The 922,746-nt window shown below is 70.7% G+C and carries 745 protein-coding genes, 6 tRNA genes, 3 rRNA genes, 1 other RNA gene, 22 pseudogenes, 3 CRISPR repeat arrays and 2 riboswitches (2 of these 782 running past the window's edge); of the genes and pseudogenes, 471 read left to right on the forward strand and 306 right to left on the reverse strand.

The window, feature by feature from the left end; genetic code table 11:
• The 6 genes from ACN27F_RS26365 to ACN27F_RS26390 all read left to right on the forward strand — a co-directional run.
• Positions 1-3,128, forward strand: partial view of an SDR family NAD(P)-dependent oxidoreductase gene (locus ACN27F_RS26365; protein ID WP_421437919.1) — the 3' portion only. It extends 13,300 nt beyond the left edge of the window; only the last 3,128 of its 16,428 coding nucleotides appear in the window; the start codon falls outside the window, past its left edge; the stop codon is at positions 3,126-3,128.
• On the forward strand, positions 3,125-15,940 hold the full coding sequence (locus ACN27F_RS26370; protein ID WP_421437920.1) for an SDR family NAD(P)-dependent oxidoreductase: 12,816 nt from the start codon (positions 3,125-3,127) through the stop codon (positions 15,938-15,940). The genes ACN27F_RS26365 and ACN27F_RS26370 overlap by 4 nt, the downstream gene beginning before the upstream one ends.
• The gene (locus ACN27F_RS26375) at positions 15,937-17,364 is read left to right on the forward strand and encodes an MFS transporter (RefSeq protein WP_421437922.1); all 1,428 of its coding nucleotides are present in this window, start codon (positions 15,937-15,939) and stop codon (positions 17,362-17,364) included. Before ACN27F_RS26370 ends, ACN27F_RS26375 begins: the two co-directional genes overlap by 4 nt.
• Before the next feature lie 57 nt (positions 17,365-17,421).
• Positions 17,422-18,924, forward strand: coding sequence for a cytochrome P450 (locus tag ACN27F_RS26380; RefSeq protein ID WP_421437924.1), 1,503 nt, complete (start codon positions 17,422-17,424; stop codon positions 18,922-18,924).
• A gap of 29 nt (positions 18,925-18,953) precedes the next feature.
• Positions 18,954-20,114: an acyl-CoA dehydrogenase family protein gene (locus tag ACN27F_RS26385; RefSeq protein ID WP_421437926.1), complete on the forward strand. Its 1,161-nt coding sequence runs from the start codon at positions 18,954-18,956 to the stop codon at positions 20,112-20,114.
• A gap of 136 nt (positions 20,115-20,250) precedes the next feature.
• A complete protein-coding gene (locus ACN27F_RS26390) occupies positions 20,251-20,946 on the forward strand; it encodes a maleylpyruvate isomerase family mycothiol-dependent enzyme (protein ID WP_421437927.1) in 696 nt (231 codons plus the stop codon).
• 53 nt (positions 20,947-20,999) lie between these two features.
• On the opposite strand, the gene ACN27F_RS26395 is transcribed toward ACN27F_RS26390, so the two are convergent.
• Positions 21,000-29,279: an SDR family NAD(P)-dependent oxidoreductase gene (locus ACN27F_RS26395; RefSeq protein ID WP_421437929.1), complete on the reverse strand. Its 8,280-nt coding sequence runs from the start codon at positions 29,277-29,279 to the stop codon at positions 21,000-21,002.
• Between the two features lie 415 nt (positions 29,280-29,694).
• Complete coding sequence (locus tag ACN27F_RS26400; protein ID WP_421437930.1) at positions 29,695-30,507, reverse strand: hypothetical protein; 813 nt, start codon at positions 30,505-30,507, stop codon at positions 29,695-29,697.
• A gap of 385 nt (positions 30,508-30,892) precedes the next feature.
• Here ACN27F_RS26400 and ACN27F_RS26405 point away from each other — a divergent pair, with 385 nt between their 5' ends.
• From ACN27F_RS26405 to ACN27F_RS26415, 3 genes are read left to right on the forward strand one after another with little or no spacing between them, the layout of a single operon-like run.
• Entirely contained in the window at positions 30,893-32,320 is a 1,428-nt protein-coding gene (locus ACN27F_RS26405) for an acyl-CoA carboxylase subunit beta (protein WP_421437932.1), read from the forward strand.
• Positions 32,321-32,352: 32 nt separating this feature from the next.
• On the forward strand, positions 32,353-33,108 hold the full coding sequence (locus ACN27F_RS26410; RefSeq protein WP_421437934.1) for a thioesterase II family protein: 756 nt from the start codon (positions 32,353-32,355) through the stop codon (positions 33,106-33,108).
• A 41-nt stretch (positions 33,109-33,149) separates the two neighbouring features.
• Positions 33,150-33,377, forward strand: a complete 228-nt coding sequence (locus tag ACN27F_RS26415) for a DUF5988 family protein (protein ID WP_421437935.1) — start codon at positions 33,150-33,152, stop codon at positions 33,375-33,377.
• Positions 33,378-33,394: 17 nt separating this feature from the next.
• Here the strand turns inward: ACN27F_RS26415 and ACN27F_RS26420 are convergent, their stop codons facing one another.
• A complete protein-coding gene (locus ACN27F_RS26420) occupies positions 33,395-34,009 on the reverse strand; it encodes a hypothetical protein (protein ID WP_421437937.1) in 615 nt (204 codons plus the stop codon).
• A gap of 108 nt (positions 34,010-34,117) precedes the next feature.
• Positions 34,118-34,237 (reverse strand): ATP-binding protein, encoded by a 120-nt coding sequence (locus tag ACN27F_RS26425; RefSeq protein ID WP_421437939.1) that lies wholly within the window; start codon positions 34,235-34,237, stop codon positions 34,118-34,120.
• Between the two features lie 420 nt (positions 34,238-34,657).
• On the opposite strand from ACN27F_RS26425, the pseudogene ACN27F_RS26430 reads away from it, so the two are divergent.
• Both ACN27F_RS26430 and ACN27F_RS26435 read left to right on the forward strand, forming a co-directional pair.
• Positions 34,658-34,993: pseudogene (locus ACN27F_RS26430) on the forward strand (transposase family protein); the annotation flags it as partial.
• A 166-nt stretch (positions 34,994-35,159) separates the two neighbouring features.
• Entirely contained in the window at positions 35,160-35,954 is a 795-nt protein-coding gene (locus ACN27F_RS26435) for an ISAs1 family transposase (RefSeq protein ID WP_421437941.1), read from the forward strand.
• A gap of 619 nt (positions 35,955-36,573) precedes the next feature.
• On the opposite strand, the gene ACN27F_RS26440 is transcribed toward ACN27F_RS26435, so the two are convergent.
• Positions 36,574-36,649, reverse strand: a tRNA-Arg gene (locus ACN27F_RS26440).
• A gap of 245 nt (positions 36,650-36,894) precedes the next feature.
• On the opposite strand from ACN27F_RS26440, the gene ACN27F_RS26445 reads away from it, so the two are divergent.
• Positions 36,895-37,320, forward strand: a complete 426-nt coding sequence (locus ACN27F_RS26445; protein ID WP_421437942.1) for a hypothetical protein — start codon at positions 36,895-36,897, stop codon at positions 37,318-37,320.
• Positions 37,321-37,391: 71 nt separating this feature from the next.
• On the forward strand, positions 37,392-39,236 hold the full coding sequence (locus ACN27F_RS26450) for a glycoside hydrolase family 15 protein (RefSeq protein WP_421437944.1): 1,845 nt from the start codon (positions 37,392-37,394) through the stop codon (positions 39,234-39,236).
• A 14-nt stretch (positions 39,237-39,250) separates the two neighbouring features.
• On the opposite strand, the gene ACN27F_RS26455 is transcribed toward ACN27F_RS26450, so the two are convergent.
• The 5 genes from ACN27F_RS26455 to ACN27F_RS26475 all read right to left on the reverse strand — a co-directional run bounded on the left by ACN27F_RS26455 (position 39,251) and on the right by ACN27F_RS26475 (position 47,412).
• Complete coding sequence (locus ACN27F_RS26455) at positions 39,251-40,348, reverse strand: enolase C-terminal domain-like protein (protein ID WP_421437946.1); 1,098 nt, start codon at positions 40,346-40,348, stop codon at positions 39,251-39,253.
• Positions 40,345-43,398, reverse strand: a complete 3,054-nt coding sequence (locus tag ACN27F_RS26460; protein ID WP_421437948.1) for an FAD-binding and (Fe-S)-binding domain-containing protein — start codon at positions 43,396-43,398, stop codon at positions 40,345-40,347. Before ACN27F_RS26460 ends, ACN27F_RS26455 begins: the two co-directional genes overlap by 4 nt.
• Entirely contained in the window at positions 43,395-45,161 is a 1,767-nt protein-coding gene (locus tag ACN27F_RS26465) for a thiamine pyrophosphate-dependent enzyme (protein ID WP_421437950.1), read from the reverse strand. Before ACN27F_RS26465 ends, ACN27F_RS26460 begins: the two co-directional genes overlap by 4 nt.
• A gap of 98 nt (positions 45,162-45,259) precedes the next feature.
• Positions 45,260-46,948 carry an MDR family MFS transporter gene (locus ACN27F_RS26470; protein WP_421437952.1) on the reverse strand — a complete coding sequence of 563 codons (1,689 nt, stop codon included), beginning with the start codon at positions 46,946-46,948 and terminating at the stop codon, positions 45,260-45,262.
• A complete protein-coding gene (locus ACN27F_RS26475; RefSeq protein WP_421437953.1) occupies positions 46,945-47,412 on the reverse strand; it encodes a MarR family winged helix-turn-helix transcriptional regulator in 468 nt (155 codons plus the stop codon). Before ACN27F_RS26475 ends, ACN27F_RS26470 begins: the two co-directional genes overlap by 4 nt.
• Before the next feature lie 109 nt (positions 47,413-47,521).
• Between ACN27F_RS26475 and ACN27F_RS26480 the strand changes: the two genes are divergently transcribed.
• Positions 47,522-48,187 (forward strand): TetR/AcrR family transcriptional regulator, encoded by a 666-nt coding sequence (locus ACN27F_RS26480; RefSeq protein WP_421437955.1) that lies wholly within the window; start codon positions 47,522-47,524, stop codon positions 48,185-48,187.
• Here ACN27F_RS26480 and ACN27F_RS26485 read toward each other — a convergent pair.
• A complete protein-coding gene (locus ACN27F_RS26485; protein ID WP_421437956.1) occupies positions 48,156-49,424 on the reverse strand; it encodes an ROK family transcriptional regulator in 1,269 nt (422 codons plus the stop codon). The two genes, ACN27F_RS26480 and ACN27F_RS26485, sit on opposite strands and share 32 nt — an antisense overlap.
• 71 nt (positions 49,425-49,495) lie before the next feature.
• Positions 49,496-49,666 carry a hypothetical protein gene (locus ACN27F_RS26490; protein WP_421437958.1) on the reverse strand — a complete coding sequence of 57 codons (171 nt, stop codon included), beginning with the start codon at positions 49,664-49,666 and terminating at the stop codon, positions 49,496-49,498.
• Between the two features lie 209 nt (positions 49,667-49,875).
• Here ACN27F_RS26490 and ACN27F_RS26495 point away from each other — a divergent pair, with 209 nt between their 5' ends.
• Positions 49,876-50,589 carry an iron transporter gene (locus ACN27F_RS26495; RefSeq protein ID WP_421437960.1) on the forward strand — a complete coding sequence of 238 codons (714 nt, stop codon included), beginning with the start codon at positions 49,876-49,878 and terminating at the stop codon, positions 50,587-50,589.
• 27 nt (positions 50,590-50,616) lie between these two features.
• Here ACN27F_RS26495 and ACN27F_RS26500 read toward each other — a convergent pair whose 3' ends face one another.
• The 5 genes from ACN27F_RS26500 to ACN27F_RS26520 all read right to left on the reverse strand — a co-directional run bounded on the left by ACN27F_RS26500 (position 50,617) and on the right by ACN27F_RS26520 (position 62,743).
• Positions 50,617-51,822, reverse strand: coding sequence for a PP2C family protein-serine/threonine phosphatase (locus tag ACN27F_RS26500; RefSeq protein ID WP_421437962.1), 1,206 nt, complete (start codon positions 51,820-51,822; stop codon positions 50,617-50,619).
• Between the two features lie 105 nt (positions 51,823-51,927).
• On the reverse strand, positions 51,928-52,227 hold the full coding sequence (locus ACN27F_RS26505) for an acyl carrier protein (RefSeq protein WP_421437964.1): 300 nt from the start codon (positions 52,225-52,227) through the stop codon (positions 51,928-51,930).
• Between the two features lie 21 nt (positions 52,228-52,248).
• The gene (locus ACN27F_RS26510) at positions 52,249-55,482 is read right to left on the reverse strand and encodes a non-ribosomal peptide synthetase (protein WP_421437966.1); all 3,234 of its coding nucleotides are present in this window, start codon (positions 55,480-55,482) and stop codon (positions 52,249-52,251) included.
• A gap of 119 nt (positions 55,483-55,601) precedes the next feature.
• Positions 55,602-57,161 carry a class I adenylate-forming enzyme family protein gene (locus ACN27F_RS26515; RefSeq protein WP_421437968.1) on the reverse strand — a complete coding sequence of 520 codons (1,560 nt, stop codon included), beginning with the start codon at positions 57,159-57,161 and terminating at the stop codon, positions 55,602-55,604.
• A complete protein-coding gene (locus ACN27F_RS26520) occupies positions 57,158-62,743 on the reverse strand; it encodes an amino acid adenylation domain-containing protein (protein WP_421437969.1) in 5,586 nt (1,861 codons plus the stop codon). Before ACN27F_RS26520 ends, ACN27F_RS26515 begins: the two co-directional genes overlap by 4 nt.
• 175 nt (positions 62,744-62,918) lie before the next feature.
• Here ACN27F_RS26520 and ACN27F_RS26525 point away from each other — a divergent pair, with 175 nt between their 5' ends.
• Positions 62,919-64,319, forward strand: coding sequence for a condensation domain-containing protein (locus ACN27F_RS26525; protein WP_421437971.1), 1,401 nt, complete (start codon positions 62,919-62,921; stop codon positions 64,317-64,319).
• 176 nt (positions 64,320-64,495) lie between these two features.
• On the opposite strand, the gene ACN27F_RS26530 is transcribed toward ACN27F_RS26525, so the two are convergent.
• The 3 genes from ACN27F_RS26530 to ACN27F_RS26540 form a co-directional block, all read right to left on the reverse strand.
• Positions 64,496-65,485, reverse strand: a complete 990-nt coding sequence (locus tag ACN27F_RS26530) for a hypothetical protein (RefSeq protein WP_421437972.1) — start codon at positions 65,483-65,485, stop codon at positions 64,496-64,498.
• Between the two features lie 365 nt (positions 65,486-65,850).
• Positions 65,851-67,758: a metallophosphoesterase family protein gene (locus ACN27F_RS26535; RefSeq protein ID WP_421437974.1), complete on the reverse strand. Its 1,908-nt coding sequence runs from the start codon at positions 67,756-67,758 to the stop codon at positions 65,851-65,853.
• Between the two features lie 111 nt (positions 67,759-67,869).
• Positions 67,870-68,853, reverse strand: coding sequence for a LacI family DNA-binding transcriptional regulator (locus tag ACN27F_RS26540; protein ID WP_421440459.1), 984 nt, complete (start codon positions 68,851-68,853; stop codon positions 67,870-67,872).
• 31 nt (positions 68,854-68,884) lie between these two features.
• Here ACN27F_RS26540 and ACN27F_RS26545 point away from each other — a divergent pair, with 31 nt between their 5' ends.
• From ACN27F_RS26545 to araA, 8 genes are all read left to right on the forward strand, one after another.
• Positions 68,885-69,070 (forward strand): hypothetical protein, encoded by a 186-nt coding sequence (locus ACN27F_RS26545; RefSeq protein ID WP_421437975.1) that lies wholly within the window; start codon positions 68,885-68,887, stop codon positions 69,068-69,070.
• A gap of 530 nt (positions 69,071-69,600) precedes the next feature.
• A complete protein-coding gene (locus tag ACN27F_RS26550; protein WP_421440461.1) occupies positions 69,601-70,536 on the forward strand; it encodes an ABC transporter substrate-binding protein in 936 nt (311 codons plus the stop codon).
• A gap of 64 nt (positions 70,537-70,600) precedes the next feature.
• Positions 70,601-72,169, forward strand: coding sequence for a sugar ABC transporter ATP-binding protein (locus ACN27F_RS26555; protein WP_421437977.1), 1,569 nt, complete (start codon positions 70,601-70,603; stop codon positions 72,167-72,169).
• Positions 72,166-73,305, forward strand: a complete 1,140-nt coding sequence (locus tag ACN27F_RS26560) for an ABC transporter permease (RefSeq protein WP_421437979.1) — start codon at positions 72,166-72,168, stop codon at positions 73,303-73,305. Before ACN27F_RS26555 ends, ACN27F_RS26560 begins: the two co-directional genes overlap by 4 nt.
• On the forward strand, positions 73,302-74,327 hold the full coding sequence (gene yjfF / locus ACN27F_RS26565; protein ID WP_421437981.1) for a galactofuranose ABC transporter, permease protein YjfF: 1,026 nt from the start codon (positions 73,302-73,304) through the stop codon (positions 74,325-74,327). Before ACN27F_RS26560 ends, yjfF begins: the two co-directional genes overlap by 4 nt.
• 43 nt (positions 74,328-74,370) lie before the next feature.
• Complete coding sequence (locus ACN27F_RS26570) at positions 74,371-76,092, forward strand: ribulokinase (protein ID WP_421437983.1); 1,722 nt, start codon at positions 74,371-74,373, stop codon at positions 76,090-76,092.
• Positions 76,089-76,778, forward strand: coding sequence for an L-ribulose-5-phosphate 4-epimerase (locus tag ACN27F_RS26575; RefSeq protein ID WP_421437985.1), 690 nt, complete (start codon positions 76,089-76,091; stop codon positions 76,776-76,778). The genes ACN27F_RS26570 and ACN27F_RS26575 overlap by 4 nt, the downstream gene beginning before the upstream one ends.
• A gap of 109 nt (positions 76,779-76,887) precedes the next feature.
• A complete protein-coding gene (araA, locus tag ACN27F_RS26580; protein WP_421437987.1) occupies positions 76,888-78,396 on the forward strand; it encodes an L-arabinose isomerase in 1,509 nt (502 codons plus the stop codon).
• A 92-nt stretch (positions 78,397-78,488) separates the two neighbouring features.
• On the opposite strand, the gene ACN27F_RS26585 is transcribed toward araA, so the two are convergent.
• A complete protein-coding gene (locus ACN27F_RS26585; RefSeq protein ID WP_421437989.1) occupies positions 78,489-79,796 on the reverse strand; it encodes an APC family permease in 1,308 nt (435 codons plus the stop codon).
• The gene (locus tag ACN27F_RS26590; protein ID WP_421437991.1) at positions 79,793-80,608 is read right to left on the reverse strand and encodes an SURF1 family protein; all 816 of its coding nucleotides are present in this window, start codon (positions 80,606-80,608) and stop codon (positions 79,793-79,795) included. Before ACN27F_RS26590 ends, ACN27F_RS26585 begins: the two co-directional genes overlap by 4 nt.
• Positions 80,609-80,717: 109 nt before the next feature.
• On the opposite strand from ACN27F_RS26590, the gene ACN27F_RS26595 reads away from it, so the two are divergent.
• Positions 80,718-82,229: a cobyrinate a,c-diamide synthase gene (locus tag ACN27F_RS26595; protein WP_421437993.1), complete on the forward strand. Its 1,512-nt coding sequence runs from the start codon at positions 80,718-80,720 to the stop codon at positions 82,227-82,229.
• On the opposite strand, the gene ACN27F_RS26600 is transcribed toward ACN27F_RS26595, so the two are convergent.
• A complete protein-coding gene (locus ACN27F_RS26600; RefSeq protein WP_421440463.1) occupies positions 82,209-84,368 on the reverse strand; it encodes a transglycosylase domain-containing protein in 2,160 nt (719 codons plus the stop codon). The genes ACN27F_RS26595 and ACN27F_RS26600 overlap by 21 nt on opposite strands.
• A 129-nt stretch (positions 84,369-84,497) precedes the next feature.
• Here ACN27F_RS26600 and cobC point away from each other — a divergent pair, with 129 nt between their 5' ends.
• From cobC to cobA, 3 genes are read left to right on the forward strand one after another with little or no spacing between them, the layout of a single operon-like run.
• Positions 84,498-85,571, forward strand: coding sequence for an Rv2231c family pyridoxal phosphate-dependent protein CobC (gene cobC / locus ACN27F_RS26605; RefSeq protein WP_421437994.1), 1,074 nt, complete (start codon positions 84,498-84,500; stop codon positions 85,569-85,571).
• Entirely contained in the window at positions 85,571-86,629 is a 1,059-nt protein-coding gene (gene cobT, locus ACN27F_RS26610) for a nicotinate-nucleotide--dimethylbenzimidazole phosphoribosyltransferase (RefSeq protein WP_421440464.1), read from the forward strand. The genes cobC and cobT overlap by 1 nt, the downstream gene beginning before the upstream one ends.
• Positions 86,626-87,891, forward strand: a complete 1,266-nt coding sequence (cobA, locus tag ACN27F_RS26615; protein WP_421437996.1) for a uroporphyrinogen-III C-methyltransferase — start codon at positions 86,626-86,628, stop codon at positions 87,889-87,891. The genes cobT and cobA overlap by 4 nt, the downstream gene beginning before the upstream one ends.
• 124 nt (positions 87,892-88,015) lie before the next feature.
• Here cobA and otsB read toward each other — a convergent pair whose 3' ends face one another.
• Positions 88,016-90,625, reverse strand: coding sequence for a trehalose-phosphatase (otsB, locus tag ACN27F_RS26620; protein WP_421437998.1), 2,610 nt, complete (start codon positions 90,623-90,625; stop codon positions 88,016-88,018).
• Positions 90,626-92,023, reverse strand: coding sequence for an alpha,alpha-trehalose-phosphate synthase (UDP-forming) (locus ACN27F_RS26625; protein ID WP_421437999.1), 1,398 nt, complete (start codon positions 92,021-92,023; stop codon positions 90,626-90,628).
• A gap of 334 nt (positions 92,024-92,357) precedes the next feature.
• On the opposite strand from ACN27F_RS26625, the gene ettA reads away from it, so the two are divergent.
• From ettA to ACN27F_RS26645, 4 genes are all read left to right on the forward strand, one after another.
• Positions 92,358-94,034 (forward strand): energy-dependent translational throttle protein EttA, encoded by a 1,677-nt coding sequence (gene ettA, locus ACN27F_RS26630; protein WP_421438001.1) that lies wholly within the window; start codon positions 92,358-92,360, stop codon positions 94,032-94,034.
• 25 nt (positions 94,035-94,059) lie between these two features.
• Complete coding sequence (locus ACN27F_RS26635) at positions 94,060-94,536, forward strand: acyl-CoA thioesterase (protein WP_421440465.1); 477 nt, start codon at positions 94,060-94,062, stop codon at positions 94,534-94,536.
• Positions 94,536-95,264, forward strand: a complete 729-nt coding sequence (locus ACN27F_RS26640) for a hypothetical protein (protein WP_421438002.1) — start codon at positions 94,536-94,538, stop codon at positions 95,262-95,264. The genes ACN27F_RS26635 and ACN27F_RS26640 overlap by 1 nt, the downstream gene beginning before the upstream one ends.
• A gap of 129 nt (positions 95,265-95,393) precedes the next feature.
• Positions 95,394-96,035: a YbjN domain-containing protein gene (locus ACN27F_RS26645; RefSeq protein ID WP_421438004.1), complete on the forward strand. Its 642-nt coding sequence runs from the start codon at positions 95,394-95,396 to the stop codon at positions 96,033-96,035.
• A 157-nt stretch (positions 96,036-96,192) separates the two neighbouring features.
• Here ACN27F_RS26645 and ACN27F_RS26650 read toward each other — a convergent pair whose 3' ends face one another.
• The 3 genes from ACN27F_RS26650 to ACN27F_RS26660 all read right to left on the reverse strand — a co-directional run bounded on the left by ACN27F_RS26650 (position 96,193) and on the right by ACN27F_RS26660 (position 99,518).
• Positions 96,193-96,714 (reverse strand): globin, encoded by a 522-nt coding sequence (locus tag ACN27F_RS26650; protein ID WP_421438006.1) that lies wholly within the window; start codon positions 96,712-96,714, stop codon positions 96,193-96,195.
• A gap of 78 nt (positions 96,715-96,792) precedes the next feature.
• Positions 96,793-98,229, reverse strand: a complete 1,437-nt coding sequence (locus tag ACN27F_RS26655) for an MFS transporter (RefSeq protein ID WP_421438007.1) — start codon at positions 98,227-98,229, stop codon at positions 96,793-96,795.
• A 245-nt stretch (positions 98,230-98,474) separates the two neighbouring features.
• A complete protein-coding gene (locus ACN27F_RS26660) occupies positions 98,475-99,518 on the reverse strand; it encodes a mechanosensitive ion channel family protein (RefSeq protein WP_421438009.1) in 1,044 nt (347 codons plus the stop codon).
• Between the two features lie 249 nt (positions 99,519-99,767).
• Here ACN27F_RS26660 and ACN27F_RS26665 point away from each other — a divergent pair, with 249 nt between their 5' ends.
• The gene (locus ACN27F_RS26665; RefSeq protein ID WP_421438011.1) at positions 99,768-100,328 is read left to right on the forward strand and encodes an HNH endonuclease; all 561 of its coding nucleotides are present in this window, start codon (positions 99,768-99,770) and stop codon (positions 100,326-100,328) included.
• A gap of 13 nt (positions 100,329-100,341) precedes the next feature.
• On the opposite strand, the gene ACN27F_RS26670 is transcribed toward ACN27F_RS26665, so the two are convergent.
• Entirely contained in the window at positions 100,342-101,349 is a 1,008-nt protein-coding gene (locus tag ACN27F_RS26670; RefSeq protein ID WP_421438013.1) for a class F sortase, read from the reverse strand.
• A gap of 15 nt (positions 101,350-101,364) precedes the next feature.
• On the reverse strand, positions 101,365-101,889 hold the full coding sequence (locus tag ACN27F_RS26675; protein WP_421438015.1) for a hypothetical protein: 525 nt from the start codon (positions 101,887-101,889) through the stop codon (positions 101,365-101,367).
• 186 nt (positions 101,890-102,075) lie between these two features.
• On the opposite strand from ACN27F_RS26675, the gene ACN27F_RS26680 reads away from it, so the two are divergent.
• The 3 genes from ACN27F_RS26680 to ACN27F_RS26690 are packed head-to-tail and all read left to right on the forward strand — an operon-like array spanning position 102,076 to position 104,327.
• Positions 102,076-103,584, forward strand: a complete 1,509-nt coding sequence (locus ACN27F_RS26680; RefSeq protein ID WP_421438017.1) for an amidase — start codon at positions 102,076-102,078, stop codon at positions 103,582-103,584.
• Between the two features lie 49 nt (positions 103,585-103,633).
• On the forward strand, positions 103,634-103,906 hold the full coding sequence (locus ACN27F_RS26685; RefSeq protein WP_421440466.1) for a hypothetical protein: 273 nt from the start codon (positions 103,634-103,636) through the stop codon (positions 103,904-103,906).
• A complete protein-coding gene (locus tag ACN27F_RS26690) occupies positions 103,893-104,327 on the forward strand; it encodes a DUF5130 family protein (protein ID WP_421438018.1) in 435 nt (144 codons plus the stop codon). The genes ACN27F_RS26685 and ACN27F_RS26690 overlap by 14 nt, the downstream gene beginning before the upstream one ends.
• Positions 104,328-104,361: 34 nt before the next feature.
• Here the strand turns inward: ACN27F_RS26690 and ACN27F_RS26695 are convergent, their stop codons facing one another.
• Together ACN27F_RS26695 and ACN27F_RS26700 are read right to left on the reverse strand one after the other, a co-directional pair.
• Positions 104,362-105,396 (reverse strand): NAD(P)-dependent alcohol dehydrogenase, encoded by a 1,035-nt coding sequence (locus ACN27F_RS26695; RefSeq protein ID WP_421438020.1) that lies wholly within the window; start codon positions 105,394-105,396, stop codon positions 104,362-104,364.
• Between the two features lie 90 nt (positions 105,397-105,486).
• Positions 105,487-105,966: a MarR family winged helix-turn-helix transcriptional regulator gene (locus ACN27F_RS26700; RefSeq protein ID WP_421438022.1), complete on the reverse strand. Its 480-nt coding sequence runs from the start codon at positions 105,964-105,966 to the stop codon at positions 105,487-105,489.
• 108 nt (positions 105,967-106,074) lie between these two features.
• On the opposite strand from ACN27F_RS26700, the gene ACN27F_RS26705 reads away from it, so the two are divergent.
• Complete coding sequence (locus ACN27F_RS26705) at positions 106,075-106,923, forward strand: SDR family oxidoreductase (protein WP_421438024.1); 849 nt, start codon at positions 106,075-106,077, stop codon at positions 106,921-106,923.
• On the opposite strand, the gene ACN27F_RS26710 is transcribed toward ACN27F_RS26705, so the two are convergent.
• Together ACN27F_RS26710 and pepN (ACN27F_RS26715) are read right to left on the reverse strand one after the other, a co-directional pair.
• Complete coding sequence (locus ACN27F_RS26710; protein ID WP_421438025.1) at positions 106,901-107,746, reverse strand: SAM-dependent methyltransferase; 846 nt, start codon at positions 107,744-107,746, stop codon at positions 106,901-106,903. The two genes, ACN27F_RS26705 and ACN27F_RS26710, sit on opposite strands and share 23 nt — an antisense overlap.
• A 161-nt stretch (positions 107,747-107,907) precedes the next feature.
• Positions 107,908-110,460: an aminopeptidase N gene (pepN, locus tag ACN27F_RS26715; protein WP_421438027.1), complete on the reverse strand. Its 2,553-nt coding sequence runs from the start codon at positions 110,458-110,460 to the stop codon at positions 107,908-107,910.
• Between the two features lie 296 nt (positions 110,461-110,756).
• Here pepN (ACN27F_RS26715) and ACN27F_RS26720 point away from each other — a divergent pair, with 296 nt between their 5' ends.
• From ACN27F_RS26720 to ACN27F_RS26735, 4 genes are all read left to right on the forward strand, one after another.
• The gene (locus ACN27F_RS26720; RefSeq protein WP_421438029.1) at positions 110,757-111,383 is read left to right on the forward strand and encodes a disulfide bond formation protein DsbA; all 627 of its coding nucleotides are present in this window, start codon (positions 110,757-110,759) and stop codon (positions 111,381-111,383) included.
• A gap of 126 nt (positions 111,384-111,509) precedes the next feature.
• Positions 111,510-111,731, forward strand: a complete 222-nt coding sequence (locus tag ACN27F_RS26725) for a hypothetical protein (RefSeq protein WP_421438031.1) — start codon at positions 111,510-111,512, stop codon at positions 111,729-111,731.
• A 94-nt stretch (positions 111,732-111,825) separates the two neighbouring features.
• The gene (locus ACN27F_RS26730; protein ID WP_421438033.1) at positions 111,826-113,025 is read left to right on the forward strand and encodes a DUF1015 family protein; all 1,200 of its coding nucleotides are present in this window, start codon (positions 111,826-111,828) and stop codon (positions 113,023-113,025) included.
• Between the two features lie 44 nt (positions 113,026-113,069).
• A complete protein-coding gene (locus ACN27F_RS26735; protein WP_421438035.1) occupies positions 113,070-113,537 on the forward strand; it encodes a ribose-5-phosphate isomerase in 468 nt (155 codons plus the stop codon).
• A gap of 28 nt (positions 113,538-113,565) precedes the next feature.
• On the opposite strand, the gene ACN27F_RS26740 is transcribed toward ACN27F_RS26735, so the two are convergent.
• Positions 113,566-114,090, reverse strand: a complete 525-nt coding sequence (locus tag ACN27F_RS26740; protein ID WP_421438037.1) for a hypothetical protein — start codon at positions 114,088-114,090, stop codon at positions 113,566-113,568.
• 37 nt (positions 114,091-114,127) lie between these two features.
• Positions 114,128-115,336, reverse strand: a complete 1,209-nt coding sequence (locus ACN27F_RS26745; protein WP_421440468.1) for a GNAT family N-acetyltransferase — start codon at positions 115,334-115,336, stop codon at positions 114,128-114,130.
• A 251-nt stretch (positions 115,337-115,587) separates the two neighbouring features.
• On the opposite strand from ACN27F_RS26745, the gene ACN27F_RS26750 reads away from it, so the two are divergent.
• The 3 genes from ACN27F_RS26750 to ACN27F_RS26760 all read left to right on the forward strand — a co-directional run bounded on the left by ACN27F_RS26750 (position 115,588) and on the right by ACN27F_RS26760 (position 118,199).
• Positions 115,588-116,166: a hypothetical protein gene (locus tag ACN27F_RS26750; RefSeq protein WP_421438039.1), complete on the forward strand. Its 579-nt coding sequence runs from the start codon at positions 115,588-115,590 to the stop codon at positions 116,164-116,166.
• A gap of 126 nt (positions 116,167-116,292) precedes the next feature.
• Complete coding sequence (locus ACN27F_RS26755; RefSeq protein WP_421438040.1) at positions 116,293-117,228, forward strand: phosphatase PAP2 family protein; 936 nt, start codon at positions 116,293-116,295, stop codon at positions 117,226-117,228.
• A gap of 89 nt (positions 117,229-117,317) precedes the next feature.
• Complete coding sequence (locus ACN27F_RS26760) at positions 117,318-118,199, forward strand: hypothetical protein (protein ID WP_421438042.1); 882 nt, start codon at positions 117,318-117,320, stop codon at positions 118,197-118,199.
• Positions 118,200-118,328: 129 nt separating this feature from the next.
• On the opposite strand, the gene metH is transcribed toward ACN27F_RS26760, so the two are convergent.
• Positions 118,329-121,979 carry a methionine synthase gene (gene metH, locus ACN27F_RS26765; protein ID WP_421440469.1) on the reverse strand — a complete coding sequence of 1,217 codons (3,651 nt, stop codon included), beginning with the start codon at positions 121,977-121,979 and terminating at the stop codon, positions 118,329-118,331.
• 300 nt (positions 121,980-122,279) lie between these two features.
• Between metH and ACN27F_RS26770 the strand changes: the two genes are divergently transcribed.
• From ACN27F_RS26770 to fabG, 3 genes are all read left to right on the forward strand, one after another.
• On the forward strand, positions 122,280-122,810 hold the full coding sequence (locus ACN27F_RS26770) for a hypothetical protein (protein ID WP_421438043.1): 531 nt from the start codon (positions 122,280-122,282) through the stop codon (positions 122,808-122,810).
• Between the two features lie 109 nt (positions 122,811-122,919).
• Positions 122,920-124,194: an MFS transporter gene (locus ACN27F_RS26775; protein WP_421438045.1), complete on the forward strand. Its 1,275-nt coding sequence runs from the start codon at positions 122,920-122,922 to the stop codon at positions 124,192-124,194.
• Between the two features lie 155 nt (positions 124,195-124,349).
• Positions 124,350-125,108 (forward strand): 3-oxoacyl-ACP reductase FabG, encoded by a 759-nt coding sequence (gene fabG / locus ACN27F_RS26780; RefSeq protein ID WP_421438046.1) that lies wholly within the window; start codon positions 124,350-124,352, stop codon positions 125,106-125,108.
• A 34-nt stretch (positions 125,109-125,142) separates the two neighbouring features.
• On the opposite strand, the gene ACN27F_RS26785 is transcribed toward fabG, so the two are convergent.
• A complete protein-coding gene (locus ACN27F_RS26785; protein ID WP_421438048.1) occupies positions 125,143-126,768 on the reverse strand; it encodes a glycoside hydrolase family 43 protein in 1,626 nt (541 codons plus the stop codon).
• Positions 126,769-127,156: 388 nt separating this feature from the next.
• Between ACN27F_RS26785 and ACN27F_RS26790 the strand changes: the two genes are divergently transcribed.
• Together ACN27F_RS26790 and ACN27F_RS26795 are read left to right on the forward strand one after the other, a co-directional pair.
• Positions 127,157-129,169: a hypothetical protein gene (locus tag ACN27F_RS26790; protein ID WP_421438049.1), complete on the forward strand. Its 2,013-nt coding sequence runs from the start codon at positions 127,157-127,159 to the stop codon at positions 129,167-129,169.
• Between the two features lie 49 nt (positions 129,170-129,218).
• Positions 129,219-130,007 (forward strand): arginase family protein, encoded by a 789-nt coding sequence (locus ACN27F_RS26795; RefSeq protein ID WP_421438050.1) that lies wholly within the window; start codon positions 129,219-129,221, stop codon positions 130,005-130,007.
• Here the strand turns inward: ACN27F_RS26795 and atzF are convergent.
• The 8 genes and pseudogenes from atzF to ACN27F_RS26835 form a co-directional block, all read right to left on the reverse strand.
• A complete protein-coding gene (gene atzF, locus ACN27F_RS26800; protein WP_421438051.1) occupies positions 129,952-131,700 on the reverse strand; it encodes an allophanate hydrolase in 1,749 nt (582 codons plus the stop codon). The two genes, ACN27F_RS26795 and atzF, sit on opposite strands and share 56 nt — an antisense overlap.
• An 85-nt stretch (positions 131,701-131,785) precedes the next feature.
• Positions 131,786-132,967, reverse strand: coding sequence for a BMP family ABC transporter substrate-binding protein (locus ACN27F_RS26805; protein ID WP_421438052.1), 1,182 nt, complete (start codon positions 132,965-132,967; stop codon positions 131,786-131,788).
• A 24-nt stretch (positions 132,968-132,991) separates the two neighbouring features.
• Positions 132,992-133,903 carry an ABC transporter permease gene (locus tag ACN27F_RS26810; RefSeq protein ID WP_421438054.1) on the reverse strand — a complete coding sequence of 304 codons (912 nt, stop codon included), beginning with the start codon at positions 133,901-133,903 and terminating at the stop codon, positions 132,992-132,994.
• Positions 133,900-134,949 (reverse strand): ABC transporter permease, encoded by a 1,050-nt coding sequence (locus tag ACN27F_RS26815; RefSeq protein WP_421440470.1) that lies wholly within the window; start codon positions 134,947-134,949, stop codon positions 133,900-133,902. The genes ACN27F_RS26810 and ACN27F_RS26815 overlap by 4 nt, the downstream gene beginning before the upstream one ends.
• Positions 134,950-134,954: 5 nt before the next feature.
• Positions 134,955-136,514, reverse strand: coding sequence for an ABC transporter ATP-binding protein (locus ACN27F_RS26820; protein WP_421438056.1), 1,560 nt, complete (start codon positions 136,512-136,514; stop codon positions 134,955-134,957).
• Entirely contained in the window at positions 136,511-137,236 is a 726-nt protein-coding gene (locus ACN27F_RS26825; RefSeq protein ID WP_421438058.1) for a GntR family transcriptional regulator, read from the reverse strand. The genes ACN27F_RS26820 and ACN27F_RS26825 overlap by 4 nt, the downstream gene beginning before the upstream one ends.
• 93 nt (positions 137,237-137,329) lie before the next feature.
• Positions 137,330-137,476: pseudogene (locus ACN27F_RS26830) on the reverse strand (DUF664 domain-containing protein); the annotation flags it as partial.
• A gap of 127 nt (positions 137,477-137,603) precedes the next feature.
• Entirely contained in the window at positions 137,604-138,251 is a 648-nt protein-coding gene (locus ACN27F_RS26835; protein WP_421440471.1) for an SAM-dependent methyltransferase, read from the reverse strand.
• A gap of 593 nt (positions 138,252-138,844) precedes the next feature.
• Between ACN27F_RS26835 and ACN27F_RS26840 the strand changes: the two genes are divergently transcribed.
• On the forward strand, positions 138,845-139,432 hold the full coding sequence (locus tag ACN27F_RS26840; protein ID WP_421438059.1) for a helix-turn-helix domain-containing protein: 588 nt from the start codon (positions 138,845-138,847) through the stop codon (positions 139,430-139,432).
• Between the two features lie 48 nt (positions 139,433-139,480).
• On the opposite strand, the gene ACN27F_RS26845 is transcribed toward ACN27F_RS26840, so the two are convergent.
• From ACN27F_RS26845 to ACN27F_RS26870, 6 genes are all read right to left on the reverse strand, one after another.
• Positions 139,481-140,899 (reverse strand): condensation domain-containing protein, encoded by a 1,419-nt coding sequence (locus ACN27F_RS26845; RefSeq protein WP_421438061.1) that lies wholly within the window; start codon positions 140,897-140,899, stop codon positions 139,481-139,483.
• Positions 140,896-142,254, reverse strand: a complete 1,359-nt coding sequence (locus ACN27F_RS26850) for an MATE family efflux transporter (RefSeq protein ID WP_421438062.1) — start codon at positions 142,252-142,254, stop codon at positions 140,896-140,898. Before ACN27F_RS26850 ends, ACN27F_RS26845 begins: the two co-directional genes overlap by 4 nt.
• A 34-nt stretch (positions 142,255-142,288) precedes the next feature.
• Entirely contained in the window at positions 142,289-145,894 is a 3,606-nt protein-coding gene (locus ACN27F_RS26855; RefSeq protein WP_421438064.1) for an SDR family NAD(P)-dependent oxidoreductase, read from the reverse strand.
• A gap of 13 nt (positions 145,895-145,907) precedes the next feature.
• Positions 145,908-146,699: an ACP S-malonyltransferase gene (locus tag ACN27F_RS26860; protein WP_421438066.1), complete on the reverse strand. Its 792-nt coding sequence runs from the start codon at positions 146,697-146,699 to the stop codon at positions 145,908-145,910.
• Positions 146,647-147,855: a hypothetical protein gene (locus ACN27F_RS26865; protein WP_421438067.1), complete on the reverse strand. Its 1,209-nt coding sequence runs from the start codon at positions 147,853-147,855 to the stop codon at positions 146,647-146,649. The genes ACN27F_RS26860 and ACN27F_RS26865 overlap by 53 nt, the downstream gene beginning before the upstream one ends.
• A 494-nt stretch (positions 147,856-148,349) precedes the next feature.
• Positions 148,350-148,991: a TetR/AcrR family transcriptional regulator gene (locus ACN27F_RS26870; protein ID WP_421438069.1), complete on the reverse strand. Its 642-nt coding sequence runs from the start codon at positions 148,989-148,991 to the stop codon at positions 148,350-148,352.
• Positions 148,992-149,147: 156 nt separating this feature from the next.
• On the opposite strand from ACN27F_RS26870, the gene ACN27F_RS26875 reads away from it, so the two are divergent.
• The gene (locus tag ACN27F_RS26875; RefSeq protein WP_421438071.1) at positions 149,148-150,722 is read left to right on the forward strand and encodes an amidohydrolase family protein; all 1,575 of its coding nucleotides are present in this window, start codon (positions 149,148-149,150) and stop codon (positions 150,720-150,722) included.
• Between the two features lie 120 nt (positions 150,723-150,842).
• Here the strand turns inward: ACN27F_RS26875 and ACN27F_RS26880 are convergent, their stop codons facing one another.
• The gene (locus ACN27F_RS26880; RefSeq protein ID WP_421438072.1) at positions 150,843-151,340 is read right to left on the reverse strand and encodes a VOC family protein; all 498 of its coding nucleotides are present in this window, start codon (positions 151,338-151,340) and stop codon (positions 150,843-150,845) included.
• A 125-nt stretch (positions 151,341-151,465) separates the two neighbouring features.
• On the opposite strand from ACN27F_RS26880, the gene ACN27F_RS26885 reads away from it, so the two are divergent.
• Both ACN27F_RS26885 and ACN27F_RS26890 read left to right on the forward strand, forming a co-directional pair.
• Positions 151,466-152,218 (forward strand): helix-turn-helix domain-containing protein, encoded by a 753-nt coding sequence (locus tag ACN27F_RS26885; protein ID WP_421440472.1) that lies wholly within the window; start codon positions 151,466-151,468, stop codon positions 152,216-152,218.
• Positions 152,219-152,342: 124 nt separating this feature from the next.
• On the forward strand, positions 152,343-152,948 hold the full coding sequence (locus tag ACN27F_RS26890) for a GNAT family N-acetyltransferase (RefSeq protein ID WP_421438074.1): 606 nt from the start codon (positions 152,343-152,345) through the stop codon (positions 152,946-152,948).
• A 72-nt stretch (positions 152,949-153,020) separates the two neighbouring features.
• On the opposite strand, the gene ACN27F_RS26895 is transcribed toward ACN27F_RS26890, so the two are convergent.
• Positions 153,021-156,356: a CHAT domain-containing protein gene (locus ACN27F_RS26895; protein WP_421438075.1), complete on the reverse strand. Its 3,336-nt coding sequence runs from the start codon at positions 156,354-156,356 to the stop codon at positions 153,021-153,023.
• Between the two features lie 174 nt (positions 156,357-156,530).
• Between ACN27F_RS26895 and ACN27F_RS26900 the strand changes: the two genes are divergently transcribed.
• The 4 genes from ACN27F_RS26900 to ACN27F_RS26915 all read left to right on the forward strand — a co-directional run bounded on the left by ACN27F_RS26900 (position 156,531) and on the right by ACN27F_RS26915 (position 163,488).
• The gene (locus tag ACN27F_RS26900; RefSeq protein ID WP_421438077.1) at positions 156,531-157,892 is read left to right on the forward strand and encodes a Rieske 2Fe-2S domain-containing protein; all 1,362 of its coding nucleotides are present in this window, start codon (positions 156,531-156,533) and stop codon (positions 157,890-157,892) included.
• Entirely contained in the window at positions 157,885-159,414 is a 1,530-nt protein-coding gene (locus tag ACN27F_RS26905) for a glutamine synthetase family protein (RefSeq protein ID WP_421438079.1), read from the forward strand. Before ACN27F_RS26900 ends, ACN27F_RS26905 begins: the two co-directional genes overlap by 8 nt.
• Positions 159,415-159,426: 12 nt before the next feature.
• Positions 159,427-160,881: an aldehyde dehydrogenase family protein gene (locus ACN27F_RS26910; protein ID WP_421438081.1), complete on the forward strand. Its 1,455-nt coding sequence runs from the start codon at positions 159,427-159,429 to the stop codon at positions 160,879-160,881.
• Between the two features lie 105 nt (positions 160,882-160,986).
• Complete coding sequence (locus ACN27F_RS26915) at positions 160,987-163,488, forward strand: FAD-dependent oxidoreductase (protein WP_421438083.1); 2,502 nt, start codon at positions 160,987-160,989, stop codon at positions 163,486-163,488.
• Here the strand turns inward: ACN27F_RS26915 and ACN27F_RS26920 are convergent.
• Entirely contained in the window at positions 163,424-164,251 is an 828-nt protein-coding gene (locus ACN27F_RS26920) for a GntR family transcriptional regulator (protein WP_421438085.1), read from the reverse strand. The genes ACN27F_RS26915 and ACN27F_RS26920 overlap by 65 nt on opposite strands.
• A 309-nt stretch (positions 164,252-164,560) precedes the next feature.
• Here ACN27F_RS26920 and ACN27F_RS26925 point away from each other — a divergent pair, with 309 nt between their 5' ends.
• From ACN27F_RS26925 to ACN27F_RS26990, 14 genes are all read left to right on the forward strand, one after another.
• Positions 164,561-166,570 carry a primary-amine oxidase gene (locus ACN27F_RS26925; RefSeq protein WP_421438087.1) on the forward strand — a complete coding sequence of 670 codons (2,010 nt, stop codon included), beginning with the start codon at positions 164,561-164,563 and terminating at the stop codon, positions 166,568-166,570.
• Positions 166,571-166,741: 171 nt separating this feature from the next.
• Positions 166,742-168,388 carry an ABC transporter substrate-binding protein gene (locus tag ACN27F_RS26930; protein WP_421438089.1) on the forward strand — a complete coding sequence of 549 codons (1,647 nt, stop codon included), beginning with the start codon at positions 166,742-166,744 and terminating at the stop codon, positions 168,386-168,388.
• A 78-nt stretch (positions 168,389-168,466) separates the two neighbouring features.
• A complete protein-coding gene (locus ACN27F_RS26935; protein WP_421438090.1) occupies positions 168,467-169,336 on the forward strand; it encodes an ABC transporter permease in 870 nt (289 codons plus the stop codon).
• Positions 169,333-170,385, forward strand: a complete 1,053-nt coding sequence (locus ACN27F_RS26940; RefSeq protein ID WP_421438092.1) for an ABC transporter permease — start codon at positions 169,333-169,335, stop codon at positions 170,383-170,385. The genes ACN27F_RS26935 and ACN27F_RS26940 overlap by 4 nt, the downstream gene beginning before the upstream one ends.
• A 7-nt stretch (positions 170,386-170,392) precedes the next feature.
• Positions 170,393-171,085 carry an alpha/beta fold hydrolase gene (locus ACN27F_RS26945; protein WP_421438094.1) on the forward strand — a complete coding sequence of 231 codons (693 nt, stop codon included), beginning with the start codon at positions 170,393-170,395 and terminating at the stop codon, positions 171,083-171,085.
• Complete coding sequence (locus ACN27F_RS26950) at positions 171,082-172,155, forward strand: ABC transporter ATP-binding protein (protein WP_421438096.1); 1,074 nt, start codon at positions 171,082-171,084, stop codon at positions 172,153-172,155. Before ACN27F_RS26945 ends, ACN27F_RS26950 begins: the two co-directional genes overlap by 4 nt.
• A complete protein-coding gene (locus ACN27F_RS26955) occupies positions 172,152-173,159 on the forward strand; it encodes an ABC transporter ATP-binding protein (protein ID WP_421438098.1) in 1,008 nt (335 codons plus the stop codon). The genes ACN27F_RS26950 and ACN27F_RS26955 overlap by 4 nt, the downstream gene beginning before the upstream one ends.
• A complete protein-coding gene (locus tag ACN27F_RS26960) occupies positions 173,156-173,920 on the forward strand; it encodes an amidohydrolase family protein (RefSeq protein ID WP_421438100.1) in 765 nt (254 codons plus the stop codon). The genes ACN27F_RS26955 and ACN27F_RS26960 overlap by 4 nt, the downstream gene beginning before the upstream one ends.
• Positions 173,917-174,372: a hypothetical protein gene (locus tag ACN27F_RS26965; RefSeq protein ID WP_421438102.1), complete on the forward strand. Its 456-nt coding sequence runs from the start codon at positions 173,917-173,919 to the stop codon at positions 174,370-174,372. Before ACN27F_RS26960 ends, ACN27F_RS26965 begins: the two co-directional genes overlap by 4 nt.
• Before the next feature lie 56 nt (positions 174,373-174,428).
• Complete coding sequence (locus tag ACN27F_RS26970) at positions 174,429-175,241, forward strand: creatininase family protein (RefSeq protein WP_421438104.1); 813 nt, start codon at positions 174,429-174,431, stop codon at positions 175,239-175,241.
• A 26-nt stretch (positions 175,242-175,267) separates the two neighbouring features.
• Positions 175,268-175,924, forward strand: coding sequence for a cyclase family protein (locus tag ACN27F_RS26975; protein WP_421438106.1), 657 nt, complete (start codon positions 175,268-175,270; stop codon positions 175,922-175,924).
• Positions 175,925-175,942: 18 nt separating this feature from the next.
• The gene (locus ACN27F_RS26980; RefSeq protein WP_421438108.1) at positions 175,943-177,493 is read left to right on the forward strand and encodes a gamma-glutamyltransferase; all 1,551 of its coding nucleotides are present in this window, start codon (positions 175,943-175,945) and stop codon (positions 177,491-177,493) included.
• Complete coding sequence (locus ACN27F_RS26985) at positions 177,493-179,442, forward strand: FAD-dependent oxidoreductase (RefSeq protein WP_421438110.1); 1,950 nt, start codon at positions 177,493-177,495, stop codon at positions 179,440-179,442. The genes ACN27F_RS26980 and ACN27F_RS26985 overlap by 1 nt, the downstream gene beginning before the upstream one ends.
• A complete protein-coding gene (locus ACN27F_RS26990; protein ID WP_421438112.1) occupies positions 179,439-181,061 on the forward strand; it encodes an amidohydrolase in 1,623 nt (540 codons plus the stop codon). Before ACN27F_RS26985 ends, ACN27F_RS26990 begins: the two co-directional genes overlap by 4 nt.
• Here ACN27F_RS26990 and ACN27F_RS26995 read toward each other — a convergent pair.
• Positions 181,046-181,909, reverse strand: coding sequence for an SDR family NAD(P)-dependent oxidoreductase (locus ACN27F_RS26995; RefSeq protein ID WP_421438114.1), 864 nt, complete (start codon positions 181,907-181,909; stop codon positions 181,046-181,048). The genes ACN27F_RS26990 and ACN27F_RS26995 overlap by 16 nt on opposite strands.
• Before the next feature lie 100 nt (positions 181,910-182,009).
• On the opposite strand from ACN27F_RS26995, the gene ACN27F_RS27000 reads away from it, so the two are divergent.
• Positions 182,010-182,615 (forward strand): TetR/AcrR family transcriptional regulator, encoded by a 606-nt coding sequence (locus tag ACN27F_RS27000; RefSeq protein ID WP_421438115.1) that lies wholly within the window; start codon positions 182,010-182,012, stop codon positions 182,613-182,615.
• A gap of 73 nt (positions 182,616-182,688) precedes the next feature.
• Here ACN27F_RS27000 and ACN27F_RS27005 read toward each other — a convergent pair whose 3' ends face one another.
• Positions 182,689-182,865 (reverse strand): hypothetical protein, encoded by a 177-nt coding sequence (locus tag ACN27F_RS27005; RefSeq protein WP_421438117.1) that lies wholly within the window; start codon positions 182,863-182,865, stop codon positions 182,689-182,691.
• Positions 182,866-182,907: 42 nt separating this feature from the next.
• Here ACN27F_RS27005 and ACN27F_RS27010 point away from each other — a divergent pair, with 42 nt between their 5' ends.
• From ACN27F_RS27010 to ACN27F_RS27050, 9 genes are all read left to right on the forward strand, one after another.
• Positions 182,908-183,726: a MerR family transcriptional regulator gene (locus ACN27F_RS27010; RefSeq protein ID WP_421438119.1), complete on the forward strand. Its 819-nt coding sequence runs from the start codon at positions 182,908-182,910 to the stop codon at positions 183,724-183,726.
• Positions 183,727-183,795: 69 nt separating this feature from the next.
• A complete protein-coding gene (locus ACN27F_RS27015; RefSeq protein ID WP_421438121.1) occupies positions 183,796-184,059 on the forward strand; it encodes a hypothetical protein in 264 nt (87 codons plus the stop codon).
• An 11-nt stretch (positions 184,060-184,070) separates the two neighbouring features.
• Positions 184,071-184,220: a hypothetical protein gene (locus ACN27F_RS27020; protein ID WP_421438122.1), complete on the forward strand. Its 150-nt coding sequence runs from the start codon at positions 184,071-184,073 to the stop codon at positions 184,218-184,220.
• A 33-nt stretch (positions 184,221-184,253) separates the two neighbouring features.
• Positions 184,254-184,415 (forward strand): hypothetical protein, encoded by a 162-nt coding sequence (locus ACN27F_RS27025; RefSeq protein ID WP_421438124.1) that lies wholly within the window; start codon positions 184,254-184,256, stop codon positions 184,413-184,415.
• A gap of 211 nt (positions 184,416-184,626) precedes the next feature.
• Complete coding sequence (locus tag ACN27F_RS27030) at positions 184,627-184,782, forward strand: hypothetical protein (protein ID WP_421438126.1); 156 nt, start codon at positions 184,627-184,629, stop codon at positions 184,780-184,782.
• Between the two features lie 121 nt (positions 184,783-184,903).
• A complete protein-coding gene (locus tag ACN27F_RS27035) occupies positions 184,904-185,941 on the forward strand; it encodes a sodium:calcium antiporter (protein WP_421438128.1) in 1,038 nt (345 codons plus the stop codon).
• Between the two features lie 263 nt (positions 185,942-186,204).
• Positions 186,205-186,471 (forward strand): VOC family protein, encoded by a 267-nt coding sequence (locus ACN27F_RS27040; protein WP_421438130.1) that lies wholly within the window; start codon positions 186,205-186,207, stop codon positions 186,469-186,471.
• Positions 186,459-186,899: a nuclear transport factor 2 family protein gene (locus ACN27F_RS27045; protein ID WP_421438131.1), complete on the forward strand. Its 441-nt coding sequence runs from the start codon at positions 186,459-186,461 to the stop codon at positions 186,897-186,899. Before ACN27F_RS27040 ends, ACN27F_RS27045 begins: the two co-directional genes overlap by 13 nt.
• 328 nt (positions 186,900-187,227) lie before the next feature.
• Positions 187,228-187,476, forward strand: coding sequence for a type II toxin-antitoxin system RelE family toxin (locus ACN27F_RS27050; protein WP_421440473.1), 249 nt, complete (start codon positions 187,228-187,230; stop codon positions 187,474-187,476).
• Positions 187,477-187,502: 26 nt separating this feature from the next.
• Here the strand turns inward: ACN27F_RS27050 and ACN27F_RS27055 are convergent, their stop codons facing one another.
• From ACN27F_RS27055 to ACN27F_RS27075, 5 genes are all read right to left on the reverse strand, one after another.
• Positions 187,503-187,748, reverse strand: coding sequence for a hypothetical protein (locus ACN27F_RS27055; RefSeq protein ID WP_421438133.1), 246 nt, complete (start codon positions 187,746-187,748; stop codon positions 187,503-187,505).
• Positions 187,749-187,880: 132 nt separating this feature from the next.
• Positions 187,881-189,485: a family 16 glycoside hydrolase gene (locus ACN27F_RS27060; RefSeq protein ID WP_421438135.1), complete on the reverse strand. Its 1,605-nt coding sequence runs from the start codon at positions 189,483-189,485 to the stop codon at positions 187,881-187,883.
• 4 nt (positions 189,486-189,489) lie between these two features.
• Positions 189,490-191,193: a pectate lyase gene (locus ACN27F_RS27065; protein ID WP_421438136.1), complete on the reverse strand. Its 1,704-nt coding sequence runs from the start codon at positions 191,191-191,193 to the stop codon at positions 189,490-189,492.
• Positions 191,193-192,797 carry a family 16 glycoside hydrolase gene (locus ACN27F_RS27070; RefSeq protein ID WP_421438138.1) on the reverse strand — a complete coding sequence of 535 codons (1,605 nt, stop codon included), beginning with the start codon at positions 192,795-192,797 and terminating at the stop codon, positions 191,193-191,195. Before ACN27F_RS27070 ends, ACN27F_RS27065 begins: the two co-directional genes overlap by 1 nt.
• A 20-nt stretch (positions 192,798-192,817) precedes the next feature.
• On the reverse strand, positions 192,818-194,380 hold the full coding sequence (locus tag ACN27F_RS27075; protein WP_421438140.1) for a pectate lyase family protein: 1,563 nt from the start codon (positions 194,378-194,380) through the stop codon (positions 192,818-192,820).
• A 534-nt stretch (positions 194,381-194,914) separates the two neighbouring features.
• On the opposite strand from ACN27F_RS27075, the gene ACN27F_RS27080 reads away from it, so the two are divergent.
• The 4 genes from ACN27F_RS27080 to egtD are packed head-to-tail and all read left to right on the forward strand — an operon-like array spanning position 194,915 to position 199,231.
• Positions 194,915-196,195, forward strand: a complete 1,281-nt coding sequence (locus tag ACN27F_RS27080; protein ID WP_421438141.1) for a glutamate-cysteine ligase family protein — start codon at positions 194,915-194,917, stop codon at positions 196,193-196,195.
• Entirely contained in the window at positions 196,192-197,538 is a 1,347-nt protein-coding gene (egtB, locus tag ACN27F_RS27085) for an ergothioneine biosynthesis protein EgtB (protein ID WP_421438142.1), read from the forward strand. The genes ACN27F_RS27080 and egtB overlap by 4 nt, the downstream gene beginning before the upstream one ends.
• Complete coding sequence (gene egtC / locus ACN27F_RS27090) at positions 197,538-198,290, forward strand: ergothioneine biosynthesis protein EgtC (protein WP_421438144.1); 753 nt, start codon at positions 197,538-197,540, stop codon at positions 198,288-198,290. The genes egtB and egtC overlap by 1 nt, the downstream gene beginning before the upstream one ends.
• Positions 198,269-199,231 (forward strand): L-histidine N(alpha)-methyltransferase, encoded by a 963-nt coding sequence (gene egtD, locus ACN27F_RS27095; protein ID WP_421438145.1) that lies wholly within the window; start codon positions 198,269-198,271, stop codon positions 199,229-199,231. The genes egtC and egtD overlap by 22 nt, the downstream gene beginning before the upstream one ends.
• Positions 199,232-199,278: 47 nt before the next feature.
• Here the strand turns inward: egtD and ACN27F_RS27100 are convergent, their stop codons facing one another.
• The 8 genes from ACN27F_RS27100 to ACN27F_RS27135 form a co-directional block, all read right to left on the reverse strand.
• Positions 199,279-200,025, reverse strand: a complete 747-nt coding sequence (locus tag ACN27F_RS27100; protein ID WP_421438147.1) for an amino acid ABC transporter ATP-binding protein — start codon at positions 200,023-200,025, stop codon at positions 199,279-199,281.
• A complete protein-coding gene (locus ACN27F_RS27105) occupies positions 200,022-200,903 on the reverse strand; it encodes an amino acid ABC transporter permease (RefSeq protein ID WP_421438149.1) in 882 nt (293 codons plus the stop codon). Before ACN27F_RS27105 ends, ACN27F_RS27100 begins: the two co-directional genes overlap by 4 nt.
• A 3-nt stretch (positions 200,904-200,906) precedes the next feature.
• Complete coding sequence (locus ACN27F_RS27110) at positions 200,907-201,779, reverse strand: ABC transporter substrate-binding protein (RefSeq protein ID WP_421438151.1); 873 nt, start codon at positions 201,777-201,779, stop codon at positions 200,907-200,909.
• A gap of 117 nt (positions 201,780-201,896) precedes the next feature.
• Positions 201,897-202,316 carry a rhodanese-like domain-containing protein gene (locus ACN27F_RS27115; protein ID WP_421438152.1) on the reverse strand — a complete coding sequence of 140 codons (420 nt, stop codon included), beginning with the start codon at positions 202,314-202,316 and terminating at the stop codon, positions 201,897-201,899.
• Entirely contained in the window at positions 202,316-209,314 is a 6,999-nt protein-coding gene (locus tag ACN27F_RS27120) for an amino acid adenylation domain-containing protein (RefSeq protein WP_421438153.1), read from the reverse strand. Before ACN27F_RS27120 ends, ACN27F_RS27115 begins: the two co-directional genes overlap by 1 nt.
• 47 nt (positions 209,315-209,361) lie before the next feature.
• Positions 209,362-211,020: a ketoacyl-synthetase C-terminal extension domain-containing protein gene (locus ACN27F_RS27125; protein WP_421440474.1), complete on the reverse strand. Its 1,659-nt coding sequence runs from the start codon at positions 211,018-211,020 to the stop codon at positions 209,362-209,364.
• Positions 210,921-213,710 carry a beta-ketoacyl synthase N-terminal-like domain-containing protein gene (locus tag ACN27F_RS27130; RefSeq protein ID WP_421438154.1) on the reverse strand — a complete coding sequence of 930 codons (2,790 nt, stop codon included), beginning with the start codon at positions 213,708-213,710 and terminating at the stop codon, positions 210,921-210,923. The genes ACN27F_RS27125 and ACN27F_RS27130 overlap by 100 nt, the downstream gene beginning before the upstream one ends.
• Positions 213,711-213,719: 9 nt before the next feature.
• Positions 213,720-214,208, reverse strand: coding sequence for a hypothetical protein (locus ACN27F_RS27135; protein WP_421438156.1), 489 nt, complete (start codon positions 214,206-214,208; stop codon positions 213,720-213,722).
• Positions 214,209-214,547: 339 nt separating this feature from the next.
• Here ACN27F_RS27135 and ACN27F_RS27140 point away from each other — a divergent pair, with 339 nt between their 5' ends.
• From ACN27F_RS27140 to ACN27F_RS27150, 3 genes are all read left to right on the forward strand, one after another.
• Positions 214,548-216,098: a type I restriction-modification system subunit M gene (locus ACN27F_RS27140; protein WP_421438157.1), complete on the forward strand. Its 1,551-nt coding sequence runs from the start codon at positions 214,548-214,550 to the stop codon at positions 216,096-216,098.
• The gene (locus tag ACN27F_RS27145; protein ID WP_421438159.1) at positions 216,098-217,243 is read left to right on the forward strand and encodes a restriction endonuclease subunit S; all 1,146 of its coding nucleotides are present in this window, start codon (positions 216,098-216,100) and stop codon (positions 217,241-217,243) included. Before ACN27F_RS27140 ends, ACN27F_RS27145 begins: the two co-directional genes overlap by 1 nt.
• A 300-nt stretch (positions 217,244-217,543) precedes the next feature.
• A complete protein-coding gene (locus ACN27F_RS27150) occupies positions 217,544-218,401 on the forward strand; it encodes a maleylpyruvate isomerase family mycothiol-dependent enzyme (RefSeq protein WP_421438161.1) in 858 nt (285 codons plus the stop codon).
• 20 nt (positions 218,402-218,421) lie between these two features.
• Here ACN27F_RS27150 and ACN27F_RS27155 read toward each other — a convergent pair whose 3' ends face one another.
• The 5 genes from ACN27F_RS27155 to ACN27F_RS27175 are packed head-to-tail and all read right to left on the reverse strand — an operon-like array spanning position 218,422 to position 222,660.
• Entirely contained in the window at positions 218,422-219,417 is a 996-nt protein-coding gene (locus ACN27F_RS27155; protein ID WP_421438163.1) for a quinone oxidoreductase family protein, read from the reverse strand.
• Entirely contained in the window at positions 219,417-219,779 is a 363-nt protein-coding gene (locus ACN27F_RS27160; RefSeq protein WP_421438164.1) for a hypothetical protein, read from the reverse strand. Before ACN27F_RS27160 ends, ACN27F_RS27155 begins: the two co-directional genes overlap by 1 nt.
• A complete protein-coding gene (locus ACN27F_RS27165; RefSeq protein ID WP_421438166.1) occupies positions 219,776-220,639 on the reverse strand; it encodes an extradiol ring-cleavage dioxygenase in 864 nt (287 codons plus the stop codon). The genes ACN27F_RS27160 and ACN27F_RS27165 overlap by 4 nt, the downstream gene beginning before the upstream one ends.
• Positions 220,640-220,681: 42 nt before the next feature.
• Complete coding sequence (locus ACN27F_RS27170) at positions 220,682-221,518, reverse strand: citryl-CoA lyase (RefSeq protein WP_421438167.1); 837 nt, start codon at positions 221,516-221,518, stop codon at positions 220,682-220,684.
• Positions 221,500-222,660 (reverse strand): CaiB/BaiF CoA transferase family protein, encoded by a 1,161-nt coding sequence (locus ACN27F_RS27175; RefSeq protein WP_421438169.1) that lies wholly within the window; start codon positions 222,658-222,660, stop codon positions 221,500-221,502. Before ACN27F_RS27175 ends, ACN27F_RS27170 begins: the two co-directional genes overlap by 19 nt.
• A 268-nt stretch (positions 222,661-222,928) precedes the next feature.
• Here ACN27F_RS27175 and ACN27F_RS27180 point away from each other — a divergent pair, with 268 nt between their 5' ends.
• The 4 genes from ACN27F_RS27180 (at position 222,929) to ACN27F_RS27195 (ending at position 227,374) form a co-directional block, all read left to right on the forward strand.
• Complete coding sequence (locus ACN27F_RS27180; RefSeq protein WP_421438171.1) at positions 222,929-224,389, forward strand: amidohydrolase family protein; 1,461 nt, start codon at positions 222,929-222,931, stop codon at positions 224,387-224,389.
• Positions 224,390-224,514: 125 nt separating this feature from the next.
• Entirely contained in the window at positions 224,515-225,339 is an 825-nt protein-coding gene (locus tag ACN27F_RS27185; RefSeq protein ID WP_421438172.1) for an IclR family transcriptional regulator domain-containing protein, read from the forward strand.
• 867 nt (positions 225,340-226,206) lie between these two features.
• Positions 226,207-226,791 carry a hypothetical protein gene (locus tag ACN27F_RS27190; protein WP_421438173.1) on the forward strand — a complete coding sequence of 195 codons (585 nt, stop codon included), beginning with the start codon at positions 226,207-226,209 and terminating at the stop codon, positions 226,789-226,791.
• A complete protein-coding gene (locus ACN27F_RS27195) occupies positions 226,781-227,374 on the forward strand; it encodes a copper resistance CopC family protein (protein ID WP_421438175.1) in 594 nt (197 codons plus the stop codon). Before ACN27F_RS27190 ends, ACN27F_RS27195 begins: the two co-directional genes overlap by 11 nt.
• Before the next feature lie 15 nt (positions 227,375-227,389).
• Here the strand turns inward: ACN27F_RS27195 and ACN27F_RS27200 are convergent, their stop codons facing one another.
• Genes ACN27F_RS27200 through ACN27F_RS27210 form a run of 3 tightly spaced genes read right to left on the reverse strand, consistent with a single transcriptional unit; the run spans position 227,390 to position 231,012 of the window.
• On the reverse strand, positions 227,390-229,726 hold the full coding sequence (locus tag ACN27F_RS27200) for an FtsX-like permease family protein (protein WP_421438177.1): 2,337 nt from the start codon (positions 229,724-229,726) through the stop codon (positions 227,390-227,392).
• On the reverse strand, positions 229,723-230,430 hold the full coding sequence (locus ACN27F_RS27205) for an ABC transporter ATP-binding protein (protein WP_421438179.1): 708 nt from the start codon (positions 230,428-230,430) through the stop codon (positions 229,723-229,725). The genes ACN27F_RS27200 and ACN27F_RS27205 overlap by 4 nt, the downstream gene beginning before the upstream one ends.
• A gap of 60 nt (positions 230,431-230,490) precedes the next feature.
• Positions 230,491-231,012, reverse strand: coding sequence for a PadR family transcriptional regulator (locus ACN27F_RS27210; protein WP_421438181.1), 522 nt, complete (start codon positions 231,010-231,012; stop codon positions 230,491-230,493).
• Positions 231,013-231,244: 232 nt separating this feature from the next.
• On the opposite strand from ACN27F_RS27210, the gene ACN27F_RS27215 reads away from it, so the two are divergent.
• The 11 genes from ACN27F_RS27215 to ACN27F_RS27265 all read left to right on the forward strand — a co-directional run bounded on the left by ACN27F_RS27215 (position 231,245) and on the right by ACN27F_RS27265 (position 244,900).
• Positions 231,245-233,428, forward strand: coding sequence for an acyltransferase family protein (locus tag ACN27F_RS27215; RefSeq protein WP_421438182.1), 2,184 nt, complete (start codon positions 231,245-231,247; stop codon positions 233,426-233,428).
• Positions 233,429-233,468: 40 nt separating this feature from the next.
• Entirely contained in the window at positions 233,469-235,022 is a 1,554-nt protein-coding gene (locus ACN27F_RS27220; protein ID WP_421438184.1) for a hypothetical protein, read from the forward strand.
• A 67-nt stretch (positions 235,023-235,089) separates the two neighbouring features.
• On the forward strand, positions 235,090-235,836 hold the full coding sequence (locus tag ACN27F_RS27225; protein WP_421440476.1) for a sugar phosphate nucleotidyltransferase: 747 nt from the start codon (positions 235,090-235,092) through the stop codon (positions 235,834-235,836).
• 30 nt (positions 235,837-235,866) lie between these two features.
• Positions 235,867-237,165 carry a nucleotide sugar dehydrogenase gene (locus ACN27F_RS27230; RefSeq protein ID WP_421438186.1) on the forward strand — a complete coding sequence of 433 codons (1,299 nt, stop codon included), beginning with the start codon at positions 235,867-235,869 and terminating at the stop codon, positions 237,163-237,165.
• On the forward strand, positions 237,162-238,136 hold the full coding sequence (locus ACN27F_RS27235) for an NAD-dependent epimerase/dehydratase family protein (RefSeq protein ID WP_421438188.1): 975 nt from the start codon (positions 237,162-237,164) through the stop codon (positions 238,134-238,136). The genes ACN27F_RS27230 and ACN27F_RS27235 overlap by 4 nt, the downstream gene beginning before the upstream one ends.
• A gap of 183 nt (positions 238,137-238,319) precedes the next feature.
• Positions 238,320-239,009, forward strand: a complete 690-nt coding sequence (locus ACN27F_RS27240; RefSeq protein WP_421438190.1) for an FkbM family methyltransferase — start codon at positions 238,320-238,322, stop codon at positions 239,007-239,009.
• On the forward strand, positions 239,002-240,045 hold the full coding sequence (locus ACN27F_RS27245; RefSeq protein ID WP_421438191.1) for a sulfotransferase domain-containing protein: 1,044 nt from the start codon (positions 239,002-239,004) through the stop codon (positions 240,043-240,045). Before ACN27F_RS27240 ends, ACN27F_RS27245 begins: the two co-directional genes overlap by 8 nt.
• A complete protein-coding gene (locus tag ACN27F_RS27250) occupies positions 240,042-241,244 on the forward strand; it encodes a glycosyltransferase (protein ID WP_421438193.1) in 1,203 nt (400 codons plus the stop codon). Before ACN27F_RS27245 ends, ACN27F_RS27250 begins: the two co-directional genes overlap by 4 nt.
• Positions 241,241-242,422, forward strand: a complete 1,182-nt coding sequence (locus ACN27F_RS27255) for a glycosyltransferase family 4 protein (RefSeq protein ID WP_421438194.1) — start codon at positions 241,241-241,243, stop codon at positions 242,420-242,422. Before ACN27F_RS27250 ends, ACN27F_RS27255 begins: the two co-directional genes overlap by 4 nt.
• The gene (locus ACN27F_RS27260) at positions 242,422-243,753 is read left to right on the forward strand and encodes a lipopolysaccharide biosynthesis protein (protein ID WP_421438197.1); all 1,332 of its coding nucleotides are present in this window, start codon (positions 242,422-242,424) and stop codon (positions 243,751-243,753) included. Before ACN27F_RS27255 ends, ACN27F_RS27260 begins: the two co-directional genes overlap by 1 nt.
• 19 nt (positions 243,754-243,772) lie before the next feature.
• Positions 243,773-244,900: a DegT/DnrJ/EryC1/StrS family aminotransferase gene (locus ACN27F_RS27265; RefSeq protein WP_421440477.1), complete on the forward strand. Its 1,128-nt coding sequence runs from the start codon at positions 243,773-243,775 to the stop codon at positions 244,898-244,900.
• 96 nt (positions 244,901-244,996) lie between these two features.
• Here the strand turns inward: ACN27F_RS27265 and ACN27F_RS27270 are convergent, their stop codons facing one another.
• Both ACN27F_RS27270 and ACN27F_RS27275 read right to left on the reverse strand, forming a co-directional pair.
• Positions 244,997-245,377: a GntR family transcriptional regulator gene (locus tag ACN27F_RS27270; protein ID WP_421438199.1), complete on the reverse strand. Its 381-nt coding sequence runs from the start codon at positions 245,375-245,377 to the stop codon at positions 244,997-244,999.
• Positions 245,374-246,129 (reverse strand): hypothetical protein, encoded by a 756-nt coding sequence (locus ACN27F_RS27275; RefSeq protein WP_421438201.1) that lies wholly within the window; start codon positions 246,127-246,129, stop codon positions 245,374-245,376. Before ACN27F_RS27275 ends, ACN27F_RS27270 begins: the two co-directional genes overlap by 4 nt.
• Positions 246,130-246,465: 336 nt before the next feature.
• Between ACN27F_RS27275 and ACN27F_RS27280 the strand changes: the two genes are divergently transcribed.
• The gene (locus ACN27F_RS27280; protein WP_421438203.1) at positions 246,466-247,632 is read left to right on the forward strand and encodes a purine phosphorylase; all 1,167 of its coding nucleotides are present in this window, start codon (positions 246,466-246,468) and stop codon (positions 247,630-247,632) included.
• Between the two features lie 121 nt (positions 247,633-247,753).
• Here the strand turns inward: ACN27F_RS27280 and ACN27F_RS27285 are convergent.
• Positions 247,754-247,827: transfer RNA gene (locus ACN27F_RS27285), tRNA-Gly, on the reverse strand.
• A 288-nt stretch (positions 247,828-248,115) separates the two neighbouring features.
• Here ACN27F_RS27285 and ACN27F_RS27290 point away from each other — a divergent pair.
• From ACN27F_RS27290 to ACN27F_RS27315, 6 genes are all read left to right on the forward strand, one after another.
• Positions 248,116-248,189: transfer RNA gene (locus ACN27F_RS27290), tRNA-Pro, on the forward strand.
• 166 nt (positions 248,190-248,355) lie between these two features.
• Positions 248,356-249,708, forward strand: a complete 1,353-nt coding sequence (gene tig, locus ACN27F_RS27295; protein WP_421438205.1) for a trigger factor — start codon at positions 248,356-248,358, stop codon at positions 249,706-249,708.
• Between the two features lie 200 nt (positions 249,709-249,908).
• Entirely contained in the window at positions 249,909-250,553 is a 645-nt protein-coding gene (locus ACN27F_RS27300) for a ClpP family protease (protein ID WP_421438206.1), read from the forward strand.
• Between the two features lie 11 nt (positions 250,554-250,564).
• A complete protein-coding gene (locus ACN27F_RS27305) occupies positions 250,565-251,227 on the forward strand; it encodes an ATP-dependent Clp protease proteolytic subunit (protein WP_421438207.1) in 663 nt (220 codons plus the stop codon).
• Positions 251,228-251,454: 227 nt separating this feature from the next.
• On the forward strand, positions 251,455-252,744 hold the full coding sequence (clpX, locus tag ACN27F_RS27310; protein WP_421438209.1) for an ATP-dependent Clp protease ATP-binding subunit ClpX: 1,290 nt from the start codon (positions 251,455-251,457) through the stop codon (positions 252,742-252,744).
• Between the two features lie 73 nt (positions 252,745-252,817).
• On the forward strand, positions 252,818-253,615 hold the full coding sequence (locus ACN27F_RS27315; protein ID WP_421438210.1) for a carbon-nitrogen hydrolase family protein: 798 nt from the start codon (positions 252,818-252,820) through the stop codon (positions 253,613-253,615).
• Between the two features lie 67 nt (positions 253,616-253,682).
• Here the strand turns inward: ACN27F_RS27315 and ACN27F_RS27320 are convergent, their stop codons facing one another.
• The gene (locus tag ACN27F_RS27320) at positions 253,683-253,904 is read right to left on the reverse strand and encodes a hypothetical protein (protein ID WP_421438212.1); all 222 of its coding nucleotides are present in this window, start codon (positions 253,902-253,904) and stop codon (positions 253,683-253,685) included.
• A 724-nt stretch (positions 253,905-254,628) separates the two neighbouring features.
• Here ACN27F_RS27320 and ACN27F_RS27325 point away from each other — a divergent pair.
• The 3 genes from ACN27F_RS27325 to rrf all read left to right on the forward strand — a co-directional run bounded on the left by ACN27F_RS27325 (position 254,629) and on the right by rrf (position 259,776).
• Positions 254,629-256,145: ribosomal RNA gene (locus ACN27F_RS27325) — 16S ribosomal RNA — on the forward strand.
• A 348-nt stretch (positions 256,146-256,493) separates the two neighbouring features.
• Positions 256,494-259,596, forward strand: a 23S ribosomal RNA gene (locus ACN27F_RS27330).
• 63 nt (positions 259,597-259,659) lie between these two features.
• Positions 259,660-259,776 (forward strand): 5S ribosomal RNA (gene rrf, locus ACN27F_RS27335).
• Together the 16S, 23S and 5S rRNA genes form the textbook arrangement of a ribosomal RNA operon.
• Positions 259,777-259,870: 94 nt before the next feature.
• On the opposite strand, the gene ACN27F_RS27340 is transcribed toward rrf, so the two are convergent.
• Positions 259,871-260,590 (reverse strand): hypothetical protein, encoded by a 720-nt coding sequence (locus ACN27F_RS27340; protein ID WP_421438213.1) that lies wholly within the window; start codon positions 260,588-260,590, stop codon positions 259,871-259,873.
• Positions 260,591-260,702: 112 nt separating this feature from the next.
• Between ACN27F_RS27340 and ACN27F_RS27345 the strand changes: the two are divergent.
• From ACN27F_RS27345 to ACN27F_RS27355, 3 genes and pseudogenes are all read left to right on the forward strand, one after another.
• Positions 260,703-263,354, forward strand: a pseudogene (locus tag ACN27F_RS27345) (valine--tRNA ligase); the annotation flags it as partial.
• Between the two features lie 170 nt (positions 263,355-263,524).
• Entirely contained in the window at positions 263,525-264,796 is a 1,272-nt protein-coding gene (locus ACN27F_RS27350) for a bifunctional folylpolyglutamate synthase/dihydrofolate synthase (protein WP_421440478.1), read from the forward strand.
• Positions 264,797-264,813: 17 nt separating this feature from the next.
• Complete coding sequence (locus ACN27F_RS27355; RefSeq protein WP_421438215.1) at positions 264,814-265,173, forward strand: DUF4233 domain-containing protein; 360 nt, start codon at positions 264,814-264,816, stop codon at positions 265,171-265,173.
• A 24-nt stretch (positions 265,174-265,197) separates the two neighbouring features.
• Here the strand turns inward: ACN27F_RS27355 and ACN27F_RS27360 are convergent, their stop codons facing one another.
• On the reverse strand, positions 265,198-266,886 hold the full coding sequence (locus ACN27F_RS27360; RefSeq protein WP_421438217.1) for a VOC family protein: 1,689 nt from the start codon (positions 266,884-266,886) through the stop codon (positions 265,198-265,200).
• Positions 266,887-267,191: 305 nt separating this feature from the next.
• Here ACN27F_RS27360 and ndk point away from each other — a divergent pair, with 305 nt between their 5' ends.
• The 4 genes from ndk (at position 267,192) to ACN27F_RS27380 (ending at position 273,759) form a co-directional block, all read left to right on the forward strand.
• The gene (gene ndk / locus ACN27F_RS27365) at positions 267,192-267,617 is read left to right on the forward strand and encodes a nucleoside-diphosphate kinase (protein WP_421438219.1); all 426 of its coding nucleotides are present in this window, start codon (positions 267,192-267,194) and stop codon (positions 267,615-267,617) included.
• Positions 267,618-267,752: 135 nt separating this feature from the next.
• Positions 267,753-269,390, forward strand: coding sequence for an alkaline phosphatase D family protein (locus ACN27F_RS27370; protein WP_421438220.1), 1,638 nt, complete (start codon positions 267,753-267,755; stop codon positions 269,388-269,390).
• A gap of 348 nt (positions 269,391-269,738) precedes the next feature.
• The gene (ileS, locus tag ACN27F_RS27375) at positions 269,739-272,924 is read left to right on the forward strand and encodes an isoleucine--tRNA ligase (protein ID WP_421438222.1); all 3,186 of its coding nucleotides are present in this window, start codon (positions 269,739-269,741) and stop codon (positions 272,922-272,924) included.
• Positions 272,925-273,042: 118 nt separating this feature from the next.
• Positions 273,043-273,759: a lysophospholipid acyltransferase family protein gene (locus ACN27F_RS27380; protein ID WP_421438224.1), complete on the forward strand. Its 717-nt coding sequence runs from the start codon at positions 273,043-273,045 to the stop codon at positions 273,757-273,759.
• Positions 273,760-273,832: 73 nt separating this feature from the next.
• On the opposite strand, the gene ACN27F_RS27385 is transcribed toward ACN27F_RS27380, so the two are convergent.
• Complete coding sequence (locus tag ACN27F_RS27385) at positions 273,833-275,137, reverse strand: hypothetical protein (protein WP_421438225.1); 1,305 nt, start codon at positions 275,135-275,137, stop codon at positions 273,833-273,835.
• A gap of 176 nt (positions 275,138-275,313) precedes the next feature.
• Between ACN27F_RS27385 and ACN27F_RS27390 the strand changes: the two genes are divergently transcribed.
• The 11 genes from ACN27F_RS27390 (at position 275,314) to ACN27F_RS27440 (ending at position 287,136) form a co-directional block, all read left to right on the forward strand.
• Positions 275,314-277,311, forward strand: coding sequence for a TIGR03960 family B12-binding radical SAM protein (locus ACN27F_RS27390; protein WP_421438227.1), 1,998 nt, complete (start codon positions 275,314-275,316; stop codon positions 277,309-277,311).
• Positions 277,312-277,467: 156 nt separating this feature from the next.
• Entirely contained in the window at positions 277,468-278,286 is an 819-nt protein-coding gene (locus ACN27F_RS27395; protein ID WP_421440479.1) for a TIGR03936 family radical SAM-associated protein, read from the forward strand.
• A 141-nt stretch (positions 278,287-278,427) separates the two neighbouring features.
• A complete protein-coding gene (locus ACN27F_RS27400) occupies positions 278,428-281,700 on the forward strand; it encodes an Rne/Rng family ribonuclease (protein ID WP_421438229.1) in 3,273 nt (1,090 codons plus the stop codon).
• A 191-nt stretch (positions 281,701-281,891) separates the two neighbouring features.
• A complete protein-coding gene (gene rplU, locus ACN27F_RS27405; RefSeq protein ID WP_421438231.1) occupies positions 281,892-282,206 on the forward strand; it encodes a 50S ribosomal protein L21 in 315 nt (104 codons plus the stop codon).
• A gap of 9 nt (positions 282,207-282,215) precedes the next feature.
• Positions 282,216-282,473, forward strand: a complete 258-nt coding sequence (rpmA, locus tag ACN27F_RS27410) for a 50S ribosomal protein L27 (RefSeq protein WP_421438233.1) — start codon at positions 282,216-282,218, stop codon at positions 282,471-282,473.
• A 159-nt stretch (positions 282,474-282,632) separates the two neighbouring features.
• Positions 282,633-284,135 carry a GTPase ObgE gene (obgE, locus tag ACN27F_RS27415; RefSeq protein ID WP_421438234.1) on the forward strand — a complete coding sequence of 501 codons (1,503 nt, stop codon included), beginning with the start codon at positions 282,633-282,635 and terminating at the stop codon, positions 284,133-284,135.
• 113 nt (positions 284,136-284,248) lie between these two features.
• Complete coding sequence (locus ACN27F_RS27420) at positions 284,249-284,710, forward strand: GNAT family N-acetyltransferase (protein WP_421438236.1); 462 nt, start codon at positions 284,249-284,251, stop codon at positions 284,708-284,710.
• Positions 284,711-284,851: 141 nt separating this feature from the next.
• Positions 284,852-285,256: a hypothetical protein gene (locus ACN27F_RS27425; protein WP_421438238.1), complete on the forward strand. Its 405-nt coding sequence runs from the start codon at positions 284,852-284,854 to the stop codon at positions 285,254-285,256.
• Positions 285,257-285,394: 138 nt separating this feature from the next.
• The gene (locus ACN27F_RS27430) at positions 285,395-285,814 is read left to right on the forward strand and encodes a hypothetical protein (protein WP_421438240.1); all 420 of its coding nucleotides are present in this window, start codon (positions 285,395-285,397) and stop codon (positions 285,812-285,814) included.
• Positions 285,815-285,816: 2 nt separating this feature from the next.
• A complete protein-coding gene (locus ACN27F_RS27435) occupies positions 285,817-286,041 on the forward strand; it encodes a helix-turn-helix transcriptional regulator (protein WP_421438242.1) in 225 nt (74 codons plus the stop codon).
• 120 nt (positions 286,042-286,161) lie between these two features.
• Positions 286,162-287,136 carry an NAD(P)-dependent alcohol dehydrogenase gene (locus tag ACN27F_RS27440; protein ID WP_421438244.1) on the forward strand — a complete coding sequence of 325 codons (975 nt, stop codon included), beginning with the start codon at positions 286,162-286,164 and terminating at the stop codon, positions 287,134-287,136.
• A gap of 84 nt (positions 287,137-287,220) precedes the next feature.
• On the opposite strand, the gene ACN27F_RS27445 is transcribed toward ACN27F_RS27440, so the two are convergent.
• Positions 287,221-287,439 carry a DUF397 domain-containing protein gene (locus ACN27F_RS27445; RefSeq protein WP_421438245.1) on the reverse strand — a complete coding sequence of 73 codons (219 nt, stop codon included), beginning with the start codon at positions 287,437-287,439 and terminating at the stop codon, positions 287,221-287,223.
• A gap of 107 nt (positions 287,440-287,546) precedes the next feature.
• Between ACN27F_RS27445 and pepN (ACN27F_RS27450) the strand changes: the two genes are divergently transcribed.
• The 9 genes from pepN (ACN27F_RS27450) to ACN27F_RS27490 all read left to right on the forward strand — a co-directional run bounded on the left by pepN (ACN27F_RS27450) (position 287,547) and on the right by ACN27F_RS27490 (position 298,339).
• The gene (gene pepN / locus ACN27F_RS27450; protein WP_421438247.1) at positions 287,547-290,147 is read left to right on the forward strand and encodes an aminopeptidase N; all 2,601 of its coding nucleotides are present in this window, start codon (positions 287,547-287,549) and stop codon (positions 290,145-290,147) included.
• Positions 290,148-290,204: 57 nt separating this feature from the next.
• The gene (gene nadD / locus ACN27F_RS27455; RefSeq protein WP_421438249.1) at positions 290,205-290,822 is read left to right on the forward strand and encodes a nicotinate-nucleotide adenylyltransferase; all 618 of its coding nucleotides are present in this window, start codon (positions 290,205-290,207) and stop codon (positions 290,820-290,822) included.
• Between the two features lie 141 nt (positions 290,823-290,963).
• Complete coding sequence (gene rsfS, locus ACN27F_RS27460) at positions 290,964-291,362, forward strand: ribosome silencing factor (RefSeq protein ID WP_421438251.1); 399 nt, start codon at positions 290,964-290,966, stop codon at positions 291,360-291,362.
• Positions 291,359-291,988, forward strand: coding sequence for a histidine phosphatase family protein (locus ACN27F_RS27465; RefSeq protein WP_421438253.1), 630 nt, complete (start codon positions 291,359-291,361; stop codon positions 291,986-291,988). The genes rsfS and ACN27F_RS27465 overlap by 4 nt, the downstream gene beginning before the upstream one ends.
• A gap of 65 nt (positions 291,989-292,053) precedes the next feature.
• Positions 292,054-292,920 carry a DegV family protein gene (locus ACN27F_RS27470; RefSeq protein WP_421438255.1) on the forward strand — a complete coding sequence of 289 codons (867 nt, stop codon included), beginning with the start codon at positions 292,054-292,056 and terminating at the stop codon, positions 292,918-292,920.
• 158 nt (positions 292,921-293,078) lie between these two features.
• The gene (locus ACN27F_RS27475; protein ID WP_421438257.1) at positions 293,079-293,996 is read left to right on the forward strand and encodes a ComEA family DNA-binding protein; all 918 of its coding nucleotides are present in this window, start codon (positions 293,079-293,081) and stop codon (positions 293,994-293,996) included.
• 29 nt (positions 293,997-294,025) lie between these two features.
• Entirely contained in the window at positions 294,026-296,479 is a 2,454-nt protein-coding gene (locus ACN27F_RS27480) for a ComEC/Rec2 family competence protein (protein WP_421440480.1), read from the forward strand.
• A 118-nt stretch (positions 296,480-296,597) separates the two neighbouring features.
• Positions 296,598-297,575 carry a DNA polymerase III subunit delta gene (gene holA / locus ACN27F_RS27485; protein WP_421438258.1) on the forward strand — a complete coding sequence of 326 codons (978 nt, stop codon included), beginning with the start codon at positions 296,598-296,600 and terminating at the stop codon, positions 297,573-297,575.
• Positions 297,572-298,339, forward strand: coding sequence for a hypothetical protein (locus ACN27F_RS27490; protein WP_421438260.1), 768 nt, complete (start codon positions 297,572-297,574; stop codon positions 298,337-298,339). The genes holA and ACN27F_RS27490 overlap by 4 nt, the downstream gene beginning before the upstream one ends.
• 74 nt (positions 298,340-298,413) lie before the next feature.
• On the opposite strand, the gene rpsT is transcribed toward ACN27F_RS27490, so the two are convergent.
• Positions 298,414-298,680 carry a 30S ribosomal protein S20 gene (gene rpsT / locus ACN27F_RS27495; protein WP_421438262.1) on the reverse strand — a complete coding sequence of 89 codons (267 nt, stop codon included), beginning with the start codon at positions 298,678-298,680 and terminating at the stop codon, positions 298,414-298,416.
• Positions 298,681-298,801: 121 nt separating this feature from the next.
• On the reverse strand, positions 298,802-299,866 hold the full coding sequence (locus ACN27F_RS27500) for a phosphotransferase family protein (RefSeq protein WP_421438263.1): 1,065 nt from the start codon (positions 299,864-299,866) through the stop codon (positions 298,802-298,804).
• Between the two features lie 163 nt (positions 299,867-300,029).
• On the opposite strand from ACN27F_RS27500, the gene lepA reads away from it, so the two are divergent.
• From lepA to ACN27F_RS27515, 3 genes are all read left to right on the forward strand, one after another.
• Positions 300,030-301,913 carry a translation elongation factor 4 gene (gene lepA, locus ACN27F_RS27505; RefSeq protein ID WP_421438265.1) on the forward strand — a complete coding sequence of 628 codons (1,884 nt, stop codon included), beginning with the start codon at positions 300,030-300,032 and terminating at the stop codon, positions 301,911-301,913.
• A complete protein-coding gene (locus ACN27F_RS27510; RefSeq protein ID WP_421438266.1) occupies positions 301,910-302,503 on the forward strand; it encodes an NUDIX hydrolase in 594 nt (197 codons plus the stop codon). Before lepA ends, ACN27F_RS27510 begins: the two co-directional genes overlap by 4 nt.
• 78 nt (positions 302,504-302,581) lie before the next feature.
• On the forward strand, positions 302,582-302,860 hold the full coding sequence (locus ACN27F_RS27515) for a GlsB/YeaQ/YmgE family stress response membrane protein (RefSeq protein WP_421438268.1): 279 nt from the start codon (positions 302,582-302,584) through the stop codon (positions 302,858-302,860).
• Between the two features lie 118 nt (positions 302,861-302,978).
• On the opposite strand, the gene ACN27F_RS27520 is transcribed toward ACN27F_RS27515, so the two are convergent.
• The 3 genes from ACN27F_RS27520 to ACN27F_RS27530 all read right to left on the reverse strand — a co-directional run bounded on the left by ACN27F_RS27520 (position 302,979) and on the right by ACN27F_RS27530 (position 305,899).
• On the reverse strand, positions 302,979-303,881 hold the full coding sequence (locus ACN27F_RS27520) for a phytanoyl-CoA dioxygenase family protein (protein WP_421438270.1): 903 nt from the start codon (positions 303,879-303,881) through the stop codon (positions 302,979-302,981).
• A 278-nt stretch (positions 303,882-304,159) separates the two neighbouring features.
• Positions 304,160-305,050, reverse strand: a complete 891-nt coding sequence (locus ACN27F_RS27525) for a hypothetical protein (protein ID WP_421438271.1) — start codon at positions 305,048-305,050, stop codon at positions 304,160-304,162.
• A gap of 75 nt (positions 305,051-305,125) precedes the next feature.
• The gene (locus ACN27F_RS27530; protein ID WP_421440481.1) at positions 305,126-305,899 is read right to left on the reverse strand and encodes an enoyl-CoA hydratase-related protein; all 774 of its coding nucleotides are present in this window, start codon (positions 305,897-305,899) and stop codon (positions 305,126-305,128) included.
• A 54-nt stretch (positions 305,900-305,953) separates the two neighbouring features.
• Between ACN27F_RS27530 and hemW the strand changes: the two genes are divergently transcribed.
• Positions 305,954-307,180 (forward strand): radical SAM family heme chaperone HemW, encoded by a 1,227-nt coding sequence (gene hemW, locus ACN27F_RS27535; protein ID WP_421438272.1) that lies wholly within the window; start codon positions 305,954-305,956, stop codon positions 307,178-307,180.
• Between the two features lie 57 nt (positions 307,181-307,237).
• On the opposite strand, the gene ACN27F_RS27540 is transcribed toward hemW, so the two are convergent.
• Positions 307,238-307,831: a DUF4870 domain-containing protein gene (locus tag ACN27F_RS27540; RefSeq protein ID WP_421438274.1), complete on the reverse strand. Its 594-nt coding sequence runs from the start codon at positions 307,829-307,831 to the stop codon at positions 307,238-307,240.
• A gap of 386 nt (positions 307,832-308,217) precedes the next feature.
• Here ACN27F_RS27540 and hrcA point away from each other — a divergent pair, with 386 nt between their 5' ends.
• From hrcA to ACN27F_RS27590, 10 genes are all read left to right on the forward strand, one after another.
• A complete protein-coding gene (gene hrcA / locus ACN27F_RS27545; RefSeq protein ID WP_421438275.1) occupies positions 308,218-309,240 on the forward strand; it encodes a heat-inducible transcriptional repressor HrcA in 1,023 nt (340 codons plus the stop codon).
• 70 nt (positions 309,241-309,310) lie between these two features.
• Positions 309,311-310,444: a molecular chaperone DnaJ gene (dnaJ, locus tag ACN27F_RS27550; protein WP_421438277.1), complete on the forward strand. Its 1,134-nt coding sequence runs from the start codon at positions 309,311-309,313 to the stop codon at positions 310,442-310,444.
• Between the two features lie 36 nt (positions 310,445-310,480).
• The gene (locus ACN27F_RS27555; protein WP_421438279.1) at positions 310,481-311,227 is read left to right on the forward strand and encodes a 16S rRNA (uracil(1498)-N(3))-methyltransferase; all 747 of its coding nucleotides are present in this window, start codon (positions 310,481-310,483) and stop codon (positions 311,225-311,227) included.
• A gap of 51 nt (positions 311,228-311,278) precedes the next feature.
• The gene (locus ACN27F_RS27560; protein ID WP_421438280.1) at positions 311,279-311,629 is read left to right on the forward strand and encodes a histidine triad nucleotide-binding protein; all 351 of its coding nucleotides are present in this window, start codon (positions 311,279-311,281) and stop codon (positions 311,627-311,629) included.
• A 223-nt stretch (positions 311,630-311,852) separates the two neighbouring features.
• Positions 311,853-312,911 (forward strand): PhoH family protein, encoded by a 1,059-nt coding sequence (locus ACN27F_RS27565; protein ID WP_421438282.1) that lies wholly within the window; start codon positions 311,853-311,855, stop codon positions 312,909-312,911.
• Between the two features lie 17 nt (positions 312,912-312,928).
• Positions 312,929-313,396: an rRNA maturation RNase YbeY gene (gene ybeY / locus ACN27F_RS27570; protein ID WP_421438284.1), complete on the forward strand. Its 468-nt coding sequence runs from the start codon at positions 312,929-312,931 to the stop codon at positions 313,394-313,396.
• Positions 313,393-314,802: a hemolysin family protein gene (locus ACN27F_RS27575; protein ID WP_421438286.1), complete on the forward strand. Its 1,410-nt coding sequence runs from the start codon at positions 313,393-313,395 to the stop codon at positions 314,800-314,802. Before ybeY ends, ACN27F_RS27575 begins: the two co-directional genes overlap by 4 nt.
• Positions 314,795-315,169, forward strand: coding sequence for a cytidine deaminase (locus tag ACN27F_RS27580; RefSeq protein WP_421438288.1), 375 nt, complete (start codon positions 314,795-314,797; stop codon positions 315,167-315,169). Before ACN27F_RS27575 ends, ACN27F_RS27580 begins: the two co-directional genes overlap by 8 nt.
• Positions 315,170-315,214: 45 nt before the next feature.
• Positions 315,215-316,132, forward strand: coding sequence for a GTPase Era (gene era / locus ACN27F_RS27585; RefSeq protein ID WP_421438289.1), 918 nt, complete (start codon positions 315,215-315,217; stop codon positions 316,130-316,132).
• Positions 316,133-316,232: 100 nt separating this feature from the next.
• Positions 316,233-317,312: an acyltransferase family protein gene (locus ACN27F_RS27590; RefSeq protein WP_421438291.1), complete on the forward strand. Its 1,080-nt coding sequence runs from the start codon at positions 316,233-316,235 to the stop codon at positions 317,310-317,312.
• Here ACN27F_RS27590 and ACN27F_RS27595 read toward each other — a convergent pair.
• Complete coding sequence (locus ACN27F_RS27595; protein ID WP_421438293.1) at positions 317,296-318,129, reverse strand: DUF4097 family beta strand repeat-containing protein; 834 nt, start codon at positions 318,127-318,129, stop codon at positions 317,296-317,298. The two genes, ACN27F_RS27590 and ACN27F_RS27595, sit on opposite strands and share 17 nt — an antisense overlap.
• A 129-nt stretch (positions 318,130-318,258) precedes the next feature.
• On the opposite strand from ACN27F_RS27595, the gene recO reads away from it, so the two are divergent.
• The 3 genes from recO to ACN27F_RS27610 are packed head-to-tail and all read left to right on the forward strand — an operon-like array spanning position 318,259 to position 321,419.
• Positions 318,259-319,035 carry a DNA repair protein RecO gene (gene recO, locus ACN27F_RS27600; protein ID WP_421438295.1) on the forward strand — a complete coding sequence of 259 codons (777 nt, stop codon included), beginning with the start codon at positions 318,259-318,261 and terminating at the stop codon, positions 319,033-319,035.
• On the forward strand, positions 319,032-319,847 hold the full coding sequence (locus ACN27F_RS27605; RefSeq protein ID WP_421438296.1) for an isoprenyl transferase: 816 nt from the start codon (positions 319,032-319,034) through the stop codon (positions 319,845-319,847). Before recO ends, ACN27F_RS27605 begins: the two co-directional genes overlap by 4 nt.
• A 54-nt stretch (positions 319,848-319,901) precedes the next feature.
• Positions 319,902-321,419 carry a DEAD/DEAH box helicase gene (locus ACN27F_RS27610; protein WP_421438298.1) on the forward strand — a complete coding sequence of 506 codons (1,518 nt, stop codon included), beginning with the start codon at positions 319,902-319,904 and terminating at the stop codon, positions 321,417-321,419.
• A gap of 69 nt (positions 321,420-321,488) precedes the next feature.
• Here ACN27F_RS27610 and ACN27F_RS27615 read toward each other — a convergent pair whose 3' ends face one another.
• Entirely contained in the window at positions 321,489-322,520 is a 1,032-nt protein-coding gene (locus tag ACN27F_RS27615; protein WP_421438300.1) for a fatty acid desaturase family protein, read from the reverse strand.
• A gap of 115 nt (positions 322,521-322,635) precedes the next feature.
• Here ACN27F_RS27615 and ACN27F_RS27620 point away from each other — a divergent pair, with 115 nt between their 5' ends.
• From ACN27F_RS27620 to ACN27F_RS27635, 4 genes are all read left to right on the forward strand, one after another.
• Positions 322,636-323,937 (forward strand): sensor histidine kinase, encoded by a 1,302-nt coding sequence (locus ACN27F_RS27620; RefSeq protein WP_421440482.1) that lies wholly within the window; start codon positions 322,636-322,638, stop codon positions 323,935-323,937.
• A complete protein-coding gene (locus tag ACN27F_RS27625) occupies positions 323,889-324,524 on the forward strand; it encodes a LuxR C-terminal-related transcriptional regulator (protein ID WP_421438302.1) in 636 nt (211 codons plus the stop codon). The genes ACN27F_RS27620 and ACN27F_RS27625 overlap by 49 nt, the downstream gene beginning before the upstream one ends.
• A gap of 52 nt (positions 324,525-324,576) precedes the next feature.
• On the forward strand, positions 324,577-325,233 hold the full coding sequence (locus ACN27F_RS27630; protein WP_421438304.1) for a nucleoside/nucleotide kinase family protein: 657 nt from the start codon (positions 324,577-324,579) through the stop codon (positions 325,231-325,233).
• Between the two features lie 274 nt (positions 325,234-325,507).
• On the forward strand, positions 325,508-325,753 hold the full coding sequence (locus tag ACN27F_RS27635) for a hypothetical protein (protein WP_421438306.1): 246 nt from the start codon (positions 325,508-325,510) through the stop codon (positions 325,751-325,753).
• Between the two features lie 302 nt (positions 325,754-326,055).
• Here the strand turns inward: ACN27F_RS27635 and ACN27F_RS27640 are convergent, their stop codons facing one another.
• The 6 genes from ACN27F_RS27640 to ACN27F_RS27665 all read right to left on the reverse strand — a co-directional run bounded on the left by ACN27F_RS27640 (position 326,056) and on the right by ACN27F_RS27665 (position 331,757).
• Positions 326,056-326,217, reverse strand: coding sequence for a hypothetical protein (locus ACN27F_RS27640; RefSeq protein ID WP_421438307.1), 162 nt, complete (start codon positions 326,215-326,217; stop codon positions 326,056-326,058).
• A 237-nt stretch (positions 326,218-326,454) separates the two neighbouring features.
• Positions 326,455-326,967, reverse strand: coding sequence for a hypothetical protein (locus ACN27F_RS27645; RefSeq protein WP_421438309.1), 513 nt, complete (start codon positions 326,965-326,967; stop codon positions 326,455-326,457).
• A 23-nt stretch (positions 326,968-326,990) separates the two neighbouring features.
• Positions 326,991-328,706 carry a PHP domain-containing protein gene (locus ACN27F_RS27650; protein WP_421438311.1) on the reverse strand — a complete coding sequence of 572 codons (1,716 nt, stop codon included), beginning with the start codon at positions 328,704-328,706 and terminating at the stop codon, positions 326,991-326,993.
• Between the two features lie 203 nt (positions 328,707-328,909).
• Positions 328,910-329,707, reverse strand: coding sequence for an energy-coupling factor transporter transmembrane component T family protein (locus tag ACN27F_RS27655; RefSeq protein ID WP_421438313.1), 798 nt, complete (start codon positions 329,705-329,707; stop codon positions 328,910-328,912).
• Positions 329,704-331,161, reverse strand: a complete 1,458-nt coding sequence (locus ACN27F_RS27660; RefSeq protein WP_421438315.1) for an ABC transporter ATP-binding protein — start codon at positions 331,159-331,161, stop codon at positions 329,704-329,706. Before ACN27F_RS27660 ends, ACN27F_RS27655 begins: the two co-directional genes overlap by 4 nt.
• The gene (locus ACN27F_RS27665; RefSeq protein ID WP_421438316.1) at positions 331,158-331,757 is read right to left on the reverse strand and encodes an ECF transporter S component; all 600 of its coding nucleotides are present in this window, start codon (positions 331,755-331,757) and stop codon (positions 331,158-331,160) included. Before ACN27F_RS27665 ends, ACN27F_RS27660 begins: the two co-directional genes overlap by 4 nt.
• Positions 331,753-331,856, reverse strand: a riboswitch (TPP riboswitch). It overlaps the preceding gene by 5 nt.
• Positions 331,857-332,090: 234 nt before the next feature.
• Between ACN27F_RS27665 and ACN27F_RS27670 the strand changes: the two genes are divergently transcribed.
• The 7 genes from ACN27F_RS27670 (at position 332,091) to ACN27F_RS27700 (ending at position 339,387) form a co-directional block, all read left to right on the forward strand.
• Entirely contained in the window at positions 332,091-333,086 is a 996-nt protein-coding gene (locus ACN27F_RS27670; RefSeq protein ID WP_421440483.1) for a permease, read from the forward strand.
• Complete coding sequence (locus ACN27F_RS27675) at positions 333,083-333,856, forward strand: TIGR03943 family putative permease subunit (RefSeq protein ID WP_421438318.1); 774 nt, start codon at positions 333,083-333,085, stop codon at positions 333,854-333,856. Before ACN27F_RS27670 ends, ACN27F_RS27675 begins: the two co-directional genes overlap by 4 nt.
• Before the next feature lie 85 nt (positions 333,857-333,941).
• On the forward strand, positions 333,942-334,427 hold the full coding sequence (locus tag ACN27F_RS27680; RefSeq protein ID WP_421438320.1) for a DUF6328 family protein: 486 nt from the start codon (positions 333,942-333,944) through the stop codon (positions 334,425-334,427).
• Between the two features lie 140 nt (positions 334,428-334,567).
• Positions 334,568-336,577, forward strand: a complete 2,010-nt coding sequence (locus tag ACN27F_RS27685; protein ID WP_421438322.1) for an acyl-CoA dehydrogenase family protein — start codon at positions 334,568-334,570, stop codon at positions 336,575-336,577.
• Positions 336,570-337,679 carry a Gfo/Idh/MocA family protein gene (locus ACN27F_RS27690; RefSeq protein ID WP_421438323.1) on the forward strand — a complete coding sequence of 370 codons (1,110 nt, stop codon included), beginning with the start codon at positions 336,570-336,572 and terminating at the stop codon, positions 337,677-337,679. The genes ACN27F_RS27685 and ACN27F_RS27690 overlap by 8 nt, the downstream gene beginning before the upstream one ends.
• On the forward strand, positions 337,655-338,668 hold the full coding sequence (locus ACN27F_RS27695) for a PmoA family protein (RefSeq protein ID WP_421438325.1): 1,014 nt from the start codon (positions 337,655-337,657) through the stop codon (positions 338,666-338,668). The genes ACN27F_RS27690 and ACN27F_RS27695 overlap by 25 nt, the downstream gene beginning before the upstream one ends.
• Positions 338,665-339,387 carry a cupin domain-containing protein gene (locus tag ACN27F_RS27700; RefSeq protein ID WP_421438327.1) on the forward strand — a complete coding sequence of 241 codons (723 nt, stop codon included), beginning with the start codon at positions 338,665-338,667 and terminating at the stop codon, positions 339,385-339,387. The genes ACN27F_RS27695 and ACN27F_RS27700 overlap by 4 nt, the downstream gene beginning before the upstream one ends.
• Here the strand turns inward: ACN27F_RS27700 and ACN27F_RS27705 are convergent.
• The 7 genes from ACN27F_RS27705 to ACN27F_RS27735 all read right to left on the reverse strand — a co-directional run bounded on the left by ACN27F_RS27705 (position 339,384) and on the right by ACN27F_RS27735 (position 344,014).
• The gene (locus ACN27F_RS27705; RefSeq protein WP_421438329.1) at positions 339,384-339,989 is read right to left on the reverse strand and encodes a hypothetical protein; all 606 of its coding nucleotides are present in this window, start codon (positions 339,987-339,989) and stop codon (positions 339,384-339,386) included. The genes ACN27F_RS27700 and ACN27F_RS27705 overlap by 4 nt on opposite strands.
• An 85-nt stretch (positions 339,990-340,074) precedes the next feature.
• Positions 340,075-340,509, reverse strand: a complete 435-nt coding sequence (locus tag ACN27F_RS27710; protein ID WP_421438331.1) for a Fur family transcriptional regulator — start codon at positions 340,507-340,509, stop codon at positions 340,075-340,077.
• Between the two features lie 70 nt (positions 340,510-340,579).
• Entirely contained in the window at positions 340,580-340,873 is a 294-nt protein-coding gene (locus ACN27F_RS27715) for an ArsR/SmtB family transcription factor (RefSeq protein WP_421440484.1), read from the reverse strand.
• Between the two features lie 43 nt (positions 340,874-340,916).
• Positions 340,917-341,828, reverse strand: coding sequence for a metal ABC transporter permease (locus tag ACN27F_RS27720; protein WP_421438333.1), 912 nt, complete (start codon positions 341,826-341,828; stop codon positions 340,917-340,919).
• On the reverse strand, positions 341,825-342,616 hold the full coding sequence (locus ACN27F_RS27725; protein ID WP_421438334.1) for a metal ABC transporter ATP-binding protein: 792 nt from the start codon (positions 342,614-342,616) through the stop codon (positions 341,825-341,827). The genes ACN27F_RS27720 and ACN27F_RS27725 overlap by 4 nt, the downstream gene beginning before the upstream one ends.
• On the reverse strand, positions 342,613-343,644 hold the full coding sequence (locus ACN27F_RS27730; RefSeq protein ID WP_421438336.1) for a metal ABC transporter substrate-binding protein: 1,032 nt from the start codon (positions 343,642-343,644) through the stop codon (positions 342,613-342,615). The genes ACN27F_RS27725 and ACN27F_RS27730 overlap by 4 nt, the downstream gene beginning before the upstream one ends.
• 100 nt (positions 343,645-343,744) lie before the next feature.
• Entirely contained in the window at positions 343,745-344,014 is a 270-nt protein-coding gene (locus ACN27F_RS27735; RefSeq protein WP_421438338.1) for a DUF6703 family protein, read from the reverse strand.
• A 29-nt stretch (positions 344,015-344,043) separates the two neighbouring features.
• On the opposite strand from ACN27F_RS27735, the gene ACN27F_RS27740 reads away from it, so the two are divergent.
• The 5 genes from ACN27F_RS27740 (at position 344,044) to ppdK (ending at position 350,874) form a co-directional block, all read left to right on the forward strand.
• Entirely contained in the window at positions 344,044-344,385 is a 342-nt protein-coding gene (locus tag ACN27F_RS27740) for an antibiotic biosynthesis monooxygenase (protein WP_421438340.1), read from the forward strand.
• A 370-nt stretch (positions 344,386-344,755) separates the two neighbouring features.
• Positions 344,756-345,160, forward strand: a complete 405-nt coding sequence (locus ACN27F_RS27745) for a hypothetical protein (protein WP_421440485.1) — start codon at positions 344,756-344,758, stop codon at positions 345,158-345,160.
• 65 nt (positions 345,161-345,225) lie between these two features.
• Positions 345,226-346,605: a glycine--tRNA ligase gene (locus tag ACN27F_RS27750; protein ID WP_421438341.1), complete on the forward strand. Its 1,380-nt coding sequence runs from the start codon at positions 345,226-345,228 to the stop codon at positions 346,603-346,605.
• Between the two features lie 48 nt (positions 346,606-346,653).
• Positions 346,654-347,835: a tRNA dihydrouridine synthase DusB gene (gene dusB, locus ACN27F_RS27755; RefSeq protein WP_421438343.1), complete on the forward strand. Its 1,182-nt coding sequence runs from the start codon at positions 346,654-346,656 to the stop codon at positions 347,833-347,835.
• Between the two features lie 306 nt (positions 347,836-348,141).
• On the forward strand, positions 348,142-350,874 hold the full coding sequence (ppdK, locus tag ACN27F_RS27760) for a pyruvate, phosphate dikinase (RefSeq protein WP_421438345.1): 2,733 nt from the start codon (positions 348,142-348,144) through the stop codon (positions 350,872-350,874).
• Positions 350,875-350,938: 64 nt separating this feature from the next.
• Here the strand turns inward: ppdK and ACN27F_RS27765 are convergent, their stop codons facing one another.
• Positions 350,939-351,427 (reverse strand): roadblock/LC7 domain-containing protein, encoded by a 489-nt coding sequence (locus tag ACN27F_RS27765; protein ID WP_421438347.1) that lies wholly within the window; start codon positions 351,425-351,427, stop codon positions 350,939-350,941.
• A 460-nt stretch (positions 351,428-351,887) separates the two neighbouring features.
• On the opposite strand from ACN27F_RS27765, the gene ACN27F_RS27770 reads away from it, so the two are divergent.
• A complete protein-coding gene (locus tag ACN27F_RS27770; RefSeq protein WP_421438349.1) occupies positions 351,888-352,256 on the forward strand; it encodes a VOC family protein in 369 nt (122 codons plus the stop codon).
• Here ACN27F_RS27770 and ACN27F_RS27775 read toward each other — a convergent pair.
• A complete protein-coding gene (locus tag ACN27F_RS27775) occupies positions 352,222-352,743 on the reverse strand; it encodes a hypothetical protein (protein WP_421438351.1) in 522 nt (173 codons plus the stop codon). The two genes, ACN27F_RS27770 and ACN27F_RS27775, sit on opposite strands and share 35 nt — an antisense overlap.
• Before the next feature lie 228 nt (positions 352,744-352,971).
• On the opposite strand from ACN27F_RS27775, the gene ACN27F_RS27780 reads away from it, so the two are divergent.
• A complete protein-coding gene (locus ACN27F_RS27780; protein WP_421440486.1) occupies positions 352,972-354,252 on the forward strand; it encodes a deoxyguanosinetriphosphate triphosphohydrolase in 1,281 nt (426 codons plus the stop codon).
• A gap of 86 nt (positions 354,253-354,338) precedes the next feature.
• On the opposite strand, the gene ACN27F_RS27785 is transcribed toward ACN27F_RS27780, so the two are convergent.
• Complete coding sequence (locus ACN27F_RS27785) at positions 354,339-354,635, reverse strand: hypothetical protein (protein ID WP_421438352.1); 297 nt, start codon at positions 354,633-354,635, stop codon at positions 354,339-354,341.
• A gap of 312 nt (positions 354,636-354,947) precedes the next feature.
• Between ACN27F_RS27785 and dnaG the strand changes: the two are divergent.
• The 3 genes and pseudogenes from dnaG to ACN27F_RS27800 form a co-directional block, all read left to right on the forward strand.
• Positions 354,948-356,280, forward strand: a pseudogene (gene dnaG / locus ACN27F_RS27790) (DNA primase); the annotation flags it as partial.
• Positions 356,281-356,366: 86 nt separating this feature from the next.
• Positions 356,367-356,840: pseudogene (locus ACN27F_RS27795) on the forward strand (DNA primase); the annotation flags it as partial.
• 2 nt (positions 356,841-356,842) lie between these two features.
• Positions 356,843-357,379: a hypothetical protein gene (locus ACN27F_RS27800; protein ID WP_421438354.1), complete on the forward strand. Its 537-nt coding sequence runs from the start codon at positions 356,843-356,845 to the stop codon at positions 357,377-357,379.
• A gap of 24 nt (positions 357,380-357,403) precedes the next feature.
• Here the strand turns inward: ACN27F_RS27800 and ACN27F_RS27805 are convergent, their stop codons facing one another.
• Entirely contained in the window at positions 357,404-358,594 is a 1,191-nt protein-coding gene (locus ACN27F_RS27805) for an ROK family protein (protein WP_421438356.1), read from the reverse strand.
• A 268-nt stretch (positions 358,595-358,862) separates the two neighbouring features.
• Between ACN27F_RS27805 and ACN27F_RS27810 the strand changes: the two genes are divergently transcribed.
• From ACN27F_RS27810 to ACN27F_RS27930, 25 genes are all read left to right on the forward strand, one after another.
• Positions 358,863-359,801 (forward strand): ABC transporter ATP-binding protein, encoded by a 939-nt coding sequence (locus ACN27F_RS27810; RefSeq protein ID WP_421438358.1) that lies wholly within the window; start codon positions 358,863-358,865, stop codon positions 359,799-359,801.
• Positions 359,802-359,813: 12 nt separating this feature from the next.
• On the forward strand, positions 359,814-360,425 hold the full coding sequence (locus ACN27F_RS27815) for a GNAT family N-acetyltransferase (protein ID WP_421438359.1): 612 nt from the start codon (positions 359,814-359,816) through the stop codon (positions 360,423-360,425).
• Positions 360,426-360,512: 87 nt separating this feature from the next.
• Positions 360,513-361,601: an Acg family FMN-binding oxidoreductase gene (locus tag ACN27F_RS27820; protein ID WP_421438361.1), complete on the forward strand. Its 1,089-nt coding sequence runs from the start codon at positions 360,513-360,515 to the stop codon at positions 361,599-361,601.
• 206 nt (positions 361,602-361,807) lie between these two features.
• Entirely contained in the window at positions 361,808-362,644 is an 837-nt protein-coding gene (locus ACN27F_RS27825) for an ABC transporter permease (RefSeq protein WP_421438363.1), read from the forward strand.
• Between the two features lie 46 nt (positions 362,645-362,690).
• Positions 362,691-363,503, forward strand: coding sequence for an ABC transporter permease (locus ACN27F_RS27830; protein ID WP_421438364.1), 813 nt, complete (start codon positions 362,691-362,693; stop codon positions 363,501-363,503).
• 409 nt (positions 363,504-363,912) lie between these two features.
• Positions 363,913-365,046, forward strand: coding sequence for a sugar phosphate isomerase/epimerase family protein (locus ACN27F_RS27835; RefSeq protein WP_421438366.1), 1,134 nt, complete (start codon positions 363,913-363,915; stop codon positions 365,044-365,046).
• A 406-nt stretch (positions 365,047-365,452) separates the two neighbouring features.
• Positions 365,453-366,631 carry an ROK family protein gene (locus tag ACN27F_RS27840; RefSeq protein ID WP_421438367.1) on the forward strand — a complete coding sequence of 393 codons (1,179 nt, stop codon included), beginning with the start codon at positions 365,453-365,455 and terminating at the stop codon, positions 366,629-366,631.
• Entirely contained in the window at positions 366,628-368,247 is a 1,620-nt protein-coding gene (locus ACN27F_RS27845; RefSeq protein ID WP_421438369.1) for a sugar ABC transporter ATP-binding protein, read from the forward strand. Before ACN27F_RS27840 ends, ACN27F_RS27845 begins: the two co-directional genes overlap by 4 nt.
• Positions 368,248-368,329: 82 nt before the next feature.
• Positions 368,330-369,382 carry an ABC transporter permease gene (locus ACN27F_RS27850; RefSeq protein WP_421440488.1) on the forward strand — a complete coding sequence of 351 codons (1,053 nt, stop codon included), beginning with the start codon at positions 368,330-368,332 and terminating at the stop codon, positions 369,380-369,382.
• Between the two features lie 144 nt (positions 369,383-369,526).
• Complete coding sequence (locus ACN27F_RS27855; RefSeq protein WP_421438370.1) at positions 369,527-370,615, forward strand: substrate-binding domain-containing protein; 1,089 nt, start codon at positions 369,527-369,529, stop codon at positions 370,613-370,615.
• A 53-nt stretch (positions 370,616-370,668) separates the two neighbouring features.
• A complete protein-coding gene (locus ACN27F_RS27860) occupies positions 370,669-371,841 on the forward strand; it encodes a Gfo/Idh/MocA family protein (RefSeq protein WP_421440490.1) in 1,173 nt (390 codons plus the stop codon).
• 266 nt (positions 371,842-372,107) lie between these two features.
• The gene (locus ACN27F_RS27865) at positions 372,108-375,362 is read left to right on the forward strand and encodes a ThuA domain-containing protein (protein ID WP_421438371.1); all 3,255 of its coding nucleotides are present in this window, start codon (positions 372,108-372,110) and stop codon (positions 375,360-375,362) included.
• Positions 375,363-375,686: 324 nt separating this feature from the next.
• Positions 375,687-376,862: an inositol-3-phosphate synthase gene (locus ACN27F_RS27870; RefSeq protein ID WP_421438373.1), complete on the forward strand. Its 1,176-nt coding sequence runs from the start codon at positions 375,687-375,689 to the stop codon at positions 376,860-376,862.
• A gap of 140 nt (positions 376,863-377,002) precedes the next feature.
• A complete protein-coding gene (locus ACN27F_RS27875) occupies positions 377,003-377,842 on the forward strand; it encodes an SCO3242 family prenyltransferase (protein WP_421438375.1) in 840 nt (279 codons plus the stop codon).
• Positions 377,839-378,780, forward strand: coding sequence for a sugar phosphate isomerase/epimerase family protein (locus tag ACN27F_RS27880; RefSeq protein ID WP_421438376.1), 942 nt, complete (start codon positions 377,839-377,841; stop codon positions 378,778-378,780). Before ACN27F_RS27875 ends, ACN27F_RS27880 begins: the two co-directional genes overlap by 4 nt.
• Positions 378,765-379,433 carry an EboA domain-containing protein gene (locus tag ACN27F_RS27885; protein ID WP_421438378.1) on the forward strand — a complete coding sequence of 223 codons (669 nt, stop codon included), beginning with the start codon at positions 378,765-378,767 and terminating at the stop codon, positions 379,431-379,433. The genes ACN27F_RS27880 and ACN27F_RS27885 overlap by 16 nt, the downstream gene beginning before the upstream one ends.
• Positions 379,434-380,285, forward strand: a complete 852-nt coding sequence (locus tag ACN27F_RS27890) for a TatD family hydrolase (RefSeq protein ID WP_421438380.1) — start codon at positions 379,434-379,436, stop codon at positions 380,283-380,285.
• Entirely contained in the window at positions 380,285-381,508 is a 1,224-nt protein-coding gene (gene eboE, locus ACN27F_RS27895; RefSeq protein WP_421438382.1) for a metabolite traffic protein EboE, read from the forward strand. Before ACN27F_RS27890 ends, eboE begins: the two co-directional genes overlap by 1 nt.
• A complete protein-coding gene (locus ACN27F_RS27900) occupies positions 381,505-382,917 on the forward strand; it encodes an alkaline phosphatase family protein (RefSeq protein ID WP_421438383.1) in 1,413 nt (470 codons plus the stop codon). Before eboE ends, ACN27F_RS27900 begins: the two co-directional genes overlap by 4 nt.
• Complete coding sequence (locus ACN27F_RS27905) at positions 382,914-384,095, forward strand: polyprenyl synthetase family protein (protein ID WP_421438385.1); 1,182 nt, start codon at positions 382,914-382,916, stop codon at positions 384,093-384,095. The genes ACN27F_RS27900 and ACN27F_RS27905 overlap by 4 nt, the downstream gene beginning before the upstream one ends.
• Positions 384,096-384,211: 116 nt before the next feature.
• Complete coding sequence (locus ACN27F_RS27910) at positions 384,212-385,372, forward strand: glycosyltransferase family 4 protein (protein WP_421438386.1); 1,161 nt, start codon at positions 384,212-384,214, stop codon at positions 385,370-385,372.
• 158 nt (positions 385,373-385,530) lie between these two features.
• Positions 385,531-387,054: an O-antigen ligase family protein gene (locus ACN27F_RS27915; RefSeq protein WP_421438387.1), complete on the forward strand. Its 1,524-nt coding sequence runs from the start codon at positions 385,531-385,533 to the stop codon at positions 387,052-387,054.
• A 1-nt stretch (position 387,055) separates the two neighbouring features.
• Positions 387,056-388,186: a Wzz/FepE/Etk N-terminal domain-containing protein gene (locus tag ACN27F_RS27920; protein ID WP_421438389.1), complete on the forward strand. Its 1,131-nt coding sequence runs from the start codon at positions 387,056-387,058 to the stop codon at positions 388,184-388,186.
• A gap of 1 nt (position 388,187) precedes the next feature.
• Positions 388,188-389,813 carry a flippase gene (locus tag ACN27F_RS27925; RefSeq protein WP_421438390.1) on the forward strand — a complete coding sequence of 542 codons (1,626 nt, stop codon included), beginning with the start codon at positions 388,188-388,190 and terminating at the stop codon, positions 389,811-389,813.
• A complete protein-coding gene (locus tag ACN27F_RS27930; RefSeq protein ID WP_421438391.1) occupies positions 389,810-390,661 on the forward strand; it encodes a sulfotransferase family protein in 852 nt (283 codons plus the stop codon). The genes ACN27F_RS27925 and ACN27F_RS27930 overlap by 4 nt, the downstream gene beginning before the upstream one ends.
• A 21-nt stretch (positions 390,662-390,682) precedes the next feature.
• Here the strand turns inward: ACN27F_RS27930 and ACN27F_RS27935 are convergent, their stop codons facing one another.
• Positions 390,683-390,883, reverse strand: a complete 201-nt coding sequence (locus tag ACN27F_RS27935) for a hypothetical protein (protein ID WP_421438393.1) — start codon at positions 390,881-390,883, stop codon at positions 390,683-390,685.
• A gap of 145 nt (positions 390,884-391,028) precedes the next feature.
• On the opposite strand from ACN27F_RS27935, the gene ACN27F_RS27940 reads away from it, so the two are divergent.
• The gene (locus tag ACN27F_RS27940; RefSeq protein WP_421438395.1) at positions 391,029-391,799 is read left to right on the forward strand and encodes a helix-turn-helix domain-containing protein; all 771 of its coding nucleotides are present in this window, start codon (positions 391,029-391,031) and stop codon (positions 391,797-391,799) included.
• Positions 391,800-391,993: 194 nt separating this feature from the next.
• On the forward strand, positions 391,994-392,944 hold the full coding sequence (locus ACN27F_RS27945) for a DUF559 domain-containing protein (RefSeq protein ID WP_421438396.1): 951 nt from the start codon (positions 391,994-391,996) through the stop codon (positions 392,942-392,944).
• Here ACN27F_RS27945 and ACN27F_RS27950 read toward each other — a convergent pair whose 3' ends face one another.
• Genes ACN27F_RS27950 through ACN27F_RS27960 form a run of 3 tightly spaced genes read right to left on the reverse strand, consistent with a single transcriptional unit; the run spans position 392,945 to position 396,208 of the window.
• The gene (locus ACN27F_RS27950) at positions 392,945-394,453 is read right to left on the reverse strand and encodes a hypothetical protein (RefSeq protein WP_421438398.1); all 1,509 of its coding nucleotides are present in this window, start codon (positions 394,451-394,453) and stop codon (positions 392,945-392,947) included.
• A complete protein-coding gene (locus ACN27F_RS27955) occupies positions 394,450-395,229 on the reverse strand; it encodes a sulfotransferase family protein (protein WP_421438400.1) in 780 nt (259 codons plus the stop codon). The genes ACN27F_RS27950 and ACN27F_RS27955 overlap by 4 nt, the downstream gene beginning before the upstream one ends.
• The gene (locus ACN27F_RS27960; RefSeq protein ID WP_421438402.1) at positions 395,222-396,208 is read right to left on the reverse strand and encodes a hypothetical protein; all 987 of its coding nucleotides are present in this window, start codon (positions 396,206-396,208) and stop codon (positions 395,222-395,224) included. Before ACN27F_RS27960 ends, ACN27F_RS27955 begins: the two co-directional genes overlap by 8 nt.
• 275 nt (positions 396,209-396,483) lie before the next feature.
• Here ACN27F_RS27960 and ACN27F_RS27965 point away from each other — a divergent pair, with 275 nt between their 5' ends.
• The 4 genes from ACN27F_RS27965 (at position 396,484) to ACN27F_RS27980 (ending at position 400,998) form a co-directional block, all read left to right on the forward strand.
• Positions 396,484-397,719 (forward strand): glycosyltransferase, encoded by a 1,236-nt coding sequence (locus tag ACN27F_RS27965; RefSeq protein ID WP_421438404.1) that lies wholly within the window; start codon positions 396,484-396,486, stop codon positions 397,717-397,719.
• A complete protein-coding gene (locus ACN27F_RS27970) occupies positions 397,716-398,750 on the forward strand; it encodes a sulfotransferase family protein (protein WP_421438405.1) in 1,035 nt (344 codons plus the stop codon). Before ACN27F_RS27965 ends, ACN27F_RS27970 begins: the two co-directional genes overlap by 4 nt.
• A 4-nt stretch (positions 398,751-398,754) precedes the next feature.
• Entirely contained in the window at positions 398,755-399,660 is a 906-nt protein-coding gene (locus ACN27F_RS27975) for a sulfotransferase family protein (RefSeq protein ID WP_421438407.1), read from the forward strand.
• Between the two features lie 327 nt (positions 399,661-399,987).
• Positions 399,988-400,998, forward strand: coding sequence for a sugar phosphate isomerase/epimerase family protein (locus ACN27F_RS27980; protein WP_421438409.1), 1,011 nt, complete (start codon positions 399,988-399,990; stop codon positions 400,996-400,998).
• Between the two features lie 84 nt (positions 400,999-401,082).
• On the opposite strand, the gene ACN27F_RS27985 is transcribed toward ACN27F_RS27980, so the two are convergent.
• Positions 401,083-401,427, reverse strand: coding sequence for a hypothetical protein (locus tag ACN27F_RS27985; protein ID WP_421438410.1), 345 nt, complete (start codon positions 401,425-401,427; stop codon positions 401,083-401,085).
• A gap of 335 nt (positions 401,428-401,762) precedes the next feature.
• Between ACN27F_RS27985 and ACN27F_RS27990 the strand changes: the two genes are divergently transcribed.
• A tRNA-Asn gene (locus ACN27F_RS27990) sits at positions 401,763-401,835 on the forward strand.
• Positions 401,836-401,909: 74 nt separating this feature from the next.
• Here the strand turns inward: ACN27F_RS27990 and ACN27F_RS27995 are convergent.
• Positions 401,910-403,628: an SWIM zinc finger family protein gene (locus ACN27F_RS27995; protein WP_421438412.1), complete on the reverse strand. Its 1,719-nt coding sequence runs from the start codon at positions 403,626-403,628 to the stop codon at positions 401,910-401,912.
• Between the two features lie 35 nt (positions 403,629-403,663).
• On the opposite strand from ACN27F_RS27995, the gene ACN27F_RS28000 reads away from it, so the two are divergent.
• From ACN27F_RS28000 to ACN27F_RS28015, 4 genes are read left to right on the forward strand one after another with little or no spacing between them, the layout of a single operon-like run.
• On the forward strand, positions 403,664-405,493 hold the full coding sequence (locus tag ACN27F_RS28000; RefSeq protein ID WP_421438414.1) for an ABC transporter ATP-binding protein: 1,830 nt from the start codon (positions 403,664-403,666) through the stop codon (positions 405,491-405,493).
• Positions 405,490-406,326: an energy-coupling factor transporter transmembrane component T gene (locus ACN27F_RS28005; protein WP_421438416.1), complete on the forward strand. Its 837-nt coding sequence runs from the start codon at positions 405,490-405,492 to the stop codon at positions 406,324-406,326. The genes ACN27F_RS28000 and ACN27F_RS28005 overlap by 4 nt, the downstream gene beginning before the upstream one ends.
• A complete protein-coding gene (locus ACN27F_RS28010; protein ID WP_421438418.1) occupies positions 406,323-406,892 on the forward strand; it encodes an ECF transporter S component in 570 nt (189 codons plus the stop codon). Before ACN27F_RS28005 ends, ACN27F_RS28010 begins: the two co-directional genes overlap by 4 nt.
• A 4-nt stretch (positions 406,893-406,896) precedes the next feature.
• The gene (locus ACN27F_RS28015; protein ID WP_421438420.1) at positions 406,897-407,721 is read left to right on the forward strand and encodes a siderophore-interacting protein; all 825 of its coding nucleotides are present in this window, start codon (positions 406,897-406,899) and stop codon (positions 407,719-407,721) included.
• Positions 407,722-407,841: 120 nt separating this feature from the next.
• Here ACN27F_RS28015 and ACN27F_RS28020 read toward each other — a convergent pair whose 3' ends face one another.
• Positions 407,842-409,848, reverse strand: coding sequence for an alpha/beta fold hydrolase (locus ACN27F_RS28020; RefSeq protein WP_421438422.1), 2,007 nt, complete (start codon positions 409,846-409,848; stop codon positions 407,842-407,844).
• 298 nt (positions 409,849-410,146) lie between these two features.
• Between ACN27F_RS28020 and ACN27F_RS28025 the strand changes: the two genes are divergently transcribed.
• The 6 genes from ACN27F_RS28025 (at position 410,147) to ACN27F_RS28050 (ending at position 416,456) form a co-directional block, all read left to right on the forward strand.
• Positions 410,147-411,034: a fructose bisphosphate aldolase gene (locus ACN27F_RS28025; RefSeq protein WP_421438424.1), complete on the forward strand. Its 888-nt coding sequence runs from the start codon at positions 410,147-410,149 to the stop codon at positions 411,032-411,034.
• Between the two features lie 21 nt (positions 411,035-411,055).
• Positions 411,056-411,346, forward strand: coding sequence for a hypothetical protein (locus ACN27F_RS28030; RefSeq protein WP_421438425.1), 291 nt, complete (start codon positions 411,056-411,058; stop codon positions 411,344-411,346).
• A gap of 93 nt (positions 411,347-411,439) precedes the next feature.
• The gene (locus ACN27F_RS28035; RefSeq protein ID WP_421438427.1) at positions 411,440-412,270 is read left to right on the forward strand and encodes a class I SAM-dependent methyltransferase; all 831 of its coding nucleotides are present in this window, start codon (positions 411,440-411,442) and stop codon (positions 412,268-412,270) included.
• 298 nt (positions 412,271-412,568) lie between these two features.
• Positions 412,569-412,742, forward strand: a complete 174-nt coding sequence (locus ACN27F_RS28040; protein ID WP_421438428.1) for a hypothetical protein — start codon at positions 412,569-412,571, stop codon at positions 412,740-412,742.
• A 154-nt stretch (positions 412,743-412,896) separates the two neighbouring features.
• A complete protein-coding gene (locus ACN27F_RS28045; protein WP_421438430.1) occupies positions 412,897-414,714 on the forward strand; it encodes an ABC transporter ATP-binding protein in 1,818 nt (605 codons plus the stop codon).
• Positions 414,711-416,456, forward strand: a complete 1,746-nt coding sequence (locus ACN27F_RS28050; RefSeq protein ID WP_421438432.1) for an ABC transporter ATP-binding protein — start codon at positions 414,711-414,713, stop codon at positions 416,454-416,456. Before ACN27F_RS28045 ends, ACN27F_RS28050 begins: the two co-directional genes overlap by 4 nt.
• 9 nt (positions 416,457-416,465) lie before the next feature.
• Here the strand turns inward: ACN27F_RS28050 and ACN27F_RS28055 are convergent, their stop codons facing one another.
• Entirely contained in the window at positions 416,466-417,110 is a 645-nt protein-coding gene (locus ACN27F_RS28055; RefSeq protein ID WP_421438433.1) for a hypothetical protein, read from the reverse strand.
• A gap of 39 nt (positions 417,111-417,149) precedes the next feature.
• On the opposite strand from ACN27F_RS28055, the gene ACN27F_RS28060 reads away from it, so the two are divergent.
• Positions 417,150-418,694: an amidohydrolase family protein gene (locus ACN27F_RS28060; protein WP_421438435.1), complete on the forward strand. Its 1,545-nt coding sequence runs from the start codon at positions 417,150-417,152 to the stop codon at positions 418,692-418,694.
• A gap of 44 nt (positions 418,695-418,738) precedes the next feature.
• Here ACN27F_RS28060 and ACN27F_RS28065 read toward each other — a convergent pair whose 3' ends face one another.
• Positions 418,739-419,407 carry a helix-turn-helix domain-containing protein gene (locus tag ACN27F_RS28065; RefSeq protein ID WP_421438436.1) on the reverse strand — a complete coding sequence of 223 codons (669 nt, stop codon included), beginning with the start codon at positions 419,405-419,407 and terminating at the stop codon, positions 418,739-418,741.
• Between the two features lie 205 nt (positions 419,408-419,612).
• Between ACN27F_RS28065 and ACN27F_RS28070 the strand changes: the two genes are divergently transcribed.
• Positions 419,613-420,425 (forward strand): hypothetical protein, encoded by an 813-nt coding sequence (locus ACN27F_RS28070; protein ID WP_421438438.1) that lies wholly within the window; start codon positions 419,613-419,615, stop codon positions 420,423-420,425.
• A 24-nt stretch (positions 420,426-420,449) separates the two neighbouring features.
• On the opposite strand, the pseudogene ACN27F_RS28075 reads toward ACN27F_RS28070, so the two are convergent.
• The 4 genes and pseudogenes from ACN27F_RS28075 to ACN27F_RS28090 form a co-directional block, all read right to left on the reverse strand.
• A pseudogene (locus tag ACN27F_RS28075) lies at positions 420,450-421,049 on the reverse strand (FAD-dependent monooxygenase); the annotation flags it as partial.
• A 96-nt stretch (positions 421,050-421,145) separates the two neighbouring features.
• Positions 421,146-421,988 carry an IS5 family transposase gene (locus tag ACN27F_RS28080; protein ID WP_421438440.1) on the reverse strand — a complete coding sequence of 281 codons (843 nt, stop codon included), beginning with the start codon at positions 421,986-421,988 and terminating at the stop codon, positions 421,146-421,148.
• Between the two features lie 42 nt (positions 421,989-422,030).
• Complete coding sequence (locus tag ACN27F_RS28085) at positions 422,031-422,357, reverse strand: hypothetical protein (protein ID WP_421438442.1); 327 nt, start codon at positions 422,355-422,357, stop codon at positions 422,031-422,033.
• Complete coding sequence (locus ACN27F_RS28090; RefSeq protein WP_421440492.1) at positions 422,294-422,596, reverse strand: hypothetical protein; 303 nt, start codon at positions 422,594-422,596, stop codon at positions 422,294-422,296. The genes ACN27F_RS28085 and ACN27F_RS28090 overlap by 64 nt, the downstream gene beginning before the upstream one ends.
• Before the next feature lie 59 nt (positions 422,597-422,655).
• On the opposite strand from ACN27F_RS28090, the gene ACN27F_RS28095 reads away from it, so the two are divergent.
• From ACN27F_RS28095 to ACN27F_RS28110, 4 genes are all read left to right on the forward strand, one after another.
• Positions 422,656-422,934: a type II toxin-antitoxin system Phd/YefM family antitoxin gene (locus tag ACN27F_RS28095; protein WP_421438444.1), complete on the forward strand. Its 279-nt coding sequence runs from the start codon at positions 422,656-422,658 to the stop codon at positions 422,932-422,934.
• A complete protein-coding gene (locus ACN27F_RS28100; protein WP_421438446.1) occupies positions 422,931-423,341 on the forward strand; it encodes a type II toxin-antitoxin system VapC family toxin in 411 nt (136 codons plus the stop codon). The genes ACN27F_RS28095 and ACN27F_RS28100 overlap by 4 nt, the downstream gene beginning before the upstream one ends.
• Before the next feature lie 214 nt (positions 423,342-423,555).
• Positions 423,556-423,948 (forward strand): hypothetical protein, encoded by a 393-nt coding sequence (locus ACN27F_RS28105; protein WP_421438448.1) that lies wholly within the window; start codon positions 423,556-423,558, stop codon positions 423,946-423,948.
• A complete protein-coding gene (locus ACN27F_RS28110) occupies positions 423,945-424,643 on the forward strand; it encodes a DUF2637 domain-containing protein (RefSeq protein WP_421438450.1) in 699 nt (232 codons plus the stop codon). Before ACN27F_RS28105 ends, ACN27F_RS28110 begins: the two co-directional genes overlap by 4 nt.
• Before the next feature lie 85 nt (positions 424,644-424,728).
• On the opposite strand, the pseudogene ACN27F_RS28115 reads toward ACN27F_RS28110, so the two are convergent.
• The 3 genes and pseudogenes from ACN27F_RS28115 to ACN27F_RS28125 form a co-directional block, all read right to left on the reverse strand.
• A pseudogene (locus ACN27F_RS28115) lies at positions 424,729-425,459 on the reverse strand (class I SAM-dependent methyltransferase).
• A 237-nt stretch (positions 425,460-425,696) separates the two neighbouring features.
• Positions 425,697-428,495 (reverse strand): RNaseH domain-containing protein, encoded by a 2,799-nt coding sequence (locus ACN27F_RS28120; protein WP_421438452.1) that lies wholly within the window; start codon positions 428,493-428,495, stop codon positions 425,697-425,699.
• Positions 428,496-431,723: a hypothetical protein gene (locus tag ACN27F_RS28125; RefSeq protein ID WP_421438454.1), complete on the reverse strand. Its 3,228-nt coding sequence runs from the start codon at positions 431,721-431,723 to the stop codon at positions 428,496-428,498.
• A gap of 118 nt (positions 431,724-431,841) precedes the next feature.
• Here ACN27F_RS28125 and ACN27F_RS28130 point away from each other — a divergent pair, with 118 nt between their 5' ends.
• A complete protein-coding gene (locus ACN27F_RS28130) occupies positions 431,842-432,603 on the forward strand; it encodes a transposase family protein (RefSeq protein WP_421432251.1) in 762 nt (253 codons plus the stop codon).
• Positions 432,604-432,730: 127 nt separating this feature from the next.
• Here ACN27F_RS28130 and ACN27F_RS28135 read toward each other — a convergent pair whose 3' ends face one another.
• The 6 genes from ACN27F_RS28135 to ACN27F_RS28160 all read right to left on the reverse strand — a co-directional run bounded on the left by ACN27F_RS28135 (position 432,731) and on the right by ACN27F_RS28160 (position 440,737).
• Entirely contained in the window at positions 432,731-433,873 is a 1,143-nt protein-coding gene (locus ACN27F_RS28135) for a hypothetical protein (protein ID WP_421438455.1), read from the reverse strand.
• Positions 433,874-434,043: 170 nt separating this feature from the next.
• Positions 434,044-435,648, reverse strand: coding sequence for a DUF6119 family protein (locus ACN27F_RS28140; protein WP_421438456.1), 1,605 nt, complete (start codon positions 435,646-435,648; stop codon positions 434,044-434,046).
• 195 nt (positions 435,649-435,843) lie between these two features.
• The gene (locus tag ACN27F_RS28145; protein WP_421438457.1) at positions 435,844-436,254 is read right to left on the reverse strand and encodes a hypothetical protein; all 411 of its coding nucleotides are present in this window, start codon (positions 436,252-436,254) and stop codon (positions 435,844-435,846) included.
• A 306-nt stretch (positions 436,255-436,560) separates the two neighbouring features.
• Positions 436,561-437,928, reverse strand: a complete 1,368-nt coding sequence (locus tag ACN27F_RS28150; RefSeq protein WP_421438459.1) for a hypothetical protein — start codon at positions 437,926-437,928, stop codon at positions 436,561-436,563.
• Positions 437,929-438,346: 418 nt separating this feature from the next.
• Positions 438,347-439,297, reverse strand: coding sequence for an FAD-dependent oxidoreductase (locus ACN27F_RS28155; protein WP_421438460.1), 951 nt, complete (start codon positions 439,295-439,297; stop codon positions 438,347-438,349).
• A 15-nt stretch (positions 439,298-439,312) separates the two neighbouring features.
• Positions 439,313-440,737, reverse strand: a complete 1,425-nt coding sequence (locus ACN27F_RS28160; protein ID WP_421438461.1) for a carph-isopro domain-containing protein — start codon at positions 440,735-440,737, stop codon at positions 439,313-439,315.
• A gap of 223 nt (positions 440,738-440,960) precedes the next feature.
• Between ACN27F_RS28160 and ACN27F_RS28165 the strand changes: the two genes are divergently transcribed.
• The 7 genes from ACN27F_RS28165 to ACN27F_RS28195 are packed head-to-tail and all read left to right on the forward strand — an operon-like array spanning position 440,961 to position 447,497.
• Entirely contained in the window at positions 440,961-441,860 is a 900-nt protein-coding gene (locus ACN27F_RS28165) for a radical SAM protein (protein WP_421440493.1), read from the forward strand.
• A gap of 18 nt (positions 441,861-441,878) precedes the next feature.
• A complete protein-coding gene (locus tag ACN27F_RS28170) occupies positions 441,879-443,129 on the forward strand; it encodes a methionine adenosyltransferase (protein ID WP_421438463.1) in 1,251 nt (416 codons plus the stop codon).
• A complete protein-coding gene (locus tag ACN27F_RS28175; protein WP_421438464.1) occupies positions 443,126-443,782 on the forward strand; it encodes a class I SAM-dependent methyltransferase in 657 nt (218 codons plus the stop codon). The genes ACN27F_RS28170 and ACN27F_RS28175 overlap by 4 nt, the downstream gene beginning before the upstream one ends.
• Positions 443,782-444,540 (forward strand): phytanoyl-CoA dioxygenase family protein, encoded by a 759-nt coding sequence (locus ACN27F_RS28180; protein ID WP_421438466.1) that lies wholly within the window; start codon positions 443,782-443,784, stop codon positions 444,538-444,540. The genes ACN27F_RS28175 and ACN27F_RS28180 overlap by 1 nt, the downstream gene beginning before the upstream one ends.
• Positions 444,537-445,520 (forward strand): NAD-dependent epimerase/dehydratase family protein, encoded by a 984-nt coding sequence (locus ACN27F_RS28185; RefSeq protein WP_421438467.1) that lies wholly within the window; start codon positions 444,537-444,539, stop codon positions 445,518-445,520. The genes ACN27F_RS28180 and ACN27F_RS28185 overlap by 4 nt, the downstream gene beginning before the upstream one ends.
• Before the next feature lie 4 nt (positions 445,521-445,524).
• Positions 445,525-446,148 (forward strand): FkbM family methyltransferase, encoded by a 624-nt coding sequence (locus tag ACN27F_RS28190; protein WP_421438469.1) that lies wholly within the window; start codon positions 445,525-445,527, stop codon positions 446,146-446,148.
• Positions 446,145-447,497: a hypothetical protein gene (locus tag ACN27F_RS28195; protein WP_421438471.1), complete on the forward strand. Its 1,353-nt coding sequence runs from the start codon at positions 446,145-446,147 to the stop codon at positions 447,495-447,497. Before ACN27F_RS28190 ends, ACN27F_RS28195 begins: the two co-directional genes overlap by 4 nt.
• A gap of 13 nt (positions 447,498-447,510) precedes the next feature.
• On the opposite strand, the gene argS is transcribed toward ACN27F_RS28195, so the two are convergent.
• The 5 genes from argS to ACN27F_RS28220 form a co-directional block, all read right to left on the reverse strand.
• A complete protein-coding gene (gene argS / locus ACN27F_RS28200; RefSeq protein WP_421438473.1) occupies positions 447,511-449,229 on the reverse strand; it encodes an arginine--tRNA ligase in 1,719 nt (572 codons plus the stop codon).
• Between the two features lie 129 nt (positions 449,230-449,358).
• Positions 449,359-450,741: a glutamate--tRNA ligase gene (gltX, locus tag ACN27F_RS28205; RefSeq protein WP_421440495.1), complete on the reverse strand. Its 1,383-nt coding sequence runs from the start codon at positions 450,739-450,741 to the stop codon at positions 449,359-449,361.
• Between the two features lie 142 nt (positions 450,742-450,883).
• Complete coding sequence (locus tag ACN27F_RS28210) at positions 450,884-451,993, reverse strand: hypothetical protein (protein ID WP_421438475.1); 1,110 nt, start codon at positions 451,991-451,993, stop codon at positions 450,884-450,886.
• 66 nt (positions 451,994-452,059) lie between these two features.
• Complete coding sequence (locus ACN27F_RS28215; protein WP_421431820.1) at positions 452,060-452,953, reverse strand: IS982 family transposase; 894 nt, start codon at positions 452,951-452,953, stop codon at positions 452,060-452,062.
• 56 nt (positions 452,954-453,009) lie between these two features.
• Positions 453,010-453,447, reverse strand: a complete 438-nt coding sequence (locus tag ACN27F_RS28220; protein WP_421438477.1) for a hypothetical protein — start codon at positions 453,445-453,447, stop codon at positions 453,010-453,012.
• Between the two features lie 951 nt (positions 453,448-454,398).
• Between ACN27F_RS28220 and ACN27F_RS28225 the strand changes: the two genes are divergently transcribed.
• The 3 genes and pseudogenes from ACN27F_RS28225 to ACN27F_RS28235 all read left to right on the forward strand — a co-directional run.
• Positions 454,399-455,274, forward strand: a complete 876-nt coding sequence (locus ACN27F_RS28225) for a replication-relaxation family protein (RefSeq protein WP_421438478.1) — start codon at positions 454,399-454,401, stop codon at positions 455,272-455,274.
• 716 nt (positions 455,275-455,990) lie between these two features.
• Positions 455,991-456,784 (forward strand): annotated as a pseudogene (locus tag ACN27F_RS28230) (recombinase family protein); the annotation flags it as partial.
• A 161-nt stretch (positions 456,785-456,945) separates the two neighbouring features.
• Positions 456,946-457,026 (forward strand): annotated as a pseudogene (locus ACN27F_RS28235) (hypothetical protein); the annotation flags it as partial.
• A gap of 18 nt (positions 457,027-457,044) precedes the next feature.
• Here the strand turns inward: ACN27F_RS28235 and ACN27F_RS28240 are convergent.
• Both ACN27F_RS28240 and ACN27F_RS28245 read right to left on the reverse strand, forming a co-directional pair.
• The gene (locus tag ACN27F_RS28240; protein WP_421438480.1) at positions 457,045-457,566 is read right to left on the reverse strand and encodes a hypothetical protein; all 522 of its coding nucleotides are present in this window, start codon (positions 457,564-457,566) and stop codon (positions 457,045-457,047) included.
• 37 nt (positions 457,567-457,603) lie between these two features.
• Positions 457,604-457,677, reverse strand: a tRNA-Ile gene (locus ACN27F_RS28245).
• 181 nt (positions 457,678-457,858) lie between these two features.
• On the opposite strand from ACN27F_RS28245, the gene ACN27F_RS28250 reads away from it, so the two are divergent.
• The 4 genes from ACN27F_RS28250 (at position 457,859) to ACN27F_RS28265 (ending at position 461,331) form a co-directional block, all read left to right on the forward strand.
• Positions 457,859-459,646, forward strand: a complete 1,788-nt coding sequence (locus ACN27F_RS28250; RefSeq protein ID WP_421438481.1) for a RyR domain-containing protein — start codon at positions 457,859-457,861, stop codon at positions 459,644-459,646.
• A gap of 89 nt (positions 459,647-459,735) precedes the next feature.
• A complete protein-coding gene (locus tag ACN27F_RS28255; protein ID WP_421438482.1) occupies positions 459,736-460,224 on the forward strand; it encodes a hypothetical protein in 489 nt (162 codons plus the stop codon).
• Positions 460,225-460,451: 227 nt separating this feature from the next.
• Entirely contained in the window at positions 460,452-460,772 is a 321-nt protein-coding gene (locus tag ACN27F_RS28260; RefSeq protein WP_421438484.1) for an IS110 family transposase, read from the forward strand.
• Between the two features lie 160 nt (positions 460,773-460,932).
• Positions 460,933-461,331, forward strand: coding sequence for a transposase (locus ACN27F_RS28265; RefSeq protein WP_421438486.1), 399 nt, complete (start codon positions 460,933-460,935; stop codon positions 461,329-461,331).
• Here ACN27F_RS28265 and fxsT read toward each other — a convergent pair.
• The 3 genes and pseudogenes from fxsT to ACN27F_RS28280 all read right to left on the reverse strand — a co-directional run bounded on the left by fxsT (position 461,322) and on the right by ACN27F_RS28280 (position 464,551).
• On the reverse strand, positions 461,322-463,907 hold the full coding sequence (gene fxsT / locus ACN27F_RS28270; protein WP_421440496.1) for an FxSxx-COOH system tetratricopeptide repeat protein: 2,586 nt from the start codon (positions 463,905-463,907) through the stop codon (positions 461,322-461,324). The genes ACN27F_RS28265 and fxsT overlap by 10 nt on opposite strands.
• Positions 463,890-464,225: pseudogene (locus ACN27F_RS28275) on the reverse strand (toll/interleukin-1 receptor domain-containing protein); the annotation flags it as partial. The pseudogene ACN27F_RS28275 and the gene fxsT, both read right to left, overlap by 18 nt.
• Positions 464,141-464,551, reverse strand: coding sequence for an AAC(3) family N-acetyltransferase (locus ACN27F_RS28280; RefSeq protein ID WP_421440498.1), 411 nt, complete (start codon positions 464,549-464,551; stop codon positions 464,141-464,143). The pseudogene ACN27F_RS28275 and the gene ACN27F_RS28280, both read right to left, overlap by 85 nt.
• A gap of 165 nt (positions 464,552-464,716) precedes the next feature.
• Between ACN27F_RS28280 and ACN27F_RS28285 the strand changes: the two genes are divergently transcribed.
• Positions 464,717-466,879, forward strand: a complete 2,163-nt coding sequence (locus ACN27F_RS28285; protein ID WP_421438488.1) for a glycosyltransferase family 39 protein — start codon at positions 464,717-464,719, stop codon at positions 466,877-466,879.
• Between the two features lie 165 nt (positions 466,880-467,044).
• Positions 467,045-468,313: pseudogene (locus ACN27F_RS28290) on the forward strand (glycosyltransferase); the annotation flags it as partial.
• A 32-nt stretch (positions 468,314-468,345) separates the two neighbouring features.
• Here the strand turns inward: ACN27F_RS28290 and ACN27F_RS28295 are convergent.
• Together ACN27F_RS28295 and ACN27F_RS28300 are read right to left on the reverse strand one after the other, a co-directional pair.
• A complete protein-coding gene (locus tag ACN27F_RS28295; protein ID WP_421438490.1) occupies positions 468,346-469,161 on the reverse strand; it encodes a discoidin domain-containing protein in 816 nt (271 codons plus the stop codon).
• Positions 469,162-469,321: 160 nt separating this feature from the next.
• The gene (locus tag ACN27F_RS28300; protein WP_421438492.1) at positions 469,322-470,326 is read right to left on the reverse strand and encodes a 2-hydroxyacid dehydrogenase; all 1,005 of its coding nucleotides are present in this window, start codon (positions 470,324-470,326) and stop codon (positions 469,322-469,324) included.
• A gap of 337 nt (positions 470,327-470,663) precedes the next feature.
• On the opposite strand from ACN27F_RS28300, the gene ACN27F_RS28305 reads away from it, so the two are divergent.
• On the forward strand, positions 470,664-471,920 hold the full coding sequence (locus ACN27F_RS28305; protein WP_421438494.1) for an FAD-binding protein: 1,257 nt from the start codon (positions 470,664-470,666) through the stop codon (positions 471,918-471,920).
• A 9-nt stretch (positions 471,921-471,929) separates the two neighbouring features.
• On the opposite strand, the gene ACN27F_RS28310 is transcribed toward ACN27F_RS28305, so the two are convergent.
• Positions 471,930-472,793, reverse strand: coding sequence for a hypothetical protein (locus ACN27F_RS28310; protein WP_421440500.1), 864 nt, complete (start codon positions 472,791-472,793; stop codon positions 471,930-471,932).
• Between the two features lie 141 nt (positions 472,794-472,934).
• Here ACN27F_RS28310 and ACN27F_RS28315 point away from each other — a divergent pair, with 141 nt between their 5' ends.
• A complete protein-coding gene (locus tag ACN27F_RS28315) occupies positions 472,935-474,071 on the forward strand; it encodes an SDR family oxidoreductase (RefSeq protein ID WP_421438496.1) in 1,137 nt (378 codons plus the stop codon).
• 22 nt (positions 474,072-474,093) lie between these two features.
• Here the strand turns inward: ACN27F_RS28315 and ACN27F_RS28320 are convergent, their stop codons facing one another.
• Positions 474,094-475,692 (reverse strand): restriction endonuclease, encoded by a 1,599-nt coding sequence (locus ACN27F_RS28320; RefSeq protein ID WP_421438497.1) that lies wholly within the window; start codon positions 475,690-475,692, stop codon positions 474,094-474,096.
• Positions 475,693-475,921: 229 nt separating this feature from the next.
• Between ACN27F_RS28320 and ACN27F_RS28325 the strand changes: the two genes are divergently transcribed.
• Complete coding sequence (locus ACN27F_RS28325) at positions 475,922-478,045, forward strand: prolyl oligopeptidase family serine peptidase (RefSeq protein ID WP_421438499.1); 2,124 nt, start codon at positions 475,922-475,924, stop codon at positions 478,043-478,045.
• A gap of 57 nt (positions 478,046-478,102) precedes the next feature.
• Here ACN27F_RS28325 and ACN27F_RS28330 read toward each other — a convergent pair whose 3' ends face one another.
• On the reverse strand, positions 478,103-478,291 hold the full coding sequence (locus ACN27F_RS28330; protein WP_421438501.1) for a hypothetical protein: 189 nt from the start codon (positions 478,289-478,291) through the stop codon (positions 478,103-478,105).
• A 309-nt stretch (positions 478,292-478,600) separates the two neighbouring features.
• On the opposite strand from ACN27F_RS28330, the gene ACN27F_RS28335 reads away from it, so the two are divergent.
• The 4 genes from ACN27F_RS28335 to ACN27F_RS28350 all read left to right on the forward strand — a co-directional run bounded on the left by ACN27F_RS28335 (position 478,601) and on the right by ACN27F_RS28350 (position 482,391).
• Positions 478,601-479,356 (forward strand): S1 family peptidase, encoded by a 756-nt coding sequence (locus ACN27F_RS28335; protein WP_421438503.1) that lies wholly within the window; start codon positions 478,601-478,603, stop codon positions 479,354-479,356.
• A 135-nt stretch (positions 479,357-479,491) separates the two neighbouring features.
• A complete protein-coding gene (locus ACN27F_RS28340) occupies positions 479,492-480,499 on the forward strand; it encodes a lysylphosphatidylglycerol synthase domain-containing protein (protein ID WP_421438504.1) in 1,008 nt (335 codons plus the stop codon).
• A 9-nt stretch (positions 480,500-480,508) separates the two neighbouring features.
• Positions 480,509-481,645, forward strand: a complete 1,137-nt coding sequence (locus ACN27F_RS28345; protein ID WP_421438506.1) for a glycosyltransferase family 4 protein — start codon at positions 480,509-480,511, stop codon at positions 481,643-481,645.
• The gene (locus ACN27F_RS28350) at positions 481,642-482,391 is read left to right on the forward strand and encodes a class I SAM-dependent methyltransferase (protein WP_421438507.1); all 750 of its coding nucleotides are present in this window, start codon (positions 481,642-481,644) and stop codon (positions 482,389-482,391) included. The genes ACN27F_RS28345 and ACN27F_RS28350 overlap by 4 nt, the downstream gene beginning before the upstream one ends.
• Positions 482,392-482,407: 16 nt before the next feature.
• On the opposite strand, the gene ACN27F_RS28355 is transcribed toward ACN27F_RS28350, so the two are convergent.
• A complete protein-coding gene (locus ACN27F_RS28355) occupies positions 482,408-483,973 on the reverse strand; it encodes a hypothetical protein (RefSeq protein ID WP_421438509.1) in 1,566 nt (521 codons plus the stop codon).
• Positions 483,970-484,902 (reverse strand): glycosyltransferase family 2 protein, encoded by a 933-nt coding sequence (locus ACN27F_RS28360; RefSeq protein ID WP_421438512.1) that lies wholly within the window; start codon positions 484,900-484,902, stop codon positions 483,970-483,972. The genes ACN27F_RS28355 and ACN27F_RS28360 overlap by 4 nt, the downstream gene beginning before the upstream one ends.
• Positions 484,903-485,889: 987 nt before the next feature.
• Between ACN27F_RS28360 and ACN27F_RS28365 the strand changes: the two genes are divergently transcribed.
• Positions 485,890-486,903 (forward strand): hypothetical protein, encoded by a 1,014-nt coding sequence (locus ACN27F_RS28365; RefSeq protein ID WP_421438514.1) that lies wholly within the window; start codon positions 485,890-485,892, stop codon positions 486,901-486,903.
• Between the two features lie 194 nt (positions 486,904-487,097).
• Here the strand turns inward: ACN27F_RS28365 and ACN27F_RS28370 are convergent, their stop codons facing one another.
• Together ACN27F_RS28370 and ACN27F_RS28375 are read right to left on the reverse strand one after the other, a co-directional pair.
• The gene (locus tag ACN27F_RS28370; RefSeq protein ID WP_421438516.1) at positions 487,098-487,517 is read right to left on the reverse strand and encodes a hypothetical protein; all 420 of its coding nucleotides are present in this window, start codon (positions 487,515-487,517) and stop codon (positions 487,098-487,100) included.
• A gap of 159 nt (positions 487,518-487,676) precedes the next feature.
• Entirely contained in the window at positions 487,677-488,138 is a 462-nt protein-coding gene (locus tag ACN27F_RS28375) for a hypothetical protein (RefSeq protein WP_421438517.1), read from the reverse strand.
• A gap of 396 nt (positions 488,139-488,534) precedes the next feature.
• Here ACN27F_RS28375 and ACN27F_RS28380 point away from each other — a divergent pair, with 396 nt between their 5' ends.
• Positions 488,535-491,279, forward strand: a complete 2,745-nt coding sequence (locus ACN27F_RS28380; RefSeq protein ID WP_421438519.1) for a cellulose binding domain-containing protein — start codon at positions 488,535-488,537, stop codon at positions 491,277-491,279.
• 81 nt (positions 491,280-491,360) lie between these two features.
• Here the strand turns inward: ACN27F_RS28380 and ACN27F_RS28385 are convergent, their stop codons facing one another.
• Positions 491,361-491,759, reverse strand: coding sequence for a hypothetical protein (locus ACN27F_RS28385; RefSeq protein WP_421438520.1), 399 nt, complete (start codon positions 491,757-491,759; stop codon positions 491,361-491,363).
• A 335-nt stretch (positions 491,760-492,094) separates the two neighbouring features.
• Between ACN27F_RS28385 and ACN27F_RS28390 the strand changes: the two genes are divergently transcribed.
• Entirely contained in the window at positions 492,095-492,454 is a 360-nt protein-coding gene (locus tag ACN27F_RS28390; protein WP_421438521.1) for an STAS domain-containing protein, read from the forward strand.
• Between the two features lie 160 nt (positions 492,455-492,614).
• Positions 492,615-493,487 (forward strand): serine/threonine-protein kinase, encoded by an 873-nt coding sequence (locus ACN27F_RS28395; RefSeq protein ID WP_421438522.1) that lies wholly within the window; start codon positions 492,615-492,617, stop codon positions 493,485-493,487.
• A 207-nt stretch (positions 493,488-493,694) separates the two neighbouring features.
• Here the strand turns inward: ACN27F_RS28395 and ACN27F_RS28400 are convergent, their stop codons facing one another.
• The 4 genes from ACN27F_RS28400 to ACN27F_RS28415 form a co-directional block, all read right to left on the reverse strand.
• The gene (locus ACN27F_RS28400; RefSeq protein ID WP_421438523.1) at positions 493,695-496,682 is read right to left on the reverse strand and encodes a glycosyl hydrolase; all 2,988 of its coding nucleotides are present in this window, start codon (positions 496,680-496,682) and stop codon (positions 493,695-493,697) included.
• Positions 496,683-497,174: 492 nt separating this feature from the next.
• On the reverse strand, positions 497,175-498,299 hold the full coding sequence (locus tag ACN27F_RS28405; protein ID WP_421438524.1) for a coiled-coil domain-containing protein: 1,125 nt from the start codon (positions 498,297-498,299) through the stop codon (positions 497,175-497,177).
• Between the two features lie 12 nt (positions 498,300-498,311).
• A riboswitch (cyclic di-AMP (ydaO/yuaA leader) is annotated at positions 498,312-498,441 on the reverse strand.
• A 168-nt stretch (positions 498,442-498,609) separates the two neighbouring features.
• On the reverse strand, positions 498,610-499,518 hold the full coding sequence (locus tag ACN27F_RS28410) for a cation diffusion facilitator family transporter (protein ID WP_421438525.1): 909 nt from the start codon (positions 499,516-499,518) through the stop codon (positions 498,610-498,612).
• 123 nt (positions 499,519-499,641) lie between these two features.
• Positions 499,642-501,771, reverse strand: coding sequence for a HelD family protein (locus tag ACN27F_RS28415; protein ID WP_421438527.1), 2,130 nt, complete (start codon positions 501,769-501,771; stop codon positions 499,642-499,644).
• A gap of 301 nt (positions 501,772-502,072) precedes the next feature.
• Here ACN27F_RS28415 and ACN27F_RS28420 point away from each other — a divergent pair, with 301 nt between their 5' ends.
• Positions 502,073-502,732, forward strand: a complete 660-nt coding sequence (locus ACN27F_RS28420; RefSeq protein ID WP_421438529.1) for a carbonic anhydrase — start codon at positions 502,073-502,075, stop codon at positions 502,730-502,732.
• A gap of 101 nt (positions 502,733-502,833) precedes the next feature.
• Here ACN27F_RS28420 and ACN27F_RS28425 read toward each other — a convergent pair whose 3' ends face one another.
• The gene (locus ACN27F_RS28425) at positions 502,834-503,163 is read right to left on the reverse strand and encodes a hypothetical protein (protein WP_421438531.1); all 330 of its coding nucleotides are present in this window, start codon (positions 503,161-503,163) and stop codon (positions 502,834-502,836) included.
• 293 nt (positions 503,164-503,456) lie between these two features.
• On the opposite strand from ACN27F_RS28425, the gene ACN27F_RS28430 reads away from it, so the two are divergent.
• Positions 503,457-503,948 carry a DUF3145 domain-containing protein gene (locus ACN27F_RS28430; RefSeq protein WP_421438532.1) on the forward strand — a complete coding sequence of 164 codons (492 nt, stop codon included), beginning with the start codon at positions 503,457-503,459 and terminating at the stop codon, positions 503,946-503,948.
• A 99-nt stretch (positions 503,949-504,047) separates the two neighbouring features.
• On the forward strand, positions 504,048-505,787 hold the full coding sequence (locus tag ACN27F_RS28435) for a glycoside hydrolase family 3 protein (protein ID WP_421438534.1): 1,740 nt from the start codon (positions 504,048-504,050) through the stop codon (positions 505,785-505,787).
• A gap of 18 nt (positions 505,788-505,805) precedes the next feature.
• Here the strand turns inward: ACN27F_RS28435 and fabF are convergent, their stop codons facing one another.
• The 5 genes from fabF to ACN27F_RS28460 form a co-directional block, all read right to left on the reverse strand.
• Positions 505,806-507,032 carry a beta-ketoacyl-ACP synthase II gene (gene fabF, locus ACN27F_RS28440; RefSeq protein ID WP_421438536.1) on the reverse strand — a complete coding sequence of 409 codons (1,227 nt, stop codon included), beginning with the start codon at positions 507,030-507,032 and terminating at the stop codon, positions 505,806-505,808.
• Positions 507,029-507,268: an acyl carrier protein gene (locus tag ACN27F_RS28445; RefSeq protein WP_326552566.1), complete on the reverse strand. Its 240-nt coding sequence runs from the start codon at positions 507,266-507,268 to the stop codon at positions 507,029-507,031. The genes fabF and ACN27F_RS28445 overlap by 4 nt, the downstream gene beginning before the upstream one ends.
• Before the next feature lie 70 nt (positions 507,269-507,338).
• The gene (locus ACN27F_RS28450; protein ID WP_421438538.1) at positions 507,339-508,283 is read right to left on the reverse strand and encodes a beta-ketoacyl-ACP synthase III; all 945 of its coding nucleotides are present in this window, start codon (positions 508,281-508,283) and stop codon (positions 507,339-507,341) included.
• Between the two features lie 38 nt (positions 508,284-508,321).
• Positions 508,322-509,572, reverse strand: coding sequence for an acyltransferase domain-containing protein (locus ACN27F_RS28455; RefSeq protein ID WP_421438539.1), 1,251 nt, complete (start codon positions 509,570-509,572; stop codon positions 508,322-508,324).
• Between the two features lie 137 nt (positions 509,573-509,709).
• The gene (locus tag ACN27F_RS28460) at positions 509,710-510,900 is read right to left on the reverse strand and encodes a PucR family transcriptional regulator (protein WP_421440502.1); all 1,191 of its coding nucleotides are present in this window, start codon (positions 510,898-510,900) and stop codon (positions 509,710-509,712) included.
• A 190-nt stretch (positions 510,901-511,090) separates the two neighbouring features.
• Here ACN27F_RS28460 and ACN27F_RS28465 point away from each other — a divergent pair, with 190 nt between their 5' ends.
• Positions 511,091-511,792, forward strand: a complete 702-nt coding sequence (locus tag ACN27F_RS28465) for a phosphatase PAP2 family protein (RefSeq protein WP_421438541.1) — start codon at positions 511,091-511,093, stop codon at positions 511,790-511,792.
• Between the two features lie 270 nt (positions 511,793-512,062).
• Here ACN27F_RS28465 and ACN27F_RS28470 read toward each other — a convergent pair whose 3' ends face one another.
• A complete protein-coding gene (locus ACN27F_RS28470; RefSeq protein WP_421438543.1) occupies positions 512,063-512,710 on the reverse strand; it encodes a hypothetical protein in 648 nt (215 codons plus the stop codon).
• A gap of 223 nt (positions 512,711-512,933) precedes the next feature.
• Between ACN27F_RS28470 and ACN27F_RS28475 the strand changes: the two genes are divergently transcribed.
• The gene (locus tag ACN27F_RS28475; RefSeq protein WP_421438545.1) at positions 512,934-513,566 is read left to right on the forward strand and encodes a copper resistance protein CopC; all 633 of its coding nucleotides are present in this window, start codon (positions 512,934-512,936) and stop codon (positions 513,564-513,566) included.
• Positions 513,567-513,584: 18 nt separating this feature from the next.
• Here ACN27F_RS28475 and gltX (ACN27F_RS28480) read toward each other — a convergent pair whose 3' ends face one another.
• Positions 513,585-514,979 carry a glutamate--tRNA ligase gene (gene gltX, locus ACN27F_RS28480; protein ID WP_421438546.1) on the reverse strand — a complete coding sequence of 465 codons (1,395 nt, stop codon included), beginning with the start codon at positions 514,977-514,979 and terminating at the stop codon, positions 513,585-513,587.
• A gap of 158 nt (positions 514,980-515,137) precedes the next feature.
• Here gltX (ACN27F_RS28480) and ACN27F_RS28485 point away from each other — a divergent pair.
• A pseudogene (locus tag ACN27F_RS28485) lies at positions 515,138-515,557 on the forward strand (SRPBCC family protein); the annotation flags it as partial.
• 153 nt (positions 515,558-515,710) lie between these two features.
• Here the strand turns inward: ACN27F_RS28485 and aceE are convergent.
• From aceE to ACN27F_RS28510, 5 genes are all read right to left on the reverse strand, one after another.
• Positions 515,711-518,473: a pyruvate dehydrogenase (acetyl-transferring), homodimeric type gene (gene aceE / locus ACN27F_RS28490; RefSeq protein ID WP_421438548.1), complete on the reverse strand. Its 2,763-nt coding sequence runs from the start codon at positions 518,471-518,473 to the stop codon at positions 515,711-515,713.
• A 170-nt stretch (positions 518,474-518,643) separates the two neighbouring features.
• Positions 518,644-519,048: a YjbQ family protein gene (locus ACN27F_RS28495; RefSeq protein ID WP_421438549.1), complete on the reverse strand. Its 405-nt coding sequence runs from the start codon at positions 519,046-519,048 to the stop codon at positions 518,644-518,646.
• A gap of 138 nt (positions 519,049-519,186) precedes the next feature.
• Positions 519,187-519,984, reverse strand: coding sequence for an ABC transporter permease subunit (locus ACN27F_RS28500; protein ID WP_421438551.1), 798 nt, complete (start codon positions 519,982-519,984; stop codon positions 519,187-519,189).
• Positions 519,971-520,882, reverse strand: coding sequence for an ATP-binding cassette domain-containing protein (locus tag ACN27F_RS28505; protein ID WP_421438553.1), 912 nt, complete (start codon positions 520,880-520,882; stop codon positions 519,971-519,973). Before ACN27F_RS28505 ends, ACN27F_RS28500 begins: the two co-directional genes overlap by 14 nt.
• A complete protein-coding gene (locus ACN27F_RS28510; RefSeq protein ID WP_421438555.1) occupies positions 520,875-521,381 on the reverse strand; it encodes a GbsR/MarR family transcriptional regulator in 507 nt (168 codons plus the stop codon). Before ACN27F_RS28510 ends, ACN27F_RS28505 begins: the two co-directional genes overlap by 8 nt.
• 219 nt (positions 521,382-521,600) lie before the next feature.
• Here ACN27F_RS28510 and ACN27F_RS28515 point away from each other — a divergent pair, with 219 nt between their 5' ends.
• From ACN27F_RS28515 to ACN27F_RS28645, 27 genes are all read left to right on the forward strand, one after another.
• Positions 521,601-524,021 carry a thiamine pyrophosphate-dependent enzyme gene (locus ACN27F_RS28515; protein WP_421438556.1) on the forward strand — a complete coding sequence of 807 codons (2,421 nt, stop codon included), beginning with the start codon at positions 521,601-521,603 and terminating at the stop codon, positions 524,019-524,021.
• 109 nt (positions 524,022-524,130) lie between these two features.
• Positions 524,131-524,568, forward strand: a complete 438-nt coding sequence (locus tag ACN27F_RS28520) for a DUF3052 domain-containing protein (RefSeq protein ID WP_421438557.1) — start codon at positions 524,131-524,133, stop codon at positions 524,566-524,568.
• 14 nt (positions 524,569-524,582) lie between these two features.
• Positions 524,583-525,047, forward strand: a complete 465-nt coding sequence (locus tag ACN27F_RS28525; protein ID WP_421438559.1) for a peroxiredoxin — start codon at positions 524,583-524,585, stop codon at positions 525,045-525,047.
• A gap of 141 nt (positions 525,048-525,188) precedes the next feature.
• A tRNA-Val gene (locus ACN27F_RS28530) sits at positions 525,189-525,260 on the forward strand.
• A gap of 393 nt (positions 525,261-525,653) precedes the next feature.
• On the forward strand, positions 525,654-526,436 hold the full coding sequence (locus ACN27F_RS28535) for a GntR family transcriptional regulator (RefSeq protein WP_421438561.1): 783 nt from the start codon (positions 525,654-525,656) through the stop codon (positions 526,434-526,436).
• 12 nt (positions 526,437-526,448) lie between these two features.
• A complete protein-coding gene (locus ACN27F_RS28540) occupies positions 526,449-527,369 on the forward strand; it encodes a DMT family transporter (protein WP_421438563.1) in 921 nt (306 codons plus the stop codon).
• Between the two features lie 299 nt (positions 527,370-527,668).
• A complete protein-coding gene (locus tag ACN27F_RS28545; protein ID WP_421438565.1) occupies positions 527,669-528,445 on the forward strand; it encodes a GntR family transcriptional regulator in 777 nt (258 codons plus the stop codon).
• Positions 528,446-528,952: 507 nt separating this feature from the next.
• Complete coding sequence (locus ACN27F_RS28550; RefSeq protein WP_421438567.1) at positions 528,953-532,045, forward strand: AAA family ATPase; 3,093 nt, start codon at positions 528,953-528,955, stop codon at positions 532,043-532,045.
• A complete protein-coding gene (locus ACN27F_RS28555; RefSeq protein WP_421438569.1) occupies positions 532,026-533,846 on the forward strand; it encodes a DUF4157 domain-containing protein in 1,821 nt (606 codons plus the stop codon). The genes ACN27F_RS28550 and ACN27F_RS28555 overlap by 20 nt, the downstream gene beginning before the upstream one ends.
• A gap of 217 nt (positions 533,847-534,063) precedes the next feature.
• A complete protein-coding gene (locus tag ACN27F_RS28560; RefSeq protein ID WP_421438570.1) occupies positions 534,064-534,657 on the forward strand; it encodes a DUF4255 domain-containing protein in 594 nt (197 codons plus the stop codon).
• 20 nt (positions 534,658-534,677) lie between these two features.
• Positions 534,678-535,886: a phage tail sheath family protein gene (locus tag ACN27F_RS28565; RefSeq protein ID WP_421438572.1), complete on the forward strand. Its 1,209-nt coding sequence runs from the start codon at positions 534,678-534,680 to the stop codon at positions 535,884-535,886.
• A 19-nt stretch (positions 535,887-535,905) separates the two neighbouring features.
• Positions 535,906-537,081 (forward strand): phage tail sheath family protein, encoded by a 1,176-nt coding sequence (locus ACN27F_RS28570; protein WP_421438574.1) that lies wholly within the window; start codon positions 535,906-535,908, stop codon positions 537,079-537,081.
• Between the two features lie 55 nt (positions 537,082-537,136).
• On the forward strand, positions 537,137-537,574 hold the full coding sequence (locus tag ACN27F_RS28575; protein WP_421438576.1) for a phage tail protein: 438 nt from the start codon (positions 537,137-537,139) through the stop codon (positions 537,572-537,574).
• Complete coding sequence (locus tag ACN27F_RS28580; protein WP_421438578.1) at positions 537,565-537,951, forward strand: hypothetical protein; 387 nt, start codon at positions 537,565-537,567, stop codon at positions 537,949-537,951. Before ACN27F_RS28575 ends, ACN27F_RS28580 begins: the two co-directional genes overlap by 10 nt.
• On the forward strand, positions 537,948-538,121 hold the full coding sequence (locus ACN27F_RS28585) for a DUF6760 family protein (protein WP_421438580.1): 174 nt from the start codon (positions 537,948-537,950) through the stop codon (positions 538,119-538,121). The genes ACN27F_RS28580 and ACN27F_RS28585 overlap by 4 nt, the downstream gene beginning before the upstream one ends.
• Positions 538,118-538,660 (forward strand): phage tail protein, encoded by a 543-nt coding sequence (locus ACN27F_RS28590; RefSeq protein WP_421438582.1) that lies wholly within the window; start codon positions 538,118-538,120, stop codon positions 538,658-538,660. The genes ACN27F_RS28585 and ACN27F_RS28590 overlap by 4 nt, the downstream gene beginning before the upstream one ends.
• Before the next feature lie 14 nt (positions 538,661-538,674).
• Positions 538,675-540,039 carry a hypothetical protein gene (locus tag ACN27F_RS28595; RefSeq protein WP_421438584.1) on the forward strand — a complete coding sequence of 455 codons (1,365 nt, stop codon included), beginning with the start codon at positions 538,675-538,677 and terminating at the stop codon, positions 540,037-540,039.
• Positions 540,036-540,818 carry a LysM peptidoglycan-binding domain-containing protein gene (locus ACN27F_RS28600; RefSeq protein ID WP_421438585.1) on the forward strand — a complete coding sequence of 261 codons (783 nt, stop codon included), beginning with the start codon at positions 540,036-540,038 and terminating at the stop codon, positions 540,816-540,818. The genes ACN27F_RS28595 and ACN27F_RS28600 overlap by 4 nt, the downstream gene beginning before the upstream one ends.
• Positions 540,819-540,835: 17 nt before the next feature.
• On the forward strand, positions 540,836-541,891 hold the full coding sequence (locus ACN27F_RS28605; RefSeq protein WP_421438586.1) for a phage late control D family protein: 1,056 nt from the start codon (positions 540,836-540,838) through the stop codon (positions 541,889-541,891).
• Complete coding sequence (locus ACN27F_RS28610) at positions 541,888-542,529, forward strand: phage baseplate assembly protein V (RefSeq protein ID WP_421438587.1); 642 nt, start codon at positions 541,888-541,890, stop codon at positions 542,527-542,529. Before ACN27F_RS28605 ends, ACN27F_RS28610 begins: the two co-directional genes overlap by 4 nt.
• 16 nt (positions 542,530-542,545) lie before the next feature.
• The gene (locus ACN27F_RS28615; protein WP_421438588.1) at positions 542,546-542,944 is read left to right on the forward strand and encodes a PAAR domain-containing protein; all 399 of its coding nucleotides are present in this window, start codon (positions 542,546-542,548) and stop codon (positions 542,942-542,944) included.
• Positions 542,941-543,342 carry a GPW/gp25 family protein gene (locus tag ACN27F_RS28620; protein ID WP_421438589.1) on the forward strand — a complete coding sequence of 134 codons (402 nt, stop codon included), beginning with the start codon at positions 542,941-542,943 and terminating at the stop codon, positions 543,340-543,342. Before ACN27F_RS28615 ends, ACN27F_RS28620 begins: the two co-directional genes overlap by 4 nt.
• Entirely contained in the window at positions 543,339-546,902 is a 3,564-nt protein-coding gene (locus ACN27F_RS28625; protein WP_421438590.1) for a putative baseplate assembly protein, read from the forward strand. Before ACN27F_RS28620 ends, ACN27F_RS28625 begins: the two co-directional genes overlap by 4 nt.
• Positions 546,899-547,888, forward strand: a complete 990-nt coding sequence (locus ACN27F_RS28630) for a hypothetical protein (RefSeq protein WP_421438591.1) — start codon at positions 546,899-546,901, stop codon at positions 547,886-547,888. Before ACN27F_RS28625 ends, ACN27F_RS28630 begins: the two co-directional genes overlap by 4 nt.
• Positions 547,885-548,511 (forward strand): phage tail protein, encoded by a 627-nt coding sequence (locus ACN27F_RS28635; protein WP_421438592.1) that lies wholly within the window; start codon positions 547,885-547,887, stop codon positions 548,509-548,511. Before ACN27F_RS28630 ends, ACN27F_RS28635 begins: the two co-directional genes overlap by 4 nt.
• Before the next feature lie 16 nt (positions 548,512-548,527).
• Entirely contained in the window at positions 548,528-550,348 is a 1,821-nt protein-coding gene (locus ACN27F_RS28640) for a hypothetical protein (RefSeq protein ID WP_421438593.1), read from the forward strand.
• A gap of 33 nt (positions 550,349-550,381) precedes the next feature.
• Positions 550,382-550,627 carry a hypothetical protein gene (locus ACN27F_RS28645; RefSeq protein WP_421438594.1) on the forward strand — a complete coding sequence of 82 codons (246 nt, stop codon included), beginning with the start codon at positions 550,382-550,384 and terminating at the stop codon, positions 550,625-550,627.
• Here ACN27F_RS28645 and ACN27F_RS28650 read toward each other — a convergent pair whose 3' ends face one another.
• Together ACN27F_RS28650 and ACN27F_RS28655 are read right to left on the reverse strand one after the other, a co-directional pair.
• Positions 550,628-551,734: a prenyltransferase gene (locus ACN27F_RS28650; RefSeq protein ID WP_421438595.1), complete on the reverse strand. Its 1,107-nt coding sequence runs from the start codon at positions 551,732-551,734 to the stop codon at positions 550,628-550,630. It lies immediately after the preceding gene.
• A gap of 104 nt (positions 551,735-551,838) precedes the next feature.
• The gene (locus tag ACN27F_RS28655) at positions 551,839-554,742 is read right to left on the reverse strand and encodes a CHAT domain-containing protein (protein WP_421438596.1); all 2,904 of its coding nucleotides are present in this window, start codon (positions 554,740-554,742) and stop codon (positions 551,839-551,841) included.
• Positions 554,743-554,847: 105 nt separating this feature from the next.
• On the opposite strand from ACN27F_RS28655, the gene ACN27F_RS28660 reads away from it, so the two are divergent.
• Entirely contained in the window at positions 554,848-555,288 is a 441-nt protein-coding gene (locus ACN27F_RS28660) for a hypothetical protein (protein ID WP_421438597.1), read from the forward strand.
• Between the two features lie 17 nt (positions 555,289-555,305).
• A complete protein-coding gene (locus tag ACN27F_RS28665) occupies positions 555,306-555,716 on the forward strand; it encodes a hypothetical protein (RefSeq protein ID WP_421438598.1) in 411 nt (136 codons plus the stop codon).
• 27 nt (positions 555,717-555,743) lie between these two features.
• On the opposite strand, the gene ACN27F_RS28670 is transcribed toward ACN27F_RS28665, so the two are convergent.
• From ACN27F_RS28670 to ACN27F_RS28680, 3 genes are read right to left on the reverse strand one after another with little or no spacing between them, the layout of a single operon-like run.
• Positions 555,744-556,427, reverse strand: a complete 684-nt coding sequence (locus ACN27F_RS28670; protein ID WP_421438599.1) for an acVLRF1 family peptidyl-tRNA hydrolase — start codon at positions 556,425-556,427, stop codon at positions 555,744-555,746.
• 4 nt (positions 556,428-556,431) lie between these two features.
• A complete protein-coding gene (locus tag ACN27F_RS28675) occupies positions 556,432-557,373 on the reverse strand; it encodes a hypothetical protein (RefSeq protein ID WP_421438600.1) in 942 nt (313 codons plus the stop codon).
• Entirely contained in the window at positions 557,370-558,329 is a 960-nt protein-coding gene (locus tag ACN27F_RS28680; RefSeq protein ID WP_421438601.1) for a hypothetical protein, read from the reverse strand. Before ACN27F_RS28680 ends, ACN27F_RS28675 begins: the two co-directional genes overlap by 4 nt.
• Before the next feature lie 345 nt (positions 558,330-558,674).
• On the opposite strand from ACN27F_RS28680, the gene ACN27F_RS28685 reads away from it, so the two are divergent.
• The 5 genes from ACN27F_RS28685 (at position 558,675) to ACN27F_RS28705 (ending at position 567,858) form a co-directional block, all read left to right on the forward strand.
• Positions 558,675-559,940 (forward strand): IS110 family transposase, encoded by a 1,266-nt coding sequence (locus tag ACN27F_RS28685; RefSeq protein WP_421438602.1) that lies wholly within the window; start codon positions 558,675-558,677, stop codon positions 559,938-559,940.
• A 270-nt stretch (positions 559,941-560,210) separates the two neighbouring features.
• Positions 560,211-561,911 (forward strand): ABC transporter transmembrane domain-containing protein, encoded by a 1,701-nt coding sequence (locus ACN27F_RS28690; RefSeq protein ID WP_421440504.1) that lies wholly within the window; start codon positions 560,211-560,213, stop codon positions 561,909-561,911.
• A complete protein-coding gene (locus ACN27F_RS28695) occupies positions 561,908-563,647 on the forward strand; it encodes an ABC transporter ATP-binding protein (protein ID WP_421438603.1) in 1,740 nt (579 codons plus the stop codon). The genes ACN27F_RS28690 and ACN27F_RS28695 overlap by 4 nt, the downstream gene beginning before the upstream one ends.
• A gap of 84 nt (positions 563,648-563,731) precedes the next feature.
• A complete protein-coding gene (locus ACN27F_RS28700; RefSeq protein WP_421438604.1) occupies positions 563,732-566,881 on the forward strand; it encodes an SNF2-related protein in 3,150 nt (1,049 codons plus the stop codon).
• Entirely contained in the window at positions 566,878-567,858 is a 981-nt protein-coding gene (locus tag ACN27F_RS28705; protein WP_421438605.1) for an SWIM zinc finger family protein, read from the forward strand. Before ACN27F_RS28700 ends, ACN27F_RS28705 begins: the two co-directional genes overlap by 4 nt.
• On the opposite strand, the gene ACN27F_RS28710 is transcribed toward ACN27F_RS28705, so the two are convergent.
• Positions 567,838-568,089: a DUF3040 domain-containing protein gene (locus tag ACN27F_RS28710; RefSeq protein ID WP_421438606.1), complete on the reverse strand. Its 252-nt coding sequence runs from the start codon at positions 568,087-568,089 to the stop codon at positions 567,838-567,840. The two genes, ACN27F_RS28705 and ACN27F_RS28710, sit on opposite strands and share 21 nt — an antisense overlap.
• A 259-nt stretch (positions 568,090-568,348) precedes the next feature.
• Positions 568,349-569,131: a bifunctional DNA primase/polymerase gene (locus tag ACN27F_RS28715; protein WP_421438607.1), complete on the reverse strand. Its 783-nt coding sequence runs from the start codon at positions 569,129-569,131 to the stop codon at positions 568,349-568,351.
• A gap of 276 nt (positions 569,132-569,407) precedes the next feature.
• Between ACN27F_RS28715 and ACN27F_RS28720 the strand changes: the two genes are divergently transcribed.
• The 7 genes from ACN27F_RS28720 (at position 569,408) to rnpB (ending at position 575,610) form a co-directional block, all read left to right on the forward strand.
• Positions 569,408-570,640: a helix-turn-helix domain-containing protein gene (locus ACN27F_RS28720; protein ID WP_421438608.1), complete on the forward strand. Its 1,233-nt coding sequence runs from the start codon at positions 569,408-569,410 to the stop codon at positions 570,638-570,640.
• Positions 570,641-570,709: 69 nt separating this feature from the next.
• On the forward strand, positions 570,710-571,276 hold the full coding sequence (locus tag ACN27F_RS28725; RefSeq protein WP_421438609.1) for a flavoprotein: 567 nt from the start codon (positions 570,710-570,712) through the stop codon (positions 571,274-571,276).
• 125 nt (positions 571,277-571,401) lie between these two features.
• On the forward strand, positions 571,402-572,265 hold the full coding sequence (locus ACN27F_RS28730) for a Nif3-like dinuclear metal center hexameric protein (protein ID WP_421440506.1): 864 nt from the start codon (positions 571,402-571,404) through the stop codon (positions 572,263-572,265).
• 12 nt (positions 572,266-572,277) lie between these two features.
• Positions 572,278-573,018, forward strand: a complete 741-nt coding sequence (locus ACN27F_RS28735; protein WP_421438610.1) for a zinc ribbon domain-containing protein — start codon at positions 572,278-572,280, stop codon at positions 573,016-573,018.
• An 8-nt stretch (positions 573,019-573,026) separates the two neighbouring features.
• Positions 573,027-574,247: a bifunctional RNase H/acid phosphatase gene (locus tag ACN27F_RS28740; protein ID WP_421440508.1), complete on the forward strand. Its 1,221-nt coding sequence runs from the start codon at positions 573,027-573,029 to the stop codon at positions 574,245-574,247.
• Between the two features lie 50 nt (positions 574,248-574,297).
• A complete protein-coding gene (locus ACN27F_RS28745) occupies positions 574,298-575,059 on the forward strand; it encodes a sulfite exporter TauE/SafE family protein (RefSeq protein WP_421438611.1) in 762 nt (253 codons plus the stop codon).
• A gap of 134 nt (positions 575,060-575,193) precedes the next feature.
• Positions 575,194-575,610: RNase P RNA component class A (gene rnpB / locus ACN27F_RS28750), an RNA gene on the forward strand.
• Positions 575,611-575,819: 209 nt separating this feature from the next.
• Here the strand turns inward: rnpB and ACN27F_RS28755 are convergent.
• Both ACN27F_RS28755 and ACN27F_RS28760 read right to left on the reverse strand, forming a co-directional pair.
• Entirely contained in the window at positions 575,820-576,074 is a 255-nt protein-coding gene (locus ACN27F_RS28755; protein ID WP_421438612.1) for a Trm112 family protein, read from the reverse strand.
• Entirely contained in the window at positions 576,055-576,732 is a 678-nt protein-coding gene (locus tag ACN27F_RS28760; RefSeq protein WP_421438613.1) for a hypothetical protein, read from the reverse strand. Before ACN27F_RS28760 ends, ACN27F_RS28755 begins: the two co-directional genes overlap by 20 nt.
• A 195-nt stretch (positions 576,733-576,927) precedes the next feature.
• Between ACN27F_RS28760 and ACN27F_RS28765 the strand changes: the two genes are divergently transcribed.
• From ACN27F_RS28765 to ACN27F_RS28790, 6 genes are all read left to right on the forward strand, one after another.
• Positions 576,928-578,100 (forward strand): CobW family GTP-binding protein, encoded by a 1,173-nt coding sequence (locus ACN27F_RS28765; protein ID WP_421440510.1) that lies wholly within the window; start codon positions 576,928-576,930, stop codon positions 578,098-578,100.
• 141 nt (positions 578,101-578,241) lie between these two features.
• A complete protein-coding gene (locus ACN27F_RS28770) occupies positions 578,242-579,327 on the forward strand; it encodes an NAD(P)/FAD-dependent oxidoreductase (protein WP_421438614.1) in 1,086 nt (361 codons plus the stop codon).
• Complete coding sequence (locus ACN27F_RS28775; protein WP_421438615.1) at positions 579,321-580,319, forward strand: arsenic resistance protein; 999 nt, start codon at positions 579,321-579,323, stop codon at positions 580,317-580,319. Before ACN27F_RS28770 ends, ACN27F_RS28775 begins: the two co-directional genes overlap by 7 nt.
• Positions 580,320-580,503: 184 nt before the next feature.
• Positions 580,504-580,719 (forward strand): hypothetical protein, encoded by a 216-nt coding sequence (locus ACN27F_RS28780; RefSeq protein ID WP_421440619.1) that lies wholly within the window; start codon positions 580,504-580,506, stop codon positions 580,717-580,719.
• Positions 580,720-580,731: 12 nt separating this feature from the next.
• On the forward strand, positions 580,732-580,932 hold the full coding sequence (locus ACN27F_RS28785) for a hypothetical protein (protein WP_421438616.1): 201 nt from the start codon (positions 580,732-580,734) through the stop codon (positions 580,930-580,932).
• Positions 580,933-581,266: 334 nt separating this feature from the next.
• Positions 581,267-581,749: an NUDIX domain-containing protein gene (locus tag ACN27F_RS28790; RefSeq protein WP_421438617.1), complete on the forward strand. Its 483-nt coding sequence runs from the start codon at positions 581,267-581,269 to the stop codon at positions 581,747-581,749.
• Positions 581,750-581,792: 43 nt separating this feature from the next.
• Here the strand turns inward: ACN27F_RS28790 and ACN27F_RS28795 are convergent.
• The 5 genes and pseudogenes from ACN27F_RS28795 to ACN27F_RS28815 all read right to left on the reverse strand — a co-directional run.
• Positions 581,793-581,915 (reverse strand): annotated as a pseudogene (locus tag ACN27F_RS28795) (alpha/beta hydrolase); the annotation flags it as partial.
• A gap of 78 nt (positions 581,916-581,993) precedes the next feature.
• A pseudogene (locus tag ACN27F_RS28800) lies at positions 581,994-582,627 on the reverse strand (nucleotidyl transferase AbiEii/AbiGii toxin family protein).
• Between the two features lie 152 nt (positions 582,628-582,779).
• Positions 582,780-582,983 carry a hypothetical protein gene (locus tag ACN27F_RS28805; protein WP_421438618.1) on the reverse strand — a complete coding sequence of 68 codons (204 nt, stop codon included), beginning with the start codon at positions 582,981-582,983 and terminating at the stop codon, positions 582,780-582,782.
• Positions 582,984-583,078: 95 nt separating this feature from the next.
• The gene (locus tag ACN27F_RS28810; RefSeq protein WP_282228434.1) at positions 583,079-583,276 is read right to left on the reverse strand and encodes a DUF397 domain-containing protein; all 198 of its coding nucleotides are present in this window, start codon (positions 583,274-583,276) and stop codon (positions 583,079-583,081) included.
• Between the two features lie 18 nt (positions 583,277-583,294).
• The gene (locus tag ACN27F_RS28815) at positions 583,295-584,149 is read right to left on the reverse strand and encodes a helix-turn-helix domain-containing protein (protein WP_421438619.1); all 855 of its coding nucleotides are present in this window, start codon (positions 584,147-584,149) and stop codon (positions 583,295-583,297) included.
• Positions 584,150-584,582: 433 nt separating this feature from the next.
• Here ACN27F_RS28815 and ACN27F_RS28820 point away from each other — a divergent pair, with 433 nt between their 5' ends.
• From ACN27F_RS28820 to ACN27F_RS28835, 4 genes are read left to right on the forward strand one after another with little or no spacing between them, the layout of a single operon-like run.
• Positions 584,583-584,912, forward strand: coding sequence for a DivIVA domain-containing protein (locus ACN27F_RS28820; protein WP_421438620.1), 330 nt, complete (start codon positions 584,583-584,585; stop codon positions 584,910-584,912).
• Positions 584,884-585,147: a hypothetical protein gene (locus ACN27F_RS28825; protein ID WP_421438621.1), complete on the forward strand. Its 264-nt coding sequence runs from the start codon at positions 584,884-584,886 to the stop codon at positions 585,145-585,147. Before ACN27F_RS28820 ends, ACN27F_RS28825 begins: the two co-directional genes overlap by 29 nt.
• Before the next feature lie 9 nt (positions 585,148-585,156).
• Positions 585,157-587,433 carry a PQQ-binding-like beta-propeller repeat protein gene (locus ACN27F_RS28830; protein WP_421438622.1) on the forward strand — a complete coding sequence of 759 codons (2,277 nt, stop codon included), beginning with the start codon at positions 585,157-585,159 and terminating at the stop codon, positions 587,431-587,433.
• A 29-nt stretch (positions 587,434-587,462) separates the two neighbouring features.
• Entirely contained in the window at positions 587,463-589,682 is a 2,220-nt protein-coding gene (locus ACN27F_RS28835) for an Hsp70 family protein (protein WP_421438623.1), read from the forward strand.
• Positions 589,683-589,704: 22 nt separating this feature from the next.
• On the opposite strand, the gene ACN27F_RS28840 is transcribed toward ACN27F_RS28835, so the two are convergent.
• The 3 genes from ACN27F_RS28840 to ACN27F_RS28850 form a co-directional block, all read right to left on the reverse strand.
• On the reverse strand, positions 589,705-591,279 hold the full coding sequence (locus ACN27F_RS28840; protein ID WP_421438624.1) for a hypothetical protein: 1,575 nt from the start codon (positions 591,277-591,279) through the stop codon (positions 589,705-589,707).
• Complete coding sequence (locus ACN27F_RS28845) at positions 591,276-593,498, reverse strand: putative bifunctional diguanylate cyclase/phosphodiesterase (RefSeq protein ID WP_421438625.1); 2,223 nt, start codon at positions 593,496-593,498, stop codon at positions 591,276-591,278. Before ACN27F_RS28845 ends, ACN27F_RS28840 begins: the two co-directional genes overlap by 4 nt.
• Positions 593,499-593,616: 118 nt before the next feature.
• Positions 593,617-595,479 (reverse strand): heavy metal translocating P-type ATPase, encoded by a 1,863-nt coding sequence (locus ACN27F_RS28850; protein ID WP_421438626.1) that lies wholly within the window; start codon positions 595,477-595,479, stop codon positions 593,617-593,619.
• A 350-nt stretch (positions 595,480-595,829) separates the two neighbouring features.
• On the opposite strand from ACN27F_RS28850, the gene ACN27F_RS28855 reads away from it, so the two are divergent.
• The 4 genes from ACN27F_RS28855 (at position 595,830) to ACN27F_RS28870 (ending at position 599,704) form a co-directional block, all read left to right on the forward strand.
• The gene (locus ACN27F_RS28855; protein WP_421438627.1) at positions 595,830-596,585 is read left to right on the forward strand and encodes a helix-turn-helix domain-containing protein; all 756 of its coding nucleotides are present in this window, start codon (positions 595,830-595,832) and stop codon (positions 596,583-596,585) included.
• A gap of 279 nt (positions 596,586-596,864) precedes the next feature.
• Positions 596,865-597,086, forward strand: coding sequence for a hypothetical protein (locus ACN27F_RS28860; RefSeq protein ID WP_421438628.1), 222 nt, complete (start codon positions 596,865-596,867; stop codon positions 597,084-597,086).
• A 29-nt stretch (positions 597,087-597,115) separates the two neighbouring features.
• The gene (locus tag ACN27F_RS28865; protein WP_421440512.1) at positions 597,116-597,946 is read left to right on the forward strand and encodes a DUF2637 domain-containing protein; all 831 of its coding nucleotides are present in this window, start codon (positions 597,116-597,118) and stop codon (positions 597,944-597,946) included.
• A gap of 375 nt (positions 597,947-598,321) precedes the next feature.
• A complete protein-coding gene (locus tag ACN27F_RS28870) occupies positions 598,322-599,704 on the forward strand; it encodes a helix-turn-helix domain-containing protein (protein WP_421438629.1) in 1,383 nt (460 codons plus the stop codon).
• Positions 599,705-600,113: 409 nt separating this feature from the next.
• Here the strand turns inward: ACN27F_RS28870 and ACN27F_RS28875 are convergent.
• Positions 600,114-600,368, reverse strand: a pseudogene (locus ACN27F_RS28875) (recombinase family protein); the annotation flags it as partial.
• A 265-nt stretch (positions 600,369-600,633) separates the two neighbouring features.
• On the opposite strand from ACN27F_RS28875, the gene ACN27F_RS28880 reads away from it, so the two are divergent.
• From ACN27F_RS28880 to ACN27F_RS28890, 3 genes are all read left to right on the forward strand, one after another.
• Positions 600,634-601,101: a winged helix-turn-helix domain-containing protein gene (locus ACN27F_RS28880; RefSeq protein WP_421438630.1), complete on the forward strand. Its 468-nt coding sequence runs from the start codon at positions 600,634-600,636 to the stop codon at positions 601,099-601,101.
• Positions 601,080-601,685, forward strand: a complete 606-nt coding sequence (locus ACN27F_RS28885; RefSeq protein WP_421438631.1) for a transposase — start codon at positions 601,080-601,082, stop codon at positions 601,683-601,685. Before ACN27F_RS28880 ends, ACN27F_RS28885 begins: the two co-directional genes overlap by 22 nt.
• Positions 601,686-602,059: 374 nt before the next feature.
• Positions 602,060-603,010 (forward strand): hypothetical protein, encoded by a 951-nt coding sequence (locus tag ACN27F_RS28890; protein ID WP_421438632.1) that lies wholly within the window; start codon positions 602,060-602,062, stop codon positions 603,008-603,010.
• 547 nt (positions 603,011-603,557) lie between these two features.
• Here ACN27F_RS28890 and ACN27F_RS28895 read toward each other — a convergent pair.
• The 4 genes from ACN27F_RS28895 to ACN27F_RS28910 all read right to left on the reverse strand — a co-directional run bounded on the left by ACN27F_RS28895 (position 603,558) and on the right by ACN27F_RS28910 (position 607,006).
• Positions 603,558-604,625 (reverse strand): hypothetical protein, encoded by a 1,068-nt coding sequence (locus tag ACN27F_RS28895; protein ID WP_421438633.1) that lies wholly within the window; start codon positions 604,623-604,625, stop codon positions 603,558-603,560.
• A gap of 180 nt (positions 604,626-604,805) precedes the next feature.
• On the reverse strand, positions 604,806-605,777 hold the full coding sequence (locus tag ACN27F_RS28900; protein ID WP_421438634.1) for a hypothetical protein: 972 nt from the start codon (positions 605,775-605,777) through the stop codon (positions 604,806-604,808).
• A gap of 132 nt (positions 605,778-605,909) precedes the next feature.
• On the reverse strand, positions 605,910-606,155 hold the full coding sequence (locus ACN27F_RS28905) for a DUF397 domain-containing protein (RefSeq protein WP_421438635.1): 246 nt from the start codon (positions 606,153-606,155) through the stop codon (positions 605,910-605,912).
• On the reverse strand, positions 606,152-607,006 hold the full coding sequence (locus tag ACN27F_RS28910) for a helix-turn-helix domain-containing protein (RefSeq protein ID WP_421438636.1): 855 nt from the start codon (positions 607,004-607,006) through the stop codon (positions 606,152-606,154). Before ACN27F_RS28910 ends, ACN27F_RS28905 begins: the two co-directional genes overlap by 4 nt.
• A gap of 409 nt (positions 607,007-607,415) precedes the next feature.
• Between ACN27F_RS28910 and ACN27F_RS28915 the strand changes: the two genes are divergently transcribed.
• From ACN27F_RS28915 to ACN27F_RS28945, 7 genes are all read left to right on the forward strand, one after another.
• Entirely contained in the window at positions 607,416-607,664 is a 249-nt protein-coding gene (locus ACN27F_RS28915; RefSeq protein ID WP_421438637.1) for a hypothetical protein, read from the forward strand.
• Positions 607,661-607,990 carry a hypothetical protein gene (locus tag ACN27F_RS28920; protein WP_421438638.1) on the forward strand — a complete coding sequence of 110 codons (330 nt, stop codon included), beginning with the start codon at positions 607,661-607,663 and terminating at the stop codon, positions 607,988-607,990. Before ACN27F_RS28915 ends, ACN27F_RS28920 begins: the two co-directional genes overlap by 4 nt.
• A gap of 138 nt (positions 607,991-608,128) precedes the next feature.
• Complete coding sequence (locus ACN27F_RS28925; protein WP_421438639.1) at positions 608,129-609,046, forward strand: helix-turn-helix domain-containing protein; 918 nt, start codon at positions 608,129-608,131, stop codon at positions 609,044-609,046.
• Positions 609,047-610,183: 1,137 nt separating this feature from the next.
• Positions 610,184-610,855, forward strand: a complete 672-nt coding sequence (locus tag ACN27F_RS28930) for a hypothetical protein (RefSeq protein ID WP_421438640.1) — start codon at positions 610,184-610,186, stop codon at positions 610,853-610,855.
• Positions 610,856-610,861: 6 nt separating this feature from the next.
• Positions 610,862-611,824: a phytanoyl-CoA dioxygenase family protein gene (locus ACN27F_RS28935; protein ID WP_421438641.1), complete on the forward strand. Its 963-nt coding sequence runs from the start codon at positions 610,862-610,864 to the stop codon at positions 611,822-611,824.
• Entirely contained in the window at positions 611,821-612,957 is a 1,137-nt protein-coding gene (locus tag ACN27F_RS28940) for a hypothetical protein (RefSeq protein WP_421438642.1), read from the forward strand. Before ACN27F_RS28935 ends, ACN27F_RS28940 begins: the two co-directional genes overlap by 4 nt.
• Positions 612,944-614,647: a non-ribosomal peptide synthetase gene (locus tag ACN27F_RS28945; protein WP_421438643.1), complete on the forward strand. Its 1,704-nt coding sequence runs from the start codon at positions 612,944-612,946 to the stop codon at positions 614,645-614,647. The genes ACN27F_RS28940 and ACN27F_RS28945 overlap by 14 nt, the downstream gene beginning before the upstream one ends.
• A 49-nt stretch (positions 614,648-614,696) precedes the next feature.
• Here the strand turns inward: ACN27F_RS28945 and ileS (ACN27F_RS28950) are convergent, their stop codons facing one another.
• Complete coding sequence (gene ileS / locus ACN27F_RS28950) at positions 614,697-617,846, reverse strand: isoleucine--tRNA ligase (protein ID WP_421438644.1); 3,150 nt, start codon at positions 617,844-617,846, stop codon at positions 614,697-614,699.
• Positions 617,847-618,260: 414 nt separating this feature from the next.
• Between ileS (ACN27F_RS28950) and ACN27F_RS28955 the strand changes: the two genes are divergently transcribed.
• Complete coding sequence (locus ACN27F_RS28955) at positions 618,261-618,743, forward strand: hypothetical protein (protein ID WP_421438645.1); 483 nt, start codon at positions 618,261-618,263, stop codon at positions 618,741-618,743.
• A gap of 19 nt (positions 618,744-618,762) precedes the next feature.
• Here the strand turns inward: ACN27F_RS28955 and ACN27F_RS28960 are convergent, their stop codons facing one another.
• Positions 618,763-619,635 carry a hypothetical protein gene (locus ACN27F_RS28960; protein WP_421438646.1) on the reverse strand — a complete coding sequence of 291 codons (873 nt, stop codon included), beginning with the start codon at positions 619,633-619,635 and terminating at the stop codon, positions 618,763-618,765.
• Positions 619,636-620,428: 793 nt separating this feature from the next.
• On the opposite strand from ACN27F_RS28960, the gene ACN27F_RS28965 reads away from it, so the two are divergent.
• Together ACN27F_RS28965 and ACN27F_RS28970 are read left to right on the forward strand one after the other, a co-directional pair.
• Positions 620,429-622,120: a replication-relaxation family protein gene (locus tag ACN27F_RS28965; RefSeq protein ID WP_421438647.1), complete on the forward strand. Its 1,692-nt coding sequence runs from the start codon at positions 620,429-620,431 to the stop codon at positions 622,118-622,120.
• Positions 622,121-622,968: 848 nt separating this feature from the next.
• Positions 622,969-623,184: a hypothetical protein gene (locus ACN27F_RS28970; RefSeq protein WP_421438648.1), complete on the forward strand. Its 216-nt coding sequence runs from the start codon at positions 622,969-622,971 to the stop codon at positions 623,182-623,184.
• Between the two features lie 67 nt (positions 623,185-623,251).
• On the opposite strand, the gene ACN27F_RS28975 is transcribed toward ACN27F_RS28970, so the two are convergent.
• Positions 623,252-624,805: a recombinase family protein gene (locus tag ACN27F_RS28975; protein ID WP_421438649.1), complete on the reverse strand. Its 1,554-nt coding sequence runs from the start codon at positions 624,803-624,805 to the stop codon at positions 623,252-623,254.
• A gap of 87 nt (positions 624,806-624,892) precedes the next feature.
• On the opposite strand from ACN27F_RS28975, the pseudogene ACN27F_RS28980 reads away from it, so the two are divergent.
• From ACN27F_RS28980 to ACN27F_RS28995, 4 genes and pseudogenes are all read left to right on the forward strand, one after another.
• Positions 624,893-625,381: pseudogene (locus tag ACN27F_RS28980) on the forward strand (NB-ARC domain-containing protein); the annotation flags it as partial.
• 534 nt (positions 625,382-625,915) lie between these two features.
• Positions 625,916-626,800 carry a tetratricopeptide repeat protein gene (locus tag ACN27F_RS28985; protein WP_421440514.1) on the forward strand — a complete coding sequence of 295 codons (885 nt, stop codon included), beginning with the start codon at positions 625,916-625,918 and terminating at the stop codon, positions 626,798-626,800.
• Between the two features lie 7 nt (positions 626,801-626,807).
• Positions 626,808-627,584: an HAD family hydrolase gene (locus tag ACN27F_RS28990; protein ID WP_421438650.1), complete on the forward strand. Its 777-nt coding sequence runs from the start codon at positions 626,808-626,810 to the stop codon at positions 627,582-627,584.
• Positions 627,585-627,934: 350 nt separating this feature from the next.
• Positions 627,935-628,138, forward strand: coding sequence for a hypothetical protein (locus tag ACN27F_RS28995; protein WP_421438651.1), 204 nt, complete (start codon positions 627,935-627,937; stop codon positions 628,136-628,138).
• Between the two features lie 54 nt (positions 628,139-628,192).
• Here the strand turns inward: ACN27F_RS28995 and ACN27F_RS29000 are convergent, their stop codons facing one another.
• Together ACN27F_RS29000 and ACN27F_RS29005 are read right to left on the reverse strand one after the other, a co-directional pair.
• The gene (locus tag ACN27F_RS29000) at positions 628,193-628,561 is read right to left on the reverse strand and encodes a hypothetical protein (protein WP_421438652.1); all 369 of its coding nucleotides are present in this window, start codon (positions 628,559-628,561) and stop codon (positions 628,193-628,195) included.
• A gap of 12 nt (positions 628,562-628,573) precedes the next feature.
• Positions 628,574-628,774: a hypothetical protein gene (locus ACN27F_RS29005; protein ID WP_421438653.1), complete on the reverse strand. Its 201-nt coding sequence runs from the start codon at positions 628,772-628,774 to the stop codon at positions 628,574-628,576.
• Positions 628,775-628,834: 60 nt separating this feature from the next.
• Here ACN27F_RS29005 and npdG point away from each other — a divergent pair, with 60 nt between their 5' ends.
• Positions 628,835-629,530 (forward strand): NADPH-dependent F420 reductase, encoded by a 696-nt coding sequence (gene npdG / locus ACN27F_RS29010; RefSeq protein ID WP_421438654.1) that lies wholly within the window; start codon positions 628,835-628,837, stop codon positions 629,528-629,530.
• A 19-nt stretch (positions 629,531-629,549) separates the two neighbouring features.
• On the opposite strand, the gene panB is transcribed toward npdG, so the two are convergent.
• From panB to ACN27F_RS29025, 3 genes are all read right to left on the reverse strand, one after another.
• On the reverse strand, positions 629,550-630,431 hold the full coding sequence (gene panB, locus ACN27F_RS29015) for a 3-methyl-2-oxobutanoate hydroxymethyltransferase (RefSeq protein WP_421438655.1): 882 nt from the start codon (positions 630,429-630,431) through the stop codon (positions 629,550-629,552).
• A 126-nt stretch (positions 630,432-630,557) separates the two neighbouring features.
• Complete coding sequence (locus ACN27F_RS29020; RefSeq protein ID WP_421438656.1) at positions 630,558-632,444, reverse strand: NAD+ synthase; 1,887 nt, start codon at positions 632,442-632,444, stop codon at positions 630,558-630,560.
• Positions 632,445-632,468: 24 nt separating this feature from the next.
• Positions 632,469-633,236 carry a hypothetical protein gene (locus tag ACN27F_RS29025; protein ID WP_421438657.1) on the reverse strand — a complete coding sequence of 256 codons (768 nt, stop codon included), beginning with the start codon at positions 633,234-633,236 and terminating at the stop codon, positions 632,469-632,471.
• 264 nt (positions 633,237-633,500) lie between these two features.
• Between ACN27F_RS29025 and glnA (ACN27F_RS29030) the strand changes: the two genes are divergently transcribed.
• Both glnA (ACN27F_RS29030) and ACN27F_RS29035 read left to right on the forward strand, forming a co-directional pair.
• Entirely contained in the window at positions 633,501-634,853 is a 1,353-nt protein-coding gene (gene glnA / locus ACN27F_RS29030; protein WP_421438658.1) for a type I glutamate--ammonia ligase, read from the forward strand.
• A 127-nt stretch (positions 634,854-634,980) separates the two neighbouring features.
• Positions 634,981-635,406 carry a DUF350 domain-containing protein gene (locus ACN27F_RS29035; protein ID WP_421438659.1) on the forward strand — a complete coding sequence of 142 codons (426 nt, stop codon included), beginning with the start codon at positions 634,981-634,983 and terminating at the stop codon, positions 635,404-635,406.
• A 99-nt stretch (positions 635,407-635,505) separates the two neighbouring features.
• Here ACN27F_RS29035 and ACN27F_RS29040 read toward each other — a convergent pair whose 3' ends face one another.
• Positions 635,506-636,435, reverse strand: a complete 930-nt coding sequence (locus ACN27F_RS29040; RefSeq protein ID WP_421438660.1) for a S66 peptidase family protein — start codon at positions 636,433-636,435, stop codon at positions 635,506-635,508.
• A 108-nt stretch (positions 636,436-636,543) separates the two neighbouring features.
• On the opposite strand from ACN27F_RS29040, the gene ACN27F_RS29045 reads away from it, so the two are divergent.
• Genes ACN27F_RS29045 through mptB form a run of 3 tightly spaced genes read left to right on the forward strand, consistent with a single transcriptional unit; the run spans position 636,544 to position 641,916 of the window.
• Positions 636,544-637,317 carry a type 1 glutamine amidotransferase gene (locus ACN27F_RS29045; RefSeq protein WP_421438661.1) on the forward strand — a complete coding sequence of 258 codons (774 nt, stop codon included), beginning with the start codon at positions 636,544-636,546 and terminating at the stop codon, positions 637,315-637,317.
• 11 nt (positions 637,318-637,328) lie between these two features.
• Positions 637,329-640,385, forward strand: coding sequence for a bifunctional [glutamine synthetase] adenylyltransferase/[glutamine synthetase]-adenylyl-L-tyrosine phosphorylase (locus ACN27F_RS29050; RefSeq protein WP_421440515.1), 3,057 nt, complete (start codon positions 637,329-637,331; stop codon positions 640,383-640,385).
• Positions 640,378-641,916 (forward strand): polyprenol phosphomannose-dependent alpha 1,6 mannosyltransferase MptB, encoded by a 1,539-nt coding sequence (gene mptB / locus ACN27F_RS29055; protein ID WP_421438662.1) that lies wholly within the window; start codon positions 640,378-640,380, stop codon positions 641,914-641,916. Before ACN27F_RS29050 ends, mptB begins: the two co-directional genes overlap by 8 nt.
• Before the next feature lie 85 nt (positions 641,917-642,001).
• Here the strand turns inward: mptB and glnA (ACN27F_RS29060) are convergent, their stop codons facing one another.
• A complete protein-coding gene (gene glnA / locus ACN27F_RS29060; protein ID WP_421438663.1) occupies positions 642,002-643,426 on the reverse strand; it encodes a type I glutamate--ammonia ligase in 1,425 nt (474 codons plus the stop codon).
• A gap of 196 nt (positions 643,427-643,622) precedes the next feature.
• Here glnA (ACN27F_RS29060) and ACN27F_RS29065 point away from each other — a divergent pair, with 196 nt between their 5' ends.
• The gene (locus ACN27F_RS29065) at positions 643,623-644,021 is read left to right on the forward strand and encodes an RDD family protein (protein WP_421440517.1); all 399 of its coding nucleotides are present in this window, start codon (positions 643,623-643,625) and stop codon (positions 644,019-644,021) included.
• Between the two features lie 69 nt (positions 644,022-644,090).
• Here ACN27F_RS29065 and ACN27F_RS29070 read toward each other — a convergent pair whose 3' ends face one another.
• The 6 genes from ACN27F_RS29070 to ACN27F_RS29095 all read right to left on the reverse strand — a co-directional run bounded on the left by ACN27F_RS29070 (position 644,091) and on the right by ACN27F_RS29095 (position 650,325).
• The gene (locus tag ACN27F_RS29070; RefSeq protein ID WP_421438664.1) at positions 644,091-645,578 is read right to left on the reverse strand and encodes a cation:proton antiporter; all 1,488 of its coding nucleotides are present in this window, start codon (positions 645,576-645,578) and stop codon (positions 644,091-644,093) included.
• Between the two features lie 44 nt (positions 645,579-645,622).
• Entirely contained in the window at positions 645,623-645,850 is a 228-nt protein-coding gene (locus ACN27F_RS29075) for a potassium transporter TrkA (protein ID WP_421438665.1), read from the reverse strand.
• Between the two features lie 100 nt (positions 645,851-645,950).
• On the reverse strand, positions 645,951-646,640 hold the full coding sequence (locus ACN27F_RS29080) for a DUF4191 domain-containing protein (RefSeq protein WP_421438666.1): 690 nt from the start codon (positions 646,638-646,640) through the stop codon (positions 645,951-645,953).
• Between the two features lie 54 nt (positions 646,641-646,694).
• Positions 646,695-647,636, reverse strand: coding sequence for a lipoyl synthase (gene lipA, locus ACN27F_RS29085; protein ID WP_421438667.1), 942 nt, complete (start codon positions 647,634-647,636; stop codon positions 646,695-646,697).
• Positions 647,637-647,715: 79 nt separating this feature from the next.
• Positions 647,716-648,357, reverse strand: a complete 642-nt coding sequence (lipB, locus tag ACN27F_RS29090; protein WP_421438668.1) for a lipoyl(octanoyl) transferase LipB — start codon at positions 648,355-648,357, stop codon at positions 647,716-647,718.
• A gap of 81 nt (positions 648,358-648,438) precedes the next feature.
• Positions 648,439-650,325, reverse strand: coding sequence for a DUF2079 domain-containing protein (locus ACN27F_RS29095; protein WP_421438669.1), 1,887 nt, complete (start codon positions 650,323-650,325; stop codon positions 648,439-648,441).
• A gap of 115 nt (positions 650,326-650,440) precedes the next feature.
• Here ACN27F_RS29095 and ACN27F_RS29100 point away from each other — a divergent pair, with 115 nt between their 5' ends.
• From ACN27F_RS29100 to ACN27F_RS29110, 3 genes are all read left to right on the forward strand, one after another.
• Positions 650,441-651,421, forward strand: coding sequence for an ATP-binding protein (locus ACN27F_RS29100; protein ID WP_421438670.1), 981 nt, complete (start codon positions 650,441-650,443; stop codon positions 651,419-651,421).
• 28 nt (positions 651,422-651,449) lie between these two features.
• Positions 651,450-651,842: an SCO5389 family protein gene (locus ACN27F_RS29105; protein WP_421438671.1), complete on the forward strand. Its 393-nt coding sequence runs from the start codon at positions 651,450-651,452 to the stop codon at positions 651,840-651,842.
• A gap of 97 nt (positions 651,843-651,939) precedes the next feature.
• On the forward strand, positions 651,940-653,037 hold the full coding sequence (locus ACN27F_RS29110; RefSeq protein WP_421438672.1) for an LLM class flavin-dependent oxidoreductase: 1,098 nt from the start codon (positions 651,940-651,942) through the stop codon (positions 653,035-653,037).
• On the opposite strand, the gene ACN27F_RS29115 is transcribed toward ACN27F_RS29110, so the two are convergent.
• Entirely contained in the window at positions 653,011-653,457 is a 447-nt protein-coding gene (locus tag ACN27F_RS29115) for an ArsI/CadI family heavy metal resistance metalloenzyme (protein WP_421438673.1), read from the reverse strand. The genes ACN27F_RS29110 and ACN27F_RS29115 overlap by 27 nt on opposite strands.
• A gap of 79 nt (positions 653,458-653,536) precedes the next feature.
• Between ACN27F_RS29115 and ACN27F_RS29120 the strand changes: the two genes are divergently transcribed.
• The 4 genes from ACN27F_RS29120 to ACN27F_RS29135 all read left to right on the forward strand — a co-directional run bounded on the left by ACN27F_RS29120 (position 653,537) and on the right by ACN27F_RS29135 (position 655,549).
• On the forward strand, positions 653,537-653,920 hold the full coding sequence (locus ACN27F_RS29120; protein ID WP_421438674.1) for an ArsR/SmtB family transcription factor: 384 nt from the start codon (positions 653,537-653,539) through the stop codon (positions 653,918-653,920).
• A 38-nt stretch (positions 653,921-653,958) separates the two neighbouring features.
• Positions 653,959-654,459, forward strand: a complete 501-nt coding sequence (locus ACN27F_RS29125) for a GNAT family N-acetyltransferase (RefSeq protein ID WP_421440519.1) — start codon at positions 653,959-653,961, stop codon at positions 654,457-654,459.
• Between the two features lie 126 nt (positions 654,460-654,585).
• On the forward strand, positions 654,586-655,407 hold the full coding sequence (locus ACN27F_RS29130) for a helix-turn-helix domain-containing protein (protein WP_421438675.1): 822 nt from the start codon (positions 654,586-654,588) through the stop codon (positions 655,405-655,407).
• Positions 655,361-655,549 (forward strand): DUF397 domain-containing protein, encoded by a 189-nt coding sequence (locus ACN27F_RS29135; protein WP_421438676.1) that lies wholly within the window; start codon positions 655,361-655,363, stop codon positions 655,547-655,549. Before ACN27F_RS29130 ends, ACN27F_RS29135 begins: the two co-directional genes overlap by 47 nt.
• A gap of 26 nt (positions 655,550-655,575) precedes the next feature.
• On the opposite strand, the gene ACN27F_RS29140 is transcribed toward ACN27F_RS29135, so the two are convergent.
• From ACN27F_RS29140 to lpdA, 3 genes are all read right to left on the reverse strand, one after another.
• The gene (locus ACN27F_RS29140; protein ID WP_421438677.1) at positions 655,576-656,481 is read right to left on the reverse strand and encodes a TIGR01777 family oxidoreductase; all 906 of its coding nucleotides are present in this window, start codon (positions 656,479-656,481) and stop codon (positions 655,576-655,578) included.
• Between the two features lie 143 nt (positions 656,482-656,624).
• Complete coding sequence (gene sucB, locus ACN27F_RS29145; RefSeq protein WP_421438678.1) at positions 656,625-658,484, reverse strand: 2-oxoglutarate dehydrogenase, E2 component, dihydrolipoamide succinyltransferase; 1,860 nt, start codon at positions 658,482-658,484, stop codon at positions 656,625-656,627.
• 19 nt (positions 658,485-658,503) lie between these two features.
• Positions 658,504-659,892, reverse strand: a complete 1,389-nt coding sequence (lpdA, locus tag ACN27F_RS29150; RefSeq protein ID WP_421438679.1) for a dihydrolipoyl dehydrogenase — start codon at positions 659,890-659,892, stop codon at positions 658,504-658,506.
• A gap of 200 nt (positions 659,893-660,092) precedes the next feature.
• Between lpdA and ACN27F_RS29155 the strand changes: the two genes are divergently transcribed.
• The gene (locus tag ACN27F_RS29155) at positions 660,093-660,416 is read left to right on the forward strand and encodes a hypothetical protein (RefSeq protein ID WP_421438680.1); all 324 of its coding nucleotides are present in this window, start codon (positions 660,093-660,095) and stop codon (positions 660,414-660,416) included.
• 35 nt (positions 660,417-660,451) lie between these two features.
• On the opposite strand, the gene ACN27F_RS29160 is transcribed toward ACN27F_RS29155, so the two are convergent.
• Entirely contained in the window at positions 660,452-662,044 is a 1,593-nt protein-coding gene (locus tag ACN27F_RS29160) for a leucyl aminopeptidase (protein ID WP_421438681.1), read from the reverse strand.
• 135 nt (positions 662,045-662,179) lie between these two features.
• On the opposite strand from ACN27F_RS29160, the gene gcvT reads away from it, so the two are divergent.
• A complete protein-coding gene (gene gcvT / locus ACN27F_RS29165; RefSeq protein WP_421438682.1) occupies positions 662,180-663,319 on the forward strand; it encodes a glycine cleavage system aminomethyltransferase GcvT in 1,140 nt (379 codons plus the stop codon).
• Between the two features lie 109 nt (positions 663,320-663,428).
• Here gcvT and ACN27F_RS29170 read toward each other — a convergent pair.
• The 3 genes and pseudogenes from ACN27F_RS29170 to ACN27F_RS29180 form a co-directional block, all read right to left on the reverse strand.
• A pseudogene (locus tag ACN27F_RS29170) lies at positions 663,429-664,709 on the reverse strand (DUF2314 domain-containing protein); the annotation flags it as partial.
• Between the two features lie 126 nt (positions 664,710-664,835).
• Positions 664,836-665,645: an adenosylcobinamide-GDP ribazoletransferase gene (locus ACN27F_RS29175; RefSeq protein ID WP_421438683.1), complete on the reverse strand. Its 810-nt coding sequence runs from the start codon at positions 665,643-665,645 to the stop codon at positions 664,836-664,838.
• Positions 665,642-667,441, reverse strand: coding sequence for a bifunctional adenosylcobinamide kinase/adenosylcobinamide-phosphate guanylyltransferase (locus tag ACN27F_RS29180; RefSeq protein ID WP_421438684.1), 1,800 nt, complete (start codon positions 667,439-667,441; stop codon positions 665,642-665,644). Before ACN27F_RS29180 ends, ACN27F_RS29175 begins: the two co-directional genes overlap by 4 nt.
• Before the next feature lie 125 nt (positions 667,442-667,566).
• Between ACN27F_RS29180 and ACN27F_RS29185 the strand changes: the two genes are divergently transcribed.
• Positions 667,567-667,767, forward strand: coding sequence for a hypothetical protein (locus tag ACN27F_RS29185; protein ID WP_421438685.1), 201 nt, complete (start codon positions 667,567-667,569; stop codon positions 667,765-667,767).
• Complete coding sequence (locus ACN27F_RS29190; RefSeq protein WP_421438686.1) at positions 667,767-668,525, forward strand: site-2 protease family protein; 759 nt, start codon at positions 667,767-667,769, stop codon at positions 668,523-668,525. The genes ACN27F_RS29185 and ACN27F_RS29190 overlap by 1 nt, the downstream gene beginning before the upstream one ends.
• 23 nt (positions 668,526-668,548) lie before the next feature.
• On the opposite strand, the gene ACN27F_RS29195 is transcribed toward ACN27F_RS29190, so the two are convergent.
• The 6 genes from ACN27F_RS29195 to nadA all read right to left on the reverse strand — a co-directional run bounded on the left by ACN27F_RS29195 (position 668,549) and on the right by nadA (position 676,729).
• Positions 668,549-669,547: an aldo/keto reductase family protein gene (locus ACN27F_RS29195; RefSeq protein WP_421438687.1), complete on the reverse strand. Its 999-nt coding sequence runs from the start codon at positions 669,545-669,547 to the stop codon at positions 668,549-668,551.
• 133 nt (positions 669,548-669,680) lie between these two features.
• On the reverse strand, positions 669,681-672,638 hold the full coding sequence (locus ACN27F_RS29200; RefSeq protein ID WP_421438688.1) for a WG repeat-containing protein: 2,958 nt from the start codon (positions 672,636-672,638) through the stop codon (positions 669,681-669,683).
• The gene (locus tag ACN27F_RS29205) at positions 672,635-672,814 is read right to left on the reverse strand and encodes a hypothetical protein (RefSeq protein ID WP_421438689.1); all 180 of its coding nucleotides are present in this window, start codon (positions 672,812-672,814) and stop codon (positions 672,635-672,637) included. Before ACN27F_RS29205 ends, ACN27F_RS29200 begins: the two co-directional genes overlap by 4 nt.
• A 376-nt stretch (positions 672,815-673,190) precedes the next feature.
• Positions 673,191-673,805, reverse strand: a complete 615-nt coding sequence (locus ACN27F_RS29210; protein ID WP_421438690.1) for a DUF3043 domain-containing protein — start codon at positions 673,803-673,805, stop codon at positions 673,191-673,193.
• Positions 673,806-673,873: 68 nt separating this feature from the next.
• A complete protein-coding gene (gene murA, locus ACN27F_RS29215) occupies positions 673,874-675,229 on the reverse strand; it encodes a UDP-N-acetylglucosamine 1-carboxyvinyltransferase (RefSeq protein WP_421438691.1) in 1,356 nt (451 codons plus the stop codon).
• A gap of 330 nt (positions 675,230-675,559) precedes the next feature.
• The gene (gene nadA, locus ACN27F_RS29220; RefSeq protein WP_421438692.1) at positions 675,560-676,729 is read right to left on the reverse strand and encodes a quinolinate synthase NadA; all 1,170 of its coding nucleotides are present in this window, start codon (positions 676,727-676,729) and stop codon (positions 675,560-675,562) included.
• A gap of 68 nt (positions 676,730-676,797) precedes the next feature.
• Between nadA and ACN27F_RS29225 the strand changes: the two genes are divergently transcribed.
• From ACN27F_RS29225 to ACN27F_RS29235, 3 genes are all read left to right on the forward strand, one after another.
• On the forward strand, positions 676,798-677,943 hold the full coding sequence (locus tag ACN27F_RS29225) for a glycerate kinase (protein ID WP_421438693.1): 1,146 nt from the start codon (positions 676,798-676,800) through the stop codon (positions 677,941-677,943).
• A 137-nt stretch (positions 677,944-678,080) separates the two neighbouring features.
• Positions 678,081-678,449, forward strand: a complete 369-nt coding sequence (gene erpA, locus ACN27F_RS29230; protein ID WP_421438694.1) for an iron-sulfur cluster insertion protein ErpA — start codon at positions 678,081-678,083, stop codon at positions 678,447-678,449.
• A 172-nt stretch (positions 678,450-678,621) separates the two neighbouring features.
• A complete protein-coding gene (locus ACN27F_RS29235) occupies positions 678,622-679,599 on the forward strand; it encodes a carbohydrate kinase family protein (protein ID WP_421438695.1) in 978 nt (325 codons plus the stop codon).
• A 113-nt stretch (positions 679,600-679,712) separates the two neighbouring features.
• On the opposite strand, the gene ACN27F_RS29240 is transcribed toward ACN27F_RS29235, so the two are convergent.
• Complete coding sequence (locus ACN27F_RS29240) at positions 679,713-680,564, reverse strand: helix-turn-helix domain-containing protein (protein ID WP_421438696.1); 852 nt, start codon at positions 680,562-680,564, stop codon at positions 679,713-679,715.
• Positions 680,565-680,713: 149 nt separating this feature from the next.
• Here ACN27F_RS29240 and ACN27F_RS29245 point away from each other — a divergent pair, with 149 nt between their 5' ends.
• Positions 680,714-680,962: a hypothetical protein gene (locus ACN27F_RS29245; protein WP_421438697.1), complete on the forward strand. Its 249-nt coding sequence runs from the start codon at positions 680,714-680,716 to the stop codon at positions 680,960-680,962.
• A 10-nt stretch (positions 680,963-680,972) separates the two neighbouring features.
• Here the strand turns inward: ACN27F_RS29245 and ACN27F_RS29250 are convergent, their stop codons facing one another.
• The 3 genes from ACN27F_RS29250 to ACN27F_RS29260 are packed head-to-tail and all read right to left on the reverse strand — an operon-like array spanning position 680,973 to position 683,039.
• Positions 680,973-681,578, reverse strand: coding sequence for a class I SAM-dependent methyltransferase (locus ACN27F_RS29250; RefSeq protein WP_421438698.1), 606 nt, complete (start codon positions 681,576-681,578; stop codon positions 680,973-680,975).
• 40 nt (positions 681,579-681,618) lie between these two features.
• Positions 681,619-681,864: a sulfurtransferase TusA family protein gene (locus ACN27F_RS29255; protein ID WP_421440521.1), complete on the reverse strand. Its 246-nt coding sequence runs from the start codon at positions 681,862-681,864 to the stop codon at positions 681,619-681,621.
• 35 nt (positions 681,865-681,899) lie between these two features.
• The gene (locus tag ACN27F_RS29260) at positions 681,900-683,039 is read right to left on the reverse strand and encodes a cysteine desulfurase family protein (RefSeq protein WP_421438699.1); all 1,140 of its coding nucleotides are present in this window, start codon (positions 683,037-683,039) and stop codon (positions 681,900-681,902) included.
• Positions 683,040-683,197: 158 nt separating this feature from the next.
• Here ACN27F_RS29260 and coxB point away from each other — a divergent pair, with 158 nt between their 5' ends.
• Together coxB and ACN27F_RS29270 are read left to right on the forward strand one after the other, a co-directional pair.
• Complete coding sequence (coxB, locus tag ACN27F_RS29265) at positions 683,198-684,109, forward strand: cytochrome c oxidase subunit II (RefSeq protein ID WP_421438700.1); 912 nt, start codon at positions 683,198-683,200, stop codon at positions 684,107-684,109.
• 9 nt (positions 684,110-684,118) lie between these two features.
• The gene (locus ACN27F_RS29270; RefSeq protein WP_421438701.1) at positions 684,119-684,544 is read left to right on the forward strand and encodes a cytochrome c oxidase subunit 4; all 426 of its coding nucleotides are present in this window, start codon (positions 684,119-684,121) and stop codon (positions 684,542-684,544) included.
• 34 nt (positions 684,545-684,578) lie between these two features.
• Here the strand turns inward: ACN27F_RS29270 and ACN27F_RS29275 are convergent, their stop codons facing one another.
• The 6 genes from ACN27F_RS29275 to ACN27F_RS29300 form a co-directional block, all read right to left on the reverse strand.
• Positions 684,579-684,713: a hypothetical protein gene (locus ACN27F_RS29275; protein ID WP_421438702.1), complete on the reverse strand. Its 135-nt coding sequence runs from the start codon at positions 684,711-684,713 to the stop codon at positions 684,579-684,581.
• Between the two features lie 11 nt (positions 684,714-684,724).
• Positions 684,725-685,945: a glycosyltransferase family 2 protein gene (locus tag ACN27F_RS29280; RefSeq protein WP_421438703.1), complete on the reverse strand. Its 1,221-nt coding sequence runs from the start codon at positions 685,943-685,945 to the stop codon at positions 684,725-684,727.
• A gap of 215 nt (positions 685,946-686,160) precedes the next feature.
• The gene (locus tag ACN27F_RS29285; RefSeq protein ID WP_421438704.1) at positions 686,161-687,792 is read right to left on the reverse strand and encodes a cytochrome b; all 1,632 of its coding nucleotides are present in this window, start codon (positions 687,790-687,792) and stop codon (positions 686,161-686,163) included.
• Positions 687,789-688,901: a ubiquinol-cytochrome c reductase iron-sulfur subunit gene (locus tag ACN27F_RS29290; RefSeq protein ID WP_421438705.1), complete on the reverse strand. Its 1,113-nt coding sequence runs from the start codon at positions 688,899-688,901 to the stop codon at positions 687,789-687,791. Before ACN27F_RS29290 ends, ACN27F_RS29285 begins: the two co-directional genes overlap by 4 nt.
• A complete protein-coding gene (locus ACN27F_RS29295) occupies positions 688,898-689,758 on the reverse strand; it encodes a cytochrome c (protein ID WP_421438706.1) in 861 nt (286 codons plus the stop codon). The genes ACN27F_RS29290 and ACN27F_RS29295 overlap by 4 nt, the downstream gene beginning before the upstream one ends.
• A 78-nt stretch (positions 689,759-689,836) precedes the next feature.
• Positions 689,837-690,436, reverse strand: coding sequence for a cytochrome c oxidase subunit 3 (locus ACN27F_RS29300; RefSeq protein ID WP_421438707.1), 600 nt, complete (start codon positions 690,434-690,436; stop codon positions 689,837-689,839).
• Between the two features lie 108 nt (positions 690,437-690,544).
• Between ACN27F_RS29300 and ACN27F_RS29305 the strand changes: the two genes are divergently transcribed.
• Genes ACN27F_RS29305 through trpD form a run of 3 tightly spaced genes read left to right on the forward strand, consistent with a single transcriptional unit; the run spans position 690,545 to position 693,042 of the window.
• Entirely contained in the window at positions 690,545-691,453 is a 909-nt protein-coding gene (locus ACN27F_RS29305) for a cytochrome c oxidase assembly protein (RefSeq protein WP_421438708.1), read from the forward strand.
• Positions 691,454-691,491: 38 nt separating this feature from the next.
• The gene (locus ACN27F_RS29310; protein ID WP_421438709.1) at positions 691,492-691,899 is read left to right on the forward strand and encodes a hypothetical protein; all 408 of its coding nucleotides are present in this window, start codon (positions 691,492-691,494) and stop codon (positions 691,897-691,899) included.
• Between the two features lie 57 nt (positions 691,900-691,956).
• The gene (gene trpD, locus ACN27F_RS29315) at positions 691,957-693,042 is read left to right on the forward strand and encodes an anthranilate phosphoribosyltransferase (protein WP_421438710.1); all 1,086 of its coding nucleotides are present in this window, start codon (positions 691,957-691,959) and stop codon (positions 693,040-693,042) included.
• A 78-nt stretch (positions 693,043-693,120) separates the two neighbouring features.
• On the opposite strand, the gene ACN27F_RS29320 is transcribed toward trpD, so the two are convergent.
• From ACN27F_RS29320 to ACN27F_RS29345, 6 genes are all read right to left on the reverse strand, one after another.
• Positions 693,121-694,005, reverse strand: a complete 885-nt coding sequence (locus ACN27F_RS29320; protein ID WP_421438711.1) for an alpha/beta fold hydrolase — start codon at positions 694,003-694,005, stop codon at positions 693,121-693,123.
• A gap of 61 nt (positions 694,006-694,066) precedes the next feature.
• Positions 694,067-694,354 (reverse strand): Lrp/AsnC family transcriptional regulator, encoded by a 288-nt coding sequence (locus ACN27F_RS29325; protein WP_421438712.1) that lies wholly within the window; start codon positions 694,352-694,354, stop codon positions 694,067-694,069.
• Between the two features lie 67 nt (positions 694,355-694,421).
• Positions 694,422-695,276, reverse strand: coding sequence for a nucleotidyltransferase family protein (locus tag ACN27F_RS29330; RefSeq protein WP_421438713.1), 855 nt, complete (start codon positions 695,274-695,276; stop codon positions 694,422-694,424).
• Positions 695,273-695,821 (reverse strand): NUDIX hydrolase, encoded by a 549-nt coding sequence (locus ACN27F_RS29335; RefSeq protein ID WP_421438714.1) that lies wholly within the window; start codon positions 695,819-695,821, stop codon positions 695,273-695,275. The genes ACN27F_RS29330 and ACN27F_RS29335 overlap by 4 nt, the downstream gene beginning before the upstream one ends.
• Positions 695,822-695,888: 67 nt before the next feature.
• The gene (locus tag ACN27F_RS29340; RefSeq protein WP_421438715.1) at positions 695,889-697,667 is read right to left on the reverse strand and encodes a RelA/SpoT family protein; all 1,779 of its coding nucleotides are present in this window, start codon (positions 697,665-697,667) and stop codon (positions 695,889-695,891) included.
• Between the two features lie 124 nt (positions 697,668-697,791).
• Entirely contained in the window at positions 697,792-699,537 is a 1,746-nt protein-coding gene (locus ACN27F_RS29345; RefSeq protein WP_421440523.1) for a DEDD exonuclease domain-containing protein, read from the reverse strand.
• Positions 699,538-699,732: 195 nt separating this feature from the next.
• Between ACN27F_RS29345 and ACN27F_RS29350 the strand changes: the two genes are divergently transcribed.
• The 13 genes and pseudogenes from ACN27F_RS29350 (at position 699,733) to ACN27F_RS29410 (ending at position 722,562) form a co-directional block, all read left to right on the forward strand.
• Complete coding sequence (locus ACN27F_RS29350; protein WP_421438716.1) at positions 699,733-701,094, forward strand: NYN domain-containing protein; 1,362 nt, start codon at positions 699,733-699,735, stop codon at positions 701,092-701,094.
• A gap of 283 nt (positions 701,095-701,377) precedes the next feature.
• Positions 701,378-701,590 carry an MbtH family protein gene (locus ACN27F_RS29355; protein WP_421438717.1) on the forward strand — a complete coding sequence of 71 codons (213 nt, stop codon included), beginning with the start codon at positions 701,378-701,380 and terminating at the stop codon, positions 701,588-701,590.
• A gap of 171 nt (positions 701,591-701,761) precedes the next feature.
• Positions 701,762-707,458, forward strand: coding sequence for an amino acid adenylation domain-containing protein (locus tag ACN27F_RS29360; protein WP_421438718.1), 5,697 nt, complete (start codon positions 701,762-701,764; stop codon positions 707,456-707,458).
• Complete coding sequence (locus ACN27F_RS29365; RefSeq protein WP_421438719.1) at positions 707,455-710,601, forward strand: non-ribosomal peptide synthetase; 3,147 nt, start codon at positions 707,455-707,457, stop codon at positions 710,599-710,601. The genes ACN27F_RS29360 and ACN27F_RS29365 overlap by 4 nt, the downstream gene beginning before the upstream one ends.
• Positions 710,598-711,926, forward strand: a complete 1,329-nt coding sequence (locus tag ACN27F_RS29370) for an FAD-dependent oxidoreductase (RefSeq protein WP_421438720.1) — start codon at positions 710,598-710,600, stop codon at positions 711,924-711,926. The genes ACN27F_RS29365 and ACN27F_RS29370 overlap by 4 nt, the downstream gene beginning before the upstream one ends.
• 34 nt (positions 711,927-711,960) lie before the next feature.
• On the forward strand, positions 711,961-712,620 hold the full coding sequence (locus tag ACN27F_RS29375) for a DUF6875 domain-containing protein (protein WP_421438721.1): 660 nt from the start codon (positions 711,961-711,963) through the stop codon (positions 712,618-712,620).
• Entirely contained in the window at positions 712,617-717,143 is a 4,527-nt protein-coding gene (locus tag ACN27F_RS29380; RefSeq protein WP_421438722.1) for a non-ribosomal peptide synthetase, read from the forward strand. Before ACN27F_RS29375 ends, ACN27F_RS29380 begins: the two co-directional genes overlap by 4 nt.
• The gene (locus ACN27F_RS29385) at positions 717,140-718,513 is read left to right on the forward strand and encodes an MFS transporter (RefSeq protein ID WP_421438723.1); all 1,374 of its coding nucleotides are present in this window, start codon (positions 717,140-717,142) and stop codon (positions 718,511-718,513) included. Before ACN27F_RS29380 ends, ACN27F_RS29385 begins: the two co-directional genes overlap by 4 nt.
• Positions 718,514-718,624: 111 nt before the next feature.
• Positions 718,625-718,762: pseudogene (locus tag ACN27F_RS29390) on the forward strand (methyltransferase type 12); the annotation flags it as partial.
• A 105-nt stretch (positions 718,763-718,867) separates the two neighbouring features.
• Complete coding sequence (locus ACN27F_RS29395; RefSeq protein WP_421438724.1) at positions 718,868-719,614, forward strand: methyltransferase; 747 nt, start codon at positions 718,868-718,870, stop codon at positions 719,612-719,614.
• A 193-nt stretch (positions 719,615-719,807) separates the two neighbouring features.
• The gene (locus ACN27F_RS29400; protein ID WP_421438725.1) at positions 719,808-720,032 is read left to right on the forward strand and encodes a hypothetical protein; all 225 of its coding nucleotides are present in this window, start codon (positions 719,808-719,810) and stop codon (positions 720,030-720,032) included.
• Between the two features lie 137 nt (positions 720,033-720,169).
• On the forward strand, positions 720,170-721,429 hold the full coding sequence (locus ACN27F_RS29405) for a M48 family metalloprotease (RefSeq protein ID WP_421438726.1): 1,260 nt from the start codon (positions 720,170-720,172) through the stop codon (positions 721,427-721,429).
• Entirely contained in the window at positions 721,426-722,562 is a 1,137-nt protein-coding gene (locus ACN27F_RS29410; RefSeq protein ID WP_421438727.1) for a glycosyltransferase family 4 protein, read from the forward strand. The genes ACN27F_RS29405 and ACN27F_RS29410 overlap by 4 nt, the downstream gene beginning before the upstream one ends.
• A 29-nt stretch (positions 722,563-722,591) precedes the next feature.
• Here the strand turns inward: ACN27F_RS29410 and ACN27F_RS29415 are convergent, their stop codons facing one another.
• The 5 genes from ACN27F_RS29415 to ACN27F_RS29435 all read right to left on the reverse strand — a co-directional run bounded on the left by ACN27F_RS29415 (position 722,592) and on the right by ACN27F_RS29435 (position 729,573).
• The gene (locus ACN27F_RS29415) at positions 722,592-724,346 is read right to left on the reverse strand and encodes a putative bifunctional diguanylate cyclase/phosphodiesterase (protein ID WP_421440525.1); all 1,755 of its coding nucleotides are present in this window, start codon (positions 724,344-724,346) and stop codon (positions 722,592-722,594) included.
• A gap of 46 nt (positions 724,347-724,392) precedes the next feature.
• A complete protein-coding gene (locus ACN27F_RS29420; RefSeq protein WP_421438728.1) occupies positions 724,393-725,202 on the reverse strand; it encodes an SAM-dependent methyltransferase in 810 nt (269 codons plus the stop codon).
• A gap of 198 nt (positions 725,203-725,400) precedes the next feature.
• Positions 725,401-726,069, reverse strand: coding sequence for a response regulator transcription factor (locus ACN27F_RS29425; protein WP_123602728.1), 669 nt, complete (start codon positions 726,067-726,069; stop codon positions 725,401-725,403).
• A 7-nt stretch (positions 726,070-726,076) separates the two neighbouring features.
• Positions 726,077-727,750: a GAF domain-containing sensor histidine kinase gene (locus ACN27F_RS29430; protein WP_421440527.1), complete on the reverse strand. Its 1,674-nt coding sequence runs from the start codon at positions 727,748-727,750 to the stop codon at positions 726,077-726,079.
• Between the two features lie 26 nt (positions 727,751-727,776).
• Positions 727,777-729,573 carry an AMP-dependent synthetase/ligase gene (locus tag ACN27F_RS29435; protein ID WP_421438729.1) on the reverse strand — a complete coding sequence of 599 codons (1,797 nt, stop codon included), beginning with the start codon at positions 729,571-729,573 and terminating at the stop codon, positions 727,777-727,779.
• Positions 729,574-729,736: 163 nt separating this feature from the next.
• Here ACN27F_RS29435 and ACN27F_RS29440 point away from each other — a divergent pair, with 163 nt between their 5' ends.
• The 6 genes from ACN27F_RS29440 to ACN27F_RS29465 all read left to right on the forward strand — a co-directional run bounded on the left by ACN27F_RS29440 (position 729,737) and on the right by ACN27F_RS29465 (position 734,969).
• The gene (locus ACN27F_RS29440; RefSeq protein ID WP_421438730.1) at positions 729,737-730,195 is read left to right on the forward strand and encodes an SRPBCC family protein; all 459 of its coding nucleotides are present in this window, start codon (positions 729,737-729,739) and stop codon (positions 730,193-730,195) included.
• A 10-nt stretch (positions 730,196-730,205) separates the two neighbouring features.
• Positions 730,206-730,781: a hypothetical protein gene (locus ACN27F_RS29445; RefSeq protein ID WP_421438731.1), complete on the forward strand. Its 576-nt coding sequence runs from the start codon at positions 730,206-730,208 to the stop codon at positions 730,779-730,781.
• A 113-nt stretch (positions 730,782-730,894) separates the two neighbouring features.
• Positions 730,895-731,842 carry an ROK family glucokinase gene (locus ACN27F_RS29450; RefSeq protein ID WP_421440529.1) on the forward strand — a complete coding sequence of 316 codons (948 nt, stop codon included), beginning with the start codon at positions 730,895-730,897 and terminating at the stop codon, positions 731,840-731,842.
• 99 nt (positions 731,843-731,941) lie between these two features.
• A complete protein-coding gene (locus ACN27F_RS29455; RefSeq protein ID WP_421440531.1) occupies positions 731,942-732,712 on the forward strand; it encodes an endonuclease/exonuclease/phosphatase family protein in 771 nt (256 codons plus the stop codon).
• A 38-nt stretch (positions 732,713-732,750) separates the two neighbouring features.
• Entirely contained in the window at positions 732,751-734,154 is a 1,404-nt protein-coding gene (locus tag ACN27F_RS29460) for a flavin-containing monooxygenase (protein ID WP_421438732.1), read from the forward strand.
• Positions 734,155-734,162: 8 nt separating this feature from the next.
• Complete coding sequence (locus ACN27F_RS29465) at positions 734,163-734,969, forward strand: alpha/beta hydrolase (RefSeq protein WP_421440533.1); 807 nt, start codon at positions 734,163-734,165, stop codon at positions 734,967-734,969.
• A gap of 34 nt (positions 734,970-735,003) precedes the next feature.
• On the opposite strand, the gene ACN27F_RS29470 is transcribed toward ACN27F_RS29465, so the two are convergent.
• Positions 735,004-736,416: an alpha,alpha-trehalose-phosphate synthase (UDP-forming) gene (locus ACN27F_RS29470; RefSeq protein ID WP_421438733.1), complete on the reverse strand. Its 1,413-nt coding sequence runs from the start codon at positions 736,414-736,416 to the stop codon at positions 735,004-735,006.
• A gap of 828 nt (positions 736,417-737,244) precedes the next feature.
• Positions 737,245-737,730, reverse strand: a pseudogene (locus ACN27F_RS29475) (hypothetical protein); the annotation flags it as partial.
• Positions 737,731-737,988: 258 nt separating this feature from the next.
• Between ACN27F_RS29475 and ACN27F_RS29480 the strand changes: the two are divergent.
• Positions 737,989-738,672, forward strand: coding sequence for a lysophospholipid acyltransferase family protein (locus tag ACN27F_RS29480; RefSeq protein WP_421440535.1), 684 nt, complete (start codon positions 737,989-737,991; stop codon positions 738,670-738,672).
• Between the two features lie 13 nt (positions 738,673-738,685).
• Here the strand turns inward: ACN27F_RS29480 and ACN27F_RS29485 are convergent, their stop codons facing one another.
• Positions 738,686-742,255: an ATP-binding protein gene (locus tag ACN27F_RS29485; protein ID WP_421438734.1), complete on the reverse strand. Its 3,570-nt coding sequence runs from the start codon at positions 742,253-742,255 to the stop codon at positions 738,686-738,688.
• Between the two features lie 284 nt (positions 742,256-742,539).
• On the opposite strand from ACN27F_RS29485, the gene ACN27F_RS29490 reads away from it, so the two are divergent.
• Positions 742,540-742,734, forward strand: coding sequence for a hypothetical protein (locus ACN27F_RS29490; protein ID WP_421438735.1), 195 nt, complete (start codon positions 742,540-742,542; stop codon positions 742,732-742,734).
• 89 nt (positions 742,735-742,823) lie between these two features.
• Here the strand turns inward: ACN27F_RS29490 and ACN27F_RS29495 are convergent, their stop codons facing one another.
• A complete protein-coding gene (locus ACN27F_RS29495) occupies positions 742,824-743,516 on the reverse strand; it encodes a Crp/Fnr family transcriptional regulator (RefSeq protein WP_421438736.1) in 693 nt (230 codons plus the stop codon).
• Between the two features lie 357 nt (positions 743,517-743,873).
• Here ACN27F_RS29495 and ACN27F_RS29500 point away from each other — a divergent pair, with 357 nt between their 5' ends.
• From ACN27F_RS29500 to ACN27F_RS29520, 5 genes are all read left to right on the forward strand, one after another.
• Positions 743,874-744,380, forward strand: coding sequence for a polyadenylate-specific 3'-exoribonuclease AS (locus tag ACN27F_RS29500; RefSeq protein ID WP_421438737.1), 507 nt, complete (start codon positions 743,874-743,876; stop codon positions 744,378-744,380).
• Positions 744,381-744,547: 167 nt separating this feature from the next.
• Positions 744,548-745,576: a 6-phosphofructokinase gene (locus ACN27F_RS29505; protein ID WP_421438738.1), complete on the forward strand. Its 1,029-nt coding sequence runs from the start codon at positions 744,548-744,550 to the stop codon at positions 745,574-745,576.
• A gap of 95 nt (positions 745,577-745,671) precedes the next feature.
• Complete coding sequence (gene proC / locus ACN27F_RS29510) at positions 745,672-746,490, forward strand: pyrroline-5-carboxylate reductase (RefSeq protein ID WP_421438739.1); 819 nt, start codon at positions 745,672-745,674, stop codon at positions 746,488-746,490.
• Between the two features lie 289 nt (positions 746,491-746,779).
• Positions 746,780-747,130, forward strand: a complete 351-nt coding sequence (locus ACN27F_RS29515; RefSeq protein ID WP_421438740.1) for a DUF2203 domain-containing protein — start codon at positions 746,780-746,782, stop codon at positions 747,128-747,130.
• Positions 747,131-747,219: 89 nt separating this feature from the next.
• Positions 747,220-748,860: a glycosyl hydrolase family 18 protein gene (locus ACN27F_RS29520; RefSeq protein WP_421438741.1), complete on the forward strand. Its 1,641-nt coding sequence runs from the start codon at positions 747,220-747,222 to the stop codon at positions 748,858-748,860.
• A gap of 101 nt (positions 748,861-748,961) precedes the next feature.
• Here the strand turns inward: ACN27F_RS29520 and ACN27F_RS29525 are convergent, their stop codons facing one another.
• Positions 748,962-749,774 carry an ABC transporter ATP-binding protein gene (locus ACN27F_RS29525; protein WP_421438742.1) on the reverse strand — a complete coding sequence of 271 codons (813 nt, stop codon included), beginning with the start codon at positions 749,772-749,774 and terminating at the stop codon, positions 748,962-748,964.
• The gene (locus ACN27F_RS29530) at positions 749,767-750,675 is read right to left on the reverse strand and encodes an ABC transporter permease (RefSeq protein WP_421438743.1); all 909 of its coding nucleotides are present in this window, start codon (positions 750,673-750,675) and stop codon (positions 749,767-749,769) included. The genes ACN27F_RS29525 and ACN27F_RS29530 overlap by 8 nt, the downstream gene beginning before the upstream one ends.
• A gap of 260 nt (positions 750,676-750,935) precedes the next feature.
• Here ACN27F_RS29530 and ACN27F_RS29535 point away from each other — a divergent pair, with 260 nt between their 5' ends.
• Positions 750,936-751,625, forward strand: coding sequence for a TetR/AcrR family transcriptional regulator (locus tag ACN27F_RS29535; RefSeq protein ID WP_421438744.1), 690 nt, complete (start codon positions 750,936-750,938; stop codon positions 751,623-751,625).
• Here the strand turns inward: ACN27F_RS29535 and yicI are convergent.
• From yicI to ACN27F_RS29555, 4 genes are all read right to left on the reverse strand, one after another.
• On the reverse strand, positions 751,591-753,873 hold the full coding sequence (gene yicI / locus ACN27F_RS29540) for an alpha-xylosidase (protein ID WP_421438745.1): 2,283 nt from the start codon (positions 753,871-753,873) through the stop codon (positions 751,591-751,593). The genes ACN27F_RS29535 and yicI overlap by 35 nt on opposite strands.
• A 23-nt stretch (positions 753,874-753,896) precedes the next feature.
• A complete protein-coding gene (locus ACN27F_RS29545; RefSeq protein ID WP_421438746.1) occupies positions 753,897-754,775 on the reverse strand; it encodes a carbohydrate ABC transporter permease in 879 nt (292 codons plus the stop codon).
• Between the two features lies 1 nt (position 754,776).
• Positions 754,777-755,700: a carbohydrate ABC transporter permease gene (locus ACN27F_RS29550; protein ID WP_421438747.1), complete on the reverse strand. Its 924-nt coding sequence runs from the start codon at positions 755,698-755,700 to the stop codon at positions 754,777-754,779.
• Between the two features lie 61 nt (positions 755,701-755,761).
• A complete protein-coding gene (locus ACN27F_RS29555) occupies positions 755,762-757,066 on the reverse strand; it encodes an ABC transporter substrate-binding protein (protein WP_421438748.1) in 1,305 nt (434 codons plus the stop codon).
• 243 nt (positions 757,067-757,309) lie between these two features.
• On the opposite strand from ACN27F_RS29555, the gene ACN27F_RS29560 reads away from it, so the two are divergent.
• Genes ACN27F_RS29560 through ACN27F_RS29570 form a run of 3 tightly spaced genes read left to right on the forward strand, consistent with a single transcriptional unit; the run spans position 757,310 to position 760,275 of the window.
• Positions 757,310-757,816, forward strand: coding sequence for a hypothetical protein (locus tag ACN27F_RS29560; RefSeq protein ID WP_421438749.1), 507 nt, complete (start codon positions 757,310-757,312; stop codon positions 757,814-757,816).
• 10 nt (positions 757,817-757,826) lie between these two features.
• Positions 757,827-759,233, forward strand: a complete 1,407-nt coding sequence (locus tag ACN27F_RS29565; RefSeq protein WP_421438750.1) for a class II 3-deoxy-7-phosphoheptulonate synthase — start codon at positions 757,827-757,829, stop codon at positions 759,231-759,233.
• Entirely contained in the window at positions 759,226-760,275 is a 1,050-nt protein-coding gene (locus ACN27F_RS29570; RefSeq protein WP_421438751.1) for a threonine aldolase family protein, read from the forward strand. The genes ACN27F_RS29565 and ACN27F_RS29570 overlap by 8 nt, the downstream gene beginning before the upstream one ends.
• On the opposite strand, the gene ACN27F_RS29575 is transcribed toward ACN27F_RS29570, so the two are convergent.
• Together ACN27F_RS29575 and pknB are read right to left on the reverse strand one after the other, a co-directional pair.
• A complete protein-coding gene (locus ACN27F_RS29575; protein ID WP_421438752.1) occupies positions 760,272-761,159 on the reverse strand; it encodes a deoxyribonuclease IV in 888 nt (295 codons plus the stop codon). The two genes, ACN27F_RS29570 and ACN27F_RS29575, sit on opposite strands and share 4 nt — an antisense overlap.
• 1 nt (position 761,160) lies before the next feature.
• On the reverse strand, positions 761,161-763,233 hold the full coding sequence (pknB, locus tag ACN27F_RS29580) for a Stk1 family PASTA domain-containing Ser/Thr kinase (protein WP_421438753.1): 2,073 nt from the start codon (positions 763,231-763,233) through the stop codon (positions 761,161-761,163).
• 241 nt (positions 763,234-763,474) lie between these two features.
• Here pknB and ACN27F_RS29585 point away from each other — a divergent pair, with 241 nt between their 5' ends.
• The 5 genes and pseudogenes from ACN27F_RS29585 to ACN27F_RS29605 all read left to right on the forward strand — a co-directional run.
• Positions 763,475-763,828, forward strand: a complete 354-nt coding sequence (locus ACN27F_RS29585) for an Rv2175c family DNA-binding protein (protein ID WP_421440537.1) — start codon at positions 763,475-763,477, stop codon at positions 763,826-763,828.
• A 5-nt stretch (positions 763,829-763,833) separates the two neighbouring features.
• Positions 763,834-764,232, forward strand: a complete 399-nt coding sequence (locus ACN27F_RS29590) for a lycopene cyclase domain-containing protein (RefSeq protein WP_421438754.1) — start codon at positions 763,834-763,836, stop codon at positions 764,230-764,232.
• Positions 764,229-764,630 carry a lycopene cyclase domain-containing protein gene (locus ACN27F_RS29595; RefSeq protein ID WP_421438755.1) on the forward strand — a complete coding sequence of 134 codons (402 nt, stop codon included), beginning with the start codon at positions 764,229-764,231 and terminating at the stop codon, positions 764,628-764,630. Before ACN27F_RS29590 ends, ACN27F_RS29595 begins: the two co-directional genes overlap by 4 nt.
• Positions 764,631-764,762: 132 nt before the next feature.
• A pseudogene (locus ACN27F_RS29600) lies at positions 764,763-766,223 on the forward strand (S8 family peptidase); the annotation flags it as partial.
• A gap of 147 nt (positions 766,224-766,370) precedes the next feature.
• Positions 766,371-766,706, forward strand: a pseudogene (locus ACN27F_RS29605) (hypothetical protein); the annotation flags it as partial.
• A gap of 100 nt (positions 766,707-766,806) precedes the next feature.
• On the opposite strand, the gene ACN27F_RS29610 reads toward ACN27F_RS29605, so the two are convergent.
• Positions 766,807-767,892 (reverse strand): polyprenyl synthetase family protein, encoded by a 1,086-nt coding sequence (locus tag ACN27F_RS29610; RefSeq protein ID WP_421440539.1) that lies wholly within the window; start codon positions 767,890-767,892, stop codon positions 766,807-766,809.
• A 73-nt stretch (positions 767,893-767,965) separates the two neighbouring features.
• On the opposite strand from ACN27F_RS29610, the gene metF reads away from it, so the two are divergent.
• Together metF and ACN27F_RS29620 are read left to right on the forward strand one after the other, a co-directional pair.
• Positions 767,966-768,877 (forward strand): methylenetetrahydrofolate reductase [NAD(P)H], encoded by a 912-nt coding sequence (gene metF / locus ACN27F_RS29615; protein WP_421438756.1) that lies wholly within the window; start codon positions 767,966-767,968, stop codon positions 768,875-768,877.
• Between the two features lie 35 nt (positions 768,878-768,912).
• Positions 768,913-769,590, forward strand: coding sequence for a CDP-alcohol phosphatidyltransferase family protein (locus ACN27F_RS29620; RefSeq protein WP_421438757.1), 678 nt, complete (start codon positions 768,913-768,915; stop codon positions 769,588-769,590).
• 98 nt (positions 769,591-769,688) lie between these two features.
• Here the strand turns inward: ACN27F_RS29620 and ACN27F_RS29625 are convergent, their stop codons facing one another.
• From ACN27F_RS29625 to ACN27F_RS29650, 6 genes are all read right to left on the reverse strand, one after another.
• On the reverse strand, positions 769,689-771,191 hold the full coding sequence (locus tag ACN27F_RS29625) for a phytoene desaturase family protein (protein WP_421438758.1): 1,503 nt from the start codon (positions 771,189-771,191) through the stop codon (positions 769,689-769,691).
• Between the two features lie 64 nt (positions 771,192-771,255).
• The gene (locus ACN27F_RS29630; RefSeq protein WP_421438759.1) at positions 771,256-772,497 is read right to left on the reverse strand and encodes a glycosyltransferase; all 1,242 of its coding nucleotides are present in this window, start codon (positions 772,495-772,497) and stop codon (positions 771,256-771,258) included.
• The gene (locus tag ACN27F_RS29635) at positions 772,494-773,333 is read right to left on the reverse strand and encodes a carotenoid biosynthesis protein (RefSeq protein ID WP_421438760.1); all 840 of its coding nucleotides are present in this window, start codon (positions 773,331-773,333) and stop codon (positions 772,494-772,496) included. Before ACN27F_RS29635 ends, ACN27F_RS29630 begins: the two co-directional genes overlap by 4 nt.
• A gap of 23 nt (positions 773,334-773,356) precedes the next feature.
• Positions 773,357-773,920, reverse strand: coding sequence for a GNAT family N-acetyltransferase (locus ACN27F_RS29640; protein WP_421438761.1), 564 nt, complete (start codon positions 773,918-773,920; stop codon positions 773,357-773,359).
• 13 nt (positions 773,921-773,933) lie between these two features.
• Positions 773,934-774,722 carry a monooxygenase gene (locus ACN27F_RS29645; protein ID WP_421438762.1) on the reverse strand — a complete coding sequence of 263 codons (789 nt, stop codon included), beginning with the start codon at positions 774,720-774,722 and terminating at the stop codon, positions 773,934-773,936.
• Positions 774,719-775,207: a YbaK/EbsC family protein gene (locus tag ACN27F_RS29650; protein WP_421438763.1), complete on the reverse strand. Its 489-nt coding sequence runs from the start codon at positions 775,205-775,207 to the stop codon at positions 774,719-774,721. Before ACN27F_RS29650 ends, ACN27F_RS29645 begins: the two co-directional genes overlap by 4 nt.
• 130 nt (positions 775,208-775,337) lie before the next feature.
• Between ACN27F_RS29650 and ACN27F_RS29655 the strand changes: the two genes are divergently transcribed.
• From ACN27F_RS29655 to ACN27F_RS29675, 5 genes are all read left to right on the forward strand, one after another.
• The gene (locus ACN27F_RS29655; RefSeq protein WP_421438764.1) at positions 775,338-775,820 is read left to right on the forward strand and encodes an NUDIX hydrolase; all 483 of its coding nucleotides are present in this window, start codon (positions 775,338-775,340) and stop codon (positions 775,818-775,820) included.
• A gap of 214 nt (positions 775,821-776,034) precedes the next feature.
• Positions 776,035-776,640, forward strand: a complete 606-nt coding sequence (locus tag ACN27F_RS29660; RefSeq protein ID WP_421438765.1) for a hypothetical protein — start codon at positions 776,035-776,037, stop codon at positions 776,638-776,640.
• Between the two features lie 46 nt (positions 776,641-776,686).
• The gene (locus ACN27F_RS29665; protein WP_421438766.1) at positions 776,687-777,229 is read left to right on the forward strand and encodes a GNAT family N-acetyltransferase; all 543 of its coding nucleotides are present in this window, start codon (positions 776,687-776,689) and stop codon (positions 777,227-777,229) included.
• Between the two features lie 96 nt (positions 777,230-777,325).
• Positions 777,326-778,108 carry a helix-turn-helix domain-containing protein gene (locus ACN27F_RS29670; RefSeq protein WP_421438767.1) on the forward strand — a complete coding sequence of 261 codons (783 nt, stop codon included), beginning with the start codon at positions 777,326-777,328 and terminating at the stop codon, positions 778,106-778,108.
• Positions 778,105-778,302: a DUF397 domain-containing protein gene (locus tag ACN27F_RS29675; RefSeq protein WP_421438768.1), complete on the forward strand. Its 198-nt coding sequence runs from the start codon at positions 778,105-778,107 to the stop codon at positions 778,300-778,302. The genes ACN27F_RS29670 and ACN27F_RS29675 overlap by 4 nt, the downstream gene beginning before the upstream one ends.
• A 45-nt stretch (positions 778,303-778,347) precedes the next feature.
• On the opposite strand, the gene ACN27F_RS29680 is transcribed toward ACN27F_RS29675, so the two are convergent.
• Complete coding sequence (locus tag ACN27F_RS29680; protein WP_421438769.1) at positions 778,348-779,238, reverse strand: diacylglycerol/lipid kinase family protein; 891 nt, start codon at positions 779,236-779,238, stop codon at positions 778,348-778,350.
• A 10-nt stretch (positions 779,239-779,248) separates the two neighbouring features.
• Complete coding sequence (locus ACN27F_RS29685) at positions 779,249-780,301, reverse strand: EamA family transporter (protein WP_421438770.1); 1,053 nt, start codon at positions 780,299-780,301, stop codon at positions 779,249-779,251.
• Positions 780,302-780,410: 109 nt separating this feature from the next.
• Here ACN27F_RS29685 and ACN27F_RS29690 point away from each other — a divergent pair, with 109 nt between their 5' ends.
• The 5 genes from ACN27F_RS29690 (at position 780,411) to ACN27F_RS29710 (ending at position 785,191) form a co-directional block, all read left to right on the forward strand.
• Positions 780,411-781,151 (forward strand): TetR/AcrR family transcriptional regulator, encoded by a 741-nt coding sequence (locus ACN27F_RS29690; protein ID WP_421438771.1) that lies wholly within the window; start codon positions 780,411-780,413, stop codon positions 781,149-781,151.
• 89 nt (positions 781,152-781,240) lie between these two features.
• On the forward strand, positions 781,241-782,437 hold the full coding sequence (locus ACN27F_RS29695) for an alpha/beta hydrolase family protein (protein ID WP_421438772.1): 1,197 nt from the start codon (positions 781,241-781,243) through the stop codon (positions 782,435-782,437).
• 58 nt (positions 782,438-782,495) lie between these two features.
• Positions 782,496-783,500: an ABC transporter ATP-binding protein gene (locus tag ACN27F_RS29700; RefSeq protein WP_421438773.1), complete on the forward strand. Its 1,005-nt coding sequence runs from the start codon at positions 782,496-782,498 to the stop codon at positions 783,498-783,500.
• Positions 783,497-784,360: an ABC transporter permease gene (locus tag ACN27F_RS29705; RefSeq protein WP_421438774.1), complete on the forward strand. Its 864-nt coding sequence runs from the start codon at positions 783,497-783,499 to the stop codon at positions 784,358-784,360. Before ACN27F_RS29700 ends, ACN27F_RS29705 begins: the two co-directional genes overlap by 4 nt.
• Before the next feature lie 3 nt (positions 784,361-784,363).
• Positions 784,364-785,191 carry an ABC transporter permease gene (locus ACN27F_RS29710; RefSeq protein ID WP_421438775.1) on the forward strand — a complete coding sequence of 276 codons (828 nt, stop codon included), beginning with the start codon at positions 784,364-784,366 and terminating at the stop codon, positions 785,189-785,191.
• A gap of 45 nt (positions 785,192-785,236) precedes the next feature.
• Here ACN27F_RS29710 and ACN27F_RS29715 read toward each other — a convergent pair whose 3' ends face one another.
• The 9 genes from ACN27F_RS29715 to ACN27F_RS29755 all read right to left on the reverse strand — a co-directional run bounded on the left by ACN27F_RS29715 (position 785,237) and on the right by ACN27F_RS29755 (position 796,527).
• Entirely contained in the window at positions 785,237-786,703 is a 1,467-nt protein-coding gene (locus ACN27F_RS29715) for an NAD-dependent succinate-semialdehyde dehydrogenase (RefSeq protein ID WP_421438776.1), read from the reverse strand.
• 3 nt (positions 786,704-786,706) lie between these two features.
• Complete coding sequence (locus ACN27F_RS29720; RefSeq protein ID WP_421438777.1) at positions 786,707-787,903, reverse strand: alcohol dehydrogenase catalytic domain-containing protein; 1,197 nt, start codon at positions 787,901-787,903, stop codon at positions 786,707-786,709.
• A gap of 24 nt (positions 787,904-787,927) precedes the next feature.
• Entirely contained in the window at positions 787,928-788,821 is an 894-nt protein-coding gene (locus ACN27F_RS29725; RefSeq protein WP_421438778.1) for a carbohydrate ABC transporter permease, read from the reverse strand.
• Positions 788,822-788,825: 4 nt separating this feature from the next.
• Positions 788,826-789,776, reverse strand: coding sequence for a carbohydrate ABC transporter permease (locus ACN27F_RS29730; protein WP_421438779.1), 951 nt, complete (start codon positions 789,774-789,776; stop codon positions 788,826-788,828).
• 2 nt (positions 789,777-789,778) lie between these two features.
• Positions 789,779-791,059 (reverse strand): ABC transporter substrate-binding protein, encoded by a 1,281-nt coding sequence (locus ACN27F_RS29735; protein WP_421438780.1) that lies wholly within the window; start codon positions 791,057-791,059, stop codon positions 789,779-789,781.
• Positions 791,060-791,101: 42 nt separating this feature from the next.
• Entirely contained in the window at positions 791,102-791,875 is a 774-nt protein-coding gene (locus ACN27F_RS29740; protein ID WP_421438781.1) for an amidohydrolase family protein, read from the reverse strand.
• Between the two features lie 36 nt (positions 791,876-791,911).
• Positions 791,912-794,401 (reverse strand): beta-galactosidase, encoded by a 2,490-nt coding sequence (locus tag ACN27F_RS29745; RefSeq protein WP_421438782.1) that lies wholly within the window; start codon positions 794,399-794,401, stop codon positions 791,912-791,914.
• Positions 794,398-795,210 carry an IclR family transcriptional regulator gene (locus tag ACN27F_RS29750; RefSeq protein WP_421438783.1) on the reverse strand — a complete coding sequence of 271 codons (813 nt, stop codon included), beginning with the start codon at positions 795,208-795,210 and terminating at the stop codon, positions 794,398-794,400. The genes ACN27F_RS29745 and ACN27F_RS29750 overlap by 4 nt, the downstream gene beginning before the upstream one ends.
• Before the next feature lie 312 nt (positions 795,211-795,522).
• Positions 795,523-796,527: an intradiol ring-cleavage dioxygenase gene (locus ACN27F_RS29755; RefSeq protein WP_421438784.1), complete on the reverse strand. Its 1,005-nt coding sequence runs from the start codon at positions 796,525-796,527 to the stop codon at positions 795,523-795,525.
• A 242-nt stretch (positions 796,528-796,769) separates the two neighbouring features.
• Here ACN27F_RS29755 and ACN27F_RS29760 point away from each other — a divergent pair, with 242 nt between their 5' ends.
• From ACN27F_RS29760 to ACN27F_RS29795, 8 genes are all read left to right on the forward strand, one after another.
• Positions 796,770-797,081, forward strand: a complete 312-nt coding sequence (locus ACN27F_RS29760; protein WP_421438785.1) for a hypothetical protein — start codon at positions 796,770-796,772, stop codon at positions 797,079-797,081.
• A gap of 32 nt (positions 797,082-797,113) precedes the next feature.
• Complete coding sequence (locus ACN27F_RS29765; RefSeq protein ID WP_421438786.1) at positions 797,114-798,142, forward strand: MFS transporter; 1,029 nt, start codon at positions 797,114-797,116, stop codon at positions 798,140-798,142.
• Between the two features lie 7 nt (positions 798,143-798,149).
• Complete coding sequence (locus tag ACN27F_RS29770) at positions 798,150-799,385, forward strand: hypothetical protein (protein WP_421438787.1); 1,236 nt, start codon at positions 798,150-798,152, stop codon at positions 799,383-799,385.
• A gap of 441 nt (positions 799,386-799,826) precedes the next feature.
• Complete coding sequence (locus ACN27F_RS29775; RefSeq protein WP_421438788.1) at positions 799,827-801,071, forward strand: DUF6973 domain-containing protein; 1,245 nt, start codon at positions 799,827-799,829, stop codon at positions 801,069-801,071.
• A 61-nt stretch (positions 801,072-801,132) separates the two neighbouring features.
• Complete coding sequence (locus ACN27F_RS29780; RefSeq protein ID WP_421438790.1) at positions 801,133-801,576, forward strand: hypothetical protein; 444 nt, start codon at positions 801,133-801,135, stop codon at positions 801,574-801,576.
• 38 nt (positions 801,577-801,614) lie between these two features.
• On the forward strand, positions 801,615-802,247 hold the full coding sequence (locus tag ACN27F_RS29785; protein WP_421438791.1) for a hypothetical protein: 633 nt from the start codon (positions 801,615-801,617) through the stop codon (positions 802,245-802,247).
• Between the two features lie 141 nt (positions 802,248-802,388).
• Entirely contained in the window at positions 802,389-813,215 is a 10,827-nt protein-coding gene (locus ACN27F_RS29790) for a LamG-like jellyroll fold domain-containing protein (protein WP_421438792.1), read from the forward strand.
• On the forward strand, positions 813,208-813,600 hold the full coding sequence (locus ACN27F_RS29795; protein WP_421438793.1) for a hypothetical protein: 393 nt from the start codon (positions 813,208-813,210) through the stop codon (positions 813,598-813,600). Before ACN27F_RS29790 ends, ACN27F_RS29795 begins: the two co-directional genes overlap by 8 nt.
• 311 nt (positions 813,601-813,911) lie before the next feature.
• On the opposite strand, the gene ACN27F_RS29800 is transcribed toward ACN27F_RS29795, so the two are convergent.
• The 3 genes from ACN27F_RS29800 to ACN27F_RS29810 form a co-directional block, all read right to left on the reverse strand.
• Positions 813,912-814,526 carry a hypothetical protein gene (locus tag ACN27F_RS29800; RefSeq protein WP_421438794.1) on the reverse strand — a complete coding sequence of 205 codons (615 nt, stop codon included), beginning with the start codon at positions 814,524-814,526 and terminating at the stop codon, positions 813,912-813,914.
• 365 nt (positions 814,527-814,891) lie between these two features.
• Entirely contained in the window at positions 814,892-815,101 is a 210-nt protein-coding gene (locus ACN27F_RS29805) for a DUF397 domain-containing protein (protein ID WP_421438795.1), read from the reverse strand.
• Between the two features lie 17 nt (positions 815,102-815,118).
• Positions 815,119-815,313 (reverse strand): Scr1 family TA system antitoxin-like transcriptional regulator, encoded by a 195-nt coding sequence (locus ACN27F_RS29810; protein WP_421440540.1) that lies wholly within the window; start codon positions 815,311-815,313, stop codon positions 815,119-815,121.
• 109 nt (positions 815,314-815,422) lie between these two features.
• On the opposite strand from ACN27F_RS29810, the gene ACN27F_RS29815 reads away from it, so the two are divergent.
• Positions 815,423-816,184: a transposase family protein gene (locus ACN27F_RS29815; RefSeq protein ID WP_421432251.1), complete on the forward strand. Its 762-nt coding sequence runs from the start codon at positions 815,423-815,425 to the stop codon at positions 816,182-816,184.
• Positions 816,185-816,256: 72 nt separating this feature from the next.
• Here ACN27F_RS29815 and ACN27F_RS29820 read toward each other — a convergent pair whose 3' ends face one another.
• The 3 genes from ACN27F_RS29820 to ACN27F_RS29830 all read right to left on the reverse strand — a co-directional run bounded on the left by ACN27F_RS29820 (position 816,257) and on the right by ACN27F_RS29830 (position 818,027).
• Positions 816,257-816,658: a GNAT family N-acetyltransferase gene (locus ACN27F_RS29820; RefSeq protein WP_421438796.1), complete on the reverse strand. Its 402-nt coding sequence runs from the start codon at positions 816,656-816,658 to the stop codon at positions 816,257-816,259.
• Positions 816,659-816,906: 248 nt separating this feature from the next.
• Positions 816,907-817,116 (reverse strand): DUF397 domain-containing protein, encoded by a 210-nt coding sequence (locus tag ACN27F_RS29825; protein ID WP_421438797.1) that lies wholly within the window; start codon positions 817,114-817,116, stop codon positions 816,907-816,909.
• Positions 817,117-817,133: 17 nt separating this feature from the next.
• Positions 817,134-818,027, reverse strand: coding sequence for a helix-turn-helix domain-containing protein (locus tag ACN27F_RS29830; RefSeq protein WP_421438798.1), 894 nt, complete (start codon positions 818,025-818,027; stop codon positions 817,134-817,136).
• Positions 818,028-818,266: 239 nt separating this feature from the next.
• Here ACN27F_RS29830 and ACN27F_RS29835 point away from each other — a divergent pair, with 239 nt between their 5' ends.
• The 10 genes from ACN27F_RS29835 (at position 818,267) to ACN27F_RS29880 (ending at position 825,228) form a co-directional block, all read left to right on the forward strand.
• Positions 818,267-818,629, forward strand: coding sequence for a zinc ribbon domain-containing protein (locus ACN27F_RS29835; RefSeq protein WP_421438799.1), 363 nt, complete (start codon positions 818,267-818,269; stop codon positions 818,627-818,629).
• A 90-nt stretch (positions 818,630-818,719) separates the two neighbouring features.
• Entirely contained in the window at positions 818,720-819,358 is a 639-nt protein-coding gene (locus ACN27F_RS29840) for a GOLPH3/VPS74 family protein (RefSeq protein WP_421438800.1), read from the forward strand.
• Positions 819,351-819,824, forward strand: coding sequence for a zinc ribbon domain-containing protein (locus ACN27F_RS29845; protein ID WP_421438801.1), 474 nt, complete (start codon positions 819,351-819,353; stop codon positions 819,822-819,824). The genes ACN27F_RS29840 and ACN27F_RS29845 overlap by 8 nt, the downstream gene beginning before the upstream one ends.
• Positions 819,825-819,837: 13 nt before the next feature.
• Positions 819,838-820,002, forward strand: a complete 165-nt coding sequence (locus ACN27F_RS29850; protein ID WP_421438802.1) for a hypothetical protein — start codon at positions 819,838-819,840, stop codon at positions 820,000-820,002.
• 134 nt (positions 820,003-820,136) lie between these two features.
• Entirely contained in the window at positions 820,137-820,724 is a 588-nt protein-coding gene (locus tag ACN27F_RS29855; RefSeq protein ID WP_421438803.1) for a GNAT family N-acetyltransferase, read from the forward strand.
• A gap of 115 nt (positions 820,725-820,839) precedes the next feature.
• On the forward strand, positions 820,840-821,553 hold the full coding sequence (locus ACN27F_RS29860) for a hypothetical protein (RefSeq protein WP_421438804.1): 714 nt from the start codon (positions 820,840-820,842) through the stop codon (positions 821,551-821,553).
• 53 nt (positions 821,554-821,606) lie between these two features.
• Positions 821,607-822,161 carry a sigma-70 family RNA polymerase sigma factor gene (locus ACN27F_RS29865; protein ID WP_421438805.1) on the forward strand — a complete coding sequence of 185 codons (555 nt, stop codon included), beginning with the start codon at positions 821,607-821,609 and terminating at the stop codon, positions 822,159-822,161.
• Positions 822,151-822,981: a PT domain-containing protein gene (locus tag ACN27F_RS29870; RefSeq protein ID WP_421438806.1), complete on the forward strand. Its 831-nt coding sequence runs from the start codon at positions 822,151-822,153 to the stop codon at positions 822,979-822,981. The genes ACN27F_RS29865 and ACN27F_RS29870 overlap by 11 nt, the downstream gene beginning before the upstream one ends.
• Before the next feature lie 358 nt (positions 822,982-823,339).
• The gene (locus ACN27F_RS29875; RefSeq protein ID WP_421438807.1) at positions 823,340-824,464 is read left to right on the forward strand and encodes an acyltransferase family protein; all 1,125 of its coding nucleotides are present in this window, start codon (positions 823,340-823,342) and stop codon (positions 824,462-824,464) included.
• A gap of 131 nt (positions 824,465-824,595) precedes the next feature.
• Entirely contained in the window at positions 824,596-825,228 is a 633-nt protein-coding gene (locus tag ACN27F_RS29880; RefSeq protein ID WP_421438808.1) for a C39 family peptidase, read from the forward strand.
• 128 nt (positions 825,229-825,356) lie between these two features.
• Here the strand turns inward: ACN27F_RS29880 and ACN27F_RS29885 are convergent, their stop codons facing one another.
• Positions 825,357-826,595: an ROK family transcriptional regulator gene (locus ACN27F_RS29885; RefSeq protein ID WP_421438809.1), complete on the reverse strand. Its 1,239-nt coding sequence runs from the start codon at positions 826,593-826,595 to the stop codon at positions 825,357-825,359.
• A 98-nt stretch (positions 826,596-826,693) separates the two neighbouring features.
• On the opposite strand from ACN27F_RS29885, the gene ACN27F_RS29890 reads away from it, so the two are divergent.
• From ACN27F_RS29890 to ACN27F_RS29910, 5 genes are all read left to right on the forward strand, one after another.
• Positions 826,694-827,941, forward strand: coding sequence for an extracellular solute-binding protein (locus ACN27F_RS29890; protein WP_421438810.1), 1,248 nt, complete (start codon positions 826,694-826,696; stop codon positions 827,939-827,941).
• A 16-nt stretch (positions 827,942-827,957) separates the two neighbouring features.
• Positions 827,958-828,950 carry a carbohydrate ABC transporter permease gene (locus tag ACN27F_RS29895; protein WP_421438811.1) on the forward strand — a complete coding sequence of 331 codons (993 nt, stop codon included), beginning with the start codon at positions 827,958-827,960 and terminating at the stop codon, positions 828,948-828,950.
• A complete protein-coding gene (locus tag ACN27F_RS29900) occupies positions 828,947-829,789 on the forward strand; it encodes a carbohydrate ABC transporter permease (protein ID WP_421438812.1) in 843 nt (280 codons plus the stop codon). Before ACN27F_RS29895 ends, ACN27F_RS29900 begins: the two co-directional genes overlap by 4 nt.
• Positions 829,790-829,817: 28 nt before the next feature.
• On the forward strand, positions 829,818-831,599 hold the full coding sequence (locus ACN27F_RS29905; RefSeq protein ID WP_421438813.1) for a phosphodiester glycosidase family protein: 1,782 nt from the start codon (positions 829,818-829,820) through the stop codon (positions 831,597-831,599).
• A 132-nt stretch (positions 831,600-831,731) separates the two neighbouring features.
• Positions 831,732-832,505 (forward strand): hypothetical protein, encoded by a 774-nt coding sequence (locus tag ACN27F_RS29910; protein WP_421438814.1) that lies wholly within the window; start codon positions 831,732-831,734, stop codon positions 832,503-832,505.
• Positions 832,506-832,529: 24 nt separating this feature from the next.
• Here the strand turns inward: ACN27F_RS29910 and cas6 are convergent, their stop codons facing one another.
• Entirely contained in the window at positions 832,530-833,399 is an 870-nt protein-coding gene (gene cas6 / locus ACN27F_RS29915; RefSeq protein WP_421438815.1) for a CRISPR system precrRNA processing endoribonuclease RAMP protein Cas6, read from the reverse strand.
• 229 nt (positions 833,400-833,628) lie between these two features.
• Here cas6 and ACN27F_RS29920 point away from each other — a divergent pair, with 229 nt between their 5' ends.
• Positions 833,629-834,072, forward strand: a complete 444-nt coding sequence (locus tag ACN27F_RS29920) for an NUDIX domain-containing protein (RefSeq protein ID WP_421438816.1) — start codon at positions 833,629-833,631, stop codon at positions 834,070-834,072.
• Between the two features lie 10 nt (positions 834,073-834,082).
• Complete coding sequence (locus ACN27F_RS29925; RefSeq protein ID WP_421438817.1) at positions 834,083-834,370, forward strand: hypothetical protein; 288 nt, start codon at positions 834,083-834,085, stop codon at positions 834,368-834,370.
• Between the two features lie 367 nt (positions 834,371-834,737).
• On the opposite strand, the gene ACN27F_RS29930 is transcribed toward ACN27F_RS29925, so the two are convergent.
• Positions 834,738-836,783, reverse strand: coding sequence for a cellulase family glycosylhydrolase (locus tag ACN27F_RS29930; RefSeq protein ID WP_421440542.1), 2,046 nt, complete (start codon positions 836,781-836,783; stop codon positions 834,738-834,740).
• Positions 836,784-836,897: 114 nt separating this feature from the next.
• Between ACN27F_RS29930 and ACN27F_RS29935 the strand changes: the two genes are divergently transcribed.
• The 5 genes from ACN27F_RS29935 (at position 836,898) to ACN27F_RS29955 (ending at position 843,149) form a co-directional block, all read left to right on the forward strand.
• Positions 836,898-837,515, forward strand: coding sequence for a DUF4097 family beta strand repeat-containing protein (locus ACN27F_RS29935; RefSeq protein ID WP_421438818.1), 618 nt, complete (start codon positions 836,898-836,900; stop codon positions 837,513-837,515).
• 123 nt (positions 837,516-837,638) lie between these two features.
• The gene (locus tag ACN27F_RS29940) at positions 837,639-839,444 is read left to right on the forward strand and encodes an ABC transporter ATP-binding protein (protein WP_421438819.1); all 1,806 of its coding nucleotides are present in this window, start codon (positions 837,639-837,641) and stop codon (positions 839,442-839,444) included.
• Positions 839,441-841,174: an ABC transporter ATP-binding protein gene (locus ACN27F_RS29945; protein WP_421438820.1), complete on the forward strand. Its 1,734-nt coding sequence runs from the start codon at positions 839,441-839,443 to the stop codon at positions 841,172-841,174. Before ACN27F_RS29940 ends, ACN27F_RS29945 begins: the two co-directional genes overlap by 4 nt.
• Positions 841,153-841,869, forward strand: a complete 717-nt coding sequence (locus ACN27F_RS29950) for a helix-turn-helix domain-containing protein (RefSeq protein WP_421438821.1) — start codon at positions 841,153-841,155, stop codon at positions 841,867-841,869. Before ACN27F_RS29945 ends, ACN27F_RS29950 begins: the two co-directional genes overlap by 22 nt.
• Entirely contained in the window at positions 841,866-843,149 is a 1,284-nt protein-coding gene (locus tag ACN27F_RS29955) for an MFS transporter (protein ID WP_421438822.1), read from the forward strand. The genes ACN27F_RS29950 and ACN27F_RS29955 overlap by 4 nt, the downstream gene beginning before the upstream one ends.
• Before the next feature lie 48 nt (positions 843,150-843,197).
• On the opposite strand, the gene ACN27F_RS29960 is transcribed toward ACN27F_RS29955, so the two are convergent.
• Entirely contained in the window at positions 843,198-846,047 is a 2,850-nt protein-coding gene (locus ACN27F_RS29960; protein ID WP_421438823.1) for a BTAD domain-containing putative transcriptional regulator, read from the reverse strand.
• A gap of 252 nt (positions 846,048-846,299) precedes the next feature.
• On the opposite strand from ACN27F_RS29960, the gene ACN27F_RS29965 reads away from it, so the two are divergent.
• From ACN27F_RS29965 to ACN27F_RS29975, 3 genes are read left to right on the forward strand one after another with little or no spacing between them, the layout of a single operon-like run.
• Positions 846,300-847,265, forward strand: coding sequence for a 50S ribosomal protein L11 methyltransferase (locus tag ACN27F_RS29965; RefSeq protein ID WP_421438824.1), 966 nt, complete (start codon positions 846,300-846,302; stop codon positions 847,263-847,265).
• Entirely contained in the window at positions 847,262-854,440 is a 7,179-nt protein-coding gene (locus ACN27F_RS29970) for an amino acid adenylation domain-containing protein (protein WP_421438825.1), read from the forward strand. The genes ACN27F_RS29965 and ACN27F_RS29970 overlap by 4 nt, the downstream gene beginning before the upstream one ends.
• Positions 854,437-856,032, forward strand: a complete 1,596-nt coding sequence (locus ACN27F_RS29975; protein WP_421438826.1) for an MFS transporter — start codon at positions 854,437-854,439, stop codon at positions 856,030-856,032. The genes ACN27F_RS29970 and ACN27F_RS29975 overlap by 4 nt, the downstream gene beginning before the upstream one ends.
• Positions 856,033-856,228: 196 nt before the next feature.
• Here the strand turns inward: ACN27F_RS29975 and ACN27F_RS29980 are convergent, their stop codons facing one another.
• Together ACN27F_RS29980 and ACN27F_RS29985 are read right to left on the reverse strand one after the other, a co-directional pair.
• Complete coding sequence (locus tag ACN27F_RS29980) at positions 856,229-857,056, reverse strand: hypothetical protein (protein ID WP_421438827.1); 828 nt, start codon at positions 857,054-857,056, stop codon at positions 856,229-856,231.
• Between the two features lie 117 nt (positions 857,057-857,173).
• Positions 857,174-858,219: direct repeats of the CRISPR family, unit length 36 nt; unit sequence GTTTCAATCCGGCGCGGTTTTCGTGTGCTCGGGGAC.
• Between the two features lie 246 nt (positions 858,220-858,465).
• Complete coding sequence (locus ACN27F_RS29985; protein WP_421438828.1) at positions 858,466-859,629, reverse strand: hypothetical protein; 1,164 nt, start codon at positions 859,627-859,629, stop codon at positions 858,466-858,468.
• Between the two features lie 323 nt (positions 859,630-859,952).
• Here ACN27F_RS29985 and ACN27F_RS29990 point away from each other — a divergent pair, with 323 nt between their 5' ends.
• The 4 genes from ACN27F_RS29990 to ACN27F_RS30005 all read left to right on the forward strand — a co-directional run bounded on the left by ACN27F_RS29990 (position 859,953) and on the right by ACN27F_RS30005 (position 864,318).
• Positions 859,953-860,570 carry an E2/UBC family protein gene (locus ACN27F_RS29990; protein WP_421438829.1) on the forward strand — a complete coding sequence of 206 codons (618 nt, stop codon included), beginning with the start codon at positions 859,953-859,955 and terminating at the stop codon, positions 860,568-860,570.
• On the forward strand, positions 860,570-861,103 hold the full coding sequence (locus ACN27F_RS29995; protein WP_278170236.1) for a hypothetical protein: 534 nt from the start codon (positions 860,570-860,572) through the stop codon (positions 861,101-861,103). The genes ACN27F_RS29990 and ACN27F_RS29995 overlap by 1 nt, the downstream gene beginning before the upstream one ends.
• Positions 861,091-862,188 (forward strand): HesA/MoeB/ThiF family protein, encoded by a 1,098-nt coding sequence (locus tag ACN27F_RS30000; RefSeq protein WP_421438830.1) that lies wholly within the window; start codon positions 861,091-861,093, stop codon positions 862,186-862,188. The genes ACN27F_RS29995 and ACN27F_RS30000 overlap by 13 nt, the downstream gene beginning before the upstream one ends.
• Positions 862,189-862,353: 165 nt before the next feature.
• Positions 862,354-863,346: direct repeats of the CRISPR family, unit length 36 nt; unit sequence GTTTCAATCCGGTGCGGTTTTCGTGTGTCCGGGGAC.
• Positions 863,347-863,619: 273 nt separating this feature from the next.
• Entirely contained in the window at positions 863,620-864,318 is a 699-nt protein-coding gene (locus tag ACN27F_RS30005; protein WP_421438831.1) for a hypothetical protein, read from the forward strand.
• 14 nt (positions 864,319-864,332) lie between these two features.
• Here the strand turns inward: ACN27F_RS30005 and ACN27F_RS30010 are convergent, their stop codons facing one another.
• Together ACN27F_RS30010 and ACN27F_RS30015 are read right to left on the reverse strand one after the other, a co-directional pair.
• On the reverse strand, positions 864,333-865,340 hold the full coding sequence (locus tag ACN27F_RS30010; RefSeq protein ID WP_421433000.1) for a tyrosine-type recombinase/integrase: 1,008 nt from the start codon (positions 865,338-865,340) through the stop codon (positions 864,333-864,335).
• Positions 865,330-867,540: a tyrosine-type recombinase/integrase gene (locus tag ACN27F_RS30015; protein WP_421438832.1), complete on the reverse strand. Its 2,211-nt coding sequence runs from the start codon at positions 867,538-867,540 to the stop codon at positions 865,330-865,332. Before ACN27F_RS30015 ends, ACN27F_RS30010 begins: the two co-directional genes overlap by 11 nt.
• A 156-nt stretch (positions 867,541-867,696) precedes the next feature.
• On the opposite strand from ACN27F_RS30015, the gene ACN27F_RS30020 reads away from it, so the two are divergent.
• The 7 genes from ACN27F_RS30020 (at position 867,697) to ACN27F_RS30050 (ending at position 870,363) form a co-directional block, all read left to right on the forward strand.
• Positions 867,697-868,044, forward strand: coding sequence for a reverse transcriptase domain-containing protein (locus tag ACN27F_RS30020; protein WP_421440543.1), 348 nt, complete (start codon positions 867,697-867,699; stop codon positions 868,042-868,044).
• On the forward strand, positions 868,041-869,033 hold the full coding sequence (gene cas1 / locus ACN27F_RS30025; RefSeq protein ID WP_421438833.1) for a CRISPR-associated endonuclease Cas1: 993 nt from the start codon (positions 868,041-868,043) through the stop codon (positions 869,031-869,033). Before ACN27F_RS30020 ends, cas1 begins: the two co-directional genes overlap by 4 nt.
• 5 nt (positions 869,034-869,038) lie before the next feature.
• Positions 869,039-869,317: a hypothetical protein gene (locus ACN27F_RS30030; RefSeq protein ID WP_421438834.1), complete on the forward strand. Its 279-nt coding sequence runs from the start codon at positions 869,039-869,041 to the stop codon at positions 869,315-869,317.
• The gene (locus ACN27F_RS30035) at positions 869,314-869,604 is read left to right on the forward strand and encodes a hypothetical protein (protein WP_421438835.1); all 291 of its coding nucleotides are present in this window, start codon (positions 869,314-869,316) and stop codon (positions 869,602-869,604) included. Before ACN27F_RS30030 ends, ACN27F_RS30035 begins: the two co-directional genes overlap by 4 nt.
• Before the next feature lie 66 nt (positions 869,605-869,670).
• Complete coding sequence (locus ACN27F_RS30040) at positions 869,671-869,955, forward strand: type II toxin-antitoxin system Phd/YefM family antitoxin (RefSeq protein ID WP_421438836.1); 285 nt, start codon at positions 869,671-869,673, stop codon at positions 869,953-869,955.
• Between the two features lie 14 nt (positions 869,956-869,969).
• The gene (locus tag ACN27F_RS30045) at positions 869,970-870,179 is read left to right on the forward strand and encodes a DUF397 domain-containing protein (protein ID WP_289213204.1); all 210 of its coding nucleotides are present in this window, start codon (positions 869,970-869,972) and stop codon (positions 870,177-870,179) included.
• A gap of 13 nt (positions 870,180-870,192) precedes the next feature.
• Entirely contained in the window at positions 870,193-870,363 is a 171-nt protein-coding gene (locus tag ACN27F_RS30050; protein WP_421438837.1) for a hypothetical protein, read from the forward strand.
• A gap of 108 nt (positions 870,364-870,471) precedes the next feature.
• On the opposite strand, the gene ACN27F_RS30055 is transcribed toward ACN27F_RS30050, so the two are convergent.
• Complete coding sequence (locus tag ACN27F_RS30055) at positions 870,472-870,678, reverse strand: helix-turn-helix transcriptional regulator (protein ID WP_421438838.1); 207 nt, start codon at positions 870,676-870,678, stop codon at positions 870,472-870,474.
• A gap of 125 nt (positions 870,679-870,803) precedes the next feature.
• On the opposite strand from ACN27F_RS30055, the gene ACN27F_RS30060 reads away from it, so the two are divergent.
• The 4 genes from ACN27F_RS30060 (at position 870,804) to ACN27F_RS30075 (ending at position 872,045) form a co-directional block, all read left to right on the forward strand.
• Positions 870,804-871,097: a DivIVA domain-containing protein gene (locus tag ACN27F_RS30060; RefSeq protein ID WP_421438839.1), complete on the forward strand. Its 294-nt coding sequence runs from the start codon at positions 870,804-870,806 to the stop codon at positions 871,095-871,097.
• A gap of 113 nt (positions 871,098-871,210) precedes the next feature.
• On the forward strand, positions 871,211-871,459 hold the full coding sequence (locus ACN27F_RS30065) for a hypothetical protein (protein ID WP_421438840.1): 249 nt from the start codon (positions 871,211-871,213) through the stop codon (positions 871,457-871,459).
• Complete coding sequence (locus tag ACN27F_RS30070; protein ID WP_421438841.1) at positions 871,456-871,647, forward strand: hypothetical protein; 192 nt, start codon at positions 871,456-871,458, stop codon at positions 871,645-871,647. Before ACN27F_RS30065 ends, ACN27F_RS30070 begins: the two co-directional genes overlap by 4 nt.
• A 269-nt stretch (positions 871,648-871,916) precedes the next feature.
• A complete protein-coding gene (locus ACN27F_RS30075) occupies positions 871,917-872,045 on the forward strand; it encodes a hypothetical protein (protein WP_421438842.1) in 129 nt (42 codons plus the stop codon).
• Between the two features lie 284 nt (positions 872,046-872,329).
• Positions 872,330-874,296: direct repeats of the CRISPR family, unit length 37 nt; unit sequence GTTTCAATCCGACGCGGTTTTCGTGTGTTCGGGGACC.
• A 325-nt stretch (positions 874,297-874,621) separates the two neighbouring features.
• Here ACN27F_RS30075 and ACN27F_RS30080 read toward each other — a convergent pair.
• A complete protein-coding gene (locus ACN27F_RS30080; RefSeq protein ID WP_421438843.1) occupies positions 874,622-875,758 on the reverse strand; it encodes an SAVED domain-containing protein in 1,137 nt (378 codons plus the stop codon).
• A gap of 158 nt (positions 875,759-875,916) precedes the next feature.
• Here ACN27F_RS30080 and ACN27F_RS30085 point away from each other — a divergent pair, with 158 nt between their 5' ends.
• The gene (locus ACN27F_RS30085; protein ID WP_421438844.1) at positions 875,917-878,427 is read left to right on the forward strand and encodes a hypothetical protein; all 2,511 of its coding nucleotides are present in this window, start codon (positions 875,917-875,919) and stop codon (positions 878,425-878,427) included.
• 7 nt (positions 878,428-878,434) lie between these two features.
• Complete coding sequence (locus ACN27F_RS30090; RefSeq protein ID WP_421438845.1) at positions 878,435-880,747, forward strand: hypothetical protein; 2,313 nt, start codon at positions 878,435-878,437, stop codon at positions 880,745-880,747.
• Positions 880,748-880,820: 73 nt separating this feature from the next.
• Here ACN27F_RS30090 and ACN27F_RS30095 read toward each other — a convergent pair whose 3' ends face one another.
• The 11 genes from ACN27F_RS30095 to ACN27F_RS30145 form a co-directional block, all read right to left on the reverse strand.
• Entirely contained in the window at positions 880,821-883,106 is a 2,286-nt protein-coding gene (locus ACN27F_RS30095) for a TIGR03986 family type III CRISPR-associated RAMP protein (RefSeq protein WP_421438846.1), read from the reverse strand.
• Positions 883,099-883,692 carry a type III-D CRISPR-associated protein Csx19 gene (gene csx19 / locus ACN27F_RS30100; protein ID WP_421438847.1) on the reverse strand — a complete coding sequence of 198 codons (594 nt, stop codon included), beginning with the start codon at positions 883,690-883,692 and terminating at the stop codon, positions 883,099-883,101. Before csx19 ends, ACN27F_RS30095 begins: the two co-directional genes overlap by 8 nt.
• Positions 883,689-885,323: an RAMP superfamily CRISPR-associated protein gene (locus ACN27F_RS30105; protein WP_421438848.1), complete on the reverse strand. Its 1,635-nt coding sequence runs from the start codon at positions 885,321-885,323 to the stop codon at positions 883,689-883,691. Before ACN27F_RS30105 ends, csx19 begins: the two co-directional genes overlap by 4 nt.
• On the reverse strand, positions 885,320-887,689 hold the full coding sequence (locus ACN27F_RS30110) for an RAMP superfamily CRISPR-associated protein (RefSeq protein WP_421438849.1): 2,370 nt from the start codon (positions 887,687-887,689) through the stop codon (positions 885,320-885,322). Before ACN27F_RS30110 ends, ACN27F_RS30105 begins: the two co-directional genes overlap by 4 nt.
• Positions 887,689-889,326 carry a Cas10/Cmr2 second palm domain-containing protein gene (locus ACN27F_RS30115; protein WP_421438850.1) on the reverse strand — a complete coding sequence of 546 codons (1,638 nt, stop codon included), beginning with the start codon at positions 889,324-889,326 and terminating at the stop codon, positions 887,689-887,691. The genes ACN27F_RS30110 and ACN27F_RS30115 overlap by 1 nt, the downstream gene beginning before the upstream one ends.
• Before the next feature lie 186 nt (positions 889,327-889,512).
• The gene (locus ACN27F_RS30120; protein ID WP_421438851.1) at positions 889,513-890,907 is read right to left on the reverse strand and encodes a hypothetical protein; all 1,395 of its coding nucleotides are present in this window, start codon (positions 890,905-890,907) and stop codon (positions 889,513-889,515) included.
• A 75-nt stretch (positions 890,908-890,982) separates the two neighbouring features.
• Positions 890,983-892,020: an IS110 family transposase gene (locus ACN27F_RS30125; protein WP_421438852.1), complete on the reverse strand. Its 1,038-nt coding sequence runs from the start codon at positions 892,018-892,020 to the stop codon at positions 890,983-890,985.
• A gap of 225 nt (positions 892,021-892,245) precedes the next feature.
• The gene (locus ACN27F_RS30130) at positions 892,246-893,139 is read right to left on the reverse strand and encodes an IS982 family transposase (protein WP_421438853.1); all 894 of its coding nucleotides are present in this window, start codon (positions 893,137-893,139) and stop codon (positions 892,246-892,248) included.
• Between the two features lie 56 nt (positions 893,140-893,195).
• On the reverse strand, positions 893,196-894,359 hold the full coding sequence (locus tag ACN27F_RS30135) for a M48 family metalloprotease (protein WP_421438854.1): 1,164 nt from the start codon (positions 894,357-894,359) through the stop codon (positions 893,196-893,198).
• Positions 894,356-895,111, reverse strand: a complete 756-nt coding sequence (locus ACN27F_RS30140) for a hypothetical protein (RefSeq protein ID WP_421438855.1) — start codon at positions 895,109-895,111, stop codon at positions 894,356-894,358. Before ACN27F_RS30140 ends, ACN27F_RS30135 begins: the two co-directional genes overlap by 4 nt.
• Complete coding sequence (locus ACN27F_RS30145) at positions 895,108-895,755, reverse strand: hypothetical protein (RefSeq protein ID WP_421438856.1); 648 nt, start codon at positions 895,753-895,755, stop codon at positions 895,108-895,110. Before ACN27F_RS30145 ends, ACN27F_RS30140 begins: the two co-directional genes overlap by 4 nt.
• Before the next feature lie 201 nt (positions 895,756-895,956).
• Between ACN27F_RS30145 and ACN27F_RS30150 the strand changes: the two genes are divergently transcribed.
• From ACN27F_RS30150 to ACN27F_RS30180, 7 genes are all read left to right on the forward strand, one after another.
• Positions 895,957-899,526: a hypothetical protein gene (locus tag ACN27F_RS30150; protein WP_421438857.1), complete on the forward strand. Its 3,570-nt coding sequence runs from the start codon at positions 895,957-895,959 to the stop codon at positions 899,524-899,526.
• 99 nt (positions 899,527-899,625) lie between these two features.
• Complete coding sequence (locus ACN27F_RS30155) at positions 899,626-900,558, forward strand: hypothetical protein (protein WP_421438858.1); 933 nt, start codon at positions 899,626-899,628, stop codon at positions 900,556-900,558.
• Positions 900,559-900,998: 440 nt separating this feature from the next.
• Positions 900,999-901,616, forward strand: a complete 618-nt coding sequence (locus tag ACN27F_RS30160; RefSeq protein WP_421438859.1) for a C39 family peptidase — start codon at positions 900,999-901,001, stop codon at positions 901,614-901,616.
• Between the two features lie 474 nt (positions 901,617-902,090).
• Positions 902,091-902,540, forward strand: coding sequence for an SAV_6107 family HEPN domain-containing protein (locus ACN27F_RS30165; protein ID WP_421440545.1), 450 nt, complete (start codon positions 902,091-902,093; stop codon positions 902,538-902,540).
• A 188-nt stretch (positions 902,541-902,728) separates the two neighbouring features.
• Positions 902,729-903,532, forward strand: a complete 804-nt coding sequence (locus ACN27F_RS30170) for a hypothetical protein (protein ID WP_421438860.1) — start codon at positions 902,729-902,731, stop codon at positions 903,530-903,532.
• Positions 903,529-905,139, forward strand: a complete 1,611-nt coding sequence (locus ACN27F_RS30175; protein ID WP_421438861.1) for a DNA polymerase Y family protein — start codon at positions 903,529-903,531, stop codon at positions 905,137-905,139. The genes ACN27F_RS30170 and ACN27F_RS30175 overlap by 4 nt, the downstream gene beginning before the upstream one ends.
• Positions 905,140-905,181: 42 nt before the next feature.
• Positions 905,182-908,616 (forward strand): error-prone DNA polymerase, encoded by a 3,435-nt coding sequence (locus tag ACN27F_RS30180; protein WP_421438862.1) that lies wholly within the window; start codon positions 905,182-905,184, stop codon positions 908,614-908,616.
• A gap of 18 nt (positions 908,617-908,634) precedes the next feature.
• Here ACN27F_RS30180 and ACN27F_RS30185 read toward each other — a convergent pair whose 3' ends face one another.
• From ACN27F_RS30185 to ACN27F_RS30195, 3 genes are read right to left on the reverse strand one after another with little or no spacing between them, the layout of a single operon-like run.
• Complete coding sequence (locus tag ACN27F_RS30185; RefSeq protein WP_421438863.1) at positions 908,635-909,621, reverse strand: HAAS signaling domain-containing protein; 987 nt, start codon at positions 909,619-909,621, stop codon at positions 908,635-908,637.
• A complete protein-coding gene (locus ACN27F_RS30190) occupies positions 909,618-909,950 on the reverse strand; it encodes a PadR family transcriptional regulator (protein WP_421438864.1) in 333 nt (110 codons plus the stop codon). The genes ACN27F_RS30185 and ACN27F_RS30190 overlap by 4 nt, the downstream gene beginning before the upstream one ends.
• Before the next feature lie 50 nt (positions 909,951-910,000).
• Positions 910,001-910,657, reverse strand: a complete 657-nt coding sequence (locus ACN27F_RS30195) for a hypothetical protein (protein WP_421438865.1) — start codon at positions 910,655-910,657, stop codon at positions 910,001-910,003.
• Between the two features lie 199 nt (positions 910,658-910,856).
• On the opposite strand from ACN27F_RS30195, the gene ACN27F_RS30200 reads away from it, so the two are divergent.
• The 3 genes from ACN27F_RS30200 to ACN27F_RS30210 all read left to right on the forward strand — a co-directional run bounded on the left by ACN27F_RS30200 (position 910,857) and on the right by ACN27F_RS30210 (position 913,538).
• The gene (locus tag ACN27F_RS30200) at positions 910,857-911,606 is read left to right on the forward strand and encodes a methyltransferase domain-containing protein (protein ID WP_421438866.1); all 750 of its coding nucleotides are present in this window, start codon (positions 910,857-910,859) and stop codon (positions 911,604-911,606) included.
• A 40-nt stretch (positions 911,607-911,646) separates the two neighbouring features.
• Positions 911,647-912,894, forward strand: a complete 1,248-nt coding sequence (locus ACN27F_RS30205) for an alkaline phosphatase family protein (protein WP_421438867.1) — start codon at positions 911,647-911,649, stop codon at positions 912,892-912,894.
• A 257-nt stretch (positions 912,895-913,151) separates the two neighbouring features.
• Positions 913,152-913,538, forward strand: coding sequence for a DUF3040 domain-containing protein (locus ACN27F_RS30210; protein WP_421438868.1), 387 nt, complete (start codon positions 913,152-913,154; stop codon positions 913,536-913,538).
• A 224-nt stretch (positions 913,539-913,762) separates the two neighbouring features.
• Here the strand turns inward: ACN27F_RS30210 and ACN27F_RS30215 are convergent, their stop codons facing one another.
• From ACN27F_RS30215 to ACN27F_RS30225, 3 genes are read right to left on the reverse strand one after another with little or no spacing between them, the layout of a single operon-like run.
• Complete coding sequence (locus ACN27F_RS30215; RefSeq protein ID WP_421438869.1) at positions 913,763-916,252, reverse strand: transglutaminase TgpA family protein; 2,490 nt, start codon at positions 916,250-916,252, stop codon at positions 913,763-913,765.
• Positions 916,249-917,547: a DUF58 domain-containing protein gene (locus ACN27F_RS30220; RefSeq protein ID WP_421438870.1), complete on the reverse strand. Its 1,299-nt coding sequence runs from the start codon at positions 917,545-917,547 to the stop codon at positions 916,249-916,251. The genes ACN27F_RS30215 and ACN27F_RS30220 overlap by 4 nt, the downstream gene beginning before the upstream one ends.
• Before the next feature lie 4 nt (positions 917,548-917,551).
• Positions 917,552-918,619, reverse strand: coding sequence for an AAA family ATPase (locus ACN27F_RS30225; RefSeq protein ID WP_421438871.1), 1,068 nt, complete (start codon positions 918,617-918,619; stop codon positions 917,552-917,554).
• Positions 918,620-919,019: 400 nt separating this feature from the next.
• Between ACN27F_RS30225 and ACN27F_RS30230 the strand changes: the two genes are divergently transcribed.
• The 4 genes and pseudogenes from ACN27F_RS30230 to ACN27F_RS30245 all read left to right on the forward strand — a co-directional run.
• The gene (locus ACN27F_RS30230; RefSeq protein ID WP_421438872.1) at positions 919,020-919,256 is read left to right on the forward strand and encodes a hypothetical protein; all 237 of its coding nucleotides are present in this window, start codon (positions 919,020-919,022) and stop codon (positions 919,254-919,256) included.
• Positions 919,253-922,045 (forward strand): hydrogen gas-evolving membrane-bound hydrogenase subunit E, encoded by a 2,793-nt coding sequence (mbhE, locus tag ACN27F_RS30235; protein ID WP_421438873.1) that lies wholly within the window; start codon positions 919,253-919,255, stop codon positions 922,043-922,045. The genes ACN27F_RS30230 and mbhE overlap by 4 nt, the downstream gene beginning before the upstream one ends.
• Positions 922,042-922,365 (forward strand): annotated as a pseudogene (locus ACN27F_RS30240) (sodium:proton antiporter); the annotation flags it as partial. The gene mbhE and the pseudogene ACN27F_RS30240, both read left to right, overlap by 4 nt.
• A gap of 221 nt (positions 922,366-922,586) precedes the next feature.
• Positions 922,587-922,746: the 5' portion of a proton-conducting transporter membrane subunit gene (locus ACN27F_RS30245; RefSeq protein ID WP_421438874.1), read on the forward strand. It continues 1,358 nt past the right edge of the window; the window shows 160 of its 1,518 coding nt (coding positions 1-160); the start codon lies at positions 922,587-922,589; its stop codon lies off the right edge, out of view.

The raw sequence follows: 922,746 nt of genomic DNA on the forward strand, positions 1-922,746 counted from the left end.
CCGACCCGATCCCCGTCGACGGCCTCTACGAGCGCCTCGCGATCGCCGGCTACGAATACGGCCCGCTGTTCCAGGGCCTGCGCGCGGCGTGGCGGACCGGCGGCGACGTCTACGCCGATGTCGTCCTGCCCGGCGAGGCCGGCGGCGCGTTCACGGTCCACCCGGCGCTGCTCGACGCAGCCCTGCACGGCGGGCTGCTCGACAAGGACCTGACCGGCGCGGTCGAACTGCCATTTTCCTGGTCGGGTGTACGCCTCGGTCTCGGCTCGGGTCCGAGCGTGCGCGTCCGCATCGGCGCCACCGGCCGCATCGACGTCGTCGACGAGTCCGGCGCGTTCGTCGTGTCGGTCGACCGGCTCGCGTCCCGGGCGGTCGACCCGGCCCAGCTGCGCCGCGAACCCGACGCCCTCTACCGGGTCGACTGGGTCCCGGCCGGTGACCTGGCCTCGGCCGGTGCGGAGTTCGTGGTCTCGCCGGTGGTGTCGGCGGCGTCGGCGGCCGGTGCGGTCGAGGTGACCGCGCGGGTCCTCGGCGAGGTCCAGTCCTTCGTGGAGCAGGAGTCGGCGGCCCGGCTGATCCTGGTGACCCGCAACGCGGTGGCGGTCGGTGACGAGGACGTCGACCTGTCCGTCGCCCCGGTGTGGGGTCTGGTGCGCAGTGCCGCGTCGGAGTTCCCGGGCCGGGTGATGGTCGCCGACGTCGTCGGAGACTTCGACGACTGGGCCTCCCTCGCCGCCCTGGACGAGGTCGGGGTGCTCGTTCGCGACGGCGTCGTCCTGGTGCCCCGCCTCACGGCCGCCGACCGGCTGCCCGTCGGGGGTTGGCGCCTCGGGGTGGTCGGTTCCGGCTCCCTCGACGATGTGGTCGTCGTCGACGCGGACGGCGGCCGGGCGCTGCAGGCCGGTGAGGTCCGCCTCGGGGTACGAGCGGCGGGGTTGAACTTCCGTGACGTGCTGATCGCCCTCGGCCTGTATCCGGGCGAGGGGCCCCTGGGCAGCGAAGCGTCCGGCGTGATCGTGGAGGTCGGGCCCGGCGTCACCGACCTGGCCCCCGGCGACCGGGTGATGGGTCTGGTCTCCGACTGCTTCGGCTCGCTGGCCGTCGCCGACGCCCGCCTCGTGGTCCCGCTCCCCGACGGCTGGTCCTACGAGCAGGGCGCGGCCGTCCCGGTCGCCTACCTGACCGCGCTCTACGGCCTGACCGACCTGGCCGGCCTGCGGGCGGGGGAGCGGCTCCTCGTCCACGCCGCCGCCGGCGGGGTCGGCTCGGCCGCGGTCCAGCTCGGCCGGCACCTCGGCGCCGAGGTCTACGCCACCGCCAGCCCCGCAAAGTGGCCGGCCGTGCGAGGGCTCGGGGTCGCCGCGGACCGGATCGCCTCCTCGCGCGACCTCGGCTTCCGCGAGACGTTCCTGGCCGCCACCGACGGTGCCGGCATGGACGTCGTGCTCGACGCGCTGGCGGGTGAGTTCGTCGATGCGAGCCTGGAGTTGCTGCCGCGGGGTGGCCGGTTCGTCGAGATGGGCAAGGCCGACATCCGTGACGCCGCCGAGGTAGCCCGGCAGCATGCGGGGGTTCGTTACCGGGCGTTCGATCTTGGTGAGGCCGGTCCGGAGCGGATGCAGGAGATGCTCCGGCTGATCGTCGAGTTGTTCGAGGCCGGGGTGTTGCGGCATGTTCCGGTGCGGTCGTGGGATGTGTTCCGGGCCGGGGATGCGATGCGGTTCCTGCGCGAGGGCCGCAACATCGGCAAGGTCGTATTGACGATGCCGGCGCCGCTGGATCGGAACGGCACGGTGCTGATCACCGGGGGGACGGGTGGCCTCGGGGCGGTGTTCGCCCGGCATCTGGCGACCGTGCACGGGGTGCGCAATCTGGTGCTGCTCAGCCGTCGGGGGCCCGCTGCGGCTGGCGTTGCCGCGCTGGTCGAGGAGCTGGCGGCGCTCGGCGCCCGGGCGACGGCGGTGGCGTGCGACGTCACCGACCGCAACCAGCTTTCCGCCGTGCTCGACAACCTGGAGGCGCCGCTGACCGCGGTTGTCCATGCGGCCGGTGTCCTCGACGACGGTGCGCTGGCGTCGCTGACCCGGCAGCGGCTGGCGGCTGTGATGGAGCCCAAGGTCCTCGCCGCGTGGCATCTGCACGAGCTGACCGCCGGCCTGCCCCTCGCCGCGTTCGTCGTCTTCTCCTCGGCGGCGGGCCTGCTCGGCAACCCGGGCCAGGCCAACTACGCCGCCGCCAACGTGTTCCTCGACGCCCTCGCCGGGTCACGCCGGGCCGCCGGTCTGCCCGGGCTGTCCCTCACCTGGGGGCTGTGGTCCGAGGCCGGCGGGATGGCCGGCACCCTCGACGAGGCCGAGCTGGCCCGCCTCGCCCGCACCGGCGCCGAGCCGCTCAGCGTCGCCCAGGGGCTCGCGCTGTTCGACCGGGCCCTCGCCGAGCAGCCCGGCGAGGCGGTCCTTGCCCCGGTACCGCTGAACCTCGCCACCCTGCGCGGGCAGGCCCACGCCGGGCTCCTGCCGCCGCTGCTGCGCGGCCTCGTCCGGGTCACCGCCCGGGCCGCCGGCGCGGCCCCCGCGGGCGGCGACGCGCTGGTCCGGCAGCTGGCCGCCGCCGACGAGCAGCAGCGCCACCAGATCGTCCTCGACCTGGTCCGCGCCCAGGTCGCGACCGTCCTCGGCCACGCCAGCGCGGCCGCCGTCGGGCCCGGCCAGGCGTTCAAGGACCTCGGCTTCGACTCCCTCGCCGCGGTCGAGCTGCGCAACCGGCTCATCCAGGCCACCGGCCTCAAGCTGCCGACGACGCTCATCTTCGACCACCCGAGCCCGGCCGCCGTCACCGCCCACGTCCTCGCCGGCCTCGACCTGCCCGCGGCCGGCGGCACCGGCACCGCCTCGCCGCTGCTCGCCGAGCTGCAGCGCTTCGAGGCCCTGCTCAACACCGTCGCCGGCGACGGGCAGCAGCTCGCCGAGCACGAGGCCCGGCTGCGCGCGCTGAGCAACCGCCTCCGCGCCGTCCTCGGCGCCACCGCCGCTCCCGCCCCGCCCGAGGAGCACTTCGACGACGACCTCGACGCGGTATCCGACGACGACATGTTCGACCTGATCGACAAGGAGCTGGGCTCGGCATGACCACCACGGGCACGGACGATCCACGCGGCGGCCAGCCGACCGACGAGCAGAAGCTCCGCACCTACCTGCGCAAGGTCACCAACGAGCTGCGCTCCGCCAACCGGCGGGTCCGCGAGCTGGAGGAACGCGACCTCGAACCGGTCGCGATCGTCGGCATGAGCTGCCGCTACCCCGGCGGCGCCGACAACCCCGACGCCTTCTGGAACCTGCTCGCCGAGGGCCGCGACGCCATCACCGCCCTCCCCGCCGACCGCGGCTGGGACCTCGACCGCCTCTACGACCCGGACCCCGACCGCACCGGTACCGTCTACAGCCGGGGCGGCGGCTTCCTGCCCGCGGCCGCCGACTTCGACGCCGGCTTCTTCGGCATCAGCCCCCGCGAGGCTCTCGCCATGGACCCGCAGCAGCGGCTGTTGCTGGAGGGGGCGTGGGAGGCGTTCGAGGACGCCGGCATCGACCCGACGGCGCTGCGCGGGACCAGCACCGGCGTCTTCTGCGGCGTCGTGGCCTCCCAGTACGGTCCCATGTCGACCCCCGACCTCGAGGGCTTCCGCCTCACCGGCACCACCCCCAGCGTCGTCTCCGGCCGCGTCGCCTACACCTTCGGCCTGGAGGGCCCGGCCGTCTCCGTCGACACGGCCTGCTCCTCCTCGCTCGTCGCCCTCCACCTCGCCGCCCAGGCGCTGCGCGGCGGCGAGTGCAACCTCGCCCTCGTCGGCGGCGTCACCGTCATGTCCGGCCCGTTCCTGCTGCTGGAGTTCAGCCGCCAGCGCGGCCTCGCCGAGGACGGCCGCTGCAAGTCCTACGCCGCCGCCGCCGACGGCACCGGCTTCGCCGACGGCCTCGGCGTCCTCGTCCTCGAACGGCTCTCCGACGCCCGCCGCAACGGCCACCGCATCCTCGCCGTCGTCCGCGGCAGCGCCGTCAACCAGGACGGCGCCAGCAACGGCCTCACCGCCCCCAACGGCCCGTCGCAGGAACGCGTCATCCGCCAGGCCCTTGCCGCGGCCGGTCTCGCCCCCGCCGACGTCGACGCCGTCGAGGGCCACGGCACCGGCACCCGCCTCGGCGACCCCATCGAGGCCCAGGCGCTCCTGGCGACCTACGGCCGCGACCGCGCCGGCCACCCGCTGCGGCTCGGCTCCGTCAAGTCGAACATCGGCCACGCCTCCGCCGCCGCCGGCGTCGCCGGGGTCATCAAGATGGTCCAGGCCCTACGCCACGAAACCCTCCCCAAGACCCTGCACGTCGACGCACCCTCCCCGCACATCGACTGGGAGTCGGGCCAGATCCGGCTGCTGACCGAGGCCGAACCGTGGGTCGCCAACGGCCGCCCCCGCCGCGCCGGGATCTCCTCCTTCGGCGTAAGCGGCACGAACGCCCACGTCATCCTCGAAGAGGCCCCCGCCCCGGAGGAGCCCACACCCGCGGCCACCCCGGCCACCGGCCCGCTGCCGTTCGTCCTCTCCGCCCGCGACGACGCCGCCCTCCTCGCCCAGGCGGAACGGCTCCGCGCCCACGTCCTCGCCGATCCCGCCCTGTCCCTGCCGGATCTGGCCCTCTCCCTCGCCACCGCCCGGGCGCACCTGCCGTCGCGGGCCGCCGTCATCGCCACCGACCGTGACACCCTCCTGCACGGCCTGACCGACCTGCCCCTGACCGGCCGCCCGGTCACCGGCCGGACCGCGTTCCTGTTCACCGGCCAGGGCGCCCAACGACCCGGCATGGGTCTCGAACTCGCCGCGGCCTTCCCGGTGTTCGCCGACGCGTTGGCCGCGGTCTGCACGGAGCTGGGCCTGTCCGCATCGGCGCTCCTGGACGCACCCCGGCTGAACGACACCGCCGTCACCCAACCGGCGCTGTTCGCGGTCGAGGTGGCGCTGTTCCGGCTCGCCGAGTCCCTCGGCATCCGCGCGGACTACCTGATCGGTCACTCGGTCGGTGAGCTGGCGGCCGCGCACGTCGCCGGCGTGCTGTCCCTGCCGGATGCGGCGAAGTTGGTGACCGCCCGGGGCAAGCTGATGGGTGCGCTGCCGGCCGGTGGTGGCATGGTCGCGGTGCAGGCGTCCGAAGAGGACGTGCTGGCGTCGCTGGCCGGTTTTGAGGATCGGCTGACGATCGCGGCGGTCAACGGCCCGCACGCGGTGGTGGTCTCGGGTGAGGTGGCCGCGATCGATGCGTGGCTGCCGCTGATGGAGGGCCGCAAGACGACCCGGCTCCGGGTGAGCCATGCGTTCCATTCGCAGTTGATGGAGCCGATGCTGGCCGAGTTCCGCACGGTCGCGCAGGGTCTGACGTTTCACCCGCCGACGGTGGCGGTGGTGTCGAACGTGACCGGCATGGTGGTGTCTGAAGAGTTGTGCGATCCCGAATACTGGGTTCGGCATGTGCGGCAGGCGGTGCGGTTCGCCGACGGTGTGCGGACGCTGCACGGTCTCGGGGTGACCAGGTTCCTGGAACTCGGGCCGGACGGTGTCCTCACCGCGATGGCCCGGCAGACCCTCGATGAGGTCGACGGGCCGGTGTTCGTGCCGGCGCTGCGGGCGAAGCAGGGTGAGGCGGAAACGTTCGCCGGGTTCCTGGCGCAGATCCACCTGGGCGGCGTCGAGCTGGACTGGCCCGCCGTGTTCCCCGGGGCCCGCCGGGTCGAACTGCCCACCTACGCGTTCCAGCGCCAGCGGTACTGGCTCGCCCCCGGCTCCGGCCCCGGCGACGTCTCCACCGCCGGCCTCGGCCGCGTCGACCACCCGCTGCTCGGCGCATCCATCGCCATCGCCGAACGCGACGCCTGGCTCTTCACCGGCCGCCTCTCCGCCGAGTCCCAGGCCTGGCTGCGCGACCACATGATCCTCGGCCTCGTCATCGTCCCCGGCGCCGCCCTCGTCGACCTCGCCCTCACCGTCGGCGCCCCGGTCGGCTGCCCCGTCGTCGACGAGCTCGTCCTCGAGGCGCCGCTGATCCTCGCCGCCGACGACACCGTCCAGCTCCAGGTCTCCGTCGGCGAACCCGACGACACCGGCCGCCGCGAGCTCGGCATCTACACCCGCACCGACGAGGCCGCCACCTGCCACGCCCGCGGCATCCTCGCCACCGCCGACGGCAAGCCCGCCCCCGCCTTCCCCACCGAATGGCCGCCGCCCGCCGCGGACCCGATCCCCGTCGAGGGCCTCTACGACCGCCTGGCGGCCGCCGGCTACGAATACGGCCCGCTGTTTCAGGGCCTGCGGTCGGCCTGGCGCGACGGCGACTCCATCTACACCGAGGTGACCCTCCCCGACGATGCCGGGGCCTTCACCGTCCACCCGGCGCTCCTCGACGCAGCCCTGCACGGCGGCCTGCTCGACAAGGACCTGACCGGCGCGGTCGAACTACCATTTTCCTGGTCAGGTGTACGCCTCGGCGCCGGCTCCGGTCCGCACGCCCGCGTCCGCCTCACCGGTGCCGGCCGCCTCGACATCGCCGACGAGTCCGGCACACACATCGTGTCCGTCGACCACCTCGCCTCCCGGGCGGTCGACCCGGCCCAGCTGCGCCGCGAACCCGACGCCCTCTACCGGGTCGACTGGGTCCTGGCCGGTGACCTGGCCTCGACCGGTGCGGAGTTCGTGGTCTCGCCGGTGGTGTCGGCGGCGGACGCGGTCGAGGTGACCGCGCGGGTCCTCAACGAGATCCAGTCCTTCGTGGAGCAGGAGTCGGCGGCCCGGCTGATCCTGGTCACCCGCAACGCGGTCGCGGTGGGCGACGAGGACGTCGACCTGTCCGTCGCCCCGGTGTGGGGTCTGGTGCGCAGTGCCGCGTCGGAGTTCCCGGGCCGGGTGATGGTCGCCGACGTCGACGGCGAGTTCGACGACTGGGCCTCCCTCGCGACCCTGGACGAGGCCGGCGTCGCTGTGCGCTCCAGCGCCGTCCTGGTGCCCCGCCTCACGGCCGCCGACCGGCTGCCCGCCGGGGGTTGGCGCCTCGGTGTGGTCGGTCCCGGCTCCCTCGACGATGTGGTCGTCGTCGACGCGGACGGCGGCCGGGCGCTGCAGGCCGGTGAGGTCCGCCTCGGGGTACGAGCGGCGGGGTTGAACTTCCGTGACGTGCTGATCGCCCTCGGCCTGTATCCGGGCGAGGGGCCCCTGGGCAGCGAAGCGTCCGGCGTGATCGTGGAGGTCGGGCCCGGCGTCACCGACCTGGCCCCCGGCGACCGGGTGATGGGTCTGGTCTCCGACTGCTTCGGCTCGCTGGCCGTCGCCGACGCCCGCCTCGTGGTCCCGCTCCCCGACGGCTGGTCCTACGAGCAGGGCGCGGCCGTCCCGGTCGCCTACCTGACCGCGCTCTACGGCCTGACCGACCTGGCCGGCCTGCGGGCGGGGGAGCGGCTCCTCGTCCACGCCGCCGCCGGCGGGGTCGGCTCGGCCGCGGTCCAGCTCGGCCGGCACCTCGGCGCCGAGGTCTACGCCACCGCCTCGCCCGCGAAATGGCCGGCCGTGCGAGGGCTCGGGGTCGCCGCGGACCGGATCGCGTCCTCGCGCGACCTCGGCTTCCGCGAGACGTTCCTGGCCGCCACCGACGGTGCCGGCATGGACGTCGTGCTCGACGCGCTGGTGGGCGAGTTCGTCGATGCGAGCCTGGAGCTGTTGCCGCGGGGTGGCCGGTTCGTCGAGATGGGCAAGGCCGACATCCGCGACGCCGCCGAGGTAGCCCGGCAACACGAGGGCGTCCGCTACCGCGCGTTCGACCTGGGTGAGGCCGGTCCCGACCGTCTCAAGGAGATGCTGCGCCTGATCGTCGGCCTGTTCGAGGCCGGGGTGTTGCGGCATGTTCCGGTCCGGTCGTGGGATGTGTTCCGGGCCGGGGATGCGATGCGGTTCCTGCGCGAAGGCCGCAACATCGGCAAGGTCGTGCTGACGATGCCGGCACCGCTGGATCGGAACGGCACGGTGCTGATCACCGGGGGGACGGGTGGCCTCGGGGCGGTGTTCGCCCGGCATCTGGCGACCGTGCACGGGGTGCGCAATCTGGTGCTGCTCAGCCGTCGGGGGCCCGACGCGTCCGGGGCCGACGAGCTGATCGACGAGCTGGCCGCCCTCGGCGCCCGGGCGACGGCCGTGGCCTGCGACGTCACCGACCGGCAGCAGCTGGCCGCGGTCATCGACGCGGCCGACGGGCCGCTCACCGGTGTCGTGCACGCCGCCGGGGTCCTCGACGACGGCGTCCTCATCGCGCTCACTCCCGACCGGCTCGCCGCGGTCATGCGGCCCAAGGTCGACGCCGCCCGGCACCTGCACGAGCTGACCGCCGACCAGCCGGTGTCGATGTTCGTCGTCTTCTCCTCGGTCGCCGGGCTCCTCGGCAACCCGGGCCAGGCCAACTACGCCGCCGCCAACGTCTTCCTCGACGCCCTCGCCGGGTCACGCCGGGCCGCCGGTCTGCCCGGGCTGTCCCTGGCCTGGGGGCTGTGGTCCGAGGCCGGCGGCATGGGCGGCACCCTCGACGACGCCGAACTGGCCCGCCTCGCCCGCACCGGCGCCGAGCCGCTCACCATCGCGCAGGGCCTCGCCCTGTTCGACCGGGCCCTCGCCGAGCAGCAGGGCGCGCCCCTGCTCGCCCCCGTGCCGCTGAACCTCGCCACGCTGCGCGGGCAGGCCCACGCCGGGCTCCTGCCGCCGCTGCTGCGCGGCCTCGTCCGGATCGCCGGCCGCCCGGCGGGTGCGGCGGCCGGCGGCGGGGGACTGGCCGGCCGGCTCGCCGCCGCCCCCGACGACCAGCAGCGCCACCAGATCGTCCTCGATGTCGTGCGCACCCAGGTCGCCGCCGTCCTCGGCCACGCCGGCGCCGCCGCCGTCGAGCCCGGCCAGGCGTTCAAGGACCTCGGCTTCGACTCCCTCGCCGCGGTCGAGCTGCGCAACCGGCTCATCCAGGCCACCGGCCTCAAGCTGCCGACCACGCTCATCTTCGACCACCCGAGCCCGGCCGCCGTCACCGCCCACGTCCTGGCCGGCCTCGCCGTCGCCGCGCCCGCCCCGGCCGCGGCGGCTCCGCGCCGGGCCCGGCCCCGGGCCGACGAGCCCCTCGCGATCGTCGGCATGAGCTGCCGCTACCCCGGCGGCGTCGCCTCACCCGAGCAGCTGTGGCAGCTGCTCGCCGATGGCCGCGACGGGATCTCCGGGCTGCCCGCCGACCGCGGCTGGCACCTGGACCGGCTCTACGACCCCGACCCGGACCGGCTCGGCGCCGTCACCACCCGCGGCGGCGGCTTCGTCGACGGCGTCGGGGACTTCGACGCCGGCTTCTTCGGCATCAGCCCCCGCGAGGCTCTCGCCATGGACCCGCAGCAGCGGCTGCTGCTGGAGGGCGCCTGGGAGGCGTTCGAGGACGCCGGCATCGACCCGACGGCACTGCGCGGCTCCGACACCGGCGTCTTCTGCGGCGTCGCCACCTCCGACTATGCCGTGTCACCGGCCGGCGGCACGCCCGAGGTCGAGGGGCTGCGGCTGACCGGCGCGACCGGCAGCGTCGTCTCCGGCCGCATCGCCTACACATTCGGCCTGCAGGGCCCGGCCCTGTCCGTCGACACCGCCTGCTCCTCCTCGCTCGTCGCCCTCCACCTCGCCGCCCAGGCGCTGCGCGGGGGCGAGTGCTCCCTCGCCGTCGTCGGTGGCGTCACCGTCATGGCCGGCCCGTTCCTGCTGACCGAGTTCAGCCGCCAGCGCGGCCTTGCCCCGGACGGCCGCTGCAAGTCCTACGCGGCCGCCGCCGACGGCACCGGCTTCGCCGACGGCGCCGGCGTCCTCGTCGTCGAGCGCCTCTCCGACGCCCGCCGCAACGGCCACCCCGTCCTCGCCGTCGTCCGCGGCAGCGCGGTCAACCAGGACGGCGCCAGCAACGGCCTGACCGCCCCCAACGGCCCGGCCCAGGAGCGCGTCATCCGCCAGGCCCTCGCCAACGCCGGGCTCCGGCCGTCCGACGTCGACGCGGTCGAGGGCCACGGCACCGGCACCCGCCTCGGCGACCCGATCGAGGCCCAGGCACTCCTCGCCACCTACGGCGAGGATCGCCCGGACGGCCCCCTACGGCTGGGCTCGATCAAGTCGAACATCGGCCACACGACCGCGGCGGCGGGTGTCGCCGGGGTCATCAAGATGGTCCAGGCGCTGCGCCACGAGACGTTGCCCAAAACCCTCAACGTCGACGAGCCGTCGCCCTACGTCGACTGGGGCACCGGCCAGATCCGGTTGCTGACCGAGGCCGAGCCGTGGACCCGCAACGGCCGCCCCCGCCGCGCCGGCGTGTCGTCGTTCGGCATCAGTGGCACCAACGCCCACGTCATCATCGAGGAGGCGCCCCCGGCTCAGTCCGCGCCCCCCGCCGCGGACCCGGGCGCCCCCGTGCCGTTCGTCCTTTCGGCCCGCGACGGTACCGCCCTGCAGGCCCAGGCGACCCGCCTGCGCGAGCACCTCCTCGCCCACCCGGACGAGCTCCTCACCGACCTCGGCTACTCCCTGGCCACGACGCGGGCCCACCTGCCGCACCGGGCCGCCGTTGTCGCCGCCGACCGTGACACCCTGCTGCACGGCCTGGCCGACCTGCCGCTGACCGGCCGTCCCGTTGCCGGTAAAACCGTGGTGCTGTTTACGGGGCAGGGCGCTCAGCGGCCCGGGATGGGTCTGGCGCTCGCTGCGGCGTTCCCGGTGTTCGCCGAGGCGTTGGCGGCGGTCTGTGCGGAGCTGGGCCTGTCGGTGTCGGCGTTGCTGGACTCACCGCGGCTGGACGACACGGCCGTGACCCAGCCGGCGTTGTTCGCGGTGGAGGTGGCGCTGTTCCGGCTGGTCGAGTCTCTCGGCATCCGCCCCGACTACCTGATCGGGCACTCGGTGGGTGAGTTGGCGGCGGCGCATGTGGCCGGTGTGTTGTCGCTGCCGGATGCGGCGAGGTTGGTCACGGCTCGTGGGGCGTTGATGGGTGCGTTGCCGGCTGGTGGCGGGATGGCCGCTGTGCAGGCGACGGAGGAGGAGGTGCTCGCCTCGCTGGCCGGTGTCGAGGGTCGGCTCACCATCGCCGCGGTCAACGGCCCGGACGCGGTCGTCGTGTCGGGGGAGTCGGCGGCGCTCGACGAGTGGCTTCCGTTCTGGGAGGGTCGCAAGACGACCCGGCTGCGGGTCAGCCATGCGTTCCACTCGCACCTCATGGAGCCGATGCTCGCGGAGTTCCGTGCCGTCGCGCAGAGCCTGACCTTCAACCCGCCCACCATCGCGGTCGTGTCGAACGTGACCGGCGGCGTAGTGTCCGACGAGCTGCGCGACCCCGAATACTGGGTCCGGCACGTGCGCCACGCCGTCCGGTTCGCCGACGGCGTGCGCACCCTGCACGGCCTCGGCGTGACCCGGTTCCTGGAGCTGGGCCCGGACGGCGTGCTCACCGCGATGGCCCGCCAGACCCTCGACGACGTCGACGGGTTGGTGTTCGTGCCGGCGCTGCGGGCGAGGCAGGGTGAGGCGGAGACCTTCGCGGGTTTCCTCGCCCGGGCGCATCTCGCCGGGGTCGAGCTGGACTGGGCGAAGGTGTTTCCGGGGGCTCGGCGAGTCGGGCTGCCGACCTATGCCTTCCAGCGGCAGCGGTACTGGCTCACACCCCCGACCACCGGCGACCCCGAACACATCGGCCAAGCCCGCATCGAGCACCCGATCCTCGGCGCTGCCGTCCCCGTCGCCGACCGCGACGAGTGGCTCTTCACCGGCCGGCTCTCCGCCGACTCCCACGCCTGGGTCCGCGACCACCTCATCCACGGCCTCGTCATCGTCCCCGGCGCCGCCCTCGTCGAGCTCGCCCTCGCCGCCGGCCGCCGGCTCGGCTGCCCCGCCGTCGACGAGCTCGTCCTCGAGGCGCCGCTGATCCTGCCCGCCGACACCGCCGTCCAGCTCCAGGTCCGGGCCGGCGAGCCCGACGAGCGCGGCCGCCGCGAGCTCGGCATCTACACCCGCACCACGGACGGCGGCACCACCCACGCCCGCGGCTGGCTCACCACCGCGACCGCCCCGGCCGACCCGTTCCCCACCGCATGGCCGCCGCCCGCCGCCACCCCGATCCCCGTCGACGGCCTCTACGACCGCCTCGCGATCGCCGGCTACGAATACGGCCCGCTGTTTCAGGGCCTGCGGTCGGCCTGGCGCGACGGCGACACCATCTACGCCGAGGTGACCCTCCCCGACGAGGCCGGCACCGGCGCGTTCACCGTCCACCCGGCGCTCCTCGACGCAGCCCTGCACGGCGGCCTGCTCGACAAGGACCTGACCGGCGCGGTCGAACTGCCATTTTCCTGGTCAGGTGTACGCCTCGGCGCCGGCTCAGGCCCGCACGCCCGCGTCCGCCTCAGCAGTGCCGGCCGGGTCGACGTGGCCGACGAGCACGGTGTGTCCATGGTGACGGTGCAGCGCCTGACGTCGCGCCCCGTCGACCCACGCCAGCTGCGCCGCGACCACGACCCCCTCTACCGGGTCGACTGGGTCCCGGCTGGTGACCTCGCCGCCGCCGAGTCGGAGGTCGTGGTCGTGCCGGTCGCTCCCGCGGCGTCGGCGGCCGGTGCGGTCGAGGTGACCGAGCGCGTCCTCGGCGAGATCCAGTCCTTCGTGCAGCAGGACTCGACGGCCCGGCTCATCCTGGTCACCCGCAACGCGGTCGCGGTCGGCGACGAGGACGTCGACCTGTCCCTCGCCCCCGTCTGGGGCCTGGCCCGCAGCGCCGCGTCGGAGTACCCCCGCCGCGTCATGATCGCCGACGTCGACGGCGACTTCGACGACTGGGCCTCCCTCGCCGGCCTCGACGACACCGGCGTCGCCGTCCGCTCCGGCACGGTCCTGGTGCCACGGCTGACCCCCACCACCCGGCTTCCCGGCGGCAGCTGGCGCCTCGGTGTGGTCGGCTCCGGCTCCCTCGACGATGTCACGGTCGTCGGCTCCGACGGCGACCGGCCGCTGACCACCGGCGAGATCCGCATCAGCGTGCGCGCCGCAGGCCTGAATTTCCGCGACGTGCTCATCGCCCTCGGCCTGTATCCCGGCAAGGCCCCCCTGGGCAGCGAAGCATCCGGCGTGATCGTGGAGGTCGGGCCCGGCGTCACCGACCTGGCCCCCGGCGACCGGGTCATGGGTCTGGTGACCGACTGCTTCGGTTCGATGGCCGTCGCTGACGCCCGCACAGTGGTACGGCTGCCGGAGGGCTGGACGTTCGAGCAAGGCGCAGCAGTCCCGGTGGTGTATCTGACGGCGCTCTACGGCCTGGTCGACCTGGCCGGCCTGCGGGCGGGGGAGCGGCTCCTCGTCCACGCCGCCGCCGGCGGGGTCGGCTCGGCCGCGGTCCAGCTCGGCCGGCACCTCGGCGCCGAGGTCTACGCGACCGCCAGCCCCGCAAAGTGGCCGGCCGTGCGAGGGCTCGGGGTCGCCGCGGACCGGATCGCCTCCTCGCGGGACCTCGGGTTCCGGGATGCGTTCCTGGCCGCCACCGGCGGTGCCGGCGTGGACGTCGTGCTCGACGCGCTGGCGGGTGAGTTCGTCGATGCGAGCCTGGAGTTGCTGCCGCGGGGTGGCCGGTTCGTCGAGATGGGCAAGGCCGACATCCGCGACGCCGCCGAGGTAGCCCGGCAACACGAGGGCGTCCGCTACCGCGCGTTCGACCTGGGTGAGGCCGGTCCGGAGCGGATGCAGGAGATGCTCCGGCTGATCGTCGAGTTGTTCGAGGCCGGGGTGTTGCGGCATGTTCCGGTGCGGTCGTGGGATGTGTTCCGGGCCGGGGATGCGATGCGGTTCCTGCGCGAGGGCCGCAACATCGGCAAGGTCGTGCTGACGATGCCCGCCCCGCTGGACCGCGACGGCACGGTGCTGATCACCGGCGGGACCGGTGGCCTCGGCGCGGTGTTCGCCCGGCACCTGGCGACCGTGCACGGGGTGCGCAATCTGGTGCTGCTCAGCCGCCGCGGCCCGGACGCGTCCGGGGCCGACGAGCTGGTCGAGGAGCTGGCCGGCCTGGGGGCGCGCGCCGACGCCGTGGCGTGCGACGTCACCGACCGGCAGCAGCTGGTCGCCGTCCTCGACAACCTCCGAGCGCCGCTGACCGGGGTCGTCCACGCGGCCGGTGTCCTCGACGACGGTGCGCTGGCGTCGCTGACCCGGCAGCGGCTGGCGGCTGTGATGGAGCCCAAGGTCCTCGCCGCGTGGCATCTGCACGAGCTGACCGCCGGCCTGCCTCTCGCCGCGTTCGTGATGTTCTCCTCGGCGGCCGGGCTGCTCGGCAGCCCGGGGCAGGCCAACTACGCCGCCGCCAACGTGTTCCTCGACGCCCTCGCCGGGTCACGCCGGGCCGCCGGTCTGCCCGGGCTGTCCCTGGCCTGGGGGCTGTGGTCCGAGGCCGGCGGCATGGGCGGCACCCTCGACGAGGCCGAGCTGGCCCGCCTCGCCCGCACCGGCGCCGAGCCGCTCAGCGTCGCCCAGGGGCTCGCGCTGTTCGACCGGGCCCTCGCCGAGCAGCCCGGCGAGGCGGTCCTCGCGCCGGTCGGGCTGAATCTCGCCACCCTGCGCGGGCAGGCCCACGCCGGTCTCCTGCCGCCGCTGCTGCGCGGCCTCGTGCGCATCACCGACCGGTCGGGACCCGCCGGCGGCCTCGGGCTCGCCGGCCAGCTCGCCGCCGCCGACGACAGCCGGCGCCCCCGCATCGTCCTCGACCTGGTCCGCGCCCAGGTCGCGACCGTGCTCGGCCACGCCGGCGCCGGCGCGGTCGAGCCCGACGACGCCTTCAAGGAGCTCGGCTTCGACTCCCTCGCCGCCGTCGAGCTGCGCAACCGGCTCACCCAGGCGACCGACCTCACCCTGCCGAACACGCTCATCTTCGACCACCCCAACCCGGCCGCGGTCGCCGAGCTCATCCTCACCATGCTCGAACCCACGCTCCAGTCCCCGCTCGAGTCCGCGCTCCAGTCCGCGCCGGGGTCCGCCCGGGTTGTCGCACCGGCCGGCGGCGCCGATCCGGCCTCGGGCGGACCGGGCACGCTCGGCCTGCTGCTGCGCCACGCGCTGGCGACCGGGGCCATCGCCGCTGCGGTACCGCTGCTCACCGGCGCGTCGCAGTTCCGGCCCAGCTTCGCCGACGCGGCCGAGCTGCCCGACGACTACGTCGTCCGGCTCGCGACCGGCGACGCGCCCGCCCTGGTCTGCGTGCCGTCCTACGTGGTCGGGTCCGGCCCGCACCAGTTCATGCGCTTCGCCGGCCACTTCGACGGCCGGCGGGACGTCCTGGCTTGCTCGCTGCCCGGGTTCCGCGGCACCGAGCCCGTGCCGGCGTCGTGGGACGCGGCGGTCGAGGTCCTCGAACGGTCCATCCGCCGCGCCGTCGGCGACCAGCCCTTCGTCCTGGTCGGCTACTCGACCGGCGGCGTCATCGCGCAGTCCCTGGCCGCCCGCTTCGGCGCCACCGGGACCGCGCCCGACGTCGTCATGATCGACACTCCGATGCCCCAGACGGACGACGAAAGGAACCGTGTATTCGCGATGGTGATGACCGAAGTGCTGGACCGCGAGCGGGCCGGCGCGGCCGTCGACGACGCCGGCTGGCTCGCGATGGGCACCTACCTGCGACTGATGGGCGACTACCGGCCGGGCCGGGCCGCCCGGACCCTGCTGATCCGGGCCGGCGAGCCGCTCGGGTCCGCCGACCCCGGCAGCTGGCCCGCCTGGCCCCACGCCGACGACCAGACTGTCGTCGACGCCCATCACTTCGCGGTCATCGAGTCGGCCGCCCCGGCCACCGCGGCGGCAACCGAGGAATGGATCGAAGGATGACCGTGAACGCCACCGACACCGCCGGGCCGACGGCCGGGACCGGTCTGAGCACAGCCGTGCGGGTCACGGCCATCGCCGTCGTGCTCGCCGGCGTGTTCGTCTCCTCGCTCGACATGTTCATCGTCAACATCGCGTTCCCCAACCTCGAGAAGTCCTTTCCGGCATCGAGCCTCGGCGACCTGTCGTGGGTGCTCAGCGCCTACGCGATCGCCTTCGCCGCCTTCCTGCTCCCCGCGGGACGCTGGGCCGACCGCTCCGGGCGGAAACGGGCCTACCTCGTCGGCCTGATCCTCTTCACACTCGCCTCGGCCGCCTGCGCGTTCGCGCCCTCCCTCGGCTTCCTGGTCGCCGGGCGGGTGCTGCAGGCGATCGGCGGCGCCCTCATGCTGCCCAGCTCGCTCGGGCTCATGCTGCCGCTGTTCCCGCCCGGCAAACGCGGCGCCGCCGTCGGGCTGTGGTCGGCCATCGGCGGCGCGGCCGCCGCCGGGCCGCCGATCGGCGGGCTGCTGGTGCAGATCGACTGGCGCTGGGTTTTCCTCGTCAACCTGCCCGTCGGCCTCGTCGCCGTCCTGCTCGGCCTGCTCTTCCTGCCCGAGATCCGCGAGCGCGGCGACTCCCGGCGCCCGGACGTCCTCGGCGTGCTCGTCTTCGCCGTCACCGTCGCGACGATCGTGGCCGCCATCGTCCAGGACGAGTCCTGGGGCTGGACCGGATGGCGGGTGCTGAGCCTGTTCAGCGTCGGACTGCTCGGCCTGCTCCTCACCGCCTGGCGGGCGGCCCGGCACCCGGCCCCCGTCATCGAGCCGGCGATCCTGCGCATCCGGGCGGTCGCGCTGGCCGACCTCGCGTCCGTGTTCTTCTTCGGCGGGTTCGGGGCCATGGTCCTGTCCATCACGCTGTTCATGACCGGCGTCTGGCACGACTCGGTGCTGCGCGCCGGCTTGCAGCTGGCGGCCGGTCCGGTGGCGGCCGCGGTGTTCGCCGTGCCTGGCGGCCTGCTCGCCGCCCGCTTCGGGCCACGCCTGGTCGGTACCGCCGGCGCCGTGCTGTTCGCGGTCAGCGGCGCCTACTCCGTGTGGACCGCCGAGGCGACCCCCGACTACTACCACACGTTCTTCCCCGGCCTGATCATCGGCGGGGTCGGCATCGGGCTCGTCCTGCCGAGCCTCTCCGCGGCGGCGACCCTGCCGCTGCCGCCCGAGCGCTTCGCCACCGGCACCGGCATGCTGTCGGTCGCCCGGCAGGTCGGCCTCGCGCTCGGCGTGGCCATCGTCGCGGCGATGCTCGACGTCCGCCCGGACCTCGACGCCTTCGACAACACCTGGTGGTTCATGGCCGGCTGCAGCCTGGCCGCCGGCATCACCCTGCTGAAGATCGGCGCCGACGGCCCTTGGGCCCGGCGCAGGACCCCGACCCCGAGCTAGCTCCCCACCCCGAGCCCGCACCGCGCGGGCTGACGCGACCAGATTGAGGTGACAGCAATGGAACATGCGACGACAACCGACGGCGTGGCGACCCCCGCCGCGGGCTGCCCGGTCGACCACGGCGCCATGACGGCCGCGGCGCCGGTGGACCAGCCGGTCGCGGCCGAGCCGGTCGCGTCGGCCCCGCCGGCCCGGCGACCGGCGATGCCGGCCACCGCGCTGCCCGGCCCGCGGATGCACGTCCTGCGGCAGATCCGCAAGTACTGGAAGCACCAGTACGCGTTCATGGCGGAGAACCGCCGCCTCTACGGCCCCCGCTTCACTCTCACCGTGCGGATCCCCCCGGCGCCGATCTACATCCTGTCCGACCCGGACGATCTCAAGGAGCTGTTCACGGCCCCGCCGGACGTCATCCACACCGGGCTGGGCTCGTCCATGCTGGAGAAGTTCACCGGCCAGACCGGCCTCGCCTGGCTCGACGAGGACGAGCACAAGTCGCGGCGCAAGGTGCTCATGCCGAGCATGCACGGCAAGGCCTTCCGGCGCATCGAGTCCAACATCGACGGCATCGCGGAGCTGGAGCTGGCGAAGTGGCCGATCGGCCGGCCGTTCTCGCTGCACCCGCGGGTGCAGATCATCACGCTCAACGTCATCCGGGAGGTGATCTTCGGCGCCAAGGTGCCGGCGCGCTGGAACGAGCTGCTCGAGGTGCTCAACGGCATGCTCGACTTCAACGACAAGTTTGCGTCGACGATCATGATCCACCGGATGTCGCCGCGCGCGGTGAAGGTGCTGCGGGCCATCCGCCCGCTGGGCATGGACAAGTTCCTGCGGCTGCGGGAACGCGCCGACGCGCTGCTGGCCGAGGCCGTGCGGGAGCGCCTGGACTCGGGCGTGGCCGGCGACGACATGCTGGGGGTCCTGCTCGCCAGCAAGGACCGCAACGGCGAGCCGCTCGGCGGCACCGAGCTGCGCGACGAGATGATGACCATCTTCCTGGCCGGCAACGAGACGACCACCTCCGGCATCGCCCGCGGCCTGGAGATCCTGAGCCGCGAGCGCGAGGTCCACGACCGGCTGCGCGCCGAGATCGACGCCGGCGAGAGCGACGCCTACCTGACCGCGACCGTCTACGAGATCCTGCGCATGCACTCGCCGCTGCCGCAGGTCATCGCCCGCGAGGTCATGAAGCCGATCGAGATCGGCGGGGTGCAGTACCAGCCCGGGGACATCCTCGCCCCCAGCGCCTACCTGCTGCACAACGACCCGGCCTACTACCCGGAGCCGGAGCGCTTCCAGCCCGAGCGGTTCCTCGACGTCAAGCCCAACATGTACACCTGGATCCCGTTCGGCGGCGGCCGCACCCGCTGCCTCGGGGACAAGATCGGCATCGCCGAGATGAAGTCCGTGCTGCGCAAGGTCGTGTCGCAGTTTGACCTGGTCCGCGAGAGCCCGGAGCCGGAGGGCACCCGCAGCCGGCTGATCCTGAGCGTGCCGGAGAAGGGCGGGCGCATCGCGCTGCGTCCCCGCGCCCGTGCGGCGAGCCTGACCGGAGCCTGAGCAGCAACCGTGCCGAAAGAGGGTGACCTGTGAAAGAGCCCGACTACCTCCGCGCGGTGCAGCGCTTCGTGCGCACCGAGCTGATCGAACACGAACAGGAGCTCGACCGGCTGGCGGACATGCCGCTGCCGCTCTACGGCCGCTTCGCCGAGACCGGGCTGATGAACTGGTGGCTGCCCAAGGAGCACGGCGGCGCCGAGCACAGCCTGGAGGACAGCGTCCGGATCGTCAACGCGCTGTCCTACGGCGACGCCGGCGTCGCGTTCACGCTGTTCATCCCGGTGCTGACGACCAGCATGGTCAGCCTGTACGCCAGCCCGGAGCTGCGCAGCCGATACCTGGACGCGCTCGTCGCCGGCAACGGCTTCGCCGCCACCCTCGGCAGCGAGCACGCTGCCGGCAGCGAGCTGGCCCGGATCTCCACGACGGTGCGGCGGGAAGGCGAGTCGCTCGTCCTCGACGGCGCGAAGGCCTACTCGACCGACACCGACTTCGCGCAGTTCCTGGTCGTCATCGCCCGGTCGGCGGAGAACGCCGATGACTACCTCGCCGTCGTCGTGCCGCGGGACACGCCCGGCATCGAGATCGAGAAGCGCTGGGACGTCATCGGCCTGCGCTCCTCGGCGACCTACCAGGTGGCGCTGCGCGGTGTGCGGGTGCCGGCCAGCAACGCCCTGAACGGCAACGGGCTGCGGCTGCTCGAGGTCGGCCTGAACGCCAGCCGGATCCTCATCGCCACCACCGCGCTCGGCATCGCCCGGCGGGCCCGTGACCTGTGCATGGACTACGCCCGCACGAAGCAGATCAAGGGGGCGCCGCTCGCCTCGAACGCGGTCTTCGCCAGCCGGCTGGGTCAGATCGAGATGCAGATCGACGTCATGACCAACCAGTGCCTGGCCGCGGCCCGTGAGTTCGACGCGATCTTCGCCCGGCCGGACGCCGCCGAGGAGTTCGTCCGGCAAGGCACGATGAAAGCGGCCATCACCACCAAAATGTTCTGCGGCCAGGTCGGCTACCGGATCGTATCGACCGCTTCGGAAATGTTTGGCGGCCTCGGCTACACCCACGAGACACTGGTCCAGAAACTACTCCGCGACGTCCGGTACGTCTCCCTCGTCGAGGGCGGCGACGACGTCCTGCGCGAGCTGTTGTATGCGCGCAACGTCGTGCCGGCATCACGCCGCGGATAGGCACTGAGCAGCTCATATCAGGCGCTCCGGCCCTCGGCTGGAGCGCCTGGTGGGCATTTCCGAAATATTCTTGCGACGTCTTTGTGTTGCATCAAGTTGTCAATACTATATCGGCGCACGACGCTATTATGACGTCATGAAAATCGACCTTTATCCAAGCGCTCGTGAACGGGTCAGCGCGATCGCGCGGGAATTGACCGCCGAACAGCTCGCCACCATGGTCCCGGCCGCGCCGAAATGGTCGGTCCGCGACCTCCTCGCGCACGCGGCCGGCGTCGCCGAGGACCTGTCGATGTGGCCGACGGACAACCTGCCACCGATCCCTCCGTCGGATGAGTACACCGCCAGCCAGGTCGAGCGGCGCCGCGACCTGACCGTGGACGAGCTCCTCGCCGGCTGGGAGAAGGCCGAGCCCCGGTTCGTCGAGCGGATGGGTGGCTGGGGGCGGTGGAACGCCCCCGTCCACGACCTGCTCTGCCACGAGGCCGACCTGCGCGGCGCGCTGGACCTGCCGCGCCTGCCCGACGAGGCCTGGCAGGCGTCGCTCGACGACTGGCCGTCGTTCCTGGTCGAGTGCGCGCCGATCCTCTCGCGCCGCTGGGCGATGCTCGACGACGCCGTCCTCGCCCGGGTCGGCGACCGCGAATACGTCCTCGGCGTCGGCACCCCGTCGGCGACCGTCGAGGTGCCCGACGGCTACGACCTCTGGCGCGCGCTGTTCGGCGGCCGCAGCCGGCAGCAGATCGCGAGCTGGGCGTGGAGCACCGACCCGGCGCCCTACCTGGCGACGGTGCCGTTCTTCTACGCCCCCGACGAGGACCTGCAGGGCTGACCCGCGCCGCCCCCGGGGCGCCCCGGCGGCCGGCCGGGGCGCCTCGCGCATGCTCAGAGCTGGTCGATGAAGTCGAACATCTCGGCCTCCTCGGCGGACGTCAGCGCGTCCGCCGGGGCCGCCGCGCCGACCGGCCCGGCGGCGCCGAGCCCGGCCAGGGCGGCCTGCAGCGCGGCGACCACCCGCTCGCGGTCCTCGGGCTGCGCGTCGGTGACGGTGAGCGTCGCCGTGATCTGGTCCAGGGCCCGCTGCAGCACCTCGTCCGCGGCCGGCGCGGCCGGCACCAGCTCCTTCGTCAGGTAGTCGGCCAGGCCGGTGACGGTCGGCAGGTTGAACACCAGGGTCGGGGGCAGCCGCAGGCCCGTCTGGGCGCTGAGCCGGTTGCGCAGCTCGACACCGGTCAGGGAGTCCAGGCCGAGCTCGCTGAACGGCGTGTCCACGTCGACCGCGCTCGCCGAACCGTGGCCGAGCGCCGTAGCGACCTGGCTGCGGACCAGGTCCCGGATGGCCGCCGCGGCGAGGACCCGGTTCATCCCGGCCAGCCGCTCGGCCAGGCCGCCGGCGACCGCGGCGGTGCCGGCCCCCTCGGCCGCGGCCGGGTCCGCGAGCGCGGTGCGTCGCGGCGGCCGCACGAGCGCGCGCAGGACCGCCGGGATGTCGCCCCCGGCCTCGGCCCGGGCGCGCACGCCGGCCAGGTCCCACCGCGCCGCCACGACCGGCCCGGAGCGGGACAGGGCCGCGTCGAGCAGCCGCAGGCCCTGCTCGGCGGGCAGCTCCGCGACGCCCGACCCGGCCAGCCGGGCCCGGTCGGCGCCCGACAGGGCCGCGGTCATCCCGGTCGAGGTCGACCACAGCCCCCAGGCGATCGAGACCGCGGGCAGACCCAGGCCGGCTCGGTGGCGGGCCAGCGCGTCGAGGAACGCGTTCGCCGCGGCGTAGCCGGCCTGGCCGAGGGTGCCGACCGTGGCGGCCACCGACGAGAACAGCACGAACGCCGCCAGTGGCTGGTCGGCCGTCAGCTCGTGCAGCAGCCAGGCGGCGTCGACCTTGGGCCGCAGGACGGACCCGAGCCGGTCCGGGGTGAGGCCCTCGACGGTCGCGTCGTTGGTGACGCCGGCCGAGTGCACGATCCCGACCAGCGGCCGGTCGGCCGGCACGGAGGCCAGCAGCTCCTGGAGGGCCCGCCGGTCACCGACGTCGCACGCGGCGACGCGGACCGCCGCGCCGCGCCGCTCGAGATCGGCGACCAGCTCGGCGGTGCCGGGCGTGTCCGCGCCCCGGCGCGAGGTCAGCAGGAGGTCCCGCACGCCGTGCCGCTCGACGAGATGGGTCGCGACGAGCGCGCCCAGCCCGCCGGTGCCGCCGGTCACCAGGACCGTCCCGGCCGTCAGGTCCGGCTCCGGGCCGTCGTCGGCGGGCCCGTCGGCGATCCGCGGCACGAGGACCTCGCCGTCGCGGACGACGAGCTGCGGCTCGCCGGCGTCGAGCGCCGCTGCCAGCAGGGGCCAGTCGCCGGTGCCGGTGACGCCCGCCACCGCGACCCGGCCGGGATGCTCGGCTATCGCCGAGCGCAGCAGGCCCCAGGCCGGCGCGGACGCCAGCTGGCCGGGATCGGCCAGCACCACCAGCCGGGCGTCGCCGCGGTCGTCGCTGATCCACTGCTGGACCGCGTCGAGCAGCTCGGTCAGGGTCTCGTGCACGGCGTAGGGCGGGTCGTCGCTGGCGTCGGCGGGGTCCGGCAGGTAGGGCACCACCACGACCGGCGGCGGGGCGCCGATGTCCCAGACCGAGGCGAGGTCGTAGCTCAGCGTCGCGCCGATCCCGGCGGCGGTGATCTCGTCGGCGATGGCACCGGCCCGCGGATCGGTGCCGACGACGGCCCAGCGCCGGCCGGCGACGTCGGCCGGGTCGAGCGGGACCCGGACCCAGTCGATCTGTTGCAGCCCGCTGCGCGCGGCCGGGGCGCCGGCGGACAGCGGCCGCAGCGCCAGCGCCGACACCCCGCCCAGCGCCCGGCCTGCGCCGTCGGCGATCGACATGGACACGGCGCCGTCGCCGTCGCGGTGCAGGCCGACCCGCAGCGCGTCGGTGGCCGGGCCGGCGAGGCGCACTCCGGACCAGGCGAACGGCAGCAGCAGCTCCTCGGCGTCGAGCACCAGCACGTGCAGGGCGGCGTCCAGCAGCGCGGGGTGCACGGTGTAGCCGTCCAGCGGCAGCGGGGCCGGCAGCCGGACCTCCGCGTACCGGTCCTCGCCGGCGGTCCACGCCGCGACCAGGCCCCGGAACGCCGGGCCGTAGTCGTAGCCGGCCGCGGAGAGCCGCTCGTAGGCGCCCGCCAGGTCGACCGGTGCCGCGCCGGCGGGCGGCCACTCCGCCTCGGCGGGCTCGGCGGGCTCGGCCGGGACGGGCCCGAGCAGCCCGGCGGCGTGGCGGGTCCAGGTGGCGTCGGGCTCGCCGGCCGGCCGGCCGTAGATCTCCACGCTCCGCCGGCCGGACTCGTCCTCGGCGCCGACGGTCACCTGCACGTGGACCGGCCCGCTGTCGGGCAGGACGAGCGGGGCCTGCAGCGTGAGGTCGTCGACGCCCTCGGCCCCGGCCGCGGCCGCCGCCCGTAGCGCCAGCTCGACCATGGCGGTGCCGGGCAACAGGACCGTCTCGGCGACCACGTGGTCGGCCAGCCAGGGTTCGCCGGCGCGGGACAGCCGGCCGTTGAGCAGCAGCCCTCCGGATGCGGCGATCTCGACCGTGGTGTCGAGCAGGGGGTGCCGGCCGGCGTTGGGTGTGAGCCAGTACCGCTGGCGCTGGAAGGCATAGGTCGGCAGTTCCACCCTCCGGGCCCCCGGGAACACCGCCGCCCAGTCCAGCTCGACCCCGGCGAGATGCGCCTTGGCGAGGAACGCGGCGAAGGTCTCCGCCTCGTCGAGCTTTGCCCGCAGTGCCGGCACGAACACCGGCCCGTCGACGTCGTCGAGGGTCTGCCGGGCCATCGCGGTGAGGACACCGTCCGGCCCGAGTTCCAGGAACCTGGTCACCCCGAGACCGTGCAGGGTCCGGATGCCGTCGGCGAACCGGACGGCCTGCCGCACATGCCGAACCCAGTATTCGGGATCGCACAACTCATCGGACACCACCATGCCGGTCACGTTCGACACGACCGCCACCGTCGGCGGGTGAAACGTCAGACCCTGCGCGACCGTGCGGAACTCGGCCAGCATCGGCTCCATCAACTGCGAATGGAACGCATGGCTCACCCGGAGCCGGGTCGTCTTGCGGCCCTCCATCAGCGGCAGCCACGCATCGATCGCGGCCACCTCACCCGAGACCACCACCGCGTGCGGGCCGTTGACCGCCGCGATCGTCAGCCGATCCTCAAAACCGGCCAGCGACGCCAGCACGTCCTCTTCGGACGCCTGCACCGCGACCATGCCACCACCGGCCGGCAGCGCACCCATCAGCTTGCCCCGGGCGGTCACCAACTTCGCCGCATCCGGCAGGGACAGCACGCCGGCGACGTGCGCGGCCGCCAGCTCACCGACCGAGTGACCGATCAGGTAGTCCGCGCGGATGCCGAGGGACTCGGCGAGCCGGAACAGCGCCACCTCGACCGCGAACAGCGCCGGTTGGGTGACGGCGGTGTCGTTCAGCCGGGGTGCGTCCAGGAGCGCTGACGCGGACAGGCCCAGCTCCGTGCAGACCGCGTCCAGGGCCTCCGCGAACACCGGGAAGGCCGCGGCCAACGCCAGGCCCATGCCGGGTCGCTGGGCGCCCTGGCCGGTGAACAGGAACGCGGTCCGGCCCGTGACCGGGCGGCCGGTCAGGGGCAGGTCGGTCAGGCCGTGCAGGAGGGTGTCACGGTCGGCCGCGATGACCGCGGCGCGGTAGGGCAGCTGCGCCCGCGCCGTGGCGAGGGAGAACGCCAGGTCCGGCAGCGCGGTGTCCGGATCGGCCCGCACGTGCTCGCCGAGCCGCTCGGCCTGCGCGCGCAGGGCCGCCTCGCTGCGCGCCGAGACCACGAACGGGATCGGGGCGGCGGAGGGAGCTACCACCGGCACAGGATCCCCGGCGGCGGGCGCCTCCTCGATGATCAGGTGGGCGTTGGTGCCGCTGATGCCGAAGCTCGACACGGCGGCGCGGCGCGGGCGGCCGGCCGGCGGCCACGCGCACGGCTCGGTCAGCAGCTCGACGCCGCCGAGGTCCCAGTCGATCGCGGGCGACGGGGTGTCGGCGTGCAGGGTCCGGGGCAGCACGCCGTGGCGCATCGCCTGCACCATCTTGATGACCCCGGCCACGCCGGCGGCCGCCGACGTGTGCCCGATGTTCGACTTGATCGAGCCGAGCCGGGCCGGGCGGTCGCCGGGACGGCCCGGGCCGTAGACCGCCAGCAGCGCGTGGGCCTCGATCGGGTCGCCGAGGGCGGTGCCGGTGCCGTGCGCCTCGATCGCGTCGACCTCGGTCGGCGCCAGCCCGGCGGCGGCCAGCGCCTGCCGGATCACCAGCTGCTGGGCCTGGCCGTTGGGGGCGCTCAGGCCGTTGCTGGCGCCGTCCTGGTTGACCGCGGCGCCGCGGATCACCGCGAGGACCGGATGGTCGTTGCGGCGGGCGTCGGACAGCCGCTCCAGCACGACCATGCCGGCGCCCTCGGCGAACGAGGTGCCGTCCGCCGCCGCCGAGAAGGCCTTGGCCCGCCCGTCGCGGGCGAGTCCGTCCTGCGAGCTGAACTCGACGAGCAGGCCCGGGTTGGCCATCAGCGTCACACCGCCGGCCAGGGCGAGGGTGCACTCGCCGCGGCGCAGCGCCTCGGTGGCCAGGTGGATCGCGACCAACGAGGAGGAGCAGGCCGTGTCGACGGTGAGCGCCGGCCCCTGCAGCCCGAGGGTGTAGGCGATGCGCCCGGACGCGACGCTGAGCAGCGTGCCCGTCAGCAGATGCCCTTCGGCGACGCCGGTCGGCTGGTGCAGCCGCGGCCCGTAGTCGGTGGCCATGGCGCCCACGAAGACGCCGGTGCGGGAGCCGGCCAGGCCGGCCGGGTCGATGGCGGCCCGCTCCAGCGCCTCCCAGGTGGTCTCCAGCAGGAGCCGCTGCTGCGGGTCCATGGCCAGGGCCTCGCGCGGGCTGAGGCCGAAGAACCCGGCGTCGAACCGGTCGGCGTCGTGCAGGAAACCGCCGTAGGGCGACGTGCACGTGCCGGGCGTGTCACCGCCGCCGAGCAGGGCGTCGAGGTCCCAGCCGCGGTTGGTCGGAAACGTGGTGATGGCGTCGACGCCGCCGTCGACCAGGTCCCACAGCTCCTCGGGGGAGGTGACGCCGCCCGGGTAGCGGCAGCCGATCGCCACGATCGCCACCGGGTCGTGCGGCCGGGCCCCGCCGGGGTCCCGGTCCGGCACTGCGGCGGCGGGCGCCGGGCGGTGGTCGCCCCCGCCGAGCGCGTAGAGGTGCGCGGCGAGCCGCTGCGGGGTCGGGAAGTCGAAGGTGGCCGAGGTCTGCAGGCGCAGCGCGGTCGCCTGGTTGAGCCGGTTGCGCAGGTCGACCGCGCCCTGGGAGGTGAGGCCGAGGTCCTTGAAGGTGCTGGCCGCATCGATGTCGGTGGCGCCGCCGTGGCCGAGCACGAGCGCCGTGGTGCGGGTGACGAGCTCGTCCAGCGCGCCCCGGTCCAGGGCGGGCTCGGAGGTGCCCGGCGGCTCGTCCGCCGGGCCGGTGGCGGTGGCCGGGCGGGCGGCGGGCGTCCCGGCGAGCCAGAACCGCTCCCGCTGGAACGCGTACGGCGGCAGGTCCACCGCGACCGCGCCGTCCAGCGGGCCGAGGCTGACGTCGGCCCCGCCGGCCCAGGCCTCGGCGACGCTGCGGCGCCACCGGGCCGGCCCGGGCTCGTCGCGGCGCAGGGTGCCGATGACCGTGGCCTCGACGCCGGCCTGCTCCGCGGTCTCCTCGACGCTGCCGACCAGCACCGGGTGCGGGCTGCACTCCACCAGCCGGTGGAAGCCGAGGGCGAGTAGCTGCCGGGCCGCGGGTGCGAACCGGACGGGCTGGCGGAGGCTGCGGTACCAGTAGTCGGCGTCCAGCCCGGCGGTGTCGATCGGCTCGCCGGTGAGGGTCGAGACGAACAGCACGCCGGTGGAGACGGGCCGGATGCCGGCCAGGTCGGCGAGGATGCGCTCGCGCAGGACCTCCACGACGGGGGAGTGCGACGCGTAGTCGACCGGCAGCAGCTTGGTGCGGTGGCCCTCGGCTTCCATCGCGGCCTGCAGCGCGCCGAGGGCGGCGATCTCGCCGGAGACGACGACCGACCGGGGGCCGTTCTCGGCCGCGAGGGTGACGTCGGCGCCCATGGCGGCGGTCACCACCGCGGCGGGCGCGCCGACGGACAGCATGCCGCCGCCGGACAGGTCGCGGATGGCCCGGCTGCGCAGGGCGACGACCCGGGCCCCGTCGTCGAGGGTGAGCGCGCCGGCCACGGTGGCCGCGGCGATCTCGCCCTGGGAGTGGCCGATCACGGCCTCCAGCGGCAGGCCGCGGTCCTGCCAGAGCGCGGCCAGGGACACCATGACGGCCCACAGGGCGGGCTGGACCACGTCGACCCGGTCCAGCCCGGGCGCGCCGTCGGCCTGGCGGAGCACGTCGAGCAGGTCGAAGTCGACGTGCGGCGCGAGCGCGGCGGCGCACTCGGCGACCCGGGCGGCGAAGGCCGGCTCGGCGTCGAGCAGGTCGCGGGCCATGCCGGCCCACTGCGAGCCCTGGCCGGGAAACACCAGGGCGGTCCGGCCCGGCCCGGCGTGCCCGGTCGCCACGGTCTCGTCGGGGCGACCGGCGGCCAGCGCGTCGAGGCCTTCGCGCCGGGCCGCCTCGTCGGTGCCGAGAAGCACGGCCCGGTGCTCGAACCGGTCGCGGGTGTGCAGCAGCGACCACGCGACGTCGGCCGGGGCGGCGCCGGGGTGCTCGGCCAGCTGCCGGGTCAGGGCGGCGGCCTGGGCCCGCAGCGCGGGGACGGTCCGGGCGGACAGCACCCACGGGGTGTCCCCGGCCGGCCGGGCGGTGCGCGCGGCGGTGCCCGGCGCCGGTTCCGGTGCTGCCGCCACAACCAGGTGGCAGTTCGTGCCGCCCATGCCGAACGAGCTGACCCCGGCCACGGGCCGGGCGGCGGCCGGCCAGTCGCGCGTCTCCCGGACGACCTCCAGGCCGAGGTCGCCCAGCGGGACGCCCGGCTGGGGGGACTCGAAGTTGAGGCTGGCCGGCACGGTGCGGTTGGCGACGGACAGCGCGACCTTGACGAGCCCGGCGATGCCGGCCGCGCCCTCGAGGTGCCCGATGTTCGTCTTCACCGACCCGACGAGCAGGGGCGCGCCGGCGGGCCGGTCCGCGCCCAGGGCGGCGCCGAGGGCGGCCGCCTCGATCGGGTCGCCGACGGGCGTGCCGGTGCCGTGCAGTTCCACGTACTGCACCTCGCGCGGGCCGATCCCGGCCCGCGCGTAGGCCGCGCGCAGCACGTCGCGCTGGGCCTCGGCGGTCGGCGCGGTCAGGCCCTCGCCGCCGCCGTCGTTGTTCACCGCGCCGCCGAGGATGACGCACTGGACGGGGTCGCCGTCGGCCAGCGCGGTGGAGAGGCGTTTGAGCACGACGAACGCGCCGCCCTCGCCGCGCACGTAGCCGTTGGCCCGGCGGTCGAAGGTCCAGCAGCGCCCGTCCGGCGACAGCGCGCCGAAGCGGCCGAGCGCGTCGGTGGTGCCGGGCCGCAGGATGAGGTTCACGCCGCCGGCCAGCGCGAGGTCGGCGTCGCCGTTCAGGAGCTGCTCGCAGGCCAGGTGGACCGCCACCAGCGACGAGCACTGGCCAGCGTCGACGGTGAAGCTCGGCCCCTGCAGCCGCAGCAGGTAGGACACCCGGTTGGCCAGCAGGCTGCGGTGCACGCCGGTGACCGTGTAGGGGCTGCTGCCGAGCTCGTCGTGCAGCGCCGCGTAGTCGTCGTTGATGACGCCGAGCACGACCGAGGTGCGGCTGCCGCGGACCGTGGCCGGGGCGATCCGGGCCCGCTGCAGGGCCTCGTAGGCCAGCTCCAGCGAGAGGCGCTGCTGCGGGTCCATGGCGGCCGCCTCGACGGGGGCGATGCCGAAGAACGCCGCGTCGAAGCGGTCGACGCCGTCGATGAAGCCGCCGCGGGGGTACTTTCCGTCGCCGGCGTCCGGCCACCGGTCGGCCGGCACCGGGGTGATCATGTCGGTGCCGGCGTGCAGCAGCCTCCAGAACGCCTCGGGGTCGGCGGCGCCGGGCAGGCGGCACGCGATCCCGATGACGGCGATGGGCTCCTCGGCCGCGTTCCGCCGAACTTCCGTGACAGACATGTCGAGCACCGCCATTTGGTGAGAAGTCAGACCCGTCGGGCGCCGGCCAGCTGATCGGTCGCCGCCCCGGCCATGGTGCCGGTCGATCTATGCGGGTTGAAGACCTGTGCCCGGTTCCTGAAGCAGAATCTCGGTCCGAACCGGAGCCGGGCGGCCGGCGCCCGCTGGGGGCACCGGCCGCCCGGCACGATAACGCCCGCTCAAGAAGGCGGAAATGGAGCGGCAGTCGATTTCATGAGTATCGTCGAATGCACACTGTGAGCCGCTAAGAATAAATACTGTACGGGACCGTATGCTAGGTGTCAAGAGGAGTGTGTTCTCCGCCTCCCTTTCGCTTGCCGGTGGACAACTAAGGTGCGGCATCAGTTGTTTCCGCCGGGTGAACCGGACCTACCGATGAGTATTCTCGGGGCGGCTAACGCAGGAGGCCCAACTCGGCCGCCCGGGCGCCTGCCTGAAAGCGTGAGGTGGCCCGGATGACGCGCATGATGTCGGCGACATGGCGCCGGTAGGTGCGGACCGAGACGCCGAGCTTGCGCGCGGCCACCTCGTCCTTGTCGCCGACGCTCAGGCTGGCCAGGATGGACCTGGCCAGTTCCGTGTCGAGCTTCTCCTGGACCTGGAAGATCGCCGCCACCGGCACCCCGGAGCTCCAGGTGACGCCGAACATGCTCCGCAGCACGTGCACCAGCGGATGGGCCGAGATGAGCAGCGTCTGGATCGGCTCGTCGCGCCGCATGGTGCGCAGGGCCGCCTCGTTGCCGTCGCTGATCAGCAGGTTCTGCTCAGGCAGGGTCCGCGTGCGGTAGCCGACCTGGCCGCGCGACGCCTGCACCAGCGCGCCGTTGACGCCGGTCAGGGGCGCCGGGATCAGGGCCTTGACCTGCACACCGCGCTGCTGCGCGCCGTGCAGCAGCGACAACGTCCACTGCTGGCGGTCCGGCGCCATGTCCCGCACGGCCAGCACGCAGAGGATCTCCCGCCGGGCCCGCCCGATGAGCTCCGTGGCCGCCGCCTGGAAGGCGGCGTCGTCGCCCGGGAGGTGGCGGATCTGCCGGTTGTCGCGGCGCCGGCTGGACATGGCCTGGCCGATGAGCTGCTGCGCCTGGTGCAGGCTGGAGTCCACGTCGTCGTGGTCGACCAGCGCCGGGAGCCCGGTCAGGGTGCCCCGGGCGTCGGTCACGGTGGTGTCGCGACGATGGATGTCCGCGAAGTCTGGCGTTTTCAACGAATCCCCCGTCGGTGCTTGGGCATGGCATCAACACGACAACAATATCCAGAACTTGTGAGCGATGCTCGTAAATGATGGCGGTGGACTGTTAAGGGGAAGCAAAATCTCTCATGGAATTCCGGCAAAGTGCTCGAAGACGCACGCCGCCGGGTCGCAATGCCGACTCGGACAACGAGTGGTGCGAGCAGGTCCGTTGTTACCGCCCGGACGGGTCAATGCGCGGTTCATGATCGGCCGATGCCGGACTTCTGCGGGCCGCGCATGATCAGCGGCGCCGTGGCAGCTTCCTGCTGCGGCGTTTCGCGGGCTGCGGGTCTGGTGTCTGCTGGTTCTCGTTCGGCGGATGCTCGACCGGCCCGTGCGATCGTTGTTGGAGGCCTGTATGACCCTGTCCGCCACCGAGACGCGGATCGGCGAACAGCCCGTCCCGGACCATCGCGACGTGACCGTGCGGCTCGGCGCGCTGCTCGACGCCGGCTCCCTGCAGCCCCTGTCGGACCCGGACGACAGCGGCGTCCGGGTGGTCCGGGGCCGCATTGACGGGCTGCCGGTCGTCGCCTACTGCACCGACGCCACCCGCATGGCCGGCGCCCTCGGCTCCGAGGGCAGCGAGCACATCATCCGGGCGATCGACGTCGCGGTCCGGGCCCGGTGCCCGGTGATCGGGCTGTGGCACTCCGGCGGCGCGAAGCTCGCCGAGGGCATCCGGTCCATGGACGGCGTGGGCCGGATGTTCGCCGCGATGATCCGCGCCTCCGGCCGGGTGCCGCAGATCTCCGTCGTCCTCGGGCCGGCCGCCGGTGCCGCCGCCTACGGTCCGGCGCTGGCCGACCTGGTCGTCATGGCGCCCGAGGGCCGGCTGTTCGTCACCGGGCCGGACGTCGTGCGCAGCGTCACCGGCGAGAGCGTGGACATGGCCGGGCTCGGCGGGCCGGAGGTGCACGGCCGCAAGTCCGGGGTCGCGCACGTGCTGGCCTCGTCGGAGGCCGACGCCCTCGCCCGGGCCCGGCGGCTGACCGGCGTGTTCGCCAAGCCCGGCGTCTTCGCGCTGGACACGCTGCGCGAGCCGGCCGACCTGCGGGCGCTGCTGCCGGAGTCGGCGCGCCGCGCCTACGACGTCCAGCCGCTGGTCCGGGCGATCCTCGACGAGGACTCGTTCGAGCAGCTGCAGGCCAAGTGGGCGCCGAACGTCGTCGTCGGCTTCGGCCGCCTCGGCGGGCGGGCCATCGGCGTGGTGGCCAACAACCCCCTGCGCCGGGGCGGCTGCCTGGACTCGCTGAGCGCCGAGAAGGCGGCCCGGTTCGTGCGCCTGTGCGACTCCTTCGCGGTGCCGCTGCTTGTGCTGGTCGACGTACCCGGATATCTGCCCGGCGTCGGCCAGGAGTGGTGGAGCGGGGTGATCCGGCGCGGCGCAAAGCTGCTCTACGCGTTCGGCGAGGCTGTCGTGCCGCGCGTGACGCTGGTCACCCGCAAGGCCTACGGCGGCGCCTACATCGCCATGAACTCCCGGGCGCTCGGCGCCAGCGCCGTCCTGGCCTGGCCGGCGGCGGAGGTCGCCGTCATGGGCGCCGAGGCCGCGGTCAACGTCGTGCACCGGCGCGCGCTGGCCGCCGCGTCGGAGGCCGACCGCCCGGCCCTGAAGGCCCGGCTGATCGAGGAGCACGAGCGGCTGGTCGGCGGCGTGCAGCACGGGATCGAGCTGGGCGTCGTGGACGAGGTGATCGACCCGGCCGAGACCCGCTACCGGGTGGCCGCGGCCCTGGCCGGCGCGGTCGCGGGCCGTGGCCACCACGGCAACATTCCGCTGTGAGCGGCGGCCCGGACGTCCAGGATGGTGAACGCGTGAGTGCCGGTCGATGGCTGCAGGGCTACGGCGCGCCCCGCCCCGGCGCCGTCCGGCTCGTCTGCCTGCCGCACGCCGGCGGCGCGGCCGGCTACTTCCACCCGCTCGCCCGCGAGCTCGCCGCCGACTTCGACGTCGTCGGCGGGCAGTATCCCGGCCGCCAGGAGCGCTACCGGGAGCCCCTGCTGCGCAGCATCGCCGGCCTGGCCGACGGCGTGTTCGCCGCGTGGGCCGCCGAGCCGCGCCCGACCGTGCTCTTCGGCCACAGCCTGGGCGCCGTCGTGGCCTTCGAGACCGCGCTGCGGATGGAGCGGGCCGGCGCCACCGACCTGCTCGGCGTCATCGTCTCCGGCCGGCGGGCGCCGAGCGTGCCGCGCACCGACGCCATCCACCGGCGCGACGACCAGGGCATCGTCCGGGAGATCCGGGAGCTCAGCGGCACCCGGGCGGCGGTGTTCGACGACCCGGACCTGCTGGCGATGGTCCTGCCCGTGCTGCGCGCCGACTACCAGGCCGTCGAGACCTACCGGGCCGCGCCCGCGGACCGGCTGCGCGCCCCGGTCGCCGTGCTCATCGGAGACGCCGACCCGCGGGTGCCCGTCGCCGAGGCCGACCGCTGGCGCACGCACACCGACGGGCCCACCGCCCTGCGCGTCCTGCCGGGCGGGCACTTCTACCTCGACAACCAGCACGACCGGGTGGCGGCGGCGATCCGCGACAGCGTGCACGAGTTCCGGTCGCAGGTGCCCGCCTGACGGCGGTGCCTGATCACCTCGATCCCGACGGAGGAACTGCCATGGAGAGTCCCGTGACCCCCACCACGACGTTCCAGGTCGACGCGCTGCTGCGCGGCGGACCGCGGTCACTGCCCGACGAGCTGCGCCGGACCCGGGTCGACGAGACCGTGGACAAGATCAAGATTCCGTACTGTGCCGGCTACGAGCACTTCGAGCGCGACGGCAGCGCCGAGGAAGAGGGCAACGTCGTGTTCACCTGGACCGGCCGCACCTACATCGCGGAGTAGGCACCGCCTGGTGCCGGTCAACCGGCCGGCACCAGGTCCACGACCGCCAGCCCGTCCACCTCGACGAGCAGGTCCGGGCGGGTCAGCGGGGACAGCACGCAGACCGCCGGCACCGGCAGGCGCCCGGCCAGCGCCGCGCGGACGGCGGCCAGGTCGGCCGGCGCCGCGACGTAGACGGTCAGGCCGAGCAGCGCGCCGAGGCCGCCGGACAGGTGCAGGCCGTCGGAGGCGACCGCGTCGCAGGACAGCAGCCCGTCGACCAGCCCCAGCGTCACGTCGAGCTGCTCGACGGCGTCGGCCGCCACAGTGTTCGAGCCGACGACTGCCGCGGTACCGGCGACGAAGACCAGACCGCGGCCGCCCTCGGCGAGCAGCACCGCGCGGGAGAACTGGGCCGGCCGGGGGCGACCCGTGCCAGGGCCGTAGCGGAACGCGGCCACCTGGCGGCGGTTCTCGACGCTGTGGGTCCGCACTCCGCCCGCGGTCCGCCCGGCCAGGCCGGTCAGCGTGGGGTCGGCGGCGAATTCGCCGACGCCGGTGTTCGCCGGAAAGCCCCGCCCGATCTCGGCCGCGGCCCGCATCGCGAACGTGGTGTCGCCGAAGACGCCGGTGCGCTCCTGGTTGAACGCCACGAACGCGGCCGCCGACGGTCCCGGATCGCCCGGTACAGACGGCAGGTAGGACCAGGTGTCGGCGTACCAACTGACGTGCCCAGGTAGGTACGAACGAACGTGCCCAGGTCAGGCGACGTTGGCTTGGCCGTCGATGGCGGTGAGGCGGTTCTTGAGCCGGTAGCTGGGCCCGTTGATCGCGACGACGTCGCAGTGGTGCAGGAAGCGGTCGAGGCAGGGTGACTTCAAAGTCGTGTGGGTGGCGGGGCCTCGGGTGTTGTGGCTGGTCGAGCGGGTGGGCTGGCTGGAGACCCACGTTGTTGATCACGGGGTGGTCGCGGACGAGTCTCTTTTGGACGTCGCTACCCGGGTTTGGTGATGCCGCACGGGTATCCACGGGGCTGCGTGTGGCGATCCGGCCGGTGCGGTGCCGGGTGAAGGCTCGGATCGGGATTTGACAAGGGGGGACGGGGTTCCTCGTAGATCGGTGAATCTCTCACAAAACGCCGACGCTGAACCAGGAACCCCGTGCCTGCCGAGTGTGCCATCACCGACCGCCCGTTGACCATTGCCGATCTACCCGATCTGCTGCCCGCGGTCCTTCAGCCGGTCTACGACCAGGTGTTACCGGCCTGGTTCGGCGGTGACCCGGTGGTCCTGCCCGAATCGATGCCTGGTGGTCTACCGGCAGGCGCAGCCCGGGAACTGGTCCTGGCGCTGGCGCCCGAGCGCCCGGCTCGTACCGGCCGTGAGGTGCTCGGCGCCGGGCCGCGGCCGGCCAGAGCGGGTGATCCGGTCGTGATCGACGAGGCCGGGATAGCCCGGCTGCTCGGGTTCCTGGCCCAGATCGTGGATCGGCGGGCGTTGCGGGGCCGCCGGTACCCACTGACCTATCTGCTGGCTCTGCCGATGCTGGCGATGCCCGCCGGTCACCTCGACACCACCGCGATCGGCGAGTGGGTGGCCGATGCCCCCGACGCGTTGCTGCGCGCATTGGGTGCTCCCACCGGCCGCGACGGCCGGGCCCGCCGGCCCGACGCCAAGACCATCACCGAGGCATTGGCCGCCCACGGCGAAGACTACGACCGGATCCTGTGCGCGTTCACCGCCGCGATGGCCCGTACCGCTCACCGCGACACCGGCGGCAGCCCGCTGCGGCGATGTCTGCACGTTGACGGGAAAGCCCAGCACGGCGCCGCCCGGCCCGGCGCTGCTGTCGGCCCGCGCCGACGACGGCACCGTCGCCGCGCAGCACGAGGTCCCGGTCGACAAGACCAACGAAATCACGGTGTTCCAGCCGTTGCTCGACCAGCTCGACGACTGCACTGTGGCCGGCCGCGTCATCACCGCCGACCAGTTGCACACCCAACGCGAACATGCCCGCTACCTGCACCGCCGTCACGCCTTCTACGTGTTCACCATCGGCGGTAACCAACCGAAACTGTTCGCCGCCGTCGATGCGCTGCCCTGGCAGGCGATCGCGGTCGAGCACGCCACCATCGACCGTGGTCACGGCCGTATCGAGGTCCGCACCATCCGCACCCTGCCCGCCACACCCACCACCGTCGGCCTGTTCCCCCACGCCGAGCAGGTGTTCCTGCTCGAACGCTACATCTACGACATCGCCGGGAACCTCCTGGGCGCGGTCGCGGTCCTGGGCATCACGAACCTCACCGCGGCCCAGGCCGACCCGGCCGCTCTGGCCGCCTATACGAGAGGGCACTGGTCGGTCGAGTCGCTGCACTGGCTTCGCGACGCCGTCTTCGGTGAGGACGCCAGCCGCATGTCCACCGCCACCCGGGCCATGACAGCCCTTCGCAACCTGGTCATCGGACTGTTCCGGCTCGCCGGGATCACCCGGATCAGCCACCAACTACGCCACACCGGCCGCGATCCCTACCGGCGCCCACTCGTCCTACTCGGACTCGCGAAACCAACCAGAGATCAACAAGACACCAAAACGTGACTAAACATCTCAGAAACCCTCAACACCACTACCCAGACAGAGTCGCCAACCTGCAAGAACGACCATCCGTCACGAACTTCGAAGTCGCCCTGGGTGCCGAGGCGGGGCGATCTTCCGGCTCGCCAGCGCATGAGCGACATGTCGAATCCGAGCGACCTCGCAGGGTGACGGCGGAAAGCCCGTGTTCCGCCTCCCGGTCCGGCCGCTCACGACGGCGATCAGCTGGGCAATGCGGTCACCCATGAGGCCTCCAGGCTGTAGCGACGCACATCGGAGTCGTGAAATGAAAGCGGTAGGCAAATTCGCTGTGGACAGCCTGTGTCGGCCGAAGACCGCAACCGCTGGCTGACCGGCAGTAGCCGGTTTCAAAGAGGCGGACGGCACCCTACTGCTGCGGCCCACGGTTTGGGCCAACCAAGCGGCAACCGAGCCCAAGCTTCGCCAGCATGACCCACGCCGATCCGGACGGGCACGCAGGGACAGCTGCCGACACCCCGCAGGGGCCCGCCGTAACCTGATCGCCCGTAGGTGTTAGCGGGGGGTTTTCGGGGGGCAGTTCAAAACCGTATGGATGGAGATCGATCGCTGGACCGGATTGTTGCTGGTCAGGGCCTTATGCTGGTGCCCCCGGCAGGATTCGAACCTGCGACACACGGTTTAGGAAACCGATGCTCTATCCCCTGAGCTACGAGGGCGCGAACGCCAAGTCTAGCGGCCGTACGTCTACTGGCGTCTGCGGGGAGCGACTCCGGCGAGCACGGCCGACCCAGCTGGCGGGGCTGTGGTGGGCTGTCTCGCCATGGTCGACGAGATGGTTCACGCTTGAGGCAACTCCTTACGGAACGGTGACGTCCGATCACATTCGGTGTCGAGGCGAATATCGACGGCCATGGCATTCTGCTGTCGCTTCCGACGGTCGCACCGATGCAGAGGAGAACACGTGAAACTGCCCTGTGCGGCTCGGGTGGCAGCCGCGACGGTTGTCGGGCTGGCCGCCGTCTCGCTCACCGCTGCCAGTTCGGCCGGTGCCACCACCTCGGCGGACAACCGCCGACCAGTCTGCAAAAGTATCGGGTTCAACCTGCCGACCACGGTCGGCGGGACCGTCACGATCCCGGTCACCGACTACGCGGCCGACCCTGACCTGACCCCGATTTCGCTGGTGGGAGTGTTCGGCGGAGCACCGCTCGGGTCGGTGGCGATCTCCGACAGCGGCACGTCCGCGACCACCAACGACGACGTCCTGATCTTCACCCGTACGAGCGGGAGCCGTGGCTCGGCACACCTCTACTGGACGGTGTCGGACGGCTCGCTCGACGCCCAGTGCACCGCCTCCGGCTACGACCTGCCGCCGGGCAACGGATGACTTTCCGTCGCCGGTGTCAGCCGGCCAGATCGGGGTATAGCCGACCTGTCTGACGGCAGGCGGGAGGTCCGGTGGACCTGGCGAAGGGGCGCCCCGAACCGGCCCAGGTGCCGGTGCTGCGTGAGTACGCGTTGCTGGCCGACGGCCATCGGGGCGCCGTCGTCGGTCCGGACGGCGGCATCGGCTGGCTGTGTGCCCCGGTGTGGGACAGCCCGTCGATCTTCGGCAGTCTGCTCGGTGGGCGTGGCCGGTACGTGGTCAGCCCGACCTGGGACCACTTCGTCTGGGGCGGCTACTACGAGCCTGACTCGTTGATCTGGGTGAGCCGCTGGGTCACCGCTGGCGGCATCGTCGAATCCCGCGAGGCACTGGCCTATCCCGCGACCGAACGCCGCCTGGTGCTGCTGCGGCAGATCCGGGCTCTTTCCCAGCCGGCGACGGTGCGGGTGCTGCTCGACCCGGCCACCGACTACGGGCGGGTGCCGCTGACCGGTGCCCGTCGTGTCGGCGACGACGTCTGGTCGGGCCAGGTCGGCGGGCTGCACCTGCGCCTCACCGGCGGCACCGGACTCGCACCGTCAGCCGCCGACGCTCTGCAGGGCAACATCGAACTTGCCGCCGGCGGTCAGCACGATCTCGTCCTGGAGGTGTCCGCCGATCCGATCACCGAGCCGGTGCCTTCGGCGACCGAGGTCTGGCGATCGACCGAGCACGCCTGGCGCGCGGCGGTGCCGCCGGCGGCCGACGGCATCGCCCGCCGCGACGCCGCACTCGCCCGTGCGGTGCTGCACGGGTTGACCCGCCCCGGCGGCGGCATGGTCGCGGCCGCGACCATGGGACTGCCGGAGCGGGCACACAGCGGACGCAACTACGACTACCGGTACGCCTGGATCCGCGACCAGTGTCTCGCCGGGCAGGCGGCGGCCGCCGCCGGGGCCACCGACCTGCTTGACGACGCCGTCACGTTCATCACCGACCGGGTGCTGGCCGACGGTCCCCGGCTGGCACCGGCGTACACGACCCGGGGTGGCGCGGTGACGCCGCAACGGAACCTGGAGTTCCTGCCCGGCTATCCGGGCGCGCGGGTGGGGATCGGCAACTGGGTCCGCGACCAGTTCCAGCTCGACGTCTTCGGTGAGATCCTGCAACTGCTGGCCACCGCCGCGCGGCTTGACCGGGCCGGACCCGACCTGTGGCACGCGGCGCAGGTCGTGGTCGACGCGATCGCCGACCGGTGGCGAGAGCCGGACGCGGGCATCTGGGAGCTGCCCGCGCGGCAGTGGACGCACTCCAAGCTGAGCTGCGTGGCCGGGCTGCGGGCGGTGGCCCGGCTCGCCTCGCCCCGGCCTGCCTCGCCCCGGTTCGCCCCGGCCCGCGGCGCACCGACCAGCCTCGCTCCGGCCCGACCGGCGGCACGGTGGGCGAGCCTCGCCGACACCATCCTGGCCGACACCAGCCAGCACGGCCTGCACCCGTCCGGCCGCTGGCAGCAGGCCTACGACAGCGACCGGGTGGACGCCGCGCTGCTGCTGCCGGCGGTGCGGGGCGCGTTGCCGCCGGACGATCCGCGTACGGTCGCCACCCGCCGGGCCGTGATGGACGAGCTGGAATGTGACGGCTATCTGTACCGGTTCCGGCCGGACGGCCGGCCGCTCGGTGACGCCGAGGGCGCCTTCCTGCTCTGCGGGTTCATCGCGGCACTGGCCGCGTACCAGGCCGGCGAGGTCGTGGCGGCGAACCGGTGGTTCGAGCGCAGCCGGGCGGCGTGCGGCACCCCGGGGCTCTACACCGAGGAGTACGACGTGCTGCAACGGCAGTTGCGCGGCAACCTGCCGCAGGCGTTCGTACACGCGATGTTGCTGGAGACCGCGACGGTCCTCGGCAACGACGGGGCATCCGGAGCCGGCGACCGGTAGCGCGTCCGGACACGTCAGCCGATCCGGAACGGCTGCGCCTCCCGCTCCCGTAGGCGCAGCCCGTTGCCGGGCTCGTCCCGGTTGACCGGTGCGCTGCCCCCGGTCGCGGCTACGGCACCGTCGAACAGCATGGACTCGATCCGGGCATGGTCGTGGAACCACTCGCTGTGTCGCAAATTCGGCACCGCCGACGCCACCGCCAGATGCTGGTGCGGCGCGCAGTGCGTCGACACCTCCAGCCCGTGACCGGCGGCGACGGCGGCGATCCGCAGAAATTCGCTGATCCCGCCGCACCGGGTGACGTCGACCTGCAGGCAGTCGACCACCGGCGCCAGTCGGTGGAAGTACGCCAGGTCGTAGCCGTACTCACCGGCGGCGACATCGGCGGCGACGTGGTCGCGGACCAGGGCCAGCCCGTCGTGGTCGTCGGAGCTGACCGGCTCTTCGAACCACCGTACGTCTCGGTCGGCCGCCGCGCTCAGCACCCGAATCGCCTGCTTGCGGTGGTACGCGCCATTGGCATCGACGTAGAGCTCGGCGTCGGCGCCGATGGTGTCCCGCGCCTGGGCGATGCGCTCCAGGTCCCGGTCGACCCGCCGCCCCCACGACTCGCCGATCTTGATCTTCACTCTCGGGATGCCGTCGTCGTGTACCCATCCGGCGAGCTGGCGGCGTTGCCGCTCAGCGTCGTACGTGGTGAATCCGCCGCTGCCGTAGACCGGAACCGCCGGGCGGACCATGCCCAGCAACCGGGCCAGCGCCAGCCCGTGCCGGCGTGCCTTCAAGTCCCACAGCGCGCAGTCCACGGCGGACAGCGCGAGGCCGGCGATCCCCGGTCGGCCGGCGTTGCGCAGCCGCCGCTGCATGGCCAGCCAGGCGCTCGGCACGTCGTCGGCGTCGAGATCGGTGCCGGCCAGCGTCGGGGCCAGCAGGTCGGCCACGACCGACGCCACCGCAGCCGGGCCGTAGCTGTATCCGATGCCCGTCGTTCCCTCGTGGCTGGCCTCGACCAGCACCAGCGTCGTCTGCGACCAGGCGAGGGTCCCGTCGGCTTCCGGTGCGTCGGTCGGCACCCGGTAGACGCGGGTGGACAGCCGCATCGGTGTGGTCACCGCCGCAGGGTCGACCGGGCCGGCTCGGCCGGGCGGGCCGCCCAGTGCCGCTCCGGGAAACCCCCACCCGTCCCGCCACCACCTGAGTCCGCCCGCAGCGCGGCCCGTAGCAACTCGGCCAGGTGGATCGCTTCGCGTCCACCGGCCTCGCCCTGGTGCACCTGGGTCCGGCAGCTGAAGCCGTCGGCCAGCACCACCTCGTCCGGCTCTGCGGCGCGTAACGCCGGGAACAGCACCCGCTCCGCACAGGCCTGCGAGACCTCGTAGTGGCCACGCTCGAATCCGAAGTTGCCGGCCAGGCCGCAGCAGCCCGAGTCGAGCCGCCGCGCGTCGACTCCCATCCGGTCGAGCAGCGATTCGTCCGCGGCGGTGCCGAGCACCGCATGATGGTGGCAGTGCGTCTGCACCAGTGCGCGGACCGCCAGCCGGGGCGATCGCCAGCCGGGCGTGTGTCGGTCGAGCAACTCGGCCAGGGTGACGGTCTGCTCGCGCAGCCGCCGGATGTCCTGATCGTCGGGGAACAGGTTGGCCGCGTCGTCGCGGAACACCGCCGTACAACTGGGCTCCAGGCCGAGAATCAGCGTGCCGGCGCGCAGGTAGGGCCGCAGCACCGCGACGGTACGCCGCAGCGCCCGTTTCGCCATGCCGAGTTGACCGGTGGAGATCCAGGTCAGTCCGCAGCAGACCGGTGCCTGCGGAACCACGACCCGCCAGCCGGCCGACTCCAGTACCTGCACGGCGGCGTCGGCCACGCCAGGATGGAAGTGGTTGGTGAAGGTGTCCGGCCACAGCACCACCGCACCTCGGGAGCCGTCCCCACCGGGGGTACGCCCGGCGAACCACCGCTGGAACGTCTGTCCGGCGAAGGTCGGGATCGCCCGCCGCTGGTCGACGCCGGCCAACGCCTTGCCGGCCCGGCCGAGGCCGGGCGCGCGGGCCAGCGCGTTCACCAGCCTGGGCGCCGCCGCCGCGACGGCGGCCAGGACCGGTAGCCAACCCATTGAGTAGTGCGACCGTGGCCGCGTCCGGTGCCGGTAGTGGTGAAACAGGAACTCCGCCTTGTAGGTCGCCATGTCCACGTTGACCGGACAGTCGGCCTTGCAGCCCTTGCAGGACAGGCACAGGTCGAGTGCGTCGCGGACCTCGGTGGAACGCCAGCCGTCGGTGATCGTGCCGCCGCGCGTGCCGCCGTCGAGCATTTCGAACAGCAGCCGCGCCCGGCCCCGGGTCGAGTGCTCCTCCTCCCTGGTGACCATGTACGACGGACACATCACCTCGCCGTGCTCGCGCCGGCACTTGCCGACGCCGACGCAGCGCAGCACGGCGTGGCCGAAACTGCCGTCGTCGTCGGGGTAGCCGAAGACGGTCGCCACATCGCCGTGGTCGTAGCCGACCCCGAGCCGCAGGTCGCCGTCGAGCGGATAGGGCGCGACGACCTTGCCGGGATTCATCCGGTCCGCCGGGTCGAAGATCGCCTTGGCCTGGCCGAACGCCCGGACCACCCGGTCGCCGAACATCTTCGGCAGCAGCTCGCCGCGGGCCTGACCGTCACCGTGCTCGCCGGAGAACGATCCGCCGTACGACACGACCAGGTCGGCCGCGCGTTCGACGAAGGACCGGAAGTGGCGTACGCCGTCGGCGGTGGTCAGCCGGAACGGAATGCGGGTGTGCACGCAGCCCTGGCCGAAGTGCCCGTACAGGGAGGCGCTGTCGTAGCCGTACTCGCGGTAGAGCCGGTCGAGGTCGCGCAGGTAGTCGCCGAGTCGCTGCGGCGGGACGGCCGAGTCCTCCCAGCCGGGCCAGGTGTCGGTCTCACCGGGCACGTGCGCGGTGGAACCGAGTGCGGACTCCCGGACCTGCCACATCCGGGCCTCGTCGCGCAGGTTCGCGAACCGGTGCACGGTCGGATCGTCGCGGCGGCCGAGATCCGTGAGCAGCCGTTCGGCCGCGTCGTTCGCCGCCTGCTGGTCGTCCCCGCCGAGCTGCACCATCAGCCAGGCGCCGCCGGGCGGCAGCAGGTGCAGTGCCTGCGGGTGCAGGTGCTTGCGCATCTCGAACGAAATCAGCTTGTCGTCGATGCCTTCCAGCGCGACCGGCTGGTGCGGCAGGATCCGGGGTACGTCGTCGCCGGCGCTGGCCACGTCGGGGTAGCTGAGGAACAGCAACGCGTGCGCGGGCACCACCGGCACCAGCCGCAGCCGGGCACGCAGCACCACGACCAGTGTGCCCTCGGAGCCCACCAGTGCCCGTGCCACCTGGAAGTCCTGCTCCGGCAGCAGGCTGTCCAGGTTGTAGCCGGACACCCGGCGCGGGATCTTCGGATAGCGTTCACGCAGGTCGGACAGGTATTCGTCGCGGAGCAACCGTAGCTGCCGGTGAATTTCGGCCGGCCGCCCGCCCTGGCGCTGGATCTCGGTGTAGCGGGCGTCGTCGGTGGCTCCGACCCACATCCGGGTGCCGTCGTAGAGCAGCACCTCCAGCTCGATGACGTTGTCGACCACTTTGCCGGTGCGCTGGGCGGTCGCCCCGCAGGAGTTGTTGCCGATCATCCCGCCGAGGGTGCAGTGGCTGTGCGTGGCCGGGCGGGGGCCGAACTCCAGCCCGGTCGGCGCCAGTTGCGCGTTCAGCGCGTCCAGCACGATGCCCGGCTCCACGAGACAGCTACGCTGCTGCGGGTCGATCTCCAGCAGCCGGTTGCAGTACTTCGACCAGTCCAGCACCACCGCGGTGTTGGTGCACTGCCCGGCGAGGCTGGTGCCGCCGCCTCGGCTGAGCAGCGGCGCACCGTAGCGGCGGCAGACCGCCACGGCGGCCACCGCCGCGTCGACGCTGCGCGGCACCACCACCCCGAGCGGCACCTGCCGGTAGTTCGACGCGTCGGTGGCGTAGGCGGCCCGGGATCCGGCGTCGAAGCGCACCTCCGCGTCGACCTCGGCGCGCAGCGCGTCGGCCAGCGCGGCGACGTCCACCGCCGTCGCCGGGTCCGGCCCGCCAGGTCGGCGGACCGGGTCGGGCAGCGGGACCGGGTCGGGCAGCCGGACCGCGCTCACGAGCGGAACTGGCTGATCTTGTCGCGGGCGACGGTGGCCAGCGTCGCCCCCTTGTGCGGCTCGCCACGCAGGAACGACTCGGTGGCGTGCTTGGCCTGTTCGTACCGCAGTTTGCCGGGCATCGGCGGCTCGTTCGGATTGACGTCGCAGTCGATCAGAGCCGGCCCGGGGTGGGCGAGCGCGGCGCGGACCGCGCCGGCCAGTCCGTCCGGATCACGGACCTTGGCGCCGTACCCGCCGCACGCCATCGCCCAGGCGGCGAAGTCGGCCTCCGGCTGCTGGTGGCGTACCGCGTACTCCGGATAGCCGAGGCTGACCTGCTCCCACAGGATCTGTCCGTACGCGTTGTTGTTGTTCACGATGATTTTCACCGGCAGCTGGTGCCGTACGGCGGTGAGGAACTCGGCCATCAGCATCGCGAAGCCGCCGTCGCCGACCAGGGCGATCACCTGCCGGCCGGGAAACGCGTGCTGGATCGCGATCGCGTACGGCAGCCCGGGTGCCATCGACGCCAGGTTGCCCGACAGGTAGAACTCCCGGCCGCCGCGGATCGTCCAGTGCCGGGCCGCCCAGGTGGCGACCGTGCCCGAGTCGCAGGTGAGCACGGCGTCGTCGGCGGCCGCCTCGTCCACGCAACCCATCAGGTACTGCGGCGCGATCGGCGAGCGAGCCGGGTCACGGAGCGCCGCCATGTCCGCGCGCCACTCGTCGCGTCCCCGCTGGTGCTTGGTCAGGAACGACCGGTCGGCCCGCTGGGTGAGCCGGGGCAGCAACGCGCGCAGCGCCAGCCCGGCGTCGGCGGCCACCGGTGCCACCACCGGCACCCGCATCCCGATCAGACTCGAATCGACGTCGATCTGCACCACCCGGGCCTGTCCCGGCTCGGGCAGGTACTTGCCGTACGGGAAGTTGGTGCCGACCATCAGCAGCGTGTCGCACTCGGCCATCAGCTCCTCGCTCGGCCTGGTGCCGAGCAGGCCGAGCCCGCCGGTGGTGAGCGGGTGGTCGTCGGGTACCACCTGTTTGCCGGGCAGTGTCTTGACGATCGGGCTGGCCAGCTTCTCGGCGACCGCCAGCACCTCGTCGCGGGCCGCTCGTGCGCCGACGCCGACCAGCATGGCGATCTTGCGGCCGGCGTTGAGCACCTCGGCGGCCCGGTCGAGTTCCGCGTCGGCCGGCGGCAGCGGTGGGCGGGACAGCTGCGGCCGGCTGGCCGGCCGCAGGCCCGGACTGACGTGCCGGTACGGTCGCTCGCCCACCGCCGCCACCTGGACGTCGTTGGGGAACGTCAGGTGGGCCACGGTGCGCTTGTCCAGCGCGGTGCGGATCGCGATGTCGACCACCCCGGGCAGCTGCTCGGGATTGGTGACCATCAGGTTGTACGCGGCGACGTCCTGGTACAACAGGTCCGTGTGGACCTCCTGCTGGTAACGGGTGCCCAGCACGGAGGTCTCCTGCATGCCGGTGATCGCCAGCACCGGGACATGGTCCAGCTTGGCGTCGTACAGGCCGTTGAGCAGATGGATGGCGCCCGGCCCGGAGGTCGCCACACACACCCCGAGGCGGCCGGTCGCCTTGGCGTAGCCGGTAGCCATGAAGGCGGCCGCCTCCTCGTGGTGCACCAGCACGAACCGCAGCCGCTCCCGCTCCCGACGGAAGCCTTCCATGAGTCCGTTGATGCCGTCTCCGGGCAGGCCGAAGATGGTGTCCACGCCCCATGCGACCAATCGCCTGGCCAGGCTCTCGCCGACAATTTCCGCCATCTCCCCGCGCCTTTCGTGCCTGGTGGGAATCCAGCCCGCAGGGGTTCGGCCAGCACCTCGCCGCCCGGGCACGGGACGGCTACCCGACGTGCCTGCGGTCAAACGCCGCTACCGGCGCTTCGCCCGGCCGGACGGGAGACGGGAGTGACCTGGTCGGGCGGGGTGGTCTGGTCAGGCGGGGGAGCACCGTCGATGGCGTCGGCGGCGACCGCGACCGCCTTCGTCGTGCCGGGTAGGTCCAGGCTGGTACGGAGCGTCACCTGCTTGAGGAGCAGAGCAGCCACCACGCCGAGCACGGCGATGCCCGCTGAGAGCAGGAAGATGTGTCCGGTCGCGTCGCCGTACGCGGCGCGCACGATCTGCCGGACCGGCTCGGGTAGCGCGGCCAGGTCGAGGCTGCCGCTGGCCTGGCCGCTGGCGGACGCCGGGTACCCGGCGTCCGCCAGGTCGGTGGTGATCCGTTCGGCGACCCGGCGGGCCAGGATCGCGCCCAGCACCGACACTCCGATGGTGCCGCCGAGTGAGCGGAAGAACGCCACGGCCGAGCTGGCCGCGCCGATGTCCTTGAGCGCGACGGTGTTCTGCACCGCGAGGACCAGGTTCTGCATGGTCATGCCGACACCCACCCCGACCAGCAGCATCGCCGCGCTGACGAACCACAGCGAGGTGGCGTGGTCGACCAGGCCGAGCAGGCCGAACCCGGCGACCAGGACGATCGTCCCGGTGACGAGGTACGGCTTGATCCGGCCCGTCCGGGTGATCAGCCGGCCGGCCACGATCGAGGAGACGAGGACCCCGGCCATCATCGGGATGGTCAGCAGTCCGGCCTCGGTCGGGCTGTAGCCGCGACCGATCTGGAAGTACTGGCCGAGGAAGACGGCACCGCCGAACATGGCCATGCCCACCGCGAGGCTGCCGACGATGGCCAGCGCCGTGGTGCGCTCCCGGATGATGTCGAGCGGGACGATCGGTTCGGCTGTCCTGGCCTCGACCCGGACCGCCAGCGCGAGCAGTGCCAGCCCGCCGCCCACCATCGCGGCGGTCTGCCAGGACAGCCAGGCGAACGAGCCGTCGACGAACGAGACCCAGATCAGCAGCACGCTCACCCCGGCGGCGATCAGGGTCGCACCAAGGTAGTCGATCTTCACGTTGTCCCGGCGGATGACCGGCAGATGCAGAGTGGCCTGCAGGAGCACCAGCGCCAGGGCGGCGATGGGTACGCCGATGAAGAAACACCAGCGCCAACCCAGCCAGGACGTGTCGACGATCAGCCCACCGAGCAGCGGGCCACCCACGGTGGCCACCGCCATGACGCCACCGAGATAGCCGTTGTACCGGCCGCGCTCGCGGGGCGGGATCATCGCCGCGATGGCGACCTGGACGAGGGCCTGCAGCCCGCCGACACCGATGCCCTGCACCGCTCGTGCGCCGATGAGCTGCTCGGCGTTCTGCGCGAATCCGGCCAGCACCGAACCGACCAGGAAGACCACGATTGATATCTGTACGAGTAGCTTCTTGTCGAACAGGTCGGCCAGCTTGCCCCAGATCGGCGTGGTCGCGGTGGCGGCGAGCAGGGTGGCGGTGACCACCCAGGTGTACTGCAGTTGGGAGCCGTGCAGTGCCCCGATGATCTTCGGCAGCGCGGTCGAGACGACGGTGCTGCTGAGCAGTGCGACGAAGAGCACCAGCAGCAGGCCGCTGAGCGCTTCGAGGGTCTGCCGGTGGCCCATCGGGCTGCCGCCGGCAGTTGCCGGCCGGGGGCCGGCTGCCGTGCTGGATGTGCTCATTGCGCGGACTCCAGGGTGTCGTGAGCTGCGAGTGCGGCTTCGATGCCGCGGGTGAACCGACGGAGCCCGGCGTGCAGGGCCGCGATCTCGTCGGGTGTCCAGTCGGTCAGGGCGTCTTCGACTAATCGGGCGTACCAGTCGTTGGCGCTGGTCAGGGCGTCCCGCCCGGCATCGGTCAACCACAGGCAGTTGGCCCGTCTGTCGGTCGGGTCGGTGCGCCGTCGCACCAGGCCGTGCGCGGTGAGCGTGGTGACGGCACGGCTGACGGTGGACGGGTCGAGACCGGTCCGGGTGGCCAGCTCGCGGGCGTGGCTGCCGGCGGAGAGCTGGTCGATCTGCATCAACATGCCGACCAGGCCCAGCGGTACGGACGGCCGGACCTCGACCCGCCGTTGCTTGATCATCCGGACGACCTTGAGCAGGTCGTACAGCCGGTTGCCGAGCTCGCGGGCGGTGCTGTCCACGATTGCCTTCCCGCCGGAGATGGTTGCTACATACAACCATCCGCCAATATTGCCCATTGGGCAAGTTTTCTTGTTGAGAAACGGATCACGGCCCGTACCCTGGACTGCCATGGACGAGGTGGCCGGGCTGCGCGAACGGAAGAAGGCGGCGACCCGCCTCGCGCTGCACGAAGCCGCCCTGCGGCTCGCCGCGCAGCAGGGCGTCGAGCGCCTGACGGTGGACGCTATCGCCGACGCCGCCGGTGTCTCCCGGCGGACCTTCTCCAACTACTTCTCCGGCAAGGAGGAGGCACTGTTCCACGGTGACGCCATGTGGCTGCGCCGGTTGCTCGAACTGATCCGTGACCAGCCCGCACAGGTGCCACCGTGGGTGGTGCTCGGCCACGCGGCCCGGGTCCTCGCCATCGACGCCGACCAGGATCCGGCGAGTGCCTGGCTGACCCGCCGCCGGCAGTTGCGCGCGCACCGGGCACTCCTGCCGCACCAGGTCGCGGCGTACACCGTCATCGAACGCGAACTCGCCGCCGAACTCGCCCACCGGCTGGCCGGTCCCGATGTCGCCCTGCGGTCCCGGGTGCTGGCCGCCACGTTCCTCGCCGCGCTGCGCGTCGCGGTGCAGGACTGGATCGAGCACCCACAGCGTCCGCTCGCCGAGGTGATCGGGTCCGCGCTCGCCGTCGGGCCGTCGCTCGCCGCCGGGCCGTCGCTCGCCGCCGGGCCATCGGTTGGTGCTGGGCCGTCGGTCAGCGCTGGGCCGATGCCGGCGCCGGGTTAGCGGGGGCGGCGGCCCGGCCGAGCGCCGGTAGCGGGTTCGTGGGATCGGCGAGCAGCCCGGAGAATCCCAGATCGGCGGCGCCGGTCAGGGTCGTGTCATCGCCCAGGGCGGCAACCCGCAGTTCGACCCGCTCCCGGGCCACCGGCAGGACGTTGCGGGCGATCCGGGCGCGCACCTGCGTCACCGTACCGGGGAAGAGGTCGCGCAGCATTCCACCGAAGAGCACGACACCCGGATTGAAGAGATTGATGAGGTTGGCTACGCCGATGCCGAGCCAATCACCGATGCGCTCCAGAGCCTCGCTGGCCTGCTGGTCACCGCGTCGGGCGTCGCGCACCACCGCCCGCACGGCGTCGCGGCCGAACAGTTCGGCGGGTCGGCCGGCGGCGTCCAGCAGCGCCCGTTCCCCGACCTCAGCCTCCAGGCAGCCGGCGGAGCCGCACAGGCAGGGCCGACCGTCGTACGGATTCACCACCATGTGCCCGACCTCGGAACCGTACCCGCCGTCGCCGTCGAGCAGCTTGCCGCCGACGATGATCCCGCCGCCGACCCCGACGTCGCCGTGCAGGTAGATGAGGTTACGCAAGCCGATGCCGGCACCACGGTGCAGCTCGGCCAGGGCACCGAGGTGGGCCTCGTTGCCGACCCGCACCGGCAGCCCCAGACCGAGTCGCCGCCCCAGCTCGGCACCGAACGCCTGATCCACCCAGCCCAGGTCGGGGCCGTAGCGAACCAGGCCGTCACCGGGTTGGATCATCCCGCAGTACGAGGCGCCCACCCCGACGCAGGTGGCATCGGGGGGTGCGGTGCGGTGCAGTTGCCGGCCGAACCAGCCGAGCACCTCGACGACCCGTTCGAGGTCGACTCCGGCCCGTGGCCGGACCGCCTCCCGGCGGTCGAGAATCGTCCCACCCAGCCCGACCCGTGCCGCGATCAGCCGATCCACCGCCACGTCGAAACCGAGTACGTACCAGCGTTGTGACTCAGGGCGTACCACCAGTGACGGGCGTCCCGCCCGACCTGTCTCCCGCGGCGCTTCCTCGCGGACCAGACCTGCCGCGACGAGCTCGGCGGTGAGCGCCATGATGGTGCTGCGATTGAGCCCCATCTTCGCTGCGAGCTCCGCCCGGGTGAGTACCCCACCGAGATGCACGTGCCGGAGCAGCGTGCCGGCGGTCTGCCGGCGAGATCCGTCCTGCCCCAACCTGACCTCCGACCCAGTCCGGGCCCCTAGCATCGCCGACCCGGCCGGCGACCGGCAAGCGGCTTGAACGTGGATCGGAGACAGGTGGGCGGCGCGACCGCCGGTCAGCGACTCATGGCCTGCTTCGCGGTCTGCTTGGCCGACCGTGGGTCGGCGCCCTTGCCGATCTTTTTCAACGCTTCGCGCAGCTCGGCGTCGGACATCTTCGAGCTGCCTTCGATGCCGGCCTCGTGCGCCTGCCGACGCAGGTCGTGCAGTTGATCGCGGTTGCCCATCTCGACCTCCAGATCCGGTACCGGCACGCGGTTCGACGTGCCTGATGCCCATCGGCTTCCCGGCGGGTGGCGCGGCTAACGCAGGCCGGTGGGTGACCCGGGTCGCGCCGCCGGCTGACCGATGCTCGCGGGTGGGTCAGGACATAGCGCGGCCGCTGCGGGGTAGACCCCGCTGCGGAGGCAAGCAGAGACCGACCCGGAGGGTCACCATGACGACACCATCCGCGCAACCGCCCATGCGTGCCAGCAACGAGGCCACCGAGGAACAACTCGCCGTCGCCCGGCGGCAGGGTCAGGCGTACACCAATGCCGTGCGCGCCATGGCCGAGGAGGAGGGAGCGGTCAGCCGACGTGCCGGCGACTACCTCGTGGCCTTCGTCAACGAGGAGGCGGAAGGCATGTACGAGCTGTCCGACGGCGAACTGTTCTGGCGGGAGGCGGCCCCGGAGGCCAACGTGCACCTGGAGGTCGCGGTAGCGGATGCCGCCGACGGTCGGTTCGTCCCCGGACTCGACGTTCAGATCGCGGTCAGCCGCGACGGCCGGCCCGTCGTCGCCGCCGGTCTGCCGTTTCTGTGGCATCCGTTCCTGCATCACTACGGCGGCAACGCGGCGGTGCCGGGTCCTGGACCGTACGACGTGACGGTGCGTATCGCGCCACCGGAGTTCATGCGGCACGACCCGGTCAATGGCAGGCGCTACGCCGCCCCGGTCGAGGTGCGCTTCGACCAGGTCACCTTCGCCAACGGGCGCAAGACCAGCCCGGACGCGCGACCCCGGGGCACCGACGCCCCGACGATCGACGCCGACGGCGCGGGCCGGGGGGACTGGACGGACCGGGCTGCCACGGCACGCACCTCCGACGACCCCCGTGCCCGTACCCCGCACGACGCTGCCGGAGTGCCGTCGACCGGCCCGTGGTGATGCCGACCGGTGGCCGGAGCGGCGGAATCAGCGGCGGCGCAGCGCCAGCATGGCGATGTCGTCGACCAGTGGGCAACCGTCCACCAGGGCGCCCATCGCCTCGGCGCAGGCCGCCTCGGCGCTGGTTGCGACCATTGCCTCGCACAACAACCGTAGGCCGCTGTCGATACTCGGCCCGCGCCGCTCGACCAGCCCGTCGGTGAAGAAGAACAGCAGCGCACCGGGTTCGACGGCAAAACTGTGCACCCGGCGTGCCCGGTGGATGAGGGTGCCGAGCGGAAGATCCGCCGGTGCGGGCACGCAGTGCGCGGCACGTCCGGCGGTGACCAGCACCGGTGGCGGGTGACCGGCCGTCGACAGCGACACGACGGCCCGGGCGGGGTCGATCGTCGCGTAGCACACCGTCGCCATCATGCCCGGCTCGAAGTGCTGCATCTTGCGGTCCAGCCGGGCGAGCACGTCCGCCGGGTCGGTGGTTTCCAGGGCGTACGCGCGTAAGGCGCTGCGCAGCCGACCCATCACGGTCGCCGCGTGCAGCCCGCGTCCGGTGACGTCGCCGATCGCCACCCCGACCCATCCGCCGGGCAACGGCAGTACGTCGTACCAGTCGCCGCCCACCCCGGCGTCGTGGCCCGCGACGTAGCGGGCGGCGAACTCCAGCCCGGCGACCGCCGGTAACTCGGTGGGCAGCAGGTCGTACTGCAGGGCCAGGGTGGTGCTGCGGTCGATCTGGCGTTCACGGGCCTGATCGGCCAGCGCGATCCGATCCGCCAGCAACCGCAGCATCTGCTCGTCTTCGCCGGGGTGCTCGCGCTGACTGCGCGTCGCCACGTGCAGCACCCCGGCGACCGACCCGCCGATCGTCACCGGTACCGCGTGCAGGCAGCGGATGCCCTGGCCCTGCAACGCGGGATTGGCCAGCATGGCGTCGTCGGGATCGGTCAGTGCGACGGTGTCCCCGGTCGCCAGCACAGTGCCGGCATAGCCCCGATTCAGCGCGAGGCGGGCCGGCGGTTCGTGGCCCGCCTCGATGCCCCAGGCCGCGACGGTGACCAGTTGCTGGGAGTGCGCGTCGAGCAGGTACACGGCGGCGGAGTCGACGTTGAGCAGCTCGCCGGTGCGCGCCAGCGATTCGACCAGCAACGCATCGAAGCTCAGCCGGGACAACGCAGGATCGGTGATCGCCTCGATGCGTTTGAGGCGCTCGTCCGCGTTCCCACCCTCGACCGACACGAACGCAGCCTAGTCGAGCGGCTAGCCTGCCCGGCAATGACACACGACGATGCGATTTGCCGGGTAGATACTATTGTCGATGTTCGGTGGGTGGCGGCTGACCGGTCACCCAGTCGTGACGGCCGGAGTCGACGTCGGCTCGTCCCGGGCACTGGTGATCGCGGCCACCAGATCGTCGAGGGTGTCCATCCGCCGCCCGGGACCGTCGAAGTCCAGCTCGACGCCGAACTCCGCCTCCACCGCGTCGACCAGGCGGAGCAGGCCCAGCGAGTCGACTCCCATCGCGATCAGTGAACCGCCGCCGACCAGCTGATCGACCGGCACCTCGTCGCCGGTCGCCTGGCCGACCAGCTCCACCACCCGCTGGCGTAACGTCGTCGCGTCCATCGAATCCTCCGCGTCCATCGAATCCTCCGTTGTGCGATTTCATTGTGCGGGAGCCGCAGGTCGGCCCCGGGCGTCGGCCTGACGGACCAGTTCGGCGATCTCGGCGATCGTCGGGGTGTCGAAGAACGCGTCCAACGGCACGTCGACCCCGAGCCGACGGTGGATCCGGCTGCTGATCCGGGTGATCGTCAGGGAGTGTCCACCCAGGTCGAACAGGTCCTCGTGGATGCCGATCTCGGGGATCTGCAGCACGTCCTGCCAGATGGTGCGGATCTCGTCGACGATCGGATCGGTCGTGCCCGCCGGGTGTGCACTGTCGGCCGGATGTGCACTGTCCGCCGGGTGTGCACCGTCCGCCGACGGTGCCGGCAGCGCTGCCCGGTCCAGCTTCCCGTTCGGACCCGTCGGCAGGCGGTCCAGCAGTACCCAGTCGGTGGGCACCATCACGGTAGGAAGGGTCCGGGTCAGGTGCCGGCGTAGCTCGGCAACGGTCGGCGCGGTACCGCGAGGCACCAGGTAGGCGACGAGTCGCGGCTGTGCCCCACCCGCACCGTCGTCGACGGCATCCGTACCGTCGTCGAGAGTGCCCGTGTCGTCGCCGGCATCGCCGCCGCGTAGCCCTACGGCGGCCTGGGCGACCGCCGGGTGCGCCAACAGGCAACTGGTGATCTCCCCCAGCTCCACCCGGTGACCGCGGATCTTCACCTGGTCGTCGGTCCGCCCGAGGAACTCCAACCGGCCGTCGGGCAGCCAGCGGCACAGGTCGCCGGTGCGGTAGAGACGACCGAACGGATCGGTGACGAACCGCTGCGCGGTCAGCTCGGGACGGTTCAGGTAGCCACCGGCCACGCCGCGCCCGCCCAGATACAGCTCGCCCGGCACCCCGATCGGTACCGGCCGCCGTCGTTCGTCCAGCAGGTACGCGGTGGTGTTCGGCACCGGCCGGCCGATGGTGACCTCGTCGGGCTCCGGCGGGATCTCCGCCATCGTCGCGTAGATCGTCGCCTCGGTCGGGCCGTACCCGTTGACCAGGCGGGCCACCCGCGAGCGCAGTTGGCGGGCCAGCGGGACCGGCAGGGCCTCGCCGCCGGTCACCGCCACCACCGGGTCGTCGAGCCCGGCTTCCAGCAGCACCCCCCAGCCGGACGGGGTCGCCTGCACGTGCGTCACGCCGGCCTCGCGGACCAACCGGAGCACCCCCGCGCCGTCGAGCGCGCTGACGCCGGCCGCCACCACCACCTGCGCGCCAGTGACCAGCGGCAGGTAGATCTCGACTCCCGAGATGTCGAACGACAGCGATGTCAGGTTGAGCCAGCGGTGCGCTGGTCCGCTGCCGAACTGGTCCCGCATCGCCAGCAGGAGGTTGGCCAGCGCGCCGTGCGTAACGCTCACCCCCTTGGGCCGCCCGGTCGAACCCGAGGTGTAGAGCACGTACGCCGGCTCGTCCGGGCCGGGCAGGTCTGCCGTCCCCGGCTGCCCGGCGTGGGGTCCGTCGGGTCCGTCCGGCCCGCCGGGATCGCCGGGACCAGGGCCGGCCAGGTCGATCTGGTCCAGGGCGAGCACGGGCAGCCCGGCGGGCAGGGCGCTCGCCGTACCGGAGGTGGTCAGCACCAGCGCCGGCGCGGCGTCGTCGAGAATCATCGCCTGCCGGGCCGGTGGATGGCCGGGGTCGACGGGTACGTACGCCGCCCGGCTGCGCAGCACCGCGAGCAGCGCGGCAACCGCCTGCCAGGACCGGTCCAGCACCACCGCGACCAGCGATCCCGCCCCGACGCCGTGGCCGCGTAGCAGCCCGGCCAGCCGGGCGCTGGCCGCGTCGAGGTCGGCGTAGTGGAGTCGGCGCTCGCCGTCGACCACGGCGACGGCGTCCGGTGCCTGCCGTACGGCTGCCGCGAACATCTGTGGCACGGTCGCCTCGGCCGGGTAGTCGCGCCCGGTCGCGTTCCAGCGACGGCAGACCAACTCGTGCTCGGCGGTGGGCAGTACCGGCAAAGCACCGACCGGCTGTTGCGGGTCGGCGGCCACGGCGGTCAGCAGCGTCCGCAGGTGTTCACCGATGCGGGCGACGGCGTCGGCGGGGATCGCGGTCGGGCTGTGCTGCAGGCTGAGCTGCATGCTCTCCTGCCCACCGTCCGGCCCGGGGGCGTCGACGACCTGGATGTGCAGCGCGTTGCGGGCCGCGCCGTTGAACAACGCCCAGTCGACGGTGGCGGCCACCCCGTCGAAGGTGGGTTCCGACGCCCGACGGCGGTAGCCGATCGACACCGGGGTGAGCGCCGGCGCCGGCCGCAGTCCGGCGACCAGATGCGCCAGCGGGACGGCCCGGAACCAGTTCAACGTCCGTACCTGATCGCGGACGGCGTGCGCGTGCTCGCTGAAGTCTCCGTCCCCGGGTGTGGGGCCGGTCACCGGCAGTTCGTTGACGAACAATCCGATCTCGCCGCCGGTGTCGGCGGTACGGGTCGACAGCCCGACCCCGACCGGCACACCTCGGTTGCCGTACCGGGAAAGCAGCGCGTGCACTGCGGCCAGCAGCAACTCGAACCGGGTCAGGCCGAGTTTGCGCCGGGCCTGGTCGAGTCCGGCGACGAGGTCCGGCGCCAGGACCAGCGGCACGGCGTTGCCGGGTTCGGCACCGGTCGGCAGCCGGGTGAGGCCGGGCAGCACGACGCCGCCCGGGCCGGACCAGTGCGTGGCCCAGTGTTCGCGGGCGGCCGGTGACTCGGCCGTGACCCGGTCGCGCTCGGTGGCAGCGCGTCCGGCGTACCCGCCGGCGGGTGCCGGCGGCAGGTCGACCGGGCGGCCGGTGCGGGCGGCGCCGTACGCCGCTGCCAGGTCGCGGACCAGGATGTCCTTGGAAGCACCGTCGAAGACCAGGTGATGAGCGGTGACCAGCAGCAGATGCCGGCCGTCGGCGGCGGTGATCAGGCAGAACCTGGCCAGTGGCCCGGTGCGCAGGTCGTAGCGGCGGGCGATTTCCGCCGCGATCAGTTCGTCGGTGTCCACACCACTGGCCGGCCGGGCCAGTCGCCGCAGGGTAGGGCGCTCGGCGGCCGGGGCGAGTCGCGGGACGCCGTCGCCGTCGTCGTCGACGCGGGCCCCGAGGATCGGATGCCGGTCGATGACCGCGGCGCACGCCGCTGCCAGCGCGGCCTGGTCCAGGTCGGCGTCGTACCACACACCGACTGCCATGTGGTACGCCGTGCCGGCGACGGCGGCCTGTTCGGTGAACCAGACGGCATGCTGTGCGTACGTCGCTTCGGCGGTGCCCACGGGAGCCTCCTGTTGGTGCGGTTGTCGTGGTGCGGTCGTCGTCCATGACGGAGAATGCGAAGCGGATCGGCACGTCCCGCCCGGCGGGCTCGGCCCAAACACGTTCAGCCCGGACATGTTCAGCCCGGCGGGTCGAACAGCGGGGTCAGCTCCCGCTTGAGCACCTTGCCGGCCTCGTTGCGGGGCAGCGCCTCGGCGAGCAGTACCCGGGCCGGCAGTTGGTAGTCGGCGAGCCGGTCGGCCAGGAACGCGCGTATCGCAGGCAGCGCGAGTTCCTGTGGGGGGTGCCCGGCGCGCGGTACCAGCACCGCCGCGACCGCGGAGCCGAGCACCGCGTGCGGTACGGCCACCACCGCTGCCTCGGCGACTGCGGAATGCTCGTGCAGCGCGGCTTCCACCTCCAGCGAGGAAATCTTGAAAGCGCCAGATTTGATCATGTCCTGTTGCCGGTCGGCGAGGTACAGGTACCCGTCGGCGTCGAGCCGGCCGAGGTCACCCATGCGGACCCAGCCCTGGCGGAACGTTGCCCCGGTGGCCGTGTCGTCGCGGTAGTACGAGCGCGGATGCGCACAGCGCAGCCAGACCTCTCCGACCTCACCCGGTGGCAGCGGCCGCTGCTGCCCGTCGGCGATCATCAGCTGTCCGTCGACCGCCCGACCGATGGCCGCGCGGCGCATCGGATCGAAAATCATCATGGTCTGGGCGGGTGCGGCCTCGGTGGACGAGTAGTAGTTGACGATCGTCGCGGCGGGAAACGCCGCCGCCAGCCGGGTGGCCACCGCTGGTGGTAGCGCGGCAGCGGTCGACCCGATCAGCGCGACACCGGAGGTGTCCCGTCCCCGCAGCGCCCCGGAGTCGAGCAGTTCGATCGCCATCGACGGGACCAGGAAGACGGTGCCGGTGCCGGGTGCGGCGACCAGCCGGGCGAACCGCGCCGGGGTGAACAGCGGCAGGGTCAGTGCGGCCGGTTTCGCGGTCAATGCGTTGAGCAGCATCGTCTGGCCGGCGTTGGTGCCGATCGGGAACGCGTGCAGGAAGCGCTGCGAATGCGCCAGGGCCAGCCGGCGCGGATGGCTGGGTGCCCCGGCGGCCAGGTTGGCGTGGCTGGCGCCGACGCCCTTGGGCTGTCCCGTGGTGCCCGAGGTGTAGAGGATCTGGGCCAGATCGTCGGGGCGTACCGGTTCGGCGGGTGGCTCGGCGGGCGGCTCGGCGGTGGGATCGTCGACCAGATCGGTGACCGCCCGCAGCGCGATACCGGTGGGAACAGCCGGCGGCGGTCCCACCGGTCCGGCCAGCGGTCCGTGCAGCACCAGCCGGGCGGCGCAGTGCCGCAGCGCGTACTCCAGCTGGGCCGGGGCCAGCCGGTCGGACAGCGGTACCGCGACCGCCCCGGCACCCAACACGCCGCAGTACGCCACCGCGTAGCCGGTCCACTCCCGCGCCGCGAACACCAGCCCGACCCGGTCACCGCGCGCCACGCCGGCCAGCCGCAGCGCCGCCGCCACCGCTCGGGCCCCGGCCCGCCACCTGGCGAAGGTGAGCTGGTCCACCCCGTGAACCTCGACGGCGACCTGGTCGGGGTGCTGGGTGGCTCGCCAGTCGAGCAACCCGGGTACGGTCCGGGCGACCGGTGGGGCGGGGGCGGGCCGGCGGCGCGGCACGCCGGTGGGCGCGGTCACCGGTCACCGCCGTGCGACGCGCCGCCGCCGACCACCCGGTCGGCCACCGCCCGAGCCTGCCGGGTCTCGATGCCGATCAGGTCGTCCGGCGGGGCGTCCGGCACCTCGTCGTCGAACCGGGACAGTATCCGGGTACGCAGCGACACGATCGCGGTCACCGCGATGCACAGCCCGAAGACGACGTACAGCAGGGCGATGCCCCGGCCCGGACCGACCCCGATCACTCGCCCGACCGACCCGGCCAACGCGCCGTCGGGCAGCAGCAGCGGCTCCATCAGACTGGTGGCCAGCGGCGCGATCACCCCCCACCCCAGCGGCATCGTCGACCAGGCGACCATCTGGTTGAGCGCGAACACCCGGCCGTGGAACCGGGTCGGCACCTTGATCTGGATGATCGTGTTGTAGATCCCGTTGACCAGGCCGAGCGAGCAGTACATACCGAACGCGCCGGCTCCGATCACCAGCAGACTGGGACGGAGGCCGGTCACCGCGCAGGCGATCGCGATGCCGAGGGTGCCGATCAGCACCGCCCGCATCCGGCGCCGACGGGGGCCGCCCCACACGAGCATCACCAGGCCACCCACGGCCGCGCCCACCCCGCCGGTGAGCGCGATCTGCGCGACCTCGGCCAGGTCGGCGAAGCCGAGCACCAGCGGGGAGAGCAGGAACAGCACCGGGAACAGGAACAGGTTGAGCGCGGCGAAGAAGGCGAGCATGCCGCGGAACTCCCGTCGGCGCAGCGAGTAGCGCAGCCCGCCGAGGATCTCCTGCCCGATGCTCTCCCGGCGTTGCAGGGCCAGGGTGCGGGGGAAACGGATGCTGATCAGGGCCGTGATGGCGAACACGTACGCCACCACGTCGATGATCATGATGCCCCGCAGCCCGACCGCCTCCAGCAGGGCGACCGCGATCAACGGGACCATGAACTGGGACAGACCGACGGCGGTCTGGGTCAGGCCGTTGGCGTGGCCGAGGTAGCGCTTCGGTACCAACTGCGGCACCGCCGACACGAACGACAGCCGCTGGAAGGCCAGCACTATCGACAACCAGCCGACCAGCAGGTAGAAGTGCCACACCTCGGCCCGGTCGGCGATCAGCAGCCCGGCCATCATCGCCTTGGCTCCACCCGCCGCGACGCTGGCCAGCAGCAGGACGCGCCGCCGGCTGGTCCGGTCGATCACCGCACCGGCAAGGGGCGCGACGAGTAGCCCGGGTAGGAGGCTGACCAGGGAGAACAGGGCGAACCGGGCCAGCGAGCCGGTCTCCAGATAGATCCACAACGGCACCGCGAAGTTCGTCAGCGCGGTGCCGGTGGTGGTGATGATCTGCCCGGCGGCGACCAGACCGAACCGGCGCAGGCTCGGCTGCGGTCCGCTCGGCTGCGGTCCGGCCGGCTGCGGCAGGGTGTCGCCGACGGCAGGTGTCGCCACCTGGCTGCGGTCGGAGATGGCTTGCAGCCGCCACGCCGGGTCGTCGGTGACCCTGCCACCGGTCCCTGCTCCGCGGTGACCGTCGTGGCTGTCGATCCCGGTCGCCGTGGTGAGTCGCCGATGACCACTGGTGACGATTTCGGCGAGTTCCTCGGCCCGGTACTTGAGGAAGTAGTGGCCGGCCTCGTCGATGACCGCCAGGGCGGTGCGGTCGGTCAGGAAGTGCCATTCCTGGAAACGTTCCTCGTGAAAATCGGTGCCCCGGTCCCGTTCACCGACCACGCAGATCACCGGTGCGCGCAGCGGGGTCACCCGCTGGCGCAGTAACGAGGTGAAGTAGTCCTCGCTGACCCGTGCGTCGTGGCGCATCGCCCGGATCAGGAAGGCGACCTCGTCGGGGTCCAGCGACCCGATCGAGGTGCCCTGCGCCTGCAGCCAGGTGCGGTAGATCCGGTCGCTGCGGATCCGTTCGACCAGCCGCAGCCGCAGCAGCGGGCCGAAGATCCCGCCGGTCGGGCGGCCGAATGGGAAGACCGCGCCCAGATAGACCGCTTCCAGCCCGCGTCCGGCCGCCTCGAGACGGCGGGCCACCTCGACCGCGAGGGCACCGCCCGGACCACAGTGGCCGTACAGGATCAGCGGACCGTCGACCCGTTGCCGGAGCTGTGCGACGACGCCCGCGGCGACCTCCTCGATCGGCGCGGGCTCGTCGGCCAGCCCGATGTCATGACCGGGTACCGCGACCGACAGCAGCCGGTACCCGGTCGGCAGCGCGTCGGCCAAGGGCTGATACACCACGGCGTTGCCGCCGCCGTACGGCACGCAGACCAGGGTGGCCGACGGCACCGTGCCGGCCGGCAATGCCCGGGTCAGCTCGTGCAACAGGCCACCGTCCGGTGCCGCGCCAGCGGTCAGCAGCGCGGCCAGTTCGCGTACAGTGCGGTGCCGGAACAGATCCATCACGCTGACCGCCGGGCGCGGCGCACGGGTGCCGGTGCCGCCGGTGCCGACACCGGCGACCGTCGGCAGTTCGCGGCGAAGCCTGGCCACCACCTGCGTGGCCAGCAGCGAGTGACCGCCCAGGTCGAAGAAGTCGTCGGTGGCGCCGACCCGGGCCACCGCGAGCACGGCCTGCCAGATCCCGGCGATCAGCGTCTCCACCGGACCGGCCGGCGCGACATACTCGGCGGTCGGCTGCTCATCGCCCGGCTCCGGCAGCGCCCGCCGGTCGATTTTGCCGTGCTCCTGCAGCGGCAGTCGGTCCAACCAGCAGTAGCGGCTCGGGATCAGCTGCTCCGGCAACCGTTCGGCGAGAGCCTGGCGCAGTCGCGACGGGTCCGGGTCTGCTCCGGCACCGGCCCGTTGCCGGCCGGCACGTTCCAGGTACGCCACCAACCGTCCGTCGCGCAGGATCACCGCGGCCTGGGACACCGCCGCCAGGTCACCCAGTGCCGCTTCCACCTCACCCAGCTCGACCCGGTACCCACGGATCTTGACCTGGTGGTCGGTCCGGCCGAGAAAGATCAGTTCACCGTCGGCGCGCCAGGTGGCGAGATCGCCGGTGCGGTACAGCCGGGAACCCGCCGGGGCGAACGGATCCGGCACGAACCGCTGCCCGGTCAGCCCCGGCCGGTTCAGGTAGCCTGCGGCGAGCCGGTCACCGCCGAGGTACACCTCGCCGGGTACGCCGACCGGCACCGGGCGCATCCGCGAGTCGAGCACGTGCACCCGGGCGTACGGCAGCGGGCGGCCGATCGGCACGCTGCCCGGCCCGTCGTCGTCGGCGGACACCTGGTACGTGGTGACGCCGACGGTCGCCTCGGTCGGCCCGTAGTGGTTGAACACCGCGACCCCGTGCCGGGCCAGCGACGCGGCCCAGGCCAGCTCGGCCGCCTCGCCGCCGAGGATCAGCGCCCGCCGGGGCAGCAGTCGCTCGGTGTCCACCTCGGCGGTGAGTGCCCGCAGGTGCGAGGGGGTCATCTTGAGATAGTCGATGTGCCGCTCACGCAGGGCGTCGGCGAGTTCGTCACCGGTGCACCGCCGTGGCACCAGGTGCACGCTGCCGCCGGTGGCCAGCGCCAGGTAGAACACCGTGACGCTGAAGTCGAACGACAGCGACTGCAGCAGCGCGTACCGGCCGGCCGGCACGACGGCCAGTCGCTGGGCGACCCCGTCGAGGTAGTTCAGCACCTGACGGTGGGCGACCGCGACACCCTTGGGCGTGCCGGTCGAACCCGAGGTGTAGATGACGTACGCCAGGTCGTCACCGGTCGCGTCGGCCGGCGGGCGGTGCGCCGGCCCGGCGGCGACCTCGGCCGAGATCTGGTCCAGGCAGGTCGCGCCGGACAACCGGGCCTGTGTCCGGATCGTGCTGGTGGTCAGCACCAGCACCGGTTCGGCGTCGGTGAGCATCAGCGTCAGCCGGGCCGGCGGCTGCTCCGGATCCAGCGGCAGATAGGCACCACCGGCGCGCAGCACGCCCAGCAGGGCGACGGCCAACTCGACCGACTGGTCCAGACAGACGCCGACCAGTTTGCCCGGCCCGACACCGCGCCCACGCAGGTAGTGGGCGATCTGGTTGGCCCGCCGGTCCAGCTCCCGGTAGGTGATCCGGTCCGCGCCGCAGAGCACGGCCGGAGCCTGCGGGGTACCAGTGGCGTGCCGGTCGATCAGCTCGTCGAGAGTGGCGACCCCGCCGGTCGCCGGTCGCGCCCCGACGGCCGGTGGGATCGCTCCGGTCGCGAAATCGAGCAGTTGCCGTCGCTGGTCGTCGTCGAGCAGCGGCAGATCCACCACCGGCAGGTCCGGCTCGGCGACGGCTGCGCGTAGCAAAGACCGGTAGTGGCCGGCGAGCCGTCGGACCGTCGCCGCGTCGAACAGGTCGGTGTTGTAGACCATCATCGCCCGCAACCCGTCGCCGGTCTCGCTGACGTACAGCGACAGGTCGAACCGCGCGGCGGCGGCGTCGCTGCCCATCGGCTCGCTGGTGAGCCCGGCCGGCCAGCTGGAGCCGGCCCGGGCGTAGTTCTGCAGCGTGAACAGCACCTGGAACACCGGGGCGCGGCTCACGTCACGGGTCACGTTCAGTTCCTTGACCAGGCGTTCGAACGGCACCTCCTGGTGGCTCAACGCCTGGACCACCCGGCTGCGGGTACGGCGCAGCAACTCACCGAAGCTGGGCTCGGTGCCGTCCGGAGCGGACAGATCGGTCCGGATGACGACCGTGTTGACGAAGAGGCCGATCAACTGCTCCAGCTCCGGTACGACCCGGCCGGCGACCGGTGAGCCGATGGCGAAGTCGCGTTGCCCGCCATAGCGGAACAGCACCGCCTGCCAGCCGGCCAGTAGCGTCATGTAGAGGGTCGCGCGGTGGGCCCGGCCCAGCTGCCGGATCCCGCCGGTCAGTTCGGCGTCGAACGCGAACCGGTGCACGTCGCCGGCGTACGACTGCACGGTTGGGCGAGGGCGGTCGGTCGGCAGCTCCAGCGGCGGCACACCGGCGAGCGCCCGTGTCCAGTAACCAAGCTCGCGCCCCGCCGCCGGACCGTCGCTGCGCTCGCGCTGCCAGGCCGCGTAGTCGGCGTAGTCGATGCCGGGCGCGGCCGGCACGGCCCGCCCGTCGGTGAGCGCGCCGTAGAGCGTGGCCACCTCGGCCAGCAGCAGGTTGAGCGACCAACCGTCGCTGACAATGTGGTGCATCCCGACGTGCAGCACCTGTTCGGCCTCGCCGAGGCGCACGACCAGCACCCGTAACAGCGGTGCGGCGGTCAGCTCGAACGGGGTACCGACGAGCTCGTCGACCAGCTGCCGGGCGTGCCGCTCGTCGACCGCGTCGAGCACCGTGAACGGCACCGTGACCTGTGGCGATACCTCCACCTGCGGTTCGCCCTCGGCGTTCTCGGTGAACCGCATGCGCAGACTGTCGTGCCGCGCCGCGGCGGCGTCCACCGCGGCGCGCAGCAGGCCGGTGTCGATCCGGCCGCGCAGCCGTACGGTGCTGTGCACGATGTACCCGGCGGTGCCCGGCGTCAACTGTTCGGTGAACCAGATCCGTTCCTGGCCGAACGATAAGGTCGGACTTTCCCCTATTCGGCGCTGGATCACTTGTGATTGAATCGGGACATCCTGCGCTGGTACGTCGAGATTCGTCACCCGGACTGCCTTCAATCTCCTATCGATGAACCATCAGGGTGCCGTCCGTCGTCGCGGTAGCGGAATCAACTGTTGGTGTACCGGGAGGCGTACGAACGATCGATTCAATGCAACTCACCGCATCGTATGGTCGGGAATGCGATTCGCTGACGCCGTAGTGCCCGTCGAGTGGGCCATGGACGAGCTCGTCCACGCGGAGTTCCGCGGCGGCCGGACCGAGACCGCGCCGATGACCTGGTCCCAACAGGTGATGTGGCGGGCCGCCCGGCTGTCCAGGAACCAGCATCTGTTTCTCAATCTGCGTCGGGTGCTCACGGTGCCCCGGCGGGCACCGGCCGACGTACCCAGCGTGACGCAGGCGATCGCCGCGTTGGTCAGCCGGCACGGCGCGCTGCGCACCCGGGTCCGTGAGGTGGCCGGGCAGCTGCGCCAGGAGACGGCCGCCGCCGGCGAGCTGCCGATCGTGCTGGCCCATGCCGACGCCGACGACAGCGGCGACGACGACGGCGGTGCGGGCGCGGCCGAACTGGCCCGCCGGCTCGGCGACGTGGCGTTCGACCACGGTCGCGAGTGGCCGGTACGGTTCGGCACCGTCGTCGTCGACGGGCGGGTGCGCCGGGTGGTGCTGGTGTTCAGCCATTCGACGGTGGACGCGTACGCGGCCGACGTGGTCCTGCGGGATCTGCGCGTCGCCCTGCTGCGCGGCGGCCTGTCCGGGCCGACGGTGCTGCAGTCGGTGGACGTGGCCCGGCGCCAACACGGCCCGGACCGGCCACGCTCCGAGCGGGCGATCAGCTACTGGACCAACCGGTACCGGCAGTTGCCGGCTACCGAGCTGGCGCCGCTCGGACCGGGTGACGAACCACGACTGCGTCGTGGGGTGCTGATCTCCTCGGCGGTCGCCACCGCGGCCCGGACGATCGCCACCCGTCACCGGGTCAGCGTGTCCACCGTCCTGCTCGCCGCGACGACCGCGGTCGCCGCCGGTGCCGCCGGGCGCGATATATGCGGCCTGTTCACCATGTCACACAACCGGTTCCGTCCGGAATACGCCAATGCGATCGCAAATCTTGGACAGGTCGGATTCTGCGTGGTGGACATCTCCGACAGGCCGAGTTTCTCGGCGTTGTTACCACGGGTCTATCGGGCGGCGCTAGACGGCTATTCGCATGCCTACTACGACACGGCCGAGATGCGTCGCAGGTTCACCGAACTCGGGTACGACTACGCCACCGCCTTCCTGCCGTACTACTATTTCAACGACGTACGGTTGCCGGTGGGCAATGCGCTCGACGACGTCGCCGAAGCGGGGCCGCGGCAGTTACGGGCGGCCGCCGAGCGCAGTTCGTTCTCCTGGACCGACGGTCTCGACCGCGCCTCGTGGCACCTGCTCACCCACGTGGTCGACGAGCCGGGCGCGTTCGGGCTGACCCTCAGTGCCGACAGCCGGTACCGCTCGCCGGACTCGGTCGAACCGCACCTACGGAGTCTGGAGGCACTGCTGGTCGAGGCGACCCAGCGTGATGTGCCCTGGCCATGGACGCCGCAGCTCGTTGGCGCGAGCGGCGGGGCCTGACCGGCGAGGCACCCGCGTCGGACGCCGGTGTCCACCACACCGGTGTCCACCACGCCGGCGGCGGACCATGGACGTGCGGGCGCGAGACCGCCCTGCCCGTGCACCCTGGATCCGCCGCCGGTCGGGTCCCGTCTGGCGGTGCCGCCGTCAGTTGCGGCGGGACCGACTGACCCCGGTCAGGACCACGGAGCCGTCGGGTACCAGGGGAGAATGTCGCGGCGGGCGAGCAACCGGACGTCCCAGTAGAGGAACATGAAAGCGCCGGCCACGATCAACGCCACTGCGGTGATCACCGTGATCCGCCGGGGGTCTGCCGCGAGCCAGCGCTGCAGCCGGCTACCGGTGAAGTAGGTGAGCGCGAGCAGCAGAACCGCCATCACCACGATGTTGCCGACCGATTGCAGCACGAACGCCGCGGCGCCGTAGAGCGGGTTGCCGCTCTCCGCCGCGTCGCGGAACAGCTGCCGGAACAGCGCGAACGGCCGCCCGATCAGGAAGCCGCCGACCAGCGCGCCCATCAGCACCATCGGAGCGTTCGGGAACCGGCCGGCGATCCGGGCGAACGGGTCCGGCACCATGCCCAGCGCCGCCAGGCCGAGGTAGACCATGATCAGCCCGATCACGCCGAACACCACCATCGACTGGATCGAGCGTGGCGAAAGCCCACCCGGGGTGTTCGCCGCCGTGGAGAACTGCGGCATGCTGGTCCCGACGAGGCCGACCACGGCGCCGTACCCGGCCGAGACGCCGATCATGCCGGCGGCCAGCCAGCCGAGCGGGCGCAGCGTCTGGCGCAGCCGGGTCAGCCGGCTGCCGCCGCTGCCCAGCATCGGTGCCATGGTGCCGAAGACCGCCACGTTGCAGGCGGTGAAGGTGCCGGCCAGGCCGGAGACGAAGGCGAACACGATGCCGGCGGCCACGCCCGCGATGGCAGTCTCCTTCGCGTCGTGACCGAGCATGGTGTTGGCGACGCTGTCGCCGATGGTCCGGTCGACGAACTCGGCGGACCAGACGATGGTCAGCAGGAATCCGCCGAGCACGGCGAGCAGGGCGACCAAGCTGCGGCGGCGGGGGAAGTGCCCGTTGACGAACATCGAGGTGGCGGGCGTGGCCGGGGTGACGGTGCCGGCTCGGGGCGGTGCCGGCGTGGTGTGGAGTTCGGGCATGGGATCTCCTCAGGTACACGAACGGGGTGACCACTTAGGGTGATCGCGTGTGTACTCAGAATCGACTGCTCTTCCCGATTGCCCTACTTCCACTGTGCGCAATTCTTAGCCGGGTCGGCGGTGCGGCCCCGGCCCCGCACCTGTTGTTGTGCAGGGGCGGGGCCGGTCGCGGTAGGCGTGGTCCGCCTACCCTTTCGGAGGCGACGTCCTCAGGCGACCGTTACGGTCACCGTCACCGGGATGGCCGGCGTCTTCGGACTGTCACTGAGCACCAGGAGAGTAGCGGTGCCCGCCGGGTGCCAGACCGGAGGTGTCGATGGCGAGGCGCACCACACCCTTGGCCCCGGCAGGGCCACGCCGGATGGTCAGCCGAGCGGCATCTCGTCGAACAGGACCACCTCGGAGTCCGGTTCCCGGGTGTCGAAGCGGTAGGAGCGCACCACTCCCGCACCGGAGTCGAGCACCGAGAACACGGTGATGTCGTTGCTCGACACGTACGGCAGCGGCTGGCCGGCCGCGTCGACCAGCGGGGCGATCGTCGGCACGATCGGCGCCAGCCCGCCCGGGTCGCCCTGGCGGACGTGATCCGGATCTTCCGGCAGGTTACGCACAGCTCCGGAGCTGACGTCGTACGCCCCGTACGAGTTGCCCACGTTGGACGTTTCCAGCCAGTTGACGCCCCGGTCGTTGCGGAACCGGTTCCACAGGTGGGAGTGCCCGTTGTGTACCAGGTGCACGCCGCTGTCGGAGAACAGCGGCTCCAGGTCCCGCAGGATGTAGTCGTCGGCGAGCGGGTAGTCGTAGGTCACCGCGGTGACCGCCCCGGCGGAGTCGCGGTGGATGGTCTGCACCGGATCGGTGAACGGGGGCGCCGAGTTGTCCCCGAGGCCGTGCCCGGGGTGGTGGTACATCACCACGCGGTAGCGGGCCCGCCGGGCCGCGTTGCTGGTGAGCTCCTGCTCCAGCCACTCGTACTGCTTGGAGCCGCGCTTGATCGGCTCGAAGATGTGCTGGCCGTAGCCCCAGTTCTCCGGCTTGTCCAGGTCCGCCGGTGCCTCCTGGAACTTGCCCCGGGTGCCGGCGGCCGGCGAGCGCCAGATCTGGGTGACGAACAGCGAGATCAGGTGCACGTCGCCGATGCTGCGTGACCACCAGCGGGGGCCGCCCTGGCCGCTGCGGGGGTAGGGGAACATCTCCTCGTACGTGGTCACGTCCCAGGAACGCTCGGCGAGCCAGGCACCTCGGTCCTCGCCGGCCGGCCGGGTGGCCCGCCACAACTGCTCGGCGACCTCCCGCGGCTGCGGATCGTTGAACTGGTTGTTCAGCGAAACGGTGTCGGACCAGCGGCCCATCACCTCGTGGTTGCCGATCGCCGGAAACACCGGGGCGTGCTGCAGCAGCGGCGCGCCCCGGTAGGTCCGCCCGTACAGTTCCTTGCTCGCCCGCCCGGTCAGGCCGGCGAAGAACGCCAGTCCGGTGCCGCTGTCGAACCACTCGCTGGCCCGGTCCGGCACGTTGACCAGGTCGCCGGCGATGAGCACCCCGTCCAGTTGCACGCCGACGGTCTCGGCCACCTTCTCCAGGTTCGCCGGGGTCATGTTCTTGAGCTGGTGGTCGCTGGTGAGCAGTAACTTGACCGACTTCTTCCGGGGCGCGGCCGGTGCCAGGCTGTAGGTGGGGGTCACGGTGGCCCGGCCCCGGCGGTCGACGGAGACGACCCGGTACGCCGTCCGCCCGGACTCCAGCCCGGTGACGTCGGCGAGGTGCCGGTAGACGTGCCGTTCGGTGACCTCGCTGTAACTGCGCCCAGGCACCGACGACGCGGCGTCCTCGCGGGTGCGGGTCAGTCGGGTGCTCTCGGCGGTGAACCGCCGCCATCCCGGTCCGACGTGCCGCTCACCGGTGGCCGCCGCGATCAGGTCGAGTTCGTTCAGCCCGGCGACGGCGGGGCCGACCAGCACCACCTGCTGACGGCCTTCCCCTTCGGTGTGCCAGACGACGTAGACCGCCCCGGAGCGCGGGTCCAGCAGGTAGGGCTCGCAGAGCAGCGGCTGGCCGCCCGGGCGGGCGGGTCCGTCCTCGTCACCGGCCGCGGCCGCCGCCGGCGTCGCGGTCACGGTCAGGCCGGCGGTCACCGCCGCGCCGCCGGCGACCGCGCCGCCGAGGACGGCGCGTCGGCTCACCGCCGGGGTGGTCCGGCTCACCGCCGGGCCGTGCTGGCCCGAGGAGAAAGAGTCAGCTGGGTTGCTGTCGTAGTCCATGCTGTTGGTCATGGCCGGAGCCAAGCAGCGCTGCGCCACGCCCCGGCGAACGCGACGTGAACGCCGGCCGAGGTGGAAAAGACAGCAACCGCGTTGTCCCAGATGGCGGTAGGCGGCGACCGGTCAGGGCGGCGGAGCGACGCTGTCGCGTACCACCAGAGTCGGCTCGATCGTGTACCGCTCACCGCTGCGGGCGCCCGACTCGATCTGCCGCAGCAGCAGGTCCAGGCTGGCCCGGGCGACGGCGTCGAAGTCGGGTCGCACGGTGGTCAGCGGCGGGATGAAGTACGCCGCCTCGGGAACGTCGTCGAAGCCGGCGATGCTCACCTCGCCCGGCACCCGCCGGCCGCGTTCGTGCAGAGCCCGCAGGATACCCAGAGCGAGGTGATCGTTCGCGGCGAAGATCGCGGTCACATCGCGCATCCGGGCCAGCATCTGACCCGCCCGGTAGCCGGAGGCGGCACTCCAGTCGGCGGACACCACCGGCGGTACCTCGGCTCCGGCCTCCCGTAGTTCGGCCTCCCAGCCGCTGATCCGTCCGGCGCTGTCGAACCAGTCGGCCGGCCCGGACACGTGCCACACCGTCTCGTGCCCGGCGTCGAGCAGGCACCGGGTGGCGGCCCTGGCCCCGACCGCCTGGTCGACGGTGACCAGCGCGGTGTTGCGCTGCGGATCGCCGTCGATGGTGACCAGGGGCACCCCGGTGGGCACCTGCTCCACCGCCTCACCGGCGGAGACCACCGGTGCGATGACGACCAGGCCGGCCACCCGCTGGTCGAGGTGACGGTCCACCACCTCGGCGATCGACTGCCGGTCGAGGCTGCGTACGCTGCCGACGTTGACGGCGAAGCCGGCCGCTCCGGCGGCCTGTTCGAACGCGGCCAGCAGCGAGGCGGGGCCGTACAAAGTCGAGTTCTGCGCCACCACGCCGATCACCTGGGAGCGTCCGGTGACGAGTGCCCGGGCGGCCCGGTTGGGCCGGTAGCCGAGCTCGGCGATGGCCGCCCGAACCCGCAGTCTGGTCTGTTCGCGGACGTTGGGGTGGCCGTTGAGTACCCGCGACACCGTCTGATGGCTCACTCCGGCGAGTCGGGCCACATCCGTCATCGCCGGTTCCCGGACGCTTCTGCTGCTCACCGTGGCCTACCTCGTGTCCGGCCGGGTCGTGCCGGCACCGTCGATCACCGCCGAAAGACCCGGCGGCGGCCGGGCCTGTGCGGGCGGTGCCGTGCCGGGCGGCCGGGATGACGCGACGCGGATCCTGTTCGTCGCGATCCTGCTGCCGCACGGCCACCGATTCGAGCCCCGCCACCAGCGAGGTTAGCGGTCAACTGGCGCACCGCGCCATCACGCTGCGTCGGCGTGGTGTAGGTCCCACCCTGTCGCGGCGATGCGGGCTGCGGCTGCCGACCGCACGGTCCGATCGATCCGGAGTCCGCTGTCACGCGATCCTGGTGCTGTTGAGTGATATCTATGTTATCGCTCATTACGATGATCCTCGGGCGCCACACCGCAGCGGGGCTGTTCCGCCGCAACGGACTGGTAACAGCGATCGACATGCCTCTTGACGACCGTGATGAGAGCGGTAACACTCCTGAAACGCGGTGGTCGATATCGCCGCGCACGGCTTCCACCGCTCCAGGCTGTCCCGCTGGGGTGGAGGCCTTCTGGCCGAAGCTCCGGAGGGTCACCGGGGATCTGGTCGGAAACGCAGGTTAGCGTTAACATCGGTCCACTTCTAGCGGTGGACCCGTCCGACAGCCGACCGTCCGGCCCGCAGCGCCGGGACGGATCAGCCTCACCGGGAGGTAGGCAGTGCTCAGACGTGTTTCCGTCGCGCTGGTCGCGGCGGTGATGGTTGCGGCCGGTGCCGCATGTGGTGACGGGAGCGCCGGCGGCGAGGGCGGGGACGGTCAGATCGTCCTCGGCTTCTCCCAGGTCGGCGCGGAGAGCGGCTGGCGTACGGCGAACACCAAGTCTGTTCAGGACTCCGCCGCCGAGGCGGGCATCGAGCTGAAGTTCGCCGACGCGCAACAGAAGCAGGAGAACCAGATCAAGGCGATCCGTAACTTCATCGCCCAACGGGTCGACGTGATCGCCTTCTCGCCGGTGGTGGAGTCCGGCTGGGACACCGTCCTGAAGGAGGCCAAGGACGCCCAGATCCCGGTCATCCTGACCGACCGGGCGGTGGACTCCCAGGACGAATCCCTGTACGAGACCTTCATCGGCTCCGACTTCGTGCTGGAAGGCCGCCTTTCCGGGGAATGGCTGGTCGAGGAGTTCGCCGACGAACCGGGCCCGGTGCACATCGTCGAACTGCAGGGCACCACCGGTTCGGCCCCGGCCAACGACCGTAAGGAGGGCTTCGGCGAGGCGATCGCGGCCGACCCGAAGTTCGAGATCATCGCCTCGCAGACCGGGGAGTTCACCCGGGCCAAGGGCAAGGAGGTGATGGAAGCCTTCCTCCAGGCCCATCAGGACATCGACGTGCTCTTCGCACACAACGACGACATGGGCCTCGGCGCGATCGAGGCGATCGAGGCGGCCGGCCTCACCCCGGGTGCGGACATCACCATCATCACCATCGACGCGGTCCGCGACGGCATGCAGGCGCTCGCCGACGGAAAGATCAACTTCATCGCGGAGTGCAGTCCGCTGCTCGGGCCGCAGCTGATGGAACTGGTCGAGCAGGTCCACGCCGGTGAGCCGGTACCCAAGCGGGTGGTCACCGAGGAGACCACCTTCACCCAGGAACAGGCCAAGGAAGTCCTCCCGACCCGGGAGTACTAGCCCGTCACCTCCCGCCCTGCCGGTGGTCGGCGGCAGGGCGGGAGCACGGCACTGAGAGGTACGGATGACCGACACGGCACCGATCCTGCAGATGACCGGGATCGGCAAGACGTTCCCCGGCGTCGTCGCCCTCGACGGCGTCGACTTTCGGATGTTCCCCGGTGAGGTGCACGCCCTGATGGGCGAGAACGGTGCCGGCAAGTCGACCCTGATCAAGGTGCTCACCGGCGTCTACGGGATCGATCAGGGTCAGATCCGGCTCGCCGGCCGGCAGGTGCGCTTCACCAACCCGCTGCAGGCGCAGCAGGCCGGGATCAGCACGGTCTATCAGGAGGTCAACCTCTGCCCGAACCTGTCGGTGGCGGAGAACATCTTCATCGGCCGCGAGCCGCGCCGGTTCGGGGCGATCCGCTGGCCGGCGATGCGTCGCCACTGCGCCGAACTGCTGGCCCGGCTGCACCTCGACATCGACGTGAGCGCGCCGCTGGCCAGCTACTCCATCGCCATCGCGCAGATGGTGGCGATCGCCCGGGCGGTGGACATCGACGCCAAGGTGCTGATCCTCGACGAACCGACCTCCAGCCTGGACGCCTCCGAGGTGGCCCAGCTGTTCGCGGTGATCCGGCGGCTGCGTCAGTCCGGGGTGGCGATCCTGTTCGTCTCCCACTTCCTCGACCAGGTCTACGAGATCGCCGACCGGATGACCGTGCTGCGCAACGGACGGCTCATCGGCGAGTACCCGGTCGCCGAACTGCCCCAGCTGCAGTTGATCGCCACCATGATCGGCAAGGAGCTCAGCGGACTGGAGCAACTCGACGGCCAGGCCAAACCCGATCTCGCCGCACTGGAGAGCGGCGAGCCCGTGCTACAGGCCGACGGACTCGGCCGCACCGGTGCCATCGCACCGTTCAGCCTCACCATCCACGCCGGCGAGGTGGTCGGGTTCGCCGGACTGCTCGGCTCCGGGCGTACCGAAGCCGCCCGGTTGCTGTTCGGCGCGGACCGGGCCGACCGGGGCCGGCTCGCGGTCGACGGCAGACCGGTTGCCCTGCGGGAGCCGCGAGCCGGCGTGGCCCACGGCATCGCGTTCTGCTCCGAGGACCGACGTGCCGAAGGACTGATCGGGGAGCTGTCGGTTCGCGAGAACATCATCCTGGCGCTGCAGGCCGCCCGTGGCTGGGCCCGGCCGATCCCGCGCCGGCGCCAGGACGAGCTGGTCGCCAGGTACCTCGCCGCGCTGCAGATCCGTCCGGCCGACCCGGAGATGCCGGTGAACAATCTCAGCGGCGGCAACCAGCAGAAGGTCCTGCTCGCCCGGTGGCTGATCACCGAACCGCGGCTGCTGATCGTCGACGAGCCGACCCGTGGCATCGACGTCGGCGCCAAGGCGGAGATCCAACGGTTGGTCGTCGAGCTGGCCGGCGGCGGCATGGCGGTGTTGTTCATCAGCGCCGAGCTGGAGGAGGTCCTCCGGCTCAGCCACAAGATCGCCGTGTTGCGCGACCGGCAGATGATCGACCAGCTGGCCAACCGAGCCGGGGTCGACGCCGATCGGATCATGCGCATCATCGCCGGGGGAGCCGACGATGGGGGAGCCGACGATGGGGACGCAGCCTCGGGCAGGGCGGCATGAGCGCGGTCCGCCGGCAGGTGGCCGGCCTCGCCCGGCAGCGGCTGTTCTGGCCGGTGCTCATTCTCGCCCTGCTGCTGGCCAGCAACCTGTTCTTCACCCCGAGCTTCTTCTCGATCGAGATCCGCGAGGGTCACCTCTACGGCTCGCTGATCGACGTGCTGCGGGCCAGCACCCCGCTGGTGCTGGTCGCGGTCGGGATGACCGTGGTCATCGCCACCGGCGGCATCGACCTGTCGGTCGGCTCGGTGATGGCGATCGCCGGGGCCCTCGCCTGCCTGCGGATCAGCGAGCTCACCGACCAGCACAGCATCGCCGGGGTGTTGCTCGCGGTCGCGGTGGCGCTCGCCCTGTCGCTGCTGCTCGGGCTCTGGAACGGCGCGCTCGTCGCCGTGATCGGCATCCAGCCGATCATCGCCACCCTCATCCTGATGGTCGCCGGCCGAGGGCTGGCCCAACTGATCACCGACGGGCAGATCATCAACGTCAACTCCGCGCCGTACAAGGTGATCGGCGCGGGTTACGCGTTCACCCTGCCCGTGTCGGTGCTCATCGCCGCCGCCGTGGTGGCGGTCGCCGCGGTGCTCATCCGGCGTAGCGCGCTGGGCATGATGATCGAATCTGTCGGCGGCAACCCGACGGCCAGCCGGTTGGCCGGGATCCGGTCCCGTCGGTTCATCGTGCTGGCGTACGTCTTCGCCGGGCTCTGCGCGGGCATCGCCGGGCTCATCTTCAGCTCCAACGTCTCCAGTGCCGACGGCAACAACGCCGGCAACCTGATCGAGCTCGACGCGATTCTCGCTGTGGTGATCGGTGGTACGGCGTTGACCGGCGGCCGGTTCTCGCTGGCCGGCAGCGTGCTCGGTGCGGTGACCATCAAGGCGCTGGACATCACCATCTACACGATCGGCATCCCCAGCGACGCCACCCTGCTGTTCAAGGCGCTCGTGGTGATCGTGCTCTGCCTGGCACAGTCGCCGGCCTTCCGGTCCCGGCTGGCCGGTCGCCGACCCAGCGGACCCAGCGGACCCGGCGGACAGCCGGCGACTGTGCCGGCCGACCAGCCGCCGGCGACCCGGCCGGCCGACCAGCCGCCGGCGGCGCCGGCAGGAGACGCACCGGCGGAGGTACGGTCATGATCGACATCAGTGACCCCCGGCAGCAGACGGCCACCGCCCCGACCACCCCGGTCGCGGTACGTCGCCGCTACCGTCCCCAGCAACGGCATCTGCCGGTCGTCGCCACCCTGACCCTGCTGGCCACCATGTACGGGCTCGGGGCGCTCAACTACACCGGTTTCGCCCAGCCGCAGATCCTGCTGAACATTCTGGTCGACAACGCCTTCCTGCTGGTCGTCGCCGTCGGCATGACCTTCGTCATCCTCACCGGCGGGATCGACCTGTCGGTCGGCGCGGTGGTCGCACTCACCACGGTGTGCGCCGCGGTGCTGCTGCGCGAGGGCTGGCCGGCCGGGGTCGTGCTGCCCGCCGTGCTGCTGATCGGCACCACGCTCGGGCTCGCCATGGGCTGCATCATCCACTTCTTCGACATCCAGCCGTTCATCGCGACCCTCGCTGGGATGTTCCTCGCCCGGGGACTCTGCCACCTGATCACCGCCGACTCGATTCCGATCACCAACGCCTTCTGGACCGAGGCGGCCCAGCAGCGGCTGCGCTTCGGCGACGGGTACTTCATCTCGATCAGCGTGGTCATCGCGCTGATCGTGGTGCTGATCGCCGCCTACGTACTGGCGTACACGCGGTTCGGCCGCACCGTGTACGCGGTCGGCGGCAACCCCCAGTCGGCTCTGCTGATGGGCCTGCCGGTCGGGCGTACCCGGATCGCGGTCTACACCGTCAGCGGGTTCTGCGCGGCCCTCGGCGGGGTGCTGCTCAGTTTCTACATGCTCTCCGGCTACAGCCTGCACGCCCAGGGCATGGAACTGGACGCGATCGCCGCGGTGGTGATCGGCGGGACGCTGCTGACCGGCGGATCCGGCTACGTCCTCGGCACGGTGCTCGGCGTCGGCGTCCTCGGTCTCATCCAGACGATCATCGCCTTCCAGGGCACCCTGAGTTCCTGGTGGACGAAGATCGTGATCGGGGCGTTGCTGTTCGCCTTCATCATCCTGCAACGCCTGGTAACGCGGCGGAGCAGATGACACACCATAGTGGCCAGATACGACTTCACCACAGGGGGAACGGGTGAACACCGACCAGTACACCGTCGGTATCGATTTCGGCACGCTCTCCGGGCGGGCTGTGGTGGTCCGCGTCGCCGACGGCGCCGAGATCGGTTCGGCGGTGCACGAGTACCGGCACGCGGTGATCGACCGGGCGCTGCCCGGTAGCGGCACGCCGCTGCCGCCGGACTGGGCGCTGCAACACCCCGAGGACTACCGCGACGTGCTCCGCCACGCCGTACCGGCGGCCCTGGCCGAAGCCGGCGTCGACCCGGCGCGGGTCATCGGCATCGCCACCGACTTCACCGCCTGCACGGTGCTTCCGGTGCGGGCCGACGGTACCCCGCTGTGTCTGCTGCCCGACCTGGCCGCCCACCCGCACGCGTGGCCGAAGCTGTGGAAGCATCACGCCGCCCAGCCACAGGCCGACCGGATCAACGAGCTGGCCCATCGGCGGCGCGAACCCTGGATCGGCCGGTACGGCGGGCGGATCTCCGCCGAGTGGCAGTTCGCCAAGGCACTGCAGGTGCTGGAGGAGGACCCGCAGGTCTACGCCCGTACCGAGCGGTGGATCGAGGCGGCCGACTGGATCGTCTGGCAGCTGTGCGGCGCCGAGACCCGCAACGCCTGCACCGCCGGATACAAGGGCATCTTCCAGGACGGCCGCTATCCGGACCCGACGTACCTGGCGGCCCTGCACCCCGACTTCGCCGACTTCGCCAAGACCCGACTGGAGCATCCGATCCTGCCGCTGGGCGCCCGGGCCGGTGGGCTCACCGCCGAGGCCGCCGCCTGGACCGGACTGCCCGCCGGCATCGCGGTCGCCGCCGGCAACGTCGACGCACACGTCACCCCGCCCGCCGCCCGCGCCGTCGCGCCCGGCCAGCTGCTCGCCGTGATGGGCACCTCCACCTGTCACGTCATGAACGGCACCGAGCTGGTCGAGGTCCCCGGCATCTGCGGGGTGGTCGACGGCGGCATCACGGCCGGGGCGTACGGCTACGAGGCCGGCCAGTCCGGGGTCGGCGACATCTTCGCCTGGTTCGTCGACAACCAGGTCCCGCCCGCCGTGCACGACGAGGCGGCCCGGCTCGGTGTCGGTGTGCACGATCTGCTCACCGAACGTGCGCAGGCGCAACCGGTCGGCGGGCACGGGCTGGTCGCCCTGGACTGGCACAGCGGCAACCGTTCCGTCCTGGTCGACCACCACCTGTCCGGACTGATCGTCGGGCTCACTCTGGCCACCCGGCCGGACGAGATCTATCGGGCGCTGATCGAGGCGACCGCGTACGGCACCCGGACCATCGTGGAGACGTTCGAGTCGGCCGGCCTGCCGGTGACCGAGTTCGTCGCCGCCGGCGGCCTGAAGCGCAACAAGCTGATCATGCAGATCTACGCCGACGTCCTGCGTCGTCCGGTCAGCGTGGCCAGCTCCGAGCAGGCTCCGGCGCTGGGCTCGGCGATCCACGCGGCGGTCGCCGCCGGCGCCTACCCGGACGTGCCCGCAGCCGCCGAGGCGATGGGCCGGGTGGAGACGGCCGTCTACCGGCCCGACCCGCAGCGCTGCGCCGGTTACGACCGGCTGTACGCCGAGTACCAGCTGCTGCACGACCAGTTCGGCACCGGTGCGGACAAGGCGATGCACCGGCTGCGCGACATCCGCAACGCCGCGCTGGCCCGCACCGGCGGACCCGTCGATGCCGACGGACCCGCCCGCATCGACAGTGAGGTTTCCGCCCGATGACCACCACCGCGTCACCGTCTGCCGAACTGTCCGGACGGATCGCCAAGCTGCGGGTCGAGGTGTGCCAGCTGCACCAGCATCTGACCCGGTGGGGCCTGGTCACCTGGACCAGCGGCAACGTCTCGGCCCGGGTGACCGGTGCCGACCTGCTGGTGATCAAGCCGTCCGGGGTCGGCTACGACGAGCTCACCCCCGAGTCCATGGTGGTCACCGACCTCGACGGCAACCTGGTGGACGGCGACTACGCGCCGTCGAGCGACACCGAGGCACACGCCTACGTCTACCGGCACATGCCACCGGTCGGCGGGGTCGTGCACACGCACAGCCCGTACGCCACCGCCTGGGCGGCCCGGGGCGAGCCGATCCCGTGCGCGATCACCGCGATGGCCGACGAGTTCGGCGGCGAGATCCCGGTCGGCCCGTTCGCACTGATCGGATCCGATGCGATCGGCCGCGGCATCGTCGACACGCTGTCCGGACACCGCTCACCGGCGGTGTTGATGCGCCAGCACGGCCCGTTCACCATCGGCGCCACCGCCAAGGCCGCGGTGAAGGCGGCGGTGATGTGTGAGGACGTGGCCCGGACCATGCACCTGGCCCGCCAGCTCGGGCCGGTGCAGCCGCTGCCCTCCGAGGCGGTCGACGCGCTCCACGACCGGTATCAGAACGTCTACGGCCAGCGATGAGCGTGCCTGCGGGCAGTGGCGTGGCGAGCACAGATTCGGGGTCGGCGACAGCTGCGGGCGGCGATCGACCGCTGCCCGCGACGGGCTTCACTGGGAGAGTGGTGTGGTGATGGAGGCAGGGACGCGGCCGGACCGGGTGTGGTTCCTCACCGGCAGTCAGGGGCTGTACGGACCGGACACGCTGCAGCAGGTGGCTGACCAGTCCCAGGAGATCGCCGGGCGGCTCGGCACCGCCGGTGGCCTGCCGGTCGAGGTGGTCTGGCAGCCGGTGCTGACCAGTCCGGAGGAGATCCTGCGGGTCTGTCTGGCGGCCAACGCCGCGCCGGAGGTGGTCGGCGTGGTGGCCTGGATGCACACCTTCTCGCCGGCCAAGATGTGGATCGCCGGGCTGGACGCGTTGCGCAAGCCGCTGCTGCACCTGCACACCCAGGCCAACGTGGCGCTGCCCTGGTCCGAGATCGACATGGACTTCATGAACCTCAACCAGGCCGCGCACGGCGACCGCGAGTTCGGCTACGTGCAGACCCGGCTCGGCGTGGCGCGCAAGACCGTCGCCGGCCACGTCAGCGACCCCCGGGTCACCCGGCGTATCGGCCAGTGGGCCCGTGCGGCCATCGGGCACACTCGGCTGCGGTCGCTGAAGCTGGCTCGGTTCGGCGACAACATGCGCAACGTGGCGGTCACCGAAGGCGACAAGGTCGAGGCCCAACTGCGCTTCGGCGTCTCGGTCAACACGTACGGGGTGAACGACCTCGTCGCGGTCGTCGACGCGGTGTCCGACACCGACGTCAAGGCGCTCACCGCGCAGTACGAGGAACAGTACCGGGTGGACCGGGCGCTGCGCCCCGGCGGCGACCGGCACGGGTCGCTGCGGTACGCCGCCCGTATCGAGCTGGGCCTGCGCGAGTTCCTCACCACCGGCGGGTTCCGGGCCTTCACCACCAACTTCGAGGACCTTGGCGGGCTGCGGCAACTGCCCGGCCTGGCGGTGCAGCGGCTGATGGCCGACGGCTACGGCTTCGGCGGCGAGGGCGACTGGAAGACCGCCGCGCTGGTGCGCACCTTGAAGGCGATGTCGGTCGGCACCACCGGCGGGACGTCGTTCATGGAGGACTACACCTACGACCTGACGCCGGGGCGCGAGCTCATCCTCGGCGCGCACATGCTGGAAGTCTGCCCCAGCATCGCGGCGGACACCCCGTCGGTGGAGATCCATCCGCTGAGCATCGGCGGCCGCGAGGACCCGGTCCGGCTGGTCTTCGACGGCGCACCCGGCCCGGCGGTGGTGCTCGGCCTGGCCGACCTCGGCGAGCGGTTCCGCCTGGTGGCCAACGAGATCGAGGTGGTGCCGCCGGCACAGCCACTGCCCAAACTGCCGGTGGCGCGGGCGGTCTGGCGGCCCAAACCGGACCTGCCGACCTCGGCCGAGGCGTGGCTCACCGCGGGCGGCCCGCACCACACCGTGCTGTCGCAGGCGGTCGGCGTCGATGAACTGCACGACCTGGCCGAGATGACCGGCACCGAACTCGCGGTCATCGACGCCGACACGACGTCCCGCCGGTTCGCCGCCGAGCTGCGCTGGAACCAGGCGTACCACCGGCTGGCCCGGGGACTGTGACCGATCGGGGACTGTGACCGAAAGGCCGCGACGGCGGGCGACCAGCCCGATGGTGTGCGCCCGGCAGCCGCCGGACCGCCGGGCGCACAACCCTATCTGGGAGGGAGGGTGTCCGGGTACCCTGCGCGCGATCGCCCGAAACGTCGGCGGCCGGCCCACCAGACGATGACGCCGACGGCGAAGACGGCCAGCCCGGTCAGCACCGCCGTGCCGGGCAGCGTGGCGGCGAGCAGCAGGCAGCCGGCGATCCCGACGAGCGGCACGACCTTCGGCAGCGCGCCCTCGTCGCGGCGCAGGGTGAGCGCGGCGGCGTTGGCGACCGCGTAGTAGATCAGCACCCCGAACGAGGAGAAGCCGATCGCCCCGGTCAGGTCGGCGAAGAGCACCACGGCGACCACCGCGGTCCCGACCACGATCTCGGCCCGGTGCGGCACCTGCCGGCGGGGATGCACCGCGTCCAGCCCGGCCGGCAGGTGCCGGCCACGGGACATCGCGAACACCGTCCGGGACACGCCGAGGATCAACGCCAGCAGCGCGCCGAGCGCGGCGATGGCGGCGGCCACCCGTACCACCGGCACCAGAGCGTCGGCACCCGCGACAGCGACCGCCTCGGCCAGCGGTGCCGTCGTTTCGGCCAGCCGGGCCGGCCCGAGTACGCGCAGTACGGCGAACGCCACCAACGCGTACGTGGCCAGCGCCAACCCCAGCGCGATCGGGATCGCCCGGGGAATCGTGCGCTGAGGATTTCGGACCTCCTCGCCCAGCGTGGCGATCCGGGCGTACCCGGCGAAGGCGAAGAACAGCAGCCCGGCGCCCTGCAGCACCCCCCAGCCGGGCCCGCCCACCGAGCCCACCCCGCCGAGCGGGCCGGTCCCGCCCGCGTCGCCCGCCGGGGCGGCCAACCCGGCGCCGACCACCGCGGCCAGCACCGCGAGCACGAATGCGACGATGATCCGGGCGGCCAGCGCCGAACGGTGCACGCCGAACAGATTGAGTACGGTGAGCGCGAGCACCGCCGCGACCGCGACCGGCCGAGCCTGGTCCGGGAACAGGTAGACCCCGACGGTCAGCGCCATCGCCGCGCAGGAGGCGGTCTTGCCGACCACGAATCCCCAGCCGGCGAGGTGGCCCCAGAAGTCGCCGAGCCGCTCCCGGCCGTACACGTAGGTGCCACCGGACTGCGGATAGCGGGCGGCCAGCCGGGCCGACGACATCGCGTTGCAGTACGCCACCCCGGCGGCGGTCCCGAGCGCGAGCGGCAGCCAGGCACCCGCCGCTGCGGCTGCCGGTGCGAACACGGCGAACACGCCGGCCCCGATCATCGCTGCGAGGCCCAGGACGACCGCGTCACCGGTGCCGAGCCGCCGGGCGAGCGCGTCCGGCGGCCCGGTCGGGGTCACCGCCCGGCCAGCCGGTCGCCGCTCTGGTCGTGTACGCCGCTCTGGTCGCGTCCGCCCGGGCGGCGGCCGCGTGCCTCCCGGCGGGCCAGCCAGCCGAACCCGACCAGGGTCATTGCCGCGAACGCCCACCACTGCACCACATAGCCGCCGTTCTGCCAGCTGTTCTCGTGTCGTACCGGAATCGCGACGAACGCCGGGTCGCCGGCGGGATCCTGCGCCTGCAACAGCACGTAGCCGCCGTAGATCGGGTAGGGCAGCTCGGCGGCGATGGCGGCGGGCGCGATCCGGCGGGTCTCCAGTTTGCCGTCGCGGCGGGTCACCAACCCGGACATCGGCTCCGGCTGGCGCAGCAGCCCGGTGACCGTGACCTCACCGGCGGGCGTCGGCGGCACCTGCGGCTGGGCGATGGCGCCGCCGGCACCCGGCGGGATCCAACCCCGGTCGACCAGGACCGCCGAGCCGTCGGCGAGCACCAGCGGGGTGAGCACCTCGAACCCGACCCGGCTCTGCACCGTACGGCTGCGGACCAGCACCTCGTTGGCGCTGTCGTAGCGGCCCACCGCCGCCACCCGGGTCCACGTCGCCGTGTCGGCGGGCGTGGCGCCGGCCGTGCCCGGCACGGCCGCCGGGGCGGCCACCGAGGGCAGCGGCACCGGCGCCTGCACCGCCGCCGCGTCGATCCGCTCGTTGATCGCGCTGCGCTGGCGGTAGCGGTCGAGCTGCCAATTGCCCAGCTGAACCATCACCAACGCACCGGCGAGCGCCAGCGCCAGGTAACCCAGCCAGCGCGGGGTCAGCAGGAACCGGTACACATGACGGAGGCTACCCGGTATCGTGCTGCGGCTGTCCCCCTGCACCCGCGGCGGTGACCGGCCCAGCTCGCGCACACCCGGTCCCGCACTCGCGTACGAGGAGCAACAGATGCCATCCGTGCCCCGCCTGGTGGTGAGCGCGCCCGCTTCCGGACACGGCAAGACCGCCGTCGCGATCGGCCTGCTGGCCGCGTTGCGCGAGCGAGGCCTGAGTACGGCCGGGCTGAAGGTCGGTCCCGACCACACCGACGCGGCCTACCTGGGTGCCGCGGCCGGGCGACCGGGCCGCAACCTGGACCCGATGCTGGTCGGTACGGCGCGGATCGCCCCGCTGCTGGCACACGGTGCGGCCGGTGCCGACATCGCGGTGCTCGCCGGCGCGATGGGGCTGTTCGACAGTCTCGGCAACCGGGCGGACAGCGCGTCCACCGCGACCGTGGCCGGGGCGTTGCGCGCGCCGGTGGTGCTGGTGGTCGACGCGGCCACCATGGGCCAGTCGGTGGGTGCCCTGGTGCACGGCTTCCGGGCGTACGACGACCTGCTCTGGCTGGGTGGGGTGATCCTCAACCGGGTCGGTTCGCCCCGCCACGAGCAGGTGCTCACCGACGCGCTCGACGAGATCGGGGTGCCGGTGCTGGGCGTGCTGCACCGGGGTGAGCTGCCGCCGGCGATCGGCCGCAGTGCCGGCGTGGTGCCGGTCGCGCACCACAGTATCGACGCGGTCCGGCTGATCCGGCGCCTGGGTGAGGCGGTCGATGCGGCCGTCGACCTCGACCGGGTGCTCGGGCTGGCCCGGTCGGCTCCGCAGCTGCCGGTACCGGCCTGGTCGGCCGGGGACGCCTTGGCAGAGGCGGCGTCCGGGACCGACCCGACCGATCCGATTCCGGCGCGCCGCCCGGTGATCGCCGTCGCCGGCACCGCGGAACTGGTCTACGGCTACCCGGAGACCGTCGAACTGATCACCGCGGCCGGTGGCGCGGTGGTACCGGTGGATCCACTGCGCGACGAGTCGCTGCCCGAGGCGACCGCGGCGCTGGTGCTGCCCGGCGGGTTGCCTGAGGGCTACCTGCCGGAGCTGTCCGCCAACCGGGCGCTCACCGTCGCGGTCGCCGACCTGGCCCGCTCCGGCCGGCCGGTGCTTGCCGAGGGCACCGGTCTGCTCTGGCTCGTACGCGAGTGCGACGGCCGGCCGATGGCCGAGGTGTTCGGTGCCGTAGCGGCCACCACGGATCGAATGATCGTCGGCTACCGGGAGGCGACCTCGCGGGCCAACACCCCGATCGCGGCGTTGGGTGCCCGCGTGATCGGCTACAAGCAGCACCAGGTGGCGGTCAGTCCGCGGGCCGGCCAGAGTCCGGCCTGGACCTGGGGCAACGGTGTTCCGGAGGGTTTCGTCTGGCGGCGGGTGCACGCCTCGCAGTTGATCCTGCACTGGGCCGGTTCACCCGGGATCGCTCGCCGGCTGGTCACCGCCGCTGCCAGCGCCGGGAGAGCCGGTGCGGGGGGAGCCGGTGCGGGGGGAGCCGGTGGCGCAGGAGGAGTTGGTGTGGGTGCGGCCGGTGGCGCGAACGGTGCGGGCACCGGGCCGCCGCTGGTGCACTCAGCCGACGATCTCGGCTGACGGCGGGGCGAACTGGCGTACCGGCCGGTCCTTGAGCGCGTTCTTCAGCGTGCCCGCGGCCGAGTCCACCGGTTTCTGCGACTGCCAGTCGCCGACCGCGTTGAACGGATTGTCCGGGTCGGCGATGAAGCTGGCCACGGACAGCTCGGGGGTGTAACCGGTGAACCAGGCGGACCGGGTGCTGTCGGTGGTGCCGGTCTTGCCGGCGACCGGGCGGCCGACGGCCTTGGCGACGCCTTCGGCCGTGGCCCAACCACCGCAGCCACCGGCGGCCGGTCGGTCGCCCACCGGGCAGCGGGCGGCGTCGGTCGCCGCCCGCGCCACGTCCGGGGAGAACGCGGCGTGGCAGCGCGGCGTGGCGACCTCGACCTCGACTCCGTTGAGCATGCGGTACGTGACCGGGGTGCCGTCCGGATTCTCCACCGACAGCACCGGCGAGTCCTCGCAGTGGCTGCCATCGGCGGCGATCGTCGCGTACGCGTTGGCCATCTCCAGCGGCGTCACGTCGGAGACACCGAGGGTGAATGCACCCCACTTGTCGGCGTACGCGGGCGAGGCGTTGCGCCGGTCGACGTCGGTGCGCCAGCGCAGCCCGAGCCGCTCCGCCATCTGCACCGCCTTCTCCGCACCCACCTGCTGCAGCAGCCAGACGAAGTAGGTGTTGACCGACTTGCCGAAGCCGGACCACATGTAGTGGAACCCGGACATCGATCCGTCGGCGTTGCTCGGGCACCAGCGGCCGCCGCAACTACTGCTGCCCTGGCCGCCGTCGTAGATGGACATGATCCGGTGCGGCGCGTTGAATCCGCTGCGCAGTGGCATGCCGGCGTCCAGCGCGGCCAGCATGGTGAACATCTTGAACGTCGAGCCGGCCTGGTAGCCGGGCAGATCGCCACCGCCGAGCAGGGGCGTCACCGTGTTGGGGTAGTTGCCCTTGACGGTGCCGCGCAGGCTGGCGTTGGAGTGGGGGCCGTTGCCGCTTTGATCGAGGGAGTAGACCCGGTTGACCGCCATCGCCTTGACCTGCCCGGTGCCGGGCTCGACCGCGACCAGGCCGTGCGCGAACGGGCTGCCGATCGACTCACGGGAGGTGACCTGCTCCTGAGCCACCTTCTGGATGCCCGGATCGAGGCTGGTGACGATCCGGTAGCCGCCGGTGCGCAGGTTGGCCAGCCGCTCCGAGGGACTGCCACCAAACGCCTTCTGCCCCATCCACCACGACTTCAGGTAGTCGCAGAAGAAACCCCAGTCGTTGTGGTCGCCCGGCACGGACACGCATTCGTTGGGCGGAGTGCTCAGGTTCAGCTCGATCGGGTCCGCCTTGGCACGCTGCGCCGCAGCGGGGGACAGGTAGCCGAGGTCGACCATCCGGTCGATCACGTAGTTGCGTCGCTCGGTGGCGGCGTCCTGGTCCGACGTTGCCGGGTCGTACTCTGACGGGGCCTTCACCAGTCCGGCGATCAGCGCGGCTTCGCTGGCGGTCAGCTGCCGTGGATGCTTGGAGAAGAAGATTTCCGCTGCCGCGTAGATGCCGTACGCCCGGTGGCCGAAGTAGGCGGCGTTCAGATAGCGCTCCAGGATCTCCGCCTTGGACATCTGCTTTTCCAACTCCATGGCGATCCGGATCTCCCGGATCTTGCGACCCGGGGTCTGCGCGGTCGCCGCCTGCAGCTCCAGCGGACTCTGTGCGTTCTGCTGCAGGGCCAGCCGGACGTACTGCATGGTCAGCGTCGAGCCGCCCTGGGACACCCCGCCGGCCTGCTGGTTCGCGACGAATGCCCGGGCGACGCCCTTCGGGTCGACCCCGGAGTGCTGGTAGAACCGGACATCCTCGGAGGCGACAATCGCCTGCTGGATGAACGGTGACATTTCAGTCAAAGATACGTATTTACGGTGTTCTTCGTAGAACATGGTCAGCAACGTTTTGCCGTCGGCGGCGTACACGTACGACGTCTGGGCCGGCGTGGTCTCGCGCAGCTTGGTGGGCATCTGGTCGATGGCCCGGGTGCTGGCGATCACGGTGAGACCGGCGACCGCGGCGAGCGGATACCCGGCCGCCGCAACCACGACCCCGGCGATCAGGCCGGCACGGATCAACTGGACGAGGCGGCCACGACGGACGGGCCTGCGGGTGCGCATGCTCACCAGCCGAACGTAAGCCGGACAGCCACAAAATATGACCAAAAGGTCAAAAATCAGAAAGCGAATCGTGTCACGAGAGTCACTCTTCGTCGATTCAGCCCCTGCTCGCCGGGCATTATCCCGGTCATGCACGAGTACGACCTCGGCCACCACGGCGACGTCGAGGTCGCCCCTGGCCTGATCGATCTCGCGGTCAACGTCCGGGCCGCCCCGCCGCCCCGCTGGCTGGCCGAGCCGATCCACGCCAGCCTGGCCACGCTGGCCCGCTACCCCGACCAGACGGCGGCGGTGGCGGCGGTGGCCGCCCGGCACCGGCGTGACCGCGACGAGGTGCTGCTCACCGCCGGCGCCGCGCAAGGCTTCGTGCTGCTGGCCCAGGCGCTGCGCGAGGCCCGCCGGCCAGTGGTGGTGCATCCGCAGTTCACCGAGCCGGAGGCGGCGCTGCGCCAGGCTGGGCACCGGGTGGACCGGGTCCTGCTACGCCCGGAGACCGGATTCGCCCTCGAACCGGAGCTGATTCCGCCCGACGCGGACCTGGTGCTGGTGGGCAACCCGACCAATCCGACGTCGGTGCTGCACCCGGCGGACACCCTGGCCGCGCTCGCCCGGCCCGGCCGGACCCTGGTCGTCGACGAGGCGTTCGCCGACACCACCTGCGCGGCGGGCGCAGCCGGCGAGCCGCAGTCGCTCGCCGAGCGGCGCGACCTACCCGGCCCGGTCGTCGTGCTGCGCAGCCTCACCAAGACCTGGGGACTGGCCGGGCTGCGAATCGGCTACCTGCTCGGCCCGGCGCCACTGCTGCGCCGGTTGGCCGCCGTCCAGCCACTGTGGCCGGTGTCGACGCCGGCGCTGGTCGCCGCGCGGATCTGCGCCAGCCGCCGGGCGGTCGGCGCGGAACGCCGGATCGCCGCCGCGCTCGCCGCCGACCGGGCGCACCTGGTACGCCGGTTGGCCGCGTTGCCGGGAGTCACCGTGGCCGGCACACCAGCCAGCGCCTTCGTCCTCATCCGGGTGACCGGGGCGGCGCGGCTGCGCGACCTGCTGCGTCGACGTGGGTACGCCGTGCGGCGCGGCGACACCTTCCCCGGTCTGGGCGCCGACTGGCTACGGGTGGCGGTACGGGACACTGCCACCACCGACGCATTCATCCGCGTGCTGGCCGAGATCCTGGACGGATGCTCGACGATCCTGGAGGACTGATGCTCGACGCGACCCTGGCGGCGATCCGACCGGCGGATGACGGCGCGATGACCCAGGCCCGGACGCTGCACACCCGGCTGACCAAACCCGCCGGGTCGCTCGGTGCGCTGGAGGAGTTGTCGGTACGGCTGGCCGGCCTGGCCGGGACGTGCCCGCCGCCACTACCCGAACCGGGTGCGGTCGCGGTCTTCGCCGCCGATCACGGGGTGCACCGGCAGCGGGTGACTGCCTGGCCGCAGGAGGTGACCGCGCAGATGGTGACCAACTTCCTCACCGGTGGGGCGGTGGTGAACGCCTTCGCCCGCCAGGTCGGGGCGAGCGTTACCGTGGTCGACGTCGGCGTCGCCGTACCGTTGGAGCCGGCCGACGGGTTGGTACCGGCCAAGGTCCGGCCGGGTACCGGTGATCTGACCAGCGGTCCGGCGATGAGCCGCGACGAGGCGCGGGCCGCCGTCGAGGTAGGCGTCCGGGTCGCCGGGCAGCTGGCCGACGACGGGGCCCGGGTGCTGCTCACCGGGGACATGGGCATCGCCAACACGACCGCGGCGGCAACCCTGATCGCGGCCTTCGCCGACGCGCCCGCCGATGCGGTCACCGGCCGGGGCACCGGCGTCGACGATGTCACGTACCGGCACAAGGTCGCGGTCGTCGAGGCCGCGCTGCGTCGGCACCGGCCAGATCCGGCCGGTCCGGCCGGTCCGGTCGGGGTCCTCGCGGCGCTCGGCGGGCTGGAGCACGCGGCCCTGGCCGGGTTCATCCTCGGCGCGGCGGCGCGCCGGCTACCGGTGATCGTGGACGGGGTCAGCGCGGTCGCCGCCGCGCTCGTCGCGGCGGCGTTGGCCCCGCCGTGCCGGGACGCGATGGTCGCCGGCCACCGCTCGGCCGAGCCGGGCGCTACCGTGGGCCTGCGTCGACTCGGCCTCGAACCGCTGGTCGATCTGGGCCTGTGCCTCGGCGAGGGCACCGGCGCGCTGCTGGCCCTGCCGATCGTCGCCAGCGCCGTACGGGTCCTGCACGAGGTGGCCACGTTCGATTCGGCGGGAGTCTCCGAGAAGTGAACTTGTACCCATTGGGGCTTCGGCTCGACGGCCGTCGGGTGCTGGTCGTCGGCGGGGGTACGGTGGCCACCCGACGGGTGCCGGCCCTGCTGGACGCCGGCGCCGACGTACTGGTCGTCGCACCCCGGCTCACTCCGGCGCTGCACGGCCTGGCCGACGCCGGCCGGCTGCGTTGGCGGGCGCGCCGCTTCGAGCCGGCCGATCTGGAGGGAGCCTGGCTGGTGCAGGTCGCCGTCGACGACCCGACGGCCGCCGCCGAGGTGTCCGCCGCGGCGGAACCCCGGCGGATCTTCTGCGTACGGGCCGACGATCGCACCGAGGCGAGTGCCTGGACTCCGGCGGTGACCCGGCACGGGCCGGTCACCGTTGCCGTGCTCGGCGGCGGCGACCCACAGCGGGCGGTCCGGGTCCGCGACGCGATCGCCGCGCGGCTCGCCGACCGCAGCATCCCGGTGGCCGCCCCGCCGACCGCCGGCGGGGCTGCGGCCGACACGGCCGGCCCGGCCGCCGACGCGGCGAACCCGGGGACCGGGCGGGTGATCCTGATCGGTGCCGGGCCCGGTGATCCGGAGCTGATCACCGTCAAGGGTCGCCGGCTGCTGGCCGAGGCCGATGTCGTGGTCACCGACCGGCTGGTGCCCGGTCTGCTGCTGGACGAGTTGGCGGCCGACGTCGAGCTGATCGACGCGGCCAAGATCCCGTACGGGCCGGCGGCCGCGCAGGAGGAGATCAACCGAATCCTCGTCGACCGCGCCGTGGCCGGTGCCACCGTGGTCCGGCTCAAGGGTGGCGACCCGTACGTGTTCGGTCGTGGCGGCGAGGAACTCCAGGCCTGCCTGGCGGCCGGACTGCCGGTGTCGGTGGTGCCCGGGGTGACGAGTTCGATCGCCGCCCCGGCGGCGGCGGACATCCCGGTCACCCATCGAGGAATCGCCCACGAGTTCACCGTGGTCTCCGGACACCTGCCGCCCGGCCACCCGCAGTCCCTCGTGGACTGGTCGGCGCTGGCCCGGCTGCGCGGCACCCTGGTGATCATGATGGGGCTGAAGAACCTACCGACGATCGCCGCCGTGCTGCTGGCGGGCGGACGGGCGGCGGACACTCCGGCAGCCGTCGTGCAGGAGGCGACCACCGGGGCGCAGCGGCGGGTCACGGCCACCCTGGGTGCGGTGGCCGACGTGGTCGCCACCGAAGGGCTGCGGCCACCGGCGGTGGTGGTGGTCGGTGACGTGGTGGGCGTGCTGGAGCCGATATCCGGTTGACCGGGCGGCTGTTCGGGCCGGCTGTTCGGGCCGGTCGGTCCGGCCGGTCGGCCCGGCAGCCGGGGGAGCGGCGGCCGGACCTGCTTCACGCCGGTGTGCTCGGGTGCTCCCGCGGCCGGCGCGATCAGAACGTGAGCATGTCGTCCAGCAGCAGGGCGCAGCGGACCAGGCCCAGATGGCTGTACGCCTGCGGGTGGTTGCCCAGCCCCTGTTCGAGGAGCGGGTCGTACTGCTCGGGCAGCAGCCCGGTCGGGCCGGCGGTGGCGACCATCTGCTCGAACAGCTCCTCTGCGTCACCGCGCCGTCCGGTGCGCAGGTAGGCCTCGATCAGCCAGGCGGTGCAGATGTGGAAGCCGCCCTCCCGGCCGGGAAGACCGTCGTCCCAGCGGTAGCGGTAGACGACCGGGCCGCTGCGCAGATCGGCCTCGACCTTCAGCACGGTGGCGAGGAAGCGCGGATCGTCGTCGGGCAACAACCCGGACAGCCCGATCCACAGCGACGACGCGTCCATCTCCGCATCGCCATAGGCGACCGTGTACGCGCCGACCTTCTCGTGCCAGCCGTACTCCAGGATGTTGCGGCCGATGCGGTCGCGTAGCTCCACCCAGTCCGGCCGATCGCCGGTGCCGTGGCGCCGGGCCATGTGCAGCGCCCGGTCGACGGTCATCCAGCACATGACCTTGGAGTAGACGTGGTGGCGGGGAGCGAGCCGGGCCTCCCACAGGCCGTGGTCCGGTTCGTGCCAGCGGCGTTCCACCGCCTGCACCATCGCCTCCAGGACCCGCCACTCCTGCTCGCGTACCGACCCGCGGGCATCGGCGACCACCGCGAGCAGGTCCGCTATCGGCCCGAAGACGTCCAGTTGCAGCTGGTGGTTGGCCAGGTTGCCGACCCGCACCGGGCGCGAGCCGGAGTAGCCCGGCAGGGTGTCGATGACCGCTTCGGCACCCAGCTCGAAGCCCTCCACGGTGTAGAGCGGGTGCAGCCGCTCCGGGTGCCCGCCGGTGCGCTCGACGCAGCCGTCCACCCAGCGCAGGAAGGCCTCCGCTTCGGCCAGCGAACCCAGATCGACCAGCGCGCGGGCGCTCATCGCGGCGTCGCGCAGCCAGCAGTAGCGGTAGTCCCAGTTGCGTACCCCGCCCAGCTCCTCGGGCAGCGAGGTGGTGGCGGCGGCGAGAATCGAGCCGCTCGCCTCGTGACACAGCCCGCGCAGGGTCAACGCGCTGCGGGCGACCAACTCCCGCCCGGTGTTGGGCAGCCGCAGACCGCGTACCCACTCCCGCCAGGGCCCTTCGGCGGCGCTCTGCCGCTGCTGCACGGTGATGGTGTGGTGTTCCAAGCTGTGTGAGCCGAAGCGCAGCTCCAAGGTGAGCATGCCCCCCAATTCGGACAGGTCGACCAGGGCGCGGGCGCTCTCCCGCCCGCTGTCGTCGACCACGTCCCACTGCACGCCGGGGGAGTAGAGGGCGACCGGCTGGTTCGATCCGAGCACCAGCAGCCCGTCGCCGAGCGGCTGCAACTGCACCGCCACCTGGCCGAACTCGGGACGCGGGGAGAACTCCAGACGGGCCTGGCCGCTGCCGGTGAGCACCCGGATCAGCGTGGAGTCGGCGTCCAGCACGACCGTCTCGCCGGTGGCCGGCTCGGCGGGTGGATGATCCAGCCAGTCCGTGACGGTCAGCCCCGACCAGCGGGTCTCCACCGTCATCGTGCCCGGACGGTAGCGCTGCCCGAGCGGCAGTCCGCCGCGCGCGGGGGCGACCGCGAAGTGCCCGGCCGGAGCGCCGCCGAGCAGGTCGGCGAAGATCGCCGACGAGTCGGGCTTGGGGTGGCAGAGCCAGGTCACCTTCGCATCCGGCGTGAGCAGGGCCACGGTACGCCCGTTGGCCAGCATCGAGTGCCGCTCGATCGGCACCGCGTGCTCGCCGAACAGCCAGGTTCGGCGGGTCTCCAGCAGCACACCGAGCACCCGTGCCGCGTCGATCGGCTCGGCCACCCGGAAGTCCGCCCGGGTGTCACCATCGCCGATCTTGATGCCCACGTCCGGGCCGTGCAAATTGGCGAACGCGCTCTCGTCGGTGACCGAGTCACCGATGAACAACACCGCGCTGGCCGACGTCTGGGTGCGGATCTGGTCCAGTGCGGTGCCCTTGTCGGTGGCGACCACCGACAGCTCGATGACCTGTTTGCCCTCGGTCACCGTGACATCGGGCCAGGCCGCCGGGCCGGATCGGACCGCTTCGACGACGGCTGCGGCGACGTGCGGATCGGCGCCCCTGGTGTGTACCGCGACGCTGGCCGGTTTGACCTCCAGCCGGGCGCCGGGCCGTCCCGAGATGAGCTGCCGCAGTTCCCGTTTGAGCTGCGAGTGGACCTGGAGCTGCTCGGGCGCCAGCCGCTCCACGAATCCGATGTCGAACTCGGATCCGTGGCTGCCCACCAGGTGCACCTCGCTGGGCAACCGGGACAGTGCGGCCAGGTCACGCAGCGCCCGGCTGGAGACCACGGCGACCGTGGTCTGCGGCAACGCGGCCAAGGCGCGTACCGCCGCGACCGATTCCGGCAGCGGCACGGCCTTGGTCGGGTCCTCGACGATCGGTGCGAGGGTCCCGTCGTAGTCGCAGGCCACCAGAAGTATCGGCATCCGGGCGATCCGCCCGATAGCCGCACGCAGCGCGGGATCGATCTGATCCGCGGCCGCGCGTACGTCCCCGTCAAGGACGGACGTTCTCATTCATTCCTCCGTCTCGGGCACACCGAGTTCTGTGAGGAAGGAGCGGGCCCAGTGGCCGACGTCATGGGTCCGCAGGTGGCGTTGCATGATCCGCATCCGCCGCCGGGCCTCGGAACTGTCGACATGTACCGCCCGCAGCAACGCGTCCTTGACGCCGTCCGGGTCGTGCGGGTTGCACAGGAACGCTTGACGCAGCTCCGTTGCGGCGCCGGCGAACTCACTGAGTACGAGTGCGCCGCCGGTGTCGGCACGGGCCGCGACGTACTCCTTGGCCACCAGGTTCATTCCGTCTCGCAGTGGTGTCACCATCATCACATCGGCCGCGCGGTAGAGCGCGGCGAGCTCACTGCGACTGTACGACTGGTGGAGATAGTGCACCGCAGGCACACCGACTCTTCCGAATTCGCCATTAATCCGGCCAACTTCGCGCTCAACCTTGACGCGAAGTGCCTGGTAGTGCTCGACCCGCTCGCGACTCGGCGTGGCCACCTGCACCATAACCGCATCCGGAACTGTCAGTTTTCCGTCAGCAAGCAGTTCCCGGAACGCCTTGAGACGTAGCTCGATGCCCTTGGTGTAGTCGAGGCGGTCCACCCCGAGGATGACCGTCTTGGGATCACCCAGCTCGGCGCGGATCTGCTTGGCTCGCGCCTCGACCGCGGGGTCGTGCGCCATCCGCTCCATCTCGGGCACGTCGATCGAGATGGGGAAAGCGCCGGCCTTGACCTTGCGACCGTCGACCTGGATCATCTGCCCTTCGTAGCGCAAGCCGAGCAGGTGCCGGGCCAGCCGGACGAAGTTCTGCGCGGCCAACCGCTGCTGGAAGCCGACCAGATCGGCGCCGAGCAGGCCGCGCAGGATCTCGGCCCGCTGCGGCATCTGCATGAACAGTTCGATCGGTGGGAACGGGATATGCAGGAAGAAACCGATCCTTAGGTCGGGTCGGATCTCTCGCAACATGGCGGGCACCAGTTGCAGCTGGTAATCCTGGACCCACACCGTGGCGCCCTCGTCGGCGACCTCGGCGGCGGCCTCGGCGAACCGGGCGTTGACCACCCGGTACGCCTCCCGCCAGCGGCGCTTGTAGGCCGGTGTCTCCACGGCGTCGTGGTAGAGCGGCCAGATGGTGGCGTTGGACTGGCCCTCGTAGTAGCGTTCCAACTCTTCCGCGCTGAGCGGAACCGGATGCAGTCGGATGCCTTCCAGATCGAACGGCTCGGGTGCCGCGCCAGCTCCGCCGGCCCATCCCACCCAGGTGCCCTTGTGCTGGGCGAGCACTGGGTGCAGGGCGGTCACCAGACCGCCGGGACTTCGTCGCCACTGGCGACCCTCCGAGGTCGTCACCTCGTCCACCGGCAGGCGGTTGGCGACCACTACGAATGAGCTCCGAACCGTCACGTTCCGTACACCTCCGGTGATTACGGGACCGCCCATGAGCGTACTGTGCGGAGAGGGCGGGGGGACCCCGTCCCCCTGTTGATGCCCTGTGGAACAGGACACCGAAACCAGCAGGCGCGATGGGGTAGGTAACACCTCGGGCGGCCCGATCCGCCCGGCACCGGTGGGGTGAGGTGCGGCAGGGCGGCCTCACCTGTCAGGATTGGCCATGGCGCCCGGTCGGTCGCCCTACCGCGCGGGACCGCGCCGAGGCCGCCAGGTCAGAACCGCCGACGTATTCCGACCGCTGACATTCGCCGGCGGTCCCACAACAGTTCTGGAGGTAGGCCGCACCGTGGCCCAGTTCATCTACGTCCTGGACAGAGCGCGCAGGGCGCACGGCGACAAGGTCGTGCTCGACAACGTGACGCTGAACTTCCTGCCGGGTGCCAAGATCGGTGTGGTCGGTCCGAACGGCGCCGGCAAGTCCAGCCTGCTCAAGATCATGGCAGGGCTGGACCGGCCGAGCAACGGCGAGGCCCGGCTCATGCCCGGCTACACCGTCGGCCTGCTGGCCCAGGAGCCGCCGCTCAACGACGCCAAGACCGTGCTCGGCAACATCGAGGAAGCGGTCGCGGAGACCAAGGCCAAGCTGGAGCGGTTCAACAAGATCGCCGAGCAGATGGCCACCGACTACTCCGATGAGCTGATGTCCGAGATGGGCCAGCTGCAGGAGGAGCTGGACCACGTCGACGCCTGGGACGTCGACTCCAAGCTCGAACTGGCGATGGACGCGCTGCGCTGCCCGGCGCCGGACGCCGACGTGACCAACCTCTCCGGCGGCGAGCGGCGCCGGGTGGCGCTGTGCAAGTTGCTGCTGGAAGCGCCCGACCTGCTGCTGCTCGACGAGCCGACCAACCACCTCGACGCGGAGAGCGTGCACTGGCTGGAACAGCACCTGGCCAAGTACGCCGGCACCGTGGTCGCCATCACCCACGACCGGTACTTCCTCGACAACGTGGCCAACTGGATCCTCGAACTCGACCGCGGCCGCGCGTTGCCGTATGAAGGCAACTACTCCACGTACCTGGAGAAGAAGGCCGCCCGGCTGGCGGTCGAGGGCCGGCGCGACGCCAAGCTGAAGAAGCGCCTCGGCGAGGAACTGGAGTGGGTACGCTCCAACGCCAAGGCGCGCCAGACCAAGTCCAAGGCCCGGCTGGACCGCTACGAGGAGATGGCCAGCGAAGCGGAGAAGACCCGCAAGCTCGACTTCGAGGAGATCCAGATCCCACCCGGCCCGCGCCTGGGCAACACCGTCATCGAAGCCGTGCACCTGCGCAAGGGCTTCGGCGACCGGGTGCTGATCGACGACCTGAGTTTCTCGCTGCCGCGCAACGGCATCGTCGGCATCATCGGCCCGAACGGCGTGGGTAAGACCACGCTGTTCAAGACGATCGTCGGGCTGGAACAGCCGGACAGCGGCGAGGTCCGGGTCGGTGAGACCGTAGAGCTGTCCTACGTCGACCAGAACCGCTCCGGGCTGGACAGCAGCAAGACCGTGTGGGAGGTCGTCTCCGACGGGCTGGACCACCTGATGGTCGGCAAGGTCGAGATGCCCTCGCGAGCGTACGTCGCGGCGTTCGGCTTCAAGGGCCCGGACCAGCAGAAGCCGACCAAGGTGCTGTCCGGCGGTGAGCGCAACCGGCTCAACCTGGCACTCACGCTGAAGATCGGTGGCAACGTTCTGCTGCTCGACGAGCCGACCAACGACCTCGACGTCGAGACGCTGTCCAGCCTGGAGAACGCACTGCTGGAGTTCCCCGGGTGCGCGGTGGTCATCTCCCACGACCGGATGTTCCTCGACCGAGTGGCCACCCACATCCTGGCCTGGGAAGGCGACGAGCAGAATCCGGCCCGGTGGTTCTGGTTCGAGGGCAACTTCGAGTCGTACGAGAAGAACAAGATCGACCGGCTCGGGGCCGAGGCCGCCCGACCGCACCGGGTCACCTACCGCAAGCTGACCCGTGACTGATGCGGTGACGCCCGTATCGGTGCCGCTGGCCAGGCCGGACAGCGGCGCCGAGCCTGGCCCGCGTCGATACACGTTCCACGCCGTGCTGCGATGGTCCGACCTGGACGCGTACGGGCACCTGAACAACGCCCGGTTCCTCACCCTCTACGAAGAGGCCCGGGTGGCGCTGATGTTCTCCGGTGGCCGGGCCTGGGGGGTCGACTCGTTCGCCGACGGGGTGCTGATTCGCCGGCACGAGATCGACTACCTGCGTCCGGTCGACTACCGGTTGGGGCGCGAGACCGCCGAGCAGGCACCGAGCGTGCGGATCGAGCTGTGGATCGAACAGATTCAGGCGTCCCGGTTCACCGTGGCGTACGAGATGTTCGACGGCGACGTGCTGGTCAGCCGGGCCCGCTCGGTCCTGGTTCCGTTCGACCTCGGCCAGGGCCGCCCACGGCGGCTCACCGAGGCGGAACGGGCCTTCTTGCTGCCGTACTGCGGCGACGTCGCCGGTGCCTGATGACGGACCCGGCGAACCCTGCTGCGGCGAGCGGCGACGGGCGGGCCGGTCACGGGCTCACCGGACTGGCCGACACCGGGGCCTTCCTGTCCCGGTTGGTACGGCTGGATCCGGCCGCCGTGGTGCGGTTGCGTTCGGCCGGTAGCGGGCGTACCGAGCTGTGGTCCCGGCTGCCGTGGTCGGTGCTGGTGCAACGCACCGTCGACGGTGCCGGGCCGGGGGACGCCACCGTCTCGGCCGCCGCCCTGCTCGCCGAGGTGACGGCGGTGCGCTCCGCGTTGCCCCCGCGTCAGGACGGGGCATGGCGGTGGCCGCTGCCCGCCGGGGCACCGCGCGTCGTCGAAACGGTGGCGGTGGACGACGTACGGCGGGTGGCCGCGGCGGCGGCCGGCACGCTGCGTACCGCCGCCGTGCACGGGGTGGGCGGTCGGGCGGTCGGGCAGCGCGCGCTGCGGGACGCCCTGCTCGATCACGTCGCCATCGTGGTCACCGCCGAGGGCCCGCCTGCCGAGCGGGTCGAGGTGCCGCAACGTCTGGTGCAGGCGGTGATCCAGATGGGGTTCCTCGGTACGGCTTCGGCACAGCCGCTGACCGGGTCAGCGTCGTTCGGAGTCCGGGTACGGCGGGTGGGACATTGGGTAGCCTTGGATGCACCATTTGGAGTTGGTTGGATACAAAGGGTCAATGCTCTGACGTTTGTGTCGATGATGAATCATACGAAAGTATGATGGCTGTTCATACCTCCGGATCGGTGCGGCCGTTGGGGGGGTGCCTCGACACGGCTATCCGGGTACCGTCGTGCCTCGGATCCGACGCAATGTAGGCGACCGGATCCGCTGGGGAGTGAGGTGCGCATAATGCCGTGGTGGTCATGGCGCTCCGGTCACGCAAGTGGTGGTGAGCCGGACACCCGAAGCAGGTCAGGGACGGACGGTGGCGTCCGGGTGGGTCCGCCCGCCCCGCGGGCGCCGGAGCAGACGTCCCGTACGTCAACCGAACTAGGGCCGGTCAGGCAGTCGTCCGGCCTACCGTGCCCGCCGCCGGTGTCCGGCGCGGCGGCGGGGAAGGATCTCTCACCGCACGTCGCGCCGGTGACCCTACGCCGGATCGGTGAGGCGCTCGACCTGCTCGACGTGCGCTATCTCGCCGACGGCGACGGCAGCCTGCTGGCGATGTGGGAACGGCACGCCGTGCTGTTCACTCTCGAAGGACCCGACGACGAGATCCTCGTGGTGCGCACCCGCCCGCACTCCACGGTCCCGCCGGACTGGGCCGACCGGGCCTACCGGGTGGTCAACGAGTGGAACCACACCCGGCGGTTCTGCAAGGCGTACGTCGGCGATCCCACCGACCGTGGGCAATTGCCGATCTACGCCGAACTGCAGGTCCCGCTCGCCGCCGGCGCGCACGATGCGTTGCTGGTCGAGGTGCTCGACTGCGGTGCGGCGGTGGCGACCACCTTCGTCGACTGGCTGCACGACGAGGGCGCATTGCTGTAAGTGCCGTCGGGTCCACCCCGATCGGGCACCTGCCGCGTCCCGGCTCGCCCGTCCCGATCCGGCCGCCATCCGTTGCGATCAGTCGTCACCTGTCCTGGCCATGTGCCTGACCCGATCTTCCGTCCGCTGGACCACCTCGCTGCCGGCTGCCGAACCGTCAGTCGCCGGCGGCGAGGTCGCGGCCAGTAGGCACCACCGGCTCCATCTGGTTGACCATGAAGTACGCGGCGCGTTCCAGGTAGTCCCAGAGCAGGTCGGACAACTCCGGGTGCAGCCCGAGCCGGTCCACCGCCCGGCGCATGTGCCGCAGCCAGGCGTCCCGCTCTGCCGGCCCGATCCGGAACGGAGCGTGCCGCATCCGCAGCCGCGGATGGCCCCGCTGCTGCGAGTACGTCCCCGGGCCACCCCAGTACTGCATCAGGAACATCGTCAGCCGGTCTGCCGCCGGGCCCAGCTCCTTTTCGGGATACATAGGGCGCAGCAACGGGTCGGTGGCGACGCCCGCGTAGAAGTCGTCGACCAGACGACGGAAGGTCGGTTCACCACCGACGGCGGCGAAGAAGGTCGGCGCGGCATCGTCCGGTCCCGGCGCCGTGCCGGCCGTAGCACTGGCAGGATCTGGCGCGGTACCACTGGCAGGATCTCGCGCGGTACCACTGGCAGGATCTGATGCGGTCACCTCTCCATCCTGCCAGCTTCGGCGCAGCTGGCCACGACGCGCCCGGCACCGGCACCATCGCGCTGCTCGTCCGCCTGCTCAGACGCTGCCGACTTCGCTCGACGGCTGGCCGCCGCTGCTGTCCAGCCGGCTGTGCCCGCGGGTCTGCGGTACGCCGGGCCTCGGGCCAGGGGTGGCGGCCTGGGACGGGCCGGGCGCGGCTGCCGCCGCGGCCTGTGCCGCCGGCGGCGGCGCGGGTGCGGCGGCAGCGGCGGCGATCGCCGCGTCGAAGCGCTGCTCGCCAGGCCAGCGCAGCACGACCAGGGTGATCAAGGCCGCGCCGGCAAGGCTCCAGAATCCGACGACTGTCGGAATGGCGAAGCGGTCGGCGAGAATCCCGGTGGCGAGGACCGCGAAACCCTGGCCGACCTGCATTCCGGTGGCGATCACGCCGAACGCCCGGGCCCGGTAACCGTGCGGTAGGGCCTGCACGAACAGCCCGTTCGCCACCGGCATCAAGCCGGCGACCGCGAAGCCGCAGATCGCGGCGAGTACCGCGATGACCGGCGGGCTCGGATCGAACAGGGTCGGTGCCAGCGCCAATGGAGCCAGTACGGCGAACGGCCGGATCAACCGCCGTCGCCGGTCCGGGCGGACCAGCCGGCCGATGAGCAGACCGCCGAGAATGTAGCCGGTGGGGCTCGCCGCCATGATCAGAGCTTGAGCCAGGCCGCGCTCCGGCTCGCTGAGCCCGGGCTCGGCGGCCCACGCCGCGGCCAGGCCTTCCGGCACGATGGCGAACAACGGCACGGTCCAGACCAGGACCGCGATCGCCCGCAGCACGTCCGTGCCCCACACCAGGCGGAAGCCGTCGGCTGTTTCCCGGAGCAGGTGCTGTCGTCCGTTGGCCGCCGTGGCCGGTGGCCGGGCCCGGACGCCGAGACGGATCACCAGTGCCGAGACGGCGAAGGTGGCCGCGTTGAACACCAGCGCCGCCCGAGGATTGACCGCGGCTATCGCCGCGCCGGCGACGTAGCCGCTGACCTGGGCGAGCTGGCTGGTGCTGGTGATCAGGGAGAGGCCCACGATCAGCCGGTCACCGGTGAGTACCAGCGGCATGAGCGCCGACCGGGCGGCCTGGTTCGGCGGGTTGGCCAAGGTGGTGCAGAACAGCAGCGCGAGCATCGCCCAGACCGGCAGGCCCGGCACGACCACCAGCAAGACCAGGATCATCCGGACCAGGTCCGTGACGATCATGACCCGGTGGTACGCGTGACGTTCGGCGATGGTGGTGAGTAACGGGCCACCGATCAACCAGGGCAGGAAGCTGACCGCGAAGGCCGCAGCGGACAACGCCACCGACTCGGTCTGCCGGTAGACCAGGACAGTGACCGCCGCCCGTGCGATGTAGTCGCCGATCCAGGACAGGGCCACCGAGGCATAGAGAAAACGAAACTCATCTCCGGCAAACACCTCGCGAAAGGTGGCCGGGCTGCCGGCTCGATGTGCCTCGTCGGACACGGACTGCGCCTCCATCGTTCTCGGCAACCCCTGTTCGTGGCAGGTGCTGCCGGGGAACGCCCCGGACGTACGGTTGAGCGAAGTGGCGGTGACACTCCGATGACACTCGTCCCGGATCATGCCCGATCGGGTGACATCTGGCTAGTGTGAACGGCTGGTTTGTCGTCAGTCTGACTAAACATTCGGATGACAACCTCACCACCATCCGGTGCGAAACGCCTGCTCATCGGCTGATGGATCCGGGCTGGACGGTGGCGCGCTCAGGTCGCCCCGCCCGAGCCGGCGGACTCCTGCTCGCCGCCGGGTCTGGCAATGAACATCCGTCCTGCGACGATCTGCGCGGAAATTCCCGAAGTGTGCAGTGCGGCGGCCAGCTGCCGGCGGAGCTGGCGACCGACCACGAACTGTCCCTCCGCGGTGGTCTTCGCCACGGTGCGCAGCACCGCCCCGTCGATGGTGATCTGCTCGACGCCGAGTACGTCCGGCGGCTCCACGAAGTGCTCCGCCAGCTCCGGGTCGGCCGCCACGGCCAGCGCCGCGTCCCGCAGCACCGTGGTGGCCTGCTCGGTGTCGGCGAACCCGATCGGCATGTCGACCACGACCATCGCCCAGCCCTGGCTCTTGTTGCCGACCCGGATGATCTCACCGTTGCGGATGTACCAGAGCACCCCTCGGGCGTCGCGCACCGTGGTGATCCGCAGCCCGACCGACTCGACCACACCGGTCGCCTCGCCCAGATCAACCGTGTCGCCCACCCCGTACTGATCCTCCAGCAGCATGAACAGACCGGCGATCAGGTCCTTCACCAGAGACTGTGCGCCGAACCCGAGCGCCAGGCCGGCGATTCCCGCGCTGGCCAGCAACGGCGCCAGGTTGAAGCTCAGCTCGCTGAGCACCAGGAGTACGGCGAGCGCGAACACCACCGCGCTGACCAGGCTGCGCAGCACCGAACCGATCGCCTCGGCCCGCTGCCGCCGCCGTTGCAGCAACACCCCGTTGCCACCGGCCGGCGCGCGTTCCCGTAACGGACGCAGGATGGCCGGGTCGGAGACCGTCGAGGTGCTGGTCACCAGCCGCCGGATCGCCCGGTGCAGCAGATGGCGCAGCACCACCGCGGCAAGCAGGATCAACACGATCCGGACCGGCTTCACCAGCAGGTAGAAACTTCCCTCGGCGAGCCAGTCCAGACCGGTCCACTCGTACACCTGGTTGCACAGCGGATCCTCGCCCGGGCATTCCGGACTCGCCGAAGGCTGCGGCTCGGCCTCGCGCGAACGTACCGTCACCGTCACTTCGTACCGCATGGTCCGGTCCGGTCGGTGGCCACCCCACATCATCGGCGGAATCGGGCGGAACAGGCCATCCACCCACCATCCACCGAACGCCTGATGCGTCAGGCCCGAATAGTACGTGCATTCGGGTCATCTATCGGGGACTATTGGCGCACGGGTGCTGGCAGTCCGCCGCCACCAGTCACGGTCCGACGGCCGGATCGTGCCGAGTTCAGCTGTCGGCGCTAGGAGCTGGTGGGACACACCGAGAGGGTGAGCGGGATGCCTGACATACGACCCACGGTGGGCTCCGGTTCGTTGGTGCTCAACGCAACGTACGAGCCACTGTGTGTCGTTTCGGTCCGGCGAGCCGCGATCCTGGTGCTGTCCGCGAAGGCGGTGTGCGTCGCCGACGGCGAGGGCATGCTGCACAGCGCCCGGCACTGCCTGCCGGTGCCGTCCGTGGTCCGGCTGACCAGGTACGTCCGTGTGCCGTACCGCACACACGTCGGCCTGTCCCGGCGGGCGATCTTCGCCCGGGACGGCTGGCGCTGCGCCTACTGCCGGGGGGCCGCCGAGACGATCGACCACGTCTTCCCACGCAGCCGAGGCGGCCGGCACGTGTGGGAGAACGTGGTGGCCGCCTGCGCCCGCTGCAACCACACCAAGGGTGACCGTACGCCAGCGGAGTTGGGCTGGCGGTTGCCGACCCCGCCGGCCGCGCCCAAGGGCACCGCATGGCGGGTTCTCGGCCACCGGGCGCCCGACCCGCGGTGGGCGGACTGGCTCGACATCGCCGGGCCGGCGCCGGGCGTCGCCCCGGAAGCCAGCGCCGCCGCCTGAGCTCTGCGGCAGGTCAGCCGTTGCGGGCATCGACCAGGGATGCGAAGACCACCACGTTGTCCGCATACCCGGTGCCACCCCCGACCCACTGGCCGCCACAGGTGATCAGGCGGAGTCCGGGCCGGCTGAAGTCGCCGTACACCCGGTCGGCGGGCAGCGCGGACTTGTCGAACTGCTCCACCGAGTTGACCTCGAACACCGCGACCGACCCGTCCGCCCGCCGGATCTGGATCTGCGCCCCGGGGTGCAACGTGCCGGCCTGGTGGAACACCGAGGGCCCGGTACGGGTATCGACGTGGCCGACGATGACCGCCGGACCCTTCTCACCCGGCGTCGGACTCGCCACGTACCACCCGGCCTCGTTGTGGCGGTTCAGCTCCGGCACCTCGATGGTGCCGTCCGCGGCCAGGCCCACGTCGTGCACGGCGGCCTGCAAGCTCAACGCCGGTATGGCGATGCTGACCGGGTCGCTGGCCGCCATCACCGGGAAGTCCCTCGGCGGCGGGCGGTAGTTGCCCGGCAGCCACTGGGCCAGCGAGGTGCCGGTGATCCGCTCGAATCCCAGACCGGTGGCGAACACCCCGAGCACGATCAGGACCAGCGCCGCCCGGTTCCAGCGCAGCTGGCCGCCCCGCCCCCGGATGCCCCGGTCGCCGGAGCGCCCGGGACCGGTCGAGCCCTGCCGTCCGCCTCGCCACCCGCCCCGACGGCCGCCAGATCCGGTCGGTCGATGGCCAGCGGGATGCCGGCTGCCGCCGAGGCGTCGCTGGTCGCCCGGGTGCCGGCTGCCACCGGGCACCGCGGCCACACCGCGTACCGGCGCCCGGGCCACCCCCCGCGCGGTCCCGGGGATCGCCGGCAGGGTGGCCACCGGCTGTTCGGTCGGCGCCGGCCGAGCCCTGCCGTACGTCGTCACCGGCGGCGTGATCGCGTGTGCCGTGGTCCCGGCGACGCCGATCTGGGTGATGAGTGCCACCGCCCAGCCGCGGGCCCGCCCGCCGTCGGGTGCGGAACCGGCCACCTGGCCGCCCGCTGGTCAGGCGCCGTCAGCGCGCCGACGACGCAGCGCGAGTAGCCCGATCCCGACGCCCACTCCGATCGCCGCGATTCCGCCGACGAGGAACATCGGTCCGCCGGTGCCGGTGCTGGCCGAGGCGGTACCCCCGCCGCCGGCATCCGGTCCGCGCGTCGGATGCGCCGTGCTGGTCACGGTCAACGTGGTGGTCGCCGTGTTGCCGTTCTGACACTGCAGGTCCGCCGGGTAGCGGCCCGGTCGCTTGCTGCCGGGCACCGTCACCGCCCCGGTGAGGATGCCCTGGTCCGGCGTGACGATGAGCCGCCCGAACGCATCCGACTCGACCGTCGCCTGGCTCCGGTTGTCGTCGCCGCAGCTGGCCCGGATGGCCACCCGGCCACCGGCGTGCACCGTGCTCGGATCGGCCTCCACGTACGTGTCGCCGGCGTACGCCGGCGCCGTGTCGAAGGCCGCTCCGGCCACCCCCAGCAGCACTGCGGCGGCACCGGCGGCCAACGTGCGACCCGGATGGCTGAATCCCCGCATGATTTTCCCCCCGGATGCGGCCCGCGGTCCCGGCCGTCCGACCGGCCCGCAGGCACCACAGCCGCAGCCCACGGCCACGGCCCTGCGGTCGGGTTCCCGCGACCGGGGCGGGCACGCACCGCGGACCGGGTGAATCCGGGCCGGCCCGCCGCTGCGCCCCGTCATCGCGCCTGTCAGGATCGGTACATGCCGCAGATTCACGACCTGACCGCGTTGGAACAGGCGACGGCGGTCCGTCGAGGTGAGCTGCGCAGTGTCGATCTGGTCGAGCACTACCTGACCCGGATCGAGCACCATGCGGACACCGTGGGCGCCTTCGTCACGGTCACCGGGCAGGCGGCTCGGGAACAGGCCCGCGCCCTGGACGCCGTTGCGGCGGGGGACCGCGCACGCCGTCACCCGGGTCCGCTGTACGGCGTACCGTTGGCGATCAAGGACCTCACCCTCACCGCCGGGGTACGGACCACGTTCGGGTCCGCGGCCTTTGCCGACTACGTGCCGAGCGTGGACGCGGACGTGGTCCGGCTGCTGCGTGCCGCCGGTACGGTCAGTCTCGGCAAGACCACCGCTGCCGAGTTGGGCTGCTCGCTCTACTCAGAGGGTGCGGTGTCCCCACCTGCCCGCAACCCGTGGCAGCTGGGCAGCACCGCCGGCGGATCCAGCGGGGGAGCGGCCGCGGCGGTCGCCGCCGGCCTGCTGCCGTTCGCGCAGGGGTCCGACGGCGGTGGCTCCGTCCGGATCCCTGCGGCGATCTGCGGACTGGTCGGGTACAAACCGACCCGAGGTGTCGTCTCCGGTGGCCCGCTCGGCGCCGGAGGGTTCGGTCTACCGACCCACGGGCCGATCACCCGCACCGTCACCGACGCCGCCGCGCTGCTCGACGCGATGGCCGTACCGGTACCGGGCGAGCCGTACCTGCCGCCACCGGCGCCTCCGGGCGGGTATCTCGCCGCCGCCCGCCGGGGCGACCCCGGGCCGCTGCGGATCGGCCGGTTCACCACGCCGATGCTCGCCGACGAGCCGGTACATCCCGACTGCCTCGACGCCGTCGACGTGGCAGCCGTGCGGCTGGCCGACGCCGGCCACGAGGTCGTCGACGTCCCGGCTCCGGTCGGTCCCGAGATCTGGCCCCTGTTCGAGACCGTCTGGTACGTGCTCGCGCTGTCCCCGGTGCCGCCGCAGCGCGAGGCACAACTGCTTCCGCTCACCCGCCTGCTGCGTCGGCGCGGCCACGCGATCAGCGCCGCGACGCTGGTCGGTACCCTGGCCGAGACGCAGGTGCAGGTACGTCGGGCCATGCGTGCGATCGCCGGTCTCGACCTGCTGCTCTGCCCGACGCTGAGCACACCGCAGGCCCCGGTCGGCTGGTTCACCGAAACGGGTGATCCGGCCGAGGATTTCGACCGACAGCGCCGGTTCTCGCCGTACTGCGCGGTGTTCAATGTCACCGGGCAACCGTCAGTGTCGGTCCCGGTCGCGCACAGCCCGGCCGGGTATCCGGTGGGTGTGCTGCTGACCGGTGCCAGCGGCGCGGACGCCACGGTGCTGGCCGTCGCGGCGCAGTTGGAGGAGCGGATCGGCTGGGCCGGGCGGCACCCGGAGATCTGGCGGGCCGGGGACTCCGCTACCGTGAAGGCGTCTGAGCCGTTACGGACTGGCGGTGCGGCCGGTTCCCGGCGCTCGGACAGCCGCTGAGTCCCTTGAACCGATGCTGGGGGGCGTTGAGATGTCTGTCACTCAAACGGTGCTCTACTTCGTCGTCATCCCGGCGGTCATCGTGCTCGTGGTGGCCGGCCTGGCGATGGTCGGCGGGCGGGGTGGCGCGGGCCGGCGTTACCGTCCCGGTCGGCCGTTCGAGTTCAGCCCGGTCTGGTTCGTCTCCGCCGGCGACCGGACGCAGGGGACCCGCGCGCCGGCCCTGCCGTCCGGCACGGAGCCGGCGGCGATCGGGTCCGCCGACAACGGGACCGGGCAGAACCGGCCGGGTGCTACGGGAGGCGCAAGTGACCGTTGGTGAGCAGGTCCACGAGCAGACCAGCGAGTCGACCCGGCAGGCCGCGACCCTGCCCGGCCCCTTCGGCACCCGGGCACTGCTACGGCTGGACGAGGCACTGCGGCTGGCGGACGGGGCAACCGGACTCGCGTTCAGTATCTACGTCGGCGACCTCGACGAACCGACCCGCGACCACGCGGTGACGCTGCAGCGCCAGCTGACCGACCCGGACCGGGCGGTGCTCATCGCCGTCTCGCCGAACCAGCGGCTGCTCGAAGTCGTCACCGGTGCCGAGGCCCGTAAGCGGATCCCGGATCGGGACGCCAAGCTCGCCGCACTGTCCATGGCAGCCGCGTTCGGCGGTGGCGATCTCACCGGTGGCCTGGTCAGCGGCATCGACCAGCTCGCGTCGCGGGCCGGTCGCGCCCTGGTTTCGCACGCCTAGTCAGGTATGCGCGACCCGGTGAACAGCGCCCGGCTCAGGGCACCAGCACCGCTCGGCCGTGGACGTCGCCGGCACGCAGTTGCCCGTACGCCCGTACCGCCTCAGCCATCGCGAAGGTCTGCACCTCGGCGCGGAGCAGGCCCTGCCCGGCGAGCGCGATCACCTCGGCGAGTTCGGCCCGGGTGCCCCAGAACGGGATGATCGCGTTGGTCTCCATTGGCACCGGTGGCGGATGTGCCACGGTGGCGGCCAGACACAGGCTGCCGCCGCCGAGCCCGACCAGGGTCAACTGACCACCGGTCGACACGACCTGCCGTGCGGTCGCCAGCGTCGCATCCACGCAGACGAAGTCCAACACCACGTCGGCACCGTCCGGGGCCGGCCCGGTGAGTTCGCGGATCTGCTCGACCGCCGTCGGCCCGGCCGCCACCGTGTGGTGCGCGCCCATCCGCTTGGCCAGCCGCAAGGCGGCGTCGCTGGTGTCGACCGCGATGATGGTCACCGCCGTGGTCACGGCGAGGATCTGCACCGCCATGTGGCCCAGACCGCCGATGCCGATCACCACACAGCAGGTGCCGGGCCGCAGCGCGTCCCGGTTGATCCCGATCGCGTGGTACGGGGTGAGCCCCGCGTCGGTCAGCGGCGCGGCCTGCACCGGATCCAGCTCGCCCAGGGGCAGCAGGCGATCCGCGGGCACCACCACGTACTCGGCCAGGCCGCCGTCGCGGCTGATGCCGATCCCGCCGATCGGCACCGTACGGCACTGGTTCTCCCAGCCACGCAGGCAGGCACGGCAACGACCACAGCCGATGATGCCGTAGACCGCGACCGACTCCCCTTCGGACCAGCCGGTCACGCCCGCGCCGAGCCCGACGATCCGGCCGGAGATCTCGTGGCCGATGGTCATCGGGGTCGGGTACGCGCCAGCGGGGGCATCGAGGATGTGCAGGTCCGAATGGCAGGCGCCGACCGCCGCGGTGGCCAGCAGGGCCTCGCCCGGACCAGGTGCCGGGGTGGGGACCTCGACCTGCTCCAGGGTGCCCGGTGCGGTGAGTTGGATGGCTCGCATGGCCCCATCGTCGATCGGGTCGCCGTCCAGGGCTGCCGAACAGCAACGGATCACCCCGACCGGCTGACCGGCGGGGTGCGCGGCACGATGTCAATCGGTCTGGCCCTCGGCGGGCTCCTGGCGGGCCTTGAGCTTCGCCCAGACCGCGTTGAGCGCCTCGATGTCCGGCTCGTCGAGCAGGTCGGTGAACACAGGGGCCAGACAGTTCCGGCGGGTGGCGTCGGCCTCGGCGAAAAAGCGGTGCCCCAGCGGAGTGAGGGACACCTCGACGGAGCGTGCGTCGCGGGGCGACGGCGTACGGGTGACCAGGCCACGGATCTGTAGGGCGTCAACGGCGCGGGAGACCTGGGTGCGGCTGAGCATGGTGCTGTTGCCGAGTACGGATGCCGGGACCGGGTCCGGGCTGGAAGCGAGCCAGAACATCACCTCGAACCAGGAGACCGGCAGGTCGTGGGCCTTGCTGAGAGCGCGGTCGACCCGTGCGGTGAGGGTCGCGGCGACCCATACCAGACCGTAGAAGGCGCGGTCGGTGACCGGCATCTCCGCCTGTGTGAGCTTCCTTGTAGGCATGTTCCGATCCTACGAGTTGCGTGTACGTACACGTGATCGTATGGTGTGTGTGCACGCACCTAACTGTCGTGATTGATTCCGCGACACCAACGACGAGAGGTTCCCGCCATGTCTTCCACGCCCGCCAAGGTGGTTCTGATCACCGGCACGTCCTCAGGTATCGGTCTCGCCGCCGCCGTAGCCGCGGCCCGGGCCGGCTGGCGCAGCGTCGCGACGCTGCGCGACACCAGCCGCGCCGACGGGTTGCGCAAGGCCGCCGCCGAAGCCGGGGTCGAACTCGACATCCGGCGGCTCGACGTGACCGACGAGGTGTCGGTGGCCACCGCGGTCGACGGGATCATCGCCGACCACGGCCGCCTCGACGCGGTCGTCAACAACGCGGGAGCGGGACACATCGGCACGCTGGAGAACGAGACCGTCGACGACGTGCGCGAAGTCATGGAGACCAACTTCTTCGGCGTACTGCACGTGACCAAGGCCGCCCTGCCGCACCTGCGCGCCTGCGGGGGCCGCCTCATCACCGTCACGAGCGTCGGTGGCGTGATCGGCCAACCGTTCAACGAGGCCTACTGCGCGGCGAAGTTCGCTGTCGAGGGGTACATGGAGGGCCTGGCGCCTGTGCTGGATCAACTGGGCGTGCGCGTCTCGCTCGTCGAGCCGGGCCCGGTGTCCAGCGGGTTCGTCGACAACGTCGGCGTCGACGTGGACGCCCTGATCGCTGCCGCCGGACCGTACGCCAAGGCGGCGGCCAACTTCGCCAACCGTACCGTCACGCACTTCCGTGACAACGCACAGTCCCCGGGCAGGGCGGCCGAGGCCGTGCTGGAGGCGCTGACCGCCGACCGCCCGGCGTTTCGCATCCAGACATCCGACGCGGCGCGCGACTTCATCGCCATCAAGATCGCCGACCTTGACGGCTCGGCGGTGCTCGGCCTCACCAGTTCCTGGCTCGTCTGACATCCGGGACCCGGGCGACCGCCCCGTACACCGATACGTCGGCTGCGGCCGGACGGGGCCGCTCCTCGGCCTCGGCGCGCCAGTCGCTCACCACCACGATGCCGGGGGGCACGAGGTCCAGCCCGTTGAACAGGGCGGCGAACTCGGCATGTTCCCGGGGCCAGATGTCGGTCTGTCCGGCGGCCAGCATCTGTTCGTAGACCGCTTTGACCGGTGCCGGCAGGAAGTCCTTGGTCGCGTTGCTGGCGACCAGGTAGCTGCCCGGGGGCAGCGCGTCGAGAAGCTCGCCGACGATCGGCGCAGCCGCCCCTGGGCCGTGCAGGAAGTGCAGTACCGCGACGAGCATGAGCCCGACCGGCCGGGACATGTCCAGCGTCGCCAGCAGGTCGGGGTGCCGGAGAATTCTGCCGGGCTCGCGCAGGTCGGCTTCGACGTACGCGGTCCTGCCCGGTGGGGCGCTGGTCAGCAGGGCCCGGGCGTGCGCCATCACCATCGGATCGTTGTCGACGTACACCACCCGCGACTGCGCCGCGATCGCCTGCGCGACCTCGTGCGTGTTGTCCGCCGTCGGCAGGCCGGTACCGATGTCGAGGAACTGCCGGATCCCGGCCGCACGGGTCAGGAACCGGGTCGCCCGCGCCAGGAAGCGGCGGTTCTCCCGGGCGGCGATCGGCGCGCTCGGCCACGCCGCCGCGATCTGGTCCGCCGAGGTCCGATCGACGGCGAAGTGGTCCTTCCCACCGAGCCAGTAGTTGTAGCGGCGGGCCGGGTGCGCCACCGAGGTGTCGATCCGGTTGTACAACCCGCCGTCGTGGTGAACCACGAAGACCTCCGATTCCCGATCGGTACACCCGGGGATGCCGAGCGTTCGTAGTCACCCGGCCGCCGGGACGACATCTCGGCGAGCAATCCGGTTCCGCCACTGCGACGCCCTCGGTCCCGGGGACCGAGGGCGTCGTCGCCAGTCAGCGGCAGGTTTTCTGGTCAGCGGGCGGCTGCCGTGTCGACGGCGCGGGCCTTGAGCGCCCGGACCACCCCGTCGCGTCCTTCGGCGACCAGCCGGCGCAGCGGTGCCGGATACCCGTCGCGGGCCAGCCACTCGTCGGTCGCCGTCACCGTCTCCTCGCTGACCTGGTGCAGCGGGTACGCGAGGGTGACGAACTCCTGCGCCGGCTCGCTGTCCCGGGTAGCCCAGATCCGCCCGATCACCTCGAAGTACGCCTCGCGGTACGGGGCGGTCAACGCGACCTGCGTCGAGTGCTGGAACCCCTGCAGCAGGGCCCGGTGCTGCCAGTTCGGCAGCGTCTGCGGCCCGGTCAGCCGGGCCCACACCGCGGCCTTGTTCGCCGGGTCGGGCAGCAGCGCGCGGGCCAGGGCGGCTTCGCGTTCGCCGCTGGCCGTGCGGTCGCCGGCCAGCTCCGCCTCGATCTGGTCGGCGGTCGTCGCTCCGTTCGCCGCCAACGCCTGCAACACGGTCCAGCGCAGCTCGGTGTCGATGGTCAGACCGGGCACCACGTCGTCTCCGGCGAGCCAGCCGCGCAGCACCGCCAGGTCGTCGGCGGACCGGGCCGCCGCGGCATAGCCGCGCGCCCAGGCGAGCTGGAAACCGCTGCCCTGCTCGGCGGTTTGCAGGGCGGTCTTCGCGGTGTGGGACAGGTCGGTCCAGCCCTGTGCCGCCAACTGCGGATCGGCGTAGAACACCAGGGTGTTGAGCGCCTGTCGCAGGGTGGCGGTCACCAGGTTGATGTCCTGCTCGTTGGGCAGCCCGGTGAGCACCAGAGCGAGGTAGTCGCGGGCCGCCAGCTCGCCGTCACGGACCATGTCCCAGGCCGCCGCCCAGCACAGTGCCCGTGCCAGGGACGACTCGAAGCCGTTGATGTGCTGTACCACGTTGGCCATCGTGCCGGGGTCGAGTCGCAGCTTCGTGTAGCTCAGGTCGTCATCGTTGAGCAGTAGCACGTCGGCGGCGGGCAGGCCGGTCAGCTCGGCGATGTCGGTGCGTTCCCCGCTGATGTCGATCTCGACCCGGTGCCGCCGGACCAACGCACCGTCGGTCAGGTCGTACAGTCCGACACCGATGCGGTGGGTACGCAGGGTCGGGTGCCCGGCCGGTGCCTCCTGCCGGACGGTGACCTGCTGGTAGGTGCCGTCCGGGGCGACGGTCAGCTCCGGGCGCAGCGTGTTGACCTGCGCGGTCTCCAGCCACTGGGCGGCGAACTTGCGCAACTCCCGGCCGGATGCGGCCTCCAGCTCGGTCAGCAGGTCGTCGAAGGTGGCGTTGCTCCACGCGTGGCGCTGGAAGTAGGTGCGCAGCCCGGCCAGGAACGGCTCCAGACCGACATAGGCGACCAGTTGCTTGAGCACACTGGCACCTTTGGCGTAGGTGATCCCGTCGAAGTTGACCTCGACCGCTTCCAGGTCCGGCATCTCGCAGTAGACCGGATGCGTGGAGGAGAGCTGGTCCTGCCGGTAACCCCAGTTCTTGCGTACGGACAGGAAGGTGGTCCACGCGTCACTGAACCGGGTCGCCTCGGAGTTGCACCAGTGGCTGGCCCATTCGGCGAACGACTCGTTCAGCCACAGGTCGTTCCACCAACGCATGGTCACCAGGTCGCCGAACCACATGTGGGCCAGTTCGTGCAGCACGGTGTTGGCGCGTTGCTCGTACTCGAAATCGGTGACCTGCGACCGGAACAGGTAGTGGGCCTCGGCGTGGGTGACGGCACCGAAGTTCTCCATCGCGCCGGCGTTGAAGTCCGGTACCCAGATCTGGTCGTACTTCGGCAGCGGGTAGCGCACCCCGAACTGCGCCTGGAAGAAGTCGAAGCCCTGGGTGGTGATCAGGTGCAGGTCGTCGACGTCGAGGTAGTCGGACATGCTGGCCCGGCAGAAGTAGCCCATGTCGATGCCGTCGTGTCCGCGCCGGACCTCGTGGTACGGGCCGGCACAGAGCGCGGTGATGTAGGTGCTCATCCGGGCTGACTCAGCGAAGTGGACGGTCTTGGTGTCGTCGCCGTCCGGCTGCTCGGTGGCGACCGGCATGTTCGAGATGACGCGCCAGTGTGCGGGCACCTTGGCGTGCCAGGTATAGACGCTCTTGAGGTCCGGCTGGTCGAAGCAGGCGAAGACCCGTTGCGCGTCGGCGGTCTCGAACTGGCTGTACAGATAGACCTCGCCATCGACCGGGTCGACGCTGCGGTGCAGGCCCTGGCCACTCGCCGAGTAGTGGAAGTCCGCCGCGACGACCAGGGTGTTCTCCTCGGCCAGGTCCGGCAGGGTGAGGCCGGTTTCCGCCGACCAACCGGCCGGGTCCAGGGATCGCCCGTTGAGCGTGGCCGACTGCAGGCGGCCCGCCGCCACCTCGATGAACGTGGTCGCACCGGGCTCGGTGCAGCGGAATGTGACCTTCGTGGTGGAACGGAACACCCGGTTGTCTGTGGCGCTGCCGGCGGCGGACAGGTCCAAGTGGATGTCATACCCGGTCACGTCGAGCAGGCGGGCACGTTCAGCCGCTTCGACCTGGGTCAGATTGCGCACTCCAGCCACCGTGTGCCTCCGTCCGAATCGTTCTGCCGTCGGCGCCGACGGCACCGGAACCAGCTGGGAATGGCCCCGTGTGGCCAGTCTTTCACGTCACGCGTTCTTGGCGAGGCCGGCCCACATCCTGGACGCTGGTCGGGTGACTCTCGGTTGGTCGAGGTGAGTCGGGATCCGGAGCCGATTCCACCAGTGCCGAGCGAAGATCCGCAGGTTCCAGGCACGATCCGCAGGTTCCAGGCACGATCCGTGCGGTCGAGGGAAGTCCGCAGGGTTCGACACAAGTAAGGAGTCCGATGTCCGACCGACAGCGCGTCGACATGTGGTTTGACCCAATTTGCCCATGGGCATGGATCACCTCCCGCTGGCTGCTGGAGGTGGAGAAGGTACGGCCGATCGACGTCCGGTTCCGGGTGATGAGCCTCGCGGTGCTCAACGAGGGTCGTGACCTGCCCGAGCAGTACCGGGCCATGATGGAGCAGGCCTGGGGTCCGGTGCGGCTCTGCGTGGCCGTACAGGAGCAGCACGGCCCGGACGCGGTACGTGCGCTCTACACCGCGCTCGGCACCCGGATCCATCCGGGTAAGCAGGACCTGGGGGCGGAGCTGGTCGACGCGGCGTTGGCCGAGGCCGGACTGGATCCGGGCCTGGCCGAGACGGCGAGCGACCCGCGGTGGGACGCCCCGCTGCGGGCCAGCCACGCAGCGGGCATGGCACCGGTCGGGATGGACGTCGGCACGCCGGTGATCCACGCGCCGGCCACCGACGGCACCGGCCCGGTCGCCTTCTTCGGCCCGGTGGTGACGCCGGCGCCCCGGGGCGAGACCGCCGGCCGGCTCTGGGACGGCGTCCTGCTGGTCGCCGGGACCCCGGGATTCTACGAGATCAAGCGCTCACGCGAGGAGGATCCCAGCTTCGACTGACGGTTCGGTTCCCATCGGCGTGTCGTCGCCGGTGCCACGTGACCCGACTCCGGACGCGTCGTTGCCCAGGATGTTCACCGCACCGGCCCGGCTGCGCCGGGCCGCACCGACACTTCGGAGGTCAACATGCTGGTCGACATCGACTCCGACTACTGGGACCTGCCCGTGCTGCGCGAGGCGATCGCGGCCCGGGTCTGGGGCGCGGCGAGCGAGGGCAACCTGTACCGGCTCGAACCGTTGATCAGGGACCTGGAGACCACCGAAGCCGATGCCGGGACGCCTGTTACCGCAGTGCCGGCACCCCGGACCGGTGTCGGGCGGCACCGCCGCCCGACACCGGTCGGATGAGGCCGTACGGCCCGGTCGCCGGGCCAGCGCCCATCCGGTGGACACCCCGGGTGTATCGGTCGTCACAGCAGGTCCCGTCGGTAGCGTCCGCGTCATGACGGTCGTACACCCGATTTCCCGCGCCTGGATCACCACCGGTGACACCGGCGCGCAGAACTACGACGAGTTCGCCAGCGACGCCGAGATCACCACGATCATCGAAGCGAATCCACGCAGCGCCCTTGCCGTGGAGATGCCGCACCGGGCACCGGAAGGTCTGGGACAGTCCTTCCTCGACTGCCTGCCGGCCGCCGCCCGGCGCCTCGCCGAGGCTCGGGCCGACGGCAGCTACACCCCTGCGGAGCAGGTGACCGTGCTCTACCGGATCACCGAGCCGGCCAGCGACGCCGCGGCGTACGGCGTGTTCGTGATGGTCGACACCGACCAGATATCCACCAACGTCGACGAGCCGGGTCTGGTCATCCGTAACGAGGACGTGTTCATCGCCAAGGTCCGGGAACGGGTCGCTCTCGCCGAGGCGGTCGGTCACCTGCTCTCACCGGTCCTGCTGTTGCAGACCGGGCGCGGCGACGAACTGCACGCCACGCTGGCCAAGGCCTGCGACGCCGCCGGGGCGCCGGCGGCGACCGACCTCGACCAGGCCGGTCGCACCCACGCGATCTGGCCGGTCGGTCCCGGGCCGCTGCAGGACGAACTGTGTGCACTGGCCGGCGGCGGCGAACTGGTCGTCGCTGACGGCAACCACCGCAGTCTGGCCGCACAACTCGGCGGGCTGCCCCGGTTCCTGGCCGTGGTCACCACGCCGGAATCGGTCGCGATCCAGCCGTACAACCGGCTGGTCGGCGAGTTGCCGCTGGCGCCGGAGGAGGTACCGGCCGGCTTGCGCGAGGCCGGGGCGCAGATCGAGCCGCTGGACGGCGAGCCAGCGGTGCCGGCGGCCGGCGGGACCGTACATCTCTACCTCGCCGGGCGTGGCTACGCCGTCAGCCTGCCGCGCGGGCCGGGCGAACCGGTGGACAACCTCGACCACGCCCTGGTGGAACAGGTGCTGCTGCGCGGTGTGCTCGGCCTCGACCCGGGGGACAAGCGGATCACGTACGTCGGCGGGGACTACCCGGCCGGCTGGCTCACCGCCGAGGTGGACGCCGGGCGGGCCGAACTGGCCGTGCTGATCGCGCCGGTCACCGTCGACGACTTCGTCGCGGTCAACCTGGCCCGGCAGAAGCTGCCCCGCAAGAGCACCTGGTTCACTCCGAAGGCCCGGGGCGGTCTGGTGCTGGCCGAAATCAGCTGACCCGGGTGTGCCGGCGGCCCGACGTCGCTGACACACTTCCGGGTATGCGCGTCTACCTGGCAGCCGATCACGCCGGCTACGAGCTGAAGGTGCACCTGGCCAACCACCTTGCCAAGCAGGGGTACGAGGTGAGTGACGTCGGCCCGCACGAGTTCGATCCGGACGACGACTACCCGGCGTTCTGTCTGCACGCGGGCGCCCGGGTGGTCGCCGATCCGGGCAGCCTCGGCGTGGTGATCGGTGGGTCGGGCAACGGCGAGCAGATCGCGGCGAACAAGGTTCCGGGGGTACGGGCCGCGCTGGCGTGGAACGTGGAAACGGCGCAACTGGCACGGACTCACAACGACGCGAACATCATCGCGATCGGCGCCCGCCAGCACACGCTCGATGAGGCGACCACCTTGGTGGAGGCGTTTCTGGCCACCGGGTTCTCCGGCAACGAGCGGCATGCCCGCCGTATCACCCAGGTCGGCGCGTACGAGACGGACCGGCAGCTGCCGCCGTTGCCGTAGACTGCCCCTGCGGGCTCACCGTGCGGACTCAGCGGTCCCGGCGCGGAAGCTCGTCGCGGGGCACCCAGTGCCGGCGCACGATCGTCAGGGACTCCTCAGCCGCGGTGAGGTCGGCCGCGCGGGGTCGCGACGCGTCCCGGGCACGCAGCGCGGTGGTGGTGCTGACCTGTGATGTCCCTGAGCCCACCAGCCCACGTAAGCCACGATCGGTGTCCCGATCGTCAGCGGCGGTCGTTGGGCCGGAGCGCCCGAGCGTCTGCCGTCGGGGCCGATGAATCGAAGCCGGGTCGCCGGGGCGCGCCGCACCGACCCGCCGCTCCGACGCCGTCGTGACCGACTGGTCCGACGCAGCCGTGACCGACTGGTCCGGTTCCGGGTCGTGCACCGGCGGCGTGGCCGCCGTCGCCCCGACCTCGGTGCTGCCGGGTTCGGCCACGTCCGGCGGTGTGCTGTCCGCCGGCGGCCGTGGGTCCGCCGGCGGCCGTGAATCCGCCGACGTACCGGCCGAAGGGCTGTGCCGGTGCCGGCGCCGTCGGCGCTCCGTCTCCGCCATACACCCGACCGTACCGCGACCGACCGGAGCGCTCCGCTCAGAACACCTCGATCCCGACCGGGGCGAGGTCCCAGCCGAAAGCACCGGTCGCCTCGGCCAGCGCGCCGTGGCGCAGTTGCCGCACCCGGCCGGCGGTGGCCAGCCCGGTCATCGTGGATCCGCCCAGGTAGACGGCGCCCAGATCACGTACGTCGCAGGCGAGATCCGCCGGAGCGGTGGTACGGACACAACGGGACCGCTCCCGATCGCCGGTGACGTGCCAGCGGCCGGCATTTTCCGGCAGCAGCGCATCCGTGACGTCGATCACCAGATCCACCGCAACGGCGTACCGACGGGCGGCGAGCGCCGTCCCGACGTCGACGAGCCGTACCCACAGGCCGTCGACGAGCGTCGCGCCGAGCTGGCGCGGATCGTCGACCAGGTGCAGGAGCGGCTCGTCGACCGACGCGTGTCGGAAGCTGGCCGAGCGGCTCAGGTCGATACTGGTCAGGAAGTGCCACAGGGCCGTATAGGCGGTGGGGTCGGACGTGACCACCTCCTGGATGTTCACCCGGGCTCTCGGGCCGCGGACGTCCCAGTCACTGGCCGAGCGCCACACGGCGTACCCGTCGACGCCGTCCGGCCCGGTGTGCAGCACCACCCTGAGCGGAGTCTGACCGCTGCGGCGGGCGGGCGTGTCGGCGAGCAGCGCCCGCCACCAGCGGTCGTCCCGGCTGGACCAGCCCGTCCGAGTGGCGCTGACCCGCTCGTACAGGGCGGCCATGTCGGCCTGCGCGGTCGCTGGTTCGTGGCTGGACAGCCGGCCCGGCGAAGCCGCCCTCGGTAGCCGTACCTCGCGCACGCCTATGTCGAGGTCCAGCCGCGCGGCGGCCAGCCCGTAGCCGAATCGCGGATAGATGCGCGGCTCGCTCGCCCACAGCACCGCGATCGGTTCCCGGCCGTGGTCACGTATGTCGCGCAGTTGCCGGCGCATCATCCGGGTGAGCAACCCGCGTCGGCGGTGGGTCTGTGCCACGGCTACCAGCGTCACGTGCGCGGCCGGCAGCCGGTTGCCGGGCACCGTGAGGTCGCGGGTGTACCCGCCGGCGTGCGCGACGATCTGGTCGCCGTCGTCGACGACGAGGGACCGCTCCGGCTCGAAGACGTCCCGTTCGAACTCGCGGTAGTCCGGATCGCCGTCGTTGTGGAAGGCGGACTGCAACAGGTCGAGCACGGCGTCGAAATCCTGCGGTACGCCGACCCGCATCGGCAGCGGATGATCGGTCACCCGCCCTGTCTAGCCGATCGCCGGCCGGCTGGCGACCGCTTTGTCGCGGCGTCGGCCGCTTCACCGGGCGCCGGGCCGCTTCACCGGGCGCCGGGCCGCTTCACCGGGCGCCGGGCCGCTTCGTCGTGGCACCGACCGGTCGTCCGTTCGTCGACATGAGCGGTCTCGCTACCCTCGAAGCGAGGGCCGCGACGGCACCGGGGATCGGCCCGGCAGCGTGGGAGGCAGGCATGGCAGATCGAGACACACCGTGGGCCGAGCGTACGGTCGAAGTGCCGCCGCAGCGGACGGCCGACGGCGACGTCGCGGGCGTTTTCCAGCGCGGCGTGGCACAGGTCGGCCAGGCCCCGGCGACGGCCCCGACCGAGCCGTTCACCGCCCCGCACGAGCCCACCGGGACCGGGTGGCCGTCCGAAGCGGCCCACCCCGGTTGGTCCGACGGACCGCCGGCCGCCGCTCGCCAGCCGTTGGGATACCACCTGGCCCAGTTGCGCCGCGGCGGTGAGTGGAGTCTGCTCGGTGGGCTGTTCGCCTTCGTCTGTTGGGGGATCTGGGCGATCTCCGCCCGGGGCAACCTGGGCAGCCCGGTGCTCACCTTCGTGCTGACCATGCTGGTCGGGGTGGGTCTGTTCGCGCTGTGCCGGGTCGCCGGCCGGGTCGTGTTGGAGCGCCAACTCGGTCGGGTACGCCGTGGTGCCCGGGTGGCGCACCTGGTCACCGGCGCCTATCTGATCGTGGTCGGGTTCGCCTACCTGCGACAGACCGAGTGGGTGGTCGGCGCCTGGAACTGGTTGGCCGGCTGGTTCTGATCCGGCGATCTGGTTCTGATCCGGCGCCTCGGCGGTGCCGTCGCCCTGCCGACCACGAACCGGCCTGGCCGCCTGCGGTGGACCGACTTCCAGCGGCCACTGAGCGGCGGGCGATACCGTGGCCGCATGCGGGGTCGCGGTTCGATCTTCCTGGTGGTCTGGTACTTCGTCCTGGCCGCCGGGCAGACGCTTGCCTTCGCCGCGGTCTGGTGGTTCTTCGTACGCACCGCGCGTGGACAGGCACTGGACACGATCGCGCTGACCGGCAACTCGATCGGGCGCGACGAGGCGTACGGCCCGGCGAGCACCGTGCTCGGGGTCGTGTCGGTGGCGTCGTTGGCCCTGGCGACGCTGGCGATCGGGTTCATCGCGCTGATCCGGGGCCGGGTGCTGCTCGCCGTGGTGGCCACCGTGCTGATCGCCGGAGCCAACATCACCACGCAACTGTTCAAGTACGGCACCTACCGGCCCGACCTGGGCGTCGACCCGGTCGACGCGTACACCACCAACAGCCTGCCCAGCGGGCACGCCACGGTGGCGGCCTCGGTGGCGGTGGCCCTGGTGCTGGTGCTTCCGGCGGCGTTGCGCGGCATCGGTGCGCTGATCGGTGCGGGGTACGCCGCCGCCGCCGGGGTGGCCACGCTGTCCGCGAACTGGCACCGGCCGAGCGACGCGGTGGCGGCGATGCTGGTGGTGGGGGCCTGGTCGGCAGCCGGCATGCTGGTCCTGGCGTTGGCCCGCACCGCCGGCGACGAGGTACGGGCACAGGACAGCCACCGAAGCGTGGTGACGTTGCTGGCCACCGCGGGCGTCGCGCTGCTGGCGGCGGCGGCCGTGGCGATGGTGCTGACCGAGGACGTTCTCTGGACGGTGCCGTTGGAGGAGTTGAGCCGCCGACGGCTGTTCGTGGCGTACGCGGGCAGTGCCGCCGGCATCGCCGCCAGCGCGGCGTTGCTGATGGTGCCGGTGCTGGCGACCGCCCATCGCGCGGTGCCCGCCCACCGGCCGCCGACCCCACATCCCACGCCGGACCGGACGACTGGGGCTTATTGCGGCAACTGACGCTTTTGTTCTTTTTGTCGCGCCGGCAATCGCCGATGTCGTCCGATGCGGCCGGGAACCACCCGGCATCGAGCCGCGTCTCAGCAACCATGACGACTTTTCGAGGCGTACGGGTGGCGGCCACCGCCGCCTCCCTGCTGCTCCTAGCGACCGCGTGCGCACAGAACGCCGGCACCGACTCCACCGAGGACAACGCCGCCGGCGGCTCCTCGCTTTCCCCGGACGCACTCGTGCTGCGGGTGGACCACACCGGCGGCTTCTCCACCCCCGCGATGCTCGCGACCAGGCTGCCGGTGATCAGTGTGTACGCCGACGGGCGGGTGATCACCCAGGGCCCGACGATCCTGGTCTATCCCGGACCGGCGATGCCGAACCTGCAGGTCCAGACGATCAGCGCCGACCAGGTCGACGAACTGGTCAAGCAGGCGATCGAGGCGGGGGTCGGCACCGAACAGGACCTGGGTACCCCGCCGGTCGCCGACGCCACGTCGACCCGGTTCACCGTGCAGACCGACGAGGGCATCCAGCAGCTGGAGGTCTACGCCCTCGGCGATTTCGGCGGCAGCGAGTCCGGGCTGACCGAGGAACAGGTCGCGGCCCGGGAAAAGCTGCAGTCCTTCGCGGAGTCCCTCACCGACCTGTCGAGCGCCGTCGGCACCTCGCCCGAGGACTCCGAGCCCTACGTGGCCGACGCGATCGCCGCCGTGGCCGAGCCCTGGGTCGGCAACGACGAGGTGGACGAGAGCCAGCCGGAGGTGGCCTGGCCCGGTCCGCAGCTGCCCGGCGAGTCGCTGTCGGAGACCATCGAGCTCGGCTGTGTGGCGGTGACCGGCGCCGAACTGGACGAGCTGCGGGAGGTGGCCGTGGACGCGACCACCGCGACTCCGTGGATCTCGGACGGTAAGCGCTGGACCGTCGTCCTGCGCCCGCTGCTGCCCGACGAGACCGGCTGCGCCGACCTGGTCGAGTGACCCGAGTCGCCGGGAACCTGGTCGAGTGACCCACCCGCCGGGCGGAGCCGCCCCTCCCCGGACCCGCCTGGCCCGACCGGCCGGGGTGCGCGCTGGTGCCGCGTACCCCGGCCGTGGTCGTGGCGTCGATCAGTCCGGTTCGTAGCCGAGGTTCGGGCGCAGCCAGCGCTCCACCTCCGCCAGCGGCAGTCCGCGCCGGGTCGCGTAGTCCTCGGCCTGGTCCCGCCCGATTCGCCCCACCGTGAAATACCGGGCGGCCGGATGGGCGAAGAGCAGCCCGCTGACGCTGGCCGCCGGGGTCATCGCGCCGGACTCGGTCAGGCCGAGACCGGCCCGTGCCGCGTCGAGCAGGTCGAACAGGTGCCACTTCTCGCTGTGGTCGGGGCTGGCGGGGTAGCCCAGCGCCGGTCGGATTCCGCGGAACCGCTCGGCGTGCAGGTCCGCCACCGACGGGTCGGCGTCCGGCTCGTACCACTCCCGCCGGGCCCGCAGGTGCAGGTGCTCGGCGAACGCCTCGGCCAGCCGGTCGGCAAGGGCCTTGACCATGATGGCCCGGTAGTCGTCCTGGGCGGCCTCGAAGGTGCCCGCCAGTTCGTCGGCGCCATGGATGGCGACCGCGAAGCCGCCGAGATGATCCCCGTCGGGCGCCACGTAGTCGGCGAGGCAGCGGTTGGGTCGCCCGGCCGGCTTGGTGGTCTGCTGGCGCAGCATCGGCAGCCGGACCGGCCGGCCGGTGTCGGCGGTGACGACCAGATCGTCGCCCTCGGCGTGCGCCGGCCAGAACCCGTACCCGCCGTGTGCCCGCAGCGAGCCGTCGGCGATGATCCGGTCGAGCAGCGCGTTGGCGTCGTCGAACAGCTCCCGGGCCACCGGTTGATCCAGGATCGCCGGGTACTTGCCCTTGAGCTCCCAGGCGAGGAACAGGAACTGCCAGTCGATCATCGGCCGGAGTTCGTCCAGGCTCGGCCGTACGTAGCGGACCCCGGTGAACGCCGGCACCGGCAGTTCGTCGAAGGACACCACCTCGCGGTTGCTCCGGGCCTGGGCCAGGCTCAGCAACGGCTGGCTGCGGTTGGTGTGCTGCTCACGCAGTCGGTCCTGCGCGGCCCGGTTGCCGGCGACGAACTGCTCCACCCGATCGGCGCTGAGCAGGTCCGAGACGACTCCGACCACCCGGGACGCGTCGAGTACGTGCACCGTGCTGCCCTCGTACGCGGGTGCGATCCGTACCGCGGTGTGCTGCCGTGACGTGGTCGCCCCGCCGATCAGCAGCGGTAGCTTCAACCCGCGCCGCTGCATCTCGGCGGCGACCGCGACCATCTCGTCCAGCGACGGGGTGATCAGTCCGGAGAGCCCGACCGCGTCGGCGTGTTCGGCCACCGCGGTGTCCAGGATCACCGGAGCGGGCACCATCACGCCGAGGTCGATCACCCGGTAGTTGTTGCAGCCGAGAACCACCCCGACGATGTTCTTGCCGATGTCGTGCACGTCGCCCTTGACGGTCGCCAGGACCACGGTGCCCGGACCGCGTTCGCCGAGGTCGGTGCCGGCCGCCTGCGGATCGTCGGCCGCCCGCTGCCGGGCCTGATCCTTCTCCGCCTCCAGGTACGGCTCCAGGTAGGCGACCGACCGCTTCATCACCCGGGCACTCTTGACCACCTGCGGCAGGAACATCTTGCCGGCGCCGAACAGGTCGCCGACCACCTTCATGCCGTCCATCAACGGCCCCTCGATCACGTCGAGCGGCCGGGCCGCCTGTTGCCGGGCCTCCTCGGTGTCCTCCTCGATGAAGTCGACGATGCCGTGCACCAGCGCGTGCGACAGCCGGTCGGCCACCGGCGCGTCGCGCCAGGACAGATCGACGGCCCGCCGGGTGCCCGAGCCGGCGACCGTGGCGGCGAAGCTCACCAGCCGGTCGGTGGCCTCCGGCCGGCGGTCGAACAGCACGTCCTCGACCAGCTCCAGCAGATCCGCGGGAATGTCCTGGTATACGGCGAGTTGGCCGGCGTTGACGATGCCCATGTCCAGCCCGGCCCGTACGGCGTGGAGCAGGAACGCCGAGTGCATCGCCTCGCGTACCACGTCGTTGCCACGGAACGAGAACGACAGGTTGGAGATACCACCGCTGGTGCGGGCACCCGGGCAGCGCTGTTTGATCAGCGGCAGCGCGTCGATGAACGCCTTGGCGTACCCGTTGTGCTCGGTGATGCCGGTGGCCACGGCCAGCACGTTCGGGTCGAAGATGATATCGGTGGGTTCGAATCCGACGCGTCCGGTGAGCAGGTCGTACGCCCGGGCACAGATCTGGACCTTGCGTTCGGTGGTGTCCGCCTGCCCCCGCTCGTCGAAGGCCATCACCACCACGCCGGCGCCGTACTCGCGGATCCGGCGGGCCTGGTCGAGGAAGGCCTCCTCGCCCTCCTTGAGACTGATCGAGTTGACCACGGCCTTGCCCTGCACGCACTTGAGGCCGGCTTCGAGCACACTCCACCGGGAGCTGTCGATCATGATGGGAATGCGGGCCACCTCGGGCTCGGTGGCGATCAGGTTCAGGAAGGTGACCATCGCCTGCTCGCTGTCGAGCAAATCGGCGTCCATGTTGACGTCGAGCAGGTTGGCCCCACCGCGCACCTGTTCCAGCGCCACGTCCACGGCCGCCTGGTGGTCGTCGGCCTCGATCAGCCGGCGGAACCGCGCCGAGCCGGTCACGTTGGTGCGCTCGCCGATCATCACGAACCCGGTGTCCGGGCCGATCTCGAACGGCTCCAGCCCGCTGAACCGGGTCGCCGGCGCGTGCCGTGGCACCGGGCGCGGCGCGGCGGCCCCGACCGTCCCGGCGATGGCCGCGATGTGCGCCGGGGTGGTGCCGCAGCAGCCACCCACCACGTTGACCATGCCGGTGGCGACGAACTCGCCGAGGGTGGCGGCCGTTTCGGCGGGAGCCTGGTCGTAGCCGCCGAACGCGTTCGGCAGCCCGGCGTTGGGGTGGCACGCGGTGTACGTGCCGGCCAGCCGGGCGAGTTCGGCGACGTGCGGACGCATCTCGGCCGCGCCGAGCGAGCAGTTGACCCCGACGACCAGCGGTCGGGCATGCTCGATCGAGCGCCAGAACGCCTCCACGGTCTGACCGGACAGTGTCCGTCCGGACAGGTCGACGATGGTGACCGAGATCCACAGCGGCAGGTGGGGCGCGACCTCGCGGGCCGCCGCGATCGCCGCCTTCGCGTTCAGCGTGTCGAAGATCGTCTCGATGAGCAGCAGGTCGACACCGCCCTCGGCGAGTGCGGCGATCTGTTGCGCGTACGTCGCCCGCACCTGGTCGAAGGTGACTGCCCGGTACGCCGGATCCGCGACCTTCGGCGACAGCGACAGGGTGACGTTGAGCGGCCCGACCGAGCCGGCCACGAACCGGCCGCCCAACTCGTCGGCGGCCTGCCGGGCCAGCTGCGCGCCCCGTACGTTCATCTCCTCGACGTGCGCCTCCAGCCCGTAGTCGGCCTGGGCGATGCTGGTCGCGGTGAAGGTGTTGGTGGTGGTGATGTCCGCGCCGGCGGCCAGATACTGCCGGTGTACGTCGAGAATCACGTCCGGCCGGGTCAGGTTGAGCAGATCCGGGTCGCCGGCGACGTCCTTGGGATGATCGCGGAACCGCTCGCTGCGGTAGTCCACGGCGGTGAGGCCGGCCCCCTGCAGCATGGTGCCCCAGGCCCCGTCGAGTACCAGAACCCGCTGGTCGAGCAGCTCCCGCAGGGCCTGTTCGCTGTCGCTGGTGCGTGACAAACCAGTCACCTGACCACCTCCGTATCGCTCGGAGGCGCCCTTGTCTGGTCACGCCCGGCGACGAGCGGTGATCGCGGTCGAGCGTGGCGGGCACCCAGCGGCCCGTTGCAGCGCCTCTCGACCTCCGCGTCGATTCTAGCCGGCGACCGCCCGACCTGGTCGGTTCCGCCGCCGGCCGGCCGGGCCGGACACATCCGACCCAGGCTGCTGTGCCGTTCGCACACCTGTCCGGTAGCTTCGTTGACCGGCTCCGCCGCCGGTCGGCGGCGGCCAGCAACAAGTGACGGGAGATACCACGACATGGGCAGGAAGACGGTGTACGTCTCCGACTTCAGCGGTGCCGTCCTGGATTCGGGCGACGAGGTGGTTCAGGTGGTCGTACTGGAACACCCCGACCTGGTCGCCGGCCCGGTCCGGCTGGAGGCGCGGCCGGCGGAGGTGGAGAGCATCGACGACGCGGCCCTCGACGTAGCGATGGTCGAGATCCACGACGGGCAGGGCGACGGTGAGCCACGACGGGTGGTGCTGACCGCCAGCGAGTTCGACGCGCTCGCCACCGACCTACCAATGGCCCAACTGCTGCGCACCGCCGAACGGGTCAAACCGGCCAAGGCCATCCGTCGCTCGGGTGAGCGGGTCGATTACACCACGCTCGAGCACGCCGGTAAGCCTCACCGTGGCAAGATCACCGAGGAAGAGGCACGGCTGGTCCGGGAGCATCTCGACGAGATCAACAAGCGGCTCGCCGACGAGGGCCTGCGGCAGATCGACCCTGCCAGCCCCGACCACGCCGACCGCTACGGCTTCGACACCTCTGCTGAGCTGCCCTGATTGTCGGTGTGCCACGGCACACTCCGGGGTGTGCGGGCTGGCCCGTGCCGCCTGGGGTCAGGAGGTCACCGTCGCCAGCGGTTGACCTGGGCGGGGGAGGATGCCGGGTGTGCCTCGCCTCTTGATCGACTTGAGCCCGCTGCGGGCCAGCGCCCCGTACCGCCGGATGTGGGCCGGCCAGTCACTGTCCGGCATCGGCACCGGCTTGACCACGGTCGCCGTCGGCCTACAGGTCTACGCGATCACCGGTTCGACGTTCAACGTCGGCCTGGTCGGCCTGTTCGCGTTGGTGCCGCTGGTGGCGCTCGGGCTCTACGGCGGCGCGGTCGTCGATGCGTACGATCGGCGGCGGGTGGTGGTCGCCACCTCGACCGGGCTGCTCGCGGTGGCGGTGGCGTTCACCGTGCAGGCCTGGCTCGGGGTCGGTAGCGTCGCCCTGCTCTACGGCCTCGTCGCGGTGCAGAACGGGCTGTTCGCGGTGAACGACCCGGCCCGGACCTCGATCGTGCCCCGGCTGCTGCCGATCCGGTTGCTGCCGGCGGCCAACGCACTCACCGGACTGTCGATGGGGCTCGCCTACACCGTCGGCCCGTTGCTCGCCGGGATCCTGGTCGACCGGCGGGGCTTCGCCGCCACGTACGCGGTGGAAGTGGGTCTGCTGGCGGTCGCGCTGGCCACCCTCGTCGCGTTGCCACCGGTGCCCCCGGCGGGCAGCGTCCGGCGGGCCGGGTTCGCCTCGGTCTGGGAAGGCCTGCGCTTTCTCGGTACCCGGCCCAACGTACGGATGACCTTCCTGGTCGATCTGGCCGCGATGGTGCTGGCCATGCCACGGGTGCTGTTCCCGGCGATCGGGGCGACGGCGCTGGGCGGCGGGGCCCGCACCGTCGGGCTGCTCTCCGCCGGCATCGCGTTCGGCATGACCACCGCGAACCTGCTGTCCGGCCCGCTGGGCCGGATACGCCGGCAAGGGCTGGCGGTGCTGGTGGCGGTGGCCGGCTGGGGCACGGCGATCGTGGTGTTCGGGTCGGTCGTCGCGGCGTCGCCCGGGCCAGCGCCCGGCGGTGGCGCACGCCCGCTGCTCTGGACGGCGGTGGCGGTACTGGTGGCCGCGGGCGCGGCGGACGCGGTCAGCTCGGTGTTCCGGACGACGATCCTGCAGGCGGCCACCCCCGACGGGCTGCGCGGCCGGTTGCAGGGTGTCTTCATCGTGGTGGTCGCTGGCGGCCCGCACCTCGGGCAGTTGCTGCTCGGGGCCGCCGCGCAGGTGACCGGGGAGGCGGTGGCGGCGATCTGCGGCGGCCTGGCCTGCCTGGCTCTGGTCGCGGGGTTGGCCCGCTACCAGCCGGGTTTTGCCCGCTACGACGCCCGTGACCCCACCCCGTGACCCCACCCCGTGACCATTGCGCGAACGGACTCGATCCGGGCGACCGGTGCGGTGGCGGCGGGCGTCGGGGCGGCCGGAGCGCAGCGGTTCGGCACAATGGGAGCGCACCGGCCGGGCACCCCCCCGCACCGGGATCCACGTCGAAGGAGTCGCAGATGGACAGGTTCACCGATCGGGTCGCCGTGGTCACCGGTGCCGCGCAGGGGATCGGTGCCGCCACCGCCGAGCGGCTGGCCGGCGAGGGCGCGGCGGTCGCCGTGGTGGACCTGAGCGCCGAGCGGGCGCAGCCGGTGGTCGAGCGGATCGTCGCGGCCGGCGGCACCGCCACCGCCGTCGGCTGTGACGTCACCGACCCGGCCGCCGTCGACGCGATGGTCGATCAGGTGGTGGCCGCCCATGGCCGACTCGACATCCTGGTCAACAACGCCGGCATCACCCGGGACAACCTGCTGTTCAAGATGCCGGTCGAGGACTGGAACGCGGTGCTGACCACCAACCTGTCCAGCATGTTCCACTGCTGCCGGTCGGCGCAGCGGCACATGGTGCCGGCCCGCTACGGCAAGATCGTCAACCTGAGCAGCCGGTCGGCCCTGGGTAACCGGGGGCAGGCCAATTACGCCGCCGCCAAGGCCGGGGTGCAGGGCCTCACCGCGACCTTGGCGATCGAGCTGGGGCCGTACGACATCAACGTCAACGCCGTCGCCCCCGGCTTCGTGGCCACCGCGATGACCACCGCGGTCGCCGACCGGATCGGGGTGGATCCGGCCGAGCACCGTCGGCAGGTCGCCGAGCAGACGCCGCTGCGCCGGGTCGGCCAGCCCGCGGAGATCGCGGCGGTCATCGCCTTTCTCGCCAGTGACGACGCGTCCTACGTCAGCGGGCAGACGCTGTACGTCAACGGCGGCGCACGGTGAGTCCGCAATGCCGGTGCGCCTCGGTGACCGACGCTCACAGCTCGCGATAGGTGGCGTGGTCGAAGTCGGCGTAGCCGCCGTCGTTGCCGATGTCCTGCACCCACAGTCCGACGAAAGCGCCGGTGAAGCCCCACGCCTCCGGCTCACCGTCGGTCATCCGGGCGGCGTACTCGTCGGACAGGATCGTCGCGTCGAGTTCCACCGGCAGTTCCCGCCAGTGATCGCCGAGGTGGTATCCGAATCGCAGGACGGCTCCGTTGAAGACCGCCCGCAGTCCGATCCGGTCGACGCCGGTGACGTCGACGCCGATCTCGGGGTACGCCCGGCGGCGTCCGCTGTCGCAGCTGAGCAGTTGCAGCTCGTGGCGGCCGTCGTCGGTGCGGGTCAGGTAGGCGTAGTGCCAGTTCTCGGTGTTGTAGTAGCCGGTCACGCCGGCCAGTTGGCGTACGGTGGCCGGCCGGAACTCGACCAACGTCTCGAAGACACAGTTCTGGGCGGTCACCCGGCGGGCCACCAGGCTCGGTCGCTGCCGGCCGACCGGTGACTGGCCGCCGACGAGGCGCAGATGCGACGACCGGCTGGACAGGTCGACCCAGTCCGGTGCGGCCGGGCGGCGCAGGGTGGACCAACGCGGCCCGAGCGTCGGGGCGTCGAAGTGGTCGGTAGTGGGTTCGGCCGGCCAGGGGTGCGCGGGCAGATCCGGGGCGGGCACCTGCTCGGCGGGCGCCTGCCCGGCGACCCGTGGCCAGCCATCGGTCGACCAGCTGACCTGCTGGATGGCGGTCTCCCGGCCGAGCACGCAGCGCCCGAGCGGGGTGTACGGCCGGGCCACCAGGTGGGCCAGGTACCACTCGCCGCGCTGGGTCTGCACCAGGCTGCCGTGTCCGGCCTTCTGCAGGGCCAGCTCCGGCCGGTCGACCGAGGTGATCAGCGGCCCTTGCGGGTCGGGCTCGTACGGACCGAGCAACGACCGGGAGCGGGCGACGGTGGCCTGGTGTTCCCAGCTGGTGCCGCCCTCGGCGGTCAGCAGGTAGTACCAGCCGTCCACCTGGTAGATGTGCGGGCCTTCGGTCAGTCCGGTCGCCGTACCGGTGAAGATCGTCACCGGGTCGCCGACCAGCCTGCCGGCCTCCCGGTCGTACCGTTGGATCTCGATGCCGCCGAACCGGTCACGTCCTGGCCGCCAGTCCGCGGTCATGGCCAGCAACCAGGTGCTGCCGTCGTCGTCATGGAACAGTGAGGCGTCGAAGCCGTGCGCGTGCAGTAGGACCGGGTCGGACCACGGCCCGTCGATCGACGGCGCGGTGATCAGGTAGTTCTGCGGATCCCAGTAGCCGCTGGCGAAGCTCGACACGTCGCTGTAGACGAGGTGGAACAGCCCGTGGGCGTACGACAGGTCGGGTGCCCACACCCCGCAGGAGTCGGCGGCACCGGTCAGGTCGAGCAGTCGCCGCTCGGTCAAAACCCCGCCGAGCGGTCGCCAGTGCATGAGATCGCGGGAGTGGTGCAGGGTGACCCCGGGATACCACTCGAAGGTCGAAGTGGCCAGGTAGTACTCCTCGCCGACGCGCAGCACCGACGGGTCGGGATAGAACCCGCGGAGCACGGGGTTGGCGATGACCCGGGCCGAAGTGGCCACGTCGGTCGTGTCGGTCGGCATCTTGTGGTCCTCCGAGGGCTGGGGTGTGACGAGTCTTTCGATAGTTTTCCGGAAAGTATGCCATCAGGACAGACCTCCTGGGGCCCGAAGGTAGTCGGGTCATGACCGTGTGCGTCAGGCCCTGATCCCACGTTGATGACCTTGTAGCTTGCGCAACACAACCATGGCGCGGTCACCGGATCACGAAACTTTTCGGTGACAGTGATCTATCCGGACTAGCCGGTACGGTCCTTGCGATCGTGGATCTGTCGCGAAAATCCGTCCGCCCCGTCGCGTGGTTCGTCCACGACCGTCGGGGCGATCGGGTGGTGCCGGACAGCGTTCGGATGGTCCTGACCAGCCCCGGGGTGGTTTGCTCGCGCCGCTGGTTCGCGAAGACTTCGACCCCATGGGCCGCCGGAACCGGATCGTCATCGCCGCCGTCGTCGCTGTCGGGGCGGTCGTCGCAACCGCGAGCCTGATCGTGCTCAACCGTGACGGTGCGTCGCTGTCGGCCAGCGACCCCACCGTCGGCGTGTCCGTTCAGGTGGACGGGACGGCGGTGCGCGGTCGGGGGGCGACGCTGCGGGTCGGCGCGGCCGACGACCCGCCCGGATTCCCCGAACCGAGCATGATCGTCCCGCTCGGCGAGGTGGCCCAGATCGAGGTCGACGGCGGTGAGCTCACCGGACCCGCGACCATCACGTTCGACTACCCAGCCGACGCCCCGGTCGACGACATGTTCGTCGCCACGTACGTCGCCGACTGGGGCCAATGGCTGCCGCTCGGCGGTGACATCGACCGCGACGCCCGCACGATCACCACTGCGACCCGGCACTTCTCCTACTGGGTGGTCGCCGCCTGGGACCAGGAGGAGACCGCGGCCCAGGCGGCGCTGGCGCTGCGGCGCGGTATCAACGCGAACCGGTACGTGGCCGGGATCGCCGGCATCCTGTCGGTGCCGCCGCCGTTGGAGTGTCGCTACCAGGCACTACCGGTGCGGGTCGAACTGTCCACCTTCGTGCCGGGCCTGGAAACGTGCGCCCAGTTCCACCCCGACCGCGACGGCACCTACCGGTTCAGCATCGGCAACACGGTCGGGTACCCCCTGCTGCTGGAATTCCCGCCCGCCCTGACCGTCGAGTCCGAGCCGAACTCGGCCACCGGGCCGGACGGGCGGGAGAACATCTACACCGCGCTGATCGAGGACGTGCGGGCGCTGATGGGTGACACCGCCGTGGTGCTGAGCTCGGGCACCCGGGTCACCTTCCGACTCGACCCGGCGAAGCTGCCCGAGTCCGGCACCGTCACACTGTCCGCCCGGCTCGACTTCGGCCACGTCCTGCTCGACGCCTCCGGACTGCTGCTGCAGCTGTTGCTGCCGCTGGCTCCGGACAGCGACGCCCTGCGGCTGTGGCGGCAGTCGGAGAAGTATCTGGAAACCGCCGAGTGCATCCTCACCGAGAGCCGCAAGCTCGGCGAACTCATCGGCAACCCGGCCGGCCGGGACCTCGGGCGGTGGGTGACTGACGCGGCCACCGCCTACTACGAGGGGGTGTTCCGCTGCGCCGACCAGATCGTGGACTACGTCCTCAGGTTCATGCAGGCTCCGGCCGACGCGTACGTGGCCGGGATCTTCAACGCACTGAGCAAGAGCCTGAGCGGGATGCTCAAACGCCGGCTCGACGCGGTGCTGGCCATCTGGCGCAACAGCGGCGCGATTCGGGAACTGCTCTCCGGCACCGTCGAGCTGGCCCGGCAGGCGTTCACCGGGGACAGCGGCCGGCGCTCGCTGCGGCTCACCGTCACCGATCCGCCACTGGACCGGTTGCACGAGGTGATCCCACGACCGGGCGAGGGCAACTTCACCGCCGGTACGAGCGCGACCGACTTCGTCGTCACCCAGGAGGACCGGTTCGCCCCGTTCGGCCCGTACCGGGGCTGCCCGGGCGATCCCGAATGGCAGCTGCCGTGGAGTTCGGCCGCGCATGGCACCGGCTACCTCTACCTCGGCGGAGCCAGCGACCTGGTCAGCGTCCAGGTCCAGGTCAGTCACGTACCGGCCGGGCAGCGGGCCGCGGTCGAGGCGTACCTGCGACAGCTGGCCGGCACCGGGCAGTGCCAGGCCGAGCGGGGTCCGGGTGACCAGACCAGCTACGGCAACGCGGTGACGGCCAAGGACTACCCGGCGATCACCCTGGTCTGGAACGCGTTGGAGACCACCCCCGACTACGAGACGGCCGGCAGCATCTGGTGGGGCTTCGACCAGCGGACCGGGTACCTGATCATGCTGCAGGCCCAGCCCTTCGACAATCCGCAGCTGTCGATCGGCGAGGTGACCGAGCACAGCGAAACCGCCTGGTACTACCTGGTGAAACGGGCCGAAGCGATGCTGGGCACCGGGCTGGCGCCGGCCGGCTGACCGCGACTCGTCCCGTGTAGACGACGGCCGTCCACGGTAGTCTGAACCGGTGACCAGCATCCTGGTTCCCTACCATCTCGACGAATACCTGCCTGAGCTGGACGTGCCGGGGCCGACGGACACCACCGTCATGCCGGCCCTGCCCGACGGCGATCCGTGGAGGCGGATGGGCTGGCTGTACGGCGCGGTCGCGGCGACCGTGGCGAGTGCGGCCACCGCCGGCAGCCGACCCCTGGTGTGCTCCGGCGACTGCACCACGGCGCTCGGCGTGGTGGCCGGCCTGCAGCGCACCGGGTCCGACCCGGCGGTGGTCTGGTTCGACGCCCACGGCGATCTGCAGACACCGGAGACGACGACCAGCGGATACCTGGGCGGTATGCCGTTGCGCCTGCTGGCCGGGTACCGCCCCGAACTGATCGCGGCCGGATTGGGTCTGTCGCCGGTTGCCGAGGAGCGGATCGTGCTCGTCGATGGTCGCGACCTCGATCCGCCGGAGGTCGACTACCTGCGGCAGTCGCCGATCCGTCGGATCCCGGTCGACGGGATCGATCCGGCCGGGCTGCCGGACGGGCCGATCTATCTGCATCTGGACGCCGACGTCGTCGATCCGGTGGAACTGCCGGGCCTGTGGTTCCCGGCACCCGGTGGGCCGCAGCTGGACATGGTGGCCGCGGCCGTGCACCAGGTGCTCGACACCGGCCGGGTCGTGGCCGTCGGCATCGCCTGCACATGGGATCCCAACCACGGCGCGGCGGCTCGACTGGGCCCACTGGCCAAGGAGATCATCCACCGGCTCGGTCAGCCCGCAGGGCGGCCCGCCAGCTGCCGGCGGCGGTGACGTCGACGGCGTCCCGTACGCCGTGTTCCTCGGCGAGGAATCCGGCGACCCGACGGCCGTCGTCCAGCTGCACCGACCCGAGCCCGAGCGGCGCCGGGACGGTGGCCAGCAGCGCGCCGACGGCCTGATGCGGCAACTGCCACACCTCGACGGCGATGCCGCCGGCCGGGCCGTCGCCGGTGTGGACCAGGCCGGGCCGGGGCAGCCCGGGTCCGGACAACCGGTACAGCCGGTAGCCCGGGGCGGTCCGGGCCCGGTAGAGCAGCCGCCCGCCGAGGTCGACCAGTTGCGGGTTCAGCGGCAGTCCGCTCAGGTGCGCCCCGGCCACCGCGACCGCGATCGACCCGACGACCTGCGGCGGCGCGGGACCCGCCGGCCCCGGTTCACCGCACCAGGCGCCGGCCAGGTCGAGCAGTGGTTCGTCGGCGAACGCCGGGGCGATCAGCTGTACGCCGAACGGCAACCCGTCGGGTCGGGTACCGGCCGGCACCGCCACCGCGCACAGGTCGAGCAGGTTGACGAAGTTGGTGAACCGGCCGAGCCGGGCGTTCACCCCGATCGGGTCGGCGGCGACCTCGGCCAGCCGGGGATGGCCCGGGGTGACCGGCAGCAGCAGCGCGTCCACGTCGGACCAGACCGGTTCGGCGCGCCGGCGCAGCGCGGCGAGCTGGTCCAGGCCGGCGAAGACGTCCGGCCCGGCCACGTCGCGTCCGCCCCGGACGATCGCCCGTACGGTCGGGTCGAGGTGGGGTCCGTCCGGGTCGAGCAGATGCCCGAAGGCAGCCCAGCGGGCGGCCAGCCACGGTCCGTCGTACAGCAGCCGGGCGGCGGCCAGGAAGGGTGCGACGTCGACCTCGACGACGTGCGCGGCGATCTGCCGGAGCCGGACCAGCGCCGCCCGCCAGGCGAGTTCGTGCTCCGGTTCGAGACCGAGCGGACCGTCCGGCACGGCGACCACCCGCATGAGCGCGGCGATCCCGGCCGGCGGGCGGGCCGGCGCCGGCCGGGACCACGGGTCGTCCGGGTCCGTCCAGGTCAGTGCGGCCAGCACGGGGCGCGCGGCGGCGACCGTACGGGTGAACGTGGTGACGCAGTCCAGCGAGGCGCAGGCGGGCAGCACTCCGGTGGTGGAGACCAGCCCGCGGGTCGGCTTCACCCCGACGACGCCGTTGAAGGCGGCCGGCACCCGGCCGGAGCCGGCGGTGTCGGTGCCGATGGCCAGCGGCACCAGCCCGGTGGCGACGGCGAGCGCGCTGCCCGAGCTGCTGCCGCCGCTGACGTGGGCCGGGCTGGCAACGCTGTGGCAGGCCCCGTACGGGCTGCGGGTGCCGACCAGACCGGTGGCGAACTGGTCCAGGTTGGTCTTGCCGATGACCACCGCCCCGGCGTCGACGAGCCGGTCGACGGCGGTGGCGGAGGCGGCGGCCGGCCGATCGGCCAGCGCCGGGCAGGCCGCGGTGGTGGGGTACCCGGCCAGATCGACGTTGTCCTTCACCGCGACGGCGGTGCCGGCGAGCGGGGCGGCCGGGTCGACCCGGCCGGCGGCTGCGGCCACCTCGGCCGGGTCCAGCAGGGTGATCCAGATCGGTTGGGCCGGGTCCATGGCCTGATGGGCGGCGCGGGAAGCGCCGGCCGGGTCGGCCGCGCCGGGCTCGTAGACCGAACCGGCCGCGTCGGGCGCGAGGGCTGTCACGTGTGGTACCTCCGGTGGACGAAGGCGTGGATGGTGCGGCGGGACCGCGTGCGCACCATCCACGCCCCCGGGGCAGCGTGGTCGGTCAGGACGACGGGATCTGGCCGATCACGCCCTCGACGAAGTAGTCGATCGACTCGATCGTCTGGTAGTCGGGGACGGTGCCGGCGGGCACTCGAACCTCGCCGGCCTGGTCGACGACCGGCCCGGCGAACGGCGAACCGTCCTCGGCGCTGATCCGTTCCTTCGCCTCCTCGACCAGCGCCTTGGCCCCGTCGGTGACGGCCGGGCCGTACGCGGACTGCACGAACGGGTTGTCGCCGGTCTTGAGCCCGACCCGGAAGTTGGCGTTGTACTCGCTGCCGGTGAACTCACCGGCCACGATGGCGGCCACCATCTCGGTGTAGAGCGGTCCCCAGTCCCATTGCGAGCCGGTCAGCCAGCCGTTCGGGGCCAGTTCGCTGGCGTCGGCGTGGTAGCCGACGGTGTAGGCACCGGCCGCCTCGGTGGTACGGATGATCGTGGCGGTGCAGTCCTGGTGCTGGCTGATCACGTCGACGCCCTGGGAGAGCAGACTGCTGGTGGCTTCGGCCTGCTTGGCCGGGTCGCACCAGCTGGAGGTGTTCACCACGTACGTCTGGACGTCCGGGTTGACCGAGGCGGCGCCGAGCTGGAACGCGTTGATGTTGTCCAGGGTCTGCGAGATCGGGAACGCGTAGACGTACCCCAGTTTGTTGGTCTTCGTGGTCGTGCCGGCGACGATGCCGGCCAGGTAGACCGGCTCGTAGACGGTGCCGAAGTAGGTGCCGAAGTTCGGTGGTACCTCGCCGTCGACGATGTTGCCCTGCTGCAGGACGACCACGTCGGGGTTGGCGGCGGCGACCTTGAGCGCCGGGTCCTTGTGCCCGTACGAGGTGGCGAAGATGATCTTCGCGCCCTTGCGGATCATGCTTTCCATCACCCGGCTGGCGTTGTCGTCCTCGGGCACGTTCTCCGCGGTGAGCACCTCCAGGTCCGGGTAGGCGGCGGCGACGGCCTGGCTGCCCTCGTACGCGGCCTGGTTGTAGCCGTAGTCGTCCTTCGGGCCGACGAAGATGAAGCCGATCGCGGTGCCGCCGGTGCCCGGCGCCTCGGCGTCGTCCCCGGCCGGCGCGGCGGTGGTGGTGGAGTTGGTGGCGCAGCCCGCCAGCAGCACGGCGACGGTGGCGGTGACGGTGACGGCCGTGGTGGCCAGTGCGCGTCGGGGGGACAGTCTTCGGATCGTCATGGGGCGATTCCTCCGGTTTGTCGATCACTTGGCAGGGGTCAGTTCGAAGACCCGGGAGAGCCCTTCGGGAGCGGCGTTGCTGCGTCGGCGGCCCAGCAGCACCAGCGCGGCGATGGTGACCAGGTAGGGCAGCGCGTCCAGGGCGAACTGGTTGAAGCCCAGGCCACGGGCCTGCAACGCGGGGGACAGGGCGAGCGCGGCGCCGAACAGGTATGCCCCGCCGACCGCCCGCAGCGGATGCCAGGCGGCGAAGATGACCAGCGCGACGGCGATGAAGCCGCGTCCGGCGGTCATGTTCTCGAACCAGGCGTTGGCGTACGCGGTGGACAGGTGTGCGCCGCCGATCCCGGCGAGCAGACCGCCGGCCACCACGGCCAGGTAGCGCACCAGCTGTGGCGAATGCCCGTACGCGGCGAGCACCTCGCCGCGCTCACCGGCGGCGCGGACGGTCAGTCCGGCCCGGCTGCGGTACAGCAGCCACCAGATCGCCGGGGCGAGCAGGTAGGAGCCGTAGACGAGCGGGTCGTGCTGGAACAGGATCGGCCCCAGCCAGGGGATGTCGGCGAGCAACGGGATCGGGTACGGCTGGAACGGGCTGATCGCCCGCCCGACGTACGCCGCCCCGAACATCGAGGTGAGCCCGAGCCCGAGAAAGAGCACCACCAGGCCGGTGGCGAGCTGGTTGGCGCCCCTCCCGAGCACCAGTACGGCGTGCACCAGGGCGAGCAGGCCCCCGGCGGCGGCGCCGGCCACCACCCCGGCCCACGGGCTGCCGGTCTCGGCGGTGACCGCGTACGCGGCGAGCGCGCCGGTGAGCATGCTGCCCTCAGTGCCGAGGTTGATCACCCCGGCCCGTTCGGCGATGGTCTCGCCGAGGGCGGCGTAGAGGATGGCGGTGCCGCCGCGCACGCCGCCGGTGAGGACGTCGACGATCATGACTTGCTCCTCTTCGTGAACCCGAGCACGACCAGCAGCACCACGGCCATCAGCACGTTGACCGAGGCGGCCGGCAGGTTGGCGTCGATCTGCAGGCTGTCGCCGGCCATCGCGATCGCGGCGAGCAGCAGCGCGGCCAGCCCGACCCGCAGTGGCCGGTGCAGCGCCAGCCAGCTGGCCAGGAAGCCGACGTAGCCGAGGTTGGCGGTCATTCCGGGGCGCAGCTTGAACTCCGTACCGGCGAAGTGGACCAGCCCGGCCAGGCCGGCGAGCGCGCCGCCGACGAGCATCGCGGTGAGCAGCAGGGTGTTGACCCGCAGGCCGGCCCGGCGGGCCGCTTCCGGGTTGCCGCCGACCACCCGCAGCCGGAAACCCCAGCCGGTGCGCGACATCAGCCACCAGATGGCGACCAGGGCGATGCCGGCGACGACGATGCCGGTGTTGAGGGTGCCGCCGGCGACGAACAGTGGTAGCCGGGCGGTGTCCGCGAGGGGCCGGCTGGCCGGCTGGCCGAACCCGGAGGCGTCCTTCCACGGGTCGTAGATCAGCAGCAGCATGACGTCGATGGCGATGAAGTTCATCAGCAGGGTGGTGATCGCCTCGTTCACCTTGACGGCCAGGCGCAGGCCGGCGGCGATGCCGGCCCAGATCGCCCCGCCGGCCATCGCCGCGACGATCATCAGCCCCAGGACGAGCGGGCCGGGCAGCCGTTGGTCGGCGACCAGCCCGACGCCGGCGGCACTGACCGCGCCGATGACGATCTGTCCTTCGCCGCCGACGTTGAGCAGCCCGGCGCGGGCGGGTACGGCGACCGCCAGGCCGGCGAGCACCAGCACCGCCGCCCGCACCAGCACGGTCTGCGCCTGGTCCGGGTCGGCCAGCGAGGCGATCATGTCGGCGTACATGGCCAGCGGGTCGACGCCCTTGACGGCGGCGAAGGCGCCGAAGATCACCGGAGCGGCGAGTACGGCGACCGCCACCCCGAGCCACCGACGCGGTCGATTGTCGACAGTTTTGGTCTGTCCGAGGGCAGGGCGGGTCAACATATCGGTCACCGCACGTCACTCCCACCGGAAATGTCGTGGTCGCCGCCGAGCATCAGCTGACCGATGGCGTACCGGTCGGTCGTCGCCGGGGTGACGATCCCGGCCAGTTCACCGGCGTGCAGCACGGCGATCCGGTCACCGATCGCCAGCAGCTCGTCGAGATCCTCGGAGACCACCAGCACTGCCGCGCCCGCGTCGCGCTGCTCCAGCAGCAGTTCCTGGGTACGCCGGGTGGTCGCGATGTCCAGGCCCCGGCTCGGGTACGCGGCCACCACCACCGCGGCCGGGCCGCCCAGTGCCCGGGTCAGCACCACCCGCTGCACGTTGCCGCCGGACAGCTCGGCCACCACCCGGTGCCCGGCGGCCATCCGCAGCCCGGCCCGCCGCTCACGGTCGCCCGCCTGCGCCCGCACCGCACGCCAGTCGATGCCGAGCCCGCGCCGTACGGCGGCCAGATCCGCCAGGGCCAGGTGCTCGGTGACGGTCAGTCCCGGCACCACCGCGTCGGTGAGCGGATCCTCCGGCACGCCGACCGCCCCGGCGGCGAGCGCCCGCCGGGGCTGGCCGTGCAGCTCGACGCCGCCGATGCGCACCGACCCGGCGGTGGCCCGCCGCTGGCCGAGGATCACCTCGCACAGCTCCCGCTGCCCGCTGCCGGCCACCCCGGCCACCCCGACCAGCTCGCCGGGGCGAAGGTCCAGGTCGACCCCGCGTAGCGCCGGCTCGCCCCGGTCCCCGGTGACGTCGACGCCGCGTACGGTCACGACCGGTGCGACCTCGTCGCCGGGTGGTTGGCGGTGGCTGGCCAGACCGGGCACCGACCGGCCGACCATCGCCTCGACCAGCTCCGCGTCGGTGTGCCCGGCCGGGTCGGCGTTGCGCAGCACCACCCGCCCGCCGCGCAGCACGGTCACCCGGTCGGCGATCGCCCGTGCCTCGGCCAGCTTGTGTGTGATGACCACCACCGACAGCCCACCGGCGCGCAGCGCCCGGATCGCGGTGAACAGCGCGTCGACCTCCTGCGGGGCGAGCACGCTGGTCGGCTCGTCCAGGATCAGCAGCCGGGCGCCGGCCATCAGCACCTTGAGAATCTCCACCCGCTGGCGCTCCCCGATGGACAGGTGACGCACCAGGGCGTCCGGGTGCACCGGCAGGCCGTACTGCTCGGCGGCCCGCGCGATGCGCGCGGACAGTGCCCGGCGGTCGACCCGCAGCCCGCGCCCTGGCAGCGCCAGGGCGACGTTCTCGGTGACGGTGAAGGCGGGGATCAACCGTAGGTCCTGGAAGACCATGCCGATGCCGGCTGCCCGGGCCGCCGCCGGGGAGTCGACCGCGGTGGCGTGACCGTTCACCCGCAGTTCACCGGCATCCGGCCGGTACACCCCGTAGATCAGCTTCATCAGGGTGCTCTTGCCGGCCCCGTTCTCCCCGAGCACGGCGTGCACCTCGCCGGCGGCGACGTCGAAATCGACGCCGTCGTTGGCCACGACCTCGCCGAACCGGCAGGTCAGGTTGCGGACCGACAGCAGCGAGGTGGGCCGCCCCACCTCGACGGCGGCGGTCATGTCAGGTCTCGCGTCTCTGCGGCCATCATCCGGGTCAGGGCCTGCGCGGCCCGTTGCTCGACGACGGCGATGGACTCACCCAGATGCATCGTGAACCTCCGGTGGGCGGTGTCGAGGTCGCCGCCGAGGACGGCCTCCAGGATGCCGAGGTGCTGCGTGATCGTTCGGTCGATCCGTTCCTCGATGAGGAAGTCGTGCATCCGGACCACCCGGATGCGCTCGTTGACCACACCGAGCATGCTGGCCAGGGCGCTGTTGCCGGCCGCCTCGGCAAGTCGGACGTGGAAGCTCTCGTCGAGCAGCACGAAACCCGGATCCGGTCCCGGGGTGTCCCGGCGCAGCACCAGCCAGTCGTCGCGCAGCGGTTCGATGACGGCGAGATCGTGCGGTTCACCGGACTCCGCCGGCCGGTGCAGGGCGGCCAACTCGAGGGCCCGGCGTACCTCGTACAGCTGGCGGACCTCGACCAGATTGGACACCGCCGGCACGTAGCCCCCGTCCGGCAGGCGCTCGACCAGGCGTTCGGCGTGCAACCGGGCCAGTGCCTGCCGGACCGGGGTACGCGATACCGACAGCAGGCTGGCCAGGCGTTCCTCGCCGAGCCGGATCCGCAGCGGGAACTCACCGACCAGCAGCCGCCGCTTCAGCTCGGTGTAGGCGTGCTCACCGGCCTGGGTCGTGCGCGGCGGTGTGTCCAGTCTTGTATCCAGCTCCGGATCCATGAACGGACCGTAGGGGCGTCGTGCTTCGACGGTGTTTCCTGACGGTAAGCAGCCCGGCGCAGCAACACGCAAAACACATCGGACCACCGCATGTCAGCGGCCGGTGGAGCCGTCGATCTGTTCGCGGAGAATGTCGACGTGGCCGGCGTGCCGTGCGGTCTCCTCGATCATGTGGACCAGGACCCACCGCATCGCCGGGGCAGCCCGCGCCCCGGCGATGCGGACCTGCGGCTCCGGTACATCGGCGACCTTGCCCGCGATCGAGCCCCGCGCAGGTAGTCGAGGAAACCTCGCAGGGTGGCCTTCTCGTCGGGCGCGGTCCAGGCGGGCCCGACGTCCCAGCGTCAGCGTCGTGGCCCCGGTGGCATCAGCGATCGCAGCGCTGGACGAGCAGGACGTTGTCGGTGACGGTCGCGGTCTGGCCGCCCGGTCCGGTGGCCTGCCGGCGCGGCGTGTCGGCGCGCAGCACCGTCCACTGCCCGGGGTCGAGGTCGAGTTCGGCGGCCACCTCGTCGGGCGTGGGGTGGTGGGTGTCCGGGTCCTGGTTCCACGACCAGGGGGCGATGGAGCCGTGATCGACGATCAGCAGCCGGCCGCCGGGCCGCAGGGCCTCCGCGGCGGTACGCAGCACCCGGTCACGGGCCATCGGGAACGGCGTGTGGAAGTACTGCGCGGAGACGAGGTCGAAGGTCCCGGCCGGGAAGCTGTCGGCCAGGTCGTGCCGCTCGCCGGTGACGCGCTCGCCGAGGCCGAGTTCGCGGGCTGCCGCCTCGACGCGTCCCACGGCCGTGGCGGAGATGTCCACGGCGGTGACCTGCCAGCCGCGCCGGGCGAGCCAGATGGCGTCGCCGCCGGCGCCGCATCCCAGATCCAGGGCGCTGCCGGGGGTCAGCGCCTCGGCCGTCTCGACGAGCAGCGGGTTGGGCGGTCTGACTGACGCCTGCAGGCTGCGGTGCAGCTCTTCCCAGAACGACTCGGGGCCGGCGTCCAACTGCGGGCCCTGCCATCCATTCATCTGTCTTCTCCTTCTTCGGTGAAGAACGCCAGCAGTTCGGTGGCAACGAACGTCGGTTCTCCTGCGGTAGCCAGTGGCCGGCGGCGGGCACCGCCACAGCGTGGGTGATCCGGTCATCCGGGGCTCGACGGTCGACCGGGTGAACTCCAACAGGCCTTCGGCGGTCATCAGCATCGTCGGGGAACTGGGCGGCGTAGTGGAAACCGACGCCGGCTGCCAGGTCGTGCCGACCAGGCTGACCCGGCGCAGGCCCAGCTGGTCGGCGAGCAGCGTGTGGACGTACCGGGCCAGGGTTGCCTTGTCGTAGCTCGGCGGCGCGCCCTCGCTGTCCCCCAGCCCTGGCAGGACGAGCGGCTCGCCGGTGCCGCCGGTGACGTAGTGCATCGTCACGTACCCGCAGCGGTGTCCGGCGTCGTTCCGTCCGCCGCCGATCCGCCTGCCGTCAGAACGAGCGCGGTCAGGCCGCTTGACCACCGTACGGCGGCCGCCGATGTTGCTGTTGCGGTGACCATCGTGTCGCTACCTCCGCCACCAGCATCGTGACCGTCGCGACGAGGTTGCAAGAAAAGTTGCCGATCCGCATCATGGGTGCCATGAACGTCACCGCAGCGGACGTCCTCGCCGGGGTCGGCCCACGCCTGCGCGCCCTGCGCCGGGCCCGTGGCGTCACCCTGGCCGGCCTGGCCGCCGAGACCAGTCTGACCCCCAGCACGCTGTCCCGCCTGGAGAACGGCAGGCTCCGCCCGACGCTGGAGCAGCTGCTGCCGTTGGCGCGGGCACACGGCGTACCGCTCGACGACCTGGTCGCGGCGCCGCCCACCGGCGATCCGCGGATTCACCTGCGGCCCATCCGGCGCTCCGGGTTGATGATCGTGCCGCTGACCCGGCGGGCCGGCGGCGTCCAGGCCTACAAGGTGATCTACCCGCCGGCCGGCAGGTCACCCACCACGAAACTGCAGACCCACGACGGGTACGAATGGTTCTACGTGCTCAACGGGCGGGTCCGGTTCGTCCTCGGCGACCGGGAGTTCCAGCTCAGCCACGGCGAGGCCGCCGAGTTCGACACCCGTACGCCGCACTGGCTCGGCAGCGCCGACGCCCAACCAGCGGAGACGCTCACCCTCTTCGGCGCCCAGGGCGAACGCGCCCACCTGTCGCCGGTGCCGACACCGACCTACTGATCCATTTCCGCGATCCCGCACGCTGGGATGGACTCGCCTCCCGATGCGCTACCGTGCCCCGTCGTTGAGGTGCGCGTACCGGGCGCTGGCCTCGACGAACCAGCCGGCGATCTGATCCGGCGTGACGTCGGCGAAGGCCAGCTCGATCGCGGTCCGCTCGAACGTGTCGAGGAATGCCCGGATGTCACCCGGGGGCAGCAGTGCGGTGTCCGCGAACAGGGAGAGGTGCATCCGTTCGGCGGTGCCGCGAATGCCCATGAACAGGTCCTTGTTCTTCTCCGGCACCTGCTCCGGCCAGGAGAACGACGTGGAACCGGTCATTTCCTGCAAGTCGGCCAAGGTGACCGGCGGTCTGCTCGGTCTGCCCGGAAGCTGCGACCAGATGTCGTTGAACTGGCAACCCCGGTCCGCCCCGGCGGCCTCGATCAGACCCTGTACGACCCGCTTGCGGTGCCACCCGTGGTTCCTCGCCTCGGCCGTGACCGCCGCGCAGCGCTTGACGAGCCCGGCGAACGAACTCGGGGTCAGGTCGATGACGGTCAGGATGCTCTGGCTGAGGCTGCACACCGTGCCGGCGAGCGCCGGATCGGCGCGATTGCCCAGCATCAGATCGATCGGATAGGCCCGTCCGGGGCAGACGCAACGCATCAGCGCGCTGGTGATCGACAACAGGAGCACCGAGGTACTTGTCCGGTACCGGCGGGCGGCCGGGCCGACGGCGACGGCGACGGCGGATGACTCCAGTTGGCCGCGGAAGAACCTCGGAGTGGCCGGCACGGCGCGGGCGGGCAGCATGTCCGGGTGGGCGCGGTCGAGCTGTCGCCGGATGAACCGTGTCGCCTCGATGTTTCGTAGCTGCCCCTCCGGCCGCCCTTCCAACGCGGCCAGGTCGGCGGGTTGTCGGGCCTGCCGGGCCACAGGCCACGGCCGGCCGTCCGCGCGGGCCTGCAACATCGCGTCGAGTTCGGCGACCAGCAGATCGGCGCTCATGAAATCGGCGGACAGGTGCGAGACGGCGAAGGCCAGCAGGATCGGGATCCCGTCCTGCAGGATGACCGCAAACCGGATCGGCAGTTCCTTTTCGTGGTCGAACCCCGCCTCGGACGCGCGCACCAGGTAGTCCGTGACGATGGTGGTGTAATCCGTCGGGTCGTCGACGGGCCGGTCGAACATCTCGACCGGCAGCGCTCCGGAACCGAGGACTTCCTGCGTCGCGTCGCCGCTGGCCGTCGGGTGGTACATCGTCCGCAGCGTCTCGTTGCGGCGGACCAGTTCGCCGAGGCTCTCCAGCACGTCGCCGACGCTCAGCAACAGCGGGATCGGCATCCACCGGGTGAGCACGGCGTACGTCCGTGCCTCGTCGAGGTCCCGGATAAGGTCCCAGATCATTTCCTGACCCCAGGTCAGCGGGGCCTTGCGAGCGCGTCCGCTGTGGAACTCGACGTCGGTCGTGTAGGCAGTGATCATGATGAGCTTCGTACCTCCACGGGGGTGGGCACGGTGCCGCCGGCCGGTGTGCGGCGCGGCAGCAGGACATGACGCAGGCAGAACATCGAGTACGTCAGCCCGGTGGTCCAGCTCACGACCACGGCCCACATCACCGCCTGGATTCCGAACGGTCGACTGAGCAGGTACGCGAAGGGCAACTGCACCAGACCGAAGGCGAGAATCGTGCAGATGAGCGGTACCGTGGTGCGGCGGGCGCCGTTGAGGTAGCCGTGCAGCACCACCATCACGGTGTAGAGCGCGAAGAACGGGTAGATGATCAACAGATACTGCCCGGCGATCTCGCGGGCGGCCTGGTCATCGGTGAAGACCGCGACGATCGGCCGGTGCGCGACCAGGACCACGGCGGAGAACGCTACGGTCAGGCCGACGGTGAGCCCGAGCGTCTGCAACAGCGCCCGCCGGGCCCGGTCGGTGTCACCCGCGCCGAGATTCTGCGCCGCGAACGTGGTCATCGCGCCGGAGAAGGACAGGAACAGGATCGCGGTGAACGCTTCGATCCGCGAGACGATGGTGAAGGCGGCCATCACCACCTCGCCGTACCGCTCGATGATCCAGACCAGCACCATGATGCCGAGGGCCAGGATGATGTGCTGCGTCGCCAGCGGAAAGCCGAGGCGGGTGGCGTCGAGCAACTCACGTCGTAAGGCGTGTCGGGTGGGCCGGCCCGTCGGCAGCGGGTAGAGCCGGCCCGAGGCGATGACCCCCACCACCGCCGCGACGGTGGCGGACACCGCCGTCGCCAGCGCGGCTCCGCCGACACCGAGGCCCAGCCCGCCGACGAACAGCCAGGCCAACCCGATGTTGATCACGTTGCCGGTCGCCTGCACCCACATCGCCGCCCGTGAGTTGCCGAGGCCGCGCAGATAGGCGCTGACCGCCGCGGACCCGAAGATGCCGGGAAACCCGATGGAAAGCACCCCGATGAAGTGGGCGCACTGCTCGGCCAACGTACCGGTGATCCCCATCACCGCGAGGACCGGCCTGGCCAGCACGGTGACCAGCACGATGGACCCGAGGGTCCAGCAGACGGTCACCGCTGCCAGCGCCACCACCACGTCGCGTCGTTGCTCGTCCTGCCGGCCGCCGCGCAGGTGCGCCAGCCGAATGGTGAACGCGGTCCCGAGCCCGATGAACATCGCGTTCAGCAGGTAGAACAGCGGGCCGCTCGCCCCGACCGCGGCAAGCCCTTCGACGCCGACGTAGCGTCCGACGACGATGCCGTCGACCAACAGGTAGGCCTGCATGAACAGACTCGCCGCGGTCAGCGGCAGGGCGAAGCCGATGATCTGCCGCAGGGCCGGCCCGTTGGTCATGTCGGTCATGATGTCCCCAGATCCTGGTCGCGAATCACGCGGAACTCGCCGCGAACTCCTGCAGATCCTCGATGTGGTAGGCGATCTCGGCGGTGGTCCGGTCCGCGAGCAGATCCGCGACGTCGTAGGACACCCCATGGTAGACCGCGATGTGGTTGGCCACTGTGGTCGCCATCAGCGAATCGCCGCCCAGGTCGAAGAAGTCGGCCTGTACGTCGAGCCGGTCGTAGCCGAACGCGAGTGCCAGGCACCTCGCCACGGACAGTTCGACGTCCGAGTACTCCCCGTCCGGGCGGCCGTCGAGGTGCACCGTCACCGCCTCGATCGTCGTACGGATCTTGTCGGTCGCCTTCGCGAGCCGCTCCTCCAACGCGTGCATCTGCTGTTGCACGGTCGCCTCGATGTCGTCCGAGAGCGCCACGTCGTACGAGCGCAGCAGGTGGATGAGCTCGCCGCCGTAGTTGAGCTCGCCGGCGAACAGCCGCGACCGGTCCGACCGCAGACCCGCGTCGAGGACGGCTAGGCCGACGGCGGTCGGCAGCGCCTTGAACATGGTGTCGCCGTTGGTGCCGTAGTCCACGGCCATCCCGATCTCTTTCCAGGCCACCCAGTCCAGCGCGAGTACGTGGCACCGGCCACCCGCCCGCGACCGGGCGAGGTTGTCGAGGTAGTAGTTGGCAGCCGCGTAGTCAGCCTGCCCTGGCGCGGGAAACACCGACGCGACCGAGGAGAAGTGGGCGATGAAGTCCGGCGGGTCGGTCCGGGTCGACTCCTCCAGCACGAAGGCGGAATGGAGTTTGGCCCGTACGACGGCGTCGAACTCGTCGAGTTGGCGGAACATGACCGTGCTGCCGCCGGGCAGGCCGGCCGCGTGCACGATGCCGTCGATCCGGCCGTGGTCGGCGCGCAGCTGCGCCACCGCCTCGCCGAGGGCCTTGCTGTCGCCGGCGTCGACCGCCATCGCGAGCACGCTGGCGCCCAGCGACTCGATGTCGCGTACCGTCTGGAGTCGGTTTACCACGGTGCCGTCGGACGCCGACTCCAGCAACTCGTCCCACTGCTCGCGCGGCGGTAGCCCGGAGCGGCTGAGCAACACGACGGTGATGTCCGGCTGCGCGGTGGCGAAGTCCCGGGCGACGGCCAGGCCGAGCGCGCCGGTGCCTCCGGTGATCAGGTACGTGCCAGCGGGCCTGAGGTACGGCCGGGGGCCGGGGGCCCCGGCGGTGAGCTCGATGTCGGGGACCTCGACGAAGACCTCGCGCATCCGCCGCCCGCCGCGCAGCACCGACAACCCGTACGCGTCGCTGAGGATCTCGGCGCGGACCGCGGTCGCGGGTACGGACATGTCGACATCGATGTGTTTGACCTGGACGTACGGATACTCGCGGACGAGGACCTTGCCGAAGCCGACGAGCGCGGCGTTGTCGGTGACCGCCGCGGTGTCACCCTCGTCCGCGCTGATCGTGGCGCGGGTGAGCACGATCAGGTCGAGCTTGGCTCCGGCCGCCATCAACGCCTTCGACAGGTGGAAGAGCCCGTGCAGGTTCTTCGCCGACCGACGTTCCACCTCTTCGATGTCGGCCGCCGGGGTCTGCTCGAACGCCAGGGCGTACACGAGGTGGGTGACGCCGTGTTCGTCGGCGAGCCGGACGAGATGCTCGAACGAGGTGAGGCTGTCGGCTGCGAACGTCGGACCGTCCGGGCCGACCGGCTCACCGAGCCGGACGATCCGGCTGTCGTCGGACAGCGCGGGAGCCAGCAACGCCTCGGCGTCGGTCGACGGGTCGACCAGGGCAAGGATGGTGCCGGTGCCGGTCGGTTCCGGCGTCGGCGCCGGTCGCAGCTGCACATCGTGGGTGACCGGATGCTGCGCGGTGGTCCGTTCCAGGGACATCGTCTGGCGCCAGTCCGGCGGGAAGTCCAGCCACGCGGTCGTCTCGTCGAAGACGTAGTGGGGCAGCCGGACGACGCGGTGTCCGCGACCCGCCGCCAGCCCTTGCCAGTCGACCGACTCACCTCGCAGGTACGCCTGCGCCGGCTCGGCGAGCGCACCGGTGATCTGCGGCCGGTCGTCGGCGAGGATCCGCTCGATGCCGCTGCGGAGGTCGTCGACATCGCTCACGGCCAGCGCGATCCGGTATCGGTGCGCCGACCGCGACAGTCGTGTGGTGTGGCAGACGTCGGCGATGTCGACACCGGCCAACCCGCCGTCGTCGATGAACCGCAGGTAGCTGCGCAACAACCCGGCCAGCGATCGGATGGTGGCCGCGCTGAGGGTGAACAGGTGTTCGCCAACCGGGTGGTCGTCGGCCGGACCGCTCGGTGGCGGTGGTTTGACGTATTCCTCGACCACCACGTGCGCGTTGGTACCGCCGAGTCCGAACGCGCTGACCCCGCACCGTCGCGGTTCGCCGTCGGTCGCCCACGGTCGCAGGCTGGTGGGGACGAACAACGGGCCGGAGGCGAAATCGAGCTGCGGGTTGGGATTGACGAAGTTGGCCTGCGGCGGGAGTTGGCGGTGATGCAGCACGGCCACCGCTTTCAGCAGGCCGATCACGCCGGAGCCCTCGAACAGGTGCCCGATGTTGGCCTTGACCGTACCGACGGCACAGAAGCTCTTGTCCGTCGTGTGCCGGGCGAAGGCCAACTTCATGCCCTCGTGCTCGATCGGGTCGCCCACCCTGGTGGCGGTGCCGTGCGCCTCGAAGTAACCGAGCGTACGCGGATCGATTCCGGCGTTGTCCCAGGCCGCGAGCAGCAGATCGGCCTGCGCCTGGGCGCTCGGGCTGGTGATGCCGTCGGTGTGGCCGTCGTGGTTGACCGCGCTGCCCTTGATGATGGCGTAGATCTCGTCACCGTCGGCCAGCGCCTGTTCGGTCCGCTTGAGCACCACCGCGCCGGAGCCTTCGCCGAAGCCGGTGCCGTCCGCGGCCTCGTCGAAGGTGCGGGTCACACCATCGGAGGATTCGATGCCGATCGCCGAGTGCGGGTGCTTGACCGGGGCGAAGACGATCCGTGCGCCGCCGACCACCGCCATGTCGCAGTCTCCGGCCAACAGGGCGTTCTTCGCCTGGTGCACCGCTACCAGGGTGGCCGAGCAGGCGGTGTCGACGACGAGGCTGGGACCGCGTAGGTCGAGCAGGTGCGACAACCGGTTGGCGAGCATCGCCGGAATGTTGCCGGTGATCGCCTGCTGGCTCAGCGACGGTTCCACCCGGGAGATGTAGTCCATGTAGGTCGAGCCCGGGTTCGTCGCGAAGCCGACGAAGACCCCGGTCCGGCTGCCGCGCAGCCGGTCCGCCGAATACCCGGCGTCCTCGAGCGCGAGGAACATGGTGCGAAGGACCATCCGGTGGTGCGGGTCGGTGAGGGCGGCCTGCCGTGGCGTCATCCCGAACGCCGCGTAGTCGAACGTGTCGACCGCGTCGAGGTAACAGCCGTTGTGGAAGTCGAGACTGTCGTCGTCGACCGGCTCGACGGTCGTCGCCCGCAGATAGTGGATGTACTCGCTCAGGGTCTCCCGGCGGTGCTGCGGAAACGTCCTGGTGAGACTCGTGCCGGTACTGATGACGCGCCAGAACCCGTCCAGGCTGTCCACCCCTGGCAGCTTCACTGAGGCACCAACGATCGCGATGCTCATCTAACCTGTCCCTTCAGCGAATCCGGCTTACCAGTGCACTCAGGGTGCTTCCGTTGACTTCGTCGAACTGGCTGATCCCCAGTCCACGCAGGGTGGCCACCGTACGGACCCATTGCACCGGCGCGCTGACCTGGTCGGCCAGCAGGTCCCTGCCGGCATCGGGCTGGAACACCTCGCCGGTGACACTGGACACCACGGTGCCGTCTCCGGCGGCGAAGGTGCAGTTTTCCAGCAGGGCGCGAAAGGCCGGTTCGACCGGTGCCATCAGCGGGGTATGGAACGGTCCGCTGACGTTGATGGGAACGACGCGCGCGCCGGGCAGGGCACCGATCGCCTTGGCGGCGACGGCGACCTCGGTCCGGTCACCGGCTATCGTCGTCTGCGTGTCGGCGTTGTAGTTCGCGATGTAGACCTTGGTGAGGCCGGTCTCCCGTAACGCGCGTTGGACGAATGCCGCTGGAACGCCCTGAACGGCCGACATTCCGCCGCCCGTGACGCTGGACATCAGTTCGCCGCGCCGCTGCACCAGCCGCAGTGCCTCGTCGAAGCTGAGCATTCCGGCGGCGACGAGGGCGTTGTACTCGCCCAGGCTGTGACCGGCGAAGAACTGGTATCCGTCCGGATGCTCGGCGAGTTGTCGAAGCCCCATCAGTGTGTTGACCGTGAAAACGGCCGGCTGGGCGTACCGGGTGTCCCGCAGACGTCGCCCCGGGTCCTGCGTACAGAGTTCTTCGACCGAGTATCCGAGGACGTCATCCGCTGTTGCCGTAATGTCGGGGAACTGGGTGAACAGGCCGGCTCCCATTCCCTTGCGTTGTACGCCCTGGCCGGGAAAGAGTAGACATCGCACGCTGGCCTCCTAACGCCGGTGACGCAACACTTTGTTTCCTTGACTCGAAGCGCACACGTCGGCCACCGCTGTCCAGGCATTCCCTGGTGAAACGTCGTGCTGCCGCACCGGGTCCGTAGTCCACGATCCGGTCGGCTGCGGCGTCGGTGATCGCGTGGCGCGTCACCAGCTCCCATTCGATCGGACGTAGCAACACCTGTTCGAGAAATTCGTCGACCAGATCAGTCGAATCCTGCAGGTTGCGCGGGGTGTCGGTGGCGTACACGGGGAAGCGCAGCTGGTCGCCGTCTGGTAGCTTGCCGATGAAGCTGCGGTCATCGTCGACCTGGCGGGCGGCGGCCGCCAGGTGCGGGCTGTGGAACGGGATGGTGTTGCTCAGGAAGGACCAGGCCGTGCCCGTCCGCTCGAACGTCTCGTGGTGTGCGAAGTAGAACTCGAGGAGGTCGGCGGCCGGTCCGCTGAGCACATGGGATTTCGGTGAGTTGGCGAGACTGATCGAGATCGACCCGTTGGGCCGAAAGGCGCCGATCATGCTCATGAGCTCGGCGCGGTGCGGGCCGGACAGCGACGCCATCGGTCCCGGATCCGCCCCGCGGCGCACCCGTGCGCGGTACCGGTCCACGTCGGCCGGGTGTGCGGTCGATGTCGCGACGAGCTGGTGGCCCCGGGCCAGTGTGACCGCGACCAGCCGGAGAAACGCGGTGGCCAGGTCGATGAATTCGTCCATCCGTCGCAGTCGCATCCCGGCGATCATCGCGGCGGGCAGCCCGATGCTGTGTCCCAAGGACGCGACGTCGTCGTTTCCATGATGTCGGGCCGGCTGCAGTTGACAGGTCTGGTGGACGTAGACACAAAGTCCGGCGGCGAACGAGTTCTGCGGTACGTCGGCTGATCGGCCTGCCTTCTGGTCGAGCCAATCCCGTAGCGTGTATCCGTCCGGACAGACCTGCGTGAATGTCGACGAATCGAGGTATGCCGAGACCTTGTCCGATGTGTCGAGCATGGCTTGGAAGAACGCGGTGTTCTCCGGCTTGGTGTACATGTCACGTAGTTCTGGCAGGAGATTCACATCGGTACTGCCGATGCCGTCGAAAAGCAGTAGCGTACGCACGATCAACCTCTGTTTGTCCTACGTGATGGTGACCGAGTGGAAGTGAGGCGTCTTGTGCGTGACCGCGAACCTCTCCGACACGCGATAGTGACGTTATCAGGATGATGACAAGGTGACAATACCCGAAGATCGAGCTCAATGTTTTAGAAATATTGACAGATTTACATGTTAGAAATGTAACTCGCTGTGTTGGCAGGTCTGGACGCTGCGGACCCGACGGTGGAGGCGTCAGGTCGAAGCGCTTCCGCCGCCGCGTCACCGTGGAGCTGGCCTGATTTCGGTACCACACAGGCGCGTCCTCCGAGACGTATTCGGCGCTCGGCCTCCGATCGTGTTGTCCTTATCGATCCGGGCGGGACTGTGACGTTTTGCTGGCGATTGTCGGGGCACCGTCGGTAATAGGGAGGCAGGGCCGCCATGACCAAGCGAAACGCCGACGAGGTCGTCGAGCCCGTTGATCAGGCGGGGGGCGCGCCGGCGGGAGCCGGCGGGGGTCACGGGCAGGGTACGTCGAGCAGCTCGTCGATCAGCGGCCAAGGGGCGCCGAGCATCCGCAGGAGGTCGCGGGTCAGGGCGTCGGCCAGGCGTGCCTGTTCGGCCGGGCCGCGCCGCACGACCTCGCGTAGAACGGCCGCGACGGCACCGGTGGCGGCGATGACGGTGACATCGGTGTCGGACGGCCCGGTGGCGCCCGAGGTGTGCAGGGCCGCGACTGCGGCGAGCAGATCGGGACGTAGGGCGGTCTCGAGGCCGGGTCCGGCTTGGCCGTGCGCGGCGATCTGGTGGGTGAGGATGCGTGCGATCTCCGGCTGCGCGGCGGAGAATCGGCCGGTGAGTCGGATGTTCATGGCGAAGCGGCGCACCGGGTCGGGGGCGGGACCGAGCTGCGCGTCGCGCCAGGCCGTGTAGCGGGTGAACGCGTCGGCGACGGCTGCGTCGAACAGCTCGGCCTTGCTTGCGAAGTGGTTGTAGAACGACCCGAATCCCACGTCCGCGCGGTCCGCGATGGCCTGGATGCTGGCGTCCGCGTCGTCGCCTTCGCTCAGAAGCTGCTGGGCGGCTTGGACGAGCGCCGCCCGGGTGCGGCTCTTGCGGCGCGCGTTCCTGCTGGTGGACGCCTCCGGTTCGTCGGGCACGGGCAGGGATGCTACCGGACGTCGTGCCGCCGTCCGGTCGTCCTTGGCCGCGGGCCAGGTTCCGGTGTCCGCTCAGGTGCCCGGTCATAAAATGATGATCTCATCATCTATGATGCATCCATCAATCATGGCGTCACTGGATCCGAGGAGACCCCGATGTCCGAGAACACCCCGCCCGACGAGGCCGCGGCAGCACGCACCACGTCCCGTCGCCGGCTACTGGCACTCGGCGGTGCCGGCCTGGCCGCCGCCGCGGTCGGCATCCCTGTGGCCCGCAAGCTGCGACAGGAGCTTCCGCCCCGGGTCACCATCGCCGCCGCCGATCCACTGCGCATCGACGGAGTGACCGTGATCGACCCTTCGGACGGCTCCCGTCGGCCGGACGCCACGATCCTGGTGCGTGCCGGTCGGATCGTCGCCGTCCTGGACCGGGCGACCGCCGTGCTGGACCGGACGGCGGAGGAAGCGGCCGGAGGCGGCCCGGTGACCCGGCAGGTCGCCGGTGCCGGCCGGTTCGTCGTTCCTGGCTTCCGCGACATGCACACCCACGCCCTGCAGGCCGACAACCCGCGTCGGCCGCTCGCCGCCATGCTGGCCGAGGGCGTCACCGGCATCCGGCAGATGGCCGGCAGCGACGACCTACTGGCCCTGCGGGCCGAGAGCCGCCTTCCGCTCGACGAGTACGCCCCCCAGCTGCTGACGCTGCCCGGAGCCGTGCTCACCCCGTTTCGGGCGGGCTCCGCCGGCGAGGCGTACGAGGAGATCGACCGGCAGCGCGACCAGGGCGCCGACTTCATCAAGATCGTGCTGTTCGACCGTGACGTGTTCCTCGCGGCCGTCGCGCACGCGAGCGACCGGGGATTGACCACCGCCGGCCATCTGCCTCCCTCGGTGTCCCCGGCAGAGGCGTCCGCTGCCGGTTTCACGAGCATCGAGCACCTCGGCGCGAGCAACGCCACCTGGATCGCCTGCTCCTCGCGTGCGCTCACCGACAGCTCCGGGCTGCCCGTACCGTCGTGGGTTCTGGACGCGCCCTTCGCGGAGCGCGTCTTCTTCCGCGTCATGGACAAACGACTGATCAACCCGGCTGCCTACGACTCCCTGGACGCCGTCGCGATGATGCGGGCGGCACTGGAGTCCTTCGACGAGTCGCGGGCCCGGAGGCTGGCGGCGACGCTCGCGGCGAATCGGACATGGCAGGTGCCCACGCTCGTGCGGCTGCGCACCCAGTACCTGGCCGACGCGCCGGAGTATGCCGAGGACCCCCTGCTCGACCAGCTGTCCGACGACGACCTCGCTGACTACCACGACGTCCTGGACCGGTTCAAGGAGCTGCCGGAGGAGACCCGCGCCACCTACCGCATGGCGTACCAACTGTCCGTGCGCCTGGTGGGGATCTTCCACGAGGAGGGCGTGCCGATGATGACCGGCACCGACGGCGGTGGGCGGGTGCCGGGGCAGACGATGCGGGAAGAGTTCACCGAGCTGGCCCACGCCGGCCTGCCGCCGCTGAGCATCCTCCGCGCCGCGACCACCGCGCCGGCCACCTTCCTCGGCGACACCGACCGGGCCGGCCGCGTGGCACCCGGCATGGATGCGGATTTCGTCCTGCTCGACGGTGATCCGTTGATCGACGCCGGCAACCTGTCCGCGGTCTCCGCCGTCGTGCGCGCCGGGCACTACCTGACCCGCGCGCAGATCCAGGCGTACGGTGCCCGCTCCGGCGCGTAGCGACGGCCGAGACGCGAGGTCCGAGACGCGAGGTCCGAGACGCGGGCGGGAGCCCGACACGGCCGATGAACGCGATCGAGCGACGTATGGGCCGAAGCGCTCGGCGGGCCCGCCGCATCGTCAGCTCTGCTGGGCGACCCAGTCCGCGACGCGCCGGGCACTTTCCTCCTCGGAGAGATCCTCCACCCGCGTCATGACCGACCAGCGCACGCCGAACGGATCGCGGATGCTGGCGAACCGGTCGCCCGAGACGAACGTCGTCGCCGGCTCCCGTACGGTCGCCCCGGCGGCGGTGGCCCGCGCCAGCGTCGCGTCGACATCGGGGCAGTACACCCCGATCGAATAACAGTCCTGGTCTCCAGCCGGCGGCGCGATCAGACCGTAGTCGGCCATCGGCTCGCCAAGCTGCAGTTGGCCGTTGCCGAAGTCGAGAACGGCGTGGGCCACGACGCCGCCCATCTCCGCGACGTCCACCACCCGGGCGCCGAACACGTCACGGTAGAACTCGATCGCGCCGCGAGCCTGCGGGATGACCAGGAACGGGGTCAGACTGGTGACGCCATGGGGTGTGCCGTTGGTGGTGTACTGGCCGTTCGCGGCCGGCAAGGTGTCGGTCATGACGCCGACGCTAGGCCTGTGGGCGGCGGCTGGCTTGGAGATTCGCGACAGCCCGTAGCCTGGCCTTTGTGCGCCACGACCAGCGCGGCATCCTGTACCCGGCTCGGCTGCCGACGTTCGCCCGGCTGCCGCCGCCGGAGCCGGTGGCCGCGTTCGTCCGCTGGTTCTGGATCCCCGAGTGGCGGCTCGCCGCCGGCCGTACCTCCCGGCAGCACGTCATCGCCTTTCCTGCCTGCAATCTGGTCGTCGAGCCGCATACGGTGGGACTGTCCGGTCCGACGACCCGGCGGTCCCACCGCGACCTGACCGGGACGGGCTGGGCGGTCGGGGCCCTGCTACGCCCGGCGGCGGTGCCGTTCTTCGTCGCGGATCCGGCGCGGCTGCGCGACGCGTACCTCGTGGTCGACCTTCCTGACCTGCAGTCCCGCGTCACCGACGCGATGACCGGGGCCACCGAGCGCGCACAGCGGCATGTGCTTGCCGTCGATGCCTTCGCCGGCTGGCTCACCGCGACGCTGCCACCGCCGGACCCGGAGGCGTTGCTGGCGAACACCATGACCGAGCTCATCGACACCGATCCCGGGGTGGTGCGGGTCGAGGACGTCGCGGCCCGTCTGCACGTGTCGATCCGGTCCGTGCAGCGCCTGGCCCGCCGCTACGTCGGCCTGCCGCCGCTGGCGATGATCCGCCGTCGCCGGCTGCAGGAGGCCGCGCAGCGGGTACGCACCGATCCGAGTACCGATCTGGCGGCGGTCGCGGCGCAACTCGGCTACGCCGACCAGGCTCACCTGGCCAACGACTTCCGCACGGTGCTTGGCTTCACTCCCAGCGCCTACCGAGGCTCGACGCAAGGCAGCGGGACGGCCGTCGTGCGGTAGCGGCAGATATGTCCGTTCGAGCCCTCCGTGACGCAGCTCCGACATCCGCCGGAGGCTGTCGTCGACGGTGAACACCGGTACGTAGCACGGTCTTCGCGCCGACTCGGGCTGGCAGGATGGACGCGTGGCTACCGTCATCCAGCCGGCACTGCAGCCTGCCTACCCGGTCCGGACCGAGCGGCTGCTGCTGCGCCCGCTCACCGGTGCCGACGTCGACGCGTTGCTCGCCTACCGCAGCCTGCCCGAGGTCTGCCGTTATGTTCCGTTCGAGCCGATGACCCGCGACGTCGTCACCGAACGACTCGCCACCCAGTGGGCCAACCCGGGACTGACCGACGAGGGTCAGGCCCTGACGCTGGGCTTTGCGATCGCCAGAACCGGGCAGCTGATCGGTGACGTGATCCTCTTCTGGCGCAGCAGGTCGCACCGGGGTGGGGAGATCGGCTACGTGGTGCATCCCGACTTCGGCGCTCGGGGCTACGCCACCGAGGCCGCCAAGGCGCTGCTGGGTCTGGGCTTCGATCACCTCGGCCTGCACCGCATCGTCGCCCGGATCGACGAACGCAACGAAGCCTCGGCGCGGGTCGCCCGTCGGTTGGGCATGCGCCAGGAGGCCCGGCTGGTGCGCAGCGAGCTCTTCAAAGGCGAGTGGATCACCGAGCTCGACTTCGCGATGCTGGCCGACGAGTGGCCCGCGTACCGCGACGCCGGGCGCGGCGATTCGCGATAGCGCGACCGTGCGGGCCCACCGGTCCGGTCTGCACGCCAACCGCGATCGCCGGGTAGCGACCTGCACCGACACTCACGTGCCAAGATGCACGAACGGTGCCCAGAGGTCTTGCCGGTGCGGCCGCTCTCGGCGGAGTTGCCGAAGCGTCAGATGTAGCGCTGCTGCCGCGCGCTCGGGCGCGACGTCGCCGTCTGTGGCGAGCTTTTCGTAGACCAACCTGGCCACCTGCGAGGCGACGGCGTCGTCGATCGACCAGAGGGTGCCTACCACGTGGCGCCAACCACCGTAGCTCAGCGCCGCGGCAAGAGTGATGGACTCGTCGGCGGCCAGGAGCCCACCGGTCGCCGTCTTACACGCTGACAAGTAGACGAACTCGCCGGCCGCCCCTGCCGCACCGAGGAGGTCGTTGATCGTCAGTAACCCGTCGACGAGAGCCAGGCCGCCCCGCGACGGGTCGGTGAGATCCTGCGTACCGTGACAGCTCAGGTGCACGATCCGGTGACTGGACAGTCCTTCGGCCACGGCCTGCCGGGTCGCGCTGCGTCCGCTGAGGACGCGTAGACCGGGCAGCACGCGCCGCAGCGTTCGTACCTCTTCCTCGACGGCGGGCAAATCCGGATGTCCTGGTGTCTCCGGCATCGCCACGGCCAGCGGTCGTCCCGCCTGTCCACTCGCTTCGTCCACGTCGTCTCTGCCCAGCGCTCGCAGGGTCGGTACGTACGACGACGAGATCACCCGGTCCAGCACACCGTCGGCGGCGTGCAGCGGAAGCAGGGCGAGCAGCCCGGTCGGGCACCACCAGAGCCGGGGCCATCCAGCAGGCCGAGCTGGCCGGTCGAGAGCGGTAAGGACCGGCGCGGCGATGGTGGACCACAGCCAGGCGTGCGTGCGCGACGTCCTGGACCGCACGCCGTCGGGTGGGACGAGTTCGCGGTGTGCGGTGCCGGTGGCGATACCGAGGTACGAGATCAGATGTTCTCCGATGGCGTCCACAGTGAGATCCGGGAGCTCGACGACCTTGACCTCGTCGCGGGAGATGACCAACGCGTCACAGCGCCACCGGCTCGCGGTCACCAGCACCACGTCCCGTCGAGCCACCCAGCCCCGTATCTCGCTCCAGGTCGCCGGGCGCAGGAAGCGGTCCGGCCGGGGAAACCCGGCCGACGGCGGCAAGCCCCTGATCCGCGCGACGACGGCGTCGAACCGGGCGGCGACCGCACCGCGTCGGTCGACGAGGTCGGACAACACCAGGTCGCCGACCCCTTCGATCGTGGCGTTGAGCGAGTCGCGGGCGGCCTCGAACTCCTCCGCGAGGTCAGGGGCGATCTCGCGGAGGTCGGCGACCTCGGTACGGGCCTCCAGCAACTGCGTCCACAGCACTCCGCGTGCCTGCTCGAGCAGTTCCACCGCCCGTTCGGGCCGACCAGCGGCGATCGCCGCCGCCGCGGCCTCCGCCGCTAGCCCGGACATCTCGCCGAGAAGTCGTTGCCGATCCGCCCGGCTCAGTCCGCGCCAGGCGAGCAGCGGGAGCAACCCGACCGCGGCGGCGTACCCGTCGCAGCCTGCCGCCAGCCCGTGCCGTTGAGCCAGCAGATCCGCGGCCCCACGAGCCGCGTGTATCCGGTTGCGCACCGGTGCCGATGCGTTGCCCGCCAGCTCCTCCCAGACGGCCACGGCCATCTCGGCGTCGGCCTGGCGGCGTCGGTGCTCGTAGCGCAGCGATGCCGCACGGCCTGCCGCGACGAGAGCACCGACGCGCTCGCCCCGACCGACCGGCAGGCAGGCGAGTGCCTCGGCGGCCCGGTCGATCGCCTCGTCCAGCAGCGCGGAGTCGGGAAACGACCGTGTCATCGCGTTGATCGACATCACGAGATTGACGATCCGGCCCGGCCGTTGCGGGTCGTCAGCTCGGCTCGTATCGACGACTTCCCGATGTACGTCGATCGCTGCCATGAAGGCGGCGGGGTCGGGGACGTCCGCGAAGAACGCCCGCATCGAAAGTGCTGTGCCGAGGTTCGACAGCAGTCCGGTCCGGGCGTGGTGGCCGACCGGAACCAGCTCTGTCGCCTGCCTGGTCAAGGCCACGGCCTCGTCGAGATCCTGCCGCTCACGAGTTTGTAGGAAGCGGGTGAAGAGCGTGACGCCGCGCATCCCGACGAACCCGGCGGCGTCGCTGTGACCTGCCGGGAGCATCCTGGTCGCGGATCCGGCGGCGGTGACGGCTGCGTCCAGGTCTTCGGTTGCCCCGGTGCGTACGCCGCGACGCTGGAGCAGTTGGCCCAGATTGTTGACCGCACCGGCCCGAAAGGGATGGTCCTGCGGACACAGCCGCACGATCTCGCGCGCGGCGTCGATGGCTTCGTCGAGGGTGTCGAGGTCGTTGTCGAGGCGGTAGCGGGTCAGCTGCGTCGTACTCAGCGCGTTGAGCGCGATGATTCGGTCCGGCGGATCCATCGGCTCCGTGTCCAACGTCTCGCGCACGATGGCGAGCGCTTCGGACAGGTCGCCCGGATCGCCGCGTTCGTCGTATCTGGCCTGCAGCACGCCGACGAGCAGGTTGCGGACCGCGGCACGGGGTACCGCGGTGCCAGGTGTGTCGATCAACGTTCGGACGAGTGCGGCAGCCTCGTCAAGATTGGCACCTGGCCGGCGCAGCTGTGCCTGGGCGAGCAGGACGTTGGCCAGCTGGTAGATCTTCACCTGCCACGCCGCCGTTCCGGCCGGGCCGGTCGCTGTCGCGATCCGCAGCAGGCGGGCCGCCTCGTCGAGGTCGCCTGGCGTGTCGGTCTGTTCGTACCACTGCTGGTACGCGACGGCGAGGTTGCCGATCACCTGGGGCCGGTGCGCATCGTCGTCGGCCATGAGTTCCAACGCGCTGCGGTACAGCGCGATCGCCTCGGGGATGTCCTGGGGATGGGACGTGGTCCGTTGCGCTCGGCTCAGGAGCGTGTTCGCGGCGTTCGCCAGCGCGTTCGCCCGGTCGGGGTGGCCGGCGGGCAGGGCGGCCAGCGCTTCGCGCCACAGTGGGGCGCAACGGTGCCATCCCCAGGCGTCGTCCACCCCGTCCAGGCGACCGGCCAGCTCGGTCGCGGCGAGGAGCAGCGCGTGCGCGGACCCACCGAAGCCTGCCAACGCCCGCCACACCTCGGGAAGGTCTTTGACCACCTCCGGTGGGAGCTTCGCGAGCCAACGTCCGGTGGCGAGGAAGTCGGTGTTGTCCGCGCCGACGGGCAGCGCGTTGAACCGGATCTGGTGGAACCGGGCAAGCGCACCGAAGGCCGCCGGCGACGAGGCGACCTCGGCCAGTTCCTGCGCTGTGGCGAGCAGGTCGGGATCCAGCACGGTCGCCGGGTCGGACCGTTCGATCCGCCGCTGGAGCAGCCAAGTGAGCCGTACCTCACGCAGCACGCCGGTACCTCCCGTCCCGTCCCGTCCCCGCTACCTGACGGACAGCCGCGGCGAGGCGTTTCCGGTGAGCTCCGTCCCGCAAATCGGGGATGCCGTGTCTATCGCGTAGCCCACATGTATGCCAGGATTGGATCCAATGATCGTCTGACTGGATTCGCTAGTGGGAGGGGTGCCATGCTGCGGCGCGAGGAGAACGAGCGGATCACCCGGACCGGGCCGGGCACCCCGCTCGGCCGGCTGATGCGGGCGTACTGGCAGCCCGCCGCCCTCGTCTCCGAGCTCGACCCACAGCGGCAGGTCAAGCCGGTCCGGCTGCTCGGCGAGGACCTGGTGCTGTTCAAGCGGGACGGTGGCGGCTGGGCGTTGGTAGGACGCTTCTGCGCGCACCGTGGCGTCGACCTGGCGTACGGCCGGCACGAGGACGGCGGGCTGCGCTGCCTCTACCACGGCTGGCTGTACGGCCCGGACGGGCGGTGTCTGGAGCAGCCGGCCGAACCACCGCACAGCACCTTCGCCGGCAAGATCCGCATCCCGAGCTACCCCTGCCAGGAGCGCAACGGCATCGTCTTCGCCTATCTCGGCGAGGGCGCCCCGCCGCCGCTGCCGCACTACGACTGCTTTCAGGCGCCCGACGAGTACACCTTCGCCTTCAAGGGGCTGTGGGAGTGCAACTGGCTGCAGGGCGTCGAAGGCGGTATCGATCCCAGTCACGTCTCGTTCCTGCACCGGTTCATCGACGAGGACCCCCGCGACGCGTACGGACAGCAGTTCAGCGAGGAGGTCGCCGGCACCGGGCAGAAGCTGTCCAAGCTGGTCGGCGACGCGTACCGGCCGGACATCGAGGTCGAGCAGGCCGAGCACGGCCTGCGGGTGTACGCGCTGCGCCAGCTCACCGAGGACATCCGGCACGTACGGATCACCAACCTGGTGTTCCCGAACGCGTTCGTGGTGCCCTTCGGCAACAGCAAGGTCTTCTGCCAGTGGCACGTGCCGATCGACGATGTCCACCACTACTGGTACATGATCTTGTACGACTTCGCCGAGCCGACTGACAAGCAGACCCTGCTCGCCCAGCGGCTCACCGAGGTCTCCCTGCCGGACTACCGGCCGCTGCGCAACCGCGCCAACAACTGGGGCTTCGACCCGGCCGAGCAGCGCGAGCTGACCTACACCGGGATGGGCCTGGACATCAACGTCCACGACCAGTGGGCAGTGGAGAGCATGGGCCCGATCCAGGACCGCACGGTCGAACGGCTCGGCGTCTCCGACCGGGCGGTGACCGCCAACCGCCGGCTGCTGCTGCGCGCCATCGACGCCTTCGAAGCTGGCAGCCCGGTGCCCGCCCGGCCCGCCGACGCCCCGGCCGCCAGCGCGCTCACCGGCCCGCCGGCCGTCGACACGATCGCCCCGACGCAGGGGTGGGAACAGACCTGGCGAGAGCGGGAGGCGCAGCGGCGTACCGCCTCGCCATGGGCCGCCGCCCGGCCGACCGCGACCGGCGCGAGTGCCGACAAGGCGGTGGTCGGCGATGCGTAGCGTCGACGAACGGCCGGTCGCCGCCGGCGGTGCCGGCTACCCCGCGTTGCCGATGCTGGCCGCCGACCGGGACGGCTTCATCGGCCGCCACCAGCTGTGGACCGACGCCCAGTACGCCGCCGCCGGTCAGCTGCGCCGAGTGGTCGACGAACTCGGCATCGAGATGATCCGGTTCTCCTTCGCCGACCAGCACGGTGTGCTGCGCGGCAAGACGCTGACCCGCCCGGCGGCCACCGCCGCGCTGCGCTCCGGTGTGACGGCACCGTCGTCGCTGCTGCTCAAGGATTCCTCCGGTGCCTCGGTGTTCCCGGTCTTCGCCGCCGACCCGCAGGTCGGGGTGGCCGGGTTCGCCGGCGCCGGGGACGTCGTGCTGGTGCCCGACCCGACCACGTTCCGGGTGCTGCCATGGGCGCCGCGTACCGGCTGGGTGCTGTGCGACCTACGTTTCCCGGACGGCTCGGCGGTGCCGTTGTGCACCCGTGGCCTGCTGCGCGGTCAACTGGACCGGCTCGCCGCCGCCGGCTACGCGATGACCGTCGGCGTCGAGCTGGAGTTCCACGTCTTCGAGGCCACCGGCCCCGCCGTCGGGCTCGACACCGACCAGGCGGGCCGGCCGGGTGCCCCGGGGCGGGCCGGCAGCGTGCGGCCGGTGAGCCGGGGTGCGCAGCTGCTGCACGAAGACGGGCTGGACCGGGCCGACGAGATCGTCCAGTTGCTGCACCACGGGTTGACCCGCCTCGACCTGCCGCTGCGCTCGATCGAGCTGGAGTTCGGGCCGAGCCAGTTCGAGATCACGTTGACCGCCGGGGACGCGGCGGACGCCGCCGACCAGGTGCTGCTGGCCCGCTCGGCGATCCGTCAGCTGTGCCGCCGGCACGGCTACCACGCCACCTTCATGTCCCGCCCGGCCGGTGCGGAGACCGCCTCCACCGGCTGGCACCTGCACCAGTCACTGCGCACGACCACCGGCAGCACGGCGGCGTTCGACCCCACCGCGCCGGGCGAGGTGCTGTCGGCCGCCGGTGGGCACTACCTCGCCGGGCTGTTGGCGCACGCGGACGCGGCCGTCGCGTTCGCCGCCCCGACGGTCAACGGATACAAGCGTTACCTGCCGTACTCGCTCGCTCCGGACCGGGTGGTGTGGGGGATCGACAACAAGGGAGCCATGGTCCGCCTCGCCGGCGCCGGCTCCGACACCGGGGTACGGCTGGAGAACCGCTGCGGCGAGCCGGCCGCCAACCCGTACCTGTACATCGCCTCGCAGGTGGTCAGCGGCCTGGACGGGATGACCCGCCGGCTCACCCCGCCACCGCCGGTGGAGGATCCGTACGCCGCCGACGCGCCCCGGCTGCCGGGCTCCCTTGCCGAGGCGCTGACCGCCGTGGCCGCCGACCCGGTGTTCACCGACGCGCTCGGCGCCCCGGTGATCTCCTGGTACGTGACGCTCAAGCGTCGCGAGTTCGCCCGCTACCTCGCACACGTCTCCGATTGGGAGCAGCGCGAGTACTTCGATCTGATCTAGGAGTTGCCACCGATGACGTCGTCCTTGGCGCCGCTGGCCGAGCTGGAACCGTTCCATGTCGACGGTGAGTGGATCGATCCTGGTCAGCGGGTGCTGATCGAGGTGCGGGATCCGGCCAGCGAGACGGTGATCAGCCGGGTGGCGCAGGCCACCGCCGCCGACGTGGACGCCGCGGTGGCCGCGGCGACCCGTGCGTACGCCGATCGCCGGTGGAGCGGGCTCGCCCCGTTGGAGCGGACCCGGGTGCTGCACCGTCTCGCCGACCTGCTGGAAACGCACCAGGAGGAACTGGCGGTGCTGGAGACCCGGGACAACGGCAAGCCGATCGAACGCTCCCGCGCCGACACCGCCTCGGCGGCTCGCGCGTTTCGGCATTTCGCCGGCGCGACCAGCCGGCTGACCGGCACCGTGGTGCCGATCGACGGTGGCGGCCACCACGTCTACACGGTGCTGGAACCGGTCGGGGTGGCCGCGCTGATCCTGCCCTGGAACTTCCCGATCATGACCGGCTGTTTCAAGCTGGCCCCGGCCCTGGCGGCCGGTTGCCCGGTGGTGGTCAAGCCGGCCGAGCAGACCCCGCTGACCATGCTGCGGGTGGCCGCGCTCGCCGCCGAGGCGGGCGTCCCACCGGGCGTGCTCAACGTGCTCACCGGTGACGGTGCGGTGGGCGCGGCCCTGGCGTCGCATCCCGGGGTGGCGAAGGTGTCGTTCACCGGATCCACCGAGGTGGGTCGACTGGTGATGGCCGGCGCGGCGCCTACCACCAAGCGGCTGACCCTGGAGCTGGGCGGCAAGAGCCCGAACATCGTGTTCGCCGACGCCGACCTGGACGCGGCGGTGCCGACCGCGATGCGGGCCTCGTTCGGCCACTCCGGGCAGATGTGTACGGCGGGCAGCCGGTTACTGGTGCAGCGGTCGATCCTGGACGAGATGGTCGAGCGGCTGGCCGCGGCGACCCGCCGGGTGCCGCTGGGCAACGGGCTGGACGGCGGGGTGACCGTCGGCCCGCTGGTGTCGCAGGAGCAGCGCCGGCAGGTGCTGTCGTACATCGAGGCCGGCAGGCGGGAAGGGGCGACGGTGGTGGTCGGCGGCGGGGTGCCGGACCGGCCGGGCTACTTCGTCGAGCCGACCCTGTTCACCGGGGTACGCAACGACATGGTCATCGCCCGGGAGGAGATATTCGGGCCGGTGACCGGGGTGATCGCCTTCGACGACGAGGACGAGGCGGTCGCGATCGGTAACGACACGTCGTACGGGTTGGCCGCCGGAGTGTGGACCCGGGACCTGTCCCGGGCGCACCGGACGGCGGCCGCGCTGCGGGTCGGCACGGTCTGGGTGAACACGTACAACATCTTCGACCCGGCGCTGTCCTTCGGTGGGGTCGGCGACTCCGGCCTGGGCCGGGATCTGGGCGACGATGCCCTGCACTCGTACTGCGAACGCAAGGGCGTCGTCGTCGCGCTCTGACCGGCGGTGCTCCGGTGACGGCGGGTGGCACCGCGCCGAGCCGGGGCACCGCCCCGATCACTGATAGGATCCACTTTGACGGACTCTGTATCCCGGGAAGATCCGATGGCTCGCGTACCGCTGGTTCCGGCGGCACCCGTGCCGCTGGATCCGGCGGCGCTGCGGGCCGCCACCCCCGGCGCGAGCCTGGCCCACCACCTCAACTCCGCCGGGGCCGCACTGCCCAGTCTCGCCGTGCTCGACACGGTGATCGAGCACCTGCGCCTGGAGTCGCGGCTCGGCGGGTACGAGGCAGCCGAGGCCGCCGCCGGTCGCAGCGCCCAGGTCTACCGGTTGGCCGGGCAGCTCATCGGGGCCAGCGACGACGACATCGCGCTGGTGGAGAGCGCCACCGTCGCCTGGCACCGGGCCATCGACGCGCTGCGCCTCGGGCCCGGCGACCGGGTCCTCGCCGCCGCGTCCAGCTATGTCAGTTCGGCGCTGCACCTGCTCGAACTGCGCCGGACCAGGGGCATCGTCGTCGAGGTGCTGGCGGCCGACGACACCGGGGGAGTGGACCTGGCCGCGCTGCAGCGGGCGCTGCGCGAGCCGGCCGCGCTGGTCACCGTCGCGCACGTACCCACCTCGTCGGCGCTGATCGAGCCGGTGGCGCAGGTCGGTGCGCTGGCCGCGGCGGCCGGCGTGCCGCTACTGGTCGACGCCACCCAGTCGGTCGGTCAGCTGCCTGTCGACGTGCGTCGGCTCCAGGCCGACATCCTGGTCGCCACCGGCCGAAAGTTCCTGCGCGGCCCGCGTGGCACCGGTCTGCTCTACCTCGACCCGGCGCTGCGCGACGCGGCGCGCCCGCTCACCCCCGACGTGCGCGGTGCCCGCTGGACCGGCGACGAACAGTACGACCTGCTGCCCGGCGCCCGCCGCTACGAGACCTGGGAGGCGTCGCACGCGCTGCGGCTGGGGCTGGGCACCGCGCTCGCCGAGGCGCTCGCGCTGGGCATCGACCAGATCAGCGGGTACGTCAGCGGGTTGGCCGACCGGCTGCGGGCCGGGCTGCGCGAGCTACCCGGGGTGACGGTGGTGGATCCGCTGGCGGCCGGCGGCGGGATCGTCACCTTCGTCCGTGACGGCGAGGATCCGGTGCGGACCGTCCGTACGCTGCGCGCCGCCGGCCTGCACCTGGTCGCCGTGCCAGCCAGTCACGGGCAGTGGGACCTGGGCCGGCGCGGCCTGCCTGCGGTCGTGCGTGCCTCGGTGCACGTCTACAACGGTGACACCGAGGTGGACGCGCTACTGGCGCAGCTCGCCCGCCCGACGCCGGTGCCGGCCCAGGTCATCCCGGCCTCGGCCCTCGCCGCCGGTCCCGCTCTCGTCGCCGCTGCCCCCATCGCCGCTGCCCCCATCGCCGCTGCCCCCGTCGCCGGTCCCACGCTCGTGGGCGGCGCGGACCGGCGGGCCGACGTGCTGGTGGTCGGTGCGGGGATCCACGGCCGCAGTGCGGCCTGGCAGCTCGCCGCCCGGGGCGCCGGGGTGGTACAGCTCGACCGGCTGCCGGCCGGACACACCGAAGGCTCCTCGCACGGCCGGACCCGGATGATCCGCCGGGCCTACCCGTCACCGGTCTGGGACGGGCTCATCGACCGGGCCTACGCGGCCTGGCGCGACCTGGCGCAGGCGGCCGGGCAGCCGCTGGTCACCACCGTCGGCGGGTTGTACGCCCGGCCGGCCCGCGCCGGCGGTGGCCTGCGCGGGCCGGACTGCACTCTGGTCGATGCCAACGCCGCCGCCGGCATCCTGCCCGGTCTGGTGCTCGGCGAGGACATGGTCGCGGTGCATGACCCGGCGGCCGGGATCATCGACGCGGCTGCCGCGATGCACGCACTGACCGAGTTGGGCCGGGCCGCCGGGGTACGCCGTCGCGACGGCCGCGCGGTCACCGGCTGGTCGCCCGAGGGCACCGGGGTACGGGTGCGCACCGACGCCGGGGACCTGCTCGCCGACCGGCTCGTGATCTGCGCCGGCGCGTGGACCGACCAGCTGCTGCCGGAATTCACCGGCCTACTCACCGCCGTGCGCATCATCAACATCCATATCGGATCGTCGGCGCCCGCGTTGTTGCGCCCACCGGCGCTCGGGCCGTTCTCGGTCGAGATTCCCGGAACCGGGCTGCTCTACGGCATTCCGGCGTACGGGCCGGACATGGTCAAGGTCGGCTTCGACCACGGGCCGGTCGACGACCTGGCCCGGCCGCCGGCCCCGGTCACCGCGGCCGAGCGCGACGCACTGCTCGCGGTGGCCCGGCGGTTCCTGCCGGCGGCCGACGGTCCGGTGGCCGCCGAGGTGACCTGCCGCTACACCATGGCGCCGGGCAACCGGTTCGCGGTCGGCGCGTTGCCGGCCCACCCACAGGTGCTGGTCGCCGCCGCCTGCTCGGGCCACGGTTTCAAGTTCGGGCCGGCGATCGGTGCCGCCCTGGCCGATCTCGCCACCGGATCGGCACGTCCGGACCTGGACTTCCTCGCCCCGGCGGCGATGGGCGTCGTCGGGCTCAGCCCCGGAACACGGTCGCCGATCGCCGCTCGTACCAGCGAGCCAACTGCTCCCCGGCACTGATCACATGAGCCTGCATCTCGCGCCGGGCCCGGTCGCCGTCCTCTTCGGCGAGCGCGGCGATGATCCGCTCGTGTTCGTTGAAGTTGTCGTCCCGGTGCCGCGGATTGTCCTGCAGCACCAGCGCGGAGACGTTGCGCGGAAAGGCCTCGTTGATCTCCTTGATCACCCGGGCCAGCCAGTCGTTGCCGGCGATCTGGTGGATCAGCGTGTGAAACCGGTCGTTGGCCGCGTTGGTCGAGCTCGCCAGGGTGGCTCGGGGACCGTCCGGCGCGCCGGTGGCCGTACCGCCGGTGGCCGTACCGCCGGCGGTCGGGACGTCGGTGGGCAGGGCGTCGGCGCGCGGCAGTTGCTCGTCGCTGCGCCGGGGTGCGATGCCGCCCCGGGCGGCCCGTTCGGTGCGGCGCAGCAACGTGTTGGCCTCGCGCAGTTCGTCCAACACGTCGTCGGTGATCCGGCTGACCGCCCGCTCGCAGGCCAGCCCTTCCAACTCGGCCCGCACCTCGTACGCTTCACGGACCTCCCACGGGGCCGGCACCCGGACCACCGCGCCCCGGTGCGGGACCACCTCGATCAGTCCGCCGGTCTGCAGCTGGCGCAACGCCTCGCGGACCGGGGTACGGCTGACGCCGAGCATCTTGGCCAGCTCGGCCTGGCGCAGCTGGGCGCCGATCGGGATCTCGCCGGACATGATCCGGGCCCGGATGGCGGCCGCGGTGGCGTCGACGAGGGCGCTGCTGGTGGTTTCGGTGGAGCTGGCTGGCATGCCCGGTGCCCCCGTCTGGTCGGTGTCTGGCGCGCCCGGGCGGACCTCGACCGGGCTGCGATCGCCTCCACAGTGGTGCGATGTGGCTGTCACGATAGCAAGCCCGCACCGAGGGCGACGGGTCCAGTGGCTCCTGCTTTGGATCCAGGTTTTGGATCCAAAGATCCTGCTGTAGTATCCGAGACTACCTTGGCCAGGGAGTTTTCCGTCAAGCACCGGGCCGTCCACTGCCCTACCGGCGGGGCCTGGCACCGCTCCGGCGGCCTGGAAAGCACCAGAACGACTCCCGCGACGGCGACAGGAGCAATCGTGAGTGCCCACCACCCCAGCCCCGATGCTCGGAGCCACCGCGCCCATCCGCTGGACCCGCCCACCCCGGCGGAGATCGCCCGTGCCGTGGCCGCCGCCCGGTCCGACGGCCGGCTCGGCGAGCGCATCCGGTTCTGGGGCGCCACCCTCGACGAGGCGCACGCACGGGCCGTCGCGGCCGGCGCCGCCCCGGCCGGCGAGGTGCGGCTCGAACTGGTCGCGATGGACCACGCGGCCGGCACCGCCTGGGAGATCGACGTCGCGCTCGCCGACGCGGCGGCCGGTGCCGACCGGTGCCTGGACTGGCGACCGCTCGATCCCCGCCGGCCCGGCATCACCTCCGAGGAGGCCCGCGCCGCCGCCCAGGCCTGCCGGCAGAGCCCGCTGCTGCGCGAGGCGCTGGCCAAGCGGGGCATCCACGACGTCTCGCTGGTCATGATCGACGCCGAGTCGATGGGCGGCTTCGAGCCGGAGCGCTACCGCGACCGGCGACTCACCTGGGGGACCGTCTGGCACCGGGTCGACGAGGGGGACAACGGCTACGTACGCCCGGTGCAGGGGGTCGTGCCGATCATCGACATGGCCACCATGGAGGTCCTCGACGTCGAGGATCACGGCGCGGTGCCGGTCTCCACGGAGGCCGGGCCGCTGGAGGCCGAGGCCTGGCCGACCCGTCCCGGGCTCACGCCGCTCGACGTGGTGCAGCCCGACGGGCCCAGTTTCGCCGTCGACGGCTGGCAGGTGTCCTGGCAGGGCTGGCAGTTGCGGGTCGGCTTCACCCACCGCGAAGGGCTGGTCCTTTACGACCTGACGTTCCAGGGGCGGCCGGTGGTCAAGCGGGCCGCCTGCAACGAGATGTACGTGCCGTACCTCGACCCCAACTCCACCCAGTACCGCAAGAACTTCTTCGACTGGGGCGAGTACGGTGCCGGCCCACTGACCAACTCCCTGACGCTGGGCTGCGACTGCCTCGGCGTCATCCACTACTTCGACACCGCCTACCTCGGCGGCGATGGCGAGCCGGCGACCATCCGCAACGCCATCTGCATGCACGAGGAGGACCACAGCGTCCTATGGAAGCACAACGACCTGCGGCGCGGGGTCAGTCAGGTACGCCGCTCCCGGCGCCTGGTCATCTCCAACTTCCAGACCGTGGCCAACTACGACTACGGCTTCTACTGGTCGCTCTACCAGGACGGGCGGATCGAGCTGGAGGTCAAGCTGACCGGCATGCTGTCCGCGTCCGGCATCGAAGAAGGCGACGAGGTGCGCTACGGCCGGATCGTCGCGCCGAACGTGCAGACCCCTACCCACCAGCACTACTTCGGGCTGCGGCTGGACATGGCGGTGGACGGGCCGGACAACCGGCTGGTCGAGGAGCACGCCGAGGGGGAGACCGACCCGGCCCGGAACCCGTACGGCAACGCGGTGCGCAACGTACGTACCCCACTGGTGCGCGAGTCGCAGGCGGCCCGGCGCACCGATCCGGCGTCCGCCCGCCGCTGGCGGGTGGAGAGCACCACCGCCACCAACCGGTACGGTGAACCGACCGCCTACCGGCTGCTGCTGCCCGACACCACCCGGTCGTTCGCCCGCCCGGACTCGGTGACCGCCCGCCGGGCACCGTTCATCCACCAGCACCTGTGGGCCACGCCGTACCACCCACGGGAACGGTTCCTGGGCGGGCAGTACCCGAACCACGCCGAGCCCGGATCCGACGGGGTACAGGTCTGGCAGCGCCAGGACCGCGGCATCGACGGCACCGAGCTGGTGCTCTGGCCGGTGCTGGGCACTCACCACTTCCCCCGCCCGGAGCAGTGGCCGGTGATGCCGGTGGACACGATCCACATGATTCTCGAACCGGACGGCTTCTTCGACCGCAATCCGGCGATGGACGTACCGGATCCGGCGGCTGTCCGCGGTGCCGGCACCACCTGCTGCTCGACGGGCTCCGGCAGCTCCGTCGGCTCCTGCCGTGCCGTTGCGACAGACGTGGCGCCGGCCGATTGACCTGGCCGGCGCGCCGGCCGCCGCGCCGGCTACGGGGGAGCCCTGGTCGCTGACATCAGACGTTCACATTCGCGATACGGACCCGAATTGGGTACCACTCACCATGATTTTGGATCCAATCTTAGATAAATTAAATCCATCTTCGTCCCATACCCTGCCGAGGAGCGCACTATGTCGGACGATTCCCGTACCCCACCGCACCACCTGATGTCCCGCCGCGCGATGCTGCGCGGTGCCGGTCTACTCGGTCTCGGTTTCGGGGCCAGCAGCCTGCTGGCCGCCTGCGGCGTCGCCTCCGACGGCAACGACGACGGCGACAGCGGCGGTAACAGCGGCGGCACCCTCACCCTCGGCATCGACGCCACCAGCGCGGTCAACGACCCCGCGTTCTACACCTCGCTCGGCGACTGGATGGCGGTCGACTGCATCTGCCGCGGCCTGACCTTCATCTCCTTCGAGACCAACGAGCCCCAGGCCGACCTCGCCGAGAGCTGGGAGATCTCCGACGACGGGCTGACCTACACGTTCACGCTGCGCGACGGCGTCACCTTCCACGACGGCACCACGTTCACCTCGGCCGACGTGCTGGCCAGCCTCAACCGGCAGTTCAACGAGGACGACCCGACCCTGCCCGAGGGGTCGTCCCGGCCGCTGCGCAGCCTGGGCGCCAACGTCGCCTCGCTGACCGCGGTCGACGACCACACCGTGGAGATGGTGCTCAGCGCGCCCGACGCCACCGTGCTCAACCGGCTGTCCGACATCGGCGGGCGGATCATCTCCAGCGCCGCCCTCGACGAGTACGGCGCCGACATCGGCAAGAACCTGGTCGGCACCGGCCCGTTCGTCTTCTCCTCGGCCACCGCCGGTCAGCAGGTGGTACTCACCGCGTTCGAGGACTACCGGGGCGGCCGGCCGGACATCGACCGACTGGTGCTGCAGCAGGTGCAGGACCCGTCGACCATCGTCAGCTCGCTGCTCAGCGGTGACCTCTCAGCGACCCAGTTCACCCCGTACTCGGCGGTCGACCAGCTCAAGTCCGACGACCGGGTGACCTTCCACGACACGCCGTACAGCTTCGACGCGATGATGGTGATCGACGCCCGGCGCATTCCGGAGCTGGCGGTCCGTCAGGCGATCAACCTGGCCATCGACCGGGACGCGATCATCGCCCAGGCGTTCTCCGGTGTCGGCGCGCTGCCCGAGGGCTACACCATCCCGCCGTCGCAGAACGGCCACGACCCGAGCCTGGCCGACCTCAGCCGCTACGACCCGGACGAGGCCCGGCAGCTGATCGAAGCCGCCGGTGCCACCGGGCGGGAGGTCGCGTTGATGGCCGCCAGCGACTCGTGGCACCCCCGGGCCGCGCAGATCGTCGCGCAGAACCTCACCGACGTCGGTCTGAGCGTGGTCACCGACTCGGTCGACCCGGCCACCTACTTCAGCCGGCTGCTCGACCCCGAGGACCCGTTCCACGAGCTGATGATCTGGGAGCGCAACTCCTACATCCCGGACCCGGACAACATGATCGGCGCGATGGGCCTGCCGTCGGGTGTCTACGGTGACTTCACCTCCGGATTCAACACCCTGCCCGGCTCGGAGGCGTTCGCCGACGACCTGTACGAGGCGAAGAACCTGCCCGACGGCGACGAGCGCACCGCCGCGTACAGCGACATCCAGCGCCGCTTCGCCGAGCAGTACATGGTCCTGTCCATGCTGGCCTACTCCGCCAACCAGGTGGTCAGCGGCGCCAACGTCGAGGGCATGAACGTGGCCGCTCTCGGCAGCCACCGCTGTTTCATGGAGAACGCCAGTGTCTGACCCGGCACCAGGGCAGGCACCGGCAGGCGGTCCCGCGTCGGGCGGCGACCCGCCGGTGGCGACCGGTCCGGCGGACCGGTGACGCTGGCCGGGGCGCGACCGCTCGGGCGATGGAGAGCCGCCTACGCACGGCGCTCCATCGCCCGGTCCTGGCTGGCCGCCGGCTCGTGGCTGGTGCTGGCCGCCTTCGTGCTGCTCGCCGCCGCCGGCCCGGTGCTGGTCGGGGCCGATCCACAGCGGCAGACCAACGCCACCCTGGCCGGTTTCGGTACCCCCGGACACCTGCTCGGCACCGACGATCTGGGCCGCGACATGCTCGCCCGGCTGGTGTACGGCGCCCGGCCGCTGCTGCTGGTCGCCTTCCTGGCCACTGCGGTCGCGGCGCTGCTCGGCACCGCCGTCGGGCTGCTCGCCGGCTACCTGGGCGGGCGGTGGGAGCAGTTGCTGATGCGGGTGGTCGACGTCGGCCTGGCCTTCCCGTCCATGCTCCTGATCATCCTGGTGGTGGCCGGCAGCGGCCCCGGCGTACGCAGCCTGGTCGTCGGCATCGGCGTCGCGCTCTCTCCCGGCCTGGCCCGGCTGGCCCGGGCGCTGGCCGCCCGGGAAGCCTCCCGCGACTACGTGCTCGCCGCCCGGCTCGGCGGCACCCGCTCGCCCCGGATCATGGTCCAGGAGATCCTGCCGAACATCGCCGGGCCGATGCTCGCCCAGGTGGTGATGACCCTGTCGATCGCGGCGGGGTTCGCCGCCGGTCTGTCCTACCTGGGGCTCGGCATCCAGCCGCCCACCCCTGACTGGGGCTACATGGTGCAGGCCGGGCAGGAGTTCATCTACACCGCGCCGCGCCTGGTGGTGCTGCCCGCCGCGCTGACCCTGGTCTTCGTGGTCGCCGGCAACTTCGCCGGCGACGACCTGCGCGACGCGCTGGACCCGAGGAGCCGCCGATGATGCGCCTGCTGCGCTCCCGGTCGCTGCCGATGCTGACGCTGCGCCGGCTGGTCAGCGTACCGGTGGTGCTGCTCGTCCTGGCGTCGCTGGTCTTCCTGGCCATCCGCCGGCTGCCGGGGTCGCCGTCGTCGACCCTGGCGGCCGGCGGTACCCAGGGCCTGAGCGCCGAACAGATCTCCGCCAACGAGGCCCGGATCAACGCCGCGCTAGGCCTGGACCGCCCGGTGTGGGAGCAGTACCTGGTCTACCTCGGCGACCTGTCCCGGCTCGATCTCGGCTCGTCGTTCTACGGCGGCAACAGCGTGCTGACCCTGCTCGGCGGGGCGCTGCCGGCCACCATCGAGCTGACCGTCGCGGCGATGCTGATCGCCGTACTGATCGGGGTGGCCACCGGGGTGGTCGCCGCGCTGCGCAAGGACACCTGGGTGGACACCGCGACCCGGTCGGTGGCAACGATCAGTTTCTCGTTGCCCTGGTTCGCCCTCGGCGTGCTCGGCATCGTGATCTTCGGGGTCTGGCTGCAGTGGCTGCCGGTGCTGGGCCGGCTGCCCAGCCGGCTGGACTACCAGCCCACCACCAACGTCGTCCTGCTCGACGCGATCCTGCAGGACCGGCCCGAGCTGGTCTGGCCCTGGCTGCAGTACCTGATCCTGCCGGCCACCACCCTGGCGCTGGCCATGGCCGGGTTCATCACCCGGATAGTGCGGGCGTCGGTGCTGGAGGTACTCGGCGACGACTTCGTGCGTACCGCCCGGATGAAAGGCCTGCGCGAAGGCGCCATCCTGCGCCGGCACGTGCTGCGCAACGCCGGGCTGCCCATCGTCACCGTGCTCGGCCTGCAGTTCGGCTCGCTGCTCGGTGGGTCGGTGATCACCGAGACGGTCTTCTCCTATCCCGGCGTCGGCAACCTGCTGGTCAGCTCGGTGCTGCAGCGCGACTACCCGGTGGTGCAGGGCGCCGCGCTGGCCATCGCACTGCTGTTCGTTCTGGTCAACGCCGCTGTCGACCTGTTCTACCTGGTGCTGGACCCGCGTCTGAGGAAGGGATGAGCCCATCATGGATGTGGTGCTGGTGCACGGTGCCGGCGGCACCCCGACCACCTGGGACGGCGTCGCGCCGCTGCTGCGCGCCGCCGGGCACCAGGTGCACCTGGTCACCAATCCGATGCACTCGCTGGCCGGGGACGTGGCCAACACGGCCGCCGCGCTCGACGCCTGCGCCGGCCCGGTGCTGCTGGTCGGCCATTCGTACGGCGGCGCGGTGATCACCAACGTCGGGCGCGACGAACGGGTCGCCGGTCTGGTCTACGTCGCCGCCTTCGCCCCCGCCGCCGGCGAATCGGTGCAGGCGATCGTCGAGCGCTATCCGCCGGCCGAGGTCAGCAAGCACATGCGGCGCGGCCCGAACGGCGAATGGGCCTCCGAACACACCCCCGAGTACTGGGCGGAGATCGGTTGGGACCTCACCGACGCCCAACGGGCGGTCTTCGACGCCGGTTCCCGGCCCAGCGCCGACGCCATCTTCAACCAACCCACCGGCGAACCGGCCTGGCGTGGGAAGCCGACCTGGTACCTCGTCGCGGCCGGGGACAGGACCCTGCGTCCGCGGATCCAGCGGGACATGGCCGCCCGGGCCGGTGCCATCACCAGCGAGGTCGACGGCAGTCACTTCACCCCGCTGGTCCGGCCCCGGCAGGTCGCCGACCTGGTCGAGCGGTCCGCCGCCAGCCTCACCGGAGCACGGCGGTGACCGGCCCGCGCCGGCCCGTGCCCGGCCAGCCCGGCGCGACCGCACCGCAGCGGCCCGTGCTCACCGTACGAGGGCTGCGGGTCGAGTTCGACGTACCGGCCGGGCGGCTGCCCGCCGTCGCCGGCGTCGACCTCGACCTGCACCGCGGCGAGATCCTCGCGTTGGTCGGCGAATCCGGATCCGGCAAGTCGGCCCTGGCCATGAGCCTGGTCGGACTCAACCGGGGGCCGGGTACCCACATCAGCGGCGAGGTCGACTTCAACGGGCAGAATCTGGTCACCGCCAGCGAATCCCAGCTGCGTCGGGTGCGCGGCAGGCACGTCGCGGCGGTGTTCCAGGACGCCCTCGCCGCGCTCAACCCGCTGCACCGCGCGGGCGCGCAGGTCGCCGAGATGATCCGGACCCACCAGCAGGTGCCCCGGGCGCGGGCCTGGCAGCGGGCGGAGGACCTGCTCGCCGACGTCGGCATCGCCAACCCGGCCCGCAATGCCCGCGCCTACCCGCACCAACTCTCCGGCGGAATGCGGCAACGGGTCATGATCGCCATCGGGCTGGCCAACGACCCGACCGTACTGATCGCCGACGAGCCCACCACGGCGCTGGACGTGACCATCCAGGCCCAGGTGCTGGCCACCCTCAAGCGGCTGCAGGCCGAACACGGCACGTCGATCGTGCTGATCACCCACGACCTCGGGGTGGTCGCCGAGGTGGCCGACCGGGTCGCCGTCATGTACGGCGGGCGCATCGTCGAGCAGGGCACCCGCGAGCAGGTGCTCTACGCCCCGCAGCATCCGTACACGATGGGACTGCTCGGCTCGGTGCCCCGGGTCGACGGACCGGTCGCCGACCGGCTGCCGGCCATCCCCGGCAGCCCGCTCACCGGCGTCGCCCGCCCGTCCGGCTGCGGCTTCGCGCCGCGCTGCGGCTACGCCCACGACGCCTGCGCCACCGCACCGCCGGCGCTGACCCGCCGGCACGGCGGCCCGGGTCAGCACGACGCCTGTCTGCTCGACGCCCCGGCCCGCGCCGCCGCACGCGCTCCTGCGCGCACCGCGGGAGGCCGACCGTGACCAGCGTGCCGTTGCTGCAGATCGCCGGCCTGCGGGTCGAATACCCCGGCCGGGGCGGTGACCCGGTCCGTGCGGTACGCGACGTCGACCTGGAGATCCGCGAAGGCGAGACCCTCGGCCTGGTCGGCGAGTCCGGCTGCGGCAAGTCCACCCTCGGCCGGGCGATCCTGCGGATCACCGAACCCACCGCCGGCAGTATCCGGCTGCTCGGCAGGGAGATCACCGGACTGCGCGGCACCGTGTTCCGGCAGATCCGCGCCGACCTGCAGATGGTCTTCCAGGACCCGTTCAGCTCGCTCAACCCGCGCCGGCGCATCGCCGACATCATCGCCGAACCGTTGCGCCGGGGCCGGGGTGCCAGCCGGGCCGCCGCCGCCCGGGCCGTCGACGACCTGCTCGATCTCGTCGGGCTCGGCCGCGACGTCGGCCGCCGCCGACCGCACGAGTTCTCCGGCGGGCAGCGCCAGCGTATCGGCATCGCCCGCGCGCTCGCCCCGTCGCCCCGGTTCATCGTCGCCGACGAGCCGGTGTCCGCCCTCGACGTGTCGATTCAGGCCCAGGTGGTCAACCTGCTCGCCGACCTGACCCGCGAACGCGGCCTGACCATGCTGTTCATCTCGCACGACCTCGGCGTGGTGCGGCACATCGCCGACCGGATCGCGGTGATGTACCTCGGTCAGATCATCGAGATCGCCGACCGGGACACCTTCTTCGCCGGACCGGCCCACCCGTACGGCGAGGCGCTGCTGTCCGCCGTACCCACCCTGGAACGGACGCCCGGCCGGGAGCGGATCGTGCTCGCCGGCGAACTGCCCGATCCCGCCCACCCGCCGGCCGGCTGTCTGTTCCACACCCGCTGCCGGTACGCCGTCGACCGCTGCCGCACCGAACCCCCGGCACTGCGGCAACTGCACCCGCACCGCAGCGTCCGCTGCCATTTCCCCCTGGTGCCGGAGCACCCGCCGGCACCGTCGACCGTCACCACCGGAGGCGCACCACGATGATCATCGACGCGTACAACACCACGCAGGACGTGCGGGGTCGCTCGGACTACCTCACCGGTGCCCGACCGGGCCAGGCGCCGCCGCCGTACACCCCGTTCGACCCGCGTCGCATCCTGGACCGGATGGACGCCGCCGGGGTGGACATGGCGATGGTCTGCTCGCTGGCCCAGCGAATCGAGAACGACTTCATCATCGGGCTGGCCAAGGCCCACCCGGACCGGCTGTTCGGCTTCGGCCAGGTGCGCCCGGCCGACGATGACGCGCTCGACGAGATCGCCCGGATCGCCGACGCCGGCCTGAAGGGCCTCAAGCTGCACCCCAGCCTGCACGGCTACCACGTGGCCGACCACGGGCTGCTCGACCCGGTCTTCGAAGCCTGCGCCGCGCACGGGCTGATGGTGCTGATCAACGCCCTGGACGACGCGTTCTGCGCGCCGTTGGCCATCGAGGAGGTCGCCAAGGGCCACCCCGGCGTGCCGACCATCATCGCGCACATGGGCGCGGTGTGGAACGTGCCCGAGGCGATCATCGTCGCCGAGCGTAACCCGCACATCTACCTGGAGACATCCGCGACGTTGATCTCCGACGTCAAACGCGCCTACGCCCGGCTCGGGCCGGCGCAGATCCTGCTCGGCAGCGAGTGGCCCGGCTCCGACTTCGACCTGGAACGGATGAAGATCGCCAAGGCCGTCCCGGACGACGCCGACCGGGCCCTCGTCGAAGGCGGCAACATGGCCAGGCTGCTCGGGCTCGCCCCATGATCACTGAAGACGTCACTCCGGTGCCGGCACCGGCCGCAATGACCCCGGGCGAGGTCGAACTGCTCGACGTCGCGCAGCGGCTGCTGCTGCGGATCTGGGTGGCCGGCCGGCACGAGGTGGCCACCGCGCTGCGCACCCCCGACGGCGGCATCCACACCGGCGTACATCTGGAAGGCTCCTGCCGGCGCAGCTCGATCTGCGCCGAAGGGGTCGCCCTCGGCACCGCCCGCGCCGCACTGGCGCCCGATGCCCCGCTCACCGTCGACAGCGTGGTGTCGGTGCAGATCAAACCCGCCGGCCGGTTCCGGATCATCGCCCCGTGCGGGGTGTGCCGCGAGCTGATCAGCGACTACAGCCCGCAGGCCCGGGTCTGGATCACCACCGTCGAGGGCGACGTCACCGCCGCCGAAGCCATCGACCTGCTGCCGGAGAAGACCCGCCGGGCCTGGTGACCACCGTCCGGTGACCACCAGCCGTCCAGCGCGGCGACCCGTGAGGAGACCAGCTCGTGTCCGTACCGTCCGCTTCTGATCTTGACCGTGCGGCGCTCGCCGCCGAACTCGGTGGCCCCGGTACCCCGGTCGCCTGGGCCGACCTGACCTGGCCGGAGGCCGGGCAGACCGCCGCCCGGCTCGATTCGGTGATCATCCCGGTCGGCGCCACCGAACAGCACGGCCCGCACCTGCCGCTCGCCGTGGACACGCTGATCTGCGACGCCGTGGCCCGTGACGTCTCCGCGCTGACCGGCGTGCCGATCGTGCCGCCCATCTGCTACGGGGTGTCCGCCTCACACGGCGACTTCGCCGGCACCGTCGCGCTGCGCCCGGAGACCCTGATCGCCGTCGTCGAGGACGTCATCGACTCGTTGCACGCTAGCGGCGTGCGTCAGTTCATCCTGCTCAACGGGCACATCTGGAACGGCGGATCGCTCGACGTGTCGGCCGAGAAGCTGCGGGTACGCCACCGCGACTCGCGGGTTCGGGCGTTGGCGTACGTGACCATGTATCCCGGGCCGGAGGTCGACGGGCACGTCTACTACGGGCGTGGCCTGATGCACGCCAACTACTTCGAGACCTCGGTCCTGCTGCACCTGCATCCGGATCTGGTCCGAATGGACAGGGCTACCTCGCACCGCGACGTCGACTCGTTCTGGGACTACCGGATGGACCAGGTCAGCGATACCGGTGTGTGGGGCCGCGACGTCACCAAGGCGACCGCCGAGCACGGCCGTGCCGAGTACGACCGCTGCGTGGCGACCACCGCGCGGGCCGTCGCCGCCGCCGTCGGCGAACCCTGGCCCGACCCCACCCACCGGCCCTGACCCCGCAGCTGCTCTGGAGAGCCCGCGTGAAGATCTACGACATCACCCTGCCGATCCACCCGAAGATGCTGCACTGGGGCCGCAAACCCGAGGTGGAGATCGTCGAGTCGCTGGCCAACGGCGATGCGTCCAACGTCACCCGGTGGCGGCTCGGCGCGCACACCGGCACCCACGTCGACGCCCCCGCCCACTTCGTCGACGGCGCCACCCCGATCGACGAGATCGCCCTGGACACCCTGGTCGGCCCGGCCGTGGTCGCCGACCTGACCGGCGTGACCGGCGACATCGAGGTAGCCGACCTGGTCGCCGCCGGTGTCGCCGAGTTGGCCGCCGCCGGGGCCGCCGGTGTGCGGCGGGTGCTGCTCAAGACCGCCAACTCGGCCGGCCCGCTGCGCGAGACCGAGCGTGCGCCGTCGTGGGTCGGGCTGGCCCCGGACGCCGCCCGCTGGCTGATCGACCAGCGGGTCGCGCTGATCGGCATCGACTACCTGACCATCGAGAGCCATCAGCGCACCGACACCTGGGACGCCCACCATGTGCTGCTCAACGCCGGGGTGGTCATCCTGGAGAACGCCGACCTGGACGCGGTGCCGCCGGGAGAGTACGAACTGGTCTGTTTGCCGACCAAACTGGTCGGTGCGGACGGCGCGTTCGCCCGGACCATCCTCATCCGGCGTGACTGAGCGGGCGAGACTGACCGCATGTCGACCGAGATCGCGCTCGCCGCACCCCACCCGTCCGCCCTCCACGCCGCCCGCGACGTCATCACCGCTGGTGGCGGCGTGATCGACGCCGCGTTGGCCGCCGCGGTCGCGCTCACCGTCGCCTACCCGCACCAGTGTTCCACCGGCGGTGACCTGACCGCACTGGTACGCACGCCCGACGGACAGGTCCGCGCGGTGCTGTCGCTCGGCGCGGCACCGGCCGGTATCGACGTCGGCGCGCTGCGTGCCGCCGGCGACCGGATGCCGTCCGGTGGCCCGCTGACCGTCACCGTCCCCGGTGTCGTCGCCGGTTGGGCGGCACTGGTCGACCTCGGTGCCCGCCTGCCGCTGGCCCGGATCGTCGCGCCCGCGGTCGACCTGGCCGCCGGCGGGGTTGCGGTCAGCGCCGGGCTGGCCGCCGCCGCCCGCCGGCGTGCCGACGTGATCCGGGCCGATCCCGGCCTGGCCGCTCTGCTGCTCGACGGCGACGGCGATTCGCTGCCGGCCGGCGCGGTGCTGCGCCAGCCTGCTCTGGCCCGCACCCTGGCCGCTATCGGCGTCGACTGGCGCGACTACTACCAGGGGGAGCTCGCCGGGCGGCTGGCCGCCGGGTTGGCCGTGCTCGGCAGCCCGCTGACCGTCGCCGACCTGGCCGCGCACACCGCCGAGGCAGCCGACCCGCTGCAGTACGTCGACCCGATGCGGGACGCTGCCGGGCCGGCCACCTGGTCGGTCGCGCCACCACCCAGCCAGGGTGCCACCCTGTTGGCGATGCTCGGCGCCGGCGACGGCACATCCGCGGGCATGCTGACCACCGCCCGCCGGGCCGAACTCCGCCGCGACACCCTGCTCGGCGACCCTCGCGTCGGCCCGGTCGACCTCGACGGTCTGCTGCTGCGCGGCGACGGTCCGGCCGGCACGCCAGCCGTACCGCCCGGCGTGGCCAGCTCGACCGCTGCGAAGCCGGCCGGCGACACCGTGGCGGTCACCGCCGTCGGCACCGACGGCACCGCGATAACGCTGATCCAGAGCGTGTTCCAGAGCTTCGGCGCCGGCCTGTGCGAGCCGGGCACCGGCATCGTGCTGCACAACAGGGGATCGGTGTTCAGCCTCGATCCGACGCATCCGGGCCGACTGTGTCCCGGTGCCCGTCCACCGCACACCCTGTGCCCGGCCATCGCCACCGCGCCCGACCGGGTGGTCGCGCTCGGCTGTCAGGGTGGGCGGGCCCAGCCGTGGATCCTGGCCCAGTTGGCCCGCGACGCCCTCGTCGGCACCGAGCCGGACGCCGTGCTGGCCCGGTCCCGGTGGGTGATCGGCGCCCGGGACATCGGCCAGGACCGGCCGACGCTGATGCTCGAACCGGACACCCCGGACGCGGCGACGCTGCGGGTCGCCGCGGCAGACCTCGACCTGCAGGTCGTGCAGCTGTCGCAGCGGCACGACGATGCCGGTCACGTGCAGGTCGCCCGGCTCACCCCGGACGGGCTCGACGCTGCCAGCGACCCCCGCGCCGACGGCGCCGCGACGATCCTAGGTGGACCATGATGGACCAGGCCGAGGCCGCCGCACTGCTCGCCCAGCCGTACCGGCTCGGGCCGGTCACGCTGCGCTCGCGCATCGTCAAGGCCCCGACCTCGACCGGCGCGGCCGAGGCCGCCGGGCACGTCACGCAATGGCACCTCGACCACTACGCGCGGGTCGGCCGAGGTGCCGCACTGACCATCGTGGAGTTCACCGCGATCGACGACCGGACCGCGCCCGGTTTCCCCGGCCATCTCAGCATCGCCAGCGACGACCACGCCGCCGGCTTGGCTGCCGTCGCCGGGCGGATCCGCGCCGGCGGTGGCGTACCCGGGCTGCAGATCGCCCACGCCGGGCGGCAACGCACGCTGCCCGGTGAGTCGCTCGCCGCGTCGGCGGTGCCCTGGCCCGCCGTCGAACGCCGGCTCGGCCTGCGGCCCCGGGCGATCACCGTCGACGAGATCGCCGAGGTGGTCGCCGGCTTCGGTGCGGCCGCCGGTCGGGCCGCCGCGGCCGGGTTCGCCGTGCTGGAGATCCAGGCCGCCAACGGCTACCTGCTCGCCGGGTTCCTCTCCGCGCAGACCAACCGGCGTGACGACGACTACGGCGGTGACCCGCTCCGGCGTCGCCGACTGCTGCTGGAGGTGGTCGCCCGCTGCCGGGCCGGGCTGCCGGCCGCGGTGGCGCTGACCGTACGGCTGTCCGACCGCGACCACGAGCCCGGCGGCCAGGACCTCGCCGAGACCGCCGACCTGGTCCGGGCGCTGGCCGCCACCGGGCAGGTCGACGCGGTGCACGTGTCGTCGGGCAACCACGAGACGCGGGTCCGGCAGGTGCCGCCGGCCGCGGTGGCTCCCGGCGACGCCTGGCGCTCCGCCCACCAGCTGCGGGCGACCGGCCAAGGGATAACCGTGATCGCCTGCGGCGGGATCACCGAACCGGTCCAGGCGGCGACACTGCTGCGCGACGACAGCGCCGACCTGGTCGCCCTGGGCCGGGCGTTTCTCGCCGATCCCGACTGGGCCGGCAAGGCACTGGCCGGGCGCGGTGAGCAGATCCGGCCCTGCGTACGTGGTAACGACGGCTGCCACGCCCGTGGCGCGCTGATCGGACGCCCGGTCAGCTGTACGGTCAACCCGTCGCTGAGCCACCCGTCCCGAGCAGAATCCTCTGTGTTCAATCGGAAAGCTCCGGTGCTGGTCGCCGCAGCCGGGCCGGCCGGGCTGGAAGCCGCACACCGGCTGACCCGGCTCGGACACCGGGTGCGCGTCCACACCGCAGGCCGCCTCGGCGGCGGGCTGCGGGACGCGGTGGACAGCGGGGTGCACGACAGCTTCGCGCCGTACCTGCGCTGGCTCACCGCCCGGCTCGCCGGCAGCGGCGTCGAGGTCGTCGACACGCCGTGCGGCTCCGACGAGCTGGCCGGTGACTGGGCCGGGCTGGTGGTCGCCACGGGTGGCCGGGCACACCCGCTGCCCGGCGCGGTGCCCGCCCTCGACGTCCTACGTGGCGCGGTTCCGGTGCCCCCGGACGGGCCGGTGGTGGTGATCGGTGCCGGGCGCACCGGCACCACCACCGCTGCCGCACTGGCCCGTCGTGGGGCGGGGGTGACCCTGATCGGCGACACCGACCGGGTGCTCGACGCCGAGCCCCCCGACGACCCGCCGACCTGGACCGACCTGCTCACCACGCTCGGGGTACGGATGCTGCTCGGCACCCGGGCCGAGGTGACCGGACCCGGCCGGGTACAGGTGCCCGGCTGGGACCTGCCCGCCGCGCTGGTCGTCGCGGCGGTCGGCCGTCGACCCCGCCCCGACCTGGTCGACGCGGCAGCCGAGGCGGCCGCCGGGCGGCCGGTGCTCGCCTGTGGCGACGCACGCACTCCGGGGCGGCTGCACGACGCCGTACATTCCGGTGCCCGCGCCGCCCGCTCCGTCGACGAGGCCCTGCGACTGGGTCGGGTCGGCCGGTGACCGGCACCCTGCTCGTCGTCGGCGACGTGCACACCCTGGACCCGACCGGCCCGCGCGTCGGCGCGGTCGCGGTCCGCGACGGGCGGATCGTCGCCGTCGGCGACGTGCGTGACCTGCGCCGTCTGCTTCCCACCGGTACGCCGGAACTCGCCCCGCCGGGCGCGGTCGTGCTGCCCGGATTCGTCGACAGCCACGTGCACCTGATGTGGGCCGGTCGGGCCGCCGACCGCGTCGCGTTGGACGACGCCGGTGGTATCCGCGACCTGCAGGACCGGATCGCCGGATACGCCCAGCGTCACCCGGACCGACCGTGGATCGAGGCCAACGCCGGGTTCGACCCAGGCGACCTGGCCGAACGGCGGCTACCGAACGCGGCCGAGCTGGAAGCGGCGGCGCCGGGGCGGCCGGTGCTGCTGGACCGCAAGGGCCACGACGGGATCGTCAACCTGACCGCGCTGCGGCTGGCCGGCATCACCGCCGCCACGCCGGATCCGCCAGGCGGGCGGATCGAGCGGTACGCCGACGGCACCCCGACCGGACTGCTCGTCGAGCATCCGGCGGTCGCCCTGGTCCGGGCGGTGATCCCGGCGCCCGACGAGGCGGCGCGGGTCGGCTGGATCGCCGCCGGGCAGAGGCGACTGCTCGGCCACGGGATCACCACCGCCGTCGACCCTGCCGTGCCGGCCGCTGAACTCGTCGCGTACGCGGCCGCCGCGCGTTGCGGCGCGTTGCGCCTGCGTACCGTCGCCATGCCGCTGGGTAGCGACGACGTCGACGATGCCGCACTACGGCGTACCATCGATGAACTTGACTTCGATCGGATCGCGCCCGAGGTGTTGCGGGCCGGGCCGACGAAGCTGTTCCTCGACGGTGGCGGTTCACTCGGCACCGCGCTGCGTTCGGCACCATGGCCCGGCACCGGCGACTATCACGGCCAGCAGAGTCTGCGGACGCAGACGCTGCGCGCGCACTGCGTGGCCGCTGCGGCGGCCGGGCGCGGGGTCGGCGTGCACGCGGTCGGCGACGCCGCGATCGACCTGACCCTGACGGTGCTCGCCGAGGTCGCGACGGCCACCCCGATAGCCGGTCTGGGCTTTCACCTGATCCACGCCTACCTGGGGCCGAGCGCGCCGGCGATGGCCGCCGCGCGCCGGCTCGGCGTGCCGGTGTCGGCACACCCGGCGCTGCAGTGGGCGTTCGGGCCCAACCTGATCGAGCGGCTCGGCGAGCCGACCGCGGCGACCGCGAATCCGTTGCGGTCCTGGTTGGACGCAGGAGTGACGGTCGGCGGCGGATCGGACGGACCCGGACCGCCGATGTCGGTGCTGCACGGCATGTGGCAGGCACGGACCCGGCGGATCCGGGGGCGGGCCGAGCCGCTCGGACCCGAGCAGGCGATCACCGCCGCCGAGGCGCTGGCGCTGTTCACCAGCGGGGCGGCGCGGGTGGCGGGCAACCCGGCGGCCGGCTGGGGGAGCGGCCTGCTACGCGCCGGTGCCCCAGCCGATCTGGTGGTGCTCGACGTCGACCCGCTCACCCCGGACGCCGACGCGCTGCTCGCCGGCACGGTGCTGGCCACCGTGGTGGCCGGCGAGGTCCGGCACTACGCCGGCAGCTGACCGCCCCGGGCGGCGACCCGGTCCGGCCCGCCGCCACCGGCCTCGGCGGTGGCTTCGTACCGGGTGATCCGGCCGCTCAGGTTGACGGTCTGCCGGCGGCCGAGCAGCCGGTGGCCGTTGGCGGCGATCCGGTTGACCGTCCCGGACACCACGCTCGGCGGCGGGTTGCGCCGGTCGAGGGCACGCAGCGCGGTGGTGACCACCGCGGTGACACTTTGCCGCCGCATACCGCCGTCGGCCGCGTGGGTGCCGAGGACCTCGAAGAACTCGGTCTCGGTCGCGCCGGGGGACAGCGCCAGCACCCGCAGTCCGGTGCCGCGGTTCTCGTGCCACAGGGCCTCGGTGAAGTGCAGGACGAACGCCTTCGTCGCCGCGTACACCGCCATGTTGGGGCTGGGCTGGAAGCCGGCGAGGCTGGCCACGTTCACCAGCACGCCGGTGCCGCCCGCGCGTAGCCGGTCGATGAAGGCGCGGCTGATGTCCACCACGGCGGCGACATCCACCGCGATCTCGTCCCGCAGCCGGCCTGGATCTTCCTGGTGGAACGGCCCGAAGGTGCCGAACGCGGCGTTGTTGACCAGGCTGGTGACGGTCAGCTCCCGGCTGGCCACCTCGTCGGCAAGGCGCTCACCCGCCGCCGGTTGGCTGAGGTCGAGCGGGATCGGGGTGACCCGTACCCCGTAGGTGGCTGCCAACTCGCCGGAAAGTTGGCGTAGCCGCTGCTCGCGCCGTGCGACGAGCACCAGGTGGGAGCCACGGCCGGCGAGCCGGCGGGCGAACTCGGCGCCGATGCCGGAACTGGCGCCGGTGATCAGGGTGGTCTGGTCGCGGTAGTCGACGGGCGTCATCGCGGGCTCCTCTTCACCTTCGACGGCTCGCTGCACTCTATCCGTCATATGCACTCAGTGCAAGTCGTGTCGATAGTGCAGAAGAGGTACGCTGTGCGGTGTGACGGCGGGAGAGACGCGACAGGAAGGTCTGCGGGAGCGGACCCGTCGCGCCGTGCGCGCCGAGATCGCCGGCACGGCGATGCGGCTCTTCCTGGATCGGGGCTACGAGGCCACCACCATGGACGAGATCGCCCGCCGGGTCGGCATCTCGCGGCGCTCGCTGTTCCACTACTTCGGCAGCAAGGAGGACATCGTCCTCGGCGACCACGCCGAACGCGGTGAGATCGTGCGCGCCGCGCTGGAGTCCCGGCCGGCCGAGGAGGATCCCTGGACGGCGATCCGGGCATCGTTGAAGGCGCTGATCGACACCCTGCCGTACTCGTCGGAGGAGTTCCTGCGGATCAGCCGGCTGCTCAAGCAGTCACCCGCGCTGCGCGCCCGGCACGTCGAAAAGAACCAGCAGTGGATCGACCTGCTCGTTCCCTGCCTGACCGCCCGGCTGGCCGGCACCTCGCCGGACCCGTTCGTCGAGCTACGGGCCGGCGCGATCATCGCCGCCGCGATCTCCTGCCTGGATGTCGCCAGCGAGACGTGGGTGAGCAGCGACGGCCGGCTCGACATGGAGATGCTCTACGACGAGGCGGTCGCCGCCGTCCGGCACTGACCCCGGGCCGAGCGCCATCGGCCGCTCCGGCGCGGCCCGAGGAGCCGGATGGCGAACACCACGTACCAGCTCATCACCGGAAGCTGCAGCAGCGGCCGTCGGATCCGCCGGGGTTCAGAGTCAGTCCCGATGGCACCACGACCACCGGACCGGTGACCATTGACACCATCGAGACGAGCAGCAGCACACCGGCCGGCCCGGCGGCCGGACGCCTGTCGGACTTCGGCACGTCCACGTCGGAGTACGTCATGGCGCCGACGCTAGAACTCTGACCCGGGGAGGAGGTCAAGACGTGTGGCGCATCGGGGAACTCGCGCGGATCGTCGGTGTCACCGAACGCACGCTGCGGCACTACGACAAACTCGGCCTGCTGCCACCGGCGGCGGCGGATCCACTGACCGGCTACCGCTGGTACGGGGTGGCCGAACTGCTCCGGCTGGAACGCATCCGTGGTCTGCGCGGACGTGGGTTGTCGCTGCGGATGATCGCCGAACTGATCGACGCGCCGGACGAGCAGGTGCGCCAGGCGGTTCGGGACGCAGCCGCCGTGCTGCGTCGGCAGATCGCCGCCCTGGCCGCCCAGGCCGAGTACGCCGAGGCGTATCTTGCCGAATCGCTTCCGTCGACGCTGCCGGGGCGATCGCCGGTGTCGATGCTGCCCGAACCGGCGACCGTCGGCGCCCGGCGGCTGCGGGTGCGCCATCACCACGTCGCGCATCCACGCGACCTCGCCACCATCTGCCCGGAGCCGCCGTCGACACTGCTGACCTGGCTGGCCGCCCGGCCCGAGCATGGTTTCCCGGCGGCCGTCACCGGACCCGACGTGGGTCGCACGGGCCGGGTCGCCAGCGGTGCCGGCGGTGCCGGCCAGGGTGGCGAGTCGCTGACCCTGCCGGCCCGCACCGTCGTACGGGCGGTGGTGCCGCCGCAGGTCGGCCTGGTGACGGCCGGCCTGTGGCTGTTCGGCTGGCTGGCCCGGCGCGGCTTCACCACCACTGCCGGACCGGCCGTCGAGGACCACCTGGTCGACGCGGAAGGCGGGCGAGCCACCGTCCTGGAGATCCCGGTCCTGGCAACTCACCCCGCCCGGGCAGCGGGCGACGAGCGCTGAGCGCAGGAGACGCAGACCCGCACGGGAACCGCATCGGGACGACCAGCAGCTGAGCAGCGGTCCGGCACCGTGATCGCCGTCGACACTCGCCGCCAGGCCGAGACGGTCACCGCGCTGGCCGGCTGCGGCTCGCACAACGCCGGGGACACCCCGGACGGGTGGCGGGCCGTCCATCTGTTCGCCGGGCTGGACCGGGACCGGGCACCGCAGACCTGGTCGTGCCGGACATCCGGACACTGCCCTGGATCCCGTCCACCTCGCTGGCCGGTCGTGCCGGCGACCGAGTACCGCGCATGCCGGACCGGCCCGGTCGGCGTGACGGCCCAGAAGTGAGAGGAACTGCTGTGATCATACGGATCGCACAGGGTGCGGCGGCGCTGCTGGCCGGCGTCATCGGTCTCGCGCTGGTCGGCTGCGCCGACAACGACGAAAGCTTCGTCGCCGAGGCGGAGCGTCGCCGGCGAGCAGGGCTGGGAGGTCATCAAGCGGGGTAGCGTCCCACCCTGTTCGCCGACGGCGAGCTGGAGATGGGCACCACCAGGGTGTGGCAGATCGGCGTCGACCCGTACCCGGCGATCAAGTTCTGCGACCCGACGTCGGAGCTGACCGGGCAGATGGACACCTTCATCGCGGACGTGGCCGCAGGCGAGATCGACACTGCGGCCGAGGTCGACCGGCTCGGCTCCTGACCGACCGGCTCGGCTCCTGACCGGCCAAAACGCCGACCGCGACCCCGCTGCCCGACGCGGCCGTGCCTACCTCGCCGTCGGCGAGGTCGGTTCGTTCAACCAGAACATGACGGCCGGCCGGGGCTACCTGGTGATCGCGGCCGTGATCTTCGGGGCGTAGCGGCTAGGCCGGACCACGATCGGCTGTGCGGTCTTCGGGCTCGCCGACGCGATGCGGCTGGCCCTGCCGGCGCTCGGCGTGACGCTGAACTCGCAATTGCTGATCGCTACCCCGTACCTGCTGGCGTTGCTGGCCATGCTGGTATTCCCGACGGCGCACCGGGAGCCGAGAGCGCTGGCCCAACCGTTCCAACGCGGCACGATCTGAGTACCGCCGCGCTGATCCTGCCCGGTGGCTTCGCCGGTGGCTGATCCTGCCCGGTGGTTTCGCCGGTGGCTGATCCTGCCCGGTGGTTCGCCGACGGCCGGGATGGGTAGCGGTACCGGGCATGGACAACGGGCCAGTCTGGCCGCTGCTGCCGAGTGTCGTCGCGCTCGCGGTCGCGCTCGTCGTGATCGCCATCGCCGGCAAGGCGCTGGCCGTCACCGCCGACACCCTCGCCGACCGGACCGGCATGGGCGAGGCGGTGGCCGGTGCGCTGCTGCTCGGCGCGGTCACCTCGCTGCCTGGGATCGGTACGACGGTACTCGGTGCGGTCGAGGGCAACGCCGAGTTCGCCATCGCCAACCCGATCGGCGGGATCGCCGTACAGACGGTCTGGCTGGCCATCGCCGATCTGCTCTACCGGCGGTCGAACATCGAGCACGCGGCGGCGTCACTGGAGAACATCATGCAGGCGCTGGTGCTGGTCGCGCTGCTCTGCCTGCCGGTGGTCGCGTACGCCACCCCGACGCTGACCCTCGGTTGGGTGCACCCGGGGAGCCTGCTCATCCCGGTCTTCTACCTCTACGGGCTGTACCTGGTGCGCCGGCTGCGGGAGAACCCGATGTGGCGGGCCGAGCAGACCCCGGACACCCACCAGGACGTACCCGACGAACCCGACAGCGGTGCCGGCGCGCCGCGGCTGTCTCGACTGTGGCTGCGACTGGCCGGGCTCGCCGTGCTGGTCGGTTGCACCGGCTACCTGATCGGACAGGGCGGGCTCGGGGTGATCGAGGCAACCGGGCTGCCCAGCGGCTTCGTCGGATTCACCATCACCACCGCGATCACCTCGCTGCCGGAACTGGTCACCCTGATCGCGGCGGTACGCATCGGGGCGTTGACCCTCGGCATCGGCAACGTCCTCGGCGGCAACGCCTTCGACTCGCTGATGATCTTCCTGGCCGACGCCACGTACCGGCCGGGTTCGGTCTATTCCGACGCAGCCTCCGCCGGCCTGGTGCTGACCGGCGCCACCTCCCTGCTCACCGCTACCCTGGCCGCCGGTCTGATCCTGCGGGAACGGCGGGGGGTCGGCTTCGAAGGCGTCGCCATCCCGCTGATCTACCTGGCCGCCGTCGCCCTGCTGCTGATCAGAGCCACCTGACGTAGGCGACCCCCGGCGTCCAGCGCGGGGTTTGTGTCCCCGGCACATGGACGCGCCAGCCTCCGGCTGAATAGCCTGGTAGGCGCGCTTGTAGTGGACATTTCAGCGCCAGTAGTGAACATCTCGGCAACTGGAGGTTCCTGTGGCGACCGGCCTGACCCGAGCCCGATGGACGCACGTGGCACTGCCCACCGGTGACCTCGACAAAGCCATTGCGTTCTACACCTCGCTGACGCCGCTGGTCGTGGTCGAGCGCTTCGCTGGTGCTGGTCTCCTTCGACAAGGACAAGGGCGGACAGCTCGGCCTGCTGCACCCGTTCGCACACATCGGCATCGAGGTACCTGACCGGTCGGACGTGGACGACATCGCCGAGCGGGCACGCGAGCTGGGCTGCCTGCACTGGGAGCCCCGGCAGATGCCCCGGCCGGTCGGCTACATCTGCGCGGTGAAGGACCCGGACGGCAATGTCATCGAGATCTCCCACGATCAGCAGGTCTTCGACACCGTACGGCGGCTGTGGGCGAGCTGAGCCCGTCCGGCGCCGAGCCGTCCGGGCGGACCAACCAGCGCACCCATGACGCGGTGCTGCGCTATCTGGCCGCCCTCAACGCTCACGACGCGGATGCCGTCGCGGCCAGCGTCAGCGCCGGCTTCGTCAACGAACACACCAGCGCACTCGGCCGTACGGTGACCGGCCGGTCCGCGTACCGACGGCGGCTCGACGGCTTTCTGGCCGAGTTCGCCGACCTGCACTACGAGGTCGAGGAGTTGCTGATCGACGGTGACCGGGCGGCGGTGGCGTACCGGATGTCGTTCCGGTCGGTCTCCGCCGGCCGGGTCGTGGTGCGGCTGCGGGGGATGTTCCGGTTCCGGGTCGACGCGCAGGGGCTGGTCGCCCACCGGGTCGACTACTGGGACAGCGCCGAGGTGCACCGTCAACTCACCGCCGCCACCTAGCACCGCCACTCGGCCGTTCGCGGTCCAGTCGTTGACGTAGAAGCCCCGGCGCGATGGTCAACCACACCGCGTCGGGGACAACATCAGCGGGCGGTGGTCGGCGACCGCGCGCCCGACCGCGTCGAGCAACGGGTGCACCCCGTCCGGCGCCAGTACTGAACGCGTCCTCGTCTGGACTCGATCATATAAATATGTATGCAGAGGGTCAGGGGCGAGAGCACCAGCGCAGTGGACATGGCATTCCTCATGGCGCAACGGCGGGCTCGTGAACAGGCCGGGTGAGGAGACAGACCCCGACGGCGAAGCCGACGGACCCGAACCGTACACCGTGATCCTGGCGCCCGGCGCGAGACGCGCCTTGAATCACGGCCTTCCGGCCGGCGCTGCCCAACTGCACGCACCGCTCGAAGGTCTCTGGCGTGCGAGGCGCGGTGAGTACCGTGTCCGATACCGCATCGACGACAAGCAGCGCGAGGCACAGGTCATCGACGTCGATCACCGCGTGCCGCATACCGTCGCTGATCACCAGGTAGAACGCCAACGACCTCGGGTGTCGGGCGCAAGCGGGCAATCATGACGAAACCGCCACCGGCCGGGTGTCGGTCACGCCGCTTCCGGGTCGAGGCTCGGCACGCCCAGCCCGGCGGCGCGCAGCGCCGACGCCCGGTCGTCCCGGGTCAACTCCTCGCGGGCGAGCAGGCTGGCCAGTTCGGTGATGCCGGCCGCGTCCGGCACCGCGCCCATCCGGTTCAGGAAGCGGGCGACCTGGCTGGCCGCGTCGGCGTGGGCCCGCGCCGCCCGTAGCGCCTGCGCGAGCGCGGCGTCGCCAGCCCGGTCGTCGTCAGCCATGTGACCCCCAGTACGTGTCATCCGCAGCCCACGGTCGATGTCCTCGTCGACCCCTCTACCCGGTGACCGGCCGAACATGCGCGCCCGGCCGGGAGGTGCCGCCACGGCACCTCCCGGCCGGAACGGGTCGGATCAGCCGAGTCGGCCGGCACCAGCGCCAGCGCGGACCAGCGCCGGCACCTGTGGCGCCGGATCGAGTCGGTACGGGTAGTAGGTGCCCGGCTCGACCACCGAACCGGTGGTCTCCGGCACGCCGGAGTTGACGAAGACGTTGTCGCGTTGCACCGCCCGACCCGGCCCGCTGTCGGCGTAGCCGCTGGCGGAGAAGATCGGGTACGGCACGTTCTCGAAGTAGTTGCCCTCCACGAGCAGCCCGGCGTTCTCGGTCGACGCGACGCCGTACAACTCGTTGTCGAGGAAGTAGTTGTTGTAGACGTGCACCGGCTCGGCGAACCGGACCCGGGGGTGGCGCTGCCGGCTGTGGTCGAAGAAGTTGTGGTGGATGCTGACCTTGAGCTTGCCGATGTCGGTCGAGCCGGCGCCGTCGGAGTGGCTGATCAACATGCTCTTGTCGGCGTGGTCGAAGTGGTTCCAGGAGATGGTGACATAGTCCGCGCCGCGGACCACGTCGACGGAGCCGTCCACCGCGCCGGAGAAGGTGTTGTGGTCGATCCAGATGTGGTGCGACTCCTGACCGACGTTGACCGCGTCGTCCTCGGCGTCGGTGAAGTGGATGTTGCGCACGATCACGTTGTACGACCGGTAGAAGTCCAACCCGCCGCCGGTGATCTCGGCGTCGTCACCGAGGCCGACGATGGTCTTGTTCGGCCGTACCCCCTGCTTGCTGCTGATCTGGATGGTGCCCCGCACCTGGATGATCAGCGGACCGAGGGTGTCGATGTAGGACAGGAAGTCGGCGCTGTTGGCAGCGGTGACCACCGGCCCGCCGGCGCCGCCGGTGGTGCCGGCCAGACCGAGGGCTTCGACGCTGGCGAAGCCGTCCGGCTGGTCACCGGTGACCGGTGGCGGCCCGGTCGGCGGCGCGGTGGTCGGCGGGGCCGTGGTCGGCGGTACGGACGGTGACAGCGACGGGGTGGGCTCGGTCGGTGTCGGAATCGGGCCGGTCGTGGTCACCGTGACGTCGTCGAAGTTGGCACTGGCGTTGAACGTGGCCAGCCCGATGCCGCCGCTCGCGTACGTGCTGTCGGTGGCGGTGAGCAGCGGGCCGCCGTCGACCTGACCGGTCAGGGTGGTGCCGGCGACGGTCAGCCGCAGCGTGTACCAGGTGTCGGTGTCCACCGGCACCCCCACGCTGGCCAGCGTGGTGCTCGACCCACCGACGAGACGTTTCAGCTCGACCCGGTCGCTGCTGCGTAGCGCCAGGTAGTAGTAGCTGGTGCTGGCGGCGACCCGGGCCAGCACGGCGGCGAACCGGTCGCTGCCGTTGAACACGGTCGGCTTCACCCGGGCGGTGACCGTGTAGTCGGTCCAGCCGGCGTCGCCGACCAGCGCTCGGGCGTTGGCGCTGGTGCCGCCCTGACGCAGCACCGGCCCGCCGTCGGCGGTGACCGCCCAACTGCCCCCGGAGGTGCTCCAGCCGGCGTGGTCGCCGTCGCCGAAGTCGTCGGTGAACAGGGTCGCCGCCTGTGCGGTTCCGGCGACGGCCAAGGTGGCCGCTGCGACCAGCGCGGCCAGCCCGCCGGCCAGCAGAGCTCTCGTTGCCGTGGGTGGACTCATCGCCTCAGCCCAGCTTTCCCGCCCCGGCACCGGCCGGGACGATGGTCGGGACGTCGGCCGCCGCGTCGAGGTGGTAGCCGTAGAACTGGCTGGGCTCGGGCACCGTACCGCGGGTCTCGATCGGGTGATTGCAGTCGACGAGGATGTTGCCGCGTTCGACGATGCGACCCTGGTCGCCGCTGAAGATCACCCGGCCCGGGTTGTTGACGCTGTAGAAGTAGTTGTTCTCCATCAGCACGGCGGCGTCGTAGGTGGACGCGACCCCGTAGCTGTTGTCGAAGTAGTAGTTGTTGTAGACGTGGGTCGACGCGGAGAAGCGCACCCGGGGGTGGCGCTGGTCGGAGCGGTCGAAGAAGTTGTGGTGGTAGGTGACCCGCAGCCGGCCGATGTCCTGCGGGCCGGCGTCCTCGTCGTGCCCGAGCAGCAGTGTCTTGTCGTGGTCGAAAAAGCGGTTCCAGGAAACCGTCACGTGGTCCGAGCCCCGCTTGATGTCGACCGCGCCGTCGTCGCCGTTGGAGAACGAGTTGTGGTCGATCCAGATGTGGTGGCTGAACATCTGTACGTTGATCAGGTCGTCGGTCGCCCCGGTGAGGTGCAGGTTCCGAATGATCACGTTGTGTACGGCGGACGCCGGCGGCGCGATGACGTCGTCGTCGATCGGCAGACCGATGTTCAATCCACCGCCGGACAGCGTGGCGTCGTCGCCGAGGCCGACGATCGTCTTGTCCGACGCCACGTCGTACATTCCGTCACTGGTGCCGGTGGGCAGCGTGATCGTGCCGGCGACCTGGATGACGTACGGCCCGGGGCGGGCGATGTAGTCCAGGAGGCCGGCGGTGTCGCCGACGGTGACCACCGGCCCGCCGGCACCACCGGTGGTGCCGGCCGTGCCGAGGCCGGCGACGCTGGCCCAGCCGTCCGGTTGCCCGGCCGGCGGCGGGGCGACCGTGGGCGCGACGGTCGGCGTCGGGGCAGTCGTCGGTGACGCCGAGGGTGACGGCGACGCGCTCGGTGTCGGCCCGGCGGTCGGGCTGGGACTGGTGGTGGGGCTGGGACTGGTGGGGCTTGGCCCAGGCGGGGCGGTGACGACGGTGACGTCGTCGAAGGCGGCCGAGGCGTATCGGGCCAGCAGCCCGATCTGGCCGCTGCCGTACGTAGCGTCGGTCGCGGCCAGGGCCGGCCCGCCGTCGACCTGGCCGGCCAGACTCGCACCGGACACGGTCAGCCGCAGCGTGTACCAGCTGCCGGTGTCCACCGTCAGCACGGTGCCGGCCAACGGGGTGAGCGTACCGCCGGCCCGCCGGCCCAGGGTCAGCGTGCCGTCGCCGCCGAGCGCCAGGTAGTAGTAGCTGGTGCTGCCCTGGGCGCGGGCGGCCAGCGCGGTGAAGCCACCGGCGGCGCCGAAGCCGGTGGGCCGCACCCGGGCCGACACGGTGTAGTCGGTCCAGCTCGACTGCCCGTTGCGCATCCGGGCGTCGGCACTGGTGCCGCCCTGGACGAGCGCCGGGTCGCCGCCGACCGGCTCGACCCGCCAGGAGCCGCCGGAGGAACTCCAGCCGTTGTGGTTGCCGTCGGCGAAGTCGTCGGTGAACAGGGTCGCCGCCTGGGCCGGCGTGTTGCCGGCCAGGAACGTCACGGCGAGCAGGATGACGGCGAGGACGCCGCCGAGGACGGTGGCGGTCGATGGACGCCGGTTGCGCACACGCATCAGTTGATCCTCCCCACACCCGCGCCGGCCGCGACGATCTGCGGAATCTGCGCCGCGTCGTCCAGCCGGTACGAGTAGTAGCTGCCAGGTTCGGCGACTGTTCCGTTGGTCTCGCACCCTCCGGAGCGGACGAAGACGTTGCCGCGCTGCACCAGCCGCCCCGGTCCCGAGTCGGCGTAGCCGCTGGCCGAGTGGCAGGGGTAGGCCACATCGGCGAAGTAGTTGCCCTCGACGAGCACACCCGCGTTCTCGGTGGAGACGACACCGTAGAGCCCGATGCCGCGGTAGTAGTTGTTGTAGACGTGGACCGGCTCGCCGAATCGCACCCGGGGGTGGCGCTGGTTCGACCCGTCGAAGTAGTTGTGGTGGTAGGTGACCTTCAGGTATCCGATGTCCTCGGTGAACGAGTCGGAGTGGCCGAGCAGCATGCTCTTGTCGGTGCCGTGGAACCGGTTCCAGGACACGGTGACGTAGCTCGACCGCCGCTTGACGTCGACCGAGCCGTCGTACCCGGGGTGGAACTCGTTGTGGTCGATCCAGACGTGGTGCGAGCCGTTGTGCACGCTGATCGAGTCGTCGTCGGCGTCCCGGAACGTGATGTTGCGGACGATCACGTTGTCGCCCGGCCGGGTGGTGGTGCCCATCTGCAGGCCGCCGCCGACGATCTCCGCGGTCGCACCGACGCCGACGATCGTCTTGTCCGCCACCACGGTGACCATTCCGGAGACCTGGATCCGGCCGGCGACCTCGATGACGTACGGGGTGTTGGCGCCCGCGTACTGAGCGAGTTCGGCGGCGGTGGCCACCCGTACGGTCGGTCCGCCGACGCCGCCGGTGGTGCCGTCGAGGCCGAGGGCCGGCACGGCCGCGTACCCGTCCGGCTGGCCGGGTTGCGGCACCGGCGGTGGGCTGACCGGTGGTCCGGTCGGTGTCGGGGTCGGGGTGGTCGGCGGTGACATGGTGACGCTCGGTGTCGGTGTCGGGCCGGCGGTGTCGGTCACCTGGACGTCGTCGAAGGAAGCGCTGGCGTAGTACGTGGCCAGCCCGATCCGCCCGGTGCTCAACGTGCCGTCGCCGGCGGCGACCACCAGTCGCCCGTCGAGGTGGCCGCGCAGACCGGTGCCGAAGGCTTCCAACCGCAGCGTGTACCACGTGCCGGTGGTCACCGCGGCCGGTGCGCTGTCCAGGGTGGTGTAGCCGCCGGAGCCACGACGGCCGAGCACCACGGTGCCATCGGCGCGCAGCGCCAGAAAGTAGTAACTGGTCATGTTCTGGGCTCGGGCGACGATACCGGTGAAGCGGTCGCCGCCGCCGAACTCGATCGGCTTGACCCGGGCCTGGACCGACTGGTCGGTCCAGCTGGTCGAGCCGGCTTGCGCCTTGGCGTCGCTGCCGGTGCTGGACTGGTGGTAGACCCCGGTGCCGTCGGTGATCACCGACCAGCTGCCGCCGGAGCGGGACCAGCCGCCGGCCGAACCGTCGTCGAAGTCGCTGCCGAACAGGGTGGCCGCGTGGGCGACGGGAGCCAGACCGACCGCGACGAGCGCGGCGCCGAGCCCGAGGGCTGTGGCGGCGATCAGGGTACGTCGAACCGTGGGGTGCATCGCTGTCCTCCGTCCCCGGCTCAGATCTTGCCCACGCCGGCGCCGGCGGTGACGATCGCCATCACGTCGGCCGGGTCGTCCAGCGAGTAGCCGTAGTAGTCGCCGGGCTCCTGCACGCTGCCGCTGCACACCGGCTGGCCGGGCTCGTTGCCGGCGTACACGTTGTCGCGGGCCACACAGCGCCCGGTTGGTCCGGCGTACCGGTTGGTGATGGGTTCCTCGACGCTGTCGAAGTAGTTGCCCTCGACCATGCAGCCGGCGTCGGCCTGGCAGGCCACCCCGGCGTCGGTGTTGCGGTAGAAGTAGTTGTTGTAGATGTGCACCGGCTCGCCGAACCGGGCCCGCGGGTTGCGCTGTGGCGTGTTGTCCAGCCAGTTGTGGTGGTAGGTCACCTTGAGCCGGCCGATGTCCTGCGCGCCGTTGCCGTCGTCGTGGCCGAGCAGCATGTTCTTCGTGTGGTCGTGGAAGTGGTTCCAGGAGACGGTGACGTACGACGAGCCGCGCTTGATGTCCAGCAGACCGTCGTAGCCCTGGGACAGGTCACTGTGGTCGACCCAGACGTGGTGCGAGAACATCTGGATGTTGATCGAGTCGTCGGTGGCTCCCCGGAAGACCATGTTCCGGATGATCACGTTGTGCACGGCGTCGGCCGGTGGGCTGGTCACCCCGTTGTCGACCGGCAGTCCGATGTTGAGCCCGCCGCCGGTGATGCCGGAACCGGCACCGACACCGACGATCGTCTTGTCCGAGGTGACGTCGTGCATCTGCGGCGTCGACGGCAGCGTGAGCAGGCCACGTACGCAGATGTTGAGCGGTCCCTGCGTGGCGATCGCGGCGAGAAGTTCGGCGGCGGTGTCCACCTCGATGGTCGGCCCGCCGGCACCGCCGGTGGTCCCGTTCTGGCCCCAGGCGTTCACCGCCGCGAACCCGGTCGGCCGCGCGGACGTGTCGCAGGTGCCGGTCGGCGGTGGCGACGCGGTCGGTGATCCGGACGGTGGTGCCGTGGGGGTGCCGGGGCCGCCGGACGACGGGATGTCCTCGACCAGCACGTCGTCGAAGGATGCGCTGGCGTACCGGGTGAACAGGCCGGCCCGGCCGCTGCCCAGGCTGGCGTCGGTGGCCGAGACGAGTTCGGTGCCGTTCAGGAAGCCGCGCAGGCTGGTGCCGAAGGCTTCCAGCCGCAGCGTGTACCAGGTGCCGGTGACCACGTTCACGGTGCTCGCCGCGATCACCTGTGGACTGCCGCCGACCCGTCTGCTCAGCTGCAGTTGGCCGGTGTTCGACAGGCCGAGCTGGTAGTAGCTGGTCATGCTCTGCGCCCGGGCCAGCACGCCGGCGCTGCGGTCGGTGCCGTTGAAGGCGATCGGCTTGATCCGGGCCTGGACCGACTGGTCGGTCCAGTTGGTCGAGCCGGCTTGCGCCTTGGCGTCGCTGCCGGTGCTGGACTGGTGGTAGACGCCGCTGCCGTCGGTGATCACCGACCAGCTACCACCGGAGCGGTTCCACGATGTGCCGATGCCATCGTCGAAGTTCTCGGTGAGCAGCACGGCCGCGTAGGCGCTGGCCATCGCGGTGGCGGCCACGACTGTGGCTGCTGCCGTCAGGGTCGTGACCACTAGTAGAGGGCGGCGTGATGCCAAGATGATTTTTTTTGACTTGAACATGTAAATCATCCTTTTTCTGGCTCGCTGTCATTCAAACTGCGGACGTGGGTCGTCGTGGTGGTGCGGCTGCGCTCGGCCAGGCAGGGGCTGTGGTCAGGCGGCCGGGGCGGGGTGCGTCGGTGGCGTCGCGGGCACAGGAGGGTGCGGCTTCCTGAGCCGGGCGGCCTGCCGATGAGACGCGTAGGTGACAGTGGTGTAACCCGGTTGTTATCAACCTAGGAAAGGGCTTTCTTGTCGTCAAGAGGGATCGACGTGCAGGAATTTTGCAGTCCGCTGGCGCCGAGTCCGACCGACGCCTCGCATGCTCGCCGATCGGGCGATGTCGCGAAGATGAACGTCGGATGCCGGTGGCGGTGGTGACCCGGTGGAACATCCGCGAATGTCAGACGCTGGCGCTACGGTGGCGAAGGTTGATCGCCAGTCCGTGAGCGACCTGTTCCTATCGGAGGCCAGATGACCAAGGCACCTCACCCGCCGGACGCGCTGCCGGCCGGTCCCACTGCCACGGGCACCGGTCCCGCCGGCACGGCGATCGACGATCTGCAGGCCGCCGCCGGATACATCGCGCGGATCTGCTTCAAGACCGGCCCGCCTCGCCGGATCGGCCTCGAACTCGAATGGACCGTGCACTACCGTGATCAGCCCGCGCGACATCTCGACCCCGACGACCTCACCGGTGCCCTCGGCGACCACGCCCCGAGGACGCTGCGACCGACCAGCCCGCACGTTGCTCTTCCACACGGTGGACTGATCACGGTCGAACCCGGCGGGCAGGTGGAGCTCTCCACCCCGCCGACGGACTCCCTCCACACCTTGCACCTGGCCGCGTCGGCCGACCTCGCCACGCTGACCCGCCGACTCGACCTGGCCGGGCTGTGTCTCGGCCACCAGGGTTGCGACCCGCACCGGCCGCCCCACCAGATCCTGCGCAACCGCCGGTACGCCGCGATGGCTGCGGCCTTCGACCGGCAGGGCCAGGCCGGAGCGGACATGATGTGCGGTACCGCTGGTCTGCAGGTCTGCTTGGACGCCGGAACCGACCGGCAGCTGGCGCTTCGATGGTCGGCCGCTCACCTGCTCGGGCCGCCGCTGCTCGCGCTGTTCGCCAACTCACCGGCGCGCGGCGGCCGGCAGACCGGTTGGGCGTCGAGCCGGATGCAGACCTGGTTGACCCTCGACCCGGTGCGCACCGCCGCGCCGGCGGATCACACCCACCCGCCTGAGCCGGATCCGGTCGCCGGATGGGTCCGGCGGGTGCTCGACACTCCGCCGCTGTTCGTCGCCGAAGGCCCGGCCGGCTGGCGGCTGCCCGGACCGATGAGTTTCGGCGAGTGGATCGTCACCAACACGCCACGACCACCCACCTACGCCGATCTCGATCTGCATCTGAGCACCCTGTTTCCGCCGGTGCGGCCGCGCGGCTATCTGGAGATCCGTTACCTCGACGCGCAACCGGAGCGCGACTGGATAGTGCCGGCGACGGTGCTCGCCGCGCTGTTCGCCCGCGACGAGACGCTGCGTACCGCGATCGCCTACGCCGCTCCCGCAACCGACCGGTGGCTCCCGGCGGCCCGCCACGGACTCGCCGATCCGATCGTCGCGACGTCCGCCGCCGCGCTTGTCGAGTTGGCCTGCGACCGATTCACCGACCTCGACCTGCCCGCCGAGACCATCACGACCGTGACCAGTGCCCTGCGCCGTCGACTGCAACTGTCCGTACCAGGCATGGAATGAGGAACCAGGTGACCGACTTCGCCGCTGGATCGACCGCCGCGCGAACCGCTGACCAGGTCCGCTCGGCACTCGCCGGAGACCTCGACCGGGCCCGACGCCGCAGCCGGGCGCTCACCGACCCCGTCGACGACGGCGACCTCACCCGTCAGCACTCGCCGTTGATGTCGCCGCTGGTGTGGGACCTCGCGCACATCGGCAACCAGGAGGAGCTCTGGCTGGTCCGCGACGTCGGCGGCCGGGAGCCGGTACGCGCCGACATCGACCATCTCTACGACGCGTTCAAGCACGCCCGCGCCGTGCGGCCCACCCTGCCGCTGCTCGACCCCACCGAGGCGCGGGCATACACGCGCACGGTTCGCGACCAGGTGCTCGACCTGCTCGACACGGTCAGCTTCGACGGTCGTCCACTCGTCGAGCAGGGGTTCGCCTTCGGCATGATCGTGCAGCACGAACAGCAGCACGACGAGACGATGCTGGCTACCCATCAGCTACGCGCCGGGCCGGCCGTGCTCACCGCGCAACCGCCGCCGGCCGCCGTGGGGCACGTCGAAGGGGAAGCGCTGATCCCCGCCGGACCGTTCACCATGGGCACGTCGACCGAGCCATGGGCGTTGGACAACGAACGCCCGGCGCACACTGTCGACGTACCGGCGTTCTGGATCGACCGGGTGCCGGTCACGAACGCGCAGTACCAGCAGTTCGTCGACGACGACGGCTACCACGACCAGCGGTGGTGGAGCACTCACGGCTGGGCATACCGCCAACGGGCCGGGCTCACCGCCCCGATGCACTGGCACGGCGACGGCAGCTACTCCCGGTTCGGTCGGCGCAGCCGGATCGTGCCCGACGAACCGGTCGTCCACGTCTGCTGGTACGAAGCCGAGGCGTACGCGAACTGGGCCGGCCGGCGGCTGCCGACCGAGGCGGAGTGGGAAAAAACCGCCCGGTTCGACCCGACGACCGGGCGCTCCAGCCGCTACCCGTGGGGCGACGACGACCCGCGGCCCGAGCACGCCAACCTCGGTCAGCGTCACCTGGCCCCGGCCCCGGTCGGCGCCCACCCGGCGGGCGCCTCGCCGAGCGGTGTGCACCAACTCATCGGTGACGTGTGGGAGTGGACCGCCACCTGGTTCGACGGCTACCCCGGGTTCACCGCCTTCCCGTACCGCGAATACTCCGAGGTGTTCTTCGGCCGCGACTACCGGGTGCTGCGGGGCGGGTCGTTCGGCACCGACCGGGCCGCCTGCCGGGGAACGTTCCGCAACTGGGACTACCCGATCCGTCGGCAGATCTTCAGCGGCTTCCGCACCGCCCGCGATCCGCTGCCCGGCGAGGCCGGCTAGTGTGCCGCCACCAGATCTATCTGGGGCCGCCAGCGAGCCTGGCGGCCCTGCTGATCGATCCGCCGCACGGGCTGTACCGGCAGTCGTGGGCACCCCGGGACATGCGCGGCGGTGGCACCGTCAACGCCGACGGCTTCGGTGTCGGCTGGTACACCCCGTCCGGGCCGGTCCGCTACCGCCGGGCCACACCGATCTGGGCCGACCCCGGGTTCGTCGAACTCGGGCGTGCCACCACCGCCGGCGCAGTGCTGGCCGCGGTCCGATCGGCCACCACCGGCATGCCGGTCGCGGAAGCCGCCTGCGCTCCGTTCATCGACGGACCCTGGCTGTTCAGCCACAACGGCGTGGTGCCCGGCTGGCCGCACAGCGTTGCCGAGCTGGCCGCCAGGCTGCCGGTGACCGATCTGCTCACCCTCGACGCGCCGACCGACTCCGCCCTGCTGTGGGCGCTGATCCGGCGCCGACTGCGCAGCGGCGCCGACCCCGGCACGGCGATCGCCGGGACGATCACCGACGTGCTGGCCGTCGCCCCGCGATCGCGGCTCAACCTGCTGCTCACCGACGGTCGGCGAGCCTGGGCCAGCACCGCCGGGCACTCCCTGTCCATCCTGGCCGGTGCCGACCGGCTGACCATCGCGTCGGAACCGGCCGACGACGACCCGGCGTGGACCGCGGTCCCGGACCGCCACCTGGTCGTCGCGGAGCGGTCCACCTACACCCTGGAGGCGCTGTGCACATCGACATCGAGCTGACCGACGCCGACCTGCGACAGTCGCTGCGGGCCGACGCCCGGGCCGGGCTCACCGCCCCGGCGAAGTGGCTGCCACCGAAGTGGTTCTACGACAAGTACGGCAGTGAGCTGTTCGAACGCATCACCGAGCTGCCGGAGTACTACCCGACCCGGGCCGAACGGGCCGCGCTCACCGCGCATGCGTCCGACATCGCCGGGATCACCGGCGCCCGCACCCTGATCGAGCTGGGCTCCGGCTCGTCGGAGAAGACCCGGCTACTCCTCGACGCGCTGCGCCGGCACGGCAGCCTCGACCGGTTCGTCCCGCTGGACGTCGCCGAGGCCGCGCTGCGCGACGCCGCCGCCGCGATCGAGCGCGACTATCCGGGCCTGCCCGTACACGCGATCGTCGGTGACTTCACCCGGCACCTGGACCGGATCCCGGCCGGGCCGGACCGCCTCGTCGCGTTCCTCGGCGGCACCATCGGCAACCTGGTGCCATCCGAGCGGGCCGTGTTCCTCGCCACGCTGCGCCGGGTCCTCGGCCCGGGTAACTGGCTGCTGCTCGGCACCGACCTGGTCAAGGACCGAGGCACCCTGGTCGCCGCCTACGACGACAGCCAGGGGGTGACCGCCGAGTTCAACCGCAACGTGTTGCACGTACTCAACCGGCAACTCGGCGCCGACTTCGACCCGGCGGCCTTCGACCACGTCGCCCACTGGGACACCGACCAGGAATGGATCGAGATGCGGTTGCGCGCCCGGCACGACATGCGGGTTCAGGTCGCCGACCTCGACCTCACCGTGCCGTTCACCGCCGGAGAGGAGCTGCGTACCGAGGTGTCGGCCAAGTTCCATCGATCCGGGGTGGCCGCCGAACTCGCCGCCGCCGGCTTCGAACTGGCGCACTGGTGGACCGACCCGGCCGATCGGTTCGCCGTCAGCTTGTCCAGGAGCCGGTGACCCGGCCCCGCGTCAGCTTGTCCAGGAGCCGGTGACCCGGCCCCGCGTCAGCCTGTCCAGGAGCCGGTGACCCGGCTCAGAAACCGCTGGGTGCGGGGGTGCTCCGGAGCGTCCAGGACCTGCCGGGGCGGTCCCTGCTCGACGACCACCCCTCCGTCGAGGAAGCAGACCCGATCGGCGACGCCGCGGGCGAAGGCCATCTCGTGCGTCGCGATCAGCATCGTCGTCCCGTCGTCGGCGAGCTGACGGATCAGGGCGAGGACCTCGCCGACGAGCTCCGGGTCGAGCGCGGAGGTGACCTCGTCGAGCAGCAGCAGGCGCGGGTTGTTGACCAGTGTACGGGCGATCGCCGCCCGCTGCTGTTGCCCGCCGGAGAGCCGGTCCGGGTACTGATCGGCGTGCTCGGCCAGCCCGACGCGGTCCAGCAACTCCATCGCCCGCCGCCGTGCCTCGGCCCGGCCGATCCGGTGCACCCGCCGCGGCGCGAGCGTGACGTTGTCCAACACGGTCAGGTGGGGGAACAGGTTGAACGACTGGAACACCAGGCCGACACGCTGGCGTACCTTGTCCGCGTCGATCCGGGGGTCGGTGATGTCCCGCCCGTCGAGCGCGATGGTGCCGTCGTCCACCGTCTCCAACAGGTTGACGCAGCGCAACAGCGTCGACTTGCCGGAGCCGGACGCGCCGATCAACGCCACCACCTCGTGCTCGGCGACCTCCAGATCGAGGTCACGCAGCACCACCCGACCACCGAACACCTTGCGCACCCGGCGGCAGGCGAGCACGGGCGTCACGTGGTGCCCGCCCAGGTCTGCCGCCGGGCCGCCCGTACCGTCACCGCGTCGGTGACCGCCACCAACGGGATGGCCATCAGGATGAACAGCACTCCGGCCACCACGTACGGGGTGAAGTTGTAGCTGGTGGCGGTCTCGATCTGCGCGGCCCGGATCGCGTCCACCGGCCCGGCCAGCGAGATCAGCCCGACGTCCTTCTGTAACGCGACCAGGTCGTTCAGCAGTGGCGGAGCGACCCGCCGGACCGCCTGCGGCAACACCACGTACCGCATGGTCTGCGCGTAGCTGAGCCCGAGGGATCGGGCGGCGGCCCGCTGCGCCGGATGCACCGACTCGATGCCGGCCCGGAAGACCTCGGCCAGGTAGGCGCCGTACGTGATCACCAGGGCGCAGCCGCCGAGCACCAGCACCGACGGCGTGCCGGCCAGCCGCAGCCCGGGGACGCCGAACGCGAACAGGTAGAGCACGATGATCAACGGCGCGCCCCGGAACACGTACGTGTAGGAGGTGGCCGCCACCCGCAGCGGGAAGAACACCGCCGGGCGCAGCGTGCGGGCCAGCGCGATCGCCAGCCCCAGCGCCAGCGCGCCGGCCGCGCAGAACACCAGCAGCCGTACGTTGAGCCACAGCCCGCCCAGCACGGCGGGCAGCGCGTCCAGCGCGACCGCCGGGTCGAAGAACGACCGCTGGACCCGGGGCCAGCCGGGGGCGTTGGCCACGGCGACGATTCCGACGGTGCCGACCAGCGCGGTGGACGCGGCGGCGACCAGCACCGAGCGGACGCTCTGCCGGCGGCGGTACGCCTGACGCCGGCGGTGCAGCTCGCTCGGCTGGTAGCCGTCCTCCGGCTGGTAGCGGTCCTCGTCGACGGTGGACACGGCTCAGGTCAGCACCGGCGCGCCGGCCACCTCGGCCAGCCACTGCGCCTCCAGAGCGGCCAACGTGCCGTCGGCGCGTAGCGTGTCGACTGCGGAGCTGACGCACTCGGTCAACGTCGACCCCTTGTCCAGCACCAGACCGAACTGCTCCGGCTCGCCGGACGGCTGGCCTAGCTGGCCGACGACGCGGGCGCCGTCGATCTCGGCCGCTGTCATGTAGAACGCCGTGGGCAGGTCCAGCACCAGTGCGTCGATCGTGCCGTTGCCCAGGGCAGCCTTGGCGTCGTCGTTGTTGTTGAACACCGCCGGCTCGGTGTCCGGGCCGATGATCTCGGTTATCGCCCGGTAGCTGGTGGTGCCGACCTGGGCGCCCAGCTTGACCGCCGTCAACTCGGCCAGCGAGGTGGCCTCGGCCGCGGGCGTGCCGTCCAGCGCGATCACCGCCTGCGTGACGTCGTAGTACGGGCTGGAGAAGTCGACCGCGGCCCGGCGTTCCTCGGTGATCGAGAACTGGTTGATGTCGAAATCGAACTCCTTGGGCCCCGGCGCGATCGCGTTGTTGAACGGCACCCGGACCCAGGTCACCTCGTCCGGCTCGTAGCCGAGTCGGCTGGCGACCGCGTACGCCACGGCACCTTCGAAACCACCGCCGCTTTCCGGTGAGTCGTCGACGAACCACGGCGGGTACGCCGGCTGGTCGGTGCCGATGGTGAGTGCGCCCGGGACGAGGGTGTCCAGCCACTGGGGGTTGCACGCCCCGGCCGACGGGGTGATGTCCGGCGGCTCCTCCTGCGGGCTGCAGGCGCCGAGCCCGGTGCCGGCCAGCAGGATTGCCACCGCGCCCAGCGTGGCGGTCATCGGACGTGGTCTGTCCATCTCGGCTCCTCGGATCGACCCGGTGGGCATGCCTACGCCGGTCACGTGCGGCGGGCGTACGGCGGGTCTATTCGATCAGTCGCCGGCCCGGCACTCAATGGCCGGTGACGGTGGTGCTCAGCCAGCGGCGGTCACCGGCAGGCCGGCGGCCTGCCAGGCGGCGAACCCACCAGCCAGGTCGGTGGCCAAGGGCAGCCCGATGTCCTGCAGCGACGCGGCCGCGAGCGAGGAGGCATAGCCTTCCTGGCAGACGACGACCGGCCGTAACCGCGGATCGTCGGCGAGCGGCAGCCGGGCGTCGCCCAGCGGATCCAGCCGCCACTCCAGGACGTTGCGTTCGATGACGTGGGCACCGGGAATCTCCCCGTACGTGGCCCGCTGCGCGGCCGGACGGATGTCGATCAACACCGCCTGCCCGGCCTGAACGGCCTGGTACGCGCCAGTCGGATCGAGTCGGTCCAGCCGCTGGCGGACCCGGTCAAGGACCCGGTCGACGCCGGGACCGCCACCTGCGGGCGGGTCGCCCTGTCGCTGCATCACTGCCTCCCGTACGGGTCGTCGGGTGGTGCCGGAAGCCGCCCGGCGACCAGCGGTGCCACCGCGACATCGCCCAGGTGCAGCGGCGCCGCCGTCACCCCGGCCCGTCGTGCGGCCGACCAGTAGGCATCCGCCTGCCCGGTGTCCACCAGGCCGTGCACCAGGGGCAGGTCCGGCCGGCCAGCCCGCAGCAGCGACTCCAGCTGACAGGACGCCACGGTACCGGGCAGCCCGCCCCGCGCCGCGGCGTACCCGGCGGCCGCGACCGACGGCAACCCGGCCGGCAGGCTGCGCCGGACCGTCCCACAGCTGACCAGACCGCCGCCGGTGACCAGCACGTCACCGTCACGGCGCATTCGGTGCAGCGCCCGCGTCGGACTCACACAGTGCGGGAACGAGTCGTCCACCAGGATCGTTCCGGGCCGCAGCCGGCGTACGTCGATGACCTCGACCGCACCGCTCACCGCGGCGACGATGGTGGCGGCGGTGTAGACCTGCGGGGGAGCCTGCGGCGTCGCCTCGGCCAGGCACAGCTCGCCGTCGTACCCCAGATCCCGTAGCCGTGTTCGGTAGCCGGCGAGCCGCTGCCCGCTGCCGGCCACGTCGACCAGCACGATCCGGCCCGGATGCCGCCCACCGTGGGCCAGCAGCAGTTCGAGCGCGGACCGGCCGATCGAGCCCACGCCGACCACCGCCAACGTGCCGACAGCGAGCTCCCGCCTGGCCAGCGCCAGCGCGGCGAGCACGCTGAGCACCACGGCGGTGGCGGTCGTCGCGTGCCCGGTGGTCAGCGCCGCGTCCGACCGGACCCGCCGGAGCACCTCGAATCCGTACCCGGTGAGCGCCGGCAGCAGCCCGGCGAGTGACACGCACGCCGCCCCCCGCCGAGCGGCGAGATCGACTCCCGCGGCAGCGGCCTCGGCCAGTTCCGGCCCGTTGGTGCCGGCATGCCCGTCCAGCTCGTCGGCGAACAGCGGCAGGCAGACGAACCCGGACCGGCCCAGCGGCGTGGTCAGCTCCTCCAACACCCGGGGAGCCCGGTCCGGGAACAGGAGCTGGCGCACCTGTTCCCGGGACAACGTGTCCGCCGGCGCCCCGGCGAGCGCGGCCAGCTGCGCCGGCGCGGGCAGATAGCCGACGATCGCCGCGTCCAGCGCGGCGTCGGCGGCACCGCCGGTACCGACACGGCCCGCACCGCCGGTACCGACACCGTCCGCGTCGACGAGATCGGCTTCCAGCCTGGTCACGAACTCCGCGAGGACCTCGGCCGAAATCGCGGCGGCGGCGCGGACGGTCACCCGCAGCCCGCCGGAGCTGACCGGTCGGGCGGTCAGCAGCACGTCGGTGCCGACCGGCGGCGGTTCCAGGTCGGCGTCCGCGTCGTCCCAGTCGATCGTCAGGCCGCCGTCACCGGGCGGGCCGACACCGGCGAAGTCCAGGAAGCTGAAGATGAACTGGGATCCGTGCAGCACCATGCCCTGACCCTGTCGGGTGGGATCGGCCTGCGCACCGTACCGCCGCACGGTTGCCACCTCGGCGGCCGTCAGCGCCAAGGCGGCGACGAACGGCCCGGCCGCATCCAGCCGCACCGGCAGGATGACGGCACACGGCCCGAACAGCAGTTGCAGGTCGGGCAGTGGATGGTCCCGGCCGGTGACCGCCAACCCCAGCACCAGATCGGTACACCCGGTCAGCCGCGCCAACGCCCGGTGGTACGCGGTGAACACCGGTGCGTACAAGCTGGTGCCGGCGTCGGCGGCGAGCCGGCGCAGTCGGCCGATGGCCGGAGCGGGCAGGGTGAATCCGGCGGTGCGGCCCGGCTCCGGTCCGGTCACGACGGTGGTACGCAGCACCGGCGCCCGGTAGCCCGCGAACCGTTCCCGCCACCAGCGCTGCGCCGCCGGATCGCCGGCCGCCTGCCACCGCCGCAGCCAGTGCACGTACTCGCGGAACGTCAGCCGGGCCGGTGCCTGTTGCACCAGCCCGCCGTCGTACAGCGCCAGCAGTTCCCGGCCGAACAGAGCGGCGCTGTAACCGTCGCCGATCAGGTGGTGGGCATGCACCACCAGGACGTGATCCACGGCGTCGACCGACAGCAGGTGCAGCCGCAGCAACGGCCACGCCCACGGCCGCATCCGGTCACGGCGGTAGGCCGCGATCCGTTCGTCGACCAAGCCTGGCGAGGCCAGCGTCTCGAAGTCGACCGGCAACCGCAAGGTCGACGGAAGCTCCTGCTGCACCGGCGGCCGGGCACCGGCCGGAAAGACCACCCGGAGCATCTGGTGGCGGGCCACCAGCAGGTCGACCGCCCGCTGGAACCGGACCGGATCCACCGGACCGCGCAGCCGCAACCTGGCCAGCCAGGTGGAACTGCTGCCGGGGGCAGCGGCCTCGGCCAGCAGGAACCCCTGCTGGGCCGGGGACAGCGGAAACGGCTCCCAGCCATCCGGCGTGGCCACCGTTGCCACCGGCCCAGGCCCCGGGCCAGCCGGTTCGGCCGGTTCGGCCGGTTCGGTGGGATCAGCCGGTCCGGCCGCCGCGTCGATCGCCGCCGCCAGGCCGCCCAGGGTGGGCCGCTGGTAGATGACGGTCGGCCGAGGGAGCGCCGTGCCCTGCGTCCGGAGCCGGGCGAACACCTCGATGAGCAGGATCGAATCCCCGCCGAGCACGAAGAAGTCGTCGTCGCGGCCGATCGTCGGTACGCCCAGGACGTCGCGCCACACCTCGGCCACCCGACGCTCGGTAGCGGTGACCGGCGCCGACCCGCTGCCGCCCGTACCGCCGGGCCTCTCGCTCGTGCTGTCGGGCCCGTCGAACAACGCGTCGCCGGCCGCGCCGGGCAGCCGTGACCGGTCCACCTTGCCGGTGGCGGTGACCGGCAGCGCGTCGACCAGCCGGATGCGTGCCGGGATCCACTGCCGGGGCAGCAGGCTGGCCAGATGCCGGCGCAACTCCGTCACCGAGCCGTTGGCCTGCGGCGCGACCTGCACGTACGCGACCAGCCGGGGATGCGGTTCCGGCCGCAGCAGCACTGCGGCCGCGAGCACCGCCGGATGGGTGCCGAGTGCCGCCTCGATCTCGCCCGGCTCGATCCGCAGGCCGTGCAGCTTCACCTGGTCGTCGAGCCGGCCCAGGAACTCCAGGTCCCCGGTCGGGCCGACCCGGACCAGGTCTCCGCTGCGGTACCAGCGCCGTCCCGCCCGGTGGACGAACGCGGCCGCCGTCAACCCGGGTTCCGCCAGGTAACCATCGGTCAGCCCGGGCCCGGCGATCTGCAACTCGCCGGGGTCGCCGGCCGGGCACGGCCGTCCGTCGGCGTCAACGACGTCCAGCACCGCGCCGGCCACCGGGCGACCGATCGGGATTCGGCGCAGGCCGTCCGGCGGCCGACGGTCGACCACGAACCACGCCGCGTTGATCGTTGTCTCGGTCGGGCCGTACAGGTTGGTGATCCGGTGCCCGGGACCGAACAGGTCGAACCACCTCCGTACCTGCCCCGCAGGTAGCGCTTCGCCGCCGACGTGCAGCCAGCGCAACGCGGTGAGGTCGGGCCGATCGCCCGCCGCCGCGCGCTGCTCGGCCGCCCGCAACAGTTGCGTCCACAGGGTCGGCACCGAACTCCACACGGTGAGCCGATCGCGCTCGACCTGCCGCAGCAGCCGCTGCGGGTCCTGCAGGACGTCGGGCGGCAACACCACCACGGTCGCCCCGACGAGCAGCGGCGCCAGCAGTTGCCGGACCGAGGCGTCGAAACAGATCGGAGCGGTCTGGGCCAGCCGGTCGTCGCGCTGGTAGCCGAACGCGGTCACCGCCCAGGCCAGGTAGTTCGCCAGCGACCGGTGGCTGACCGGTACGCCCTTCGGCCGTCCGGTCGAGCCGGACGTGAAGACCACGTACGCGGTTCGTTCCGCTGGTGCGGGTATCGGCGCCGATCGCACTGTCGCCTCGCCATCGGTCGGCCGATCGGTGACCGCGTCAATATCGATCATGGTGAGTCCGGTGAGTCCGGTGAGTCCGGTGAGTCCGGTGAGTGCGGTGGCCGCCTCCGCTGACGCGGCATCGTGCAGCACCACCTGTACCCCGGCCCGGCTCAGTTGATCGGCGTGCCGGGCCGGTGGATGCGCCACCTCCAGCGGGACCCAGCCGGCACCGGCCCGCAGCACCGCGACGATCGCGACGACGGCGCCGACGCCCCGCTCCGCCACCAGCCCGACCAGGTCGCCGGCCCGGACACCCCGCTGCCGGAGCAGGTCTGCGACCCGATCGGCGGCGGCGTCCAGCGCGCCGTAGGTCAACCGTCGCCGCCGCTGCGCCACCGCCACGGCGTCCGGATCCTGGCGGCAGACCTGCCGGATCCGTTGTGTCACGTCGTCGGGTGGCTGCCCGCCGGCATGCCCGAGGTCCGTGCCTGCCGGCCCGGTGGCCGCCCCGTCGGCCGGCCTCTGCCCGGTGGCGACGGAGTTCGCGATCGCGTCGAGTTCCGCCAGGTACCCGTCCGCGAAGTCGACCACCGTCGACCGGTCGAGTCGGGCGACCGGATGATTCCAGGACATCCGCAGGTCGGCGCCGTCCGGCCAGCACAGCAGTCCGAGCCGGGTGGCCGCCGACGCGGTGCCGGCCGCGACCGCCGATACCCGCACCGGGCAGCCCGGCATCGGCGGGAGCCGGAACCGGGCGAAGCTGAAGCCCGCCGGGCCAGCGGCGCGGGCCGGCCCACCTGATCGGGGAGCCAGCCGCGCCAGGTCCACCGTGCTGAGCGAGCCGTGCCGTTCACTGACCAACCAGGCCAGCCGGACCCGGTCCGCGAGCGCCACCGCAGGCTCGTCCGCAGCCACGTCGACGGTGACCGGCAAGGTGTCGGCGAACGGTCCGACGACCAGGTCGAGACCGGGTAGCCGGGCGGCGCGTCCGGCTCGGGCAACGTTCACGGTGACCGTCCGCCGTCCGGTCCAGCGGGCCAGGCAGCGCAGATATCCGGCGAGCAGCAGATGGAACAGGGACACGCCGGCCGCGGCTGCCTGTCGGTCCAGCCGGGCCACGGTGGTCGCGGGTAGCAGTGCCTGCTGCGCGGCGTACGGTCCCACCGGTTCGGCCGCCGGGTCGTCGCGCCACGGCAGCGCCAGCCCGCCCGCCCACCCGGCCAGCGTCTCGCGCCAGAACGCCAGGTCCCGTTCGGTCGCCGGCTCGGCCTGTTCGACGTGGTCGCGGAAGGTCGCCGGTAGCGGCGCGAGGTCCGGTTCGATGCCGGCGACCAGGCTCGCGTACGCCGTCCACAGTTCGGTGCTGAGAACGCCGAGACTCGCCCCGTCGCCGGCCGCGTGATGCAGTACCAGCAGCAGATGTGCCGATCCGGCGTCGGTGCGGGCGAGAACGGCCCGCAGCGCCGGCTGCCGGGTCAGGTCGATGGGCTCGTTGCACAGTTCCTCGGTGAACACGTCCACCGGGCGATCGAGGTCGCGCACCTCGTACCAGACGGACAACGGGCAGTCCGGGCCGATCAGCTGGCGTGGTGCGGAGCCGTCATCGGTGTCCGGCAGCATCCGTACGCGGAGCATCGGATGCCGGCGCACCAGCACGGCCAGTGCCCGACCGAGCAGGTCTGCGTCCAGTTCGCCGGTGACGGAGTGTCGGACAAAGCCGTACGCCGCCACGGTGGGGTAGAGCTGCTGCTGGGTGTGGAACGCCGACTGGACCGGGCTGAGTGGGAACTCCTGCGACGACGCGGGCAGGCCCGCAGGCGCTGCGGGCCGATCCGCGATCGGCGCCGGCTGCTCTGTGGCGGCGAGCCGGGTGGCCAACTCCCCGACGGTGCCGTGCTCGAAGAACAAGGTGGTCGGCAGTCGCCGGCCCAGCTCCTCCTCCAAGGACTTGACCAGGTCGATCGCGGCCAGCGAATCCAGCCCGAGCGCCAGGAACGGGGCGTCGTCGGCGATCTCCGCCGGCTGCCTGTCCAGGGCTGCGGCCAGCAGCCGGCGGAGCCGGCCGGTCAGCTCGTCGGCCGGGCGGCCGCTGGTGTTCGTGGTGCTGGTGTCCGTGGTGTCGGTGTTCGTGGTGCTGGTGTCCGTGGTGTCGGTGGCTGTGTAGCGGAGGACCACCAGGTTGGTCGCCGACCGCCGCAACGCGGCGTGCAGTGCCGGTAGCGCCTCGGCCACCGGCAGCGCGGGTAGTCCACGCGCGGCCAGCTTGTCGGCCAGTCCCGGCCAGGCGGCCATGCCGGTGCCGGTCAAGGCGGTGAACGCCACCGTCCGCAGGGAGCGACCGGCGGCCTGCTCGGCGGCGGCGAACCCGTCCAGAAAGGCGTTCGCCGCGGCGTAGTCGCCGAGCGCCCCGGCCAGGCCGGGGACGACCGCGCTCACCGAAGACAACGCGACCACCGCCGCCGGGTGTTGGCCGTACCGGTGCAATGCCCGGACCAGCAGGAAACTGCCACGTACTTTCGGCGCCAGTACCTCGTCGATCTCGGCCAGCGACTTGCCGCGCAGCGGGCCGGGTCGGACCACTCCGGCGGCGTGGAAGACCGCCGCCAGCGGTGGCAGCCCGGCGATCAACGCGTCGACGTCGGCCGCGTCCGTGATGTCACAGCGTCGGTACTCGACCTCGGCACCCAGCCGCCGAAGCTCCGCCAGCAGCCCGTCCGCCGGTGCGGCGGACCGCCCGGCCAGCACCAGCCTGGACCGTCCCCGAGCGGCGAGGTCCGCCGCGAGCGCCGCGCCGACACCACCGGTGCCGCCGACGATCAGCTGCACCCCGTCGGGTGTCGCCAGGTCCGGTGCCGCCGGCACCGGCTCCAGCCCACGACTCAGCCGTACGCCGTTGCGCCAAGCCACCCCCGCGACCTGCGTCTCGTGGTCGTCCGGCAGCCCGGCGCCGATTTCGTCGACCAGTGCCGCCACCCACTGCGACACGCTGTCGGCCCGGGTCAGGTCAGCCGTCCAGACCACGCTGTCGGCCTGCTCGTCGGCCAGCGCTGACACCAGACCGGCGAGCAGACTCTGCACGGGTCGCGGTCGTTCGCCCGCCGCGCCGGTGCACACCGCGTCGCAGGTCACCACCAGCAGCCGGACCGGCGCTGTGTCAGGTCGGCGAGCAACTGCCGAAAGCCCAGCACGGTCGAGGTGACCTCGGCGTCCAAATCGGATACGGTCGGCCAGCCGGTACCGTCGGTCACCTGCGGCGAGCCGGTACCGGCGGTCGACCCGGGCACGCCGGCCGGTGCCGGGTCGGCCAGGAACACCGTCAGATCCGCCTGCGTGACCGTGGCGGTCGACGGGATCCCCCGCTCGCGCAGTGCCGCCCGCAGCCCGTCGCCGAGGGAGTTTCCGCGGCCGGCGCCGTGCCCGACCAGGCACACCGACGTGGCTGTCCGCCCGGCAGTCACGGGCGGTGACGGTGACCAGACCAGCTGATGCACCAGCATGGTCGGATCCGGTGACGGCCAGTGTCGTCGCCGCTGAAACGGGTACGTCGGCACGGCGAGCCGTCGATGGTCACCCGCCAGCCGGAGCCGATCCAGCGGGGCCCCGCGTTGCCACAGTGCACCGGCCAGCGCCAGTAACCCCGCCTCGTCGTCGTCGGCGGCGATGACCGCCAGCCGGTCGTAATCCCGTCCGGCGGTCATCGCGCGTACGGCCCGGTCCAACTCCGCAGCCTGCCCGGCGGCCGTTACCAACGTGTCGTAACCCTCGTCGAGCAAACGTCGCAGGGCACCGGTGAGCTCGGCCCCGGTGTCCGCGGCGACCGGATTTACGGCGACCGGGTCCATGGCGATACCCCAGTCGGCGAGCTTGCGGCAGTATTCGGTTGCCGTCAGTGGCTCGTCCGGCCTGCCGTCGGCCAGCGTCGGCCAGCGCACGTACGCGGCGCGTGGCCGGCGTAGCACCGGGGTGCACGGGCCGGTGGCGGCGGTCCGGAGCCGCTCGGCGAGGTCGTCGCCGACGATCAGTGCCAGCCGGTACGGCCGATCGTCGCGGGCGGTGCTCACCGAGGCGCACACCTGCGCGAAATCGATGTCCGGGTGGCCGGCGACGAACGCGGACAGGCCGGCCAACGCCTGCCGTAACGCCGGCTTGCTGGCCGTCGACACGGTCAGTAACCGTGGCCCTGCCGGCTTCGCCGCCATGACCGTAGGCCCTGGGGCCGCTGGGGCCGCTGGGGCCTGCTGCAGAATGGCGTGCGCGTTGGTGCCGCCGAATCCGAACGCGTTGACCCCGGCCAGCAACGGGCCGTCGCCGGTCCACGGCTGAGACTCACTGACCACCTGGAAACCCGCGGCGGCCAGGTCGAACCGGGGCGACGGCGTACGCAGGTGCAGCGACGGTGGCAGCCGCCGGTGCGCCAGTGCCAGCACGACCTTGACCAGGCTCGGCATCCCGGCTGCGGTGAGCAGATGTCCGAGGTTGGACTTGACCGAGCCGAGCCAGCGTGGCGTGCCATCCGGGCGCGGCGCGAAGGCGTGCGCCAGCGAACGGACCTCGACCGAATCGCCGAGCGGCGTGCCGGTGCCGTGCGCCTCCACGTACGACACCTGCGCCGGGTCCACGCCGGCGTCCCGGTACGCCTGCGTGATCACCTCCTGCTGGCGCAGCGGATTGGGGGCGAGCAGGCTCAGCGACCGGCCGTCGTTGTTGACCGCGGTGCCGCGTACCACCGCCAGCACCTGGTCCCCGGCGGCGTCAGCGTCCTCGGCGCGGGCCAGGACCAGCACGGCGCCGCCCTCACCCGGCACGAAGCCGTCCGCCGCCGCGTCGAACACCCGGCACCGTCCGTCGGCGAGATCGCCCCGGCGTCGGCCAGCAACTGGTGCCCGGTCGGGGTGAGGTTGAGGTGCACCCCGCCGACCACCGCGAGGTCGCATTCGCCGTCGCGCAGACTGCGCACCGCCAGGTGCAGGGCGACCAGCGCGGACGAGCAGGCGGTGTCCACCGCGATCGCCGGGCCGGTCAGGTCGAGGGCCTGCGCCACCCGGGCCGGTACGAGGCTGCGCAGGTTGCCGACCAGCGTCGTCGCCCGGTCGTCGCCATCGGCGTGTGTACGCATCAGCTCGGGGTAGCCGCTCTCGCCGACCGCCGCGAACACCCCGACCCGCCGCCCGTGCCGACGCGGTCCGGCGTACCCGGCCCGTTCCAGTGCCTCGTGCGCCAGTTCCAGGAAGATCCGGGCATGCGGGTCGGTCTGGACGGCCTCCTCGTCGCTCATCCCGAAGAAGCCGGCGTCGAAGCCGGCCGGATCGGCGAGAAACGCGCCGCGCCGAGTGACTGATCCGGTGACCGGCCCGGTGACCGGCCACCACCGCTCGGGCGGCACCTCGCCGACGCTGTCGCGTCCCTCGATCAGTCGGAGCCAGAACTCCTCCGGCGTCGCCGCGCCGGGAAACCGGCAGGACAGGCCGATCACCGCGGCGGTGGCGGGCGGCAGCACGTGGCCGGGCCGGGGCGCGGGTGGGGGAACAGGCCGGGGCGCGGCCGGGGCGATCAGATGGTCGGCCAGCGCGGCGACGGTGGCGCGTTCCCGCAGCTCGGCCGGATCGAGGGTACGGCCGAGCGCGTCCTCCAGCCTGGCGAGCACCTCCATCGCCTGCAGGGACGAGCCGCCCAGGGCGGGGAACCGGTCGTGCAGGCCGATCTCGTCGACCGGACGGCACAGCACTGCGGCCCACACCTGGCGGACCAACTCCTCGACGTCGGACCGGCTCCCGACCCGGCTCCCTGGCAGGTTCGCGATCGAGCTGTTCACCCACTGTTGCTCGACGGCGGCGAAGTCACCCGCCGCGTACCGCTCACGCAGCCGTCGGCGACGCAGCTTGCCGCTGGTGGTACGGGCGAACGCGCCGGCCGGTACCGGCAACACCCGCACCTGGTCGTGTCCGGTCGCCTCGACCAGCCGGGTGGCCGTCTGTCGCAGCACCGCGTCGGCCGTCGCGGCGGGCGGGCGGGCCCACTGCACGAATGCGACGATCCGCTCGGTGCCGGTGGCCGGGTCGGTGCAGCCGATCACCGCCGCCCGACCGACGGGCAGGCCGGGGGTGCCGGCGATCACCTCCTCCAGGTCGACGGCGTGGAAGGTGCGTCCGTTGGCGAACACCACGTCCTTGGCCCGGCCGGTCACGCACAGTCGGCCGTCGGCGCGCAGGAATCCCAGATCACCGGTGCGCAGCCAGCCGCCGACGAACACCTGTGCCGTGGCGGCCACGTCCCCCCGGTAGCCGGGGGCGACGTTCGGCCCTCGCACCTCGATCTCGCCGACCTGTCGATCACCGCGGATCCGGCCCCGCCCGTCGACGATGCGCACCTGACAGCCCGGGACCGGCCGGCCGACGTCCATCACCTCCACCGAGTCCGGGCCCGGGGCGCAGGGCAGCACCTGTCCGTCGGACAGCGCGGCCCGGTCGACGGCCACCGGCACGGCGGTCTCGCCCAGCGGCGGGACGGTGACGGCGAGCGTCGCCTCGGCCAACCCGTACACCGGTTGCAGCGCGCGAGGATCGAGCCCGGCGGGCCGGGTCCGTTCGACGAACGCCCGCCACACCACCGGCGAGACCGGCTCCGCGCCGACCATCATCAGCCGGACGGCGCTCAGGTCCAGCTCGGCCAGTGCGTCGGCCGGCACCCGGCGGACCGCCAACGCGAGCGCGAAGTTCGCCGCCGACAGCAGGGTGGCCCGGTGCCGGTGCGCGACGGTGAACCACAGCAGTGGTCGTTTCGCGAACGTCAACGGGCCGATCCGCACCTGGCGCAGCCGGGCGGCCAGGGGCGCCAGGTGGGTGCCGATCAGCCCCATGTCGTGGAAGTACGGCATCCAGCTGACCGACACGTCGTCAGCGGTCAGTGCGGCGGCCTGGCCGATCTGCCACAGGTTGGCCAGCACGTTGCGGTGCCGCAGCTCGACGCCGCGTGGGGTGCCGGTGCTGCCGGAGGAGAACTGCAGAAACGCGGGATCGTCGGGGTCAGGCTCCGGCACCCGGTGTGGTGCCCGACCGTCGGCCCGTAGCTTGTCGAGGTGCAGCGCCGGGGCTCCGGCGGTGCGGGCCACGGCGGCGCAGACGTCGTCGACGATCACCGGTACGCCGCCGAGCAGGTCACGCACGCCGGCCACCCGGGTCGGTTCCGGCGGCAGTGGTACGGGGACCAGCCCGGCCGCCAGCGTGCCCCAGAACATCGGCTGGAAGTCGTCGCCGGCATCCGCCAGCAGGATCACCGGTGTGCCGTCCGCGATGCCGGCGTCGTGCAGTCCACCGGCAACCCGCAGCGCGTCGTCGCGCAGCTGCCGGTGCGTGACGAGGCGTTCGGTCCCGTCCCCGCGCACGTGCACGGTCGTCTGGTCCGGTGCGGTGTCGGCGGCTCCGATCAGCACATCGAGCAGGTGTTTCTCGCCGTTCGGCCCGTCCGTGATCAGCACGGCCAGACCCTAGCCGAGCCGGCTTTCACCCCGCCTGGCCCGGCCGGCCGGAACGCGGCGGATCCCGAGTGCCGCCGCACCGCCGATCGGACGCACCGGGGTCATGGTCGCTTGGGGGAGTCCGGTGGGAAGTCGGGGCCAGGCCCGCAGGGTCTCGTGGCGCCGGTTCAGCCGGCGGTCGAGGAAGCGTTGGGTACGGACGAGTCCGTCGGCCGCCTCGGCCGGCGTCAACGCGCCATCTCTGGCGGCTGCGGCGTACTCGTCGAGGTCGAGCACCCGGTACGGATGGTCGGGCGGTCCGACGATGACGTCGATCCAGAGGTCGTCTTGGTTGATCTGGAACCCGTCATCGAGCAGGACGTAGCTGCGCTGCTCGTGGTGTCGTCCGTTGAGCTGGAAGCCCCAGTCGTAGACGACGACATCGTCGAGCCGCCGTCCCGCTGCGCGCATCTTGCCGTTGCGCACGACCGTGACCGGTGCCAGTCCGTCGATGCTCATGATCTGCATTGGTCGCGTACACTATGGACAGGCCGCGACGGGAGGGTGTCCAGTTGACGGGAAGGGCTGGCCACGCGTCACCAGGTCGATCGGACCACCGTGGCCCGTGGGAAAATCGGTCTCTGGACATGCCGCTCTGGCGGGCTTGGGCATCGCCACCCCGCTGAGCGGCAGGCGAACGAGCTGACCAGCATAGATTCACCTGAGTGGGTACCAGGGCCGGCATGATGACCGCACCGGTCGAGCCGTTACGGTTGCAAGTAATCGATCTAACGATCCCTTGTGTATGGTCTGGGCACGTCGGAGCCTGAAGGGTTCCGTGTCCGCCATCTCTCCGCCTTGGGACATGACCTCGTGATCACCGGTGAACTGAAGAGCAAGATCGACCGCATCTGGGACGCCTTCTGGTCAGGCGGCATCTCCAACCCTCTCGAAGTGATCGAGCAAATCACGTATCTGCTGTTCATCCGCCGCCTTGACGAGTTGCAGACGCTCGCCGACAACCGGGTGCAGCGTCTCGGGTCGGACGGGGCCCGCCCCATCTACCCCGAGGGCGAGGATCCGCATGGCCGTCCGTACAGCGAGCTGCGCTGGTCGTACTTCAAGGACGTCGACCCGCGGAAGATGTTCGAGATCGTCGGGGAGCACGTCTTCCCGCTCCTGCGTACCCTCGGCGGCGATGGGTCGGCGTACTCGCGGCACATGAGGGATGCCCGCTTCACCATCCCGAACCCGGCGTTGCTGGGGCGGGTCGTCGACATGATCGACGACATCCAGATGGCCAACCGGGACACCAAGGGCGACCTGTACGAGTACATGCTCAGCAAGATCGCGACGGCTGGCCACAACGGCCAGTTCCGCACACCCCGGCACATCATCAACCTGATGGTCGAGATGGTCGAGCCTGGACCGACGGACCGCATCTGCGACCCCGCGTGCGGCACCGCCGGCTTCCTGGTGGGTGCGGCCGAGTTCATCCGGCGGCGGCACTCGGGCGCGCTGCACGACCCGGTGCTGCGCGATCACTTCCACCGGGACATGTTCCACGGCTTCGACTTCGACAGCACGATGTTGCGGGTCGGCAGCATGAACATGCTGCTGCACGGCGTGGAGAACCCGGCCATCGACTACCGCGACTCGCTCGGCGACGACGTCAGCGACGAGACCGACGCGTACTCGGTGATCCTTGCCAACCCGCCGTTCGCCGGCAGCCTGGACTACGAACGCACCTCGCGGATTCTGCAGCAGACGGTCAAGACGAAAAAGACCGAGCTGCTGTTCCTGGCACTGTTCCTGCGCCTGCTGCGTAACGGCGGTCAAGCTGCGGTGGTCGTGCCCGACGGGGTGCTCTTCGGCTCCAGCAAGGCGCATCGGGAGCTGCGCCGCATGCTGGTCGAGGACCAGAAACTCGACGCCGTGGTCAAGCTGCCCGGTGGGGTCTTCAAGCCGTACGCCGGGGTCTCCACCGCGATCCTGCTCTTCACCAGGACCAACAGCGGCGGTACGGGCGACGTCTGGTTCTACGAGGTCAAGGCCGACGGTTGGAGCCTCGACGACAAGCGCAACCCGCTGCTGCCGGAGGAGAAGCTCGGCTTGGTGCCCGCCGAGGCGCTGACCGATGAGGAGCACGCCAGGAACAACCTGCCGGACGTGCTGGCCCGCTGGAAGCAGCGCGACGGGGCCGAGCGGGAGCGAGCGCGGACCGAGCAGTCCTTCTGCGTGCCGAAGGACGACATCGTCGCGCAGGACTACGACCTGAGCCTCAGCCGTTACAAGGAGGTCGTGCACGAAGAGACCGAGCATCGCCCGCCAGCCGAGATCATCGCCGAGCTTGAACGCCTTGAATCCGAAATCCAGCACGGCCTCGCCGATCTCAAAGGGCTGCTGTAATGCAGATCACGAGACGGCTCGACGAAGTTTGTTCGATCGTCATGGGACAGGCGCCGCCGGGTGAGAGCTACAACCTTGAGGGAGTGGGTTGGCCGCTGGTCGCAGGTCCCGGTGATTTCCAAGGCGACCGTCCGGTCGTCAAGAAGTTCACGAAGGACGCCGCGAGATGTTCGAGTACTGGGGATATCATCCTTGGTGTAAGAGCGTCGATAGGCGTGAAGGTGTGGAGCGATCGGGTGTATGCGCTTGGTCGTGGAGTCGCTGGTTTGACTCCTGATGAAAACATTGAACCTCGGTATCTATGGCACTGGCTCACAAAGTCTGCTCCTGAGCTGTTGGCCAAGGGTAAGGGTGCCATTTTCAAGCAAGTGACCCGTCATGACATAGCCGAGATGGAGGTGCCGCTGCCGTCGATGGAGGAGCAGCGGCGGATCGCGGACGTGCTGGACCGTGTTGACGCCCTGCGGGTTGCTCGTAGGATGTGGCTCCAGGAGCTTGATGGACTTGTCGAGTCATGGTTCGACCACCACATGCTGAATCCTGCTCGCGATGCTCGACTCGTCACCCTGGAATCGGTGGCCGATCTACAGGGCGGGCTCCAGGTCAGCGGATCGAGGAGAGGGAACCCGAATGATGTTCCATATCTCCGCGTGGCCAATGTGCACCGTAATGCCCTGGATCTCTCCGATGTGAAGAGATTGCGGGTTACTGAAACGGAGGCTCGGCGCACGTTGCTTGCGGCCGGGGACGTTCTTGTTGTCGAGGGCCACGGGAATCGTCTGGAGGTTGGTAGGGCGGCAATGTGGGAGGAGGCTATCGACGGGTGCGTGCATCAGAACCATCTAATGCGAGTCAGATTTGATCCGGACAAGGTGTTGCCGGAGTTTGGACTATTTGTGCTTAACTCCCAGATCGGCAGGCGATATTTTCGGAGGATGTCAAAGACTACCTCTGGTCTCAATACCATCAATATGACCAGCCTTAAGGGGATGACTGTTCCTGTCGTATCTCTCGATGAGCAGGAGGCTTTTAGGAGCATCTTGCTGCTGAAACGAGAGCAAGAGGTGCGCGGGCGGAGGGCGTTGGGGGAGTTGGATGCGCTGTTCGCGTCGTTGCAGCATCGGGCGTTCCGGGGGGAGCTGTGACGGCGGCTCGTCGCCTGGACTGAGTTCGTCGGACGAGATCCGGTCTCGGATGTCTACCGGTGATCTGCGTCCACTTCCACACCAGCTCGGCGTACACCGGATTCTGTCGCGGCTGCGGACGGATCCGACCATCGCGGAGAGCGACGAGTGATCCAGCCCTGCCGGCGTCGACGCACTGCCGCGCGACCTCGACGCCATGCCGCCACAACTCCGACCATCGCTAGGCATCCGCCTTGACTGCGGTTCCTTCTTGGACTGACGGAAATATGCTGGTGTTTTCGGCGACTTCGGGGATGATCGATGACAGTGACCAGTTCGCCGCACGCACTGCTGTTGCGGACCGCCGGTGGGTGCGATCTGAATCCGGAACGTCTGCTCGGTGTCTTCGTCGAGCAACGGCGACGGCTCCTTACCGACCTGCGGAGTTTCGGTCCCGAGCAGTGGTCCGCGCCGACCCGCTGCCCCCAGTGGTCCGTACAGGACATGGTCCGGCACCTGTGCGATGTCACTCGTGCGATCGCCGCCGGCCCAGGCGACCGCACATTCGACCTGACCGCCGGGTTCGACCCGCGGACCACACCGAGCCGGTGGCTGGCTGCTTCGGCAGGCGAGTCGCCGGCCGCCAGCCTCGACCGCCTTGCTGCGGTGACGGACGAAGCGTTCGCTGTGGCCCGGGACAGGCTGGCCCGCGACGAGCGGTTCGACGTCGTCCTGCCGTACGGGGCGATGGACTGGACGGTGCTGGTGCTGCACGTCCTGTGGGACTCGTGGCTGCACGAACGCGACATCTTCGCAGCCCTCGACGTCGACCGCCCGGTCGACGTCGAAGCGACCAGCTACGCGACCGCGTACGGGCTGTTCATCGCGGCGGCCGTGGCGCAGATGGTCGGCGACCGGGCCCGCCAGCGACTCGAGCTTGGCGGCGACGGCGGCGGCATCTTCGAGCTGGACACACACCATTCGGTCCATTCGGTCCATTCAGTCGCGCTTACCGCGACCTGGCTGGCCTCGGCCGGTCCGCCCGCCGCCGAGGTGACGGACGCGCTGGCCGGCCGTGGCCCGGCCGATGTGCTCGACGTGATGCCCGCCGAGGCGCGGACCGCCCTGACCCGCCTCGCCACCGTCTTCACCATGCCGGTCGACGAGACGGCGGCCTGATGCCGTGGCGCAGCCCACGCCTACGGGGTGATGACGATCCGGGCGCCGGCCGACCCGTCGGCCTGGGTCTGCCAGGCCGCGGTCACCTCGTCGAGCGGACGCACGTCGTGGTCCACGGTCAGCCGGCCGGCGCGAGCGTGTCCGGCGATCGCGGCGACCGCCGCCGCCCGCTGCTGCCGAGTCAGCTCGTTGTTGGTGTAGCCGAGCACGCGCAGCGAGCCGCCGCGCAGCGTGGCCGAGTCGAACGGGGCGGTCGGGCCGGCCGAGCCGCCGAGGTTGACCAGCCGGCCACCCGCTCGCAGCACCCGCAGCGCCGCCGCCGCCGGCACCCCGAACAGCGGGTCGAGCACCAGGTCGACCGGGCCGCCGGCGGCTTCGCGCAGCCGGGCGGCGAGCCCGGGTACGTCGTCGTCGGCGCGCAGCGGCACCACCGCGTCGGCACCGAGTGCGCGCAGCCGCTCGGCGGCGGTGGCCGACCGGGCGGCGGCGGTCACCCGGCGCGCGCCGACCAGTCGGGCGAGCTGCACCGCCGCCTGCCCGACCGTGCCGCTGGCGCCGAGGACCAGCACGTCCTCCCCGGCGATCAATTCACCCCGCATGGTCAACGCGCACCAGGCGGCCACCGCCGAGTAGCCGAGCGCGGCGATCAGCCGGTGGTCCACGCCGTCGGGCAGCGGCACCAGGTCGGCGACGGCCACGGCGGCGTACTCGGCGAGGCCGCCGTCGCCGGGTGCCATGCCGGCCCGGGTCGGGAACCACACCCCGGGTCCGTCGGCGAGGGTGCCGACCCCCTGCACGCCCGGCACGTACGGCAGCGCCGGCGCGCCCAGGTAGGAGCTGCCCGAGGCGCAGAGCAGGTCCAGCGGGGTGATCGGCGCGGCGCTCACCCGGACCAGCACCTGCCCGCCGGCCGGCGTCGGCGTCGGCCGTCGCCGGCACACCGGCGGTTCGCCGTGCCGGGTGACGACCGCCGCCGACATCATGTCCGGGCCGGCCATCATGTCCGAGCCGGCCATCAGGTGGCGATGTCCGGGTACGGCAGGGCGAAGTGGGCCAGCCGCAGCCCGTACTGCTTCTGGTAGGCCAGCGGCTCGGTGTGGTCGCGTTCGAACATGGCGATGAACAGGGTCAGCGTCAGGAACGGGTGCGCGCCCAGCTCGAACAGCCGGACGTGGTCGTGGGCGGCCAGCGCGTCGCGCTCGGCGTCGGTGAAGCGCAGCCAGGTGCTCGCCTCACCGGTGTGGCAGTTCAGGACGGAGTTCGCCCGCTCGGCCTCCCACCAGGTGACGAAGCCGCGCGGATCCTCGCGGTAGCGCTCGACGAGGTCCGGGTCCCGGTCGACGGTGTAGAGAAACTTGTCCACCAGGTACTTGCTCATGCTGGGGCTCCGTTCGGGTACCAGGTGAAGTAGGCCTCCATGGTGTGGAACAGGTCCAGGGTGTCCACGTGGTCGGCCTTCGCGCCGGCACCGGCGACCCCCATCATCAGCATGAAGTCCATGAACCCGTGGGTGGCGTTGCCGGGGGAGTGCAGGCTGTCCAGGGTGACCTCGGCGAGGCAACCGTCCAGGTCGCCGTTGGCGATCCACTGCACCGCCCGCTGGTCGAACTCCGGGTCCGGGCCGTGCGGGCCGAACTGGCGTGGCCCGCCCAGCTCCAGCGACAGGTGCCCGGTGCCGATGATCGCCACCCGCAGGTGGCTCGGCCACGATTCGACGATGTCCCGGACCGCCTCGCCGAGTTGCACGAAGCGTTTCGGCTGCGGCAGCGGCGGGGCGAAGATATTGGTGTAGATCGGCACGATCGGCAGGTCGGCCTCGGGCCGCAGGGTGATGATCGGGCAGGTGATGCTGTGGTCGATCCGCAGTTCGTTGCTGAACGCCAGGTCGAAACCGGCGTCCAGACCGGCCCGCAGCAGATGCGCCGACAGGTTCTCCTGGCCTTTGAGCAGCATCCGGGGCAGGCCGAACTCGCGTTCCTCGTTGTACCAGTTGGCGTCGTAGAACGGCGCCTTGCCGATCAGGAACTGCGGCATGTTGTCCAGCCACAGCTGGTGGAAGTGGTCGGAGCCGACCATCACCAGCACGTCCGGGTTGGCCTTGGTGAGGGTCTCGCGGAAGGCGAGGATCTTGCGCTGCCACTCGTCGGCGAAGGGCGGACGGTCCTCACCGGTGGCGGTGGTGGCTCGGTAGTAGAACGGGTGGTGGGTGGAGGCGATGACCGCGACGATGCTGGCCATGGCCGCTCCTTCCGAGGGCGATCGTAGGTGCGGGACGGGTGATCAGCTGGCGTCTGGGGGGACGTAGCGGGCGTTGCGGTCGACCGCGCGGTAGATGTCCATGCCGAGCGGGGCGCGGCGCTCCTCGGCGAGGTGGCCGAGCAGGCCGGCGGTGCGGGCCAGCAGGGCGAAGCCGCGCAGCAGGTCGACCGGCAGGCCGAGGTCGGCCAGCGCGGCGCCGCACACCCCGGCGCCGTTGAGCGGCAGGGTGCGGCCGAGGACCTGCGGGTGGACCCGGCCGATCGCCTCGAACAGCCGCAGGTGCGGACCGCGCAGGCCCTCGTCGGCGGCGATCCGGATCAACACCGGGGTACGCGGGTCGGTCTGCTTGTGCACCGGGTGCCCGAGGCCGGGCAGCAGCCGTTTGGCGGCGCGGGCGTCGCGGACCGCCGTCAGGGCGACCGCGTCCCAGCCGGTGTCGTCGTCGGGGTACGTGTCGACGCCGGCGAGGATCTCGGCGAGAAACCGGCCGCAGTCCTCGGTGACGCCGAGGAATCGGGAACCACCGCCGAGCAGCCCGGCGGCGATCGCGCCCTGCAACGACTCGGGGGCGCTGAGGTAGGTCAGCCGGGCCGCGATGGCGGTCGGGGTGAAGCCGTGGTCGGCCAGCGCGACCAGCACCGCCTCGAAGACCCGTACCTGACCGGGGCTCGGCCGGTGCCCGGCGACCAGCCAGAACGCCAGCTCGCCGAAGCCGACCTGGCCCATCATCTCGCCGGCCAGGTCCCGGCCGAGCAGCCGGATGCTGGTGGCGTCCGAGGTGCCGATCGAGGTCGGGAAGCTCAGCTGCTCGTCGCCGGACGGCCGCCGGCCATGGCCGTTCAGCTGTTCGTCAGCCACGCGCGGATCTCCTCACCGTGTTCGTCCAGGGCGGGTGGCGGCGCGTCGTAACGCGCCGGGGTCTGCGACAGGGTGATCGGATGCCGGATGCCGGGCACCGCCGCGTCGCCCTCGCCGGCGGTGACGACCGGGTCCAGGCCGAGCCGCTGCGCCAGCGCGACGCCGCCGTCGATGGTGTTGATCGGCGCGCAGGGCACCCCGGCGGCGAGCAGTTCGGTGAACCACTCGTCACGGGTGCGCTTGCGCAGCTGCTCGACCAGCAGCGGGCGCAGTGCTTCCCGGTTGGCGGTGCGGTCCTGGTTGCGGCCGAAGCGCGGGTCGTCGAGCAACTCGGGCACGCCGAGGGCCTCGCACAGCTTGCGGAACTGCCCGTCGTTGCCGGCGATCACGATCAGTTCGCCGTCGGCGACCGGCAGCGGCTCGTACGGGAACAGGCTGGGGTGGGCGTTGCCCATCCGGAACGGGACCACTGCGCCGGCGACGTACCCGCTGCTGTGGTTGACCAGCCCGGACAGGGCCGACGACAGCAGGTTGACCTCGACGTGCTGGCCCTTGCCGGTCGCGTCGCGGTGGTGCAGGGCGGCGAGGATGCCGATGGTGGCGTGCAGCCCGGACATCACGTCGAACACCGAGATGCCGGCCCGGTACGGTGATCCGTCCGGGTCGCCGGTGAGGCTCATCAGCCCGGACACCGCCTGCACCATCAGGTCGTAGCCGGGGTAGGACGCGCCGGCGCCGGTGCCGAAGCCGCTGATCGAGGCGTAGATGATCTTTGCGTTGCGCTCGGTGACGCTGTCGTAGTCCAGGCCGAAGCGGCGCAGGCCGCCGGGTCTGAAGTTCTCGATCAGCACGTCGGCCCGGTCGGCGAGACGGTGGGCGACGTCGAGGTCGTCTGGGTCCTTGAGGTCGAGCGCGATGGACCGCTTGTTGCGGTTGATGCCGAGGTAGTACGTGGAGACGCCGTCGCGTTCGGGTGGCATCCAGGTCCGGGTGTCGTCGCCCCCGGGGCCCTCGACCTTGATCACCTCGGCGCCGAGGTCGGCCAGCAGCATCGTCGCGTAGGGGCCGGCGAGGATGCGGGAGAAGTCGGCCACCAGCAGCCCGTGCAGCGGGCCGGGGTTTCGTGGTCGTTCCTCCGTCATCGGCGCACCTTTCTCGTCGAGTCGATACTGGCCGCTAGACGGACAATCTTCCGCCAGATTCGAGTGTTCATCGGCCAGTGGGCTGTGTCAACACGTGGGCAAGTCCTGTCAGGTTTGAGCTGATGAACGGCGTATGCCTGCCGGCTGTAACAATATCGACATCTTCTCTTGACGTTGGTCGTGACCCCGAACACACTGGCACCAGTTAAGAGTGGCCGACTAGCGGACAGAAGTCCGAGAAGTATGCAGCGGGATGGGAGAGGCGCTGATGAGCACAGCCGCGCAACGGACACCGGCGGCGGACCGGCCGGTGGTCTTCCGCAACGGCCTGGTCCTGACCATGGACGACACGCACACGGTGCTGCCCCGCGCCGACGTCCTGGTGATCGGCGAGCGGATCGCCGAGATCGGCGAGGCGCTCGCCGTACCGGACGGGACGCTGGAGATCGACGCGGCCGGCGGCATCGTCATGCCCGGCATGATCGACACCCACCGGCACATGTGGCAGACCGCGATGCGCGGGTACGGGGCCGACTGGACCCTCACCCAGTACTTCGTCTGGTACTACCTCGAATCCGGCAAACTGTTCCGCCCGCAGGACGTCTACGCCGGCAACCTGCTGTCCGCCATCGAAGCGATCGACGCCGGCGTCACCACCACCGTCGACTGGTCGCACGGCCTGCAGACCCCGCAGCACGCCGACGCCGCCGTCGACGCGCTCGAAGCCGTCCCCGGCCGGTTCGTCCTCGCCTACGGCAACCTGCAGCAGGGGCCGTGGGAGTGGGCCACCAGCCCCGGGTTCCGGGACTTCGTCGCCCGCCGGCTGCACGGCAAGGGCGACATGCTCGGCTTCCAGATGGCCTTCGACGTGACCGGTGACCCGAACTTCCCGGAAAAGGCGGCGTTCGAGGTGGCCCGCGAACTCGGTGTGCCGGTCACCACACACGCCGGGGTGTGGGGGGCCACCAACGACGACGGCATCCGGCTGATGCACGAGAACGGCTTCATGACCGAGTCGACCGTCTACGTGCACGCCGCGACCCTCAACCGGGACTCGTACAACCGGATCGCCGCCACCGGCGGATCGGTCTCGGTCTCCACCGAGAGCGAACAGAGCGCCGGCCAGGGCTACCCGCCCACCTGGGCGCTGCGCCAGCACGACATCCCGGTTTCGCTGTCGATGGACACCAGCGTCTGGTGGAGCGGCGATTTGTTCTCCGCGATGCGCACCACGCTGGGCGCCGACCGGTCCCGCGAGCATCTGGAAGCGCACGGCCGCCAGGAGACGATCACCCACTGCCACCTGCGGGCCGAGCAGGTCGTCGAGTGGGCCACCCGGGGCGGCGCCCGGGCGCTCGGCATGGACCGCCTGGTCGGCAGCGTCGAGCCGGGAAAGAAGGCCGACCTGGTGCTGATCAAGAACGAGAACTCCCCGGTGATGTTCCCGCTGATCCACCCGTACGGGCACGTCGCCTTCCAGGCCCAGCGCGGCGACGTGCACTCGGTCGTCATCGACGGCCGGCTGGTCAAGCACGAGCACCGGCTGGTCGGGGTCGACCTGGCCGCCGCCCGCGCCGCCGTGGCCGGCACCATCGAATACCTCGTCGGGCAGATGGGCACCGAGGCGTGGAACAAGGGTATGAATCCGGACATTCCAGAAACAAAGGTGCTCGACAACCCGTACACCTACACCGAGTGGGACGCCGGCAGCGCCCAGTGGAAGCATTGACTGACAGATGGACCCCGGTGGGCGCGACGCCCGCCGGGGGACACCCCGGCTGGCGACGTGCCTGCCCGGAGGAGACACCCGTCGGGGTACGACAGCCACGGCGGTGACGCGACGGAGGGGTCGGCGTGGCGCGCGAGGCCGGTAGCGATTTCATCGAGGCGTTGGCCCGTGGGCTCGACGTACTGCGCTGCTTCCGGCCCGGCCGTCCGATCATGACGCTCAGCGAGATCGCCGCCGCCACCGGGTTGGCCCGGCCCACCGTCCGTCGGATTCTGCTCACCCTCGACGAACTCGGCTACGTACGCAGCGCCGCCGACCGTGGGTTCGCCCTCACGCCCCGGGTGCTGGAGCTCGGCATGGCCTACGTCAACGCGCTCAACCTCTGGGACGTCGCCCGCCCGCACATGCAGCGCCTCGTCGGGCAGACCAACGAATCGACCTCCATGGCGCAGCTCGACGGCAGCGACATCGTCTACGTCAGCCGGGTAGCGGTGCCCAAGATCGTCACGCTGGCGGTGACCATCGGCACCCGGTTCCCGGCCGTGCCGACCTCGATGGGCAAGGTCCTGCTCGCCGCGCTCGAACCGGACGAACTCACCACCGTCCTGGCCAACCCCGGCCGATCCGGCATCATCGCGCGCTGGCAACCGGACCGCGACGAACTCGACCGCGTGCTGCGCGAGGTCCGGGCCCGTGGCTGGGCAGCCGCCGACCAGGACCTCGCCGCCGGTATCCGGTCGGTGGCCACCGGGGTACGCGACGGCGACGGCCGGGTCGTCGCCGCGCTCAACGTCACCGTGCACGCCGCCGAGACCTCGATGGACGTGCTCATCGGCGAGCATCTGCCCCGGCTACTCGGCACGGCCGCCGAGATCAGCCGGGACTGGGCGATGCTGGACGCCGTGCCGATGACCGTTCAACAAGGATCACCAGAGCCGGTCAGGCGCTGAGCGGTCGGCTGACCTGACTTGGGTCATGTGGTGCGTACGACGATCGGTGCGGCTTTTCCGCTGGTGGCAGCGGTGCCGCCCGTTGTGTCCGGCTGGACGGGCGGCTGACCGTCGGTGGATGAGCCGGCGTAATCACGCACGGTCACGAATGTGATGTCACCTCCTGCCCATTTCGGACACTGCGTCGTGCTGCCCCCGTCCAGCCATCGTCATGTCCGCGGCGAGTGGAGCCAGACTGACGTCATCCCTGGCTTTTGAGGTGTGCCAGAGTCCACTCGCGATGGAGATCCCGTGTTACCCGGGCCGGCTCCAGCCCCCTGGTCACCGTGAGTGACCCGACTGGGGTCATGTGGTGCGTACGACGATCGGCGCGGCGTTTCCGCTGGTGGCAGCGGTGCCGCCCGTTGAGCGCCCCGACTGGAGGAGCGCCTTCGCACTGGATGGCGGCGTGTCGGCGTGGGCGGATACCTGGCATCCGCCGGCGTGGGTCCTGGTGGGCACGTCGTGGTCGGCGGCCTTGCGGCTCTTCCGGTAGGCTTGATCATCCACATCGGATGCCCGCGTCTCTTCCTGGGCGTAGGGAAGTCGCCGAAATGGAACATTGCGCCGAGGTCAGGGTGTCGGTTAGTGCGCAGATTTCGACACGGTCGCGAGCAACACGGCAGGCCACAGCGCCGAGATCAGAAAATGATCTTCAACGTGACCCAACTCGGGCCGTGTCGATGACCGTCCAACAAGGATCACCAGAGCTGGTCAGGCCCTGAGCGGCCGGCTGAGGACGGCAATTCGCAAGAACCGCGGCCGGTCGGGTCCCGCTAGCTTTGACGCCGGAGTGGTCACAGCGGCGTCTCCAGAAAGGTGCGCGACATGACCCAGACCGTCGCCGCGGCACGAAAAGGGCTGCTGGCGCAAATGAACGGCGCCCACCACAAGGCGGCGCTCAACGTCTTCCTGTTCGTCACTCTGGCGCACTGGGCCGAACACCTCGTTCAGGCGTACCAGATCTGGGTACTGGGCTTCTCCCGGCCGCAGGCCCGCGGCGTGCTCGGTCAGTACTTCCCCTGGCTGGTCAGCTCCGAGTGGCTGCACTACGGGTACGCGATCGTCATGCTGTCGTTCCTGTTCCTGCTCCGCCCAGGATTCGTCGGCCGTTCGCGTACCTGGTGGACGATCGCACTCGTGATCCAGTTCTGGCATCACATCGAGCATTTCCTCCTGCTGCTGCAGGCGCAGCTCGGTACGGTCTTCTTCGGCCAGGTGGTGCCGACCAGCGTGGTGCAGCTCGTGATCCCCCGGGTCGAGCTGCACCTGTTCTACAACTCAATCGTGTTCATCCCGATGGTCATCGCCATGTACCTGCACGTGCGCCCGAACCAGCGGGAGCACGAGCAGATGGCGTGCAGTTGCACGGACCATCCCGCGCCGCAGGTGGTCGTACCGCATGCGGCGTGAGCCGCGTCGGCCCACCGTGTGGTGGCGGCTCGCGGCTCTGACCACGGTCACCGTGGCCGGGCTGCTCGCCGCCACCGGCGGTGCCGCCGCTGCTCAGGACGGCCCGGTGGCGGCGGACCCGGCGGAGAACGCCGTGCTGGGCGACCCACCTGCCGAGGTGTCGCTCGACTTCGGGCGTGCCATCGACGTGGAGTACTCGCACATCGAGGTCTTCGACTCGACGTACGAGGCGATGGGCGCGGACGAAGCCGAAGCGGCCGGGAACACCGGGCTACGGGTCGGTGCCTCGATCGCCGCCCCTGGCGACTACACCGTCGCCTACCACGTGGTGCTGGCTGACGGGTCGGAAGTGTCCGGTGCCTACCGCTTCAGCGTCGGCACCGGAGCCGCACCGCAACCCTTGGGTAACCAGGATTGGCAGACCTCGGTGATCGCGGTGCAGCAGCACCAGCACGGCGTCGACGAGTTCAGCGCTGTTCTGCTGCTCATCGACGGCGCCGTGCTGTGCGCCGTGCTGGCGCTGCTGTGGCTGCGCCCGCGCAACGGTCAACGGATGTCGCTACGATTCGACGACCAGGCATGACCGGGGCCTGAGACGCTACTCGCTGCGCAGCCCGGTCGGCCTGGCTAACCGTCCGAGCAACGGAAGGCTGGCTACGGTGGTCGCCACGACCACCAGTGCGGCGGCGCCGGCGGTGGCACCGATCCCGGACCAGTCGAACCGGACCGGCGCGTCGGCGGCCGTCTGTAGCAGCGCCGCCAGTCCGCTCCCGGCGGCGACGGCCAGTGCCAGACCGAGTGCCACCGGGATGGTGATCTGGTAGAGGACCGATCTGGTCAAGGTGTTGCGACGGGTGCCGAAAGCTACGAGTACGGCGAGTAGCCGGCGACGTTCGCGCAGTTGTTCGGCCACGTTGACCAGCATGCTGGCCCCGATGAGCACCAGGAGCGCCACCACGCCGACGAGGAGCGCCTGCCGGATGTCGGCCAGGGTCGTGACGATGACCCGCTGCTCGACCGGTGCCACGAGCGCGGTCGGATTCACGTCGGCGGCGGCGTTGCGTAGCCGCTCGATCGCGTCCGCATCGGTGGTGTCCAAGGCGACGTAGAAGTCGGTGTTGACGGCCGGCGGGGCGACCCGCAGCGCGGCCGGGGTGGTCAGGATCCGTGGCTCCCAGGCGAGATCACCGGGCCAGGCGACGACGGTACGCGTGTCCTCGGGCAGGGTCCACCGTGGCGCCTGCTCCCCGCCGCCGTCGAGAGCGCCGAGCAGGAGACTGGTGCCGGGGCCGGGTAACGCCGCACCGGCACCGCCAGCTGAGGCCGCATCAGCGTCGTCGATCAGGAAGGTGTCACCGTCGGCGCAGCTGTCGAGTCGGGCGAGTAGCCGTAGTACGGCACAGTCGCCGACCTGCAGCTGGATCGTCGTCGCCGGCTCGGACCCGGCCGGGGTAGCCGCGATCATCGTCAACGTGTCGACCGCGTCGACGCTGGCGGCCTGGCTCAGTGCAGCCGTCCACTGGCTCTCCGGTTCGAAACTGCGTGGCCGTACGGTCGCCTGGAACTGCTCGATGTCGCGGCCGGGGTCCGGGGTGTACTGGGCCTGTACCGCGGCGAGTAGCCCTTGCAACGCGATCACGCCGGCGACCGAAACGGCGATGCCGGAGACGGCCCGCACGGCGGTGCCGCTGTCGAGCTGCAGCCTGCGTACCGCCAGCTGCCAGGCGACACTCCCACCACCGAGCCGGCGTACGGCCGCCTCCACCAGCCAGGGCAGCAGCAGTGCCACACCGACCAGGAGCGCCGTCAGCCCGGCCAGGACCTGGATCTCGAACCCGTCGTCCCGCTCGGAGAGCCCGTCATAAATCGGGTAGAGCAGGGCGAGCCCGGCCACCGGCAGGATGAGCCGCCACCACAACCGGCGGTGGTGGTGGCCGCCGCGACGGACCACGCCGAGTGGTTCGACCACCACCCGTCGCAGACTCGACAGGGTGACCAGTACCGAGATCCCCGGTACCAGGATCACCACCAGCGCCGCCAGCACCGGGACCGGCCGGAGATCGGCCAGGTAGAAACTCATCCCCCTGGGGACGGTCCGCTGGGCGAGCAGGCCGGCGGCGGCGTAGAGCAGCCCACCAACGGCCAGTCCCAGCACGGCGCCGGCCAGCGTCTCGCCGGCGGCGATCCGTCGGGTCATCGCGGCATCCGCCCCGACCAGCCGCAACGCGGCGAGCTGTCGGTCGCGGGCCTCGCCGCCGAAGCGCACCGCGGTGGCCACGAAGACCACCACCGGAACCAGCAGCACGGCCAGTCCGACCACACCCAGCAGCAGTAGCACCGGGTCGGACGCACCGTCGAGGTCCGCCCTGCCGAACGATCGCAGCCGGATCGCGGAATCCTCGGTGAGTCGGTCGGTACCCAGATAGAAGGCGTACTCGGCGGGACCGAACAAACCCTGCGGGCCGATCGTGCCGACGACATGTCCGTCCCACCGTTGCCGCAGCAACTCGCCGTCGTCGGAGTCGAGCAGCCGGGCCAGCGCCGGTGAGACGACCATCTCGCCGGGCGCCAGCTGCCGGGCCACCCCGGGCGGCAGCGGGGCGCGATTCCCTTCCGGCTGCACCAGCCGGCCGTGGATCGTCTCCTGCCGGTAGCGCGAATCGGCTTCGGTGATCAGTAGCGTGTCGGCGCCCTTGGTCGGCTTCTGCCAGGGATCCTCGGCACGTGCGACGAGCCGGTCGCCGCGCGCCGCCGTCAAGGCGGGCAGGGCCGCGGCGAGCAGCAGCATCGCCACCCCCAGTCCGATCCCGGCGGCGATCATCGCCAGCCGGACCCAGCCGGACCGGCCACCGGCCACACTCAATCGCAGGCCGAGTGCCATCTCGGTCATCCAACGCGCGGGAATGCCGCGCCGCGGCGTCGACTCGACGTTCACCGGGCGTACTCCTGCTCGCGGACACGACCGTCGCGGACCACGGCCTCCCGATCGGAGTACGCGGCCACCCGCGCCTCGTGGGTGACCAGGACCACGGCGGCACCGGTGTCGCGGGCGGCGGTGGTGAGCAGCCGCATCACCCGCTCACCGTTGAGCGAGTCCAGTGCCCCGGTCGGCTCGTCGGCGAACACCACTCGCGGACGGGTGACCAACGACCGGGCCACCGCCACCCGTTGTCCCTGCCCGCCGGACGCCTCGCCGGGACGCTTGTCGGCCACGTCGGCGACCTCGAGCCGGTCGAGCCAATCCGCAGCCCGCCGGTGGGCCTCCCGGCGCCTGACCCCGGCCAGCCGCAGCGGTAAGGCCACGTTCTCCAGACAGGTCAGCTCGGGTACGAGCTGGCCGAACTGAAAGACGAAACCGAACTCGGTGCGGCGCAGCGCGCTGCGCCGCGTGTCCGGCATCGCCGTCAGGTCCTGTCCGGCGAAGTGCACCCGCCCGGAGTCGGGGGTGAGTATGCCGGCCAGGCAGTGCAGCAGCGTGGACTTGCCGGAGCCGGACGGCCCCATCAACGCGAGCACTTCACCGGCGTGCACCTGCAACGAAGCAGAATCCAGCGCTCGGGTGGTGCCGAAACTCAGTTGCAGGCCGTCCGCGCTGAGCAGCGGATCGTTCGGTGGTGGAGAGGTCGAGTGCCCGACCATGAGCTGCTCCTTGGATAGCTGGGGTGGTCTGCGGATTGCCGGCCGAACCTGGCCGGTGCGCTATCGGCCGACCTGGGTGGCGAGTTGGCCGAGCCGGGCGGTGGTGAGCTCCAGCCAGCGCAGGTCGGCTTCCAGGTGAAACAGCGCGTGGTCGCAGATGAGCTGGTCGGCCAGGTCGCCCTCGGCCTTGCGTTGGGTCAGTTCACGCATCAGCCGTAGGTGCTCACCGCGCTGGATGTCCAGCAGCTCATCGGCGCTGCGCCCGGTGAGCAACGCCAGCACGACCTTGGTATAGAGGATGCTTTGTAGATAGGGCTCGGGTTTCTCCGGCTGCGTCAACCAGTTCGCCAGGTCGGTGACACCGGCCGAGGTGATCGCGTACCGCTTGCGGTCGGGGCCGTCGCCCGGCTCGGACTCCACGTCGACGAAGCCGTTGCGCAACAGTCGTGCGAGGGTCGAGTACACCTGGCCGTAGTGCAGTGACCGCCCGTGTCCGAACCGTTCGTCGTACGAGCGCTTCAGGTCGTACCCGTGACGAGGACCGGACTCCAGCAGCCCGAGCAGTGCGTGTCCGACTGACATGCCCGACACTATACACGTCATCTATACACGTGGTGTCTACCGACGTGGACTGGGACGCGGGTCCTGATCGGGCAGGGGTGGGCCCGGAATCCGAGACGGTCGTAGCTCAGCACCAGATCGTGCTGTTTCAACCTATTGCTAGATAGATCAGTAAATTATCCTAATTTAAGCTCAAGATCAGCAGATAACTCTGATAGAACAGTGATACCTGTTATGGGCAGAAGGGCATCTTGTGGTCGTAAACGACCTTCCGGGCACAGCGCAGCTGTCTCCGGGTAGTCCACCGGCCGGCGGTACGACAGCCGTCGCCCCGCCGGCCGCCGCGGCCGTCACGCATCCAACCGCCGCGGAGCACGGCCACGCCGGTGGCTTCCGACATGACATCGAAGGGCTTCGTGCCGTCGCTGTCCTGCTCGTGGTGCTGTACCACGCGCGAGTGCCGTTCGTCGAGGGCGGCTACGTCGGCGTCGACGTCTTCTACGTCATTTCCGGGTTCGTGGTGACCACGATGCTGGTGCGCGAGTCAGCTACCTGTGGCCGCATCTCGATTCTCGGCTTCTATGCCCGTCGTGCTCGACGGCTGCTGCCCGCCGCGATACTCGTCCTTCTGGTCACGCTGGTCGCCTCGTGGCTGTGGCTGCCCCTGCAGTTGCGCTGGATCGCTACCCAGGCGATCGCCAGCGCCGCCTACTGCGTCAACTACCTGCTCGCCACCAACAGCGTCGACTACCTCGACGCCATGCGACGCGAGTCGCCGCTGGAGCACTACTGGTCGCTGGCCGTCGAGGAACAGTTCTATCTTGTCTGGCCACTACTGCTCGTCGCGCTGCTCGCCTGGCCACGCCGGTACGGCCGCATCCGTTGGCTGGTGCCGACCGCCGTCGCCGCCGTCGCGACGCTGTCGTTCGTCCTCGGAGTGTGGCTGACCGTCCATTCACCGGGGCACGCGTACTTCGCCAGCCCGGCGCGGGCCTGGGAGTTCGCTGTCGGTGCGCTGATCGCGCTGCTCGCGGGGACCATGGCACGGATCCCCGCTCGAGTAGCCGCGGGCATGACCTGGGCCGGCCTCGGCGCGGTGCTGGCCGCCGCGCTGATCTTCGACGGCTCGACACAGTTCCCTGGGTTCGCGGCGCTGCTGCCGGTCGCCGGAGTGGCGATGCTGATCGCCGGTGGGTGCGCGGCGCACCGTGCCGGAGCCGGGGGCCTGCTCACGTTCGGACTGTTCCAGCGAGTCGGAAGGCTGTCGTACTCGTGGTACCTGTGGCACTGGCCTTTTCTGGTCATCGGTACGGCGCTGCTCGGCGGCGGCGACGCGCTCTGGCGGAACCTGGGACTCGCCGGTGCCGCCCTGGCCGCCGCCGCAGTCACATACTCGTTGGTCGAGAATCCGATCCGACGGCTGTCGCACCTGCGGCACCGGCCGTGGGGGACAGTCGGACTCGCTGCCGTGTCCTCGGCGGTCGTGGTCGTGGTGGCGATGTCGGCGACAGTGTTCAAGCCGTCGGTCGCCGGCTCGGGAGCGCCCGTGGACACCGCGGCGACGCTGGCGTCGTCGCAGGCCGTCGAGCGCGATCTCAGGCGATTGATCGCCGTCAGCGCGCAAGGCAGCAAGGTGCCGTCCAACCTGACCCCACCCCTGCCGCGGGTCGCCGCGGACGTTCCGGCGGTGTTCCGGGACGGCTGTGTCGTCCTGATGATCACAGATGCCGGTACGGATCAGCCCTGTGTCTACGGTGCCACCGACGCCTCGCAGACGATCGTGCTGTTCGGTGACTCGCACGCCGGAAGCTGGTTCCCGGCGGCCGAACAGATCGCACTCGCCCGCGGCTGGCGGCTCGTCGTCATGGTGAAGGGCTTCTGCAGCGCCGCTTCGGTGCGCTTTCGCCTCGATTCGGTGAACCGGGCGTACCACGAGTGCGACCAGTGGCGTACCGAGGCGCTCGCGCGAATTCGCCAGCTGCGACCGTTGCTGGTGATCACGTCGTCGACCAACTACACCTTCGGCGACCCGGTCGGCACCTTCGCCGACCGGGACCAGGTCTGGACCGACGGCTGGACGCAGACCGTGGCGAAGATCAGGTCCGGTGGCAGCGAGGTCGTGCTGATCGGCGATACCCCGTGGCTGCCCATGACGGTGCTGGACTGCCTCGCGCTGCATCTGGACGACGCGCGGATCTGTCACCGCGACGTACGGGAGGCGCTGCTGGAACCGCGACGTCGCTGGATGATCGAGCAGGCAGCGGCCGGCCAGGGGGCGACGGTCGTCGATCCGACGCCCTGGTTCTGCACCGCGACGGTCTGCCCGGCCCTGGTCGGCAACGTGGTCTCGTTGCGTGATGGCAACCACATGACCGCTACCTACTCCCGTCTGCTATGGCGGCTGCTGGATGAGCAGATCGGCTCGCGGGATTCGTAGCCGGACCACCGCCGGACCAGTCCGGCCAGGAAGGACGGGGATGTCGCTGCCCTGTGTCGAGAACCGCGCCACCGGCCGGTCGACCGCTGCCGTCGGCGCTTGGGCGACCAGCCTGGTCCTGGCCGCCTGCCTGGTCCCGGCCACCAGCATCGTCCTGGCGATTGTCGATCCGGCACTGCGCGACTGGTTCCTGATCCCGGTGACGCTGTGCGGCGTACTCATCGGCGTCGACGCTGTGGAATGGGTCCGGCGCCGGCGTGACGTGTTCGATCCACAGGCGATTCTCGGCCTGTTCGGGCTCCACTTCTACTATCTCGCTCCGGTGCTGCACGTCATGCTGGACCGTTGGCCGCCGATCGTCTCCCCGGCGACGGGACAGTGGCGGACGGCGCTCGGCGTGATGGCCCTACTGAACCTGGCGGGCCTGATCGTCTACCGGGTCGTCGTCTGGTTGCCGGAGCGCCCCCGGCGCCTCCGGCGCCCCCGACGGTCGGTGCTTCGGCTCGACGAGGGCAGGTTCTACCGTCTCGCGGTGCTCGCCGTCCTTGCCGGGTTGCTGGCATTCGCGGCCGAGGTACTCGTGCTCGGCGGTCCGGACGGTTTCCTACACGCGATGACGAGTGATCGGGATGCCCTCGCCGGGCTCGGCTGGCTACTGGTGATGAGTGAGTCGTTCCCGCTGCTGCTGTTCGCTCTGGTCGCTGTCCGGTTCCGGACCGCGTTGCGCCGCCGCGGCGGGCTGGTGATTCTGCTGCTGGTCGGCTTGGTGGCGATCCAGTTCGCGGTCGGCGGCCTGCGCGGCAGCCGCTCCAGCGTGCTCTGGCCGTTGGTGCTGGGATTGGTGCTCGTACATTTCCTGATCTTCTCGATCTCCCGGCGGGCCTTCGCCGCCGCTGCGGTCGTCGTCGTCGCGTTCACGTACGGCTACGGGCTCTACAAGGGCGCCGGCGCCGGCGTCGTCGACATCGCCAAGGGTTCCCGTACCGTCGAGGAGGTATCGACGCAGACCGGTCGGGACCTGCCGACGGTGCTGTTGGGCGACCTGGGCCGGGCGGACATGCACGCCTTGGTGCTCGACCGGGTGCTGAGCGGTGCCGACCAGTATGCCTACGGCAGCACCTACCTGGCCGCGTCGCTGTCACTGGTGCCGGGGCAGCTGAGGCCCGACAAGCCCAGAGACAAGGTCGAGGTCGGCACCGACCTGCTCTACGGGCCGGGCACGTACGCGGCCGGGCTTCGGTCCGGACGGGTCTATGGGCTCACCGGGGAGGCGATCCTGAACTTCGGTCCAACTGGTGGGCTGTTGTCGTTCGTGGTTCTCGGGCTGTTCCTCCGGTTTGCCAGGCGATGGCACGCGACGGCGCGGCGATCTGACGATCCCGCGCCGAAGTTGCTCTGCCTGCCGCTGTGCGCCGTCACGGTCATCCTGTTGACCGCCGACATGGACAACATCCTGAGTTTCTACGTCGGAGAGGCGTTGCCGCTGGCGGCCGTCGTGGTGATCGCGTCGGTCGGCCGACGAGGTCGGCCAGCTCAATGTGATGAATCCGGACGATTAACATCTAGATACGTGTTAGCCTCAAAGAGAGATTAAAGCTGATATGTAAGGTCAGAGAGCTTCGACCGGGTCACCGATCGCAAGAGGGTGCTCAGTGGACGACATGCACGTGGTGATCATGGCAGGCGGCAAGGGGGTCCGGCTGCGGCCGTACACCACCGCCCTGCCCAAGCCGCTCGTACCCATCGGCAACGACTTCGCGATTCTGGAAATCGTCCTGCACCAGCTCGCCGCGCACGGATTCCGGACCGCTACCATGGCGATAAATCACCACGGCTCGTTGATCCGTGCCTTCGTCGGGGACGGTACGCGTTTCGGTCTGCAGGTCGACTACGCCGAGGAGCGGACGCCGTTGTCGACGGTCGGTCCGCTGTTCGGGATGCGTCGACGCCTCCCCGAGCGGTTCCTGGTGATGAACGGTGACATCCTGACCAACCTCAACTATGCCGATCTGCTGCGGGCGCATGCCGAGTCAGGCGCGCCGGTGACCGTGGCCACGTTTCGCCGGAAGGTGAAGGTCGACTTCGGAGTCCTGGTTGTGGAGGGTGACAAGGTCACCGAGTTCAAGGAGAAGCCGACGCTGAACTACCGGGTCAGCATGGGTGTATACGGCATGTCCCGGGAAGCCATCGCGTCATACCCGGTAGGAATCAAATTCGGATTCGATCAGTTGATGATTGATCTGATCAACCGCGGCAGCCCGCCCGCTGCCTACGATTTCGACGGCTATTGGCTGGATATCGGCCGCCCAGAGGACTACGACGAAGCGAACCTCAGTTTCGAGACGTTGAAGCCGATCCTGTTGCCCGGCACGCTTCGTGGCGTTGATCTTCGCGGTGCCGAACTCTGACACCACGCGGAGCGAGACAAGGAGACAAGGATGTTCGGCAGAATCGGGATACTGGGGATGGGCTACGTCGGGCTGACCCTGGCCGCGGGCCTGGCCCGCAACGGCTACGAGGTGCACGGCGTCGACACCGAGACGAGAGTCCTGGGATCGTTACGCAACGGGCGGGTGCACCTGTTCGAACCCGGTCTGGAAGAGACGTTGCGGGACGCGCTCGGCAGGAACTTCTTCGTGCACGGCATGCTTCCGGCGGACCTGGACGCGGCGATCATCTGCGTGTCGACGCCGATAAACGGCAAGACCCGGCAACCGGACCTGTCGAACCTTGCCGCAGCCGCGGCCCAGATCGCCCGGCGCTGCCGGCCCAGCACTCTGGTGGTGGTCCGCAGCACCGTGCCGGTCGGCGCCAGTCGCCAGGTCGTCCTGCCCGCGCTGACGGCGGAATGGGAGACAGCCAGGCTGGTCATGGCGCCGGAACGGACCATCCAGGGCCAGGCGTTGCGGGAACTCACCGAGCTACCGCAGGTGGTCGGTGGGCTCGACGAACAGAGCCGCCTGGCGGGACTGGCCATGTTTCGCGGACTGGCGAAGCAGGTGGTACCGGTGTCCAGCCTGGAAGTCGCGGAGCTGGTGAAACTGGCGAACAATTGTCACACCGATCTGATCTACGCTTTCGGCAATGAGGTCGCGCTACTTGCCGAGCGGCACGGCGTGGACCCGCTGGAGGTGATTCACGCCGCCAACCACGACTATCCCCGACCCGATCTGGCAATGCCCGGCTTCGTGGGGGGCAGCTGCCTGTCCAAGGATCCATACCTACTCGGCTCCGGCGCGCCGGAGTCCTTCCTCATCGCTGCGGCCCGGCAGCGCAACGAGCAACTGCCGGTACACGTCGCCGCCACGGTCGTCCGGAAACTGCGACAGCTGCGTGGCGACGAGACCACCGCCGCGACGCTCGCGGTGCTCGGCTGGGCGTACAAGGGTTGGCCGCCGACCGATGACACGCGCGGCGCGGCCATCGTGGCGATGATGCCGGTGTTCCGCGCGGCAGGCCTGCGGGTGCTTGGTCATGACCCGCTGGTACCGGACGAGGTGATCCAGTCCTACGGTGGCGAACCGGTCGGCATCGACAAGGCATTCAGCGAGGCGGACGCGGTGCTGGTCCTCAACGACCACCCGGACTACCGCGCACTGCACGTGCCGACGCTGCTGCCCGGTACCGGCGTCCGGTTCGTCTTCGACTCCTGGCGCGTCCTCGACGAGCAGGCGGTACGAGCCGTCGGCGTCGATTACTGCGGGATCGGCTACTCGGGCATCGGGGAGCCGGCGTGACTCGGGCGCTGGTCCTCGGCGGGGCCGGCTTCATCGGACTGCACCTGGTACGCCGGTTGACCGCCGAGCACCACCACGTCACCGTGGTCGACGACTTCTCCCGAGGCCGCGACGATGCCGAGCTTGCCAGCGTCTGCGTGGACCCGGCGGTCGAGGTGGTGACCGGTGACCTGACCCGGGGTGGGACGTGGGCTGCGCTGCCGCGCGACTGGGACCAGATCTACCTGCTCGCGGCGGTGGTCGGGGTCCGCAACGTGGAGGCGGATCCGGCGCGGGTGATCCGCGTCAACTCTCTCGCCGCGCTGCACCTGATGGACTGGATCTCCTCCGCCGGCACGGTGTTCTTCAGCTCGACCAGCGAAGTCTACGCCGGCGCGGTGGACGCCGGTATCGCCACCGTACCGACCGCCGAGAACGTGCCCGCGATGGTCTCCGACGTGGCGGCACCACGGTTCGCGTACGCCATCAGCAAGCTGCTCGGCGAATCGGCCGTGCTGCACGGTGCCCGCGCCGCCGGCGGCCACGCCGTGGTCGGCCGGTTCCACAACGTGTACGGACCGCGGATGGGCGTCGACCACGTCGTACCGGAGATGTCGCTGCGTGCGATGCGTGGCGAGAATCCGTTCCGGGTGCCCGGCGCGGACCAGTTCCGCGCCTTCTGCCACGTCGACGACGCGGTCGAGGCGGTGGTACGGCTGATGGCCTCGCCCGACGCCGCCGGCGAGATCGTGCACATCGGCAACGACGCCGAGCAGACGAACATCGCGGACCTGGCGAAGCTGATATTGCGGATCGCCGGTGCCGGCGCGGTGATCGCGCCGGCGCCGGCGCCGCCCGGATCGGTCCACCGTCGCTGCCCGGACCTGAGCAAACTGCGCAGGCTCACCGGCTACGAGCCGAAGGTCACGCTGGATGACGGGGTCGGCCAGACCTTCGCCTGGTACCGCGACCACCACCGCCACGACACCTGAAGGCTGGACCGTCACATGCCAACGAGCCTGAGAAGGCGCATTCTCGATACGGTCGACGACCGGGTGAGTCCCAGGGTCATCGCCGGCGTAGGCGCGATCGCGCTGTCCGTGAGATCCCGTTCCCGCTGCTCGGTGCGGTACGAAGACGAGAGCTGGATCCACGAGTATCCAGGCGGGACAATCGTGAACACCGCTCTCGGTGGGCTGTCGGCCGACGCGGAGGACACGGTCGCCCACGACACGTTCCTGTACGGCTACCAGCCGCGTTCTGGCGACACCGTCTTCGACGTCGGCGCGGGTGTCGGTTCCGAGGTCAGGCTCTTCTCCCGACTGGTCGGTCCCGCCGGTCGGGTGGTGAGCATCGAGGCGCATCCGAGGACGTTCCGTTGTCTGCGCCGCGCCGTGGAGCTGAACCGCCTGCGGAACGTCACGCTCGTGGAGTGCGCCGTCGTCGGCGAAGCGGGTCCGGTCCACCTCGCGGAGGACTCGCTGTCGCACCTGCGCAACGGGCTGGGCAACGGGCTGGGCCGCGGGACGGGCGGCGGGACGGGCGGCGGCGGGATCGAGGTGGTCGGCCGGCGGCTGGACGAGCTGATGGAGTCGTCCGGCGTCGACCGCATCGACCTGCTCAAGATGAACATCGAAGGGGCCGAGCTCGGCGTCCTGCAAAGCTGCCCGGACGCGCTCGACGCGGTGGAGAACCTCGCGGTGTCCTGTCACGACTTCAAGGCGACCGGTCCCGGCGACGACTGGATGCGTACCTTCGGCCCGGTGCGGGATCTGCTGCGGCGGGCCGGCTACACCGTCAGCACCCGGCCCGACGATCCCCGACCGTGGATTCCGTACTACGTCTACGCGTCCCGGCATGGGTGAGGCAGCCGTGCGGGTGATCTTCATCGGCGGAGTCGGGCGCAGCGGCAGCACCGTGGTCGAACGGATTCTCAACGAGCTGCCCGGGGTGTGCGGGCTGGGCGAGGTCGCCCAGGTGTGGCAGAACGGCGTACGGGACAACCGGCTGTGCGGATGTGGCGCCGCGTTCCACGACTGTGCGGTGTGGCGCGAGATCGGGCAGCGGGCCTTCGGCGGCTGGCACAGCGTCGACCTCGATCGGATCCGCCTGCTCCGTGACTGCGTCGGGCGCACCCGGCACGTCCCACGGCTCGCCCGGCGCCAGCTCAACCCGACTGTGCGGGCGCGGGTCACCGAGTACGTCGACTTCTACACCCGGATCTATTCGGCGGCGGCGGCGGTCACCGGGGCGCACACGGTCGTCGACTCGTCCAAGCACGTCGGGCAGGCCTTCTGCCTGCGCTGGGCGAGCGACCTCGACCTGCGCGTCCTGCACCTGGTGCGGGATCCGCGCGGCGTCGCCCACTCGTGGACGAAGCAGGTGCACGATCCGGAGTCCGGCGGCCCGGTCCAGGTACCCAGGTATCCAGTCACCCGGTGCGCTCTGTCGTGGAACACGAACAACGCGGCGTTCGACCTGCTCGCCCGCCTAAGTCCGCAGGTCGGTCGTCCCGGTGCCGGCCAGCGTGCGCATCCGGTGCACCGGATGCGCTACGAGGAGTTCCTCGCCGACCCGGCCGGCGCCGTCACGGCGCTCGCCGGGTTCGCCGGCCTGGACGTGACCGGCGCTGAGCTGTCCTACCTCGATGGTTGCCGGGCACACCTGGGCACCGTCCACGCCGTGTCCGGCAACCGGATGCGCTTCACCCAAGGAGCGGTGACGCTACGCGTCGACGATGCCTGGCACACCGCGCTCGCGCCGACGCGCCGCCGGCTGGTCGGCGCGCTGTGCGCTCCACTGCTCCTCGCGTACGGCTGTCCGCGACAGTTCCCGGCAGCCAACCCAGCGGCGCCGCCGGCCGCTGACTGCCGTGTACGGAGCGGAGGACAGCGACGATGAGGGTGGTGGTGGCCGGCGAGGCGCGCTTCGCACGCACCCCCGACGGGGCGGTCTGGACGTGCACCGGGCAGGACTACAGCTTCTGGACCACGTATCTGTCGGCGTTCGACGAGGTCCGCGTCGTCGCGCGAGCCGCCGACGTGGCCAGCCCGGCGGCCGGGGCGAAACGCGTGACCGGCCCGGGGGTCGAACTCTGGGCGGTACCGCACTACCTCGGGCCGTACCAGTACGCGTTGCGGCGCTCCGCGGTCAACCGCGCGATCAGCGGATCCGCCGGCGCCGACGACGCCGTGATCCTGCGCGTCCCGTCCCTGATCGGGACGACGCTCGCCACGTCGCGCACGCGCCAACGGCTGCCCTACGCACTGGAGGTGGTCGGAGATCCCTACGACGTCTTCGCGCCCGGCGCGGTGCGGCACCCGCTCCGACCGGTTCTCCGGTCCTGGTTCGTCGGCCACCTGCGGCGCCAGTGCGCCTCGGCCATCGGCGTCGGGTACGTGACGCAGCGATTCCTGCAGGCGCGCTACCCGGCCGGTGCGGGGGCGCTGACCGCGGCGGTGTCCGACGTCGATCTCGACGCGGCGTCCTACGTACCGGTGGCCAGAAGCGCCGAGCAGACCCGGCGGGCCACCACACTCGTCTCCGTCGGGCTGCTGGAGCAGCCGTACAAGGGCCTCGACACCCTCATCGACGCGCTCGTCCGGCTGTCCACCAGCCGGCCCCGACTGCGCTGGGTGCACATCGGCGACGGCAGGTGCCGGCCCGAGCTGCAACGCCTGGCGCACCGGTGCGGCCTGGCGGACCGGGTGGTCTTCGCCGGCATCCTGCCGGCCGGCGACGCCGTCCGGCAGCACCTCGACGCCGCCGATCTGTTCGTCATGCCGTCGCACACCGAGGGCCTGCCGCGTGCGCTCATCGAAGCGATGGCACGGGCCCTGCCGGCGATCGGGTCGAACGTCGGCGGTATTCCCGAGCTGCTGCCAGCGGAGTTCCTCGTCGCGCCACGCGACCCGGTACGCCTGGCGGCTGCCATCGACACGCTGATCAGCCAACCGGAGCTGATGGCCGTCGCGTCGGCCCGCAACCTCGCCCGGGCCCGGGAGTTCTGCGCCGAGCGCCTGGTCGGGCAGCGGATCGCGTACTACCAGGCGGTCGCGGAGGCGACCGCCGGACGATCGGTGAACAGGAGCTACGCGTGACCCAGTCGAGATCGATGCCAGCCACCGCGTCGTACCGGCCGCCGCAGCCGCCGCAGCCGGCGGTACCCGCCGCACCGGCCGTTCACGTCGTGCACGTCATCGGCTGGCTGAACCGGGGCGGCGCGGAAACCTTGTCGCTGGACCTGTGCCGTGCGATCCCCAGCACCATGGTCCGGCAGACCTTCGTCACCCTGGCCGGGCAGGAAGGCAGCCTCGCCGCCGAATTCCGGGCCACCGGTGCCGCCGTGCTGCAGTGCCCGCTCCGCCCGCTCGCCTCCCTGCCGCTTCGACTGTGGCGGTGCCTGCGCGAGCTGCGCCCCGACGTCGTCGTCTCGCACGTCAGCCTGCCCAGCGCGGTGGTACTGCTGATCGCCCGGACGCTCGGGGTCCGGGTGCGGATCGCCCGGATGTGGAGTGAGGCGGACGGCCGGCCCGACACCCTTGCCCAGCGGGCCCGCCGGGCGCTGCTGCGGCGGCTGTTGCACCGGGTCGCCACCGAGATCGTCGCGGTCAGCGACGCCGCACTCGCCTTCGCCGGGCGCAGCACCGGCACGGTGGGCTGCCGGATCCTCTACAACAGCGTCGACACCGCCCGGGTAGCCGGCTGGACCCGGGCCGCCGGGCGACGCAAGTGGGGACTGCCGCAAGACGCCCCCGTCATCGGATACATCGGCCGCGCCGCCGCGGAGAAGAACAGACCGTACCTGGTGGACGTCCACCGCGCGGTCCGCGGCGAGGCACCGGCGACCCGGTTGCTCATCGTCGGACCGGCGGGCACCGACGACGTGACGTCGGCGCATCCGGACGTGCGCGACGACCCATCGGTCGTCCTCGGCGGGGAGACCGACGAGATCGCCTCGGTGCTCGCCGCCAGTGACGTGTTCGTCCTGCCGTCGCGATGGGAAGGGCTGCCCGGCGTGGTCCTGGAAGCCCTCGCCGCCGGGGTGCCCGTTGTCGCGACCAACCTGCCCTGCCTGCGTGAGGCATCCCGGTACGTCGACGGGCTCACCCTGCTGGACCTGTCGGACGGCCCGCAGCGCTGGGCCGCCGCAGTGGCCGGCAGCGTACGTACGAGTCCCGCCGACCGGGAGGCGATCCGGGCGAGGTTCGCGACGTCGCCGTTTCAGACGGAGCACGCCGTGACGCAGTGGCTGTCCCTGTGGCGGGTCGCCGGCTGATGCTTGGCAGACGGCGGTTCGCCGTGGCCTTCCTGACCGGCTCCAGCGCGGTCCAGATGGGTGCCAACATGCTGGCCGCGCTGCTGGCCAGCAGCGTGCTCGGCCCGCACGGGCGCGGTCTGATGGTGCTCGGCGTGGCGACCGCCGGGATCGTGCCGCTGCTCGCCGGAATGGGCACCGGCCCGCAACTGCGGTCCCGGTTCCCGGCGGTGGCCGGCGGGACCGGGCAGCGGAGCGTCATCGCCTCGTACACCTGGTGGTCGGCGGCCGCGCTGGTCCTCGCCGCCGGGCTCGCCGTACTCGTGTCCGCGCTGTCCGCACCGCTCATCGACCCGGCGCTGGCCGATCCCCGCTACCTGCTCGCCCTGGCCGTCGTGACCTGCGGGTACGTCGCACACACCCAACTGCCGGACATCTGGTACGCGGCCGGGCTGTTCCGCTGCGGCAGCGCCTGGGCGATGGCCACCACCGGGGGTGGCGCCGTCGGCCTGCTGACCGCCGTGCTGATCGCGCCGGACGTCTGGACGCTGCTGCTGGGTCAGGGGACCGGCATGCTGGTCGCGGCCGGTGCGCAGGCGGTCCACCTGCGCGCGGCCGGTCTGCTCTGCCTTGCCCGCCCGGCCCGGCGGGAGCTGCGTGACCTGCTCCGCCGGGGCGGCCGGGCACTCGGCCTGACCATGGGGCTGGCCCTGGCGCTGCGGCTGGACCGCTACGCGCTGGGGTCGATCGCCGGACCCGCCGCGGTCGGGATCTACTCGGTCGCCTCCACCCTGGGCCAGGTACCGCGACTGATCCCGAACGCCATCGGTCAGATCGTCAACCGGGACGCCGCCGCCAACACCGACACCTTCCGGCCCGCTCGGGCGACGGCGCTGACCGCGGTGGCCGTCGTGGCGGCCGGCACGGTCGTCGCGGCAACCGGCTGGCTGGTCATCGTCCCGTTGCTCGGCGGCGAGTTCGCCGGCGCGAAACCGCTGATGCTGGTGCTGCTGGCCGCCGAGATCGCCTACGTGCCGTACGCCGTGGCCAGCCGTGCCCTGCTCGGCGCCGGCTGGATGGGCACCGCCGGCGCCTTCGGCCTGATCTGGAGCGCGGCGGCGGTGGGGTTGTTCGCGGGGGCGGTGGCCCTGTGGGGGTCGTTTGGCGCGGCGCTGGCCTGCGTGACGCTGTACGCGGGCATTTCCGCGTCGTCCTGGCTGCTGCTGTCCCGGCGGCTCGCCCGCGTCCGGTCCGTGCCCACCCGGGCCGGGCCTACCTCCGCCGCCCCGGCCGGTCCTTGCGAAGGTGGCCGCGCCGACCTGGACCCGGCGCCGCGGCCGGCGGCCCTGTGAACCATGGAGTGGACACATGATGCTGCCCTACGGCAGACCCTGTCTGGACGAGTCGGACGCTGCGGCGGCCGCCGCCGCGGTACGCAGCGAATGGCTGTCGGCCGGGCCGACCGTACGCCGGTTCGAGACCGCGCTCGCCGATTTCGTCGGCGGCGGGGTCGGCTGCGTGAGCGTCAGCTCCGGCACGGCCGCGCTGCACGCCGCGTACGCCGCCGCCGGGCTGCGCCCCGGCGACGAGGTGCTCACCACGCCGATGACGTTCGTGGCGACGGCGGCCACCGCCGCGCTGCACGGAGCCCGGGTGGTCTTCGCCGACGTCGAGGACGACACCGGCAACCTCGACCCGGTGGCGGTACGGGCGGCGGTCACCACCCGGACCCGGGTCGTCACCGCCGTCGACTACGCCGGCCACCCGGCGGAGTACGAGCAGTTGCGCAAGGTGGCCGCCGACGCCGGTGCCCTGCTGGTCGACGACGCCGCCCACTCGATCGGGTCGACGTACCGGGGCGCGCCGGTGGGCACCCTCGCCGATCTGACCACGTTCTCGTTCTTCCCGACCAAGAACCTCACCACCGGTGAGGGCGGCGCGGTCGTCGGCACCGACCAGGAGCTGGTCGACCGGGTACGCCGCTTCGCCAGCCACGGCATGGTGCGCGACCCCGCCCGGCTGCGCTACCCCGACGAGGGTGGTTGGCACCAGGAGGTGCACAGCCTGGGGCTGAACTACCGGTTGTCCGACGTGCTGTGCGGGCTCGGGCTGAACCAGCTGACCCGGCTTCCCCGGTTCACGGCTGACCGGGGCCGGCTGGCCGCCCGCTACCACGAACTGCTCGCCGACGTGCCGGGACTGCGGCTGCCGGCACGCCGTCCGTGGACCGACCCGGCCTGGCACCTGTACCCGGTGCGTGTCCTCGACGGTCGCCGCCGGGAGGTGTACGAGCGGATGCGCGCCGCCGGCATCGGCGTACAGGTCAACTACCTGCCGGTCTACCGCCACCCGGTGTTCGAGGATCTGGGCTACCGGCGCGGGCAGTGTCCGACGGCGGAAACGTTCTACGCCGAGCAACTGTCCCTGCCGATCTACCCGCAGCTCGCCGAGGCCGACCAGGACCGGGTCGTCGCCACGCTGCGTACGATCCTGCGCTGACCGTCCCGGTGCCCGTCGAACCGGCCAGTGGGGTCGGTGACGACCGCCGGGCGGACGCCGACGTACGACCCGGTCCCTCGGGGCGGCCGGTGTGGGTCACGCGGGGGCGGCCGGCGGTCGAGGCCGGGCGGCGAGCGCGGCCTCGACGATGCGCAACGCTTCGCCGGTGTCGAGGCCGACGCTCGCGGCCACCTCGGCGTAGTCGGCGGCGGCACGACGTGCCCGTTCCCGCCCCGCCTCGGCGGCCGCCGACACGAACGTGCCGGCCCGGCCCCGGGTCTCGATCAGGCCGGCTTCCTCAAGCTCCCGGTAGGCCCGGCCGACGGTGTTGACGGCCAGCCCGAGATCGGCCGCCAGCTGTCGGATGGTCGGCAGCCTCGTGCCTACCGCCAGGGCGCGCTGCTGGATCCGCCGGGCGAACTGGGCACGGAGTTGTTCGAACGGTGGGACCGGCGATGCCGCGTCGATGACAATCATCGGGCGACCAGCACCTGCCGTGCCACCGACGCGCTCGATGGCGTCCTGCGCTGCACAAGCGCGTGAGCACCGCTGCCAAGCAGGAGGAAGGCCAGCGTCGCGCCGCCGCACCAGCCTGGCGCGGTGCCGAACAGCAACACCACCGGCAGCGTCCACAGCACGGTCGGCGCGGTGAACTCCCGCGCGTCCTCGACCCGCATCACCACATCCGCGATCAGCGACAGCTCGTCCTCGGTCACCACCGGACGCGCCAACATGTCCCGCAGCTGCAGGATGATGCCTGCTCCGACCGCACACAGGCCGATCAGCAGTACGACGGCGGCATAGCGCACGGTGGAGTCGGACACGGTCAGCGCCCCCGCCGCCAACGCCACCGCGCCACCGAACATCGCCGCCACGAGTGCCGCGTACGGCCGACCGAGCAGGACCCGCCATCCGGGCTGGACCGGATGTGCCACCCGTCGGGACAGGTCCGCAGCGACCCGCTGGTCGATCCGCCGTACCCAACGGTCCAACCAGGACTGCGCCACCAGCAGGGTGCCCAGCAGGACGGTCAGGATGGCCAACGGCGTGATGGAGTGCGACCCGAACCCGCCCCAGGCCGAGGTGGCCAGCCGATCGTAGGCCAGACGCGTGGCAGGCAGCCGGGTCGGTTGGGCCCTGCCCAAGCCGTTACGGTCCAGCCACACTCCGGCCCGCCGCAGGTCCAGTGCCCGAGCGCGCGGCACGGTCGGCGATCCGTCCGTCGACATGGCAACTCCTTGTGCCTCGATCTTTATGTCGCAATCTTTGTCTCACCATAGTGAGTCATGGTTTGAGACAAAGTCAACCGGGCGTCCGGGGTGGAGTCGACGAACGGCCCGGGCCCGTACCCCACGGCGGTGTCGAACGACGTCTGCTGGACACCCCGACAGCTGACCGAGTTCGACTCCTCGCGCCGCGTCGACAGGAAGCTAGATTTGATCCATGAACAACGATCTTCGAGGACCGCACGGCGGTCCTGCGGGTGATCAAGTGTTGACCGACCGGCTCGCACTGGCGGCGGCCTCCCGCGGTGCGGCGGTCACCACGGTGGGGTGCAACGACCAATGACGGACGTTCCGATCGTCGTGCTGACCGCGCTGGATCTGGAGTACCAGGCGATAAGAGACCGGATGTCCGGGCTGCGAACCCATCGTCACCCCGCCGGCACCAGGTACGAGGTGGGCAAGTTGTCGTCCGGGCAATGTCAGGTGGCGCTGGGCCTCGTCGGGGCCGGTAACCAGTCCTCGGCGGTACTCACCGAGCGCGCGATCGCCGAGTTCTCGCCGCTGGCTCTGTTGTTCGTCGGAGTCGCCGGCGCCCTGTGGGGGCACCTCAAGCTGGGTGACGTCGTGGTCGCTACCCGGGTCTACGCCTACCATGGCGCGACCAGCCGAGACGATGGACTGAAAGCACGCCCCCGCGCCTGGGATATCTCGCACGAGCCGGAGCAGATCGCCCGCCACCTCGTCCGCACCGGAGCGTGGACGAGTTCGCTGTCCCCCGAGGCATCGGCACCGACGGTGAGCTTCGGTCCGATCGCTGCCGGAGAGGTCGTGCAGGACTCGACCACCTCTGATCAGGCCCGTTGGATCAAGGACATCTACAACGACGCGGTGGCGATCGAGATGGAAGGCGCCGGGGTAGCCCAGGCTGGCCACTTCAACAGATCGCTGCCGGTCGTCGTCATCCGCGGGATCAGCGACCGAGCCGATGGCACCAAGACGGTTACGGATGGGGCGAACTGGCAGCACAGAGCGGTGGCGAACGCGGCGGCGTTCGCGGTGGCGCTGGCGGACGAACTCGTCCGGGAACTGGCCCCCGTCGACAGGCCGACCCGTGGTACGACGAAACGGGGCGGCACGGCAGACCGGAGTGGCACCACGACCAACATCGTGAGCGGCACCGCCGACGTCGTTGTCCAGGCCGGGCGTATCGAAGGGCCGATCATCCTCGGTCACCAGTCGTCGAGCTCTCATCAGCTGACGCAGGAAATCGTCGAGCTGCGGTGTCTGGTACGGACGGCACACGTCGAGGGCGAGCTGGACGAGATCACCTACGAGGCAGCCGAGCACGAGCTCGATGTCGTCGCCCGCACACTGCTGCCCTATTCCCGGCAGGGCCTGACGATGGCGCTGACGTCGCTGAAGAAGCTGCGTGGCCTGCTGCTGGACGTCGCGGAGCCGGCTGCCAAGGTAACGGCGATCATCACTGCCGTGCGGGCGATGCCGTGACCAGCCCGGCTGCCGGACCTGCGCTGCAAGGTACAGCCCGAAGGGGCTGCGGCACCGACGGCTGGACCGGACGGCGATCAGGTCGGCCCTGCGGACAATCCACAGTCCTGGCCGGTAGGAGTGGAGCGGGCGACGGGAATCGAACCCGCACCGTCAGTTTGGAAGACTGAAGCTCTGCCATTGAGCTACGCCCGCGTCGCGTCCCGACGGGCGGGGCGCGATCTCTAGCGTACAAGTCCTTCCGGGTCCGGTGCGTGCGGGTATCGCCGTCGTCGGGGCGTGGCGCGGTCCGCCGTACCGATTCGGGGGTGACCGGCGACGGAACGTAGGGCGACCACGGACCGCAGGTGGCCGACCAGCCTGCGGTCCTGGGTGCCGGCGGACGGCGGTGCCGGCCGGCCCGACGCGGACGCCGCCGAAGATCGGCATGGGGGAGACCGGACACCAGGGCGGTTGGCCGACGGCATAGACTGAGCGGTGCCACGGGGTGTGGCGCAGCTTGGTAGCGCACTCGCTTTGGGAGCGAGGGGCCGTGGGTTCAAATCCCGCCACCCCGACTGTGAGTCGCCGGCACGGGCGCCGGGCGCAGGAAGTCCGGCGTGTCGGCCGGCCTACACTCGATGGGCTGTGCTTCGCCATGCCGTGTGGCGGGCGGTCTCCGGGGATGTCCCGGGGCGGACAGCGACGACCGGACAAGACTGACATGCATCAAGGAGTACGCCTGTGAAGAGCACCGTCGAGACCTTGAGCCCGACTCGGGTCCGGCTCGCCATCGAGGTGCCGTTCGTCGAGCTCGAACCGAGCCTGCGGAAGGCGTACCGGGAGATCGCCCAGCAGATCACCATCCCCGGGTTCCGCAAGGGCAAGGCGCCGTCCGCGGTCATCGATCAGCGCGTCGGGCGGGGCACGGTGCTCAACGAGGCCGTCCAGGAGGCGATCCCGCAGAACATCCTGGCGGCTGTCCGCGAACACGAGGTCAAGACCCTGGGGCGTCCCGAGGTGGAGATCACCGAGTTCAACGACGGCGAGGCGCTCAGGTTCACCGCCGAGATGGACGTCCGCCCGCAGCTGACCCTGCCGGACCCGAGCACCATCGAGGTGACCGTCGACGAGCTGCAGATTGACGAGAGCGAGATCGACGAGCAGGTGAACGGCCTGCGGGAACGGTTCGCCACGCTCAAGACCGTCGAACGGCCGGCGCGCGACGGCGACTACGTCCAGATCGACCTGGCGGCGACCGTCGACGGTGAGGAGGTGCCGGGCGGCTCGGCCACCAACATCTCTCACGAGGTGGGCAGTGGACAACTGCTGCCGGGTCTGGACGAGGTGCTGGTCGGGTTGGCCGCCGGCGCGGCGACGAGCTTCACCACCCAGTTGGTGGGTGGCGACTTCGCCGGCCGCGACGCCGACGTCTCGGTCACCGTGCGTACGGTGAAGGAGAAGCAGCTGCCGGAGCTGGACGACGCGTTCGCGCAGATGGCCAGCGAGTTCGACACCCTCGACGAGCTGCGCGGCGACCTGCGGCAGCGGATCGAGCGGGTCAAGCGGCTGGAGCAAATTTACGCCGCCCGGGACAAGGCGCTCGATCAGCTGGTCGAGGCGGCCGAGGTGCCGGCGCCCGACGGGGTGGTGCGCGAGGAGGTCGAGCACCGCAAACAGGCGATGACCGACCAGCTGGAGCGCATCGGTGCCTCCTGGGAGGACTACCTGTCGTCGGAGGAGAAGACCGAAGCCGATGTCGACACCGAGCTGACCGAGGCGGCCGGCAAAGCCGTCAAGATCCAGCTCTTGCTGGACACCCTGGCCGACGCCGAGGACGTCCAGGTCAGCGACGACGAGTTCGGTCACGAGATCGTGCAGCGGGCGCAGCGGGCCGGGATGGCACCGCAGCAGTACTACGACCAGCTCGTCCGCGCCGGCACCGCTGGCGCCGTCTTCGGTGACGTACGTCGCAGCAAGGCGTTGAGCCTCGTGATGGAGCGGATCACGATCAAGGACACGACCGGCGACCCGGTCAGTATGGACGCGATCAAGGAAGCCACCGAGGCGGAGCACGAGCAGGCTCACGAGCACTGATCACGCCGAGCATGCGGCTGCCCCCGACCGCCGGGTCGGGTGGCAGCCGCATACGGCTGGTCCGGGCGGCAGGCCTGTCGGCGTACGGGAGTGTCGCCGACTGCCTGCGCTGTGAGCGAACAGCAATCTGAGAACGGCGCCCGGCCCGTTCCCAACGGTTAATGTCGGGCCTAACGACGTACGAGGAGCGAAGGGCTGCCATGACCGATCTGCACATCCCAGCTATGCCCATCCGGGCCAGCGAGGCCCGCGGCGGTGACTCACTCAGTGGCAACCTCGATGACACGGTGTTCAACCGGCTGCTCAAGGAACGGATCATCTTCCTCGGCAGCGAGGTGACCGACCAGGTGGCCAACCGGATCTGCGCGCAGCTGCTGCTGCTCGCCGCCGAGGACCCGGACCGGGACATCAACCTCTACATCAACTCGCCCGGCGGCTCGGTCTACTCGGGCATGGCGATCTACGACACCATGCAGTACGTCAGCAACGACGTCGCCACCATCGCGATGGGCATGGCGGCATCAATGGGCCAGCTGCTGCTCTGCGCGGGCGCGTCGGGCAAGCGGTACGCCCTCCCGCACGCTCGGATCATGATGCACCAGCCGTCGGGTGGCATGGGTGGCACCGCCTCCGACATCGCCATCCAGGCCGAGCAGATGCTCTACACCAAGCGGATGTTCCAGGAGCGGGTGGCCCACCACACCGGCCAGGATCCGGACCAGATCGAGGCCGACTCGGACCGTGACCGTTGGTTCACCGCGGCCGAGGCGCTCGACTACGGTTTCATCGACCGGGTGATCACTGGAGCCGCGCAGGTCCCGACCGGCGCCGGCACCCGCAACTGAGGAAGGCGACGATGACTGACCTGACCATGCCGCCGGGATTCGCGCCGGTGCACAACCGGTACGTCCTGCCGTCGTTCGTCGAGCGGACCTCGTACGGGGTCAAGGAGTCGAACCCGTACAACAAGCTCTTCGAAGACCGGATCATCTTCCTCGGCGTACAGGTGGACGACGCGTCGGCCAACGACGTGATGGCCCAGCTGCTGACCCTGGAAGGCACCGACCCGGATCGGGACATCATCATGTACATCAACTCGCCGGGCGGCTCGTTCACCGCGATGACGGCGATCTACGACACCATGCAGTACGTGCGACCGGACATCATGACGGTCTGCCTCGGCCAGGCCGCCAGCGCTGCGGCGGTGCTGCTCGCCGCCGGCACGCCCGGCAAGCGGATGGCGCTGCCGAACTCGCGGATCATCATCCATCAGCCGGCCACCGAGGGCGGCTACGGCCAGGGGTCGGACATCGAGATCCAGGCCCGTGAGATCCTGCGGATGCGTACCCAGCTGGAGGAGATGCTCTCCCGGCACGCGAATCAGGCGATGGAGAAGGTCCGTAAGGACATCGACCGAGACAAGATCATGACGGCCGAGGAGGCCCGTGACTACGGTCTGGTCGACACCATCCTGACCAGCCGTAAGAAGGGCATCCTGGCGGCCACCTCGGCCAGCTGACGACGCTCGGTGAGAGGTCGGCCAGACGGTGAGTAGACTGGCCGACCTCTGACACACCCGATTTTGGGGGTCGGAGTTTGCCCCGCCAGCGGGTAACGTCGAGATGCACCGTCTGACGGGGCGGACCGGCAGGAGACGCTCGTCACGGGACGAGCACGTCACGGACGAGGCAGACCGTCCTTAGGCCAGGGCCGGCGCGACCGGCCGAGAGCGCAAGGAGAACGTAGGTGGCACGGATCGGCGACGGTGGCGACCTACTGAAGTGCTCCTTCTGCGGCAAGTCGCAGAAGCAGGTCAAGAAGCTCATCGCGGGCCCAGGGGTCTACATCTGCGACGAGTGCATCGATCTCTGTAACGAGATCATCGAGGAGGAGTTGGCCGAGACCGGCGAGGTGAAGTGGGAAGAACTTCCCAAACCGATGGAGATCTGCCAGTTCCTCGACTCGTACGTGGTCGGCCAGGACCAGGCCAAGAAAGCCCTCGCGGTCGCGGTCTACAACCACTACAAGCGCATCCAGGCCGACGCCGCCGGCGCACCGGGTGCCAACGACACCGTCGAGGTGGCCAAGTCCAACATCCTGCTGATCGGCCCGACCGGCTGCGGCAAGACACACCTGGCCCAGACCCTCGCCCGGATGCTCAACGTTCCGTTCGCGATCGCCGACGCCACAGCGTTGACCGAGGCCGGCTATGTCGGTGAGGATGTCGAGAACATCCTGCTCAAGCTGATCCAGGCGGCTGACTACGACATCAAACGGGCCGAGACCGGGATCATCTACATCGACGAGGTCGACAAGATCGCCCGCAAGTCGGAGAACCCGTCGATCACCCGGGACGTCTCCGGCGAGGGCGTCCAGCAGGCGTTGTTGAAGATCCTCGAGGGTACGGTCGCCAACGTCCCGCCGCAGGGGGGGCGCAAGCACCCGCATCAGGAGTTCATCCAGATCGACACCACCAACGTGCTGTTCATCTGCGGTGGTGCGTTCGCTGGACTGGACCGCATCATCGAGTCACGCACCGGGCAGGGTGGCACCGGCTTCGGCGCCCGGCTGCGGGCGGTGTCCGAGCGCTCCACCGACGACATCTTCGGCCAGGTGATGCCGGAGGACATGCTGAAGTTCGGGCTGATCCCCGAGTTCATCGGTCGGTTGCCGGTCATCACCAACGTCCGCAGCCTGGACCGTGAGGCGCTGGTGCGGATCCTGACCCAGCCCCGCAACGCGCTGGTCCGTCAGTACCAACGGCTGTTCGAGCTCGACAACGTCGAGCTGGAGTTCGAGACCGCAGCCTTGGAAGCCATCGCCGACCAGGCGATGCTGCGCGGCACCGGTGCCCGTGGCCTGCGGGCCATCCTGGAAGAAGTCCTGCTGTCGGTGATGTACGAGGTGCCGAGCAACCCCGACGCGGCGCGGGTGCTCATCACCCGCGAGGTCGTCCTGGAGAACGTCAATCCTACGATCGTGCCGCGCGAGTTCACCGGCCGACGTCGACGCGACCGCGAGGAGAAGTCGGCCTGAGGAGGAAGGCACCGCGCGAAGCCAGCACCAGACCCGTGGCCGGCACCGTCTAGACGACAGTGGGTGATCCGAGGTGCGTGTGGCCGTCTGCCAGCTCAACAGCCGCGACGACCAGGAGACGAACCTGGCCACCGCGCGCGGTCTGCTGGAGACCGCTGCCACCGGTGGCGTCGACCTCGCCGTGCTGCCGGAGTACGTCGACTACCTGGGCACAGCCGGCCGGTTGCCACCTCCGGAACCCGTCGACGGCACGGTCGGCAAGTTCTTCGCCGCCGCAGCCCGGGATCTCGGCATCTGGGTACTTGTCGGCTCGTACCACGAACGCGGGCCGGACCAGCGGCGGACGTACAACACATCGTTGATGTTCGACCGGCAGGGCGACCTCGCCGGCCGCTACCGCAAGATCCACCTGTACGACGCGGAGATCCCCGGCCGGGTCTCCTATCACGAGTCGCGTAACGTCGCCCCCGGCGACGACGTGGTCGTGGTCGACTGCGAGGGCGTACGGGTGGGCTTGTCGATCTGTTACGACCTGCGCTTCCCTGAGCTGTATCGGCGGCTCGCCGTGGACGGCGGTGCCCAGGTACTGGTGGTTCCCGCCGCCTTCATGCTGCACACCGGGCGGGATCACTGGGAGGTCCTGCTCCGGGCACGGGCAATCGAAAACCAGTGCTACGTGCTGGCCGCCGGCCAGATCGGCACGCATGAACCCGGCCGTACGTGTTTCGGCCACAGCATGGTGGTGGATCCGTGGGGGACGGTGCTGGCACAGGCTCCGGACACCGTCGGCGTGGTGACCGCCGACTTGGACCTCACCCGGCTGGCGATGATCCGTACCGAGTTGCCCAGCCTGGCGAATCGGAGGCTCTGATCAGCCAGTTGGACCGTGCGGACATTCGGCTCCGGACACCGTCCTGAGCCTGCTCACCTGAGCAGGCTCAGTTGCCTGAGGTGAGTACGCCGATGATCGCCAGGGTCACGATGGCGCCGCCGAGCAACAGCAACGCGTTCGTCATCCTAGAACGGCCACGTCGGGTCAGCCGGTGGATCGACACGATCACCGCCACGACGACGACCGCACCGATGACCAACTGCCAGAAGGGCAGTAGCAGGGCCGAGATGGCGTCGAGACCGAGTGGCGGCGATCCGTCGACAGTCATGAGGTCCACTCTGGCACGCCGGGTAGCCCTGGTGCGGACCCGTGGGCGCGCCGACAAGCGCGCCGACAACCGGAGTCTCGGTCGAGCAGGACCGTCCGTAGCATGTCGCTGAGCTGCAATAACGCCCGGCCAGCCGTGGATCTTCAAGATCAATTTGCGTTCGTGTCGCTGGCCGCGTAACTTTCTCTCTGTCAGCGCGACACGGACAAAACGGCCGGAACGCTGACGACCAGGATGGGGTGGGTAGCCACCGAACCAGACTGGACCGGGTGGTGCGACTCACCGGCAAGCCGGACTTGAGATTGCGAAACCAACCGGGTAAGGTAGGAAGCCGGCAGGGAGCCGGGCCGAGCCTCGGGTAACGAGGAGGGCCGGTCTGCCGGATACCCCGACAAACTAGCCGTAAGACGGCTTGCGTAAGCGCGGGGAAACCTGGGTGGTTGCGAGCAAGAAGCTGAAACTAGCTCTTGACAAGCGAGGCCAGCCAAGTAAGATGGGGAAGTTGCCCGGCGGTTGTCGGGTGTGGTGGTTGGCCCTGGTGGGGTTGCCTGCTTGGTGTGGGTGGTTCTGCTGGTGTGTGTTTGTTTTTTGAGAACTCAACAGGGTGCTTGATAAGCCAGTGCCAAAGTTTGTTTGGTTTCCGGCTGGTTGACTGTCTGTTTGGATGGTTTTCTGGTTGGTTTTCTTGGCATTTTTATGCTGGGTTTGATTTCTTCACAGGTTTTTGTTGGAGAGTTTGATCCTGGCTCAGGACGAACGCTGGCGGCGTGCTTAACACATGCAAGTCGAGCGGAAAGGCCCTTCGGGGTACTCGAGCGGCGAACGGGTGAGTAACACGTGAGCAACCTGCCCCAGGCTTTGGGATAACCCCGGGAAACCGGGGCTAATACCGGATATTACATGTTGCCGCATGGTGGTGTGTGGAAAGTTTTTCGGCTTGGGATGGGCTCGCGGCCTATCAGCTTGTTGGTGGGGTGATGGCCTACCAAGGCGACGACGGGTAGCCGGCCTGAGAGGGCGACCGGCCACACTGGGACTGAGACACGGCCCAGACTCCTACGGGAGGCAGCAGTGGGGAATATTGCACAATGGGCGGAAGCCTGATGCAGCGACGCCGCGTGAGGGATGACGGCCTTCGGGTTGTAAACCTCTTTCAGCAGGGACGAAGCGTAAGTGACGGTACCTGCAGAAGAAGCGCCGGCCAACTACGTGCCAGCAGCCGCGGTAAGACGTAGGGCGCGAGCGTTGTCCGGATTTATTGGGCGTAAAGAGCTCGTAGGCGGCTTGTCGCGTCGACTGTGAAAACCCACAGCTCAACTGTGGGCTTGCAGTCGATACGGGCAGGCTAGAGTTCGGTAGGGGAGACTGGAATTCCTGGTGTAGCGGTGAAATGCGCAGATATCAGGAGGAACACCGGTGGCGAAGGCGGGTCTCTGGGCCGATACTGACGCTGAGGAGCGAAAGCGTGGGGAGCGAACAGGATTAGATACCCTGGTAGTCCACGCTGTAAACGTTGGGCGCTAGGTGTGGGGGGCCTCTCCGGTTCTCTGTGCCGCAGCTAACGCATTAAGCGCCCCGCCTGGGGAGTACGGCCGCAAGGCTAAAACTCAAAGGAATTGACGGGGGCCCGCACAAGCGGCGGAGCATGCGGATTAATTCGATGCAACGCGAAGAACCTTACCTGGGTTTGACATGGCCGCAAAACCTGCAGAGATGTGGGGTCCTTCGGGGGCGGTCACAGGTGGTGCATGGCTGTCGTCAGCTCGTGTCGTGAGATGTTGGGTTAAGTCCCGCAACGAGCGCAACCCTCGTTCGATGTTGCCAGCGCGTTATGGCGGGGACTCATCGAAGACTGCCGGGGTCAACTCGGAGGAAGGTGGGGATGACGTCAAGTCATCATGCCCCTTATGTCCAGGGCTTCACGCATGCTACAATGGCCGGTACAGTGGGCTGCGATACCGTGAGGTGGAGCGAATCCCAAAAAGCCGGTCTCAGTTCGGATCGGGGTCTGCAACTCGACCCCGTGAAGTCGGAGTCGCTAGTAATCGCAGATCAGCAACGCTGCGGTGAATACGTTCCCGGGCCTTGTACACACCGCCCGTCACGTCACGAAAGTCGGCAACACCCGAAGCCGGTGGCCCAACCCCTTGTGGGAGGGAGCTGTCGAAGGTGGGGCTGGCGATTGGGACGAAGTCGTAACAAGGTAGCCGTACCGGAAGGTGCGGCTGGATCACCTCCTTTCTAAGGAGCGCTCTCCCGGCGAAGGTCGGGTAGGGAGCCTGCCGCCTCCGGATGTGGGGTGGGGGTGCTCGTGTGGCGGAGACACTGGTGAGTTCGTGCCGGCAACGGCTGGTGCTGCTAGTACTGCTCCTCGTGTGGGGGGTGTGGAGGGTGGTGTCGGTGCGGCTGGTGTGGGTGGTGGGCATCCTGTTGGGTCCTGAGGGAACAAGCCGTGTGGGTTGTTGTCTCTGGTGCCAGGCGTGGCCTGGTCTCGCATACCGGCCATCGTGTGGTGGTGTTGGGTGTGGGGCTTGGGGTTGCGGGTTGGTCGTTTGTTGAGAATTACACAGTGGACGCGAGCATCTTTGTGGTCAAGTTGTCAAGGGCGGACGGTGGATGCCTTGGCACTAGGAGCCGATGAAGGACGTGGGAGGCCGCGATAGGCCTGGGGGAGCTGTCAACCGAGCTGTGATCCCAGGGTGTCCGAATGGGGTAACCTGGCATCAGTCATGTGGTGTCACCTGCACCTGAACTCATAGGGTGTGTGGAGGGAACGCGGGGAAGTGAAACATCTCAGTACCCGCAGGAAGAGAAAACAATTGTGATTCCGTGAGTAGTGGCGAGCGAAAGCGGATGAGGCTAAACCGGTTGCGTGTGATACCTGTCAGGGGTTGCGTGGTCGGGGTTGTGGGACTCTGCTGATCAGACTGACATCTGGTCGGGAAGTGAGAAAGCCAGTTGCTAGCTGAATGGTGTGGAAAAGCCAACCGTAGGCGGTGATAGTCCGGTAGGCGAAAGTGGCTGGTCTTCTGTGGATGTTCCCGAGTAGCGGCGGACTCCTGAAATCTGCCGTGAATCTGCCAGGACCACCTGGTAAGCCTAAATACTTCCTAGTGACCGATAGCGGACGAGTACCGTGAGGGAATGGTGAAAAGTACCCCGGGAGGGGAGTGAAATAGTACCTGAAACCGTTCGCCTACAATCCGTCGGAGCCTTGAGGGGTGACGGCGTGCCTTTTGAAGAATGAGCCTGCGAGTTAGTGGCATGTGGCGAGGTTAACCCGTGTGGGGTAGCCGTAGCGAAAGCGAGTCTGAAGAGGGCGTTGAGTCGCATGTTCTAGACCCGAAGCGGAGTGATCTAGCCATGGGCAGGCTGAAGCGCGGGTAAGACCGCGTGGAGGGCCGAACCCACCAACGTTGAAAAGTTGGGGGATGACCTGTGGTTAGGGGTGAAAGGCCAATCAAACTCCGTGATAGCTGGTTCTCCCCGAAATGCATTTAGGTGCAGCGTTGCGTGTTTCTTGCCGGAGGTAGAGCACTGGATGGTCTAGGGGGCCTACAAGCTTACCGAAATCAGCTAAACTCCGAATGCCGGTAAGTGAGAGCGCGGCAGTGAGACTGCGGGGGATAAGCTTCGTAGTCGAGAGGGAAACAGCCCAGATCGCCAGCTAAGGCCCCTAAGCGTGTGCTAAGTGGAAAAGGATGTGGGGTCGCTTAGACAACCAGGAGGTTGGCTTAGAAGCAGCCACCCTTTAAAGAGTGCGTAATAGCTCACTGGTCAAGTGGTTCCGCGCCGACAATGTAGCGGGGCTCAAGCACACCGCCGAAGCTGTGGCATTCACGCGTGTACTTCGCTGCTTTCTTTGGGAAGTGGTGCAGGTGTGTGGATGGGTAGGGGAGCGTCGTGCCGGGGGTGAAGCAGCGGGGTGACCTAGTTGTGGACGCGGCACGAGTGAGAATGCAGGCATGAGTAGCGAAAGAAGGGTGAGAAACCCTTCCGCCGGATGACCAAGGGTTCCAGGGCCAGGTTAATCCGCCCTGGGTGAGTCGGGGCCTAAGGCGAGGCCGAGAGGCGTAGTCGATGGATAACGGGTTGATATTCCCGTACCCGCGAAGGAACGCCCATGATGAACTTCGTTGTGCTAACCATCCGATCTGTTTGATGCCTTCGGGTTGATGGCGGGGAGCGTGGGAACCTGGCGGGTAGTAGTCAAGCGATGGGGTGACGCAGGAAGGTAGCTGGGCCCGGCCGGTGGTTGTGCCGGGGTAAGCGTGTAGGCTGTGCCATAGGTAAATCCGTGGTGCGTGGGCTGAGACGTGATGCCGAGCCGATTCAGGTGAAGTCAGTGATCCTATGCTGCCGAGAAAAGCCTCTAGCGAGTTCTGAGCGGCCCGTACCCTAAACCGACACAGGTGGTCAGGTAGAGAATACCGAGGCGATCGGGTGAACTGTGGTTAAGGAACTCGGCAAATTGCCCCCGTAACTTTGGGAGAAGGGGGGCCGGAGACGTGAAGCCCCTTTGCGGGTGGAGCGTTGTATGGCCGCAGAGACCAGGGGAAAGCGACTGTTTACTAAAAACACAGGTCCATGCGAAGAAGTAATTCGATGTATATGGACTGACGCCTGCCCGGTGCTGGAACGTTAAGGGGACCGGTTAGCTCTTTGGGGCGAAGCTGAGAACTTAAGCGCCAGTAAACGGCGGTGGTAACTATAACCATCCTAAGGTAGCGAAATTCCTTGTCGGGTAAGTTCCGACCTGCACGAATGGCGTAACGACTTTCCTACTGTCTCAACCACAGGCCCGGCGAAATTGCAGTACGAGTAAAGATGCTCGTTACGCGCGGCAGGACGGAAAGACCCCGGGACCTTTACTATAGCTTGACATTGGTACTCGAAGTAGCTTGTGTAGGATAGGTGGGAGACTGTGAAGCTGGTACGCCAGTATCGGTGGAGTCGTTGTTGAAATACCACTCTGGTTGGTTTGGGTATCTAACTTCGGACCGTGATCCGGTTCAGGGACAGTGTCTGGTGGGTAGTTTAACTGGGGCGGTTGCCTCCTAAAGGGTAACGGAGGCGCCCAAAGGTTCCCTCATCCTGGTTGGCAATCAGGTGTTGAGTGTAAGTGCACAAGGGAGCTTGACTGTGAGACTGACAGGTCGAGCAGGGACGAAAGTCGGGACTAGTGATCCGGCACTTGCGTGTGGAAGCGGTGTCGCTCAACGGATAAAAGGTACCCCGGGGATAACAGGCTGATCTTCCCCAAGAGTCCATATCGACGGGATGGTTTGGCACCTCGATGTCGGCTCGTCGCATCCTGGGGCTGTAGCAGGTCCCAAGGGTTGGGCTGTTCGCCCATTAAAGCGGTACGCGAGCTGGGTTTAGAACGTCGTGAGACAGTTCGGTCCCTATCCGCCGCGCGCGTAGGATACTTGAGAAGGGCTGTCCCTAGTACGAGAGGACCGGGACGGACGAACCTCTGGTGTGCCAGTTGTCCCGCCAGGGGCACGGCTGGTTGGCTACGTTCGGAAGGGATAACCGCTGAAAGCATCTAAGCGGGAAGCTCGCTTCGAGATGAGGTATCCCACCCTTTGTGGGGTAAGGCTCCCAGTAGATGATTGGGTTGATAGGCCGGAGATGTAAGCCAGGTGACTGGTTGAGTTGACCGGTACTAATAGGCCGAGGACTTGACTTCGAGGGTGTTCGCGTTCACTGTGTGATTCTGGGCAAACGACTGTGTGTTGTTTGTGTTGAGGGTTACGGCGGTTTTGGCGGAGGGGAAACGCCCGGTTACATTCCGAACCCGGTAGCTAAGCTCTCCAGCGCCGATGGTACTGCACTCGTGAGGGTGTGGGAGAGTAGGTCACCGCCGGACATCATTACTTCAGGGCCATCCGTTCTCGGATGGCCCTGAAGTGCTTCTCGCCTTCCCCGCAGGTCTGCAGGCACCGGGGAAACCCGGTCATCGGTCATCGGCGCTGCATCGCGGCGCGCAACTCGGTCAGTAGTTTGGCGGACTCGTCGACGCTACGCCCGGGGAACACCGCGACAGCGACGCTTCCGTGGTCGGCCCAGCCACAGACCGGCATGTCCCCGTCGTCGGTCGGCGTGGCCCCGCACTTCATCACCCCGCCGTACGGCCCAGCCGGCACCTCACGAATCCCGGTGACCGTCCCCTGCTCGTCACCGAGCATCTCCAGCAGCGTGTCCAGGTCCCGCTCGGGTGACCACAGCAGCGTGGTGCCGCCGAACAACAGAACGCTGCGCCGCTCGTCGCCTCGACCGGAGTACACCACGCCGATGCTACGGTCGAGGTCGATGCCGGCGGCGAACGCCGTACTCAGATATTCGGCCGTGGTGCGGGCGTCCTCGCTGTCGTCGCGCACCAGGCCGGCGGCCTCGGCCGGCGCGGTGAGCGTGGCATCCTTCTGCCGGAGCACCTCGACGGTCGTCGAACCAATCAGACCGGTACCGACGAGCCCGACGGCGGCGACCAGCGAGCCGGCCACCACCCGTCTCGTCCGTCGACCGTTCGAGCGCCGCGGACCACGTTGTCCGTCACGTCCGTCTGGCTCGTCACCGTCCGGGCGATTGCGCGGCTCCCGTTTCGACTGCGGCCTCGCCGGTGGTGTCACGTCGACCGGCTCCGGCTCAGCTGCCCGCCGCTGCCCGAAGATGTCGTCGACCATGCCCGCCACCGTACGCCATCCGCAGTGCCTGACGAATCGGGTGAGCGCTCCTCCAGGGGGTGCCGGCCATACCTGGGTGAAATCGGTCGCCGGACCTTCGTAAACTCGACGGGTGACCGATTCTCCGCAGCCCCGTCGCGCCGATGCCGCCAGCTTGCCGGCCCAGTACCAGCCCGGCGAGGTCGAACAGCGGCGGTACGAGCAGTGGGTAGCCGAGGGGCACTTCCAGGCCGACGCCGCCAGCGGCAAGCCGCCGTTCTGCATCGTCATCCCGCCGCCGAACGTGACCGGTTCGCTGCACGTCGGTCATGCCCTGGACCACTCGATCCAGGACACGCTGACCCGACGTAAGCGCATGCAGGGTTTCGAGGCTCTCTGGCTGCCGGGAATGGATCACGCCGGCATCGCCACCCAGAACGTCGTCGAGCGGCAGCTGGCCGCGGCCGGGTTGTCTCGGCACGATCTCGGCCGTGAACAGTTCGTGGAGCGGGTGTGGGCGTGGAAGGCCGAGTCGGGTGGAGTGATCCTCGGCCAGATGCGCCGCCTCGGCGACTCCGTCGACTGGAGCCGGGAGCGCTTCACCATGGACGAGGGCCTGTCCCGCGCCGTCCAGACGATCTTCAAGCGGCTGTACGAGGACGATCTGATCTACCGGGCGGAGCGCATCATCAACTGGTGCCCCCGCTGCCTCACCGCGCTGTCCGACATCGAAGTCGAGCACAGTGACGACGAGGGCGAGCTCGTCTCGATCCGGTACGGCTCCGGCGAGGCGTCGATCGTGGTGGCCACCACCCGGGTCGAGACCATGCTCGGGGACACCGCAGTCGCGGTGCACCCGGACGACGAGCGCTACCGCCATCTGGTCGGCACCGAGGTCGAACTGCCGCTCACCGGCCGCCGGATCCCGATCGTCGCGGACCCGCACGTCGATCCCGTCTTCGGTACCGGGGCGGTCAAGGTGACCCCGGCGCACGACCCCAACGACTTCGAGATCGGCCAGCGGCACCAGCTGCCCAGTCTGACGATCCTGGACGAGCGGGGCGTGGTCACCGCGGCCGGCCCGTTCGCGGGTCTGGACCGGTTCGAGGCCCGCCCGGCGATCGTCGCCGCGCTGCGCGCCGACGGGCGCATCGTGGCCGAGAAACGGCCGTACGTGCACGCCGTCGGGCACTGCTCGCGGTGCCGGACGACCGTCGAGCCCCGGTTGTCGCTGCAGTGGTTCGTCCGGACCGGACCGCTGGCCCAGGCGGCGGGGGACGCGGTGCGCGACGGGCGTACCCGGATCGAACCGCCGGAGCTGGCCCCCCGCTATTTTGCCTGGGTCGACAACATGCACGACTGGTGCATCTCGCGGCAGCTGTGGTGGGGCCACCGGATTCCGGTCTGGTACGGACCCGACGGCCAGGTCGTCTGCGTCGGCTCGGACGAGCAGCCGCCGACCGGCGACGGCTGGCACCAGGACGACGACGTGCTCGACACCTGGTTCTCCAGCGCGCTCTGGCCGTTCTCCACTCTCGGCTGGCCCGAGCAGACCGTGGACCTGCGCACCTTCTATCCCAACAGTGTGCTGGTCACCGGCTACGACATCCTGTTCTTCTGGGTGGCCCGGATGATGATGTTCGGGCTGTACGCGATGGACGGGCGCCAACCGTTCGACGTGGTCGCTCTGCACGGCATGGTGCGTGACCAGTTCGGCAAGAAGATGTCGAAGTCGTTCGGCAACGTGGTCGACCCGCTGGACTGGATCGACCGGTACGGTGCCGACGCCACCCGGTTCACCCTGGTCCGTGGCGCCAACCCGGGTGCCGACGTGCCGATCAGCGAGGAGTGGTGCCAGGGGTCGCGCAACTTCTGCAACAAGCTGTGGAACGCCACCCGGTTCGCCCTGCTCAACGGTGCACACCTGACCGGCGAGCTGCCGGCGCCGGCGCAGCTGGGGATGACCGACCGGTGGATCCTGTCCCGCCTGCAGCAGGTGATCGATCAGGTCGACGAGCAGTCCGACGGGTTCGAGTTGGCCAAGGTCTGCGACACCCTCTACCACTTCGCGTGGGACGACGTCTGCGACTGGTATCTGGAACTGAGCAAGCCGGTGCTCGGGGCCGCGGACGCGGCAGCCGACCGGACCCGTCGGGTTCTCGGTCACGTGCTCGACCAGTTGTTGCGGCTGCTGCACCCGGTCATCCCGTTCGTCACCGACGAGCTGTGGTCGGCGCTGGCCGGCGCGGGTCAGCCTGCGGACGGCCGATCTTCGTCAGCCAGCAGCATCATTATCGCGGCCTGGCCGGTCTCCGACCAGTCGTGGTGTGACCCTGCCGCCGAGGCGGAGCTGGCCGTGGTGCAGCGGGTGGTGACCGAGATCCGGCGGTTCCGCTCGGACCAGGGGTTGCGGCCCGCCCAGCGGGTCACCGCCCAGCTCACCGGTCTCACCGAAGCCGGGATCGGCGGGCACGAGCCCCTCATCAGGTCGTTGACCCGGTTGGACGACCCGAGCGCCGACTTTTCGGCCACCGCGAAACTCGCGGTCACCGCGCAGGTCACCGTCGAGCTCGACACCCGTGGGTCGATCGATGTCGCCGCGGAGCGTGGCCGGCTGGCCAAGGACCAGGCGGTGGCCGAGCGGGAAGCAGCCCAGTGCCGGGCGAAGCTCGGCAACAGCGCCTTCGTCGACAAGGCACCGCCGCAGGTGGTCGAGAAGATTCGTACCAGGTTGGCGGTGGCCGAGGCGGAGCTGGCCCGCATCGCCGGCGCGCTCGCCGCTCTGCCGACCGGCTCGTCGCCGGCCGCCGGGTCGACGGATCCCGGGTCGACGGATCCCGGGTCGACACCCGCCGGTGACCAGCCGTGACCTCCGCCAAGCCCGGACCTGCGAGGTCCGGTACGAACGAGTTCGCGCAGGCAGAGCGGGAACTCGCCGGTCGGGGCTTCACCCGGATGGTCTTTGACCTGGACCGGATCAACCAGCTGCTGGATCTGCTCGGCAGCCCACAGCGGGCATACCCGTCGATCCATCTGACCGGCACCAACGGCAAGACGTCGACGGCGCGGATGATCGACTCCCTGCTGCGCGCCTTCGGCCTGCACACCGGCCGCTACACCAGCCCGCACCTGGAGACCGTACGGGAGCGGATCAGCCTGGACGGCGAGCCGATCAGTGAGCAGCGGTTCTCCGCCACCTATCGCGAGGTGGCGCCACTGGCCGAGCTGGTCGACAAGCGGGCGGCAGAGCCGTTGACCTACTTCGACATGACGACCGCGCTGGCGTTCGCCACCTTCGCCGACGCACCTGTCGACGTGGCCGTGGTCGAGGTCGGGCTGGGTGGTGCGGAGGATGCCACCAACGTCCTGTCCGCCGGAGTCTGCGTGATCACGCCGATCGGTCTGGACCACACCGAGTGGCTCGGCGACACCCTCACCGACATCGCGCTGGCCAAGGCCGGCATCGTGCATCCGGGTGCCACGGTGATCACGGCGGTGCAGTCGGAGGAGGCCGCCGAGCCGATCCTGGACCGCTGCGCAGAGGTCGGTGCCACGATAGCCCGCGAAGGCGGCGAGTTCGGCGTTGCGCACCGGGCGGTCGCCGTCGGCGGCCAGGTGCTCACGCTGCAAGGACTCGGCGGCCGGTACGGCGACGTGTTCCTTCCGCTGCACGGTGCCCATCAGGCTCAGAACGCGGCGCTGGCGCTGGCCGCGGTGGAAGCCTTTCTCGGCGCCGGGCCGGGCCGGACGCTCGACGCCGAGCCGATCCGGGAAGGATTCGCGGCAGTGTCGTCGCCGGGCCGGCTGGAGCGGGTACGCCACGCGCCGACGATCCTGCTCGACGGGGCGCACAACCCGCACGGTATGGCGGCGACGGTGACCGCCCTGCAGGAGGAGTTCGCCTTCCGTCGGCTGGTGGTGGTGCTCGCCGTACTCGGCGACAAGGACGCCGAGGCACTGCTCGACCTGCTGGAGCCGGTCGCCGACGCTGTAGTGGTCACGGTCAACACCTCACCGCGGGCGATGTCGGTGGACGACTTGGCCGCTGCGGCGGTGGAGGCGTTCGGCCCCGACCGGGTCCAGCTCGCACGGAGCATGCCGGACGCGATCGAGGCGGCGGTGGTGCTGGCCGAGGCGGACCTGGACGGCGAGTTGAGCGGTGTCGGCGTGCTGATCACCGGCTCGGTGGTCACCGTCGCCGATGCCCGCCGACTGCTGGCCAGATGAGCCCGGCGGATGATCAGATGAGCGACGACCCGGACCCGCCACGGTCAGGCCTGCGTAACCCGGTCGCGGCAGCGCGGGGCCTCGGCGCGGCGACGCTCGGCATGGAGGCCTTGGTGCTGGGCCTGGCGATCCAGCCGATCCGGGTGCTGGGCGACGGATTCGGGCCGGCGGCGATGGCGGCCAGTGTGGCGCTGGCCGTGGGTGCGATCGTCGTCGCCGGACTGTTGCGCCATCGATGGGCCTGGTACGCCGGGACGGTGCTGCAGGCGCTGCTGCTGCTCGCCGGCCTGCTGCACTGGTCCCTGCTGGCGGTCGGGGTGCTGTTCGCCGGTGTCTGGGCATACGTCTGGCACGTCCGGCGGGTCATCCTGAGCTGACCGGCGTCGATGTCGGCGGCCGGCTCAGGCCGGTGCCGGTGCCGGCTGTTCCCGGTCGCGCCACTGGATGATGGCGATGCCGTGCCCGTCCGGATCACGGAACGCGGCTGCCCACAGCTCGGTGCGGGCACCCCGGTTGACCGCACGGGGGGCGTAGGTGAAGCGCACGCCCTTGGACTTGAGCTCATCGTGGACCCGCTGCAGGTCGTCCACTTCCAGATTGAGATGCATGAGCCGTCGGTTGACCGGCGCGACCTCCGGCACCGAGCGCAGGACCAGCCGGGTGGATCCGGAAGCGAGTACGGCGTTGCCGTCGCCGCCGTCGATCTCGAAGAACCCGAGCATGTCGCGGTAGAACTCGACCGAGCGGGCAAGGTCGGCCACGAGCAGCGTGAGCCCGACGCCATGGATCGGCCCCGGATCGATGTCGCCGGCGTCGACGTCATCAGCGTCCAGGTGCCCGGCTGGCTGGTCGCCAACTGGCTGGTCCGTCTGCTGCCCGGCGCCGGGTCGGTCGGTGCGTCCACCGGCCGACCCGTCTCCCGGCGGGTCGGCCAACGCGGTGCCGGTGGCCGCAGCCGTCGCGGTGGACTCCCCGGCGGGCTCCGGTTCCGGCGTGGTCGGCTGCGGTCGGGGCCGACGCGGCAGCGGGACCGGCGGCGGGTCGACCAAGGTGCCTTCCAGCACCACCTGTCCGCCCGGCGTCTGGCTGACCACCACCGGTTCGGGCCGCTCTTCCGGCTGCGGCCCGGCGGCCGCCCGCGACGTCGGACCAGGCCGGGGCCGGTCGCCCGGTTCGGGCCGAGGACCGGGCAGATCCGGCTCGACGGGGCGCGCGTCGGACTCCGGCGGCTCCGGTACCCGCTCCGGCTCCGCCGCCTGCTGCTCGTCGCCGGACGGCTGTCCACGGTCAGACACCCGTTGCGGATCGGGCATCGCAGCGGTGGAAGCGTCCGGCATCGGTTCGGTGAAGGCGTCGTCGGCGAAGGTGTTTCTGGTGAAGTCGGGCCGTGGGTTCTCCGCCGCGCCCCGCCGCGCCGTCGCGGCATCGTCCTTCATCGGAGCGGCTGCGGGATCGCGTAGCGCGCCGAGTTCTTCGCTGAGGTCGGCGGTACGCACCGTGTCCGGGTCAGGTAGCAGATCGTCGTCGTCGCGGCGTACCCACGGCGGTTCCTCGCCGAGCAGGTCGTCATCGGATATCAACAGGTCGTCGTCGAGCGGCTCGAAGTCAGGCTCGTCGAACTCCGACGGCAGGTCGGCGCGTTCGGCAGCGGCTTCGGCGTGGGTGAGCACGTCGTCCCACATGATCCGGACATGCCGCTGGTCGTCGAAGGCCACCATGATCGGCAGGGTGGCCCCCGGGTCGGGCCACTTGGCGACCGGCACCCGGGGATCGCGGACCTTCACCGACCTCGGTGGTACGCCGGGGGCGTCCACCAGGATCTGCAACTCGCAGCGGCCGTACGTGGAGGAGGCCGGCGGTTCGGAAACGCTGCGAACGTGAGCGATTCCGGCGACCCAGGCGCGCTCGGTGCCGGGGAAGGCGGTGATGAGCACCAGGCTGATCGCGAGCACCAGGAGCGCCACCCCGAGCGCGGCAATGGCCCAACTGGTCATGCCGGCACCGAACAGGATGATGAACGTGGCGAGGGTGCCGAGCATCGCGGCGACGAGCTTGCGGGCGGTGGAAACCGGTCGACGGCCGTTCGCCACAGTAGACCTCCCCTGCGTTAGGGCCAGGCTAGGCCGGGCCCGGCGCGGATGGAAGAGCCGTCGGTGCCAGCGCGTGTCGCCGGTCGACGGGCCTGTCCCTGACTCCATCATGACGTGCGGGCAGGCTACGTGCCCCTCGCGTGATCGCGGCGTGCCGTGGCGGGCGCCGTGCGGCCGGTGTTTCCCATTGTCATCAACCCGACCGCCAGCGATCTACGACCCACTAGGCTGGCAGCGCCAGTCCGTACCGGGCAGGCCTCGGACAGACCCGACGAGGCCTGCCCGGCCGCCGCGAAGGAGTCAGCGTGTCCAGCCCCACCGACGTCGAACGTACCCTTGTGCTGATCAAGCCGGACGCTGTCCGCCGTGGGCTGGTCGGCGAGATTCTCGGCCGGTTCGAACGCAAAGGACTGGCCATGGTCACGATGACACTGCGGGACATGGACGCGGCCCTGGCCGACACGCACTACGCCGACCATGTGGACAAGCCGTTCTACCCGCCGCTGCGGGAGTTCATGACCGGTGGACCGTTGGTTGCTCTGGTGCTCACCGGCGACCAGGCGATCGACGTGGTACGTGGCCTGATCGGTGTCACCGACGGACGCAAGGCGGCGGCCGGCACCATCCGCGGCGACCTGGCGCTGTCCAACCGGGAGAACCTCGTGCACGCCTCGGACTCACCGGAGAGCGCAGCCCGCGAGATCAAGCTCTGGTTTCCCGACCTCGGCTAGTCGATGGCGGGCCGTCCGGCCTGCTCCGTCGCACGTTTTCGGCTGGTTCGTGTGGTGGCTACCTGATCCGGGGCATCTCGCCACGTTCCATCGATAGACCTCCAGGGAATGCTCTACCTTCCCTGGAGGACTCCGATGAACCCATGTGATCGCCGTACACTGCTGCGGGCCGGCCTGGCCGGTGGCGCAGGACTCGCCGGCGGCGCGCTGCTCGGCGGACCCGACGCGTCAGCCGCCGCGAACGCCGCCTCCGGCTGGCCCGGGACGCCGGCCTGGCACCCCACCGGCCGTCCGGTGCTCACCCACGGCGTGCAGAGCGGTCTGGCCGGCCCGGGCGAAGCGGTCGTCTGGACCCGCGCCGACCGTCCCGGCCGTCTGATCGTCGAGATCGGCCGCCGGCCCGACCTGCGTGACGCCCGGCGGGTACGCGGCCCGGTGCTCGACGGCAGTGGCGACTACACCGGCAAGCTGCGGCTGCGTGGCCTGCCTGCCGGTGACCGGCTGCACTACCGGGTCCGGGTGGCGAGCCTGGACCGTCCCGGCCTGATCAGCGAGCCGGTGACCGGATCGCTCAGCACCGCACCACGCGCCGGTGGCCACCATGGACGTCATCGGGGTCGGCCGGGCGGCGGTGTGAGCGGGCGGGTCGACGACGTCCGATTCGTCTGGACCGGTGACATCGCCGGTCAGGGTTGGGGGATCAGCGACGACTTCGGCGGCATGCGGATCTTCGAGGCGATGCGGCGCGGCCGGCCGGACTTCTTCCTCTGCAGTGGCGACACGGTGTACGCGGACAATCCGCTCGCCGAAACGGTGACCCTGCCGGACGGGCAGATCTGGCGCAACCTGGTCACCCCGGAGAAGACCAAGGTCGCCGAGACGCTCGCCGAGTTCCGTGGCCAGTTCGCGTACAACCTGCTCGACACGCATCTGCGGGCGTTCGCCGCCGAGGTGCCGCAGCTCAACCAGTGGGACGACCACGAGGTCACCAACAACTGGTACCCGGGTGAGATCCTCACCGACCCGCGCTACACCGAGACCCGGGTGGACGTGCTGGCCGCCCGGTCCCGGCAGGCGTTCCACGAATGGCTGCCGACTCCGGACGACGGCCCGCTGTACCGGGTGGTCTCCTACGGGCCGCTGCTGGACGTGTTCGTGCTCGACATGCGCACCTACAAGGATCCCAACGACGGCAACACGTACGCCGACCCGCACCGTGGCCTGCTCGGTACGCGGCAACGGCAGTGGCTGATCCGTGAGTTGCGGCGCTCGACGGCGACCTGGAAGGTGATCGCGAACGATCTGCCGCTCGGGCTGATCGTGCCGGACGGCGGGGGCGCGCAGGAAGGCGTCGCCCAGGGCGACGGCGGGGTGCCGGCCGGCCGGGAGCTGGAGTTCGCCGAGATTCTCGGCACGGCGCACCGGGCCGGGGTGCAGGGCATCGTGTTCCTCACCGCCGACGTGCACTACACCGCCGCCCACCACTACGACCCGGCGCGGGCCGCGGTGGCCGACTTCACCCCGTTCTGGGAGTTCGTCTCCGGCCCGGCGCACGCCGGTGCGTTCGGCCCGAACACCCTCGACGGTACGTTCGGACCGGAAGCGGTGTTCGTCAACGCCCCGCCGCGGGCCAACACGTCGCCGGCCGAGGGCTTCCAGCACTACGGCGAGGTGTTCATCGACGGCGAGTCCCGGGCGTTCACCGTGCACCTGCGTGACCGTGACGGCCGCTCGCTCTGGTCGACCACCCTGCCGGCCCCGCCCGCCCGCTGACCCGGCAGGGCGGCGGGCAGGGGGTGGGAATGGTGGCGGGCGGGCGGAAACCGGCTCGACGGGTGCGTTACGCTCGAACCTGAAAGCAACCCAACGGCGACGACCCGGCCATCACCGGCGAGCCTCCGGAAGAACCGGCCACCACCGCCGATCAGCGGCAGCGGCAGCCCCAGTAGAACCGGACGGGTCCGGCCCGTCACAGCCGGCCAACGAGCGGGCGGTCACGCATCCCGGTGACCGCCAAGCGAGGTGGTACCGCGGCCCGCGCGGGCGCCGGCGACGGCGTACCGGTGGATTCGTCCTCGCAGCCCCACATTGACAGTGAGCTGCGCGAGGAGAGCGACCACCATGGCGTACCCGATGACCGACCCCGCCGCGAACGCCGGCGTGCCGGCCAGTCCGGACCTGCCCGGGGTGGAACGGCGGATCCTCGACTACTGGGCGGCGGACAAGACCTTCCAGGCCAGCGTCGACCAACGCGACCCCGGCCCGAACGGCGCCAACGAGTACGTCTTCTACGACGGCCCGCCGTTCGCCAACGGCCTGCCGCACTACGGCCACCTGTTCACCGGCTACGTCAAGGACGTCGTCCCGCGCTACCAGACGATGCGCGGCAGGCGGGTGGAGCGTCGCTTCGGCTGGGACTGCCACGGCCTGCCCGCCGAGGTCGAAGCCGAACGCCAGCTCGGCATCGCCACCAAGGCGGAGATCGTCGAGCTGGGCATGGAACGCTTCAACGACGTGTGCCGCAGCTCGGTGCTGACCTACACCCAGGACTGGGAACGCTACGTCACCCGGCAGGCCCGCTGGGTCGACTTCGCCAACGACTACAAGACCCTCGATCTGGACTACATGGAGAGCGTGATGTGGGCCTTCAAGGCCCTGCACGACAAGGGTCTGATCTACGAGGGCTTCCGGGTGCTGGCCTACTGCTGGCGCTGCGAGACGCCGCTGAGCAACACCGAGACCCGGATGGACGACGTCTACCGGGACCGTCAGGACCCGACCGTCACCGTCTGGTTCGAGCTCGACCCGGCGAGTCCGGGCGGTCCGCGCGAGCGGATCGGTGTGTGGACCACCACGCCGTGGACCCTGCCGTCCAACCTGGCGCTGGCCGTCGGCCCGGACATCGAGTACGCGGTGCTGCAGCGCGACGGGCAGCGCTACCTGCTCGGGGCGGCGCGCGTCGAGGCGTACGCCAGGGAACTCGACGGCTTCGAGCGGGTCGGCACGGTGCGCGGCGCCGACCTGGTCGGCCGCCGCTACACCCCGCTGTACGACTTCCTGGTCGACCGGGCCGGGCCGAACGCGTACCAGGTGCTCGGCGCCGACTACGTGACCACCGAGGACGGCACCGGGGTGGTGCACCTGGCCCCGGCGTTCGGCGAGGACGACCAGAACGCCTGCACCGCCGCCGGCATCCCGACCATCGTCACCGTCGACGACCACACCCGGTTCACCGCGCTGGTTCCGCCGTACCAGGGCGAGCAGGTCTTCGACGTCAACAAGCCGGTGATCCGTGACCTGCGCGAGCGCGGCCTGCTGCTGCGCCACGACACCTACACCCACTCGTACCCGCACTGCTGGCGCTGCGACACGCCGCTGGTCTACAAGGCGGTATCGTCGTGGTTCGTCGCGGTGAGCACGTTCCGTGACCGGATGGTGGAGCTCAACCAGCAGATCGACTGGATCCCGGGGCACGTCAAGGACGGCTCGTTCGGCAAGTGGCTGGCCGGGGCCCGGGACTGGTCGATCAGCCGCAACCGGTTCTGGGGCTCGCCGATCCCGGTGTGGCGGTCCGACGACCCGGCCTATCCCCGGGTCGACGTGTACGGCTCGCTGGACGAGTTGGAACGCGACTTCGGCGTCCGGGTCACCGATTTGCACCGCCCCGGCATCGACGAGCTGGTGCGCCCCAACCCGGACGATCCGACCGGCCGGTCGACGATGCGTCGGGTGCCGGAGGTGCTCGACTGCTGGTTCGAGTCCGGCTCGATGCCGTTCGCCCAGGTGCACTACCCGTTCGAGAACCGCCAGTGGTTCGAGCACCACTACCCGGGCGACTTCATCGTCGAGTACATCGGGCAGACCCGGGGCTGGTTCTACACCATGCACGTGCTGGCCACCGCGCTGTTCGACCGGCCGGCGTTCCGTACCTGCGTCAGCCACGGCATCCTGCTCGGCGCCGACGGGCGCAAGATGAGCAAGAGCCTGCGCAACTACCCGGACGTGTACGAGGTGTTCGACACCTACGGCTCGGACGCGATGCGCTGGATGCTGATGGCCTCGCCGGTGCTGCGCGGCGGCGACATGGCGGTGGTGGAGAGCGGCATCCGGGACGCGGTCCGGCAGGTGCTGCTGCCGCTGTGGAACGTCTGGTACTTCTTCGCCCTGTACGCCAACGCGGAGGGTCACACCGCGCGGCGGCGCACCGACAGCACCCACCTGCTGGACCGGTACGTACTGGCCAAGACGGGGGAGCTGGTCGACGAGGTCACCCGGCAGATGGACGGCTACGACGTGTCCGGCGCCTGCGCCAGCGTGCGCACCTACCTGGACGCGCTGACCAACTGGTACGTGCGCCGCTCCCGGGACCGGTTCTGGTCCGGCGACGCCGACGCCTTCGACACCCTGTTCACGGTGCTGGAGACGCTGTCCCGGGTGGTCGCCCCGCTGGCACCGTTGACCAGCGAGGAGATCTGGCGCGGGCTGACCGGCGAACGGTCGGTGCACCTGAGCGACTGGCCGGCGGCGGCCGGGTTCCCGGCCGACCACGACCTGGTCGCGGCGATGGACGCGGTGCGCGACGTCTGCTCGGCCGGGTTGTCCCTGCGCAAGGCGCGCGGCCTGCGGGTCCGGCTGCCGCTGCCGGCGCTGACCGTGGCCACCGCGGCGGCACAGCGCCTACGGCCCTTCGCCGACCTGGTCGCCGACGAGGTCAACGTCAAGTCGGTGGAGTTCACCGACGCCGTCGACACGTACTGCCAGCAGGTGTTGACCGTGGTGCCGCGGGTGCTCGGGCCGCGGGTCGGCGGTCAGGTGCAGGCGGTGATCAGGGCGGTGAAGTCGGGAGAGTGGGTGCTCGGCGACGACGGTGCGCCGGTCGCCGCCGGGGTCCGGCTCGCCGAGGGGGAGTACGAGCTGAAGCTGGTCGCCGCCGATCCGGAGCACTCCGCGCCGTTGCCGGCCGGGCAGGGCGTGGTGGTCCTGGACACCACGGTCACCGTGGAACTGGCCGCCGAAGGGGTGGCCCGGGACCTGGTCCGGGTGATCCAGCAGGCCCGCCGCGAGGCCGACCTGCAGGTGACCGACCGGATCCGGGTCGGTGTGGTGGCCGGCGCGGAGGTGGCGTCGGCGGTACGGGCGTACCACGACTTCGTCGCGCGGGAGGTGCTCGCCGACGAGCTGTCCTGGACCGCGCCGGGCACGGCCGATGGCGAAACCGGTGCCGGGTCCGCTGACGACGCGGCTGCCGGATTCGCCGGTGAGGTCGGCGACGGCGAACCGGTGGCGGTGCGGGTCGTGCGGGTCTGAGTCGCGGGTCTGACCGGTAGCGGCGTGATCCCGTCCGCTACCGTGTCATCCCAACCCTTACCTGTCACCCGTCCCGTCGTTGGTCCCGTCGCTGTTGCGTCCTGTCGCCGGAGGATCCGTGCCGCCGCTGTACTCGATCGGCAAGATTACTGTCGGACCCGCGTTGATGCTGGGTTGGCGTCCCAAGGTGGAGGGGCGGGAGAACGTGCCGACCACCGGTGGGGTGATCCTGGCCGGCAACCATCTGTCCGTCGCCGACGAGTACTTCCTCGGCGCGGTGCTGCCCCGGCACGTGGCGTTCTGGGCCAAGGCGGAGTATTTCACCGGCACCGGGGTCCGCGGTCTGCTGACCCGGGGCCTGGTGACCGGGCTGGGGGCGATCCGGGTGGAGCGCGGTGGCGGCCGGGCCGCGCTCAGCGCCTTCGACGGTGCGATTCCGTTGCTGAAGTCGGGCCGGCAGGTGGCTGTCTTCCCGGAGGGCACGCGGTCGCCGGACGGCCGGCTGTACCGGGGCCGCACCGGGGTGGCCCGGCTGGCGCTGGCCGCCGGGGTCCCGGTGGTCCCGGTCGGGTTCATCGGCACCGCGCAGATCCAGCCGATCGGGGCACTCTGGCCGAAGCTGAGGCCGGGCACGGTCACGGTCCGCTTCGGCAAGCCGTTGGACTTCGCCGGTCGGGGTGACGACCACACCGCCCTGCGGAAGATGACCGATGAGGTGATGACCGAGATCCAGCGGCTCACCGGCCAGGAGTACGTGCCCCGGTACGCTCCGCCACGCGCACCCGGCGGCGGCTCGGGCCCCGCCGCTGGAGAACCCCCCTCGGTGGCGACCTAGGCCACGCCGGTTCGTTCCCCGCTCAGTTCGTTCCCCGGGTCATGCCGGGTCGCGCCGCGGCGGTCCGGCTGCCCTACTCCCTGTCGATCACGTCGGTGCGCAGCCGGTAGGTCAGCGCCGCGCTTTCCTCGACGGAACGGCGGGTGAACAGCGCCGTGCCCAGGCTGCCGTGGTCGGCCCAGGTGCAGACCACCACGTCGGTGCCGTCGGCCCGGCCGGTCCCGCAGCTCAGATAGGCACCCCGGATGTCGGTCTCGAAGGTCGTCACCCCGGTCAGTCGGTACTGCCCGGTGATCCGGCCGATCTCGCTGTCCAGGTCGGTGTCCGGGGTGATCCGAAATCCGGTGGTGCCGAACAGCACCACCAGCTTGCCATTGCCGTCACGGTAGACACCGGCGAAGGTGTCCTCGGCGAGCAGATGAGCGGTGCGCATCTCGTTACGCAACCGGGTGACTGTCCGCTCGCTGGCACCGTCCTCGCTCAGTTCCAGATCGGCGATCTGGCCCGGCAACGCGGCGGTCGCCGGATACTGGTCCCACAACGGCTTGCCAAAATACGCCGGGCAGCCGCAGCAGCAGGCGACCGTCAGGATCGTCAGTAGCGACATCGTCCACGGCCAGCGGCGCCGTTGGCGCCGTGGCCGACGGCGCGCGGACCGTTGCTTGCCCGCGGGCGGCGGTGGCGGGCCCGACGGTGGCCGGTTGGCCGGCACCAGTTGCCTGTTGCGCGGGGTGGCCGCAGGTGCCGCTGGTACGGGCCGGTACCCGGGTGGCGGGTACCCGGGCGCCGCTGGCGGGTACGGCGGCGGTGCGGCGTGCGGCGGGGAGATCGGAGCCGGAGGCGGTGCGGCCGGCGATGAGACCGGTGGTGGGTGCCCGTGCCGCAGGTCGGAGCCGTCCCAGGTGTCGTGCGCGTCAGGTGCGTGGCCGGCCGGCCAGAGATCCGCGTCCGCCCATGGATCGACCGGCGTGCGGGTTTCGGGGTTGTCGTCGGGCGACTCGCCGGCCGGTAGCCGCAGCGTAGGGTCCCGCCGGGGCGCGGGAACGGCACCACCGGCCGCCAGCGTCGGCGGCGCTGCGGCGCCGGGTGACGGCGGCTGCGGTTCGGCGGCACCGTCACGTCGCCACCAGCGCTGTTTCGGCTGCGGCGGCGGCACCGACGCGGCCCCACGCCACGGCGCGGGCGGGGTGGCCGACTCGGGCTGGTCGAACCGCCGTGTGCCGGCGGGCCCGTCACCCGATGCCACCGGTGCCTCTGCGGCACTGGCTTCCCGGCCCTGGACTGCGCCTCGGCCCGAGCCCTCGCTCGCGTCTGGGCGGGTGTCCTGGCCGGTGTCCTGGCCCGCCTGCGGACCCTCGTCCGGTTGCGGCTGCCGCATGGTGGGTACCTCTCCTTCCCGACCCGTCCGAGGTTAGTACCGCCCGGCCAGCACCCCACCGGCAGGAACCGCCACGGAACCGGCGGGTACTGCGGCTACTCGGACATCGCCGCCGTCCGTACGCGTACCCTGGGTGGTTGATCCGGCGTCCGGCGCGGTGTGGAGGAGGAGGTTTGATGGGTGTCACGGCTGGCATCGCCCAGACGGCGACTGCGGGTGGCCCGGTGACCAGGTCGGTCTGGCCCCGGCTGGAGCCGTTGCTGCCGCAGGTGAGCAAGCCGATCCAGTACGTCGGGGGCGAGCTGGGCGCGGTGGTCAAGGACTGGGACTCGGCGGCGGTGCGCTGGGCGCTGATGTATCCGGACGCCTACGAGGTGGGACTGCCCAACCAGGGGGTCCAGATCCTCTACGAGGTGCTCAACGAGCAGCCGGACGTGCTGGCCGAGCGGACGTACGCGGTCTGGCCGGACCTGGAACGGCTGATGCGTCAGCACCGGGTGCCGCAGTTCACCGTCGACGCGCACCGGCCGGTCGGCGATTTCGACATTCTCGGCGTCTCGTTCGCCACCGAACTCGGCTACACGAACCTGCTCACCGCGATCGACCTGGCCGGTATCCCACTGCTCGCCGCCGACCGCGGCGACGCCCACCCGGTCGTGCTGGCCGGCGGGCACGCCGCGTTCAACCCGGAGCCGATCGCGGATTTCGTCGACGCGGCGGTACTCGGCGACGGTGAGGAAGCCGTCCTGGAAATCACCGAGATCATCCGGCGGTGGAAGGTCGAGGGCGCCCCGGGCGGGCGCGACGAGCTGCTGCTGCGGCTGGCCCGTACGGAGAGCGTCTACGTACCGCGATTCTACGACGTGGACTACCTGCCGGACGGGCGAATCCAACGGGTGGTGCCGAACCGGCCGGACGTGCCGTTCCGGGTGCACAAGCGCACCACGATGGATCTGGACGCCTGGCCGTACCCGAAGAAGCCGATCGTGCCACTGGCCGAGACGGTGCACGAGCGGTACGCGGTCGAGATCTTCCGTGGCTGCACCCGTGGCTGCCGGTTCTGCCAGGCCGGCATGATCACCCGGCCGGTACGGGAGCGGTCCATCACCACGGTCGGCCAGATGGTCGCCGACGGCCTGGAGCACTCGGGCTTTCACGAGGTCGGGCTGCTGTCGCTGTCCTCGGCCGACCACTCCGAGATCGGCGACATGTGCTCCGGGCTGGCCGACCGGTACGAGGGCAGCAACGTGTCGCTGTCGCTGCCGTCGACCCGGGTGGACGCGTTCAACATCGATCTGGCGCAGGAGCTGTCCCGCAACGGCCGGCGCACCGGGCTCACCTTCGCTCCCGAGGGTGGCTCGGAACGGATCCGTAGGGTCATCAACAAGATGGTCTCGGAGTCCGACCTGATCCGCACGGTGGTGACCGCCTACACCAACGGCTGGCGCCAGGTGAAGCTCTACTTCATGTGTGGGCTGCCCACCGAAACCGACGACGACGTACTGCAGATCGCCCGACTCGCCCACGAAGTGATCAGGGCGGGCCGGGCGGCCACCGGGTCGAAGGACATCCGCTGCACGGTCTCGATCGGCGGATTCGTACCGAAGCCGCACACCCCGTTCCAGTGGGCGTCGATGCAGCGTCCCGATGTGATCGACACCCGATTGCGGCTGCTCAAGCAGGCGATCAACGCCGACCGGTCGTTGGGCCGGGCGATCGGCTACCGCTACCACGACGGCGAGCCGTCGCTGATCGAGGGCCTGCTCTCGCGCGGTGACCGGCGGGTGGGCGCGGTGATCCGCCGGGTGTGGGAGTCAGGTGGGCGTTTCGACGGTTGGAGCGAGCACTTCTCCTTCCAGCGGTGGGTGGACTCGGCCGCCGAGGTGCTGCCCGCCTTCGGGGTCGACCTCGACTGGTACACCGTGCGCGAGCGCGACGCCGCCGAGGTGCTGCCCTGGGACCACCTGGACTCGGGGCTTGACAAGGACTGGCTCTGGCAGGACTGGCAGGATGCGCTCAGCGAATACGAGCAGGACGACTGCCGCTGGACGCCGTGCTTCGACTGCGGGGTGTGCCCGGCCATGGACACCGAGATTCAGATCGGTCCGACCGGGCAGAAGCTGCTGCCGCTGATGCCGGTCGACACCGGTCTGCGTACGCCCGCGGCGGGCTGACTGGCACGCCGCGCCGACCTGGGCGACGATGGCTACATCGTCATCGTTGCCAACCCTTCGCCGAGGAGCATCACGATCAGCAGGAAGCCACAGCCAGAAGGCGGCCAGGCACCGGTCGTGCAGCGGGTACGGATCCGGTACGCCAAGCGCGGCCCGCTGCGGTTCACGTCACACCGTGACTTCGCCCGCGCGTTCGAGCGGGCGTTACGCCGTGCCGGGGTGCCGGTCGCCTTCTCCCAGGGGTTCACCCCGCACCCCAAGATCTCGTACGCCAGCGCGGCACCGACGGGTGTGGCCAGCGAGGCCGAGTACCTCGAGATCGGTCTGCGGGCCGAGACCGACCCGGAGGAACTGCGGTTGGCGCTGGACACGGCCCTGTCACCTGGGCTCGACGTGTTGGAAGCCGTCGTGGCCACCGGCGGCAGCCTCGCCGACCGGATCGACACCTCGCGCTGGCGGATCGAGTTGCCCGAGGTCGATCCGCTGTGCGCGGGCGAGGCGGTGGCCGCCTTTCTCGCCGCCGAGGAGGTACCGGTGCAACGCCTCACCAAGCAGGGCCGGCGTACGTTCGACGCCCGGGCCGCCGTGGTCGACCTCACCGTGGTCGACGATGCGGTGGCGGACGATGCGGTGGTCAGCCGGGCGGTGGCCGGGTCCGCTGGCGCCGTGGAACCGGCGGCCGGTGGTGCCGACATCACCGGCCAGCCGGCTGCTGGCCTACCTTCCGAGGTCAGGTCGGTGCCGTGTGCGATACTCGACCTAGTCGTCCGGCAGGTCACCCCGTCGGTACGACCCGATGACGTCCTTTCCGGCCTGCGCGTCATGGCCGACCTGGAGCCGCCGGTGCCGCCCCGAGTGACCCGGCTAGCGCAGGGAACACTGACCGCGCAGGGGGAAATCGTCGATCCGTTGGAGGCGGATCACGCCGGGCAGCCATCGGTGAACGCCAGCCGCGTGCCGGCCGGCGCTCAGTAAGCCAGACTTCGGCGGTCTGCCTCGGGGTCTTTCGCCCAACCGGGCCGGAAGCTCAGCGGCGCCCGCCGGAACACCATTTGCGGCAACCCTGCGTGGCAGCGCTTACCCGCGCCCGGGGCGGCCAGAACTGGAGAACGTCCAATGCTCGAAAACGAGCCCGAGGGCGGGGACCGGACCGGTACCGAACCGGTCGGTGAATCCGCCGATGTGACCCGATCCGCAGCGGCCGGGCGGACAGCCCGGCGCCGGACCACGAAGGCTGCGGCCAACGCGGCCAACGCGGCCGACGGGCAGACCGGGGTGTCGGCTGAGCCAGCGACACCGGTGACGGGCGGCAACGACGCGCCGGCAGCCCCGGCCCCGGCCGGGGAAGCTCCGGTCGTCGTCGCGGCTGCGTCTGCCGAGGCTCCGGCAGCCGTGGCCGAACCCGCCGAGCCCCGTACCCGTCGACGGCGCAAAGCCGTGGCGGACGTCACCGGTGACTCCGCTGATCAGGCCGTCCCGGATCAGGCCGGCGGAGCCACCGAGGATCCGCCCGGCGCGCTCGGGCCGGCCGTCGGCAGCGCACCGGTGGTCAAGAAGGTCACCCGAAGCCGCCGCAAGAAGGCCGCCGAGCCCGCCGCCGTGGTCGATGCCGCAGACAGCGAACCCGCGCCGGGCGCGGCCGCTGCCCCGCAGTTGGCCGTTGCACCCGCGGCGCCTCCCGAGTCGCCAGGCGGGAGCCGGCCGGGCGGGCCGACCACCGAGCCGCTCACCAGCGAGCCGGTCGTGGAGATTGAGCCCGGCGCGCCGGTGGAGCCTGACGAGCCCGCCGGAACCGTCGAGCCCGGTGGGGCAGCCGGGTCGGCGGAACCAGTCAAGGACCGCCGTACCACCCGACAGCGGCGTTCGGCGTCGAGCCCGCCTGCCGTGCTGTTCATGGCCCCCGACCCGCAGGCGCCGCCGACGGCTGCCACCGCCAAGCCGGCCGCCACGGCCGTCACCGCCAAGCCGGCCGTCGCGGCCGAGCCCGCGCCAGCCGGCGAGCAGGCTGGCGCCGAGGCCGCGACGGATGCCGAGCCGGTGCGTCGGCGTCGGCGCGGCCGGCGGTCCGCCGACGGTGACGCGGTCGAGCCGGCCGCCGCGGCCGGTGCCGGTGGCGAGGCCGCCGAGGAAGCGGAGCCGGCCGCCGCGGCCGGTGGCGAGGCCGCCGACGAGGACACTGACGAGGACGACGGCGACACCTCCGGCCGGCGTCGTCGTCGCCGTGGCCGCCGTGGCCGTGGACGAGGCAAAGGCGGTGTGGACGACGACGCCGACACCGAGGAAGCCGTCGAATCCGACGCTGGCGCGGTCGACGGGGACAGCGGTGGGGACGGTTCGGACGACGACGACGGCGAGTCGTTGACCCGTCGGCGCCGGCGTCGGCGCCGACGCGGTTCCGGCGACGCGGACAGCGCAGCCGAGGACGGCGTGCCCACCGTCGTCAAGATCCGGGAGCCCCGGAAGACCGTCGACGAGGTGCAGGGTGTCACCGGCTCCACCCGGCTGGAAGCCAAGCGACAGCGCCGCCGCGACGGCCGCGAGCAGCGCCGGACCCGCCCGCCGATCCTGAGCGAGTCGGAGTTCCTGGCCCGCCGGGAGGCTGTCGACCGGGACATGGTCGTCCGTCAGCGGGGCGACCGTACCCAGATCGCCGTGCTCGAAGACGGTATCCTGGTCGAGCACTACGTCACCCGTGCCTCCTCCGGCACCATGGCTGGCAACGTCTACCTCGGCAAGGTGCAGAACGTCCTGCCGAGCATGGAGGCCGCCTTCGTCGATGTCGGCCGGGGTCGCAACGCGGTGCTGTACGCCGGTGAGGTGAACTGGGACGCAACCGGGCTGGAGGGGCGTGCCCGTTCGATCGAGCAGGCGTTGCGTTCGGGTGATTCGGTGCTGGTGCAGGTGACCAAGGATCCGATCGGGCACAAGGGTGCGCGGCTCACCAGTCACATCGCGTTGTCCGGACGGCACCTGGTGTACGTTCCCAACGGCAACGCCTCGGGCATCAGCCGTAAGCTGCCCGACACTGAACGCAAACGGCTGCGTGACATCCTCAAGAAGCTCATTCCCGACGGCGCCGGCGTCATCGTGCGTACTGCGGCCGAAGGCGCCAGCGAGGACGAGTTGTCCCGCGACGTCAAGCGGTTGCAGGCCCAGTGGGAGGACATTCAGGCCAAGGCCTCCTCCGGCGGCGCGCCGGTACTGCTCTACGAGGAGCCGGACCTGGTCATCAGGGTGGTCCGGGACCTGTTCAACGAAGATTTTCGCGAGTTGATCGTGCAGGGCGACACGGCGTACGAAATGGTCGAGTCCTACCTCGCCCACGTCTCCCCGGACCTGCTGCCCCGGCTACGTCGGCACGCCGCGGTGGCGGACGTGTTCACCGAGCGCCGGATCGACGAGCAGATTCTCAAGGGCCTGGACCGCAAGGTTTTCCTGCCCTCCGGCGGGCACCTGGTGATCGACCGGACCGAAGCGATGACGGTCATCGACGTCAACACCGGCAAGTACACCGGCGCCGGCGGGAACCTGGAGGAGACGGTCACCCGAAACAACCTGGAGGCCGCCGAGGAGATCGTGCGGCAGCTGCGGCTGCGCGACATCGGCGGCATCGTGGTGATCGACTTCATCGACATGGTGCTGGAGTCAAACCGTGAGCTGGTGCTACGCCGGCTGACCGAATGCCTGGGCCGGGACCGGACCAAGCACCAGGTCACCGAGATCACCTCGCTGGGCCTGGTGCAGATGACCCGTAAGCGGATCGGTGCCGGCCTGTTGGAAGCGTTCAGTGAGACCTGTGACTGCTGCAAGGGCCGTGGACTGATCATTCACACCGAGCCGGTGCCGGACAAGGGCCGTGCTGGCGGGGCCGGCTCGGGTGCCGGCACGAGCTCCGGAGCGCCGGCGGTGGACAAGGTCAAGGCCGTGGCTTCGGCGGCCCCGTCCGGCACCACCACGACGAGCTCCGGGCGCCGGCGGGGGCGCAAGGCCGCTGACCCGGCGCCGGATGCCACGGAGTTGGGTCAGGTCGGGTCGGGCGCTGGACCGGATGCCGTCGAACCCGGCCCGACCACATCCGCGATGCTCGTGTCCGAGCCGTCGGCCCCGGTCGCGGAGCCGTCCGGGTCCGCTGGCGTCGCCGCCGCCGGCCGCGCGGCGGTCGAGTACGACGAAGACGAGACGATGGGCTATGACCTGTCCCGGTACGAGGTCGATCCGGCGTCGGATGCCGGTAACGGTGTCAGCCACACCCGGCTGGCCGGGGCGGACGATCCGGACCTCGCCACTGACGACGACGAACTGGACCGGGAGGCGGTGGCGGCCGAGTACGGCTCCGGCGGCCGACGCCGGGTCCGACGCGGCGGTGCCCGCCGCCGGACCCGTCCCTGATCAGACCCGGCGTCGGCCGGGACGCCGTCAGGCCCGATTTGAGAGCGGCCACCGGCATGGCGTACGCTTGCCGGTGGCGCACCCGGTGTGCCCCGTTCTTGCGTGCCCGTGACTGGCCGGCGTTGCCGGTGGTGTGACGAGCCCGCCACGAACATCTTCCGCCAGCGACAAACGACAGGAGTCCGCCTCCGATGTACGCGATCGTCAAGACCGGCGGCAAGCAGTACAAGGTCGCTGAGGGCGACGTGATCGAGGTCGAGAAGCTCATCGGCGCTCCCGGTGACGCGGTGACGCTGCCCGCGGTGCTCCTCGTCGATGGCGACGACTTGGTGACCGACGCGAACAGGCTTGCTCAGGTCGCGGTGACCGGCGAGATCGCCGCGCACACCAAGGGTCCGAAGATCCGGATCCACAAGTTCAAGAACAAGACCGGCTACCACAAGCGCCAGGGTCACCGTCAGCCGCTGACCCAGGTCAAGGTCACCGGCATCTCGAACGGGAAGTAGGCACCAGATATGGCTCACAAAAAAGGTGCGTCCAGCTCGCGTAACGGTCGCGATTCCGAGGCCAAGCGGCTCGGTGTCAAGCGGTTCGGCGGGCAGGTCGTCAGTGCCGGTGAGATTCTGATCCGTCAGCGGGGGACCAAGTTCCACCCCGGCGATCTGGTTGGTCGCGGTGGCGACGACACGTTGTTCGCGTTGGCCGCCGGCTCGGTGCAGTTCGGCACCAGGCGCGGGCGTAAGACGGTCAGTATCGTGCCGACTGCGCAGTAGCCGAAAAACGTCAGTCGTACACGTCAGTCGTAACGCGTCGAGAGCGGGCCGCGGACCTCAGGTCCCGGCCCGCTCTGCGTGCGCGCATCGACAGCCGGCGGCAGGCTGATGGGCGACGACCAGCGACAGACTCATTGGGCAACGAGAGGACGTAACGCCGTGACGACGTTTGTCGATCGGGTCGTGCTGCACGTGCAGGCCGGCAACGGCGGGCACGGTTGCGCCTCGATCCATCGTGAGAAATTCAAGCCGTTCGGGGGTCCGGACGGTGGCAACGGTGGGCATGGCGGCAGTGTCACTCTCGCCGTCGATCCGCAGGTGCACACCCTGTTGGATTTCCACTTCCGCCCGCATGCCAAGGCCGAGAACGGCAAGGGCGGCGCTGGCGCCAACCGGGACGGCGCGAAAGGCACCGACCTGGTGCTCAAGGTGCCGAACGGAACGAGCGTGCAGACCCTCGACGGTGAGGTACTCGCCGACCTGGTCGGTGCCGGCACCACCTTCGAGATCGCCCGGGGCGGCCGGGGCGGCCGGGGCAACGCCGCGTTGGCCAGCGCCCGGCGTAAAGCACCGGGGTTCGCCGAGCTCGGCGAACCAGGCGACCAGCTCGACGTCGTACTGGAACTCAAGAGCGTGGCCGATGTCGGGCTGGTGGGGTTTCCCTCCGCGGGCAAGTCCTCGCTCATCTCGGTGATCTCGGCGGCCAAGCCGAAGATCGCCGACTACCCGTTCACCACGTTGGTGCCCAACCTCGGGGTGGTCCGGGCCGACGAGCACACCTTCACGGTCGCCGACGTACCCGGGTTGATTCCAGGGGCCGCCACCGGCAGGGGACTCGGCCTGGAATTCTTGCGGCACATCGAGCGCTGTGCGGTGCTGGCGCATGTGGTGGATTCCGCGACCTTGGAACCGGGGCGCGACCCGATGGCGGACATCGACGCGATCGAGGCGGAGCTGACGGCGTACGGCGGCTTGGCGGACCGTCCCCGGCTGGTGGTGCTCAACAAGATCGACGTGCCGGACGGCCGGGCGATGGCAGAGCTGGTCCGCCCGGACCTGCAGGCCCGTGGCCTGCGGGTCTTCGAGGTGAGCACGGTGACCAGGGAAGGGTTGCGGGAGCTGACCTTCGCGCTGGCCGAGCTGGTGGCCACCGCACGCGCCGGCGCACCGGCGCTCGAACCGACTCGGATCGTGCTGCGGCCGGCGGCGGTCGACGACGCCGGGTTCACCGTGGAGCCGCTTGCTGACGGGCAGTTCCGGATCCGGGGCAGCCGTCCGCAGCGCTGGGTACGGCAGACGAACTTCGACAACGACGAAGCGGTCGGCTACCTGGCGGATCGACTGGCCCGTCTCGGGGTGGAGGAAGCGCTGGCCAAGGCCGGTGCGCAGCCGGGAGCGCTGGTCCAGATCGGTGATTGGGAGTTCGACTGGCAGCCGAGCCACTTCGCCGAGGTGGAGTACGTGCCGAGCGCTCGGGGCACCGACGCCCGACTGGCGGAGCTGCCCGCCCGGGCGACGGCAGCCGAACGGCTCGCCGCCCGCAAGGCGCGCCGGCGACGTCCGGCCGACGAACGGGATGGCGCCGGTGACGACGCCGGTGACGCCGGTGACGCCGGTGACGACGGTGACGCCACCGATTCGGTGACGGACATCGGAGAGTAACAGTTTGTTACGATAGTTTGACTCGCTGTCGGTCGTTGAGTTGTCTGAATTAGGCCTGATCCCGGCCAACTGGACGAAACCTTCGGGAAACGCGTGCCATCTACCGTGACTGAGTGTTGATCGAGCGTCGTCCACCCACCGACCCGGAGGTAGCTGCCCTCGTCGCCACTCAGCAGCGTGAGGTGCGCGAGGCGGAGCAGGCCGGTCGGTCGGTCACCCCGGTGACGTACCCGGCACGCGATGACGCCCGCTACCTGGTCTGTGTGGTGGACGGCCGAGCGGTGGCCTGTGGGGCGATCCAGCCGGTGGACGCGCAGACGGCGGAGATCAAGCGGATGTACGTGCGGCCGGCGTACCGTGGCCGGGGGATCGCCCGGCACCTGCTGACCGCGCTCGAGGAACAGGCCTATGCCCTCGGACACACCGTGTTCCGACTGGAGACCGGCAGCTATCCGCCGGCGGCGCTGCACCTGTACGTATCCGCCGGCTACGTGCGGATACCCGGGTACGGAGAGCACGTCGGCAACCCCTACAGCGTCTGCTTCGAAAAGCGCCTTCCGGTCGCGGCCGCCTGAGCGCTGACGCCGTTTCGGTGCGGCCGCTGCCCGAGCGGCGGCTTTTCGGTACTCCGCCGCCCGGTGGGCCTGTCCAAGATCGACAGTTTGTCGTTGGTAGGGGTGGCCAGAGTCGGGCGAATGGTGGGAGCATGTCATTTCATGAGCGATTCGCCGGTTCTGGACAGCCCCGAGGCTATCGATGCTCATCTCACCTCGTCGATCGAGCGGTGGGAGCGGGGGCGTCGCGGTGTCCGGTTCGTTCTCTGCGACGGCGACGATCGCGTCCAGGTCCACTGCCCGGTCGATGACCTGCCGGCCGAGTTGGACCCGGCGGATTGCGCTCAGGCGGTCGCGATCTTCGCGAACGCGCTGGCGGAGCGGACCGGTGACGGATCCATGCTGGTGGTGCTGACCAGGCCGGGATCCAGCGCGATCAGCGATCCGGACCGGATCTGGTTCCACGCCGCGTACGAGGTCTGCGCCAAGGTGGGTGTGCGGCTGCTCGGCGTACACCTGGTCACCCCGGTCGACCAGCGTCGCATCCTGCTTGACGACGCGCTGTAGCGCCCGGACCGGCCGTACGATCGACCGCCCGCCGCGCGGCAGCTCGCCGCGTCACCGATGTAAAAGATTCTTGACATGATGTCTGGTCCTCTTTACCTTAGGGGTGTCAAACTTTCTTTACGTGAGGTGTGACTGGCAATGTCGTACGAGGAGAAGGGCGCCGGAGTCTTCCTGGTTACCACCGTCGCCACGTTTGTCGGCTATGTGGTGGTGGTGTTGCGCCGGGCCGGTGCCGGCCCGCTGGCCGACGCGCCGTACGTGTCGGCGATGCTCTGGGCGTTCGGCGTCGCCATCGTCGGTGCCATGGTCCTGCGCATCCTGGTGGAGATCGCCCGGCCCAGCGAAACCCATCAGGTCGATGTACGCGACAAGGAGATCAACCGTCGAGGAGAGTACGTCGGCGGACTGATCCTGTCCGTCGGTATGGTGCTGCCACTCGGGCTGACGCTGGCCGAGGTCGATCACTTCTGGATCGCCAACGCCATCTACCTGGTGTTCGTCGTGTCCACGTCGATCGGTGCCATCATCAAGATCGTCGCGTATCGGCGAGGGCTCTGAGCATGGCCAAGCCAACCAGGGTGACCAACTCGATTCGCGCCCTCCGTTTCGCCAATGCCGAAATGACCCAGGCTGAGCTGGCCAAACGCCTCGGCGTGACCCGGCAGACGGTGATCGCCATCGAACAGGGGCGGTATTCGCCGTCGCTGGAGATGGCATTTCAGATCGCCCGCATCTTTGGCGTCGCGCTCGACGACGTCTTCCAGTACACCGACGACCGGGCCTGAGGGCCACGACCGGGAACGCCGCGGTCCATATCGATGCTCGTCGTGATCCTGGCCCGGATCGGGCGAGCTCTGGATGGTCGGACACACACCTGTCCGTCAAGATCGTCAGGAGGACAACCGATGAAAGCGATCACCCAGGACGCGTACGGCGCCCCCGAGGACGTCATGGTCCTGCGGGACGTCGACCAGCCGGTGGCCGGCCAGCGGGAGGTGCTGGTACGCATCCACGCCGCCCCGGTCAGCGGCACCGACTGGCATCTGGCCCGTGGGCTGCCGTACGCGGCCCGGCCGATGACCGGCTGGCGCCGACCCAAGCACCGAATTCCCGGCTACGAACTGGCCGCAACGGTCGTCGAAACCGGTCCGCAGGTGACCACTCTGCGCCCGGGTGACAAGGTCTTCGGCTGGTACGACGGCACCTTCGCCGAGTACGCGGCGGTGCCACAGGGGCAGTTGGCACCCGCGCCGGCCAACCTGAGCCTCGATCAGGCCGCCGCGGTGCCGATCGCGGCGTTCACCGCGCTGCAGGCCGTCCGTGACCGTGCCCGGCTGCGCGCCGGGCAGCGGGTGCTGATCTCGGGTGCCTCCGGTGGCGTCGGCACCTACGCGGTGCAGCTGGCCAAGTGGTACGGCGCCGAGGTCACCGGGATGTGCCGGGAAAGCAAAATGGATCTGGTCGCCTCGCTCGGCGCCGACCAGGTGGTCGACTACACCAGGACGCGGCTGCGGGACCTCGACCGCCGGTTCGACGTGTTGATCGACCTGTACGGCAACCCGTCACTGGCCGACTGCCGCCGGGTGCTGGTCCCCGGTGGGACAGTGGTCTACGTGGGCGGCACCGGCGGACGCTGGTTCATGGGCATCGACCGGTGGCTGCGCGGCATCGCGGCCGCCCCGCTGGCCGGGATCAAGGCCCGGCCGCTGATCCATCAGGACCGCCGGGACGACCTGCTGCTGCTGACCGAACTGATCGAGTCCGACGTGGTACGTCCGGTGCTGGACCGCACGTTTGCGCTGGCCGAGGTGGCAAAGGCGATCCGGTACGTCACCGACGGCGAGGTACGTGGTCAGGCGGTGCTGCGCTGCGCCGGGTAGCCCCGCACGGGTGGACGCAGGTGTCCTCCGGGTCGAGCATGCCCGGTGTGCGGGCAGCGTGTCGAGGACGACGGCAACCCGGAGTCAGTCCAGGTCGAACTCGCCGTCCTGGGCGCCGGCGACGAAGGCGTCCCATTCGGCCTGGGTGAAGACCAGGATCGGGCCGTCCGGCTCGGCCGAGTTGCGCATGCCGATCAGGTCGTCGACGAACGCGATCTCGACCGCGCCTTCGGACGAGTCGCCCTCGGCCCGCTGCCACACCGCCCGCGTCAGGTCGAAATCGCCCTTGGGGTGCTGCGCCATCCGTCGACTCCTTCTGCCCTGGAACACACGCGGGACGGGCGGTACACGCCCGGTTACCGGCACAGGTTAACTCCCGCTGATCCCAGCGTGTGCGGCAGGATGGTCGGATGCCGAGCCTGACCCGTGCCGAGGCCGTCGAGCGCGCCGAGACGATCACCGTCGAGTCGTACACCATCGACCTCGATCTGACCGTCGGCGACACGGAGTTCGTCTCGACGAGCACCATCGAGTTCCGGGCCGCACCGGGGTCGGCGAGCTTCGTCGAGGTCGACCCGGTGACGCTCGTCGGCGTACGGCTCAACGGGGCCGACCTGGACCCGGGCGCGCCGACCGACAGACGACTGGCGCTCACCGGGTTGGCCGAACGCAACACGCTCACCGTGCAGGCGCGGATGGCGTACTCGAATTCGGGCCAGGGTCTGCACCGCTTCGTCGATCCGGCCGACGGCGAGACGTACCTGTACGCGATGTCCTTCCTGGACGACGCACCGCGCATCTTCGCCTGCTTCGATCAACCGGATCTCAAAGCCCCGGTCCGGCTGCGGGTCACCGCCCCGCCGCAGTGGACGGTCGCGGCGAACGCACCGGCCACCGACGTACCGGTCGACGGGCGGTGGGAGTTTGCCGAGACGGCGCCGCTGGCGACGTACTTCGTGACCCTGATCGCCGGGCCGTACCACGCGCGGCACGCCGAGCACGACGGCGTGCCGTTGGCCCTGTACTGCCGGCGCTCGCTCGCCGAGCACCTCGACGCGGACGCCGACGAGATCTTCACGATCACCCGGCAGTGCCTGGACCGGTTCCACGAGCTGTTCGAGGTGCGCTACCCGTTCGGCGGATACGGGCAGGCGTTCCTGCCCGAGTTCAACGCCGGTGCGATGGAGAACCCCGGGCTGGTGACCATCAGAGACGACTATCTCTTCCGCTCGGCGGTGACCGATACCGAGCGGGAGCTGCGGGCCAACACCATCGCCCACGAGATGGCGCACATGTGGTTCGGCGACCTGGTCACCATGCGTTGGTGGGACGACCTGTGGCTGAACGAGTCGTTCGCCGAGTACCTCGGGGTGCGGGTGACCGCCGAGGCGACCCGGTTCACCGGTGCCTGGACGACCTTCGGTGTCTTCCGCAAGGCCTGGGGGTACGCCGCCGACCAGCGCCCGACCACCCACCCCGTCGCGCCGCAGGAAATCACCGACGCGGCCCAGGCGCTGCTCAACTTCGACGGCATCTCGTACGCCAAGGGCGCGTCCGTGTTGCGTCAGCTGGTCGCCTGGCTGGGTGACGAGCCGTTCCTGGCCGGGTTGCGGGCGCACTTCGCCGCGCATCGGTTCGGCAACGCGACCCTGGCCGATCTGCTGGACGCGCTCACCGAGGCCAGCGGCCGGGATCTGGCCGACTGGGCGGCGCGCTGGCTGCGCCAGGCACAGGTGAACACCATCCGCGCCGATGTCGTGCTGGACGAGGCGGGTCGCTACCGCGAGGTCACGCTGGTGCAGACCGCGCCCGAGAGCCATCAGGTGCTGCGACCGCACCGGATCGGGCTCGGGCTGTTCGACGTGCTCGACGGTGCCGGCCAGGTGGGCACCGGCCCGACCGGTGCCGGCCAGCCAGACGCGGGTCCGACGGGTGCCGGCCCGGTGGTTCGGCGGTGTCGCGTCGAGGTGGACCTGGCCCCGGACGTCGACGGCGGACGTACGCCGGTACCGACGCTGACCGGTGAGCCGGCCGCCGGCCTGCTGCTGCCCAACGACGGTGACCTGACCTATGCCAAGGTACGGCTCGATCCGCGATCGGCGGCGGCCTTACCGACGCTGCTGCCGCGCATCGGCGACTCGCTGGCCCGGGCGGTGCTGTGGGGTGCCACGATCGACGCGGTACGCGACACCCAGCACCCGGTGGCCGGTCTGGCCGGGCTGCTCGAGGTCGCACTGCCGGCCGAGACCGAGGTGGTCGTCGTCGAGGATGTGCTGCGGCTCGCCGGCACCCTGGTCGACCGGTACGCCGACCCGGCCGACCAGCCGGCGTTGCGTGCCCGGTTGGGCGCCGCCTGCGCCGATCTGCTGTCCGCCGCGACGCCCGGGGGATCGGTGCAGCTGGCCGCCGTACGCGGCATGATCAGCGCCAGCGCCGACGCGGATTGGCTGCACGCACTGTTGGCCGGCCGGGGGGTGCCGGCCGGGCTGGCGGTCGACACCGACCTGCGCTGGCAGCTGTGCTACCGGCTGGTGGTGCTCGGTGCGGCCGGGGCCACCGAGGTCGATGCCGCGCAGCACCGGGACCGCAGCGCCGCCGGTGCACAGTGGGCCGCCAAGTGCCGGGCGGCGCTGGCGGACGCGGCGGCCAAGGAACGTGCCTGGCAGGTGATCGTCGCCGACCCCAGCCGGTCCAACCGGATCGTGGAGGCGTACGCGGAGGGGTTCTGGCAGCCGGAGCAGGAGGAGCTGACCGCGCCGTACGTCGACCGGTACTTCACCGACATGCCGGCGGCGGCCCGACTGCGCGCCGCCTGGGTCGCCGATCGGGTGGCCCGACTCGCCTTCCCCCAGTACGCGGTGTGCGACGCCACCCGGGCAGCCGCCGGCGCGCTGCTCGACCGCGACGACCTGACGCCCGGCCTGCGTCGGGCGGTCACCGACGCCACCGACGAGCTGGACCGGGCGCTGGCCGCCCGGCAGGCGTTCGGCGGCCGGGCCGACACCCGATAGTGTTGGCTACGCCACGTGGCTGGTCACTGGCGTGGATCATCGGCATACCATTCGTCGATGGACGACGGTATCCGTCGGGTCGGGATCATGGGCGGCACCTTCGATCCGATCCATCAGGGCCATCTGGTCGCGGCGAGTGAGGTGGCGGAGCGGTTCGGGCTCGACGAGGTGGTCTTCGTGCCGACCGGGGATCCGTGGGAGAAGGCCGGGGTGGCGGTGAGCCCGGCCGAGGACCGCTACCTGATGACCGTCATCGCGACCGCTTCCAATCCGCAGTTCCAGGTCAGCCGGGCGGACATCGACCGGCCCGGCCCGACGTACACGGTCGACACGCTCCGCGATCTGCACGCGTTGTACGGACCGAAAGCGCAGCTGTTCTTCATCACCGGGGCGGACGCACTGGAAAAGATTCTGTCCTGGAAAGACGCCGAGGCCATGTTCGAGTTGGCTCATTTCATCGGCGTCACCCGACCGGGGTTCGAGCTGACCGACGCCCACCTGCCGGCGGACACGGTGACCCTGGTGGAGGTGCCGGCGATGGCGATCTCCTCCACCGAGTGCCGGACCAGGGTGGTCGCGGGCAAACCGCTGTGGTATCTCGTCCCGGACGGGGTGGTCCAGTACATCGCGAAACGTGGCCTGTACCAGCCCACGGTGTCGGACGGTGGCGAATAGCGGCCGGGCGGCCGGGATTCTTCAAGTCTTCATGGTGGTACGGGTGATTTATGGCTTTTCGTCCGAGTCGGCTGTCACCCGGGTGTGAGAGGCTAGAGCGGCCAAGGCACCTAGCTGAAGGAGTGTTGTCGAGGTGATTCGATGAGCGCCTCCGAGCGCGCGCGCGAGCTGGCCCTCACCGCCGCCCAGGCCGCCGCCGACAAGAAGGCGCAGGACGTCGTCGTCATCGACGTGGCCGACCGGATGGCGCTGACCGACGCCTTTGTCCTCGCCTCGGCACCAAATGAGCGCCAGGTGCTGGCCATCGTCGACGCCATCGAGGAGAGCCTGGTCGGGCTGCCGGAGAAGGCCAAGCCGATCCGCCGTGAGGGGGACCGTGTCGGCCGGTGGGTGCTGCTCGACTTCAACGACATCGTCGTCCACGTCCAGCACACCGAGGAGCGGGAGTTCTACGCTCTCGACCGGCTCTGGAAGGACTGCCCGGTGATTCCGTTCACCGATCGGGACCTGGTCGAGGCCGAAGCGGGTGCCACCGAATGACCCGACTGATCGTCTGGCGCCACGGCAACACCGACTGGAACGCCAGCGACCGGGTGCAGGGCCAGACCGATACCGCCCTCAACGACCTCGGCCGTGCCCAGGCAACCACTGCTGCACCACTGATCGCCGCGCTGCGGCCGGACGTGATCGTCGCCAGTGACCTGCAGCGGGCCGTCGACACCGCTACCGCACTGGTGGCGCTGACCGGGCTGCCGGTGCGCAGCGACCCGCGACTGCGGGAGCGTTACTACGGGCGGTGGCAGGGGCTCACCATGCCGACCATCGCCGAGCGGTTCCCGGCTGAGTACGGCCGCTGGCGCTCCGGTGACCAGTCACCAGGCTGCGAGGTGGAAAGCCTCGACGACCTGGGTAAACGGGTCGGCGAGGCGTTGCAGGAGGCGGCCGACGCCGCCCCCGGGGGCACCGTGGTGATCGCCACCCACGGTGGCGCCGCCCGGCAAGGCTGCGGCCATCTGCTCGGCTGGAGTACGGACGTGCTGCGCACCGTCGCCCCGCTGCAGAACTGCCACTGGACCGAGCTGCGGCATGACCCGACCCGCGGTTGGCAACTGCGCGCACACAACGTCGGAGCCAGCGGCACCCGGGACATTCCCGCCCCGGTCTGACGGCGGCCCCGTCGCCGATGACGGCTGTCCGGCAGCGCAAACGATGATCGGTTACCGTGCCGGGCATGCCTGTCGCGGTCGTCACCGATTCCACCGCCTACCTGCCCGCCGAGCTGGCGGCGGGGCAGCACCTCACGGTGGTCCCGCTGACCGTGGTGATCGACGGGCGGGACCGCCGGGAGGGGGCCGATCTGACGCCTGCCGAAGTCGCTCGCGCGCTCACCGACCGCTGGTCTGCCGTCAGCACCTCCCGGCCGGCACCGCAGGAGTTCGCCGACACCTACCGTCGACTGCTCGCCGCGGGCAGCACCGGGGTCGTTTCGGTGCACCTGTCGGCCGGGCTGTCCGGCACGGTGGCCGCCGCTGAGCTGGCCGCCCGTCAGGTGGGCCGGGACAAGGTCCTCGTGGTGGACAGCGGCTCGACGGGGATGGGGCTGGGTTTCCCGGCGCTGGCCGCCGCCGCGGCGGCCGCCACCGGCGGCTCAACGCACCAGGTGCGTGCGGCGGCGGTCGCCGCCGTCGGCCGTACCCGCACCCTGTTCTACGTCGACACCCTGGAACACCTGCGGCGCGGCGGGCGCATCACGGCGGCGTCGGCGTTGCTGGGTACCGCGCTGTCGGTCAAGCCGATCCTGCATGTACAGGACGGCCGGATCGTGCTGCGGGACAAGGTCCGTACCGCTGCCCGGGCGCTGGCCAAGTTGGTCGACCTGGCGGTGGCGGCTGCCGCGGACGCCGGTGAGGTGGACGTCGCCGTCCACCACCTGGCCGATCCCGACCGTGCCCGCGGCCTCGCCGACGCCCTGGCCGCGCGGCTCGGTGACCGGCTGCGTGATGTCTACCTCGCCGAGATCGGCGCGGTGGTCACCGCGCACGCTGGCCCGGGCCTGGTGTCGATCGTGGTGCACCGGCGGCCGGCCGTGGTGACATAGCGCCGGCCGGGGCGCAACGGCTCCGGCCGGCGGGTCTGCGCGGTATCCGGTAGCACATCAACAAGCGAAGCGCCCGGTTGTCCACAACCGGCAGATTGTCCACAGCCACCGGCGGTATGACCGGCGTCGATCAGCGCCGGCCGCCTACGTTTCGCCGCGTGACTCACGACGACATGGTCCGGCGACGGCTGGTGGAGTTGACCCGCACCTCACGCGGATGGCCGCCACCGGTCGACGGCCCCCGGTTCGGCGGCGATTCCGACGACCCGGTCTTGAGCGGGCTGGACGACTGCGGACCGGCGTCGGACCGGTCGGCCGTCGGCCGACCCGACTCGCCCGAGGCCGATCCCGATGGTGTCGCGCCGGTAGGAGCCGGGCCGGCCGGTCGGTCCGACGCGAGCTGGCGGTCGGCAGCGTTCGACCCGGGCCGGCGTGGCGTGAAAGCGCTCGCTGCCGTCGCCGTCGCCGTGGTCGTGGCTGCGGGCGTGGTCGCCTGGCGCTCGCGCCCCCGGGTCGAGCCGGTGGAGCCGGCGGGTCTGACCGTCGTCGAGACGGCGCCATCGGCGGCGGCCGGCTCCCCCCACCCCGGTGCGGCCGGCGACGGGTCGAGCGCCGATGACCGGCCAGACGAGTTGGTCGTCGCGGTCACGGGCCGGGTTCGCCGCCCCGGCCTTGTCCGGTTGCCGTCGGACGCCCGGGTCGCCGATGCCGTCGCCGCCGCCGGCGGCGCGTTGCCGGGCACCGACCTCGCCTGGCTGAATCTCGCCCGGCGGGTCGAGGACGGAGAACTGATCGCGGTCGGCGTCACCCCACCACCCGGCATGACGGTGGGCGGCGGTGCCGGATCGGGCGCCGTCGGCGGCACCGGTGCACACGGCACGTCGGGCAAGGTCGATCTCAACGCCGCCACCTCCCAGCAACTGGAGACGCTGCCGGGCGTCGGCCCCGTGCTGGCCCAGCGAATCATCGAGCACCGCGAGCGGACCGGTGGCTTCGCCTCCGTCGAGGATCTCCGCAAGGTCAGCGGGATCGGCGACACCCGCTTCGACCAACTCCGCGAGTTGGTGACGGTGTGACCGGACGGCCCGGGACGAACGGTAGCCAGATACCTGATCTACGGCTGACCGGCTTCGCCGTGGCCTGCTGGTCCGCGGTGTTCCTGGTGGTGCACACCTCCGCCCGACATGGTCTGCTGCTGTGCGCAGGCGCGGCGGCGACAGCCGTCGCCTGCCTGGTCGCAAGACGCTGCTGCGCACGTGCCACGGTCCGCGTCACACCGAGGGCCTTCCTCCGATCAGCGACAGGTTGGGCGGCGGTGGCCACCGCGCTCGGAGTCGTGTGCGGCGCGACAGCCGCTGCGGCCCAGGTCGCCGCGCGGGATTCCGAACCGTTGGCCGGCCTGGTCCGACAGCGGGCGGCGGTCGCGGTCGAATTGGTGATTCGCGACGATCCGCGTCAGCTCCGGTCTGCCGTGGCCGGCTCGCCGCTGTGGCTGGTTCCCACCCGGCTCCTGCGGCTCGGCCCGCCCGGCGGTTCCTTCGACACGGCGGCCGGTCCGGGTCCCGACTCTTCGGGCGGACCCGCGTACCAGCCTTTCGGGGCGAGCGGCCTTGTCGACCGGCTTACCGTGCCGGCCCGACTGCTGGTGCTCGGCACCAGCCGGGCCTGGGACGGGCTGCTGCCTGGCCAGCGGATCCGGATCGACGGCCGACTGACGCCGGCGCGCGGCGGTGACCTGACCGCGGGGGTAGTGTCCACAGCGGATGTACCGAAACTGGTTGGCGAGCCCGCCTGGGCGCAGCGGGCGGCCGGGGTGCTGCGCGCCGGGCTGCAGCGTGCCTGCACGCCGCTGCCCGACGAGCCAGGTGGCCTGCTGCCCGGACTTGTCGTAGGCGACGTCAGTCGCCTCGATCCCGGCGTCGACGAGGATTTCCGCGCTACCGGGCTCACCCACCTGACCGCCGTCAGCGGCTCCAACGTGGCGATCGTGGTCGGCGCGGTCCTGCTCGTCGTGCGCTGGTGCCGAGCGGGTCCGGCGCTGGCCGCAGTGGCCTGCGCGGTCGCGCTGGTCGGCTTCGTGATCCTCGCCCGGCCGTCACCCAGCGTCGTGCGGGCCGGGGTGATGGGCGCGATCGGCCTGCTGGCTCTGGCCACCGGCCGTCAGCGGGCGGCGCTGCCGGCACTGGCCGCGGCGGTAGCCGTGCTGGTGATGGTCGATGCACAACTCGCTACCGACCCTGGCTTCGCCTTGTCGGTGCTGGCCACGGGCGGCCTGCTGCTACTCGCTCCGCGCTGGCGGGACGCGCTGGTAGCCCGAGGAATGCCCGCCGGCGCGGCTGAGGCGCTCGCGATACCGGCGGCCGCGCAACTGGCGTGTACCCCGGTCGTCGCTGGCATCTCCGGCACGATCAGCCTGGTCGCGGTGCCGGCCAACCTGCTCGTGGTGCCGGCGATCGCCCCGGCGACGGTGCTCGGCGTCGCGACCGCCCTGCTGTCGACGGTCTGGCCCGCGGGCGCCGAGCTGGTGGCATGGCTGGCCAGCTGGCCGGTGTGGTGGCTGGTCCTGGTGTCCCGCTACGGTGCGCAGGTACCGGACGGGTCGTTGCCGTGGCCAGCCGGTGCCGCCGGTGCCCTCTCACTCGCCGCGCTGAGCCTGGCGGTGCTGATGCTGGCTCGGCGTCGGGCGGCCCGCCAAGTGCTGGTAGTGGTCGCGGTCGCGCTGACGGTCGGCGCGTTGCCAGTCCGGTTGGTCGCGTCCGGCTGGCCGCCGGCCGGTTGGGTGGTGGCGGTCTGCGCCGTCGGCCAAGGCGACATGGTGGTGCTGCCGGCCGGGCCCCGCTCCGCGATCGTGATCGATGCCGGGCCGGACCCCGGCGCAGCCGACCGCTGCCTGCGCCGGCTCGGCGTACGGGCCGTTCCGCTCCTGGTGGTCAGCCATTTCCACGCCGACCATGTGGCGGGGGTGAGCGGCGTCCTGCGCCACCGGAAGGTCGGCGCCGTGGCGACCACCGGCTGGCCCGAGCCGGTCGCCGGGCGAGACGCGGTGTATGCCGCGGCGGCGGCTCATGGGGCGGCGGTGGGTGCGGCACCGTACGGCTGGACGTACCGGCAGGGTGATGCCGAGCTGACGGTGCTCGGCCCGGCAACAGACTTCTCCGGGACCCGCTCGGATGCCAACAACAACTCCTTGCTGGCACTGGCCACGGTGCGCGGCATACGAATCCTGCTCACCGGCGATGCCGAGCACGACGCGCAGCGCGCGTTGCTGGACCGGTACGGCCCGGCCGGGCTACGAGCCGACGTGCTCAAGGTCGCACACCATGGATCCGGGTTCCAGGAGGTCGCCTTCCTGGACGCGGTGCGTCCGGCCGTCGCGCTCGTCCCGGTCGGTGCCGGCAACCGGTATGGGCACCCGGACCCGGGAGTACTGGCCCGACTGTCCGCCGCCGGGGCGCGGGTGCTGCGTACCGACGTCGACGGCGACTTGGCGGTGGTGCTTCGTGACGGCGGGCTCGCCGTGGTGACCCGGCAACTCGACGCGACCGACCGCTCCCGATGACCCGTCTTCGTAGCACACCTGAGGTAAATGTCCCTATTATCGTTCAGTGATCGAACAACTACGTAGCGGAGTATTGGGGGTTGTAGTGGCCGCTTCGACCCGTGCGAGTATGGCGGGCGTGAATCTTCCCGCGCTGCCCGCCGTCCTGCTCGTACTCGGAGACGAGGAACTGCTCGTCACCCGGGCGGTGACGGAAGCGATTCAAGCGGCCCGGGCCGTCGACGGCGAGGTGGACGTACGTGAGTACGAGGCCGGCGCGGTCAGTGCCGGTGAGGTAGCCGAGATGCTCAGCCCGTCGTTGTTCGGTGGCCGCCGGCTACTCGTCCTGCGCGGCGGCCAGGACGCACGCAAGGATTTGGTGGCGGCGCTGCTGGCCTATGCCAAGCAGCCGGATCCGGAGGTGACCCTGGTGGTCACCCACGCCGGCGGTGCTAAGGGTAAGGCCTTCGCCGACGGCCTGCGCACGTCGGGAGCGAGCGTGGCGCCGGCCAACAAGCTCAAAGGACACCGGGAACGGGCCGCCTTCGTCCGTGACGAATTTCGCCGGGCCGGTGGCCGGTGCACAGAGGACGCGGCCGAGGCGCTGCTCGCCGCGGTCGGCAACGACCTGCGCGAACTTTCCGCCGCCTGTACCCAGCTCATGGCCGATACCAGCGGCCGTGTCGACGCGGCCACAGTCGCCCGCTACTACCGGGGCCGCGCCGAGGTCAGCGGCTTCACCGTCGCGGATGCGGCGATCGTCGGCGACGTACCGGCCGCGCTGGAGGCACTGCGCTGGGCACTGCACGTCGGGGTCGATCCGGTGCCGATCGCCGACGCCCTCGCCGACGGCATCCGTACCGTGGCTCGCGTCGCGTCGGCCGGCCGTGGTAGCCCGTACCAGTTGGCCGGCAGTCTGGGCATGCCGGCCTGGAAGATCGAACGGGCGCAGCGACAGAGCCGGGGCTGGAGTCCGCAAGGGCTGGTCGATGCGATGCATGCGGCGGCCAGATGCAACGCCGAGGTCAAAGGCGGCTCGGACGATCGTGGGTATGCCCTGGAGCGTGCCGTCGTAGCGGTGGCGCATGCCCGCCAGGCTCTGGGCGACCAGCGGTGAGCAGCGTCGAGAGCCGGCAACGGCCCCGGCACGGTGGCGCGGACGGGTTGGCTCCGCTGCCCGAGCCAGGTGCTGACCGGCCACCGCGGTCCGGACCGATCGCGGAGGACCCGCCGCTGTCCCGGTCGGCCGTCGACGGATCGGGAGAGGTCGACGGATCGGGGGAGGAAGAACCCGTTCCGCTCTACGCGCAGGCCCTGCGCCTGCGGTACGTACGTCCGAGCGGCCTGGTCTGCCTGCTGTTTTTCGAAGGGAGTCTCGTCGCGGGCGGTCTGCTCGCACTGGCCGAGCTGATTCCGTGGTGGGGGGTGCTGATCATGCCCGCGGCGGTGGCGGTCATGGTGAAGCTGAACGACGTCGTGGCCGGGGCGGTCGAGCGATCGGCCGACGCCGTGCCCGGGCAGGAACAGGAGCTGTTCCGGCGACGTCTGGTGCCGGCCGTCGGGGGCATGTCACGACCGACCGCCGCGACGACGGCAGTGGTCGACGGCGCACCTGGAATCCGGATCCGCCGACTCGGCGATGCCCATACCGAGGCGACCCTCGCAGCTACCCGTGCCGCACTGGCCGGGCCCACCGTCTTCCTGGAGACCCTGCCGCAGGAGTCGATCCAGAATTCGATCGCCGCGTTACGGGCACCGACCGTTCTGCTCGACGCCGTACAACCAACAGCCGACGTCGGAGCCGGCCGAGGAAACGCGGACCGCAAAGAGGTGGGCCAGGAAAACGTTGCTACGGAAACACCGACTGGCACCAGCGGATGACGCTTCGTTGGTGCCAGTCGTATGAGTCCTCGGTGGTGCCGATGAACCACGGGCACCACCGGCGGTAGCGCCCGTCAGGACGAGGCCGACTGCAGGCGCTTGGCAATGGCCGACTTGCGGTTGGCGGCCTGGTTCTTGTGGATCACGCCCTTGCTGACCGCCTTGTCCAGCTTGCGACTGGCCGCCCGCAGCAGGGCGGTGGCCTGCTCGGCGTCGCCGTTGGCGGTGGCCTCGTTGAACTTGCGGACGGCGGTCTTCAGCTCCGACTTGACCGACTTGTTCCGCAGCCGGCGCTTCTCGTTCTGCCGGTTGCGCTTGATCTGGGACTTGATGTTCGCCACGCGACAGCCTCGCCCTGCTCATCCGAAATCGAACTACGAAATTGAAACTCACGACCTGGTAGTGGTCAGCGGCACGCACTGACCGCACGCGTCGCCACGCGCGAAGAGACAGACTACCAGCTCAGTCGCTCGGCGGCCAAAGCGGGTTCGGCCAACCGCGTCGCGCGGCCAGCCAGGCCAGCGCCGTCTCACCGCTGAACCGCTGGTGGGCGCGGGCGTGTGGGGACGCTCCGGTCGGTCCGGCCGCCGAGCGGGTCAGCCAGTAGCCGGACAGCGCGGCCAAGGCGGCGTCCAGCCCGCCGGCGGGCGCCTGAGCACCAGTGGGATGGGCGGTGAACAGGGCATCGGCATCCAGTCCGCTGGCGTACGCGGTCACCAGCAGGCTCGCCGTGTCGAACCAGGCCGGACCATGGCACACCCAGGTCCAGTCGCAGATCCAGCCCATTCCGGCCCGATCGACGAGGACGTTGTCCAGCCGCAGGTCCCCATGGATGACGCCGCTGTCGCGGACCAGCTCCGGCAGCGCGGCCTCCAGCCCGGCCAGGTCGGCCAGTTGCCGCCGGCTGAGTCCGCCGTGCCGGCCGGGACTGACCTGGGGTCCGCCGGTCCCGTCGGCCACCCCGGCCGTCGCCCATGACGGGGCCGGCTCCCGGCCGAGGGCGATCTCCTGCCACCAGGCCAGGTCCGCCCGGGCGAGGTCGGCCAACTGCGGCAGACCGAGGCCGACCAGGCCGTCCGGTGCACGACGCAACGCCTGCGCCGCACTGGCCCAGGCGGCGAGCGCCGCGTCGAGTTCGCCCGGCACCCACGGCAGCGCCGGCACCCGCCCGTCGACAGCATCGAGGCAGAGCACGAAGTACCCCGCCGTGGTGAGTGTCCAGCGAGGTCGGGCCGCCGGTACGCCGACCGGCAGTTCGGCGGTCAGCGCCGCTTCCCGGGCGTACCAGTCGCTGAGATGTCGCTGTTCGACCAGTGACGCCGCCTTGACGAACACCCGCTCACCCGCGGCGGTGGTCAGCACCGCCGCGAATCCGCGGGTGAACCCGCCGCCGGCGCTCGTCGCCCAGGTCACCGGGCTGCCGAGGCGTCCGGCTATCGCCGAGCGCAACTCGGTCGGCAGGTCGGCCCAGGTCGGCCGGACCGCTGTCGCGTCGTACTGGATCGCAGGCAACCGCACTGTAGCCACCTACCTATCCTGCCGTGCCCGATCGCGTTCGCCCCACATCTGCGCGCGGGGAGCGATTCGTGCCGCCCGTGCCGCCGCTGGAGTGATCAGGGCGTGGGAACATAGGGTACGGCTGGCGGCGACGTCGGCCCCGACGTACTCCAGCCGAGCAGAACGGACCACCGTGCCACCGACGCCCGAGCCCGGCGTGAACGCCCCTGGCGCCACCGATCCCGGCCGCATCAGGAACTTCTGCATCATCGCTCACATCGACCACGGTAAGTCGACCTTGGCGGACCGGATGCTCCAGCTGACCGAGGTCGTGGACCCTCGGCAGATGCGTGCGCAGTACCTCGACCGGATGGACATCGAGCGGGAACGCGGGATCACGATCAAGAGCCAGGCGGTACGGATGCCGTGGACCATCCGTGCGGGTGACCGCCAGGGCGAGTCAGCGGTGCTCAACATGATCGACACTCCGGGGCACGTGGACTTCACCTACGAGGTGTCCCGCTCACTCGCGGCCTGCGAAGGCGCGGTGCTGCTGGTCGACGCGGCCCAGGGGATCGAGGCGCAGACCCTGGCCAACCTCTACCTGGCGCTGGAGAACGACCTGCACATCATCCCCGTCCTGAACAAGATCGATCTGCCGGCCGCGCAGCCGGACAAGTACGCCGAGGAGCTGGCCCATCTGATCGGCGGCGACCCGAGCGACTGCATCCGGGTCTCGGGCAAGACCGGCGAGGGGGTGCCGCACCTGCTCGACGAGATCGTCCGGCAGTTCAGCTCGCCGGTCGGGGACGCGCAGGCAGCCGCCCGTGCCATGATCTTCGATTCGGTGTACGACGTCTACCGCGGCGTGGTGACCTACGTCCGGGTGATCGACGGGCGGATCGAGGCGCGTGACCGGATCAAGATGATGTCCACCGGAGCCTCGCACGAGCTGCTGGAGATCGGGGTGATCTCGCCAGAGATGATCAAGGCCGAGGCCCTCGGCGTGGGGGAGGTGGGGTACCTCATCACCGGCGTCAAGGACGTCCGGCAGTCCCGTGTCGGTGACACGGTCACCATCAACAGCCGGCCGGCGGGTGAGCCGCTGGGCGGTTACAAGGATCCCCGGCCGATGGTCTACTCGGGGCTCTACCCGATCGACGGCTCGGACTATCCCGCGTTGCGGGAGGCCTTGGACAAGCTCAAACTCAACGACGCGGCGTTGACCTACGAACCGGAGACCTCGGGCGCGCTCGGCTTCGGGTTCCGCTGCGGCTTCCTCGGCCTGCTGCACCTGGAGATCATCCGGGAGCGGCTGGAGCGGGAGTTCAACCTCGACCTGATCTCGACCGCGCCGAACGTCGTCTACCGGGTGGTGATGGAGGACGCCGTCACCGCCACCGTCACCAACCCCAGCGAGTACCCGACCGGCAAGATCGCCGAGGTGTACGAGCCCATCGTGCGGGCGACGGTGCTCACGCCCACCGACTTCGTCGGCGCGGTGATGGAACTGTGCCAGGGCCGACGCGGGTCGTTGCAGGGCATGGACTACCTGTCGGCCGACCGGGTCGAGCTGCGCTACACGCTACCGCTCGCCGAGATCATCTTCGACTTCTTCGACCAGCTGAAGAGCCGCACCAAGGGGTACGCCTCACTGGACTACGAGCCCTCCGGCGAACAACCGTCCGATCTGGTCAAGGTCGACATCCTGCTGCACGGTGAGCCGGTGGACGCGTTCAGCGCCATCGTGCACAAGGACAAGGCGTACAGCTACGGCACCACCATCGCGGCGAAGCTGCGCGGGCTCATCCCGCGCCAGCAGTTCGAGGTACCGATCCAGGCGGCCATCGGCAGCCGGGTGATCGCCCGGGAGACGATTCGAGCGATCCGCAAGGACGTGCTGGCCAAGTGTTACGGCGGTGACATCACCCGCAAGCGCAAACTGCTGGAGAAGCAGAAGGAAGGCAAACGACGGATGAAGATGGTCGGCCGGGTGGAGGTCCCGCAGGAAGCCTTCATCGCCGCCCTGTCCACCTCCGACGGTGGCGGGGACGGCAAATCCGGCGGCAAGCGGTGACCGAGGCCGTGACCGCTCGTGGGTACGGCCCCGGCGCGGCCTATTGCCCGCGGTGTGCGGCGAAGCTGCCCGGCCCGCCACCCGTCTGCTGCCGTAGCTGCGACTACGAACTGTTCCACAACGCCCGGCCGGCGGTGAACGTGATCCTGGTGGACCACACCGGCACCCGGTTCCTGGCCAACCGGCGGGCCAAGGATCCGCGGGCGGGCCGGTGGGAAACCCCGGGCGGGTTCTGCGACGGCGCCGAGCACCCCCGCGCGGCTGCCCTGCGCGAGTGCCGCGAGGAACTGGGCGTCGACGTCGAGCTCGGCGAGCTGATCGGCATGTACCTGGGTGAGTACGAGTTCCAGCAGGAGTTGCTGACCGTACTCGAATGCTTCTATTTGGCCACGATCCGCACCGGCCGGATACGGCTCGACCCGACGGAGGCGAGTGAGGCTTCCTGGTTCGCGTTGGCCGACCCGCCGCCGCTGGCGTTCGCCACGATGGACGCGGCGGTACGCGACGCGGCGCGACGACATGCGGTGGTAGGGCGCACGGGCGCACGGGACATCTGCTCACTGGACGTGACGGCATCCTCCGGACGGTGAACCGGTTTGGTGGCGGTGATGGCCGGGAACATAGCGGTCACCAACACACCAAGACATCTCCGGCAAGGAGGAGGAGCAATGACTGTAACCGGCATCATCACGGCGCTCATCGTCGGCCTGATCATCGGCGCGCTCGGCCGACTGGTCGTACCCGGCAAGCAGAACATCCCGATCTGGCTGACCATGCTGATCGGCGTCGGTGCCGCGCTGCTGGGTACCGTCATCGCCCGGGGTGCTGGCTTCGCCACCACCAACGGGTTCGACTGGCGTGAGTTCTTCGTGCAGGTGATCCTCGCGGCGGTGGGCGTCGCGCTGGTCGTCGGGGCCACCGGTCGTCGTAGCGTGAGTCGCTACTGACCGTGCCGGTAGCCCTCACCGGCACCGGCGTCGCGAAATGGCAGTGGACCGGGCCGGTGCCCGGTGACCGTCCGGCAACGGTGCCCGGCGGTCACCGGGCACCGGCCCGCTTCGTCGGTCAGCGCAGCCAAGGAATACTGCGATCGAGCAGCCCGCGTTCCGTGAGTTGCTTGCGCAGCGGGATCTCGTCGTCGATGTACCCGTTCCAGTTGATGCCCCAGTAGTTGGCGGTGTGCGTGCCCTCACCGAGCAGTTGGCGTTGCACGGCGTCACGGTTGGCCCACCACTGAGCATTCTTGTCGATCCGTATGTCGTCCAGCGGCCGGATCCAGCGGTACGTGTAGCCGATGAAGAGCATCTTGCGGGTGATCGTGGACAGGTTGGTCGACCGGGAGTGCCACTGGCGGCGATCGAAGACGAACGCGTCGCCCGGATTGGCCGTGATCTCGACGGTGCCTGCCGGATCCGAATTGTGCACCGTCACCTCGTCGGGCCGGGGCAGTGAATTCCACAGATGGCTACCCGGAATAACCTTGGTGGCGCCCCGTCCGTTTCGCGATAGATCGGACAGGACGTAGGCTACCTTCAACGAGAACATCGGCCGTGGCAGGTTCGGGTCCATCGTCTCCGGATCGGAGTTCTGTCGGTATCCGTCCTGGTGCCAGCCCCAGTAGGGCTTCTCCGGCTCGTGCGCCGGCGGTGTCACGTCGAGATGATTGTGATGAGTGTAGATGTTCCAGCCGGCGAGACCCCACATGTACGGAAATACGATCGGGTGGGTCAGCAGATCGCCGAAGAGTTCGTCGCGCTCCAGGAAGCCGAGTAGGTGCAGGGTGCCGTCGGCAGTGGTGTTGCCGGCCGCCGTCTCCTCGGCGTACACCCGGTCCACGGCTGCCTCCAGCGCGGCGCGGTGCTGTTCGGTCAGCACGTTGCGCAGCAGTACGAAACCCTGCTCGTGAAATTCCTTCCGTTCGGTGTCGCCGATCGCCTCGTAACCGGTTAGCCCACCGTAATCGAACACAGGTTTTCCCGTTCCGTCGAGTTGTGCAAGCCGGATATCCGGTTTCCTACGAACGGCGATGGTAGCCCGGTCAGCTCAAAGCTTCATCTGCTGCGGCTGTGCGAAATGTTGATACTGGGTGCGTTCGGGTCCGACTTCGTGGCGTACCGTGATGGCGATTTCACTCGCTGGTCGCGGCCGTGTCGGTTTTGTCGATGGTGTAGGCCCCGATGCCCGATTTTGCGCGACCGTCTCGTAAGTCCTGCCGCCGGACGGCCAATTATGTTGTGGGCGGACGATCAGGCGAAGAGTTCTGCGGTCACTTGTTCCGTCTCGCCGACGGTGCCGGAAACCGGCCTCCAGTCGCCGCCTTCGGCTGTCCATTCCTGATCAGCGAAAGTGACCTTTTTTACGCCGTGATCCGTGGCGTGTGAAACCAGCCAATGTGCGTAGCGCCAACCGTCGCGCGCCTGTTCGACCGGCAAACTCACTGTCGGGGACTCCAGGCTCGGAAACAGCGTCTCCAACTCTCCCCAGTCGAGCCGCAGGCCGTCCGCCAACGCCGCCAGCGCCTCGGCGCCACGCATCGCCGGGTCACCGCTCACCGTGCAGGCCACGGCCCCGGTCGCCGCACCGAGCAGCGCCAGCGTCAACACCTGTGACTCGTCGGTCCACTTCTCGTACGCCTCGGGGAAAGCCGATCGCTGTACGGCCTGCGCCGCATCCGTGACCCGCATGTCCTCCCAGCCGCGAACCCGCTCCAGGGCCGTGTAGAAGGCGTTGGTGGCGTACCGGGTGTCCCGGATCTGTTCCACCGTGCCCCATCCCTGGCTGGGCCGCTGCTGGAACAGACCCACCGAGTCCCGGTCCCCGCCGGCGAGGTTGCGCAGTTTCGATTCCTGAAAGCCGGTCGCCAGCGCCACCACCACCGCCTGCGGGGGCAGCCCGCGCCGTACCCCGATCGCGGCGATCGTGGCGGCGTGCGCCATCTGCTCGGGATCGAGCGAGACCCGCCGCAGCTGCCCGGTGCCGGCACCGGGCAGCGTCTCGGGCAGCTCGACCGTGCAACCGTGCCCTGCGCCGGGTAACGAGAACCGGCCGATCCACCGGCCGAGTCCGGCCCCACCGAGCAGGGCGACCACCACCAGCACAGCGGCCAACGCCACCATGGTCCGAGCTCGCACCGTCACCCCCAAGCGAAGTGCTGGGACCCTTGGTACACCAGTGACGGATGCAACGTCCAGCCGAGCCGGGTCGGTCCTGGGTTACCCGGTCTGCGCGGCTGGTACCCACCACGGATCACGCTTGTCGCGGAACGCCTGAACTCCCTCCCGGCCCTCGTCGGACAGGAAGTAGCCGGTCGACAACTCGCGCAGCGGCCCGACGTCGGCACGCACCCCGGCCGCCGGTACCCGGCTCAGCAACTGCTTGGTGCCGGTCAGCGCACCCGGTGCGCCGCGGCACAGTGCGGCACAGCACTCGGCCACCGCCGCGTCGAGCCGGTCGGTGGGCACCGCCGTGGTGACCAGGCCGATCTGCTCGGCGCGCGCTCCGTCGAAGACCTCACCGGTGAGGTAGAGCCGTGCGGCCGCCCTGGGTTGCAGGCGGCGTAGCACGGTGGCCGAGATCACCGCCGGGACGACACCGAGACGGACCTCGGTGAAGGCGAAGGTGGCGGTCTCGGCGCAGATGGCGATGTCCGCTGCGGCGATCAGCCCGAGCCCGCCGGCCCGAGCCGGGCCGGCGATCTTGGCCACCACCGGCTTCGGACATTCCCAGACGGCTGCCAGGACGTCACCGAGCATCGCGACCGGCACCTGCCGGGAGGCGTACGCGGCCGCGGTCTCCTTCAGATCCGCCCCGGAGCAGAAGACCGGGCCGGTGTGGTCGAGCACCACCGCCCGTACCCGGGGGTCGGCTGTCGCGGTGGCCAACGCGGCCAGCAACTCGGTCATCAGCGGCGTGGACAGCGCGTTGCGGTTGGCCGGGCTGTCCAGGGTCAACGTGGCGATCCCGCCGGCGGTGGCCGTACCGATCATGGGCTGCGTGGACCTGTTGGGTCGGGGCTCGTCCATGCCGGCACACTAGTTGCCATGCCAGGTCCGCTTCCTGCCGGTGCACCGGTGCCCGCCGACGGCGCGTTGCCCCCGTCCGCTCTGACCGCCGGTGCCGGCCGGCACGGGTTCGGGGTGTACCTGCACGTGCCGTTCTGCGCGGCGCGCTGCGGATACTGCGACTTCAACACCTACACCCCGGCGGAGTTGGGTGGTGCCGTCCCGACCGGGGACTATCTGCAGGCCGTGCTGGCCGAGCTCGAACTGGCCGCCAAGGTCCTCGCACCGCAGCCGCCCCGTCGGGTCGACACCGTCTTCGTCGGCGGCGGTACGCCGACGCTGCTGCCTACCGACGATCTCGCCCGGCTGCTCGACGCGATCGACCGGACCTGGGGTCTGTCGGCCGGCGCGGAGATCACCACCGAGGCGAATCCCGAGTCGGTCACCCCCGACTCGCTGGGAGCGTTGCGCCGGGCCGGCTACACCCGGATCTCGCTCGGCATGCAGTCCGCCGCACCGGCGGTGCTCGCCGTGCTGGACCGCCGCCATACCGCCGGCCGGGCGGTGCGCGCCGCCGAGGAGGCGCGGGCTGCGGGCTTCGCGCACGTCAACCTCGACCTGATCTACGGTACGCCGGGGGAGCGCGCCGAGGACTTCGCGGCCTCGTTGGCGGCGGTGGTGGCGGCGGGTGTGGATCACGTCAGCGCGTACGCGCTGATCGCCGAGGAGGGCACCGCGCTGGCCGCCCGGATGCGTCGCGGGGAGCTGCCCTATCCCGACGACGACGTGGCGGCCGACCGCTACCTTGCGGCCGACGCCGCCCTCGGCGCGGCCGGCTTCGGCTGGTACGAGGTGTCGAACTGGGCCCGGTCGGTGTCCGGGCGGTGCCGGCACAACCTGCTCTACTGGACCGGTGGTGACTGGTGGGGACTTGGTCCGGGCGCGCACAGCCACGTCGGCGGCGTGCGTTGGTGGAACGTCAAGCACCCGGCCGAGTACACCCGCCGGCTGGCGGCCGGGCGGTCGCCGGGCCACGGCCGGGAACTGCTCACCGACGCCGACCAGCGGGTCGAGGCGGTAATGCTGCGATTGCGACTGGTCAGTGGGCTGCCGACGCACCAGCTGACACCCAGCGGCCGGGCGGCGGCCGGCCGGGCGGCGGCCGCCGGCCTGCTCGACGCGGAGGCGTTGGCCGCCGGACAGGCGATACTCACGCTGCGTGGTCGACTGCTGGCCGACGCGGTGGTCCGTGACCTGCTGCCGTGACCGGCGTGACCGGCGTGGCCCCGGGCCGGGCGAGCCGACGCCGGGGCCACGCGGGCATCACTTGATGAAGTTCGCCGACATCGGGTACTTGTAGAGGCTGCCTTCGTTGGCTTTGACGCCAGCGATGATCCCGAAGACGATCTGGATGGCGAACACCACCAGACTCGGGATGAACAGCAGGCACCAGCTGACGAACAGCATCACGAAGGCGATCGCCGACCACAGGATCTGGAAGTTGAGCGCGGCCAGCGCGTGCGCCTTCACCGTCGGCGACTGCTGGCCCTTGGCCAGGTAGGCGATCAGCGGACCGACGAAACCGAGCGGACCGAAGCTGATGAACGCGCCGAGCGCGCCGCCGAAGTGGGCGACCAGTGCCCAGGTCTTCTCGTCGTTCGTGGCATAGCCGGCCGGGGGTGGACCTCCGTACGCCGGACCGCCGGGTGGGTATCCGCCACCCGGCGGCGGGTAGCCCCCAGGCGGCGGATACCCGCCGGGCGGCGGTGGGCTCTCGCCGCCGGGCGGCGGGTGGTATCCGGGAGAGGAGGCCTCGCCCGGCATCGAGTAGGACCCTGGGGGTGGGGGCGGGGAGGTCGGATCCGGCGGAGTGCCGCCGGGGCCGTTTTCCCCTGGTGGGCGAGGTGGTTCAGTCATGTCCGACACGGTAGGGGGACGAATCAAGACATGCCAGCTAGCCCCGCCGATGATTTGCTGGCGTACGGCGATTTGTCCTGGCCGGAAGGCGGCTGCGGACCGGTCGACGGCCTGTTGCGTGAGCTTGACGTGATCGGCTGATCACACCCGGCATCGGGGTGCCAATTCTGATCATATTTGACCCTATTCGGCACCTGGTCCCGGAAACCGATCATCGCCTCACCGTCCCGGGCGACGTATGCTGGCACTCACGGCCGGCGAGTGCCAGCACCCGGACCGGGGCCCGCGCCGGTTCGTGACGCGCCGACACGATGACCCGGTCGTGACTCGGTCCGTGTCCGGCCCGGTCGGCAGTGTCGGGTTGCCGACATCGGAGGGGGTGGAAGGTGGGTCTCGACGACCGCAAGCTCGACGTGCTCCGGGCAATTGTCGAGGACTACGTCGCCACCCAGGAGCCGGTCGGCAGCAGGGCGTTGGTCGAGCGGCACCAACTCGGCGTCTCGCCGGCTACCGTTCGTAACGACATGGCAGTGCTGGAGGAGGAGGGCTACATCCGTCAACCGCACACCAGCGCCGGGCGGGTGCCGACCGACCGGGGATACCGGCTCTTCGTCGACCGGCTGTCCCGGGTCAAACCGCTCAGCCCGGCCGAGCGGCGGGCGATCGAGCGCTTCCTGGCCGGTGCGGTCGATCTCGACGACGTGGTGCACCGGACCGTCCGGCTGCTCGCCCAGCTCACCCGGCAGGTCGCCGTCGTGCAGTATCCGAGCCTGTCCCGGTCCGCTGTTCGTCACCTGGAGTTGGTGCCGATTTCGACCACCCGGCTGATGCTGGTGCTGATCGTCGACACCGGCCGGGTCGAGCAGCGGCTGGTCGAACTTCCCGCACCGATCTCCGCCGAGGATGTGACCGATCTGCGGCGGCTCGCCAACGAGAAACTCGGCGGATGTCGGCTCTCCGACACGCCGCCGCTGGTCCAGGCACTGGTCGACGAGGCGTCGCCGGCGCTGCGACCAGCGATGACTACGCTGTCCACGGTGTTGCTGGAGACTCTGGTCGAGCGGCACGAGGAGCGCATTGCGTTGGCCGGGACCGCTAACCTGGCCAGGGGGGGACTTCTCGACTTCCAAGGCTCCCTGCGTCCGATACTGGAGGCACTGGAGGAGGAGGTCATCCTGCTCAAGCTGATCGGCGAGGCCGAGCCAAGCACACTGCGGGTGCGCATCGGCGACGAGAACGAGATCGACAACCTGCGGGCCGCCTCAGTCGTCAGCACCGGATACGGCCCAGGCGCCACGATCGTGGCCGGCCTCGGGGTGCTCGGCCCCACCCGGATGGACTACCCCGGCACCATCGCCACGGTCCGAGCCGTGGCACGCTACGTCGGTGATCTGCTGGCGCAGAACTGACCGGCGAGCAAATACCGACCTACCCGGCGAACTGCACACGCGAGACTGACACATGAGGACACCAGACGCAGTGGCCAAGGACTATTACGGGATCCTCGGCGTAAGCCGGGACGCTTCCGCCGAAGACATCAAACGGGCCTATCGGAAGCTGGCCCGGCAATACCACCCGGACGTCAATCCGGACCCGGCGGCTGCCGACAAGTTCAAGGACATCACCGCCGCGTACGAGGTGCTCTCCGACGACCAGAAGCGGCAGATCGTCGACCTCGGCGGTGATCCGCTCGCCCCCGGCGGCGCGCCGGGCGGCGGCCCGGGTGGAGCCGGACCATTCGTCGGTTTCCAGGACATCATGGACGCCTTCTTCGGCGCGGCGGCCGGTTCCCGTGGGCCGCGTTCGCGCACCCGGCCGGGTGCCGACGCGATCCTTCGACTGGAACTCGACCTCGCCGAGACGGCGTTCGGCGTCGAGGCGCCGATCACCGTCGACACCGCGGTGATCTGCACGACCTGCTCCGGGGCGGGCACCGCCGCCGGCACCCATCTGGCGACCTGCGAGGCGTGCGGGGGGCGCGGCGAGGTGCAGTCGGTGCAGCGCACCTTCCTCGGCCAGGTCGTCTCGTCCCGCCCCTGCGTCGCCTGCCAGGGGTACGGCACGGTGATTCCGCACCCCTGCCCGACCTGTGGCGGCGACGGCCGGGTCCGTACCCGGCGGTCGCTCACCGTCAAGATCCCCGCCGGCGTCGAGGACGGCATGCGGATCCGGCTGGCCCAGCAGGGCGAGGTCGGACCGGGCGGCGGCACCGCCGGTGACCTGTACGTCGAGATCCACGAGCGGCCGCACGACGTCTACTCCCGCAAGGGCGACGACCTGCACTGCCGGGTCACCGTTCCGATGACCGCGGCGGCGCTGGGCACCCGGCTGACCATCCGCACTCTGGACAGCGACGAGCCGGTGGACGTCAAGCCCGGCACCCAGCCGGGTGCCACGCTGCGGCTGCGTGGCCGAGGTGTGCCGCATCTGCGCGGTACCGGTCGAGGCGACCTGTACGTGCACCTCGACGTGCGTACGCCCACCAAACTCGACGCCGATCAGGAGCGGACGCTGCGCGAGTTCGCCAAGTCCCGGGGCGAGGAAGTGGCCGAGCTGAGCAAGCAGGGCGGGTTCTTCTCCCGGATGCGCGACGCGTTCAACGGCCACGCGTGAGCGCCGGCCAGTGAGCGTTGACCGGCCCGGCCGACCGTGAGCGCGCCGCTGTTCCTGGTCGACCAGGTGCCTGCCGGGCCGACGTACACCCTCGACGGGCCGGAAGGGCGACATGCCGCCGCCGTGGTCCGGTTGCGCGTCGGCGAACCGCTGCTGCTCACCGACGGCCGGGGCGGGATCGCCAACACGGTGGTCGACACGGTCACCCGCAACAGCCTGGACCTGCGGATTCTCCAGGTGACCAGGACCGCCCCGCCCGATCCCCGGCTGGTCGTCGCACAGGGTGTCGCCAAGGGCGATCGCGGCGAGTTGGCCGTCCAGGCGATGACCGAGGTCGGGGTCGACGAGATCGTGCCCTGGGCGGCGGCCCGGTCGGTGACCCGCTGGCGCGACGATCGGGGAGCCCGGTCCCGGCAACGGTGGGTGAACACCGCCCGGGAAGCCGCCAAGCAGGCCCGCCGCTGTTGGTTACCGGCGATCGGCGGCACCGACGACCAGCCGGCCGCGTCGACCGCGGCGGTCGCCGCCCGGATCGCCACCGTCACCGGCGCCGCATTCGCGCTACACGAGTCGGCCGCCGACCGGCTGGCTACCGCGCGCCTTCCCGACAGCGGCGAGATCCTGCTGGTGGTCGGGCCCGAAGGCGGGATCGACGACGCTGAGCTGGCCGCCTTCACCCGGGCCGGCGCGCATGTGGTGCGGCTGGGGGACACGGTGCTGCGCACCTCGACGGCCGGTGTCGCGGCGCTCGCCGTGCTGGCGGTGCGACTCGGCCGTTGGTAGCTCGCGCGCCCGTTGGTAGACCCGTCACCACTGCCTCTACGATCACGTGACGTGAGTGACAACTGTGTTTTCTGTCGGATCGCGGCCGGCGAGCTGCCGACCACCTTGCTGCACACCAGCCCCAACACCGTCGCGTTCCGGGACCTGAACCCCCAGGCGCCGACGCATGTGCTGGTCATCCCCAAGCGGCACCACACCGATGTGGCCGCGCTCGCCACGGCCGATCCCGCACTCGCCGGTGAGGTGCTGGCCACGGCCGCCACGGTGGCTCAGGCCGAAGGACTGGGCGCGAACGGCTTCCGGTTGATCTTCAACACCGGCCGGTACGCCGGCCAGGAGGTGTTCCACGTGCACGCCCACGTCGTCGGCGGCGCCCCGCTCGGTCCAATGCTCGTCCGGTGACACCGCCCCAGCCGTCCCTCCGACCTCCCGCCGTCTCTCCGGCGATCTTGGGCAAATCATTGGACAAATTGGATAAATGCTCTCGATGAGTCCAAGATCGTCGGGGAAATGGAGACGGTGCGTGCGGCGTTGAGCCGATACGATGGGATGCATACCGCCCGCCGCGACCCCGGCCGCGGCGCTGACAACGAGAGCAGGTGCGAAAGGCCGCCACGGCCGACCCATGACCGGCACTCCACCTCCCGGGCAGGCCCGGGTGCAGACCAAGATCACCGTTCCGGACCCGCAGATCATGGTCAACCTGCTCGGTGCAGGCGACGAGATCCTGCGGTTGATCGAGCAGTCTGTCGTCAGCGACGTGCACGTACGGGGCAACGAGATCACCATCACCGGTGCCCCGGCGGACAACGCGGTCGCCGAACGCCTCTTCAGCGAACTGCTCGAACTCATCGCCAAGGGCGAGACCCTCACCACCGACGCGGTACGGCGTACCGTCGGCATGCTCGCCCAGGGCGGCGCCGAGCGCCCCGCGGACGTGCTCACCCTCAACATTTTGTCCCGCCGTGGGCGAACCATCCGGCCCAAGACCCTGGGGCAGAAGCGCTACGTCGACGCGATCGACGAGCACACCATCGTGTTCGGCATCGGCCCGGCCGGCACCGGCAAGACGTATCTGGCGATGGCCAAGGCCGTCCAGGCCCTGCAGGCCAAACAGGTCAACCGGATCATCCTGACCCGCCCGGCGGTCGAGGCCGGTGAGCGGCTCGGCTTCCTGCCCGGCACCCTGTACGAGAAGATCGACCCCTACCTGCGCCCGCTCTACGACGCGCTGCACGACATGCTCGACCCCGACTCCATCCCGAAACTGATGGCGGCGGGCACCATCGAGGTCGCGCCGCTGGCCTACATGCGGGGTCGCACGCTCAACGACGCGTTCATCATTCTGGACGAGGCACAGAACACCACGCCCGAGCAGATGAAGATGTTCCTCACCCGGCTCGGCTTCGGCTCCCGGATCGTGGTCACCGGCGACGTCACCCAGGTCGACCTGCCCGGCGGCACGACCAGCGGGCTGCGGACCGTACGGGACATCCTCTCCGGCCTCGACGACGTGCACTTCGCCCAGCTGTCCAGCACCGACGTGGTCCGCCACCGGTTGGTCAGCGACATCGTCGACGCCTACGCCCGGTGGGACGCCGATCGCGAGGCACAGCAGAATCAGGGCGTCCACGCGGTCCCTGGCCGGACCGCTCACGGGAGCCGGGCCAACCGGCGCCGATAACGCTGCGGGAGAAACACGTGTCCATCGAGATCGCCAACGAGTCCGGAGCCGACGTCGACACCGACGCGGTGCTCGCCGTCGCCCGCCACGCGCTCGACGAGATGGGCGTCAACCCGCTGGCGGAGCTGTCGGTGCTGCTGGTCGACGAGGACTACATGGCCGAGCTCAACCACCGGTGGATGGGCGCCGACAAGCCGACCGACGTGCTCGCCTTCCCGATGGACGAGGGCAGCGTCGACCACGGTCCGGGGGAGTCGAATCCCGGCGAGCCGGGACTGCTCGGCGACATCGTGCTCTGCCCGGAAGTGGCCGCCAAGCAGGCGGCCGCCGCCGGGCACACCGCCGCCGACGAACTGCACCTGCTCACCGTGCACGGGGTGTTGCACCTGCTGGGCTACGACCACGCCGAGCCTGACGAAGAGCGCGAGATGTTCGATCTGCAGGCCCGCCTGCTCTACAGCTGGAAGGAAGCCCGGGCCCGATGAACCCCGGCGATATGTCCGGCACCCCGCTGGCCGCTGCCGCCAGCGCCACGGGGCTGCCGGACCTGCAACTGTTGATCTTCGCGGCGGGCCTGGTGGTCCTCGCCGGGGTCATCGCCATGACCGAGGCCGCGCTGGTCGTCGTCTCCCCGGCCCGGGCCGCCGAACTCGCCCGCGACGGCAGCCGGGGCGCCCGCGCGCTGCAACTGGTGGCCGCCGACGCGGTACGGCACATCAACCTGTTGCTGCTACTGCGCCTGCTCTGCGAGTTGACCGCCACCACGCTGGTCGCGCTGGTCGCCGTCGACACCTTCGGCGCCGGCTGGACGGCCGCCCTGGTCACCGCCGGGGCGATGACCGTGGTCAGCTTCGTCGTGGTCGGGGTCGGGCCACGCACCATCGGACGCCAGCACGCCTACCCGGTGGCCCGCGCGACCGCCCCGCTGGTGCGTGGGCTGGGTCGGGCGCTGAACCCGCTGGCCTCCCTGCTCATCCTCGTCGGTAACGCGGTCACCCCGGGCAAGGGCTTCCGGGAGGGACCCTTCGCCACCCAGATCGAACTGCGGGAACTCGTCGACCTCGCGGAGCAGCGGGGAGTCGTCGAGCACGGCGAGCGGCAGATGATCCACTCGGTCTTCGCACTCGGTGACACCATCGCCCGGGAGGTGATGGTGCCCCGGACCGAGATGGTGTGGATCGAGCGGCACAAGACGCTGCGCCAGGCACTCGCCCTGTTCATGCGGTCCGGTTTCTCCCGGATTCCGGTGATCGGCGACAACGTGGACGACGTGCTCGGCATCGTGTATCTCAAGGACGTGGTCCGCCGGGCCCAGGCGGCCGGCCCGGACGGCGACGACATTCCGGTGGTGGAGCTGATGCGCGCGGCCACCTTCGTTCCCGAGTCCAAGCCGGTCGACGACCTGCTCTCCGAGATGCAGGCGGCCCGGACCCACATGGTGGTGGTCGTCGACGAGTATGGCGGCACCGGCGGTCTGGTCACCATCGAGGACATCCTAGAGGAGATCGTCGGTGAAATCACCGACGAGTACGATGTCGAGCGGCCACCGGTCGATCGCCTCGACGACGACCGGGTGCGGGTGACCGCCCGGCTGCCGGTCGAGGATCTCGCCGAGCTGTTCGACGTCGAGATCTCCGACGACGAGGTCGAAACGGTCGGTGGGTTGATGGCCCATGCGCTCGGCCGGGTGCCGATCCCCGGCGCGCAGGTCGTCGTCGCCGGCCTGCAGCTGGTCGCCGAAGGCACCACGGGCCGGCGCAACCGGGTCGACACGGTGCTGGTCACCCGGGTCGTCCAGCCCTCGGCGGCGGACTCGACCGGCGAGCCGCCGGCCGACCGCGACGACCACCGAGCCGTACGAGTAGAGGAGAGGCAGCACGCCGATGCCTGAGTCGCCGACCACGCCCGCCAGCTCGCCCGTCGAGCAGCTGAGCGCCGAGGACACCAAGCTGGTCGTACTCGCCCGCGGCGCGCGGGCCCGCATCGGCGCAGCCGAAGGGGCCGCCGTACGCGATCAGGACGGGCGGACCTACGCCGGCGCGGACGTGAGTCTGCCGTCGTTGACGCTGACCGCGCTGCAGCTGGCGGTCGCCGCCGCGGTCGCCGCCGGGGCCACCCGGCTGGAGGCCGCCGCAGTGGTGACCGAGGCGTCCACTCTGGACGGGGCCGGGCACGCGGTGGTCCGCGACCTCGCCGCCGACGTGCCGATCCACGTCGCCGGCCCGGACGGCGCGCTGCTCGGCACGGTGCGCCAGTGATCATCCAGTCGGGACGACGGCGATGACTCAGCCAGGACGACGGCGATGACCCCAGGTAAGACGACGAAGGCGGCTGACGCGTCCGCGGCGTTCCGGGCCGGCTTCGCCTGCTTCGTCGGGCGCCCCAACGCGGGCAAGTCCACGCTGACCAACGCGATCGTCGGGCAGAAGATCGCGATCACCTCCAGCAAGCCGCAGACCACCCGGCACGTGATCCGCGGCGTACTGCACCGCCCGGACGCGCAGCTCGTCCTGGTCGACACACCCGGCTTGCACCGGCCCCGGACGCTGCTCGGGGAACGCCTCAACGACCTGGTCCGGCAGACCTGGAGCGAGGTCGACGTGATCGGCCTGTGCATCCCGGCGGACGAGACGATCGGTCGGGGCGACCGGTTCATCGCCGGTGAGATCGCCGGGCTGAAGGCGACCGTCCTCGCCGTGGTGACCAAGACCGACCTGGTCGACCGGGGCCGGCTCGCGCAACAGCTGGTCGCGGTCAGCGAGCTCGGCGAGTTCGCCGAGGTGGTTCCGGTCAGCGCGGTCACCGGCCAGCAGGTGCAGACGCTGGTCGAGGTGATGACCCGCTACCTGCCCGCGTCGCCCCGGCTGTACCCCGACGACATGTTCACCGACGAGCCGGAGCAGGTGCTGATCGGCGAGCTCATCCGGGAGGCAGCGCTCGAAGGGGTACGCGACGAGTTGCCGCACTCCATCGCGGTGATCGTCGAGGAGATGGTCCCCGAGGAGTCGTTGATCAGGATCTTCGCCGACATCTACGTGGAACGTCCGAGTCAGAAGGCGATCGTCATCGGTGCCGGCGGCAGCCGGCTGCGCGACGTCGGCACCCGGGCCCGCCACGAGATCGAAGAGCTGCTGGACAGCCGGGTCTACCTCGATCTGCATGTGCGGGTCGCCAAGGACTGGCAGCGGGATCCGCGGCAGCTGCGCAGACTGGGATTCTGAACACGTGCGCTTGGCCGGATGACCACCGCGCGTTAGCGTAGGGCAGCCGTACGGATATGGCCTGAGCGTGCGGGCCCGTAGTGGATGGCTTTCCCCTCACATGCGAAACCGCTACATCGACCTGCTGCGCTGCGCCGCGATCCTGCGGGTGGTCTTCTACCACACCAGCACCTGGGCGATCCTCACCATCGTGTTCCCGGCGATGTCGTTGATGTTCGCGCTCGGCGGGACGCTGATGGCCGCCTCGCTGGACGCCAAGGGACTGGCGGCGGTACGCAGCCGGTTCCGCCGGCTGCTGCCGTCGTTCTGGGCGCTCGCCGCCGTCTTCGTGCCGGCGATGCTGGTCACCGGGCTGGCGCTGGAGTGGCGGGTACTGCTCTGGCTGCTGCCGCTGTCGGACCCGCCGGCCAACTACTGGGGCGCGTTGGTGCTCAGCCCGATCTGGTACCTGCGGGACTTCCTCTGGTTCGTCCTGGTCTCGCCGCTGGTCCTGCCGCTGTTCCGGCGATTCCCGCTGCCGGTCCTGATCGCGCCGTACCTGCTGCTGGCCGCGATGGAGTTCACCGGCTGGCTGCCGGGCCCGGTGCTGGCGCACGTCGGGCTCTACTTCGGGGCCTGGCTGCTCGGCTTCGCCTACCACGACGGCATGCTGCAGCGGATGTCCCGCCGGCTGCTCGCCGTGCTCACGCTGGTGCTGGCGGTGGCCGGCGGGGCGTGGACGATCACCCACCCCGGCCACCGTGGCTACGACCTCAACGACATCCCGATCGGCAACGCGTTGTGGTCGACCGCGTTCATCCTGCTGGTTCTCGGGCTGTTGCCGCAGAGCGCCGGCTGGCTGGCCCGCCACCGACTGCTGGACCGGGTGGTCACCGTGCTGAACCGGCGGGCGCTGACCATCTACCTGTGGCACATGCCGGCGGTGATCCTGGTCGGGGTGTTCGCCCGATGGTGGGGCTGGAGCCACGTCACCGTGTCCGGCCTGACCATCCGCACTGTCATGGTCGTGCTGCTGACCGCGGTGGCCGTGGCCGCCGTCGGCTGGGTGGAGGACGCTGCGGCCCGCCGCCGTCCGCAGTTGCTGCCCGGTGGCCGTCGCCGGACGCCGCCGGTGGTGCCGGTGGTGCCGGTGCCCCGGGTGGGAGCCACCGACGCGGGACCGGTCACTGTCGATCGATAGTGATGTTCCCGCTGCCGGTGCGCGCGTCGATCAGGTGCTCGCCGTCCGGGTCGTCCGGCACCTGTACGTCGGCCCGTCCGGATCCGGTCTCGGTGCGGACCCGGTAGCTGCCCTCCGGAACGGTGACGTGCACCGAGCCGCTGGACGCCTCGGCCCGCACCGGACCCGGGGTCCGCAGGACGAGCGTCACACTCCCGGAACCTGTCGTCGCGACCACGCCACCGCCACCGAGTTCGCGGCCCTCGATGGAACCGGATCCGGTACGCAGGTCCGCCGGTCCGGGCAGCCGGTGCACGGTGATGCTGCCGGAACCGGTCTGCGCGTCGACCCGTCCGGTGGCCCCGGCGATCGTGATGCCGCCCGAGCCGACCTTCACCGACACGGTCGAGACATCGAACAGCAGCAGCTGACCGGACCCGTTCTCGCCCTCGACGGAGACGCCCGACGGCGCGTCGATGTCGTACGACACGCTGCACTGCCACCCGCACGAGGTGTCCAGCTCCAGCACCGTGCCATTGATCCGGTAGGTCCGCTCGGGCTCGCTGTGCTGGTAGCGCACGACCCGCCGGATCTCGACGGTGTCACCCGGCCGGGTCCGCACCGCCACGTCGCCGCTGCCGGATTCCACTATCCGTACCGCGGTGATCGGGACCGTCTCGGTGTCGTGGAAGTCCAGCCGGTGCCGGTTCAGCGGCGCGCAGCCGGCCGAGGCGACGGCCAGCAGCGCCGCCGCGGTGAGTGCGGCGGCACGCGCGGTGGTGCCCGCGATGATGCCCGTCGCGGTGCGCGCGGTGGTCGTGGTGCGGGTGGGAGCCATACCGGTGACGCTACGAGCGCTGTCGACGGGACACATCCGGCGCGGTCACGGACCCGTCCCGGATCGCGACCCTGAGACCGGCTCAGGGTCGGCCGTCGGCGTGCCCGGCCCGCGCGGGACAATGACCGGGTGCCCGGATACCGCCGTCAGCTCTACCGCGACGAAGCCGTGGTGCTGCGCGTGCAGAAGCTCGGCGAGTCCGACCGGATCATCACCCTGCTGACCCGCCGACACGGCCGGCTGCGTGCGGTGGCCCGTGGGGTACGCCGGACCACCTCGCGGTTCGGCGCCCGGCTGGAGCCGTTCGGCCACGTCGATCTGCAACTCGCCGGCAACCCCGACGGGCCCGGCAGTTCGCTGCACACGGTCAGCCAGGTAGAAGGACTGCACCTGTACGGCAAGCGGTTCCTCGCCGACTACCCGCGGTACACCGCCGCCAGCGCGATCGCGGAGACCGCCGAGCGGCTCACCCCGGTGGAGCGGGAGCCCTCGCTGCGGCTGTTCCAACTCACCCTCGGCGCGCTGCGGGCGCTCGCCGACAGCGAGCACGCCAGCACCCTGGTGCTCGACGCGTACCTGCTGCGCGGGATGGCGCTGGCCGGCTGGGCGCCGGCGCTCGTCGAGTGCGCGGTGTGCGGCACCCGGGGGCAGCACCGGGCGTTCTCCGTACCGGCGGGGGGGTGTGTCTGCCCGGACTGCCGCCCACCCGGCGCCGCCCACCCGGCGCCGGCCACCATCGACCTGATGGCGGCCCTGGCCGGCGGGGACTGGCGGGTGGCCGACGCCGCCGAGCCCGTCACCCGACGCGAGTGCAGCGGCCTGGTGGCGGCGCACCTGCAGTGGCACCTGGAGCGCGGGTTACGCTCGCTGCCGCTGGTCGACCGTTCCTCAGGAGACTCACCATGACCACCAAGGCCCAGGGCCTGCGCCCACCGGTGGCGCCCACGCCGCACCCGTCCGGCGCCCGGCCGCCAGCGTTGCCGCCGCAGAGCCTGCCCCGGCACGTCGCGATCGTGATGGACGGCAACGGCCGGTGGGCCAAGGACCGCGGCCTGCCCCGCACCAAAGGGCACGAGCAGGGCGAATACTCCCTGTTCGACACGGTCGAAGGCGCGATCGAGCTGGGCGTGCCGTACCTGTCCGCGTACGCCTTCTCCACCGAGAACTGGCGCCGCTCGCCGGACGAGGTCCGCTTTCTGATGGGTTTCAACCGCGACGTCATCCGCCGCCGTCGTGACCAGTTGGTCGACCTCGGGGTACGGGTGGTGTGGTCGGGTCGGGCCGGGCGGCTGTGGAAAAGTGTCATCTCCGAGCTGCGCACCGCCGAGGTGATGTCGCGCCACAACAGCACGCTTACCCTGCAGTTCTGCGTCAACTACGGCGGGCAGGCGGAGATCGCCGACGCGGCGGCGGCGATCGCCCGGGACGTGGCCGCCGGCAAGGTCGACCCGGACCGGGTCAACGAGAAGATGCTGGCCCGCTACCTGTACCATCCCGAGGTGCCGGAGGTGGACCTGTTCCTGCGGCCTTCCGGCGAACAGCGGACCTCGAACTTCATGCTCTGGCAGTCGGCCTACGCCGAGCTGATCTTCCTCGACACGCTCTGGCCAGACTTCGACCGGCGACATCTGTGGTACGCCTGCGAGCTGTACGCCAAGCGGGACCGCCGGTTCGGCGGGGCGCTGCCCAACCCGGTCGCACCGCCACCCTCGGGCTGACGGTGGCGACCGGCTAATCTTGGTACGTTCCATACTTCCACGTTCGGAGACCTTATGGCGGCACGCCGCCCTCGCACTGTCCCCACTCCTACCAGCTTCGGGGATCTCGGCGTGCCCGCCCCGCTCGTACGGGCGCTCGCCGGGCTCGGCGTCACCACGCCGTTCCCGATCCAGGCCGCGACCCTGCCGGACGCCCTCGCCGGCCGCGACGTCCTCGGCCGTGGACGCACCGGGTCGGGCAAGACCTACGCGTTCGCGCTGCCGTTGCTCGCCCGGCTCGCGGCGAGTGCCACGCCCCGGCGTCCCGGCCGTCCCCGCGCGTTGGTACTCGCGCCGACCCGCGAACTCGCCACCCAGATCGAGGCGTCGATCGCCCCGCTGGCGGCGGCGGTGTCGCTGCGCACCCTGACCGTCTTCGGTGGCACGCCTCCTGGTCGCCAGATCGCGGCCCTGCGGTCCGGCACGGACATCGTCGTCGCCTGCCCTGGCCGGATCGCCGACCACATCGGCAGCGGGCACGCCAGTCTCGACGCGGTCGAGATCACCGTGCTCGACGAGGCCGACCACATGGCCGAGCTCGGCTTCCTGCCGACCGTGCGAAAACTGCTCGACCAGACGCCGAGGCAGGGCCAGCGGCTGTTCTTCTCCGCGACCCTCGACGCCGGAATCGACGTCCTCGTCCGGCGGTACCTCAGCGCCCCGGTGACCCACAGCGTCGACCCCGCCACGTCGCCGGTGGTCGTGCCGCACCACATGCTGAACATCGACCGCCGTGACCAGCTGGCCATCCTCGTCGAACTCGCCGCCGCGCCGGGCCGCACGCTGGTCTTCGCCCGCACCAAGCGGCGGGCGAAGACGCTGACCCGCCAGCTCGTCGCCGCCGGCGTGTCCGCCACCGAGTTGCACGGCAACCTGGCCCAGGGTGCCCGCAGCCGCAACCTGCAGGCGTTCGCCGATGGTGAGGTGACGACCCTGGTCGCGACCGACATCGCCGCCCGGGGCATCCACGTCGACGACGTCGCGCTCGTGGTGCACGCCGACCCGCCGGCCGAGTACAAGGCGTACCTGCACCGGTCCGGCCGCACCGCTCGGGCCGGTGCGACCGGGACGGTCGTCACCCTGATGACCGATGACCAGGTCACCGGAGTTCGCCAACTCGCCCGCCAGGCCGGCATCGCCCCGACGACCACCCGGCTGCGGCCGGGGCACGAACTGCTCGCGCAGATCGCGCCCGGTCCGCGTACGTTCGTCGCTCCCCGGGCCCCTGCCGCTCCTGCCGGCGGCAGCGGCCGGCCAGCCAAGGCCGGCGGCCAATCAGCGGCCAGGAAAGCCGGCGGCCAATCAGCGGCCAAGAAGGCCGGCGGCCAATCAGCCGCCAGGAAGGCCGGCGGCCAGCCGGGCAAGGCCCGCAGCCAATCAGCGGCGAAGGCCCGTGGCGGCCTGAATTCCGCGACATCGTCGACGTCGTCCCAGCGTACGTCCGGGGCGGCTGCCTTCTCTGCCGGGAGCCGGATCGGTACTGCCCGCTCCGGTGCTGCCGGTCGCTCCGGCGGGCGCCGAGGCGGCCGGTAGGTCACGGTGCCCGGCCGTCGGGACCAGCCCCGCGCTGCCCGCCGCCCGGATGGGCGGCGGGCGGCCGGTTCACCTGGCCCGGTGTTCGGCGCGGGCGGGTTCGCTCACCGAGTGCAGGTGTTGCAGGGCCTGCCGGTAGGAGGCGACGAGGCTGGTCTGCTCGTACGGGACGCCGATCTCCGCGCAGTAGGCCTGCACGATCGGCTGTGCCTTGCGCAGGTTGGGCGTCGGCATCGCCGGGAACAGGTGATGCTCGATCTGGTAGTTCAGCCCGCCGAGCGCCGCGTCGGTCAGCCAGTTACCGTAAACGTTGCGGGAGGTCAGCACCTGTTTGCGCAGGAAGTCCTCGTCGCCGCTGGGATGCGGCATGCCCTTGTGGTTGGGCGCGAACGTCATACCCAGGTAAATGCCGAACAGTGACTGGTGCACCAGCAGGAACACGATGGCCTGCAGCGGCGAGAGCACGATCAGCAGCGCCGCGAGGTAGCCGACGCCGTGCAGGATCAGTAGCGCGCTTTCGATGCCGCGCTGTTTCACCGTACCGCTGCGCAGCGCCTTGACGCTGGTCACTTTCAGGTCCACGGCGAGCAGCGTGAGCAGCGGGAAGAACAGAGCCGCCTGGTGCCGGGTGATGAAGCCCTTCAGACCTCGTCGGCCGAGAGCCGACTCGGTGGCCCAGATGAGTACGTCCGGTGCCACGTCCGGGTCGAGATCATCGTGGTTGGGGTTGTTGTGGTGCCGGGTGTGCTTGTCCATCCACCAGCCGTAGCTCATCCCGATGCAGAGGTTGCCGGCCAGCCGTCCGGCGATGGCGCTCGGGCGTTTGGTACGGAACACCTGGCGGTGTGCCAGGTCATGCGCCACCAGACCGATCTGGGCGAACGTGACGGCGAGAAAGGCCGCCGTGACCAGCTGCCACCAGGAGGAGCCGATGACGACGAACGCCGTCCAGCCGCCGACGAACATGAGCGTGACGATGCTCAACCGGGCGATGTAGTAGGCGGGCTGGCGTTCCATCAACCCCTCGCCGGTGATCCGGCGGGCCAGGACGGCGAAGTCACTGCCGGTCGACGTCGGCGACGGCATCACGGTGGTCGTCATGGCGTCAATCAGACCGCCCGGCGGCGGCGTCGTCAGGAGCGCTACGCCCCTCCCGTCGGTAGTGCTGGCACCACCATCGGGCGGCGAACGCGCAGGCACAATATGAGCCGTGAGCATGGCCGGGGATGGTGAGCGGGTGGGCCGATGGGTTCGACGCGGCGTGAACGCCGTGCTGGCCGGCCTGTCCGCGACCGGCCTGGCGGTCACCAACATCCCGCTGCTCGCCGTGTCGATCGGCGCGCTGGCACTGGCCCCGGTGCCGTTCCTCGGCCTGGCGATCGTGCCGTGGACGATGACACTGGTCCGCAAGCGGGCCAATCTTGAGCGCCTGCTCGCCGCCCGGACGGGGGTGCTCGTCGCGCGTCCGTACCATCCGCCACCGGAACGGGCGGTGGCCGGCGGCTGGCAGCGCTTCCGATGGACGGTGACGGACCCGGCCACCTGGCGTGATCTCGCCTGGCTCGTGCCCGGCGCCGTCGTCGGGTTCGGCCTGGGCCTGATCTGCGTGGTCATCCCGCTGTACGGGCTGGTGGGTCTGACGCTGGCCCCGCTGTGGATCTGGCTCGGCACCGGGTGGTACGGCTACGGGGTCGTCTGGTCCGTCGACACCGTCGCCGGGGCACTGCTCTGCGTGCCGCAGGGCGCTGCCCTCCTCGTCGGCGGGCTGTGGCTGGCGCCGTGGCTGCGGCGGGTCGACGCCCTGTTCGCCTGGCTATTCCTCGCCCCGACCCGGGCGGCGGAACTGCGGCTGCGGGTGACCCAACTGACCGTGACGCGCGCCGACACCGTCGACGCCCAGGCGGCCGAGTTGCGCCGCATCGAGCGCGACCTGCACGACGGCGTCCAGGCACGGCTGGTCTCGCTGGGCATGATGATCGGCCTCGCCGACGAGTTGATCGACCGTAACCCGGCGGCGGCCCGGGAGATGCTCGGCGAAGCGCGGGTAGCCAGCGGTACGGCGCTGGTCGAACTGCGGCACCTCGTCCGTGGCATCCACCCGCCCGTGCTCGCGGAACGGGGTCTCGGCGGCGCGGTGCGCGCCTTGGCGCTCAGCCTGCCGGTGCCGATCTCGGTCGACGTCGACCTGCCCGGCCGGCTCGACACACCCGTCGAATCCGCGGCGTACTTCGCCGTCGCGGAGACCCTGACCAACATGATCCGACACAGCCGGGCCCACCACGGATCGGTGTCGCTGCGGCACGCCGACGGCATGCTGACGATGGAGGTCACCGACGACGGCAGAGGCGGGGCCGACGCGACCACCGGCACCGGGCTGCGTGGCATCGAACGCCGCCTCGCCGTGTTCGATGGCACGATGACCTTGTCGAGTCCGCCTGGGGGACCCACCGTCGTCACCATGGAGCTGCCGTGCGTGTTGTCATCGCCGAGGATCATGCACTCCTCCGAGACGGACTGACCCGGCTGCTGCAGGCGTTCGACTTCGACGTCGTCGCCGCCGTCGACAACGGCCCGGCCCTGCTGCCCGCCCTGCTCACCCACCGGCCGCAGGTGGCGGTCCTCGACGTGCGTCTTCCGCCGACCTTCACCGACGAGGGTCTGCAGGCCGCCATCGCGGCCCGTACCCAGATCCCCGGCCTGCCGGTGCTCGTGCTCTCCCAGCACGTCGAGCCGATGTACGCCCGCGAACTGTTGAGCACCTCGCACGGTGGCGTCGGCTACCTGCTCAAGGACCGGGTGTCCAACGTCGCGGCGTTCGTCGACGCGATCCGCCGGGTCGCCGACGGCGGCACCGCCATGGACCCCGAGGTGATCTCACAACTCCTCGCCCGCCGGGAGCCGCTGGCGGCGCTCACCGCGCGGGAACGGGAGGTGCTCCGGGAGATGGCCGAAGGACGGTCGAACGCGGCGATCGCCGCGAAGCTCGGGATAACCGAGAAGGCGGTCAGCAAGCACATCGGCAACATCCTGATGAAACTCGACATCCCGCCCTCGGACGACGACAACCGCCGGGTCCTCGCCGTCCTGGCCTACCTCAACGCCTGACCCTCGGACATGGACGGTGTGCGCGTACCGGTGAAACCCATTGGGGTGGCGAATGCTTGACGACCTCGTGGCCCGGGTCCGCCGGCTCGGCCGGACCGACCACGACCAGCGGGTGATCCTCGGCATCGCCGGCTGCCCGGCGGCGGGCAAGTCCACCCTGGCCGCGCTGCTGGTCGCCGAGCTGCGCCGGCTCGGGGAGCCGGCGACACTGGTGCCGATGGACGGGTTCCACCTGTCCGACGCCGCGCTGGAGCTGCTCGGCCGGCGGGACCGCAAGGGCGCCATCGACACCTTCGACGGCGCCGGCTACCTGGCCCTGCTGCGCCGCGTGCGCACCGACCGGCAGCGGACCATCTGGGCGCCGGGTTTCGAACGCGATCTGGAACAGCCGATCGCCGGCACCGTCCCGGTCACCCCGGCGGCCCGGCTGGTCGTCACCGAAGGCAACTACCTGCTCGCTGAGGCCGACCCCTGGCCGCTGGTCCGGGCCGAGCTGGCCGAGGTGTGGTACTGCCAGCTCGACGACGCCGTACGCCGGGAGCGGCTGGTCGGCCGGCACGTCGAGTTCGGCAAGACCGAGGACGAGGCGCGACGGTGGGTGTCGGCCGTCGACGATCCCAACGCCCGGTTGATCGAGGCCGGCCGTGACCGGGCCGACCTGATCGTGGACATGGGTAATTCGGGTGCGCCAGGGGAGCGCACCGGTTAGCGTGACGGTCATGCGCTACTGACGCTTTTCTCGCAGTACCGCGGCCGCTCGGCGGCCGCCGTCGATCCGAGCCGTACGCGTTTCCGCCGGCCGGGTCGGCTCTGCGGGCGTTACGGCGTACCGGTTGTCCGATCCTCGTGTCGGCACCACCCCGACACCGCCCCGACACCGCCTCGGCCGTAGGCCGTTGTCGATGCCTCCGGCGCCCGCCTGCCGCATTTGCCCGTCACCGCTGCGGATGTCTGTGGCGGTTGCGCAGCCAGGAGGTTCTCAGATGGCGGAACGACCAGAACGAGACACGACGACGCTTGGATTCACCGTGCCCGATCTCGCCCAGGGTGAGCTCGACTCGGGTGAGCTCGCCCTGCCTGAGGTGGAGCTGCCCGCCGAGGTACGGCGTCTCGCCCGGCCGGTGACGCCGGCTGCCGGTCCGCAGCCGAAGGGTGTCCGGTCCGGCCGCGTGACCGGTCGCGGTCAGCGGGCCGGCGCAGGCCGCAACTACCAGTTCCGGCGCAGCTGAACACCGGTCTGCGCTGGTCGACGGGGGAGGTGAACACTGACTCACCGCCGTCCGATCCCGTGATCTTGCTGCTAACTTTTTGCCAGTCAATGGCAACAGCAATATCCGGGCGCCTGGGGGTGGGTCGGTGGCAGCCACCCTGCTGGCGATGGAGGCGGATCCGCTCGGCGTCGCCACCCAGCGGCGCCGGACCGCCGCCTGGCTGGTCGCTCTGACCCTGGGCTGCTGGCGACCACGGTGGCGGCGGTCGGCTCCGGCGCCATCGGGATCGCACCGACGACCGTTGCCAAGATCATCGGACATCAGCTCGTCGGGCTCCCCGCCGAGATGACCTGGAGCCTGCCGCCGGCAGCACGGACGAGGTGCTCGACCCGGCGGTGCTCGACCCGGCGGTGCTCGAACCGGTCTACGGGATCGGCATCCGGCGGCTGGACCTCGATGGAGCCATCCACCTGCTGTTCCATCCACACGAGGTCACCGAGGAGAGGCTCAAGATCAGATCAACGCGTACTGGACCGGCCGGGCGCCGCCTAGCGAGGTGACGCTGACGCACCTTATTCTCGCGTTTTAGGGTGCGTCAGCGTCACCTCACGGCTCCGGCAAGGGAAGGCCGTCAAGCATGTGACTGCCTCCGGTGCTGGCCACAGGCTGTGACCAGCACCGGAGGCTGGAAAGGGTGCGCCTCGCGGCGTGCCGTCCGCTCAGTGCTTGTCCGCGCAGCAGGGGGTCGGGTCGGGCAACTCGAACGGGGCGATCCGGCCGGCCCCGACCGGTGCGACGATCAACGTCAGCACCCCGTTGATCCACTGTGGCCGGACGAAGTCCCGGGTCTCCAAGCGAATGTCGTCCTGCGGCTGTGCGCCGCCGAGCAGCGTGACCTGCTCGATCGCGCTGCGTTCGAGCAGCTCCGCGACGCTGAGCTCACCGACCAGCGACTCGACGCCGGGGTAGAGCACCGCCCGGCCCGAGCTGAGCTGGCGGTGCTCAGCCGCCGCCACCTGCGCCGCCGGGGCGAACTCGGCGGCGCAGGCGGGCAGGCCGTCCGGCAGCCCGTCCGGGGCGGCCAGGCTGATCGCCACGTGCGGGCGGGGCGCACGGACCAGATGGGTGCAGGCGAAGAGTCCGGGCACGTCCGCCGGCCGGACCACGTCGTGCAGCCAGTGTTCGGCGGCGCGGTCGTCGGCGTGCCCCAGGCTGATTCCGATGATCGTCATGGCGGTGGCGGTGGCGGTGGCGGTCAGGATGGCAGGATCCAGATCGGGTTGCCGTAGAACCACAGGTCGAGCCAGGGGTCGGCGTCGCCCATCACGTCCATCGCCGGGCCGTACGGGTCGACCGCAGCGCCCATCAGGCCGGGTGCGCCGCGCTTGCCGTCGGTGCCGCGCACCCGCACGTACATCGGCCGGTCGACCCGGCCCAGCGGGTAGCTGAACGACACCCGTTTGCGGCCGGGCTGCACCTCGAACGAGGCGGCGACCCGGGTGCTCGGCGCGGTGAAACTGTCCGCGTCGTCGACCGGGCCGGTCACGTCGCCCACGATCAGGTCCACCCTGGCCAGCTGCGGCACGAACTGCGCCCAGTTGGGGGTGGTGGCCAGGTCGATGTCCAGGGTCACCACGACCGACGTACCACTCTTGATCTTCAACGTGCCGCCGAGTGTGGCACCGGCACCCGGCCGCTGGTCGTTCAGTCGGCTGGCCCGCATCTCCAGGCCACGGATCAGGCCGCCGTGGTCCACCCAGACCCGGCCGGCCCGGATCGCGTCCATCACGGCCCGGTAGCCGAACGCCTGCGCGCCGACGTGGGTCCGGCTGTACTGGCCGGGCCAGAAGTCACCGGCGGTGGTGATCAGCGGCCCGTACACCGGGTCGTTGTACTTGCCGTCGGCGTTCCAGTCGCTGTCCGGTCCGCGCATCGAGGTGGTCAGGTAGTTGATGTGCGAGTCGGAGTTGGCACTGATCCACCACGGCTTGCCCTCGGTGAGCAGGCTGTCCCACAGCCCGCCCACGGTGGCGGTCATCCAGTCGAACCCGCCCCAGGTGCGGTAGCTCTCCAACGGGTAGCCGGGGAACGACGCCGCCGACGGGCTGCCCTCGTAGTAGCCCCGGCCCCGGCCGGGGCCGTTCGGCGCGGGCAGGCCGGAGGCCTGGTGTCCGGGCGCACCCTCCATGCCGACCGCCACGCTCGGGTCGGCGTCGCGCCAGGCGCGGATCTCGTGCGGCGAGTCGACACCCCGCCGGGCCGGGTGGTTGGCCAGGAACAGCGCCCCGCCGATCCGGCGGTTGCGGACCTCTTCGGCGAGGAACCTGATGCCGGCGACCGCGAGCGCCTCGTTCTCCGGGCTCGGGTTGCTGGTGCCGGTCACCGAGCCGTCGTAGTCGGTCTCGAACTGCTTGAGTACGGCGACCTCGTTCGGGCCCGGCTGGACGAAGACCGTGCCGTGCTCGGCGGCCGGGATGTTCCACTCCAGACCCTGGTAGATCAGCAGGTCCTTGATTTCCTGGCGGGTGGCGACGATGTCCGGGTTGACCTTCTCCACGCCGATGCGCGAGTGGGTGGCGTTGCCGTGGTCGGTGATGACCATCCAGTCCAGCCTGTACGCGCGGGCGTGCTGGGCCTGGTCGATCACCCGGTACATGGCGTCCGAGCTGTACTGGGTGTGGATGTGGTGGTCGCCGGCCAGCCAGACGAACTCGCCGTCGTCGGCCTGGTCGCCGCCGGTGCCGGAGCCGCTGTGGTCGCCGGCCGTGGCCGCGTGCGCGGCGTGCCCGCCGGCCAGCACCGACGCGGCCGCGCCGGCGCCGAGCAGACCGGCACCGCGCAGGAAACCGCGCCGGGACGCCTCGGCCGGGGACAGTTCACTGTCCGGCACCGAGGTGTCGAGCGCGGCCGGCACGTCGGCACCGGTGTGCGTGTGGTCGTGCGTGTGGTCGTGCTGATGGTGGTGGCCCATCCCTGCTCCGCCTTCCCGGTCAACTTGACGCGGTCAATCTCGTGGAGACGGGGAAACAGCAGGCGACGGGACCACGTCGTGACGGCGCACAAGGTGTGAAGGTGTTGTCATATGTGCATTTGTGACACCTGGCGTGACCTGCCGATCTTCGTGCCCTGCTGTGCACCGTGTGTGGCCGGCTGCCGCCCGCGGCCGTGCGGGGGTCAGCTGACGAGTGGGCGGAACGTGCCGGCCGCGACGGCGAGGGCCAACGCCAGCACGCCGAGCCCGCCCGCCCCGGCGATCAGGGTCGCGTCCGCGAGGGTGAACCGCTGCCGGCGGGCGCTGGTGCGGGGAACCCCGGCGTCGAAGCCCCGGGCGTCCATCGCGGTGGCCAGCCGGGTGCCCCGGCGGATCGCCAGCACCAGCAACCCGAAACTCGTCGCCGCGAACTGCTGGATCCGGCGCGCCGGGTTGCGCCCGGCGTCCACCCCGCGTGCCCGCCGGGCCATCGCCAGCAGCCGCCACTCCGCACTCAGCAGCGGCACCAGCCGGAACGCGGCCAGCGCGCCGATGGCGAACCGGGCCGGTGCCCGAACGTTCTGGATCAGCGCGTCGGCCAGATCGGTCGGGTCGGTGGTGGCGAACACCAGCACGCCCGGCAACGCCACGGCGAGCAGGCGCAACGCCAGGCCGAGCGCGGTGAGCAGGACTCCGGTCGTCACGGTCAGCGGTCCGGCGGCCAGCAGCACCGCACCGCTACGCTCGGCGGCGAACAACACCAGCGTGACCAGCACCCCGGCGGCGCTGAGCAGCAACGGTGCCATCCGGCGCAGCACGGTGGCGTACCGCAGCCCGAACAGCGGGACGGCGGCCAGTTCGGCCGCCAGGGCCACCGCCGGAGCCACCGGGTCGAGAGTGGCCAGCAGCAGCACCGAAAGGATCAACGCCGCCGCGAGCTTCGCCACCGGGTTGCGCCGGGCGAGCAGCCGCTGGCCGACGGGCGCCGAGCTGTCGATCACAGGGTCAGCCGCCGGTCGGCCAAAGCGTCGACGAAGGCCGCGTCGTGGGTGACCGCCACGATGGCGTGCCCGGCGTCGCGCACCTCGGCGAGCAGGCCGACCAGCTCGATCCAGGTGCGCCGGTCCTGGCCGAAGGTCGGCTCGTCGAGCACCAGCAGGCCGGGCGCGGTGGCCAGGGCGGTCGCCACGCTGAGCCGGCGCGCCTCACCACCGGAGAGGGTGTACGGGTTGGCCCGCGCCAGCCGGTCCAGCCGCAGCCGCCCGAGCAGCTCGTCGACCACCCGGCCGACCGCCGGCGCCGGCATGCCGCAGCGACGTGGGCCGACGGCCAGCTCGTCGGCGACCGAGGCGGTGACGAACTGGTGCTCCGGATTCTGGAACACGGTGCCGATCCGGCGGACCAGCTCCGGCGCCCGCCATCGGTGCGGTGCCGCACCGACCCGCCCGCCGGTCAACGCGATGGTGGCGCGTACCGTCCCGGTGCCCGGTGCGGCCAGCCCGCCGAGCAGCAGCGCCAGGGTGGTCTTGCCCACCCCGTTGGGCCCGAGTACGGCGAGCGTCTCACCGGCCCGGACCGGCAGCTGCCCGGCGAGGGTGGCGAGCCTCGGCGGCTGGCCGACCCGATCGACGTGCAGCAGTATCTCGCCGGCCGGTGCGCCGGCCCGGCGTACCGGCAGTGGCCGGCCGGGCACCCACACCCCGGCGGCGGCGAGCTCCGCACCGTGGCGTCGGAAGACCTCCGCCGGCGGGCCGTCGGCCCGTACCCCGCCGCCCGGCTCCAGCACCACCACCCGGTCGACCAACGGAAGCGCCTCGGCGACCCGGTGTTCGACCAGGACCATCGTGGTCCGCCGGTCACCGGCGAGCGCGCCGGTCAGCGCCTCGCGTACCAGCGCCGCGCCGGCCGGGTCGAGGTTGGCGGTCGGCTCGTCGAGCAGCAGCAGGGCCGGTCGCAACGCGAGCACCCCGGCCAGGGCGAGGCGCTGCTGTTCACCGCCGGACAGGGCGGCGGTGGGCCGGTCCCGGGCGTACCGGAAGCCGACCCGGGCCAGCGCGGCGTCCACCCGTGGCCAGATCCGGTCCGCCGGCACCCCACGGTTTTCCAGTCCGAACGCCACGTCGTCGCCGCTGCGCGCCATCACCAGCTGGGTCTGTGGATCCTGGAACACGATGCCGACCCGCTCCCGGGCCTGGTGCGGGTCGAGCCCGTCGACGGCGACGGTGCCGGCCCGCTCGCCGGAGTCGGTCGGCAGCAGCCCGGCCAGCGCCGCCAGCAGGGTGCTCTTGCCTGCTCCGGAGGCGCCGAGCAGCAGGACCCGTTCGCCTTCCTCGACGCGCAGGTCGACGTCGCGGACCGCCCAGGACCGCCGCCCGGCGTGCCGCCAGCCGAACCCGCGCAGCTCCAGCCGAACCGGCCCGGGTGCCGCCGGCCCGCCCGGCGCCGGCCGATTCACACGGTGGCGCGGTCGCGCCCTGCCGGAAACCGGTCCAGCACCCCGGTGCGGGCCAGTGCCCGGGTCAACGCGGCGCTGCCGGCTCCGGCCAGCACCGTCGCACTGACCACCGTGATCAGGAAGATCGGCACCCGGAACGTGACCAGGTCGTACGGCGCGTAGTAGCGGATCTGATCGAAGACGGCCGCGCCGAGCCCGGCCGCGGTGCCGGCGGCCAGCGCCACCGGCAGCCGGAACGAGTGGTACGCCACGGCGAGGAAGACCAGCTCGGCACCGACGCCCTGGGCCAGGCCCTGCAGCACGACGATCGCGCCCCACTGGCTGCCCAGCGCGGCGGAGACGATCGCGGCGACCAGTTCGCAGTACAGCGCCGCGCCCGGCTTGCGGATGATCAGTGCGCCGAGCACGGCGGGGACCAGCCACACCCCGTACAGCACGGCCTGGGCGGGCGGGAAGAACGAGAAGCCGGCCTCGGTGGCGGCCCAGATCAGCCCCCACAGCCAGAAGACCACGCCGAAGGCGACGGCGATCACCGAGGCGACCACGATGTCGACGGTGCGCCAGCGGCGGGCGGCGGGCACCGGTTGCTCTGTCATATTGACTCCAACTCCCTGCGCTGGCATTACCCAGATCAGGTTCGAGGGTCTGCGGATCACCGCACTCTCAGCGCTACGCGCGCTCCCCTGTCGGACATGAGGTTGTTTTCGCTGACGCTAGCACCGGTGCCACCGGTGCGCACAGGGGCTGATCCGTCGATGTGGTGGTCGACACCCCGGCGCGGGTTATCGTGAGCTGTCCGCTTTTCTTCCCAGCGAAGGGCCGAACCTGCGGTGACCGCTGCCGACCGCACCACCACCCGCCCGCCGCGTCCGGGGGAGGAGATCGACTGGGGCGCCCCGGGTGGGGACGCGCCACCGTCGGCCGGCACGATCAGCTCACCCCGTGCGCCACGACCGCCCCGGCGCCGGTTGCTCGGTGACCGGGTCGGCTCCGTCGAGGTCCTGGCGTTCCTGCTGATCGGCCTGGTGATCTTCCGGGAGCCGCTGGCCAATCTGATCTCCGATCCCCGGCTGCAGACCTGGACCACCGTGTTCGTGTCGGTGATGGTCCAGGCGATGCCGTTTCTCGTCTTCGGTGTGGCGCTCTCGGCGGTGATCGCGGTCTTCGTACCGCGGTCCTTCTGGGCCAAGGCGCTGCCCCGGCACCCGGCGCTGGCGGTTCCGGTGGCCGGCGCGGCCGGGGTGGTACTGCCCGGCTGTGAGTGCGGCTCGGTGCCGATCGCCGGCTCGCTGATCCGCCGTGGGGTGGCTCCCGCCGCGGCCCTGACCTTCCTGCTCGCCGCCCCGGCGATCAACCCGATCGTGCTGGTCGCGACCGCTGTCGCGTTTCCGAACAACCCGGAGATGGTGCTCGGTCGCGGCGTCGCCAGCCTCGCGGTCGCGGTGGTCATGGGCTGGCTGTGGCTGCGGCTGGGCAAGACGGACTGGATCCGGCTGCCGTACCGGCCGGACCTGGACGACCTGTCCCGGGCCCGGGCGTTCTGGGCGGCGGTACGGCACGACATCATGCACGCCGGTGGCTTCCTGGTGATCGGGGCGATGGCCGCGGCCAGCATCAACGTGCTGGTGCCCGAATGGTGGTTGCAGACGCTGGCCGACAACCCGGTGCTGTCGGTGCTGGCCCTGGCCGCTCTCGCCGTACTGTTGTCGATCTGTTCGGAGGCCGACGCGTTCGTCGCCGCGTCGCTGTCGCAGTTCTCGCTGACCTCCCGGCTGGTCTTCCTGGTGGTCGGGCCGATGGTCGACCTCAAGCTGATCTCGATGCAGGCCGGCACGTTCGGGCGGCGGTTCGCCTTGCGGTTCGCCCCGGCCACGTTGCTGACCGCCGTCGTGGTGGCGGTCGCGGTAGGGACGGTGCTGCTGTGAACAAGCAGGCGCAAGGGGTGGTGTTGCTGCTGCTGGGCGGCGCGGTGGTCAGGGCCAGCGTCACCGACATGTACCTGCGCTACGTCAAGGAGTCGCTGCAGCCGTTCCTGATCGCGTCCGGACTGCTGCTGATCGCCGCGGCGGTGATGACGCTCTGGCACGACCTGCGCCGTCGACCGCCGGCACCCGTCGTGACCACCGGCAGCCGCGCCGGTGAGGGCCACGGTGCCGCCGGCGATGGCGGCGGCCATGGCGACGGACACGTGCACCACGAGCCACGGATCGGCTGGCTGCTGATCCTGCCGGTGCTCGGCCTGTTGCTGGTCGCCCCGCCGGCGCTGGGCTCGTACGCGGTCGCCCAGGCCGGCACCGCGCTCAGCGGCGATCAGATGTCGTCGGACTACCCGCCGTTGCCCGAGGGCGATCCGGCGAAGATCAGCGTGCTCGACTACGCCTCCCGGGCGATCTTCGACGAGGGTGCCTCGCTGCAGGGCCGCACCGTGCAGCTGCGTGGGTTCATGATCGACGGACCGGACGGTGAGTCGATGCTGGCCCGGATCGTGCTCACCTGCTGCGCGGCGGACGGGCGCCCGATCAAGGTCGGCCTGGCCGGCGACGCGCCGACCGGGCTGGCCCCGGACACCTGGATCGAGGCGGTCGGCCGGTACACCGACCGCATCGGTACCGATCCGGTCAACGGTGCCAGCATTCCGTATCTGGAGGTCTCCTCGTGGCAGCGGATCGAGGCACCGAGGCAGCAGTACGAGTAGGGCGGTTTCCCGAGCGCCGGTTCCGGGCACCTGACTGGCTGCTGTCTCGACGGCGGCACGGCCGGTGGAAGGACGATAGGCGGACATGGACCGGGAGACCGAGAAGGAGCGCTGGCAGCGCAACTTCGGGGACCTGTTGCAGGAGCTGCGGGTCGCCCAGACCGGCGTGCAGATCCTTTTCGCGTTCCTGCTGACGTTGCCGTTCAACGGGAGGTTCCCGGAGACGACCGGCTTCCAGCGGGACGTCTACGTGGTGGCGTTGCTGGCCGCCGCCGCTGCGGCAGCAATGATCATTTCGCCGGTGGCGTTCCACCGGATGTTGTTCCGGCAGGGCCGCAAACCCGAACTGGTGCGGTTCGCGCACCGGATGGCCAGTGGTGGACTCGCCTTCATGCTGATCTCGATGGTCAGCTCGGTGCTGCTGGTCACCGACTTCATCCTGCCCCGCCCGGTGGCCTTCGTGCTCAGTGGAGCAACGGCGATCTGGCTGCTGACGTTCTGGGCGGTGCTGCCGGTCGTGCACCGTGGCTGGCTGGAAGGCGACGACGACGAGGAGGGCGCCGACGGGTGAAGCGACGAGGCCGAGGAGCGGCCGAACGCCGACGGCGCGGGTGGGCGTCGGACGGCCCTACCGGTGGGTAGTACGTCGCGGGTAGCGTGACAGGTGGCACACCCGTCGCGTCACCGCAGGCGTAACCCGAGGAGGTGGCCGTGACCACGACGGACAACGACCGGCCGACGCACGACCCGGCCGGTGAGGTGACCGAACGCCAGGCCCGCCAGGTCGCCGAGGACGCCCGCGACCAGGGCTGGGACAAGCCGAGCTTCGGCAAGGAACTGTTCCTCGGCCGGCTGCGGCTCGATCTGATCGATCCGTGGCCGCGACCGGATCCGGCTGCCGCCGCGAGTGCCGATGAGTTCCTCGGCCGGCTCGACGAGTACGTCCGGTCGCATCTCGACGGTGCGGCGATCGAGCGGGACGCGCACATCCCCGACGAGGTGTTCCACGGACTGGCCGCCCTCGGTGCCTTCGGCATGAAGATCGACCCGGGGTACGGTGGGCTCGGGCTGTCCAACCTGCACTACTGCCGGGCGTTGATGCTCGCCGGCTCGGTCAGCCCGGCGATCGGCGCGCTGCTGTCGGCCCATCAGTCGATCGGAGTGCCGCAGCCGCTGAAGATGTTCGGCAGCGACGAGCAGAAGCGGCGCTATCTGCCCCGACTCGCCGCCGGTGAGGTCTCCGCGTTCCTGCTCACCGAGCCCGACGTCGGCTCCGACCCGGCCCGGTTGGCGACGACCGCCGAACCGACCCCGGACGGCACCGGCTACCGGCTCAACGGGGTCAAGCTGTGGGCGACCAACGGCACGATCGCCACCTTGCTGGTGGTGATGGCCCGGGTGCCGGCCGGCGAGGGCCGCCGGGGCGGGATCACCGCGTTCGTGGTCGAGGGCGACAGTGCGGGGATCACCGTCGAGCGGCGCAACGCCTTTCTCGGCCTGCGCGGGTTGGAAAACAGCGTCACCCGGTTCCACGACGTCTTCGTACCTGCCGGGAACGTGATCGGCGGCGAAGGCCGTGGCCTGCGGATCGCGCTCAGCACGCTGAACACTGGGCGGCTGTCGCTGCCGGCGATGTGCGTCGGTGCCGGCAAGTGGTCGTTGAACGTGGCCCGGCACTGGGCCGCCGAGCGGGTTCAGTGGGGCCGCCCGGTCGGCGAGCACGAGGCGGTTGCCAAGAAACTCGCCTTCATCGCCGCCAGCACCTACGGCATGGAAACCATGTTGGAGCTGTGCTGCCTGCTGGCCGACGACGACCGCAACGACATCCGGATCGAGGCGGCTCTGGTCAAGCTCTACGCCAGTGAACTCGCCTGGCAGGTCGCCGACGAGCTGGTGCAGCTGCGCGGCGGGCGCGGCTACGAGACCGCCGAGTCCCTGGCAGCCCGGGGCGAGCGGCCGGTCGCCGTCGAGCAGCTGCTGCGTGACCTGCGGATCAACCGGATCTTCGAAGGCTCGACCGAGATCATGCACCTGCTGATCGCCCGGGAGGCCGTCGACGCGCACCTGTCGGTGGCCGGCGACATCATCGACCCGGACGCCGGGCTTGGCCGCAAGGCGCGTGCTGGCGCCCGCGCCGGCGCCTTCTACGCCCGCTGGCTGCCGACCCTCGCGGTCGGCCAGGGCCACAACCCCACCGGGTACGCCGAGTACGGTCCGCTCGCCGGGCACTTGCGCTACGTGGAACGGGCCAGCCGCCGGCTCGCCCGCTCCACCTTCTACGCGATGTCACGCTGGCAGGGCAAGCTGGAACGCCGGCAGGCCTTCCTGGCCCGGATCGTCGACATCGGCGCGGAGCTGTTCGCGATGGCCGCGGTCTGCGTACGGGCCCGGGGCGAGCGGGAAGCCCAGCCGGCGGGGATGGAACTGGCCGATCTGTTCTGCCGGCAGGCCCGGCTGCGCGCCGATGCCCTGTTTACCGGCCTGTGGGAGAACACCGACGCGCTCGACGTCACCGCGGCCAAGCGGATCCTCGCCGGACGGTACGCCTTCCTGGAGGCCGGCGTGGTGCCACCGGCCGAGGACCGTCCACAGGTGGCCCACTGGCAGCCCGGACCGTCGACCCAGACCGACGTACGCCGCCGGATACCCGATCCGGATGCGGAAGCCGACCCGGGCCCGGGTACGGATCCGAGCGCGTCGGCCGGTGACGCCGGTGTCTGAGCCCGGTCAGCGCAGCTACCGCTGTGCGATCGTCGGCACCGGGGCCATCGCCGCCGCACACGCCCAGGCACTGCGCGAACACGTCGGACGGGCGGACCTCGTCGCCGTCGTCGACCTCGATCCGGACCGGGCGACGGCGTTCGCCCGCACCTGGTCGGTGCCCCGGGTCTCGCCGGACCTCACTGCCCTGCTGCAGCGGGAGGCGGTGGACCTCGTTCACCTGTGCACCCCACCGGCCCACCATGCCCCGCTGGCGCTGCAGGTGCTGGCCGCCGGGGCCAGCGTACTGGTGGAGAAGCCGCCGACCATGTCGCTGGCCGAGCTCGACGCGCTGATCGCGGCCCAGTCCCGGTCGACCGGGTCCGTCGCCACCGTGTTCCAGCACCGGTTCGGTGCCGCGGCGGCCCGGCTACGCCGGATGGCGGCGGCCGGTGAGCTCGGCCGGCCGCTGCTGGCCACCTGCCTGACGCAGTGGTACCGCGACGACGCCTACTTCGCCGTACCGTGGCGTGGGCGCTGGGACACCGAAGGCGGCGGCCCGACCATGGGGCACGGCATCCATCAGTTCGACCTGCTGCTGTCGGTACTCGGGCCGTGGGAGTCGGTGACGGCGCTCGCCGTCCGGCGGGCCCGCGACGTGCAGACCGAGGACGTCTCGATGGCGCTGGTCACCTTCCCCGACGGCACGGTGGCGTCGGTGGTCAACTCGGTCGTGTCGCCCCGGCAGACCTCCGCGCTGCGGTTCGATTACGAGTACGCCACCGTCGAGCTCGACCACCTCTACGGCTACACCAGCGCCGACTGGACGATCACCGCGACCCCGGGCCACGACGACGTCGCCGCCCGGTGGCACGCCGACCCGGCCGGCCCGCCCAGCGGGCACGGCCGGCAGGTGGCCGCCGTGCTCGACGCGTTGGACGCCGGTCGGCCACCCCCGGTGGACCTCGCCGACACCCGGATCACCATGGAGTTCATCGCCGCGCTGTACGCCTCGGCGTTCACCGGCGAGCGAGTCCACCGTGGGGAGATCGGACCGAACCACCCTTTCGCCCATCGGATGGACGGAACAGGAGCGCCATGGCAGGCGGCGACACGCCGGTGAACCACGACGGCGAGGCAACGGTGGATCTCGGTGCGGACCACTCGGTGGGCCGCGGCGTCACGGTCACCGCCGGCGGCGTCGAGCTGTTCAGGTACACGTACCGGCCGGACACCGCGCAGCTGGAGTCGCCGAAGCCGTACCTGCATCCGGTCCGTACCCTCGCCGGCGACGTGGTCACTCTGTTCCGGCCGCACGACCACGTCTGGCACAAGGGGATCGCCTGGTCGCTGCCGCACGTCGGCGAGCACAACTTCTGGGGCGGTCCGACGTACCTGCGCGGCGTCGGCTACCGGCAGCTGGCCAACAACGGCAGCGCCGTACACCGGGAACTGACCGCCCTGTCGGTCGACGGCGCACGGGCCGAGCTCGCCCACCGGCTCGACTGGACCTCACAGGCCGGCCTGCCGGTCATCGACGAGCACCGGCGGCTCGCCGCGACCGTGGCCGATCCGACCAGCTGGGTGCTGCTGTTCGAGACCGCGATGCGCAACGTGTCGGGGACGCCGCTGCACATCGGCTCACCGACCACCAAGGGCCGCGACAACGCCGGCTACGGCGGCCTGTTCTGGCGCGGACCCCGGTCCTTCACCGGCGGTACGATCCAGTCCCCGGCCGGCAGCGGTGGTGACGACCTGCGCGGTAGCCGCGCCGAGTGGTTCGCGTTCCGGGGCCGACACGACGGGACCGACCGGGCGTCGACGGTCGTGATGGTCGACGACACCGGCAACCCCGATCATCCGCCGCAGTGGTTCGCCCGCAGCGAGATGTTCGCGTGCCTGTGCCCGGCCCCGTTCTTCAGCGCCGAACTCGCGGTCGCGCCCGATGCGACGATCACCTTCCGTTACGCCGTCGTCATCGCGGCCGGAGATCGTGGCGATCATGGCACCGCCGCCCTGGCCGAGCAGGGCCGCGCCGCCCTGGCCGGGTTCACCGCCCCATCGGCACCCGGTGTCGGACCGGACCGGACGGGCGCGGTGGCGCACCGATGAACGCCGTCGGCTTCCCCGGCGGCACGTCGGTGACGAGACTGTCGGTCTATCCCGACCGATGCGCCGACGGGCTGGCCGGTGGCACCCCGCACCTGCACACCGCCTCGACCGAGGCGTACGTGGTGATCGGCGGGCGTGGCGTGCTGCAGACCCTGGATCCGGCCGGGCTGCGGGAGACCCCGTTGCGGCCCGGGAGCACGGTGTGGTTCACCCCGGGCACCATCCACCGTGCCGTCAACGAGGGCGACCTGCAGGTGATCGTCGTGATGCAGAACGCCGGGCTGCCCGAGGCGGGGGACGCCGTGATGACTTTCCCACCCGAGATCGTGGCCGATCCGCACCGCTACCGAGCGGCCGCCGCGCTGCCCGTCGACGCTTGCCCCGAGCAGATCGAACAAGCCGTACGCCGCCGTCGGGAACTCGCCGTCACCGGCTTCCGGCGTCTGGTCGCGAGTGTGCGTGCCGGTGATCCGGGTGCGCTGTCCGACTTCTACGACAGCGCCGCCGCGCTCGTGCGGCCACTGGTCGACGGCTGGCGCCAGCGCTGGCGGGCCACGGTGGCGCGGGAGACCTCGCACACCGCGGAGGTGCTGGACGCGCTCGAACGCGGCGACGGCGAGCACCTGCGAAAGGCGACCCTGCGCGAGGCACCCGCCAGCGCCGAGGCGCGCTGGGGGATGTGCGGGCGACTGCGTACCCACGATGTGACGGCCGATTAGCGCGGCGCTCGCATCCCCAACGAACGTAGCTCCAGCGCGGCGAGGGCGGCGGTCACCTCGGGATCGCCGCGCCGCCACCCGGCGGCGACGTCCGGGCCGAGCGCGGCGATCGTGCGCAACGGGCGGGTGGCCAGTGCCCGCAACGCCAACAGGTCCTGCCCGGCCGGTGCCCGGCGCAGCGCGGCGGCGGCGCTGGCCCGCCGGATCCAGCGGACCCGTAACGGCAGCCAGCCGAACAGCACCAGACCGAGCGGGAAGATCAACACAGCGGCGGCGAGCGCCAGCGCCAGATCCGCCACCAGGTCCTGCTGTTCCTGCCCGGCGGTGGCGACCGCGCGCGCTGCCCCGGCGGCCTGCTCGAACGGGCTGGTCAACTCGTTCCCGACGAGCGGCACCCGGCCGACCCGCCCGCCGAGGTCGGCGAGATTGTCGGCCAGGCCGGTGCCGGCTTCCTCCAGAGTGCGTCCGGCACCGGCGAGCCGGCTCACCAGATCGTGCAGCCAGATGGCGGCACGGATCCACAGGTACACCCAGGCGGCGACGATCAGATCGGTGAGAAGTTGCCGGGCGGCGGCAGGGAAGCGGTCAGCGTAGATCTGCATGCGCACAGCGTGCCGTACCGCCCGGCGGCGCGCCGCCGCCGGAGCACCGGCCGCCGGCGCGGCCGCGAGCCCGGCCGGCCGGGGCCTACTTCGATTTGGTACGCCGAGCGGCGCATTTCGGACAGGTGCCGAAGATCTCCATGGTGTGACTGATCCCGACGTAGCCGTGCTGTGCCGCGACCCGCTCGGCCCAGTCCTCCACCGCCGGACCCGCCACCTCGACGGCGCTGCCGCATGACCGGCACACGAGATGGTGGTGGTGGTTCTGGCTGCACCGTCGGTACAGGTGCTCGCCCCCGGGCGGACGCATCACGTCGACCTCGCCGGAGTCGGCCAATCCCTGCAAGGTCCGGTAGACCGTGGTCAGGCCGACCCGGTCGCCGCGCTCGCGCAGCATCGCGTGCAGTTCCTGAGCGCTGTGGAAGCCAGCCAACTCGTCGAGGATGGCGCTCACCGCGCTACGTTGGCGGGTGTTGCGTACCGCGATCTGCTCGGTGCTGCCACTGTCTCCGGTCTTCATCCGGGCCTCCGGGACATGCTTCTCGTGCCGGACCTGCCGGCTGCCTGCTGCCTGGCCTGCCGAAGCCCGCTCACCTGACCTCCCGGGCGTGGCTGACCGCGTCCGCCACGATATGCGCCACGTGCTCGTCCACCAAGGTATAGGCGATCTCCCGGCCGCGCCGTGCGCCGCGCACCACGCCCGCGCCCCGAAGCACCCGCAGGTGCTGGGAGACCAGCGGCTGCGGAGCACCTAGCTTCTCCACGAGTTCGTGGACGCACCGTTCGCCCTGAGCGAGTTCGGTCACGATGGCCACCCGGATCGGGGCGGAAAGTGCGCGCAGCAGCTCACCGGCGCTTTCGTACCCCTCATAGCCGTTGGCCATCGTCACCCCGCAACGGTATCCAACCGCGCGGTCCGGCCAGCAGTCAGGAGGGAACTGAGTGATCGTTCAGTTTCTCCAGGACCACCTCGGGCGGCTCGGCCGCGTGCGCCTGCGGGTGCGGCGCCGTTCGTGAGCCGACCCGCCGACGCACCAGACGTGCGGTTCCGGCTCCGATCGTGGTCGCCCCGAAGGCGGCGATCGCCAGCATCACGATGGTCGCGCCGAGCGCGGTGTCGGCCGTACCGGCCAGCCACACCCCGGCACCGGCCGAGCCGAAACCGACGACCATGGCGGCGGCCATGGTGCTGCGAAACCCGCGGGTGAGCTGTTGCGCGGTGGCCACCGGAATCACCATCAGGGCACTGACCAGCAGCAGGCCCACCGCCCGCATGGCGATGGTCACGGTCACCGCGGTGGTGATCGCGATCAGCAGGTTGAGTGCGCGTACCGGCAGGCCGGAAACCCGGGCGTACTCCTCGTCGTGGCAGATGGCGAACAGCGCCGGCCGCAGCAGCAGCATCGCGGCGAGCACCACGGCCGCCAGCACCACGATCACCCGCAGATCCTCGGCCGAGGTCGTGGTGAGCGAGCCGAACAGGTACGACATGAGGTTGGCGTTGCTGCGGTTGCCGGCCAGCCCGACCAGCAGCACGCCGCCGGCGATGCCGCCGTAGAGCAGCAGGGCCAGCGCCATGTCGCCGGAGGTCCGTCCGCGCTCGCGGAGCAGTTCGATAGCCACGGCACCGACCGCCGCGACGATCACCGCGGTCAGCACCGGAGAGCGGTCCAGCAGCAGGCCGACCCCAACGCCGGTCAGCGCGACGTGGCCCACGCCGTCACCGATCAGCGACATCCGCCGTTGCACCAGGTAGATGCCCAGCGCCGGGGCGGACAGTCCGATCACCAGCGCCCCGATCAGCGCGCGGACCATGAACTCGTACTGGAAGATGCTCATCGGCTCCACATCCGCGACAGCTCGACCGCGCCGACCGAATCATGCGGATGCACGTGGTCGTGCTCCGGATCGGCGTGATGGCCGGCCGGCGGCGGCACCGGCCCATCGTGCACCACCTTCCCGTGGTGCAGCACGACGGCCCGGTCGATCAGCGGCTGCAACGGCCCGAGTTCGTGGGCGACCAGCAGCACGGTACCGCCACCGCTGACGAATTCGCGCAGCGCCAGCGCGAAGGCCTCCTGACTGGCGACGTCGACGCCGGCGGTCGGCTCGTCGAGCACCAGCAGGTCCGGCTTGCCAGCGAGGGCACGGGCGATCAGCGTGCGCTGCTGCTGCCCACCGGACAACGCGGCCACCGAATCCCGGATCCGGTCCGACAGGCCGACGGCGGCCAGCGCCTCGGCGACCGCGGCGCGATCCGCCGCGCCGGCTGGACGCAGGATCCCCCGGCGGGCCAGCCGACCGGAGGCGACGACCTCGCCGACGGTGGCCGGCACCCCGCTGCCGGCACCGACGCGCTGTGGGACGTAACCGACCCGGTGCCAGTGGCAGAACCGGGCCAGCGGTACGTCGAACAGCCGTACCGAGCCGTGCCGAAGCCCGACGAGGCCGAGCACCGTCCGGACGAGGGTCGACTTGCCGGATCCGTTGGCGCCCAGCAACGCGACGACCTCACCGCTGGTCACGGTGAGGTCGACGGTCCGCAGGACGGGCCGGCTGTCATAGCCGGCCACGGCCTCGAAGACCTGGACGACAGGCTGCGCCGGTTCGGCGGCAGGTTCGGTCACGAACAGCCCAGGGCGGTGGTCAGGGTGCTCAGGTTGCTGCGCATCACCGAAAAATAGTCGTCGGTGGCGCCCGGCTGCAGTCCCTCGATCGGATCGAGCACCGCGGTCTCGGCGCCGACCTCGCTGGCGATCGTATCGGCCACGTCCGGGCTGACCAACGTCTCGAAGAAGATGGTGGTGGCCTGGTGCTCGCGGGCCTCTTCGATGACCTCGGCCAGCCGCTGCGGCGTCGGCTCGTCCTCGGGACTCAGCCCGGCGATGCCGATCTGTTCGAGGTCGTAACGGTCGGCGAGGTAGCCGAACGCCGTGTGGCTGGTGATGATCTCCCGGCGTTCGCAGGTGGCGAGTTGTTCGGTGTACTCGGTGTCGAGTGCCGCCAGTTCGGTGCCCAGCGTCTCGGCCCGGGCGGTGTAGTCGTCGGCGTGGTCGGGGTCGGCGGTGCCAAGGCGCTGCGCCAGTTCCTCGCCGACGGCGGCCAACCGGGTGGGGTCGAGCCACAGGTGCGGATCCTTGGCACCCTCTTCGCCGGCGTGTTCGTCCTCGCCTTCGGCGTGTTCGTCCTCGCTCTCACCCTCGGCGTGTTCCTCTTCGCCTTCGGCGTGTTCCTCTTCCTCTTCGCCGTGTTCGTGGCTGTGCCCGCCGTCGGTGGCGTCCAGCAGCGGTTGCACCGTGACGACGTCGAAGGCACGGTCGCCACCGGCCTGTTCGACCGCATCGTCGACCGCCGGCTGGAAACCACTGAGGTAGACGACCAGATCGGCATCGGTGACCTGCCCGACCTGCTGGGGGCTGAGCTCGAGATCGTGCGGCTCGGCTCCGGGCGGGGCCAGATTGGCGACTGAAACGGTTTCCCCGCCGACGCGTTCGGCCAGGAACTGCAAGGGGTAGAAAGCGGCGATGACAGTGAGCGTGTCGGTAGCAGCGGCGGAATCGTCGGAGCCGTCCTGCCCGCAGGCGGCGACGCTGCCCAGGGCAAGCAGGGCGCCGGTGGCCCCGGCGACGGTCCGGTGACGAAGGTGGTTGAGCATGGGGCAACTCTCCGTGCCTGCGACAATCATTGTCAAAAATGCATGGTTGCATGCGTTGTAGCAGGTCGGCCCCATGATCAGGAGCGCATTGGGAGCGGCATCAGGTGATCTTGGCCAGCGCCGCCGCGATCAGCAAGGTGAGCGCCAGCAGCCGCAGCAGGCGGCCGGCCGCCGCCAGGACCGGCCAGGTGATCCGTAGCAGCCACGCCAACCCGGCCGCCAGCACCAGCAGCGCGAGACCGCCGCCGGCCCCAGGAACGAACAGCCCGGCCAGGACGAGTACGAGCGCGACGAGGAACGCGCCGGTTGGACTGATCCGCCGGTTGGTCCGCCCGGCACCGCTCGGCCCCGGCGGCTGCGTAGGCTGCATCCGACAGACTCTAGTCAACGGGAGAGCGAGTGCTCGTCGTCAACCGGTTCACCGTGTCGGAACCGGACGCGGATACGTTCGTCGAGCGTGCCCGAGCCGCGTTGGGCGCGCTGGCCGGCTGCGTCGGCTACCAGCACGGAGCGCTGACCCGTGCCCTGGAAGATCCTGTCCAGTGGTGTCTGATCACCGAATGGGAGTCGGTGGGTACCTATCGTCGGGCCCTGGGCGCCTTCGACGTCCGGGTCCACGCCACGCCGTTGCTCGCCGAGTCGGCGGACGAACCGTCCGCCTTCGAAGCGCTCGTCACCGCGACACCGGGGGCCGAGCCGGTGCTCCGATCCAGTGACCGGGCAGCGGACCCGAGCCGGTGAGTCGCCGGGCACTACCCTTTGACCCATGACCGATCCCGGACCGGCGCAACCGCACCCGTCGTCGTCCGCCCCGCCCGCCGGCCCGTCGCCGTGGGAGCCGCCGTCGCCGTGGGCACGTCCGCAGCCGCAGCCGCAACCGACGTCGCAGCCGGCCGTACCTGAGTCTGGGACCGTCGTATCTGAGTCTGAGACCGTCGCCGACGACCGTGCGCCGGACACGACCGCGGTGGAGCCGGCTGGGCAGGGTGCGGAGTCGACCGGGCACCCGGGAAGGCCGGACGACCGGTCGGCCGCGCCGTACCAGGTCCCGGCCGGACCCGGGGTCGCGCCGCCGTTCGCCGCCCCGCCGGTCGAAGGCCGCACCGCGCGGCTGTGGATCGGACTCGGCGTGGCGACGCTCGCTCTGGTGCTGTGCTGCGGCGGCGGCACCGTGGCACTGGCCGGTCTGATCGTGACCGGATCGCAGGCAGTCAACGAACAGGCACAGGTCGCGGTCGATGAGTACTTCCAGGCGGTGAGTGAACAGGACTACGCCCGGGCGTACGGGCTGCTGTGCGCCGAGGCACAACGCCGGGAATCGGCCGGCGATTTCGCCGACCGACTCGAAGAGGAACCGGAAATCGATTCGTACGAGGTCGGACAGGCGTCGGTGACCAGCCGGGTCGTGGTCCCGGTCGAGGTGACCTATGCCACCGGCCGCCGGGAAACCCTGCGGGTCTCGCTCAACCAGGACACCGATACCGCTGAGCTAGAGGTCTGCGGCATCGAGGAGTAGCCTCCTGACATCTGCCGCACCGTCCGCACATCCCCGCCGGCAGCCAGCCGGTGTAGGAGCAGCGTATGCCAGCCGAGCGCATCGACGCCGTGGTCAGCCTCGCCCATCGGCGGGGCTTCGCCTTTCCGTCCGGCGAGATCTACGGCGGGGACCCGCTGGCCTGGGACTACGGTCCGCTCGGTGTGGAACTCAAGGAACATCTGCGACGGCAGTGGTGGCGAACGGTCGTACAGTGTCGCGACGATGTGGTGGGTCTTGATTCGTCGGTGATCCAGTCACGGGAGGTCTTCGCCGCGTCCGGCCTGCTCGACACGTACGCCCAGACCCGGGCCCGCTGCCAGGTCTGTGACCTGGGCCAGCCGGTTGGACAGCTGGTGGAGGCGTACGCCTTCCGACAGGGCCGGTTGCCGGCCGCTCTGGACGAGCTGAGCTGCCCGAGGTGCGGTACGCGAGGCAGCTTGACCGATCCGGTACGGGTCAGTGGGCTGCTCGGCGCCTGGCCCGACCGGGTCGATGCGGCAGGCGGACCTCAGCTGCTGCGGCCGGAAGCGGCACCCGGAACGTTCGTGAATTTCGCCAACGTGATGATCTCGGCGCGCAAGAAGCCGCCTTTCGGTATCGCCCAGATGGGTCGGTCGTTCCGCAATATGATCGACACAAGTGAATTTCTGTTGCGCACCCGCGAATTCGACCGTATGGAGCTCGAGTACTTCGTCGAGCCGGGTTCCGACGACCGGTGGCTCGAATACTGGATCGAGCAGCGCTGGGACTGGTACGTCGATCTGGGGCTTTCGCCGGCGAACCTGCGCCGCAACGAACGCCCGCTCACCGGATTGCCGCCGTACGCCAAGCAGATCGTCGAGATCGAGTATCGATTCGCTGGTGCCGGCGGTGAGTTCGCGGTGCTCGAGGGCATCACCAACCGGGCCGACCACGACCTCACCCTGCACGCCAAGCACTCCGGTGCCGATCTGTCCTTCTTCGACCAGGAGCGGGGGGAACGATGGGTGCCGTATGCCATCGAGCCTGCCGCGAACCTGCCCGCGACCGTGTTCGCGTTCCTGCTGGAGGCGTACGACGAGGACGAGGCGCCGAACACCAAGGGCGGCGTCGACAAGCGCACCGTGCTCCGGCTCGATCCGCGGCTCGCCCCGGTCAAGGTGGCGGTGCTGCCGCTGTCACGCAACGCGGAGCTGTCACCGAAGGCCCGCCACCTCAGTGCCGCACTGCGCCGTCGCTGGGTGGTGGAGTTCGACGACTCGCAGGCCATCGGCCGCCGGTACCGTCGCCAGGACGAGATCGGCACCCCGTACTGCGTCACGGTCGACTTCGACACGCTCGTCGACGGTGCGGTCACCGTACGGGACCGGGACACCATGGCACAGCAGCGAATCTCCCTCGACCAGGTCGAGCACTACCTGCTGGAGCGCCTGCCGGTGGGGTGAGTGGAGCCGCCCCGGCTCGTGGGCGGGCAAGGTGCCATCCTGGAGACCATGCCCGCGACCCTGCCACAGACCGTGCCGGTCCTGCCTCCACTGACGCTCGGCCGTCACCAGGTGTCGCCACCGGTGGTGCTGGCGCCGATGGCGGGGATCACCAACGTGGCGTTCCGCCGGCTCTGCCGCGAGGCCGGTGGCGGGCTGTACGTCTGCGAGATGGTGACCACCCGGGCACTGGTCGAACGTAACCCCAAGACGCTGCGCATGGTGGCCTTCGCCGCCGGGGAGCGCCCGCGCAGCCTGCAGTTGTACGGAGTCGATCCGCAGATCACCGCCGCTGCCGTACAGATGGTGGTGGAGCAGGACCTGGCCGATCACATCGACCTGAACTTCGGGTGTCCGGTGCCGAAGGTCACCCGCAAGGGCGGCGGCGCGGCCCTGCCCTGGCGGCACCGGCTGTTCAGCCGGATCGTCACGGCGGCGGTGCGGGCAGCCGCGCCGGCCGGGGTGCCGGTGACGGTGAAGATGCGCACCGGCATCGACGACGATCACCTGACGTACGTCGAGGCCGGGCTGGCCGCGCAGGAGGCCGGAGTCGCCGCGGTCGCGCTGCATGGGCGTACCGCCGCGCAGCGGTACTCGGGCAGGGCCGACTGGGACGCGATCGGCCGGCTCAAACAGGCGCTGGACGTGCCGGTGCTGGGCAACGGCGACATCTGGGAGGCCGACGACGCGCTGCGCATGGTGGCCCACACCGGTGCCGACGGTGTGGTGGTCGGGCGCGGGTGCCTGGGTCGGCCGTGGCTGTTCGCCGATCTGTCGGCGGCGTTCGCCGGGCGGTCGCAGCGGGTGCTGCCCCCGCTGGGTACGGTGGCCGTGACCATGCGTCGCCACGCCGAGCTGCTGGTGGAGTGGTTCGCCGCCGAGCGGGTCGACCCGGCCGCCGCCGAGCGGGACGGCTGTACCGATTTCCGCAAGCATGTCGCGTGGTACCTCAAGGGCTTCCCGGTCGGCGGGGACCTGCGTCGTCGGTTGGCCATGGTCTGCCGCCTGGCCGAGTTGGACTCGCTGCTGGGCGGCCTCGATCCGGACGAGCCGTTTCCGGTGCACACGCTCGGCCAGCCGCGTGGACGGACGAACTCGCCCGGCAAGGTGTTCCTGCCGGCCGGTTGGCTCGACGGCCGGGACGACGGTGCGGTACCCGCGGAGGCGGAGCTTGCCGATTCCGGCGGTTGACCCGATCATTGTCATCGGCGTGACCTGAAACACGGATGAATGCGCACTGCTGCGCATGGAAGCGTTCCCAGGAATGGGAGTGAACCGGCCGCCGGATTGGTCTTGTGCGGCTGGTCACCCACCTCTGTCGGCGGGGTCCGCCGGTCGCTTAGCCTGCGCCAACCAATGGCCATTGGTGAACCATCGTTCAGCGGCGAACGGCACATGGAGGCCACGATGGCAGCAGCAGGCGCGGCGGGAACGGGCACAGCGGGAACGGGCACAGCCGGCGGAACGCCCCGGCCGGCACCGGGCGGAACAAGATTCGTGTACGACTTCACCGAGGGCAATCGCGACCAGCGGGACCTGCTCGGTGGCAAGGGCGCGAACCTCGCCGAGATGACCAGACTCGGGCTGCCGGTCCCACCCGGCTTCACCATCACCACCGAGGCATGCCGGACCTATCTGGCCAGCGGTGCCCTACCTGAGGGCCTGGCCGAGCAGACCGCGGCCGCGCTCGCCGCGCTGCAGCGCCAGCGCGGCAAGCAACTCGGTGATCCGGTCGATCCCCTGCTGGTGTCGGTCCGCTCCGGGGCCAAGTTCTCCATGCCCGGCATGATGGAGACGGTCCTCAACGTGGGCCTCAACGATGCCTGTGTGGCCGGGTTGGCCGCGCAGGCCGGCGGCAACGAGCGGTTCGCCTGGGACTCCTACCGGCGGTTGGTGCAAATGTTCGGCAAGACCGTCTGCGGCGTGCCGGGGGAGGAGTTCGAACAGGCGCTGGCCGCCGCCAAGCGGGCCCGGGGCACCGAGGACGATCTCGGCCTGGACGCGGACGACCTGCGCGAGCTGGTCCGTACGTACCAGAAGATCTTCACCGCGCACACCGGCCGGGACTTCCCGCAGGACCCGCGCGAACAGCTCGACCTGGCGATCCGGGCGGTCTTCGACTCGTGGCACGCCGAGCGGGCGGTGATCTACCGGCGGCAGGAACGCATTCCCGCCGACCTGGGCACCGCCGTCAACGTCGTCGCCATGGTCTTCGGCAACCTCGGCCCCGACTCGGGCACCGGCGTCGCGTTCACCCGCGACCCGGCCAGCGGCAACCAGGGCATCTACGGTGACTACCTGGCCAACGCCCAGGGCGAGGACGTGGTGGCCGGGATCCGCAACACCCTGCCGTTGCAGGAGCTGGAGCGCATCGACAAGCGGTCCTACGACGAGCTGCTGGCCATCATGGCCCGGCTGGAGAACCACTACCGGGATCTGTGCGACATCGAGTTCACCATCGAACGCGGCAAGCTGTGGATGCTGCAGACCCGGGTGGGCAAGCGGACCGCCGCCGCCGCGTTCGTCATCGCCGGTCAGCTGGTCGACGAGGGCATCATCGACCTGGACGAAGCGCTGCGCCGGGTCAGCGGGGCGCAGCTGGCGCAGCTGATGTTTCCCTGCTTCGACACCTCCGGGGACCCTCCGGTGGCCGCCACCGGAGTCGGCGCGTCGCCCGGCGCCGCGGTCGGCAAGGTCGTGTTCGACTCGGCGCGGGCGGTGGACCTGGCCGGGCAGGGCGAGCAGGTGATCCTGGTCCGGCGGGAGACCAACCCGGACGACCTGCCCGGCATGATCGCCGCCCAGGGAATCCTGACCAGCCGTGGCGGCAAGACCAGCCATGCCGCGGTGGTGGCCCGCGGGATGGGCAAGACCTGTATGTGCGGCGCGGACACCGTCGACGTGGACGTGCGGGCCCGTCGGTTCACGGTCGGCGGGCAGAGCGTGGCCGAGGGCGACGTGGTGTCCGTCGACGGCACCAGCGGCTGCCTCTATCTCGGTGCGGTGCCGGTGCGCCCGTCCGAGGTGGTCCAGTACTTCGAGGGCGCGGTCGATCCGGCCACCACCGACGACCCACTGGTGCAGGCGGTGCACCGGATCCTGTCGCACGCCGACGAGCGGCGCCGGCTGGCCGTGCGCACCAACGCCGACACCGGTGCCGACGCGGCCCGGGCCCGGCGGTTCGGGGCCGAAGGCATCGGTCTGTGCCGCACCGAGCACATGTTCCTGGGCGAGCGCCGGGAGCTCGTCGAGCGGCTGATCCTGGCCCGCGACGAAGCCGGACGGGCCGCGGCGCTGGCGGAGCTGCTGCCCCTGCAGCGGGCCGACTTCGTGCAGATCCTGCGGGAGATGGACGGACTGCCGGTCACCGTACGGCTGATCGACCCGCCGCTGCACGAGTTCCTGCCGTCGCTGGAGGAGCTGGCCGTGTCGGTGGCGGTGGCGCACGCCCGTGGTCAGGACGCCGGCCGCGACGAGGCGTTGCTGGCCGCGGTGCGCCGGATGCACGAGCAGAACCCGATGCTCGGGCTGCGCGGGGTGCGGCTCGGTCTGGTGATTCCCGGTTTGTTCGCGATGCAGGTGCGGGCGATCACGCAGGCGGCCGCCGAGCTGGCCGCCGCCGGGCACGATCCCCGGCCGGAGATCATGGTGCCGCTGGTCGGCGCGGTGCAGGAGCTGGAGACGGTACGCGCGGAAGCCGAGCGGATCATCGCCGAGGTGCTCGCCGGCCGGTCGGTGCGGATCCTCATCGGCACCATGATCGAGGTGCCCCGGGCGGCGCTGACGGCCGGCCAGATCGCCGAGGCGGCCGAGTTCTTTTCCTTCGGCACCAACGACCTGACCCAGATGGGCTGGGGGTTCTCCCGTGACGACGTCGAAGGCGCCTTCTTCTGGCGCTACCTGGAGCTGGGCATCTTCGGCATCTCGCCATTCGAGTGCATCGACCGCGACGGGGTCGGCCGACTGGTCCGGATCGCCGTCGAGGAGGGGCGGGCGACCCGACCGGGGTTGAAGATCGGGGTGTGCGGGGAGCACGGGGGCGATCCCGACTCGGTGCACTTCTTCCACCAGGCCGGTCTGGACTACGTGTCGTGTTCGCCGTTCCGGGTGCCGGTGGCCCGGCTGGAGGCGGGGCGTGCCTCGATCGTCGCGGCGGCTGAGGATCCCGGGAGTGGACCATTGGGCGACGGACGGCCCAGAGGTGAATTGTCCGGATCAGACAGCCGCTGACCGGGCGAGGGGGCGGCCGGGCGCTCTGGGGGGCGGTAGAGCGCCCGGCCGCCATTCAGCAGAGTCAGAATCGCCGGCGCGGTAGTGCCGGGTTGTACGGCAGGGTGGCCATGGGAGTGCGGACCGCCAGCGGTGCCCGGTTGTCGGCGAAGCTCGGTGCCGGGTCGGGCACGTTCGTGACCGGCGCCGCCTGCAGCAGGTCGCCTGCCATGCGGGCGACCCGGCGAGCCTCGACGTGCAGCGTTCCGAGGTCCACCGCCGGTCCGGCGATCACCGCCAGCAACGCCCGGCTGCCGGCCGAGTAGATGGCGACGTAGCCGTGTTCGCCCTGAATCACGGACTCCCGCAGGTCGCCGTGCCCGGCGGTCAGGGCGAAGCGGCGGCCGAGGCCGAGACTCGCGGCGGCGAGCGCGGCGATGCTGTCCGCATCGGCGGCAGGAAGATCGCGGGCGATGAGCAGCCCGTCGACGCCGGAAAGCAGTGAGCCGGTGACATCGGGCAATCGCCGGCGCAGCCCATGTAGTTCAGTGAGAATGGCGGGGTCGATGTCCACCGGCGGTCTCCTTCACTCGATCGTCCGGGATGGCAGTATCCGGCTCCCGCCGCTGCGGCCGGGGCTGGGCGGCGGAGAATATCGCGGGGGAGGCGCGGCGACTGCGGTCTGGCACGGGGAGTCGTGCGTCGCGACGGTGGTGCGCAGGGGTTGCGCCACAGGCCGGTCCGGGCCGGCGTACTTCGACCGGTCGATGATCGACACTCCGGGCAGTCCAATCGTCCGAGTCGAAGCTGCAGTGACGTAATGCTCCTGGCACGTTACCGCATGCGATGTGGCTACGCAGTCCCGTAACCATCGGCAATCGGGTGACAACTGGCAACTGATCGGCTATTGCGAACGACCTTCGGACCCGCTCCGTGCGTTTGTCGTGTCATCCCCGCACCGTCGTCGGGGTCGCCGTACGGTAGGCCTTGACGGGCGTGTCGCAGCAGCTAGTCGTCGTAGCAGGAGGTGGCGGGTGGCCAGCCAGTGGGAGAACCTCGTGGTAGATGCCCACGACCCTGCCCGGCTCGCGCGATGGTGGGCCGAGGCACTCGGATATCAGATCGTGCATGAGGCGCCGGACGAGGTGGAGATTCGACTGGCGCCGGACCGGCTCCCGGGTTTGATCTTCGTACCCGTACCCGAGTGCAAGCAGCTCAAGAACCGACTGCACATCGATCTGCGACCGGTCGACCAGATGGCCGAGCTGGAGCGGCTGGTGGACATGGGTGCCCGCCGCGTCGACATCGACCAGGGGGACGTGACCTGGATGGTGCTGGCCGACCCGGAAGGCAACGAGTTCTGCGTACTCAGCGGGCACGGGTCAATCGCGCTTCGGACATGAACCCGCCGCGCCCGCCGTCGGCCAGGATCCCCTGCCTGCGCGGGCGGTCCCGGGTCGCCCGACCCACCGCTGCGTGCAGCAACAACAGGAAGGTCCGCCCGTCTGATCCGTCGCCGAAGCCGAGCCAGCACGACTCGGCCTGGCCGTGCGTACGCCAGCGAGCGGTCACCACCACTCCGGCGGGTCCCGGCAGGCCCAGGGTCACCGCGGTCAGCCGCGCCGACCGGGCGTAGCAGCCGGAGCCAACGTGGCCGGCGATGAGCAGATGCCGGCCGAGCAGGATGTCGACCCGGTACTGGACCTCGTGGGCGAGGTGGCGACCGGGGCCGCCGGGGGCGGCCGACCGCGTCAGACAGCAGGCACTTGCGCCAGCCAGCTCGCCCATGAGCTGGCCGGCGCAGTGCTCCTCGACGGCGTACCGCAACTCTCCGATGATCTCGCCGATCTGGACGAGCCGGCTGGTACGAGTCCACCCCTGGTCGACCACGTCTTGATTGTCGGCCGACCGCCGTGCCGACATGCGGTAGCCGTCAACATTACGACACAAAACGGTAATCGATGCGAAATAAACGGGTCCGACCGCCCGCTGCCCGGGCCCCGGCGACTGCCCGGCGACTGCCCGGCGCACCGGCCGCTACGGTTCAGCGGCACCTGCCGATAGGCTCGCGAGGTGAGCACGTCAGCTGGCCCGGCCGGTTTCGACACGGCGGGCGCAGTGGCTGCCGAGGACGACAGCCGGCGATGGGTGCCGGAGCCGGCCAAGGACACCGGTTACGGCCGCAGCCCCTACGAGCGGGACCGGGCCAGGGTGCTGCACTCGGCCGGGTTCCGCCGGCTGGCAGCCAAGACGCAGGTGCACACCGCGGACGCGGACAGCGGCGACGGCGTGCCGCGTACCCGGCTCACCCACTCCCTGGAGGTCGCGCAGATCGCCCGTGAGATGGGTGCCCGGCTCGGCTGTGACCCGGACGTGGTGGACGTGGCGGGCCTGGCCCACGACCTGGGGCACCCACCGTTCGGGCACAACGGCGAGCAGGCGCTGGACACGGTGGCCGGCGGGTACGGGGGATTCGAAGGCAACGCACAGACGCTACGGGTGCTCACCCGCCTGGAAGCGAAGGTTCTCGGGCCGGACGGATCCTCGGCCGGGCTCAACCTCACCCGGGCCTCGCTCGACGCGACCTGCAAGTACCCGTGGCAGCGGCGGGCCGGCGAGCGCAAGTTCGGCGTCTACGCCGACGACGGACCGGTGTTCGCCTGGCTGCGTCGGGGCACCGTGGACGGGTCCCGGCGTTGCCTGGAGGCCCAGGTGATGGACTGGGCCGACGACGTGGCCTACTCGGTGCACGACCTGGAAGACGGCATTCACGGCGGCTACATCGACCTTGGCCGGCTCATCGCCGACGTGGATGAACAGGCCGCCCTCGCCGCCGACGTGGCCGCTGTCTACTCCACCGAGCCGGTGGACGAACTGGCCGCCACCCTGGCCGAACTGCTGGCAGACCCGGCGCTGCGGCCGTTGGCCCGTTACGACGGCAGTCACGCCGCGCAAGCCGCGCTCAAGGGAATGACCAGCATGCTGACGGGCGCCTTCGTCGCTGCCGCGGTGACCGCGACCCAGGAGCACGCCGGTCGGCTGCCGGTCCGCCGGTACGCTGCGGATCTGGTGGTGCCGCGAATCGTACGGGCCCGGTGCGCGCTGCTCAAAGGGCTGGCGCTGCGGTACGTGATGCGCCGCCCCGGAGCCGACGCGCAGTACGCCCGCCAGCGTGAGGTCCTCACCGAGTTGGTCGAAGCCCTGACCGCCCGCGCGCCGCAGGACCTGGATCCGGTGTTCGCGCCGGCTTGGTCGGTGGCGTCGCACGACCAAGCCCGCGCCCGCGTGATCATCGATCAGGTCGCCTCGCTGACCGACCTGGCGGCGCTCGCCTGGCACCGACGCCTCGCCGACCCGGTCCGCCCGACGTTTCCGACTCTGCGTCCGCTGCGTCCCTGACGCTACGCCGTGCCAGCCGCCTGACACTACGCCGTGCCCCGTCGGTGGCATCGCCGCCGGTGGAGTCGGCCGCCAGCCGGTGGCCGTCAGTCGCCGACCGTTGGACGGACGGCGACCAGATCTGCGGCGAGCAGCGCCGACCACCAGCTTTCGACGTTGGACAGCGACCCGGAGATGATCCGGGGCTGCTCGCCCTCGGTCAGCAAGGTCAGGGCCGAACCGTCCGGCCAGGCGAGCACCCATCCGGCGACGTCGGGCAGTTCGTCGTCGGCCGCGAGCTCGGTGTCCCGGGTGCGGTAGAGGGCGCACAACCGGGGTGCGCCATCGACGGCGATGACGTCCAGGTGGTCGATCGAGCTGGTCTCAGGCATCAGCTGGGGCATGCGGGTGCCTCCTCCTTCATGGCTGGGTATCCGGCAATGTGGACATGACGCACTGAATCGTGAAGAAAAAGGAACAAGCCAGCTAACGGTTCACTCTGTGCGACACAGACAGTATTGCTGTGATTACAGAGATGGACAAGGTCTGTTCTGCGGCGAGGCGTGAAAAATGCGTATTGACAGTCCCAGACCTGGTCACACAGGTCAGATGGGTCCTCGTGCGCCGCCGGTCGGGTCCGGGCCTACCGGGCACCCGCACCGTTCGTGATCACGACGGCAGGGCAGGATGTACCTCGAAGGGGGTGGCGGCGCAGCATGGCTGGTCGAATCCGGGACGAGGACATCGCGCTCGTACGGGAGCGGACGTCGATCGCCGACATCATCTCGGAGAGTGTCACGCTCAAGTCGGCCGGCGGAGGGAACCTCAAAGGACTGTGTCCCTTCCACGACGAGAAGACCCCGTCGTTCACCGTGGCACCGGGACGTAACGTCTACTTCTGCCACGGATGTGGCAAAGGCGGCGATGCCATCACCTTTCTCATGGAAGCCGAACATCTCACCTTCGTCGAGTCCGTGGAACGGCTCGCCGCCCGCGCCGGGATCCAGCTTCGCTACATCGAGGCCGGCCCGGCACCCGTGCGCCAGCAGACCGGCCAGCGGCAGCGGCTTGTCGCCGCGCACGCCGCAGCCGCAGAGTTCTACGCCGATCAGCTGAGTAGCCCGGCCGCGCGCGGGGCCCGGGAGTTCCTGGCCAGCCGAGGCTTCGACCGGGCCGCCGCCCAGCGGTACACCTGCGGTTTCGCCCCCGACGCCTGGGACGAGCTCACCCGCCACCTGCGCGGGCGCGACTTCACCACGCAGGAGCTGATCACCGCGGGCCTGGCCCGGCAGGCACGGTCGGGCAATCTGATCGACCGTTTCCGCCGTCGCCTGCTCTGGCCGATCCGGGAGCTCGGCGGCGACGTCATCGGCTTCGGCGCCCGCAAACTGTTCGACGACGACGACGGTCCGAAGTACCTCAACACCCCGGAAACCCCGATCTACAAGAAGTCCCACGTCCTGTACGGAATCGACCAGGCCAAACGGGAGATCGCCAGGCAGGGCCGGGCCGTCATCGTGGAGGGCTACACCGACGTGATGGCCTGCCACCTCGCCGGCGTGGCGACCGCCGTGGCGACCTGCGGGACCGCGTTCGGCGCCGACCACATCGGCGTACTGCGTCGGCTGCTGATGGACACCGAGGCCGTCGCCGGAGAGATCATCTTCACGTTCGACGGTGACGCCGCCGGCCAGAAGGCGGCACTGCGCGCCTTCGAGGAGGACCAGCGTTTCGTCGGACGTACCTTCATCGCGGTCAGCCCGGACAACATGGATCCCTGCGAGTTGCGCCTGGCAAAAGGCGATCTGGCCGTACGGGACCTGGTCGCCCGCCGGGAGCCGCTGGTCGACTTCGCGCTGCGGCAGGTGCTGGGCCGCTACGACCTCGACACCGTCGACGGCCGGGTGGAGGCGATGCGCCGGGCCGCTCCGCTGGTGGCCAAGCTCAAGGACCGGGACAAACGGCCGGAGTACGTCCGCAAGCTCGCCGGCGATCTCGGTATGGAGATCGAGCCGGTGCAGCGGGCCGTGCTGGCCGCCGCCTCCGCCCCGTCGCGTTCGGGCGTCGCGTCGCGTTCGGACGGTGCCCGGTCTGCCGGATCGCCGGGGTCCGCCGCACCCGGGCGGACCGAGCCGGACGACCCGCAGGTGCTGGTGGAGCGCGAGGCACTCAAGCTCGGGCTGCAGGTGCCGGTGCTGGCCGGGCCGATGTTCGACACCCTGGGTCCGCAGACGTACCGGCATCCGGTGCACGCGGTGGTGCGCGCCGCGATGGCACAGGCCGGTGGGGTGGCGTCCGCGGTGGCCGGCGCGGTGTGGATCGAGCAGGTCCGGGACGGTTGCGCCGACCTGGCGGCCCGGGCGCTGGTGGCCGAGTTGGCGGTGGAGCCGCTGCGGATCGACCGCGAGCCTGACCCGCGCTACGTCTCGGTGACCCTGTCCCAGCTGCAGTGGGCCGCGGTCACCGCCCGCATTCGGGAGCTGAAGTCGAAGGTCCAGCGGATCAATCCGGTGGCGAACAAGGACGAGTACCTCAACCTCGCCGGGGAACTCTTCTCGCTGGAACAGCATGCCCGGGCGCTGCGTGAACAAGCTGTGGGAGGTTTGTAGCCGTGTGGGGGTTCTTCCGGCGTACGCCACGGCTGCCGGCCGGCCGGCGCCCCCCACTGGGCCCTGACGAGCGGGTGCTGGCCTGGACCACCGTGGCCGGCACCGGTGCCGACGGCGTCCTGGTGGTCACCAACCACGGGGTCTGGCTGCCCGGCCGACCTGATCGACTCGGCTGGCACCAGGTGCACAAGGCGACCTGGTCCGACGACGTGCTCACCATCACGCCGGCCGAGGTGGTGGCCGAGCACGACGGGTACGCGGTGGTCGCCGACCAGCCGGCCCGCGCACTCACCCTGGCGGATCCGGGCGATGTGCCGCACCACGTCCGAGCCCGGGTGACCCGTTCGGTCGGCTACAGCCTGCACCACCGGCTCGACGGTGGCGGCCTGCGGGTGGTCGGTCGACGGGTGGCCGGCGTGGACGGGCTGCGCTGGACCGTGCGGTACGACGCCGGTGTCGACACCGAAGCGGGCGGATTGCGCGAGTTCACCGCCGAGGTGGTGGCGGCCGCCCGGGCGTCGGCGGACCAGGACCAGTGACCGGTGGCCGTGACCGGTGCCGGTTCAGCTGGCGGTGAAGACGTGGTCGCTGACCATCCGGGTGGCCCCGATCAGTCCGGCCTGATCACCGAGTTCGGACAGCACGATCGGCATGTCGCCGGTTGCCAGCGGGAGTGAGTTGCGGTACACGACGCCCCGGATCTCGGCGAGCAGCGCGTGCCCCATCCCGGACAGCCCACCACCGATCACCACCATCCCCGGGTTGAAGAAGCTCACCAGCCGCGCGAGTACCTGTCCCACCCGGCGGCCACCGTCGCGGACCATCCCCACCGCGACGGCGTCTCCGGCGGCCGCCGCCTGGGTCACGTCGAGGGCGGTCAGCGTGCCGGAGCGGGCGAGTTGCTCGGCCAGCTGGGGTGACCGGCCGGCGCGCGCGGCGGCGACCGCGTCGCGGGTCAACGCCGCGCCGCCGAAGTACGCCTCCAGACACCCGATGTTGCCGCACAGACATTGCGGGCCGTGCTCGTCGACCGCGGTGTGCCCGATGTCGCCGGCGCAACCGTTCGCCCCCCGGTAGACGTCGCCGCCGACGACGATTCCCGCGCCGATGCCGGCACCGATCTTCACGAACAGGAAGTCGTCGAAGGACCGGGCGATGCCGCAGTGCTTCTCGCCGAGCGCCATGATGTTGACGTCATTGTCGACCAGCACCGGACAGCCGAGCTCGGTGCTGAACATCTCTCGGACCGGAAAGCGGTGCCAGCCGGGCATGAACGGCGGGGAGACCGGTACGCCTTCATAGAAGCTGACCGGCCCGGGGATGCCGACGCCGGCTCCGGTGAACCGGGTGGCACCGGAGTCGGCCGCCAGTTTGGTCACCAGATCGAGTGCCTGGGCGATCACCACCGTGGGGCCCTGCCGTAGCTCGGTACGCTCAGTTATCCGGGCTACCACCTGCAGTTCTCCGTCGGTGAGCGCCACGTCGAGGGTGCTGGCGCCGATGTCGATGCTGAGGAAGCGGGTGGCCGCGGCGATCCTGATGATCGAGGACGGACGCCCGCCGCGGGACGCCGCCGGGCCGGCCGTCTCGACCAGACTGCGCTCCAGCAGCCGATCGAGTTCGGTCGCCACCTTCGACCGGGACAGACCGACGGAGTCGCCCAGTTCGGCGCGCGAGCGGGGCCCGTCGCGGAGCAGGCGCAGAATCTGGGCCTGGTGCGCGTTCTCCGGCCACACCCCTAACACGTTCGTCATTGTCCTTTACCTGAGCCGGTGCGCGGGATCGTCCGACGTGAAGGGCCGGTGGACACGCGGGCGAAGCGAACCGGCGCGGGCGGGGACCGCGTGGCGCACGCTCCCACGCGCCGACGCGACGAGTAACGCGTCAGGATCGCTAACTTAGTGCATCTGATCGCAAACTTCAAGATGTTACTGCAACACTTTGTCCTTGATCGGACGAAAGTCCGCAGGTGGTCGGAAACTCGCTGGCGTTCATGTCGGTGCCTCGCGGTAGCGTCTGGACGTGACTTCACGGGGCAAACAGCCACTCATCCATGCCCGCGGTCTGGTCAAGCGGTTCGGCGGCTTCACCGCGGTGGACGGCATCGATGTCGACGTACCGCCGGGTGAGGCGTTCGGCTTCCTCGGCCCGAACGGTGCCGGCAAGAGCTCCACCATGCGGATGATCGGCTGCGTCTCCCCGCCGACCGACGGCACGCTACGGATTCTCGGCATGGACCCGCACCGCGACGGGCCGGCCATTCGGGCCCGGCTGGGCGTGTGCCCGCAGTTGGACAATCTCGACCAGGAGCTCACGGTCAGGGAAAACCTGGTCACCTACGCGCGTTACTTCCGGATACCTCGCCGGGTCGCCCGGCAGCGCGCCGACGAACTGCTCGACTTCGTCCAACTGACCGAGCGGGCCAACAGCAAGGTCGAGCCGTTGTCGGGTGGCATGAAGCGACGGTTGACCATCGCCCGGGCGCTGGTCAACGAACCGGACATGGTGCTGCTGGACGAGCCGACCACCGGGCTGGATCCACAGGCCAGGCATCTGGTGTGGGAGCGGCTGTTCCGGCTCAAGCAGCAGGGCGTGACCCTGGTGCTGACCACCCACTACATGGACGAGGCCGAGCAACTCTGCGATCGGCTCGTGGTGATGGACGGTGGTCGGATCGTGGCGGAGGGGTCGCCGCGTGAACTGATCGCGCGGTACTCCACCCGAGAGGTGGTCGAGTTGCGGTTCGCCGCGGACAACCAGGAGGACTTCGCCGGCAAGCTGGCTGACCTCGCGCAACGCATCGAGGTCCTGCCGGACCGGATTCTGCTCTACGCCAGCGACGGCGACACCGCGCTCGGCGAGGTTCATGCCCGTGGTCTCGTCCCGGCCAGCGTGTTGATCCGGCGCAGCACGCTGGAAGACGTGTTCCTGCACCTGACCGGGCGGACCCTCATCGACTAGAGTGGCCGGGGCATGACCGCGCAGACCGACCGGCTGTCACTACGCCGATTCACCACGGACGACCTGCCGCTCCTTGTCGAGTTGGACAGCGATCCCGAAGTCATGCGCTACCTGACCGGCGGGCGACCGACGCCGGCCGAGACGGTCCGCCGGGAGGTCCTGCCCGCGATCCTGCGTGACTACCTGCGCTTCCCCGACTTCGGCAAGTGGGCCGCGGTCGAGCGGTCCAGCGGCGAGTTCGTCGGCTGGTTCGCTCTGAAGCCGGCTGCTGTCGTCGGCCCGACCTGCACCGCCGTCGTCGCCGGCCACAACGGGCGGGTGCCCGTCACCGAGGTCGAACTCGGCTATCGACTGCGTCGGGCCTACTGGGGGCGGGGGTACGCGTCGGAGGGCGCCCGAGCCCTGCTGCAGATGGCATTCACCCACCCGACCGTCGAGCGGGTGTTCGCCGAGACGATGGCGGTCAACGTGGCCTCCCGTCGGGTGATGGAGGCGGCCGGGCTGAGGTTCGTCCGATCGTTCCACCTGCAGTGGGACGATCCGGTCGAAGGCGTCGAGCAGGGCGAGGTGGAGTACGAGCTGCGTCGCGTCGACTGGTCCGCGGGTACGCTCCGACGCCGGTGACCTGGGCCCGGCCGCTTGGCCGTTGGACCCGCCAGCACGGGCGGTATGCCTCTGGGCCGATCGGGACCCGCCGGTCAGGCTGGACATGTGACCGAGAAACGCGCAGCGACACCGGCGCCCGACCCCACCGCCGTAGCCGACCGGTCGATCGCCCCGTACGACGCGCTGGCCTGTGTCCGGGCGGCGATCGCCGCGCCGTCGTTGCACAACAGCCAGCCGTGGCGGTTTCGGATCCGTACCGGCGATCCGACCCGGACCGGCTCCTCGGACACCACCGGGCCAGCCACGGTGCAAGCCGTTGACGAGCCGCAGCCGCCGGGTATCGACGTGCTCGCCGACCGGCGCCGCCAACTGGAAGTGATCGACCCGGCCGGCCGGGAACTGCTGATCAGCCTGGGAGCGGCGCTGTTCAACCTGCGGTTGGCCATGCGGGACCAGGGTTGGCTGCCGGGAGTGCGCCTGTTTCCGGACCTGTCCGATCCGGACCTGGTCGCGCGGGTCGATCCGGTGCGGGCCGCCGCGCCGACACCACGGATCGCCACGCTCACCGCCGCCATCACCCAGCGGCACACCAACCGCTGGCCGTTCGCGCCGGCGGTCGTTCCGCCCGACGTGGTCGAGGGCCTGATCGCCGCGGCCCGACAGGAAGGCGCGGAGCTCACCGTCGCCGGTGCCGTCGCCCGCAGCGCGATCTTCAATCTCGCCCGCAGCGCCGAGCAGCGGCAGCGGGCCGACGGCGCCTACCGCGCGGAACTCGCTCGGTGGACGGTGCCGGGACATGGTCGGCGGGAAGGGATCCCCCGGTCGGCGATCGGTCCCTGGGACGCGCTGGAGACCCTGCCGATCCGTGACTTCGGGCTGGCGGCGCCGCGACTGAGCCGGTCCACCGAGCGCTTCGAGCCGTACCCCACCATCCTCGTGCTGTCCACCGCGGGCGACACGGAACGGCACTGGCTCGCCGCCGGGCAGGCTCTGCAGCGGGTGCTGCTGGTGGCGACCGCCGAGCAGTTGGCCACGACGCCGATCAGCCAGCCGCTGGAGATACCCGTCATCCGGGATCTACTGGCCCACCGGCAGCGGGGGACCACCGCACAGATGATCATCCGGGTGGGCTACGGCCAGCCGGCCCCGGCCACTCCCCGTCGTCCGCTGACCGAGGTGCTCATCGGTGAGTGAGTGGTCGGACCGGTGATTCCAGCCGTCGACCGCCGGCCGGCGAAAATCCGGTGAGCGCCAGCACGCCGTCGCCGTAGAGTACGGCCGGGTCGTGGTCGGGGCGGGCCGCCGTCCGGGTCGCCCCTGTTCACCGGAGGCCGTCCCACCGGGTGTCGTACCCACGCGGTAGAAACGCTTGGTCCGCATACGGGGGGAGCAACCCATAGATGTCTGGCACCGACGCTGATCCGACACCGGTCGCGGCACCGGCCACAGCAGGAGCCCGGTCCACCGGGCCGCGCGGGATCCGGCCGGCGCTGAGCGTGCTGGAGGTCCATCTCACCGGCTACCGGCGGACCTGGCGCGCCTCGGTGTTCTCCTCGTTCCTGCTGCCGCTGCTGACTGTGGTCAGCTTCGGGGTGGGGGTCGGCGCCTATGTCGACGCCGGGGTGAACGGCCACCGCTACCTCGACTGGATCGTTCCTGGACTGATCGCGTCGACCGCGCTGCAGGTGGCGATATCGGAGTCGTCCTGGCCGGTGCTCGGTGGGTTCAGCTGGCACCGGATCTACTTCTCGCAGATCGCCGCGCCGTTGCGCATCGGCGACATCGTGGGTGGGCTGCTCGCCTTCGTCCTGCTGCGGGCCCTGACCAGCAGCCTGGCGTTCCTCGCCGTGGCAGCGGCATTCGGGTCGCTGCGTTCGTTCGCTGCGGCTCTGACCCTGCCGGTGGCGTTGCTGCTCGCCGCGGCCGTCTCGCTACCGGTCGCGGCGTTCGCCGCGACCATCACCAGCGACAGCTATCTGGCCGTCCTGTTCCGCTTCGCGGTCATCCCGATGACGCTGTTCGCCGGCGTCTTCTTCCCGGTCGAGTCGCTGCCGGCGACGGTTCGTTGGCTGGCCTACCTGTCACCGCTCTGGCACGGGGTGGACCTGTGCCGGGCGGCGGCGCTCGGTGCCGCGCCGGCCTGGTCGGTGCCGGGCCACCTGGCCTACCTCGCGCTGTGGGTGGCGGCCGGCTGGTGGCTGGCCACCGCCCGGTTCCGCAAGCGGCTCATCTACTGACCGCTGCGACCTGCTCCGCCCGACCACGCCGGCTCCTGGAGACCTCATGGTGACTCTCGTCCTGCCCCGGATGCTCGACCTGGGCCGTTCCGCTCGCCGGGCCGCCTCGGTGTTGGAGCGCAATGCGGCGGCGCTGAAGTCGGCGTACTGGGTAGTGCTGGCTTCCGGCCTGCTGGAGCCGCTGCTGTACTTGTTCTCCATCGGTGTCGGGGTCGGTCGGCTGATCGGCGACATCACACTGCCCGGCAGCGGGGTCGTCGTCGAGTACGCCGCCTTCGTCGCCCCGGCCATGCTCGCCGCCTCGGCGATGACCGGGGCACTGTCCGAGACGACGTTCAACTTCTTCGCGAAGATGAAGTTCGTCAAGCTGTACGACGGCATCCTCGCCACGCCGGTTCGGCCCACCGAGTTGGCCCTCGGCGAGTTGGGCTGGGCGATGGCCAGGGGCAGCGTCTACTCCGCCGCCTTCCTGGTGGTGATGGTCGTGATGGGCCTGACGACGCCGCTGCGGGCGGTGCTGGCGTTTCCGGCCGCAGTGCTGGTCGGCTTCGCGTTCGGCGGGCTCGGCATGGCGCTGTCCACGTACATGCGCAGCTGGCAGGACTTCGACCTGATGGGCTCGGCGCAGTTCGCGGTCTTCCTGTTCTCCGGTACCTTCGTGCCGGCACAGGACTATCCGCCGGTGCTGCGCTGGCTGGTCGAGGTGACACCGCTGTACCGGTCGGTGGACCTGATCCGGACGATCGCCGTCGACACCGTCGGCTGGGTCCAGGTGCTCGACGTCGGCTACCTGCTCGGGGTGACCGCACTCGGGTTGGCCATCGCCGGCCGCCGGGTTGGCCGGTTGCTCTGCCGCTAGCGGCTTCTGCGACGTTGGTCGATCAAACTGCGGTCACTGACCGTACTTATGACTGACAGAGGACAAAGACACCGGCGACTCACCGGAAAGTTTGGTTCTCCAGGGTCTTTCTTTCCGCAGCTCTCTGGGGTTACTGTCTGCCTCAGACGTAACACCAGCGACACAGCGTTGTAAACGCCGGGTCGCGATCCCGGGGCCTACCCCGGCCCAGAGCTGCCTCGCCAGGGGCGTGGCCGAGGCAGCTGCGGTGGTGGTCGGCATCGCTTGCCGGCGGTGCCGACCACCACCGCGAACCCCCAACCCCCCGCCCCGGGGCCATGCGTTTCGGCGGCGTGCGGCCCCGTACACCCCGACCCTCCTTACTCGTCATCAGGCGGCTCGCTGAGCCGTCTCAGAAAGGTGGACAAGAATGGACGAGGTGCTACGCCGGAACGGGCAGCTCACTCCGCCCAACCCCGCGCTCACCCGCCGCAAGATCCTCGCCGCGTCGGCCGGTGCCGCCGCCGTGCTCGGCGCGGCCGGCCTGCCGGTGCTGCAGACCGGCCGCCCGGTCCGTGCCGCCGGTGGCTGGTCGGTCGACCCGCTGATCCCCGAGCAGAACCGGGGCATCATCCTCTTCTCCGTGCGGGACCGGATCAGCGCCGCCCCGGACGACAGCGGTGTGCCGTACGGCTTCGAGCGGGTCCTGTCCCGCCTCGCCGAGATGGGCTACAAGGAAATTGAGTTCGCCGGTTACAACCAGCACACCTCGATCCTCGGCCGGCAGATCACCCCGGCCGAGATCCGCAAGATCCTCGATGACAACGGCCTGGTCGCCAACGGCACGCACACCCAGATCCGGGCGGACACCTTCCAGCAGCAACTGGACATCGCCGAAGAGCTGGGCATGAAGAACATCGGCACCGGCAGCGACCCGACCAACAGCTCGTACCAGGCGGACTGGGACGCGGCCGCGGACCTGTGGAACGAGCTCGGCCGCCAGGCCAGGGAACGCGGCATGCGGCTCTACACGCACAACCACGACTCGGCGTACAACTTCCTGCTCGACTCCGGCCCGCTGGACGATCAGGGCCGGCCGACCCGTTCGTCGGGCATGCGCAAGCTCGAGTACTTCATGGCCAAGACCGAGGCGAACCACGTCTACTTCGAGATGGACATCTACTGGGGCTACGTCGCCCGGTACAAGCACCACACGTTCGTCAACTCGGCCGGCCGCGAGCGCACCCGGCTGTTCGACCCGATCCTGACCGTCGCCCGTCGCCCCCGCCGGTTCCCGCTGTTCCACGCCAAGGACGGCGACAAGAACCCCGAGCTGAACAACGGCTACGAGATGACGCCGATGGGCGACGGCGACATCAACTTCCAGCAGTTCTTCCAGACCATCGGGCACTACGACTTCCATCACGCCAACTGGGAGCAGGACACCGCCCCCGGCGGCTCGGCGAACCCGGGCCAGTCGCTGGCCTTCGCCGAGCGCAGCTACCAGCACATGTCGGAGCTGACCGTCTACAGCCAGAGCGACGACAGCCAGAGCGACGAGTAGTCCACCGGCATCGGGACCTGGCGCTGCGGTGACGGTCCGCCGATGATCCGGTCCACCACGAGCAGCCACGGGTGACCCGGCCGTCGCCACCCGGCGGCCGGGTCACCCGGCCCGTGAGCCGGCTCCGCCGCGCCAGGTGCTTCTGCGCGCGGCGGCCTGCTGCCCACTCCCGGCTGGTGCCCGTACCCGAGGATCGCCCTGACCGTGCCGTGCCCGGCCGATCCGGAGCGTCTCGGCAGGCCAACCATTGTTTCGGCCAGTGTCGGCGAAACTTCTGTCACGACTAGAAAAAGTTTTGTATCGGTCGACCAAAGCTCTGGACACGAGGCTCAGAAGACTCTTAGTGTTTCGGGCATGACACGCCGAGGTCGCATCGGCGTTAACCCCACTGTCGGAGGTGGACTCCATGCGTACGGCGGACGCCCTGCACCTCCAGCTGCTGCGGCTGCTGCGTGACAACGGCCCGGTCTCCCGCGCCGAACTGGCCGACCAGCTGGAGATTCCCCGCCCCCGCCTGCTGTCCGAGCTGGAACGACTGGTCGCCACCGGCTTCGTCACCGAGGCCGGGATGGCCGCCTCCCGCGGCGGCCGCCGCTCGACCCTGGTGGAGCTCAACCCCAACCTGCGGTTCGCCGCCGTCGACCTCGGGGCGAGTTCTGTCGACGTGGAGATCACCAACGGCCGCCTGGAACCGGTCGCCGCGTACACCGAAGTGGCCGACATCCGGCAGGGCCCCAAGGTGATCCTGCACCGGATCAACGAGCTGCTGGCCAAGGCCCGGGTCGAAGGGGTCCACGAACGCCTCGACGCGATCGGCATCGGCGTCCCGGGTCCGGTCAGCTACCGCGACGGCGTACCCGTGTCGCCGCCGATCATGCCCGGCTGGGACCGCTTCCCGGTGCGGGAGCTGCTCACCCGCGAGCACGGCTGCCCGGCGGTGGTGGACAACGACGTCAACATCATGGCGATCGGGGAACGGCACGGCGGGGTCGCCCACTCGGTCGACGACTTCCTCTTCGTCAAGCTCGGCACCGGCGTCGGCTGCGGGATCTACCTCGCCGGTGGTGTCTACCGGGGCATCGACGGGTGCGCCGGCGACATCGGCCACATCCAGGTGGATCCGCAGGGCCCGATCTGCACCTGCGGCAACGTCGGCTGTCTGGAGGCGTTGTTCAGCGGCGCGGCACTGGCCAAGGAGGCCACCGCCGCCGCCCGGGCCGGTACCTCGCCGGCGCTGGCCGAACGTCTCGCCCGGGGCACCGACCTGACCGCCCGCGACGTCGCCGAGTGCGCGATGGAAGGCGACGTGACCTGTATCCGGCTGATCCGCGACGGCGGCCGGCGACTCGGCGGTGTCCTCGCCGGCCTGGTCAGCTTCGCCAACCCGTCGATGATCGTGATCGGCGGCGGGCTGGCCCACCTGGGCCACATCCTGCTCGCCGAGATCCGCAGTGTCGTCTACCGCCGGTCGCTGCCACTGGCCACCGGCAACCTGCCGGTGGTGCTGTCGGAGCTCGGTTCCCGCGCCGGGGTCACCGGCGCCGCCGTGCTGGCCAGCGACGTCGCGTTCGAGCAGGCGTCATGAGCGCCGCGACCCGGACCGGGGCGGTCGACCCGATCCAGGCGGGTAGGTCGGCCAGGGCAGGCGACCCGGAGCAACCCGACAGGGCTGCCCGGCAACCGGCCGGCGAGGTCGTCCTGCGACTGACCGACGTGGTCAAGACCTTCCCCGGGGTACGGGCGCTCGACGGCGTACAGCTGGAGGTCCGCGCCGGTGAGGTGCATTGCCTGCTCGGGCAGAACGGAGCCGGCAAGTCCACCCTGATCAAGGTCCTGGCCGGGGTGCACCGCCCCGACTCCGGGCGGGTCGAGTGGCAGGGCCACCCGGTGCGCTTCGTCAACCCCCAGGCCGCGATGCGCGCCGGCATCGCCACCATCTACCAGGAGCTCGATCTGGTCGACGACCTGTCGGTCGCGGAGAACGCCTTCCTCGGCCACGAACCGCGCCGGGTCGGCTTCGTCCGCCGCGGCGCGATGACCCGGCGCACCCGTGACCTGCTCGGTCGGCTGGGCCACGCCGAGATCCCACCGCGCCGGCTGGTCAAATCGTTGCCGGCCGCCGGCAAGCAGGTGGTCAGCATGGCCCGGGCGCTGTCCCACGACGCCAAGCTGATCATCATGGACGAGCCGAGCGCGGTGCTCGCCCACGACGAGGTCGACAACCTGTTCCGGATCATCCGGGAACTCACCGCGCAGGGCATCGCGGTCATCTACATCTCGCACCGGCTGGAGGAGATCCGCGAGATCGGCGACCGGGTCACCGTCCTCAAGGACGGCCGGACCACCGCGCAGAACCTGCCAGCCCGCACCACCGCGACCCGGGAGCTGGTCAGCCGGATGACCGGCCGGTCCATCGAGTACGTCTTCCCCGAGCGGGAGCCCAACACCCACGGCGAACAGCTGCTGGAGGTGGCCGGGCTGACCCGGCAGGGCGAGTTCACCGACGTGTCGCTGACCGTACGGCGCGGTGAGATCGTCGGCATCGCCGGTCTGGTCGGTTCCGGGCGCTCCGAACTGCTGGAGACGATCTTCGGTGCCCGTACCGCGGAGTCCGGTACCGTCCGGATGACCGGCCGGGCGGTCCGGCCGGGCAGCGTGGGCGCCGCCGTGCGGGCCGGGATGGGCATGGCGCCGGAGGAACGCAAGAGCCAGGCGTTGCTGCTCGGCGAACCGATCTACCGCAACATCACCCTCGCCACCTTCGGCCGGTTGGCCCGGGCCGGCTTCACCGACGCCGGGCGGGAGCTCAACGAGGCCGAGCGGATCGCCGAGTCGCTGGAACTGCGTCCACGCGGGGTCCGCCGCCCGGTGCGCCAACTGTCCGGTGGCAACCAGCAGAAGGTGGTGGTCGGCCGGTGGCTGCTCGGCGACACCCGGCTGCTGCTGCTCGACGAGCCGACCCGCGGGGTGGACGTCGGGGCCCGTGCCGAGCTGTACCAGGTCGTCCACGACCTGGCCGTCCAGGGAGTCGGGGTGCTGCTGGTCTCCAGCGAGGTCCCCGAGGTGCTGGGGCTGTCCGACCGGGTGCTGGTGATGCGCGAAGGACACGTCGTCCACGAAGCTCCGGCCGGGCAGATCGACGAAGAGACCGTGCTCGACCTCGTCATGGCGGGGGCATCTAGGGAAGGGGCCGCGGCGTGACCGGGCGACCCGACCGGACAGCCGACGGCGCTCCGGTGAGCGAAGGAGTAGGACTGTGACCGCGGACGAGGCCACGGCGACCATACCCGGCAAGGAGGAGCCGGCAGCGCCGCCGGCCCACGGTAACGGCGAACCACCTCGGCAGAGCTGGTGGCGCTCCGACGCCAGCGAGTACGCCCGGCGCAATCTCTGGCTGGTCGGGGTGCTCGTCGTACTCGTGATCATCGGTGCGGCCTCCCGGCCGGACCTCTACAGCGACCCGACCTGGGTCCGCAACAACGTCTTCACGATCCTGCAGCAGGCGTCGGCGATCGGTGTGGTCACCGTGGGGATGACCTTCGTGATCATCGCCGGGGGCATCGATCTGTCGGTCGGCGCGATCATGGCGTTGGCCGGGGTGTGGGCCACCACGGTGGCGACCCAGAGCTACGGGCCGGCGGGCATGATCTTCACCGCGGTGACGGTCGGGCTCTGCGTCGGCCTGGTCAACGGCGTGCTCATCTCGTACGGCCGGTTGGTGCCCTTCATCGCCACGCTGGCCATGATGGTCGCCGCCAGGGGTCTGGCCGCGGAGATCTCCAACAAGCAGACGCAGGTCTCCACCTCGTCGGTGATCAACGGCATGGCCACCCAGCGGATCCTGGGCATCCCGCTGCTGGTGATCATCCTCGCGGCGGTGGTCGCGGCCGGGTGGGTGCTGCTCAACCGGACCACGTTCGGCCGGCGCACGGTCGCCATCGGCGGCAACCCGGAGGCGGCCCGACTCGCCGGGATCAACGTCCGGCTGCACACGCTGTTGATCTACGGCCTCTCCGGGCTCTGCTGCGGCATCGGGGCGATCATGCTCACGGCTCAGGCGAACTCCGCCCAGGCGGCCATGGCCAACCTCTACGAACTCGACGCGATCGCCGCGGCGATCATCGGAGGCACGCTGCTCAGCGGCGGTCGCGGCACGATCATCGGCGCTCTGTTCGGGGTGCTGGTCTTCTCCACCATCACCAACCTGTTCGCCATCAACGGTCTGTCCACCGAATCGCAGAACATGATCAAGGGCGGCATCATCGTGGCCGCCGTGCTGATCCAGCAGTTCCGGTTCGACTCGCTCAGCCAGCTCTTCACCCGCCGGGTCACCTGACCCGGTCACCGACCAGCGCCTCCCGGCCGGGACGCGCCGCACCCCAACCACCTATCCACCAAACCTGGTAGCCGCCGAATCCGACGGCCGCCGGGCACCGCACACCCCAGATAACCCCTCACCTTCGCGATCCAGGAGGTCGTCATGACCACATTTTCCCGTCGGGCCCTCTTCGGCGCCCGCGGCGCCGCAGGCGACCTGTCCCGCCGGCGGCTGCTCCTCGGCGGCGCCGCCGTCGGCGCCGGCGCCCTGCTCACCGCCTGCACCAGCAACGAGGCCGCGCCGGTCAACACCCAGACCCAGGGTGCCAACCAGGGCGACCCCAACTCGGCGCCGGGCGAGACGGTGACCATCGGGTTCTCCGCCCCGGCCGCCGACCACGGCTGGATGGCGGCGATCACCAACAACGCCCGTGCCCAGGCCGAGGCGTACTCCGACGTGGAGTTCCTCAGCGTCGAGGCCGGTGCCGACGCGGCGGCCCAGCGGGCCGCCCTGGACACGTTGATCTCGCAGTCGCCGGACGCCATCGTGATGCTGCCGCACGACGGTGCCGAGCTGACCGCCAGCGGTCTGCAGGCGATGGAGGCCGGCATCCCGGTGATCAACCTGGACCGGGCGTTCACCCAGGCGCTGGCGTACCGCACCCTGATCAAGGGCGACAACTACGGCATGGGGGTGTCCGCCGGCAACTACATCGCCGCGCAGATGCAGCAGCAGGGCATCGCGAACCCGGTCATCGCCGAGATCGCCGGCATCGACTCGCTGGAACTCACCCAGGAGCGCTCCGCCGGGTTCCGTGACGCGTTGGAGGTGCACGGCTTCACCATCGCCAACCGGCGGGCGGCGGAGTTCACCGCCGACTCGGGCCAGCGCGAGGCGGCCAACCTGCTACAGGCGCTGCCGGAGATCGACGCGCTCTGGAACCACGACGACGACCAGGGCATCGGCGTGCTCGCGGCGATCAGCCAGGCCAACCGTTCGGAGTTCATCATGGTCGGCGGCGCCGGCTCGCGGGCCGCGATCGAGGCGATCCAAGCCGACAACTCGGTGCTCAAGGCGACGGTGACCTACAGCCCGTCGATGGCCTCCTCGGCGATCTCCCTGGCCCGGCTGCTGGCCCAGGGCCGGGGCATGTCCGACCTGGTGGAGCTGGAGGTGCCCAAGGAGATCACCTTGGCCTCGGAGACCATCACCAAGGAGAACGCGAGCGAGTACCTGTCGCTCGGGTTCTGACCCTCACGGGGAGGCTTACCTTGTCCGCTCTAGACAACGAACTGCGGGTCGGCATGGTCGGCTACGCGTTCATGGGCGCCGCCCACTCGCAGGCCTGGCGAACCGTGAACCGCGTGTACGACCTGCCACTGCGGGTCCGGATGGCCGCGGTGTGCGGCCGGGACGAGTCCAAGGTGGCCGACGCCGCCGACCGGCTCGGCTGGGACACGCACACCACCGACTGGCGTGAGCTGGTGGCCCGGGACGACATCGATGTGATCGACATCTGCACCCCGGGTGACAGCCATGCCGAGATCGCCATCGCGGCGCTCGCCGCCGGCAAGCACGTGCTGTGCGAGAAGCCACTGGCCAACACCGTCGCCGAGGCCCGGCAGATGGCGACCGCGGCGGCGCACGCACAGATCAGCGACGTCCGGTCGATGTGCGGTTTCAACTACCGGCGGGTGCCGGCGGTGACGCTGATGCGTCAGCTCGTCGCCGGCGGCCGGGTCGGGGTGATCCGCCACGTGCGCGCGGTCTACCTGCAGGATTGGATCGTCGACCCGCAGTATCCGCTGGTCTGGCGGTTGCAGAAGGACAAGGCGGGTTCCGGCGCGCTGGGCGATATCGGCGCGCACATCATCGACGCCACCCAGTTCGTCAGCGGCCAGCGCATCACCCAGGTGAGCGGGCTCACCGAGACGTTCGTCAAGCGGCGTCCGCTGCCGGCCGGCTCCAGCGGGCTCAGCGCCTCGGCCGACGGCGACGGGCCGGCGACCGGCCCGGTCACCGTCGACGACGCCGCTCTGTTCATGGCCCGGCTCGACGGTGGGGCGATCGCCAGCTACGAGGCCACCCGCTTTGCCACCGGCCGCAAGAACGGGCTGCGGATCGAGATCAACGGCTCGCTCGGCTCGGTGGCGTTCGACTTCGAGCGGATGAACGAGCTGGAGTTCTACGATGCCACCCGGCCGGCCACCGAACGGGGTTTCACCCGGATCATCGTCACCGAACCGGAGCATCCGTACCTGTCCGCGTGGTGGCCGCCCGGCCACGGCATCGGGTACGAACACTCCTTCACCCACCAGGCCCGCGACTTCGTCGCGGCAATAGCGGCCGGGGACGATCCCGCGCCGTCGTTCGCCGACGCGCTCCAGGTCCAGCAGGTGCTGGACGCGGTGGAGCGCTCGGCGGGGCTCGGCGAGTGGACCACCGTGGAATCGGCGCTGTCCACGACCACGGCCTGACCGAAGAGCTCCTCGCCCCGTGGGCGAGGGTCGTCCGGCGCGGTTGCGCCCCACGCCGGGTGACCCGCGGGTCCGAGGATGGTCGCTTCGGCGTGACCGGATCGGGATTCCCCGGTCACGCCGAAGCGCCCGCAAGGCGTACCGCATGACTCTGGCGGCCGTGGCACCGCGCCAGGGGTGAGGCACCAACCGTATCTGTCCGTCCACAACGGAATCAGTGCCCAGGGTGAGGCTTCGGCCTCCCCGTACCCCCGGAGGAACGACTGATGACTAGAACCACCCGGCGATGGCTTGCCGTCGCCGCCGGTGCCGCACTCGTGGCACCGATGATCGCCACCGCGCCAGCGGTGGCCCACGACGGCCACGATCATGACGAGGGCTACCAGGTGCTGGTCTACACCCACACCGCCGGGGTCGCCCACCCGTCGACCGCCAAGGGCACCAACGCCATCCGCAGCCTCGGCAAGAACAACGGGTTCACCGTCGACGTGTCGCGCAACGGCACCGTCTTCACCCCCGAGAACCTGGCCAACTACGCGGCCGTGGTGTTCCTGAACAACACCGGTGACGTGCTCAACGACGCCCAGCAGGAGGCGTTCGAGGACTACATCAAGGCCGGCAACGGCTACCTCGGCGTACACCTGGCGGTCGACGCGGAGCCGGACTGGGCGTTCTACCGCGACCTGGTCGGCACCACCTCGACCGGGACCACGGCCAGCGGCGCCGGCGTCATCGACGTCGCCGACCGGTACCACCCGTCGACCGGCACCATCTCCCGCGAACTCACCATCGACGACGAGTACCTCAACTTCACCGGCAACGTCCGTGGCATCCAGCACGTGCTCGCCAGCGTCGACACCGACTCCATCGACGGCAGCAGCATGGGCTACGACCACCCGGTCTCCTGGTGCCAGGACTACCAGGGCGGCCGTTCCTGGTACACCGGCCTCGGTGCCTCGGCGGACACCTTCACCATCGGGGCGTTCCGCAAGCACCTGCTCGGTGGCCTCCAGTGGGCCGCCGGCGTCGCCGAGGGCGACTGCGGCGCGACCGTCGAGTCCAACTACGAGCGCGTCGTGCTCAACGACCAGCCCGGCGAGCCGATGAGCCTCGCCGTGCTGCCCGACGGCCGGGTGCTGCACAACACCCGGGCCGGCGAGATCCGGCTGTACGACCCGGCGTCGGGTGCCAGCCCGGTCATCACCAGCATCCCCGTCTACCAGCACGACGAGGACGGCCTGCAGTCGGTGACCCTGGACCCCGACTTCGCCGAGAACAAGTGGGTCTACCTCTACTACGCGCCGCCGCTGGACACCCCGGTCGACGACCCGGCCACCCCGGGCGTCAACGAGGGCGACGCCCCGGCAAGCAGCGAGGACCCGAGCGTGTGGGAGCCGTTCAAGGGCCACAACCTGCTGTCCCGGGTCAAGTTCGTCGAGGAGCCGACCCCGCACCTGGACCTGTCGACCGAGCAGGAGATCCTCAAGGTCAACACGGACCGGGGCGCCTGCTGCCACGTGGCCGGTGAGGTCAAGTTCGACGGCAAGGGCCTGCTGTACCTGGTCACCGGGGACGACACCAACGCCAGCGGCTCGGACGGCTACACGCCGATCAACCGGTCGCTGACCCGTGGTCCGGCGTACGACGCCGCCCGGTCCGCGGGCAACACCAACGACCTGCGCGGCAAGGTGCTGCGCATCCGGATGAAGCCGGACGGCAGCTACGCCATCCCGGCCGGCAACCTGTTCGCCGAGTCACAGGACGCCGAAGACCAGACCCGCCCGGAGATCTTCCTGATGGGTCTGCGCAACCCGTTCCGCTTCGACGTCGACGACCGTGGCTTCGTCTACATCGGCGACTACTCGCCGGACTCGCGCAACCCGAGCGCGACCCGGGGCCCGGAGGGCACCGGCCGCTGGTTCGCCACCAACAAGTCGGGCAACTACGGCTGGCCGTACTGCTACTCGCCGACCCTGCCGTACATCGACTACGACTTCGAGACGCAGACCTCGGGCGAGCCGTTCAACTGCGCGGCGCCGGTCAACGACTCGCCGCGCAACACCGGCCGCAGCCTGCTGCCGCCGGTCGAGCAGCCGCAGTTCTGGTACACCTTCAACGCCACCACCACCTGCCGGGACAGTTACCTGGTCGACCCGGCCGGCACCTGTGAGTTCACCTGGCCGGTGGTCGGCACCGGTGGTGTCGGCCCGATGGGTGGTCCGATCTACTCCTACGACGAGTCGCTGGAGTCGGACTACAAGCTGCCGCAGTACTACCACGACGCCGTGTTCTTCGGTGAGTTCAGCCGGGACCGGATGTTCACCATGCGCACCAACGGCAGCGGCAAGTTCTTCGGCGTCGAGCGGTTCCTGCCCGGCTTCACCTTCGACAACCCGATGGACATGGAGATCGGTCCGGACGGCACCCTGTACGTGCTGGACTACGGTGACGGCTTCTTCCGGGCCAACCCGGACGCGTCGCTCTACCAGATCCGATACGTCAAGGGCACCCGTGGTCCGGTCGCCGAACTCGACGCGTCGCCCACGTCCGGACAGGCCCCGCTGGTCGTGCAGTTCTCCAGCGAAGGCTCCTACAGCCCGGAGGTCGGCGCGACGATCAGCATCGCCTGGGACTTCGACGGAGACGGCGAGACCGACTCCACCGAGGCCAACCCGTCGTACACCTACACCAGCAACGGCACGTACTACGCCCAGCTGACGGTGAGCGACTCCAACGGCAAGCAGGCGACACTGAGCCGGACCATCACGGTCGGCAACACCGCTCCGACGGTCGAGGTCACCTCGCCGCTGTCCGGTTCCTTCTTCAACTGGGGCGACGTGGTGCCGTACACGGTCACCGTGACCGACCCCGAGGACGGCACCATCGACTGCAGCCGGGTGGAGGTCACCTTCGTGCTCGGTCACGACGAGCACGGACACCCGCAGACCACCACCACCGGCTGCACCGGTAACCTGCCCACCCCGGCCGACGGTGCCGACCACGCCGGCAGTTACCTGTTCGGTGGCATCAGCGCCAGCTACACCGACACCGGCGGTGGCGGCCAGCCGGCGCTGACCACGGTCGGCCAGGCCACCATCCAGCTCTACCAGCAGCAGGCCGAGTTCGCCCGGATCCAGCAGGGCGTGTCGGTCTCCGACACCTCCGACACCGGCGGCGGCCAGCACGTCTCCGGAATCAACGACGGCGAGTACATCGCGTTCGACCCGATCAACCTGGGCGGGATCGACACGGTGACCCTGCGCTACGCCGGTGGCTCCTCGTCGACCGTGGGCAGCCCGCGGGCGAGCGTCGAGCTGCGGGTCGACGCGCCGGACGGACCGCTGGTGGCCAGCACCACGCTGACCGCCACCGCCGGCTCCAGCGCCTGGGCCAGCCACGACGTGGCGGTCGACCACCCGGCCGGTACGCACCAGCTCTACCTGGTGTTCCGGTCGGTGGACGGTGGCCCGACCAGCAACCTGTTCAACCTCAACTGGGTCCAGTTCAACCCGGAGAGCTGACCCGCTCCGTCGCGGTGGTGGCCGCGCCGGCCACCACCGCGACGGACGACTGTTCGATGCCGCCGGGGGCGGGCGCACCACCCGCTCCCGGCCGGGACGGCGACATCAATGCGGGGGAGGCAGGGCCGGACGCCGAACGTCCCTGCCTGCCATCGCCCCGTCCGTCCGGTCGACCGGGCCCGCCGACGGCGCCGTCGACGCCGACTTCGGCGCCGTCGACGGTGGTGCCACCCTGGCGCGCCCGGACGGACGGGGCCCAACCGACGGCGACACATACCCGACAGGCAGTACGAGCCGCCGGTGGCGGGCGTTGGGAGGCAGCACATGCGAACGGGAGTCTGGCTGGTCGGAGCCCGTGGCTCGGTCGCGGTCACCAGCATCGTCGGCGCGTTGGCGTTGCGGGCCGGACTCGCCGAGCCCACGGGCTGTGTCACCGAGTCGCCGGCCCTGCGTGGACCGGCGTTGCCCGCCCTCGGTGACCTGGTCTTCGGCGGGCACGACATAGCGGCCACGCCGCTGATCAAGAAGGCCGACCAGTTGGCCAGCGCGGGGGTGGTGCCGGCTCGCCTGGTCACCGCCCTGCACGGCGAGTTGGCCGGCATCGAGGCCCAGGTCCGTCCACTACCGACCGGCGCTACCCAGGCCGAGGTCGCCGCCTGCGTCGCCGACGACCTGACGGCGTTCCGCCGCCGGCACGAGCTGGACTCGGTGGTGGTGGTCAACGTCTCCACCACCGAGCCGGCACCGCCGCCGCGTCCGGCGCACCAGCGGCTCGACGCGCTGACCGAGGCGCTGGCCGAGCCGTCCAGCGGTCCCGAACCCGTGTTGCCGCCCAGCGCGCTGGTGGCGTACGCGGCGCTCGGCGTCGGTTGTCCGTACGTCGACTTCACCCCGTCGGTCGGGGCCCGTCTGCCCGCGCTCGACGAGCTGGCCCGCCGGGAACGGGTGCCGTACGCCGGTCATGACGGCAAGACCGGCGAAACGCTGGTCAAGGCGGTGCTGGCCCCGATGTTCGCGTTGCGTAACCTGCAGGTACGCAGCTGGTCCGGCGCCAACCTGCTCGGTGGCGGTGACGGCGCCAACCTGGCGCGGCCGGCGGCGAACGCGGCGAAGGCGGCCAGCAAGCAGCGGGTGCTCGCGGAGATTCTCGGTTACCAGCCGCAGGGCAACACCCGCATCGAGTACGTCGACGACATCGGCGACTTCAAGACCGCGTGGGACCTGATCACCTTCTCCGGGTTCCTCGGCACCGCGATGCGGATGGAGTTCACCTGGCACGGCTGTGACTCGGCACTGGCCGCCCCGCTGGTGCTGGACCTGGCCCGGCTGACCGCCGCGGCGCATCGGGCCGGTCGTAGCGGTCCACTGCCCGAGCTGGCGTTCTTCTTCAAGGACCCGCTCGGGGACGGCCCGCACGGGTTGGTCGAGCAGTGGCAGCTGCTGGTCGAGTCCACCCGCGACCTGCACCGTCAGGCCGCCGCCCGGGGCGGGGCCGTCTGATGCCCCGCCCCGCCCCCCGCCCCGCCCCCCGCGATCCTGAACATATCGCTGGACGAATCCGACAAAAGCGTTCGACAAGTCCAAGATCGTCGAGGTGGGGGACGGTCGCGGAACTCGTCCGGGCGCCGGCGGCGCTGTCCGTGCCGGGGGACGTGGTGGCCGGAGCGGCGGCCGCTGGCGGCCTGGGGCCGCGTACCGTCGGGCTGGCCGGCGCGTCCGTCTGCCTCTACTGGGCCGGAATGGCCGCCAACGACTGGGCCGACCGGGACCTCGACGCGGTCGAGCGGCCGGACCGGCCAATCCCGTCCGGCCGGATCACCCCCGGTACCGCGGTGGCCGTCGCCGCCGGGCTGACCGGCGTCGGCCTCGCCACCGCCGCCCTGGCTGGCGGTCGCCGCGCGCTCACCGTCGCCGCACCGCTCACCGTCGCCGTGTGGGCGTACGACCTGTGGGCCAAGAACACCCCGACCGGACCCGCCGTGATGGCCACCTGCCGCGGGTTGGACGTGCTCCTCGGCGCCGCCGCCACCGGCCGGCTGCGCTGCGCCCTACCGGCCGCGCTCACCGTCGCCGCGCACACGTACACCGTCACCGAGCTGTCCCGCGGCGAAGTCGGTGGCGCCGATCCACGACTGCCCGTGGCGACGATCGCCGGTACCGTCGCCGTCGCCGTCGCGGCCGCCGGGGCACCCGCGCGCGGGACCGCCCGTCGCTGGTGGCGTGCGTCCGTCGCGACCGGACTGGCCGGCTGGTACGCCGCCCGGTACGGCGCCGCCCAGGCACGGGCGGCGGACGATCCCGGCCCGGCACGGGTCCGCGCGGCCGTCGGCGCCGGCATCGTCGGTCTGCCCGCTCTGCAGGGTGCGCTCACCGCCCGGGCCGCCGCCACCGGGACCGGTCTGGCCACCGTGGCCGGGCTGGCAGTGGCCGCCGCCGCACCGCTGGGCCGGCGGCTCGCCCGTAAGGTGTCGCCGACATGAGTGCCGGAGCGGCCGTCGACTTCGGCCGGGCCGCCAGCCCGGTGCCCGGGCTGCGGTTCGGCTATGGCACCAACGGCTTCGCCAACCACCGGCTGACCGACGCGCTGCAGGTGATCGCCGATCTCGGTTACCGAGGCGTCGCCCTCACCCTCGATCACGATCACCTGGACCCGTTCGCCCCGGGTCTGGCCGGCCGGGTGACCCGGGTCGCGGAGCGGCTGCGCGACCTCGACCTCGCGGTCGTCGTCGAAACCGGGGCGCGGTACCTGCTCGACCCCTGGCACAAGCACGCCCCGACCCTGTTGCACGACGCCGCCGAGGTGCGCGTCGACCTCCTGCGCCGGGCCGTCGCCATCGGTGCCGATCTCGGTGCGGAGGCGGTGTCCTTCTGGTCCGGCGTGCTGCCCGACGGGCTGGACGAGCCGGTGGCCTGGGAGCGGCTGGTCGCCGGCTGCGGACAGGTGCTCGCGGCCGCTGACGCGGCCGGCGTCACCCTGGGCTTCGAACCGGAACCGGGCATGCTGGTGGCCGACATCGCCGGTTGGCGTCGGCTGCGGGCCGCGCTCGGCGACCCGGTGCGCTTCGGTATCACCCTCGACATCGGCCACTGTCGCTGTCTGGAGCCGGTGCCGGTGCCACGGTGCGTGGCCGAAGTAGCCGAGCACCTGGTCAACGTGCAGATCGACGACATGCGCCGGGGGGTGCACGAACACCTCGAGTTCGGCACCGGCGAGATCGACTTCCCGCCGGTGCTGGCGGCGCTCACCGCCGCCGGCTACCGGGGACTGGTCGCTGTGGAACTGCCCCGGCACTCGCACGCCGCCCCGACGGTCGCCGCGCGGTCCATCGAGTTCCTCACCGCCGCCGAACATGGTGCCCGAGTTGTCGACAGTGGAGCCGCCGCGAACCAAGGAGGTCTGCAGTGGATGAACCCGTGACGGCCACGGCCGGCGTCGACCAGCCGTCGGCCGAGCGACTGGCGGACGCGCTGCGCGACGCCGCCGATCCGCAGTGGCTCGGCCAGGCCCGGTCCCGCGTCGCCGCCGATCCGGCCAGCCTGCCGGTGCTGTTCGCCACCGCCGGACGGCGCTGCGGCCGGGGAGAACTCGTCGCCGTACCGGGCTGGCACGCTGACGAAGCGGCCCGGACGTTGCTGCTGGTCACCGTGGCCGAGACCGGCAGCACCGCCGAGCTCGTCGCCGCGGCGACCGACTGCTACCAGCAGGGCGACGGTGCCGAGCGGCGGGCGGTGCTCAAGGCGTTGCCGCTACTGCCGGTGGGGGAGCAGGCGGTACCGCTGCTGCACGACGCGATCCGGACCAACGACACCCGGCTGCTCGCCGCCGCCCTCGGCCCGTACGCCCGGCACCTGGCCCAGCCGATGTGGCGTCAAGCGGTGCTCAAGTGCGTGTTCACCGGGGTGCCGCTGACCGTGGTGCACGACCTCGACGCACGGGCCGACGCCGAACTCGGGGTGATGCTCGCCGGCCTGTACACCGAGCGCACCGCCGCCGGACGCACCCTGCCCGACGACGCGCTGGCCCTGCTGGCCCGGCTGTCGCCGTCCACCACGACAAGACAGGAGGGGTGAATGCGCATCTTCGACCCGCACATCCACATGACGTCGCGGACCACCGACGACTACCAGGCGATGGCCGACGCCGGCGTGCTGGCCGTCGTCGAGCCGGCGTTCTGGCTGGGCCAGCCGCGTACCAACGTGGGTTCGTTCGTCGACTACTTCGACTCGCTGCTCGGCTGGGAACCGTACCGGGCCAGCCAGTTCGGCATCCGCCACCACGCCACCGTCGCGCTCAACCCCAAGGAGGCCAACGATCCACGGTGTGCCGGCGTACTCGACGTGCTGCCGCGCTATCTGGTCAAGGACGGCGTGGTCGCGGTGGGGGAGATCGGCTACGACTCGATGACCCCGGCTGAGGACGACGCCTTCGCCGCCCAACTCGCCCTGGCCCGTGCGCACGACCTGCCGGCCCTGGTGCACACCCCGCACCGCGACAAGGGTCGGGGCACCGACCGGACCCTCGCCGTGGTCGCCGAGTCCGGTATCGAACCCGGCCGGGTGGTCGTCGACCATCTCAACGAGGTCACCGTCGCGCAGGTCAAGGATTCCGGCTGCTGGATGGGCTTCTCGATCTATCCGGAGACGAAGATGTCCGCACCGCGCATGGTGGAGATTCTCAAGGCGTACGGGCCCGAACGGATCCTGGTCAACTCGGCGGCCGACTGGGGCCGCTCGGATCCGCTGCTCACCCGCACCACGGCCGAGGCGATGCTGGCCGCCGGGTTCAGCCCGGACGAGGTGGACCAGGTGCTGTGGCGCAACCCGGTCGAGTTCTACGGCCAGTCCGGCCGCCTCGATCTCGGCGAGCTCGCCGCCCCGGCGCCCACCTTCGCCGGGAGCTCGATCATGCGAGGTGGTGGCTGATGCGCCTGCACCACCGGCGGTACGGCACCGTCCACCTGAGCTACTGCACCAACGTGCATCCGGCCGAGGACCTCGGCGGGGTGCTCGACCAGCTGGACACCTACGCGGTCGGCGTACGCCAGCGGCTCGGCGCCGACCTGCTCGGCCTCGGCCTGTGGCTGGCCGCGCCGGCCGCCGCCGCGCTCGCCGCCGATGCGCCCGCCCGCCGGCGGCTGCGCGCCGCGCTGACCGAGCGTGGCCTGGAGGTGGTCACCCTCAACGGGTTCCCGTACCAGGCTTTCCAGACACCAGTTGTCAAGCACGCCGTCTACCGCCCCGACTGGACGGATCCCCGCCGGCTCGACTACACCGTACGACTGGCCAGGATCCTGGCCGACCTGCTGCCCGACGACGCGGCCCGGGGCTCGATCTCGACGCTGCCACTGGCCTGGCGGCAGCCGTGGGACGCGGCCCGGGCCGACGCCTGTGCACGGATGCTGGACCGGCTGGCCGCCGGGCTGGCTGACGTCGAGCGCGACACCGGCCGCAGCATCCGGGTCGGCTTCGAACCGGAGCCGGGCTGCGTGGTCGAAACCACCGCCCAGGCCGCCGACCTGCTCGGCTCGGTGGACACCGACCGGCTGGGCGTCTGCCTCGACCTGGCCCACCTGGCCTGCGCCTGGGAGGAACCGACGGTGGCGCTGGCCCGGTTGCGCGCTGCCGGGCTGCCAGTGGTGAAGGTGCAGGTCTCCGCGGCGCTCGCGGTGACCGATCCGGTCCGCGACCGGCAGGCCATCGCCGGGTACGTCGAACCGCGGTTCCTGCACCAGACGCGCTCGGGCGGTGCACGCGCGGGCCGCGCCGATGGTCCCGACGGCTGCACCGGTACCGGCTGCGCGGCGATTCCCGTCGGTTGCGATGACCTGCCGGAGGCGCTGGCCAGCGGGCTACCCGGTCCGTGGCGGGTGCACTACCACGTACCGCTGCACGCCGCACCGGTGTCGCCGCTGGAGACCACCGTGGCACACCTGCGTGACAGTCTGGCCGTGCTGTTCGCCGCCGGTGGCTGCGACCACCTCGACGTGGAGACCTACACCTGGGGGGTGCTGCCGGCCGAGCAACGCCCGGCCGGGCCGGTGCAGCTCGCCGCCGGGATCGCGGCCGAACTCGCGTTCGCCCGAGCCGAACTGGTCGCGCTCGGCCTGACGGCGGCCACCTCCGCCACTGGATTGGAGGCGGCATGAAACCGCTGCTCGTTCTCGACGTCGTCGGGTTGACCCCGCGACTGCTGCACCGGATGCCCCGGCTGGCCGCCCTGGCCCGGCGTGGCTTCCAGGCCGAACTCGGCACCGTCCTGCCGGCCGTCACCTGCTCGGTGCAGTCCACCTTCCTGACCGGTGAGCCGCCCAGCGGGCACGGGGTCGTCGGCAACGGCTGGTACTTCCGCGACATCGGCGAGGTGCTGCTGTGGCGTCAGCACAACGCGCTGGTCGGTGGTGAGAAGATCTGGCAGACGGCCCGGCAGGTCCGCCCCGGCTACACGGTGGCCAACGTCTGCTGGTGGTACGCCATGGGCGCGGACGTCAACTGGACCGTCACCCCACGACCGGTCTACCACGCCGACGGGCGTAAGGAGCCCGACTGCTACACCGACCCGCCGGCCCTGCACGACGCGTTGACCAGCCGGCTCGGCACGTTCCCGCTGTTCACCTACTGGGGGCCGGGCGCCGGGCTGGCGTCGTCGGCGTGGATCGCGCGGGCCACCGCGCAGATCATGGCCGAGCACTCCCCGGACCTGACCCTGGCGTACCTGCCGCACCTGGACTACGACCTGCAACGCCACGGCGGCACCAGCCCGCAGGCACAGCGGGCGGCGGAGGAACTCGACGGGGTGCTCGCCCCGCTGCTGGACGCGGCGGCCGCGCGGGACGCCACGGTCGTCGCGCTGTCGGAGTACGGCATCACCGACGTGTCGCAGCCGGTGCACGTCAACCGGCTGCTGCGGGCCGAAGGGCTGCTACGGGTCTACGCCCAGGCAGGCATGGAATACCTGGACCCGTGGACGTCGCGGGCGTTCGCGGTCGCCGATCACCAGGTCGCGCACGTGTACGTGCGGGATCCGGCCGATGTGGCCCTGGTGGCAAAACTGTGCGCCGGGCTGCCCGGGGTGGCCGAGGTCCTCGACGCCGAGGGCAAGGCTGCGGCCGGGCTGGACCATCCGCGCTCCGGTGAACTGGTGCTGGTCGCCGAGGCGCATGCCTGGTTCACCTACTACTACTGGCTGGACGAGGCGGCGGCGCCGGACTTCGCCCGGCTGGTCGAGATCCACCGTAAGCCGGGGTACGACCCGGCGGAGCTGCTGTTCGACCCGACCAATCCTGGTGCGGCCAAGGCCCGCGCGGCGCTGGCCCTGGCCCGTAAGAAGCTCGGGATGCGGTACACGATGAACGTGGTCGGGCTGGATGCCGGGGCCAGGGCGGTACGGGGCTCGCACGGCCGGCTCCCCGACGATCCGCGCGACGCGCCGGTGCTGCTCTGCTCGGATCCGTCGGCGGCGCGTGACCGGTTCGCCGCGACCGAGGTCAAGCAGTTGCTGCTCGGCCTGGCCGGGCTGGCGACCGACGCCAATTCGGCGCCGGGGGTGGCCCGATGACCCTGGCCCCGGCGCGGCCCGGTGCCGGTTCGGATGGTCCCGGTTCGGATGGTCCCGGTTCGGATGGTCCCGACGCGGACGGTCCCGACGCGGACGGTCCCGACGCGGATGGTGCCGGTTCGGACGGTGCCGGTGGCCCCGCGTCGCTGCGTAGCCGCTGTGACGCGGAACTGGCCGACTTCCTCGACCGGCAGGATCCGCATTGGCCGGATGGCGCACCGCGCGGGGTGTTCGACACGCTCCGAAGGTTCGTGCTGGCTGGCGGCAAACGGCTGCGGCCGGTGTTCTGCTACTGGGGTTGGCGTGGTGCCGGCGGGGACGACCGCCGGGAGATCGTCGCGGCTGCGGCGGCGCTGGAGATCTTCCACGCGTTCGCCCTCATCCACGACGACATCATGGACGGTAGCGACCGCCGCCGTGGCGAGCCGTCGGTGCACCGGATCTTCGCCGACCTGCACACCCGGTCCGCCTGGCGGGGCGACTCCGGCCGCTACGGCCGCAACGCGGCGCTGCTCTGCGGCGACCTCTGCGCGGCCTGGGCGGACCAGATGTTCCACGAGTGCGGGCTGGACGCGGCGCGGATCCGGCGCGGTTACGCCGTCTTCGCCGGCATGCGTACGGAGGTGATCGCCGGACAGTACCTGGACCTCGTCTCCGGCGTCGGCGACGGATCCGTTGCCAGTGCCCTGACGGTAATCCGGATGAAAGCCGCTAGATACACGGTTACCCGACCATTGCAGATCGGCGCGGCCCTTGCCGGGGCTGGTGCCGGACTGCTGGCCGCGTACGCTGCCTTCGGTGATCCACTCGGGGATGCCTTTCAGCTCCGCGACGACGTGCTCGGGGTCTTCGGCGATCCGGCGGTCACCGGCAAGTCCGTGCTCGACGATCTGCGAGAGGGCAAGTCGACGGTGATGATGGCGCTGGCCCGCAACCTGGCGGACCGAGGCCAGGCGACCCGGCTGCGGGAGTTGTTCGGCAACCCGGAGCTGGACCGGGGCGGGGCCGACGACCTTCGTACGATCATCGTGGACACGGGTGCGCTCGAGGCGATCGAGCAGATGATCCGGATTCGTACCCAGGAAGCGGTCACCATTCTCGTCGATGCGTCGTTGACCCCCGAGACGCGTACCGAGTTGACCGCCCTGGCTGAATCGGTGGCCGAGCGGCAGAGCTGAACCGCAGACCCCAAGGAGGCATCGTGGCCGTACCCCACCAGGTTACTGGCGATTCACCCCAGGTTGCCAGCAAATCGGGCGAACCTGGCACGGGGGTCCGGCCCCTGCGGATCGCCATGATCGGGCAGAAGGGGATGCCCGCGACCTACGGCGGGATCGAACGCCACGTCGAGGAACTGGCCAGCCGGCTGGCCACCCGCGGCCATGACGTCACCGTCTACTGTCGGCCCAGCTACGGCTCAATGCCGATGGACCACTACCGCGGCGTACGGCTGCGCCAGGTGCGGACCGTGGCGAGCAAGCACCTCGACGCCATCGTGCACTCCACCACCTCCACCCTCGCCGCCATGCGGGAGCGGCCGGACATCGTGCACTACCACGGACTCGGTCCCGGCCTGGTGGCACCGCTGCCGCGCTACCTCGCCCGCAGCAAGGTCGTGCTCACCGTGCACGGCCTCGACCAGCAGCGGGCCAAGTGGAGCCGGGTCGCCCAGACCGTGCTCGGCGCCGCGCACTGGCTCAGCGGACACGTCCCGGACGCCCGGGTCGCCGTGTCCCGCGGCCTGGCCAGCCACTACCAGACCCGGTTCGGCAACCCGGCCAGCTACATCCCCAACGGGGTGAGCGCACCCCGACACGTCCCGGCCCGGCACATCAATCCCCGGTTCGGGCTCATCCCCGGCCGCTATCTGCTGATGGTCGGCCGGCTGGTGCCCGAGAAGTCGGCCGACCTGCTGGTCCGGGCGTTCCGTCAGATCGAGACCGACCTGCGGCTGGCCATCGTCGGCGGCTCGTCGTTCAGCGACGACTTCGTGGCCCGGGTCCGCGCCGAGGCGGTCGACGACCCGCGAATCGTCTTCACCGGGTTCGCCTACGGCGACCTGCTCGCCGAGCTCTACTCGCACGCCGTCGGCTTCGTGCAGCCGTCCCGGCTGGAAGGACTGCCGCTGACCCTGCTGGAGGCGGCCTCGTACGGCCTGCCGGTGGTGGCCAGCGACATCACCCCGCACGTCGAAGTGCTCGGCAGCGACGCGCCCGGGCGCCGCATCTTCCGCGACGGTGACGTCGACGACCTGATCCGCGCCCTGCGCCAGCTCGCCGCCGACCCCGCCGGTGAACGTGCCGGCGCCGTCGCCCTGCGCGAACGGGTCAGCGCCGACTACACCTGGGACGCCGCCACACGGGAGCTCGAAGCGCTCTACCGGGACCTGCTCGTGCCGCGCCGACCCCAGCTGATCCGCCCTCGCCGACGGGTCCGGACAGAACCAGACGGCTGATGCGCACACCCGGCGTGTCGGCCCATACTGCCTCATCGAGGACCCGGCTAGATTAGCCGTTGCGAGATTCTCCCGGCCTGCCCCGCGCGGGGTGGCCGGCGACGTGTGGCACAGCTCGACCCGGCAGCGGGCGGAGCGGGACAGCGGATCGGCGTGTAGTGACCACAACCCAGCAAGATCCCCGGCCAGCGGACCGGGAGCCGGACGGCGCCGTGCCGCCCGGAGGCGCCGACGTGCCCACGCACGGTCGGTCGGGCGGCGCCGGTGGTCACGTACTCAGCGTCCTCGCCGCTCTGGCCGCCGCGGTGGTGGCGGTCAGCGCCGGCCTGGCGCTCGCCGCCGGCGACCGGCGCGGCGTCGTACTTCCGCTCGCCGTCACCGCCGGCGTCGCCGTCGGTGTGCTGGCCATGACCCGGTTCTCCGGGTACGTGATGCTGATGCTCGCCGTGCGTCCGCTGCTCGACGTGGTCAAGCTCAGCGGGCCGACCGCTGGACGAGCGGACACCGAGCAGGCGTCCCGGCTGACCGACCCGTCGACCATGGTCGCGGTGCTGTTCCTGCTCGCCGCCGGGTTGTGGCTGGCCGCCCAGCTGCGTCGGCACGGCCGGCTGCGTGGTTCGCCGCTGGGCTGGGCGATGCTGCTGGTCGGAGCGACCGCCCTGGTCAGCGCGCTCGGTGCCACCCGGACCACACCGAGCCTGCTGGAGGCACTGCGGATCCTCACCGTCGTGGTCATGTTCGTGATCCTCGAACAGCTGATGCCCGACCGGGCGGCGGTCCGCCGCGTCCTCATCGCCTGCTACGCCTCCCTGGTCCTGGCGCTGGCGTACACCGTGCTGATGACCGCGTTCGGCCAGGTGCCGTCCGAGGTCAAAGGCCAGTTCATCCGGATCAGCGGCCCGTTCAGCCAGTCGACCACGTTCGGCCGTTATTTGATGTTCCTCGTCATCTTCGGCTTCGCGATCCACCGGTTCCTGGCCCGGCGGGCGCGGTTGCTGCTCGGCGTCCTGCTCGCCGTCTCCCTGGTCTTCCTGATGCTCACCAACACCCGCTCGGCGATCCTCGGCGCGGCGATCGGCCTGGTCGTCGTCGCCGTGCTGCACCGCAGCGGGCGGATGCTGGCCATGCTGCTGGTCGTCGCGGTCGCCGGGGTCAGCCTGCTGCCGTCGGTCGGGAGCCGGTTCGCCCAGCTCGGCGAGGACCGTGCCACCGGCGGCGGACCGACCGGCAACACGCTGCAGTGGCGGGTCGGCTACTGGGCGGAGATCATTCCACTGGCCAACCGCAACCCGGTGACCGGCATCGGGCCGAACATGACCCAGCACGAGACCCCGCAGGCCAAGAAACCGCACAACGACCTGTTGCGGGCGTACGTGGAAACCGGTCTCGCCGGCCTGCTGGCGTACCTGGCGATGCTGCTGCTGATCCTGCACACCGCGCGGTCCGCGCTGCGCCGCGCCCCGCCGGGCAGCCTGGACCGTGGCATCGCGGTCGGGTTCGCCGGCTGCGTGGTGTCCTTCATCGCGGTCAGCCTGGCCTCCAACGTCATCTCCAACGTGGTGACGCTCTGGTACTTCGTCGCCTTCGCCGCCGCCGCCAGTGCCATCGCCCATGGCCGCACCGCCAGGCCCGGTCCCCGGACCCTGACGCCACACCATCTCGGTACGAGTAGGAGCACATAGCGTGGAGATCGTCGATTACCTGCGCATCGCGCGCCGGCGGCTGTGGCTGCTGGCCGGTGTGCCGGTGCTGGCCGCCGGTGCGGCCGCGACCCTGGTGCTGATCGCCCCGCAGCAGTACACCGCTATCGCGTACGTCGCCGCTCCCGCGCTGGTCGGCGGGGCCGCCGCCCAGCAGTACACCGGCAACCAGGCGGCCAACCAGTTCGCCGCCGCGTTCAGCGCGGCGGCCACCTCGCCGCGGGTCGTCGACGAGGTCGCCGCCGACACCGGGGTCAGCCCAAACCGGTTGCGGTCCGGCCTGGTCGTCAGCCAGGTCGGCGCCAGCAGCCAGATGGAGATCACCTACCGCTCGCCGGAGCGGGCGAGTGTGGCCCCGGTGCTCGCCGCCACCGCCGAGCGGGCGCTGGCCTTCCTCTTCTCCTCCCAGGTGGCCATCGCCACCGAGCAGGTCACCGCCGCCAGCGCCGACGTCGACGCGGCCACCGCCGCGATCACCACCTGGGAAAAGGAGAACGAGGTCACCCAGCCCGACAAGATCTACCAGGCGACCCTCAATGAGCTGGCCAGCCTGCGTCAGCAGCGGTTGCAGATGCAGGCGGTCGGCAACGGCCGAGGTGCCGACGCGGCCACCGAGGCGATCGAGGCCGGGCAACGCCGGCTCGACACCATCGGGCCGAAACTGCCCGACTACGAGGCCCTGATCGCCCAGCGCGACGCCGCGACCAGCGCACTCTCCTCCGCCCGGCAGGGTCTGCAGGCGGCCCGGGCCCAGGCTCAGGCCGCCGATCCGCAGGAGGTGACCAGCGTCGGCGCGGTCCGCGCGGTCTCCCGTACCCGCAGCCTGATCAACGCCACGGTGCCGGTCGCCGGTGCCGGGCTGCTGCTGGCCGTGGTGCTGATCGCGATGCTGGAACTGCTCGCCCGCAACCGGGCCGGGGAGCCGCCGACCAGCCCGTCTGGCACCCCGACCCCACCGAACGGGCCGGGCCCGCGCGGTGCCGACGACACCCGGGAGATCCCCGCTGCCCGGGCCGGCCGGGTCGGTCGGGCCGCCGCCGTCGGACAGGTGTCCCGGGTCGGTGGCCGGGTCTACGGCTCCGGCGGTGCCCTCGAAGCCCAGACCGGTCGGTGACGTGTCCGCCGATCGATCCTCGGGCGACCGGCAGTCCGCCGACCGGCAGTCCGGTGATCAGCAGTCCGGTGACCGGCACATCCGGGGGATGGCCCGTGGTGGTGGGCTGAACCTTGTCGGTGCCGTGCTCAACCAGGGCGCGGTCTTCCTGGTCATGCTGCTGCTGGCCCGGTTCCTCGGTATCAGCGAGGTCGGCCAGTACGCCCAGTGCTACGCCGTCCTGGCGCTGCTCAGCCTGCTGTCGCTGTCCGGGTTCCGGGCCGGGCTGACCCGGTTCGTCGCGGTGCACCTCGCCGACGACGACCCGGCCGCCGTCCGGGGCACCATCCGGCTCGGCCTGCTGATCTCCGCCGCGTCCGCCGCCGCGATCGCCGCCGCACTGGCTGTCGCCGCGCCCTGGCTGGCCACCGCGCTCAACGATCCCGGCCTGGTCACCGGACTGCGGCTGGTCGCGTTGACACTGCCCGCGCTGACCGTGTGCGAGGCAGCGCTCGCCGCCACCCGGGGCTGGCGCACCCAACGCCCGTTCACCCTGATCGGGCAGATCTACGAGCCCGGCACCCGGCTGCTGCTCACCGCCGGAGCCCTGATCCTCGGGGCCGGGGTGACCGGCAGCTACTGGGCGCTGGTCATCGCCGGCTGGTCGGCGGCGCTGCTCGCGCTGGGCGCGCTGGCCCGGCTGCTGCGCACGGTCACCCCGGGCGAGATCGTCTACCGGCCCCGGCAGCTGTTCAGTTTCTCCACGGTCAGTTGGCTGTCGTCGCTGTCGTCCACCGGGCTGATCTGGGTGGACACCCTGATGCTCGGGTTCTTCGCCAACGACGAGATCGGCGTCTACAACGTGGCCACCCGGCTGGTCACCGTGGCCATCTTCGTCCTCGCGCCGATCAACGCGGCGTTCGGCCCCTATCTGGCGTACCTGCACCACCAAGGGCGCGCCGACGAGGTCCGGCGGATCTACGGCGCCGCCACCGGCTGGGTGGTGCGGCTGTCCCTGCCGGCGTTCGTGGCGTTGCTGGTCTTCCCGGAGGGCCTGCTGAGGGTTTTCGGCGGCGGGTTCGCCGCCGGTGCCGCCGTCACCCTGATCCTCGCCGTCGGGCAGTTGGTCAACGCGGCGACCGGGCCGTGCGGCACGGTGCTGAACATGTCCGGCCGGGTGGCCGTCAACATGTACGACAACATCGCCGCCCTGCTGCTGAACATCCTGCTCAACCTGTGGCTGATCCCGGCGTACGGGATCGTCGGCGCGGCGATCGCCTGGGCGATCTCGCTGGCGGTGGTCAACATCGCCCGCGTGCTGCAGGTCCGGGCGCTGATCCACGCGGTTCCGGTGACCACCGGCATGCTCAAGGGACTGGCGGCCGGGCTGACCGCGCTGGCCGCCGGCCTGGCGGTGCGCTGGCTGGTGCCCGGCTGGCCGGCGCAGTTGCTGATCGGACTGCCGGTGGTGGCGGCGGTCTACGCCGGCGCGGTGCTCGCGCTCGGCCTGAGCCGGGAGGATCTGATGGTGCTGCGCACTTTGCGCCGGGGCGGCCGCCGAGACGGCGGCACCGGCTCGTCTGATGCTGCCGACTCGCCGGGTGCTGGCGGTGCACCGGCAGCACACCTGGAGGAGGCGGCCCGGTGACCGGCAACCGGGGCACGACCGACCGGCTGCGCCGTAGCGTACGCGGGGCGCGGGCCTGGGCGCGGGCGGTGGTGCCCGGCCCGCTCGGCGCGCTACCCGAGTTCCTGATCATCGGCGGGCAGCGCTGCGGCACCACCTCGCTGCACCACTACCTGGCCGCCCACCCGCAGGTACGCCCGGCCACCGGGAAGGAACTGCAGTTCTTCACCGTCCACCACGGGCGAGGGCTGCGGTGGTACCGGGCGCACTTCCCGGTGCGTCCACCAGCGGTACGCAGCTTCGAGGCCAGCCCGTACTACCTGTTCCACCCGAGCGTGCCGGCCCGGGTGTCCGCGGCGTTGCCGCAGGCCAGGTTCGTCGCCCTGGTGCGGGATCCGGTCGAGCGGGCCTACTCGCACTACCTGCACACCCGCTCGTACGGTGCGGAACCGTTGCCGTTCGCCGAGGCGGTGGCCGCCGAGGAGCAACGGCTGGCCGATGCGCTGCGCGACGGCCCGGACGCTCCGGCGGCGCACGCGGCGCTGCGCAACTACTCGTACCTGTCCCGGGGCCGCTACGCCGAGCAGCTGCGGCGCTGGCACGCCCACCTGCCGGCGGACCGGCTGCTGGTGCTGCGCAGCGAGGACATGTACGCCGACCCGGCGGCGGTCTACACCCGGGTGCTCGACTTCCTTGGGCTGGATCCGTTCACCCCGGCGGCATTCGGCCAGCACACCCGGCGTGCCGATCGGGGCCCGGGGGAGCTGACCGCCGAGCTGCGGGAGCGCCTCGGCGACTACTTCGCCCCGCACAACGCCGAACTGGCCGGACTACTCGGCTGGCCGCACACCTGGCCCGCCGTTACGTGAACCGGTCTGGACGTCAGCCGCTCACATGTCCTCCGATTCGGTTTGAACGACATAGAGGGCGGAGCTTCCCCGGCCGCTGTCCATCTCGGCCAGGTGTAGATCCTTGACGGGCACTGCTACCCGCTGCCCGATCGCACCGCTGCCGGCGTCGACCCGGACCTGGACTGTCCCGCCCTGCGGCAACTGCCGGGGACCAACCGCCAGGAACCCGCTGTGCGCCATCGCCGTCTCCTCTCTGCGACAACTCGGCCGAGCCGCCGCCACCCATGATGTCGCCGGAACGTCGCCTGGTTCGACGGCGTTCGAAACGACGTTCCGGCGACATTCGGGGCGACATTTCGACGACTCTGTCGTTACGATCGCCCCCATGACGACCTCGCCGAACGCGACGTTGCGAGCCGTGCGGATGGGCCTGCTCATGAGCCAGGACGACTTCGCCAGTGCCCTTCGTGAGGCCGGCGACCGTGCCGGCGTGCCCAACGACGCCAGCAAGCGACTCGTGCAGCGTTGGGAGGCCGGCGTCATCACGTCGCCACGACCGGCGTACGCACGGGCGTTGGAATCCGTCACCGGCCTGCCGATCGGTTCGCTCGGCTTCACCGTGGCCGTTCCGCGCGCCCGCGTCGCGGACGACGGGCAAGGCGGTCACGACGTCGAAGGATCGAACGTGACCATGCCGGTCCCGAGCGGCGGACCGGTGCCGCGTAGGTCACCGGCCGGCAACTACTCCGGTGTGTGGTTGTCCCGGTACGAGTACTACAGCTCAGGTCGCAGCGACAGGTTCATCGGCCAGCACTACGTGGTCCTGCTCCAGCACGGCGACCGGCTCACCGTCCGCAGTCTGCCCGGGTCGTCCGACGCGCCGCTGACGATGGACCTGACGGTGGACGGCAATGTGATCACCGGAACCTGGGTCGAGCAGACCGCGCCGCAGGGGTACTACCGGGGCGCCCGCTATCACGGCGCGATCCAACTGCTTGCCGAGCCCACCGGGCGCCGACTGGCCGGCAAGTGGGTCGGTTTCGGCAAGGAGATGGACGTCAACACCGGACCCTGGGAGTTGGTGTTCCAGGACGCCAGCACGAACAAGGCGACCCTGGCCGCCTACGACCGCCGGCCCGCGCCCGCGCCGGAGTAGCCGCCCGCTGCCTCATGATCAGTTGACGGAAATTCGGCCGACACGCCGATGAGCGCCCAGCAGAACGTTAAATGATCATGAGTTGATAGCACGTCGTCGAGACTCACCTCGTTCCGTCCACAGCCGAGCGGTCGTCCACAGCGCCACGCCCCACACGTCGTCTGACGCTCACCGGCGCGGCATCGTCGCTGGGCATGAACGAGGTGCTCGCCGCGCTGTGCCGGCGCAACCACGGGGTGGTGACCCGACGTCAGGCCGGTCAGGTGGTGCCCCGCTGGGTGCTGGACGACGCGGTACGCGCCGGCCGACTGCGGCGCGTCCTGCCCAGCGTCTACGTCGCAGCCGAACTGATCGACGACACCCGTCCCGGCGCATCGCATCTGAGCGACCTCGACCCGCGACTGTCTCGACGTGCGGTGCTGGCCCACGTCGACGGTCGGGCCGCGTTCAGCCACACCACGGCGCTCGATGTCTGGGGGCTGCGTGAGCAACCTCGCGACGAGACACGGCACCTGACGGTGCCGCACGGTGTGGGGATACGCGGCCGGGCTGGCCTGAGGGTGCATCACCGACAGGCGTTCACCGTCGGTCCGCCGCAGGTGGTGGTGCGGGACGGAGCACCGGTGACGCGGCTGGAGCGGGCGTTGGTCGAATCGTGGCCGCTGTTGCCGGCCACCGACCGACCGGCCCCGCTGATCCTGGCCGTCAACGACCGTCTGACCACTGCGGACAGGATCGGCACCGCGCTCGACGACCTGCCCCGGTTGACCGACCGCGCCGCGGTGCGGACCTTGCTGACGAAACTGGCCGTCGGCTGTCGCAGCCAGCTGGAAATCTGGGGCCACGATCACGTCTTCGTCGGTGCCGGCATGCCCGACTTCCGACGCCAGTTCGCAGTCCAGGTGCACGGCCGTACCTGTTACCTCGACGTGTACGCCGAGCGGGAGCGGGTCGACTTCGAGCTCGACGGAGCCGCCTCGCACGGCAGCGCCCGCCAGCGCGAGGTCGACCTGCGGCGTGACGCACTGCTGGCCACCGTCGGCATCCAGGTGGTGCGGTTCGCGCACCGCCGGCGGGTGTGCGAACCGCAGCAGGTTCGCCACGAGATCCTGGCCATCCTCGACAAGCGCCGCAGGTCCAGCTGATTACTCGACGCCGTCGAGGATGCTGTCCGGGGAGGCGGTGGCGCGCAGCAGCACCGGGCGGTCGGTGACGATCACCTCGGCCGCGGCTTTGGTCGGGGAGGCGCCGGCCGCCCCGGCGTGCAGACTCGGCGCAGGCGAGATCCGTACCGGGTCGGTGACCTCGCTGGACCACACCACCAGGGTGGACTGCTCGCCCTGCTGGAACGCGACACCGATCAGCCCGTCCCGGCGCACCGGCGACACCGTCGCGCCGCGTGCCGACTCGGCCAGGGTCTCGAACATCCGGCCCGCTTCCCGTTCGGTGCCGTCCGGCTCCAGCAGGCCGTAGCGGACCTCGCTGCCGGCCCGGTTCTGTGGGTTGTAGCCCAGCGGCAGCCACATCACCTGCCGGATCCCGCCGGCCAGCAGCATCGTGGAGACCTTGACGACCTCCTCGGCGCGGCTGGTGCTGTCGCCGTCGCCGTCGCGCCAGAACTGCCCGACCTCCCACGCCTCGACCGGCACTCCGTCCGGGGTCTCGGCAGCCAGGTAGTCCAGCAGCGCCGGCACGCCCTCGTAGTGTTCGTAGTAGTGCACCTGGCGCAGTTGCACCACGCCGTCGTCGAGCAGCTGTTCGGTGGCGGCCAGGAAGTCCAGGTTGCGGACATTGGTCTCGTTGGCCAGCGCGGTGCGTAGCGTGTCGATGTCGGACACCTGCGGGATCTTGCGGCCACGGGTGCCGATGCGGCGCTGGAAGTAGGCGTTGTAGGCCGCGATCGCCTCGTCGTCGCGCCCGGCGGTCACCAGCCGGTCCACCACCCCGAAGCCGTAGGCGACGCTGCTGATCCCCGAGTCGACCACGACGGCCGACGCATCGGCGGCGTGGATCGCCTCGGCGGCCACCGTCACCAGCTCGATGTAGTCCTGCGGGCTGCCCGCCCAGTACTGCTGCGCGTTGACCTCGTTCTCGATCGCGTACTGCCGCACCCCGTACGGGGTGTAGCGGCGCACCACGTCGCCGACGAACTGCCGGTAGGCGGCCATGTCCAGCGGCGTCGCCGACTCGGTCTTGTTGGCTTCGCCGCGTACGTGTTCCGGGGTGCCGCCGGTGACCCAGCACATCTCGGTGCGGATCTTCAGGTTGAGGGTGATGCCCAGTTCTTGGCTGCGTTGGGCGATCTGGTCCAGCGCCGACCAGTCCCGCTGGCCCTGGACCGGCTCGACACCGCACCAGCTCATCTCGTGGTAGGTCGCCGAGCCGGAAAGCTTACGCAGGTACGGCAGGAACTGGTCGTATCGGGACCAGTCCCAGTGGGCGCCGAACGGATGGGTCTGCCCGGCGTACGGCTGCAGGGTCGGCAGCGCCGGACCCGTCGGCAGCACCGGTGGCGGGGGTGGCGTCTCGTCGTCACTGCTGCTGGTGCAGCCGGCGAGCAGCAGCAGGACACCGAGGACGGCGCCGAGAACGGCGGTGACCGTACGGCGGCCGGGAGGGGTACGGCGGCACGCCGCCGCCGGCTGTTCGTTCACCGATAGCCCAACTCGCGCAACATCCGTCCGGAGAAGACCGCCACCAGCAGGCGCAGGAACGGGTCGAGTTCGCGACGGTAGCTGCCCACCCGGGAACCGTAGATCGCCTTCTCGGTGCCGGCGGCGGCCCGCCGTCGATCCGCCTCGGTGGTGTACTTGCTGGCCACGTCGTGCGGCTTGGCCACGTAGTCGAGCACGCCTTGCTCCCAGTGCTCGCCGAGGAATTCGAACAGCGCGCGCATCGACTTCTCCGGTTCGCTGACCGCTTCCTCGTAGCGCAACTCGTAGTAGCGATCAGCGGGCAGCGTGGCACCGACCGCCCGCGCGGTACGGATGTAGCGCGGCCACTTCACCACGCACTTGACCGCCGACCAGTAACCGAACCGCTTACGGTGCGACACCACCACGTCCCGACCGTCACGGATAACGTGCACGATCTGCGCGTCCGGAAAGACCTCGGTGACGAAGTCGAGCGACATGGCGTACAGCGGGGTCTTGTCGGCCCACCGGGCCTTGCCGCGTTCGCGGGCGTAGTCGGCGTGCACCCCGCCGAAGAAGTCGGCGATGCGTCGTAGCCAGTCCTCGCGGGAGAACCCGAACCGGGACAGCCGCTCCCAGTCCGATCCGACGACCCGGCGCAGGTCCGGCAGGAACCGGGTCTCCGGGCCGCAGGAGATCCGCGGGTGTGAGTCGAGTACCAGGCGCAGGAAGGTGGTGCCGGAGCGCTGGCAGCCGACCAGGAATATCGGCGCGGTCGGGGCGGGGGAGTCAGGCATGGTCGGTCCTTTCCACGCTCACCGGAGCACGCCGGTCGGGGTCAACCTGTTGAGGCGGGGTGGGCGGGACAGGGGTGCCGGCGCCCAGCTGACCGGTAAGGTGGTCGCAGAGCGCGCGGACCGCCGGGTCGATCGGCAGTCGGTGCCGGCGCGGGGTCCGGGGAACGATGTGCGCGGCCAGCGCCGGCCGGTAGGTCACACCGAGGAAGTCGCACAACCGGTGGATCTGCCCGGCCGGATCGGAGACCAGGGCGTCGTAGGAGCTGAGCAGTACGTCGTCGCGCTGGTGCAGGCCGAGCCGGAAATAGAGGCTGTTGCGGACGTACCAGAACAGCGCGGCGGCGGTGTGCCGGTCCATCCGCCGGTAGTCGAAGCCGTGGACGATCTCGTAGGTGTCGGCGTCGAGCCGCTGTCCCTGCCAGCGCCGGCCGATGGTGCCGTCGGCGATGGCGGCCAGCGCACGCAGGTTGGAGTCGCCGAACTTGGCGACCTCCGAGCGGGCCCGGTCGTCGACGTCGCGCCAGGCCCAGATCGCCCGGCCCGGTGCCAGCTGCGGCAGGTCGAGCAGTTCGTTGATCCGGTGGCTCTCACACAGCGGCTTGATCAGCACGTACGCGTGCCGGCTGCGCCGGACGACCGCGGTGAGCACCGCGTCGTCGCGCAATTGAAAACGGTGGAAGACCCGTCGGTCGTTCTCGTTGTGCACCTCAAACTCGGCGGCATTTTCCAAGCCGCGGACGAGCATGTTGGTGCCGGAGCGCTGCAGGCCGACCAGATACACCGGTACGGCATCGCCGCGGGTCACGCCGTAGCGCTGCCGCCAGCGCACCTTGGCCCACGCGGTGCCGGCCCGTTCGACGGGGTTGAGCCGGTCCTCTTCGACGAGGCGGCGCAGGCCCTCGGTGCGTAGCCAGCGGGCGTGCCGCGCGACGCGGCGTGCGGTCCAGGCCAGAGCCGAAGGCTCGTCGTCGTGCTTCACCGGTCCTCCCCGGTCAGGTCACCAGCCGTGGTGGCCAGGCTGGGCGAGGTCGCCGAAGGCGTCAGGCTACCCACAGATCGGGGCGAAACGCCAGGCCACAGGCTGGACAGCCACACAAGATCATCCGATCAGCTAGTTGGCGATTCGGTACTGGACTATCCCGGCGCCGGTGCATAGCGTGAGGCAGCAGCCAGGGCGGGTGCCCTGAGCCACCATAACCGGGTGGACGCACCCCGGGATCGAGCGAGCGGGCCGGATAAATGCGTGTCCTCCATGTGAACAAGTTTCTGTATCGCCGCGGTGGTGCCGAGGGATATCTGCTCGACCTCGCCGAACTGCAGCGCATCGGCGGAAACGAGGTGGCATATTTCGGGATGACCCATCCCGACAACGACAGTCCGTTGCGCTACGCGGAGCATTTCCCGTCGTACGTCGAACTGGAGCCGCCGCCGCGCGGACTGCGGCCCCGGCTCGCCGCCGCCGGTCGGATGCTCTGGTCACCGGCGAGCCGTCGCGGACTGGCCCGGGTGATCGCCGACTTCGCGCCCGACGTGATCCACCTGCACAACATCTACCACCAGCTGTCCCCGTCGGTGCTGGCCGCGGCCCGGGCCGCCGGGGTGCCGTGTGTGCTCACCCTGCACGACTACAAGCTGGCCTGCCCCAGCTACCAGATGCTCGATCGGGGGATGGTCTGCGACGCGTGCGTCGGTGGCGGACCGCTACACGCCGCGCGGCGCAGGTGCAAGGACGGATCGGCCTCCGCCAGTACGCTACTCGCCGTGGAGTCCTGGATACACCGACAGTTACGGGCGTACGGCCCGGTCGGGGTGTTCGTCAGCCCCAGCCGGTTCCTGGCCGATGTCATGCGCCGAGCCGGGGTCTACCCGGATCGGATGCGGGTGATCAACCACTTCGTCGACACCAGCGCCATCGCGGTCAAGCCGGCGCCCGGCGGGGGAGTGCTGTTCGCCGGCCGGATCTCACCGGAGAAGGGCGTGGACGTGCTGGTCGAGGCGGTCGCCGCGGTGCCGCACGGCACGACGGTCGACGTCGCCGGCGACGGTCCGGCGCTGCCTGCGGTGCGGGCGCTCGCCGACCGGGTCGCGCCCGGCCGCGTCCGGTTCCACGGCCGGCTGGACAAGCACCGGTTGCAGGCACTGATCCGGTCCAGCGCGGTGGTAGCGGTGCCGTCACGCTGGCACGAGAACCAGCCGATGGCGGTGCTGGAGGCGTTCGCGTCCGGCGTGCCGGTGGTCGGCACCGACCTGGGCGGGCTGCCCGAGCTGATCAGCCCGGGAGTCGACGGCGAGGTCGTCCCGGCCGGTGATCCGGCCGCGCTCGGCGCCGCGCTGGGCAAGCTGGTCGCCGACCCGGACCGGGCGTACGAGATGGGCCGGGCGGCCCGGTCCAAGATCGACAGCCAGTTCACCCCGGAGCTGCACCTGGCCCGGCTGCGCGACGCCTACCGGGCCGCCGCCGCACCGGACCTGGCGGGAGTGCACCGATGAGCCCGCCGGAGCCGGCCGGCGCCGCGCCACCGGTGCGGGTGCTGTACCTCGCCGGTAGCGGGCGTAGCGGCAGCACGTTGATCACCACGATCCTCGGCCAGATCGACGGCTGCTTCGCCGCAGGCGAGGTGCGCTACCTGTGGCAGCGCGGGTTGCTGGACAACCGGCCCTGCGGGTGCGGCGCCCCGTTCGGGGGGTGTCCCGCCTGGTCGGCGGTGCTCACCGAGGTGCCCCGACCGCACGACCCGGCCGGGATCGCCCGGCGGTTGCGTACCCGGCTGCGGATGCGGGACCTGCCGGCCCTGTTGCGCCGTGCCCGCGCCGGCCGGCGGGCCGTGCCGGCGCACCCCGACGACGCCACCATCGCCGCCGTCTACCGGGCGCTCGCCCGCCAGGCCGGTTACGCCGGGGACGGTCGACCGCCGGTGGTCGTCGACTCGTCCAAACTGCCGCCGTACGGTGCGCTGCTGCGGGAACTGCCCGGCATCGACCTGCGCGTGCTGCACCTGGTCCGGGACCCGCGCGGCACGGCCTTCTCCTGGCGGCGCCGGCGCGGCCTGGACGGCGTCGCGGACGCCAAGTTGATGAGCCGGCCCCCGGTGTGGAAAGCCGCGCTGCTGTGGCGGGTGTGGAACGCGGCCACCGTGCGGCTGTTCGCCACCGCCGGGCCGGACCGCTACCTTCGGGTGCGCTACGAAGACGTGGTCGCCGACCCGGTGCGCCAGTTGCGGCGCATCGCCGAGTTCGCCGGACTGGACCCGGACGGGCTCGCGATCGACGACGCCGGCCGGGTCCGGCTCGACCCGACCCACTCGGTCGCCGGCAACCCGGCACGGCACCGCACCGGTGCCGTGCCGATCAGCGATGACGCGGAGTGGATCCGCGCGCTGCCCCACCACTCGTACGCGACCGTGACCGCCGTGGCCATGCCCCTGCTGCGCCGGCTCGGCTACCCGGTACGCCGGCCGCCTGGTCCACCGGTGTCGTCGGCCTCGGCCGCCCCGGCGCCGGCGTTGACCAAGGAGGGCTGACCTGATGCTGTCCGTCGTGGTGGGCACCGGACGGTGCGGCTCGACCCTGGTGCAGGAGATCCTCGCCCGGCACCCGGGTGTCGGGTTCGTCTCCGGGTTCGACGACAAGCTGCCCCGGCTCAATTTGTCCGGCCGGCGCAACGGCCGGCTCTATCGCCGCTCGGTGCCCCGGCCGGCCGGGATGACCTCACTCGGACACAGCCGTCGGCTGCTGGAACGTGGCCGGGTGCGGGTAGCGCCGTCCGAGGCGTACCAGTTGATCGACCGGCAGGTGATGGCCGGCTACTCCAAGCCGTGCCGGGACCTGCGGGCCGATGATTTGACCCCGTACGTCGAGCACCGGCTGCGGGCCTTCTTCGACCGACGGATCGAGCGGCAGGGCTGCCAGGTGCTGCTGCAGCATGTCACCGGTTGGCCGCGGACCGGTTGGCTGCACGCCGCGTACCCGGATCTCAAGGTCGTCAACGTGGTGCGCGACGGGCGTGCGGTGGCCAACTCGTGGTTGCAGATGGGCTGGTGGGACGGCTGGCGAGGGCCGGACAACTGGTTGTTCGGCCCGCTGCCGCCCGAGTTGCGGGCCGAGTGGGAGGAGGCGGACCGGTCGTTCCCGGTGCTCGCCGCGCTCGGTTGGAGGATGCTGATGGGCGCGTTCACGCAGGCCCGCGCGGCGCACCCGGCGGATCAGTGGCTCGACGTGCGCTACGAGGATCTGCTGAGCGCGCCGCGGGACGAGGTGGCGCGGATGGTGGAGTTCCTCGGCCTGGACTGGTCGCCGGCATTCGAGCGGGGCTTTCGCCGCCATGAGTTCCACGCCGGCCGGGGCGCGGCGTACCAGCGGGAGCTGACCGCGGTCCAGGTGTCCGCGGTGGAGCGGGTGCTGGACAAGACCCTAGCCGAGTGGGGCTACTGAGCCGGCCGGGTGCCGAGCCGGCCGGGTGCCGAGCCGGCCCTATCGCTGGCGGCGCTACGGCCGTAGAGTGAAGCCGGCAGGCCCTCCGACGGGCCGGTGTCCGGGCGGCAGGCGCAACCCGCCCGGTCGCATGCAGCGACCCGATTCGGCGGGCCCGCGCGAGCGATCCGCACCGGTTGCCGTGCCGGGTGCCGTCGCAGCACCGCAAACGCACCGGACCGTCACCTCGCGCCGGTCCATCGAGACGCCGCGCGAGCGGCGCCGATCACTGTGCGCCGCGTCGCGGCGCGGGTTCGGGATCCCAGCCACGACTACGGGAGAAGGACCATGGCGCGACCCATCACGCTCTTTACCGGCCAGTGGGCCGACCTGCCGTTCGAGGAAGTCTGCCGGCTCGCCTCGGAGTGGGGCTACGACGGCTTGGAGATCGCCTGCTGGGGGGATCATTTCGAGGTCGACAAGGCGCTGGCCGAGGACGGGTACGTCGACCGCAAGCGCCAGACACTGGCGAAGTACAACCTCGACGTGTACGCGATCTCCAACCATCTCGTCGGCCAAGCCGTCTGCGACCATCCGATCGACGAGCGGCACCAGGGCATCCTGCCCGGGCGGATCTGGGGCGACGGCGAGCCGGAAGGGGTCCGCCGCCGTGCCGCCGAGGAGATCAAGGACACCGCCCGGGCGGCCGCCAAGCTTGGCGTGTCCACCGTGGTCGGCTTCACCGGATCGTCGATCTGGCACACCGTGGCGATGTTCCCACCGGTCCCGCCGGAGATGGTCGAACGCGGTTACCAGGACTTCGCCGACCGGTGGAACCCGATTTTGGACGTGTTCGACGACGCCGGGGTGCGGTTCGCGCATGAGGTGCATCCCAGCGAGATCGCCTACGACTACTGGACGGCCCGGCGGACGCTCGACGCGATCGGGCACCGGCCGGCCTTCGGTCTCAACTGGGACCCGTCGCACTTCGTCTGGCAGGAACTGGATCCGGTGAACTTCATCCTCGAGTTCGCCGACCGGATCTACCACGTCGACTGCAAGGACGCGAAGGTGCGTACCGGCGACGGTCGGCGCGGCCGGCTCTCCTCCCACCTGCCCTGGGCCGACCTGCGGCGCGGCTGGGACTTCGTCTCCACCGGACACGGCGACGTGCCCTGGGAGGACTGCTTCCGGGCGCTCAACGCGATCGGCTACAGCGGGCCGATCTCGATCGAGTGGGAGGACGCCGGGATGGACCGGCTGGTCGGGGCGCCCGAGGCACTGCGGTTCGTCCGCTCGCACGCCTTCGACGCGCCAACGGCGGCCTTCGACGCGGCATTCTCCAGCAGCCGGGACTGACCGTCCGGCGGCTGTCGCGGCAGGCGACCGAGGCGGGGCCGGGCACTACGATGGTGCCCGGCCCCGCCTCGGCGTCGCGCCGGCTCAGCTGGTGGCGCCGCCGGAGCTCTTGCCGGTGCTGCTGCTCCCCGGTGTGTCGTCGGGGGCGCCGATCTCCGCCCCGGTGCTGGCGAGGCTGTCGGTGTACGGGGTCGCGTGGCTGTACCCGTTGAGCTTCTCGCCCAGCCGGGTGTGGCTCAGCCGTTCCTTGCCCTCTGCGTAGATGCGGTTGGCCTGGGCCTGAGCCACGCCTGCGGCCTCCTGCACCGTCGGGTGGTCCATCACCTTGCGGGCGTTGAGTACGAGCTCGTCGTACCTCTCCCGGCCGGCACGGGCACCGAGGATGAAACCCACGGCCACCCCGCCGATGAACCAAAGCTTTCCGCGCATGGCGGCTCCTTTCCGTACCTGACCCCGGTGTGCCTGCGGCAGCCGAGGTCCGAAAAGGGGGTTCGCGGCCCGGCTGGTCGGTGGGCGACCCGGTCGTGTCATGTCCTGCGTTGTCTGCTCTCCTCCCTACCCATCCTGCTCCTTTGCTACGCGTCTTGGCACCCCCACTCCACTTTTTGTCCGGTTCGCCGGGGCCGGCCGGTGGACCGGCGGATCGGACGGTGGACCGACGGACCCCGGTCGCGGCCGACCACCCGGTCATCCGGGCCCGGGCGACGTCCTGTACTCTTGTGCCGTCGCAGGCGGCCGGACGGCGAAAGCCGGCGACGCGGCGGTCCCCCGTAGCTCAATTGGCAGAGCAGCCGGCTGTTAACCGGCAGGTTTTTGGTTCGAGTCCAAACGGGGGAGCTTTCCATGAGCACCTGGCGGACCGGATCGATACCGGGCCCGTGGTCCGGCGGTTGTCCGATCCCGCCGATCACTCACAGTCCGTTACGGTTCAGCTCGGCGATGAAGTTGCGCTTGCGGCGATTGGCTTCCCGTAGCTGGGTCACGTAGCCGGCGAAGTCCTCGCCCGAGCGCGCGAACAGCGGACGCATGGTCAGCAGCAGCCGGGCCGCCTGTTCGTATCCGGTGCTGTTGGTCTGTCCGACCGCGGCGGCGACCATCGGCCGGTAGACGGCGACGGCGTCGGCCGGGTGGGTCCGGGCGCGCCTGGCGGTGACCGCCAGAACCACCGGATCGGTGCAGCGGTGATCCTGGGTCACGTGCCATGCCTCGGCGTCCTCGCCCTCGTCGAGCAGAACTTGGGCCAAGGTGTCCGCGGCGGACCAGTGCGCCCGGTCCTGCGCCCGACGGCGCAGCGACTCCAGCGCCCGGGCACGGATCGGCGGCCAGTGCGGGCTCCGTCCGGCGGCGGCGCGCAACGCCCGGTAGGCGCTCTCGCTGCCGTCGACGACGAAGTGTCGTTCCCGCAGTCCGATCACCTCACCGTCCCGGCCGGTCTCGCGGTAGAGGTCCGCGAGCAGGTCGACCAGCGTCGTCAACCGGTGGTCATCTGGACCCTGGCCGGTGTCGAAGCCGCGTTCCAGCCAATCGATCGCTTCAGCGGTACGCCCGGCTTCGTGTAGCACCTGGGCCGCCCGAACAAACTGGTGCGGTCCGGACAGATCCTGGGCCAGGAACTCGACGAGCGCGTCCGGATCGGCGCTGACGCGGAGAAGCTCCTCCTGCAGGCGCCGCAGGTGCCACCGGCTGCCGCCGGGCTCGGCCGCTGCGGCAACGGCAAGGCGTTCGCGGTAGCGATCGAGGCCGGTGTCGCCGAGCAGGTCGAGCACCTCGGTCAGCGTGACGTCCGGCCAGTCCGGGCCGGACACCTGGAAATCGACCAGCCAGTCGGCGAGTTCGACCTGGTCGGGTGGGACGGCCGCGCAGGCCTGCAGGTACAGCTGCCAGGCCTGGGCAGCCGACTCGGTGATCGGATAAGCCCCGTCGGCGGTCCGGTTCGCGGTATCGCCGAGGTGGCGTGCGGCGCGGCGGAGCAGCGGCTGTACGGCACCGGCGTGCGCCGGTACGAGCCGCCGCACCACGTCGAGTAGCTCGTCGGCGCCGGTGACGTAGTCGTCGACCGCGTCGTGATCGAGCCAGTCGACGTCGAGCAGGTCGACCTGTCGGCTCAGCCCCGGCAGATCCGGCAGGGGCGCGGCGGCCAGTGCGGCCAGTTTCAGCTTTCGGAACAGGCTGGAATCGGACTCGGCCCGCTCGGCCAGCAGCTCGACCAACTCCGGATGGGTCAGGGTGGCGAGGTAGCCACGGACGTCGAACTTTCCAGGATCGGATGATCCGTCGTCAGTCAGGACGGTGCCGCCCGACGCCGAGCCGCGCAGCAGGTACAACCCGACGGCGACACAGTGTTTGCAGAAATTTCCCTCCTGCCCGTACGGGCAGGAACAGTCGCCGTCGAGGTCATCGTCGAGTTCACCGGTCAGCCGAACCTTGTACCGGCCGATGGAGCCGGGCACGACCGCGGTGACCCCGTCCGGCAGTTCGCCGAGGCCGGTGACGGTGTCCACGTAGTCGAACGCCCGCGCGTACGAGCGACCGCCGGCCAGGGCACGCAGATCCGTGTCGCTGAACCACACCACGGCGAGCAAACTATCAACACCGGGGCGTCGCCGGGCACGGCGGTCGCGCCGCGTCATGGCGTGTCTGGTTAGGCTCGCCTATCCTTACCTGCGTGGATCAGGCCCTGCTCTCGTTCGACGGCGTGTCCGTGCGGTACGAGCTCGCCCAGCACCGGGACGACCCTGACGGTGTCGTACGCTACAGCCGTCCCACCCCGGTCGACGTGTCGTTCGACGTGCGGCCGGGGGAAGCCGTCCTGCTGCTGGGGCCGTCGGGGTGCGGCAAGTCGACACTCGCCTTGACCAGCAACGGGCTGATTCCGGATGTGCTGCCCGCCCGGGTGGACGGTGCGGTGCACGCCGGTGGCCGCAGCACCGCGAGCCACCCGGTGCCGAGCTTCGCCACCGATGTCGCGATGGTCTTCCAGGATCCCGACGCGCAGGTGGTGATGGCGACGGTCCTCGACGAGGTCTGCTTCGGACCGGAGAACCTCCGGCTGCCCGCCGGGGACGTTCTCGATCGGGCCGAGGAAGCACTGCGCACGGTCGGTCTGTGGGGACGCCGCGACGATGACCCGAGCCAGCTGTCCGGCGGCGGCCGACAGCGGCTCGCCATCGCGTGCGCGCTGGCGCTGCGGTCACCGCTGCTCGTCCTCGACGAGCCGACCGCCAACCTCGACCCGGTCGGGGTCGAGGAGGTCCACGCCCTGTTACGGCGGATCGTGGCTACCGGCGAGCGTGGTGTACTGCTCGTCGAACACAACCTCGACAGCGCGGTCGAGTTGGTGGACCGGGTGGTCGTGCTGGACGGCGACGGCCGACTGACCCTGGACGGACCGATCCGGCGGGTACTGACCGAAAATGCCGAGCGGCTGGTGCGACTCGGTGTGTGGTTGCCCCAGGCGACGCTGGCCGCGCTGCGCCTACGGTCGTGCGGTGTGGCGCTCGAACCGTTGCCGCTGACGCCGGCCGAGCTGGCCACCGCGCTCGACGCACAGCCGGACCTGCCGCCGCCCCCGGGACCACTGCCGCCACCAGGCCTGCCGCCGGTCGCCGGCCCGTCGGCGACGGACGGCGGCTCCGCCGGCACCGCGATCGAGGTCGCTCAGCTCACCGTGCGCCGGGGTGGCCGATCCCTGCTGCACGGGATCGACCTGGTGGTAGCCGCAGGTGAACTGGTCGCCGTGGTCGGTGCCAACGGTGCCGGCAAGACCACGCTGGCGCAGGCCGTCGCGGGCGTGACCCGGTCACCACGTGGCGCGGTACGGGTGGCTGGCGTCGATCCGTCCCGGGTCGACAGCCGGGTCCTGGCCGGACTGGTCGGGTTCGTCTTCCAGAACCCGGAGCACCAGTTCGTGACCAACCGGGTGGACGGCGAGCTGGCCCACGGACTGCGTCTGCGGGGCGTGGCCGAGGACGAGGTGGCCGTTCGGGTGGACGACGTGTTGGACCGCTTCGGCCTGCGTAAGCTCCGTGACCTGCACCCTTTTCTGCTCTCCGGTGGTCAGAAGCGACGGCTGTCGGTGGCCGCCGCGATCATCTGCGGCCCGCGGGTGCTGGTGCTCGACGAACCCACGTTCGGCCAGGACCGGCAGCGAGCCACCGAACTGCTGAAGCTGCTCACCGACCTGCACCGGACCGGCACCACGGTGGTGGTGGTGACCCACGACATGCAGCTGGTCGCCGAACACGCCACGCGGGTGGTGGTGCTCGCCGACGGCAGGGTGATCGCCGAGGCAGGCCCGGCCGAGGTGTTCGCCGACGCCGACGTACTTGCCCGGGCCGGCCTGCGCCCGCCGCCGGTGGCCCGCGCCACCGGTGTGCTCGCCCGCCATCCGCGGTGGCGGTGCGTCACCCGGCTGGCCGACGTTCCGTCCGACCCGGCGAGCATCCCGTCCGCTCTGGCCAAAGATCCGTGCGACCCGGCGGCGGTGCCCGCATGACGATCGGCCTGGTCACCGGCGCGTCCGGTGCTGTCGGTACGCCACACCAGTCCGGTTCCATGCTCGACCTGCGCACGTACAACCCGTTGGTCAAGGTGCTCGGTCCGGTTCCGGCCATGGTGGTGGCGATCGGCTCCCGCGACCTGCTGACCCCGGCGATGTTCGCGGCACTCGCCCTCGGCCTGCTGCTGGTCGGCGGCCGGCTATCGACCGGTACGGCGACCCGGCTGCTGGTGGGCGTCACCGCGTTGGTGGCGGTGATGACGGTGTCGTTCGGGGTGTGGACCGACCCCGCCCGGGTCGACCACACCCAGGCCCTGTTGCGGCTCGGTCCGTTCACCCTGTGGTCCGGTGCGTTGCAGACCGGCCTGGCCACCGGCCTGCGGGTCGCCTCGGTGGTCGCGCTGGCCCTGCTGTCCGGGCTGACCACGCAGGGCACGGACCTGGTCCGTTCGATGATCTCGCAGCTGCGGGTGCCGTACCGGATCGGCTACGCCGGACTGGCGGCCCTGCGTTTCGTGCCCCGGTTCGCGCAGGAACTGGAGACGATCCGCAGCGCGCACCGGGTGCGCGGGATGGCCGGTGGGCGCGGTCCGGTGGCGACCGTCCGTCGCCATCTGGGGTACGCGATCCCGCTGCTGGCGGGCGGTATCCGGCACGCCGACCGGGTGTCGCTGTCGATGGAGGCGCGAGGCTTCGGCGCATATCCGACCCGCACCGAGCGCCGTCACGTCCCGTTCCGGCCGCGAGACGTGGCGCTGCTGGTCCTGTTGCTGGCGAGCGCCCCGCTGATCCCGATGCTCGTGACAACCTTCCCCGGAGGCATCCGTTGACATTGACCACCCGTTTCCTGATGGCGTGCGCCGCGATCGGCGCGGCCACCGGCGTACTGCTGATCCCGTCGAACTATGCGGCGTTCAGCGTCTCCGCGACCATGCCACTGGCCTACGCGCCGATGGTCGGGCTGTGGATCATCGGCCCGGTGGTCGCGCTCGCGGTCCTGCGCCGGCCGGGCTCGGCCGTCCTGACCATGTTCATCGCGGGCGTGATCAGCATTCCCACGCCGGCCGGGCCGAGCGCTGTCGTCACCTGCCTGATGGTCGGCGTCGCTATCGAGCTGGGCTTCCTGGTGACCCGGTACCGGATCTGGCGGCCGTGGCTGTTCCACCTCACCGCGGCCGTCTTCGTCGCCGCGTACGCCGTGTCCGCGTACGCGGCGTTCAACATCTCCACCATGCCGCTGGTCGTTCAGGCGATCTTCTTCGCGCTCATGCTCGCCAGCGAGCTGGCGTTCACCGCGCTCGGGCTGGTCGTCGCGCGCCGGTTGGCCGAGACCGGCGTGGCCCGGGGCATCGCGCCGGCCACCGCGACGCGTCGCACCGTGGTAGTGGAGGGCTGAGCAGATGGCCAACTACAAGATGCGCAAGCCGGTCGACCCGCACGTGCTCATGGTCGAGGTGGTCGGCACCAAGCGGATCAGTCCGCACGTAATCCGGATGACCGTCGGTGGCGACGGCCTGACGCAGTTCACCCCGCTCGGCTTCGACCAGTGGATGCGGCTGTTCCTCGCCCGCGATGGCCAGGAGGGCCTGCGCCTGCCCACCCGCTCGTCGAACCTGTGGTACGCCCAGTACCTGGCCACCCCGCGGGTGAAACGACCGCACGTGCGGTCGTACACCGTACGTGCGTTCCGGGCCGACCTGCGCGAGATGGACATCGACTTCGTCGTCCACGCCGACGCGGACGGCACCAGCGGGCCGGCCGCCATGTTCGCGACGAGCGCCCGGCCGGGTGACCAGGTCGGCATCCTCGACCAGGGCGTCGGGTTCAACCCACGGCACGAGCACGACTGGACGTTGCTGGTCGCCGACGAAACCGGGCTGCCCGCGGTCGCCGGGATCTGTCAGGCGCTGCCGGCAGGCGCCCGTGGTCTGGCCATCGTGGAGATCCCGGCTGCCTCCGACCGCCAGGACTTCCCGGTACCGCCCGGCATACAGCTGATCTGGGTCGACCGGGAGGGGACGTCGAAGCCGGACGAGGTCCCCGGTCGGTTGGCCCTTGACGCGCTGCGGGCGGCCCAACTGCCGGACGGCACGGTCTACGGCTACCTGGTCGGTGAGTCCGCGCTGGCCACCGGCGCCCGTCGGTACCTGGTCACCGAGCGTGGAATTCCCAAGAACCACGTCGACTTCGTCGGCTACTGGCGGCACGGCCACGCCGCGATGTGAACGTTCGCGAGGTTCACCCACCATGACGCCACCGTGACCCGGTTTCGAGGATGGGTGCAGCCATCGACGCTGTCGTGGCGGCGACGATTCTCACCGCCTTGCCACCGCCCATGTCGGTCGTCAACGGGGGAGGGGACGCCGTCTGGCACCGACCGTGGCAGGGCTGCGGGTCAGCTCCAGTAGAAGGACCCCGAGGTTGGCCGCGAGGCAGGCGCAGGCAAGAGCGACGAGCGACCCGGCGTACCCCGGGACCAGTAGCGCCCCTATGCCGGCACCGACCAGTGCCCCGGTCATCGCGGCCGCCAGGAAACCTCCGCGTCCGCCCGGCCGGTCGCGCTGGATGGAGCCGAGCCAGACACCCGCCCCGACGGCCGGGGCCACGGCGAGTACGGCAAGGACCTGACTGCCGAGCAGGCCGGGCCAGACGCTGGCCACGGTGAGCAGGGCGAGAAACCAGCCGCCGAGCCCGGCCACCGGCGGCACCAGAGTGCGGATGACGACGCTGGAGCGCGGACCGAAGCCGCCGCGCCGACGCACCCGGTAAGTCAGCAGAGCCAGCAGCATCATCCCGAGCAGGGCGACGCCGACCAGGAGCCCGGCCAGCACACGCGCGATAGTGGACATGCTGGGCGCTACACCGGCGAAGTCGACCGGTTGGGCTCGAAAGTGGGAGGCGTCGACCTTGCCCTGGTCGAAGAACGTGGTGAGCAGGTGCGTCGCTGCCTCGGGCTGGGCGTTCCAGAAGTCCCCGGAGTGACCCAGCTCTGCCAGGATCACCTGGTGCCCGTTGGACAGCGCGGGCAGCAACTCCGCGGTGGCCAGCTCGGCCGGGGTGGAAAAGTCGACGGTACCGCCGATCAGCAGGGTCTCGACGTCGCTCGGTCGCACGGTGCGGTACCCGTCGTAGTCCGGGCTGGCCGGCCAGGCCTGGGTCAGGCCGCCGCCGGCCCAGAGGAACTCGACCGGGGCATTACCGAGGATCGAGTGACGGTCACCGCCGGCCGCGTAGAAGTTTCGGATCGCCTCCGCGTCGATGACGCCGCTGGCCGCGAACTCGCCCCAAACGAAACTGTCGGGAAGTGCCAGGTCGGCCAGCACGGACAGGGCCCAGAAGCCGCTGGGGTCGCCAGCGGCAGCAGCCTGCCAGGCATCGATCGTGGTCGGTGCGTTGAGCGGGGCGGAGGACGAGGTGCTGTGGAACATCCCCCACAGGGTGGCGGCGCGGACGGTGCCCTCCTTGATCGGAAGGAGGCCCCAACGGGTCGGCATGTCCGCCGCGGTCGCCGTCATGCTGGCCACGAGATCGGGAGTACGGGCCGAGCAGCCTGGGTCGCGAGCGCACAGCGTCGAGTAGTAGCGCAGCTGTCGGTCGGTGATCGCGGGGTCCCACAGAAAGTGGCCGGGCGGGTTCACCGAGATCATCGCCGACCGGTGGACAACCCTCGGGTGGCGCCAGGCGTAAATCATGGCCGTGCGGGTGCCGGCACTCGTGCTGAGCAGGTTGATCCGGTCGTAGCCCAGAGCACGGCGGGCCTCCTCCAGGTCGTCGACCCGCTGCGGCAGCGAGTATCCGTCGAGGTCGACGCCGTTGCCGGCGAGCCGGTGGTAGCAGTCGGCCAGGGCGGTTGCGTAGCGGCTTTGGGTGTCGGGGCCGGTCAGGTCGGCCGACACCCGCAGCACGGCCGGTACCTCGGGACAGTCGAGAATGGTCGAGCTGTCCACGCCCCGGTAGCCGACGAGTACGACGTCGTGGCCGCCGGTCAGCCGACCGGCCTGGCGGATCTTCAGGTTCGTCCCGCCGGGGCCACCGGTCAGCCAGAAGACCGGCTCGCCCGGACGCTCGCCGGTGGCCCTGATCCGGATGACCGGCAGGGCGATGAGTCGCGAGTCGGGTCGGAGGCGGTTCTCCGGCACGACGAGCGTTCCGCAATCCGCTTCCCGAGGACCGTCCTCGGTCTCGTACCGGCAAGGCCGCTGGGTGAAGTCGCCCGCCCGTGCGCCGGACGGTACCTCCACCACGGACCGAGAGGCCGGCGTGGCCACCTGGCCGAGACCGGTGGTCAAGGCGCCGATCACGACCAGCGCGGTGATCCGCGCACCGGTGAAACGCCGTCGCAGTCGTACCACGTCAACCTCACTAGCCAGGAAGTGTCGACGACGAGTCTGCTGCGCACGGGCGTCGAGGAGCGATGCCGTCAGCTGGTGTATCTCTGGTGGGGATGGCCTCACCAGCGGTGCCCCGGATACTGCTGCCCCGCGCGACGGCACCCGTGCCGAACCGCCGAGTGAGTCGCTCGTCACGTCGAACCGCGTGCCCGCCGCCCGCTTGACTGTTGCAGGACGGGGCATCGCAAGGCAGGCTGTACTGAAAACGGTTTTCTATTAGGCTGGCGGCGATCAAGCCAGGACCACGAGAGGAACGCCCGTGCCCGACCCGGAGCAGCTCACCCGATTCGAGACCGGACGCGGGTTCATCGCCGCGCTGGACCAGAGCGGCGGCAGCACGCCGAAGGCGCTGCGGCTGTACGGCATCGAGGAGTCCCGGTACTCCTCCGAGACGGAGATGTTCGACCTGATTCACGCCGCGCGCGTCCGTGTCGTCACCAGCCGCGCCTTCACGAGCGAGCGCATCCTGGGGGCGATCCTGTTCGAGGGCACCCTCGACCGCCAGCTCGACGGGCGCGGATTCGTCGACTACCTCTGGAAAGACAAGGGCATCATTCCCTTCCTCAAGATCGACAAGGGCATGCAGGACGAGCAGGACGGCGTTCAACCGATGCGGGAGATTCCGGCCCTCGACGAGCTGCTCAGCCGTGCCCGAGCGGCCGGCGTGTTCGGCACGAAGGAGCGCTCGGTCATCCACTCGGCGAACGCTGCCGGGATCGACCGCATCGTCGCCCAGCAGTTCGAGATCGCCGAACGCGTTCTCGCAGCGGACCTGGTGCCGATCATCGAGCCTGAGGTCGACATCAAGGCCCCGGACAAGCCCGAGGCCGAAACGCTGTTGAAGGCGGCGATCACGCAGCGGCTCGATGCGTTGGGTGACCGCAAGGTTGCCCTCAAGCTCACCATCCCCTCGATCGACGGGTTCTACGCCGATCTCGTCGCCCACCCGGCGATTGCCCGCGTCGTCGCGCTCTCCGGCGGCTACAGCCGTGACGAAGCCAACGCGCGCCTGTCCCGCAACCCGGGGCTCATCGCCAGCTTCAGCCGTGCGCTCCTGGACGGATTGACGGCGCAGCAGAGCGACGAGGAGTTCGACCGCACCCTCGATACGTCGATCGAGTCCATCTACCAGGCCTCGATCGCCTGAGACCGAGGCGGGTTGATGATCATGGGCGGTGAGACTGGCTCCTGGCTTTCCCCGACACAGTTCCGCTGCCTGCGATCAGGCCTGCGGGTGGTCACCACATGGGCGGCCGAGGACCGCGAACCCGAGACCGCGCTCCAGCAGGCGCTGCACGATGAGCCGGCCCTCGTCGAAGTGACCGTCGGGCTGGCCACGGTGTCCCGCCTCCTGGCCATCGAGCTCGCCACAGCCACTGGAGCGACCGAAACGGAGGTGCTCCGCCGGCTGGATGCCATGGTCCACCGGCTGCAGGGCGCTACGCGCAAGCCAGGCTAACCCCGGTCACCCGGGCCGGCTCGTCCGTGGGTGAGGGCGGGAAAGGATCGACAACGCTTTACACCGGAAATCACTTTTGACGGCGGAGCGATCATGAACGACGAGGCAGGCGTACGGCTGGGAGCCGTCGAGCAGACGTTGATGATCCCGCTGTACGGACGGGCGGTGGAGACGCGCAAGCGCAGGCCGCTGCTGAGCGACCCCCGCGCGGTCCAGATCGTCGAGTCCCTCGGCTACGACTTCGCTCGGATGAAGGCGTTCGCCAGCGGTGCGACGGGTGCCGTCCTGCGGACAGTCATGTTCGATGTGTGGGTGCGTCGATTCCTGGCCGAGCACCCCGGGGGAACCGTCGTGGAGATCGGTACCGGCCTCAACACCCGGTTCGACCGGCTGGACAACGGCCGGGTCACGTGGTTCGACCTCGACCTTCCCGACGTGATCACCCTGCGCTGCCGGTTCTTCCACGACACGGACCGACGTCGGATGCTGCCGGCCTCGGTGCTCGACCCTGCGTGGGTGCGGACGGTGCAGACCGGTCCGGGCCCCTACCTGTTCGTGGCCGAGGCTGTCCTGCTGTACCTCGAGCCGTACCACGTGGAAGAGGTGTTCCGCCTCCTCGGAGCGAATTTCCCCGGCGCGTTGCTGGCGGCGGAGACCGGTGGGCGGGCGATGGCCGACTCGGTGAATCGCAATGACGTCATACGCACCATGGGCGCACGGATGACCTGGGTGTGCGAAGATCCTGCCGAGATGGAGCGCCTCGGCGTACGACTGCTCGAATCGCGTACGTTCCTCGATCCGGCACCGGAGTTGCGCGCTCGGATGCCGCTCCGGTTCCGGGTGATGTCGCTCGTCATGGGCGCCGTGTTCCGCCGACGAGTGCGCAGTTACCGGCTGAATCTGTTCCGTTTCGCCCGGGGCTGACGGAGCTGACCGTTGCGGCCCGCCTCGCTGCCCGCTGTCAGGACGGGCCGGTGGTGTGGGCGGTCGCGGTTGCCGTCGGTCGACCCTCGGTGGCGCTCACGACCGAACTGGTGACCCTTATCAGTATTGAAAATCGTTATCTATTGTGATGGGCTGTCGGTGCGCGCCCGCGACGCAGGCCAGCCGGGCCCGGGCGGGGATGGGGGTCGGACGCATGCATCCCACGCTGGAGTCACTGACCCTTCTCTGTGAGCGTGACGACCCACGCTTCGTGCGTGGGCTTCGCCGTGGTGTACCCGTGGCGCCCCGCGAGTACCGGTACCCGGCGGAATCGACGGTGCGGCTCTGGTACGTCGTGGCGCAGGTACTCGCGGTCGTCTGCGGGTTCGATATCGGCGTCGTCGTGGCGGGCGCACTCGTCGTGGCGGCCGTGACCGCGTCCCACATGACCAGTACGTTCCCGGACCGCTGAATGCCCGGCGCGGCCGCGCTTGCCGGCGGAGGACTGTTGTCGCACGGTGATCCCGTTGGCGGTGATTTCGCTCCGTCACCGCTACCTATTGCCTCACCCACCCGGCCCGAAAGTCCGAGGAGCTCACATGGCCGCGATCGTGGATGCTGAAGCAATGGCTCCGTCAGCGCCGGACCCCAACCCGTCGAGACCGGCGGACGCCAAGGCACAGGCGCGCGCGTCGTCGCGGGCACTGTCCGATCTCCTCGCCCCAGCTCGGGCTTCGCTGGCCACCGGGGTAGTGCTGCAGGTGTTGGCCTCGATCGCGACGATCGCGCCGTACGTGGCCATCGCCGAGCTGGGAAAGGCCTTCCTCACTACCGGCGAGGTGGACCGCGAACGGGTGTGGTGGATCGCCGCCGCGGTGGTGGTCGCCCTGTTCGCCCGAACGGTGCTCGGCGGTGCGGCCCTGTCGGTGACGCACTTCGCCGATGCCCGGATGCAGGGGGTCATTCGTACCCGTATCGTCGAGCGACTGGGCCGGGTGCCGCTGGGGTGGTTCACCCAGAACTCGTCCGGCCTGGTTCGCAAGGCCACCCAGAATGACATCAGCGACATTCACTATCTCGTGGCCCACGGTGCCGTGGAGACCACCGCGGCGATCACCGTGCCGCTGGCCGGCCTGGCGTACCTGTTCGTACTGGACTGGCGGCTTGCGCTGGTGGGAGTCGCGACTCTGCCGATCTACCTGACCGCCTACGCGGTCATGGCGCGGGGGATGACCGCGAAGATGATCGAGATGAACGCCGGGATCGCGCGGATCAGCGCGACCATCGTCGAGTTCGTCTCCGGCGTCTCGGTCGTCAAGACTTTCGGGCAGGCCGGTCGCGCGCACGCTGCCTACCGGAAGGCGGCCATGCGGTTCGCCGAGGCGTACGCCGCGTGGGTGCGGCCGATGTTGCGCACCGACGCCCTGGCGACGATCCCGATCTCCGCTCCGTTCGTGTTGCTGGTGAACATCGTCGTCGGGACGTGGTTCGTCGCCCAGGGCCGGGTCAGCGTTGTCGACCTGGTGACGGCGGCCCTGGTGGCGATGACGCTGCCGGCGGCGATCATGACGGTGAGCTTCAGCATGCAGTCCCGCCGCGAGGCCGCAGCCGCCGCGAAGCGAATCACCGATCTTCTGGCTACTCCGGTGCTGTGCGAGCCGTCGCAGCCGCAGTCGCCCGAGTCGGCGGAGGTACGGATCGAAGGAGTCGGGTTCGGCTACGACGGTCGGCATCGGGTGCTCCACGATATCGACCTGACGCTGCCGGTCGGTACGGTTACCGCGCTGGTGGGGCCGTCCGGGTCGGGGAAGTCGACGTTGGCGACGCTGGTGGCGAGGTTCCACGACGTGGGCGAGGGTCGTATCTCGATCGGCGGGGTGGATGTGCGGCACATCGCCACGGGAGAGCTGTACCGGTGGGTGGGGTTCGTGTTGCAGGACGTCCAACTGCTGCGGGCGACCGTGGCCGACAACATCCGGTTGGCTCGGCCCGACGCGACGCTCGAGGAGGTGCGGCGTGCCGCGCGGCTGGCGCAGATCGACGACCGGGTCCTCGCCCTGCCGCGCGGATACGACTCGGTGGTCGGCGTGGACGCGCTGCTTTCCGGCGGTGAGGCGCAGCGGGTGTCGATCGCCAGGGCCGTCCTGGCCGACCCGCCGATCCTGATTCTCGACGAGGCGACCGCGTTCGCCGACCCGGAATCGGAGACGCGGATCCAGACCGCGCTCGCGGGCCTGGTCAGTGGGCGCACCCTGCTGGTGATCGCCCACCGGCTCGCCTCGATCACCGCGGCCGATCAGATCGTCGTACTGGATCACGGCCGCATCGCCGAGGTCGGAACCCACGACGGTCTACTGGACGCCGATGGCGTATATGCGCGCATGTGGCGGGCCCACCAAGGTGACTCTACATCGGCCGCCACATCGAGAGGGGACTCGCGATGATCCGTCAGCTGCGGGCCGCGCTCGGCCCTGAGCATCAGGGTGACTACACGCGGTTTCTCCTCTGGGCGAGCCTCTACGGCGTCCTGCAGGGCTTCGCCGTCAGTCTGCTCGTCCCGATCGCCCGTGCCCTTGCCATCGGCGACTGGCCGGGCGTGCGGATGTGGATCGGCGTGCTCGCCGTCGCGGTCCTGTGCTGCGCTGTCGCCCACTACGTACAGGCGATGCGTGGATTCGGCGTGGCGCTGACCGTGCTCCGTACCATGCATTTGAACATCGGCGACCACCTCGTGCGGCTGCCGATCGGCTGGTTCGCCGGCAAGACCGGCAGCGTCGCCCAGATCGCCGCCAAGGGGACCCTCGCCGCCGGCGGCGCCGCGGCCCATCTGATGACCCCGCTCGTCGTCGGGATCGCCGCGCCGGCCGCGGTCACCGCCGCCATGTTCTTCTTCGACTGGCGGCTCGGTTTGGCTCTGCTCGTCGCGGCGCCGGTCATCGCCCTCGCCGCCCGAGCGTCCGCGCGGTTGATCGCGCGTAGCGAGCTCGCCGCGCACGAGGCCGCGGTCGAGTCCAGTGACCGGGTCATCGAGTTCGCCCGCTGCCAGCCGGTGCTGCGCGCCTTCGGCCGCACTACCGGGGCCGGCTACCCGCCGCTCACCGCGGCGATCACGCAGCAGCGGAAGATCGCCCGGCGCACCATGATCGAGGCTGTCCTGGGGTTGTCGCTCAACGGGGTGACCATTCAGCTCGTCTTCACCGGGTTCGTCGTTCTCACCGCCGCACTCGCGCTCGACGGCACCATGTCCGGTGTCGATCTGCTCGCGTTGCTCGGAGTGGCCTCCCGGTTCGTGCAGCCGCTGTCGGAGGTCGGTGAGTTCGGTGGCTCGTTGCGCCAGATCCGCGGCGAACTGACCCGCATCCAGGGCATCATGGGCGCCCGGCCGCTGCCCGAACCGGAGCAGTCCGCCCCCGTCAGCGTGGCCGGACTGGTGGAACTCGACCATGTCCACTTCGGCTACGAACCCGGTACGCCGGTGCTCAACGACGTGACCATCACTGTGCCGCAGCGCACCACGACCGCGCTCGTCGGGCCGTCCGGCTCCGGCAAGACCACGATCACCCGGCTTGTCGCGCGCTTCTACGACGTGGACGCCGGCGCGGTCCGCGTCGGCGGCGTGGACGTCCGCGATCAGACCGCAGCGGATCTCATGGCGCAGCTCGCCCTGGTGTTCCAGGACGTGTACCTCTTCGACGACACGCTGCGGGAGAACATCCGCTTCGGCCGTCCCGACGCCAGCGAGAGCGACGTCGACGAAGCCGCGCTGCTGGCCGGGGTGACCGAGATCGTCGATCGACTACCGCACGGATGGGACACACCGGTCGGCGAAGCCGGATCGGCGCTGTCCGGCGGCGAGCGCCAGCGCGTCTCCATCGCCCGGGCGATCGTCAAACGCGCCCCGATCGTGCTGCTCGATGAGGCCACCGCGGCGCTCGACCCCGAGAACGAGCGGTACGTTCAACGCTCCCTGGCGGCCCTGCGGGAACGCTCGACCCTGGTGGTGATCGCACACCGGCTTTCCACCGTGGTGAACGCCGATCAGATCGTCGTCCTCGACGAGCACGGTCAGGTCGCCGAGACCGGCACCCACCACGCCCTGCTGGCCTCGGGCGGCCGCTACGCCGCGTTCTGGCTCGAGCGTTCCAGCGCCGTCGGCTGGCGCCTGGAAGCCACCACCCGCTCGTGACCATTGACCTCAATGCTGTCGGTGAGCGTTCCCAGCCTCGGGCCCGCCTGATCTGTCGGCTCGCCGTCGACGCCACCGCGGCGACGGCCAGCCACGTCGCCGGGGCAGCGAAAGTCCACACCGCACCGGGGGTTTCCAGGGATATGCCGCCGAGGAGGGCACCGACATCACGTTCGGGGTGACGAGGCGCTGCACCGGTGTGGCCAGCTGAGCGCCGGTGATCGCGCCCACGCCGAACAGGCCAAGGAGAACACCGACAGCGGCCGAAGAAGCGCCGAGGTCGGTGGCGCGCACGATGATGGTCAGGCCGAGGGCGGTGAAGGCCAGGTTACCGGCCGACGCGATCGCCACGAGGGCGCGCAGGAGGTCCTGGTGCCACAGCCAACGGACGCCCTCGGAGATCTCCGCAAGCGGGCGACGGCGCTGCGGCGTCCGCTCTGCCCCCAGGTTCCGCCGGATCGGGGCGATCAGGGCCAGGCCCGCCAGGTCGGCACTCGGCACGCCCAGCAGCCCCGCCGTGATGTCGCGGTGTGCCCGCGTCAGGAGGCCGGCGAGGGGGGACCAGGAGACGCGTACGAACGGGTGAGCCCCGGGCGGTCCGGTGAACCGGGTGTCTCGTCGTGGGGATGCCCCACCCCGGAAGGTGGGGTTCACCGGATGGTTCGCCGCCTCCGAGGTGGACAGAATCGGCGCATGCCAAGAGACTTCTCGCGCCGGGGCGTGATGACCGCCGGACTTGCCGCCGGAGCCGCCGGAATACTCGCCCGGCCGGCGGCCGCGGCAGCGGACCGGCCCACCACCGGTGGCATCGCACTCACCCATGTCACCGTCATCGACCCGCACAGCGGCCGGATACTGCCGAACACGACGGTGGTGATCCGCGGCGACCGGATCGCCAGCGTGCACCGTGGGCCAGCACCGCAGGGCGCGACGGAGGTGGACCTGCGCGGCCGGTTCGTCATTCCCGGTCTCGCGGACATGCACGCCCACGCCCAGGCGGAGGGAATCGACCCCGCACTGAACATCGCCAACGGTGTCACCACCGTACGCGACATGGCCGGCTCGCCGCTCGCGCGCGACTGGCGCGACCGCATCGAGGCCGGCACCCTTCTCGGCCCGCGCTACGTCCTCGGCAGCAAGATCGTCGACGGCTCGCCGTCTCTCTGGGATCCCGCGTTCCTCGACGTCGTCCAGGTCGCCGATGCCGGTCAGGCCCGCGAGGCCGTCCGTCAGCAGCAGGCCGCAGGCGCGGACTTCGTCAAGGTCTACACACGGCTCAGCCGTTCCGCCTATCGGGCTCTTGCCGCTGAGGCACGCCAGCACGGCATGTCCTTCGCTGGCCACTGCCCGGACGAAGTGCCGCTGGAGGAGGCCGCCGACCTCGGACAGGCCAGCGTCGAGCACCTGTTCTGGACGTTCTTCGACACCTCGTTCGCCGAGCGTCGTCTCCGCGCCGCGATCGCCCGGATCCGTCTCGAACTCGGTGACTACAGCGGTTGGTTCGCCGCCATTCACCCGCTCGAGTGGACCGCCATGAACACCCACAGCGGGGCCAAGGCCCGCAGGGTGTTCGGCGCGCTTGTCCGCCGCCGGACCCGCCAGGTACCCACCCTCGCCGTGCACCGTGGCATCGACTTCGCCCGGACCGTGGACGTCGCCGCCGACCCGCGCAACCGCTACCTGCCGTCGTGGGCGGTCGAGGCGATGGAGTTCGCGCGGCAGAGGTTCTACCTCGCAGACCGCCCGGTGTGGACCGACGCCGAGTGGGCCGCCAAGTTCGGCCGCCGGCTGCAGGTGGTCGGCGAGATGCACGGGCACGGTGTGCCGATCATGACCGGCACCGACACCGGCACGGTCGCGGTCTACCCCGGCTTCTCCGTCCACGACGAATTGGCGCTGCTGGTCGAAGCAGGTCTGCCGCCGATGGCCGCGCTGCACGCGGCGACCGCGGAACCGGCCCGGTTCCTCGGCTCGGACACCGGCCGCGTCGCTGCGGGACATGCTGCCGACCTGGTGGTGCTCGACGCTGACCCACTGAGCGACATCACCAACACCGCGACCGTGTCCGGGGTTGTCGTACGGGGGCGCTACATCGGACCGGACGAGCGGCTGCGCATCCTCGCCGAGGTCGAGCGCATCGCCGCAGGCACACCGGCGCCGGCCGGGCAAGCCGTGCCCGCTGGTTGCCCGTGTCACGCACCGCTCCATCCGCGACCGGGCTCCGGAGCAGCGGGCTGATCATCTGACGCCCGACCGGACGGCTCGACGAGGAAGCATGCGAGTCAATGACTGGACAGGTTCGCGCAGTGTTCGGCTTGGTAGCGGCCTGGGGTCTGGCCGACGATGTCGGTGAACGCGTCGATGAAGCTCGAAGGGTTGGACCATCCGCACAGCCCGGCGGTGGCGGTGACGGAGACGCCGTTGGCGAGGTGTGGGAGGGCATGATGGATGCGCAGGATCGTGCGCCAGCGGTGGAAGCTCATGCCGAGTTCGGTGTGGAACAGCCGGCTGAGGGTGCGTTCACTGGCTCCGGCGCCCCGTCCGAGTTCGGCCAGGGTCGCCGTCCGTCCGGGGTCGGCATGCAGGAGGTCGGTGACGACGCGTAGCCGGTCGTCGCTGGGTTCGGGTAGGTGCAGCGGCTGTTCGGGTGCTTCGGTGAGTTCGTCGATCACGACCGCGAGCAGTCGTTTGTGGGCGCCAGGGCGGGCCTCCGGCCGGCCGGTGAGTGCCAGGATGGCCTCGCGGAGCAGGGGACCGACCGCGAATACGCCGGGATGTGTCGGGAGTTCGTCGCACATCCGCGCCGGGACGGCGACGACCCGGGCGTCGGCTCGGCCGTAGAAGCGGTGCGAGTGATCGAAGCCGGGCGGTGTCCAGGTCACCCGGTCGGCCGGGGCGATCCATGTCCCGTGCTCCGTCGTGGTGGCCAGGGCTCCGGCTGCCGCGTACACCAATTGACCCTGATTGTGACGGTGAGTGTCGAGGTGGTAGCCGTCGGGCAACCATGCTCCCCGCCGCGATGTCAGCACCCGGAGGGTGGGCGGCGGCGTACGTTGGCGGGTTTTCGTCATGGTTTGTCAATCTGCCGGTGGCCGAGCGCTCGATGTCGCGGTGAGATGGCGTCTCGATCATATGAGCCGACGTCGGGAGGGACTGTTGACCAGACTTGAAGAGATGGTTGGGATGGCGGGCAAGTATCGGCGTCCGCGCCAGAGGCGGATGTTGGCCTTGACCGTCCAGCGGCGTGTGCGGATCAGCCCGCACTTCGTCTTCCTCACGGTGGGGGAGACGATTTCCGGCACCTGGAGCAGTCCGGGTACGACCGGGCGGGCCGCGTGTTCTTCGGCCCGCCCGGCCAAGGCCGGTCGTGCTCCCGACCAGCGAGCGGTGGATGCTCCAGTTCGCTCTCCAGCCGGCCGCGTGCCCGCGGGTGGGGAGGTACTCGATCCGCCGGTTCCGGCCGGACCGACCCCGGGCGCGACCTGGCAGCTTCTCGTCGGCGACGAGAGCGCCGTTCCGGCCATTCGCGCGATCCTGGAACAGCCCCTGCGGGTCGTACCGGACGCGGAACTGCGGCCGGAGCCCTTCTACACCTGGACCGCGGGCGAGCCCGCCCTGCCCACCGGCCTCCGCAGACATCTCGTCGACGACCGCAACGCCCCCAAGTCCGACATCGCCGTCGCTCAGCTGACGAATGCGATGTCTCGCTCCTTTTCGAGATTGTCCTTGCTGCTGTTGAGTCTCCGGCGTATCGCGGCGCCGGCCACCGGCAGCCTGTCGACGAACTCGAACAGCCGCCTCGCTACGATCTGCCGCCTGCTGGCGGGGGTGAAGAGGGAGATCTGTTTGATACCGGTGCGCTGGTACGAGGCGATGTGCGGACGAAGGGTTCTCCCAGGCCAGCAGCGCCGGGCCGATCCTGTCGCTGTGGCGCTGGAGCATCGTGCCGAGCAGGTCCGCGCCGGCTAGGGCCGCGGAGGTCCCCATGCCGGAATAGACGGTCGCGCACCAGGCGGAGTCGCCGACCAGCATCACCCTGCCCTTCGACCACGTGCTCATCCGCACCTGTTCGGCCGTGTCGTAGAGGCAGTCGTCCGTGACAGCGAACGCGTCGAGTGCCTCGCCGAGCAGCCTGCCGTAGGGCTGAGGGCTGTAGGCGGCGCGAAGCCGCTCGACCGGCCGGCCGGTGAACTGCGAGTCGACATCATCGGTGCGATAGGAGAAGAACGCGGCCGGCGCGCGATCCGCGAACGGCAGGACCAGCAGTGAGCGGCCCGGTTCGAGCAGCATGGCACCCTCGTGCGGGGCCATGCCGCCGATCGGGCCCGGAAGCAGGAAAGCCGCGATCATGTATCCGAGCCGGTGCAGGTACTGCTCGTGCGGGCCGAACACCAGGCGCCTGACCGTGGATCGCAGGCCGTCGGCGCCCACCACCAGATCGAAACGCTCCGTGACGGTCGTGCCATTCTGCTCCAGCGTGACGTCGACGCCACTAGCGTCCTGCTCGATGTGAACCGGTGTGCTCGAGTACCGGATCTCCACATCGTCCGGCAGCGCGGCGAACGCACCCTGTTCCACGTCGCCACGCAGCATGATCCTGGGCTCACCGGGAAAATCGGTGAATCCCAGCCCGGACCGGCGACCGCCGGATCGGGTGACGACGTAGAGGCCGCGCGGAATGGTTGGTGGTCATCGGCGGCGGGTGGGGCGGTTGTCCCATCGGTAGAGGGTCCATGCGCGTCGGGTGAGGCTGCGGACGGTGATGATCGCGTCGGCGAGGTCGAAGTACGCGTCGATGACCTTCTCTGTTCGTTCGTGGCAGCGTTGCAGCCGGTTGAACGCGTTGTGCCAGCTGTTCGTCCGTTCAACGTGCCACCGTTGGCTCGCCTGGATGGGTGCCTTGTCGCCCTTGTGGGCGATCTCGCCGGTCAGGCCGCGTTCGGCCAGCAGCGTTCGGGTGGTGGCGGAGTCGTAGCCGGCGTCAAGGTGCACCGTGATGGTCGGCGGTAGTGGGCCGAGGTCGTCGAGGTGATCGAGGGTGGGTGCCAGCAGGGGCGAGTCGTGTCGGTTCGCGCCGGCCAGGACCCGGCCGAGGGGAATGCCGTAGCCGTCGACCATCGTGGAGCGTTTCATGCCCTGCTTGCCCCGATCGACGGGGGACCGTCCGGCGCAGTCACCGCCGCCGGGAGCCTTGGTGATGCAGCCGTCTACGGCGATGTCACTCAAGACCAAGCCGACGAGCCGGTCGTAGGCGTCCACGGCGATCTGCTTGAGCTGGGCGAACACCCCGAGGCGGATCCATTCGTCACGGCGGCCGCGGATCGTGGTGGCCGAACAGGTGGCATCGGCGATCGCCTCGTAGGAGCAGCCGAACCGCAACACCTGAACCAGCTTGTCGAACACGATGCGGTCATCGACCCGCCTACGGTGACAGCCCAACGGGTGTGTCGGTTGGTAGGTCGGCCGATCGGGTAGCAGCGCGGCGAACTGGACCCACAACGGCTCGATCAGCCATGCTGGGATGGCAGGCACAGAACCTTCCGTGATCACGGAGCGTCAGTAACTTCATGATCACTAGTTCTGTGCCTGCATCCGTTCAGGCGCGCCGATCAACCCACCATTACGCGCGACCGCGTAGTCGGCGCTGTTCGCCGGCGACCGGTCGGGAATGGCGTCCAGGATGCCGAGCCGCCGCGCCGCTGCCTGGCCGGCGCCGAAGACCCCGATGAAATATCCGCCGGTACGGCGACCGGTCGACCTCTCCACGATCACCGGCTCCCAGCCGATGGCGTGCAGACGTACGGCGGTGGCGATCCCGCTGATCCCGAGGCCGACGATCAAGGCGCGGTTCCTCCGGCTCCGGCGGATCTCTTGGCGGAACGCGTGCTCTTCGATATCCATGGGCACGATCGTCCGCTCGTCAATGCATGGCGCACCACCAGTATACTGACAGCACATACTGAAAACACGCCAACCTGTGATCCTCGAGAGGGTCGATGCGTTTCGTTGCGGAGGTCCAAGCGGTGTCTGTGGTTGGCCGTGACCGCCAGCAGTTGAGCGACCACCCGGTAGGTCAGGACGGCTGGCGTCGATGGCGAAACCTGTTGCGTTGCCGGTGGATCTCTCCGGTTTGCGAACAGGCAGCCCGGATGACGTCAGGAGCTAGAACCGTAGAACATATGGTTCTACACTCGTGCCCATGGAACGCATCGGTGTCCGGGAGCTGAACCAGAACACGAGCCAGGTCTTGGCTCGGGTGAGCAGCGGGGAGACCGTCGAGATCACCGATCGCGGACACCCGATCGCCCGACTTGTTCCGGTAGGCGACGACAGGTCGGTGTTGGCCAAGTTGGTAGCGGCAGGGCGAGCCGTCCCTCCCACCGGCGGCGGCTCTGTTCCACTTCCACCGAAGCTCGGTGACGAGAGTGTGGACGTGGCCGCCTCGCTCGTTGCGATGCGTGACGAGGAACGCTGGTGATCTATCTCGACTCAGCTGCCGTCGTCAAGCTGGTCCGGCAGGAGACGTGCAGCGCCGACCTCGTCTCCTGGCTGAACAAGCACGACGACGTGCCGCTGGTCTCCTCCGCTCTCGTCGAGGTGGAAGTACCCAGAGCGCTGCGCCGATCAGCTCCGCAGGCTTTGATCGGAGTGCCGGCTGCTGTCGGACGGCTGTTCCGACTGGAGATCGACAGCACGATCCGGGCAACCGCAGCCGCGTTCGGCGAGCCGACGCTCCGCAGCCTTGACGCCGTCCACCTGGCCACCGCCCAAGTGCTGACCAACGAGTCCGGCACGGCGCTCACCGCCTTCGTCACCTACGACCGGCGGCTGCTCGATTGCGCCAGGGAAGCAGGACTACCCGTAGCAAGCCCCGGCCAGAACTGACCCACGAACCCGCCACCCTGTACGAAGTCCGGTCGCCGCTTGGCCGTGCGGCCGCGACATCGGCCGTGGCCTGCGTTTTGCGACCTTGCACCTCTCCGTTCGGGTACGCATTTCGAGTGGGCCGGAGGTACCACCATGCGAACCAACCGGCGACCATCGCCGGTGACCCGCTGCCGCTGGCTTTGCCCAGCTCACGGACGTCGGGCGGTGCCCGATGACTCCGGCTCGCCGGGCCGAACTGCCGGTGCGGTTCGTTGACGCCCAAGAGATCAACCCGTTCAAGCTCCTTCTCGATCTTCATGATCATGCTGTCGCCTGGACGCCGGGCTCCGGTCGCGATGACGTCCTCGCGGAGCTGGCGTTGTCCGCAGCGGTGGTGTCCCGGTGGACGAGTTGGCAGCCCTTGATGATCCACGCCGCTCTGCGGGCTGGGGCGGACCTGGCGGACATCGCCGAGGCGACTGGCTTGGAGGTCGACGAGGTGGTCCGCCGGTGGCGGCGGTGGGCCGATGTCCAGACGCGGCTGGACATTGGTGGACGTCCGGCAGTGGACCCCGTTGAGGTACGGGCCATCGAACATCGGCTCGGTCCGGGGGTGGTCCGGTGACGCCGACCCGGATCGCCCGCGACGTGAGCACGGTGGCTGTGGCCGGGATCGCCGCCTGGTCGTCGTGGAGCCATATGGTCGCGGTGGCCTTGAAGTTCGGCGAGCGTCCCGAGGTTGCCTACGTATTGCCGATCTCCGTTGACGGCATGCTCATTGTGGCCTCCACCGTGATGGTCGACGATAGGCGAGCCGGCAGGCCTGTCCGTTGGTCGGCCCGAATCGCGTTCGTGGCCGGTGTGGCCGCCAGCGTTGCGGCGAACATCGCCGCCGCGCAACCGACCCTGGGTGCCCGGATCGTCGCGGCGTGGCCGGCGGTGGCGCTGCTGCTTGTGGTGGAGATGCTCTCCCGCGCCCGGCCGGTCGTTCACGCGTCACTGCGAAGGGTGGACGCCGAGGAGGAGCCTGGGGACGATCTCGGTTCGACCGATTCACGGGACATTCCTGAAGTGAGGCTGGTGGCCCGCGGTTCGGGGTTGCGTCCCGATCCGGATCAGATCCGCAATGAGGACAGGCAGGTCCGGCTCCGCAGGCCGCCACGGTCACGGAGGCGCGAGGATGGCGAACGAACGACCGAAAGGGTGGTCCGGCTACGAACGGAGCGTCCGGACGCCAGTCTGGCGGACATCGCGAGGGACGCCGGTGTGTCGGAACGGCATGTCCGCCGACTGCTGGCATCGCGAACACGAGAAGGGTGAAGCGTGGACGTTCGGATACTCGCCGAGGGCATCCCGTGCGTAGATGCCACGATTATCTGTGATCTTCTCGAGATTTTGTTGCTGCTCAGGTGAGGACGAGGAGGTCCAGGGCGTCAACCACGGGTCCGGTCTCACGTTGCGCTGCCTTGCGCAGTCGGGCCAGGCCTGCGGCGTACTCGTCGTCGCTTATCAGTGGCAGAGGGGTGTGTGCCTCGCGGCGCAGTGTCGTCGCGGCCTCGCGTAGCGAGGCCGCGGTTACCTGCGGGACCTGTTCAAGGCCGACGGTGACGAACCCGGCGGCAGTGAAGGCTGCTTCGACGTCGGCCACGCTGGGGTAGGTGTCGAGCACACGGATGGCTTCGGGGAAGTAGCGGAACAGGGGACTGCTTGGTGTCGGCCGGCGAACGCGGAGCGGATCAGCACTGGGCCGCCGGGGCGGACGACCCGGCGTAGTTCTCGGGCTGCACGGTGCAGGTCTGGCACGTGGTGGATGACCGTGGAGATCCAGGCGGCGTCGACGCTGCCGTCGTCGAGCGGGATGCGCTCGGCGTCGCCATGCACGACAGGCTGGTACATCGAGCGGGCGCGCATCGCCTCGGAGGGCTCGACTGCGGTGACATCGATGCGGTCGTACCAGGCGGTGAAGGCTCGCGCCCACATTCCGGTGCCCGAGCCGAGGTCGAGTATTCGCATGCCTGCCTGGGGGTCAAGGTGTCGGGTCACGGCTTCCCGCCAGGCCGAGAGCGCGTCGTCGGTGAGGTGACGGGTCGCCTCGAACGCCGCGGCGTCCGCGTTGTCGTACGTAATTCGAGCCATGCCTTGACCCAACTGTCCGGGCGTTCGAGGAAGCAAGGGTGCAGCGGTGTGACGAACCGCCCACGCTGACGGGCTGCCGGCCAGGCGCGGTCTACATAAGGTCGGTCCATGGGTGCGGACTCTGACGTGCGGCGCTGGCTACGGCAGGATGGAGCTGGGACAATTCAGCACCCCGGCGGCACCCTCTACGCCCACCTGTGCCGGGTACATGACCGCCAGCCCACAAACCACGATCGTTCAACTCCTCGGTGTACCGGCATCGGGGCCGTCATCCTCGTCAGGGTCGATCTCCTCGTTGGCGTCGATAGTGCGGCGATACTCGGGGTGGTCCTTGTCCATCTGGATTGCGAGGTGGACCGGAGCGGGGTAGCTGGTACGTCCTTCCCAGGACAGTGCGTGATGGCAGAGCCGAGCGGCGAGCACGGCATAGCGCAAGGGGTCCGCGTCGTAGTGCGCAACGAAAATCTCGGTCGGCGTGTGGGCGTACCAGGTCTTGCGTTGCTCCGCCCCGGTTGCGCTCCACCGGGTGTGCATGCTACCAGCCCGACTGTAGGCCGTTTTGCCATCGAATTGCCGGGGAACGTTCGACAAGATCCAAGTGTCTTTGGCTCGATCGAGCTGGTAGAGCGCCCGGGTGGTCTTGCCGACCTTGACAACTGTCTTTCCGTCGTCGCCGACCTTCGGTCGGCTCACTTGCACTGGGCGCGGGACCTCGGTAGATCTGGAGGTGACGCGGACGATGGCGCGGGGACGGTGCAGCCGTTGGAGACGAAGACCGGGCAGTAGCGGGCGGCCATCGACTTTGCCGGTGTCATCCGGTTCGCGTTCGAGGTTCTTGTTCGCCAACCTGGCCCATAGGCTTCGGGCGTTCTCACCCGACACGAACAGTACGTAGCCGGCGGTGCCGGTGAGTTCGTCGGCGAGCTGGGTGAGAGCAACATCAACCGCGTCAACGAAGTCCGCGTCCTTCCGTCGTCCTTCCGGGAGCCGGTTGGCGCGGAACGCGACGTTGGCGTCGGTGTAGTCCAGCCATCCTGTCCGGCCGCCGCGTGGGTGGGCCTTCGGCGTATATGCCTTAACCCGCCAGTGCACTCCGTTGGGGATCAGCGCGACCAGCGACCAGCTGAGCCGTGGTTTGCCGTACCTGCGCAGCTCTCCGCGTTGCTCGCGGACATGGAGCCCCACGTACGTCATGGGTTCCGTAATGCCCAATTTTCCGTGCGAGAGTGCCCGGCCGAGACGCGGGTGTACCAGTCCCGCGGCGCGCAGCATGTCGGCGATGGCGTTGTGGCCCGCGTGGTCGCTTTGGAGCGTCTTCCCAAGGGCCGTGAGGGGGTCCGCCTGCGCTTCCTCGCTTAGGAGGTCCGGGTTCAGAGGATCGGTGATGTCGTCATCATCCGTGGCCAGTGCGTCGGATTCGCTGCTGTCAGCGATGTCCCCAGCGTCCGCCTCCACCTGATCGGGTCCGGTGGCGAGGAACTGCGCGGCGACCTTTCGATCGGCCAAGAGCCCTCTGACCTTGGGCTTCGCATCCATGACGTCCGGACTAACGACGTCACTGTCCCGGCGGCGGGCAAGCTTACAGAGCCTCGCCCATTCTGCTTCGTCGTACTCGGTCTCGCACAGCGCCACCATCCGGGTACCTTCTGGTGCGTCGATCCCGGTCAGGGCGTCCACGAGCGCTGGGCGCTTGTCGTGATCACCATGATCGAGCAATTCGCCAGCGGGCTGCACGATGACCTCGACACGCTCGGCTAGCCGTATCGGCGCGCCAATCTCGATGCCGTGTTCGGCGAGGTCGGGCCTGGCGAAGTGGTAGGCGAGCAGTCGCTGGATCCGACCCCGGGTGTGGTCATTGCGGTACAGCACCAGGATCCGCAGGTCCTGGCAGCCTGACGCGGCGACGATGGCGGGCAGCTCGTCCGGGTGAAGAAGTTCGATGTCGCGACCATGGTCGAGGTGCCGACGGTCGGCGTTGGAAAACTGGTGACCGGCCACGTTGTGGGCGGTCACCGGCTCGGTACGCAGCACCCCTGTCATGTGGGCACTCAGTTCCCGAACAAGGTGCATGCCGACACCTCGTCCAATGGGGAATCGCACCGACTTGGGTACCAGGGCTCGCACCGGGCTGGTCTTGCTCGCCAGGTCGAAGTCAGTTGCCACGATCGGCGTGGGTTGCAGACGAAGCTGGGCGAAGACCTTCAACGCCACTCGTGAGGAGTATTCGATCTGGCGGTTCTCCAGGCCGATGACCAGGAGCGGGGCTTTCGGATCGCGTTGCTCGAGCCAGGCGTTGCCAGCGGCGTTGGCCCAGCGAGTCAGGCGGGAGACCTGCGGCTGGACGACCACGACGGGCGAGGCGGTCCAGGGCAGGGTTTTCATGTTCAGCTCGACCCTAAGCGCGGCGTAGGAGGGCGGGCCGCTGGGCTTCCATCGGCCTTCCCACAACAGATCCGGATCCCAGACGATCAAGTTGCCGTCGGTGTCGGCGCGCAGTCGAACTGTCTTGCCGTCGATGGTCCACGGTTGTTTCGCGTGCGCGATTCTCTGCGCGATTTCCCAGGTCGCTGCGGCGTAAACCCAGCTCGGCGCGTCGGGCTGGCCGCCGCAATGGGTCACGTGGTCTACAAGCTGGACGGCTTTCGGCTTGACCGCGCTGATGAGATCGGCGAGCTTGCTGGTGAAGGAGAACCGGATATCAGCGTCGGGTACCTTCAACACGGCCTGGTGCCATACCGTGATCGCGTCGTGCAGGTCCTCGCGCTTGAGCCGCTCCCGCGTGATCATCCGCAGCGGCGGGGCCGTCTTCGAGGTGGGATCGAAATTGGCGCTGGTACACCCGACTGCACGTAGTGCGGTGGCCAGACCGGCGTACGGCAGATTGCCCTCGGAGCCGGTAGCGGCGTAGAAGTCTTCGCGGACCTCATCCCACGCCTGCCGGATGCGGTCGGAGAAGTCGTAGATGTGGACCTTGCCGAGCAGGTCGGTGGTCAGCGGATACGCAAGTAGGGTCAGCTCTTCTGGTCCGGGGGTCACCTACGCTCCAGATGTGGTGTATTCGATACCGGCGAACTGCAGCCATGACCCTAGGGTGGAACCGTAGATGCGGTCGAGGGCCGTCTGGTCGTGCGGGGTCAGGCTGTTGTAGTAGTAGCGAAGCAGGCTGGGCAGGTCGCTGCCAAGGGTGGCGTCGTGGAAGGCGTTGTCCACCAGGTACAGCCGTACCGGCGTGCCGCCTCGGCGCGCGCGGCCGGCGAGTTGGATGAGGTCGACGATCATGCCGGCGATCGCTTCGGCCTTGAGATAGCGGGGCAGTCGGCTGAAGCGTGGATCGCTGGACAGGAGGGTGAACAACCGGCGGAAGGCGGCGCGGCGCTGCGCGGCGAGCACAAGCGCCGAATCTTGACCCGGCTCACCAACGGCCAGCGCGGTCGCGTTCACGCTGGCCAAGATCTCTGCGGGTGCGTTGAGCTGCAGGACTGGGCGTACGCACACCCAGATCGATGCTAGCGCCGAGCGCTGGGTGCCGGGCACCAGGATGTTCATGCCCCGTGCGACCAGGCTCAGCGGAGCGGTGCACACCTTCACGGCGGGGTATTTGCGGGGCAGGTCCTCAAGGTCGTCAACGGTGATTTGCACGACGCCGCTGGGGATCACGGAGTTGGTCGGCCGGGGTTCCTTGGGTACGACCACGGCAACCCAGCCAGGCTCGACCACCGACCGAGCGATGCTCGCGCCGAGCAGGGCGGCTTGCGGATAGGAGTTGCCGACGAGCAGGCATCGCTCGCGTTCGGGTTCGGTCTCTGCCAGGGTGCGTAGATGCTGGTCGAGGCGCTGTTCCCACAACATTCTGCCGAGATCCTGGATGAGGTCGGCTTTCCGGTGCTCCAGTTGTCCGCCCACCGACAGCGCTCGATCACCGTCGAGAGCCTGGCCGGGAAGGGTGGTGAAGGCGCCGGGGGCAGCATCCGTCATCGCGTAGGTGACCCCTGCGTGAATGTGTTCGCGCGCTGCCCTGGGGAAGAACGCGGTCGCCGAGAGGCCCAGCACGATGCGGCGCGTACCCGCTGCGGACAGCGCTACAACGTCGCCCAGTTGCGTCACGGTGGTGTGCGGGTCGCCGGCGATCGCCTGCACGGACAGTTGGCCGCGCGGTAGTCCGTCACCGGCTCTGTCGATGCGGAATCCGAACAGCAGGTATCCCAGCGGCCCATACGGGATGGTGGCGTGCTGCACGAACGTGCCGAGCTGCTCGATCAGCGCGCGGCCAGCCGGTAGGTCGGTGTCGGGCGCACCGACCGCGTAGGTTAGGGCGGTCAGCGACTGGTGCAGGGCGCCTAGCCAGGTACGGACCAAAAGGGCGTTGACGACCTCCCGGCGGATCTCGTCGTGGGTAGGCTCCTTCGCCGGCCTCCGTCGGTCTGCCTTGGACGATGGTCGAACTGAGGCATCCTCGGGCGCCTGCTCGCCGCGTCCCTCAGCGGCGGCCGTCTGCGTCTTTCGGGCCGTTGCGCGAAGGACCTTTCCAACGATCGGGTGCAGGTCGTCCTTGACTTCGCGGATGCGGTCGATGCCGTCGTCGTTGCTGATCACCGTGCGCAGCCGTGCGGCGATGGCGGCCATGTCCCTGGATAGGGAGACTTCGTCGTCCGTGTTGCTGTCGGGAAACAGGGCATTGAACTGGCCGTAGACCTCGCGCGGTACTTCATCGGTCGCTTGGTCGATGCCGAACAGGTGCATGAGCAGGAGTCGATCATTGGACCCGGGAATATGCCAGCCGGAGCCGTTGCGGTACTCGTCGTTGTCAAGCCAGCGGGCGGCCTCCAGCCACAGGTCGCCTTCGAGCACGTAGTTCAGAAACTGATCGGCCAGGAACGTGGTGCGCGACAGCGGTGGGAGCACGTTGCGGTCCTGCCCTGGCAGCAGCATCACCCGTTGGGCGTTGAGCTGGGTGAGAGGAAGGTCTGCCAGGCCGGTGTTCGCCGCCACGATCAGCTGCCGCGCGCCGGAGTCGAACATGCTGCTCTGGAATCGGTCGATCTCGTCGATGACGATAACGGGGCAGCGGCGCATGACCAGCTCCAGCACGCTGATCCGCGCGTACGTCTCACCGTCGATGCTGACCGGCAAGCGCACGGTGCCGTGAATGAGGTTGTGGTGGTTAGTCACGATGATGTCCGCGCTGACCGCGTCCCGGGTGCCTCGGTGTCGATCGCACGCGCTCAACCGGGGGCACACGTGCCGCTTCGGCTTGCTGCCCTTCGTCGCCGGGTCGTCAGTTCCTGGCTGGGGCAGCAGTGACGTGCAGGGTTCGTTGCCATGCTCAGGCGGTGGGCCGTCGACCAGCCACGCGGGCAGCGCGCACCCGTAGGCCAGCCGGTCAAACCGGTCCCACTCGTCGCGTGACGCGGCGTGCACCGCCTTCTCGTGCACCCGAGAGGCAGCGATCAGCGTCGTGCATCGTAGCGGGCTACCCAAGGCGCGAAGATCGTCGCTGAGTTCAGCGCAGGTACCTCGAGCGAGGGCGTCCTGCTCGGCGATACTATCGGCCGTGTTCTGGGCCTCGTTGATCGTTCCCACCACGACGGCCACCTGGATGCCGCGCCGAGCCAGCAGGATCGCGAGCAGTCGGGTCAACACGCTCTTGCCCACACCGGTCGGCGCGTTGAACAGTCGGATCTTCCCACTGCGCAGCAACAAGTCGCTGGCGGTCGCGTCGTCGGAGTCTCTGACCCCGTCAAACAAAGTCTCCAAAACGTTTCGCTGCCATGGGTCGCCGCGGCCGGCACCGTCGAGTTCGTCGGCCAAGGCGAGCAGCTCCTCTTTGCCGACCTTCACCTCGTCCACCGCAGGAGCGGTCGCGACCACGAGCGGGGTGACCTCGGTGGTGGCAACGTCTGCGGGCAGCTCCGCCACGGACTCGCCGCGGAGTCCGAACGTCCATCGCCCGCCGGATGCCACCGGGTGCGGACGTCTCGATTGCAGATACTTCGCCTCGGCCTCGCCAATCAACTGCTCGGCAAGACCCAAAGGCTGCTGGCCGTGCCGAGGCAGGAGATGGCCCACCTGCGACCGCGGAATGTCGGCGGGCAATCCGTATGGGCTGTCCGGCCGATACACCAGATCGCGGGCCGTCTTGATGAACCGCGCGTAGGAGCCCAACTCGTTATTGCGAATCCGCAGGAACCGCCCGACGAGTCGCCGGACCCGATCAGGCTGGTGCTCCCAGCCGTCCCAAAGGTCAACCCGGCCCGAGGCGAACATGAGGCTTATTCAGCAGGCCTCCGACTCGCTACAGTAGACCCCCAACAAAAAGGACGATCCGCTCTTCCGTAGGATGGAGTTACCACACCACATCTCAAAGAAAAGCGGACCGCCGGACATGTATCATACCACTGGCTTCACCACGGACCAGATCCGCGACCTCTGCGTGCTGGTCCGAACGGAATGCCAGGATCTGAATATGGAGCCCTGGCCCCCGGTCCTTGGTCTCTACCGCGCTGTCGTCGTCGCGTTGACCTACATGCGTCGTAACCGCGTCCAAGCGGAGATCGCTGAAGCGCACGGCGTCTCCCAGTCGACGATCTCGCGAGCGGTCACCGGCATCACCCCGGTCCTCGATCGCGTGCTGACGGAGTTCGTGCCGACAGCCGACGACCTCAGCCCGACCACCCAGTACATCGTCGACGGCACGCTGCTTCCCTGCTGGTCATGGCGCACGCACCGCTGTCTGTACTCCGGCAAGCACAAGACCACGGGCATGAGCGTTCAGGTCGCCTGCACCCTCGACGGTGCGCTCGCCTGGATCTCCGATCCCGTCACCGGCAACCACCACGACTCGTACGCGATCAACGACACCGAGGTCCTCGTCACCCTGAATCCCGGAGACTGGATCGGTGACAAGGGCTACGTCGGCAACGGCATGATCACCCCGTACAAGAAGCCCAAGGGCGGCGAGCTCGCGGAATGGCAGAAGGAATACAACAGGCAGGTCAACAAGATCCGCTGGGTTGTGGAACAGGTCATCGCGAACCTGAAGACATGGCGAATCCTGCACACCGACTACCGCAGACCGCTTGCGACCTTCACAGAAACGATCTCCTGCGTCATCGGGTTGCACTTCTATAGGATCGCCTGTGAATAGACCTCCATGTGTGCATGATCGAGCGATGCCAGGTGGCGCCCCGCCGGGTCTGTCGCCGGGCAGAGCGCCTCCGCCAGCGCGCACGCGACCTGAGCCGCAAGCTCCTGCAGTCCAGGGCCGGTCCCGCTCACGTTCGCTCCGCCTTTCCGTCGGTCAACTCGGCGATCAGGCCGGCAGCAGTCAATACTCGGTAACCGCGTCGGCCGATCATGCTTTGGAGAAGTTCGCGGCTGTTCCGTTGATGATCGGGAATCACGATGATCAGGCCGGGTTCGGCTGGATCGGCGTCCTTGAGCGCGTCACCCAGTTTGGTCACCGATGCCCATGCCTTGGCATCCACCTTCCACACGCGGCGGCCCAGAGCGATCTTCAGGTCGTATCGGTCCTTGTGGGGCCACATCGATACCCGAGCTCCGAGCGACCGTGCGTGATCCTGTAGCCCACACTCTAGTAGCCCGGGGAGCGTTACATAACGCCACGTCGTGCGGGCGAGCGCCAGGTGCTCCGCCGTGGCTGGCGTCGCTCGCACCGCCGTTGCTGCGGCACCAGCCGGCTGCAACTGAGGTACCCGGTTCGTCATCCGATCCGGGTTGCATGTATAGATCACGCCGTCCCGAGCATGCGCTTCACAACGCACCTCTCGTACCGCGCCAGACTGACTGACCCGCATGGGCCAGCGGCAGAGCGGACAGGGGAACCAGTATCCGCGAACCTGGCACCACTGCCACGTACTGATCGGCTCGTAGAGGTCCAACTGGCCGAGCATCCCGTCCCAGACTCGGCGAAGCCGGGTCGACTCCCCGGACGCGTGCCGAACCAGCAGCCCACGGACTCGGGTGTACTCCTTCGGGGGCAGCCGCCGGAGCACCTCGTACACCCGACGCTCCTCCTGCTCGGCGCTCACCCGCGCCCAGGACCAGTGCTCATCCCAAGCCGCACGAGGCACAAGGTGCTCCAGGCCCAGGTCAAGCGCCTCGTCGTGCAACTGGCCGGCCTCGTCGAGCAGAACCAGGTCCCCCACCTCGTCAGCCGAAATGTCGCCGGGCAACAGTAGCCGTAGGGGGCCAGCCAGCCCCCGCCGGAACTCGGCCATCGACGGCGGGGCCGTCATCCGGTGCGCCGAAGCCAATACCCCCAGACAGTCCATCAGCAGCTTCCCCTGCCTGCCGGGAGGCAGGGCCTCATCGCTCACCGCCGCAGCGGCCAGGCAGCACGCTGTCACTGCCTGATCCCGCCGCACACGATCGACGTTCGAGAGTGCGGTCTTCACGACGCGTGAGGGTACGGGACCTGACCGACATTTTTCGATGGTCCGCTGGGGTGGGCTGATGCCGACATATTTACCTCGATGTCGAAGGGCGCGGGTAGCGGGACGGTATGGCTCTCGCCGGGCGAAGCGTCGGCCGCGCAGACCATTCCGATGTTGCTCGGACGGCAACGTCACGAAGGTGGGATCGCGACGACCTCGACCTGGATGCCCCGGGTCTCCAGGTGCTGGGCGAGGCGGACCAGGGTGACCTGGCTGAACGTGAAGAGGTCATCGACGCGCAGCTTGTCCCGTCCTCCGATCGCGAGGACGATCTTCGCGGGCGTCTCGGGCGCGGTTCGCTTTCCCTTGCTGAGGATGGCGACCTTCTGTGCGAGCGCGCGTCGCCCTTCGGGGTCGTACAGGAGTTGCTCGATGGCGACGTGGACCTGCGCGAAGAGGTGACTGGCGTCGTCGGACCCGCGGAGCCGCTTGACGTGGATGAACTCGTCGTCTGGTCCAAGCAGGTCGCAGTGCTCTATACCCCGCGGGTGTACGGCGGTGTGGATCAGCTTGCGGTCGAGAACCAGGTACCTTCCGTCACGGCGAGCGACGAGCTTGTTGTAGTCCTTTTCCTCCTGCCCCTTGGGCCAGGCGGGCAGAGCCAGGGCGGACCTGTTGACGAGGATTCGGGCCGCCTCCGCGCGGACCTGGCCCTCGTAGTCCTGGGCGACTGCGAACCATCGACCGTCGTGGAAGAAGTAGAGCTTGTCGTCGATGCGAGTCTCGAAGGCGATCCATTTGAGGACCGGGATCTGCGGGCTCAGCTGTGTGTCGTCGTCAGCCATGAGTACGACCTTGACCGTGCGGAACAGGTCGAGCGGGTTCCGGGACGGCCGCTCTCCGGCGATCTTCTTGAGCTCGTCGATCGACAGCCATGGCAGCGTGACGTTCTCGGCGCCTGGGACGTGCAGCAGCCGAACGGTGTCGACGGCGCCGAACTCATCGGACTGCTCCCACGGCCAGCCGGTGCCGAGCCGCTCCTCGGTCTCCCCGCGCAGTGCGTCGATCAGACGCGCGTCGAGCTTCTTGCGTTGCGGATGGCGTGGCTGCAACGGGGTGAGCCGTGTAAGCAGTTCGAGATCGGGGTGGGCAATGGGCTGCGTCAGGGTGGCCCCGACAGCGGCTAGGTCCTTGATCAGTTCGGCCGGATCCCGGCCGAGTGGCATGTTCAGCGCATCAGCGCCGCGGATGGTGACCGCTTTGCTGCCGGGCGCGACGATCCCACGCCCGACGACCTTGCTCACTACGGTGCCGAGTTCGGCGAGGCCGAAGGCGCGAACGTCGCCGCCCGTGGGGATCGATCGGCGGTCGATCAATGCGCGGTGGTCGATGGTGTGCCGGGTAACGGATCGCAGGTCGTCTACGTCGGCGACGCGCGCCAGGTACTGCAGCCCGAAGCCGGGCTCGACTAGGCCGTAGTTGAGCAGGTGGTGGCCCATGCCGTAGCAGAGCGCGTAGACGTGTCCTTCGACGTTGAGCAGGAGCGCCGCAGCTGCGGTGTCGTTGTAGGCCTCGATGTCGAGGCCGGTGTAGCCGGCGAGGCTATCTGCCCACCGGACCGTCTCGGCGCGGATCTGTCCCGAGACCAGGAGGCCGGTGGTGCCCGCGACGGTCACGCGCCTGGCGACGAACTCGGGTCGGTCAAGGTACTTATCGCGGATCAGAGCGTCGAGCGGTGCAGTGCCGGTGAGCCGGTACACGGTGACACGCGCTCGGGAAGCGGGTGTCCGGGACATCAGCATCTCCTTAAGAGGTTAGGCAATGGAGGTTCGACCGTGACGAGGGCCGATCCGTTCGCCGGCATCCGCCGGGCCGGCCGTGACGGTGTCGGCCGGCAAGGTCCCGGTCTGCGCTGGACCGGGCGATCCCGGTCATCGCCGCCGCGGCCTGGGCCGTGGCACCGGTGCTGGTCAGCTCCCGGTAGGCGGCCATCAGCGTTTTCCGAGCCCGAACACGTCCGGACCGTCCGGCTCGCTCCTGGAGATGTCCTCCAGAAGCTCTCGTGCTTTTCCCATGATCGTCAACGCCGTCTCGGTCCGCGCCAGCTTTGCCTGCGCCTGCGCCTGCGCCAGCTCTCGCCGCAGCCGGGCGATCTCTGCCTGCTTCGCCGACGGCCGCCCGACCGTCGCCCCAGCCGGCTTGCCCTGCAACAGGCCGGCGTCGCGGGCCCGCCGCCACTCCGACATCAACGACGAGTGCAAGCCCTCCCGCCGCAGGAACGCCCCGCCCTCACCCGCCGCGACGGCCTGCTCATAGCCGGTCAGCAACTCCAGCTTCTGCCCCGGAGTGAACGACCGACGCGCCTGCGGCCCGTCCGAACGCGGACCCTTCTTACGACTCATGACCCCATCCTGGGCCGTCACGACGTCAACAACAGTATTCAACGCTTTACGATCCTGAACTCGCCCGCGTGATGGATGACGACACCACCGTCCCAGGGCTTCCAGCTGTATTGCGTGAGGTCTTCCTCCGGCGGTTTGGCCCCCAGGCAGAGCGCGGGACGATCGGGACGTCGGCGGTTGCCTCGGCGAGCGCGCCGCTTCGCGCGCTCGCCGGCGCCGACGGCGTCAGTTCGGTGACAGCAGCTGCGGCGCTGCCGAGGACTACCGCACGGCGGGTGATCGCCGGCAGTGAACCGTTCGTTCTGTCTACACCGGTCGGCTGTCCGGCGGTAGGACGAGGTTCAGGAACTCGGCGTAGGCGTTCTCGCCAGACAGTTTTCCGTCCAGCGCGAGAGCCTGGCGCAGAGAGGAGCCGGTAATCTCGGGCGGGATACCCAGGCCACGCTCGGCCTCGCCAACGATCTCCGCGACGACGGCCCGGGCCTGCTCAGGCTCGTGCTGGATCAACCAGTCGAGCATCCGAGCAATCGCATGATTGATCGGATAACTCACCTTCTCGTTTAGCACCGTGCGCTGCCAGTCGGCGAGCTCGAACAACACGGCGGCGCGGATCGTCGCTCCGAGATCGCCGAGGGGGACGATCCGGTCGAGGCTGGCGGCAGCAGTCCAGGCGACGTCGTGAGCGACGTCGCGCACCGCAGCCTTGGTACGCCAGCGCAGCGCGAACCTCTTGCGGTTTCTGTCTCGGTCCCACAGGTCGATGGCAAAGGCGTTGGTGAAGTAGTCCCACAGCCGGGCCACACCGACTGACAAGTTCTCATGATCGTGGTCGGCCATGGTGCGGGCGACGCCGTCGCGGGAGCGGCGGCGGGTTTCGGCCCAGTCCTCGGCGACCGGTCGGGACCACATGCTGCGCCCACCGACGGTGGCCTGCGCCAGCGGCACGTCGCTCTCGCCTCGGGTCTGGTAAGCGCGCAGAGTGCTGGCGCCGATCCCGGCGATCTCGGCGAGCTCGGCCACGCCGAGGAGCTGGTCCGCCGCGAGTTCCGGAGCGGTGAGGTGAACGACGCAGCCTGCCAAGTGCCGCCCTGACCCGTGCCGCAGCGCCCATAGCGCAAGGTCGTCACGCCAGCGGCGCGAGGCGACGGGCGTCATCGTGTCGGGGTCGAGATCAGTGATCGCCCACGCTGCGCCCTTCCCGGGGTCGCCCTGTGGCAGGTCAGCGGCACTGATCGTCAACGCGGCCGGGACCGGCCGGTTGACGTAGATCTCCCGAGCTCGGTCGAACACCTGCGACGGCCGGTACCACGTTGTGCCGTCCCACCAGTAGCCGCCGGCGCGGAACAGCAGCGCCTCGTCCTCGTAGGACATGTACGCGCTCACCACGTCCTCGTCGCGATAGAGCACCACCGACCGGCCGTGCTCGGGGTGCCAGCGCACCACCCAGCCCAGATCCGGTCGCAGGACGTCGGTTGTGAAGGCGACCCAGCCGCCGTCCTTGCATGGATCTGTACGGCCCCAGGTTCCGTTGACGCCGGGCTTGCGGCCGATCGCTTCGATCGCGTCCGGGTCGTCCAGCGGCAGGTGGGAGTCGTCAACGAACGGCAGATCCGGAATCGGGTGATCCGTTCGCAACCCGTTCCCCACCGCCATGTACTTGTACGACAGCGCCAAAGCTCAGTCCTCCAAGCGGATGTGCTGTAGATAACTACAGCGTACACGTGACAAGATGCGCAGCATCATCTAGGAATGAACACGTAAAGTAGACAAAGCAGAATTTTTGATCCCGGTCGAGTCAAGTCACACGTACTGGTTCCGCTTCACGCCGGCCGGACGGCGACGGCGTTCACGGCTTAGGCGACCTGGGTATCGATCTCCCGACGGTGCGCGGGGTTTCGGCGTCCCTCGTCGTAGTTCGGGTACGCGCCAAGCTGCTTACCACATCCACATCCACATCCACATCAGCCGCCGATTGCCGGCCCGCTCCGGCTACCCGCCGGGCCACGGGTATGCCGCCGTCGACCTGGTCATCCGCCAGACGGAGACCGTTGCCAACGGGTGGGCTCCCAGAAGCAAGCCCGTATCAGACCAATCAGATTTGACGTGCGATCTCGAAGGAACAGCCCCAGGAGAGGGTGAGGCCGGCTCCGCCGTGGCCGTAGTTGTGGATCACCCGACTCCCGTTGAGCTGCTGCTCTTCGACGCGGACGTAGGCCCGGGTGGGGCGTAGGCCGACCCGGTGCTCGATGACCTGGGCGTTGCGGAGGCGCGGTTCGACATCGGCGCAGCGGGCGATGATCGCGGCGGCGATGTCCGGATCTGGTTCTCGGCTCCAGTCGCCAGGTTGAGCGGTGCCGCCGAGGACCAGGGTCTCGCCCTGCGGGTAGAAGTGCAGCAGATCCGGTGAGAGCGCGGTGTCTTCAGAGAAAAACTCGGTGATGCCGGGATTCTCGACGACGACGAGTTGGCCTCGGATCGAAGCGAGTTCTGGGTCGGGCACGAGGTCACGGGCGCCCATCCCGGTGCAATTGACGATCAGCGGAGCGACCTGAACGGGCTCGTCGAAGGAGCCGATCCGGCGGAGGGCGATCTCCCCACCCGCTGCCTCCAGCCGCTGTAGCAGGTAGCCAAGGTAGACCGGCATGTCGACCAGCGGCGCGGTGTATCGCCATCCGGTGGCGAATCCGTCCGGTAGCTCGCTCGGCTCGCACATCCGGAACCTGTCGAGCTGGTTGCCCCACTCCGGTGGCTCGACGGACTTGCGGGATGCCTCGATGCCGGAGACCAGCCGTACCCCGGTCGCCGGGTCGGTGGCGAGTTCGTTCAAGACGCCCAGCGTCTGGGCGCTCCACACCCGAACCCGGCCGACGGGCTCGACAAGATACGGCCCCCACATTGCCCCAGCGGCGTACGAGGTGGTCCGCTCAGGTGGCTCGGCTGCCCAGATCTTGACCCGTAGGCCCGCTTCGGCGAGGCAGATGGCGGTGGTGAGGCCGGAGACGCCGGCACCGATGACCAGGGCGTCGAGGTCGGTGCGGGCCATTGTTTGACCGTAGTGTCAGGCGGGTTGGCGCGCGAGCGCGTTCTCAAGGTCGGGGAGCAGGTCGGCGACGCTGTGGTTCCGCTTCCGTCGGCGGAGTTCCTGCGCGAGTGTGGTGAGCAGTGCGGTGCTGCGGGGTGAGCGGACCTGTTCGAGCCGGGGTAGGGCCATCCGGGTTACGGCGCAGGCGTCGTCGAGTTTGCCGTGGGCGGTGTAGCCGAGGGCGAGCCAGGCTCCTTCGTAGAGGGCGCGTCGCTGGTAGGGGACGTCTGGTCGGCGGGCGTAGGCGCCGGTGCGGAGGAGCGCTTCGCCTCTGCGGAGCAGGGCCCGCCCGTCGGTTCCTCGGCCGTCGGCCACCACTTGCCGTCCGGCGAGGATCATGGCGTAGCCGGCCTGGCAGTCGAGGTGGTTCGGGGTGAGGTAGTACATCCACTCCGGGTCGCGGTCGGGATGCCGTTTCGCGAGCTGGTCGTGGGACTCGGCCCAGGTGCGTTCGCACTGGTCGACGCGTCCGGCGGCGGCGTGGGCGTACGCGAGGCGGGACAGCACGGACGCCTGGACGGTCGCGGCGGACCGGTCGGAGATCCGGCGGGCGGCATTGCCGAGGCGTAGGCCGTCGTCGGTGTCGCCGAGTGAGGCGGCTTGGAATGACAGGTCGGCGAGGATGTGCGCTTCCATGGATCGGTATCCGGCGTCGTGCGCGGCGCGCAGGCCGGTGAAGTAGTACCGCTGGGCGAGCCCTTGCTGTCCGGCGTCGAGCGCCTTCCAGCCGGCGAGTTGGGCGAGGTCGGCGAGGGCGACCAGGAGTCGGCGGCTCGTGGCGTCGGTGTGGCCGCCGTCGCGGAGTACGAGCAGGACCGCGCGGACCTGGGCACCGACGTAGCCGAGGCCGGCCGCGCCGCCGCGTTCGTCGTCGAGTAGTTGCAGGCGTGGCACGCTGGCTTCGATCTGTTCGACGAGTGGATCGTGCGGTGTTGGGGTCGGGAGTGTGGTCCCGCCGGCCGGGAGGTGTACGTCGAGATAGATGTTCACTGCCTGGGCAAGGGCTGCTCCGGAGACCGCGAGGAACATTCTTCTGTCCACGAGTCCTCCCAACAGCCAGTCCTCTGCGACCAGCATGGTGCTCGCGAGGTTCCACGATCCGTTCATGCCGGTGCTGGCCGCCATCACCAGCGTGCCATCTGTGGCGGCGGGCTGCCCGTGCCAAAGGTCCCCTGCGGTCACGATGCGGCCGAGGCGGCGGGAGATGACGTAGGCGGTCAACGCCGGTAGCGGCGGGCGTGGGACGCCGCCGGCGTCGCGCCAGTGGTAGGGCGCGGTTTCGGCGAGGGTGCCGGGTCCGAAGAGCCGGTTGATCTCCCGAGCGAGAGTGCGCGGGGTGATGCCGGCTTCGGCCATGTGCGCGGCGAGGGCTTGGTTGGTGCGGTCGGGTGGCGATCCCATCGGCTCCTCCGCAGGGGTCAACCGACGGTACCGCGAAGCCGCCAGATCATGTGTCCGCTGTGGCCAGAGCCAAGTTGACGCTCTTGACGCTTTCATCCCCTGCCTGGGCGGTGCCGGTTCGCGGTCTGCTGGATGCGTCCCCGCCGGCGTACCGCCGAGAAGGGCTGCGCCGGCGGGTGAACACCTTGACGGGCGAGCGGAGGACCTGATGCGCACTTCGGCGATGACCCAGACCGAACCTCCATGGGATTGGGAGTTCGACTGGCACCTGACGAACCGCTGCAACTTCTTCTGCGAGTACTGCCACCCGCAGATCCGTTTCGTGCTCAACCGCAAGCACCTCGACGAGCCGACCCCGGACCTGGTAGTCCGTCGCTTCGACGAGCTGGGCAAGGTCTGCCTGGTGCACATGTCCGGTGGGGAGCCGTTCATGTTCCCCGGGTTCGTCGAACTGTGCCAAGGGCTGGCCGACAACCACTTCATCAGCATCAACACCAACCTCGCCTCCGACGACATCGCGGAATTCGCCGACCGTGTCCCGGCCAGCCGGGTGGCGAAGATCGTCGCCGCGATCCACCAGCCCGAACGCGAGCTGCGCGGGCTGGAACTCGACGCCTACGCCCGCAACTACCTGATCCTGCGACGCGGCGGATTCGACGTGACCGCCCTGTACGTGCTGTATCCGCCGCTGCTCGGTCGGTTCGCCGCCGACCTGGATCGGTTGCGTGAGCTGGGCGTGGACCACATCCGAGCCAAGGTGTTCAAGGGCGTCCACGAGGGCATCCGCTACCCGGAGGGCTACACCGACGAGCAGAAGGCGCTGGTGCTGGCCAACTCCGGCGAGTACGTCTTCAACCGGCCCTACCTCGACGGAATGCTCTCCTTCCGAGGCCAGGCGTGCACCGCCGGGGTTACCTCGTTCAAGGTCACCGTCACCGGTGATGTTCGCCGATGCGCTTCTGTGCCTACCGGCTACGGGAATCTCTACGACGGCACCTTCCGGCCTGCCGACGTCAACGAGCCGTGCCCCGCCAAGCGGGTGCTGGTCCTGTCGCAGTGCCTGTCCTACCTCGTCGATCCTCCGGTCCGCCCCGAGGTGGGCGTCGACTCGGACGACCGCTGACCACGAAGGGCGTTCCCCATGCAGATCTCGATTCGTCACGCCTGCGTCGACCCGGACGACCAGCCGTTCGACGTCGCCGAACGCAAGGGCGTCGGCCACCCGGACAGCCTCGCCGACCTGGTCGCCGACGCCTTTTCCCAGCGCTACTCATCCTGGTGCCTGCGCGAGTTCGGAGTCATCCCCAACCACTGGGTCGACAAGGTCAACCTCGTCGGTGCCGCAGCCGACGTCCGCTTCGGCGGCTTCGACATCCTCAAGCCAGCCGACTGCTACCTCTTCGGCAAGATCACCGATCAGGTCGGTGACACGCAGGTGCCCATTGAGGACATCTTCCGGGCCGTCGTCCTTGACATCCTCCCGACCGCACTCGGCGACTACCGCATCCTCGAACACCTACGCCTGCACATCAACAACACGCGCGGCACCGCCGTTGACCACGACCCGAGGTTCTACCGCCCTGACGAGGCATTGGACATCGACGCCGTGCTCGCGACCGAGTCCGTCGCCAACGACACCGTCGTCTGCGTCGGTGCCGGCCGACGCGGACTCGCCGCCGATCTTGCGATACGGCTGGAACGACGGCTCACCAGCGAAGGATTCGGGCAGGTCGTGCCGGGCGCCGGTACCGATGTGAAGGTCATGGTGGTCCGGATCGGGTCGGCGTTGGAGGTCACGGCCGCTGTGCCGTTCCATCCCGAACTGGTCGGCTCCTGGACGACGTACCGCACAGCGCTCGCCGAGGCGCAGAGCACCGTCTCCGCCGAGTTGAAGTCTCTGCTCGACCAGGATCCCCGGTCCCGGAACGTGACCGGCCTGTCGCTGCATCTCAACACGAAGGATGTGCCGGGCCGCGGCTACCTGGCGCCGTTCGGCACGTCGCTGGGCAAGGGCGACTGCGGTGCGGTCGGGCGAGGCAACCGGTACAGCGGCGCCATTGAGCCGCTGCGCCCGGCGAGCGGCGAGGCGCCTGCCGGCAAGAACCCGGTTCACCACGCCGGCAAGATCTACACCGCGCTCGCTGCCGAGGCCGCTGAGCGGGTGCTGGCGGAAACCTCGGTGTACGCCGAGGTCACCATCGCTGCCCGCAACGGCGGCCAGCTCGACGATCCGGCACACGTCCTGGTTTCAGTGGACCGCGAGGTCGACGCCGCGATCGTGGCCGAGATCGAAGAGGCGGTGCGCCGTGCCGTCGCCGGGGCTGCCACCTTCGCATCACGGTTCCTCGCCGCCGAGCCGCTGGCCCGGTTCCGCAACGGAGTCCCGCTATGACCACGAAGGCACTGTCCGATGCGCACGTCATGCACCTCGCCGCTCTCCGCGCGCAGTCTGCGGTGATCGACGCGGAAGGCCTGCGCATCGGCTCGCAGTACGTGATGTTCTTCGCCGAGGCCGGCCTGATGCGCGAGCACGTCACCCGCCTCACCGAGGGTTTCACCCGCCCCAACGTGTTGGAGGTCGGGCTCGGCCTCGGCGTGTTCGCCACCCAGCTTCTGGAGCGTGAGGTCGGTTCGTTCACGGCGATCGAGCCTCACCCAGAGGTCGCGCTGATGGCGCGCACCCGGGTGGTCGACGCCTTCGACGTGCCGGTGCGGGTGCTCGTCGACCCGTGGCAGCTGGTGACGCTGCCAGCCGACGCCTTCGACGCGATCATGTACGACACCTGGCCGCCGGACGGACACGCCGACTCCGACTTCGCCGAGTTCGTCGCCCACGTCGCGATGCGCTGCCTCCGCCCGGGCGGCCGGTTCAGCTTCTTCCACAGCGGCACCTCGATCGGCCCGGCCCGCCGTGCGGTCCTCGACCGGCAGTTCGCGAGATGGACCGCCTACCCGCACACCATGCCGGCAGAGCAGACCCCACCGCACTGGACCAAACCCAGCCGCGACTTCCTCGTCCCGATCGCCACGAAAGGCGGTGCCTGATGGCCTCTCCGATCGCGCCGGCGGTCTCCGCACAGCAGATCGACCGGTTCGCCTCCGACGGTTACCTCGTCCTGCCGGACCTGGTCCCGCCCGCCACTATCCAGAAGCTCCGCGTCGAGGCCGACACGCTCCTGCGGGACCGGCTTGCCCGGATGGTCGCCAGCAGGACGCTCGACCCGCGCGTCACCTGGTGGCGTCTCGCCAGCGGTGTGCCGTATGTCCTCAAGGTCAAGCCCGTGGTCGACCTGTCCCCAGCCGCCACGGCGGTGGCGGACAGCCTCGCGTTGCGTGGTGTCGTCGCCGACCTGCTCGGCGCGCCACCGAAGCTGATGGACAACAAGCTCATGTACAAGCAGACCGTCGACATCACCGCCGGGTGGGCGACGCTTCCGGTGCTCGGTGAAGAGGTCCGCAAGCACACCGACGCCGCCTACTACGCGACCCGCGGCTACCCGCGGGTGCTCACCGTCGCCGTTTGCCTCGACCCCTGCACCGAAACGGCCGGTGCGCTGCGGGTCTGGCCTGGCAGTCACCGCCGCACCATCACGATGATCCCGACCGCCAATCAGGGACCCGTCGTACCCGACACCGCCGCACCCGACGAGGCAGCCCTGACCCTGGTCGCCGAACCCGGCTCGGTGTTGATCTGGGATGCCGCACTGGTCCACGCCAGCGGACCCAACACCTCCGGCCACCCACGTCGACTGCTCGTCCTCGGCTACAGCCCCGCCCACCCGGACAACGGGGAGTCGCGATGAAGATCCTCGTGCTCGGCGGCACCCGATTCGTCGGCCGGCACATCGTGGAGGAATGCCTCCGACGCGGAGACGACGTCACCGTGCTCTACCGGGGGCGTTCCCCGTCACCCTTCGCCGGCATTGCCCGCCACGTCCTGACCGACCGACGCGCGCCAACCGTCGAAGCCGCCGCTGTCCTCGCCGAACCGTGGGACGCGGTCATCGACACCAGTGCCCGCGACGTCGACGACCTGAGCCCCGTGCTGCCCCTGCTCGGCGACGTCGGTCAATACACCTTGCTCTCCACCTGCGGGGTGTATCGCAGAGCGCCCAGCCGACACGGTCTGACCGAACGGGCCGCCACGATCCCAGCTGACGCCTCCCACCCGGTACGTGCGTCCGCGACCCGCAAACTGCGCTGCGAGCGATACGTCCGGCGTCGCCTCGACCGGATCAACGGGCCCTTGCTGATCGCCCGCCTCGGCCTGGTCATCGGCCGGTACGACGACAGCGATCGCCTCGCCTACTGGCTGGAACGCGCCCTGCGTGGCGGCGACGTCCTGGTCCCGATGGATGACCGTCAGGCCATCCAGCTCATCGACGCCACTGACGTCGCCTACTTTCTGCGCGACGCCGTCGACCAGCAACTCACCGGCGTCGTCAACGTCGCCGGTGCCCGAACCGACGCCCGGACTCTGGTGGACACGGTCCTGACCCGCGCCGGCCGCGCTGTCACGCCCTGCCGGGTCGGCGAGGACTTCGCCCTCACCCACCGCCTACAGCCATGGACCGAAGTCCCACTGTGGCTACCCGCCAGCAGCCCCGAACTGGCGCTCATGTCGGTCAACAACAGCCGCGCCACCGACGCCGGCCTCACCCTCCGGCCCCTTCCCGACAGCATCACCGACGCCCTCGGCTGGCAGGCGCTGCGGCGCGGCTGGTCACAGCGCTGGCTCGACCACGCCCGCGAGCGGGACCTGATCCAGCGGTGGCGGGGGTGACGACGTGCTGCCCTACACCCAAGCCGCGCCGTACCACTCCCAATGGGGCGAGGACCGCTGGCTCGCCGAGCAATACCATCTCCCGACGCGCGGCGTCTTCGTCGACATCGGCGCTGGCGACGGCGTACGCGGCAGCAACAGCCTCTACTTCGAGAACCGCGGCTGGCGCGGACTCTGCGTGGATGCCGACCCCCGCAACCACCCACGGCTCCGGTGCCGCTGCTGCGCCGTGGACACGTGCGCCGTGTCCGCCACCCCCGGCCTCTGGCCTTTCGGCCTGTACGCGCACAAACCGTCCTGGTCTGGTCTGCAGCGGCGCGGTACGGACTACCAAGAGATCCTCGTCGCGTGCCGCACCTTGGAAGACCTCCTCGGCCAGTGGTGCATCGACCAGATCGACCTGCTCAGCATCGACGTCGAAGGCACCGAACTCGACGTCTGGGACTCCTTCGACCACACCCGCCACCGGCCAGCCATCGTTATCGTCGAGTTCGACGACGACCACCCCGACCGGCACCGCCGCACCATCCACCGCCACCTCGGCTCCGACACCTACGAACTGGTCCACGAGACACCAGCGAACCTGATCCTGCACCGAACAGACCGACCATGGCGGCGACGCCGATGACCAGACCCGGACCACCGATCAACCAGCTGCTACCCGACGGCAAGGTCATCGTTGTCTGCGGACGCGCCGACGACGCGGCAGCCTGGCAGGATCTGCTCGGCCCAGCCCGGTGCCTCGCCCTCGCCCTGGACGACGCGCCACCCGAGACCCGCCGCCGCACACTGCCCGGCGCATCCAGCCACCTCGCCTGGCAGCACCACGCCATCGGCGGGCTCGACGGCTCCGGCTGGCTCGCCGGGCCGGCAGACGCCTTCGACCCCGACAACACCGCAACGCTCGTCCTGCCCGACCCGCTCGATCCGCCGCACGCCGGCGTCCGTAAACGGATCGGCGTCAGGCAGCCCGCGTGGCGGCTCTTCGAAGACAAGACCGTCGTCGACACGCTCTGGGACGTTGCCGGTGTACCCCGAGCACCGTCGGTCATCAGCGACGGCACCGCTGACCTCGCCACGCTGGGGGCGATCGTCGACCAAGGCACCGGAGTCGTCTGCTCCTGCCAGCCCATCGGTGCCGGTCCGTCGGCCGGCGGCGACGGTATCTGGTGGTGGCGCGACCGTCCGCCACCGGCAACCATCCCCACCGCCAAGCCCCGAGCCTGGCGAGTCCGGCTGATGCCGCTCCTCGAAGGCGTCCCCGTCCGCCTGCACGGGCTGGCCCTCGCCACCATGGTCATCCCATTCCCGCCCATGGAACTCGTGACACTTCCTCGGCCTGGACAGGGGACCTTCCTCTGCGCTGGTGCCGTGCCGGTGCTCGGCGACGCTGCCGAACTCGTCGCCCAGACCGAACGCATCGGGGAGGCTCTGCATGAGCGCCTCGGTTACCGGGGCGGGTTCTCCGTCGATGGCATCCTCACAGCCAGCGGGCTCATCCCCACTGACCTCAACGCCCGGCTTACCTCCGCTATGGAAGCGGCGCCCTCCGCACGTCGAGTCCTGCTGCACGCGGTCAACCTTCTCGCGAGGGACGGGATCGAGCCCGACCTCAGCGTCGTCGAACAGTTGGTGGCGCAGATCTTCACCGCCGGTGCCACCTGCACGATCTTCGGCGCCGCAACAGAGACCGACGAGAAGGCCCCTCGGAAGGCGGCGGTCCGCTGGGACGGCGACCGACTGGTTTCCGACCCGAGCGGAGCCGACGGGGCTCTCGTCGTCACCCCGTCCCCGCGCGGCTGGCTGCTAACCGCGACCCTTGCCACCGCCCGACTGCCGGGCGGTGGCCGGGTCGGGCCCCTGGCACCCGAAGTCTTCCGAATCAGCGACGAGGTTCTCGGCACCGATTTCGGCAACCTCGCACCGCCACTCGACACACAGCCGACCACCTGCCTGCCGAGAACCCGGGCGGCATAGGAGACGCGATCAGCTACATGCGGTCCGGAGTGGCGATGCCCAGTAGGTGCAGGCCCTGGCGCAGGACTCGGGCGGTGAGGTCGCACAGGGCGAGCCGGCTGTCGCGTACCTCTTCTTCGGCGCGTAGGACCGGGCAGTGTTCGTAGAAGCCGCTGAAGGTGGTGGCGAGGGTGTGCAGGTAGCCGGCGAGCCGGTGGAACTCCAGAGTCTGTTCGACGCCGGTGACGACGGTGCCGAAGTTGGCCAGTTCGAGGGCGAGGGCATGTTCGGCCGGATGCACGACCACGATCGGCGCGCCGGTGGGCTGCTCGATTCCGGCGCGGCGGAAGATGGACCGGATCCGGGCGTGGGCGTACTGCAGGTACGGGGCGGTGTTGCCGTCAAGGGACAGCATCCGCTGCCAGTCGAAGACGTAGTCCTTGATCCGGTCGGTGGACAGGTCGGCGTACTTGATGGCACCGATGCCGACCGCGCGGGCGACCTCGGCGATAGCCGCGTCGGGCAGGTCGGGGTTCTTCTGCCGGGCCAGTTCGGCGGCCCGGGTCACGGCCTCGTCGAGCAGGCCGCCGAGTTTGATCGAGCCACCGGCGCGGCTGCGCAGCATCTTGCCGTCCGGGCCGAGGATCGAGCCGAACCCAATGTGTTCCGCCACGGCCGGCGGGTGTAGCCAGCCGGCCTGCCGGGCGACCGCGTACACCATCTCGAAGTGTTGCCGTTGCGGTAGGCCCACGACGTAGAGCAGCCGGGTCGCGCCGAGGTCGCGGGTCCGGTGACGGATCGCCGCGAGATCGGTGGCGCCGTAGCCGTACCCGCCGTCGCGTTTACGCACGATGATCGGCAACGGCTGTCCGTCGCGGCCGGTGAAGCCGTCCGGGAAGACGCAGGCGGCGTCGCCGCTGTCGCATAGCAGCCCGAGCCGGTCCAGTTCGTCGGTCACCGGGGCGAGCATGTCGTTGTAGTAGCTCTCGCCGTAGAAGTCCTTGTCGGTGAGCAGGACGCCGAGCTGGTCGTAGACGGTGAGGAAGTACTTCTCCGACTCGGCGACGAGCATCCGCCACAGCCGCAGGGTCTGCTCGTCGCCGCTCTGCAGAGCGACCACCCGCAGCCGGGCCCGTTGCTTGAACGCGTCGTCGGCGTCGAACTTGACCCTGGCCGCCTTGTAGAACGAGTCCAGGTCACCGACGGACAACTCATGGGCGGCCTGCCCCTCGCCCAGGTCGAGCAGATGCTCGATCAGCATCCCGAACGGGGTGCCCCAGTCGCCCAGGTGGTTGGCCTTGATCACCCGGTGCCCGAGCCACTCCAGCAGCCGTACGGCGGCGTCACCGATCACCGTCGACCGCAGATGCCCGACGTGCATTTCCTTGGCCACGTTCGGCGCCGAGTAGTCGACGACCACCGTTGCCGGGGCGGCGCTGGGCGCGACGCCGAGCCGGGTGTCGGCGGCCATCCTCGACAGCAGTGTGCCGAGGGCCGGGTCGGCGACCGTCAGGTTGATAAACCCTGGGCCGGACACCTCGACGACCGAGCACAGGTCCGCCAGGTCCGCCCGGCCGGCCACCTCGATGGCGATGTCCCGTGGCGGGCGGCCAAGCCGACGCGCCAAGGGCAGGGCGGCGTCGGACTGGAAGTCGGCGTGCTGCGACCGCCGCACGACCGGATCGACCGGCCCGCCGGCCACCGCCGCAAAGGCCTGCGCCAGCCGGTCGGCCAACAGTTTCTCAAGACTCATCAGGTACGCCAATCATGCTCCGACCCGCCGCCGGTAGGGAGACAGGTCATCCGGGAAAGACTCGGGGAGCGGATCGATCGACGACCAGGGTGACCGGCGGGGTCGATCCGCCGGTCACAGAAGAAGGGTTCAGCTCAGGCGGTCGAGTGCGGCTCGCAGGCGAGCCAAGGTTCGCTCACGTCCGAGGATCTCGATCGACTCGAACAACGGCAGCCCGACGGTGCGGCCGGTCACCGCGACCCGGACCGGTGCCTGCGCCTTGCCCAGCTTGAGTCCCCGCTGGGTGCCGATCTCTTCCAGTGTCGACTTGAGCACCTCGGCCCGCCACTCGCACGTCCCGTACGCCTCGACCACCGCGGCCAGCAGCGCCGGGGCATCGGCCTTCATCGCCTTCGCCCACGCCGCCTCATCGGCGACCGGCTCATCGAGGAACAGGAAGTCGACCATCGGCACGATCTCCGACAGCAGCGCGATCCGGGTCTGCGCCAATTCGGCGACAGCGGCGAACGCGGTGGCGTCGTACGCCTCCGGCCGCCACGGCACGGTATCGCCGCTCAACCACGGCTGGCACGCCTCGATGAACGCCGCCACCGACAACGCCCGGATGTAGTCCCCGTTGAAGGCGCGGAGCTTCTTCACGTCGAAGAACGCCGGCGACGGGTTGACGTCCTCCAGCCGGAACTCCGCCACGATGTCATCCCACGGCAGGATCTCCCGATCACCCGACGGCGCCCAGCCGAGCAACATCAGATAGTTGCGCATCGCCTCGGCCAGGTAGCCCTCGGCACGGAAGTCCTCCAGGGCCACCCGGTCCCGGCGCTTGGACAGCTTCTGCCGCTTCTCGTTGACCAGGATCGGCGCGTGTACCCACACCGGCGGCTCGGCACCCAACGCCTCCCACAGCAGCTGCTGCTTCGGCGCGTTCGGCAGGTGCTCCTCAGCCCGGATCACATGGGTGACGCCCATGACCAGGTCGTCGACCACGTTCGCCAGCAGGAACACCGGCGACCCGTCGCCACGGGCGATCACAAAGTCCTCGATCAGCGCGTTGTCGAAGGTCGGCTTGCCGCGCACCAGGTCGACGATCACGGTCGAGCCGTCGTCCGGCGTACGGAACCGCAACGCGCGACCTTCCCCAGCAGGCAGACCACGGTCCCCGCAGAAGCCGTCGTAACCCTTGTGCTCGCTGCCCGTCCGGGCGATCACCTGATCCCGGGCGCACTCGCAGTAGTACGCGCGCCCAGCGGCGAGAAGCCGGCCGATGGCCTCGCGGTGGTGCTCGGCATAGTCGGACTGGAACAGCGGGCCCTCGTACTCACTCGGACCGATGCCGAGCCACTCCATCGCGTCCAGGATGCCCTGGACCCACTCCGGACGGTTCCGCGCCGCGTCCGTGTCCTCGATCCGCAGCACCATCGTCCCGCCCGACTGTCGGGCCAGCACCCAGTTGAACAGGACAGACCGGGCATTACCGACGTGGAACATGCCCGTCGGGGAAGGCGCGAAGCGCACACGGATATCGGAACTGGCCACGGATAGCAGGCTACCGAACTACCGCCGCATACCTTCACCGATATCCGGCTGGCCGCGCCCCGAGCCACAGCGATGCCCTGATCGTCTCAGCGGACCGCCGCGCGCCCAGTCGGCCCTTCGGCTACTTGCGCCACCACGCGGCCTTGCCGCGCATGCCGTGGTGCCAGGTGTCGGCTTGAAGCCGGGCGTTGCCGGCGACCAGCTGGTCGCGTTGTGAGCGGTAATCGCGGTAAGGCTGGTGTGGGTTCCAGTCACCGATGAAGGGCCGTAAGTCCTCGGGCTCGGGCTCGATGTCGAAATCGATGCTGGCGAGGGCCTGTTCGCCACAGGTGGGGTCGAGGCGATCGGCTGCGGCTCGTGCCCACGTAATCCATCGGGTGCGGTTCTCCGAGCCGGCTGGTTCGTCGAGCGCGGCTCGTTCGAGTGCGTCACAGACGGCGCGGATCTCGCCGGCGGAGACCCAGGAGTCGTAGGCCCGCCGGAACTCCTTCCCACGGAGAAGTTCGGCGGCCTGAGGGCGGGCCTCGTCGAGGGCCGCCTGCCAGCGGCGGCGCTCCTCAGCCCGCTTCCTTTCCTGCTCGGCGACGTATTCATCGTGGGCTCGCTTGGCGGCCAGCTCCGCTTCCTCATCGGCGACGATGCCGGCCTCGACATCGCGGATGATCCAAGGGAGGCGTTTCTCCAGTTTGGTGCGTTTGTCGTCGGTCCAGGTGTCTTTCATGCTCCAGCCGGCGCGGGCGATCTCCATCCGCAGACGGCCGGAGGCGATCTTGTCGGTCTTGGGAAGCACCAGCCACCGGTTCCGCCGCAGCTTCCGGGCCTCCTCGTCGGTAGGGACGTGCGGGACTTCGTCGTACTCCTCAATCAGCCTGACCCGCCGACGGGTCTTGTCGACCTGGAGGTAGACCGAGGGGTTCTTGGTCTTGGTGTTCACCCCGACCCGGTGGCCTCGTCGGCGGGCCTCGGCGTCGAGGCCACGGATCGGGTTCAGCGCCCTGGGGACGGATGCCGTCGTGACCTCCAGCCCGGCCGGGTTCTTGTCCAAGGCGGCGAACACGAGGTCAGGATCGGTGGTGACGCGGCGGGTGTTGAGCCGAATGCGGTTCCAGTCCGTCTCGTCTGGGGCTTCGTCGTTGGACAGGCGGATAATCAAATCCCCGGCGGCGCGGCCGGTGTGCTTGAGATGGAACCCGGCGGGTACGAGGCCGTGCTGCTCGGCCGCATGGATCATCCGCCGATATAGGGCGCGCTCGTCGGGACCGGGACTCTCGACTAGACGAGTAGTTCCGAAGTTCGGTCAGTGGTCGTAGGCGATCAGTGACCGGGTGGTGGGTGCGCCGGTCTTGTTGTTGTGCCAGATCGCGGCGGCCATCGCGAGGAGGCGTTGAGCGACGCGTACGGCGACACCGGTGAAGGTCCGTCCGCCGTGTTGTTCCAGGTCGAGTTGGCCTTTGAGGGTGTCGTTGACCGACTCGATCAGCTGGCGGACCTTCTTGAGCAGCGGTTCGCCGTGGCGGGTCTTCTCCTTCTTGCGGGACGGGCGTAGCAGGGTGATGCCCTGGTCGGCGAGGTTCCGCTCGAAGGGTCCGGACGCGAAGCCCTTGTCGCTGATCAGCAGGATGCCGTCGTGTTCGGCGACGACACCGGCCTCGACCTCCAGCATCGCGGTGAGGACCTCCCGCTCGCCGAGCTTCGGGTTGGCCAGAGCCCACAGGATCGGCATCCCGGTCGGGGTGCAGACCAGGTACAGGCGCAGTCCCCAGAAGAACCGGGAGTGGGAGGCGCAGTAGCCGTATCCGGCCCAGCCGGCCAGGTCCGAGCGTTGCACGGTGGGGCGGGACATGCCGCACGGCACCGGGGTGGAGTCGACGATCCAGTGGTTGTCGAACCAGAAGTCACTGTCGCGGGCCAGGGCCCGGATCGTCTTCTTGATCAGTGGTAGCGCGGCGCGGAGCCGTTTGTTGTAGCCGGGTCGTTGTGGCAGGTAGGGAAACCAGGGGCGTAGGTGGATGCGGGCGTAGCGGATCCAGTGGGCTTCCGAGCGGGCGCCGAGCAGGACCTGCGCCACGGCCAGGCACACCAGCTCCGAGTCGGTCAGCAGCGGTGGTCTGCCGCGCCATCGGGGCGTGCGGATGGTGTCGTCGATTTTCACGTACAGTGCGGTCAGGAGGGTGTCCAGGTCTTGCGTCACAACACGATCTTGGACACCCTCTCTTCACGCCCTGACATCGACCCCTGACATCGGAACTACTCGTCTAGTACGGTTCCGCCCTCGGCTTGCAGGCGTTCGACGAGTTGTCGGGCCTGCTTGACCGTCGCGGCGGCTGGGGACCGCGTCGAGCCGGCCGTCGTCGCGGCGTCACCGTCTCGTGGCCGGGCCGGGGCCGATTCGCCTTGCTTGGCGGTGACGGTGGTCCGTTCGCGCTGGCGGGGTACCGTCGTGCCGCCCAGAAGGCGGTCGGGGTGGTCAGGGTGGATGCCGTTGTCGAGATAGAAGCGGCCGGCATCGGTGATCTGCGCTCGCCACACTCCGCCTCGGCGGCTGATGTCGACGAGGCGACGGGTCTGCAATGCCCGAGCCGAGTGGCGCTGGTCGACTCCGTCAGGGCTGCTGAGGTCGTCCCCGGCGCCGATCCGCCGCAGCAACAGCAGTTGATGCTCCTTCAACGGATCCCATCGCTGCACGCTCTCGACTTTCGACGCCTTCAACCCGATCCGCAAGGAACGACACCCGTCTTTGTGTGGACGCAGGCGGACTCAGGCACACTCGGCAGGACCCAGAAGCACAAATCTGGATTGAAGTCAAGCCACGTTACCTAATTGTTATCTTAAATTGATTGACCTGGGGTGGGTTGCCGGGGCGTACTGGATAGGCGTTCCCTGCGCGGCCGGTTGTTTCGGCCGTTTCATGTCGCGGGCGGCACCTCGTGTGGTGGCGCCTGTCGTCGTTCGTGGCCCGCGCGGGTCACGGTCAAGGGGCGCAGAGTGACGGGAGGACCGCTGATGAAGGACTTCACGCCGGCGAGTTAGCCGCCCGCCCACAGCAAGCTGTTCGCGACTGCCGTGGCGAGCCTGGCCGACGCACACCGCGCGGCCCTGACACTGCCGTGCGGACTGTCGGCACCGCTCCGCCGCCAACCCCTGTTCTTTTGTATCGACGACAACCTGTCTGTCAGGTTGCCGCGACTTCTGCTGCTCGAGTCCTGGTCTGCCTCTTGCGGGGTGGGCTTGTTCGTTGACACCTCCACAGTGACACCTGACCTCCGCGTCTCGAGATCCGCCGGCCGGGCGTCACCCGGCGCGGTTACGCCTGCCCAGCATCACGACGCGCACCACCTGTCCCGTCCATGCCGCAGACGAACCCTTTTCTCACCTTGGAGTACACCCTGTCCACGCATCCACCCTCGCCGCCGCTGGCGGCTGCCGCATCCTCGACGTCCCGCGCTGACAGATCCCGGCTTGACCTCCCGTTGCCCCTCCCGCCGGGTCTCCTGCTTCATGTCCCGCTTCACCCGGACCCCCCAACGGACCCCCACCGTCGTCTCACACCGCAGGTCAGCACCGCTGTCCAGACTCACTCGAACGCTGCGACTGACCCTCTCCACGGGTCTCTCCCCCCGGGGAAGGCGGTGAGGGATGGCTGATCCGGTGCTGCGGGTCCAGTCCCAACTCACCACCCGTGACCTGATCCTGCTCGGCTGGCTCGCCGACCACGGGGTCCTCACCTCCTTCCAGATCGCCCACGCCCTGTTCCCGTCGGTCGACTACGCCCAGGAACGCCTCCGCGCCCTCACCCAGCAGTTGGGGGTGGTGGACCGGTTCCGGCCGCAGAGACCCGACGGCGGTTCCTACCCCTACCACTACGTCCTGGCCCAACTCGGTGTGGAAGTCGTCGCCGCGCAACGCGGCGAGGAACTGCCCCGCAAGGACCGCGCACGTAAACGCCGCTGGCATCTCACCCGCCGGGCGAACCTGCCCCACCTGCTCGGCGTGAACGGCTTCTTCACCGACCTCGCCGGACACGCCCGCACCCACCCCGGCACCGCACTGACGCGGTGGTGGCCGGCCGCCCGCTGCCAGCAGACCGGCGCCTTCGCCGAACCCGGCGACGACGTCTCCGCCTTCGCCTACACCCCCAGGTCCCGGCCCGACGGGCACGGCATCTGGGTCGAAGACGGCCAGCGGGTCCCCTTCTTCCTCGAGTGCGACCTCGGCACCGAACGGCCCCTGTCCCGCCTCGTCGACAAGATCCACGGCTACCACGACCTCGCCGACGTCACCGGACGCTTCTGGCCGGTGCTGTTCTGGCTACCGTCGCCGCTACGCGAGCGGCACCTGCATCAGGAACTCACCGCCGCCGGGGTCCGCTACCCGGTAGCCACCGCCGTGCACCGCGAAACCACCGGCATGAACCCAGCGGAGCCGGTGTGGCGGCTACACCGAGCCGCTCTGCCGCCGCTGCGCCTGGCCAACCTCGCGCTACCCGACAGCGACTCGGGACAGCCGGCCTGAACCGCACACGCCGCCAACCACAGACCGGTCACGCCGCCCGTACGCGGTGTACGGGCGCGGGACCGGGCCACGCACCGACAACCCAGCCGCAGCCCCCGACCACAGCGGGAGCACCAGCCCTTGACGGCGAGAAGTCGCGAACCATACCTCCGCTATCGCGGTGACGGCAAGCTTCAGGATCTGTCAGCGGCTCACAGGATACCGCCGTGAGTTGCCCGTGAGTCGCTGACAGATCCAAACCCTCCCGTTGACAGATCGCGGAGGTACCGTCCGCGACCCAGAAAACCAGAACCGGCACGCCGCCATCAACCGGCTCTACCGCACAAATCCGCGCAGGAAAGGAAACGCATGAAAGAAGGACTCCGACCCCAGCAGCGTCACACGCTTTTCGGAGGATCGTGGCCCACGCGCCCCACCACGAAAACAACGTCCGGAGCTATCCTGACGAACCACATCCCGGTACCGCCACCAACAACGGCGGTGCGAAAACAATCCGCACCCACGGAAAAGAGCCCAGCGTTCCCCTGCGGGTCGCGCGGATCGACACCGTACCCATGACCGCCGCCGACCTCGACAACGCCGCCGAAGCACTCGCCGTCCTACTCAACCACTTCATCGACGACCACCCCCACATCTTCCCGTAGCCCGCCCCTCCCGGTGGCGGCCACCCCCGACCGCCACCGGGCACACCCTTCAACCTCGAAGGACAGCACCGAATGACAACCCCACCCCTCGCCCCACCCAAGCGACGCGGCCGACGCGCCCACCACACCGACTCACCCCAGCGGCCCACCGGACCGAACCGGGTCAGCATCTACATCCGCCGCTCCACCAACGACGAACACCAACCCTTCTCCCTCGACGCCCAACGCGCCGCCCTCGAAAAATACGTCACCTCACAGCCCGACTGGACCATCGTCGCCGAATACGAAGACGACGCCTCCGGCGCCACCACCGAACGCCCCAGACTCAAAAAAGCACTCCACGCCGCCAAAGCCGGCCTCTACGACGCCCTACTCGTCTACCGACTCGACCGATTCAGCCGCAGCGTCACCGACCTCCTCGACCTCGTCACCATCCTCGAAGCCTCAAACGTCCGCTTCTCCTCCGCAACCGAACCCATCGACACCGGCGGACCCTTCGGCCGCATGATGCTCCAACTCCTCGCCGTATTCGCCGAATTCGAACGCAACATCATCATCGACCGAGTAAAAAGCGGCATGACCACGAAAGCCAGCAAAGGCAAATGGGCCGGCGGCACCCACCCCTACGGCTACCTCGTCAACCCCGACCACCGCCTCATCCCACACCCCGACGAGGCACCCATCCTCCGCGACATCTTCCGCCAATACACCCGCGACCGCATCGGCACCCGCACCATCGCCACCACCCTCAACGAACGCGGCATCCCAACCGGACCGGCAAAAAATTGTCCGGACACACCACCAACCGAATCCTCGACAACCCCGCCTACGTCGGAGACATCGCCTACCGCGACATCTACGCCCCCGACGCCCACGACCCCCTCATCGACCGCGACACCTTCCAACGCGCCCAAGACATCGCCGCCGCCCGCAGCGACACCCAAACCCAACGCGCCATGTCCGACTCGGACTACTACCTCACCGGCCTGCTCACCTGCCCACCTGCTCACAATGCGGACAACGCTACATCGGCACCTCCGCCAACGGACGCACCCGCCGCTACCGCTACTACACCTGCTACACCCACACCCGCTACGGCAAACACGCCACCTGCACAACACCCCGCCTACCCGCCGACGAACTCGACAACGCCGTACTGCAGGCCCTGTACGACTTCTACACCACCACCGAACCCCTCCTCGACGCCATGATCGAACGCGCCCACACCCAACGCCACACCACCACCGACGACCGCAGCGCCGAACTCACCGCCCTCGCCAACCAGATCGCCACCACCGAAGCCAGCATCTCCAGGTATCACACCGCGTTCGAGAACGGCACCATGGACGACGCCACCGCCGGCCCTCGCATCCGCGAACTCCGCCAACGGCTGGCCCAACTCCACACCCGGCACGCCGAACTCGACGCCGGTCTCGCCGCCCAACCCGCGCCACCAGCGCTCGGAACCATCGCCACGATCCGCGACTACCTCAGCACGATCATGACCAGCGGCAGCGACACCGAACGCAAGGCCGCCATCGAGACCCTCATCGCCGAAGTCCAACTCACCGACCGGGGAGTCATACCCGTGTTCAAGATCCCCACCGACACGACGATGCCCCCGCCCGACCCGGGCGAGGGCACTCACGAGGAACAACCACCGGTTCGCACAATGGTGCGGTCGGTGGGGCGGGCGGGGCTCGAACCCGCGACCGAGGGATTATGAGTCCCCTGCTCTAACCGGCTGAGCTACCGCCCCGGCGCCGGAATCCTATCCGGTCGCGGCGACTCAGGGCGTACCCCCGGTGCCTGGAAGCCGGTTCCTGGCTCGGCTTGGTCGGCCCGCTCGCCGCGCCGGACAACGATGCATGCTGCGCTCTGTAGTTGGGAGGCGTCTTTGGGTGATACTCGTTACATCGACTGTCGCGAGGAGCAGTGCGGTGGATCTCGTTGACCAGAACCGGAACCGTTCGGGGATCACCCTGCTCCGCCTCGGGTTCGTCGTGCTCGGGTTCGTAGCGGCGATCCTCGGCTTCTTCGGGTTCGCCCGCTTCCTCGCCGGCCAGGATGACACTCCTGCCGAACAGGTCGACGTGCTGTATTACACCCTGCAACTGTTCGTGCTCGATGCCGATCAACTCACCGACGGCGCTGGTGACCTGCCCTGGCAACTGCAGGTGGCTCGGTTCGCGGCGCCGGCGGCGACCGTGTTCGCCCTCGTCGAGACGGCGCGTCTGCTGCTCATCGGCGAAGTTCACCGGCTGCGCGTCCGTCGGGCCAGGCAGCACGTCGTAGTTTGTGGTGATTCGGCGGTGGCCCGCAACCTCGCCGCCGGCCTGCACGCCACGGGCCGAACCGTTGTCGTTATCGGTGCGCCAGCCGGCAGTCACGTCACCTCGCCTCGGCGGCGGCTCTACCACGTGCCCGGCGACCCGACCGACACCGAGGTGCTGCGCACCGCCGGGGCAGGGCGTGCCGACCTGCTGTACGCCTGCACCGGGAGCAGTACGGACAACGTGTTGACCGCGACAACGGCGGGCCTGCTGTGCGACGAGCACAACGACGCGATGCGGATCTACGCCCAGATCCACGACCCCGAACTATGCCTGGCGATGCAGGCACGTCGACTGAGCCACTCGTTGGGCTCGAGCTTGCGACTCGACTTTTTCAATGTCGACGAACTCGCTGCCCGGTGGCTGTTCCGGCAGGACCCGCTGCCTGCCACCCGGCTCAGCCGGCTGCTGGTCGTCGGTCTGTCGCCGTTCGGCCGGGCGGTACTGGTCGAACTCGCACGGCATTGGCGGATGCAGGAGACCCGGGCCGCCGGGCGGTTACAGGTCGACCTGGTCGCGGTCAACGGACGGACGGTGATCCGCGAACTGTTCCACCGGTATCCGTTTCTCGCGCAGGTGTGCGACGTGGCCGTGTACGAGCGGGACTTCGCGACGCCATCGCCCGACGTGATGTTCGATCTTCCGTACGACCGGGTGTTCATCTGCTACGAGGACGAGGAGTTGGGACTCAAGACCGCGTTGACCACGCCCTCACTGTGGCAGGGCGGGCCCGGCTCGGTCATCGTGCCGGTCACCCGGCTCAGCGGTCTCGCTGGAGCGTTCACCGACGGCGACGACGGCACAGGACTGCTCGACGCGGTGTCCGGAACCGTCCGATGCTATCCGATGGTGCAGGCCGCGGGTGATGCGGACCGGATCGGCGACGATCTCGTCGAGCGGTTGGGCCGTTCGATTCACGACCGCTACGTGTTGGCGCATCGCGCTCACGACTCTGACCCGACCGGCAACCCGGCCATGTGGCCGTGGGCCGTGCTGCCCGAGGACCTACGACGGGCCAACCGGGCTCAGGCGCAGGACATCGGCCGAAAGCTGCGTACGCTCGGCATGGCGCTTGCTCCGCGACAGAGCGCCAATCCTCCGATGCGGCTGTCGGCGGATCAGGTCGATCGACTCGCTGTGATGGAGCATGACAGGTGGGTCGCCGAGCGTTGGGCCGCAGGCTGGCGGCCGGGACGACAGCGCGATCGCAGTCTGCGTACGCATCCGGATCTGCAGCGCTGGGAGAAGCTGTCGGACAGCGTCCAGGAGAAGAATCGCCAGGAGGTCCGCCAGATCCCGGATGTGTTGGCAGACATCGGGCTGGAGATCGTTTCGGTCGCCGGGCGTCGAGAACCGGCGGCCACTAGCCGACCTCGCGGCGAGCCAGTCCGGTGAAACACGTGGCGTGCGTACGTCGCCCGATGGTGCAGTCGCCTACCCGACCTGTCCGCGACGACGTCGGTGCAGCGCATCCCGACCAGCCCGTGTATATCGGAGTAACCGGGCACATCAGGATCACCAGTCAGACGAAGTCGCTGATCCGCGATGCGCTGGGCTTGGCGTTGGGCGAGGTCCGTCGGCAGCTCGATGGACGCCCGATCCGAGGACTGACCTGCCTCGCCGAAGGAGCGGATCAGTTGTTCGCGGAGGCACTGCTGGCAGCCGGTGGCTCTTTCGAGGTGATTCTGCCTGCGCCGGACTACCGGGACCGGGCGATCCGCCCGTTGAACCGCAGCGCGTTCGACGCGCTGCTGGCACAGGCTGATCGATGTTCGTTCGCGGGCGACTCCTCGTCTGACCGTGCCTACTCGCTGGCCGGACGTCGGGTACTTGACCGCAGCGACCTGCTGTTCGCGGTGTGGGACGGCAGCAATGCGCGGATCAGCGGGACCGCGGAGGTCGTGGCGGAAGCGACCAGCCGGGGGATTCCGGTGACGGTCATCTGGCCACCGGGGGCCGCCCGGCTGCCGTGATCGCCAGTGGCGGCTGAATGTGGACAGCGCTGATGGGGCACACCTCGTTCATCGAGGTCCCCCTTCCGGGAACGCTTTCGCGGCTTGTTCCTTGAGGATTGAAATGAGACGGCATCCCGGGAGGGACGGCCTTGAAGGCCCGACGCCCACAAGGGTGTCGTCCCGCGAGGACCGGTCCATCAGCACGGCGCCGCGCCTCCACAGTCACGACGTGAAGGAGTGATGCGATGCTGGGAGTTGGTATCGACTGGACGGAGGACCTCCACCTGGTCGCCCGCATCGTCGGGTCGGAGCCGGACCCGGCCGAGGTGCAAGTGGTCATCGAGACCCGTCACAGGCTGCTGGTCGAGGCCTTGGTCGACGCCGGGTACACGGTGTTGCCGGTCAACCCGGACCTGGTCGCCCGCCGACGTGGGTCGGCGAAGAAGAAGGACGACGCCGAGGATACGCGCATCGCCTGCCTGCTCGCGTTGGACCGGTACACCGAACTGCGTACCCTGGTCCCACGCGGACAGTTGGCCCGGGAACCTGCGGGCGATCGCCCGTGACGACGTACAGTGCCGCCCGTAGCGAACGCAGGCTACTCAACCGCCTGCGCGTCGACCTGGCGCCACGTTTCCCGCCGCGCGCAGGTCGAGGCCTTGGCCCGGCAGGCCAGGCACGGCCGGCCGCACCGGTTCACCGACCGCGTCGACCAGGCCCTGGCCGGTGAGCACTGCCAGCCCCGCGACTACCTCGCCCGCGCCAAGGCCGACGCCATCCGGCTGGCCTGCCCCAGTTGCCGCTGCGCGAGCAGCGCTGGGCCTGGCGGGAGATCTATCTCAGCTTCCAGGGCTCGGAGATCGACTCGCCGCCAGGATCGCCGGTGAGATCGGCGACGCGATCGGACAGTTCGACACGCCGAACGTGCTGCAATGCTACGTCGGCAAGGCCCCGGCCACCCGGCGCTCCGGCAAGAGCGAACTGGTCGTCGCGTCCCGGCTGGCCTGCAACCGCTACCTCGCCGACGCCGTGCAGCAGCGGGCCTTCACCAGTCTGAGTTCCTCCGGCCGGGCACGGGAGTTCTACGACACGTGGCTGGCCGACGGCTCGCCGGATCAGAACTGAGGCGGATCGATGTCGCAGTTGAGGCGCACCCCGTTGCGGATGGCGGCCGAGTTCGGATGCTCGGGGCCGAGCATCTGATAGGCGCGACGCAGGACCTGGTCGGCGAGGACATCTGCGCGATCCGTGGACCCGGTCCGGCGCAGGCTGACCACCAGATTGTTCTCGGTGGCCAGGGTGTCCGGGTGGTCCTGCCCCAGCGACCGGTTGATCCGTTCGCGGACGTCGAGGTCGATCGCCAACGCGTCGGTGTAGTTGCGCAGGTCGTACATTTGATTGGCGAAGTTGATCCGGCACGCGAGAGTGTACGGATGATCCGCGCCGAGGGTGGCCGTCAGGCGGGCGACGACCCGCTCCGCCAGCGGCGCGGCAGCCTCGTGTTCACCCAACCGGCGCAGGAAGATCGCCAGGTTGTTCTCCCCGGAGAGGAATAATGGGTGATCCTCGCCGATTTTCGACCGGCAACGCAGGAGTACATCCTCTGCGGTCTCCCGGGCCAACCGGTCCTCGCCCACCGCGGACTGGTCGCAGGCCAGGTTGCTGGCGCAGGCCAGCGTGTCGGGATGTAGTTTCCCGAGTTTGCGTTCGTGCTTGGGTAGCACCTCCGAGGTCATCTTGTATGCCGTGTCGATCTCGCCGGCCTTGCGCAGAGTCACCGCCAGCGTCCGGGCGATTCGCAAGGTCAGCGGGTGCGCGTCACCCAGTTCGTCCTGGGCGATCGGCAGGTGTCGACTGAGCAGGTCCCGGGCCTCGATGAATCGGCCGAGGTCCCGGTAGTCCCGCCCGAGGGCGGCCACCGACGACAGCGTCACCGGGTGGCGGTGCCCCAGGGTGCGGCGGCGGATCTCCAGCGCCTGTTCGTCCAACGCTGCGGCGGTGGGGAAGTCGCCGACCAGCGCCACCGACAACGCGAGGTTGTTCATCGCGTTCGTCGTCCGGTAGTGCTCCTGACCGAGGTAGTCGGTGGACAGCGTCAGCACTTGCTCGTCGAGGTCACGGGCCTCGACGTATCGCCCTTTGGCGCGCAGGTCGGCGGCGAGGGACGAGGTCGCCATGATCGTGTACGGATGCTCGGCGCCGAGCCGCTCCAGCAGTGCTGTGCGAGTGTCGGAGTCGGCAGCGTGCGCCTCTTCGTACCTTGCGAGCGACCGGGTGGTGTTGGCCAGGTGCAGCCGCAGCGACAACGTGGTGATGTCGTCCGGTTCCCCGCCTTGGTGGGCCCGCCAGCTGTCCAGCGCGGTGTCGCCGAGTTGCTGGCTCGCTTCGTGGTCGCCGCGTTTCCACAGGAAGCGCACCATGTCGATGACGAGCTGCCGGACCGCCGGGACGGTCGACTCCAGCGCACCGGCCGCCTCAAGGTGGCGGTGGAGCTGCTGGTAGGTGCGCCAGTGGTTCGTGTCGTCAGGGTCCTTCGGATTCAGGCCGGCGAGGATTTCGTGCACATGGCGGCGGTTGGCCTGCTGCTCTGGTTTCGGAAGCCCGCCCCGGATGACTGCCTGCACCAACCGGTGCAGCTGGATGGTGGACTGGCCCGAATCGATCCTGGCGAGCGCGTACCGGCCGATCTCCTGCACCAGCCGGCCCTGCACCAGCGGCTCGCTCAGCAGGGGATCCAACGGCAGTAGGACGTCGATGAACCGCTCGTTGTAGAAGAACGAGATGGGTATCGGCTCGGCGGCGAAGAACGCGCAGACCTCGAGCATTTTCGCTGCGGCGGGCAGTTGACGGCGCATCCGGTCCAGTGACAGCCGCCAGGTGGCTGCGGCCGGTGTGTCGTAGTTCGGTGGCGGATTCGCGCTGAGGACCTGGGACAGCTGGGTGTCCAGCAGTTCGGTGTACGTCGCGACCGGCATGCCGGTGACCGCCAGCCAGGCGCCCGCCTGCTCGATGACCAGCGGCAGATCCCCGAGCTTCTCGGCGAGCGCGTCGGCCTGGTCGGCGGAGAGCGCCGGTACCCGCCGTCGCAGCAACGCAATGCTCTCCGCACGGCTGAATACCCCCACTTCCACCGTGGTCGCCCGTCGCGACCAGCCGGCGTCCCTGGTAGTGATGACCGTGTGTCCGGGACCCTGTGGCAGGTAGCGTTCGAGCTCTGCCGGATCTCCGGCGTTGTCGAAGATGAGCAACCAGCGCTGGTACGGTTCGCCGATGCGAAGGGCGTCCAGTACGGTGTCGACCCGCTCGCTGACGTCACCGCCGGTGGGCAGGTCCAACCGCTCAGCCAGCTCTGCCAGCGAGCCACGGACCACGTTGGGCTGCTCTGCGGAGATCCACCACACGATGTCGTAGTCAACCGCGAAGCGGTGGGCGTATTCGAGCGCGATCTGGGTCTTGCCCACCCCGCCGAGGCCGTGCAGCGCTTGTGGCATCACCGCGGTGACGTCTGCGGAGAGCCGGTCGCGTAGACCTTCGAGTAATTCACTACGACCAGTGAAGGTGGCGTTACGTTGCGGCACCTCCCAAATCGGCGGTTGTCCGGCGGGAAATCGTGGCGCATGCCGGTTCGGCGAGCGCCGGCCGGCCGGCGCGACGCCGTCGAAGGTGGCGAGCAGTGCCTGCCGGGCGCGGTCCTCGGACATGTTGACCAGGTCGATGGCGGGCGGACGTTCGCCGAAGGGCGCCGGTAGGCGGGCATTGTCCAGCCGGACCGGCACCAGGGTCGCTCCGGCCGGGTCCTTCGTTGTGATGGAGCGCCAGATGGATGCCGCGTTCACCGAGCCGACGTAGTCGCGCGAGAGCAGCACCAGTACGCGGGTCGCCGGGTCGAACCAGCTGTCAAGAGTGCCACCGGCCAGCGACGTCTCGCCGGTACTCAGGTCGACCTCCCGCAGGATGACGCGCAACCCGATGGTCTCCAGCTCGTTGGCGATCCAGTCGGTCCAGGAACGGTTGATCGACGCGTAGCTGAGCCACCAAGTTCACTGTCCAGATCGTGGCGAGCCATCAACTCACCGGCGCGCGCCGACCGCCGCGAACGATGTTTGCGGGTGGTCGGCCACCACTGCTCCGGCAGCGCTGGGTGCGTCCACCGGGCCGGATCCCGGTTCTCCGGTGTCTGAGCCGGAACCACCAGAGTGCCATCGGGCGTCAGCACGTCGAGAAACGCCTGCACCACCGCGACCGCCCCACCACACACGTACCCCATCGCACGCAGCGAGCTGTGCAGCAGGACGACGGTGCCCGGTGGCAGCCCGAGAGCGGTGAGATCCTCTTTGATGGACATCCGGGTGGCCGGCACCGCGCCGTCCGCCGATGTCGTTTCGGGGCTGTCGCGACGGTCAACGGGTGTGGTTCGCACCGGGTGATTCTCCCAGTCGGGGCGCGGTTCACAGCCGGCACACAGCCGTGTCACACGATCCCACGAGCTGGCTGGTCGAGCCTTTGGGGCATGACCTCGACACTGCCCGCCGCTGAATCCGTGGCGGCACCGGGACCCACCGGCGAGCCGGCCGGCTCCGGGCCGGCCACCCCGCCAGCGACGACCGGCCGCGCCCGGTTGCCCGTACGCCTGGTGCGTGGGCACCCGCAGGATCCGGCCTGGGCCCGCCCGGCCGTGCTCGGTCTGTTGCTCGCCACCGCGGCCCTCTACCTGTGGGGGCTCGGTGAGTCCGGCTGGGCGAACGCGTTCTACGCCGCTGCGGCGCAGGCCGGTTCGCAGGACTGGGCCGCGTTCTTCTTCGGTTCGTCCGACGCGGGTAACTCGATCACGGTCGACAAACCGCCGGCGTCGCTGTGGCTGATGGCGCTGTCGGTACGGATCTTCGGGCTCAGCTCGTGGAGCATCCTGGTGCCGCAGGCGGTGGCCGGCGTGGCCGCGTCCGGGCTGCTCTACGCCACGGTCCGGCGCTGGTACGGCCCGGCGGCCGGCCTGATCGCCGCGGCGGCGTTGGCCCTGACCCCGGTCGCCGTACTGATGTTCCGATTCAACAACCCTGACGCGTTGCTCGTGCTGCTGCTGGTGGTCGCGGCCTATGCGACCGTACGGGCGGTGGAGACCGCGAGCACCCGCTGGTTGCTGCTGGCCGGGACGGCTATCGGTTTCGCCTTTCTGACCAAGATGTTGCAGGCGCTGCTGGTGGTGCCGGCGTTCGCGCTCGCCTACCTCATCGCGGCACCCACGCCGGTGCGCCGCCGGATCGTCCACCTGCTGCTCGGCGGGCTGGCCGTGGTGGGTTCGGCCGGCTGGTGGATCGCCATCGTCGAACTTGTGCCGGCCGCCTACCGCCCGTACATCGGCGGCTCGCAGACCAACAGCATCCTGGAGTTGACCCTCGGCTACAACGGGCTCGGCCGCATCACCGGCGAGCAGGTGGGATCCGTGGGCGGCGGGATGGGCCGGGGCTGGGGGGAGACCGGACTCGGCCGGCTGTTCGACGTCGAGAACGGCGGCCAGATCGCCTGGCTGCTGCCCGCCGCGCTGCTCCTGCTGGCGGTCGGGCTGGTGGCGACCGCCCGCGCGCCCCGGACCGACCGGACCCGGGCCGGATTCGTCATCTGGGGAGGATGGCTACTGGTCACCGGTGCGGTTTTCAGCTTCATGGCCGGCATCTACCACGCGTACTACACGGTGGCTCTCGCCCCGGCGGTTGCCGCGCTTGCCGGAATGGGTGCCACCCTGCTGTGGCGTCGGCGGCACCACCTCTGGGCGGCAGCGGGGCTTGCCGGCACGGTGGCGATCACCGCAGGCTGGGCCTGGATTCTGCTGGGCCGCAGCCCTGACTGGCATCCCTGGCTGCGGACGCTGGTGGCGGTCGCGGGCCTCGGCGCGGCAGCGGCACTGCTGCTCGTCCGTTGGCTGCCGGCCCGGCTCGGCCTGCCCGTCGCCGGGCTCGCCCTGGCCGCCGCCCTGGCCGGGCCGGCCGGGTACGCGTTGAACACCGCCGCGACCGCGCACACCGGATCGATCCCGTCCGCCGGTCCAGTGGTGTCCGGCGCGATGGGCGGTCCCGGTGGTGGCGGTCCTGGTGGTGGTTTCGGGGGCCGCCCAGGCGGCCTCGCCCGTGGCGGTGGCGGTCCCGGCGGCATGCCCGGACCGGACGGCACCACGACCGACGGCGGTGATGGTGCGACCGTCGGCGGCAGGTTCGGTGGTGGGACCGCACCCGATGGTGGTGGGACCGCACCCGATGGTGGTGGAAACGTACCCAACGGCGGCCGTTTCGGCACGGGGGGCCAACCCGGCGGCGGCATGGGGGGTCTACTCGCGGCGGCCACGGTGAGCGAGGAGGTCGTCGCCCTGCTGCAAGCCGATGCCGACGCGTACACCTGGGTCGCTGCGGCGGTCGGCTCCAACAACGCCGCCGGCTATCAACTCGCCACCGAGGAACCGGTGATGGCGCTCGGCGGGTTCAACGGCAGCGACCCGTCACCAACGCTGGAGCAGTTTCAGCGGTACGTCGCCGACGGCGAGATCCACTACTTCATCGCCGGTTCGTTACCGCGTAGCCAGTCGGGTAGCGACGAGGCGCAGCAGATCGCCGACTGGGTGGCGAACACCTTCACTACGACCGATGTCGATGGAATGACCTTCTACGACCTGAGCCAGGGCTGACCCGGACGAACCGGCTGGCACGGTGGGCGGACGCGGCGGGGGACCGGCGCGTCCGCCCGACTACCCCGTGGCGGCGCGGCGACGCCGTCCGTCGGGCGGCGACTTCACAGCCGGCGCACAGCTTCAGCTGAACCCCCGCCTAGCTCGGTCCGCGACCGTCGATCCATGCCTGCGACAACCTCTGGTGCCGGCCCTGACACGGCCGCAGCCCCGCGCATCCGCCGGTACGGCTCGCCCGCTGGTCCCGACCCCGTACTCGACGTGGTGATCCCGGTCTACAACGAGGAGACCGGTCTGGCGCCGTGCGTACGGCGGTTGCACGAACACCTGACCACGACGTTCCCGTACCCGTTCCGGATCACCATCGCCGACAACGCCAGTACCGATCGCACCCTGCAGGTCGCGCTGGTTCTGGTGGACGAACTGCCCCAGGTCGCCGTAATGCGGCTGGACCTCAAGGGCCGGGGCCGGGCACTGTCCACGGCCTGGTCGGCGTCGTCGGCGCCGGTGCTGGCCTACATGGATGTCGACCTGTCCACCGATCTCGCCGCGCTGCTGCCGCTGGTGGCGCCGCTGCTCACCGGGCACTCGGATCTGGCTATCGGAAGTCGGTTGGCCCGCAGTTCCCGGGTGGTCCGCGGAGCCAAACGGGAGCTCATCTCACGCGGCTACAACCTGCTGCTGCGGGGGACGCTCGCAGCCCGGTTCAGCGACGCCCAGTGCGGGTTCAAGGCCATCCGCAAGGAGGTGGCGGACAACTTGCTGCCGCTGGTGCAGGACACCGGGTGGTTCTTCGACACCGAGTTGCTGGTGCTGGCCGAACGCACCGGACTGCGTATCCACGAGGTTCCGGTGGACTGGGTGGACGATCCGGACAGCCGGGTGGACATCGTGGCGACCGTGGTAGCCGATCTCAAAGGGATCGTCCGGGTGGGACGGGCCCTGGCCACCGGTGCCCTGCCACTGGCCGAGATCCGTCGGGAGCTCGGTCACACCATGTCGCCGACAGCGGCGCAGCCGGCTGGCGGCCCGGCCGGCCTACCGGCCGGGCTCACCGGGCAGTTGATCCGGTTCGCCGGCGTCGGCGTGGCCAGCACCGTCGCGTACGTGCTCCTGTTCGCGCTGGCCCGCACCGTCGTCGGCGCACAGGCTGCCAACCTGCTCGCTCTGCTGGTCACCGCGATCGGCAACACCGCGGTCAACCGCCGGCTCACCTTCGGCATCAGCGGCCGGGACCGGATCGGCCGCCATCACCTGCAGGGACTCACGGTCTTCGGGCTGGGTCTGGCACTGACCAGCGGATCGCTGGCGCTGCTCGGGCTGGTCGCACCGGCTGCCGGCCGGATCGTGGAACTCGCCGCCCTGGTACTGGCCAACCTCGCCGCCACCCTGTTGCGTTTCCTCCTGCTGCGTGGCTGGGTGTTCCGCCGCCGGGACGCCGGCCCGGCTCGTACTCCGGCTCCGGCTCAACGCACCTCCAGCTCCAGCAGCGAGTATCCGTACCGGTTGGACCGCTGCAGGCCGTACATCCGCAAGTAGCGGGCATCCGTGCCGGACATCTCCAGGTGAACGGTGCCACCGGCACCGGCGCTGGTCGTGTACCTGGTCGACCACTGTCGGCCGTCCCGTGACGTGTCCACCCGGTAGGCCGTCGCGTGCGCGTGTTCCCAGACCAGTGTCACCTCGCTTATCCGCCACAACTGGCCGAGATCCACCTGGAGCCACTGCGGGTCGCTGAACCCGCTGCTCCACCGTGTACCGGGATCGCCGTCGACGGCGGCGGCCGGCGGGTACGACGAGCCTTCCACGCTGGAAGCGGTGGCCGACCGGCGCAGGGCCAGATTCCGGCGATCGGTGTTCGGCCGACCGGCGGTCGCCGCCGCAACGGCGGCCGGGCGGGCCGCGCCGGCCGGCTGTGTCGTGGCCGGCCGCGTCGTGGTCGACGGTACTGCGCCAGGCGGTACTGCGCCCGCCGGGCCGCGGGTGACCGGCTCTCGCACCTCTGGATCGACCGGCCCCGTCCAGAGCAGCAAAGCTACCGCCGCGACCGCCACCATCGCACCACCGGCGACGAGCAGCGCGGGCAGCAGACGGCGCCGCGCCCGTGGGTGCCGATCCACCGGCGGCGCGTCGGCGACCAGATACGGTTGTAGCGCTTGCGTGCCAACCTGGCCGGACCGGGCCGTACCGGTCGGGAAAAGCGTCCGTAACGCGTGTGCGCGGTCCGCCGCGAAGGTGTCCCGGCCGCCTACCTTTCGGGCGCGTCGCGTCGAATCGTCCACCATCTTCCTCCCGCGAACCCTGGCCGACGTGGGGTGAGGGTGCCCGCGTCGACTGCGTCGACAGCGCGAGCCGGCACGTCCGTCCCGACATACATCGGACGGACAGCCGCTGCGGAAGATACCAAGGGTGGGAAAGCAGCGTGCGACGTGCGTCGTACCGTCAGCAGACCAGGGCGGCTGGGTCGATGTGCCGGGCGGAGCCCTCCCGGCCGTACCCGCTCAGGCTGGAGATCGTGGTCGCCGCGATGTTGTGCAACGCCTCTTCGGTGAAGAACGCCTGATGACCGGTGATCAGGACGTTGGGAAAGGTGACCAGCCGGGAGAAGACGTCGTCGCTGAGCATCTGGTCGGACAGGTCCTCGAAGAACAGAGTGGCTTCCTCTTCGTACACGTCGAGGCCGAGGTGTCCGATCTTCCCGCTCTTCAGCCCGTTGATGACGGCGGTGGTGTCCACCAACGCGCCTCGGCTGGTGTTGACCAGCATCACTCCGTCACGCATCTGCCCGATCCGCTGCTCGTCGATCAGATGGTGGGTGTCCGGGGTCAGTGGACAGTGCAGCGTGACGATGTCGGACTCGGCCAGCAGCGTCTCCAGCGGCACGTAGCTCGCGCCAGCGGCGACCGCGTCGTCGGTCGGGTACGGATCGGCGGCCAGCACCCGGCAGCCGAAGCCTGCCATGATCCGCGCGAACCGTACGCCGATCTTGCCGGTGCCGACCACCCCCACGGTTCGCCCGTGCAGGTCGAACCCGAGCAGCCCGTTGAGCGCGAAGTTGTGTTCCCGTACCCGGTTGTAGGCCCGGTGGATCTTGCGGTTGAGCGCAAGAATCAGCCCGGCGCAGTGCTCCGCCACCGCGTACGGCGAATATCCGGGCACCCTGGCGACGGTCAGACCCAACCGGCGCGCGGCCGATAAATCGACGTGATTGAACCCGGCCGAGCGCAGTGCGACCAGGCGCACCCCGGTGTCCGCGAGGGCCTCCAGCACCGCCACGCCCAGGTCGTCGTTGACGAACGCGCACACCGCGGTCGATCCGCCGGCCAGCGGCGCGGTCTCCAGGCTCAACCGCGGCTCCAGGAAGACCAGTTCGTGACCGGCTCCGGCGTTCGCGGCGGTCAGGAACCGGCTGTCGTACGGCTTGGTGCTGAATACGGCGACCCGCATGGTCCCACCTCCTCCGCAGACGGTATCGGTCGTGCCGGACGAGGCACCGGCGGTGTTCACCTGTCGGGTGTCCGGCGCGTGGCGCCGGTTCGCCGGCGTGTCCGCGACCGCCTGCCTGAGGTATCGACCGGAGGAACGAGATGACCAGCCCCGGGTGGACACGGGTAGTCGCTGTTGACCGCCGCCGTGTTCAGCTTCGGCGCTGTCACCGCCGGTGCGACCGTGACGCCGGCCGGTCCCACGCCGCCACCGACCGCGGCACCGACCAGGTCGCCGACCCCGGGTCCTGAAGGTAAGGCGCGGTACGGTGTCCCGGGGTCGGGGAGAGGCGGACGCGATGACCGAGGCGGTCACGAACTGGGCCGGCAACATCACCTACGCCGCACGGCGCGTCCACCGGCCGGCGAGCGTCGACGAACTGCGCCGGATCGTCGCCGGTGCTGCCCGGGTCCGCGCGCTCGGCACCGGGCACTCGTTCAACCGGCTCGCCGACACCGACGGCGATCTGGTCTCGCTCGCCGCGCTACCCACTGCCATCAGCATCGATCCACAGTCCGGCACGGTCACCGTCGGTGGCGGCGTGCGGTACGGCGAACTCGCCGCCCATCTGCACGCCCATGGGTACGCGTTGCACAATCTGGCTTCGCTGCCGCACATCTCGGTGGCCGGTGCCTGCGCCACCGCCACCCACGGTTCCGGCCGGCACAACGGCAACCTGGCCACCGCCGTGCGGGCGATCGAGTTGGTCACCGCCACCGGCGACCTGCTCCGGCTGGACGGGTCGCATGCCGACTTCGCGGGCGCCGTGGTCGGGCTCGGCGGGCTCGGCATCGTCGCCAACCTGACCCTGGCGATCGAGCCGGCCTTCGACGTCGCCCAGTACGTATACCACGGGCTGTCCCATGCTTCGCTCACCGACAACTGGGCGCAGATCCTCGACAGCGGTTACAGCGTCAGCTTCTTCACCAGCTGGACCGGCCCGGACATCGACCAGATCTGGATCAAGCGTCGGACCGACCGGGACAACCCGGCGGTGGATGTCGACGCCTGGGGCATCACGGCGGCCGACGGCCCTCGCCATCCGGTGCCCGGTCGGCCTGCCCACAACTGCACCGGCCAGCTCGGCGTCACCGGTGCCTGGCACACCCGGCTGCCGCACTTCCGGCTCGATTTCACCCCGAGCAGCGGCGCTGAACTGCAGTCCGAATACCTCGTCCCGGCCACGACCGCACTCGCCGCGCTGGATGCGGTGGACCGGATCCGCGACGTCGTCGCTCCGGTGCTGCAGATCTGCGAGATTCGGACGGTGGCCGCCGACGAGTTGTGGCTCAGCATGAACCACCGGCGCGACAGCGTGGCCATCCACTTCACCTGGATCGCCGACACAGCGGCGGTCGCTCCGGTCATGGACGCGCTGGAGCAGGCCCTGGCGCCGTACTCGCCGCGACCGCACTGGGGCAAGCTGTTCGGTGTCGGCCCGGACGAGTTGCGTGGTCGGTACGAGCGGTGGGCCGACTTCGCCGAACTACTGGCTCGCTACGATCCCGCCGGAACCTTCGGCAACGACTTCCTCGACCGCTACTTCCCGCGCTGAGCACGGGGATCACCATCCGGGGCGGGCCGACACCGCCGGCCAACTACCGGTCGCGGTCACCTCAGCGTCGGCCGCCACCGGCGCCCGCTCGGCCCGCGGCAGCCAGCGGCGTAGCCGGTGGGCCTCGCAGGCCGCGACCGACGCCTCGGTCCGCAGACTTCCCGCCGCCGTGCGGGCCGCCTCGGCGGTCTGCCAGGCGAGCCGCTCACGGCCGGCAGCGGCGAGATAGCGGGCACATTGGCTGTTCCGGATGACCGTCTGCAACACCAGTTCCTGCTCGATTGGGTGACGGCACGGGTCCCAGCCGTTACGGTGGGCGAGCGCGTCGGTCAGCTGCCGCACGGTCAACGCCCGGCGCCAGTACGCGGCCATTGCCACCCGGTGCAGGTGCCGCTCCCGGTCGGCGTACTCGGCCGGAGTCCGGGCGGTGACCGGAGGCGGCAGGACGGCGGCTGCGGCGGACCGTCGCAGCGTGGTGTCGGCCTCGTCGAACGCCAGCCACGCGGCATCGACCTCGGCCAGAGCCGCCAGCCACTCACCGTACCGACGGCGTGCCGTGCGTTCGGCCCGTTCGGTCGCGACCGCGACCTCCTCGGCATAGCGGCGGGCGTCGCGTGCCTGCGCGGCGAGTCGGCCGCGTCGGCGCATCCGGTCCCGTACGTCGGCCAGCCAGCGGGCGACCGTCGAGCGCGGAAGACCGGTGGCCTGCGTGACCGTCGGTGACGCGTCGGCGCTCGGATGCTCGACCGGCGGGCCGGGTTCGGGCCGGGTCCGTACGATCAGCCCGGCCATCGCCGCGATGGCGAGCAGCAGCAGGCCGGTCCAGATCGCCGCGGCCTGTGGAACGTCGAGCAGAAACTGGTGGAGCACCATTTCGGTCAAGGCAGACACCTCATCGGTCAAGGCGGGTTCAGGGAGACGGGGATCACCGCGGCGTCCAGCGGTGGCGTGTGCTCGGGCGCGGTGCGGTGCGGCACGGTGCGCGCCGACGGCTGCGGGTGAACGCTGCCGGCCGTGGCCGGCCACGGCCGGCAGCGCTGTCGATGGCCGCGATCAGCAGCAGGGCGGCGCGCGTGGACCGCTCGCTGCGGTCGGGTCGGCGCCACTCGCGCTGGCGCCGGGATCGCTCGCGCCGGTGTCCGGCGGCACGGGACGCGTCGGCGGAAGCGGCGGTGCCGCGGCCGGCCAGTTGGCTGCCGACGGCGCCACGGCCGTGTCGCGCGGAGCGCCGTCGTCCCGGCTCACCGTAGCTGTCGCGGGCGCCGTCGGGTTCGTTTGCACGGATATCGGCGCCGCGGTGCCGGCCGGTCCGCGCTGTGTGCCGTCAGCGCCGGAGGCGATGGCGAGTACCGCGATCGCCAGGCAGGTCAGCAGCCGGATGGACCGTCGAGCCAGCCACCACAGTGGAGAAACGTACCCGGCGGCCAGCATACCGACCAATGTAGCGCGACGGTCGGCGCGGTGATCTCCCAGGCGCTGGCCGCAGCCGGATGGTCGGTCGCGGTCAACTACCGCGCCGACGCCACCGGGGCCGCCGCCGTGGTGGCGGCGATCGAGTCGGCGGGCGGCACCGCCGCCGCGTTCGGCGCGGACGTGACGGCCGAGGCGGCGGTGTCAGATCTGGTCGATGCGGTCACCGACCGGCTCGGCACGGTTCGGGTCCTGGTGGCCAACGCCACCGGCCCGCAGTCGCAACGGCCGGTGGAGGAGCTGACCTGGCAGGATCATCTCGACCAGTTGGTTTTCTTCGTCAAGAGCCCCACCCTGCTGGTGCAGGCGGTGCTGCCCGGGATGCGGGCGGCCGGCGGCGGCCGGGTGATCCAGATCGGGTCCGACATGGTCGACCGGAGCCTGCCGGGCTGGTCGGCGTACATCGCGGCGAAGGCCGCCCAGGAGGGGCTGACCCGCACATGGGCACGGGAACTGGGCCCGTCGAACATCACCGTCAACCTGGTCGCGCCGGGCTGGATCCCGGTGGAACGGCACGCCGCCGCCAGCGAAGCGTCACTGCGGTCGTACGCCACCGAGGTCCCACTGCGCCGCATCGGCACCCCGGCCGACGTCGCGACGATGGTGTGTCATCTGGCCTCGCCCGCGGCGGCGTTCGTCACCGGACAGCGGATCACGGTCAACGGCGGGCACACGATCTGACCGGCGTCGGACGTATCAGCTGTCACCCCGGCTGGCGAGTGTCGATGCGGGCCTTCACCCCGATCGTCTCGGCGAGCATGTGCAGCAGGCCGGAACCGTCGATCAACTCCAGCGGCTTACCGGAGGCGAACTCGAAGGCCGCCGGCACGTAGCCGGTTGTGGTGACCAGAATGCCGTTGGACGCGCTCTCCGCCTGTACGACGCCGAACAGGTCCCGCACCGCCGAGACGTCCACCGTACCGCCTCCTCGGCGGGCCAGCACGATCACCGTGCCGCCGAACAACGGCCGCGGGTCGTGTGCCGTGCATTCCACCGTGCCGTCCGGCGCGGTGCGTACCTGCCGCATTTCCAGTCCGAGCTTGGTGAACAGGTCCGCGATCAACTCCTGGAACCGCTCGGCCGGCATGGTCAGCAGGTTCGGCCGCTGGTCGAGGTCGGCCAGCACGTCGATCTCGTCGGCGAAGCGCTTGTCGACCTGGTCGAAGTCCACCACCGCGCGGACCGGATCCAGGTCCACCGGATGCGGCGACAGCCGGGCGCCCAGACGCCGCAGGCAGACCGCCGGGTCGACGTTGGCCAGGTTGATCGAGACGAACGACTGCCGGTCGGTACGGAGGCTGACCAGGCACGGTCGGGCCCGCCGACCGGTGGCGGGATCCGTCGTGTCGACGATGCCGTTGAGCGAGACGGTCTCCAGCAGCCGGGTTCGGTCCGCCTCGTACAGTTCGTGCACGGTACGTAGCGTGATCTGCGTGACCATGTCGGCGTACCGCTCGTCGATCTCACTGTCCGGGCGGGGGACCGCAGTGACTTCGTCCTCGTCCGGCAGGTAGCGGTACTCCCGCATCTTGGGGATGACGTCCGCGGTGGGCAGTTGGTACTCCACCACCAACTGGCGGGACTCAGGCAGGTAGGCCAGCCGGTACCGTTGCGGAAAGTCGTCCGGATAGACCGAGTTGCCCAGGACCAGGCCGAAGTACTCGACGACCGCCTTCGGGTCGGCGGCGGCGAACACCGAGGCGAACCGGTCGATGGCGGCGTTGTGCGCGGCTACCTTCGCGGCCAGTTTGTCGCACTGCTGGCGGTACTTCTCCTCAGCGGCGGCAAGCCGCCGCTGGCGCTGCGCCTCGGCGGCCTCGTGCTCGCCCTTCGCCCGTTCGAACGCCTGCTGGGCCTCGGCCAGCTGCTGCTGGTGGCGGATCTCGCCGCCGAACATCTTGCCCAGCCCGGCGGGCTCCGGTGGCTCGAAGTCACTCCATCGCGGTGGGGTGAGCGGCGTGGCCAGATCGCCCGGATCGAACGGCGGCGGCTTCGCGCTGCGCTTGAGGCGGTTCAGATCGATGTGATCGTCCACCGAGAGCGTCTCGGCGAGCAACTCTTCCAGCTGGGACAGCCGGGAACGCAGGTTCGCGTTCGCTGCGGCCACCTTGGCCGCCCGCGCCTGCGTGTAGAGCCGCTTACGCTGGCGATCGTCGTCGGCGGCGGCCTGTTCGGCGGCCCTGCGGGCGTGTTCGGCCTCCCACACCATCTGCCGGTGCTGGCGGTACGCGAACGCCTCGGCGCGCTGCTGCGCGTGCAGTTGCTGCGCGTGGGCCCGCTGCATCTCCTGCATGCTGCTCATCTGTCGCCCTCGATCCTCGCGCCGATCGGTCCTGCTGGTGGCGTACGCCTATCTTGTCTGGCCGCCACGGTAGCGTCCAGTGTCCATCGCGCTGCCTATTCTGGTGCGTACCCGCTTGTGGCGCGTGCGCGCCGAGCCGGGGCAGGCGATGGCCGTGGTGGCGAGCCGGTGGTGAATCGGCGGGGATGACCCGGCCAGGAACGGGCGATGGGACGGGGAGGGAACGCCGGTGGCGGCCAACGAGGTGAATTCCAGCGGTGGCGATCGGTACCGCTGGCTGGAGGATGTGCACGGGGCGACGGCGCTCGACTGGGTACGTGGGCACAACGCCGCGACCACCGCCGCCTGGACCACCGGTGACGAGTTCGCCCGACTGCGGGGCAGCCTCCAGGAGGTGCTCGACTCCGCCGACCGGATCCCCCGGCCGGCCTGGCGTGGCGAGCACCTGTACAACTTCTGGCAGGACGCGGCGCGTCCCCGTGGGGTGTGGCGGCGTACCACCCTCGCCGCGTACCGCGAGCCGGAACCTGCCTGGGAGGTGCTGCTCGATCTGGACGAGTTGGCCCGCGTCGAGGACGAGAACTGGGTCTGGCAGGGGGTGCAGCTGCTACAGCCGACGTACGACCGCTGCCTGATCAGACTGTCCCGAGGCGGCTCCGACGCCGCCGTCATCCGCGAGTTCGACCTCGTCGACGGATCGTTCGTCACCGGCGGCGACGGGTTCACCGTGCCCGAGGCGAAGAGCACCGCCGACTGGATCGACGCGGAGCACATCTATGTCGGGACCGACTTCGGTCCCGGGTCGCTGACCAGGTCCGGCTATCCTCGCACCATCCGCCAGTGGCGCCGGGGCACGCCACTGTCCGAAGCACCGGTGGTGTTCGCCGGCGAGATGGATGACGTGAACGTCTCCGCGGTACACGATCCGACCCCCGGCTACGTGCGCGACGTCGCGGTACGGCGTACCGATTTCTTTCGGACCCGGTGCTACCTGCGCCAGGCCGATGGCGGCTGGGCGCCGATCGACGTCCCGGACGACGCCGTGATCGACCTGCACCGGCAATGGATGCTGATCGAGCTGCGCAGCCCGTGGTCCACCGGCGGCACCAGCTACCCGGCCGGCGCCGTCCTGGTCACCGCGCTCGACGAGTTCCTGGCCGGCAAGCGGGAGCTGGCCGCCGTTTTCGAACCGACCGAGCGCACCGCCTACAGCTACCATGCCTGGACCCGCGACCACCTGCTGCTGGTCACGCTGACCGACGTACGCAGCGAGGTCACCGTGCTGTCACCCGGGCCGGACGGCTGGCAGCGGCAGACCCTGCGTGCGGGCAGCGGCTTCGACCACACCGACGTCGCCGACACCGAACCCGACAACGGTGACGAGTTTCTGCTGCTCACCGCCGGTTTCACCCGCCCGCCCACGTTGCTGCACGGTAGCGTCGGCGGCCCGGTGACGACGCTGAAGGTCGAGCCGGCGTTCTTCGACGCCGAGCAGATGACGGTACGGCAGTTCTTCGCCCGGTCCGCCGACGGCACCGAGGTTCCGTACTTCCTGGTCGCCCCGCCGCCGACGGCCGACGCTGCGCCAGCGTCCGGACCGACGCTGATGACCGGGTACGGTGGCTTCGAAGTCGCCTGGACGCCGAGCTACAGCGGGATCATCGGCCGTGGCTGGCTGTCCCGGGGCGGTAGCTTCGTGGTGGCCAACATCCGGGGCGGTGGCGAGTACGGCCCACGGTGGCACCACGCCGCGCTGCGGGAGAACCGGTCTCGGGCGTACGAGGACTTCGCCGCGGTCGCCACCGATCTGGTCGCCCGCGGCCTGAGCGATCCGCAGCGGCTGGGTGCCTACGGCGGCAGCAACGGTGGCCTGCTGATGGGGGTGATGCTCACCCGTTACCCGGAACTGTTCGGCGCGATCGTCGCCCAGGTTCCGTTGGCTGACATGCGCCGCTACCACAAACTGCTCGCTGGTGCGTCCTGGATGGCCGAGTACGGCGATCCCGACGACCCGACCGACTGGGCGTTCCTACGCGAATACTCTCCGTATCACAATATCCGGCCCGGACGGCCGTACCCGCCGGCACTGTTTCTCACCTCGACCCGCGACGACCGGGTGCATCCCGGTCATGCCCGCAAGATGGTCGCCCGGCTCCGCGAGCACGGCTATGACGTCACCTACCACGAAAACATCGAAGGTGGGCACTCGGCGGCGGCGGACAACGCGCAACAGGCCTTCAAGTGGGCGCTCACCCTGGAGTTCCTCTGGCAGAGGCTGGCGGCTCAGCGGCAACCTCCGGTGGGTAGCCGGCCTGCGGTGCGCAGCGGGCCAGGTCCTGATCCAGCCCGGTAGCCGAGCGGGCGACGCTGCCCGGCCGGCTCGGTGCGGCCAACTGGTCGTCGGTCGCGGTCACCGTGCCGGGTGATCGCCTGCGGCCTGGTAGCGGGCGTCACCGGCGCCGATCTGCACCACGGCGAGGTCCGCGCCGGGCCCGTCGACCAGTGGCGTCCGGGACAGCCGCACCACCAGGGGGAACTCGCACTCGGTGTCGCCCTCGCCGAGTTGCGTGTTGCGAACGTCGCGCGGGCCGCACGGCAAGGCTGACCCCGCCGCGCAGGGCGAGCGCGATCCGTAGCTCGCGTTTGTCGCTCTCGCTGTCCATCTCCGGTCGGGCGCACCGGTCCTTCCGCATGGCCACCTCCTGACGGAGAGTTGCATGAGATACGCACAGAGTCGCATAACGTGAGGGCTGTTCGGGTACGAACCATCACTTTGTGATAGGGCGGGACCGGTATCCCCGTACATATTGAAGTTTTTACTTCTATCTATAGAGTTTCGGATCGGGCCGCCCAACTCCGCCGTACCGCCCACAAGGCTGGTGCGGACCCCCCGATGACGAGGACACCGATGAAGGTTTTTCCGCTCCTGTCCCGGTTGCTGCTGGCCACCGGTGTAGTTGTCGCTGGCCTGGCGGTACCTGCCGCCGCCCAGGCTGCTCCACCGTCGGGCACCGCCGATGAGATCGGCACCCTGGTGGTCAACGGGCGCCCGGCCACCGAGAACTACTCGTTCATGGTGTACACCTCCGGCTGCACCGGTTCGCTGATCAAGTCGAACTGGGTGGTCACCGCGCGGCACTGCCCGACCCCGACCTCGGTGCGTGTCGGCAGCGTCAACCGCACCAGCGGTGGCACCGTGGTCCAGGTGATCCGGGCGGTCAACAGCCCGACCATCGACGTCAAGTTGATGCAGCTGGCCAGCTCGGTCAGCTATGCTCCGGCGCCGATTCCCACCAGCTCCGGAGCGGTCGGAACCGCGACCCGGATCATCGGCTGGGGACAGACGTGTGCGCCCCGTGGCTGCGGCTCCGCCCCGACGATCGCCAACGAATTGGACACCTCGATCGTGGCGGACAGCCGTTGCCTCGGGATCAACGGTCCGTACGAGATCTGCACAAACAACACAAATGGCAACGCCGGTGCCTGCTACGGCGACTCGGGCGGACCGCAGGTCCGGCTGGTCTCCGGCCGCTGGTACCTGATCGGGGCGACCAGCCGGGCCGGCAACAACAACTCGACCTGCGCTACCGGACCGTCGATCTACGGCGATCTGACCTCGATCCGTTCCTGGATCAACACCCAGGTCGGTGGCCTGCCCGCGTGACGAGGCCGGCAGCCTGTCCCGGATGAGGCCGGCAGCCTGTCCCGGATGAGACCGGCAGCCTGTGCCTGACCCCATCCGCTGTGGTGTGCCGCCCGGGCGGCACACCACAGCCGCCGTGCGGGTAGGGTGCCTGGGGTGCATGCCCCGGCGCGTCCCCGTACCGCTCTGCTACGACGAGCGCTGCAGGCCGCCGTGGTCGCCGTCTTCGCCGGATTCATCGGTTGGGCACTGGCCGGCCAATGGTCGCAGGTCCGGGCCGCTGCTGCCGACCTGACCGGCACCAGCCTGCTGCTGGCTGCGGTTGGTGCCACCGTTGCCCTCTGGTGCAGCTTTCTGAGCTGGCGGGCAATTCTCACCGACTTCGGCAGCAGGGTGTCGCTCGGTGCCGGCATGCGGATCTTCTTCGTGGGGCAACTCGGCAAGTACCTGCCCGGCAAGCTGTGGCCGATGCTCACCCAGGCCCGGCTGGGTCGCACGTACCAGGTGCCCGGCCGGGCCTCCGCAGCGGCGGCACTGTTGGTCATCGTGGTCGCGCTCGGCACCGGCCTGCTACTCACGGTGTGCCTGCTGCCGCTGGTCAGTCCGGGCGCTTTCACCCGCTACTGGTGGGCGCTGCTGGCCCTGCCGCTGGCCGCGGTCGCACTCTGGCCGCCGGTGCTCAACCGGGGCCTGGCGATCGCCATGCGCATGGCCCGCCGCGAGCCGATGCCGCGGCCGCTGTCATTGAGCGGGATCGGCCAGTCGGTGCTGTGGTCGGTGCTGGCCTGGCTGGCGTACGGCGGACACCTCTGGGCGCTGCTTTGGGGACTCGGCGCGGCCGACGGCCCGCATCTGGTGTTCCTGTCGATCTCCGCGTTCGCCGGCTCCTGGGCGATCGGATTCCTGCTGATCGTCGCGCCGGCCGGGGCCGGACCGAGGGAAGCCGCGCTGGTGGTCATCCTCGGCGTCAGCGTCAGCCAACCGATCGCTCTGGTCGCCGCCGTGTTGTCGCGGCTGTTGATGATCGTGGTCGACGTGGCGGCTCCGGTGGTGGTCCTGCTGCTGGCAAACCGCCGTCTCGGCGGCAAACCGGGTCAATCGGATACAACGGACCAAATCGGCCAGGTAAGCAGCGCACACACCGGTCAATCCGTCAGTGGCTAGACTACGCCGGTGCGCTGGCTGGTGTTCGGAACCTACGAAGCCCAACGTCATCCCCGCGTCGCGGTGCTGATCGAAGGGCTGCGCGCGGCTGGCGACGACGTCATCGAGCTCAACGCCCCGTTGGGGCTGGACACCGCCGGTCGGGTCGCGATGCTGCGCCAGCCCTGGCGGCTGCCGCTGCTGGTGGTCAAGCTGGCCCGGTGCTGGGCGTGGCTGGCCTGGCGCGCACGCGGCTACCGCCGGCCGGGCGATGTCGACGCGGTCCTGGTCGGGTATCTCGGTCACTTCGACGTACGGCTGGCCCGCCGGCTGTTTCCCCGTACCCCGATCGTGCTGGACCATCTCGTCTCGGCCGCCGGAACAGCCCATGACCGCGGTCTCGCCACCGGCGGCGGGATCAAGGCCCGGGTGATGCGGGCGATCGACGACGGCGCACTCGGCAGCGCCGACCTCGTCGTGGTCGACACCACCGAGCACGCGGCGGCGCTGCCCGCTGACGCCGCGACGAAGGGAGTCGTCGCTCTGGTCGGTGCCGGGCGGGAGTGGTTCGCCGCCCGGCGGCAGGACACTTCCGATCCGGCCGGCCCGCTGCGGGCCATCTTCGTCGGCCTGTACACCCCGCTGCACGGCACGACCGTGCTGGGGGCCGCGTTGGCCGACCTCGCCGGGGATGGATCGGTCGAGGTCACCATGGTCGGCACCGGCCAGGACCACGCCGAGTGCCGGGCCGCCGCGGCCGGCAATCCCCGGGTCACCTGGATCGATTGGGCCGCTCCCGACGAACTGCCGGACCTGGTGGCCGGGCACGACGTGGCATTGGGCATCTTCGGCACCACCGACAAGGCACGCAACGTCGTGCCGACCAAGGTCTATCAGGGAGCGGCTGCCGGTTGCGCCGTGCTGACCTCGGACACCACGCCACAGCGTCGGGTACTCGGCGACGCGGCGATCCTGGTGCCACCGGGTGACCCGGCGGCGATCGCGACCGCGTTGCGATCGCTGGCCGCGGACCGACCGGCGCTGCGTCGGTGGCGGCAGGCCGCCGGCCGCCGGGCCGACGAATGCTTCCAAGCCGCCGCCGTGACCGAACCGATCCGACATCGTGCCAGCAGCATGCCGACAGCCGAAAGGGTTTCGAACCGATGAGCCTGCGAGTTCGACCACCGTTGTCCCCGCGAGCGGCACTGCGCTGGGACGTAGTCCGGCGACGGGTCGCGACCCTGCGGCCGGCGAACATCCTGGAAGTAGGCTGCGGGCTCGGTGCGGTCGGTACCTACCTGGCCGGTGCGGCGCCGTACACCGCCGTCGAACCCGACGACCAGAGCTTCGCCGTGGCGCACGAGCGGATCACGCCGTTGGGCGGGACGGTGATCCACGGCGATCACAACAAGGTGCCCGACGGCACGACGTACGACCTGGTCTGCGCGTTCGAGGTGCTGGAGCACATCGCGGACGACGCCGCCGCGCTGGCCGCCTGGCTCCCACTGGTCCGTCCCGGCAAGCACCTGCTGCTGTCGGTGCCGGCCGATCCGCAGCGGTTTGGTCCGTCCGACGTACTGGCCGGACACTACCGGCGGTACACCGCTGAACAACTGCATGGCGTTCTCGCCGATGCCGGCGCCGAGCAAATCGATATCCTTCACTACGGCTGGCCGTTGGGCTACATCCTCGATTCGGTACGCGACCGGCTGGCGGCACGGCGTACCGCGACTGCGGCGGAGAGCGCGCTGGACCGGACGCATACTTCGGGACGGTTGTTCCAGCCCCGTGGCGCCGCGGCCGGCCGGCTGATCCGGGCAGCGGTCGCGCCGTTCGCAGCGGTGCAGCGGCTGCGGCCTGGGCACGGGCCGGGTCTGATTGCGCTGGCGATGCGGCCTACCGCCTCCTCCTGACCGGAACCTTGCCGGATCAGTTCGCCGTCGGCAGCGCCGATCGGATGTCCGCCACCCGCAACAGTCCGTACCGACCCTCGGCGTCGACCACCGGCACCGACTCCGGCACCCATTCCGGTCGTAGGTCGGTCCGGAAGAGGACCAGATCATCCGGCTGCGCCTTCGGCAGCAGGTCGGGGTTCATCGTCGCCGGTGGGAGATCCCAGTAGTAGGCGACCCAGCGGGCGGTGCTGATGTTCATGACCCAGGCGCGCTCCTGCTGGGGGCCGGGAGGATAGGCGTCGACAAGCCGACCGCCGTCAGCCGGCTCGTAGACGTAGTCGCGAGCCGTCGGACCGAAGGCGATCGCCCCGAAAGCGACCGACAGGCCGATCCCGGCCGCGATGCCGGCACTCGCCGCCGCCGGTCTCGGTATGCGCCGGGTGATGACGTCGAGCAGGGCGCCCATCGCGACCACACCAGGGATCAGCACCGGGTAGGCCCAATAGTCGTGGATGAACGAACCGTTGTTCAGCCCGATCACCCAGAACCCCACAAAGGTCAGTGTGACCAGCAGGAAGAACCGGGTCCGCCGGACGAGCAGGCCGGCGATGGCGGCGATCGGGAAACCAACCAGGTACCAGTCGGGCAGCAACTCGGTCGCGTAGTCGCGCTGGCGGACCAGGAACTGCCGGGTGGTGAACCCCCCGCCGGCCGTGCGGAACTCGGTCTGGCTGCTCAGGTCCGCCATGCCGCTGACGCCGACGATGAAGGCGAGGCTGACGAGGACGCCGAGCACCATGCTGGCTCCGACGGCGACGGTCACCCGGTCCAGCCGGCGGGCGACCAGCAGCCATAGCCCGAGAACGGCGGCCAGGGCGATACCCGGCCAGGACGCCAAGGTGGTGAGCAGGGCAGTGACGCAGGCACACACCACCAGCCAGCGCGGTGGATCGGTGCGCTTACGCAGAGCGACGATGGTGGCGGACAGAGCCAGAATCAGCCCCATGTCGAACATCAGCGGGCTGTACAACCAGAAGAATCCGGTGGCAACCATCGCCGCGACCGCGACCAGGGTGGGTATCCAGGCGATCGCAAAGGCCCGCAGCAGCGCCGCCGCCGCGGGCACCATCAACAGGCCGAGCAGGAACGGCCCGATCAGGATCTCGTACGCCCCGCTACCCGGCAACAGACCGAAGACGACGTCGAGCATGTTCAGCAGCGGCGGATGGTGCGCGTACGCCTGATTGCTGTATGGCGACCAGTCGGCACTGAACGACGAGCCGATCAGCCCTTTTTCCTGCAGGTTGCGCAGGTGCAACCCGTGACGGGCGAAGATCCGCCCGACGTGGTTGTCGCCGAACGGCAGCGCCAGCTGCGGCGCCCAGGTAGCCGCTACCGCTGCGGTGATCGCGGCGACGCCGAACCAACCCCACCGGTCGGCCCGCCGACCCGATACCTCCGCACGGCTGGCCGGCCCCGCGTCCGCGTCGCCGTCCGGGTGATCGGTCCGCTGCTCCGGCGGGTGCTGACCGGTGTCACGACCGCCGCGGCCGGTGGCGCGGTCGAGTTGGTCCGCGGTGCCGGAACCGGGGGCGGTCATCCCTCGGACCGTGATCGCACGATCAGGTCGGCGAGCAGCGCCACCGCTGCGATGATCAGCCCGGTCATCATGATCATGATGGTGTTCGTCGCGATCCGGACCGGGTTGGCGACGACGTCGTAGATCACCTTGCCGCCACCGATCGCGAGGAGCCACAGCGCCGGCGGCATCAGCACCTTGAGCGGATTGAAGTACATCACCATCCGCAGCACCTGCAGGATGTACCGGTAGGCGTCCTTCACGAAGTGGAACTTCGACGAGCCGGAGCGCTTGGCGTAGTCGATCGGCAGATACCGGACCTCGTGCTGGTTGTGCAGGAACGCCATGGTGATCGTGGTGACGCAGGAGAAGCCGGGCGGCAACAGGCGCAGGTAGGGCAGCGACACCTGCCGTCGGAACGCGCGCAGGCCGGAGTTCAGGTCGGGGATCGTCGTCCCGGACAGCCGCTCCGCCACCTTGCGGATGAGCCACTTCGCCGGCACCCGCAACACCTTGTGGGTGCCCTGTTCACTGGTGCGAGCGCCGACCACCTGGTCGATGGCGGGTTCCTTCTCGAGCGTCTGGACCAGTTCGGGGATCCGCTCGTTCGGGTAGGTCATGTCGGCGTCGGTCCATACGACGATCTCGCCTCTGGCCTGCTGGGTGCCGATCCGGCGGGCGGTGCCGGACCCGCCGTTGCGATGGAACGGCATCAGCCGAAGGTGCGGGAACCGCGACTGGGCCTCCTGCAGTACCTGCAGCGTCTGGTCGGTGGAGGCGTCGTCGATGGCCAACAGTTCGTAGGTGTAGCCGCTGCTGTCCATCGCTTCGGTGATCCGTTCGATCTCCCGGAGCACATGGTCCTGTTCGTTGTAGCAGGGCAGCACGATGGTCACGTCGAGAGGCTGGCCGGTGTTGCTGCGGCTTACCTCGCCGCTGGGCTCGGTCACCGGCCAGACACCCGTACCTGGCCGCGTGAACCGGCTCGTCGTCGTCATGCGGATCTCCGGGGAGTCGTGGAGCGACATTGTGCGGGGCGTGGCCTCCCGCTTCGCAGTGCGCCATGGTACACGCTGGCGTGCGTCGGACCACCCGCTGCGGTCCGAGCGAGAGGGCTGGTCGCAGCCAAGATGTACGAAGGATGACGCGGAAGTTGCCAGCCGGGTGTCGGGGCGATCGGGCCGTGTCACATCGATCAACGGTGGATGCGGAGGGTGGCCGCTGGGCTACGCAGTTGCCGACGGTTGCATTATTTGTCTGTGCTCCTGGGGTGAGCGCGTGGATTTTGTCACCCCGCCCGTCGCGACCGGGCCCGGTGATTCCGGTGTGTCCTCGACTGGTTGCTTCTGGTGGATGCTGCCCACTCTCCGGTTGAATGGCATGAATGGCGATCTGCGGTTGGCGGGCCGTTGACCTGCGAAAACATGTTTCTTTGAGTTGGATTGAACTCGTCGCATTGACCGAAAGTATGATGTCGGCAGGTTGAGTGGTGTCCGGCATTTTTCAGCCAACTGAGAGTTGTCCTGGATAGGGGTTCGGGCTGCTTGACAGTGCCGGAACCCCGCTTTTAGCGTGTCGTCCCATAAACGTGGTGCGAACTCGTTCCGGCATTGGAAGTGGGCGTATGAAGGCACCCGTTCCACCACCTTGGCAGAGCACGGCTGCCTCCACCGGACGACGCCTGTCAACCGCGCCGCCCTCGACGAGAAGGAGTAGGTAACCCCATGTACAGGTCGGCACAACGGCGCAGTTCGACCATGCGTGGCCGAAACCAGCGCAGCGTAAGCGGCCGGAGCAAACGGATCATCGCCGTCCTCGGCACGGTCACCGTGTTCGCGGGGATCGTCGCGGTGACCCAGGTCTCTTCCGCCAATGACCGACTGCGGACGGCTTCCGAGTGTGTCGCGCCGAGTCCAGGTGCTACCGCCGAGGGCGGTGTGACGACCACCGTCACCCGGGAGAACGGTCGCGATGTCCGTCACCACTGGGGTGACGGACAGACCACCCTGGAGGAGTGTGAGAGCGACGCGGCCGTCCTCGCCATCCCCACCATCGAATGCCCGTCCGTGGCCGATCAACTCCCCGAGGTGCCGGCTGCGGCCCGTACCGAGGTCGAACGCAACCTTGCCCTGCTGGAGAAGCAGATCGAGGAGGCCAACAACCGGCTGGCGAACAGCGTCGGCCAAGGCGGGCCGAACTTCATCAACAACGCCATCCTCGGCCCGCTGGCGAGCAAGCGGGTGGCCACCATCGACCGGATCGCTATCGCGATCGGTCGGGTCGCCCCACGCCCGCGCGGACTTGACGATCTGGCCACCTGCGAGCTCGTCAACCGCCCCGGCAACGACGGCGGCGGCGACAACGGTGGCGATGGCAACGGTGGCGATGGCAACGACGGCGGCAACGGCTTGGAGATCCTGGCCAACAACTGTGACGACAGCAATCTGGACGACCACGACGGCTTCCAGATCGGCAACCGTTGCATCGATACCGCTTTCGGTGAGGTAGGCGTCGCTGCGAACAACCCGTCCCTGCTGATCACCGAGTTTCCGGACGAGGTCGGTGTCGACGAGCCGTTCACGCTGCGGGTCAGCACCCGTAATCTGGTCCGTGACCGGTTCTTGCCGGCCGCCCAGGGTGGCTACTACGTCGAGAGCTCGCTGCTGAACGAGCAGGGTCTCACCCGTGGCCACTTCCACACCGCGTGCCGGATGTTGGAATCAACCGAGGTGGCGCCCGATCCGGCCCCAGCTCCGGAGTTCTTCGTGGCCACCGAGGACGGCGGCGGTGGTGCCCAACCCGACCAGGTGACCATCCAGGTCTCGGGGATGCCCGAAGCGGGGATCGCACAGTGCTCGGTGTGGGCCGGCGACGGGTCGCACCGGCTGCCGATGTCGGAGCGGGCCAACCAGACCCCGGCCTTCGACTCGGTGCGGATCGTCGTGGACTGACAAACCTGCCGTATCGAGACAGAGCGAACGATCCCCCGCGAGATGCCGGGGCACGGACCCGTTCCGTGCCCCGGCATCGTCGTACCGGTCGGCCGGGGACCATCGTCGTGGCCCTCGGGGCGGCGATCCGCGTCGGCGCGGACAGCAAGGGCTCGGCGATGGTCCCCGGTGTCGGTGAGTTGCCAGCATCACTGTCAGGACAGGATGGCCAAGTGGAAACCGCGGTCGGCCAGCGCGCCGGCGCTGGTGAACGTCTGGATGAAGACCCCGTTCGGGATGCCGGCCCGACCGACTACGGTGATCTCGCCGGGGGCGGACGCGCCGACGCTGCCGGGCAGCCCGACGCTGCCGACATACGCCGACCCGGTCAGATCGTGGCTGAAGACGACCTGGTACGTGCCGGTGGTAAGCCGTGTCGCGGAGACAGCGCCGAACCCACGGACGAGAGTGCCTGCGGAGTTGACGACCGCGAAGAACGCCTGGGCGGTCGGCGGCATCCCGGCGGAAGTCGCGGGTACCAGCGCGATACTGGCCCGCTCCCGGTCGGTCTTGGTGGCGGCTGGTTGCTCGGTGACGGCTGCTGCGGCCAGTTCACCGCTGGCTGATTCGGACATGGTGGACTCCTCGGCTGCGGTGGCCACGGCGTGGACGCGGTCACCGGTAGGGGATCGATGGTGCGATCGCGGGGCCCCGGCGAGTCGTTGTAACTATGAGTGTATGCCCGACGCCGAAGGGTGACTATTTTGCCGGCTGTCCAATCGTGGACAGGGACTCTATGAATCAGCGCCGGGCCGGGGCGACGCCGAACCACCGGTCAGACGCTGGTCGAGTAGGGCGGCCAGGGGGACCGATTCGCCATCGCGCCCGCCCGCACCGATCACCAGTCGTGGCTCGATGGGCGTTACTCGTACGCCGGTCAGCCACCCGCGCATGCTCGCCGGCACAGACAGCAGATAGAGGTTGCCATCGGTGCCGACGGCCAGTGAGCGATCCACCTTGATGTACCAGCCGCGCAGGCCGGTGCGATAACGTGCCCCACCCCGGTGCGGGCGGGCGGTCAGTGGCTGCGTGGCCAGGCCGGTCCGCCTCGCCTCGCCGACGAAGTCGGTGAGCAGGGCTGACGCCTCGCGGGCTTCCTTGGCCTGTCGTCGACGCCGTGCCGCATCATGTGCGGTGATCGCCTGGTGACGCTGGCGTACCCAGTTGTCGTCCCCGGCACGGTCCCGCCGCTCCACCTGCTCACCCTACCCCGACTCCACGGTATGTCCACGTCGATCGCCCGGGTGGTCCGACCCGGCGTACGGCCTGGTTCGACCGCGGGACACCAGGTACCTTTCCTTTGTTTATCTAACAAACTATTGACACTCGTTGTTTGGTATGTGAACGTCTGGATCGTAGGCCGGTGGCGGGAGTCGGCGAAGCCGGTTGTGGGGAGCACGGGCAGCTTCCCGGACCCGATGTGCTCGCACATGCACGTGCCGGCGCGGTACGCCGACTCCGCCCGCCCTGCTTCCTGGCGTCATTTGGCGGCGGCCGGGCGGCGGCTCGCGGCTCCACTCGCGGTACGGCTGCATGGCGACTCTTCGTTTGCGTGCAGGTTCACCTGCTTGTGTAGAGAGGAAGCCGATTTCATGCGTAGGACCCTTGCCGGTGCGCTGGCGGCCGTGGTGGTCGCCGGCGTGGCGGCTGTCGCGACCCAGGTGGTCGTGAGCAGCACGACCTCCGTGGCGCAGGCTGCCGCCTCCGACCCGTACTCCTGGCGCAACGTGCGCGTCGACGGTGGCGGCTTCGTGCCGGGCATCGTCTTCAACGAGACCGAACCCAACCTGATCTACGCCCGGACCGACATCGGCGGCGCGTACCGATGGAACCAGGCCAGCCAGTCCTGGACTCCGCTGCTGGACTGGGTGGGCTGGGACTCCTGGGGATGGAACGGCGTACTGAGCCTGGCCACCGACCCGGTGCAGACCAACCGGGTGTACGCGGCTGTCGGCATGTACACCAACGACTGGGATCCGAACAACGGGGCGATCCTGCGCTCCACCGACCGGGGCAACACCTGGCAGGCGACCGAGCTGCCGTTCAAGCTGGGCGGCAACATGCCTGGGCGGGGGATGGGCGAACGGCTGGCCATCGATCCGAACAACAACGGTGTGTTGTACTTCGGTGCGGACAACGGCAACGGGCTGTGGCGCAGCACCAACTACGGCCAGACCTGGTCCGAGGTCGCCAGCTTTCCCAATCCCGGCAACTGGGCCGAGGACCCGAACGACCCGAACAACTATCTCGACCACCAGCCCGGTGTGGTCTGGGTGACGTTCGACGAGACCACCGGCAGCCCGGGAAGCGCCACTCAGCACATCTACGTCGGAGTGGCCGACCTGCAGAACACGGTGTACCGCAGCACCGACGGCGGAGCCACCTGGCAGCGCCTGGCCGGACAGCCGACCGGGTTCATCGCACATCAGGGCAAGATCGACTACAACACCGGCACCCTCTACATCGCCACCAGCGACAACGGCGGACCGTACGCTGGCGACCACGGCGACGTCTGGAAGTACGCCACCGCGACCGGCGAATGGACCCGGATCAGTCCGACGCCGTCGGACGACACCGCCAACAACTGGTACGGCTACTCCGGCCTGAGCGTCGACCGACAGAACCCGGGTACCGTGATGGTGACCGGCTACAGCTCCTGGTGGCCGGACACGTACATCTACCGCAGCACCGACGGCGGCACGACCTGGCAGTCGTTCTGGGAGATGGCATACCCGAACCGCACCAACCACTACACCATGAACATCAGTGACTCACCGTGGTTGTCCTGGGGCGCCAACCCACAGCCGCCGGAGGTCACTCCGAAACTCGGCTGGATGACCGAGGCACTGGCGATCGACCCGCACAACCCGGACCGGTTCATGTACGGCACCGGGGCGACGATCTACGGCTCGACCAACCTGACGGCGCTGGACAGTGGCGGCACGGTCGCCCTTCGTACCATGGTCAAGGGCCTGGAGGAGACCGCGATCCTGGACCTGGTCAGTCCGCCGACCGGGGACGCCTTCCTGATCTCCGGCATGGGCGACATCGGCGGGTTCCGGCACACGAATCCGGACACCGTACCGGCCCTGATGCACCAGCAGCCGAACCTCGGCGCGAACACCAGCATCGACTATGCCGAACTCAACCCGACGCAGATGGTCCGGGTCGGCAACGGCGACGAGGGTGTGATCCGGATCGCCTACTCGTACAGCACCGGCTCGAACTGGTACGCCGGCAGCGAGCCCGGTGGTGTGACCTCCGGCGGCACGGTCGCCGTCGCCGCTGACGGCAGCCGGGTGGTGTGGAGCCCGGGTGGCACCGGTGTGCACTACTCGGCCAGCTTCGGTGGTGGCTTCAGCCCGTCCTCCGGTGTGCCGGCGGGTGCCACGGTCGAATCCGACCGGGTCAACGGCAGCAAGTTCTACGCGTACTCCGCAGGGCGGTTCTACGTGAGCGCCAACGGCGGTCAGACCTTCACCGTTTCGCCCGCCGCGAACCTGCCCACCGAGAACGTCAAGTTCAAGGCGGTCGCCGGCCAGGAGGGGCACGTCTGGCTGGCCGGCGACACCGGCCTGTTCCGGTCCACCGACTCCGGGGCGACGTTCACCAAGGTGGCGGCGGTCACCGACGCCCGTAACGTCGGCTTCGGCAAGGCCGCCCCGGGCGCGGCGTACCAGGCGGTCTTCCTGGTCGGCACGATCGACGGAGTGACCGGCGTGTACCGGTCGGACGACACCGGTGCGACCTGGGTGCGGATCAACGACGACCAGCATCAGTACGGCAACATGGGCGAGGCGTTGACCGGCGATCCACGCGTCTACGGACGCGTCTACCTCGGTACCAACGGTCGTGGCATCCTGATGGCCGACCGCCTCGGTGCGCCGCCGTCACCGACCGCCAGCCCGAGCCCGACGACCAGCCCGAGTCCGTCGGTGAGTCCGAGTCCGTCGGTGAGTCCGAGCGCCAGCCCCAGCCCGTCGGTGAGTCCCACCGCCAGCCCGACTCCTCAGCCGACGACGCCGGCACCTGGCGGCTGCTCGGCGGCCTACCAGGTGGTCGGCTCCTGGCAGGGCGGCTTCCAAGGCGAGGTCCGGGTGACCAACACCGGCGGGTCGGCGATGGTGGGATGGACGGTGACCTGGTCGTTCCCGAACGGCCAGACGATCACGCAGCTCTGGGGCGGCCAGCACACCCAGTCCGGGGCGAACGTCAGCGTGCGCAACGTGTCGTGGAACGGCAACCTGGCACCTGGCGCCGCGACGTCGTTCGGCTTCCTGGCCAACTGGACCGGCAGCAACGGGGTGCCGTCGACCGTCAGCTGCGCGCGCAGCTGAGGTGACGGTAGCGGGTGGCGCCCCCGCGGCGGCGGTCAGCAGGTGATGTTCCGACCAACGCGCGGCCGTGGCGCCACCCGTTCACCGCCGGACGGTGCTGGTCGGTTCGTTGACGTCAACCAACTCGACACGGCCGTTGCTGCGCCCGGCGTCCGCACCCGGCGTCATCGCGGAACGGGCCATCGCCGCCGCGAGCCAGCCCAGTGCGACACCGGTGGCCGCCGCACCGGCGATCCACGCCCAGGGTGTGCGCGGCCGCCGGCCGGACAGGGCGTCCAGCGCTGCCATGGTCCGGTGGCGCGCCTCGTCGGTCATCGGCCCCATCCGGTGCCCGGCATGGGCGGCCAGGTGAGAGGTACGCCGGTGGGCCAGTCGAGCGGTGTCGCCGGCGGATCCGGCCGCGGCTGCCAGCTGGTGCCAGGCTCGGTCTGCGGCGCGCCGGGATCTGCGGCGACGCGCCGACAGCGTGTTCGCGAACATCGTCCCTACCTCCTCCAGCGCCACGTCCGTCGGGGCGGTGCCGCCAGCGGAGCGCAGCGCGCTGCGATTGTGCTGACGTGCCCCGCGGGGTCACCCGACAAACGTGCTTGCTGTGCCGTGTCGTACCGAGGGGCTACTGTGGGGCCTGGCAACCAGTCGTGCTGGACGCGGCAATCGGAAGCTATGATGCGGAATGTCTGATTGTGAGTGATCGTTGTGCCCGTCGGACGCGGATTCGATCGCCCAGAGGCTGGCGGTGACGGCCGGGTGGGAATACCCTCGGTCGCGGCCCGCGTACTGACGAGACGCCCGGATGGGCGAGTGGAGGTGCTCGCGTGAGCCTGTCGGTTGTCACATCGACACTGCCCGGCGGAGTTGTGGAGATCTCACCCCGGGGTGAGATCGACGTGGATACCGCGCACGAGGTGCGCGAAGCGGTCCAGGCTGTGCTTACCAAGGGTCACCCGACCCGGATTCAGTTGAACATGCGGCTGGTCACGTTCATCGACTCGGTCGGGATCAGCGCCATGGTCGCCGGCTTCCAGGCCACCGAGGTCAGCGGGATCAAGCTCGTGGTCACCGAGCCGAGTCGTTTCGTGCACCGGCAACTGTGGGTGACCGGGCTGCTCGGCCTGTTCGGTGCCCCGGAGCCGTACGTCGGTGACGGTGCCGAGCGCGAGGTACCCCTGCCCTGAACCGCATCCGCGGGCGGCACGACCCACCGCCGTGCGGTGCGGACGTGCCGGTCGCGGACGCGCCGGCAGACGAGTCAGCCGGGTTAGCGCCACGTTAATCATCGGTGCTAGATCTTGTCGGGGTACCGGTGGTCGCGCAGAATCATCTACCGTGGCATGGTTGCTGGTAGGTACGACCGTTCTCCGGCGCTATGTCCTTCTTCGCCCCATCGGCCGGGGCGGTGTTTCGGTCGTCTATCAGGCGATCGACGTCGAGTCCGCCCGGCCCTTGGCGATCAAGCTGCTCGCTCCGGCGGCGGTCACCGATCGTCGTGCCCGAGACGGCGTCCGTCACGAGGCGCTCGTCGCCCGACGGCTGCGGCACCCGAGCGTGCCTCGGATCTACGACGTCGGGGAGCTGACGCTGGCCAGCGGTGAGACGTCGTCGTACATGGCGATGGAACTGCTTGCCGGACAGTCGCTGGCAATGAGGTTGGCCGCCGGTCCGCTGCCCTGGCCGGAAGCGGTACGCACGGCGGCGACCGTCGCCGACGTGCTGGCCGTCGCGCATCGGCGGGGGGTGGTGCACCGTGACCTGACCCCGAGCAACGTGATGTTGACCCGGAGCGGCGCGAAAGTCATCGACTTCGGGTTGGCGACCGTGGCTGATGGCGCGGACTCGGGCCGCCCTGCGGGCCGGACGCCTAGATCAGCCGCGCCGCCCGCGACTCCGGCTGTCGGCGTCCGTCAGGGGAGGACCAGCGATGACGTGTACGCCCTCGGCGTGCTGCTCTACCACATGGTGACCGGTCACTCGCCCTATCCGAGTGCCAGTCCGGGAGCGCCGATGGACGGGCTGCGGTCCAGTTGGGTCGCACCGACACCGGTGCTCGCCGTCGCCGGCCTGCCGCGGCCGATCGCGGATCTTTGCCGCTTGTGTATGCACAAGCGGTCCGACGCGCGACCGGCGAGCAGCGAGGCGGCGTTCGCGTTGTGGGACCTGCTGGCCTCGCCCAAGTCCGGGCCGGCTGTTGCGGCGGCCCGGCCAGCCTGACCGGACCCGTCTCGGTCTCGGTCTCGGCAGCGAGGCCTATAAGGCATTATGTCGGGTATAAGTCAAATTTGCAGATTATGCCTTTCTTGGCTGTCTTCCCGTCCGGTCGTGGGCCGGCGGGGCATCGTGATCGGTGAGGACCCTTTCCCGGCGCGAGCGTTGGGAAAGGGTCCTCCTGACGTCTGCGTGCGACGCCGTCCGTGCGACTCAGCCGAGTAGGAACGGAACCCGCAGCGTGGACTGGCCGTCGGCCGTCGCCGGGACGTCCACCCGTACCGTCGTCGGCGTGGTGCCGATCGCGTTCCACAACTCCAGCCGCACACAGCCGTTGCTCATTGCGCGCAAGCTGCCGGACGCCGAATGCAGGCCGACGCTGTCCCGATAGGTCTCGGTGCCCGGCAACGGATCCGTGGCGAAGTAGCGGTAGGTCTCCGTCCGTCCGTACGCGCCGGTGCCGGTGAAGTCGTAGGAGATCCGGGCCTGGACGCCGGCACCGACCGCGGTGCCCGCGTCCACCTGCAGGCTGAACACCGTCGCGACCGAGCGGTACGCACCGGTGAGCCCGCATACCCGGAAACTGACCGGATCGTGCGGGGTGCCGTCATGGTTGGTCCCACCCGCCGACGGGACCGTCACCACCGTCGCGCTCGTACCCGGGCTGTTGCTGAGCAGACCTCCCGAACGCAGGTGGAACAGGTCCGAGGTGGCCGGCGGGGTGGTGGGGCTGGTGCTCGGCGACGGGCCGCCGGTGGGTGACGGACTGCCGGTGGGTGCCGGACTGCCGGTGGGTGAGACCGTCGGCGGCGGGTCGGTCGGGCCACCGGTGGCGTTGCCGCCGCTCCAGGTGTGCGCCCCGGTCGTAGCGGTGCGCCCGGCGGGCACGACCAGGCGGGTGCCGTCGGAGAAGGTGACCGTCACCGGTGCGGCGGTGATGTTGGCGGCGGCGTAGGTGCGCGCTCCGTCGCGGTCGAACACCGCGTACAGCGGGGTGTCCGCGGTGATGGCGGTGTCCACCCGGCCCAGCGACGCCAGGTTGCGGACCCAGTGGAAGGTGTGCGCCCGGCTTTCGCCCTCCTCGACCGGGTAGTTCGGGTTGGCCCGCAGGCTGCTCAGGGCGGCGGCACCGTCACCCAGCGCCTGGAACGACCAGAGGATGTCCTGCCAGACCGTTGGCGGGCCGCCGTTGTTGGTCACCAGGGCATTCCAGTTGGTCGCGATGTAGTCCGGCCGGTAGCCCAGATAGAGCGAACCACCGGTGATCGGCAGCATGTTGATCCCCTGGATCATCTCCGGTTCGGCGCTGAACCAGGTGGCGTACGCGCCGCCGTCGCCCCAGACCATGCCGACCGAGCGGTGGCCGAACGTGGCCGGGAAGTTCGTGTCGGCCGAGTCGAACCAGTACTCCTGGATCGCCGCGGACTGGGTGGTGTAGATGTACAGTCCGGCGTCACGGATTGCGGTGTTGCCGGTGGCCAGCCCCCACTGGATCAGGGCGTTGGCAAAGTTCATCCCCTCCGACGATGACTCCTGGTTGTTGCCGGCGAAGAACGCACCGTGCCCGGCCGCCCAGTCGTGACCTGCGTAGATGTCGAAGTCACGCAGGAACGGAAACATCGGATCGGTCCGGTCCCAGCTGTTGGCGTCGCGGATCAGCAGATTGACCATGCCGCCGTACTGGCTGGTCGTGGCCCAGCCCGGGTCGAACTTGGCCAGGGTCGCGGCGGCGGCGATGTAGTAGCCGTAGTGGAAGTGATGGTCGTTGAGGTCGGTGTCCGATCCGTACGAGGCGGGGTAGCCGACCAGCGTTCCCCAGGCCTGGTCGTAGTGGAACAGCCGCTCGGTCTCGCCGGTACCCGCGGTGAACCAGTCGATCAGCCGGGTGCGGATCGCGGCCAGCAGATGGTCGCGCTGCGCGGTGCGGCCGAGTTGGTCGGCGATCTCCGCCAGCCGGGCGGCCCGGCCGAGCGCCTTGCCGGTCCAGTACGTGTCGTTGCCGAACCCGGCGAACGGGTCACCGGCGGCGGCCTGGTCGAGGTAACCGGTCAGCGTGGCCAGGTCGGCCCCGCTGCTGGTCGCCACGGCCGGCAGTTCCGGCAGCACGCCCTGGAAGCGCGTCACGGTGCGGAACGAACTCGCGCCGACCAGGTTGCGCATCGGTCCCCGGGCCGAGACGTACGTCTCCGCGATCGGGCCGCCCCCGTCGAGGTGCTTCCACTGGTGCGGGTAGAGGGCGATGACGGTACCGCTGGCAGATCCCTCCCGGGCGGTGGTGCTCACCTGGTAGGTGGCCTGCACGGTGCTGGTCGACTGCTGGTAGCTCCAGCTGACCCGGCTGCCGGTGACGTGCGCGTGCGCGTACTGCCCGTAGCTGTCCATCAGAGCGGTCCGCCGGGCCGCGCTGGTGCTGCTGGTGGTGGGCAGCAGGGCAACCGACAGATAACCCCGGCCGGCCAGGTCGGAGCTGATCGTGGTGCCGGAGACTTGCCAGCTGGCGCTGCTCGGCGCGTACGCGACGTAGTCGTGCCCGCGCATCGAAAAGCCGATGCGGTTGCCGCTGTGCTGCCAGACGGTCGGGTTGCCCGGAAAGCTCAGCCACGCGTCGCCGCCGGTGACCTGGGCGTAGACGAACGGTAGGCCGTGGCCGATGGTGGTGCGCAGGGTGCGGGCCCCGTCGGACCAGTACGGCGTGACCGTCCAGTCGCTCCAGCCGTCGACCTTGACGTCCGAGGCGGACAGGCCGGCCACCCCGAGGGTGAACTCCCTGGTGTACGGGTAGTGGTACTCGCCGACCCCGGTGGGCGAGCCGGAGATCGCCGCCTCGGTGGTGTACGACACGCCCAAGCCGCCGGAGACCGGCTGGAAGGACATCGGATGGGCGTGTAGCGGGTCGGAGTAGGCACAGTTGTAGCGCTTGAACAGCAGTGAGGACCACCAGTCGTTGGTCGGCACCGCACCGGTGGGTGCGTTGCCGGTCACGTACTGACGGGGGTTGGTGGCGATGGAGCCGCAGGCTGTCGGGCCGGCGGCGCCGGCCGGCCGGGTGGTGGTGTAGCTGCCGGCGCCGACGGTGGCGGCGTCGGCGGGCCGCAGCATCCCGAAGATCAGCCCGCCGGCCGCCAGCGCCGTGACTGTACCGGCAGCCAGGATCCGACGTGCCGTACGGCGTGATGGCCCGCCGCGGATCGACAGGTTCATAGTGCCTCCGCTTCGGTCGGGCGTGTCGCCGATCGGTCGACGTGATTGGTCAGGATTTCACGCCCGTTAATGAGTTGTTGCCAGGAGGTCATCAGATAAGCCGGCGCCTGTCAATATCCTGTCATGAAGTTTGTGACCAAGCTGGTCGATGCGGGTCGTCGTGTTGACAGCAACAAGGCCATGCTATATATCTGAGAGAGCGCTCTCACGGTCAAGTGCCCGGGTGATGGCGCAGCGCAAGACGTATGTGGAAGTTTGCCGAAAGAGCGCTCTCGCGTCAGCCGGAACGCGCAGCGTGCTGATTTCCGATCGTCGTCGTGCTGTTTCGAGCGCCGTTGCCCTGCTCGTTGCGACAGCGGTTCCCGCCGCTATCGCCCGGGTCTTCCGCAAACAGTGGAACGATCCATCGACCCGTGGTCCACCGCGGACACGACCCAGCGGCGGACCACGACAGGTCCGTGGTCCGCCGCCGGGGCTCGCGCCCGAGGTGTCTCAGTACACCGACAGGTGCACGTGGTTGGTGTGGTCGCTGGACGGGTCGCCGCCGGCCCCGCTGTACGCCTTCCAGCCACTGCTCGGCAGCCAGATCCGCTTGTACCAGATCACGTAGAGCACACCCAGTTGGTCGGCGTTGTTGATGAAGTAGTTCGCCAGGTTGTCCCCGTAGGTCTTGTCCCCGCCGGTGGCCACCCCGCCGAAGCCGTTGGCCTGGGCGGCGAAGTCGCAGGCCCGGCCCTTGGGATGCTCGCCGGAGCTGCCGTTGCGGAAGCACGACACGTACCGGGTGAACCCTGCCGCCTTGGCCTGGTTGAGCGCGTGCAAGGTCCGCGGGGTGATACAGCCGGAGGTGGTCGGGTCGTCGACACTACAGGACTCCGCCGGCCAGGATCCGTTCGCGTTGCGCGGTGCCGGGGTCGCTGCGGCGCTGCTGGACCCGGAGCTGGAGGATCCGGAGTCGGACGATCCGCTGGTCGACGATCCGCCGGAGCTGGCGGCCGCGGCGCGTTCGGCTTCGGCCTGAGCCTCGGCCTCGGCCTTCTCCTCTGCCGCGATCGCTACCTCGAGGGCTCGTTCCGCCTGATTCTTGCGTTGCTCCATGACGGCCAGCTGGTTGCGCTGTTCGCGAACCTCGTGCTCGATGGCCGCCTTGGACCGGGTGACCTGGTCTCGCGTCTGGTAAAGCCCGCGTAGCTCCTTTTCCTCGTTGGCGGTGACCGCGCTCAGCGCTGCGGCCCGGTCCAGGAAGCCCTCCGGTGAGGTGCTGTTGAGCAACGCGGACACCGGTCCGAGCCGGCCGTTGCGGTACGCCCGGTCGACGATGCGTCCGACGTTGCGGTTGCGCTTGTCGAGGTCTGCCTCCACCTCGGTCAGCTGGTCGGTGAGCTTGCGCTGCCGCTCGGTCGAGTGGTCGAGGGCCGCCTTGGCGTCGAGCCAGCCGCGCGAGGCGGCATCGAGTTCCTTACGTAGGCTGGTGGTGCCGCCTTCGTCGTCGCGACGGTCGGGGGCGTGGGCGGCGAGCGCAGCCCCGGCAGGGCTGCCCAGTGGGGCGCCGGTGACGGCGACCGCCATTGCGGCCAGCGCCGCGAACAGAGCGGCTCGGGTTCTTCTGTGGATCATGGACACGTGCAGGGTTCCTTCCGTCAGCCGCCGACCGGGTTAGCTGACGGGTTCGGGACGGAAGATCCCTACCGCTGGCGCGGATACACCCCAGGTACGTGGTTCCCCGGCTCGCCGCGAGGCGATTAGGCGACGGCCTCCGCGGGCGCCGGAGGGGCGCCGCCCGGACGGAGACCGGGGCTGAGACTACCGGCTGTGTCCGCCGTCGTCCCGACATCGATAGCACTATTATGTCCAGATAAATCAGGTATTTCAGTTGATCGCAGCTATTACTGTCGCGGGAAGGTCACGAAACTTAAGCCTTTGCTAATCACCAGTCTGCCGGTCCACATGGTTCCGCTGGCGCGGCCGGCTCGACCTGCAGCGTCGCGTGTTCGATGCCGAACTCTTCGTGTAGGGCCTGCCGGGCGTCACGCAGCACCGACCCGACCTCGACCGAGGTGGTGACCGCCAGGTGCGCCGACGCCACCTCCTTCCCTGGAGTGAGCGTCCACACGTGCAGGTCGTGCACGTCGCGGACACCGGGCACGGCGGCCAGCCGGGCCCTGACCCGGGGCACGTCCAGATGCGTCGGTGCGGCCTGCACCAGGATTCGCACCGCGGCCTGGGCCAGCCGCCAGGTACGGGGCAGGATGAACACGCCGACACCGACGGCGACCAACGGGTCGGCGTACCACCATCCGGTCGTGGCGATCACCAGCGCCGCGACGATCACCCCGACCGAGCCGAGTAGGTCGCCGAGTACCTCCAGGTAGGCGCCGCGCACATTGATGCTTTCCCGGGCACCGGCGCGCAGCAACGCGAACGCGGCCACGTTGGCCAGCAGTCCGGCGACGGCCACCGCGAGCATCGGCCCGGCGAGTACCGGCTCCGGGGCGGTGAACCGGTGGACCGCCTCCACCAGGACGTAGACCGCCACCCCGGCGAGCAGCACCGCGTTGGCCAGGGCCGCGAGCACCTCCAGCCGGTAGAGACCGAAGGTGCGCTGTGGGTCCTCGGCGACCCGGCGGGTGGCCGCGATCGCGGCCAGTGCCATGCCGATACCGAGTACGTCGGTGAACATGTGTCCCGCGTCGGACAGCAGCGCCAGTGACCCGGTCAGCAGCGCGGCCACGGTCTCGACCAGCATGAAGGCGGCCAGCAGGGCGAACGCCACCCAGAGCCGCCCGAAGTGCCGATGACCGGTGGTACCCGCGCCGTGATCGTGTCCCGCGCCCACGTCCGCCACCTTCCGCCGTCCGGCTTCCGACCAGCAGATTAATGCTTACATCGCTATATCTGCAATCTATCGACCGGACAGATCCCCGTCGAGCGTCCAGCGGCCGTCGACCGTCGACGCCGGTCAGTCGCCCGAGCCGGCCACCTCGATCGTGATCAGGCGCTGCGTCGCCCGGGACAAGGCGACGTACAACGTGCGCACCCCGGCCTGTGACTCGGCCCGGATCTGGGCACCCGCGACCAGCACGACCCCGTCGTACTCCATGCCCTTGGCCTGCAGGCTCGACACCACCTGCAGACGGGGATCGGACATGGCGGCCAGCCAGCCCGCGACCTCGTCGCGGCGGGCCAGCGGCGCGATCACCCCGACCGTTCCCTCCACCTCGTCGAGCAGCCCGATCGTCGCCTTGCGTACCGCGTCCGGCAACGCCGCCGGACCGACCCGCTGCTGCCGGGGCGCGACGCCCGTGGAACGCACCGCCGTCGGCAGCTCCGCGTCCGGCGCGACCTCCCGGATCACCTCGGCAGCCAGTGCGAAGATCTCCGCCGGGTTCCGGTAGTTGGTGGAGAGGGTGAACTCGCGCCGTGGTCGGCGACCCCATGCCCGGTCCCTGGCCTGTGTCAGCTCGGCCGGATCACCGGTCCACGCGGTCTGCGCCGGGTCGCCGACCACAGTCCACGACGCGAGCCGCCCACGGCGGCCGATCATCCGCCACTGCATCGGAGACACGTCCTGCGCTTCGTCGACCACCACGTGCGCGTACTCCCGGTAGTCCGCCGGTCGCTCCCGGGCCGCCGCCCGAGCCGCCTGCGCACGGTCGGCGAACGTGCTCACCTCGCGCACCCCGCCGGCAACCTGGAACGGATCCCGTTGCCGGCGCCGCGGTTGCGGCGGCCGTCCGAGCAGCGCGTCCAGCTCGTCCAGCAGCGCCACGTCGGCGATGGTCGGCCCGTCGGCGGCGAGCCTGCCGAACGACTCGATCAGCGCGGCGACCTCGGCCGGGTCGAGGATGCCCCGGGCGTAGCGGCCCAACCGCTCAGGCCGGGCCAGCCAGGCCAGCACGTGCCGGGGCAACAGCCGAGGCCACCAGGCCCGCAGGAAGTCCCGGAAGTCCTCGCGGTCGGACAGGTCCTCTTCGAACTCGGCCTGGGTCGGCATCCTCGACACCGGTGCGAGCTGCTGGACCTGCGCCCACAAGGCGTCGAACAGGCCGTCGATACCCGCCCGGCGAACCTCGTTGCGCCGGGCCCCCCGGGGCAGCGCCCGGGTCCGGATGCCGTCCAGCTCCGCCACCCGCAGCCGCAGCAGGTGTCCCCGGTAGAGCAACCGCAGCTCGGTCGGGCCGTCCGGCACCGCGTCACGGACCGCGCGCTCCAACACCCGGCGCATCCGTAGCGACCCCTTGACCACCGCCGTGCCCGCCGGGTCGGTCCGGGTCGCGGACACCCCCGGCACCAGTGAGCCCAGCGACCGCAACGTGGCGCTCTCCTCACCGAGCGCCGGCAGCACCGCGGCGATGTACTCGACGAAGACCGCGGACGGTCCGACCACCAGAATGCCGCCGCTGGCGAACCGGTTGCGGTCGGAGTACAGCAGGTACGCCGCGCGGTGCAGCGCGACCGCCGTCTTGCCGGTGCCGGGCCCACCGGACACCACGGTGACCCCGGAGGCCGGTGACCGGATCGCCTGGTCCTGCTCCTGTGCGATGGTGGCCACGATGTCACGCATTCCCCGGCCCTTGGCCCGGGCCAACGTGGCCAGCAGCGCGCCGTCGCCGACCACCCGCATGCCGTCCGGGGCGGCACCCGGGTCGAGCAGGTCGTCGGAGATCCCGGTGACCCGCTCCCCGCGCGAGGTGATGGTGCGCCGCCGCACGACCCCGCCCGGCTGCGCCGGGGTGGCCTGGTAGAAGGCGGCTGCGGCCGGGGCCCGCCAGTCGATCAGCAACGGCTCGGCCTGCTCACCCCGCACGCCCAGCCGCCCGACGTACAGTACGGTGCCTTCGCGCAGGTCGAGCCGGCCGAACACCAGACCCTCGTGTTCGGCGTCGAGCAGATGCCGCCGCCGGGCGGCGTGGAACACCATCGCGTCACGTTCCACCAGTGCCCCGACGTTGCCGACCCGGGCCAACCGGTAGCCGTCCCGCTCCGCCCGCACCGCGTCACGGCGCAGCTGCGCCAACCGGGCGTACACCCGGTCGACGTGCCGCTGCTCGACGGCGATCTCCTGGTCCAACACGGTGATGTCGGTCAATGCAGCAGCTCCTGGGCGGGGGCGGACCAGCCGCTGGGACGGCCGGGCCGCCAGCGGGCGGTGTACCGCGCCGGACTGCCCGGACACGTGCGGTAGACACCGCAGGCATCCGGTCCGGGCCCGGCAGTCCTACGACGTTACCGTCCGCGTGCCACCGCCATGCGACATCCCGGTCGCGTCCCCGGCGCCTCGCCGGCTGTGCCCGACCGTGTCGAGGACGGACGGTCGTTCGCCGAAGCGTCGTGGTGAGAAGATTCGCAACCATCTTCCGGACCGACCGGTAGCACGTCACGCTGCAACCATGCCGTCACCGTCGCCCCCGACACCGGACTCCCGGACCCCGCGCCCGGTCGGGCCGCCGCCGCCGGACCACCCTGGCCCAGCCCAGGCCCTGGCCGAGTTGATGGCCGGCAACCGGCGTTTCGTGACCGGGCAGCCCCGGCACGGCCACGACGTGTCGGCCGCTGCGGCGAGCGCGGCGCTCGGCGAGCAGCACCCGATCGCGTTCGTACTCGGGTGCATCGACTCCCGCGTGCCGCTGGAGGCGATCTTCGATCAGACATTCGGCTCGATCTGTGTCGGGCGCACCGGTGCGCAAGTGCTCGACCAGGCGATTCTGGGGTCGATCGAGTTCGCGGTCGACTCACTCGGAGTGCCATTGGTGGTCGTGCTCGGCCACGAGCGGTGCGGCGCGGTGGGCTCGACCATCGCCGCCGAGCGGGCTGGTGCCCGCCCAGCCGGCGGCGTCGGATACCTCGTCGAGCAGATCGCGCCCGCGGTTGCCGAGGTCGGGCTCGACCATCCCGACGTGCAGCCGCTCGCGGTGCGGGCGCACGTACGCCGCACCGTCCGGCGGCTGCGCCAGGTCGAACCGCTGGCGAACGCCTTGACGCAGCGCCGGATCGACATCGTCGGCGGCGTGTACGACCTCGGTAACGGGCAGGTGGAACTGCTCGGCTGAGGTCGACCCCGGCTGTCCTGGCGACAGTACAGTGACCCGGCCGGGCGACCGCCCGGCCGGGTCTACGCGTGGTGTCCGCCTGGCTGGTAGGCCCGTGCTGCTCAGGCTTCGAAGACTCCGGCCTCGACCAGCCGCTTCTCGGTCAGCTCCCAGCCGTGACCCGGGTGCGCGGCCGCCAGCGCGTTGATCTCGGCCCGGATCTTCGTGGCGTGGCCGGCACCGGCCAGCGTCCGGATCTCCGCCACGAAGGCTTCCGAGTCGGTACGCAGGTGGGCGGTCTTGCCCGTGGTGAGGTTGCGGACGTAGGCGTGCTTGCCGCTGTTGAGCGGAATCAGGTACTTGAACTCGCCGAGGACGCTCAGCGCACCAGCCTGACCGGCCTGGCCGGCGCGGACTGACGCGCGCGCGGTCTTGGAGGTGTTGCTCGCCACGGGGGGACTCCCTTGCAGGAATGACGGTACGGACAGAGTCGGTAGGCCCTTCATCCTACCGGACGACTGGCCGGAGTCCGTGCGGGTGACCCGGCCGGCCAGCAGGCACAACGGTGGGCCGGGCTGGGCCATTCCGGTAGCGGCCGACCCCGTCCGGTCGGATCCGGGGAAATACCGGTGGTCAGTTTTCCGATTCACTGGCGCACCACCGGCCACAACAGTCATCATTAGTCACACCGCCCGGTCGATCGAGGTCGTAGGGGAAGACGCACCTCGCTCTCCGGGAGGTCACCGTGCCAACGCGTGGCGTCGTATATGTCCACTCGACCCCGCTCGCCGTGTGCCCTCACGTCGAGTGGGCGATATCGCGTGTCCTCGTCGCGCCGGTCAACCTGCACTGGACGGCTCAGCCGCTCGACCCGAACGGACGGCGGGCCGAATGCAGTTGGGCCGGCCGGCCGGGCACCGGTGCCGAACTGGCCGCTGCTCTCCGGCAGTGGCCGATGACCCGTTTCGAGGTGACCGAGGAGCCGAGTCCCGGCCTCGACGGCGAGCGCTTCATGCACGTTCCTGGCCGTGGCCTGTTCCGGGCGACGACCGGGGCCGCTGGTGACATCCAGCTCGGCGAGGACCGGATCCGGGCGATCATCGCGGCGGCGCCCGCGCCGGAGGCGATCGTGCACGCCCTCGACAAGGCCATGGGTACGGCCTGGGACACCGAGCTCGAGCCGTACCGGCACGCCGGGGAAGGCGCGCCCGGCACGCTGCTCACCCGGGTCGGTTGAGCGCCCCGCCCACCCGGACCCGGTAGCGCGCGTACGCTCATCCGGTTCGAGTGAGCTCAGCACCGGGTCGGCTTGCCGCCTCGGCCGTAGCCTGATGTGATGGCCGGCGTGTTCCCCTCACCCCGAGTAACTATCGCCACCCTCCTGCTCGTCGCGCTGAGTGTGATGGCCGGCTGCGCCGGTAGCGGTAAGTCGAAAGTCGGTGCCGCGTCCAGCGAGCCGGACCCGACGACTGGTGGGACCGGCAGCCCACCCGCCGATCATCCGCCGGTAGTCCGGTTGGTTGCTACCCTCAGTGATGAAGACCTGGTCGGACAGGTACTGATGCCGTACGCGTACGGAGCGTCGGCGACCGAGGTGTCGACCGGTTCGGCGGCCGGGAACCAAAAGCTGGCCGGCGTCGACACACCGGCCGAGATGATCACCCGGTACCGGCTCGGCGGGCTGATCCTGGTCGGCTTCTCCGCCGATGACCCCACCGGCAGCAACCAGCCGACGACCAACGTCGACGGCCCTGGCCAGGTCCACGCGCTGACCACCGGACTGCGCGGCGCCGCCGCCACGCTGCCCGCCGCCACCCTGCCCGACGGCGGCGATCTTCCGCTGCTGATCGGCACGGACCAGGAGTTCGGCATCGTCACCCGGATCAGCGACGGAGTCACAGTGCTACCGAGCGCGATGGCGGCCGGCGCGGCGGGTCAACCCGCGCTGACCGAGGCCGCCTGGCGGGCTGCCGGGACCGAACTGGCCGCGCTCGGCGTCAACGTCGACTTCGCGCCGGTCGCCGACGTGCTCGGGGTCGACAGCACGGTGATCGGTTCCCGCTCCTACGGCGCCGACCCGCGGGCCACGGCCGAGCAGGTCGGCGCTGCGGTCCGCGGCCTGCAGGCAGCCGGGGTCGCCGCCACGTTGAAGCACTTCCCGGGACACGGTCACACCGCGGTCGACTCGCACGGCGACCTGCCGGTGCTGGCGCAGGACCGGGAGGCGCTCGGCACCGCTGACCTGCCGCCGTTCGCCGCCGGGATTCGAGCCGGGGCCGGGCTGGTGATGTCCGGGCACCTTGACGTCACCGCGGTCGACCCGGGCGTGGCCGCCACCTTCTCCCGGCGGGTCCTCACCGACCTGCTCCGCGGTGAACTGGGGTTCGACGGGGTGGTGGTCACCGACGGGATGAACATGGCACCGGCCCGGGTGATGCCTCCGGGCGAGGCGGCGGTCGCCGCGATCAACGCCGGCAACGACCTGATCCTGATGCCGCCGGATGTGGCCGGTGCCCATCGTGGGCTGCTCGACGCGCTGCACGACGGCACCCTGCCGCGCGAGCGCCTGGTGCAGGCCGTCACCCGGGTGCTCACCCTCAAACAGCGGCTGGCCGCCAGCCAGACCCCACCGATGTCGGTGCTCGGCGCCGCCGGACACTACGCCGCCGCGCAGCGGCTGGCCGAGGCCGCGATCACCCAGGTCCGGGGCGACTGTACCGGGATCGACGGGCCGGTCACGGTGAGCAGTTCCGCAGGCCGGGACACCACCCGGGCGCTGCTGACCGAGGCACTGCGCACCAGCGGCGTGGAGGTGGTCACCACCGGTGGCACCCGGGTCCATCTGGTCGGATACGGCGACACCACGGCAGACCTGCGGGCCGACGCCGACGTCACGGTGGCCATGGACACCCCCTACCTGCTGGCCCGGGCCCGGTCCGCGGTCCTGCTGGCGACCTACTCGTCCAGCGCGGCGTCGATGGCCGCACTGGCGCGGGTGCTGCGCGGGGCCGCACCGGCACCGGGACGGCTTCCGGTGCCGGTCGACGGCCTGCCGGAGACCTCCTGCGCCGGCTGAGACGGGTATCCGGCCGCTTCAGACCCTGGTGAAGACGAGGGCCACGTTGTGCCCACCGAAGCCGAACGAGTTGTTCACCGCGGCGGGGATGTCCAGCGGCCGGGGCTTGTGCGCGACCACGTCGAGGTCGAGCTTCTCGTCGGGATCGTCCAGGTTGATCGTCGGCGGTACCACGCTGTCGTGGATCGCCAGGATGGTGGCGATCGACTCCACCGCGCCCGCGGCACCGAGCAGGTGCCCGGTCATCGACTTGGTGGCGGTCAACACCGGGTGACCGCCGATCGCCGCACGCAGCGCGACCAGCTCGGCGAGATCGCCCACCGGGGTCGAGGTGGCGTGCGCGTTGACATGCACGATGTCGGTGCCGCTGACCGCGGCGTCGGCGAGCGCCAACCGGATCGCCCGTGCCGCGCCCCGGCCCTGCGGGTCGGGCTGGACGATGTCGTACCCGTCGGACGTGAGACCGGCCCCGGCGAGCCGGGCGTAGATTCGTGCGCCGCGCGCCGCCGCATGGTCGGCCCGCTCGAGTACGACGATGCCGCAGCCTTCGCCGAGAACGAACCCGTCACGTGCGGTGTCCCACGGCCGCGACGCATGCTCCGGGTCGTCGTTACGGGTGGACATCGCCCGCATCGAGGCGAAGCCGGCGATCGGCAGGCCGTGGATGACCGCCTCGGTGCCACCGGCGACCACCACGTCGGCGCGCCCGGAGCGGATCATGTCCAGACCCAGCGCGATCGCCTCGGCGCCGGTGGCGCAGGCGCTGGCCACCGAGTGCACCCCGGCCTGCGCGCCGAGTTCCAGCCCGACCCAGGCGGCCGGGCCGTTGGGCATGAGCATCGGTACGGTGTGCGGCGACACCCGTCGCGGGCCGGATGCCTCCAGGATGTCGTCCTGGGCGAGCAGGGTGAGCGCGCCGCCGATGCCGGAGCCGACGCTCACCCCGAGACGTTCCGGGTCGACGCCGGCGTCGGCCAGCCCGGCATCCGCCCACGCCTCGTCGGCGGCGATCAACGCGATCGCCTCCGAACGGTCGAGCCGGCGCAGCTTGACGCGGTCCAATCGCTGCGCGGGCTCGACCTCCAGCTGAGCGGCGATCCGGACCGGCAGTTGCGCGGCCCAGTCCTGGGTGAGCGCACCGACCCCGGACCTGCCGTTGAGCATGGCGTCCCAGGTCGACGCGACATCCCCGCCCAGGGGGGTGGTCGCGCCGATCCCGGTGACGACGACGTCGACCCCTGTCATGCCTGCGCCTCGATGTAGGCGACGGCGTCGCCCACGGTCTTGAGGTTCTGCACCTCGTTGTCCGGAATCTTCACGCCGAACTTCTCCTCGGCGGCCACCACGACCTCGACCATGGAGAGCGAGTCGACGTCCAGGTCATCGGTGAACGACTTGTCGCCGGCCACGTCGTCCGGGCTGACCCCGGCGACCTCTTCGAGGATCTCGGCGAGGCCGGCGGTGATCTCGTCACGGGTCATGGGATTTCGCTTTCTTCTCGATGGGTGAATTGTGGTGCCTGCTCCGCCCGGGGCACGACCGCGGTGGAGCTCACGGGCAGCGGACAACCTGCCCGGCGTAGGTGAGGCCGCCACCGAAGCCGAACAGCAGCACCGGCGCGCCCGACGGGATCTCCCGTCGTTCGACCAGCTTCGACAGGGCCAGCGGCACGCTGGCCGCGGAGGTGTTGCCGGACTCCACGATGTCCTTGGCGATGACCGCGTTGGGCATGCCGAGGCGCTTGGCGATACCGTCGATGATCCGGGCGTTCGCCTGGTGGGGCACGAACGCCGCGATGTCGCCGGGGTCGACTCCGGCGCGTTCACAGGCCTGCAGTGCCAGCGGGGCCAGCGCCGTGGTCGCCCACCGGAACACCGACTGCCCCTCCTGCTCCACGTACGGCCGCCAGCCCTCGATGCGAACCGCGTCGCTCTTGTCCGGGGCGGAACCCCAGACCACGGGACCGATACCGGTGGTTTCGCCGTCGCCGGTCGCGGTCAGCACCGCAGCACCGGCCCCGTCGCCGAAGATTATGCACGTCGACCGGTCGGTCCAGTCGGTGAAGTCGGACAACTTCTCCGCGCCGATGACGATGGCGTTGCGGGTGGCCCCGGCCCGGATCGCGTGGTCGACGGTGCCCAGCGCGTAGCTGAACCCTGAGCAGGCGGTGTTGATGTCGTACGCGCCCGGGGCGTGGATGCCGAGCCGGGCGGCCACCCGGCAGGCGACGTTCGGGCTGCGGTCGACCGCGGTGCAGGTGGCGACCACCACGAGGTCGATGTCGTTGGGGGTGAGCCCGGCGTTGGCCAGCGCCTTGTCCGCCGCTGCGGCCGCCATGTCCGCGACGGTCTCCGAGTCGGCGATCCGCCGGGTGACGACGCCGACCCGGTCCCGGATCCATGCGTCGTTGGTGTCCACCAGTTGTGCCAGTTCGTCGTTGGTCACCACCCGAGACGGCTGGTAGTGCCCGAGGGCCGCGATCCGCGATCCGGTCATAGCTTGCTGCCTTCCCAGCGCGTCGCCGTTGCGCGCGCTCACAATGCGGATCCGCTGATCCGGGCCAGTGGTTGACCGGGGGCGACCGGGTCGTCGTGATGGGCGAGCCACTCGGTGAGTGCCCCGTCGTCGTGGGCGGCGACATCGACCGGACCGTGCCGGGTGGTGACGTAACCGATGAGCTGGCCGGCGGTGATCGGGTCGCCCTCGGCGAGGCCGGCCGCCGGCTCGAAGGTGCCGGCGCTGGCCGAAACGACCACCCTGAACTGGGTGGCCGGTTCGTGGCTCCGGCCGGTGCTCTGGCTTCGGCCGCTCGTTGCCACCGGGCGGTTGGGCACCATCCCGTGCCGAGCCATCAGATCACGGGCCGCAGGCAGGTCGTCGGGGGTCCGGAGGGCGACGACCTCCGGCCCGGTGCGGTTCTTGAACTCGCGCTTGACCAGGCCGGCGAGGGTGCCCGCCGGCGGCAACTCCAGCACCCCGGTGACGCCCAGATCGACCAGGGCCTGCATGCACAGGTCCCAGCGCACCGGTGCGGTGACCTGGCGGACGAGGCGTTGCAGCAGTTCGCGGCCGTGGCTGACGGTGGAACCATCGAGATTGGACAGCAGGATCCGGTTGGGTTCGGCGGGGGTGATCCCGGCCGCCACCGTGGCGAGTGCCTGCTCCGCTGCGGCCATGTACGGGGTGTGGAAGGCACCGGCGACCTTCAGCACCGTCGCCCGGGACTTCGGCGGTGGTGCCGCGGCGAACTTCTCCAGCTGCTCGCTGGCCCCGGCCGCGACGATCTGGCCCGTGCCGTTGTGGTTGGCGGCGTACAGTCCGTGACTGTCGATCGCGGCCAGCACCTCCTCCCGGTCTCCGCCGAGGACGGCGGCCATCCCGCTGGCCTGCGACGCGCAGGCAGCGGCCATCTCCCGTCCCCGTACGGCGGCGAGAGCGATCGCCGACTCGGGCGTGAGCGCTCCGGCCAGTGCGGCCGCGGCGAGTTCGCCCACGCTGTGCCCGGCGACCACGGCGACGTCGTGCAACCCGGCGGGCCGGTGCGCGGTGCGTGAGCCGCCCGACAGTTGCTCGGCCGCGAGCAGCGCGGCCGCTACGAGCAGCGGCTGGGTGCGTGCGGTGTCCTTGATCTCGTCCGCGTCGGCGGTGGTGCCGAGCCGCACCAGGTCCACACCGGCGAGTACGGACCACCACCGTAGCCGGGCGCCGGCGCCGGGCAGGTCGAGCCAGGGCATCAGGAAGCCGGGTTTCTGGGCACCCTGGCCTGGGGAGAGTACGGCGAGCACGACTATGACTCTTCCTGATACCGGTGGGTCAGTCGGGTGCGGTGAGGTACCAATCCGCACTAGTCTCGTTGGAGGAATCCTACAAACATCGACCGACGAACATGGGATGCCCGGTGGGTCGGCTCTTCAGCTGCCGTTCAGTTGCGGGTCACCTGCGACGGCGGTGCCGGATCGAGACGTCCGATCGCCAGCGCCATCTGCAACGCGTACGCGTCCCGGGCGGCGAACGGCGACAACCCGGTGACCTCGCCGACCCGCCGCAGCCGGTAGCGCACCGTGTTCGGGTGCACGAACAACGCCCGCGCGGTCGCTTCCAGCACCGCGCCGCACGCGAAGAAGGCGTCCAGCGTCTCGAGCAACTCGCCGCCGGCACGTACCAGAGCCGCGTACACGTCGCGGCGCAGCCGTCGGCGGGCCTCCGGGTCGCCGGCCAGAGCCCGCTCGGGCAGCAGGTCCGCGGCGGCTACCGGGCGCGGTGCGGTGGGCCAGGCCGGTGCCGCCCGGTAGCCGGCCAGTGCGGCGCGCGCCGATTCGGTCGCTTCGTCCAGGCTCGCCACCACGGGCCCGACCACCACCGGACCCGATCCGAACGCATCCAGCAGCCTGCCGGTCGCCGCCAGCGAGTCGGCCGCGCCGCCGAGCACCACGACCAGCCGGTCGTTGTGTACGCCGCCGATCGTCTCCACCCCGAGCCGCCTGGCCGCCCGGTAGACGATCTGCAGTACGGCGGTGACCTCGCCGCCGGGCGACCGGCCGACGACGACGGCCACCGGCGCGGCGTCCGTCCAACCCAGCGCGGCGGCCCGGCTGGCCAGTACGTCCGAGCTGTCACCGCGCAGCAGCGCGTCGACGAGCAGGGCCTGCAGCCGGGCATCCCACGCCCCGCGCGTCTCCGCGGCCCGGGCATAGACCCGGGCCGCGGCGAAGGCGATCTCGCGGGAGAAGCGCAGCACCGCCTCGCGCAGCAGCGCCTCCTCCCCGACGGCGGCCAGGTGCGGCACCTGCGCTTCGACGACGTCGATGGTCACCTTGATCAGTGCGACCGTGTGCTGCAGGCTGATCGATCTGGCCAATGCCCGCGGCGCGGCGGCGAAGACCTCGTCGGACACGGCCTGCGGGCTGCCGGCGGCACCACCGCCGTCGCGCAGCCACTCCACCAGTGACCGGACTCCTGCCTGGGCGACCAGCATCACCCAGGCCCGCTGATCTGCTGGCAGTTCGCGGAACCAGGCCAGGGTCTCGTCCATCCGCGTCACGCTCGCGGTCGCGAGGGCTCCGGCGGACCGTTCGATACGGCGCAGCGTCGCGGCGAGTTGCGCACCGGGCAGGTGCTCCGAGGCCGCGGGAGCCGGGTCCGATACACCCGATACACCCGACGCCCCGTCGCCGGCCGCCGGGCCGCCCGCGCCGGACCGGCCCGCGCCGGCGATGTCCGCCGTACCATTGCGCTTGGTCGCCACCCCGCCAGCCTGTCACGGCCCGCCGGTGATGTGGTACCGGGCGTGCCACCATGGGCCGATGATCGCTCGTCCGCCCCTGGCCGTCCCGCTGCTGGCTACGGTCGCCCTCGCCGCGCTGACCGTGCTGCTGGCGGTGGAACCGGCGATCCTCGCACGGGTGGACGCCCCGGTGGTCGAGTGGTTCCGGGCGTTTGGTGATGATCGCCCTGCGCTGATCGCCGTCGTACGGATCGCGACGGACGTCGCGGCCACCGTTCCCTTCCTCGCGGCCGGTGCCGGCGCCACCGTCGTGTTCGCCGCCCGCTCGCAGCGGGCGCGGGCGTGGTTCTGCGCGACGGCCACCGTCGCGGTGCCCACCGGCTGGGCGTTGGGGCAGGCACTGCTGCACCGGCCGCGGCCGGCGGACGGATTCGTGACGATCGCGGCCAGTGGGTTTCCCAGTGGGCATACCGCGAACGCTTCGGCAACGGCGTTCGCCGTGGCCCTGCTGGTCTGGCCCGCTGCCCGACGCGGTGCCCGGGGGCTGCTGGTGACGCTCGCCGTCGTCGGGGTGGCCGCCGTCGCCGCCACCCGGCTGCTGCTGCTCGCCCACTGGCCGGCGGACGTTGTGGGCGGTGTCCTGCTCGCGGTGACCGTCGTGTCACTGGCCGCGTCGTGGACATCCCGACGGGGGCGGGAACCGGGGTGGCCGCCACCAGCCGATCGCCAACCTGGCATGGTGTCGTCTCGGGATGGCTCGTGCGAGGTGAGGAGACCGTGATGGCGCACGTGGGGGCGGGCCACAGCAGCGGGGCCGGTCGCGATCAGCCGGGTGAACTGGACCAGCCGGTGCCGGCCCGGCCGCCGGTCGTCGCCGCGGCCGCAGACGAGGATCGGTCCACCGGACCCGCGCCACCGCATGGATCGGGCTGCCGGGCCGGCCGGCGTGGCTGGGTCGGCACGCACCGCCACGGCGGCGTACGGCCGCGCCAGCGGCCCGCGCGCCGGGAGCGACCGCCGGATCGCTGGTGCTAGCAAGCGGGTCCGGCGGTCAGCGGGTCCGGCGGCGTACCAGCAGCGCGATCGCCGCAAGCCCCAGGGTGATGCCGACCACTACCGCTCCGTTGACCAGCAGGGCCTGACGCAGGTCGGTCAGCATCCGGTCGATGTCCTCGCCGGGCCTGAGCGCGTCCTCCGGAATCATCCGCTCGCCACCGCCGATACCACCGCTGATCGCGTCCGGCCGGGCGGGCAGCGGCGCGCCGGCCGCTCGCAAGGTCTCGGACATGGTCAGCCGGCCGAAGAACCAGGCCGCAGCGGTCTTGCTGCCGTCCGGTTGCTGCGCCGGGCGGAACGCGCGGGGGCCGCCCTCAGCCAGCGGGTAGAGCTCGTAGGCGCGGGTCGGCTCCTCCTGTACCAGGACGACGAGCAGGTACTTCGGGCCGAGCTCGGCCGGCTCGGGAGAGCTGGTCTGTCCTGGCCCGGTCAGCCAGTTGACCTGCCCGAGCACGGCGGCGAACAGTTCACCGTTGCCGTCGGCGTTAACGGCGATCGGCTCAGGTAGATCGTCACCATCGATGGTGACGGTCGTTGGGGCTGGTGGCGCCGCTTGGACCGGGGCGCCCGACAGAACCGGCACGCCGAGCGCCAAGAGCAGCGCGCCGGCCGCGAACAGACGGCTGGCCGCCCGCTGTCTCATGGTCAACTCCCTCGCCCCGCAGAGGTTGAATCCTGGTCGATGTGCTCACTACCCCGTGGCGGCCCGGCGTAATCCGCCGCCGGACGGGTCTGGGGACCTCACTGTGAGAGACTCCACACAGCCCTGGACGGTTGCATCCCCCGGACGGATTTTTCGGGAACCATCGCGGATCGGTGACCGACCAACTAGGGAGGTCGACCGGTGGTGATCCGACGAGCGTCTGGTGCCCGATCGTATCGGGCGAGGGCAACGGGTGGGGGACAGGGTGGTACGCGTACCGGCGGTATTGCTCGCGGTGGTGGCGGGAACGCTGACCGTGCTGATCGGAGGGACCCCGGCATCGGCGCACAACGTCCTGACCGGGAGTAACCCGGCCGACGGTGCCAAGGTCGCCGAGGCACCCGACGTGGTCCGCCTGACCTTCCTGGCGAAGCTGAACCCCGAGCAGACCACCGTCACGGTGACCGCGCCCGACGGGACACCGGCGTCCACCGGCACCCCCGCCGTCGACGGTTCGGCGGTCAGCGTCGGTTTCCAGCCCGGCCCGGCCGGGGAGTACACGGTGGATTACAAGGTCCTGTCGACGGACGGGCACTGGGTCTCCGGTGACTTGACGTTCACGCTGACCATCGCCGCGTCGCCGACCGTGTCGCCGTCACCCAGCATCGCGCCGACCCCGGAAACGACCGCGCCGTCCGCTGGGGCCGACGCGACTGCAGCCAGCCCGTCACCGGCGACGCCACAGACGGCCGGCCAGCAGGAAGCTGTCGTCTGGTGGCCGTGGCTGGCCGGCGGCGGCGTGTTGCTCGCGAGCGTGCTGGCCGGGGCGCTGTTCGTCCGACGCCGCCGGGTCTGATCCCGGGACGGTGACCGGTCAGGCGAGCCGGGCGTGCGCGTCACGTAGCCGGCGCAGCGTCCGGTCGCGTCCCAGGACCTCCAGCGACTCGAACAGCGGCAGGCCGACCGAGCGGCCGGTGACGGCCACCCGGACGGGCGCCTGTGCCTTGCCGAGCTTGAGCCCACGCGCCGTGCCGACCTGCTCCAGCGCCGCCTTGAGCGGATCGGCGGACCACTGTGGCAGGGCTTCGAAGGCCACGATCGCGGCGTCGAGCAGGTCGGCCGAGCCCTCCTTCATCGCCTTGGCCCAGGATGCCTCGTCGATCTGCGGGGCGTCGAGGAAGAGGAAGTCCACGTTGGCGACGATCTCGGACAGCACCGCGATCCTGGTCTGGGCCAGCGGCGCGACAGCGGCGAAGGTGGTGGGGTCGTAGTCGACCGGACGCCACGGCGCGGCCCCGGTGAGCCACGGCTGGCAGGCGGCGATGAAGCCCTCGACCGGCAGGGCCCGGATGTACTCGCCGTTGAACGCCCGAAGCTTCTTCTCGTCGAAGAACGCCGGTGACGGGTTGACCGCGTCCAGCCGGAACTCCTGCTCGATCATCGACCAGGGCACGATCTCCCGGTCGTTGCTGGGCGCCCAGCCGAGCAGCATCAGATAGTTGCGCATCGCGTCGGCGAGGTAACCCTCGTCCCGGTACGCCTCCAACGCGACCTTGTCCCGCCGCTTGGACAGCTTCTGCCGCTTCTCGTTGACCACCACCGGCACGTGCGCCCACACCGGCGGCTTCACCCCGAGCGCCTCCCACAGCAGCTGCTGCTTGGGGGTGTTGGGCAGGTGCTCCTCGGCCCGGATCACGTGAGTGATGCCCTGCGAGATGTCGTCGACCACGTTGGCCAGCAGGAAGACCGGGGAACCATCGCCCCGGGCGATCACGAAGTCCTCGATCAACTGGTTGTCGAACGTCGGCTCGCCGCGGATCAGGTCCAGCACCATGGTGGTGCCGGCGTCGGGGGTGTGGAACCGCAGCGCCCGGCCGGCCCCGGCGGCCAGCCCACGGTCGCGGCAGAACCCGTCGTAGCCGCGGTACTCGCTGCCGGTGCGGGCCTGCACGTCGGCCCGGGAACAGTCGCAGTAGTAGGCCCGGCCGGCCTGGTGCAACCGCTCGGCGGCGGCCCGTTGCTCACCGGCGTTGGCCGACTGGAAGTACGGGCCCTCGTACGTGCCGCGACGGATGCCGATCCAGTCGAGTGCGCTGAGGATGCCCTCGATCCACTCGGGGCGGTTGCGCGCGGCGTCGGTGTCCTCCACCCGCAGCACGAAAACCCCGCCGTGCTGCTTGGCGTAGATCCAGTTCTGCAGGGCCGATCGGGCACCGCCGACATGGAACATGCCGGTGGGGGAGGGGGCGAAGCGTACGCGTACCGTCACGGCCTCCAGCCTACGGTCGGCCGGCGCGTCGGCGGCGACCAGGTGTCGGACCGGATCCCGGATGCCCGCTAAGCGTTAATAGGAAACTCTGCACCTTTTGCGGCTATTGTGATTACGCTGCGCCTGACACGACCAGTAGCCGGAAGCGAGCGAGGCAGATGATCCTCATCGAGCGCAGCGGGCGGGTGGAGGCCCCGATCGACACCGTCTGGGATGTGGTGCGGCAGGCGGAGTTGCTTGCCGATTGGCTCGCCGACGTGCGCCGGGCCGAAGTCGTCGCCGGTGAACCCCGCCGGATGCGGGTTCACACCGCCGATGGTGCCGCGGCCGATGTGGAGGTCATCTCCTACCAGCCGCCGAAGCTCATCGCCTGGCGGGAACGGGCCGCCGGACCAGGTATCCGAGCCGAAGCCCGCACCGAGGTCCAGGTCGAGCTGACCCCCGAAGGTGACGGCACGGCGGTGCGGCTGACCGTGGTGCGTTGGCCCGCCAACCAGGTCAGCGCCACCTTGCTGAGCCTCGGCAAGCACCGGGTCGGCGCCGACCTGGAAGCATCACTTCGCCGGCTGGCTGATCTCGTTGGGCCGCCGCTCGTCACTGGGCCGCCGCTGGCCGGTACGCCGCGGGCCGGATCGCCGGCAGAGACCGACGCCCGGGCGGCCGACCTCTGCTGACGTGCCGCGTCGGTCCGGGCGGAGCTCCGCCCGGACCGACGCACGCGCGGGAGATCCTCAGGAGTCGCCGCCGGTCTCCCCGACCGGCGCGGCGCCGACGTCGTCGATCGCGTACTTCTTGGCTGCTCCCGCCGGTACCTCGGCGGGTACGTCGCCGCGCAGTGCCAGCTGGCGCAGCGTCGCCACGGTGATCGACTCGGCGTCGACGTGGAAGTGCCGGCGCAGCGCGTGCCGGGTGTCGGACAGCCCGAATCCGTCGGTGCCCAACGACGTGTAGTCGCCCGGCACCCAGCGGGCGATCAGATCCGGCACCGCCCGCATCCAGTCGCTGACCGCGACCACCGAGGCGGGTGCGTCGGCGAGCGCGGCCCGTACGTACGGGACCCGCTGCTCGCCGCTTGGGTCGAGCAGGTTGTGCTGTTCGCAGGCGACCGCCTCGCGGCGTAGCTCGGTCCAGGACGTCACCGACCAGACCTCGGCCGCGACCCCCCAGTCCTCGGCGAGCAACTGCTGGGCCTTGAGTGCCCACTGCATGCCGGTGCCGGAGGCGAGAACCGTCGCCCGTGGGGCGTCGGCGTCGTCGGCCCGGCTCACCTGCGGCGCCGCCGCGTACCGGTAGAGCCCTTTGACCAGGCCGTCGACGTCGAGGTCGGCGGGCTGTGCCGGCTGCAGGATCGGCTCGTTGTAGACCGTCAGGTAGTAGAAGATGTTCTCCGGTGACTCGCCGTACATCCGGTGCAGGCCGCTCTCCACGATGTGCGCGATCTCGAACGCGAACGCCGGGTCGTAGGCCACCACCGCCGGGTTGGTGGCCGCGAGCAGGTGCGAGTGCCCGTCCTCGTGCTGCAGGCCCTCGCCGTTGAGCGTGGTCCGCCCAGCCGTCGCGCCGAGCACGAAGCCGCGCGCCATCTGGTCGGCGGCCGCCCAGAACGCGTCACCGGTGCGCTGGAAGCCGAACATCGAGTAGAAGATGTACAGCGGGATCATCGGCTCGTCGTGGGTCGCGTACGAGGTGCCGGCGGCGGTGAACGAGGCCACCGAACCGGCCTCGTTGATCCCCTCGTGCAGGATCTGCCCGGCGGTGGATTCCTTGTACGACAGGAACAGCTCCCGGTCGACGGCGGTGTACTTCTGCCCGTGCGGCGAGTAGATCTTCTGAGTGGGGAACAACGAGTCCATGCCGAAGGTCCGCGCCTCGTCCGGGATGATCGGCACCCAACGCTTGCCGAACTCGCGGTCCTTCATCAGATCCTTGAGTAGCCGGACGAACGCCATCGTCGTGGCGACCTTCTGTTTGCCGGAGCCGCGCTTGACGTCGCCGAAGCGTTCGCTGGCCGGCAGCGGCAGCGGGCGGGCGGCGGTCCGCCGGCTGGGCACGTACCCGCCGAGGGCCTTGCGGCGCTCGTGCAGGTAGGTCATTTCCGCGGAGTCGTCGGCCGGGCGCAGGTACGGCGGCAGATACGGGTTGGCTTCCAGCTGTTCGTCCGGGATGTCCAGGTAGAGCCGGTCCCGGAAGGTCTTCAGGTCGTCCAGGGTCAGCTTTTTCATCTGGTGGGTGGCGTTGCGGCCCTCGAAGTGCGATCCCAGCGTCCAGCCCTTGATCGTCTTGGCCAGGATCACCGTCGGCTGGCCGGTGTGCTCGGTGGCCGCCTTGTACGCCGCGTACAGCTTGCGGTAGTCGTGCCCGCCCCGCTTGAGGTTCCAGATCTCGGCGTCGCTGAGCTTGTCGACCATCTTGCGGGTACGTGGGTCGCGGCCGAAGAAGTGCTCCCGGACGTACGCCCCGGACTCGGCCTTGTAGGTCTGGTAGTCCCCGTCGGGGGTGGTGTTCATCAGGTTGACCAGCGCGCCGTCGGTGTCGGCGGCGAGCAGCGGATCCCACTCCCGGCCCCAGATCACCTTGATCACGTTCCAGCCGGCACCCCGGAAGAAGGCCTCCAGCTCCTGGATGACCTTGCCGTTGCCGCGCACCGGACCGTCGAGCCGCTGCAGGTTGCAGTTGATCACGAAGGTGAGGTTGTCGAGCTCCTCGCGGGCGGCCAGACCGATCGCGCCGAGCGATTCCGGCTCGTCCATCTCCCCGTCGCCGAGGAACGCCCATACGTGCTGGTCGGAGGTGTCCTTGATGCCCCGGTGCTGCAGGTAGCGGTTGAACCGGGCCTGGTAGATCGCGTTGATCGCGCCGAGCCCCATGGAAACGGTCGGGAACTCCCAGAAGTCCGGCATCAGTCGTGGGTGCGGGTACGACGGCAGCCCACCGCCGAGCCCGGCGTGCGACAACTCCTGCCGGAAGCCGTCGAGGCGCTGCTCGGACAGCCGGCCCTCGACGAAGGCGCGGGCGTACATGCCGGGCGAGGCGTGCCCCTGGAAGTAGATGTGGTCACCGCCGCCGGGGTGGTTCTTGCCGCGGAAGAAGTGGTTCATCCCGACTTCGTAGAGCGACGCCGCGCTGGCGTACGTCGAGATGTGGCCGCCGACGCCGATCTCCGGTCGCTGCGCGCGGTGCACCAGCACGGCGGCGTTCCACCGGATGTACGCCCGGATCCGCCGCTCGATCATCTCGTCGCCGGGGAACCAGGGTTCCCGCTCTGGCGGGATCGTGTTGAGGTAGTCGGTGGTGGTCAGCGGCGGGACCCCGACCTGGCGCTCCCGGGCGCGTTCCAGCAGGCGCAACATGACGTAGCGGGCGCGTTTGGCGCCGCGTTCGTCGATCACTCCGTCGAGTGACTCGACCCATTCGCTGGTTTCCTCTGGGTCGATGTCCGGAAGCTGGCTCGGTAGGCCGTCGCTGATCACCGGGCGCTTGCGTTCCGTGGCCACAGGCGTTCCCTCGGGTGTGTGTGGGATAGGTCTCTACAGACCATCCTGCCCCCTGAAGGCCGGTTGCGTCACGCGCGGTCGCCAGAGAGGCGATCTGGGACACAGATACCGGCCGGTAATTCTCGGGCAACCTGCCCGCCACAGCCTGCCGCCGCCACGGCCTGGCGCTTTCAGCCGGCGAGGAACGAGAAGCGGACCTTTCGCTCGGCGTTGTCCCCGTTCGGGTCCACCAGGCAGACCGACTGCCAGGTGCCGAGCGCGAGCCTGCCGGCGAGCACCGGCAGGGTGGCGTACGGCGCGACGAACGCCGGCAGCACGTGATCGCGACCGTGCCCCGGCGACCCGTGCCGGTGCCGCCAGCGGTCATCGGTGGGCAGCACGTCGTCCAACGCGGTGAGCAGGTCGTCGTCCGAGCCGGCACCGGTCTCGATGATCGCGATGCCGGCGGTGGCGTGCGGCACGAACACGTGCAGCAGCCCGTCGCCGCGCCCGGCGGCGAACCGGCCGGCCTCGGCGGTGATGTCCCGCACCACCGGACGGGAACCGGTGCGGATCGAGATGACCTCGGTGTCCATGCCGGCCAGTCTGCCAGCCGGGCGGGTCCGGCCTGTCGTCGCGGGCCCGGCACCGCCCGCCGACGTCTGCCGGACGTCGGCCGGACTTCTGCCGGGACGTCTGCCGGACGACCGGGTACCGGACCCGCAGCGCTGTGGCTAGACCGCGATGTCGCGGCCGGTGAACCGCCAGGTGCCGACGGCGACCAGCACCGCGGTGGTACCGGCGAGCAGCAGTACGCCGCCAGCCTGTACCCCGTTGACCAGTGGATCGCCGCCCAGGTACCAGTGGAACGGCGACAGGTTGCGCGCCCACTCCAGCCCCTGTACCTGGGGCAGGACCGCGTTGGCGAAATAGCCGAGTACGGCCACCGCGGCGCTGCCGCCGATAGCCATGGCCCGACTGCCGGTAGCCGCGCCGATGGCGAAGGCGAGGGCGCCGAACACGGTCCCGAACAGGGTCAGGTGCAGACACATGGCGGCGAGTCGACCCAGGCCGACGGAGGTGTAGTCGGCCGGTCCGCGGACCGCGGCCAGGGCCAGCCAGAGCAACGCCACGACGAGCACGATGCCGATCAGGACGGCGCCGAACCGGTGCAGGGCGACCCGGACCCGGCCGACCGGGTGACTGAGCACCAGATCCAGCGTGCCGGCGTCCTCGTCCCCGGCGATCGCCCTGGTGCCGGCGGCGATCATGAAGACGGCGGTGAGCATCGGGATGAGCATGCCGAACACGGCACTGCCCAGGTAGCCGGTGGGGCTGGTCACGTCGTCGAAGTTGAGCGCGTCCAGCAGGGCCTGCGGGTAGGCGGCCATGGCGTCGGCCATCTCCGGGGTCTGCATGGTCGGCCAGAAGGACGCGTACATGGCGCCGACGCCGGCGATGGCCAGTGCCCAGCCCAGCAGTGACCGGCGGGCGTCGTGCAGCGACTTGGTGAACGGGTTACGCAGCAACACCGTCGGTCTCCGTCCGCTCGTAGTAGCTGAAGAAGAGGTCTTCCAGATCGGGCTCCTCGGCGAGGAAGCTGACGACGGTGTGCCGACTCGCCGCCTTGACCAGCGGATCGGCCCGCCCATCGAGCCGACAGCTGAGCCGGGTGTCCTGCACGGTGACGTCGCTGAGTCCGGGAACCGCCGCGAACTCGTCGGCCGACACCGGGTCCTCGAAGACGATCTCGACTCGGCGTACCGCCCGTTCGCGCAGGTCCTCGACCCGCTCGACGGTGATCAACCGGCCGTCGCGGATGATGCCGACCCGGTCGGCGGTCTGCTGCACCTCACTCATCACGTGTGACGACATGAAGATGGTCTGACCGGCGGCTTTCGCCTCGCGGACCATCGCCGCGAACTCCTGCTGCAGGAACGGGTCCAAGCCACTGGTCGGCTCGTCGAGGATGAGCAGCTCCGGTGAGTGCATGAACGCCTGCACCACGCCGAGCTTCTGTCGGTTGCCCTTGGACAGTCCTTTGATCCGCCGGCCGAGGTCGAGATCGAGACGCTCGGCGAGCCCGGTGATCCTGGCAGCCGGTACGCCACCGCGCAGGTTGCCCAGGTAGGTGAGCAGTTCGCGGCCGGTCTGCCGGCCGTCGACGATGAAGTCACCGGCCAGGTAGCCGATCCGTCGGCGCAGCGTGACGCCGTCGCGCCGTGGGTCGCGGCCGAGTACCTCCACGGCGCCGCTGGTCGGCCGGATCAGGTCGAGCAGCAGCCGGATCGTGGTGGACTTGCCGGCCCCGTTGGGACCGAGGAAGCCGTACACCTCGGCGGTGCCGACCTCGAGGTCGAGGCCGGTGAGGCCGCGGTTGCGGCCGTAGGTCTTGACGAGTTGCTCGGTACGGATGGCCGGGTCAGCCATCGGACCTCGCCTCCTTGCGTTCGTGATTGGTGGGCGGGGGTTGGCGCTGTGCCTTGAAGCGCTCGAACAGCCGGGGCATCTCGCGGTCGACGAACGCGTAGAAGTCGCGCAGGTAGACGAGCCGTTCACTGCCGTTGGCCCGTGGACCACCGGCCAGATCAATGCCTCGTTCCAGTAGGTCGCGGAATATCCGAAACTTGTATGAGACGTCGGGTTCGGTCAGGCCTGCCGGGTTCAGTCGGTACGCCGTGCCGCGCCGGCCGTGCGGTGCCGGCACCCGGTGCACCAGGTTCACCCGCTCGAGGGACCGAACGTTGGTGCTCACCGACCCTGGGGACAGGTCGAGAGCTGATGCGATGTCGGTGCCGGTCTGACTCGGCGGGTCACAGACCAGCAGCCAGCCGAGGATCTTGCCGGCCGTCGGGGTCAGGCCCATCCCGCTGAGCACGACGCCGACCTCCTCGGCGTAGCGGCGGTTGGCCGGAAACTCGGGCAGCATGATCATTCCTTGTTGCGAACGTTCAGAAGTTTCTGAACAGAGTACAACAAGCCGTCGAGGCCCAGCGTCGGGCCCGCGGCGCGCTACCGGGTGGTTGGTCGCCCCGCCGCGTAGCATCGCGACCATGACCTCCCCGGCCACGAGCGTCGCCAGCTGCTCCGACCCGGCCGGTCGGCCGCCCCGGCGGCCTCCGGTGGCACTGCCCGGCGAGGGTGGGTAATGCTGTCCGACGTGACCACCCCGCAGGACCTCGACGAACGGTTCCGCACCGCGGTTGCCGTGATGGACGTGGCAGCGACCCGCCGATCGACCGACCAGCCGGTCCGAGACGGCACCGTCCTCACCGGCCAGAGCGCACTCGGCCTGTTCGACGCCCAGCTCACCAGCCGCCATCTCGACCTGGCCAAACGGTGGCTACGCAGCTTCGGCGAAGGTTTCTACACCGTCGGGTCGTCCGGACACGAAGGCAACGCGGCGCTCGCCGCCGCGCTACGGCTGACCGATCCGGCCCTGTTGCACTACCGCTCCGGGGGGTTCTACTGCGCGCGGTTGGCCCAAGCCGTGCGGCGGTCGGTCGGTGCCGGCGGCACCGACGGCCTCGGCGGTACCGGCACCGCCGAACCGGACGGCGAGGCTGCCGAACCAGGACCGGACCCGGTCACCGACGCCGCCCGACACATGCTGCGCGGCGCGGTGGCCTCGGCGGCCGATCCGATCACCGGGGGCCGGAGCAAGGTCATCGGCGACATGGCGCTGAACATCATCCCCACCAGCGGCACCGCCGGTGGTCACCTGCCGCGTGCGGTCGGACTCGCCCTCGGCATGGAACGGATGACCAGACTGGCGGCGGTGGCCCGCCCCCGGCAGCCGGGCCTGGCCCGCTCACCGGCCGGCGGTCGTCCGTACCTCGAACCCCGTTCGCCCTGGCCGGACGACGCGATCGTGGTCTGTACCTTCGGCGACGCGTCGATAAACCACGCCAGTGCGGTCGCCGCGTTCAACACCGCGGGCTGGGCCGACCACGCCGGCCTGACGGCACCGGTGCTGTTCGTCTGCGAGGACAACGGTCTCGGGATCAGCGTGCCGTCGCCCGAGGGCTGGGTCACCGCGGCGCTGCGGTCCCGGCCGTGGCTGCACTACCTCAGCGCCGACGGCTGCGACCTGGCCGAGACGTACGACGTGGCGGGCGAAGCCGCCGCCTGGGTCCGCGAGCACCGCCGGCCCGCCGTGCTGCACCTGTCCACGGTGCGGCTGATGGGGCACTCCAGCACCGACGTCGAGTCGGCGTATCGCAGTGTCGAGCAGGTCGAGCGGGACGTCGCGCGCGATCCGCTGGTGAGCACCGCACGGCTACTGATCGCCGCCGGTCTGACCACCGCCGACGAGGTGATCGCCCGCTACGACGAAGTCGGCTGGCAGGTACGCAAGGTCGCCGAGGAGGTCATCGGCGAGCCCAAGATCGAAACCGCTGCCCAGGTGGTCGCCACCACCGCGCCCAAGCGTCCGATCCGGGTCGCCCGGGTGGTCACCGACAGTGGCGCCCGGGCAGCCGGCGCGGCGGCCGCCACCCGTGCGGCCACCCTCGGCACCCGGCTGCCCGAGGAACGCGGACCGATGACCCTGGCTCAGACCATCAACGCCGTCCTCGCCGACGCGCTGCTGACGTACCCGGCGATGACGGTGTTCGGTGCCGACGTCGCGGCCAAGGGCGGCCTGTACGGGGTGACCGCCGGTCTGTCCGAGCGGTTCGGGCCGAACCGGGTGTTCGACACCACCTGTGACGGCACCTCGATCATCGGCCTCTCTCTTGGTGCCGGGCTGGCCGGGCAGTTGCCGGTGCCGGAGATTCAACAGCTGACCTACCTGCACAGCGCCGAGGAACAGTTGCGCGGTGAGGCCGCCGCGCTGCAGTTCCTCAGCCGGGGCGGCTACCGCAACCCGATGGTGCTACGCCTGCCCGGGCTGGCGTACCAGGACAGCCTCGGCGGGCACAGCGACAACGACAACTCCCTCGCCGTCCTGCGCGACATCCCGGGCCTGGTGATCGCGGTGCCGGCCCGGGCCGAGGACGCCGCTGGACTGCTGCGGTCCTGTCTGGCCAGCGCGGCCGTGGACGGCAGCGTCTGCGTCTTCGTGGAACCGATCGCCAGTTACGACCTTCGGGACCTGCACACCGCCGACGACGGCCAGTGGCTCGCCCCGTACACCCCGCCGGGGCAGTGGGGCACCGGGCACGTCCCGGTCGGGAGGTCCCGCAACTATCTGGTCGACAGCGGCGCCGATCTGACCGTCATCACGTTCGGCAACGGCGTACGGATGTCGTTGCGGGTCGCCGCCCGGCTGGCCCGCGAAGGCGTCGGCACCCGGGTCGTCGATCTGCGCTGGCTGGCACCACTGCCGGTCGCCGACATCGTCCGGGAAGCCACCGCGACCGGTCGGGTCCTCATCGTCGACGAGACCCGTCGATCCGGAGGGGTCGGCGAAGGGGTGCTCGCCGCTCTGGTCGAAGCCGGGTACGTGGGCTCGGCCGCCCGGATCGCCGCGCTCGACTCCTTCATCCCGCTCGGTCCCGCCGCGCATCAGGTCCTGGTTGGCGAAGATGCCATCACCCAGGGTGCCCGAGCGCTGCTGGCGGGGTAAATTCCGGTGAACTCGGTGCGCCACTTGCGCCGGCCGGCACAACTGTGTGAACTACCCGCTATCGGTGTCTGACGGATACCGGCAGCTCAAGACGAGGAGGCAAGCAACAGTGAGCGCGACCGCTGGTCAGGCCGCCGACGGCGTACGGAGCCTGGCGGACCGGTTCGGCATCGAGCCGGGCATGGTGGTCATGGAGATAGGCTATGACGACGACGTCGACCAGGATCTCCGCGACGCCCTGACCGACCGCTGCGGCGAGTTGGTCGACGAGGACACCGACGAGGTCGTCGACGCGGTGCTGCTGTGGTACCGCGACGGTGACGGCGACCTGTTCGAGTTGCTCGTCGACTCGCTCGGCCCGCTGGCCGACAACGGGGTGGTGTGGCTGTTGACGCCCAAGGCCGGGCGTGACGGCCACGTCGAGCCGAGCGACATCAGCGAGTCCGCGCCCAGCGCGGGACTGCAACAGACTTCCATGGTCAACGCCGGCAAGGACTGGAGTGCCGCCCGGCTGGTGCTGCGCCGTGGGGCCAAGGCCAAGAAGTGAGTGAAGGAGCGCACATGCCCGTCGAGGTCGGCACGCAGGCACCGGAGTTCACCCTCAAGGACCAGAACAACCAGGAGGTGCGGCTGGCCGACTTCCGCGGCGACAAGGCGGTCCTGCTGATCTTCTATCCGCTCGCCTTCACCGGCACCTGCCAGGGCGAGCTGCAGGAGGTCCGCGACAACATCGACGTGTACGTCAACGACGACGTGCAGACGCTCACCGTCAGCGTCGACTCGGTCTACAGCCACAAGATCTGGGCCGGGCAGGAGGGTTTCCAGTTCCCGTTGCTGGCCGATTTCTGGCCGCATGGCGCGGTCGCCCAGGCGTACGGGGTGTTCAACGACGCCGCCGGCATCGCCAACCGGGGCACCTTCGTGATCGACAAGGCCGGGGTGATCCGCTTCGCCGAGATGAACGGACCGGGCCAGGCCCGCGACCAGTCGGTGTGGCGCAAGGCCCTGGCCGACCTCGGGGACTGACCGGCCCCGACGGGCCAGACCGGCGGCGTCGTCCGACGGCGGTCACGTGTGCGCGTTCCGCAGCGTGGGACGGTGCCTCCGGCCCGCCGGCCGTGGCACGGTAAGCTAACCGGCGCCGGGATCGGTCGATCCGCCGCGCCCGGGCGCGTAGCTCAGCGGAAGAGCACTCGCCTTACAAGCGAGGGGTCGCAGGTTCGAAACCTGCCGCGCCCACCCGAAACGCGTACCCGGACGCGGCCTGCGAAGGCGGTAGATCCGATGGTCGGGCCCGGAGTGCTGCTCGTAGGTCGCGTGGTACAGCTCCAGCAGCGCCCGCCACGCCAGCACCGCAGGCGGCGGGATGCGGCACTCCGGCAGCCGCCCGTTCGCCAGCGGTTGGCGCAGATGCTCCCCGCGATCAGCGGAACGTATTGAGGACGGCGCCATCGCTCGCACGTCGCCACGCAGTCCAGCCGGCCTGGTCACCAACTTGGGCGCCGGGTGCTCAGGCGACTCAACTGGATTGAGCCAGTTTGAGGCCGTTAGCGAACACTGGCCGATAGCTGGCTTGAGCCAGTTGCGGTAGGGTCCGAGGTTGTCGGACCTACCGAGGACAGGCGGAAAGACATGGACGAGCCGACCGGCGTCGACAAGCGACCACCCAGCCGCCGCATAGCCGATGACCTGCGTCGAAGCATTCAGACCGGAGCGCTTGCACCCGCAGACAAGCTGCCATCCGAGCGGGAACTTGCCTCCCGGTACGGCACGGCACGCAACACCGCCAGGGAAGCGATCAGCATCCTGCAGGGGGAGGGCCTAGTCGTCGCGCAGCACGGGCGAGGCGTCTACGTCCGCCCCAGCCGACCTCTGATGCGCCTCGGCGCGAACCGCTACTCCCGCCAGCTCCGCGACGAGACGGGACTGTCGCCGTTCCGCATCGAGGTCACGAAACAAGGACGCGTACCCCGGACCGAATGCCGGTCCGTCACCCGTGACAGCCCCCCGCCGGACGTCGCTGAACGCCTCGGCCTCGACGCGAACACCGCGACGGTCATCCGGCGGGAGAACTGGTACTTCGCCGATGACGAGCCGGTACAGGTCGGCGTGACGTACATTCCTGTCGGCGTCGCGGACGGATCGCCGCTGGCGACTGAGCGGACTCTTGGCAAGGGCAGCATCTACGCGAGGTTCGATGAACTCGGCCACCGGATCACCCGCATCCGGGAAGAGATCTCAGCGAGGATGCCCTACCACGACGAGTCGACCGGGTTCGGGATGCCGCCCGGCGTACCGGTCATCGAGGTGCTGCACACCAGCTTCGACGAGCAGCACACGCCGTTCGAGGTCACCAGGTTCGTGATGCGCGGTGACCTGAACGGCCTGGACTACGACATGCCCGTAGAGGACTGACAGGACCGTCTGATGAGTCGAGGCAGTCTCGTCCGGCTGGTGATGCTCGCGTTGCTCTGGGGGTCAGGGTTCCTCTGGATCAAACTGGCGCTACGCGGCTTCACCCCGGTGCAGATCGTCCTTGTCCGCCTGGCCATCGGTGCACTGGTGCTCATCCCCGTGGTCCTGCACCGGGGGCTGCGGTTCCCGGCCGACCGAACAACATGGGGCCATCTGTTCGTCGCGGCGCTGGTCGCCAACGTGATCCCGTACACCCTGTTCGGCATCGGTGAGCAGACCGTTGACTCCGGTGTCGCCGGGGTCCTCAACGCCACTACGCCCCTGTGGACGGCGTTGATTGCCTTCGTCGTCGGTACCGACCGCACGGCGACGTGGTCGCGGGGAGCGGGACTGGCGCTCGGCTTCGTCGGCGCGATTGTCATTTTCACCCCGTGGGAGTCGGCCAGCGAGATAGCCAGCTGGGGAGGGCTGGCGATCCTGGCGGCATCCGCCAGCTACGGAATCTCCTACGTCTACATGGGCACGTTTCTCACCAATCGGGGAATCCCGCCGATCATGCTGTCCGCCGCGCAACTCGTCGCCGGAACGATCCTGATGATCCTGGCCCTGCCGCTCGGTGGACTGACCGTGCCTGACCTTCGCTTCGACGCGGTGATCAGTCTGCTGATCCTGGGTGTACTCGGCACCGGGGTCGCCTACGTGCTCAACTACCGGCTCATCACCGATGACGGCCCTACCCTGGCATCCACGGTCACCTACCTGCTTCCGGTCGTCGCGGTGATCCTCGGCTTCCTGGTCGTCAGCGAGCAGGTGACAGCGTCCGTGATCCTCGGGATGCTCCTGGTCCTGGTGGGCGTCGCGCTGGTCCGACGCCGACCTCGACGGACCGACGTCACCCTGCCACTTGGAAGGAACCGGAATGATCGTCGTTGACCAGAACTTCGTCCGACTGATGCGTAGCCTTCGACAGAAATACGGATTGTCGTTTCGGGACCTGGCAAGGAAGGCGTCTGGCCAAGGCTCTGGACGCCTGCCTCAACGCCGAAGGTCAGCTTGCGCGACTCGTGACCACCGTTCCCGATAACCAGGAAACGGAGATTCGGTTACGATCCGTAGCATCCGGTGATGACCCGGACCGTGACGTCGACGTATGGCGAACGCGTCCGATGTGGCCCGCGCAGATGGGTAGGCCAGCGCTCGTCAGCGCCTCCCAATGGGCACGAGTCGCGTCGATGCTCTACGACGTCCTCGTCCGTAGCCGGCCCACGCTCATGCGCCTCGGACCAGATCGGTACTCCAGCCGATCTCTACGGCGACAGAACCTGACACCGTTCGCGGCCGAGGCAACCGTGCAGGGACGCGCGCCTCGCGTCGAGTGCTACGCGGTATCCAGACAGCAAGCGCCGAGCGACGTAGCGGCCATGCTCTCACTGGGCTTGGGCGACGCCGTCGTTCTTCGAGAGAACAGGTACCTTGCCGACGGCGAACCCGTCCAACTCGGTGATACCTACCTGCCGACGAACGTAGTCGGAACATCAATGCTTGCGACCGAACTGGACTTGGGGCCGGGCGGGACCTTCGCGGCCCTCGAAAGACTCGGATACCGGACGGCGCGCATCAAGGAACAGGTCACCACCCGATTCCCGACCCGCGACGAGGCGGAGATGCTGAAGCTCCTGCCCGGTGCGCCCGTCATCGTGTTGCTGCACGCCTCCATCGACTCCGATGGCTTCCCGTTCGAAGTGACCCGCTACATCATACGGTCCGACGTCATGGCGTTCTTTACATGGCGAAGGTCGCTGCCTGACCGCCAGCGCATCCGGCGACACCGGCTGGCATGCCAACGTGTCCGCCCACCCGGTTTTGCGGGCAATCGGCAAACGACCTGGAGGGAACTAGCCGGTCACCGCCAGTGGTCGGCGGCAGACGACGCCATCAGAGTGCCACCCCGCGGCGCAGCAGTCCCGGGCAAGTCCTGTGCTGGTTCATGCGCGGGTGGGGCGCCGTGATCGTGGCCCGGTGCCGATGAGTCAAGCGAGCCCGGTGTCGCCGTCGACAGCAGCTGAACACGTCGACTTCGACCAGAGCCCGGACTCGGAGCGCGGGATCGGATCACGGTGCCGGGCCGTCACCACCGTACGACCCCTGCGGTTGGCCGGCGGCCACCAGTGCGCAGCGTCCCCGGCGATGTCGAGGACCGTCCAGCCGAACCAAGGCAGCCCTCACCCCCACGGACCCCGCCACGCGAGTACGACCATCAAGCCACATGCGACAGGGTCTCCGGTCCGCAGCGGTGCCAGCAACTGTCGCTACCGTCGAACGTCAGATGTCGCCGACGGGACACCCGAACGGGGCGCCGGGCGTGATGGTCGTCGACGTCGGGTGGGGTAGCGTGTCGCGCATGTCCTGTTTGGGGTGAGAGTCGGGGATGACCTGCGGAAAGACGGCGGGGTACGCCGAGCGCGGGATACGCGAGGCATGGCCGGCCGCGCCGACGCGGTTCTAGGGGGATAGTCGTGCAGGTAAGGCTCTTCGGTGAGGTGTCCATCCATCGGCGGGGCCAGCCCCTGGCCGCGCCGCCGGGTAAGGCCCTGGAGCTGTTCTGCTATTTACTGATCCACCGCGACCGCACCCACACGCGAGAGGTCATCTCGGAACTGTTGTGGCCAGGTGCCGAGCCCGGAGCCGCCCGCAAGTACCTGCGGCAGGCGCTGTGGCGACTCAACACGATCATGCAGGAACAGCCGGACGTCCAGGGCAGGACGAGCGACCTGGTCGTCATCGACCCCAGCTGCATCCGCATCAACCCGGAGGCGTCCTGCTGGGTCGACGTGGACGCGTTCGAGGAGAGCTACGCGGCGGTCCGGGACATCCCCGGCGAAGACCTCACCGACGACCAGGCGTACACGGTGGAGTATACGCTGGAACTCTACCGTGGAGACCTGATCGCCACGTCGTACCACGATTGGTGCAGTGGCGAACGAGACCGCCTGCGGCATGCCTACCTGGCCATGCTGGACCAGCTGATCGCCTACTGCGAGGCGCATGGGCACTACGCCAAGGGCGTGGGCTTCGGACAGGCCGTGCTGCGTCACGACGCGGCCCGGGAACGCACCCACCGTCAGTTGATGCGGCTGCACTACACGGCCGGCGACCGGATCGCCGCACTTCGCCAGTACGAACGGTGCACCTCGGTGATGGAACAGGAGTTCGGGGTACGGCCGTCGGCGGACACGACCCTCCTGTACGAGCAGATCCGGGCCGATCGGGCCGGGGAAATCCGGCCGGTCTCCCACCAAGCGACAGGGCGGGTACCGTTTCCTGACTCGTCCCGTCCTGCCAGCCCGGTGCTCGACAGCGCCCGGGATCGAGAGCTGCGGTCGGCCGCGGACAACCGGGATGAGGTGCACGACGTGATGGGCGGTCCGGGCTATGCCAACTCGACCCAGCATCTGCTGGCCGAACTCGCCCGCCTCGATGTGCTGCTGGGTCGGCAGATCAGGCGGGTCAGGCGAGCTCAACCCGGGCCCGCTGGCGAAGCGTCCGCCTATTACATCTCCGACGCCGAGGTCGACGCCTTGCTGGACCGTGGCCCCGACGCCGGGCACGCGGCCGACGACCCGGAGATCGAATCGGAGCTGGACAAATTGTCGGGCGAGATCGCCGAGCGGGTCGGGCACAGCGTCCGCCGAGGTGTCGGTCTGCGCCTGGTGGCGCTGGCCGGACTGTTCGACCTCAGCCCGCTGGATGTCGAGATCGTCGTGGCCTGCCTCGCGCCCGAGATCGATCGGCGCTACGAACGCCTGTACGGCTACCTGCACGACGACCTGACACGGCGGCTGCCGACCATCGATCTCATGCTCGCCATGCTGTGCCACGACCGAGTTGCGCGGGTCGCCGCGCGGACCCGGTTCGCGCCGTCCGCCCCGTTGCTCAGACATCGCCTCGTCACCTCGGCCGAGGACCCCGCCGCCCCGGTGCACTCACTGCTGGGCAACAGCGTCCGGCTGGATCCGCGCGTCGTGGGGTTCCTGCTGGAAGACGACGTGATCGCCGCGCAACTGCGGCCGTACGCGCGGGTCGTCGCACCGACCGCAACCCTCGACGACCTGTACTTTCCCGCGGAGTTCGCCGCAGCACTGGCCCGGCTGAGCGGGCACCCCGGCGACGACCTGATGGTCTACTGCCAGGGGCCCTACGGCGTCGGCAAGCGAAGCGTCGCGGCGGCGTGCGCGCGTCGCTGGCGCTTGTCGCTGCTGGTGGTGTCCGCGAATCTGCTCGCCGACCGACCAGTCGAGGAATTCGCGGCCCTGGTCGACCTCGTCGAGCGGGAGGCGCGGCTGCAGGGCACGGTCATGTACTGGGAGAACGTCGACGGCCTGCTCGCCGAGCCGACCGGCCAACGGCTGACCGTACTGCTGTCCGCCCTGGCCGCGCACCCTGTTCCGGTGTTCCTGGCCGGGAACACCGCGTGGGAGCCGGTCGATCCGCCGGCGGGTGTCACCTTCGTCCGGCTGGAGTTTCCCACGCCCGGGTACCCCGAGCGGCTGCGCCTGTGGCAGAGGGCGATCGCCGGGCTGGACCGGGAGACGCTGGATCTGGCCGCGGTCGCCGGCAAGTTTCGGCTCACCGGCGGGCAGATCCGGGACGCCGCCGGGACCGCCCGTAACCTGGCGCACGCCCGCGCCCCCGGCACGGCCCGGATCACCCAGGACGACCTGTATGCGGCATGCCGCCTGCAGTCCAACCGGAAGCTGGCCGATCTGGCGCAGCGAATCCTGCCGCACTACCGCTGGACCGACATCGTGCTGCCCGCCGACCGGATGGAGCAGCTGCGGGAGATCGCCAACCAGGTGCGTTACCGGGCGGTGGTCTACGAGTCCTGGGGGTTCGAGCGCAAGCTGGCCAACGGACGAGGGCTGGCGGTGCTGTTCGCCGGTCCGTCGGGCACCGGCAAGACGATGGCCGCGGACGTGTTGGCCCACGATCTCGGCCTGGATCTGTACAAGATTGACCTGTCGACGGTGGTGAGCAAGTACATTGGCGAGACGGAGAAGAACCTGTCCCGGATCTTCGAAGAGGCCGCGACCAGCAACGCGGTGCTGTTCTTCGACGAGGCCGACGCGATGTTCGGGAAACGTTCCCAGGTCCGCGACGCGCACGACCGGTACGCCAACCTCGAGGTCAGCTACCTACTGCAGCGGATGGAGCAGCACGAGGGGGTGGTCATCCTGGCGACGAACCTGCGAAAGAACCTCGACGACGCGTTCACCCGCCGGCTGCACGTGACCATCGACTTCCCGGTCCCCGGTGTCGAGGACCGTCGTCGCATCTGGGCCCAGGTCTGGCCCGAGCATGCGCCGCTGGACCCGGCAGTCGACCTGGATCTGCTGGCCCGGCAGATCGACCTGCCGGGCGGAAACATCCGTAACATCGCTCTCGCCGGTGCGTTCCTCGCCGCCGCCGACGGCGGCAGGATCACCATGGCGCATCTGCTGCACGCCACCAGACGCGAGTACCAGAAGATGGGCAAGATCCTGTCCATCGGAGAGTTCGGTGGCGACGTCGCGAACGGAAAGGACCCGATCCATGTACACCGTCCGGCTTGACCCGGCGGCAGCCACGACGTCGGCCACGGCGGCGAGGCCGGCTCCGCGAGCCGCGCCGCAGGGCACCCGGCCCGTCCATCCGGCTGGTATCGCGACACGGCTGCAACGCCGGTACGGCAACCGCCAGGCGGCGGCGATCATTCAGGCCAAGCTGATGGTCGGTCCGGCGAACGACCCGTACGAGCGGGAAGCGGACCGAATCGCGGGCCTGGCCACGGGCTCGACCGCCCACCGGGCGCCTGCGGCGGGCCACCGGCACCCCCACCATTCCGGTGAGCATGACGTGCGGGGGCCCGCCGGCGGGCTGGCGGATCCCGCCGTCACGCAGGCGGTGGCGCGGGCGCGTGGCGGCGGACGGGCCGTGCCCGACGGAATTCGACACCGGATGGAGCAGGTGTCAGGCGCCGATCTCAGCGGGGTACGACTGCACGTGAACGCCGAGTCGGACCAGCTCAACGCCGCGCTCGGCGCCCGGGCGTTCACCGTCGGTGCCGACGTGTTCGTCCGTCGCAGCGAGTACTCGCCGGGCAGCGCGCGCGGCGACGCCCTCCTCGGTCACGAGCTCGTCCACACCGTCCAGCAGGGCGCCACCGGACCGGGCCGGGTCAGCGGCCCAGGGCTCACCGCACAGCGGTACCGGGACATCGCGGTCACCGATGCCGAGTACCCGGAGATCGTCCACTCCGATCAGGATGGCGTCGTCGAGTTCCCGAGCCAGGTCGAGGTCAACGGATCTTTTTTCAAACCGGGTTCCGTGAAGGTGAAGAGCCCCCGTATGGGCGGTGGGGTGGAGATAGACGAGCTCCGCGCCAACGTGATCAACACCCCGAACCCGGTGCTGCGCTTCTCGGACGATTTCAACCTCGCGGTCGAGGCCGACGTCGAGGCCAAGGTGTTCTTCGCCACCCCGGACCGGGTCACGCACGCCAACAAGAAGCTACGTGGGCAGGTCCGGCTCGGGACGGTCCCGGCGGAGCAGCTCGTGGTCCGTGTCCAGCAGGGCAACGGTGCGACGAGGACGAAGCGGCTGCACAAGGTCGAGCCGGTGCAGGTTCCGTCGAACCCGTACCGCTACGGCAAGAAGACGCTCAAGAAGCGGGCTCGCGGTGCGATCTGGAGTCCGAAGGAGATCCGGCGGGGACTCGCTGTCCAGACCCCACAGAACTGCAACCAGATGGCGCCGTTCGTCACCGATCGGGCGGGACCGTTCGAGCAGGCCATCTGGGCCCGTACCGTCGCGCCGGCCGTCGACCGGGTCAGGGGCCGGATCGCTGTCCGTGCCGGCCGCGCCAAGGGGCGCGCCAAGGGGGAGGCAAAGTTCAACCGGAGACTCGACAACGCCCTGAACCGACCCAATGCTGGTCCGGTCGAGGACTACGGGCAGCTGATCGAGGAACTGGTGGACGAGTACCGGCGACTCGAGACGGCCGAGCCGCAGTTGATGCGGCAAGCGCTGCAAGACATTCTGGCCAACAGATATCTGCAGCCGGTCGTGGGCTCCACGCTGATCGCGACCGGTCAGGGAACCGCTGCTGAGATGCAGGCGGCGGATCCCAACACGGTGTTCCCCTACCACTATGGAGGGGTCGTCGCCACCAGCGGCAGGGACTACGTCACGATGGAAAACTACGCGCGACGCGACCCTCAGGTACGCTCGTCGACCTCGGGCGGCGGGGACCCGCTCTTCTTCTTCAAGATGTACAGCACGAGCGAGGGTCGCGGCGAGACCTGGCACGAGGCCCAGGACCGGTCCGGTGATTTCGTCGGCGTGTTGATCTCCCGGGAGACGCACAAGAACTGATGGGCTGTCGCGGTTCGCGCGACTCCCGTCGGCCATCTGCATGAATTGTGTCGCGCATCACATTTGTTGTGAATACTGCCAGCTCAGCTGTCCATGACGGATCGTTGCGGGATTGGTGGAACGGGCCCGGAGACGCCGGGGCAGACGCTGACGGGACGCCGGACGGGTAGACCTCTCGTCCGGCTCGGACGGCGCGATCGGGAGCGAGGAGGCGTTGATGTTCCACGATCTGGATGACTCGCTCGCCGCCCTCGTCCAGGGCGAGCTGGCGCTGCCCGGCATCACCATCAGCTTCGCCACGCCGGACGATCAGTTCCCACCCTCCGGGGTCACCCTGCCCGCGGTCGCCTTCTTCCTGTACGACGTCCGGGAGAACCACGAGCTGCGCACCAACCAGTGGGAGAACAGCCGGCAGGAGTCCGGAATGATCACGCGGCGGCGGGTGCCGGCCCGGGTCGACTGCTCCTACCTGGTCACCGCGTGGCCCAACGAGAGCGCGCCCAACCCGGCGCAGGACGAGCATCGCCTGCTCGGCGACGTGCTGCGGGTGTTGCTGCGCCACCGGGAAATCCCCGCCGACTACCTGAGGGGCGACCTGGTCGGGCACCAGCCACCGCTGCGTGCGATGGTCACCGCCGAGAGCCAGCTACAGGGTATCGGCGAGTTCTGGCAGGCCATGGGCGGGCGGCCCAAGGCGGTCCTGCACTACAGCGTCACGCTCAGCGTCGACGTCTTCGAATCCACGCCGGTCGGACCGGAGGTGACCGAGCTGGTCGTCCAAGTCGGCCAGGGCGTGAGCCACGAGTCCTGACGGAGGGGGAGTACCCACAGATGCCGCAGTATCTAGCGCCGGGCGTGTACGTCGAGGAGGTTCCCTCGGCGATCAAGCCGATCGCCGGAGTAGGGACCAGCACCGCCGGCTTCGTCGGCGTCGTGGCCGACGACGTCACGATGCCGCTGCTACCTGGCCGTTCCGGGGTGACGGCGAACGGCGACGTCGAGCCGACCGACTTCCATCCGGTGGCGCTTGCCGGCGAGGCGCAGCTCGTGGACGGCTGGGAAACCTTCAAGAGCCTCTTCGGCGACATCCAGCCCGGCAACCACACCCTCGCCCACGCGGTGTACGGCTTCTTCAACAACGGCGGCGGTCGCTGCTGGATCACCCGGGTCGCTCCCGGCGACGCCGACGCGGAGCCCTCGGACGAGGATCTGACCGACGCGCTGGAAACCTTCACCGCGATCGACGAGATCGCCCTGGTCGCGATCCCGGGCGCGGTGAGCGACGTGGTGCAGACCGCGCTGCTCGACCACTGTGAGAACCAGTACCTGCAGGACCGTTTCGCGATCCTCGACGGTCGGCAGACCACCACCCTGACCAAGGCGGCCATCCAGGGCGATGTCCGGGACAGCAGCTACGGCGCGATCTACTACCCGTGGATCGACGTGGGTGTTACCGACGCCGACGGCAACCCGGTGTACCAGCCGCCGAGCGGGCACATCGCCGGCGTCTACGCCCGGGTGGACACCGAGCGGGGCGTGCACAAGGCGCCGGCCAACGAGGTGATCCGGGGCGCGTTGGGCGTCGAGAAACTGGTCAGCAAGCAGCAGCAGGCCGGGCTCAACCCCGACGACATCAACGTGATCCGCAAGTTCGACGGCAACATCACGATCTGGGGCGCCCGTACGCTCGCCGGCAAGGAACAGGCCGAGTGGCGCTACATCTCCTCCCGGCGGCTGTTCAACTTCCTGCGCGAGTCGATCGACGAGGGCACCCAGTGGGTCGTCTTCGAGCCGAACGCGCCGGAGCTGTGGTCGAAGATCCGGCGTAACGTCAGCGCCTTCCTGACTACCGTGTGGGCCTCCGGCGCACTGCTGGGCAACACCCCGGAGCAGGCGTTCTACGTACGCTGCGACGAGACGGTCAACCCGGCCGCGGTCCGCGACGCCGGCCAGCTCGTGGTCGAGATCGGAGTGGCCATGGTGCGCCCGGCCGAGTTCGTGGTGTTCCGGATCAGCCAGTGGGCCGGCGGGATCCAGTAGGGCGGAGTCGGACGACATCGTGATCCACCAGCTCACGCCCGGGGTGCAGCGGCAGGACGTGTTTCCGCCACCGCCCCGGACCCTGCTCACCGGCGTGCCCGCCTTTCTCGGCCGCGCCGCCAGCGGCCCGTACACGCCGCAGCGGCTGACGCTGTGGCCGCAGTTCGAGGCGACCTTCGGTGGCGCGATCTCTGGTGGCGCGACCTCCGGCGGCGCCGCGGATGGCTTCCTGGCCGACGCGGTCCGGGGATTCTTCGACAACGGCGGGACGCTGTGCCACGTGGTACGACTGCCCGAGTCGCTGTCGCACGTCGAGGCCGTGCAGGACGGGCTGGTGGCGTTGGACAACCTGGACGACGTCGACCTCGTCTGCGCCCCCGACATCGTCGCCGCCGTGCCGTGGCCGGTCGACGACGACCCCGGCCGGGTCATCGTGGCGCAGCGGGCGATCCTGCGGCACTGCCGGGAGCGCGGTGACCGGTTCGCGCTGCTCGACGGTATCCCGGCGGTGGATCCGACGGTGGTCGTCGACCAGTGCGCGGCCTTGACCGGGCCCGACGGTGCGTACGGTGCGCTTTACTACCCGTGGCTGGGGGTGTCCGGCGGGGACGGGCGGCTGCGCTACCTGCCACCGTCCGGGCACGTCGCCGGGGCGTACTCGACCGCCGACCAGCGCGTCGGCGTCCACAAGGCACCGGCCAACACGGTGGTCGAGGGTGCCGTCGACCTGCAGGTGCATCTCGCCGCGGCCGAGGTGGGCACGTTGTACGAGCAGCGGGTCAACTGCCTGCGGGCGTTGCCCGGCCGCGGCGTCCGGGTGTGGGGTGCGCGTACCCTCGGCGCCGATCCGGCCTGGCGGGACGTGACCGCCCGGCGGCTGGTGAGCACCATCGGCCGCTGGATCGAGCGGTTCATGACCGGGCTGGTCCACGAGCCGAACGACGTACGGCTGTGGGTGCGGATCATGCGGGAACTCACCGCCTATCTCGACGGGCTGTTCCAGCGCGGCGCGCTGCAGGGCCGCACCCCTGCCGAGGCGTTCTACGTCAAGTGCGACCACGAGACGAACCCACCCGCGGTCATCGAGGCCGGGGTGGTAGTGACACACATCGGAGTGGCACCGACCGCACCGGCGGAGTTCATCACCGTTCGCGTCATCCACGGCGCGAGCGGGGTGACGGTCGGCGTGGCGTGACCGGTGCGGATGAACAGTCGGTGCGACACCAGTCGGTGCGACAACAGGAGGTACGGTGGACAGATTCGATCCCTACTTCGGGTACAACTTCGCGGTTGAGCTGGACGGCATCACCCGGGCCGGCTTCCGGGAGGCCTCCGGCCTGGAGACCAGCCAGAACGCCGCCGAGTACCGGGAGGGCACGGACCGGAACCTGGCTCCGCGCAAGATTCCCGGGCTGAACAGCTACGGCGACATCACGCTCAGCCGTGGCCTGACCAACGACAGCAAGCTGTGGGAGTGGCGGCAGAAGGTGATGAAGGGCACCGTGGAACGGCACAACGTGTCGATCACCCTGCTCGACCAGCAGGGCAACCCGAAGGTGACCTGGAATCTGTTCGACTGCTGGCCCAAGTCGTGGAGCGGGCCCAGCCTGAACGCGACCAGCGACGAGATCGCCGTCGAGCAGCTCATCCTCGCTTGTGAACGCATCGAGGTCGACCAGTGGAGCTAGCCGGGGTCACCGAGGCCCGCCGCACCGAGTTCCCCTTCACCCTGCCGCACGGCCTGGTCGCGCCGGACGGCACGGTGCACCGCGAGGGGACCATGCGGTTGGCCACGGCGCTAGACGAGATCGAGCCGATCAAGGATCCCCGGGTGCGGTCGAACCCGGGGTACCTGGTGATCATTCTGCTGGCCCGGGTGATCACCAGGTTGGGTGGGCTGGAGTACATCAACACCAACGTCGTGGAGAATCTCTACTCCGCCGATCTCGCCTACCTACAGGAATTCTACCAGCGGATCAATCTCAACGGGCATGCCCGACTGCAGGTCGACTGCCCGCACTGCAGTGGATCGTTCGAAGTGGAGCCGCCCAGCCTGGGGGGATGACGCGCTACTCCCCGGACCGGCTGCACGAGGAAGTAGCGTACCTGGCCTATCACTTTCACTGGCCCTATCACGAGATCATGCAGCTGGACCACCGGGAACGGCAACGCTGGGTCGCGGAGATCGCGCGCATCAACGAACGGCTCAATGAACAGGGAGGGACACCGCGATGATGTCGACCGGGATTCCGCTCGGGCTGAGCTGGGCGCCCGCCGCCGTGGGTAACTGGACCGGCCTGCGGCTGCCCGACCCGTTTCCGACCTTCAACTTCGCGGTGGAGGTGGAGGGCCTGCTGCTGGCCGGCTTCAACGAGGTCAGCGGCCTGGAGAGCCAGATCGAGATGGAGTCCTACCGGGAGGGCGGGGTCAACGGTTTCGTCCACCAGCTGCCCGGTGCGGCCACTCCGGCCCACCTGGTGCTGCGGCAGGGACTGAGCCCGCTCAGCGGCCTGTGGGGCTGGTACGACAACACCGCCCGTGGCGTCATCCAGCGCCGCAGCGGCACGATCGTGCTGCTCGACCGGTGGCAGATCCCGGTGATGTGGTGGAACTTCCGCAACGCCTTGCCGGTGCGCTGGACCGGTCCGACGTTCAGCGCCAGCGGCGACGATGTCGGGTTCGAATCGCTGGAGCTGGTGCACGAGGGCCTGACCAAGCCGCTGCTGGGCCAGGCCGCCGCGCTGGCGCACGGCGTGGCCGGCATGGTCGGCTGACGGGGAGCCCTGCGATGACCGACGACACGATCTTCGACCCGGCGCTGGTCCACCGGCTGTCCCGGCCGGCCCGACGTCCCGGCCTGGTCGACCTGGGCCAGGCCCGGTCCGCGCTGACCCGCCATCACGTCATGACGGCCGGTCTGCCGCTGGCGGAGATCGCCTCGCGCTACGTCGACGTGGCCGCGCGGCAGCACGCGGGGCCGGCGGCACCCATCGTGTACGCGCGACCCGTGCCACCACCGCCCGCCGAGCCGACAGCCGCCGCGACCGGTCCCCGGCCGGCGGGCCCGGCCGTGGGCGTTTTCCCGACCGGCCCGGGGGTCGGCGTTTCCCCGACCGGCCCGGCCACCGCGACGACCGGTCCGGCCAGCCCCGTGCCGACGGACGCCGGGCCACCCGCGCCGGCGCACCCCATGCCGGTCGCGGCTGCCCGCCGTGCGTCCACCGCCTCGACGGTCCCCGCCGCCGCGTCCGTCGCCCAGACGTCCGGCGAAACCGTGTTCGACGGGACCGTGTCCGGCGTACCGTCCGCGGACGCTCCCGGCCCGGTGGTGCCGGCGCGTCCGGCCCGCCCGACGGCCGGGTTGAGCCCGATGTGGATCGCTGCCGGTCCCGGTGTCGCGGGCCGGGGCGCCCGGTCGGTGACATCCCGGGCTGTCGTCGGACGGCCGTCGGCGGTCCACCGTACGGCGGCCGCGTCGGCCACTTCTCCCGACCCGGGCTCCGGGCCACCACAGGCCCACCCCGGCGGACGGCCGGTGCCGACCGGGCCGTCGCCGTCAGCGGGTGTCCCGGGCGCGGCGGCAGGGCCGTGGGCTCCCGGCACAGCGGGTCGGACGGCCGCCGGACCTCATCTGACCTTCCGGACCCCACCCACGCCGGACCACACCATTGGGCTCGCCGCTGGTGTGCCGGTCGCCGCCGGGCGGCGACCGGCACCCACAGCCCCGGCCCAGGTGGTCGCGGCGCGGCGGCCGGCGCCCGGACCGGTGTCACAGCTTCCGCTGGCCGCACCGTCGGTGACCGCCGCGCAGGTCCGTACGGCATCCGGTACGGCGGGCGTGTCGTCGGCACCTGGTCTGTCGCCGTACCCGACCGTGGCGGGCCCGGCCCGAGCCGCCGCCAGCGGTCCCGGGTACGCCGCTGCCGGCCCCGGCGGCCGCGGATTCGGTGGGCGTGGATTCGGCGTGCGCGGATTCGGTGGGCAGCCGCCCGGTGGACCCAGGTCCGACCCGCCCACTGCCGACCGTGCCGGGCCGCAGCCGCAGCCGGGACCGGCCGCGCGGGTGGACGTCGGACACGTCACCGACCAGGTGCACGACCGGATCATGCGCCGGCTGGCGGTCGAGGCCGAGCGTCGGGGGGTGCGGCGATGAGTCTCAACAAGGCGGGCCTGGCCAACGCCCTGCTCGGGTTCGGTCCCGGCGGTGGTGGACTGCAGAAGCTGACCATCACCCACGATGGCACGGATTTCGAACGCAACGGCCCGATCGAGGCGCTGTTCAATCCGCACGAGATCACCCGGTCGCGGTCGGTCAGCTGGCACGCGCACGAAAGCGCGGGCAAGGGCAGCGCCTGGACGTGGAGCGGGCTGCAGCAGGAGTTCGCGGCCATGCAACCCGCGACGCTGTCGCTCGAGCTGTTCTTCGACACCTACGAGTCGCGGGCGGAGGCGTCCATGTTGGCGCGGGCGGCCTCGTTCGTGACACCGCCCAACCCGTTCCAGACCGGTGACGCGACCGATGTCACCGCGCTGACCGGCCGGGTGTCCCTGCTTGCCGAGTTCGACAAGGAACTGCACCGGCCACCGCTGTGCACCCTGTCCTGGGGCGCCTTCGCGGACATCTTCACCGGTGTGCTCACCCAGATCAGCGAACGGTTCACGATGTTCCTGCCCGACGGTACCCCGGTGCGGGCGACCGTCTCCTGCAGCTTCGTGGAGTCGCTCACCGACGCGCAGCTCAACGAACGGGAGCTGCACTCGTCCGATGTGCACAAGACGTGGGTGGTGCGACGCAACGACACGCTGCACAGCATCGCCGCCGCCGAGTACCGGGATCCGCGCATGTGGCGGCACATCGCCTCGGCCAACGGCATCGTCAACCCCCGTGACCTGCGTCCGGGCACGGTGCTGACCATCCCACGGCTGAGCTGAGCGGAGAAACTAAGCCGATGGAAGCCGACGAGTCGGGGCCGGACTTCGAGATCCGGTGCGGCGGCCGGCGCCTGCCGCCGGACGCCCACAAGGACGTGGAGTCGGTGACCGTGCTGGAGGACCTGAACGCGCTGAGCATGTTCACCGTGACGCTGAAGAACTGGGACGCGAACCGGCTGTCGGTCACCTGGTCGGACTCCACACTGTTCGCGGTCGGCACCGAGGTGCGGATCTCCCTCGGCTACGTGAAGGACCTGCACCTGGCGATGACCGGGGAGATCACCAGCCTGGAGCCGTCCTTTGTCGAAGGTCGCCCGCCGATGCTGACCGTGCGCGGATACGACCTGCGGCACCGGTTGGCCCGCCGGCAGCGGACCCGGACCTTCACCCGGACCAGGGACAGCGCCATCGCCCGCCAGCTGGCCAAGGAGGCCGGTCTGCGTGCCGAGGTGACCGACACCGGCACCGATCTCGACTACGTGTTGCAGAACAACCAGACCGATCTGGAGTTCCTGCAGCGGCGGGCGGGGCTGATCGGCTACGAGATCCACGTGCGGGACAAGGTGCTGTTCTTCCGGCCGCCGCAGCACGGCCGGGCACCGACGGCGAAGCTGCGCGTCGGGGACGACATCTCGCAGTTCACCCCCCGGCTGCGCACTCTGGGCCAGGTGGCCGAGCACGCCGTGCGCGGCTGGGACGTGACCGGCAAGCGGGCCGTCGTCGCCACCTTCGGCTCCGGGTCGGAGTCCACCACGATGGGCTCCGTCACCGGTCCCCAGCAGGTCGGTCGGGTCTTCGGCAGGACCAGGTCGACCAGGGTCGACCTGCCGGCGCGGAACCGGAGCCGCGCCGACCAACTCGCCCGGGGACAGTTCGACGACCTGGCGCTGAGCTATGTCACCGGCGAGGCCGAGTGCGGCGGACAACCTCGGCTGCACGCCAGCGAGGTGGTGCGGATCGAGGGGGCGGGTGCGACCTTCAGCGGTGACTACTACGTCGTCGCCGTCCACCACTCGGTGACCGCCGCGCACGGCTACCGGACCAGCCTCGAGGTACGGAGGAACGCGGCGTGACGGACGTTTACCAGCTGATGGGCCAGGACCCGGCCCAGCCGAACGGGCGGTTCCACGGGGTGGTGATCGGCATCGTCACCAACAACAGCGATCCGGACGGGTTGGCGCGGGTCAAGGTGGCGCTGCCCTGGCTGGCCGACGACGTCGAGACCGACTGGGCACGGGTGGCCGCCCCGATGGCCGGTGCCGGCCGGGGCTGCTACTTCCTGCCCGAGGTCGGCGACGAGGTACTGGTCGCCTTCGAACACGGCAACCCGGAGGTCCCGTACGTCGTCGGTGCGCTGTGGAACGGCAAGGACGCCCCACCGGTCACCAACAGCGACGGACACAACGACGTACGGGTGATGGTCTCCCGCAGCAAGCACACGATCCGGCTGATCGACACCGAGCAGGACGCGCGAATCGAGATTGTCGACGGCAGCGGCAGGAACAGCATCGTGATCAGCACGAAAGACAACCAGATCACCATCACCGCGCACGCGGACGTCGTCATCTCCGCCGGTGGACGGCTGCGGCTGGCCGGCAACGGCGTCGAGATCAGCTCCACGGCCGATGTCAAGGTCCAGGCCAAGTCGGCGCTCGCGGTGAAGTCCAGCGGTCAGCTGGACATCGAAGGCAGTCAAGTCAACATCAACTGAATGGGGGTGAGATCTCATGGGACAGTTCGCGGCGAAGCAAGGCGACCAGGTCAACGCGACCGACATCCACATCGTCATGGTCCCCGGGGCACCCGCGCCGACACCGACACCGTTGCCGCATCCCTTCACCGGGATCATCAACGGCGGGCTGAGCGCCGATGTCAAGATCATGGGCAAGCCGGCGGCGGTGGCCGGCTCCACCGCCGAGAACACCCCGGCGCACGTACCCACCGCACCCGGTACGTCGTTTCAGAAGCAGCCGTCGAACACGGCCACTCTCGAAGGCGGCAGTGCGACCGTGAAGATCAACGGAAAGCCGGCGATCAGATCCGGCGACCTCGCGTCGACCTGCAACGATCCGCAGGACCTGCCCAGCGGGACGGTCATGGCCACGGGCACGGTGACGATCGGGTGACCGGCGCGGTGAACCACGGATTCCTCGGCACCGGCTGGGTCTTCCCGGTCGGTCACGATTCGGAGCAGGGCATCCGGCTCAGCGACGACGGGGCGGCCACGGTCCGCCAGTCGATCGGACTGATTCTCGGCACCGCACCGGGTGAACGGGTGATGCGGCCGGACTTCGGTTGCGGCATCCACGACATCGTGTTCGACGTCAACGACGCCGGCACCGCCGGCCGAATCAGCCGCTCGGTGCGGGAGGCACTGGCCCGCTGGGAACCACGCATCGACGTCCTGGACGTCTACGCCGTACCCGATCCGCAGGATCGGCGTCGACTGCTCATCGAGATCAACTACCAGGTGCGCTCGACCAACAGCCGGTTCAACCTCGTCTACCCCTTTTACCTGGCATGACCGGACAGCCCCCACCCATCGATCCCCGCGACCGCGACGCGCTCGCCGCGCAGACCGCCGCGCTGGCGACCCACTACAGCGGCTGGCAACCGCCCGCTGGCGGGCGACCCGACGCCGGTCAGGCGCTGATCGGCATCTTCGCGCGCTACGCCGAACTGGTGGTGCAGCGGCTGAACCAGGTACCGGAACGCGACTATCTCGCGTTCCTCAACCTGATCGGGACCCAGCCGGCGCCGCCGCGACCGGCCCGCGTGCCGCTCACCTTCGCCCTGGCCCGGGGCAGCCAGACCGAAGCGGTGGTCCCGGCCGGCACCCAGGTCGCGGCCACCCCGCGCGACGGCGAGGACGACGAGGTCGTCTTCGAGACCGCGACCGATCTGGTGGTCACGCCGGCCCAGCTGCGGGCCGTACTGGTCGACGACGCGCCGCACGACAGCTACGCCGACCGCAGCGCCGCCGCCACCGGCCAGCGCGACGAGCCGTTCGCCGCCTTCACCGGCGACCAGCCGGTGCCGCACCGGTTCTTCGTGGCCTGTGATCCGGTACTCGCCACCGAGGGGACCAAGACGGTCACCCTCGCACTGACCGCCTCAGACAGTGCTCTGCTCGCCGAATGGTCGATCTCCTGGGCCTACTGGGACGGTGCCGGGTGGCACCCCGTCGAGGTCGGGTCGACGGTCTGGGGCGGCGTCTGGACGGTGACGCTGGCCGATCTGCCGCCGCTGCCCGCGTACGACGTGAACGGCACCACCGCCGGTTGGCTGCGCGCCCAGCTGGACATGCCGATGCCGCAGCCGGTCGCCGGGCTGGCGCTCGACGCCGTCGCGTCCGGCCGCCGGATCCCGCAGCCTGACGTCGCCGGGGTCTTCCCGTTCGGCGAGACCAGCCAGGGCCGATGGTGCTACTTCAGCGTCGGCGCGGCGGCTCCCGGCACGGCCGCCCGGCTCGCGGTCACCCTGGCCCGACCTGGCGCGGCCGCCGACCCGGCGACCCCGGTGCGGCTGGTGTGGTCGTACAAGGTCGGCGACGACTGGCGGCGGCTGGGCGAATCCGGCACCGCGGCGGCGGAGTCCGACGGCGACGTCGACGGGGAGCTGCGCGACGGCACGCTGGCGTTCACCGGTGACGGCGAGGTCAGTTTCCGGGTACCGGCCGACTGGCCGGCCGAGCTGTTCCAGGGGCGATCCGGCCATTGGCTGCGGGTCGAGGTCGTCGACGACGGGGCGACGTACGCCACCCTGCCCCAACTGGCGGCGGTGACCGTCGCCTACGACTGGGAGCTGCCCGTCATCACCGGCATCGACGTGCGGATGCAGACGGCACCGGATCCGGTGGCGCTGCCGTACGCGTTCAGCAACGCCAGCCCGCTCGACGTGACCAAGGACTTCTATCCCTTCGGCGAGCGGCCCCGGTTCAACGACACCTGTTACCTGGCCTGCCCGGCCAGCCTGGTCTGGCCGGGCGCGGAGCTCGTCGTCGAGGTGACGTTGACTAACGGGCCGGCCGACCCGGAGGATCCGGACGACCAGGCTGATCCTGCGGTGCCGCCGGTGCGCACCGACGGTCATCCACGGCTCGTCTGGGAGGCCTGGGACGGCGCGGGCTGGCGGACGGTGACCGTCGACGATCCGGAGTACGCCTTCACCGACAGCGCCACCGTGACGCTCACCCCGCCGGCCGGCTTCGCCCGCACCGAGGTCAACGGAATCGAGGAATACTGGGTGCGGGTCCGGCTGATCAGTGGTGACTACGGCGTCGCGGCCCACTACACCCGCACCGACGACGGCGGCTACGAACTGGTCGAGGCCACCTTCGCGCCGCCGGTGGTCACCACGTTGTCGTGGCGCTCCCGGGCCGGACTGGCGGCCGCGGTCCCGGCTCAGGCCTGCGTGACCGAGAACGACTTCCGCCTCGTCACCCATCACCGCGACGGCGACGAGCCGTGGGAGGTCACCCCCTTCGTGCCCAATCCGAGCCGGGAGCCAGCCCTCTACCTCGGCTTCGACCAGCCGTTCGGCAACCGACCGGTCACGCTCTACCTGCAGGTCGAACCACCGGCGCCGGAGGACGTGGTGGCCGACCGGCTCGCCGGGACCGACCTGACCGACCGGGCCGACCTGGCGTGGGAGTACAGCGGTGCCGACGGCTGGCGGCCGTTGGCCGCCGTCGACGAGACCGGGACGCTGGGCGACCGCGGCGTGGTCCGCTTCGTCGGTCCGCCCGATCTCAGCGTCCGCGAGTGTTTCGGCCAGCACCGCTGCTGGCTGCGACTGCGTCACCGGCGCGGAAGCTTCGCGATCCCGCCCCGGCTGCGCCGGATCTCGCCGAACACGACCTGGGCGACGCAGGCGACCACCGTCACCGACGAGATCCTCGGGTCGGGCGTCGCCGAGGCCGGACAGCTGCTCGCCACCGCACAGACGCCGGTGCTGGCCGGCCAACATCTGGTCGTCCGCGAGCCGCAGCGGCCGTCGCCGGCGGAAGAGACCGCGCTCGTCGAGGCCGACGGCCCGAACGCCGTCGTGGTCATCGACGATGCCGAGCAGATCTGGGTACGGTGGCACGAGGTGACGGACTTCCACCGCTCCGGACCGGGCGACCGCCACTACACCGTCGACGCTTCGACCGGTGAGATCAGCTTCGGTGACGGCCAGGCGGGCCGGGTGGTGCCGCGCGGACAGAACAACGTTCGGATCACCTACCGCACCGGCGGCGGCGAGCAGGGAAACCGGCCGGTCGGCAGCATCGTCACCCTCAAGTCCGCGGTGCCCTATCTGGACTCGGTGATCAACCACGAGCCGGCTTCCGGCGGCTCGGGGTGGGAACCGCTGGACCGGGTACGGGACCGGGGACCGAAGGCACTGCGCCACCGTGACCGGGCGGTCACCGTCGACGACTTCGTGGACCTCGCGTTCGAGTCCTCTGCCGAGGTGGCCAGGGCGCAGGCGGTGTCGCCCAGCGGATTCGACCCGTTCGACCTGTGGCTCGACCCGGGCGAGCAGCCGGGCGGCGAACATCAGCAGGCCGATGCCGGTGGGGTCGGGGTCATCGTGGTCCCGTACTCCGCCGCCGCTCGACCGGCGCCGAGCTTGGGTCTGCTGCGCCAGGTGGAGCAGTACCTGCGGGCGCGATGCGGGCCGACCGTCGGCCTGTGGGTCGCCGGGCCGGAGTGGATCGAGGTGACCGTCACCGCTACCGTGGTGGCCGCCTCGCCCGAGGCCGCCGGGCTGGTCCAGGGGCGGGTCGTGCAGACCCTGGACCGCTTCCTGCATCCGCTGACCGGCGGACCGGACGGCACGGGCTGGGCGTTCGGCCGTAAGCCGCACCGCTCGGACGTCTATGCTGCGATCGAGGCCGTCGACGGGATCGACCATGTCCGCGAGCTCGCGGTGGCGCAGGTGGCTCAGTCCGAGTCGCTCGGCGAGCGCCTGGCGGCAGTGCTCAGCCGCTCGCTCGCGCAGGGTGCGGCCGAGCCGGTGGCCGCCGACCTGACCCGATGGCTGGCACGCGCGCTGGTCTACTCCGGGCGGCACCAGATCACCGTGACCCTTCCAGCGTGAGGACCGCCGTGCCGATTCCGTTGCCGAACCTCGACGACCGCGACTACGACGACCTCGTCGGCGAGGCACGCTCGCTCATTCCGGTCCTGCTGCCGGAGTGGACCGACCACAACCCCAGCGACCCCGGCATCGTCCTCGTCGAGATGCTGGCCTGGCTGACCGAAATGCAGCTGTACCAGGTCAACCAGATTCCGCAGAGCCACACCCGCAACTTTCTGCAGCTGCTCAACGGCCCCGAGTGGACGCCGCCGGCCACCGGCGGGCTCGACGCCGCCGTCCGGCAGAGCGTGACCGATCTGCACGAACGCTACCGGGCCGCAACCGTGGACGACTACGAGTACCTGGTCGGCCGGACCTGGCCGACTCAGCCGCAGGCCGACGGACTGGCCTCGGTGCGGCGGGTCCGGTGCGTCGCGGGTCGCAACCTCGCCGGTGCCGATCCGGCCGCGGCCGCCGCGGCGCACGTCAGCGTCGTCGTCGTTCCCGAGCCGGACACGGCGGCCGACACCCACCCGGTGCCCACCGAGGCACTGACCACCGCGCTGTACGAGTTCCTCGGCCCGCGCCGGCTGCTGACCGTGCGCCACCATGTCGTCGGCCCGCAGTACGTCGACATCGGCGTCTCGGCCGATCTGGCGTTGCGCGAGGACGCTCCACCGTCCGACGCCCTCGCCGATGCGCAGGCCCGGCTGCACCGGTTCTACGACCCGCTCACCGGCGGCGCCGCCGGAACCGGCTGGCCGTTCGGGCAAGGGATCCACCCGTCCGAGGTGTACGCCGTGCTCGAACAGTCGCCGCTGCTCGACTACATCGAGAACGTCCAGCTCACCCTGGCCGACGCCGACGGTGCCGCGGGTGGCGCGGGTGGCGCGGCGGCCAGCATCGCGTTGGATGTGCACCAGTTGCCCCGGCTGGCCCGGCTGGACCTGGTCGGTTACGACATCTACGGCCGAACCCACCCGCCAAGCGGGGAGGACGTACCGTGAGCCGATACCTCGATTACCTGCCGGCGATGTTCCGGCAGGACCCGTTCGTGGGCCGGTTCCTGCAGGCCTTCGAGGCGATCCTGACCGGTCGCGACGAGGTCGAGGGTCTGGAACAGACCATCGGACGCTCGGCCGACTACATCGATCCGGTGCACACCGGCGAGGACTTCCTGCCGTGGCTGGCCGGCTGGGTGGCGCTGAGCCTGCGCGCGGACTGGGACGTGGACACCAAGCGTGGCTTCATCCGGGAGGTCGTGCCGCTGTACCGGCAGCGGGGGACCGTGGCCGGGCTGCGCCGGATGCTGGAGATCTACCTGCGGCCGTTGGCCGACCAGGTGACCCGGGAGGACGTGGTGATCCTCGACGAGTACGAGACACCAGTCCACTACTTCCAGGTGCAGCTGACTCTCGGCGCCGCTGACCGCGACGAGCTGCGCAGGGTGCAGGAGACCGCCCGGGCGATCATCGACCGGGAGAAGCCGGCCCACACGTTCTACGCGCTCAAGGTCGTCGTGCCCACGATGCGGCTGGTCTCCGAGGAGTTGAAGGAACTCGAAGGCGGCAAGCCGGAGCGGCTCGTCCTCAACCGGAACACGTTGCTCGGCACGCGCGACTTGACCTGAAACCCGAGGAGGTCCGATGGCGGACTACACCCAACCTGACGTCGTATCGAAGCGTGTCCGCTTCTTCGACGGTCAGTTCCTGGAGGACCAGGACTTCATCGACGAGCAGAAGTTCCACCTTGACCGCGAGCGTCGGCAGAGCCGGCTGCTGCGGCTGACCGGGGTCAGCGATGGTCTGAACCTGATCGTCGCGGACGAGCCGTTCACGGTCACGGTGGCCGCCGGCATGGCGGTCGACGCCCTGGGCCGGCACCTCGTCCTGGCCGCCAGCGCCGCGCTGCCGTTGGGTGAGGGATTCGCCAACCAGCAGAACGTCGAGGTACACCTGGCCTACCAGGAGTCCCCGACGGACGTGGGACAGACCGGGAACGGGGGCGTGGGCGCCCGGCGCTGGGAGGAGCGGCCGAAGATCGTGGCGGTCGCCTCGAACGGGGCGACGGTGGTCGTGCCCGCCGAGGCGGCACCCGACCTGGACGGCCCGACGGTGCTGCTCGGCCGGCTCGCGGTGGCCGACAACGGCGACGTCACGGTCGACGCCGCTACCGCTCAGCTGTCCAGCCTGTCGACGGCGGGTGGCATCGGGGTCGGCACCACCGTCACCGGTGGTGGTCTGCACGTCGGCGACTTCGACCCGCAGGACCGGCATCTGACGTTCCAGGTCGCCGGCGACGATCAGCACCGCAGCGGGATCCGGTTCTGGGCCGGCGAGGCCAACCGGGGTTTCACCATGGAGTACGACGGACGGTCGGCCGCCGGACGTGGCCTGCACGTCCGGACGCACGATTCGGACCCGGACGGGACGACCCGGCTGTTCGTCGGCACCGATGGCCACGTCGGCGTCGGCACCGCCGAACCGCGGGACACCGGCGGCTGGGGGCGGGTGGTCGACGTGGTGGGCGAGGCGAGCACCAGACTGTCGGTGCGTACGGCGGACGTGGACGGTCGGGTGATGGCGCACGGCAGCGGAATGTTCGGTGCGCCGGCCGGGATGATCGTGGGCACCGGGACGACGAGCCCGCTGACGTTCGTCACCAACCAGGCCGCCCGGCTCAGCATCACCGCCGCCGGCCACGTCGGCGTCGGCACCGCCGATCCGCGGGACACCGGCGGCTGGGGGCGGGTGGTCGACGTGGTGGGTGCGGTGAGCACCAAGTTGTCGGTGCGGACCGCGAAGGTGGACGGGCGGGTGCTGGCGCACGACGATGGAATCTTCGGTGCGCCGGCCGGCCTGGTCGTGGGCACCGCGACAGAAAGCCCGCTGACGTTCGTCACCAACCAGGCCGCTCGGCTCAGCATCACCGCTGCGGGTCGGGTCGGAATCGGCACTGACGATACTCGCGGCTACCAGCTGGGTGTCGTGGCCGAGCAGCAGCATCTGCTGCTGCGCCGGAACGCGGCCGAGGTGGCGGAGGGGCAGAAACTCGTCTTCCTGGAGCTGCAGCAGGCAGACGCACAACCGAACACCGTCGGGCCCACGACTCTCGCCATCCGCTTCCATCATGGCGCCCGGTACATGTACCACCTTGAAGTGGATCCGGCCGGTTTCCACTTCCGGGCAGGCAGCGGCGAGTATCGCGGTATACATGCCGGGCAGGTGACCGCGCAGACGGTGCGGATCGGTGATGTCGTCATCGGGGAGCGCGAGCTGAAGATCCTGAAGAAGCTGGCCGACAACGAGTTGGTCTGCAAACTGCGGAACACGTACTACGACAGCTACATCTGGGACAGCGGCTACAAGTACGACGGCGGACCCTACCGCCATGCGCTGACCTGGATCGAGGGGCAGCCTGCGGCTTCGCATACAAAAACGTTCTGGCAGTTCGAAGTATCTGAATAGCAGTTATCTGGTCTTGATGGGGCAGGCGAACAAATGCGGGAACGATTGGAAAAGCGCGTCTCGGAACTTGAGACCGAGTTGCATGCCGGCCAGCAGATGCTCGCGGAGTTGGAGGCCAAGCGGGCCGACATCCAGCAGACCCTGTTGCGCATCACCGGTGCGATCCAGGTGCTGAACGAGTTGTTGGCCGCCGAGCCGCGTACCGGCCCGGTGGCCGCCGACGGCACCGGGCCGGCGTCGCCGGCAGCGCCGGAGCGGCGGGTGCCCGAGCCGCTGTGATCAGCGGCGCTCGGCCGGCGCGTCGGCCGTGCGGGTCCGTCCGGCCAGCCAGAGCCGGTGGGCGAACAGGCCCGCGTATCCGGCGAGGACCGCGCCGAGCACGGCGAGCGCGTCACCGTCGGCGCCGGTGCGGGCCGCGTCGAGCAGGACACCGAGCATCGCGGCGCCGACGATCAGCGAGACGTGGTTGGAGGCCCAGAAGACCACCGGGGTCATCCGCCGCTGGTCGAGGTCGCGCATGTCGCCCCCGCGCAGCCGAAGCACCAGCCAGACGGAGATCGCCGCAGTCGCCGTCATCGGCGCCCAGACCAGCCAGGGCACCCAGCCGGCCAGGGCGAAGCCGGTCAGCGCGGCATACGCGACTGGTTGGGCGGTGACGATGACGCGTACCGCCCGGTCGTAGCCGACGATGACCGGGACAGTGTGCTTGCCGACCTGCTCGTCGGAGCGACGGTCGCCGAGGTTCATCACCATCATCCGTACGGTCTGCAGCAGCGCGGTGGGGGCGAGGACCGCCAGCAGCAGGACCGGCACGGTGCCGGTCTGCAGCAGCACCGCGACCACCGGCCACAGCCCGTTGAGGATCACGGCGACGGTCACCTCGCCCAGCCCGCGGTAGTTGAACCGGCCGGGTGGCGCGGTGTAGAACCAGGCCAGCACGACGGCGACGGTGGCGGCGAGCCGGGCCGGCCAGGTCGGCATCGCCACGATCATCAGCTGCGCCACGGCGGCCAGGACGAACGCGGTGCCCAGCGCCACCACCGGCGGCACCAGCCCGTCGACCAGCGCCCGGCTGCCGCCGGTCCACGGGGTGAAGTAGACGTTGGCCCGGTCCGCCGCGAGATCGAAGTACTCGTTGCAGTAGTGCGTCATGAGGTGGACCGTCCAGGCGAACAGTTGCGCCAGGACGTACCAGCCGAGGTGCAGGGGGTGGCCTTGGTGCACGGAGACCGCCACCGCGAGCCCCACCGGCAGCAGGTTGTAGAGGAGGAAACGGAGCCGGGCGAGCCGGACGAACCCCCGCCAGTCGGTCCGGCCGCTTTCGCCTGGGCTGCTGGGCACCGGACCGTTCGCCAGCCCACTGATCGGTCGGCTCGTGAGGGCCATCGTCGGTACACCTTTCCGCAGCCGGCTCGTCGCTTCATCTTGATTGGGGATCGTTACGGGTCGTGGCAAAAGCCGGTCGATCAAGACAGACTTTTGAATTTGTTTCAGGCCCCGGTGTAGGCGAAGGCTGCCCAGTACCTTGGATCGGCGTAGGGAGACCCGCCCGGCTGACCGGCTGGGGCGACCCCCGGCAGCATCGCCACCAGATCCGCAGAGGACGCGATGCGTAGCCAGCTCTGGGCGCGTTGCAGCGCGATCGCCGGCTCGTCGCCCCGTCGGCACCACCGCTCGTAGAAGGCGGTCATCAAGTAGGTCGTAGCCAGGTCGTCCACCGCCCACGCGGAGGCGATGACGCCAGCGAACCCGAGCTCGATGAGGGCCGCCGGCAGGCCGACGATCTCGTTCGGCAGGTCTGCGCCGGTGAGGTTGGTGTGGCAGGCGGACAGGACCGCCAGCCGTCGTCGTCCCACGGCCAACGTGCCGCCTAGCTCATCCAGAGTGACCTGACAGTCGGCAAAGTACAGCCGACTGTCCATGATCCGATGCGGGTCCGCGAAGCCGTGCATGGCGAGGTGCCAGACCGAGTGCTGGTCGGCCACGGAGCGGAACTCCTTCCAGGTGCATTCGCGTACCGGCCTGGTCGGCTGCCCGGTCCAGCGTCGAGTGACCTCGGACGTCTCCCGTGCCACGTACCGAAGCTCGGTTGCGGCCTGAGCCCCTTTCCCCGTCGGAACGTCGACTGCGAGCAGGGTCTGCCGGTGAGCAAGCTCCCGTGCCACCTGCCGGCACCAGCTCAGGCTGCGGGTGTTCGGCGCGTACCGGATGGCCGAGTAGTTCCCGAGGTGGCGCCACTCGGCGGGCCGGTCCCACCTCGGCGCGCCAGCCGCATGCAGTGGCAGCAGACTCAGCAACCCCACCGGGATCAAGGTCATCACTGGACCTCCTGTGCGATAGACGAGCTCCTTGACTCCGTCGTCCCACATTGCCTGAAGCGTGTCGGTCAGCGGACCGGCCGTGGTTTCCCTGTCCGGCAGGAGTTCACGTAATCTGCCCGGCCCGAGTGCCCGTGCCGCGCCCGCCGCAGCGGTGTCGGTGGCGGGCGATGTCCAGTTGAGGAGGTCGGTGACCCTGGTCCGGTCGAGGCGAGGCAGGTCGACGTACTGCGGATCATGGTCTGCGGCGACGATCAGGGCGTAGCCACCGGCCGCCGCCGCGCTGACGAACACGATGGCGCCGTCACCGGTTTCGGCGGTGACGTCGTCGTAGCTTAGACTGGACCGGCTGGCATCGCGACGGCCGAGCGCGTCGGTGAGACCGACGGCCCGTCCGGTCTCCAGGGCGAGCACCGCTTCCCGATACCTGCCCGTACGCGCGAGCCAGTAGCCCGCGTCCTCGGCGTACTCCTGTGCTGCTGTCAACACCCGACGCCTCGCCAGGGTGCCGGAGCGTTCGACGGCGTCCTGCGCCGCCAGCGCGACGAGCCGCTCGTACGCCTCGGCGGCGGACTCCGCGTTGGCCGAACCGAGGGCCCACTCGGCCCAGGCCGCTGCCAGCCTCGCCTGCTCGGCGGTGCTGCCCGACATGTCCAGCGTTCCGCGCCAGGCCAGGTGACGCCGTACGTCGTCCGCACGGCCGGTCACTGCGTCGTATGCCGCGAGTACCTCCTGCAGCAGGATCTGGTCGTCAACGCCGGGCCGCCGCCAGGGGCGGCATCGGCGTCGGCTCAACCTGACCGCCTCGCGTACATCGTCGGATCCGGGCCTGCGTCGCCACAGCAGCAGTCTCGCCAGGGCCGCGTCGGCGGCGGTGCTCCGCCGCCACCAGCGCAGACCGGCCCGTCTGCCACGCTGACAGCTGCGTACGGCGTCCTCGATGCGCTGCGGGCTGTGGCGTGCCAGGAGCAGCGCGTGGGTGGCGAGGATCTGTGGCCGCAGCCGTCGGGCGAGATGGCCGGTGTCGCCCGCCCCGAGCCTCAGTTGCTCGATCGCCCCCGGTAGGTCACCGGTGACCACCTGACGCCGGGCGCGCAGCAGCCGGGTGAGGGCCGGAGAGGTCCCGCGCGCGGCGAGGTGTCGGATCAACTCGTCGAGTGGGTCGACATCGTCGTGCAGGTCGGCGTTGTCGAGCAGCCCGTCGATGAGCGCCAGCGCGCGCCGGTTGTCTGAAGCGAGCAGGTCGACCAGGCGTCGCGCGCTCGGGACGGCCTGCCGCTGTGGCCGGTCGGGTGGCGGCGGCCACGAGACGGGTGGCAGGCCCTCGGCTGCGGTGGCGACGGATCGCCGCTGCCGGGCGATGGCGGTCCGGGCCCGGTGCTGAGCGCGGACCTCACCGACTCGTTTCAGCTCTTGGTGATGGCTGGGGTTGAGGAGGTCGCCGAGCCGATCGGCGACGTCGTGCATCGCGCTGTGCAAGTCGTCCGCGCGCGGATGTTCCACCGATCGTTCCTGACTGAGTACCTTGGCGCACATTGACACGAAGCTGCGGGCGACCGTCTGACGGCCGTTGTCGGTTTCGGCGTCGTCCGTGTCGATCAACGGGTAGTCCGCCATCAGCTCGGGTATCGCACGATCGAAGTCGCCTGCCTCGGCCGCGAGCAGGATCATCTCGTACGACGACGTCGAGACCACCGGATCGTACTCGGCCCTCCGCGCCCGGCGTTGCCGCTCAGCGTGGTACGCCACCCAGGCGTCGGCAGCCGCTCGGTGGTCGTTGCGGAACAGGGCGTCCTTGTACGCCCAGACATGTTGCTGGAGCTGAGCGAACTGTCGCTGGAACGGGTCCGGGCTGGTCAGGTTCCGTGCGATCTTGTGCCGCCGGGCCTCGTGCGCCCATGGTTCCTGAAACGTGGCGTCGGCCGGCCTCCCGCAGACCCGACACGGGTACGGCCACGACCTCGGTGCCGGATCGTCTCCCGTATTGCATCCCTCGTTGTTGCACTCCCAGCCCTTCACCTGGGCTCGGGCTGGTGCCAGATAGCCGTAGGAGGTGCGTGGCGGGCGTCGGCTCACGTGCGTCGACCTCCATCGATCGTCCACTTGAGCGGAGGACTCCTTGCGAAGGAACTGACGGACACCGGGGCCGCGATCGCGGCGTCCGGTCCGTCAGGAAGCGGCATGGGATTGTTCCGCCGCGCGCCCCGGTCGCTGTTTCCCGCCGACATGCCGCAGTGGCTCGACCGGTTCGGGCGCTTCTCGCTCGATCCGCAGGGCTGCGGCCTCGACGTCAGCGAGATGGCGCGCGGACTGTGGACGCTGCGCGATTACGCGACCAGCGATCCTGACGGTTTCCTCGCTGAGTTATCCGTCCTCGCGCGACCGGACCGGGGCGGGTTCGCGACCTACGGAGCGGCCTTTCTGGCCTGGGAGATGTACCTGCGGGAAGCGCTCCGAATGCCGGCGGCCCTACCGCTGATCGACGCCGGGATTCGATTCAAGCTCTCCCGGGGTCTGCCGACCGCGATGCTGACCGGCTTTGAGAAGGAGCGGCTCGAACAGCTCCGCCCACGGAACGGCGGGCAGCCGCCACCGCTGCGAACCAAGCATGTCGATAACTGAAGTTAGGAGAGACCATCATGGAGAGCTTCCTGTGTTTCGCGGTCGTCGTCGTCCCGATCGCCATCATCGGATGGCAGTTGTACGAAACCCGGCAGGCCGTCGCCACCACGACCGTCGAATCACCGTGCGAGCCGGCTCAGGTGGCGCAGATCATCCGTGACGCGTTCGGCGGACCGCGCGCCGTGCTGTGGACCACGACGAGTGGACCGGGCATGATCAACATGCGTCGGCGCGGAGTCCACGGCGGAATCACCATGTCGATTGACATCGAGCCGCTGTCCGGTGGCGGCACGCGGGTGGACATGTGGGCCTCGGGGACGGTCGTCTACCTGGGCCTTTTGGTCAACTTCGCCGGTGTCGTCAACCGCCGCAAGCGGGCGATTGCCCGTCGGCTGACGGCGGAACTCGCCGCCGGCCAGGCGGCCTGATCGCCGGGGTGGTGGGACGACAACCGATCACGGTACGAGATGGATGCGGACCCGGCGGGCGGCGACCGCCGCGTCCTGCAGCACGGCGAACCGTGGCTCGGGGCAGTCCAGCACATGCGGGTGGCGTAGCGGCAGCAACGGCGCCAGCCGACGGTCGGCGAGGACCGCGTCGACCATCAACCGGTCGCCGCCGCAGACCAGCGCGTGGATCGGCTCCCCGACGCCAGTGGACTCGCCGGCGTCAGTGGACCCCGGGGTGGCGGGACGGTACGGCAGCAGCACCCGGGCCACGATGTCGGCGGCCCGGCCGGCCGCCGCCGTCGCCTGGTTGTCGCGTCGGCGGGCGTACCGCTGCTGTGACTGACCGCCGGCGGCGGTGCGTCCCTGCACGTAGTGCCGCTCCACCTTGGACACAACGACGGCGGTGCCGTCGACGACGCCGGCCGCCACCGCGCCCTTGCGGGCCAGCAGCAGGCCGAGGCGCGGCGGCTGGATCAGCGCGGTGAGCAGACCGTCGACGTCGGTGACCCCGTCGACGCCGGGCGGCGGGTGCAGGGTCGCCGTGTCGCCGTTGCTGGCCCCGGTCAGGGTCAGCCCGTCCTCGCTGGCACCGTCATGCCGGCCGTAGAAGCCGTCCAGCCAGCCCCGCAGGCGCTCCGGGGAGATTTCCACCCACCGGCCGCCGCCGGCCGCCGGCCGTGCGCCGCGCATGTGCTCAGTTCCCCGGTACGCCGGGGGAGCCGGCCAGCTCGCGGCCGCGTCCGATCAACTGCTCCAGCCGGGCGGTGAGCCGCTCGACGTCCGGCCGGTCGGCCCGGTCGGCGGCGGCGATGTCGGCAAGCAGGTCGGTGTAGTCCATGGTGAGTCGACGGTACCGTCGGCCGAAGTCACGCCGCCCGCCGGTGGCACGGGCCGCACCTCGTTGCGCCCGCGCGTACCGGCGGTCCAGGTCGATGATCTGCTGACCGAGCACGGCGGCGGCGGCCGACAACCGGCTGCGACTGTCCGCCAGCTGCTGCCGGCGGGCCCGCCGCCGGTCCGCGAGCCGCCCGGCCCGCCGGGCGGCCAGCCAGATGCTCGCCGCGCCGACGCCGACCGCCGCGACCGCGGCGGCCGCGACCAGGTAGCGCGGCAGCGACGGGCTGATGGTGCGAGCACCGTCGGAGACGATGTCGGCCCGTACCAGCAGGTCGTAGTTGACCACGATCACCTTGACCGCCTCGACCGGCTCGTCGGGGAACTGGTCGGCGCCCCGGCCGATGGTCGTCTCGGCGACCGCCGCCCGGCCGAAGTTCGCGTCGTCGCGGCCGGGCAGCCAGGCGCAGCTGTACGTGTCGTAGCCCTCGTCGTCGGTTTCCCGGCTCATCGCCAGCACCACCGTCCCGGCCGCCGCCCGCTCCGTCGCCCGGCAGCCGGCGCGCAGGTCGGTGCCGGGTTCCAGGAAGAGCACGACCAGCCGCCGGTTGCCGATCACCTGCTCGGCGGCCGGTTCGTCGACGGCGACGCCGGCGGCGGCGTACACCGACGAGGCGCGCACGTCGCGGGCGATCGGGCCGTCCAGGACACCGCCGGACCACGACGCCCAGCCGGCCAGCGCCAGGCACGCCAGCGTGGCCAGGCCGAACGGCGTACCGATGAACCGCGTCAGCCGTCTCATCCGAGCCTGCTCCGCAGGTAGACGTCCGGGCGGTAACCGTCGAAGCTCAGCAGCCGGGCGGCGTCGTCCAACTCGTCCTCCGCCTCGTCGAGCAGGGTGTGCACGTGCCGGTCGGGCAGGTCGTCGTCGAGCGCGGTACGGGCCGCCCCCAGCCTGCCGATGCCCCGGGTCAGCGGCGCGTCGCTCGCACCGCCGGACACCGCGGACATCTCCACGGCGAGCGCGGTCAACCCGGCCAGCCGGGCCGGGACCGTGCTGTGACCACGCACGCTGCGCCGCCGCCCGGCCGGGTTGCCGGCGCGCAGCACCGACCGCACCGACAACACGAGGAACAGCACCACGCAGCCGGCGAACAGCCACGGCAGCGCCGGCAACGCCACCCGGAGCGGGTCGACCGGCTGGTACGGCAGCGGGCGGTCGAACAGTCCGGCGTACCGTACGTCGGTGACCCGGTCCAGGTACGCGTCGAGCACGTTGGTCTGCGGGTAGTCGTAGCGGCTCAACCGGTCGCTGAACTGGGCGTAGAAGCTGGCCGCGGCCACCTCGGCGAACTCGTCGGCGGCCGGGCCGTGGTACTCGACCCAGTTGCCGTACTGCACCACGACCGGGTCGCCGGGGAAGACCTCGGCCAGCGCCGGACCGTAGTTCGGCACCGGCTCGCCGAATGGCTGCCGGGGCAGGGCGACGTGACGTACCGTGCCGTCGGGGAAGGCGTCCGCCGCGGCCGGTCGCGGCGTGTCGGCCAGGGTCGCGCCGTCGGCGACGTGCCGGCCGGTGGTACGCAGGTCGCCGACGACCACGTCGAGTTCCGCCGGGGTCGGGTCCCGCCAGGCGAAATCCTCCTCGTCCGGCGGCTCGGGCTGGTCGGTGAGCGCGGCTATCAGAACCGTCAGCAGGCCGGTGACGTCGCCGGTGGCGAACTGACCGCGCCAGCTGTCCAGATCGGTGGAGGACACCTGGTAGAACCCTCCACTGACCTGGGTGCCCGAAACCGTTCACCTGGACCAAGACCGCCGACGAGATCCTCGAACGACTCGCCTCATATCTTCAACGAATTCCCGGCGCGGGACACTAGTCCCTGTCGCCCCTGGTGGGCGGCCCGTTCCGGGCTGAAAATGGGGGTCCGGTCGCTCGTCGACGTCGTTGCTCCTTGGCCGTTGAGGCCGTCGTCTAGTCGGGCGTTGGGAGTCGCGCTGTTGGGCCCTTCCTTGTTGCTTCGAGCACGCGGATTAGCTTCGTTCCTGTCCCTGCGACTCCTGCGAGCGGCCGGCCCCTGGCATCGCGGACGAGGGAGGTCGAAGATGCAGGAGACAACAGACGATGCGCAGGTCGTGGAACGGATCGCCGCGCTGGACATCGGCAAGGCCGAGGTCGTGTGCTGCGTGCGGCAGCCCCACCCGACCGGATCCACACGACGAATGCAGGAGGTGCGCACCTTTTCCACGATGGCCCGGTCACTGACCGGGCTGGCCGACTGGCTGACCGGCCTGGGCGTGACCCGGGTCGTCATGGAGGCGACCTCCGATTACTGGAAGCCGCCGTACTACCTGCTGGAAGCGGCCGGGTTCGAGGTGTGGCTGGTCAACGCCCGCGACGTCAAGCACCTACCCGGCCGGCCGAAGACCGACAAACTCGACGCCGTATGGCTGTGCAAGGTCGCCGAACGTGGCATGATCCGCCCGAGTTTCGTCCCACCCGCCGCGATCCGCCAACTCCGGGACCTGACCCGCTACCGCGTCGACCTGATCGGCGAACGAGGGCGGGAAAAGAACCGGGTGGAGAAACTCCTCGAAGACGCCCAGATCAAACTGTCCGTGGTCGCCAGCGACATCTTCGGCGTCTCCGGCCGGGCGATGCTCGACGCGCTCGTCGCCGGGCAGCGAGACCCGCACACCCTGGCGCAGCTGGCCCGTACCCGCATGCGCACCAAGCTGCCTGACCTGCAGGAGGCGTTCGTCGGCCGGTTCACCGACCACCACGCGTTCCTGCTGGCCCGGATGCTCGCCCGCATCGACACGCTCAACGCCGACATCACCACGGTCGAGGCCCGCGTCGAGGCGCTGATCGCCCCTTTCGCGGCAGCGGTGACCCGCCTCGATGAGATCCCCGGTGTCGGCGTCACCGCCGCCCACACCGTCATCGCCGAGATCGGCCCGGACATGACCCGGTTCCCCACCGCCGGGCACCTGGCCTCCTGGGCCAGGTTCGCCCCCGGAGTGAAGGAATCCGCCGGCAGGAACAAGGGCAACGGCTCCACCGGCCACGGCAACCGCTACCTCGCCCGCGTGCTGGGCGAAGCCGCCGTCGGCGCCTCACGCACCGACACGTTCCTCGGCGCCCGGTACCGCAGACTCGCCAGACGCCGTGGGAAGAAGAAAGCCGTGGTCGCGGTCGGCCGATCCATCCTGACCATCATCTGGCACCTACTCTCCGACGAACACGCCACCTTCCACGACCTGGGCCCCGAACACCACGACAACCACACCGGCACCCGACGCGCCGTCCGCAACCACATCCGCGGCCTACACGCCCTCGGCTACCAGGTCACCCTCCAACCCGCCGCATAACCACACCACAGCTGAAGAGTGTCCCGGCTCCGCTGCGCTTCGCCGGGACGCTACCGCCTGCCCACTCACCATCATTTTCGGATTAGCTCAGCGGTGCCCGGTGACCGACGACACAGCCGGCGGGTGGGGGAAAATGCGTCGGCGGTGTGGGTTGGGGCATTTTAGCCTGGACGGGTGCCGCCGCTGATCCCCCACCCCGATCCGGGCACTCCCGACATCCGGGGACCGGTGCGGTACCTGTGGTGGTTGGTGCGGTGCCAGCCGTGGCGAGTGCTGCATGGTGCGTTGCTCAGTACGGTGTGGATGGTCGGCCTGGCCGGCCGGCCGTACCTGGTGGCCCGGGCGATCGACGACGGACTGCGCCCCGGCCGGTGGGCCGTACTGGCGTGGTGGGTCGGCGCCGTCCTGATCGCCGGGGTGCTCATCTCCGTGGTCGGCGTGCTGCGGCACCGCACGATGACCTACATCCGCGAGGACGCCACCGCCCGGTCCGCCGGGGTGCTGTCGCGGCAGCTGGCGCGCACCGGCGCGGTCCTGCCGAGCCGGCTCGCCACCGGCGAGGTGGCCACCGTCGGCGGCACCGACATCACCCACACCTCGCACGTGCTCACCCTGACCGGGCCGGGCGTCGGCGCGGTGCTGGCGTACCTGGTGGTAGCGGTCCTGCTCTGGACGGTCTCGCCGGTGCTGGCGGCGGTCATCCTGATCGGCGTGCTGGTGGTCGCGGCGCTGCTCAGCCCGCTGCTGCGTCGGTTGGACCGGGCCGAGCAGACCTACCGACGGGAGCAGGGTCAGCTCACCGCCCGGGCCGGTGACATCGTCGCCGGGCTGCGGGTGCTGACCGGGGTCGGTGGTCGGTCCCTGTTCGCCGACCGCTACGTCGACCACTCCCAGCGGCTGCGCGGGCACGGCTACCGGGTCGCGGCGGTGAACAGCTGGATCGAGGCGCTCACCGTCACCGTCCCGGGGCTGTTCCTCGCCGCCGTGGTCTGGCTCTCCGCCCGGATGGCGGTCGCCGACGAGATGACCATCGGTGAGCTGGTCGCCGTCTACGGGTACGTGGCCGCGCTGACCGTCCCGGTCTGGTTCCTGCAGGAGGGGAGCTACCAGTTCATCCGGGGCCGGGTCGCCGCCCGCCGGATCGTGGCCCTGCTGCGGCTCGCCCCCGACCCGGTGACGGACCTGCCGGCGCAGCGCGCCGTCGCCGCCCCGCCGCAGCCGGCCGACCTGCACGACCACGACAGCGGGTTGACCGTGCCGGCCGGGCTGACCATCGGGGTGGCGGCCGACGACCCGGGCGACGGGCAGGCGCTGGCCGACCGGCTAGGGCGGTTCCGCCGGTCCGATGTGACCTGGGGTCCGGTGTCGCTGGCCGCGGTCGCGCTCGACAAGGTACGGGCCCGGATCCTGGTCGCCGACCACGACGCGTACCTGTTCGCCGGCACGCTGCGGCAGATCCTGCAGGGCACGCGGGCCGACGAGCCCGGATCGGCCGGTGACCGACGGGTGCGGGCGGCGGTCCGGGTCGCGTCCGCCGACGACGTGGTGACGTCGCTGCCGGACGGCCTGGCGACCCCGATCGGCAGTCGGGCCCGGACCCTCTCCGGCGGCCAGCGCCAGCGGCTACGGCTGGCCCGGGCATTGCTGGTGGAACCGGAGGTGCTGATCCTGATCGAGCCGACCTCGGCGGTCGACGCGCACACCGAGGCGCGGGTCGCCGCCCGGCTGCGCGCCGCGCGTACCGGCCGGACCACGGTGCTGGTCACCACGTCTCCGCTGCTGCTCGCGGTCGCCGACACAGTGGCGCACCTGCGGGGCGGTCGGGTCGTCGGGATCGGCGGCCACGCGGAGCTGCTGGCCGGCGACCCGGACTACCGGGCGCTGGTCGCCTGGGGCGGCGAGTTGGCTGACGTCGCAGGCCCGGCAGCAGGCCCGGGCGGCGGGTCGTCGTCCGCGCCGGGTCAGCCGTGACCGCCTGCGGCCGGTTGCCGGTGGCCGATCCGGGTACCGTCCGGCGGGCCACCGGTGAACTGTTCGGCCAGCAACGCTGGGTGGTCGCCGGCATCCTGGTGCTGCACGTCGGCGCGGCGCTGGCCGGCCTGGCCGGGCCGTGGCTGCTCGGCCGGATCGTCGACGTGGTCACCAACGGTGCGTCGGTGGCCGCGGTGGACCGGCTGGCGGCGGCGCTGGTCGGCTTCGTCCTGCTGCAGGGGCTGCTCACCCGCTTCGCCCGGTACGTGGGGCTGCGCTTCGGTGAACGGGCGGTCGCCCGGCTCCGCGAGGACTTCGTACACCGGGTCCTCGGGCTGCCGGTGTCGGTGGTCGAACGGGCCGGTACCGGCGACCTCGCCACCCGCAGCTCCAGCGACGGCGCCACGGTCGGCACCATGGTCCGTGACGTGGTGCCGGTGGTGGTGATCGCCACCGCACAGCTGGTCCTGCTGTTCGGTGTGGTGTTCTGGCTGCATCCGCTGCTCGGTCTGGCCGGCCTGATCGGCCTGCCGTCGATTGCGGTGGTGACCCGGTGGTACCTGCGTCGCGCCCGGCAGGCCTACCTGACCGAGGGTGCCGCGGTGGCGGCGTTGACCGATACGTTGACCACCACCGCCGACGGTGCCCGCACAGTGGAGGCACTGCGGCTGGGCGACGAGCGGATCCGGGCGGGCCGCACGAGCATCGCCGACCTGTGGGCCGCCCGGCGGGCCACCCTCGCCCTGCGTTCGGTGTACTTTCCGGTGGCCGAGGCCAGCGTCGCGTTGCCGATCGGTGCCGCGTTGCTGGTCGGCGGGCTGCTGCTGCACCGGGACACCGTCACCCTCGGCACGGTGGTCGCCGCCGCGCTCTACCTGCAGCAGGCCGTCGACCCGTTGGACACCATCCTGCAGTGGATCGAACAGGCGCAGCGCGGCCTTGCGTCGTACGCCCGGGTGCTGGGCGTCGGGCGGGTACCGCCCGAGCCACGTGGCGGCTCCGCCGCCCCGAGCGGCCGTGACCTGCGGGTCCGCGCAGCCACGTTCGCGTACCCCGGCGGCGACGACGTGCTGCGCGGCATCGACCTGACCGTGGCCGCCGGGCAGCGGCTGGCGATCGTCGGCCCGTCCGGAGCCGGCAAGTCCACCCTGGCCAGGCTGATCGCCGGCATCGACCGTCCCCGCGACGGCGCGGTGCTGCTCGGCGGTTGCCCGGTCACCGACCTCGACCCGGCGCAGCGGCGCCGCCGGATCGCCCTGGTCACCCAGGAACACCACGTCTTCATCGGTTCGCTGCGCGACAACCTGAGGTTCGCCGCGCCGGAAGCGTCCGACGAGGCGTTGCGGTCCGCGCTCGACACCGTCGGTGCCGACTGGTACACTTGCCTGCCTGACGGCCTGGACACCCTGCTCGGCGACGGCGCGCTCGACCTGTCGACCGCGCACGCCCAGCAGCTGGCCCTGGCCCGGCTGGTGCTGGCCGATCCGGATCTGCTGCTCCTGGACGAGGCCACCGCCGCGTTGGACCCGACGACCGCCCGACGGACCGAACAGGCGCTGGCGGCGGTGCTCGCCGGGCGTACGGTCATCGCCATCGCCCACCGGCTCAACTCGGCCCACGACGCCGACCGGGTGGCGGTGCTGGACGAGGGGCGGATTGCCGAGCAGGGCAGCCACGACGAGTTGATCACCGCCGACGGCGCCTACGCCGCCCTGTGGCGCTCCTGGCACGGCTGACCGGCCCGCGCGGGTCGACCCGGCCGTACCGGCCGGACCACCCGTACCATCAGCGGTCGACGCGCTGACCGGGAGGAGTCTTCGGTGCTGGTGGTGCAGGGTCTGCTCGGCTCCGGTGGCCGGATCGCCGTCTGGGCCGAGGACTCGACGCTGCCGGCAGCCCCGCCGCGCCGGCCGGGGCGTCGGCCCCGGCGGCGCGCGCACCCGTTCGCCGCCGGGCACGACACGCTGACCGACGTGCTCGTCCCGGTCGTCGGGGGCATCGCCGCGAAGTCCGCGGCCGGCAGCGCCGCGCTGCTGCTGCCGTCCGACCGTGGCCGGCCGGCGGAGTCGCCGGAGCTGGTGCGTACCCAGCCCGACGAACCGCCGCCCCGGTCCGGCGCCGGTACCGGAGGCCCGTTCGCCGAGTGGCTGGTGCCGACGCTGGAGTTCGACGCCGACCAGGCGCTGGCGGTGCTCTGCCTGCTGCACGACGTCGATCCGTCGGCCGCCGACGCGGACGCACCGGCCAGGCTGGTCATCGGCGGTGCGGCGCGGCATCTCGCGCTGCTCGCCGGGTTCGCCGCCGAACTGGTCGCGCGTGGGCGGGTGCTGCCCACCGTGTGTCCGGGGCCGTCGCCGGGAACCGCCACCGCCGGCTGGTCACCGCTGCTGACCGGCCCGGACCGGCGGTGGGCCGAGTCGTTGGCTTTGGCCACCCCGGCGGCGGTGCTGGCCGGCGGACCGCCCGGCACCGGACACCGGCGCGTCGCCGAGGCGTTGGACGCGCTGACCGACGCCGCCGCCCGGGCCGCGCTGCACGGCGTACGGCTCGCCGAGGGCCGGGCCCGGTCCGGGCCGCTGGCCGCCCGCGACGCCTGGTTGACCGCGTTGACCGGACCCCGGCGGGACTTCACCGCGCCGGCTACGGCGCTCGACGCGCTCGTCGCCGAACTCGACCACTGGCAGCGGGAGGCGGCTGGCGGCCCGGTCCGCGCCAGCTTCCGGCTGTGCGAACCCGACCCGGCCGGGGAGCCGGACCCGGCCGGGCAGCCCGATCCGGCCGGGGAGCCGGCAGCGCAGGCGGGAGGCGGCTGGCGGTTGGAGTTCGCCCTGCAGGCCACCGCCGAGCCGAGCCTGCTAGTCGACGCCGCGACGATCTGGCGCGGCGGCCGGCGGCTCCAGCCGCTGACCCGGCACACCACCGACCCGCAGGAGACGCTGCTGGCCGAGCTGGGCCGCGCCTCCCGGCTGTGGCCGGCGATCGAGGACGCGCTGCGCACCGCCACCCCCGCCGGGATTCACCTCGACGTCGACGCCGCGCACCGGTTCCTGCGCGACGGCGCACCGGCGCTGCACGCCGCCGGCTTCGGCGTACTGCTGCCGTCCTGGTGGCAGCGACCGACCGCGCGACTCGGTGCCCGGCTGCGGGCGACCAGCCGGACCGCGCCCGGCACCGTCGCCGGTGACCAGCGCTTCGGCATGTCCGCCCTGGTCGACTACCAGTGGCAGGTGGCGCTGGGCGACCAGCCGCTGACCGAGCAGGAACTACGCTCGCTCGCGGTGGCCAAGACACCACTGGTGCGGCTGCGCGGCCAGTGGGTCGAGGTCGACGCGAAGCGGCTCGCCGCCGGCCTGGCGCTGCTGCGCTCTGGCGGCGAGCTCGCCACCACCGACCTGCTGCGGCTGGCCCTCGGCGACGACGACGCACTGCCGGTGCCGCTGCCGGTGCTCGGGATCAGCGCCGACGGCGCGCTCGGCGATCTGCTCAGCGGCGAGGTGGAACGCCGGCTCGCCCCGGCGGTCGAGCCGGCAGGTTTCCACGGGCGGCTGCGCCCGTACCAGCGGCGTGGCCTGGCATGGCTGCGGTTCCTGCAGTCGCTGGGCCTGGGTGGCGTGCTCGCCGACGACATGGGTCTGGGCAAGACCGTGCAACTGCTCGCCCTGCTCGCCGCCGACGAACCCGGCGCCGGACCCACGCTGCTGGTCTGCCCGATGTCGCTGGTCGGCAACTGGTGCCGGGAAGCGGCCCGGTTCGTGCCCGACCTGGCGGTGCACGTGCACCACGGCGCGGAGCGCCCGCGCGGGTCGGTCTTCACCGAGACGGTCGCCCGGTCCAGGCTGGTGGTCACCACCTATGCGGTCGCCGCCCGGGACGCCGGGGCGTTGGCCGAGATCAGCTGGCACCGGCTGCTGGTCGACGAGGCACAGGCGATCAAGAACGCGGCGACCCGGCAGGCGGTCGCGGTCCGTTCACTGCCCGCCCGGCACCGGATCGCGATCACCGGTACGCCGGTGGAGAACCGCCTCGCCGACCTGTGGTCCATCATGGAGTTCGCCAACCCCGGCCTGCTCGGCACGGCGGCCAGCTTCCGCGAGCGGTACGCCGAGCCGGTGGAACGCCACGGGGACACCGACGCCGCCCAACGGTTGCGCCGCATCACCGGCCCGTTCGTGCTGCGCCGCCTCAAGACCGACACCTCGATCATCGCCGACCTGCCGGCCAAGCTGGAGATGGAGGTGCTGTGCAACCTGACCGCCGAGCAGGCCTCGCTCTACCAGGCGGTGGTCGACGACATGATGGGGCGGATCGACTCCAGTGACGGCATCGAACGCCGAGGGCTGGTGCTGGCCACCATGACCAAGCTGAAGCAGATCTGCAACCATCCGGCGCAGTTCCTGCGCGACGGCTCGCACCTGCCGGGCCGCTCCGGCAAGCTGGCCCGGCTCACCGAGATCCTCGACGAGGTCCTGGCGGCGGGGGAGAAAGCGCTGCTGTTCACCCAGTACGCCGAGTTCGGCGCGATGCTGCGCGGCCATCTGTGCGCGTACACCGGTCGGGAGGTGCTGTTCCTGCACGGCGGCCTGGGCAAGGCGGAGCGCGACACGCTGGTGACCCGGTTCCAGGACGGCGACGCGGGCGGCCCACCGCTGTTCATCCTGTCACTCAAGGCCGGCGGCACGGGGCTGACGCTGACCGCCGCCAACCACGTCGTACACGTCGACCGGTGGTGGAACCCGGCGGTGGAGGACCAGGCGACCGACCGGGCGTTCCGGATCGGGCAGCGGCGGGCGGTGCAGGTACGCAAGTTCGTCTGCGCCGGCACCGTGGAGGAGAAGATCGCGGCGATGGTGGCGGACAAACGTGGGCTGGCCGCACGGATCGTCGGCAGCGGTGAACAGTGGCTGACCGAGCTGTCCACCGGACAGCTGCGGGAGCTGTTCGCCCTGGAGGCCGGGGCGGTGGTGGAGTGAGTTCGTTCGCCGACTTCGGCCGGCCGCGCCGGGTCGACGGTGGGTTACGGGCCCGCAGCACGCGGGGGGCGATCGGCCAGTCCTGGTGGTCGCGACGTTTCGTCGGCGTGCTCGAATCGTTCGCGCTGGGCACCCGGCTCAGCCGGGGCCGGTCGTACGCCCGGGCCGGGCAGGTGCTCGCCCTGACCGTGGCTCCCGGCGCGGTGACCGCCCAGGTGCAGGGGTCCCGCCCCCGGCCGTACCGGGTACGGATCGGGCTGCCGCCGTTTGCCGAATCGGTGTGGCGTGATATCGAGCGGACCCTGGCCGGCCAGGCCCTGTTCAGCGCGCGGCTGCTCGCCGGCGATCTGCCGCCGGAGCTGGAGGAGGTGTTCGTCGCGGCCGGTGCTCCGTTGTTCCCGGCCGGCATCGACGAGTTGACGCTGGACTGCAACTGCCCGGACGGTGCGGTGCCGTGCAAGCACCTGGCCGCCACCTTCTATCTGCTCGCCGAGGAGTTCGACGCGGATCCGTTCCAGATCCTGCACTGGCGTGGTCGCAGTCGGCCGGCGTTGCTGGATCGACTGCGGTCGGCTCGTGCCCGGCCGGTCGCCGCCGGACCAGCCGTCGACGATGCGCCGCTCACCGTTGGCACGCCAGCGGGATCCGCCGGCCCGGCGGCCGGCCTCGCTCCGGCTGGTCTCGCTCCGGTCGATCCCGCTCCGGTCGATCCCGCTCCGGCCGATCCCGCTCCGGTCGGGGCCAGCCGGGTGCTGGCCGGCTTGCCGGAGCCGAGCGCGCCGGTCGACGTCGGCTTCTGGCGCCCGCCGGTGCCGTTGCCGGCGCGGGCACCGGTGCTGCCGGCACGTCCGGGGCTGCTGCTGCGCCAGCTCGGCGTACCATCGCCGTCGGTCGGTGGACCGGGCCTGGTCACCCTGTTGAGCGGTGCCTACCAGCGGTTCGGCGCGGACAGCCGACTACCAGCGGCGGGCCCGTAGCGCCAAGGCCCCGGCGAGGCAGAGCGCGACCGCGGCGATGATCGCGGCGAGCCAGCCGCCGGACAGCGCGAGCAACGGTACCGTCGCCCAGAGCACCACACTGGCCACGATCGCCAGCCGGTTACGCCGGTTTGCCGCCTGATCGCCCAGTCGGGCGACGAATTCCGGATCGGTCGTCCGCAGGTGGCGGGCGATCTGGTCGAACCGGCGCTGATCCTCCCTGCTGAGCATGGTGTGCCTTCCCTCCGAGCGTCCCCTGCAGCCAGCGGCACGCGTAGCGAGCGGCCAACGGCGCATTACCCACTCGGCCGCCGCTCAAGCCGTCCGGTCCCGCACCCCGCGCGTCAACCGGCAAACTGGAAAGGCGTGGCTACTCGATGCTCAAGGCGGCCGGCCGGGACAGGTACTCCCGTGCGGGTGAGCGCCGAGGACAATCTTTCACCCTCGTCGGAAAGCCCCAGGTGCCCGGGAACACGGATCCCGATCCGGGTCACAGCGCCCGGCGCAGCGTGGACGTCTGTCGCGGCACCCCGGTCGCCGTGGGAAAGGCACCCCCGCCGGCGAGCGGAGCGACCGGTACCGGTTCGGCTGGTGCGCCGTCGGCCGGTGTGGCGTCGGCTGGTGCGGTGCGTGGCTGTGGCAGCCGGGGCCGGGGCCGGGGCGAGGTGGTGGCCTCCCGCGCCTCGTTGACGACCTGCTGCACGGCGTACGAGTCGGGCAGCTGCCACTGCACCTGCGCTGGGCTGACCGCCCAGCGGACCGGGCCCTCGGCCAGCAGGGTCGGCGGTGCCGGGATCCACGAGCCGATGCCGTGCCGGACCACGTCGAGTGAGTCGGCCAGCTCGGGCCGCAGCGCGTCACTCGGACGTACCAGGAACATCCACCGGCCGGTGGGAGTCACCGCGACCGGACCGTGCAGCCGACCTCGGCCCGGCGCCGCGGCGCCGCCGCGCAACCGCAGCGTGCACAGCGTCCGCAGGCCGAGGCGGGCCGGCACGTCCAGCACGTCGAACGCGTGTCCGGTGGCGAGCAGTACGGCGTGCGGATGTTCCCGCCACCAGGTGCCGACCTGGACGCGGCAGTCGGTCGCGGACCGCTGCCAGTCGGCCAGTGCCGGGTGACAGCCGGTGGTCGGGCAGCCCGGTCGATCACACCGGAAGCGACCCTGGTGCAGATACGCTCCGGGCGTGACCGGCCATCCGTGCGTGGCGTAGCGCAGCGCACCGCGGCGCAGCCGCAGGCGGACGAAAGGCGGTTGGACCGTCCACCGCATGATCGAAAATCCCCTCAAGTGTCGTGTTCGCGAATAGCTGTGGGCACAACCGACTACGGCGTGGGCCGGCACATCCGTGCCGGCGACACGCCGTAAATTTTTGGCTGTCAACCCTTTGCAACTTGCATCGAAAACTACGACCATCTGTGATGGACCTAACGCACTGGCTGTGCGATGAGTACGGTGCCGGTTCGGGTGTCCACGGAAGAAAGCCGTATTGACCAGCAGTTATGCCGGCCCCGGGGGGTGCCGGAATCGCAAGGGGGGAACATGGGTGTGGACGAGTTACCCATCGGTCGGCGCGTCGCCTACTGGCGTACCCGGCGCAAGCTGTCCCAGCAGGTGTTCGCCGACCGGCTCGGCAAGTCCAAGAGCTGGGTCGACAAGGTCGAGCGCGGGGTGCGTCGGCTGGACAAGTTCTCCGTGATCCACGAAATCGCCGACGTGTTGCAGGTGGACGCCCAGCAGTTGCTCGGCAAAGATCCGGAGCGCCGACCGGAGAGCACCGTCTGCATCGACCAGGTGGAAGTCGAGGAGATCCGCGCCGCGCTGGAGCGGTACGACTCGCTTAGCACCTTCTTCGACACCTCACCGGAGCCGCCCCGGTTGGCCGAGATGCACAAGGCGACCAACCATGCGTGGCTGACCTTCCAACACGCCAAGTATGGAGTGTTGGCCCGTGCCCTGCCCCGGTTGCTGCGCGACGCGCAGGCCGCCGACAGTGTGTACCCCGCCGGCAGCGAGCAGGCACGGCAGGCGGCCAGCCTGCTCGGCCAGCTCTACCAGATCGCGTCCGCCACGCTGCGCAAGCTCGGCGAGTACGACCTGGCCTGGCTGGCCGCCGACCGGTCGATCGCGGTGTCGCACCGGGCGGGGGACAACCTGCTGACCGGCGTGGCGACCTGCCGGGTCGGCAACGCGTTGCTCGCCCTCGGCCGGTTCCGCGCCGCGCTCGAAGTAAATGTGAACATCGCGAACCGGCTCGCACCGGACACGGGCGAAGCCACCCCGGAGCGGCTGTCCGTGTACGGCCTGCTGTTGCTGCAGGCGGCGATGGCAGCGGCCCGCATCGGCGACAGCGCCACCGTCCGGGACCTGGTCAATGGTGCTGACGAGGCGGCGCGGGCGCTCGGTGAGGACAAGAACCACTACTGGACCTGCTTCGGTCCGACCAACGTCCAATTGCACCGGGCCGCGGCCGCGGTCGAGCTGGGGGAGAGCCGTGCGGCGGTGCAGACGCATCAAGTGATCCTGGCGGAACCCGGGTTCAACGCGCTGCTGCCGGAACGGCGGGCGCACCACATGCTCGACATCGCCCGTGGATACGCCCACCTCGGGGAACTCGACAAGGCCAGCGAGATGCTGCTGGAGGGCGATCGGCTGGCGCCGGCGGAGATCCGCTGTCGGCCGGTGGCCCACGCGGTGATGTCCGATGTGTTGCGCCGCACCCGCGGCACGCCGTCGGCCCCGGTGGCCGAACTCGCCGAGCAGATGGGGGTCGGCGTGTGACGCGCCGCGTCCCGCAGGGAACCGTATCCCACAGGAAACAACGACGATGGTGGATGGAGGAGTGGCGGCGTGACCCCAGCCGATGCCGGGAACCTGTATGTGATCGCCTGCGGCAGTCCAGCCTCCCGACAGGTCGGGAGGCTGGTGACCCTCGCCCAGCAGCGCGACTGGTCGGTGTGCGTCGTGGTGACCCCTGACGGGCGCAAGTTCGTCGACGCACCCGGGCTCGCCGCGCAGACCGGGCATCCCGTGCGCACCGACTACAAGAACCCCGGTGACCCTGACGTGCTGCCACCGCCCGACGCGATGATCGTCGCTCCGGCCACCGCCAACACCATCAACAAGTGGGCTGCCGGCATCACCGACACCCTTGCCCTCGGTCTCGTCGTCGAGGCCCAGGGCAAGGGCCTGCCGATCGTCACTCTGCCGTTCACCAACACCGCGCTCGCCGGGCACCCCGCCTTCCAGGAAAGCGTCGCCCGGCTGCGTGGCTGGGGGATCCCCGTCCTGCTCGGCGACGACGTCCTGCCGCTGCAACCGCCCGGCGCCGGTGAACAGCTCATCGACCGGATTCCCTGGCGGCTCACGCTCGACGTGCTCGATGACGAAATGGCTGCCGGTACCACCGGTGAGTAGAACCGGTCGGCCCCGGTGGCGGATGGGTAAGCTGAGCCGCCGTGGGCACAACAACTGCATCGTCCCGGGTCGGATCCGGCGCCGGTTCGACGGCGCCGGCGGCGCAGCCCCGGGTGGCCGACGTCATCGCCGCCTGTGATCGGCGCTTCCCACCTGCCTGGGCCGAGCAATGGGACCGGGTCGGCCTCGTGCTCGGCGAGCCCGAAGCACCGGTACGGCACGTGTGGTGCGTCGTTGACTGCGTACCCGACACCGTGGCCGAAGCGGTCGACGCCGGGGCCGAGATGATCGTCGCCCACCACCCGCTACTGCTGCGTGGCGTGTCGTCGGTCGCCCCGACCACGTACAAGGGGCGGATCGTGCATCGGCTCATCCGCGCCGGTGTCGCCTTGTACGTGGCGCACACCAACGCCGACGTGGCCAACCCGGGCGTTTCCGACGCGTTGGCCCGCCGGCTCGGCCTCACCGGCCTGCGCCCCCTGGTGCCGGCGGCGCCGGGCACCCCGGCGACCGCCGTCGTCGGGCAGGGCGCCGGGCGCATCGGCACGTTGCCCCAGCCGCTCACCCTCGCCGAGTTGACCCGCCACGCCGCCGCCACGTTGCCGCCGACCGTGTGGGGCGTGCGGGCCGCCGGTAACCCGGGCCGCATTATCCGTACCGTGGCTGTTTGCGGCGGGGCCGGCGACTCGTTCCTCGACGCCGCGGCGGCCGCCGGTGTCGACGCCTATCTCACCGCCGACCTGCGTCACCACCCGGCCAGCGAGCAGGTCGCCGCCGGTGGGCCCGCGCTGCTCGACGCCGCTCACTGGGCAACCGAGCGGCCCTGGTTGGATGATCTCGCCCGGTACCTGGAGGCCGAACTGCCCGTGCGGGCGAGCGTCTCGGACCTTGATACTGACCCGTGGACCCTGCACGCGCCGTCGGCTGTCTCCACCGCGTCCGGCGCTTCCGCCACCGCCGCACCCACCGCTGCCGTACCCACCTCATAAGGAGCACCACCTGTGAAGGCAGATCCGCAAGCCCAGCGCCGCCTGCTCGACCTGCAGGCGATCGACACCGCGCTCGCCCAGCTTGCCCACCGCCGGCGGACCCTGCCCGAGCACGCGGAGCTCGACGGGCTGGCCCGGGAACTGTCGGCGCTGGAGGACGAACGGGTCCGTGCCCAGGTGGCCGTCGACGACCTGGACCGCGACATCGCCCGCCTGGACCGCGATGTCGATCAGGTCCGCACCCGCAAGGACAAGGATCAGGCCCGGCTCACTCGCGGCTCCGGGCCGGCTCGCGAGCTGGAGGCGCTGCAGCACGAGCTGACCTCGTTGACCCGCCGGCAGACCGAGCTGGAAGACGCCGAGCTGGAGCTGATGGAGCAGCGGGAGACCGCACAGGCAGTTCTCGACAAGATCACCGGCCGGATCGCCGCGACCCGGGAACGGCGCGCCGAGGTCGAGGCCGCCCGCGACCGTACGTTGACCGAGATCGCCAGCGAGGAACGGTTCAAGACCTCCGCCCGGGTGCCGCTGGCCGGCGACCTGCCCGCCGAACTGATCGCCCTCTACGACAAGATCCGGGAGAACTCGGGCGGGCTGGCCGCTGCCCTGCTGCGGGCCGGCCGATGCGGCGGTTGCCGACTGGAACTGTCCGCCACCGAGCGGGGACGGATCAAGGCGGCCGACCCGGCGGAGGTGGTCCGGTGCGAGGAATGCCGCCGGATCATGGTGCGTACCGCCGAGTCGGGCCTGTGAGCACCGCGATGAAGGTCATCGTCGAAGCCGACGGCGGCGCGCGCGGCAACCCCGGGCCCGCCGGGTACGGCGCGGTGGTGCTCGATCCGGCCACCAGCCAGGTCCTCGCCGAGCGGGGCGAGGCGATCGGTGTCGCCACCAACAACGTGGCCGAGTACCAGGGCCTGATCGCCGGGCTGCGCGCCGCCGCCGAGATCGGTGCCACCTCGGTCGACGTACGGATGGACTCGAAGCTCGTGGTCGAGCAGATGTGCGGCCGCTGGCAGATCAAGAACCCGGGACTGCGACCGCTCGCCGCGCAGGCGGCCAAGCTCGTCCGCGAGTTCGACGCGGTGACCTTCGGCTGGATTCCCCGGGAGAAGAACAAGCGCGCCGACGCCCTGGCCAACCAGGCGATGGACCGCGCCGCCGGCAAGCCGGCCAAATCCGCCAAGCCGGCCAAATCGGCGGCATCGGCGGCATCGGCGACGCCGGTCCCGGCTGCGTCCCGCGCTCCCACGGACACTGCCACCACTGCGGTCGTCGAGGCGCAGCCGTCGATGTTCGCCGCGTCAGGTGGCGCACCGGCCGCCTCCTGGGAGCCGCCGAGCACCGCGAGCGCCACCCGGCTGATCCTGGTCCGGCACGGCGAGACCGGCCTGAACAAGCAGAGCCGCTACTCGGGTCGCGGCGACGTACCGCTGTCCGAACAGGGCGCCGCGCAGGCCGCCGCCGCTGCCGCCCGGATCGCGATGATCCGGTCGAAGATCGACGCCATCGTCTGTTCGCCGCTGTCGCGCTGCGTGGACACCGCACGGGCGATCGCCGCCGGGGTCGGCGACCCGCCGGTACGCCCCGACGACGACCTGATCGAGTGCGACTTCGGCGAGTGGGAGGGGCACACCTTCGCCGAGGTGCGCGAGCGCTGGCCGGCCGAGTTGACCGCCTGGCTCGCCTCGACCCAGCTGGCGCCGCCGGGTGGCGAGTCGTTCGCGCAGGTGTCGACCCGGGTACGCCGCTCGGTGCGGGGGCTGCTCGCCACGTACACCGGGCAGACCGTGGTGGTGGTCTCGCACGTCTCCCCGCTGAAGATCATGCTGCGGGACGCACTGGGTGCCGGTGACGTGCTGCTGCACCGGCTGTACCTCGACCCGACCGGCATCTCGGTGATCGACACCTGGCCGGACGGTGGCGTGGCGGTGCGCACCGTCAACGACACCGCCCACCTCGCCGGCATCGCCACCCCGTGACCGGGGGTCGGCGGGCGGGTGGTAGGGGTCGTGGCACTAGGCTCTGGTGAATGGATCTCCCGGCGTTGGGCCTGCTCGTCGGGGCGGGACTGGCGGCGGGCATGGTCAACGCGGCGGCCGGCGGCGGCTCGCTGATCACCTTCCCCGCCCTGATCGCCGTCGGGTTGCCGCCGGTGGCGGCGAACGTGACCAACGCGATCGCGGTCAGCCCCGGCTACCTCGCCAGCACCGTCGGCAGCCGCGCCGACCTGCCCCGGCGGCGCCGGCTGTGGCCGCTGGTGCCGACGTCCGTCGCCGGGGCGGTGCTCGGCTGCGTACTGCTGCTGGTCACCCCGGCCCGGGCGTTCGAGTTGATCGTGCCGTTCCTGATCCTCAGCGCGGCGGCCGTGCTCGGCCTGCAGAACCAGTTGCGCCGCATCGTCGGTGAACCCCATGATCTGCCACCTGGGCGTGAACAGATCTCGTTGCAGACGATGGCCTTCTTCTGCTCGGCGTACGGCGGCTACTTCGGCGCGGCGCTCGGCGTGATGTTGGTCGCCGGGCTGGCCCTGGTGCTCGACGAAGCCCTCAACGGGGTCGTCGCGCTGAAGAACCTGCTGTCGGCGGTGGTCGGGGCGACAACTGTCGTCGTGTTCGCCGTCTTCGGACCGGTCAACTGGGCTGCGGCGGCGGTGCTGATCCCGGCGACCATCACCGGTGGGTACGTCGGCGCGCGGGTGGTCCGAAAGCTCCCGCCGACCGTACTGCGCTTCGGCATCGTCGTCTTCGGCGTCGGTGTCGGCATCCTGCTGCTGGTCCGCACCCTGCGCTGACATGGGCTCCGCCGGCAGTGGTGCTCGGCGACGCGGGGTGGGTAGTGGGCTCGGCCCGCCGCTCGGTAACGCGTTTCCGCCAGCCTGCGGGCGAGGAATGATCGTGGGCTGCGTACGATTGATTCTCGGACGGACGAGTCGACCGGGCGGCCGCGTCGGCGGGGGATACGTCCCCTGTTGCCGAGGAACGTCCGGACTCCACAGGGCAGGGTGGTTGCTAACGGCAACCCGGGGCGACCCGCGGGACAGTGCCACAGAAAACAGACCGCCGGGCGGTGAAATGCCCGGTAAGGGTGAAACGGTGGGGTAAGAGCCCACCAGCATCCCGGGTGACCGGGATGGCTCGGTAAACCCCACCCGGAGCAAGGCCAAGAGGGCCGGTGTCGCGAGACGCCGACCTGCGCAGGCGTTCGAGGGCTGCCCGCCCGAGCCTGCGGGTAGGCCGCTGGAGCCTGCCGGCGACGGTAGGCCTAGATGGATGGCCGCCCCCGCTGCGCACTGGGCAACCGGCGCGTACGGGACAGAATCCGGCGTACAGGTCGACTCGTCCGTCCCACCCCACATCAGCGCGGTGATCAAGGCGCTGAGCTGCACGGACTCCCCGTCGTCGATGGTCGTTCATGGTCAACTTTGGTCGTCATCTGACGCCCTGGAGACGCCCTCGATGCATAGCATGGCAACGCTGGTAGCTTGATGGACAGAGCAGTCGTGGGGTGTCCCCTCCCTTCCTGTCATACGCTTCACTTCACGACCTCGGTCTTTAGCACCCGGCGCGATCAGCAGGCGCACTACCCTTGGCAGTCAACGCGAGCAGGCGGTCGTGCTCGGCGCCGTCGACCGTCTCGGACTCGTCGATCAGCAGGACAGGTATTCCGTCCCGGATGGGATAGCGGCGGCGCAGCCGAGGATTGTAGAGAGTGTTCTCGGCCGCGAAGTAGAGAAGCGGCCCCTTGTCGTCCGGGCAAGCGAGGATCTCAAGCAACCGGGGGTCGAGACTACCGTCGTTCGGTGGCATGGGTCGATTCTGGCACGTGCCGCGCTGCGATGTCCGCAGCCTCGTTCGTCCCGGTCGCTTCCTGGTGGTCAGCGATGTTGCGACTGGTCGCAGGCAGTTCCGCGCCGGTGCGTGCGACGAGCGCGCCGAGTTCACGCCAGGCAGCCGAGAGCGTCCACGGCTCGGGCGGGGCAGCGGTCGGCGTCGAGTCGGGGCGTGGCACCCGGTGGGCGATCCCGGCACCCGCGTCCACCCGGTCCTCGTAGGCCGCCAGCCAGTCGCAGGCCGCGACGAGCGCGTGAGTAGCCGAGGTGTCACGCCCCGCCGTTGACGGCCGTTCGAAGACGTCGGGCGGGCCGGCGGCCGCGAATGGACCGCCACTGCGGGTCAGGAGCACCTCGATGCCATCGCGCGCGAGGTAGAGCCCCCAGCCCCAGAGCACCACGTGCTCATCGCCGGCTCTCCTTCGGTACCGGCTGCGCCCACGCGCACCAACCGTCGGTGGCTCGCGGGTGAAGCCCAGCTGCAGCAACAGGTTGCCGCGCGGGTGCTCGACGTCGCGGCCGATCAGCCAGAACTCGACGTCCAGCAGCTGCAGGAGCACGCCGTGCTCGCCATGCTCTCTGCTGCCCGCATGCAGGGCGGTTGCGAGGTCAGGACAGTCCAATCGATCGGGCATACGGCAAGGCTACCGAAAACGATAACCATCGCCAGGTAACCTGATGAGAATGAAAACCATATGCAATAAGATGGCGGTGTGAGACCAACGAAGCGCGGCCGCTCCGGCCAGACGAAGAACCGCGGCGCCACCCGTGGGTCGATTACTGTCCGTAGCGCTGGGCCGACGCAAGCGCGGAGCCGCGTTTCGGTGACCGTGCTCAACGGATTTCTCGGATCGGGTAAGACCACCCTCCTGCAAAGCCTGTTGGTGCAGTCGGCGCGAGCGACGCCACGTCCACGCGTGGCGGCCATCGTCAACGAGATGAGCGAACTCGACGTCGACGGGCTGATCGTGGAGGAGACCGAGGTCCTCGACGAGTCGACCCTGTCGGTGATCGTCGGGGGCAGCATCCACGGACCGGAACAGCTCAAGACTCTGCTCGCCGAGACCGACCGCCTGCTGGCTGACCCGCACGTCGACCACCTCTTCATCGAGACGTCTGGCAGCACCCGACCCTGGCCCCTGGTCAAGGCATTGGCCCGGCACCCGAGGACGCGTCTGCACGCGTGGCTCTCGGTCCTCGACGCGGCGATGCTGCGAGACGACCTCGACCATGGGCGTGCGGTGACCACCGGGCTGAGCCGGCACCTCCGAAATGGGACGCAGGGGCTTGAGAGCCTGATCGCCGAGCAGGTCATGTTCGCGTCCGCGGTCTATCTCTCCAAGGCCGACAAACTCAGCCGGGAGGAACTCCAGACGATCGGAACGGCGTTGCACCCCCTCAACCCCTACGTGCCGATCAGCAGCCTCCAGTTCGGCAACCTGCCGCTCGGCGCCGTCATCGACGCACCACCCTACGATCAGCGGCGAGTAGCTGGGCTGGGACGTGAGATCGAGAAGCGGGACCGAGCCTGTCCCGACCATGCCTACATCGCCTCGCTCCTGCTCGACGACCCACGGCCGTTCCATCCCCAGCGGCTCTGGGACACGTACACCACGAAGCTGCCGCAGACGCTGTACCGCAGCAAGGGCACCTTCTGGTTGCCGACCCGTGACGATCAGGTCCTGCTGTGGAACCAGGCCGCAGGCGGGATCAATCTGGAGTTCATGGCCTACTGGAAGGCCGGTGTCCTCGCCCACGACGAAGGCCGGCTCTCCGCCGCGGAGATCGCCCACCTTCAGACGAAGATGGCCGGTAGTCACGCGGTCTTCGGCGACCGGCGCACCCAACTGACACTCCTGGGTGTCGAGGCTGAGACCCGCGCCTTCCTCACCGAGCTCGAAGCATGCCTGTGCACGCCCGACGAGGTCGAGGCATGGCGGGCCGGGCGCCCGTTCGACGACCCCTGGCCGACGCAGTTCGCCTCTCTGGACACGCCCCCCTGACGCTACGCCGCGTCGTCTCCGACTCCTCACAGAACCCCGGCCACGGCCACTACTCGCTACCGCTGGAAAGCCGGCACCCGCTACCTCCGAAGGAAGTAACCACCGATGACCATGGCTTTACCTCGCGTCCTCGATGCACTCGTGATCGGCGCCGGCCCAGCCGGCATCGGCACCGCGCTGGCACTCGGCGCCGTGGAGGGACTCACCTTCGGCGTGATCGAGAAGGGCAGGATCGGTCAGACGTTCCTGGACTGGCCTGAGGCGCAGACCTTTCTGACCCCGTCGTTCACCGGTAACGGTTTCGGCGCGACCGACCTCAACGCCATACATTTCGAGACCTCGCCGGCTTTCAGCCTCGGCACCGACTACCTCTCGGGCCGGCAGTATGCCAAATACCTGACCGCAGTCACGATGCACTTCCGCGTACCCACCATGTTCGGCGCCGAAGTGCAGGCCGTGCAACGGAACGCCGATGAGTTCGAGGTCCACTCGACCCGCGGAATCGTACGGGCACGGACGGTGGTGTGGGCGGGAGGCGAGTTCGGACATCCCCTCTCTCCGGGCATTCCGGGTGCGGCGCGGTGCGTACACTCACGGTCGGCGGCTGCCTGGGTCCGTCGTGATGGTGACGTCGTCGTGATCGGCGGATACGAGTCGGGGATCGATCTCGCGTGCCATCACGTGGAGCAGGGTGCCACCGTGACGGTCGTCGACGGCGAGCATCCCTGGGACGCGCACCAGGGGTCGGATCCCTCGTTCCGCCTCGCCCCGCGTTCTCGGATGCGCCTGAAGCGCGCCCTTGAGACGGGCAGGTTGACACTCGTCGCCGAGCGCGCTGTGAGCGTGGAGGCGGGCGATGCCGGATTCGCCGTGCGGCTCGGCGGCGGCGGCACCTTCTCCACCCCGACGGTGCCGATCGCCGCGACGGGTTTCGGTCCGGGCCTTGGACCGGTGGCGCAACTCTTCGCGACTCGCCCCGACGGGTGGCCGGAGCTGGACACGGACGACCAGTCCACCCTCACGCCCGGCCTGTTCCTCTCCGGACCGGCGATCCGGCACGGTGGGCAGAAGTTCTGCTTCGTGTACAAGTTCCGCCAGCGCTTCGCGCACGTCGCGCGGCTCATCGGCGAACAGGCCGGAAAGGACACCGGTGCGCTGCAGGCCTGGCGGAAGGCCGGGATGCTGACCGAAGACCTGTCGTGCTGCGGGGTGGAGTGCGCGTGCTGACCGCACCCTGGCGGACCGGCACCACCACGCTCGTGCTCTTGGCAGCGATCCTTGGCGGCAGCACGCTCGGAGCGCTCGTATCCGACGCGGGCGCCGCGGTGGGCGACTTCGTCGACCCCATGATCATGCTGCTGGTGGGTTGTCTGTTCTTCACCCTCAGCCTCGACGGGCTGTCGACACTGCGCCGAGCCCCACGCACGGTGCTGCTCGCGCTCGGTATCAACTTCATCGCCGTCCCGCTCGTCGCGTGCGTACTCACCGCGCTCGTCCCGAACGACGCGTTGCGACTTGGAGTGCTCATCTACTGCCTCGCGCCATGTACCGACTGGTTCCTCGGGTTCACGCGCCTCGCCGGAGGTGATACCAGGATCGGTGCCGCCCTGATCCCGGTGCAGATGGTGCTGCAACTCGCGCTGTACCCGGTGTGGCTCGGAATCTTCGCCGACGGCACCGTCGCGCCGGCCCCGGCTGACGTCGGTGACACGCTGCTGACTTGGTTCGTCCTGCCCGCCGTAGCCGGGCTCGGCCTCCGCTTGCTGCTGCGCGCGGTTGCGCCGAAAGGGTGGCGGGGCGTCGTGGTGGCGACCGTCGATCGTGCGATCGCCCTCGTCATCGCCGCAGTAATCATCGGGATCTTTGCCGCGAACATCGCCACGATCCTCACCGACGTCGGCGCTTTCGCCTGGGTTCTGCTCGTCGTCTTTCTCTTCTTCGTCGTCACCTTCGTCGTCGGCGAGAGCGTCACGAACCTGGTCGGCTTGCCCTACCCCGAGCATGCGCTGCTGACGATGACCACCTCGGCCCGCAACGCCCCGCTCATGCTCGCCGTCACCGCCATCGCGCTCCCCGACCAGCCGGTCGTGTACGCAGCGATCATCCTCGGCATGCTCATCGAGTTTCCCCATCTAACCGCGCTGACACACGTGCTCCGCCGGCGCGCAGGCCGTCAGTACCTCGATGCTGCACCTGCCCCCGCGGCAGCCAAAACGTGAGCCCGAGCGGGACTACCTGCGCGCAGCGACTCCGCAGCCGGCCGGTTGACCAAACTCGCGGTCGCGCCAACCGGTTGTCCGCGCTGCTGTGTGGCGTGGGCCTTCGGGGGTGAGTGTGCGCTACGGCCGTGAAGGACGCTCTCCGACCAGAGGAAGCTCGACGTCACAGCCCGAGCCGGGATCGATGGCCGCGTTGGCGGGGTCCTGGATCGCGCTGGTGGCCGGGTTCGGTGGGCTGCGCGACGACCGGGGCGCGCTCGACTTCGATCCGCAGCTGCCGGACGCCGACCCGTTCGGCCGTAGCCACCAACACCGACCGTGGCTGACAGGCTCATGGTCGACGGTGAGTGACAAGTTGATCACGGCAGGGAAGGTAAGCTTGGCGGAGCCTCGCCTGTGAAGGGAGCGCACCGTGTCAAGCAACGCTGAGGCTCTATCTGACTGGTCGCAGCCCGACCAGCACGTCACGGTGGAGGAGCTGGCGCGACAGCAGGGGGTTCGCCCGCTTCGTTCAGCGGATGACTTGATGCAGCCTGGCATGTTCGAATCTGACGAGGAGCTGGACGAGTTCCTCGTCGACCTTTACGCTTTTCGGCGGGCAGGTCTTGTGTGAGCTTCACGCTCGGCGAGCTGACCAAATGGACCGCTATCCGTAGTTGGGGTCCGCAACGGCGCGCGAGCCTCGACGTTTGGCGTCGGCGAATTCTTGTGCTCGGGTTTGACGAACGAGTCACAACGACCTGGGGCCACCTTCAGGCGCACGCTCAGCTTCGGGGTCGTCCTGGGCCGGTCAACGACACCTGATCGCCGCTTGCTGCCTGGTGCAAGGTCTTCCGCTTGGTACCTTCAACACGAAGGACTTCATCGACTTCGCCGAGTACGACGGACTCGAACTCGTTGACGTGTCGTAGCCGTCGCGGTACGTGGGGTGCCGTTAGCGTCCCTGGATGACTGCATCGGCGGACGACTACACCGCGACGTTGCCGCGCAAGCGGATGGGTTCGGGGGTGCTCTTTCAGGATCATGTCGGACGGATCCTGATTGTCGAGCCTACGTACAAGGATTACTGGGAGCTGCCAGGTGGGGTGGTGGAGGCCGACGAGTCGCCGTACGAAGCGGCGGTCCGCGAGCTGGCGGAGGAACTCGGCCTGACCGTCGCTCCCGGCCGGTTGCTGGTCGTCGACTGGGTGCCGCCGCGTACCGGTCGCACCGAAGGCGTCATGTTCGTCTACGACGGCGGGGTCCTGGACGCGGCGAAAACCGACGCGATCCGGCTGCCACCGCAGGAGTTGCGCAGCTGGGCGTGGTCGACCCTGGCCCAGGCACAGCAGCGGCTGTCACCGCTGCTGGCCCGGCGGGCTACCGCCGCCGCCGAGGCAGCCGACGGCGGCGGGACCCGCTATCTCGAAGACGGCAACCGGATCTGCTGAGCCCGAGCCGATCCGGACGGATGCCGGCTTCGATCAGTGCTGTTCAGTGCGGCATGAGGTGCCGGGTGAAGAACCGTACCGTGCTGTCCAGCTCGTGTTCCGGGAGCCGATCGGCGTGCTGGCCCGGGTTGGCGTGCAGCGTCTTCTCGGTCGAGCCGAACGCGTTTCGTCTGCGTGACTCGCGGGTCTACCGCCAGACACCCAACCAGTAGGGGACGAAGGATACCTGAAGAGTTTCTCGGACCTATGGGACTTCTCGGTCGGGTTCCTTGAGCGAATCGGCGGCCAGGAGCTCTTCCCGCCAAGCCTTATACCGCTCGCGTACGGCGGCGATGTGCTGAGGGTTCGCGCCGTAGGCCGCAAATCGGCGATCCGGGTATCGCTCCAGCGTCGCGAAGAGGTCCGCCAGTACTCGGCGATCGAAACCTGCGTCGGCTTGTTCGGCGAGCTCCAACAGACGTTCAGGGCTGTAGCGCCCAGTGGTTACGGCGGCATCGACATCCAAGAAGTCCCGGGGTTCCGCGCGCGTAAACAGCGCGGACATTTTACCTGTCACCACGTCGTCGGGGTGCAGGACCGGGCCTATGTCCATCATGACCGGTGGTAGTGCCCGCCAATTCGCCGCGAGCTCGACCTTGTGCGGCTCCGCAGGCTTGCTTGGATCGATGACGGAGAGCCGGGCGAAGGTCTCGAACTGCTGGATGACCTCCACGAGGTATCCAGATGATCGGTACTCTGCAACGACCGCCTCGACGGCTGTCGCGAAGTCCTCACGACGCTCCCATGCGCTTGGACAGCATAGCCACCAGCCAGGGCGAAGCCATATTTGCCCGCTACCCGTGTCCGATCTTGGCTAAGCGGACGTGTGTCTCCTTCATCGCTATCCGGCCATTGACCCCGGCGGCGTCGCCAACTCTGGCAAGCGCGCCTGCCACAGTGCCCGCAACCGGGCAGGCAACCAGAGGGTCGGCCATAGGCGGTAGAGCGTGTCGCCATGAAGCCATCGGCGTAGATCGGTGGCGGTGGTTGCCTAGTTTAGCACCGTCTGGTACATCAATTGCAAATCGCCGGGGTCGTCAAGGTCGTAGGCGCCGTTACCAGACCAGTCCAGCCAACGGTCGAGCGTCACCATCCCGGAAACTGGACCGCGTAGCTCGGAAAGCGTTGCGGCGACTACGTAGTGCCGCTGATCGACATACCGCGAGCCAGGCGGCGGTCTGCTTGGCGTGCTCATGGCTGCACCTCCTCAGCCTGATCGTACGTCCTATCAAGTGCGGGACGACGCAACCGGCAAGGCGGGCTTGCAGTCAGCGGGGCGGGGAGGAGCGGTTACGCGGAGAGCTGGGACGACTTGAGGGCGGTGGTGAAGGTGGTCCAGGCGGAGGGGGCGAAGGTCAGCGCCGGGCCGGTCGGGTCCTTGCTGTCGCGGGTGGCGACGACTCCCGGCAGGTTGCGGGCGACTTCGACGCACTGGCTGTTCGAGTCGCTGCGGCTGCTCTTGATCCACACGGCGCGGGCGAGGTCCATCGCGCCCCTCCTTCTGGTCTACGCCAAGTCCTTGGCGATCGCGGCGATCAGGTCCCGGGACTTGCCTGGGCTGAGCGCCGCCGCGTGCAGGTGGGTGTAGGTAAGCGTAACCCGATTCATGTCCTCTGGGCGTTCCAGATACACGTCGCCAGCTGGGCTGATCACGTACGCCACCGGGCTGTGCACGTCCTCGTCGAACTCCAGGATCGAGAACGACCCGGTGGTGCCAGGGTGATGGCCCTCGCTGAACGGCAGCACCTGCAGCATGACGTTCGGTCGGGTGCTCGCCTCGGCCAGGTGGTCGAGCTGCCGGCGCATCACCGCGTCGCCACCGGTACGCCGATGTAGCGCAGCCTCGTCCACGACGGCCCAGAACTTCAGCGGCGGGTCCTCGGTAAGGCACGCTTGCCGCGCCATCCGTAGCTCGACCCGCCGGTCCACCTCGCCGGGATCGTCCGGCCACGCCGTGGAGGCGACGGCTCGGGCGTACTCCTCGGTCTGAAGCAGGCCGGGGACGATGGCCAGCTCGAAGTTGCGCACCTCGCGGGCGGCGCCTTCGAGGCCGACGTACATGCTGTAGTTCATCGGGAGATTGCCGTACTTGGACCACCAGCCGCGCTGCTTGCCCTGCTTCTGCAGGTCGAAGATGGTGGCGCGGCGCTCATCGTCGGCGACGCCGTAGCGGTCGAGCATGACGATCAGGTCGCCACGGCCGACGCCGACGTCACCGGCCTCGATCTTGTAGATCTTCGACTCGCTGCAGGCGAGCACCTCGGAGATGGCGAACTGGGTGAAGCCGGCCGCCTCGCGAGCGGTCTTGAGCTGCCTGCCGAGCTGCCATCGGGCGATCGTGGGTCCGCTTGCTCGTGACATGTAGACCTCCTCAGGATCCTCTTCGGATCTGCCGAAAGGCAGTCTCCCTCGCATTGCTACAACTTTCAAGACCTGACTCCACACTGTCGGCAGTCTTGGAGAAAACTTACACTGAAGTCTTGTAGCCGTACGTCAGAGATGTCAATCTGTCTCTGGCTACGAGAGCCGGGCCGGCAGACCCGAAGTCGGCGCACCGCCTCGTCGCCTCGCACATCCCCACCCACCTGGGCGCCGGCCGGCGTCGCGGCAAGGAGGCCGGCCGGCGCCCCGATCTGAAGAGGGGGAAGGTCCTCGTGGAAATCGGTGCGCTGATCGGCGCGGTCCTGCTGGGGTTCCTGGCCGGACTGTTCGCCTTCAAAGTGAAAGTCAGATGGTGTCCGTGGTGCGGCCGGTTGACCTGGCCCGGACCGCCGCCACCGGACGGAAAAGCGCTGTGAACGGGGCGTCCGCGAGCTCATCCGGGCGGCACCGGCCGCCGGTGGTCAGCGTCAACGGCGAGACGTACGAGGGGGACGTCGCGCCGGTGGCGCTGACCGCCGAGCAGGTGACCCGGGTGCGGTTTCGCACCCGCTGGCGTGGTCTCGACCCACGGCACGTCGCCGCGTACGTCGCCCAGGTCGCCGCTGAGCTGCGCCGCCGCGATCAGAGCATCGCCCAACTCGTCGATGAGTTGTCGCTACTCAAGCAGGCGTTACGGGACTGGCAGAGCGACCAGGCCCGGCTGCCGTACGTCGGTGAACTCGACGTCGACCCCGGCACCTGAGCCGGGTGACGTGCTGGCGATCGGAGCTGCCGCCAGCGTCCAGTTCGCCGGTGACCGGGGCTTCCGGTTCCGGGTCACCGCCGTGGACAAGCGCTGGACCTATGTCGGCTGGGTGTGGCTCACCGGCTACGTGCTGGACCGCGACGGCACGGCCGTCGAACGGCGGGAGATCTTCGTGCAACGGGACGGCCTGCGCCACCTGTACCGGCGACAGCGGCGAGCACGGTCCGACTAGCATCAGCCCATGGTGAACCCGGCGGCTGCGGCGACCGTCGGTGTCGTCCTCGGCGTCGACTTCGGAACGTCGCACACCGTCGCGGCGCTGGCCTGGCCGGACGGGCGGGTCCAGCCGCTGCTCTTCGACGGATTCCGGCAGCTGCTGTCGGCGGTGTTCGCGGCACCGGGCACCGGTCTGATCGTCGGCCGCGACGCGCTGCACGCCGCCCGGAGCCGGCCCGACCGGCTGGAACCGCACCCGAAGCGGCGCATCGACCAGGCGACAGTGACGCTCGGGGACACCGAGGTCGACGTCGCCGACCTCATCGCCGCGGTCCTCGGTGCGGTCGCCGCCGAAGCCCGCCGGGCCGCCGGCGGCCTGCCGGCCCGTACCGTCGTCACCCATCCGGCGACCTGGGACGCCCACCGCCGGGAGCGGCTCATGCTCGCCGCGCGCCGCGCGGGCCTGGCAGCCGTGACACCATTGGCGGAGCCGGTGGCCGCCGCCGGCTACTTCCTGACCGACGGTCCGGCGGGCCGCGTCGACGGGACCACCGCGCTGGTCTACGACCTCGGTGCCGGCACCTTCGACGCCTCGGTGGTCCGTCGGATCGGCGGTCGACTGTCCGTCGTCGCGACCCGTGGCCTCGACGACACCGGTGGGCTCGCCATCGACGCCGCCGTGGTGGCGTACCTCGGATCGGTCTACGGCCCGTGTGACCCAGCCGGCTGGCGGCGACTGACGGACCCGGACACCGACGCCGACCGCCGCGCCCACCGGCAACTGTGGGACGACGTACGGGCGGCGAAGGAGTCGCTGTCCCGGCAGCCGTCGACCGTGGTGCCGATTCCGTCGCTGGGCGCCGATGCCCCGCTGGGGCGGATCCAGGTGGAGGAGTTGGCCGGGCCGATCGTCGCCCGGACCGTGGCGGCGACCCGCGCGGTGCTCGCCGACGCCGCCCTGGCACCGACCGACCTGTCGGGGATATTCCTGGTCGGCGGCGGCAGCCGGCTGCCACTGGCGGCCACCGCGCTGCTGCGGGCACTCGGTGTGGCGCCGACGGTGCTGGAGCAACCCGAGATCGTCGTCGCCGAAGGCGCCGCCCGGTCGCGGCGGGCCCGGCGGGCATCGCGTCCGGACGCCTGGCCCCGACGTCGGGTGCTGTCGGTCGCGGCGGCGTCGCTCGTCGTCGGTGCCACGCCGTCGCTGCTCGCCGGCGACCGCCCGGCGGTCGACGGTGCCGTGGCCGATCGCGCCTCGCCGCCCGCGACCACGGCGAAAGCGCCAGCGGAGGCAATCACGGCTGAGGCGAGTCCAGCGGAGGCGGGCCCCGAGCCGGGCGGCCTGCTCTGGCGTCGGCCGCTGCCCGGCATCCGGCACCGGCCCACCGTCGCGGGCGGACGGGTCTTCGTGCTCTGCGACGATGGCGTCTGCTACGCCGTCCGGGCCGTCGACGGCTCGACCGTCTGGTCCCGCAGGGTCGCGCCGGGCATGTTCCGTAACGAGGTCGGCGCACCCACCGTCGTCGGGGACCGGGTCTACGTCGCCAGCCACGACAACCGCCTGCACCTGCTCGACGCCGACACCGGGGCGGTGGTCGCGACGGCCACCAGCCGCAACATCCTGACCTGCGCACCGGCGGTCGACGACCGGTTGGTCTACCTGGCGCAGGAGGGGCTGGAGACGTACGACCCGGCCAGTCTCGCCCCGCGTTGGCGCTTCGAGGTGCCGGCCGCCGCGCGGGATCCGCTGCTCACCGGCGACCTCGCGGTCTTCAGCGCCAACAACGGTCGGGTGTACGCCGCCGACCGGTCAACCGGCCGGCAGCGCTGGCGGTACGCGCCACCGGCCGCCGACCGGCTGTCCCGGCAGCTCGCCGCCACCGACGGTGCGGTGGCCGTCACCGGCTCGGACGGGCGGTGCTACGCCATCGACAGCCGCGACGGTGCCCTGCGGTGGCGTCGCGACGGCACCGGTTCCGAGTTCGCCCCGCCGGCTGCGGCCGACGGTGTCGTGTTCACCGCCTCCTTCGACGGGTACGTCCACGCGCTCGGTGCGGGCGACGGCCGGCCGCGGTGGCGCACCCGGGTCAACGGCTACGTCCTCGGCCGGCTGACCGTCGCCGGGCCGCTGGTGTACGTGTCCACCACCACCGTGGTCACCGCTTTGCGGGTCGCGACCGGTTCGATCGTCTGGTCACACCCGCTGGGCCAGACCAGCGGCGTGCAGGTCGCCGGCTCGGTCGCGTACGTCGGTGGCGCGGCCGGCTGGCTCAGCGCGCTGGCCGCGGCGGTGACCGCCTGAACGTTGACGTGCGTCGTTACCATCGGCGGGTGTCGGACGTACGGCTGGCAGTCGATTTTGGCACCTCCAACACGACGGCGGTGCTCGCCCAGCCCGCCGGGCCGGGCCGACCGCTGCTGTTCGACGGCTCCGAGATGCTGCCATCGGCGGTCTGCGTCGGACCCGGCACCGGGCTGTTCGTCGGACCCGATGCCGGGCTGCTCGTCGGTCGGGACGCCCTGCACGCGGCGCGCAGCAACCCGGCCGGCTTCGAGCCGCACCCGAAACGGCGGGTCGACGACGAGACGGTGCTGCTGCGACACTCCGGGCGTCCGGTCGAGGTGCCGGTCGTCGAGGTGTTCGCGGCGGTGCTGGGCCGGGTGGCCGCAGAGGCGCGTCGGGTCGCCGGCGAGTTGCCCGCCCCGGTCGCGCTGACCTGCCCGGCCGGCTGGGGCACGCCGCGCCGCGGCGTGCTGCTCGCCGCCGCGCGGCGGGCCGGGCTGATCGATCCGTTCCTGGTGGTGGAGCCGGTCGCGGCGGCGGCGTTCTTCGTCGAGGTGGTCGGTGCGCGGCTACCGGTCGGTGGGTACGCCGTGGTGTACGACTTCGGCGCGGGCACGTTCGACGCGACGGTGGTCCGGCGTACGGCTGACGGGTTCGCGGTGCTGGCCACGGGCGGGCTGGCCGAGCTGGGCGGGCTGGATCTCGACGCGGCCATCGTGGACCATCTCCGGCGGATCCACGGCGACCGGACCCAGCCGACGGCCTGGCGGCGGCTGGGCCGGCCGGAGTCGACCGACGACCGGCGCAGCGCCCGGGCGTTCTGGGACGACGTACGCGGCGCGAAGGAGATGCTCACCCGCGCCAGCGCGACTCAGGTGCACGTCCCGCACCTGGATGTCGACCTGCCGCTGACCCGGGACGAGTTCGAGCAGCTGGCCCGGCCGATCGTCGACCGTACGGTGGACTGTGTAGCGGGTGTGCTGCGGACCGCCGGGGTGCCCGCCGACCAGCTGGCCGGGCTGTTCCTGGTGGGCGGATCGAGCCGGGTCCCGCTGGTCGACACGATGCTGCGTGAGCGGCTCGGCGTCATGCCGGTCGCCGTCGACCAACCGGAGCTGGTCGTAGCTCTGGGCGCGTCACTGACGACCGGACCCGCTGGACCCACCGGACCCACCGGACCCGCTGGACCCACCGGACCCACCGGGTCTGACGCCACGCCGATCAGGGCGGTCGCGGTGGAGCCCACGGCGGTCGACCTCGACGGTCGCGCCCCGGCGCGTCGGTGGCGGCCGTCGGTAGCGGTGTTCGCTGCCACCCTCACGCTGATCCTGGCGGCCTCGATCGGCACGGCGTGGGCGGTGCTGGCCGACCGCGAGCCGCCGGGACCGGACGCGGGGGCGGCGGGTCCCGCGTCGTCGCTGCTGCCGGTCATCGACACCGGGTACGCCACCGTGCACGCGATCGCCTTCGGCCCGGACGGGCGCAGCGTCGCCACCGCCGGCGGCAACGACCACAACGCCCGGATCTGGGACGCTGTCACCGGTGAGCTGGGCGTCGTCCTGTCGGGTAGCTCGGTGGTCAGCGCCGTGGCGTTCAGCCCGGACGGCACGCTGCTCGCCACCGACAGCACCATCTGGACGGTGGACACGGCGAGCCAGGCGCACAGCCTGGACAGCAGCCACTACTGGGTGTCGTTCAACCGCGACGGCACTCTGCTGGCGGTCGCCGGGGGATACTCGGTCAACGAAGGCGTCCGGCTGTTCGACCCGGCGACCGGTGAGCTGGTCCGTTCGCTCAGCGAGGAGTACGCCAGCGGTGTCGCGTTCAGCCCGGACGGCACCCGGGTGGCGGCGGCCGCGGGATACAAGGGAACCCTCGTGCTGCTGGACGTGGCGACCGGCGACCCGGTGCAGGCGTACACCGGGGGTGGTGGCATCCCCGCGTTCAGCCCGGACGGCCGGTTCGTCGCCTCCAGCGGCGAGGCGGCCGTCGGTCTGTGGGAGGTCGACACCGCCCGGCCGGTGCGGTCGTTCGAGACCGGCGGCGGTGAGGGCCATCCGGTGTTCAGCCCGGACGGCCGGCTGCTGGCGGCGGCCGGTGCCGACCTCGTCGTACGGCTGTGGAACGTCGACACCGCAACGCTGGTCAGCGAGTTCCCGGGGCACACCGACGACGTGACCGGGCTGGCCTTCAGCCCGGACGGCCGGTACCTGGCGTCGGGCGGCGCCGATCACACCGTCCGGCTCTGGTCGGTGCCGGTGGCGTGAAGCCGGCGCCTCGGACCGGGCCTCAAGAGGCGCCGTCCGCCCCTTCTCGACGCGGTACGAGCAGGGCGAGCCGGGCGGACTGCGGCGTCCAGGTCCGCGCCACCTCGAAGCGTTCGCGGAGGTAGGCCATCTTGTCGCTGGGGATGGCGAGCGGGTCGGCCGGCGTGCCGTACGAACCGGTGGCCAGACCGACCAGCCAGATCCGGGGCACGTCGTCCAGTTTGCCGGCGTCGGCGTCGAACTCCAGCGACTTCAACGTGTAGTTCCGCGCGGCGGGCACGTCCAGCAGCACGTCCGGCGGTCGTGGCCGGCCGTCGGCCGGCCAGTCCAGGGTGTCCAGATAATGGGTGAGGGTCGGCCGCATCGACCACTCGAAGTCGTTGGCGTAGACGAGGACGTCACCCGGCGCCGCGTGGTGGTGGATGAGCCAGGCCATCGCCCGGGTGTCCGGCGACCTGCGCTCGGAACGCACCGACTCGTGCGCGGGCAGTGCGACGAGCACGAGGATCGCCGCGACCGCGCCGCTCATCGCCACCCGGCGCGACGTCGCCGACCGGACCGAGACGGCACCGGGCGAGGCGGTGGCACCCGGCGAGGCGGTGGCACCCGGCGAGGCGGCGGCACCCAGCGAAGCGGCGGCACCCAGTGAGGTCGCGGTCGCCGCGGCCAGCACCGCCAGCGGCGCGATCAGGAAGTGACCGTAGCGGGGCACCCAGACCGGCGCGACGAACGACACCGCCAACGCGGCGACGGCCGGCACCGCCGCCAGCGTCACCATCTCCAGGTACTGGCGCCAGGGCAGGGCGAGGACGGCGGCCAGCGCCAGCCCCAACAGCAGATAGCCGGCCGGCTGGCTGAAGGCGATGTCGCCCGGGATGGCCGCGGCGCTGCTCACCGTCGGCTCCGGGACCCAGTGGAGTTGGCGTTCCCGTTGACCGGTGCCGGCCAGGATCAGCGGGGCCAGGACGGCGAGCGCGCCCGCGCCGAGCACGACGCCGCGCCACAGCCCGGGAGTGCGGTCGGTCCGCCAGGCGACCAGCCAGATCACCGCGTGGGCCGCCAGCACCGCGAGCGCGACCAGATGGAAGCCTCCGGTCAGCACCAGGCAGGCCGCGTAGCCCGCCCACCGCCACCAGGTGGGTGTCCGGACCGCGGCGAGCAGCAGCAGCGACGACAGCGTCGCGAACAGGAAGGCCAGCGCGTAGGGGCGGGCCGTGTTGGCGTGCAGGGTCAGGCTCGGTACGGCCACGCACACGACGCCGGCCACGACGCCGGTGGCGAATCCGTTGACCCGGCGTCCGATCTCGGCCACCACCCCGACACCGAGCGACATCGCCAGCAGCGACGGCAGCCGGAGCACCCAGTCGGCCGAGCCGAGCACGGCGATGATCCCGTGCAGCATCAGGTAGTAGGGCGTGATGACGGCGTCCACGTGCCCTGCCAGGCGCAGGATCTGGCTGACCGAGCGGGTGGCGACCGACAGAGTCGCCCCCTCGTCGAAGTTGAGCGGGGTGCGCGTGTGGGACGAGCCGGCCACGGCGAACATGGCGAGGAAACCGACGGCGAAGGGCACGTACGGTTTAGCTTTGGCGATCAACAAGGCTCCAACTTTTGCAGCAGCGCCCGCAGCGCCGGCTCGTCCAGCGGCCTGGACAATCCGAAACCCTGGCCGAACTCGCAGCCCATGGCGGTCAACTCGGCCCGCTGGCCGTCGTTTTCGATGCCTTCGGCGACCGTGCTCAGCTGCAGTCCGTGGCTCATCGCCATGATCGCCTGCACCACCGGCAGGCAGGCCGGGTCGTCGCCGCCGATGCGGGCCACGAACATCTTGTCGATTTTGAGCTCGTCTATCGGGTAGCGGTGCAGGTGTCCCAGCGAACTGAACCCGGTGCCGAAGTCGTCCAGCGCGATCCGCACACCGAGCTGGCGCAGCGTGGACAGCTGCGACTCGATCGCCTCGTGCTCGGCGGCCAGCACGCTTTCGGTGATCTCCAGCGTCAGCGTCGCCGGGGGCAGGCCGGAGCGGTCCAGCGCGGCCAGTACGTCCGCGACCACGTCCCCGAGGACGAACTGACGGACGCTGACGTTCACGTTGATCTGCAACGGCTGGCCGGTGAGCCGCTGCCAGGCTGCGCCCCTGGTGCAGGCGGTGGTCAGGATCCACCGTCCGAGCGGGACGATCAGTCCGCTGCCTTCCGCCATCGGGATGAACTGGTCCGGCCGGATCATGCCCCGGCTCGGATGCCGCCACCGCACCAGCGCCTCGACGCCCCGTACCTCGCCGGTGACCAGCAGATGGATCGGTTGGTAGGTCAGCATGAACTCGCGACGCGACAGCGCGTCCTGGGCGTCGACCTGCAGCCGCATCCGTTCCACCGCGTGCCGGTGCAGCTCGTCGCGGTAGCGCACCCGGCGGGCCTTCCCACCGCCCTTGGCGAACTGCAGCGCGATGTCGGCCTCGCGTAGCAGCCGGTCGGTGTCCGCGCCGGCACCGGCGGTGCTGACCGCCAGACCCACCCGGGCCGAGACGAAGCGGAGGTTTCCGGCGACCTCGATCGGCTCCTCGAACGGGGCGAGGAGCTCATCGGCGGTGCGCTCGGCGTCCCGGGTCCGGGCCCGGTCGCCGACCAGCAGCACCGCGAACTCGTCCGCACCGAGGCTCGCCAGCAGGTCGCCCGGTGCCAGCCGCTGCCGCAGCAGGCCGGCCACGTGAATCAGCAGCGCGTCGCCGGCGATGTGCCCGAGGGTGTCGTTGACCGCCTTGAACGCGTCGAGGTCCAGCAGGATGAGCGCGACGTCGGTGGTGCCGAGCGCGGCCGTCAACCGTTCCCGCAGCAGCGCCCGGTTCGGCAGGTCGGTGAGCGGGTCGTGGTATGCCTGGTGACGCAGCCGTTCGGTGAGCCGGACCCGATCCGTCACGTCACGCACCGCGAACAACAGCCCGTTGACGTGCGGGTCGGCCATCAGGTTCTGGGCGCTGATCTCCACCGTGGCGTGCCGGCCGCCACCCGGGATCGGCACCCGGCACTGCACCGTGGCCGCACCACCGGCGTCGGTGAGCAGACTGGTCACCCAGACCGCGACGGCGGGCCGGTCCTCCTCCGCGACCCAGGACAGCAGCCGGTTGTCGGGCAGCCCGTCACGCAGTCCGAAGACGTTGGCGATCGCCGGGGACACGTAGCTGGCCGTGGTGTCCGCATCGGCGATGACGATCACATCCCGAGACGAGCGGACCACCGCTTCGAACCGGGCAGCGGTGCCCGCCTCGTACCGCTGCACCGAGATCAGCACCAGGCGCAGCGCGAGCGCCGTGGACAGCAGGCCCGGCCCGTACTGCCCCAACCGGACGTCGCCCAACGACCCGCCGGCGGCGAGCACCCCGGCGCTCATCGTGGTGAGGGTCATCAGCACCGACAGCACCGTGGTGGGCAACCGGCCGTAGAACGAGCGGAAGGACGTCCCCACGAACAGCACTCCACCGGCGGGCAGCGCGCCGATCGCCCAGATCACCACGCCGACCGCGAGTGCGGCGAGCGCGTCGGTGGCGACCGACGTCCGCTGCGTCCGGTACAGCCGCACCGTCCGGATCACCAGAACGGCGACCGCGACCAGCACCGGCCAGGACCGGCCCCGGGGTACGACCGGCGCGAGCGCCCACTGGATGACCACCATCCCGAGGCTCACCATCAGAAACACCAGGAAGGCCCGGCGTACCACCGGAAGGAGCGGCTGATCGCCGCCGACCTTCGCCCAGGTGCGCAGGGCGGCCAGCCACCGTCCCCGCCGGGTGTCCATCGCGCCCGACAAATTCGTCATCCACCGTCCTCCGCGGACGATCGTGCCCGCGTACCGGCTTCGCGTCGAGGGACCATACGGCCAGAGTATGGCCGACACTTCGACCGACGCCGAAGACACTCCGGCCGGACCACGTCCCTCATGGACGACGCGGTCGCCGCCCGGCACCCAGCGCACGCAGGGCGTTGAGGATGACCGCGACGTCGATGGCCTCCTGAACGACCGCGCCGGCCACGGGTGCCAGCAGCCCGAACGCGGCCAGGCCCATCGCCACCACCGCCAGCCCCATCCCGACCGACGCGCTCTGCACCGCGATCCGCCGCGACCGATGGGCGATCTCGACCGCGTCGGCGAGGCGGTCCAGCCGGTCCACGGTCAGTACCGCGTCCGCCACCCCTGCCGACGCGGTCGTTCCACCCGCTCCGAGCGCCACCCCCACGTGCGCCGCGGCCAGCGCCGGGGCGTCGTTCACCCCGTCGCCGACCATCACCGTCACCGCCCGGGCCGACTCCTCGCGTACCCGTGCGGTCTTCTCCTGCGGTGAGCAGCGGGCCACGACATCGTCGACCCCGACCTGCGCGGCGACATCCTCGGCGATCTCCCGCCGGTCGCCGGTCACCATGATCAGTCTGCTGAAGCCGGCCTGCCGCAGCCGCCGTACCGTGCCGGCGGCGTCCGGCCGCACCGGGTCACGCAGCATGATCGCCCCGGCCAGGGTGTCGTCGACGCTCACCCACACCGCCGACAGCCCGGCCGACTCGGCCTGCTCGCGCTGTCGGGCAGCCCAGTCCGGCACCGACCCGTCCAGCTGGCCGACCCGTACGACGTGGCCGTCGACCTGGCCACGCACGCCCCGGCCAGGTTCCTCGCGTACGTCTGCCGGACTACCGAGCCGCAGGCCACGCCCGTGCGCCGCCCGTACGATCGCTTCGGCCAGCACGTGCGGGGACAGTTGCTCCACCGAGGCGGCGAGCCGCAGCACCTCGGCCTGGTCGCGGCCGTCGGCGGCGATGACCTCGGCGGCCTGCGAGCGCCCGGTGGTCAGCGTGCCGGTCTTGTCGACCAGCAGGGTACGGGCCCGACCGAGTTGTTCCAGCGATCCGCCGTCGCGGATCAGCACGCCCCGGCGGGCCGCCCGGGACAGCCCGGCGACGATGGCGATCGGGGTAGCCAGCAGCAGCGGGCACGGGGTGGCTACCACCAGCACGGCGACCGCGCGGACGAACTCACCCGAGACGATCCAGCCGATGCCGGCCAGCACCAGCGTGAACGGTACGAAAGCGGCGGCGTACCGGTCGGCGAGACGCACCGTCGGGGCCTTGCCGGCGCTGGCCTCGGCGGCCAGCTGGACGATCCCGGCGTACGTGCTCTGCCGTGCCGGCGCGGTGGCCCGCAGCCCGAAACCGGTGCCGGCGTTGACCACGCCGCTGGCGATCCGTTCACCGGCCGCCCGTTGCGCCGGTTGCGACTCGCCGGTCACCACCGACTCGTCGAGGGTGGCGGCGTCCTCGACGGTCCCGTCGACCGGCACCACCTCACCCGGGCCGACGACGAGCCGGTCCCCGGCGGCGACGTCGTCGGCGTCGACGAGTTCGATCGAGTCGTCGGCACCACGTCGCCGGGCGGTCCGGGGCGCGTGTGCGACCAGGGCATGCAGGTCCCGGGTGGCCCGTCGCTGCGCGTACCTCTCCAAGGTCTGGCCGGTGGCCAGCATCACCGCGACGATCGCCCCGGCCAGGTATTCGGCGGCGATCAGCGCGGTGACCAGCGCGAGTACGGCGATCACGTCGACGCCGACGCGGCCGCCCCGCAGCCCTCGGACCGTCGTGCGCAGGGCCGGCGCCAGCGCCGCCACCGTCGCGACGGCCCACAGCAGGTTCGCCGCGGTACGGGCCCCGGCCAGCCACGGCACCCCGCCGGCGAACACCACTGCGGTCAGCCCGACCAGCGGTATCCAGTCGCGCCAACGCGTCCACCAGGTCTGCCGCCGTGGGTCGCCCATCGTCACCGTCCACGTCCGTGCGAGTCGCCGTCGACGTGCTCAACGACCGACGCGGGCGTGGCACCTATCCCTGAATCACCCGGCGAGACGCGTGCACCAGTACATCTGTCAACCCTCCTGTGCTGAATCCGGCCCGGACGCCCGGGCGACGAGCGCGATCCGGACCCACTGCGTCGAGCGTCCTGCCCGACGGCACCAACTCCTGAAGATCAGGATGGCGACCCGGACCGGTGGACGGGGGCGGTTCCGTACAACTCCGAACATCGGCGTACGTCGACTAGCATCGGCCGTGGAAGCGGGCGCCGGGATGGAGCTCGCCGCACGGGGACGTCTGGCCGGTGAGGATCGCGATGACACACGGCGCGGTGGCTAACGGCGCGAGCGACCGGACGACCAGCCGGTTCCTGCTCGACGTCGCGGCGGCGAGCACGCTCGACGAGCTTGCCAGGCTGCTGCGCGCGTTGCGCCGCAGACACGCCCGTAGTCTCGGGCACCGGGTGCTGTCCTACCGGGTGCTGGCGGCGGAGGCCGGCTGGTCGCACACGGCGGTCGCGGAGTACTTCGCCGGCAAGACCTTGCCGCCGACCGATCGGTTCGACGTCCTGGTCGGTCTGCTCGGCGCCAGCCCGATCGAACGGGGCGCGCTGGCCAGCGCGCGGGACCGGGTCGACGAACGGCGCCGCGCCGGCCCGTCAACCGGTGCGGCGGGCCCGACCGGCGTGACGGGCGTGACCGGCATGACGGGCGTGACCGATGCGGCGGGCGGCGTGGCGGGTGCGACCAGCGTGGGGAGCGCGGGGAGCACCGCCGGCGCGGCCGGGCCGCCCACGCCGGCGGGGCACCCGCCGGCCCAGGACACCGGGCCGGTCGTACCCCGACAGCTGCCGCCAGCGGTCAACTACTTCACCGGCCGGCGCCCGGAACTGGCCCGGCTGGCTGACCTGGCCGGCGCTGCGGCCGACGGCGATCCGGCTGCCGCCGCACGCCACCGCGGGCCGGCCCTGGCCGGTGTCGTGCGGATCGTCGCGGTCAGCGGGACCGCCGGCGTGGGCAAGACCCATCCCGAAATGTGGCATACTTTTTTCGTCGCTTACAGCCCAGTTTGACCGGGTAGCCGCGCTCGGTGGCCGGTCAATGCCGGCGACCGTGGACCCGGCCGCTGTCGCTGCCGGTGGGTTTGTCGTGCCGGCTGCGGTGCGCGCCTCCGTTGGGGAGGTGGCCCGATGAGTTGGTCGCAGCCTTCAGAAGGTCAACCTACGTCGTCGGGCCGCCGTACCGCCGCCGAGTCAGGTCATCCCGCCTGGTGTGACCGTTCCCGGTGTACCGCCGACCCGGCGAGCCAGGTCGACGGGTACCGATCCGGTGTCGGCGGCGAGCACCGGTCTGTGTCGATCCGTCTCGATCTGACCACCGCGATAGCCCTCGCACCGCAGATCGGGGAGGCGTATCTGACGCAGACGGTTGCCCCGTGGCCGTGCGATACCTATCTCCACGTCCAGCACGGTGACAGCGATATCGCGATGGCGGTGCGGGACGCGTCGCGGCTGTTGTCCGCGCTGCGGCTGCTCACGACCGAGGCCGAGGCCGAGAGTGGGTGGTCGTGGTGAGGAGCCGTACGGATCGGGTCTTGACGGCCGTGACTGTGGTGTGCGTTGCGGGGCTGGCCGTCGTCGCGGGGACGATCTCGTTCGCGCACATGCACGAGCTGGCGACCGAGCACGACCAGCACGGGTGGAAGGCGTTCGCGTTCCCGATCAGCGTCGATGGCCTGGAGATCGTCGCCGCGTTGTACATGGTGGTGCAGCGTCGGGCGGGGCGGCGGACGGGGTGGTTGCCGTGGATCGCGTTGGTGGTCGGCACCGCCGCGAGCCTGGCCGCGAACATCGCGGTCGGCGGTGACAGCGTGATCGGCAAGATCCTGGCGGGCTGGCCGGCGCTGTCGATGCTCGTCTCGGTCAAGCTGCTGTTCAGCATGATCGACCACGGCGAGGACGATCACCGGACCGACCCGGACGATCAGCGGACGTCCGCAGATCGTCCGCTCCTCCCTGAGGCGGTCCCCCAGACCGGACCAGACAGTGGACCGCCGTCCGAGCCGGCGGCGGACGGGCGGACCGGTCACCTCGGCCCGTCCGCGACCAGCGGGACCGGCCGGAGTATCGGGCTCGCCTCGGGGCGGTCGAGCGGACCGGCTACCGCACCTGTGCCGGTCGACGTCCAGCCAGTGGCGCACCTGCTCCCGGCCGCGAGGGCCGCCGTCCGCGAGGCACTGGCGTCCACGGGACGTCCACCGTCGCGGGACAGGTTGGCCGGCGCACTGCGTGATGACGGGCATGGCGTGTCCAACGAGCGCGCCTCGCTCCTTCTCAAGATCCTCAGGGCAGAGCAAGACGTAGCCACAATCGGCGCGGGGTTTGCCCCGCCCTGTCCGGAAGAACTGGACCCACTGTCAGAGGTGGTGGCCTAGCCCTCAACCGTGAGACATCTAAAATGTGGGGCGCCCCGACCGGGACGCCCCCACTTGTCTCGATGCCCTTGCGATTGCAAGATGACTGTCGGTAACGGTTCCCGAAAAGCAAGCAGCGACCCCTACGTGATGGGGATTCGTCCGTCCTGTTGTCTCATCTGGCCACGGCGCGCACCTTGTGGTCCAGGTCGTAAGTCCTTCGGGGGTTACGCGGCCAGGGCGTGTGCGGCAGGCTGGTGATCGCAGACGGCGTGTTGCTGGGGACCTACCGCCGGACGACGCGGGGCCAGGCTGGGGGATGGTCGTGCCGGCTTCCGGGAGCCGTTCAGGTCCTTTTAGGTTGGCCCGCCGCGCCTGGGCAGTTACCGTGGCCGCGTGTCTTTGAACATCGATTCGACCAGGGCACTCTTGCGCCCCAGCGAACTCTGGGCTCTGGTTACCGCTGTCCGGGATGCGGATGGCCATGAGGAGCACCGGTGGATTGAGTGGAAGTCGACGCTCGACCTTCGCACGGCGAAGGGCCTAGCCCACATCGCCAAGGCTGTTGTCGGCTTCGCCAACCGGCAGCCGTCGGCCGCTGCACGGCACGCCGACGGGTACGGCTACCTACTCGTCGGTGTAGCACCGGGCGCGGTCGCCGGTGTACAACCGTTGGATCCGGAGATTCTGGTCGGTCAGGTCCGCGCCGCCGTCGGGGACGCTGTGCGGTGGACACCCGAATACGTACGCGTCAACGACAGGGAAGTCCTCGTGGTCATCATCGACCCACCCAAGCCAGGAGATCCGATTCACTGCCTTCGCAAACAAGTGGATCGGTACCAGCCTGGTACGATTTTCGTTCGGCATACGGGCAGGACTGACCAGGCGACACCTTCCGATATCGACATGTTGCAGTCACGTGTGCTCGCGCGGTCGGAGACGCTTCGGCTGGTGGTCACAGCCGAGCCCAGCGCTCTTGAGGCCATGCCGGACATCGGCGCCGCCGTTGCGCGTTGGACTACGCGTCGGCGCACCGTTCTCCGGGCTTCTCGCTTCGAGCTGCCCGCAGGTGTGCTTCCGGGATCTCTGGAAGCGAAGATCGCCAAGACTGAGCTACTATCGCGGGTTGGCTTGTCGGGGCTCCGGGCGACGCCGGACACCCGAACCGAGGAACAGTACTACGAGCAGATCGAGAAATACCTGACAGTGGCACAGGCCAGCCTGGTCAATCGAGGTCAGTGGTACTTCTACCGGCACGAGCCGGCTCAGCTACGCGTTCACGTCAGCAACCCTGCTGACATTGGCGTCAAAGCGATCCGCCTTCGCATACACATCCCCGGGAATGTCAATGCCGTGCCCGATGGCATTCGACACCTCGTCGAAGGGGGCCGGCCGACGTTACCGGAGGTTCCCCCACCCCTCGGCACTCCACTCGACCCTGTGGAAAACTTGATCAGGGCTTCCGAGTATAGGCGGTGGATTCCCGTTGATTCCCTGTCTGCGCGATCGTCCGATTCGGGACTTCGCCCGGCCTTCATCGTCGCGGACAGCGGTTCGGTCACCATCGACTACCGCGACTTCGACCTCCGTCCCGGCGAACACCTGGCCTTGGCTCCGGTCCCGCTATGGGCTCGCGAAAAGGCCGGCACCAGTGTCACGGCAACATGGCGGGCAACCGGCGACGGCATCCGCGGACTTCTGTCCGGCGAGATCAATCTGGTCCACACGGCGAGCACCCTCGATCTCGAAACGCTAGATAGCGAGGATGACCGGAAATAATCGCCACGCCAGCGTGTAAAGCGCCGGGTCGAGACCCGGCCGAGACCAGACGGCGCCTGCTTGGTACCGTTGCCAGTCTCCTGCCACGTAGCTAGAAGGAGCTGGCTCAGGGCACGCAGATGGATACAGCGCACTGGCAGTGGTCGACGTGGACCCCCTGATTACGAGCCCGGCGACGAGGCGTCCGTGCGCGAACAGCGGCGAATCAGCGCACTGGATGTCGCTGTTTGGTTCGGACGACTATGGCACTCGCACGCCTGAGCGGAGCCGATGCGATGCCCGCTCCGCACGTCAGGTGTCGGAGCACCAAGGCACAACGGATGACAACACCTATGGCGTACGTTATGTCGCCGGGTACTTTCAGCCGCGGTACGCACCATCAGGCCAAACGACCGAAACCGGCACACCTCATCGCGGGTGGGCGGCCGAAGCGTTGTCCTCGGGCGCGGGCGGCGGCCAGGCCCTCCTTGGTGTTGGCCACGATGATCGTGCGGATGAACTCGGCCAGGGCGGCGAAGACGTGGAAGACGAACATGCCCCCGGCCGTGGTGGTGTCCAGCTTCTCGTGTAGGGACTGAAAGCCGACCCCGGCGCGCTTGAGCCGGCCGACGATGGTGATGAGGTCTTCCAGGGAGCGGCCGAGCCGATCCAGCGACACGACGGTGGGCTCCACCAAACCACCACCGCGCGGCAAGCCGCCTACGCCGGCAGCACGTGGAGCCGTTACGGGCCACGGCCGTCGTGACGTCGAGGCCGTTGAGGAGGACTTGCCTGCTCTGCCGGAGGCTCACGGCTGGGGCTTGAGCCAGCGCTTGAGCGGGAGCGCTGACGACTACAGATCTTGAATGGTCAGGTTCGTCCGATGTGGTCTGTGTGATGGGCTTGGGCTGGGGTAGATCGACGGGATGAGGTATCCCGATGGAGGTGGGTTGTCCGCGCGGGGGCGGGCGAAGCGTGAGGCGGTGCGACGGCAGGCGGCGGGGTGGTTCGCCGAGGATGTGTCGGTGCCGGAGGTCGCGCGCCGGCTGCGGGTGTCGCAGACCGCGGTGTACGGGTGGCGCAAGCGGTGGCAGGCCGGTGGTGAACAGGCCCTGGCCTCGAAGGGGCCTGGCGGGTCTCGGTGTCGCCTGGATGAGGGGCGGCTGCGGCGGCTGGCCGATGCCTTGGAGCAGGGGCCGGCGGCGCACGGCTTCGGCGCTGATCAGCGGTGGACCCTGGCGCGGGTGTCGGATCTGATCGCGCGGATGTTCCGTACCCGGTACACGCCGCGTGGTACGGCGAACATCATGTACCGGCTGGGCTGGTCGGTGCAGGTCCCCGCGCATCGTGCGGTCGAGCGGGACGAGGCCGCGATTGTCACCTGGCGGCGGGAGGCGTGGCCGGCGGGAAAACGGTAGCGGCGCAGCGGCAGGCGTGGCTGGTCTTCGAAGACGAGGCCGGCCAGACGCTGCGCCCACCGAAGGCGCGGACCTGGGGACGACGCGGCATCACCCCGGTCATCCCGGTCACCGGCAAGGGATCCGGGCGCGTCTCGATCGCTGGGTTGACCTGTTACCGGCCCGGACAGCGGTCGCGGTTCATCTACCGCACGATCGTGCATCGCGGCCGCAAGAACGAGCGGCGCAGCTTCAGCGAACGCGACTACATCGCCCTGCTGGATGCCGCTCACCAGCAGCTCGGCGGACCGATCGTGTGCGTCTGGGACAACCTGAACACCCACGTCTCCGCCGCCATGCGGCAGATGATCGACGCCCGGGACTGGCTGACCGTCATCCGGCTACCGGCCTACGCCCCGGACCTGAACCCGACCGAGGCCGTGTGGTCGCACCTCAAACGCAGCATCGGCAACCTCGCCGTGACCGGCGTCGACCACCTCCAGGCGATCATCAAGAACCGACTCAAGAGCATCCAGTACCGCACCGACCTACTCGACGGCTTCCTCGCTCACACCGGACTGACACTCGAACCCGACACAACCTGACCATTCAAGATCTGTATCCTGCCCTCATGGGTCCAGTGGAGGCGTTCGGGATCATCGCAGGCGTAGCGTCGATTGTAGGCCCTTCCATCGGATTCTGACGGAGAGTGAGGAGGTAATGTTGATGAGTCGCAGACCCACGCCCACATTGCACGCACTCGATGATCCGAAGGGCTAGCGGCCCGCGCGGGCCGCCGTGATTCTCGACTCTGCCAGTGGGCGGGCCGGTCTCACCAGGTCCGTGAGCCAGCACTTACCAGTTTCGGGGGCGGCCACTAGAGATCGCCGTCGTAAACCGCTCCATAACCGTGCCCTTGCGGAAACGACGACGCCGACGTCGGCCATGCTCACGTTCGCATCAGGAGGTACCAAACGCCATGGCCGACACGCCGTCGGACGCACGGGTGGACTATCTGCTCAGGATGAGAAGTGAAGCCAAGGAGCGTCGCCGACGCAAAGATCCGCGAGGGGCATTCCTGGCCATATTCGGTCTCAACACGCAAGACGAGACATTTAGGATCAGCGCAAAGTCGAACGGACAACTAGCTCACGAGTTGACCCTTGAGCCACTTGAAGCTGCTCCGACGGTAGTCGGCTCCGAGCTGACTCGCGGCCTCGCACCGCGACACCAACTCTGTCTGCTGGGGCCCGATGTCAATATGCATGAGAGCTGGGTGCTCGATGGTGTCTTCTGGACGAGTAGTGCGCTTCTGCGCCTGGCATCGGATGGCTTCTTTGTGATGTGCGAACTCGCAGATCGGTCCTGGGACATAATAGACGGCGTAGAAAATCCCGCCCTGACTCACGTTCCGATGCCGGGCCGGTGGCCTCCGGGCTGGTGGCCTCCGGCAAACACAATGCTCAGCCCAGAGGCTTGGGCGTGGGTTGTTCGGTCGATCGAGCCCGCTCTTGAGATGCGCGTGAACCGCACTTTCCACTTTGCGTTCGAAGCTTTTTGGGGCTCTTTTGACGAGTCCGACCCGCGCATGGCGGCGAGCAAGGTATGGGCGGGAATCGAGAGCATTTTCGGCATCCAGTCAGAGCTGCGGTTTCGGCTGGCGCTGTACGCAGCGTCAGTGCTGGAGCCGTCCGGCGAGGCCCGCGTATCGCTCTACCGTAGGCTTCTCAAGCTGTACGATCAGCGGTCGAAAGTAGTGCATGGAGGCGCCATCGAAGCGGACGTCCTCACTCGGCATGTCGTCGCTTCACAGGATGTTCTACGTCGGCTTCTTCGTGACGCTCTAGAGGTCAAACATATTCGGACTCCGCGCGAGATCGAGGAGTTACTGCTCGGCGCGTCGGAGGCGCCCTCCGAGAGGAGAACGTAACCGGGATGTCTGGCACCCGGTCGCTTGTTGGTACGAATACACACCGCCTTGATACGTGACTATGCCAGTAGTACGGGCCCCTGCCGAACGTGGCCGCTGGCCTGCTGGCGCAGGGGCCACCACCAACCTGACGGTCTACAACGTCGACGCGCCCCCGGCGAAGGTCGGCCCGGCGCTGCGGCAGCACCAGCTGACCGACTCCGTCCGTGCATACGTCGCGCAGGGCCCGTTCTGGCCTGGCGACAACTTGGTGAGCCCGCCCGCCGGCGTGCTCGTCGGCTACGGCCGGGTCTTCCACCCGGGAACAGAACCTCGCCCGCCAGCAGGCGCGCTTACCGCGGCCGGCTGCGCCAAGTGCTTCTTCGACAAGCCCAGCGGGAAGAACGCCGACCGACCCGGCCTGCACGACGCGTTCGAGTACCTGCGCCGACTACCTGATCAGCACCGGTATCCCCGCCGAGAAACCTGCCCACCTCCGCCGAGATGGGCCGATCCGATCTCCAGTAGTCCGGCTACCGACTGGGGCGACCGGTCGAAGATTCTCCGGTCAGTAGGATGCGAGTTGATCGATGGCGTGACGGGCTGCTGCTCGGGCGGCGTCGCTGACACCAGTAGCGGCTCCGACAGTTCCGGCAGCAGCGACCGGGGTAAGGCAGCCGCGAAGTACCGTCAGGCTCCGTCGGATCGCTCCGGGGCGCGGTTCGTCTCGAATGATCTCCGCGAGAACTTCGTTGCTGGCAGCTTCGGCATCCTCGTGGGTTTCGGGGGACAGTTCCATCGTCGGTAGTTGGCGCAGGACTTCGGTCGTCGCCTTGGCGAGGGCCTCATATCCGGCGGCGATCTGCTCGACCCGGTTGTGCTGGGTGACCGACTGGTTGTTCCAGGCCAGTTGTGCCCCGTCAACGCTGCCGTGGAACACCGGGCCGTGGTACGTCGAGGACGCGGGGCTGACGGTCTGTTGGTTGACGACGATGGTGGTGCGTTCCCCGTTGATCACGAGGTTCACGGCCTGGTCCACGGCTGCCCCGGTCGGTACTTCTTGAGATGGTGGAGTGACGGTGATCAACTCGGCGATCATCTCCGCCAAGGCGGTGCGGATGCGCACCAGCAGTCCGCGGAGTGACGCGTCGGACAGCGGCCAGTAGACGATCTCTACCCGGCTGTTCGGTGCCACGTTGTACTTGTTCAGTGTCTCGACTATGAATCCTGCCCAGGGGGGTCTGAGCCAGTGCTCGTTCTTACCCCGGTCGGCCAGCGCCTCCAACTCGCCGACTCCCAGATCCAGGACGGCAACTTCCAGATCCACACCCTCGTCGTCGCGAAGGAAGTCGATGATCTGGCGGGGGAACACCGAGGGGTCGATTCGCTGGGTGATGGGGTTGTAGCCGGCCAGGTTGGTAATCTTCGCGGCCAGCCCTGTGGGGATATGCCGGTAGTCCGGGATCGAGGTGGTGCTGTAGCCGTTGAGTTCCTGGCGTGCCCAGTCGCGCATCTTCTCGGATCCGGCCTGTCCGCCGAGCACGATGCACTTCTGTAGCAATGAGGAGATGGGCATGCTGTCGTCGAGCACGCCGGCTTCGATCTGGGCAAGGTTGCCTTCGCGCCTGTGAGGCATGGCGAGCAGTCTCCCACCTCAGCCGCATGACGCCAGGCCGGGGCGGACGCGGGTGTTCGCGGCCGTCCACTGCGCGCTCGGAGCCACTGAGCTGTCAGCTGGCGATCTGGATGTAGCCGGGACAGTTGTGGCTGACCACCACGCTCTGCTCGGTGAGCGTGGTGGTCAGCCAGGCGCCGATTAGAAGGGCGTGATCAGTTCGATGGCGCGGTGGGCCGCTTCCTGCGCAGCTTCGCCGACGCCGAGGCCGGCTCCGGCCGCACCGGCTGCGGCGATCGCGGTGAACCGGGTGCGGAGGACCGTGATCGCGCGCCGGATCGGCCCGGGCCGAGGTTCGTCCCGAACGATCTCGGCAACGATCTCGTCGCTGGCCGCCTCGACGTCTTCCTGGCCCTCCGGAGACAGGTTCATCGCCGGGACCAGGCTCATCACCTCGGTCATCGCCTTGGCGAGGGCCTCGTACCCTGGGGCGACCTGTTCGATCCGGGTGTTGTTCTGGGTTACCGAGTTGTTGTTCCAGGCCAACTGTGCCCCGTTGACGTCGCCGTGGAACACCGGACCGTTGTACGTCAAGGTGTTGGTTGCTGTTTCCTGGCGGCATAGGTAGGCGGACACGTCTGCACTCCAATCGTCGACACAGTCCATTCCGTCCGGGGTGATGTTGGCCCGCAGCGGACCGGTGCTGCCCAATGCCCCCGATCCTTTGATCAGCTCCCGTTTGGCGAGGTACTCGGCGGCGCGCCCGATCTCCACGTCGGTGAACGGGCTGCCCTCGAAGCTCGCCTCGGGAGTTGGCGCGAACCGGCTGGGGTGGGGCATGTTCACCCCAGCGATGTGCTGGCCGTACATCCAGCGCAGCAGTCCGCTGCGGGCCGCGGCGGCGCGCACCGCCGGGTCGTCGCGCCGACGGCGGCGCGCCTGCACGTGAGCCAGCCCGGCCGGGGTCAGCAGGATGGCCGGGTTGCCGAACGTGGACACGGACCGGGCCAGACGAGAGGCCACACAGATGTCCACCAGCGTGAAGCCGGCGTCGAGGTCGAGGCCATGTTCCTCGGCGAACGGCAGAACATTGACAGCATTCGTGGTGTCTCCGCGGGCCTGGTCGTAGGCCCAGTCCAGCAACGCGTCCCGCGTCGCTGCGGTGTCGTCCATGGTGATCGGGATCCTTGGGGGTGAGAGGGTGTCGGCCGGGGAGACCTCCCCGGTACGCAAAAAGCAAACAGCGACCCCCCACGTGATGGGAGTCGCCTGTCCGTCCTGTTGTCTCAGCCGGTCATGGCACGCCTAGTCGAAGAAGTCGAACTCGCCTTCGCGGACTCCCCCGACGAACGCCTCCCACTCGGCCCGGGTGTAGATGATCACGAAGCCGTCAGGGTGGTGACTGTGCCGCACGGCCACCCGCCCACTTCCATCGGCGAGCGGTCCAGCCTCGACGCAGTTCGCACCGCCGTTGTCGCTCTTGGTGCTGATGTGCCAGGCGACGCCCGCGAGATCCGGGCGGCCCGGCGCGTGCGTCTCTGCTGCCTTCACGTTGTCTCCTTTGCTGCGGCCGAAATCCGCTCGGCCGATTCTTCCGGTGTCAGGGTCACGCGCTGTAACCGATCGTACGTCTGGACGAACCGCTCGGCACCAGGAGTCTCGACGAAGATCGCACCGCCGAGCGTCTCGGTGTACGCGACATCGGGGTACGGCTCTGCCAGCGTGAACACCTTGAACGCGCCCGCCGGGCTGGCGTGTGCGCCTGCTTTGAATGGTAGTACCCGGATCTCGACGTTCGGCCTCTGGGCGCACTCGCTGAGGTGTCGAAGCTGATCACGCATCGCCTCAGGGCCGTGGACCGTGCGTAGTAACAACGCCTCGTCGAGGATCGCGCGAAGCTGCGTCGGCTTGTCCCCGGTGAGCACTTGCTGGCGCTTGATCCGAAGCTCGACCACCCGCTTGACCTGCTCGTCTGCAAGGTCCGGATCGGCCGCGCGGATCGCCGCCTCGGCGTACCGGTTGGTCTGAAGAAGACCAGGTAGCAGGGTGTCATCGAACGAGTAGATCGCCTGGGCGCGCGACTCCAGCCACACGTAGTCGATGAACCGCCGGTCCACCGCGTCGGCGAACCCGTCCCACCATCCCTTCTGCCACACCTCCTCACGCAAGCTCAACAGACCCTCGCGACGCCGTTGATCGCTGACCGAGTAGAAGTCGAGCAACGCGAGTAGGTCGGCACGTCGGATCGGGTACTCGGCCGACTCGAACCGACTCACGGTCGACGGGTCGCGCTCCAGGTATTCGCCCGCCTGTTTCAGGGTGATACCAGCGGCTTCGCGGAGTTCCTTGATCTGCTGTCCAAGCCACTGCGCTCGCAGCGTCGGTCCCGGTCTCGTCGTCACGCTACCCATCGTCCGGCACGTGATCGGTGGGGTGCAACTGGATGATCATCACCGGACGCAGCATCCACCATTCGGTGCCACACAAGAAGATGTGATCTACAAACTTGTGTGGCACGGACATGCGTGCCACTCTGAACGTGTTGGGCTTCCACGACACGGTTGGGCCGGTGCGTACCGGCTTGTCCCGCGATGCCCAGATAGCAGGCCGGGGCGGTTCAGCTCCTGAGAGCCCGTCCGCCCTGGCTCCCTGATCTACGAGAAGGGGGTGCGGTGTGTTGATCGGCGCTGTGCTTGCCGCGTTGATGCTGGGATACGTCGCCGGGTTGTGGTCGTTCAAGATCAAGGTCCGGTGGTGTCCTCGCTGCGGCGCTACGACAAGTGATCTGACCCGCTCGCATGCCGGGCGGGCATGATGGCCACGCTCAAGATCGGCGCTGTCATCGACGTTCACGATCGCGACTACAGGTACGGCACGGGGCGACTGATCCTGCGGGTCACGACGATCGGCAACAAGCAGTGGCTCTCGGACGGCGAGTGGATCGATCTTGACGGGCTTTCGCTGCGGCCGGACGGCACGCAGATCAGCGAGCAACCCCGTCATGCCCTCGTCCGCGTGAACGCCCTACGTCTCGGCCAGGATCCGGAGGCACGGTTATGACTACTACCTACTTCGCCAGATCCGCGTTGGACGAACTCGACCACGCACAGGCTGAACTTGAACGCCACCTGGCGGTGCGTCCCAACGGCGTGTGCGCCACCTGCGGCGAGGTTGAGCCGTGCGCCGGGCGACGCGAGGCCGGAGTCATGTTCGACAGGTACGGGCTACTGCCGCGTCGTCGGCCGGGCGTCGCCGGTGTCCGGCCTTCCGGCCCCAACCCGGCGGGCACCGAATCGCACTCATGGTTCGGTATGCCGACCCTGCCGGCCAGCGTCGCTGCGGCGACAACAGTCGCCCGTGGCCAGCCCGACTCTCCCCCCAGCTAGCTGGGCGTCGCCTGGCACGACCACTGGTACCACGCTCGGCTGGTAGATGGGGCGTCACACACGACTGCGGAGTATTCGGGGCTTGAAACCCTCGGCGGACTTTCGGCGCTCCAGACATGGAAGGTGTCAACAACCATCGTGAACGGCAAGGCGATCGACACGGGTGCGGCTTCGCCCACCAAGAGGAGCCGCCGGGGATGGTGTATCGCCCTACGGACACCGAACGACCTGATCCGACAGGCACGGTTGGCGCTGCGCTCGCCATCGGGCTCAGGGCGGGTGATGTCGCGTCAAGAGGTAGCCGAGGCGGTCAACACCTGGGTGTTCCAGCAGAGCGGTCGACAGTGCTTCCTCAACGGGCGATACATCGGCCAGTTGGAACGAGGGGAGACGCGCTGGCCATCGGCACACTACCGGGCGGGGTTGCGGGCGGTTCTCGGTGCCACAACGGATGCCGAGATTGGCCTGTTCATCATCTACGGAGCCGGGCGAACCTCGCAGACAACGGCGAGCGGACAGGCCACGCCGACATCCGCGCCGATGGTGCCGGTCCGCGAGGCAGGCAGCGGGTTCACGGCGGCGGTACAGGGCGGCGCGAGCGCGAGCACAGCGGAAGCCGGTGCACGACACCGTACATGGCGGCCGGACGCAACAACCAACGCGCGACGGGAGCCGGGAACGCCGCTACCGGTCGCGGCGGTGGATTCGTGCGGGTGTGATGTCGCGATCGGCCGATGGACCGGGCGAGAGTCGCGGGCGCTGCGCGAGGCGCTACGGATGAGCGTGCGGGCGTTCGCTGAGTACCTAGGCGTCAGCAAGAACGCCGTCTCCTGGTGGGAGAACCGCGACCCCGCCCCACTGCGGCTGGCCACGCAGGCGGTGTTGGATCAGGCACTCAAGCTCGCGGACGCCGATACGAGGACCCGATTCGGTCTGATCCTCGCCGATGACTCGGACGAATTCCCCGGCGTGCGCAGCGGCCCCGCACGCAACGTGGCGGACGGGTCCACCGTAACGCCGTTGCACGGGCGAGAACGGGCGCGTACCGCGTCCTGATTCCCGAGCACATATCAGACGATTGGAGGTCTTGCTCATGGCTGAAACGGAGACGCTTTTCGATGAGGTACCCGAGGGGTCCACCGGGACCGGGCTGCGGGCGTCAGATGTCGGCTGCGCTGCTGAACGGCTCGTAGCGCAAGTCGCCAGTATCGCCGCGACACACATCGCCGACGACAACGGAGCCTGCGCCGGCTGCCGAACCGTCTGGAACCGCTGGGTGCCGCACCCCTGCACGCAAGCCGAGTGGGCGACGGCGACCCGGGCGGTCAACTCCAGCGACCGACGTCCCGCGACCACACCCTGCGGCAACGACAGAAGTCAACGCGGGTTGCGGACCACGTCATGACCAACGTCGAAACCCGATCCCGGGGCAGACGGGCAGAGCTACGACGGCACGCGCCCAGGAGAAAACACGAATGCAAACACCCGATTACCTTACGCGATAAGGGGCGATCACGCCCGCAGGCGTTCTCGCAATCCGCGCGCGGAGGATAAAATAGTGTCAAAGGCTAACAACATGCATCCACCCTGGTGTCACCCGCATGAGTGCACGGCGGATTTCACGGAATTCCATCCGGACTCCTCACCACCCACCCATGGGAGTCAGTGGTACGACTGCAACCCGTCGGACCAGCCACAGTCAATCGAAATCGAGATGCAATTAGTTCAATACATCGACGACATCGACCCGAAAACTTTCATTCGCATCGCTCGAAGTGACTTTGAAGACCGGCAGGTATTCCACATCACCATGGAACAAGGCCGCGCCGTCTATAAGGCGCTAGCCGAGATACTCACCCGCAACGACAAGGATCAGGAGGTAATATACTCGGGGTCAGCCCAATAGGGCGACAGCCAACCGGGCGCTCTCGCGCTCAACGAACGCGACGCCTCGCCTGGTAGCGCCGCACCAGGGAACCTCCATGGCACATCGTCCAAGGCGCCGCTTGCTGGTAAAACAGTGCTCGATGGCCGTCGTGGACGGAGCCTCAAATTGATCAACCATCGGATGACCATCACCCGGAGTTACCCCCTTGACACGGGAAGTAGTATATGCCATGATTTACTGACATCAATACCAGATGCCGACCCACCTTTAGCCGTGGGTTTCACACCAATCGGAGGAGTCGCAAGATGGCAAAGAGCGTACCTGTTTCCTGGCATCTCAAGGGGGACGTGAACTCGCACAGTTTCACCCTCGCCGGTGCGGGAACAGCCGATTTGGCAGCCGGTTCCACCGAGCTTCGCCTCAAGGTCATGCCCAGCCTTCCGGAGGGGTACGACCCAGCACTGTCCCACATGATTTGCAACTTCACACTGGCAGGCTATGCAGCGGTACCAGAAGTCGCAGTCAGTATGCGTGACGCCATCGACACCAAGGCGTTTGTGCGCCCCCGGCGGCACATCATCATCACCGACGCTGCGGGTGAGCAGGTGACGCGACTCGAAGCGCTGACGACGATGGAGATCACCGAGGCTGGCATCTCGGTCACAAACCACATGACGGGGTTCTCGCGGCTGCCTTCGGCCGTGTCCCGCGTGATGGGCGAGGAGTACCTGGTCCCCGGTCCGGGGGGTACAGCGACCGGCGTTGCCCGCTACGCAGTCGTTCTTGAGGACGGGGCTGTCCTCGACGGCATGACCGTGGTTCCGTACCGTTTCGACCGGCAGGATGTCGAGGTCACGCCAGCACGGAGGGTGCTTGCCGACCAGAGCTGCGAGTGGGCGGCGGCGGATGAGATCACACTGCGGGCCACCAGCCGGTGGCTGACGTTGTCGCGCGTGGACGAGACGGCAGGAGCCTGACAAGTCATGGTGGATGTTCCGGCCACCGGCATCGCTGAAGTTGACGTGGCGGTGGCCGGGCGGGAGGGCATCACGGCCGCCGTGGAATCACTGCGCTCAGACGGCGTGGTGATTCTGCGGCGTGCCGTCGATCCGGCCCTTCTCGCAAGCGTCAGCGACATGGTCATTGATTGGCATGAACGGTTCCTGAGCGGCGCGGTTCACAATTACTCACTTGGTGAGGAGACAGCGACCAGAATACCGGACATCTGGCAGGACGCCTTCACCGAACCCCGCGAGTTGCAGGGCTTCCGCAAGTGGAACGTCGCTGGAATGGACCACCGATTCATTCCGTTGGTGGACTGCGAGCCGCTTTACAGCGTTATTCACGGCTTTATCGGGCCAGACCTGGGTGTCACCAAGACACAGATGCTCGTGTTGCCTCCGGGCTGCCTCGATTCACCGTTCCTGCACACCGACGCCGGCTCGCTAGCCGACGTTGTCGAACACATGGACGCTTCACCTGTAATGGTGTCTGCACAGGTCTTCCTCACCGATCTACCGAGCCCTGGCATGGGTAACTTCACGTGCGTTCCTGGGTCGCACAGGAAGCGGTATCCGTGGTCGCCGGACAATCCAACGCGGTCCCAATTGGGCGGCCCCCTCGGGGAGGATATCCCGATGGACATTCGCCGACAGGCAATTGTACGGGCGGGCGACGTCGCCGTATTCATCCACTCGCTGTGGCACGGCGCGACGAGTAACGCCTCGCCGGTGCCGAGACGCAGCCTAATTCTCTCTTATGCGAAATCGTTCGTGCGCCCCTACGACTACGAGTCGACGCCGGATGTCGTGCTTCGTCATGGAACATCTCGACAGCGTCTCCTGTTCGGAGATCTCGGCGCTTGGGCTTTTCGGCCTGGATGTTTCTATCACTATCCTGACGACTATCTGAAGATGCTAGCCTCTGATCCCGTTGTTGGACCATGACGGACACAAAGGCCAAGTCCACCGGATGGACTGCGCCGTGGGCGAGCGGTCCCCCCAGCGGCACCCCGTGTGCGCTGTTCGACCTTGATGGATTTGATAGACGTCTTCAGGTCTGTGCCGCTGGGGCTGCGGCCCGGGGAGTCACTCTGGCCTACAGCATCAAGACGAACCCGATGCCTGCCATTCTGAGGCGGGTTCGCGCAGCAGGGCTCGCCGCTGAGGCGATCAGCGGTGCCGAGGTCGCGGCTGCCATTGACGTTGGGTTCCGTCCGGACCAAATTGTCCTCGGCGGTGCCGCTAAGTCATGGCCAACCGGCACGGTAGTGCCCGGATTGCTCGCCTTGCTTGACGACACGCTTGACGGTTTCGCCGTCGCCGCGCGGGCATCGTCCGGCCACCGGTACCATTGCGTACGGTTGCGATTCCCCGGCGTCGGTTCGAGGCTGGGGTTTGACACCGCAAGTCCCGAACAACGTGAGAAACTGGCCGCTGCCTTGCTGTACGCGAGCGAGAACGGGGTTTCGGTGGGACTCGCGACCCACGAGCACAATGTGCCTGCGGCTCGATCCGGTGTCTGGCTGGCTGGCATCTGCTCAATGCTAGATGGTCTGAACGATGCACATCCGGGCATTCTCGCATCCGTCGAGTGCCTCGACCTCGGCGGCGGGTACGAGGCGGCTTGTCTCGATGACATGCTCTGGGGCGATCTCGGCGAGGCTCTTTTGGAGTACGTCCACGATCGGCTGCCACGCTGCCGCACGATCATCCTCGAACCGGGAAAGTCGCTTGTTCAAGCATACGGCGCGGTCATCGGCACCGTCCTCGCGCGCTATCCGGAGAACGAGGTGTGTGTTGACGCGTCTATGGCAGAGTTGCCTTGGCCGACACCGCGCCGTCCCGTTTCAGTATGGCGTAGCGACCGCTGGGAGCAGCTCGGCGAGGGCGATGGAAGGATCGCCGGCAGGTGTACGGCTGAGACCGACATCCTCGCGACCTCGGTCGACATCGGCAGCCTCGTGCCGGGAGACAAGCTGCTATTCGCCGATGCGGGCGCTTACGACTGGAGTATGCGCAATATGTTCGGCACAGCCACAGTTGTCGAGACGAGTGGAGACGAGTATGCCGCTGCATGAGCATATTGAGGACCTGGCCGACCGATGCCCGGACCGTCTCGTCCTGTCTGCCGGGCCGGAGACGTTGAGTGCTGCCGAACTCGATCAGTTCGGTAACCGAATCGCGTGGTCTCTATTCGATCGCGGAGTTCGGCCCGGTGACCTCGTCGCGGTTGCGCTTCCGCGCGACATCACACTCGTTGCGGCGCTGCTTGGCGTGCTCAAGTCCGGCGCGGCCTATGTGCCCATCGACCCCCATCTGCCGGCTGCCCGGATAGGATCCATGCTCGACGACTCGGGCGCGCGCTACGTCCTGGTGAGCAGTGCTTGGGCACACGTGGACCCCTACGCCACGAGAACGTGTCTCGATCCGCGCGACCCGGACTGGCTGCGCACCGAGGGCAGGCGACCACAAGTCGATGTCCACGGCTCAGACGCCGCATATGTCATCTATACCTCTGGAACGACGGGCCTCCCGAAGGGCGTGATTGTCGAACATCGCAATGTCGACAACCTCGTCAGCGGCTGGTCGAACGCGATCTCGTTCCCTCACGGCGCAACAATGAGTTCGCTAGCAACCGTCGCGTTCGACATCTTTCTGTCCGAGACCATCCTTCCAATGGTTTATGGCCTGCGGGTAGCGCTCGCCACGGATGAGGACGTAGGCACCCAGTCTGCCATCGCTGATTTCTTGGCTCGTCACAACGTGACCGCGATACAGGCCACCCCGTCTCGGCTGACTTGGCTTCTGGCCGACAACCGGGTCCGAGCAGAGCTAGCCAAAGTCGAGTTGCTCATAGTCGGTGGCGAGGCATTTCCGGCGCCGCTCCTGGCCGAGGCACGCAGACACACCAAGGCCGCTATATACAATGTCTACGGGCCAACTGAGGCTACTGTGTGGACATCTGCCAAGCTGCTCACCGACGATCAGCCCATAACGATAGGTCAACCGATCCAAGGTGTGGCCTACCATTTAGTGGATGAGTCCGGCATCGAGCCCTCGCTAGGCGAACTGGGTGAACTGTGTATCAGCGGCGAGGCGCTGGCACGGGGCTATTTCGGGGACCCGGTCAAGACGCGCGATCGATTTGGCACAGGGTCTCGTCGCTACCGCACAGGCGATCTGGCCCGCCGGTTGAACAACGGCGAGGTTCAGGTCTCAGGACGGACAGACCAGCAGATTAAGATCGACGGCTATCGTGTAGAACTGATGGAGGTCGAGACGGTTCTAGCCGAGGCTGATGGCGTCGCCGCAGCGGTTGTCGTGCTCCTCGACGGCGAGATCAGCCGGACGCTCGTCGCCGCAGTGATGCCAGCATCTGTCGATCCGGACGCAGTCTGGGCGCATGCAGCCCAGCGCCTTCCGCGGTACATGATGCCATCGACCATCGTTGCGGTGGCTTCCCTGCCGCTGAGTCATGCCGGGAAGGCAGATCGTCGCGCTGTCGAGACACTGCTGCGCGAGCACGTACGTACAGAGGAAGACCCTTTGGATTATGTGTGCGCGATGGTCACGCGGTGGCTAGGTAGTCCTGTCGATCCGGACTGCGGCGGCTTACTCGATCTTGGAGTCGGATCGCTCAACACAGCCCGTCTCGTTGCGGAGATCGCCTGCCGCTATGAGGTGCGTCTCGAACTTTCTGACGTGATCGCCGTGCGGTCGCTTCGGCACCTCGCTGACCGGATTCGCCTACACGTCACCACCGCCTGATCGGCGGGACGGGAGTTGACCTACCTTCTGCCCCCGTCCCGCCTCGGATTCATGACCGGACAACCCGGACCAGGATCTCGTCACCGGCGCCCACGGTTCCTGGGAAACCTTCGGAGAGCGCATCCATCAGCGCCACTGAGTCCGCGAGCGTCTCATGAGCGATGAACTCCTGATGGCGGCGGATCACAGCCAGAATCTGTGCTGGCCCCGCTACCGACATCGCGATCCGGTCTGAGACGTCGAGGTCGGCATCCCGCCGTGCTTGTTGCACGACGCGGACGACGTCCCGGGCAATACCCTCAGCCTCTAGCTCTGGGGTGATCTCTGTATCCAGTGCGATCGTCACGCCACGCTGCGACTCAACCACCCAGCCGGTACGTGGCAGCTCCGAGATGAGGATGTCGTCCGCGCCGATGGTGATCTCCTCGCCGCCAGCGGAGAGATGGAAGACTCCCGAGTCTCTGATGCCGTTGACGAGCACGCGGGGATCGGCCGCGAGGACTGCCTTGGCTACGACCTGGGTCTGCTTGCCGAACCGCTTGCCGATCTCTCTGAAGTTCGGCTTGACCTGCACATCGATGACCTCGCTGCCTGCGGCGAGTGGCTCCAGAAGCTTGACGTTCAACTCGTCCCCGACATCATCGAGCAACGCCTGCGCCAGTGCCGTGCCGGACGGCAGGCCCACAAGCGCCCGGCTCAACGGCTGCCGAATCCGCATACTACTCGCCTTCCGCGCTGCACGACCTGCCTCGGCCAGGGCACGGGCAGTGGCGACCTGTGTGGACAACTCGGGGTCGATGAGGTTGGCGTCGGGCTGCGGCCACGTCGCAAGGTGCACCGACTCCGGCGCGGTCGGATTTCCCGGTCGAATGACCTGCTGCCACACCTCCTCGGTGATGAACGGGACGAACGGCGCGAGGAGTCGGGTCAGACCATCCAGGCACTCGTAAAGCGTGACGAGCGCGTCCTGATCGCCTTCCCAGAACCGCTGCCGCGACCGTCGCACGTACCAGTTCGACAGATCATCGACGAAGTCGGCGAGCAGCCTCCCGGCACGCGCAGTATCATAGTTGTCCATCCGCTCATCCACGGCCGCAGCTAGCGCGTGCAGCTCGCCCAGAACCCAACGGTCGAGGATGGGCCGGTCTTCAACGGGGTGGGCGGTCTTCGGTGCCCACGTCGAGTGGGACGCGTACAGCGAGAAGAACGACGCGGTGTTCCAGTAGGTCATGAGCACCTTGCGGACGATGTCGTCGAGTGGTCCGGGACCGACGCGGCGCTGCGCCCAGGGCGAGCCCGAGCAGGCCATGAACCAGCGCAGCGCGTCCGCGCCGTGCGTGTCCATGAGTGGGATCGGCAGCAGGATGTTTCCCAGGTGCTTGCTCATTTTGCGGCCGTCCTCGGCCATGATGTGCCCGAGGCAGACTACGTTTTCGTACGGGGACCTGTCGAAGACAAGCGTGCCTACGGCCATCAGGGTGTAGAACCATCCGCGTGTCTGATCGATGGCCTCGCAGATGTACTGGGCCGGATAGGTCTTCTCGAACGCTTCCTCGCTGCCGGGCACGTGCGGGTAGCCGAGCGAGGCGAACGGCATCGCCCCGGAGTCATACCATGCGTCGACCACCTCCGGCACTCGCGTGGCTGTTTCGCCGCATTCCGGGCAGGCGAATGTAACGGCGTCGATGTACGGGCGGTGCGGATCGAGGCTGGACAAATCTTCGCCGGCCAACTCTCCGAGTTCGGCCCGGGAGCCGATCGCGGTGATGTGGTTGTTGCCGCAGCGCCACAACGGTAGTGGCGTGCCCCAGTAACGGGACCGCGACAGAGCCCAGTCGATGTTGTTGTTCAGCCAGTCGCCGTACCGGCCGTGCTTGATGTGCTCCGGGTACCAGTTGGTGCGCTCATTCTCTCGCAACAGCGCGTCGCTGACGGTCGTCGTCCGGATGTACCAGGACGGCTGGGCGTAGTACATCAGCGGGGTGTGGCAACGCCAGCAGTGGGGATACGAATGCTCGAAACGCTCGTAGCGGAAAAGAAGGCCAGCGCGCTTCAGCTCCTCGATGAGGATGGCGTCGGCGTCCTTGAAGAAGACGCCGCCGACCAGTGGCACCTCATCGAGGAAACGGCCGTTGGGCGCTACCGGGTTGATCACGGGCAGCCCGTTGGCCCGGCAAACGGCAAGGTCCTCAGCCCCAAAGGCTGGTGCCTGGTGAACCAAGCCAGTGCCGTCCTCCGTCGTGACATAGTCAGCGAGCACCACCCGATGGGCGTCCGGGATGTCGACAAGGTCGAAGGGGCGCTGATAACGCAACCCAGCGAGTTCGGTTCCAGGCACCGACGCCAGCACCTCGACGTCATCGCCGAGAACCCGGCCTACCAGCGGCTCGGCCACGATAAACGTGCCCTTTTCTGCACGGGCGACGACGTAGGTCACCTCAGGATGGGCCGCCACCGCCGTGTTCGACACGAGCGTCCAGGGCGTGGTCGTCCAGACCAGCAGTTCGACACCAACGTGTCCCGCGACCGGGTGATGCAGCGGGAACCGTACGTAGACGGAAGGGTCGGTCACCGTCTCGTATCCCTGAGCGACCTCGTGGTCAGACAACGTCGTACCGTCACGGGTGCAATACGGCGCGACCCGGAAATCCTCCACCAGGCGACCATCGGAGTGGATGTGCTTCAATGACCACCACACACTATCCACATACTCGGGCGACATCGTCTCATACGGGTGCGATAGGTCGATCCAGTAGCCCATCCGCTCCGTTAGTTGCTCAAATTCGTCCACATGACGAAGCACGGACTCACGACATCGGGCGTTGAACTCGGCGATGCCTACCTTCTCGATGTCCGGCTTTCCGCTGAGGCCCAACTCCTTCTCCACAGCGAGTTCAACCGGCAGGCCGTGGCAATCCCAGCCCGCGCGGCGAGGCACCGAGTAGCCCTTCATCGTCCTGAAGCGCGGGAAGACATCTTTGAAAACCCGCGCTTCCACATGATGGGTTCCCGGCGTGCCATTGGCAGTCGGCGGACCCTCATAGAACACCCACAGCGGGCCATCGGCGGTCTGAGCCAAACTACGAGCGAAAACGTCGTTGGCTTGCCACCACTTGATAATACGGCGATCCAACCCACCCAGATCGACCTTAGCCGGCAACGCCGCAAAGGGCGACTTGACCGGCTCCGTGTCCGTCATCTCCAGCACTCTCCTCTGACTCCGTCACATCTCGCACGGGCACTGGTCATGCGCCCACGCGGGGACGAAGCGCCGGACGCTGGCGAGCCCGGACTCCGCGGTACCACCCCGCTTGCGCTCCACGTTGCGAGCGCCACTCATTCCGCCGCGTAACGTGCGACCTGACGTCCGGCTCTACTAGGACACGCCACCTGGCCTGCCGGTTCTTCCGGAGGCTCCCCGGTGATGGCCGGATCATCGCCTGTACCGGAAATTGTAGCGGCTCGTCTGCGACCGCGTGACCGGCGAGTCGCTGAGTCACCTGGAGCACGTTGCCGCTCGAGTTCGCGGGGCGAGGCTCGCGTGGGCAGCTCTGAGGGTGTCAAGCTGTGCGGGTGGACCGCACTGGCAGTGGGCACGCCGCAGGAGCCGGCGATGGTTGATGTCGACCGGTGGCGGGCTGCTGAGTGGCGTCGGCGGAGGTTGGCGGAGCGGTTGGCGTGGGAGTTGGCGCATCCGGACCCTGACGCCCCGCGTGATGGGCTGAGTGACTTCGTGGCGGCGACGGCTGTGCGGGTCCGGTGGGCTTCCGCTGTTGACGCTCAGGTTGCCTTCGACCAGGTGCCGCGTGTGATCGCCCTTGGCGGCCAGTTTGGTCGTGTCGTTGGGGGCGGCGGTGTGGTTCTGTACGTGCATTGCTTCGAGGATGGGATGGACGACTGGAGCCTCGTCGTTCCGTGGGAGCCGTTCGCCGGGCCGGTGTTGGTGTGCGTGGACGACCTGGAGGATCACTGTATGTGGATCTCTGAGGATGATCCGCCGGCGCGGGAGGCTCTGTCGCTGTTGCGCACCGGGATCGAGTTGGCGTTCGGCACCAGGGCGGCGCTGACCGGCGACGGCAGTCTGCCTCCGGATTGACCGCTGGATGCCGAGGCGGCTATCTCTGCTCGGGCGGGTGGTGTCGGGTGGCCGGGCGTGTGGGTGTGGGTTCGGTGAGGCCGTGTCGGCCGAGGAGTTTGGCGATGGTGGTGGCGGCGCGGGTGCGTTGTTTGGAGGCGCTGGGTTCGCTGAGGTGCAGGTCGGCGGCGACGGCACGTATTGTCTCGCCGTTGAGGTAGGTGCGGCGGATCAGGGTGGCCTGGGTGTCGCTGATCGTCTGCCGGCCGAGGCGGGTGTCGGTGTGGGCGACGAGGCGGTCCAGGACGTCGTGCACGGTTTCCTGGTTGGCGTCGTTGAGGTGGGCGTCATGTTCGGGGTTGCCGTACTCGGCGCGGGGGATGCGGTCGTCGGGTAGCGCGTCGAGGTCGTAGATGGGTGGTGGATGTTGTCGTTTGCGTCCGCTGGCGTGGGTGTAGGCGGCGTCGGTGAGGCGGGGGAAGAGCTGCGGTGTGGTCAGGTCGAGGCGGTGCAGGGCGAACAGGAACTCGATGGCGAGGGTGTAGTGCGCCTGGGCGGCCGGGCCGGGGGCGAGGTACGCGGTGAGCTTGTTGGCTTGGGTTCGGAGTTTCGGGTAGGCGACGCCGAGCGCGTACAGGTTCCAGTCGCCACGGTGCGCGCGGGCCGTCTCGGCGAGGTGCCGCCAGGCCCGGTCCCGCACGTGGCCGGGGGCGCGCATAACGTGGAGGCGGAAGTCGACCATCGGCAGCAGGGTCGGTGGTGTGTCCGGGTCGATCGCGTTGCTCGGGACGGTCAGGGTGATTCGGGTGCGGGCCTGGGCTTCGATCTGGCCGAGGACGGTGAGGTCGGCCCGTCGTCGTGGTGGTTCCGGCCGGGAGTCGGGTGGTGGGGTCGGCGGGTGCGGGGCGAGCACGGCGGATCCCTGTCAGCGGCGCCGGTTGCCGGTGCGGCGCGGTGATGACATCCCGTCAGCCCCCGTTCGTCGCTGCTCACCGCCGGAGTGGCCTGTCGCTCCCGGCCGTGGTCACGAGCCTACGCGCGCAGGTGGCCAAGATTTTCTCGCGCGAACGGAAAGTTCGACCACCCACGCTTCCCCTCTATAGGTAGAGGACCTCGGTCTTACCACGGTGGATGACGGTACGGCGCGTACCGGTATGAAACCGGCCAATCGTGCCCTCAGCTGAAGCGCCGTGGCCTGCGGTTTTCCAATCGGCGGCCCGGATTTGTAATCCCATTGGTGAAGGGGTAGCTCGTCTTCGGCCCGCGCCTCGCGCCGGGGGCTGTTGTCCACCCAACGGACACCCACCACCCGCCCAACACCCGACCTCGTTGCGGCGGTGGCAGTGCGGGGCTGTCAGGTCCCTGACGGTGTCTGTCACCACCCGCGCCTGACAGAAGTCCACCACCGACAGGGAGTGTCCGATTGGCCGTTGAACAGGATGATTCGAGGTTGAACAGCAGGCTTCGCGGGGTTCACCCCGGTACAGGCGCTGACAGAAGGTGCCCGGTCCGGGTGTCGGTCCGTGCCCGGCGCGGTGCGGCTGTCAGGGGTTGCGGACTGCTCTGCACCCGATCCGCAACCCAACAGGCCATGAACACGCAGGTCAACCCCGCTTCGCCCATCCTTCACGGACCGGCGACTGACATAGATGTCAACTCTTCCCCCCGGGGATGCGCTTATCAGCGCGACAGCGAAAGGAAAGCTGATGCCGTCCGGAACCACCCACCGGCTGCGGGCCTCCGGCGGCCCCAGCGAACAACTCCTGCTCCTACTCAACGACCACCGGGTCATGACCACCGACCAACTCGCCCGCGCCACCGCGACCCCGGCCCGCACCGTCCTGTACCGGCTCGAACAACTCCGCAGCGCAGGCATGGTCGACTACGACCGGCCCGGCCGCCACACCGGCAGCGCACCCCACCACTGGTGGCTCCGCCCCGCCGGAGCACGCCTGATCACCGGCACCGCCGCAGCGGACGGACGCCGACCCTCCGCCATGTTCACCGCCCACGCCGCCACCATCACCGAGGTGTGGCTCGCCCTACGCGACCACGGCCCACCCGCCGGACTCACCATGACCCGCTGGGCCACCGACCGAGCCGGCTGGCAGGAATGGGACGGCCCCACCTCCGCATGGGGCGGCACGACCACCAAGCGCCTCACCCCCGACGCCGTGTACGAAGCCGTCCTGCCAGACGGCACAGCGACGGCGGCGTTCGTGGAAATCGACCTCGCCTCCATGACCCAAAACCAGCTCAGAGCCAAACTCGACCGCTACCGCGCCTACACCCGCGACCAGGCATGGCAGGGCAGGTTCCCGCACTGCCCACCCCTGCTGCTCTTCACCACCACCGCCCACCGGGCCGTCACCTTCACCCGCAACACCGCCAAACACCTCCGAGAAGAACACACCCCCAGCCACTACCGGCGACACGCCGTCACCGACTTCGACCTGATCGCCGAACACGGCCGGCTGATCGTCGCCGCGACCGGCCTCGTCCGCGACCCCGCCCGCGCCGTCACCGCCCACGCTTGGAATCTCACCGACCCCGAAGCCGCCGAAACCACCCTCACCGCGATCCTCACCGAACGCGCCACCGTCACCGCCGCCGCCCAACCCGCCTACCACCGCGAACACGCCGCCGAACTCGCCCGCCACCGCGCCCACACCCTGCACACCCTGGCCCGCCACCCACACGACCTCGAACCGGACCTCGGCCCCGCCGCCGTCGACCTGCTGGCCTACCTCTTCGACCGCGACCACCACCCCCGCAACCCGTTCACCCCCGACCTCGACACCACGCACCTGCTGGCTGCGCTCGCCGACTGGTGGCGACACCAACCCCACGACCCCGCCACCGGTAAGACCCTGCGCGCCGCGCTCACCCGGGCACACCACACCGCCTGGTCCCACCAGGTCCACCACCTCGCCCACCTCACCACAACCGGAGGCGACCGGCCCGCCTGGTACACCGCCGCCACCCACCTCGCACGACAACGCCTGCTCACCCCCACCGAACACCACCGGCTCGACCAAGCCCGCACCCGCGAACAAGCCCAGGCCGACGTCTGGCGCCACTGGCAACCCCCCGACCGCAACCACCACCACGCCCGCCTCACCTACCCCGAGTGGCGCGACGAACACGTCAACCAGCGGTGGCGCGCACTGTCCTGGTGGCAACGCCACCACACCCACCGCGACACCCTCACCGCCGCCTTCGACGACGAACACCTCACCGCCTGCGCCCGCTGCGCCCTCACCCTGCCCACCAACGACACCGACAACTGCCCCGGCTGCCACCACCATCAACGCCTACCCCACCACCAGCGACACTCGGTCACCCCACTGGCCGACCTCATCACGGCACTGCTCGCCCAGACAGCCGACGACCCCTGACCACGGCACCATCGAAATCTCGACCGCGCCCGGTCGAGATTGATAAGCAATTGCCATATCTTGCTTCGCGGCCGGAAAGGCGCGTACGCGAGATCTGGTAACCCGTACTACAACTTGCTCCGCCGATTCGGCGATTCGGGGGTGGTCACCGTAATGCCGCTACGAGTCGCGGACGACGCGATACGCAACGGTACAACGCGGAACGAGTCGCGTACAGCACCACCGGCGTGTCGATGGATGCCATTCACCTGCCCGACCGCACGAGCAGCCGTGCCGCTGCGGGCCTGGTAGCGCCGCAGCCACCGCTGCCAGGCGTTACCGGTAGCCCCGTAATGCCAGCCGGAGGCGGTAACGCCTACGAGCACCTGGTAACGCCTCGACCCGAACGCCCGGAAATGAATCTGTTGACTTCCTCACACCTGTTTATCCCGGCCTGTATCGGGCCTTGTTGTCCCGTGTCACCTCGTGCTGGAAACGGCTGCTACCGAGGGCTACGGGTAGCGCGGGTGGTAACGCCACCGCGTCATTCTCAATTCACGGAAAGGCGAAAGCGATGACCGCAGCGAACCGGAAACCAGCGGAACCGACCGTGGAGGACGATGGCCACAAGCCAGACGACACCTGACCCACGCCGTCGCCCACCAGGCGACAGGGGAACGCTCCACCAGCCAACGACGCCCACGAGCGACTCCACCCCCACCGACCACCCACGAGGCCAGCCCAACGCGAGGGGGGCGTTACCGCTGGCCACCCACCCACCCCGCACCCGGACAACAGCCCGCATCGCGTCTCGACCCAACCCGCCAGCCCCACCCGAACACGACCAGCAGGACACCGACCCATCGGAGGTGAAGGCGATCATGCGGGAACGCCTCGCCGCGATGGCCGCACCCCGCGACACCGACGACCCCGAACTAGCGGCACTCCGGGCCATCCTGCGCGACGAGGCGCTGATGGCCCACGTGACCGCCAACGTCGACCGATGGCCACCACTCACGGACGCGCAACGCGCCACCGTGGCCGCGCTACTCGGCCGACGCCGACCATCTGCACCACGCGGATGAATGCCCGCCACACGCGCGAAGGGGTCGCCCCACCAAGGGCGCCCCTTCGTGTGCGGCAACGCGACGGCTACCCGAGAGTGGGGGCGCCGAGCCGGTGTTTGGGTTCGATCCGCACCGTGGTCGGGTCGAACCCACGTCCCTTCCGCCCGGACGGCAAGATCGTCACGGTCATCAGCCGGTCGATCACCACCCGCTTGTCCGCGAGAGGCGCGTCCCGCCACGCCGTCACCGGGTCCGGGGCGTTCACCAACGGCGACAACGGATCACTACCCACGTTCGCGTGCAACTGGGCGTCGATCTCCGCGACCATCGCTGCGGCCTCACGCCGGGCGTCCCGCGCGTACTCGCGGGTCTCCAACCCCCGCAACTCATCCGCCAGAATCCGCTTCACACGCTGCTGGATCGCGGCCCGCTGCGCCCGCAACCCCTCCACGTCGACCTGCGGTGCCGGCTCCGCCAGCAACTCGAACGCACGCGGATGCGTCACCGCGTACACCACATGCGCGAACACCGCCGCGTCCACATGCGCCTGATTACGCGCCAGATGATTAACCGCCTTACACGTGTACCGAGGCGCACGCCCCGCGACGGTGACATGAACCGTCACCGGCCGCTCCACCTCCACACCCGGCGGGCTGCACACCCCACACCGGTAGATCCCCGACCCCACCCACCGGGCAGCCGCCCCCGGCCCGGACCGCCGGGACGGATCCGTCAACAGATCCCGCACGGCGAAGAACACCGCCGGATCGACGATCGGCTTCCACGGCGCGACCACCCCCTCCAGGATCTGCCCGCCGTACACCATGAACCCCGCGTTACGCGGACGCAGCAGAATGTCCCGCAACCCCTCGGCCGACCACGCCGCACCACTCACCGTCGATACCGACCCCGCCCGCAACTCCGCCGCCAACGACCGCAGGGACGCCCCCTGCAGCAGCCGCTGCGAACAGTCCTCGATCACCGCCGCCTCCACCTCGACACGCGTGACACCCGTCTGGCAGTCCCGGCCACCGTGCCACGGGCACACGTACCGGCCGGGATCACCAGTCCCGACGGGCGGCGGACCACCACAGAACCCGAACGGCCGCCGACCCCCACCCCACTGACCGTGCATCGCCTGCCGCAACCGCTCCGCACGGACCCGCCGCCCCGTGTCCCGGCTGGACTTGTTCGCCATCGTCACCATCACCCGCGCCAAGGTGATCTCCGAGTCCGTACCCCCATCGGTGAACCGCAACGACCCCGACAACGACTGCGCGTTCGCACCCGTCTCCTGAACGACATCGATCATGTCCTCCAGATCCCGAGGATCACGCACCGTCCGGTCCAGGTCCACCGCCAACACCGCCTGCGACCGGCGGTGCCGCAACCGGTCCAACAACCGGGTGAACCCCGGCCGGATCACCCGCAACACCGTCGACCCATCCGCCAACCGGACCTTGCGCCGTTTGAACGCCGACGCCGGTTTAGGCTTGCCGTTGGCCATGTCGTTCTCGACAATGACCTCACCGACCGTCCACCCGAGCTGACCCGCACGGTCCCGCAACAACCGCTCGTGTTCCACGAGCCCCTTGCTCTCACCATCGCTGTTCAAGTCCTCGACCCGCAGGTCAGACAAGCGAAGGTACAGATCCACAACCGTTGGAGGAGTATCAATGCCCATGCATCAACTATGTGCTAGAACCGGGGACCGGGCAAGACCACTCTCGCCGTGCACTGGGCACATCAGGTGGCGGATCAGTTTCCCGATGGTCAGCTCTACGTCAACCTGCGGGGATTCGACCCGGGTACGGCGGTGACCGAGCCGGTCGCCGCGTTGCGACTGCTCCTGGACGCGCTCGGCACCCCGCCCGCCCGGTTACCGGCCGACGCCGACGCGCTGGCCGCTCTCTACCGCACCACCCTGGCCAACCGTCGGCTGCTGATCGTGCTGGACAACGCCCGCGACAGCGCGCACGTACGGACGCTGCTGCCGGGTAGCCCGCACTGTCTCGTCATCGTGACAAGCCGCAACCAGTTGACCGGGCTGGTCGCCGCGCACGGCGCCCACCCGTTCACGCTCGACCTGCTCGGGCCGGATGAGGCGACCGAGTTGCTCCGCCGCCGTATCGGCGCACAGCGCTGCCGCACCGAGCCGGCCGCGGTGGACGAGATCGTGGGCCGTTGCGCCGGGCTGCCACTGGCACTCGCACTGGTCGCGGCCCGCGCCACCACCGCCGTGCAGGTGTCGCTGGCGGCGCTCGCCACCGAGCTGCGCATCGCCGTACACCGGTTGGACGCGCTGGCCGCCGACGATCCCGATCTCGGCGTTCGAGCGGTCTTCTCGTGGTCGTACCGGACGCTGCGCCCGCCGGCCGCCCGGGTGTTCCGGCTACTCGGGCTCCACCCCGCCGCGACGGTGGGCGCACCTGCCGCGGCCAGCCTGGCCGGTCTGCCGCCCGAGGAGGTCCGGCCGGCACTGGCCGAACTCGTCCGGGCGCACCTGGTAGACGTGCATCCCGACGGCCGGTACGGCCTGCACGACCTGCTGCGGATCTACGCGGCCGAGCGCGCCGAGGCGCAGGAGTCCGTGGCCGAGATCGATGCGGCCCGGCACCGGCTGGTCGACCACTACGCACGTAGCGCACAGCACGCCGACCGGTTGCTGCAGTCCGGCCTCGACCCGGTGACCGTCGGTCCCGGCCAACTCGGGGTCGTCGCCGAGCAGTTGGCCGACGGCCCGGCGGCCATGGCCTGGTTCACCGCCGAGCACACGGTGCTGCTGGCCGTGTTCGACGCGGCGGTCGCCGCCCGGCTCGACACCGCGGCGCTGCACCTCGCGCAGGTGACATACACCTTCCTCGACCGCCGTGGCCACTGGCCGGCGCTGGCAAAGGTGCAGAACCAGGCCCTCGCGCTGGCCCGCCGGCTCGCCGATCCGATCGCCGAAGCCGTGGCGCACCGTGGCATCGCCCGCGCGGACACCCGCGTCGGCCGACACGCCGAGGCCGATGAGCACCTCACCGCCGCGCTGGAGTTGCACCGCAAGCTCGGCGACGCGGCCGGTCAGGGGATCTGCCATCTCAACCTGTCGTTGCTGCGCGAGCGGCAGGCCCGGTACCGGGAAGCGCTGGAGCAGGCCCGCGCCGCGTACGAGCTGTACGTGACGGTCGACGACGGACTGGGGCAGGCGAAGGCACTCAACGTGATCGGCTGGCAGCACGCCCTGCTCGGCGAGTATCCGCAGGCACTCGCCGGATGTCTGCGGGCGTTGACCTTGCTGCAGGACTTCGACGATCCACCGGGCGAAGCCAGCACCTGGCACAGTGTCGGCTACGCCCACCACCATCTCGGCGAGTACGACGACGCACTGCGCTGCTATGGCAAGGCCCTGGAGTTGTTCCGTGATCTCGGCGACCAACACCTGGAAGCACTCGTGCTCGGTGACCTCGGCGACGTCCAGCGGCTACTCGGCGACGCCGTGGCCGCCGCCGGCTCGTGGCGGCTGGCACTGGACATTCTCGACCGTCTGCAGCATCCCGACGCGGAACCGATCCGTGCCGGGCTCGCCGGGCTCGCCGGGCTCGCCACCGCCGGTACCGCCGGCACCGTGCCACACGACGGGCAGCGATGATAGGGACATGCTGCTGCCTGTCCCACGCGCCCTGCTGCTCGACTTCGGCGGCGTGGTCGTCGACGCGCCGACGCGAACCCCCGTACCGGCCAAGCTGACCGACCGGCTGTACGAGCTGACCGCCGCGGCCCTGACACCCGATGAGATCCGCCAGGCGTTGACCGTCGGCCAGCGCGAGTACGCGGCCTGGCGTGACCGCATCGGCGGGCAGGACCGCCCGGCGGAGTACACCCACCTGCAGGTGTGGCAGGAGTTCGTCACCGCCGGCTGGCCGGCCGCCGCCCAGCAGGCGGTGCTGGCCGAGGCGACCTCGCTGAGCTACGACTGGGCCTGGGAACCGGAGTGGGCGGTCCGGCCCGGCATGCGCGAGGTGTTGGATTCCGCTGCCGCCGCCGGCCTGCCGGTGGCCATCGTCAGCAACACGCTGTGCGGTGCGGCACACCGTGACTACCTCGCCGGAATCGGCCTGGACAGCAGATTCCGGGTGCAGATCTACAGCGACGAGGCCGGGGTGCGTAAACCGAATCCGGAGATGGCCTGGTTGGCGGCGCGGGCGCTCGGCGTACCGGTGGGTGAGTGCTGGTTCGTCGGTGACAGCCGGGCCCGGGACATCCCGTGTGCCCGGCGCGCCGGGGCCGGTGCCGCGATCCTGATGGTCTCGGCCCGCACCAATCGTGAGCAGGGCCTTGCCGACGGTACGCCGGACGTGACCGTCGCCGACGGCCACGATCTGTGCCGGCTCATCGGGCAGGCGATGGCTGACCGACGACCGGCGGGCTCATGATCCCGACGCCAGCGCCGGCCGTGCCTGGGCTGCGCCGGCCGTGCCAGGGCTGCCGGTACGGCTAGCCCTCACGCCCGAGGACCGGATCACGGACAGGTCATCCGGGCACCGCGTACCAACGTCGAAACGCGGCCCACATCGCACAGTCATCAGCTTGTCTATGTCGATGACGTTGCCGCCGCTGTGCTCATCGTCGAGAGTTCGGTGCATCCACTCTGTATGACGTGAGGTGCCGCCGCGTCCCTTACTGTCACCCCCGGTCGGCCGAATATTGCTCGTCTATTGTAGAAGTAGCGCGAATTTTGCGCGAAACGGTCGCGCTTGGGCGTTTTTCAGCGCACAGTGTTGTCATGAGCGACAGCGGACCTGATGGCGGGTACTTCTGGTGCCTGCGCCACCAGCGCGTGGAGTCCGGGGCGGAGCTGTGCGCTGCCAAGTACCGGCTCGGTCCCTACGCCTCGCCCGCCGACGCCGAGCAGGCGCTGCAGCGGGTTGCCGAGCGTAACGAGGAGTGGGACGCCGAGAACGCCCGCTGGACTGGGGAGAAGCGCTAGGCCGGTCCGGCTCTGGTCGGGATCCGGAAATCTATTGTCTCTTAAGAGGACAAATCAACAAAAGTCAGTAAGAAGGCTTGCAAGGAGGAACAAGATGGCTGCTGCATCGACGAGAGCGACAGCCGCCCGGCCAACCGGCGCGGCCAGACGGACCTCGACGGTCGCCGCGAAGACCGCGGCGAAGAAGACCACGGCGGCGAAAAAGACCACCGCGGCGAAGAAGACCACCGCGGCGCACAAGGGCACCGTACGCAAGTCCACCACCGGCAAGTCCACCGCGAGCCGTACCACGGCCGCCAAGAACACCGCAGCCAAGAGCACGGCGAAGAAGACGGCGGCCGGCCGATCCGCTGCGAAATCGACGCCGGCAAAGGGTACGACCGGCCGCGCCGGAAAGAAGACCGCTTCTGCGGTGAAGCGCACCGCCGGGCAGGCTCAGCGGGCGACCTCGCCCAGGAACGCCGCCCCGGCGCGGCGTACCACCGCCCGGACAGCCGCGGTGAGCAACACGACCGCGAAGACCACCGGCCGAAACACCGGCACGCCGGCCACCCGCAAGACCCGCACCGACCGACGCTGAACCCGTACCCGTACCCGTACCCGTACCTGTACCGGGAACCGGGTTCGGCCCGGCATACCGGGTGGTACGCGTCACGCGACCACCCGTGGTGCTTACCGGTACGCCAGGATGGGCGGATGGGATACGACGCCAGCGCACTGCCCGACGTCACCGGTTTGACGATCGGCATCATCGGCGGTACCGGGGACCAGGGGCGAGGCCTGGCCTACCGGTTCGCCCTGGCCGGCCAGCGGGTGCTGATCGGCTCGCGGGACGCGGCACGGGCGGCAGGCGCCGCCGAGGAGATCGCCGTGCTGCCCGGCGTCCCCGCCGGCGTCATCACCGGCGGTGGTAACGACGAGGTGTCGAGCGCCTCGGACCTGGTGGTGATCGCGGTGCCGTGGGCCGGGCACGAAGCGACCGTCGCGGCGCTGCGCGAATCGCTCGCCGGCAAGATCGTGGTCGACTGCGTCAACCCGCTCGGCTTCGACAAGCACGGTCCGTACGCGCTGGCGGTCGAGCACGGCAGCGCCGCCCAGCAGGCCGCCGCGCTGCTGCCCGAGTCGCGGGTCTGCGCCGCGTTCAACCATGTCAGTGCCCCGCTGCTGGCCGATCCGGCGATCGACCGCATCGATCTTGACGTGCTGATCTGTGCCGAGGACCGGGACGCGGCGGGGGTGGTCGCCGCGCTGGCCGCCCGGATCGCGGGCATGCGGGGGATCTACGCGGGGCGACTGCGCAACGCGCACCAGATCGAGGCCTTCACCGCCAACCTGATCGCGATCAACAAGCGGTACAAGGCCCACTCCGGCGTCCGGGTCACGGATCTGTGAACCCGACACGGCAACGCGCTCAGAAGGTGTGCTCGGCCGCGGGGAACCGACCGTCGCGGACCTCACCGGCGAACCGCCGGCTGGCCTCGGCGAGGGTTCCGGCCAGATCGGCGTACGTCTTGACGAAGCGCGGCATCGGGCCGGACCGCAGGCCGGCCATGTCCTGCCAGACCAGCACCTGCGCGTCGGTCTCCGGCCCGGCGCCGATGCCGATGGTCGGCACCGGCAGGTCGTGGGTTACCCGTTTGGCGACCACCCCGGGCACCATCTCCAACACCACCGCGAACGCGCCGGCCTCGGCCACCGCGTGCGCGTCGGCGAGCACCTCGTCGGCGGCGTCGCCGCGCCCCTGTACCCGGTAGCCGCCGATGGTGTGTTCGCGCTGCGGGGTGAAGCCGACATGCGCCATCACCGGGATGCCGGCGCCGGTCAGCGTCGCGATCTGGTCTGCGACCCGCCGGCCGCCTTCCATCTTGACCGCTCCGCAGCCGCCCTCCTTCATGAACCGCACCGCGGTGCGCAGTGCCTGGGCCGGTCCCTCCTCGTACGAGCCGAACGGCAGGTCGCCCACGACCAGCGCGCCACGGGTGGCCCGGACCACCGCCCGGACCAGGGGAAGCAGCTCGTCGACGGTGATCGGCACGGTCGTCTCGTGACCGAAGACGTTGTTCGCCGCGGAGTCGCCGACCAGCAGCACCGGGATGCCGGCCTGGTCGAAGATCGCGGCGGTGTACTGGTCGTACGAGGTGAGCATCACCCACCGCTCGCCGCGTTCCTTCGCGGCGATCAGATCGCGGGTGCGGACCCGGCGGCTGACCGGACCGCCGTACAGGGCGGTCGCCGGCTCGGTCCCGGGCGCGGCGTCGGTCCTGGGCGCGGTGGTGGACGTGGACTGGGACATGACGTCTCCTCTCCCTCGTGGCCGCGGTCGCGGTCCCCGGGGTACGTCACCGATGGTGCCACCGACGGCACCGCCGTGCAGAGGCTTCAGTGCAGGAATTCACACCTGGTCCTGAGCGACGCGGAGTCACCGCCCGCCCGGCTCCCGCCAACGGTTGGTGATCGGCAACCGGCGGTCCCGGCCGAACGCCTTTATCGAGATCTTGGTGCCGGGGGCGGACTGCCGGCGTTTGTATTCGGCGAGGTCGACCAGGCGTAGTACCCGGTCCACCAGCGCCGGATCGTGCCCGGCAGCGATCAGACCGTCCCGGCCGGTGTCACCGTCGATGTAGCCGGTGAGCACCTCGTCCAAGACGGCGTAGTCGGGCAGCGAGTCGGTGTCCAGCTGCCCCGGTCGCAGCTCGGCGCTGGGCGGCTTGGCGATCGAGCTCTCCGGAATCGGCGGCTCCACACCCCGCTGGGCCGCGTCGTCGTTGCGCCACCTGGCAAGCTTCCAGACCAGGGTCTTCCACACGTCCTTGATCGGATTGAAACCGCCGACCGAGTCGCCGTACAGGGTGGAGTAGCCGACCGCCAGCTCGCTCTTGTTCCCGGTGGTGAGCACCAGGTGACCCTCCTGGTTGGACAGGGCCATCAGGATCACCCCGCGCACCCGGGCCTGCAGGTTCTCCACCGCGAGTCCGGACAGCGAGATATTGGCCAGAAACGGATCCACCATCGGCTGGATCGGCTCCACCCGGTAGTCCAAGCCGGTGCGTTTGGCCAGTTCAGCGGCGTCGGAGCGGGAATGCTCCGAGGAATACTGGCTTGGCAGCGACACGCCGACCACGTGCTCCGGGCCAAGGGCGTCCACCGCGATCGCCGCCGCCACCGACGAGTCGATGCCACCGGACAGCCCCAGCACCACCGAGGCGAAGCCGTTCTTGCGTACGTAGTCGCGTAACCCGAGTACCAGCGCTGCCCAGATCTCCGCCTCGGTGGCCAGCGGCTCGGCGATTGCACCGACGGCCGGCCGGTCACCTGCGGCGGCCGGCCGGTCAAGGGCGGGCAGCCGGCCGCTGACCGCGATCCGTTCGATGGCCATCCCGGTCGTCGGTGCGCCGGTCGACCCGTGGCCCTCGCTCGCTACCACCACGCCGTCCGCCACGGCTTCGGCTGCCGACCCCGCGCCGTCGGCCACGGCCGGTGGCAGGTCGAGGTCGTGCAGCAGCAGATGATCCACGAACTGCGGGGCGCGGGCCAGCAACGTGCCGTCCGCAGCGACGATCATCGAGTCACCGTCGAAGACCAACTCGTCCTGCCCACCGACCATGTTGACGTACGCCACGGTGGCGCCCGCCTCGGCGGCGCGCCGACGCACCAGCGGCAACCGGGCGTCGTCCTTGTCCAACTCGTACGGCGAGCCGTTGACTGTCACCACCAGTCCGACGCCGGCCTGGCGGGCGGCGGCGAACGGTCCACCGGCCTGCCACAGGTCCTCGCAGATCGTCAACGCCACGTCGACACCGCCGACGCGCAGTACGGTCAGTGTGCCGCCGGGGACGAAGTAGCGATCCTCGTCGAAGACGCCGTAGTTGGGCAGGTGGTGCTTGAAGTACGTGGCTACGACGGTGCCGCCGTGCAGCACGGCGAGTGCGTTGCGCGGACCGCGGTGCGGGTCGGCGTCGGCGCTGAGCGCCGCCGGCCCGTCGGCGTCGAGGTAGCCGACCAGCACCGGCACCTCGCCGAAGCCGTCAGCCGCCAGGTCGGTGGCGAGCCGACGGAGGCTTTCGCGGGCGGCGGCGACGAACGACTCCCGGAACACCAGGTCCTCCACCGGATAGCCGGTGAGCATCATCTCCGGGAACACGATCAGTTGCCCACCGGCACCCACCGCCGCGCGGGTGACGTCGCGGACCAGCCGGGCGTTGCCCGGCAGGTCACCAACGGTCGGGTTGACCTGGGCGAGAGCGATGCGCAGCGTCGGCATGCAGCTATCTTCCCCCAGCCGGCCAGCGACCAATCGAGCCTCCATCGTCCGGGTTGCGCGGTATCGGCGTCATCGGGCCGCCGGGCGCAGCAGCGACGCGTCCGGATCGACCTTCGCGGCCGCGCGGGATGCCATCCGTACCGCGTCACCGGGGGTGACCGCGCCGATCGGGCCGAGATGGCGCACCGTGGTGAGGACCCCGCCCTGGCCGGTCACGGACAGAAAACCGGCCTGCGGCGGGACGCCGTCGGCCGCGCCGGCGCTCGCGATGCTGAGCAGCACCGACCAGCCCGTGCCGCCGCCGACGAACCGCTCCTGGCGATGGAACCGTACGGCTACCGGGCTGCCGTCGTCGAGGCTGGCCGGAACGCTCACCGCGAGGACGACGCACCGGTGGGCCAGCGCACCGATGCGTCCGGCCACGGTGGTCGCGGAATCCGGCGCCAGCAGGGTCAGCGATTGCCGAAGCGCCGCACCGCTGCCGGTGGCCAGATGGTGCGCGACGACCTGGTCACGGGGAGGTTGTTCCACCGCAGCCGCTGACCAGGGCCGTTCGAACAGCCGGCGGCAGCGGTCCACGTCGACCGGGCCGGTCTCGGCGACGTCGACGACCGCGCTGCCGCTACCCACGGCGTGGGCGACGAGCCGGTAGCCGGCGGGCAGGTCGTCCGGACCCAGCAGCACCGGGGCCAGGTCCGGTTGACTGGCGACGAAGCGGTCTGCGGGTAGCGGCGGATTCGGCCGGGTGGAGTCACCGACCGGGACGCCGATCATGGCACCGCTGGCCAGCCCGGCCATGATGCCGCAACTGAGCGCGGATCTGCACCTTGTGCGCACAATACGGTCATATGCCGGCCTGGCCGGACGGAGGAGCATTACGATCCCCTTTCGTAACGCTTGGTACTAACGCTGTCGAGCGGGGCGGGTTGTGCCCTGGCCCCGACAGGTGCGCGACCGGAGCGGTCCCGTAACGTCGGCGTAACGAGGTCGGGAAAGACTGGGCTGCTCAGGTGGGAGCCGAAAGCACCTGGTCCTGCGCTGGAGGGCAGCGGCGCGGAGAATGGAACCGGTCCGGGCAGACCAGTGTCACGAGGGGTAGACGTGGACCGTCAGCAGGAGTTCGTGCTCCGCACTCTGGAGGAGCGCGACATCCGTTTCGTTCGGTTGTGGTTCACCGACGTGCTCGGCACGCTCAAGAGCGTCTCGGTCGCGCCGGCTGAGCTTGAGGCAGCATTCGAAGAGGGCATCGGCTTCGACGGATCGGCGATCGAGGGCTTCGCCCGGGTCTTCGAATCCGACATGGTGGCCATGCCGGATCCAACTACATTCCAGGTGTTTCCTTTCGAGGGCGGCGTCAGCGGCGAGAGCGCCCGGATGTTCTGCGACATCCTCTTGCCTGACGGCACGCCGTCATGGGCCGACCCCCGGCACGTCCTACGCCGGGCGCTGTCGCGGGCCGCGGAGAAGGGTTTCACCTTCTACACCCATCCCGAGATCGAGTTCTTCCTGCTGGAGAACAGTCCGACCGACGGGAGCGTGCCGGTGCCGGTCGACTCCGGCGGCTACTTCGACCACACCACCCACGCGGTCGCCCGGGACTTCCGCCGCCAGGCGGTGCTCGCCCTGGAACGGATCGGCATCTCGGTCGAGTTCAGTCACCACGAGGTGGCACCCGGGCAGCAGGAGATCGACCTTCGCTACGCCGACGCGCTGACCACCGCCGACAACATCATGACCTTCCGGCACGTGGTCAAGGAGGTCGCCTTGTCGCATGGCGTCTCGGCGACCTTCATGCCCAAGCCCTTCACCGACCAGCCGGGCAGTGGCATGCACACCCACCTGTCGCTGTTCGAGGGCGAGCGCAACGCCTTCCACGAGGCCGGCGACCCGATGAAGATCTCGAAGGTGGCCAAGGCGTTCATCGCCGGGCTGCTGGTGCACGCCCGGGAGTACACCGCGGTCACCAACCAGTGGGTCAACTCCTACAAGCGGCTGTTCCCGCAGGCGTTGCCCGACCGGATCACCGAATCCCCGGCGTACGTGTGCTGGGGTCACCTGAACCGGTCGGCGCTGGTCCGGGTGCCCGCGTACGGCAAGCCCAACTCGGCCCGGGTCGAGGTCCGCTCGCTGGACTCAGCGACCAACCCCTACCTGGCCTTCGCGGTCCTGCTCGGCGCCGGCCTCAAGGGCATCGAGGAAGGCTACGAGCTGCCGCCGGGCGCGGAGGACGACGTCTGGGCACTGTCCGCCGCCGAACGCAAGGCGATGGGGTACGAAGCCCTGCCGGAGAACCTCGCCGAGGCGATCGAGGTGATGTCCAGCTCGGACCTGGTCGCCGAGGTCCTCGGCGAGCACGTCTTCGACTTCTTCCTGCGCAACAAGCGCTCCGAGTGGGAGCAGTACCGCCGCGAAGTCACCCCGTACGAACGTCGCCGCTACCTCGGCGCGCTCTGACGCCGGCCGCTGTCGACGCTGCCCGGTGGGCGACCCGCCCGCCGGCGGCGGCCGGCTGGCGTGATCACGCTATCGTCCCTGGCGATGTCGCCGCTGCCAAGCGGCGTACGCGTTGGGAGGGACGGACGTGCTGGAAGATCTGCTCACCGGAGCCTGGCAGAGCATCGTGTTCGGGGCGGTCGGTGTCGCCCTGATGGCCGCCGGGTTCCTGGTGGTCGACTGGCTCACGCCGGGCAAGCTGCGCGAACTGATCTGGGTGCAGCGCAACGGCAACGCCGCTCTGCTGCTGGCGGCCAACCAGCTCGGCGTGGCCGGCATCGTGTTCACCGCGATCCTGACCAGCTACCCGTCGTTCACCAAGGGGCTCGCCTCAACGATCCTCTTCGGACTTATCGGGCTCGGTATCATGGCTCTGGCCTTCGCCGTACTGGACTGGCTCACGCCGGGCCGGCTCGGCGTGGTGATCTGCTCGGACGAGCCACACCCGGCGGCCCGGATCAGCGCCGCGTCACACGTCGGCGCCGCGCTGATCGTCTGCGCCTGCATAGCCTGACCGGGCGCCAAGTGCGCCTGCATAGCCTGACCGGGCGCCAAGTGCGCCTGCACTGCCTGACCGGGCGCCGGGCCGCACCGGAGCACCGCCCGCTGGCGGTCACCGTACCGCTGGTGCCACGGTCAGCGTGCCGGCGGTGGCGTCGAGCGTCGCCGGTACCCCCAGCCCGACCGCGCGTGGCGCCTGGCCGTGCCCGATCGGCAGCCCCCCCAGCACCGGGACGCCCAGATCGGCCAGCCGCTCACCGAGTACCTCGGCGACGTCCACCCCGTACCGGTCGGCGCAGCGCGTGAACTGGCCGACCGCGACCCCGGCCAGTTCGGCCAGGGCACCACCGCGGCGTAGCTGGGTGAGTAACCGGTCGACCCGGTACGGTGCCTCGGCGACCTCCTCGACGAGCAGGATCGCACCGCGCAGGTCGGGTAGATCCGGTGTACCCATTGAAGCGGCCAGCAGAGTCAGATTGCCGCCCAGCAGCCGACCGCTGGCCCGGCCCGCGACCCGCACCGGTGCGCTCGGCTCGTCCGCTGAGCGCCGGACTACCGCGGGCACGGCGTCCATCAGCGCCGCACGCAGCGACTCCGCCGCCTCGGCCGGGGTCCGCCGGGCAGACCAGGCCGCCACCGGCCCATGTACGGTGGCCAGCCGGACCGTCCGCCACAGCGCCAGGTGCAGTCCGGTGACGTCCGAGTAGCCACACACCACCTTCGGATCGCGACGGGCTGCCGCGACGTCGATCAGGTCGACGATCCGCTGGCTGCCGTAGCCGCCGCGGGTGCAGACGATGGCGCGTACCGCCGGGTCGGTCAATCCGTCGTTGACGTCGGCGGCCCGCTGACGGTCGGTCCCGGACAGATATCCGTGCCGGCGCAGCGCGTGCCGGGCGAGTCGCGGGCGCAGGCCCCACCCGGCGAGCACCGCCATGCCGCGCCGTACCGGCTCCGGATCGACCGGCCCGCCCGGTGACACCAGCAGCACCTCGTCACCGGGGCGCAACGCTTCGGGACGGATCGCCTCGTCGCCGGTCATACCGTCCACGGTACGGGCCGCGGCCAGCAGATTTTACGTGTCCGCAACCGGTCGGCGACAGGCACCACCTAAAGTCGTTAGGTTACTGGATTGGATAGCCTCGAACACGTGGCCATCGCGCTGGTGATCGAGAACGACCCGACCGACGACCTGCGACGGCTGGGGGAGTGGCTCGCCGAAGCCGGCCTGCCGACGCGGGTGTGCCGACCGCACACCGGTGAACCGGTGCCGACCGACCTGGCCGGGCATGCCGCGCTGATCGTCCTCGGCGGTCGACACCGGATTCCCGGGGTCGATCCCCGGACCGATCCTGGCGCTGCACCCTGGCTGCCCGCCGTGGAAGGCCTGCTGCGCAAGGCGGTCCGCCAGCGGCTGCCCGCTCTGGCCATCGGGCTCGGCGCGCAGTTGCTGGCCACCGCTCACGCCGGCACCGTGGAGCGTAGCTCGGCCGGCCCGGAGATCGGCCCGGCCCTGGTCGGCAAGCGCGATGCCGCCGGCAGCGATCCGCTGTTCCGGTACGTGCCGCTCGCTCCAGACGTGCTGCAGTGGCACCTCGACGAGATCGTCGAACTGCCGACCGGCGCGGTGCTGCTGGCCGCCTCCACCCACTATCCGCACCAGGCGTTCCGGCTCGGTGACCGGGCCTGGGGTCTGCAGTTCCACATCGAGTGCGACCGCGACATGATCAGCACCTGGGCGGCCGGCTCGACCGTTTTGGCGCAGCTGCAGCTGCCCGCCGATGTGGTGGTCGAGGCCTGCGCGGAGGTGCTCGGCGACATCGAGGACGTGTGGCAGCCGTTCGCCGCTCGGTTCGCCGCGTTGGCCCTCGGCCAGCTGCAGGCACCCGAAGGTCCTCGAACCCTCCCGCTGCTCGGCAGTTAGGCGCATCGATGATAACCAGACCGACCAGCGTCACCGGCCGCCTGGCCCGGTACGGCTTCGACCTCACCGGCGGCGACACGGTGCGCGCCGCAGACCTGCTCGGCCCCGACGGGTTGGGGTTGTGGGACGCACCGGCCCAGCAGCCGGTCGACGCCGCCGCGGCCGAACTGCTCACCGCGTTGTCCCGAGCCGCCGACCCGGACCTCGCACTGCGTCAACTGCACCGCCTGGTCGAGGCACAGCGGCGGGAGCGGGCCGGTGGCGGTGACGGGGGTCAGGCCGTGCTCGACGCCGTGCACGCCGACCCGGGGCTACGCCGTCGGCTGATCGCCGTCCTCGGTGCCTCGGCCAGTCTCGGCGACCATCTGGTGGCCAACCCGGACCAGTGGACGGTGCTGGTCACCGGCAAGAACGGCATCGCCCCCACCGCCGACGGCAGTCTCGAACTCGGTCCGGCCGCCCCGGTCGGCACCCCGGCGATCGCCGCGCTACGCCGGGCGTACCGGTTGGCTCTGCTGCGGATCGCCGCCGCCGACCTGACCGGCGGGCGCTGCCTGGAACAGACGATGGTGGCGCTTTCCGCGTTGGCGGACGCCACGCTCGGCGCCGCGTACGACATCGCCGTCAGCGAATTGCCGGCCGGCACCGTGCCGCCCCGACTCGCCGTGGTGGCGATGGGCAAGTGCGGCGGCAACGAGCTCAACTACGTCTCCGACGTCGATGTGATCTTCATCGCCGCCGACGACGCGGATCTCGGCACCAGCACCACCGTCGCCACCCGGCTCATCCACATCTGCGGTCTGGTGGCCTGGCCGGTCGACGCCGCACTGCGGCCCGAAGGCAGTCGTGGGCCACTGGTCCGCACCCTGGCCAGCCATCTGGCGTACTACCAGCGGTGGGCCCGCACCTGGGAGTTCCAGGCGTTGCTCAAGGCCCGACCGGCGGCCGGCGACCACGATCTCGCGCAGGAGTGGATCCGGCTGCTCTCGCCACTGGTCTGGCAGGCCGCCGAGCGTCCCGAGGCGGTCGAGGATGTCCGTGCCATGCGTCGCCGGATCATCGACAACATCCCGCCACGGGAGCTCGAACGCGAGATCAAACGCGGCCCGGGCGGTCTGCGGGACATCGAGTTCGCCGTCCAGTTGCTGCAACTGGTGCACGGCCGGGTCGACGAGACCCTGCGTGTCCCCGGCACACTGCCAGCGCTGGGTGCCCTGGTCGCCGGCGGCTACGTCGGCCGGGCCGACGGCGAGGCCCTGCTGCGCGGCTACCGGTTCCTGCGCAGTGTGGAACACCGGCTGCAGCTGCAAGGCCTGCGCCGTACCCACATCGTGCCCGCCGACCCGGCCGGGGTCCGCTGGCTGGCGCATGCGCTCGGCTACACCGCGACACCCGGCCAGGACGCCGTCGAGGCCTTTCGCGCCGACTGGGTCAGCCACGCCACCGAGGTACGCCGGCTGCACGCCAAACTGCTCTACCGTCCGTTGCTGGAATCCGTCGCCCGGGTGCCGGCCGAATCCCTGCGGTTGACCCCGCAGGCCGCCCGCCGCCGTCTGGAGGTGCTCGGCTTCGCCGATCCGGGCGGCGCGCTGCGCCACCTGGAGGCGCTCACCGGTGGGGTGTCGCGCACCGCCGCCATCCAACGCACGCTGCTGCCGGTGCTACTGCAGGAATTCGCCGACGCTCCCGAACCCGACCGCGGCCTGCTCAGCTATCGGCAGGTCTCCGACAAGCTGGGTAGCACTCCCTGGTACCTGCGGTTGCTGCGCGACGAAGGTCTCGTCGCCGGCCGGCTCGCCCGTGTCCTCGGCCTGTCCCGGTTCGTGGCCGACCTGCTCGCCCGCGAGCCCGAGGCGCTGCGGATGCTCGGCAAGGACGCCGAGCTGATCCCGCGTGACGCGGCCGTGCTCGGCGACGGATTCGACGCCGCCGCCGCGCGCCATCTCGGCACCGGAGGCGGCGAGCCGCCGGATCCGGTCCAGGCGGTACGGGCGGTACGCGCGCTGCGCCGGCGCGAACTGCTCCGGCTGGCCTGCGTCGACGTGCTCGACGGTGCCGGTGCCCTCGCCCCGGTGCACGACAGCGCCGCACTGGTCAGAGACCCGGAGGGCCGGCTCGACGTGACGGCGATCGGCGCCGCTTTGTCCACCGTCACCGACGCCACTCTCGCCGCCGCGTTGCGGACCGCCACCGCCACCGTCGCGCCACCAGCCGGCCTGCGCTTCGCGATCATCGGTATGGGCCGGCTCGGCGGGTTCGAGATGAGCTACTCCTCCGACGCGGACGTGCTGTTCGTCTACGATCCGCCCGTAGGCACCGCCGAGGACGAGGCCAACGGTGCCGCCCGGGCGGTCGCCGAGGAACTGCGCAGGCTACTCGGAATGCCGGCTCCCGACCCGCCGCTCGGCGTCGACGCCGACCTGCGGCCGGAAGGTCGACAGGGCCCGCTGGTGCGCAGCCTCGCCGCGTACGGCCAGTACTACGCCCGCTGGGCGAAGGTATGGGAGGCGCAGGCCCTGCTGCGCGCCCGGTTCGTCTGCGGCGACGCCTCACTCGGTGCCGAGTTCCTCGCCGTCGCCGATCGGATCCGCTACCCGCCCGGCGGGCTCACCCGGGAGCAGACCATCGAGATTCGACGGATCAAGGCCCGGGTGGAGACCGAGCGGTTGCCGCGGGGCGCGGATCCGGCCACGCACACGAAACTCGGCCGGGGCGGGCTCGCCGACGTCGAATGGGCGGTGCAGTTGACCCAGCTGCGCCACGCCCACGCGGTGCCGGCGCTGCGCGATACCCGTACCCTGGTCGCCCTGGTCGCCGCGCGCGACGCCGGCCTGGTCGATCCGGCGGACGCCGTCGCGCTGCGGGCCGGCTGGAACCTCGCGTCACGGGTACGCAATGCGTTGATGCTGGTCCGCGGCCGGGCCAGCGACCAGTTGCCGCGCCACGGCACCGAGCTCGCCGGCGTGGTCCGGCTGCTCGGTGCCACCGACCCCGGGCAATTTCTCGACGACTACCTGCGCACCGCCCGGCACTGCCGAGGGGCCGCCGAGCGGGTCCTCGGTGCCTGACTGTCGGGATTCGTCTGACTGTCGGGATTCGTCTGACCGGCGGGATCCGCTCGGCGACCGGACCGGACCCGCCAGCGACGGGGTGCGCTACCGGCTGATCCGCTACGCCGGCCTGCTCGGCGCGGTCGTCCTCGCTGCGGCTGCGGTGCTCGGCGGCGCGGTACCCGACCCGGCACCCGCCGGTTGGGCGGTGTTCACCAGCGGGCGCGGGGCGCTCAGTGTGCTCTGCTGGCTGGCCGGTACGGCAGCCCTCACCTGGGCCTGGTGGTCGGCCCGGCACGGCGTGCCGTCGGTGCGCTGGGCACTGGTGACGATCGGCATCTGGACGTTGCCGCTCCTGCTCGCGCCACCGCTGGGCAGCCGGGACGTCTACTCGTACGCCTGCCAGGGTTGGGTGCACGGTGCCGGTGGTGACCCGTACGACGGGCTCGCCGGGCAGGGCTGTCCATGGATCGACGCGGTCGCGCCGCTGTGGCGGGACACCCCCGCCCCGTACGGCCCGGTCTTTCTGGTGTTGGCGTCGGGCGCCGCCACGGTCGGCGGCACGCTGGCCGGCACCGTGCTGCTGCTGCGCCTGTCCTCGGTCGTCGGCCTGATCCTGGTCGCGGCGGCGCTGCCCGGTCTGGCCCGCCGGTGCGGGCTACCGGAGGGCCGGGCGGTCTGGCTGGCCCTCGGCTGTCCGGTGGTCGCCGTCCACCTGGTGTCCGGTGCGCACAACGACGCGCTGATGGCCGGTCTGCTGGTGGCTGGCCTGTGGGCGGTCGGACGGCGGGGCGGCGTCCTCGTCGGGGGTCTGCTGCTCGGGTTGGCCGCCGCGGTCAAGGTGACGGCGCTGGTGGCGGTGCCGTTCGCGATCGTGCTGGCGGTCACCGATCGGCGGCGTGCCGGTCCGCGTCGTGGCGGTGCCCTGGCCGGCCTGGCCCGAGCCGGTGTGTCGGTGACCGGTGGGGTCCTCGCCGCCATGGCGATCGCTGCCGGGCTGTCCGGCCTGGGACCGGGCTGGGTAGGCGGGCTGACCCGGAGCGGCGACTCCCGGCAGTGGACCTCACCGCCGACTGCGGTCGGCCTCCTGATCGACTACTCGGGCCGCCTCGTCGGCCTGCGGCTGGACGCGGTCACGGCCACTCGGACGCTGGCGGTGGTGCTGCTCGCCGGCTTCCTGGCGGTCTGCTGGTGGTGGGTGTGGCGGGGCACCGGTCCGCTGGTCGCCTGGCGTGGCCTGCGCGCTGCCCATGGCCCGTCCGGCGGATCCCACGACCGAGGGCTGGTGGTGTTCGGGGCGGGGGTGGCGCTGGCCGCCACGGTGGTCGCCGCGCCGGTGTTCTACCCGTGGTACCTGATCTGGCCGCTGGCGCTGCTCGCCGCGGCGGCGTACCGCACCCGGTGGTTCCTGCTGCCGGTGGCGGTCGCTGGTTTCCTGGTGCTGCCGGACGGCTCGGGGATCGCACCGCTGACCAAGGCACCCGGCACCGTGCTGATGTGCGGGCTCATCGCCGCCCTGGCGGTGCGCGCCGTCCGACGCTCGCGCTGACCCCGTCGCCCCGGCGGTGTGCCCCGACGGCCCGCGCCCTTCGGGTGAGGGGCGCGGGCCGCAGGGTGGTTCGTCGACCGGCTGATCAGCAGTCGTAGTACATCGCGAACTCGTGCGGGGTCGGCCGCAGGCGGACCGGGTCGACCTCGTTGGCCCGCTTCCACTCGACCCAGGTGGAGATGAGGTCCGGCGTGAAGACCCCGCCCTCCAGCAGGAAGTCGTGGTCGGCCTCGAGCGAGTCGAGCACGGCCGGCAGCGAGCCCGGCACCTGCTTGACGTCGCCCCACTCCTCCGGCGGCAGGTCGTACAGGTCCTTGTCGATCGGCGTCGGCGGCTCGATCTTGCTCTTGATGCCGTCCAAGCCAGCCATCAGCATGGCCGAGAAGGCCAGGTAGACGTTGGCCGACGGGTCCGGCACCCGGAATTCGACCCGCTTGGCCTTGGCGTTGCTGCCGGTGACCGGGATGCGGGTGCAGGCGGAGCGGTTGCGCTGCGAGTAGACCAGGTTGACCGGCGCCTCGAAGCCCGGCACCAGCCGGCGGTACGAGTTGACCGTCGGGTTGGTGAAGGCGAGCAGCGACGGCGCGTGGTGCAGTAGGCCGCCGATGTACCAGCGGGCGGTGTCCGACAGGCCGGCGTAGCCGGTCTCGTCGTAGAACAACGGCTCCCCGTTGAGCCAGAGGCTCTGGTGGGTGTGCATGCCGGAACCGTTGTCGCCGAACAGCGGCTTCGGCATGAAGGTCGCCGTCTTGCCGTTGGCCCAGGCGGTGTTCTTGACGATGTACTTGAACAGCTGCAGCTGGTCACCGGCGTGCAGCAGGGTGGAGAACTTGTAGTTGATCTCGGCTTGGCCGGCGGTGCCGACCTCGTGGTGCGAGCGCTCCACGGTGAAGCCGGTGTCGATCAGCCGACGCACGATCTTGTCGCGCAGGTCGGCGTAGTGGTCGACCGGCGGCACCGGGAAGTAACCGCCCTTGTAGTTGGTCTTGTAGCCGCGGTTGCCGCCGTCCTCCTCGCGACCGCTGTTCCACCAACCCTCGATCGAGTCGATGTAGTAGTAGGCCTGGTTGGCCGAGGTCTCGTGACGGATCGAGTCGAAAATGTAGAACTCCGCCTCGGGACCGAAGTAGGCGGTGTCCGCGATGCCGCTGGCCGCCAGGTAGGCCTCGGCCTTCTTGGCCACGTTGCGCGGGTCCCGGGAGTAGGCTTCCCGGGTGAACGGGTCGTGGATGAAGAAGTTGAGCGCCAGCGTCTTCTCGGCCCGGAACGGGTCGATGAAGGCGGTGGCGACATCCGGCAGCAGCAGCATGTCCGACTCGTGGATCGCCTGGAAACCACGGATCGAAGACCCGTCGAAGGCGAGGCCGGTGGTGAAGATGTCGTCGTCGACGGATTCGACCGGCACGTTGAAGTGCTGCATCACGCCGGGCAGGTCACAGAACCGTACGTCGACGAACTTCACGCCCTCGTCTTTGAGGTACCGCAGTAGTTCCTCGGGATTGGCGAACACACGTCCTCCTGGCACGTCGCACTGATGGCTATGCTGGTCGCGACGCTATGGCCGGGGGGTTGCCCCACCGTGTCTCTAATGTTTCTGCCGTGTTACGTCCCGTGCGGAGCGTGATCCCGACCAATCGTCCCCTACAGGATACGGCACCTGGGACAGGCTACCCTGGCCGTTCGTGGGTATCGGGGAGGGCTCAGGCATGTCAGCGAGCGCAAATGCGGGATCCGCGGACGGCCCGGAGGTGATTTCCGGACCGTCGGGCCTGCTACGGCGGGGCGCGGCGCTCGTGATTGACTGGCTACTCTGTGTGCTTATTTCCAGCCTTTTTGCCGATCCGGTTCGATCCGGTTGGCCGCCGGTGGCCGTCCTTGTCGCCGAATACACGTTCTTTCTCGGCCTGTTCGCCCAGACACCCGGAATGTGGCTGGCTCGGATTCGATGCGTGTCGGCCATCGACGGTGGGCGTATCGGCGTGCCCCGGGCACTGCTGCGCGGCTTGTTGCTCGCCTTGGTCATCCCGCCGTTGGTGATGGACGACCGTCGGCGCGGGCTGCACGACCGCGCCGCCGGGTCGATCGTGGTGTCGGTGCCCACCTGATGGTCCTGCCTGGCCTGCGTCGTCTGCTGCCTGGCCTGCGTCGTCTGCTACCTGGCTGGCGTCGGGTCGCTACGGGGCCGGCGTCGGACTGCTGCCCATCGGCTGGCGGACCAGGCTGCGATCCTCGAAGCAGTACCACCAGTGCTCGCCCGGCTCCAGCGACCGCATCACCGGATGGCCCGTCTCGCTGAAGTGCGCCGAGGCGTGCTTGTGCACCGAGTCGTCGCAGCACCGCACCGCGCCGCAGGTCAGGCACATCCGCAACTGCACCCAGTCGTCGTCGGTCTCCACGCAGTACGCGCACTCGCGGGTGTCCGTCTCGGTCACCTGCACCGAATCCAGATGGGTGCAGGCGGTGCTCATCGTCTCCTCCCGCACGTACCGCCAGCGGGAGCGCAGCAGCCAGTCCGGAATGATCCGGGCCAGCAACCGTGACTGTGCGGCCAGCAGCGGACTGAGCACCGCGAGCACCAGTACGTACAGCGCGATGAACGGCCCGAGTCGCGAGTCCAGCCCGGCCGCCAGCGCCAACGTCGCCAGGATCAGGGAGAACTCGCCCCGCCCTAGCACGGTCAGCCCGACGTTGGCCGCACCGCGGTGGTTGAAGCCGAACAGCGCGGCGGTGACCAGCCCGGCGCTGACGTTCACCGTCAACGTGATCAACACGGCGACGGCCACCGGCAGCGCCACCGCGCCCAACTCGCCGACGTCGATGCTGAGCCCGAACGCGACGAAGAACACCGCCGCGAAGAGGTCGCGCAACGGCAGGGTGAGCCGTTCGACCCGCTCCCGTACCGACGTTCGCGAGATCACCAGGCCGATCATCAGCGCGCCGATCGCGTCGGAGACGCCTACGTCGGCGGAGATTCCGGCAACCAGCAGCACCAGCCCGACGACCAGGATCACCAGGATCTCGTCCTCGTGGCTGCCGATCAGCCGGCCGATGACCTGGGCGCCGAAACGGGCCACGGCGAACAGCAGCAGCAGGTAGCCGAAGCTGATGGCGATGTCGGCGACGAGTCGGGCGGCGGAGTCGGCCGGCGACAGCACCGGTGAGAGCATCGCCAGGTAGAAGGCGAGGAACAGGTCCTCGATGACGATGATGCCGAGGATCACCGGCGTCTCGGCGTTGGTCAGCCGGCGCAGCTCGATCAGCAGCTTGGTGGCGATCGCGGACGAGGAGATTCCCAGGGCACCGCCGATGACCAACGCTTCGGAGGTGCCCCAGCCCAGTGCGAAGCCCAGGCCCAGGCCGGCACTGACGTTCATGCCGATGTAGCTGCCGGCGGCGACGAACAGCCGCCGGCCGCTGCCCAGCACCTGCTCGACGGGAAACTCGACGCCGAGGCTGAACAGCAGGAGGACGAGCCCGAGGGCGGCGAGTAGAGCGAGATCTTCCGGATGCTCCACCAGCACCGGGCCGGGCGTGCCGGGACCGAACAGGATGCCGGTGAGCATGAAGAACGGGACCGTGGGCAGGCCGAACCGGCGCCCACCCCGGGCGAGCAGCCCGGCGATGAGCACCAAGGCGCCCAGACCGATCAGGTCAGCGTGCATGCCGTATCAAACCGGGATCGACCGGCGGTGTGGTGTCCGGCGCATCACGCCTCGAAGAACGTGCCGGCGAGCAACGCTCCGACTTTGCGGGACTGCTCCTCGGTCAGCTCGAGCACGGCGGTCGGCTCGTCTGATCGGCTGGTGAAGACGTAGAGGTCACGGGTGCCGTCGCGGCGCACCACGACCGAGACCCGCTGGCTGGCGGAGCCGAGATCGACGTCGTAGCGCTTGCCGATGCCCGGCAGTTCCTGCATGTGCACGCCTTGGCCCATCTGGTCCTCCCTCGGTCGCGGCTCGGCCCGGCATCGCGGGTCAGGCCCGGCATCGCGGGTCAGGCCCGGTATTGCCCGGTCAGGCTCCGGTTTCCGCTGGTCAGCGCCCGCGGGTCTGCCGGAAAGCGCCCTTGGGCGGGCGCATGTTCTTCGGAATGGCGCCCTTGGGCAGTTGTGGCCGCGCCGACAGCGCGGTGAGCCGCTTGTCCAGCGCGTTGACGTCCTTGCCGGTCAGGTTGCGGGGCAGCCGGGTCAGCGTCATCCGCATCTTGCGGATCGGCAGCTCACCGTCATCCGTGCCGATCACGTAGTCGTACAGCGGCGCCGTGCCGATCACCTTGGCCAGTCGCCGCTTCTCCTGCCCGAGCAGACCGCGCACCCGCTGCCGGTTGCCTTCGGCGAGCAGGATCACCCCGGGACGGCCGATCACCAGGTGCACCATGTCCATCTGGGTGGTGGAGCTGACCGCCGGCGTGACCCGCCAATCACCTCGCATGTTCTCCAGCAGCGACGCAGCCGCTCCCGGCTGACCCTCGGCGACATTCATCATCGCGGTGTTGGACCGGAGATTGAGCACGATCAGCAGTGCCAGCAGGGCGAGCAGGATGCCGACCGGTAGCCACATCCAACCCAGGGCGATCGTCACCGGCACGGTGACCGCGAGCGGCAGCACGACAGCGGCGACCGCCAGCGGGACGAACCACTTGTCGCGCTTGGCGGTGAACGAGAACACCGTACCGACCTGCTTCAGCCGCTGGCCGAACGACACCTTCTCCTGGGGCTTTGCCATGCGCAGGAGTCTAGTTGCCGCAGGCGAGCACGGCGGGTGCGGGCCGGGGACGGATCAGCGGGCGACCGGCTGGGCCGTGCGTCGCTGCACCGCCTGCTGATAGAGCCGGCCGGCCCGGTACGACGAGCGGACCAGCGGCCCGCTGAGCACCCCGGCGAACCCGATCTGCTCGGCCTCGTCGTGCAACTCGACGAACTCCTCCGGCTTGACCCAGCGCTCGACCGGGTGGTGCCGTGGCGTGGGGCGTAGGTACTGCGTGATGGTGACCAGCTCGCAGCCGGCGTCGTGCAGTTGGCGCAACGTCTGGCTGACCTCGGTACGCTGCTCACCGAGGCCGAGGATCAGGTTGGACTTGGTGACCAGCCCGGCGGCCCGGGCCCGGGTCAGTACCCCGAGCGAGCGCTCGTAGCGGAACCCGGGACGGATCCGCTTGAAGACGCGGGGGACCGTCTCGACGTTGTGCGCCAGCACCTCAGGCTCGGCGGCGAACACCTCACCGAGTTGACCGGCGTCGCCGTTGAAGTCCGGGATCAGCAACTCGACACCGCAGCCGGGCTGCAGGGCATGGATCTGCCGGACGGTCTCGGCGTACAGCCAGGCGCCCCCGTCGGGCAGGTCGTCGCGGGCGACACCGGTGACGGTGGCGTAGCGCAGGCCCATCGCGGCCACCGATTCGCCGACCCGGCGTGGCTCGTCGGCGTCGAACTCGGCCGGCCTGCCGGTGTCGATCTGGCAGAAGTCGCACCGGCGGGTGCACTGGTCACCGCCGATCAGGAAGGTGGCTTCCCGATCCTCCCAACACTCGTAGATGTTGGGACAGCCGGCTTCCTGGCAGACGGTGTGCAGGCCCTCGCGCTGCACCAGTGCGCGCAGCTCGGTGAACTCCGGGCCCATCTTCGCCTTGACTTTGATCCACGGTGGTTTCCGCTCGATCGGGGTCTCGGCGTTGCGGACTTCCAGACGCAGTAGACGACGTCCCTCCGGAGCAATGGTCACCCTTGTGAGCCTACGCCGGTGGCGGTCCGGGCGTCGCCGCCAGACGAGGCCGCGCCCGCCGGCACGGCGGTGAGTTGGCTCACCCGAGGGTGGGCAGGTGGCGCTCGACCACCGGCAGCACCTCGGCCACGCTCACCTGGCGGCCGAGTTCGGCACTGAGCGAGGTCACCCCGACGTCGCGCAGCCCGCACGGCACGATCCGGTCGTACGCGGAGAGGTCCGGCTCGCAGTTGAGGGCGAATCCGTGTTGGGTGACCCCCCGGGCCACCCGGATGCCGATCGCGGCCACCTTGCGGGCGGGGCCGCGATCGTCGGCGGCCACCCACACCCCGCTGTGGTTGGGGCCGTCCAACCGGGTGGTGGCCACGCCGAACTCGGCGCACACGTCGATCAGCAGCTGCTCGGTACGGCGTACGTAGGCGACCACGTCGATCGGCTCGCGCAGCCGCACGATCGGGTAGCCGACCAGTTGCCCCGGCCCGTGCCAGGTGATCTTGCCGCCCCGGTCGACGTCGACGACCGGAGTGCCGTCGGTGGGCCGGTCCCACGGCTCGGTGCGTTTGCCGGCGGTGTAGACACTGGGATGCTCCAGCAGCAGTACGGTGTCCGGCTGCTGCCCGGCGACGACCGCGGCGTGCAGCCGGCGCTGCTCGTCCCAGGCCTCGCGGTAGTCGACCAGTCCGGCCCGGACACTGCGCAGGCGGGATACGGTGCTCGTCACCGTACCAGCGTAGTCCGTTACCGGCCGGTCGGCGCCGGTCACTGGCGGTGGCGCGGCTCACCGGTGCGGTGGTGGCGCGGCTCACCAGCCGCCCGGGGGTGCCGGCCAGAGCCACACGTCGACCACCCGCCGCGGCGGTCCCAGCAGTTGCGTGGTGGCCGCCAACAGCGCGTCGGCGTCGACCGGGAACTTCGCGCCGTGCACCCGGTCGGCGAGAACGACCGCCTCGGCGTCCCAGTAGCGCAGGTCGGCCCGGGCGGCGGCCCGGTCGGCGTCGCCGATCGGCGGCACCACACCGGTGCGCGCCACCTCGTACAGCAGGCCGTCGGTCGCCCGGGGGACCGGGCCGATCCGGCCGCGTCCCTCCGGGCCGCCCGGGCCCAGGAAGAAACCGGACGGGATGGCGAACTCGCCCTGCCGGTGGGCCAGCGCGTACGCCTGCCAACGCTGCCCGTCGGGCAGCACATCGAGGGTGAACGGCACCGGGGCGAGCACCCCGCCCCGGCCGACATGCTCGCGCCAGGTGCCCGAGGTGATGAACGCAGGGATCGGTTCCCGTTCGATGGTGAGCAGACTGACCGGTAGCAGCGGCAGCAACGCCACCGCGAACGCACCGGCCCGCAGCCACTGCGCGTTGCGCCTTATCGGCAGGTCCATCGTCAGGGCCAGCAGGATCCCGATGATCGGGGCGACCACCAGGGCCAGCCGGGCCGGCAGGGCGGCGTTGAACACCGGGGCGTCGGCGAGCGGGGCATAGGGCAGCGGGATGTCGGTGATGGTGCCGGCGAGCTTCAGCCGGGGGCCCAGGGAGAACACCGCGAACACGGCGGCGGTGACCCCGAGGGCCCGCAGGGTGGCCCGCCGGCCAGGGTCGGCGGCCCGCCACAGCAGTACCAGGCAGGCGGCGGTCAGCCCGAGCAGCGGCAGCCCGAAGAAGCTGTTCTCCTCGGTCTCGTTGGGTGCCAGTGAGGTGTCCAGGCCGGCCACGCCGGCCAGCGACCGCTGCGGGAAGGCGCCGTAGGCGAGCAGGTCCTCGCTGTGCACCCGGGCGTCGAAGCCGGTGCCGTGGAACCCTTGCGGCCCGAAGAAGTGCAACCACAACGGGTACGCCAACAGCGTGCCCGCCACGACGGCGGTGACCGCCAGCCCGCGTACCAGCCGGGGGAGCGCGTTGCGGACCTCGGCCCGCCGGCTCGGGTGCCCGGCCCAGACCCCGAGGAAGACCCCGCAGGCCAGGGCGGTGAAGAACAGACCTTCTGCGGCGATGGAGAAGGCGACCGCGACGAGTACGCCGAGGATCAGCCCGGTGCGGGCCCAGCCACCACGCTCCAGTGGCCGGGCCCCGGGCCGGCCGCGCAGCGCCAGCACCCGCGCGACGATGATCGGCACCAGCCAGCCGGCGGTCCAGTTGAGGTGGGCGTTGGCGTGCGACACCATACCGGGCGCGAAGCCGCAGAACAGCCCGCCGAGCGCGGCGGCCAGCGGGGAGGCGACGAACGGGGGCCCGTCCCCGTACCCACCGGTGCGCAGCCGGGACAGCAGCCAGTACCAGGCGAAGCCGGTGCCGGCCAGGTTGAGGGTGAGGACGACCAGGAAGGTCGCGGGTGGTCCGATCAGGAGCGTCAGCGGGGCGAAGACGACGGCGTACACGGTGATCGAGGTGTTGACCGCCAGGTTGACCCCGTCGGGAACGTTCAGCAGGTACGTGAACAGGGGGTTCTCGCCGTGGGTCAACGCATGCGCGCCGTAGGCGAGCAGCCACTCGAACAGTGCCTGGTCGCTGGAGTTGACGGCGATCGCCCGGGTGCCGGGGCCGGCCCACAGGCCGCTGGTGACCCAGCCGGCGAGGGCGAGCGCGACCAAGGCCACCGCCGGGTCGGCCGCTCGGCCGGCCGACCGGCGCCGGTGTGCGGTGCCCGCTGCCGGCGACGTGTCGGCATCGGTGAGCGGGGACGGAGCGGTCGGCACCGCCGGAGACTACCAATTATGTCCAATACTGCCCTATGCGGTGGCTAGACTTGACGGAGTTAATGGAAATGGTTTTCAATGAAGCTGTCCTGTCGTGTCTTTTGGGAGATCCACGGTGAAGATCTGCTTTGTCGGAAAGGGTGGCAGTGGCAAGACCACGCTGGCCGCTCTGTTCGCCCGCCACCTGGCGGCCACCTCCGTCGGCACCGACGGAGGCCCGTCTCCGTTGCTGGCCATCGATGCCGACATCAACCAACATCTCGCTGCGGCTCTGGGTGCCAGTGACGACGAGGCGGTCTTGCTGCCGGCTCTTGGAGACCACCTGACCGACATCAAGGAGTATCTGCGTGGTGACAACGCGCGGATCAGTTCGGCCGCCGCGATGGTCAAGACCACTCCGCCCGGGCGCGGCTCCCGGCTGGTCACCGTAGCCGGTGCCAATCCGGTCTACGACGCCTTGGTCCGGGAGATCGCCGGCATCCGGCTCGCGGTCACCGGCCCGTTCGCCACCGACGACCTCGGTGTGGCCTGCTACCACTCCAAGGTCGGCGCGGTGGAGCTGTTGCTCAACCACCTGGTCGACGGCCCGGGGGAGTACGTCGTTGTGGACATGACCGCAGGGGCGGACTCGTTCGCGTCCGGGCTGTTCACCCGCTTCGACGCCACCTTCCTGGTCTGCGAGCCGACCGTGCGTAGCGTCGGGGTGTACCGGCAGTACGTTGGCTACGCCCGGGACTACGGCGTACGGGTGCACGTGGTCGGCAACAAGATCGACGATGAGTCCGATGTCGACTTCCTGCGGGAGCACGTCGGCGACGACCTGCTGACCTGGCTCGGTCGGTCCGCCTTCGTCAAGGCGGCCGAACGCGGCCAGCATCAGCCGATCACCGCGATGGAGCCGGCGAACCGTGACGCCCTGGACACGATGCGTGCGACGGTCGATGCTTGTGCGAAGGACTGGGCCAGCTACACCCGGCAGGCGGTGGAGTTCCACCTGCGCAACGCCGCCGCCTGGGCCAACGACCGGGTCGGCGAGGACCTTGCCGGTCAGGTCGATCCGGAGTTCGTCCTCGGGCCAGACCTGCTGGTCCGTTGACCCTGACCCAACGACGTGAGGAGAAGGCATGTCCCTCGAGGTACCCGCCGCCCTGCTGGAGCGGGCCGAAGCCGGCCAGGTCGACGACGCCGAGTTCGTCGACTGCGTACGCCAGTCCCTGCCGTACGCCTGGTCGGTGGTGTCCGAGGTGGCCGCCGCGGCACAGGGCACCACGGCCGAGTTCGCCGATCACGCGGTGCCGCCGCCGAGCGAGGCCGAGCGCGGCCAACTGCTGCGGGCGCTGGCCAGCGACGCGATCCGGGGCGGCCTGGAGCGTCACTTCGGGGTGAAGCTGGCCTTCCAGAACTGCCACCGGGTGGCCGCGTTCAAGCTCGCCGCCGTCGGCGGCGACACCTACCAGGAGTTCATCTCGCCCGTCGCCCAGCTGCGCAACCAGTCACCCGAGCTGCGTGACTGCTGATCCGACGGCATCGGCTGGTCCGGCGGCATCGGCTGGTCCGGCGGCATCGGCTGGTCCGGCGGCATCGGCTGGTCCGGCGGCATCGGCTGGTCCGGCGGTGACGCCGGACCAGCCGGCGACGGCGACCGTCACCGGCCAGGCGACAGTGGCTGCCGGCGTCCGGCGGACGCCGGCAGTGGACCTGTTCCTGCTGGCCGCGCACGGGATACCGGCCACCGTCGACTACGCCCGCGCCGCCGAGGCGGCCGGCTTCGGCGGCGTGTGGCTCGCCGAACACCACTTCATCTCGTACGGCCGGTGCCCGTCCGCGACCACGCTCGCCGGCTACCTGCTGGGCGCCACCAGCCGGCTCGCCGTGGGTACCGCCGCCGCCACGCTGTCCACCCGGCACCCGGTCGCGCTCGCCGAGGAGGCGATCCTGCTGGACGCCGCCTCCGGCGGCCGGTTCCGGCTCGGGGTGGCGCGCGGCGGCCCCTGGGTCGATCTGGAGGTCTTCGGCACCGGGCTGCGCCGCTACCGGCACGGGTTCGCCGAGTCGCTCGATCTGCTGCGGCGGTGGCTCTCCGGTGCCGCGACGGTCGACGCGGACGGGGAGTTCTTCAGCTTCCGCCCGGTGCCGGTGGTGCCCCGCCCGGCCGGGCACGTGCCGGTGTGGGTGGCCGCGACCTCCCCACCGACGGTGGCGCTGGCGGCCAGTCGTGGCCTGCCGCTGCTGCTCGGCGTGCAGGACGACGACGCGGCCAAGGCCGTCACGTTGGCCCGCTACGCCGAGGTGGCGGCTGCCCACGGGCACGACCCGACCACCGTGCCGCACGCCTCGGTCCACCTGGTCGGGCTGGCCGACGACCGGGCCGCCGCACAGCGCCGGCTGCGTCGGGAGTTGCCGCCGTGGCTGGCCACCACCCGCGAGTACGTCCGCATCGACGGCTCCCCACCGGCGCACCGTGACCTCGACGCGTACGTCGAGCACCTGCTGCGGGTGCATCCGGTGGGCAGTGCGGTCGAGTGCGCCGATCGACTCGCCGCGAGTGCGGCGACGACCGGTGTGCACCGGCTGCTGCTGATGGTGGAGGGCGCCGGGGCGGGCGCCACCGCCGACCTCGTCGCCGCCCTCGGCACCGACGTCCTGCCCAGGATCACCGCGACGGAGCACCGTGCGGCAGCGGAGCTACCCGCAGCACTCACCCGAGGTTGAGCTGCCCGCCCCGACGGCGGCCGGCCGGCCTTCGGCGGAGGCCCCGAGCTGGTCGGAATCGCCCTTGACCACGTACACCTCCCACGGCTCGTCGCCGGGGCCGCGCACCCACACCTTGTCCTGCACGGCGTAGCAGCAGGTGGTGTCGTTTTCGCTGAGGGTGATCAGACCGGCTTCGCTGAGGCGGTCGGTCGCGGCGGTGACCTCGGTGCCGTCGAACACCTCGACGCCGAGGTGGTCCAGGACCGTGGGCTGGTCGGGTGCGCCTTCGAGCAGCACTAGCTTCAGCGGCGGCTCTTCGATGGCGAAGTTGGCGTAGCCCGGCCGACGCTTGGCCGGCTCGGTGCCGAACAACGTGGTGTAGAACGCGACCGACCTCTCCAGGTCGGCGACGCGCAGGGCGAGCTGGACACGGGACATCCCGTACCTCCAGGTTTGTTTAGATGGATGTCTAGTCAATGAGCTTGCCTCTTGACTTGATGATTGTCAAACTAGACGGGTGTCGAGCCAAGAACTGCCGGTCGTGCCCGATCTGTCGACCTGCTGCACCCCGTTGACCGACGAGGCGCTCACCGACGACGTGGCGGCGAGCCTGGCCCGCGGCTTCAAGGCCCTCGGTGACCCGGTCCGGTTGCGCCTGCTGTCCCTGATCGCCTCCCGGGCCGGCGGTGAGGTGTGCGTCTGCGACCTGACCGACGCGTTCACCGTGACCGGGCCGACGATCTCTCATCACCTGAAGGTGCTGCGGGAGGTCGGCCTGATCGACTGCCAGCGCCGGGGCACCTGGGTCTACTACTGGATCGTGCCGGACCGGCTCGCCGCCCTGTCCCGGCTCCTCGACGTCCCCGTCGGCGCTGCCGCTGCCGCCGGGAGCATCAGGTGAGCGCCGCACCGCAGGCCCGGCCGGCGACGGTGGCGTCGATGACCGACGCGCACCGCGACGCCGTGCTCGCCATCTACCGGCATGGGATCGCCACCGGCGACGCCACGTTCGAGACCGAGCCACCCACCTGGGAGACGTTCACCGCGACTCGCCTGCCCGCACACCGCTGGGTCGCGCTCGACCCCGCCGGACCGGACGCGGTGCTCGGCTGGACGGCCTGCACCCCGGTCTCCGACAGATGTGTCTATGCCGGCGTCGTCGAGCACTCCGTCTACGTCCATCCCGACGCCCAGGGGCGCGGCGTCGGCCGGCTGCTGCTGCACCGGCTGATCGCCTCGACCGAACAGGCCGGGATCTGGACCATCCAGTCCGGGGTGTTCCCGGAGAACACCGCCAGCCTCGCCATGCACCGCGCCTGCGGTTTCCGCGTCGTCGGCACCCGCGAACGCCTCGGTCGCCAGCACGGCCGCTGGCGCGACGTGCTGTTCCTCGAACGTCGCAGCCCCACGATCGGCTCTTCGGACGCGGTGCGCTGGTGATCCCGTTGGGAAACAACTGGGGCACCAATCCCATCCACGAGTTGTTTCCACCCTGGACCGTCCGCCTCCCCTGGTGGAACATGTGTGGGCACGCATTCGCCGGACACGGACCGGAGGAGTGGCACGGTGGGAGACACGAACGAGTTTCGCCACACGTTGCGCCAGCAGCGGATGGCGCGGGGGCTGTCGCAGGACGCGCTGGGTGCGGAGATCCACGTCAGCGGCAGCCAGGTCGGCAACTACGAGGCCGGGCGGTCGATACCGCCGGACGACGTGGCCGCCGCCATCGACGCCGTCCTGGGCACTGGCGGCACCCTGCGTCAACAGGCCGCCATCGCACGCAAAGAGGCCGTGGCACCGTGGCTTCGCCCGTGGAAGGACAGCGAGCGGCGTGCCGTGCTGCTGCGCTGGTTCGAGCACTCCATCATCCCCGGGCTGCTGCAGACCGAGGCGTACGCCCGGATGGTGATCGCGGCCGGGCCGCACACCGAGGTGCAGGTGGAGGAGATGACCCGGGAGCGGCTGGACCGCCAGGCGGTCCTCGACCGGGCCGAGCCGGTCGCGTTGACCGCGATCCTGGACGAGGCCGCGTTACGGCACGGCCCGCCGGCGGTGATGAAGGACCAACTCGATCACCTGGTCGACATCGGCCACCGGTCGACCGTGCACGTGCGGGTGGTGCCGTTCGACGCCGGGCTGTATGCCGGGCACGCCGGGGCGTTCGCACTGGCCATGCTGCCGGACGGCGGGACCGTGGCCTACCTGGACGATCAGATCGAGGGCCGGGTGGTCGCCCGGGCGGGCGAACTGCGCCGCCTGGTGACCGTGTGGGAGCGCATCTGCGCGCGAGCGCTACCCTGTGACCAGAGCCGCGCCCTGATCCTGAGATTGGTCGATGAGTATGAGCAGCAAGCCAAACTGGCGCACGAGCAGCCGGTCCAGTTCTAACGGCGGTGCCTGCGTCGAGGTGGCGGACAACCTGCCCGGCCGCGTCCTGGTCCGCGACACCAAGGACCGCGACGGTGGCACGCTGACCTTCGGGCCGCACGCCTGGCGGTCGTTCGTCGCCGAGGTCGGCCGCAGGTCCTGAGACTTACCGGCCCTCCCCGCCGGTGGTCAGGCGTCGTCGGTGAGGGCGGCGTGCAGGGCGCCCGGCAGATCGGGGTGGCGGTAGGTGAATCCGGCCTCGGTCAGCACGCCGGGTAGCACGCGGGAGGAGCTCAGCGCCTCGGTGGCGAACTCACCCAGCACCACGTGCAGGGCGAACGCCGGAATCGGCATGATCGCGGGCCGGTGCACCGCCGCGCCGAGCGCCTTGCCGAACGCCGCGTTGGTCACCGGGGCCGGCCCGACCACGTTCACCGGTCCGGAGATGTCGTCGCGTTCCAGCAGGAATGTCACCGCCCGCAGCCAGTCCTGCATGGCGATCCACGGCACCCACTGCCGCCCGCTGCCCAGCTTGCCGCCAAGGCCGAGCCGGAACGGCAGCAACTGCGGCTTGAGTAGGCCGCCGTCGCGGTCCAACGGCAGCCCGGTGCGCAACCGGACCACCCGTACGCCCGCGTTCTCCGCCGGCCCGGTCGCCGCCTCCCAGACCCGTGCGACGTCGGCCAGAAAGCCCTCACCGGCCGGGGCGTTCTCCTCGACCGGCTGGTCGCCGGTGTCGCCGTACCAACCGATCGCGGAGGCGTTCAGCAGCACCGCTGGCCGGTCCGTCGCCGGGAGCCCGGCGATCGTGGTGGCCAGCGTGGTGGTGCTGTCGACCCGGCTGGACCGGATCAACGCCTTGTAGCTGTCGGTCCAGCGTTTGTCGCCGACCCCCGCCCCGGCCAGGTTGATCACCGCGTCGATGCCGGTGAGGACCGCCGGGTCGAGCTGGCCGGCCGACGGTGACCAGCTGGCCTGCGCCGGGCCGTGGGCCGGCCGTCGGACCAGCTGTACGGTCTCGTGTCCGGCGGCGTGCAGGTGGTCGGTGAGCCGAGTGCCGAGGAAGCCGGACGCGCCGGCCAACAGGATGCGCATGGTGACATCCTCGCTGATAGCGGTGGCGACGCATGCTGGCAGCCGCGATCCGGCACGAAGCGGCGTCGGGTGCCGGCCGAATTCGGCCGGCACCCATCATGGTCGCCTCGTCTCGTCGAGCCGGTCAGGGCTCGTCGAGCCGGTCAGGACAGGCCGAGCTCGGCCTCGAAAGACCCCGCCTCCAGCCGCTCCTTGACCGCGCTGAGGAACCGGGCGGCGTCCGCGCCGTCCACCAGCCGATGATCGTAGGACAGCGCCAGGTAGACGAACGACCGGGGCGCGATGACCTCGCCCAACTCCGGGTCGTCGACCACCGCCGCCCGCTTGACCACCGCACCGGTGCCGAGGATCGCGGCCTGCGGCAGCGGCACGATCGGCGTGTCGAACAGCGCGCCCCGGCTGCCGGTGTTGGTCAGCGTGAACGTCGCCCCGGAAAGCTCGTCCGGCCCGATCTTGTTGGTCCGGGTGCGCTCGGCCACATCGGCGATCCGCCGGGCCAGCCCGCCCAGGTTGAGGTCTCCGGCGTCGCGGATCACCGGCAGCAGCAGGCCCTTGTCGGTGTCGACGGCGATCCCGAGGTGCTCGCCCTCGGGATAGGTGATGGTGCCGGCGTCCAGATCGATGGACGCGTTGATCACCGGGTAGGTGCGCAGCGCCTCCACCGCGGCGAGGGCGAAGAACGGCAAGAAGGACAGCTTCACGCCGTGCTTGGCCTGGAAATCACCCTTGACCCGGGACCGTAGCCGGGCGATCCGGGTCACGTCGACCTCGACCACCGTGGTCAGCTGGGCCGAGCTCTGCAGCGACTCGTACATCCGCTTGGCGATGACGGCTCGGATCCGGCTCAGCTTCTCGGTGCGTCCGCGCAGCGGGCTAGGCTGCGGCTTGTCCGCCGGTGCCGCCGCCGGCTTGCCCGCCGCCTGCTCTTGCGCCGCGGTCCGGGCCTTTTCGGCGGCGGCCCGGGCCGCCTCGGCCGCGCTCAGCACGTCCTGCTTGCGGATGCGCCCGCCGACACCGGTGCCGTGCACATCGGCGAGGTCGACGCCCTGCTCGGCGGCGAGCTTGCGGACCAGCGGGGTGACGTAGCCGCCGCCGTCGCCGTTGGCGCTCGCCGGCGGGGACGCCGGCTGAGCGGACCGCTGCGCCTCGGCCGGCTTGGTCGCGACCTCGGTGGCCGGTGCCGGGGTGGCGTAGGAGGCACCGGCCGGGGCGGGTGCCGGCGCGGGCTGCTCCGGCTGGGCAGCCGGAGCCTGCTGCTCGGCCTTGGTGATCGGCGCGGGCTGCTCGATCGGGGTCGGCTCGGGCGCGGCGGCCGGTGCTTCGGGCTCCGGCTCGGTGGCCGGCTCGGCGGGGGCGGCCTGTGCCGAGCCGATCAGCGCGAGTTCGGCGCCGACGTCGGCGGTGTCGTCCTCGGCGACCTTGATCTCCAACAGGGTACCGGCGACCGGCGAGGGGATCTCGGTGTCGACCTTGTCGGTGGAGACCTCCAGCAACGGTTCGTCGACCTCGACCGAGTCGCCGACCTGCTTGAGCCAGCGGGTGACGGTGCCTTCGGTGACGCTTTCGCCCAGCGCCGGCATGGTGACCGCGGTGGCGTCGCCACCGGCTGCTGCCGACGATCCGCCGGACGGGGCTGCGGCCGCCGGCTGCGCCTCGGGCGCCGCGGGCGCGGCCGGTTCGGGCTGGTCCGGTCCGGCCGGCTCCGGTCGGGCGGCGGCCGGGGTCTCGGCGGCGGGCCGCGCGGCGTCCTGGCCGTCGCCCTCGTCCGCGCCGGAGATGACCGCGAGCTCGCTGCCGACCTCGGCGGTCTCGTCCTCGCTCACCACGATCCGGCTGAGGACCCCGGCGGCGGGCGAGGGGATCTCGGTGTCGACCTTGTCGGTGGAGACCTCCAGCAACGGTTCGTCGACCTCGACCGAGTCGCCCTCCTGCTTCAACCAGCGGGTGACGGTGCCCTCGGTGACGCTCTCGCCGAGCCGGGGCATGGTGACCGATACCGGCATATCTACAAGACTCCTCTAGTCAGGCGTGTGCGTGCAGCGGCTTGCCGGCCAGGGCCAGGTGGGCCTCGCCCAGCGCCTCGCCCTGCGTGGGGTGGGCGTGCACGAGTGGGGCGACGTCGGCCGGATCGGCCTCCCAGTTGTAGATCAGCTGTGCCTCGCCGATCAGCTCGCCCACCCGGGCACCGACCAGGTGCAGGCCGACCACCGGGCCGTCGACGAGCCGGACCAGCTTGACGAAGCCGGCGGTCTTGAGAATCTGACTCTTGCCGTTGCCGCCGAGGTTGTAGTTGTAGGTCTTGATCTTGTCAGCCCCGTACTGTTCCTTGGCCTTCGCCTCGGTGAGTCCGACCGAGGCGAGCTCCGGATCCGAGTAGGTGACCCGTGGGATGCCGCTCTCGTCGATGACCGCGGGCTTGCGGCCGGCGATCTCCTCGGCGACGAAGATGCCCTGCTGGAAGCCCCGGTGCGCCAGTTGCAGGCCGGGCACGATGTCGCCGACGGCGTAGACGTTCGGCAGGTTGGTCCGCATCCGCTCGTCGGTGAGTACGAATCCCCGGTCCATCCTCAGGCCCTGTTCCTCGTACCCGATGTTGGCGGTGGTCGGACCGCGGCCGACGGCGACGAGCAGTAGTTCCGCCTCCACCGTCTGGCCGCCGGCGATGGTGAGCCGGACCCCGTTGTCGGTCTTTTCGACCTTCTCGAACGGCTTGCCGGTCTTGAACGCGATGCCGCGCTTGCGGAACGCCCGTTCCAGAGCCTTGGAGGATTCCTCGTCCTCGGCGGCGACCAGCCGGGGGAGCGCCTCGACAATGGTCACGTCGACCCCGAAGGAGCGCCACACGCTGGCGAACTCGACGCCGATCACCCCGCCGCCGAGCACGATCGCCGACGACGGCACCCGGTCGAGTTCGAGAGCGTGCTCGCTGGTGAGGATCCGCTTGCCGTCGACGTCCAGACCGGGCAGCGTCCGCGAGTACGAGCCGGTGGCCAGGACCACGTTGCGCCCGGTGTAGCGGGCGCCGTCGACCTCGACGGTGTCCGACGCGACCAGCCGGCCGGTCCCCGCCACGTAGGTGATCTTCGCGGACTTGATCAGGCCCTGCAGGCCCTTGTACAGGCGGTCGACCACCCCGCCCTTGTAGCTGTTCACCCCGGCCATGTCGATGCCGACCAGTTCCGCCTTGACGCCGAACTGCTCCGACTCGCGGGTGTTGTCGGCCACCTCCGCCGCGTGCAGCAGGGCCTTGGTGGGAATGCAACCCCGGTGCAGGCAGGTGCCGCCGACCTTGTCCTTCTCGATCAGCGCCACCGACAGATCGAGTTGGGCGGCACGCAGGGCAGCCGCGTAGCCTCCACTACCGCCGCCGAGGATGACCAGGTCGAAGGTCCCGCCGTTCGGCTCACTCACAGTTCACTCCCAGATCGCGTCGCTGCACCGGAGGGGCCGTCCCACACGTCGCCTGATGGAACGGGCAGACTTACCTCGGTCATCTTGTCACTTGTAGTGTCTGAACGCTCAACGAGGTGCCCAAGGACACGTCGCCGCAACGTAGGCTTGCGTTGTTCGTCGATCCCGGTGTGGGCAACAGGTTGGGGAGGAGATCGTCGGTGGCGTGGTTTCGTCGGCGTAAGCAGACAAGTGGGGCGCCCGGCGGGCGGCCGGCGAATCGTGTCGATCTCGAGCACCTTGAGGAGTTCGTCCGCAGTCGCCGGGGCGTCGAGGCGTTCATCGAACCCCGGACCACCGTGACCGAGACCACGGTGATGCTCATCGCCTACGACGGCGAGTGGACCCGCCGCCGGGTCGACGGGCCGGAAGGCGCCCGCCGGTTCGCCCACAAGATGGCCATTCCGGTGTACGACGTCGCACTTGTCGGTTATCCGCAGCGGATGCGCGACTTCAACGAGCGTCGCAAGCGGGCGGCCGGCTGACCCGGACCGGCGGCTGACCGGGCCGGCGGGTCCGGTCAGCCGTTGTCGGCGATGTCCTGCACCAACTGCACCAGGGTGCGCACCGGCACCCCGGTGCCGCCCTTGCTCCAGTAGCCGGTCGGCTCGCCCGAGTGGTATGCCGGACCGGCGATGTCGAGGTGCGCCCAGGCGACCGGCTCGGTGACGAACTCCCGCAGGAACACGCCGCCCTGCAGCATGTGCCCGGCCCGGTCCATCGCCGAGTTGACCTGGCAGATATCGGCCACCTCCGACTCCATGCCCTTGCGTACGTCCTCGGGCAGCGGCATCGGCCAGATCGGCTCGCCCACCGCCTCCCCGGTGGCCTTCAGCCGGGCACACAACTCGTCGGTGCCCATCACGCCGGCGATCCGCTTGCCCAGGGCGACCACCTGGCCGCCGGTGAGCGTGGAGGTCTCCAGCAGGTAGTCGCAGCCGTCGGCGCAGGCCCGCGCGATCGCGTCGGCGAGCACCATCCGGCCCTCGGCATCGGTGTTGAGCACCTCCACCCGCTTGCCGTTGAACATGGTGATCACATCACCCGGCCGGTACGCCGTACCCGAGGGCATGTTCTCCGCCATCGGCAAGTACGCGGTGACCGCCACCGACGGTTTCAGCGCGGCGATCGCCAGCATCGCCGCACCGACCGCGGCGGCACCGGCCATGTCCGACTTCATCTCCCACATGCCCTGCGACGGCTTGATCGAGACACCGCCGGTGTCGAACGTGATGCCTTTGCCGACCAGCGCCACCCGTGGCCGGTCGGCGACCGGACCGCCCTCCGGCGTGTACGAGATGATCACCAGCCGGGGCGGCGCCGCCGAACCGCCGCCAACGGCGAGCACGCCCCCGTACCCGCCGTCGGCGAGCGCCTGTTCGTCGAGCACCGTCACGTCGAGTCCGGCCGCGCCGGCCGCCGCCTGCACCGCGTCGGCGAAGGTCGGCGGGCGCAGCTCGTTCGGTGGCATGTTCACCCAGTCCCGGCCGGCCATCACCGCGGCTGTCACCGCCCGCGCCCGGGCCACCTCGGCCTGAGCGGCCGGCTCGGTGGCATCGGTGACGTGCACCGCCACCGAGCCGACCGGCCGCCGTCGACCCGGCTGGGGACGGGTCTTGTATCCGGCGAACCGGTAGCTGCCCAGCAGGGCACCTTCGGCCACCGCACGGAGCGCCGCCGGGCCGTCGGCGTCGTCCGGCACCGGTAGCACCAGGGCGACCCGTCCGGTTCCGGCCAGCGCCCGAACCGCGCAACCGGCGGCCCGGCGCAGTGTTTCGGGCGCCGGTGCGGCGCCCGATGGCTCCGGCCCGAGACCGACCGCGACCAGCAGCGGCGGTCCGATCGTGCCGAGTGTGGCCAGTTTGACCACCTCGCCGGCGGCGCCGGTAGCGCCGAGCAGCGCCAGTGTCTCGGTGAGTTTGCCCTCGAACGCGACCGCGATGCTCTCCGCGCCGGTCGCCAGCAGCAACGCGGGTCCAGCGCCCGCGGCGGCGCCCGCCGCGTCCCCGTCGGCAGATCCGTCCTGGCTGTGTACGCCGATGACGAGTGCGTCGACGGCCAGCTCAGCGGGATCGGTGTCGACGAGGTCCAGGGTGGTGGTGGGTGATGTCACGCGGCGTCTCCGGCAGGTCGGCCGGCCGCTTTGTGGGCAGCCGGCGGGTCGGTCTCCGGCGCAACCTAATCCGCCGGACAGGGTGATGTCCCGCCGATGCTAACCACCGGCGAACCTGCCGGTAAGTTGCCACCCATGGCCGAAACGCCCATGACCGCGACCGGCGGACCACGTCGGTCCCCCTTGCACGGGCGGCACGTCGCGCTCGGCGCGAAGTTCGCTGCCTTCGGCGGCTGGGAGATGCCGGTAGCCTACGCGGACGGCGGCGTGCTGCGTGAGCACGAGGCGGTGCGCTCTGCCGTCGGCGTGTTCGACGTGTCCCACCTCGGCAAGGCGAGGATCACCGGCGCCGGTGCGGCGGCGTTCGTCAACTCGTGCCTCACCAACGACCTCGACCGGCTCACCGCCGGCCAGGCCCAGTACACGCTCTGCTGCGACGAGGCCACCGGCGGGGTGGTCGACGACATCATCGCCTACCGGTACGCCGACGACCACGTGTTCCTGGTCCCGAACGCGGCCAACACCGCCGAGGTGGTGCGCCGCCTGCGGGCGGCGGCCCCGAACGGGGTCACGGTCACCGACGAACACAGCGGGTACGCCGTACTGGCGGTGCAGGGCCCGGGCTCGGCCGAGGTGCTCACCGGGCTCGGGCTGCCCACCGGGCACCCGTACATGAGTTTCCTGACCGGCCGGCTCGCAGCCGGCGTCGCCGAGGTGGTGGTGTGCCGCACCGGCTACACCGGCGAGCACGGCTACGAGCTGGTGGTGCCGGCCGCGCAGGCAGGTGAGGTGTGGGACGCGTTGCTCGCCGCGCCGGGCACGGTGCCGCCACGCCCGTGCGGGCTGGGTGCCCGGGACACGTTGCGGACCGAGATGGGCTACGCCCTGCACGGACAGGACCTTACACCGGAGATCACCCCGGTGCAGGCCCGGCTGGGGTGGGCGGTCGGCTGGCGCAAATCCACCTTCTGGGGACGCGAGGTGCTGTCGGCGGAGAAGGCAACCGGGCCGGTCCGGTTGCTGTGGGGCCTGGAAGCGGTGCGACAGGCCATCCCGCGAGAGGGCATGGCGGTGCTGCGTGACGGCGTCCGGATCGGCGAGGTGACCAGCGGTACGTTTTCGCCGACCCGCAAGCTCGGCATCGGCCTGGCGCTGCTGGACACCGCTGCGGTGGCCGGTGACGCGGACGGCACCGAGGTGCAGGTGGACCTGCGCGGCCGGCTCGCGCCGATGCGGGTGGTACGGCCGCCGTTCGTGCCGTCGTCGGTACGCTGACCCTGACCCCCGTACCGATCCGACCAGCCAAGTCAGTCCTGGTCCGACCGGCTAAGTCAGTTCTGGTCCGACCGGCTAGGTCAGTCCTGGCCCGGCCGGTTTCGGTTGCCGCCGTCAGCACCGCCTCGGTCCAGCCGCCCTCGACCATCCGGTCACCGGCCAGCAGAGCCCAGTCGATCACGTTCGCGGTGTCCACCACGACCGGACTGCCCACCCGTACCGTCGGGTCGCAGGCCGCGTCGACCGTGCTCGCGGCGACTATCCGGCCCGGGTTGGGCCAGCCGGTGACGCTGGCCCAGACGTACTCGTGCCCGTCGTGCGCGGTGAGCCCGTATTTGACCAGCAGCTGGCCGTCGGCCGGTAGGGAGTCGGCGAGGAATCGGGCCCGGACCTCGCCGAGCGATCGCCGGGCGGCCGCGATCGCCTGGGCCATCGCGTCGCTGGGGCGGGCGTAGTGGATCTCCGGTTGTCCGGCACCGAACAACTCACCGCAGATCATCGCGAAGTAGTCGCTGTTGCCACCGGCCGCGACCTGATCGGGCGGGCCGAGAGTGAGAAACGAGTCGGCGTCGGGGTCGGTCGACGGGTCGAGCGCGATCCGTAGCAGTGCCGAACCGGCCGAGCCGTGCCGGTCCTGATTGCCGTACGCGACCGCGATGTCGTGTCCGCTGACCGGCAGTTGCACGGGCAGCTGGACGAACGGCGGTGGGTCCGGCTCGCTGAGCGCCTCGGTCCAGATGCGTAGCAACCGGCGCGCCGCCCCGGTCATGATCGCCCCCCACGCCCGGACGTAGCGTGGTGGTACCTGCTGCGCCTGCAGCTCCAGCAGGCCAAAGCGGCGTAACCCCTTGGTGGTGAACCACAGTCCGCCCTCGTCGGGGGAGTAGGGCACCAGGATCCAGTCGACCAGACGAATCCGGCCGTCGCTGTCCGGCAGTGACGCCAGCGCACCGGCCGGGTCGAGGAACTGCAGGCCGAACAGGTCGATCACATCCACATCGAGCGGATCGGCCAGCGCGGCCGCGACCGCGCGGGCGGCCCACTCGTGCGCCGGCGGCCAACCCGGCCGATAGCTGGCCTGCACCACGGCGCAACGCTCGGCGCTGCGTAGCCGGGCCAACTGCCCACCGGTCGCCCCGAACGCGGCGAGCAGGTCGGGTGGCAGCTCGGGCAGTTGCGCCACCGGCCGGGTCACCACGTTCAGCAGCGGACTACCGAGCATCTGCCCGGCCAGGTCGCGGACCGGGCCGGGCAGTCGGGTACCGAGGCGGTCCAACGCGTCCAAGGGGTCGGACAGACCGGCGGACGACGGCACGATCGGGACCAGGTAGGTGGCGGTGAGCGACTCCGGCACCGGAACCGGCAGCAGCAGGTCCTCCGAACTGGCCATGGATGCTCCCCGGATCGTTTCGACTGGCGAGGTGAACGCTACTCTGCGGCCGGCCGGGGCCGGGTGCGGTTCGCCGGCCGGCGGCCGGCGGCGTCTCCCGGCCGTCTCCCAACCGTCACCTGGCCGTCACCTGGCCGTCACCAGACCCAGGTAGGCCAGGGTCGTGGCGATCTCCACCCCGGCGCCGAGCACGTCGCCGGTGATGCCGCCGAAGCGGCGTACCAGATGACGCAACAGTCCCGACCACACCAGGATCGTCAGCAATACCACCAGCGGACCCTGCCACGGCCGGCCGGGCAGGGCCGGCACCGCGACCACGGCGACCAGCGCGGTGCCGGCAAGCGTGACCAGCCGGCCCTGGGTGCCGGCGACCAACGCGCCCAGCCCGTCCGGACGGGCCGCCGGTACCCCACGGCGGCAGGCCCAGGTGACGGCCAGCCGGCCGGTGCCGACGGCGGTGGCGACCGTGGCCAGCACAGCCGGCCAGGGCCGGTCGGCCGGTACGGCGGCCAGTGCGCCGGTCTGCAGGAGCAGCACCAGCACCAGCGCGGTCACGCCGAACGGGCCGATGTCCGCCCGCCGCATGATCTCCAGCGCGGCAGCGGGTGGGCGGTGTGCGCCGAGGCCGTCCACGGTGTCGGCCAGCCCGTCCAGGTGCAGCCCTCGGGTCAGTGCCGCCGCGAGCGTGGTCGTCACGGCCGCCGCGACCAGCACCGGTGCGCCAGCGCGGGTCGCGGCGAGCAGTGCCAGGCCCAGCGATCCGCCGAGTCCGATGCCGATCGCCGGCGCGACCGCCATCGCGACCATCGCTGCGGGCCGGTCCACCACGGCCGGGCGCAGCGGCAGCACGGTGAAGGTGGTGACGGCGAGGCGTAGCCCGGCGCGGACCGTTGCGGCGGAGCCGGCCGGTCCGTCGACGGGCCGGCCGGTGGTCACCGGGCCGGGGCGTTGCTGGCTGGTCCCGGCCCGACCGGCTCCGGCTCGACGACGTCGACCGGTTCGTGGTCCACCGGTTCGGCTGCGGCCTGCCCGGTGTCGGGCTCGGCCAGCGCGGGATGCTCGCCGAGGGCGCCGGCGAGGGCGAGGACCGAGCGCAGCAGCGGCAGCGCGGTCAGCGCGGCCGTGCCCTCACCGAGGTCGAGTCGCAGGTCGACGACCGGGGCCAGCCCCAGTACGTCGGCGGCGTGTTTGACGGTCGGCTGGTGACCGTGATCGGGCAGCAGGCACCAGTGCCGTACCTGCCCGGCCAGGTCCCTGGTGACCAGCGCGGCGGCAACGCCGACCGGACCGTCCAGCAACACCGGGATCCGGTTGGCGGCGGCCCCGAGCAGCACGCCGGTGGCGACCGCGATGTCCCCGCCACCGTACTGGCTCAACACCTCGCGGGCGCTGCGGGTGCCGCGGCGGGTGCGGCGCAGCGCGTCACGGACCGCCGCGCAGCGCGACATCCACGCGTTGTCGTCGATGAGCCCGCCCGGGGCGGGTACCCGGCCCAGCAGCCCGGCCGGCTCCGCCCCGGTGGTGGCGGCCAGCACCGCCGCCGCCGCGCCGGCGGCACCGCAGCCGCAGGCCGCCAGCACGATCAACTGGGTGCCGGTCCGGCCGGCCTGCTCCGCCAGCTGCCAGCCGGTGGCGAGTGCGGTCTCGACGCCGGCGTCGTCCAGAGCCGGCCCGTCCTCGATCGCCGCCGCCGCTGGCGCGTCGACCACGGTGACCGCCGCGCCGGCCGCGGCCGCCAGATGAGCCAGCGGCCCCTGTCCGGCCCGGACCTGCGCGGCGCGGCGGGCGGCCTCGGCCGCGCTGTCACCGGCGGCGACGCCACCGGCGTGATCGCCGTGTACGACCATCACCTGCACGGCATCCCACGGCTGTGGGGTCGGGGTGTCCTGGACCGTGGCGGCGAACGCGACCACCCGTTCGAGCGCGCCGAACCCGGCACCGGGCTGATCGAGGCGGCGCAGCCGCTCGCCGCTGGCCTTGCGCGTCCGCTCGACGGGCATCGGCAGCTTCATGCCGGGGGTGATCGGCGGTGGCTGCGTACCAGGCGGTGTCGATGCTGGCTGTCTGCCGTTGCCGGTGGTGGCGGTGGCGGCGGTGGTGGGCACTTCCCCCGAGGGCTCGCCAGCGGCCGAGGGCTCGCGGGCGGCGGCACCGAGGGCAGGTCCGTCCGCCGGCCCGGCCGCATCGTCGGCCGGCTTGAGCCGTAGCGGCTGGCCGGCGAGCACCAGGACGACGGTGTCGCACACCTTGGCCACGGCCTGGTTGGTGGTGCCGAGTGCGTCGGCGAAGGCCCGCCCGACCGGGGTGGTCGCGACCAGTGCCAGCCCGACCTCCGGGCTGACCAGCACCAACCTGGCGGCGCAGGAGCGCACCGCGGTCGCCAGTTCGGCGATGGTGGCCTGGTCGTCGGCCGGTTGTCGGGCCGGGTCGAGCAGCAACGTCACCCAGCCGCCGAGGTCGTCGACGAGCAGCGTCTCGTCTTCACCAGCGGCGGTGAGCAGCTCGACGAGCTGGGCCGGGTGGGTCGCGACCTCGTCCGTGTGCCAGGCCTGCGGCCGGCGTTGCCGGTGCGCCGCGATCCGAGCGGACCAGTGCGGATCGTCCGGATCGGTGGCACCGGTGGCCACGTACCGCACCGCCGTCGCACCGGCGAGCAGGGACTCGGCGTAGCGGGACTTGCCGGACCGGATCCCGCCGAGTACGAGAACGGTCCTCCACCCGTCAACGGACATGCCCGTCACCTTACGCGCGCACGGTACACCGGTCGCGGCTGGTCACCCGCGGCGAATCCGGTGCGGCCGGCGGTCGGTGGGCGCGATTAGGCTTGCGGGGGTTCATCGTCGAGAGGAGCTACGACATGCCATGGAGTTGGCGGTACGAGGACACGGAGGGCCGGCCCGCCGACGGCCCGGCCGAGACGTTCGGCACCCAGGCCGACGCCGAGTCCTGGATCGGCCAGACCTGGCGTGAGCTCGCCGCGACGGGCATCGGCACGGTCGAGTTGCTGGAGGACGACCGGCCGGAGTACCGGATGAGCCTGTTACCAACCGGCGAGTAGTGGAGGCGAAAGAACCGGTCTGGCTGCCGAGTCCGGTCTTTCTGGGCTTGGTCGCGTTGGTGCTCGGCAGCGGCGCGTTGGCCTGGTCGGGCGGCCGGTACGCCCGGGTGGCGGTCTTCGTCCTGGTGGTGACCGGCTGGCTGGTGTCGTTGTGCCTGCACGAGTACGCGCACGCGGTGACCGCGTACCGGTTCGGCGACCGTAGCGTGGCCCATCGCGGGTACCTGACCCTGAATCCGTTCAGGTACAGCCACCCGTTGCTGTCCATCGCCCTGCCGGTGCTGGTGGTGCTGCTCGGCGGGATCGGGCTGCCCGGCGGTGCGGTCTGGGTCGACCGGCACCGCATCCCGGGCCGGCTACGGCACACCCTGGTCAGTCTGGCCGGCCCGGCGGTCAACGTGACCCTCGCCGTACTGCTCGCGGTGCCGTTCGCGACCGGCGTCGACGTGGCGGCGCGTCCACCGTTCTGGGCCGGGATCGCGTTGTTGGGATTTCTGCAGTTGACCGCGAGCGTGCTGAATCTGCTGCCGGTGCCTGGTCTGGACGGCGGCAACACGATCCAGCCGTGGCTACCGCCGAGTTGGCAGCGGGCCTACCAACTGCTCGCGCCGTTCGGTTTCATCGGCCTGTTCGCCCTGCTGTGGGACGACCAGGTGGGCGGGGTGTTCTTCCGGGTCGTCTACGCCCTCGGTGACCTGCTCGGGCTGCCGGCCCCGCTCTACGGCCTCGGCCTGCAGTTGGTCCGGTTCTGGTCGTAGGACCAACTGCAGGAGCCGATTGGCTACGGTCGACTCGCCGGGCTGACCGTCTTGCCCGGATCGCGCTCGACGATCGAGTCCAGAACGTCGTCGATCGCCTTCAGCAGACCGCTGTCCAACTGCACGCCGCTGGCCTTGACGTTGTCGTGGACCTGTTCGGGCCGGGTGGCTCCGATGATCGCCGACGACACGTTCGGGTTCTGCAGCACCCAGGCGAGCGCGAGTTGGGCCATCGACAGCCCGGCCTGCTCGGCCAGCGGCTTGAGCTGCTGCACCGTGCTCAGCGTCTGGTCGTTGAGGAACCGGGAGATGAACATGGCACCGCCGGACTCGTCGGTGGCCCGGGAGCCGGCCGGCGGTGGCTGTCCCGGCAGGTACTTGCCGGTGAGTACGCCCTGGCCCAGTGGCGAGAAGACGATCTGGCCGATGCCGAGCTCCTCGCTGGCCGGCACCACCTCGGCCTCGATCACCCGCCACAGCATGGAGTACTGGGGCTGGTTCGACACCAGCGAGATCTTCAGCTCACGGGCGAGCGCGTGACCCTGCCGGATCTGCGAGGCGTTCCATTCCGATACGCCGATGTAGTGTGCCTTGCCGGAATGCACGATGTCGGCGAACGCTTCCATCGTCTCTTCCAGCGGGGTGGCATGGTCGAACCGGTGCGCCTGGTAGAGATCGACGTAGTCGGTCTGCAACCGGCGGAGCGATCCGTTGATCGACTCCATGATGTGCTTGCGGGACAGGCCCCGGTCGTTCGGGCCGGGGCCGGTCGGCCAGAAGACCTTGGTCAGGATCTCCAGGCTTTCCCGGCGCTCGCCGCGCAGCGCCCGGCCGAGTACCTCCTCGGCCCTGGTTCCGGCGTATGTGTCGGCAGTGTCGAAAGTGGTGATGCCCGCGTCGAGCGCCGCGCGCACGCAGGCCTTGGCGGCTTCCTCCTCCACCTGTGAACCGTGGGTGATCCAGTTTCCGTAGGAGATCTCGCTGACGAGCATGCCGGAGCGGCCTAGGTGTCGGAATTCCATCCCCCAACACTAGTGGCAGGTCGGGCGGCGGGCACCGGCGAAGCCCGGCCGGTCCAGCGGTAAATCGATCTCGCACGGCGACCGACGGACCGGCTGTGCGCAACCACCCGGGGAACCCGTGGGTGGACGACTGTCACAGCACCGGCTTGGTGTCGGCGAGCAGCCGGTCGATCTCGTCCATCACGTCGCCCCGGCTGGGATGCACCGGATCGATGAGCGGCTCGCCACGCCGGTCGAGCGCTCCCCACCGCCCGTCGGGGACGGCGACCAGGAAAGCGACCGGATGGATCGCCATGGCCGGGTGGACCGGTGGTACGAGCATCCGGCCGGACCGGTCGACGACACCCTTGCGCCCACCGGCGTCGACGATCGCCAGTCCCTCGTCGCTGAAGCCGTCGATGTAACGGCCGTCGGTCAGCGCGGTCGGAAAGCCTCCGTACCGGGTCGGCAGCACCACCCGGCCGGTCTTGTCGACCGCACCCCAACCGCCCCGGCGGACCACCGCCACCCCGCGGCGGAACGGCCGCACGTCGTCGTATCCGGTCGGGATCACCACGGTGTTGGTCCGGTCGATCGCGATCCAGGCTCCCGTCCCGTCCCGGGACACCCAGGCCAGCCCGTCGGAGAAGGAGCTGACCCCGAAATAACCGGCGGTAGGGGCGATCCTCGTCTTGCCGGACTCGTCGATCAGCTCCCAACACCGCGCCTCCGGCCTGCGTACCCAGGCGACGCCGTCGTGGAAGGGCTGCACATCGGCGTACGCGGCGGCGATCACCAGTTCGCCGTCCGTGCCGGCGTACCCCCAACGTTGCATGCGGTCGCTGAACGTCGGTCGCGGCGGCCGGTGCAGCTGCAGGATCTCGTCGCGGTCCCGGGGGTACGGCCCCCAGCCGTTCTCGGCGACCTTCGCGAAAACCGCGTCCAGCGCCAACTCGGTCCGGGCGATCAGGTCGGGATCCTCGACCTTGCGCAACTCCAGCGCCCGCTCGAAGTGGTTGCACGCCTCCATGTAGCGACCCTGGTCGTAGCAGGACCGCCCGGCGTGTTCGTGCATCGTGGCGCGCAGCCGATCGGGCAGCTCGGAGGAGTTGGCCTCCTCGAAGAGACGGTCGGCCTCGGCGAAGTCACCACGCCACTGCAGCACGTGCGCCAACCGTGCCTGGGTGATGGCGATACGTCGCAGCTCGCCGGTGGCCTCGGCGTGGGCCACCGCGAGTTTGGCGTCGGCCAGTGCCTTGCCGAGGTCACCGAGGATGCGCGAGACGACCGCCCGCAGGCTCAGCAGGCGGGCCCGACTGGCGTTGTCCGTCGCCGGGCCGACCTTCTCGGTGAGCCGGTCGCGGATGACCCGCAGTTCGTCCGGGTTTTCCACCAGCTCACGCAGTGTCTCGTGGTGGAAGCGCCACTGGTACGACGACAGCACCTGCTCGGGGTCACCGATGACCGGTTCGGCGGCCGGCGGCGGGGAATCCGGCTCGGTGGCGACCGGCTCGCTGGTCGGCTCCGGCTCGTCCGGCCGAACCAGTGGGGCCAGCATGGTCGGGGCGCCGAGTGCGGTGGCCGCCCCGGCCACCGTACCGGTCAGGGGTAGCACGGTGTCCGGGCTCGCGGCCGGCTCAAGATCTGTGCTCGACTCAGGTTTTGAGCTCGACTCAGGTTCCGGGTCCGCGACTGGTTCCGGGTCCGCGACTGGCGCACGACTCGCCGGGTGCTCCGGGGCCGACTCGCCGTCGGCCCGGGAAGTCGCTCGGTGACGCACCTGCCCGCCTTCGTCGGTCTCGTCGTCGAGCGTCGTCGCCGAGCGGTCCGCACCGGTCAGCTCTGCACCGGTCAGCTCTGCACCGGTCAGCTCGGCAGCGGTACGGCCGGCGGCTACCGATCCGATAGCGGCGTCGGTCGGTGTGTCCGGCACCGGGCGGGCGGTGGTGTCCCGCAGGTCTGCCCTGGCACCCTCGTCCGGTGCCGGTTCCGCCCGCCCGGACCGTTGCGGTGGGCCGGGCGAGGTCGGTGCCGTGACCGCCTGCGCCGGCTCGGCGCGGTCCCGGACGATGTACGGAGGTGGCGCGTGACGCGGTTCGGCTTTGGCGCGCACCACGTACGTCGGCTCGTCTGCGTCGGGGTCGCGGCGCACCGGCCGGATCTGCGGATGCTCGCCGGTCGGCGGACTGACCCGAAACTCCGGCGGCGGCCCGGCTGGCGCGGATACCGGGACCGGTAGCTCACCGGTGGAATCCGACGGCACGGCAGGCTGGCTTGGGGCTACCTGCTCCGGCCGGGCAGCAGGCTCGTCGCGGCTGCCCTGCTCCTGGCGGGGTGGTTGGGCTCCGACCGGAGGCGGCCCGTCCGGATCCGTGCCAGGCGGATCGGATGGTTTGACCCGGTACACCTCGTTGGCGGCGGGCCGACCGGACTCATGGCGTGCCACCGGCGGTTGCTCGGCCTGTCGGTCCGGCCTGCCCTGCCGGGCGGCGTCCCGGTGATCGGGACGTGACGGACGGTCCCAGTCATCGGAGCGATGCTCCTCCGGTGGCCCCGCGCGATGTGGACTGCGTTCGGTGAACCAGCCGTCGGCGGATTGAGCTTGTGGACGTCTCTCCGCCGGGGGCGCGACCTCGTAGCTGTCTTCCGACCGCGCGGTGCCCCGGTAGCCGTCCCGGCGCGGGTGCGGCTGGGACGGGTGCGGCTGGGACACTGACTGCGGGCCGCGCGGGCGGGCCTCGTCCGGTTGCCAGTCGTCGGGCGCACGGTAACGCTCGCCAGGCTGGCGGTAGCGCTGGCCGGGCTCCTGGTAGCGGTCGTCCGGCCTTGGGCGACGGCTGTCGGGCGGCCCCGGGTGGCGAGGGTCGGGCCTGCGCTGTCGGCCTTCGGGCTCGCGCTGTCGGCCTTCGGGCTCGCGGTGCCGGTTGTCGGGCTCGCGCTGTCGGTTGTCGGGCCCGCTGCGGCGTGCGGAGCCGGACTGGTACACGTTCGCTCGTCCCCGAGGTACGCCTGGCCGGGGCTCGGGTTCACGTCGCGGGCGCCGGTCGCCGACGAGATCGCCGGGATAGCGTTGACCTGGCAACGGCACCCACTCGTTCGTGGGATCGGTCACCCAGGCAGGCTCCTGCGGGCGATGGTCCCGCGCTCGACGCATCGCCTCCCAGCGATCGTCGTCGTCCCAACTCCGGTCCGGGAAATCGTCACTCGGACGATCTCCACCGGGACGATCTCCACCGGGACGATCTCCACCGGGACGATCTCCACCGGGACGATCGGCGGCGCCGTCATCCTCCCACCGCCAGGACTGCCAGCGGCGGTCGAAGTAGTCTTCGCTCACATCGACACCTCGCTGCGAGTGTCGATCCGAGCGTTGTGCCGGGCAGGCGGGAACCGGACAAAAGGTTCACGTGGCTCGCTCACGGCGATGTCACCTCGTCGGAAATACTCGCTGAGCAACCGTGGCAACCCGAAAGAGTCCCCGGCCCGGTGCAGCATGGTTGCGGAAGGAGGGTATCCGTGAGGGCTCGGTCGACGCCACCGAACCGCCCGTACTGAATCAAAACAGTGTCCTTCGACGCCGGATCGCCAGCGTCAGGGATGCTCCATGATCAGTACGGCTGAGGTGTCTACTTCCAGCGCCTGGTACACGAGGAGCCGGCGACAATCAGATCTTGTCGCCGATCTCCACCCGCGGCACCGGCGTACGCATCCGCCGGAACGTCATGGCTCGCATGATCGCGTAGAAGTAGAGGCCGCCCATCCGCTGGCCGCTCTTGGGGTACCGGTCCCGTACCAGCTTGCGAATCCGTCGCGAGATCAGCACCGAGTCGACCACCACCAGCACTGCCAGGGTGATCCAGAGCAGGTTCGACGCCAGCTGGATGACCGGTGGCATGGTCGGCCCGGAACCGATCAGCACCAGCAGCGCGCCGCCGAAGAACCAGGTCCCGACCGTGCGCCGGGAGTCGACCACGTCCCGGGCCAGACCCCGCTCCGGTGCGCGGTCACGCGGCCCGCCCTCGCGCCGGAACTCCTCCGACATGGCGGCCCGCCGCGCCCGCCGCTGCTCGCGGGCCTCCTGCTTGGTCAGCGGCTTGGCGTCACCGGCGGCCCGGCGGCCCGCCGTCGGACGCTTGGGCGTGACCACGCCGAGCTCCTTCTTGCTCGGCGTGTGGCCCCTGGGACGGTTGGCGGCAGCCTGCTCAAGCTCGGGGACCTCGTCCTCGGCCTGGTCAGCTTCCGCGACATCGGCGGACTTGCGGCGAAACAGCGACGGCACGCGTGAAGGGTAGCCAACCGGGGCCACCAGCCGCACCTTCGCTCCCGCCGGTCGGCCGGTCGGCCGGGTCAGGCCCGCTCGACGAGCGCGCCGAGATCCGCCAGCTTGGCCTCGAAATCCTCATAGCCCCGGTTGATCAGGTCGACCCCGTACACCCGGGACGTGCCCTCGGCGGCGAGCGCCGCGATCAGGTGGCTGAACCCGGCCCGCAGATCGGGGATGACCAGGTCGGCGGCATGCAGCTTGCTCGGGCCGGCGATCACCGCCGAGTGCTTGAAGTTGCGCCGGCCGAACCGGCAGGGAGTGCCCCCGAGGCATTCCCGGTAGACCTGGATGGTGGCACCCATGGTGTTGAGCGCCTCGGTGTAGCCCAGCCGCTGCTCGTACACGGTCTCGTGAACGATCGACAGGCCACGGGCCTGGGTGAGGGCGACCACCAGGGGCTGCTGCCAGTCGGTCATGAACCCGGGGTGTACGTCGGTCTCCAGCGCGACCGCCCGCAGCTCGTTGCCCGGGTGCCAGAAACGGATGCCGCCTTCCTGACCGGGGCGCCCGGCGCGTGGCGGGCGGGCGTCGGTCACCTCGTATGCGCCACCAACTGACCGGAACACGTTCAGGAAGGTCATCATGTCGGCCTGCTGGGCACCCAGCACGTTGACGTCGCCGCCGGTGGACAGCGCGGCCGCCGCCCAGCTGGCGGCCTCGATACGGTCCGGGATCGGCCGGTGCGAGTAGCCGCTGAGCCGGGCCACGCCGTGGATCTCGATCACCCGGTCGGTCTGCACCTTGATGATCGCGCCCATCTTCTGCATCACGCAGATCAGGTCGATGATCTCGGGCTCGACCGCGGCGTTGCGCAACTCGGTCACGCCGTCGGCGAGCACCGCGGTGAGCAGGACCTGCTCGGTGGCGCCGACACTCGGGTACGGCAGTTCGAACTTGGTGCCGTGCAGCCCGTTCGGCGCGGTCAGGTGCAGGCCCTGCGGGGTCTTCTCGACCATCGCGCCGAACTCGCGCAGCGCCTGCATGTGGAAGTCGATCGGCCGGGGGCCGATGTGGCAGCCACCCAGATCGGGAATGAACGCGTGCCCGAGCCGGTGCAGCAACGGACCGCAGAACAGGATCGGGATCCGACTGGACCCGGCGTGCACGTTGATCTGGTCGAAGGAGGCGCTTTCCACATTCGCCGGATCGAGGACGAGTTCGCCGTCCTCCTCGCCATCGCTGACCTTGACCCCGTGCAGTTCGAGCAGGCCCCGGACGATCTCGACGTCGCGGATCCGCGGTACGTCGTACAGCCGGCTCGGCTCGTCGCCGAGCAGCGCGGCCACCATCGCCTTGCTGACGAGATTCTTTGCGCCCCGGACCCGGATCTGTCCGTGCAGGGGAGTGCCGCCATGCACGGTCAGGACGTCGTCGGTCAACGAAACCTCCAGCGCGTCGATGCTGCCGTCGTATAGGGGGTGGAGCAGCCTGGGGTGTGCAGGGAGAGATATCTCCCGGTCGGCGGTGGGCGAAACCGATCGACCTGCGTCCGGGTTCGGAATCGGTTGGCCTCAACACACGACTGCGGTACGTCGTGTCTGGGCGTCATCGATGATCCGTGTTGCCCGTCCGTCGCCTGAGGCAGCATAGCGCTACGTGATGAAAGTGGAAGCCGCTAACCGCTGCGATTGGCACGAATTCGGGAACGACGGTACGTATTCGTAGGTCATTGATTACGGCGAGTGAGTCCGTGGCGGTCTACGTGTCGCTCAGGGCAGCGCGAGCATCTGGTCGAGTGCCACCCGGGCGTGGTGTGCGGTGGCCGCGTCGACGGTGATCTGGTTCGGCACCCGGCCGGCGGCCAGTTCCTCCAGTGTCCACACCAGATGCGGTAGATCGATGCGGTTCATCGTCGAGCAGTAGCAGACCGTCCGGTCCAGGAACATGATCTGCTTGTCGGGATGGGCCAGGCCCAGCCGCCGGACCAGGTTGAGTTCGGTGCCGACCGCCCACGCCGATCCGGCCGGTGCCGCCTCGATGGTCCGGATGATGTACTCCGTCGAGCCGATCTGGTCGGCCGCGGTGACCACCTCGTAGCGGCACTCCGGGTGGACCAGCACGTTCACCCCCGGCACCCGCATCCGTACCTCGTCGACGCTGCTGCGGGTGAACCGGCCGTGCACCGAACAGTGGCCCCGCCAGAGCACCATCTTCGCCTCACGCAGCTGGGTGGCGGTCAACCCGCCGCCGGGCTTGTGCGGGTCGTAGAGCACACAGTCGTCGGCGTCCAGCCCCATCTCCAGCACCGCCGTGTTGCGGCCCAGGTGCTGATCGGGCAGGAACAGCACTCGCTGTCCGCGCTCGAACGCCCAGGTCAACGCCCGCCTGGCGTTCGAGGAGGTGCAGACCACCCCACCGTTGCGGCCGACGAAGCCCTTGATGTCCGCCGACGAGTTCATGTATGTCACCGGCACCGTCGAACCGGCCACGCCGGCGTCGGCCAGCGTCTCCCAGGCCGTCTCCACCTGGCTCAGCGCCGCCATGTCCGCCATCGAACAGCCGGCCGCCAGGTCCGGCAGGATCACCCGTTGGGTGTCGCTGGTCAGAATGTCCGCGCTCTCGGCCATGAAGTGCACGCCGCAGAACACGATGAACTCCGCCGCGGGCCGGGCCGCCGCCTCGCGGGCCAGCTTGAACGAGTCACCGGTCACGTCGGCGAACTGGATCACCTCGTCGCGCTGATAGTGGTGACCCAGCACGAAGACCCGGTCACCGAGCGCGGCCTTGGCCGCCTGCGCCCGGGCGACCAGGTCCGGGTCGCTCGGCGGCGGCAGTTCGCCCGGGCAGTCGACACCGCGCTCGCTGGCCGGGTCGGCACCCCGGCCGAGCAGCAGCAGGGCGGTGGCGGTGGCGGACGGCTCAACCCACGTCGAAGTCACGTCCCCATGCTCGCACAGCGGTGCCCGGCTGCGACCAGTGCGCGTGTGGCCTGCCACACTGCCAGACCATGCAGGTCCTGATCTGTCCGGACAAGTTCGCCGGCACGCTGTCCGCGCCACAGGTGGCCGCAGCGGTGGTGCAGGGCTGGCGCGAGCGGGCACCCGCCGACGAACTGGTGACGCGACCACTGTCCGACGGCGGTCCCGGATTCGTCGAGGTGCTCGCCGGTCCGACCGGCGGACGGCGGATCCCGGTGTCGACCGTCGACCCGCTGGGCCGTCCGGTGGCGGGGGAGATCCTGCTCGTCGACGGCCCTGGCGGCCCGGTCGGCTACCTGGAAAGCGCCCAGGCCTGTGGCCTGCACCTGCTGGCGCCGGCCGAGCGTGACCCGAAGCACACCACCTCGTACGGCCTGGGGTTGTTGGTGCTCGCCGCCGTCGAACATGGTGCGCGGCGGGTGGTGATCGGGCTCGGCGGCTCGGCCACCAACGACGCCGGTGCCGGGATGCTCGCCGCTCTCGGGGCGACCCCGCTCGACGCCGCCGGCTACGCCGTGCCCTACGGAGGTGCCGCACTCGCCGCCGTCAGCACGCTCGACGGCGTCCCTCGGCTACGCGAGGCCGAGCTGACCGCCGCCACCGACGTCGACAACCCGCTGACCGGCCTGCACGGGGCCAGCAACGTGTACGGGCCGCAGAAGGGGGCCAGCCGTGCGGACGTCCTGCTGCTCGACGCCGCCCTGGACCACTTCGCCAGCGTCCTTGTCGCGCGGTTGCCCGGCTGCCCGGCGGAGCTCGCCGCCCTGCCCGGAGCCGGCGCGGCCGGCGGGCTCGGAGCCGCGGTGCTCGCCCTCGGCGGCCGGTGCGAGTCCGGAATCGATCTGGTCACCAAGCTGATCGGGTTGCCTGCCGCGCTCGACACGGCCGATCTGGTGATCACCGGGGAAGGATCGTTCGACCACCAGTCGCTGCGCGGCAAGGTGGTTGCCGGGGTGGCCGGCGCCGCCCGCGACCGTGGCCTGCCCTGCGTGGTCGTCGCCGGCCAGGTCGCCACCGGCCGGCGGGAGTCCGCCGCGGCCGGGGTCACCGAGGCGTACGCGCTGGTCGACCACTTCGGCGGGGAGACCGGCGGCGGGCTGGAGCAGGCGCTGACCCGGCCGGCCGAGGGGCTGCGCCAGGTCGCCGCCCGGCTGGCCGGCCAGTGGAGCCGGTGACTCCCGCCCGCAGGCTGCGGACCGGTCGGGCGGCAGATCACGTACGGATTGTCGGCACCCGGATTGGGAATCGTGGCCGGGGGAGTTAGCGTTAGCTACTACGGACGAGAACGCACCGTCGCAGGGGAGACCTTCACGTGAGCACATCAGCGCAGTCCGAGACGACCGAGACCACGGCGCCGACCACCGTCATCCTGACCGACGTGGCCGCCGAAAAGGTCAAGGCACTGCTCGACCAGGAGGGCCGCGACGACCTGCGGTTGCGGGTCGCCGTACAGCCCGGCGGCTGCTCCGGCCTGCGGTACCAGCTGTTCTTCGACGAGCGATCCCTGGACGGGGACATCGTCGACGACTTCGACGGGGTCGAGGTCGTGGTGGACCGGATGAGCGCCCCGTACCTCACCGGCGCGAAGATCGACTTCGCGGACCGGATCGACGCCCAGGGGTTCACCATCGACAACCCGAACGCGCAGAACTCCTGCGCCTGCGGCGACTCGTTCCACTGATCCGATCGGTCCGGTTCGGCGCCGTCCGGGGCAGACAACAGTCCGGCCCTGGGCGGCGGTCGATCGGTTGTGCGCTGAACGTGCGTTGTCGAGACAGGTACGGGTTTTGGTGGCTCCCGTCCCGGTAAGCTGGCCCGCGCACGTTTCCTATCCCTGACCTCCGAGGGCCGACATGAAGATCGCCGTCACCGGCTCGATCGCCACCGACCATCTGATGCACTTTCCCGGCCGGTTCGCGGGCCAGCTCATCGCGGACCAGCTGGACAAGGTGTCCCTGTCGTTCCTCGTCGACGACCTCGTCGTACGTCGGGGCGGGGTGGCCGCCAACATCGCCTTCGGGATGGCCCAGCTCGGGCTGCGTCCGCTGCTGCTCGGTGCGGTCGGCGCCGACTTCGGCGACTACCGTTCCTGGCTGGAGCGCCACGGCGTCGATTGCGACTCGGTGCACACCAGCGAGTTGCTGCACACCGCGCGGTTCGTCTGCACCACCGACCAGGACCTGTGCCAGATCGCGTCGTTCTACGCCGGCGCGATGAGCGAGGCCCGCAACATCGAGCTGGCGCCGGTCGCCGCCCGCGTCGGTGGGCTCGACCTGGTGCTGGTCAGTGCCAACGACCCGGAAGCGATGCTGCGCCACTCGGCCGAGTGCCGCGACCGGGGATACCGCTTCGCCGCCGACCCGTCGCAGCAGCTGGCCCGGATGAGCGGCGAGGACGTCCGCCAGCTGATCGACGGTGCCGAGTATCTGCTGACCAACGAGTACGAGCGGTCACTGCTGGAGAGCAAGGTCGGGCTCAGCGGCGACCAGGTGCTCGACCTGGTGACGGTACGGGTGACCACGCTCGGTGCCGACGGGGTGGAGATCACCGGCCGAGGCGTGGAGCGGATCCACGTACCGGTGGCCCGCGACGTGCTCGCCGACGACCCGACCGGCGTCGGCGACGGCTTCCGGGCCGGCTTCTTCGCCGCGCTCGGCTGGGGTCTCGGCCTGCAGCGCGCCGCCCAGGTGGGCTGCCTGCTCGCCGCGCTGGTGCTGGAAACCACCGGACCGCAGGAGTACGAGGTCAAGCCGGACATCTTCCTCAAGCGCCTCGCCGACTCGTACGGTGATGCCGCCGCCGACGACGTCCGCGCCCACCTGCCCGCCTGACCCGCCCGGCTACTCGCCGCACGTCGGCGCAAGATCAATGTGAGCGCCAGAAGCGCGAAGACTGCGGCGTAGGGTTTCTGGCGCTCACATTGATCTTCAAACCGGGAGCGCGTCTACCGAGCCAGCTCAGCCTGTAGGTAGCTGAGCGTTTCGGCCGGCGGGAGCGCGAGCTTGCGGAGATTGTCGGCAACCCACTGATAGGTGCGGACCCGATCGAGGTCGTGTACGAACACGGCGTCGTCGAGAAGCTCCGTGTAGGCCACCGGCCGAATGCCATGGCCGAACTCGAGTAGCGCGAACTGCCCGATGGCGGTGGCCTGATGCGGACCATCGTCGGGCCGCAGCACCTGCATGGTGACTCGCCCGCCGCGAGACACGTCGATCAGATGCTCCAGCTGTGCCTGACGGGTTGACGGGTCGCTCGCCAGGGTGCGGATGGCAGCTTCGCCGATCACCGTGTGGAAGGCCAGTTCCTGCCGGGCGGACAGTCTGGTCGCCCGTGCTTGCCGGAACTCGGCGAACGATTGTGCCTGATCGGGCCGGAAGAAGCCGTTGGCGGCGGTCAGCGCTTGGGCGTAGGCGCCGGTCTGGAGCAGCCCCGGCACTATCATCGGCTCGAACGTGAAGAGTCGTTCGGCCATGCCGATCAACCCGACGTACGTCCGGAGGAAGTCCGGAATCAGATCGGCCCAGCGGCTCAGCCAGGGCTTGGCGTCTGCACGTGCGCCGGCCAGTGCCACCAGCTGCTCGACGGCCTCCGGCGACACCCCGCAAGCCTGCAGAACAACTTGAACGTCGTCTGGCGCTTGGTGGTAGCGGCCGGATTCCATGTGTCCGAGCTTCGGCTTGCCGATCCCGGTCGTCGTGGCGAGTTCGCTGAGGCTGAGCTGTGCCGTTCGCCGATGTCGACTCAGCTCCACGCCGAGCAGCCAACGTAGCGAAAGTGGATCTATCTGACCATCCATCGCCGTCTCCTAGAATTAGTATCTGGACAAGCCTAGCTTAGCGAGTCTGTAGCCGCTAACCTATACGTATCCATACACGTTCTCAGGAGGTTGCTGTGGGGCTCAACGAGGTAGGACATCAGTTGGAGACGCCGACAGGGTTTCGGCAGATGATGACGCATCTGGCACTCGAGCAGGTGCCGGCGCGCTTCGCCATCTGCGCGGAGACCGATGGCAGCGAAGATGGTCGCGTGCTCGGCTGGGGGCTGGCCTTCGATGACGAGGCCGTGGTCGTACCGACCAACGGTGGCCTGCCCAACCCGTGCAGCGGCGTCACAGGAGCACTGCGGCTGTACGGGATGGTCCATGCCGTACGACTGGTGTGGGTCGACCCGCCCGACGGCCGCCAGCTGACCTGACCGGCGGGAGTCAGACCGGTCGCAGCACCGCGACCAGGAAATCGGAGTCGTCGCGGTGCGGGCGCAGATCCCAGGTGGCCAGCAGCAGATCCTCGGCCAGGCCGGCGGCGTGGGCGTCGGTGCGGAACTCGGCCACCTCGTAGCCCCGGCCGGCACCGAAGCCGATCGTGATCCGGCCGTCGGCCCGCAGGTGGGCCCGCATCCGGCGCAGCACCTCCCGCCGGGTGTCGGGAGCGAGGAACGCCATCACGTTGCCGGCGCAGACGATCGCGTCGAACCCGTCGACGATGCCCTGCGCCGGGAGGTCCAGTTCGACCAGATCGCCGACGAGCCACTGCGGGCCGGGATGGTCCTGTCGGGCGGCGTCGATCAGCACCGGGTCGAGGTCGACGCCGACGACGTCGTGACCGGCGGCGGCCAGCGCCGCACCGACCCGACCGGGGCCGCAGCCGGCGTCGAGGACCCGGGCACGGCGCGGCAGCATCGCGTCGACGAACCGCGCCTCGCCGGCCAGGTCCGCTCCCTCGCGGGCCAGGGACCGGAAGCGCTCGACGTACCACTGGGAGTGTCCGGGGTTCGCCTCCACCTGCTTGACCCACCGGTTCTGCGCACTCACGCCCGTCATCCTCGCACGTACGGCGGCACCACCATTCGCGTCAGTGGGTGCGGCGGACGTCGAAGGCGGGGGAGCCGGCGACGGTCGACGCGGCGACGAACTCCTGACCGCGCATCCGGCACCAGGCCGGGATGTCCACGGCCGCCGCCGGGTCGTCGGCCAGCACCCGGATCACCGCCCCGACCGGCAGCTGCGGCAGCCGCCGGGCCAGCGCGATCACCGGCAGCGGGCAACGCCGACCCAGACAGTCGAGAGTCTCCAGCACCGCCTCACCGGACCGCGACATCTCGTCATCGGTCGGCGGCACCGCGTCGTCGCCGGTCACAGCCCGACCACCCCGGCCTCGGCCCGCAGATCGGCGACCACCTGCGGCAACTCGGCCAGGAAACGGTCCACCTCCGCGTCGGTGGTGTCCCGGTGCAGCGACACCCGCACGTTGCCGTGCGACAGCACCCCCATCGCCTCCAGCACGTGCGACGGGCGCAGCGTCGACGAGGTGCACGACGAGCCGGAGGAGACCGCGAAACCGCGCCGGTCCAGCGCGTGCAGCAGCGCCTCGCCGTCGACGTACAGGCAGGAGAAGGTGACCAGGTGCGGCAGCCGGTCGACCGGATCGCCGACCACCTCGACGTCCGGCACCGTCGCGGCGACCGTGGCGCGGATCCGGTCCACCAGCGTCGACAGCCGGGCCGCCTGCGCGTCGGCCTCGGCGGCCACCGCCCGCAGCGCCGCCGCGGCGGCCACCACCGCCGGCAGGTTCACCACTCCGGGCGTACGGCCGGATTCTCGCTCGTCGGCCGGATAGGGCGATTCCCACCGGGTGCCCTTGCGCACCACCAGCACCCCGACCCCGGGCGGCCCGCCCCACTTGTGTGCGCTGGCCGACAACACCGACCAGCCGTCCGGCACCGGTACCCGGCCCACCGACTGGGCGGCGTCGACGTACAGCGGCACCCCGTGCCCGGCGCAGGCCCGCGCCGCCTCGGCGACCGGCTGGACCGTACCCACCTCGTGGCTGGCGCTGATCAGCGCGGCGAGCGCCACGCCCGGTCGGGCGAGCGTCGCCGACCAGGCGGCCAGATCGAGGCGGCCGAGCCGGTCCACCGGCACCGCCACCGCGTCCCCGCCGTCGGCGCGGTGCCGCTGCGCCGCGTGCAGCACGGCCGAGTGCTCGATCGCCGAGTGCACCAGGGTGCGCCCGGCACGCCGCCGGCCGGCGAGTCCGCCGAGCACGGCGGCGTGCGTGGCTGTCGTACCGCTGGGTGTGAAGGAGATCTCGTCCGGGCGGACCCGCAGCACCTCGGCGGTGGCCGCCCGGGCCGCGTCGAGGAGTTGACCGGCACGCCGGGCCGGCGCGTACAGCTTGGTCGGGTCGGCCCAGCCGTCGGCGAGCGCGGCCAGCAGCGCGTCACGGGCGACCGGGTGCAGCGGCGCGGCGGTGGCGGCGTCGAGATAGCTCACGGTTCCCGACGGTACCGGCCGCGACGTCCGACGGTGCCGGCCGCAAACGCGCGTCACCGGCGGTCGTGCCAGGTGACTTCCGTACCCCACGCCTATCCGGAACCGACAGGTCGAGTAATCTGCGACCGTCGGTGACGCCGGTAAGGAGGCATGACCAGGTGGTCGCAAGGGATTCTGGAGCGCGACGTCGGCCAGCGCGGGCCGCTGGCGTCGGTCTCGGTTCAGCGGCGCTGCTCACCCTGCTCACCGGCTGTGACGTCGGCGAGACCTTCCACGGGTTCGGCTGGCCGCGCGGTATCACGCCACAGGCCGAGCAGATGTACGACCTGTGGATCGGCTCGGTCATCGCGGCGCTCGCGGTCGGCGTCTTCGTCTGGGGCCTGATCTTCTGGTGCATCATCCGCTACCGCAAGCGGGGCGACCAGCTGCCGGTGCAGACCCGGTTCAACATGCCGATGGAGTTTCTCTACACCATCGCGCCGATCCTGATCGTCTCGGTGCTGTTCTACTACACCGCGGTGGTGCAGACCGACGTCGACCGGGTCGGCGAGGAACCCGAGGTGATCGTCGAGGTCGTCGCGTTCAAGTGGAACTGGCAGTTCAACTACCGGGACGGCATCGGCGTGGACGCCAACACGGTCGCCTCCACGGTCGGCTCGTCGGACCTCATCCCGGTGCTGGTGGTGCCAACCGAGCGGGTTGTCCGGTTCGAGGAGACCAGCACCGACGTCATCCACTCGTTCTGGGTGCCGGAGCTGCTGTTCAAGCGGGACGTCTTTCCCGGCAGCATCCGCAACTACTTCGAGGTGCGCATCGAGCAGACCGGCGCGTACGTCGGCCGCTGCGCCGAGCTCTGCGGGACGTACCACTCGATGATGAACTTCGAGCTGCGGGTGGTCAGCCCGCAGCAGTACGACCAGTTCATCGCCGCGAAGCAGGCGGGCAACTCGACGCCGGACGCGTTGGCGGCCATCGGGGAAGATCCGTACGCGGTGACCACGTTCCCCTTCGAAACAAAGCGTGACGTGCAGAATTTCGGCAACACGAGCGCCCAGGGCGCGGGAAGCTGAGGGCCGGCCATGAAGACCGAGTGGCGGATCTTCGGTATCGTCGCGGCGTTCCTGGCGGTGGTGTCCGGGCTCTACCCGGCCTGGACGTACGGCCAGCTCGGGCGGGTCGAATGGATCGGTACCGTCGCGCTGATCCTGTCCTGCCTGCTCTGCACGATGTGCGGTGGCTTCTTCTGGTTCGTCTCGCGCCGCATCGACCTGCGTCCGGAGGACCGTCCGGACAGCGAGATCGCCGACGGCGCCGGAGAGGTGGGTTTCTTCAGCCCGGGTAGCTACTGGCCGTTCGGGGTGGCGTTGTCCGCCACGATCGCCGGCCTGGGGCTGGTCTTCTGGCAGTGGTGGCTGATCGTCTTCGGTCTGCTCGCGGTCGTCGCGTCGGCGGCGGCGTTGCTGTTCGAGTACTACACCGGGACCCGACGCACCGCCGAGCACTAGGCGCAGAGCACGACGGGCGACGGGCGTACCGGGGTCAGCGGCGGCGCAGCTTGGCTCCCCAACCGGCGACGGTGACCAGCGCCGTACCGATCGCGAGGGTGATCGCACCGATCAGGCCGAGCGCGGCGGCCGGCGCGCCGGTGACCGGGAGATCCTGGCTAGCGGACATGTTCACCTCCCTCAGACGCTCGTCGTGGCGGTGGCCGGGGTGCCGATGCGTTCCGGTGACGCCCAGACGCAGCGGTCGACGGTGGGTTGGCGGATCGCCTTCACCAGGGCGTGGACGAAGACCACCCGGTAGATCAGGTCGGCGACCGTGATCAGCGGCAGCATGAGCAGCAGTTGCGGGTGGCGCAGCCGCCAGGCCGCCAGCGCGACCCAGACCCCCTGTCCGGCGAGCAGTAGTCCGATGCCGGTCAGCAGGCCGGGACCGGCGGTGGCGAGCAGCCAGATGGTCAGCGGGGCACCGAGCACGTACAGCGTCCAGTGCAGGATCAGCAGCACGTACGCGTAGTCGAAGGTGCTGACCTGGCGACCCACCCGGTGGCCGATGATGCCCTGGAAGGTGCCCCACAGCCAGCGCAGGTTCTGCCGGTACCAGTCCCGCAGCGTGGTCGGGTCCTGCAGCAGCGCCACCGCCCGTGGGGCGTAGACCACCCGGCCCAGCCGCCGACGGTGCGTCTCCAGCACCCAGTAGGTGTCGTCGACGATGTACGGCGGCCGCTGCGGCAGCACCCGGTCGAGCAGTTCCACCCGGTACAGCGAGTTGGAGCCGGAGATGCAGTTCATCACGTTGAAGTGGCTCTGCACGCGGCGCAGGAACACCTGGTAGTTCCAGTAGCTGTAGGCCCGCTTGGCCAGCCACAGGTTCCATCGGCGCTCGCTCGGCCACCAGGTGACGTTGTGGCCGACCGCGATGGCCACGTCGTCGGCCATCGCGGCCAAGGCCGCGGTGACGAAGTCCGGGGCGACGAGCACGTCGTCGTCGAGGATCGCGACGGCCCGGTAGGCCGCGCCGAGGCCGAAGTGGGTGTAGCCGGCGTGCAGGGCGGCCGGCTTGCCGACGTTGTGCGGCAGATCGAGGACGGCGGCACCGGCGCCGGCGGCCCGTGCCGCCGTCTCGTCGGTCGACGCGTCGGAGACGACGAAGACCGGGGCACCGGTACGGCGGGCGGCCGACACCGCGGCGGCGATGGTGCCGGCACCGTTGCGGCAGGCGATCAGGATCGCCACCTGATCGGGGCGTACCGGTCCGTAGCGGGGATGGTGTCCGTCGCGCCGTCGGTCCCGGTGCCGGACGACCCGGTCCGGGCGAGCCAGGCCGTAGCAAAAGGCGATCAGCACGGAGGCGAGGAACAGACCGCTGAGCACGAGCAAAGATGCCAGAAAGATCCGCAGCATCGGACTGGCCCTTCGAGGGGAGGGCGGCCAAGGGGGTGCGATGCGCCGCATCCTTGCGGCCGATGATTACGCTACGTCATCAAGTTGACGGATAAAAGGGGCAAAGCTGGGAATATGGTGTTAAGAGGCTGAGATGAGTGTTACCCGAAACGGCGCCGCCCGTCGGGAATTCCCGACGGGCGGCGCCGTACTGGTACGAACGGTGCGGTGCGGCGTCAGCGGCTGCCGCTGCTGATCTCCTCGCGGCGATCGGCGGGCTGCTCCTGCGCCGGCTCGACCGGCACGTGCGGCGGGGGGGCGACTCGCGCCGGCTTCTCGATCGGGAAGAAGAAGCCCTTCACCGCGGGCCCGAGGGCGCCGAGCCGGTTCATCTTCTTCGGCACCACCCAGCCGACGTACTCCAGCTTGCCGTGGCCGTGGTCGTCGGTCGGGCCGAGCGGCTGGTGCACCTCGACGAACCTGCCGTCGGGCAACCGTCGGATGATGCCGGTCTCCACCCCGTGGGCCAGCACCTCCCGGTCGTGCTGCTGCAGGCCGAGGCAGATCCGGTAGGTGACGTAGTAGGCCAACGGCGGCAGCAGGATCAGGCCGATGCGACCCGCCCAGGTCATCGCGTTCAGGCTGATCGCGAACTTGTCCGCGACCACGTCGTTGCCGCCGGAGATGGTCAGCACGATGAAGAACGCGACCGCCATGGCGCCGACCGCGGTGCGGGCGGGCACGTCACGGGGCCGCTGCAGCAGGTTGTGGCTGGCCTTGTCCTTGGTGAACCGGGCCTCGATGAACGGGTAACCGGCGGAGAGCATCACCATCACGCCGGGCAGCACCACGGTCGGCCAGAACAACGGCGGGATGACGTATCCGTCGCCGATCGGGATGGTCAGCTCCCAGGCGGGCATCAACCGGGTCGAGCCGTCGAGGAACATCACGTACCAGTCGGGCTGGCTGGCCGCGGAGACCACCGCCGCCTCGTACGGGCCGAACAACCAGACCGGGTTGATCTGGAAGATGCCGGCCATCAGGGCGATCACCGCAAAGACGATCATGAAGTAACCGCCCTGCTTGATCGCGTAGCGGGGGAACATCCGCTCGCCGACCACGTTGTGGTTGGTCCGCCCCGGACCGGGCCACTGGGTGTGCTTCTGCTTGAACACCAGCCCGAGGTGCGCACTGATCAGCGCGACCAGCAGTCCGGGGATCAGCAGCACGTGGGCGATGTAGAAGCGGCTGATGATGATCGTTCCCGGGAACTCCCCGCCGAAGATCGACGAGGTCACCCAGGAACCGATGACCGGGATGGAGAGCATGATCGCCGAGGCGATCCGCAGACCGGTGCCGGACAGGCCGTCGTCGGGCAGCGAGTAGCCGCTGAATCCGGCCAGGAAGCCCACCCAGAACAACAGCGAGCCGATGATCCAGTTGGCCTCGCGTGGCTTGCGGAACGCGCCGGTGAAGAAGATCCGCAGCATGTGCACCACGATCGAGGCCATGAACAGCAGCGCCGCCCAGTGGTGCATCTGCCGCATGATCAGGCCACCGCGGACGTCGAACGAGATGTCCAGCGTCGAGGCGTACGCCGCCGACATGTGCATCCCGCGCAGCGGCGTGTAGCTGCCGTCGTAGACGACCTCCTCCATCGACGGGTCGAAGAAGAAGGTCAGGTAGACGCCGGTCAGCAGGATCACCACGAACGAGAACAACGCGATCTCGCCGAGCAGGAACGACCAGTGGTCCGGGAAGACCTTGTTCAGCAGTTTCCGTAACGGCGTCGCCACCTGGAACCGGTCGTCGACCTGCCCGGCGGCGTTGCCGGGCAAAGCCCGGGCATCGAACTTACGGCGTTTCATGGCCGCTCCCAGAAGTCGGGTCCGACGATCTCGGTGTAGTCGGAGGTCGCCACGAAGTAGCCCTCGTCGTCGACGGAGATGGGCAACTGCGGCAGCCGCCGGCTGGCCGGACCGAAGACCGGCTTGGCGTTGTCGGTGATCAGGAACTGTGACTGGTGGCAGGGGCAGAGCAACCGGTTGGTCTGCTGCTCGTACAGGCTCGCCGGGCAGCCGGCGTGCGTGCAGATCTTCGAGTACGCCAGATAGTTGCCCCACATGTACCCGGACTTGCCGACCGCCTCGTTGTTCTCCAGGGCCCGCCGCGCGTCGTCGGCCCGCAGGTGGATCAGCAGGGTCGGCGAGTCGGCGTACCGGTTGGTGTGCCCTTCCGGGATGCCGGGGAAAACGGTCATCTGCCCGCCCGCGCTGACGTCCTCCGGCCGGATCGGCGAGCCGTCCTCACGGGTCAGCCGGACCAGCTCGGCCCCACCACCGGCGGTCTGCACCGGCGTCCACCCGGTGGTCGCCATCTGATTGTCCGCGTGTGGATCCCGGATCAGCCCGCCGATCAGCGGTGCCGCGGCGACCGCGGCCACCGGCGCCAGCCCGGCCAGCAAGGACACCCCGAGCAGCGGGCGTCGCTTGACGCCCAGCTCGTCGGCCATGTACGCGATCGTCGTACCAGTGATCTTGCGGTCCTCGCCGCTGGACGCCCCGTCGTGGCGGTCCTGGATCGCCACCTCGTGCGGCAGCAGCTTCTTACCCCAGGTGAGGATGCCGACGCCGATGGCGAGCAGGGTCAGTCCGAGCGTCACTCCGAGCAGCGGGCTGTAGAGCTTGCTCATCCCGCTGCCGAGCTCGTACTCCCAGGGCCACCAGATGTAGACCACCAGGAACGCCGTCGCGGTCAGCCCGGCCAGCAGGAACAGCCCGCCGACGAAACGTGTCAGCCGGCGTTCGGCCCTCGTCCCGGGCACCGGGAACGGCGGCTCGTAGTGCACGATCTCGATGTCGTCGCGACGGGCACCCTCGCGGACCACGTCGAACGGGGTCAGCCGGGGATCGTCCAGGCTGACGTGCTCCGGCTGGCCGTGGTGCGCGGTGGTGGTCGTCGGCGTCTCGGTGCTCATGACTTCCCCGCAATCCACAGGCTGGCGAAGACCAGCGCGGTAATGCCGACCAGGAAGATCGCCACGCCCTCGGTCACCGGGCCGTACCGGCCCAGGTTCGCCGGCCCGCCCGGATCCGTGTCGGCCTTGAGCGCCTCCTGGACGTACACGATGATGTCGCGCTTCTGCTCCGGAGTGAGCTGGTTGTCGCCGAAGACCGGCATGTTCTGCGGCCCGGTCAGCATCGCGGCGTAGAGCTGCCGGTCGGTCGCCGGCTCCAGGCTCGGTGCGTACTTGCCCGAGGAGAGGGCGCCGCCGCCGCCGCTGAAGGCGTGGCACGACGAGCAGTTGATCCGGTACAGCTGGCCGCCCACGGCGATGTCGCCGCCGGTGCGCAGCATCTCGCCGTCGGGCAGCTGCGGACCGCCACCCAGCTCCTGGATGTACTGGCCGAGCTGGCGGATCTCCTCTTCGGTGAAGACCGGGGGCTTGCGCTCGGCCTGCGCCTCCTGGCGGGCCATCGGCATCCGGCCGGTGCCGACCTGGAACTCGACCGATGCCGACCCGACTCCGATCAGGCTCGGTCCGCGTCCGTCGACACCCTGGGCGTTACGCCCGTGACAGGAGATGCAGCTCTGGTCGAACAGCGCCTTGCCATCCTCCGCGGCCGGCGACAGCTGCGGCGTGTCCTGCGCCTGCAGACCCGGCGCGAAGACGGTGTACACACCGCCGGCCAGGAACAACGCGGTGAGCAGCCGGACCGCGGTACCCAGCCGGCGGCGGCCCCGGCCGCGCGGCGTGGCCCGCCCGCTGCGCAGCCGCGCGAGAAGACCGCGCCCGCGGTCGGCTCGCCGGTCGGCGGGGGTGTCAGATGTCATGGCCTGTGTCCTTAACGGGTTTGCGACCTGTCTGGTAGGTGTGCCGGAGCACCGGGACGGAGCGTGACCGCGAGTCGATCATTGCAGCCAGTAGATCATCAGGTAGAGACCGATCCAGACCACGTCGACGAAGTGCCAGTAGTAGGACACGACGATCGCCGAGGTCGCCTGCGCCGGGGTGAAGCGGCCCATGGTCGAGCGGATCATGTAGATGATGAAGGCCACCAGCCCGCCGGCCACGTGCAGTCCGTGGAAGCCGGTGGTCAGGTAGAAGACCGAGCCGTACCCGTCGCCGTTGATCTTGATGCCGTGGTGGACGAGTTCCCGGTACTCGTTGATCTGCCCGAGCAGGAAGATCAGCCCCATGACGAAGGTGATGGCGAACCACCGGCGCAGCGCGTGCACGTCACCCCGCTCCGCGGCGAACACCCCGGCCTGGCAGGTGACCGAGGAGGCCACCAGGACCGCGGTGAACACCGTCGCGTACGGGATGTTCAGCTCTGGGGTGTGCTCCTCCCACATGCTGTAGTCCGCCGCGCGGATGGAGAAGTACATCGCGAACAGCGCCGCGAAGAACATCAGTTCGCTGGAGAGCCACACGATCGTCCCGACGCTGACCATGTTCGGTCGGGTCAGCGAATGGATCCGGCTCTTGTCAATCGCTGGGGCCGCAGTCACGCGGTCATTATTGCTGCCGGTCAGTGCCCACGATCGCCGGGGTGGCAAACCCGACCCGCAGGTGGGCCGGTTTACGTCGACCGACTCCGCTGGCCTAGCCTCGGTGACGTGGCCGTTGTCGATCCGATCGCCGCGGCGCCACCGCCGTTCACCGGCTCGGCGCTGTTCACCGAGATCCAGCTGGACAACTGGCTGGCGGTGGTGCTCGTGGTGGCCGCCGGCCTCTACCTGTACGGGGTGCACCGGCTGCGGCTGCGGGGGGACCGCTGGCCGGTGTCACGCACCGTGTTCTTCCTCGGCCCCGGCCTCGGCGGCATCGCCGCGGTCACGGTGAGCGGGCTGGGCGCGTACGACACCACCCTTTTGTCGGTGCACATGGTCCAGCACATGGTGCTGTCGATGATCGCGCCGATCTTCCTCGCGCTCGGCGCGCCGGTCACGCTCGCGCTGCGGACCCTGCCGGGCGCGCCACGCCGGCTGGTGCTGGCGGTGCTGCACAGTCGGTACGTCCGGGTGGTGACCTTTCCACTGGTGGCGTTCGCGATCTTCGTGATCAACCCATTTGTACTGTATTTTACGGATTTGTACCGGTTCACCCTTGAAAATGGGTTCGCCCACGAGGTCGTGCACGCCCACTTCATCGCCACCGGCTGTCTGTTCTTCTGGCCGCTGCTCGGCCTGGACCCGCTGCCGAACCGGTGGCCGTACCCGGCCAGGGCGCTGTTGATGCTGCTGTCGGTGCCCTTCCACACGGTGCTCGGGCTGACCGTCATGCAGAGCACCACGCTGTTCGCCGGCGACTGGTACCCGGCGCTCGGGCTGTCCTGGGCCGATCCGTGGACCGACCAGGAGGTCGCCGGCGGGATCCTCTGGGCCGGCGGCGAGTTCGTCAGCGTGACCATGCTCGCCGTGCTCGTGGTGCAGTGGATGCGCCAATCCGAGCGGGAAGCCCGGCGCATCGACCGCGAACTCGACCGGCAGGAGGCGCGAGCGGCCCGGGTCGGCCCCGGACGGTAGGATCGGCCCGCAGCTACGAGGTGGGAGTCAAACGACCGATGACCGAGCGTGTGCACACCGTCTTGCTCTACAGCGACGATCCGCAGGTGCGGGACCGGATGCGGCTGGCCGTCGGCACCCGACCCGCCGGTGACCTCACCGTCGAGTTCCTCGACGCGGCGGACTACGCCGAGTGCGTCCGGTTGGTCGACAAGTACGAGGTCGACCTGTTGCTGCTCGACGGCGAAGCCACCCCCGGCGGTGGGCTCGGCATCGCCCGCCAGATCAAGGACGAGCGCGACGACGCCCCGCCGACCTGCGTGGTGATCGCCCGTGCGGCGGACCGTTGGCTGGCCGCGTTCGCCGAGGTCGACGCGACCCTGATGCATCCGCTGGACCCGGTGACCACCGGACAGACCGTCGCCGGACTGTTGCGCGGACGGTCGGGCAAGCTGCCCGCCGCCTGAGTGACCACAGCTTCACCGCACCGCACCACCCACCCCCACCGCACCTGGGAGGCCCCTATGGGTGACCGGTCCTGGCCAAGCCTGGTGAGCGCGCTGCTCGCCGGCGAGCAGTTGTCCACCGCCGACACCGCGTGGGCGATGGGCGAGATCATGGCGGGGTCGGCGACGCCGGCCCAGATCGCCGGGTTCGTCATCGCGCTGCGGGCCAAGGGCGAGACACCCGCCGAACTCGTCGGACTGGTGGAGGCGATGCTCGCCAACGCCGTACCGGTCAATTTGCCGGACGCGCTGCGAGCCAGCGCGGTCGACGTGGTCGGCACCGGCGGCGACCGGGCGCACACGGTCAACCTGTCCACCATGGCCGCGATCGTGGTGGCGGCGGCCGGCGTGCCGGTGGTCAAGCACGGCAACCGGGCCGCCTCGTCCTCGTGCGGTGCGGCCGACCTGCTGGAACACTTCGGCGTACCGCTCGACCTCGGCCCGGACGGGGTGGTGCGCTGCGTGACCGAGGCCGGCATCGGCTTCTGCTTCGCCGCGCGGTTCCATCCCGGGATGCGTCACGCCGGATCACTACGGCGGGAGCTCGGCGTCCCGACCGCGTTCAACTTCCTCGGTCCGCTGGCCAACCCGGCCCGCCCACGCGCGGGCGCGATCGGCTGCTTCGACGCCCGGATGGCCCCGGTGATGGCGGGCGTGTTCGCCAGCCGGGGGGACACCGCGCTGGTGATGCGAGGCGAGGACGGCCTGGACGAGTTGAGCACCGCCGCACCGACCCGGATCTGGTTCGCCACCGCCGGCACCGTGCGGGAACTCGTCGTCGACGCGGCGACCGATCTCGGCGTACCGCGCAGCGCCCCGGGTGACCTGCGTGGCGGGGACGCCGCGTTCAACGCCGACGTCACCCGTCGGCTGCTCGCCGGCCGGACCGGACCGGTCCGCGACGCGGTCCTGGTCAACGCCGGGGCCGCGCTCGCGGCCCACGCGGCGCAGACCGGTCCGGCCACCGGTGCCGGCGCCGACCTGGTGGCGGCGATCAGGGCCGGTATGGACCGGGCGGCGGTGGCCATCGACAGCGGGTCGGCCGCCGCGGTACTGGAGCGCTGGGTACGGACCGCCCAGTCGGCCGTTGCCGGCGGCAGCTAGGCCGGTGACAGCTAGGCCGGCGGCAGCTAGGCCGGCGGCAGTCAGCTGGACCGGACCGCGTCGGCCGGCCGTCGGTCGTCAGTCCGACGTGCGCGCACCCAGCCCGGCGGCGAAGTCGGCGATCCGTCGGGCCAGCGGCTCGGCGTGCCTGGCCCAGGTGAAGTGGTCCATCCGGTGCCCTGCCTGCGCCGCGGTGTAGTACTCCCGGCTCACCGTGGTGCCGGGCAGCATCTGGCACAGGTGGTCGAGGGTCGTGGCCGGCGTGTAGGTGTCATGTTCGACGCTGACCGCGAGCAGCGGAGTGCGTAGCTGGCGCAGCGCGGGCGCCGGATCGACGCCGTCGATCAGCGGGAATCGCCCGGCCCGGGCGGTGAACGCCCAGTCGGCGATCACACCGCGCGCCTGCCGGCCGCCGAATCCCCAACCCGGCCAGACGCCGAGCACCGCGGTGGTCAGTGCGATGGTCTGGGTCATCGGCAGCACGCCGAACCCGGTGACGCCCGGGTACACCCGCCAGTAGGGCAGTCCTACCGCGATCATCGCCAGCCCATCGACGCCCTCGCCGCCGGCCAGCGCGGTGTGCAGCAGCGCGGCCTGGCCACCGAGGGAGTGCCCGAGCAGCACCCGGGTGCGCCCGTCGAGGCGGGGTTTGAGCGCGTCCAGCACCGCTCCCACGTCGTCGACCAGCTCGGCGTACCGGTATCGGGAGGCGCGGCTGGCCCGGGGTGTGCTCGACCCGGTGCCGCGCAGGTCCGCGACGACAACGGCCAGCCCGGCGTCGCGCAGCGCGGCGGCGAACGACCGGTAGTAGCGGGCGGGCACCCCCATCGCCGGGTGCACGACGATCACCGGCGCGCCGGCCACACCTTCGGGTTCGGGGTAGATCTGTAGGCCGATCCGATCGGTACCCCGGTCGAGGTGATCCTGGACGTATCCGGTCGAATCCGGTGCGGAGGTGGTCACCCGTTCAGGGTACGGACTTTTTGTTACCGATGGGTAGCCTTGATTCGTGCGCCCACGGTGCTCAGTCGGCGTCCGCGAGCCCGATAGCGAACGCCGCCTCCAGGTCGTGCTGCGAGTACGCCCGGAACGCGATGTGCGACTCGGTGCCGAGCACCCCCGCCACCTTGGAGATCCGGCCGGCGATCACCTCGGCGATCTGGTCGAACTCGCGGACCCGGACGATCGCGATCAGGTCGACGTGACCGGCTACCGAATAGACCTCACTGACACCGGGCAACCCGGCCAACGTCTCGGCCACCTCGGGAATCGAGTCGGTGGCGCACTCGATCAGCACGATCGCGGTGATCATCGGAGTCCTCCGTCCTGGGCGGGCCTGGGAGCCCGGCTGCCGTCATGGTGCCAGCCCGACCCGCCGGTCAGGCGGTCGCGGCGAAGACCGTGACGTCCGTCCCGACCCGGATCGCCGTGCTCAGCCGTTCCCCGGCGGCGACCCGCGCGCCGGGCCAGACGACCGACCGGGTCACCGTACCGTCGACGACCGCGTCCCGGCCGATCACCGCCTGGTCGTAGGACCCGGTCACCGTGGCGGTCGGGTCGACGATGCTCCGGCCGGCCGCGGCGTGCAGGTTCGCGGCGAGGTAGTCCGGCGGCGTGCCGGTGTCCAGGTAGGTGCCGTCGAAGCCCACCACCCGCAGTGCGCCGGCTGCTTCGGCTGGGCGCCACACCGTACGCACGAGGTTGCCGAACGTCGGCGGCAGGTGCCGTACGAACCGCCAGGGCAGTAGGGAGAATCCGGCGAAGCGGTGTCCGTCGAAGCCGCTGCGTCCGGCCAGGCCGGGCACCCGCTGGCCGAGTAGCCGTACCGACTCGCCGTCCCAGCCGTCGAGCAGTGCGGCGATGTCCGGCCCGGCGAGTGCCTGTCGGTGCGCCAGGTAGGCGTCGGCGTTGCCGACCAGCACCGCGCGCCCGGCTATCCAGTCCCGCAACCGGCCGATCCCGCCCGAAGTGCCCAGCGGGGCACCGGGCTCGATCGACAGGTGGGCCCGGTCACCGACGTGCGACACCACCTGCCCGCCCAGGTAGCAGGCGTTGACCGCGACCGCGCCCGGCCCGGCGAAGCCGAGCGCGGCGACCCGGGCCAGCGCCCGGTCGAGCAGCGGGACGTTGCCCACCGGGCAGAGCGCCTTGGGCACCTGCTCCGTCAACGGACGCAGCCGCTGGCCCTCGCCGGCGGCGAGAATCACCGCGCAGACCTGTGCCGGCTCGGTCACCGCTGGTCCGGCGGCCGTGCGTCGGACGTCGGCTGGTCGGCGAGCGGACCGATGCCGAAGTAGGCCAGCAGACGGGCGGTGGCCGGGGTGAGCCGGGGCAGCGAGTCGAGCGGATGCCAGGCCGCCTCGAAGACCTCGGCGCCGTCGACGACCAGCGTGGTACGCGAGGCGGGCACCGCCGCCTCGAAGACCACGTCGATCCAGCCCTTGACGTGCACCACGGCGTTCGGTGTGGCCGGGCGCAACTGATGCGGCGCCAACCGGATGCCGGTCTCCTCTGCCAACTCCCGGGCCGCCCCCACGATCGGTGCCTCCCGGTGGCGGAGCAGGCCGGCGGGCAGGGTCCAACCGCGCCCCGGTGGCTGGCGCAGCAGCAGTAGGCGTGCCGGGTCGTGCGGCCCGGTCTCGGAGTCGGTCACCAGGGTCACCGCGCCGACGATGTACTTGGGCACGGCCACCCGCACCAGCAGCCGACGGACCGAATGCGGCAGCCGGTAGAACACGCCGTAGAGCAGAGCGCGTGCGGGCGATCGGCGGGTGATCATATGGTCCAGGCTAGAGGTAGCCGGCGACCGGCGCCGGGCGAGGGCGGCCGGATGGGATCAACCCGGGTCAGCCCGGTTGATCGACCATCGCGATGAGCTGGTCGACCACGGTCTCCGGCTCGATGGTCCGGTCGACCACCGCGACGAGCATGGTGTCCATGTCCGGGTAGTTCAGTGCCTCGGCGAGCCGGCGTAGCGGCTGATCGTTGGACAACGCCCGATCGTGCTTGCGCAGGATCAGGCTGACCGTGGCCCGGCCCAGCCGAACCTTGTCGTTGATGCTGATCCCGGGCTCGGAGTGCTCGGCGAACCACCGGCTGATCTGCATCTGTGCCTGGGGCGACTTGACGAAGCCCAGCCACTCCTTGCGTGGGCCGGCGGGCCGTGTCGTCCCGGTGGGCTGATCCTCGGTCTCGGTGAAGATCTCCACCACGTCACCGTCGGCCAGCTCCGATGACAGCGGCGCGAGCCGGCCGTTGATCCGCGCGGCCAGGCAACGGGCTCCCTTGTCGGAGCCGAGTTCGTAGGCGAGGTCGACCGGGGTGGAGCCGGCGGGCAGCACGATCTGCTTGCCCTCGGCGAACACCTGGATCTGCGCCTCGACCAGGTCGCAGCGCAGCGAATGGACGAACTGGTCGGCGTCGACGGTCCGCTGTGACCAGTCCAACGCCCGGCGCAGCCAGGCGAGTTCCTCCGCGCGCCCGGCTGCGCTGCTGCGGTCCGGCCTCGGGAACCGGTACGCGGCGGCGACGCCGAACTCGGCGGAGCGGTGCATCGAGTCGGTGCGGATCAGCACCTCCACCGGACGGTTGTCCGGCCCGATCACCGTGGTGTGCAGCGACCGGTAGAGGTTGTTCTTCGGCGAGGCGATGAAGTCCTTGAACCTGCCGGGCGTCGGACGCCAACAGCAGTGCACGGCGCCCAGCGCGGCGTAGCAGTCGGTGTCCGGTCCGGTCACCACGATCTCGATCCGAGGCAGGTCGAACGGCGCGGGATGCCCGCCGGTGACCGTGTCCTTCCAGATCGAGTAGTAGTGCCGCGGTCGTGGGGCGACCCTGGCGGTGACCTTCTCCCGACGCAGCGCCGAGCGGGTCTGTGCGCAGACACCGGTGAGGTACTGCGTCCATCCCCGGCGGCTGGCCAGGTGATCCGCGATCCGCTGATAGGCCTCGGGCTCCAGATGGAACAGGACGATGTCGTCCAGTTCGCGCTTGAGCTTCTGGATGCCCAGTCGGTCGGCCAGCGGTACCAGGACGTCCAGGGTGGCCTTGGCGATGCGGGCCCGCGAGGCCGGTGAGCGGGCATCCAGTGTCCGCATGTTGTGCAGCCGGTCGGCGAGCTTGATGACCAGTACCCGGACGTCCTTGCCGGCGGCGACGATCATCTTGCGGATCGTCTCGGCCTCGGCGACCTTGCCGTAGAACGCCTTGTCGAACTTGGTCACCCCGTCGACCAGGTGGGCCACCTCGTCACCGAAGTCGGCGGCCAGGGTCGGCAGGTCGTACGTGGTGTCCTCGACGGTGTCGTGCAGCAGCGCGGCGACCAGCGTGGTGGTGTCCATGCCGAGGTCGGCGCAGATCTCGGCGACCGCCAGCGGGTGGGTGATGTAGGGGTCCCCGCTCTTGCGGTACTGCCCGGCGTGCATGCTGTCGGCGATCTGGTAGCCGCGACGTAGCACGGAGACATCTGCCGAGGAGTGGACCGACCGGTGGATGCGGATCAGTTCGGCGACCGGGTCCGACGCTACGGGATACCAGGACAGCCAGGCCCGCAGCCGGGTGGACAGGGGTGTCGCGGTGGGTAGAAAACGTCCGAGAGCGGCGCCGGGACCGGCGTCGACATCCACGCGGGGACACCTCCTCACCCACCGCCCAGCCGGTGATCGGCCCGGACGCACGCCACGAATCGGGCGTTGGCTGACAGGACTGCACTTCTCTAACAGCCTAAGCGAGCGAGCGTCGTACTATCGGCTACTTGCGGGTGGGCGATCGGTTCAGTCTTTGGTCCACTTCGCCGGCCACCATCGGAACTCGGGTCGCTTGTTCGGCCTTGACCAGCAAATTGTGGAACCGGCCGGCACCGCGCACCGGCGACGCCCAGCCCTCGCTCAGGCTCACCAGGCGGGTCTGGGCCGGCTCCAGCCAGGAGAGGATCCGTTCCGATTCCTCCGCGCTGGCCCTCGGCACCGGACCCGGCCCGGCCGGGACGGTCTCCGCGGCGGCCCGCAACACCTCGATGGTGGCCCGCGGATGCTGCCGCGGTGGCGAGACGCCGGCGGCGGCGAGCCGGCCGTGCCGGACGACGGCCAACTCCCAACCGCCGTGATCGGCCCGCCGCGCCGCGACCAGCTCGGCGATGCGGGCCAGCGCGGTCAGCCGCTGCATCCGCAGCGTGACCCGCAGCAGCGCGGCCAGCCGGCTGCGGACCACCGCGGCCTCCTCGTAGCGTTGCCCGGCGGCCAGCGCGTCGATGCGGGCCAGCAGGTTGTCGACCAACGCCTGCGGATCCGCCTCGATCGCCGTGCGCAACGGCTCGACGGCGAGTCCGGCGTACTCGACGGGGTCGATCCGGTGCTCGCACGGTGCCGGGCAGCGGCCCAGCTCGGCCAGCGCGCAGGACGAGGTGCGGGTCCGGGTGGACAGCCGGTGGGTGCACTGGCGCAGCGGTACGGCGTCGTACACGCCGGCCGCGGCCAGCTCGGCCGCCCGGCGGGACGGGAACGGCCCGAGGTACGTCCCGTCGCCGTCACCGATCGACCGTACGGTGGACAGTCGTGGGAAGGCCTCGTCGGTCAGCCGTAGCCAGAGCATCCGCTCAGGATGTTTTGACCGCCGGTTGTACGGCGGCGCGTGGGCGGCGATCAGCCGCAACTCCCGTACCTCCGCCTCGAGCCGGTGAGCGCACTCGACCGCCTCCACCCGCACCGCGGCGGTGAGCATCTCCGACATCCGGGCCCGCCGCTCGGCCGCGGTGAAGTAGCTGCGGACCCGGGTGGCGATGTCGCCGGAGGTGCCGACGTACAACGGACGGTCGTCGGCGGCCCGGAAGATGTACACCCCGGGGGAGCGGGGCAGGCCGTCGGCCAGGTGTCGGTTGCGGCGCTGCGCCGCGCTGACCGCCCGGGTGAACTCGATCGCGTCGCCGATCGTGGTGACCCCGTGCCCGCCGAGCCGGGCGATCAAGCCGTGCAGCACGTCGACGGTGGCCTGCGCGTCGGCCAGCGCCCGGTGGGTCGGCTGGCGGGGGGTGCGGAAGTAGGCGGCCAGCGTGCCGAGCTTGCGGTTGGGCACCTCGTCGCGGGTGAGCGCCCGGCGGGCCAGCGCCGCCGTGTCCAGCACCCGGGGCGCCGGCCACGGGTAACCGTGCCGGGCGCACGCCGCCTTGAGGAAGCCGACGTCGTACGGCGCGTTGTGGGCCACCAGCACCGCGTCCGAGAGGAACTCCAGCAAACTGGGCAGCACCTGCTCGATCGGCGGAGCGGGCAGCAGCATCGCCTGGGTGATCCCGGTGAGCACGGTCACGAACGGCGGGATCGGCTGTCCCGGGTTGACCAGCGTGGCGAAGACTCCCAGCTCCTCGCCGGCACGGACCTTGACCGCGCCCACCTCGGTGATGCCGCCGCCGTCGGGCGCCCCACCGGTGGTCTCCAGATCCAGCACCACGAAGGTGGTGTCCCGCAGGGACACCGCGCCCGGATCGGCCAGTAGCGCGTCGATGGTGCCTTGGGCGTACCCCCGGGACGTCGGGGGCACCGGGTGCGGAACCGGAATCGGACGGATCACGGGGCACAGGTTAGGACGCTGGTACGACACACCAGTCTCATCAGTACGACCAGTGACGGTCCGATCGACCCAGAGAGATCATTCTTCCTGTCGGGCACAGCACGGCCCACCGGTGGGAGACTGGGGTGCATGGCCGCACCGGATCCGACCGACGATCGTCCCGAGGAGGCGGCGACGCCTGTCGAGGAGCCGCCGGCCGAGCCCGTGCTGCCCGAGGCGGTGCGTTCGCGCATCGTCGTGCTGGCCGCCGCCGCGTTGGCGGACATCCCGGTCGACGAGTTGCCGGCGCAGCTGCGCAAGATCGCCAAGTTCGCGCCCAACCGGCGGGCCCGCTACGGCGGCGTGGCGATAGCCGCCCAGCTGACCAGCGATCCGCTGTTCCGTCAGCGGGTGGCGACCCGCGCCGTCGGCGACGCGGGGGAACTCGGCACGGCGATCAGCGAGGGCGTCACCCCGGGGGCGGCCGATCCGGTCGAGGTCGCCGCGTTGGCCTACCTGATGCGTCCGTGCGGGTGGCGCGACCTGGTCGAGGCGGCCGGCGAGGCGGTGCGGGCGGAAGCGGACAGCGCCGCCGTGGGCGAGCAGATCCGCGCGGCCGAGGCCCGCGCGAACCGGGCGGAGCACGACCGTACGGTGGCCCGGGTCGAAGCGGACAAGCTGCGTGACGAGCTTGCCCGGGTACGCGAGGAACTCGGCCAGCTCCGCGAGGAGTCCCGGCTGCTCGCCCGCTCGCTGCGCGAGCTCCAGGCACAGCACCGGCGGGCCAACGACCTGCTCGCCACCGAGCGGGGCCGGGCCGCCCGGGCGGTCGCCGACCACGACGCCGAGCTTCGGCGGCTGCGTGCCAAGCTCGCCGAGGCCGAGTCGGCGGCCGGTTCGGCGCGCCAGTCGGCCAAGGAGACGCGGGCCGTCGGCGACGCGCGGCTCTGGCTGCTGCTGGAAACCATCGGTCAGGCGGCGCAGGGGCTACGTCGGGAACTCGCGCTGGATCCGGCCGACCGGCTGCCGGCCGACTACGTGGCGGACGCTTTCACCGACCGGCCGGCGACGGCGACCACGACTCGGGCCCGAGACACCGACGACCCGGCCCGGCTCGACGATCTGCTGGCCCTGCCCCGGGCGCACCTGATCGTCGACGGCTACAACGTGACCAAGCGCGGCTTCGGCGAGATGCCACTGGAGCAGCAGCGGAAACGCCTGATCACCGGCCTCGGCGGGATCGCCGCGCAGACCGGCGACGAGGTGACGGTCGTCTTCGACGGCGCGGAGCGGATGCACGGCCTGCCGCCGGCACCGCGTGGGGTACGGGTGCTGTTCTCCCGCAAGGGCGAGACCGCCGACGAGCTCATCCGGCGGCTGGTGCGGGCCGAGCCGCCGGGCCGGGCACTCGTGGTCGTGTCCTCCGACCGGGAGGTCGCCGACGGGGTCCGCCGGCACGGCGCCTACCCGATGGGCGCGGATTCCCTGCTGCGCCGGCTGGCGAGGTCCTGACCCACCGCATCCACCGCGCAGCGGGCGGCGGGCCCACCTCGGCGGTGGACGGGCGGTCGTATCGGCGATGAGGGAGTGCCCGTCCGGGCTTGCCAGGTGGCAATATAGGCATTTGTCGAAACGTTGTTCGTCTCATTTCTGGCACAAGGGCTCGCAAGGTTAATGTCTGGATATCTCAAGACCGAATTCGCGCGCCGATGGACGCTATTGACGATCATGGCCGGCGCGTGTCATTCTCAGGCAATGGGAACGCACAATGGTATGACTGTCGGAGGGGTGCGCCGTGTTTGACGACGAATCCGCTGTCTATGCCGTGGTGATCAACGACGAAGAGCAATATTCGATGTGGCCGGACGACCGGGAGCTGCCTGCTGGTTGGCGCCGCGAAGGCACCGTGGGGACCCGATCCGAGTGCTTGGAGCGGATCGACCGGGTGTGGGTGGACATGCGACCGCGGTCGTTGCGGATGTGGTTGGCGGAACACGCCTCTGCGTGACTGTGGTGGCGCGCTGATCAATTTTCGTTGAATGGCGGCCGGTGTGGCATGTGCTGACCGCCAAATGGATGTCAGCCATTCAAGCGTCGGCCGATTGGTCGACGAGCGTCCGGGCTGCGCGGCAATTGATTGATTTGCTGAGATTTCCGACTACGAAATCAGAGGTTTGCTGTGCAATACGGGGCATCGCCGCTGCAGCGTGGCCTGATCGTGAACAGCCTGCGTGGCCGTGGTGCCGGGGTGGACGTGATCCAGGCCGTGCTGACCTGGCCAGGAGCGGTCGACCGGACGGCGTTCGAGGCGAGTTGGCAGGCAGCCGCACGTCGGCACGAGGTACTGCGTACCGCCTTCCGCTGGCACCCCGACGAGGGCCTCGTGCAGGTCGTGGAGCCGGCGGTCGGCATCGACATCACCTGGTCGACCGGCCCGGCGCGGGGCGGTCGCGAGGCCGACGGCGGTGCCCTGGACGAGGTGCTCCGGACCGACCGGGCCCGGCCGTTCGCACCGGAGCGGGCCCCACTGTTGCGGATCACCGTGCTCGCCGCGACGGTGCCGCAGGTCGTGGTGCTGACCTTCCACCACGCCATCCTCGACGGGCGTTCGCTGGTGTTGCTGCTCGACGAGGTCGTCGGCGAGTACCAGGCCCGGCTTGCCGGCGGACCGCCGCCGGTGCACCCGCGACGCCGGCCGTACCGCGAATTCATCGACTGGTGGGAAGGCCGCGACCTGACCGCGGCGAAAGAGTTCTGGAGCGGCTACCTGGCCGGTGCCGTCGCGCCGCGTCCGTTCGCCGGCTATCTCGGCGAGCCGGCCGGGGCCGACGAGCTGGCCGGGGTCGACGAGCTGGCCGGGGTCGACGAGCTGCCCGCCGGGCGTCCGGTGACCTTGACCGAGGAGCTGACCGACGAACAGTCGGCGCTGGTCCGCGCCGGTGCGGCGGCGGCCGGGGTGACGGTCAACACGATGGTCACCGCCGCGTGGGCGTTCGTGCGGGCCTGCTACGCCGGGCAGCCCGACATCACCTTCGCGATCACCAGGTCGTGTCGCAGCGGCACCGCGGCCGGTGCGACCGACATGATCGGACTGCTCATCAACACCGTGCCGATCCGGCTGCCGGTGCGTACCGGGTCGACCGTCGCCGAGTTGCTGCACGAGACGCACGCCCGGATCCGGCAGGTACGAGAACACCAGCATGCGCCGCTGTCGGCGATCCTGGAATGGTCCGGTCACCCACCGGAAACCGCCCTGACCGACAGCCTCGTCGTGTACGAGCGCCAGTTGGCCGGCACGACCCTGGCCCAGCACAATCCGGCGTTTCGCGACATCGACCTGCGGATCGAGCGGCTGCCCAGCTATCCGGCGACGCTCTACGTCTTCGACGAGCCCCGGATCCAGACCCTGCTCATCCATGACGGATCCCGGCTGCTCACCGCGGCGGCCGAGCGGATGCTGACCCACTTCCGTACCGTCCTGCTGGGTCTGGCCGGTGAACCGGGGACCCTGCCGCTGCGGCAACTGTCCATGGTCGACGCCGCCGAGCGGGCGCTGCTGCGACGCGGCTGGTACGACACCGGTGCCGGCCGCGTGCCACCGGCGACCATCGCGGAGCTGTTCGTCACCGCCCTCACCCGGGCACCGGACGCGGCGGCGGTGCGCGACGACGGGATCGAGCTCAGCTACGCCGCCCTGGCCCAACGCGCGTACCGGCTGGCCTGGTTGCTGCGTGAGTGCGGTGTGCGGTGCGAGACGCGGGTGATGGTGGCACTGCCCCGGGGCGTCGAGCTGATCGTCGCGATCCTCGCGGTCAGCCTGGCCGGCGGCGCGTACGTGCCGGTCGACCCGGCCGATCCGCCGGCCCGGCGACGCCGGGTGCTCGCCGACAGCGGTGCGTCCCTGGTGCTGACCGCCGAGTGGCTGGCCATCCGCAAGACGCGGCTGCGCCGGCCGGTGCCCGGCCCGCCGCCAGTGTCGGCCCACCCGGACAGCATCGCCTACGTCAGCTACACCTCCGGCTCCACCGGCCGGCCCAAGGGCGTCGCGGTGCCGCACCGCGCCGTACACCGCCTGGTCACCGGGGCCACCTTCGCCGACCTCGGCCCGGGGCAGACCCTGCTGCAGCTGGCGCCGGTCGCCTTCGACGCCTCCACCCTGGAGATCTGGGGCGCGCTGCTGACCGGCGGCACCCTCGCGGTCGCGCCGCCCGGACCGGTGGACCTGCCCGCCCTGCGGGCGTTGCTGCGCGACCGGCAGGTGAGCGTGCTCTGGCTCACCGCCGGGCTCTTCCACCAGGTGGTCGAGCTGGATCCGGCGGCGCTGGCCGAGGTCGACCAGGTCCTCGCCGGTGGCGACGTGCTCGCGGCGGACGCGGTCCGGGCGCTGCTACGGGTGCGTGGCGGCCGCCCGGTGGTCAACGGTTACGGTCCCACCGAGAACACCACCTTCACCACCTGCCACCGGATGACCGACGCCGGGCAGGTCGGCGACCGGGTGCCGATCGGCGTACCGATTCAGCAGACCACGGTGTACGTGCTGGACGGTGGTGGTGAGCCGGTCCCGGTGGGCGCGGTCGGCGAGCTCTACACCGGCGGGGACGGACTGGCCCGGGGCTACCTGGGCGGACCGGCGGCGACGGCCGAGCGGTTCGTGCCCGACCCGTTCGGCGAGCGGCCCGGCGGCCGGCTGTACCGCACCGGGGATCTGGCCCGCTGGCGGGCCGACGGGACGCTGGAGTTCGTCGGCCGGACCGATCATCAGGTCAAGATCCGTGGCTACCGGGTCGAACCGGCCGAGGTGGAGGCGGCGCTGCGGGCCCATCCGCAGGTGCGTGACGCCGTGGTCGTGGTGCGCGGCGCGGGCCCGGATCGTCACCTGGTCGGCTATGTCGCGGTCGGTGCCGCCGAGGTGACCGGTCGTGACCTACGGGAGTACGCCGCCCGGCAGTTGCCGGCCCAACTGGTGCCGGCCCGCTTCGCCATCCTCACCGAACTCCCGCTCACCGCCAACGGCAAGGTGGACCGGGCCGCGCTGCCGCAACCGTCGGCACCGGCGGGCACGAGCACGCCACCGGGTACGGACACCGAGCAGCGACTCGCCCGCCTCTGGGCCGAGATCCTGCACGTCGAGCAGGTGGGTCGCGAGGACGACTTCTTCCGCCTCGGCGGCAATTCGCTCGGCGTGACCCGTCTGCTCTTTCGTATCCGCGAGGTGTTCGGGGTGGACGTGCCGTTGCGGCACTTCTACGCCGCGCCCGCGTTGCGCGGCTGCGCGGCCGCGGTCGACGCGAGCGCCGCCGCCACGAGTGCCGCCGCCGAGGCCGCGACGTCGGCCGGCGATCGCGGCGACCTGCGCCGCCGGGACCGCCGCGCCCACCGGGCCGCCGACAGCGCGGCCGGTGGCGCCGCCGTGGCCCTGCCGGTGACCCCGCAGCACGGTGGCACCGGCCCTGCCGGGGCCGGGTCGGGGCACCTGGTGCCGTTGACCGGGGACTGGGCGTTGTGGCGGTCGGTGTGCCTGCGTGGCGCCGGGCTGCCGTTCGAGATGCTCGAGCCGCTCGGCGATCCGGTGCTGGCCAGGTACGCCGACAGCGGCGATACGCAGCGACTGCTCGCCGAATGGCCGGCGGCGACGCGGCGGCTGTCGAGCGCGCTGCACGCCGCCGCCGCCCATCCGCTCGTGCGCGAGGCGGTCGCCTGGCAGAACCGGCACGCCCTGCGGACCGGGTTCGACCCGCTGCTGCGGCACGGCCCGCAGCCGGCGTCGCGCAACACCAAACACCGTCAGCACGAGGCGTTGGTCGCCAGTTACCTGCAGCGCTACTGCGCCAAGAACGACACGATCGGCTTTTTCGGCCCGGTCGGCTGGGCCCGCTTCGCCGACGGGCCACCGGTCACGGTACGGGCCGCGCCGCTCGCCGCCCGGGCCGTCTACCTGGAAGGCTGGGCGGTCACCGCCCTCGTGCAGCCGTACGCCGAGCGGCTGCGCCCGGCCCTGGTGCCGCGCCTGATGCCGTTTCTGGATCTGGCCGGGGACCTGCTGCTGGTGCCGATGGCCGACCCGGTGCCGCTGTCCGCCGAGCAGGCCGAGGTGCTGCGGGCCTGCGACGGGCGGCGTAGCGCCGGGCAGATCGCCGCCGAGCTGGCCGGCGGCACCGGATCGGGCCGGTCGCGGGTCTACCAGATCCTCGACGAGCTGGCCCGCGCCCAGCGCATCGCCTGGCGGCTGGAGGTCTCCCCGGACGACGTACATCCGGAGCGGACGCTGCGGGCGCTGCTGGCCGGCACCGCCGACCCGGCCGGTGCCGGTGCTGCCGCACCCGGCGGGCAGGCCGGCGGGGCCGGAGACGAGGCGGCCCGCCAAGCGGCGCTGGCCGCCCTCGACGAACTGGTCACGGCCCGCGACGCGCTGGCGGCGGCGGCCGGCGACCCCGACCGGGTGGCCGACCGGATGGCCGAGCTGGAACAGGTCTACACCCGGCACACCGGCGCGGCGCCGACCCGGCGGGCCGGGCAGCTGTACGCCGGCCGGACCGTCGCGTACGAGGAGTGCCTGCGCGGCGGCTCGGTCGAGTTCGGCGAGTCAGCGTTGGACGGGATCCGGGACGCGTTCGGCATCGTGCTCGACGCCGCCCAGTGGTTCACGGCCGCGGCGGCGGCGCTGTGGCACCGCACCTTCGTCGAGTTGTTCCAGGCACGGGCCGCCGAGCGGGGCGCGCACAGCGTGCCGTTGGCCGAGTTCTGGTTGCTCGCCGGGGACCTGGTCTTCGACCCACCGCCAGGGCTGGTCAACCCGCTGCGCCGCGCGCTGCGGCAGCGCTGGACCCGGGTGCTGGCTCTGCCGGACGGGCCGGACCAGCCGGATCGCATCGAGTTGTCCAGCGCGTCGCTGCGCGAGCGCGCCCGCCGCGAGTTCGCCACCGTCCGCCCCGGTTGGCTCACCGGCGTGCAGCACAGCCCGGACCTGATGCTCGCCGGCGACCGGTGGGTGCTCGGCGAGTTGCATCCCGGGGTCAACACGATGCGCTACCACACCTGGGTCGCGTTCCACCCGGATCCCGCCGCCCTACGGGCGGCGCAGGCCGCCGACCTGGGCCGGCCGGCGGTCTACCCGGGCCCGACCGGGGAGTCCGGCGGCATTCCGGCCCGGCAGGGCAACAGCCTGATCACCGGCCAGGACCTACGGCTGCTCTTCGCGCACGACACCTGCGCCGCGGCACCGGCCCAACCGCTGCCGGTCGGCCGGTGCGACGTGCTGTTGCGCTCGGGCACGCTGACGGTGCGCAGCCGTGCCGGCGACGTGGAGATGCCACTGCTGGACGTCCTCGGTGACCTGCTCGCGGCCGGCGTGGTGCAGCACTTCCAGGTGGTGCCACGACCGCCGGCCACCGGTGCCGGTGCCGGTGCCGGTGCCGACGTCAGCGCCGACGTCAGCGCCGGTGGGAGCGGCGGTGGGAGCGGCGGTGGCGAGACGGTGGTGCGCACCCCACGGGTCACCGTCGACCGGCTGGTGGTCAGCCGGCAGCGGTGGGAATTCGCCGCGGGTCAGCTCGGCTTCGCCGGTACCGCCGACGAGCCGCGTCGCTACCAGCAGGTGCGGGCCTGGACCGGCCGGCACCGGCTGCCCCGGCACGTCTTCCTGCGCACCGAGGGCGAGGCGAAGCCGGTCTATCTGGACCTGACCAGTCTGGTGTCGGTCGATCTGCTGGCCCGGGCGGTGCGCCGGGCCCAGCGTACCGCCGGGGCGCAGGCCCGGGTTTCGGTGACGGAGATGCTGCCTGGGCCGGACCACTTCTGGCTCACCGACCCGGCCGGTCGGCCGGGACCGGCGGAGCTGCGGGTGGTCGCGGTCCGGCGGCGGGGAGGGGCGAAGTGAGCGAGACCGAACAGGCGAGCGAGACGTACGAGTTCCCGGCGTCGTTCGCGCAGCGGCGGTTGTGGCTGCTCGACCGGTTGGACCCGGGGCTGACCACGTACAACGTGCCGTGGACGGTCGGGCTGTCCGGGCCGTTGGATCCGTCCGCGCTGCAGGCCGCGTTGGCCGCGCTCGTCGCCCGGCACGAGGTGCTGCGCACGGTGTTCCGGGAGGAGGCCGGCCAGCCGGTGCAGGTGGTCGCCCCGGCGGCGGAACTCGACTGGCGGGTGGTCGATCTGACCGGCAGCGCGGATCCGGGCGCAGCGGCGCGGGCCCGGGCGGACGAGCTGGCCCGCACCCAGTTCGACCTGGGCGAAGGTCCGCTCCTGCGGACCGAACTGCTTCGCCTCGCTCCCGACGAGCACGTTCTCGTGCTGGTCTACCACCACATCGTCGCCGACGGCTGGTCCTTCCGGATCCTGATCGGTGAGCTGGCGGACGGCTACGCGGGCCGACCGGTGCCGGAACCACCGATCCAGTACGCGGACTTCGCTCTGTGGCAGCTCGAACAGTCCGACGGCGGGCTCGGCGACGCGCAACGGTACTGGTTGGACGAGCTGGCCGGGGCCGATCTGGTGCTGGACCTGCCGGCCGACCGGGCCCGTCCCGAACAACCGTCGTTCCGCGGTGGTTCGCGGGAGCTGACCGTGCCGTCCGACCTCACCCGCCGGTTGCGTGAGTTCGCCGCGGCCCGGGGCACCACCCTGTTCACCGCGCTGCTGGCCGGCTTCGGCGCCACCGTCGCCCGGCTCACCGGGCGTACCGATCTGCTGGTCGGCGTACCGGTCGCCGGCCGGCAGCGGGCAGAGACCGAGCAGGTCGTCGGGTTGTTCATGAACACCTTGCCGGTACGGCTGCGTCCCAATCCCGGCGACCGGTACGCCGACCTGGTCGGTCAGCTCCACGACACCGTGGCGCGGGCGCTGGCCCACCAGGAGATGCCCTTCGAACGGATCGTCGAGCTGTGCCGGGTGCCACGCGATCCCGCCCGGTCCCCGGTCACCCAGGTGATGTTCCAGATCGAGGAGCTGCCACCGCCGTTCGAGACCGGGGGCCTGCGCTGGCGGCCGGAGATGATCGACAACGGTGGCAGCAAGCTGGACCTCACCCTGTTGCTGGCGGAGCGCGGCGACGAGCTGACCGGCCAGCTGGTGTACGCGGTCGACCTGTTCGACCGGGACTGGGCACGCCAGTTCGGCGAATGCCTGCTGACCGTGCTCGACTCGGCGCTGGCCGATCCCGGCCGGCCGCTGGCCGAGCTGGAACTCGTCGCGCCGGCCCAGTACGCGCGGCTGACCGGTGACTGGGCGACCGGCCCGGCCCTGCCCGTCGGCGCACCGACCGCGATCGAGCTGCTCGCCCGGCGTTGGCCGGACGACGGCCCGGCCCGGATCGCCGGCGCGTTGCGCGCGCTCGGTGTCGGCCCGGAGTCCCGGGTGGGACTCTGCCTGCCGCGCGGTCCGGAGCTGATCCCCGCCGTGCTGGGGATCTGGTGGGCCGGTGCCAGTTACGTACCGCTCGACCCCGGGCATCCGCCGGCCCGGCTGGCGTCGGTGATCACCGACGCCGGGGTCGAGGTGGTGCTCGGCACGAGCGAGGGGTCGGCGCCCTGGTCGACGGCGGTGGTGCCCGACTCGGTCGCCGCGTCCGGTGTGACCGTCCTGGAACTGGCCGCAGCGCTGGCCGCCGATCCGGTGGCCCGTCGGCCGGTGCCGGCACCGGCAGCCGCGTACACCATCTTCACCTCCGGTTCGACCGGCCGGCCGAAGGGGGTGACGGTCAGCCAGGGCAACGTCGCCGCCCTGCTGCGGGCCTTCGCCGAGCTGCTGCCGATCGGGCCGGCCGATCACCTGGTCGCGGTGACCACCCTGGCGTTCGACATCTCGGTGCTGGAACTGCTGCTGCCGCCGCTGATCGGGGCGCGGGTGACGGTCGCCGACGCGCAGACCGCCACCGATGCCGGTGCACTGCGCCGGTTGCTGGCGCGCTGCGGGGCGACCGCGCTGCAGGCCACCCCGGCGACCTGGCGCGCGTTGGTGACCAGCGGCGGGGTGCCCGCCGGCGTGCGGCTGCGGATCAGCGGCGGCGAGCCACTGCCCCGCGATCTCGCCGACGAACTGCTGAGCGACGGCGCGCAGCTGTGGAACGTGTACGGGCCGACCGAGACCACGGTCTGGTCGACCGCCACGCCGGTGCCGCCCGAGGGTCCGGTGCTGATCGGCGCGCCGATCCCCGGCACCCGCTGTTACGTCCTGGACGCCGCGCTGCGGCCGGTGCCCCCGGGTGTGGTCGGCCAGGTCTATCTCGCCGGTGCCGGGGTGGCCCGAGGCTACCTCGGTCAGCCGGCGCTGACCGCGCAACGGTTCGTGCCCGACCCGTTCGACGACGCCGGCGGGCGGCTCTACGTCACCGGCGACCTGGCCCGCTGGCGCCGCGACGGCGGGCTGGAGCTGCTGGGCCGGGTCGACCACCAGGTGAAGATCCGTGGCTTCCGGATCGAGCCGGCGGAGGTCGAGGCCGCGTTGCGGGCCTGTCCCGGGGTGACCGACGCGGTGGTCACCGTGCCGCCGGGCCCGGATCCCCGGCTGGTGGCGTACGTGGTGGGCGGCGACGACCGGCTGCGTGAGCGGCTGGCCGCACAGCTGCCGGGCTACCTGGTGCCGGCACTGGTGGTACCCCTCGCGGCATTGCCCCGCACCGCCAACGGCAAGCTCGACCGGGCCGCGCTGCCGGCGCCGGATTTCACCGCCGCCGCCGGACCTGTGTACCGGGCACCCCGCGACGACCTGGAACGTCGCCTGGTCGGGGTGTGGCAGGACCTGCTCCGCCTGGCCGAACCCCCGGGGATCGACGACAACTTCTTCACCCTGGGCGGGCACTCGTTGACCGCGACCACCCTCATCGCCCGGCTGCGCGCCGAGTTCGGCGTGGATGTGGCGTTGCGGGAGCTGTTCCGTGGCCCGACCGTGGCCGGGCTGGCCCGGGCCGTGTCCGCGACCCAGGCTGCCGGGCCGGTGCCGGGGTCGTTCCAGGCGGTCGGCGCCGATCTCGACGAGTTGGACGACGACCAGCTCGACGACCTGCTACAGGAGCTGATGGGGTGAACACCGACGACCCGGGCGCCGGGGGTGCCCGTCGGGCGGCACTGATCGGTGCCGGGCTGACCGGTTCTCTGCTCGCCATCTACCTGGCCCGGCGTGGCTGGCAGGTGGACGTCTACGAACGACGGGCCGACCCGCGCCGGGTGGCCTCGGCCGGCGGGCGGTCGATCAACCTCGGGCTGTCCGCACGTGGTCTGGCCGCGCTGCGAGAGGTCGGTCTGCTCGACGCGGTACTGCGCCGCTGCGTACCGATGCGTGGCCGGTACGTGCACGCGCCGGACGGCACCCTGGCGTTCCAGCCGTACGGCACCCGCGAGGGCGAGGTACTGCACTCGATCCTGCGCAACGAGCTGGTCCGGCTGCTGCTCGACGAGGCGCAGCGGCATCCGCAGGTGCGGGTGCACTTCGGGCAGAACCTGGTCGGGCTGACACCCGCGCGCGGACAGGCCGAGTTCGCCGGCGGGCAGACGGTCACCGCGGACCTGATCGTCGGTGCCGATGGCGCCTACTCCACCGTCCGTACGGTGCTGGAACGCCACGGCCACGTGCACACCCGGCTGGACGTGCTGGAGTGGGGTTACAAGGAGCTGACCATTCCGGCCGCCGACGACGGTGCCGCCCGTACTCCACTGCACGGCCTGCACGTCTGGCCCGGCGGCGGAGACGGGCTGATGGTGGCCCATCCCAACGTCGAGCAGTCGCTGACCGCGACGATGTTCCTGCCGTTGTCCACACTGGCCCAGTTGGACACCCCGGAGACGGTGGCCGGCTTCCTGGACGCCGGTTTCCCCGACACCGCCACGCTGATGCCCGATCGGGTGGCCGAGTGGCTGGAGCACCCGGTCGGCAGGCTGGTCACCGTCCGTGCCACCCCATGGCGCTACGCCGACCGCGTGGTGCTGGTCGGCGACGCGGCCCACGCCGTGTACCCGTTCTACGGGCAGGGCATGAACTCCTGCTTCGAGGACTGTTCGCTGCTCGCCGGTTGCCTGGACCGGCATCCGGCAGCCCTGGGTGCGGCCCTGGCCGAGTACCAGCGGTCGCGCAAGTGCCACACCGACGTGCTGGCCGACCTGTCCGAACGCAACTTCGTCGAGTTGCGTGACCGGCTGCGCTCGCCGTGGTTCCGGCTGCGCAAGCGGGCCGACCTGGTGCTGCACCGGGCGTTCGGCCGGGCCTGGCTCCCGCTCTACACGATGATCTCCCACCGCACCATCCCGTACGCCGACGCGTTACGGCGAGCCCGGCGACAGGACGCAGCCCTGCTCACCGCGCTGGTCCTGGTGCTCGGTAGCGCCACCGGACTGCTCACCCTGCTGGTCCGTTGACCACCCACCCCCTCTTCACCAGCAAGGACATCCGATGTTGACCCATCCGGTTGACCCCTCGTACACCTTGATCGAACCGGCGGATCTCGACCGGGATCCGCTGCCGGACCTGGTGCGCGCCCACGAGGCGCCGCTGCGGGCCGTCGTGACCTGGGCCCGGGAGTACCTTTGCCGCCCGCATCCGGAGCTGGGCCGCAGCGGCAACGTCTGCCCGTATGCGGCTACCGCCCTGGACCGGGGCACCTTCCTACTGACCGTGCAGCCCGGCGCCGATCCGGATCGGCCGCAAACCGCCCAGCGGTTGGCCGGCTATCGTGACTGGTTCCGCGACCTGGCCACGCAGGCCGGCAACGCCCGGATCCATCACACCATCCTGATGCTGCTGCCGGACCTGCCACCGGCCGACGCCAGCGCCGTCGTCGACCGTCTGCAGCGCGACCTGAAAAGCGAGTACGTCGCCCAGGGCCTGATGATCGGCGAGTTCCACGCCGGGCCGCCGGACAAGGCCGGGCTGTGGAACCCGCAGTTCCGGCCGCTGCACAGCCCGGTGCCGATACTGGCGATCCGGCACATGGTGCCGACGGACTATCTGTTCCTGCAGTCGGACCCGGAGCACGTGCGGGTCTATCTGCGGCTCTACGGCGACCAGGTGCCGGCGCACCTGCGCGAACGGATCTCCGGGACGGTCTCGTGAACCAGCTCGACCAGCTCACGGCGGCGCAGAAGCGGGCGTTGCTACGTCGTACCCTGCGCGGTGCCCGGCCCGGCCAGCCCGACTCGCCCGGGCTTCCTGACGTGGCCGACCTGGACGCGATTCCCGACGCGGAGATCGACGTGTTGTTGCGGGCCGTGCTCGCCGAGCGCCGGCAGCGCTCAGCGAGCGAACCGGCCCGGCACCCGGTCAGCTTCGGCCAGCGCCAGATGTGGCTGATGGAGCGGTTCGCGCCGGGGGCCGGCCTGTACCACATGGCGGTGACCCTGCGGCTGCGCGGTCGGCTGGACCTGCCGGCGCTGCGGCGGGCGCTGGCCCGGCTGGTCGCCCGCCACGAGGCGCTGCGGACCAGTTTCGAACTGGTCGACGGTGAACCGGTGCAGGTGGTCGCGGCGCAGGTCACGACGTCCGGCGCGGCTGCGGTCGCCGTACCGCTGGACGTCGTGACGGTGACCGGCGACGGTGCCGCCGGCGAGCTGCGGGCAAGCGAGCTGCGGGCCGACGCGATCCGTCGGCCGTTCGTCCTGGACCGGGCACCGCTGCTGCGGTTGCTGGCGCTGCGTCGCGGCCCCGACGACCATCAGCTCACGCTGGTCGCGCACCACGGCATTCTCGACGAGACGTCCTGGGGCATCGCGCTGCGCGACCTGGGGGAGTGCTACCGCGCCGAGGTCGGTGACGGTGTGCCGCGGCTGCCGGCCCTGCCCTACGGCTACGGCAGGTACGCCCGGCGGCAGCGGGATCCGGCGCGGGCCGGGCGGCGGGAGACCGACCTGGCCTACTGGACGCATCGGTTGACCGGCGCGCCGGAGTTGCTGGACCTGCCGACCGACCGGCCCCGACCGGCGAGGCAGACCTTCCGGGGCGCGTCGGTGCCGCTGGCCGTGCCCGCCGCGACCGCCACCGCGCTGCGGGCCCGCTGCCGGGCGGCGGCCCTCACCCCGTTCCATGCGCTGCTCACCGGCTTCGCCGCGGTGCTGGCCCGGTACAGCCAGCAACCGGACCTGGTGCTCGGCACCCCGGTCAGCACCCGGGGCAGCGACGACGCCGATGTGATCGGCATGTTCGTGGCCACCGTGCCGGTGCGCATCGAGCTGGCCGGTGAGTCGACCTTCGACCAGTTGCTGTCCGTCGTACGCGACGAGTGCCTGACCGCCCTGGAGCACACCGACCTCGCCTTGGACGAGCTGGCCGCCCGGCTGCGGCCCCGGCGCAGCCCGAGCTACTCGCCGGTGTTCCAGGTGATGTTCGTCTACAACGAGGTCCTCGACAACCAGCAGGTCGCGCACTGGCCGGGGCTGACGGTCACCGTGCACGCCCCGCCGACCGAGACCGCCCGCTACGACCTGACCCTGCTGGTCTGGCCGCAGGACGGCGGGCTGGCCGGACGGTTCGACTACAACGCCGACCTGTTCGACGCGGCCACCGTCGAGCGGCTGGCCGGACACCTGGTGCGGATGCTCGACGTGCTGGCCACCGACCCGGGCCGGTCGGTCTGGTCGGTCCCACTGCACGAGGTCGCCGTGCGGCCAGCCCATCGCTATCCACCCGGTGGGTTGGTGCCCGAGCTGATCGAGGCGCAGGCGGCCCGGACGCCGGGCCGGCCGGCGGTGATCGACGGGGACACCGAAATCAGCTACGCGCAGCTGCTGGAGCGGGCCCGCCGGCTGGCCAGTTGGCTGCGTGGGCGTGGTGCCGGGCCACAGACGCGGGTCGGGCTGGCACTGCCGGCGGGCGCGGACGCGCTGACCGCGCTGCTCGGCATCCTGCTGTCCGGCGCGGCGTATCTTCCGGTCGATCCGCGCGATCCGCGCCGGCCGGACCTGCTCGCCGACGCCGGCGCGCTGCTGGAGCTGACCGAGCTGCCGCAGCTGTCCGGCGGGCCGGGTTACCGCCCGGTTCCGCTGGATGCGGGCGTCGCCGCCTACGTCATCTACACCTCCGGCTCGACCGGACGCCCGAAGGGGGTGGTGGTGCCGCACGGCGCCGCCCGCAACCTGGCCCTGGCGTTTCGCGACCGGCACGGATTCGGCCCCGGGGACCGGATCCTGATGATCCCGCCGTTGAGCTTCGACGCCTCGGTCGGCGACATGCTGCCGGCCTGGACCAGCGGTGCCGCCCTGGTGCTGCATCCGGAGCCGGCCGCGCTGACCGGGCCCGGCCTGCTGGCCTTCTGCGCGAGGCATCGGATAACCACGGTGGACGCGCCGTCGGCGCTGTGGCAGCGGTGGGCGCAGGAGCTGGCCGCCACGGCCGAACCGGTGCCGGTGCCCGACTGCCTGACCCGGATGATGGTCGGTGGTGAGCCGGTGCCGCTGGGCCGGCTGCGGCAGTGGGCGGCGGCCACCGGCGGACGGACCACCCTCTACAACCACTACGGCCCGACCGAGGCGACCGTCTGCGCCACCACGTACGCGACCGTGGCCGGGACGGAGCTGGCGGCGTCGGTGACCGAGCTGCCGATCGGCGTGCCACTGCCGAACGTGCATGCCTATCTGCTGGACAAGCGCGGGATGCCGGTCCCGCCAGGGGTGCCGGGCGAGCTGTATCTCGGCGGCGCCGGGGTGGCCACCGGCTACCACGGCCGGCCGGCACTGACCGCGGCGGCGTTCGTGCCCGACCCGTTCAGCGGCGCGCCGGGTGCCCGGATGTACCGCACCGGGGATCTCGCCCGGTGGGGGGCCGGCGGCCAGTTGGAGTTCCTCGGCCGGGCCGACCACCAGATCAAGATCCGGGGCCGACGGATCGAACTCGGCGAGGTGGAGGCGGCGCTGGCCGGCTGTCCCGGGGTACGGCAGGTCGCCGTGCTCGCCCCGGTCGACGAGCGGGGTGACCGCTTCCTCGCCGCCTACGTGTCCGGTGCCGGACTCACCGGCGTCAAGTTGCGCGAACTCGCCCGCCAACGGCTGCCGGACTACCTGGTACCCACCTCGTACACCTTTCTCGACGAGCTGCCGCTGACCGGCCATGGCAAGGTCGACCGGGCGCGGCTGCCGGCCCCGGCACCGGCCACCCGGCCCGAGGTGGCGCCACCGGTGAGCCGCACCGAGCAGGCGGTGGCCCGCGTCTGGTCGGCGGCGCTGGGCGTGGACCCGGTCGGCCGGCACGACAGCTTCCTCGATCTCGGCGGGCATTCGCTGCTCGCCGCCGGGGTGCTGGCCGCGATCAGCGTGGAATGCGGCGTGGAGGTGCCGCTGGTCGCGCTGTTCGAGACCGCCACCCTGGCCGAGCTGGCCGACCGGATCGACCGGATGCGGCGTTCGCGGCCGGCCACGGCCGAAGACCCGCCGCCGGCCGCGACAACGGCGGCCGCGACGGTGCCTGCCCAGGCGGTGCCGGACCTGCGGGCCGAGGCGGTCCTGCCGGCCGATGTGCCGGTTCGGCTGGGTACCGGCATCGGCGGCCTGGCCGGGCGTACGCCGCGCCGGGTCCTGCTGACCGGGGCCACCGGCTTCCTCGGTGCCTTCCTGGCCGATGAGCTGCTTCGCCGCAGCGACGCCCGGCTGGTGTGCCTGGTCCGCGCCGGCTCGGCGGCCGAGGGTCTGGCCCGCGTCGAGACCGCCCTGCGCCGCTACCAGCTCTGGCGACCCGGGTACGCCGAGCGCGTCGAACCGCTGCTCGGCGACCTGGCGTCGCCCCGGTTCGGTCTGACCGGCGCGCGCTGGAGCGAACTCGCCGATCAGCTCGACACGGTCGTGCACAACGGTGGCGCGGTCAACTTCCTGCACCCGTACCAGCGGCTGCGCCCGGCCAATGTGGCCGGCACCGTCGAGGTGCTGCGGTTGGCCGCCACCGGTCAAGACACCGCCGTGCACTACGTCTCCACTCTCGGCGTGTTCCTCGGTGAGCGCTACCGGGAGACGACGGTCACCGAATCGGCGGCACCGGCCGACCCGACCGGCCTGACCAGCGGCTACAACCAGAGCAAGTGGGTGGCCGACGCCCTGGTCCGCGCCGCCCGCGACCGCGGGCTGCCGGTGACCGTGCACCGCCCCGCCCGCATCACCGGGCACAGCCGGACCGGGGCGAGCAACCCGGACGACTACTTCAGCGCTCTGCTCAAGGGCTGCCTGGAGGTGGGTGGGGTGCCGGACCTGGCCGATCCGGCGGACATGGCACCGGTGGACTACGTGGCCGCGGCGATCGTCACCCTGGCCGACGAGGGCAGCGACGGGCACTACTACAACAACCAGACGATCGGCTACCCACAGATCGCCGCCGAGTTGGGCCTGCCGCTGCTGCCGTACCCGCACTGGCGGGAGCGCATCCGTGCCGGGGCGGCGGCCGGGACGCTCACCGCGTTCGCGCCGTACGCCGCGGCGTTGCCCCAGCCGGACCGGTCGCTGCGGCAGCCGGTGTTCGACTGCACGGCGACCGAACGGACGGCGGCGGCAGCCGGATCGCGCTGCCCACCGGCCGATCGGGCATTGCTGCGTCGCTACCTGGAGTTCTTTGACCGCACCGGATTTCTTGCCGGTGCCCGCACCGAGGAGGCGCACCGTTGACGGCGTTGCTACGCGGGTTCGGCGTGCTCTGGTTCGGCCAGACCGTCTCCGTCGTCGGGTCGGCGCTGACCGGATTCGTCCTCGGGGTCTGGGTGTACCAGAGCACCGGCTCGGCCACTCAGTTCGCGATCATCTCACTGTCGGCGGTGGTGCCCGGGATCGTGCTCGCGCCGATCGCGGGGGTGCTGGCCGACCGGCGGGACCGACGCGGGTTGATGCTGATCGCGGATGCCGCCGCCGGGGCGGTGACCGCCTGTGTGGCCGTACTGCTGTGGACCGACCAGCTGACGGTCTGGCACATCTACCTGGCCACGGCGGTCACCGCGGCGTGCAACACCGTGCACCTCACCGCCTTCTACGCGATGCTGCCGTTACTGGTGCCGCGCGAGGCGCTGGGTCGGGCCAACGGTCTGATGCAGATGACCCAGGCCGCGCAGATCGCCGCCCCGCTGCTGGCCGGTGCGCTGGTCGGCACGATCGGGCTACGGGGGGTGGTCCTGATCGATCTGTGCACCATGGTGGTCGGGATGACGTTGCTCGTCGCCGCCCGGCTCGACCGTTCGGCGACCGCCGCCCCCGGCGCGGGCAAGCAGGTCACCCTGGGTGAGGATCTCGGGCACGGCTGGCGGTTGTTGCGGGCCCGGCCCGGGCTGTTCCAGCTCGCCGTGCTGTTCGGCGGATTCAATCTCCTGTTCGCGATGGCCGGCGTGCTGGTCCAACCGCTGATCCTGTCCTTCGGGTCAGCGGCCACGCTCGGTGTGCTGATGTTCGCCGGCGGCACCGGGCTGTTCGCCGGCGGTCTGGTGATGAGCGCCTGGGGCGGGCCGAAACGCCGGGTGTCCGGGATCCTCGGCTTCCTGGCGTTCGGTGGTGTCGTGCTGGCGCTGCACGGTCTGCGGCCGTCGGCCTGGCTGATCGCGGTGGTCGCGCCGCTGTTCCTGTTCATTCTGCCGATCGTCAGCGGCAGCACGCTGACCCTGGTGCAGGTGAAGACCCCGGCCGAGTCGTTGGGCCGGGTGGTGGCGACCACCCGCATGATCGGCCAGGCGGCCACGCCGTTTGCGTACCTGGTCGCCGGGCCACTCGCCGACCGGGTCGCGGAGCCGGCGATGGCGCCGGACGGGGCACTGGCCGGCAGCGTCGGCGTCCTGATCGGCACCGGACCCGGACGGGGTATCGCCTTGATCTTCTGGGTGATCGGCGCCGGGATGCTGCTGCTGACCCTGGTGGCCGTCACCCGGCCCCGGCTGCGCCGGCTCGAAACCGAGCTGCCCGACGCCGCCGGGTCGTCCGACGCCGCCGATGAGCCCTCGGAGCCGGCGCGTCAGCCGGAGAAGGAGAGACCACGTAGTGCCTCTCAACCTGCCTGACCGCGAACGTCGCGGCTACCTCGACGGGCGGGCACCCGTCGCGCATCTGGACCTGCTGCACGCGGCGGGCTTCCGGGCCGCCGGCGCGGCCGGGCGGCTGGGGTCTTCCAAGCGCTGGCGCAGGGCCCGTCGACGGCCAAGGAACTCGCCGCCCGGCTCGACTGCGACGAGGCGGCGCTGGAGATCCTGCTACGGGCGCTGGCCGACTTCGGCTACGTCGAGCCGGCCACCGCCGCGACTGCCACCGCCGCGACTGCCGCCGCCGCGACCACGACCCGGGCGGCCGCCGGCCCGTGGCGCAACACCCCGGCGACCGCGGCGTTCCTGTGCGGCGATGCCGCGGACAGCTACGCGGTGGTCTTCTCGTTCTGGCAGCAGGTCCTGTTCGAACACTGGGACCGGTTGGAGGAGACGGTCCGCACCGGGACGCCCGCCGCCGACTTCTACCGCTGGCTGGAGGAACGCCCCGACACGTTGCGCGAGTTCCAGACCATGCTGGACCGGCAGGCCCGGATGCTGGCGCCCGAGGTGGTCGAGCACGTCGCGGTGCCAGCGGGCCCGGCGCGCCTGGTCGACATCGGCGGCGGGCATGCCGGCTACAGCATCGCGTTCTGCCGGCAACACCCCCAGTTGCGGGCCGTCGTACTGGATTTGGCCGGCGCCCTGGCCACCGGAGCCCGGGCGGTCGCCGAGGCCGGATTGGCCGACCGGATCGCCACCGAAGCCTGGGACATCACCGGCGACCAGCCGATCCCCGGGCCACCCGCCGACGTGGTCCTGCTGTTCAACATCGTGCACGGCTACCGGCCGGCGCGGAACCGGGAACTGCTCCGACGGGTGGCCGCGCAGACCGCGGTGGGCGGCACCGTGGCTCTGGTCGAGCCGCTGAACGATCCGGCCTCGTCCGGTTCGGCCAGTGGCGACGCGTTCGTCAAGCTGTTCAGCCTCAACCTGTTGCACGGCCAGGGCGGCCAGGCCTACCCGTACGAGGAGATCGCCGGCTGGTTGCGTGCGGCCGGCTTCGGCGACGTACGAGCGCGTGCCCTGGCCGCCTCGCCGAACGACCACCTGATCCTCGCCACCCGGCAACCAGCCGGCTGAGCGGCCGTGACGGTGGGCGACCCAGTTCTGTCGTACCTGTGTTCTAGCGTCGATGTGACCGACAGTGCCCAGGCTCTACCCAGACGGGTCGAGCCCGTCGATGGTCGACAGCCGGGGCGGTCGGTGGCGGCCGAACAGCGCAACGGGGGTCGGTCGCCGCCGGCCGCACCGGCCCGCACGGTGAGGAGAAACGATGCTGATCGACTGTGACACCTGCGCGGTACGCGGCACGGGGTGCGGCGGTTGCCTGGTCAGCGCCTTGATCGAGACACCTCGTGAGGTGACCGGGCTGGCCGCCGACGAGCGGTACGCGATCGAGGTGTTCGCCCGGGCCGGCTTTGACGTGCAGGTGCTGCCGGAGTCGACCCGCCCGCCCGGACGCAGTCGCCGGGCCCGACCACGCCGCCGCGTCGCCTGAGCCCGCCAGGACCCTGTTGCCTGAGCCCGCCAGGACTTTCGGCCCCTCTACCGGGGCGCTGCTGCTGATGGCCGGCCGCCGGCCGGCGACCACCGCGCATAGGATTGCCGGATGGCTCACCGGCAGGAGCAGCAGTCGTGACCCCACGCGCCGCGGCGCTGTTCTCCCTCGCCGCGCTCCTGGTCGGGCTCGCCGTGACCGCCGCGGTGCTGGTGCCCTGGCGGCAGCCGCCCGCCCCGCGCGCCGATCAGGTGGCCGCGTTGCGCGACCTGCCCGCCGAGCAGGTCCAGCGTGGCCGGGCGTTGCGTTCGGCGCTGCGTCCCGGCCGGCTCACGGCCCTGTTGCTCGGCCTCGCCGTGGCCCTGTTGCTCGGCCTCACCCCGCTGGGCGCCGGGCTGATCGAGGCCGCCGGACGGCCGTTCGGCGGCCACTGGGTCGCGCAGGCCCTGTTCGGCGGGCTACTCGTGGTAGTCGTGGGCGATGTGCTGACGCTGCCGTTCGCGGTGTGGCGGCACCGGGTCCTGAGCGACCACGGGCTGGTCACCCAGGGGTGGGCCGGTTGGGCCACCGACCTGGCCAAGTCGTACGCGATCAGCGCGGTGCTCGGCGCGCTCGCGCTGCTCGCCTTCTACGGCGTGACCCGGCTCGCGCCGCGATGGTGGTGGGCGTTCGCCTCGGCCGGCGTCGCGGTCGGGGTGGTGCTGCTGTCGTTCATCCTGCCGGTGCTGGTCGAGCCGGTGTTCAACAGGTTCACGCCGATGCCGGCCGGCCCGTTGCGCACCGAACTGCTGGCGCTGGCCGAGCGCGACGGCGTTGCCGTGCGTGACGTGCTGGTCGCCGACGCGTCGCGACGGACGAGAGCGGTCAACGCCTACGTGTCCGGGTTCGGGCCGACCCGGCGGATCGTCGTCTACGACACGATGCTGCGCGAGGCGCCACCGGTGGAGGTGGCCGCCGTGGTGGCCCACGAACTCAGCCATGCCAAGCATCGTGACGTCCTCACCGGCACGGTGCTGGCCGCGATCGGCGCGGCAGCCGTGGTCATCGGGATCTATCTGCTCGGTGGCTGGGACGCACCGGTGCGGGCCGCAGGCGTCACCGACATCGCCGACCCGCGCGCGTTCGCGCTGCTGGTGGCGGTCGTCACGGTCGTCGGGCTGGTGGCGACGCCGGCCCAGGCACTGCTGTCACGGCGTATCGAGGTACGGGCCGACGCACACGCGCTCGCCCTGCACGGTGACCCGGCGGCGTTCGAAGCGGTGCACCGCCGGTTGTCCGCGGTGAACCTGTCGGATCCCGATCCACCCCGCTGGGAGCACCTGTACTGGGCCACCCACCCATCCACTGTGGAACGGATCGCGGCGGCCCGCGCCCACGCCCGGGGAGACGGCCGGTGAACCGTACTCTGCTGATCACCAACGATTTCCCGCCGCGGCCGGGTGGCATCCAGTCGTTCGTGCACAACCTGGCGCTGCGGCAGCCGGCCGGCAGCATCGTCGTCTACGCCTCCAGCTATGCCGGCGCCGCGCGATTCGACGCCGAGCAGCCGTTCGAGGTGATCCGTGATCCTGCCGGCATGCTGCTGCCGACACCGGCGGTGGCGCGCGAAACCGCCGCGCTCGCCCGGGTCCGTGGCTGCGGCACCGTCTGGTTCGGGGCGGCGGCACCGCTCGGGCTGCTCGCCGACGGGTTGCGCCGTCGCGGCGGGATCGCCCGCGCGGTGGCCCAGACCCACGGCCACGAGGTGGGCTGGGCGGCGCTGCCCGGTGCCCGTGCGACACTGCGCCGGATAGCCCGGGGCAACGACGTGCTGACGTACCTGGGGGAGTACACCCGGGTACGGCTGGATCGGGCGGTGCACGGGCTGACCGAGTTGTGCCGGCTCGCCCCCGGTGTCGATCCTGACGTGTACCACCCGGGGGTCGACGGCACCGCGGTCCGCCGCAGGCACCGGCTGTCCGACCGACCGGTGGCCGTCTGCGTCTCCCGGCTGGTGCCCCGCAAGGGCCAGGACACGCTGATCCGTGCGTGGCCCCGGGTGCTCCGGCAGGCGCCGGGTGCCGCGCTGCTCATCGTCGGCGGCGGGCCCTACCGCGACCGGCTGCGGCGGCTGGCGCACCGGGTCGGGGTGGCCGACGACGTGGTCTTCACCGGCGCGGTCGCGTCGGCCGAGCTGCCCGCCCACTACGCGGCCGGCGACGTGTACGCGATGCCGTGCCGCACCCGCCGCCGCGGGCTCGATGTGGAGGGCCTCGGCATCGTCTACCTGGAGGCGTCGGCCACCGGGCTGCCGGTGGTGGCCGGTGACTCCGGCGGCGCGCCGGACGCGGTGCGTGACGGCGAGACCGGGTACGTCGTCGACGGTCGGGACCCGATCCGGGTGGCCGACCGGGTGGCGGGGCTGTTGACCGACCGGGAGCTGGCCCGGCGGATGGGGGCGGCCGGACGGGACTGGGTGGACCGGGAGTGGCGGTGGGACGCTCAGGCCCAGCGGATGACGTCGTTGCTCGGCGCCGTCCGGTTCAGGTGAGCCGTCGGGCGATGCCGGCCAGTCCGGGTTCAGGTGAGCCGGTCGGCGATGCCGGCGGCGGGCCCGGGACGACCGAAATGCCAACCCTGTGCGGCGTCGCAGCCGATCGCCTGCAGCCGTTCGGCCTGGCCGGCGGTCTCCACGCCCTCGGCGGTCACCGTCAGGTCCAGGGTGTGCGCCAGGTTCACCAGGGTCGACAGGATGCTCTCGTCGGTGCGGTCGGTGCTCGTCGGCGCGCGGAGCCCTTCGACGAACTTGCCGGCCAGCTTGAGCTCCTGCACCGGCAGGGAACGCAGGTACGACAGGTTCGAGTAGCCGGTGCCGAAGTCGTCGATGGCGATCCGTACCCCGAGGTCGGCGAGCTCGCGCAGGGTACCTACCGGTCCGTCGGCGGTGCTCATCACCGCGCTTTCGGTGATTTCCAGCTGCAGCCGGTCGGCGGGCAGCCGGGTGTCGTCGAGCACCTCGGTCACGTACTGCACCAGGCCGGGGTCGTTGATCTGGCGGACCGCCAGGTTGACGCTGACGAACGGCGCGGCCGGGCTGCGGTCCAGCCAGCGCCGTGCCTCCCGGCACGCCTCGGCCAGCACCCGGGAGCCGAGCCGGACGATCAACCCGGAGTCCTCGGCCAGCGAGATGAACCGGTCCGGCCCGAGGACGCCGAGCGTGGGGTGCCGCCACCGGACCAGCGCCTCCACTCCCAGCAGGGCTCCACCACGCAGCGACACCAGCGGCTGGTAGTCCAGGAAGAACTCGCCCCGGTCGAGCGCGGCGGGCATCGCGGCGCTCAGCGCGTAGCGGGCGATCTGGTGTTCGTTGCGGACCGGATCGAACAGCGCCCACCGGCCCTTGCCGGCGGCCTTCGCCCAGTGCAGGGTGACGTCGGCGGCCTGCATCACCTCGCTCGGGGTGGTTCCGGCGACCTGCCGTTCCACGATTCCGATGCTGGCGGTGACGGTCAGCTCGTGCCCGTCGACGATCGCCGGCTCGCCGATCGCGGCCAGGGCCGCGTCGGCGACCTTGAGCGCGTCGTCGGTGCAGGTCGTGTTCGCCACCAGGATGACGAACTCGTCACCACCGATGCGGGCGACCAGGTGTTCACCGGCGCCGCGACGCAGGCGTTCGGATACCGACACGAGCAGCAGGTCGCCGATGCGGTGCCCGAGGGTGTCGTTGACCACCTTGAACCCGTCGAGGTCGACGAAACAGACCCCGAGCCGGCGTCCGGCCGCGTTCGGCGCGCTGAACACCGCTTCCAGCTGCTGGGTGAACAGGCTGCGGTTGGGTAGGTCGGTCAGCGGGTCGTGGGTGGCTCGGTGCCGGTAGCGGGCTTCGCTCTCCCGTAGCGCGATCTCCGCCTGTTCCCGGGCGACCAGCGCGGCCCTTCGGATGGTCTCCTGCTCGTCGAGGGTGCGGTCGCGCAGGGCGCGGGCGTAGCCGGTGGCCACCCCGCCGAGCAGCCGGGCCATCCGGTCCACCAGCTCGGCGTCGTCGATGTCCAACTCGTGCAGGAGCGGTAGCTCCCGCAGCCGTCCCGGGTCCCGCATCAGCCGCAGGTCGAGCACCTCGATGGTGCGGCCGAGCCCTTCGGCCGAGGCAATGTGCGCGGCGACCAGTTCGGCACCGACCTGGTATCCGGGCCGGACGGTGAACGGCTCGGCACGTAGCGCCGTGACCAGCCGTTGAGTCATCTGGGCGAGGAACTGTTCGAGCTGGGCCTGGGTCATCGGTAGATAGCTGGTCCCGGTCACCGCCTTCGCCCAGGCCCGGGCGACGACGGTGATGCCCGGTGTTCGCTCACCGGGCGGCTCATCCGGGGCACCGGACCGATCAGCCACCGAGCCGGCCTACCCCGCCCATGAAGACGGCGCGCTCGGCGTCGTCGGCGTCGTCCGGGGACTCGGGCCGCCACTGCGGCACCCAGACGACGCCTGGCTCGACGAGCTCGAACCCGTCGAAGAAGGCGGTCAGCGCGGCGCGTGAGCGGATGTTGAGCGGGTTGTCGGTACGCTGGTAGATCTCGTCCGCGTCGCGACGTTCGTCGTCACTGCGTCCGTCGTCGCTGGCCTGCGACAGGACCAGACAGCTGCCCGGCGCGAGGGAGTCGCGCAGGGCGGCCAGGATCGCGGCCGGGTCGTCCGCGTCCGGCACGAAGTGCAGCACGGCGACGATCATCACCGCGACCGGCTGGTCGAAGTCGAGCAGCTTGCGTAGCTGGGGATCGTGCAGGATCCGCTCGGGGTTGCGTAGGTCCTCGTGCAGGATGACGGTCCTGTCGTTGCCGACGAGGATCTCCCGGCTGTGTGCCACTGCGACCGGATCGACGTCGACGTAGGCGACCTTCGATTCGGGCGCGAGGCGCTGGGCTATCTCGTGCACGTTGCCCACAGTGGGAATGCCGGAACCGATGTCGAGGAACTGACGGATACCCGACTCGACGAGAAATTGCACCGCCCGGCGCAGGAACGCCCGGTTGGCCTGTGCCATCAATGGGGCCTCGGGAACAGCGGCGATCATCGCCTGGGCGGCGGCCCGGTCGGCGGCGAAGTTGTGCGAGCCGCCGAGGTAGTAGTCGTACATGCGGGCGACGCTCGGCCGCTCGACGTCGATGCTTTCCGGTGCCCAGTGCGGCCGTTCCATATGCGCCCCTTTGTCCCTGACCTGCCTGTTTCATGCCTCGCTGACAGCGGTAGCTATTGTGCCCGTTCCGTGCCCGGGCATCCAGACCGTCCGTGTCGCGACGACACCTGCGCCGCGCCGGACAGGTGCCCGAGCAGGGCGATCAGGCGGTGTGACGTGGGCCGGCCCACCCGCCGCCGGCACCACGTGACCCCACGTTCAGAACTTCGGTGCGTCCGGGGCCTCCAGCAGCCCCAGCCGCAGCGCGGTCATCAGCGCCTGCGCCCGGTTGGCCGCACCCAGCTTCTCGTACAACTTGGAGATGTGCGTCTTCGCCGTGGACTCGCTGACGAACAACTGCTTGGCGATCCCCGCGACGCTCATGCCGTCGGCGAGCAGCCGCAGCACCTGGCCCTCCCGGGGGGACAGCTGCGGCCCCGACGGGGCGAGCCGACGCTTCATCGCCTCGGCCAGGTCGGCCGCGGTGAACGCGCTCGGCGAGGAGGCCGCATGGCGGGCCGCCGCCACGACCTCGTCGGCCGGTGCGGTCTTCGGTACGAAGGCACTGGCGCCCGCTTCCAGCGCGCCGAACAACTGGTCGTCGCCGGCGTACATGGTGAGCACCACGATGCCCATGGTGGAACTGGACTTGCGCAGGGCCCGGGTCGCTTCGAGGCCGCTGCCGTCCGGCAGCCGCAGGTCCATGATCACGACGTCGGGCTGCAGGGCGCCGGCCTGCCGTACGCCTTCCGCTGCGGTTGCGGCCTCACCGACGACCTCGAACTGCCGGTCCCGCTCAAATGCGTGCCGCAGGCCCTTGCGGATAAGGTCGTGATCATCGACAAGCAGGACCTTGGTCCGGGTAGTCGGTGTGGGGCTGGTGGTCATGCTGTGGCTACTCCCCTTCTGATGCTGTCACGCTATCGCGCACGCTATCGCGCCGGGGCGAGGTTCCGAGCACCACTGCCACGGTCGTTCCGCTCGGGTGTCGTGGCCTGATCTCCAACCGGCCCCGGATACGTTCCGCTCTCTCCGCCATGATCGCAAGACCGTACCTTCCATCTGGACGCTGGTCGGCGATCCCCTGACCGTCATCCGACACTTCTATTTGCGCATACGGCGGGTCGATGTCGCACGTCACCCACAGATTCGCCGCACCGGCGTGCTTACGCGCATTGGTAATCGCCTCCTGGGCGATGCGCAGAAGTTCCGCTTCGGTCGCCGCCGGCAGCCGCGCGCCCGACTCGTCGAGCGACAGGTGCACCCGCAATCGTCCGGACGAGCCGACCGTCCGGGCGTACTCGGCGATTGCCGCCGCCAGGCCACCGTGCCGGTCCACCTCGCTGCGCAGCTCGAACAGGCTCAACCGCAGCTCGGTGATCACCCGGGTGACCTCGCCGCGCAGCGTGCGTAGCTCGTCGCCGGTCTGCTCGGCTGCCTCCGGCAGGGTGGCCAGCGCGTTGTCGATGCCGTACCCGACCATCACCAGCTCCTGGGCGACCCCGTCGTGGATCTCCCGGGCGAGCCGTTGCCGTTCCTCGTTGGTGGCCAGCGAGCGCACCTCGTCGAACAGCAACGCGGCTTCCAACCGCAGCGCGGCCGGTCGGGTCAGCGCGGTGATCCGGGCCACCACCGATGAGGGGTAGGCGTTGGCGCTGTCCGTCTCCAGGATCACCAACCCGACCGTACGTACCCCCGCGACCAACGGCACGACCAGCGCCGACACGTCGCCGCCAGGATGCGAACGGGCCTGTGAGCGGGCCGCGGTCTGCGGCAGTTGGCTGGCCCAGGCGTCCGCGATCGCCGAGTCGGCGTCCAGCGTCGTCTCCCAGTCCACCCGCTCCAGCCCGGCCTGGGCGAGTACCACCAGCCGCCCGCCGCCGCTGCCGGACAGCACGGCCGTGCGTCCGGCGGGCGCGACCGTCCGCAACTCCTCGATCAGATGCTCGGAGATGCTGCCCGGATCGAGGGTGGCGCCGGGCAGTTGCCGGGCGACACTGCGCAGTTGGGTCAGCAGCCGGGTGGCCTCGGCGTACGGGGCGGGTTTGGCGTCGCCCCGGGCCTGCATCATCTGCTGCAGGGTGCCGGCGGCGAGGATGCCCAGACTGGCCAGGATCAACCACTGTACGCAGACCGCGACGTAGCCGGGCTGGGTGAGCTGCGGCTGGCCGTTGACCGCGGTGAACATCCCGCTGGCGGCCAGCGTCACCGCGGTGACCCCGAGCAGCGCCGTCGCCTCCCGGGTGCGTCGCTGCAGCACGGCCACGGTCAGCGGCACCGACAGGTACGGCAGCATCGCCGAGGCGCCGAGTCCGGCACGCAGGTTGGCCGCCGCCGCCACCTCGCTGGTCGCCATGCCCAGGATGATCACCTCGGCGAACCGACCGATCGGTGCGACGACCGGATGGCGGGGCACCAGGACCGCCGGTGCGCCGGCGATCGCCAGTAGCGCGACCCACCGCAGCTGGCCGAGGTCACGCGTGGTGATCAGGGTCAGCACCGCGACGAGCGCGAGCATGACCAGACGCGCCACCGCGGCGAGGGGATGCGGACGGGGCGCCTCGGACATCGATGCGGACACGTGACGGATGGTAGTCAGCCCCCGTAGATATCGGTGATCTCGGCACCGTGGTTGGCGTGCACCACGGTCCGTTTCACCTTCAGTGAGGGGGACAGCTCGCCGGTGGCCTCGGTGAAGTCCCGGCTCAGAATGCGGAACTGGCGAATCGATTCGGCACTGGACACGGTGCGGTTGGCCGCCTCGATCGCCCGCTGGATCTCGGCCCGTAACCCGGGATCCTCGCGTAGCTGCGCCACGGTCCGATCGGCCGGGTGGCCGTTGCGCTCCAGCCAGCCCGGCCAGGCCTCTTCGTCGATGGTGACCAACGCGGCGATGAACGGCTTCCGGTCGCCGATCACCATGCATTGGCTGACCAGGGGATGAGCCCGCAGCAGGTCCTCCAACACGGCCGGTGCCACGTTCTTGCCGCCGGCGGTGACGATCAGTTCCTTCTTGCGACCGGTGATGCTCAGATACCCGTCGCCGTCGAGCTGCCCGAGATCGCCACTGCGGAACCAGCCGTCGTCGGTGAGCGCCTCAGCGGTCTGTTCCGGGTTGTTCCAGTAGCCCTCGAACACGAGGTCGCCCTTGACCAGGATCTCGCCGTCGTCGTCGATCCGGACACTGACGCCGGGCAGCGGCCGGCCGACGGTACCGATGCGGATCGCGTGTTGCAGGTTCACCGACACCGCCGGGGAGGTCTCGGTCAATCCGTACCCCTCGTAGATGGTGACCCCGACGCCCCGGAAGAAATGCGCCAGCCGGGTGCCCAGCGGCGCCCCGCCGGAGATCGCGGTGCGACACCGTCCGCCGAGGGCGGCCCGCAGTCTGCGGTAGACGAGCACGTCGAACGCCGCGTGCTGGACCCGCAGCAGCAGGCCCGGTCCGCCGGGGGAGTCGAGGGCCTCGCTGTACGTCACCGCGACCCGGTCCGCGCGGTCGAAGATCGCGCCCTTGCCCTCGCTGTGGGCGCGTTGTCTGGCCGTGTTGTAGACCTTCTCGAACACCCGTGGTACGGACAGCACGAATGTCGGACGTACCGTGGCCAGGTCGTCGACCAGGTTCCTGGGATCGGCGGCGTGTGTCAGGGCGACTCTGGCCCGTACCGCGCCGATCTGGATCAGCCGGGCGAACGAGTGCGCCAGCGGCAGGAACAACAGGGTGGCCGCTCCCTCGTGGAACAGGTTCGGCAACCCGGGGATCGCGTTGGCCACGTCGGCGTACATGTTGCGGTGGGTGAGCACGCAGCCCTTCGGCCGTCCGGTGGTGCCACTGGTGTAGATGATCGTGGCGAGGCCACCGGCGGTGAGCTCGCGGCGCCGTTGCTCGACCTGGGCCGCGTCGACGGTGTCACCGCGGGCGATGACGTCGTCGACGCCGCCGGTGTCGAGTTGCCAGACGTCGCGTAGCGCGGGTACCTGGTCGCGGATAGCGGCAACGGCCATCGCGTGGCCGTTGGTCTCGACGAAGCAGGCGACCGCGCCGGAGTCGGCCAGGATCCAGGCGATCTGGTCCGGGCTGGAGGTCTCGTAGATCGGCACGGTGACCCCGCCGACCGACCAGATGGCGTAATCGAGCAGGGTCCACTCGTACCGTGTCTTGCTCATCAGCCCGACCCGGTCCCCGACGCGGATACCGGCGCCGATCAGACCGCGACCGACGGCGATCACCTCGTCGCGGAACTGTCGGCAGGTCACCTCGGTGTGGCCGGCCGGTCCGGGCCGGGTGAACTGCACCGCGTCCGGGGTGGTCTCGGCGTTGTCCCAGACCGAGTCGGTCAGGTTGGCGGCGTCGCCGACCGTGACCACCGGTGGTACGGAGAACTCGCGCACCTGCACTCCCTCGCGCTCGCGGGCGGAGCCGGCGGCGTACCCACGGGCGGGGGTACGGGTCCGGCTACCCGAAACCTACCGGGCCGGCGTTGACCAGCGACGTCAGCCCGCCGATGCCGGCCGCTCGCTTGATCTTGCCTCCGCACGGGGTAGCCTGCCCCACATGGCGGAGTCCTCCACCAAGTCGATCGTGATCGCCGCACCCGCGACCCGGGTGACTGCGGTGATCTGCGACTTCGCGCGTTACCCCGAGTGGACCGAAGCGCTCGACCGGGTCGAGATTCGCGAGGAATACGAGGACGGGTACGCCTGCCTGGTTCATTTCGTGCTCGACGCCGGCGTGTTGGTTGACGAGTACGACTTGGTCTACGAGTACGCCGAGGACGTCTCCCGCATCGAGTGGCGGCTGGCCGAGCCGTCGAGGATGCAGCGCCGACAGAACGGGTCGTACGACATCGAGGACAACGGTGACGGTACCACCACCGTGACTTACACGCTGGAGGTGGAGCTCTCCGTCGGGATGCTGGGCATGTTCCGTCGCAAGGCCGAGAAGATGATCATGGATGCCGCCCTCACCCAACTCAAGCGTCGGGTAGAGCAGTCCGGCGCGGAAACCGGGTAGGAGACGGCAGATGGCGGCATCGGATCCCCACTCGGCACGCGCCGAAGCGGAGCGGCTGGTGGCTACCGCCCTGGCCATGGCGCAGTTGGCGGCGCGTGGGCAGCGGCACGGTGCCGCTGGTCTCGGCGTGTTGCGGGACCTGCTCGGTGGCGGCGCTCCGATGGCCACCGGTGAGCAGGTCTGCTGCGTCTGCCCGATCTGCCGGGCGATCACCGCACTGCGCGATCCGAGCCCCGAGCTCGCCGCCCGGCTGGCGACCGGCGCCGGCGACTTCGCCGCCGGTATGGCCAGCCTGCTGCGCGCCCTGGCCCCGCCGCAGCCGGCAGCCCCGCCGCAGCCGGCAGCCCCGCCACCCGCCGGGTCGCCAACTGACGCCGCGGCCGATCCGGCACCCGCGAACGAGCACGATCCCCCGTCCGGCCGGTCGGCCTCGGACGACGAGGTGTGGCGGTGGGCCACCCGAACCAGGGATGATTCGGACTCAGCGGGTGAGCGGGACGTCTGGTCAGCCGCCACGAACGCCCCCGTCGACGATCCGGACCCTGCCCCGGACAGCCCCGGCGGCCCGGCATCAGGATCAGCCTGACCGGGTACCAGGATTCGGGCGGGCGATGGCCGGTGCGGCGACTGTCGGCCGCCGACGGACAGGACCGGGTGGGCACCGGCGCGCGCAGCGCACAGCAGAGGGGAGCGGCAGCGGTGACGCTGACCATCGGAGTCGACATCGGCGGCACCAAGGTCGCCGGTGGGGTCGTCGATCCGGACGGGAAGGTCCTGGCGCAGACCCGGCACGAGACACCGGCCGACGACGTGGCCAAGACCCGCGATGTGATCGTCGAGGTGGTGCTGGAGCTGGCGGCCACGCACCCCGTCACCGCGGTCGGGGTCGGAGCTGCCGGATGGATCGACGCCGGTCGGTCGACAGTGCTGTTCGCCCCGAACATCGCCTGGCGCAACGAGCCGCTACGTGACTACGTCAGTGCCGCGGTCGATCTGCCGGTGACGGTGGAGAACGATGCCAACGTCGCCGCCTGGGCGGAGTTCCGCTTCGGCGCGGGCCGTGACGCCGCCGAGTCCATGGTGATGTTCACCGTCGGCACCGGCATCGGCGGCGGCATCGTGCACGGCGGCGACCTGATCCGTGGCGCGCACGGCATCGCCGCCGAACTCGGCCACATGCTGGCCGTACCGGACGGACACCAGTGCGGCTGCGGACGGCTCGGCTGCATCGAGCAGTACGCCAGCGGCAACGCGCTGGTCCGCTTCGCCCGCGCCGGTGCCCGGCAGGAACCGGCACGGGCGACCAACCTGCTCGCCCTCGCCGGCGGCGACGCCGAGGCGATCACCGGGCCGATGGTCACCGCCGCGGCCCGCTCCGGCGACCCGGTGTCCTGCGAGGCGTTCGCCCAGATCGGCCGCTGGCTCGGCATCGGCCTGGCCGATCTGGCACAGATCCTCGACCCGGAGGTGATGGTGATCGGCGGCGGCGTGGTCGAGGCCGGTGACCTGTTGCTCGGTCCAGCCCAGCGGGCGTACACCGAGGCACTCGCCCAGCGGGTACGGATCCCGGTCGCCGAGGTCCGGCCAGCGGAACTGGGCAACACCGCCGGCCTCGTCGGTGCCGCCGACCTGGCCCGCCGACTCTGAACCGTGAGGAGATGGACTGTGCCAGCGCAACAGCCGACCGCGGCGTCCGCCGCGCCGCGCCGAGGCTCCGCCACGATCGAGGACTCGTCGCCGCCGGGCGTGCGGCTGCGGGTGCTGTCGTACAACATCCACGGCCAGCGTGACGCCCGGCGCGCGCTGGCGGAGGTGGTCCGGGAGATCGCGCCCGACGTGGCGATCCTGCAGGAGGGCCCACGGCGGTTGCGGTGGCGGCACAGGTGCGCCGCGCTGGCCGACGACTTCGGCATGGTGGTCGGCGGTGGCGGGTTGCCGGCGCTGGGCAACCTGCTGCTGACCACGCTGCGGGTCCGGGTGAGACGGACCTGGTCGATCCAGTTCCCGCTGACCCCGGGCCGGCACCTGCGCGGTGCCGCCTTCGCCCGCTGTACCGTCGGGTCGGCAGACTTCGTGATCGCCGGGGCGCACCTGTCGACCGACGCCGCGGAGCGACCTGACCAGGCCCGTCGGCTCCACCAGGCGTGCCAGGGTCTCGATGACCCGCTGATCATGGGCATGGACGTCAACGAGACCGCGACCGCCGGCGGTGCCGCGTGGCCGGTCGTGGCCGGTGGGCTCATCGACACCGCCGCGGTGACCGGTCACGGCCGAACGGCGACCTTCCCCTGCCACGATCCCCGGCAGCGCATCGACGCGATCTTCGTCGACCCGCGACTGGTGGTCACCGCGTACCAGGTGGTCGACACCGCCGCGGCGCGCCGGGCAAGTGACCATCTGCCGATCGTCACCGACCTCGTGCTGCCGGCCGGCGACCCACCGGCCGGCGACCCACCGGCCGGCGACCCACCGGCCGACGCCACGTCCGCGCGGGGACTGGACAAGCGGGGCGGCTAGCCGGCACCATTTCGCAGCCGTACAAAAGGAGATTGCCGGTGCCCACTCCTGCTGACTACGACACCCCCGCCACCGGCGCCACCCTGTGGCGCGGTGACCGTCCGGTCTCCGACCAGGGCGAGAACGTCTGCGTCATCGGCGCCGGGGCGAGTGGGCTGTGTGCCGTGAAGAACCTGCGGGAGCAGGGGTTCGGGGTCGACTGCTACGAGCGGGAGACCGGAGTCGGCGGCGCGTGGAACTGGCGGCACGACCGCAGCCCGGTGTACGCCACCACCCATCTGGTGTCCTCGAAACCGTTCAGCCAGTACCCCGACTTCCCGATGCCGGACAGTTGGCCGGACTATCCGCACCACGGTCAGGTGCTGGCCTACCTGGAACGGTACGCGGACCATTTCGAACTGCGCCGGCACATCTGGTTCGGCACCGAGGTGGTCCGGGTCGAGCCGGCCGACGGCGGCCGGTGGGACGTCACCACCCGCAGCGCCGGCGGCAGCGGTGCCGAACGCACCCAGCGGTACGCGGCCGTGGTCGTCGCCAACGGGCACAACTGGTCGCCCAGGATGCCCGAGTACGAAGGACTGTCCGACTTCACCGGCCAGGTGATCCACGCCTCGGCGTACCACGACGCGACCCAGTTGCGCGGACGTCGGGTACTGGTGGTCGGTGGCGGCAACACGGGATGTGACATCGCCGTCGAGGCGGCGCAGCAGGCGGTCCGCTGCTGGCATTCGACCCGCCGGGGCTACTGGTATCCGCCGAAGTTCCTCTTCGGCCGACCCCTCGACCAGATCCACGCCCGAGCGGTGGCGCTGCGACTGCCGTTGCGGCTGCGCCAATGGATCTTCCACCTGGTGCTCCGGCTCACCGTCGGTGATCTGACCCGGTTCGGCCTGCCCGTGCCCGACCACCGGATGTACGAGACCCACCCGATCGTCAACAGTCAGCTCGTCTACTACGCGGGTCACGGCGCGCTCATCCCGGTGCCGGACGTGGCCCGGTTCCGACGGCACTCGGTCGAGCTCGTCGACGGCCGCGAGATCGATCCCGACCTGGTGGTGCTGGCCACCGGCTACCAGCCGCGGTTCGAGTTCCTCGACGGGCAACTGCTCGATGCCGGTGCCGACGGGCGTCCTCAGCTGTACCTGCACGCGTTCGCCCGCAACCGGCCGACCCTGGCGGTGGTCGGCCTGCTGGAGGCGGACTCCGGTATCTTCCCGCTGGTGCACTGGCAGAGCGTGGCGATCGCCCGCTGGCTGCGGACCCGGCTGGCCGATCCGGCGGCGGCGGCCGTGCTGCAGGCGCGTATCGACAGCGAAGCCGGCGCGAGCTGGCACGAGGCGGATGTCGCCGATTCGCCCCGACACTGGTTCGAGGTCAGCCACCTCACCTACCTGCGGGCGCTGCAATCGACGCTGGACAGTCTGGAGGTACCGGCCCGGTGAGCCAGACCATGCCGACCACCCGCATCATCCGTACCAGGGAATGGACCGACCCCGTCGCGCCGGTGCGCCGCGAAGTGCGTCACGTCGACGTGCTACGCGACGAGGGGAAGCCACCGTTGCTGTTCGTCCCGGGCTTCGGCCACGGCGCGTGGGTGTTCGCCGAGCACTGGCTGGAGCGGGCCGCGGAGCGGGGTTTCCCGGCGTACGCGGTCAGTCCACGTGGTCACGGTGCCAGCACGGCAGCGCCGGGCACCGGGTTGCGCGCGTACGTACACGACGTGGTCCAGACGGCGGCCGGGTTGCCCCGACAGGCGGTGCTGGTGGGTCATGGGGCGGGAGCGCTTCTGGTGACCCACGCGCTCGCCCGCTATCCCGCCCGGGCCGCCGTACTGGCCGCACCGGCGCTCGGCGGCTGGACACTGCTCGGTGCGGCGCTGCGCCGTAACCCGGTGGGCACGCTGCCCGCGGTGTTTGGCAGGCCGCTGCGGCTGCGCGCGAACCAGCTGTTCAGCCGCGAACTGCCCGAAGCGCTCGCCGCGTCCTACGTCGACCGGTTGGGCCGGGCGTCCGCCCGGGCCCAGTGGCAGTTGCTGTTCGCCGGCCGGACCGAGCCTGCGGTCGGCGATCCGCCGGTACTGGTGTTGGGCAGTCCGGACGACCGCGTGGTGCCGGCGGCGGCTCTCGACCGGGCCGCTCGTCGCTACGGCGGTGCCCCGTTGCTGTTCCCGGGTATGGGGCACGACCTGATGCTGGACGCACGCTGGGTGGAGCCGATCGACGCGATCCTGGACTGGCTGGACAAGGGCACCGCCTGACCCGTCGACGCTGCACCGGCAGCGTCGACGGACCTCAGGTGGTCAGCCGGTCGGCGAGGGAGCCGGTCCGGTCCAGCGCGGTCAGGTACTTGTGCACCCAGGCACGGATGTCATGGGTGCGCAGGTGCTGACGCATGGACAGCATCCGGTCGGACTTGTCCGTTGCGGACGCCTCCAGGGCGTGCATCAGGGTCAGCTTGAGCCCGTCGAGGTCGTGCGGGTTGACCAGGTATGCCTGCTGGAATTCGGCGGCGGCACCGGCGAACTCGCTCAGCAGCAACGCACCGTCGTCATTCACCCGGGCGGCGACGTACTCCTTGGCGACGAGGTTCATCCCGTCGCGTAGCGGGGTGACCGCCATGATGTCGGCGACCCGGTACAACGCCGCCAGCTCGGCCCGACTGAACGACTGGTTGAGGTAGTGGATGGCCGGCTCGCCCACCCTACCGAACTCCCCGTTGATCCGGCCCACCTCACGTTCCACCCGGTCGCGCAGGATGCGGTACTGCTCGACCCGTTCCCGGCTGGGCACGGCGACCTGCACCATGACCGTGTCGCGAACCTTGACGTGCCCGTCGGCGATCAGTTCGCTGTACGCCTTGAGCCGCTGCTCGATCCCCTTCGTGTAGTCCATCCGGTCGACGCTGAGGATGACGTGCTGGGGATCGCCCAGATCCGCGCGCAGTTGCCGGGCACGATCCGAGACGTCGGGCCGGGCGGCGAGCGACTCCATCTCGGACATGTCGATCGAGACGGGAAACGCGCCGATGCGGACCACCCGGTCGTCGACCGCGACGCGGCGGTCGGTGGCCGGAACCTTGAGTACCTTGCTGGCCAGTTGGGCGAAATTGTGCGCGGCCTGGGCCCGCTGGAAACCGACCAGATCCGCGCCGAGCATGCCGAGCATCAACTCGGCGCGTCGTGGAAGTTGCATGAACAGCTCCGGCGGCGGAAACGGTACGTGCAGGAAGAATCCGATCAACAGATCGGGCCGCATCGCGCGCAGCATGCCCGGCACCAGTTGCAGGTGATAGTCCTGCACCCAGACCAGCGCGCCGGGCTCGGCCGCCGCCGCCGCGGCCTCGGCGAATCGCTGGTTGACCCGCTGGTATGCCTCCCACCAGCGGCGGTGGTACGCCGGTTGTTCGACCGAGTCGTGATAGAGCGGCCACAGCGTCGCGTTGGCGAACCCTTCATAGTGGTCGCGGATGTCCTCATAGGACAGTGAGACGGTGTGCATCCGGACGCCGTCGATGTCCGGCAGGCTCGGGGCGGGGCCGGTGCCGCCGGCCCAGCCGACCCAGGTGGCCGGCGTGTGCTGCAGGATCGGGTGCAGGGCGCTGACCAGACCACCCGGGCTGCGACGCCATTCGCACGCACCATCACGTGCGACGCTGTCGTCCACCGGGAGCCGGTTGGCCACCACCACGAGGGAACTCTGACGCATGAGGGGACCTCGTTTCGCCGCGGCAGCTGCCGCGCATGGCGATTGATCGCGAACTGGTGAGGGATTGACTACGGGAATTATTCCTACTGAGACCAAGTTACGCGAGCGTTACAGGGTGACCACGGTCGTCAATGAGTTTGTTTTTTCGCCATCCGTTGGCCAGGATCAGACGACTGCGCCGTCGTCCGGATCTTCATCCTCCTCGCGATCCGGTCGCAGGCGCCAGATCAGCGTGACGAACCCACCGACCACGCCGGTGAATCCGAGCAGGATGGCCACCCCCCGATCCACCGGAAGCACGGACGGGAAGACGAACAGGACGAAGCCGGTGACGATGGCGAGGACCCCGAACACCGCCGCCGGCGACAACTGGGGCAGCGGTGGAGGTGGCGGCGGGGTGTAGCCCTCCTCCGGCTCGTCGGGAAGGTGCGCACCGAACGTGTCCAGCCCGTCCAGAAGCGACGGTTCGTCGCCGCGTCGGCCGACCGAGATGTCGGTGAATCCCACCGCCCACGGCAGCGGTGCCGCCGGGCCGGCCTCCGTCGCGTCGGGCTCCGGGGCACCGGGACGCGCGGCCGGACCCGGCCCGTGCCCGGCTTCGGCCGCCGGCCCACCGCCCGCCGGCCCGCTGGCGGAGTGCCGGTGCCCGCTCGCCTTCCCACCGTCCGGGCCGTCCGGGTCGGCCGTCGGATCATCGCCGCCACCGCCACCGCCACCGCCACCGCCACCGCCACCGCCACCGTCGGCCGTGCCGGTGCCGTCCGGACGCGAAGCGGCCAGCGCGGTCCCTGCCGTGGCATCCGGTCCCGGGTTCGTGCCGGCCGCCGGCAGGTTCTCCGCCGCAGGCCAGGGCAGCGCCGTCGGATCGACCGGGTGGTGGTAGGTCGCGATGATGCCGGCCCAGGCGGCATCGACGTCGGCATCCGGGACGCCGTGGGCGGCGGCGTCGGCCGGCCCGGCGTCGGATCCGGAACCACCGGTCCTGGCCGGGCCGGTGGCCGGTGCGTCGCCACCGTGCGGATCCCGGCCGCCGGCCGTCGGGTTGTCCTCGGCGAGCTGCAGCAGGTAGCCGCGGGCGGTATCGAGATGAGCGCGGTCGACGAAGAGCCGGTCGGTCGGCCGGGCCGGTACGGTCGTGGTGCGGGTCACCGGGTTGATGTCGGACGACGGCTGCAGGTAGGCGGCGATTCCCCCGGCGGCCAGCACATCCAACAGATGCTCGCCGACCCGCGGGTCGACATCGCCGGCAACGGCGTACTCGGATGCGTCGAGGCCGTTGTCCCGCCGCCCCCGGCGCGCGCCACCCGCAGACACCGAACCCTCTCCTCACCGGCCGCCCGTCGCGTCCTGTCCCGCCGGCGTGCCCCCGGCCGGGGCGTGCCGTGCCATTGAATCGTGACACGCCGGGCCATGGTTGCGGGAGTGCGTTGTGGCGTGCCGTACCCGCTCCGTAGGCTCAGGCTGCTCACCGCATCGCGCTCGCCGGCCGCGTGGTGGCAGGTGGTGGACGGCACCGGTACCAGGCATCGGGCCAGGCAACGGGCGGACGCCCGGCGCGGCGGAAGGACATCGGTGCTCTACTGGTTACTCAAGTACGTGATCCTCGGTCCCTGGCTCCGGCTGGTCTTTCGCCCGCAGGTCGAGGGCCTGGGACAGGTGCCCCGGACCGGACCCGTGGTCATCGCCGGTAACCACATCTCGTTCTTCGATCCGGTGTTCATGCCGCTGATGGTCCCGCGAAAGGTGATCTTCGTCGCCAAATCAGAGTATTTCACCGGCCGCGGCGTCACCGGATGGCTGGTCCGGTTGTTCTTCGTCGCTGTCGGCACCGTCCCCGTCGACCGCTCCGGTGGCCGGGCCGCCCAGGCGGCGATCGAGACCCAGGTGCGACTGCTCAGCCAGGGCAGGGTCACCGGGATCTACCCGGAAGGCACCCGTTCGCCGGACGGGCGGCTCTACCGTGGCAAGACCGGGGTCGCGAGGATCGCCCTGCGTAGCGGGGCACCGGTGGTCCCGGTCGTGATGCTCGATGCCGATCAGCTGCGTCCGCCGGGCGTACGCCTGATGCGGATGCGTCCGGTGCGGATCCGGTTCGGCCCCGCGTTGGACTTCTCCCGCTACGCCGGACGGGCCGGCGACCCGCGCGCCGAGCGGGCGGTCACCGACGAGATCATGCTGCGGTTGCACCAGCTCTCCGGCCGGGAGTACGTGGACGTCTACGCACACACCGTCAAGTCCGCCCCCCACCTGCGGTGACCCGCGGGCAGCGTCAGGAGGCGAGCGTGGGCGACCAGCCGACACCGCTGGCCGCGACGCTGCCCAGCCGCAGCAGTCCCGGCGCCTTGTTACGCAGCGCGAATCGCTGTACCTCGGTCAGGGTCGTGGTGGCCGGGACCTCCCGCTCACCGGCGTCGCGCAACGCGCCGGCGGCCAGCGCAAGCGCCAGCATCCGGTCGGTGGTGGCGTCGATCGCGGCGAACCCGGCCGCCGCCGCGGTGAAGAATTCCTCGGCCCGGCGCAGGTCGCCGTCGGCCCCGGCTACCGCTGCCGTCACCGTCTGCAACGCGGCCTCTGCCCAGGGCGTCCGGTGCTGCACCCGGTCGAGCATCGAGCGGACCCGGACGGCTGCCTCCCGGCCAATGACCGCCGCGGCGAACGAGGCCGCCGCGATCCATTCGCCGCTGGCCAGCGCCGGCACCGCCGACCAGGACCGGTCCAACTCCTCGAGCAGCGCGGTAGCCTCGGCCGTGCGGCCCTGCAGGGCCCGGCACAACGCGCCCAGGCCGAGGCTGTTCCAGTACGGCCGGCGGAAGCCACTGTCTCGTGCTGCGCGCACCGCCTCGTCGACGTCGTCGACCGCGCCGGTGCCGGCCGCCGGGACCGGCTCGCCACGCAGCACCCGAAGGCACGACCGCAGCCCACGGACCTGGATGTCCCACTGCCCGCTCGGCGTTTCGACGAAGGCATCCGCGGCGGCCAGGAAGGCGGCGAAGTCGCCGGCGAAGTAGGCGCGCATCGCGTCGCCCGAGTAGCCGGTGCTCAGGTTGGAACCGGGTGCCGCCCCGGCCATCAACTGCGCGGCGGCGGACCAGTCGCCCTCCTCGCACAAGGCGTACGACAGGTTCTGCAGCGCCCGGGGCAGCGCCAGCAGCTTCTGCTCCCGGCAGGTCGTCGTCACCGCCCGCAGCTCGTCCAGCCCGGTCCGCTCACCGGACTGGTAGCGGGCCATCGCCTCGGTGATCCGCGCGTTGACCAGGGTCTCGACCAGTCCGAGCCGCTCGGCGATCATCGCGGCGGCACCGGCGGCGGCGATCGCCGGATCGCGTTCCAGGTTGAGCATGTGTAGCCGGCCCAGCTCGGCGTACGCGTCGGCCTTCTCATCGCTGTCGGCCAGCGCGTCGAACAGCTCCACCGCCCGGTCCAGACAGCGCAGCGCCTCGTCCCGGTCGGTGTGCAGCCAGGCCGCCCGACCGAGCAGCGTCCAGGCTCGGGCCGCGTAGCCCTGATCGCCCGCGGTGGACAGCTGACCGGCCAGCGACTGCAGCCGGTCGGTACCGCCGGTGGCGAGGAATCCGCGGCCGTCGAGCAGGAACGCGATCTCCGCGTCGAGCAGCTCCAGCTGCAGCCGGTCGAGCAACTCGTGCGGGCCGTCCGGAGAGATCAGCCCGAGCGCCCGCCGCACGTGCCCGGCCGCGACGTCCAGGGCGTGCAGCGCGTACGCCCGGCGGGCGGCGCGGTGCAGCGCGTCGCGGGCATCGACCGCGTACCGGCCGGTGTCCAGGCTCAGCGTGTGGGCGATCTCGTGGGCCGCCCACCGGTGGTGGGCCAGCACCTCGGCAAGGTCGGTGTCCCGGTCGCCGGCCAGGGTGTCCAGCCAGTCGGCGGTGCGCGCGTGCTGGGCGACCCGCTCGCTGCGCGGCAGCCGCTGGTAGCACACGTCGCGGACGAGTACGTGCTGGAAGCGGAACTCCGGCTGCTGCGCCATGGCCGAACTCGTCTGTTCGTGGACGAAGTCGCGCTGTTCCAGCCGGCGTAGCGACCGGTCGACCAGCTCCACCGGCTGGCCCAGGGCGGCGGCCACCGCCCCGGGCCAGAACTGCACGCCGACCACGGCGGCGGACAGCAGCACCGCGCGGTCGCTCGGATCCAGCAGGTCGACCCGGTTGGCGATCACCGCGTGCACGTTGTCCGGGATCGGCAGCCGGCTGCCGTGGTCGAGGGTCCAGCCGCGTCCGCTGCGGCGCAGCGAGCCCTGCTCGATCAGCATCCGGACGTACTCGTGGGCGTACAGCGGGTTGCCGTCGGCGACCTCGACCAGCGGACCGAGCAGGTCGGCGGAGAATGGCGTGGCGCCGAACATATGGGCGTACAGGGTGGCCACGGCGCTGTCGCGCAGCGGCGGCAGGCTGACGGTCAGCGCGCCGGGCGTGGTGCCGGCCCAGCCCGGGTCGCGGGTGGCCAACTCCGGCCGGGCGGTGCACAGCAGCAGCAGCGGCACCTGCCGGGCGCCGGCACCGAGCAGCTCGACGAAGCGCAGCATCGCCTCGTCCGCCCAGTGCAGATCCTCGAAGACCAGCACGGTGGGCTGGCGGGCCGCCAGCGCGAGAAGGAACCGTCGCCAGGCCGATTCGGTCTCCTCGGCCGGCAGGTTGCGGTGCGGCAACCCGACCAGCGGGCGCAGTGCGGTGATCAGCCGGTCGGCCGTGGCCGGTGCGACCAGGGCACGGACCGCTGTGCCGAGACGCTGCTCGGCGACGGTCGCCAGGTCGGTGTCCAGGATGCCGGCCTCGGCCTTGACGATGTCGGCGAGCGCGGCGAACGTGACGTTCTGGCCGAACGGTGGACACCGGCCGGTGCGCCAGGTGACCGGCTGGTCGATCATCCGCTCGGCGTGCCGGGCCAGTTCGCGTACCAGCCGGCTCTTGCCGATGCCGGCCTGGCCGAGCACGGTCAGCATCTGCGGCCGTTGGTCCCGGATACACCGGTAGAGAGCGTTGACCAGCAACCCGAGCTCATGTTCGCGGTCGATCAGCGGGGTCGCGTCGTCCTGCCGGTCGGTGGCCGGGCGCAGCGGTGCCAGCGCGAGCCACACCTCGGTCGGCGACGACCGCCCACGCAGGGTGACCGCCGGCCGGGCGTCGTAGTCGATCGCCTCTTTGGTCAGCGCGTACGTGTTGCCGCACACCAGCACCCCCTCCGGCGGTGCAACGGACTGCATCCGGGAGGCGGTGTTGACCACGTCGCCGGCCAGGAACGCCTGGCCGCCGTCGCGGGCCGCGCCGGTGTCCACCAACGCCTCGCCGGTGGCGACCCCGATCCGGAACCGCAGCCCTTCACCGGCGTTGCCGGTGAAGTCCGCCAGCGCCCGGCGCAGCTCCAGCCCGGCCCGCACGCAGCGCAGCGCGTCGTTCTCGGTGGCGACCGGGGCGCCGAACAGTGCCATCACCGCGTCGCCGATGTACTTCTCCACCACCCCGCCGTACTGCCCGACGACCCGGCGCACAACGGAAAAGAACGTGGTCTGCATCCGGCGGACCTGCTCCGGATCGACCCGCTCCACGTACGGCGTGAAGTTGATCAGGTCGATGAACAGGACGCTGACCCGGCGCCGGTCCTCCTGGCTCGGCTCCACGCCGCGCCGTGTGCTCTGTGGCTGGCCGCAGGAGGTGCAGAAGCTCGCGTCGGCGGGCAGCGGCCGGTCGCAGTGGACGCAGACAGGTGTCAGCGCCGTACCGCAGCCGCCGCAGAAGCGGTCGTCATCGGCGGCGGTCCGGCCGCACTTGTCACAGGGAGCAGCGATGCCGGGTCTCCTCGCCCGAGAGTCGAGTCGGATCCTCATCTGGGAACCTACTGTCCCATCTGGTCGGCGGTGCCGGCCAGCGGCTTCTGACCGGGCGTGCCAGCGGGTGTGCCTGTCGGCCGGGGTGACCGGACACGCAGGTCACATTGTGCTCGCCGCCGAGTATCGCGGGTCGCGTCAACTGTCCAAAACCGGGCTGTTGGTTAATGGACAGTCCAACTGCTGGTGGTGGCCGGTTACATTCATCCAGCATGAACCGACCGACATCCGGCTGGCGTCGACCGACATCCAGCGGGATCAGACCGAGCAGGGGAGTCTCAGACATGGTGTACGTCAAGTTGGAGCAGGACTGGACCGACGGTTCGGGCACCAGCTACGCCGCCGGCGACATGGTCGACATCGACGCCGGCACGCTGGCCCAGCTGCAGAAGGAGGGCGTGGTGGCCGAGGACTGGATCGGTCCGACCGGGGAGACCGTCGGCACCAACTGGATCGGCCCGACCAGCACCCATCCGTGATCGCAACCGACTGACGACCGGGCCCGGAGCGCGCGGCGGCTGCGCACCGGGCCCGCCGGTCGCCCGACGGAGGCAGCCGGCGATGCGCGTCAGCGATCGGCCATTCCGGCCCGGCGGCGCAGTGCCGCCACGTCGGTCACCACGATCCGCCGGCCCTCCGTACGCAACCAGCCACGACTGCTGAACGACCCGATCGCCTGGTTGACGCTCTGCCGGGAGCCACCGGCCATCTCGGCGAGCTGGCTCTGGTTGAGCTCGATGGTGATCATCGGGGCCTGGCTCTCGCCGGCCAACCTGACCAGCGTCTTGGCCACCCGGCCCGGCAGGTCCAGGAACACGTGATCGGCGTTCTGCTCGGTCAGGCGGCGGATCAGGGCGCCGAGCGAGCGCATGACCGCGTCGAGGATCCGTGGGTTGGAGTGCACCAGGTCCATGAAGGCGCCCCGGGACAGAGCCAACGCGGTGCAGTCCTCGATAGCCTCGGCCGAGGCCGACCGGGTGGAGGCGTCCAGCAGCGACACCTCCCCGAGTACGTCCGGTGGGCGGACCACCGACAGCACGGCCCGCTCGCCGGTCGGTGCGGTGCGGAAGACCGCCACCGCACCCCGCTTGAGCACGATGAGTGATTCGCCGGGATCGTTCTCGACAAAGAGCAACTGCCCCTTACGGTAGGTACGCGGTACCGCGGCGGCGATGACCCGTTGCCGCACCTCCGGTTCGAGGCCGGCGAACATGTCCACGCCGGTGAGCGCGTCACCCGGCTCCGGCAGGCGCATCTCCACGGTCCATTCCCTCCCCACCAAGGGCACCATCCCACCGGGGGCACCATCGTGTCCGGCCTAGGTACGCCACCCGGCGCGGGCAAACATGAAATAGCCACCGTTCGGACAACGGCGTCAACATCAGATCATGGCTCCCGTGTCGCGTGGTGTACACCCCCACAATCATTTCTGTGACAGTCCTGTGCCCGACAAACCAGCAGGCTAGTGGCCAGATCCACCGGCGGGTGGGGGCCGACACGGGGGCCCGGTGGATCCGGCCGTGGGGAATAAGGTGCCGGCTGGTGCCGATAGCGCGTGCGTCGGCCCAGCCGGCACCCCGATGAGCGTCGATGGTCGGGGTCGGCGAGGATGGTGGTAATGATCCACCGCTACTTCTACGACTGCGAGTTCATCGAGGACGGCCACGTCATCGATCTTGTTTCGATCGGCGTCGTCGACGAGCTCGGCCGTGAGTTCTACGCGGTGTCCACCGAGTTCGACGCGTCCCGGGCGGTGCCCTGGGTTCGTCGCCACGTGCTGGACAAGTTGCCCTCGCCGGCCAACCCCGCGTGGCGCTCCCGCGAGCGCATCCGCGACGAACTGTACGAATTCCTCATCGGGCCGGTACGCGCCGGTTCAGCCGACGAACTGGAGCTGTGGGCCTGGTACGCCGCGTACGACCATGTGGCGCTGGCGCAACTGTGGGGAGCGATGCCCGCGCTGCCCCGGGAGATCCCCCGGTTCACCAAGGACCTGCGACAGCGCTGGGACGACGCCGGCCGCCCGCGCCTGCCGTCAGCCGCCGCGGACCGGCACGACGCCTTGGTCGACGCCCGACACAATCTGGCCCGCTGGCGTGTCATCGACCGGGCGTACCCGCGTTGAGCCCAGGGTCGGCGATCCCCGGGGTCTGCTCGCCCGGCCACCGGCCGGGCCGATACAGTGCGCACTGACGGCCCGCCCCGGGCCGGCAATGATGCCGACGGTCTGACCGGACTTCGTTCCTGGGGCTCCAGTGGGCTTACCGCACACTTCTGGAGGATGAGCGGATCATGCGTATCGGCGTGCTCACCGGTGGGGGCGACTGCCCCGGCCTGAACGCCGTGATCAGGGCGGTGGTGCGCAAAGGCGTCGCCAGCTACGGTCACGAGTTCATCGGCTTCCGCGACGGCTGGCGCGGACCGCTGGAGGGGCTGAGCAAGCCTCTCGGCATCAACGAGGTACGGGGCATCCTGCCTCGGGGGGGCACCATCCTGGGTTCGTCCCGGACCAACCCGTTCAAGATCGACGGCGGCGTCGAGCGGATCAAGGAAAACCTGACCACTCAGGGCGTAGACGCGCTGGTGGCCATCGGCGGCGAGGACACCCTCGGCGTCGCCACCAAGCTGCACGAACTCGGCGTGCAGGTGGTCGGCGTGCCGAAGACCATCGACAACGACCTCGGTGCCACCGACTACACCTTCGGCTTCGACACCGCCGTCAACATCGCGATGGAGGCGATCGACCGGCTGCACACCACTGCCGAGAGCCACCACCGCACCCTGGTCGTCGAGGTGATGGGCCGGCACGCCGGCTGGATCGCGCTGCACGCCGGCCTGGCCGGCGGGGCGAACGTGATCCTGCTGCCCGAGCGCGCGTTCGACGTCGAGCAGGTGGCGACCTATGTCGAGAAGCGCTTCCAGAAGCAGTACGCCCCGATCGTGGTCGTCGCCGAGGGCGCGCACCCGCTGGAGGGCCAGATGGTCCTGCAGAACCAGGAGACCGACTCCTTCGGCCACGTGCGGCTGGGCGGCATCGGCCAGTGGCTGGCCGAGCAGTTGGAGGCCAAGACCGGCAAGGAAGCCCGGACCGTGGTGTTGGGCCACATCCAACGCGGTGGCACGCCCACCGCGTTCGACCGGGTGCTGGCCACCCGGCTCGGTCTGCACGCGATCGACGCTGCCAACGACGGCGACTGGGGCAAGATGGTCGGTATCCGTGGCACCGAGATCGTCCGGGTGCCGCTGATCGAGGCGACCCGCGAGCTCAAGACCGTCCCGTTGGAGCGGTACACCGAGGCCGAGGTGTTCTTCGGTAGTTGATCGTGCATATCGGGCGGGAGCGGGCCGGGACCGGCGGCTCGCGCCCACCGCCCGGTTCTCCCGTACCGCCCCGACCGGAAGAAGGTGACGTACCGATGCCCCCGGGCGCGTACAAGGTAGCGGTGATCGGTGCCGGCAAGATCGGTGAGCTGGTGCTGTCGGGCCTGCTGCGGGCCGGCTGGCCGGCGGCCCAGCTGCTCGCCACCGCCCGTCGGCCGGAGCGGGCCGAGGAGATCGCCGTGCGCTACGGCGTGCCGGTGGTGGACAACCTGGCGGCGGTGGTCGAGGCGGAGGTACTCGCGATCGCGGTCAAGCCGCAGGACGCCGCTACCCTGCTGGACCAGATCGGGCCGAAGGTGCCCACCGACAAGCTCGTCATCTCGCTGTGTGCCGGGCTGCCGACCGAGTTCTTCGCCCGGCGGCTGGCCGAGGGCACACCGGTGATCCGGGTGATGACCAACACTCCGGCCCTGGTCGACCAGGCGATGACCGCGATCTCCGCCGGGCGGCACGCCACCGCCGCGCACCTGGCCCTGGCCGAGGAGATGTTCCAGCCGCTCGGGTCGACGATCCAGGTGCCGGAGACGCAACAGGACGCCGTCACCGCGCTGTCCGGGTCGGGGCCGGCCTACTTCTACCTGCTCGTCGAGGCGATGATCGACGCGGGGATCCTGCTCGGGCTGCCGAGACAGGTGGCGCACGACCTGATCGTGCAGACCGCGATCGGCTCCGCGGTGATGCTGCGCGATTCGGGGGAGCACCCGGTGAAGCTGCGGGAGGCGGTCACCTCGCCGGCCGGGACGACCATCTCCGCCATCCGGGAGCTGGAGAATCACGGCGTCCGGGCGGCCATGCTCGCCGCCCTGGAAGCGGCCCGTGACCGGGCCCGTGAGTTGGCCGCGCACCATAACTGAGGTATTCACTCACGTCCAAGGCTCTTCCGCTTAACGTGTTTGTCTGGCTACTGTTTGCTACATCGGTGGTTGTGGTTGCACCGGCCGGACGGCTGCTGGTCGATGCCCCCGGAACCGCCGTGCGACGTCGCGCCGTACCTTCCCCTGCGGCGGCGTCGAGAGCCGGTCCTGGCTGCCCCCTGCGGCCGGCTGCCCCCGGGCGCGTACCGCCGACGCGCCCAGTGCCGCCGCCGGCGCACGGCGACCGGCGGCGGCCCGGGGCGGATCGTGATGGACCATACTGTCGGACGTGTTCACCCTTGCCCAGGCGCGTCACCTGATGGCCACCCTGCGTCCGCGTGTCGACGAGTTGGTCGTCCTGCGGGCAGACCTGGCCGAACTGCGGGCCGACCTGGCCGGTGGGCTGGACAGCCCGCACGGTGGGCTGGCTGAGGTCAAGGCGCTGGAGGCGCGGATCTACGGGATCCTCGACGAGGTGAACGAGCACGAGATCCAGGTCAAAGGGGTGGCCCCGGTGCTGCTCGACTTCCCGGGCGAGCTCGACGGCCGGCCGGTGCTGTGGTGCTGGCTGGAAGGTGACGGCGAGATCGGCTGGTACCACCGTCTGGAGTGTGGCTTCCCCGGCCGTCGTCGTATCTAGAGATTTCGACATCTTGACGAAGTGGCGAACCTGTGAGTAGCGTCTCAGGCACTTTATGGAAAGTTTCCTAACTAATTGGGAGGCGCTACATGAGAGGACCACTGCGCCGTGCCATGTGGGCCGGCGCGCTGGCCGTGGTGACCGTGGCCGCAGCGGTGCCGGTCACCGCCGCCTTCGGCGCCGGCACCATTTCCGCGACCTTCACCGCGACGTCGGACTGGGGCACCGGGCACGAGGTCAGGGTGACCGTCGCCAACGGCTCCGACGTCGCAGTGAGCACCTGGCGGATCGAGTTCGACCTGCCGGCCGGCACCACGATCAGCAGCTTCTGGGACGCCGACGTCACCCGCAGCGGCAACCACTGGACCGCGGTGAAGAAGAGTTGGGCCGGCAGTCTTGCCCCGGGCGCCTCGTTCAACTGGGGCTACATCGGCGCCGGCGCGTACCGTGCGCCGCAGAACTGCACCATCAACGGGGTGTCCTGCGCCGGCGGCCCGCCGCCGACCACCGCTCCACCCACCACCGCTCCACCCACTACCGCGCCGCCGACCACCGCTCCACCCACCACGCCACCGCCGACCACGCCACCGCCGACCACCCCGCCACCCCCGCCGGGCGGACAGAAGGTGGTCGGGTACTTCACCCAGTGGGGGATCTACGCCCGCAACTACCATGTCCGTAACATCCACACCAGTGGATCAGCGGCGAAGATGACCCACATCCTGTACGCCTTCGGCAACACCACCGGCGGCCGGTGCACCATCGGTGACAGTTACGCCGACTACGAGAAGGCGTACACCGCGGCGGAGAGCGTCGACGGCGTCGCCGACACCTGGGACCAGCCGTTGCGCGGCAACTTCAACCAGTTGCGCAAGCTCAAGCGGATGTACCCGCACCTGAAGGTGATCTGGTCGTTCGGCGGCTGGACCTGGTCCGGCGGGTTCACCCAGGCCGCGCAGAACCCCGCCGCGTTCGCCGACTCCTGCTACAACCTGGTCGAGGATCCACGCTGGGCGGACGTGTTCGACGGCATCGACATCGACTGGGAGTACCCGAACGCCTGCGGCCTGACCTGTGACAGCAGCGGTCCCAACGCGTTCAAGAACGTGATCTCCGCGCTGCGTAGCCGGTTCGGATCCGCCGCCCTGGTCACCGCGGCGATCACCGCCGACGGGAGCAACGGCGGCAAGATCGATGCGGCCGACTACGCCGGGGCCGCCGGCAACCTCAACTGGATCATGCCGATGACCTACGACTACTTCGGCGCGTTCAACGCCCAGGGTCCGACCGCACCGCACTCGCCGCTGACCTCGTATCCGGGCATCCCGCAACAGGGCTTCTGGTCCGACGCGGCCATCCAGAAGCTCAAGAGCAAGGGCATTCCCGCCAGCAAGTTGCTGCTCGGCATCGGCTTCTACGGTCGTGGCTGGTCCGGGGTCACCCAGAGCGCGCCCGGTGGCACCGCGACCGGCCCGGCACCCGGCACCTACGAGCAGGGCATCGAGGACTACAAGGTGCTCAAGAACACCTGCCCGGCCACCGGCACGGTCGGCGGCACCGCCTATGCCAGGTGCGGCAACAACTGGTGGAGTTACGACACGCCGAGCACCATCGGCGGCAAGATGAGCTACGCCCGAGGCCAGGGCCTCGGTGGAGCGTTCTTCTGGGAACTCTCCGGTGACACCGGCAACGGCGAGTTGATCACCGCGATCCGCAACGGCCTCGGCTGATCCGACGCCTCGCCTCGGCTGATCCGTCTGCGGGCGGACCCAGCGCGGTAACCCACCCGACGGTGGTGGGTACGACCGACGGTCGTACCCACCACCGTCAGTTACTTGCGGTTGACGTGCTCCTGGTACGCCTTGACCACCTCGGGGCTGGGGCCGTCCATCCGGATCACGCCGGACTCCAGCCAGATGCTGCGCTCGCAGGTGTCCAGGACCGACTTGTTGTTGTGGCTGACCAGGAAGACCGTACCGGCCTGCTCGCGTAGCTCGCGTACCCGGTCCTCGCTGCGGCGCTGGAACCGCGCGTCACCGGTGGCCAGCGCCTCGTCGATCATCAGTACGTCGTGGGTCTTCGCGGCGGCGATGGAGAACCGCAGCCGGGCCGCCATACCGGAGGAGTACGTGCGCATCGGCAGCGAGGTGAAGTCCTCCCGCTCGTTGATGCCGGAGAACTCCACGATCGAGTCGTACTTCTCCCGGACCTGGGCCGGCGTCATCCCCATCGCCAGGCAGCCGAGCACCACGTTGCGTTCGCCGGTCAGGTCGTTCATCAGCGCCGCGTTGACGCCGAGCAGCGACGGCTGGCCCCGGGTGTAGACCTTGCCCCGACGCGGCGGCAGCAGTCCGGCCACCGCCCGCAGCAGGGTGGACTTGCCCGAACCGTTGCTGCCGACCAGCCCGATCGCCTCGCCCCGGTACGCCACGAAGCTCACTCCACGGATGGCGTGCACCTCGCGGATCGACGGTGCCCGCCTACGGGTGGCTATCCGGCGCAGCGCCGCGACCGGTGAGTTGCGCCCGCCGCCGCCGGTGTGGATCCGGTAGACCACATGGAGGTTGTCGACGATCACGGTAGGCACCCGGCTGTCGGTACCGGTACCGACAGCGGATGCGGCGGCGCCCAGCGGATCAGCCACGGCCGTACTCCTCCTCCGCACGCCAGAAGTAGATGAAGCCCGCGACCCCCATCACCACCGCCCAGCCGAGTGCGGCCGGCCACAGGTAACCGGGCGGGCGGCTGCCCATCGAATCCATCAGCGCGTACCGGACCAGATCGATGTAGACCGCCATCGGATTCAGGTGCAGCACCCCGGCGACCCAACCGGGCAGGTCGGTGGTGAACCGGTCGAGGCTGTAGAACACGCCGGAGGCGTACAGCCAGGTCCGCATGATGAATGGCAGCAACTGGGACAGGTCGCTGGTGCGCGACGCCCACCGGGCCACCGTCATCGCCAGGCCGGTGCTGAACACGGTCTGCAGCGCGAGCGCGGGCAGCAGCAGCAGCCAGCTGAGATCGATGCCCTCGCCGGTGACCAGCATGATCGCCGCCAGCACGGTCATCGACGGGGCGAGCTGCTGCAACTGCACCAGCACCGAGGTCAGCGGCAGGCTGGCCCGAGGGAAGTGCACCGCCCGGATCAGGTTCAGGTTGTCGGAGATCGACCGGGCCGCGGTGGTGACCGTCTGCTGGGTGAAGGTGAAGATGAAGATCCCGGTGCAGAGGTAGCCGATGAAGTTGTCGATGCCGTGGTTGGTGCCCAGCAGCACGCCGAAGACGAGGAAATAGACTCCGGCGTTGGCCAGCGGTGTGATCACCTGCCAGACCTGGCCGAGCCGGGCGTTGGTGTAGGTGGAGATCAACCGCGCGCTGGCGTACGCCCAGATGAAGTGCCGCCGTGACCACAGCTGCCCGAGGTAGGGGAACAGGCCGGGTCGCGCCCCGCTGACCGCCATGCCGTGGCGCGTGGCCAATTCGGCGGCGGTGAGCTCGCGGTCCGGTTCCAGCGTCACGGTCGTGCCGCTGGTCGACTGCTGCATCCGATCCGTCCTTCCGTCAGCCACGGCTGCCGCTCGCGCACACCCGCCACCCCTTTTCCACGGGAATCCGGGAATCCACCCGGATGCTGCCGGCGGCCCGTGGGCATGCGAGCATGCCGGACCGGTAGGCGAGGCACCGCCCCCCGTTGCTCACCTAGCGTGCCCGGTGGCACGGAACGATACCGTTGCGTCCTCACCGAAACGGTAGGGGAGCCAGCGACGATACGCAACCGTATCGTCGTGGCGGTAGACTCGTCCCGATGCAGGTCGACGGCAAGCGCATCCCGGCCGGGGCGGCGGTTCTCCGCGAGGACGTGACCGAGGCGATCAGAGCTGCGGTTTTGCAGGAGCTGGCGGCGGTGGGGTACGGGCGGATGTCGATCGAGGGCGTGGCCCGGCGGGCCGGGGTCGGCAAGACCGCCGTCTACCGGCGGTGGAGCTCGAAACTCGAGATGGTGATCGAGATCATTTCTGCGGTCGCGGTCACCGTCACGGCGTTACCCGACAGCGGCACGCTCCGTGGTGACCTGGAGCTGTACCTGTCGGTCGCCGCCCGGGCGCTGCGTCACCCGCTGGCCGGACAGATCGTGCCGGACCTGCTCGCCGAGGCCGCCCGCAACCCGGCGATCGCGCAGACCCTGCAGAGCGCCCTGCGGGACAACCAGCACGCGATCGGGACCCTGGTGACCGATCGGGCGGTGCGGCGGGGCGAACTGCCCGCCGACACCGATCCCGACTTCGTCGTCGACCTGATGGTCGGTCCGCTCTACTGGCGGCTCGCCGTGGCCCGTACCCCGCTGCCCCGCGGCTACGTGGCCCGGCTGGCCGCCTCGGTCGCCGCCGCCCTGGCCGCCGGGCCGGCGGGTCCGAGCTCCGGGCCGGCGGGTCCGAGCTCCGGGCCGACCGTGGAGCCGGCTACCGGACCGTCAGCTCCCCCCGCCACCGGGTGACGTCCGCGGCGACCCCCACCGGCTCACCATGGCCGACCAGCTGCACCCGCCACGGCAGGGCCGCCCCGGCGACCCGGTCCGCGGTGACGACCGCGCCGTCGCGGCACACCACGAACCGGGCAGCCTCGGTCCCGTCCAGCGCGGGCACCGACACCTGCACCTGTTGTCCGTCGGTGAGCCGGTACACCGCCAGGGTCACGTCGTCGGCGTACGGGTAGTCGGGCCGGTCCGCCTTCGCTCCGAGCGGCAGCACCGTGCCGGGTCGTACCAGCACCGGCACCTGGTCGAAGCCGACCACGCGGCGTACCCAGCCCGATCCGGTGAACTCCTCGCCGGTCTGCAGATGGGTCCAGGTGCCGGCCGGCAGGTAGAACTCCACCTGCCCGTCGGCCTGGAACACCGGCGCGACCAGCAGGGCGTCCCCGAGCAGGTACTGCCGCTCCAGGTGGGTGACCGCCGGGTCGGCCGGGAACTCGGCGACCAACGGGCGCATCACCGGAATCCCCTCCCGGTGGGCGAGGACCGCCTGGCCGAACAGGTACGGCATCAGCCGCGCCTTGAGCCGGGTGAAGATCCGCAGCACGTCGACCGCCTCGGCGTCGAACGTCCACGGCACCCGGTAGGTCTGGCTGCCGTGCAGCCGGCTGTGCGAGGAGAGCAGGCCGAACGGGATCCAGCGCTTGAACACCTCCGGCGCCGGCCGGCCCTCGAACCCGCCGATGTCGTGACTCCAGAAACCGAACCCGGACATGGCCAGTGACAGGCCGCCGCGCAGACTCTCCGCCATCGACTCGAAGGTCGATTCGCAGTCGCCACCCCAGTGCACCGGAAACTGCTGCCCGCCGGCGGTGGCCGACCGGGCGAAGAGCACCGCCTCGCCCTCGCCGCGGTACTCCCGGAGCAGGTCGAACACCGTCCGGTTGTACAGGTGCGTGTAGTAGTTGTGCATCCGTTGCGGATCGGCGCCGTCGTGCCAGATCACGTCGGTCGGGATCCGCTCGCCGAAGTCGGTCTTGAACGCGTCGACGCCCATGTCCAGCAACGCCCGCAACTTGTCGGCGTACCAACGCCGGGCGTCCGGGTTGGTGAAGTCGACCAGGCCCATCCCGGCCTGCCAGAGGTCGCACTGCCAGACGTCACCGTCGGCGGTACGGACCAGGTAACCGCGCGCCATGCCCTCGGCGAACAGCGCCGACCGCTGGGCGATGTACGGGTTGATCCACACGCAGATCTTCAGGTCACGCTTGCGGAGCCGGTCCAGCATCAGCTCGGGTTCGGGGAAGACCCGCGGATCCCACTCGAAGTCCGACCAGTGGAACTCGCGCATCCAGAAACAGTCGAAGTGGAACACCGACAGCGGCAGATCCAGCTCCGCCATGGTGTCGATGAACGAACTGACCGTCTGCTCGTCGTACGAGGTGGTGAACGAGGTGCTCAGCCACAGCCCGAACGACCAGGCCGGCGGCAGTGCCGGGCGGCCGGTCAACGCGGTGTACCTGCGCAGGATCTCGCGCGGCGTCGGACCGTAGATGACCAGGTACTCCAGCTCCTGCCCGGCGACGCTGAACGACACCCGGGAGACGACCTCGGAACCGACCTCGAAGGAGACCAGGCCGGGGTGGTTGACGAACACCCCGTACCCGCCGGTGGTGAGGTAGAACGGGATGTTCTTGTAGGCCTGCTCGCTGCTGGTGCCACCGTCCTCCTGCCAGATGTTGACCACCTGGCCGTTGCGCACCAGCGGACCGAACCGCTCGCCGAGTCCGTACACCGTCTCGCCGACGCCCAGGCTGAGTTGCTCCCGCACGTACGATCCGTCGTCGGTGTCCAGCGCGGCCATGCTCTTGTAGCCACTGCTGGTGAGCACCTGGCCGGCGGCCACGAACTCCAGCCGCCAGCCGTCGCCCCGGGCGAACCGGGCGGTCAGGCCGCCCGAGGTGATGCTGGTGTGCTCGGCGCCGTCGGTCACCTGGACCTCGACGTCCGGCTCGGTGGCCAGCGCGAAGTCCGGACGCCGGGGACGGCGGCCGAGGAAGTGGCCGACCCGCACGGAGATCACGTCAGGAGCGGGGGAGGTGCAGCGCACGGTGAGTAAGGGCTGGTTGAGGGTGTCGCCGCGACCGGTGATCCGCCGGGTCGGGGCGTACACGGTCAGTGCCGCCGGTTCGACCTCGACGTCGTGCACCTGCGCGGGGTAGAGCGGGCGCACGCCGTCGCGCATCCGCCAGTAGCCGTTGCTGAATTTCATCAGGCCCTCTCTCGGGTCAGGTCCTACTTGACCGCGCCGGCCAGCACACCCCGGGTCAGGGTGCGCTGGAAAACGAGGAAGAACAGCACCGCCGGCACGATGCCGAGCAGCGCCGACGCGCTGGTGGTGGTGGCGTCCATCATTCGGTCTCCCTGCAGGACGCCGAGGGCGACCGGCACCGTCTGCTTGTCGTTGGAGATCAGGAAGATCAGCGGCAGGAAGAACTCGTTCCAGGTCCAGATGAAGAAGAAGGTGAACAGCACGGACAGGGTCGGCCAACTGGTCGGCACCACCACCTTCCACAGCACCCGCCATTTGCCCGCCCCGTCGATCGCGGCGGCCTCCAGCAACTGCCGGGGAAAGTCCCGGAAGACCGAGGAGAGCAGGTAGGTGCCGAACGCGGCCTGGATCGCGGTGAAGATGATGATGACGGCGATCCGGCTGTTGTAGAGTCCAACCTGTTTGGACAGGTAGTACAACGGGTAGACCAGCGCCTCCTGCGGTAGCAGGTTGGCCAGCAGGAAGAACATCAGGAAGGCGAGCTGCCCGCGCATCCGGCCGATCCCGATCGCGTACGCGTTGAGCACCGAGATCACCACCGCGCCGACGGCGACCGTGGTGCTGATCAGGAAGCTGTTCCATAGTTTCTCGCCGAAGTCGACCCGGAACCAGAAGTCAATGATGCCCCGCAGATAGAGCTCGCCCGGCACCGACAGTGGACCGTCGGCGGCGTACTCGGCGGGTGACTTGACCGCGTTCAACGCGACGACCAGGAACGGCGCCAGCACCAGCAGGGTGAGCACGGTCAGTGCGGCGAGGACGACCGGTGCGGTGATCGCCCTGGCCAGCCGGCCGGGCACCCAGCCGTGGCCGCGGCGGCGGGTGATCGTGGTGGTGGCCATCTCAGTTCCTCTCCAGGCGCTCGCCGCGGGTCTGGATCCGCAGGAACAGGTAGGTCAGCACGACGATGATGCCGGTCAGTACGGTGGCGATCGCCGATCCGTAGCCAGCGTCGGCCTTTTCGAAGAAGTTCTGGTAGGCGAAGTACGACGGCACCAGGGTGGCGTTGCCGGGACCGCCCCGGGTCAGCACGAAGATCTGCCCGAAGATCTTCAGCGCGGCGATCGTGGTGGTGACCAGCACGACGTAGATCTCCGGCTTGATCTGGTGCACCGCGATACGGGTGAACCGCTGGAACCAGCCGGCCCCGTCCAGATCGGCCGCCTCGTAGAGCTCCGGATCGACCCGCTGCAGGCCGGCCATGAACATGACGATCGGGTAGCCGAGCTGGAACCAGACCATCACCGCCATGACGCTGAGCAGCGCGTACGCCGGATCGCCGAGCCAGTTGCGGGCGAGGGCGTCCAGGCCGACACGATCCAGGACCGAGTTCAACGCACCGTAGCTGGGGTGCAGGATCCAACCCCAGACGATGCCGGTCACCGCGACCGGCAGCACCTGCGGCAGGTACAGCCCGGATCGGAATACGCTCGCCGTACGTGGGCCGATCCGGTTGGCCACGTAGTCGAACAGGACAGCGGCGAGAAACAGCCCGAGCAGCGTCGGGAGCACCGCCATCGCGACGATGATGAAGCCGATGTTGCGGAACGAGACCCAGAAGTTGGCGTCACGCAGCAACCGGTCGTAGTTGTCGAACCCGATCCATTCCGGCGTTCCGACCCCGGACCACCGGGTGAAACTGATCCCGATGTTCATCACCAGCGGTACCACGATCACGGCGAGGAACAGCACGATCCCGGGGAGCAGGAAGATGACGTACCCGCGATCCGGTTTCGGCGGGCGGGGTCGGATGAGCGGCTTTGCCATGGGACCTCCGGGGTCGGACCCCGCGCGCCGGGAACCGCTGTCCCCGGCGCACGGTCGTCGCTCACTTGCCGATGCTGGCCAGGTTGTCGTCGTAGGGTTTGGCGATCTCGTCGAGCACCTCGTCCGGCGTCTTGCTGCCGTTGATCAGCTGCTGGACCCCGGCGACCAGTACGTCGTAGTAGCCCGGCGCCGGCCAGTCCGGGTAGAAGGCCAACCCGTCCGACTCGTTGAGCGTGTTGAAGTTCTCGATCAGCTCCTTGGCCTTCGGGTTGCTGATCGCCGCCGGATCCGCCGCCAGCGGTACCCCGCCGGACTCACCGAGCAGGTTCTGGATGTCCGGCTGCATCGTGATGTCGATGAAGTCGTAGGCGAGGTCCTTGTTCTCGGCGTTGCTCGGCACCACCCAGATGTTGCCGCCGGAGCCGGGGTGCAGGTCGCTGCCGGGGAAGAGGAAGGTGCCCCAGTCGAAGCCGGTGATCTCGTCGCTGAACCGGCCGTACCACCAGCTGCCCGAGATCAGGATCGGAAAGGTGCCCTGGGTGAAGGCGACGCCCATGTCCTCGGCCTTGATGCCGGCGGAGTCGGCGCTCAGGTAGCCCTTGTCGACCCACCCGGCGAAGGTGGTGGCCGCGTAGCTGAATTCCGGGCCGTGGAAGTCGACCGGGGCGGCGTAGAGCTGGAAGTCGTCGACGAAGGACCGGTCCGCCCGGCTCAGCGCCAACTCGTAGAAGATCTGCTGGGCCGGGTATTCGGCGCCGCCGACCGAGATCGGGGTGATCCCGTCGTCGACGAAGGTGTCCAGCACGTTCTCGAACTCGACGAAGGTGGTCGGCACCGGCAGGTCGTACTCGGCAAACATGTCCTTGTTGTAGTAGACCGTCACGAATTCGCCGTAGTTGGGTATGCCGTACCAGGTGTCGCCACCCATCACCCCGCTGGCGTCGTACCTGCAGGTGGTGGCGACGCTCGGGGAGATCATCTCGTCCCAGCCGCGTTCGGCCACCACATCGGTGAGGTCGGTGAGCAGCCCTTGCTTGGACAGCAGGCCGGCGCTCGCGTTGCCCTTGTTGTACTCCAGGATGTCCGGGCCTTGGTCCGAATTGAGGATCATGCCGGCGTTCTGCCGGATCTGTTCGAAGCCCTTCTCCTCGTAGACCACGGTGACACCCGGGTGGCTGGCCTCGAACTGTTCGATGGCCTCGGCCCAGGCGATGCCCATCGCGCTGTTGGCCCCCTCGTAGTGCCACAGGCGCAGGGTGCTGCCGTCGCCGCTGTCGTCGGAGTCGGCGCCGCAGGCCGACAGGGTCAGGGCCGCGGCGGTGAGTGTCGCGGCTATCAGGGTGCGGTTCCTCTTGGGGTGAAGCACTTTCCAGCCTCCTCGCGGGTATGCCGGAGGGACGGCGCGGTGCCGGCGCCGCCACAGGACAGGGGATCGGGGTGAAGTCCGTGAGCTTGTCGAAACGCTTCGACTAAGCGATTCGACAAGCAAGCTACGACTGTGTTGGCAGCGTGTCAATCCCATGACGGAACGGTTTCTGCCTGTTCAAGGCATCGCGGCCCGGCTGCGTCGGCAGCCGGTGCTCCAAGGTCCGGGCCGTACACTGCGCGGATGCGGATCAGTGCGCCACCTGGTGCGGTCTCGCGCATCGGCACCCTGGCCGTCCTGGCCGTCCTGGGTCTGGCCGCCGCCGGATGTACCGCCGGTCCGGCGCCGGCGCCGATATCGGCGCCGAGCGCCACGGTTCCGCCGGCGGGCAGCGTGGAGTCCCACGAGCTGGTGCAGAACTACCTCGACGCGATGCGGGCGAAGGACGTCGACCAGGGACGCGCCCAACTGTGCGCCGCCACCCAGGAGATCTTCGACGCCAGCGCCACCGGGCCCAACGGCGACTTCGCCGAGTCGTTCTCGGTGTCGCGGGCCGAGGTGACCGGATCCCGGCGGGTAGCGGTCGGACACGAGGTGACCGCGACCGTCGCGATCACCTCAGGCGCCGGGAGCACCGCGGTGGACCTCGTATTCACCGTCACGCCAGCGGATTTCGATGCCGGGGACTGGTGCATCCACGACGAGACGGCCGCGCCGGCCGGCGGACCCAGCGCGACACCACCGGTCTAGGCTTTGGGCCATGGGCCAAGAATGGCATCAGTTGAGCCACCCGTCGGTCGGGCATCCGAGCCTGCAGACCAGTCGTCCCGCCGCCAACTCGGTCGAGGACGAGGCGTTCGGGTTGGACCGGTGGCGCAACCTGCCCCGGGCGCAGACGCCGCCCTGGCCGGACCCGACCGTGGTCGACGAGGTCTGCCAGGTGCTGGACAACGTGCCGTCGGTGGTCGCCCCGTACGAGGTCGACCAGTTGCGGGAGCGACTCGCCCTGGTCTGCGACGGCAAGGCCTTCCTGCTACAGGGCGGTGACTGCGCCGAGACCTTCACCGACAACACCGAGAGCCACCTGCTGGCCAACGCCCGCACCATCCTGCAGATGGCGGTGGTCCTGACCTACGGCGCCTCGTTGCCGGTGGTCAAGGTCGCCCGGCTCGCCGGCCAGTACACCAAGCCTCGCTCGTCACCGACCGACGCCCTCGGTCTGCCGGCCTACCGCGGCGACATGATCAACTCGCTGGACACGACGCCGCAGGCGCGGGTCGCCGACCCGCAGCGGATGATCCGGGCGTACGCCAACAGCGCCGCCGCGATGAACATGCTCCGCGCGTACCTGGCCGGCGGGCTGGCCGACCTGCACGCCGTGCACGACTGGAACAAGGGCTTCGTCAAGCGGTCCCCGGCCGGCGAGCGGTACGAAGCGATCGCCCGGGAGATCGACCGGGCCCTCGCCTTCATCCGGGCCTGCGGGCTGACCGACGACGACGCGTTGCGCACCGTCACGCTCTACTGCTCGCACGAGGCCCTCGCGTTGGAGTACGACCGGGCGCTGACCCGGATCTCCGGCGACCGCCCGTACGGGTTGTCCGGCCACTTCCTCTGGGTCGGCGAGCGCACCCGACAGATCGACGGGGCGCACATCGACTTCGTCTCCCGCATCGCCAACCCGGTCGGCGTCAAGCTCGGCCCCGGCACCACCCCCGAGCAGGCACTCGAACTGTGCGAGAAGCTCAACCCCGACAACGTGCCGGGCCGGCTCACCCTGATCGCCCGGATGGGCAACCACAAGGTCCGCGACGCGCTGCCGCCGATCGTGGAGAAGGTCACCGCCGCCGGTGCCCGGGTGGTCTGGCAGTGCGATCCGATGCACGGCAACACCCACGAGTCGTCCAACGGCTACAAGACCCGCCACTTCGACCGGATCGTCGACGAGGTGCTCGGCTACTTCGAGGTGCACCGCGGGCTGGCGACCCACCCCGGTGGCCTGCACGTCGAGCTCACCGGCGAGGACGTCACCGAATGCCTCGGCGGAGCGCAGGCGATCGAGGACATCCACCTGCCGGACCGTTACGAGACCGCCTGCGACCCGAGGCTGAACACCCAGCAGTCGCTCGAACTGGCCTTCCTGGTCGCGGAGATGCTCCGTGGCTGACCCGGTCGTCGCGGTGGACCTGCGCTCGGACACCGTCACCCGGCCGGGTCCGGCGATGCGGGCGGCGATGGCCGCTGCCGAGGTCGGCGACGACGTGTACGGCGAGGACCCCAGCGTGAACGCGCTGGAGGCGCAGGTCGCCGCGCTGTTCGGGCACGAGGCCGCGCTGTTCGCGCCGACCGGGTCGATGGCCAACCAGATCGCCCTGCAGGCGCTGGTTCCGCCCGGCGGCGAACTGCTCTGCGACGCCGACGCGCACGTGGTCACCTACGAGGTCGGGGCCGCTGCGGCGTACGGCGGGATCTCCTCGCGGACCTGGCCGGCCGCCGGCGGCGACCTCGACCCCGATCAGGTCGCGACGATGATCCGCGTCGACGGTTACGGTGCGGTACCGACCCGCGCGGTCGCGGTGGAGCAGACCCACAACCGCTCCGGCGGGCAGACCATCGGGCTGGACACGCTGCGGCGACTGCGGGCCGCCACCGCCGCCGTCGGCGTGGCCCTGCACTGCGACGGCGCCCGGATCTGGCACGCCCACGTGGCCGAGGGGGTCCCGCTGGCCGACTACGGGACGCTGTTCGACACCCTGTCGGTGTGCCTGTCCAAGGGGCTCGGCGCCCCGGCCGGCTCGCTGGTGGTCGGCACCGCCGACCGGATCGGCCGGGCCCGCCGGATCCGCAAACGAATGGGCGGCGGGATGCGCCAGGCCGGAGTGCTCGCCGCCGCCGGCCGCTACGCGCTGGCACACCACGTCGAGCGGCTCGCCGCCGATCACGTCCGGGCCGCCCGGCTGGCGCACGCACTGGCCCCGTACGGCGTCGCCGACCCGGCCCGGGTTCGCACCAACATCGTCGCGCTGGACCTGGCCAAGGCGGCGCTGGACGCGCCCGCGCTGGCCGCCGAGGTCCGGGCCGGCGGGGTGCTGATCTCGGTGGTCGGCCCACACACCGCCCGGTTGGTCACCCACCTCGACGTCGACGACACCGCCGTGGACCGGGCGGTCGAGGTGCTCACCGGCGCCCTTGACCGGGCGGTCCGCTAACCGCCGGTCGCGTCGGCCAGTCGACGCAGGGTGGCGATGTCGGCGGCGTGGCCCAGATGCCGCTGGGTGGGGGTCTCGACCAGCACCGGTACGCCGGCCGTGGCCGGATGGCGCATCAACCGCGCGAACGGTGCCTCGCCGATGGTGCCCGCGCCGATCGTCTCGTGCCGGTCCCGGGTCGACCCGCACGGGTCCCGGGAGTCGTTGGCGTGCACCAGCCGTAGCCGGTCCGCACCGACCGCGGCCACCAGCGCGTCGATGGTCGCGGCCATTCCGGCCGGGCTGGCCAGGTCGTGCCCGGCCGCCCAGGCGTGGCAGGTGTCGAAACACACCCCCATCCGGGGGTGCCAGTCCACCGCGTCAAGGTACGGCTCCAGGTGCTCGACCCGCGACGCCAACGACCGGCCGCCGCCAGCGCTCGGCTCGACCAGCAGCATCGGCCCGTCCGCCGCGTCGGTGGCGTCGAGCAGCGGCAGCAGCGTCTGCCGTACCTGGCGCATCGCGGTGTCGGCGTACCCGTCGTCGACCGCGCTGCCGGCGTGGAAGACCACCGCCGTGGCGCCGATCTCCCGTCCCCGGCGCAGCGCGTGCGCCAGTGTGTCCGCCGAGTGTCGCACCGTCGCGGCGGTGGGCGACCCCAGGTTCACCAGCAGCGACGCGTGCACGTACGCCTGCAGCCCGCGCTCGCCGCAGCCGTCGCGGAACGCCACGTCCTGAACGGGGTCGCCGGCCGGCAGTGCCCAGCCGCGTGAGTTGCCGACGTACACCTGCACCACCTGCGAACCGGCGGCCTCGGCGTAGGGCAGCGCCGTCCTGGCCAGCCCGCCGGCTGTCGGGGTGTGCGAACCGACCGGCCGTTGGCCGGTCCCGGACGTCGCGGCCACCTCAGAAGCAGCCGATCACGATCTCGGTGCCGGGCGGGACCTGGGAGTTCTCGCCGGGGTTCTGGTAGCGGACGGAGCCGTTGGGGTTGAAGTCGATGCGGACCCCGAAACCCTGGCTCTGCAGCTGGGTCGCCGCTTCCTGGCAGGGCAGGTCGATCACCCGGGGCACCACGACCTCCGGCGGTCCTTCGCTCACCTTGAGCTTGATCTCCGCGCCCTGCTCCACACCCGCGCCGTCCGGCGGGTCCTGGTCGATCACCTGGTCCTTGGGCTTGTCCGACTCCTCGTTGGCGACCAGCGGCTCCAGGCCGAGATCCTGCAGGACGCGCCGGGCCTCCTCGACGTTGAGGCCGACCACGCTCGGTACGGTGATCGGTGCCCGGCCCTTGCTGACCGTCACCGTCACCACGTCGCCGGGCTTGACCTCGCTACCGACCGGTGGCTCGACCGCGACCACCACTCCGGCCGGCAGGTTGTCGTCGTAGCGGTCGGGTGCCTGCTCCAAGACGAGCTGCGCCTTGTCCAGGTCGATCTGGGCCAGGTCGAGCGTCTTGCCGACCACGTCGGGCACCTGGTAGCGCTCCGGCCCGAGGGAGAGGGTCAGCACGATCTCGCCACCGCGCACGATCCGGCCGTTCGCCGGGGGATCCTGCGCCAACACGACGTCGCGGGCGACCTCCTCGTCGTGCCGTGGCTGCGCGAACCGCACCGTGAAGCCGTCCTGGGCGGCCAGCGACTGCGCGTCGGCACCGGTGAGACTGACCAGGCCCGGGGCGATCGTGTAGCGGCCGGCGCCGAACCACCAGCCGCCGATCGTCAGCAGCAGGAGCAGCACCAGGCCGCCGGCGAGCACCGCGGTACGGGTCCGCGGGTCCCCGGCCAGCCGCTCCCGCAGCCCGGCGGTGCCGGCACCGGCCGGGCGTGACCTGTTCGTCGCGCTGCGCCGCCGGCCCGGCCCACGCTCGCCGTCGGTGCCCGCGCCGCCGTACACCACGGCGGGTCCGCCGGCCGCGGCGGACCGCACCACGGTGCTCGACGCCGGTCGACGTCGCGGTGCCGACCGGTCCCGACGGTCCTTCGGCTCGGGCAGCCGCGCCCAGGACGGGCGTTCGGCCGCGGACACCGCAGACACCTGCATGGTCGGCTGGGCGACCTGCCGCAGGACGGCCGTGTTGGCGCTGGCGTTACCGAGGTCGTCGCGCACCCCTTGCACGTCGGTCAGCAACGCGCCGGCGTCGGTCGGCCGCTGCGTCGGGTCCCGCCGGGTAGCCCGGACGACCAGGTCGTCGACCATCGCGGGAATGCCCGGCACCGAGGCCGACGGTGGTGGTACGTCCTGGTCGACGTGCTGCCAGGCCACCTCGGCCGGCTGGTCGCCGTCGTAGGGCACCCGACCGGTGAGCATCTCGAACAGCACGATGCCGGCCGCGTAGACATCGGTGCGCGGGTCGGCCCGCCCCTCGGTGACCAGCTCGGGCGCCACGTACGCGACGGTGGCCATCAGCTGACCGGCCTGGTCCGCACTGGCCGCCACGGCCTGGGCCAGGCCGAAGTCGGCGACCTTGACCACGCTGTCGATCAGGTTTCCGGCCCCGCCGCTGGGGGCCTCGGCGACCAGCACGTTCTCCGGCTTGACGTCACGGTGCACCAGGCCGGCCCGGTGCGCGGCGCCGATGGCCGCCAGCATCTGCTCCAGGATCGCCAGCGCCTCGCCCGGGTTGAGCCGACGCCGGTCGTCCATGACCTCGCGCAGCGTCCGGCCCCGGACGTATTCCATCACCAGGTACGGCAGCCCGTCGTGGATGCCCTGGTCGTAGACGGCGACCACGTTCGGGTGGGTGAGCCGGGCGATGGTCTTGGCCTCGTCGGCGAAACGGCCGAGGAAATCCGCCGGACCGCCGCCGGCCTCGCGGGCCTGCCCCGGATGGATGATCTTCAGAGCGACGGTACGTTCGAGCCGTTCGTCGGTCGCGGTGTACACGGTCGCCATGCCACCCCGTGCCACCCGGGCACGGATCCGGTACCGCCCGTCAATCAACGAGCCCAGCAGCGAGTCGGCGACCTGTGTGTCCATCGGCAGGCAGTCTATGCGTCCGGGGGGTGAGGGTAGAACACCGATCATCCCGGGTCCACCGAACCGGACCAAACCGTTACCTGCGCCGGTCACCCCTGGTGACCGCCGCGAGCGGGCTGGGTGGGTCCGTGGTTGGGCAGGTCCGTGGTTGGGCGCGGCCGGTGCGTGGCAGGGTGGTGAGGTGACCGATTCTGCTTCCGCCACGCCGACCGCACCGAGCGCGTCAGCCGTACCGACCGCGCTGGACGCCGCCGCTGCCGCCGGCGAACCGGCGCACTGGCTCACCCTGCCGGAGGTCGCCGAGCGGCTCGACGTGACGATCAGCAAGGTCCACCAGATGGTCCGCGACCGCGAACTGCTCGCCCTGCGTCGTGACGGGGTCCGCCGGGTGCCGGCCGAGCTGATCGCCAACCGCACCGTCCGCAGGCACCTGCCCGGCATCCTCACCCTGCTGCACGACGCCGGCTTCTCCGACGAGGAGACCCTGCGCTGGCTGTACCGCGCCGACGACACGCTGCCCGGTACGCCGGCGGCGGCACTCGGCGGTGACCGCGCCCGGGAAGTCAAGCGGCGAGCCCAGGCCGAGGGGTTCTGACGCCGGTGGGGCGGCTGACCTATTTGGCGGTACTGACCGGCTGTCTGCTGGCGGCGATCTGGCTGGAACCGGTGCTGCGGGTCAACGTCCTGCGGCGCTGGCGGCGGCTGCTGCTCACGCTGGTGCCGGTGGTGGTCGTCTTCGCCGCCTGGGACGCCGCGGCGATCGCCGCCGGGCACTGGGACTTCGATCCGGCGCAGACCACCGGGATCCTGCTGCCGGGCCGGCTGCCCCTGGACGAACTGCTGTTCTTCGTGGTGGTGCCGATCTGCACCGTGTTGGGCTTCGAAGCGGTCCGCGCGGTCCGTACCCCGCCCGGGCAGCCGCGACGGCCGGACGGCCGCTGGTCCGCCGGCGACGAGCCGGCCGGGGGCGTGCCGGCCCCGGTCCGGGACGCCCGGTGAGCTACACCCTCGCGGCGGTGCTCGGCGTGGCCGCCGCCGTCCTGGTCGACCTGCTGGTCCTGCGGACCCGGCTGGTCGGCCGGGCGGTCTTCTGGGCCACGTATCCGATCATCGTGACCTTCCAACTGCTGTCCAACGGCATCCTGACCGGGCGTGACATCGTCCGCTACGACCCGGCTGCGATCGTCGGGCTGCGGATCGCCCACGCGCCGGCCGAGGACCTGCTGTTCGGGTTCGCGTTGGTGCTGTCCACCCTGTCCATCTGGGTGTGGCTCGGTCGCCGTGGCGTGCAGCCGACCCCGGCCGCCGGCACCGGGGACCGGCTGCTCACCCGGCTGCGTCGGGGATCCCGGCCCGACGGCGGCGGCCCGCGAAAGACAAAATCCAATAAGCCCTGATTCATTTAAAACAGCCAAAGTATATGCTCTTCTGATCATTGATTTCGGTGACCCGGTCGCATAATGTTCGAGGCACGGTCGCGCGAACCTACCTGACCCCGTCTTGTCTTGCCTGAGGGAGAACCATCTGCCATGGGAAAGGCTCACCAGGTTCGCGCCGGGCGGCTCGCCGCGATCGGCACGGCCATAGCGACACTGCTCGCATTCACCACGATCTCCGCATCACCCGCGCAGGCCGCGGGAGAGATCCTGGGCACGGGTAACCCGACCGCCATCAAGGACAGCTACATCGTCGTCTTCGCGGACCGCGACGCGTCCGCCCGACGGGTCGACGACCTCACCAGCACATTGGCCGCCCGGTACGGCGCCCGGGTCGAGCACACCTACCGGCACGCGCTGCGTGGCTTCGCCGGCCGGTTCAGCGAGCGGATCGCCCGCCGCCTGGCCGCGCACCCGGACGTCGCGTACGTCGAGCAGAACGCCGAGGTGCGGACCACCGCCACCCAGACCAACCCGCCGTCCTGGGGGCTGAACCGGATCGACCAGCGGAACCTGCCGCTGGACAACGCCTACACCTATCCGAACGCGGCGCCGAACGTCACCGCGTACATCATCGACACCGGCATCCGCACCTCGCACAACGACTTCGGCGGCCGTGCGGTGTGGGGGACCAACACCGTGGGCGGCAGCAACTCGGACTGCAACGGGCACGGCACGCACGTCGCCGGCACCGTCGGCGGCACCTCGTACGGGGTCGCCAAGTCGGTCCGGCTGATCGCGGTGAAGGTGCTCGACTGTGCGGGCAGCGGCTCGTTCGCCGCGGTGGCGGCCGGGGTCGACTGGGTGACCAGCCACCACACCTCCGGCCCGGCCGTGGCCAACATGAGCCTGGGCGGCTCGGGCAGCAACAGCTCCCTGGAGAGCGCGGTGCGCCGGTCGATCGCCGACGGCGTCGTCTACGCGATCGCCTCCGGCAACTCCAGCTCCAACGCGTGCAACTTCACCCCGGCCCGGGTCGCCGAGGCGATCACCGTCAACGCCAGCGGCAGCAACGACGCGCGTGCGTCCTTCTCCAACTACGGCAGCTGCACCGACATCTTCGCCCCGGGTGTCAGCATCACCTCGGCCTGGAGCACCAGCAACACCGCCACGAACACCATCAGCGGCACCTCGATGGCGGCGCCGCACGTCGCCGGGGGAGCGGCGTTGATCCTGGGCGCCAACCCCGGCCTGACCCCGGCCCAGGTGGCGAGCACCATGGTCAGCAACGCCACCCCGAACAAGATCACCAGTCCGGGGAGCGGCTCGCCGAACAGGCTGCTGTTCGTCAACACCGGCGGCGGCACGCCCGGCACCCCGTACGTGAACAATCCCGGCAGCCAGAGCACCTCGCGGGGGACCGCGACCAGCCTGCAGATGACCGCCTCGGGTGGCACCGCGCCGTACACCTGGTCGGCCACCGGCCTGCCGGCCGGCCTGTCGATCAACGCCTCGACCGGGCTCATCTCCGGCGCACCGAGCACCGTCAACACCTACTCCGTGACGGTGACCGCCCGGGACGCCGCCAGCCGCACCGCCACGGCCTCGTTCAGCTGGACGGTCACCCAGAACCTGGACGGCACGTACGCCTGCTCGGTGCCGGCCGGGTACACCTACGACCAGGTGGTCCGGCAGCTCAACGTCTGCAGCCCCGGCAATTTCGCCAACAGCTACCGGCTGCGGCTGCCGCAGGACAACATCTACACCTGTACGGTTCCGTCCGGGTTCACCTACGATCAGGTGTCCAATCAGCTGAACGTGTGTAGCCCGAGCAATTTCGCGAACAGTTATCGCATTCGTGCGCCACGGGACAACATCTACACCTGTACGGTTCCGTCCGGGTTCACCTACGATCAGGTGTCGAACCAGCTGAACGTGTGTAGCCCGAGCAATTTCGCGAACAGTTACCGGATCCGGGTGCCGGTGGTCGGGCTCTGGGCCTGTACGGTGCCGTCCGGCTTTAGCTACGACCAGGTACGCAACCAGCTCAACGTCTGCAGCCCGAGCAATTTCGCGAACAGCTATCGGCTGAGCTGACCCGGTCGGCGAGATGGTGCCCGTCCGCCGGCGTACTCACGGGCGGCGGGCGGGCACCATCATCGGCCACGGTCAGCGGCGGTACGGCGTCGGCGACGGGTCAGCCGGCCCGGGTCGTCGCGGCCACCGCCAGGTCCCGCAGCACCTGCCGGGCCTCGGGCTCGATGTCCACCGGTACCAGCGCGGCCAGTGCCCGCTCGGTCAGGTCGGCGATCCTGGCCTCGGTGGCGGCCAGCGCGCCGCTGGCCACGATGACCTCCCGCACCTGGTCAATTCCGGTCTCATCCAGCGTCGGGTCACCGAGCCGGGCGTCGAGCAGCGCCCGCCCGGTGTCGCCGGTCGCCCGGTACGCCGACGCCACCAGGTAGGTGCGCTTGCCCTCCCGCAGGTCGTCGCCGGCCGGTTTGCCGGTGCGCGCCGGGTCGCCGAACACCCCGAGTACGTCGTCGCGCAGTTGGAACGCCTCGCCCAGCGCCAGCCCGTACCCGGAATAGCCGACGGAGATCGACTGCGGCGCGCCGGCCAGCGCGGCACCGAGCAGCAGCGGACGCTCGACGGTGTACTTCGCCGACTTGTACCGGGCCACCTGGCTGGCCCGCTCGACCGAGGTGTCCCCGGCGTACTGGGCGTGCACGTCCAGGAACTGCCCGACGGTCACCTCGGTGCGCATCTCGTCGAACACCGGCCGGGCCCGGCGCAGCGCCCCGGCGTCCAGCCCGGCATCGTGCAGCAACTCGTCCGACCAGACCAGGCACAGGTCACCGAGCAGCACCGCGGCGGCGGCGCCGAAGCCGTCCGGCGCACCGCGCCACCCGTTGCGCCGGTGCTGGCCGGCGAATCGGCGGTGGATGGACGGCTCACCCCGGCGGGTGTCCGAGCCGTCCATCAGGTCGTCGTGGATCAGGGCGCTGGCCTGCACCAGCTCCAGCGCGGCGAGCGCCGACACCACGGCCGGCGAGTCGGCGCCGCCGCCGCCGCGGTATCCCCAGTAGCCGAAGGCCGGGCGCAACCGCTTGCCGCCGCCGAGCACGAACGCCTCCAGCGCGGCGGCGACCGGGCGCAGCGCCTCGTCGTCGACCGCCAGCAGCCAGCGCCGCCGCTGCCGGAGGAAACCGGCCAGCACCTGATCGATCCGACGCCGCAGGTCGGCCCGGTCGGTCGGCGGTACGGCCGGGGGCACGGCGATGCTTTCTGCCACCCCTAGACGCTATCGGCTCGCCCGCTGCGACCGTGCGACCCCACCCGGTACAGTCGACGACGTGGCTCTCGGTCTTCCGTCCGTCCTTCCCGGTTCACAGCCGTCGATCGGCGAGCTGATCCGCGACGGCGCGCCGACCTTCTCGTTCGAGTTCTTCCCGCCGAAGACGCCGGCCGGGGACCGGCTGCTGTGGCAGGCGATCCGCGAGCTGGAGCCGCTGCGACCGTCGTTCGTGTCGATCACCTATGGCGCGGGCGGCACCACCCGCGACACCACCGTCGACGTCACCGAACGGATCGCCACCGAGACCACCCTGCTGCCGATGGCGCACCTCACCGCGGTCAACCACTCGGTCGCCGAACTGCGCAACGTCATCGGCCGGCTGGCCGGCGCGGGGGTGCGCAACGTGCTCGCGGTGCGCGGCGACCCGCCCGGCGACCCGACCGGGGAATGGATCGCGCACCCCCACGGAGTCCGGTACGCCGAGGACCTCGTCCGGCTGATCCGCACGGCCGGCGACTTCAGTGTCGGGGTCGCCGCCTTCCCGTACAAGCATCCGCGATCGCCGGACATCGCCAGCGACACCGAGTACTTCATCCGCAAATGCCGGGCCGGAGCCGACTTCGCGATCACCCAGATGGTCTTCGACGCCGAGGACTACCTGCGGCTGCGGGACCGGGTCGCCGCCGCCGGTGGCGACACCCCGATCCTGCCCGGGGTGATGCCGGTGACGAAGCTGGCCACCATCGAACGTTCCGAGCAGCTCTCCGGCGCGCCGTTCCCGTCGGCGCTGGCCGCCCAGTTCGCCCGGGTCGCCGACGACGAGGCGGCGGTCCGTCAGCTCGGCATCGAGCAGGCCAACCAGCTCTGCACCCGGCTGCTCGACGAGGGCGTGCCCGGCATCCACTTCATCACCATGAACCGCTCGACCGCCACCCGCGAGGTGTGGCTCAACGTCGGCACCCGGGTGTGAACCGCCCGCGTTCAGACGGCACGGTTGAGCATTCCGTGGAGACCCGGCTCAACTGGCAGGACTACGCCGTCACCTGGGCACGGCTGCACGGCGGCTTCGATCCGCGTACCGCGACCCCGGTGGTGCGTTACTGGCTGCGGACCGCCCATTGGCTCGCCGACCTGCTGGGCCGGGCCCGGGTCGGCCCGAACACGGTCACCGTCGCCGGCGTGCTGATCTGCCTCGGCGTGCCGGTGGCCGCCACCCGTGGCGGGCACGGGCTGCTGGTCGGTGCGCTGCTGGTGCTGCTGGCCGCGGTCGCCGACACCGTCGACGGCGCGCTCGCGGTGGTCACCGGCCGGACCAGCCGACTCGGCTACGTGTACGACTCGGTCGCCGACCGCGCCGGAGAGGCGTTCTGGCTGGCCGGGTTCTGGCTGGCCGGCGCACCCGGCCCGCTGGTCGCCACCGCCGGCGCGCTGTCCTGGCTGCACGAGTACATCCGGGCCCGGGCGGCGGCGGCCGGCATGCGGGAGATCGGTGCGGTGACCCTGGGGGAGCGACCCACCCGGGTCAGCGCCGCCCTGGTCGGGCTGCTGCTGGCCGGGGCCGCCGGGCTGATCCAACCGGACCTGGCCGCCGGGGTGCTCACCGTGGTCACCGCCGGTTGGGTGCTGCTCGGCCTGTTCGGCCTGAGCCAACTGCTGACTGCGGTCCGCAGGACCCTCGACTGACCAGGTGTCCGCAGGACCTTCGGCTGACCAGGTCCGCAGGACCTTCGGCTGACCAGGTCCGCAGGACCTTCGGCTGACCGGTCGCCGCGCGACCCGGCTCAGCTGTCGGCACGGCCGATCCGCTCGGCGACGACCTGCGCGGACAGGGCCACCATCGGCAACCCGCCGCCGGGATGCACCGAGCCGCCGACCAGGAACAACCCGGCCGCCGGACCCTGGTTGGCCGGCCGCAGCAGCCGGCCCGCCGTACCGTGGATCGCCCCGCCGGGGGCACCGGTCGCGGCGGCCAGGTCGGCCGGGGTGCGCACCTCGCGCAACAGCACCCGGTCCCGCACGTCCACTCCGCGCCGGGCCAGCACCTGCAGTACGTGATCGGCGTACGCGTCGGCCAACCCGGGCCGGCGCCAGTCCACCCCGGCCAGCGACCGGTCCTGCCGGGCCGCGTTGACCAGCACGAACCACGCCTCGTGGCCGTCCGGGCGCACCGCCGGGTCGTCGGCGACGGTGACGAAGACCGTCGGGTCGCTCGCCGGGCGGGCCGGCCGACCTCGGCCCGGGTCGCCGAACACGGCATCGAACTCGGCGTCGTAGTCGGCGGGGAAGAAGACCGTGTGGTGCGCCAGTTGCGCAGTGGTGCCGCGTACGCCGAGCAGCAGCACGAACCCACCGAGGCTGCGGTCGGCGAGCCGGGCCAGCCGGCGGGCGTCGGGCAACAGCTCCCGGTAGACGCGCGCCGCGTCCACGTTGGCGACCACCACGTCGGCCGGCACCGGCCGGGTCTCCCCGGCGACCCGTACCCCGTGCACCCGACCGCCGGCCGCGTCGATCGCGGTCGCCGTCGAACTGGTGCGCACCACCACCCCGAGGTCGAGGCAACGCGACAGCAGGGCGTCGGCGAGCGCGCCCAGCCCGCCGCGCACGTACCAGCCGCCGAAGGCCAGCTCGGCGTACGGCACGGCCAGCAACGCGGCCGGCGCGCGGCGTGGGTCGGCGCCGGTGTAGGTGGCGTAGCGCTCCAGCAGGGTCCGCAGCCGCCGGTCACGCACCTCGCGGCGCAGCACCCCGCGCAGGGTCCGACCGGGAGCGACCGCCGCCAGGTCGCCGACCCGGTACGCCAGCCTGGCCATCGCCAGCGGCGAGCCGGCCTCTTGGCGCAGCACGTCGCGCCAGGACGCGTGCCAGATGCGCTCCGCCCGCCGCCACACCCGCCGCCAGTCCTCGGCGGCACCGGTGCCGAACGCGGTGGCGATCCGGTCGGTGAACAACGACTGGTCGGCGCAGGAGTCCAGCCGGATCGTCGCGCCGCCGGGCGCCGGGAAAACGTGCCGCACCACCGGATCCAGCCGCACCAGATCGAGCACCTTCTCCAGCGGCTCGCCGGTGGCGTCGAACAGGTCGGCGAACACCTGCGGCAGGGTCAGCAGACTCGGCCCGGTGTCGAAGGTGAATTCGCCGGCGTCGGTCTGCCGGGTCCAGCGGGCCAGCTTGCCGCCGACCGTGTCGGCGCGTTCGACGACGGTGACGTCGTGCCCGCCGGCCGCCAGGCGGATCGCCGCCGCCAGTCCGCCCACTCCGGCGCCGATCACCACGACCCGGCTCATCGGCATTCCTCCTCGCTGGGCGCACGCACGCTCGCTGGGCGCAGGACTGCGGGTGGGACCGGTCTCAGGGCGCGGCCACCGGGCGACCGCGCCAGGCCAGGCGCCGCCGCTTGCGCAGATAGTAAGACCGGATCACGAGCCAGCCGAGCAGCGTGACCGACACCGGGTGTGCCAATCCGTCCGGCCAGGCCCGGCCGCCGGTCACCCGGGCACTGACCACCCGGCCCGACACGCCGAGGAGATAACCGGCGAATCCACCGGCGGCCAGCGCCGCGCCCGGTCCGACCGGTGCCACAGCCGGTGCCACAGCCGCTGCCACACCGGTGGCCGACCCGGCCAACGCGACCAGCCCGGTGGTGGCGAGCAGCGGCGGCAGCACGTACAGCGCCAGCAGACCGCCGATCACGGCGCCCGCACCGGCCGGCGACGGCAACGACGCCCACAGCGACTTCGTGTAGCCGGCGGACAGCTCCCGCCACGAGCCGTACATCCGGCAGTCGGCGAGCCGGGACCCGTCGGCCAGCGCGATCCGCCCGCCGGACCGCTTGACCGCGCGGGCCAGCGCCACGTCCTCCAGCACCTGGTCACGGACTCCGGCGTGGCCACCGGCCCGCCGGTACGCCGCCCGGTCGACCAGCAGGAACTGCCCGCCCGCAGCGGCCAGCGAGGTACGCGGTGAGCGTTCCATCGCCCGTAGCGGCAGGAACGTCAGCCAGGTCCACTGCAGCAGCGGCTGCACCAACCGTTCGGCGGCCGACCCGGTGACGATCCGCGGGTACGGGGTGAGCAGCTGTGCCGGCACCGACCGCAGGGTGTGCACGGCGGCGGCGACCGCGTCCGGGGTGAGGACCACGTCGGCGTCGACGAACACGAGTACGCCCGACGGGTCGGCGCGGGCACCGGCGCTGCCGCCCGCACCGGCGGCGGCGTCGGCGAGTTGCTGGCAGGCGTGTGGCTTGCCGAGCCAGCCGGCCGGCAGCGACGCCCCGGTGAGCAGCCGCACCCGTGGATCGCCGTCGGCGGTCGCGCGGACCACGGCGGCGGTGTCGTCGGTCGACCCGTCGTCGAGTACGACGATCTCCCAGTCGACCAGCAGCCGCTGGGCGCGTAGCGCCCGCAGGCAGGGCGCCACCCGGGTGGCTTCGTCACGCAGCGGCAGCAGGATCGCCACCCGCTCGGCGACCGGGCCCGGCGGCACCGGCCGGCGTAGCCAGCGGGTGGCGTTGACCAGCGTCAACCCGGTCAGCCCGGCGAGCGCGGCGACGATCGCCCATGCGACGCCGGCGGCCACCACCCACCCACTCATCCAGCCTCCCGACCGTGTCGCGGTCCTGGCTGCCGCCCGCGACGGTGCCCGCGCAGCAGTGTGACCGTCAGCGGGACCGCGACCAGCCCCATACCGAGCGCACCCCAGCCGGCCGAGGCACCCAACCCGAGAAACACTCCGTGCACGAGCACACTCGCCAGGTACGTCCACAGGTACAGCGCGTACATCGGGGCGTCGTCCGGGCCCGGGCCACGTGCCGATCGGTGCACGGGTCGGCGGATCGCCGGACCGGCGGCCAACTGCAGTGTCGCCATCATCACCACCGCCACACCCAGCCAGCCCAGGTAGTTGCCGACCGGGACGCCGGGCACCCCGGGCAGCACCGGGACGGTGTCCTGCCAGATCCAGTGCCCGTCGGCGACCATCTGCGGATCGAGGAACAGATCCCAGCACGCCAGCGCCAGCCCGGCGAGAAGGACCCGGGCCGCGATCCGGACGCCGCTCGGGACCGCGCCGGTCAACCGGACCGCGACCAGCCACGCCGGCCACGCCATCCACGTCCAGGCCAGCGGGATCACCAGCGGCACGCCAAGCAGCTTCGGCCCGAGGGTGCCGGCGTAGTCGTACCCGCCGAACGGGAACCCGGTCGCCACCCCGCACGCCTCGACGGCCAGCCCACCGCCGGTGGTCACCGCGACGAGCACGGCGGCCGGCCGCTGCCCCCGGCTGAGCAGCGCGTGGGTCACCGACAGGACGAAGCCGACCGCGACGGTGGCCATGGTCAGCCCGGCGCGCACGGAGCCCGTCGTCAGCGGGTAGCCGATCTGGGCCAGCACCAGCAGCACCAGCAACGCCCACGGCAGGCGGCGTCGCATGGACCGGTGGGCCGGCCGGTCGGTCACGGCTGGGCGGCCGCGTCCGCAGGCGGCAACGGCAGGGTACGACCGAGAATGGCGAACGCCCGATCGTCACCGGGAAAGTGAAACTCCCGCAGCACGTCGACGAAGCCGAACCGCCGGTACAGTCGCCACGCCCGGGACTGCTGCTCGTCGGCCTCCGGAGTGGACAGCAGGGTGGTCGCTCCGTCGGCCATGCCGAGCAGGGATCGTAGTTGGTGCGCGCCGATCCCGTGGCCCTGCGCCTGCGGGCGGACGTGCAGTTCGACGACCTCGAAGCAGTCGGTGAGCCAGGTCTGGCGGGCAGGCCGACTGAGCGCGTTGCGTACCTGGTCGTGCCACCACTGCCCGGGCGCGGACCGGTAGCCGTAGCCGAAGCCGGCGACCTGTCCGTTGGTGGTGAGGGTGGCGACCGCCCGGAACCCGGGGCGGCGGACGTGGGTGGCGATGTAGCCGCGCCGGATCTCCAGCAGCTCGGCCCGGTAGTTCATCGCCTCGCCGTACACGGCCACCACGTCGTCCAGCCGTCGGAGCAGATCGTCCGGCAGCCACGGCACCAGCCTCATCGGCGTCCGTCCTTCATCCCCCGCCACCGTCCGATGCCCTGCCACCACCGTCTGCTCCGCCACCGCATGTTCCGTCGTCCTTCCCAACCCATCCCAGCACCTGCCGATCCCCGACGATGTCGAGCACCTCGAACCGGGCGAACAACTCCTCGGCGTACCACCGTTGAACCGGAGTCCGGGTGATTGCCGCCCGGTGCTCCGGGTGACGGTACGCGAAGCGGCTGAGGTCCGTGGCGCTGCGCCACACGCTCACCGTGCCCTGCCAGCCGAGCGGTGCCTCACCGACACCGAACCGGCAGCAGAGTCCGGGCGCTTCGGCCAGCGCGGCGGCGACCGGCGGGACCGCCCGCCAGAACGTGATCGCCCGCGTCGCGCGCAGCCGGGCCCGGGTCAGCGCGAGCACCGGCCGGTCGCCGCCCGTCGGCCCACCGGCACCGGTCCGGTCTACTGCCGGGTCGCCGAACGGGGCGACGCCCGACCAGCGGCCCCGGCTGCGCAGCGGACACAGGTCGACGCGGACCTGGCTGGTGGCGATCCGCCGCCAGGCCCGGCCGACCGGTGTCGCGTCGAAGCCGGTCGCGGCTGCCGGGTCGGCCCACACCACCACCGCCGCCCAGCGGGTCGGGTCGGCGTCGGTCGGGCCGAACCCGGTGCCGGTCCCGGTGCCGAGCAGCTTGGCGAACCGCACCCCGGGTGTACGGCGCAGCCGTCGCGGGTCGGACGCCATCCGACCGAGCGCACGCGGCAGCCGCCTGCGGGGCACCCGCCAGACGTGCAGGGTGACCAGATCGGGACCGTTCACGCCACCTCGGCGGCGGTGCCGGCGGTGATCCGTAGCAGCTCGGCGTACGTGGTGGGGAACACCGCACGGGGCACCCCGCCGGCTGCCCAGATCTGCGGGTACTGCTCCAAGGCCACATCGACCAGGGTGCGGACCGGCTTGGGATGGCCGAGCGGCGCGACCCCACCGATCGGCTGGCCGGTGTTCTCCCGGACGAATTCCGGGGTGGCCCGGCGCAGCGCGGTGATTCCGATGTCGGCGGCGACCTTGGCGGTGTCCACCCGGTGCGCGCCCGAGGTGAGCACCAGCAGCGGTTCGCCGTCCGCGTCGAAGATCAGCGAGTTGGCGATCTGTCCCACCTCGATGCCGAGCGCGGTCGCCGCCGCGACGGCGGTGTGCACCGCTTCCGGCAGCAACTGCACCTGGCAGGGGCCGCCGGAGCCGTCGCGGGCACCGGCGGCGTCCAGCGCGTCCTGCACCACCTGCACGTTCGGATGTGTCTGCATAGCCTCTATCTTGGCTGTGGCCCGGATCGCGTCGCCGGGCGGCCGCCCACGTGGTCTGAGCCGCCGTCCGACGTATTCCGCCATTTCTGACACTTATGCTAGTTCTGTCGGTTCCGATCCGGGGGTGATCATGACTGCCTACCGCCTGCGGGTGGCCGCCTACGCGGTCTGTGCTGATCAGGGGCGGCTGCTGCTCGCCCGGTACGTCTCACCCGGCGGCACCCGGCGGCACTGGACGTTGCCGGGCGGCAAGGTCGAGCACGCCGAGGATCCGGTGGACGCGGTGGTGCGCGAGGTGGCCGAGGAGACCGGATACCAGGTCGAGGTGCAGTGCCTGCTCGGGGTGGACTCCCGTACGGTGCCGACGCAGCGGCGGCTGCCCGGTCGAGTGGAGCGGCACAACCTGGGCGTCTTCTACCGGGTCCGGGTCACCGGCGGCGAGCTGCGACCGGAGGCCATCGGTTCCACCGACCTGGCGCAGTGGGTGCCGATGGCGCAGGTGCCGCAGCTGACCCGGGCGGTGATCGTCGACGTCGGTCTGGAACTCGACCGCACCCGCCCGCCGAGCGGCCACGTCACCCCGGTCCCGGTACGCGGCCTGCTCCGCCACTGAACCCGGCCGTTCACCCGCCGCCCCCGCCCCGCGCACCGGCTTACCCGCCCCGCTTCGGCCTGCCCGCTCGCTGTGCTCCGTCCCCAGGCCTGCCCGCTCCGGCACGAGCCGAACGTCAGATATGAGCCACCCCCGAGCCGATGAAGGTGACGATCCGTCCGCTGCACGCAACACCATTGCCTGACAGGGTCGGGGTTGCGACTAGCCTGGGCCGGTGACGGCGGAGGGGCGGCTCATCGATCTCGACCGGCCGACCGGTGCGACAGCGCCCGGGGCACCGGCTGGCGACGCGGCGCGCCGACGCTTTCGCGGACCGGGCCGGCTGGTCGGTGTACTGCTGGCCGGCGTGGCCGTGGGCGGCCTCGGCGGCTGGCTGCTCAACGACTACCAGCACCAGCGGGCTGCGGCGGCCACCGCCGGATCGGTGGTGGCGTTCGCCGGCGAGGTATGGGGCGCAACCGATGGGCAACTGAACGCCAAGGTGACCGTGGTCAACACCGGAACGCAGCAGATCACCGTACGGGTCCTCGACACGGAGTCCCCCGGCCTGGCGGTGGCCGACACAGGCGGGCAGACCCGCGTACGGCCTGGGGGAGTGGGCTCCATCGACGTGCTGGTCACCTTCGACTGCGACACGATCATGCACCGGTTGGCGGCGCCACTGCCGATGCGGTTCTCGGCGACCATCGACGCCGGCCGTACCGTGGAGGTCACCTATCCGGTGGCGGTCACCGGACGCTGGCTGCAGGGCACCGGCTTCTCCTGCCAGGAGGGGCTGGTCGGCGGCGGCCGTACGGTGATCCTCCTGCCCGGCCGGTGACCGGGCTCGGTGACCTCGCCGCACCTGCCGGCGCTACAGTGCCGCCATGGCGGAGTTGACCACGCAGCGGCTGGTGCTGCGGCACTGGCGCGGGTCCGACCTGGAGCCGTGGGCGGTGATGAACGCCGACCCGCAGGTGCGGGAGTTCTTCCCGGGCCTGGCGACTCGCGAGCAGAGCGCCGCCACGATGGCCCGCTGCCAGGCCGGCCTTGATCAGCGGGGCTGGGGCTGGTGGGCGGTCGAGGTGATCGCGAGTGGTGAGTTCATCGGCATGACCGGCCTGAGCCCGGTGGAGGCCAACATGCCGTTCGACGGGGTCGAGGTCGGCTGGCGGCTGTGTCGCGGTGCCTGGGGGAACGGGTACGCGACCGAGGTAGCCCGCGTCTGCCTGGCGTACGGCTTCGACACCCTCGGCCTGCCGGAGATCGTCGCGTTGACCGCCGTAGGCAACCTGCGCTCGCAGGCGGTCATGCGGCGGATCGGAATGACCCGCGACCCGGACGGCGACTTCGACCACCCGAACGTGCCCGACAGCCCGGTGCGCCGCCACGCGCTCTTCCGGATCCAGGCCCCGCCGCGCGCGCACTGACCACGACGGGCGCACCTCGGTCGGTTCGACAGGGTGCTATTCCGAGAGCTCCACAGAGTATTGATTCGATCATTTTTTTCCTGATCGGATCGGCTGGTGGATGTCGACATGTGGATCAAGGCCTTCAAAGCGGCCAGGGCAGCGGCGGATGTCTCGCAGGATCAGCTTGCTCCGAAAATCAACTACAGCGCCTCCACCATCGCGGCGGTGGAGACGGGGCGGCGCCGGCCGACGATGACTTTGGCTGCGGGTGCTGACGAAGCCTTGGATACCGGCGGTCTTCTCGCCGAGATGCTGGATCTGATCAACAAGAAGCAATCGCCGAGCTGGTTCGCGTCATGGCGAGCGGTCGAGGACCGCGCGGTCAAACTGCGGACGTACGAGCCGTTGCTGGTGCCGGGACTGCTGCAGACGGAGGAATACGCGCGCGCGGTCTTCACCGGCACCGGCCTGTACACCGCAGACGGGGTCGAGGATCAGGTGGCCATGCGGTTGGATCGCCAACGGCTGTTCGCTAGGGAAAAGCCACCGGTGTTTGTCGCCGTGGTCGACGAAGGGGCGCTGCGCCGAATCGTCGGCGACACCGTTGTACAGCGCGAGCAGCTCAACTATCTGCTTGCGCTGATGAACGAGCGGCGGATCAAGCTGTACGTGGTGCCGTTCAGCGCTGGGGCGTACGCTGGGATGTCCGGCGGGTTCGTCATCGGTACGCTGCCCGAGGGCGACGACGTGGTGCATGTGGACGGGGTCTTCGGACATCCCGTGGACCATCCGAGCGGTGTGGAGCAGGTGGTGCGGATCTGGGACAGCCTGCTGACCGAGGCGCTTCCCGAGCGAGTATCACGTGAACTGATCGAAGGTTTGGTGAAGGAACTATGAGCGGTACGAGTGTGGCACCACGGTGGCGTACCTCGACCCGATCCGGCAACGGGGGCAACACCTGTGTCGAGGTCGCCGACAACGTCTCTGGCCGGGTACTGGTCCGCGACAGCAAGGACGTCACCGGCCCAGTGCTCGCCTTCGGCCCGGCCGCCTGGTCGGCCTTCGTGACCGGGCTGACCGTCACCCGCTGAGCCCGTCAGCCCGCTAGCCCGTCAGGCCGTCTCCCTCAGACGGAGTCAGGCCGGTACGCAGACGGTGATCGCGGCGGGGACCACCCGTACCGTCATCTTCTTCGCCCGACCCCGGGCGCCGCCGTCCAACTCGTACGTCATCGGCTCGGTCAGCCGGATGCCGATCCGCCGGGCCCGGGTCATCCGGACGAACGGGGAGTGCTCGGAGCGCCCGACCGCCATCCGGCCCAGCGTGCGGGCCCACTGCACCGCCCCCTGCGCGGTGGCCACCCCGACCTCCAGCCAGCCGTCGTCGGGCTGGGCGTCGTCGAAGGCGTGGACTCCGCCGGTGATCTTGCCGACGTTGCCGACCAGGACACAGCTCGCCGGTTCGTCGAACCAGGTCGTCCCGTCGACGGTGATCCGCACCCGGGGTGCGGCACCGCGCACGTGGCGCAGGCCGGTCCACACGTACGCCAGTTTGCCGGCCCGGTCCTTGAGATCGCGGTCGGCGTCACGGATCAGCCGTCCGTCGAAGCCCGCGCCGGCCATCACCGCGAAGTGTTCGCCGTTGAGCCTGCCCAGGTCGAGCCGGCGACGTTCGCCCTCGAAGCCGATCCGCACCGCCTCGCCGAGATCGTCGGGGATGCCGAGGTTGCCGGCGAGCAGGTTCGCCGTGCCGGCCGGGACGATGGCCACCGTGGCACCACGGCCGGCCAGCGCGTCCAGGCAGCGCTGCACCATGCCGTCGCCACCCCAGACGAAGACCAGTTCGGCGCCCTGCTGGACGGCCCTGCGAGCCTTCTTCGGCGCCTTGCGGCTCTTCGGCACCTCGTACCAGATGAGGTCCTCGGCGCCGTGCGCGGCGATCGCCGCCCGCAGTTCGTCCAGGCCGCCGCCGAGAGTCTTCTTACGGTGGGCGACGACAGCGACACGCTTCGGCGCGGGGGCAGTCATGGGACGACTGTTACCCGGTTGTCGTTCCCGCTACGCCCACCGGCTCCGGATCCGGTCGCGGTGCCGGCGGGGCCGGGGAGCCGGCGCGGGCGGTCTCGGCGAGAATCACCCCGGCCAGCACCAACGCGCCGCCGGCGAGCTGGGCCGGGGACAGCGCCTCGGACGCGCCCAGCACCACCCAGGCGACCGTCGCCGCGATCACCGGCTCGGACATCGCGATGATGCCGACACTGGTGGCCGGCAGGTGGCGCAGGGCGGCGGTGGTCATCAGGTACGGCACGATCGAGCCGAGCAGCACCACGTACCCGCAGAGCAACGCGACCGGCACCCCCGACGCGGTACGGGTCAGCACCGGTCCCCAGCCGCCGAGGTCGGCGGCGAGTCCTCGGGTGAGCAGCCCGGCGACCGCCGACGCGCCGAACGCCCAGGTGGTCAGCGACAGGGCGTCGCGGCCCCGCACGCCGCGCGCACCGATCAGGTAGTACGCGGCCAGCAGCACGGCGGCGCCGAGCCCGGCGGCCAGCCCGAGCGCGTCCAGGGTCAGCCCGTCCCACACCTGCGCCACCCCGGCCAGCCCGGTGAGGCTCAACGCCAGGCCGGCCCAGATCCGGGAGCGCACCCGCTGGCGCTGCACCAGCCAGACCCACAGCGCCACCATCAGCGGCCCGGTGTACTCGAACAGCAGCGCGATGCCCACCGGCAGCCGGGCGATGGCCACGAAGTAGAGCATCGGCACCAGGAAGAATCCGGTCAGGCCGTAGCCGGCCAGCAGCGGCAGTTCGCGCGCACGCAACCGCAGCCGGCGTACGCCGGGCCGCAGCACCACGCTGATCACGAGCAGGCCGGCGAACGCGCCGGTGGCGCGCAGCAGGGTCAGCCGGGGTGCGTCCAGCCCGGCCTGGAGCACCAGCTTGGCGGCGGTGCCGTTGACGGCGAACAGCACACTGGCACCGACCACCAGGGCCAGCCCGAGGGCCGGGCGGCGCTGGTCGGACCGCTGCTCCGGCCGCTGGTCAGACCACCGGGCCGGGGTCGTAGCGGGTGTTGCCGTGGGCGTGGTCACGACGGTGAGGCTACCCGCGCCGGGCCGGCGAACAGCTGACCCGCGACCTGTCCGGTACGCGTGCCGACCGCGCTTGCCTGTACGCGCGTACAGGACATAACTTGCCGCCATGGCGACAACGAACGACGCGGCGCCGGTGACCGACGAGGTGCTCGCCCTGCCCGGTGATCCCGGCTACGCGCAGCTTTCGGCCCGCGAGAAACTACGCAACGTCGCGCTCAGCCACTTCGCCGAGCTGGGCATGGACGGTACGACGGTGCGTGGCGTCGCCCGCGCGGCGGGCGTGTCACCGAGCCTGCTGCAGTATCACTTCGTCACCAAGGACGGGCTGCGGTCGGCGTGCGACCAGTACGTGGTCGCCCAACTGCGCCGCACCGTCGAGCTGGCCGCCGAATCGAACCGGGCTGGCGCCCCGGGCCGGGCCGGGGCGCCGGGGCGGATCGCCGACCCGGACGTGCTCGCCGTGCTCTATCACACCACCCCGCCCGTGGTGCAGTACCTGGCCCGGGCACTCACCGACGGCTCACCGGCCGCCGCCAAGCTCTTCGACCACGTCGTCGCGGCGGTGACGGAGGTGATGACCGACGCCGGTGCCCGGCCCGGAACCGGCAGCCTGGCGGACGTCCGTGCCGCAGCGGCGGTCTACGCCTGCATGAAGCTCGGCGTCTTCGTGTTCCACCAGCAGCTGACCCGCCTGCTCGGCGTCGATGTGCTGACACCCGACAACCTCAACGCCGTACGGGCGATCATGCTCGACATGTTTTCCGGCGAATCGGGCCGGAGCGCCCTGGCGAGCGATGCCCGCCGGGGCATCGAGCGGTTCGGCGACGCCGCACCGCCGACGCAGTGACCCACCCCCGCACATGACCCACCCCCGCACATGACCCACCCCCGCACGTGACCCACCCGACGTAGCGACCCGACATCCGGAGTGACCTCATGCCCACGAGTTACCGCAGTCTCGCCTTCGACGACCCGTCCTTCGAGTTCTCCCTGCACCGGGTGCTGGGCTACGCACCGTTCGGCGCCGCCGCCGTCGGTGAGTGTCTGCAGGCCGCGGCGGCGATCGAGGACGGGAGCCTGGCCAGTTGGTCGGCGGCGTGGGACGCAGCCGCCGACGCGGTCCGTACCCGGGCCGACGCGGCACTCGCCGCCGGGCACCGGGCCACCGCCCGGCATGCCTACCTGCGCGCCCACAACTACGCCCGGGCCGCCGCCGTGTCGCGGGTCCACGACGACCCCGCCCACCTGCGTTCGTGGCGGCATGCCGTCGACAGCTTCGCCCAGGCCGGTGCGCTGCGCAGCCCGCAGGTACAGCCGCTGGAGATTCCGTACGGACGGACCGCACTGCCCGGCTGGTTCTTCCCGGCCGCCGACGACGGCCGGGCACGGCCGACCCTGGTGGCGATGGGCGGTGGTGACGCCTCCGGCGAGGAATCGTGGTTCCACTGCGGAGCCGACGACGCGGCCCGCCGGGGCTACAACGTGGTCACCTTCCACGGGCCGGGCCAGCGCGGCGCCCTGCACCGCGACGCCGCCCTGGTGTGGCGCCCGGACTACGAGGTCGTCCTGTCGGCCGTGGTGGACGCGATCGTCGAGCGGCCCGATGTGGACCCCGACCGGGTGGCGATCTACGGGGTCAGCCTGGGTGGCTGGGCCGTGCTGCGGGCGGCGGCCACCGACCACCGGCTCGCCGCCGTCGTCGCCAACTCGCCGGTGCTCGACTTCCACGCCGTGACCAGCGCGCCACCACCCACGCCGCCGTCGGGCGGCCAGCCCGCGCCGTCGGCCGAGAAACTCGCGTACCACCTCGACCTGCTGCGCTGGACGTACGGCAACGGGGTCGAGAACCGGCAACAGTGGCTCGACCTGATCCGCGACTTCCGGGCCGATCACCTGGTCGCGGACATCAAGTGCCCGGTGCTGGCGCTGTCCTCCGACGGCGAACCGCCGAGCGTGCACCCGCAGGTCGAGCGGTTCGTCGAGACCTGTCCGGCACCGGTGACGGCGATCCGGTTCACCGCGGCCGACGGTGCCGACGCCCATGTCCAGTTCAACAACGTCCAGTTGGTGACCGACACCGTCTACGACTGGCTGGACGACACCCTGGGCACCGCACCGGCACGGGCCAGCTGACCCGGTGCCGGTGGGAAATCGGTAGGCTTTCGGGAGCCGCTGCGCGACCATCCCTCGCATGGCCTTCATCGAAGCTGATGGGTTGACCAAGTGGTTCCGCCGGCCGGTGAAGGATCCGGGCCTGCGCGGCGCGCTCAAACACCTGGTGGTCCGCCGGTTCACCGACCACGCCGCCGTCGACGGCATCGATCTGCGGGTGGAGGCCGGCGAGGCGGTGGCGTACGTCGGCCCGAACGGTGCCGGCAAGTCGACCACGGTGAAACTGCTCACCGGCATCCTGGTGCCCACCGCCGGCGAGGTGCGGGTCGGCGGGATCGTGCCGCACCGGCAGCGGGTGGCCAACGCCCGGCAGATCGGGGTGCTGTTCGGCCAGCGTACGCAGCTGTGGTGGGACCTGCCGGTGCGCGAGTCCCTCGCGCTGCTGCGCGACATCTACGACCTCGACGCCCGTACCTACCGGGAGCAGTTGGAGCGCTTCGACGACGTACTCGGTCTCGGTGACCTGCTGCCGGTGGTGGCCCGAAAGCTCTCCCTCGGCCAGCGGATGCGTGCCGACCTGGCCGCCGCCCTGCTGCACCGACCCCGGGTGGTCTACCTCGACGAACCGACCATCGGCCTGGACATCGCGGTCAAGGACCGGGTGCGGGCGTTCCTGCGCGGGCTGCGTGCCGACGGCACCACGCTGATCCTCACCACCCACGACCTCGGCGACATCGAGGACGTCTGTCAGCGGATCGTCATCATCGACCAGGGCAGGATCATCTACGACGGACCGCTGGCCGGGGTGAAACGGCAGTTCGCCCGGCACCGGTCGATGCACCTGCACCTGGCCGACCCGCTGCCACTGGCTGCGGTGGCGGCCAGTCTGCCGGACCTGGAGGTCACCGCCGGGGCGGCGGCCGGGGAGTTCACCGTCCGGTTCGACCCGGCCACGGTCACCGCCGGTCGGGTCATCTCCGCCGTGTCGGCCCTGTCCGACCTGCGGGACCTGCGCATCGACGAGCCGGCCATCGAGGATGTGATCCGCAAGGTGTACGCCGGCGAACTGCGCCTGGCCCGATGACGCCGACCCGGAGCCCGACTCCGACTCCGACACCGACCCGGCCGGCACCGGTACGGGCGGGTGCGGCCGCCGCGATCCGCCCGTACCGGGCGCTGGCCCGGGTCGCCGCCCGCAACGTGCTCGCCTACCGGCTCAACTTCGTGCTCGGCATGGCCGGAGTGCTGCTGCAACTGCTGGCCATGCTGTCCATCTGGGCGGTGCTGCTCGACTCCGGTGCCAGTGTCGGCGGCTTCAGCTGGCCACAGATGAAGGCCTACCTGCTGGTCGCGTACGTGACCGGGACACTGATGAGCTTCAGCGACTGGGAGATGGCCGGGCGGATCCGTGACGGCCTGGTCGCCGTCGACCTGACCCGGCCGGTCGACTACCAGCGGGCCCGGTTCGCCGAGATCGCCGGCGTGGTCGCGGTCGAGCTGTGCTTCTCGCTGACGGTCTGTGCCGCCGTGCTGGCGATCACCGGCCCGGTCCCGGTGCCACCGCCCGGGCAGCTGGCGCTGTTCGTCGCCAGCCTGCTGCTGGTGGTGCCGCTGAAGTTCACCACCGTCTACCTGACGGCGTTGCTGTGCTTCTGGACGCAGAACATCTTCGGGGTGGCGTTGGCCCGGGGCGCGATCACGAATTTGTTCTCCGGCGCGCTGGTGCCGTTGACCCTGCTGCCCGGCTGGCTGCAGGCGATCGCGGCGGTCCTGCCGTTCGCGCAGCTGACCTTCACCCCGGCGCTGATCTACCTCGGCGAGGCGACCGGTGCCGACGCCTGGCGGCTGATCGGCATGCAGCTGGGGTGGACGGCGGTGCTGTGGTGGGGTGCGAGGTTGGCCTGGCGTCGGGCGGTACGCCAGTTGACCGTACACGGAGGCTGACCCATGCGACCACGGACCGGCCTGCGCCGGGGGGTACGGATCTACCGGCGCAGCCTCGGCGCGCACCTGCGCGCCACGTTGGAGTACGAGGCCGACTTCTGGATCCTGGTCGCTGGCTCGGCGTTGACCCAGGTCGTCGGCCTGGCGTTCCTCGGCGCGGTCTTCTCCCGGGTGCCGCAGATCAACGGCTGGAGCTTCGCCGAGGTGGTGCTGATCTACTCGATGGTGGTGCTGTCCGACGCGATCGGCCCGCTGCTGTGCGAGGGCATGTGGCGGCTGCCGTGGCTGATCAACCGGGGTGAGCTGGACTACCGGCTGGTCCGGCCGTACCCGGTGCTGCTGCAGGTGCTCAGCCACGACCTCGGCATCAACGGGCTGGGCAACCTGGTCACCGGCGGGGCGATGTTCGGCTGGGCACTGTGGCGGGTCGACGTCGACTGGACGCCGTCGTTGGTGGCCGGCGGGCTGCTGCTGTTCGCCAGCGGCATGCTGATCAAGCTGGCGATCAGCCTGGCCAGCAACGCGACGTCGTTCTGGCTGGGCAGCGGAGAATCGATCTTCGCGTACGCCGTGCACCAGATCGGTGACCTGGCCCGCTATCCCGTCTCGGTGTACGCCGTCGGCGTACGCCTGGTGCTGATCGTCGGGGTGCCGTTCGCCTTCGTCAGCTTCTTCCCGGCCAGCGCCGTCCTCGGCGGCGACGCCGGGCGAGGCGGGGTCGGTCCGTCCTGGCTGGGCTGGCTCACCCCGCTGGTCGCCGCCTATTGCGTGACGGTCGCCGTGCTGGTGTTCCGGGCCGGGCTGCGCCGCTACGACAGCGCCGGCAACTGAGCTGGTTCCGGCGACTGGTGGACCAGATGGGCGATCCGGGGTCGGTCAGCGGGCGATGCCGACGTACTTCGTCTCCAGGAACTCGCCGATGCCTTCCCGACCGCCTTCGCGACCCAGACCGGACAGCTTGATTCCGCCGAACGGGGCAGCCGCGTTGGACACGACGCCCTGGTTCAGCCCCACCATGCCGGCCTCCAACTGCTCCACCACCCGCAGTGAACGACGCAGGTCGGCGGTGTACACGTAGGCCAGCAGCCCGAACTCGGTGTCGTTTGCGGCCGCGACGGCCTGGTCCTCGTCGCGGAAGGTCAGCACCGGCGCGACCGGACCGAAGATCTCCTCCCGGAGCAGGCGGGCATCCGGGGCGACGCCGGTGAGCACGGTCGGGGCGAAGAAGAAGCCTGGTCCGGGTAGCGGACCGCCGTCGAGCACGGCGGTGGCGCCGCCTGCGCGCGCGTCGTCGACCAGCCCGGCGACCTTGTCCCGACCGGCGGCGTCGATCAGCGGCCCGACCTGCGAACGGGGGTCGCTGCCGGGGCCGATGGCCAGGGTCGCCATCCGTTCGGCGAGCATCCGGGTGAACGGCTCGGCGATCGACTCGGCCACGAAGAACCGGTTCGCCGCCGTGCACGCCTCCCCGATGTTGCGCATCTTCGCCGCCATCGCCCCGTCGACCGCGGCGGACAGGTCGGCGTCGTCGAAGACGATGAACGGCGCGTTGCCGCCCAACTCCAGCGACACCCGCAGCACCCGGTCGGCGGCGCCGCGCAGCAGGTGCGAGCCGACCGGAGTGGAGCCGGTGAACGACACCTTCCGCAGCCGGGGGTCCGTCAGCAGCGCCGCGCCGACCGGCTCCGGGTCCGCCGTGGTGAGCACGTTGAGTACGCCCGGTGGCAGCCCGGCCTCGGTGAGGATCTGGGCGATCGCCAGCGCGCTCAGTGGGGTCTGCTCGGCGGGCTTGAGTACGGCGGTGCAGCCGGCCGCCAGCGCGGGTGCGATCTTGCGGGTCGGCATCGCCAGCGGGAAGTTCCATGGAGTGATCAGCAGGCTCGGGCCGACCGGCTGGCGCATCACCAGGATGTGGTGGGTCCCTTCGGGGGTCGGCCGGAACCCGCCGTCGACGCGGGGCGCCTCCTCGGAGAACCAACGGAAGAACTCGGCGGCGTAGGCCACCTCCGCCCGCGACTCGGCCAGCGGCTTGCCCATTTCCAAGGTGGCCAGCAGGGCGAGCGCCTCGGCCCGGTCATGCATCAGTGCGAAGGCACGGCGGAGGACCTCCGCTCGTTGCCGGGCCGGGGTGGCCGCCCAGCCCCGCTGCGCGGCGGCGGCGGCGTCCAGCGCCGCCAGGGCGTCCTCGGCGGTGGCGTCGGCGACGGCGCGCAGTGGTTCGCCGGTGGCCGGGTCGATGACGTCGAACGCGCCACCGCGCCCGTCGCGCCACTGCCCGCCGATCAGCAGTTGCCCGGGTAGCGATTCCAGCACGCCGGCCGGGGTGGTAGTCGATGTGGACACGAGTCAGCCTTCCGTTGTGGCCGGTGCGCCAGCAGTAGCCGCGGCACCGGCTTCGGTACGGGCCGCGCCGAAACGCAGCAGTTGCCGGATCGCCCGGCCGTCGGCCAGGTCGTCCAATGCCTGGTTGATGTCGTCGAGGGTGAGCGTGGCGGTGTGCAGCGCCTCGACCGGCAGCCGACCGGCCCGCCACAGCGCCACGAAGCGAGGGATGTCCCGCTGCGGTACACAGTCACCCAGATAGGAGCCGAGCAGTTGTTTGCCTTCCCCGGCGAAGGCGAGCGCCGACGTGCCGAGCCGGCTGTCCGGGTGGGGCAGCCCGACGGCGACCGCCCGCCCACCGCGTACCAGCGCGGCCAGGCAGGCATCGATCACCCCGGCGCTGCCGACGGTCTCGACCGCCACGTCCACCCCGCCGCCGGCCGACCCGCCGGTCAGCCCGGTGATCAGAGCCGGTGCCTCGTCCGGGGCGACCGCGACGGTGGCACCGACCCGCAGCGCCACCTCCCGCTTGGCCGGCACCGGATCGACCGCGACGATCGGATGCGCACCGGCGAGCCCGGCACCCATCACCGCGGCCAGGCCGACGCCGCCGAGTCCGTACACCGCCACCGACTCACCGGGGCGGACGCCGGCGGTGTGCAGTACCGCGCCGGCACCGGTGAGCACCGCGCAGCCGAACATGGCGGCCACCTCGAACGGCACGTCCGGGTCGATCACCACGGCGGACTCCCGGGCCACCACCACGTGGTCGGCGAACGCGGAGACGCCGAGCTGGTGGCGGACCGGGGCACCGGTCGCGTCGGTGAGCAGCGGCGGGCCGTGCAGCAGCGCGCCGGCGGCGTTGGCCGCCGCGCCCCGGGCGCACAGCGCGACCCGCCCGGTGGCGCACTGCCGGCAGCGCCCGCAGCTCGGCACGAACACCAGCACCACGTGGTCACCGGGGCGTACGTCGGTGACGCCGGGGCCGACCCGTTCGACGACGCCGACCGCCTCGTGGCCGAGCGCCATCGGCAGCGGCCGCACCCGGTTGCCGTCCACGACCGACAGATCGGAGTGGCACAACCCGGCCGCCCGTACGGCGACCAGCAGCTCTCCGGCGCGCGGCGCACCCAGGGTCAGCTCCTCGACGCGCACCGGCGAGCTGTCGCGGTACGGCCGCCGGTCGGTGACCTGCCGCAGTACGGCGGAGCGGATCCGCATGGTTTCCTCCAGTCGACCGGTAGGTCAGCCCTTGACCGCGCCGAAGCTCAGGCCACGGGCCATCTGCTTCTGCACGAAGATCGAGAAGATCAGGGCAGGGATCATGATCACGGTGCCGGCGGCGGCCATCCCGCCCCAGTCGGTGCCCTGCTCGCCGAGGAACGCGGTCATCGACAGCGGCAACGTGCTCGCCTCCCGGCTGGTCAGCATCAGCGCGTAGAGGAACTCGTTCCAGGCGAACATGCCGACCAGCACGCTGGTCGCGGCCAGCCCGCCGGACGACATCGGCAGCACCACCCGCCACAGCGCGGCCAGCCGCGAGCAACCGTCCACCCAGGCGGCCTCCTCCACCTCCACCGGCAGGTCCTGGAAGAAGCCGTGCATCATCCACACCGCGTACGGAATGTTCATCGCCGAATAGATGACGATCATGCTGAACCGGGTGTCGAACAGTTCCAGCGACTTCAGCCCGAGAAACAGCGGCACCACCGTGCTGATCGGCGGCACGAACCGGGTGGACAGGAAGAAGAAGCTGATCGTCCGGCTGCCCGACGGTCGCAACCGGGCCAGCCCGTACGCGGCCAGCACCCCGAGCACCATGGTGATCAGCGTCGACGCGCCGGTGATCAGCAGGCTGTTGGTCAGGAACTCCACCACCCGCGACTGATTGAAGTAGGTCGCGTAGTTGCTCCAGTCCGGTGCCACGAAGATCCGCGGCGGGATCTCGTACGCCTCGGTCCGGCTCTTGAACGAGGTCATCAGGATCCAGTAGATCGGCACCAGGTAGCCGATCGCGAGCAGCGTGACCAGCGCGTACTTGATGGTCGTGGTGGCCCCCCGGCGGTGGTCGGGCCGCCGGGTGCCGGCCGGTGGCGCCGGCCGGGGCGCCGGCCTGTCCTGCACGGTCGTGGTGGTCATCGGCTCAACCCCGATCCGTCCGGGTGCCGCGCATCAGCCCGACGGCGATAGCGCTCATCAGCACGAACATGAGCATGGCGATGGCCGAGCTCTGGCCGAAGTCGAGATTGACGAAGGCCCGCCGCCACACCGCCAGCGACAGCAGCTCGGTGGCTCCGCCCGGGCCGCCCTGGGTCATCGTGTAGACGTGGTCGAACCCGCGGAACGCCCAGGTGAAGCGGAACAGCAGGGCGATGACGATCAACGGCATGATCGCCGGCAGGGTCACGTTGCGGAAGATCTGCCAGGCGTTGGCCCCGTCGATGCGGGCCGCCTCCACCGGGTCCTGCGGTGCCGCCTCCAGCCCGGCGAGCAGCAGCATGAACACGAACGGCGTCCACTGCCACACGTCGACCACGATGATCGCGACCATGGCCAGCGTCGGATCGCCGAGCCAGCTGCCGTCGTACCCGAGCGCGTCGCTGACCAGGGTGACCAGCCCGACCTGGTCGTTGAACAGGAACCGCCACATCACCCCGACCACCGCCGGCGCCATCAGCATCGGCAGGAAGAACGCCGTGCGGAAGATCCGCCGCCCCCAGCCGATCTGGTTGACCAGCAACGCCAGCAGCAGCCCGAACAGCAGCGACAACAGCACCGTGCTGGCCGTGTAGACGGTGGTGTTGATCGCCGCCGAGCGCACCGCCGGGTCGGCGAGCACCGCCCGGTAGTTCTCCCAGCCGGCGAAGTCGCGATTCTGGCTGGTCAGCTTGTGGTTACGGGTGCTCAGCCAGAGCGTGTACACCAGCGGGAAGAGGCTCACCACGGCGACCACCAGGAACGCCGGCAGGACGTACAGGTGGCCGGTGGAGAAACGGAACCGGCGTCGGCCGGGCCGCCGCCGCGCTCCGGCCCCGGTGGGGGCCGAAGCGGCGGCGGCAGCACGCGGCGTACGGCGCGCGAGCGCGGCGGGCATCGTTACGAACCCAGTTCCCGGTCCACGGCGGTGGCCGCCGCGTCCAGGCCGGCTTGGGCGTCACTGCCCTCGGCGAGGACGCGCTGCAGTTCGGTGGCGATCAGGTTCTCGATCGACGAGATGTTCGGCAGCTTCGGGTACGACCAGGCGGTCTGCGCCGCCTGCTCGGCGGTGGCGAACGACGGGTACTGCTCCTGCAGGCTGGTCAGCAGCGCGGAGCGGGCCGGCACGATCGCGCCCTCGGCGCTGGTGGTCATCCACTCCACCAGGTCCGGCGACATCAGGTACTGCGCCAGCAGGTAGGCCGCCTCCGGGTTCGCGCTGCCGGCGGTGACCGCCAGCGCCCAGGTGTTCAGCTTGCCGGTGCTCTGCCCGCCGGCGGACGCCGGTGGCAGCGTGGCGTAGCCGATGTCGCCGGCCACCTGCGAGTCCTCGCCCTCCACCACGCTCGCCTGGAACGGCACCAGCAGGTCGGTGGCGGTGGCGCCCTGGGCCATCAGCGCCGCGTTGTCGTCGTACGTGCGGTTGAGGTAGCCCTGCGGCGACACCCCGGTCAGCTCGCGCAGGAACTCCAGCGCCTCGACCCCTTCCGGCGAGTTGAACGCCGCCGCGCTGTTGTCGTCGGTGAAGACCTGGCCGCCGTTGAGCACCACCAGGTCCATGAAGACCTCGGTGAACGACGCCGGGGCCAGGCTCAGCCCGACACCGGACACCCCGTCGCCGCTGGCCGCCTCGGCCGCGGCCAGCCAACCGTCCCAGTCCGCCGGGGGCTGCTCGATCAGGTCGCTGCGGTAGAACATGATCAACGTGTTGAACTTCCACGGCAGCGCGAGCAGTTGCCCGTCGACCCGGTTGGCCTCCAGCAGCGGCTCCGGGATGCCGTCGATGTCGAAGTCGGGGTCGTACAGCTCGTCGTCGGCGAGGTAGTCGTCCAGCGGCGCCAGCCAGCCGGCGGCCTGGTACTCGCCGAGCCAGAAGTCCGGCACCGCGGTCACGTCGTACGATCCGCCACCGGACAGCTCCAGTACCTGCTTGTTGTGCAGGTCCGAGTAGGGCACCGTGTCCATCTCGACCTCGATGCCGGTCTCGGCGGTGAAATCGGCCAGCCGCTCCTGCATCAGGTCGGCGTCGTAGCCGGCGTGGCGCAGGAACCGCAGGGTCACCCCTTCGTACGGGTTGTCCGAGTCGGACGCGGTGTCGCCGCTACCGCAGGCGGTGCTCGCCAGCGTGACCGCGGCCAGCGCCGCGGTCAGCCGCACCGCGCGTGCGCTGTTCCAAGTCATGGCTATCTCCTTTCGCGGATTCCGAAGCGGCCCGGTATGCGTTCAGAGACGGAAAACGCGACGGGCGTTTCCGGAGAAGATCTTCTGCTTCACGGAATCGGATACGGACGAGTGATTGATGATGTCGATGTCGATGGAGTGGTCGAAATAGGGGTTGTCGCTGCCGAACAGCAGCCGGTCGGCGCCGATACCGGCGACCGCCTTCTCGATCGGCCAGAGGTGGTGGTGCGAGATACAGGTGTCGAAGACCATGTTCGGCGCCCGCGAGGCGAGATCGATGCTCGCCGACAGGTGAGTGGTGTCCATCATCGGGTGCGCGTTGACGAACGTGACCGACGGGAACGCGGCGGCCAGCTTGCCCAACTGGAACGGCGCCTCCAGGATGGAGTGCTGTGCGGTGTGCGCCTGGACCACCCGGTCGTCGAAGCGGGCCAGCCGTTCCAGGATGGCGAACATCGAGGGATGGTCGATCGGCAGGCCGGCGAAGTCGTTGTGGAACATCAGCCCGTGCAGGCCGAGCCCGTCGGCGACCCGGTCCACCTCGCCCAGCGCGGGGGCGCCGTGACGTGGCTCCACCACTCCCAGACCACGCGGGAACCGGTCCGGCCACTTGCGTACCGCCTCGGCGATGTTGTCGTTCTGGACCGCCGAATCGGCGATTCCGTTCGGATCCTCGTACCCGGGAATGGGGGAGATGACGGCCTGCGAGATGCCGTTGTCGTCCATTTTCCGCAGCACGTCCTCGGCGCTGCCGGCGACCGCGAGAGTGGAACTGATGCCGATGTGTGCGTGGACGTCGATGATGTCGTGGGACATGGCGGTGCCCTCCGGCCCTTTCACGAACTGGGTGAATTACTTGTCGAGCTGCAAGACGGCGGTGCCGTCGTGGTGGCGGAGCGACACCACGTGCAGGTCGTCCACCGGCTCGGTACGGAACCGGTCACCGTTCCACGAGCCGCTGGTCGGCCGGTCGAACGCCAACTCCACCGTCGCCAACCGGTCACCGCGGGCGGTGAAGGCCGTCCGTTCGGTGTTCCTCGGGGTCAGCTCGGTCGTCGCGTACACCATCCGGGTGTAGCCGAGATCCAGGTCGAGCCAGAACTGGTAGACGCTCTTCGGGTCGACGGCCAGCTCGCCGACCCGGGGGAAGGTCACCGGCGGCTCGCCGTCGAGGGCGATGGTGACCCGGCCGGTGCCGTCGCCGCCGGCGACGTTGGCGACGGTGACGAGCCGGGCCGGCGAGTCGGGCCGGTGCCGCAGCACGGCGTGCAACCGCTCCCCGGTGGTGCTCACCCGCCGCCGCACGCCTGCGGCGTCCAGCAGCACGGTGCGGAAGAAGTCCTGGCTGTCGCGGGTCAGATAGGACGGGTAGATCCCCATCACCAGCACCTGGCCCCGGCCGGCCGGCCGGCGGAAGATCACCGGCCGGCCGTCGTGGGTGGCCAGTACCTCGGCGTCGTCGCCGATCCCGGCGAAGGTGCGCAACCCCCGGTCGACGGCCACCTCCGGCATCCCGGCGTCGCCGTCGCCGGTGCCGTCGATGGTGAGAAACCGGGTGCGCCCCGGCTCCATCCCCGGGATCGGCACCTCGGTCCCGGTGACCCGGTCCAACCCGGCGAAGCGCAGGAACTCGGTCGCCGGCTCGCCGTCGGAGTCCATCGTCGGCAGCGTCGGGAAGAACACCACGGTCTGCCCGGCGTCCAGCTGCCGGCGCAGCAGGTCGAACCCCTGACGGGGCAGCCGACCGCTGGTCGGCACGATGACCGGCCGGTCCTTGAGCGGCAGTCGCGGCGGGTGGTACGGGTTGACGAAGGTGAAGTGCGCGTTGTACTCGGTCATGATCCGGATCACGCCGTCCACCCCGTCGTAGGCGTCGTGGCTGGCCTTGGTCGCCACCGTCGCGTACCCGAAGGTGTCCTCGCTGCCCGGGCTGAGCACGGTGACCTCGTCGGTCCACCGCGCCTGGTAGGCCAGGTCGGTGGAGAGCGCCAGGTAGAAGTCGAACTCCTTCTCGGTGTCGACGAGCTCCGGCTGCCAGCCGTCGATCCAGGCGCCGGTGCGGGCCAGCCGGTCGAAGGTCGGGTGCCGCGAGCCGTCGGGCAGCACCGGCGCGTTCCAGTGGTAGTCACGGCCGTAGTTGTTGGAGCCGGGCGGGTTGTAGCCGCCGGAGAACATGTAGATGTTGTAGCCGTCCAGGCCGTGACCGAGGGCCAGGCGGGTGAGCAGATCGAAGTTGTAGTGCGCCCGGTTGCGGGTCAGGTCCACCCAACCCGAGGCGAGCTCGGCCACGAAGGTCGGCCCGGCCAGGTCCATCAGCTTGACCAGTTCGAGCCGGTACAACGTGGTCGGCACGCCGATCAGGTCCTGCTCGCCACCGGTGAGGTACAGGTGCCCGGTGGTGAAGTACCGGCCCTGCTCGTGCCGGAAGAACGCCGACGCCGCCGCGTGGTCGCCACCCTTGAACATCATGTTGACCGGCTCGTTCATGGTGACCGGCACGTCCAGCCCGAGGGTCCGGAACCGATCGATGAGGTGGCTGGCGAAGGTGAAGATGTACCAGGTCTTGTAGTCCAGCCAGTCGGCGATGCGCCGTCGGCCCGCCGGGTCGGCCGCGGGACGGCGCGGCGGGGCCAACCCGGCGGGCCCGGTCGCCGGCACCCCGTGCCGCCGGGCGACCGCCTCGACCGAGCCGTAGCGCTCCAGTAGCCAGCGCTGCCACAGCCCGGTGGTGTCCTCGTCGCCGATGGAGTGCTCGTCGTAGAGGGAGTGCCCCAGGCCGTACGTGAAGCACAGGTTCATCTCGTTGTCCGGCTGGCTGAGCGTGATCGGCCCGCCGTTGCCGATCGTGTAGCGGGCCAGCAGCGGGACGACCCGCTCGTACCAGCTGTCCACCAGGGACAGGAAGTCCGGGTGCAGTTGAGCCGGGATCGGCACGCCGTGACCGCGCCACAGCGCCGGCTTGCCGTCGGCGTCGCGACTCCACACCTGCGGGTGGTTGTCGAACACCCACGGCGGGTGCCCGCCGTAGCGGAACTCGGAGTTGATGAACGGTCCCGGCCGGATCATCAGATGCAGCCCGCTGTCGGCGACCAGGTCGAGGAACCGCACCAGGTCGCGCTGCGGGTGGGTGGCACCGTCCAGGTCCAGCGCGCCTTCGGCCGGCTCGTGCCAGTCCCAGGGGACGTAGGTGGCGACGCAGTTGAGGTTGGCGTTGCGTGCCTCGTCGAGGCGGTGCCGCCAGCTCGCCGGGTCGGTGCGGTAGTAGGGGAGCTCGCCGGAACGGACGTATACCGGCTCGCCGTCGATGAGGATGCTCTTGCGGGCGACTCGGACGCGGCTCATGCGGTCTCTCCTCCTGCGCCGGCTCGGACGGCGGGTTCGCTGTGGTGGTTGCCGGTGCTGCGGCGCAGCCGGTCGGTGATCGACTGCACGGTGCGGGCCATCAGGTCGCGCAACTCGTGCACGGAGTCGTCGGGAAAGCGGAAAACCGGTGCGGACATGCTCAGGGCGGCGACGACCTGGCCCTCGCGGTCACGGATCGGGCCGGCGATGCAGCGCACCGCCGGGTCGAGCTCGCCCAGGTTGACCGCGTAGCCGCGGTCGCGGGTCTCGGTGAGGAGCCGGTCCAGCTCCGTACGGTCGGTCACCGTCGCCGTGGTGTACGCCGGCAGCGTCGCGTCGAGCAGTCCGTCGACGTCGCCGGGCGTCCGCCAGGCGAGCAGGATCTTGCCGGCGGCACTGGCGTGCAGCGGCATCCGCTTGCCGACCGACGAGGTGAACCGCACCGACTGACTGCTCTCGATGAACAGGATGTCGGTGGCTTCCCGGCCGACCAGCACGCTCAGGTGCAGGGTCTCGTCGACCTCGTCGCGGAAGCGTTCGATCCACGGCAGGGCCACCGAGGTCAGCTCCTGGTGCACGACGCCGATCGTGTCGGCCAGGGCGAGTAGGCGCGGCCCGACCGTGTACGGCCCCCGGCTGCGTCCCTGGGCGAGATATCCCTCGTGTACCAGAGTGGCCAGGAAATTGTGCACCGTCGTCACGTTGGCGCCTACCTCCCGGGCGATGGCCTGCAGCGTCAGTCCGCGCGGATTGGCCGCGACGGTGTCGAGGATGCGCAACGTCCGCGACACGGACTGAATGCTGGCCACCATTCCTCCTCGATTTCAACCAAGTTGAATTCCAAGAATGTTGAATATGAGTTCAGGTAAGCCAAGTATTGCCACGGTGAAATCTCATCGTCAAGGTCCGTAACCTCACCGATATATCGGATTCCATCGCTTCCATTTCAAGCGAAACCGCTGGTACAGGAGGAGTCCATCGGGGCGGTTGTGGCTCGTTCGCGACCGGATGTGAGTGCTGCCGAATCGAGTCGAAGTGGCGAATGTCGGCCCGCTGACGACCGATCGCTGGCCGGGGTCCCGTGCGCGGGACCCCGGCCAGCGATGTGCGTATCCGCGGCGTCAGGAGGGGGCGCCACCGGGCGCCGCGCCGCTCGGCGGGGTCCCGCCCGGTCCGCCCGGTCCACCGGGGGCGCCCGGCGAACCGGGCGCGCCCGACGGCGCGCCGTCACCGGACAGTTGGCCACCGGTCGGTGTGGTGTCGGTGTCCACCCCGGCGGTCAGCGACACGGCGTACCCGCTGGTGACGTCGCCGGTGACGGTCGCCATCTGCAGGGCGGCCCGGTCGTCGCCGAACACGTTGTCGGTGTCCAGGCTCAGCTGCGACAGGTTGTTGACCGACTGCTCGTAACCCGGCTGGGCGTACACCGTGTCGCAGACGTCCTTCGGTAGCGCGACCTGCGAGGTGGCGATCGCGTTCGCGGCGTCGGTGATGCTCGCCTGGTCCGGGTAGACCTCGAAATGCACGTGCGGCCAGCGGCCGGCGTAGCAGGCCGGGAAGATACTGGTGAAGCGGACCTTTCCCGAATCGTCGGCGATCTGTACACCACGCAGGTAGTTCTGGTCGGTGATTCCCTCGGAGTACATCGAATAGCGGCCTTCGCGGTCACAGTGCCAGACGTAGACGGCCGTTCCAGCGAACGGCTCGCCGTTGTTCGCCAAATCGGTGATGGTCAGCTCAAGCGTCATCGGCACCCCCTCGGCCGTACCACTGGATTCGCCGAAGCTGGACCTGATGTCGCTGCGTACCACGCCGCTTTCTTCCAGCACGTCCGGGCCGTTCGAGCCGTCACCCGGATAGGGGCCGGCGGTCTCGTCGGGAATCTCGGTCGAGGCCGCGCCCGCCGAGGCTGACTCCGCCGTCGACGACGAGGTGACCGAGGTACGGCCACAGGCCGCCAGGCCGAGCGTGGCGGCACCGAGCCCGAGTGCCCGCAGCACCTGCCGGCGACCGAACAAGGTGCCGAGGTCGAAGGCCAGGCCCTGGTCGACGAGTTCCTCGTCCGGCTTGGCCAGGGGCCGCCCTTCGTAGCTGCCGGCGGTGTCCCGCCGCTGGTTGCCCTGCATCCAATTCTCCGTTCGTGACTCACGAGCTGCCTGGTGTGACCAAAACTCTCCAGCCCTCTCCGATGGGATCGCTGTGCGGCATCTGTGCGGGTGCTGTGCGGTGGGCGTCTCGACGCTAGACGCCCGACCGGCGGCGGGTGGCCGGTTCCGGTCGGCGTCCGGCGATCGGTGGACCTGCGGCGGGCCGGCGTAGTTGACCGCCGGACCTACCCTGAGCGCACCTTGTTGATTGGAAGGTGCCGATGGGTGGGGCGTTACCTGAGCCGATTCTCGACCGCGACTCGATCGACGCGATTCTGAACCGGCTCCGCCTCGGGCAGGTCAAGGTTTCCGCCGGACTCGTCGAGTTGGATCGCCATCCGGTGGTGCAATTGCTGCGTGACAGCCCGCTGCAGGCGAAGACCCGGCAACGATGGGTGACCGCCGAAGCGCAACTCGCTGACCTGTGGGTTTCCTACCGGACCTGCCGCGACGGATTATCACGGGTGGAACAGCTGCGCGGCCGGCGGAACCGGCCCGGTCGCACCGATCTGCTAAAATCACCCGACTGTTGACCGAACTCGATCTCGATCGAGTGGCGCGCCGGATGCAGACGGTACTGGGTGAGATCACCGACATCGTCACCGAGGTCGATGCGGTCTGGGCGCAACTCGACCGGCTGGCTGAGACAGAGGTCGAGATCACACCGTCCCGACCGGCGCCCGGCGCCGTCGCGACCAGCACCCGGCAGCGCCGTACCGTGATTGCCGCCTGCCTGAGCGGCACGGCGCTGGAGTGGTACGACTTCTTCCTCTACGGCACCGCCGCCGCCCTGGTGTTCGGGCGGTTGTTCTTTCCGGCGGCCGAGCCGGCCACCGGCACGCTGCTGGCGTTCGCCACCTACGGCGTAGGGTTCGTCGCCCGCCCGGTCGGCGCGGTCGTCTTCGGCCACTTCGGCGACCGGGTCGGACGACGCAACGTACTCGCCGTCACCCTGCTGCTGATAGGCATGGGCACCTTCCTGATCGGGCTGCTGCCCAGCTACGCCAGCATCGGCCTGCTGGCCCCGGCGTTGCTGGTGCTGCTGCGCTTCGTGCAGGGGCTGAGCCTGGGCGGTGAGTGGGGTGGCGCGGTGCCGCTGTCGATGGAGCACAGCGACCCGGCCCGGCGCGGGCTCGCCACCAGCTGCGTGCAGGTCGGGTGCCGGCCGGCAACCTGCTGGCGGCCGGCATCCTCGGGCTGGCCAACCTGGTCCTGCCCGAGCAGGAGTTCCTCCCTGACCGGCGCGGTCGCCGCCGCCGGGTGGGTCTTCGTGTTCTTTCCGCTGCTCGACGTCGGCTCGTTCCCGGCGATCCTGCTGGCGGTCGGGGTGGCGTTGCTGATCCACGCCGCCATGTACGGCCCGCAGACCGTGTTCATCGCCGAGCTGTTCAGCACCCGGCTGCGCTACAGCGGCACCTCGCTGGGCTACCAGCTCGCCGGCGTGCCGGGCGGGGCACTCGCCCCGGTGCTCGCGATCCTGCTGTACGACCAGTTCGGCTCCACCGTGGCGGTGTCGCTCTACGTCCTCGCCGCGCTCGGCGTCACCGTCGCCGGTGTGCTGTCCGCCCCGCCGGTGCGGCAGCGTGCCGGATGATGGACGGATGACAGCGGAGTCGGTGCGCGACCGGATCGAGACGGTGCTGCTGGCCTGGGACGGCTACGAGCGGCGGCGCGGCACGGCCCCGGTCGTCGACTACGACTGCCGCCCGGCGAGCGGCGGTGACCCCGCACCCGCTGGCGGATCCGCGAGCGGTGGCCACCAGCCGCCGGGGCCCGCGGCGAGCCGGTACGCCGTACTCGACGAACTCACCGCGCTCGCCGCGGACCCGGGGTGCGCCGACGATGTTCGGCTGCGGGCCCGGGTCGACGCCGACGCGACGTACCTGCGCGCGATGCTCGGCGAGCGGCTGCCGCTGGCCGACTACGTACGCCGGACCCAGGGCTGCGGCACCGCCGGCTGGCCGGACGACCACGTCGCCGAGGTGGGTGCCCGGGCCCGGGCCAGCCTGGCCGATCTCGGCGTCGGCTGGGGCGAGCGGACGCTGACCGACCTGGCAGCCGGCGAAGGGGTGCTGCGCCGCCAGGACGCGCCGGACGCCATCCGGCAGGCGGTGACCGACCTCGAACCCCTGGTACGCGTGGCGACCGGCACCGACGCCCCGTACGAGTTGACCATCGAGGACGTCGCGGTGGACGCCTACTGGTCGTACTGGCTCGACGGGGCGGGACCGCGGGCACGGTTGCGGCTCAACCTGCGCGCCGCCGAGTTCACCGAGGTGCAGGCGCGGGTGTTCGCCCTGCACGAGGTGCTCGGCCACGCCCTGCAGTCAGCCAGCTGGCATGCCCGCTGGTCGAGTGCCGACGACGGTGCGGTGCGCCTGCTGGCGGTGCACACCGACGCGCAGGTGCTGCTCGAAGGGCTGGCGCAGGCGCTGCCGTTGTTCGTGATCGGCGACGACGCCGAGGCGGTGGCGCGGGTCCGGCTGGCGCACTACACCCAGCTGGTGCGGGCCGGGCTGCATGTGGCGATCAACGACGGCGTCCCGGTGGCCGACTGCGTGGCGTGGGCACGTGCCCGGGTGCCGATCTGGACCGGCGAGGACATCGGCAACGCGTTGACCGACCGCGGCGTCGACCCGCACCTGCGGTCGTACCTGTGGGCGTACCCGGCGGGGATCGACTGGTTCGTCGCGCTCGCCGACACCGGTGGGCCCGACGCCGTCGCGCGGGTGCTGCGGGCCGCGTACCGGGGACCGCTGTCGCCGGACGACCTGGCCGCGTGCTGGCCCGCCGGTCCGCGGATCGGCGGCACGCACATCGGCGACCCTGAACGATGATCAATTAATCGGGCCTGTTGTCAATCAGACACTTCTGGTTGAGCATTCGTCACTCCTCAATCTAGCGTTGGCATTGAAACTGTTGATAATATGAATCATATTGCTGACGCGACGGGCGGGAGGTCGCCGGTGGCAGACGATGTTTCCGTGATCGTGGATCATGTGTTACGGGCGGCGCGTCGGGCGGGCGAAGCCGCTGATCTGGCTAGCGCTGTTCCGCTCCCGTCAAGCGTCGAGCCGGCCACGCGCGGGATGCCTGGCTCAAGCACGGTGTCACGGGTGACGGCACTCCGGCAGATATGGCGGGACCGGCTCGTCGCTTGGTGCTCCGATGTCGACGGTTATACGGCTCTCCTGACTGAAATCGGCGAAGACTATCTGGCGACCGACGGTCGGACGGCCGCCGATTTCCAGGCAGTCGGCGGGTGATCGGCCCGAGAGGTGACGACGTACGGCGAGATCCGCGTTTGGCGGGCGGGGCTGCTCGACGAGACAGCCACCGGGCTCGCCCGCCGGCGCGACGAGTTGGTGGAGCTCAGCGACGAACTCGCCGCCGCACGCCCGCCGAAGACCTGGTCCGGGGAGGTGGCCCAGGCGGCCCGGCGGTCGGCCGCCCGGCTAATCGACCGGCTGGAACACCTGGTCGCCGAGGTGGCGGCGGTCCGTAGCGCGACCGCGGACGCGGCACAGAGCGTCCGGGCGTTGCAGGGACTGGTCAATGAGGCTGATCACCTCGCCTGGTCCCACCATTTTTCGATCAACGACGACGGGTCGGTCACCGACCACGCGGGCGAGTTCGGCAGCGCCGGTCCCGGCCCGCTCGGGCTCCCGGAGCGCCTTGCGGCGCTGTCCCGGATCGGGGAACTGGTCGGGATCATCACTGCCCGTGCGGCGGAAATCGACCATTTGTTCGTCGCGGTGCTTGATCGTGCTATCCGTGGCGAAATTGGAGACGGTGGCGCCACAAGTCTCGCCGACGCCGCGAAACACGGCGACCAGTTCGGTGACCGTGGACTGCATGACGAACTTCTGCGGCGGTATCGGGTCTCGGTCGATCCGGACGGCATGGTGGAATTTCCAACCGGCGTGTTGGGATGGTCGTTGGAACGTCTGGGGCATTCCCGGCAGGAGGTGACCGCCGGCGAGGCGCGGTTGCTCGAAGACATCGGCCTGTTCGGAATCAAGGACGCGTACGACATTTACAAGACCGCACTCAACAGCGCGGAGAACGTCTTTGCTGGGCAAGGACTGACCGACGGCCATTCGGACGCGTTCCGGCACGCCTACTGGAACGCCATGCTGACCAACCGTTTCGGCGAGGGGTGGACCGAGCAGTACACCACGGCGCACGAGCGGGGCGGCACCAACACCGCCACCGCGGAGGCGATGGACCTGCACAACAACGAGATCGGCCGCCGGATCGCCGCCGCGCACCCGGACGCCGGGCCGGACGAACTCGCCCAACTGATCGAACAGGCTGTCCAAGACGGCGACCTGGTCGTTGTAGGTCCGGACGGACAACTCGTTCGCAGCAACGAAATCGCGATCGGCGACAACGGCATGGCGACGGGTCCGCCCAGCGAAGGCGGAGCCGATCCGCCAGCGCCTGACCCGTACCAGGACAACACTTCGGGTGGTTACAACCCAGGCAGTGATGGGGACAACTATGGCACCTACGACAACTGACCCGTACCGAGCCAGTGTCAGAGTCAGACCCGGCCCGCTGGTAGCGCTGGCCAACGCGAGGTTGACGCTGGTCGGACTGGCGCTGCTGCTGGCGGCGGTCACCGGGCTGGCCGGGTCGGCCGGTTGCGCGCAGGCAGGGGAGGGCGATCAGGTGACGCTGCGCAAGGACCCGCAGTTGTCGGAGCAACTTCAACAGGTGCAACAGGGCGGCGAGCCCAGGCTGCTGCGGGACATGACCGGCGGTGACTGGGACCGGGTGCACATCTTCCCCGAACCGGTCAGCCGCGAGTACGTCGAGCGCGCCGTCGGCACCTCGATCGAGATGGGTTCGTTCTTCTCCACCCGGGGACACATCCTGGTCTTCATGAAGGACGGGCAGGTGCAGCGCGCCATCTACACCACCCCGAACAACCTGATCCCCGGTGAGTACGGTCCCCGGGTGAGCATCCGCTCCCGTCCGGAACCCGGTTCGGCCAAACTCGACGTTGTCGACAACGCGACCTGACGCCCGGCACGATCCGCCGCCGACGGTAGGGTGCGACCGTGACGAAGCGCAAGCGTAACCGGGTTGGCCAGGACAGCCAGAACGGCCGGACCACCTGGACCACCCGGACCGTCCTGCTGGTCGGCGGCACCGGGCTGGCCGCCGTCGCGGTCGTCGGGGCGATCGTGGCGGCGCTGTGGCCGGAGGCACCGGACGAGCCGCGGGCGCGTGAGTACCGCGACGTCACAGCCTGTCTGCTGACGGCGGACTCCGGCCTCACCGACCCGGCCGCCGAGCCGGTCTGGGCCGGCATGCAGGAGGCGTCCCTGCAGACCCGGGGCAGGGTGCAGTTCCTGGAGGTGAACGGGCCGCAGACGGTCGACAACGCCGCCGGCTACCTCGGCAGTCTGGTCGGCAGCCAGTGCCAACTGATCCTCGCCGTGGGCGAGGCACCGGGCGCGGCACTGCTGCGTGACGCCCCGCGTCACGCCGACGCCACCTTCGTCCTGATCGGCGACGTCGACGCTGCTGCCAACGCCGACGCCGACGCCGACGCCGGCTCCGGTGCGGATGCCGGCCCGCCGGATGTCGCCGGCAACGTGACCGTGATCGCCGAGGCCGACCCGACGGCGGTGCAGCAACGGGTACGCGACCTGGTCACCGAGGCGTTCGGCGATACCGACGCGGATTGACCGCCCGCCTTCGATATCGCATCAGATCGATCAGAGTCAACCCTCCGTACGGATGCTTGTGCGCTGCGCGACGGGCGTCGGAGACTGCTCTGGTCAAGACCGTCGATGTCAGACGGTCTCCATACACGGGGGAGGACGGCCATGCGCCGTGCCATCGGTCGTGCGTCCCGCCGGATCGCGATCCTGACCCTGCTGCTGTTCGGGCTCACCGTGGCGGTGCCACCAGGTGCCCTACCCGCTGACACCTGGCCGACCTCCTGGCTGTATTCCTGGGCGATGCGGCGTCCGTTGTGGTCGGCGGCGGTCGCCGCCCTCGGTGCCCCCGCGATGGCCGGTCCGGCGCCGTTCGGCGGCGAGCACCATGTGGCGGCCGCCGCCACCGACGCCCACGCCGGCGCCGGTCGTGGGGTCACCCAGGCCGCCGACACGCTGCCGCCGTACCAGCCGCACGAGCCGGCACTGCCGCAGGACACCCCGACCGGGTTCGCCGACCCCGGCTTCGACCCGCAGACCAGCCGTCGCGACGCCCGCGAGGCCACCGCCCGCTCCGACGTCTACGACAACGCCGACGGCTCCACGACGGTGCGCAGCTACAGCCGCCCGGTCAACTACCGGGCCGCCGACGGCAGCTGGCGACCGATCGACACCACGCTCGTCGAGCGGGCCGACGGGCGGCTGCACATGCGCGCCAACAGCGTCGGCGTCAGCGTCGCGGCCGACACCGGCGGCACCGATCTCGGCGGCACCGATCTCGGCGGCACCGATCTCGGCGGCACCGATACCGGCGGCACCGATACCGGAGCGACCGATACCGGAGTGACCGATCTCGGCGTGCTGGAGCTGCCCGGCGGCCAGCGGATCGCGTACGAGCTCACCGGCGCCGCAGACGTCGAAGCCGACGTCGACGGCAACACCGCGACCTACCGGGGCATCCTGCCGGACACCGACCTGGAGCTGGCCACCTTCGACGCCGGTCTCAAGGAGACCCTCGTCCTGCACTCCGCACAGGCGCCGTCGACCTGGATCTTCCCGCTGCACCTGACCGGGCTGACGCCCCGGCTGACCGCCGAAGGCTGGGTGGAACTGCTCGACTCCGAGGGCACCGCCCGCGCCTGGTTCCCGCGCGGCTTCATGGCGGACTCCAACGTCGATCCGCGCTCCGGGGCACCCGCCCAGTCACCCGACGTCGACTTCGCGCTCGTCGACCAGCCCGGCGGCGGCCAGGCGCTCCAGGTGAGCGCCGACCGGGCCTGGCTGGACGACCCGGCCCGGGTGTACCCGGTGCGGGTCGACCCGACCGCCACCACCAGCACCACCGGCGACGTGTACGTCGACAACGACACCCTGACGACCAACCACAACGGCGACAACCTGCCGGTGGGCACCTACGACGGCGGCGGGGTCAAGGCCCGCTCGTTCATCGCCATGGAAAACTTCGACGACGACGGTTTCGTCGGCAAGCGGATCACCGCCGCGAAACTCAAGCTCTACATGAGCTGGGCCTACAGCTGCACCGAACACCGGGCGTTCGCCGTACACCGGGTCAACCAGGCGTGGACGGTGGCGAATCTGTCCACCGCCAGTCACCCCGGGCCGAACATCTCCGCTTCGATCGGCTCGCTCACCGTCACCGACAACTATCCGTCCTGTCAGAACACCGCCGGTGACCGCAGTGTCGGCAAGTGGGTGACCGTCCCGCTCGACGTCGCCACCTTCACCGACTGGTCCACCGGCGGCGCCAACCACGGTCTCGCGCTGACCGCCTCGGAAACCGACTCGAACGCCTGGAAGCGGTTCACCTCGGCCAACTACGGCGGCGGGGCCTACCGTCCGTACCTGGAGCTGACCTACACCAACAACGTCGCACCGCAGGTCAACGTCCGCTACCCGGCCAACAACGTGGTCACCCAGACCCTTACCCCGGAGTTGCTGGTCCGGGCCAAGGACCCGGACAGCTGGCCCAACCAGGGGCTGAGCTACCAGTACGTCGTGTACGACGCCACCGGCACCACCGTCGTGGCCAACTCCGGCTGGCTGAGCGGCCCGTCGTGGCCGGTGCCGGCCGGCCTCCTGGCCTGGAACAAGACCTACCTCTACACGGTGCGCGTGCACGACCAGGTCAGCTACAGCGCTACCTATCCGGCGTACGCGTTCACCACCGGGGTGCCGCAACCCACCCTGGCCGCCAACCTCAGCCAGAACGCCGGCAAGGGCTACGACCCGGGCATCGGCAACTACACCACCTCGGCGACCGACGCCACCGTGGCCACGGTCGGCCCGTCGCTGACCATCACCCGCAACTACAACAGCCTGGACACCCGACGCGACTCGGCGTTCGGCACCGGCTGGTCGAGCCTGCTCGACGTCCGCGCCACCGCCGTGCCCGACGCTACCGGCAGCGTCCAGTCGGTGCTGGTCACCTACCCGAGCGGGCAGGACGTCGCGTTCGGGCGCAACGCCGATGGCACCTTCACCGCGCCGTCCGGCCGGTTCGCCAGCTTCGTCGAGACGCGCAGCGGCAGCACGCTGACCGGCTACCGGCTGACCGACAAGGACGCCTCGGTCTACGCCTTCGGCCAGGACGCCGGCGGCGGGGTGTTCCGGCTGACCGGTGTCACCGACGCCAACGGCCGCACCCTCACCGTCCACTACACCAACGGGCTGGCCAGCCAGCTCACCAGCGCCTCCGGCAGATCCCTCTGGATCACCTGGGACACCCCGGCCGGATCGGCCCACTCGCACGTCACCGGCGTCGCCACCGACCCGGCGCAGCCCGGCGTGCCGACCAGCGCGCAGACCTGGCAGTACGGCTACGGTGCCGACGACACGCTGGTGCAGGTCTGCCCACCGACCGGCCCGAGCGCCTGCCACGGCTACAGCTACACCAACCTCTCCGCGTACGCCAACACGGTGCTGGACACCGGGCCGGCTTCGTACTGGCCGCTGACGGAAGAGTTCAGAACATTTGGCGCGCGCAGCGCGGTGCTGGCGAACGCCGGTGTCGACAACGCCTGGTACAACTCGGTCGGCTCGGGCCAGCTGGACCCCCGGCCCGGCTTCGCCGCCTCTGTCCCACTGTTCAACGGCAGCTCGTCGTACCTGCGGTTGCCCGGCAACCTGGTCGCCGACGGCCAGTACCAGTCGATCAGCATGTGGTTCCGCACCTCAGAGGTCAACGGCGTGCTGTTCGGCTACAGCGCCGCGCCGATCAGCGCCGGCACCACCGCCACCACCTACATCCCTGCGCTGTACGTGGGCAGCGACGGCAAGCTGCGCGGCGAGTTCTGGCAGGGCAACGCGGCTGCCGCGATCACCACCGCCGCGCCGGTCAACGACAACACCTGGCACCACGTCGTGCTGGCCGGTGCCGGCAACACCCAGACGCTCTACCTCGACGGTGTCGCCCAGGGCACCCTCAGCGGCACCATCATGCAGCTGCCCAACAACGCCGACAACGTCCACGTCGGCGCCGGCTTCATCGGCGGCAACTGGCCCGGCCACCAGCACAGCGGCGTCAGCCCGGCACCGGCGGACTACTTCCAGGGCGCCATCTCCGACATCGCGTTCCACAACCAGGCGCTGCCGGCGGCCACCGTCGCCGCCCTGCACACCGCCGGCAGCCGCACCCATCCGGTGCTGACCCAGGTCACCCGCCCGTCCGGCGGTGTCACCGCGCAGATCACCTACCGGGCCACCACCGGCCGGGTGGCGACCGTCACCGACGAGAACGGCGGCGTCTGGACGATGGGCGCCCCGACCGTGGCCGGCAGCGCCGACGTGTACGCCGCCGCCGTGCTGGGCGCCAAACCGGTCGACTACTGGCGGATGGGCGAGGTGGCCGTCACCGAGGCGGTCAACCAGGTCACCGGCAACACCGCCAGCTACAACCAGGTGACCCTCGGCGTGCCCGGCCCGTTCGCCAGCGCCACGGCCGCGTCGTTCAACGGCACCAACTCGTACGTCGAATTGCCGCCGGAACGGGTCGGCGGCACCGATCCCGCCTCCGTCGAGATGTGGTTCACGATGCCGACCGGCAGCACCGCCGGCGGTGTCCTCTACAGCTTCCAGACCAACTCGATCACCAGCGGCCTGGTCGCCAACGAGCGGATACCCGCTCTGTACGTGGGTGTCGACGGCAAACTGCGCGGCAAGTGGTGCTGGTGCGCCAACACGCACCCGCCGATCACCACCGCCGGAACGGTCACCGACGGCCAGTGGCACCACGTCGCGCTCACCCTGTCCGCCAGCAGCCAGCGCCTCTACCTCGACGGCGACCTGGTCGGCACCCTCAACTACGGTGGTGAGACCACCCCGGCCGCGTACGCCTACCTCGGTGCCGGCTTCACCCCGGGCACCTGGCCGTCGACCTCCGGGGACATCACCTACTTTCCCGGCAAGCTCGCCGAGGCGGCGTTCTTCAGCACCGAACTCAGCCCGGAGCAGGTGTCGGCGCACTACGCCGCGTCGCAGCAGACCGTCCCGGTGGCCGTCACGATGGTCTCCGGGACGGCCACCCCCATCGCGATGCCGGTGTCGCGGATCGCCGTCACCACCCCGACCGGCGAGACCATCTCCTACAGCTACGACCTGGTCAACGGCAGCCGGCCGGTGGCGCAGACCGACGCGCTGGGCAACGTCACCAAGTTCGGCTACGACGTCGGCGGCTACGGCAACCTCGTCTACGACCCGCGCGGCGTGTGGAGTCAGACCTTCCAGGACGTGCGCGGCAACACCAAGCAGAGCGTCAGCTGCCAGGACCAGTCGGCGAACAGGTGCTCGTCGGTGTACCACACGTACTACCCGGACGCGACGACCACCACGCTGACCCCGGACGCCCGCAACGATCTGCTGCTCACCGTCCGCGACGGGCGGTCGGCGTCGGAGACCGACGACACCTACCGCACCTTGTACGGCTACGACGCCCAGGGCAACCAGACCACGATCACCGACCCGCTCGGCCGGGTCACCGCCACCAGCTACTCCGACGGCACCAGCACCGCCGCGTACGGCGGCGGGCTCGCCCCACCGGGCCTGCCGGTGCGCATCACCACGCCCGGCGGGGCCACCCAGACTGTCGACTACTACCCCGACGGCGACGTCGCCCAGGTCACCGACCCCGGTGGCAAGATCACCCGGTTCACGTACGACGGGTTGGGTCGCACCCTGACCGAGACGGAGCTCAGCGACACCTTCCCGGCCGGGCTGACCACGACCTACACCTACGACGCCGCCGGCCGGGTGGCCACCGAGACCGAGCCGGCGGTCACCAACCGGGTCACCGGCGCCGTGCACACCGCCCGCACCACGTACGGCTACGACGACGACGGCAACGTGCTCACCGAAACCGTCGCCGACATCACCGGCGGCGACGCGCCGCGCACCGAGCAGCACACCTACAACCAGTACGGCCAGCAGGCCACCTCCACCACCCCGGGCGGCACGGTCACCACCCTCGGCTACGACGCGTACGGGCGGGTCATCACCGAGACCGACCACGACGGCGGCGTCACCACCAACACGTACGACGCCGAAGGCAACCTGCTGACCACGACGGTGGTCGGCTTCACCGGCGACCCGGACGACCCGCAGCCCGCCACCGACGTGCTGATCTCGGCGAAGTCGTACGACCCGGCCGGACGGCTGGCCGCCGAGACCGACCCGATGGGCTGGACCACCGCCTACACCTACACCGACAACGGGCTGATCGCGCAAGTCACCCGCACCGACGGCAGCTCGTCGTTCGTCGTGGAGTCCAACGAGTACGACGCGGCCGGCAACCTGATCCGCGAGGTCACCGACGACGGCGCCACCGTCGTCACGCACGCGTTCGACGCCGCCGGCCGGCAGACGTCGACGACGGTGGACCCGGGCGGGCTGCACCGCACCACCCATTACGGCTACGACGCCGACGACAACGTGGTGACCGAACGCCAGGCCGATGCCGGCGGCACCACGGCCAGTCTCACCGAGACCCTGTACGACCCGGCAGGGGAGGTGCTCGCCGAAACCGAGTACCCGGCCATCGTCGGGTTCCCCCCGGTGCTGCGCTGGCGGCTCGACGAGACCGCCGGCAGCCGGGCCGCCGACTCGGCCGGCAACAGCCCCGGCACCGCCGCACCCGGCATGTGGTGGACCACCGGTAACGGCGGCGCCGCCGGGTTCAACGGCATCAGCTCGGTCATCGAAAGCGACGGCCCGGTGATCGACACCGGCCGCAGTTTCACCGTGGCCGCCTGGGTGTACCTGACCGACGACGGCGACCTGCGCAAGGCGGTCGCCGCCAACGGCGAGCAGCAGACCCCGTTCGACCTCGCCTACGACAAGGACACCGACCGCTGGCGGCTGCGGACCAGCACCCTCGACGCGCCGGACGTGACGCAACCGGTCACCGTCGTGTCCACCAGCACTCCGGCGCTGAACACCTGGACCCACCTGGCCGGAACGTACGACGCGGCCACCGGGACCATCAGGATCTACGTCAACGGCACCCTGGAAGGCAGCCAGGGCGGCGCGAAACCGTTCACCGCCCGCGGCACGTTCGTCGTCGGCGCCGGCATGTGGAACGGATCCCGGGGCAACTTCTGGCCCGGCGAGATCAGCGACGTGCAGGCGTACCAGAAGGCGCTCAGCCCGACCGAGGTCGCCGCCGTGCACGGCGGCACCGCACCGGCAGCCGACGCCCACGTGGTGCGGGAGAGCTACCAGGTCGACGACAACGGCGAGGTCGTCGCGGCCACCGACGCCAACGGCGACACCACGTACATCACGTACGACGAGGACGGCAACGCGGTCAAGACCACCGCGCCGGCCGGGTACGCGCAGACCGTCGACAGCCCGTCACCGGTGCTGGCCAACGCTGCCTCCTGGGTCGGCTACAACACGTTCGACGAGGTCACCGACACCCTCGACCCGTCCGGCAACTGGTCGGTGACCAGCTACGACGCCGACGGCCGGGTGGTCGGCGAGCAACTACCGGCGTACACCCCGCCGGGGTCGGCCACCCCGATCACCCCGGAGATCACCCACAGCTACGACGCGTCCGGGCAGCTGGCCTCGGTCACCGACCCGTTCGACGAGACCACCGACTACACCTACGACCAGCTGGGCCGGCTGACCAAGGTGGTCACGCCGAACGGCGGCACCACCCGCTACGCGTACAACCTGGCTGGTGACCTGCTGGCCACCACCGACCCGACCGGCGCGGTCGCCAGCTCCACCTACGACTACCTGGGCCGGCAGCTGACCAGCACCGACGTGGTCCGGCAGACCGGCACCAACCACACCACCACGTACAGCTACGGCCCGGGTGGCTGGCTCGCCCAGGTGACCAGCCCGACCGGGGTGACCACCTCGACCACGTACAACGCCGCCGGGCAGCCGATCACCGTCACCGACGGGGCCGGCAACACCACCGAGTACACCTACGACGCGGCCGGCCGGATGACCCGGACCACCCTGCCCGACGACACCTACACCAACACCCACCACGACCTGACCGGCCGGGTCCTCGCCACCGCCAGCTACGACGCGGCCGGCGTGCAGCTGGTGCGCGAAACGACCGCGTACGACCGGGCCGGCAACGTGGTCGCCGCCACCGACGCACGCGGCACCACCGCCACCTTCGGCTACGACGCCACCGGCGCGCTCACCACGCACACCCAGCCGATCTCCGGCTCCGACGACATCGTCACCACGTTCGGCTACGACCTGTCCGGCAACCGGACCCGGTTCACCGACGGGCGCGGCAACGTGTTCTGGACCGGATACAACCCGTGGCACCTGCCGGAGAAGCAGATCGAGCCGTCGACCACCGCGCATCCGGCGGCGGCCGACCGGACGTTCAGCGTCGCCTACGACGCCGCCGGCCGACCGGTGACCCAGTCGCTGCCCGGCGGCGTGACCATCAGCAGCGAGTACGACGAGATGGGCCAGCTGCTGCGCCAGGAGGGCTCCGGCGCGGAGACGACCACCGTGGACCGGGTCTTCGACTACGACCTCGGTGGCCGGATGACCGAGTTCTCCGGCGGCGGTGGCACCAACACGATCAGCTACGACGACCGGGACCTGCCGCTGTCGATCAGCGGCCCGGTCGGCGCCTCGACGTTCGCGTACAACGGCAGCGGGCAGCTGGCCAGCCGGCAGGACGCGGCCGGCACCACCAGCTACGGCTACGACACCGCCGGACGGCTGGCCAGCCTGACCAACCCGACCGCCGGCGTGACCATGGGCTACACGTACAACGTCCTGTCCCAGGTCTCGCAGATCACCTACGGTGGCACCGGCAACAGCCGGCACTTCACCTTCGACGACCTGCACCGGCTCACCGGCGACACGCTGAAAACCCCCGGCGGTACGCAGATCGCGGCGATCGGCTACGGCTGGGACGCCAACAACAACCTGACCTCGAAGACGACCACCGGCTTCGGTGGCGCCGCCGTCAGCAACACCTACAGCTACGACCTGGCCGACCGGCTGACCTCGTGGAACAACGGCTCGGCGACGGTCGTGTACGCATACGACAAGTCCGGCAACCGGGTGCAGAACGGCGCCAAGCTGTTCACCTACGACCAGCGCAACCGGCTGCTGACCGCAGACGGGACGGCGTACACGTACACCGCCCGCGGCACCCTCGCCGCCGCGGGCACCGTCACCACGACCACCGACGCGTTCGGCCAGGTGCACAGCCAGCAGGTCAGCGGCGGCGGACCGGCCCGCACCTACGACTACGACGCGCTCGGTCGGGCGGTGCGGCCCGGGTTCGCGTACACGGGGGTCGGTAACGACCTGGCCGCCGACGATTCGGCGACGTATGCGCGGGGGCCGTCGGGTGAGGTGGTGGCCGAGACCGCCGGCGGGACGCAGCGGCTGGCCTGGACCGATCTGCACACCGACGTGGTGGGCCAGTTCACCGCGACCGGGACGACCCTGGCCGGGTCGACGACGTACGACCCGCTCGGCAAGGTCCTGGCCAGTACGGGGGTGGTCGGCAACCTGGGCTACCAGTCGGAGTGGACCGACGCGTCGACGGCTCGGGTGAACATGCACGCCCGCTGGTACAACACCGAGACCGGGCAGTTCGACACGCGGGATTCGGCGAGTAACAGCCCGGTGCCGGACTCGATCGCGGCGAACCGCTACCAGTACGGCGACGGCACGCCGTTGACCACGATCGACCCGACGGGGCACTGGGGCAACCCGTTCAAGGCGGCGGCGAGGGCGGTGTCGAAGGCGACGTCGAAGGTGTCCAGCGCCACCCGCCGGGCGGTGTCCAGTGTGTCGAGTTACAGCAGCGCCGCCTACCAGAAGGCGAAGAAGGCCACGAAGGCGGCGACGAAGAAGGCGACCAGGGCGGTCAAGAAGACGGTCAACGACGTCAGGGCCAAGGCCGCCAAGGTCAAGAACAAGGTGAAGAAGACGTACGCCAAGGCGAAGAAGGCGGTCAAGAAGAAGGTCAACCAGGCGAAGAAGTACGTGGCGCAAAAGGTCGCCAAGGCGAAACAGAAGGTCAAACAGAAGGTCGCGCAGGTCAAGCAGGCGGCGAAGAAGGTCGCGGCGAAGGCGACGCGGGTGGTGAAGAAGACCGTCAGCGTGGTGAAGGACGCGGCGAACGCCACCAAGAAGTGGGTGGTGGAGCACAAGGACACCATCCTGGAGGTCGCGGCGATCGCGGGTGCGGTGGTGGCCGGTCTGGCGTGTACGGCGGTGACCGCTGGTGCGGGTGCGGTTGCGTGCATGGTGGGTGCGGGTGCGTTGATCAATCTGGCGAAGGATGTGGCGCAGGGCGACATCCATTCGGTGGGTGATGCGTTGGGGTCGCTCGGTACGGGTGCGGTGATGGGTCTGGCCGGCGGTGCCGGTGGTGCGATCGCGGCGCGGGTGGGTACGGCGGTGGCGGCGAAGACGGGTTCGGGGGTGACGGCGCGGCTGGCCGGGGACGCGGTGGAGAACGGCATCTCCGATGTGATTTCGCAGGCCGCGACGACGGGTCGGGTGGATGTGAAGTCCGCGGCGTTGGGGATGGTGCCGGGGCTGAATCTGATCGGCCGTAAGGGTGGTGGGGCTGGTCCGGCACGGGCCCCACCCGGACGCGGTGGCAGCACCGCCGGCCCGTCCGGCGGTGGGACGGGTGTGGGTTGCCGTTCGACGGGTCGTACGCACAGCTTCGCCCCCGACACCCGGGTCCTGATGGCCGACGGCACCACCCGCCCCATCGTCGATGTCAACGTCGGCGACCAGGTGATAGCGACCGACCCGGTGTCCGGCACATCGTCGCCCAAACCGGTCACCCAACTGCACCGCAACACCGACCGCGAGTTGACCGATGTCCGGGTTCGCACCAGCGACGGCACCTCCACCGTGGTGGAGACGACACCGAACCATCCGTTCTGGGACGAAGGCCGGCAGGCATGGGTCGACGCCGGCGACCTCAAGCCGGGTGCCCGGTTGCGGGTGGCGGGTCGTGGTGAGGTCACCGTCGTGTCGGTCCAGACACGCCGCGACGAGCGGGAGATGCGCGACCTGACAGTCGCCCACACCCACACGTACTATGTACTCGCCGGCGACACGCCAGTACTCGTACACAACTGCGGCGAGGCAGAGGTGCACTGGGATCCAGATATGGAGCATGCGCAGATCACCGTTACGCCATCCGGTGGAAGCGCCATGACTACTGAGCAGCTCGTGATTGGTTACGGCCCCAACGGGGGTGTCGTGGGTGGCCCTACAACCGGCGCTATTGCAACGCCCATGGGGCCAAATACGGTCTCGATGAGGATTCCGCTTCCTGACGGGGCGGGGGCGCGTGCGCGTCAGCTCGCTGGATTGGATGCAGACCTTGGGCCCTATTCCACAAGAAGTAATAGCTGCGTCACCTACTGCGTTGATATTCTTAGAGACGGCGGGGTGGACATGCCCGAGGGGGCGCGGGGGGCAATATGGCTGAAACGGCGGATGAATAATGGTGGATGACGGTGATAAGCGGCAGCTTGACGTGCTTGCGGAAATAATTGCAAGCAAGCGGGTAGGGCGGGATCATGTACGTCTTGCCGCTGAGATTGTTATTGCTGATGATGATCTCACGGGGGCAGTGCTGGCGTGCGGAGAGCCCGCTACGGAGAGATGGTTCGATGCGAACGAGGAAATTCAAGATCGTGTCGAGGAATATCAAGAAGCCTGGGTGATTCTCAACTCGGTTCGCTCGGTGATGGTGGGCGGAAGGCTTACTTCTGAAGCGGCTGTAGGCCTTGACCGGCTTGCGTTGACGATGCGAGCCGCCATTGATCAATACAAAGCGACTGTTGCTAGACTTAATGAGCTGGGTAATAGTGACGGTCTGGGAGCGAATGACTTTTAGCTGCCGTATATGGTTGAGGCTCGAGTTTGCCTCGAAGGCCTCTGGGTTTCACTCCTATTGGCGGCTCTTCGAAGTTAAGCGGGGTTGAGGTGGCTGCGGCTTTTTCGGGTGGGGTGACCGTGATCAAAACAGCCAGCCCAGCCGTGGTCGTCCCGCGACGCCGCACCGCCCAGGAGTCCACGCCAAACCCGCAGGTCACGCTCAAGATTAACTTAAGCTACGTGGCATTGCGACAAGAGCTGTATAACGGGCGACCGTTACGTACGGTTCTGCGAGGGCCCGGGGGTGAGATCCCCCCAGGCTACTCGGCACTATAGGCTCATCCTTGCCATAGAAACCGCATACCAGATAAATACGCTTGCGGCAAGTGACGCCAAGCCAACCGTGCCGACCACTGGCCAGGCGACTGGTAGCCTGCGGGTGCGAATCGCATAACCAGCGGAGACGACGCCCAGAACGATTTGAGTAAGAGCGGGAACCAGCTTGGAGAGGTCAAACGAGTTCAGTGGCCCGTGGTAAATCGACTGCACGTTGATCAGGGTGAAGACGCCCTCACCTACGAGCAGGGCGAAGCTCAGACCGAGCACGGCGGACCCTAGCCGCACGGGTGAATGACGAATGGACCAGCCGAGCCAACCCATCAGTCCGCCGCCGATTAGTCCGACGACGGTCCAAAAGACAATCGATCGACCAACCGACAATAGGCCTGCCGAGGAGGTTGCGTCCGTTTCAATGTCCGACGGGCGGACGAGCCAGCGTTGGCCGACAAGAAGTATCAGAACGTAGTACGTGATGGCTGCGGTGGCAAGTGTGCCCCCCGCGGCGAGCACCGATGATTTCGGCCGGCTGGCCAAGAATCCGGTGAGCAGCCCTGCCGACCCCCAAGAAAAGCCTGAACTAAAAAAGGGGTTCATATAGGCGGCCACCGCGTCATCAAAGATGTCTGGGACAAAGCCTGCCAGGCCTAATCCAATTCCGAAGATCGCTGGCGCGACTGATTTCCATCGGAAATGCCATGTAAATGGTGGTCTCGGCTTAGCTGGTGAGGTCGTCATGTGACGCCCGTCGGACAGTCTAGGTCTATAATCTGCTTGAACTTCCTGATATCGCCCGAGCTGACCTCGTTGAAAATTTCATCCCTTCGGTGACGTCGGGGCCGCCGAAGGTGTAGAGCAGCCGGTTGAAGTCGGCGGCGAAGGTAGAGAGGCCGCCGCGTACGAGCTGGCTGATGGTGTAGCCGGTTCGTACGCGTGGTGGCGGCGACTGCGGGTAGGCCGGTCGCAGGTTGCGGTCAGAGCTGGCGGAACTCGCCCTTTTCTGCGCCGTCGAGGAAACAGTCCCACTCCTCGGGGGTGAAGACGAGGACCGGACCGTCCGGGTTCTTGGAGTCGCGTAGGGCGTACGCATGACCCAGGTTGGCGACCTCGACGCAGCCACCGTTCGTGGATGACTTCCTGCTCTTGCGCCAGACGGCAGTGCTGAGGTCGAGGTCGGGGGTCACGTGCTGCTCCTCGTCGGTCAACCCGTGGCGCGGGTCAGGGCGGTGATCAGCTTGGCGCTCTCGGGTGGGCTGAGCGCGGCGGCTGTGATGTGGTTGTACGCCAGGTTACACCGGCGTAGGTCTGCTTCGCGTTCGAGATAGAGGCCGCCAGCCTGGCCTTCCACGTAGACGACGGGGGAGTGGTTGTCCTCCTCGAAGTCGAAGAGGCTTATTCAGCAGGCCTCCGACTCGCTACAGTAGACCCCCAACAAAAAGGACGATCCGCTCTTCCGTAGGATGGAGTTACCACACCACATCTCAAAGAAAAGCGGACCGCCGGACATGTATCATACCACTGGCTTCACCACGGACCAGATCCGCGACCTCTGCGTGCTGGTCCGAACGGAATGCCAGGATCTGAATATGGAGCCCTGGCCCCCGGTCCTTGGTCTCTACCGCGCTGTCGTCGTCGCGTTGACCTACATGCGTCGTAACCGCGTCCAAGCGGAGATCGCTGAAGCGCACGGCGTCTCCCAGTCGACGATCTCGCGAGCGGTCACCGGCATCACCCCGGTCCTCGATCGCGTGCTGACGGAGTTCGTGCCGACAGCCGACGACCTCAGCCCGACCACCCAGTACATCGTCGACGGCACGCTGCTTCCCTGCTGGTCATGGCGCACGCACCGCTGTCTGTACTCCGGCAAGCACAAGACCACGGGCATGAGCGTTCAGGTCGCCTGCACCCTCGACGGTGCGCTCGCCTGGATCTCCGATCCCGTCACCGGCAACCACCACGACTCGTACGCGATCAACGACACCGAGGTCCTCGTCACCCTGAATCCCGGAGACTGGATCGGTGACAAGGGCTACGTCGGCAACGGCATGATCACCCCGTACAAGAAGCCCAAGGGCGGCGAGCTCGCGGAATGGCAGAAGGAATACAACAGGCAGGTCAACAAGATCCGCTGGGTTGTGGAACAGGTCATCGCGAACCTGAAGACATGGCGAATCCTGCACACCGACTACCGCAGACCGCTTGCGACCTTCACAGAAACGATCTCCTGCGTCATCGGGTTGCACTTCTATAGGATCGCCTGTGAATAGACCTCGAAGATTGTGAACGAACCGAGCTCACCCGGGGCGCCCCCGTGAACGATCGAGGCTAGGAAAGCAAGGTTATCCGACTTCGGTTTTTAGTCGGCGGCCGGGTTCATAGGGTTGGGCGGGGCGTTGGAAGCAGGCTCCGCTGACGCGGGTAAAGATGGTGCGGACGTGTCGGAATCCCTGTCGCCGGTAGTAGCTGTGTAGTCGTGGGTTTGTGGTCCATGCGTCGAGGCGTAGCCAGGTGAGGCCGGCGTCGTAGGCTCTGCCGGCGGCCCAATCGAGCAGTTCGGTGCCGATGCCGTCGCCGGCGCGTTCAAGCGGGAGCATCATCTTCGCGGCGTAGAGCGCGTCTGCTGGGTCGTCCTCGGTGTACCAGAGGGCTTCGGGGTCGCAGTCCGGTTTCCAGAGCCCGTCGACGTCGACGTAGGCGGTGAGGGTGATGGTGGCGGCCGGGGTTTCACCGTCGAAGACCATCCAGGTCTGCCCGGCGGAGACGGTCGCGGCGACGGCAGACCGGGGTAGTGGGATTGACCACTGGTCTTCTCCCCGGGCTGCGAGCCATGCCTCTCGTTCGCGTCGCCAGCTCATGATGACGTCGACGTCGCTGAGCTGTGCGGGACGGATGATCATTGGCGACGCTGACGCGTACAGGCTGGCCGGTGGTGCAGCCGGCTCGCCGGCACGGTGTCTGCCACTGCGGGTAGTTCGTCCGCAGGTTGCGGTCAGAGCTGGCGGAACTCGCCCTTTTCTGCGCCGTCGAGGAAACAGTCCCACTCCTCGGGGGTGAAGACGAGGACCGGACCGTCCGGGTTCTTGGAGTCGCGTAGGGCGTACGCATGACCCAGGTTGGCGACCTCGACGCAGCCACCGTTCGCGGATGACTTCCTGCTCTTGCGCCAGACGGCAGTGCTGAGGTCGAGGTCGGGGGTCACGTGCTGCTCCTCGTCGGTCAACCCGTGGCGCGGGTCAGGGCGGTGATCAGCTTGGCGCTCTCGGGTGGGCTGAGCGCGGCGGCGGTGATGTGGTTGTACGCCAGGTTACACCGGCGCAGGTCCGCGTCACGTTCGAGATAGAGGCCGCCAGCCTGGCCTTCCACGTAGACGACGGGGGAGTGGATGTCCTCCTCGAAGTCGAAGATCGTGAAGGCGCCGAGCTCGCCGGGGTAGCTGCCGTGGCTGTACGGGACGACCTGGAGGGTGAGCCACGGAGCGTCCTTGACAGTGTCGAGGATGTGGGTGAGCTGGGCGCGCATGACGTCGGTGCCGCCGACCCGGCGGTGCAGGACCGCTTCGTCGAGGATGATCCAGGTCTGCGGCGGGTCCGCGAAGAGCCGCTCCTGGCGGGCGCGGCGGATCTGCACCTGCCGTTCGACCTCTTCGACGGGCGCGTTCGGCAGATGCGTCGAGACGATCGCGCGAGTGTAGTCCTCGGTCTGCAGGAGCCCGTGGACCATCAGCGGCTCGAAGACGCGGATGCTGGTCGCCGAGGACTCCAGGCTGAGGAAGGTCGCGAACTGCTGGGGCACCATGCCGAACTTGGACCACCAGCCGCGCTCCTTGCCGCGCTTCTGAAGCTCGATCATGTCGTTGCGGGCGGCCTCGTCGGTGACGCCGTACATATCGAGCATGACCAGCAGTTCGGCGCGGTTGGTGCCGACGTAGCCGGCCTCGACCTTCTTGATCTTCGACTCGGAGCAGCCGAGTTTGTCGGCGACGTCTGCCTCGGTGAGGTTGGCGGCGCGGCGTAGGCGGGTGAGCTCCTCGCCGAGCTGCCAGCGCGGGATGGTTGGACCGACGACCTTGGGCACGTCTGCCTCCACAGTGGGTGAGGTGGATTCCGCCATCTTGGACCATCCATGGCTGTCGGCGCAACCAGGCTAGCGCGATCCATCTTGATCATTAAGGCCGACCGATCGAGATGGTCTCAAGATTTTTCCATGGAAGAATTGACGGACCAGATTCGGCGTGCCACTGTCGATCCAAGCGAGTTACTGGATCGCGACGATCTGTGATCTTCAGTCCTCTGTGCCGGTGGCACCCGTTCCGTCGCCGGTCGACCTCGTGCACCCGTAGGAGTCCTTCGATGCCTTCGCTGCGCTCTGACCTGCCCGAAGACGGCCAACCGGTCGGGGAACCCGAGCGTGGCGAGACGTCCGACCGGTGGCCGCTGCGTGGGGTCCTGGTGTGCGCGGCGTGTGGGCGACGGATGCAGCCGTTGCGGACCGCTGACGGTGGTCGGGCGTACCGGGGGCCATGTGGCTGCCGGCTGAGCCCGGTCGACGCGGGTCGGATCGAGCGGCTCGTCGGCCTGTCCATCGCCCGCCGCCGCCCCGACCTGGCCGCCGCGTCGCCGCCGCGCACCGACGCCGAGGTGATCGGCGAGGCCATCGAACAGGTGTACGTCGGTGCCGACGCCGACGACCTGCTGATCGTCTGGCGTACCTGAGCCGCCGCCCGTCGCCGCTGCCGGGGTGGGCGTGGCGGCGGGCGGCGTTCCACACCCCTTGTCTGCGCACGTTGCCGAGGAGTCTGCCGAATGTCCACGTACCCGCTGGCTGACGACCTGTTCCGGATGGCCCACCATCGGCTGCACGGCCGACCGCTGCTGCACCCCCGGGCGCTCGGCCACGGCCTGGCCGCCGCGTTGCTGGCCGAACTGCTCTACCCGCAACGGATCGCGGTGCGGCACGGACTGGTCGTCGTCGGCGCGACCGTCGCCCCGCCCGACGACCTGGTGCACGGCATCCTCGCCCAGATCAGCGCCGCGCCGACCCCGCAACCGGTGAAGACCTGGGTGGGTCTGCTCAGCGAGACCGCTGCCCGGCAGGTCGCCACCCGGCTGGCCCGTGCCGGCCACGTACGCCGGGAAGTGACCCGGCGTCGTCTCGTCGGCTCCGGTGAACGGTGGGTGCCGACCGACATGAACACCGCCGGCTGGCCCGCCGCCCGGCTGGCCAGCGCGCTGCGCGCCCGCCGCCGTCTCGACTTCACCGATCAGGGGTTGGCCGCGTTGACCTGGGCCTGCGGCCTCGACCGGCACATCCTCAACGGTGCACCGCCGCACGCCTACGACGACCTGCGCACCCTCGCCGACCACGGCTGGCCGCCGATCGTCGACCTGGCCCGGCAGAGCCGCGCGGCACTGGGTCGCACCGTCGCCGCCCACCGTGGCTGATCCGGCGGCGGCTCCGGTGACGACCGACCGGCTCGACCCGACCTGCTACCCGCTCGCCGGCCTGATCCGGTGCGCCGACTGCCGCACCCCGATGGATCCGGCCGTCCGTGCCCGGACCCGCGTCTACCGCTGCGCCGGCGCCTGCCGCAACGAGATCGACGCCCTGCACGCCGAAACCCTGATGTGGGACCGGGTCGCTGTCCGGCACCCGCATCTGGCCCGGCCCCACCTGCCGGTCGAGCGGCGGCGTGAGGTCTTCGCGGCCGTGCTGACCATCGTGTCCGCCCGAGGCCCCTCCGGCTGGCTGTCCCTGCGTACCACCTGGACCGACCCGACCCCCACCCGTGACGCCCGGCCGGCGCCCACGGCCCACAAGCCCCGAGTCCGGACGCCGCCCCCTATTGAGCTGGGGTCGGGCCGGTGGCGGCAACCACCGGTCCGACCCCGTCCGCACCCTGACGAGTGAAGGGCAGACGATCATGGACATCTGCGCGTTGACCAGCGCCGCGTTGCTCGGGTTCCTGGCGGGGCTGTTCTCGTTCCGGGTCAAGAGCCGCTGGTGCCCCAGATGCGGCGAGCTGACCACCGCTCCACCGCCACCGCCACCGCCGCCGTGCGACCCCGGCGCGGGCGGGCACAGGTGACGAGGCCGTGCGGCCCGACGCCGGGGCGGCACGCCACCGCGTCCACGCGTGGCGCGGACTACGCTGCGAGAGCTCCGCGACGGTGGCGGAGCCGGCGAGTCTGGACAACGGCATCGGACGGAGGAGGCGACGACGTGCTGCTACGGGACGTACGGCTGGATGACGTCGACGCGTACCGGCGGATGCGCTGCGACCCGGTGATGATGGCCGAGCTCGGCGGCCCGCTGCCGGTCGACGGCATCGCGGCCAAGGTCGAGCGGGACGTCCGCGCGGTGGCGGCCGACGTCCACTGGATCAAGATGATCGTCCCTGACCCGGCCGATCCCGGCACGGTTGCCGGGTCCGTGGCTTTGTGGCCCAACGACGTCGACGGCACCCTGGAATCCGAGATCGGGTGGATGGTGCTACCCGAGTTCCAACGGCGCGGGCTGGCCAAACAGGCCACCCGTACGATGCTGGAGCTGGCCCGCGACGACGGCCGCTGGGGCAGGGTGCACGCGCACCCGGCGGTGACCAACGCGGCGTCCAACGCGGTCTGCCGGGCCCTCGGGTTCACCCTGCTCGGCGAGACCAGTGTGACGTTCGCCGACCGCGTCCTGCGCTCGAACCGTTGGATGATCGACACCGCTCGGCGACCGACTCAGGCGGAACCGGCTGGCGCCGGGTTCGAGTCCGGAGGCGCGCCTGAAGACGTGTCCGGAAAGTTACCCGGATCCGGGTGAAACCGGGTGCCGGGCCCGGACGTCATGGGTACGTCGATGAAAAGCGACGGCGGCCGGGCGGGCCCGATGTCCTCCCACGTCGAGGCAGCCGCCGACGCGGTGAGGGGTGATCATGATGGTGACGCGTCGATGGCTGGCCGCAGGTGCCGGACTGGCCCTGCTGGCCGGCGGCATCGCGGGGTGCGGCACCGGCACACCGTCCGACGACGGCGGCATCCTGACGGCCGGGCCGGGATCCGCGTCGGCGACCGCGACGAGTGCCGCGACCACGGACCCGACCGGCTCCCCGCCGCCGGAGTCGACGGTGCCCGGCGACTTCCCGGAGGTGTTGTCCGGCTCGCGCCAGGTCACCATCGTGCGGACCGCCGCGTTCGAGTCGGGCCTGTCGCTGACCGACGACGGGGAGCTGGTCGAGGTCGACGGCGACGAGGGCCGGCAACTGTTCGTGCCGATCCCGCTGGACGGGCGGCTGTTCCTGATCGAGGCGTACTACAGCGACAGTGACACCGCCGGTGACCCGGCCTGCTGGCGGGTGCGCAACCCGGGCAACGGCCAGTCGCTGTCGGTCGAGGCCGCCGCCTGCGACGCCGGCGACCCCCGCCAGCGGTTCGACATCCGCGTGCCGGTGACTGGCGGCACGGACCCTGCCGGCGCGGACTCCGACGGCACCGCCGCCGGCAGCGACGCCGACACGTTCGTGATCAGCAACAGCTGGGCCTACCTGCGGCATTCGTCGCGGTCCGGGCTGATCCTGGAGGAGCAGGGCGACGGCTCGCCGCCGCCGGACACCTTCCGGTTCACCGACAACGGGCCGGCCCCGACGCGGTAGCCGCGGGCAGCCCGACGAGATGGTCGAAGTCCCGACGAGACGATCGAGACCGGATGCGTGACGCCGACGAGTTCGACGCCTTCTACGCGGCGTCGGCCCAGCGGGTGCTGGGACATCTGTACGTGGTGATCGGCAGCAGCGCCGAGGCCGAGGACGCGGTCGCGGAGGCGTACGCCCGCGCCTGGGACCGCTGGTCGTCGGTGCGCGAGTGCGACAGTCCGGAAGCCTGGGTACGGACGGTGGCGTACCGGATCGCGGTCAGCGCCTGGCGCAAGGCGGTGAACCGGCTGCGGGCCCACCGCCGCGACGCCGTCGCGCAGCAGGTAGACGCGGTGTCGGTCGACCACGTGGCGCTCGTCGACGCGCTGCGCCGGATCGGCGTCAACCAGCGCCGGGTGATCGTGCTGCACCATCTGGTCGGGCTCAGCGTGGCCGAGATCGCCGCCGAGACCGGCACCAGCGCCAACACCGTCAAGACCTGGCTCGCCAGGGGCCGCAAGGCGCTGGCAGCGCACCTGAGCGACGGGGCCGGCAGCGACCGGCAGGGCACGGACGACGGCGATCGGCAGGCCACGACCGGCGGCGGGGGGCAGAACTATGCGGTCTGACCAGCATCTCGACGCGGCGCTGCAGGACATGGCCGAGTACGCCGAGCGGTCCGGGCGGCTCGCCCCGGTCGCCGACATCCGCCGTCGGGGGGAGGCGTTGCGCCGCCGTCGGCACGTCGCCGCCGCCGCGCTGGGGGTCGTGCTGGTCGGTGCGGTCGGCGTCGGGATCGCCGCGATCCAGTACACCCGGGCGGCGCCGCCGCTGCCGGCGGGCCCGGCCACCCCGACCCCGGCCCCGACCCCGAGCCCGTCGGCCGGTCCGCCGACCTCCGCGCCGACCTCCGCGCCGACGTCCGCGCCGACCTCCGCGCCGACGTCCGGGCCGACGTCCGGGCCGACGTCCGGGGCTACCTCCGCGCCGGCCGGTGGCGATCCGCTGCTGGCCGGCGACCGCCAGGTCGCGATCATCCGTACCGACGCGTTCGAGTCGGCGGTGTCGCTGCTCGACGACGGCCGGCTCGGCGAGGTCGACGGGGTCGAGGGCCGCCGGCTGTTCGTGATCGAGCCGCATGGCCAGGACACCTACCGGGTACGGGCGGCCGAGCCGAACCCCGACGGGTCCGACGCCTGCTGGGAGGTCAGGTCGTCGGGCAGCGATCCGCTGACCGTCGTGGCGGCGGTCTGCTCGGCCACCGAGGGGCGCCAGCGGTTCTCGATCGTCGCGGCCGGGGACTCCGACGGCGAGCCGCGGTACGCGATCAGCAGCGCCGGAGCCTTCCTGCAACACTCCAGCAGCCGTGGCCTGATCCTCGAAGAATTGGGGGACGCGACGCTGACGACGTACTTCCGGTTCGTCGACAACGGCCCGGCGCCGAGGTGACGCCGCTCGCGTCGCGCCTGCCCGACCCTGCCCTGGTTGATTGCTGTCATTATGCGCTTTCGTGCGGACGTCGGGTTCAGTGCATGATCGAATTGCCGTCGTGTTTCCCGTGGGACGGGCCGAATAGTCGATCTTGACTGGCTGTGGGCGAGTCAAATATCGGGGTCAGCGGCCGTATCCGGGTCCATCGGTCGTTTCAGAAGATCGTTTTTCGTTGTCGGAGGACGAACCGGTCCGGCGGGGTTGGTAACCTGCGTGAAAAAGTGTCATGTACGCGACATTTATTGGATCAAGAGGTGATGTCTAACGTGGATCGGTGATCGGGACCAGTGCCTCGGCGCAGACCAGGCTTCCTTCCTTGACCGGGCTTCGATTCGTCGCGGCATTCGTGGTCTTCGGCTTCCATCTCGGCGCGGCCGGCATCGCTGACCAGGGCGTTCTCGGAACGGTGACAAATCTGATCTTCTCTCAGGGCGCGACCGGTGTATCGTTCTTCTTCATTCTGAGTGGATTCGTGCTCACCTGGTCAGCTCGATCGAGCGACACGAGACAACGTTTCTGGCGTCGTCGGTACGCCAAGATCTATCCGAACCACGTGGTGACCTGGGCTGCGGCGTTCCTCATGGCGATAGCGGCAGGCAAGAGCGTCAGCGCGGCCGAGGCGGTACCGAACCTGCTGTTGCTTCAGGCGTGGGCGTCTGACGAGCGCGTCTACTACTCGATGAACGTCGTCAGCTGGTCGCTGGCCTGTGAAGCTTTCTTCTACCTGCTCTTTCCCTGGCTATACCGGGCACTGACCGGGATCGCCGGGCGCATGCTCTGGCCGGCTGTCGCAGCCACGTTCGCCGCCATCTGGGCGGTCCCGGCGGCGGTGCAGCTCCTGCCGGCCGAACAGCACTACTGGACGATCTGGGTCTTTCCGGTGGCCCGGTTGCCCGAGTTCGTGGCCGGCATGCTCCTCGCCCGCATAGTGCGTGACGGCCGCTTCCCGTCGATCGGGATCTGGCCGCCCGTCGTGCTCGTGGTGGTGACGTACATTTGCTGCCGGTGGCTGCCGGAGGACATCCGGATCGTGGCCGCGACCGCGATCCCGTTCGCGATTCTCATCGCGGCGGTCGGCGCGGCCGACGCCGCCGGCCGCCCGACGCCGTGGCGGGCCCGCTGGCTGGTCTGGCTCGGCGAGGTGTCGTTCGCCTTCTACCTGGTGCACTATCTCGCGCTACGCTTCGTCGGCTGGCTCGTCGGCAAGGACAACCCGGTACCGGTCGAGGCTGTGCTGGCGGTGGCCACGCTCGGCCTGGCCATCGTCGCGAGCTGGCTGCTCTACCGCCTGGTGGAACGACCTGCCATGCGGCTGCTCGGCGGGGCACCTCGGCTACGGGCCGCACCGTCGTCCGCACTGGGAATGCCCTCCGGCTCCCGGTGGTTGTATCCGAGACATCAGCGAGACCATCCCGAGCGTCAGGAACACCATCCCGCCTGAGCTTATCGGCCGGCTTGGTCGGCCTGGGTGGGAATGTCATGGGGGAACAGTTATGTCCCCGTTCACGGAGTCCGGCACCTGACGGTAGCGGTGTCCGGATCCCCGTACCCCTCGGAACGGAGATTGCCTGTATGACCACGATCATCCGAAAATCCGCACTGTCCGTCACCGGCCTGCTGGTTGCCGGTGGCGTAGTGGTCGGCGGCGTGCTGGCCGGCTCGGCCGGTGCCGCCCGCGCGGCGTCCGAGACGCCGGACACCGCCGGCCGGGTGCTGGACACCCAGTACGAGCGGCAGCCGAACTTCTACTACTGCGGGCCGGCCGCGACCCGGATCGCGTTGACCGCGCAGGGGCACATCCTGTCGCAGGACGAGGTGGCCAGCAAGCTGGGCACGACCGAGGCCGGGACCGATTCGGCCGAGGACACCACCCGGGTGCTCAACGAGCTCACCGGGGACGACGCGTACCAGACCACGGCGATCGAGGCGCCCATGGCCGACCCTACGCAAATCGACCGGCTGCGCGACGACGTGCGCGTGGCCGTCGACGACGAACGGGCCGTGGTGGCCAACATCATCGGTACGGCGACCGACGTCGACGGCCGGGTCCACTCGTACCCGGGTGGGCACTACGTGACCGTCGTCGGTTACGGCGAGGACGGCGACGCGGTGAAGATCGCCGACCCGGCGTACCCGGCAGCGGAGTACTGGACGTCCACCGAGACGCTGGCGCACTGGATCGCCACCCGCGGCTACTCCCACTGAGACAGCTGGGGCTGAGGCGAGCCACCGTCCCACCGAGACGACGGACCGTCCTGCTGGCCGGGGTTCGCGCGTACGCGCGAACCCCGGCCAGCGCCGTTTCCACCAGGGAAGTGCAGCCGCGCCTCCGGTCAGCCGTCGACGGTGAGGTTCGCGGCGGAGAACAGTGACTCCTCCACGTTGTCCAGGGCCAGCCGTACGCCGCCGAGCGCGACGGCGGTGTCACCCAGCTCGGAGATCTGCAGCCGGGGAACGACGAGGGTACGTGGTCGCAGGTGCCGTTCGACCGCCGCCAGCAGCACCGGGCCGCCCCGGGAGACGCCCCCGCCGATGATGACCAGATCCGGATCGAGCAGGAGGAACAGCGGAGCGAGGCCACGGGCGAACCGGGCCGCGACGGTGTCCACGACCGACAGCGCGGTCTCGTCGCCGTCGGCGGCGCACCGGAAGATCGGCGACACGTCCAGCGGGTCGGTCCGGGCGGCCAGCAGCTCGCGTAGCGGTGTCCGGCGGCGGCGCGCCGCCGCCTCGGCTAAGGCCGCGATGGCGGTGGCCCCGACGGCCGACTCCATCGGCCCCATCCGGTCGGTGGACAGCCGCGTCGGCTTCTCGTCGAGATCGAAGAAGCCGATCTCGCCGGCTGAGAAGGCGTTGCCCCGGTGCAGCCGTCCGCCGATCATCAGGCCCGCGCCGAGCCTGGTTCCCCAGTGTACGAAGGCCAGCGTCCCGTCCGGATGACCGGTACGGCGCCAGTGCTCGGCCAGCACCGCGAGGTTGACGTCGTTGTCGATCAGCACCGGGCAGGCGAAGCGGTCCGCGAGGTCGGCGCCGAGCCGGTTCCCGGCCCAACCGGGGATGCTGGGCGCGATCAGCACCTCGCCGTTGGCTACCAGGCCGGGAGTGCCGACGCCGATGGCCACCACCGACCTGGCCGGCACGCCGGCCTGGGCGAGGGCGGCCTCGGTCACCGCGAGCACGTCGGTGGCCAGCTGGTCGCCCTGGTGGTCGCCGTCGATCTCGTGTCGTGCCTGGGCGAGGACCGTTCCGGCGAGGTCGGCGACGATCGCCATCGTCTTGTGCGGCCCGACGTCCACACCCACCAGATGGCCGGCCTCGGCCCGGAACCGCACCTGTTGCGCCGGCCGGCCGATGCGTCGGGCGCCCGGTCGGGCCTCGTTGCGCGCGATCTCGATCCACCCGGCGCGGTCCAGCGACGCGACGGCCTGAGTGACGGTCGGCCGGGTGAGGCCGGTCGCGTCCACAAGGTCCGTCAGCGTCGCCTGACCGGCGGCGCGTACAGCGGCGAGCACCGTGGCGGCGTTGAGGCGTCGCAGCACGTGTGGGCCGCTACCGCTTGACGTGTCCTCCATGGCACGGCATAGTACCGCATTAATAAAGCAAGCTCCTTTAGTAAATCTCTTCTTCTTCCCTCCGGCTTCCGCCAACCCACCCTCCATCGAGGAGACCGATGAAGAGGCGAACCTTCTCGTTGCTCGCCGCCGCGTGCGCGGCGGCGCTCACCCTCACCGCATGCGGCAGCGGCGCCGACGCCGACGCCGATGGCGAGGTCACGTCGATCAAGCTCGTGGCCGCCGAGTACTCCAAGTCCAACACCGCGGCGTTCTGGTCCCAGTTCGCCGACAAGTACGAGGCGAAGACCGGCATCCAGCTGGACGTGCAGGTGGTCAGCTGGAACGACATCGACCAGCAGTCCAGCACGATGATCCAGAACGGCAGCCCGCCGGACATCCTCAACCTCAACGCCTACGCCAGCTACGCCGCCGACGACCTGCTGTACCACGCGGACGAGGTGCTGTCCCCGGCGGTGCGCGAGGACCTGCTGGACGCCTTCGTCGACAGCGGCACGTACGACGGCAAGCTCTACGGCATGCCCGACCTGGCCTCGGCGCGGGCCCTGTTCTACAACAAGACCCTGTTCGCGCAGGCCGGCATCGCCGAACCGCCGACCACCTGGCCGGAGTTCGCCGAGGCGGCCAGGAAGCTCACCGCCCTCGGCGACGGGGTCGTCGGCTACGCCCAGCCACTGGGCCCGGAGGAGGCGCAGGCGGAGTTCTCGATCTGGCTGTTCAACAACGGCGGCGAATGGAAGTCCGACGGCACCTGGGTGATCAACTCACCGGCCAACGTCGAGACGCTGCGCTTCCTGCGCCAACTGGCCGTCGAGGACAAGGTCACCCAGAACAATCCGGCCCGAACCAACCGCACCGACGGCGCGTTCGCGCTGTTCCGCTCCGGCAAGGCCGGCATGGTCGTCGGCTTCTCGCCGCTGGCCGCCGACCTCGACCAGGACGGCACCGTCGAGTACGGCGTCGCGCCGATGCCGACGAACACCGGCGGCGAACCCCAGACCTACGGCGTCACCGACTACCTGATGGCCTTCAAACGCCCCGGCAACCAGGACGCCGTCACCGCGTTCTACGACCTCTACTACTCGCCGGAGGAGGTCAACACGTTCATCCGGGACGAAGGCTTCCTGCCGGTCACCGAGTCCGGCCTGGCGGAGTTCGGCGACGACCCGGCGCTGGCGGTGTACCTCGACACGCTGCCCAACGTGCGCCTGACCCCCACCGACGACCCGCACTGGGACAAGGTCAAACTCGCGGTCCAGCAGAACCTGGGCAAGGCCGTCACCCCGGACGGCGACCCGCAGCAGGTCCTTGACGAACTGCAGAAGTTCGCCGAGTCGGGCGCCTGAGTTGGCAGTGGACAACATGGCCGGCACCGCGGTGACCCATCGGGGTGCCGGACCACTCCCACCCGTACCGACCCGACGCCCGACCCGACGCCCGACGCGACGCCCGGCACGGCGGGCGCGCCGCGGACGCGACCCGCGCTGGGCCACCCTGGCCTGGCTCGGCCCCGCCGTACTGCTGATCCTCGGGGTCGTCGTCTACCCGGTCATCGCCCTGGTGCGCGCGTCGTTCGAACGCTACTCGCTCACCGGGCTGAGCAAGGGACCGGCGGGCACCGGCAACTACCAGGCCGTGCTGGGCCATCCGGCACTCGGCGGGGTGCTGACCAACACCGCCGTGTGGGTGCTGACGGTCGTCGCGTCCACCCTGCTGGTCGGTCTCGCGGTCGCGCAGCTGCTGTCGAAGGAGTTCGCCGGCCGCCGCCTCGTCCGCTGGGCGCTGATCGTGCCCTGGGCCGCGTCACTGGTGATCACGGCCCAACTGTTCACCCTGCTCTACGACTACTACCACGGCATCGTCAACACGGTGCTGCTGCGGCTCGGCGTCGTCGACACCCCCGTCGACTTCCTCGGTGACGACCGGTGGGCGATGCCGTCCATGATCCTGGTCGGGGTCTTCGTGTCGGTGCCGTTCACCGTCTACGTCCTGCTCGCCGGCCTGAACTCGATCCCGGGCGAGGTCTACGAGGCGGCCCGGATGGACGGTGCCGGTGCCTGGCGGACCTACCGGGCGATCACCCTGCCGCTGCTGCGACCGGCTGTCCTGGTGGCCACGCTGCTCAACGTCATCTACGTCTTCAACTCGTTCCCGATCGTCTACACACTCACCAACCGCAGCCCCGGCTTCGTCCACGACACCAGCATCACCTTCATGTACAAGCTGGCCTTTCGCAGCGCCGAACGCGACGTGGGCATGTCGGCCGCCGCCGGAGTCTGCAACGTACTGCTCATCCTCGTCGTCGTCGCCATCTATCTGCGCCTGGTCAAGTGGGGAGAAGAGCAGCCGTCATGACCACGCTCACCCTGCGCCGGCCCACTCTCGGCCGACTGCTGCTGCCACTGTGCGGCGTCGCGGTCGCCGTCGTGTCCCTCGGCCCGTTCGCCGTCATGGCTCTCGACGCGGTACGGCCCAACGAGGAGATCCTCGCCTCGCCGGCGACCTTCCTGCCCGACCGGTGGCAGTGGTCCACCTTCCCGAGGGTGCTGTCCGACGAGCGGTTCCTGAACTGGTTCAAGACCTCGGTGCTGGTCGCCGTCGCGTCCACCGCCATCGTGCTGCTCATCGCCGTTCCCGCCGCGTACTACACCGCGCGGGCCCGGTTCGTCGGCCGAAAGTCGTTCCTGCTGCTGGTGCTCGTCACGCAGATGTTCTCGCCGACCTCGCTGGTGGTCGGGATCTACCGGGAGTTCTTCGAACTCGGGCTGGTGAACACCTACCTGGCGATCATCCTGACCAACGCCGCGTTCAACCTCGCCTTCGCGATCTGGATCCTGCACGGCTTCTTCGCCGCGATCCCGACCGAGGTGGAGGAAGCGGCCCAGCTCGACGGTGCCGGCCGGGCCGGCACCCTGTGGCGCATCATGCTGCCCCTGGTCCGCCCGGCACTGGTCACCGCGACCGTCTTCACGTTCATCGCCGCGTGGAACGAGTACGTGGTCGCGCTGACCCTGATGCGCGACGACGCCAGGAAACCCCTGACGGTCGGCATCAGCTCCTTCGTCACCGGCTACGAGCAGCAGTGGAACAGCCTGCTGGCGGCCTCGGTGATCGCGATCGTACCGGTCGTACTGCTGTTCATATCGGTCGAGAAACACCTGGCCGGCGGCATGCTGGCCGGCTCGGTCAAATAGCCGGGCCAACTCGATGGGAGGAAAGCTGATGCTGAGACGGCGTAGGTGGTGGAGCGCGCCCCTGGCGGTGCTCGCCGCGCTGGCACTGATCGGGCCGGACGCGGCCGCCGCGACCGGTTGGCGGCCGGGAGGGCTGCCGCTCGGTCCCCGGGACCTGCCCGAACAGCGGGCCGTCACGAGACTGGCCCCTGGACTGACCCTGACCACCGTCACCCGGGGCCGACCGGATCCGGCCACCCAGTTCTGGACGATCGCGGTCAACATGCCGCTGGGCGAGGTACCGCCCGACCCCGATCCCGACGCCGACCAGGGCGCCCTCGGCACCCTGGCCAAGGCGCAGGAGGTCGCCGCGCAGATCAGCGCGCACCCAGCGGTGGCCGCCGCCCTGGCGGCCCGGGGCTGGCAGCCGCGCGTCGAGCCGGTCGACTACGTCGAACCGCTCGTCGACTACCCCGGCGGGCTGATCGGATACACCCTGCGCATCGGACAGTTCACCACCAGACCCACCACCGCCGACCCGGTGTACGCGGCACTGGTCGCCGCGAACTTCAAGGTGTTCGCGGTGCACACCGGTCAGGACGGCCGGCCGGACAGCACCGGCCCGTGGGTCGTGCGGTACCTGACCGTCGACCCCTGGACCTTCCGCGGAACGATCAGGACCTCGGTGGGAGAGTACGTCTCCGGCCGGGAGACGACGAGCGACATCGCCCGCGCCGCCGGCGCCCTCTACGCCGTCAACGGCGGCTTCTTCACCATCAACCCCGCCGACGGTACGCCCGGTGTGCCCGCCGGGCTGACCGTGCTCGACGGCGAACCGGTCACCGCGGCCACCAACGGCCGCGTCGCGCTGATCCTCGGCGACAACGGCCGGGACACCCGGGTGGCGCAGCTGTCCAGCAGGTACCAGATCCGGTTCCGGCCGCGGCCGGGCGGCTGGCCCGCCGGTCACGGCCACCGGCCCGCCCTTCAGGGCCACCAGCCCGCCTTTCACGGTCCCCAGGCCGGCCGGTGGTTCACCGTCGACGGACTCAACCGGCCGCCGGGCGTGATCCGCAACTGCGGCGGCGTCGGCGGCGACCACCCGACCCAGCGGCCCGCGATGGACTTCACCTGCACCGACCCCGACGAGCTCGTCGTGCTCACCCCGCGGTTCGGCGCCGAGTCGCCGACCGGCGCGGGAGTCGAAGCGGTCGTCGACGCGGCCGGTCGGGTGCTCACCATCCGGCCGCGTACCGGTCAGCCGGTGCCGGCCGGGGCCAGCGTCGTGCAGGCGACCGGCACCGCCGCCAGCTGGCTCGCGGCCACCGCCGTACCCGGCTCGACCATGTCGGTCGAGACGACCACGGTGGACAGCTACGGCCGCGCCGTGCGCCTGGGCCGGGGAGACTCCGTCGTCAACGGCGGCCCGCAGCTGCTGTCGCACGGGCGGCTCGCGGTCGACCCGGAGCAGGACGGGCTGCTGCACGAGAGCCCCGCGTTGGGGCTGCCCGACTCCGCCCTCGGTGCCTCGTTCGGCTACAACTGGTTCGTCCGCAACCATCCCCGTACCGGGGTGGGTGTCGACCGCCACGGCCGGTTGCTCATCGTGCAGGCCGACGGCCGGCAGGAGCGGCACAGTCAGGGGCTGACCATCGCCGAGTTCGCCACGGTGATGCACGCGCTCGGCGCCGTCGACGCGATCAACCTCGACGGCGGCGGCTCCTCGGCCACCGTCGTCGACGGCACGCTGATCAGCTCGCCGTCCGACACCGACGGCCAGGGCCAGCCCGTTGAACGGCCGGTGGGCGACGCGTTGCTCATCACCCGGTAGGACGCTCCGCCGCCACCGCCGGCCCGTCCGTCGGCAGCCGCGAACACCGCCGACGGACGGGCCGGGCCAGGCCGGCGACCGCATCGCCGGTCGCCACGACCTTCCTGGGACGACCCGAGGACGGAGCACGACATGCTCGACCAGCTTCGCCACCGACCAGCCGACGAGCTCCGTCACCGACCAGCCGACCAGCTTCGGCAGAGACCAGCCGACCAGCTTCGGCGCGGGCCAGCCGAGCGGCTGCCCCCGGCGACCAGCGCGCGCCGTGGCCGGGTCGGACATCGCCAACTGCTCGACGCCATCGCCGCCTCGGTCCCGTCCGACCGACTGCCCGAGGTGGAGACCGCGACCGTCACCCGGCTGCTGCGGGCCGTGCCGTGGTACGAACGCAGCGACCTGGTCAGCCTGGTCGCCACCTACTATCCGGCGCTGGCGATGCGGACCGCGCGGGTCATCAGCCAGCGGACCCCCGACATCCGGGTGGTCAACCGGGCCCGCCGGCCGGGCCGCGACACCCGGACGTGCTTCGAGCTGCTCCTGCCCGCCGCCACCCTGACCGAGCTCACGGTCTGGCTCCGCGAGCAGTGGGAGCTCGTCGGGCGCCGGGTCGGGCCGTACGCGCGGCACGACCGGCGGGTGGCGGCGGCGCGCACCATGTGGCGGGCCGCCCTGCTGGTGTCCAGCAGCGACCGGCGTCGCTCCCAGCTGCGCGTGCGGGTCCCGGAACCGATGGTGATGCGGACCCTCGGCAACGCCGCCGCCGCGCTGGGCGTCCAGGTCACCGAGAACCGCTGCCGGAGCACGTACCACTTCGTCACCGTCGACGACCCGGCGCACTCGGTCCGGCTGCTGCGCGCGGTCGGGGCCGGCACGCACGCCGAGGCCTGGGTCGCCACCCGGTTGTAGGCCGCAGGCGTACATCCCCGAGAGCTACCGCGCGGTCGGCCGGCTGACCTGTGCCTGCCGCGGCGGGTCACCGTCGCGGTGGTGGGTCGGGCTGGGCCGGACGTGACCCATGCCCATCGCGGTCCGGTCCCCGAACCCGGCGTACGTGGCGAACGCCGCCAGGGCGTCGATCGCCCGCCGCGCGTCGCCGGGCACGGCCGCCGCCTCGGCCAACTGGTACGTCACCGAGCCGACCGTGCCCCGGCGGAACCGGTGCTCCGGGTTGCGCTGATGCGGCTCCACCAGGTGCGTCACCATCCGCAACCGGGCGTCGACCACCTCCAGATGGTCGGCGACCGCTGTCGTCGCCGACGACGGCAACGCCACCTCACCGGCGAACGCGTCCCAGCGGTGGGTCAGGTTGCCGAACACCCGTTCCGCGTCCGGCCAGGGGCGCTGGCGGCGGGCACCGTCCCCGCGCCCGGTGGCGAACCCGACCGGTGTCAACAGGTCGTACGCCCAGGTGGTGGCGGTCGGGTCGGCGCCGGTGGCCAACTCGGCGTACGACACCGCGTGCACCGAGAGGTCGACGGTGCGGTAGCGGGTCTGCGCGATCTGATGCCCGGCGGCGGCGTGCAGCGCGGCGAGCACCGGGGCGGCGTACGCGTCGACCAGCAGGCCGACCACGATCCGGGCCGGCTGCCCCGGCGCCGACGGTGCCCGGCCCTGCTCGTCGAGGACCGGGCTGAGGGTGAACGGCTTGTACCGGGGACTGTCGTGCAACGTCCTGGCGAGGGCCGGGTCGACGGCGTCGACCGCCTTGAGGAACGCGGCGTTGACCGCCGGGCCGGTGTGCGGTGGCGGGATCGCCGTGGCGGCGGTCGGCACCAGGGAGACGACGATTCGGGTCGGCATCGGGCCGGCGTACCCCTTCGGTCTGGTGTGGTCGGTGGTCGCGCCCCACTCAACCAGACCGGCGCCAGCGGGCCGGGGAGTCCGCTAGAGTCGTCTGCTGACTGGACATTCGCATGGATCGCCGGTGTGGGGCTTCTGCCGAATCGGCCCTGCTGGCAGACTGTTGGCCTGACGCAAACCTGTTCGCTGATCACGTCAGCCGGCTGATCATGGAAGGTCGTCGCTTGCCATGAAGGTTCATCAGTTTGCCCAAAAGGCGTTCATTTTTCGCGGCGATCACGTATTGGTGGCTCAGAAGACCGTCGATGATCCGAACAATCCAGAGTGCTGGGAGGTCCCCGGCGGCCGGATGATCTTCGGAGAGGATGTCGACGCGCACATTCGTCGCGAGGTGCGCGAAGAAACCGGCTTGGACGTCGTCCCGGGAGAACCGTTCTACATCTGGCAGTGGATCATGAATGGTGATGTCTCCGATGATCAGGTACAGGTGGTCGCGGTCGCCCGTGAGTGTCAGGCGACAGTCGGACAGCTTACGATCGCTGGGCAGACACACGACGACCACCTGGGCGACCTGCGTTGGATCCCGATAGACGAACTGCTCGATCTCAACCTGATTCCGTCGCTGCGTCCCGCCGCCTGCGTTTTCGTCGCCCGCCGTGCCGCCTCCCGTTAAGACTTTCACATTGAAATCCGATCAGCTGGCCGTGCGGGTGCGCCACGGTCGGCCCGAAATGATCCCCTTGACATTCGAAGCCGAATACCGCCTGAACGAATGGACCAGCCAACATCTGTTCGGTCCGGGCAGCCAGCGCCGCGAGAAGATCAACGATCCGATCCTGCGACTGATCGACCAGTCGTCCCGTGTGGTCATCGGTGTAGAGGAAGACGTCATGGCAACCGGACATCGGGTATCGCCATTGGTTGAAGAATCCACCAATGGAAATTTGCTAGGGAGGAGCAGCACGTCGTAGCCGGCCGCCGGAACCTCGGCCGCTGGAGGGCAGAACGGGCAGCCCTGGGCGCGTCGGATCCGGTCAGCGAGGTCGACCTGAGCCCTACTGCCCGACCTGCTGGGCACCTGAATGGTCCACTCTTCCTCCACGGGGTTCCACCAACCGGACGGCTGGTCTGCCGGCCCGCCGTCGCCGTCACGGAGGCCGTACGCACTCGACGCGAAATATCGCTCGTCGACCATACGGTTCAGCGTGTCATTCGGCGTCAACGGCACCAGATCCGGCAGCGATTCACCGCTGATCGAGTCGCGGTCGCGGACGGCGGGCAGGAGGTCTTCTGCGTGGGCCCCGTCAGGCCCACGCAGAAGACCGTGTCAGGGTCCGGTCAGGACGCGGTGCAGCTCAGGTCGGTCGGCGTCGAGCTGGGCCCGGAGCCGACGAACCCGAACGTGGTCGCGGCGTCCGGTGCCAGCGTCCCGTTGTACGGCTCGTTGCGTACCGTGTTGACGCCGCCGGACGTGGTCAGCCGCCCGTTCCACAGTGACGCGATCGACGCGCCGCTCGGGTTGGTCCAGGTGACCGTCCAGCCGGTGATCGCCGAGGCGCCGGTGTTGCGCAGCTGGACGCTGCCCTGGAAGCCACCCTGCCAGCTGCTGGTCACCGTGTACGTCGCGGTGCAGCCGTCGTCGCCGGTGCCGCCGTCGTCCGCCGCGGTGGTGACCGTGCGCGACGCCGACGCCGCCGAGACGTTGCCTGCGGCGTCACGGGCCCGGACGCTGAACGTGTAGGTCGTCTCGGCAGCCAGGCCGGAGACCGTGTACGTGGTGCCGGAGACCGTGGCGACCGGGGTGGCCGGGGCGCCGCCGGTCGAGCGCAGCACCTGGTACGAGGTGACGCCGACGTTGTCGGTCGACGCCGCCCAGGTCAACGTCACCGAGTCGGCGGTGACGTCGCTGGCGGCCGGTTGGCCGGGAGTGGTCGGCGCGGTGACGTCGTCGTCCCCGCCGCCGTCGCCGTAGCGTTCGGCGAGGTTCATGCCGGTGGTCGAGTCGACCCCGCCCAGGCGGACCTGGTGGTCCAGGCCGACGAACCTGCCGTCGTGCTGCCACAGCGCCGGCTTGAGTACCTCGGTGTACTTGACCTCGTCCCAGCTGGTCCAGTCGTCGAGCAGCAGGCCGCCGGTGTCGCCCGAGTTGGGGTTGAGGCACCAGAAGGTGTGGTGGATCCCGTAGTCGACCATCATGTCGCGGATCGCGTGCAGCCACTTGTCCTGCCGGGCGTCCTGGCCGTACCGGCCGCCCCACTCGCCGATCAGCAGCGGTGCGGTGTCATCCTCGTGGATGTAGAGCCAGTTGGGCCGCCACACGTCGTTGATCAGCGAGTTCTTGTCGAACTCGCCCTGGAACCACGGCTGCTCGTAGACCAGCGGGCCGTAGTCGTGCGGGGAGTAGACCAGCTGGTCCTGGTGGGCACCCAGGTCGACCGGGTGCGCGGCGACACCGCGCAGGTTTCCGCCCCACCAGTTGTAGAAGTAGTTCGGGCTGCGGTCCGGGTTGAGGTTGGGGGAGTCCCAGGTGGCGTGCGGGCGCGGGTAGACCTCGATGCCCTCGCAGAGGATCAGCAGGTTGGGGTTGATCGCCAGAATGCGCCGGCCGGCCGTCTCGCAGGCGTACTTGAAGTTGTCCTGGTCGGTCGACGAGTCCCACTTGGCCCGTTGCTGGTCGTTCGGGGTGCCGTGCGGCTCGTTCTCGATGTCCATCGCGACGATAGTGTCGTTGTCGCGGTAGCGTTCGGTGATCCACTCCCAGCCCTGGTAGAACAGCTCCGGGGTGATGGTGCCCTTGAACCACATCGGGTACGTGTGCCCGGAGTTGTCTGCCTCGGCGCTGTGCACGTCCAGCAGCACCTTCAACCCGTACTCCTCGCACAGGTCGAGCCAGTGGTCGAAGATCTGCAGGTTGTTCAGCCCGTCCAGCTCGGGGTTGACGTACGTGTTGACGTTGGGCCGGGCCAGCGGCTGGCCGGCCTTCCACTCCAGTAGCAGCTGGGTCGAGATCGGCACCCGGACGATGTTGATGCCGCGCTGCGCCATCGAGCGGGTGATCGTCTCGATGTTGGCCGACCACAGGCCGTGGAAGACCCGCTCGGAGGCGTTGTAGCCGAACCAGTTGGCCCCGGTGAGCCACACCTGGTTGCCGGCCTCGTCGACGATCGTGTTCCCGTCGGTGTGCAGCCAGTCGTTCGCCGGCACGGCCTGGGCGCCGATCGGCGCGTCGGCCTGGGTGGTTATCGATGCGTCAGCTGATGTCGGGGCAGCGGCAGCCGGTGGGGCGGCGGCGGCTGCTGCGGCGGTGGTCGGGACGGTGGCGACCGCCCCGAGGAGCAGGCAGGCCGCCGCTGTGGCGGCCCACCGTGTCCGTATCGACGGCATGTAGGTGCTCTCCTGTCGTGGGGTGTGCTGGTTCTGCTGGTTCTGCGGTTTCCGGGTTCGCTGGACCGTCATGGGAGCGCTTCCATCGACAGGTTACGACGTATCAAGGTCGTCATGGAAGGCTGCGGCCGTACGGTGCCAGTGTGGCAGCGTTTCGACTACGCCAACGGCACCCTGCGGATCACCGGCCCGAAGTCGCCCGCCTTCGACTTCTCCCGCCGGACCCGATCGGCCGAGGTGTCGATCCAGCTGCCCAGCGGTTCCCAGGTCTCCGCCGAACTGCAGCTGGGCGACGTCCGCTGTACCGGCCGGCTCGGGCAGTGCCGGGTCACGACCGCCGCCGGCAACGCCTGGCTCGGACTGACCGGCCCGCTGCGGGTGGACACCGCGGCCGGCCACGTCACCGTCGACGGCGTCACCGGCGACGTACGGGTGCGCGCGGCCAACGGTGACATCCGCGTCGAGCGGGCCGGTGCCGGCGTCGACGCGAAGACGTCCAACGGCAGCATTCGCCTCGGCGAGGTGGCGCGCGGCTCGGTCGTGCTCGGCACCGCCACGGGCAACCTGGACGTCGGCATCGCCGCCGGCATCGCCGCCTGGCTGGAAGTGAAGACCGACTTCGGGAAGGTCCACAACCTGCTGGAGACCGCCACCCGACCCGACGACGCCGACGAGACCGTCGAGGTACGCGGCCGCGTCTCCTACGGCGACATCACCATCCACCGCTCGTAGATGGCGTGGTTGACTTTTGTTATGCGCCTAACGTAACCTCGTCGCTGAGAACGGTTTTCGTTGCCGCCGAAGGCGCATCCGCTGGATGTTGGACGGCGAACACCCATGGACAGGAGTGGTGGTATGCCGTCACGCAGCGACCGGGAGTCGTCGCCGCAGGCCAGGTCGACTCCGATGGCGACACTGTTGAGGCCGGTTCGGGGTCGCTTGATCGTGGTGATCGTCGTGCAGGCAGTCGCGTCTGCGCTGATGTTGTCGCCGCTGGTGACGGGAGCGATGATCGCGGAGCGCCTGATCGCGGATGCCGGTGATCCCGGGATCTGGCCGGTGCTGGTAGCCGGCCTGGTGTTGCTGGGCCTGGGGCTGATGTTGAAGGCGTCGGCGGATCTGATCGCGCATCTGGCGGACAACGATCTGACGTTGATTCTGCGGCGGAAGCTGGCGGCGAGGCTGCGGGGCGCGCCGCTGGGGTGGTTCACCGACACCAGCGCGGGCCGGGTCAAGCAGGGCATGCAGGATGACGTCACGGCACTGCACCATCTGGTGGCGCATTCCTACGCCGAGCTCGCCGGCGCGGTCGCCACCCCGATCGCCGCCTACGCCTACTTGTTCTTCATCGACTGGCGGCTGGCGCTGGTGCTGCTGGTTCCGTTGCCGGTGTTCGTGGTGATCTACGGGCGGATGCTGGCGGGCATGGGCAAGGACATGGACGAGTACGGCCGGGTGCTCGAAGGCGTCAACAGCGCGGTAGTGGAGTTCGTCGACGGCATCCCCGTGGTGAAGACGTTCGGCCAGACGGGGCGGGCGAGCGCAGCCTATCGAGCGGCGTCGGACCGGTTCACCACGTTCTTCATCGGGTGGGCCCGGCCGATGATCGCACCGGAGACGATCGCGAACCTGGCCGTCGCGCCCACGGCGCTGCTGCTGCTCACACTCGTGTTCGGCAGCTGGTTCGTCTCGCTCGGCTGGATGCAGCCGGTGCAGGTGATCCCCTTCGCCCTCGTCGGCCTCGGTATCGGCGGACCGATCTCGGTGCTGACATCGAACGTGATGGCACTGCAAATGGCGAATGGCGCCGCCGCACGCCTGAACGACCTTCTGGACACCGAGCAGCTGCCCGAGACACCCGTGCCATCCGTCCCCACCGGGACGAGGATCGAGCTGGACCGGGTGAGTTTCGGCTATGACGCCGACCGGATGGTGCTGCGTGATGTCAGCGTCGCCTTCGAGCCCGGGACGGTCACCGCGATCGTGGGCGCATCGGGCTCGGGCAAGACGACCCTGGCCCGGCTCCTGCTGCGCTACGCCGACCCCGCGACCGGCCAGGTGCTTCTCGGCGGCGTACCCCTTCCCGATGTCGCGTCGGATGAGCTGTTCCGCACGGTCGGGGCGGTGTTCCAGGACGTGCGCCTGCTGCGGATGAGTGTCGCGGAGAACATCGCCCTGGCCCGCCCAGACGCCTCACGCGCAGAAGTCGAGCAGGCCGCCAGGTCCGCGAGCATTCACGACCGCATCCTTGAGCTGCCGCAGGGCTACGACTCCGTCATCGGCGAGGACGCGCGACTTTCCGGCGGGGAGGCGCAACGGATCTCCATCGCCCGTGCACTGCTACTCGACCCCGAGGTCCTGGTGCTCGACGAGGCGACCTCCGCCGCCGACGCCGAAAACGCCCGAGCCATCCAGACCGGGCTATCGGCCCTGGTCTCCAAGCGGTCCCGGACCATCATCGTCATCGCCCACCGACTCGATTTGGTCGCGGGGGCGGATCGCATCCTCGTCCTCGACGAGGGCCGCGTCGTCGAGGACGGCACCCATCGGGAGCTGATCGAACAGCACGGCGCATATCACCGACTGTGGCACGCACAGCACCCGGCCGATCCCCCACGGACTCCGGCGATTCAGACTGCCACGGCAGGGCGCCCGCGATGATCCGTCGACTCTCCCGCTACCTCGGCCCCGAGCACGCCCACCTGCTGCGCAGCCAGCTGCGATGGGTGATCGCCGCAACCTTCCTGCAGGGCATCACGCTGGCGTTCACGATCCCGATCCTGCGGGCGCTGCTGATCGGTGCTCACGCGGAACTGGTCTGGTGGGTGGGCGGCTTCGCGCTCTCGGCCGTCGTGGCGTGGCTCGTCGACTACCGGGCCACGGTCAAAGGCTTCGACGTCGGCAGCACCACCCTGGACCAATTGCGCTACCGGCTCGGCGACCACGTCGCGACGCTGCCACTGGGCTGGTTCACCCCGGGACACACCAGCACGTTGGGAGTGACGTTGAGCAAGGGCGTCATGGACATCCTCGCCCTGCCGGTCCGTCAGTTCGCGGCCCTGCTGCGGTCGGTGCTGGTCCCGCTCGTCCTCATCGTCACCCTGATCGTCGTCGACTGGCGCATCGGGCTGGTGGCGCTCGCCGCCGTTCCGTCCGTGCTGCTGGTGTTCTGGTGGGCTGGACGACTCGGCAGGCGAGCCGACGCCGCCGTCAACGAGGCCACCGCCGCAGCGAGCGATCGAATGGTGGAGTTCGCGCAATCCCAGCCGGTGCTGCGCACCTTCGGACGGCAGGGCACCGCGGCTGAGCAGTTCGACCGTTCACTGCAAGAACAGGCCCGCACAGAACGCCGACAGTTGTGGCTCGTGCTCCCGCCGCTCATCGTGAACGGGTTCATCGCCCGTCTCGTGCTCCTCGCACTGCTGTCGCTGGTCATCGCTGTCGCCGCGGGGATCACCGATCCGGTCGCGCTGGCAACGCTACTGGCGACACTACCGGTCATCAATCTGATCGTCACACCCCTCGGGGATGTCGCCGCGAATGCCACCGTCATCCGCATCTGTTCCGCGCAGATGGACGCCGCCGATGCCGTCCTGGACACCCGTCCGCTACCGGAACCGGCCACGTCCACATCCCCGGCAGATGGGACGCTCGCCTTCGATCACGTCTTCTTCGCCTACGACGACGACCCGGTCCTGCACGACATCTCCTTCACCGTGGCACCGGGCACGACGACCGCGATCGTCGGCCCGTCCGGGGGCGGCAAGTCCACGATCATCCGGCTCGCCGCCCGGTTCTTCGACCCCCAGCACGGACAGATCCGCCTCGGCGGCGTCCCCCTTTCCGGGCTCGGCGCCGAGAATCTGCATCAGGCGATCTCCCCGGTCTTCCAGGACAGCTACCTGTTCTCCGGTACGTTGGCCGACAACGTCCGGCTCGCCCGTGCCGACGCCACCGACGCCGAGCTTGCGGACGTGGCCGCACGCTCCGGTCTCACCGAGGTGATCGCCGCACTCCCCGAAGGCTGGGACAGTCAGGTCGGCGAAGGCGGGGTACGGCTCTCGGGCGGGGAGAAGCAGCGGGTCGCGCTCGCCCGCGCCTTCCTCAAGAACGCCCCGGTGCTGCTCCTGGACGAAGCGACTGCCTCCCTGGACGCCGAGAACGGGAACCTGGTCACCGCCGCCGTTCACGAACTGGCGCGCGATCGCACCGTCATCGTCATCGCCCACCAGCTGACGACGATCATCGAGGCCGACCAGATCCTCTTCATCGAGGACGGACGAATCACCGAGCGTGGCACCCACGACCAACTTCTCGCACACGACGGCGGCTACGCCGCGCACTGGCACACGCTGACGGCGGCAACGGCATGGAGGCTGATCGCACGATGAACGCCGCCCGCACAGGCCGGCCGCGCAAGCTCACCGAAGCCGACATCGCCGAGGCGGTCCTCGCCGAAGGTTTCGCCGGATTGACCGTTCCCGCCGTCGCACAGCGGCTCGGCGTGTCCACCATGACGCTCTACCGCTACACGCCGACCCGCGCCGGGCTGCTCGCCTTGACCTGGGACCACGTCCTCGACAAGACGACCTGGCCGCCGGTCACCGGCCACTGGCGGGAGATCCTGCATCGGCACGCCACCACCCTGTGGGACCTGCTCGCCACCCACCCCGGGGCCGTGACCGAGCTCTCCGGCGCGGTCGTACCACCGCGGATGATGGGACTGTACGACGACTTGGCCCTGGCACTGACCGAGCAGGGATTCACCGCCGACCAGGCCGTTCTCGCCGTCGACACCACCATCGACCTCACCATCGACCACCGTCGAGGCGTCGAAGACCTCTCCCGACGAGAGGACGCAGCCAGTGCCGACACCCGCGAGCAGCTCGAAGCACTGTGGACACCCCGACCGGAGGATCCGCCGGGTCGTGCTGGGGTGCGCGCAGCCATGCGGGAGGCGATAGCCACCCTCCCTCGTGACTGGTTCACCCGAAAGCTCGAACTCGTGCTCGACGGCCTCACCACACGCCGCATCGCTGCGGCAGATCCGCGCCAGGGCACTTCCGAGGGAGAAGACACCCCGTGACACCGACTGCTGAGGCCGTACCTGCTCCTTCTACGGCCGTACCCGCTCCGCAGATCAAGGTTCTGCTGACCGCCGTATTCTTGGCCTACCTCGCCCAGATGACGCTCAATCCGATCATCGCTCCGCTGTCCCGGGAGGTCGGTCTCGCCGAGTGGCAGGTCGGAGTGACCATCAGTTCCGCCGCGATCATGATGGTGCTTGTCAGCGGCGCGTGGGGACGACGCTCCCAGTCGTGGGGACGCAAGCCCGTGCTGGTGCTCGCCCTCGCGCTGGGGGTCGTCACCACGAGCGTCTTCGCGGTCATCGCGCAACTCGGAATGGCCGGCTTGATCACCGGCACCACGTTGTTCGTCCTGTTCGTGGTATTCCGCGGCATCGGGTTCGGCCTCTCGATCTCAGCGATTCCACCCACCGCACAGGCATACATCGCCGACATCACCCCGGACGAGCAGACACGCGTCGCAGGGATGGCTCGGGTTGGTGCGGTGCAGGGTGTCGCCCAGATCGCGGGAGCCGTCATCGGCGGGCTCCTCGCATGGTTCGGGCTGTTGACACCACTGATCGCCGTGCCGCTCCTGTTCACGTTCGGACTCCTGCTCGTCCTGGGTCGCCTGCGCCGTGAGCCACGCACCACACTGATCGAGAAGCCCACGCGAGTGCGCCCGACCGACCCACGCATCTGGCCTTTCCTGCTCGCCGGGTTCGGCCTGTTCACCGCGCTCGGGTTCGTGCAGATCGTCACCGGGTTCATCGTCCAAGACCGGCTCCACCTCGACGCCAACACCGCAGGAGTCCTCACCGGCGCGGCCCTTCTCGCCGCCGGACTGGGCATGGTCCTCGCCCAAGGCCTCATCGTGCCGCGCACCAGCTGGACACCGGCCACCCTGCTGCGCGTCGGCGGAGCCGTCGTGCTGGCCGGGTTCCTGCTCCTCGTCCCCGACGCCGGACCCATCCTGCTGTTCGGCTCCATCGCCGTCGTGGGCATCGGATTCGGTATCGCCATGCCCGGCTTCACCGCCGGACCCACGCTACTCGTCACCCGTGAGGAACAGGGCGGCCTTGCCGGACTCGTCGCCGCCACCATGGGGCTCACCTTCGTCGTCGCCCCCACCGCAGGCACCGCGCTCTACAGCGCCTGGCCGCCCCTACCCGTCATGGTCGGCGCAGCAATCATGGCGATCCTCACGACCTTCGTCCTCACCTATCCGCGATTCCGACAACTCCCACCTGCGACTCCTGCCGATTCACGCGCAGGACAGGCATCCCGAGGCGATCACTGATCCGTCTGTCCGTCGCGCTCGGCGACCCTGAACCCCTGGGACGGCCGCTCAGGCCGGGCGTGTCGTCGCGTCATGCGGTGCGAGCAGCCGCCGGACCTGTGCGGCCTCGGAGCGCATTCCGAGGCTCAGAAACAGGCCCAGCGCCTCCTGCCAGTCGTGCCGGGCAGCGGCGAACTGGCCGAGCAGATGCAGGATCAGGCCGGATTCGCGGAGGCTTTCAGCCAGGCTCTGCCGCCGGCCCAGGTCGCGCAGGACAGCGGCTGCGGTGTGCTGGTCGGCCAGTGCCTCCTGGTAACGCTGCTGGAGCCGGCGCACGATGCCCCGCTCCAGGTGGGCCTCAGCCTGGCCGAAGCGATCGCCGACGCTGCGGTACGTCTCCAGACACTCCTGCAGGACGATGACCGCCGCGTCGTAGCGTTCGGTGTCGCGGTAGAGGCTGGCCAGGTTGGTGAGTCCGATGGCCTGCCCGTAGCGGTCGCCGAGCTCCCGGAAGAGGTTCATGCCCCGCTCGTGGGCGCGCTGGGCCTCGTCGTAGCGGCCCAGCAGGCGCCACACCAGGCCCATGTTGCCCAGGTTCATGGCCTGGCCACGCAGGTCGCCCAGCTCTTCGTTGACGGCCAGGCATGCCTGATAGCACATCAGAGCCTCCTGATTGCGTCCCTCGGCCTGGTGGACGTTGCCCATCAGCGCCAGCGCCTGGGCGTGGCCGTGCCGGTCGCCGATCGCGCGGTGCCGGGCGATCGCGGCCCGTAGGTGCTCGGCGGCCTCGTCGAACCGTTCCAGCTGGCACAGCGCCGCGCCCATGTCGGTGTGGGCGACGGCCAGTGCGCAACCGTCGTCGCTGCGTGCGGCCACCTCGAGCACCAAGTTGTTGATGGCCGACACGTCGCCCCAGGAGTTGCGGACCCGGTGGAAGGCGTAGAGGCCCTGGCCGAGCTGAATCACCAGCCCGGCCGGCACAGCCGGATTCGCTGCGGCCTGGCGCAGCGCGACCAGGTGGTTGCCGCGCTCGTCGTCGAGCCATCGCAGGGCCGAGTCGGGGTCCGGGAACGCGGTGGCGTCGCCTGTCCACCGGTCTCCCACGGTCTCCGGGCGGCGGTCTCCGGGGCGCAGCAGGGAATATGTCCCCCAGACCGTACCGACGTACCAGCCGATGGCCCGGGTGAGCGCGGCGGCCCGCTCGGCGCCACGCAAGGAGACGGTGGCCTGCTCACGGCCGTACAAGCGAACGAGGTCGTGGTGGTGGTAGCGGCCGGGTACCTCGCTGTCGAGCAGGCTCGCGTCGACGAGTCGTTCCAGTGCCCGGGCGGCCGCGGTCGGGGGCCGGTCCATCAGCCGGGCGGCGAACAGGTCGCTGACGTCAGGTCCGTCCCAGATGCTCAGTGTCGCGATGGCGGTCGCGGCGTCCCGGTCGATGGTGTCGGCGCTGGCGCGCAGCTCCCGGTGGGACAGTGCGATGCTCGCGCGGACGCTGAGATCGGCCACCTCCAGCTCGTCGAGACGGCGCTGCTCGTCGGCGAGTCGCACGGCGAGGTCGCGCACCGTCCATCCGGAGTGGGTCGCCAGCCGCGCGCCCGCGATGCGCAGCGCCAGCGGGAACCGGCCACACCAGCGGACCAGCTCACGCGCGGCCTCCGGATCGGTGGCGATGCGCTCTTCGCCGATGGTCCGGGTCAGCTGGGCGAGGCCTTCCTGCTCGGTGAGGGGTTCCAGCTGGATGTGGTGCGCGCCGTCGAGGGTGCTCAGCATCCGGCGACTGGTCACGATCACGCCGCATCCGCCGCCGCCGGGTAGCAGGGGCGTGACCTGGGCGGCGTCGCGTGCGTTGTCGAGCAGGACAAGCAGGCGCAGGTCGGCGACCGCCGAGCGGAACATCGCCGCGGCCTCGTCGACGTCCATCGGCAGGCGGACCGGTGCGGCGTCGAGTGCCCGCAGGAACCGGTGCAGGGCGTCGAGCGGGCTGACCGGGGCGAGACCGGCGGTAGCGCCGCGTAGATCGGCGTAGAGGACGCCATCGGGAAACCGGTCGGCGAACCGGTGGGCGGCGTGGATGGCCAGGGCAGACTTGCCGATGCCGCCCACCCCTTGCACGGCGACCACCGCCACGGGTCCGGTCGCGCCGGTGCCGAACAGCCGCCGTATCGTGGCCAGCTCCTTGTGGCGGCCGGTGAAGGTGGGCACGTCGCGCGGCTGCTGGCGTGGTGCCGGGTGTGGCGCGACGGCGGTCGATGCCGGCGCGTCCCGCAGGGCGGCCTGATGTAACGCCTGCAGCGCGGCGCTCGGCTCGATGCCGAGCTCGGCGACGAGGCGTTCGCGGAGCTCCCGGTAGGCGTCCAGGGCCTCGGCTCGCCGGCCGGCATGGGTCAGTGCGGTGATCAGCAGTCCGGCGAACCGCTCCCGGAACGGGTGCTCGGCGACCAGCCGGCGCAGCTCCGGGACGAGCCGATCGGCCTCGCCACGGGCCAGCTCGTGCTCGATGCAGTCGGCGTGTACGCAGAGGCGCCGCTCGTCGAGTCCGGCCGCCTCCGCTTCGAGGAACCCGCCCCGCAGGCCGGCGAGCGCGGGGCCTCGCCACAGCGCGAGCGCCTGCCGGTACATCGAGACGGCGGTCGCGTCGTCGGGTGCCGCGGCGGCCTGCCGGACGAGGCTGTCGAACGCGAGGGCGTCGACCTGCTCCGGCGCGGCCCGCAACAGGTAGCCGGCGGTGCGGGTGTCGACGGTGCCACCGGCGCGGGTGAGCGTGGCCCGAAGGCCGGCGATGCGGTTGAGGACCTGCCGGCGGGCGGTCCTTGGCGGACGAGCGTCCCAGGTGGCCGCGATCAGCGTGTCAACCGAGACCGGCCGGTTGGCGTTGAGCAACATCGCGGCCAGCAGCCGCTGCGACCGCGGCCCGCCCACCGGAACGTCTCCATGATCGGCGCATACCTGAAGCGCGCCAAGGATCCGGTACTCCACTTGGCATCCCCCCGAAGCGCCAAAGTGGCGACACGGTATCCGTCCTCTGTAAACAAGTCAATACTTTTGCCTGTGACATGGCAGTGCAATGTCGATGTTACCGCCGTCGATGCTGAAACGGTCCTGCACGGAGGATCGACGGCCGCGGTGCGGCTTCGGTGTCTCCGTGTCCAGATCCGAGCCCACGGAGGGCCGATGAGCCGCCTTGTCGACGTACCGTTCACGACCGATCTGCACCTGCGCCTGCTGCTGAGCGTCGATCGCGGTCACAACGTGCAGCGCGCGGTGCGGGCGGCGACCCGCACCGGCGACCGCGTTCTCGACGCCGGAACCGGTAGTGGCCTGCTGTCGTTCGTCGCCCTGCGGGCCGGGGCGGTCAGCGCGGTGGGAGTCGACCGGCAGCACCTGGAGCTGGCCCAGGCGGTGGCGGAGAAGAACGGTTTGGCTGACCGGATGACGTTCCTGCAGGCAGACCTGATGGATCTGGACCTGCCGCCGGCCGTCCTCGATGCCCGGTTCGACCTGCTGCTCGCCTTCATCTACACCAACCACCCGCTGATCGACGAGGCCCGCTCCCGCATGGTTTTCGAGCTGCGGGACCGCTTCTGCGTGCCCGATGCCCGCATCGTGCCGGGGGCGGTGCGCTACAGCGTCGCCGCCTGCGAGCGGCTGGACTGGGACCTGTTCACCGAGCGGGCCGACCTGGACGCCTCCGCCGACGTGCTCCGCAGCGTGTACGGGTTGGACTTCCAGCCGTTGATCGACAGCACCAAGCAGGAGCTGCCGATCAAGCGGAGCCGGCCCACCGACCCGGCCGCGACGGCCTGGCGGCCACCCACCTCGATGGCGTCGGTCCGCTTCGACCGGCGTCACGTGCGACTGCTCAGCGACACCGACACCTTCCACATGATCGACTACGCGGCGCCGTCGTTCACCGGCTTCCCCGGCGAGGCACGGCTGCGGGCCGCGGTACCGGGGCGGGTCACGGGTCTGCTATGGACGCAGGAGCTGCTCTACGACGGGCAGCCGGTCTGGACCACGGAGACGTACAGCCCCCTGGCGGCACCGCTGGCGGTCTCGACCGGCGACACCATCGTGGCGCGCACCGGTGAGCAGTGGCGGGCCACCAACACCGTACCGGCCCAGGTCGAGCGCGGATGAGCGTCGCCGTCCCACGCGCCGACATCGCCGCGACGGCCGACCTCAGCCACCACACCGGCTGCCCCACGGAGTGTGTGCTCGGCGCTGTCGCCGCCATCGCGGTCCGCGCCGAGCAGGGCACCGAGACGACCACGGTCGAGGCGACCGTCACCACCGGTGGCCTGACCCACCAGCACCGCTACCGGTTGACCGGCGCGCCCTCGCCGCGGGCGCTGCTGGCACAGCGCGGCACGCGTATCGCCGCCGACGACGGCGCGGTGCCGATCGTCGTCGAGGTGCAGGACGACGGCGACCTGCTGTACGCCACCGCCGGCACGAGCGGGCCGGTGCCGGGCTGGCTGTCGCGGCTGCCGGTGCTGATGCGCGGCTGCGCGACGAGCCCCGACGCCCCGATCGACTCGCTGGGTCTGCTCGACGACGACGAACGCGCGCTCGTCGAGGACAGGTGGAACGACACGGCGCGGTCGTACCCGAGCGGCACCACGGCATCGCACCTGATCGCGGCGCAGGCGCGGCGCACACCGGCCTCCGTCGCGTTGATCTGCGGCGACGAGACGCTGACCTACCGGCAGCTCGACGCCGCCGCCCACCGACTCGCGGCCCGGCTGCGCCGTACCGGCGCGGGACCCGGCGACATCGTCGGCGTACACCTGCAACGGGGGATGCTGCAGGTGGTGGCCATGCTGGCGGTCTGGAGGGCCGGCGCGGCCTGGCTGCCCCTCGACCCCGCCTATCCCCACCGGCGGCTGGAGTTCATGCTCGCGGACAGCGGCGCCGTGATCGTGCTCACCGACGCCGAAGCCACCATCCCGCCCGCCGGGCGCAACGCCGGCCGGGTGCTGCTGCCTCTCGACCAGGAGCTGCTGCACAGTGACCCGGACGGCGACCCGGTGCCGGGCCACGACAGTGACGCCGCCCCGGACGCCACCGCCTACCTGATCTACACCTCCGGGTCGACGGGCACGCCGAAGGGCGTCGACGTGCCGCACTCGGCGCTGCTCAACCTGCTGTACGGGGCCGCCGACCTGATCGGCCTCGGCCCGGCCGACGCGCTGCTGTCGGTGACCTCGCTGTCCTTCGACATCGCCACGCTCGAACTGCTGACGCCTCTGCTGACCGGCGGACGGGTGGTCATCGCCGGACCGGACGACGTGCGCGACGGCGCCCGGCTCGGGCAGCTGCTGCGCCGCAGCGGGGCCGGCGTGCTGCAGGCCACCCCGACGAACTGGCAGATGCTGCTGGCCGCGACCCCCGACCTGCCGCCGCTGATCGCGCTCTGCGGCGGCGAGCCCATGCCGCCGGCGTTGGCCCGTCGGCTGGTGGCGCGGTCGCGCGCGGTGTGGAACATGTACGGTCCGACAGAGACGACGGTCTGGTCGACGGCGGCGCGTATCGGGACCCAGGACGCCGACCGCCCGACGATCGGCCGCCCGCTGCCGAACCAGAGCGTCTACGTCACCGACGCCCACCTCCGGTCGGTCCCGGTCGGCTGGGTCGGTGAGCTGTGCATCGGCGGTGCCGGGCTCGCCCGCGGGTACTGGAACCGCCCCGAGCTGACCGCGCAGCGGTTCCGCGTCGATGCGGCCGGCCGCCGGCTCTACCGCACCGGTGACCTGGCCCGCCACCTGCCGGACGGCCGACTGGAGATCCTCGGCCGGGACGACCAGCAGATCAAGATCGCTGGATTTCGGGTAGAGCCCGGGGAGGTGGAAGCGGCGCTCGCCGGGCTGTCCGGCGTCGAACGCGCCGTGGTCGCCGCCGTGGACGGGCCGGACGGCGCGAAGGAGCTGGCCGCCTGGGTCGTGCCCGCCGACGGCACCGTCACGGTCGCCGACATCCGGGTTCGGCTGGCGCGGGTCCTGCCGCCGTACCTGGTGCCGTCCCGCCTGGTGCTCAGCGCGGGCCTGCCGCTGCTGCCCAACGGCAAGATCGACCGTCCGGCACTGCGCCGTACGCCGGTGGCCACCGCGCCCCCGGCGCAGGCCGAGAGCCCGGCGGAGCACCTCGCCGCGCGATCCGATGCCCGCTCCCACGACGAGGCTCTGCGCACCGCGATGGCCGCGATCTGGGCCGACGTGCTGGCCGTCGACACGGTCGACGCGGACGACGACTTCTTCGGCATCGGCGGATCGTCCCTGCGCGCGGGCGAGCTGATCAACCGTCTCCAGCGGATGAACCCCGCCGGCGACGTGCTCTACGTCCGCGCCCTGTTCGACGCTCCGACCCTGCGCGCCTTCTGCACCTACCTGGCCGCGCAGTACCCGGCGCTGGCGACCCACCTCGCCGGTGCGCCGCGGACCGCCACCAGCCGCCGCCCCGACACGGCGATCACCGGTGCCGCTCTGCGACGGTTCCGCGCCATCGTCACGGGCGCCGAGCCGGCGCCGGCAGCCGGTCCGAAGCTGCCCCGCGCGGCCTTCATCCTGTCCGCCCCACGGTCCGGGTCCACCCTGCTGCGCGTACTGCTGGCCGGCAGCAGCCGGCTCTTCGCCCCGCCGGAGCTGGAGCTGCTCGGCTTCGACACGATGGCCCAGCGCACGGCCGCGCTCGGCGGCAGCCACCGGTACGCCACCGAGGGTCTGCTGCGCGCCGCCATGGACCTCGACGGCGGCACCGCCGCCCAGGCGGCCGAACGCCTCGCCGAGCTGGCCGACCGGCCGGTCCGGGACACCTACGACTACCTGCAGTCCAGCGCGCGGGGCAGGCTGCTGGTCGACAAGACGTCCACCTACGCCGTGGACGCCGCAGCGATCCACCGCGCCGAGACGCTCTTCGACCAGCCGTACTACATCCACCTCGTCCGGCATCCGGGCGGCATGATCGACTCGTTCCTGCGGGCCCGGATGGAGCAGGTGTTCCGCCACCCACACGCGTTCACCCCGCGTGAGCTGGCCGAGCTGACCTGGCTGACCGCCAACGACACCGTCACCGCCGCACTCGCCGACGTGCCGGCCGACCGCCGCATCCTCATCCGCTACGAGGACCTCGTCGCCGACCCGCGGCAGGTGCTGACCCGGCTCGCCGGCCTCCTCGGCGTACCCCTCGAACCGGCCATGCTGGACCCGGCCGTCGGCGCCGACGGCCGGATGACCAGTGGCCTGCACCCGCAGTCGCGCATGCATGGCGACCCGACGTTCGACCCGGACCGCGGCGTCGACGCCACCGCCGCCGAGCGCTGGCGGCACGTGTTCGACCCCGCGACGCTGTCGCCGGCCACGACGGCACTGGCCCGTGCCCTGGGGTACCGGCGCGAGGACCGGCCCGCCGAGTCGCGGACCGCGCCGCTGAGCACCCACCAGCGCGGCATCTACCTGCACGAACAGATCAGTGGTGTGCGTACGCTCTACAACATCTGCAAGGCGTGGCGACTCGCCGGCGACCTCGACCCGGCCATGCTGCGCGCCGCCGTGCAGCGCGTCGTCGACCGGCACGAGGCGCTGCGCACCGCCGTGACCGAGGTGGACGGCACGCCGACGCAGCGGGTGCGCACCGACGTGGCGGCGGCGTTCACCCAGCGGCGGCTGCCGGCCGCTGCCGGACCCGACGGCCTGCGGGCCGCGCTGGAGGAGTTCGCCGCGCAGACCCTCGACCTCGAAACCGGGCTGGTGCTGCGCGCGGTGCTCATCGGGCTCGGCCCGGGCGAGTGGGCGTTCGGGCTGCTCGTGCACCACGCGATGGTCGACGGTTCGTCGCTGGCCGCCGTGCTGCGCGACATCTCCGCCGAGTACGCCGGAGTCCTGGCCGCCCGCGCGCCCACCCCGGCACCGCCGGCACACTTCATCGACGTGCTGCCGGACCCGGCCGGACCCGGCCCCGACCCGGCGGACGTCGCCTACTGGCGCCGTACGCTCGACGGTGCGCCGGCGCTGCTGCCGCTGCCCACCGAACGGCCCCGGCCGGCCCGCAAGGCGTACCGCGGCCGCCGGGTGCCGGTGTCGTTCGACGGCCCGGAATGGCAGCAGGTCGGCGAGTTCGCCCGCCGCCACGGCGCGACGCCGTTCATCGTCCTGCTGGCGGTCTTCAAGACGCTGCTGCTGCGCTACGTCAACAGCGCCGACTCGCCGGGGATCGGCGTGGGCACCGCCTTCGTGCAGCGCCCCGAGGACGAGGACAGAGGCAGCCAGGTCGTCGGCATGTTCACCGGCAACCTGCCGCTCTACACCCGGCTCGCCGGTGACCCCACGTTCGCCGACTTCCTCGCCACGGTGCGGGAGACCTGCCTGGAGGCGTTCGAGCACCACCGGATGTCGTTCGAGGACATCGTGCGGGAGCTCGGCGTGCCACGCGATCCCGGATACTCGCCGCTGGTGCAGGTGCTGTTCACCTCGGAGCCGCCGGAGGCACAGCAGCTGCGGCTCGCCGGGGTGCAGGTTGAACGCCTGGACGTGCAGTGGCGTACCGCGAAGTACGACCTGACGGTCAGCCTGATCACCGCCGACGAGGCGCTCGGCGGCTGGTGGGAGTACGACGCGGACCTGTGGGACGAGGCCCAGGTCCAGGGCATGGCCCGGCACTTCGTACGGCTGCTGCGCCAGGTCGTGCGCGACCCCGGCCGCCCGCTCGGCGACTACCGGCTGCTCGACGACGCGCAGACCGCCGAGCTGCTACGCGCCGGGGCCGGCCCGGCACAGCCGCGGCGCCTCCTGCCCGTCGAAGCCGCCGTGCGCCGGCACGCCCAGGAGCGCCCGGACGCCGTCGCCGTCGCGGGTGGCGACGGCAAAGGCGACGGTGACGGTGACACGACGCTCACCTACGCCGACCTCGACGCGCTGTCCGACCGTTGGGCCGGCCAGCTCATCGAGCAGGGCATCGGCGCGGAAACGATCGTCGCCGTGCTGACCGGCCGCAATCCGACCTTCGTGACCGCCTGCCTGGCGGTGATGAAGACCGGCGCGGCGTACCTGCCGATCGACGCCGGCACCCCGCCGGAGCGCATCCGGTTCATGCTCCGCGACAGCGGCACCGCCGCGGCGCTGGTCACCACGGCAACGGCCGACCTGGTACCGGACGACGTCGCCACCCTGGTCATCGACGGACCGCGGACACCCGGGGAAACCGAGGCGCCGGCCCGAAAGCGGGACATCGAGCCGGCCGACCTCGCCTACGTCATCTACACGTCCGGCTCGACCGGGCAGCCCAAGGGCGTGCTGGTCGAGCACGCCGCGCTCGACAACTTCGTGGCCTGGTTCACCGAGGCGTACGGACTCGGGCCGCAGGACCAGTGCACGCAGACGGTCAACGCCGGCTTCGACGCCTGCGTGATGGAGCTGTGGCCGTGCCTCGCCGCCGGCGCGACGCTGCACTTCGCCCCCGCCGCTGTCCTGACCGACCCGGCCGGCATGTGGAACTGGCTGCGGGACATCGCCGCGACCGTGAGCTTCCTGGTCACCCCGCTGGTCGAGACGATGCTGGCCGAGCCGGTGCCCGACGGCCTGGCCCTGCGCACCGTCATCACCGGCGGGGACCGGCTGCATCGGCAGCCCGCGCTGGGCGGGTGCGGCTTCACACTGATCAACGGGTACGGCCCGACGGAGAACACGATCCTGTCGACGGTCGCCGTCGTGCGGCCGGACGACCCGTACGACCGGCAGCCGCCGATCGGGCGACCGGTGCCGGGCACCACCGCGTACATCCTGGACGACCGGCACCGGCCGGTGCCGCCCGGCGTCGAGGGCGAGCTCTACGTCGGCGGAGTACAGGTCGCCCGCGGCTACCTGAACCAGGACGAGCTGACCCGCGACCGTTTCCTGCCCGACCCGTTCGGCCCGCCCGGCGGGCGGCTCTACCGGACCGGTGACCGCGTACGCCAGCGCGCCGACGGGCAGATCGACTTCGTCGGCCGGGTCGACGACCAGGTCAAGATCCGTGGATTCCGCATCGAACTCGGCGAGATCGAGGCGGCACTGCGGCAGATCCCCGCAGTCGCCGACGCGGCCGTGGTCGTCACCGGCACCGGCACCGGCCGCCGGCTGACCGCCTTCGTCACCGGTGCCATCGGGTCCGCCAGCACCGTCGGCGAGCACCTGCGCCGCACCCTGCCCGGCTACATGGTGCCCAGCGTGACCACCGTGCTGGACAGCCTGCCGTTGACCCACAACGGCAAGGTCGACCGCCGGCGGCTGCGGGCGCAGGCGGACGACGGACCCGCCCACACCGTCACCGAGCCGGCCACGTCACTGGAAGCTGAGCTGCTGCCGCTGTGGCGACGGGTGCTGGGCACCGAGCAGATCGGCGTCACCGACTCGTTCTTCGAACACGGCGGCCACTCGCTCAACGCCATGCGTCTGGCGTCAGTGATCCGCCGCGAGACCGGCCACCACATCCGGCTGCCGCTGCTGTTCCAGGCCCCGACCGTCCGCGACACCGCCCGGGCGCTCACCGCCGAGCAGGACACCCGCCGGCATCTGATCCAGCTGCAGGCCGGCGGCGGTCGTACGCCGCTGATCTGCGTACACACCTCGGACGGCACGGTACTGCCGTACGCGCCGCTGACCGGCTTCTGCGGGCCGGACCGGCCGGTCTGGGGCGTACAGGCCGAGCCTGTGCCGCCGGGCGGGCACCGGTCGCTGACCGAGATGGCGGCTGCGTACCTCGACGAACTGCGCACCGCGGGTGTGTCGGGCCCCGTCGACCTGCTGGGCTGGTCGTTCGGCGGGCTGCTGGCGTACGAGATGGCGCGACAGGCCGTCGCGGCCGGCACGCCGGTGCGTCGGGTCGTGCTGCTCGACGCCGAGCCGCTGACCGGCGACGTGATCACCGACGAGGAGGCCATGCTGCGGGAGTTCACGCTGCAGCTGCGCCGCCGGGCCGGCGCGGTCGATACCGGTGAACCGCCGGGCAGCTGGCCCGAGCTGGTGAGCGCCGCCCGACGGCTCGGATGGATCGATGCGGAGGTCGCCGAGCAGGAACTGCGGGCCACCTACGACACGTTCCGCGCCCACGTCCGGCTCGGCCAGGCGTACCGGCCGGAACCCGCCGACCTGCCGCTGCTGCTGGTCACCGCCACCGACCGCGCCCCGGACGTACGACGCGCGCAGGTCCGGGCCTGGCGGCAACTCACCGGACGGGACGTCGAAGTGGTCGAGATCCCCGGCGACCACTTCGACATGGTCGGCGACGCAGCGCTGCGCCGCGTCGCCCAACTGCTGAACATCGAGGAGAGGCTGGCCCCGTGACCACCGCAGAGACCGGGTCGACCGCCCAGCAACAGACATCGACACGCGCCTGGCTGGGCCTCGCCGTGCTGCTGACCGGCACGTTCGTGGCCCAGGTGGACTTCTTCATCGTCAACGTCGCGATCCCGAGCGTGCAGGCCGACCTCGGCGCGACCCTGTCGCAGGTGCAGCTGATCGCGGTCAGCTACGGCGCCGCCTACGCCGTCGCGGTCATCACCGGCGGCCGGCTCGGCGACCTGTACGGACGCAGGCGCATCTTCATGATCGGCGTCACCGGCTTCGCCGTCGCATCCCTGCTGTGCGGCACCGCCACCGACGCCTGGGTGCTCATCGGCGCCCGGGTCGTCCAGGGAGCGGCGGCCGCGCTGCTGATGCCACAGGCGATCGGATCGCTGCACGCGATGTTCGCCGGCCAGGCCCGGGAGCGCGCGTTCGCCGTCTTCGGCGTCTCCATGGGAATGGCCTGGGTCAGCGGCATCGTGCTCGGCGGCCTGCTGCTCAGCGCCGACATCGCCGGGCTCGGCTGGCGCGCGATCTTCCTGATCAACGTGCCGCTCGCCGCCGTCGCCCTCACCGGCGCCGCGCTGACGCTCACCGAGTCACGCCGCCCCGCCGCCCCACGGCCGGACCTGCTCGGCATGGCGACCCTGGCCGTGCTCCTCGGCCTGCTCATCGTCCCGCTGATCCTCGGCCGTCAGGCCGGCTGGCCGGCCTGGAGCATCGCCGGGTTCGCCCTCTCCGCGGTGGCCACCGTGGTCTTCGTGGCCGTGGAACGGCGCGTCCTGCGCCGCGGCGACGATCCGGTCCTCTCGCCGGACCTGTTCCGCGACCGCACCTTCCGGCTGGGCCTGACCGTCATCGTGGTGTTCTTCCTCGGCCCGCCCGGCTTCTTCCTGCTCACCACGCTCTACCTGCAGGTCGTCGCAGGATTCACCGCGTTGCAGGCCAGCCTGAGCCTGCTGCCGTTCGGCGTCACCTTCGTCCTGACCTCGCAGTTCATCAACCCGATCAAACGCCGCCTCGGCGATTGGACGATCGTCCTCGGCTGCGGTGTGATGGCCGTCGCCCTCGCCGGACTCGCCACCGTCGTGCACACGACCGGGGAACAGATCACGTTGGCCGCCCTCGTCCTGCCGGTGCTGCTGCTCGGCACCGGCCAGGCTCTGGTCACCACGCCGCTGTACGAGATGCTGCTGCGCAACGTCCGCCGAGAGATCGCCTCGACGGCGTCAGCCGTGTTCACCACCGTGCAGCTGGTCGCCCAGTCGTTGAGCGTCGTGATCGTCACGATCATCTTCGCGGCGTTGGCGCAGGCCAGGCTGGATCAGGCGTTGCCCGCCGACGGCGACGGCACCACGCGGCCGGCGGTCGCCGCCTGCGCTAACGAGGGCCTGACCGACTTCACCGCCGGCACCCGCGTCAGCTGCCCCGACGCGCCGCCGACGACACGGGCGGCGGTCGAGGCCGAGGCTCGTACGGTGACCGCCGTGGCCGCCCGGCAGGCGTACGTCGGCACGTTCGCCTTCAATCTGCTGGTGCTGGTGGTGAGCGGTGTCGTCGTCGCCCGCCGTGCCCGACGTGCCAGCGATTGAGGCCGATCAGCGTCGCGACGGGGGTACGGGGTGCTGTCCCGGGTCGCCGGTCTTCGCCCCCTCGGTGACGTTGCGCTTTTTCCTATGGGTGCAGTGTCACCTCATCGGGTCGGGATCGCTGATCGAGCTTGATGCCTCAGGTGCATCAAGATGCACCTGAGGCATCAAGCCATGGAAGCATCATGGGTTTCCTGGCTCAGGTACGGGCAGCTCGCTCACGGGCGGCCGCCGGCGTTCGCGTCGGTGGCGCAGCGGCGACGAGGACCGCGGTGACGGTGAGCAGCCCGGCCAGCCACGCCATCGGGCGCAGGCCGACCATCGTGAAGCCGAGCCACGGCGGCGCCCACGGGTCGCCGCCGGTGATCGCTGCATGGCTGGTGGCCAGCCCACCCACCGCCAGAGCGGGCAGGCTCAAGACGGCGGCAGCTCCGAGCAAGGAGATGGTGACGACCCGGACCCGGGCACGTCCCCTGGTCTGCGCATCGAGCTGCCGGAGGGCAAACAACGTGGTGATCAGGGCGACGAGGAATCCGGTGACCGCCAGCGGCCAGACCCACGACGGCTGCGCGCGGCCAACGTCGATCACGAAGCGCGTGGCGTCCCGCGCAGACAGACGCACGGCGACACCGTCCCGGGTCGCCGTGAAAGCGTCGTAGTCGCCGCTGGCGCGGAATCGCTCGGCATCCCAACCGGCAGCCGTGAGCCGGTCGACCGCCTCGCCGACCATACGGCCATCGGAGGTCGACGCCGGACCGAACGGCAACGGCACCGTGACGGTCCCGGCGACGTAGCCGTCACCTCCGACGAGCAGGGTCCATACACCGTCGACAGCTGGCGGAAACCCGTGCCGGTCACCGCTTCGGGTCGGCTCACCCACCTCGACGCCGGGAAACGCGACAGCGGCCACCTGTCGGGCTGCCGCCGTGTCGGTGGTCGGCCCTGCCGCCTGCCAGCCCAGCCACGAACCGAATACGGCGCCGACAAGACCGGTCGACGTCGCAAGAATCAAATAAGCGATCTTCACCTTGTGTCCAGCAGGTAGAGGCGCATGTCAATTGACATCTGGTGACCAGGTTCAGTCCGGTGCGATTTCGATTGTCCGGGGACAGGACGACAAGGGTGAAGAGATCGAGGGCCCCGGGTTTCAATCCGGCGTGGTTTTCGTGTGCTCGGGGACCCGGGGGCACTGGCAACATACTGAGAGGTGCTTCAAGGATGTTTCAATCCGGCGCGGTTTTCGTGTGCTCGGGGACCGTCCAGATCGCTTTCGCGTTGATGACGCTGCTGGCGTTTCAATCCGGCGCGGTTTTCGTGTGCTCGGGGACGCGAAGCCCAAGGAGAACAAGTAGTCGCCGTTGAACGAGTTTCAATCCGGCGCGGTTTTCGTGTGCTCGGGGACGTGTGCTGGGGACAGCGCGGATGGAGATGGCCGCGTTTCAATCCGGCGCGGTTTTCGTGTGCTCGGGGACCCTGCCACTCCCGGCTGCCTGAAAAGGCAGAGAGGTTTCAATCCGGCGCGGTTTTCGTGTGCTCGGGGACTGGGACAAGGTGGTGGACGAGGAGCACAACTTCGAGGTTTCAATCCGGCGCGGTTTTCGTGTGCTCGGGGACGAAGACTTGACCAAGCTCACGGATGAGGAACTTCGAGTTTCAATCCGGCGCGGTTTTCGTGTGCTCGGGGACTCGGCTGGAGTGTCTCAGGGTGCAATGTGTCTGGCGGTTTCAATCCGGCGCGGTTTTCGTGTGCTCGGGGACAACCTAACGCTGAACCCTCTCCGTACGGGTTCGGTGTTTCAATCCGGCGCGGTTTTCGTGTGCTCGGGGACTAGCAGGCAGCCCTCTACCGGGAGCTGCTTCGGAAGTTTCAATCCGGCGCGGTTTTCGTGTGCTCGGGGACACTATAGGAGGGAGGTGAGAGCTATGTGCAGCACGTTTCAATCCGGCGCGGTTTTCGTGTGCTCGGGGACCGTAATATTGTCGCCTGATCAAAAATTGTCCGGCTTGTTTCAATCCGGCGCGGTTTTCGTGTGCTCGGGGACCAGTATGGCAGCGCAAGCTGCAGCGAAAGCCACCGAGTTTCAATCCGGCGCGGTTTTCGTGTGCTCGGGGACGAGCCGGAACCGTTCTGGAACAACTCGCGCTTCTCCGAAAGTTTCAATCCGGCGCGGTTTTCGTGTGCTCGGGGACCGTGTCCGAAATGTCGGGCGGTCTGACCTGCGGAAACAGGGGTCCCTGAGGGCAACCTCCTGTTGATCATGATCTTGGGAAGCTGCTAGATGATCTCTGGTGGCCATGTTTTCGCAGCTCATGTTCACTTTGGGATCTTTCCGCCAACCTACCCCGGATCCCGGGCGTGTCGGGGGTTGTCGCAACGGGCATTCCGGACCAATCGCCTCCCTGGGTGGCTCCGGTGGGCCTCCCGGGATACCCGGACTATCCGGGCGGTTCCGAAAGGAGATCGTCCAGCCACTCGACACCGGCACCGGCGACGAGGACCGCGAGGATTTCCAGTCGCCGACGGGCGATGCCGGCCGGCAGCCGCAATCGTCGTGCGCAGGACTTCTCCAGGTCGACGGCGGACCGTTCGAGCGCGACATCGCACATCTCGGCGAGCAGTTTCGGCAGCCCGCTGCGGCGTACGGCCGGGTTGGCCAGCAGCCGCAGCAGCACCTGGCGGCGACGACGCCGCTGGGGTGTGTCGCCGGGGTCGGCGTACCGCTCGGCCGGGTCGCCCGGGGCGGTGCCGTGGATCGGCCGGGCACCCGGCAGGTCGTCGCACGGGTCGAGTCGGTCGGCGCGGCGGTGCAGTGCGGCGGCGACGTTCGCTTCGTAGAAGGCCGGGTTGATCCGCCGGAGCAGGTCGACGGCCGCCGTCAGACGCAGGCGTACCTGCTGGTCGGTGAGTCCGTGCTTGGCCGCCGCGTGCGGGATCCGCCACGGGTCGGTGACCTGGTCGCGCAGCCCGATCACGAAGCTGATCAGCAGGTCCAGGCCGACCGGGTCGGCGGCCAGCGGCGCTGCCCAGCGGGCGGTGGTCAGGTCGCGTTCGGGGCGGGCATGCATGCCGCGCGCCGTCGCCGACCGGCGGCGCAGTTCGGCGATGGCCTGGCGTTGGTCCTGGTGCACGAACTGCCAGTAGACGGCGCGTAGCCAGGGTGCGATGTCGGCGTTGGCCCGGTCCGGGTGGTGCGCGTAGCGGAGCAGGTCCGCACCGGCGGCGTCCGGGTCGACCGTCGACGCTTGTGGCCCGTAGAGGAAGGACACCACCTGGTTGATCTCCTCGATCCGGGTCGGGCCGCCGACGGCGGCGCTGCCGGAGCCGGTGCCGGCGTTGCCGCTGGCGGTGCCGTGGTTGGTGGCGTTGCGCCGCAGCCGGTCGAACTGGCGGCGGATGTGCTCGTCGCGTACGTCGGCGCAGTTGGCGCACAGGTGCAGCCACCGGTTGGCGGCGCGCGGACTGTCGACGCAGTGGCTGGTGCCGTGCACGGTGCGGGCGATGACCATCCCCAGGTGGTGGGTCATGGCGCGGACGACGGCGAGGAAGAAGAAGGCGTACGTGTCTTGCGGGTCTTCCGGTGAACGCAGTGCGGTGTCCATCGAGGTGCCTCCCGTTGCGACGCAGGAGAACAGCGGGGTGGATGAGCGGGCGGGCTGGGTGCCCGCCGGACGACACCGGTGTCGTGGTGTGGTGGGGAGCGACCGTCCAGGGCGCCGGCCCGAGGGCCGTGGACGATGGTCGCGGCAGCCAGTGAGATTAACCCCTGGTGTTCGTGCAACTACTATACGTGTGGTTACTCGATGGTAGCAACTGGAGGTCGGCCCGAGGCTGGTGACCGTCCACACACGTCCAGCTGGTGGACTGCGCTGCCACTTCGTCCATCTGTTCCAGGTAGGAGCAACCCCGGCAATCGGAGGACGACATGGGCAAGACGATCAGGATCAACGGGGTCGACGTACCGGTGATCGACGATATGCTGTCCGGCCGCGACATCAAGCGGGCGGCCGGCCTGCCGCAGGAGCGGGTCCTTGTCCGCCAGGACGACGACCGCAACGTCATCGTCCCCGACGACCAGCGGATCCGCGTCGCCGATCAGCAGCAGTTCACCCACCACGCCCGGCACTCCAAGGCGATGAACACGCTCGACCCGAGGCGGCTGCGCATCCGCCACGAAGCCGCCCAGCTCGCGTACGCGTACCCGGGGCTGACCGTCGCCGACGACGAATCCTGGCTGCACATCCCCGAGTTCCGGCTCCCGCCGCACTGGGAGCCGGACCGCACCACCGTGCTGATCGTGCCGCCGGCCACCTACCCGGAGACCGCACCGGACGGCTTCTTCCTCGGCGACCACCTGCGCCGCCGCGACGGCCGCGCGCTCGTGCAACCCGCCCACTACTTCTCGGCCTACAAGAACCGCTACGCCGAGCTGGGCTACCGCTGGTACTGCCTGGAAGACCCGGAACGCAACTGGGATCCGCGCTTCGACTCGCTGGTCAGCTACGTCGAGGCGATCCGCACCTACCTCGGCACGGTCGACTGATGACCTGCGTGCTGCGGATCAGTCACGACACCTGGGACACCGTACGGCGGCATCTGCGCGACAGCGACGACGAACGCGGCGCCTACCTGCTGGCCCGCGCCGGCCGGTGGACCGACCCGTGGGGCACCGGGGCCGTCACCGACCTGCTGGTCACCCGGGCCATCCCGATCCCGGACGACGCGCTGTCGGTGCAGAACGGCGTACGGATCGAAGTCGCCGCCTGGCTGACCCGGGAGGTGCTGATCGCCTGCTTCGAGACCGGCCTGTCCCTTGTCGACGTGCACAGCCACCCGTTCGCCGACGACACGGTCAGGTTCTCCGGCCTGGACGTGGAGAACATGCGCCAGACGCACACCGAGTTCCTCGACCGGATGCCGGCCGCGCCGCCGGTCGGGGTGGCGTCGCTGGTGCTCGGGCAGGCGTCGGTGGCCGGCGCGTACACCGACCCGGACGACGGGACGCTGCGGATGCTCGACCGGTTGGTGCTGCTCGGCGACGACGACCTGACCGAGGTGAAACTGTGCCGATTCTGACCACACCGGTCCTGACCGCACCGGCCGGCGAGCCGGACCCGCAGGCCGGCGCCACCGGGCCGACCCCGGCGGACCGCTACGACCGGCAGGTGCGGGCGTTCGGCCCGCACACGCAGCGCCGGCTCGCCGAGCTGACCGTCGCCGTGGTCGGTCTCGGCGGCGTCGGCAGCCAGGTCGTCCAGTCACTGGCCCACCTGGGGGTGGGCGGCCTGCTGCTGGTCGACCCGGACACGGTCACCGCCACCAACCTGAACCGTCTGGTCGGCGCCAAGCCGGCCGACGTGGCTCGGGCGGCGACCAAGGTCACCGTCGCGGCCCGCACGGTCCGGACCATCAATCCGCAGGTACGGGTACGCGGCATCGCCGGCAGCATCCTCGACCCGGTCGTCTGGCAGCAGGTGCGCCCGGCCGAGGTGATCGTCGGCGCGGTCGACGGGCACGCGCCACGCTGGGCGTTGAACCGGCTGGCCGTGCAGTACGCCCGCTGCTATCTCGACGTCGGGGTCGAGCTGGGACCGGCACCCCGCCCGGAGCCGCCCGACGACCACAACCAAGAAGCCAATTCCCGGGTACGGCTGGAAGCCGGCGGGCATCTGGCGGTGGTCCGCCCCGGTGGCCCGTGCCTGCTCTGCCTGTCCGGCTACGACCCGCGTCTGGTGGATGCCGAGCTTGATCCCGGGTTGGCCGCTGCGCGCCGGGCGGCCGGCTACCGGGTCGACGATCCGGCCGAGCCGACGCCCAGCGTGGTTTTCCTCAACCAGATCATCGCCGGGTACGCCGTCGGCGAGCTGCTGAACTATGTCTCGCCGTGGCGGTCACCGGTGCGGTATCTGCTGGTGGACGCGACGGCGAACGAAACGACGGTGCTGGACGCCGACCGCGACCCGGAGTGCCTGGCCTGCGGGCCGGACTCGCCACGCGGACTCAGCGACGCCGCTGGCCCACCGTCCGTGGCCCGGACGACCGCGCCTCCAGCGGCCCACGACGCTGCCGGAGCACCGCAGAGCCCGAACACTCAGCCATCCCGATATCCGTCACCCGGCGAGCCAGGCCCCCGCAACGAGTCCCGCCACCACGACACCTGATCCCAGCCCGCCTGACGCCGGCTCTCGGTAGACCCGATGCGATTTCGCGTGATCCCGTCACGGGATTTTGATCCCCTGGCGGGATCACGCGCTGCGGTGCATCAGTGATCAATGCTGCACCGTCGTGATATGCCACTCGCGGACACCACGACGGGCATTTTGCTTGCCCAAATCCGGCGCGGTTTTCGTGTGTCCGGGGACAAACCTCCGCCGCGCGTGGGGGAAGGGTTGGACGCGCGCGTTTCAATCCGGTGCGGTTTTCGTGTGTCCGGGGACTTGCCGCTCCTGGCACTCGGCGCTGCGCTTGCGCACGCCGGTTTCAATCCGGTGCGGTTTTCGTGTGTCCGGGGACCCGACGAGAAGCCCAAGAAGACGGGCGGCATCAGGTTTCAATCCGGTGCGGTTTTCGTGTGTCCGGGGACTCGATGTGATGTAGAGAGGAGGCTTTTTGCCCACCCCTGTTTCAATCCGGTGCGGTTTTCGTGTGTCCGGGGACAAACTTGAGCTGAAAGGAGAAAGCTGGCGCCGCCTTGGTTTCAATCCGGTGCGGTTTTCGTGTGTCCGGGGACCAACGGATGTGGCGTGATCTGGTCCTCTAGCGAGGGCAAGTTTCAATCCGGTGCGGTTTTCGTGTGTCCGGGGACGGTCATGCTATACAGCTACCTGCAATTCAAGCGTTTCGTTTCAATCCGGTGCGGTTTTCGTGTGTCCGGGGACCCGGGGGAATCCGACGAGCCAGAGAGCTTGGCGGACCTCAGTTTCAATCCGGTGCGGTTTTCGTGTGTCCGGGGACCCGGGTCCGGGTTTCGACGGCCGCCGCCGCCAACTGGGTTTCAATCCGGTGCGGTTTTCGTGTGTCCGGGGACGAGTCGATGGCAACATGCGCTCACGGCGTAGACCTTAGTTTCAATCCGGTGCGGTTTTCGTGTGTCCGGGGACCGAGGCTGAGGGACGCGGCGTGTGGCTCAAGCTTCGGGTTTCAATCCGGTGCGGTTTTCGTGTGTCCGGGGACCTCTGCGGAATCTGCGGGAAGTGCGGTGAGCACTGTCCGGGGTTTCAATCCGGTGCGGTTTTCGTGTGTCCGGGGACTGACCCATCGCTCCAGCTGCTGGTTCCCCTCTGGTTTCAATCCGGTGCGGTTTTCGTGTGTCCGGGGACCGTGTCCGAAATGCCGGGCGGTCTGAGCTGGGCAAACATGGTGCTCCGGGGGCAACCTCTTGTTGATCATGATCTTGGGGGAGCCTCAAATGATCTCCGTGGGGCGGGTTTTCGCAGCTCAGGTGCACTTTGGGATCTTTCCGCCAACCTACCCGGGATCCCGGGCGTGTCGGGGGTTGTCGCAAGGGGCATTTCCGGACATAAGCTCCTGTTGATCTCGGCGGTGACGTCGATGCCACCGATTCTATCGGAGTTCGTCCGTCCGATCTCGGCATGAATACCTCTCCTTCCCGGCTGTTGAGTCGGATGTCTGACCAGCCGACGTTGTGGGCCGCGTGGTCGCGGGTCGCCGCCGGCACCGCACTCGCCGGAGCGGACGGCGTGACCGTCGCCGAGTTCGCCCACCACCTCGGCCCACGACTGGAGTCGCTGTCCGCGCTGCTGCGCAGCGGCGAATACATCCCGCAACCCCTTCGACTGATGACCGTCACCCGTGGTGGCGAGCGCCGCGACCGGGGCATTCCGACCGTCGCCGACCGGGTCGCCCAGCGCGCTTTCCTGCACGTCGCCGGCGACCGGTGGGAGACCCGCCGCGCCGAGGTCAGTTTCGCGTACCAGCGGGGTCGTTCCTGGGTGGACGCGCTGACGATGGCTCTCGCGTACCGGGACAAGGGGTTGCGCTATGTGGTCCGCGCGGACATCGCGGATTTCTTCGCCAGCGTCGACCACCAGCTCCTGCACGAGATGGTCAGCGGCAGTCTCGCCGACCCGGCGGTCAGCCGGATCGTACGCGGCTGGTTCACCACGCCGATGCTGACCGCCGCCGGCCTGCGTACCCGGGGTCGGGGTGTTCCCGAAGGCGGTTTATGCGCAGCTGCGCATAAGCCACCCTATGAACAGTGCTGGGTTATGCGCAGCGTCGGCCTGTTTGGCCTGGTGGGGACGGTTCCGGGGGTTGTGCGCTGCGCATAAGCGGGTGTGTCGGGTCAGAGGGTGGTGAGCCAGTCGAGTAGTCCGGGGTCTTGGTTCCATTCGGGTAGGTCGTCGGTGGCGATGACGTCGGTGTAGGCGGCTTCGAGGGCTTTTCGTTTGGCCTCGGTTGAGGCTCGGGTGTAGATCTCGGTGGTGGACAGGTCGACGTGTCCGAGGATGTCGCGGATGTAGGGCAGCGGGACGCCTGCCTCGTAGAGGTGCATGGCTTTGCTGTGGCGCAGGGTGTGCGGGCTGACGTTGGCGGCAGCGAGCCGCGGGGTGTTTGTGCCGGCCAGGTATTTGCGGATGATCCAGGCGATGCCGCCGCGGCTGAGTTTGGTCCGGTGTTGGTTGAAGAACATCGGGTGGTCGTCGTGGCCGGGCTTGTCCAGGCGATGTTCGGCCAGGTAGTCGGCCAGGATCGCGGTCGTGTTGACCATGAGGGGGACGTGGCGTGTCTTGTCGCCTTTGCCGGTCAGGGCCGCCATGGCGGGGTGTTCGAGGCGGAGGTCGCGGACGGTGAGGTCGGCGAGTTCCTGGACGCGGGCGGCGGTGTCGTAGAGGGTGGCGAGCAAGGTCGCGTCGCGGCGTCCGCGACGGGTGGACCGGTCGGGTTGGGCGAGCAGGAGGCGGGTCTGCTCGACGGTCAGGTGGTTGACGCAGGGGCGGGGCTGTTTCTTGGCGGGGATGGCGAGGATGTCCTGGTAGCGGGCCATCCGGGTGGGGTCCTCGGTTTGCATCCAGGTGCAGAACGAGTTGATCGCGGCCAGCCGCTGGTTGCGGGTCGACACGCTGTTGCGGCGGCCGGCTTCGAGCCAGTTGAGGAACCCGGTGATCGCGGCGGCGTCGATGTGGTCGAGGGTGAGTTTCTGTGGTGGGACGGCTTGGTCGTCGCGGAGATAGACGATCAGGAGCTTGAACGTGTCGCGGTAGGACGCGATGGTGTTGGGTGAGTAGCCGCGTAGTCCGGCCAGGTGCGTGGTGAGGAAACGGCGCAGGAAGACCGCGAAGTCAGTCGCCATGGCGCGGCCGGGCGGCGGTGGGCGGGACGATCTCGCCGATGGTGTGCTGGACGTGGGCGGTGATGTGGGGATAGGACTCGGCGGTCAGCCGCAGGTAGTAGGCGGTGTCGGCGATCGAGGAATGGCCCAGGTAGGTCTGCAGGACCGGCAGCAACGCGCCGACGTCCTCGCCGTGGGCGAACCACGAACGCAGGTTGTTGACCACGAACGTATGGCGCAGATCGTGCACGCGGGGGCCGCGGCCTCGACCACCGTGGGAGATGCGGGCCTGCCAGAGGAATCGGCGGAAGTTCTTGTCGATGTTCCCGAGCGTCAGCGGTTTTCCGGCCGTGCCGGGGAAGAACCAGATGCTGCCCGAGCGGCCGATGAGCTGAGCGTGGTAGTCGGTGAGCATGACGCGCAACGACGCGCTGACGGGCACCTGCCGGTCTTTGCCGCCCTTCGCGTCGCGGATCTGCAGCACGCCGGCGTCGAGGTCGACGTCGCCGACCTGGAGCAGGCGGGCTTCGCAAGCCCGTAGCCCGCAGGCGTAGATCGTGCGGAACAGGACCGGCATGACCAGGTGCCGTAACGGAACCTGGGGGCAGTAGCGGCAGCGATCGGTCTGGGCGAACAGGGCCGCCAGTTCCTTGTCGGTGTAGATGTGCGGGACGTAGCGGGCGGGTCTGGGCAGCGCGCCTTTGGGCAAGACGTAGGCCGGCGTGCCCCGGCGGCCCAGCCAACGGGCCAGTTCCCGGACCGGCGCGGCCAGCGTCTGCAGGGTCGCCGGGGTGACTTTCCGCCGCCGCGCGGCCGCAAGCCACGCCTCGACCGAGGCCTGATCGGGCGCGTTCAGCCCAGGGAACTCGCTGCGGCAGAACGTCTCGAACCGGGCCAGCACCCGCGCCTCGGCGGCGTACTTGTAGCCGACGGCGCGTTTCTGCTCGACCAGCGCGATGATCGCATCGGCCATCGTGATGCCGGCGCTCATCGCGACGCCTCCGACCCGGGCGCGTCGGGGTCCAGCGCGCAGCGGGCCAGCAGACCCAGCGACGACTTCAAATACACGCCGGTCGATCGCACCGACTGGTGGCCGAGGACGTCGGCGATCTGCTCGATCGGTGTGCCGTCCTCCATCAACCGGGTGGCCAGGGTGTGTCGCAGCGAGTGCATGCCGTGGCGGCGTTTCTCGCTGATCGGGTACGTGCGCCACCCGGGCGTGTTTGACCAGGATCTGATGCAGATGATCCTGGTCGGAGAACGGGCCGATCGGAGCGAGGTGTCGCAGGAACACCTGCGGGCAGTCGCAGACCGGCCGGCCATGGCGGATGTAGTCGATCACCGCCCAGCCGACCTCTTTCAACAACGGCAACTGCACCCGGTCGCCGGTCTTGGCCTGCGCCACACTGAGCCGGTTTCCGGGCCAGTCGAAGTCGGCGAACTCCAACCGTTTGACGTCAACGCCCCGCAGTCCGAGCCTGGCGACCAGCAAAATGATCGCGTAGTCCCGCTTCCCGCACGGGTTACCCCGATCGACAGCCTCCAGGATCCGGGCAACCTCTGCGGGATCCCACACCGACGGGATCCTGGCCTGCCGGCTGGAGCGCACCGCTGGGACCGCGTCCAGCACGGCGGCGTCGACCAGCCCGTCGGCGCAGGCGAACCGCAGGAACGACCGCACCGCGCACATCTTCTGCTCGATGGTCTTGGCCTGGTATCCGGCCAGTGTTGCCACGAACGCCCCGAGCACCCCGGCGTCACACCGGGCCAGCCCTCCCCGGGTGGCCATGAACGCCACGAACTCCGCGGCCACCGTCGTGTAGACCCGCACGGTCGACACCGCGAGGTCAGCGGCCCGCAACCAGTCCTGGAACCGGACGACCGCGTCGGCGTCCTCCCCGGCCAGCTTGTTCACCGACCGCGAGTAGCGGCGCAGCACCGCCCCGTGGGCCGCGTACTCGCCCAGCATCTGCGCGACTCTGAACAAGTAGACATCAGTGGGTTTGAGCGTGCCCGCCCGTTCCTTGTCGAAGAACCCGTCGCACGCCTCGTCGACCCACGACATCGCCATGTCCAGGGAAAAATCCTCGACGCCACGAGCAACGAAGAACCTCGACATACGACGCCAGCAGCCCCGATACCAGACCAACGTCGATTCCTTGTAGCCCAGACGCCTCAGCTCGGCGTCCAGACCCGACACCAACGCAGACAACATCACCATCGCAACCGACCTCCGATCACGTGGGCCCGGCACCACGCCGTGCCCTGATCGGAATCGTCGCCACGTTATGCGCAGCGCTGGATACTCCCTGTCCGTCTCTCCAGGCCCAACGGACAGACCCTGCGCATAACCCAGCACTGCTCATAGGGCGCGCCGATCAGCCCGACCCTGGCCAATCTCTACCTGCGCGAGTTCGACGCCCGGGTCGACGGCCGGCACGGCCGGCTGGTGCGCTACGCCGACGACCTGGCGCTGTTCTGCCTCGACCTCGACGCGGCGATCAGCGGCGCCCGGCAGATCGGCGCCGAGCTGGCCGCGCTCAACCTGCGGCTGCACCCGGGCAAGACGCAGATCACCACGTTCGACGCCGGGTTCAGCATGCTCGGCTGGGTGTTCGACGGCGAACACGGCCGGCCCGAGCAGCCCAACGCGGACTGGACCCACCCGCTGCTCAACACTCCGCAGCGGGGCAAGCTGCCGGCCAGCAACGGGAGCCGGCGATGATCGGCAAGGCGTTCCACGTGATCGGCCCGGACTGTGTCCTCGGCCGGCGCGACGGTCGGCTCGTCGTGCACCGTGACGGTGTGCTGCGTGCCTCCGCGCCGCTGACCATGGTCGGCGAGGTCGTCACCACCGGCCGGGTGACCGTCACCCCGCACGCGATGCACAGCATGCTCGCCCACGACATCCCGCTGATCCTGCTCAGCCGCACCGGCCGCCCGCTCGGCCGGCTCGAACCACCCACCGCCGGGCACATCGCCGCCCGGCTGCGTCAACTCGACCGGCACCGCGACCCGGCCGCCCGGCTCGACCTGGCCCGCGCTGTCATCCCCGCCAAGATCGCCAACCAGGCGACGCTGCTGCGCCGCCGCGCCAAACGCAGCGGCGACCCGGCGACGGTGTGGGCGGCGGTCACCCGACTCGCCGAGTTCGAGCAGGCCGCCAGCGCCGCCACCGACCTGGCGCAACTGATCGGCATCGAAGGCGCGGCGGCCGGCGCGTACTTCCGCGCCATCCGGGTGATGACCCCGGCCGAGTACGGCTTCGCCGCTCGCGACCGCAGCCGCCGCGACGTGACCAACGCGCTGATCAACTACTGCTCGGCGCTGCTGCGGGAAACCGTGCACGGGGCGATCCTCGCCGCCGGGCTCGACCCGTACCTGTCGTTTCTGCACACCCCGAGCCGGGGCCGGCCCACGCTCGCCTTCGACCTGATGGAGGAGTGGCGGCCGGCGCTGCTGGAAAGCACCGTACTGGCGATACTCGGTCTGCGTACCGTGACCGACGCCGACTTCGACGGCACCCACCTGACACCCGGCGCGACGTCCGCGCTGATCTCGCGGTTTCAGGCCCGGCTGGCCATGCCGGCCCGCGAATGGCCGGCCCCCGCCGACCAGCCGACCTACCACCAACTGGTACGCCGCCAGGCGCTGCGGCTGCGCGGCTGGCTGCTCGACGAGCAGGCGCAGTACCGGCCGTTCCGCTGGAGGTGACCGGCATGCAGCCCAGCTGGTGGACCGTCACCTTCGACCTGCCCGACGACCGCGACCGGCGGCAGCTGACGACGCTGCTGCGCCGCCACGGCGTACGGGTGCTGTACAGCGTCTTCACCATCCACATCGGTGACACGCACCTGGACCGGCTGCTCGCCGCCAGCGCCGAACGGTTCACCGGCGGCGGGCACCTGCTGGCCCTGCCGTCCTGCCCGGACTGCGAAACCGCCGGGTACGGCGTACCGCTGGAAGTCCTCCCCGAGCAGGGCTGGGCCGGCTGGTGAACCGGCCGGTGCTCGTCGTCTACGACATCGTGAACGACCGCCGCCGCGCCGAGGTACGTGCCCGGCTCGGCCCGATCGCCGACCGCTTCCAGTACAGCGGGTGGCTGGTGCCACCGGAGGTCAACCTGACCGCGGCCCGGGTCGTCGCCGACCTGGCCGCGGTCGCCGGCCCGGCGGACCGGATCCACGGCCACGCCCCGTGCCCCGACTGCGCCCGCCGGGCCAAGTGGCTGCCGGTCCGCCAGCCACACCGCCTCACCCGCCAACCCGGCTGGACCGCCCACTGAACGTGGCCGCCGATCTACTGGGGTCGCCAACGTGGCTGGCAAAGCACCGCGCGGTACGGTGCCCGTGTGGAGCGGATCACGCTGCAAGACCTCCGCGATGACGCGGGCAGGGCGCTGGAGTCGGTCGGGCGCACCGGTGAGCCGGTCATCATCACCACGCACGAGCGGCCGGTGGCCGTACTGGTCGGGATCGACGAGTGGGAAGAGCTCGAAGCGTTCCGGGACAGCAAGGACGCTGCGGTGATCGCCCGCTCCCGTGCCGAGGGACAGTTCGTGCCGCTGTCGGCGGCGCTGGAGTCGCTCGGGGTCGAACCTCGTGAAGTTCAAGCTGCAGCTGGGGCGGGTCGGTGAGGAGAATCGAGGTCATGAGCAGCTTTCCAGCCGCAGGTTGGCGCAAGTCCACGCGGTCGGGCGGCGACGACAACTGCGTCGAGGTGAACGTGACGGGTGATCGGGTGGGCGTGCGGGACAGTAAGGCCGGCCCGGCGGGTCCGATTCTCGACTTCAGCCGTACATCGTTCGCCTCGTTGCTCCACAGCCTGCCCGCCAGACAGGGGTACCCCGAACGGACGTGATCCCCGTTTCCGGTTGCTGACCGCGCGTGGGGTGGCGGCGGCACCTGATGGTGATCCGCAGGGGACGCCCTTGGACGCGGTGGCGGCGGCGATGCGGAACCGGCCGGACGCGGATGCGCTGGCCCAGGCGCGGGAGACCCTCGCGGGACATGCCGAGTCGGTTGGCGGAGTGTCGGGCGTGTGACCTGCCGGCGCGCGCCGCCGACAGGTGACGACGTACATGGAAGGACGTAGATCAGTACCTCGCCCGAGCCGGCCGGGTCCGCGCTGCCGACTCGGAGGGCGGAGAAGGCTACTCGTCGTCGTCCGGGCGCGGCGGCCGGTTGTGCTTCGCCCACTCGGTGATCTCGGCGGCGAGGTACACCTTCATGCCGCGTAGCTCCTGGTAGGGCTTCGGAAAGCCGGGTCGGCGAGCGATCTGTTGGAACCGCTGCCGAGACACGCCGAGGTACTCGGCGATCTCGTACGGACCCATCAACTCGCCCGGTCCTCCGGTCATGAGCCGAACGGTAGGCATGTTCGGGTCTACCCAATCGGGCCTACCCTATTGACTACTCCTGCAAGTGTGGCTCATGATTCGCGTGTGCCAGCAGGGATCGGGAGACGCGGGATCGGGGTTGCGCAGTGTTCGAGGGCGTGGGGCATCAGGTCGAACCGCACCAGGTCAGGGCGGTCCGGTTCGGGTCGCGGTGGCGTGGGCTGGACCCCGACGAGGTGTACGTCTATCTGGGGCTTCTCGCCGACGAGCTGGATCGGCTGGTCCGACAGAGCGATGCCGCTCGGACCGAGTCCGAACGGCTCCGGGAAGGACTGCGGCAGTGGCGGCAACGGCACATCGGCTGCCGGTTCGACGACCCGCCGCCGGCATCGGGTGATCCGGAGCCCGGTCGGCAAGCCCGGAACAGGGGTCGGTGGTGAGCGGCGGAGCTCGCTGGACGATCCACGTACCCACCCCTGGCCAGACGAGGCGGCCCCGAGCGGCGCGGACACGCCAACCCGGGGCCTTGATCGGACACGGGAGGTCCGACCCGATGAATAGTTTCCCCGCCCCACCGGACGAACTCGCACCCGCCCGGCTGATGGCGCTCTACCCGCCCGGCAAGAGCCCTGTCATCGACCGGGTGGAGAACGCGCTCCGGGCGTTCGAGGCCACCGACCGGCCCAGCGCCGAACGTCTGCTGTCCATGTGGGCACACACTCCGGAGCTGTCTCGCCGGGAGCGGGCCGCCGTGCTCGCCCGGTTCGATCCCACCGGTTCGAGCGGAGGGCGTACGTCGTGACGATCCTGGTGATCGGCCCGCGTGAGCTGCCGAAGACGGACACGGTGGAGGTGTGGTGTGACGCGGGTTCCGGCGGGACGGGGCAGCGCATCATGGTCTCCGTGAAGCTGCTGACCCTCTCCGGGCGCGACCGTGGGGAGGGCCGGGCGGCGCTGTACGAGTACGAGTCGTACTACTGCCGGGAGTGACCAAACCCGGCCAAGTTTCTGGCCGGGCGTTCCGTCGTCCGTGTGGGTCAGGTGGACGGAACTGGTTCGGGCGGTTACGTCGTACGGTGCCCCGGCTTCATGGCCGGTCACTAGTGCCCAACGCCTAGGCCAACGGGCATCGTACGGCCGCGCGCGCTCCGGTCCTTCCGTCCCGCTTGGGCTACCCGGCGGACCTTCGGGGGTCGGGCCGGTGGCAGCAACCACCGGCCCGGCCCTACCACCCTCATTCGTAGGGAAGGCAGAGGATCATGGACATCTGCGCGCTGACGAGCGCCGCGTTGCTCGGCTTCCTGGCCGGCCTGTTCTCGCTCCGAGTCAAGGGCCGCTGGTGCCCCAAATGCAGCGAACTGACCACCACCCCACCGCCCCCGAACTGATCTGATTCGAGGTTCTCCATCCGGACTGAGGCTCCTGGGTAAAAGCTGCGAGAGGCTGCCGACCGAGTGTTGGATCATGAAGGCCGGAGCGGCCCTGGCTGCAACTAGCGAGGTGACGCTGACGCACCCTAAATCGCGAGAATAACGTGCGTCAGCGTCACCTCACGAACATTCCAAGCCGGCTACGGAGCCGACGTGGCGGTGATGTTTTACCGCTATCCGGTCTCGGTCATGTGTGCTCGGGTGCTGCCGACTAAAACGGGAGTTGTTGTGGTGGAAAATCGGTTTCAATCCGGCGCGGTTTTCGTGTGTCCGGGGACACGAATGAGGTGACGGTCACTACCCACGAGTGAGACAAAGGTTTCAATCCGGCACGGTTTTCGTGTGTCCGGGGACTGTACCACTCGAGCCGTCGCGACTGTTCTACGAAAAGTTTCAATCCGACGCGGTTTTCGTGTGTTCGGGGACAGGGTACATCGAGGGCCTCCACGGCATCACCCCCGTTTCAATCCGGCGCGGTTTTCGTGTGTCCGGGGACGAGTTCCCAAGCTCATGCGTGGACGCATTCTACCAATGTTTCAATCCGGCGCGGTTTTCGTGTGTTCGGGGACACGGGATTCCGATCCCTCTGTTGGTCGGAGCCAGTTTCAATCCGACGCGGTTTTCGTGTGTTCGGGGACGCTGGTACATCGACGACCTGAACAGGGGGACTCAAGTTTCAATCCGGCGCGGTTTTCGTGTGTTCGGGGACATTTGTCCGCTTATGCGTAAAGAGAAGGAGGGAGTTTCAATCCGACGCGGTTTTCGTGTGTTCGGGGACCATCGCCAGCACCAAGGCACGCAACGCGGCGTGTTTCAATCCGACGCGGTTTTCGTGTGTTCGGGGACCCTGGAAAGGTTCTACTCTCAGGGCCTCGGGTTTCAATCCGGCGCGGTTTTCGTGTGTTCGGGGACCCGATTCTACGAAAGGTGTAAAGTGACTCAGAGGTTTCAATCCGACGCGGTTTTCGTGTGTTCGGGGACCGGACACTGCTACGTGCCGCACGGCGTGAGCATCCAGGTGTTTCAATCCGACGCGGTTTTCGTGTGTTCGGGGACGTGAAAAAATGGCCAGAAAGGGGAATGACGGAGGTTTCAATCCGACGCGGTTTTCGTGTGTTCGGGGACAGACACTAACTCCTCTCTACGCTTGTGCGAACATGTTTCAATCCGACGCGGTTTTCGTGTGTTCGGGGACACGAGGAGACCAACCGCGTCCGCATCAACCTCAAGTTTCAATCCGACGCGGTTTTCGTGTGTTCGGGGACTTGGTATCACTCAAGATTTTCTTGAGCGACACTAAAGTTTCAATCCGACGCGGTTTTCGTGTGTTCGGGGACTCTGCAAGAAGTCCGCCTGCCACACGGACGGCATTGTTTCAATCCGACGCGGTTTTCGTGTGTTCGGGGACTACGAAACTTGCGGCCGGAGGGGTGTGCTCCAGCTGGTTTCAATCCGACGCGGTTTTCGTGTGTTCGGGGACCCACGGCGTGCGGTGCTTCAAGGATCCTTTGGACTAAGTTTCAATCCGACGCGGTTTTCGTGTGTTCGGGGACCCTTGGCGTTTGCAAGGGAGGTGGCCCTCGTGCTGGGTTTCAATCCGACGCGGTTTTCGTGTGTTCGGGGACCCCCCTCATCGGGAGGGGGTGGAAAGGTTGTACCTCGGTTTCAATCCGACGCGGTTTTCGTGTGTTCGGGGACCCATGCACAAGGGGAAGTGCTGGAAGGTGTCGCGAAAAGCAAGTTTCAATCCGACGCGGTTTTCGTGTGTTCGGGGACCACGAATTGAGGACCCTCCTGTGTGAATGGGCGCGAGGTTTCAATCCGACGCGGTTTTCGTGTGTTCGGGGACCCGTTGACCCGCTTTGGGTACAACGACTTGGCAAGGTTTCAATCCGACGCGGTTTTCGTGTGTTCGGGGACCTTTATGTCTGGGAAGAACGCTCAATCACCATCACAATGTTTCAATCCGACGCGGTTTTCGTGTGTTCGGGGACCCTGACAAGTGCCCAGTCTGCTCTCTCCGCAGCAAGTTTCAATCCGACGCGGTTTTCGTGTGTTCGGGGACCTTTCGTCCAATCGACGTATGCGTCACAGTACCGAGTTTCAATCCGACGCGGTTTTCGTGTGTTCGGGGACCTATATTTACGTCATGAAAGATATGAGCAAAACCTAGTTTCAATCCGACGCGGTTTTCGTGTGTTCGGGGACCCGTGTCCGAAATGTCGGGCGGTCTGAGCTGGGCAAACAGGTGACTCGGAGGGCAACCTCATGATCATCATGATCTTGGTGACGGCTTAGATGATCTCTGTGAGGTGGGTTTTCGCAGCTCGGGCGTACTTTGGGATCTTTCCGCCAACCTCCCCCGGATCCCGGGCGTGTCGGAGGTTGTCGCAATCGACATTTCGCCGCAACTCCGGCACATAATCTTGCGTACATCGATGTGTCGTCCGTCCTCGATGGAGGCCGCTGGGCCCGGCGTGGCTGTCTCACCTCCCGTCCGGTAGTCGCCGACAGGCCGATGTGGAAATTGTCGCTCACCGGGTCGGCTCCGGCAAGGGAAACGGTTGGTACGAGTGGGTGTCCCGGTCGAACGAAAAGACCGTCCACCGCCCCGGATCCGGTGCCGCCAGGCGGGCACCCAACGCCAGCGAGATAGCCACCGAGCCGCTGAGGAACACCGCGTACCGGCCGGTGCGGGCGGCACTCGGCAACGCGGCGGCCAGCCACTCCCGGCGGGCCTGCTCCACCACACCGGTATAAGTGACCGCGTCCTCGGTCAGCAATGAGCCCGCGCTGCGCAGCACCAGCAGGTGACCGATGCCGTGTTGTCGGCAGGTCTCCCGTACCGGATCGGCGAACTGGCGCCCGAAACCCTGCAGATCCAGCGCGAGCGCCGCCCGCGACGGATCCCCGCCCGCCACGACCTCCAGACTCGCCGACAATGGAGCCGCCGCCGACTCGGTGGCCCGCAACGCCGTCGCCGCGAAATACGGGGGAGACCCGTCGGCCTGGCGGACGGCGTGGACCCGCACCTCACGCGAATGGGTGTGACCCAGCCGGGCCCCGAACCAGAACGCCAGATGCAGCGGCATCGTCGGGATCAGATTGACCCGGGTCGCCTCCGGCGTCAGCCGCTGCGCCAGCATCAACGCGTTGAACGTCTCATCCGCCAACTCCTCGACCCGAGACTTGTCCACCGCCGGATCGCCGGACAAGGTGACCGCCGTCGCCACCGTCACCGCACACGTCGACCGGCTGAACTCCTCGGCCTGCTGCTCGTACTGCCGGGCCCTGGCCAGCCCGCGCCCGACGTCGCGTGCGGTCACCACGATCCCCACCTGCACCTGCCGGTGCGCCCGCTCCCGCAGCCCGAACCCGGCCACCAGCAGCGCCACCCCGGCCAGGCAGCCCACCACGAACCACCACCGGCCGGCCGCGTCACCGACCATCACCGACTTGGCCGCCTCGACACCGAACCCGCCGGCCAGTGCACCGCCGACCGCCACCGCCGCCGTCCCGTCCGACAACGCCGCCCGCAGCCCGCCCGCCCAGCCGCCCCGGTCACCGCCAGACCCGCTGCCGACCCGGCCCGCCCGGCCCGCCCGGCCACCACCACCGGCGGCCGAGCCGAACACCGTCAACCCCGGGCCGTCCCAGCGATCGTCCGTCACCGTGCCATCATCGACGCCGACCGCGCCACTGTGGAACCCGTTGCCGGGGCAAGGTCGCCATCGGATACCCGACACCGCCGGCTCCGCGACAGATCCACTGAGTAACGTTGATCGGCTCGGCACCATCCCCCGCGACCACCCCCTCGATTGGACGGGCCGTGTCCCCTCGCGTTTCCTTCGTGCTGCACGCCGTCGGGCACGCCGACCTCGGCGTACCCCCACCCGACAGCGCCGGCGCCACCGACCTGCTGCGGCTGCTCGACGAGCGGCCCGACGACGATGACCAGACCCGGCGGATCCTGCGGCTCCGCACCCCGACGCAGACCACCGGCGACACCGCGCCGCTGGCCGCCGCCCTCGCCGCCCTGCACGCCGACCCCGACACCGCCGGCACCGCCGTACACCTGATCCTCGCGACCACCGCCCGGGTCGCCGCCATCGCCGCCGCGATCGACCGCGCCGTCCGCCGCCTGCCCGACCTGTACGGCGGCACCATCGCCGCTGTCACCGTCATGCACGGCGACAGCCTCGACGAGACCGACATCGCCGCCGGCGTCACCCGCACCCTCGACACCCACGCCGACTTAGGCACCGACCGGGCGTACGTCGTCTGGGGTAGCGGCTCCACCCAGACCGTCCTCGGCGCGCTCGACGCGGTGATCACGTCCGGGTTGCCGTGGTCGTTGATCCGGATCGGGCCGACCGTGGCGCCCCGGCATGCCGTCTACGACCCGACGGCCGGGTTGCCGGTCGACCCGGTGGTGCCGTTGCTGCGTCGCTGGCGTTACCACGATCTGCTGCGGGCTCTCGCCGATGCGGGTCAGCTGAGTCTGACGGTTGAGCAGCGGCGGGTCGTCGACGCGGAGGCTGATCACTTCGGGCAGGCGTACGTCGTGCCGAACGCCGACCGGATGCGGGCCGTGATGGCCGCCGCGTTGATGCGCGGCGACGGCAGCAGCGGCTTCGCCGTCCGCGCCTACGTCGCCCAGCGCTACCACGAACTGCGCGCCGCCGACGGCTCCCCGCTGGACCTGCTCACCTGGGCCGAACAGCACGCCAAACGATCCCCGGTCACCCTCGGGGCGATGCTGCGGGTCATCCGCGAGCAACGCGCCGGGCACGCAGACCCGGCGGTACGGGCGGCGAAAGCCGCGCCCAGCGGCCGGTGGCTCGCCTCGCAGATCGTGCACCAGCTCAACGAGATGGGCAAAGCCAGCGCCCACGAACTCAAACCACCGGACCCGCCGATGCTCGACGCGCTGCGCCGACACCTGCGCCAACACGACAGATCCCCGGCCGCTGCCACCGCCGGTGGCGTTCCGACAGCCGGTGACAACGCACCGGCCGGGCTCGGACCGCTGCCCCTGGTGCCCGGCGACACCGTCTGGTACCTCAGCGTCGTCGGCAACCCGTCGCGCGACGGCAGACCGTACATCGTCGAACAGATCGTCCAGGCCGCCGCCGACCCCGACCGGCGTGACGACCTCGACCCGGCGGTCCGCACCTACCTCGGGGTGCCGGCCGGCCAGCCGGTGCCGGTCAAGGCGTTGATCCTCGGCACCGCCGCCGGCACCTACCCGCACGCCCGCCAGGCCGCCGACCGGCTGCGGGCCGCCGGGCACACCGCCGTCGCCGCCCCGATCGCCGACCTCGGCGTCGCCGCAGACGACCCGGCCGCGTTCACCGAGCCGGCCGCCGTCGAGCTGCTGCGCCAGCACGTCGGCCCGGACACCGGGGCGATCGTGCTGATCCCGACCGGGCCGAAGGAGCATGTGCTGACCCTGCTCGCCGCCGGGCAGCAGGCTGCCGCCGTACGGGGAATTCCGCTGTTCCTACGGCAGCTCGTCACCCGCGACCGGAGCGTGCTCGACGCCGGCACCCACCGGCTGCCGCTGCGCTTCGGCACCGACCTGGCCATCCTCGCCGCCGCCAGCCACGCCCTCGACGTCGCCGAACTCGACACCGCCGCCCGCCTGCTCGGCACCCTCGCCACCGGACAGCCGCTGAGCGCCCGCGCGGTCAGCCTGTCCGACGCGCTGCGCTGCGCCACCCGGCGGCTGCGCCGCTGGCCGGTGCCGGTGCAGGCCGGCGTCACCACCACCGAGGACTGCACCTTCCGGATGATCGGCGAACGGATCGACGTGTGGGCCGCGCTGCCCGACGTCGACCGAGACGCCGCCACCGGCATGCGCGCCATCATCGGCGCCTGCGCCAGCACCGAACACTCCATCGACGCCAACCGGCTCAAGGAAGCCACCCGGCGGCAGGTGCTGCGACCGCTGTACGAGATCCGCAACCGGCTGCCGATCACCCACGGCCACGGCCGCGCCGACGGCGACACCCCGGAGCCGCTCAACCCGGAGCCGCTCAACCTGGAACCGCTGATCGTGGAGCGCACCGGGGGAGCGCAGCACACCGTCAGCGGGCTGCTCACCGCGATGGCCGCCGCCGCCCGCACCACCTTCGGCGACCGCCCCGGCGCAGGCCCCCGGCTGGCCGACCTGCTCGCCGAGCTGCGCGCCGACGTACGCCGGCTGCGCGACACCGAACACACCGAGCTGGCCTGGCGCGCCGAACGGGCCGGCCAGGCGGGTCGACCCGGACTGCCCGGCCTGGGCGGCCTGGGCGACAACAGGCTCGGCACCATCATCGACACCCGACCCGAATAGGACGTACGTGACCCGACACGTCACCTACCTGCTCCACGCCGTCGGAAACTCCGACCTCGGCGCACCGGCGGGCCGCGCCCGCCTTTCGGCCGGGCAGGCCGACGCCGGTGAGCTCCTCGCCCGGCTCGAACAGCGGCCCGACGACGACCCCCAAACCCGGCAGATCCTGCTGCTACGCACCCCCGAGCAGACAACCGGCCAGGTCGCGCCGCTCGCCGCCGCACTCAGCGCCCTGCCGACCGATACCGGCGCCACCACCATCCACCTGGTGCTCCTGTGCACCCCGGTCGTCGCGCCGATCGCCGACGTCATCGCGCACGCCCTCAACCGCCAACCCGACCTGTACGGCGTACCGGTCACCGCCGTCACCATCGTCCGCAGCGACAACATCATCGAACGCGAGATCGCCTGCGGTGTCACCCGCTTCCTGCGCAGCCGCGCCGACTCCACTGCGGGGCGGGTCTACACGGTATGGGGCAGCGGCTCCACCCAGGTCATCCTCGGCGCGCTTGACGCGGTGATCACGTCCGGGTTGCCGTGGTCGTTGATCCGGATCGGGCCGACCGTGGCGCCCCGGCACGCCGTCTACGACCCGACGGCCGGGTTGCCGGTCGACCCGGTGGTGCCGTTGCTGCGTCGCTGGCGTTACCACGATCTGCTGCGGGCTCTCGCCGATGCGGGTCAGCTGAGTCTGACGGCTGAGCAGCGGCGGGTCGTGGACGCGGAGGCTGACCACTTCGGGCAGGCGTACGTCGTGCCGAACGCCGACCGGATGCGGGCCGTGATGGCCGCCGCGTTGATGCGCGGCGACGGCAGCAGCGGCTTCGCCGTCCGCGCCTACATCGTCCACCGCTACCAGGAGCTGCGGGAACACGACGGCAGCACGCTCGACCTGCTCCACTGGGCGCAGCAGCGCAACGGGCGACGGATCGCCACCCTCGGCAAGCTGATAGGCACGATCGACCGGGAGCGTCAGGACTCCGCCGTGCTCGACGCGAAGCGCACCGCCAGCGGCGAGTGGCTCCTCTCGCCGATCGTGCGACAGCTCAACGAGATGGGCAAGGACAGCTCCCACGAGCTTGCGCCGCCGCAGCCGGCGATGCTCGACGCCCTGCGCCGGCACCTCGCCGAACACGACACCGCCCCGGCGGCCGACCTGCCCGCCCCGTCCGGACTCGGGCCGCTGCCCCTGGTGCCCGGCGACACCGTCTGCTACCTCGCCATCCTCGGCTGGCCGGACCGCGACGGCGGTGACTACGCCATCAAACAGATCGCCGATGCTGTCGGACAGAACCGGTGGCGGCGGATCGAGAAAGACGTCCAGACCTACCTCGGCGGTCCGGTCGAGGTGCCGGTGAAACTGATCATCCTCGGCACCGCCTCCGGGACGTTCACCCACGCGCAGCGGGTCGGCGAGCAGCTGCGCGCCGCTGGACACACCGTCGTCACCGCTTCGGTCGCTGCCGTCGGGCTCGACTCCGACCATCCGGCCGCGTTCACCGAGCAGGCCGCGGTCGAGCTGCTGGGCCAGCACGTCGGCCCGGACACCGGGGCGATCGTGCTGATCCCGACCGGGCCGAAGGAGCATGTGTTGACCCTGCTCGCCGCCGGGCAGCAGACCGCCGCCGAGCGGGACATCCCGCTGTTCCTGCGCCAACTCGTCAACCGGGACCAGAATGTGCTCGACGCCGGCACCCACCGGCTGCCGCTGCGCTTCGGCACCGACCTGGCCGTCCTCACCGCCGCCAGCCATGCCCTGGACGTCGCCGAACTCGACACCGCCGCCCGGCTGCTCGGCACCCTCGCCACCGGCAAACAGTTGAGTGACAGGGCGCTGCGTCTGTCCGACGCGTTGCGCCATGCCGGCGAGCCAAAGGGCTGGCCGGTGACCACCGTGGACGCCGAGGACCCCGCCGTCCGGATGGTCGCCGAACGGATCGAGGTGTGGGCCACGCTGCCCGGCATCGACAAGGACCCGGCAACCGGGATGCGGGCGATCATCGGCGCATGCGCCTGCGCCGAACGCTCAGCGGACAACCACGCACAGACCAAGACGAAGATCCGCAACGAGCTGACTTCGATGTTCGACACCCGCAACCAGTTGCCGGTCACCCATGGGCACGGGCCGTTCGACACCCGCGCCCTCGGCGACCTGATCCTGGAGCACACCGGGGGAGCGCAGCACACCGTCAGCGGGCTGCTCACCGCAATGGCCAACGCCGCCCGTGCCGCGTTCGGCGACCGACTCGGCAGCGGCCCCCGGCTGGCCGATGTGCTCGCCGAGCTACGCGACGACGTACGCCGACTGCGCGACACCTGACCCGTCCGCCTGGCCGGCGCCGGGCTCCGGTAGCGGGACCTCCACCGGAGCCCGACAGCCTGTTCACCTGCGGCTACGTCGTCGGGTCGTACGGCAGCGGCATCGACTCCGGCTTGGACAGTTTGCCCAGCGGTAGCCGTCGGCCACGACCGCCGTTTTGCTGATTGTTGATCTTGTCGTTGGCGACCCACCAGTCGTAGGTGGTGGCGCGCGGAGCGGTCCGCGTCGCCTGATCTCCGTCCCCGTTGACGGCGGCATATCGCGGGTAGTGCACCGGGAGACCGACGAACCCGTACGCCGCGTTGAGGAATGCGTCCCGCACGTCGGACATCCGCTGCCGCAACATGCTGTCGTAGGCGGTGACCAGCCGCTGGGGTGCATCGGCGTCGTCCGGCGCCGGTGACAGCGACAGCGTGCGGTAGCGGTCCAACAGCCGGTCGCCGGTGAACAGCCGGGTGCGATCCCAGTCGATCTCGACCCGCACCGCGCCGAAGCCCAGCGGTTTGCCCAGCCCCAGTTTGAGACAGGCCCCATCGGGCAGCGACAGCAGCCACAACAGCGCGGCCAGCTCCATCCGGCTGAGGTTGTCGACCTGCAGGGTTAGCCGGAACGTGCTGCCCGGCTTCACCCACTGCGACACCACCGTGCTCACGTCGGGTTTCGCGCCGGCCGGCGCGGCGTACTCCCGGTAGCGGGGCCGTCCACCGACCCGTGGCCGCTGCGGCGGATCGGTGGGCTCCGCCGCTGGCGTCCAGTACTTCTGCGCGCCGTCCGCGTCGTCGAGCACCTCGGCGTGCGTCAGGTACGTCTTGCGGCCCCTCAGCTGCCGAACGTCCTCCGCTGCTGGGAACCCCTCGGCTGGATGCCGGCGCGGGCTGCGCAGCGGCGCGCCGTCGCGGTCGCCCAGATAGAACAGGAACTGGGACGGCTTCGGCGAGTTGAGTGTGACCAGGGTCAGCGGGCGCGGGAGCCGGTGGACCGAGCCGGCCCCGGGTGCGTCGTCCCCGTCGGGCGGCAGCACCCGCAGATGCCCCCGGTGGGCCACCCCGTCGTCGTCGCGACCCTGCCGGACCCAGCCGAACACCCGGTCGGCGGGGGAGAGCAGCGTACGGTCGGTCGCCGGCCGGTGTGACGCCGGCAGGCTGGTCACCGGCGCTCCGGGGAACGGCTTGCGGCCGATCATCGCCGGATACAGCCCGGTCGGCTCACCCTTGCGGTCGAACTCGACGTAGAGGGTGTCCCAGACCTGCAGGGTCCGCCACCGTTTCGCGTCCCACACGTAGCCGCCATAGTTGCCTTTAAGGTCGCGCTCCGTGTCGTGGGCACGCTGGTAGGAGTCGATTACCGCCGCCCAGCCCTTGAGCAATGGCTCGCCAACGTCGATGTATTCGTACTTCAGGTCGGCAGCACCGCTGTTGTCGAGGACTTCGGTGACGAACAGCCGCTCATCGTGCTTGCCTCGGCCGCCGGCCGGGAAGGTGCTGCCGGTCCAGTGCACCACGCCGCGCACGTGTACCAGCGGCTGACCCGCGATGTGCTGGGCGTCCCCGCTGCGGGTCTGCTCCGCCCGGGTGCGGGTCCGCTCGGCCCAGGCGTGGGCCTGCTTCGCGCGGTCCTGGTCGACCTGCTCGCGAACCTCGGCGTACGTGGCGACCCGCCAGAACAGGAACTTGCGGCGGTGGTGTCGGGCCAGGTAGATCCATGCGTCGACTTCCCGGCCGCGTTCCTCGCTGCACTCCGGCGGGTTCGGACCGTTGTTGTGCCCGACCGGGCTCCGGCACCCGCCGGGCCGGTGACAGGCCAGCCGCCGGGGCAGCCACGCCGCTGGGTGGACCTGCTCGTCGGAGTGGCTGGCCGGCCGCAGCGATCGGATCACCTGCAGCCGGACGGTGCCGTCGCCGATCTCGTCGACCACGGCCGGCCGTAGTTGCAATGCCGACTTGTCGGCGGTGGCCCGGATCGCCAACTGTTGGTCGTGGCCGGTGAACACGCCGAACCGGGAGTTGGTGATCGCCTCGTAGGCCGACCGCAGCGCACCCTTGACCGCCGAGCCGGCCAGCACCGGTCGGCCGGCGTGGTCGACCCGTACCAGCAGCGGCGCGTCGGCGCCGTCGGCCGCGCGCCGCCCATGGTCCGGGATCAACATCGGGGTACGGGTGGTGATCTCCACCGCGATCGTCCCGCTCCACCGCGTGGCGTCGTACCGATCGTGGCCGGCCGGCGGCCCGTCGCGCAGCGGCTCGGGCAGGCCGTCACGGTCCGGGATCGGGATGAAGCCGTACGGGTTGAGGAAGCTCCGCTCAGCCGGGGTCAGCTCTTTCGGGCCGGCGGCGTCGTTGCTCGGGCGCTGGTCACTCATCGGGCTTCTCCTCGGCTTCGACCTTCTTGTCCTTGTCTTTGTCCTCGGACGCGGCGGGCTGAGGGCGGTGCACCAGCCCGGTCAGCCGTTCGTCGATCACGGCGACGTTGCCGTGCCGGTCCTCTTCGAGGTACTCGACGACCTGCAGCCATACGAGGTGGCCGTGGGTGGGTTTCGAGCCGCCGACCGGGACGTCGAGCACACCGATACGGGCGTCGTGCAGCGCGACCCAGCCTGTTGCGGGCTGCGGATCGACCGCCACTCCCCACAGCAGCCGCTCGTGCCGCAGCCGCTGGCCGGTAGCGCCGTCGCTGACCTGCACCGCCGTGCCGGTTCCGGCCGAGGTGTTCCGCCAGCGCAACTCGGTGTCGGTGGTGAACGCCCGCATCTCGAACACCCCGGTCAGATCGAGTGCGGTTCCGTCGGGGCCGGTGGGCGCCCCGTCGGCGTCGAACCGGAACCAGCGGACGTCGGCCGGCCGGTAGCAGAACCCGATCCCCGGCCCGGCGTCGTGAGCGAAGCTCTGCAGTGCCTGACCCACCGGCCCTTGGCCCTGGACCTTTTGATGGCGCGCGACGGTACTCACGCTTGCCCTCCTGTCGTTGCCGCCAGCCACGCCGTCATCAGTGGCTTGGTCACCTCGTCGTCGGCCAGCACCTCGGCGAGGGAGCGGCCGTCGAGTCTCCGACACCAGCCGGAGCGGGCGTCGGCCTGGAACCGCACCCTTTTCGGGTCGACCCGCACCCCGCCAGCGCCGCGCGTGGTGCCGTGGCCGAAGCCGAGCCAGCCGTCGCACAGGTCCCGCAGAACCAGCAGCAGCAACGCCAGCGCTGCCCGTCGGTCGTCGTCGGCGCGTGCGCTGGTCGTCGTCGGATCCTGGTCGAGTTGGTCCACCGCCAGGTCGAGCGTGATCGGCTGCCACGCGTCCACCGTGGTGGCATGCGGCTCCAACGTCGCGAACAGCAGCGCGTCGGCGGCCCCGCCGGTCCAGCGGTCCACTGCCACGTGATGGGCGATGGTGAACTGGATTCCGTCGACCGTAGCGTTCAGTTCGTCGACCGCGCGCTGCAGTGTGCCCAGCGCGGCTCGTACCTGATCGGTCGTGCGCTCCGGTGGGTTGCCGCCGTCGGGGGCGTGCGCGTTCTGGTGCACGGTCTCGTCGAGGCGTCGCTGCAGCAGGCGTACCGCGTCCCATTGGGCTGTCGGCAGGGCGGCGTTGCTGACGCAGGTGGCTACCTGCAGGGCACCCCGCCGCCCGGCCGGCAGGTCACGGTCCTTGCTGTCACGGGCGGCGGCGGTGCCGAACAGCGCCGCCACCGGCCCGAGCCCGTCGGCCCGCATCTGGTCCAGGAACTTCTTCGGAGCGGTGGCGCCGGTCACCGTACGGGTAATCCGCTCAGCGTGACTGCGCAACACTCCCTTGATCGAGCTGCCAGGCAGCTCCAGATGGGTGCGGTCACCGTTGCGTCCGGTCAGCGGAAACGCACTGACCACATCCCCGTCGGCGCTGACCTGCACGGCGAGTGGACCGTGCGGGCGCCAGGGCACGCTGATCCGCAACGTCCCAGGCGGCACCGCCCCGGGATCGGCCTCCGCCAGATCGACCTTCTGACCCCCGCTGCACAGCGCGGCGAGCATGCCGGCCCGGGTGGCCAGATCCGACACCCGCAGTACGGCGTCCTCCAGCCGGACCAGGCCGAGCCCTCGGGTGGTGGCCGCCCCGACACTGATCCCCGGCCCACACAGCCGGGCCGCGACGGTGCGGGCAAGTTTCTCCGCCTTGCTGGTGGAGTCGTCGGTCGGGGCATCGACGACCATCCGGAACTCGAACCGGGTGCCGGCGGGCAGCACCTCCCGGCTGAACAGGTGCCCCCTGGCCGCCACCCCGTGCACCCGGTCGATCGACACGTGGTCGCGTAGCTCGACCTGCGGCTCGTCGATGGCGGGGGCGTCATCGATCCGCACCCGGGAAGCCGCCCCGCCGGTGCCGTCGGGTTTCGGCGCCAACCCCCACAACAGGTAGTCAGGCGCGCCTGCGGCCCGCAGCGTCGAACGGATCACCCCGGCCAGCGCGGTGCCGGGCAGCAGCGGCCGGCCCGCTCCGTCGCGGGCCTGGACCAGCTGTGCCGGCCCGGCGTCGAGACCACCGATGTGCACCGGCGCCTGAGCGACGAGGGTGCCGGTCAGTTCCCATCTACTGGTTACCAGGCGGCTCATGCCGGCGCCTCCTCGTCGTTGTTGACCTCCGGACTGTCCGCTGGTCGGTTGCGGCGCTGCTCGACTTCGGCCCGCACCACTTCGGCGAGCAGCCAGCCGACTGCCTGCCGGTGCAGTTCGTCGGGGATCCCGCTGGGCGGCCGGACCCCCAGGTACGACCAGAGCGCCTCCGCACCGGACACGAGCTTTGTCAGCCGGTCGAGCCGGTCGCCACCCCAGATCTCCTTGCGTGACCGGTTGCGGCGGGTCGCCGCGACCCAGCCTCGGATCTGCTCCAGGCCGCCGTCCTCGGCGACCCGGTCGGCGAGGGTCCGCAGCGTGCCGAGCTGCGCCGCGGTTGCCCGTGGCGGCACGAATTCCTTGCGTACCTCGGCACTGGCTGCCCGGACCGCCGCGGCGCGATGCAGCTCCCGGCGCCAGCCACGGTGCAACAACTCGCCGGCTACGTCGCGGCTGTTGCCGGCTTTGACCACCTTGACCAGCGCCTGGTCGAGCAGTTGTGGCTGCAGCGCCAACCGGCCGTAGCCCTCGGCGGTCCGCTCGCCGATCCCGGCCGCCTCGACCCGGCACAACGCTGACTCGTCGGGCACTCCGGTCATGTCGAACCGGAAGACGCTGCCGCCGGCCAGGCCGGTCAGCGACGGTCGGGGCATCGACCAGCGCTGCTGCCACGACTCGACCCGTCTGACGGTGGCCAGCTCCGCCGGTGGCTGCCCGGGAGCCGGATCGGGCAGTCCCAACTCGACACCCAGCTCCTCGCTCAGGGCGGCCGCCAGCGCGGTCGCGTCAGCCAGTGGTTCGCCGGCCGGACCGCGTAGCAGCAGGTCCGACAACAACCAGACGACGAGCTGCTGGTCGGTACGGATCTCGCCCCGGGCAGCCAGTCGTGGTGTGCCCGGGTCGAGTACGTCGACCTTGACGTGGCCGTAGTCGTCCTTGCGGGACCGGCCGATCCCGTGCTCGCCGTCCAGCCAGTCGATATCCAGCGCCGCGTCGGCCGGAAGCCACAGCTCACAGCGCAGCACGGTGCCGGCGGCGATCGCCTGGTAGACGAACAACCCTCCGGAGTCCTCGGTGGGCCGTTGCGTGCCGTCGTCGACAACGGCGTGGGCCTGCGTCACCAGGTCGACCTGCGCGAGGTGGATGCCTCCGGCGCCGGCGCGGACACAGAAGTCGTCATCCGTGCGTAGGCGTCGGCCGTCGTCGTCACGTGGTTGGAAAATGTTGACCAGTGTCTGTGAGCCGTCGGGCCGGTCCGGTTGGGCGTCCTTGTCGTGGTGCAGGGCGCGAGGTCGAGGCAGTGCCCGTTCGCCGTTGACCTCGATGGTGGCGTTGGTGACCACCACCTGGCCGCCGGTGATCAGCCCGGTGGCGCGCCTGCCGAGCGCCTTCGCCACCATCGGCAGCAGCGACGTGCCCGGCACGTACTTGTCGGTCAGCACCATGTTGCCGATCACCCCACGGGCGACCAGCAGCGGAGTGAGCGCGGTGATCCGCAGATCGTGGCGGTGTCTGAGCTGCTCGGTCGCCCGGGCACCGAGCGTGGTGCCGGCCGGGTCAGCGCTGGTGCCTGCCAGGATCGCCGCGCTCGGCTCCTTCGCCTGGTCCACCTGGTCGAGCAGGGCGGCCAGGTGGGGACCGGCGCGGCCGTCAACGCTGGCCCTGTCCCCGGCGACGGTGACCCGGCAGCGCCCGGCGCCCCGGCGCCGCTTGCCGCCGACCGCGTCGACGAGGCGGGCGGCGGCCCGCAGCAGCAGCTCCGCCTCCCACGGCACCGGATCGTCGGCGGCGAGACCGGGGAAGACCAGCTGCCAGTTGGCGGTGACGGTCAGCCCCACTGCCGCCCGCTCCTCGATGCGGAACGTGTCGTCGGCAGCGGTGTGCCGGTCGGTGTCGATCGCTACCCCGGGGCGCAGCAGTACGGCCGCCTCCCGGGCCAGCGCCTGGTTGCGCTCGTCGAGCGCCGCGATCGCCTCCCGTACCGGTGCGGCGAGACGCAACGGCCGGGCCTGCAGCGTCGCCGGCACCGGCATTGTGCGAGGCTGCGGACCGGCGTCGAGCTGTTGCCGGGACGACGCGCCCGGCTGGCTGCCGAAGATCACCTCGACCCAGGCGTGCCAGGTGCCGGTGGTGCCCTCATCCAGTCCGGCCGCGACCGTTTCCGCCGTGTCGCGAAGCATCGCCGCGAGTGCCTTGCCTCGCAGCATCGGCAGCCCATCGGCGTCCCGCTGCACTTCGCGGTCGACCGCGCCGTGCCGCCCGGTGCCGGTGCCGCAGGCCCAGTCGCTGAGAAACTCCACCTCGACGGTGAACGGCTGCTCGTTGCGCAGCCCGGTGCTACCCGTCAGCTGATCGATGTCGGCCATCAGAGCACCGCCTCCTGTCGTGGCGGCTGCCCGCCGGTACGGCCGGCCTCGCGGTCGGCGTGCGGCGCGGTGCCGGTGGCCATGTCGATTAGGTCGACCGCGCCGAGGAGCCTGCTGAACCGCACCTGCTGTCGCTCGCCGTCCGGCGAGGACTCCTCGGCCGGCTCCTGCACCAACAGATGCGCATCGAGGAACGGTCGCGCCGTCGCCGGGTCGGGTGCCCAGACGGCGACCTGGTCGCGTGCCCGCTCGACTTCGGCGCGTCCTGTGAGCAGCGCCTGCCGCAGCCGGTGCAGGGCGCTGCGGGGCAGCACCGGCGGATCGTCCTCGCTGGCCTTGCTCAACTCGTCGACGGCGCTCCGTAGTAGGGCGACATCGTGGGCCGCCGCCCAACTGCCGGCCTGTGGCGTACCGATCACGACCGGGCCTGGCCACAACCGCGACAAGGCACGAGCACCATCCGGCACGGTCAGCGGCGTGCGGATCTGCTCCAGACGCTGCCCGACGGAGTCATGCAGGACATGGAAGTCCAGCGCGCCGCAGCGATCGTCGATCCGTTTGATCTGCTTGGCTGAGGTGCACAGATCCTCGGCCAACTTGTAGGCCTGGCTGAACGGGTAGTGCGGCTTGACGTACGCGATCCCGGCGCAGGCGGTCAGACCCGGATGCTCGGTGCCGGCCAGGACCTTTCGGACGACCGGATGGCCAGCGGCGATCTTCGCGAATTGTTCGATGAAGGTCGCGGTCACGTCGAACGCCGGCCGGGCGTCCATCACCACGGTCACGTCGTCCCCGCCGACCACCAGGGGCAGTAGCCAGTTGTCGCGACCCCGCTGGGCGGCGACCGCCTGCTTCAGCGCTTCCAGCGTCACCTCGTCGAGGGCTGCGCTGAAGGCCCGCAGGTTGTCAAGGAACTCCGGACCGGGTTCTTGGGCCAGCTTCTGGAAAATGGCGCCGATTCCGTTACCGTCGGCGTGCATCACCGCGACCCAGCCGGCGTTGCTGACGCCGTCCGCCAGTTGACTGGCGCTGACCACCGCTTCCTCGCCGAGCCGACTCGCCATCCGCTGACGGCCCGCGTCGCGCTGCTGCCACGCGGCGTCAACCCTGGCTGATCTCGAGTACGGCCTGGTGCCTTCGTAACCGAAAGCGGTCGACGGCTGACCTGAGTAGTGGCAGGGCCGGGTGAACGGCAACGTCGGGTGCCGCAGCAGTGGCGACGGACGCCGGCTGCGCCACGCCGCCTGCAACTGGTACGCCCGGAGGAGTCCTTTCCCCAGCTTGTCTTCGGTGACCGACGTCGGATCCACGGTCCCCCAGATTTCCAGGCCCGGTGCCTCGTCGAGGGCACGGCGGGTCACCGCCCGGATGACCGCCCTGCCGGCGTCCTCGTCGTCGGCAAGCAGCAGCGCTTTGCCGGAGGCGGCCACCACGATCTCGACGACGGGTTCCGGGTGCTCTTCGTTGACCTTGTCGACGGCGGTCTTCACCCACTCGGTGCCGCTCCGGAAGATCAATTCGCTGGCCCCGACGTTCACTGCTTGTTTGTTGCTGGCGAACACGTACGCCTGATTGGCGCCGGTCTCTATCACCACCCAGTGCCGGCTTTTGCCGCTCGCTGGAGACTGGCTGCTCATCCGTTCCCCTCTGTCGTTCCGGTGTCTCAACAAGACACGGACGGACAGGTGAACCTCGAAGGACGGTCCACCGCTGCGTCGAGGGCAGCCGGCAAACATATCCGATGCGACTGTCCAACCGCACCGGACCGGTAGACGGATTTCAGACAGCCACCCGGTGACACCGAAATTCCAACCGGGTGATCGTCAGGAGAGAACGCCGCCGGCCGCCCCGGCGATCAGCCGGATCATCAGCCAGCCACCGACCGCTGGCGGCGCCAGCAGCAGCATCACGATGACGACGCCGTACAGCACCCGGACCGGTCGGCGGGCCACCGGCCGAACCTCCGCAGCCGCCTGGTCCGCTTCCTCCACTGTGCTCCGCCACCTGCGGATCCCGGCAACCGTGGCGGTGAGCCCGGTGGCCAGCAGCCCGGCGGCGCAGCCGAGCACGATCGCCCACGACGCCCCGAACATCGTGGTCACCATCACGCTCCGCCCGACCGCCGGCAGGCATTCGGCCGACCCCTCGGTGCCGCAGACACCCACGAAGATCGGCGCCGGTGACAGGAGGACCCCGCCGGCGGCGGTCACCGTCGCGGCCAGCAGCGCCAGCGGGAACCGCCCGGCCGGTCCGACCAGCAGACCGGCGACCAGTGCCGCCACCGCCGCGACTCCGGCAAGCAGATAGCTGTTGGCCAGCAGCAGGTAGATGCCCGCGCCGACGATGTTGTCGCCGCCCGCCAGGCCGTCGCACGTCCGGACCAGCAGGGCCAGCAGCGTCGCGGTCACCAGGAACGCCGTCGCGCCGGCGACGCCGGTCCACACCGCCCGGCCGAGCCGCAGCCGGGCGGGTCGCGGCGGCTGTGCCCCCGACGCGGCCAGCCCGGCGGCCTGCCACCACCGCGGCGGCGCGACCGGCGGGCGCAGCAACGCGATGACGGCGACCGCCACGCTCGGCAGTGCCAGCAGCAGCGCCGAGCCGGGCAGCGCGGCGACCGCCACCATCGGCAGGTAGGCCCGCATAACCAGGGCCTGCGCCGGTGGCGACCACTCGGCAGTCCAGGCCAGCCCCGGGGTGACCAGGTCGAAGTCGAAGACGGTCGTCATCAGCAGGCTGTCGTGCATGGCGGACCACGACACGTGGTACGGGTAGAGCACGAGCGCCGCGACCAACGTCGTCACCAGCACGCCCACCCTCGGCGTCCAGTCGACGACGCCGGTAAACACGTGTGCGGTCTGCCGCATCCAGACCACGAGGACCAGCATCATGCCGGCCAGCGCGCCGGCCGCGACCCATCGTGCCAGTCCGGTGGCGCCATCGGCGTCGAACAGCCCCCAGCTGCCCACGCTGCCGTGGTAGAGCGCGAACGGCTCGCCGACCAGGATCCCGGCGGTCATGGCCGCGGCCAGCGCCGGCGGCGTCAGCCACGGCCGCCGTACGCCGGGCAGCAGCCGTTGGCGCAGCACCGCGTGCCAGCCGATCACGGCGGCGAAACCGGCCAGCAGCACCGCCCCGGTGAGGTGGGTGAGCACACTCATCGCCGGGTAGGCCAGGAGGAACGTACCCGGATCGCTGACGAACCCGAGGACGAGCTGCACTAGACGAGTAGTTCCGAAACCGGGATGCTCCTATCGATGTCAAGCGGCCAGTTCAAGATCATTTGATGTGATGATCTAATAGAGCTCACGGGCGACGTAGCGCTTGAGACACCGGATGATCTCTTTCTTGGACAGGCCGTCCTTGGTACGCCGGTCGGCGTAGGCGCGGGTGCGGGGGTCCCAGCGCAGCCGGCAGAGCACGACCCGCCAGAGGGCGGCGTTGGCGTACCGGTCGCCGCCGCGGTTGAGACGGTGGCGGGTGGTCTTGCCTGATGAGGCGGGGATCGGGGCGACGCCGCAGAGCATGGCGAACGCCGCTTCGGAGGCCAGCCGGTCGTGGTTCTCGCCCGTGGTGACCAGCAGTTGCCCGGCGACCTCGGTGCCCACACCGTTGGCGGCGACCAGGGCGGGGTTGATCGCGGCGACCAGCGGCTCCAGCAGTTCGTCGAGATCGGCGATCTCGACCGACAGTTGCTGGTGGCGGCGCGCGAGGGATTGCAGGGCGATGCTGGTGGCGGTAGCTGGGCTGGCGACGTCGGCCCGGTCGGGTCGCAGGTTGGCGCAGGCGGCGATCAGCTCCTTGACGGCCAGGCCGCGCAGGCTGGCCCGCAGCTGGTCGGGGGCGGTGACGATCAGGGCCTTGATCTGGCGCTGGACGTCGGCGCGCTGGTCGACGGCGCTGCGACGGGCCACGCGTAGGTTACGCAGTGCCTCGACGCGGCCGTCGCGGTGCTTGGGGGTGCCGGTCCGTTCACCGGCCAGGGCCGTCTTGGCGGCCTGGATGGCGTCGATCGGGTCGGACTTGCCCTGAAACCGGCGGGTCTTGCGGTTGGGGCGGTCGACCTCGATGACGTCGACGCCTTCCTCGCGCAACAGGTGGGTCAGGCCCGCGCCGTAGGCGCCGGTGCCCTCGATTCCGACTCGCAGCAGCTGTCCGAACCCGCGCATCCAGGCCAGCAGGGCGGCGTAGCCGGTGGCCGTGGCGGGGAACTGCTGGGTACCCAGCACCCGTCCGACCAGGTCGATCACGGCCGCGGTGTGGGTGTCCTGATGGGTGTCCACCCCGCCGGCGACGTCGAAGATCGCGGCGTGGTCAGGTGTAATGGAGGGCATCGTCGTCCTGTCGTTCGTGACTGGGGCAGGGCGGCGCGCACCAGCTGGGCGACGCGGACAAGACAGAGATGGGGCCTCTGGCCAGGCTCCTATGAGGTCACAACGCCACGTCCGGTGCGTGCGCGAGCACCTCCCGACCGAGGTCGACAGATCCCGTTGAGGACCCGAGGTCAGTCAGTGGTTGGGTCAGACCTCGGCGGGAGGTGCTCTTCTCCATCATCTCTGTCAGTGGTCGTAGGCGATCAGTGACCGGGTGACGGATGCGCCGGTCTTGTTGTTGTGCCAGATCGCGGCGGCCATCGCGAGGAGGCGTTGAGCGACGCGTACGGCGACACCGGTGAAGGTCCGTCCGCCGTGTTGTTCCAGGTCGAGTTGGCCTTTGAGGGTGTCGTTGACCGACTCGATCAGCTGGCGGACCTTGTTGAGCAGCGGTTCGCCGTGGCGGGTCTTCTCCTTCTTGCGGGACGGGCGTAGCAGGGTGATGCCCTGGTCGGCGAGGTTCCGCTCGAAGGGTCCGGACGCGAAGCCCTTGTCGCTGATCAGCAGGATGCCGTCGTGTTCGGCGACGACACCGGCCTCGACCTCCAGCATCGCGGTGAGGACCTCCCGCTCGCCGAGCTTCGGGTTGGCCAGAGCCCACAGGATCGGCATTCCGGTCGGGGTGCAGACCAGGTACAGGCGCAGTCCCCAGAAGAACCGGGAGTGGGAGGCGCAGTAGCCGTATCCGGCCCAGCCGGCCAGGTCCGAGCGTTGCACGGTGGGGCGGGACATGCCGCACGGCACCGGGGTGGAGTCGACGATCCAGTGGTTGTCGAACCAGAAGTCACTGTCGCGGGCCAGGGCCCGGATCGTCTTCTTGATCAGTGGTAGCGCGGCGCGGAGCCGTTTGTTGTAGCCGGGTCGTTGTGGCAGGTAGGGAAACCAGGGGCGTAGGTGGATGCGGGCGTAGCGGATCCAGTGGGCTTCCGAGCGGGCGCCGAGCAGGACCTGCGCCACGGCCAGGCACACCAGCTCCGAGTCGGTCAGCAGCGGTGGTCTGCCGCGCCACCGGGGCGTGCGGATGGTGTCGTCGATCTTGACGTACAGTGCGGTCAGGAGGGTGTCCAGGTCTTGCGTCACAACACGATCTTGGACACCCTCTCTTCACGCCCGGACATCGACCCCTGACATCGGAACTACTCGTCTAGCAGCCCGTTGGCGCTGGACTGCAGCAGCGCGACGGCGAAACCGGCCCCGCCGGCCACGACCAGACCGGTGGCCGGCAGCCGGGCCGGGTCACGCAGCAGCCGGACCCGGTGCCGGACGGGCGGATGGGTGCCCAGCCACCATGGCAGCGACCGCCACCGGGACTGCGGCTGCTGCCTGTCCTCCAGCTCCCGCGACAGCTGGTCCGGGTCGCCGATCGCGGCCGAGGTGACGTCGGCGTACGTCTCCCGTACCCGCAGGATCGACTGACGGGTGAGCAGCACCACCACGGTCAGCACCCCGATGGACAGGAACGCCTGACGCTGTGCGGTGTCCGGGTGCATCGGCGCCGGCCACCATCCGTCGGTGTCGCCGAACGCGAGCGGCAGCAGCCGGAACACCAGGTACGGCACGACCGCGAGCAGCAGGAACGACCACCAGGTGGCCTGGGTGAGGTAGGTGTACCGGATGTCGCGGTTGCGGATGTGCGCCAACTCGTGCAGCACCACGGCGTCGAGCCTGCCCCGCTCGCCCACGTCGGCGAAGGTCCGCACGACGCCCGGATGCAGCGGTACGTGACAGTGCCGCTGGGTGCCGAACGCGTGTGCCTGGTCCGAGGCGTGCGGGTCGAGCCAGAAGGTGGGCCGGCGGGTCAGGCCGGCCCGGGCCACCAGCGTGTCGAGGCGGGCGACGAGCTCCGCCGGCACGTTGGGTTCGAGGGGGAGCAGGCGGCGGCGCCGGATGCGCCACCAGGGCAGGAGAAGATAACCGGTGACGGCGGCGACCGCGACGACGACGATCCCGACGCTCGCCCAGCTCGACGCGGCCAGGGCGTCGTCGCGCAGGCACGCACCGAGCCGCTGCATGGCCGCTCGGGGCTGCGGCAACGGTGCGGCGAGCTGCCAGGCGTTGCCGACACGCGTCAGCTGGGCCGCGCAACCCTGGTAGAGGCTGTCCGGGCCGAGCCGGTCCAGCCACAGTCTGGTGTAGATGACGCTGGTGGTGGCGAAGACCATGCCGACCAGGACGGCGTAGCGGACCGACGTGTCCGAGGGCAGCAGCGCGGCGCCGCTGAGCGCGGCCCGCCGCAGCCGCCGCTGGCTCGGACCGCCGTCGTCCGGCCGGGCCTGCGGCGGTGCGTCGGTGGTGCTCACCCGCCGGTCACCTTGCGGTACGCGGTCTCGGTGACGGTGCCGGTCAGCTCCGCGTCGGCCGTGCCCAGCGGTACGGCGTGGAACACCATGATGATCAGGTCGCCGGAGCGGACCGCGTACTGGTACTGCTCGACGAGCGGCTGGCCGAGGGACACGGTGATCCGCAGGCCCACCCGCTCGTCGCCGACCGGCGGCGGATCGTCGGCGGCGGTGACGGTGACCTGCATCGCGACGCCGGCGAGTTCGGGCTTTCCGGCGAGTTCGGCCGAGAAGGTGCCGCAGGCCTCCGGTACGCCGGCCAGCTCGGCCATCACGGCCCGCGCGTCGTCCACCGTGGCCATCCGCTGCAGCGATTCGCCGAGAGTGGCGCCGGCCTGGGTGATGAACGCGATCCGGGCCTGCGCGGCGGGCTCGCTGGAGCCGTCCAACGCCGGGCAGTTGGCGAGCAGGTCGACGCCGGTGCCGTCGAGTTCGGTCGTCGGGCTGTAGCCGCCGCCCGACAGTTCGGCGGCACTGAGCAGCAGTGACCGCAGGTGCGGATCGTCGACCTCGGCGGCCGGGGCGGTGGTGGCCGGTTCCGTGTCGGGTCCGGTCGATGGGGCTTCGGCGGTCGCCGGGCTCTGGGTGCCCGTCGGCGTCGGCGTGCCGTCCTGGCCGGCGGTGCAGCCCGCCGTCAACACGAACGAGCCGGCGGTCGCGGCGGCGACGAGAACTGCGGTGAGCCGGCTGCTGCCGGCGGTACGGGCGGTCACAGCTGCTGCTCCTGCGGGTCGTCGGTCGGCAGAGGGATGGTGAGCAGGGCGACGACCGTCGCGTCGGCGACCTGCTCGGCCCGGTCGGGGTCGACGTCGATCTGCCGGAGCTTGTCCAGCACGATCTGCCGGGCCTGGCCGGCGTCCACCTGGCGCAGTGCGAACACGACGTCCCGGGTCGAGCGGGTCGCGTCCGACGACGTTTCGGCCTGCCCACGGCCGCGCCGGAACAGTCGTCGCAGCCACTGGCGGAACCGGTCGAACATCGTGTCGGTCGCCCGGCCGATCAGCGCACTGAGCACCTCCTCGGCCAGCCAGATCGCGATGCCGATGAGCATCGCGTCGTCGACCGGTGGGATACCGGAACCGAGTTTGTTGCTCCGGAACCACCTTTTGGACACCACCCGTCGCGGATCCGACAGATAGACGTCGGCCAGCGCAGGAAACATCTGCGACTGCTCCGGTGCGACCTCGGCGACCGTGCGTTCGGCGAGGCGGCGGACCAGTTCGGGGTGGGCGCTGCGGCGTCGTCGGGCCTGCCGACGGACCACCAGTATCGTGATGATCACGGCAACCGTGGCGGCGGCCAGCCCGACCGACCACCACGGCGGGATTTTCGATGCGTCGATGACGCTATCTCTCATGTTCGAAATAGTAGGCATTCGACGCCAAGAGTCCGACATGAGAGTCTTTCATGGAATTTCCACGTTGGCCGATGGTCTTTCTCATACAATGATCATCTGCCGCGCGCCAATTGTCGTTGGTTGATGTTGTCGAGGTGGGTCGTCACCCCGTTCTGATCCCGCGGCGTAACCGATCTTGCCGGCGGCTGCGACGATCACCGGGTGTCGCGTACCACGAAGAACCTGCTCGCCAGCCTGACGCCGCTGACCCACCAGGCCCGGATGACCGCCCTGGCCGGGCACACCCGCCGGCTGTCCGCCGCCGGACAGCTGCCCACCGTGCTGGCCGAGCTGGCGGACGGGGACGCCTATCAGCGGTTCCTCGGGCTCACCATGGCGGTTATCGTCGGCGACCGGGCGTCGGTGCGGGCCGCGCTCGCCGACCCGGACCGGCGGCTGCGCGCGGTCGCGCTCAAGGCGTACCTGCGTCGTGGCTGGGTGGGCATCGACGAGGCGGCGCACCTGCTGCACGACGCCCCGGCCGACCTGCGGCACCTGGCGTACCGGACGCTGCGGGGCACCCGGGGCCGCGCCAGCGCGCTCGCCGACGCGCTGATCGACCCGGTACGGGCCCGCTACGGCGACACCGAGGCCGCGATCCTGCTGCCCGCCTGCGGGCCGGACACCGTACGCCGGCTGCTGCCGGCACTGTCCCACGCGGTCGGCACCGGCGTCGGGCTGGCCGCCCGGCACGGCACCGCGCTGCTCGACTTCGCGCAGACGCGGCTCGGCGAGCTGTCCGACACGGCCGACCGAGGCTCCCCGGCCGCCCGCGACGCCTGGTGGCACCGGTGGGACGACGCCGTCCTGCGCGCCGGCCAGGACGCCCCGCTGCGGGTGCTGGACCTGCTGGAACGGTACGCCCCGACGACCCGGCTGCCCGGCCACCTGCCGGCGTACGGGGCACTCGCCACCGCCGCGCCGGTGCGGACCCTGCGGCTGTTCACCGCTCCCGCCCGCGCCGGCTGGCTGCGCGGGCAGCGGCTGCCGGCCGCCCTGCTGCGCCGCTTGCGCGCCGCCGATCCGGCAGACTCCGCCGATCCGGGCGACTCCGCCGATCCGGCAGACTCCGCCGATCCGGCAGACTCCGGCGGGCCGGGCGAGTTGACCGTGCTCGGCCGGCGGCTGCGCGGCACCAGCCGGGCCTGGGCCGGGCTGCTCGCCGCCCAGGCACCCGCCCGCCGGGGCCCGCTGTACGACGCCGTGCTGTCCGACGTGGACCACGGCGACCTGGTGCCGATGGTCGAGGTGCTGGACGTGCTGCCGCGCCGCTGGCAGCACCGGGAAGCCGCCCGGGCGCTCACCGTCGACCGGATCCGGGCCAGCGAGAGCCTGACGGTGACGTACACCGCGTACCTGCCCTGGACCGAGGCGGAACCGGCGCTGGTCGCGGCGACCCGCCGCGCCGCCGCCGACGACCGGGCCGCCGGCTACCAGTCGCTGCTGGCCGCCGCCCGGCGCAGCGGCGACCCGGTGGCGGTCGCGGCCGCCGTCGAACAACTGCGCCGACTGCGCAACGAGCAGGACCCGGTACGCGTCCGCGCGCTCACCGCCCTGGTCGACGTCGCCGGCCTGCTCGGCCCGGCCACCGTGCCGGCGCTGAGCGGGATCGTCGCCGAGACCGTCGCCGTCCGTGACGCCTCGTCGGCCAGCCTGGCCGCGCTCGGCCGGCTGGCCGGGCAGGTGCTGCGTCGGCACGTGGCCGACCCGGTGATGATCGGCTGGGCGATGCGCACCGTCGACAACCTGTACGACGGGCAGCAGGTGCCCGCGCTCGGCCAGCTCGACCGGGTGCTGCGCCGAGGCCAGGAACATGACCTGCTCACCGTGATCGGCCCGTGGATCGAGGGCGCGGCGGCCCGGGACCGGTTCGAGCCGCTGTTCGCCGTCACCGCCTCGCTCGGCCGGCGGGCCTGGCGGCTGCCGCGGCTGCAGGCCATGCTGCGCCGGGCGATCCACCCCGGGGTGGTGTCGGCGGTGTTCCGCCGGGCGGTGACGCTGTGGCTGGCCGATCCGGCCACCCGGGCCGACCGGGTCGCCGAGGTCCTCGCCACCGATCCGTCCACGGTGGAGATCGACGGGGTGTGGCGGGCGATCTGCACCCGCCGCGGCGACCTGCTCGACGCGGTGCTGACGGCGCCGGCCCGCCGCCGCGCCGGCAAGTTCCGCTCCGCCCGCGAGCGCTGGGTGCCCGGCCCGGCGTACGGCGTCGACCGGTGGCTGCCCCACCAGCGGCAGGCGTACGTCGACCTGCAGGCCGCGGTCGCCGCCGACCCCGGCGCGGGCAAACACCATCGGGTACGGGCGATCAGCGCGGCGGCCCGGGTGCCCGGCGCCGGCTGGGCGGTGGCGCGACGCTACGTCGACGCGGCCGACACCGTCCTGGCCGAGGCTGCCCTCGGCGCGCTGGCCTGGACCGACCGGCCGGATGAGGCGCTGCCGATCCTGCTCGGTCACGCCGACGACGACCGGGCCCGGGTGGCCGTCTACGCGGCGGGCCGCACCGCCCGGCTCGTCGCACCGTCCCGGCTGGTCGACATGCTGACCGGACCGGCGCTCGGCGACGGCAAGGTCACCAGCCGCAAACAGGCGCTGCGGCTGCTCGCCCGGTACGGCCCACCGGCGGCGCTCGACCTGGTCGCCCAGGCGTACCGGCGGGTCGACCAGCACCGCGACGTCCGCGCGGCGGCGGTGTCCGCCGCCCGGCTGCGGCTGGACCTGCCGGTGAGCTGGGACATCCTGGCCGCTGCCGCCGGGGCCGACGCACACCGGTCCCCGGACCGCGCGCAGGTCGCCGCGCTGCTCGACACCGGGCCGGCTCTCGTCGCCGAACGGGACCGCTCCCGGTACGCCGCCCTGGTGGTGGCCGCCTGCGGCACCGCCGACCCGGAGGCTGCCCGGGCCGCCTGGGCGGCGGTGCCGGCCTGGGCCCGGTGGACGGATGACCTGACCGGCCTGACCGTGGCCACGCTGACCGAGCTGGACGAGCCGTACCGCTGGCAGTCGGCGTTGCTGGTGGTGATCCGGCTGCTCGACCACCCGGCCGCCGCTGGCGGCACCGGTACGGCGGGCGGCTCGGTGGACAGCGCGGCGGGCGGCGCGGTGGGCGGTGCGGTGGACAGCGCGGCGGGCAACGGGGCGAGCGTGCCGCTGGTGGCCGCGCTGGCCGCGTTGGCCCGCCTCGACCAGGCCGATCCGCATCCGGGCGACCCGGCCCGGGACCGGCCGGCCCGCCGCCGCCTCGACCGGCTCGTCGACGCGGCCGTCGGCTGGTGCCGGCAGGCCGGCCCGGACACCGACCGGACGGCGGTGCGCGACGCCGCGCGTACCCTCGCCGGGTTTGCCGATTTCGAGCCGCAGGCGGCCCGGTTGCGCGCCGCCGCGACGACCCTGGCCGCCACGCCGGCGCATACCGTCGTGGCCGAGCTGTCCGGGTTGGCCGACCTGGTCGCCGACCGTCCGGTGCTGGCCGGGCGACTCGCCGAGACCCTGACCGACTCCGCCCGGCGCGCCGAAGGCGGGTGGGAGCCGGCGACCCTGATCGCCGCCGCCGACGCGCTCGCCGCCCGGGGCGACCTGGCCGGCGGGCTGTTCGCGGTCGCGCTGGCCCGGGTGGGGGACCGGTACCGCTGGACGCCGCCGTGGCGGGAACTGCTGCACCGGCTGCGCGCCCATCCGGCACCCGATGTGCGGGCCGCCGGCTACGACATCAGCCTGACGCCTGAGCGGTAGCCCGCCGAAGCGCCCTGGTCAGACCTTGCCCGGCAGGCTCACCATGATCGTGAAGGGCACCGGGCGGGGCACCGGGCGGAGCGGCGGAGAGGTGACGGCGTGGACGGACGATCGAGCGGGGCACACCCGGTGGGACGGCTGCGCGGGCCCGGTCGCAGGCGGCGGTCGCGGCCGGTGCGGGTGCTGGCCGCCGCCCTGTCCGGCCTGGCCGCCCTGCTGACGGTCGCCGGATGCGGCGACGACGAGCGGATGGCCGCCTTCGAGGAGGCGATCATGCCGATCGTCATCGAGGTGGCCAAGGAGGTGGCGGTGACGCTCCCGCCACCGTACGACGTCATCGCGCAGGTCGGCATCTACGCCACCGAGGAGGTGGCGCGTGAACAGGCGGCGGACCGGGACGCCACCTACCTGCTGATCGAGCAGACGATCGAGGGCGAGCAGCAGGTGAGCGTGTTCCGGATCGACACTACCCGCAAGCTGCGGATCGACATGGACGGGCGGTTCGTCGCCGAGATCGAACAGAATCTGATCACGATCACGGCGGACCCGGCGGTCGACTCCACGATCGTGATCACCGATGCGCTCGACGGTGAGCCGGTCTTCATCGGTGGGCGGTTCGTCCTCGACGCCGACCACCTGTACTACGACCTCGACACCGCCCGGTTCGGTGATCCGGATCAGGATCCGGAGTTCGCCGCCGCGGTGGACCTGGTGGAACCCGAGTTCGCCGGCGTCCGCAACATGTTCACCGGGGGCCGCGCCGCGCTGCGCAACGGCGCACTGGCCGCCGACTGGGACGAGGGGACCCCGACCCGCGGTGGCTGCTCGGCGCTGCCGGAGTCGGCCTGGAACGACGAGAAGGTCGTCGAGGGCATGTTCAGCGGCAACCGTTGGCAGCGGGTCGTCCCGGTGTTCTGCATCCGGACCAGTGACGGCCGGTACGGGACACTGGCCCACCGGCTGCCCACCGATGACGAACCGGAGGGCACCCTGCAGATGGAGTACGTGCTGTGGAAGGAGCCCGGCGACTGATCCGGTGACCGGGCGCGTCAGGTGACGCATGGGACTCAGGTGCCACGCGGAGCCCACGGGTCACCTGCGGGGTCCGGTGCCTACGGGGGCCCGGTGACCTGCCGGGACTCGGGGCTCGGCCCGGGCGGTGGACGTCGCCCCGGCGGAACATCCGCCGGCCGGCCGGCGTTGGATCCCGGCGTCGGACCGAGTAGGCGAGCGCGCCCATGCTCGCCCGTCCCCGTCCCCGCGCCCGCGCCCGCGCCGGGTGGAATGCCGGCGGGTGGCCGGTGGTTGTATCCGGTGCGCCGGTGAGACCGCCCCGACCAGCCAGGCGGGATGTCGCCCAGGTCCGCTGGTGTCTTTTCTGATTTCGTGTCTTGTCTGTCCCGTTCGCGGGTCCGTCGCCGTCCTCGGGTCGGTGCGGCGGATCCCGTACCCCTCGGAACGGAGATTCTGCTATGAACACGATTTTCCGTAAGTCTGTTCTGTCCGCCGCAGGTCTGCTGGCCGCCGGTGGTGCGGTGGCCGGTCCCGCGGTCGCGGCGCAGGCCGCCGAGCCGGGCCGCGCCGACGGCGCACGTGAGCTGCGAGTGCAGTACGAGGCACAGCCGAACTTCTACTACTGCGGGCCGGCGGCGACGCGGATCGCGTTGACCGCGCAGGGCCACACCCCGTCGCAGGACGAGGTGGCCGACAAGCTGGGTACCACCGAGGCCGGCACCGACTCGGCCGAGGAGACCACCCGGGTGCTCAACGAGGTGACCGGGGAGTCGGAGTACGAGACCGTCTCGATCGGCGAGAACGCGGCCAAGCCGGAGCACGTGGCGAAGCTGAAGGCCGATGTGCGTGAGGCCGTGGATGACAAGCGGGCCGTGGTGGCCAACATCATGGGTACGGCGACCGACGTCGACGGGGCGGCGCACTCGTACGAGGGTGGGCACTACCTGACGGTGGTCGGTTACCGCGACGGCGGTGACACGGTGAAGATCGCCGACCCGTTCTACGAGGGCCAGGAGTACTGGATGGACCTCGACACCCTGGCCGACTGGGTGGCCGCGCGCGGCTACTCCGCCTGAGTCGACCGGTCCGCTGGCCGGGTCCCGTCCGCCGGGACCCGGCCAGCGGCGTTCGGCGTGCCTGACGTTGCATTTTTGTCGGTGGCAGGGTGTACTGTGAAGTAGAGGTTAGAACGGATGTTCGATAACGGATAGCTCTGCTGGTTGGGTCCGCCGGTCAGCAACGGCACCGGAGCCGACACCCGTCCTGACCGCCGGGAGGAGCGATTCGCGGCGCGAGTCCCGGCAGTGCGGCACCGCGGGCCGCGCACCCGGGCACTGGACATTCGCGGGTCCAGACCCACAGGCAGGACCGTTGTCCGCCGCCCTCGACCCCCGGGCGGCGGGCAACGGACCCCGCCAGCATCGCCGGTGCGGATGCGGTGTGGGGAAGCATCCGCATCCGCACCGGTGACGTCCCGCCCGACGCCTTCCTCCGTGGGCGGGTCATCGATCCAGACGCTGGCGGCGATGAAACGCGCGGAGGAGAAGACCATGGCGACGAGCCCGGCCCCGGCACCGACCGTGCCGGCACACCTGCTGCCGAACCGCACCCCGGCCCAGCTGCTCGCCCTCGCCCGGCACGGGCTGACCGAAGCGGCTGCCACCCGCCCCGACGGGCTGCGGTACGCGGCGGCCCACCTGGCCGCGCTGCGCGCCGCCGCCGCGATGCTCGCCGCCCGCGCCCGGCCGGAGCCCACCCGGCGAAACCGGGTGACCAGCGCCTGGACCCTGCTGATGATGGTCGCCCCCGAGCTGACCGAGTGGGCCACCTTCTTCGCCGCCGCGGCGGGCAAGCGGGCCGCCGCCGAAGCCGGCATACCCCGGGTGGTCACCGCCCGGGAAGCCGACGATCTGCTGCGCGCCGCCGGGCAGTTCGTCTCCCTGATCGAGCGCACCCTCGGGCTGGCCCCGCAACCGACCCTCGACGGTCTGGCCGCCTGACGACGGCGTCCGCGTACGGGATCCCGCTCCCCGTCCGGCGGGTGACGCCGACGACGGCCCCTGCCCGTGTTCAAGACCGGCCAGGGTCACATCAGGGTCACTCCGGGACGGGGAGCGGCGCGGACGTCGTCGACGCCGGACGGCACCGACAACGGCACGGCTGACGAAACGTATCGGGGGAGAGGCAGATGGCGGGGCGGATGGTGGCTGGGGCGACCGCGCTGGCCGCCGTCGCCGCCGGTCTGGTGGAGCCGGCGAGCGCACCGGAGCTGGCCGGTGTCGACCGGGTGCTGCCGGTGCCGGGCGAGCTGACCGGGTTGCTGCCCGGCCGTGGCCTGCGCCGGGGCTCCACCGTCAACGTCCTGCCCAGCCGATCCGCCCGGCTCGGCGCCACCTCCCTGCTGCTCGCCCTGCTCGCCGGAGCCTCCCGCTCCGGCCTGTGGTGCGCCGTGGTCGGGGTGCCGGCGCTGGGCACGGCCGCCGCCGCCGAACTCGGCATCGCCCTGGACCGGCTCGCGCTGGTGCCCAACCCCGGGCCGGACTGGCCGGCGGTGGTGGCCGCGCTGATCGACGGCGTCGACGTCGTGGTCGTCGCCGCACCCGCCGCCGTCGCGCCGCAGGTGACCGGTCGGCTCGCCGCGCGGGCCCGGCAGCGCGGCTGCGTGCTCGTGCCCTGCGGTCGGTGGGACGCCGCCGACGTCACCCTGCAGGTGGTGCGGGGCCGATGGGAAGGGCTCGGCCAGGGGCGGGGACGGCTACGCCGCCGGGAGATGGTCGTCTCCGCCCGAGGCCGGGGGGCGCTGGCCCGACCCCGGGAGATCCGGGTCTGGCTGCCCGGCGGCCCGCCACCGGCCGCTGTCCAACCGGCCGCTGTCCAACCGGCCGCTGTCCAACCGGCAGCCGGGCAGCCGTCAGATGTCCAGCCGGCGACCGGCGGCGGCAGCCAGCGCCGGGCCCGCCGTGCCGAGCTGACCTTGGTGCGGCGCGGATGACCGCGACCACTCCGGCCGGTCGGCCCGGCCTGCCCCGCCCGCCCACCCGGGCGCTGGTCGTCTGGTGCCCCGACTGGCCGGTGGTCGCCGCCGAGATCGTCGACGGGGTGGCGGCGACCGGGCCGGTGGCCGTCCTGCACGCCAACCGGGTGGTCGCCTGTTCCGAAGCCGCTCGCGCCGACGGCGTACACCCAGGGTTGCGCCGGCGGGAGGCACAGAGCCGCTGCCCCGGACTGACCGTGGTCGACCACGACCTGTCCCGGGACGCCCGGGCCTTCGAGCCGGTCGTCGCCGCGGTCGAACAGATCGTCGCCGGGGTCGAAGTGCTCCGGCCCGGGGTGTGCGCCGTCGCCGCCCGTGGCCCGGCCCGCTACTTCGGCGGTGAGGAAACCGCCGCCGAACAGATCGTCGAACACGTCGCGCAGGCCTGCGAGGTCGAATGCCAGATCGGCGTCGCGGACGGGTGCTACGCCGCCGGGCTGGCCGCCCGTACCGGCCGGATCGTCCCGCCCGGTGCCAGCCCGGCCTTCCTCGCCGACCTGCCGGTGCGGGTGCTGGGCCGGCCCGACCTGGCCGACCTGCTGCGCCGGCTCGGCCTGCGTACCCTCGGCGACTTCGCCGGGCTGCCCGCCCGCGACGTGCTCGCCCGGTTCGGCCCCGACGCGGCGCTGGCGCACCGGCTGGCCGCCGGACGCGACGAGCATCCGTTCACCCCCCGCCAGCCACCCCCCGAACTGGCCGTCACCGCCGACTACGACGAGCCGATCGACCGGGTCGACGTGGCCGCGTTCGCCGCCCGTGCCCTCGCCGAACAGCTGCACGACCGGCTCGGCGGGTACGGCCTGGCCTGCACCCGGGTCGGCATCGAAGCGGTCACCGCGCACGGCCAGGAACTGCACCGCACCTGGCGGCACGACGGCATCCTCACCGCCGCCGCGATCGCCGACCGGCTGCGCTGGCAGCTCGACGGCTGGCTCACCGGCGCCGCCGCCCGGCGACCGGGCGCCGGCGGTACGGTCCCGCCGGCCGCCCCCACCGCCGGGATCATCCGGCTGCGGCTCGTCCCCGACGGGGTGCTCGCCCAGGCCGCCCTGCAACCCGGCCTGTGGGGGGAGACCGGTGAGGAGGGTGCCCGCGCCCGCCGGGCACTGACCCGGGTGCAGGGACTGCTCGGCCCGGACGCGGTGGTCACCGCCGTGCTCGGCGGCGGCCGGTCCCCGGTCGACCAGATCCGGCTGGTGCCGTGGGGCGACGAACGGGCACCGGCCCGGCCCAGCCTGCCGCCGTGGCCCGGCCAGCTGCCCCCGCCGGCACCGGCGATCGTGCTGCCCGCCCCGCTGCCGGCCGAGGTCTACGACGCCACCGGCCAGCCGGTCACCGTCAGCGCGCGACTGGTGCTCAGCGCCGCCCCGGCCCGGCTCGCCGTCGGCACCGCCGCCCCGGTCGACGTCACCGGCTGGGCCGGCCCGTGGCCGATCGACGAACGCTGGTGGGCCCCGGCCGAGGCCCGACGGCGGGCCCGGTTCCAGGTCGCGCTCGCCGACGGCAGCGCCCTGCTGGTCGCCCGCGCCGACGGGCGTTGGGTGGTGGAGGCCATCTATGACTAGCGGTCGGCCGGCCATGACCAGCGGACGATCCGGGGGACGGCGGTGAGCTTCCACAACCCGGACATGCCCTGGTCCGAGCTGGAACGCACGCTGTCCGGCCGGTCGGACCGGCCGCAGCGGCCCGCTCCGCGGGCCGACCGACCGGTGGTGGTCGACCCGTTGGCCGTGGACGGCGACGGCGGCGACGCGCCGGGCTGGACCCGCAAGCGGGCACCGTACACGCCACCGCCGGTCACCGCCGGGGGCGGGCCGGTCACGCCGTACGCCGAACTGCACTGTCACAGCAACTTCAGCTTCCTCGACGGGGCCAGCCACCCGGAGGAGCTCGTCGAGGAGGCGGTCCGGCTGGGGCTGGACGCGCTGGCCGTCACCGACCACGACGGCTTCTACGGGGTGGTCCGCTTCGCCGAGGCGGCCGCCGCGTACGGGCTGCCGACCGTGTTCGGCGCCGAGCTGACCCTCGGCGCCGAACTGTCCCTCGGTGCCGAACTGCCCCTCGGCGCCGTGGACGCGGCAGGTGGGCGGGCGGTGCCGCGCACCGGGGAGCCGGATCCGGCCGGACGGCATCTGCTGGCGCTGGCCCGTGGCCCGGCCGGGTACGCCCGGCTGGCCCGCACCATCTCGCGTGCGCAGCTGCGCGGCGGCGAGAAGGGCCGACCCGACTACGGCACCCTGGAGCAGGTCGCCGCCGAGCTGCGCGACCACGTACTCGTGCTGACCGGCTGCCGCAAGGGGACCGTGCCGGCGGCACTGCGGACCGGCGGGGTGGCCGCCGCCGACGCGCAGCTGGACCGGCTGGTGGCGCTGTTCGGCGCGGACGGCGTGGCGGTCGAGCTGACCGACCACGGGCATCCGGACGACGGCGACCGCAACGACGCCCTCGACGCGCTGGCCCGCACCCGGCGGCTGCCGACCGTGGCCAGCGGCAACGTGCACTACGCCGCACCGGCGCGGCACCGGCTGGCCACCATCGTGGCCGCGGTCCGGGCCCGGCGCGGCCTGGACGACGTCGACGGCTGGCTGCCCGCCGCCGGCACCGCCCACCTGCGCTCCGGCGCCGAGATGGCGGCCCGGTTCGCCGGCTACCCGGGCGCGGTGGCCCGGGCCGCCGGCTACGGCGCCGAGCTCGCCTTCGACCTGCACCTGGTCGCGCCCCGGCTGCCGGACCACCCGGTGCCGGCCGGGCACACCGAGATGAGCTGGCTGCGGGAGCTGACCTGGCGGGGGGCGCTGGAGCGGTACGGCCCGCGCGAGGCCCACCCGGAGGCGTACCGGCAGCTCGACCACGAGCTCGACATGATCGAAAAGCTCGACTTCCCCGGCTACTTCCTGGTCGTGCACGACATCGTGGCATTCTGCCGCGAAGCCGACATCTACTGCCAGGGCCGGGGGTCGGCGGCCAACTCGGCGGTCTGCTACGCGCTGCGGATCACCAACGTCGACGCGGTCCGCCACCAGCTGCTGTTCGAACGCTTCCTCGCCCCGGAACGCGACGGCCCGCCCGACATCGACGTCGACATCGAGTCCGGCCGCCGCGAGGAGGTCATCCAGTACGTCTACCGCCGCTACGGCCGGGAACACACCGCCCAGGTGGCCAACGTGATCTCGTACCGGCCCCGGTCGGCGGTGCGCGACGTGGCCCGCGCGTTCGGGTTCTCACCCGGCCAGCAGGACGCCTGGAGCAAGCAGATCGACCACTACGGCGCGGTCGCGGCGGCCGGCGAGGACATCCCGGCGCACGTGGTGGCGTACGCCGACGAGCTGCAGACCTTCCCCCGGCACCTGGGCATCCACTCCGGCGGGATGGTGATCTGCGACCGGCCGGTGATCGAGGTCTGCCCGGTGGAGTGGGCCCGGATGCCGGGGCGCACCGTGCTGCAGTGGGACAAGGACGACTGCGCCAGCGTCGGCCTGGTCAAGTTCGACCTGCTCGGGCTGGGCATGCTGACCGCGCTGCACGACGCGCACGACCTGATCGGCTCCGAGCTCGACCTGAGCGCCATGTCGTTGGACGACCCCGAGGTGTACGCGATGCTGTGCCGGGCCGACTCGGTCGGGGTGTTCCAGGTGGAGAGCCGGGCGCAGATGGCCACCCTGCCCCGGCTGAAACCGACCTGCTTCTACGACCTGGTGGTCGAGGTGGCGTTGATCCGGCCCGGCCCGATCCAGGGCGGCTCGGTGCACCCGTACATCCGCCGTCGCAACGGGCAGGACCCGGTGACCTATCCGCATCCGCTGATGCGCAACGCGCTGGAGAAGACCCTCGGCGTACCGCTGTTCCAGGAGCAGCTGATGCAGCTGGCGATCGACCTGGCCGGCTTCGACGCCGCCGGCGCCGACCAGCTGCGCCGGGCGATGGGGTCGAAACGGTCGGCGTCTCGGATGGCCGCGATCCGCGACCGGCTGTACGCCGGGATGGCGCACCGGGGCATCACCGGTGAGCTGGCCGACGACATCTACCTGAAGCTGTCCGCGTTCGCCAGCTTCGGCTTCCCGGAGAGCCACGCGATGAGCTTCGCCTACCTGGTGTACGCCAGCGCCTGGCTCAAGCGCTACCACCCGGCGCCGTTGCTGGCCGCGCTGCTCAATGCCCAGCCGATGGGGTTCTACTCGCCGCAGACCCTGGTCGACGACGCCCGCCGGCACGGGGTACGGGTGCACCGGCCGGACGTCAACGCCAGCGGCGCGGCGGCGACCCTGGTCGTCGACGCCCGCACCCGGTGGGGCGGCGCACCGGGGGAGCCGCCGCACCGCTGGGGGATCGGTGGCCCGCAGGTGCGACTCGGCCTGTCGGCGGTGCGCGGCATCGGTGACGACCTGGCGCAGCGGATCGAGGCCGAGCGGGCCGCGCACGGGCCGTACCGGGACCTGCCGGACCTGGCCCGCCGGGTCGGGTTGACCGCCGCCCAGCTGGAGGGGCTGGCCACCGCCGACGCGTTCGCCTGTTTCGGGCTGACCCGCCGGCAGGCGCTGTGGGCGGCCGGCGCCGCCGCCCAGGAACGCCCCGACCGGCTGCCCGGGGTCGCGTCGACCGCCGGGGTCGCCGCGCCGACCCTGCCCGGCCTGGACGAGGTCGACGCGCTGATGGCCGACGTGTGGGCCACCGGGCTGTCGCCGGACACCCACCCGGTGCGCTTCGTCCGGGACCGGCTGGCCGCCGCCGGGGCGGTGCCGATCGTCGAGCTGGGTCGGATCGACGCCGGCACCCGGATCCGGGTCGGCGGCATCGTCACCCACCGGCAGCGTCCGGCGACCGCCGGCGGGGTGACCTTCGTGAACCTGGAGGACGAGACCGGGATGCTCAACGTCACCTGCTCACCCGGGTTGTGGCAGCGCTACCGGACGGTGGCCCGGTCCAGCGCCGCGCTGCTGGTGCGGGGCCGGCTGGAGAAGGCCGAAGGGGTGCTCAACCTGGTCGCCGACCGGCTGGACGCGGTGACCACCCCGGTCAGCCCGACGTCCCGGGACTTCCGCTGACCGGCCGCCGCGGGAGCCCTAGCTCGGTGCCGGAGTCGGGGTCAGCGGGGTCAGCGGTACGTCGCTCGGCACGATGACCGCCCCTGGCGCGGTCGGATCGGGCGCCGCGCTGGCGTCGGAACCCGGGCTGGCGCTGGCGCTGCCAGGTAGCCGGAACGGCGCTCGGTCCGGGCAGAACGGATAGACGTACTGCGGACTGGGCTCGAAGACATCGATGACGCCGTTCTCGTCGCACCAGTGCGGGTAGCCGAGCCAGATCGGCTGGCCGTGCTCATCGAACAGCCGGGCGCCCTCGACGAGCCGGCCCTGGCTGTCGTAGACGTATATGTCCTGGATGGTGGAGTACGGGTTGTGGTCGAAGTAGACCGGCCCTGGGACGCTCCGCCGTGCTCGGCCATCAAGGTCGGTCGCGGCGACCAGGCCGAAGATCACCATCAGGGCTGTCGCCGTGGCGAGCGTCCGCCGTGGCCAGCGACTCAGCTGGGCCTGGCGGCGGCCGAGCCAGATGGAGCCGACGACTGCCGTGCCGAGCACCAGCAGCCCGATCGGCGGGCTGCCGCCGGGGCGGGGGAACAATCCGGGCGGGCCGCCGGTGGTGAGGTATGTGAAGACCATCGCCGCCAGGTAACCGCGCAGTACCCACCAGGCGGGTCGCAACGACCGCAGGAACTCGCTGGCGGTGCCGTAGCCGATGACCGGCCCGACTCGGCGGTCGACCCGGCCCAGCCGGGCGCGGGTGGCCTGCCAGGCGACAGCGGCGCGGTGGCCGACACCCGGTGCCACCGCCGGGGCGTCCGGCGCCGCGCTGGAGCGCAGCTCGGCGGCGTACGCGGCCGGCTGGCCGAGCCGCTCGACGAGCGTGCCCTCGCCCTCGGCGAGCACCTCGGCGAGGTGCTCGGGCAGGTCTTCGAGCAGTTCGTCGCGGACCGTCTCCGGCAGGTCGGCCAGGGCGGCCCGTACCTGCTCGACGTAGCGCGTGATCTCCGTGCGCGTCGCGGCGTTCACGCCGCCACCCCCCGATCGTCGAGCAGGTTGTCCATGGTGGCCGCGAAGCTGCGCCAGAGCTTGCCGGAGCGGGTCAGCTGGTCGCGCCCGGCGGCGTTGAGCGAGTAGTACTTGCGGTGCGGGCCTTCCTCGGAGGGGACCACGTAGGTGGTCAGCAGCCCGGCCTGGAACAGCCGCCGCAGGGTGCCGTAGACCGAGGCGTCACCGACCTCGTCCAGCCCGGCGGCGCGCAACCGGCGCAGGATGTCGTACCCGTAGCCGTCCTCGCGTTGCAGCACCGCGAGGACGGCTAGGTCGAGCACTCCTTTGAGAAGCTGGGTGGTGTCCACGGACAGCAGACTACTGCGCAATCCGAGCTACCGTCAATCGCGTAATACGCCTACTGCTCCACCACCGCGATCTCGTTGATCTTCGCCTGTACGGTGATCGTCTGCTGCGTGCTGGCGCCGTGCTCGGTCGCCGTCAGCAGATAGGTGTGCTTCTGGTAGGTCCCCGGGGCACCGTCGCAGGGAAAGGCCAGGGTTTCGCTGCCCTGCGGACCCTGGTAGCTCTGGTAGACCCCGGGCCCGTCGACGGAGAGGGTGACGGTCGGCTGCCCGTTCACCTGCCAGGCCAGGGTGACCGGCGTGCCGTCGATCGGCGCGATGGTCGTGCCGGCCGGGCAGGACGGCTGACCGGTGACCGTGAACGAGACGATCCGTGGGCCCGCGGGCTGACCGCCGGTGGCCCCGCCGTGGTCGCTGCTGTCGCCACCGCTGCTGTTGCCACCGCTGCTGTTGCCACCGTCGCTGTCGCCGGTGCCGCCGGGCGCGCCCGACCCCGCGCCGGAGTCGCCGTCCGGCCCGGAGCCACCGGTCGTGGTGTCGTCCGCATCCGGCCGGGTCGGGGCGCTGCCCAGGCCGCCGATGCCACTCGGACCGGCTGACGTGCCGCCCGCCCCGCCCTCGGGCTCCCCGCCCGCGCCGCAGCCGGCCAGGCCGATCGCGGTGACCGCGTAGACGCTGGTCAGAACGATTCGTACGCCGAGCGTTCGCATGATGTCTCCTCCGGAGCACCCGGTGTCTTCGGCCGGGAACCGCCCGGCTGGCGGCGCCGGGTGCCGCTGTCACGGTAAGAAGACGGTCACACCCGGCGAATCCCGTTTTCGTGCCGCCCAGCCAGAGGCAGCCGCACCTGGCCCGGCTGTGGCCGCACCTGACCGGACCCGGCCGGACCGGGCCGATAGGCTCGCGCGAGTGGAGCGAACACACATCCCCAGCGGCCCGACGGCCGGGCCGCGAACCGCCGCCGTCTGGTCGGTGCTGCGCCACGAATTGGACCGGCACCGCGACCACCGGTTGACCGTCGTCGACGTCGGGGGCGGCACCGGCGGGTTCGCGGTGCCGCTGGCCGAGGCCGGGCACCAGGTGACCGTGGTCGACGCCAGCCCCGACGCGCTGGCCGCGTTGACCCGCCGGGCGGCCGAGGCAGGTGTCGCCGAGCGTATCGACGCGGTGCAGGGCGACGGTGACGCGCTCGCCGACCTGGTCGCCCCGGCCAGCGCCGACCTGGTGCTCTGCCACGCGGTGCTGGAGGTCGTCGACGACCCCGCACAGGTGGTCCGGGCGCTGGCCACGGTGCTGCGCCCCGGTGGGGCGGCCAGCGTCCTGGTCGCCGGTCGGGCCGCCGCGGTCCTCGCCCGGGCGATCAACGGGCATCTGGACCTCGCCGCCGCGCTGCTGGCCGACCCGCACGGCACGGCGGGCAGTCGGGACACGCTGCGCCGCCGCTATGACGCGGACAGTGCCGTCGACCTGCTCACCGCCGCCGGGCTGCAGGTCGAGCAGATCCACGGGGTACGGGTGCTGGCCGACCTGCTGCCGGCGGCGGTCGCCGAGGCCGACCCGCAGGCCGTCCTCGACCTGGAGCTGTCCGCCGCCGCCCACCCGCCGTACCGGGATCTGGCCACCCAACTGCACCTGTTCGCCCGGCGTGCGCGGTCATGAGGCAGCTGTGCGGCGGGGCTGTCGCGAGCGCGAGGCCGTCATGAACGGCAATGACGACCGTGACCTGCCGGGTGGACGCCCGGCGGAGCCGAGGAAGCTGCCGGCGGACATTCCGGTGGTGCCGGCGGACCCGGAGCTGCTGCGCACCGCTTGGCCGGAGTACGGCTCCGCCAGCCTGGCCGACGTGCTACCCGGCGCGCTCGCGGTGCTGGGCGTGCCCGGCGCGGTCGACGTGCTCGGGCTGCGTGCGGCGTTGCCCGGGGTACGCCGGGTCGTGGTGCTGCTGGTCGATGGGCTCGGTTGGCACCAGTTGCCCGCCGCCGGGGCACACGCCCCGACCCTGGCGCGGTTGGCGGCCCAGCCGTCGGCCCGGCGGCTGACCACCGGTTTCCCGTCCACCACCCCGACCAGCGTGGTCAGCCTGGGCACCGGCGCGGCGCCCGGGGCGCACGGCGTGCTCGGCTTCCGGGTCGCCGTACCCGGCACCGACCGGGTGCTCAACCACATCGACTGGTACGGCGACCCGGACCCGCTGCGCTGGCAACCGCTGCCCACCCAGTTGGAGCGGGCCACCGCCGCCGGGGTGACGGTGACCGTGGTCAGCCGGCCCGAGTTCGCCGGCACCGGGTTGACCCTCGCCGCCTACCGAGGTGGTGCCTACCGGGGTGCCTCCGATGCGGACCAGCTTGCCGCCGAACTGCTCGCCGCGCTCACCGCTGCCGACGGACCGGTCCTGGTATCGGGGTACTTCGCCGATCTGGACCGGCAGGGTCACCAGTGCGGGGTGGAATCGCCGCCCTGGCAGGAGACGGCCGCGCGGTTGGACCGGCTGCTCGGTCAGGTGGTGACCGGGCTGCCGGCCGACGCCGCGTTGCTGGTCACCGCCGACCATGGCCAGTTGAACGTGCCGGCCGGCCCGGAGTACCGGTTCGACCTGGACGCCGACCCCCGCCTGCGGGCCGGCGTACGGCTGGTCGCCGGCGAGCCACGGGTCCGCTACCTGCACACCGTCCCCGGTGCGGTCACCGACGTCATCGCCGCCTGGCAGGCGGTTCTCGGCCCGGCGGCCTGGGTGGTGGAGCGTGCCGAGCTGATCGAATCGGGCCTGTTCGGCCCGGTGCCGGCCGGGCACCGGGAGCGGATCGGTGACGTGGTGGCGGTGTGCCGCGACCGGTTCGTCGTGGTGGCGTCGCAGACCGATCCGATCGGATCGACGCTTGTCGGCTACCACGGCGGAATCACCGAGGTGGAACTGGCCATCCCGTTGCTGCTCGCCACCGCGGCCTAGTTTCGGCCCGGCGGCGTGGCAGGCGGGACTTTGTCTGATATGCCCGGTGACGGCCGCGAGATCACGGGGATCTTGAAGGGGGCGGCTATTCTGGTTACCAGGTGGTGACGTCCGCTGGGCCGAAAATCAACCTGGGCGGACGGTCGTCCGGCTTTCCGACCCGCGACCCCCCTCGTAGACTTGCGGGTAAGCAGCCGGTTGGCTGCCACGGTCTGTCGGTCCGACCGGGCCGACCAACGTGACCGGGGAGGAGTGCCGTGCCGCTCTCGGAGCACGAGCAGCGGCTGTTCGAGCAGATCGAGCGGTCGCTTGCCGAGGACCCCAAATTCGCCTCGGCCGTGCGCGCCAGCGACCCGCGTTTCCACGCGCGGCGTCGCCTGCTCGTCGCTGCCGGTGTGATCATCGTTGGCCTTGCCCTGGTCGTTTACGGCACAGTGAGCAAAGTGCCGCTGCTCGGCGTGGCCGGTTTCGTGGTCATGCTCGGTGCCGCGGCGTTCGCCATGCAGTCCCAGCGCAAGTCGAACTCGCCCGATCTGCGGGCGGTCGGCGGTACCGCGCGCCGGAGGACCCGCAGCGGACGACGGTCATCATTGATCGACCGGCTGGAGGAGCGCTGGCGCCAGCGCCCGGAAGGGCACCGCTGACCTAGCCAGCGGGCCTCAACCGCCTGGTGAACGCAGCCGGGCGGCTGCACCGTGCCCGGCTGCGCGACCCCGTTCCCAGATGCGTCGTCAGATGCCGATCGACCGTTTCGCACGTGGGCGATTATGCCCGCCCCGCTGTGTGTCGCGCCGGGCTTTCGCCAATCCGGTGCTGTTCGGTTTCCCGCTGCCGGCCCGGGGTTCCAGATTCCGGCCGATGCCTCTGGTCAACGGCCGAGCCGGCTGGCCAGCAGCCGGCGTGGGCTGAACCGCACCACGCCGTCGCGCCAGCGCCCGACGACGGCGAACACCTGGCCGTACGCCTCCACGACCTGGCCACGCCAGCGCAGTAGTACCGATGGCGGCAGCAGCCGCGCCATCAACCGGGTCCGGCGGGTCGCCCCGGCGGCCAGCGCATTCCGGGTGCGGCGCAGCGCCTCGACCAGCGGTCCGCCCTCGACTGGCTGACGGGCGTAGCGGGCCCGCTCCTCCGCCTGGCCGAGCAGCCGGACCGCGTCGGCCGCGGTGTCGCGCACCGAATCGACGGCGGCGAGCCGCTGTGCGGTCGCCCGTGGCGTCTCCGAACGGTCGACCGGCACCCGCAGGTCGACCATCGTGTCGATCAACTCGCTCCACGCGGCGTGGGCATGTGCCCGGGCCGCGTCGGCGTCGGCCCCGGTGACCACGACCACGGGGGAGGCGCCGGCAGCCGGTTCCTCCGCGTCGCCGTCACCGGTGCGGTCCGTAGCCGTAGCCGTAGTCGCCAGTGTCCTGGCCAGCCGGCGCCGCCGCACCGTGGCCCGGCGCGCCGCCGGCAGCGCCAGCAGCACCGCCAGCACCGCGGCCGCGACCAGCACCCACAACGGCCATCGAGGACCGCTCGGGGCGCCGGCCGTCCCGTCGAGTCCCAGGTCACCCTCGTCGAGGTTGCCGGGCAACGACTCCGGCAACGGCCCGGCCGAGGGAGCCGCGCCGGGTGCCGCCGACGGCCCGGCCGTCGGCGCGGTCTGCTGCGGCGCGTCCACGTCCGGTGCCCACTCGGACCGGACCGATCCGGGCACGCTCGCCGCCGGGGTCGCGTCGAACGGCACCCAGCCCAGCCCGTCGAAGTAGACCTCGGTCCAGGCGTGCAGGTTCAGGTTGGTCAGCACGTACCGGCCCTCGGCCCGGCGGGACCCGTTGGTGAATCCGAACGCGACCCGGGCGGGGACGTCCGCGGCGCGCACCAGCCACGCCATCGCCGCCGCGTACTGCTGGCAGAAACCGACCTTGTTCTCCAGGAAGTTGACGATGTCCTGGCCCGCCGTGCCGCCCTCGGTGGACAGGCTGTAGGTGAAGCCGTTGTCCCGGGAGAAGTAGTCGTAGACCGCGCGGACCCGGTCGTAGTCGGTGCGTGCTCCCGCGATCAGCTCGGCGACCAGCGCGTCGACCTGCGCAACCTGCGGGACCGGGGTGAACCGTTGACGGATCTCGTCGTCGGGTGCCAGCGGCTGGGCCCGGCGCAGCGCCCCGACCGTGTACGAGGAACGCACGTACTCGAAACCGTAGGCCAGGCCACCAGCCCGGGACCGGCCGGAGAAGACGATCTGGGCGGTGGCGTCGTACGCCCACGAACCGTCGATGTCACGCATCTGCACCGGTACGGCGTACGTCGGCAGCAACGCCATGTTGAAGTCGTCGCTGATCTCGACGGTGGCCTGGAACGCCTGATGGGTGACCCCGGTACGGCGGATGTCGGGATCCTCGCGCGGATCGGGCAGCGACCGCGCCGACGCCGGCCGTCCCCGCGGTGGTCGGCTGTCGAACCCGCTCTCGCTGACCTCGTCGGCGGTGCCGATGCGCAGGTACGCCGGTGTCGGGTCGTCCGTGGCGACCCGCACCATCTCGGTCACCTCGCTCTGGGTGAGCTGCCCGCTGAGCGCGGCGAACAGGTTCACCTGGCCCGGCCCGGTGCCCAGCCCGTTGCCGCCGACCCCACTGCCGCTCAGATTGGTCAGCAGACCGGACGTCATGCCGGGGATCGCCACCGGGACCAGCACCGCCACCACCACGCCGGCCACCGCGAGTCGGCGGCCGGCGGCGGCCAGCGGTGACGGCTCCCACACGTCCACGTCGCGACCGTCGCCGGTGAACCGGCGACCGAAGCGGCGGACCCGGTCCACGTTGTCGGCCATCAACAGCCACAGGTAGCCGGCCGCGCCCACGACGAACGGCACCGCCGGGACACTGTCGATGTAGATCGCCACCGGGATCGAGTAGATCGCCAGCATCGGCAGGCCGGCCAGGGCCGGCCTGCGCAGCGTCACCGTCAGCACGTCGACGACGATGGCGACCGCCCCGATGCCCAGCACGGTGATGAACAGCAGCGGGTCGCCGTCGGGCACCGGCACGCCGTACGCGTGCACGTCCCGCGCCGACTGGGCCAGCAGCCCGCCGAAGTGGCTGATCGTGGCTGGCGAGGGCAGCACCGCGAACAGTTCGTTCCCACTGGGGAACAACCAGGTCAGGGCGAGCACCAGCGCGGCGGTCATGGCCACCGGGTGCAGCCAGCCGGGCGCGCGCAGAGTGCGGACCAGCGTCCCGACGCCACCGATCAGCACGACCGTGATCGCGCACTGCACCAGCCAGGTCCAGCTGTCGAAGATGGTGGCCATCGGTGCCGCCGCCATCAGCGTCGCGGCGGCCGCGACGAATCCCAGGTGCCTGCGGGCGCTCATTTCACTCCTCCGGCCACCGTCTCCGCCAGCGCGGCCCGCCAGGCGAAGCCCTGCGAGCCCCGGGCCATCTGCGGCCACAGCGACGGCAGTTGGTCACCGTGGTTGACGCCGATCACCCGCCAGCCGCTCTGCAGCAGCGACAGCGCGGCGGCGCCGTGCGCGTGATCGGCCTCGGCCCGCTCCGTCTGGCTGAGATTCATCCAGGTGGAGGTGTCGATCAGCAGTCCGACACAGGTCGACCGGTTGCCGCGCAGTCCGGCCAGCAACTCGGCCTCCGACCCGGTCAACGCGCCGAGCAGGGCGACCACCAGGGAACTGTCCGAGCGGCGGCGCACCTGCTCGACCAGGGTGGCGATGTCGCTGCGCTGGCTGGCGGTGACATCGGCGAGGCGGTCCAGCAGCAGCCCGGCGCCGTCGGCCTCGGTGGCGTCGATGTCGATGCCGGTGTCGGTGACCAGCCGCACCCGGTAGCCGTTGGCGCGAAAGTGCATCGCGGTGCTCGCCGCGGCCGACACCGCCCACTCGAAGCTGGCCGTCGGACCGTCACCGCGGTGGGCGTACGCCCGGGTGTCGAGCACCACCGTGGCCCGGCTCTCCCACGGCTGCTCCTCGCGGCGCACCATCAGCTCGCCGGTGCGGGCGGTCGACTTCCAGTGCACCCGGCGCAGGTCGTCGCCGCGGCGGTACTCGCGGGTCGCCGAGTCGTCCTCGCCGTGCACCGCGACCGAGCGGGCCCGACTGTCGCCGGAGCCGGCGTACTCACCGGCCAGCCGTACCGTCGGCAGCGCGGCGACCTGCGGGATCACCGTGAGCTGGTCGACGCTGGGGAACGCCCTGGTCAGCTCGCACAGCCCGAACGGGTCGGTCAGTCGCACCACCAGCGGACCCACCTCGTAACGCCCGCGCACGTCCGCGCGCACCGTGTACGCCACCGAGCTGGCCTGCTGCGCGCCGAGTTTCTCCAGCACCACCCGGGGGCGGCTGCCCAGCGCGTACGGCAACCGGTCCTCCAGCAGCAACGTGCCGGTCGGCAACCGGGACATGTTCTGCAGCCGCAGCACCACCCGGGCGTTCGCGCCGACCGGCACCCGGTGCGGCTCCAGTGACCGGGTGCCGGCGAGCTTGTACCGGCTGCGTCCGACGTAGAGGGCGGCCAGCAGCGGCAGCACGGCCAGCAGGATGGCGACCCGCAGGAGATCCTTCTCGCCGAGGACCAGCGCCGAGACCACCGCCGCCAGACCCGCGGCCAGGAACGACCGGCCGCGCGTGGTCAGGCCGCGTAGCGCCTCGCGCATCGGCTCAGCGTCCCCGTGGGTCGAACGGGACCGCTGCCATGGCGTCCGGGCGCAGCTGCCGGCCGTCGTACGTCGGCGCGGCCGGGCGTTGCCGCTCGTGCGGCAGGGGCAGCCGGTGCACCAGCTCGGCGATGATCGCGTCCGTGGTACGTCGGGCCAGCTGCGCGTCCGCGGTCGTGATGAGCCGGTGGGCCAGCACCGGCACCGCGAGCACCTGCAGGTCGTCCGGAAGCACGTAGTCGCGTCCCTCCAGCGCGGCGACCGCGCGGGCGGTGCGCAGCAACTGCAGAGTGGACCGGGGACTGGCGCCGAGGCGCAGCTCCGGGGCCTCCCGGGTGGCGGTCACCAGGTCCACCGCGTACTGCTTGACCGGATCGGCGACGTGGACCTCGCGCACGGTGGCGATCAGCTGCCGGACGCCGGCCGCGTCGGAGACCGGTCGCAACTGGTGGATCGGGTCCACCGCGCCGTGCCCGTCGAGCATCGCCAACTCGGCCCCGGGGTCCGGATAACCCATCGCGATCCGGGCGGTGAACCGGTCCCGCTGCGCCTCCGGCAGCGGGTAGGTGCCCTCCATCTCGATCGGGTTCTGCGTGGCGATCACCATGAACGGGGTGCGCAGCTCATAGGTGGTGCCGTCGACGGTGACCTGCCGTTCCTCCATGCACTCCAGCAGCGCGGCCTGGGTCTTCGGCGAGGCGCGGTTGATCTCGTCGCCGACGACCAGGTTGGCGAAGACCGCGCCCGGTTTGAACTCGAAGTCGTGGTTGTCCTGGTTGTAGACGCTGACTCCGGTCACGTCGCTGGGCAGCAGGTCGGGCGTGAACTGGATCCGGCGTACGGAGCAGTCGATCGATCTGGCCAGGGACTTGGCGAGTTTGGTCTTGCCGACGCCGGGAACGTCCTCGATCAGCAGGTGTCCCTCGGCGAGCAGGACCGCCAGCGCCAGCCGCACGGTGGCGGTCTTGCCCGCGATGACCTGCTCGATGTTGGCCACGATCGCATCGGTGACGGCACGGAACTCGTCAGGGGTCAGCGGGGCACCCAGATCGTCCCAGGTGTCTTCGGTCACGACCCTCCTCCTCGTCGTACGGCGTTGGTGTGCCGGCCCGTCCGGCCACCCGCCGTCAGTCGCATGGGAACCTTCGCCACCGCCGCAGAGTCCCCCATACGTCCTCTCAGGCTAACCATCTTTCTCTCCGAGGACGACCTGCGGTCGCCGTGGCTTTCCCACGGCCGACGCCGTGCCGACGTCGTGGCTTCTCCCGTTGGACGCGCTCGCGGCCCGCCCGGCTCCGCCCCAGTCGGGATACGTACGGCCGGGCGCGACGGTTCAACCGGCCGGCCGGCCGGTATCGGCGGGTGCGGCCGGCATCGGCGTGCGGTGCCGGACACCACGGTGGTGGATCTCGGCCCGGCATGACCGGCCGATCTGTGGGTAACCGGCCTGACCTGCGGTGGGAAGGAGCTGGATGTCCACGGCTGGCTACGTTGCGGTCGTCGTCGTGGCCCGGGCACTGTCCGGGGCCAGCGCGGTAGCGGTGTTCATCCACCGCCGGTGTCGCGGCCGGGACGGGCCCCGGGCGCTGGTCGGGCTGGACAGCTCCGCCGACGTGCTGCTCGGCAGCGTCGCGGACGAGGCGGTACACGCCGCCACCCGGCCGGTACTGCTGGCTCCCACGAACCCCGCTCCGGACGGTGCCCGTTGACGCTGGTCGCGGTCCTGGTCCTACTCACGGCGCTGGCCGCGGCCGTACCGGTGCTGACCCGCCTGCTCGGACGCGCCGCCGGGTATCCGCTCGCCGCCGGTTACCTCGCCGGCTGCGCCCTGCTCGCCACCCGGCTGCCGGTGGTGCTCGACGACCGGGTGGTCGCCGTGTCCTTTCCCTGGCTGCCGTCGCTGGACATCGCGTTCGCGCTGCGGATGGACGGCCTGTCGATGGTGTTCGGCCTGCTCGTTCTCGGTGTCGGCGCGTTGATCATGATGTACTGCCCCCGCTACCTGAGCGCCGACCGGCCGTACGCCGGCCTCTATACGCTGCTGACGCTGTTCACCGTGGCGATGCTGGGGGTGGTCCTCGCCGCAGACCTGCTCCTGTTGTTCGTGTTCTGGGAGCTGACCACGGTCTGCTCGTTCTTCCTGATCGGGTTGGCCGGTCCGGCGGCGGCCCGGCCCGCCACCCGGGCCCTGCTGGTGACGGCGTTCGGCGGGTTGGCCCTGCTCGCCGCGGTGGTGGTGCTCATCGTGACCCTGGACACGGCCGACCTGACCACGATTCTCGCGTACCCGGACCGGCTGCTCGCCACGCCGGGGGCGGCCTGGACGGTCGGCGGTTTGCTGGTGGTCGCCGCCTTCACCAAGTCCGCGCAGTTCCCGTTCCACTTCTGGCTGCCCAGCGCGATGGTCGCGATCACCCCGGTCAGCGCCTACCTGCACGCGGCCACCATGGTCAAAGCCGGGATATACCTGCTGATCCGGTTCTCACCGATCTACGCCGCGCAGGCGGCGTGGACCATCGCGCTGGTCCTCGTCGGGTTGGGCACCGCGCTGCTCGGTGCCTTCCTGGCGCTGCGCCAGCACGACCTCAAGGCGATGCTGGCCTACTCCACGGTCAGTCAACTCGGTCTGCTGGTCGGAGTGATCGGGGTCGGCACGCCGGCCGCGCTGGCCGCCGCCATCCTGCACACGGTGGCGCACGCGCTGTTCAAGGCAACCCTGTTCATGCTGGTCGGCATCATCGACCGGGAGGCCGGCAGCCGGGACATCCGTCAACTGTCCGGCCTGCGCCGGGTCATGCCGGTGACCGCCACGTTGACCGGCCTGGCCGCGATGTCGATGGCGGGGCTGCCGCCGCTGCTCGGCTTCGTCAGCAAGGAGGCGATCTTCGAGGCACTGATCAAGACCGGGGTGGGTCCGTGGCTGAGCCCCGCCGCCGAGATACTCGCCGTCTCCGCGTCGGTGCTCACCTTCGTGTACGGCGCCCGGATCGTGCACGAGACCTTCGCCGGGGAGATCCGTCAGCCCGACCTGTACGAGCCGGCGTGGCCGTTCCTGGCCCCGGCGGCGGTCGCCGCGGTGCTGAGCCTGGTGCTCGGGCCGGCGGTGGCGGTGCTCGGCCCGCTGATCGACCGGGCCACCCACGACGCCTCGCCCGGCGGCCATTCGCCGGACGTGGCCTTCTGGCACGGCTTCACCCCGGCCCTCGGGCTGTCGACGCTCACCGTGCTGGTCGGGCTGGCGTTGTTCGCCGCGCGGGCCCGACTGGGCCGACTGGTGCAGGCGGTACGACTGCCGCCGCCGGGCGCGGTCGCGTTCGACCACGGCCACGCGGCGCTGCTGCGGCTCGGCCATCTGGTCGGGCAGCCGGCCCGGTACAACTCGCCGGCGGCCCATCTGTTCCGGCCGGTGCTGATGCTGGTGGTGCTCGGCGCGGGCGCGGCGTACGCCCTGCGGGGTCTGCCGCCCTGGCCGGGCGCGCCGGCCGGCCGCGCCGACTGGCCGGTGCTGGTGCTGGTGGCTGCGGCGCTCGCCGGCATCGTGCTGGCCCGCTCGGCGCTGGCCGCGATCGCCCTGCTGGGGTTGACCGGCCTGGTGATGGCGACCTGGTTCCTGCTGGCCGGAGCACCGGACGTGGCCTTGACCCTGCTGCTGGTGGAGGTGCTGACGGCGGTCGTCGCGATGCTGGTGCTGCGCCGACTGCCGGCCCGGTTGCCGGCCGCCGGGCGCCAGCCGGCCAGCGTCTTCACCGCTGGTCTCGCGGTCGCCGCAGGGCTGGTCGCGGTGGCGGCGACCGCCGGGCTCACCGGCCGCCGGGATCTGTCCCCTCTGGACGGATACTTCGTGGGCAACGCGGAACCGGTGACCGGAGGCAGCAACGTGGTCAACGTGATCCTGGTCGAGTTCCGGGCCTTCGACACCCTCGGCGAGGCGACGGTGCTGGTGGCCGTGGCGCTCGGACTGATCGGCCTGTTCCGCGCCGGTGCTCGGCCGCGCCCGGGAGAGCCTGGTCCGGCGCGTCCGGTCGCGCCCGATCCGGTGCTCCGGTTCGCGTACCGGCTGCTTGCCCCGGTGATGCTGGCGCTCTCGGCGTACCTGTTCCTGCGCGGGCACGACGAACCCGGTGGTGGGTTCGCCGCGGCACTGGTGGCGGGCGTCGCGCTGGGCCTCGGGCAATTGGCGTACGCCGGCCGCCGGCCGCCGCTGCTCGGCCGACTGCGCCCCCGGCCGCTGCTGGCCACCGGGCTGTTGCTCTGCCTCGCCGTCGGGTCGTCCGCGCTCGCGCTCGGTGAACCGTTCCTGACCCCGTGGCACACGCCGTCGGTGTCGCTGCTCGGGTTCTCGCTGTCGCCGGTCACCGCGTTCGACGCCGGCATCTACCTGATGGTCCTCGGCCTGATCTCGGCGGCGGTGGACCGGCTCGGTGAGCCCGTACCACGGCCGGCGGCGCCCGGCCCGGTGCCGCAGTCGGAAACCGGGGCGGAGGTACCGGCCGGATGACCGCCGCGTTGCTGGTCGGACTGCTCACCGCGGCCGGCGTCTACCTGATTCTGCAGCGTGGGCTGTTGCGGGTGGTGATCGGATTCGTGCTGCTCGGTCACGCGGTCAATGTCCTGCTGCTGGCCACCGGCGGTCTGTGGCGGCGACGACCACCACTCGGCGCGGGCGATCCGGCGTCCACCGCGGACCCGCTGCCGCAGGCGTTCGCCCTCACCGCGATCGTGATCACCTTCGGTATCACCATCTATCTGTTCGCACTCGCGGTCGCCGACCAGGTGGACGCGCGCCGCGCCGATCCCGAACTCGGTGACGGCGATCCGACCGGGCGGATCGACCCGACCCGGCCGGGTGAGCCGGCCGGACCGGCTCCGGCTCGACCGGCCGGACCGGAGCCGGTGCTGACCGAACCGCGTTCGATCGACGGCTCCTCCGACGGCTCCTCCGACGGCTCCTCGCCACTGGCTTCGGGGCCGGCGGATCCGGAGCGGGCGGATCCGGGAACGCCGAACCTGCCGCCGGGCGGCGACGGGCGGCGTACCGGATGAGGGTGCTGCTGGTACTGCCGATCGTGTTGCCGCTGGCAGTGGCCGGCATGCTGCTGGCCTGGCCGGGCCGGGCGGCGCTGCACCGGCCCGCCGGACTGGCCACCAACGCCGCCGTGCTGGCCGTCGGCGGAGTGCTGCTGGCGAACACCGGCGGAG

The organism is Solwaraspora sp. WMMB335, from assembly GCF_049179075.1.
Lineage (GTDB): Bacteria > Actinomycetota > Actinomycetes > Mycobacteriales > Micromonosporaceae > Micromonospora_E.

Excerpts from the sequence above, each read along its gene's own strand:
- ACN27F_RS26495 (WP_421437960.1), top strand. The coding sequence starts at position 49,876 with ATGACGACACCATCCGCGCAACCGCCCATGCGTGCCAGCAACGAGGCC.
- ACN27F_RS26380 (WP_421437924.1), top strand. The coding sequence starts at position 17,422 with ATGGAACATGCGACGACAACCGACGGCGTGGCGACCCCCGCCGCGGGC.
- ACN27F_RS29500 (WP_421438737.1), top strand. The coding sequence starts at position 743,874 with ATGATCCACCGCTACTTCTACGACTGCGAGTTCATCGAGGACGGCCAC.
- ACN27F_RS27370 (WP_421438220.1), top strand. The coding sequence starts at position 267,753 with ATGAACCCATGTGATCGCCGTACACTGCTGCGGGCCGGCCTGGCCGGT.
- ACN27F_RS27070 (WP_421438138.1), bottom strand. The coding sequence starts at position 192,797 with ATGCACCCCACGGTTCGACGTACCCTGATCGCCGCCACAGCCCTCGGG.
- ACN27F_RS27275 (WP_421438201.1), bottom strand. The coding sequence starts at position 246,129 with ATGTCGACGGACGGATCGCCGACCGTGCCGCGCGCTCGGGCACTGGAC.
- rplU (WP_421438231.1), top strand. The coding sequence starts at position 281,892 with ATGTACGCGATCGTCAAGACCGGCGGCAAGCAGTACAAGGTCGCTGAG.
- ACN27F_RS27205 (WP_421438179.1), bottom strand. The coding sequence starts at position 230,430 with ATGGTCGGGCACTCGACCTCTCCACCACCGAACGATCCGCTGCTCAGC.
- ACN27F_RS28165 (WP_421440493.1), top strand. The coding sequence starts at position 440,961 with ATGACCCAGACCGAACCTCCATGGGATTGGGAGTTCGACTGGCACCTG.
- ACN27F_RS28805 (WP_421438618.1), bottom strand. The coding sequence starts at position 582,983 with ATGAGCACGCCAAGCAGACCGCCGCCTGGCTCGCGGTATGTCGATCAG.
- ACN27F_RS26945 (WP_421438094.1), top strand. The coding sequence starts at position 170,393 with ATGGATGTGGTGCTGGTGCACGGTGCCGGCGGCACCCCGACCACCTGG.
- ACN27F_RS26740 (WP_421438037.1), bottom strand. The coding sequence starts at position 114,090 with ATGGCGGAGACGGAGCGCCGACGGCGCCGGCACCGGCACAGCCCTTCG.
- ACN27F_RS27980 (WP_421438409.1), top strand. The coding sequence starts at position 399,988 with ATGGCGCGACCCATCACGCTCTTTACCGGCCAGTGGGCCGACCTGCCG.
- ACN27F_RS29725 (WP_421438778.1), bottom strand. The coding sequence starts at position 788,821 with ATGACCACCACGACCGTGCAGGACAGGCCGGCGCCCCGGCCGGCGCCA.
- ACN27F_RS29560 (WP_421438749.1), top strand. The coding sequence starts at position 757,310 with ATGCGGATCAGTGCGCCACCTGGTGCGGTCTCGCGCATCGGCACCCTG.
- sucB (WP_421438678.1), bottom strand. The coding sequence starts at position 658,484 with ATGCCGGTATCGGTCACCATGCCCCGGCTCGGCGAGAGCGTCACCGAG.
- ACN27F_RS26485 (WP_421437956.1), bottom strand. The coding sequence starts at position 49,424 with ATGCTAGGGGCCCGGACTGGGTCGGAGGTCAGGTTGGGGCAGGACGGA.
- ACN27F_RS26820 (WP_421438056.1), bottom strand. The coding sequence starts at position 136,514 with ATGACCGCCGCCGTCGAGGTGGGGCGGCCCACCTCGCTGCTGTCGGTC.
- ACN27F_RS27280 (WP_421438203.1), top strand. The coding sequence starts at position 246,466 with ATGACGGACGTTCCGATCGTCGTGCTGACCGCGCTGGATCTGGAGTAC.
- ACN27F_RS28380 (WP_421438519.1), top strand. The coding sequence starts at position 488,535 with ATGCGTAGGACCCTTGCCGGTGCGCTGGCGGCCGTGGTGGTCGCCGGC.
- ACN27F_RS27155 (WP_421438163.1), bottom strand. The coding sequence starts at position 219,417 with ATGGCCGGCTCGGACATGATGGCCGGCCCGGACATGATGTCGGCGGCG.
- ACN27F_RS28650 (WP_421438595.1), bottom strand. The coding sequence starts at position 551,734 with ATGGCCCTCACGAGCCGACCGATCAGTGGGCTGGCGAACGGTCCGGTG.
- pepN (WP_421438247.1), top strand. The coding sequence starts at position 287,547 with ATGCCGAGCCTGACCCGTGCCGAGGCCGTCGAGCGCGCCGAGACGATC.
- ACN27F_RS28595 (WP_421438584.1), top strand. The coding sequence starts at position 538,675 with ATGACCGACGACACGATCTTCGACCCGGCGCTGGTCCACCGGCTGTCC.
- ACN27F_RS26965 (WP_421438102.1), top strand. The coding sequence starts at position 173,917 with ATGATCACTGAAGACGTCACTCCGGTGCCGGCACCGGCCGCAATGACC.
- ACN27F_RS27730 (WP_421438336.1), bottom strand. The coding sequence starts at position 343,644 with ATGCTCAACCACCTTCGTCACCGGACCGTCGCCGGGGCCACCGGCGCC.
- ACN27F_RS29740 (WP_421438781.1), bottom strand. The coding sequence starts at position 791,875 with ATGTCCCACGACATCATCGACGTCCACGCACACATCGGCATCAGTTCC.
- ACN27F_RS29505 (WP_421438738.1), top strand. The coding sequence starts at position 744,548 with ATGCGTATCGGCGTGCTCACCGGTGGGGGCGACTGCCCCGGCCTGAAC.
- ACN27F_RS28450 (WP_421438538.1), bottom strand. The coding sequence starts at position 508,283 with ATGACCGGATCGCGGATCGCGGCCCTCGGGCACTACCAGCCGTCTCGG.
- ACN27F_RS26980 (WP_421438108.1), top strand. The coding sequence starts at position 175,943 with ATGTCGACCGAGATCGCGCTCGCCGCACCCCACCCGTCCGCCCTCCAC.
- ACN27F_RS29680 (WP_421438769.1), bottom strand. The coding sequence starts at position 779,238 with ATGACTGCCCCCGCGCCGAAGCGTGTCGCTGTCGTCGCCCACCGTAAG.
- ACN27F_RS26660 (WP_421438009.1), bottom strand. The coding sequence starts at position 99,518 with ATGCGGTACGAAGTGACGGTGACGGTACGTTCGCGCGAGGCCGAGCCG.
- ACN27F_RS29020 (WP_421438656.1), bottom strand. The coding sequence starts at position 632,444 with ATGGAGGCTCGATTGGTCGCTGGCCGGCTGGGGGAAGATAGCTGCATG.
- ACN27F_RS29675 (WP_421438768.1), top strand. The coding sequence starts at position 778,105 with ATGAGCGGTACGAGTGTGGCACCACGGTGGCGTACCTCGACCCGATCC.
- ACN27F_RS27905 (WP_421438385.1), top strand. The coding sequence starts at position 382,914 with ATGACCCTGGCCCCGGCGCGGCCCGGTGCCGGTTCGGATGGTCCCGGT.
- ACN27F_RS27995 (WP_421438412.1), bottom strand. The coding sequence starts at position 403,628 with ATGACGCGGCGCGACCGCCGTGCCCGGCGACGCCCCGGTGTTGATAGT.
- ACN27F_RS27425 (WP_421438238.1), top strand. The coding sequence starts at position 284,852 with ATGAGCGATTCGCCGGTTCTGGACAGCCCCGAGGCTATCGATGCTCAT.
- ACN27F_RS27035 (WP_421438128.1), top strand. The coding sequence starts at position 184,904 with ATGGACAACGGGCCAGTCTGGCCGCTGCTGCCGAGTGTCGTCGCGCTC.
- ACN27F_RS29815 (WP_421432251.1), top strand. The coding sequence starts at position 815,423 with ATGTATCATACCACTGGCTTCACCACGGACCAGATCCGCGACCTCTGC.
- ACN27F_RS29285 (WP_421438704.1), bottom strand. The coding sequence starts at position 687,792 with ATGAAACGCCGTAAGTTCGATGCCCGGGCTTTGCCCGGCAACGCCGCC.
- ileS (WP_421438222.1), top strand. The coding sequence starts at position 269,739 with ATGGCGTACCCGATGACCGACCCCGCCGCGAACGCCGGCGTGCCGGCC.
- ACN27F_RS27260 (WP_421438197.1), top strand. The coding sequence starts at position 242,422 with ATGCTTGGCAGACGGCGGTTCGCCGTGGCCTTCCTGACCGGCTCCAGC.
- ACN27F_RS27115 (WP_421438152.1), bottom strand. The coding sequence starts at position 202,316 with ATGCAGCGACAGGGCGACCCGCCCGCAGGTGGCGGTCCCGGCGTCGAC.
- ACN27F_RS30015 (WP_421438832.1), bottom strand. The coding sequence starts at position 867,540 with ATGGTGATGTTGTCTGCGTTGGTGTCGGGTCTGGACGCCGAGCTGAGG.
- ACN27F_RS29760 (WP_421438785.1), top strand. The coding sequence starts at position 796,770 with ATGGGTGGGGCGTTACCTGAGCCGATTCTCGACCGCGACTCGATCGAC.
- cas6 (WP_421438815.1), bottom strand. The coding sequence starts at position 833,399 with ATGCCGACCCGAATCGTCGTCTCCCTGGTGCCGACCGCCGCCACGGCG.
- ACN27F_RS27870 (WP_421438373.1), top strand. The coding sequence starts at position 375,687 with ATGCGAACGGGAGTCTGGCTGGTCGGAGCCCGTGGCTCGGTCGCGGTC.
- ACN27F_RS28850 (WP_421438626.1), bottom strand. The coding sequence starts at position 595,479 with ATGGGCGACCCACGGCGGCAGACCTGGTGGACGCGTTGGCGCGACTGG.
- ACN27F_RS30055 (WP_421438838.1), bottom strand. The coding sequence starts at position 870,678 with ATGACCGGAGGACCGGGCGAGTTGATGGGTCCGTACGAGATCGCCGAG.
- ACN27F_RS26855 (WP_421438064.1), bottom strand. The coding sequence starts at position 145,894 with ATGAGCATCGCGATCGTTGGTGCCTCAGTGAAGCTGCCAGGGGTGGAC.
- ACN27F_RS29655 (WP_421438764.1), top strand. The coding sequence starts at position 775,338 with ATGACTGCCTACCGCCTGCGGGTGGCCGCCTACGCGGTCTGTGCTGAT.
- ACN27F_RS30215 (WP_421438869.1), bottom strand. The coding sequence starts at position 916,252 with ATGAGCGCCCGCAGGCACCTGGGATTCGTCGCGGCCGCCGCGACGCTG.
- ACN27F_RS26600 (WP_421440463.1), bottom strand. The coding sequence starts at position 84,368 with ATGCGCACCCGCAGGCCCGTCCGTCGTGGCCGCCTCGTCCAGTTGATC.
- ACN27F_RS30195 (WP_421438865.1), bottom strand. The coding sequence starts at position 910,657 with ATGCGAACGCTCGGCGTACGAATCGTTCTGACCAGCGTCTACGCGGTC.
- ACN27F_RS28470 (WP_421438543.1), bottom strand. The coding sequence starts at position 512,710 with ATGAGACAGCGGGCGGCCAGCCGTCTGTTCGCGGCCGGCGCGCTGCTC.
- ACN27F_RS29005 (WP_421438653.1), bottom strand. The coding sequence starts at position 628,774 with ATGCCGGGCCGAACCCGGTTCCCGGTACAGGTACGGGTACGGGTACGG.
- ACN27F_RS26645 (WP_421438004.1), top strand. The coding sequence starts at position 95,394 with ATGCCGTGGTGGTCATGGCGCTCCGGTCACGCAAGTGGTGGTGAGCCG.
- ACN27F_RS29140 (WP_421438677.1), bottom strand. The coding sequence starts at position 656,481 with ATGCGCATCCTGTTGGCCGGCGCGTCCGGCTTCCTCGGCACTCGGCTC.
- ACN27F_RS27530 (WP_421440481.1), bottom strand. The coding sequence starts at position 305,899 with ATGATCGGTACGGCCACCGCCGGCGGGATCGCCACGTTGACCCTGGAC.
- ACN27F_RS27160 (WP_421438164.1), bottom strand. The coding sequence starts at position 219,779 with ATGAGCAAGTACCTGGTGGACAAGTTTCTCTACACCGTCGACCGGGAC.
- ACN27F_RS26805 (WP_421438052.1), bottom strand. The coding sequence starts at position 132,967 with ATGACGATCCGAAGACTGTCCCCCCGACGCGCACTGGCCACCACGGCC.
- ACN27F_RS28900 (WP_421438634.1), bottom strand. The coding sequence starts at position 605,777 with ATGGACGACACCGCAGCGACGCGGGACGCGTTGCTGGACTGGGCCTAC.
- ACN27F_RS28535 (WP_421438561.1), top strand. The coding sequence starts at position 525,654 with ATGGACGAGCCGACCGGCGTCGACAAGCGACCACCCAGCCGCCGCATA.
- ACN27F_RS26815 (WP_421440470.1), bottom strand. The coding sequence starts at position 134,949 with ATGTTGACCCGCCCTGCCCTCGGACAGACCAAAACTGTCGACAATCGA.
- ACN27F_RS27955 (WP_421438400.1), bottom strand. The coding sequence starts at position 395,229 with ATGCCTGACTCCCCCGCCCCGACCGCGCCGATATTCCTGGTCGGCTGC.
- ACN27F_RS28355 (WP_421438509.1), bottom strand. The coding sequence starts at position 483,973 with ATGACCGCCCCCGGTTCCGGCACCGCGGACCAACTCGACCGCGCCACC.
- ACN27F_RS27080 (WP_421438141.1), top strand. The coding sequence starts at position 194,915 with ATGACCAAGGCACCTCACCCGCCGGACGCGCTGCCGGCCGGTCCCACT.
- ACN27F_RS29940 (WP_421438819.1), top strand. The coding sequence starts at position 837,639 with ATGCCGTCACGCAGCGACCGGGAGTCGTCGCCGCAGGCCAGGTCGACT.
- ACN27F_RS29400 (WP_421438725.1), top strand. The coding sequence starts at position 719,808 with ATGCTGATCGACTGTGACACCTGCGCGGTACGCGGCACGGGGTGCGGC.
- ACN27F_RS27565 (WP_421438282.1), top strand. The coding sequence starts at position 311,853 with ATGACCGGCACTCCACCTCCCGGGCAGGCCCGGGTGCAGACCAAGATC.
- ACN27F_RS30220 (WP_421438870.1), bottom strand. The coding sequence starts at position 917,547 with ATGCGCGAGGCGCTACGCGGCCTGACCACGCGCGGCCGGTCGTTCCTG.
- ACN27F_RS29235 (WP_421438695.1), top strand. The coding sequence starts at position 678,622 with ATGAAGATCGCCGTCACCGGCTCGATCGCCACCGACCATCTGATGCAC.
- ACN27F_RS27975 (WP_421438407.1), top strand. The coding sequence starts at position 398,755 with ATGCTGTCCGTCGTGGTGGGCACCGGACGGTGCGGCTCGACCCTGGTG.
- panB (WP_421438655.1), bottom strand. The coding sequence starts at position 630,431 with ATGTCCCAGTCCACGTCCACCACCGCGCCCAGGACCGACGCCGCGCCC.
- ACN27F_RS28605 (WP_421438586.1), top strand. The coding sequence starts at position 540,836 with ATGGAAGCCGACGAGTCGGGGCCGGACTTCGAGATCCGGTGCGGCGGC.
- ACN27F_RS28510 (WP_421438555.1), bottom strand. The coding sequence starts at position 521,381 with ATGCTGCCCGAGTTTCCGGCCAACCGCCGCTACGCCGAGGAGGTCGGC.
- ACN27F_RS27580 (WP_421438288.1), top strand. The coding sequence starts at position 314,795 with ATGCCTGAGTCGCCGACCACGCCCGCCAGCTCGCCCGTCGAGCAGCTG.
- ACN27F_RS27835 (WP_421438366.1), top strand. The coding sequence starts at position 363,913 with ATGGACGAGGTGCTACGCCGGAACGGGCAGCTCACTCCGCCCAACCCC.
- ACN27F_RS27890 (WP_421438380.1), top strand. The coding sequence starts at position 379,434 with ATGCGCATCTTCGACCCGCACATCCACATGACGTCGCGGACCACCGAC.
- npdG (WP_421438654.1), top strand. The coding sequence starts at position 628,835 with ATGGGATACGACGCCAGCGCACTGCCCGACGTCACCGGTTTGACGATC.
- ACN27F_RS27575 (WP_421438286.1), top strand. The coding sequence starts at position 313,393 with ATGAACCCCGGCGATATGTCCGGCACCCCGCTGGCCGCTGCCGCCAGC.
- ACN27F_RS27940 (WP_421438395.1), top strand. The coding sequence starts at position 391,029 with ATGACGACCTCGCCGAACGCGACGTTGCGAGCCGTGCGGATGGGCCTG.
- ACN27F_RS28050 (WP_421438432.1), top strand. The coding sequence starts at position 414,711 with ATGATCCGTCAGCTGCGGGCCGCGCTCGGCCCTGAGCATCAGGGTGAC.
- ACN27F_RS27390 (WP_421438227.1), top strand. The coding sequence starts at position 275,314 with ATGGGTGTCACGGCTGGCATCGCCCAGACGGCGACTGCGGGTGGCCCG.
- era (WP_421438289.1), top strand. The coding sequence starts at position 315,215 with ATGACCCCAGGTAAGACGACGAAGGCGGCTGACGCGTCCGCGGCGTTC.
- ACN27F_RS29445 (WP_421438731.1), top strand. The coding sequence starts at position 730,206 with ATGGCGGCATCGGATCCCCACTCGGCACGCGCCGAAGCGGAGCGGCTG.
- ACN27F_RS29885 (WP_421438809.1), bottom strand. The coding sequence starts at position 826,595 with ATGGAGGACACGTCAAGCGGTAGCGGCCCACACGTGCTGCGACGCCTC.
- ACN27F_RS28890 (WP_421438632.1), top strand. The coding sequence starts at position 602,060 with ATGGCCGACACGCCGTCGGACGCACGGGTGGACTATCTGCTCAGGATG.
- ACN27F_RS26825 (WP_421438058.1), bottom strand. The coding sequence starts at position 137,236 with ATGGATCCGGAGCTGGATACAAGACTGGACACACCGCCGCGCACGACC.
- ACN27F_RS27175 (WP_421438169.1), bottom strand. The coding sequence starts at position 222,660 with ATGACGGAGGAACGACCACGAAACCCCGGCCCGCTGCACGGGCTGCTG.
- ACN27F_RS27785 (WP_421438352.1), bottom strand. The coding sequence starts at position 354,635 with ATGCCCCAGCTGATGCCTGAGACCAGCTCGATCGACCACCTGGACGTC.
- ACN27F_RS29690 (WP_421438771.1), top strand. The coding sequence starts at position 780,411 with ATGGCGACAACGAACGACGCGGCGCCGGTGACCGACGAGGTGCTCGCC.
- ACN27F_RS28990 (WP_421438650.1), top strand. The coding sequence starts at position 626,808 with ATGCTGCTGCCTGTCCCACGCGCCCTGCTGCTCGACTTCGGCGGCGTG.
- ACN27F_RS27065 (WP_421438136.1), bottom strand. The coding sequence starts at position 191,193 with ATGCGTGTGCGCAACCGGCGTCCATCGACCGCCACCGTCCTCGGCGGC.
- ACN27F_RS29245 (WP_421438697.1), top strand. The coding sequence starts at position 680,714 with ATGATGACGCATCTGGCACTCGAGCAGGTGCCGGCGCGCTTCGCCATC.
- proC (WP_421438739.1), top strand. The coding sequence starts at position 745,672 with ATGCCCCCGGGCGCGTACAAGGTAGCGGTGATCGGTGCCGGCAAGATC.
- ACN27F_RS28130 (WP_421432251.1), top strand. The coding sequence starts at position 431,842 with ATGTATCATACCACTGGCTTCACCACGGACCAGATCCGCGACCTCTGC.
- ACN27F_RS26835 (WP_421440471.1), bottom strand. The coding sequence starts at position 138,251 with ATGAATGGATGGCAGGGCCCGCAGTTGGACGCCGGCCCCGAGTCGTTC.
- fabG (WP_421438046.1), top strand. The coding sequence starts at position 124,350 with ATGGACAGGTTCACCGATCGGGTCGCCGTGGTCACCGGTGCCGCGCAG.
- ACN27F_RS27165 (WP_421438166.1), bottom strand. The coding sequence starts at position 220,639 with ATGGCCAGCATCGTCGCGGTCATCGCCTCCACCCACCACCCGTTCTAC.
- ACN27F_RS27945 (WP_421438396.1), top strand. The coding sequence starts at position 391,994 with ATGAACGAGGTGCTCGCCGCGCTGTGCCGGCGCAACCACGGGGTGGTG.
- ACN27F_RS28160 (WP_421438461.1), bottom strand. The coding sequence starts at position 440,737 with ATGGGATCGCCACCCGACCGCACCAACCAAGCCCTCGCCGCGCACATG.
- ACN27F_RS28155 (WP_421438460.1), bottom strand. The coding sequence starts at position 439,297 with ATGGCCCGCACCGACCTCGACGCCCTGGTCATCGGTGCCGGCGTCTCC.
- ACN27F_RS30110 (WP_421438849.1), bottom strand. The coding sequence starts at position 887,689 with ATGGCCGACATCGATCAGCTGACGGGTAGCACCGGGCTGCGCAACGAG.
- ACN27F_RS27680 (WP_421438320.1), top strand. The coding sequence starts at position 333,942 with ATGGACCGGGAGACCGAGAAGGAGCGCTGGCAGCGCAACTTCGGGGAC.
- ACN27F_RS29745 (WP_421438782.1), bottom strand. The coding sequence starts at position 794,401 with ATGAGCCGCGTCCGAGTCGCCCGCAAGAGCATCCTCATCGACGGCGAG.
- ACN27F_RS28035 (WP_421438427.1), top strand. The coding sequence starts at position 411,440 with ATGAACGACGAGGCAGGCGTACGGCTGGGAGCCGTCGAGCAGACGTTG.
- ACN27F_RS29270 (WP_421438701.1), top strand. The coding sequence starts at position 684,119 with ATGAAGACCGAGTGGCGGATCTTCGGTATCGTCGCGGCGTTCCTGGCG.
- ACN27F_RS29465 (WP_421440533.1), top strand. The coding sequence starts at position 734,163 with ATGCCGACCACCCGCATCATCCGTACCAGGGAATGGACCGACCCCGTC.
- ACN27F_RS30145 (WP_421438856.1), bottom strand. The coding sequence starts at position 895,755 with ATGAGAGATAGCGTCATCGACGCATCGAAAATCCCGCCGTGGTGGTCG.
- ACN27F_RS27515 (WP_421438268.1), top strand. The coding sequence starts at position 302,582 with ATGACTGTAACCGGCATCATCACGGCGCTCATCGTCGGCCTGATCATC.
- nadD (WP_421438249.1), top strand. The coding sequence starts at position 290,205 with ATGGACGACGGTATCCGTCGGGTCGGGATCATGGGCGGCACCTTCGAT.
- ACN27F_RS29080 (WP_421438666.1), bottom strand. The coding sequence starts at position 646,640 with ATGGCAAAGCCCCAGGAGAAGGTGTCGTTCGGCCAGCGGCTGAAGCAG.
- ACN27F_RS28830 (WP_421438622.1), top strand. The coding sequence starts at position 585,157 with ATGGTGAACCCGGCGGCTGCGGCGACCGTCGGTGTCGTCCTCGGCGTC.
- ACN27F_RS30010 (WP_421433000.1), bottom strand. The coding sequence starts at position 865,340 with ATGGCGACTGACTTCGCGGTCTTCCTGCGCCGTTTCCTCACCACGCAC.
- ACN27F_RS26960 (WP_421438100.1), top strand. The coding sequence starts at position 173,156 with ATGATCATCGACGCGTACAACACCACGCAGGACGTGCGGGGTCGCTCG.
- ACN27F_RS29700 (WP_421438773.1), top strand. The coding sequence starts at position 782,496 with ATGGCCTTCATCGAAGCTGATGGGTTGACCAAGTGGTTCCGCCGGCCG.
- ACN27F_RS29520 (WP_421438741.1), top strand. The coding sequence starts at position 747,220 with ATGAGAGGACCACTGCGCCGTGCCATGTGGGCCGGCGCGCTGGCCGTG.
- ACN27F_RS28760 (WP_421438613.1), bottom strand. The coding sequence starts at position 576,732 with ATGCCCGATCGATTGGACTGTCCTGACCTCGCAACCGCCCTGCATGCG.
- ACN27F_RS29905 (WP_421438813.1), top strand. The coding sequence starts at position 829,818 with ATGCTGAGACGGCGTAGGTGGTGGAGCGCGCCCCTGGCGGTGCTCGCC.
- ACN27F_RS27595 (WP_421438293.1), bottom strand. The coding sequence starts at position 318,129 with ATGGCTCCCACCCGCACCACGACCACCGCGCGCACCGCGACGGGCATC.
- otsB (WP_421437998.1), bottom strand. The coding sequence starts at position 90,625 with ATGAGAACGTCCGTCCTTGACGGGGACGTACGCGCGGCCGCGGATCAG.
- ACN27F_RS30030 (WP_421438834.1), top strand. The coding sequence starts at position 869,039 with ATGCAGCCCAGCTGGTGGACCGTCACCTTCGACCTGCCCGACGACCGC.
- ACN27F_RS26745 (WP_421440468.1), bottom strand. The coding sequence starts at position 115,336 with ATGCGGGTCGGCGTACCGCAGGATTTCGACGCCGTGCTCGACCTGTTG.
- ACN27F_RS26735 (WP_421438035.1), top strand. The coding sequence starts at position 113,070 with ATGCGCGTCTACCTGGCAGCCGATCACGCCGGCTACGAGCTGAAGGTG.
- ACN27F_RS29935 (WP_421438818.1), top strand. The coding sequence starts at position 836,898 with ATGGAAGGCTGCGGCCGTACGGTGCCAGTGTGGCAGCGTTTCGACTAC.
- ACN27F_RS30205 (WP_421438867.1), top strand. The coding sequence starts at position 911,647 with ATGAACGGCAATGACGACCGTGACCTGCCGGGTGGACGCCCGGCGGAG.
- ACN27F_RS27705 (WP_421438329.1), bottom strand. The coding sequence starts at position 339,989 with ATGCAGATCTACGCTGACCGCTTCCCTGCCGCCGCCCGGCAACTTCTC.
- ACN27F_RS28845 (WP_421438625.1), bottom strand. The coding sequence starts at position 593,498 with ATGACGAATTTGTCGGGCGCGATGGACACCCGGCGGGGACGGTGGCTG.
- ACN27F_RS28285 (WP_421438488.1), top strand. The coding sequence starts at position 464,717 with ATGACCTCGACACTGCCCGCCGCTGAATCCGTGGCGGCACCGGGACCC.
- ACN27F_RS29900 (WP_421438812.1), top strand. The coding sequence starts at position 828,947 with ATGACCACGCTCACCCTGCGCCGGCCCACTCTCGGCCGACTGCTGCTG.
- ACN27F_RS29635 (WP_421438760.1), bottom strand. The coding sequence starts at position 773,333 with ATGCGACGCCGCCTGCCGTGGGCGTTGCTGGTGCTGCTGGTGCTGGCC.
- ACN27F_RS27750 (WP_421438341.1), top strand. The coding sequence starts at position 345,226 with ATGCCAGCCGAGCGCATCGACGCCGTGGTCAGCCTCGCCCATCGGCGG.
- ACN27F_RS26555 (WP_421437977.1), top strand. The coding sequence starts at position 70,601 with ATGACCGACACGGCACCGATCCTGCAGATGACCGGGATCGGCAAGACG.
- ACN27F_RS27220 (WP_421438184.1), top strand. The coding sequence starts at position 233,469 with ATGTCGCTGCCCTGTGTCGAGAACCGCGCCACCGGCCGGTCGACCGCT.
- yjfF (WP_421437981.1), top strand. The coding sequence starts at position 73,302 with ATGATCGACATCAGTGACCCCCGGCAGCAGACGGCCACCGCCCCGACC.
- ACN27F_RS27355 (WP_421438215.1), top strand. The coding sequence starts at position 264,814 with ATGAGCGACGACCCGGACCCGCCACGGTCAGGCCTGCGTAACCCGGTC.
- ACN27F_RS30045 (WP_289213204.1), top strand. The coding sequence starts at position 869,970 with ATGAGCAGCTTTCCAGCCGCAGGTTGGCGCAAGTCCACGCGGTCGGGC.
- ACN27F_RS26720 (WP_421438029.1), top strand. The coding sequence starts at position 110,757 with ATGTCCGACCGACAGCGCGTCGACATGTGGTTTGACCCAATTTGCCCA.
- ACN27F_RS27880 (WP_421438376.1), top strand. The coding sequence starts at position 377,839 with ATGAGTGCCGGAGCGGCCGTCGACTTCGGCCGGGCCGCCAGCCCGGTG.
- ACN27F_RS28985 (WP_421440514.1), top strand. The coding sequence starts at position 625,916 with ATGGCCTGGTTCACCGCCGAGCACACGGTGCTGCTGGCCGTGTTCGAC.
- ACN27F_RS29650 (WP_421438763.1), bottom strand. The coding sequence starts at position 775,207 with ATGCAGACACATCCGAACGTGCAGGTGGTGCAGGACGCGCTGGACGCC.
- ACN27F_RS30170 (WP_421438860.1), top strand. The coding sequence starts at position 902,729 with ATGGCGGGGCGGATGGTGGCTGGGGCGACCGCGCTGGCCGCCGTCGCC.
- ACN27F_RS29790 (WP_421438792.1), top strand. The coding sequence starts at position 802,389 with ATGCGCCGTGCCATCGGTCGTGCGTCCCGCCGGATCGCGATCCTGACC.
- ACN27F_RS27855 (WP_421438370.1), top strand. The coding sequence starts at position 369,527 with ATGACCACATTTTCCCGTCGGGCCCTCTTCGGCGCCCGCGGCGCCGCA.
- rpmA (WP_421438233.1), top strand. The coding sequence starts at position 282,216 with ATGGCTCACAAAAAAGGTGCGTCCAGCTCGCGTAACGGTCGCGATTCC.
- ACN27F_RS27025 (WP_421438124.1), top strand. The coding sequence starts at position 184,254 with ATGGGCACCACCAGGGTGTGGCAGATCGGCGTCGACCCGTACCCGGCG.
- ACN27F_RS28280 (WP_421440498.1), bottom strand. The coding sequence starts at position 464,551 with ATGTCCATCAAAGAGGATCTCACCGCTCTCGGGCTGCCACCGGGCACC.
- ACN27F_RS27110 (WP_421438151.1), bottom strand. The coding sequence starts at position 201,779 with ATGGACAGACCACGTCCGATGACCGCCACGCTGGGCGCGGTGGCAATC.
- ACN27F_RS28180 (WP_421438466.1), top strand. The coding sequence starts at position 443,782 with ATGGCCTCTCCGATCGCGCCGGCGGTCTCCGCACAGCAGATCGACCGG.
- ACN27F_RS28465 (WP_421438541.1), top strand. The coding sequence starts at position 511,091 with ATGATCGCTCGTCCGCCCCTGGCCGTCCCGCTGCTGGCTACGGTCGCC.
- ACN27F_RS29835 (WP_421438799.1), top strand. The coding sequence starts at position 818,267 with ATGCCTTCGCTGCGCTCTGACCTGCCCGAAGACGGCCAACCGGTCGGG.
- ACN27F_RS28815 (WP_421438619.1), bottom strand. The coding sequence starts at position 584,149 with ATGTCACGAGCAAGCGGACCCACGATCGCCCGATGGCAGCTCGGCAGG.
- ACN27F_RS29720 (WP_421438777.1), bottom strand. The coding sequence starts at position 787,903 with ATGCGGATCCGCTCCGCCGTACTGCGGCAGGTCACCGACCGGCGGCCG.
- ACN27F_RS26995 (WP_421438114.1), bottom strand. The coding sequence starts at position 181,909 with ATGACGCCCGTCGACTACCGCGACCAGACCACCCTGATCACCGGCGCC.
- ACN27F_RS26920 (WP_421438085.1), bottom strand. The coding sequence starts at position 164,251 with ATGCCAGCCAGCTCCACCGAAACCACCAGCAGCGCCCTCGTCGACGCC.
- ACN27F_RS29990 (WP_421438829.1), top strand. The coding sequence starts at position 859,953 with ATGGGCAAGACGATCAGGATCAACGGGGTCGACGTACCGGTGATCGAC.
- ACN27F_RS27665 (WP_421438316.1), bottom strand. The coding sequence starts at position 331,757 with ATGACAGAGCAACCGGTGCCCGCCGCCCGCCGCTGGCGCACCGTCGAC.
- ACN27F_RS27320 (WP_421438212.1), bottom strand. The coding sequence starts at position 253,904 with ATGACTGTCGACGGATCGCCGCCACTCGGTCTCGACGCCATCTCGGCC.
- ACN27F_RS28085 (WP_421438442.1), bottom strand. The coding sequence starts at position 422,357 with ATGGATATCGAAGAGCACGCGTTCCGCCAAGAGATCCGCCGGAGCCGG.
- ACN27F_RS29225 (WP_421438693.1), top strand. The coding sequence starts at position 676,798 with ATGCAGGTCCTGATCTGTCCGGACAAGTTCGCCGGCACGCTGTCCGCG.
- ACN27F_RS28665 (WP_421438598.1), top strand. The coding sequence starts at position 555,306 with ATGGAGAGCTTCCTGTGTTTCGCGGTCGTCGTCGTCCCGATCGCCATC.
- ACN27F_RS27645 (WP_421438309.1), bottom strand. The coding sequence starts at position 326,967 with ATGACGATCATCGGAATCAGCCTGGGGCACGCCGACGACCGCGCCGCC.
- ACN27F_RS28095 (WP_421438444.1), top strand. The coding sequence starts at position 422,656 with ATGGAACGCATCGGTGTCCGGGAGCTGAACCAGAACACGAGCCAGGTC.
- ACN27F_RS28965 (WP_421438647.1), top strand. The coding sequence starts at position 620,429 with ATGCCGTCCGGAACCACCCACCGGCTGCGGGCCTCCGGCGGCCCCAGC.
- ACN27F_RS27650 (WP_421438311.1), bottom strand. The coding sequence starts at position 328,706 with ATGGGCCACCACCATCAGCACGACCACACGCACGACCACACGCACACC.
- ACN27F_RS27225 (WP_421440476.1), top strand. The coding sequence starts at position 235,090 with ATGCACGTGGTGATCATGGCAGGCGGCAAGGGGGTCCGGCTGCGGCCG.
- ACN27F_RS27830 (WP_421438364.1), top strand. The coding sequence starts at position 362,691 with ATGGTGACTCTCGTCCTGCCCCGGATGCTCGACCTGGGCCGTTCCGCT.
- ACN27F_RS26490 (WP_421437958.1), bottom strand. The coding sequence starts at position 49,666 with ATGGGCAACCGCGATCAACTGCACGACCTGCGTCGGCAGGCGCACGAG.
- ACN27F_RS27030 (WP_421438126.1), top strand. The coding sequence starts at position 184,627 with ATGCGGCTGGCCCTGCCGGCGCTCGGCGTGACGCTGAACTCGCAATTG.
- ACN27F_RS27055 (WP_421438133.1), bottom strand. The coding sequence starts at position 187,748 with ATGGCTGACGACGACCGGGCTGGCGACGCCGCGCTCGCGCAGGCGCTA.
- fabF (WP_421438536.1), bottom strand. The coding sequence starts at position 507,032 with ATGACAGGGGTCGACGTCGTCGTCACCGGGATCGGCGCGACCACCCCC.
- ACN27F_RS30160 (WP_421438859.1), top strand. The coding sequence starts at position 900,999 with ATGAACACGATTTTCCGTAAGTCTGTTCTGTCCGCCGCAGGTCTGCTG.
- ACN27F_RS26790 (WP_421438049.1), top strand. The coding sequence starts at position 127,157 with ATGGGCCGCCGGAACCGGATCGTCATCGCCGCCGTCGTCGCTGTCGGG.
- ACN27F_RS26840 (WP_421438059.1), top strand. The coding sequence starts at position 138,845 with ATGAACGTCACCGCAGCGGACGTCCTCGCCGGGGTCGGCCCACGCCTG.
- ACN27F_RS27985 (WP_421438410.1), bottom strand. The coding sequence starts at position 401,427 with ATGCGCGGAAAGCTTTGGTTCATCGGCGGGGTGGCCGTGGGTTTCATC.
- ACN27F_RS28525 (WP_421438559.1), top strand. The coding sequence starts at position 524,583 with ATGCCCGTCGAGGTCGGCACGCAGGCACCGGAGTTCACCCTCAAGGAC.
- ACN27F_RS27640 (WP_421438307.1), bottom strand. The coding sequence starts at position 326,217 with ATGGAACAGCAGGTGGATGGCTCCATCGAGGTCCAGCCGCCGGATGCC.
- ACN27F_RS29180 (WP_421438684.1), bottom strand. The coding sequence starts at position 667,441 with ATGTCCGTTGACGGGTGGAGGACCGTTCTCGTACTCGGCGGGATCCGG.
- ACN27F_RS29945 (WP_421438820.1), top strand. The coding sequence starts at position 839,441 with ATGATCCGTCGACTCTCCCGCTACCTCGGCCCCGAGCACGCCCACCTG.
- ACN27F_RS28030 (WP_421438425.1), top strand. The coding sequence starts at position 411,056 with ATGGGCGGTGAGACTGGCTCCTGGCTTTCCCCGACACAGTTCCGCTGC.
- ACN27F_RS27195 (WP_421438175.1), top strand. The coding sequence starts at position 226,781 with ATGCGGCGTGAGCCGCGTCGGCCCACCGTGTGGTGGCGGCTCGCGGCT.
- ACN27F_RS26390 (WP_421437927.1), top strand. The coding sequence starts at position 20,251 with ATGAAAATCGACCTTTATCCAAGCGCTCGTGAACGGGTCAGCGCGATC.
- ACN27F_RS28940 (WP_421438642.1), top strand. The coding sequence starts at position 611,821 with ATGACGGACACAAAGGCCAAGTCCACCGGATGGACTGCGCCGTGGGCG.
- ACN27F_RS26915 (WP_421438083.1), top strand. The coding sequence starts at position 160,987 with ATGGCTCGCGTACCGCTGGTTCCGGCGGCACCCGTGCCGCTGGATCCG.
- ACN27F_RS29040 (WP_421438660.1), bottom strand. The coding sequence starts at position 636,435 with ATGACCGGCGACGAGGCGATCCGTCCCGAAGCGTTGCGCCCCGGTGAC.
- ACN27F_RS27970 (WP_421438405.1), top strand. The coding sequence starts at position 397,716 with ATGAGCCCGCCGGAGCCGGCCGGCGCCGCGCCACCGGTGCGGGTGCTG.
- pknB (WP_421438753.1), bottom strand. The coding sequence starts at position 763,233 with ATGGACACACAGGTCGCCGACTCGCTGCTGGGCTCGTTGATTGACGGG.
- ACN27F_RS27840 (WP_421438367.1), top strand. The coding sequence starts at position 365,453 with ATGCGTACGGCGGACGCCCTGCACCTCCAGCTGCTGCGGCTGCTGCGT.
- ACN27F_RS28385 (WP_421438520.1), bottom strand. The coding sequence starts at position 491,759 with ATGTTCGCGAACACGCTGTCGGCGCGTCGCCGCAGATCCCGGCGCGCC.
- ACN27F_RS27605 (WP_421438296.1), top strand. The coding sequence starts at position 319,032 with ATGACCACCAAGGCCCAGGGCCTGCGCCCACCGGTGGCGCCCACGCCG.
- ACN27F_RS26940 (WP_421438092.1), top strand. The coding sequence starts at position 169,333 with ATGATGCGCCTGCTGCGCTCCCGGTCGCTGCCGATGCTGACGCTGCGC.
- ACN27F_RS29695 (WP_421438772.1), top strand. The coding sequence starts at position 781,241 with ATGCCCACGAGTTACCGCAGTCTCGCCTTCGACGACCCGTCCTTCGAG.
- ACN27F_RS30125 (WP_421438852.1), bottom strand. The coding sequence starts at position 892,020 with ATGCCCTCCATTACACCTGACCACGCCGCGATCTTCGACGTCGCCGGC.
- ACN27F_RS27860 (WP_421440490.1), top strand. The coding sequence starts at position 370,669 with ATGGTCGGCTACGCGTTCATGGGCGCCGCCCACTCGCAGGCCTGGCGA.
- ACN27F_RS26505 (WP_421437964.1), bottom strand. The coding sequence starts at position 52,227 with ATGGACGCGGAGGATTCGATGGACGCGACGACGTTACGCCAGCGGGTG.
- ACN27F_RS27245 (WP_421438191.1), top strand. The coding sequence starts at position 239,002 with ATGGGTGAGGCAGCCGTGCGGGTGATCTTCATCGGCGGAGTCGGGCGC.
- ACN27F_RS28645 (WP_421438594.1), top strand. The coding sequence starts at position 550,382 with ATGCGGGAACGATTGGAAAAGCGCGTCTCGGAACTTGAGACCGAGTTG.
- ACN27F_RS26705 (WP_421438024.1), top strand. The coding sequence starts at position 106,075 with ATGTCTTCCACGCCCGCCAAGGTGGTTCTGATCACCGGCACGTCCTCA.
- ACN27F_RS26415 (WP_421437935.1), top strand. The coding sequence starts at position 33,150 with ATGGAGAGTCCCGTGACCCCCACCACGACGTTCCAGGTCGACGCGCTG.
- gcvT (WP_421438682.1), top strand. The coding sequence starts at position 662,180 with ATGGCCGAAACGCCCATGACCGCGACCGGCGGACCACGTCGGTCCCCC.
- ACN27F_RS29995 (WP_278170236.1), top strand. The coding sequence starts at position 860,570 with ATGACCTGCGTGCTGCGGATCAGTCACGACACCTGGGACACCGTACGG.
- ACN27F_RS26575 (WP_421437985.1), top strand. The coding sequence starts at position 76,089 with ATGACCACCACCGCGTCACCGTCTGCCGAACTGTCCGGACGGATCGCC.
- cas1 (WP_421438833.1), top strand. The coding sequence starts at position 868,041 with ATGATCGGCAAGGCGTTCCACGTGATCGGCCCGGACTGTGTCCTCGGC.
- ACN27F_RS28045 (WP_421438430.1), top strand. The coding sequence starts at position 412,897 with ATGGCTCCGTCAGCGCCGGACCCCAACCCGTCGAGACCGGCGGACGCC.
- ACN27F_RS28405 (WP_421438524.1), bottom strand. The coding sequence starts at position 498,299 with ATGATCCACAGAAGAACCCGAGCCGCTCTGTTCGCGGCGCTGGCCGCA.
- ACN27F_RS29920 (WP_421438816.1), top strand. The coding sequence starts at position 833,629 with ATGAAGGTTCATCAGTTTGCCCAAAAGGCGTTCATTTTTCGCGGCGAT.
- ACN27F_RS28175 (WP_421438464.1), top strand. The coding sequence starts at position 443,126 with ATGACCACGAAGGCACTGTCCGATGCGCACGTCATGCACCTCGCCGCT.
- fxsT (WP_421440496.1), bottom strand. The coding sequence starts at position 463,907 with ATGTCCGAGGACCGCGCCCGGCAGGCACTGCTCGCCACCTTCGACGGC.
- ACN27F_RS29865 (WP_421438805.1), top strand. The coding sequence starts at position 821,607 with ATGCGTGACGCCGACGAGTTCGACGCCTTCTACGCGGCGTCGGCCCAG.
- ACN27F_RS28060 (WP_421438435.1), top strand. The coding sequence starts at position 417,150 with ATGCCAAGAGACTTCTCGCGCCGGGGCGTGATGACCGCCGGACTTGCC.
- ACN27F_RS28715 (WP_421438607.1), bottom strand. The coding sequence starts at position 569,131 with ATGCGGTGGACGGTCCAACCGCCTTTCGTCCGCCTGCGGCTGCGCCGC.
- ACN27F_RS29965 (WP_421438824.1), top strand. The coding sequence starts at position 846,300 with ATGAGCCGCCTTGTCGACGTACCGTTCACGACCGATCTGCACCTGCGC.
- ACN27F_RS28660 (WP_421438597.1), top strand. The coding sequence starts at position 554,848 with ATGGGATTGTTCCGCCGCGCGCCCCGGTCGCTGTTTCCCGCCGACATG.
- ACN27F_RS26875 (WP_421438071.1), top strand. The coding sequence starts at position 149,148 with ATGTCCGAGAACACCCCGCCCGACGAGGCCGCGGCAGCACGCACCACG.
- ACN27F_RS29295 (WP_421438706.1), bottom strand. The coding sequence starts at position 689,758 with ATGACATCTGACACCCCCGCCGACCGGCGAGCCGACCGCGGGCGCGGT.
- ACN27F_RS28225 (WP_421438478.1), top strand. The coding sequence starts at position 454,399 with ATGGCTGATCCGGTGCTGCGGGTCCAGTCCCAACTCACCACCCGTGAC.
- ACN27F_RS27190 (WP_421438173.1), top strand. The coding sequence starts at position 226,207 with ATGACCCAGACCGTCGCCGCGGCACGAAAAGGGCTGCTGGCGCAAATG.
- ACN27F_RS27590 (WP_421438291.1), top strand. The coding sequence starts at position 316,233 with ATGCGAAACCGCTACATCGACCTGCTGCGCTGCGCCGCGATCCTGCGG.
- ACN27F_RS29735 (WP_421438780.1), bottom strand. The coding sequence starts at position 791,059 with ATGACTTGGAACAGCGCACGCGCGGTGCGGCTGACCGCGGCGCTGGCC.
- ACN27F_RS26785 (WP_421438048.1), bottom strand. The coding sequence starts at position 126,768 with ATGCCGACCGACACGACCGACGTGGCCACTTCGGCCCGGGTCATCGCC.
- ACN27F_RS26930 (WP_421438089.1), top strand. The coding sequence starts at position 166,742 with ATGTCGGACGATTCCCGTACCCCACCGCACCACCTGATGTCCCGCCGC.
- ACN27F_RS30075 (WP_421438842.1), top strand. The coding sequence starts at position 871,917 with ATGGACATCTGCGCGCTGACGAGCGCCGCGTTGCTCGGCTTCCTGGCC.
- ACN27F_RS29135 (WP_421438676.1), top strand. The coding sequence starts at position 655,361 with ATGAGCAGCAAGCCAAACTGGCGCACGAGCAGCCGGTCCAGTTCTAAC.
- ACN27F_RS26480 (WP_421437955.1), top strand. The coding sequence starts at position 47,522 with ATGGACGAGGTGGCCGGGCTGCGCGAACGGAAGAAGGCGGCGACCCGC.
- ACN27F_RS26900 (WP_421438077.1), top strand. The coding sequence starts at position 156,531 with ATGCTGCGGCGCGAGGAGAACGAGCGGATCACCCGGACCGGGCCGGGC.
- ACN27F_RS29830 (WP_421438798.1), bottom strand. The coding sequence starts at position 818,027 with ATGGCGGAATCCACCTCACCCACTGTGGAGGCAGACGTGCCCAAGGTC.
- ACN27F_RS27445 (WP_421438245.1), bottom strand. The coding sequence starts at position 287,439 with ATGGCGCAGCACCCCAAGGGCGATTTCGACCTGACGCGGGCGGTGTGG.
- ACN27F_RS29850 (WP_421438802.1), top strand. The coding sequence starts at position 819,838 with ATGGACATCTGCGCGTTGACCAGCGCCGCGTTGCTCGGGTTCCTGGCG.
- ACN27F_RS27435 (WP_421438242.1), top strand. The coding sequence starts at position 285,817 with ATGGCCAAGCCAACCAGGGTGACCAACTCGATTCGCGCCCTCCGTTTC.
- ACN27F_RS29205 (WP_421438689.1), bottom strand. The coding sequence starts at position 672,814 with ATGACGGCGCCGCCGATCGTCCCGGTGGAGATCGTCCCGGTGGAGATC.
- ACN27F_RS27340 (WP_421438213.1), bottom strand. The coding sequence starts at position 260,590 with ATGGTCGACGACATCTTCGGGCAGCGGCGGGCAGCTGAGCCGGAGCCG.
- ACN27F_RS27845 (WP_421438369.1), top strand. The coding sequence starts at position 366,628 with ATGAGCGCCGCGACCCGGACCGGGGCGGTCGACCCGATCCAGGCGGGT.
- ACN27F_RS27910 (WP_421438386.1), top strand. The coding sequence starts at position 384,212 with ATGATCGGGCAGAAGGGGATGCCCGCGACCTACGGCGGGATCGAACGC.
- ACN27F_RS30115 (WP_421438850.1), bottom strand. The coding sequence starts at position 889,326 with ATGAGCAGCCAGTCTCCAGCGAGCGGCAAAAGCCGGCACTGGGTGGTG.
- ACN27F_RS27350 (WP_421440478.1), top strand. The coding sequence starts at position 263,525 with ATGGTCTTTGACCTGGACCGGATCAACCAGCTGCTGGATCTGCTCGGC.
- ACN27F_RS26675 (WP_421438015.1), bottom strand. The coding sequence starts at position 101,889 with ATGCGGGGATTCAGCCATCCGGGTCGCACGTTGGCCGCCGGTGCCGCC.
- ACN27F_RS26880 (WP_421438072.1), bottom strand. The coding sequence starts at position 151,340 with ATGACCGACACCTTGCCGGCCGCGAACGGCCAGTACACCACCAACGGC.
- ACN27F_RS29440 (WP_421438730.1), top strand. The coding sequence starts at position 729,737 with ATGGCGGAGTCCTCCACCAAGTCGATCGTGATCGCCGCACCCGCGACC.
- ACN27F_RS28895 (WP_421438633.1), bottom strand. The coding sequence starts at position 604,625 with ATGCCTCACAGGCGCGAAGGCAACCTTGCCCAGATCGAAGCCGGCGTG.
- ACN27F_RS26700 (WP_421438022.1), bottom strand. The coding sequence starts at position 105,966 with ATGCCTACAAGGAAGCTCACACAGGCGGAGATGCCGGTCACCGACCGC.
- ACN27F_RS28005 (WP_421438416.1), top strand. The coding sequence starts at position 405,490 with ATGACGATCGGCCTGGTCACCGGCGCGTCCGGTGCTGTCGGTACGCCA.
- ACN27F_RS28170 (WP_421438463.1), top strand. The coding sequence starts at position 441,879 with ATGCAGATCTCGATTCGTCACGCCTGCGTCGACCCGGACGACCAGCCG.
- ACN27F_RS28210 (WP_421438475.1), bottom strand. The coding sequence starts at position 451,993 with ATGATCCATGCGGCCGAGCAGCACGGCCTCGTACCCGCCGGGTTCCAT.
- ACN27F_RS27180 (WP_421438171.1), top strand. The coding sequence starts at position 222,929 with ATGAGCACAGCCGCGCAACGGACACCGGCGGCGGACCGGCCGGTGGTC.
- ACN27F_RS27695 (WP_421438325.1), top strand. The coding sequence starts at position 337,655 with ATGGCAGGCGGCGACACGCCGGTGAACCACGACGGCGAGGCAACGGTG.
- ACN27F_RS29870 (WP_421438806.1), top strand. The coding sequence starts at position 822,151 with ATGCGGTCTGACCAGCATCTCGACGCGGCGCTGCAGGACATGGCCGAG.
- ACN27F_RS28545 (WP_421438565.1), top strand. The coding sequence starts at position 527,669 with ATGCTCTACGACGTCCTCGTCCGTAGCCGGCCCACGCTCATGCGCCTC.
- ACN27F_RS26985 (WP_421438110.1), top strand. The coding sequence starts at position 177,493 with ATGGACCAGGCCGAGGCCGCCGCACTGCTCGCCCAGCCGTACCGGCTC.
- ACN27F_RS28780 (WP_421440619.1), top strand. The coding sequence starts at position 580,504 with ATGGCCGCGTTGGCGGGGTCCTGGATCGCGCTGGTGGCCGGGTTCGGT.
- ACN27F_RS30165 (WP_421440545.1), top strand. The coding sequence starts at position 902,091 with ATGGCGACGAGCCCGGCCCCGGCACCGACCGTGCCGGCACACCTGCTG.
- araA (WP_421437987.1), top strand. The coding sequence starts at position 76,888 with ATGGAGGCAGGGACGCGGCCGGACCGGGTGTGGTTCCTCACCGGCAGT.
- ACN27F_RS26540 (WP_421440459.1), bottom strand. The coding sequence starts at position 68,853 with ATGACGGATGTGGCCCGACTCGCCGGAGTGAGCCATCAGACGGTGTCG.
- ACN27F_RS29530 (WP_421438743.1), bottom strand. The coding sequence starts at position 750,675 with ATGCAGCAGTCGACCAGCGGCACGACCGTGACGCTGGAACCGGACCGC.
- ACN27F_RS29970 (WP_421438825.1), top strand. The coding sequence starts at position 847,262 with ATGAGCGTCGCCGTCCCACGCGCCGACATCGCCGCGACGGCCGACCTC.
- ACN27F_RS29115 (WP_421438673.1), bottom strand. The coding sequence starts at position 653,457 with ATGTCCCGTGTCCAGCTCGCCCTGCGCGTCGCCGACCTGGAGAGGTCG.
- ACN27F_RS26595 (WP_421437993.1), top strand. The coding sequence starts at position 80,718 with ATGCCATCCGTGCCCCGCCTGGTGGTGAGCGCGCCCGCTTCCGGACAC.
- ACN27F_RS28995 (WP_421438651.1), top strand. The coding sequence starts at position 627,935 with ATGAGCGACAGCGGACCTGATGGCGGGTACTTCTGGTGCCTGCGCCAC.
- ACN27F_RS27620 (WP_421440482.1), top strand. The coding sequence starts at position 322,636 with ATGGCCGGGGATGGTGAGCGGGTGGGCCGATGGGTTCGACGCGGCGTG.
- ACN27F_RS28915 (WP_421438637.1), top strand. The coding sequence starts at position 607,416 with ATGATGGCCACGCTCAAGATCGGCGCTGTCATCGACGTTCACGATCGC.
- ACN27F_RS26560 (WP_421437979.1), top strand. The coding sequence starts at position 72,166 with ATGAGCGCGGTCCGCCGGCAGGTGGCCGGCCTCGCCCGGCAGCGGCTG.
- ACN27F_RS27635 (WP_421438306.1), top strand. The coding sequence starts at position 325,508 with ATGGCGGAACGACCAGAACGAGACACGACGACGCTTGGATTCACCGTG.
- ACN27F_RS28540 (WP_421438563.1), top strand. The coding sequence starts at position 526,449 with ATGAGTCGAGGCAGTCTCGTCCGGCTGGTGATGCTCGCGTTGCTCTGG.
- ACN27F_RS27430 (WP_421438240.1), top strand. The coding sequence starts at position 285,395 with ATGTCGTACGAGGAGAAGGGCGCCGGAGTCTTCCTGGTTACCACCGTC.
- ACN27F_RS28920 (WP_421438638.1), top strand. The coding sequence starts at position 607,661 with ATGACTACTACCTACTTCGCCAGATCCGCGTTGGACGAACTCGACCAC.
- ACN27F_RS27440 (WP_421438244.1), top strand. The coding sequence starts at position 286,162 with ATGAAAGCGATCACCCAGGACGCGTACGGCGCCCCCGAGGACGTCATG.
- ACN27F_RS28740 (WP_421440508.1), top strand. The coding sequence starts at position 573,027 with ATGAAGGTCATCGTCGAAGCCGACGGCGGCGCGCGCGGCAACCCCGGG.
- ACN27F_RS29185 (WP_421438685.1), top strand. The coding sequence starts at position 667,567 with ATGCCATGGAGTTGGCGGTACGAGGACACGGAGGGCCGGCCCGCCGAC.
- ACN27F_RS26535 (WP_421437974.1), bottom strand. The coding sequence starts at position 67,758 with ATGACCAACAGCATGGACTACGACAGCAACCCAGCTGACTCTTTCTCC.
- ACN27F_RS26655 (WP_421438007.1), bottom strand. The coding sequence starts at position 98,229 with ATGGAGGCGCAGTCCGTGTCCGACGAGGCACATCGAGCCGGCAGCCCG.
- ACN27F_RS28445 (WP_326552566.1), bottom strand. The coding sequence starts at position 507,268 with ATGACCCGTGACGAGATCACCGCCGGCCTCGCCGAGATCCTCGAAGAG.
- ACN27F_RS28755 (WP_421438612.1), bottom strand. The coding sequence starts at position 576,074 with ATGCCACCGAACGACGGTAGTCTCGACCCCCGGTTGCTTGAGATCCTC.
- ACN27F_RS28320 (WP_421438497.1), bottom strand. The coding sequence starts at position 475,692 with ATGAGCAGCATGCAGGAGATGCAGCGGGCCCACGCGCAGCAACTGCAC.
- ACN27F_RS29310 (WP_421438709.1), top strand. The coding sequence starts at position 691,492 with ATGACCGAGCGTGTGCACACCGTCTTGCTCTACAGCGACGATCCGCAG.
- ACN27F_RS28590 (WP_421438582.1), top strand. The coding sequence starts at position 538,118 with ATGATGTCGACCGGGATTCCGCTCGGGCTGAGCTGGGCGCCCGCCGCC.
- ACN27F_RS29470 (WP_421438733.1), bottom strand. The coding sequence starts at position 736,416 with ATGCGTCAGAGTTCCCTCGTGGTGGTGGCCAACCGGCTCCCGGTGGAC.
- ACN27F_RS26845 (WP_421438061.1), bottom strand. The coding sequence starts at position 140,899 with ATGATCACTGCCTACACGACCGACGTCGAGTTCCACAGCGGACGCGCT.
- ACN27F_RS29630 (WP_421438759.1), bottom strand. The coding sequence starts at position 772,497 with ATGAGTGGGTGGGTGGTGGCCGCCGGCGTCGCATGGGCGATCGTCGCC.
- ACN27F_RS28105 (WP_421438448.1), top strand. The coding sequence starts at position 423,556 with ATGACTCCGGCTCGCCGGGCCGAACTGCCGGTGCGGTTCGTTGACGCC.
- ACN27F_RS28125 (WP_421438454.1), bottom strand. The coding sequence starts at position 431,723 with ATGTTCGCCTCGGGCCGGGTTGACCTTTGGGACGGCTGGGAGCACCAG.
- ACN27F_RS27710 (WP_421438331.1), bottom strand. The coding sequence starts at position 340,509 with ATGAAGACCGGAGACAGTGGCAGCACCGAGCAGATCGCGGTACGCAAC.
- ACN27F_RS29565 (WP_421438750.1), top strand. The coding sequence starts at position 757,827 with ATGGGCCAAGAATGGCATCAGTTGAGCCACCCGTCGGTCGGGCATCCG.
- ACN27F_RS29070 (WP_421438664.1), bottom strand. The coding sequence starts at position 645,578 with ATGCACGCTGACCTGATCGGTCTGGGCGCCTTGGTGCTCATCGCCGGG.
- ACN27F_RS27720 (WP_421438333.1), bottom strand. The coding sequence starts at position 341,828 with ATGAGCATCTTCCAGTACGAGTTCATGGTCCGCGCGCTGATCGGGGCG.
- ACN27F_RS29350 (WP_421438716.1), top strand. The coding sequence starts at position 699,733 with ATGGCCGCACCGGATCCGACCGACGATCGTCCCGAGGAGGCGGCGACG.
- ACN27F_RS26730 (WP_421438033.1), top strand. The coding sequence starts at position 111,826 with ATGACGGTCGTACACCCGATTTCCCGCGCCTGGATCACCACCGGTGAC.
- cobT (WP_421440464.1), top strand. The coding sequence starts at position 85,571 with ATGCTCGACGCGACCCTGGCGGCGATCCGACCGGCGGATGACGGCGCG.
- ACN27F_RS30175 (WP_421438861.1), top strand. The coding sequence starts at position 903,529 with ATGACCGCGACCACTCCGGCCGGTCGGCCCGGCCTGCCCCGCCCGCCC.
- ACN27F_RS28505 (WP_421438553.1), bottom strand. The coding sequence starts at position 520,882 with ATGGCTGACCCGGCCATCCGTACCGAGCAACTCGTCAAGACCTACGGC.
- ACN27F_RS29730 (WP_421438779.1), bottom strand. The coding sequence starts at position 789,776 with ATGCCCGCCGCGCTCGCGCGCCGTACGCCGCGTGCTGCCGCCGCCGCT.
- ACN27F_RS28935 (WP_421438641.1), top strand. The coding sequence starts at position 610,862 with ATGGTGGATGTTCCGGCCACCGGCATCGCTGAAGTTGACGTGGCGGTG.
- ACN27F_RS28565 (WP_421438572.1), top strand. The coding sequence starts at position 534,678 with ATGCCGCAGTATCTAGCGCCGGGCGTGTACGTCGAGGAGGTTCCCTCG.
- ACN27F_RS28930 (WP_421438640.1), top strand. The coding sequence starts at position 610,184 with ATGGCAAAGAGCGTACCTGTTTCCTGGCATCTCAAGGGGGACGTGAAC.
- ACN27F_RS29895 (WP_421438811.1), top strand. The coding sequence starts at position 827,958 with ATGGCCGGCACCGCGGTGACCCATCGGGGTGCCGGACCACTCCCACCC.
- ACN27F_RS27935 (WP_421438393.1), bottom strand. The coding sequence starts at position 390,883 with ATGGCGCACAGCGGGTTCCTGGCGGTTGGTCCCCGGCAGTTGCCGCAG.
- ACN27F_RS29765 (WP_421438786.1), top strand. The coding sequence starts at position 797,114 with ATGCAGACGGTACTGGGTGAGATCACCGACATCGTCACCGAGGTCGAT.
- ACN27F_RS26860 (WP_421438066.1), bottom strand. The coding sequence starts at position 146,699 with ATGGGAGCCGGCCTGTTCACCCAGTTCCCCGACATTACGGCAACAGCG.
- trpD (WP_421438710.1), top strand. The coding sequence starts at position 691,957 with ATGGGTGACCGGTCCTGGCCAAGCCTGGTGAGCGCGCTGCTCGCCGGC.
- ACN27F_RS28335 (WP_421438503.1), top strand. The coding sequence starts at position 478,601 with ATGAAGGTTTTTCCGCTCCTGTCCCGGTTGCTGCTGGCCACCGGTGTA.
- ACN27F_RS29860 (WP_421438804.1), top strand. The coding sequence starts at position 820,840 with ATGGTGACGCGTCGATGGCTGGCCGCAGGTGCCGGACTGGCCCTGCTG.
- ACN27F_RS27805 (WP_421438356.1), bottom strand. The coding sequence starts at position 358,594 with ATGACGAACGTGTTAGGGGTGTGGCCGGAGAACGCGCACCAGGCCCAG.
- ACN27F_RS28370 (WP_421438516.1), bottom strand. The coding sequence starts at position 487,517 with ATGTCCGAATCAGCCAGCGGTGAACTGGCCGCAGCAGCCGTCACCGAG.
- ACN27F_RS28420 (WP_421438529.1), top strand. The coding sequence starts at position 502,073 with ATGCCGTCACCGTCGCCCCCGACACCGGACTCCCGGACCCCGCGCCCG.
- ACN27F_RS29195 (WP_421438687.1), bottom strand. The coding sequence starts at position 669,547 with ATGGAATTCCGACACCTAGGCCGCTCCGGCATGCTCGTCAGCGAGATC.
- ACN27F_RS29890 (WP_421438810.1), top strand. The coding sequence starts at position 826,694 with ATGAAGAGGCGAACCTTCTCGTTGCTCGCCGCCGCGTGCGCGGCGGCG.
- yicI (WP_421438745.1), bottom strand. The coding sequence starts at position 753,873 with ATGAAATTCAGCAACGGCTACTGGCGGATGCGCGACGGCGTGCGCCCG.
- ACN27F_RS30230 (WP_421438872.1), top strand. The coding sequence starts at position 919,020 with ATGTCCACGGCTGGCTACGTTGCGGTCGTCGTCGTGGCCCGGGCACTG.
- ACN27F_RS28640 (WP_421438593.1), top strand. The coding sequence starts at position 548,528 with ATGGCGGACTACACCCAACCTGACGTCGTATCGAAGCGTGTCCGCTTC.
- ACN27F_RS26850 (WP_421438062.1), bottom strand. The coding sequence starts at position 142,254 with ATGACCAACGGGCCGGCCCTGCGGCAGATCATCGGCTTCGCCCTGCCG.
- ACN27F_RS29910 (WP_421438814.1), top strand. The coding sequence starts at position 831,732 with ATGCTCGACCAGCTTCGCCACCGACCAGCCGACGAGCTCCGTCACCGA.
- eboE (WP_421438382.1), top strand. The coding sequence starts at position 380,285 with ATGCGCCTGCACCACCGGCGGTACGGCACCGTCCACCTGAGCTACTGC.
- ACN27F_RS29335 (WP_421438714.1), bottom strand. The coding sequence starts at position 695,821 with ATGATCACCCGCCGATCGCCCGCACGCGCTCTGCTCTACGGCGTGTTC.
- ACN27F_RS29075 (WP_421438665.1), bottom strand. The coding sequence starts at position 645,850 with ATGGGCCAAGGCGTGCACATGCAGGAACTGCCGGGCATCGGCAAGCGC.
- ACN27F_RS26910 (WP_421438081.1), top strand. The coding sequence starts at position 159,427 with ATGACGTCGTCCTTGGCGCCGCTGGCCGAGCTGGAACCGTTCCATGTC.
- ACN27F_RS26525 (WP_421437971.1), top strand. The coding sequence starts at position 62,919 with ATGGACGAGCTCGTCCACGCGGAGTTCCGCGGCGGCCGGACCGAGACC.
- ACN27F_RS29490 (WP_421438735.1), top strand. The coding sequence starts at position 742,540 with ATGGTGTACGTCAAGTTGGAGCAGGACTGGACCGACGGTTCGGGCACC.
- ACN27F_RS28260 (WP_421438484.1), top strand. The coding sequence starts at position 460,452 with ATGCTGGGAGTTGGTATCGACTGGACGGAGGACCTCCACCTGGTCGCC.
- ACN27F_RS28945 (WP_421438643.1), top strand. The coding sequence starts at position 612,944 with ATGCCGCTGCATGAGCATATTGAGGACCTGGCCGACCGATGCCCGGAC.
- ACN27F_RS29755 (WP_421438784.1), bottom strand. The coding sequence starts at position 796,527 with ATGCAGGGCAACCAGCGGCGGGACACCGCCGGCAGCTACGAAGGGCGG.
- ACN27F_RS28140 (WP_421438456.1), bottom strand. The coding sequence starts at position 435,648 with ATGTCCCGGACACCCGCTTCCCGAGCGCGTGTCACCGTGTACCGGCTC.
- ACN27F_RS26695 (WP_421438020.1), bottom strand. The coding sequence starts at position 105,396 with ATGCGAGCCATCCAACTCACCGCACCGGGCACCCTGGAGCAGGTCGAG.
- ACN27F_RS28790 (WP_421438617.1), top strand. The coding sequence starts at position 581,267 with ATGACTGCATCGGCGGACGACTACACCGCGACGTTGCCGCGCAAGCGG.
- ACN27F_RS27825 (WP_421438363.1), top strand. The coding sequence starts at position 361,808 with ATGTCTGGCACCGACGCTGATCCGACACCGGTCGCGGCACCGGCCACA.
- ACN27F_RS26810 (WP_421438054.1), bottom strand. The coding sequence starts at position 133,903 with ATGATCGTCGACGTCCTCACCGGCGGCGTGCGCGGCGGCACCGCCATC.
- ACN27F_RS28585 (WP_421438580.1), top strand. The coding sequence starts at position 537,948 with ATGACGCGCTACTCCCCGGACCGGCTGCACGAGGAAGTAGCGTACCTG.
- ACN27F_RS26665 (WP_421438011.1), top strand. The coding sequence starts at position 99,768 with ATGCCTGACATACGACCCACGGTGGGCTCCGGTTCGTTGGTGCTCAAC.
- ACN27F_RS27150 (WP_421438161.1), top strand. The coding sequence starts at position 217,544 with ATGACAGTGACCAGTTCGCCGCACGCACTGCTGTTGCGGACCGCCGGT.
- ACN27F_RS27300 (WP_421438206.1), top strand. The coding sequence starts at position 249,909 with ATGACCGATCTGCACATCCCAGCTATGCCCATCCGGGCCAGCGAGGCC.
- ACN27F_RS28350 (WP_421438507.1), top strand. The coding sequence starts at position 481,642 with ATGAGCCTGCGAGTTCGACCACCGTTGTCCCCGCGAGCGGCACTGCGC.
- ACN27F_RS29705 (WP_421438774.1), top strand. The coding sequence starts at position 783,497 with ATGACGCCGACCCGGAGCCCGACTCCGACTCCGACACCGACCCGGCCG.
- ACN27F_RS26755 (WP_421438040.1), top strand. The coding sequence starts at position 116,293 with ATGCGGGGTCGCGGTTCGATCTTCCTGGTGGTCTGGTACTTCGTCCTG.
- ACN27F_RS26640 (WP_421438002.1), top strand. The coding sequence starts at position 94,536 with ATGACGGACCCGGCGAACCCTGCTGCGGCGAGCGGCGACGGGCGGGCC.
- ACN27F_RS27265 (WP_421440477.1), top strand. The coding sequence starts at position 243,773 with ATGCTGCCCTACGGCAGACCCTGTCTGGACGAGTCGGACGCTGCGGCG.
- ACN27F_RS29255 (WP_421440521.1), bottom strand. The coding sequence starts at position 681,864 with ATGTCGCGGTCCGGTGAGGCGGTGCTGGAGACTCTCGACTGTCTGGGT.
- ACN27F_RS27270 (WP_421438199.1), bottom strand. The coding sequence starts at position 245,377 with ATGATTGTCATCGACGCGGCATCGCCGGTCCCACCGTTCGAACAACTC.
- ACN27F_RS26375 (WP_421437922.1), top strand. The coding sequence starts at position 15,937 with ATGACCGTGAACGCCACCGACACCGCCGGGCCGACGGCCGGGACCGGT.
- ACN27F_RS27630 (WP_421438304.1), top strand. The coding sequence starts at position 324,577 with ATGCTTGACGACCTCGTGGCCCGGGTCCGCCGGCTCGGCCGGACCGAC.
- ACN27F_RS28435 (WP_421438534.1), top strand. The coding sequence starts at position 504,048 with ATGGCCGGCGTGTTCCCCTCACCCCGAGTAACTATCGCCACCCTCCTG.
- ACN27F_RS28955 (WP_421438645.1), top strand. The coding sequence starts at position 618,261 with ATGGTTGATGTCGACCGGTGGCGGGCTGCTGAGTGGCGTCGGCGGAGG.
- ACN27F_RS27305 (WP_421438207.1), top strand. The coding sequence starts at position 250,565 with ATGACTGACCTGACCATGCCGCCGGGATTCGCGCCGGTGCACAACCGG.
- ACN27F_RS28515 (WP_421438556.1), top strand. The coding sequence starts at position 521,601 with ATGCTGTCCGACGTGACCACCCCGCAGGACCTCGACGAACGGTTCCGC.
- ACN27F_RS28400 (WP_421438523.1), bottom strand. The coding sequence starts at position 496,682 with ATGAACCTGTCGATCCGCGGCGGGCCATCACGCCGTACGGCACGTCGG.
- argS (WP_421438473.1), bottom strand. The coding sequence starts at position 449,229 with ATGAGTCTTGAGAAACTGTTGGCCGACCGGCTGGCGCAGGCCTTTGCG.
- dusB (WP_421438343.1), top strand. The coding sequence starts at position 346,654 with ATGCCCGCGACCCTGCCACAGACCGTGCCGGTCCTGCCTCCACTGACG.
- ACN27F_RS27540 (WP_421438274.1), bottom strand. The coding sequence starts at position 307,831 with ATGACTGAACCACCTCGCCCACCAGGGGAAAACGGCCCCGGCGGCACT.
- ACN27F_RS29820 (WP_421438796.1), bottom strand. The coding sequence starts at position 816,658 with ATGGTCTTCGACGGTGAAACCCCGGCCGCCACCATCACCCTCACCGCC.
- ACN27F_RS27865 (WP_421438371.1), top strand. The coding sequence starts at position 372,108 with ATGACTAGAACCACCCGGCGATGGCTTGCCGTCGCCGCCGGTGCCGCA.
- ACN27F_RS26370 (WP_421437920.1), top strand. The coding sequence starts at position 3,125 with ATGACCACCACGGGCACGGACGATCCACGCGGCGGCCAGCCGACCGAC.
- ACN27F_RS28600 (WP_421438585.1), top strand. The coding sequence starts at position 540,036 with ATGAGTCTCAACAAGGCGGGCCTGGCCAACGCCCTGCTCGGGTTCGGT.
- ACN27F_RS28625 (WP_421438590.1), top strand. The coding sequence starts at position 543,339 with ATGACCGGACAGCCCCCACCCATCGATCCCCGCGACCGCGACGCGCTC.
- ileS (WP_421438644.1), bottom strand. The coding sequence starts at position 617,846 with ATGACGGACACGGAGCCGGTCAAGTCGCCCTTTGCGGCGTTGCCGGCT.
- ACN27F_RS29290 (WP_421438705.1), bottom strand. The coding sequence starts at position 688,901 with ATGAGCACCGAGACGCCGACGACCACCACCGCGCACCACGGCCAGCCG.
- ACN27F_RS26770 (WP_421438043.1), top strand. The coding sequence starts at position 122,280 with ATGGGCAGGAAGACGGTGTACGTCTCCGACTTCAGCGGTGCCGTCCTG.
- ACN27F_RS27815 (WP_421438359.1), top strand. The coding sequence starts at position 359,814 with ATGACCGCGCAGACCGACCGGCTGTCACTACGCCGATTCACCACGGAC.
- ACN27F_RS29550 (WP_421438747.1), bottom strand. The coding sequence starts at position 755,700 with ATGGCAAAGCCGCTCATCCGACCCCGCCCGCCGAAACCGGATCGCGGG.
- ACN27F_RS30065 (WP_421438840.1), top strand. The coding sequence starts at position 871,211 with ATGAATAGTTTCCCCGCCCCACCGGACGAACTCGCACCCGCCCGGCTG.
- ACN27F_RS29105 (WP_421438671.1), top strand. The coding sequence starts at position 651,450 with ATGTCCCTCGAGGTACCCGCCGCCCTGCTGGAGCGGGCCGAAGCCGGC.
- ACN27F_RS29430 (WP_421440527.1), bottom strand. The coding sequence starts at position 727,750 with ATGTCCGAGGCGCCCCGTCCGCATCCCCTCGCCGCGGTGGCGCGTCTG.
- ACN27F_RS27900 (WP_421438383.1), top strand. The coding sequence starts at position 381,505 with ATGAAACCGCTGCTCGTTCTCGACGTCGTCGGGTTGACCCCGCGACTG.
- ACN27F_RS26465 (WP_421437950.1), bottom strand. The coding sequence starts at position 45,161 with ATGGCGGAAATTGTCGGCGAGAGCCTGGCCAGGCGATTGGTCGCATGG.
- egtB (WP_421438142.1), top strand. The coding sequence starts at position 196,192 with ATGAGGAACCAGGTGACCGACTTCGCCGCTGGATCGACCGCCGCGCGA.
- ACN27F_RS29545 (WP_421438746.1), bottom strand. The coding sequence starts at position 754,775 with ATGGCCACCACCACGATCACCCGCCGCCGCGGCCACGGCTGGGTGCCC.
- ACN27F_RS28495 (WP_421438549.1), bottom strand. The coding sequence starts at position 519,048 with ATGGACACCGAGGTCATCTCGATCCGCACCGGTTCCCGTCCGGTGGTG.
- ACN27F_RS28615 (WP_421438588.1), top strand. The coding sequence starts at position 542,546 with ATGGGACAGTTCGCGGCGAAGCAAGGCGACCAGGTCAACGCGACCGAC.
- ACN27F_RS29485 (WP_421438734.1), bottom strand. The coding sequence starts at position 742,255 with ATGAGGATCCGACTCGACTCTCGGGCGAGGAGACCCGGCATCGCTGCT.
- rsfS (WP_421438251.1), top strand. The coding sequence starts at position 290,964 with ATGAGCGCCTCCGAGCGCGCGCGCGAGCTGGCCCTCACCGCCGCCCAG.
- ACN27F_RS30005 (WP_421438831.1), top strand. The coding sequence starts at position 863,620 with ATGAATACCTCTCCTTCCCGGCTGTTGAGTCGGATGTCTGACCAGCCG.
- ACN27F_RS29930 (WP_421440542.1), bottom strand. The coding sequence starts at position 836,783 with ATGCCGTCGATACGGACACGGTGGGCCGCCACAGCGGCGGCCTGCCTG.
- ACN27F_RS27465 (WP_421438253.1), top strand. The coding sequence starts at position 291,359 with ATGACCCGACTGATCGTCTGGCGCCACGGCAACACCGACTGGAACGCC.
- ACN27F_RS28015 (WP_421438420.1), top strand. The coding sequence starts at position 406,897 with ATGGCCAACTACAAGATGCGCAAGCCGGTCGACCCGCACGTGCTCATG.
- ACN27F_RS29880 (WP_421438808.1), top strand. The coding sequence starts at position 824,596 with ATGACCACGATCATCCGAAAATCCGCACTGTCCGTCACCGGCCTGCTG.
- ACN27F_RS27250 (WP_421438193.1), top strand. The coding sequence starts at position 240,042 with ATGAGGGTGGTGGTGGCCGGCGAGGCGCGCTTCGCACGCACCCCCGAC.
- ACN27F_RS29240 (WP_421438696.1), bottom strand. The coding sequence starts at position 680,564 with ATGGATGGTCAGATAGATCCACTTTCGCTACGTTGGCTGCTCGGCGTG.
- ACN27F_RS27135 (WP_421438156.1), bottom strand. The coding sequence starts at position 214,208 with ATGAGCATCGACGGACTGGCACCGGTCACGGTCGTGCGCAACGGCAAG.
- ACN27F_RS26550 (WP_421440461.1), top strand. The coding sequence starts at position 69,601 with ATGGTTGCGGCCGGTGCCGCATGTGGTGACGGGAGCGCCGGCGGCGAG.
- ACN27F_RS28195 (WP_421438471.1), top strand. The coding sequence starts at position 446,145 with ATGACCAGACCCGGACCACCGATCAACCAGCTGCTACCCGACGGCAAG.
- ACN27F_RS29625 (WP_421438758.1), bottom strand. The coding sequence starts at position 771,191 with ATGAGCCGGGTCGTGGTGATCGGCGCCGGAGTGGGCGGACTGGCGGCG.
- ACN27F_RS27615 (WP_421438300.1), bottom strand. The coding sequence starts at position 322,520 with ATGACGACCACCGTGATGCCGTCGCCGACGTCGACCGGCAGTGACTTC.
- ACN27F_RS28145 (WP_421438457.1), bottom strand. The coding sequence starts at position 436,254 with ATGAGTCGTAAGAAGGGTCCGCGTTCGGACGGGCCGCAGGCGCGTCGG.
- ACN27F_RS29275 (WP_421438702.1), bottom strand. The coding sequence starts at position 684,713 with ATGTCCGCTAGCCAGGATCTCCCGGTCACCGGCGCGCCGGCCGCCGCG.
- ACN27F_RS29375 (WP_421438721.1), top strand. The coding sequence starts at position 711,961 with ATGTTGACCCATCCGGTTGACCCCTCGTACACCTTGATCGAACCGGCG.
- ACN27F_RS27700 (WP_421438327.1), top strand. The coding sequence starts at position 338,665 with ATGAACGCCGTCGGCTTCCCCGGCGGCACGTCGGTGACGAGACTGTCG.
- ACN27F_RS27735 (WP_421438338.1), bottom strand. The coding sequence starts at position 344,014 with ATGCAGCCTACGCAGCCGCCGGGGCCGAGCGGTGCCGGGCGGACCAAC.
- ACN27F_RS27210 (WP_421438181.1), bottom strand. The coding sequence starts at position 231,012 with ATGTCAGTCGGACACGCACTGCTCGGGCTGCTGGAGTCCGGTCCTCGT.
- ACN27F_RS26905 (WP_421438079.1), top strand. The coding sequence starts at position 157,885 with ATGCGTAGCGTCGACGAACGGCCGGTCGCCGCCGGCGGTGCCGGCTAC.
- ACN27F_RS28710 (WP_421438606.1), bottom strand. The coding sequence starts at position 568,089 with ATGCTCAGCAGGGAGGATCAGCGCCGGTTCGACCAGATCGCCCGCCAC.
- ACN27F_RS29840 (WP_421438800.1), top strand. The coding sequence starts at position 818,720 with ATGTCCACGTACCCGCTGGCTGACGACCTGTTCCGGATGGCCCACCAT.
- ACN27F_RS28675 (WP_421438600.1), bottom strand. The coding sequence starts at position 557,373 with ATGAGACGGCTGACGCGGTTCATCGGTACGCCGTTCGGCCTGGCCACG.
- ACN27F_RS29640 (WP_421438761.1), bottom strand. The coding sequence starts at position 773,920 with ATGAGGCTGGTGCCGTGGCTGCCGGACGATCTGCTCCGACGGCTGGAC.
- ACN27F_RS30105 (WP_421438848.1), bottom strand. The coding sequence starts at position 885,323 with ATGAGCCGCCTGGTAACCAGTAGATGGGAACTGACCGGCACCCTCGTC.
- ACN27F_RS26750 (WP_421438039.1), top strand. The coding sequence starts at position 115,588 with ATGGCAGATCGAGACACACCGTGGGCCGAGCGTACGGTCGAAGTGCCG.
- ACN27F_RS27715 (WP_421440484.1), bottom strand. The coding sequence starts at position 340,873 with ATGGCCAACGGCTATGAGGGGTACGAAAGCGCCGGTGAGCTGCTGCGC.
- ACN27F_RS26725 (WP_421438031.1), top strand. The coding sequence starts at position 111,510 with ATGCTGGTCGACATCGACTCCGACTACTGGGACCTGCCCGTGCTGCGC.
- ACN27F_RS28745 (WP_421438611.1), top strand. The coding sequence starts at position 574,298 with ATGGATCTCCCGGCGTTGGGCCTGCTCGTCGGGGCGGGACTGGCGGCG.
- ACN27F_RS26470 (WP_421437952.1), bottom strand. The coding sequence starts at position 46,948 with ATGAGCACATCCAGCACGGCAGCCGGCCCCCGGCCGGCAACTGCCGGC.
- ACN27F_RS30095 (WP_421438846.1), bottom strand. The coding sequence starts at position 883,106 with ATGAGTGACCAGCGCCCGAGCAACGACGCCGCCGGCCCGAAAGAGCTG.
- ACN27F_RS26395 (WP_421437929.1), bottom strand. The coding sequence starts at position 29,279 with ATGTCTGTCACGGAAGTTCGGCGGAACGCGGCCGAGGAGCCCATCGCC.
- ACN27F_RS27385 (WP_421438225.1), bottom strand. The coding sequence starts at position 275,137 with ATGCGGCAGCCGCAACCGGACGAGGGTCCGCAGGCGGGCCAGGACACC.
- ACN27F_RS28855 (WP_421438627.1), top strand. The coding sequence starts at position 595,830 with ATGACACACGGCGCGGTGGCTAACGGCGCGAGCGACCGGACGACCAGC.
- ACN27F_RS29325 (WP_421438712.1), bottom strand. The coding sequence starts at position 694,354 with ATGATCACCGCGATCGTGCTGATCGAGTGCGCCACCGACTCGATTCCC.
- ACN27F_RS27470 (WP_421438255.1), top strand. The coding sequence starts at position 292,054 with ATGCCTGTCGCGGTCGTCACCGATTCCACCGCCTACCTGCCCGCCGAG.
- ACN27F_RS28555 (WP_421438569.1), top strand. The coding sequence starts at position 532,026 with ATGTACACCGTCCGGCTTGACCCGGCGGCAGCCACGACGTCGGCCACG.
- ACN27F_RS28305 (WP_421438494.1), top strand. The coding sequence starts at position 470,664 with ATGACCGAGGCGGTCACGAACTGGGCCGGCAACATCACCTACGCCGCA.
- ACN27F_RS27005 (WP_421438117.1), bottom strand. The coding sequence starts at position 182,865 with ATGACGTACTCCGACGTGGACGTGCCGAAGTCCGACAGGCGTCCGGCC.
- hemW (WP_421438272.1), top strand. The coding sequence starts at position 305,954 with ATGCCAGGTCCGCTTCCTGCCGGTGCACCGGTGCCCGCCGACGGCGCG.
- ACN27F_RS29425 (WP_123602728.1), bottom strand. The coding sequence starts at position 726,069 with ATGACCACCAGCCCCACACCGACTACCCGGACCAAGGTCCTGCTTGTC.
- ACN27F_RS27400 (WP_421438229.1), top strand. The coding sequence starts at position 278,428 with ATGCTCGAAAACGAGCCCGAGGGCGGGGACCGGACCGGTACCGAACCG.
- ACN27F_RS27145 (WP_421438159.1), top strand. The coding sequence starts at position 216,098 with ATGCAGATCACGAGACGGCTCGACGAAGTTTGTTCGATCGTCATGGGA.
- ACN27F_RS28185 (WP_421438467.1), top strand. The coding sequence starts at position 444,537 with ATGAAGATCCTCGTGCTCGGCGGCACCCGATTCGTCGGCCGGCACATC.
- ACN27F_RS26405 (WP_421437932.1), top strand. The coding sequence starts at position 30,893 with ATGACCCTGTCCGCCACCGAGACGCGGATCGGCGAACAGCCCGTCCCG.
- ACN27F_RS28310 (WP_421440500.1), bottom strand. The coding sequence starts at position 472,793 with ATGGTGCTCCACCAGTTTCTGCTCGACGTTCCACAGGCCGCGGCGATC.
- ACN27F_RS27060 (WP_421438135.1), bottom strand. The coding sequence starts at position 189,485 with ATGAGTCCACCCACGGCAACGAGAGCTCTGCTGGCCGGCGGGCTGGCC.
- ACN27F_RS29710 (WP_421438775.1), top strand. The coding sequence starts at position 784,364 with ATGCGACCACGGACCGGCCTGCGCCGGGGGGTACGGATCTACCGGCGC.
- ACN27F_RS29770 (WP_421438787.1), top strand. The coding sequence starts at position 798,150 with ATGACAGCGGAGTCGGTGCGCGACCGGATCGAGACGGTGCTGCTGGCC.
- ACN27F_RS29280 (WP_421438703.1), bottom strand. The coding sequence starts at position 685,945 with ATGCTGCGGATCTTTCTGGCATCTTTGCTCGTGCTCAGCGGTCTGTTC.
- ACN27F_RS26680 (WP_421438017.1), top strand. The coding sequence starts at position 102,076 with ATGCCGCAGATTCACGACCTGACCGCGTTGGAACAGGCGACGGCGGTC.
- ACN27F_RS29065 (WP_421440517.1), top strand. The coding sequence starts at position 643,623 with ATGTCAGCGAGCGCAAATGCGGGATCCGCGGACGGCCCGGAGGTGATT.
- ACN27F_RS29665 (WP_421438766.1), top strand. The coding sequence starts at position 776,687 with ATGGCGGAGTTGACCACGCAGCGGCTGGTGCTGCGGCACTGGCGCGGG.
- ACN27F_RS28685 (WP_421438602.1), top strand. The coding sequence starts at position 558,675 with ATGCAGGAGACAACAGACGATGCGCAGGTCGTGGAACGGATCGCCGCG.
- ACN27F_RS28560 (WP_421438570.1), top strand. The coding sequence starts at position 534,064 with ATGTTCCACGATCTGGATGACTCGCTCGCCGCCCTCGTCCAGGGCGAG.
- ACN27F_RS27230 (WP_421438186.1), top strand. The coding sequence starts at position 235,867 with ATGTTCGGCAGAATCGGGATACTGGGGATGGGCTACGTCGGGCTGACC.
- cobC (WP_421437994.1), top strand. The coding sequence starts at position 84,498 with ATGCACGAGTACGACCTCGGCCACCACGGCGACGTCGAGGTCGCCCCT.
- ACN27F_RS29985 (WP_421438828.1), bottom strand. The coding sequence starts at position 859,629 with ATGGACACCGCACTGCGTTCACCGGAAGACCCGCAAGACACGTACGCC.
- ACN27F_RS28810 (WP_282228434.1), bottom strand. The coding sequence starts at position 583,276 with ATGGACCTCGCCCGCGCCGTGTGGATCAAGAGCAGCCGCAGCGACTCG.
- ACN27F_RS28300 (WP_421438492.1), bottom strand. The coding sequence starts at position 470,326 with ATGCGGGTCGCCGTATTCAGCACCAAGCCGTACGACAGCCGGTTCCTG.
- ACN27F_RS29535 (WP_421438744.1), top strand. The coding sequence starts at position 750,936 with ATGCAGGTCGACGGCAAGCGCATCCCGGCCGGGGCGGCGGTTCTCCGC.
- ACN27F_RS27610 (WP_421438298.1), top strand. The coding sequence starts at position 319,902 with ATGGCGGCACGCCGCCCTCGCACTGTCCCCACTCCTACCAGCTTCGGG.
- ACN27F_RS29950 (WP_421438821.1), top strand. The coding sequence starts at position 841,153 with ATGGAGGCTGATCGCACGATGAACGCCGCCCGCACAGGCCGGCCGCGC.
- ACN27F_RS26760 (WP_421438042.1), top strand. The coding sequence starts at position 117,318 with ATGACGACTTTTCGAGGCGTACGGGTGGCGGCCACCGCCGCCTCCCTG.
- ACN27F_RS29420 (WP_421438728.1), bottom strand. The coding sequence starts at position 725,202 with ATGGAACGGCCGCACTGGGCACCGGAAAGCATCGACGTCGAGCGGCCG.
- ACN27F_RS29125 (WP_421440519.1), top strand. The coding sequence starts at position 653,959 with ATGACCGACGCGCACCGCGACGCCGTGCTCGCCATCTACCGGCATGGG.
- ACN27F_RS28670 (WP_421438599.1), bottom strand. The coding sequence starts at position 556,427 with ATGCGCGGCGCACGGCCGGCGGCCGGCGGCGGCCGGTGGGTGGAAATC.
- ACN27F_RS26530 (WP_421437972.1), bottom strand. The coding sequence starts at position 65,485 with ATGCCCGAACTCCACACCACGCCGGCACCGCCCCGAGCCGGCACCGTC.